This is a genomic window from Rhodococcus sp. DMU1, from assembly GCF_012272955.1.
Taxonomy (GTDB): domain Bacteria; phylum Actinomycetota; class Actinomycetes; order Mycobacteriales; family Mycobacteriaceae; genus Rhodococcus; species Rhodococcus aetherivorans.
The window spans coordinates 2,269,778-3,192,523 of sequence record NZ_CP050952.1; the positions used below are offsets into that span (position 1 = coordinate 2,269,778).

Consider the following 922,746-nt stretch of genomic DNA (forward strand, 5'->3'; position numbering starts at 1 on the left):
CGACCCGCGCCGAACGCCTCTCGCGCGGCGCGACGGTGTGGCTGACCGGCCTGTCGGCGTCGGGCAAGTCCACCGTCGCCGCGGCGCTCGAGCGGCGCCTGCTCGCGGCCGGTGTCCCGGCCTACCGGCTCGACGGCGACAACCTGCGCCACGGCCTCAACGCCGACCTCGGCTTCGGGCCGCGGGACCGCGCGGAGAACGTCCGGCGCGTCGGCGCGGTGGCGCAGCTGATGGCCGACGCGGGCCTGGTGACGATCTGCGCGCTCATCAGCCCGTACCGGTCCGACCGGGACCGGATCCGCGAGCAGCACCGGGAGGCCGGGCTGCCGTTCCTCGAGGTGTTCGTCGACACCCCGCTCGCCGACTGCGAGGCCCGCGATCCGAAGGGCATGTACGCCCGGGCCCGGGCCGGGGAGATCACCGGGTTCACCGGTATCGACGACCCCTACGAGGCGCCCACCCGGCCGGACCTGGTGCTGCGGCCGCAGGACGGCGATCCGGTCGCACAGGCCGGGCTGGTCATGGAATTGTTGGCCCCATGACCGATGACGCCGCCCTCGCCGCCGAGATCGCCACCGCTGCAGGCGAACTGTTGCTGACCGTCCGCGCGGCCGAGGCCGACACGCTCACCGGTCGCGAACTCGGCCGCCGCGGCGACCGCGCCGCCGATACGTACATCCTCGAGCGGCTCGCCGCCGAGCGCCCCGGCGACGCGGTGCTCTCGGAGGAATCCGCCGACGATCCGGTGCGGGTGCACGCGAAGCGGGTGTGGATCGTCGACCCGTTGGACGGGTCCAAGGAGTACGGCATGCCGGACCACGAGGACTGGGCCGTGCACGTCGCGTTGTGGGAGGCCGGCAGGGGTATCACCGCCGCCGCCGTCGCTCAGCCGGCCGTCGGTGCCGTCTACGGCACCGACGACGTCCGTCCCGCCGAACTGCGGCCGCTGGCCGGCCGACGGCCCCGGATCGTCGTCAGCGGCAGCCGGCCGCCGGCCTTCGTCGCCGACGTCGCCCGGGCCGTCGGCGCCCACGTGGTGCGGATGGGTTCGGCCGGGGCCAAGGCCATGGCGGTGGTGCGTGGCGACGTCGATGCCTACGTGCACGCCGGCGGGCAGTGGGAGTGGGACTCCGCGGCGCCGGTGGGGGTCGCGCAGGCGGCGGGGCTGTACTGCGCCCGCATCGACGGCAGCGAGCTCGAGTACAACCGCCCCCACCCCTACATGCCGGACCTGGTGATCTGCCGGCCGGACTGGGCGCCGACCCTGATGGCCGCGATCGCCGAGCATGCCGGCGCGCCCACCGACAGCGCCCGCGTCGCCATGGCCCGCTCCTACATCCGCTCCCTCGTCGGACACGACGCATCACACGTGCGGCTCGCGGCCGACGCGTGGCGGGTCGAGAACGGCGTGCGCACCGGCGACAGCGGCGTCGAGATCCGCGACCGGCTCGAGCAGGGCCCCGAGTACCGCTCGATCCGTCGTGTGCGGGAGCTGACGTTTCGCGAGTGGGACGACAACGTCGTCGCGCGGTTCCTGCTCGACCTCGACGCCGGCGACGGCACCCTCACCGTGGCGGTCACCGAGCACTTCGCCATCCCAGCGGGGGAGATCCGGTCGATCATGGCGATCATCGAGCCGCACGAACCCAAATAGTTTACTGTTTGTGTTCATTGAATGGCTAACGATCGAGTAGCTCGGAGGACCCCATGGACCACGCCCGCGACATCGGCGACGGCATCTACCGCATCCCCGTACCGGTGAGCGACCTGCCGGTCGGCGACACCCAGGTGTATGCGATGGAGTCGCCGCGCGGGCTGGTCCTCGTCGACGTGGGCTGGAACGACGACACGTCCTGGGCCGCGCTGCAGGACGGCCTCGCCGCCGTCGGCGCCTCCGTCGCGGACGTCGAGGGGGTCGTCGTCACTCACTTCCATCCCGACCACGTCGGTCTGACCGGCCGGATCCGGGAAGCGTCGGGCTGCTGGGTCGGCATGCACGAGGACGACTTCGGCCAGCTCGAGCTCATGATTTCCGGCGACGGCAACGCCGAGTGGGAGGCCGAGCAGTGGCGCCGCGCCGGCGCCCCGGACGACCAGATCGCCACCTACCTCGACCGCGTGAACGGGGAACGCGCAACCGGCAAGCCCGACGTCCATCCCGACCGCAAGCTCGCCACCGACGAACGGATCACGCTCGCCGGCCGCACCCTGCGCACGGTGTTCACCCCCGGGCACACCCCCGGCCACGCCTGCTTCTACATCGAGGAGCACGACATCCTCTTCAGCGGCGACCACGTCCTCGCCACCACGACCCCGCACGTGGGCGACTTCGATTTCCCCCTCCCCGAACGCGACGCCCTCGGCGAATTCATCGACTCCCTGCGCGCCGTCGGCACCCTCCCTGCCCGGCGCACCCTGCCCGCGCACCGGCAGCCGATCGACGACCTCGCGGCCCGCACCGACGCGCTCGTCGAGCACCACGAGCGACGCCTCGACGATCTGTACGCGGCGTTCGGCGACGAGGAGCTGACACTGTGGCAGGCTGCCGAGCGGATGACGTGGTACCGCCCCTGGGACCAGACTCCGCCCACGGGCAAGCAGATGGCGCTGTCCGAGGCCTCGGCGCACGTGCGGCACCTCATCGAGAGAGGCCGGGCGCGCCGGGTCCCGGGCACCGATCCGGCGCGCTTCGCCCGGGCCTGACGGAAGGAACCGCATGACCCCCGACGAGCTCGTCACCGAATTCTGTCGCCGCTGGGCCGATCCCGACCCGGCCGTGCTCGCGTCCTACTTCACCGACGACGCCGTCTACCACAACATCCCGATGGAACCGGTGCGTGGGCGCGCGGCGATCGAGGAGTTCATCGCCGGGTTCGTCGCCTCGTTCGGCGGCATCGATTTCCGCATCCGGCACCAGGCTGTCCACGGCGGCGTGGTGCTCAACGAGCGTGTCGACGTCTTCACGATCGGGGGACGGACCGTCGAACTGCCCGTGATGGGGGCCTTCGAGGTCGTCGACGGCAGGATCGCCGGCTGGCGCGACTACTTCGACATGGCGCCGATCGCCGAGGCCGCCCAGCAGGATCCGGCGGACTGACACCCGGTCTCGCGGTCGTCGGCCGCAGGTGACCGAGTTGATCCGGCCGTGGGAGAGTCGGTGCATGCACGCAGTGAGTGCCGATGCTCCCGGGAGTCGGGCCGAGGTCCGTGACGTAGCCGGGCCCGCGGCATGAAGGGGAATTCATGACGCTCTCCCCAGGCGGGCGGATCGGCCTGGCCGGAGCTGCGGTGGTCGGAGTCGCTTTCGGCATGGCCCGCTACGCCTACGGCCTGACACTGCCCGATATCCGGGAAGACCTGCGGCTCTCCGAGCTGGTGCTCGGCCTCGTCGCCAGCGCAACGTTTGCGGGCTACCTGGCCGGTCTGTTGCTCGCCGGACGGCTCGCCGCTCGCCGCGGGTCGCGCGCGCCGACGACAGCGGGCGGGGCCTGCGGCGCTGCGGGGGCTGTGATCGTGACTTTCGCGCAGTCCCCGGGGCTGCTTGCCGTCGGTGTCGTTTTGGCCGGCAGCGCCGGTGGCTGGGTCTGGGCGCCTTACTCCGACATCGTGACCCGATCGGTGCCCTCGCGGCAGCAGCCCCGAGCGTTGGCGATCATCACCACCGGCACCAGCGGCGGACTGGTGCTGCTGGGCGCGCTGGCCGTCCTGGCTGCGGTGGGCTTGTGGCGCCTGGTGTGGGCCGGCATCGCCCTCGCTGCCGTGGCCGCCGCACTCGTGAACCTGCGCCTGGTGCCGCGGACCGGGTCGGCCCCACGTCCGGAGGGGCGAGCCGGTGCCTCCTCGCTGGTGGCAGCGCTTCGGGTCCCGGTAGCCTACTCCGTTGTCTACTTCGCGGTCGTGGTCGTCTACTTCACCTATGCCGCCGACGTCCTGGACAGCGGCACCCTCCCGGCGGCGGCCGTCCCGGCTCTCTACGCGGCCCTCGGTCTCACCGGCATGGTGGGGGTGGCGACCGGAACCCTCGGGCAGCGACTGGGCAGCGTCCGGGTCGCCGCGCTGTGCCTTGCAACGGTCGGTGCGGCGCTGGTGCTGCTCGGGCTGGCAGGTGGCTCCGTAGCCACGACCGCACCCTCGGCGGGCATCTTCGGCATGGGGTACATGACAGGATCCGCGGTGCTCGCGGTCTGGACCGCCGAGCTGGTACCCGAGCGCGCCGGTGCGGCGTTCACAGCCTGCCTGGTCGTGGGAGCCCTCAGCTCGGTCGCAGCACGCCGGTGCCGCGATACCCGCCCTCGGTCTGGGGTCGCTGCTCGTCGTCACCGCGGCGGTGTCACTGCTCAGCGCGGTGGCGCTGATGCTGTACGGGTTCTCGCACGGGGTGGCAGTCGGTGACATCGGACGATGAACACAGAATCTCTGGGCGTGGACGATGCGCACATCCTGCTTCGTGACGAGTCCGCGTTTCACAACACCTGGTCTCGACGTCCTGCCGCTCTGCGCCAGGTCCGGGCCGCAGAACGGGAACGGCCCCGCGTCGCACTGCGACGCGGGGCCGTTCCCGTGGTGCCCTCGGCAGGATTCGAACCTGCGACTTCTTGCTCCGGAGGCAAGCGCTCTATCCCCTGAGCTACGAGGGCGTTCCGGACTCCACCGGTTGCTCGGTGGGGCGGGAGTTAGCGTAGCGCATTGTCGGCGATACGCCACATCGCCTGGTCGGAGGGGGTTTCTCCGGCGCTCGTCGGGTATCCGGCAGGCACGGATGCGCCGTCCGGGAGGAACTCTTCGGCGAGTGTTTCCCGGAACGGCCGGCGTGGGCCACCCGCCCGGGGCAGGCTCGAACCCGAGACCGGACCACACCGCACCCGCAGGAGAGGACCGTACGTGGACGCAGAATCCGACACGGCAACTCGGACCGGACCGCTGAGCTCCGAGGAGCTCGCCGCGCTCGACACCTGGTGGCGAGCCGCGAACTACCTGTCGGTGGGGCAGATCTACCTCATGGGCAACCCCCTGCTGCGCGAGCCGTTGCGTCCCGAGCACATCAAGCCCCGGCTGCTCGGACACTGGGGCACCACCCCGGGGCTGAACTTCGTCTACGCCCACCTCAACCGGGCCATCGTCGCCCGCGAGCTGGACATGATGTACGTGATGGGCCCCGGCCACGGCGGGCCCGGGCCGGTCGCCGCAGCCTGGCTCGAGGGCACCTACAGCGAGATCTATCCGGACATCTCCCGCGACGCGGACGGCATGGCGCGGCTGTTCACCCAGTTCTCGTTCCCCGGGGGGATTCCCAGCCACGTCGCCCCCGAGACGCCCGGATCCATCCACGAGGGCGGCGAGCTCGGGTACGCCCTGTCGCACGCCTACGGGGCCGCGTTCGACAACCCGGACCTGATCGTCGCTGCCGTGGTGGGCGACGGCGAGGCCGAGACCGGCCCGCTGGCCACCAGCTGGCACTCCACCAAGTTCGTCGACCCGCGCCGGGACGGCGCCGTGCTGCCGATCCTGCACCTGAACGGGTACAAGATCGCCAATCCGACCGTCCTCGCCCGCATCGAACACGAGGAACTCGAGCACCTGCTCCGCGGCTACGGCCACGATCCGGTATTCGTCGAGGGCTCCGATCCCGAGCGCATGCACCAGGCGTTCGCGGCGGCCCTGGACCACTGCGTCGATGCGATCCTCGAGATCCGGCGCCGCGCCCGCCGCGACGGGGTCACCGAGCGACCGCGCTGGCCGATGATCGTGCTGCGTTCCCCGAAGGGCTGGACCGGACCGAAGGAGGTCGACGGTCTCCCGGTCGAAGGGTACTGGCGCTCGCACCAGGTGCCCTTCGCCAATGCCCGCGACGACGAAAGCCACCGCAGGATTCTCGAGGAGTGGCTGCGCAGTTACCGGCCCGAGGAACTGTTCGACGACCACGGTGCCCCCGTGCCCGCGATCCGCGACCTGCACCCGGCGGGGGAGCGGCGGATGAGCGCCAACCCCCATGCCAACGGCGGGCCGCTCGTACGAGACCTGGCGTTGCCGGACTTCCGCGACTACGCCGTGCCGGTCGAGGCGCCCGGTACCGGCAGCGTCGAATCGACCCGCGTGCTCGGTATCTTCCTGCGCGACGTCATGCGCGAGAACGCGACCACCTTCCGTGTGTTCTCCCCGGACGAGAACAACTCCAACCGGCTCGGTCCCGTCCTCGAGGCCACCGCACGCACCTGGAACGCCCGCATCCTGCCCACCGACGACCGGCTCGCCCCCGACGGGCGGGTGATGGAGATCCTGTCCGAGCACACCTGCCAGGGCTGGCTCGAGGGCTATCTGCTGACCGGCCGGCACGGCTTCTTCTCCTGCTACGAGGCCTTCGTCCACATCGTCGACTCGATGTTCAACCAGCACGCCAAGTGGCTGCGCACCACCAACGGCATCGACTGGCGCCGGCCGATCCCGTCGCTGAACTACCTGCTCACCTCGCACGTGTGGCGGCAGGACCACAACGGCTTCTCGCACCAGGACCCGGGCTTCATCGACCACGTGGTCAACAAGAAGGCCGACGTCATCCGCGTGTACCTGCCGCCGGACGCGAACACCCTGCTGTCGGTGGCCGACCACTGCCTGCGCACCCGGCAGTACGTCAACGTGATCGTCGCCGGCAAGCAACCGCAACTGCAGTACCTCGACATGGATGCGGCAATCGTGCACTGCACCAAGGGAATCGGGATCTGGGACTGGGCGGGTACCGACAAGGGGGCCGAACCCGACGTGGTGCTCGGCTGCGCCGGCGACGTGCCCACCATGGAAACCCTCGCCGCCGTGGAGATCCTGCTCGAATGGTTCCCCGACCTGAAGATCCGCGTCGTGAACGTCGTGGATCTGATGCGGCTGCAGGACCACACGGAGCATCCGCACGGACTGTCGGACCGCGAATTCGACTCGCTGTTCACCACGGACAAGCCGGTGATCTTCGCCTACCACGGCTACCCGTGGCTGATCCACCGCCTGACGTACCGGCGAACCAACCACGACAACATCCATGTGCGCGGGTACAAGGAGGAGGGCACCACCACCACGCCGTTCGACATGTGCGTGCTCAACCAGATCGACCGGTTCGACCTCGCCATGGACGTCGTCGACCGGGTGCCCCGTCTGCATCCGATCTCCGCGTACGCGCGCGAGCACCTGAAGAACCGGCTGGTCGAGCACCACCAGTTCATCCGCACCCACGGGGAGGACATGCCCGACATCCGCGACTGGGAGTGGGGCCGGGTCGGACGGTAGACACCGACGGGGGACCCGGACGGTACACACCGACGGGGGACGGCCCGGTGGGCCGTCCCCCGTCCGCGGGTCCGGTCGGTCAGTTCATCGGCAGCGGCTGCGCGCCCCGCTCCGCCAGCATCGACGTCATGAGTTCCGACTCGCTGGTCTGGGTGTCGACCATCGTCTGCGCCAGGGTCCGTACCGCCGGCTGGCCCGCGTACTGCGCGCCGTACTCCATCATCGGCAGCCCGCCCTCGTGGTGGCGCAGCATCAGCTGCAGGAACAGCACGTCGAGTTCCGGGCCGGTGGCGCGGCGCAGGTTCGCCAGGTCCTCGGACGTCGCCATGCCGGGCATCCGGCCGGCGCCGCCGCCGTCGGAGTGGCTCGTGCTCCCGTGGTCGTGGCCGGACTCCTCGGTCATCCACGTCATGTAGTCACCGGTGGGCAGCAGCGGCTGCCCCCACAGCGACAGCCAGCCCTGCATCTGCCCGACCTGGTTCTGCTGGGTGGTGAGAATGTCGTACGCGAGGTTGCGCACCCGCTGGTCGCCCGACACCGTCAACGCGACGGTGGCCATCTCGATCGCCTGGCTGTGGTGGACGGTCATGTCCTGGGCGAATCCCACGTCGACGGAGCCGGCGGCCGGCGTCGCCGGCGGCGAGTCCTCGAGCGGGATGCGGGCGAGGAACCCGAGCAGGAAACCGATCGCGACGGCGGCGACGAGACCGAGGATCAGCAGCGCCCTGCGTCGGCCCGTCTCCTGGGGGGTGGGAGTCCTCTGGGCGGTGGGAGCGGAATCGTGCGTCACGTCAGCTCCCCGCCGGGGCCTGCATGTCGGCCGGCACCTGCTCGGTGCCGTCCACCGTGCCGCCGTCCATCGGCACCGCGTCCGGACCGGGGGCGGAGGGATCGAACGGCGGCGGATTGCTCGGGTCGTACGAGCCGGGCAGCGTGGAGCAGCTCGCGCCGACCTCCGGGTAGGCGTAGCGGTTCAGCCGCAGCGACGCGATGAAGTGGTCGATCCGCTCGTCGTCGGCGGCGTCCACCTTCAGCTGATGCCCCCACGACTGCAGGGCGATCGGAGCGTCGAGGCCCGGGTACGGCGACATCATCAGGTAGGACTTGCCGTCCACCTTCGCCGCGAGCGCGTCGACGCCCGCCTGGTCGACCAGGTCGGGGTTGTACGTGATCCACACCGCGCCGTGCTCGAGCGAGTGCACGGCGTTCTCGGTGCGGATCGCCTCCGGGTACACGGTGCCGGTGCACGTGGCCCAGATCGCGTCGTGCGGCCCGCCGAACGGCGGGCTCTGGTCGTACGCGACGCGCTGCGTGGACCCGATGTGCTGACCGGCGGGGTAGTCGACCGTCACGACCCCCTCGATCGCAGTCGACGGGTCCTGATTCGACTCGGACGGCGTCCACTCCGCGAGCGCCTGGGAGTCCTGGTACTTCGGGATGATGCTGGCGGCGATGACCGCGACCAGCGCGACCACCGCGACCACGCCGCCGATCAGAAGCCACGGAATCTGCCGCTGCTTGGGCAGGCCGCGACCGCCGCTCTTCTTCTGGGCGGCCTTGATCGCCTTCGCAGACTTGGCACCGGACTTCTTGCCGGAACCGCCACTTACCGAACCGCTGGGCATCGTTGGGTGCTCTTTCGACGGATGGACAACAGAGGGCGCACGACGCTCGGTCCGCGCGTGCTCTGTCAACTCTACGGGCGGGCGGCGGGCAGGCATCCCCGCGGCGGGCGGGCCGTGACCGCGACAACAGGCCGGACCGGCGTCACGCCGGGTGGGACGGAGCCAATAGGATAGAGACCCGTGACTCCTGCCGACCTTGCCGAATTGCTCCACGGAACCGCTGCGAGGGTGCTCGCCGAGCGCGACCTCGACGTGTCCGTCCTGCCCGAGACCCTGACGGTCGAGCGGCCGCGCAACCCGGAGCACGGCGACTACGCGACCAACGTCGCGATGCAGGTCGCGAAGAAGGCCGGCGTCAATCCGCGGGAACTCGCGGGCTGGCTCGCCGAGGCCCTCACCGCCGCCGACGGCATCGAGTCCGCCGAGGTGGCCGGCCCGGGCTTCCTGAACATCCGCCTCGCCGCCGACGCCCAGGGCGCGATCGTCGCCCAGGTGCTCACCGAGGGCGCCGCGTACGGCAACTCGGACGCGCTGGCCGGAACCCGCATCAACCTCGAGTTCGTCTCCGCGAACCCCACGGGGCCCATCCACCTCGGCGGCACCCGCTGGGCCGCGGTCGGCGACGCCCTCGGCCGGATCCTCACCACGCAGGGCGGCGACGTCACCCGCGAGTACTACTTCAACGACCACGGCGCCCAGATCGACCGGTTCACGCGCTCGTTGATCGCCGCGGCACAGGGGCAGCCCGCGCCGGAGGACGGCTACGCCGGCGCGTACATCGCCGACATCGCGCAGGCCGTGCTGCAGCAGCGCCCGGACGCGCTCGCGCTGCCCGAAGAGGAGCGGCACGAGGTGTTCCGCTCGATCGGCGTCGAACTGATGTTCGCCCACATCAAGCGCACCCTGCACGAGTTCGGTGTCGACTTCGACGTGTACTTCCACGAGAACTCCCTGTTCGAGTCCGGCGCCGTGGAGAAGGCCGTCGAGACACTCAAGACCTCCGGGAGCCTGTACCACCAGGACGGCGCGTGGTGGCTCAAGAGCACCGACTTCGGCGACGACAAGGACCGCGTCGTCATCAAGAGCGACGGCAACGCCGCCTACATCGCCGGTGACATCGCCTACTTCCAGGACAAGCGGTCGCGCGGCTTCGACCTGTGCATCTACATGCTCGGCGCGGACCACCACGGCTACATCGGCCGGCTCAAGGCCGCGGCCGCCGCGTTCGGCGACGACCCGGACACCGTCGAGGTGATGATCGGGCAGATGGTCAACCTCGTGCGCGGCGGGGTCGCCGTGAAGATGAGCAAGCGCGCCGGCACGGTCATCACCCTCGACGACCTCGTCGAGGCGATCGGCGTGGACGCCGCCCGCTACGCGCTGGTGCGCTCGTCGGTGGACCAGAGTATCGACATCGATCTCGAGCTGTGGGCCAGCACCACCAACGAGAACCCGGTCTACTACGTCCAGTACGCGCACGCCCGGCTCTCGTCCATCGCCCGGGGCGCCGCCGAGCTCGGTCTCGGCGCCGAGAACACCGCCGAGCTCGGTCTCGGCGCCGAGAACACCGCCGAGCTCGGTCTCGGCGCCGAGAACACCGCCGAGCTCGGTCTCGGCGCCGAGAACGCCGACCTGGCCCTGCTCACCCACGAGCGCGAGGGCGACCTGATCCGCACGATCGGCGAGTACCCGCGCGTCCTCGCCAAGGCCGCCGAACTGCGGGAACCGCACCGCGTCGCGCGGTACCTCGAGGAACTCGCCGGCACCTACCACCGCTTCTACGACTCCTGCCGCATCCTGCCGCAGGGCGACGAGGAGCCCGGCCCGCTGCACGCGGCGCGGCTCGCGCTGTGCGCGGCGACCCGTCAGGTGCTGGCCAACGGGCTCGGACTGCTCGGCGTGAGCGCCCCGGAGCGGATGTGAACGCGCACCCCGCCGGTCCCCGGCACGCCGAGATCCCGCACGCACCGGGCCTGACCGAGCGGCCCGCGAACGCCGGCGAGCTGAACCTGCTGCACCCGAACGTGTGGCCCCGCAACGCGCGGCGCGGCGACGACGGCGTCGTGACGATCGCCGGCGTGCCCGTCACCGAACTCGTGGAGAGATACGGCACCCCGCTCTTCGTCGTCGACGAGGACGACTTCCGCTCCCGGTGCCGGGACATCGCGGCCGCGTTCGGGCCGGGCGCGAAGGTGCACTACGCGTCGAAGGCGTTCCTGTGCACCGAGATCGCGCGCTGGGTCGAGCAGGAGGGCCTGTCCCTCGACGTCTCGACCGGCGGTGAGCTCGCCGTCGCGCTGCGCGCCGGCTTCCCGGCGGGGAAGATCGCCATGCACGGCAACAACAAGTCCGTGGCCGAGCTGCGGACCGCCGTCGCCGCAGGCGTCGGGCACATCGTCCTGGACTCCATGTCGGAGATCGACCTGCTCGACGCGGTCGCCGCCGAACTCGACGTCGTGCAGGACGTGCTGATCCGCGTCACGGTCGGCGTCGAGGCGCACACCCACGAGTTCATCTCCACCGCGCACGAGGACCAGAAGTTCGGGCTGTCCCTGGCCGGCGGGGTGGCCATGGCCGCGGTCCGCAAGGTGTTCGCGAGCGATCACCTGCGCCTGGTCGGCCTGCACAGCCACATCGGCTCGCAGATCTTCGACGTCGACGGGTTCGAGCTCGCCGCGCACCGGGTCATCGGCCTGCTGCGCGATGCCGTCCACGAATTCGGCGTCGACAAGACCGCGCAGATGAACATCGTCGACCTCGGCGGCGGCCTCGGCATCTCCTACGTGCCCAGCGACGACCCGCCGCCCGTGGAGGAACTCGCTGCCAAGCTGCGGCACATCGTGCAGACCGAGTCCGCACTCGCCGGCCTGCCCGAGCCGACGCTCGCGGTCGAGCCCGGACGCGCGATCGCCGGCCCCGGCACCGTGACCCTCTACGAGGTGGGCACCATCAAGGACGTCGCGGTGGGGGCTCACCAGGCACGCCGCTACATCAGCGTCGACGGCGGCATGAGCGACAACATCCGCACCTCCCTGTACCAGGCCGAGTACGAGGCCCGCCTGGTGTCGCGGTCCAGCGACGCGGAGCCCGTCGTGTCCCGCGTCGTCGGCAAGCACTGCGAGAGCGGCGACATCGTCATCCGCGACGCCTGGATGCCCGCCGACCTCGAAGCCGGCGACCTGTTGGCCGTCGCCGCGACCGGTGCATACTGCTACTCGATGTCCAGCAGGTACAACCTGCTGCCCCGGCCCGCCGTCGTGGCGGTCAAGGACGGCGCCGCCCGCGTCGTCCTGCGTCGGGAAACCGTGGAAGATCTGCTCAGCTTGGAGGTTACGGAGTGACGACCGAAGCGGTGACCAACGAACCGGGGCAGCGCCCGATCGGTGTGGCTGTGCTCGGGCACGGCACCGTCGGAGCCGAGGTCGTGCGCATCATCCGCGACGATGCCACCGATCTCGAGGCGCGCATCGGCGCGCCGCTCGAGCTGCGGGGCGTGGCCGTGCGCACCGTCCGCGACGACCGCGGCATCCCGCAGGACCTGCTCACCACGGACGCCGAGGGCCTGATCGCCCGCGACGACGTCGACATCGTGGTGGAGGTCATCGGCGGCATCGAACTGCCGCGCAAGCTCGTCCGCACGGCCCTGGACTCGGGCAAATCCGTGGTCACCGCCAACAAGGCCCTGCTCGCGGAGTACACGGGCGAGCTCGCCGAGGCCGCCGAGGCCAAGCGCGTGGACCTGTACTTCGAGGCGGCCGTCGCCGGCGCCATCCCGGTCATCCGGCCCCTCACCCAGTCCCTCGCCGGTGACAAGGTGAACCGGGTCCTCGGCATCGTCAACGGCACCACCAACTACATCCTCTCGGCCATGGACGAGACCGGCGCCGACTACGCCGAGACCCTCGCCGAGGCGGTCCGGCTCGGATACGCCGAGGCCGACCCGACGGCCGACGTCGAGGGCTTCGACGCCGCGTCCAAGGCTGCGATCCTGGCCTCGATCGCCTTCCACACCCGCGTCACCGCCGGCGACGTCTACCGCGAGGGCATCTCGAAGATCACCGCCGCCGACCTGACCACCGCGCGGGCGCTGAACTGCACCGTCAAGCTACTGGCCATCTGCGAGCGGATCACCACCGACGGCAAGGACCGGGTCTCGGCGCGCGTCTATCCGGCCTTGGTGCCGCGCGAGCATCCCCTCGCCGCCGTCAACGGTGCGTTCAACGCGGTCGTCGTCGAGGCCGAGGCATCGGGCCGTCTGATGTTCTACGGCCAGGGTGCCGGCGGTTCGCCCACCGCCTCCGCGGTGATGGGCGACCTCGTGATGGCCGCCCGCAACCGGGTGCACGGGGGCCGGGGCCCGCGCGAATCACGGTACGCCGACCTCGAGATCGCCCCGATGAGCGACATCGTCACCCGCTACTACGTCAACCTGCAGGTCGCGGACCGGGCCGGCGTGCTCTCGGCGGTGGCCGCGGAGTTCGCCAAGCGGGACGTGAGCATCGCCGCCGTGCGCCAGGAGGGCGCCGGCGACGGAGCCCGCCTGGTGGTGCTGACCCATTGCGCCACCGACAAGGCGCTGTCGGACACCGTCGCAGCGCTCGACCAACTCGAATCCGTGATCGCTGTGACCAGCGTCCTGAGACTGGAGGGATCCGCCGAATGAGCGCGCCCGAGAAGAACACCGCCACCCCCGTGCACACCCCGTGGCCGGGTCTGATCGAGGCGTACCGTGACCGGCTCCCGATCGGCGAAAACTGGAAGACCATCACCCTCCGCGAGGGCGGCACCCCGCTGCTGCCCGCGGCGCACCTGTCGGAACTGACCGGTTGCGAGGTGCACCTGAAGGTCGAGGGCCTGAACCCGACCGGCTCGTTCAAGGACCGCGGCATGACGATGGCCGTCACCGACGCCCTCGCCCGCGGCCAGCAGGCCGTGCTGTGCGCCTCCACCGGCAACACCTCCGCCTCGGCGGCCGCATACGCCGTCAAGGCCGGCATGGGCTGCGCGGTGCTCGTGCCGGACGGCAAGATCGCGATGGGCAAGCTGGCCCAGGCGGTCATGTACGGCGCGAAGATCATCCAGGTCCAGGGCAACTTCGACGACTGTCTCGAGCTCGCCCGCAAGACCACCGCCGAGTTCCCCACCATCGGGCTGGTGAACTCCGTCAACCCCGTGCGCATCGAGGGGCAGAAGACGGCGGCGTTCGAGATCGCCGACGCGCTCGGCGACGCCCCCGACGTGCACGTGCTGCCCGTCGGCAACGCCGGCAACATCACCGCCTACTGGCGCGGCTACACCGAGTACTTCGCGGACGGCCTCACCACCCGCAAGCCGCGCATGCTCGGCGTCCAGGCCGCGGGCGCGGCACCGCTGGTGCACGGCGCCCCCGTCAAGGACCCCGAGACCATCGCCACCGCCATCCGCATCGGCGCCCCGGCGTCGTGGAACGGGGCGATGACCGCCAAGGAGGAGTCCGGCGGCGCGTTCCGGGCGGCCACCGACGAGGAGATCCTCGAGGCGTACCGGCTCGTCGCCGCCACCGAAGGCGTGTTCGTCGAACCGGCGTCCGCCGCGTCGATCGCCGGTCTGCTCGCCGCCCGCAAGGAGGGCTGGCTCGATTCCGGGCTGAAGGTCGTGTGCACCGTCACCGGCAACGGCCTGAAGGATCCCGACACGGCGCTGCTCGGGATGCCGCAGGTGGAGCCGATCCCGGTCGATCCGGTCGCTGTGGCCGCGGCGCTCGAGCTGGCCTAGTGACCGCCGCGCCCTCCTCCGTTGGGAAAGACGACATGACGCAGACGCTGCCCGTAGGGATCTCCGTGACCGCCCGGGTCCCGGCCTCGAGCGCGAATCTGGGCCCCGGTTTCGATTCGCTCGGGCTGGCCGTCGGGTTGTACGACGAGATCACGGTCACCACAACCGCATCGGGCCTCGAGGTGCGCGTCGAGGGCGAGGGCGCCGAAGAGGTGCCGTGGGGACCGTCGCACCTGGTGGTGCGGGCAGTCGAGCGTGGCCTCGAGGCCGCCGGAGTGTGGGCCGACGGCCTGGACGTGTTGTGCCGCAACGTTATTCCGCACTCGCGCGGCCTCGGCTCCTCGGCCTCGGCGGTCGTCGGAGGCCTGGCGGCCGCCAACGGGCTGGTGCGCAAGGTGGCTCCGGAGCGCGTGCTCGACGAGGCGCAGCTCGTCCAGCTCGCCTCCGAATTCGAGGGCCACCCGGACAATGCCTCCGCCAGCATCCTCGGCGGCGCGGTCGTGTCGTGGAGCGAGTCGGTCGTCGGCGACGAACAGCGCACCTACCGCGCGGTGCCCCTCACGGTCCACCCGGCGATCCGGGTCGTCGTGCTGGTGCCGTCGTCGCGCTCGTCCACCGCGCACACCCGCGGGCTGCTCCCCGATCTGGTGCCGCACCGCGACGCGGCGTTCAACGTCAGCCGCGCGGCGCTGGCCGTCGTCGCCCTCACCGAGCGGCCGGACCTGCTGATGCCGGCGACGGAGGACCTGCTGCACCAGGCGCAGCGCGCCCCGGCCCTGCCGCTGACCACCAAGTGGATCGCCGCCCTGCGCGCGGCGGGCATTCCCGCCGCGGTCTCCGGTGCCGGCCCCACGGTCCTCGCCCTCACGACCGAGTCGTTCCCCGCGGACCTGCGCGCGGCCGCGGAGGCCGACGACATGACCGTGCTCGAACTCGACGTCGCGGACGGCGTGCAGGTCGTGTGAGCGAGCCCGAACCTCTCGAGTCGGGCGCGAACCCCCGGGCGACGCGCCCGGGGGCTTCTTCTTGCTCAACGTACAGTTCGTCGCTATTCTGTGCTTAGTCCGCACGTCGTGCGTTTCAGTCGCTGGCTTTTCCAGGGCATTCACTCCAGATCCATCGGGGCGATCGATCCTGGATCGATCCTCACCTGACCTCGTTTCGGGGAGATGGACCGACCGCACCTGCCGGAGGATGGCGTGATGGCGGACGTGCCGACCGTTCGATCCGTGAACACGTACGGCAATCCCAGATCGACGCAAGATCTGCGGAACGAACCCTCGACTCTGCGTGGCGCGAGTGAGGGAAGGAAAGGATCTCCGTGACAGATACGGACCTGATCGCTACGCCTGTTCTCGATACCACGGATTCGTCCGCGGGAGCGCAGGCCACCGATCCTGCACAGACTGCACCGCGTGCCGGTGGGCGGCGTGGCGCCGGTCTCTCCGGCATGGTGCTGGCCGAGCTGCGGACTCTCGCGGCCGAACTCGGCATCAAGGGAACCTCCGGGATGCGCAAGGGCGATCTCATCGCCGCGATCAAGGAGCGTCAGGGCGGCGGAGCCGCCGAGACGGCTCCTGCGCCGGAACAGCCGGCCCGGCCCGTCCGGGCTCGTCGCGCCCGTGGTGCCGCCCAGGACGCGGCCCCGGCCGACACCGCCGCCCCCGCCGCCGAGCCGGCCCAGGCGCGGCCCGCCGCGACGACGGCGCCCGAGCAGCCCGCCGAGGCGGCGGAGCAGCCCGCCGACGGCGAGGCCGAGGGTGGCCGCCGGGGTCGTCAGCGTCGCGGTCGCCGAGGTGGCGACCAGGCCGCCGAGACGACCACCGCCGAGGCCCCGAAGGACGCCGCCGAGGCGCGGACCGACGAGAAGCCGCGCGCCGAGGAGAAGACCGAGGAGAAGGCCGAGCCGTCCGACGGCGGTCGGCGCGAGCGCGGTCAGCGCGACGGCCAGCGCGACCAGCGCGACGGCCAGCGCGACCAGGGGGAACGCCGCCGCGAGGACCGTGGTCAGGGCCCCCGTCAGGACGGCCGCGACGGCCGGGGTGGCGAGGACGACGAGGACGGCCGCGGGCGCCGCGGGCGCCGCTTCCGTGAGCGTCGTCGCGGACGTGACCGCGGCGAGGCCGGCGGTGACACACGCGAGCCCGAGATCCGCGAGGACGACGTCCTGCAGCCGGTCGCCGGCATCCTCGACGTCCTGGACAACTACGCGTTCGTCCGGACCTCCGGGTACCTGGCCGGCCCCAACGACGTGTACGTCTCGATGAACATGGTGCGCAAGAACGGCCTGCGCCGGGGCGACGCCATCACCGGTGCGGTCCGCGTGCCGCGCGAGGGGGAGCAGGGCAACCAGCGCCAGAAGTTCAACCCGCTGGTCCGGCTCGACACGGTCAACGGCGGCGACGTCGAGGCCGCCAAGCGCCGCCCGGAGTTCAACAAGCTCACCCCGCTGTACCCGAACCAGCGGCTGCGGCTCGAGACCACCCCGAACATCCTGACCACCCGCGTGATCGACCTGATCATGCCGATCGGCAAGGGCCAGCGTGCCCTGATCGTCTCGCCGCCGAAGGCCGGCAAGACGACGGTGATGCAGGACATCGCGAACGCGATCACGACCAACAACCCCGAGTGCTACCTCATGGTCGTGCTGGTGGACGAGCGGCCCGAAGAGGTCACCGACATGCAGCGCTCGGTCAAGGGCGAGGTCATCGCCTCGACCTTCGACCGGCCGCCGTCGGACCACACGTCGGTCGCCGAGCTTGCGATCGAGCGGGCCAAGCGGCTCGTCGAGCAGGGCCGCGACGTGGTCGTCCTGCTCGACTCGATCACGCGCCTCGGCCGCGCGTACAACAACTCGTCGCCGGCGTCGGGCCGCATCCTCTCCGGTGGTGTCGACTCGACCGCTCTGTACCCGCCGAAGCGGTTCCTGGGCGCGGCTCGCAACATCGAGAACGGCGGCTCGCTCACCATCATCGCCACGGCCATGGTGGAGACGGGTTCGACGGGCGACACGGTGATCTTCGAGGAGTTCAAGGGCACCGGCAACGCCGAGCTCAAGCTCGACCGCAAGATCGCCGAGCGGCGCGTGTTCCCGGCGGTGGACGTCAACCCCTCCGGTACGCGCAAGGACGAGTTGCTGATGAGCCCCGACGAGTTCGCGGTGGTGCACAAGCTGCGCCGCGTGCTCTCCGGTCTGGACTCGCACCAGGCCATCGATCTGCTCATCGACCGGCTCAAGAAGAGCAAGAGCAACATCGAGTTCCTCCTGCAGGTGTCGAAGACGGCACCGGGAGCGCTCGACGACTGATCGCCGCGGCAGCGGCGCCGCATGCCCGGGGGCGGAATTTCTTCCCCCGGGCATGCGTTTGGCATAATCGAACAGCTCAGTCCGGTCCCGGTTCACGTCTCCGATCCGCGGAGGCGACCCGGCGGCCACGAAAGGGACACCATGAAGGCAGGAATCCACCCGAACTACGTGACGACCACCGTCGTCTGCGGTTGCGGGAACACGTTCGAGACGCGCAGCACCGCAGAGTCGGGACGGATCACCGTCGAGGTCTGCTCGCAGTGCCACCCGTTCTACACGGGCAAGCAGAAGATCCTCGACACCGGCGGACGCGTCGCCCGCTTCGAGGCCCGCTACGGCAAGCGCGACACCAAGAAGGCTGCTGCCGACAAGTAGCTGTCTCGCCGACGCCCGGTTCTGTCTCAGCCACAGACCGGGCGTCGGCCTTTTTCCATCCCGATCCGGGCGCGGCACGGATCGGCACGACGGACGAGTGGAGCGAATCACATGGCGGGGCAGACCAAGCCGTCGGCCATCGACGACATCCTGGCCGAACACGCCGGTCTCGAGCAGCAGCTGTCCGATCCGGCGCTGCACAACGACCCGGCGACGGCCCGCAAGGTCGGCAAGCGGTTCGCCGAGCTCGCTCCCGTCATGGCCACCTACACCAAGCTGCGGGCCGCGCGCGACGATCTCGAGGCCGCGCGTGAGCTCGCCGCGGACGACGCCGCCTTCGCGACCGAGATTCCCGCCCTCGAGGAGCGGGTGAGCGAACTCGACAAGGCCCTCACCGACCTGCTCGCCCCGCGCGATCCGCACGACGGCGACGACGTGGTGCTCGAGGTCAAGTCGGGGGAGGGCGGTGAGGAGTCCGCGCTGTTCGCCGCCGACCTCGCCCGCATGTACATCCGGTACGCCGAGCGCGCCGGCTGGCGCGTGGAGGTCCTCGGCGCGACCATCTCCGACCTCGGCGGTTACAAGGACGCGACGCTGTCGATCAAGTCGAAGAGCGATGTGCGCGACGGCGTCTGGTCGCGCCTGAAGTTCGAGGGGGGCGTGCACCGCGTCCAGCGTGTCCCCGTCACCGAGTCCCAGGGCCGGGTGCACACCTCGGCGGCCGGCGTGTTCATCTACCCCGAGCCGGACGAGGTGGAGGAGGTCCAGATCGACGAGTCGGACCTGCGCATCGACGTGTACCGCTCCTCCGGCAAGGGTGGTCAGGGCGTCAACACCACCGACTCGGCGGTGCGCATCACGCACCTGCCCACCGGCATCGTCGTCACGTGCCAGAACGAGCGGTCCCAGCTGCAGAACAAGGCACGGGCGATGCAGGTGCTCGCCGCGCGGCTGCAGGCCGCGGCGGAGGAGGCCGCCGAGGCGGAGGCCTCCGCGGGCCGCGCCAGCCAGGTGCGCACGGTGGACCGCTCCGAGCGCATCCGCACCTACAACTTTCCCGAGAACCGGATCACCGATCACCGCATCGGCTTCAAGGCCCACAACCTCGACGGTGTGCTCGACGGCGACATGGACGCCCTGCTCGACGCCCTGGGCAAGGCCGACCGGGAGGCCCGGCTCGCCGCGGAGTGACGCCGTGAGCCGGGCCCCGGGCGGCTACTGCGCGGTCTCGCCGGGTTCGTCGCCCGGATCGTCGTCCCCGGGCACCTGCGAGATGTCGATGCCGGGAAGCAGGAAGCAGCTCTCGCCCTTCGCGTTCTGATGCGGTCCCCACACGGCGGACACGACGGTGCCCGGCCCGGTGTTCAGCAGCGCGACCGGGACGTCGCTGCTCTGCGGTGTCGCGGTCAACGAGGCGCCCCCCGTCTGCCAGGTGGCCGTGTTGACCCAGCCCACCTGACCGTTCTGCGCCTTCTGCTCGCCGACGGCGAAGAACAGCCGACCCTCCTCGAGGGCGTCGCTGTCCGTCTCGGTCACGCTGTGGATCGGCGCGACGTAGCTGCAGAGCAGCGGCGTGGGTTGGACGTCGATCGGCGATGCGGAGGCAAGTCCGGGCGCTGCGAGGCTGCCGGCGGCTCCGAGCGCGACGACGGCCGCTGCCCGAACCGCGAATCCCGACTTCGTCACAGGAAGATCCTTCCGTAGTTCCGTAGTGCTGCCTGACACGGACGATCTCGATCATGCCGCAGACCGGATGCGTGACCTGTCCGTTTCCGTGTGGTGACCGGCATGGCAGTCTGTACGCCGTGACTCGTCAACCCCTGCGCCTGGCGATCCTCGAAGCGGTGTCGGTGCTCGAGGAAGCCGGTGTCCCCAGCCCGCGTGTGGACGCCGAGCTGCTCGCCGCGCATCTGCTCGGCATCGAGCGCACCCGTCTCGGGCTCGTGCCGCTCGTCGACCCCGCCATGGTCGACGCGTACCGCGCGATGATCGCGCAGCGTGCCAAGCGGATCCCGCTGCAGTACATCACCGGCAGCACGGGGATGGGGGAGATCGACATCGAGGTCGGCCCCGGCGTCTTCGTCCCGCGGCCCGAGACCGAGCTGCTGCTGGCCTGGGCCCTGGCGTACCTGGAAGGACTCCAGGAGCATCCGCCGGTGGTGCTCGACCTGTGCACCGGCTCGGGCGCCCTCGCGCTGGCCGTTGCGCACGCCCGGCCCGACGCGGTCGTCCACGCCGTCGAACTCGAGCCCCACGCCCTGGCCTGGGCGCGGCGGAACGCGGAACGCTGCGCGGCGGCGGGGGACACGCCGATCCTCCTGCATCAGGGCGACGTGACGGACCGCAACCTGCTCACCTCGCTCGAGGGCCGGGTCGACATCGTGGTGTCGAATCCGCCCTACATTCCCGAGGGCACCGACCTCCCGCCCGAGGTGATCGAGCACGACCCGCACTCGGCGCTGTTCGGCGGTCCCGACGGGCTGTCGGTGATCAAGCCGATGGTGTCGAACATTGCCCGCTGGCTGCGGATCGGCGGTGCCGTCGGCGTCGAGCACGACGACACGAACGGTGCCCAGGTCGCGGAGCTTTTCGCGCAGCGCCGCGTGTTCGGTGACGTGACCGAGCACCCCGATCTGGCGGGCCGGCCGCGGTTCGTCGTCGCCCGCCGGGTGCCGACCGACGTGGAGGCGCGGCGCGGCGGATCCCAGGGCGGGACGGGTGTGTGATGCCGGACACGTTCGCGGCAGTGGAAGGATGAACCCGTGAGCACCGTCTACGACTGCAGTCGCCCCGATTCCCGCGCCGCCGGTCTGACCGCCGCCAAGGGTGCGCTCAAGGCCGGACGGCTCGTCGTCGTGCCCACGGACACGGTGTACGGGATCGCGGCGGATGCCTTCGACAGCGATGCGGTGACCAGTCTGCTGCGCGCCAAGGGCCGGGGCCGGGACATGCCGGTGCCGGTGCTGGTCGGCTCGTGGAACACGATCGACGGCCTGGTGAACACCGTTCGTCCGCAGGCGCGGGAACTCATCCGTGCCTTCTGGCCCGGCGGTCTCAGTCTCGTTGTGCACCAAGCTCCCTCGCTCGCATGGGACCTGGGGGACACGCGCGGCACCGTGATGCTGCGCATGCCGTTGCACCCCGTGGTGCTCGAGTTGCTGCGCGAGGTGGGCCCGCTGGCCGTGTCGAGCGCGAACGTCTCCGGCCGTCCGCCGGCCACCACGGTGGACGAGGCGCGCACCCAGCTCGGCGGGTCGGCGAGCGTGTACCTCGACGGCGGACCGGCCGAACACGCCGTCGCCTCCACCATCGTCGACCTGACCGCCGACCGGCCCCGCGTGCTGCGCGAGGGCGCCGTGGCGGTCGAGGACATCGCGGAGGTGCTGGGCGAGGACCCGGCGCAGCTGCGTGCCGGCGGGGAGTGACGGCGGGGACCGGGCGAAGTGACTGCCGCCGACACGGCATCCCTGGTGCTGGCCCAGTCGGGCCGCGGCGCCGGCGTGCCCATCCGTGAGCTGCTGCTCGTGCTCCTCACCGCCGCGGTCGTCACCTTCCTCTCGACCGGGGCCGTGCGGATCGCCGCGATCCGGTTCGGTGCCGTCGCGGTGCCCCGGGACCGCGACGTGCACGTCCAGCCGACGCCACGGCTCGGCGGCGTCGGCATGTACATCGGGCTGGTGGCGGGCCTGCTGTTCGCCCAGCAGCTGCCGGCGCTGACCAGAGGCTTCGAGTACACCCCCGACATGGGTGCCGCGCTGGTGTCGGGCACCATCATCGTGATCGTCGGGATCATCGACGACCGTTGGGGCCTCGACGCCCTGACCAAGTTCGTCGGGCAGGTCACGGCGGCGGGCGTGCTCGTCGTGATGGGCGTGAGCTGGATCGTCATCTACGAGCCGTTCGGCGGCAGCACCCTCATCCTCGACCAGCTGCAGGCGGGGCTGTTCACCGTGCTCGTCGCGGTGGTGATGATCAACGCGATGAACTTCGTCGACGGCCTCGACGGGCTCGCGGCCGGCCTGGGGCTGATCGCAGCCGTCGCGATCTGTGTGTTCTCCGTCGGGCTGTTGCACGACCAGGGTGGCGACGTCAGCGCGTATCCGCCCGCCCTGATCGCCGCGGCCCTCGCCGGCGCCTGCCTCGGCTTCCTGCCGCACAACTTCCAGCCGGCCCGGATCTTCATGGGCGACTCCGGATCGATGCTGATCGGCCTGATGCTGGCGGCGACCTCGACGAGCGCGTCGGGACGCATCCCCCTGGCCGCCTACGGCACCCGCGACCTGCTCGGCCTGCTCTCCCCGCTGATCCTCGTCGGGGCTGTCATGTTCATCCCCATTCTCGACCTGCTGCTGGCGATCGTCCGGCGCACCCGGGCCGGGGTCAGTCCCTTCAGTCCCGACAAGATGCACCTGCATCACCGGTTGCTGCAGATCGGGCACTCGCACCGCCGGGTGGTGCTGCTGATCTACCTGTGGGTCGGGGTGCTCGCGTTCGGGGCCGTCGGCTCCTCCCTGCTCGACCGGCGGGCCGTCGTGCTGCTCGTGGCGGGTGGACTGGTGTTCGCGCTGGTCGTCACGGCGGTGCCGTCGCTGCGTCACGAGGACGCCGACCGTCCCCGGCGACGCTGGGGCCGTCGCCGGGTCCGTTAGGCTTGATTCCCGTGACCTCCCCGGATCGGCCCCTGCCCGCCCTGCCCGACTCTTCCGCGCCGATGCGCGCCGCCGTCCGCTACGGCGTGCTCGGACTGATCGCACTGACGGTCGTCGCGACGGTGATCGGCGGCCTCGTCGCCGGCCTGCCGGGCGTGTGGGGCGCGCTGATCGGCGCGGCCGTGGGAGGGGGGTTCATTCTCTTCACCGCCCTCGGCGTGCTGCTCACCGCCCGGCTCCCGGCGACGACGGCGGGCGCGGTGCTGCTGGGCACCTGGTTGCTCAAGCTGATCCTCGCGATCGTGGTGATGATGCTGCTCAAGCCGCTCGATTTCTACGACAAGGGTGCGCTGGTGCTCACCATCGTCTTCGCACTACTCATCGTCCTGGGGGCCGAGACCTACGGCGTGCTGTCGCAGCGGGCGCTGTACGTGGAGCCTGCCGGTAGCGCTGAGCAGGGGAACAACGACGAGCGGTAGTACCGCCGTTGTCAATGACCTGGCGGTACGGGCACCCGCCTACACAACGTCGTAGAAGTGTTGATAAGGTCGTCCCAAGCGAGTGCGACTGCCTGCGATTCCGGAGGAGTCGAGTGCGGTTGTGCCCTCGCAGGCGGTCGTGTTCGAATGGCCGCCGAGTCGACGAGAGTCGCCGACACCGACAGACGCTGGCCCCGATCGGGAGCCGACAGCAGCTGGCGAATACGCGAGCCGACCTGGTCGACTTGTTGGATCGTCAATGTCCGATCGAACCGCAGACGGCAATGCCTGCGGCCGACTACGGGAGAGAGCGCTGAGCGTCACCACCTTGGCTGCCGGAGAATTCCACGCGCCGTCACTAGCCGATTTCTTCCCCCCAGCAGTTCTGTTCGAAGGCACCCCCTTCGAAATGGACCGCCTGATGCTCATCCGCGTCGTCGTGGCCGTGCTCGTGGCGCTGTTCTTCGCGCTCGCGATGCGCAGCCCGAAGATTGTGCCCCGCGGTGTGCAGAACGTCGCCGAGATCATGATCGACTTCGTGCGGATCAACATCGCCGAGGACATCCTCGGCAAGCAGCAGGGCCGCCGATTCCTTCCGGTGCTCGTGACCATTTTCTTCCTCGTGGTCGGTCTCAACCTGACGTCGGTCATCCCGTTCCTGAACATCTCGTCGAACGCGCGCATCGGTATGCCGATCGTGCTGGCCGCGCTGGCCTACGTCGTCTTCAACTACGTGGGCATCAAGAAGTACGGGTTCTTCCGCTACGTCAAGAGCAGCATCGTCGTCCCGAACCTGCCCCCCGCGCTGCACGTGCTGGTCATCCCGATCGAGTTCATCTCGACGTTCCTGCTGCGCCCGTTCACGCTCACCATCCGTCTCATGGCGAACATGCTGGCCGGCCACATCATGCTGGTGCTGTTCTTCAGCGCAACCCAGTTCTTCTTCTTCAGCTCCGAAGGCGCGATGAAGATCTTCGGCATCGGCTCGCTGATCGGTGGCGTCGCGTTCACCTTCTTCGAGCTGCTGGTGATCGTCCTGCAGGCGTACATCTTCTCGCTGTTGACGGCGGTGTACATCGACCTGGCGCTGCACGCCGAAGAGCACTAGCGCGCCGACCGGCACTACCCACACAACACACAGACTGACTCGGTTGCCGATCCCCGGGGCCGAGCCACAAGAAAGGGAATGGAACACCAATGAGCGTTGCGCTTCAGGCAGTTGACGTCCTCGCCCAGACGGAGAGCACCATCAGCGGTCTCGGTGCGGTCGGCTACGGCCTCGCGGCCATCGGCCCCGGCATCGGCATCGGCATCGTCGTCGGCAAGGCGATCGAGGGCATGGCCCGCCAGCCCGAGATGGCCGGCCAGCTGCGCACCACCATGTTCCTCGGTATCGCGTTCACCGAGGCCCTGGCGCTGATCGGTATCGTCGCCGGCTTCATCTTCTGATCTGACGACCATGGCTGACAGCATCCTGTTGCTCGCGGCGGAGGCGGAGGACCAAAATCCTCTGCTCCCCGCGACGTATGACATCGTCTGGTCGCTGGTCGCCCTGATCATCGTCGGGCTCGTCTTCTGGAAGTACGTGCTTCCGCTGTTCCAGAAGGTGCTCGACGAGCGTTCGGAGCTGATCGAAGGCGGCATCAAGAAGGCCGAGGAAGCTCAGGCCGAGGCAAAGGCCGCGCTCGAGCAGTACCGCGCGCAGCTCGCCGAGGCCCGCACCGAGGCGGCGCAGATCCGCGAGGAGGCCCGTGCCCAGGGCCAGCAGATCATCGCGGACATGAAGGCCCAGGCCCAGGAGGAGAGCGACCGCATCGTCGCTGCCGGTCACAACCAGCTGCAGGCCCAGCGCCAGCAGATCGTGACCGAGCTGCGCGGCGATCTCGGACGCACCGCCGTGGATCTGGCCGAGAAGGTCATCGGGGAGTCCCTCTCCGACGACGTCAAGCGTGCCGGCTCGATCGACCGCTTCCTCAGCGAGCTCGACTCCCTCAGCGCTGACTCTGCATCCCGAAAGTGAGCACCATGTACGCAGCAAGCCGTGAGGCACTCGCTCAGACGCGTTCCGCGCTGCAGGGCGCGTTGGCGTCGAGCACCGCATCCGCTGCCGCGGGTGCCGCAACTGCAGCTGCGGCGCAGGCCGGCTCCGAGCTGTTCTCGGTGGTCGAGGTGCTCGACGATCAGCGCACCCTGCGGAGTGCGCTGGCCGACGCCTCGGCCCCGGCAGCCGGTCGGCAGGCACTGGCCGAGCGGGTCTTCGGGAGCAAGGTCTCGCCCGTCACCCTCGCGACCCTGAAGGCGGCGGCCGGGCAGGACTGGTCGACCCAGTCCGACCTGACCAACTCCCTCGTTCAGCTGGGCCGCGAAGCCCTCCTGTCAGCGGCGGCGGACCAGAACCAGCTCGACACCGTCGAGGACGAGCTGTTCCGGCTCGGTCGCATCGTGGCCGGCAACGCCGAACTCGAACAGGCCCTCTCCGATCGCACCAAGCCGCTGGCGGCCAAGCGGGAGTTCCTCTCGCGTCTGCTCTACGGCAAGTCCACGGCGATCACCGAGGCCCTGGCCGTGCAGGCCGTCGGACGGCTGAAGGACAAGGCCCCGGCCGACGCGTTCGACGCACTGTCGAACCTCGCCGCCACCCAGCGGGACCGCGCCGTCGCCCACGTGCGCAGCGCGGCACCTCTCAGCGCGGCGCAGGCCGAACGGCTCACCGGTATCCTGACCAGAACGTACGGGAAACCGGTCACGGTGCACGTCGAGGTGGTTCCCGAGCTTCTCAGTGGATTGGTCGTCCGGGTGGGCGACGAGGTCATCGACGGCACCGCCGCGGGTCGACTCGCCGCAGTGCGCAAGAGCCTCACGTAGTCCACTACCGAACACACACACATAGCGATCTTTTCGAAGACCAGATACCGAGAGCAGGAAGAACATGGCGGAGCTGACGATCTCCTCCGACGAGATCCGTAGCGCGATCGACAACTACACCGCGAGCTACTCCCCGGAGGCCTCCCGCGAGGAGGTCGGCGTGGTCGCCGACACCAGTGACGGCATCGCGCACATCAGCGGTCTGCCGTCGGCGATGGCCAACGAGCTGCTGGAGTTCCCCGGCGGTGTGCTGGGCGTGGCCCTGAACCTCGACGCCACCGAGATCGGTGCCGTCATCCTCGGCGACTACCAGGACCTCGAAGAGGGCCAGGAAGTCAAGCGGACCGGCGACGTTCTGTCGGTGCCGGTCGGCGACGGCTACCTCGGCCGCGTCGTGAACCCCCTGGGCCAGCCGATCGACGGCCTCGGCGACATCGAGGCGACCGAGAACCGGGCCCTCGAGCTGCAGGCCGCGACCGTGCTGCAGCGCCAGCCGGTCGAGGAGCCGCTGCAGACCGGCATCAAGGCCATCGACGCGATGACCCCGATCGGCCGCGGCCAGCGCCAGCTGGTCATCGGCGACCGCAAGACGGGCAAGACCGCCGTCTGCGTCGACGCGATCCTGAACCAGAAGGCCAACTGGGCCTCCGGCGACCCGAAGCAGCAGGTCCGCTGCATCTACGTCGCGATCGGCCAGAAGGGCTCCACCATCGCGGGCGTCAAGGCCGCCCTCGAGGAGCACGGCGCGATGGAGTACACCACCATCGTCGCGGCCCCCGCCTCCGACTCCGCCGGCTTCAAGTGGCTCGCCCCCTACACCGGCTCGGCCATCGGCCAGCACTGGATGTACCAGGGCAAGCACGTGCTCATCGTGTTCGACGACCTGACCAAGCAGGCCGAGGCGTACCGCGCGATTTCCCTGCTGCTGCGCCGCCCGCCGGGACGTGAGGCCTACCCGGGCGACGTGTTCTACCTGCACTCCCGTCTGCTGGAGCGCTCGGCCAAGCTGTCCGACGAGCTCGGTGGCGGTTCGCTGACGGCCCTGCCGATCATCGAGACCAAGGCCAACGACGTCTCGGCCTACATCCCGACCAACGTCATCTCCATCACCGACGGCCAGGTCTTCCTCGAGTCCGACCTGTTCAACAAGGGCATCCGCCCCGCCATCAACGTCGGTATCTCGGTGTCCCGAGTCGGTGGCGCCGCGCAGACCAAGGGCATGAAGAAGGTGTCCGGCTCGCTGCGTCTGGAGCTCGCGCAGTTCCGTGAGCTCGAGGCCTTCGCCGCCTTCGCCTCCGACCTCGATGCGGCCTCGAAGGCGCAGCTCGAGCGTGGCCAGCGTCTGGTCGAGCTCCTCAAGCAGGACCAGTACTCCCCGGTCGCCGTCGAGGACCAGATCGTGTCGATCTACCTCGCGGGTGAGGGCGTCTACGACTCGGTTCCCGTCGGCGACGTGCGCCGCTTCGAGGCCGAGCTGCTCGAGGACCTGCACCACAGCGCCTCGGGCGTCTACGAGCAGATCGCCGGCGGCAAGGCGCTGACCGACGACTCCGCGTCCGCGCTGCTCGCCGCGACCAACAAGTTCAAGGAGGGCTTCATCGCCTCCGACGGAACCCGCGTCGTGAACGAGGCCGAGGCCGAGGCCCTGGGCGCCGACGAGGTCGAGCAGGAGCAGGTTTCCGTCAAGCGCACCACTGTTCGCAAGTGAGCGTGGAGACCATGACCCAGCGTCCTGTGAAGGGAGTGTGATCGACGAATGGCAAGCCTGCGCGAGCTCCGCTCGCGGATCAAGTCGGTCAACTCGACCAAGAAGATCACCAAGGCGCAGGAGCTGATCGCGACGTCGCGGATCACGAAGGCTCAGGCCCGAGTGGCAGCGTCCAAGCCGTACGCCGAGGAGATCACCAAGGTGCTCTCCGAACTGGCGAGCGCGTCCGCGTCGCTGGATCACCCCCTGCTCAACGAACGGCCCAACCCGAGGCGTGCCGCAGTCCTGGTTGTCACCAGTGACCGTGGCATGGCCGGCGGCTACAACGCCAACGTCCTCAAGGAGGCCGAGGAGCTGCGGCAGCTGCTGGTCAGCGAGGGCAAGGAGCCGGTGTTCTACGTGCTCGGTGCCAAGGGCCTGAGCTACTACACCTTCCGCGGCCGGCAGGTTGCGGGGGCGTGGACCGGCTTCTCGCAGGAGCCGCGCTACACGGATGCGGCCAAGGCGAGTCGTCACCTGGTGGAACTGTTCATGGCCGGGTCCGGCAACGAGGTGCCCGCGCCGAACGGTGAGGGCACGATCGAGGGCGTCGACGAACTGCACATCGTCTACACCCGCTTCGTCTCGATGCTGACCCAGACCCCCGAGGTGCGCCGGATGGCGCCGCTCGAGGTGACCGTCACCGAGGACGAGATCGACCTCGGCGAGGACATGCTCACCGACGGCCGGCACGTCGGCAGCAACGGCGGGCCCCGGCCCGGCTACAACTTCGAGCCGGAGGCCTCGACGCTGCTCGCGGCGCTGCTGCCGAAGTACATCAGCACCCGCATCTTCGCGTCGCTGCTCGATGCCGCGGCATCGGAGTCGGCTGCTCGGCGTACCGCCATGAAGGCGGCCACCGACAATGCCACGGAACTGGTGAACACCCTCAGCCGTCAGGCCAACCAGGCCCGCCAGGCGCAGATCACCCAGGAAATCAGCGAGATCGTCGGCGGTGCCAACGCGCTCGCCTCGAGTGCAGGAAGTGACTAAGCACATGACCGCAGCAGTAACCGATAACTACGGGGCGGGGGCGGCCTCGGCCACCGCCGGCCGCGTCGTTCGGGTCATCGGCCCCGTCGTGGACGTCGAGTTCCCGCGTGGTGCCGTTCCCGCTCTGTTCAACGCCCTGCACGCAGAGGTCACTCTGCCGTCCGTGGCGAAGACCCTGACCTTCGAGGTCGCGCAGCACCTGGGTGACAACCTGGTGCGCACGATCTCCATGCAGCCCACCGACGGCCTGGTGCGCGGCACCACGGTCGTCGACACGGGCCGTCCGATCTCCGTGCCGGTCGGCGACGTCGTCAAGGGCCACGTGTTCAACGCCCTCGGTGACTGCCTCGACGCCCCGGGCACCGGGCGCGACGGCGAGCAGTGGGGCATCCACCGCAAGCCGCCGGCCTTCGACCAGCTCGAGGGCAAGACCGAGATCCTCGAGACCGGCATCAAGGTCATCGACCTGCTGACCCCGTACGTCAAGGGCGGCAAGATCGGTCTGTTCGGTGGTGCCGGTGTCGGCAAGACCGTTCTGATCCAGGAGATGATCACCCGTATCGCGCGTGAGTTCTCCGGCACGTCGGTGTTCGCCGGCGTCGGCGAGCGCACCCGTGAGGGCACCGACCTCCACCTCGAGATGGAGGAGATGGGCGTCCTCCAGGACACCGCCCTCGTCTTCGGCCAGATGGACGAGCCGCCGGGAACGCGTATGCGCGTCGCCCTGTCCGCGCTGACCATGGCGGAGTACTTCCGCGATGTTCAGGGCCAGGACGTGCTGCTGTTCATCGACAACATCTTCCGGTTCACCCAGGCCGGTTCCGAGGTGTCGACCCTGCTCGGTCGTATGCCGTCGGCCGTGGGTTACCAGCCGACGCTGGCCGACGAGATGGGTGAGCTCCAGGAGCGGATCACCTCGACCCGTGGCCGCTCGATCACCTCGCTGCAGGCGATCTACGTCCCCGCCGACGACTACACCGACCCGGCGCCGGCCACGACGTTCGCGCACCTCGATGCGACCACCGAGCTCTCGCGTCCGATCTCGCAGATGGGTATCTACCCCGCTGTGGATCCGCTGACGTCGACCTCGCGCATCCTCGAGCCCGGCATCGTCGGTGCCGAGCACTTCCGCGTCGCCAACGAGGTGAAGCGGATCCTGCAGAAGTACAAGGAGCTGCAGGACATCATCGCCATCCTCGGTATGGACGAGCTCTCCGAGGAGGACAAGGTCCTCGTCGGCCGCGCCCGTCGTCTGCAGAAGTTCCTCGGCCAGAACTTCATCGTGGCCGAGAAGTTCACCGGCGAGCCCGGCTCCGTGGTGCCGCTGCGCGACACCATCGAGGCGTTCGACCGCGTCACCAAGGGTGAGTTCGACCACCTGCCCGAGCAGGCGTTCAACAGCTGCGGTGGACTCGACGACGTCGAGGCCGCTGCCAAGAAGATCGCCGGGAAGTAGTCCGCGATGGCTGAAATGACCGTGGACCTCGTTGCCGTCGAGGAGCGCCTGTGGTCGGGCACCGCCCGGCTGGTCAGCGCCCAGACGACCGAGGGCGAGATCGGTGTCATGCCGGGCCACGAGCCGGTCCTGGGCCAGCTCGTGGAGGGCGGCGTCGTCTCCATCACGACCGGCGACGGCGAGCGCGTCGTCGCGGCCGTGCACGGCGGCTTCCTCTCGGTGACCGCCACGACGGTGACGATCCTCGCCGAGGCCGCGGAGCTGACGGAGAACATCGACGTCGAGTCCGCGCGCGCCGTGCTGAGCGAAAGCCGGGACGAGGCCGAGATCGCCGCGGCGCGGGGCCGGCTCCGGGCTGTCGAGCGGGCCTGACCGGACAAGAGAAGCCGCGACGGAGCCGACGAGCAGTGTCAGTTGGAATGATTGTTCTCATCGTTCTGGTGATACTGCTCGCGGCTGCCGTCGCGGCTTTTCTCTATCGCCTCGTCACCCTGCGGGGCGGCGGCACCGCCGCGATCCTGCGGCGCCTGCCCAACGGCGCCGGCGCCGGGTGGCGGCACGGCGTCATCCGTTACGGCGAGCGCACGGTCGTCTTCTACAAGCTCTCCAGCCTGCGCCCGGGCCCGGACTCGCGCCTCGCCCGGCAGGGAGTCGAGGTGCGCAGCCGTCGCGCGCCCGAGGGCAGTGAGCACGACATCATGACCGAGGACATCGTGATCCTCGAAATCCAGGACGGTGCAAACAACTTCGAGATCGCCCTCGACAGCGGTGCGCTCACCGCCTTCCTGTCCTGGCTCGAATCCCGGCCTTCGGACCGATCCCTGCGCGGCCGGCCGAACTGAGGTCCGGCCGACCGGGTCCTCACGCGCCCGCGCCCGGCTTCCAGAGCACGTCACCATCCGGGTTCGCGACGCGACCGAGGATGAAGAGCAGATCCGACAGCCGGTTGAGGTACTTCGCCGGCAGCACATTCGTGTCGTCCGGGTGGGTGGCCACCGCCGCCCAGGCGGAGCGCTCCGCCCGCCGTGCCACCGTCCGGGCCGTGTGCAGCAGGGCCGCCAGCGCGGTGCCGCCGGGGAGAATGAAGGAATCGAGCGGCGCCAGTTCCTCGTTGAACTCGTCGCACCAGCGCTCGAGCCGATCGATGTACCCCTGCGTGATCCGCAGCGGCGGATACTTCGGCTCCGGCACCACCGGCGTCGACAGGTCGGCTCCGGCGTCGAACAGGTCGTTCTGGATCTGGCGCAGGACCGGCACCATCCGTTCCGGTACGTCGCCCACAGCCAGCGCCACGCCGAGCGCCGCATTCGTCTCGTCGCAGTCCGCGTAGGCGATCAGCCTCGGGTCGTTCTTCGACACCCGGGAGAAGTCGCTGAGGCCCGTCGTACCGTCGTCGCCGGTGCGGGTGTAGATCCGTGTGAGATGGACAGCCATGCAGGTCACGGTACCGCTCCCGTATTCCCGCAGTGTGGTCGATAGGCTGTGGCGTTGTGAGTGATCGCTTTCTTGTCTCCGGTGGTAACCGGCTTGTCGGTGAGGTAGTCGTCGGGGGCGCCAAGAACAGCGTGCTCAAGCTGATGGCAGCCGCCCTGTTGGCGGAGGGGACGAGCGTCATCACCAACTGCCCGGACATCCTCGACGTGCCGCTGATGGCCGAGGTTCTCCGCGGACTCGGATGCGACGTGGAGCTCGAGGGTGACGAGGTACGCATCACGACCCCCGCGCAGCCGAAATACCAGGCAGATTTCGCCGCCGTCCGGCAATTCCGTGCGTCGGTGTGTGTCCTCGGACCGCTGGTGGCTCGGTGCCGCAAGGCCGTCGTCGCGCTGCCGGGCGGCGATGCGATCGGCTCGCGGCCGCTCGATATGCACCAGACGGGGCTCCGCCTGCTGGGGGCGCACAGCACGATCGAGCACGGCTGTGTGGTGGCCGAGGCCGACGACCTGCACGGCAACGCGATCCGCCTGGCCTTTCCGTCGGTGGGGGCCACCGAGAACATCCTGATGGCCGCCGTTCTCGCGAGCGGAGAGACCACGATCGACAACGCGGCTCGGGAGCCGGAGATCGTCGACCTGTGCACCATGCTGGTCCAGATGGGTGCCCGTATCTCCGGGGCCGGCACCTCGACGCTGACGATCATGGGCGTCCCCCGGCTCGAACCCACCACCCACCGCGTCATCGGGGATCGCATCGTCGCGGCGACGTGGGGGATCGCGGCGGCGATGACACGCGGCGACGTCCGCGTGCGCGGCGTCAACCCGAAGCACCTGAGCCTCGTCCTCGACAAGCTCCGTGCCGCCGGCGCGGAGGTGACGCCCGAGGTGGACGGCTTCCGGGTTGTTCAGCACGACCGTCCCCGGGCGGTCAACTTCGCGACCCTGCCGTATCCCGGTTTCCCGACCGACCTGCAGCCCATGGCGATCGGGCTCGCGGCGGTCGCCGACGGCACGTCGATGATCACGGAGAACGTCTTCGAGGCGCGGTTCCGGTTCGTCGAGGAGATGATCCGGCTCGGCGCCGATGCGCGCACCGACGGGCACCATGCCGTGGTCCGCGGTGTCGAGGAGCTGTCGAGCGCGCCGGTGTGGTCGTCGGACATCCGTGCCGGTGCCGGACTGGTCCTGGCCGGGCTGTGTGCGGACGGCGTCACCGAGGTGCACGACGTCTACCACATCGACCGCGGCTACCCGAGATTCGTGGAGATCATCGAGGAGCTCGGTGGCGTCATCGAGCGGGTCAACTCCGACTCCTGATGCGGAGCGCCGAAATCGGCTGTGCCTCAGTCATTTCGGGCTCAAACGGGCGGGTGCACGCCATGGCTGGTCCGAATGTGCCGCGCATCACGGTGGAGTGACAGCGCGGAGGCGGGGCTGGGGGCGGCCCGCGAACTGGGAAAACAGTGCCGCATCGGAGCTTGACCAGCGGATTTGGCGCACGCTTGTTCCTCACGTAACTTATTCCAGGTCAGAGCGACACGGACACCGACCCGGCCCGCAGGGGCTCGGGACAACGAGGTTGGACGCAGGCGCCTGATTGTTCGGTTCGGAATCTTCTGGTAGGGTTCTGGGCCGTTGCCGATCCCACCGAGCGCGTCGGGTTTGTTTTCGCCGGGTGGTGTGGGTAGGCTGGAACGGTTGCCCCGGAACGCCGCGGACCTCGGTTCGTGGGGTGATGGTGTGTGCGTGTTCTTTGAGAACTCAACAGTGTGCCGATGAATGTCAGTGCCAAAATTTGTTTTTGGTGCGACCGCCTCTCTTTTCGGGGGGTGGTTGTTGCTGGCTGCCGCATTCTTCCGTCTGTGGTGGTCAGTGTTTTTTGCTGGTTTGAGTTTTTTGCTGGTGATTTGGCTCGATGTCTATGACTGATCGGCCCTTCGGGGTTTGATTGTGAGTCTTCAACGGAGAGTTTGATCCTGGCTCAGGACGAACGCTGGCGGCGTGCTTAACACATGCAAGTCGAACGATGAAGCCCAGCTTGCTGGGTGGATTAGTGGCGAACGGGTGAGTAACACGTGGGTGATCTGCCCTGCACTTCGGGATAAGCCTGGGAAACTGGGTCTAATACCGGATAGGACCTCGGGATGCATGTTCCGGGGTGGAAAGGTTTTCCGGTGCAGGATGGGCCCGCGGCCTATCAGCTTGTTGGTGGGGTAACGGCCCACCAAGGCGACGACGGGTAGCCGGCCTGAGAGGGCGACCGGCCACACTGGGACTGAGACACGGCCCAGACTCCTACGGGAGGCAGCAGTGGGGAATATTGCACAATGGGCGCAAGCCTGATGCAGCGACGCCGCGTGAGGGATGACGGCCTTCGGGTTGTAAACCTCTTTCAGTACCGACGAAGCGCGAGTGACGGTAGGTACAGAAGAAGCACCGGCCAACTACGTGCCAGCAGCCGCGGTAATACGTAGGGTGCGAGCGTTGTCCGGAATTACTGGGCGTAAAGAGCTCGTAGGCGGTTTGTCGCGTCGTCTGTGAAAACCCGCAGCTCAACTGCGGGCTTGCAGGCGATACGGGCAGACTTGAGTACTGCAGGGGAGACTGGAATTCCTGGTGTAGCGGTGAAATGCGCAGATATCAGGAGGAACACCGGTGGCGAAGGCGGGTCTCTGGGCAGTAACTGACGCTGAGGAGCGAAAGCGTGGGTAGCGAACAGGATTAGATACCCTGGTAGTCCACGCCGTAAACGGTGGGCGCTAGGTGTGGGTTTCCTTCCACGGGATCCGTGCCGTAGCTAACGCATTAAGCGCCCCGCCTGGGGAGTACGGCCGCAAGGCTAAAACTCAAAGGAATTGACGGGGGCCCGCACAAGCGGCGGAGCATGTGGATTAATTCGATGCAACGCGAAGAACCTTACCTGGGTTTGACATACACCGGACCGCCCCAGAGATGGGGTTTCCCTTGTGGTCGGTGTACAGGTGGTGCATGGCTGTCGTCAGCTCGTGTCGTGAGATGTTGGGTTAAGTCCCGCAACGAGCGCAACCCTTGTCCTGTGTTGCCAGCAATTCGGTTGGGGACTCGCAGGAGACTGCCGGGGTCAACTCGGAGGAAGGTGGGGACGACGTCAAGTCATCATGCCCCTTATGTCCAGGGCTTCACACATGCTACAATGGCCGGTACAGAGGGCTGCGATACCGCGAGGTGGAGCGAATCCCTTAAAGCCGGTCTCAGTTCGGATCGGGGTCTGCAACTCGACCCCGTGAAGTCGGAGTCGCTAGTAATCGCAGATCAGCAACGCTGCGGTGAATACGTTCCCGGGCCTTGTACACACCGCCCGTCACGTCATGAAAGTCGGTAACACCCGAAGCCGGTGGCCTAACCCCTCGTGGGAGGGAGCCGTCGAAGGTGGGATCGGCGATTGGGACGAAGTCGTAACAAGGTAGCCGTACCGGAAGGTGCGGCTGGATCACCTCCTTTCTAAGGAGCAACTCCTTGCTCGGACCAGCACACAGGTGCCGGGGGAGCGAGGCAGAGCCATTTCGGATTCACACGTAATCCGGTGGTGCTCATGGGTGGAACGCTGACAGCTTCATGCACGCTCGGTGGGTCACATGGCCGGCCGGTGGGTGATATATCGGTGCACTGTTGGGTCCTGAGAGAACACGCGAGTGTTTTGTCAGCGACGATGATCGGGAACGAAGGGGTTGTTTCTTCTTCCGGTACCGGTTGTTGTGTGTTGTTTGAGAACTGCACAGTGGACGCGAGCATCTTTGTTGTAAGTGTTTATGAGCGTACGGTGGATGCCTTGGCACCAGGAGCCGATGAAGGACGTGGGAGGCTGCGATATGCCTCGGGGAGCTGTCAACCGAGCTGTGATCCGAGGATTTCCGAATGGGGAAACCCAGCACGAGTGATGTCGTGTTACCCGCGCCTGAATATATAGGGCGTGTGGAGGGAACGTGGGGAAGTGAAACATCTCAGTACCCACAGGAAGAGAAAACAACATGTGATTCCGTGAGTAGTGGCGAGCGAAAACGGAAGAGGCTAAACCGCGGGTGTGTGAGAGCTGGCAGGCGTTGCACTCGTGGGGTCGTGGGGCCCTTCTTCCCATCACTGTCATGGTGGGCGAGAGTAAGAAACCGGTGTGTTAGTCGAAATGGTCTGGAACGGCCTGTCGTAGAGGGTGAGAATCCCGTAGACGAAAACATGCCGGCTCTCGTGGAGGGTACCCGAGTAGCAGCGGGCCCGTGAAATCTGCTGTGAATCCGTCGGGACCACCCGATAAGCCTGAATACTCCCTGGTGACCGATAGCGGACTAGTACCGTGAGGGAAAGGTGAAAAGTACCCCGGGAGGGGAGTGAAATAGTACCTGAAACCGTGCGCTTACAATCCGTCGGAGCCTTCGAGCAGTTTGGTCTGCTGGGGGTGACGGCGTGCCTTTTGAAGAATGAGCCTGCGAGTTAGTGGCATGTCGCGAGGTTAACCCGTGTGGGGTAGTCGTAGCGAAAGCGAGTCCGAACAGGGCGTCTGTAGTGGCATGTTCTAGACCCGAAGCGGAGTGATCTACCCATGGCCAGGGTGAAGCGACGGTAAGACGTCGTGGAGGCCCGAACCCACTTAGGTTGAAAACTGAGGGGATGAGCTGTGGGTAGGGGTGAAAGGCCAATCAAACTCCGTGATAGCTGGTTCTCCCCGAAATGCATTTAGGTGCAGCGTCGCGTGTTTCTCACCGGAGGTAGAGCTACTGGATGGTCTAGGGGGCCCACAAGCTTACCGAAATCAGCCAAACTCCGAATGCCGGTGAGTGAGAGCGCGGCAGTGAGACTGCGGGGGATAAGCTTCGTAGTCGAGAGGGAAACAGCCCAGATCGCCGGCTAAGGCCCCTAAGCGTGTACTAAGTGGAAAAGGATGTGGGATCGCTGAGACAACCAGGAGGTTGGCTTAGAAGCAGCCACCCTTGAAAGAGTGCGTAATAGCTCACTGGTCAAGTGGTTCTGCGCCGACAATGTAGCGGGGCTCAAGTACACCGCCGAAGCCGCGGCACTCGCACAACACCCCGGAGGGTCCACGGATCGTCCGGCAGTGGTGCGGGTGGGTAGGGGAGCGTCGTGCAGCCGGGGAAGCGCCGGAGTGATCCAGGTGTGGAGGCTGCGCGAGTGAGAATGCAGGCATGAGTAGCGAAAGACGAGTGAGAAACTCGTCCGCCGAATGACCAAGGGTTCCTGGGCCAGGTTAATCCGCCCAGGGTGAGTCGGGACCTAAGGCGAGGCCGACAGGCGTAGTCGATGGACAACGGGTTGATATTCCCGTACCCGTGTGAACGCGCCCCTGGTGAATCATCGGTACTAACCGTCCAAAGGGTGATCGAGTTCCTTCGGGAGCCGAGAGCCTGCTGCACGGGACCTTCGGTGGTAGTAGCCAAGCGATGGGGTGACGCAGGAAGGTAGTGGGGCCGGTCAGTGGTTGTACCGGTGTAAGCCCGTAGGGCGTGACACAGGCAAATCCGTGTCGCACACAGCCTGAGAGGTGATGCGTAGCCGAATGAGGCGAATTCCATGATCCTATGCTGCCGAGAAAAGCCTCTAGCGAGCTTTCACACGGCCCGTACCCCAAACCGACACAGGTGGTCAGGTAGAGAATACCGAGGCGATCGAGAGAACTGTGGTTAAGGAACTCGGCAAAATGCCCCCGTAACTTCGGGAGAAGGGGGACCAGTCCCGGTGACCGGACTTGCTCCGTGAGCCGGGGGTGGTCGCAGAGACCAGAGAGAAGCGACTGTTTACTAAAAACACAGGTCCGTGCGAAGTCGTAAGACGAGGTATACGGACTGACGCCTGCCCGGTGCTGGAAGGTTAAGAGGACCGGTCAGCGGAGTTCACTCCGCGAAGCTGAGAATTTAAGCCCCAGTAAACGGCGGTGGTAACTATAACCATCCTAAGGTAGCGAAATTCCTTGTCGGGTAAGTTCCGACCTGCACGAATGGCGTAACGACTTCTCTGCTGTCTCAACCACAGACTCGGCGAAATTGCACTACGAGTAAAGATGCTCGTTACGCGCGGCAGGACGAAAAGACCCCGGGACCTTCACTACAGCTTGGTATTGGTGTTCGGTTCGGTTTGTGTAGGATAGGTGGGAGACTGGGAAGCCCGCACGCCAGTGTGGGTGGAGTCGTTGTTGAAATACCACTCTGATCGTATTGGACCTCTAACCTCGGACCCTGATCGGGTTCAGGGACAGTGCCTGGTGGGTAGTTTAACTGGGGCGGTTGCCTCCCAAAATGTAACGGAGGCGCCCAAAGGTTCCCTCAGCCTGGTTGGCAATCAGGTGTCGAGTGCAAGTGCACAAGGGAGCTTGACTGTGAGACCGACAGGTCGAGCAGGGACGAAAGTCGGGACTAGTGATCCGGCACCGGCATGTGGAAGCGGTGTCGCTCAACGGATAAAAGGTACCCCGGGGATAACAGGCTGATCTTCCCCAAGAGTCCATATCGACGGGATGGTTTGGCACCTCGATGTCGGCTCGTCGCATCCTGGGGCTGGAGTAGGTCCCAAGGGTTGGGCTGTTCGCCCATTAAAGCGGCACGCGAGCTGGGTTTAGAACGTCGTGAGACAGTTCGGTCTCTATCCGCCGCGCGCGTTAGAAACTTGAGGAAGGCTGTCCCTAGTACGAGAGGACCGGGACGGACGAACCTCTGGTGTGCCAGTTGTCCCGCCAGGGGCACGGCTGGTTGGCTACGTTCGGAAGGGATAACCGCTGAAAGCATCTAAGCGGGAAGCCTGTTCCAAGATGAGGTTTCTCACCCCCTCGAGGGGGTAAGGCCCCCGGCAGACCACCGGGTTGATAGGCCGGAACTGGAAGTGCGGTAACGCATGCAGGTGACCGGTACTAATAGGCCGAGGACTTACCACAAAGAAGCTACGCGTCCACTGTGCGGTATCTGAAACAACACCTCGCTCCGCGAAGGGTTGGAGTAAACGCAGATCCTCTCCGAAAGAGAGGGGCTGCGCCCCGACCCACTCCGACCGCGCGAGTGAGTCGTTTCACAGAGTTACGGCGGCCATAGCGGAGGGGAAACGCCCGGTCCCATTCCGAACCCGGAAGCTAAGCCCTCCAGCGCCGATGGTACTGCACCCGACAGGGTGTGGGAGAGTAGGACACCGCCGAACACCCGTTACCGGAAGCCCCCCAACCTCGTTGGGGGGCTTCCGGCATTTCCGCGTTCCCTGTGGGGCGCAGCCGAACCCGTCGGTCCTTCGTCGGGATCAGTCCACCGGGACCGCAAGGCGGGTGACCTCCGACCGCCCGCGCAGGGTGACTTCACCTTTCAGCGACCATCGGATGCGCTCCGCTTCCGCGGCCACCTCTACCGCCCGGGCCGACGCCACCACGTGGCCGGGGAACGTCTTGGCCACGTCCGACAGCCGAGCCGCTTCGTTCACCGGATCGCCGATCACCGTGTACTCGAATCTCTCGTGAGCGCCCACGTTTCCGGCCACCGCGAGGCCCTCGGTGACCCCGATTCCCGCCTCGCACTCGGGGACCTCGGTGCGCAACCGGCGGGCCATCTCCCGGGCGGCCGCGAGCGCACTGCCCGCCGCGTCGTCCATTGCGACCGGAGCGCCGAAGATGGCCAGTGCCGCGTCGCCCTCGAACTTGTTGACGAACCCGCCGGCCCGGTGCACCTCCTCGACCACCACTTCGAAGAAGCGGTTGAGCAGATGTACGACCTCGGTGGGCGGTCGATCGGCCGCCATTGCCGTCGAGCCGATGATATCGATGAACAGCACCGCGACATGGCGTTCCTCGCCGCCCAGGCGCGGCGACGACGCCAACGCCGCCCGCGCGACGTCCTGCCCGACGTGCCGGCCGAAGACGTCGCGGATCCGTTCGCGCTCGCGGAGGCCGTCGGCCATGCGGTTGAATCCCGCCTGCAGTTCTCCCAGTTCGGTTCCGTCGTAGACGACCACCTCGGCATCGAGGTCGCCCCGCTCGATGCGGGCCATGCCGGACCGCACCGACTCGATCGGCGCGACGCTGGTCCGGGCGGTGAGGAGCATAAGCAACGCCCCCAACAACAAGGCGAGTCCGCCGATCGTCAGGATCGTCACCGCGAACCGGACGGGTGATACGGGACGGACGAAGCTGAAGACCGCCACGAGCATCAGCCCGACGACGGGAACGCCGCTGCCCAGCGCCCAGGCCACCATGATGCGGCCGCTGGTGCCGGTGAGTCGGCGTCGCGGCGTCGCCCCGGCCTCCAAGGCCCGGGCCGCGATCGGCCGCAGGGCGAATTCGCTGAACAGATAGACGAAGCCGCAGACCGTCAGGCCCGCGAGGGCGATGGTGAGGGCGACCTTCGGGATCGTGCGCGGATCCACTACACCGAACGCGGTCGCGAACAGCACCAGCCCCAGCGCCCAGAATGCACCCTGCTGGGCGGTGAGGCGCATCGGCAGCCGCATGGTTGCACGTCGTTCGTCGGGGGTGGGATCCCGGTCCTCGAGGATCCACCGCAGTTGTGCAAGGCCGAGCCGGGTCCCGAAGGCCGTCCCCAGGACGATGGCCCCGCCGACGTAGACGGGTGCTATGACGCCGGTGACGACGACGAACTCCGGACGCAGCACCGAGGGGCCCGGGACGACGACGTTGATCAACAACGCCGTGATCGCGGCCCCCGCGATGTTCGTGCCGAGCAGCAACAGGGTGAGCAATGTCTGCACGCGAACACGTTGGCGCCGGACGGATTCCGCGGGCGCGCCGAGCAGCGGCGAGCCGAGGGGCGAGGTGCGGCGGGTGCGAGGCATGGTCGTTCGAGAGTAGTCCGGAGCGATCCTCTAGGGTGGCAACGTGCGCCTTGTGATTGCCCGCTGTCGAGTCGACTACGTCGGACGTCTGACGGCACACCTGCCGATGGCGCGTCGGCTGCTCTTGGTCAAAGCCGACGGATCGGTCAGTGTGCACGCCGACGACCGTGCCTACAAGCCGCTGAACTGGATGAGTCCGCCGTGCTGGCTGGTCGAGGAGTCCGCAGACGAGGCGCACGCCCTGTGGGTGGTGACCAACAAGACGGGTGAGCAACTCCGGATCACCATCGACGAGATCGAGCACGATTCGAGCCACGAGCTGGGTGTGGACCCGGGCCTGATCAAGGACGGTGTCGAGGCGCATCTGCAGGAACTGCTCGCCGAGCACGTCGAAACCCTCGGCCCCGGCTACACCCTCGTCCGCCGGGAATACCCCACGGCCATCGGTCCGGTGGACCTGCTGTGCCGGGACGCGGACGGCGGCACGGTGGCCGTCGAGATCAAGCGACGCGGCGAGATCGACGGTGTCGAGCAGCTCACCCGGTACCTCGAGTTGCTCAATCGGGACCCGTTGCTCGCGCCCGTCAGCGGTGTCTTCGCGGCGCAACAGATCAAGCCACAGGCCAAGACCCTTGCGACCGATCGCGGTATCCGCTGCCTCGTGCTCGACTACGACGCCCTGCGCGGCACCGAGAGCAACGAGTTCCGGCTGTTCTGATATGCCCCGCCGCAACGTTCCCCGATCGCAGCGCCGGCGCCGGCCCGATATCGGCGGGTCGACGTTCTCCGGGGCCACCTCCCGCACCGAATGGGGGCCGTCCGGCGCGGAGTCCGAGCGCTACACCGTGCGCACCGTCCCCGGGTCGCGAGCAACGAAGGCGTACCGGTGCCCCGGCTGCGATCACGAGATCGCGCCGGGAACACCCCACGTGGTCGCCTGGCCCACCGACGACATCGGGGGCGCCGACGAACGCAGGCACTGGCACAACGGATGCTGGGCCGGCCGCGGTACCCGCGGACCGACCCGGCGGTGGTCCTAGTGACGGCTCAGCCGTCGGGTCCTAGTGACGGCTCAGCCGTCGGGTCCTAGTGACGGCTCAGCCGTCGGGTCCTGATCGCGGCTCAGTTGCGGACCTTGCTGGCCACTGCAGGTGAGCGGCCGAGGCGATCGGTGGGCGGTGCCTCCTCGCCGGACCGTGCCTCCGTCGCCGAGCCGGCTTCGCCGTCGCTGCCCTCCGGCTTGCCGCCCGCCGCCGGGAGTTCCTTGGTGGCCGGTTCCTTCTCGGATTCGCCGGTGGCGATCTCCTTGGTCGCGTCGGCCTCGCCCTCGGTGGTGAGCGCATCCCGGTCGCGGTCGAGCAGCTCGCCCTCGCGCGTCACGGCGGCGAGCATCGACGGCACGGCCTCGAGCTGACCGCGTACCCCGTCCAACTGGCTGAGGATGCGGCCGCGCAGCACCCGCAGTTCCTCGGTCAGATCGCGGGCGTTGGCGATCTTCCGCTCGGACTGTTCGGTGGCGATCTCGAGCCGGCGTGCCGCTTCGCGGGACGCGATCTCGAGACGCTGCTCGGCCTCGGCCTTGCTGGTGCGCTCGAGCTCGTCGAGGGCGCCGAGGACCTTGCTGCGGCGCTCGCTCATGGCGATCTCGAAGTCCTGCTGGACCCGGTCCCGCTTGGCTTCCGCCTCCGCCGCCAGGCGATCGCGCTCCGCTTCGGCGGCGGCGATGATCCGCGCGGCCTGGGCACGCGCCTCCGCCATCGTGCGGGCGTGCTCCGTCTCGAATGCCTTACGCCGCTCGGCGAGCTCGGCGATCATCGCTTCGTAGTCCCCGCGCAGCCGGATGCCTTCCTGCTCGGCCAGGGAGATCATCTCGGCTGCGTCGGCCTCGGCCCGTGCCCGCAGCTCGGACGCCTCGTCGGAGGCGAGGCGCAGCATGCGGGAGATGCGGTCGCTCATGCCCTCGGCCGTGGTGGGCGGCACCGACAGCCGATCGACGTCCTTGCGCAGCTCGTCGATCTCGTTGCGGGCGTTCTCGAGCTGTCGAGCCAGGTCGCGAGCCTGCGCGGCGGCCGCATCCCGGTCCGTGGCGGTCACGCGCAGCTCGGCCTCGAATCTGGCGAAGTAGTTGGTCACCTCGTCGCGGTCGAATCCCTTGCGCACGATGGAGAAGGGCAGGTGGCTTGGGGTGCGATCGCGATCGAAGACCATGGCGCCAATCTACCTGCTCGAAGCGGCCGGAGCTGCGCGTGCCGCCGCGTTGTGCTAATGCTGCGGCGGTGTGAACCCGGCGAGTCGGCCGGGTGAGATGGGGGCGGTCAGTGCGATCCGTGCGCAGCAGGTTCGACGAGCTCGACGAGCACGCCGCCGGCGTCCTTGGGGTGGAGGAAGTTGATGCGGGAATCGGCGGTGCCGCGTCGCGGGGCGTCGTACAGCAGGCGCACGCCGCGCGCGCGGAGCTCGGCGGACACCGCATCGAGGTCGCTGACGCGGTAGGCGAGCTGCTGCAGGCCGGGCCCGCTGCGGTCGATGAACTTCGCGATCGTCGAGTTCTCGTTCAGCGGGGCGAGCAGCTGGATCGCGGTCGCGCCCTCCGGCGAGCCGGGAACCGACAGCATCGCCTCGCGCACGCCCTGCTCCTCGTTGACCTCCTCGTGGGTGGAGACGAGCCCGAGGTTCTCGGCGTACCAGGTGAGGGCGGCGTCCAGGTCGGGGACCGCGATGCCGACGTGGTCGATGGCGGTCACGAGGCCGGAGGTCAGCGCCGCGAGCGGAGTCGGAGTGGGGGAGGTCTCAGTCATGAATAAAGACGGTAGCGCTAACGTTAGATCAGTATGCGTCGGGATGGGCTTGCCGGCCTCGAGCCCGCGCGGAAGCCGTCACTCCCACCACCGGAGGAAATCCTCGTGACCAGTTCTGTCATCGTTGCCGGAGCCCGGACCCCGATGGGGCGTCTGCAGGGCGCCCTGAAGGACCTCTCCGGTTCGGACCTCGGCGGGGTCGCCATCGCCGGTGCCCTCGCCAAGGCCGGGGTGGCCCCGGAGCAGGTCGAGTACGTGATCATGGGTCAGGTGCTCACCGCCGGCGCCGGCCAGATCCCGGCCCGGCAGGCCGCCGTGGCCGCCGGCATCCCGATGGACGTGCCCGCCCTGACCGTGAACAAGGTGTGCCTGTCCGGCATCGACGCGATCGCGCTGGCCGACCAGCTCATCCGCGCCGGCGAGTTCGACATCGTCGTCGCCGGCGGCCAGGAGTCGATGAGCCAGGCCCCGCACCTGCTCGAGCACTCCCGGGCCGGGTTCAAATACGGCGATGCGACCCTGCGCGACCACATGGCCTTCGACGGGCTGCACGACATCTTCACCGACCAGGCCATGGGCAACCTCACCGAGGCCGCCAACACCGGCACCCGGTTCGTCTCCCGCGCCGAGCAGGACGCCGTCGCCGCCGCCAGCCACCAGCGGGCGGCCCGCGCGCAGAAGGACGGGCTGTTCGACGCGGAGATCGTGCCGGTGTCGATCCCGCAACGCCGCGGCGAGCCGGTCGTGGTCACCGCCGACGAGGGCATCCGCCCGGAGACCACCGCCGAGTCGCTGGCGGCGCTGCGGCCGGCGTTCGCGAAGGACGGCACCGTCACCGCCGGGTCGGCCTCGCAGATCTCCGACGGGGCGGCCGCGGTGGTGGTGATGAGCCGGGCCAGGGCCGAACAGTTGGGTCTGTCCTGGCTCGCCGAGATCGGCGCGCACGGGGTGGTCGCCGGCCCGGACTCGACGCTGCAGTCCCAGCCGGCCCGGGCGATCGCCAAGGCCTGCGCCCGGGAGGGCCTGGACCCGGCCGGGCTGGACCTGGTGGAGATCAACGAGGCGTTCGCCGCGGTCGGGATCGCCTCCGGCCGCGAGCTGGGGCTGGACCCGGCCCGGATCAACGTCAACGGCGGCGCCATCGCGCTGGGCCACCCGCTGGGGATGTCCGGGGCCCGGATCGTGCTGCACCTGGCGCTCGAACTGGCCCGCCGCGGCGGCGGTGTCGGGGCCGCGGCCCTGTGCGGCGGCGGCGGCCAGGGCGACGCCCTCATCGTCCGCGTCCCCAAGGCGTAGACCGCGTCCAATACTCTCGTCGCCGCCCCCGCGCACCGCGTGGGGGCGGTGACGTCTCTCACAGCAACGACAGCTCGTCGTAGCCGATCGGCACAATGGTGTGCATGGCGAACTTCTTCGATCTCAGCACCCCGGCCAAGCGGTTCCGCTTCGTCGCCGTCCTCGAGGCCTTCACCTGGGCCGGCCTGCTCGTCGGCATGGCGTTCAAGTACCTGCCCGAGAACGGCAACGAGATCGGGGTGAAGATCTTCGGCCCGCTGCACGGCGGCGTGTTCGTGGCCTTCGTCCTCGTCGCCCTCCTCACCGCGCGGGCGCTGAAGTGGAACCTGGTCACCACGGGCCTGGCCCTGATCTCGTCCGTCCCGCCGTTCGGCACGATCGTCTTCGAATGGTGGGCTGTGCGCACCGGCCGGCTCGCGGAACTGTCCGCGCAAGCGCGTCCGGTGGACGCGCCCGCACTCGCCTGACCTGCTGTCCCCTGTCGCGCGGAACGTGACAGACTGGACGGCGTGACTCGACCAGGTTCCCGTCCTGCAGCACGTTCCGCCGCGACCGCCGCGGCGATGTCCGGCGCGGTGGATCTCGCGCCCCTCAAGGAGCGGTCTACCGCGCCCCCACCTCCGTCGCAGCCCGGCTCCGGCACCGGCCCCCAGTCCGGTTTCACGCCCGTCGTCGACGTTACCGAGGCCACCTTCGAGGCCGAGGTGCTGCAGCGCTCGATGCAGGTCCCCGTCATCGTGGACCTGTGGGCCACCTGGTGTGGCCCGTGCAAGCAGCTCTCGCCCGTCCTCGAGAAGCTGGCCCACGAGGGCGGCGGCAGCTGGGTCCTCGCGAAGGTCGACGTGGACGCCAACCCGCGGATCGCGCAGGCGTTCGGTGTGCAGTCCGTGCCGACCGTCGTCGCGATCGCCGCCGGGCAGCCCCTCGCCGACTTCCAGGGCGTGCAGCCCGAACCGCAGCTTCGGCAATGGCTCGCCGCCATCCAGGACGCGGTCGCCGGAAAGCTGTCCGGCCCGCCCGGCGCCGAGCCCGTCGAGGAGCAGGAGGATCCGCGGTTCGTCGCCGCCGAGCAGGCCCTCGAGGCAGGGGACCTGGCCGGTGCCGAGGCGGCGTACGAGCTGATCCTGAACTCCGAGCCCGCCAATGCCGACGCTCTGGCCGCGCTGCGGCAGGTCCGGTTCCTCGCCCGCGCTCAGTCGGTGCCCGAGGACGCGATCGCCGCGGCCGACGCCGCCCCGGCCGACCTCGAGGCGCAACTCGTCGCGGCCGACGCCGAACTGTTCGCCCAGCAGCCCGAGGCCGCCTTCACCCGGCTGATCGGGTTCGTCGCCCGCAGCGCCGGCGACGAGAGGAACGCCGCCCGCACGCGGCTGCTGGAGCTGTTCGAGCTGTTCGATCCCGCCGAGCCGTTCGTCGTCACCGCGCGCCGCAAGCTGGCGTCGGCGCTGTACTGATCGGTTCCCGACCCGCGGTGGCGGTCCGGCTTCCCGGGCCGCCACCGCGCGTCGGTCAGTGGTAGCGGCCCGAGCAGGCGGCCTCGCCGCCGAGAACCCCGGTGCGGAACGCGTCCACCCGGGAGAATCCGCTCGGCACGGTGTTGCCGTTGACGTCGCTGGCGGCGAGGCCGTCGGTCAGCAGGCCGGAGACCGCCTCGTCCAGATCGCCCGGCGACAACCACACCATGTCCTCGGCCGGCTGGGCGCCGGTGCTGTCGGGGCTCAGTTCCGCGCTGATCACGCCGGCGAGGCAGGCAGCCCGCAGCGCCGTCTGGGGGTCGACGAGCGACTGGCCGGCCGCGTTCTGCACGGCCAGGGCGTACCGGGAGGCGAGCAGCACGTAGGCGGCGTAGTCGCCCCGTACGTCGGTCGTGATCCCCCCGGCGCCGGTCTGCAACGGGGTACCGCGGTCCGCCAGCTCGTCGACGTCCACCCCGATGGTGTTGGTGGCGGGACAGTACGACACCGGCGACGTGGCCTTCGCGTCCGGACAGCCGAGGTCGGCGCCGGACAGGTCGAGCTCCGGTTGCTCCGGCAGATCGAACACCCGGCGGAACGAGGCCATCAGCGCCTCCACCGACTCCTCGGTCACGGGAAGTTCGCCGTCGTCGGAACTGTCGAAGAACTGCGGCAGATCGGCGCGCCGGGACTCGATCTCGGCGGCGTCGATGCGGGTGCACGATCCCGCACCGTCGGTGAAGCCGATCTGGAACGCGGTGACCCGCTCGAATGCCGACCCGTGGATCGCGTCCGGGTCGTTGGGGTCGCTGTCGCGGAAGGAGACCATCGACGCCAGCACCGAGTTCAGCCCGTCCGAGGTGTTCAACCGGAAGTGCTCCGAGTTGCCGGCGGCGACGTGCCGCATGAAGGCGCCTGCGAAGCAGTCCGCCTGCTGCTCGAACACGATGCCCGGATCGTCCTCGGCGACCGTCCCGGCCTTGAACTGGACGGCGTGCCCGTACTCGTGGGCGAGCACCGTCACGGCCGCCATCGGGCCGAACGTCTCGATGAGCTGCGGCATCAGGTAGGTGCGGTCCCACCCGATGACGTCGTCGCGGTTGCAGTACGCGGCGTTGATGAACTCGAAGGTCGATTCGCCGCAGAACTTCGGGCCGCGCTCGTCGGGATCCCACGAGGCGATCGTGCCGACGGGCTCGAACGCGCCCCGGGCGATGCGCGGGAACTCCTCGTTCCAGTAGGCCTCGATGTCGGCGACCGCGTTGCCGGCGAGGACGTCGACGTCCCCGCCGTCCGAGTTCTCGATCGTCACCTGCGCGTCCGGGGCGGCGGGCCGCGGGCCGCTCGGGCCCGAGGACACCGGCAGGCCCGCCACCGAGAACGGGTTGTCGTAGATGGAGACGGCGGTGCCCTCGATGCGAGCGGCACATCCGGCGAGCACCATCACGGCCAGCGCCGGTACCGCGAGGCGGAACGGCAGCCGCGTCCGAGTCACCTGTTCTTCTCCTGTCGTCCGAGGACGGCGGTCACCGCTGCAACGTCAGCCAGATCGCACCGTAAGCAGGCAGCGTCACCTCCGCCGACGCCGGGCGCCCGTGCCAGGAGCGTGCCGTGGCCGTCACGGCGCCGAGGTTGCCGACGCCGTTGCCCTGGTAGGCCGTCGAATCCGTGTTGAGGATCTCCGACCACTGTCCTGTTTCGGGTAGTCCGACACGATAGTCCGAATGCGTCGATCCGGAGAAGTTGAACAGGCACGCCACGACGGAACCGTCGCTCCCGTGACGGAGAAAGCTCAGCACGTTGTTCGCCGAGTCGTTGGCGTCGATCCACGAGTACCCGCTCGGCGAGGTGTCCAGCGTCCACAGGGCGGGGTGCTCACGGTAGATCCGGTTGAGGTCGGCGACGAGCCGGTGCACGCCTTGGTGCAGCGGTCCGTTGTGCGGATCGTCGAGCTGCCACCAGTCCAGGCCCCGCTCCTCGGACCATTCCGCGGTCTGGCCGAACTCCTGCCCCATGAACAGCAGTTGCTTGCCGGGGTGGGCCCACATGTACGCGAGCAGGCCGCGCAGGCCGGCGGCCTGCGCGCGGTCGCCACCCGGCATCCGGGTCCAGAGCGTGCCCTTGCCGTGCACGACCTCGTCGTGGCTGACGGGCAGGACGAAGTTCTCACTCCAGGCGTACACCAGCGAGAAGGTGATCTCATGGTGGTGGTACGTGCGATGCACCGGGTCCCGGCCGATGTACCCGAGGGTGTCGTGCATCCAACCCATGTTCCATTTCATGGAGAACCCGAGCCCGCCCGCATGGGTGGGCCGGGTGACGCCGGGCCATGCCGTGGACTCCTCGGCGACGGTGACGACGCCGGGGTGGAGCTTGTGCACGGTGGCGTTCATCTCCTGCAGGAAGGCCACCGCCTCGAGGTTCTCCCGGCCGCCGTACACGTTGGGGGTCCAGCCGCCCTCGGGCCGCGAGTAGTCGAGGTACAGCATCGAGGCGACGGCGTCGACGCGCAGGCCGTCGATGTGGAACTCGTCGATCCAGTACAGCGCGTTGGCGACGAGGAAGTTGCGCACCTCCCGGCGGCCGAAGTCGAAGACGTAGGTGCCCCAGTCCAGCTGCTCGCCACGCCGGGGATCGGGGTGTTCGTAGAGGGCGCTGCCGTCGAAGCGGGCCAGGGCCCACTCGTCCTTCGGAAAGTGGGCGGGCACCCAGTCCACGATCACGCCGATGCCGGCGGCGTGCAACCGGTCGACGAACGCACGGAACTCGTCGGGCGTGCCGAAGCGGGCGGTGGGCGCGTAGTACGAGGTGACCTGGTATCCCCACGATCCGCCGAAGGGATGCTCGGCCACCGGCAGCAGCTCGACGTGGGTGAAGCCGGCCGCCGCGACGTACTCGGCGAGCTGGTCGGCCAGCTCCCGGTATCCGAGACCGGGACGCCACGAGCCGAGGTGCACCTCGTAGACGCTCATCGGCTCCTGCCACGGCCGGGAGTCGGCCCGGGCGGCGAGCCACGCGTCGTCGCCCCACACGTAGCTGCTGTGGTTGACCACGGAGGCCGTCGCCGGCGGCACCTCGGTGGCGAACGCCATCGGGTCGGCCTTGTCCTGGACCGAGCCGTCGCGGCCGTGGACCCGGAACTTGTACAGCGCACCCGGCTCCACGTCGGGCAGGAACAGTTCCCACACGCCGCTGGAGCCGAGCACCCGCATCGGCGCGAGCCGGCCGCTCCAGCCGTCGAAGTCGCCGACGACCGTGACGCCGCGCGCGCCGGGCGCCCACACCGCGAACGACGTGCCGCGGACCGTGCCGTCGGGCGTCTCGTACGAGCGCTGATGCGCCCCCAGGATCTCCCACAGCCGCTCGTGCCGGCCCTCGGCGAACAGGTGCAGGTCCAGCTCCCCGAGCGTGGGCAGGAACCGGTACGGGTCGGCGACGACGACGGTGTGCTCGAACGGGTAGGTCACCACGAGCCGGTAGTCCGACAGGTCGTGCACCGGGACGAGCGCGCTGAACACGTCGTGGCCGAGAGGCTCGAGTGGGTGATCGATGCCGCCGATGCGCGCCGCCACCTTCTCCGCGTGGGGACGCATGGCCCGGATGATCGTGCCTTCCGGATGCGGGTGGGCGCCGAGCACCGAGTGCGGATCGTGGTGCTCGCCGGCCGCCAGCCGGGCGAGGTCGTGCGGGTTGGGGGAGTGGCGTCGAGTCGGGGGCACTGTCACGAGTTGCTCCTGTAGGCGAGGGTGGTTCGCGTCGGTACACCGATCGGGGGCAGCGCCAGGATGTGCGCCACCGCGCGCCAGGGTTCGAGCCGGACGAAGTTGGCCTGGCCCCACGAGTACTGCGCGCCGGACACCTCGTCGAACACCGTGAGCTGGTCGTGCCATTCGTGGCCGAGCGCCGGCATGTCCAGCCAGACGGTGCCCTGCTCGGCGCCGAACGGGTTGAGGTTGATCACGGTGAGGACCGAATCCCCGGTCCGGGGATCGAATTTCGAATACGCGATGAGGGCGTCGTTGTCGATGTGGTGGAAGTGGATGTTGCGCAGCTGCTGCAGGGCCGGGTGGGCGCGCCGGATCCGGTTGAGCGTGGCGATCCACGGCTCGAGGGATTCGCCGCGGCGGCGGGCCTCGTCGAACCGTCGCGGACGCAGCTGGTACTTCTCCGAGTCGAGGTATTCCTCGCTGCCGGGTCGCAGCGGGACGTGTTCGTAGAGTTCGTAACCGGAGTACACCCCCCACGACGGGGCGAGCGTGGCCGCGAGGGCCGCGCGCAGAGCGAACATTCCGGGTCCGCCGTGTTGCAGCGACTCGTGCAGGATGTCGGGCGTGTTGACGAACAGGTTCGGGCGCGCCTCGTCCGCCTTCGCCGCGATCTCCTGTCCAAATTCGGTCAGCTCCCACTTCGCCACGCGCCAGGTGAAGTACGTGTAGGACTGCGTGAACCCGCGTCGGGCGAGGCCGTACATGCGGGCGGGACGGGTGAAGGCCTCGGACAGGAACAGCACGTCGGGATCGGTGCGCTTGACCTCGGCGATCAGCCACTCCCAGAAGTTCGGCGGCTTGGTGTGCGGGTTGTCGACCCGGAAGATCTTGACGCCGAAGCTGATCCAGTGCCGCACCACGCGCAGCACCTCGGCGTAGATGCCGTCCGGATCGTTGTCGAAGTTGACCGGATAGATGTCCTGGTACTTCTTGGGCGGGTTCTCGGCGTAGGCGATCGTGCCGTCCGGCAGGACCGTGAACCACTCGGGATGCTCCTTCGCCCACGGGTGGTCCGGGGCGCACTGCAGCGCCAGATCGAGGGCCACTTCGAGGTCGAGTTCGCGCGCCCGGGCGACGAAGGCGCGGAAGTCGTCCTCCGTGCCGAGCTGCGGGTGGATCGCGTCGTGGCCGCCCTCGTCGGAGCCGATGGCCCAGGGGGAGCCCACGTCGTCCGGGCCGGCGGTGAGGGTGTTGTTCGGTCCCTTGCGGTTGACCTTGCCGATCGGGTGGATGGGCGGCAGGTACACCACGTCGAAGCCCATCGCGGCGACCCGCGGCAGTTCCTCCGCGGCGGTGGCGAAGGTGCCGTGCCGTGGCGTGCCGTCCTCGTTCCACCCGCCCGTCGAACGGGGGAAGAACTCGTACCAGGAACCGAACAGGGCCCGTTCCCGATCGACCACGGCGGTGTACGCCTTCCCGCGGGTGATCAGCTCGCGCAGGGGATTGGCCCGCAGGATCTCGGTGATGTCGGCGGCGAAGGCAGGGGCGATCCGGTCGGCGAGCGGCCGCTCCGAACGCAGCGCCGCGGCCACGGCGAGCAGGGCCGGCCGGTTGGGGCGCGGCGCGGTCTTCGCGGCCTTCTCGAACAGGCGGGCGCCGATCTCGATGTCGTTCGCCAGGTCCTCCGGACCCTGGCCGGCGTCGACCTTCGCGTCCACCGCGTGCCGCCACGTGCTCACCGGATCGCTCCAGGCCTCCACCCGGTACGTCCACAGTCCCGGACTGGTGGGGGTGAACGCGGCGTGGAAGGTGTCGGGCACCTCGCCGGGAACCATCGGGATCCGGATCAGCTTCCCTTCGCTCTCCGGGTCCGATCCCGGCCCGCGCACGGCCAGGGTGGCGGCGACGGCGTCGTGGCCTTCTCGCCACACGACTGCCGACACGGGAACCACCTCCCCGACAACGGCCTTGACCGGATGTCGCCCTCCCGAGATGTCGGGACGGACATCGTCGATGCCGAGGCGGCCTGTCGCGCTGGCTCCGATTCGACCTGTCACGCTCGCTCCGTTCCGTCTGTCATGCCGGCTCCGTTTCCCTCGCACGGACTGCTGACGAGCCTTCGGATGCGGCCCGTCCCCAACCGTAGTGGAGGTACGCACCGCCGTCCCCTCATGCGACGCGCAATGTCGTCGACGCCCCGCAATAGCCGTTACCCGGGGTCGACGCGCCGGAACGAGCGAGCCCCGCGGCGCCGTGCGCCGCGGGGCTCGCGCGTCCGCTCGCCGGGAACGTGGCCCGGCCGCCGGACGGCCGCCGCATTTGCCGGTCTTCCCGGCCGGCCGAATGTCGGTAGTCTTCCCGGGGTGAGAGCCTTGCGTCGGTTCACCGTACGAGCCCACCTTCCCCAGCGGCTGGCCGGACTGGGCCCGCTCGCCGTCAACCTGCGCTGGTCGTGGCACACGCCCACGCAGGACCTGTTCGCCTCGATCGACTCCGCGCTGTGGCGTCGCGTCGAGCACGACCCGGTGCGGATGCTCGGCGAGGTGCCGCCGGCCCGTCTCGACGCGCTCGCCGCCGACGAGGAGTTCCTCGCGCGGCTCGACGCCGAGTCGGCCGACCTCGACGACTACCTCGCGAGGCCGCGCTGGTACCAGCACCAGCAGCAGGAGGGCACCGGGCTGCCGTCCGGCATCGCCTACTTCTCCATGGAGTTCGGCGTTTCCGAGGTTCTGCCGAACTACTCCGGCGGACTCGGCATCCTGGCCGGCGATCACCTCAAGGCGGCCTCGGACCTCGGCCTGCCGCTCATCGGTGTCGGCCTGCTCTACCGCTCCGGCTACTTCCGTCAGTCCCTGACCGCCGACGGATGGCAGAGCGAGCACTACCCGAACTACGACCCGCAGGGCCTGCCGCTGCGGCTGCTGACCGAGGCCGACGGCACCCCTGCCCTGATCCAGGTCGCCATGCCCGGCAATCGCACCCTCACCGCCCGGGTGTGGATCGCCCAGGTGGGCCGCGTCCCGTTGCTGCTGCTCGACTCGGACATCGCCGAGAACGACGAGGAACTGCGCGGGGTCACCGACCGCCTCTACGGCGGCGACCAGGACCATCGCATCAAGCAGGAGATCCTGGCCGGGGTCGGCGGGGTGCGCGCCGTCCGCGCCTACACCCGGATCGCGGGACTGCGCGATCCCGAGGTGTTCCACATGAACGAGGGACACGCCGGGTTCCTGGGCGCCGAACGCATCCGCGAACTGGTCACGGGCGCCGGTCTGGACTTCGACGAGGCGCTCGCCGCCGTGCGCGCCGGCACCGTCTTCACCACCCACACCCCGGTTCCCGCGGGCATCGACCGGTTCCCGGCGGAACTCGTCCGGCACTACTTCTCCGGACCGAACGGCGAGAACGAGTCGGCGCTGCTGCCCGGCCTGGGGGTGGACCGCGTCCTTTCCCTCGGCCGGGAATCGGACCCCCGTGTGTTCAACATGGCCCACCTGGGTCTGCGGCTCGGCCAGCGCAGCAACGGCGTGTCGAAGCTGCACGGCCGGGTCAGCCGCGAGATGTTCGTGGGCCTGTGGCCCGGCTTCGACGCCGGCGAGGTGCCGATCGGGTCGGTCACCAACGGCGTGCACGCCCATACCTGGGCCGCCCGCGAGTGGCTCGAGTTCGCCAACCGTCTCGCCGGTCCCGACCGGGTCGAGGAGGCCCAAGGCTGGGAACTGCTGCAGACGGTCGAACCGCGCGAGCTGTGGGCCACCCGCAACACGTTGCGTGCGCAGCTGGTGGAGGAGATCCGTCGGCGGCTGCGCCGGTCCTGGCTCCAGCGCGGCGCCACCGAGGCCGAACTCGGCTGGGTGGACGGGGTCTTCGATCCGCACGTGCTCACCGTCGGCTTCGCCCGCCGGGTGCCGACCTACAAGCGGCTCACCCTGATGCTGCGCGACCCGGAACGACTGCGGGCCCTGCTGCTCGACGAGGAGCGCCCAGTGCAGCTGGTCGTCGCCGGCAAGAGCCACCCGGCCGACGACGGCGGCAAGGCACTGATCCAGCAGGTGGTGCGGTTCGCCGATGCCGCCGACGTGCGGCACCGCATCGTTTTCCTGCCGGACTACGACATGTCCATGGCCCGGTACCTCTACTGGGGCTGCGACGTGTGGCTGAACAACCCGCTGCGCCCGCTCGAGGCGTGCGGCACCTCCGGGATGAAGTCGGCCCTCAACGGCGGGCTCAACCTCTCCATCCGCGACGGCTGGTGGGACGAGATGTACGACGGCGAGAACGGCTGGGCCATCCCCACCGCCGACGGTGTGATTGACGAGCACCGCCGCGACGACCTCGAGGCCAGCGCCCTGTACGAGCTGCTCGAGCGCTCGGTCCTGCCGCGGTTCTACGACCGGGACGGCAGCGGTGTGCCCACCCGCTGGATCGAGATGGTGCGGCACACGCTCCAGAACCTCGGTCCGAAGGTGCTCGCCTCCCGCATGGTCCGGGACTACACCGTGCAGTACTACGCGCCGGCGGCCGCGGCCGCGCGCGATGCGGTCGCCGACGGGTTCGCCGGAGCGCGCGAGCTCGCCCACTACCGGCGTCGCGTCGAGGCGGCATGGCCGGCCGTGCGGGTGGCCCAGGTCGACAGCGCCGGACTGCCGGACATCCCGGAGATCGGCTCCAAACTGGCCCTGACCGCCCACGTGTACCTCGACGGTCTCCGGGTGACCGACGTGGTCGTTCAGGCCGTCGTCGGCCGGGTCGGGGTCGACGACACCCTGTCCGACGTGGTGACGGTGCCGATGCGGCACACCGGCACGGACCCGCTGGGCGAGGTCTTCGAGGTCGAGGTCGCGCTGCCGATGGCCGGGTCGGTCGGCTACACGGTGCGGGTGCTGCCGCACCACGAGCTGCTCGCGTCGGACGCCGAACTCGGCAAGGTCGTGCTCGCCTAGCTAGCTCTCCGCGCCGGGCCCGCGGCCGCTCGCGTCGAGCAGGACGCGCGCGGCGTCGCGGGCCTGCCGCGCGACGGCGGGAGAACCGGAGATCGCCGCCGTCGCCATCGCCCCGTTGGCCAGGATCGCCAGCTGGTCGCCCAGTGCCGGGGGGCTGCCCGCGTCCGCCACGAGTCCGCGCAGGTAGCGCCGGAACGCGTCCTTGTGCGTGCGGGCGATCTCGGCGACGTCACCGGAGATTCCGCCGAGTTCGCCGAACGTGTTGATGAAGGTGCAGCCGCGGAAGTCGCTGCAGGCGAACCATTCCTCGAGAAAGTCGAACACCGCGAGAACCCGCTCGCGCGGATCGGTGCGGGCATCGACATACCGGCGCAGATCCGTCAGCACGGTGTGATCGCGCCGGGTCAGAACGGCCTCCACGAGCCGGTCCTTGGCGGGGTAGAGCTGATAGAGCCGCTTGAGCGACACCCCGGAGCGGGCCCGGATCGTGTCCATTCCGACGGCCTGGATGCCGTGCTCGTTGAACAGTTCCTCGGCGGCGTCGAGCAGCCGGGTCTGCGCGGTGTCCGCGTCCATCGGGCCCCTCCCTCTTGCATCGAGAACCATCGTTCTCTACGCTACACCACGTACCGGAGAACGCTCGTTCTCCGACCGATCCGAGGAGGACTCATGTCCGCTTCCACTGTCCGCCACCGCACCGAGACCATCGACGGGCTCGACGTCTCCTACCGCGAGGCCGGGGACCCGGGTGCGCCGGCTCTCGTTCTGCTGCACGGCTTCCCGTCCAGCTCGCACATGTTCCGCCACCTGCTCGGCGAGCTCGCCGACCAGTACCACCTCGTCGCCCCCGACCACATCGGCTTCGGGCGATCGGCGATGCCCGCCGTCGACGAGTTCGACTACAGCTTCGACCGTCTCGCGCAGATCACCGATGCGCTGCTCGACCGGATCGGGCTGACGCGCTTCGCCCTCTACCTCCACGACTACGGCGCCCCGATCGGCCTGCGGATCGCGGCCGGGAACCCCGAGCGCGTCACCGCGCTGATCACCCAGAGCGGCAACGCCTACCGCGAAGGGTTCACCCCGTTCTGGGAGGTCCTCTTCGCCCACGCACACGACCGCGCCGCCCACGAATCCGCCGTCCGTGCCCTCCTCGAGCCCGAGGCGACCCGGTGGCAGTACGTCCACGGTGTCCCCGAGGACCGGCTCGAGCGGATCGCCCCGGAAGCCTGGCTGCTCGACCAACTGGGCCTCGATCGGCCCGGCAACAAGGAGATCCAGCTCCAGTTGTTCTGGGACTACCAGTTCAACCTCGACGCGTACCCGGCATTCCAGGAGTACTTCCGCGCCTGGCGGCCGCCGACCCTGGTGGCGTGGGGCCGCGGCGACGAGATCTTCGGTCCCGCCGGTGCGGAAGCATTCGCCCGCGACCTCCCCGACGCGGAGATTCACCTGCTCGACGCAGGCCACTTCGCCCTCGAGACCCACGGGCCGGAGATCGCGGACCTCGTCCGTGGATTCCTGGGCCGCACTCTGAACCCGGCCGCGCTCTGAGCCCGGCCGCACACTCCGAGACCGAAGGAGAGTAATCGGATGCCACCGCTTCTCGGTGATGCACCGGACGGGTCCCGCCGTGCCCTGGCCGCCGCCCTCGCCCCGGGGGCCGTCGCGCTCGGCGCGGCCGGCGCGCTCGCCGCCCTCGAGAACCTCGCCCACTGGGCGGTGTTCGGGTTGCCGTACGTCGCGTCCGCAGCCCTCATCGCCCTCGCACCCGGCACCCCGGCCGCCCGGCCCGGAGCGATCGTGCGGGCCTACCCTGCGGCCGCGGCCGCGGCGCTCGTCGTCGCGGCCGTCGCCGGTCCGTCGCAGGCAGGAGCCGCCGTCGCAGCGGGACTTGCGGTCGTCGCCATGGCGCTGCTGCGGGCGCCGCATGTGCCCGCCGCGGTGTGTGCCGGGGCGATCGGGCTCACGGACCCGGGGATCGGCTACGTGGGAACCACGCTGGTGCCGGCGCTCCTCGTCGTCCTCGGCGTCGCGACCGTCGCCGGGCGGGTGCTGCCCGGATTCGTCTATCCGGCGCGGGTCGCCCGTGCCGGCTGACCGGGACGGTCGCCCGTCGCTGTGCGCACGCCCTCGCTTCGAGGTATAGGACCGCGGGGCGGTGGGTATACACCCGATGCGTCCGACCGAGGACGCATCGGAAATCGAGGAGGAGGATGCACTCGCGACACGCCTCTCAGGCGTTCACATCGACCGGGTTGTTCTACCGCGGGGTCCGCGCCGAGCCGAGCCAGGTGACGATGCTCCGGCAGGCCCTGGACCGATGGCTGGACCGCCTCCACCTCGAGGTCGAACTCGGGCAGGATGTGCTGCTGGCCAGCTACGAAGCGCTGGCCAATGCCGTCGAGCACGCGTATCCCGACGGGTACGGGGATCGTGTCGGCGCGGTCGACCTGGAGGCCGTCTATCGACCGGGGGAACGTTCCGTCGAAGTGATCGTCACCGATCACGGCCGCTGGCGCACCCCGGAGGATCCGTCCGGCGACAGCTGCCGTGGCCACGGGCTCGCGCTGATCCGGACCCTGACGTCCCACACGGATGTCGTCACCGTCCCCGACGGCACTTCGGTCTCGATGAAGTGGGACGTCTCGACCTCGCCCGCGCTCGTCGCGGCGCCGTGACCCCGTAGTGACGCATCAGCCGTGACCCGGCAGTGACGCATCAGCCGTGACCCGGCAGTGACACATCAGCCGTGAACCGGCAGTGACACATCAGCCGTGACCCGGCAGTGACGGACCACCGGCTTCCGGAAGCGCCCCCCTGCGGCGCTGTCCGGAAGCCGGTGGTCCGGTCGGAGACCACCGACGCCGGGAGAACGTCGGTGGTCAGCTCCTGCGGCCGCGCCGGCTCGACGCCCATCCGGGGCGCCGGGGCGAGGCCGCGGTGGCCCTGCGATCGTCGCCGGTCACAGTGCTCCCGTGGTCGTCCGCAAACATCGCGTCGATACGAGCCTTGATCTCGGCCGTGCTCATCGCCGAACCCGGGACGGTGCTCGGGTCGGCGACGTGATTGAGGTGGTTCATCGGTTCCTTGCTCGGGTGGGCCCGGGCGGGCCGTCGGAGTCGGTGGTGGGCGAGGTCAGGAGCGGATCATCACCGCTGCGACCGCGACCGTCGCCACCGTGAGAAGGGCGGCCAGCACGCCGAGGGTGAGGGATCGGCTGATCGCGACGGCCAGCCCGCACGAGAGGGTGCCGGCACCGACGATGATGGACGGTACCGAGAGCAGCGGCGAGTTGTCGCTGTGGGGAGCCGGATGGGCGAGGTGAGCCATGGGTGTTCCTTCTTCGCGGATCGTGTCCGGGAGGTACACCTGCTCGGAGCGACGGGCAACCGGGCCTCGAGCGGTGTTCTCCCGAAAACCTGTCCACACGATTCGTGGAGAGTGAGAGAGGAGCACCGGGGGTCGGGGCGGCTCCGATTCGGGCGTCGCCGGGATCTGGGGCGGACGCTCTGTGTACCAGGATATGTGATGTGACGCGTGCGACGCCACCCAAGAACTGTGATGTGTGTCACTATCGAGGGTGTTGCCGACCGGAGGGGGCGCGCCGGTGTTCGACCAGGACGAGTTCATGGCGGTGCTGTCGCGGTTCGCGCGCCTGCTGCCCACCCCCTACGACGTCGGCGCAGCGCTCGACGAGCTCGTCGACGGCGTGACCGCCGTTCTGGGTCTCCTCGGGTGCGGCGTGAGCCTGCAGTGCGAGGGCCGGCTGCAGTTCGTCACCGCGGCCGCCGAGGTGGTGGGGGAGATGGAACGCTGCCAGGAGGAGGCCGGGGTGGGGCCGTGCCAGTACGCGTTCGATCGTGGCGAGCCCATCGCGGTCGCCGACGTGCGGACACGATCAGACCTGTGGCCGGACTACGCGAGAAGGCCCGCGAGCACGGGATCGCGGCGGTGGCCGGCATACCGATGCAGCTCGCGGACGAGAAGATCGGCGCTCTCGACCTGTACGCGTGCGAATCGCGCGAATGGGCGGATCGTGAGATCGCGGCGGCGCAGATCTTCGCAGACATGGCCACCGGCTACATCGTCAACTCCAACAAGCTGCGGCAGCACGAGCAGCTGAACGCGCAACTGCAGACGGCGCTCGATTCGCGCATCGTCATCGAACAGGCGAAGGGCATCATCGCCCACGCCCGGAGCACCACCCCCGACGAGGCGTTCCGGCTCATCCGCGGCCACGCCCGCAGCAACCAGGCACCCGTGCGGTCGGTTGCCAAGGCGATCGTCGAGGTGGGCCTGCGCGTCTGATCACCGGTGCCGCGGCGGCCGCGGTTCTCACACCGGTCGGACGTTCTCCGCCTGAGGTCCCTTCACACCCAGTCCGATCTCGAACTCGACGCGCTGACCCTCTGTCAGCGAGCGGAAGCCCGTCCCCGCGATCTCCGAGTAGTGGACGAAGATGTCGGGCCCGCCGCCCTCCTCCGCGATGAAGCCGAACCCCTTCTCCTCGTCGAACCACTTCACAACGCCCTGTGGCATATCCGAAAAGCCCCCTGTCCCTGCGACCCTCGACTCCGGCGCCTGCGCCGCCTTCGATGCTGCCGCGAAACGGCCGGAAATTCCGGGAAAGTCGTGAACGTTTCGGGATCGGACGCGTCGCGGCCCGGTCAGCCCCGCAGACGGACGAGCGCCTTGCGCACCACCCGCGGATCGGCTGTCTCCCAGAACGGGGGCAGCGACGCGCGCAGATACCCGCCGTACCGTGCGGTCGCCAGGCGGGGATCGAGCACCGCCACGACACCCCGATCGTCCGTGCTGCGCAACAACCGGCCCACGCCCTGCGCGAGCAGCAGCGCGGCGTGGGTGGCCGCCACCGACAGGAAGCCGTTGCCCCCGCGCGCCTCCACCGCCCGCTGCCGCGCCACCAGCAGCGGGTCGTCCGGTCGCGGGAACGGGATCCGGTCCAGGATCACCAGCGACAGCGACGGTCCCGGCACGTCCACGCCCTGCCACAGCGACAGGGTCCCGAACAACGACGTCGGTTCGTCGGCCGCGAACTTCTCCACCAGGGCGCCGGTCGCGTCCTCGCCCTGGCACAGGACCGGCGTGTCCAGGCGCTCCCGCATCGCCTCCGCCGCCGCCTTCGCGGCGCGCATCGACGAGAAGAGCCCGAGCGTGCGGCCGCCGGCGGCCTCGACCAGCTCCGCGATCTCGTCCAGGTACGCGGGGGAGAGCCCGTCGCGGCCGGGGGCCGGCAGGTGCTTGGCGACGTACAGGATGCCGGAGCGGGCGTGATCGAACGGCGATCCCACGTCCAGGGAATTCCACCGCAGGTCCCCGTCGTCGGACGGTGGTTCCGTCCCCGACGCCGCGCCGGTGTCGCTGCGGGCCGGCGACTGCGGCGGCAGCCCCCAGTTGACGGCGAGCGCGTCGAACGAGCCACCCACCGTCAACGTCGCCGAGGTCAGGACGACCGTCGACGCGGCGAACAGCCGGGACCGCAGCAGTCCGCCGACGGACAGCGGCGCCATCCGCACCGTGTGGCGGGTGTTGCCGCGGAACTCGTCGGCGGCGTGCCAGACGACGTCCCGGCGGGCAGCGGGATCCGTCTCCTCGAAGGCGGTCAGCACGCGAACCGCGCAGTCGTGCACCTCGTCGACGTCCGCCAGCGCCTGGTTGCGGGCCGCGGCGGCCTCGGCGTCGAGCCCCGGCTTGGGTGGTCCGATCGCCGTGCGCACGGCCCACGCCGCGTCGCGGATCGCGGCCAGCGCCGCGCCCGCGCCCTCGGGCAACTCGTCCCACCGCCCCGGCGGCAGCTCCTCGAGCAGCGCCTCCCAGTTCTCGGCGGCCCCCTCGAGCCGGTCGACGTCCTCGTCCTCGATCAGCTTCACGCAGCGCCGCGCCGCGGCCGAGACGGTGCCGCCGGACAGCTCCGCCGTCGCCACCCCGGTGACGCGGTCCACGAGTTCGTGCGCCTCGTCGACCACCACCACGTCGTGCTCGGGCAGGATCGAGATGCCGCTGATCGCGTCGATCGCCAGCAGCGCGTGGTTGGTGACGACCACGTCGACCTGCCCGGCCTCGGCGCGGGCGATCTCCGCGAAACAGTCCTCGCCGACCGGGCACCGCGACTTGCCCAGGCACTCGCGGGCGGTGACACTCACCTGACGCCACGCCTGATCCGACACGCCGGGGACGAGGTCGTCGCGGTCGCCGGTGCCGGTGGCCGACGACCACTCCGTGATCCGACGCACCTCCCGGCCGATCCGCGACAGGGCGAACGCGTCGAACAACTGGTCGTCCGCAGGCGGCTCCTCGGCCAGACCGGTGTGGATCTTGTTCAGGCACAGATAGTTCCCGCGGCCCTTGAGGATCGCGAAGCGGGGGCGCCGGCCCAGCGCCGACTCCAGCGCGCCGGCCAGCCGCGGCAGGTCCCGGTCCACCAGCTGACGCTGCAGCGCGATCGTCGCGGTGGAGACCACCACCGTCCGGCCCGTCTGCACCGCATACCGCACGGCCGGCACGAGGTAGGCCAGCGACTTGCCGGTGCCGGTACCGGCCTGGACCGCGAGGTGCTCGCCGGTGTCCAGCGAATGCGCCACCGCCGAGGCCATGGTCAGCTGGTTGCGCCGTTCCTTGCCGCCCAGCGCGTGCACCGCGGTGCGCAGCAGTTCCGGCACATTCGGGAGTTCGGGCACCGCGTCAGGGTACTGGGCACCACCGTCAGGTTCGCGGCCCGACCTGTCCGACCAGGTCCACACCCGCCTCCCGGAGCGCCGAGAGCGCCGACTCGACGGTCGCCTCGCTCACCCCGGCCGTGTACGGCAGCAGCACCCGCGTGTCGAACCCGGCGGCGGTGGCATCGAGCGCGGTCGCCCGCACGCAGTGATCGGTGGCGATACCCACGATGTCGACCGCGGTGACCCCGTGCCCGCGCAGCCACCCGTCGAGGGACTCGCCCGTGTCGTGGCTGCCCTCGAAGCCCGAGTACGCGGCCTCGAACGCCCCCTTGGAGAAGACCGCCTCCACGCGGGTGGTGTCGAGGGCCGGATGGAACTCGGCACCCTCGGTTCCCGCCCGGCAGTGCGGCGGCCACGAGTCCACGAAGTCCGGCTCCTCGGCGAAGTGCGCACCCGGATCGACGTGGTGATCCCGGGTGGCGACCACGTGCGCGTAGTCCTGCGCGTGTGCGGCCAGGTACCGGCTGATGTCCGCGGCGACCGCGGCGCCACCGGCCACGGCCAGCGACCCGCCCTCACAGAAGTCGTTCTGCACGTCGACGATGATCAGCGCCCGCGACAACGTCCTCACCTCACGAATCGGGTCGGCACCGCGGCCTCGCCCGCCGACAGGGTCAGGGCCTCCCACGGGAGACTGATCAGCCCGTGCGCGAGCAATGCCCGGCTCTCCTCCAGCGTAGGCCCGTCGCCGACCCGCTCGCCGTTGCAGACCAGCGGAACCATCAGCTCGTGCACCACCTCGCCGTCGCCCCCCGGTACGGGCGCGTCCGCCGGGTAGATCACCTCTTCCACCAGCGTGCCGGTCGGGCGGGCGAACCGCACGGCCCGCTTGGCGCCGCCCCGGGACTCCTTGTGCGCGCTGCGCTTCTCCACCGGGATGCCGTCGACCTCGACCAGCTTGTAGACCATCCCGGCCGTGGGCGCGCCCGAGCCGCTGACCAGCGACGTCCCGACGCCGTACACGTCGACCGGCTCGGCGCGCAGACCTGCGATCGAGTACTCGTCCAGGTCACCCGACAACACGATCTTCGTGTTCGTCGCGCCCAGGCCGTCGAGCTGCTCCCGCACCTGCCGGGCCAGCACGCCGAGATCGCCCGAGTCGATCCGCACGGCCCCGAGTCCGGTGCCGGCCACCTCGACGGCCGTGCGCACCCCGTTGGTGATGTCGTACGTGTCCACCAGCAGCGTGGTCCCCACCCCGAGCGTCTCGACCTGGCTCCGGAACGCCGCCGCCTCGTCGCGGCCCGCCCCGGTGGTGTGCACGAGCGTGAACGCGTGCGCCGCGGTACCCGTGCCCGGCACCCCGTACCGGCGCACCGCCTCGAGGTTCGACGTCGCGTCGAAGCCCGAGAGGTATGCCGCCCGCGCACACGCGACCGCCGCCTCCTCGTGGGTGCGGCGCGACCCCATCTCGATCAGCGTGCGGCCGTCCGCGGCGCTGACCATCCGCGCCGCCGCCGACGCCACCGCGCTGTCGTGGTTGAGGATCGACAGGATCAGGGTCTCGAGCAGGACGCACTCGGCGAACGTGCCGCGCACCGCCAGCACCGGCGAACCGGGGAAGTAGAAATCGCCCTCCCGGTAGCCCTCGATGTCGCCGGAGAACCGGTAACCGCGCAGCCACTCCACGGTCGAGGCGTCGAGGAACCGTCCCGCCACGGCCAGTTCTTCCTCGCCGAAATGGAACGTCTCCAGCGCATCGATCAGCCGGCCGGTCCCACCGACCACGCCGTACCGGCGCCCGGGCGGCAGACGCCTCGCGAACACCTCGAACGTGCAAGGGCGGGAACCGGTGCCGTCCGCGAGCGCGGCCTCGAGCATCGTCAGCTCGTAGACGTCCGTGAACAGGGCGGTGCTCGCCGTCGCGGTGCGCGGCAGAAGGGAATCGGGCACCCGATCACTGTAGAGCGCGGGCCGGGATGCGGCTGTATTGCCGGGCGCCGACGCCGTACCCTGGAGACATGGCGACGTGTTCCCCGACAAGCCCGTTCGGCACCGCCCCCCCGGAGCCGTCCGACGCAGTCACCGTGGCCTCGTTTCCCGCCGTCACCATGGCGGCAGGGCAGGCAATGCCGGCGGAAGCCGAAACCGTCGAGGAGATCGAAGCAGTCGACCGGCCCTGGGTCACCGTCGTGTGGGACGACCCGGTCAACCTCATGCACTACGTCGCGTACATCTTCCAGAAGCTGTTCGGGTACAGCAAGGCCAAGGCCACCGAGCTGATGCTCAAGGTGCACAACGAAGGCAAGGCGGTCGTCTCGAGCGGCTCGCGTGACAAGATGGAACACGACGTGCAACGCCTGCACGCCGCCGGGCTGTGGGCGACGATGCAGCGGGCCGAGTGACCGGCCGCCCGCTCGCCGACCATCCCGACCGCGAAGCCAGGAGGAGCCGACCGACGTGCGGCAGTGGAGCAGGAAGAACTCGCTCGGAGGCGTGAAGCTGCGATCCGAGATGGACGCACACGAGGCGTCGGTGCTGCGCTCGCTCGTCGCATCCGTACTCGGCATGCTCGAAGAACGCGCCGCCGGCGCCCCGCAGGACGACCTCGCCGCCCTCACCGGCCTGCGCACCGGCAACTGCACCCCGCCGGACGTCCCCGCCCTGCAACGGCTGCTGCCCGACTTCCACCGGCCCGACGCCGACGCCACCGTCCATCCCGACGACGAATCCGCCGACCTCAACGGTGCCCTGCGCAGCCTGCACGAACCCGACATCATCGACGCCAAGCTCGCCGCCGGAGCCGTCATCCTGCGCACCGTCCCCGAATCCGGCGGCAAGGTGGTGCTCAGCCCGGAACAGGCCGATGCCTGGCTGTACGGGCTCAACGACCTCCGGCTGGCCCTCGGCACCACCCTCGGCATCGACGACGACACCCCCGAGACGCTCGACGAAGACGACCCGCGGGCCCCGCACCTCGACGTCTACCACTGGCTGACCTGGATGCAGGACTCCCTCGTCCAGGCGCTGCTGCCGTGACGGCCACGCCCGGACCCACCGACTCGCTCACCGACGTCGCCGGCCTGCGCGTGGGGCACTGGCAGGCCCTCGACGCCGACGTCACCCTCGGCTCCGACCACGCCTTCGGCACCGGGCGGGCCACCGGATGCACCGTCGTCGTGCCCGACCGTGCCGTCACCGCCGCCGTCGACGTCCGCGGCGGCGGGCCCGGCACCCGCGAAACCGACCTGCTCGACCCCAGCCACTCCGTCCAGCGCGTCGACGCGGTGCTCCTCACCGGAGGCAGCGCCTACGGGCTCGCCGCCGCCGACGGCGTGATGCGGTGGCTCGAGGAACAGGGCCGCGGCATTCCGATGGGGCCGCCGGGGGCCGTGGTGCCCATCGTGCCGGGCGCGGTCGTCTTCGACCTGCCCGTGGGGGAGTGGACCGCCCGGCCCACCGCCGACAGCGGATATCGGGCCGCCGCGGCCGCCGGCACGACCGTCGCCCGCGGCACCGTCGGCGCCGGAGTCGGCGCACGCGCCGGCACCCTCAAGGGCGGCATCGGCACCGCGAGCCTGTTCCTGGCCGAGGGCCCCGCCGCCGGCGTCACCGTCGCAGCCCTCGTCGTCGCCAACCCCGTCGGAGCCGTGTTCGACCCCGAGACCGGCCTGCCCTGGGGCCTCGGCCCCGCCCGGGCCGCCCGGCTCGGGCTCGTCGCGCCCACCGCAACCGACCTCGCCGCCGCCAACGCCCTCGCATCCAAGGGCACCGCCCTCAACACCACCATCGGCGTCGTCGCCACCGACGCCGACCTGACCGCCGCGGCCTGCCGCCGTGTCGCCGTCGCCGGGCACGACGGCCTCGCCCGGGCCGTCCGCCCCGCCCACTCACCCCTCGACGGCGACACCCTCTTCGCCCTGGCCACCGGCACCGCGACGCCCCCCGGCGCGAGCCGACCGATCCCGGAGGCTTTCGCGCCCGAACTGCCCGTGCTGGCCGCCGTGTGCGAGGCGGCCGCCGAGGTCGTCCAGCGCGCCGTCGTCGACGCGGTGCTGCAGGCCACTGCGGTCGCGGGTATCCCCGCCTATCGTGACGTGTTCCCCTCCGCCTTCACGGCCGGGATTCCCACGTCGCGCTGAGGACCGCGCTGAGGGCTCAGCCCGGCGTGCCCTCCGACACACGCTTCATCTGGTCGCCGCAGCAGATCTCCGAATGCGGCATCCCCTCGGTGCAGGGACACGGCTTCTCGTAGACGATCTGCGCGCCGCACTTCTCGCAGGCGTAGCGATCTCCGACGTTTCTCGGCACGACTGCCTCCCGGGTCCGACGGTGCCTCCCACAGTAGCCACCGGGCCGCCGGTCGACAGGGCTTTCACGGCGAAGCCCGACCGTCGCCGCGCACGTGTCGAGCGGTGCGCACGTCGGTAGGCTCGAAAGCCAGGAACACAGCACAGGACACACGCGAAGGGCGAGCGCATGACCGTACCCGACGGTTCCCGTCCCGGGCCCCGGCCCGTCTGGCAGCGCGCGGCGCTCCTGATCGCCGGATTCGTCGCCCTGCTCTACGGCGTCGAAGCCGTCGACGCCGCCGCGCCCGCCGACCTCGACTCCGCCGGTATCGAACCGAGAACCGCCGACGGGCTGTGGGGCGTGGCGTTCGCACCCGTGCTCCACGCCGACTGGGCGCACCTGAGCGCCAACACCATTCCGCTGCTCGTGCTCGGCTTCCTCGTGCTCGTCTCCGGCATCGGCCGCGGTCTGGCCGCCACCGCGATCATCTGGGTGGTCGGCGGGCTCGGCACCTGGCTCACCGCCGGGTCCGGCTTCGTGCACATCGGCGCGTCGATCCTCGTCTTCGGATGGCTCACTTACCTGATCACACGCGGCATCTTCACCCGGCAGTCGAGCCAGATCGTCATCGGGGTGATCGTGCTGTTCGTCTACGGCGGCATCCTGTGGGGCGTGCTGCCCAGCGATCCGCGCGTCTCCTGGCAGGGGCACCTCTTCGGCGCCGTGGGCGGCGTCCTGGCCGCCTGGCTGCTCTCCGCCGACGAGCGTCGCCGCCGCCGCCCGCCGGCCGTGCCCACCTCCTCGTTCGGGTGAGACGCACCCCCGCGCAACAACTGACCGATCGGTAGGCTCACAGCGTCGCCGCAACTGTGACATCTCTCGATCAAAACCTGCGTTGGCTTCGTCGCAGCCACAGGGACGTGGCAGCATGACCCCCATGCGCATGACCGTCCTGGGGTGTTCCGGCAGCGTGGCCGGGCCGGATTCCGCCGCGTCGGGCTACCTGATCACCGCCCCGGGCACCCCGCCCCTGGTGATCGACTTCGGTCCCGGCGTCCTCGGGGCCCTCCAGCGCTACGCCGACCCCGGCGAGGTCTCGCTGCTGCTCTCGCACCTGCACGCCGACCACTGCCTCGACATCCCCGGCCTGCTCGTCTGGCGGCGCTACTCCCCGAACCGCCCCACCGGACGGACCCTCGTCTACGGCCCCTCGGACACCAGCGTCCGCATCGGCGCCGCCTCCGCCGAGATCGCCGGCGAGATGGACGACGTCAGCGACACCCTCGACGTGCGCCCCCTCGCCGACGGCGAAGCCTTCCGCTTCGGCGCGCTCACCATCCACCCCGGCCGGGTCAACCACCCGCCCGAGGCCTACGGATTCCGCATCACCAGCGACTCCGGGCGCACCGTCGTCTACACCGGCGACACCGGCATGTGCGACGAGGTCGTCGAGCTCGCGCGCGGCGCCGACGTCCTGCTGTCCGAGGCCTCGTGGACCCACGCACCCGACGACCGCCCCGACGGTATCCACCTCTCCGGCGCCGAGGCCGGCATGCTCGCCGCTCGCGCCGAGGTGGGCGAGTTGCTGCTCACCCACATCCCGCCGTGGACCTCGCGCGAGGACGTCATCGCCGAAGCCAAGGAGCAGTACTCCGGGCCCGTCCACGCGGTGTCCGCCGGGGACGTCTACCCCATCTAATAGGCTCGTCCGGGTGACCACACGAGAAGACGGCAGAGCGGACGACGAACTCCGCCCCATCCGGATCACCCGAGGATTCACCAACCACCCCGCGGGCTCGGTGCTCGTGGAATTCGGCCAGACCCGCGTCATGTGCACCGCCAGCGTCGAAGAGGGCGTGCCGCGCTGGCGCAAGGGCTCCGGTCTCGGCTGGCTCACCGCCGAATACGCGATGCTCCCCGCCGCCACCCACACCCGCAGCGGACGCGAATCCGTCAAGGGCAAGCTCGGCGGCCGCACCCAGGAGATCAGCCGCCTTGTCGGCCGCGCCCTGCGCGCCTGCATCGACCTCGCCGCCATCGGCGAGAACACCATCGCCATCGACTGCGACGTCCTGCAGGCCGACGGCGGCACCCGCACCGCCGCCATCACCGGCGCCTACGTGGCCCTCGTCGACGCCGTCGCGTGGCTGAGCGCGGCGGGCCGCCTCACCGACCCGCAGCCGATCTCGTGCGCCATCGCGGCCGTGAGCGTCGGTGTCGTCGACGGCCGCGTCCGCCTCGACCTGCCCTACGAGGAGGACGTGCGCGCCGAGGTCGACATGAACGTCATCGCCACCGACACCGGCACCCTCGTCGAGGTCCAGGGGACCGGCGAAGGTGCGACGTTCGCCCGGTCCACCCTCGACAAGATGCTCGACTCTGCGCTCGCCGGCATCGCCGAACTGTGCGAGATCCAGAAGCAGGCGCTCGACGCCCCCTACCCGGGCACGCTGCCGCAGCCCGTGACCCCCGAGCGGACCAGGAAGAAGTTCGGTGTCTGACAGGGTGCAGGTGCTCGTGGCGAGCCGGAACGCGAAGAAGTTGCGCGAACTGCGGCGCGTCCTCGACGCCGCCGGGATCGAGGGGATCGACCTCGTCGGACTCGACGCCGTGCCGCCCTACGACGAGGCGCCCGAGACCGGCGCGACGTTCGAGGAGAACGCGGCCGCCAAGGCGCGCGACGGCGCGGCGGCGACCGGAATGCCGTGCGTCGCAGATGATTCCGGACTCGAGGTCGATGCCCTCAATGCGATGCCCGGGGTGCTCTCCGCCCGGTGGTCGGGGCGGCACGGCAACGACCACGCCAACACCGAACTGCTGCTCGGGCAGCTGCAGGACGTTCCCGACGAGCGCCGCGGCGCGGCATTCGTCTCCGCCTGTGCCCTCGCCGTCCCCGGTGACGACGGCGAGATCGCGGTGCACGTCGTGCGCGGTGAGTGGCGCGGCTCCATCGTCCACAGCCCGCGCGGCGCCAACGGTTTCGGCTACGACCCGGTGTTCCGGCCCGAGGGGGAGGAGCGCACCGCCGCCGAGCTCAGCGCCGAGGAGAAGGACGCCTCGTCGCACCGCGGGCGCGCACTGGCACGATTGGTGCCCGATCTCGCAGCGCTCGCCCGCTGACGCCCGCCGCCGCGGCGCGAAGCCTGCGCTCCCACGCGAAACAAGAAGCCGCCCACGCAATCGCGTGGGCGGCTTGCTGTTTCGCGCGCCGATCGGCCAGCCGGATCAGACGCCGAAGTCGGCCTTGACCTGCTTCGTGCGCTGGTGCTCGACGAAGAACGACAGGAACGGGATCGTGCCGGCGAGGAGGGTGCCGATCGTGCGGCCCGCGGGCCAGCGCACCTTGATCGCCAGGTCGAGCGTGAGCACGAGATACACCGCGTAGACCCAGCCGTGGACCACGGCGATCCAGCCGGGGACGTTCTCGACCTTCAGGATGTACTTCGCGACCATCTCGCCGGTGAGCACGAGCAGCCACACGCCGGTGATCCAGGCGAGCGCGCGGTACCGCGTCAGGGCCGAGGCAATCTTCTTCCGGTCGGCCTCCGGACGGGAGTGCGGCGCGGTCGAACCGCTCGTCTGGTCGGGTGCCTGCTCGGGGGTCGTGCTCACTGAGCGCTCCTATCGGACCTGCGCGCAAGCTGCGCGAGGTAATCGTTGTACTCCAGCATCTGCCGAGCCTCCGGGTCGTCCGGATCGACGGCCGCGTTCGGATCGAGCCCAGTGCGGGGCCGCTGGGGGAGGAGATCCTCGGGGATCTCGGTGGGTTCCTTCGGTTCCGACGCGCGCGGTGCACCCGTGGCCTGGCTCTCGGCGTCCTCGGTCTCGAGTTTCACGAACCGGCGGTAGGCGTAGACGCAGAAGAAGGCGAAGGCGGGCCACTGCAGGGCGTAGCCGAGGTTCTGGAACGTGCCGCCCACGGCCTCGAACCGTGTCCATTGCCAGAAACCCAGACCGAGACAGCCGGCCGCGGCGACCGCCACCAGTACGACGAGGGCAAGGCGACGCGGCGGACGGTTCTCGGACACGTCATCAAAAGTACCCGAGCGGCCCCTCGACCTGCCAAGAGCGGTCGGGGGCCGTGGGCGAGGTCACGTGGTGCGCGAGGGGGGACTTGAACCCCCACGTCCGAAGACACGGCGTTCTAAGCGCCGCGCGTCTGCCTGTTCCGCCACTCGCGCTTACCAGCGTCACCATACGCGACTACATCCGTCCTTCCTCGCTCGACCTATCGGGCGCCAAAGCGTTTTCTCGCGGCCCAGGTCGGGGTTTGGCTGTGGCAGTTGGGGCACAGGAAGCGGATGTTCTCCGGACGGGAATCATTCGGATTCCCATCGATGTGGTCGACATGGAGCGTTATCGGGTAGTCGCACCATTCAGTGCCGATGCCACACCCCTCGCACTTGTAGGGACGACCGGACTCGATGAGGGCGCGGCGAAGCAGATTCGGTCTCTGTCGGGGAGCGCCGGTCGGTTTGCAGACAAGCACCTCCCTCCATGCGAGACGGTTCAGGGCATGACTGCCCTTGGTGTGCGCCGATCCGGTGAAGTGCGACGTGTCGATGCCCAGCCGTTTGATCCGGCGACTGAGGTGATGGTGCGAACCCCCGCTCGGCACCAGGCCCAAGTAGCGCATGACCCCCGCAACGCTCGTCGAGTTTCGGACCGCATCCTCGAGGACTTCCCGTGTGTACTTCGTCGACCGTCCCATCATCCCCCCTGGATCGAATGTATGTTCGATGCGCGGGACTGTATCGGACGGCGCCGACAAATTGCCGAAAGTGCCCTCATGCACGCGTTTCGCGGTCAGTCAAGATGGTAACGATTGTGTAACGATAAACCTGAGGGATTCCTCAGGTTGATGGACGTCCATGTAGCCGCGCAGCCTGCGCGGACTCTCCCTACCAACCGGTCACTTCTCCGACCTCCTGTGAGTGATCTCACGTGCCCCTTCGGGGGAGGTAACCCGCGCGGAACAAAACATGAGGAACCCCTCATGATTTTGTGTCACTCTTGGGTAGCCCGAACGAGCAGATCAGAGCCCATCAGAACGCCAACGGCGGCGCGGGCGGCCACGAGACCACGCCCTTGCGGTGTTCAGGAGAGGAACTACACGCGTGACGATCGACGAGACCACACCAGCCGACAACGGACGGAACTCGAAGGCATCACGACGCGCCAGTGACCGGGGCAACGCCCCCGCTTCCCGTAAGGGCGCGCTGGTCGACAAGCTCCTCGCCGGGGAGCCCTACGCACTCGCCTTCGGTGGCCAGGGCGCTCCCTGGCTCAGCTCCCTCGAAGAACTCAGCCGCGACAACGGGCTCGAGCCGGTCCTGACCGAACTGGTCAACGAGGCCACCGCGCTGCTCGCGCCCGTCGCACACGACCTCGTCGTCGTGCGCCCGAGCGGCTTCGACCCCATCGCCTGGATGCTCGAGCAGGAGGTCGCCGACGAGGACGAGACGCCCGTCTCCGGCCCCTCCGAGTCCACGCTGACTTCCGCCGCGGTCTCGCTGCCCGGCGTGTTCCTGACCCAGGTGGCCGCGCTGCGCGCGCTGGCGAACCAGGGCCTCGACGTGACCGCCCAGGCCCCGGCCGCCGTGATCGGCCACTCGCAGGGCGTGCTGGCCGTCGCGGCCACCGAGGCCGCCGGCGCCAAGGACGGGCAGATCCTCGCGATCGCCCAGCTCATCGGTGCCGCCGCCACCCTCGTCGGCCGTCGCCGCGGCATCATCGCCGGCGCCGAGCGCTTCCCGATGCTCGCCGTCGCGAACGTCGACCCCGAGCGCCTGCGCGCCGTCGTCGCCGAGGTCTTCGCCGACCAGGACCCGCAGCGCTCCGCGGTCGTCGCCATCCGCAACGCCCGCCGCCGCGTCGTGCTGTCCGGCCCGCCTGCCGCCCTGGCTCGCGTGCAGCAGCGCTGCGAGGAGATCTCCGCCGCGGAGACCCGCGAGCGTGAGGCGAAGAAGCGCGGCGGTGCCGTGTTCGCCCCGACCTTCGAGCCGGTCTCCGCCGAGATCGGTTTCCACCACCCCGCTCTCGCCGACGCGGTCGAGCAGGTCGCCGACTGGGCCGCCCGCTGCGGCCTGGACGCGGACCTCGCCCGCTCGCTGGCGCAGGAAGTGCTCGTCGACCCGGTCGACTGGGTCGCCCTCGTCGACGACGCCGTCGCGGCCGGCGCCTCGTGGATCCTGGACATGGGTCCCGGTGAGCTGCTGACCCGTATGACCAGCTCGGGCCTGCGTGGCCAGGGTGTGGGCATCATCGCGGCCGCCACCCGCGGCGGTCAGCGCAACCTGCTGACCCCGGGCGCGGAGCCCGAGGTGCCGCAGCCGTGGTCCGCGTTCGCGCCGAAGCCGGTCACCCTGCCCGACGGCCGCCAGGGCGTCGAGACGGCGTTCACGCGCCTGACCGGCCGCTCCCCGATCCTGCTGGCCGGCATGACGCCGACCACCGTCGATCCGAAGATCGTCGCCGCGGCAGCCAACGCCGGCCACTGGGCCGAGCTCGCCGGCGGCGGCCAGGTCACCGAGCAGATCTTCGCCGACCACGTCGAGGAACTGAAGGGGCTGCTCGAGCCGGGCCGCGCCGTGCAGTTCAACTCGATGTTCCTCGACCCGTACCTGTGGAAGCTGCACGTGGGTGGCAAGCGGCTGGTGCCGCGGGCCCGCGCCGCGGGCGCGCCGTTCGACGGCGTGGTCGTCACCGCCGGCATCCCCGAGCTCGAGGAAGCCGTCTCGATCATCGAGGAGCTGACCGAGGCCGGCATCAGCTACGTCGCCTTCAAGCCGGGCACCGTGGCGCAGATCCGCTCGGTGATCCGCATCGCGAACGAGGTGCCGAACTACCCGGTCATCGTCCACATCGAAGGCGGTCGCGCCGGTGGCCACCACTCGTGGGAGGACCTCGACGATCTGCTGCTCGCCACCTACGCCGAGCTGCGCACCCGCTCCAACCTGGTGCTGTGCGTCGGTGGTGGCATCGGCACCCCCGAGCGGGCCGCCGACTACCTGACCGGCCGCTGGTCCACCGCCCACGGCTTCCCGGCGATGCCGCTCGACGGCATCCTCGTCGGCACCGCGGCGATGGCGACGCTCGAGGCGACCACGTCGCCCGAGGTCAAGCGGATGCTCGTCGAGACCCCCGGCACCCCCGACTGGGTCGGCGCCGGCACCGCCTCCGGCGGCATGGCCTCCGGCCGTAGCCAGCTGGGCGCGGACATCCACGAGATCGACAACGCCGCGTCCCGCACGGGCCGCCTGCTCGACGAGGTCGCGGGCGACGCCGAGGCCGTGGCCGCGCGCCGCGACGAGATCATCGCCGCGCTCGACGTCACCGCGAAGCCGTACTTCGGCGACGTCGCCGAGATGACCTACGGGCAGTGGCTCGCCCGCTACCTGGAGCTGGCCGTCGGCTCGCAGGAGGTGGCCGACGCGGCCGAGAACCCGTGGATCGACGTCACCTGGCGTGAGCGCTTCCACGAGATGCTGCAGCGCGCCGAGTCCCGCCTGCACCCGGCCGACCGTGGCCCGATCCCGACGCTGTTCGCCGACGACGCGGCCCTCGACCGGCCGTACGCGGCGCTGGCCGCGCTGACCGAGCAGTTCCCGGACGCCGACTCGGTGGTCCTGCACCCGGCCGACGTTCCGTTCTTCGTCTCGCTGTGCCGCACCCCGGGCAAGCCGGTGAACTTCGTCCCGGTCGTCGACCAGGACGTGCGTCGCTGGTGGCGGTCCGACTCCCTGTGGCAGGCCCACGATCCGCGCTACAGCGCCGATCAGGTCTGCATCATCCCGGGCACCGTCGCCGTCGCGGGCATCACCCGCGCCGACGAGCCCGTCGGTGAGCTGCTCGACCGCTTCGAGAAGGCCGCGGTCGACGAGCTGATCGCGGCCGGCATCGAGCCGGTGCAGATCGCGGCCCGCCGCCACCAGGACCTCGCGGCCGGCCTGCTCGACGCCGTGCTGTCGGCTCCGGACGTCAACTGGGCCGGCCGGCAGACCGTCAACCCGGTGCACCGCCTCGGTGACCTGGACGAGTGGTCCGTCGAGTCCGACACCGCCGCCGTGCACGGCGCGACGGGCGCCACGCTGAGCGTTCTCGACGCCGAGCACGTGGGCCTGACGGTGCCGCTCGCCGGCGACAAGACCGTCGAGATCCGCCTCACGGTGCCCGCCACCGTGCACACCGGTGGCGCCCCGGTCGTCACCGCGGACGACGCGTCGGCGTCGATGTCGGCGCTGCTCGGTGTCGCCGCGGGGCAGGAGCTGCCCGCGGTGAAGAAGGGCGCGGCCCGCATCACCCTCGGCTGGCTGCCGGAGAAGATCGCCGACCACGCCGGTGTCACCGGTTCGGGACTGCCGCTGAACCTGACCCCGAGCGGCCACGGTGTGCCCGACGTCCTGGTCGGCGCGTGTTGGCCGGCGGTGTTCGCCGCGCTCGGCGCCGCGCAGACCGACGACAGCCTGTCGGTGATCGAGGGCATGCTCGACCTGGTCCATCTCGACCACGCCGTCGACGTGAAGGACGGTCTGCCGACCGATCCGTCGATCCTGGGCGTCAAGGCCGAGGCACGGGACGTGGCCGACACCGACCTCGGCCGGGTCGTCGAGGTGCACGTCGAGATCACCGCCGACAACGGCAACGGCTCGGGTGACACCACGGTCGCCACCCTGATCGAGCGGTTCGCGATCCGTGGCCGCACCGGCAAGGCCGAGCTGGCCGATCCGGTCCGTGCCGGCGGTGCCGTGAGCGAGGACGCGGTGGAGACCCCGCGTCGCCGCCGCCGCGACGCCGTGATCGTCGCCCCGATCGACATGAGCGCCTTCGCGCGGGTGTCGGGCGACCACAACCCGATCCACACCTCGGACAACGCCGCCCTCCTGGCCGGCCTGGGCACCCCGATCGTGCACGGCATGTGGCTGTCCGCCGCCGCCCAGCAGGTCGTCACCGCCCTCGAGGCCGACGCCAAGCTGCCGGCCCGCCGCCTGACGGCGTGGACCGCCCGGTTCCTCGGCATGGTGCGTCCGGGTGCGCAGATCGACGTGCGCGTCGACCGCATCGCGACCGACCGTGGCGCCGAGATCGTCGAGGTGAGCTGCCGCGTGGACGGCGACCTGGTGATGGTCGCCACCGGCCGCACCGCCGCCCCGCGCACGGTGTACGCGTTCCCCGGCCAGGGCATCCAGCGGCCCGGCATGGGCCTGGACGCCCGCGCCCGCTCGAAGGCCGCCCGGGAGATCTGGGATCGCGCCGACAAGCACACCCGCAAGGCCCTGGGCTTCTCCATCCTTGCCGTGGTGCGCGACAACCCGACCGTGCTCAAGGCCCGCGGCGTCACCCACAAGCACCCGGACGGCGTGCTGCACCTGACCCAGTTCACGCAGGTCGCGATGGCGACCCTGGGTGTCGCCCAGATCGCGGAACTGCGTGAGGCCGGCGCCTTCGTCGAGGGTGCGCTCCTGGCCGGTCACTCGGTGGGCGAGTACAACGCGCTCGCCGCGGTCGCCGGGGTGCTGCCGCTCGAGGCGGTGCTCGAGGTGGTGTTCAGCCGCGGGTCGGCGATGCACGCCCTCGTGCCGCGCGACGAGCAGGGCCGTTCGAACTACCGCATGGCCGCGATCCGGCCGTCGCAGTTCGGTGTCGCCGACGCCGATCTCGAGGCGTTCGTCGCCGGGGTCGCCGAGGAGACCGGGGAGTTCCTGCAGATCGTCAACCTGAACCTGCGCGGCTCGCAGTACGCGATTGCCGGTACGGTCGCCGGTCTCGAGGCCCTCGAGTCCGTGATCGAGCGCAAGGTCGCCGAGTTCGGGGGCAAGCGTGCGTTCATCCTGGTCCCGGGCATCGACGTGCCGTTCCACTCGACCGTCCTGCGCGGCGGCGTGGACGACTTCCGGGAGCGCCTGCTGAACCTGCTGCCCGAGCAGATCGATCCCGACATCCTCATCGGCCGCTACATCCCGAACCTGGTGCCCAAGCCGTTCAACCTGGGCCGGGAGTTCGTCCAGGAGATCGCGGACCTGGTGCCGTCCGAGCCGCTGGCCGAGGTCCTCGCGGACTTCGACACCTGGGCGGCCGACCCCTCGAAGCTGTGCCGCGTGGTGCTCGCCGAGCTCCTCGCGTGGCAGTTCGCGTCCCCGGTCCGCTGGATCGAGACGCAGGATCTGCTGTTCGCCGACGAGGCCGACGGTGGCCTGGGTGTCGAGCGGTTCGTCGAGGTCGGCCTCGGCGCCGCCCCCACGGTGGCGAACCTGGCGTCGCAGACGCTGAAGCTGCCGGGCCGCTTCGGGCAGCCGGTCGAGGTGCTCAACATCGAGCGCGAGGCCTCGATCGTGTACTCCACGGACGTCGATCCGGCGCCGGTGGAGGACGACGAGCCGGCCTCGGCCGACGCTTCCGCTGCCGCTCCGGCCGCGGCCGCCGCTCCGGCCGCCGCGCCCGCCGCTCCCGCGGGTGGTCCGCGTCCGGACGACATCGCCTTCAAGGCCGCCGACGCCACGAAGGTGCTCATCGCCCTGTGGACGAAGCTGCGCCCGGATCAGATCGGTCCCGCCGACACGATCGAGGCGCTGTGCGACGGCGTGTCCTCGCGGCGCAACCAGCTGCTCGTCGACCTCGGCTCGGAGCTGTCGCTCGGTGCCATCGACGGTGCGGCCGACGCCGACATGGGCGCGCTCGCCGGCACGGTCGATCGCCTGGCCCGCACCTACCGGCCCTTCGGTCCGGTGCTGTCGGACTCGATCAACGACCACCTGCGCAAGGTGTTCGGCCCGTCGGGCAAGCGTCCCGCCTATGTCGCCGACCGGGTCACCAAGGTGTGGGGTCTCGGCGAGGGCTGGGCGTCGCACGTGACCGCGGAGGTCGCGCTGGGCAGCCGGGACGGTTCGTCCGTCCGCGGCGGTGCGCTCGGCGGCCTCTCCGACGGCGCGCTGTCCGACGGTGCCGCCGTCGACAAGCTGATCGACGCGGCCGTGCAGTCGGTCGCCGGCCGCCGCGGTGTCGCGGTGTCGATGCCGTCCGCCGGTGGCGGTGGCGGTGCCACCGTCGACGCTGCCGCGCTCGGCGAGTTCGCCGAGGGCATCACCGGCTCGAACGGTGTGCTCGCCAAGACCGCCCGCCTGATCCTGTCCGAGCTGGGCCTGGCCGACGCGGCCTCGGACCTCGCGGACAAGGCGGACACCGAGCTGGTCGACCTGGTCTCGGCGGAGCTCGGCTCCGACTGGCCGCGGCTGGTCGCACCGGCGTTCGACGCCCGCAAGGCCGTGCTGATCGACGACCGGTGGGCGACGGCCCGCGAGGACCTGGCTCGCATCTGGCTCGGTGCCGAGATCGGCGCGGAGCGGTTCGCCGGTGCGGGTGCCACGGTCGCCGCGCACGCCGCGTTCTGGGCGGGCAAGGCCACCGAGGCCGGCCGCACGGAGCTCGCGCAGGTCTTCGACGCCGTCGCGACGGCCGCCCGGCAGACCGGCGACGCCGAGTACGCGGGCGAGGTCGCCGTGGTCACCGGCGCCAGCAAGGGCGGGATCGCGGCCGCGGTCGCGGCGAAGCTGCTCGCCGGCGGCGCCACGGTCGTGGTCACCACGTCGAGCCTGAACGACAGCCGCCTCGGCTTCTACAAGGAGCTGTATGCGTGCAACGCACGCTCCGGTGCGGCGCTGTGGGTGGTCCCGGCCAACATGGCGTCCTACGCCGACGTCGACGCCCTGGTGACGTGGCTCGGCACCGAAACCGTGGAGACCGCGGGCGGCGCCAAGAAGCTGATCAAGGAGGCCCTGACCCCGACGCTGCTGTTCCCGTTCGCCGCGCCGCGCGTGTCCGGGTCGATGGCCGACGCCGGTGCCCGCGCCGAGATGGAGATGCGGGTCCTGCTGTGGTCGGTGGAGCGCCTGATCGCGGGCCTGGCCGACATCGGCTCCGACCGTGACGTGGACACCCACCTGCACGTCGTGCTGCCGGGTTCGCCGAACCGCGGCAAGTTCGGCGGCGACGGCGCCTACGGCGAGGCGAAGGCCGCGCTCGACGCGATCGTCAACCGCTGGCACGCCGAGCGCATCTGGGCCGAGCGGGTCACCCTCGCCCACGCCCTCATCGGGTGGGTGCGCGGCACCGGCCTGATGGGCGGCAACGATCCGCTGGTGGAGGCCGCCGAGGCCGCCGGTGTGCGGACCTGGTCGACCGACGAGATGGCCGTCGAGCTGCTGAAGCTCGTCACCGCCGGCTCCAAGGAGGCCGCCGCGGTCGAGCCGCTGGTGGCGGACCTGACCGGGGGTCTGTCGGAGGCCGACATCGACCTGCCGGCCCTGGCCAAGCAGGCGCAGGAGGAGGCCGAGGCCGCGAAGGACGCCGCGGCGGAGCCCGAGCACGCGACGATCGCGGCGCTGCCCGCACCGCCGCGCCTGGACGCGACGCTGCCGGCACCGGAGTGGAACACGCTCGACGTCGACCCCGCCGATCTGGTGGTCATCGTCGGCGCCGGCGAGCTCGGCCCCTACGGGTCGGCCCGTACCCGCTTCGAGATGGAGGTCGACGAGGAGCTGTCGGCCGCCGGTGTGCTCGAGCTGGCGTGGGCCACCGGCCTGGTGGCGTGGGAGAACGATCCCAAGCCGGGCTGGTACGACGCGGAGACCGGCGAGCTGGTGCCCGAGGCGGAGATCGCCGACCGGTACCACGACGCGGTGGTCGAGCGCTGCGGCATCCGCCGCTACGCCGACGACGGCGCGATGGTCGACAACGCGGCGCCGCTGCTGACCTCGGTGTTCCTGGACAAGGACCTGTCGTTCGTGGTGGGTTCCGAGGCCGAGGCCCGCGCGTTCGTCGATGCCGACCCGGAGAACACCGTCGCGCACTCGGTTCCGGACAGCGGTGACTGGACCGTCACCCGCAAGGCCGGCACCGAGATCCGGGTGCCCCGCAAGATGAACCTGACCCGCACGGTCGGCGGCCAGATCCCGACCGGGTTCGACGTCACCAAGTGGGGCATCCCCGCCGACATGGCCGAGTCCGTGGACCGGGTGGGCCTGTGGAACATCGTGACCACGGTCGACGCGTTCCTCTCCAGCGGTTTCACCCCGTCGGAGCTGATGCGCTGGGTGCACCCCTCGTACGTGGCGAACACCCAGGGCACCGGCATGGGCGGCATGACCTCGATGCGGTCGCTGTACATCGACACGCTGCTCGGCGAGTCCCGCGCGAACGACATCCTGCAGGAGGCCCTGCCGAACGTCATCGCCGCGCACGTGGTGCAGTCGTACGTCGGTGGCTACGGCGCGATGGTGCATCCGGTGGCGGCGTGCGCGACGGCCGCGGTGTCGGTCGAGGAGGGCGTCGACAAGATCAAGCTGGGCAAGGCGCAGCTGGTCGTCGCCGGCGGCTTCGACGACCTCGGCATCGAGGGCATCGTCGGGTTCGGTGACATGTCGGCCACCGCGAAGTCGGACGACATGACGGCCAAGGGCATCAGCGATCGCCGGTTCTCCCGGGCCAACGATCGCCGGCGCGGCGGTTTCGTCGAGTCCGCCGGTGGCGGCACGGTCCTGCTCGCCCGCGGCGACCTGGCGCTGGAGATGGGTCTGCCCGTCCTCGGTGTGGTCGCGTGGGCCGGGTCCTTCGCCGACGGCGTGCACACCTCGATCCCGGCTCCGGGCATCGGTGCCCTCGGCGCCGGTCGCGGCGGGCTCGAGTCGGGCCTGGCGCGGGAGCTGCGCAAGCTCGGTGTCACCGCCGACGACATCGCGGTGATCTCCAAGCACGACACCTCCACGGCGGCCAACGACCCGAACGAGGCGGAGCTGCACGAGCGTCTGGCCGGGTCGCTGGGCCGCAGCGAGGGCGCGCCGATGTTCGTGGTGTCGCAGAAGTCGCTGACCGGTCACGCCAAGGGTGGCGCGGCGGCGTTCCAGCTGATCGGCCTGTGCCAGGTCCTCAGCCAGGGCGTCGTCCCGCCGAACCGCAGCCTGGACTGCGTCGACGACAAGATGGCCGAGTTCGAGCACCTGGTGTGGCCGCGCACCCCGCTGCGCTTCGGCGAGCGGTACGCGCTCAAGGCCGGTCTGCTGACCAGCCTCGGGTTCGGTCACGTGTCGGGGCTGATCGCGGTGGTCCACCCGCAGGCGTTCGTCGAGGCGATCCCGGCGGAGCGCCGGGAGGCCTACGTGGAGCAGGCTCAGGCCCGCGCCGTCGCCGGTAAGCGCCGCCTCGCGGAGGCGATGACCGGGGGTGCGGCCCTGTACCAGCGGCCCGCCGACCGTCGCTTCGGCGGGGACTCGGTGCCGGCCAAGGCGGCACGCCAGCTCGAGGCCGACGTGCTGCTCTCGCCGGAGGCACGACTGGGTGACGGCGACGTGTACCGTTCGGGTCTGCCCGGCTGCAAGTAGCCGCCGGCCGCACGGTCACAGAGAGCGGGTCACGGGACGGATGGGAGTTGCGGGGATCGGGTTCGATCTGGTCACGGTGTCGGAGTTCGAGGAACAGCTGGGCCGGGCAGGCACGGCGATGCTCTCGAACTTCACCCCGGGCGAGCGTCGCGACGCGAACACCCGCAGCTCCCGTCCGGGCCGGCACTTCGCCGCCCGGTGGGCGGCGAAGGAGGCGCTGATCAAGGCGTGGTCGGCGTCGCTGTTCGGCAGCCCACCGGTGCTGCCGGAGACCGTGCACCGGCAGATCGAGGTGGTCTCCGACGCGTGGGGCCGACCCGGGATCCGGCTGCACGGCGACGTCGCCGAGCACCTGACCGGGGTGCGGATCCACGTCTCGCTCACCCACGACGGAGACATGGCCGGCGCGTTCGTCGTGCTCGAGGACGATCCGCAGGCGTAGGAGTCTGCGGGAGAATTCCGCGTCAGGCGGGGGAGGCGTGCGTCTCCTCCGCCTGACGCGTTTCCACCTGGCCGTCGTCCTCCGGGACCGGCCGCTCGGTCTCCTCCGCCCGGGCGGCGGCCTCACGGCGCCTGCGCCGCTTGGCGCTGGTGCGTGACTCCTTTTCCGCCACCATCAGATACGCACCCATCAGCCGCTTGAGCTCGACGACCGCGTCGGCGTGGCTCTGGTCGTCCTGCACGGAGAAGTTCAGCATCGAGTAGACGACGTGCACGAGCACCTCGGCCATCAGCGTGCGACGTTCGCGCGGGGTGTCGGGCATGAGCGGAGCCAGCATCCGCGCGATCTGCTCGGCGAACTCCTTCTCGTGGATCGCGCCGGTCGCCCGGGTCGACGGGGTGGACTGCATCGCGAGCCACACCTCCCGCCGCGAGGGGTCCGACATCCACAGCCCGGCGAGATGGTCGACGAAGGCGTTGAGGAACCGCAGCCAGTCCACGGAGGGGATGACGCCGTCGAACTTGGCGAGCTCGTCCTGCACACCCACCAGGTCCTGCCGGTTCAGTTCACACACGATGACGTACTTGTTGGCGAAGAACTGGTAGAGGGTTCCGATGGGGACGTCGGCACGGGCAGCCACCTCTTCGCAGGTGAACGACTCGAAGCCGACCTCGGTGAGCAGTTCGCGGGACGCGGCGAGCAGCGCGTCGAACTTGCGCCGGCTGCGCTCCTGCGTCGGGCGACGGCGCGGCACGAGTTCCTGGGGCGCCGCCTGGACCTCCAGCGCCGGATCGATACGGCGTGGGGTGCGGCCGCGCTTCGTTGCAGACTCCACGCGCCCAGGCTAACCGGAGGTTGTCCGAATTCCGAACTTTTAGCTGTGAGGGCGAGTCTCAGCTAACACCGCCGGTGGCGCCGCGGTCGCCGGCGCTCACTTGACGAGTGTGAACTGCATGACGTCGATGTGGCCCGTGCGGAAGTGTTCGGCGGAACCGTTCAGGTACTTCATGAAGCGCTCGTACATCTCCTCCGACGACAGGGCGACCGCCTCGTCCCGGCGGGCCGACAGTGCCGCGGCCCAGTGTTCGAGGGTGCGGACGTAGTGCGGCGCCAGGGCCTGGATGCGTTCGACCCGGAACCCCGCCCGCTCCGCCCCGTCGACCACCGTCTCCGGCTGCGGCAACTGCCCGCCGGGGAAGATCTCCCGCTTGATGAAGATGTGGAACAGCGCGTTCTCCCGGGTCACCGGGATTCCCCGCTCGCGCAGCGTCGCGAGGCGGTGCCCCACGATGGTGTGCAGCAGCATCCGGCCGTCCGGGGGCAGCATGTCGTGGCACTTGGTGAAGAACCGGTCGTAGCGTTCGCTCCGGAAGTGCTCGAACGCGCCGATGCTCACGATGCGGTCCACGCGCCCGTCGAACTCCTCCCAGCCCTGCAGCCGCACGTCCACGGTGCGGGGGCCGGGCAGCCCCGCGGCGAGGTCGCGGACGTGCTCGTACTGGTTGCGGCTGAGTGTGAGCCCGATCGTGTTCACGTCGTAGTGCGTGGCGGCGCGCAGCATCGTCGAGCCCCAGCCGCATCCGACGTCGAGCAGTGTCATGCCCGGGTGCAGGTCGCACTTGCCGAGCGACAGATCGACCTTCGCGGCCTGGGCCTGCTCGAGCGTCATGTCGTCCCGCTCGAAATACGCGCAGCTGTAGGTCATCGACGGGTCGAGGAACAGCGTGAAGAACTCGTCCGAGAGGTCGTAGTGGGACTGGACCTGCCGATAGAACGGCGTGAGCGCGCTCTGCGGGCTGGGTGGCATCGCTGTGCCTTCCGTTCGAGGGCCGTCCGGTCCCGCTTCCTGGACCGTTCCGCCCGATGGCAACCTCGATATCGCGGAATCTACGCCGGACGCGGCCGCTGCGAGCATGCTTCGATCTCGAGGGGCGGTACCCGTAGCGAAAACGAGACACGACGATCGGGGAGGCGCGGTGGACGTCGCGGACATGCGGGAGCGGGTGCGCCGGCTGATGCCCGGGGCGCGCAGGGACCTCGGGGAACTGGTGGCGTTCCGGTCGGTGGCCGATCCGCGGCTGTTCCCGGCCGAGGAGTGCGTCGCTGCCGCCCGATGGGTGCGCGATGCGTTCGCCGCGGTCGGCGTCGACAACACCGCGCTGATCGAGACGTCGGACGGCTCGCTCGCGGTGCTCGGGCACACGCCGGCCCCGGCGGGAGCGCCGACCGTGCTCCTCTACAGCCACTACGACGTGCAGCCCCCGGGCGACGAATCGCTCTGGCACACTCCGCCGTTCACGCTCACCGAACGCGACGGCCGCTGGTACGGGCGCGGCGCCGCGGACTGCAAGGGCAATCTCGTGATGCACCTGCTCGCGCTGCGCGCGCTGCGGGAGCGGGGACCGCTTCCCGTCGGGATCCGGATCGTCGGCGACGGCTCGGAGGAAACCGGTGGCGGCGGGCTCGAGAACCTGGCCCGCGAACGGCCCGATCTGTTCGCCGCCGACCTGGTGCTCGTCGCGGACTGCGGCAACGCCGAGGTGGGACGGCCGACCCTCACGACGTCGCTGCGCGGCCTGGCGAACGTCGTCGTCCACGTCGAAGCCCTCGCCGGGGAGATCCACTCGGGCCAGTTCGGCGGCGCAGCCCCCGACGCGCTCGCCGCGCTGGTGCGCCTGCTGTCGAGCCTGCGCGACGAGGCCGGCGACACCGTGATCGACGGGCTCGACCCCACCGGAATCTGGAGCGGCGAACCGTATCCCGAGGAGGTGTTCCGCGCCGACGCCGGTGTGCTCGACGGGGTCTCACTGCTGTCGGCCGGGTCCGTGGCCGACGCCGTGTGGGCGCGTCCCGCGCTGACGATCCTCGGCATCGACGCCCCACCGGTGGTGGGGTCGGCGGCGGCGGTCGTGCCCCGCGCGTCGGCCCGGCTGAACCTCCGCGTCCCGCCGGGGATGGATCCGGCCACCGCTCAGGACGCCCTCGTCGCCCACCTGCACGCCCACGCCCCGTGGAACGTGCGGGTGCGGGTCGACCGGGAAGGCGTGAGCGAACCGTTCCGGGCCGCGACCGACGGACCGGGATACGCCGCGCTGCGCAGCGCGCTCGGCGCCGTCTACGGACGCGAGGTCGGCACGGTCGGGCAGGGCGGATCGATCCCGCTGTGCACGGTGCTGCAACAGGTGCTGCCGGACGCGGAGATCGCGCTGCTCGGCGTGGAGGAGCCGAGCGCCCGGATCCACGGGCCCGACGAGAGCATCGACCCGTCCGAGCTCGAGCACATGGCCGTCGCGGAGGCGCTGGTGCTCGCCTCCCTCACGCGGTGAGCCGCCGCTCAGACCGACAGGTCGCGGCGCAGCTTCGCGACATGCCCGGTGGCGCGCACGTTGTACTGCGCAACCTCGATCCGGCCGTCCTCGTCGACGACGAACGTCGAACGGATCACTCCGGTGACGGTCTTGCCGTACATCTTCTTCTCGCCGAACGCCCCCCACGCCGTGAGCGTGGTCTTGTCCGGATCCGACAGCAACGGAAACGTCAGCTGCTCGGCGTCCCGGAACTTCGCGAGCTTGGCCGGCTTGTCGGGGGAGATGCCCACGACGGCGAGCCCGGCGCCGTTCAGGTCGGCGAGGCTGTCGCGGAAATCGCAGGCCTGCTTGGTGCACCCGGGGGTGCTCGCGGCGGGGTAGAAGTACACGATCACCTTGCGTCCGCGGTAGTCCGACAGCGACACCTCGTTGCCGTCCGCGTCGGGGAGGGTGAACTCGGGAGCCGTATCGCCGGGGGCGAGCCTGCTGCTGTTTTCCGTCACCTCCGAGAGGGTAACGGACCCGTGCGTCCACTACCGTGGTCGCAGCACAGTGCAGCGACCAACTGGAGGATCACGTGGGTAGGGACACCGAGGCCATCGAACGGGACATCGAGAACGCCCGCAACCAGCTTGCGAGCACCCTCGACGAATTGAGTGTGCGCGCCAGCCCGAAGAACGTGATGGCCCATGCCAAGCAGACCGTGATGGAGAAGGTGAACCAGCCCAACGTCAAGTACGCGCTCGCGGCGGTCGGTGTCGTCATCGGCGCCCTGGCGCTGCGCAAGCTGCTGCGCTGACAGCTGATCCGAAGGGCACCGTCGTCCGGTTCGTCGGACCGCGGTGCCCTTCGTCGTTTCCCGGCGTCGTGGTCGTGCCCGCCGGGGGAGTGACAAAGGACCCGTTTCGAGTTCGATCTTGGCGTGGTTGACTGGTAACGAGCCAACCGCGCCATCTTCGAGGGGGCTGACGGCCATGCCGAACGCACAGCGGGTTGCACGACTTCTTCTCGTCTCGATCCTGACCGCCATGGCCCTGCTCGGTTCGGGGGCCGCGGCCGCGGCGGGAACCGTCGGCGGTGCGCCGCCGGCCAGGCTGCCCGCGTCGGCGCTCGAGCCGGCGAACGGCGCGGTGGTGGGGGTGGGACATCCCGTGACCGTCCGGTTCGGCGCACCGGTCGGTGACCGCGCCGCCGCCGAACGTGCCGTCGAGATCACCACGTCGAAGCCCGTGAGCGGCCGTTTCGCGTGGCTCGACGACAGCCGCGTGCAGTGGGTTCCCGACCGCCTCTGGCCGGGGCACACCACCGTGACCGTCGCCGTGGCCGGGGCGCGCACCGAGTTCCAGGTCGGCGACGAGTTCGTCGCCGTCGCGAACCGGTCGACGCACCAGTTCACGGTCATCCTCAACGGCGAGGTGGTGCGGACGATGCCGGCGTCGATGGGCAAGCCCGGCTACGAGACCCCGGTCGGCACCTTCTCGGTTCTGGAGAAGTTCCGCGATCTCGTCATGGACTCGTCCACCTACGGCGTCCCGATCGACTCGCCGGAGGGTTACCGCATCGACACCGAGTACGCCGTGCGGCTCACCTGGGGTGGCATCTTCGTGCACGCGGCGCCGTGGTCGGTGGACTCGCAGGGCTACGCGAACGTCAGCCACGGCTGCATCAACCTGAGTACCGAGAACGCGCAGTGGTACTTCGACCGGGTGAAGATCGGCGACCCGGTGATCGTGGAGGGCTGACCGGCAGGAGGGACGCACCGTGACGGACGTGACCATCCCCACGGAGCGCGGGCCGATGCCCGCCCACCTCGCCACGCCCGCAGGCCCCGGTCCGTGGCCCGGGGTCGTCGTGATCCACGACGCGCTGGGCATGAGCCGCGACATCCGCGCCCAGGCCGACTGGCTCGCCGGCGAGGGCTTCCTTGCCGTCGCGCCGGACCTGTTCCACGGGTCCAGGCGGTCCACCTGCCTGTTCTCCCTCTTCCGGGGCTGGGTGCCGCGCGGCGACCTGGACGCCGCGCGGAACTGGCTCGCGGACCGGCGGGACTGCACGGGCCGCATCGGCGTGATCGGGTTCTGCATGGGCGGCGGCTTCGCCCTCGCCGTCGCGTCCGACCACAACTTCACCGCGGCGAGCGTCAACTACGGCGGCCTCACGAAGGAAGTCGAGCGTGCCCTGCCGCGGGCGTGTCCGATCGTCGGCAGTTTCGGGACGAAGGACCGATGGCCCGGCGTGCGCGAGGTGCCCGACCGGCTCGAACCGGTACTGACGGCCGCGAACATCGACCACGACATCGAGCGATACCCGAACGTGGGGCACGGCTTCATGAACGACCACGACCCCGGTGATCTGTCGATCGTGGACAGGACCATCGCCAAGGTCGTGGCCGCCCGCTACGACGAGCCGGCCACCCGCGACGCGCGCGCCCGCATCGCCGCCTTCTTCCGCAGGCACCTCGGCGACGCTCCGCGCGCGAGCGACGGGCCCGGGGCGGCTACTTGATCACCGAGCCCGCGTCGATCGGCAGCTGCACGCCGGTGACGTAGCGCCCCGCGTCGCTGACCAGGAACAGGATCGCATTGCTGATGTCGACCGGTTCGACCCATTCGATCGGCAGGGCGTTCATGGCCTTGAACGACTCGGCCGCTTCCTCGCGGGTGATCTCCGACGGCTTCTTGTCCGGCAGGAAGACCGAGTAGGTCTGCTCGTTGTGGATCATGTCTGTGTTCACTGCCGTGGGATGCACCGAGTTCACACGGATCATGTGGGGAGCGAGCTCGTTGGCGAGTGTCTTCGTCAACCCCACCACTCCGTGCTTGGCGGCGACGTAGTGGGCAAGGTTCGCCAGGCCCTTGATGCCGGCGGTGGAACTGGTGAGCACGATTGCGCCGCCGTCGTCGTTGGCCTTCAGGTGCGGCACGGCTGCCCGCACCGTCTTGAACACCCCCGTGAGATTGATATCGATCATGTCGTCCCACATCTCGTCCGTCAGGTCCTCGACCGGCGCGAAGCTGGCGATGCCGGCGTTCGCGAGGACGATGTCGAGCCGGCCGAGCTGGGCGACGCCCTCGTCGACCGCCGATTTCAGGGCGGCGCTGTCGCGGACGTCGGCCTGGCCGGCGATGATCCGCCGGTCCAGCGCCTCGACCTGCCGGACGGTCTCGGCGAGGTCGTCGGCGGTCGCGAGTGGGTATCCCACCGTGTCGACCTGGGCGCAGAGGTCGACGGCGATGATGTCGGCCCCCTCCTGGGCCAGCCGGACGGCGTGACTGCGGCCCTGTCCGCGTGCGGCACCGGTGATGAACGCGACCTTGCCCTCGAGCTGACCCATGGCGACACTCCTTCGACGGTCGATGTGATCCGCCTCCGAGGCTAGAGGGGTTCGCTGGTGGTCGGACCGAAATCGCAAGGTGGATCGGCATACTCGGCGTCCGGTCCGGTCGTGGAGAACATTCCCGGCGGGCAACGGACGCCGGGCGCCCCGGCGCGGTAGGGGTCTCCGATCGGCGCGGGCAGCGTGCACGAAAGATTTGGCCTGAAGCTACTTGTATTGAAAACGGAACGGTTCTACCGTTGGAGTATGAGCGCAGAAGCTCGCGACGTGGGCCCGGTGGAGGAGAAGCCGCGGCGGTACGACTCGACCCTTCGCCGGCGCCAGGCCGAGCAGAACCGGCGGGCCGTCCTCGACGCCGCCACCACCCTGTTCTCCGAGGGCGGGTGGTCGGTCGCGGTCCGAGACGTCGCGCGCTCGGCGGGCACATCGGTCGAAACGGTGTATGCCCACTTCGGCTCCAAGGCGGGGCTCCTCATGCAGGTGCTCGACGTCGCCGTTGTCGGGGACGACGAACGGGTGGCGCTGATGGACCGGCCGGAGTTCGCCGCCCTGTCGCAGGGCACCCCTCGGGATCGGGCCGCCGCGGCAGCCGCCCTGGTGACCGGCATCAACCGACGAACCGTCGGCCTGCAGCGCACCCTGCGCGCGGCAGCCGTCGTGGAGCCGGACCTCGCGACATGGCTGGAACAGGCACGGGAGCGCCAGCGCCTGAACGTGCGGGTTGGCGGTGCGATGATGGCCGGCCGTGAACTGAGCCCGGTCGAGGCCGAGGGGCTGTGGGCCGTGCTCAGCATGGAGGTGTACGAGCTGTTGACCGGCAGCACCGGCTGGAGCCCTGAGCAGTACGAGAACTGGCTCACCGGAGCCATCATCCGGCTCCTGGGCCTGGAGAGTGGAAGGTGATGGGCCATGACTACCGACCATGGACCCGCAGACACACGCAGCATGGGAATAGTGCACAGCGCACTTCGCCGTGACCTGGAACGCACCCGGATCGTGCTCACCACCGAGCCGTACCCGGACCCTCGGCGTCGACGCGGACTGGCGGAGCACGTGTTGTGGATGATGCGCTTCCTGCACATCCATCACACCGGCGAGGATGTCGGGCTGTGGCCCTTGATCCGGGTGAAGAACCCCGACGCCGGCGCCCTGCTGGACCAGATGGACGCCGACCACCAGCGGATCGCACCGGCGATCACCGCCCTGGAAGACGCAGCGCTGGCCTACCGCGACGACGCAAACGCTCGGCAACCGCTGCTCGAAGCGCTGGCAGGGCTCACCGACGTGCTCCTTCCCCATCTGCGGCGTGAAGAGCTGGAGATGATGCCGGTCGTGGCCGCGACCCTCACCACCGCCGAGTACCACGACGTGGAACAGGAGTATTTCGTCAGGCCCAAGAGCTTCCTGGAACTCGGCGCGGAGGCCCACTGGGTCATCGACGGGCTCGGCGAGGACGACCGTGAGCTGATCATGCACGTGGTCCCCGCCGTGCCGCGCTTCATCCTGCTGCACGGCTTCGCGCGCACCTACCGGCGCAAGTCCAGCTTGCGGTGGGGCCACGGGCCCGCCGCCGAGCTGCCGTCGCTCAACCTTGCGCTTCTCGAGGGGCGATCCTGATGGGCACCTTGGCGCGGCACGGCAGGACCGAGACGGTGAGCCGCGCCCCGGCGGAGGCGGTGTGGCAGATCATCACCGACGTGACCCGGGTCGGTGAGTGGAGTCACGAATGCCGGGACGCGCGCCTGCTCGGAAACGCCCGAGCGGCAGCGCCGGGAATCCGGTTCCGGGGCAGGAACCGCTCCGGCGGCCTCCGGTGGAGCCGGTCGTGCGTATTCACCGTTGTGGAGCCGCCGCGGACGCTGGCATGGCGGACGGCGGGTCTCCTGGGCCGGGCGGACAGCACCGAATGGCGCATCGACCTCGAACCCGTCCCCGGAGGCACCAAGATCGTCCAGACCTACCGTGTGCTCCACGTGGCACCGGGCCTGGACCGGGTCTATTGGCGGCTGGTCAAGGCGCACCGAGACCGGCGCGCGGCACTGGAGGGCGACCTCCGCCGACTCGCCGAACTGGCGGCGGTCGAGGCCGCGTCGCACACGCCGGCCATGCGCCCGCCTCGCGAGGGAAGCGCTGTGGCCGACGGTTCCCTCGGCCGCGGCACGGAACGTCGCCGGTACTCGGCGTAGTCCGGGCGGTCCCGCGGAGGCGCGGCCGGTGTTCGAGGCCGCGTCGAAGGCGGGGTGGCTGGTGGGGTGGCAAGGGCGTGGGTAAAGAAAAAGGCCAGACCTCGTGGGGAGGTCTGGCCCTTCTTGTGCGCCATCAGGGACTCGAACCCCGAACCCGCTGATTAAGAGTCAGCTGCTCTGCCAATTGAGCTAATGGCGCTTGGCGGTGCGTCTCCGGGCCGTTGTCCCGGCGACGAAGGAAAGATTACACACCTTCCAGTAGCGCACCAAATCGGCAGGTCATGCCGCATTTCGGTGGGAGCGACACGTAACGCCGAGGGGTCCGGCGGCGATTGGTATTCGAACGTTATTCGCGTCGTCGACGTCGCGACGGCTCCGCCTCGAGCGGGGCTGGCATCATCGAGCGCACACGCATCGACGTGCACTTTTGCGGCCCGGGGGAGGCCCGGAATCGGAGGGTGGAGAGTGGTTGGGAACAGTGCGGCGCCGCGCCGACGGCGGAATCGGCGCGCCGTCGCGGTGGTGCTCGGGACCGTGTTGGTCGGCGTCATGACCTTCGTCACGGCCTGCTCCGGTGCGAGCAGCGCCGGCGGGGCCGAGGAGGTGCCGATCGATTCGAATCCGCTCGCCGCGCTCATCAAGCCCACGGTGTCGGCGAGCGTCGTCGACGGAGGAGTCGGCTTCTCGCCCATCGAGCCCGTGACGGTCTCGGTGGTCAACGGCAAGCTCGAGTCGGTCACGCTGCTCAACCCGGACGGGGAACCCGTCGCCGGGGCGCTCGGCCCGGACGGAGCCACCTGGGCCAACACCGAGCCCCTCGGTTACAGCCGGCAGTACCGGCTCGAGGCCGTCGCGTACGGGCTCGGCGGAGCGACCACGACCGTCGCCTCCTTCGCCACCAGCGCCCCCGGCAACCTCACTCAGCCCTACGTGATGCCGGGCGAGGGCTCGGTCGTCGGCATCGGCCAGCCCGTCGCGATCCAGTTCGACGAGAACATCCCTGATCGCCTCGCCGTCGAGCAGGCCATCACCGTCGTCACCGACCCGCCGGTGGAGGGCGCGTTCTACTGGCTCAGCAACCGCGAGGTGCGGTGGCGGCCCGAGCACTACTGGGCGCCGGGCACGACGGTCACGGTGGACGTGAAGGTCTACGGCCGCGATCTCGGCGACGGTCTGTTCGGGCAGTCGGATGTACATTCGACCTTCACCGTCGGCGACGCGGTGATCATCACCGCCGACGACAACACCAAGCAGGTCACCGTCAACCGCAACGGGGTCGACGTGATGACGATGCCCACGTCCATGGGCAAGGACAGCACGCCCACCCCGAACGGCGTGTACACGATCGGCGACCGGTTCGAGCATCTGGTGATGGACTCGTCGACCTATGGCGTCGCCGTCGACTCCCCGCAGGGCTACCGGACCCCGGTGGACTGGGCGACGCGGATGTCGTACAGCGGCATCTTCTTCCACTCCGCGCCGTGGTCGCTCGGCGATCAGGGTTCCCGCAACGTCAGCCACGGCTGCCTCAACCTGAGCCCGGCCAACGCCAGGTGGATCTTCGACAACACCAAGCGCGGCGACATCGTGATCGTGAAGAACACCGTCGGCGGCATCCTCGAAGGCACCGAGGGGCTCGGGGACTGGAACATCCCGTGGTCGACGTGGAAGGCCGGAAACGCACGCGCCTGATCCGCCGCCGGGCCCCCGGCGGCGCCACCCCGGCGTGTGGCAGGCTGGGGCCGCCTCCTGTGGTAGGGGTTGGCACGAGACCCCCGGGATCGACGATCCCGGGGTCTTCCCATGTCGGGCGGCGCCTTCCGGGCAGCCCGCCCCCGCGGAAGGTCGACATGCGGTCCTGCGCGGCGGACAATCAGGGAAAGGTATGCCTACCTGTGACGTCGACCGACCGTGGACCACCGAGGGTGGCCCGGCGGACAGGACCGAGTCGAGGAGGATTCATGTCTACGACGACAGATCCCACGTTCTACCGCACCCCGAGTGACGCCGTAGCAGCCGCGCCCGAGCGGCTTGCCTATGTGGCTGCTTTCGATCCGGCCGGCCGGGCGAAGGATGCGATCGCAGTGGTCGATTGCGAGCCGGGTTCGCCGACGTACGGTGGTGTGGTCGGCTGGACCGAGTTGCCGACGGCGGGCAACGAGTTGCACCACTTCGGGTGGAACGCCTGCTCGAGCGCGCTGTGTCATGAGGGGCACGGTCATGAGGGGCACGGTCACGAGGGGCACGGCGATCACCACGCCGGGCATCACGGGCAGCCGCTCGAGCGGCGATACCTGGTGGTGCCGGGCATCCGCTCGTCGAGAACGTACATCCTCGACACCAAACCCGACCCGCGGCACCCGGTGGTGACCCGCACGATCGAGGCCGCCGAGCTCGCCGCGAAGGCGGGATACTCGCGGCCGCACACGGTGCATTGCGGACCGGGGGGCATCTTCATGTCCGCCCTGGGGGGCGCCGACGGCGCCGAGGGTCCGGGCGGTGTCGCGCTGCTCGACCACGACACGTTCGACGTCGTCGGAGCGTGGGAGGCGGAGCACGGCGAGCAGTTCTTGGCGTACGACGTGTGGTGGCACCTGAAGTACGACACGGTGATCACCTCCGAGTGGGCCACGCCGTCGATGATCGAGAACGGACTCGACGCCGAGGACCTCCTCGGCCGCAGGTTCGGACACCACCTGGACTTCTGGAGCATGTCCGAGCGCAAGCTGACCCAGCGCGTCGACCTCGGCGACGAGCACCAGATGGTTCTCGAACTCCGCCCGGCTCACAATCCCTCCGAGGCGTTCGGGTTCGTGGGAGTCGTCATCAGCGTGGAGGATCTGTCGGCCTCCGTGTGGATGTGGCACAAGAGCGACGACCGGTGGGTGGTCGAGAAGGTGATCACCATTCCGGCGGAGCCGGCCGAGGCCGACGATCTGCCGCCCGCGCTGAAACCCTTCGGCGCGGTACCGCCGCTCGTCTCGGACATCGATCTGTCGGTCGACGACCGTTGGCTGTACGTCTCGTGCTGGGGCACAGGAGAACTCAAGCAGTACGACGTCGGCGATCCGTTCCACCCGAGGGAGACGGGATCGGTGCGCCTCGGTGGGATCGTGCGGCGCGAGCCGCACCCGGCGGATCCGGGCCTCCGGCTCGCGGGAGCTCCGCAGATGGTGGAGGTCAGTCGCGACGGGCGCCGGGTCTACGCCACCAACTCGCTCTATGCGGCCTGGGACGAGGTCTTCTACCCGGACGGGGTGGGGGCGTGGATGGCGAAGTTCGATGCCGACGTCTCCGCCGGTGGTCTGGTCATCGACCGTGGATTCTTCCCGCACGGCGACGACTTCCGCGGACGCAGGGTGCACCAGACCCGCCTGCAGGGCGGGGATGCGTCCAGCGACTCGTACTGCTTCACCGGGTGATCGCCGTTGCACGGCGGGTCGATCGCGCGATTCGGCGGTCGTCCGCCCAAGCGCCGCATCTCGGGTCGGAGCGCTGGTGCAGAGCTGCGCGACGCCGAAAAAGACGAGTCCCTGACCGGCATCTCTGCTGGTCAGGGACTCGCCCTGTGGGGGTGAGTGACGGGACTCGAACCCGCGACAGCCAGGATCACAACCTGGTGCTCTACCAACTGAACTACACTCACCATCGCATTCGCGATCGGCCTGGGCCGGTTGCGCCTGCGGTACAGATACTAGCCTGACTTTGCCGGAAACGGCGAATCCGCAGGTCAGGCCGGACCCAACTCTTTCGTGACAGCGGCGATCTCGGCCGACGGAGGGCCCGGTGGGGCGACGAACGCGGTCCGCCGGTAGTACCGCAGCTCCCGGATCGACTCCTTTATGTCGGCGAGCGCCCGATGCGACAGGCCCTTCGCCGGCTGCCCGAAGTAGATCCGCGGGTACCAGCGCCGGCACAGCTCCTTGACGGAGCTGACGTCCACCATGCGGTAGTGGAGGTAGGCGTCGAGCTCGGGCATGTCGCGGGCGATGAACCCGCGGTCCGTCGCGATCGAGTTGCCGGCCAGCGGCGCGGTGCCGGCCTCCGGGACGTGGGCCCGGATGTAGTCGAGCACCATCTTCTCCGCCTCGGCGACGCTCACCGTGGACCGGCGCACCTCGTCGGTGAGCCCGGAGCGCTCGTGCATCTGGGTGACGACGTCCGGCATCGCGGCGAGCGCGTCGTCGTCGGCGTGGATGACGATGTCCACCCCGTCGCCGAGCACGTTGAGATCACTGTCGGTGACGAGGGCGGCGATCTCGATCAGCTTGTCGCTGTCGATCCGCAATCCGGTCATTTCGCAATCGATCCACACAAGTTTGTCCTGCACGAAACACAGAGTAGTCAGGCCGGTCGTGGCGATAAGGTCACGGTGACCATTCCGCGGCCGCACGTGGACGAGGAGGACACCGCATGACGGTCGATCCGACACCGCCGGCACCGTCGCCGGCCGAGAAGGCGGCGGCCGCCCGCGCGGCCGCGGAGGAAGCGGCACGGGTCGCCGAAGCGGCCCTGAAGGCGGCCGAGCAGGCACAGCGCGAGGCGGAGGCGGCCGCGCGGGCCGCCGAGGCGACGGACGCCGCGCCCGCCGGGCCGGCCCGGCAGATCGCACCCGCTGGGCCGGCCCGGCAGATCGCCGCGGGATACGCCGCCGCCGGGGTCGCCCTCGAACTCGGTGCGGTCGTCCACGACGGGGTGGTCGATTCGTCGGCCCGGGTACGGATCCCGCTCGCCACGATGAACCGGCACGGACTGGTCGCCGGTGCGACCGGCACCGGCAAGACCAAGACCGTGCAGGGCATCGCCGAGCAACTCTCGGCCGCCGGGGTCCCGGTCGTGATGGCCGACATGAAGGGTGACCTGTCGGGGCTGTCGGCGCCCGGTGAGGACGACGACGGGCTCCGGACCCGCGCCGCGGAGACCGGGGATTCCGGATGGGGACCGACCGCCTACCCGGTGCAGTTCTTCTCGCTCGGCACCGAAGGCCCGGGCGTGCCCGTCCGCGCGACGGTCACCGCGTTCGGTCCGATCCTGCTGAGCAAGGTCCTCGGCCTCAACCCCACCCAGGAATCGACGTTGGGGCTGATCTTCCACTGGGCCGACCGCCAGGGGCTGCCGCTGCTCGACCTCAAGGATTTGCGGCAGGTCGTCACACACCTGACCAGCGACGGGGGAAAGGCAGAGCTGAAAGGTATCGGCGGGGTCTCCCCGGCGACCGCCGGCGTGATCCTGAGGGCGCTCGTCAACCTCGAGGCCGGCGGCGGGGACACCTTCTTCGGAGAACCGGAGTTCGAGACCGAGGACCTGCTGCGCGTCGTCGGCGGCAACGGCGTGATCAGCCTGTTCGAGCTCGGCGCCCACGCGGCGCGGCCGGTGCTGTTCTCGACGTTCCTGATGTGGGTGCTCGCCGACCTGTTCCAGACGCTGCCCGAGGAGGGCGACCTCGACAAGCCGAAGCTCGTGTTCGTCTTCGACGAGGCGCACCTGCTCTTCGCCGACGCCTCGAAGGCGTTCCTGCAGCAGATCGAGCAGACGGTCAAGCTCATCCGTTCGAAGGGGGTGGGAGTGTTCTTCTGCACCCAGCTGCCCACGGACGTGCCCAATGCGGTGCTGTCCCAGCTCGGCGCGCGGGTGCAGCACGCGCTGCGCGCATTCACACCGAACGATCAGAAGGCGCTGGCCAAGACCGTCCGCACGTATCCGGAGACGGAGTTCTACGACCTCGAGGAGGCGCTGACCACCCTCGGAATCGGTGAGGCCGTCGTCACGGTGCTGTCCGAGAAGGGCGCGCCGACGCCTGTCGCGTGGACGCGGATCCGTCCGCCGCGTTCGTTGCTGGACACCGTCGGCGAGGAGGCGATCCGGTCCGCGGCGCGCGGGAGCGAGCTGTACGGCAAGTACGGGCAGACCGTCGACCGCGAGTCCGCCTACGAGAGGCTCACCGAGAAGGTGGCCGGCGCCCCCGACATGGACCCACGGGCGCAGGTCCCGCCGTTGCCGGACCTGCCCGGCACGCCACCGCCCCGGGACGCGGGGCCGAGCATGGTCGAGCAGGTCCTCGGCAGCGCGGCCGTCAAGGGTTTCCTGCGGTCCGCGGCGTCGGCCGCGGGGCGCGAGATCAGCCGCAGCATCTTCGGCACCGGCCGCCGCCGCAGGCGCTGACGGGGGCTACGCGCCCAGCTTCCGGTAGAAGGCGCCGACGATGGGCGCGACGACGCCGCGCGGGGTGTAGTTGCCGGCGACGGACATCGCCTTGCTGATCAGGCCCGGCACGATGCGCATCTTGTTCTCGGCGAGCGCGTCGAGCGACACCTTCGCGGTGTGCTCGCTGGAGATCCACAGGAAGTCCGGCACGAGCTTGTCGACGATCGAGGCCTCCGCCGGATCCGGGGTCTCCGTGCGCACCGGGCCCGGCGCCAGCAGCGTCACGTGCACGCCGCTGTCCTTCAGCTCCCCGCGCAGCGACTCGGAGAAGGTGTTGACGAACGCCTTCGTCGCCGCATAGGTCGCGTTGTGGGGGATCGGCATGTTGCCCGCCGCGGAACCGACCATCAGGATCGCCCCGGAGCGGCGCTCGACCATCTGCGGCAGCACCGCGAGGGTCAGGTCGTGCACCGCGACGGCGTTCAGCTCGACCTGGGCCCGCTCGTAGCCCGGATCCAGCTGGGCCACCGGGCCGAAGGTCGCGATGCCGGCGTTGTTGCACAGGATGCTGATCGGGCGCTCGCCGAGTTCGTCGACGAGCTTCGCCCGCGCGTCGCGGTCGGACAGGTCACACGCGCGGACCTCGACGGTGACGCCGTGCGTCGCCCGCAGCGTCGCGGCGAGCTCCTCCATCACGTCGCCGCGCCGGGCGACCAGGATCAGCGAGTGCCCGCGCGCGGCGAGCTCGGCGGCGAGGGCCTCGCCGATGCCGGAGGAGGCGCCGGTCACGACGGCGCGGGCGTCGGGGGTGGGGTTCGGCAGAGTCATGGTCGGTCAGCGTAGCCGCGGCCGGCTCAGATGCGGTCCGCGAGGCGCGTGCCCTGCTCGATCGCGCGCTTGGCGTCGAGTTCCGCGGCGATGTCGGCACCGCCGATGACGTGCGTGGTCACGCCCGCGGCGGTGAGCCGCTCGACGAGGTCACGGACGGGTTCCTGCCCGGCGCAGATCACCACGTTGTCCACGTCGAGCACCTTCGGGTCGCGGCGGTCCTCGCCGAAGCTGATGTGCAGGCCGGCGTCGTCGATCCGCTCGTAGTTCACGCCCGAGATCTCGTGCACCTTCTTGTGCTGCAGCGACGCCCGGTGCACCCATCCGCTGGTCTTGCCGAGCCGCGCGCCGATCCGGCCGGGCTTGCGCTGCAGCAGGAACACCTCGCGCGGCGACGGCGACGGGCGGGGCTCGGTGAGCGCTCCCGGGGCGGCCTTCGGGTCGGTGACGCCCCACTCGCGCTTCCATTCGGCCAGGTCGAGGGTGGGGGAGTGGTCGTGGGTGAGGAACTCGGAGACGTCGACGCCGATGCCGCCCGCCCCGATCACGGCGACGCGGGCGCCGACGGGCGCACCCTCGCGGACGACCTGCGGGTACGACAGCACGCTCGGGTGGTCGATGCCGGGGATCGCGGGCACGCGGGGGGTGACGCCGGTCGCGACGACCACCTCGTCGTAGGCACCGATCAGGTCGTCGGCCGTCGCGCGGGTGCCGAGTTCGACCTGCACCTTCGTCAGCTCCAGCTGGCGGCGGTAGTACCGCAGGGTCTCGGCGAACTCCTCCTTGCCGGGGATGCGGCGGGCGATGCCGAACTGGCCGCCGATCTCGTCGTCGGCTTCGAACAGGGTGACGGCGTGCCCGCGGCGGGCCAGGTTCACCGCCGCGGCGAGCCCGGCGGGCCCGGCGCCGACGACCGCGACGGCCTTGCGGCGGCGGGTGGGGGCGAGCAGGAGCTCGGTCTCCCGCCCGGCGCGGGGGTTGAGCAGGCACGAGACGTGCTTGTTGACGAAGGCGTGGTCGAGGCAGGCCTGGTTGCAGGCGATGCAGGTGTTGATCTCGTCGGCGGCGCCGGCGGTGGCCTTGCGGACCCACTCCGGGTCGGCCAGCATCGGCCGGGCCATCGAGACGAGTTGTGTGTCGCCGCGGGCCAGGATCTCCTCGGCGGTCTCGGGCATGTTGATCCGGTTGGACGCGGCGACGGGGATTGCGACGTGCTTCGCCAGTTCGGCCGTGACGTCCGCGAACGCGGCGCGCGGGACGGACGTGACGATGGTGGGCACCCGCGACTCGTGCCAGCCGATGTCGGTGTTGATCAGCGTTGCGCCCGCCCGCTCGACCTCCTGGGCGAGGGCGACGATCTCGTCCCAGCGCTGGCCGCCTTCGACGAGGTCGGCCATGGACAGCCGGAAGCAGATCGCGAAGTCCGGGCCGACGGCCTCGCGGGTGCGGCGGACGATCTCGACGGGCAGCCGGCGACGGTTCTCGGGGCTGCCACCCCACTCGTCGGTGCGCCGGTTGGTGCGCTCGGCGAGGAACTGGTTGATGAAGTAGCCCTCGCCGCCCATGATTTCGACGCCGTCGTAGCCGGCCCGCTGGGCGAGGCGGGCGCAGCGGACGTAGGCGCGGATCTGCCGGCGCACGCCCCAGGAGGTGAGCCTGCGCGGCCGGAACGGGTTGATCGGCGCCTTGATCGACGAGGCGGACACGCTCAGCGGCCAGTAGCTGTAGCGCCCGGCGTGCAGGATCTGCAGCAGGATGCGACCGCCCTCGGCGTGGACGGCATCGGTGATCGTCCGGTGCCGCCGGGCCTCGAACCGGTTGGTGAGCTTGGCGCCGAACGGCAGCAGCCACCCGGTCCGGTTGGGTGCGTAGCCGCCGGTGACGATGAGGCCGACCCCGCCGCGGGCACGCTCGGCGAAGTACGCGGCGAGGCGGCCGGTGTTCTTGGCGCGGTCCTCGAGTCCGGTGTGCATCGAGCCCATGACGACGCGGTTGGGCACCGTGAACGGTCCGAGGTCGAGCGGTGAGAGCAGGTGGGGGTAGGGGTTCGTCACGAGTGGTCCTCGGTGGTGAGGGCGTCGAGCACTTCCTGGCACCAGTCGGCGAAGCCCTGTTCGACGCGGATGCCGCCGCGCAGGACGAGGTACTGGTGCAGTGAGGGCCCGGTGAGCCGGTGGGGTGCGGGGAAGTCGCGTTTCTCGATGGTGCGATACACGTCGAGGCGGGCGGCGTGGGCGTCGCGGTGGCGGGTGAGCTCCGCGAGGAGGGCGGGCAGGGTGCCGGGCCCGGCGGCGCGGATCTTCACGGCCAGGTCGCTGCGCAGCTGCTCGGGGTCGGAGGGGTGGGCGATCCAACGGTCCAGCTCGGTGCGTCCGGCGGAGCTGACGCGGTAGACCTTCTTGTCGGGCCGACCGTCCTGCGGCACGGTGCGGCCGGTGATCCAGCCGTGGTCCTCCATTCGCCGCAGCACGCGGTAGATCTGCTGGTGCGTCGCGCTGTGGAAGAAGCCGATCGACTTGTCGAACCGGCGGGCCAGTTCGTAGCCGGAGCCGGACCGCTCGTCGAGCGCGGCGAGCAGCGCGTGTTCCAGGGCCATGCCGAGAGTATGCACCGAGGTGCATATGCAATCAAGTGCACAGCTGGGGTGACGGTCGCGAATCTCTCGGTCAGCCGCGAATGCGGAGTGCGGTCGCGGCTGACCGGAAATCGCGCGGATCACCGGAGGCCGGTTCTCGGCGCGACGATCTCCTAGGCTGCGGGCATGAGCGCGCACACGGACGCCGCCGGGATCGGGGAGGCCACCTCGCGACGGCAGGTCTTCGCCTGGGGAATGTGGGACTTCGGGTCGTCGGCCTACCACGCGGTGGTGCTGACCTTCGTCTTCTCCGTGTATCTCACCGACGCCGTCGGCGACGACCTGCCGGGGTCGATGTCGGCGAGCACGTGGCTCGGGTGGGCGCTGGGCATATCGGGGTTCTTCATCGCGGTCACCGCCCCCGTCTCGGGCCAGCGCTACGACGCGGCCGGCCGGCGCAAGCGGTCCCTGGCGGTGCTGTCCTACGCCGGTGTCGCGCTGATGGCGGCGATGGTGTTCGTGCGCGACGACTACCACTACCTGTGGCTCGGCCTCGTGCTGCTGGGTGTGTCGTCGGTCGTCGTCGAACTCGCGCAGGTGCCCTACAACGCGATGCTGCGTCAGGTCTCCACCGAGGAGAACATGGGCCGGGTCTCCGGTTTGGGTTGGGCCATGGGCTATTTCGGTGGGCTGCTGTTGTTGCTGCTGGGGTACTTCGGGTTCATTGCCGGCGACGGCGACACCCGCGGCTTCCTCGGCGTGAGCACCGAGGGCGGCCTCAACATCCGCCTGGTCGTGGTGGCCGCGGCGGTGTGGTTCGCGGTCTTCGCCGTCCCGGTGCTGCTGGCGGTGCCGGAGGTTCCGCCCACCGGTGCCGATCCCGGCGCGGAGCGGGCCGGGATCGTGCAGTCCTACCGGGTGCTGCTGCGCGACCTGCGCGAGCTGTGGGCGATGGATCGGCGCACCGTCGGCTACCTCGGCGCCTCGGCGCTGTTCCGCGACGGCCTGGCCGGGGTGTTCACGTTCGGTGCGGTGCTCGCGGTGAACGTGTACGGCATCGATGCCGCCGACGTGCTGCTGTTCGGCGTGGCCGCGAACGTGGTGTCGGCCCTCGGTGCGCTGGTCGCGGGGCGCTTCGACGACCGGGTCGGCCCCAAGGCGGTGATCGTCGCCTCGCTCGCCGCGATGATGGCCGTGGGGGTCGTGCTGCTCGTGGTGTCGGGGCCGCTGATGTTCTGGATCTTCGGTCTGCTGCTGTGCCTGTTCGTCGGGCCCGCGCAGTCGTCGGCCCGCACCTTCCTCGCGCGCATCACCCCGGCCGGGCGGGAGGGGCAGATGTTCGGGCTCTACGCGACGTCGGGCCGCGCCGTGTCGTTCCTGGCCCCGACCCTGTTCGGGCTCTTCGCCTGGACGTTCGACGCGGACCGGGCCGGGATCGCCGGCCTGCTCGTCGTGCTCGGCGCGGGGCTGGCGGCGCTGCTCGCGGTGCGGGCCCCGGAGGGTCAGTCCTTGAAGTAGACGAGCTGGTGGGTCGTGGCGAGCAGCGTGCCGTCGCGGCCCCACAGCTGGGCGGCCTGATCGAAGTAGCCCTGCGAGAAGCGGTGGGTGCGCGCGGTGCCCAGGACGAAGTCGTCGCCCTGGGCCTCGAGCTGCCCGGCGTCGGCGTGGAAGTACACCGTCAGGGACACGGTCCCGGCCGGCATGTACCGGCCGCGGCGCAGGAACACCCTCGGGTAGAACACGTCGCACAGCGCCGTCAGCGCCGGGAAGTCGAGCGGGCGGGCCGGGGTGTCGCGCACCCACAGCGTCGTGGTGGAGTCGGGGTGCTCGCCGGCGTCCTGCTGGGGCACCGCGCCTTCGACGAACCGCATCTCGTAGTTGCGGGCCCACGCGATGAAGTCCGGGAAGGCCCGGGTGGGAACCGCATCCGCCGACGGGACCGCCGGCATGTCGAGCTCGGTGTCCGACCAGGTGTCGCGGCGGGTGCCGAACACCGCGGTGGCGGTGGTGGTGACCACACCGTCCTGCGTCAGCTCCAGCAGCCAGTGCTGGTTGGTGCGGTTGGTGCGGACCGCCCGCACGGTGATGTCGAACTCGCCGTCGGCGACCGGGCCGGCGTAGTTGACGGTGAGGGAAATGGGATCGCCGAGCCGGTCCGGGTGCTGCTGGACGGCCCGCAGCAGGGCGGCGGCGGTGACGCCGCCGAACGGACCGACCATGTTCGTGTACTCCGGGCTGGTCCGCCCCCGCGCGTGACCGTCCTCCGCGGGCTCGAGCGCCACGGCGGCGTCGAAGGGGTGGGGCGGGGCGGCGATCTCGGTCACGACGACTCCTCGGGAAGAACGGGTCCGTTCCGGCACGGTCCGGACCTAAGTATGACAACATACATAGAAACCGACGGCAAGAGCGGAGCGCGGACATGGCGAGGCGAAGCGACCCGACCACCGGCCCTCGTGCCGCGATGATCCGCAGCGCGATCCGGCTCATCCGCGAGCGGGGCGTCGCGGCGACCTCGTTCGCCGACGTGCTCGCCCACAGCGGCGCGCCGCGCGGGTCGGTCTACCACCATTTCCCGGGCGGAAAGGCGCAGCTCGTCGAGGAGGCCACCCGCAGTGCCGCGGACCACCTGGGTGACGGGATGGCACGGGTGCTGGACTCCTCGGACACCCCCGGCGCACTGCAGGCTCTCGCCGACCTGTGGCGTCGCGGTCTCGAGGCCGGCGACTACGCGGTCGGCTGCCCGATCGTCGCGGCGGCCCTGGGCACCGAGCGCGGCGCCCGCGATGTCGCCGGGGAGGCGTTCGAGCACTGGTGCGGCCTGCTCACCGGCACGCTCGTCGCGGACGGGGTGGGCCCGGAACGCGCCCGGTCGTTGGCGGTGCTCATCGTCGGCGCGCTCGAGGGTGCGCTGGTGCTCGCCCAGGCGCAGCGCAGCTCGGCGCCGCTCGACGCGGTGGTCGACGAGCTCTCGGCCCTGTGCCGATCGGCGATCGACCCCGCGGCTAGTCGGCGATCGTGACCAGGACCTGTTCGGCTGCGTTGCGGTGGCCGTCGGCGTTGGGGTGCAGCGGGGCGGCCGGCTGGGACGGGAACAGGCCTTCGGTCCAGCGCTGCGCGGAGGGCTGGCACGCGTCGTGCCCGACGGTGGACTCGCGCAGGTCGACGTAGTCGACGCCCGCGGCGTCGGCCTGCTGTTTCATCGCCGTGTTGAGCCGGTCGATCTTCGCCTGCAGGTACGTCGCGTCGTCCGGCAGGATCGGCTGATCGGGATAGCATCCGCCGTCCCGGATCCCGGTCGGGTAGCCGACGAGCAGGATGCGCGCGTCCGGGGCGCGGTTACGGATCTCCCGCACGATCACGCCGTAGGTGGGGGCGAAGTCGTCGATCGCGCGGTCCACGAGGTCGAGGCCGTCGCGGACGTTCGCGGTCGCGCACAGGGGTCCGGCCGGTGCCGCGGCCCTGCCGGACGAGCGGTCGAGCGCGAGACACGATCCGGCCAGGGCGACCAGGCCGATGTCGTTGCCGCCGATCCCGACGGTGACCAGCTCGGTCTCGGGGGTGAGTGCATCGTACTGCGGGGGGACGGTGGCGCCCGACGAAACCACTTGGGGCCCTGTCAGGTTCGCTGTCGTCGCGGAACTGCACGACGCGTCGCGGAAGTTGTCGATGCCCAGCGTCTCGGCCACCGCATGGGGGTAGTTGCTCCCCGAGCGCGCGCACGCCGAGTCGATCTGGGGCGGGATCATCGGGCCCGCCGTGAACGAGTCCCCCAGGGCCACATAGGAGCTGTAGGCGGGGCCGGGCTCGGGCTCGGAATCGGCGGGCGACCCGGGATCGGTGCAGGCCGCGGCGGCGAGCACGGTGAGGGAGGCGGCCGCGACCGCGCCGAGCCGGCGACGCATACGGCGGTGGCAGGCTGCGGTGGTCACGCCCCCTCCTGTGGTCATGCTCTTACGGCCGGTCGCCGATGCGGGCGAGGATCGCCTTCGTCAGCGCGTCCGGTGCCTCCTCCGGCACCCAGTGGCTGACGTCGTCGAGGACGACGAATTCGTAAGGCGCGTCGACGAACTCGCCGCAGCGCTCCGCGCCCACCCGGCCGAGGGCCGAATCCTCGGTGCTCCACACGTAGGTGGTGGGCACCCGCACCGGTGCCAGCTCGGAGAGCTCCCTGGTCATCGCGCGGTACCAGTTGAGCGCGGCGGTCAGGGCGCCGGGCTCGGACAGCACGCGCACGTATTCGTCGATCGACTCGGGGCTCACCCGGTCGCCGTACATCGCGCGCAGGCGACGGGCGTCGTCCTCGAGCAGGACGTGCTCGGCCTTTCCCTCCTGCCGGAGCAGCTTGATGTAGGCGGCGCGGGCCTGCTGATCGGCGTCCTCGCGCAGGGCCCAGCCGTAGGCCGCGAGGTGCGGCACGGACACCGCGGTCAGGGTGCTGATGCGGTCGGGGTGCCGCGCCGCGACCTGCCAGGCCACGGCGGCGCCCCAGTCGTGTCCCACCAGGTGGGCCTGCCCGAGACCGGTCGCGTCGAGCAGCCCGATCACGTCACCGACCAGCAGGTCGATGGTGTATGCCGACACGCCGTCCGGGCGGGCACCGGGGGAGTACCCCCGTTGGTCCGGCATCAGCACTCGCAGACCCGCCTCCGCGAGCTGCGGCGCCACGGCCTCCCAGCTGCGGGCGGTCTCCGGGAAGCCGTGCAGCAGCACGACGGGCGTGCCGTCGGCGGGACCGGTGACGTGAACGTCGAAGGTGAGGTCTCCGAGGGTGACGTGAGTGGTCTCGAACATGGCGCCCACCGTACGGGTTGCCGTTAGCGGTGGGAAGGTTTCCACGCGCCCATGCCGAGAACGATGAGACGCATCTGCTTTTCGGCGCGGGCGAGGACCTCGGCCTCCGCCGGCCCGCCGGGCCGGTCCACGTCGAGCAGTTCGAGCACCACCTCGAGCATGGCGGTCACCAGCAGGTCGGCCGCCATCTCCAGGTCGTCGACGTCCCAGTCCGCCATTCCGGGCATGCGGGAGAGATCGACGGAGAGTTCGCCCGTGATCAGCCGCAACTCGACGGTGACGGTGCGCGCGACGGCCGGCTGGCCGCCGTAGCGCTCCCGGGCCAGGAATCGGAACGCCTGTTCGTGGGCGCGGACCTGCCGCACCAGGGCCTCGAGCGACGCCCGCGCCGAGGACGGGCCGCGCGTGCGCCGGGCCTCGCGCAGCAGCGTGCGGAGCATGCGCATGGTGTCGGCGGCGAGGGCGACGCCGAGTTCCTCCATCGAGCCGAAGTGGCGGTAGAACGCCGTGGGCACGATCCCGGCTCGGCGGGCCACCTCGCGCAGGCTCACCGTCGCGAAGCTGCGATCGGCGGAGAGTTCGAGCGCCGCGTCGAGCAGGGCCTGGCGGGTGCGCTCCTTGCGCGCAGCTCGCGTCGCGGGTTCGGGAACGGGGGCTGCGGACACGGCTCCGAGTCTAGGCAGTGCGACGCGGCGGCGGTCGGGGACCGTGGTGACGGCCGCCACAACATCGTTGACAGCCCACCGGGCGACCCTGGCACACTGAACTCAGTGCACATTTGTGCACTGACTTTGGATTCTCGCTCGAGAGGAGCGACGCCATGACCCTGCTTCACCGCGCCCGACGCGGGCCGGGGCCGTCGATCGGACGCAAAGCCCTGATCAAGGCGCTGCATGTACTCTCCGCGCCGCACCACCCGGATCGGTACCTCGAACTGGCCGATCCGCTCCTGGCCGTGCAGCACACGCGCGCCCGGATCACGAACGTTGACCGAAATGTCCCGGGTGCGGTGACGCTCGAGCTGCGCCCGGGCCGGCCCCTGGAGTTCCGGGCCGGTCAGCACCTGCAACTCGGCGTGGTGGTGGACGGTGTGCGGCACAGCCGCAGCTACTCGCCGGTGAGTTCCCAGCATCGAGCCGACGGGCGCATCCAGCTCACGGTCGGGGTGCGACCGGACGGCGTCGTCTCGCGGCACCTGCACGAGCACGCCACCGCGGGCGACGTGGTCGACCTCGCGGCGGCCGCCGGCGAGTTCTGTCTCCCGGCGGAGCGGCCGGAGCGGCTGGTGCTCGTCAGCGGCGGCAGCGGCATCACTCCGGTGCTGTCGATGCTGCGCACCCTCGCCGACGAGGGCCACTCCGGAACCGTCGCGTTCCTGCACTACGCGCCCACCGCCGCGCACGTGCCGCACCGCGACGCGATCGAGTCCCTGGCCGGCGCCCACGCCGGCGTCGACGTGGCCTTCGCCTACACCCGGGCGGACGACGGTGCGTTGCGTGGCCGCTTCGACCGGAGTCATCTCGAGCGGGTCGCCCCGTGGTTCGCCGGCGCACCCGCCTACGTCTGCGGCCCGGCCGGGCTCGTCGACAGCGTGCGGGAGGTCTACGGCGACGCCGGCGCCGCGCACCTGCTGCGCACCGAGCAGTTCACCCCGCCCGTCGTCGTCCGCGACGACGACGCGAGCGGCACCGTCACCTTCGCCGCGTCCGGGGTCCGCGCCGAGAACAGCGGCGTCACCGCCCTCGAACAGGCCGAGGCGGCCGGGCTCACCCCGCAGCACGGGTGCCGCATGGGAATCTGCCACTCCTGCACCGTGACCCGGCTTTCCGGCGGCACCCGCGACGTGCGCACCGGCGAGATCGACGACGAGCCCGGCGCCGAGGTGCAGATCTGCGTGAACGTCCCCGTCGGCGACGCGGCCTTCGACCTCTGACCCACTCGAAACAATTGGAGGACACCATGTTCGGTTTGTCCATCCCCCTGTCCCTTCCGCTGCCGGCGTTCCTGTCCGGCCGTCGCGATCCCGACCCGTCGCCGGTCGTGCTGCGCCGCGAGCAGGTCGAGGAGATCGGCCGCGAACTCGACGCCCTGCGTGAGCGCACCGTCGCCTCGCTCGGCGCGGCCGACCGCGAGTACATCTACCGCATCGTCGGGGCGCAGCGGCGCTTCGAGATCGCCGGTCGTGCCCTGTTGTTCGTGGGCTTCCTGCCGCCGGCATGGGTGGCGGGCGTGGCCGCGCTGAGCGTGTCGAAGATCCTCGACAACATGGAGATCGGCCACAACGTGATGCACGGCCAGTACGACTGGATGCGCGAGCCGGAACTGAACTCCCGCACCTTCGAGTGGGACACCGTATGTCCCGCCGACCAGTGGCGGCACTCGCACAACTACCTGCACCACACCTACACCAACATCCTCGGGATGGATCGCGACGTCGGCTACGGCATCCTGCGGATGGATCCGGCGCAGCGCTGGCACCCCTACTACCTCGGCAATCCCGTCTACGCGACGGGGCTGATGCTGCTGTTCGAGTGGGGCGTGATGCTGCACGACGCCGAGGTCGAGAACGTCGTCGCCGGCAAACGCAGCTGGCGCGACGTGATCCCGCTCGCCCGGGGGTGGTGGCGTAAGGCGCGCGGGCAGGTGGTCAAGGACTACGTCGCGTTCCCGCTGCTGTCCGGGCCGATGTTCGTGCCGACGCTGCTCGGCAACGCGGCCGCCAACCTGGTCCGCAACGTGTGGGCGTTCTCCATCATCTTCTGCGGGCACTTCCCGTCCGGGGTGCAGTCCTTCACCGAGGAGGAGACCGCGCACGAGACCCGCGGCGAGTGGTACGTGCGTCAGCTGCTCGGCAGCGCGAACATCACCGGCACACCGCTGTTCCACATCATGTCGGGCAATCTCTCGCACCAGATCGAACACCACCTGTTCCCGGATCTTCCGGCGCACCGGTACCCGCAGCTCGCGCCGGAGGTGCGGGAACTGTGCGAACGCTACGGGCTGCCCTACAACACCGGGGGCTTGCTCGCCCAGGTCGGCTCGGTGTGGCGCAAGATCGTGAAGCTGGCCCTGCCGCCGAGCTGGGTCTCCGAGGAGCCCACGACGTCGGTGCTCATCGAGCGCAGCGTGCCCGTCGCGGGTACCCTCGCCCACGACAGCGCCTGAAGGGGGCACCGCCATGGTGGGTAGGTTCGAACGCAACAAGGACACGCTCCAGGAACTGACCGAGTCCGCGGCGACGCACGTCGGCAACATCGCCGGCATCATCACCGGCGCGGTCCGCGAGGTCACCCGGGAGGTCGGGGACTGGATCAGCGACGGCATCGAGATGCGGGAGGCCGCCCGCAAGGCGAGCGCCGACGACGAGCGCGTCGCAGAGCCGCCGTCCGAGCCGTCCGGCGGGTAGGCGAAGAACGCCGGGTAGCTGAAGAACACACAGACAGCGCGGGGCGGGCACCAGGATCCGGTGCCCGCCCCGCGCCGTCGGCGTGCGTTCGGATCAGATGACGCCGAGCGCGAACATTGCGTCGGCGACCTTCACGAAGCCGGCGATGTTGGCGCCGTGGATGTAGTCACCGGGCTTGCCGTACTCGGCTGCGGTCTCCACGCAGTTCTGGTGGATGTCGCGCATGATGCCGGCGAGGCGCTCGTCGGTGTAGTCGAAGTGCCACGAGTCGCGCGAGGCGTTCTGCTGCATCTCGAGCGCGGAGGTCGCCACACCGCCGGCGTTCGCCGCCTTGCCCGGGGCGAACGCGACGCCCGCCTCGCGGAACACCGCGATGCCACCGGGGGTGGTGGGCATGTTCGCGCCCTCGGCGACGACCCGCACGCCGTTGTTCACCAGGGTCTTCGCGGCGGTCTCGTCCAGTTCGTTCTGGGTGGCGCACGGGATGGCGACGTCGCACGGCACGTCCCAGATCGAACCACCCGGGAAGTACTGCGCGTCGGGACGCTCGTCGAGGTACTCGGAGATGCGGCCGCGCCGGACCTCCTTGATTTCCTTGAGCAGCTCGAGGTCGAGGCCGTTCTGATCGACGATGTAGCCGGAGGAGTCGGAGCAGGCGATGGCGATGCCGCCGAGCTGGTGCACCTTCTCGATCGCGTAGATCGCCACGTTGCCCGAACCGGACACGACGACCTTGCGGCCCTCGAGGGAGGAGTTCACGGACTTGGCCATCTCCGCCACGAAGTAGGCGACGCCGTACCCGGTGGCCTCCCGGCGCACCTGCGAGCCGCCCCAGGTCAGGCCCTTGCCGGTGAGCACGCCGGACTCGTAGGAGTTGGTCAGGCGCTTGTACTGGCCGAACAGGTACCCGATCTCGCGTCCGCCGACGCCGATGTCGCCGGCCGGGACGTCGGTGTACTCGCCGATATGGCGGTGCAGCTCGGTCATGAAGGACTGGCAGAAGCGCATGATCTCCTGCTCCGAGCGACCCTTGGGGTCGAAGTCCGAGCCGCCCTTGCCGCCGCCGATGGGCAGGCCGGTGAGGGCGTTCTTGAAGATCTGCTCGAAGCCGAGGAACTTCACGATGCCGAGGTTGACGCTCGGGTGGAAGCGCAGGCCGCCCTTGTACGGGCCGAGCACGCTGTTGTACTGGACCCGGAAGCCGCGGTTGACGTGCACGTTGCCCTGGTCGTCGATCCACGGCACCCGGAAGATGATCTGCCGCTCGGGCTCGGTCAGCCGTTCGATGAGGCCGGCTTCGAAGTAGCGGGGGTGACGCTCGAGGACGACATGCAGGGACTCGAACACCTCGGCGGCTGCCTGATGGAACTCGGGTTCACCGGCGTTGCGCGCCTTCACCTGTTCGTAGATCTCTGCAATGCGGTCCCGGGTCGACACGCTCACCACCTGACTGTGAGGAAACTGTTACATGGCGTTAACACGTTGAATCATAGGCGCAGGCACCGGGCATCCGATAAAAGGGGGCAGTATGCCCGGGTTCCGGGCGTCGAGGGTGTCGGCCGAACCGGGGGACGGCTACGCGGGCTCGGGAAGGGTGGCTTCCGGGCCCGGGCTGCCGCCGAGCGCGGCGACGAGGCGTTCGCGTGCGCGTCCGAGGTGCCGGGTGATCACCTCGACCGCCGCATCGCCGTCGCCGGCCAGGACGGCGTCGAGGATCTGCTGGTGTTCGGCCGCGATGCTCGTGGTGGTGAGCAGCTGCTTGCCCTGCACCTGCACCATGCACAGCCGCACCTCGGACACGAGCGAGCCGAACATGCGGCTGGTGCGCGGGCTGCCCAGCGCGTCCACCAGGGCGGTGTGGAAGCGCATGTCGGGTTCGACGACGGTGAGCGGGTCGGCCTCGGTCATGGCCGAGATCTCGGCGTTGGCGGCCGACGCCGCCGGAGGCACCGCCCGGGTCTCGGCGAGCGCGCGCAGCACCACCGATTCCAGGTGCGCGCGGGTGCGGTAGATGTCACGCACGTCGTCGGGGCCCAACTGGGGCACGCGGGCGGTCTTGTGGGCGCTGCGCTGCAGTAGGCCCTCGCCGACGAGCTTCTCGATGGCGGCCTTGGCGGTCGGCCTGGCGACTTCGTAGGCGCGGGACACCTCGGCTTCGGTGAGGGCGTCCTCGTGCGTCAGCTCCCCGGCGAACACGCGCCGCCGCAGTTCCAGGGCGAGGGCGTCGACGATCGACAGGGCCTCGACGCGTCCGACCAATGCCCCGCTCCTTCCCGGCTCTCCGCGCACCCGCACGGACCTGCGCGAACACCAGCATTCTTGCACGACGCCGCACATGCATTCTTGACAGGAATGTGTACTTGTCTGACAATTCTCGGAACGGTGACAGGCATCACAACGAGAGGCGCGCTATGTACCAACAGACACTCGACCCGATCGGCGGCTCACTCGCCTGGTCGGCCGTGGTCGCGGCGATCCCGCTGGCCGCGATGTTCGTCATGCTCGGCGTCTTCAGATGGAAGGCGCACCGCGCGGCCCTCGTCGGTCTGGCGCTCGCCGTGCTCGCGGCGGTCGCCGGGTGGGGCATGCCGCTCGGCCAGGCCGCCGCCGCGACCGCCGAGGGAGCCTTCTACGGCCTGTTCCCGATCTTGTGGATCCTCGTCAACGCCCTCTTCGTCTACAAGCTCACGGTTGTCACCGGCTGGTTCGAGGAGCTCGGCCGGGTCATCCGGTCCATCTCGGACGACCAGCGCATCCTGGCCATTCTCATCGCCTTCTGCTTCGGTGCGCTGCTCGAGTCGCTCGCCGGATTCGGCGCGCCCGTCGCGATCTCCGCGGCGATGCTCATGGCCGCGGGCATGGCACCGCTCAAAGCCGCGTGCACGTCCCTGCTGGCGAACACCGCGCCCGTGGCCTTCGGCGCGATGGGTGCCCCGATCCTCGCGCTCGCCGGGGTCACCGGGCTGCCGCTCGACGACCTGTCCGCGATGGCCGGCCGGCAGACGCCGTTCGTCGCGGCCGTCGTGCCGATGGTGATGGTGTTCCTCGTCGACGGCCGCCGCGGAGTTCGGCAGACCTGGCCCGTCGCGGTCGTCGCGGGCCTGACCTTCGGCCTCGCCCAGTTCGTCACCGCGAACTACCTCACTGTCGAGCTCACCGACGTCGTCGCCGCGATCGTCACGGTCGGCGCGGTGCTGGGCATGCTGAAGGTGTGGCAGCCGGAGGAGCGCCTGGTCGCCACGACCGACACCGCCCTCACCGCACCGGTCGGCGCCGGCACCGCGGTCGGCATCGCCGCCCCGCCGTCGCGTTTCGACGGATACAGCCGGACGCGGCGCACGCTGCTGGCCCTCGCCCCGTACCTGACGATCATCGCGATCTTCACCGTGGCGCAGATCCCGTTCGTCAAGACGTGGCTCACCGAGATCGGCACCGTGTCGTTCCGCTGGCCCGGACTCGACATCGTCGACGTCGACGGCAAGCCGCTGAGCGCGCAGACGTTCAAGCTCGACCACCTCAAGGCCACCGGCACCCTGTTGCTGCTCGCCGGGGCCGTCACGGCCGGGATGTACGGGATCGGCGTACGCCGCGCCGTCCGCGCCTACGCCGACACCCTCGTGCAGCTGCGCTGGACCATCGTCACCGTCACCTCGGTGCTCGCGTTGGCCTTCGTGATGAACCTGTCCGGTCAGACCGCCGGCCTGGGCATGGCGCTCGCGTCCGCGGGCGGGGTGTTCGCCCTCGTCTCGCCGCTGATCGGCTGGATCGGCGTGGCCATCACCGGATCCGACACGTCGTCGAACTCGCTGTTCGGCGTCATGCAGATGACCGCCGCGCAGCAGGCCGGGCTCGACCCGGTGCTCATGGCGGCGGCCAATTCGTCCGCGGGTGTGCTCGGCAAGATGCTCTCGCCGCAGAACCTGTCGGTCGCGGTGGCCGCGGTCGGCCTGGCCGGGGCGGAGGGTGTCATCCTGCGCCGTCTGATCGGCTGGAGCCTCGGGTTGCTCGTGTTCCTCACCGTCGTCATCTACCTGCAGTCCACCCCCGTTCTCGATTGGATGGTTCCGTGAACACCAGCGTCGTGACTCCCGTCCCCGACACCGAGCCGGTCGTCGCCGCGCTCGTCGACGCCCTCGGCGACGCCGTCGTCACCGATCCGGACCGGATGCTCGCCTATCGGCGCGACCAGTCGCTGCTCACGCCGGCCGGGGTGCCGCTCGCCCTGGTCCGGGCGCGGGACACCGACGACGTCGTCGCCACCCTGACGATCGCGCACCGGCACGGCATCCCCGTCGTCACCCGCGGCGCCGGCACCGGTCTCGCGGGTGCGGCCAACGCCCTCGACGGCGGCATCGTGCTCAGCGTCGAGAAGATGAACGCCATCGTCGAAATCGACACCGAATCACGCACCGCCACAGTGCAACCCGGGGTGATCAACGGCGATCTCGCCGCCGCGGCCGCCGAGCGGGGGCTGTGGTACGTGCCGGACCCCGGCAGCCGCGCCGTCTCCACCATCGGCGGCAACCTCGCCACCAACGCCGGCGGCACCTGCTGCGCGAAGTACGGGGTCACGGCCGACCATGTCGCCCGCATCAAGGCGGTGCTCGCCGACGGGCGGATCATCCACACCGGCGCCGTCACCCGGAAGAACGTGGCGGGACTGAACCTCACGCAACTGCTCGTCGGGTCCGAGGGCACCCTCGCCGTCATCGTCGAGGCCACCGTGCGGCTGCGCGCCGCCGCCACCGCGGCCGCCACGGTGGTCGCGAGCTTCCCGGAAACCGCACAGGCCGTCGCCGCGGTGCTGGCGATCCGCGAGCAGGCCGAGCCGTGCCTCGTCGAACTGATGGACCGCACCACCATCGCCGCCGTCAACGACATGACGCACATGGGACTCGACGACACGGCCGGTGCGCTGCTGCTCGTCCAGTGCGACGGGCGCGACGCCGCCGCCGAAGCGCAGGTGTGTGCGCGGGCCTGTACCGCGGCGGGCGCCACCGAGGTGTACGACACCGCCGACCCGGTGGAGGGGGAGGAGTTCATGGCCGCGCGGCGGGTAGCGCTCACCGCGCTCGAGCGGTGTGGCAGCACCCTGCTCGACGACCTGGCCGTTCCCGTGCCGCGGCTGCCCGAGATGCTCGCGGCGATCGAGGCGATCGCCGCGCGGCACGAGCTGCTCATCGGCACGTTCGGGCACGCGGCGGACGGAAACCTGCATCCCACCATCGTGTTCGACGCCGCCGACGAGGTCGTCGCGGGGCGCGCCCGGCAGGCGTTCGACGAGATGGTCGCCGAATGCCTGGCGCTCGGCGGTTCGATCAGCGGAGAGCACGGCATCGGGGTGCTCAAACAGCCGTACCTCGAAACCCAGGTCGGCACGGTCGAGCGTGCGCTCATGCAGCGCATCAAGGCGGTGTTCGACCCGAGCGGGATTCTCAACCCGGGGCGCGGAATCTGACCGGCCGGCGACCCCCGGGGACGGACCCGTCGACGGACCTCCGTCCCTACCCGGCCGACGGCTGGTGGTGGCACGGTGGGAGGTGACATCGGCACCGGTGCGGAACGGGGGAGTGCGGCAGTGGCGACACAACCGGAATCCACGCGGCGGGAGCGGCTGCGCCGCGCCTTCGAACCCGCGCTGCTCGCCGTCACCCTCACCGCCCTGACGGCCGGGGGCATCGCCTGGCTTCTCGGTGCCCACGCCGTCGCCGACGCCTGCTGGATCGCCGGCACCGTCGTCGCGATCGTGCCCGCGACCTGGTGGGTGATCGACGCGCTGCGCCGCGGCCGCGTCGGGGTGGATCTGATCGCGGTGCTCTCCCTGGTCGGCACCCTGCTGGTCGGCGAGTACGTCGCCGGGGCGCTGATCGGCGTGATGCTCGCGTCGGGGCAGGCCCTCGACGCCGCCGCGGAACGCCGCGCCACCAAGGACCTGCGGGCCCTGCTCGAGCACGCCCCGCACACCGCGCGCCGCCGCGTCGGCGACGAGGTGCAGGTGGTGCCGCTCGGCGACGTCGTACCCGGGGACACCCTGGTCGTCGGGCCGGGCGAGGTGGTGCCGGTCGACGGCTGGATCACCTCCGAACTCGCGGTGCTCGACGAGTCCGTCCTCACCGGCGAGCCGATGCACGTGCAGCGCCGCACCGGGGAGGCCGTGCGCAGCGGCGTCGTCGCCGCCGGCGGCGCCTTCGAGATCCACGCCCGTGCCACCGCCGAGGACAGCACCTACGCCGGCATCGTGCGCCTGGCCCGCGAGGCCGCCGCCGAGAGCGCCCCGGTGGTGCGGATCGCGGACCGGGTCGCCGCGTGGTTCCTGCCGCTGTCGCTGACGGTGGCGGGGCTCGCGTGGCTGTTCAGCGGGTCGGCGACCCGTGCCGTCGCCGTGCTGGTGGTGGCCACCCCGTGCCCCCTGCTGCTCGCCGCGCCCGTCGCGATCGTCTCCGGTCTCTCCCGCGCCTCGCGCCTGGGGGTGGTGATCCGCAGCGGCGGCGCACTCGAGAACCTCGGGCACGCGACGACGCTGGTGATGGACAAGACGGGCACGCTCACCAGCGGCCGGCCCGCCGGCGCCGACATCGTCACCGCACCCGGGGGCGACGGCGCCGAGCTGCTGCGCCTGGCGGCGTCCGCCGACCAGCTCTCCCCGCACGTGCTCGCCGAGGCCATCGTGCAGGAGGCGAAGATGCGCGGGCTGACCCTGTCGCTGCCCACCGACGTCGCCGAGCAGGCCGGCACCGGCGTGGCCGCGACCGTCGACGGCCGGCGCGTCACCGTCGGCAGCCTGCCGCTGCCCGCCGACGCGCCCGGCTGGGCCCGGGCGGTGCTCAGCCGTGCCGCGCTCGACGGCGCCGTCGTCGCCTGGGTCACCGTCGACGGTGACCTGGCCGGCGCCCTGCTGCTCGTGGACCCGCTGCGCCGCGACGCCGCCCGCACGCTGCGGCGGCTGCGCTCGGCCGGGCTGGACCGGCTGGTCATGCTCACCGGCGACCGTCGCGAACCGGCCGAGGAGATCGGCTCCGTCCTCGGCCTCGACGGGGTCTATGCCGAGCAGACCCCGGCGGACAAGGTGAACGGTGTGCGTGCCGAGCGGGAGTCGGCGGTGACGGTGATGGTCGGCGACGGCGTCAACGACGCCCCCGCCCTCGCCGCCGCGACCGTCGGCGTCGCGATGGGCGCCCGCGGATCCACGGCGAGCTCGGAGGCGGCGGACATCGTGCTCACCACCGACCGCCTCGACCGGCTCGCCGATGCCATGGAGATCGCGCGTCGCTCCCGGCGTATCGCCGTGCAGAGCGCCACGGTCGGCATGGGCCTGTCGCTGGTCGCCATGGGCTTCGCCGCGTTCGGCTACCTGCCTCCCGCGGTGGGTGCGCTGCTGCAGGAGGGCATCGACGTCGCGGTGATCCTCAACGCCCTGCGCGCCCTGCGCGGCGACCGGGACCGGGAGCTGGCCCTGCCCGACGACACCGAGGCGATGCTGCACCGGTTCTCGGCCGAACACGACGTCCTGCGTGACGAGCTGTCGATCCTGCGCGACACCGCCCAGCTGCTCGCGTCCGGCGATCGGCCCGCCGCCCACACGGCGCTGCGCCGCGTCGACGCGTTCCTGTTCGACACGCTGCTGCCGCACGAGCAGGCCGAGGACAGCGAGCTGTACCCGGCGCTCGCGGTGCCGCTCGGCAGCGGGGAGGCGACCGCGACGATGAGCCGGATGCATGCCGAGATCGACCGGCTCAGCCGCCGCCTGCGCACGCACCTGGCGCAGGCCGACGCCGCCGGCGGGCTGCGACCGGACCAGTGCGACGACCTGCTCGCCTGCCTGTACGGGCTGTACGCGCTGCTGCGGCTGCACTTCGTGCAGGAGGAGGAGAACTACTTCACCCTCGCGCCCGAGGCCGAACGGGCGGACGGCTCGGCATGACCGGTCCGGGCGGACGGCTGCGGCCGTACGTATCCGGTTCTGCCGGTGCGATGTTCGCGGTGGGACGGCCGGGTCAGCGCCGGGCTTCGGCCGCGATCATCGACAGAGTCGGCCGTGCCATGGCCCGCACGAACGGCCCGACCGCCGTCCAGTAGCGGCGGAAGAGTCTGCGGGCCTTTTCGTCGGTGCCGTGCACTCGGATCTCGGTGAGCAGGACGCAGGTCTGCGCGTCGTACGGCAGGACGGTGAAACTCCATGTGCCGACCCCGCATTCGGGAATCGCGATGCTCGACAGGGGCGCCCCGGGATCCCAGTCGACGCGGCCGTAACCCGGCTCCCACCACCGACCGACGAAGCCGAGCACGAGTTCCCGCCCCGGTTCCTCGGCGACCACCTCGAAGCCGCCCTGCGGACCGATCAGGTCACCGAGGCGGATCGAGCGGTGCGCCCGCACCTCCCGACGCCGCGGCGCGCGCACGGCGTCGAAGGCCATCCGGGCCAGATTGGGGGCGGCGATCACCGGGGACCGCATGAAGTCGATGCGCCGGATCGCGGCGAACGTGTCCCCGGCCGGGGCGTCGACCACCCGCGCGCGTACGACCCGCTGCTCGAAGACCGGCAGCTGCCGTTCGGTCGCGGTGGATTCACCGTCCGGCATTGTTGCTCCTCGGAAGCTGCGCGGTTCGAGTCGCCGACAGTTGCCGGACCATCACCCAGCGCGCGACGAGGTAGCCGAGGACACCGCCGTAGACGGCCTTCAGCACCAGGAACCATCCCGTCGACAGCCCCGACACACCGAGGAGGTGCAGCACCCAGATCGCGAGCACGGAGACGGCCGCGGCCGCCACCCCGAGCGACAGGCCCAGAGACCAGGTGCCGGACGGCAATCGCGCCAGCCACCGACCGGCCTGCGGGGCGTCGGCGGGGGTCGCATCGAGCCCTGCCCGCAGTGCCCGTCGCACCCCGGCGGCGGAGAACCAGGAGACGAGCACGGAGAGGATGATCGCGGTCAGCGCGATGTCAACGACGATCCCGTCGGCCGACCACAGCGGCACGAACGACGTGCCGCGCTTGCCCGCCCACGCCAGCAGCGGATTGACGACGACGTTCACCCGGCCGGTGACGACGGCCTGCTTCCGGACGTACGAGGCAGCAGACTCCACGGCCCGTCCTCCTGACCACGGCCCGCGGAAGCGGGCCCCCTCTCATCGTGAACCGCGGAACCGTGCTCGTTCCAGGGCCGTAGGTCCCCAACGACGCCGCACGGGCGATGCCGACGCGGCGAAGGCCCGACGCCCTGCCCTCGGTCGCGGGTTCGTCGTCGTCGCACTAGCTCAGGCGAACCGTGCCTCCCGGGTGCAGTTGGGCGACCCGGCCGCGGCATTCGATCTCGATCGGCGCCTGCATCCCGGGACCGGCGCTCACCTGCACCTCTGTGCCGCTGATGCGCAGGCGAAGGCGGTGCCCCCGGTAGAAGATCGGGAATTCGAGGGCACCGAGTGGTTCGGGCCACTGCGGGGCGAACACGAGCCGGTCGCCCCGGGTCTCGAGGCCCGGGACGCACCGCTGCAACAGATCGACGCTGCCGGCCATGGCCGCCAGGTGGATGCCCTCCATCGTGGTGCCGCCCTGGATATCGGCGATGTCGGCTCTCAGCGCCTGGTAGAAGAAGTCGACGGCCTCGTCCCGGTGGGCGCGTGCCAGCACCCAGGAATGGACGACCCCGCTCAGGGTGGAACCGTGCGACGTTCGCGCCATGTAGTAGTCGATGGTCCGCGGGATGTCCTCGTTCGGGAACCGGTAGCCGAGCCGTTCGAGCAGTTCCCGCAGTTCGTCGGAGGACAGCAGATAGAACAGCATCAGCACGTCGGCCTGCTTCGACGCCTGGTAGCGGTTGACGTCGTCGCCCTCGGCCTCGAGGATCCGGTCGAGGCGCTGGATGTCGCCGTAGCGCCGCCGGTAGCCGTCCCAGTCCAGTTCGGCGAGGCGTTCGTACCCCTCGAACTGGCTGAGGACACGATCGTGGAACGGGACGAACATTCTGCGGGTGACGTCCTCCCAGCGCGCCGTCTCCTGCGCGTGCAGCCCCAGGGCCTGGGTCAGGTACGAGCGGATCTGCAGCGGGATCAGCTCGAGCGCCTCGAGGGCGCGCAGGATCACCCAGACCGACATGACGTTGGTGTACGCGTTGTTGTCGATTCCGTCGTACGGTGCGTCGGGGTAGCCGGAATGGAACTCGTCGGGGCCGATGACGCCGCGGATGCTGTACCGTCCGCGTTCCTCGTCGTAGGACGCGAGATCGGCGTAGAAGCGGGCGATCTCCACGAGCATCTCGGCGCCGTACTCGATCAGGAACTCCAGGTCGCCGGTCACCTGGTAGTACTGCCACACGTTGTGGGCGATCGCGATGCCGGTGTGGTGCTGGCGCCGGCTGGGGTCCGGGTTCCAGCGGCCGGATCTGGGATTGAGGTGCAGTTGCGGGCTCTCCTCGCGGCCGTCGCTGCCCGACTGCCACGGGAACATCGCACCGCGGTGACCGGCTTCGCGCGCCATCCGGCGGGCCTCCCGCAGGCGGCGGTAGCGGTAGCGCAGCAACGACCGGGTCAGCGTGGGCAGCCGCAGGTTCAGCACCGGGAACACGAACAGCTCGTCCCAGAAGACGTGCCCGCGGTACGCCTCGCCGTGCAATCCCCGTGCCGGCACGCCCACGTCGAGGTCGGCGGTGTTCGCGGAGACCGTCTGCAGCAGGTGCAGAAGATGGAACCGGAGGACGCGCAGGGCGTGGCCGTGGCCCGGACCCTCGTACTCGATGCCCAGGTGGTCCCACAGATATCCCCAGGCGAGCACATGGCCGTCGAGCAGTTCGTCGAACCGGCCCAGCCGGGGAAGCCAGCGGGCTGCTTCGTCGGCCGGCTCGGAGACCGCCTGATCGCGCCCGGTGAACACCGCCACGATCTTCTCCAGCGTCACGGGCCGGTCCGTCTCGACGTCGACGGTGATGTCGTGTCCGATCCGATCGTCGCCGTCGACCAGCCGGTACTCACCGGCAACGGGCTCCCCGTCGCACCACACCGTGTTCCGGGCCGCCATCGCCACCGGTATCCGCGACTGGTTGGTCTGCACCGCCAGCAGCACCGAGTCGACGGACAGCGCGGTGGCTTGCAGCGGCTCGAGGTGCTGGTCGGCGAGGTCGCGATAGCGCTCGACGAGGGAGTTCCGGACCGCGCCGTCCAGCACCGAGCGGATCTCGAGCCGGCCCGACCAGTCTTCGGCCACGATCGTCGTCTCGAGGGCGCAGGCGTGCGGCAGATGCATGGCAACCAGGCGCCGCTGCCGCACCAACGTGGTGCGCCCCGCGGCGTCGCGGAATCGGAACCGCCGGATGAGGACGGCGCGGCGGAGGTCGAGGTATTGGCGGTAGTCGAGCAGCTCTGCTGTGTCGAGGTCGAACCACTGCCCGCCGTCGACCCGGAAGGTCACCGGCAACCAGTTCGGCAGGTTCACCAGGCTCTCGTGGTCGATGGCACTCCCCGCCACCTCGTCCTGGAGACGGTTGAAGATGCCGGCCACATAGGTGCCGGGGTAGTGCACGCCGTCCGCGCGGGATTCGGGCGCGCAGCCTCGGGTGGCGAAGAAGCCGTTCCCGACGGTGCAGAGGGCCTCGCGCAGCTTCTCGTTGAGCGGGTCGTAGCCGTCGAAGAACATCGTCCAGGCATCGTCCGGGGGCGGCGCGATCCCCGGGTCGCTGCCGAGCAGATCCGCCAGCCGCTCCAGTAGCTCACGAACCCGGTCCGGACCGTCGACCGCGAATTGTGCCGTCGACCGCCGATCGCCTTCCTCGCTGTAGCGCACGACGATGCCGATCCCGGTCGATGTCAGGGTGCCGAACGCGTCGTCGTCGGTGAGGTCGTCGCCGATGTAGACCGGCATCGGGTCCTCTGCGCCGCGGAGGTGCTCGAGCACCCAGGCCACCGCCCGCCCCTTGTCCCAGTCCACATCGGGGCGGAGCTCGGTGACCTTGCGTCCGCTCGTGACGCGGAGCCGGCCGTCCCGGTCGGCCGCATCGTGCACCGCTGCGACGACCTCCTCGATCCGGTCCTCGGCGACGTTGCGGTGATGAACTGCCACGGCGAAACGCTTGTGCTCCACCAGAACGCCGGGCACGCCGGCCAGGCGGTCCCGCAGGGCGCCGGCGATTCGATCGAGGTCGGGCACCGCGGGGACGGCGGCATCGTTCCGGTGGTACTCGCCGTCCGGCCCGACGAGTTCGAAACCGTGGTTACCCGCATACCAGAGTCCGGGCACGCCGACCCGTGCCTGCACGTCGGCCACGTCGCGGCCGCTGATCACGCCGACGGGGCAGTAGCGGGCCAGCCGGGCAAGCTCTTTCGCCGCGCCCTCGACCAGGGTGGCAGCGGTGGGATCGTTCACGAGGTGGGCGAGGGTGCCGTCGAAGTCCAGGAACACGGCGTAGCGCCGGGTGCGCAGGATGGCGGTGGCCTGGTGACGAGATGCCAAGGCGTCCGGGATTTCCGACAGCCGGCGCTCGCGGGGGCGCGGTTCGACCGTGGGGGTGGTCATCGGCTCGGCTCGGATGATGAGTGCATGGCAGTCTGTCCCTCCGCACCGTTGCAGGACAGGCCCACAAGGGGTTCCCCATTCTATGACGGGACCGGCGGCGTGCAGTCCGTTTCGGTGCAGGCTACGACCAGGTCCTCGGGTTGAAGACGACGTAGAACCAGGCGTTCGTCGTAGGGTCCCACGAACAGGACACGAGGACGACGGCGCCGAGGGACCGATCGAACGCCTCGGCCTTGGGGCAGACGGCGTCGCCGTCCGGTCCGGCGAACTCGGCGCGGTAGAGCGGACCGATGCGCCACGGCGCGGCGGCGGCCGTTCCGGCTCCCACGGTGGCCCCCAGGACGATCGGGGCGACGACGAGACCGGCGAGTGCTGCGGCCCTGTGGGCGACGTTCTTCGACACGAGGACTCCTTCGGCGTGGGAACGGTCCGGGCGCCGGCACACCGTCGCGACCCTGAACTCTGCCGAAGCCCGCTCTCGATGATCACCGGTGGGTGCCCGGCGCGCAGGCGTTCGCACGAACCGGTACGTATGTCTCCGGTCTCAGTCCTCCAACCGCTCGGCCTCCTCGATCGCCGCCTGCAGCTGGTCCAGCAGTGCCTTCGCCTGCACGATGTCGAGGGCGACGCCGAGGCCTTCCGGCAGGTCGAGCACGACGCCGGGTCCGTTCGCGCGGGCGGTGACGGGATGGTCGCCGGTCGTATCGGTCATCGAGAGTCCTTCCGGTTCGGGGGCGCGCTTGCCGGGTCTCAGTGTGCCCGGAAGAACTACCGTGTGGGGCGGGAGCGTACGGCGACGGGAAGGGGGAGCGATGGCAGTGACCAGCGCCGGCCTTCTGCTGTACCGGCTCGACGCCGACGGCGTGCTCGAGGTGTGGATCGTGCACCCGGGCGGGCCGTACTGGGTCGGCAAGGACGAGGCGGCCTGGTCGATCCCCAAGGGGGTCTACGGCGACGACGAAGACCCGTTCGCCGTGGCCTTGCGAGAGTTCGAGGAAGAATGCGGGATGCCCGCGCCCCAGGTGAACTACGAGATGCTCGGGCGGTTCAAGCAGCCCTCCGGCAAGATCGTCACCGTCTACGCCGGTGAGACCGCCGACGATCTGGCCTTCGTCGGCAGCAACACCTTCGACCTGGAGTGGCCGCCGCGGTCCGGAAAGGTGCAGAGCTTTCCCGAGGTGGACGACGCTCGCTGGTTTCCGCCCGCCGTCGCGGCCATCAAGCTCGTGAAGGGGCAACGCCCGATCCTCGCCCGGCTCGGCGAGCGCGTGCACGCTGCCGGCCGGTCGTTCGCGTCCGGTCCGCCGGTGCCCGGTGCAGGAACGGAAGAACCGGGCATATGAGTAAGACCGTGCTCGTCACCGGAGGAGGGCGGGGGCTCGGCCGGGCCACGGCCGAGAAGCTCGCCGCTCGGGGACATCGCGTCCTGCTCACCGCGCGAACCCGCGCTGCCGCGGAGGACGCAACCGAAGCGATACAGCGGACGGATCCCGACGCTCGGGTCGAGCCGCGCTGGGTCGATCTGTCTTCTCTGGAGCAGGTCCGGTTCTTCGGCGTCGCGGAAGCCGAGCGGGGCGAACCGATCGACGTGCTGCTGCATGTCGCCGGCATCCTGCAGACGAGCAAGGAACGCCGGCTCACCGTCGACGGGTACGAGGAGACCCTCGCCGTCAACGTCCTGGCTCCGTTCCTGCTCACCGCCCTGCTCCTGCCCGCACTCGAGCGCAGCCCGTCGGCGCGTGTGGTCACCGTCGGCTCGCGGCTGCACCTGCCCGGCTCCCGCGGAGCGCCGGTGGACTTCGACTTCGCCGACGTCCAGCTCGAGCACGGCTACAACCCCGAGCGGGCATACAAGAATTCCAAGCTGGCGGTGATGTGGTTCACCTACGAGCTCCAGCGCCGCCTCGCCGGGCGGCCGATCACTGCGAACGCCGTGTGTCCCGGTTTCGTGCCCACCACCGCTGCTGCGAGCACCCGCGGTCTGATGCGGCTGTTCATGGCGCACGTGTTGCCGCACATGCCCTTCGCCACGTCCGTCGATGCGGCCACCGATTCGCTGGTGTTCACTGCGGTCGACCCGTCGCTCGACGGGGTGGGCGGAAAGTTCTTCGGCGAGTGTCACGAAATCGACTCCAGCGCGCAGTCCCACGACGTTGCCCAGGCCGGACGTTTCTGGACGATCGCCGAACATCTCACCGGTCTCGCCTGACCTGTCGCGCCGATGGTGGGACGTGGCCGGCCCCGCGAGGACGCGAGATCTCCGTGCAGTGCTTACGGGCGGTGAGTGGAGTGTGATGCGCCTTCGTGGATCTTGTTCGAACCCTGCAGGCGCACCCCGGCCGGAGGCCGGCAGTGTCACAGTGCCCCCGGCAGGACTCGAACCTGCGACCTAGAGATTAGAAGGCTCTTGCTCTATCCAGCTGAGCTACGGAGGCGCGGCCAGAATCTTAACCGTTCGCCGCGGCGGCTCTCACGGGCGGCCCGCGGCGAGGGTCTGCGCCATGAAGTTCAGCGCCTGCGGCCACGACAGGGCGTACGCGTCGGCGTTGACAGGGTTGCCGTGCCGGGCGCGGGTGCTGAAGCCGTGTTCGGCGCCGGGGTAGACGTGCACGATCGTCGCGCCCGAGGTGCGGGACAGCAGCGACCGCTGCAGGTCGGCGAACACGTCGGCCGTCATGATCGTGTCGGCGCCGGCGTGCAGCACCATCACCGGTGCGGCGATGCGCGCGGCGTCGGCGACGGTGTCGTGAGTGTGGTTCGCGGCCGGGACGGCCGGGATCGACGGATGGTAGGCGATCACGTTCGCAAGCCGCTCGTCGCGCGCGCCGGCGAGCAGCGCGAGGCGCCCGCCGAGGCAATAACCGAGCACGCCGACGCGTTCGGCGCCGAGCTCGCCCAGCAGGTGGTCGGTCAGCCCGCGGATCTCGGCGAGCGCGGCATCGTCGTCGAGGCCGTTCATGAGTTCGTAGAGGCGTTCCCTCGGGGTGTCGTCGGCGTTCGGGCCGTGGAACGGATCCCACACCAGCGCGGTGATCCCGGTGGCTGCGATGTCCTCGGCGTACTCGCGCACCTGCGCGCCGATTCCGGTGATCATCGGCAGCACCATGCCCACGCCGCTGCCGTCCCGGGGCGCCGCGAGGTAGCCCTGCAGCGGCCCGACCGCGACGACGGAGGTGCGGATCTCGTTCATTCGGGCAGACGTCCTTCCGGCCGGGTGATTGCGTCCGAATCTATCGGGCGGCGAATCCGCCCGTCGCGCCGCAAGCGCGGGCATACACTCCGTAGGTAGCTGAAATGTGAGGTATGCCACATGCAAGTACCTTCGGCTTTCGAATACGAGCGCGCCACCGGCATCGATCACGCCATCGCACTCCTCGACGAACGCGGCGAGGAAGCCCGGGTCGTCGCGGGCGGGCACAGTCTCCTGCCGATGATGAAACTGCGGCTCGCCGCCCCCGAATGCCTGATCGACATCAACGACCTGGCCGGCGAGCTCGGCTACATCGCCGTCGAGCCCGACGTCGTGCGGATCGGCGCGCTGGCGCGGCACCGCGAACTCCTCGAAAGCGAGGCGCTCGCCGAGATCTTCCCGATCTTCCGCGACGCCGAACGGGTCATCGCCGATCCCGTCGTGCGCAACCGCGGCACGATCGGCGGGTCGCTGTGCCAGGCCGACCCCGCCGAAGACCTGTCCACCGTGTGCGACGTCCTCGACGCCTCGGTCGTGCTGCGCGGTCCGCACGGCAGCCGGACGCTGACGATGGACGAGTTCCATCTCGGCCCCTACGAGACGACCGCCGCCCCCAACGAACTGCTCGTCGAGGTCCGGCTGCCGCGACGGGGCCGCGGGTCGAGCGCCTACGCCAAGGTCGAGCGACGAACGGGGGACTGGGCGATCGCCGCGGCCGGCGCCGCCGTGTGGATGGGCGACGGGGCCATCGACGACGCCCGCGTCGGTCTCACCGCGCTCCGGGCGGACCCGCAGGCTTTGGCCGGCATCTCCGACCGGCTGCGCGGCGCGACGCCGTCCGAGGACCTCTACCACGAGGCCGGCGAACTCGCCGCCGCCGCCAGCGACCCGGTCGCGGACCAGCGCGGCACCGTCGACTACAAACGCCACCTCGCCGCGGAGCTCACGGTGCGCACCCTGCGGCGCGCCGTCGAGCGGCTCACCACCTCCGAAAGGGGTTGACCCGATGCGTGTTTCGATGACCGTCAACGGTGACGAGGTCAGTGCAGAGGTGGAACCGCGGCTGCTGCTCGTCCACTTCCTGCGCGATCACCTCGGCCTGACCGGCACGCACTGGGGCTGCGACACCAGCAATTGCGGCACCTGCGTCGTCGCGGTCGACGGCGAGCCCGTCAAGTCGTGCACCATGCTCGCCGTCATGGCGAGCGGCCACGACGTGCGCACGGTCGAGGGACTCGAGCGCGACGGCGTGCTCGACCCCGTGCAGGAGGGCTTCATGCGCTGCCACGGGCTGCAGTGCGGCTTCTGCACCCCCGGCATGATGATCACCGCCCGGGCACTGCTCGACCGCAACCCGGACCCCGACGAGCAGACCATCCGCGAGGCGATCTCCGGGCAGATCTGCCGCTGCACCGGCTACACCACCATCGTGCGGTCCATCCGCTGGGCCGCCGAGCACCCCGTCACCGAGAAGGCGCCGTCATGACCGCCGTCGACCCCACCCCCGAGCTGCTCGACACCGTCGACAACGACAAGAAGCCGTGCGGTCACGGGCGCATGCTGCGCAAGGAGGACCCGCGTTTCATCCGCGGCCACGGCCGCTTCGTCGACGACGTGCAGCTGCCGGGCATGCTGCACCTGGCGATCCTGCGCTCACCCGTGGCCCACGCGAAGATCCTCGGCATCGACACCACCGCCGCGCAGGCCCACCCGAAGGTGAGGGCCGTCGTCACCGGCGCCGACCTCGCGGACAAGGGCCTGGCATGGATGCCGACCCTGTCCAACGACGTCCAGGCCGTCCTCGCCACCGACAAGGTCCGCTTCCAGGGCCAGGAGGTCGCCTTCGTCGTCGCCGACGACCGCTACTCGGCGCGCGACGCCCTCGAGCTCATCGACGTCGAGTACGACATCCTCGACCCGGTCGTCGACGTCCGTCGCGCGCTCGCGCCCGAGGCGCCCGTGATCCGCACCGACCTCGAGGGCAAGACCGACAATCACTGCTTCGACTGGGAAACGGGGGACGCCGCCGCCACCGAGGCCGCGTTCGCGAAGGCCGACGTGATCGCCCGGCAGGAGATGGTCTATCCCCGCGTGCACCCGGCGCCCATGGAAACCTGTGGCGCCGTGGCCGATTACGACCGCATCAGCGGCAAGCTCACGCTCTGGTCGACCAGTCAGGCGCCGCACGCCCACCGCACCCTCTACGCCCTCGTCGCCGGTCTGCCCGAACACAAGATCCGGGTGATCGCCCCGGACATCGGCGGCGGGTTCGGCAACAAGGTGCCCATCTATCCCGGGTACGTCTGCGCGATCGTCGCCTCGCTCGTGACCGGCAAGCCGGTCAAGTGGATGGAGGACCGCAGCGAGAACCTGGTGAGCACCGGCTTCGCGCGCGACTACGTGATGGTCGGCGAGATCGCCGCGACCCGGGAGGGAAAGATCCTCGCGATCCGCACCCAGGTCCTCGCCGACCACGGCGCGTTCAACGGCACCGCCGCCCCGGTGAAGTACCCGGCCGGGTTCTTCGGGGTGTTCACCGGCAGCTACGACATCGAGGCCGCCTACTGTCACATGACCGCCGTCTACACCAACAAGGCGCCCGGCGGCGTGGCCTACGCGTGCTCGTTCCGCATCACCGAGGCCGTCTACCTCGTCGAGCGGCTCGTGGACTGCCTCGCCTACGACCTCGAGCTGGATCCGGTGCAGCTGCGGCTACGGAATCTGCTTCGCCCCGAACAGTTCCCGTACACCAGCAAGACCGGATGGAAGTACGACTCCGGCGACTACGCAACCACTCTGCGCAAGGCGACGGAGATGGTCGGGTACGAGGAGCTGCGCCGCGAGCAGGCCGAGCGCCGCGCGCGGGGCGAACTGATGGGCATCGGCGTGGCGTTCTTCACCGAGGCCGTCGGTGCCGGCCCGCGCAAGGACATGGACATCCTCGGTCTCGGCATGGCCGACGGCTGCGAGCTGCGCGTGCACCCCACCGGCAAGGCGGTGGTGCGGCTGTCGGTGCAGACCCAGGGCCAGGGCCACGAGACGACGTTCGCGCAGATCGTCGCCGAGGAACTCGGCATCCCACCCGAGGACATCGACGTGGTGCACGGCGACACCGACAACACCCCGTTCGGTCTCGGCACCTACGGCAGCCGGTCCACCCCGGTCTCCGGCGCGGCCGCCGCCCTCGTCGCGCGAAAGGTCCGCGACAAGGCCCGGATCATCGCCTCCGGCATGCTCGAGGTGTCCGTCGCCGACCTCGACTGGACGAAGGGCTACTTTCACGTCAAAGGCGATCCGACCGCGTCGGTGACCATCCAGGACATCGCGATGCGGGCGCACGGCGCCGGCGATCTGCCCGAGGGCGTCGAGGGCGGACTCGAGGCCCAGATCTGCTACAACCCCGAGAACCTCACCTACCCGTACGGGGCGTACTTCTGCGTCGTCGACATCGATCCCGGGACGGCGGAGGTGACGGTGCGCCGGTTCCTCGCCGTCGACGACTGCGGCACCCGCATCAACCCGATGATCATCGAGGGGCAGGTGCACGGCGGGATCGTCGACGGCATCGGCATGGCACTGATGGAGATGATCGAGTTCGACGAGGACGGTAACTGCCTCGGCGGCTCGCTCATGGACTACCTGATCCCCACGGCGATGGAGGTGCCCCACTTCGAGACCGGCTTCACCGTCACCCCGTCGCCGCACCACCCGATCGGCGCGAAGGGCATCGGCGAGTCCGCGACCGTCGGCTCGCCGCCCGCGGTGGTCAACGCCGTCGTCGACGCGCTGCGCCCCTTCGGGGTGCGGCACGCCGACATGCCGCTGACCCCGTCGCGGGTGTGGGAGGCGATGCAGGGCCGGCCCACCCCGCCGATCTGACCGACCGGCCCGAACCAGGGAGAGCCACATGGATCTGACGGTGCGCGCCGCGGAACTGACCCGCCGGCGACGGGCGTTCGTCCGCGCCACGGTGGTGCGCGCCCAGCGGCCGACGTCCGCCCGCGCCGGCGACTGCGCGCTGGTGCTCGACGACGGCACGATCGAGGGCTTCGTCGGCGGCCAGTGCACCGAGACCTCGGTGCGCGACGCCGCGCAGCAGGCCCTGAACACGGGGGAGAGCATCCTGCTGCGGGTCCTGCCCGGCGCGACCCAGACCTTCCCGGACACTCCGGGGGCGACCGTCGCGGTCAACCCGTGCCTGTCCGGCGGCGCGACGGAGATCTTCCTCGAGCCGCAACTGCCCACCCCGATCCTCGTCGTCTCCGGGTCGACGCCGGTGGCCGAGGCCGTCGCGGACATCGCCGCGCGGCTCGACTTCGCCGTCACCCGCCCCGGCCCGGGCGCCGCCCCCGACGCCGACGCCACCGCCGTCGTCGTCGCGAGCCTCGGCGGCGAGGAGGCCGGGATGATCCGGGCCGCCCTCGACGCCGGCATCGGCTACGTCGGCCTCGTCGCCAGCCGGCGGCGCGGCGCCGACGTGCTCGCGCAGGCCGAGGTGCGCCCCGACGAACGGGCCCGCGTGCACACCCCCGCGGGTCTCGACATCGGTGCGCGCACCGCCGCGGAGATCGGGCTGTCGATCGTCGCCGAACTGGTGCAGGCGATCCGCCGCGAGGGCCTCGGTGCGCCCGTCGCGCCGGCCGCGCCGCCGCACACCGCGGTGGACCCCGTGTGCGGGATGACCGTCACCGTCACCGCCGACACCCCGCACCTGACCGACGCCGGCGCGGACGTGTGGTTCTGCTGCCCGGGCTGCCGCCGCACCTACCAGAAGGAACACGCCGCGTGTTCGTGACGGGACCGGCCCCGGGAGCCGGCCGATGAGCGTGTTCGGCGGCGTCGACGATGTCATCCGCCGGTTCGACGACCAGGACTACCTGCTCGACGAGGGCACCGCCACCGCCCTGTATCTCGCGGTGGAGCTCGGTCGGCCGCTGCTGCTCGAGGGCGAGCCCGGCGTCGGCAAGACCACCGCCGCCAAGGCCCTCGCCGCCGCCGTGGGTACCGAGCTGATCCGGCTGCAGTGCTACGAGGGCCTCGCCGCGAGCGAGGCCCTCTACGACTGGAACTACCAGCGGCAACTGCTCGCGATCCGGCTCGCCGAGACCCGGGGTGAGAGCCTGAGCGAGGCCGATCTCTACACCGAGGAGTTCCTGCTCGAGCGGCCGGTGCTGCGCTGCGTGCGGCACCGCGGCCCCACCGCGCCGGTACTGCTCATCGACGAGATCGACCGGGCCGACGACGAGTTCGAGGCGCTGCTGCTCGAGTTCCTCGGCGAGTTCTCCGTCACGATCCCGGAACTGGGCACCCTCACCGCCGTGCGGCCCCCGATCGTCGTGCTCACCTCCAACCGCAGCCGCGACCTGCACGACGCGCTGCGCCGGCGCTGCCTCTACCACTGGATCGACTACCCGGACCGGGACCGCGCCGTCGCGATCCTGCGCCGCACCGTCCCCGCCGCGAACCTCGCGCTCGTCGAATCGGCTGCCGACTTCGTCGCCTCCGTGCGCCGGCTGGACCTGGACAAGGCGCCGGGCATCGCCGAGACCATCGACTGGGTGTCCGCGCTCGTCGCGCTCGGGGTGGGGGATCTGGTCCACCCGGGCGCGGTGGCGACGCTGACCGCGCTCGCCAAGACCCCCGACGACCGGACCACGATCCGTGCCGAGTACGAGGAGTACCGGGCGTGAGCACCGCGCTGCTGCTGCGCGGCGTCGACCTCGCCGCGTTCACCGTGGCGCTCACCGACCGGTTGCGCCGCGCCGGCGTGCCCGTCGCCGCGACCGCCGCCGCGACCTTGGTGCGGGCGCTGCGGCTGTACCCGCCGCGCACCCGCAGCCGGCTGTACTGGACCGCGCGGGTGGCCCTCGTCGATCGGCAGGACGCGCTCGCGGCGTTCGACGCCGTGTTCGCCGAGGTCTTCGACCACCAGGTCCTCGCCGTCGACCCGCACGCCCGCCGCACCGGCCCCGACGGGACGGTCGGTGCCGGCGACGCCGTCGTGCAGGGTGCGGCGCCGAACCCGGCGCCGGCGGCGCCGCAGCCGGGCGTGCCGTGGCACACCCGCAGGCCGCGCCGGTCCGGCGAACCGCCCGAGACGGTCCGGCCCGGGCCGTGGGCCCCGAGCCCCGTCGAGATCCGCGCCGACCAGCCGTTCGCCGACCTGCGGCCCGAGGACCTGCGCACCCTGGGACAGTGGCTCGAGCAGGCCCGGGTGCGCTGGCCGCGGCGCCTCGGCCGCCGCCGCACGCCGCACCACCACGGCCGCCTCGACGTGCGCGCCACCCTCGACGCGTCCCGGCACACCGGGTTCGAACTGGTGCGCCTGCGCCGCGCCCGCCCGATCCGCCGTCCGCGCCGGATCGTGGTGCTGTGCGACGTGAGTCGTTCCATGCACGGCTACGCCGACATCTACCTGCACCTGATGCGGGCCGCGGTGCGCGCCGGCGACGCCGAGGTGTTCGCGTTCTCCACGAGCCTGACCCGGCTCACCGCGACCCTGGCGCACCGCTCCGCCGAGCACGCGGTCGCCCGCGCCAACGACACGGTCGTCGACCGCTACGGCGGCACCCACATCGCCGGCAGCCTCGAGGCGTTGCTCGCCTCCCACCACGGCAACCTGCTGCGCGGCGCCGTCGTGTTCGTCGCCTCCGACGGGTGGGACAGCGACGATCCGCAGGCCCTCGGCCGGGCCGTCGCGCGGGTGCGCCGCCGCGCACACCGGCTGATCTGGCTCAACCCGCGGGCCGGCCGGCCCGGGTACCGTCCCGAGACCGGGCCGATGGCGGCGGCGCTGCCGCACTGCGACGCCCTGCTGGCGGCCGACACCCTCGACGCCCTGCGCGCGGTGTTCGATCTCGACCCGGCCGCCGGCCGGGTGGCGCACGTCTCCGACGGCCCGTCGTAGCGGCGCTCGTCGAGGTCCTACCCTGTTAGGTATGGCATCACCCGAGCTCGCGTCGGCCGCGCCGACGTCCTCGCCGCCGGCCGGGCGGCGCAACACGTCGGCACTGTACGTCCTCCTCGGGCTCGTCGCCGCGGTCGTCGCGCCGATCGTGGTCGGCCTGTCCGCCGCGCAGGCGCTGGTGCTGCTGGGCATCCCCGACCCCGGTCCGCTCACCACCTACGGGCTGCCCGCGGTGCGGGCGATCGCGGAGGTCGCGGCCGTCGCCGCGGTCGGTTCGCTGTTCTTCGCCGCGTTCCTGGTGCCGCCGCAGCGCAGCGGGGTGCTCGACGTGGACGGCTACCGGGCCATGCGCACCGCGGGCGCCGCCGCCCTGATCTGGGCGTTCTGCTCGGCGGTGCTGGTGCCGCTGACCCTGTCCGACACGTCCGGGCAGCCGCTGGCCGAGGCGCTGAAGCCGGAGAACCTGTGGGGTGCGATCGGGCAGATCGACACCGCGCTCGCGTGGGCGTGGACGGCGGCGCTCGCCCTGATCCTGGCGGTGCTGATCCGCGCCGCGGTGCGCTGGTCGTGGGTGCCGTACCTGCTCCTGCTGTCCCTGGTGACGCTGATGCCGCTGGCCCTGACGGGGCACTCGTCGTCGGGCGGATCGCACGACATGGCCACCAACAGCCTGGTGCTGCACCTGGTCGCGGCCGCGGTGTGGGCGGGCGGCCTGTTCGCCCTGCTCGCCCACGGGTGGCGCCGCGGCGCGCACACCGACCTCGCCGCCCGCCGGTTCTCGTTCGTCGCCGGGGTGGCCTTCGCGGTGATGGCCCTGAGCGGCATCGTCAACGCCGCGGTGCGGCTGCCGGCCGACGAGTTGCTCACCAGCACCTACGGCCGGCTGATCGTGGCCAAGGCGCTGGCGCTGATCGCCCTGGGCGTCCTCGGATGGATGCAGCGGCGCCGCGCGCTGCCCGCCCTCGAGGCGAACCCCGACGACCGGGGCGCGCTCGTCCGGTTCGCGGCCGTCGAGGCCGTCATCCTGGCCGCCACCGTCGGACTGGCCGTGGGGCTGGGCCGTACCCCGCCGCCCCCGCCGGCGACGGTGCCGTCGCTGCTCGAGGTGGAGCTGGGCTACAACCTGGACGGCCCCCCGACGGTCGGCACCCTCTTCTTCGGCGCGTGGCGCTTCGACCTGATCTTCGGCACGATCGCCCTGGTTCTCGCGGTCGGCTACGCGATCGGGCTGTGGACGCTGCGCCGGCGCGGCGACAGCTGGCCCGTCGGCCGGTCGATCGCCTGGTTCTCCGGCTGCTTCGTGCTGCTGGTCGCCACGTCGTCGGGCGTGGGCATGTACTCGCCGGCGATGTTCAGCGTGCACATGGGCGCCCACATGGCGATGTCGATGCTGGCGCCCGTGCTGCTCGCCCTCGGCGGGGCGATGACCCTGGCGCTGCGGGCCTTCAAACCGGCGGGCCGCGACGGCTACCCCGGCCCGCGTGAATGGCTCCTGGCGTTCCTGCACAGCCCGCCGTCGCGGTTCTTCACCCATCCGGTCGTCGCGTCGGTGATGTTCGTCGGCGGCTTCTACGCGCTGTACCTGGGCGGGATCTTCGAGGCCAACGCCGACAGTCACGCCGCGCACGTGCTGATGAACCTGCACTTCCTGATGAGCGGCTACCTGTTCTACTGGGTCGTGATCGGCGTGGACCCGTCGCCGCGCGACGTGACGCCGGTGACGAAGCTGGCAATGGTGTTCGGCTCGCTGCCGTTCCACGCGTTCTTCGGTGTGACCCTGATGAGCATGGGCACGGTGATGGCCGAGTCCTACTACCGCGGTCTCGGCCTGGCCTGGAACAGCGACCTGTTCGCCGACCAGAAGGTGGGCGGCAGCATCGCCTGGTCGGCCGGGGAGATCCCGCTGGTGCTGGTGATGCTGGCCCTGCTGGTGCAGTGGTCGCGCAGCGACGAGCGCACCGCGCGACGGGTGGACCGCGCCGCCGAGCGGGACGACGACGCCGATCTCGCCGCCCACAACGCGATGTTCGCCGAGCTGGCGCGGCGGGACCGCGAGGGCCACTAGGGTCGCCGGCGCCGCGCGGTCTCGGTGCGCAGTCGCACGCCGACCGCGGAGAGCAGCGCGACGGCCGCTGCGCCGCCGGCCGCGACGGCGGCCGGGGTGGAGGTGAAGCCGGTGTCGCCGCTGCGGGCCACCGCGATCCACACCAGCCCCCACGCCATGGCCGCGGCGACGGCGAGCCGCCCGTGCCCGGCGACGGCGAGGAGCACCGACACCGCGGCGACCACGACCAGGACGAGCACCGCCCAGGTGTCGGCGCCCAGCGCGAACGGGTCGACCTCCGCGGCGCGCAGCGCCGCCGCGGTGTTCGCGACCGTGGCCACCGCCACCCAGCCCAGGTACAGGAACATGGTGCCGTCCACGACGACGCCCTCGAGGCGGGACGACGGCGCGGTGCGGGTCAGGCCGAGGAAGATCCGGACCAGCACGGCCAGCAGCGCGGCGATGACCGCGACGCTGACCGCGAGCAGTTCGAGCTGCACGACGAGGATCCACGCGGCGTTGAGCAGCATCGACGCGGCGATCCACCAGCCGAGCGCCCGCTGGCGGGGATCGGCGTGGTGCGCGGGCAGCGCCTGCCACACCGCCAGCGCCAGCAGACCCGCGTAGATCACCGACCAGATCGCGAACGCCGGACCGCCTGGCGCCACCGCCGTCGCATCGGCCGAGAGTGCCCCGTCGGCCACCTCGGAGATCGGTGTGCCCACCACGGCCCCGGAACCGAGGAAGGACAGAGCGACCGCGGCGATCGCCGACACGGCGACGCCTGCGACGCGGAGCCGGTCGGAGGAGGTGGCCTGGGGTCGCGTCGAGCTCGCCGGGGAAGTCGTCATCCCCGGAAGATGCCCGGCGTCGCCGTGTCCGAAACGTCCCGTCCGTTCGGGCTCGGCTGTTAACTTGAGCGCCTGGCACCGACGACGGAAGGAGCGCGATGAGGGGTACGGGGTGGCGGCTGCGGGCGCTCGCGTGCATCGGCGCCGTGGCGGCCGGGCTGGTCGTGCCCGCGACGGCCGGCGCGCAGCCCGCGCCCGGCGAGGTGGTCGCGGTCGAGTCACTGCCCGGTGCGCTGTCGGTGCCGGGTGCGGCCACGGCCGAGCGGCTGACCTTCCACACCCAGTGGCGGTCCGGTGCGGAGACCACCGCGTCGGGTGTCCTGTACCTGCCGCCCGGCCAGGCCCCCGCGGGCGGCTGGCCGGTCGTGTCGTGGGCGCACGGCACCGTCGGCATCGGCGACGACTGCGCCCCGTCGCGCAACCCGCGCAGCGACCGCGACCGGTCGTACCTCGGGCACTGGTTGTCCCAGGGCTACGCCGTGGTCGCCTCCGACTATCCCGGCCTGGGCGGCGACGGCCTGCACACGTATCTCGACGGGCCGAGCGCCGCGAACAGCGTCGTCGACGTCGTCCGGGCCGCCCGCGCCGCCGAGCCCTCGCTGTCGAACCGGTGGATCGTGATCGGCCAGTCGCAGGGCGGTCACGCCGCCCTGCACACCGCGCGCCTGGCCACGACGCGGGCGCCGGAACTCGACTTCCGCGGCATGATCGCCACCGGCGCGCCGTCGAACCTCGAGACGGTGTTCCCGTTCGGCGGTCCCGGCTTTCCGGATCTGGGCCTGGACGGCACCACCGTGTTCCTGTCCTACGTCCTGGCCGGCCTGCGGGTCGCGCGGCCCGACCTGGACGTGAACAGCTACCTCACCCCGGTCGGGCGGGACGTCGTCGACGACGCCGAACGGCTCTGCTACGCCGACCTCGGCGACCGCGTCCGCGGCATCGGCGTGGGGGAGATCCTCGCCCGCCCGCTCGGCGACGACCGCATGCGTGCCGCGCTCGCCGACTACATGGGGGTGCCCACCCGCGGCTACGATCGGCCGCTGTTCCTCGGTCAGGGGCTGCGGGATCAGGTCGTGCCGGCGCCGCTGTCGTTCAAGCTCGTCGCCGACCTGTGGTCCGGGGGCACGAACGTCGACTACCGCACCTACCCCAACGGGCATTCCGAGACCATGTTCGACGCCCTGCCGGCCACCACGCCGTTCGCGGCGACATTGCTCGGCAGGTAGAGCAGAGGGGTTGCGCCGTGAGCAGGTGGGGAGTGCGCCGGTCGCTGTGGGCGGCCTGCGCGTCGGTGGCCGTGATGTGCCCGGCCGTCGCGGTCGCCGAACCCGTGCCCGGCGCGGTGATGTCGGTGGAACCGTTGCCGGCCGAACTCTCCGTGCCCGGTGCCGTGGTCGCCGAGCGGCTCACCTACCGGACCCAGTGGCGGTCCGGCGTCGCCGCCGTCGGCACGGGGGTGCTGTTCCTGCCGCCGGGTGAGGCACCCGACGGAGGCTGGCCGGTCGTGTCGTGGGCGCACGGCACCGTCGGCATCGGCGACGACTGTGCGCCGTCGCGCAACCGGCGCATCGAACGGGAGCGGCGGTATCTCGCGCACTGGCTGTCGCAGGGCTACGCGGTGGTGGCCGCCGACTATCCCGGCCTCGGTACCGAGGGCCTGCACACGTATCTCGACGGGCCCACCGCCGCGAACAGCATCGTCGACGTCGTCCGCGCCGCCCGGGCCGCCGAGCCGTCGCTGTCGCAGCGGTGGGTGGTCGTCGGCCAGTCGCAGGGCGGGCACGCGGCGCTGCACACCGCGCGCCGGGCCACGGCGCGCGCGCCGGAGCTCGACTTCCGCGGCGCGGTCGCCACCGGTGCGCCGTCCAACCTCGAGCTGCTGTTCCCGTTCGGGGTGCCCGGCTTCCCCGACCTCGACCTCGACGGGCTCGTCTCGTTCAGCGCCTACATCATGGCCGGGCTGCGGGCGGCACGCCCCGACCTCGACGTGAACAGCTACCTCACGCCCGTCGGACGCGATCTCGTCGACGCCGCCGAGTACCTCTGCTATGGGGATCTCGAGGACCGCGCCGCCGACGTGGATGTGGGGCAGTTGCTGTCCCGGCCGCTGGGCGACGACCGGATGCGGGCCGCGCTCGCCGACTACCTCGGTGTCCCGACCCGCGGTTACGACCGGCCGCTGTTCGTCGGCCAGGGATTGCGGGACCGGATGGTTCCCGCGCCGCTGTCGTTCAAGCTCGTCGCCGACCTGTGGGCCGGTGGCGCCGACGTCGACTACCGCACCTATCCGGACGACCACTTCGCCACCCTCTTCGCCGCGCTCCCGGACACGACACCGTTCGTGGCCGCCCGATTCGTCCGGTAACGCGGGACGGCCGGCGACCGACGTGCGAGGTGGCGCATGCCGACGATCGGCACGCCCCTCGGACGAGCGGAGGACTTCATGGGCCGGAACAGACGGTGGCGACGGGCGCTGGGCGCGATCGGCGCGGTGCTGGCGGGCGTGCTCGCCCCGTCCGTCGCGGCCGCCGACCCCGCGCCGGGCGCGATCGTGTCGGTCGAGCCGCTGCCGGCCGAGATGTCGGTGCCGGGTGCCGCGGTCGCCGAGCGGCTCACCTACCGCACCGAGTGGCGCTCCGGCGCTCCGGCCGTCGGCACCGGCGTGCTGTTCCTCCCGCCGGGGCCGGCCCCGGCGGGCGGCTGGCCGGTGGTGTCCTACGCGCACGGCACCGTCGGCATCGCCGACGGCTGCGCCCCGTCGCGGCACCCGTGGTCCGATCTCGAGCGTCCGTACCTCGAGCATTGGCTCGCCCAGGGCTACGCCGTCGTCGCGGCCGACTATCCGGGCCTGGGCACCGAGGGCGTCCACCCGTATCTCGACGGGCAGAGCGCCGCCAACAGCGTCGTCGACATCGTGCGCGCGGGCCGTGCCGCCGAGCCGTCGCTGTCGCAGCGCTGGGTCGTCGTCGGCCAGTCCCAGGGCGGGCACGCGGCGCTGCACACCGCGCACCGGGCCTCGTCGCGGGCCCCGGAGCTCGACTTCCGCGGCACCGTCACCACCGGGGCGCCGTCCAACCTCGAGCAGCTGTTTCCCATGGGCGGACCCGGATTCCCGGATCCGGGCTTCGAGGGTCTGGTGGCCTTCAGTTCCTACATCTTCGCCGGGCTCCGCGCCGCCCAGCCCGACCTGGACGTGAACAGCTACCTGACCCCGACCGGGCGAAAGTTCGTCGACGCGGCCGAACAGCTCTGCTACAACGAGCTGAACGCGCTCGCCGACGGGGTGCGGGTGGGTGAGCTGGCGGCGCTGCCGCTGTCCGCGGGCCGGTTCCCCGCCGTGTTCGCCGACTACCTCGGCGTCCCGACGAGCGGGTACGACCGGCCGGTGTTCCTCGCCCAGGGCATCCACGACACGATGGTTCCGGCGCCGCTGTCGGCCAAACTCGCAGCCGACCTGCGGGCGGGGGGCGCCGACGCCGACTACCGGGTGTACGTGGCCGGGCACAACACGACCATGACCCGGTCCCTGCCCGACACCACCCCGTTCGTGGCGCGGCTGTTCGGGTCGTAGCCGGCCCGCTCCCGGGTCCCGCCGGGCGGGCCCGGTCGTCCGGGATGTGGGTTCTGCGGGTCCGCCCGATACGCTGGACCTATGGCGGAGTTCATTTACACGATGAAGAAGGTGCGCAAGGCGCACGGTGACAAGGTCATTCTCGACGACGTCACCATGAGCTTCTACCCGGGTGCCAAGATCGGTGTGGTCGGACCGAACGGCGCGGGCAAGTCGTCCATCCTCAAGATCATGGCCGGGTTGGACCAGCCCAGCAACGGCGAGGCCTTCCTCGACCCGGAAGCCTCCGTCGGCATCCTGCTGCAGGAACCGCCGCTCAACGAGGAGAAGACCGTCCGCGGCAACGTGGAGGAGGGTCTCGGCGAGATCAAGGTCAAGCTCGACCGGTTCAACGAGATCGCCGAGCTGATGGCGACCGACTACTCCGACGAGCTGATGGAGGAGATGGGCAAGCTCCAGGAGGAACTCGACCACGCCAACGCCTGGGACATCGACTCGCAGCTCGAGCAGGCCATGGATGCCCTGCGCTGCCCGCCGCCGGACGAGCCGGTCACCCACCTCTCCGGCGGTGAGCGCCGCCGCGTCGCCCTGTGCAAGCTGCTGCTGAGCAAGCCCGACCTGTTGCTGCTCGACGAGCCCACCAACCACCTCGACGCCGAGTCGGTGCTGTGGCTCGAGCAGTTCCTCGCGAGCTACCCGGGCGCCGTCCTCGCCGTCACCCACGACCGGTACTTCCTCGATCACGTCGCGCAGTGGATCTGCGAGGTCGACCGCGGCAAGCTGCACCCGTACGAGGGCAACTACTCCACCTACCTGGAGAAGAAGGCCGAGCGCCTCGAGGTGCAGGGCAAGAAGGACCAGAAGCTGCAGAAGCGCCTCCGGGAGGAGCTCGAGTGGGTCCGGTCCGGCGCCAAGGCGCGCCAGACCAAGAGCAAGGCCCGTCTGGCCCGCTACGAGGAGATGGCCGCCGAGGCCGAGAAGTTCCGCAAGCTGGACTTCGAGGAGATCCAGATCCCGACACCGCCGCGCCTGGGCGACGTCGTGGTCGAGGTCGACCACCTCGACAAGGGATTCGAAGGCCGCGTGCTGATCAAGGACCTGTCGTTCACGCTGCCGCGCAACGGCATCGTCGGCGTGATCGGTCCCAACGGTGTCGGCAAGACCACCCTGTTCAAGACCATCGTCGGCCTCGAGAAGCCCGACTCGGGCACCGTGAAGGTCGGCGACACCGTCAGGCTGAGCTACGTCGACCAGTCCCGCGCGAACATCGACCCCAACAAGACGGTGTGGGAAGTGGTTTCGGACGGACTCGACTACATCGAGGTCGGCCAGAACGAGATGCCCTCGCGCGCGTATGTCAGCGCCTTCGGGTTCAAGGGCCCGGACCAGCAGAAGAAGGCCGAGGTGCTCTCCGGTGGTGAGCGCAACCGCCTGAACCTGGCACTGACCCTCAAGGAGGGCGGCAACCTGATCCTGCTCGACGAGCCGACCAACGACCTCGACGTCGAAACCCTGAGCTCGCTCGAGAACGCGCTGCAGAAGTTCCCCGGCTGCGCCGTCGTGATCTCCCACGACCGCTGGTTCCTCGACCGCACCTGCACCCACATCCTCGCGTGGGAAGGCAACGTCGAGGAGGGCAAGTGGTTCTGGTTCGAGGGCAACTTCGAATCGTACGAGGCCAACAAGGTCGAGCGGCTCGGGGCGGAGGCGGCGCGTCCGCACCGCGTCACCCACCGGAAGCTCACCCGTGACTGAGCCGGGGCAGAAGACCTTCACCTGCACGCTGGAGGTCCGCTGGGCCGACTCCGACCGTCTCGGGCACGTGAACAACACGAAGTTCGTGGAGTACATGCAGGAAGCCCGGATCAAGTTCCTGCAGAGCGGCCCGTTCGCGCGCGGCGCCGTGGTGGTGCGGAAGATGGACGTGGAGTTCCTGCGTCCGCTCAAGGACGACTCCGGCCCGATCACCGTCGCCATCTCGGTCCTGCACGTGGGCAACAGCTCGTACACCCTGCGGCACGTGATCACCGACGTGCAGGGCAATCCGTGCGGCTCCGGGGACGCGGTGCTCGTCGGGTTCGACCCGCGCACGGAGACCTCCCGGCCGCTGTCCGCCGAGGAGCGGGCGGTTCTCGAGGAGTACGTCGCCGCGCCGGTCGCCTGACCACCCGGCGCGGGATTCCCCCCTCACACCCGGCGCCGCGGATAGGCTCGAACCAGAGCCTGTCCGCGGCGCTGCCGGTTTCCGGCGGCGAATGAGGGAGTGAGCACCATGGCCGAGTCCGCCACACCCCAGGGGGTTTCGTCGAACCGGCGCGGTGAGCTTTCGGCGGCCGCGCTCGAGGACGTCTACCGCCGCTACGCGGACACCCTCGACGCCCCCGATCCGGCCCTGTCCGCCCACCTGGACCTCGGCCGCGAGCGGAGTGCCGACGCCGTCCTGACCCGCGTCTACCGGCCCGGCGATCGGTGGGGCGTCGGCGCCGCCCTGCAAATCGTCACCGACGACATGCCGCTGCTCGTCGAATCCGTCATCGCGCTGCTGACCCGGCTCGGCGTCGCCATCCGCGAACTCGTCCATCCCGTCGTGTCCGTCCGGCGCGACGAGGACGGACGCCTGCTCGAGATGGTGGCCGACACCACGCCCCCGCACGGCTTCGTCGCGGAGTCGTGGATTCACGTCCAGCTGCACCCGGCCACCTCCGAGGCCACCCTCGACACCGTCGGCACCGAGATCGGCGGTGTGCTCGCCGACGTGCGGCAGGTCGGGGCCGACACCGCCGCGATGCTCGCCCGCGAACGCGACCTGGCCGTCGAACTCGACGCGCTCGCCGAGAACCCGCCGCCGCGGCACGCCGCGGAGGAGTTGCGGGAGACGTCGGCGCTGCTGCGCTGGCTCGCGCGTGGCAACTACACCGTCCTCGGTTACCGGCGCTACGACATCGTCGCCGACGCATCCGGGACGCGGCACGCCCGCGCCGTGCCCGGCAGTGGTCTCGGGGTGCTGCGCTCCGACCTCGCCGCCGACGACGTGATCGACATGTCGGCGACCGTCGAGGCCACCGACCGGCCGCTGCTGGTGCTCACCCAGGCGTCCCTGCCTGCCACGGTGCACCGCTCGGTGTACCCGTACTTCGTGGGCGTCGCCGTCCTCGGCCCGGACGGTCGCGTCGTCGGCGAGCACCGGTTCCTCGGTGTGCTGGCCGTGACCGCGCTGCACGAGAACGTGCTCGACATTCCCGTGCTGGCGCGCCGGGTCCGGGAGGTGGTGGCCCGCGCCGGCGTGGAACTGTCGTCCTTCACCGGACAGGCGATGCTCGAGGTGCTGCAGGCGCTGCCCCGGGTGGAACTGTTCTCCGCCGACACCGACACCCTCTACGAGACCGTCACCGCGGTGGTCGCGATGCGCCGGCAACTGCGGCTGTTCCTGCGGGTCGACCCCTACGGCCGCTTCGTCTCGTGCCTGATCTACCTGCCCCGCGACCGCTACAACACACGGGTCCGGGTCGCGATGCAGCAGATCCTGATGCGCGAGTACGGCGGGGGTTCCATCCACTACACCGCCCGGGTCACGGAGGGCGACCTGGCGCTGCTGCACGTGACCATCCGGACCCCGCCGGGACAGGCCCTGCCGCGGATCGACACCTCCGAGGAGAATCGCCTGCGCATCCAGGCCCTGCTCGCCGAGGCCAGCCGCAGCTGGGACGACCACCTCGCCGACCTGGCCGCCACCGACCACACCGTCGATCCCGTGCTGGTGCAGCGCTACGCGGAGGCGCTCCCCGACGGTTACAAGGAGGACTTCGACGCCGTCCGGGCGCTGGCCGACATCGCCCGCCTCGAGGCACTGCGCGACGGCAGCATCGACCTGCTGCTGTACCGGCCCCCCGGCGCCGACCCGCGCCGGTGGCGCTTCACGCTCTACATCGGCAGCGAGGGCATCACCCTCAGCCAGGTGCTGCCGGTGCTGCAGAGCCTCGGCGTCGAGGTGCTCGACGAGCGCCCGTACCAGATCATCCGCGCCGACCGGATGAGCTGCTGGATCTACGATTTCGGCCTGGTCCTGCCCGTCGACCTCGAACCCGACCCGAGGGTGACCACCCGTGTCACCGCGGCGTTCGCCGCCGTGTGGCACGGGCTCTCGGAGCCGGACCGGTTCAACGAACTGGTCCTGCGGGCCGGGCTGGGCTGGCGGCAGGCCATGATGCTGCGCGCCTACGCGAAGTACCTGCGGCAGGCCGGCTTCCCCTACAGTCAGTACCACATCGAAGGTGTGCTGCTCGCCGACCCGGACACCACCGCGCTGCTCGCCGAACTGTTCGAGGCGATGTTCGACCCCGACGAGGCGTCCGCCGACCGCGAGCAGGACGCCGCCGCCGAACTGGTCGGCCGGATCGACGCCGTCGTCAGCCTCGACGCCGACCGGATCCTGCGCGGTCTCTTCGGCCTCATCCGGGCGACGTTGCGCACCAACTACTTCGTGTCCGGCGACGACGGGGCCGTCGCGCTCTCGCGCGCCGACGCCGCGCCCGCCCGGGTCCTGTCGTTCAAGCTCGACCCGACCCGCATCAACGAACTGCCCCAGCCGCGACCGAAGTTCGAGGTGTTCGTCTACGCACCCGACGTCGAGGGTGTGCACATGCGCTTCGGCTCCGTTGCCCGCGGCGGCCTGCGCTGGTCGGACCGGCGCGAGGACTTCCGCACCGAGATCCTCGGGCTCGCCAAGGCCCAGGCCGTGAAGAACGCCGTCATCGTCCCCGTCGGTGCCAAGGGGGGCTTCGTGGTCAAGCGCCCCGTCGCGCCGACCGGGGACGCGGCCGCCGACCGGCAGGCGGTGCGCGCGCAGGGGGAGGCCTGCTACCGGCGGTTCATCGCGGGCCTGCTCGACGTCACCGACAACCTCGACCGCGCCCGCGGCGTGGCCGTGCCGCCACCGCGGGTGGTCCGCCGCGACGGGGACGACACGTACCTCGTGGTCGCCGCGGACAAGGGCACCGCCACCTTCTCCGACCTCGCCAACGAGGTCGCCCGCGAGTACGGGTTCTGGCTCGGCGACGCCTTCGCCTCCGGCGGATCGGCCGGCTACGACCACAAGGCGATGGGCATCACCGCGCGCGGCGCGTGGGAGAGCGTCAAGCGGCACTTCCGCGAACTGGGCGTCGACACGCAGAGCGAGGACTTCACGGTCGCCGGCGTCGGCGACATGAGCGGCGACGTGTTCGGCAACGGCATGCTGCTGAGCATCCACATCCGGTTGGTGGCCGCGTTCGACCACCGGCACATCTTCCTCGACCCCCACCCGGAGCCCGCCGCCTCGTACGCCGAGCGGCGCCGCCTGTACGACCTGCCCCGCTCGTCGTGGGCCGACTACGACGCGGACCTGATCAGCACCGGCGGCGGGGTGTGGGAGCGCTCGCTCAAGTCCGTCCCGCTCAGCCCCCAGGCCCGTAGCGTGCTCGGACTCGACGACGACGTCACCGAGCTCTCGCCCCCCGAACTGATCCGCGCCATCCTCCGGGCGCCGGTGGACCTGCTGTGGAACGGGGGGATCGGCACCTACATCAAGGCCGCCACCGAAACCGACGCAGACGTCGGCGACAAGGGCAACGACGCGGTCCGCGTCGACGGCGCCACCGTCCGCGCCCGGGTGGTCGGGGAGGGCGGCAACCTCGGCGTCACCCAGCGCGGCCGCATCGAGTACGCCCGGGCCGGCGGCAAGATCAACACCGACGCGATCGACAACTCCGCCGGTGTCGACTGTTCCGACCACGAGGTCAACATCAAGATCCTGCTCGACTCGATGGTCACCGCCGGCGCCCTCACGTCCACCGACCGCAACCCGCTGCTCGAATCCATGACCGAGGAGGTCGGGCGAATCGTTCTGAAGGACAACATGTCCCAGAACAATCTGCTCGGCTACTCCCGCACCGGCGCGCCCACGATGCTCGGGGTGCACCAGCGGCTGATCGCCGACCTCGTCGCCGAACGCGGTCTCGACCGTTCCCTCGAGGCACTGCCCGGCGACGCCGAGATCGAGCGGCGCCGCCTCGAAGGGGAGGGACTCACCTCCCCGGAGCTGTCCACCCTGCTCGCCCACGTCAAGCTCGCACTCGCCGACGACCTGCTCGACACCGACCTGCCCGACAGCGACACCTTCGCCGGCCGGCTGCCCGGCTACTTCCCGCGGCAACTGCGCGAACCCTTCCGCACCGGCATCAAGTCCCACCCGCTGCGCCGGCAGATCGTCGCGACGATCCTCGCCAACGAGACCGTCGACAACGGCGGGATCACCTACGTCTACCGGCTCTCGGAGGAGGCCGGCGCGTCGAGCACCGACGCCATCCGCGCCTACGCTGCCGTCACCGAGATCTTCGGCCTGCCCGGCCTGTGGGCGCGCATCCGCGCGGCCGACACGACCGCGGCCGTCGCCGACGACCTGCTGCTCGAATCGCACCGCGTCCTCGACCGGGCGTCGCGGTGGCTGCTGTCGAACCGGCCGCAACCCCTGGCCGTCGGTGCCGAGATCAGCCGGTACCGCGCGATGTTCGCGCGGCTCGCGCCGCGCGTGGAGGAGTGGATGCAGGGCCACCACGTACAGGACTTGAAGGAACGCGCCGAGCCGCTGCTCGCGCGTGGCGCCCCGGAGGAGCTGACGTGGGACGTGTTCCGCCTCCTCGACCAGTTCCCGCTGCTGGACGTCATCGACATCGCCGACATCGCCGAACGCGACGAGGCCGAGGTCGCCGAGCTGTACTACGCGATGGACGCGCACATGGGGATCGACTGGCTGCTGTCCGCGGTCACGGCCCTCGAGCGCGGCGACCGGTGGCACTCGCTGGCCCGGCTCGCCCTGCGCGACGAACTGTACGGTTCGCTGCGCACGCTCACCCTCGACGTGCTCGGCACCGCCGAACCCGGCGAGAGCACCCGCGAGATGATCGAGGACTGGGAGCTGACCAACGGCTCGCGGCTCGGGCGGGCGAGGTCGGCGCTCGAGGAGATCTTCCTGTCTGGAAATCTGGACCTCGCGACGCTGTCCGTGGCGGCGCGTCAGGTCAGGAGCATGGTGCGCGCCGGCGCACCCGACAGGAGGTAGGCAGTTGAAGCACGCCGGGGTGGAGCACCGTGGAGCCGCGGGGCCCGCGCAGTGAGGGACGCGACCGAGCAGTTCGGCTTCCACACCGCGGTGGAGGTGCGCTGGTCCGACATGGACGCGTTCCAGCACATCAACCACGCGCGCATGGTCACCCTCCTCGAGGAGGCCCGCATCCCGTGGCTGTTCGCCGACGGCCGGCCCACCGTGAACCTGCGGGAGGGTGCCGTCATCGCAGACCTGCACGTGCGGTACCGCGGCCAGTTGCGGCACGAGGACAGCCCGCTGGACGTGCTGATGTGGGTCGAGCAGGTGCGGGCGGTCGACTTCACCATCGGCTACGAGGTCCGGCCCGGCGGCGCGCCCGCCGACGCCACGCCCTCGGTGGTCGCCTCCACCCAGATCGCGGCGTTCGACATCGGCACCCAGCGGCTGCGCCGGCTCACCGGCCCCGAACGCGAGTACCTGCAGCGGTGGCGTCGTGGCTGATTCCCTCAGTGCGGCCGGGACGTCACCCGAACGGTGGCTGCAGGTCCCGGACCCCGCCGACCGCTCCGACCTCGTCGCGTTCCTGACCCGCGCGGTCCGGCTCGACGAGGCCGCTGTCGTGCGGCTGCGGCAACGCCCCGACGGGCTGCTCTCGGCGTGGGTGAACACCGGGTTCGACGCCCTCGCCGCCCGGGTGCTGCGCGGCACGATCGCCCCGGCGGACACGACCGTCGCCGCGGACGGGCTGCGCGCGGCCCTCGTCGCCGCCGGCGGCGACGGGATGGACCCGGGGTGGGCGATGGACTCGGCGTGGCGCGGGGCCCTGCCTCCGGATGCCGGGTACGTCCACCTCGACGACGTCCCCGCCCGCGTCCTCGTGGACCTCGCGCAGCGCGGCGTCACGCTCAGTCGCGAGCAGGGGCAGGGACCGCCGTCGTCGCTGCTGGCGCAGGAGGTGCTCGAGGTCGCCGGTGGGGGAGAGCGGGCCGGGGTGCCGATGCGGCTGGTGTTCGCGCTCAACGCCATGGGCTTCGTGCCCACGGGCGGTGCCCCCGCGACAGCGGAGATCGACCTCGACCGGATCGACCCGGCCGAAGTGGTGCGCGTGCGGGCGTCGGCGACATGGCTGCGGCTCGACGCCCGCTACGGATCCGTGTACCTCCGCCGCGGCGGAGGTCTCGGCCTCAGCGTGCGCTGACACCGCCGCCGAGATTCCGGCCCAGCAGCGTCAGCGCCGCGACCACGACCACCGTCCCCGCGAGGGCCACCGGGCCGAGCCGCTCGCCGAGCACCAGCACACCGAGCACGGCCGCCACCACCGGTTCCGCGAGCGTGAGGGTGGTCACCGCCGCGGGCGACAGCGTGCGCAGGCCGAGCGCGAACAGCAGGTAGGCGAGCACCGTGGGGACGAGGGCGAGATAGACGACGGTCGTCGCGCCGGCCGCGCTGTCGAGACCGCCCGGCCACTGTGCCAGCAGGATCGCCGCCATGGGCACCGCCGCCAGCCCGAACATCGCGCCCATCGACGCGGCCGGGGTGGCGCCGCGGCCGAGCAGCGCGGCACCCGCGACGGTGTACGTCGCGTAGCCCAGGCCGGCCGCAAGCGCGGGCAGGGCCCCGGCCGCGACGGAACCGGCGCCCGCGGAGGTGCCGCCGCCCGATCCGGCGACGATGAGGACGAGCCCGACGACCGCGATCGCCGTCGACACCGCCCACACGCGGCCGGGGCGGCGCCGGGACACCAGCCACTGCAGCAGCCCGGTGAACGCCGGTCCGGACCCGAGCGCGATCATCGTGCCCGCCGCGACGCCCGCGGTCTGCACCGCGGTGAAGAACCCCAGTTGATACATCACCACGCCGCCGGCGCCGAGCAGCGTCGGCCGCCGGCGGCCCGCCGGGAACAGCGGGCCACGGGCCCGCGCGAACAGCGGGCCACGGGCCCGCGCGAACAGCGCGAGCACCGTCCCGGCCAGCACGATGCGGCCCGCCCCGACCGCGACGGCGTCCAACGGGACACCGAGCGCACGCGAACCGAGGGCCTGCGCGGTGCCCGTCGTCCCGAACAGGGCGGACGCCGCCAGCACCAGGGCGACCGCGCTCGCCGGCGAGCGGTGTGCGGTCAGATCAGCCACGCCGCGCCGTTGCCGGGCAGCTGCCCGTCCACCAGCGGCGCGCTGGACAGGATCACCGTGCCCGGCGGCATCTCCACCGGGTGCTCGGTGGTGTTGAGGGCGCAGATCAGCCCACCGGAGCGGCGGAACGCCAGGCACCCGGGCGGACTGCCGTACCAGTCCACGTCGGCGCCGTCGAACTCCGGCCGCCGACGTCGCGCCTCGAGCGCCGCCCGGTACAACGACAGGGTGGACGAGACGTCCTCGAGCTGCGCCTCGACGGTCAGCCCGGCCCACGTGTCCGGCTGCGGCAGCCACGTCTGCGATGCGCTGGTGAAGCCGAACGGCGGCTGCGTGCCCTCCCACGGCATCGGGACCCGGCACCCGTCCCGGCCGCGGTCGGTGTGCCCGGACCGCTCCCACACCGGATCCTGCAGCGCGTCCTCGGGCAGGTCGTCGACGTTGGGCAGGCCGAGTTCGGCACCGTTGTAGAGGAAGGCCGCACCGGGCAGCGCCAGCTCGACGAGGATCATCGCCCGCGCGCGGTCGCGCCCGAGCGGACCGCCGCCGTAGCGCGTCACCTCACGCTCGATGTCGTGATTGGACAGCGTCCACGTCGCGACCCCGCCGCTCGGCGCGACCGCGGCGAGCGACACGTCGATCGCCTCCCGGATCTCGGCGGCATCCCACCGCGCGAGCGCAAGATGGAAGTTGAACGCCAGGTGCAGTTCGTCGGGGCGCAGGTACTCCGAGAACAGCACGTGGTCGTGCACCCAGATCTCACCGACGGCCACCGTGTCCGGATACTCGTCGAGCACCGAGCGGATCCGGCGGTGGATGTCGTGGACCTCGGCGTTGTTGAACCGCGGGTCGTCGTCGAAGTGCCGCAGCAGCCGGTTCTGCTCCCAGTGGTCGAAGTCGGGTAGCCCGCCGGGCTTGGCCATGCCGTGGGCGACGTCGATGCGGAAGCCGTCGACGCCGCGGTCCAGCCAGAACCGCAGGGTCTTCTCCAGGTCCTCGAACACCTCGTCGTTGCGCCAGTTCAGGTCCGGCTGCTCCGGTGCGAACAGGTGCAGGTACCACTGTCCGGGGGTGCCGTCGGGTTCGGTCACGCGGGTCCACGCGGGGCCGCCGAACACGCTCGGCCAGTTGTTGGGCGGCAGGTCGCCGTTCGGCCCGCGGCCGTCGCGGAAGTGGTACCGGGCCCGCTCGGGGCTGTCGGGTGCGGCGACCAGCGCCTCCCGGAACCAGGGATGTTCGGAACTTGTGTGGTTGGGGACCAGGTCCATCATGACGCGGATCCGGCGGGCGTGGGCGGCCTCGACGAGGGCGTCCAGAGCGGCGAGGTCGCCGAACAGGGGATCGACGTCGCGGGGGTCGGACACGTCGTAGCCGTGGTCGGCCATCGGTGAGCGCATCACCGGGTTCAGCCAGATCGCGTCGACCCCCAGCAGCTCCAGGTATCCGAGCTTGTCGCGGATCCCGTCGAGGTCGCCGACGCCGTCTGCGTTCGAGTCGGCGAACGAGCGGGGGTACACCTGGTAGAAGACGGCGTCCGCCCACCAGCGTTGTGCAGGGGTGCCGGGGGGAGTGCTCACAGCCACCCATAGTGCCAAACCGACAGGTGGGCCACGACTCGAACGTGGCCGGCCCTCAGATCGGCGAGTTCATCATCGAGTCCGCCGCCATCTCCATGTACGCGATCAGCTGGCTGCGGTGCTCGTCGTCGAGCGTCTGCGAGTCGATCGACGCGATCGCCGTGTGCATGCAGCGCAGCCAGGCGTCGCGTTCGAGCGGGCCGATCCGGAACGGGTGGTGACGCATCCGCAGCCGCGGGTGCCCGCGCTCGTCCGAGTAGGTGCGCGGTCCGCCCCAGTACTGCTCGAGGAACATCCGCATGCGCCGTTCCGCCGGGCCGAGGTCCTCCTCCGGGTACAGCGGGCGGACGATCTCGTCCTCGGCCACTTCCTCGTAGAAGCGCGCCGTGAGCTTGCGGAATGTCTCGGCGCCGCCGACCGCGTCGTAGAAGGTCTGCTCGTCACTCATCAGTTCTGCTCACCGTCCCTCTCGCTCGTCCATTGTGCCGGTTCCGGGAGTGCGCGCCCCAATCGGACGTCTCCGGCACGGGATGTTCACCTCCGGGACCCGGAAAGTCGTCAGAATCGGCGTGCGACGTGCGTAGATCCGTGGTCCACTTGTGAGCAGTCTTCCGGAGGTCGTATGAAGCACCGACGCATCGCACATCGACAACTCCCGCCCGCCGACGCCCACAACGGGGCGCCGGGGGCCAACTCCCTGTGTGTCGTACGCGACGACGCTGTCCCGGACTGGGTCAAACGCCGCGTACTTCTGCTCAACGCCACCTACGAACCGCTCACCGCGCTGCCCGCCCGTCGCGCGGTCGTGCTCATGGCCGGCGGCAAGGCCGACACCGTGCACGAGGATCCGCTCGGCCCGCTGGTGCGATCCGCGGAATGGGCGGTGCAGATTCCGTGGGTGATCCGGCTCCGGAGCTTCGTGCACGTGCCGTACCACGCGCGGGTGCCGATGACCCGCGCCGCGCTCATGCACCGCGACCGGAACCGGTGCGCCTACTGTGGCGCCAAGGCCGAGACCATCGACCACGTGGTCCCGCGCAGCCGCGGCGGTGAACACTCGTGGGAGAACTGCGTGGCGTGCTGCGCGTCGTGCAATCACCGCAAGGCCGACAAGTTGCTCAGCGAACTCGGCTGGACGCTGCGCGCCGCGCTCGTGCCCCCGAAGGGCCGGCACTGGCGGCTGCTGGCGACGCTGCCGGAGCTGCATCCGACCTGGTTGCCGTACCTGGGCGAGGGCGCGGCCTGATCCCCGTCGCCGCAAGTCGGGGCAAGCGCGCCGGGATCGCACATGCTGGGCTACCGTTTGCGATGTGAGCATTCTCGAGACAACCCTCATATTCGTTGCCATCCCGGTGGCGATCATCGTGATACTCGGGGTCTTCTCCGTCTTCACGAAGCCGGTTCCGGGCACGCGGCCCGCCGAGTACAAGCTCGGGGACAAGTGGGACCACGATCCGATGCTGTGGAGCGCGGTCGACGAGGTCACCACGCACGGCCACCACGGTGGGCATCATGAACTCGTCGCCGGCGCGCCGGTCGACCCGATCGGAGGTAGGGCAAGTGGCAAGTGGTGACGTGATGCACAGCCGGACGGCTGTGGCTCCCGCGGAACTGCCGTACGGTGCGGCGCTGACGGCGAGTGGCCGGATCTCCCGGACCCGCCCCCTCGACGGCCTGTTCGAGGGCCCGCCGTTCCGCGACCGCGACATGATCGCTCTCGACGATGCGCTCACCGAGGCCACCCGGGCGACGAAGGTGCGCTTCAACGTCTACGTCGCGGACGCCACCGACCCGGCGGCAACCACCGACGCGGTGTTCCCGACCACGCCGGAGGCGCCGAACTCGGTGCTCATCGCCGTGTACCCGAACCAGCGCTCCATCGAGATCCGCAGCGGACGCGGCGTCGCGGACCGCGTCGACAACCGGGTCACGCAGCTCGGCGTGACCGCCGCGATCTCGTCGTTCGGGCAGGGCGACCTGATCGACGGCATCGTCAGCGCAATCCGCGTCATGGCGAACGCGATCACCGCGCCGTAGTTCCCCTCGCCTCTGTGGCCGAATGTCACATCACGTCGATCGGATCGACACGATGTGACATTCGGCCACACGCGTGTTGCGGCTAGGACGCGTCGAACGCCCGCGCCTTCAGCGACCGGACGATCCCCGCGCGTCCCTCGCTGATCAGCCGGCGCAGCGCGGGCGGATGCTCACCGGCGAGGAACTCGTCGGCCGCGGCGACGGAGGCCTCACTGATCGACCACGACGGGTACAGGCCCACGACGACGGTCTGCGCGACCTCGCTGGAGCGGCGCTCCCACACGCCCGGAGCGTCGGCGAAGTACCGCGCGACGAAGGGCTCGAGCAGCTCCGACTGGCCGGCCGGAGCGAAGCCGCCGATGATCGCGCGGGCGGTGATGTTCGGGATCGAGTCGTCGCCCACCACCGTGTCCCACACCTGTTCCTTGACGGCCTCCTGCGGGCGCGCCGCCCGCGCGGTGGCCGCCTGTCGTGCACCGGCGGCCGTCGGATCCCGCTCGGCCTCGGCGTCGATGAACGGCGACTCCACGCCCTCCGCGTCGATCTCCCCGGCCGCGGCCAGCGCCTGCACGATCCGCCACCGCAGATCCGTGTCAACGACCAGTCCGGCCAGCCCCACGCTGGAAGGCTCGGCGCCGAGCAGTTCCCCGAGCACCTCGGTGTGCCACGGCGCGAGCCGGGCCGTGGTCAACGCGTTGACGAACGCGAGCTGATGGTCCGAGCCCGGCTGCGCCTCGCGGGCCAGTTCCAGCAGCCGGTTCGCGTAGTCGTTCCAGCCTCGCTCGGCCGCCCAGCCGGGATCGGCGTAGCTGCCGAGGGCGGTGTGCGCCTGCATCAGCAGCCGCTGTACCACGCCGACCTCCGTCTCGGTCGCGACGCCGCGCTGGACCAGCGCCACGAAGTCGCGGGCCTTCAGCTCGGCCTGCCGGGTCATCTCCCATGCGGCAGACCATGCCAGGGTGCGCGGCAGCGGCTCGGCGATGTCGCCGATCCGGTCCATCAGCACCTCGAGCGACTGGGGATCGAGCCGCACGGAGCAGTACGTGAGGTCGTCGTCGTTGACGAGCACCAGCTTGCCGCGGCCGACGCCGACGAGCTCCGGCACCTCGGTGCGCTCGGTGGCGTCGAGGTCGATCTCGACGCGATGTGTGCGGAGCAGCTTGCCCGAACCGTCGTCGTCGTACACCCCGATCGCGAGCCGGTGCACCCGGCGTTCCCCGGCGCCGGGGTCGGCGCCCTCCTGGATCACCGCGAAGCGGGTGAACCGCCCGTCGTCGTCGACGTCGAAATCGGGGCGCAGGATGTTCAGCCCGGTGGTCTTGAGCCACTGCGCGCCCCACCCCGACAGGTCCCGGCCCGACGACTTCTCGAGGGCCGCCAGCAGGTCGTCGAACGTGGCATTGGCGAACGCGTGCTCACGGAAGTAGTCCCGCAGCCCCGCGAGGAACGGTTCCTCGCCGACGTAGGCGACGAGCTGCTTGAGCACGGACGCGCCCTTGGCGTAGGTGATGCCGTCGAAGTTGACCTCCACCGCCGCGAGGTCGGGGATGTCCGCGGCGATCGGATGGGTCGAGGGGAGCTGATCCTGGCGGTAGGCCCACGACTTCTCGACGTTCGCGAACGTGGTCCACGCGTTCGTGTACTCGGTGGCACGCGACTGGCACAGCACCGAGGCGAAGGTCGCGAACGACTCGTTGAGCCACAGGTCGTCCCACCAGCGCATGGTCACCAGGTCGCCGAACCACATGTGTGCCATCTCGTGCAGCACCGTCTCGGCGCGGCGCTCGTACGAGTAACGGGTGACCTTGGAGCGGAACACGTAGTCCTCGAGGAAGGTCACCGCGCCGGCGTTCTCCATCGCGCCGGCGTTGAACTCGGGAACGAACAGCTGGTCGTACTTCCCGAACGCGTAGGGCATGCCGAAGTTCTCGTGGTAGAACCCGAAGCCCTGCTTGGTCTCGGTGAACAACCGCTCGGCGTCCATGAACTCGGCCAGGGAGGCACGGCAGTAGATGCCGAGCGGGATGGTGCCGTGCGCGTCGCTGTAGGTGTCGGTCCACTCGGTATACGGTCCGGCGATCAGCGCCACGAGGTAGGTGCTCATCCGGGGCGTGGTGCGGAAGACGTGCCGTCCGGGGTCGGCGGCGACGGTGTTCACCGTCGCGGCATTGGAGATCACCTTCCAGTCGGCGGGCGCGCTCACCGAGATGTCGAACGTGGCTTTCAGGTCCGGCTGGTCGAAGCACGCGAACATCCGCTTGGCGTCGGCCGTCTCGAACTGCGAGTACAGGTAGACCGCGCCGTCGGTGGGATCGACGAAGCGGTGCAGGCCCTCGCCGGTGTTGGTGTAGAGGCAGTCCGCCTCGACGGTCAGTTCGTTGCGCGCGGCCAATCCGCTCAGCGCGATCCCGCTCTCCTCGGTGTATCCGGAGACGTCGACGGGCTTGCCGTTGAGGGTGGCCGAGTGCACGGTCTGCGCGATCAGGTCGACGAAGGTCGACGCGCCCTCCGTGGCGTCGAACGTGACGGTGGTGGTCGAACGGAACGTGGTAGTTCCCGGAGCGCCCGCGCCGTCGGTCAGGTCGAGTTCGATGCGGTAGTTGTCGACGGTCAGGACCGCGGACCGCTCGGCCGCCTGCTCGCGGGTCAGATTCGGTGGTGCCACGGAAAACTCCTTCTCACGACGGGATGCGACTCGCCTGCCATCCCATCATGTGAGGGACCGGTTCACCCGGCGACCTCCGCGAGTGGCACCTCCGGATCGGAGAGCCGGTGGGGGTCGACGGATTCGCCGGAGGAGATCAGCGCGCGGATGTCGTCACCCGCGTCCCAGATGTTGACGTTCATCCCTGCGCAGACCCGCCCGGCCGCGTCGAGCCAGAACGCGAGGAACTGCCGGGAGTCGACGTCGCCGCGCGTGATCACCCGCGCGTCGCCGGGTGCGTGCCCGACGTACTCCATGCCGAGGTCGTACTGGTCGGTGAAGAAGTACGGCAGACGGTCGTAGGAGGCGGGCCGGCCCAGCATGGTGGCGGCCGCGACGTCGGGCTGGTGGAGCGCGTTGGCCCAGTGCTCGACCCGGATCCGGGTCCGGAGCAGCGGATGCTCGGCGGCGGCGATGTCACCGACCGCGACGATGTCCGGATCGCTGGTGGCCAGGGACGCATCGACCAGCACTCCGCCGTCCTCCGTCGCCAGTCCGGCGTCGCGGGCCAGTTCGACGTTGGGCGCTGCGCCCACCGCGAGGAGGACCGCGTCGGCCCGGATCTCGGTGCCGTCGCCGAGACGAAGCCCGCTCGCGCGGTTCTCGGCGGTGAGGATCTCCGACACCGTCGTCGAGGTGCGCAGGTCCACGCCGTGATCGCGGTGCAGCTTCGCGAAGACGGCTCCCATCTGCTCACCGAGCGCGGCGGACAGGGGCTGGGGGGCTGCCTCGACGACGGTGACGTCCGCGCCGTGCCCGCGCGCGCCGGCGGCGATCTCGAGACCGATCCAGCCGGCACCGACGATCGCCAGGTGCGCCGCCGGCCCCGCCTCGCGGCGGACGGCGGCAAGCAGCGCGTCGGACTGCTCGACGGTGCGCAACATGTGCACGCCCGCGGCGTCGACGCCCGGCAGCGGGATGCGCCGCGAGCGCGAACCGGTCGCGAGGGCGAGCTTGTCGTAGCGCACGGTGGAACCGTCGGGCAGCGTGACCGTGTGGGCGGCCGGATCGAGCGCGGTGACGGTGACGCCGAGTTCGACCTCGACCCGGTGGTCGCGGTACCAGTCACCGTGCTGCACGGTGAACTCCGCAAGCTGCTTCTTGCCGGCGAAGTAGTCCTTCGACAGCGGTGGTCGCTCGTAGGGAAGGTGTTCCTCCTCGCACAGGAGGAGGATCCGGCCGGGGAAGTCGCGGGCGCGCAACTGCTCGGCCGTCTTGGCCCCGGCGAGCCCGCCGCCGACGATGACGAAGAGTTTCTCGTTGGACATCGCGCATCCCCGTTCCGTGCGGCACCGGTTCCTCGACGGTACGTCGGCGACGGCGCGGGAACCGGCGGTTCGGGAAGAATTGGGCGACGGCCGACGTTGAATCGGACCGTAGTCCGATTTTCTGCAGCGAGGAGACCCCGTGAGCGACCCGACTTCGAAGGACACCGCCGACTTCTGGTTCGACCCGTTGTGCCCGTGGTGCTGGATCACCTCGCGCTGGATTCTGGAGGTGGCGCAGGTCCGCGACATCGAGGCGAAGTTCCACGTCATGAGCCTGGCCGTGCTCAACGAGGGCAAGGACGACCTGCCCGAGGTCTACCGCGAACTGATGACGCGGGCGTGGGGTCCGGTGCGGGTGGCGATCGCCGCGGCGCAGAAGTACGGCGACGAGATCCTCGAGCCGCTGTACACGGCAATGGGCACCCAGATCCACAACGAGGGCAACAAGGACTTCCCGGCGGTGATCGCCAAGTCCCTCGCGGACCTGGGCCTGGATCCGCACCTGGCGCAGGCCGCCGACACCGACGCCTACGACGAGGCGCTGCGCGCCAGCCACGCCGCCGGCATGGATGCGGTCGGCCCGGACGTCGGCACGCCGACCATCCACGTCAACGGCGTGGCGTTCTTCGGTCCGGTGCTCTCACGGATCCCGCGCGGCGAGGACGCCGGCCGGATCTGGGACGGGGTGGTGGCCATGGCGTCCTATCCCCACTTCTTCGAACTCAAGCGCACGCGCACCGAGGACCCGAGCTTCGAGTAGGCGCCTGCGGCGCCGGTGCGTCCTTTGGGCGGTTGCTGCCGCCCAAAGGACGCACCGGCAGCAGCGCTGCCTACTATCTGACGCATGCGCGTTTACCTGGGTGCCGACCACGCCGGCTTCGAACGTAAGAACCAGATCATCGAACATCTCACTGCCAACGGCCACGAGGCCGTCGACTGCGGCGCGTACGAGTACGACGCCCTCGACGACTACCCGGCATTCTGCATCGAGGCCGCTCGCCGCGTCGTCGCGGACGAGGGCAGTCTCGGCATCGTCCTCGGCGGCAGCGGCAACGGTGAGCAGATCGCCGCGAACAAGGTGCCGGGCGCCCGCTGTGCCCTCGCCTGGAGCGTGGAGACCGCCAAGCTGGCCCGTGAGCACAACAACGCGCAGCTCATCGGCATCGGTGGTCGCATGCACAGCCTGGAGGAGGCCCTCGCCATCGTCGATGCGTTCGTCGCCACCCCGTGGTCGGGGGAGGAACGGCATCAGCGGCGCATCGACATCCTGAGCGAGTACGAGAAGACCGGCGTGGCCCCGGAAGTTCCCGGCGCGCCGGCCTGACGAACGGAGCCTGATCCACCGTGCCGGAGGGACCAGCCCTGCACCGGCTCGCCCGGCTGCACCAGCGACGTTTCGCGGGTGCCTCGGTGCGGGTGTCGAGCCCGCAGGGCCGCTTCGCCGACGACGCGGCGCTCGTCGACGGCCGGGTGCTGCTCCGCGCCGAGGCGCTGGGCAAGCACCTGTGGCACCACTACGACAACGGCCTGACGGTGCACGTGCACCTGGGTCTGTACGGCTCGTTCACCGAGGCGCCGGTTCCGCTGACGGATCCGGTCGGTCAGGTACGGATGCGCATGGTCGGCGCCGAGTTCGGCACCGACCTGCGCGGTCCGACCGCGTGCGAGGTCCTCACCCCGGGCGAGGTGCAGGCGATCGCCGCGCGGATCGGTCCCGACCCGCTGCGGCGGGACGCCGAACCCGAACGGGCGTGGACGCGAATCACCAAGTCCCGCAGCGCCATCGGCTCGTTGCTCATGGACCAGTCCGTGATCTCGGGGGTGGGCAACATCTACCGCGCGGAGGTCCTGTTCCGGCACGGCATCCATCCGCAGCGCCCCGGCCGTGATCTCACCAGAGCCGAGTTCGACGCCGTCTGGGACGATCTCGTCGTTCTGATGCGGACGGGGGTGCGACGCGGCGCGATCCACGTCGTGCGGCGCGAACATGACCACGGCGCACCGGCTTACGCCAAGGGCCGTCCCCGGACCTACGTCTACCGGCGTGCGGGTGAGCCGTGCCGGTTGTGCACCACGCCGGTGCTGCACTCGGTCATGCAGGGCCGCAACCTGTTCTGGTGCCCCGCCTGCCAGGTGGGCTAGAAGTCGAACCCGCCGAAGTCCCCGCCGGCCCCGAAATCGCTCCCGCCGTAGTCACCACCGCCGTAGTCACCACCGCCGTAATCGCCGCCGGCGTCGCCGTAGTCCCCGCCGTCCTGGCCGGCCTCGAGACCCTGGTCGTATCCGGAGTCGAAGCCCTGCTCGAAGGCCTGCGCGTCGTACGGCACCCCGGCCATGCCGGAGAACATAGCCGAGAACAGCAGCATCGATCCGACGCCCCACGCCCCGGCGACGAGGGCGGGCTTCCACCACGGCTCCGAGTACCAACCCGCCGGCACGGGCCGGCCCGCGACGCGCCCGCCCGGGAAGTAGTTCGGGGTGCGCGACGAGGGGGCCGGTGAGGCTGCCACCGTGCGTCCCTCGAAGTCGATCTCGCGGTTCTCGGTCACGCGGCCGGCCGTCTGCTGGCCCTCGAGCGTGGGGATATCGGGACCGGGGTCCATGCCCATCGCGAGGCGGGCGGCCCGGATGTAGTACAGCCCCTCGAGAGCGGTCTGCTTGGCCAGCCGTGCCTGCACCGGTGTGCGGGACTGCTCGATCTGTGAGCCGGCGGCGTTGTAGCGCTCGGACGCATCGGCGAGGGCCTGCTTGGAGGCGGTGTCGGTGCCGGTGAGGTTGTAGATCTGGCCGCCGAGCCGCTCGATGGCCTGCCGGGCGTCGGCCTTCGCGTCGTCGAGTTCGTGGGCGCTACGCCCCGACTTCTTCCGCTGCGCCGCGGACACCAGGAACACGACGGCGACGAGGACGGCGACGATCAGCAGGAGTTCCACGGCGGTCCCTTCCGGCGGACTGGACGGTCACCGTCCAGCCTACCGGCGGGTCAGGCTTCGAGGACGGCGTGGAATCCGTCGCGCATGCAGTCGTCGAACACCTCGAGGTCGGGGATCGCCCCCGTGTCGAGGGTGAACCCGACGCAGCACGTGTGCAGATACGACATCAGGGTGACGTTGAACGCCGAGCCGAGGGTGGGGCCGAAGGCGTAGTACCGTTCCACCTTCGCGCCGGCGACGTACAGCGCCACCGGGGAACCCGGCACGTTGGAGGCGAGGAAGTCGACGTGCTTGAGCATCTCGCCGACGACGGCCGGGGGGAGCAGATTGAGGGGGGTGGCGAGGGTCTGCGCCATCGGCACCGCCGGCTCGTGGCGCCAGCCTTCGACGATCCTGTTCACCTCCTGCATGAGCGTGAGGGGGTCGTCGGAGCGCACGGGAAGCGGGAAACGCGCGAGGTTGATCCGGTTGCCGCCGAGGGTGTCCTGATCGGTGCGGATGCTCAGCGGCATCGTGACCCGCAGCTCGTCGACGTCGGATCCGTGGCGGTGGTGGTATTCGGCCAGGCCGACGAGGACGGCGGTCAGGAAGGCGCTGTTGAGGGTGGCGCCGCCGCGGTGGGCGGCGTCGCGCAGCCGGTCGAGCGGGACGTCGATCACGTGGAGCCGGCGGCTGAGGGTGCGTTCCGTCATGACCGGGGATTCGAGCCGCAGGATCGGGCGCAGGTAGCGGGCGACGGACGCCGCAACCCCCGCGGCGTTGCGGGCGGAACCGATCGGGTTGGTGACCACCGCCCGGGTGGTCGGCCAGATCGAGGCCAGCCCGCGGCCCGCGAGTCCGCGGAGCTGGGACCAGTCCCAGCCGATCGCCTCGGCGGCCAGGTCCAGGCTGTCCGGTGATTCCGGGGCGGGCGGTTCCGGGGCCGGATCGCGGGGCGTGCCGTCGCGGTCGAAGTCGACCAGCCGCGCGGTGATCTGCATACCGCCGATTCCGTCGGTGAGGGCGTGGTGCACTTTGATCAGCAGCGCGGCCTGACCGCCGGCGAGTCCGTCGACCACCGTCATCTCCCACAGCGGCCGGTCCTTGTCGAACGCGGCCATGGCCGTGGTCCGGGCGAACTCGAGGACGTCGTCGAAGTTCGCCGGCCCGGGAAGGGAGACCCGGCGCATGTGCCAGGACAGGTCGAAGTTCGCATCCGCGACCCATCGCGGCGGCGCGAGACCGAACGGCACCTCGACCACGCGATGCCGGAAGCTGGGCACCTCCCGGGTGCCGCGGTCCATCATCTCGCACAGACGGTCCCAGTCGGGTGAGGCGTCGAGCAGGACGACGGCCACGATCGTCGACCGGAGCGCGGGATCCTTCTCCATGCTCCAGGTGAGGTAGTCCGTCTGCTGCATGTGGCGGTCGGATGCGTTGCTCATCTCGGTAACTTCTCACACGGGCCGCCGCGACAGTCGGGTTTCGCTCCGGCCGCACCTCGAACCGGGACGGCATCACGGCCCGGCGCGGGAATCCGGAGCGGATACTCCGAACTCTAGGCGCCGGGCCGTGATGCCGATAGTGACTTTCGTCCGGGTTGTGAGTCCGTCAGGCGGCCGAGGTGGCGGCTTCCGTCCGTCGTCCGAGCCGCTGCAGGGGGCAGCGGTCGCTGCGGCTGCAGGCGTAGGTGGTGCCGGCGGCGAGGAGGGTGAGTGCCGCCGCGGTGATGCCGACGAGGGGGTGGATCTCCTGGGCGAGGATGACCGAGGACATGATCAGGACGAACCAGCCGAAGCCCTTGCGCAGCGCGTCCGGGTCGACCATGGCGGTCAGGCGGCCGCCGATGAGGCTGCCGACGACGGCGGCGCCGGTGACCATTGCCGCCAGGCGCCAGTCGATCTGCACCGTGGACAGGTAGCCGCCGAGGCCGGCGAACGACTTCATGGCGATCACGATCAGCGAGGTGCCGACGGCGATGGGCATGGGCAGGCCGCCGAGCAGGGCCAGGGCCGGCACGACCAGGAAGCCGCCCCCGGCGCCGACGAGGCCGGTGACCAGGCCGACGACCACGCCGTCGAGCAGGATCTTGCCGACCGGCATGGAGTGGGTGCCGTCCGGGCCCGTGGTCTTGTTCTTGCGGCCGCGGAGCATGGCGATGGCGGTGGCGATCATCATCGCGGCGAAGGCGAGCAGCAGGATGCTGCCGGGGATGAAACGCGAGAGCAGGCCGCCGGCGTAGGCACCGGCCATGCCGGCCAGGCCGAACAGGATGCCGGTGCGCCACTGGACGCGGCCTGCCCGCGCGTGGGAGATCGCGCCGACCGCGCTGGTGACGCCGACGACGAGCAGCGAGGTGGCGATGGCTTCCTTGGCATCCATGCCCGCGACGTACGCCAGCAGCGGGACGGTGAGGATCGAACCTCCGCCGCCGAGCAATCCGAGGGTGACGCCGACGAGGACCGCCAGCGCAACGGTCAGCGCGATCATGATCAGTTCCTTTCGGCCGTAGCGGTCTTCGAGTCGACCAGCTGGGCGACGATGGTCTGCGGATCACACGAGGCGCCGCGGTTGTAGGGCAGCTTGGAGAGCACCATGCCCATCGCGCAGGTGTTGGAGAGCGCGGCGAAGCTCAGGCCGCCGCCGACGCCGGCGGCGAGCCACTTGAGCTTGGGTACCGCGATGCTGCCGAGGACGGAGGTCAGCACGATGGAGCCGGCGACGAGGCGGACCTGGCGTTCGAGGTCCCAGCGCTCGGTGCCGCGGTTGACGGTGAAGCCCTTGGCTTCCCAGCCCATCATGCCGCCCTCGAGGATGTGCACGTTGAACAGCCCGGCGGTGCGGAGAGTCTCCTCGGCCTGGGTGGCGCGCTGGCCCGACCGGCACACGAGGACGACGTTCTCGTCGAGGTGGGCGAGGAACTCGTCGCGGTGCTCGCGCAGCAGGTCCAGGGGGACGTTGTAGGCGCCGGGAATGTGCACGGACTCGAACTCGCCGGGCGTGCGGACGTCCACGACGCGGACGTTCTTGCCGGAGTCGAGGAGCTCGCGCAGGGCGGTGGGATCGAGGGTGGCGGGACTCGGCTCGGTCATGGGGGCCTTTCGGATCGGTGGTCGTGATCGCGGGGTGTGCGATCGGGCTTCGTGCATAAACCCCTGGGGGTATGTCCGCAGCAATGATAAGCATACGGGAGGGGGTATGTGCAAGGCGTGCCGGCGGGGTCGTGGCGGCGGTACGACGTGCTTCGCCGGTATACCTCAGGGGGTACTTGACATACCCAGGGGGGTATATGTCAGGATGGGTCAACGCAGAACGCCACCGGTCTTGGTGACCGAGGAGAGGGAGATCCGAATGATTCTCGAGCAGTACTACATCGAGTGCCTGTCGCACGCGTCGTACCTGATCGGTGACGAGGGCACCGGCCGGGCGGTGGTGGTCGATCCGCGCCGCGATGTCACCGAGTACCTCGACGACGCCGCGCGGCACGGGCTGCGCATCGAGGGTGTGATCAACACGCATTTCCACGCGGATTTCGTCTCCGGGCATCTGGAGCTGCTCGAGGCGACCGGGGCGTGGATCGGGTTCGGGGAGGCCGCCGAGGCGGACTACCCGATCCGGCGGCTGCGCGACGGCGAGCACCTGTCCCTCGGGGAGGTGGACCTCGAGATCCTGGCCACCCCGGGGCACACCTGGGAGTCGATCTCGGTGCTGGTGCGCGAGCATCCGGGGGCGACCCCGGCCGCGGTGCTGACCGGGGACTCGTTGTTCATCGGTGATGTGGGTCGCCCGGACCTGGTGAATCTGGGGGATTCGTCGACCGAGGATCTGGCGCGGGCGATGTACCACACGGTGCACGAGAAGCTGCTGACCCTGCCCGATGCGGTCACGGTGCTGCCCGCGCACGGTGCCGGCTCGTCGTGCGGGAAGAACCTGTCGACGGAGCTGACCTCGACGATCGGGGAGCAGCGGGTGAGCAATCCGTCGGTGCAGCCGATGAGCGAGGAGGCGTTCGTGGCGTTGGTCACCGAGGGGCAGCCGGCCGCGCCGGCCTACTTCTCGGTCGATGCCGGGTTGAACAAGAGCGTGCATCCGCTGCTCGATCGGGGGCGCACCATCCCGGAGCTGAGCCCGGCGCGGGTGCGGGCCGAGCTGGCCGCCGGGACCCGGGTGCTCGATGCGCGCGGTGTGGACGACTTCGCGGCGGGGCATCTGCGCGGGTCGGTCAACGTCGGGTTCGACGGCCGGTTCGCCGAGACCGGCGGGATGGTCGCCGAGGTGGGGGAGAAGATCGTGTTGATCACCTATCCGGGGGAGGAGCAGGACGCGGCGGTGCGGCTGGCCCGGATCGGGTCGGACAACGCGGCCGGTTATCTCACCGTCGATCACGACGGGGTGTTCCCGGCGGAGCTGGCGGATCTGGTGCAGACCGCGCCGCGGACCACCGTCGCGCAGCTCGACGAGTTGCTCGCCGCCGATGCGGTGACGCTGGTCGACATCCGCAATCCCGGTGAACGCGAGTTCGGGGTGATTCCGGGGGCGGTGCCGATCCCGTTGGCGCAGCTGCGGACCCGGCTCGGGCAGGTGCCGACCGGCAAGCCGATCGTGGTGCACTGCGCCGGTGGGTGGCGTTCGAGTGTGGCCGCGTCGCTGCTGCGGGCGCAGGGCTTCGACAACGTCTCGGACCTGCTCGGCGGTTACAACGCCTGGGCCGAGGCCCACGTCCCCGCCTGATCCCGCACCCGAGGAAAACGAAAGGAACCCCCGATGGCAACGACGAATCTCACCCTCGCGGACTTCGAGTCCACGATCACCGACAACGACATCGTCCTGGTCGACTTCTGGGCCTCGTGGTGCGGTCCGTGCCGGGCGTTCGCCCCCGTGTTCGACAAGTCCTCGGCCGCGCACCCGGACGTCGTGCACGCCAAGGTCGACACCGAGGCCGAGCAGCAGCTCGCCGCCATGGCCGACATCCGCTCGATCCCCACGATCATGGCGTTCCGCGAGGGCGTGCTGGTCTACGCCCAGCCCGGCGCCCTGCCGGCGGCCGCCCTCGAAGACCTCATCGGGCAGATCAAGGCCCTGAACATGGCCGAGGTCCACGCCCAGGTCGCCGAACACAAGGCCGCCGCCGGCGCCTGACCCGCCACCCCCGTTACCCGTCCCGAGGAGGACCCCTATGTGTTACCCCGTCACCTGCCCGAACTGCGGAAAGACCGGCTGGGGCGGCTGCGGCCAGCACGTCGACGCCGTCATGCGCTCCGTGCCCGCACCCGACCGCTGCGCGTGCGGCCAGGACACCGCCGCGGGGGCGCAGGCACGCACCCTCGGCGCGCTCTTCCGCCGCTGACCGCACCTCGAGGAGACTGCGCCTCCACCGCACTCTCCGCCGCGGCAACACCCCGCCCTGCTCGAGCAGGGCGGGGTGTTCGCGTAGCAGGCCGAGGGCCAATTACCCTTCCGCGGTCGGCCGACCGGTGAAAAACTCGTAAACGCCCACTCGAGAAGGGACGGCCACGGTGAACAGAGCGATGGGGCCGGTGGACACCATCTGGCTCAACATGGACCGACCCGAGAACCTCATGATCATCGACTCGCTGATGTTCTTCGAGGGCCCCGTCGACTGGTCGCGCGTGGTGTCCCTCGTGCAGCGACGATTCGTCGACACCTACCCGTCGTTCCGGCAGCGGCCGGTGCAACCGCGCACGCATGTCGGGTCGCCGCATTGGGAGGACGACCCGGAGTTCGACCTCGACGACCACCTGATCCGGACGACCCTGCCCCGCAGCGACGACGCGACGCTGCAGCGGTACATCGAACGGCGGATGCCGGTGCCGTTCGATCGTCGCCGCCCGCTGTGGGAGATGCACCTCATCGACGGATACCGGCACGGAGCCGTGATCTACACCCGGCTCCACCACTGCATCGGTGACGGCATAGCCCTCAACCAGGTGATGCTCTCGATGACGGGGGAGACCCCGGACAGCGACCTCGACGACGCCCCGATTGCCGTGCCCGAGCACCATGCCGGTCTCCTCGAGGGGGCCGCCAAGTTCGCGGGGGCCGCGGTGTCGAACACCGCCAGTGCGGCGTCCGGCGCTGCGCACATGCTGCTCGACCTGCCCAAGCTGCTCGATCCGCATGTCCTTGGCGACGCCTTCACCCAGGCCGAACGCACCGGCGAGATCGCGAACAAGCTCGTGCTCGGCCCCAAACCGCACACTCCGCTCAGTGGCGAACCAGGAACGGCCAAACGGGCGGTGTGGTGTGAGCCCTTTCCGCTCGACGACATCAAGCACATCGGTCACCGGACCGGAACCACCGTCAACGACGTGCTCATGGGAGCCGTCGCCGGGGCGCTCGCGACGTACATCCGCGAGCACGGCGGCGAGCCGCAGGACGTGCCCACGATGGTGCCGGTCAACGTTCGCCCCCTCGACAAGCCCCTGCCGAAGGAACTCGGGAATCAGTTCGCTCTGGTGCTCTTCAAGTACCCGTCGGCACTGGAGACCCCGCTCGAACGCATCGTCGAGACCCACCGGCGGATGGAGGTCATCAAGCACTCTCCCGAGGTGACGCTCACGTTCGGCCTGATCAAGGCGATCGGACGGACCGGTCCGGAGCTGGAACGGTTCTTCGTGGACTTCTTCTCCGGCAAGGCGATCGGGGTGACCACCAATGTTCCCGGTCCCACGAGCGACCGGTACATGGCGGGGGCGAAGATCCGCGGTGTGCTCGCCTGGGTGCCGGGCGCCGGCGATCAGACCCTCGGCGTCTCGATCTTCAGCTACAGCGGCAAGGTCCGGGTGGGGTTCAAGGCGGACGCGGACCGGGTGCCCGATCCCGAGAATCTCGTCCGCGCCTTCACCGAGGAGATCGACGGGCTGCTCCGCCTCTCGCACGCCGTGTGACGGCGACGTGAATCCGCCGATTCGGTGTCCGTTCCGGGTGAGGATGTCTACGGTCGGCTCATGAGCGAGCACGGGCACTACCAGGAAGTCCTGAACGCACTGAATCCGCAGCACCGGGCGCTGCGCGCGGCGATTCCCGAGGTGTATCAGGGTTTCAATGCCCTCAGCAAGGCCGCCTTCGCCCCCGGGGCCCTGGATACCAGGACCAAGGAACTGATCGCGCTCGCGATCGGCGTCGTCGACGAATGCGACGGCTGCATCGCCTCCCATGCGCGCAGCGCCGTCCGGGCCGGGGCGAGCAGGCAGGAGGCGGCCGAGGCGATCGGGGTCGCATTTCTGATGCAGGGCGGCCCGGCGACGATCTACGGGTCGCGGGCCTACACCGCGTTCTGCGAATTCGCCGACGCCGAGGAACAGCGGGACCGGTGACGGTCCGGTGGAGGGGATGACGGGAATCGAACCCGCGTAGCCAGTTTGGAAGACTGGGGCTCTACCATTGAGCTACATCCCCATGCATGCGATCGACCCGGGATCGCCGGGTCTGCCGCGTGCAGGAACAGACTGTACCGAACCTCGCTTTGGATTTCATAATCGGGGGGCCGTAGGATTCTCCCTCGGGTCCCCGGAAGGTTCCGGGTGCCGGTGTTGACGGGATGTGGCGCAGCTTGGTAGCGCATCCGCTTTGGGAGCGGAGGGTCGCAGGTTCAAATCCTGTCATCCCGACCAGGAAGAACCGGGTGGACGACCGAGCACCCGGTGACAGCTTGATCGAACGACCAACGAGCACGACAGAAGGAGCATGTCCGTGAAGAGCACCGTCGAGCAGCTCAGCCCGACGCGAGTCCGTATCAACGTTGAGGTGCCCTTCGAGGAGCTCCAGCCTGATTTCGACCGCGCGTTCAAGGCCCTCGCCAGCCAGATCCGCCTTCCCGGCTTCCGGCCCGGCAAGGCCCCGCGCAAGCTGCTCGAGGCCCGCGTCGGACGTGGCGCCGTGCTCGAGCAGGTCGTCAACGACGCCATCCCGGCCCGCTACAGCGAGGCCGTGACCGCCAACGAGGTCAAGGTCATCGGCCAGCCCGAGGTCGACATCACCAAGCTCGAGGACAACGTCGAGCTCGTCTTCACCGCCGAGGTCGACGTCCGGCCGGAGATCACCCTCCCCGACTTCTCCGCCATCGCGGTCACCGTCGATCCCGTCGAGGTCACCGACGAGGCGGTCGAGGAGCAGCTGCTGTCGCTGCGTCAGCGCTTCGGCACCCTCACCGGTGTCGAGCGGCCGGTGCAGGACGGCGACTTCGTGTCCATCGACCTGTCCGCCACCGTCGGCGGCGAGGAGGTCCCCGAGGCCTCCACCACCGGTCTGTCCCACGAGGTCGGTTCGGGCCAGCTCATCGACGGCCTCGACGAGGCGCTCGTCGGCCTGTCCGCGGGCGAGTCGAAGGAGTTCACCACCACGCTCGTCGCCGGTGAGCATGCCGGCGAGGAGGCCGTGGTCACCGTCACGGTGAACAGCGTCAAGGAGCGCGAGCTGCCCGCCGAGGACGACGAATTCGCGCAGCTCGCGAGCGAGTTCGACACCCTCGAGGAGCTCAAGGCCGACCTGCGCGAGCGGGTCTCCCGCGTCAAGAAGGTCGAGCAGGCCGGTCAGATCCGCGACAAGGTTCTCGACGCCCTGCTCGAGGCCGTGGAGGTGCCGCTGCCCGAGGCCGTCGTCCAGGCCGAGATCGACGGCGCCCTGCACGATGCCATCCACGCGCTCGACCACGACGAGACCAAGCTCAACCAGCTCCTCGAGGAGCAGGGCTCGAGCCGCGAGGAATTCGACAACGACACCCGCGAGTCGGCCGAGCGCGCCGTGAAGGTGCAGCTGCTGCTCGACGCGATCGCCGAGGCCGAGGGCACCACCGTCGAGCAGGAGGAGCTCACCGAGCGCATCTTCTTCCAGGCGCAGCGCTACGGCATCCCGCCGGAGCAGTTCATCCAGCAGATCGGCCAGGCGAACCAGCTCGGCGCCGTCTACGCGGACGTCCGGCGCGGCAAGGCCCTCGGCAACGTCGTGGACCGGGCCACGGTCACCGACACCAGTGGCGCCACGATCGACACCTCCGAGCTGTTCGGCACGAAGAGCGACGCCGAGTCCGAGGACGCCGAGGCTCCGGCCGGCGAGGGCGACTCCGAGTAGTAGAGCGAGACCCGTTGCCGCGCCGCGCGATTGCATGTGCGACGTCGCAACGGTTCTGCGCAGGGAACGCAGAGCGGAAATTTCCGCTTTGAGCGAAGTGGGGCGGCACCGGGCATCCGGTGCCGCCCCACTTCGTTACTGTCAGTGTCAGCAATCCACGATTGACGAGAAGGCAGGTACCGTGACTCCTCAGAATCCGGCGACATCCATCGGTCCCACGATGACCTCGGCCACCGCTGGGCTCAACCTCAGCGACTCGGTCTACGAGCGGCTGCTGCGCGAGCGGATCATCTTCCTCGGTACCCAGGTCGACGACGACATCGCGAACAAGCTCTGCGCGCAGATCCTGCTGCTGTCCGCGGAGGACCCGACGCGCGACATCTCCCTCTACATCAACTCCCCGGGTGGATCCGTCACCGCCGGTATGGCGATCTACGACACCATGAAGTTCGTCGAGTGCGACGTGGCGACCTTCGCGATGGGCCTGGCCGCCTCCATGGGGCAGTTCCTGCTCTCGGCCGGCACGCGGGGCAAGCGGTACGCCCTGCCGCACGCGCGGATCATGATGCACCAGCCGTCCGCCGGTATCGGCGGCACGGCCAGCGACATCGCGATCATGGCGGAACAGTTCGCGCACACCAAGCGGGAGATGGCGGAACTGATCGCCGAGCACACCGGCCAGACCGTCGAGCAGATCACGAAGGACTCGGACCGCGACCGCTGGTTCACCGCCAAGGAAGCACTCGAGTACGGCTTCGTCGACCATGTCGTCTCGCGGGCGCAGCAGGCCGGCGGCACCGGCAACTAGTTCCGAGCCCTCCGATCCGCTCTACGCCCCACGAATTCCTGGAGAAGCGATGACCAACCTGTTCGATCCGCGCCAGCTCGGCGGCCAAGCTCCGGCTTCCCCCGCGAGCCGCTACATCCTGCCCTCGTTCATCGAGCACTCGAGCTACGGGGTCAAGGAGTCCAACCCGTACAACAAGCTGTTCGAGGAACGCATCATCTTCCTCGGCGTGCAAGTGGACGACGCCTCGGCCAACGACGTCATGGCGCAGCTGCTGGTGCTCGAGTCGCTGGACCCGGACCGCGACATCACGATGTACATCAACTCGCCCGGCGGCTCGTTCACGTCGCTGATGGCGATCTACGACACCATGCAGTACGTGCGTGCCGACATCACGACCGTGTGCCTCGGCCAGGCCGCCTCGGCCGCGGCGGTGCTGCTCGCCGCCGGTACCCCCGGCAAGCGGCTCGCCCTGCCCAATGCGCGCGTGCTCATCCACCAGCCCGCCACCGGCGGCATCCAGGGCCAGGTGTCCGACCTCGAGATCCAGGCCGCGGAGATCGAGCGCATGCGCCGCCTGATGGAGACGACCCTGGCCAAGCACACCGGCAAGGACCCCGAGCAGATCCGCAAGGACACCGACCGCGACAAGATCCTCACCGCCGCGGAGGCCGTCGACTACGGTCTGATCGACAACGTGCTCGAGTACCGCAAACTCTCGGCTCAGAAGTAACCGCCTCGGCCCGGCCCGGAGCGCGCCTCGCGCGCGTTCGCGGCCGGGCCGGTGTGCTCGAGCGGCATTACCGCCGCCCCGCACAAAATATGGCCCGAATCGCCCGGAACCGGTCGACCGCCGTCGCAGTCTCCGGGTACGGTCGTTCCAAGGGCCCGCTCCCCGGACCGGCGCTGTCGGCGGTCGCGGGATCGGTTGCACGCTTACGAGGAAGTAGGGACCTGACAGATGGCACGTATCGGTGACGGGGGCGACCTGTTGAAATGCTCTTTCTGCGGAAAGAGCCAGAAGCAGGTCAAGAAGCTCATTGCGGGCCCAGGGGTCTACATCTGCGACGAGTGCATCGACCTGTGCAACGAGATCATCGAGGAAGAACTGGCCGAGTCCAACGAGGTCAAGCTCGACGAGTTGCCCAAGCCGGCCGAGATCCGCGAGTTCCTCGACAACTACGTCATCGGGCAGGACTCCGCGAAGCGGACCCTGGCGGTGGCGGTCTACAACCACTACAAGCGGATCCAGGCGGGGGAGAAGGCCCGCGACACCCGGGGTGAGTCGGTCGAGCTGGCCAAGTCGAACATCCTGCTGCTCGGGCCCACCGGCTGCGGGAAGACGTACCTGGCGCAGACGCTGGCGAAGATGCTGAACGTGCCGTTCGCGATCGCCGACGCCACCGCCCTGACCGAGGCCGGCTACGTCGGTGAGGACGTCGAGAACATCCTCCTCAAGCTCATCCAGGCGGCCGACTACGACGTCAAGCGCGCCGAGACCGGGATCATCTACATCGACGAGGTCGACAAGATCGCCCGCAAGAGCGAGAACCCGTCGATCACCCGCGACGTGTCCGGTGAGGGCGTCCAGCAGGCGCTGCTGAAGATCCTCGAGGGCACCCAGGCGTCGGTGCCGCCGCAGGGCGGACGCAAGCATCCGCACCAGGAATTCATCCAGATCGACACCACCAACGTGCTGTTCATCGTCGCCGGTGCGTTCGCCGGGCTCGAGAGGATCGTCTCGGACCGGGTCGGCAAGCGCGGAATCGGCTTCGGCGCCGAGGTGAAGTCCAAGGCCGAGATCGACACCACCGACCACTTCGCCGAGGTCATGCCCGAGGATCTGATCAAGTTCGGTCTCATTCCCGAGTTCATCGGCCGCCTGCCGGTCGTCGCCTCGGTGACGAACCTGGACAAGGATTCGCTGGTGCAGATCCTGTCGGAGCCGAAGAACGCGCTCGTCAAGCAGTACGTCCGGCTCTTCGAGATGGACGGGGTGGAGCTCGAGTTCACCCAGGACGGGCTGGAAGCTGTCGCCGATCAGGCGATCCTGCGTGGTACCGGTGCCCGCGGCCTGCGCGCCATCATGGAAGAGGTCCTGCTGCCGGTGATGTACGACATCCCGAGCCGCGACGACGTCGCCAAGGTGGTCGTCACCGCCGAAACCGTCAACGACAACGTGCTGCCGACGATCGTGCCGCGCAAGCCCGAACGGGAGCGTCGCGACAAGACCGCCTGATCCGACCGCGTGAAAGGCCCCGGCATCCGTGCCGGGGCCTTCGCCGTAGGTGGGGTGCTTCCGCCGGAGCCTGCGACGCCGCGGTGGCCGCGACGCCACAGTGCCCGCGACGCCGCAGTGCCCGCGACGCCGCAGTGGCCGAATGTCACATCACGTCACTCGAAGCGACGTGATGTGACATTCGGCCACGTAAGCGGAGGTCAGATGCGGTTGCCGAGTTCGCGCAGCGGGGTGCGGAAGGTTTCCTTCGCCGACAGGGCGGACACGGCGCACACCAGGCAGGCGCCGGACGTCAGGAGGGCGACGGGCAGCCAGTTCGTCGGATCGCCGCCCATGAGCGCGGTGCCGATGGCGGGGGCGAAGCCGGCGATGGCGAAGCCGAGCTGGGTGCCGATCGCCATGCCGGAGTAGCGGACCTTGGTGTTGAACATCTCGGCGTAGAACGCCGGCCAGATCGCGTTGGGCGCGGCGTAGAGCAGGCCCATCAGGGCGATGCCGGCGGCGAAGATCAGCGCGACGTTGCCCGTGGAGATGGCCTGGAAGTACACGAAGATGAACACCGCCGAGCCGAGGACGCCGGTGACGAAGACGGGCTTACGGCCGACGCGATCCGACAAGGCGGCGAGGGCGGGCTGGCTGAACAAGGCGACGGCGTTGGCGGCGATCGCGACCCCCAGCATCGTCGACTTGGCGATGCCCACCTCGGCGCTGGTCGCGAACGCCAGGCCGAACACGGAGAAGATGGTGCTCACCACGGCGACGAAGGCGCAGAAGATCACCCGGGTCAGGTTGGCCGGATGGGTGCGCAGCAGGTCGGCGACCGGCAGCTTGGCGACCTCGTGGGACTTCTTGGTCTCCGCGAACTCCTCGGGCTCCTCGAGCTTGAGCCGCATGACGTACGCGGCGGCCAGCACGAACAGGCTGCCCCAGAACGGTACGCGCCAGCCCCAGCTGTAGAGGATGTCGTCGGGCATGGCCGCGACGGGCAGGAACACCAGGCTGGCGAGGATGAAGCCGGCCTGGGTGCCGTTGAGCGTCCAGCTCGCGAAGAATGCTCGACGGTTCTGCGGGGCGTGCTCGAGAGTCAACGAGCTCGCGCCGGACTGCTCGCCGGCGGCGGAGATGCCCTGGAAGATTCGCATCAACACGAGCAGCGCGGGAGCGAGTACGCCGATCGACTCGGCGCTGGGGATCAGGCCGATGCCGAAGGTTGCGACGCCCATGAGGATGAGCGTGAACAGCATGACGTTCTTGCGTCCGACCCGGTCACCGAAGTGGCCGAGCACCACGGCGCCGAGCGGCCGCGCGATGTAGGCGACACCGAAGGTCGACAGGGACAGTAGCGCCGCGTGGCCGCTGTCGGGGAAGAACACGGTCGGGAAGATCAGGGCGGCGGCGGATGCGTAGATGTAGAAGTCGTAGTACTCGAGCATGCTGCCGAGGAAGGCCGACGACGCTGCGCGCTTGACCTTGGTGGTGTCGTGCGGGCGGATTTCGGTCGTCATACCGGAATTCTCCGGCGTGTCGAGGGTGTGCGCGGTCATCGCGTCTCCTGTGCGGAAAAGGGGAGGGGATGTTCGAGATACGAACCCGGGTTCGTACTGCGTTGTCTCGAATGTAGGCGCCATCACACGGTGAACGCAAGATGTATGAACTAGATAGTTCATAAAATTTCGGAACGCGTCTCCGTGCGCATTCCCCCGAGGTCCCTCAGTCGGGCAGGGTCGTCAGGAACGCGACGAGGAGGTCGCCCAGCATCCTCCGATGCCTGGTTCGCAGCTCGTCCGCGGCGAGGTCCTGGTCGAACAGGGCCTGCCAGGTGTACCGGTTGGCGGTGCGGAAGACGCAGAAACTGCTGATCACCAGGTGGACGTCGAGGGCGTCGACGTCGTCGCGGAAGAGGCCGTCGGCCCGGCCGCGTTCGAGGATGCCGGTGAGCACGTCGACGGCGGGGGCGCCCAGGCCGGCGAGATGGGGAGACTGCCGGATGTGCTCGCCCCGGAGCATGTTCTCGTTGGCGACGATGCGGATGAAGTCGGGATGCTGGTCGTGGTGGTCGAACGTGGCCTCGGCCAGCACGCGGATGGCGTCGACGGGGCCGAGGTCTTCGAGGTCCAGCTCGCGCTCCTGGGCGCGGATCGTCCCGTAGGAACTCTCGAGGACGGCCCGGTAGAGGCCCTCCTTGTCGCCGAAGTAGTAATAGATCATCCGCTTGGTGGTCTGCGTGCGCTCGGCGATCTCGTCGACCCGGGCTCCCGACAGTCCCTTGTCCGCGAACTCCGCGGTGGCCACCTCGAGGATGTTCTCCCTGGTGAGGTCGCTGTTGCGGCGTCGTCGGCCGGTCGTCTGCTCGGGTGCCATGGCGCCACCCTATCGACCGGGGTCTTGTCTCCGTGCCGCCCGTGGCCGTACGCTATGGCTTGTAACTCACTAGTTCGTACATTGTGACGTGAAAGGCCCGCCATGACCGACTCGATTCTCTGCGGCCTCATCGGAACCGGCATCGGTGCCTCGCTGACACCCCCGATGCACGAGGAGGAGGGCGCGCGGCAGGGCCTGCGCTACGTCTACAAGATCATCGACCTCGACGAGCTGGGCCTCTCGGTTGCCGACCTGCCGCGGCTGCTGCGCACCGCGCGCGAGCTGGGCTTCCGGGGCCTGAACATCACCCATCCCTGCAAGCAGGCCGTCATCGACCACCTCGACGACCTGTCGCCCGAGGCGCGCCGCCTCGGCGCCGTCAACACCGTGCTGTTCGACGGCGGGCGCGCGATCGGTCACAACACCGACTGGTCCGGCTTCGGCCGCAACTTCGACCGCGGACTCCCCGGCGTCGCGCTCGACGCGGTCGTCCAGCTCGGAGCCGGTGGGGCCGGGGCGGCGGTCGCGTACGCCGCGCTCACCCGCGGGGTGCGCGCGTTCACCGTCGTCGATCCCGACCTCGCGCGCGCCACCGCGCTGCGCGACACGCTCACCGTGCTGTTCCCGGACGTTGCCGTCTCGTCCGCGACGCCGGCCGAGCTGCCGCGGCTGCTGGCCGCCGCGGACGGCCTGATCCACGCGACGCCCGTCGGCATGGCCGCACATCCCGGAACGGCCTTCGACCCGGCACTGCTGCGCCCCGACCTGTGGGTCGCCGAGGTCGTCTACCGGCCCATCGAGACCGAACTCGTCCTGCGTGCCCGCGCACTCGGCGCCCCGACCCTCACCGGCGCGGGCATGGCCGTCTTCCAGGCCGTCGACGCATTCCGCATCTTCACCGGGGTGGAGCCCGACGCCGACCGCATGCTTGCCCACATGACGGCCCTGATCGAGGCGGAGCGGGTGCCGGCCTGATCTGTCCGTGGGGACGACGGCGCCGCCTCACCGCGGTCGGGACGACGGCGCCGCCTCACCGCGGTCGGGACGACGGCGCCGTGTCACCGCGGTCGGGACGACGGCGCCGTGTCACCGCGGTCGGGACGACGGCGCCGAATCACCGCCCGGCACGCGCAACATCGCGCAGGCGAGCTCGACGATCTCCGACTCGAAGGTGGACAGGTCGGTCGCGTCCCCGGCCTCGTGGGCGCGCTCCCACGAGGCGAACGAGCCGATGACGAAGCGCACCGTCAGCCCCACACGCCGACGGGCGTCGGCTTCGGGGAGGTCGAGACACTGCGCGATCGTCTCCAGGAGGGAGGCGAGGACGGTGAGCGACTCGTCGGACGGGTAGTAGTCGGCCTGGACGGCCCCCGGCTGGGGGACCGCCAGGAACACCAGGGGGGCGGTGGCGAGCCACTGCTCGTTGAAGCGAGCCCAGTAGCTGGGCCTTCCGCGGGCGATCTCGGTGACGAGCGGATGGACGTAGGCATAGACGAGCCGTTCGAGTGCCGGGGAGCCGTCGAGGTGGGCTGCGTCCGTCAGTGCCGCCCGCTGGGCGTTGACGTGCGGCGCGTGCCGGCTCCAGACCGCGTCGAGCAGTCCGTGCCACGAGCCGAAGTGATAGGCGATCGCCGAATTGTTGCGCTGACCGGCGGCTGTGACCACCTCGCGCGCCGAGACGCCGTGGATGCCGCGACGGGCGACGAGTTCCTCCGCGGCATCCAGCAGAGCGAGACGACCTGTTGACACTGCCATGCGTCCACTGTACTAAGAAGTTCGACTTTCCAATTAATAAGAACTTCTTAACGGAGGATTCCATGGGTCATCTCTCCTCCCGGAGCGTCCTCGTGGCGCTCGCGGTCACCTCGGTGCTGGCCGCCACGGCCTGCGCGGATTCCGAACCGGCCCCCGCTGCCGAGCGTTCCCCCGGCTCGCTGATCAGCGCCCGGCCGCTGACGAGCGCGGCGGCGCTGCCCAGCGCGGCGCGCACGGAACTGATCACCTACCTCTCGGAGGACGCCACGGGACGCCCGATCCTCGTGTCGGGCACCGTCGCGATCCCGCGCGGCGACGCCCCCGGCGGAGGATGGCCGGTGATCAGCTGGGCGCACGGCACGACGGGTGTCGGAGATGCCTGCGCGCCCTCGGCCGACACGGTCGGCGGACCCGCCCACAGCTACCTCTCGCGGACCACCGCGATGCTCGATCGGTGGGTCGCCGACGGCTACGCCGTGGTCCAGACCGACTACGAGGGCCTCGGAACGCCGGGCGGACATCCCTACATGAACGGCGACAGCGCCGCGAACACGGTCGTCGACATCGTGCGTGCCGCACGCGAGGCCGAGCCCGGCATCGGAAACCGGTGGACGGTGATGGGGCACAGCCAGGGCGGGCATGCGGCCCTGTTCACCGCCGCCCAGGGCGCGGAGCGCGCTCCCGAACTGGAACTGCAGGGCGCGGTCGCGTTCGCGCCGGGAAGCCGGACGAGCGAGACCGCCGCCTACTTCGCAACCGGGGGCCCGGGGATCGCGCAGGCCCTGACCTTCCTGCCCGTCCTGTTGCTCGGCGCCGAGGCCGCCGACCCCGAGGTGTCCGCCGACGCGATGCTCACGGACGCGTCCCGTCCGCTGCTCGCGGCGGCGCGCACCGGGTGCATGGACGACGTGCGCAAGGTGGCCGCGACCGTTCCCGTGGACCAGGTGTTCGCGCCCGGTGCGGACGTCGGGCGCCTGACCGAGTACTTCGCCACGCAGGAACTCGAGCAGCTCGCCCTCTCGGTGCCGACCCTCGTCGTGCAGGGCACCGCGGACGTGCTCGTGGCCCGGCAGGTCACCGACGAGGTGACGAAGACCCTGTGCGGCAACGGTTCCCCCCTTGCCTACCGGGTCTACGACGGTGCCGACCACCGCGGCGTGCTCGAGGCCTCCCACGACGACGTGCGGGCCTTCGTCGACGGGGTCCGCTCGGGCGACGCGCCCGAACAGGACTGCAGCTGAGCCGTTCCCGGGCCCCCGCTCATACGACGGATCCGGTGTAGACGTTCATCGAGTCGCCGCGGAGGAAACCGACCAGGGTCAGGCCGGACTCCGCGGCGAGATCGACCGCCAGCGACGAGGGGGCCGACACCGCTCCGAGCGCCGGGACGCCGGCCATCACGGCCTTCTGCACCAGCTCGAAGGAGGCCCGCCCGCTGACGACGAGGACGGTGTCCGGCAACGGGACCCGGTTCTCGGTCAGTGCCCAGCCGAGCACCTTGTCGACCGCGTTGTGCCGGCCCACGTCCTCCCGCAACGCCAGCAGGGTGCCGTCGGGGGTGAACAGCGCGGCGGCGTGCAAGCCCCCCGTGCTCTGGAAAACCTTCTGCCGCTGCCGCATTCGTGGTGGCATCGAGGCCAGCGCGCGGGCGGAGACCACGAAGCCGTCGGTCAGCGGGAACCGGGTGCGCCCGCGGATCCGGTCGAGGGACTCCTTCCCGCACACCCCGCACGCGGAGCTGGTGAGGAAGTTGCGGGCGCCCGCACCGTCGGGAACGGAGATCCCCGGCGCGAGGTGGACGTCGAGCACGTTGTAGGTGTTGGCGCCGCTGTCGTCGACGCCGTCGCAGTAGCGCACCACGGAGACGTCCTCGCGGCCGCCGACGATCCCCTCGGCGAGCAGGAATCCGTGGGCGAGTTCCACGTCGTGGCCCGGCGTGCGCATCGTGACCGTCAGGGCGCGGCCGTTGAGGCGGATCTCCAGCGGTTCCTCCACCGCGAGGCTGTCCGGTCGGCGTGCCTGCCCGTCCGCGGTGATCCGCAGGACGGGCCGGCGCGCGGTGACCCGCCCCATCAGTCGGCCCCGGCCCGCTCGAGTCGGACGACGATCGCCTTGGAGACCGGGGTGTTCGACTTCGTCGCGACGTGGTCGAGGGGGACCAGCGGATTGGTCTCCGGGTAGTAGGCGGCCGCGTTGCCGCGCGGGGTGCTGTACGCGGCGATCCGGAAGTCGCGGACGCGACGCTCCTGCACCGCGCCGTCGGCGGGCCACTCGGACACGATGTCGACGAGGTCGCCGTCGGCGAATCCGAGTTCGGCGATGTCGTCCGTGTGGACGAACACGACCTTGCGGCCGTTCTTCACGCCGCGGTAGCGGTCGTCGAGCCCGTAGATGGTGGTGTTGTACTGATCGTGGCTGCGCAGCGTCTGCAGCACGAGCCGGCCCGGGGGAGTGGGCACCCACACCAGGTCGTTGACGCTGAAATTGGCCTTGCCGGTGTGCGTGCGGAATTCGCGGTTGTCGCGGGGCGGGTGCGGCAACTGGAACCCGTCGCGCCGGCGGACCTTGGTGTTGTAGTCCTCGCAGCCGGGCACGACCCGCCCGATCGAGTCGCGGATCAGGTCGTAGTTGCCCTCGAACGCCGACCAGCGGACCGGATGGTCGGGGCCGAACAGCTCGCGGGCGAGCCGGCAGACGATCGCGACCTCGCTGTGCAGCTGGTCGCCGACCGGCTGCAACCGGCCCCGTGACAGGTGCACCATTGACATCGAATCCTCCACGGAAACAAGCTGTTTGCCGCTCTCCTGGATGTCGAGGTCGGTGCGTCCGAGGGTGGGCAGGATCAGCGCTGTGCGCCCGTGCACGAGATGGCTGCGGTTGAGCTTGGTCGAGATCTGCACGGTCAGCTCGCAGCGGCGCAACGCCTCCTCGGTGGCGTGGGTGTCCGGGGTCGCGGCGACGAAGTTGCCGCCCATCGCCATGAAGAAGCTCGCCCGGCCGTCGCGCATCGCGCGGATCGCCTCGACGGTGTCGTACCCGTGCCTGCGCGGGCTCGTGATCCCGAACTCGAGGTCCAGCGCGGCGAGGAAGGACTCGGGCATCTTCTCCCAGATGCCCATCGTCCGGTCACCCTGCACGTTCGAATGCCCCCGCACCGGGCAGACCCCGGCCCCGGGCTTGCCGATCATCCCGCGCAGCAGCAGCAGGTTGACCGCCTCGGCGATGGTGGCGACGGCATGGGTGTGCTGAGTCAGGCCCATCGCCCAGCACGCCACGGTGCGTTGGGAGGTGGCCAGGTCCCGGGCGGTGGACCGCAGCTGCGCCTCGCTCAGCCCGGTGGCCTCGAGGACGGTGCCGAGGTCGACCGCGCGGACGTGCCGCTCGTAGTCGTCGAAGCCGGCGCAGTGGGCCTCGACGAAGGCCCGGTCGATCACGGTGCCGGGCGCGGCGTCCTCCGCCTCGAACAGCAGCCTGCCGAGCCCCTGGAACAGCGCCATGTCGCCACCGAGGCGGATCTGCAGGAACTCGTCGGCGATGTCCGTGCCGTGGCCGAGCACGCCGTCGACGCGCTGCGGGTCCTTGAACCGGAGCAGCCCCGCCTCGGGGAGCGGGTTGATCGCGATGATCTTGGCCCCGTTCTCCTTGGCCTTCACCAGGGTGGAGAGCATGCGCGGATGGTTGGTGCCCGGGTTCTGACCGGCGACGAGGATGAGGTCCGCGTGCTCGAGGTCCGGCACCGACACCGAGCCCTTGCCGATTCCGATGGTCTCGACGAGTGCGCTGCCGGAGGACTCGTGGCACATGTTGGAGCAGTCCGGCATGTTGTTGGTGCCGTAGCTGCGGATCAGCAGCTGGTAGAGGAACGCGGCCTCGTTGCTGGTGCGGCCCGACGTGTAGAAGACGGCGTGGTCCGGGGTGGGGAGCGCACGCAGGTGGTCGGCGATCAGCCGATACGCGTCGTCCCAGTCGACGGGGGTGTAGTGGGTCGCGCCGGGGCGGAGGACCATCGGATGGGTCAGGCGGCCCTGCTGCCCGAGCCAGTAGCCGGTCTTCTCCGACAGTTCCGCGACGGAGTGACGGGCGAAGAACTCGGGCGTGACCGTCCGCAGGGTGGCTTCCTCGGCGACGGCCTTGGCGCCGTTCTCGCAGAACTCCGCGGGCTTGCGGTGGCCGGGCGTCTCGGGCCAGGCGCACCCCGGGCAGTCGAAACCGTGCCGCTGGTTGAGCCGCGGCAGCGTGGCCGCCGTGCGGGCCACGCCCATCTGCTCGTAGGCGCGTTTCAGCGACACCAGGACCGCCGGGACACCGGCGGCGTGGTCCTTGGGTCCGGTGACCTCGAGGTCGGATTCCACGATGTCGTGCAGCGGACCGTGTCGAGTCATGTGTCCATCCTCACCCGCGAGCGATGCGCATACCAGTTCGAACGCTACCGGTCGCCCCCGAGCGAGCGCTCGGCGGTGGGCTGTGCCGGGGGCGAGCCGCCGTTACACGAAGTTCACCGGCGGCTCCCACGCAGATTACACACTGGGTTCACTCTCAGATGACGGTGATTAACAACATAAGACAGTCACCGCGACACGTACGAGGGGCGATCCCTCGGGACTGAACAAGGTGGACACCTATGGAAGAGGCAATCGCTGCCGCCGACACCGCCTGGATTCTCGCGGCCTTCACGGCGGTCTCGCTGATGGTTCCCGGGCTGGCGCTGTTCTACGGCGGCATGGTGAGCGTCCGCAGCACGCTCAACATGATCATGATGACGTTCGCGGGCTTCGCGCTCGTCGGAGTTCTGTGGGTCCTGTTCGGCTACTCGGCGGTGCTCGGAAACTCGCTCGGCGGTGCCGGACTGCTCGGCAACCCCCTCGAGTATCTCGGGCTCGGCCAGCTGCTCGAGGCGCCGGCCGAACCGGGACTCCCGCCGGCGCTGATAGCCGGATTCCAGCTCTTGTTCGCGGGCATCACGGTCGCCCTCGTGTGCGGCGCCCTTGCCGACCGCATGAAGTTCTCGGCCTGGATGGTGTTCGCCGGGCTGTGGGCTGTGCTGGTGTACTTCCCCGTCGCGCACTGGGTCTTCGCGTTCGATTCCGAGGACGGGTCCGTCGTCGGCGGCTGGATCGCCAACACCCTCGGTGCGGTCGACTTCGCCGGCGGCACCGCCGTGCACATCAACGCCGGCATCGCGGCCCTCGCGGTCATCATCGTCCTGGGCAAGCGGCGCTCGTTCCTGAATCCGCCCCGCCCGCACAGCCTTCCGCTGACCGTTCTCGGTGCCGGCATCCTGTTCTTCGGCTGGTTCGGGTTCAACGGCGGTTCCGCGCTCGCCGCGGACAACAACGCCTCGGTCGTCGTGCTCAACACCATCGCCGCGTCGTGCGCCGGCATCTGTGGCTGGCTGATCGTCGAGAAGCTGCGGGAGGGTCACGCCACGACCCTCGGCGCCGCGTCCGGCCTCATCGCCGCGCTCGTCGCGATCACCCCGGCCTGCGGTGCCGTCTCGCCGCTCGGCGCACTGGTCGTCGGTGCCCTGGCCGGTGCGCTGTGCTGCTTCGCGATCTCGCTGAAGTTCCGCCTGGGCTACGACGACGCTCTCGACGTCGTCGGCATCCACCTCGTCGGCGGTGTTCTCGGCACGCTGCTCATCGGTTTCCTGGCGGTGCCGGAGGCTCCCAGCGGCGCGGCCGGGCTGTTCTACGGCGGCGGAATCGGCCTGCTCGGCACCCAGACCGTCGCGGTGCTCGCGGTGCTGGCCTACTCCTTCGTCGTCACCTGGATCATCGCCAAGGGTCTCGACCTGGTGATGGGCCTGCGCGTCGATCCGGAGGCCGAGTACGAGGGTCTCGACGTCGTCGTGCACGGCGAGACCGCCTACGTGCTCGACGCGGTGGGCTTCACCGGCACGTCCCGTACGGAGGCGGCGTCGGTCGCGGAGGCGGCGACGGCACTCACGTCCAAGGCGGCAGCCGAGAAGCTCTGACCGAGGACCGACAACGGGTGAGGCCCCCGCTACGGCGGGGGCCTCGTTCGTCGTCGAGCGGGAGATTCTCGCGACGAGGGGGCGGTTACCGCTGCCTGCACCCGCGATGCACCGCGGCGGTGTCCCTCTCGACGCGGAAACCCCCCCGCTCGTGGTGGAGAGCGGGATCAGTCCTGGTGTTTGTCCGGGTACGCGGTGACCGCGAGGAACCGGATGGGCAGGGTGACGAGCTCGTTCGGCCCGTGGATGCCCTCGCCGTCGAGCAGCAGGGCGTCGCCGGGTTGGAGCCGGTACTCGGATTCGCCGTGCCCGTAGACCATCTCGCCCTCGAGCATGTAGAGCAGCTCGGTCCCCGGATGCTGGAACAGCGGGAAGACCTCGCTCGCGTCGGTGAGCGTCACCAGCACGGGCTCGAGCCGCTTGTGCTGGCCCCGCAGCGTGCCGAGCAACTCGTAGTGGTGTCCGACGCGGGTGCCGCGGCCGACGATCTCCGCGCCCTGGCCGGCCTTGACGAACACCGCCTCGCGCTGCGCGTCGGCGCCGCGGAACAGCGACGTCACCGGTACGTCGAGACCTGCGGCCAGGCGGGCGAGGGTCGAGAGGCTGCACGACGTCTGGGCGTTCTCGATCTTCGACAGCATCGCCTTGGAGATGCCCACCTTCGCGGCCATGTCGCCCACGGAGAGCCCGCTGGCGATCCGCAACTTGCGGACCTCCTGTGCGATGGCGCGTTCCAGGTCCACCCCGGTCGGGGTGTCCCGCGGGACCTCCCGGCCCGGCGCGTCGTGCAGTACGGGGCGCTCGGGGCTGCTCATGTCCTCACTGTACGTGCTGTTTCCCGACAGTGGACGATCGTGCGAGGGGCAGGCACACGGAACGAGCGAATGTGCCTTACCGTCGGACAGGCCGACAGTAAGGCACATTCGCTCGGTGGAAGGCGGGCAGCGGCTCAGAAGCCCTGGCCGGGCACCCAGTTGGTGCCGGCCAGTGGCACCCGCGCCATGGCGGCCGACTCGATGGTCAGGGCCACGAGGTCCTGCGGCTCGAGGTTGCGCAGGTGCGACTTGCCGCAGGCGCGTGCGATGGTCTGGGCCTCCATGGTGAGCACGCGCAGGTAGTTCGCGAGGCGGCGGCCGCCCTCGACCGGATCGAACCGGGCCTGCAGGTCCGGATCCTGCGTGGTGATGCCGGCGGGGTCCTTGCCGTCCTGGAAGTCGTCGTAGAACCCGGCGGCCGAGCCGAGCTTCTCGTACTCCGCCTGGTACCGGGGGTTGTTGTCGCCCAACGCGATCAGCGCCGCGGTGCCGATGGCGACGGCGTCCGCGCCGAGGGCCATGGCCTTGGCGACGTCGGCGCCGGACCGGATGCCGCCGGAGACGACGAGCTGCACGCCACCAGGGGTGCGGTGCATTCCCATCTCCTGCAGCGCCTGCACGGCCTGGGGGATCGCGGCGAGGGTGGGAATGCCGACGTGCTCGATGAACACGTCCTGCGTGGCGGCCGTGCCACCCTGCATGCCGTCGACCACGACGACGTCGGCCCCGGCCTTCACGGCGAGCTTGACGTCGTAGTAGGTGCGGGTCGCGCCGACCTTGACGTAGATCGGCTTCTCCCACCCGGTGATCTCGCGCAGTTCGATGATCTTGACGGCGAGGTCGTCCGGGCCGGTCCAGTCGGGGTGCCGGCACGCGCTGCGCTGGTCGATACCGACGGGCAGGGTGCGCATTCCGGCGACGCGCTCGGTGATCTTCTGCCCGAGCAGCATGCCGCCGCCGCCGGGCTTGGCGCCCTGGCCGAGGACGACCTCGATCGCGTCGGCCTTGCGCAGGTCGTCGGGGTTCATCCCGTAGCGCGACGGCAGGTACTGGTAGACGAGGTGCTTGGACTGACCGCGTTCCTCCGGCGTCATGCCGCCGTCGCCGGTGGTGGTGGACGTGCCGACCTCGCTGGCGCCGCGCCCGAGAGCCTCCTTCGCCCGCCCGGACAGCGCCCCGAAGCTCATGCCGGCGATGGTGACCGGGATGTCGAGGTGCAGCGGGTACTTCGCGTGCCGGTCGCCGAGGACCACGTCGGTCTCGCACTTCTCGCGGTAACCCTCGAGCGGGTACCGCGACATCGACGCGCCGAGGAACAGCAGGTCGTCGAAGTGCGGAAGCTTGCGCTTGGCGCCCCATCCGCGGATGTCGTAGATGCCGGTCTCGGCGGCACGCTGGATCTCGTGGATGACGTTGCGGTCGAAGGTGGCCGACTCACGAAGTCCGGGCTGGAAGGTCATGGGAGTCTCCTGGGATGCGGTGCGGGCGGTGCGATCAGTACGCCGAGGCGTTGTCGACGTGGAAGTGGTAGAGCCCGCGGGCGGAGCCGTAGCGGGTGAACTCGGCGGGGTCGGCGTCGAAGCCGGCCGCCCGGAGGAGTTCGCGCAGTTCCTCGAGGTGCTCGGGCCGCATCTCCTTCTTGACGCAGTCCGCACCGAGGGAGGCGACGGTGCCGCGGATGTAGATGCGCGCCTCGTACAACGAATCTCCGAGGGCCTCGCCGGCGTCGCCGAGGACGACGAGCCGTCCGGCCTGTCCCATGAAGGCGCTCATGTGGCCGATGCTGCCGCCGACGACGATGTCGACGCCCTTCATGGAGATGCCGCAGCGGGCGGCGGCATTGCCCTCGATCACCAGCAGCCCGCCGTGGGCCGTGGCGCCGGCGGACTGGGAGGCGTCCCCGGTGACGCGCACGGTGCCCGACATCATGTTCTCGGCGACCCCGACCCCGGCGTTGCCCGCGACGGTGACGGTCGCATGCTTGTTCATCCCGGCGGCGTAGTAGCCGACGTGGCCTTCGATGCGCACGTCGATCGGCCGGTCGAGCCCGCACGCGAGGGCGTGCTTGCCCTGGGGATTGGTCACGGTCACCGCGGCCGGGGCCTCGGTGGCCTGCAGTGCGGCGTTCAGTTCGCGCGTGGTGGTGACGTCCAGGTCGTACGTCGCCGTGGTGGGGAGCGTGTCGGTGGGCAGTGTGTCGGTGCGCAGCGTCTCGGTGGTCATGGGCGTCTCCGGCGTCGAAGAGATGGGGGAAGCGTCGGTGCTGGTCAGCGGTGCCATACGTAGACCCGCTCCGGCTCGGGCTCGAAGATGTGAGCGTCCGCGATGCCGGGCAGGCCGGCGAGGGCCCGGAACTCGGAGGCCATCGCGACGTACGCGTCGGTCTCGGCGACGATCGCCGGCTTGCAGGCGATCGGGTCGCGTACGACGGCGAACGAGTCGGACGTCGACACGAGGAGGGTGTAGAACCCGTCGAAGCGCTCCCCGAGCAGGCGCAGGGCCTTCTCCAGGTCGGCGCCCTCGGCGAGGTGCTTGGCGACGAACCGTGCCCCGACCTCGGTGTCGTTCTCGCTGTCGAACGCCACGCCCTCGGCCTCGAGTTCGCGCTTGACCGACAGGTGGTTGGAGAACGAGCCGTTGTGCACCAGGCACTGGTCCGGGCCGACGGCGAACGGGTGCGAGCCGGCGGCGGTGACGGCCGATTCGGTGGCCATGCGGGTGTGGCCGACGCCCTGCCAGCCGGAGGCGGCCGGGATCCCGAAGCGCTCGGCCAGCGCCACCGGATCGCCCATGCCCTTGAGGACGGTCACGTCGTCGCCGAAGCCGATGATCGTTGCACCGGGGTCGACGGCGCGGACGGTGTCGGCGAGCAACTGGGCCGGGACCGGCGCGTGGAGCACGGTGGTGGGGGCCAGGTCGATCGCGGTCACGGTCACGCCGAGTGCGGCACCGGCGGTGGCGGCGACGTCCGGGGCGGCGCCGAGCAGGGACACCGACGCGTGGCCGGCGGGGGAGAAGGTGGGGTCGCCGTAGAGGGCGACTCCGGCCGAATCCGGTCCCCGGTCGACCATCTGGCCGAGCATGCCGGTCAGCAGGCCACCCAGCCGGGGGGCGAGGGAGGCGTCACGCAGGTGAAGCCCGACGATTCCGCACATGGGTCGTCTCTCCTTTACAGGTCGTCGTTCGCGGTGGCCCGTTCGGACCGAACGGGTCAGAAGGCGGTCAGGTAGCTGTCGATCTCCCACGAGGTCACGGTGTTGTGCCAGTGGAAGAACTCCTCCCGCTTGAGGGAGGCGAAGTACTCGGCGACGCCCGGGCCGGCGGCGTCGAGGGCGCCGGTGACGACGGGGTCGGCGGTGAGCGCGTCCATCGCGTGCAGCAGGGTCATCGGCAGCGTCTCCGAGTTCGGGGTGCCGCCGGGTGCGCCGGGATCGAGCTTGCGGTCGATGCCGTCGAGGCCCGCCGCGACGGTCGCGGCGGCAGCGAGGTACGGGTTGGCGGAGCCGTCCCCGCCGCGCAGCTCGACGCGGTTGCCGTCCGGAACGCGGAGGTAGTGGGTGCGGTCGTTGCCGCCGTAGGTGGCGTGCCGCGGCGACCACGTCGCGCCGGAGCTGGTCGCGGTGGCGCCGGTCCGCTTGTAGGAGTTGACGGTCGGGGCGATCACGCCCTGCAGGGCGCAGGCATGGTCGAGGATGCCGGCGATGAACGCGTAGGCGGTCTCGGACAGGCCGAGACCGCGCGGGTCCTCGGCGTCGGGGAAGGCGGAGCCGTCCTCCCGCCACAGCGACAGGTGCATGTGCATGCCCGAGCCGGTGCGGTCGGCGAACGGCTTGGGCATGAAGGTCGCGGTCATGCCGCGCTGCTCGGCGAGCACCGAGATCAGGTAGCGCAGGGTGACGACGCGGTCGGCGGTGGTCATCGCGTCGGCGTACTGGAAGTTCTGCTCGAACTGCCCGTTGCCGTCCTCGTGGTCGTTGGCGTAGTTGCCCCAGCCGAGGGAGTTCATCGCCGCGGAGATCGAGGTCAGGTGCTCGTACATGCGGGTGACGTCACGGGCGTCGTAGCAGGGCTGCCGGGAGGTGTCGAGCACGTCGGCGGTGCGCAGCGTCCCGTCCTCGTCGCGCTGGACGAGGAAGTACTCGATCTCGGCGCCGACCTTGACGGACAGGCCCCGTTCGGCCGCCTTGCCGAGAACCTCCTTCAGGATCACCCGCGGGGCGTAGGGCCAGGGCTTGCCCTCGACGTGGGGATCGCAGTGCACCAGCGCAAGGCCCGGGCGCACGAACGGGATCGGCGTGAAGGAGGTGGGATCCGGGATGGCGACGAGGTCGGGATCCCTGGGGACCTGACCCATGGCTCCGGCGGCGTAGCCCGCGAAGCCGACCCCGTCGGACTGCAGCTCGTCGACCGCCTCGACCGGGACGAGCTTGGCGCAGGGCTTGCCGGCGAGGTTGGTGAACACCGCGAGGATGAAGCGGGTGTCGGTGGCGCGGGCGAGTGCGGCGAGATCGGCGGAGCCGGCGGCATCGGCGGGGGCGTCCGTGGAGGGCAGACGCATCACGGGGAGGTCGGTGGCTTCGAGCGTCATGGGGACTCCTGGGGTTCGGCTGCGAAGTTTCATAAGGTGAATCGCTGTCGAATGCAATGAAACATAGCATGCATGACGGGCGTGTTACGCCGCCGTGAGTTTGTGGTGACGGTCCGGCTCGGCCCGCGCCGCTCGGGGGAGAAACGAATGTTCCTGACGCTGAGAGGATTCGGTTACACGCGTTAACGCGTCGGCAACCGTCGGTGCGTTTCATATCATTACTGTCTGTTTCACGTCAGCGATCGACGTTCCGTCCTCCCCGCCCACGGCCGGTGCAGCCGGCCTCGTTCCTAGGAGCACTCATGGCAGAAACCACCACGGTTCCCGCATTCCGCGTCACCGCCGACTTCTGGAAGACCCTGCCCCAGATGTCCACCGAGGAATTCCCGGGCACCGAGGGCTTCATCGACGACGTCTATCCCAACCCCGAGGGGTCGGAGATGGCCGCGGGCTACTTCAAGCTCGCGCACACCGACGCCCCGCTGGACTACCTGTACGAGTACGACGAGATGAAGGTCGTCCTCGAAGGGGAGTTCCGCCTGGAGAACCTGGATACCGGCCAGGTCGAGATCGCCCGCGCCAAGGACGCGATCTTCTTCCCCAAGGGCTCGCGGATCCGCTTCACCACCCCCCACGGCGCCCTGGCGTTCTACGTCGGCCAGCGCACGTTCGCACCGTAAGGATCCGGCCATGAGCATCTGTATGGAGACCACCAGCGTGCCGCGCTGGGACGAGGAGCGGACCGTGGCCGACGGCGGCAGGACGGTCACCGTCCTGTCGTTCGGCGACGCCGCCACCGACCACGCCCGCCGCCTGGTGACCTCCTTCGAAGGCCGGCGAGTGAGCTGGCTACGGGCGCCCGCCACCTGGGGCGACGCGGCCGCGGAGGTGCTGCAGCGCCAGCTCTCCGCGGCCCGCGTCGGCTGGCGGCTCGTGCTGGTGGGCGACGAGGCCGCCGTCCTCGCCGCCCGGGCCGTGGCCGTCGCCGCGGGGGCGCTCGACGACGAGATCCTGCCCGAGGTGCTGACCACGGACACGCGCACGGTGTACTGCGCCCACTGCCGACACACCCACGACGCCACCGCCGCGATCGGGCAGACCAGCACGTGCCCCGCGTGTTCGGCGGAACTCGTCGTGTACCACCACGTTTCGCGCTACCACGGCGCATATCTCGGCTACCAGCTCGACGCGGAGGAAAGCTGATGACCCTCGTATCCGATGCCGGAACGGCCGTCCGGCGCAGCGACGCGACCCTCGCCCTCACCGTCGCCGAGGTGGCCACCGTCGCCACCGGAGTGCGGCACGTGCGGTTCGTCGACCCCACCGGTGCGCCGCTGCCGTCGTTCACCCCGGGCAGCCACGTCGTGCTCTCCTGCGGCGCCCACGACGACGGCCGGCCCCGCCGCAACTCCTACTCCCTGACCGGTCCGGAGCTCGAACCGCAGAGCTACTCGATCTCCGTGCGGCTCGACGAGACCGGCCGGGGCGGCTCCCGCTGGATCCACGCCCTCGAGGTCGGGGACGTCGTGGAGGTCAGCAGGCCCCGAAGTGCCTTCGCGCCGATCCTCACCGCGCGTCACCACATGCTCGTGGCCGGCGGTATCGGCGTCACACCCATCCTCTCGCACGCGCGCGCCGCCGCTCAGTGGGGCCGCTCCTTCGAGGTCCACTACACCTTCCGCGAGGGCGACGGCCCGCACCTCGGCGAGTTGCGCGAACTGTGCGGAGACCGCCTGCACACCTACCACACCCCCGAAGAGTTCTGGGCCGCACTCGGCCCGGCCCTGCTCGATCAGCCGCTCGGCACCCACCTGTACGTGTGCGGGCCCTCCGGTCTCATCGACGAACTCACCCGTCGCGCCCGCGGCGCGGGCTGGCCGGACGCCCGCATCCACTACGAGCACTTCGGTGTCGGCGACCTCGAGCCCGGAACCCCGTTCACCGCGCATCTGCGCCGCACCGGGGTCGACATCGCCGTGAAGTCCGGCGTGAGCCTGCTCGAAGCGCTCGAGGCGCGCGGGGTACCGGTGCCCAACCTGTGCCGGCAGGGGGTGTGCGGCGAGTGCCGGATCCCGGTGGCGGACGGCGCGATCGAGCACCGCGACCTGTACCTGACCGACGCGGAGAAGCACGCCGGCGACTGCATGATGCCGTGCGTCTCCCGCGCCGGCGGCGAGCGATTGGAGCTGGACCTGTGACTGCCGCAACCGAATTCGAGGTGCTCCCGGAACGCGTCGCGCGGTTTCCGTTCCCCTTCCCGCGGGACACCTACCGGTACAGCACCAACGTCGAGCCGGCCGGGACCCGCGCGGACACGGCGGCCGGCGGCTGGGGCGAGCACCCGGTCGACATGGACGGCTTCCTTCTCGACGAACTCGCCGAACGACGGCGCGTGCTCGACGCCGACCCGAGCCGCTTCCAGGCGCTCGGGCACATGGAGGTCGCGCAGTGGGACGCGATGCTCACCCTCATGAAGATGCTGGCCGAGGCATACCCTCAGACGTTCGCGCTCGACCGTGACGGCACCGTCCGGCGGTGGAGCAACCGCGCCCTCGACCTCGAGCAGGCGTTCGTCTACGGGCAGTCCGCCACCCTGCCCGAGCCGCCGCTGCTGTACATCGGCCGGCAGATCCAGGAGGACGTCGTGCTGCTCGATCAGCGCGACGGCGCCCTGTGGGGTGACGCGGGCCTGGTGACGTTCGCCGCGGACTGGTCGCTGCGCTTCGACGTCGGGATGAGCTTCCTGCAGATCCACGGTCCCGTGCCCCGCATCCACACCGAAGGGGTGATCACCCGCGCCCAGTCCTTCCTCATGGGACTGCACGCCGGGCAACGGTATCGGCGCACCAACTGGACCCTCACCGTGGACCGCCGGCTCGACACGGCCACCGAGACGTATCCCGAATGGGGACGCGATCGGCGCCTGCTCGCCGAGGGCCCACTCGACGACGTCGGCCGTCGCCTGCACCTGCGGGTCGAGGTGCAGCACCTGATCCGGCTCGGCGCGTCCGGCGCGATCATGTTCCTCATCCGCACCTACCTGCTGCCCTTCGAGGAGATCGCGCTGGTGCCGGAATGGGCCGACCGGCTCTACCGGGTGCTCGAGGAACTGCCCGAGGACATGGCCGACTACAAGGGCATCACGCGCACCCGCGAACCCGGTCTGAAGTGGTTGCGCGAGTTCGGAGGTGTGCGGCCGTGAAGAACTCGGGATTCGTCACCGGTGCGGTGCCCCCGATCGATCCGGGCGGGCGCATCCACCTGCTGTTCAGCCTCGGCGACTGCGCCGACGCGCGGGCCGCGGTGACGGCCTGGGCGGCGCAGGCACTCGCCCTCGGCCGCGTCGCGACCACGGTGCCGAACGCGAGCGCGGACGAGGTGTCGCGGCTCGTGCGTGAGGCCCGCGCCGGTGCCCGCGTGCTGATCGCCGGCCCGCGGCGTGAGGCGATGGCCGCGACGGCTGCGGCGCGTACCGCCGGCGTGCTGCCTTGCGAGATGACCACCTACGTCACCGCCGCCGACGGAGTGTCGCTGTTCTGCCCGCACTGCGCCACCACCCAGTCCGTCGACGCCGCTCCCGGGGCGGTCGTCGCCTGCGGTTCGTGCGGCCTGGACCTCGAGATCCGTCCTCATCTGTCGGGACATCACGGCACCTACCTCGGCGCCGTGGCCTGACCCGCCATCCGGAAAGGAACCTTCGTGACCACCTCCGTCGCCAGCGACCTGTCCTGCCTGCCGTGGCCTTTCCCCGAGGGCGACAGGACGTTCCGTTACGCCGTGAACGTCGAACCGGCGCCGCGCCGCACCGAGACCGCCGCCGGGGCCTGGGGCGAGCACATCGTCGACCTGGGCAAGAGCCACGACGAGTACGTCGAGATGATGCGGTTGCGTCGCTCGATCGTCGAGGCCGACCCCGGGCGCGTGCAGATGCTGCCGCACATGACGCCGGCGTGCTGGGACCTGATGCTCTACTACATGCGCGACATGGCGGCCTCGTTTCCCGACGTCATGCACCTCGACGTCGAGAACGGCGGATACCGCTGGCGCAACGACCTTCTCGGAATCGATCAATGGTTCGTGCCGGGGGATTCGGGCACCCTGCCGGAGCATCCGCTGGTGTTCATCGGGTGTCAGCTGCCCGACGACGTGCTGCTGGTGACCGAGCGCGACGGGCACCTGTGGTTCGACGCGGCGCTGGTCACGTCGTCCGCCGACTGGTCCGTCAAGTTCGACATCGGCATGAGCCTGCACGAGGTCCATCGGCCCGTTCCCGGCCTGACCCCGAACGGGGTGACCGACCGCGCCGAGCAGTTCATGCGGCGCCTCACCACCGAGCGGCCGTACCGGCGGGTGAACTGGACCTTCTCCGCGGTCGGTTCGCGGCGCCGGGACACCAGCCTCGAGACGATGCCCGAGTGGATGGACGACATGCCGCAGCTGATCGCCGAACGCGACTGGGGCCGCATCCAGTTGCGCATCGAACTCGAGCACCTGATCCGCCTGCCGATGACGGGGGCGCTGGTGTTCAACATCCGCACCTACATGGCACCGCTCGAGGAGATCGCGCAGGTCCCGGCGTGGGCCGAGCAACTCGCCGACATCGTCGAGGAACTGCCCGCCGAGATCGCCGCGTACAAGGGCATCGACTCCTACCGCATGCCGGCGATGGCCTGGCTGCGCGAGCGGACGCGCGCCCGGGCCGCGTAGTGGCGCACCGGATTCACCGGCGGCCGGTACGGTGACGGAGGGAGGGTCTCCGGCGAGGGGAGAAGCGAGCGTGCGAGCGTGGAGCGGACCGGTCGACGGCGGCATCGCCGTCCTGGGTGCGGGCCTGAGCGGACTGTCGCTGGCGGCCCATCTCGCCGCCGTCCCGGCGCGACCCGGCCCGGTGGTGCTCGTCGACGATGGCGCCCGCGACATCCGTGACGCCGGCTGGGCGTTCTGGTCCCGCCGGTCCGGGCTGCTCGACGCGGCCGTCTCCGCGCGGTTCGCCCGGATCCGGGTCCATGCGGGCGGACGGGCCCGCACGCTCGGCCTCGGCCGGTACCGGTACGGCGTCGTCCGCGGAGCCGACCTGGCGTCGGTGGTCGGCGAGGTTACGGACCGAGTCGACGACATCGGGCTCCGCACCGGCCGGGTGACGCAGGTGCACGACGGGGCCCGCCCGCGTGTCGCCCTGTCCGACGGCACGGAGCTGCACCCCGAGTGGGTCTTCGACGGCCGGGGCCCCGACGCCGACGACCGGGGGACGAGCCCCGATGCGTGGCTGGACTTCCGCGGGTGGCGGATCCGCACCGAAGCTCCCCTGTTCGATCCCGACGTCCCCACCCTGTTCGACTTCCGCACCGATCAGCGCCGGGCGGCGTCCTTCGTGTACGTGCTGCCCACCGATACCCGGCACGCCCTCGTCGAGCACACGAGTTTCGCGCACCCCGACGGCGGGCCCGTCGGCACCGCCGCTCACGACGAGGCGCTCCGGGAGTACCTGGCGGCCGTGCTCGGCGCGGACGAGGACACCTACATCGTGGAGGCGGACGAGTCCGCACTGCTTCCGTTGGCGTCGCGGCCGCCCGCGCGGCGCAGCGGCAACATCGTGCGCATCGGCGCCGCGGGCGGAATGCTCAAGGGCAGCAGCGGATATGCGTACCAGCGGATCCAGTGCGACAGTGCGGCGATCGCGCAGTCGCTCGCCCGGCACGGGCATCCCTTCGACGTGCGGCCTGCTCCGTCCCGGTTCGCCCGGTACGACCAGGGGCTGCTGCGGGCCGTCGTCGAGCGGCCCGCGGTGCTCGAGCGCGCCTTCGCGGGGCTGTTCGACCGGTCCTCCGCGGAGCCGATCCTGCGGTTCCTCGACGAGGAGTCGACGTGGCGCGACGAGGCGGCGCTGTTCGCGTCGCTGCCCGCAGCCCCGCTGCTCAGGGCGATGGCCGGCCGCTGACCGTCCCCGGGTGGTACCGCGCGACCGGCCGCGGGCGACCCGGTCGGGCCCGGCTCGTTCGATCGGCGAGGTACCGCGCTTCGCCCTAGGGTTGGGCGCGTGTCGGACTCGGTGGGCGCAGCGCTGCTGGCGATCGCCGCGGCCTTGTGCATCGCGGTGGGTACGGTCGTGCGTCAACGCACGGCGGCCGGTGTGCCGGACGACGCCGTGGGCACGCTGGGCCCGATCACCGCTCTCGTCCGCAACCCCGTGTGGTGGCTGGGCACCGTCGCCGGCGTCGGGGGATACGCCTTCCAGGCCGCGGCGCTCGGCCGGGGCTCTCTGCTGCTCGTGCAGCCGCTGCTGGTGCTGTCACTCCTGTTCGCGCTGCCACTGGGTGCCCGCCTCGCCGATCGCAGCGTCGGCCGGAGTGAGTGGCTGTGGGCGGCGGCGCTCACGGGGTCGGTCGCCGTGCTCGTGGTGCTGGGGAATCCCCGGCCGGGACTCGCCCGGGCCGAGCCGCTGCACTGGGTGCTCACCGGTCTCGTCGGTGCCCCGCTGGTGGCGGCCGGTCTGATCGCCGCCCGGCGGGTGCGCGGCGCGCGCAAGGCGCTGCTGCTCGGCGCCGTGGGCGGCGCCCTGTTCGGGGTCTCGGCCGTACTGACCAAGGGAGTGGTCGACATCGCGTCCCGCGGTGTGCTGCCGCTCGCCACCGCTCCCGAACTGTGGGCGCTCCTGCTCCTCGCCGCGGGGGCGGTGACGGTTCAGCAGGCGGCGTTCCAGGCCGGTGATCTGCGGGCGTCGTTGCCCGCCACCACCGTCCTGGAACCGGTCGTGGCGTCGCTGCTCGGTTTCGTGGTCCTGGGGGAATACCTCGACGCGGACCGCGCCATGAGTGTGGTTCTGGTCACCGCGGCGGCGGTGATGGTGGCCGCGACGGTCGCCCTCGCGCGGGGCGACGCGGCCGCGTCGTCCCCCGACCAGGCGGTATGTCCTCCGGGGGAATAGCCCGGCCGGCGGCGCCGCCCCCGGTCTCGCGAACCTTCGACAAATCTCGCTCTTTGTTGGCATGAATTTCGGTGGCGCGGGGTACTCCCCGGTCCATGAGATCGACGAACCGAGAATCGGCCCTTCGGGGCGGTCCCGGCGCGTGGATCGAAGTGAGCGAAAGGTCGCAGACTTTCGTCCGGTCCGCTCGCACTGCGTGCGAGCCTGCTGTCAAGGAGAGCCCCGTGCCATTGTCACCTCACCCGCTCCGGCCGACCGTCGATGTCTGGAACTGGCAGATGCAGGGCTTGTGCCGCGGCGTCGACTCGTCGGTGTTCTTCTCGCCCGACGGCGAACGGGGCCGAGCGCGGTACCAGCGAGAGTCGAAGGCCAAGGAGATGTGCCATCGGTGCCCGGTCATCGAGCAGTGCCGCGAGCACGCGCTCACCATGGGCGAACCCTACGGAGTGTGGGGCGGGATGTCGGTCTCCGAGCGGGAGAAGTACGTGCAGTCCCGGAGACGGAAGATCGCGAGCTGAGCCGGATTTCGCCCGGCACCGACCCCCGGTCGGTGCCGGGTTCACGTCTCCGGATCCCCTGACGGCTCCGGGATGTCGCCGCCGCCGGGGTCGGCCCGGCCGTGGAGTCCGACCAGGCTGAGCACGTGGTGGGCGGTGCTGCCGGGTGGCGCCACCAACGTGACGGTGGAGTGCTGCTTGGCCGCGCGGTCGCGGGCCGTCGAGAGCAACGAGACCCCGGCGGAGCCGAGGTTGGTGACCTCGCTCAGATCCACTGTCACCGACAGCGTTCCGCTGTGGGATACGGCGTCGAGGCACCCCTTGAGGATGGGCGCGGTGTCGATGTCGATGTCCCCCCGCACCGCGAGACGACCGGGTTCGGTTTCGGCAACGGCGAATTCGGGCGAGACCTCGGGACGGCCGACGATCGCGCCTTCCGTGAACTCGGTGACGACGCGGGCGCTGCGGGTGAGCCGGAACGTGACCGTCGCGGTCGTGCCCGTGTCGTCGCTGTCGACGACGAGGTCGTCGGCGAAGATCCGGACCATCGTGAGCCCGCGGCCGCGGCTGGTCGGTAACCGATGTGGCTCCGGGGTTTTCGCGGGGGTCTTCCAGCGGCCCCGGTCCCGCACGCGGACCCGGAGGCAGCCGTCGCCGTCGAGCGTTCCGTCGATGTCGACCGGGGCATGCCCGGCGTCGCCGCCGGAATAGGCGTGCTCGACGACGTTGGACACGAGTTCGGAGACCGCGTGCTCGACGGCCACAGTTCCGGCATGGTCGGCACCGATGCGCACGAGCCATCGCCGCAACGACGTCCGTGCCGACCTCGGTGCCTCCCGGTCGGCGTGGAGCCGAAGCTGCAGGGGATCCGGCATGGCCGTGCGCTGAGCGGCCACGATGGTCACGTCGTCGCTGTATCCGGTTTCCCGGAGCAGGAATTCGAGGATCTCCGCGCACACCCGATCCACCGTCCGGGCGCGCGTGTCCGGGATCGGGAACGATCGGCCGGCCACGCTCAGGGCCGCCCGCTCCGCGAGTTCGGCGGTGCTCGCCGGCGGGGGCCGGCCGGGGCGCTCGATCAGTCCGTCGGTGTAGAGCAGCACGACGTCGCCGGCGGCGAGGGCGTCGGTGGCGACGGGGAACGTCGAGCCGGTACCGATCGGCGTTCCGCCCGAGGGTGGGAGGTATCGGACCGCCCCGGCCGGGCTCGCCACCAGCGGCGGGGGATGCCCGCTCGTGCAGTAGCGGACCCGGCCGGTGGCGGTGTCGAGGACGACGACACAGACCGTCGCGGTGCGGGCGCCGGGGACGTGCGCCGAGAAGGCGTCGAGGGTGGACAGGGCGGCGGCAACGTCCGCGCCCGCGAGGATCTGCTGGCGCAGCACCGCGCGGAGCTGCCCCATCACGGCGGCGGCCTCGACGCCGTGCCCGACGACGTCCCCGGTGATGAGCACGAGTTCGCGGTTCGCAAGGGCCAACGCGTCGAACCAGTCGCCGCCGGCGGCCGTGTCCTCGGCGGCGACCAGGTAGGCGGCCGCCACCTCGGCCCCCGGCACGACCGGGACGGACGGCGCCAGCAACGCCTGCTGCATCACCGTCACCGCGTCGCGGGCCTGCTCGTACTTCTCCGACATCAGCTGGGCCCGTGCCTCGGCGCCGCGCCGGGCCAGGACACTGTCGGTCACGTCGGAGGCGAAGAAGAGCAGCCCGGCGACGCCGCGGTCGGGGTCGCGACGGGGGGCGATGGTGAAGTCGAAGTAGCGCTCCCGGACCACGCCGCTACCGTCGGTATCGATCTGCAGGCGCCACTCCTTGGCGGTCTCGGCGACGCCGGTCGCCGCCACCCGGTCGAGCAGCTCGAAGAACTGCTGGCCCTCGAGTTCCGGTACGACCTCGCGCACCGGCCGGCCGAGGAGGTCGTCGCGCCCCAGCAGCGCCCGGTAGGCGGCGTTGGTCGCGACGTACACGTGATCGGGTCCCTGCCACGCGCCGAGGGCGAACGGCAGTGCTTCGAACACGCGGAGAACCGTGTCCGGCTCTCCCGTGGCCGAGAACAGGTCCTCGCCTTCCGGCATGCCGTGTACCTTCTCCGGTTTCCGCGGTGAAGCGTCACCTTCAGTTCTATACCCCTCCGGGGCTTCGGTACAGCGGCGTGCCGGCCGGCCCGGTTCGTCAGCGCATCTCTCCGGCCCCGACGTACGGATTGAGGCTGGCGAGCGGTTTGCCCTCGGCGAAACGGGAGTAGCGGAAGTCGGCGCCGTCGACGGCGGCGTCGCTGCTGATGCCGTCGAGCAGGAGGTCGGCGGCGAGGCGGCCCACGGCCGGGGAGATCTTGTAGCCGTGGCCGCTGAAGCCCACGAGCAGGAACAGCCCCGGGGCGGGGGACGGCCCGATGACCGGGTTGTAGTCGGGGGTGGTGTCGTAGCACCCCGCGTACGACGAGGCGAGCCGCGGATCGGGCATGGCCGGCAGCAGCCGGTCCAGCTTCGCGATGGCGGTTTCCACGAACGGGTCGTCGGCGCGATTGACGTAGTCGTCCGGGTCGGCCCACTCCGGGGTGGAGTGGTCGCTGTTGCCCACCAGCAGGTCCCCGTTGGGCTCGCGCCGGATGTACTGCAGGTTCACCAGGTCGGAGAAGGTGGGGATGTCCGGGGTGGGTTCGCCCTGGTCGACCAGCAGGAGTTGTTCCCGCTGGGCCCGGATCGGGATGTCCACCCCGGCGGTCGCGCCGAGCGCCGGCGACCACACGCCGGTCGCGAGCACGACGGTGCCCGCGTGGATCTCGGAGCCGTCCGCGAGCCGCACACCGTAGACCTCGCCGCCGTCGCGCTGCAGGAGCGAGGTGACGGTGGTGCTCTGACGCACTCGCACGCCGAGGGCACGGGCGCGGGTGCCGTAGGCCATTCCGGTCATGTAGGCGTCGCCGTGGCCGCCGAGTGGTTCGTACGCGAAGGCCGCGAAGGGATCGAGGGCGATTCCGGGCAGCAGTCGGCGGACCTCGTCGGCGTCGATCGTCTCGACGGGCACACCGAGGGAGCGGTGCATCTCGACGTTGGCGGCGAGCGGGGCGGTGTTGTCGGGCCCGACGCCGACGACGTATCCGGTCTGCCGGAAGCCGATGTCGGTGCCGAAGATCTGCTCGGCCTCGGAGAAGACCTGCACGCCGTGCCAGGCCATCGCCGCCAGCGACGGAACGCCGTAGTGGCAGCGGACGATGCCGCTCGACTTGCCGGTCATGCCGGAACACAGAGTTCCGCGTTCCAGGACGAGAACGTCGGTTTCGCCGCGCTCGGCGAGGCACCAGGCCGCAGCCAGGCCCTCGAGTCCGCCGCCGACGATGACGATGTTCGCGGTTTCGGTCATCGTGCTTCCTCACAACTCGCAACAGGGGTGGTTTCGTGCTGAGAAACAGTGTTGCACGAAATGAAACAGTTGTGCCCGCCCCCATGTGACAACGACGTAAAACCTGCTGGGCGGCAACGTTCCATCGTTGACGCCGGTAGCCTCGTCCGCATGACCCCCGCCGTCCGCCCGGTCACCAGACGGGACATACCGGTCTTCGCCCGCACCCTCGCCGATGCGTTCTTCGACGATCCGGTGATGATGTGGATGTGGCCCGACGACGAGCGCCGGCGCCGAGGTCTGCCACGCATGTTCGCCGCGGAGGCGCGCCACCACCTGCTGGCGCACGGCGGACTCGAGATCGCCGAGGGTCCGGACGGTGCCACCGGGGGTGCGACCATGTGGGCGCCACCGGGCCGATGGGAGGTCACCGGCTGGCGGTCGGTCCTGGTCACCGCGGGAATGATTCACGCGCTCGGCGGCCGCGCCCGCGTCGGCGCCGAGGTCAACGGCGCGCTCGAGGATGCGCATCCGGCCGAGCCGCACTGGTACCTCTCCGCCATCGGGACCGGAAACGCCACGCGCGGAGGGGGATTCGGGAAGGCGCTGTTGCGGTCCCGGCTGGACCGCTGTGACGCCCAAGGCGTGCCCGCCTATCTCGAATCGAGCAATGAGAAGAACATCTCCTACTACGAGCGGTTCGGCTTCCGGGTCACCGGCGAGATCGCCGTCCCGAACGGCGGCCCCACCCTGTGGAAGATGTGGCGCGAGCCCGTGACGCGGTGACTCGGCGCGCGTCCCGCCGAGCTGTTGATATGCAAGCAATCGCTTGCATATACTCGTCGCTCGTGGGAGATCTCTCGATGGTCACCGCCGGGCCCGACGGCGCGCGCAGCACCCTGGGCCGGTTCGGGACTTCCGGATGAGCACGCCGGCCGAGAGTCCGAACGCCGTGGACGGTCACGGCCGCAAGACCGGCGAGTGGGCGGAGACCGACCCGCACGGCGGGGTGATGGTGGGCAACTACGTCGACGGTGAGCGCCACGGCACGTGGCGGCACTACTTCGCCGGCGGGGCGTTGCGTTCCGAGGGCGGTTACGACCGCGGCGTCCTGCACGGCCCCTGGACCTGGTACCGCGCCACCGGCGGCCTGCTGCAGCGCGGCGGGTTCGCCCGCGGTGAGAAGCACGGCCACTGGGAGCGCTGGACCACGGCGGGAACGCTCGTCGACAGCGGAAACTGGGAGCACGGCAGGAAGACCGGCGAGTGGACCTACTACGACACCGACGGGAGCATCAGGAAGACGACCACCCACCGGTCGAGGCCGCCGCGCGGGTGACCGAACGAGGGGGAGTGCGGTGACATCGACCTTCGACCGGGATCGAGCCCTGCTGATACGGCTGTGGCGCTCGTGGGCCGAACGGGCACGGGAATTGAGCGACGAGCAGTGGACGGCCCCGACCCGGCTGCCGGGCTGGACCGTTCGGGACCTCTACGTCCACGTCACACCGGACGCCCTGATCGCCCTGCTCGCCGACCCCGCGTCCGACGGCACGGCGAAGGTCACCAGCGCCGCGGAGATGCTCCGCGTCTTCAACGCCGACCCGGTCGCCGCCGAACCCATGCACCGACGGATCGCCGAGATGGTTCGCCGCGCCGCCACCGACGTCGGCCGGGAGACGCTCGTCGAGCGATTCGCCGTCGAACTGCCGCAGGCGTTCGATCGCCTGACGGGCCTCGCCCGTGAGACCGTCGTCCGACATCCTCTGCTGGGCTCGGCGCGCTCCTCGACCTGGCCATCCTCGAAACGACCGTTCACCTGCTCGACGTCGTCGACACGGTCGGCGGACCGCCGCCCGAACCGGAGGCACTCGAACGCTCCCGCAACGTGCTCGCCGCCGTCCCGGATGCGCGGGCCTTCATCGAGGCGGCATCGGGCCGGTCGGGCGCGCGGATACTGCCGGTGATGCGATGAGGCAACCGCGCATGTGACGCGGCACGGCTCCCGCGGTCTCGCCCGCGTGCTCGGACTGCAGAGCAGCAACGTCAGCGCGACGGTGCGCAGCCTGGTCCAGAGGGGACTGGTGGCCCGCACGTCCAACCCCCCGCGACGGACGGTCCCACCACCTGCACCGGACGCCCCTGGCGGAACGCAACGACCACCCGATCCGCCGGATGTGGATCACCGGTGTGGAGCGCCTGCTGTCCGAGATGGAGCCGGACGACGCGGCCGCCCTCGTCGCCGTCGCCTCGCTGCTCGAGCGCCTGGCCGCGCGCTGTCCGCAGACCACCCGCTGGTGGGTTGACCGCTCGTTCCCGCGCGGAGCGCCGGCGGCGTATCCCGACCGGGCCGTGTCGGCTCCCCGGTGACGCCTCCGGCGAGCACTACCCTCGGGCACCATGACCGCATTCGACGACCTCGACGACTATCTCGCTCTCCCTCGCGTCACCGCGCTCGCGCTGTCGCCGGACGGGACCCGCGTCGTGATCGCCCAGTCCACGCTGGACGAGGAGGGGACCGGGTACGTCGGGGCGCTGTGGGAGGTCGACCCGCAGGGGCATGCGCCCGCCCGGCGGCTCACATGGGGTGCGAAGGGCGAGTCGAATCCCGTCTTCACCGCCGCCGGCGACCTGCTGTTCACCGCCGCCCGGGCCGACGGGACGGACGGCGACGACGCCCCCGCCGCGCTGTGGCGGCTGCCCGCCGCCGGCGGCGAAGCACAGCGCGTGGTCTCCCGCAAGGGTGGGGTGCGTGGCGTGTGGGCGGCCGAGGCAGCGGACCGGATCGTGGTGACGGCGGACGTGCTCGGCCGCACCGACGGCGACGACGAGCGGATCCGGGACGCCCGCAAGAAGCGCAAGGTCTCCGCCGTGCTGCACACCGGATACCCGGTGCGCCACTGGGATCACGACCTCGGACCGGCCGAACCGCACCTGCTCGCCCTCGCGGACGGCCCGCACGCGCCCCTGTCGGACCTGACCCCCGGGCCCGGAGGCGCCCTGCGTGAGGCGTCCCTCGACCTTGCCGCCGACGGCAGCTTCGTCGTCACCACCTGGTCGGTGCCCGGGCCGCTCGCGTCCCGCCGCACCACCCTGGTGCGCATCGACACCGACACCGGACTGCGCACGGTCCTCGTCGACGACGAGGCCGCCGACGTGTTCGCCCCCGCGATCGCGCCGGACGGCACCCGGGTGGCGTTCCTGCACGAGACGCACTCCGACCCCGAGACGGCGCCGCGAATCACTCTGCGGCTGTTCGACCTTCGCTCGGGTGAGACGACCCAGCTGGTGCCCGGGTGGGACCGGTGGCCGACGTCGGTCGTCTGGCGGCCCGACTCCGGGGCCCTGCTCGTGACCGCCGACGAACACGGCCGCGCCCCGATCTTCCAGGTGGCGCTGTGGGCCGACGTCCCCACGCCGTTGACCACCGACGCCGCCGCCTACACCGACCTGCGTGTCGCGCCCGACGGAACGTGCGTCTACGCCCTGCGCGCCGCCTACGACACACCGCCGCACCCGGTGCGGATCGCGCTCGACGCCGCCGGCACCGTCACCGCGCTGCGCGCCCCCGCGGAGCAGCCCGAACTGCCCGGCCGCCTCACGGAGATCACCACCACCGCCGCCGCCGACGGCACCCCGCTGCGGGCCTGGCTGGCCCTGCCGGCCACCGCCGATCCCGACGCGCCCGCGCCACTGCTGCTGTGGATCCACGGCGGCCCGCTCGGCTCCTGGAACACCTGGTCGTGGCGGTGGAACCCGTGGCTGCTCGTCGCCCGCGGCTACGCCGTGCTGCTCCCGGACCCCGCGCTGTCCTCCGGTTACGGGCAGGACTTCGTCCAACGCGGGTGGGGCCGCTGGGGCAAGGAGCCCTACACCGATCTGATGGCCCTGACCGATGCGGCGATCGAACTACCCGAGATCGACGCCGAGCGCACCGCCGCGATGGGGGGATCCTTCGGCGGCTACATGGCCAACTGGATCGCCGGGCACACCGACCGATTCCACGCGATCGTCACCCACGCGAGCCTGTGGGCCCTGGACCAGTTCGGGCCCACCACGGACTCGGCCTGGTACTGGGCCCGGGAGATGACTCCCGAGATGGCGGTGGAGAACTCGCCGCACCTGTACGTCGCCGACATCGTCACCCCCATGCTGGTGATCCACGGCGACAAGGACTATCGCGTGCCGATCGGGGAGGGACTGCGGCTGTGGTACGAGCTGCTGTCCGAGTCGGGGGTACCCGCCGCCGCCGACGGCTCCACCGTGCACCGCTTCCTCTACTTTCCCGACGAGAACCACTGGGTGCTCAGCCCCCAGCACGCGAAGATCTGGTACGAGGTGGTCGAGGCGTTCCTCTCGGAGCACGTGCTCGCGCGCCCCCGGGAACTGCCCGAGGTGCTCGGCTGACGCGGATCGCGCCGGTGCGCGGCTGACGACGCGGATCGCGCCGGTGCGCGGCTGACGACGCGGATCGCGCCGGTGCGCGGCTGACGACGCGGATCGCGCCGGTGCGCGGCTGACGACGCGGATCGCACCGGTGCGCGGCTCGGGATTCGAGCAGCATCTCCGCCGGGGGCGACGCTCACCCGCCCAGCATCCGCACCCGCTCCAGCGCCGGGGCGAAGGCCTCGAGATACGGCCCGTGGACGGTGTAGTAGGTGAAGCCGTAGCGGTCGCGGTTGCGCAGGACCTGATCGGCCATCCGTTCCACCGTGCCGATCAGTGCGAACGGCGTGTCCAGCAGCTCCTCGACGCTCATCATCGGACCGTAGCGCTCGAGCAGTGCCCGCGCCGCGCCCTCTCGGTCGTCGGTCACCACGACCGCCTGGACCAGCACCTGCCACTCGAGGCGGTCCGCGCGGGCGCCGGCGCGCTCACGGGCGAACCGCACGCGCTCGTCGGCCTCGGTGGCCGTCGCGATGCGCAGCACCCCGGGCGCCTGCCCCGGCACCTGCACGGCACCGGCCACCCCCACGATGTCGGCGCGCTCGGCCGCCAGCTGCAGCACCCGGTCCCCGGTGCCGCCGATCAGCAGCGGGGGACCGGTACCGCCGAACCCGCGCCGCTGGACCGGCTGCAGCGGTGCCAGGCCCATGCCGGCGCGCAGCTCGGCCTGTTGCGGGTACCCACCCTCCGCGAAGCGGCGCCCCAGACCGTCGATCAGGGCCTCGAGCCGATCGACGCGGCGGCCGATCGGCTCCCAGCCGATGCCGGCCTCGTCGAATTCCCACTTCATGTGCCCGGCGCCGAGGCCGAGCTCGAGCCGGCCGCCGGTGAGGACGTCGGTGGTCGCGACGTCGCGGGCCAGCAGCTCCGAATTCCAGAACGGGGCGTTGAGGACGAGCGTGCCCACCCGCAGCCGCTCGGTCGCCTGCGCCGCGGCGACGAGCGTGGGAAACGGCGCGGCGACCCCCAGGTGGTCCGCGGCGAACAGCGTGTCGTACCCGAGGGCCTCGATGCGGCGGCACCGGCCGGCGAACGCGCCGGCCGACTCCAGGGCGAAGACGTTCGTGGCGAAGCGGAACTCGTTCACATCTGTCACGGTGCCGTACCCGTGATCCGCAGTCCAGCAGGCCCGCTCCGGGTCCGTGGGGCGTGTGCAGGCGGTTTGCCTCCGCTGACTACGATTGCGGGGTGACCAGTGCGCCAGAGAACCACCAGAACCCCGCCGACGCCCTCCCCAAGAGCTGGGACCCCAGCACCGTAGAGGACGAGCTGTACCAGGGCTGGGTGGACGCCGGTTACTTCGTCGCCGATCCGTCCAGCGACAAGCCCGGCTACTCGATCGTGCTGCCGCCGCCGAACGTCACCGGAAGCCTGCACATGGGCCACGCCCTCGACCACACCCTGATGGACGCGCTGTCGCGCCGCAAACGCATGCAGGGCTACGAGGTGCTCTGGCTGCCCGGCATGGACCACGCCGGCATCGCCACCCAGACCGTCGTCGAGAAGCAGCTCGCGGTGGACGGGAAGGCCAAGGAGGACTTCGGCCGCGAACTGTTCGTCGACAAGGTCTGGGACTGGAAGCGCGAATCGGGCGGCACCATCCAGGGCCAGATGCGCCGCATCGGCGACGGCGTCGACTGGTCCCGCGACCGGTTCACCATGGACGAGGGCCTTTCGCGGGCCGTGCAGACGATGTTCAAGCGGCTCTACGACGACGGGCTGATCTACCGGGCCGAGCGACTGGTGAACTGGTCGCCCGTGCTGCAGACCGCGATCTCCGACATCGAGGTCAAGTTCGAGGAGGTCGAGGGCGAACTCGTGTCGCTGCGCTACGGCTCCCTCAACGACGACGAGCCGCACGTGATCGTCGCCACCACCCGGGTGGAGACGATGCTGGGCGACACGGCCGTCGCGGTGCACCCGGACGACGAGCGCTACAAGCACCTGGTCGGCACCACCCTCGAGCACCCCCTCACCGGCCGGCGGATCCCCGTGATCGCCGACGAGTACGTCGACCCCGAATTCGGCACCGGCGCCGTGAAGATCACCCCCGCGCACGACCCCAACGACTTCGAGATGGGCCTGCGGCACAACCTGCCGATGCCCACCATCATGGACAAGGCCGGCAAGATCGCCGACACCGGAACGCAATTCGACGGCATGGACCGGTTCGAGGCGCGGGTCAAGGTGCGCGAGGCGCTGGCCGAGCAGGGGCGGGTCGTCGCCGAGAAGCGTCCCTACCTGCACAGCGTCGGTCACTCCGAGCGCAGCGGCGAGACCATCGAGCCCCGGCTGTCGATGCAGTGGTGGGTCAAGGTCGATGCGCTCGCCGAGGCGGCGGGCGACGCGGTCCGCAACGGCCACACCGTGATTCACCCGGCCAGCCAGGAACCGCGCTGGTTCGCCTGGGTCGACAACATGCACGACTGGTGCATCTCGCGGCAGTTGTGGTGGGGGCACCGCATCCCGATCTGGTACGGCCCCGACGGCGAGGTCGAGTGCTTCGGTCCGGACCAGACCGCCCCCGAGGGGTGGGAGCAGGACCCCGACGTGCTCGACACCTGGTTCTCCTCGGGCCTGTGGCCGTTCTCCACGATGGGCTGGCCCGACAAGACGCCGGAGCTCGAAAAGTTCTATCCCACAAGCGTGCTCGTCACCGGTTACGACATCCTGTTCTTCTGGGTGGCCCGGATGATGATGTTCGGCCTGTACGTCGCGAACGACGAGGCGATCACCGCCGGCGGGAAGTCCGGCGTCCAGGTGCCGTTCAAGGACCTGTTCCTGCACGGCCTCGTGCGCGACCAGTACGGCAAGAAGATGTCCAAGTCGCGCGGCAACGGCATCGATCCGCTGGACTGGGTGGAGCGGTACGGCGCCGACGCACTGCGCTTCACCCTGGCCCGCGGCGCCAACCCCGGGAGCGACCTCGCCGTGGGCGAGGACCACGCGCAGTCCTCCCGCAACTTCGCCAACAAGCTGTTCAACGCGACCAAGTTCGCCCTGATGAACGGCGCCGTCGTCACCGAGCTGCCGGCGCGCGCTGCGCTCACCGACGCGGACCGGTGGATCCTCGACCGGCTCGAGCAGGTCCGCGCCGAGGTCGACGAGGCGTTCGAACGGTTCGAGTTCTCCAAGGCGTGCGAGGCGCTCTACCACTTCGCGTGGGACGAGGTGTGTGACTGGTACCTCGAGCTCGCCAAGGTGCAGCTCGCCGACGGCAGCGAGTACGCGGAGGGGACCAAGGCGGTCCTCGGCAACGTCCTCGACCAGCTGCTGCGCCTGCTGCACCCGGTGATCCCGTTCGTCACCGAAACCCTCTGGAAGGTGCTCACCGGCGGCGAGTCCGTGGTCGTCGCGTCGTGGCCGGGCACCAGCGGGGTCGCGGCCGACGCCGACTCCGCGCGCCGCGTCGAGGATCTGCAGAAGCTCGTCACCGAGGTCCGCCGCTTCCGCAGCGACCAGGGCCTCAAGCCGTCGCAGAAGGTCGCCGCGCGGCTCACCGAGATCGACGCCGCCGACCTGGCCGCCCAGGTGCCGGCCGTGCGGTCGCTGGCGCGACTGACCGAGCCGGCGGACGGGTTCTCCGCCACCGCCTCCATCGAGGTGCGCCTGTCCCGCGCCACCGTCACCGTCGAGCTGGACACCTCCGGCACCGTCGACGTGGCGGCCGAGCGTGCCCGTCTGGGCAAGGACCTTGCGGTCGCCGAGAAGGAGCTCGCGGGCACGTCCGCCAAGCTCAGCAACGAGGCGTTCCTCGCCAAGGCGCCCGCGGCGGTCGTCGAGAAGATCACCGCCCGTAAGCAGATCGCGGAGGAGGAGATCGCCCGGATCACCGCCCGACTCCAGGAGCTGGGGTCGGCGTGAGCGAGGACCGGTCCGCGGCGACGCCGGCGCAGCCTTCGCCGGTCGACCTGGCCGAGCTGACCCTCGTCGAGGCCGAACTCGACAAGCGCTGGCCCGAAACGAAGATCGAGCCGTCGCTCACCCGGATCGCGGCGCTGATGGATCTGCTCGGATCCCCGCAGCGCAGCTATCCGGCCATCCAGATCGCCGGCACCAACGGCAAGACGTCGGTGAGCCGGATGATCGACGCCCTGCTGACCCGGTTGCACCGGCGGACCGGCCGCACCACGAGCCCGCACCTGCAGCTGGCCACCGAGCGGATCAGCATCGACGGGGCGCCGGTCTCGCCGCGCACCTACGTCGACACCTATCGCGAACTCGAGCCGTACGTCGCGATGATCGACGCCCAGTCGCAGGCTGCGGGCGGCCCGGCGATGAGCAAGTTCGAGGTGACCACGGCGATGGCCTTCGCCGCGTTCGCCGAGGCTCCCGTCGACGTCGCCGTCGTCGAGGTGGGGCTCGGTGGCACCTGGGACGCCACCAACGTCGTGGACGCGCAGGTCGCGGTGATCACCCCGATCGGGCTCGACCACACCGAGTACCTCGGTCCCGACCTCCCGACGATCGCGGGGGAGAAGGCCGGGATCATCAAGAAGGCTGCCGACGACGGGCTGGTTCCCCGCGACACCGTCGCCGTCCTGGCCCAGCAGGAGCCCGAGGTGATGGAGGTGCTGCTGCGACGGGCCGTCGAGGCGGATGCCGCCGTGGCGCGCGAGGGCTCCGAGTTCAAGGTCCTGGCCCGGCGCATCGCCGTGGGGGGTCAGCAGCTCGAGCTGCAGGGCCTGGGCGGGGTGTACACCGACATCTTCCTGCCGCTGCACGGCGAGCACCAGGCCCGCAACGCCTCGCTCGCGCTCGCCGCCGTGGAGGCGTTCTTCGGCGCCGGCGCCGACCGGCAGCTCGACGGCGACGCGGTGCGCGCGGCGTTCGCGTCGGTGCTCAACCCGGGCCGGCTCGAACGGGTGCGCAGCGCCCCGACGGTCTTCCTCGACGCCGCCCACAACCCCCACGGGGCGAAGGCGCTCGCCGCGGCCCTGGCCGACGAGTTCGACTTCCGCAAGCTGGTCGGAGTGGTGTCGGTGATGGCCGACAAGGATGTGCCCGGCCTGCTCGACGCGCTCGAGCCGGTGTTCGACGAGATCGTCGTCACCCACAACGGTTCGCCGCGGGCCATGGACGTCGACGAGCTCGCCGACCTGGCCGTGGCCCGGTTCGGCGACGAACGCGTGGTGGTCGCGCAGACACTGCCCGACGCCCTCGAGACGGCCATCGCCATCGCCGAGGAGGTCGCCGAGCCGGGTGAGGCAGTATCGGGGGCGGGCGTCGTGGTCACCGGTTCGGTGGTGACCGCCGGCGCCGCCCGCACTCTCTTCGGAAAGGACCCCGCGTGAGCGAGGCAGCTGACAACCCCGGCGAATCGCCGGATCGGGACTCCGCCGTCCGGCCCCCGGCGAAGGACCCGTGGAAGGGACTGCGCGGCGTCATGGCCGGCACGCTCGTCCTCGAGGCCATCGTGGTCCTGCTCGTGCTGCCGGTCGTCGCGGTCATCGGTGGGGGGCTGACGTGGTTCTCGGGCGGCTACATCGTGCTCCTCGCCGTCGCGATGATCGCGGGCGCCGGGCTGCAGGGCCGGCCGTGGGCGCTCTGGTACAACCTCGCGCTGCAGGTGCTGACCCTGCTGGGCTTCGTGGTGGACCTGTCGCTCGGCATCGTCGGCGTGCTCTTCAGCGTGGTCTGGGGCTACATCCTGTACCTGCGCAAGGACATGAAGGACCGCGAGGCGCGGGGTCTGCTGCCGGGGCAGCGGGGCTGACCACTACGCTGTGCGCGTGACTGAGCGGACCCTGGTACTGATCAAGCCCGACGGCGTGGCCCGTCGTCATGTCGGAGAGATCCTCTCGCGCATCGAGCGCAAGGGACTCGACATCGTGGCACTCGAGCTGCGCACCGCCACCGAGGAGGTGGCCGCCGCCCACTACGCCGAGCACGAGGGCAAACCCTTCTACCCCGGCCTGATCGAGTTCATCACCTCGCGCCCGCTGGTCGCGGCCGTGCTCGAGGGCCCCCGGGCCATCGCCGCGTTCCGTCAGCTCGCGGGCGGCACCGATCCGGTGGAGAAGGCCGTTCCCGGCTCCATCCGCGGTGATCTCGGGCTCGACGCCGGGGAGAACCTGGTGCACGGCTCCGACTCGGTGGAGTCCGCCGAGCGCGAGATCGCCCTCTGGTTCCCCGCCCTCGCCGGGTCCTGATCCGTATCGACTGCCCCGCCACGGCGCCCTCCGGGGCGCCGTTGGCGTATCCACGGACCTCTGTGTGGGATACTGAGGTAGGTCGCCCCGCTTCGAGTGTTGCGGAACGACCGAACGACATCACGGATCGATGCCCGACATCGCTGTGACCGGGGACGCAGGAGACACCTCGCTCGGTTGCACGCTGGATGCACCGGCGCTCGATCCGCGATCCAGCCAGGCACCGCTCGGCCGTGCAGTGAAAACGGGCACCGGACGACCGCGCGATGCGAGACCGCACATCTCGCGCCTCCCGGTGCGAGCACACACAGACAGCGCCCTCGCGTGGCCGCGTCACATCGCTCGAGACGAGGATGGACGCGCCCGGGGGCCCGAGGAGACCTACGTGGCCGAACAAGCGCCGCCGAACGACAATTCCAACGAAGAGGGCACCGTGGTGCTGCCGCCGAAGATGCGCGTGCACGCCCTTGCCAAACTGCTCGGCCTGACCAGCAAACAGGTCATGGCCAAGGCCGCCGACCTCGGCACCGAGCTGCGCAGTGCCCACTCGAGCCTGCAGCGCGACCTCGCCGAACAGATCCGCGCCGCGCTCGGCGCACCGGCCGAGGCCGAACCGGTGCCCACCGCGGAAGCCGCACCGGAACCGGTGGGTGAGGCGCCCGAGGTGCCCGCCGGAGAGGCCGCCGTCGCGGTGCCCGCCGAGGTCCCCGTGGAGGAGCCGGCGGCCGCGGTCCAGGACACTACCGCTCAGGAACCCGCCGCGGAGTCCGTCGAGGCACCCGCGGCCCCGGCCCTGTTCACCGGCGTGGAGCAGGAGACCCCGGTGTTCGCCGCGCCGGAACCGAGCACCGCCGAGCCCGTCGTCAGCGCACCGCTGTTCCTGCAGCCGGAGGTCACCACTCCCGTCGAGGCCCCGCCCCGTCGACGCCGTTCCCGGCGAGCGGCCGAGGCACCCGAGCCCGCCGTCGCCGAGGAGGTCACCGAGGAGACCGCCGCGGTGGAGGAACCGGCCGAGGAGACCGCCGAGGAGGAGGAGCCGCGTCGGCGCCGTCGTGGCCGCCGTGGCCGTGGCCGTGGCCGCGGCGAACAGCCCGAGACGCAGGACGAGACCACCGCCGAGGAGGGGACAGCTGCGGCGGAGGCCGAGGAAGCGGAGGCCGAGGAGCCGACGGAGGCCGAGGAGCCGACGACGGAGGAAGCCGCGACCGCCGGGCCGGAGGCCGGGGAGGCCGAAGGCGGGGAGGCCGAGCAGGCCGAGGCCGAGCAGGCCGAGGCCGAGGAGGAGTCCGCGGAAGGTCCCTCGCGCCGTCGTCGCCGTCGTCGTCGCCGCAAGGGCAGCGCGGACGGCGCCGAGACCGTCGCCGAGGACGACTCGGTCCCCACCGTCGTCCACGAGCGCGAGCCGCGGCCCAAGGCCCGCGCCGCCAAGGACGAGGTGCAGGGCATCACCGGTTCCACCCGGCTCGAGGCCAAGCGCCAGCGCCGCCGCGACGGCCGGGACGCGGGCCGCCGTCGGCCCCCGATCCTCACCGAGTCGGAGTTCCTCGCCCGTCGCGAGTCCGTCGACCGCGTCATGGTGGTGCGGGAGAAGACCGGTGACGGTGCGCACCCCGGGAACATCACGCAGGTCGCGGTCCTCGAGGACGGCGTCCTGGTCGAGCACTTCGTGACCAGCGCCGGATCCGGTTCGATGGTCGGCAACATCTTCCTCGGCCGTGTCCAGAACGTGCTTCCCTCGATGGAGGCGGCGTTCATCGACATCGGCAGGGGCCGCAACGGCGTCCTCTACGCCGGCGAGGTCAACTGGGAGGCCGCCGGGCTCGGCGGCAACTCCCGCAAGATCGAGCAGGCCCTCAAGCCGGGTGACCGGGTGCTCGTGCAGGTCAGCAAGGACCCGGTCGGGCACAAGGGCGCCCGACTGACCACGCAGATCAGCCTCGCCGGCCGATTCCTGGTGTACGTGCCGGGCGGCTCGTCCACCGGCATCAGCCGCAAGCTGCCCGACACCGAGCGCAAGCGGCTCAAGGAGATCCTGCGCGAGATCGTCCCGGCCGAGGCCGGCGTGATCATCCGCACCGCGGCGGAGGGCGTGAGCGAAGACGAGCTCGCCCGCGACGTGCAGCGCCTGCAGACGCAGTGGGCTTCCATCGAGGAGCAGGCCGCCAAGCTCGAGTCCGACGGCTCGGGGCAGCCGAAGACCCTCTACGAAGAGCCCGACCTGCTGGTCAAGGTGATTCGCGACCTGTTCAACGAGGACTTCTCCAAACTCGTCATCGAGGGCGAGAACGCCTGGACCACCGTCGAGAGCTACATCCGCACCGTCGCACCGGACATGGTGCCCCGCGTGGAGCGGCACGATCCCGACTCGGGTGGACGCGACGTGTTCGCCGCCCACCGCATCGACGAGCAGCTCGCCAAGGCGCTCGACCGCAAGGTGTGGCTGCCGTCCGGTGGCACGCTCGTCATCGATCGCACCGAGGCGATGACCGTCGTCGACGTCAACACCGGCAAGTTCACCGGGGCCGGCGGCAATCTCGAAGAGACCGTCACCCGCAACAACCTCGAGGCGGCCGAGGAGATCGTGCGGCAGATGCGGCTGCGCGACATCGGCGGCATGATCGTCGTCGACTTCATCGACATGGTGCTCGAGTCGAACCGCGACCTGGTGCTGCGACGCCTCACCGAGGCGCTCGGCCGGGACCGCACCCGCCACCAGGTCTCCGAGGTGACCTCGCTGGGGCTCGTGCAGATGACGCGCAAGCGGCTCGGCACGGGTCTGGTGGAGGCGTTCTCCACCACGTGCGAGCACTGCCACGGCCGCGGCATCGTCGTGCACAGCGAACCCGTCGAGGCCGGCGCGGCCGAGGACGGTGGGCGGCCCGCCCGTGCCGAGAGCGGCTCCCGGCGCCGCCGGGGCCGTGACCGCGGCGCCCAGCCGGAGGCGGCGACGACCGAGACGGCCGCGCCCGCGCCGGTACCCGAGGTGGCGACAGTGGACGCGACCGTCAAGCGTGCCCACCCGGTGGCCCTGGCGATGGCTGCGCACCACGGGAACCACGACGAGAACCCGGCGGAATCCGGCGCCGAGCAGGCGCAGGCAGCGCCGGCCGCGCCGGCCCAGCCGGCCGAAACACGCGAGGCCCAGCCGGCCGAAACACGCGAGGCCCAGCCGGCCGAAACACGCGAGGCTGAGCCGGCCGAATCACGCAAGGCTGGGCCCGCCGACACGCGCGAGGCGCGGCCGGCCGAAGCACCGGAGGCCGAAAAGCAGGCAGCGGAGCCGGCGGCCCGTCGCCGTCGCCGGGTCTCACGGGCCGCCGCGGCCCCGACGGGCGACGGCACCGGCGCCGGCACCGTCTTCGTGGTGCCCACACCGGCCCCCGCACCGGAGCCTGCGGCGGTGGCCGCCGCGCCGGTCCCGGACGGGGAGAACGCCGAGCCGGTGGTCGTTCGACGGCCGCGTCGTCGCCGGGCCGCGGGCCGGCCCGCCGGCCCGCCGGTCGAAGCACAGGCATGAGGTCCGACCGGGCCCGACACCGCGCGGGCCCGGTTTGACCCTGGCAGTCACCTTCCCGTAATCTTGGTCAGTCGCTACTCGGCGATACGGCCCTGCTGCGCCCGATGCGGGAAGGTGGCGGGCCCCGAGTCAGCAACCACACCAGACCAGTCGCGTTGCACACCGTGGCGCGAGCACGTTCGAACTAGCAAGGGGTAGCCGTCCGATGGCAACGTACGCGATCGTCAAGACCGGCGGTAAGCAGTACAAGGTCGCTGAGGGCGATCTCGTCAAGGTCGAGAAGATCGAGGGTGAGCCCGGCACTGCTGTCTCGCTTGCTCCGGTCCTCGTCGTCGACGGAGCCGAGCTGACCACCGACGCCGACAAGCTGGCGAAGGTCACGGTCACCGGCGAGATCGTCGAGCACACCAAGGGCCCGAAGATCCGCATCCACAAGTTCAAGAACAAGACCGGCTACCACAAGCGCCAGGGTCACCGTCAGAAGCTGACGGTCCTGAAGGTCACCGGCATCAAGTAATTCGGGCTTCCGCTTCAAACCCCAGGAGGGTTCGTCATGGCACACAAGAAGGGCGCATCCAGCTCCCGTAACGGTCGCGATTCGAACGCCCAGCGTCTCGGCGTCAAGCGCTTCGGCGGCCAGGCCGTCAACGCCGGTGAGATCCTGGTGCGCCAGCGCGGCACCCACTTCCACCCCGGCGTGAACGTCGGCCGTGGCGGCGACGACACGCTGTTCGCCCTCGCTGCCGGTGCCGTCGAGTTCGGCACCAAGCGTGGTCGCAAGACGGTCAACATCGTTCCGGTCGCGGCAGACGCCTGATCTGCCGTCCGAATCGGACACCGCGGAGGTTCCCTTCGCACATACTCCCAGTAGGGGCGGACCAGGGTCGCACACCCGGGTCCGCCCCTACTGTTTTCGGGACGACCGGTACCGGTCGTTCCGGCACAACTCCGGTAGTCCCGGCACAGTGGGGCTACCGGTCGACACAACAGTTCCACCATTCGACGGAGGTCCACCCCATGTCCCGCTTCATCGACCGGGTGGTGCTGCACGTCACCGCCGGCAAGGGTGGTAACGGCTGCGCCTCCGTCCATCGCGAGAAGTTCAAGCCGCTCGGCGGCCCCGACGGCGGTAACGGCGGCAACGGCGGCAACGTCGTGCTCGAGGTGGACGAGGGGGTCCACACCCTCCTCGACTTCCACTTCCACCAGCACGCGAAAGCCACGAACGGCACGCAGGGCGCGGGCAGCAACCGCGACGGCGCCAACGGCGGCGACCTCGTGCTCAAGGTGCCCGACGGCACCGTCGTGCTCGACAAGGACGGCCGGATCCTGGCCGACATGGTCGGCGCCGGCACTCGCTTCGTCGCCGCCCACGGTGGCCGCGGCGGCCTCGGCAACGCGGCCCTGGCGTCGAAGGCCCGCAAGGCCCCCGGCTTCGCCCTGCTCGGCGAGGAGGGGGAGGAGCGCGACCTCGTCCTCGAACTCAAGTCCGTCGCCGACGTCGGGCTGGTCGGGTTCCCGTCCGCAGGCAAGTCCTCGCTGGTGTCGGTGCTCTCCGCGGCCAAGCCGAAGATCGCCGACTACCCGTTCACCACCCTCGTTCCCAACCTCGGGGTCGTGCAGTCGGGCGACACCACGTTCACCGTCGCCGACGTGCCGGGCCTGATCCCCGGCGCCAGCCAGGGCCGCGGTCTCGGCCTGGACTTCCTGCGTCACCTCGAGCGCTGCGCCGTGCTCGCGCACGTCGTCGACTGCGCGACGCTCGAGCCGGGGCGCGATCCCGTCTCCGACATCGACGCACTCGAGGCCGAGCTGGCCGCCTACCAGCCGGCGTTGTCCGGCGACAGCAGCCTGGGCGACCTCGCCGATCGTCCCCGCATCGTCATCCTCAACAAGGTCGACGTGCCGGACGCCGCGGAACTCGCCGATTTCGTCACCCCCGAGCTCGAGGAGCGGGGCTGGCCGGTGTTCCGGATCTCCGCCGTCAGCCGGGAAGGGCTGCGGCCGCTGACCTTCGCGTTGGCGCGGATGGTGGAGGAGTACCGGCAGGCGCATCCGCCGGCCGCGCCGCGGCGGCCGGTCATCCGGCCCGTCGCCGTCGACGAGACCGGCTTCAGCGTCGTCGCCGACCCCGAGACGCCGGGTGGCTTCATCGTGCGCGGCACCCGGCCCGAGCGCTGGGTGCGTCAGACGGCGTTCGACAACGACGAGGCCGTCGGCTACCTCGCGGATCGGCTCGCCCGCCTCGGTGTCGAGGACGAACTCGTCAAGCAGGGCGCCGAACCGGGTGCCTCCGTCACCATCGGCGACGTCTCGTTCGAGTGGGAGCCGCAGACCCAGGCCGGCGTGGACGTCGTGCCCACCGGCCGGGGCACCGACGCCCGCCTCGACCAGGTCGATCGGGTCGGCGCCGCCGAACGCCGCCACGCCAAGCGGGTCCGCCGCGGTCTCGCGACCGACGACGACGAGTTCTGACCACTGCACCTCGAGCCCAGAAGCAGGAGATCGTGAGCGATACCCGGGAGGCCGTCGCCGGCGCGCGCCGCGTCGTGGTGAAGATCGGCTCGTCCGCCATCACCAGCCTGGTCGGCGGCCTCGACCGGGACCGTCTCGACTGCCTGGTCGACGCTCTCGAAGAGCGCATGCGCTCCGGCTCGGACGTCGTGGTGGTGTCCTCCGGCGCGGTCGGCGCCGGCCTCGCCCCGCTGGGCCTGACCATCCGGCCCCGCGACCTGGCCACCAAGCAGGCCGCGGCCAGCGTCGGACAGCTTGCCCTGGCCCACGCGTGGGGCACCTCCTTCGCCCGATACGGCCGCACCGTCGGGCAGGTGCTGCTCACGGCCGACGACATCGCGCGGCGCACCCAGCACCGCAATGCCCAGCGCACCCTCGACCGGCTGCGCGCGCTGCACGCCGTGCCCGTGGTCAACGAGAACGACACCGTCGCGACCGCCGAGCTGCGGTTCGGCGACAACGATCGCCTCGCCGCGCTCGTCGCGCACCTCGTCGGCGCCGACGCGCTGATCCTGCTCTCCGACGTCGACGGCCTCTACGACGGCGATCCCCGTAAGGGCGACGCCCACCTCATCGCGGAGGTGACGAGCCCGGAGGACCTCGACGGCGTCGTCGCCGGGTCCGGGGGCGCCCTCGGCACGGGCGGTATGGCGTCGAAGCTGTCCGCCGCGCGCCTGGCCGCGGATTCGGGTGTGCCGGTGCTGCTCACCGCCGCGTCGCAGGCCGACCGTGCCCTCGGTGCCGCGGACGTGGGCACCGCGTTCGCGGCCCGGCCCGACCGGATGTCGGCGCGGCGTTTCTGGGTGCGGCACGCCGCCGACACCCACGGCACCCTGCACCTGGACGCGGGCGCGGTACGGGCGGTGGTGGAACGGCGCCGCTCGCTGCTCGCGGCGGGCATCACGGGAATGAGCGGGCGCTTCCACGGTGGGGACGTGGTGGCGCTGGTCGGTCCCGACGGCCGCACGGTGGGACGCGGCGTGGTGGCCTACGATGCCGCCGAGCTGGACTGGATGATCGGGTTCTCCACGCGGCAGCTGCCGGCGGACCTGCAGCGGCCGGTGGTGCACGCGGACGATCTCGTGACGCTGTAGGCGCGGGCGGTCACCGGCCGGACGTGGCCGCCGGTGCCGCGGTGACCAGGGCCGTGAGCACCTCCGAGCAGCCCGCGTCGACCTTCACGGTGGCGAGGGGATCGCCGCGCGTGACGCCACGGTTGACCACGGCCACCGGCATGCGGCGCTTGGCGGCGTGCCGCACGAACCGCAACCCGGACATCACCGTCAGGGAACTGCCGACCACGAGCAGGGCCTCCGCCTCGTCGACGAGCGCGAAGGCGCGCTCCACGCGCTCGCGTGGCACCGATTCACCGAAGTAGACGATGTCCGGCTTGAGCATCCCCCCGCACCGCTCGCAGTCCACCATGCGGAAGCTGCCGGTGTCGTCGACGACCGCGTCGGCGTCCGGCGCCACCTCGAGACCCGTCGTCCCCCGAACCCGTTCGAGGAAGCCCGGATTGGCGGCGGTGAGCCGCTCGGCGAGGGTGAAGCGCGAGATCCGGAGGTCGCACGCCAGGCAGCGCACCTGCGCGTAGCAGCCGTGCAGGTCGATCACCCGCCGGCTCCCGGCCTTGGTGTGCAGCAGGTCCACGTTCTGGGTCAGGACGCCCAGGACGGTGCCGCGGCGTTCGAGCGCGGCGAGGGCGCGGTGCCCGGCGTTCGGCCGTGCGGAGTCCATGTGCCGCCACCCGACATGGTTGCGCGCCCAGTAGCGGCGCCGGAATTCCGGATCCCCGACGAACTGCTGATAGGTCATCGGGTTGCGGGGTGGCGCGCCGGGGCTGCGGTAGTCCGGGATGCCGGAGTCGGTCGAGATGCCCGCGCCGGTGAGCACGCACAACTGCCGGCCGTCGAGCAGGTGGTGCAGCGGTTCGATCACCCCGTCCAGGGTAGCGGCGTGTCAGTACCCGGCGCTCGGGTCGACGACCGCGGCGAGATCGAGGCCGGCCGCGAAGCGCGTGACGTTCTCGGTCACGTGCTCGGCGAACGCGGGGATGCGCAGCGCCGGGGGATTGGAGTCGTGCGGGGTGATCATGGCGTTGCGCAGCGACCACAGCGGGTGCCCGTCCGGCAGCGGTTCCGGGTCCGTGACGTCCAGGCCGGCGCCCGCGATGACGCGGCGGCTCAGGGCGTCCACCAGCGCGTCGGTGTCGACGAGGCTGCCGCGGGCAACGTTGATCACCCAGGCGGTCGGCTTCATCGCGGCCAGCTCGTCGGCGCCCACCAGTTGCTCGGTCTCGGCCGTAGCGGGGGCGGCGATCACGAAATGGTCTGCGCGGGGCCATACTTCGTCGATCCGTGCGACGGGGACCGTCTCCACGGCGCCCGGGACGGGGCGGCCGCTGCGGGTGACCGCGAGCGCCTGGGCGCCGAGCGAACCGAGCATGGGGATCAGGGCCCGGCCGATGCCACCCGCCCCGATGATCCCGACGGTGGCGCCGCGCAGGGTGCCCAGCTGGGGGTAGAACACGCTCGGGGTCCACGACGTGGCCGCCAGGTGGTCGGGCAGCGCCCGCACGCCGGCGAGCAGCAGCATGAGCGCGTGTTCGGCGACCGTCGCGGCGAACGCCCCGGCGGCCGACGTCCACGTCACCTGGGGGTGAGCGCGGATGACGCCGGCGTCGAACCAGTCCTCCACGCCGGCGGCGGGCAGCTGAACCCACCGCACCGACGCCGGCAGCACCGCGGGGAACTCGTCCGGTCCGGCGGTCCAGACCACCGCGTCCGGGCGGTCGTCGAACCCGCACACGCGACCGCCGCCGGCCCCGATCGCCCGGTCGAACACGATGTCCGGGGCGGGGCCGACGGCGATGCGCGGCTGTCGCTCGTAGGTCATGGCTCCGACTCTAGGCGCGAACGCCCGGCCGGTCACTCGCTGCGGGCACTCAGACGACCTCGACGAGGGGGTACACGCCGTTCTCGTCGTGGACCTCCCGGCCGGTGACCGGCGGGTTGAACACGCAGAACATGCGCATCCGGGTGTCCGGCTCGACGCGGTGCCGCTCATGGCCGTTGAGCAGGTACATCGTGCCGGGTGCGAGCGGGTACACGGTGCCGGTCTCGAGGTCGGTGAGGGTGCCGGTGCCCTCGATGAGCCACACCGCCTCGATGTGGTTCGCGTAGTGGAACTCGTTGACGGTGCCGGCCTCGATCGTGGTCTCGTGGAACGAGAACCCGACCTTGTCGCCGCCGAGCACGATGCGCTTGCTGCGCCAGTTGCCGTTGTCCGACGTGATGTCGCGCTCGGTGCCGGTGATTTCCTCGGTGGTACGGACGATCATACGTAAGTCCTTCTGAAGCTTGTCTTCTCGTGCCTGGGTCGACGGCGGCCGGGGGTCAGGCCCGGACCACCGAGGTGGCCTCGCACAGGATGTTCAGACCGTGCTCGAGCTCGTCGTCGCTGATCGTCAGCGGCGGAAGCAGCTTGACGACCTCGTCGGAGGGGCCGGAGGTCTCCGCGAGCAGGCCCTGCTCGAACGCGAGGGCGCACACCTTCTGTGCGTCGTTCGGCTCGTCGAAGACCAGGCCCTGAACCATGCCGCGACCGCGGGTGGAGACGCCGTCGAACATGTCGGACAGGTTCATGAAGGTCTGCCGGATCCGCTCGCCCTTGCGCAGCGTCTCGCGCTCGAGGTGGTCGTCGGCCCAGTAGTGCTGCAGCGCCTTCGCCGCGGTGACGAACGCCGGGTTGTTGCCGCGGAACGTGCCGTTGTGCTCGCCCGGGCCCCACACATCGAGGTCGCGCTTGAACAGCGTGAGCGCCAGCGGCAGGCCGTACCCGCCGATCGACTTCGACAGGGTCACGATGTCCGGGGTGATCCCGGCGACCTCGAACGAGAAGAACGGGCCGGTGCGGCCGCAGCCCATCTGCACGTCGTCGACGATGAGCAGGATGTCGCGCTCGGCGCACAGATCCGCGAGGGCACGCAGCCACTCGGGGCGGGCGACGTTCACGCCGCCCTCGCCCTGCACGGTCTCCACGATCACCGCCGCCGGGCGGTTCAGACCGCTGCCGGAGTCGTCGAGCACGCGGGAGAACCAGTGGAAGTCCTCGGTGACGCCGTCGAAGTAGTTGTCGAACGGCATCGGGGTGGCGTGCACCAGCGGCACACCGGCCCCAGCCCGCTTCATGGAGTTGCCCGTCACCGACAGCGCACCCAGGGTCATCCCGTGGAATGCGTTGGTGAAGTTGATGATCGACTCGCGGCCGGTGACCTTGCGGGCGAGCTTGAGCGCCGCCTCGACCGAGTTGGTGCCCGTCGGGCCGGGGAACTGGACCTTGTAGTCGAGGCCGCGGGGGGCCAGGATGTGGCTCTCGAACGACTCGAGCAGTTCCCGCTTGGCGACGGTGGACATGTCGAGGCCGTGGGTGATGCCGTCACCCATGATGTAGTCCACGAGCGCGGTCTTCAGGACCGGGTTGTTGTGCCCGTAGTTGAGGGCTCCCGCGCCGGCGAAGAAGTCGAGGTAGTCCTTGCCGTTCTCGTCGCGGAGCCACGATCCGGACGCCGTTTCGAACACGGTCGGCCAGCCGCGGCTGTAGCTGCGCACCTCGGATTCGAGGTAATCGAAAACGCTGTGCTTGGCGGGGGTTTCGGGGTGCTCCAGGATGGTCATTCGTCGTCCTCCTGCGGCGAATTCGCTTTCGCCGGTCGTGTATTCATTCGCCGATCGTGTAGAGATCCTCGGCCATGTGGGAATCGGGAAAATCCGAAGGGGTGAACAATTCGCTCCGGGTGATGCGCAGTCCGCGTCGCCGGGCGAGCGCGGTGAACAGCGCGATGGACGCCTCGTTGTCCGGGCTGACGGTCGTCTCGAGCCGGTTCACGCCGGTGTCGGCGAGCCGGTCCCACAGGCTGTCGAGCATCCGGCCGGCGATGCCGCGGCCGCGTTGGGCCTGGTCGACGGCCACCTGCCAGACGAACAGCGTGTTCGGCGACTCGGGACGGCGGTAGCCGCTGACGAAACCCACCGCCTCGTCGTCCCCGCCGGTGGCGACGACCGAGGTCGCCGCGAAATCGCGGCACCAGAGCACGTATGCATAACTGGAATTGACGTCGAGCACTTTCGAATCACGCGCGATCTGCCACATGCGAATTCCGTCGGAAATACGCGGTGCGCGGAAATTCGGCTCGGTCGGCGCGCTCGCCGTTTCGGCGGGCGTACGGGGCGGGGTACTTCTCTGCGTCACAGGCGTCATAAGCGGTCTCGAACCTAACAACTTCGTGGGCGGGATTCACCCGCCTTGTCGGGATCCGTCGCCGGGTACCCCGGCTCCGCGCAGGTGAGACACCCATGTGAGAAGAGTCACTTCGTGTAGCGCCCGGGCCGAGCGCGGCGATTATTTCGGGCTCGCCAGCGCCAGCGGCAGCACCGCGGAGGCCCCGGCCCGGATCAGGGTCCGCGCCGCCATCGTCATCGTCCAGCCGGTGTCGGTGACCGCGTCGACGAGCAGGATCGGCCCCCGGGTTCCGCTGAGGTCGGGGCTCTCCCACGCGTCCACGAGGCCGGCGATCCGGTACGCCGAGTTCGCTGCCGTCACCGGGGGCCGGCCGGGCCGGGCACGCAGCACGCCGAGATCCTCGAGCCGGCCGAGCTGCGCCAGCCGCGCCGCGAGGGAACCGACCAGGCGAGGATGGGTCGCCGACTCCACGGCCATCACCGCGGTCGGGCGATCCGACCAGTCCCACGTCTTGAGCACCGCCACGGCGGCCTGCACCACCGCGTCGGGCACCGGCGCGTCGGGGCCGTCCAGCAGCGCCCGCAGCCGCGGACCCCATCCGAGGTCCGACAGCCGGCCGAGTACCCGGCCCGGCTCGGGCCCGTCGGTGATCTTCCCGGACAATGCCACGCCGAGTTTGGCCATTCCCGTCGGCCACTGCCGCCGCGGCGGCAGGTCCACCCCCGGCCGGTCCAGCCGGGCCCGCACCCGGCCCAGCTCGGTGTCGTCGACGTCCGCCGGCCACCGCGCCCCGCAGCAGTTGTCGCACCGCCCGCAGCCCGGGGTGTCGGACGTCAGGTCGGGATCGTCGAGCTGGGTGCGCAGGAACACCATCCGGCACCGGGTGGTCCGCTCGTACTCGAGCATCGCCTCCTGCTCGGCCTCGCGGGCCCGCTCGAGCGTCGCGTACCGGGCGGCGTCGTACTCCCAGGGCACGCCGGTGGCGATCCAGCCGCCCTTCACCCGGCGTACCGCACCGTCCACGTCGAGCACCTTGAGCACCATCTCCAGCCGGGACCGGTTGAGGTCGACCAACGGCTCGAGGGCCTGCGTGGACTGCGGCCGCTCCGGCTCGAGCACCTCGATCACCCGCCGCACCACCTCCTCCCCCGGGAAGGCCACCGACGCGAACCAGCTCCAGATCTGCCGGTCCTCGGGACCCGGAAGCAGGATCACCTCCGCCCGCTCGGTCGCACGGCCCGCGCGACCGACCTGCTGGTAGTAGGAGATGGGTGAGGACGGTGCTCCCAGGTGCACCACGAACCCGAGGTCCGGCTTGTCGAAACCCATGCCCAGGGCCGAGGTGGCGATCAGGGCCTTGACCCGGTTGGCGAGGAGGTCCGCCTCCAGCTGCTCCCGCTCGGCCGGATCGGACTGCCCCGTGTATGCCGCGACGGTGTGACCGTGCTCGGAGAGCAGCGCGGCCAGGTCGTGCGCGGCCGACACGGTGAGGGTGTAGACGATCCCGGAACCGGGCAGCTCGTCGAGGTGCTGGGCGAGCCACGCCGCCCGGCGCGCGGGTTCGTCGATCCGCAGCACCGACAGGTGCAGCGACGGCCGGTCGAGACCACCGCGCAGCACCAGGGTCTCGCCCGTGCCCTCCCCGACGCCGAGCTGCGCGGCCACGTCCGCCACGACCCGGTCGTTCGCGGTCGCGGTGGTCGCGAGCACCGGAATGCCCTCGCCGATTTCGGTGACGAGGGTGCGGATGCGCCGGTAGTCCGGCCGGAAGTCGTGTCCCCAGTCCGAGACGCAGTGCGCCTCGTCGACCACCACCAGTCCGGCGTCGCGGGCGAGCGCCGGCAGCACCTGGTCGCGGAAGTCCGGGTTGTTGAGCCGCTCCGGGCTGACGAGCAGGACGTCCACCGCGCCCTCGGCGACCTGCCGGTGGATCTCCTCCCACTCGGTGACGTTGCCGGAATTGATCGTGGCCGCGCGGACGCCCGCGCGCTGCGCCGACTCGACCTGGTTGCGCATCAGGGCCAGGAGCGGGGAGACGATCACGGTCGGCCCGTGCCCGTGGGCGCGGAGCAGCTTGGCGGAGATGAAGTAGACGGCCGACTTGCCCCAGCCCGTGCGCTGCACGACCAGCGCTCGCCGGCGATGCACCACCAGTGCCTCGATGGCGCTCCACTGGTCCTCCCGCAACCGGGCGCCGGGTCCCGCGAGGTCGCGGAGCAGTCGTTCGGCTTCGTCGCGCAGATCCGTGGTGGCGGTGCTCATGGGACCTATCGTGCCGGACCGCGCCGACACCGTCCGTGCCGGACGAGGGCGACACCGTCCGTGCCGGACGAGGACGACACCGCCGCGCCGCCGCGAGGGGCGTCCGCGCCGGCCGTGGCGTTCGCTTCGGGGACGAACGTGCCGTGTTGCGCGACGAACGGGGTCGTTCCATCGGCGAACGACCCGTCGGTCCCGTCGGGCCGCCGCCGCCCGGCCCGGCGGCGGCGCGGCACGTCGGTCGCGCCGGAGTCGTCGGCGCCACGGTCGCCCCGACCCGGAGCCGCTGCGCTCGTTGCAATCGAACCGACTGCGAGACAGTTGCTTTCGGGGACCGGTGGGACGGCGGTTCGTTCGGCCAGGGGCCGTGGGTGCGGCACGCGGCGGGGTGAGTGGTCCGCGCCCCATCCGGTCCGCCGCTGTGACGGAGGCGTCGTCGGCCGCCGGACGTGCTCGTACCCTGTTCGTTATGCAGACGCAGTTCCTCCGCCCCGCATCCGACTCCTCTCCGAGCCGAATCGACCATCCGGCGTTCCGGCAGAAGGTCGTGTCGGCGGAGGAAGCCGTCCGCTGGATCCAGCCCGGCCACACCGTCGCCATCAGCGGTTTCGCCAGTGCCGGCACGCCGAAGGCGATCACCCCGGCGCTCGCGGAACGCATCGGGGCCGCGCGCGCCGCCGGCACCGACTTCACGGTCAACCTCCTCACGGGCGCGTCGGTCTCCGCCGAGACCGAGCGGATGCTGTCGGAGGTGGCCGGCATCTCCCTGCGGATGCCGTACCAGGCCGAGCCCACCGCCCGCCGCAACATCAACAACGGCCGCATGGACTACGTGGACATCCACCTGTCCCACGTCGCCCAGCAGGTCTGGGAGGGCTACTACGGGCACGTCGATGTCGCGGTCGTCGAGGTCTCCGGCGTCACCGAGACCGGTGAGCTGATCCCGTCCGCGTCGATCGGCAACAACAAGACCTGGCTCGACGTCGCCGAGAAGGTGATCCTCGAGGTCAACTCGTGGATTCCGGCCGCGATGACGGGCATCCACGACGTGTACTACGGCACCGCGCTGCCGCCGCACCGCAAGCCGATCATGCTCACGGACGTCGAGGACCGCATCGGCCAGAGCACGTTCCGCGTCGACCCGGACAAGGTCGTCGCCGTCGTCGAGACCCACGCCCGCGACAGCGCCAGCCCGCTGACCCCGCCGGACGCGGTGAGCCAGGCGATCGCCGCGCACGTGCTCGACTTCTTCGAGCACGAGATCTCCCGCGGCCGGCTGCCCGCGGACACGCTCCTGCCGCTGCAGTCCGGCATCGGCAACGTGGCCAACGCCGTCCTCCAGGGTCTCGATGCCGGTCCCCACAAGGGTCTGACCTGCTACTCCGAGGTCATCCAGGACGGGATGCTGCACCTGATCAAGCACGGCACGGTCCGCTTCGCGTCCGCCACGTCGCTGGCGCTGAGCGAGGCCGGAATCGACGAGCTGGTGTCGAACATCGACTTCTACCGCGAGCACATCGTGCTGCGCCCTCAGGAGATCAGCAACCACCCCGAGATCGTGCGCCGCCTCGGCATCATCGCGATGAACGGCATGCTCGAGGCCGACATCTACGGCAACGTCAACTCCACCCACGTCATGGGCACCAAGATCATGAACGGGATCGGCGGATCCGGCGACTTCGCCCGCAACGGCTACCTGTCGATGTTCCTGAGCCCCTCCACCGCGAAGGGCGGCAGCATCTCGTCGATCGTGCCGATGGTGCCGCACGTGGACCACACCGAGCACGACGTGCAGGTCCTCGTCACCGAGCAGGGACTTGCGGACCTGCGCGGATTGTCGCCGCGGCGCCGCTCCCGGGTCGTCGTCGACAACTGCGCCCATCCGGACTACCGGGACATGCTGCACGACTACGTCGACCGGGCCGAGGCCGTGCCCGACGCCGGGCACACCCCGCACCTGCTCGGCGAGTCCCTGTCCTTCCACCAGCGTTTCCTGGAGTCGGGATCCATGCTGGCACAGTAGGTTCCGAGGGGCCGGCGCCGTCAGCCGCCGGCGACCGGCGCGGGGTCGATCGGCTGTTGCGGGAGCGACTGCGTGACCGCCGCCGATATCGTCTGCAGCGGAGTCGGACCCGAGCCGTTCGGCACTGTCAGCGCCACGTACACCGGGCGGTCCACGACGAACCACGTGCTCGCATCGATGCCCTCCGCGGCGCCGGACACCTCGAACCACTGGACGCCGTCGACCACCTGCAGCGCCGCCGCCTGATCGAACTCCGCCGGTCGCTCGAGCCCGCACCGCAGCACCACCGGCTCGCCCTCGACGGGCTGCCAGGCCGCGGCCCCCACCGGGGCCGGGTCGGCCAGCTCCGCGCGGCGGAGGTCGCCGACCTCCTCGGGCAGCGCCCCCAGCAGCGCCGCGCACTCCGGGGACTCGGCCTGCGGCGCCACCACCGGCCCCAGTGCTACGGGCGCCAGCTCCGGGGTGCGGTTCGCCAGCACCGCCGCCACCACGATGCCGATCAGCAACGCCACCGGCAGCGCGACGGCCGTGGCGATCAGGGCGGGACTGCGGTGGTGTTCGGCGTCGCCGGCGGGGGCGGGGTCGGGGTCGGGGTCGGGGGAGACTGTCGGCTCGGTCATAATCTCTCGAATTTGCGGGGACGGTAGCGTGGTCGAAACTACCGTGACCACCGACGCCCGCACCCCACCGACCCACGAACGGGAGGACCGCATCACCGCGCCCGACCGCACCGGCCCCACCGTCGCCGACCTCGGCGAGTTCCCCGTGATCGACCGTGCGGTCGCCGGGCGTCGCCAGCCCGCCACCACGCTCGTCGGACCGGGCCACGACGCGGCCCTCGTCGCCGCCGCCGACGGGCGCGTCGCCGTCTCCACGGACATGCTCGTCGAGGGTCGGCACTTCCGGCTCGACTGGTCCACCCCCCGCGACGTCGGGCGCAAGGCCGTCGCCCAGAACGGCGCCGACGTCGCCGCGATGGGCGCGCGCCCCACCGCCTTCCTCGTCGGGCTCGGCTGCCCGCCGGACACCCCGGTCGACGTGCTCGACGGTGTCTCCGCCGGGATCGGCGAGGCCGCGGAGGCGCTCGGCGCCGGCGTCGTCGGCGGCGACCTGGTGCAGGCGTCGCAACTGATCGTCGCGGTGACCGTCCTCGGCGACCTCGACGGGCGCGCGCCGCTCCTGCGGTCTGCGGCCCGGCCCGGCGACACCGTCGCGCTGGCCGGATCCACCGGGCGCTCCGCCGCCGGGCTGGCCGTGCTCACCGCCGGCCTCGCCGGCCACCCGGACCTGGTGGCCGCCCACCAGGTGCCGGCGCCCCCGTACGCCGCGGGACCCGCGGCGGCGGCCGGCGGCGCCCACGCCGCGACCGACATCTCCGACGGCCTGCTCGCCGACCTCGGGCACATCGCCGCCGCATCCGGCGTCGCGATCGACGTCTCGCGCGAGCTGCTCGAACCCGGCGCCGAGCTGCGGGCCGCCGCCGCGGAACTCGGGGCCGACGTATGGGAGTGGGTGCTCACCGGCGGCGAGGACCACGCCCTTGCCGCGTGCTTCCCGCCGCACGTGCCGCTGCCGGCGGGCTGGCGGCCCGTCGGCACGGTGCGCGAGGGCGGCGGCGTCACCGTCGACGGCCACGGCCGGCCGGGTCCCGGAGGCTGGCAGAGCTTCTCGAGATAGGTTTCACAGCATGGCTGTGTATGCGCTCGGCGACCGTGTGCCCGATATCCATCCCGACGCCTGGGTCCACCCCGATGCGGTGGTCATCGGCAACGTCACCCTCGGCGCCCGCGCCTCGGTGTGGCCCACCGCGGTCCTGCGCGGTGACTACGGCCGGATCGTCGTCGGCGCCGAGAGCAACATCCAGGACGGGACGATCATCCACTGCACCGCCGTCGACGCCACCGTCATCGGCGCCGGCACCGTGGTCGGCCACAACGCCCACATCGAAGGCTCCACCATCGGCGACGGCTGCCTGATCGGGTCCGGTTCGCTCGTGCTCAACGGCTCCGCCGTCGGCGACGGGGCGATCGTCGCGGCCGGCGCGCTCGTGGCCCCGCGTTTCCAGGTGCCGCCGCGGTCCATGGCGATCGGCGTACCCGCGAAGATCCGGGAGGGTTACGAGGTGCCGGAGGGCCACGTCGACGCCAACGCCAAGATGTACGCGGCGAACGCCGAGTACTACCGCAGCGCGCTGCGCAGGATCGACTGAGGGGCCGGGCACCACCGATGGCTGTACGACCCCTGCCGGAGATCGTCGAGGAAGGCTGGGCGCGGGCGCTGGCTCCCGTTGCCGCCGACATCGCCGCGATGGGCGACTTCCTGCGCGCCGAGAACGCCGCCGGACGCGGCTACCTGCCCTCCGGCGCGAACGTGCTGCGGGCCTTCACCCAGCCGTTCGACCGGGTGAAGGTGCTCATCGTCGGCCAGGACCCGTATCCGACGCCGGGTCATGCCGTCGGACTGAGCTTCTCGGTCGCGCCGGAGGTGCGTCCGGTGCCGCGCAGCCTGGCCAACATCTACCGCGAATACAGCGACGACCTCGGCCTGCCGACACCACCCAACGGCGACCTCACACCGTGGTCGGCACAGGGGGTGCTGCTGCTCAACCGCGTCCTGACGGTGCAACCCGGCCAGCCGGCGTCGCATCGGGGCAAGGGCTGGGAGAGCGTGACCGAGCAGGCGATCCGGGCGCTCGTCGCGCGCACCGCGCCGCTCGTCGCGATCCTGTGGGGCCGCGACGCGGCCACCCTCGAACCGATGCTCGGCGACGTGCCCACCGTGAAGTCGGCGCACCCGTCGCCGCTGTCGGCCTCCCGCGGGTTCTTCGGGTCCCGCCCCTTCAGCCGCGCGAACGCGCTGCTGACCGAGCAGGGCGGGGACCCGGTGGACTGGCGCCTGGCCTGAACGGGCGTGGCTCAGCCGCGGCGAATCGACTCGAAGTCGGGGCGCCGCTTCTCGACGAACGCGTCGACACCCTCGATGCCGGTCGGGCCGTTCGCGGCCGCCGCGATCGCCGCGGCCTCCGCGTCGAGCTGCTCGGACAGCGACCGCCCCGCCGAATCGGCGAGCAGTTGCCGGATCCCGGCGTAGGCGGCGGTGGGGCCGTTCGCGAGGGTGCGGGCCACCCGCATCGCCTCGCCGGGCACCTCGTCGTCGGCGACGAGGCGGCTGAGCACCCCGAGCCGCACGGCCTCGTCGGCGTTCAGGACACAGTCGGTGAGGATGATCTCCCGCGCCCGGGCGACTCCGACGATGCGCGGCAGGGTCCACGACATGCCGCCGTCGGGGGTGAACCCGATCGACGGGTAGGCCGGCCGCAGCTTCGTCGAGGGGCCCCCGAGCGCGATGTCGGCGTGCAGCACGATGCTCATGCCCGCGCCCGCCGCCCAGCCCTGGACGGCGGCCACCACGGGCACGCGGGCCGCGTCGAGGGCGCGGACGAAGTCGTGGAACAGGCGTGCGACGTCGCCGACGAACTCGCCGCGGTCGGGCGCGGAGGCGAAGGCGCGGACGTCGCCGCCCGCGCAGAAGTTGGCACCCTCACCGACGAGCAGGACGGCGCCGACCTCGGGGCCGGCGGTGCGCAGGGCCTCGATGCCCTGGGCCATGCCCGCGGGGGAGAGGGACGTGCCGCGCTCGGCGGTCGCCACGGCGATGCGCAGGACGCCGTCCTCGAGGCGGACGTGGGACAGTACTGATTCGGTCACCCGGGGCACCCTACCGGTCGCCCCGCCCGGCGGGTACGGGGTCACGGCGACGATGGCGGAACACGACGAGGCCCCGGCGTCGCAACGCCGGGGCCTCGTATGCCGAACCGGGGATCAGCCGCGAACGACCTTGCCCGCTTTGAGGCAGGAGGTGCACACATTGACCTTACGCGTGTTGCCCGGGGCAACCTGAGCGCGCACGCTCTGGATGTTCGGGTTCCAACGACGGTTGGTACGCCGGTGCGAGTGCGAGACCGACTTACCGAAGCCGGGGCCCTTGGCGCATACGTCGCAGACGGCAGCCATAGTCGCGAACTCCTTGGTGAGTAGTGGATATTTTCGTGTCTTCGTCGGCCTGCGAACACGAGGAGGCGTCCGCCATCCGTGCGAGGCAACCCTGCAAGCGTAGCGGGTGGGGGTGGCAATGGCCAAACCGGCCGTCCGACGGGGGCACCGCTACCCTTGCGTCACCGGTTGCGTGGTGGCGAAGGGGGGAAGCAGGTGCTCGAGGTCGGGGAAGCAGTCGACGGGACTGCCCTGCGCCGATGGGTGGATCTCGGGTTGCGGGCGCTCGCCGAGCGCCGCGACGAGATCAACAGCCTCAACGTCTTCCCCGTCCCCGACGGCGACACCGGTACCAACCTGCTCGTCACCCTGCGCTCCGCGGCGGCCGAACTCGACACCTCCGCGGCGGACGCCGAGGACGTCGCCACGATCGTCGGCGCCCTGGCGCGCGGCGCGTTCCACGGCGCCCGCGGCAACTCCGGTGTCCTCCTCGCGCAGATGCTGCGGGGCCTGGCCGACGCCCTCGACGGGGCCGTGGCCGTCGACGGCGCCGCACTCGGGCGCGCCTGGCGGCACGCCGCAGACCTCGTCACCCGCGCGCTGAGCTGCCCCGCCGAGGGCACCATCGTCAGCGTGCTGCACGCGGCCGCCGACGGCGCGCACGCGGCCGGCCGCTCCGGTTCGCTCGTGACGGTGGCGACCGCAGCGGCCGACGCCGCCGCCGAGGCCCTGCAGCGCACCACCGCGCAACTCGACGTGCTGGCCGAGGCCGGCGTCGTCGACGCAGGGGGCCTCGGTCTGCTCCTGCTGCTCGACGCGTTCGTCGAGACGGTGTCGGGCTGGCGTCCGGACCGGGCACCGATCGCGACGTCGAAGCCCGGCGCTCCCGCCCGGCATGGTGGGCACAACGGGCACGAACCCCGCCACGGCGGCGATCAGGACTTCGAGGTCATGTACTTCGTCGAGGGCTCCGACACCGCCCGCATGGACACCCTGCGTACCCGCCTCGACGCCCTCGGGGACTCGGTCGCCGTCGTCGGCGACGGCGCCGGCACCTGGTCCGTGCACGTGCACTGCTGCGACGCGGGCGCTGCCGTCGAGGCCGGCCTGGAGGCCGGGCGGCTGCACCAGGTCACCGTCACGTGCTTCGCGCTGGAGGCACAGCAACGGATCGGCGTCGGCCCGGTGGCTTCCGGGGCCGGAAGCCGCTCGGTGCTCGCCGTCGTGGCCGGCGACGGGGCAGCGGAGCTGTTCGAAGCCGAGGGCGCGGCGATCGTGCGGGCGGACGATCCGATCACCCGCCGGCACTTGCTCGACGCGATCCGCCGGCTGGGCAGCCGTGACGTGATGGTCCTGCCCAACGGTGCGCTGCCCGCCCAGGAACTCGTCGCAGTCGGCGCGGCGGCCCGCGACCACCGGCGCGAGGTGATGTTCCTGCCCTGCTCGTCGATGGTGCAGGGACTGGCGTCGCTTGCGGTGCACGACCCGGGCCGCGAGGCCGCCGACGACGCCTTCGCCATGTCCGAAGCGGCCGCCGCGACCCGGTGGGGCTCGCTGCGCATCGCGAACGAGCGGGCCCTGACCTGGGTGGGAACGTGCGAGCCGGGGCACAGCCTGGGCCTGTCGGGTCATGATGTCGTAGTCATCGAGCATGATCTGGTGACGGCGGGAGCGTCGCTGCTCGACAAGGTGCTCGCCGCGGGCGGAGAGCTCGTGACGATGCTCGTCGGCTTCGACGCGCCCGACGGACTCGCCGAGCGGCTGACCCGGCACGTCAACGACCGCCACCCCGAGGTGGAGGTGTTGGTGTACCACGGGGGACAGCGCAGCGACCTGCTGCAGCTCGGTGTGGAGTAGCCGGCACAGGAACAGTCGGACGCCGGCCCTTCGGCGTCGATCGGAGCGGAGAGGACGGCAGTGGCGACACTCGCGGACCGACTCGATCATCTTCTCGGCCGCAAGACCGCGGATGCACTCGCCGACTCGTTCGGCATGACCACCGTCGAGGACCTGCTGCGCCACTATCCCCACCGGTACGCCACCCAGGGCGCCGAGCTCGGCGACTCGCAACCGGTCGAGGGCCAGCACGTGACGATCATCGCGCGGGTGGCCAGGGCCGACGAGGTGCGGATGAAGAGCCGGCCCGGCACCCGGCTCGCCGTCGTGCTCGAATCGGACCGGCAGAAGATCGACGTCACCTTCTTCAACCCGCAGAAGGTCAAGTACAACATCAAGCCCGGGGTGCGCGGCATGTTCTCCGGCACCGTCAAGTACTTCCGCGACAAGTGGAGCCTGGCCCACCCGAGCTACATCATCCTGCCCGAGCCTCGCGGCCCCGAGATCGGTGGCGCGGCCCCGCGGCCCACCCGGGTGCGCGGCGCCGGCGCGCTCGCCGGCATGGCCCGCAGTGCCCAGGGCGACGGCGGCATCGACATGTCGATCTTCGATCGGGCCCTCATCCCGATGTACCCCGCAACCCGCGACGTCGAGTCGTGGACCGTGATGCGCTGCGTGCGGCAGATCCTCGATCAGCTCGAGACCGTCGACGACCCGCTGCCCGAGTGGGTGCGTGGCGAGCACGGCCTGATCGGGCTGGACGAGGCGCTGCGCCGCATCCACCTGCCCGACGACCGGGACGACGTCACCGCCGCCCGGGAGCGCCTGCGGTTCGACGAGGCCGCGGCGGTGCAGCTCGTCCTCGCCCGGCGCCGCCACGACGTCGCGGTGCGCACGGCCCCGGCGTGCCCGCGCCGCAGCGGCGGTATCGCCGACGAGTTCGATCGCCGGCTGCCGTTCGAACTGACCGCCGGGCAGCTCGCGGTCGCCGACGAGATCGCGGCGGACCTCGCCGGATCGCACCCGATGAACCGGCTGCTGCAGGGCGAGGTCGGCTCGGGCAAGACGATCGTGGCGCTGCGGGCGATGCTGCAGGTCATCGACGCGGGACACCAGTGCGCACTGCTCGCGCCGACCGAGGTGCTCGCCGCCCAGCATGCGCGCTCGCTGGCGAAGATGCTCGGCGATCTCGCCGCGGCGGGCGAACTCGCCGCCCACGAGCTGGCCACCAAGGTCACCCTCGTGACGGGCTCGATGAGCGCGGCCCGCAAGCGGCAGGCCCTGCTCGACATCGTGAGCGGCGACTCGGGGCTCGTGATCGGCACCCACGCGCTGATCCAGCAGGGCGTCGAGTTCTACGACCTCGGCCTCGTCGTCGTCGACGAACAGCACCGGTTCGGCGTGGAGCAGCGCGACGTGCTGCGCAACCGCGGCCGCGACGGTGCCAGCCCGCACGTGCTGGTCATGACGGCGACACCCATCCCGCGCACCATCGCGATGACCGTCCTCGGCGACCTCGAGGTGTCCACATTGCGGGAACTGCCCCGCGGCCGGTCGCCCATCACCAGCCGGGTCGTGGCGGCGAAGGTGCATCCCAGCTGGGTGGCGCGCGCGTGGGAACGCATCGGCGAAGAGGTCGCGGCGGGCCGGCAGGCGTATGTGGTGTGCTCGCGCATCGGCGACGGCGACAGCGACGAGGACGCCGACCTGGTCGGCTTCGACGAGGCGGAGACGACCGGCGGGCGCGGGGGCAGGGGCAAGCCGCCCGAGACGAAGTCGGTGCTCCAGCAGTTCGAGGAGCTCGCGGGCGGCCCGCTGGCCCACCTGAGGGTCGGGTTGCTGCACGGGCGACTGCCCGCGGACGAGAAGGACGCGGTGATGCGCGACTTCGCCGCCGGGGACATCGACGTGCTGGTGTGCACCACCGTCGTCGAAGTCGGCGTGGATGTGCCCAACGCGACGGTGATGGTGATCGTGGACGCCGACCGGTTCGGGGTCAGCCAGCTGCACCAGCTGCGCGGCCGGGTGGGCCGGGGCGGGCATCCGGGGCTGTGCCTGCTCGTGTCGGATTCGAAGCCCGGCGCGCCCGCCATGGCCCGCCTCGAGGCCGTCGCCGCGACCACCGACGGATTCGCGCTCGCCCAGCTGGACCTGCAGCAGCGCCGCGAGGGCGATGTGCTCGGTGTCGCCCAGTCGGGCACCACCTCGACGCTGCGGATGCTCTCGCTCGTCGACGACGTCGAGGTCATCGCGGCCGCGCAGGCCTTCGCCCGCGCCGTGACCGACCGCGATCCGCGGCTCGAGGAACACCCCGGTCTGGCCCGCATGGTGTCGGCCGCGCTCGACACCGAACGGGTCGCGTATCTCGAGAAGTCGTGAGGTTACGTTCCGCGCACGCCGGGCGCAGCGCCGTTGTGAGGTGACGCCCGCCGCACCCGCGACGTTTCCGGCACGTTAAGGATCCCTCGACCTGCATCGTTTCAGTCGGACAAAGACGTGCATCCGTCCCACGATCTGGGATGCGGACGCCGAACGGAGTGTTACGTCGCGGTACCGTCGTCCAATGTTCTCCAAAGTGCTTGTCGCCAACCGAGGCGAGATCGCGATCCGCGCGTTCCGCGCCGCCTATGAACTGGGTGCCGGGACCGTCGCGGTGTTTCCGTACGAGGACCGCAATTCCCTGCACCGGCTCAAGGCCGACGAGGCCTACCAGATCGGGGAGCAGGGGCATCCGGTCCGTGCGTACCTGTCCGTGGCGGAGATCGTCGCCGCCGCGAAGAAGGCCGGCGCCGACGCGGTCTACCCCGGCTACGGTTTCCTGTCCGAGAACCCGGACCTGGCGGCGGCGTGCGCGGCGGAGGGCATCACCTTCATCGGTCCGTCGGCGCACGTGCTGGAGCTGACCGGAAACAAGGCGCGGGCGATCGCGGCAGCCAAGGCGGCGGGTCTGCCGGTGCTGGCGTCGTCGGAGCCGTCGGCCGATCTCGAGCAGTTGCTCGCGGCTGCCGAGTCCATGGAGTTCCCGATCTTCGTCAAGGCCGTCGCCGGCGGTGGCGGGCGTGGCATGCGGCGCGTGGCCGAGCGTGGCCAGCTGCGGGAGGCGATCGAGGCGGCGTCCCGGGAGGCGGATGCGGCGTTCGGCGATCCCACGGTGTTCCTCGAGCAGGCGGTGGTCGATCCCCGGCACATCGAGGTGCAGATCCTGGCCGACGGCCAGGGCAATGTGATGCATCTGTTCGAGCGGGACTGCTCGCTGCAGCGCCGCCACCAGAAGGTCATCGAGCTGGCCCCGGCACCGAACCTCGCCCCCGAGCTGCGCGAGCGGATCTGCGCGGACGCCGTCGCGTTCGCGAAGCAGATCGGTTACAGCTGCGCCGGCACCGTCGAGTTCCTCCTCGATTCCCGCGGCAACCACGTCTTCATCGAGATGAACCCGCGCATCCAGGTCGAGCACACGGTCACCGAGGAGATCACCGACGTCGACCTCGTGCAGGCGCAGATGCGCATCGCCTCCGGTGAGTCGCTGACCGACCTGGGCCTGTCGCAGGACAAGGTCGCGATCCGCGGGGCGGCGCTGCAGTGCCGCATCACCACCGAGGATCCGGCCAATGGCTTCCGGCCCGACACCGGCCGCATCAGCGCGTACCGCACGCCCGGCGGCGCCGGGATCCGACTCGACGGCGGCACCTCCGTCGGCGCCGAGGTCTCCGCCCACTTCGATTCGATGCTGGTCAAGCTCACGGCCCGCGGCCGCGACCTGCCCACGGCCGTCGCCCGCGCCCGCCGCGCGGTCACCGAGTTCCGCATCCGCGGCGTGTCGACGAACATCCCCTTCCTGCAGGCCGTGCTCGACGACCCGGACTTCCGGGCCGGGAACGTCACCACGTCGTTCATCGACGAGCGGCCGCAGCTGCTGACCGCCAAGACCTCCGCCGACCGCGGCACGAAGATCGTCGAGTACCTCGCCGACGTGACGGTGAACAAGCCGCACGGCGAGCGCCCGACGACGGTGTACCCGCACGACAAGCTGCCGAAGATCGACCTCGACGTCGCCCCGCCGGAGGGTTCGCGGCAGCGGCTGCTCGCCCTCGGCCCGGACGGCTTCGCGAAGGCGCTGCGCGAGCAGAAGGCCCTCGCCGTCACCGACACCACCTTCCGCGACGCGCACCAGTCGCTGCTCGCGACGCGCGTGCGCAGCAAGGATCTGCTCACCGTCGCCGGGCACGTCGCGCGGATGACCCCGCAGCTGCTGTCGATCGAGGCGTGGGGCGGCGCCACCTACGACGTCGCGCTGCGGTTCCTGCACGAGGACCCGTGGGAGCGTCTGGCGGCGCTGCGGGAGGCGATCCCGAACATCAACCTGCAGATGCTGCTGCGCGGCCGCAACACGGTCGGCTACACCCCGTACCCGGAGATGGTCACCCGCGCGTTCGTGCGGGAGGCCACCGACACCGGCATCGACATCTTCCGCATCTTCGACGCGCTGAACAACGTCGACCAGATGCGGCCGGCGATCGACGCGGTCCGCGAGACCGGCACCGCCCTGGCCGAGGTCGCGATGTCCTACACCGGGGACCTCTACGATCCCGGCGAGACGCTCTACACCCTCGACTACTACCTGCGCCTGGCGGAGCAGATCGTCGAGGCCGGGGCCCACGTGCTGGCGATCAAGGACATGGCCGGGCTGCTGCGCGCACCCGCGGCCGCCACCCTGGTCTCGGCGCTGCGCAGCAACTTCGACCTGCCGGTGCACGTGCACACGCACGACACCCCCGGTGGTCAGCTCGCGACGTACCTCGCGGCGTGGCAGGCCGGCGCCGACGCCGTCGACGGCGCCTCCGCCGCGCTGGCCGGCACCACCAGCCAGCCCGCGCTGTCGGCGATCGTCGCCGCGGCCGCGCACTCGGAGTACGACACCGGTCTGGACCTGCAGGCCGTGTGCGACCTCGAGCCGTACTGGGAGGCGCTGCGCAAGGTGTACGCGCCGTTCGAATCGGGCCTGCCCGCCCCGACGGGCCGGGTGTACACCCACGAGATCCCCGGCGGGCAGCTGTCGAACCTGCGGCAGCAGGCCATCGCGCTGGGTCTGGGCGACCGGTTCGAGGAGGTCGAGGCCAAGTATGCCGCGGCCGACCGGATGCTCGGCCGGCTGGTCAAGGTCACTCCGTCGTCGAAGGTGGTCGGTGACCTCGCCCTGCACCTGGTGGGTTCCGGCGTCGCCAGCGACGAGTTCGCGGCCGACCCGGCCCGCTACGACATCCCGGACTCGGTGGTCGGATTCCTGCGCGGCGAGCTCGGCACCCCGCCCGGCGGGTGGCCCGAGCCGTTCCGCTCCAAGGCCCTCGAGGGCCGCGGCGCCCCCAAGCCCGAGGTGCCGCTGACCTCCGAGGAGGAGAAGGCGCTCGACGACACCTCCAGCGAGCGGCGCGCCACCTTGAACCGGCTGCTGTTCCCCGGTCCGACCCAGGCGTTCCTCGAGCACCGGGACCGCTACGGCGACACCTCGGAGCTGTCCGCCAACCAGTTCTTCTACGGTCTGCGCCGCGGTGAGGAACACCGGGTGCGCCTGGACAAGGGTGTCGAGCTGCTGATCGGGCTGGAGGCGATCTCCGAGCCGGACGAGCGCGGCTTCCGGACCGTGATGTGCATCCTCAACGGGCAGCTGCGCCCGGTCTCGGTGCGCGACAAGTCCGTCGCCAGCGAGGTTCCGGCCGCGGAGAAGGCCGACCGCAACAACCCCGGGCACGTCGCCGCGCCGTTCGCCGGCGCCGTGACCCTCCTCGTCGCCGAGGGCGACCGCGTCGCGGCCGGTGACACCGTCGCCACCATCGAGGCGATGAAGATGGAGGCCGCGATCACCGCGCCGCGTGGCGGCACCGTCACCCGCGTCGCCCTCGCCGGCGTGTCCCAGGTGGAGGGCGGCGACCTGCTGGTCGTCGTGTCCACCGAGGAGAGCGCGGAGTGATCGGACGGTTCTCCGGGACGGTGCGATGACCCGGATCGTGGCCGGCCGGGCCGGGGGGCGGCGCCTGAAGGTGCCGCCCCGCGGGACCCGGCCCACCTCGGAGCGGGTCCGCGAGGCGCTGTTCAGTTCGCTCACGGCCCGGATGGAGCTCGACGGCGCGTCGGTGCTGGACCTGTACGCCGGCTCCGGCGCGCTCGGGCTCGAGGCGCTGTCCCGGGGCGCCGTCCACGCCTTGCTCGTCGAGTCCGACGCGCAGGCCGCCGCCGTGATCCGCCGCAACATCACCGAACTCGGTCTGCCGGCGGTGCTGCGGGCTGCGCCGGTCGCCGCCGTGCTCGGCGGTGCCCCGGACCGGGTCTACGACCTCGTGCTCGCCGATCCGCCGTACGCGGTGACCGAGCAGGCGGTGTCCGCGATGCTCACCGCCCTCGTCGACGGGGGCTGGGTGGGGGAGGGCTCGGTGGTGGTGCTCGAACGCTCCTCCCGCTCGCCGGAGACGGTGTGGCCGCAGGCCCTCGAACCGGACCGCGTTCGCAAGTACGGCGAGACCCGGATCGAGATCGCTACCTGCTACGGTTCGGACTCATGAGCAGTGCGGTCTGCCCCGGTTCGTTCGACCCCGTGACCAACGGCCACCTCGACGTCATCTCTCGGACTGCCGTGCAGTTCGACGAAGTGACGGTGACCGTCGTGATCAACCCCAACAAGCAGGGAATGTTCTCGGTTCCCGAGCGCATCGAGATGCTCACCGAAGCCACTGCCCACCTGGGCAACGTGCGCGTCGACTCCTGGCAGGGCCTGCTGGTGGACTATGCACGCGCCCACGGCATCACGGCCATCGTCAAGGGCCTGCGCGGCGCCAACGACTTCGACTACGAGCTGCAGATGGCGCAGATGAACCACAAGCTCACCGGCGTCGACACCCTGTTCGTCGCGACCAACCCGGCCTACAGCTACCTGTCGAGCTCTCTCGTCAAGGAGGTCGCCACCTACGGCGGCGACGTCGCCGACATGCTCCCCGCGACGGTGCACAAGCGGCTGCTCGCGCGGATCGCGGAGCGCACAGCGGCGAAGCGCTGATCCGGCACAGCGGCGAAGCGCTGATCCGGCACAGCGGCGAAGCGCTCATCCGGCACAGCGGCGAAGCGCTGATCCGGCACAGCGGCCGAGGCTGACCCCGCCTGTTCGATCGCCGACACACCGGGTCCGCGATGCGCGACTCCGGCGGCACCTGCGGCAGACTTGCATCCGGCGGCGGTCGCACCGGCCGCGCCGGGACGATGATTGGGGTTGGGCGTGTACCGGGTATTCGAGGCACTCGACGAGCTGGTCGCGATCGTCGAGGAAGCACGCAGTGTCCCGATGACCGCGAGCTGCGTGGTCCCACGCGGCGACGTACTGGACCTGCTCGACGACGTCCGCGACGCGTTGCCGGCCGAACTGGACGACGCGCAGGACGTCCTGGATCATCGGGACAAGCTCATCGGCGACGCGCGGGCCCAGGCCGACAAGACCGTCGCGGACGCCGACGCGGAGGCCCGCGAGACCCTCGACAACGCCCGCGCCGACGCGGACCGCATGCTCGCCGACGCGAAGGCACAGGCGGACCGGATGGTGCAGGAGGCCCGCGCCCACGCCGACGATCTGCTGCGCGACGCCCAGGCCGAGGCCGACGACACGATCGCCGACGCCAAGGAGCAGTACGAGTCCGTGACGGCCCGCGCGCAGGCGGAGGCCGACCGCATGATCGAGGCGGGCAAGGCCTCGTACGAGCGGTCGGTCGCCGACGGCGAGGCCGAGCAGGCCCGTCTGGTGTCGCAGACGGAGGTCGTGCAGGCCGCCCACGCCGAATCCGCGCGGGTCATCGATGCCGCCCACGCCGAGTCGGATCGGCTGCGGTCGGAATGCGACGAGTACGTCGATTCCAAGCTCGCCGAGTTCGAAGACGTGCTCGGCACGACGTTGCGGTCGGTGGGCCGCGGCCGGCAGCAGCTGCGGACGGGCGCCGGTGTGCCCGACTACACGGAGGCCGAACGCCGGTCCGAGCGGCGCCGCTGACGCATCCGGCTCCCGCGCCGGGCGATTTCGTCGCGCCCGGGTCCGTCGCGTATCGTGGAGTGGTTGCCCAGTCGCCCCGTGGGGGCGGCGTCCGTCACCTGGAAAGAGGAAGTAGCATTCCCGTGTCTGCCCGCCGTCACAGCCCCCAGCATCCCGACCGGGATTCGGGTCTCGTGCTGGACGTACGCTCGCTCGGACGCCGTCCGGGCTCCATGCGCACGGTCCACACGGTGGTACCTGCGCCGTTGCGGATCGGACTCGACTCGATCGCGATCGAGGAAGGCACGGATGTGGAACTCGATCTCCGGCTGGAAGCGGTGTCCGAGGGGGTCCTCGTCACCGGGACCGTCCGTGCCGATACAGTCGGCGAGTGCTCGCGCTGCCTCGAGCCCTTCGAGGACTCGGTGGAGCTGTACCTGACGGAGCTGTTCGCCTACCCGAACAGCGTCACGGAGCAGACCACCGACGAGGACGAGGTCTACCGCCTGGTGGACGACACGATCGACCTCGAGCCGGTCATCGTCGACACCGTCGGACTGGAGCTTCCGCTGCGGCCGTTGTGTAGTGACGACTGTGCGGGACTGTGCCCCGAATGCGGCATTCGCCTGGCGATTGCGGAATCCGGGCACGGGCATGAGAGAATGGATCCTCGCTGGGCTGGGTTGGCAGCCGCTTTCGGCGCAGGCTCCGAAGAACCCAGCAGTGCATCCGACAGCAAGAACAACGAGGAGAAGTAGACGTGGCCGTCCCCAAGCGCAGAATGTCGCGTTCGAACACCCGGTCGCGGCGGAGCCAGTGGAACACCACTGCGCCGACGCTCGTCACCTGCCCGAACCGCGGCTGCGGCGAGAAGAAGCTGCCGCACGTGGCGTGCCCGTCCTGCGGCACCTACAACGGCCGTCAGGTGACCGCTGCCGTCTAGTTCTCGAATTCTGAGACATCGTGACGAGCGATTCGACCACCGCATCCGAGGGCGGCGAAGGGGAACACGCGTCCCTTCTCGCCGCCCTCGGTGTCGATGTGGATCCGGAGCTGCTGACGCTTGCGCTCACGCACCGCTCCTACGCGTACGAGAACGGTGGCCTGCCGACCAACGAGCGTCTCGAGTTCCTCGGCGACGCCGTCCTCGGCCTCACCGTGACCGAGAAGCTGTACCTGTCGCATCCGGACAAGTCCGAGGGTGAACTCGCGAAGATCCGGGCGTCGGTGGTGAACATGCACGCCCTCGCCGAGGTCGCGCGGTCTCTCGGTGACGGCGGCCTCGGGCCGCACCTGCTGCTCGGCAAAGGTGAGGAACTCACCGGTGGCCGCGACAAGCCCAGCATTCTCGCGGACGGCATGGAGTCGCTGCTCGGCGCCGTCCACCTGCAGCACGGTATCGACGTCGCACGCACCGTTGTGCTGCGCCTGTTCGCCGAACTCCTCGAGCGGGGTCCGCGGCTCGGCGCCGGTCTCGACTGGAAGACGAGCCTGCAGGAGCTGACCGCGGAACGAGGCGTCGGCGTGCCGGCGTACGAGATCACCGCCACCGGCCCGGACCACGACAAGGAATTCACCGCGACCGTGATCGTCGCGGGCGACGCCCGCGGTGTCGGCATGGGTCGGACGAAGAAGGAAGCCGAGCAGAAGGCCGCCGCCGCGGCCTGGCAGAGCCTGTCCGACAGCGACGCCACCCCCACCGGTGCCGCCGCCGACCAGAGCTGACCCGACGTGCCCGAACTGCCCGAGGTCGAGGTCGTCCGCCGCGGCCTCGACGCGCACGTCCGCGGCGCCACCATCGAGTCCGTCCAGGTGCTGCACCCGCGTGCGGTACGCCGTCACGAACCCGGCCCGCGGGATCTCGCGCTGCGGCTGACCGGGCAGACCGTGGCTGCCGTCCAGCGCCGCGGCAAATACCTGTGGCTCGTCTTGGGGCCCGCCGACGTCGCACTGGTCGTCCATCTCGGGATGAGCGGGCAGATGCTGGTCCAGCCGCCGGCGGTGCCGGACGAGAAACACCTGCGCATCCGCGCCGTTCTCGACAACGGCGCCGACCTGCGGTTCGTGGACCAGCGCACCTTCGGAGGCTGGGCCCTCGCCCCGCTCGTCGAGGTCGACGGTGCCGTCCTGCCGGAGCCCGTCGCGCACATCGCCCGCGACCCCCTGGATCCGGCGTTCGACGCGGCCGCCGTGGTGAAGGTGCTGCGCGGCAAGCACACCGAGATCAAGCGCGTCCTCCTCGACCAGACCGTCGTGTCCGGCATCGGCAACATCTACGCCGACGAATCGCTGTGGCGGGCCGGCGTGCACGGCAACCGCGCGGCCGACCGGCTCGGGGGGCCGACCCTGCGGCGGCTGCTCGACGCGGCCCGCGACGTGATGGGCGAGGCGCTCGCCCAGGGCGGTACCTCGTTCGATGCCCTCTATGTCAACGTCAACGGCGAGTCCGGATACTTCGACCGGTCGCTGAACGTCTACGGCCAGGAGAACCTGCCGTGCCCACGGTGCGGGACGCCGGTGCGGCGGGAGAAATTCATGAACCGCTCGTCGTTCAGCTGCCCCCGGTGCCAGCCGCCGCCACGGGGCGCACGGCGAGCCTGACTTCGGCCGTCCTCCGCGGCCGTCGAAGCGGTGAATCCGTCCCGCGATCCCTGCCGGCCGTGCACAGTGGGAACGGCGGAGGAGGACGCACATGCGAACATCGAGGAGAGTCGTGCCGGCTGCCGCGGCGGCGCTGGTAGTGACACTCGCGGTCGTCGGATGCGGCACCGACGACTCGTACCCGAGCGAGTCGGCGCAGACCACCACCGAGGCAGCCCGGGAAACGACCCCGCCGACCGGCACGGGCGAGTCCGAGCCCGGGCAGACGGGCACCGAGACGCAGGGCACCGAGGCGCAGGGCACCGAGACGACGGATGGAATCCCGGCCTATCAGCCGTCGACGCTCGTCAGCCGGGCTATCGGCTCGGCCGTCCTGACGACGTCCGACCCGATCGAGCAGGTCAGCACCTTCTATCTCGACTTCGTGGACCGGGAGGGCTGGCAGACGGTCTCCGAGAGCGTCACTCCCTACAGCACGAGTCTCACGATCAGGAAGCCGGGGAAGGGCGCCTCCATCTCGGTGTCCTCGGGCGGGGACGGGACGCTGGTCTCGATCAGCACCTATCCGTCACCCTGATCCGTCGCCCTGACGGGGCATCCCGGCTGTCTCGGCTCGGATCCGGGCGCCGGGTGGGATACGGTGGAACCGGTGCGCCGGGAAGTCTGGTCGGCAGACGACGACTGCTGCCCGACATCCGAGGACATTCGATGACGACACCCTTCGCCCGCCTGCCGTTGCTCTCCCGTGGATCGTGGGAGGAATCCAAGCGGGTGGCCGAGATTCTCCGCAAGGAGACCGTCGGTGGTGTCCTGCTGCTCATCGGCGCGCTCGCGGCCCTGGTCTGGGCCAACACCCCGTGGTCCGACGCCTACCACAGCCTCCGCGACACCACGGTGGGGCCGTCCGCGCTGCACCTGGACCTGTCACTCGGGACGTGGGCGGCCGACGGTCTGCTGGCCATCTTCTTCTTCGTCGTCGGCCTGGAACTCAAGCGTGAGTTCGTCGCCGGCGACCTGCGGGACCTGCGGCGCGCCGCCGTGCCGATCACCGCAGCGGTGGGAGGGATGGCGGTACCCGCGGCGGTGTTCGTCGCGGTGAACCTGCGTGGCGGAGCGGACGCGCTGACCGGATGGGCGGTGCCCACCGCCACCGACATCGCCTTCGCCGTGGCCATCCTGGCCGTCATCGGGACGCATCTCCCGGCGGCCCTGCGCACCTTCCTGCTCACGCTCGCCGTCGTCGACGACCTGCTCGCCGTCACCGTGATCGCGGTGTTCTACACCGATGAGCTCGACCTGGCGTATCTCGGGCTCGCGATGCTCCCGCTGCTCGCGTTCGCCGTGGCGGTGCAGCGCGGCATCCGGGCCTGGTGGCTCCTGGTGCCGCTGGCGGTGCTCACGTGGTTCCTGGTCCACGAATCCGGTGTCCACGCCACCGTGGCCGGCGTCCTGCTCGGTTTCACCGTGCCCGTCGCCCGCAGGACGCGCACCGGCACGGAGGCTATGGCCGAGCAGTTCGAGCATCGGCTCCGGCCGCTGTCGGCCGGGGTCGCCGTCCCGATCTTTGCGTTCTTCGCCGCCGGCGTGACGATCGGTGGCCTCGACGGCCTGGGTGAGGCGCTCCGCGATCCGATCTCGGTCGGTGTCGTCGCGGGCCTCGTGCTCGGCAAGGTCGTCGGGATCTTCGGCGTCACCTACCTGATGGCCCGGTTCACCCGCGCCCACCTGGACGAGGGACTGAGCTGGCTGGACGTGCTCGGCGTCGCGCTGCTCGGCGGCATCGGCTTCACCGTCTCCCTGCTGATCGGAGACCTCGCCTACGGCGCCGGCACCGTCGCGGCCGACCACGTGAAGGTTGCGGTCCTCGTCGGCTCCCTCACCGCGGCGCTCGCCGCGTCGGTGGTGCTCCGCTCCCGGAACCGCGCCTACCGCAGGATCGCGGAGCTCGAGTCTCTCGACGAGGACCAGGACGGGATCCCGGACGTCTACCAGCACTGAACCCGGCGGGGCCTGCACGACCCAGTTCTGTGCGGGAGGAATCGGCGCCGGTCGGCGATTCCCTGGGCGGAGTGATGTCCCCCACCTAGAATGGGTGGACGGACATCGCGGCCGCATCGTGTGGACCCGGCCCCGTCCACCGGCCGCCGCGGTGCATGCGGGCGATCGGAGGTGGACGTGCATCCCTCCGAACCAGGGCGGTTGCTGCCGCGCCGGGCGCATCGGGCGATCGTCGCCCTTCTGGTCCTCTTCGCTCTGCTGATCGCCGGACCCCGGCTGATCGCGGTGTACACCGATTGGCTCTGGTTCGGAGAGGTCGGCTACCGGGAAGTGTGGGGCACTATCATCGTGACCCGGTTGGTGCTGTTCGCCGCGGTCACGCTGGTGGTGACCGGTCTGCTCTTCGGGGTGACGGCGTGGGCGTACCGAGCGCGACCGTTGTTCGCCGTCGGCCCGGACGATCCGATCGAGCGGTACCGAATCGTGGTGCTGAGGCGCCCGAAACTGTTCGCGATCGGTATCCCGTTGCTGCTGGGACTGTTCTTCGGCCTGAGCGCACAGAGTCAGTGGGCCAGAGTGCAGCTGTTCCTCCACGGCGGATCATTCGGTAGCGTCGACGCGCAGTTCGGGTACGACGTCGGGTTCTACGTCTTCGACCTGCCGTTCTACCGGCTCGTGCTGACGTGGGCGTTCCTCGCGCTGTTCCTGGCACTCGTGCTCTGCACGGCCACCCACTACCTTTTCGGGGGACTACGGCTGCCGTTCGCAACCGGCGCCGGGGACCGTCGTGGTGCCACCGGCGCGGCGGGTGCGACGACGCGCGCCGCCCGAATCCAGATCGCCGTGCTCGCCGGAAGTTTCGTCGCGCTCAAGGCGGTCGCGTACTGGTTCGACCGCTACCAGCTGCTGTGGAGCGGCCGGAAGGAACCGACGTTCACCGGGGCCGGATTCACCGACATCAACGCGGTGCTGCCGGCTCGCCTGATCCTCGTGGCGATCGCCGTGCTGTGCGCGGCAGCGTTCTTCGCTTCGATCCTGCTGGACGACCTGCGGGTGCCGTTGATGGCAACCGCGCTGCTGGTCCTGTCGTCGATCGTCGTCGGTGGGATCTTTCCGGCCCTCACGGAGCAGTTCTCGGTGCGCCCGAACGCGGCCGATCGCGAGAGCCCGTACATCGAGCGCAACATCGCCGCGACCAGGCAGGCGTACGGGATCGAGGCCGATCGCGTCGAGTACCTCGACTATCCCGGGGTCGGAACCCGGCCGCCGCGCGAGATCCCGGCCGACGTCACCACGATCGCCAACGCCCGGCTGCTGGACCCGAACGTGCTCTCGAGGACCTTCACCCAGCAACAGCAGCTGAAGAACTTCTACGGTTTCACTCCGCAACTGGACATCGACCGGTACACCATCGACGGGGAGGTCGGCGACTACATTGTCGCCGCCCGAGAACTGTCCCCGAAGAGCCTGAGCGGCAATCAGACCCAATGGATCAACCGGCACACCGTCTACACCCACGGCAACGGATTCGTGGCGGCGCCGGCGAACCGGGTCAACGCCGCCGTCCGGGACGCAGCCGCGGCCGGAAGCGGCAGCGACAGTGGATACCCCATCTACACGGTCAGTGACATCGCTTCCCAGGCCTCCGGTCGGCAACTGATCCCGGTCGAGCAGCCGCGCATCTACTTCGGCGAGCTGATCGCGGCGTCGGACCCGGACTACGCGATTGTCGGCGGGTCCGCCGGTGCGGCGCCGCGCGAGTACGACACGGATACCTCGCAGTACACCTACACCGGCAGCGGGGGCGTGCCGATCGGAAGCTGGATCAACCGGCTGGCGTTCGCGGTCCGGTACGGCGAGCGCAACATCCTGTTCTCCGGCGCCATCGGAGCGGACTCGAAGATCATCTTCGATCGCGATCCGAAGACCCGCGTGGAACGGGTCGCGCCGTGGCTCCGCACCGACGGCAATCCGTACCCGGCGGTCGTGGACGGACGGATCGTCTGGATCGTCGACGGGTACACCACCCTGGCGCACTACCCGTACGCCCAGGCCGGCGCGTTGCCCGGCGCCCACGTCAGCGATAGCGGCCGGCTGCTTCCGGGTGAGCCCGTCTCCTACATCAGGAACTCGGTCAAGGCCACCGTGGACGCCTACGACGGCACCGTCACCCTCTACCAGGTGGACACGAACGACCCGGTGCTCGCGGCGTGGATGGGGGCCTTTCCCGGCGCCGTGCAACCGCCGGAATCGATCACCCCGGAACTGCGCTCCCACTTCCGTTACCCCGAGGACCTCTTCGGTCTTCAACGGGACCGGCTCGCCAAGTACCACGTCGACGACCCGCGGGAGTTCTTCACCAACAACGCGTTCTGGTCCGTCCCCAGCGACCCGACCTCCGAGGCCGTGGGGTCGCAGCCGCCGTACTACGTGCTGGTCGGTGACCGGGAGAGCTCGGCACCGTCCTTCCGTCTCGCCAGCGCGATGGTCGGGTTCAACCGCGAGTTCCTCTCCGCCTACATCTCGGTGAACTCCGACCCGGACGGCTACGGCCGGATGGAGGTGCTGCAGCTGCCGACCGACACGCAGACCCAGGGGCCGCAACAGACCCAGAATTCGATGATCTCCGACACCCGGGTGGCCTCCGAACGCACCCTGCTCGAGCGGTCCAATCGGATCCACTACGGCAATCTGCTGACGCTGCCGATCGCGGACGGCGGGGTGCTCTACGTCGAGCCCCTGTACACCGAACGCCTCACCAGCACCGCCGACGGTTCGACCTTCCCGCAACTGTCGCGAGTGCTGGTCAGCTATCGCGAACCCAGCGCCGGCGGCGTCCGCGTCGGATACGCACCCACCCTCGCCGAGGCCCTCGACCAGGTCTTCGGTGCGGGGACGGGCCGGATGGCGACGGCGCCCGGCGGCGACGCCGCGACCCCGCCACCCCCCGATCCTGCGGCGACCGCTCCGCCACCCGAGGAGGGCGCGACGATGCCGCCGCCCACAGCGCCGCCCGCAGAGCCGACCCCGGAGCAGCTCACCGCTGCCGTCCTCGAACTGAACAGCGCCCTGGCGGATCTGCGCGACGCCCAGCGCACCGGCGACTTCACGTCGTACGGCGCCGCACTCGACCGGCTCCAACGTGCCATCGACAACTTCCTGGCCGCCGGGGGCAGCCTCAACTGAGGTGTAGCTATCCGACGCTTCTAACCTGTCAAGCGGCCGCGGTGCGCCGTGAGTCGGTCCGTGCGGCCTCCTCGTAGATGGTGTGATGAGCAGGGCAACCGTGGAGAATGCCGACGAGGCGGTTCGCCAAAGCACGATGTGGTGGGTGGCGCCGCCGGCACGGTGCCGGTCGTAATAGCGCGGGCGCCCGGCAGAGGCCTTGAGTGCAGCGAACGCCTGCGGATAGAGCGCATCAGCCAACCGTCGGTTCCGGGCGAGCACGACCCGTTTGATGCCGGAGGCTCGGGTCACCGGCGCCATGCCAGAGTAGTTTCCTCCGGGCTCGGACATCGGCCCAGCGTCCCGGATCATCCCCAATTTCTGCGAGCACCCAGGCACCGAGAACCACTCCCAGACCAGGCTGGCCCAAGTAGATCTCGGCGCCCGGGTGTCGACCAGAACCCGCCTTCACCTGTTCCTCCAGTCCGGCGATCTGTCGGGCCATCTCAGTAGTGACGGCGACCAATGCCGAGACGGCTGCGGCGTAGGTGTCGCCCGCACCGGCTCGGGCCGGCAGTTGCTCACTGCGCAAGCAGCGACGATCTCGGTGGCGCGAGTTCGGACGTATCGCTGTCGGCCGACTCTGCGGACCAGGGCCTCGACTCGCGTGACGGTGAATGCGAACCCCTGCTCCGGGCTGGGTGCGACGGACAGCACGGCGTGGGCATCACGTCCGGCCAAGTCGTCGAAAGCAGCCACCGCGACCGGGTAGTACTCGCGCAGCATCGACCCGGTCATGGACGTGTTGCGCTGCCGGGTCCAAATCGTCGCCCTCCATCCAGCCTCCGAATACCCTGGGAAAGGAGGGAAGGATCACCGTGCGATACGACGACTGGGGCGCCCGGTCGCCGCAGTGGGCGGGGTTGCGCAGCGTGTCGACGAGCGTGTGCGGCGTGCCCGTGCACTATGTCCGAGCGGAGCCCGCGTCGACCGCGCCTCCCGACGCGCCGGTTCACCTGCTGGTGCCCCCGATGACCGGTAGCGCGAGCATGTGGCTCGATCTCGTTCCTCCCCTGCGCCGGCTCGGGCCGGTGATTTCCGTCGACCTCCCGGGGACGATTGTCGGCCACACCGGTGATCCGTATCGGCATGGGCCACGCGCGGACCTGGACGCTCGCTTCGTGGCGGCCTTCGCCCGGCAGCTCCGCCTCGAGAGCCAGGTGCTGCTGCACGGCTGGTCGACGGGTGGCCCGGTGGCGGCGCTGGCCGCCACGATGATGCCCGAGAAGACTCGGGGAGTCGTCTTGGTGGCTCCGGCGCTGCCGTGGCGCCGGACGTCACCAGCCGAGGCATTCGGGTGGCAGACGCTGGGACGTCTCGTCGTCGCAGCCGGCCCGCCCACGACACGCCTGGTGCTGCGACTGGCGGGCCGGCGCATACTGGACGCCAAGCGAACCGCGATCGAAGACGCGGGCTCCATCTCCGGTGGCCGGACCGACCTCCTCGGTGGAAACTGGGGCCGTGTCTCACGAGCACAGGTCGACCTGTGGCTCGATGACCTCGAGGCGGCCCGCGAGCACCCGGAACGGCTCGCGGGCACGGCCACGGCGTTCGCGTCGATCGTCAGAGCCATGTTCATCACGCAGAAGCCGACGAACGAGGCTCTCGATTCCGTGCAGATGCCCGTACTCGTGCTGTGGGGAAGCGACGATCACCTTGTCGACCCCACGTCGCTCATGCAGCACGCCCGACGGCCGGGCTGGACACCCCGCCCCATCGAGGACGTCGGCCACCTGCTTCCCGTCGAGGCGCCCGACCTCTACGCGCAGGCAGTCTGCCAGTGGCTCTCCGACAGCCTCGAGATTCCCGGATTCGGGCGTCCTACGTAGATCGGTGTCTTCCCGACCCCAGCAGAACGGCACCGCGGAGACCAGTCCCTCACGGCTCGGGGATCGGCCTACGCGAATCAGGCACTGACACGCCGTTGAGAACCCGCAGCTCGGAAGCACCGATAAGTGACACCGAGCAGTGGAACCTACATGAGGGCCCTGCCGTCATCCGGCCCGCGGCCCGCCCGTCGTTCGGCCGGAGCCGCGCCCCATAGCCGCCCTCCGGCCTCCGTCAGGCGGCCGCCCGACGCGGTGGTCGCCGGGCACACCCGTTCGGCGAGGTCCGTCTTGCCCCGATGCAGGCGATGCACGTCCTCTAGGGCGCATCCGCCGCGGCGCAGCGGCGCTTCGGGTGGGTCGCCGAACGCGCAAGGTGCCGGTAGGATCCGGCCGCGACGAGCGACCCGTGCTTGTCAACCGTCCGGTTGCTTGTTGTCGGCGATGCCGACGAGCCGGTCCAGTGCGTCGGTCGTGGTGGCCGCCAGTTCGAACGGGTCGAGAACGAGGTCGGCGCCGGCGGTGAGGAGCCGTTCGGAGTCCTGGCTGCCGTGGGCGGTGACGGCGACCTTGCCGTGGAACCCGTGGTGACTGCCGCAGCCGGGTCGCGAGCAAGCCTGCCAGTGCAGCGAGGGCGAGGATCGTGGCGACGAGCGGGAAGGAGTGCAGGTCCATGAGAGGTCACCTATTCACGACTCGTCCGGCGGGGCGAGGGTCCCGGCCACCGGAAGGTCCGCGCTCCCTCGTGCGGCCCGGGCGCGCAGGGACTTGTCGACGGCGACGACGAGCACCGCGAGCGTGGCGAGGCCGACGATGCGCAACCATGCTTGCGCGTCGATCGGAGCGGTCTGGAAGAGGGTGTTCATGGCGGGCACATAGGTGATGGCGAGCTGCGCGACTGTCTGGGCGAGCACCCCGACGAGGATCCACCGGTTGCCGAAGAACCCGATCCGCCATACCGACGCCGTGAGCGAGCGGCAGCTGAAGAGGTAGAACAGCTCCACCGCCACGACGAGGTTGACGGCCGAGGTTCGTGCCTCGGCGAGGTCGGCACCGATGCCGAGCTCCCACTCGAACAGCCACCACGCGCCGCCCACGATGAGGCCGGACACCAGCAGGATCCGGGTGACGAGCGCGCCGGTCAGCAGCGGCCGCGTGGGATCCCGTGGGGGCCAGGTCATCGTGTCGGGTTCCTTCGGCTCGAACGCCAGCATGAGACCCAGTGCGACGGCGGTGGTCATGTTGATCCACAGGATCTGGGTGGGCAGGATCGGCAGGGTCGTCCCGAAGACGATCGCGGCGAGGATGACCAGGCCCTGACCGAGGCTGGTGGGAAGCACCCACACGATGAACTTCGTGAGGTTGTCGAAGACGCCGCGGCCCTCCTCCACGGCGGCCTCGATGGTGGCGAAGTCGTCGTCGGTGAGCACCATGTCGGCGGCCTCCTTGGCCACTTCCGTTCCACCGTGGCCCATGGCCACCCCGACGTCGGCCTGCCGCAGGGCGGGAGCGTCGTTGACGCCGTCGCCCGTCATGGCGACGACGTGGCCACGTTCCTGCAGGGCCCCGACCAACCGGAGCTTCTGTTCGGGGGAGACCCGTGCGAACACCCGGGCCCGGTCGACCGCGTCCGCGAGTTCCTCGGCCGGGATCGCGTCGAGATCCTGTCCGGTGAGCACGAGTCCGTCGTCGGCCTCGCCGATCAACCCGAGCTGCCGGGCGATCGCCGCTGCGGTGGCCGCATGGTCGCCGGTGATCATCTTGACCGCGATGCCGGCGACGTGGCACGCACGTACGGCGTCCACGGCGGCCTGCCGGGGCGGGTCGAGCATCGCGTGCAGGCCGGCGAACACCATCTCGCCGGAGACCACCGACAGGTCGAACTCCGCCTCCGCATCGATCGCGCGGACGGCCGTGGCCAGCACACGCAGCCCTTGCCGCGCCAGGTCCTCGGCGGCCCCCTGGACCGAGTCCCGGTCCAGGGGAAGGAGGCTGCCGTCGGAACCCATGCCGTAGCGGCAACGTTCGAGGATCCGCTCGACGGCCCCCTTGGCGAGCACGACCCGCTCACCCGTGCGGGGCTCGGCGTGCAGCGTCGCCATGAACTGGCGTTCGGAACTGAAGGGGATGGTGCCGATGCGGGGATGCCCGGCGCGGACGTCCTCGGGTGCCAGGCCGGCCTTGCCCGCGACGACGAGCATCGCGGCCTCGGTGGGATCACCGACGACGGACCACCGCCCGTCCCGCCGGTCGAGGTGTGCGTCGTTGCATCCGGCACCCGCCACGATCGTCCACCGCAGGGCCTCGTCCGAATCGGGCGCGGCCACGGCGCCGGCGGAATCGTGGACCACGCCCTCGGGCGCGTATCCCGAACCGGTCACGGAATACAGGGAGTGCACCGTCCACAGGTGGCGCACCGTCATCTGGTTCGCGGTGAGTGTTCCGGTCTTGTCCGAACAGATGACGGTCGTGCTGCCGAGCGTCTCGACGGCGGGCAGCCGGCGGATCACCGCCCGGCGCCGGGCCATCCGGGCCACACCGATGGCCATCGTGATGGTGACGACCGCGGGAAGCCCTTCCGGGATGGCGCCGACCGCAAGCGCCACCGCGGCGGTGAACGTTTCCGGCGCGTCCTGACCGCGGACGAGACCGATCGCGAAGGTCGCCGCCGCCAGCACGACGATCGCCACGGTCAGAACCCTGCTGAACGAGGCCAGTTTGGCGGTGAGCGGCGTGGCCAGCACGTCCGCGGCCCCGACGAGGCGATGGATCTCCCCGAGTTCGGTCCGGTCGCCGGTCGCAACGGTGACCCCGGCGCCCGCCCCGGCCGTCACCAACGTGCCCGAGTGCACCATGTTGCGGCGATCCGCCACCGGCGTGGCAGGCGGCAGTACCACCTCGTCCTTGACGACTGGAACGGACTCCCCGGTCAGGGCGGACTCGTCGATCTGCAATTCGGCGACGCGGATCAGGCGCAGGTCTGCGGGAACCTTGTCGCCGGCCTCGAGGACGACGAGATCGCCGGGTACGAGGTCGTCCGACGGCAGGGTCTGCTGGCGTCCACCGCGGATCACGCGTGTCTGTGTGCGCACCATGGACCGGAGTGCGTCGAGCGCCGCTTCGGCCTTGGACTCCTGGACGAAGCCGACGGTGGCGTTGACCAGGACGACCGCGAGGATGACGGCCGAGTCGACGTATTCGTCCAGCCACAGCGTGATCGCCGCTGCGGACAGCAGCACATAGATGAGGGGATTGTGGAACTGGCGCAGAATCCGCCGCAGCAACCCGTGGCCCGAGGCCGCCGGCAGCACGTTGGGCCCGAATCGTTCCAGCCTGCGGGTGGCCTCGTCCGCGTCGAGGCCGCGATGCGGATCGGTCTCGTGCAGGAGGACGACCTCGTGGACCGACAGGTCGTGGTGCGTATTGACGGGCGACGGATCGACGGGCAGGACCATGATGCGACCTCCGGCATCGGTTGCGGGCGCGACGGGGGCAGGAACGGGATCAGTCCGGCACGCGCCGGATGCAGAGCAGTCGGTCGTCGGCTCCGATGGTGGCGGCCTCCGGTGATCCGACGTGCAGCCGCCGGCCGTCACGGACGATCCCGAGCACGATGTCGGTCAGGTGGCGGGGGGATTCGCCGATCTCGGCGGCCTCGGCCGCCCGTTCGGTGATGGCGAACCCGGCCTCGGGGGTGAGCAGGTCTTCGACCATCTGCACCACGCCGGGTGTGGCCGTCGCGACGCCCAGCAGCCGCCCGGCGGTTTCGGAGGAGACGACCACGGTGTCGGCCCCGGACCGGCGGAGGACGTGGGTGTTCTCGGACTCGCGAACTGCGGCGACGATCTTTGCAGCGGGCGCGAGTTCGCGGGCGGTGAGGGTGACGAGCACCGCGGTGTCGTCGCGATCGGCGGCAACGACGATCGAGGTGCAGTGCGGAACCCCGGCCAGGCGCAGCACGTCCGATCTCGTGGCCGAGCCCTGCACCGTCACCAGACCCTGTCCGGCGGCGGCCTCGAGTATCAGTGGGTCGGTGTCGACGACCACGATCTCGGAGGGCGGGACGCCGTCCCCGAGCATCGCGTCCACTGCGGCACGGCCCTTGGTGCCGTAACCCACGACGACCGTGTGGTTGCGCGCCCGGCGTCGCCACTGCTGGATACGGAACGCCTGCCGCGAGCTCTCGGTCAGAGCCGAGAGCGTGGTGCCGACCAGGACGATGAGGAAGAAGACCCGTAGCGGAGTGATGATCAGGATGTTGACCAGGCGAGCCTGTTCGGTGATCGGAGCGATGTCGCCGTAGCCGGTGGTCGACAGCGACACCGTCGCGTAGTAGATGCAGTCCAGCAGGGACAGCTCGTCGTCCTGGCTGTCGGTGTAGCCGTCGCGGTCCAGGTAGACGACGAGCACCACCAGGGCCAGGGCGATCAGGGCGTAGCCGATCCGGCGGACGATGGCCCGGCCGGGACTGGTCTGCAACTGCGGGACCCGCAGGACGCCCACCAGCGCGAAGCCCGGGCGTTCGGTGAGCACGTCGGCGCCCGTCAACCGAGCACGCCACCTAGCCGGCATCGTGAAACCTGTGCATGCGTGGTCGCGCGATGTTCGATGTGCTCATCCGCCGAGTACCCGGCTCGGAACCCGACCTGCGAACGTACCCTGGTCCACGGTGCCTCCCTGGTCGTGAAATGCGAACGCCACTCGCCGACCAGACTTCCCGGCACTCCGGGCATCACCCTATCGTGCGGGCGGTCCGGATCGGAGGGACTTCGGCCCCTTGGGGAGTCCTAGTGCACGAGGGCGAGCCGGCGCCACGACCACAGCGTCAGGCCCGCCGAGACGGCAGGAACGACGAGGGCGAGCGCGAGTTGCGGACCGGTGACGGAACCGGCCTGCGGTCCCGCCGCCCACAGGCCCGGAGCCGAGAACGGGAACCAGCCGCCCGCTCCGGCCATGACCGCCATCTGGGCGACGACCACCACGGCGATGATCGTCCCGACCGCGGGCAGGTATCCCCGCGCAACGGTGGCGACCCAGGCGCAGGGGAATGCGAGTCCCGCGGTGAGCAGGGCGACGGCGAGGAATCTGCCCACGAGCGCCGGCGTCCCCGGGTCGAGGGGCTCGTCGTCGACGAGCGTTCCCGCCACCACCGCCAGTGCGGCGCCCAGCGCGAGGCTGGTGGCGGCCGCCCACGACAGCAGGATCAGCAGCTTTGCGGCGGCGAGGGCCGGGCGGGAGACCGGCGCGGCCCACAGACCGGTGATCGTTCCGTCGGTGAACTCGCGGCCGAAGACCCAGCCGATGACCACACCGAATCCGAGAAGCCCGCCCACCGAGACGATGGTGTCGGCTGCGGCGAACAGTCCCGCTCGGCCGCCGTCGCCGACGATGGTCTGCGCCTTACCCGCCATCACCGCGTTGGCACCGTGCACGGACTGCAGGGTCAGCACGCACATGGTCACCACCCCCGTCGTGAGAAGGGCGGTGGTGACCCATACGGGGCGTGCCCGCCGGAACTTGGCCCACTCGACCGTCAGCGCGGCCCGGATCTGCTCGGAGGTGGTCATCGTCGCGCCTCGCTGTCGCGGTACACCAGGTCGAAGAACTGCCGCTCGAGATCGATTCCGTCCGGGTCGAGGGAGCCGACGACGCGTCCCTCGTTGACGGCTGTGATGCGGTCGGCCACGCGGGCGACCTCGTCGAGATGGTGGCTGGACACCAGCGTCGCCGCGCCGCGCTCCCGGCTGCGCTGCAGCAGCGTGCGCAGCAGCATGATCCCGGCCGGATCGAGCGCATTGGTCGGCTCGTCCAGGATCAGCACATCCGGGTCCGCGATCAGCGCCGCGGCCAGACCCAGCCGCTGCCGGTTGCCGAGGGAGAGTTTCCGTGCGCTGGTCCGCGCCCACCGGGACAGGACCAGTTCCTCGATCCACCGGTCGGCCGCGGCGGTGGCGCCCGCCGCGGACAGGCCGGCGAGGCGGCCCGCGATGCGCAGGTTCTGCGCGACGGTCAGTTCGGGATAGGCCAGCGGTGTTTCGACCAGGTGCCCGACGCCCGTCCAGTGCCGTGCCGGCATCGTCGACGGCGCCAGGCCCCGCACGCGCACGATTCCGTCGTCGGGCTCGATCATGCCGAGGAACAGGCGCATCAACGTCGTCTTTCCCGCCCCGTTGAGGCCCACGAACGCGTGTACCTCGCCCGCCCGCACCTCGGTGGTGACGCCCTCGAGTACCGGCGCGGAGCCGTAGCGTTTGCACACGTTCCGGCACTCGAGCACGACGTCGCCGACCTCGGTCACGGCACCTCCCGTGACTGCCGTGAGGGACTGGCCTCCGGTGCGAGCTGGTGCAGGGCCGACGCAATCCGGTTGCCGAGAGCCTCGTCGCCGGTTTCTGCCCAGTCCGTCAGCGCCGCCATGAGTGCGCCCATGCAGGCCCCGGCGGCCACTGCGGCCTCGAGTCGTCGTGTCCCCGGTTCGGCGAGCGCGGCGGCGACGGCCTCCTGGGTGCGCAGGGTGTTCTCCCACATCCGCGCGCGCAGCCGGGGGTGTGCCGCGACGATCCGCAGGCGAGTGCGCACGTCCCCGAGATCCGTCTCGGGAATCAGCGCCCAGGCGTCGAGGATCCCCCGGCACGCCCGTTCCAGCGGGCTCCGGTCCGCCGGCTGCGCGGCCACGGCGTCCGCAATGACAGGGTCGTAGGGATCATCAAGCAGAACAGCGTCTTTGGATGGAAAGTACCGGAAGAAGGTCATGTGCGACACCCCGGCGGCGGAGGCGATCCGGTCGACGGTGACGGCGTCGTAGCCGTCCTCGGTGAACAGCTGCACCGCCGTTGCCTGGATGCGCTGCCGGGTCCGCTCGGACTTGGACACCCCATAATGTTAGCCACTAACAGTTCGGGCGATCAAGGGGTGTGCCGCCACTGCCCGGTCCACCCGGCGGGTTCTCACGTACTCACGACGTCGCGCTTCCGGAACGCGGCCAGCCCTGCCGCCGTGACGAGCGCGGTGAGAACGACGAGAGCGACGAAGGAGCCCGCGGCGAACGGTTCGAGCGGCATCTGCCGGACATGGTTCAGCGGGGAGAGGACGCCGGCGCTGTCGGGCAGGTCGAGGATCGGTCCGAAACTGCCCACCAGGTAGCCGTAGACGACCAGCACCCAGACCAGATCGAAGGCGCGGGGGGCGAGACCGAACAGCGCCGCTCCGATCGCCGCGATGCCGAGGACGGCGGGGGCGTATCCGAGATGCGCCCATACCGATGCGGGCACCCGAGTCGGCTCCCCGGTGGACGCCGCGGCCCCGAGCCCGGTCCCCACGCCGGCGAGTGCGAGGAGTGCCACCACGCCCAGAGCGGTCACGGACAGCCCCGCTGCCATCCATCCGGCACGGCTCGTAGCTGTCGCCAAAACGGGCTCGATCCGGCCCGACTGCTCCTCGCCCCGCAGGCGGCGGACGGACAGGATCGCGAAGCAGGAGGCGAGGAAGGCCGTCGTGTATCCGGTCAGGCCCAGGAAGCCGTCGACGAGATTCGCGGCCGAACCACCCATGAGCGCAAGAATGTCCTCGGGCAGGTTCGCAAAGCTCTCGGCGATCGAGCCGGTCAGGGAGCCGTAGAACGACCCCATCAGCGCCAGGCCCGCGCCCCACCCGGCGATGCTGCCGCGCTGCTGCCGTAGCGCCAGGGCGAACGGGTTCGCCAGCGCCGGTGCCGCCTCGGCCCGGCCCGGCCGTGGCGGCACCAGTCCGGCCCCGAGGTCGCGACGGTCCACGACACGGTACGCGGCCGCCGCGGCGGCCGCCGCGAACCCCAACGACAGGGCCAGCGGGCCCCATCGCGGATCGACGAATGCTCGCGTCTGCTGCGACCAGGCGATGGGGGACAGCCAGGACACCGCGCTGCCGTGCCGCTCCAGGACGTCGCCGACGCCCCGCACGACGAAGGCCGTTCCCAGCGCCGCTGCGGCCAGTCCTGTGGCGGTGCGCCCGTGTTCGCACACCTGGCACACCAGGGCGGTGAGCGCGGCGAAGAACAGCCCCAGCGCCGCGAACCCGGCCGTGAACAGCACCGCCCCGCCGGCGTCCGCCCCGGCGGCCGTCATTGCCGCGCTGCCCGCCACGACGAGGGCGGCGTTCGCGACGACTGCGGTCGCCAGGGCCGCGGTCAGCGGGGCGCGCCGGCCCACCGCGCCGGCCAGGACGAGTTCGGTGCGACCGTTCTCCTCCTCGCCCCGTGTGTGCCGGACGACGAGGAGAATGTTCATGAACGCGGCGGCGACCAGCAGGTACAGCCCGTACTGGTTCGCGACGAACGCCTCGAGCGTGGGGTCGTCCATGCCGTAGCCGGGACCCGACATCATCACCCCTGCCGGGTTGTCGGCGAAACCGGCCACGCCGCGGAGGTCCTCGGCGACCGGGTACGCCAGCTGCAGGGCGGCGACGAAGTACGCCGCCAGGGCCGAGATGCCGATCACCCACAGCGGCAGCTTGATTCGATCCCGGCGCAGGTCGAAGCGGACGAGGGACGCGGTCCCGGTGAAGGTGTTCATCGCACGCCGCCCACGCCGGCGATCTGTCGATCGCTGCCGTAGTGGCGCAGGAACAGCTCCTCGAGCGACGGCGGTGCGCTCTCGAGGCTGCGGACGCCGTACTCCGCGAGCCGGCGGACCACCTCGTCGAGGTGAGCGTTGTCGACCTCGAACACGGTGTGCCCGTGCTCGTTTCGCAGCGCGTGCACGCCCTCGGCCTGCGCCAGGCCGGACGTGTCGAGGTCGGTGCGGACCGTGATCGTCGACCGGGTGAGATGCCGCAGCTGGGCCAGCGACCCGGATTCCACGGTACGTCCGTCCCGGATGATGGTCACGGTGTCGCAGAGCTTTTCCACCTCGGCGAGGATGTGACTCGACAGCAACACCGACGAGCCGCGCTGCTTCGCTTCGGCAACACAGTCCTGAAACACCCGTTCCATCAACGGGTCGAGGCCGGACGTCGGTTCGTCGAGGACGAGGAGCTCCACGTCCGAGGCGAGTGCCGAGATCAGCGCCACCTTCTGGCGGTTGCCCTTGGAATAGGCGCGGCATTTCTTGCGAGGGTCGAGTTCGAAGCGTTCGACCAGCTCGGTGCGGCGCGCACGGTCGGCCCCTCCCCGCAGGCGGCACAGGAAGTCGATGGCCTCGCCGCCGGTGAGCGACGGCCACAGGTCGATGTCGCCCGGGACGTACGCGAGGTGCCGGTGCACTTCGACGGCGTCGCGCCACGGATCGAACCCGAGCACGGATGCGGAGCCGCCGTCGGCGCGCAGAAGCCCGAGCAGGATCCGGATGGTCGTGGACTTGCCGGCACCGTTGGGGCCGAGGAAGCCGGCCACTTCACCGCGGCCGACGTGCAGGCTGAGACCGTCCAGCGCGGTCGTGGCGCCGAACGTCTTGGTGAGGTCGTGGACCTCGACGATCGTGTTCATGATTGTGTCCTGGGGTAGGCGGGTTCCGGATCAGGAAGGGGGAGCGGCGGATTCGCCGCCCCCGGCGCCCGCCGGCGGGTCCGGGACGTACATCAGGTAGTCGTCGAGCAGCTTGCGGCTGGTGAGCAGACCCTCGGAATACAGCTCGAGGGCCGGTGCGGTGACGGTCTCGGTCAGGTGCCGGAAGAACCCGGTGAAGTCTCCGCCCCGCAGGAGTTCCGGGTGCAGGGTCATCTGCAGCAGCATCGACCCCACGCTCATGCCGGTGAGCAGGCGGGCCCGGGCGCGGTTGTCCCGGGAGGGCCGGATCAGCCCGTTGCGTTCGCCCTCTGCGAGGTAGTCGACCACGTCGTCGACCAGGTGATCGAAGAACTCCGCCGCGCTTTCGCCGCCGGCCTGGAAGGTGCGGGCGACGTAGACGGCGAGCGGGGCGTACTGCTCGGCCCGCCCGAGTTGCGCCAGCCACGGACCGGAGTCGCCGGTGGCGAGGGTCGTCCGCTTGGAATCGCGGATCTGTCCCAGGACCCACTCGTCGCACGCACGTCGCAGGTCCTTCTTGGACCCGAAATGGTGCACGATCAACGCCCCGCTCACCCCCGCGTCCGCGGCGATGGTCCGCAGGCTCGCGTCGAAGCCGTCGCGAGCGAAACGGAGGATTGCGGCCTCCCGGATGCGCGCCGCGGACGTGAGGTCCCGGCGATCGGCTGCCGAGAGGCGACCCGGCGTTGAACGCATGGTCAGTATATTAACCGCGTGTTCAATCGTCGGCAAGAGCCGGGAGGAGGCCCGCCCCGAGGCGCCTACGGCGGACCCTTCACGCGGGCGTTGTCGAGCATGCGCATCACCCTCGTCGCGCTCACCCCGTGCACGAGGACGGAGAGGACGACGGTGAAGGCGACGGCGGCCCACAGCTCCTGCTCCTGCGCGATGTCGAGCTCCGCCGCCGCGTACGCGAGGTAGTAGACGGAGCCGATCCCGCGCACGCCGAAGAAGGCCGTGACGCGGCGTTCGCGGACATCCATCTCGTCACAGCCCAGGAGCGAGACCCAGCCGACCACCGGCCGTATCACGAGGACCAGGGCGGCGCCGACGAGAACCGACCCCCACGACAACTCGGCGAGCAGGCCGGTGGTGAGGCCCGCCCCCAGCAGGAGCAGGACCGCCAGCGTGAGGACGTGCTCGAGCTGCTCGATCAGGCTGTGCATCTCGGCGTGGTACTCGTGTGCGCGTTCGATGCGCCGCATGGCCACGGCACACACGAACACGGCGAGGAAGCCGTAGCCGCCGATCAGTTCGGCGATTCCGTACACCGCGAACGTGGCGGCGAGCGCGACGATCGGTTCGCCCCGGTCGGCCAGCCGGACGTGCTCGACGGGGAAGTGGAACACCGCCCGCCCGACGAGATGGCCCGCCAGCCCTCCCACCACGGCGCCCAGGACGATCTTGCCGAGCAGCTCCCACAGCACCCAGGAGACGATCCAGTCCTCGATCGGTCCCTTCGTGAACAGGAACAGCGCGAGGTAGACGAACGGGAACGCCAGCGCATCGTTGAGGCCGGCCTCGGAGGTGAGCGCGAACCGCACTTCGTCGTCTTCGCGGTGGGAACCCTCCCCGGACGTGGGGCCCTCGACCTGCACGTCGGACGCCAGCACGGGATCGGTGGGAGCCAGGGCGGCCCCGAGCAGTACCGCGGCCGCGGGGGTGAGGGCCGCGGCCCACCAGCCCAGCACCGCGACGGCCGCGATGCCGAGGGGCATCGCGATCAGCAGCAGCCGCCGGGTGGACTTCCACGACCGCCACCCGAGGGGACGGTCGATCGCGAGGCCCACGCCCATGAGCGCGACGATCACGCAGACCTCGCTGAGGTACTCCGCCACGGCCGGGTGCCCGCCGGGAGTGAGGGCTTCGGCGTTGTCGAACAACAGCCCCAGCACCGCGCCGGCCACCAGCACGATCATGGGTGCCGAGATCGCCCGGTTGTGGAACAGCCGCGGCACGGTGACGGCGAGAAGCAGCGCGAGCCCGGCGGAAACGTAGATGATCGCGGTGTCCAGTGCCGTGGCCTTCGTTCGCTGCGACGTGGTCGGCGCAAGGATGCCCAGGCGACCGTCGTCCGAAACGCGCGCCCCCGCGCCACCCGGGTCCCGGTCAGATGTCGAAGAACACGGTCTCGATCCCGCCTTCCGGGGTGTCCTGCAGACGCACGTCGAAGGTGTAGACCACCTTGCCGTCGCGTTCGGAGCGCTTCGCGATCAGCGTGTCGCGGCGGACCTCCCACTCGATCCCGTCGAGTACGGGGTCGGCGGCGTTGGCGTCGGCCTCGTCGTCGAAGTAGACCCGGGTGTGCAGGCCGATGTTGATGCCCCGTGCGAACAGCACCATGAGGATGTGCGGGGCCTGGAACCCGCCGACGTTCGCCGGCACCGGTCCCGGTTTGATCGTCTCGAAGGTGTAGACGCCGGTGTCGAAGTCGCCGCCCGTGCGGCCCCAGCCGCGGAAGGTCGGATCGATCGCCCTGTCCTGGGCGTGTCCGTCCTGGGTGTCGCCGGGGTGGGCGTACCTGCCCGCGGCGTTGGCCTGCCAGATCTCGATCAGCACGTCGCGCACGGGCGTGCCGGTGCCGTCGAAGACGCGGCCCTCGAGGGTGATGTGCTCGCCCTTCGTCTCCGGGGCGGTCAGCACGTTGCCGAAGTTGTTGTCGAAGATGTCGAACCCGGCCTGCTGCGGTGCGAGCCCGATGTGGACGTACGGGCCGCCGGTCTGCGAGGGGGTCTCCGGGCGGCGCTCGATCATGCTGTGCGGGGAAAGGCTCATCGGGGGGCTCCGGGGAGGTTGGCGTTGTCGAAGAAGGTGGCGCGGCGGCCGCGCAGGGTGAGGTCGAAGCGGTAGGTACGCGCGTCGAAGGGGGCGTTGTTGGCGGGATCCTCCTGCGCGATCAGGCTGCGCAGCTGGTCCAGCGTCGGGATGGTCTTCGCGATGGGGCAGCGCTCGATGAGCGGGTCGCCCTCGAAGTACATCTGGGTGATCAAGCGCTGCGCCCAGCCGGTGCCGTGGATCGAGAAGTGGATGTGGGCGGGCCGCCAGGCGTTGGTGCTGTTGGCCCACGGGTACGGCCCGGGCTTGATGGTGCGGAAGAAGTAGTAGCCGTTGTCGTCGGTGATCATGCGGCCGCAACCGCCGAAGTTCGGGTCGATCGGCGCGAGGTAGCGGTCCTTCTTGTGGCGGTAGCGTCCGCCGGCGTTGGCCTGCCACGCCTCGACCAGGGCGCCCTTCACCGGGTTGCCGAACTCGTCGCGGACGTAGCCGTGCACGATCAGGCGCTCGCCGATCGGCAGGCCGTCCTTGGCGAAGTTGAGGATGAGGTCGTTGTCCTTCTCGCCCAGCTCGCGACGGTCGAAGACCGGCCCGGTCGTCTCCGAGAGCGTGTTGCGCGGCGCGATCAGGGCATTGCGCGGGGAGCGCAGCACCGACGTGCGGTATCCGGGGGTGAGGGCGGGCGGGTGCTGAGTGTGGTCGCGTTCGACGAATTCGCCGGACGCGGCGCCGGGGGCGGCGATGATCATGAGGCGGTACTCCTGGGGACTGTCGCACTGCGACGGACTGGATGTGATCCACGTTATGGGTGAGTATGAGTCATGTAAATTGACGGTTTCGGCCGAATTTCATAACCTGCAGTGATGGAACGCGGTTTCGTGCCCCCGGTCGACCGGGCGTCGCGGCTCCTGGATCGCATCCGGTTGCGCCACCTCACGTGCTTCGTCGCCGTCGCCCAGGAGGGCAACCTCGGCCGGGCCGCCGGCCGGCTGCATCTGAGCCAGCCGGCGGTCACCAAGACCCTCAACGAACTCGAATCCCTGGCCGGCCTGCGCCTGGTGGACCGCGGGCGGCACGGCGCCCGGCTCACCCCCGCCGGCGAGGAGTTCCTGGGCCACGCCGTCGAGGTCACCGACGCGTTGGCGTCCGCCGCCCGCGCCCTCTCCGGGACCGGGCAGCCGGCCGTCGCCCCCGTGCGGGTCGGCGCCCTGCCCACCGTCGCGAGCACCCTGCTGCCCGGTGCGGTCACCCGGCTGCGGGACCGGCGTCCGCACGTCGGCGTGCAGATCCGCACGGCCCCGAACACCGCACTGCTGGGCGCGGTGCGCGCCGGCGAGCTCGACTTCGTCCTCGGCCGGATGGCCGACCCGGAGACCATGCAAGGGCTCTCGTTCGAACTGCTGTACGCCGAGTCGCTGGCCCTGATCGTGCGCCCGGGGCATCCGCTGGCCGGGGGTCCGGTATCGGTGCCGGCGGTGCTGAACCACCCCCTCGTCGTCGCCACCGCCGGAACCGTGCCGCGGCACCACACCGAGGGCTTCCTCGCCCGGCACGGCCTGCGGCTGCCGTCCGGCAGCGTCGAGACCCTCGACGTCTCGGTCGCGCGCGGGCTGGTGCGCGCCGGCGACGCGGTGTGGCTGACACCCGAGCGGGTGCCGCAGGACGACCTCGACGACGGCACGCTCGTGCGGCTGCCGGTACCGACCCCGGGCACCGCCGAACCCGTCGGACTGCTGCGCCGCAGCAGCGCGGACACCCCCGTCGTCGCGGACGAGCTCATCGGGATCCTGCGCGAACTGGCCGTCGGGTGATCATGGCAGGATCTCCCGCATGGCTGAACAGACTTCCGACACGCCGACGACCGAACTGTGGGTCGAGCGCACCGGCACCCGCCGCTACACGGGCCGCAGCTCCCGAGGTGCCGAGGTCCTGATCGGGTCGGAGACCGTCGAGGGTGTCTTCACCCCCGGCGAGCTGTTGAAGATCGCGCTGGCGGCCTGTTCGGGGATGAGCTCGGACTTCCCGCTGTCGCGCCGGCTCGGCGACACCTACGACGTCACGATCCGTGTCTCCGGCGCCGCGGACCGGGAGAACGAGGTGTACCCGCACCTCGTCGAGGAGATGGCGCTGGACCTGAGCGAACTCGACGAGGAGGCGCAGCAGCGCCTCGTCGCGCTCGTCGAGCGATCCGTCGACAAGGTGTGCACCGTCGGCCGTACGCTCGAGGCCGGCACCGAGGTGACGCTGAAGATCGTTCCGGACGCGTGAGCGGTGGATCTCGGCAGGGAGGGCGGATGATTCGTACAGCGGCCGGACTCGCGCTCGCCGTGGGGTTCCTGGCGGGCGGGGCGCCGGCGACGGCCGCGCCCGCTCCGGCGGACTGCGCGCCGTGGCGGGTGGACGTCGTCGCGTCCGGGCTCGGCGTGCTCGAGAATCTCGCGTTCGACGGTCGCGGCCGGCTGCTGGCCTCGGCGTCCACCCCGGCCGGCGGCGGGTCGCTGCTGGCGCTCACGCCCGAGGGACGGGCCGACGCCGTGGTGGCCGAGGTCCCGGCGCCCGGCGGCATCGTCGTCGACGACGGCACGGCGTACTTCACGACCGGCAACGGCACCGTCTCCGGACTGCTCGGCCGCACCGACGGCACCCTGGAGGCCGTCGACCTCGACACCGGGACGCGGCGCACCGTCGCGTCGGGTCTGACCATGCCCAACGGTCTCGTCCGCCTGCCCGACGGGGACTTCCTCGTCAGCCGGAACCTGGGCAGCCCCCCGGGCCTGACGCGCGTCCCGGTCGAGGGTGGGGCCCCGGAAACGATCCGCACCGACCTCGGCTCCGTCAACGGACTCGCGGTCGACGGCGAAACCGTTTATGCGGCTACGACTTTCGATCCGACTACCCGAATTCACGCGTTGAACGCCGGCGACCTCACCGGTCCGGTCCGGACCCTGGACCCGTCCGGGCCCGGGCCCCTCGAGACCGCCGACGATCTCGACGTCGGACCCGACGGCGCGTTGTACGTCCCGCTCAACGTCGCCGGGAAGATCCTGCGGGTCGACCCGGTCACCGGCACCGGCTGCACGGTCGCCACGGGGGTGCCCTTCGTCTCCGCGGTCGCGTTCGGCGAGGGCCCCGGCTGGGACCCGGACGTCCTCTACACCACCGGCTTCGACGGCGCCGTCCACGCCGTCCGTCCGGTCCGCAGTTCGGGGGAGCAGCCATGACGCAGTCGCCGCCGGACGCCGTCCGGCTCACCGCCTGGGTGCACGGGCGCGTGCAGGGTGTGGGGTTCCGCTGGTGGACGCGGTCGCGAGCCCTCGAACTCGGCCTCGCCGGTCACGCCACCAACCATCCCGACGGGCGCGTGCTCGTCATCGCCGAGGGCCCCCGCGACGCCCTCGAACGACTCCTCGCCGCGCTGCGCTCGGGCGAGACCCCGGGAGAGGTGCGGCTCGTGGTGGAGAGTTGGGAGCCGACGCGCGGTGACCTGACCGGCTTCGTCGAGCGGTGACGGCCCGCCGGTAAGGTTTTCGCACATGTATTTGAAGGGTCTGACGCTCAAGGGCTTCAAGTCTTTCGCGTCCGCGACGACTCTGCGGTTCGAACCGGGCATCACGTGTGTCGTGGGGCCGAACGGTTCCGGCAAGTCCAACGTCGTCGACGCCCTCACCTGGGTGATGGGGGAGCAGGGCGCCAAGGCGCTGCGCGGCGGCAAGATGCAGGACGTCATCTTCGCCGGGACCGCCGGCCGGCAACCCCTCGGCCGTGCCGAGGTCACCCTCACCATCGACAACTCGGACGGCGCGCTGCCCATCGAATACTCCGAGGTGTCCATCACCCGGCGGATGTTCCGCGACGGGGCCGGCGAATACGAGATCAACGGGAACTCGTGCCGGCTGATGGACGTGCAGGAACTGCTGTCCGACTCCGGCATCGGCCGCGAGATGCACGTCATCGTCGGTCAGGGCCGCCTCTCCGCCATCCTCGAGTCCCGGCCGGAGGACCGCCGCGCATTCATCGAGGAAGCCGCCGGAGTCCTCAAGCACCGCAAGCGCAAGGAGAAGGCGGTCCGCAAGCTCGACGCGATGCAGGCCAACCTCGCGCGCCTGACCGACCTCACCGCCGAGCTGCGCCGGCAGCTCAAGCCGCTCGGCCGCCAGGCCGAGGTGGCGCGCCGCGCCCAGACCATCCAGGCGGACCTGCGCGACGCCCGGCTGCGGCTCGCCGCCGACGACCTCGTGACCCGGCGCTCCGAGTTCGCCGACCAGGACGAGCAGGAACGCGTCCTGCGCGAGCGACTCGACCACGTCTCCGCCGAGCTCGACGACGCCAACGCCGAACTCGCACGCCACGAGGAGGCGGTCGCGCGACTCACTCCCGGCGCCGAGGCCGCGTCACAGACCTGGTTCCGGCTCTCCGCGCTCGCCGAACGTCTCGGCGCCACCGTGCGCATCGCCCAGGAACGCGCCCGCCACCTCGACACCGCCCCGGCGGTCCGCGACGGCCAGGATCCGGACGAGATGGAGGCCCGTGCCGACCGCATCGCCGAAGAGGAGGCCGAACTCCTCGAGGCCGTCGAGGTCGCCCACGGCACCCTCGAGGCCGCGAAGGAGCAGCTCGCCGTCCAGGAGGAGGCCGCCGCGGCCGCCGAGCGGGCGCACCTGGCCGCAGTGCGGGCCGTCGCCGACCGGCGGGAGGGACTCGCGCGCTTGGCCGGACAGGTCGACACCGTGCGCACCCGCGCCGAGTCCATCGACGCGGAGGTGGCCCGGCTGACCGTCGCCATCGAAGAGGCCCGGCTGCGCGGTGTCGCCGCCCAGGCCGAGTTCGAGACGGCCCAGGCCCGCATCGACGACCTCGACGCCGGCGAGATCGACGCCGACGCACAGCACGAACGCGCCCTCGAGGCGCTGCGACTCGCCGACGCCCGCCTGAAGGAACTGCAGGACGCCGAGCGCGCGGCCGGCAAGGAGGTCGCCTCCCTCGGGGCGCGCATCGAGGCGCTGGCGATGGGTCTCGAACGCAAGGACGGCGCCGCCTGGCTTCTCGAGCACCGCCCCGACCTGGGATTGTCGGGTCCCCTCGCGGAACGCGTCCGGGTCGAGGCCGGCTACGAGGTCGCCGTCGCAGCGGCGATGGGCCCGGCCGCGGACGCGCTGGCCGCGGATTCGGTCCCGGCGGCGGCCGCGGCCGTCGCCGCGCTGGTGGACGCCGACCAGGGCCGGGTCGCGTTCGTCGCCGGGGGCACCACCGCGCCGGCCGAGCCGGCGAGCCTGCCCGACGGGACGCGCTGGGTGCGGGACGTGATCGACTGCCCGCCGGAACTGCGCGGCGGACTCGACGCGCTGCTGGCGCGCACCGTCGTCGTGGACGACCTGCGCTCCGCGATCGAACTGTGCCACGTGCGCCCCGAACTGCGGGCAGTGACCCGGAGCGGTGACCTCGCCGGCTCGGGCTGGGTCGTCGGTGGATCCGGGCGCGCGCCGAGCACCCTCGAGGTCCAGGCCGCGATCGACGCGTCCCGCGCCGACCTCGACCGCGCGGTCCGGCGCTCCGAGGAACTCTCGGCGGCTCTCGCCGGCGCCCTGGCCGAACAGGCGGCCCGCGCCGAGGTGGCCGAACAGACCCTCGCGGCCCTCAACGAATCCGACGCCGCGATGTCCGCGGTGTACGAGCAGCTCGGCCGGCTCGGGCAGGCCGCGCGCGCCGCCCACGCCGAGTCCGAGCGCCTCGCGGCGCAGCGCACCAACGCCGAGACGGAGCGTGACACGGCCCGCCGCGAGGTCGTCGAGCTCGAGGAGCGGCTGCGACTGGCCGAACAGGAACAGAGCGACGCGGGCGCCGATCCGGGCACCGACTCGACGGCAGTCGACCGAGAGGTCGCCGCCGCTGCCCTCGCCGAGGTCCGGGCCGTCGAGATGGAGGCGAGGCTCGCGGCCCGCACCGCGGAGGAGCGCGCCCAGGCGCTGCGCGGCAAGGCGGACTCGCTGCGCCGCGCAGCCCAGGCCGAGCGCGAGGCGCGGGCCCGGGCCGAACGGGCACAGCGCGCCCGCAAGCAGGCCGCGGCCGTCGCCGCGGCCGTGGCCGAGTCCGGCGCCCGGGTCGCGGCCCACCTGGACGAGGTGGTCGCCGCGGCCTCCGCCCACCGGGACGAGCTGACCCGTCAGCGCGCCGAGCGGGCCGAACAGCTCGACAAGGTCAAGGAGCGGGTGCGCGACCTCTCCGCGCAGCGGGCCCAGCTCACCGACGCGGTGCACCGGGACGAGGTCGCCCGCGCGCAGGCCGCGCTGCGGATCGAACAGCTCGAGCAGGCCGTCGTCGAGCAGTACGCCATCGCGCCCGACGATCTGGTCGCCGAGTACGGCCCCGAGGTGCCGCTGCCACCGTCCGACCTCGAGATCGCCGAGTTCGAACAGGCGCGGGAACGCGGAGAACAGGTCGTCGCGCCGCAGCCGCAGCCGTACGACCGCGCCACCCAGGAGCGGCGCGCCAAGCGCGCGGAGAAGGACCTGACGACCCTCGGCAAGGTCAACCCGCTGGCGCTCGAGGAGTTCGCCGCGCTCGAGGAGCGGTACAACTTCCTCGCCACGCAGCTCGAGGACGTCAAGAACGCCCGCAAGGACCTGCTCGGCGTGGTCGCCGACGTCGACGCCCGCATCCTGCAGGTGTTCACCGAGGCGTACGCGGACGTCGAGCGCGAGTTCGAGCAGGTGTTCGCCAAGCTCTTCCCCGGCGGCGAAGGCCGCCTCGTGCTGACCGATCCGTCGGACATGCTCACCACCGGCATCGAGGTCGAGGCCCGGCCGCCGGGCAAGAAGGTCAAGCGGCTGTCGCTGCTCTCCGGCGGCGAGAAGTCGCTGACGGCGGTGGCCATGCTCGTCGCCATCTTCCGGGCCCGGCCGTCCCCGTTCTACGTCATGGACGAGGTGGAGGCCGCTCTCGACGACACCAACCTGCGCCGGCTCATCGGGCTGTTCGAGCAGCTTCGGGAGAAGTCCCAGCTCATCGTCATCACCCACCAGAAGCCGACGATGGAGATCGCCGACGCCCTGTACGGGGTCAGCATGCGCGGCGACGGCATCACCCGCGTCATCTCGCAGCGGATGCGTGGTCAGGATCTTTCTCGCCCAGAGCTGAGCGCGGCCGTTGCGCCTGACAGTATGGGGGCGTGAGTACCGGAGCCTGGATAGCCATCGCGGCGGCACTTGCCGTCCTCCTCGTCGCGCTCGTCGTCGGCCTGACCCTGTACCGGAGACGGCGGGTGTCGCTGACGGCCGAGCAGACGCCGCAGCTCGGCACCGCCGAGCAGAAGGATCGTTCCGGCGGTTACAAGGCCGCGGGCGGCTTCAGCTTCACCCAGGGGGCGACCGCGACCGCGCCGCCCCAGCCGGTCGAGCGGCCGGTTCCGAGACCGCCGGTGGTCCCGGAACCGCCCGCGTCCCCCAAACCGCCGGTCGCTCCGGAATCGACGGTGGTGCCGGAACCGAAGGTCGTGTCACTGCCCCAGGAGGTGTCGGAGGCTCCGGCGCCGACGGTCGAACCCCGGGTGGAGCCCGAGCGGGCCCCGGAGGCCGGCGCCGCCCCCACCGTGGAACCGGCCCCCAGGGTCGAGCCCGTCCCGGACGTCGAGCCGGAGACCGCCCCGGCGCCGTCCGAGGTCGTCCCGCCGGTCGAGGAAGTTGCGCCGGTCGAGGAAGTTGCGCCGGTCGAGGTCGTCCCGCCGGTCGAGGAAGCTCCGCCGGCACCCGCCGTCGAACCCGAGGTGGCCCCGCCGCCGACCGCCGAGCCCGAGGTAGCGGCTGTCCCGCTCGTTCCCCCGATCGAGGAGATCGCCCCGACCGAGGGCCGGCTGGACCGGTTGCGCGGCCGACTTGCCCGGTCGCAGTCGGCGGTGGGCAAGAGCCTGCTCGGCCTGCTCGGCGGCGGCGACCTCGACGAGGACTCGTGGGAGGAGATCGAGGACACCCTGCTGATCGCCGACCTCGGTGCCGCCACCACCACCCAGATCGTCGAGCGGCTGCGGGTGCAGATGGCCGCCCGCAGTGTGCGCACCGAGGCCGAGGCCAGGGCCGTCCTGCGGGACGTGCTGGTCGAGGCGCTGCACCCGGAGCTGGACCGGTCGATCAGGGCGCTGCCGCACCAGGATCACCCGGCGGTGCTGCTCGTCGTCGGGGTCAACGGCACCGGTAAGACCACCACCACCGGCAAGCTCGCCCGGGTCCTCGTCGCCGACGGCCGCCGCGTCCTGCTGGGCGCCGCCGACACCTTCCGTGCGGCCGCCGCCGACCAGTTGCAGACGTGGGCCGAGCGGGTCGGCGCCGAGGTCGTGCGCGGCAAGGAGGGAGGCGACCCGGCCGCGATCGCCTTCGACGCCGTCGCCAGGGGCACCGATCAGGGTGTAGACGCCGTGCTCATCGACACCGCCGGCCGGCTGCACACCAAGACCGGTCTGATGGACGAGCTCGGCAAGGTCAAGCGGGTCGTGGAGAAGAAGGCCGCGGTCGACGAGGTGCTGCTCGTGCTCGACGCGACGATCGGGCAGAACGGCCTGATGCAGGCGCGCGTGTTCGCCGAGGTCGTGGACATCACCGGCGTGGTGCTGACCAAGCTCGACGGCACGGCCAAGGGCGGGATCGTCTTCCAGGTCCAGCACGAGCTCGGGGTCCCCGTGAAACTCGTCGGTCTCGGTGAGGGCGCGGACGACCTCGCGCCGTTCGAGCCGGGCGCATTCGTCGACGCCCTGCTGGGCTGATCCACCGCACCACCGCCAGCTCACCACCGGCCACCCGGCCTCCGACCGGGTGGCCGGTTTTGGTCACGGAAAGGTCACAAATCGTCACTCGGTTCCCATCTGCCACTCCGGTTCGGTAGAAACAGGTGCCGGACGGATCCCGCGGGGCGGGTGGCGACGGGGAAGCAGCGACGAGAGGCTCCTACGGGAGCTCGCCGCGCTGGCCACCCGGTCCCGCCGGGTCCGTCCCGGCTCGGGTCGCGATCCGTCCCGATCCACCCCTTCCCCGCTCGCGTGAGCACCGCCGCGAAACGCCGTGCGACGGACCCGGTTCGGCCGCCGGCGCCGGTGGATGCGCCGCGAAACAGGAACGAAACACATGTCCGATTTGCGTTCACTCCGCCGAAACAGCGCGGCGCTCCGGCCGAAACATCACCACAGCATTCTTCTCTCGACGACGCGCTGACCGGCGCGGCCAACAGGGAGGTTGCAGTGGAGGAAGTGGTGAACACCGGCGACGCGGCATGGATGCTGATATCGGCGTCCCTGGTGCTGTTGATGACGCCCGGTCTGGCGTTCTTCTACGGCGGCATGTCGCGCACCAAGGCCGTCCTGAACATGATGATGATGTCCTTCGGGGCAATGGCGGTCATCGCGGTGATCTACGTGCTGTGGGGCTGGTCGATGTCCTACGGCACCGAGGACATCGGGGGCATCTTCGCCAACCCGTTCCAGATGTTCGGTCTGCAGGGTGCCATCTACGACGACGCCGGTGAGTTCCTGCCCGGCCTCGGCGACTACCCGCAGATCATCGACATCGGCTTCCAGGTCACCTTCGCGGTCATCACCACCGCTCTCATCAGCGGTGCCCTCTCCGAACGCGTGAAGTTCGGCACCTGGCTGGCCTTCTCCGGAATCTGGGTCACCCTCGCGTACTTCCCCCTCGCCCACATGGTGTGGGGCGGCGGCCTGCTCTCCGGCTCCGCGGACGGCCTCGCCGCCAAGATCTTCGGCACCTCCGACGACGGAGAAGGCGGGCTCGTCGCGACCGTCGCGCCCATCGACTTCGCCGGCGGCACCGTCGTGCACATCAACGCCGGCATTGCCGCGCTCGTCCTGGCGCTGATCATCGGCAAGCGCGCGGGCTTCGGCCGCACCGCCTTCCGTCCGCACAACCTGCCGTTCGTCATGCTCGGTGCCGCCCTGCTGTGGTTCGGCTGGTTCGGCTTCAACGCCGGTTCCGCGTTCGCCGCCGACGGTGTGGCCGGCCTGGCCTGGGTCAACACCACCACCGCCGCGGCCGCCGCGATCCTCGGCTGGCTCCTCACCGAGCGCATCCGCGACGGCAAGGGCACCAGCCTCGGTGCCGCCTCGGGTGCCGTCGCCGGCCTCGTCGCCATCACTCCGGCCGCCGGTGCGCTCAGCCCTGTCGGTTCGATCGTGCTCGGCGCGATCGCCGGCGTCCTGTCCGCGCTGGCGGTCGGCCTGAAATACAAGTTCGGCTACGACGACTCGCTCGACGTCGTCGGCGTGCACCTCGTCGCGGGCCTGTGGGGCACCATCGCGATCGGGTTCCTCGGCACCGAGACGGGCCTGTTCTACGGCGGCGACTACAAGCAGCTCGTGATCCAGATCGTCATCGCAGTCTTCGCCCTGGTCTACACCGGCATCATCACCGCGATCGTCGCCTTCGCGCTCAAGCCGCTCGGCTGGCGGGTGTCGGAGGAGGAAGAGGCGCGCGGCATCGACGAGGCCGAGCATGCGGAGTCGGCATACGACTTCGCCGCCGCCCTCAAGTGATAAGAAGACATCAGGGCACTGGAGACTGGGAAGGGATGAGGATATGAAGCTGATCACGGCAATTGTCAAGCCGTTCACCCTCGAGGACGTCAAGGCAGGCCTCGAGCAGGCGGGTGTGCTTGGCATGACCGTCAGCGAGGTGCAGGGATACGGTCGCCAGAAGGGCCACACCGAGGTCTACCGCGGAGCCGAGTACTCCGTCGACTTCGTTCCCAAGGTCCGCGTCGAGGTCGTCGTCGACGACGCCGCCGTCGACAAGGTGGTCGAGACCATCGTCGAGGCCGCCCGCACCGGCAAGATCGGCGACGGCAAGGTGTGGGTCACCCCGGTCGAAACGGTCGTCCGAGTGCGCACCGGTGAACGAGGCGCCGATGCACTCTGACCCGAAGGGGTCCGGAACTCGCGGCCCTGGTCCCGCTGCCTCCGCGGCGGGATCGGGGCCGCCGGTGTCTCCGGGGCCGGCCGGAACCGGCACCGCCGCCACCGACCTCGCCCGGGCTCGTACCCAGTTGCTCGCCGGCGGCACCCGCAACCGCCGGCTCGACGCCCCCGCCCTCCGCCACGCCCTCGTCGATCTCCACGAGTTCTGGCTCGTCACCAAGGGAACCGAACTCGGAATCAAGCCCGACTGCGGCTTCGCCATCGTCGCCGTCGGCGGCCTCGGCCGCCGCGAGATGCTCCCCTACTCCGACCTGGATCTGGTCCTGCTGCACGACGACATGGACCCCGCTGTCGTGTCCCGGGTCGCCGACCGGCTCTGGTATCCGCTGTGGGACGCGCACATCAAGCTCGACCACAGCGTCCGGACCGTCCCGCAGGCCCTGCAGGTCGCCGCGTCCGACCTGACCGCCGCGCTCGGCCTGCTCGAAGCCCGGCACATCGCCGGCGACCTCGAACTGAGCAATCTGCTGATCGGCGGCGTGCGGCGGCAGTGGCGCACCGGCATCCGCAGCCGGTTCGACGAGCTCATCGCCCTGACCGAGGCCCGGTGGGAACGCAGCGGGCAGATCGCGCACCGGGCCGAACCCGACCTCAAGAGCGGCCGCGGCGGGCTGCGGGACGTGCAACTGCTCAACGCACTGTCCGTCGCGCAGCTCACCGACGGCATGCCCGGGCTCGGGCCCGACGTTCCCGGCGGCGGGCTCGCGGCCGCGCACCGCCGCCTGCTGGACGTGCGCACCGAGCTGCACCGCGTCGCCGGCCGGGCCCGCGACCAGCTGCGCGCCCAGGATGCCGACGAGATCGGCGCCGCCCTGCGCATCGGGGACCGGTTCGACCTGGCCCGCGTGCTGACCGAGGCGGCCCGGACCGTGAGCTACTCGGTGGAGGTCGGGGTACGCACGGCAGGAAACTCGCTGCCCCGCAAGGGCCTGTCCCGGCTGCGCCGCGTCCCCGTCCGGCGCCCGCTCGACGAGGGTGTGGTGGAACACGGCGGCGAAGTGACGCTGGCCCGCGACGCGCACCCGCGCAAGGACCCCGGCCTGATCACGCGGGTCGCCGCGGCCGCAGCGCAGCACGACCTGCCGATCTCCGCGTCCACCCTCGGCCGCCTGGCCGACAGCGCCCCCGAACTGCGGGAACCGTGGCCGCGCACCGCGCTGAACGACCTGCTCGTGCTGCTCGGCTCGGGAACCCGCGCGATCGACCCGATCGAGGCGCTCGACCGGACGGGACTGTGGGGCCGGCTGCTCCCCGAATGGGGGGCGGTGCGGGATCTGCCCCCGCGCGATGCCGTGCACACCTGGACGGTGGACCGGCACCTGGTGGAGACCGCGGTGTACGCCGGCGGGCTGACCACCCGCGTCGCACGCCCCGACCTGCTGGTGCTCGGGGCGTTGCTGCACGACATCGGCAAGGGTCGCGGCGGCGACCACAGCGTCGTCGGCGCGGAACTCGCCACCCAGATCGGCCGCCGGATGGGCCTGTGGCCGTCCGACGTCGCCGTGCTGTCCGCGCTGGTCCGCCACCATCTGCTGCTTCCGCACACCGCGACCCGCCGTGACCTCGACGACCCCGCCACGGTGGAGTCCGTCGTCGAGGCCATCGACGGCGACCCGGTGCTGCTCGAGCTGCTGCACGCCCTCGCCGAGGCGGACTCGCTCGCGACGGGCCCGGGGGTGTGGGGCGACTGGAAGGCGGCGCTCATCCGGGAGCTGGTCCGGCGCTGCCGGCTGGTGATGGCGGGGGAGGAGCTGCCGAGACCGGACCCGATCGACCCCCAGCTCGCCGAGCAGGCGGAACAGGGCGGCATCCACGTCGAGCTCCAACCCGGCGAGAACCCGCACGCCTACACGGTGACGGTGGTCGCGCCCGACGAGCCGGGCCTGCTGTCCGACGCCGCCGGGGTGCTGGCCCTGCACGGCCTGCGCGTGCTGTCCGCCTCGGTGGGCAGCCACGCCGGTAGTGCGGTCAACAGCTTCGCCGTCGCGCCGCTGTTCGGGGCCCCGCCGCCGGCGGGTCTGCTGCGGCAGGAACTCATCCGGGCCCGCGCCGGGGACCTCGACCTGCTCGCCACGCTCGACGCGAAGGAGCAGGCGGCGCGGGAGGCGCAGCTGCCCGAACGCCCGGAGCGGGCCGTGCCGGGCACCTACGCGCAGGCGCCGCCGCACCTGATCTGGATCGACGCCCCGGATCCGGGGCAGGCGATCCTCGAGCTGCGCGCCGAGGACCGGCTGGGCATGCTGTGCCGGCTCGCGGACGCGTTCGAACGGTGCGGCACCGACGTGCGCTGGGCCCGGGTTTCCACCCTCGGCCGCACCGTCGTGGACGCGTTCTGCATCGATCTGGGAGGTTCCGACACCCGGGAGAACCGGGAGCGGGTCGAGCGGGCGGTGCTCGCCGTGGTGCCCGCTCCGGAGCCGAAGAAACCCGAGGACAAGGGCTGAGGGCGGGGCGGCCGCTCGTGCACGTGCGAGAACTCGTGCCGCGAGCGGCTACCCTGGAGCGCAGAACTGTCCGCATCTTCGCCAGACCCAGGAGCGCATTCGGTGTTCGAATCCCTTTCCGACAGGTTGACCGGAGCCCTCAAGGACCTGCGCGGCAAGGGGCGCCTCTCCGACGCCGACATCGACGCGACCGCCCGGGAGATCCGCCTGGCGCTGCTCGAGGCCGACGTCGCCCTGCCCGTGGTGCGCTCGTTCATCGCCAAGATCAAGGAACGAGCCAAGGGCGCCGAGGTACACGGCGCGCTGAACCCCGCCCAGCAGGTCGTCAAGATCGTCAACGAGGAACTCGTCGGGATCCTCGGCGGCGAGACCCGGCGGCTGCAGTTCGCCAAGACCCCGCCCACGGTGATCATGCTCGCCGGTCTGCAGGGCTCCGGTAAGACCACCCTCGCCGGCAAGCTCGCCAAGTGGCTCAAGGACCAGGGCCACACCCCGCTGCTGGTCGCCTGTGACCTGCAGCGGCCCGGCGCGGTCACCCAGCTGCAGATCGTCGGTGAACGCGCCGGTGCGTCCGTGTTCGCCCCGCACCCCGGCACCTCCATCGGCGGCGGCGAGAACCCGCTCGGCATCACCGCCGCCGACCCGGTGAACGTCGCCCGCGACGGCGTCGCCGAGGCCCGCGCCAAGCACTACGACGTGGTCATCGTCGACACCGCCGGCCGCCTCGGCATCGACGAGGAGCTGATGGCCCAGGCCGCCGGCATCCGCGACGCCGTGCAGCCCGACGAGACGCTGTTCGTGCTCGACGCGATGATCGGCCAGGACGCCGTGAGCACCGCCGAGGCGTTCCGCGCCGGTGTCGGCTTCACCGGCGTGGTGCTCACCAAGCTCGACGGCGACGCCCGCGGCGGTGCCGCGCTCAGCGTCCGCGAGCTGACCGGTCAGCCGATCCTGTTCGCGTCGACCGGTGAGAAGCTCGAGGACTTCGACGTCTTCCACCCCGAGCGCATGGCCAGCCGCATCCTCGGCATGGGCGACGTGCTCACCCTCATCGAGCAGGCCGAGCAGGTCTTCGACGCCGAGCAGGCCGAGGCCACCGCCGCGAAGATCGGCTCCGGTGAACTCACCCTCGAGGACTTCCTCGAGCAGATGATGGCCGTGCGGAAGATGGGCCCGATCGCGAACCTGCTCGGCATGCTGCCGGGTGCGGGACAGATGAAGGACGCCCTCGCGAACGTCGACGAGAAGCAGCTCGACCGGATCCAGGCGATCATCCGCGGCATGACGCCGGCGGAACGCGCCAACCCGAAGATCATCAACGCCTCCCGGCGGCTGCGCATCGCCAACGGCTCCGGCGTCAAGGTCTCCGACGTCAACCAGCTCGTCGACCGGTTCTTCGAAGCCCGCAAGATGATGGCCGCGATGGCCGGGCGCATGGGCATGCCCGGGTCCCGCAAGCCGCAGCGCGCGAAGAAGGGCAAGAAGGGCAAGAAGGGCGGCCGCGGGCCGACCCCGCCGAAGATCAAGGGCGGATTCCCCGGTGGCATGCCCGCCGGCATGCCCGGCATGGGCGGGATGCCCGCCGGGTTCCCGGACCTGTCGAAGATGCCGAAGGGCCTCGACGAGCTGCCGCCCGGTCTCGAGAACTTCGACCTCTCGCAGCTGAAGTTGCCGAAGAAGTAGTCCGCCGTGGCGTTCACCCTGCGCGGACGGTCCCTGCCGGACGGCGAACCGATCGAGCTGTGGATCGGCGACGACGGCACGTTCGCCGCCGAGCCGATCCCCGGGGCCGAGCTGCTCACCGCCGACGGCTGGATCCTGCCCGGTCTCGTCGACGCCCACTGCCACGTCGGGATCCGCTTCGGCGGCGGCGCGGAGGACGCGGACGGGCTGATCGCGCAGGCCGTCACCGAGCGCGACGCCGGGGTGCTGCTGCTGCGCGACGCGGGATCCCCGGTCGACACCCGGCACCTCGACGAGCGGGCCGACCTGCCGCGGATCGTGCGCGCGGGACGGCACATCGCCGCCCCCAAGCGCTACATCCGCGGGCTGCCCGTCGACCTCGAAGACGAATCGCAGCTGCCGGACGAGGTGGTTCGCCAGGCCCGCGCGGGGGACGGCTGGGTCAAGCTCATCGGCGACTGGATCGACCGCGGCACCGGCGATCTCGCGCCGCTGTGGTCGGACGGGATCCTCGTCGAGGCGATCGCCGCGGCCCACCGCGCGGGAGCGCGCGTGACCGCCCATGTGTTCGGGGAGGACGCGCTGCCCGGCCTGCTCGCCGCCGGCATCGACTGCCTCGAACACGGCACCGGGCTGACGGACGACACGATCGCCACCATGGCCGCGCAGGGCACGGTCCTCGTGCCGACCCTGGTCAACATCGAGAACTTTCCCGAGATCGCCGACTCGGCCACCCGGTTCCCGGTCTACGCGGCGCACATGCGGGACCTGCACGCCCGTGTCGCGGACACCGTCGGCGCCGCCCACGACGCCGGGATCCCGATCTACGCCGGCACCGATGCCGGCGGCTCGGTGCGGCACGGTCGCATCGCCGACGAGGTCGCCGCCCTCGGCAAGGTGGGGCTGACCCCGACCGAGGCGCTCGGCGCCGCCAGCTGGACGGCCCGGGCCTGGCTGGGGCATCCGAGCCTCGAGCCGGGCGCCCCCGCCGACCTGACGGTGTACGAGCTGGATCCGCGGACCGGGCCGGACGTGCTGGCCCGGCCGGGCCTGGTGATGCTCCGGGGTGCCGTCGTCACCCGCCGCGCCGCCTTCGCATGACCGTCCCCGAGCCACCCGACCCGGAGACCGCTGCGGCCCCGCCCCGGCCCGCGCCCTCGCCCCCCGCGCACCGGTGGGGCCTCCCGGCCGCGCTGGTGGTGCTGGCCGTGAACCTCGCCGGCTTCACGCTGGGACCGGTCCTGGCCGGGGAGGGCTTCGTCGCCGAGACATACGTGCTCGCCATCATGGCCCCCACCCTGCTCGCGGGGGCGGCGGCCGTGGCGTTCAGCGTGTGGCGTGGCTGCGGACCCGTCGCCGACTTCGGACTGCCGCGGTCGTGGCCCGAGTTCCGCAACCAGCTCGGAATCGGTCTGCTCGGCGGGGGAATCGCGCTGCTCGGCGCGCTGATCCTGGCAGCGATCCTCGTCGTCGCCCTCGGCATCGACGCCGCCGATTCCCCGCTCACCGCCCTGGTCGGGTTGCCCACGGTGTGGAAACTGCTGCTCGTGGCCTGGGTGTGGTTCGGCGCCCCGCTCGGCGAGGAGCTGATGTTCCGCGGCATGCTCTGGGGGGCGCTCGAACGCCGGCCCGAGCGATGGTGGGGACGCCCGATCGGCGTCCTGACGATCACCACCGTCGTGTTCGCCATGTGGCATCAGGAGTGGTGGCGGCTGCCGGTTCTGTTGTGGGGCGGAGCGGCGATGGGGTTCGCGCGGCTGCGCGGCGGGTCGGTGTTCTCCTCCTGGGTGGCGCACTCGCTCAACAACACCCTGCCCGCGCTGAGCCTGCTGTTTCTGCTCTGACCTCCCGTTTTCGTCCCGGCGAGCGGATCTGGCAGAATGGATCGCTGTCGTCGCATCCGGTTACGTACCGCGCGGCGGTCACAGGATAGAGGCAAAACCGGGCGTGCCAGAAGGGCACGTCGTCCGAATTGCACGTGACAGGCGTATTTCGCATGCGCTGAAGGAGATTCACAGCAGTGGCTGTCAAGATCAAGCTCACCCGTCTCGGCAAGATCCGCAACCCGCAGTACCGCATCGTGGTTGCCGACTCGCGCACCCGCCGCAACGGCCGCGCCATCGAGACCATCGGCAAGTACCACCCGAAGGAAGAGCCCTCGCTGATCGAGATCGACTCGGAGCGGGCCCAGTACTGGCTCGGCGTCGGTGCGCAGCCGACCGAGCCGGTCGAGAACCTCCTCAAGATCACCGGCGACTGGCAGAAGTACAAGGGTCTCCCCGGCACCGAGGGCACCCTGCGCAAGGCCGAGCCGAAGCCGTCCAAGCTCGAGCTGTTCCAGGCCGCCCTCGCTCAGGCCGAGAACGCGCCGGCTGCCGAGGCCGTCACGCCCAAGAAGAAGAAGGCCGCCAAGGAAGACACCGCGGAGGAGTCCTCCGTGTCCACCGAGGCTGCCGAGTAATGAGCACCGTTGTCGCCGATGCCGTCGAGCATCTCGTCCGTGGGATCGTCGCCAACCCCGACGACGTGCGCGTCGAGCTGATCACGGGCCGTCGGGGGCGCACCGTCGAGGTGCACGTGCACCCCGACGATCTCGGCAAGGTCATCGGCCGCGGCGGCCGCACCGCGACCGCCCTGCGGACCCTCGTCTCCGGCATCGGGGGCCGTGGGATCCGCGTCGACGTCGTCGACACCGACCAGTAGGCGCGCCGCGGTGGAGCTCGTGGTGGGCCGTGTCGCCAAGTCGCACGGCATCAAGGGTGAGGTGGTCGTCGAGGTTCGCACCGACGAACCCGAGGAGCGCTTCGCCGTCGGCGCCGTGCTGCACGGCCGCAAGCCCCGCGAGCAGACCCTGCAGACGTACACGGTGGAAGCCGCCCGGGAACACTCCGGGCGGCTTCTGCTGCGCCTGCGGGGGATCGCCGACCGCAGCGCCGCCGACGCCCTGCGCGGCACCCTGTTCCTCGTCGACAGCGCCGACCTGCCGCCGTCCGACGACCCGGACGAGTTCTACGACCACGAGCTCGAGGGCCTGGCCGTACGCATCGTCGCGGGCCGGCCCGACGCCGGCACCGAGATCGGTACCGTTCGCGAGGTGCTGCACACCGCCGCCGGCGAACTGCTCGCCGTCCGCCCGGCCGGCGACGAACGGCGCGAACTGCTGATCCCGTTCGTCACCGCGATCGTGCCGACGGTGTCGCTCGCGGGCGGCGTCATCGAGATCGACCCGCCGGAGGGTCTGCTCGACCCCGACTTCGGCTCGGAGACATGACCTCCCGTGCGATTCGACGTCGTCACCATCTTCCCCGAATACCTCGAGCCGCTGCGCGTCGCGCTGCTCGGCAAGGCCATCGACAAGGGCCTCGTCTCCGTCGGGATCCACAACCTGCGGGACTGGACCCACGACGTGCACAAGGCCGTCGACGACTCCCCGTACGGCGGGGGACCGGGCATGGTCATGAAGCCCACGGTGTGGGGGCCCGCCCTCGACGACGTGCTCGCCGGCCCCGACGGCGAACCCGACCCCGACGTGCTGCTCGTCGTCCCCACCCCGGCCGGCGTGCCGTTCGACCAGGCCACCGCGCAGCGCTGGGCCGGCGAGAAGCGCATCGTGTTCGCCTGCGGCCGCTACGAGGGCATCGACCAGCGCGTCTTCGACGACGCCGCCCGCCGGGTCCGGGTCGAAGAGGTCAGCATCGGCGACTACGTCCTCATCGGCGGCGAGGTCGCCGTCCTCGTCATGACCGAGGCCGTCGTGCGACTGCTGCCCGGCGTTCTCGGCAATCAGCAGTCCCACCAGGAGGACTCCTTCTCCGACGGCCTCCTCGAGGGCCCCAGCTACACCCGCCCCGTCAGCTGGCGCGGCCTCGAGGTGCCGCCGGTGCTGCTGTCCGGGGACCACGCCAAGGTCGCCGCATGGCGTCGGGAGCGGGCGCTCGAGCGCACCCGCGAACGCCGACCCGACCTGCTCGCCGACTGACCGGTCACGGTCAGTGCGCGCCGGCGCCGCCGAACACCGTGCGGACCACCTCGGTGACCGTGTCCCGCGCGTGCTGCGCACTCGCATCCCCGGTCACGTCGAACAGCGCCGTGTCCGGCAGATCGGCCCACCGGTCGTCGCCGTCGTCGTAATGCACGAGCTCGCGGGCGAGCACCACCAGCACATACCGCTCGTCCTCGCCGACGAACCCCGTGGACAGGTGGATCCAGCGCCCGTCGAGGCAGCACATCCAGCCCTGCTTCACGCCGAGTCCCGTCGTGTCGACCAGCCCGTCCGGCAACCCGAAATGCTGGTCGTACCCGTCGGCGCCGACCGGAGCGGCGGCCCGCAGGTGCCCGACGATCGTCGCGCGGCCCCACTCGTCCAGCCCGCCCGTGCCGTCGAGCAGGTCCGCGTACCAGGTGAGCAGGTCCGACGCGGTGGTGACGGTGTTCCACCACAGCCCGTCCGCGGGCGCGACGGTGCCGGTGAACGCGTGCCGTGCGGCGGTGCGCTCGACGATCTCCGAGTCGCCGTGCCGGAACCACAGGTCGTTCGCCGCCGAGTCGTCCGAAGACTCGAGCATCGCGGTGATCCGGTCGTAGTCACTGCCGCCGAGCGGCAACTCGCCGGTCGCCGCCCGGTACAGCAGGTCGTCGGCGATGAACAGCTTGGCCACCGACGCGGTCTCGATCGGCGCGTCGACGCCCCCGACGACTCGGCGCCCGGTCCGACGATCGAGCGCGGCGATCGTCACGTCGGCGCCGCGTCCGGCGGCGGTCGCCGCCGCGGCCGTCATCCGGTCGGGCAGCGAACCGAACGGTTCCAGCGGGCCCGGGGACTCGACGGCGGCGGACGGCAGGGCGACCGGCGACACGACCGGCTCCGGGCCGCACGCACCCACCGTCGCCGCCGTCAGCAACGACAGCGCCAGCACCGCCCAGCGGCCGCCGCGCACCCGGGACATTCCCACGCTCCTGTAGTCGATTGTCCGGCGAGCTCGCCCCACCGTCCACCTCGGAGACGGGCGCGCCCACGCGCGTCACCGAGGGCGGAGGAAGGATAACGGTAGGGTCGACCGCTGTGACGACCGCTCTCAAGACCGTGAATCAACGCATCGCCGAGGAACTCGACGTCCGGGAAGGTCAGGTCGCCGCGGCGGTCGACCTGCTCGACGGCGGCGCAACGGTGCCGTTCATCGCGCGCTACCGCAAGGAGGTCACCGGCGCGCTCGACGACGCCCAGCTCCGGCAGCTCGAGGAACGCCTGCGATACCTGCGTGAGCTCGACGAGCGCCGCACCGCGGTGCTCGAATCCATCGAGTCGCAGGGCAAGCTCGACGACGAGCTGCGCACGCAGATCCTCCTCGCCGACACCAAGGCCCGGCTCGAGGACATCTACCTGCCGTTCAAGCCGAAGCGGCGCACCAAGGCGCAGATCGCGCGGGAGGCCGGCCACGAGCCCGTCGCCGACGCCCTGATCGGCGACCCCACCACCGATCCCGCGCAGTACAGCGCCGAACAGCTCGACGGCGCCCGCGCCATCCTCGTCGAACGCTTCGCCGAGGACGCCGACCTCGTCGGCGAACTGCGTGACGCGATGTGGACCCGCGGACAGCTGAAGTCCACCGTGCGTCCCGGCAAGGAAACCGAGGGCGCCAAGTTCGCCGACTACTTCGACTTCTCCGAGCCCTTCACCGACCTGCCCTCGCACCGCATCCTCGCGGTGCTGCGCGGCGAGAAGGAGGAGGTACTCAGCCTGTCGCTCGAGCCGGACACCGAGGAACCCGAGCCCGGGCAGCGCACCTACTTCGAAGGCCGCATAGCCGCCCGCTTCGGCATCGCCGACGAGGGCCGGCCCGCCGACAAGTGGCTCCTCGACACCGTCCGCTGGGCGTGGCGCACCAAGCTGCTGGTCTCCCTGGCCCTCGACACCCGTATGCGGCTGCGGCAGTCCGCCGAGAAGGACGCCGTCGACGTGTTCGCCGCCAACCTGCGCGACCTGCTGCTCGCCGCCCCCGCCGGCACCCGGCCGACGATGGGACTCGACCCCGGCTTCCGCACCGGCACCAAGGTCGCCGTCGTCGACGCCACCGGTAAGGTTGTCGCGCACGACACGATCTACCCGCACCAGCCGCACAACAAGTGGGACCAGGCCCTGGCCACCCTCGCGCGGCTCGTCGCGCAGCACGGGGTGGAACTGATCGCGATCGGGAACGGCACCGCCTCCCGCGAAACCGATGCCCTCGCCACCGAGCTGATCGCCAAGTCCGGTGCCACGAATCTCACCAAGATCGTGGTGTCCGAGGCCGGCGCGTCCGTGTACTCGGCGTCGGCGTACGCGTCGAAGGAATTGCCGGATCTCGACGTGTCGATCCGCGGTGCGGTGTCCATCGCCCGGCGCCTGCAGGACCCGCTCGCCGAGCTCGTCAAGATCGATCCCAAGTCCATCGGCGTCGGCCAGTACCAGCACGACGTGTCCGAGACGATGCTCGCCCGCTCCCTCGGCGCGGTCGTCGAGGACGCGGTGAACGCCGTCGGCGTGGACGTCAACACCGCCTCGGTGCCGTTGCTCGCCCGGGTGTCGGGCATCGCCTCGTCCCTCGCGGAGAGCATCGTCGCCCATCGAGACCAGCACGGCCCGTTCCGCACCCGCAAGGCCCTCACGGACGTGCCGCGCCTCGGTCCGAAGGCGTTCGAGCAGTGCGCCGGCTTCCTGCGGATTCCCAACGGCGACGACCCGCTCGACACCTCGAGCGTGCACCCCGAGGCGTACCCGGTGGTGCGGCGCATCGTCGAACGGAACGGCGGCGACGTGCGCGAGCTCATCGGCAACACCGCGGTGCTGCGCCGGCTGCGGCCGGCGGAGTTCGTCGACGACCGCTTCGGCCTGCCCACCGTCACCGACATCATCGCCGAGCTCGAGAAGCCGGGCCGCGACCCGCGCCCGGAGTTCAAGACCGCGACGTTCGCCGCCGGCGTGGAGAAGGTCGCCGACCTGAAGCCCGGCATGGTGCTCGAGGGTGTGGTCACCAACGTCGCGGCGTTCGGCGCGTTCGTCGACGTCGGGGTGCATCAGGACGGCCTCGTGCACGTGTCCGCGATGTCCCGCAGCTTCGTCCAGGACCCGCACGACGTCGTCAAGTCCGGCGAGGTGGTCAAGGTCAAGGTGCTCGACGTGGACGTGCCCCGGCAGCGGATCAGCCTGACGCTGCGCCTCGACGACGAGATCCCCGCCCCCGGTGCCCCCGCCGGCGGTGCCGACCCGGGCGGTCCGCAGGACCGCGGCGGGCGCCGGCCCGGCGGCCAGCGGCAGGGTGGGAAGCGGCAGGGCGGACAGCGGCAGGGGCAGGGCGGCCGCCGCGGCGACCGTCGCCAGGACGCCGCGCCCGCCGCCGGATCGATGGCGGACGCGCTGCGGCGTGCCGGATTCGGCAAGTAGATGCGCCCCGGGCCGCGCCGACTACCGGCGCGGCCCGGTTCCTGACATCCTCGGGAGCATGCAGCCCACGGTGACGACCGGCCGCGCGCCGAAGGACCCGCTCCGCCTCGTCGACGGCGTTCCGAGGGCGATTGCGCGGTGACTGCGGTGACCGAGTGGCTGCAGCGCGAGATCATCGAGCGCGGGCGGCTGCCGCTGCTGTTCTTCCTGCTCGGATTCCTCCTCGCGTTCCTCTTCATCCGATTCAGCGTCCGCATGATCCGCGCCCAGGTGCGCTGGTGGCCCGGCAATGTCACCCCCGGCGGGCACCACGTGCACCACGTGGTGTTCGGCGTGGTCACCATGGTGATCGCGGGCGGGTCCCTGATCGCGGTCTACGAGGACGGCACGCAGACCACCGGAGCGGCCCTGGCCACGCTCTTCGGCATCGGGACCGCGCTCGTGCTCGACGAGTTCGCCCTGATCTTCTATCTCAACGACGTGTACTGGGAGCAGGAGGGACGCGTCTCGGTGGATGCGGTCTTCGTCGCGATCGCCGTCACCGGCCTGGTGTTGCTCGGCCTGCAGCCCCTCGAGTTCGCCGACGTCACCAACTTCCGGGAGGACCCGTCGTGGGTCACCCGCACGCTGATCGCCCTCTCCGCGCTCGCAAATCTCGCCCTCGCGGCGGTCGTGCTGGCCAAGGGCAAGATCTGGACGGGCCTGATCGGCCTGTTCGTCTTCCCGCTCCTGGTGATCGGCGCGGTGCGCCTGTCGCGGCCCGGCGCCCCCTGGGCGCGGTGGCGCTACAGCGGCAAGGTCCGCAAGATGCGCCGCGCGATCGAACGCGAGAGGCGCTATCGGCGCCCGGTGATCCGGGCGAAGATCTTCGTGCAGGACCTCGTCGCGGGCAAACCGACGATGGACACCGTGCACGGGGCCGTCGAGCACTCCCGCGTCGCCGCCGAAGCCGAACTGGCCCGCACGGTGCACGCCGCGCCCCCGCCGATTTCCGCCACCCCGGCACCGTCTGGCACAATTGACGGGTTGCCCGGCTCGGGCACGCATACCTGACCTGGGCACGAACCAGTCGAGCACCGCCTTCCGGCGGATGCCGCTCGGTTCCTCTGCTCATGCGAACAAGCGAGGATGACAACCGATGAACACCCTGGACTTCCTGGACGCCAAGTCCCTGCGCGACGACATTCCGGACTTCCGTGCCGGCGACACCCTGAACGTGCACGTGAAGGTCATCGAGGGCTCCAAGGAGCGCGTGCAGGTCTTCAAGGGCGTCGTGATCCGTCGCCAGAACGGTGGCATCCGCGAGACCTTCACCGTGCGCAAGGTGTCGTTCGGCGTCGGCGTCGAGCGGACCTTCCCGGTGCACAGCCCCAACCTCGCCAAGATCGAGGTCGTCACCCGCGGTGACGTGCGTCGCGCCAAGCTGTACTACCTGCGCGAGCTGCGGGGCAAGGCCGCCAAGATCAAGGAAAAGCGCTGACCTCGTCGCGCTGACCGCCAGGCCCCGAGTAGCCCGGTCCGGATTCGTTCCGGGCCGGGCTACTCTGATTCGGTGGCAGATTCATCGCGAGACCCGGCCGTGCCGGAGATGCAGCAGCGCAGCACCGACGACACGCCCGAACGCGATCGGAAACAGGACAAGAAGGAGAAGTCGTTCCTGCGGGAACTGCCCGTCCTGATCCTCGTCGCACTCGTGCTGAGCTTCCTGCTCCAGACCTTCGTCGCGCGGGTCTACCTCATCCCCTCGGAGTCGATGGAACCCACGCTGCACGGCTGCCCCGGCTGCACCGGCGACCGGATCGTCGTCGAGAAGATCGGCTATCGCTTCGGCGACCCCCGGCCCGGCGACGTCGTGGTCTTCCGTGGCCCCGACTCCTGGTCCACCGGCTACGTCTCCACCCGCTCCGACAACGTCGTGATCCGCGGCGTGCAGGAGGTCGGATCCCTCGTCGGACTCGTCCCGCCCGACGAGAACGACCTCGTCAAGCGTGTGATCGCCGTCGGCGGGCAGACCGTCGAATGCTGCGACGACCAGGGCCGCGTCCTCGTCGACGGCAAGCCCCTCGACGAGCCGTACATCGAGATGGACTTCCCGTTCACACCCGGCGTGGTCACCTGCGAGACCGAGGTGCGCTCGGGCCGGTGCTTCGGGCCGGTCACCGTGCCGGACGGTCACCTCTGGGTCATGGGCGACAACCGCTCGAACTCCGCGGACTCCCGTTACCACGTCGCCGACGAGAACCAGGGCACCATCCCGATCGACAACGTGATCGGCAAGGCCCGGTTCATCGTCCTGCCGCCGTCGCGGTGGGGCACCATCGATTCCCCGGAGATCCAGCAACCGTGACGTCGTGGCCGCCGCGTGCCGTGATCCGCAGGTCCGCGGGCCTGCGCACCATGGAGTCGACGCTCGTGCGGTGCGGGCTCGGGCCGGTCGCGGGTGTCGACGAGGCCGGCCGCGGCGCCTGCGCCGGGCCGCTGGTCGTCGCCGCCTGCATCCTCGATCCCAAACCGCACCCGTCGCTCGCGCGCCTCGACGACTCCAAGAGGCTCACCGAGAAGACCCGCGAGGAGTTGTTCCCGATCATCCGCCGTCGCGCGGTGGCGTGGAGCGTGGTGATCGTGCCGGCGGCCGAGATCGACGTCATCGGCGTGCACGTGGCCAACATCGAGGGCATGCGCCGCGCGGTGATGCGGCTGTCCGTCGCGCCCGGGTACGTCCTCACCGACGGCTTCCGCGTGCCCGGCCTGCCGGCGCCGTCGTTGCCGGTCATCGGCGGCGACGCCGCGGCGGCCTGCATCGCGGCGGCGAGCGTGCTCGCCAAGGTCACCCGGGACCGGATCATGGTCGACCTCGACGGCGAACTGCCCGGCTACGGCTTCGCCGTCCACAAGGGCTACAGCACCCCCGCGCACATGGCGGCATTGCGGGACCTCGGCCCCAGCCGGGAGCATCGGCTGCGGTACGCCAACGTTGCCGCCCTCCTCGGCGACGACGCCGGCCCCGGCCGATTCGGCTCCGACGAGGCGGATGCGGGATGATGGATCAACACACCAGAACGGGAGGACACCGAGACCGATGAGTGCCGAGGATCTCGAGAAGTACGAAACCGAGATGGAGCTCTCGCTGTACCGGGAGTACCGGGACATCGTCGGTCAGTTCGCGTACGTCGTGGAGACCGAGCGACGGTTCTATCTCGCCAATGCGGTCGAGCTGCTGCCGCACAACTCCGGCGGCGAGGTGTACTTCGAAGTGCGCATGTCCGATGCGTGGGTGTGGGACATGTACCGCCCCGCCCGCTTCGTCAAGCACGTCCGGGTCATCACCTTCAAGGACGTCAACATCGAAGAGCTCGACAAGCCGGACCTGCGCCTGCCCGACAAGCTGGGGTAGCACCCCTACGACCTCCCGTACGTGGCCGAATGTCACATTCCTTCGATCTGATCGAAGCGGTGTGACATTCGGCCACGTGCCGTTCCGGGCCTCCTCCGCGTCGGCCGAAGTTGTCCACACCCGGCGAGTTCATCCACAGATTTCGTGATCCGGCCCGGTGCGGACCGCGGAGGACCTTCGCGTGGCGCACAGTGGTCGCCACACAGGGAGGGACGGGGATGGGACGCAATCAGCAGGTGGGGGCGCTGGGGGAGGACCTGGCGGCCGAGTTTCTCGAGTCGGCGGGCATGGTGGTGCTCGCGCGGAACTGGCGCAGCCGGTACGGGGAACTCGATCTGATCGCCGAGGACGGCGACACGGTGGTGTTCGTGGAGGTCAAGACCCGCACCGGCCTTGGATACGGCACGCCCGCCGAGGCGGTGACCGCGGTGAAGGCGGACCGGATCCGCCGACTGGCCGCGCTGTGGTTGTCCGGCCGGCAGCAACGGTGGCGGCGGGTGCGGGTCGACGTGGTCACGGTGCTGCTCCCACAGCGGGGCGAACCCTTGATCACCCACCGGCGGCAGGTGCTGTGATGGCGCTGGGGAAGGCGTACTCGGTGGCCGTCACGGGGGTGGACGGGCAGGTCGTGGAAGTCGAGGCCGACATCGGCCGCGGCCTGCCGGGAGTGAAGATGGTGGGCCTGCCCGACACCGCGCTGCAGGAGTCCCGGGATCGGGTGCGCGCGGCGGTGACGAATTCCGGTGGTGAATGGCCGGATTCGCGCGTGGTGCTGGCCCTGTCGCCGGCGACGCTGCCGAAGGTGGGCAGCGTGTACGACCTCGCCCTCGCGTGTGCGGTGCTCAACGCCGCCAAGTCGATTCCGCCCGAGGGTGTTTCGCGGACGGTTCTGCTCGGAGAGCTGGCGCTCGACGGCCGGGTGCGATCGGTGCGCGGGGTACTGCCGGCGGTGCTGTCCGCCAAACGCGCCGGGTGGGAGCGGGTGGTGGTCCCGGCCTCCACGATGTCCGAGGCCGGGCTGGTCGACGGCATCGACATCTACGGGGCGGACACCCTCACCGAGGTGGTGCTGTGGCTGCGCGGAGACGGCCCCCTCGAGCGGCCCGGTCCCCGGCCGGTGGGGGAGCGGCCGGGGCGGGCGGACATGAGCGAGGTGGTCGGTCAGCACGAGGCGCGACGGGCCATCGAGATCGCCGCCGCCGGCGCGCACCACCTGATGCTCACCGGCCCACCCGGAATCGGGAAGACGATGCTCGCCCAGCGGCTTCCCGGCGTGCTGCCGGCGCTGACGGAGGAACAGGCGCTCGAGGTGACCGCGATCCACTCCGTCGCCGGAACCCTGTCGGCGGACCGGCCGCTCGTCACCGACCCGCCGTTCATCGCTCCACACCACACCGCCTCGGTCAGCTCGCTCGTCGGTGGGGGCAGCGGCATGGCCAAACCCGGCGCGGTCAGCCGTGCACACCGGGGCGTGCTGTTCCTCGACGAGGTCGCCGAGATGGGCACCAAGGCGCTCGAGGCGCTGCGGACCCCGCTCGAGGACGGCGAGGTGCGGATCGCCCGCCGCGACGGCGTCGCGCGCTATCCGGCGCGGTTCCAGCTGATCCTCGCCGCCAATCCGTGCCCGTGTGCCCCGCCGCGCGACGCCGACTGCGTGTGCCCGCCCACCGCCCGACGTCGCTACCTGGGCAGGCTGTCGGGTCCGCTGCTGGACCGAGTGGACCTGCGGGTCCGGATGGAGACGGTGGCCACCGGCGCCCTCATGGGGGAGGCGGGGGAGAGCACCGAGGACGTCCGCGCCCGAGTGGCCCGCGCCCGGGCCGCGGCGGCCGAGCGGTGGGGGGTCCACGGCTGGAGCACCAACGCCGAGGTGCCCGGCCCTGCACTCCGGCAGAAGTTCCGCCTGCCCGCCGCTGCGCTCAAGCCGGTCGAATGGGCGCTGCGGAAGGGCGCGATCACCGCCCGCGGTGCCGATCGGGCGTTGCGCGTCGCCTGGACGTTGGCGGACCTGGCCGAACTGGACGCACCGGGTGAGGTGCAGGTGGCGGCGGCGCTGGATTTCCGGGATCGGGGGACGGCGTGAGCGCGGCGGAGCCGCGCCGGCTGGCGTGGGCGTACCTGTCGACGGTCGCCCAGGGTGCGTCGCGGATGCTGAATGCTGCGATCGAGGCGGACGGCCCGGAGGCGGTCGCCGCGGCCGTGCGCGACGGCTCGATCGGCGGCGCGTTACGCCGTCGCACCGTCGCACGTGCCCATCTCGACTCGGCGGCGCAGGATCTCGAGCTCGTCGCGCGGCTGGGTGGACGGTTGGTGACGCCGGACGACGCGGAGTGGCCGGCGTGGCAGTTGCTGGCGTTCGACGGCCTCGACGGCGCGGACACCGATGCGGCGCCGGTGGCGCTGTGGGTGGTGGGTCGGCGGCGGATCGACGAGCTGGTCGAGCGGTCCGTCGCCGTGGTCGGCACGCGTGCGGCGAGCGGCTACGGGGAGAACGTGACCGCGGAGATCGCCGGGGACCTGGCGATGGACGGGTGGGCGGTGCTGTCGGGGGCGGCTTTCGGGGTCGATGCCGCGGCGCATCGGGCGGCGCTGGGGGTCGGCGGCGCGACGATGGCGGTGCTCGCGTGCGGGGTGGACCGGGCGTATCCGGCGGCGCACACCGGGTTGCTGCGGCAGATCGCCGAGCACGGGGCGGTGGTCAGCGAGTATCCGCCCGGGACGGTGCCGGCGCGGTTCCGGTTCCTGGCCCGCAATCGGCTGGTCGCCGCGCTCGGCGGAGGTGTGCTGGTGGTGGAGGCGGGATGGCGCAGCGGGGCGCGGAACACGGCGGCGTGGGGGCGGCGGCTGGGGCGTCCGGTGCTGGCGGTGCCGGGGCCTGTGACGTCGGCGGCGTCGCAGGGCTGTCATCGAATGATCCGGGAGCAGGAGGCGCGGCTGGTGGGCACCGCGCGCGAAGTCGTCGAGGAGATCGGCCCGATGGGCGTGAGCGACGACGGCGACGGGCGGTGGGCGCGTGCGCTCGACGGGCTCTCGGGCGACATGGCGTCCGTGTACGAGGCCCTGCCGGCGGTGGGGGCGGTGTCGGTGCAGCAGCTGTCGGAGGCGTCGGGGCTGCTCGTGGAGCGGGTGCGGGCGGCGTTGCCGCTGCTCGAGCTGGAGGGACACGTGCAGCGGGAGGGGGCCGGCTGGGCGCGCAGCGTGTGACGGTCAGGACTGCTCGTGCCCGCGCAGCTCCTCGGCCTTGGACAGGATCGGCTTGTAGTACCTGTCGCCGAGTACCTTCGTCACCTGGGCCGCGAGCTCGGTCTCTCCGGTCTGGAGCAGGACGTACTCGAGTTCGGCCAGCTGTGCGCCGATCGTTTCGCGCCGGCGGTCGGTGTCCTCGAGGGCGCCGACCAGGCTGGTCAGGTACTGCGACGTGACGGTGTTCATCGTTTCTCGCATACCGCAACGATGGCGGAATTCCGTCGTGATTTCGGCGGATCGGGCGATCCCGGTGGTGCCACGGCGAGGCGGTGCTGTGGCTGCGGCCGGACCGCACGCGTAGGCTGCCATGGTTAGGTAAGCCTGAGCAAATATGGAGGTGGGCGTGGCCCCGAAGACCCCGCGATCGACGACCCTGACAGTGACGGGCAGCGAACGCCTGACCCCGCACCTGGTGCGGGTCCACTTCGGCGGTCCCGGATTCGACGAGTTCGAACCCGGCCCGTACACCGACTCGTACGTCAAACTCGAACTGGAGGCGGGCGGCGGGACGGTCCTGCGCACCTACACGGTGCGAGCAGTGAACCCGCGGTCCAGGCAGATCGCGATCGACTTCGTCGTCCACGGCGATCACGGTGTCGCCGGACCCTGGGCGGCATCCGTCCGGCCGGGGCAGACCGTCGTGGTCCGCGGGCCGGGCGGCGCCTACCGGCCCGATCCGGAGGCCGACTGGCACCTGCTCGCCGGTGACGACACCGCGATACCGGCCGTCGCTGCGGCGCTCGAGGCGCTGGCGCCGGACGCAGTGGGCCGGGTGTTCCTCGAGGTCACCGACGCCGCCGACGCGATCGACCTCGCGGCGCCCCCCGGCGTCGAGGTCACCTGGCTGCACCGCGGCTCCGGTGCCGGGGCCGTCGGGCCGGACCTCTCCGGCGCGAACGCGCCGCTCGTCGCCGCGGTGACCGGCGCCGAGTGGCTTCCGGGAGATCCGCACGTGTTCATCCACGGCGAGGCGGAGACCGTCATGCACCACCTGCGGCCGTACATCCGCAAGACCCGCGGGGTTCCGGCGGCACGCGCGTCGATCTCCGGGTACTGGCGGCGCGGCCGCAGCGAGGAGGGCTTCCGGGAGTGGAAGCGCGAACTCGCGACGGTCGAGGCGCGGTGACGGTGCTCAGGCGCGCTCGCGGGTGAGGGTGAGCAGCGCGGTCATGGAGAGCGCGGCCGAGATCGCTATCGCCAGCGCCATCGGCAGCGCGGTGTCCTCCCCGCCGAGCCCGACCAGCGGCGACACCAGGGCGGCCAGGCCGAACTGGGACGCGCCCATGACCGCGGAACCGGTGCCCGCGGCCTTCGGTACCTGCCCCTGCGCCAGCGCCGTCGCGTTGCCCATGACGAAGCCCAGGCTGGAGACGACGAGGAACAGCAGCGGCAGCACCAACCAGCGGTTCGTGTCGGCCACCAGGACGGCGAGCACCAGCAGCACCCCGGCGGTCAGCATCTGGGTCACGCCGTAGCGCAACAGGTCCCGCACCTCGAAGCGGCCGATGAGCCGGGTGTTGACGATGTTGCCTGCGACGAGGCCCACCGAGTTGGCGGCGAAGATCAGGGAGAACTGTCCCGGCGTCATGCCCAGGACCTCCTGGACCACGAACGGTGACGCGGAGATGTACGAGAACATCGCGCCGAAGCCGAGCGCGAACGTCGCGGCATAGCCCACGAACCGTCGGTTGCCGATCACCGTGCCGAAGTTGCGGGCGAGCATCGCCAGGCCCCCGCTGTGGCGTCGCTCGGGCGGCAGGGTCTCCGGGACGACCGTGAGCACCGCGACGATCATCAGCACGGCCAGGCCCGTCAGGACCCAGAAGATGCCGCGCCAGCCGATGGGCCCCAGGAGGACGCCGCCCAGCAGGGGCGCGACGATCGGTGCCACACCGCCGATGATCATCATGACGCTGAACAGGCGGGCGGCCTCGTTGCCGCGGGCGCGGTCCGCGATCACCGCGCGCGCCAGCACGATTCCTGTGCCGCCGCTGAAGCCCTGGATCAACCGGGCCGCGATGAGCACCTCCACCGTCGGTGCCGTCGCGCACAGGGCGCTGCTCAGGGCCAGGACGACGGTGCCCGCCAGCAGCAGGCGGCGCCGGCCCCACCCGTCGGAGAGCGGGCCCACGATCAGCTGCCCGACACCCAGGCCGGCCATGAACGTGGTGAGAGTGAGCTGGATACCGACCGTGCTGGTGCCGAGGCTCTCCGACATGACCGGCAGTCCGGGCAGATACATGTCGGTGGCCAGAGGCGCGGTGGCGGAGAGCAATGCCAGTCCGAACAGCATCGGCAACGGAATCGTTTTACTCACGAACTAACCTTAGTGTGCCCTCGGTCGGCGTGTTCGGTTGCGTGGGCGGTGCCCACGGCGCACGGTGACGGCCATGGACACCGCGCTGCCGCCGCCCCTCGCCGTGCACCTCGAGGAGTTCGTCGAGCACCTCGACCTGCAGGGCGGCCGGTCGGCCCACACGATCCGCGCGTACACCACCGACATCCGCACCCTCCTCGCTCACCTCGAGGCCGGCCACCCGGATGCGCGGATCGCCGACCTCACTCTCGAGGTGCTCCGCTCCTGGCTCGCCGGCCAGGTGACGAGTGGCGCCGCCCGCACGACCCTGGCGCGGCGCACCTCGTCCGCCCGCACCTTCTGCGCGTGGCTGGCTCGCACGGGCCGGCTCGACCACGATCCCGCGGCGCGGCTGGCATCGGCCCGCACCCATCGCACTCTCCCGCCGGTACTGCGTGCCGACCAGGCCTGTGAGGTGATGACCGCTGCGGAAGCCGGTGCGCGCGAGATGGAGCCGGTGGCACTGCGGGATCGGCTCGTGCTGGAACTGCTGTATGCGACGGGTATCCGGGTCGGTGAGCTGTGCGGACTCGACGTCGACGACGTCGACACCGAGCGCAGGGCGCTGCGCGTGGTCGGCAAGGGCAACAGGGAACGGACCGTGCCGTACGGGGCGCCCGCGGCCGCCGCGCTCGACGCGTGGCTGCGCACCGGGCGGCCCGCCCTCGCGCGCCCGGATTCGGGGCCCGCCCTGCTGCTCGGCAAACGCGGCGGTCGGCTGGGCCCGCGCCAGGTCCGTACCGTGGTCCACGAGACCGTGGCCGCCGTCCCCGGCGCGCCGGATCTCGCGCCGCACGGGCTGCGGCACAGCGCCGCAACACACCTGCTCGAGGGGGGCGCCGACCTGCGGGTGGTGCAGGAGCTGCTGGGGCACTCGAGCCTGGCGACGACCCAGCTCTACACCCATGTCTCGGTAGCACGGCTGCGTGCGGCACACGAACAGGCGCATCCGCGGGCGTGACCTGTACGCGGCGACGGCCGCGGTGCGGTTTGGTACGGTCGCCGCCGCATCTGCTGTGCAATCCGGGGGGATCAGTGGCATACGACGAGTCGACGCACGCTCTGCCGGCCTGGCTTCGGGACGAGCCGGCGCCCGACCCGGCGCCGACCGGTCGCCGGGGCAGGCGACGGGGGAGTGACCGGACGGTCGGGGGGCCCGTCGAGGCCGAGCCGCCCGTGCAGCCGCCGGCGGCTGCCGAGCCCGTTCGCCTCCCGGCTCCGGTGCCGTCGATTCCGTTCGGCATGCCACCACGACGCCGTCCCGACTCCGTGCCCGAATCGCCGGTCGTCGAACCCGCGATTCCCGAGGCGGCGACGACCGAGCCGGCGACGACCGATCCGGCGGCGACGGAACCGGTGGTCGCCGAACCACTGGTAGCCGAAGCCGCGGTCACCGGGCCGGTAGCCGCCGAGGGTCCGGAAGAGGCCGTGCCGCCGAGTGATCCGGCGGGGCGTCGCCCCGCCGAGCCCGTGCCGGCTTCGCCGGAGTCCGGCTCGGAACCCGACGAGGTGCCCCCGCGGATGTCGGAAGATGATGCGGGGCAGCCTTGTTCGACAATATCCGCGTCGTCCCGAGGGGTCTCGTCGGAGCTCGACGCGTCGGAGCCGCGGCCGTCGAACCTGGACCTGACCTCCGGTGCGCTCGTCCGGCGGTCCCGTCGCACCCCGGTGACCGGCTGGCGGCGCGGCATGCATCGGCTCACCGGGGGAATCCTCGCGCCCGGCGAATCGGCCGACGAGGCACACAGGCGCGAGCTCGTCGACCGGGTCCGGCAGCCGATCAGCGGCGACTACCGGATCGCCGTGCTCTCCCTCAAGGGCGGTGTCGGAAAGACGACGACCACCGTCGGGCTCGGCGCCACGTTCGCCTCGTTGCGGGGCGACTGCGTGATCGCGGTGGACGCGAATCCCGACTTCGGCACGCTCGCACAGCGGGTGCCGCAGCAGACCGAGTCCACGGTGCGCGACCTGCTCGCCGCGGCCCCGCGGATCTCCCGCTACTCCGATGTCCGCGCGCACACTTCCCAGGCACCGAGCCGCCTCGAGGTGCTTGCGAGTGAACGCGACCCGGCCGTGTCGGAGGCGTTCAGCGAGGACGACTACCGCCGGGTCGTGGACATCCTGCGGGTGTACTACAACGTCGTCCTCACCGATTGCGGCACGGGCATCATGCATTCGGCCATGCGTGGTGTGCTCGCCCTCGCCCACGCCCTTGTGCTGGTCGCGTCCCCGGCGATCGACGGCGCCCGGAGCGCCGCGGCGACCCTCGACTGGCTGCAGCACCACGGGTTCGGGGCGCTCGTCGAACGCACCGTCGTGGTGATCAGCGCCGCCCGGCCCGGGGCCACCAACATCGACATGGAGGCTGTGACGGGCCACTTCCTCGCGCGGTGCCGGGCCGTGCAGGTGGTGCCGTTCGACGAGCACCTCGCCGAGGGGGCTGAGATCGACCTCGGCCTGCTCCGCCCGGCCACCCGACGGGCCTTCCTCGAGCTCGCCGCCATGGTCGCCGACGACTTCGCGACGGTGTCGGGGCGTCACGCCGCCGGCCGTCGCGCGTAGCGGAACCGCGGCCTACGGGAAACCGGCTGGAGACGGATCACCGACCGCACGAGCGGCAGGGGGTCGAGGTAGTCGTCGCGGTCCCGGCGCAGACCCCAGTGCAGGCAGGCCGGGGCGCGGCAGCCCTCGTGGCCCGGTTCGAGGGTGCCGAGCGGATCACCCCGTTCCACGCGCCGGCCGGCCGTCACCGTCGCGGTCACCGGCTCGTAGGTGGTGCGCAGCCCGCCGGCGTGCGCCACCGAGACGACGGGTTTGCCGGCGACGGTCCCGGCGAACACCACCACCCCGGCGCCGGCGGCGAGCACCGGCTGACCGGGCCGGCCGGTGAGGTCGGCGCCGCGGTGTCCGGGAAGCCAGTCGTGCTCGGGACCGTCGAAGGGGCGGGCCACGGTCGGCCGTGGATGCAGCGGCCAGCCGAACTCGCGCGGGGCGGCCGCGGCGGGAACCGAACCCGCGAGCGCGGTGAGCGCGGTCAGGACGGCGATCCCGGCGATCTTCATCCGCCCAGCGTGCCGGGCGGCGCCGGCGTGCGACAGGGCCTCGTCGACATTGTGGACAACCACCCGATCCATCCACAGATCGGCCGAACCGGCCTGCTGATCAGGCAGTTGTGGTTCCCGCGGGGCAAGGCCGTACACTGTTCGAGCGGTCTGTGTTCGCAGATCGACTTCGCGCGTCCGCGCGCTGATCGCCGCCCGGTGTGCCGGGCGCCATCGGAAAATGGCCGTCGGCCGGTCCCGCAAGGGTCCGACGGGCATGCGGACGCCAGGGCGGGGATCACCCGATCTCCCGCGGCAACCGAACCGAAAGAGAGAACAGCCATGGCTGTCGTAACAATGAAGCAGCTGCTCGACAGCGGCGCCCACTTCGGCCACCAGACCCGTCGCTGGAACCCGAAGATGAAGCGGTTCATCTTCACCGACCGCAACGGCATCTACATCATCGACCTGCAGCAGACCCTGACGTACATCGACAAGGCGTACGAGTTCATCAAGGAGACGGTCGCCCACGGTGGCACCGTGCTGTTCGTCGGCACCAAGAAGCAGGCGCAGGAGTCCATCGCGGAAGAGGCCACCCGGGTCGGGATGCCTTACGTGAACCAGCGCTGGCTCGGCGGCATGCTCACCAACTTCTCCACCGTCCACAAGCGCCTGCAGCGCCTGAAAGAGCTGGAGTCGATGGAGCAGACCGGTGGCTTCGAGGGTCGCACCAAGAAGGAGATTCTCATGCTCACGCGTGAGAAGACCAAGCTCGAGCGCACCCTCGGCGGCATCCGCGACATGGCCAAGGTGCCGTCGGCGATCTGGGTCGTCGACACCAACAAGGAGCACATCGCCGTCGGTGAGGCCCGCAAGCTGAACATCCCGGTCGTTGCGATCCTCGACACCAACTGCGATCCCGACGTCGTCGACTACCCGATCCCGGGCAACGACGACGCGATCCGGTCGGCCGCGCTGCTGACCAAGGTCGTCGCCTCCGCCGTCGCCGAGGGCGTGCAGGCCCGTGCCGGCCAGAGCGCCGACAAGGACGCCAAGCCGGAGTCCGGCGCCGGCGAGCCGCTCGCCGAGTGGGAGCAGGAGCTGCTCGCGCAGGCCACCCCCGCCGCCGAGGCCGAGGCTCCGGCCGCCGAGGCCGAGGCCCCCGCCGCCGACGCGGCGCCCTCCGCCGAAGCCTGATCCGATGCGCGGCCCCGACCGGTAGATCCTGAGATCATGGTCGGGGCCGTCGCACGCGACCGCGCCGCATCAGTGCACACGCACGCGACCGAGCCGCATCAGAGGAAACTCCCGCGCGAGCACCCATCGCGCACAACAGACACAGGAGGCTCGCTTCCCATGGCGAACTACACCGCCGCCGACGTCAAGCGTCTGCGTGAGCTCACCGGCTCCGGAATGCTGGCGTGCAAGAACGCGCTCGCCGACAACGACGGCGACTTCGACAAGGCCGTCGAGCAGCTGCGCATCAAGGGCGCCAAGGACGTGGGCAAGCGCGCCGAGCGCTCCACCGCCGAGGGCCTGGTCGCCGCGAAGAACGGCGTGCTCATCGAGCTCAACTCCGAGACCGACTTCGTCGCCAAGAACGACGAGTTCCAGGCTCTCGCCGAGAAGATCGTCACCGCTGCGGCCGAGGCCAAGCCCGCCGACCTCGAGGCCCTCAAGGCTGTCGAGGTGGACGGCAAGACCGTCGACACCCTGGTGCAGGAGCTCTCCGCCAAGATCGGCGAGAAGCTCGAACTGCGCCGCCTCGCCGTGTTCGACGGCCCCGTCGCCGTGTACCTGCACAAGCGTGCGTCCGACCTGCCGCCGGCCGTCGGCGTGCTCGTCGAGTACTCCGGTGAGGGCGACGCCGCCGCCGAGGCCGCCCGCGCCGCCGCGATGCAGGTCGCCGCGCTGAAGGCGAAGTACCTCACCCGCGACGAGGTCCCGGCCGACACGGTCGAGAACGAGCGCCGCATCGCGGAGGAGACCGCCAAGAACGAGGGCAAGCCGGAGGCCGCCCTGCCGAAGATCGTCGAGGGTCGTCTCAACGGCTTCTTCAAGGACGTCGTGCTGCTCGAGCAGGCCTCGGTGACGGACTCGAAGAAGACCGTCAAGGCGCTGCTCGACGAGGCCGGCGCCACCGTCTCGCGCTTCGTGCGTTTCGAGGTCGGCGCCAGCTAGATCTCTCGTCTCCTCGACCCCGTCGGCGCTCGCCGGCGGGGTCGAGGCGCGTCGGCGGCTCGATATCCGGGCCGATCGGACACTCGCGCCCCCGTCTCGGTTCCACGGGGTCGGATGAGGCAGGATGAAAGGGCCGATCCACCGCTCGATCCGAGGAGAACCATGTCCGAACACGCCCAGGAACGTCCCGGTTTCCGTCGGGTGCTGCTCAAGCTCGGCGGGGAGATGTTCGGCGGGGGCAAGGTCGGTCTCGACCCGGACGTGGTGACGACCGTGGCCGAGGAGATCGCCGAGGTCGTCCGCTCCGGAGTGGAGGTGGCTGTGGTCATCGGCGGCGGCAACTTCTTCCGCGGCGCGGAACTGCAGCAGCGCGGTCTCGACCGCGCCCGCTCCGACTACATGGGCATGCTCGGCACGGTGATGAACTCTCTTGCGCTGCAGGACTTCCTGGAGAAGCAGGGCGTGGACACCCGGGTCCAGACCGCCATCACGATGGGGCAGGTCGCCGAGCCGTACCTGCCGCTGCGGGCCCGCCGGCACCTCGAGAAGGGCCGCGTGGTGATCTTCGGCGCCGGCATGGGCATGCCCTACTTCTCCACCGACACCACGGCCGCGCAGCGCGCCCTCGAGATCGGCGCCGAGGTGGTCCTGATGGCCAAGGCCGTCGACGGTGTCTACTCGGCCGATCCGCGGATCGACCCCGACGCGACCCTGTTCACCGAGATCACCCACCGCGAGGTCATCGAGAAGGGGCTCAAGGTGGCGGACGCGACCGCGTTCAGCCTCTGCATGGACAACGACATGCCGATCATGGTCTTCAACCTGCTCACCGAGGGGAATATCGCTCGGGCCGTCGCCGGTGAGAAGATCGGAACACTCGTACGGTCATGAACGGACAACGGAACATGGAGGAACTGCCGTGATCGATGAAGCTCTCTTCGAGGCCGAGGAGAAGATGGAGAAGGCCGTCACGGTGGCCAAGGACGATCTCGGATCCATCCGCACCGGCCGCGCGAATCCCGGCATGTTCTCCAGGATCGTCGTCGACTACTACGGCGCGCCCACCCCGGTCACGCAGATGGCCAGCATCAACGTCCCCGAGGCGCGCATGGTGGTCGTCAAGCCCTACGAGGCATCGCAGCTCGGTCCGATCGAAACCGCGATCCGCAACTCCGACCTGGGCGTCAATCCGACCAACGACGGGTCCCTGATCCGCATCTCCATCCCGCAGCTCACCGAGGAACGCCGCCGCGAGTTGGTCAAGCAGGCCAAGGCCAAGGGCGAGGACGCCAAGGTGTCCGTGCGCAACGTGCGACGCAAGGCGATGGAGGAGCTGCACCGCATCCAGAAGGACGGCGAGGCCGGCGAGGACGACGTCACCCGCGCGGAGAAGGAACTCGACAAGACCACGGCGAAGTACGTGGCGCAGATCGACGAACTGGTCAAGCACAAGGAAGCCGAGTTGCTGGAGGTTTAACCGTGGGTACAGCCGCCGGGTCGTCCGACCCGCAGCTCCCCTTGGGCGTCACCGACGCCGACTCGGCGGCCGAGGCCGCGAAGGCGGACCCCGAGGTCCCGCCGGTGCGGCCCGATGCCACCCCCACCGCGGAGCCGGCGAAGAAGTCCTCCCGGGCGGGCCGGAACCTGCCCGCGGCCGTGGGCGTCGGCGCCGGTCTCGGCGCCCTCGTCATCGTGGTGCTCGCATTCGCTCCCAAGGCGTGGCTCGTCGTCGTCGCGGTGGCCATCGCGATCGCCACGTGGGAGGTCACCAAGCGCCTGCGTGAGGCGGACGTCCTGGTTCCCCGGATCCCGCTCCTGGTCGGGGGGCAGGCGATGATCTGGCTCGGCTGGCCCTACGGCACCACCGGTGTGCTCGGCGCCTTCGCCGGCACCACGGTCGTGTCGATGCTGTGGCGGTTGTTCGACCGTGGACTGCGCGGCCGGCCCCGCAACTACCTGCGCGACACCGCGGTCACCGTCTTCACCGCGGCGTGGGTGCCGTTCCTCGCGTCGTTCGCGACGCTGATGGTCCTCGACGACAACGGCGCCGCACGCGTGTTCTGCCTGATGATCGTGTGCGTCGCGTCCGACGTCGGCGGGTATGCGGCGGGGGTGCTGTTCGGCAAGCACCCGATGGCGCCCGCGATCAGCCCGAAGAAGTCCTGGGAGGGCTTCGGTGGCTCGGTCCTCGCCTGCACCGTCGCCGGAATCCTCACGGTGACCCTGCTGCTCGACGCCGCCTGGTGGATCGGTGCGCTCCTCGGCGTCGTCCTCGCCGCCACGGCCACGGCGAGCGACCTGATCGAGTCACAGGTCAAGCGCGACCTCGGCATCAAGGACATGGGCACCCTGCTGCCCGGCCACGGCGGCATCATGGACCGGCTGGACTCGATCCTGCCGTCCGCGTTCGTCACCTGGCTCGTCCTCGGCGCCTTCGTCTAGGCCGGTGGCGAGGAGACAGCGGTCCGACGCGCACGGGGTGGTCCCCAGCCCCAACATCTGGCACTGGCCGGAGGTCTACGAGGAAGAGAACCGCGCCCAGGACGTCCACGGCGTGGTGTACGCGGCGCTGCGCGAGGCGTGCGACTGGGCCGGTCGCGACGTCCTCGACGTGGGCTGCGGCACCGGCTTCCACCTGCCGATGTTCGCGGCCACCGCGCGCACCGTGACCGGCATCGAACCGCACCCGCCGCTGGTGGAGCTGGCCCGCCGACGTGTGCGGGACCAGCCGGGCGTCCGGGTGGAGGCCGGTTCGGCCGAGCAGTTGCCGCTTCCGGACGGCACCGTCGACGTCGTGCACGCGCGCACCGCCTACTTCTTCGGGCCCGGGTGCGGGGCGGGCATCGCCGAGGCCATGCGCGTGCTGCGGCCCGGCGGCGCGCTCGCGATCGTCGACCTCGACGCGACCGCCCATCCGTACGGCGAATGGATGCGCGCGGACCTGCCGCACTACGACCCGGCGGCGGTGGAGGCGTTCTTCGCCGCCCAGGGCTTCGACCTGCGCCGGGTCGACACCGAATGGCGCTTCCCGGACCGTGCGACCCTCGAGCGCGTACTCGGCATCGAGTTCGGCCCGCGCGTCGCCGAGCGAGCGGTGCACGGCACCCCGGGCACCACCCTCACGGTGCGCTACCGGCTGCATGTGCGCCGCAAGCCCCGGGGCCTGGAGATCCCCTGAGCGTGCGGCGCGTGCCGCGTACCTAGCGGTGGTGGTGGGTGCCGCGGATGCGGAACACCCGCGCCAGTTCGCTGATCCTCTTCGCCTTGGCCAGGCGGGGCAGGTCGCTGCCGTCGCGCACCCCGCGGCCGTCCTCGCCGAGCGTGTCGATCACCTCGTGTGCCCAGCCGACCTCGTCGGAGCTGGGGCTGAGGGCGGCGTTGACGAACGGTGCCCGGGCCGGAGTCATGCACAGCTTCCCGGTCATTCCCATCGAGGCGGTCAGCTTCGCCTCCCGCTCGAGGACCTCGGGGTCGTCGGTCAGCGACGGCCCGTCGACGGGACCGGGCAGGCGGGCCGCCCGGCTCGACACCACCAGGCGGGAACGCGGGTAGGCCATGGCGAGGGGGGAGTCGTCCATCCCGGTGTCGCGGCGGAAGTCGCCGCTGCCGAACGCCAGCCGGAACGTACCGTCGGCGCGGGCGATCTCGGGTGTGGCCTCGAGGCCCACCGCCGATTCGATGAGCACGAGGATGCGGGTGCCGGCCGGCAGCTGAGCGGCCGTGGCGTCGACCTGCTGGCCGCTCTCGGTCTTGGCGAGCATCACGCCCTGCAGGCCGGGCACCCCGGCGAGCGCGGCGAGATCGTCGGCCCAGTGCACAGTGGTGGCGTCGTTGATCCGCACCCAGGCACGGCCACCACCGCGCAACCATTCGACGACGTCATCGCGCGCGGCGGCCTTACCGGCCGCCGGTACGGCGTCCTCGAGGTCGAGGATCACGGCGTCGGCCGGGGACGCGGCGGCCGCGGCGAACCGCTCCGGGGCGTTGCCCGGAACGAGCAGCCAGGATCGGGCGAGCTCGGGTGCGACGGTGGCGGAGGCGGGGGCATCCAGGTGGGCGGTCACGTCAGGCTCCTCGGGTGAAGGTCTTGTCTCCAGGGTGCCCTGTTGTCGCCGCCTTGGGGAAATTGGGTGCGTTGTGTTCGTCACCCGCCGCCGGGCGGCACGGTGTTACCGCCGCTTCGCGGCGCGTTGTTACCGCCGCTTCGCGGCGCGTTTGATCTGCAGGATCCGCACACCGCCCGCCAGTGCCATGACGAGGGCCCCGGCGATGGCCGACAGGAGCAGGCTCACCCCGAGCGGCAGGGTGAACTCCCACACGAACATTTCCATGGTGACCGGGTCGAGGTTCTGCAGGATGAACACGAGCAGCAGGATCAGCACCAGAACACCGATGACCAGGCCGGTCCACGTGGAGGCCGCCCGGCTGCGGTCGAGGGGAATCTCCGGTGCCGGGCGGACGTTGGACTCGGGCGTGGCCTTCGTCGCCCCCTGAGGCTCGAGCTGGCCCCGGACCGGAAGGTCCGGTGGCGGTTCGGGGAGATCCGCAGGGCGTTCGGTCATGGCTCGATCATCTCGCTCCGGCCGCCGGTGCACACCGCATTCGGCGAGGAAAACCGGCGTTGCCGCCCTGATGGATAATGGTTCATTATGCCCTCCTCTCTTCCCCTGGTTTTCGACGCGCCCAAACGCGGCATGCCGCCGCGCCACCTCGCCGATCTCGATGCCGAGCAGCGCCGCGAGGCCGTGCGCGAACTCGGCCTGCCGGCCTTCCGCGCCGATCAGTTGGCCCGGCACTACTACGGGCGCCTCGAGGCCGATCCGGAGAAGATGACGGATCTGCCGGCGAAGGTGCGCGAGCAGGTCGGGGCCGCGTTCTTTCCCGCGTTGCTGACCCCGGTCAAGCACGTGGCCTGCGACGGCGGCGAGACCCGCAAGACGCTGTGGCGCGCCGGGGACGGCACCCTCCTGGAGAGCGTGCTCATGCGCTACCCCGACCGTGCCACGCTGTGCATCTCGAGCCAGGCCGGCTGCGGTATGGCCTGCCCGTTCTGCGCGACGGGCCAGGGCGGCCTGAACCGGAACCTGTCGACCGCCGAGATCGTCGACCAGGTGCGCGCCGCCGCCGCGGCCCTGCGCGACGGTGACGTCGCCGGGGGACCGGGCCGGCTGTCCAACGTGGTGTTCATGGGCATGGGGGAGCCGCTGGCGAACTACAAGCGTGTGGTGGCCGCCGTGCGGCGCATCACCGCGCCGCCCCCGGAGGGACTGGGCCTGTCGCAGCGGTCGGTCACCGTCTCCACCGTCGGCCTCGCTCCGGCCATCCGCCGGCTGGCCGACGAGGATCTGAGCGTGACGCTCGCCGTGTCGCTGCACACCCCGGACGACGAACTGCGCGACACGCTGGTGCCGGTCAACAACCGCTGGCCCGTCGCCGAGGTGCTCGACGCCGCGCGCTACTACGCCGACCGGACCGGTCGCCGCGTCTCCGTCGAGTACGCCCTGATCCGCGACGTCAACGACCAGCCGTGGCGGGCGGACATGCTGGGCAAGAAGCTGCACAAGGCGCTCGGCCCGCTGGTGCACGTGAACCTGATCCCGCTCAATCCGACGCCGGGCAGCGAATGGGACGCCAGCCCGAAGCCGGTCGAGCGCGAATTCGTCCGTCGCGTCCAGGCTCAGGGGGTCTCGTGCACCGTGCGGGACACCCGGGGGCAGGAGATCGCGGCCGCGTGCGGTCAGCTCGCCGCCGAGAACTGAGCGCCACCCCCGGGACGCGAAGGGCCCGTCCGGACGAACCGGGCGGGCCCTTCGACGCTGCTGCGGGGGTGCGGCTACCGCCGGCGCCGCCGCTGGACGATGTCGCGCACCAGGATGGCGACGAGCGCCGCGGCGAAGCCGATCAGGAACCAGTTCTCGACGTTGCCGTTGTGGTTGCCGATGATCATCGCCAGCAGGAACAGTGCGACGAGCCAGCCCATGACGCGGAACAGGCGGGGGGCTTCGCCACTCCAACCCCACTCCGCCGACGGCACCTCGGCCGTGTCGACGCCAGTGGTCTTCAACTCGGTACCGGCCACCGCTTGTCCTCCTGCTCGCAAAGATCTTCGCTGTTGGGCCAATCGTGACATACGACCGTCCGTCGTACGAAGTGGGGGCGCTCTCGCGCGCGCCGGACGGGTGATTCAGCATCCCCTCAGGACGGTCGGGGACAATGTCGGCGTGGTCGACTCGCAACCCAGCTCCCGCACCCGTGTCCTGCTGCTCGGCAGCACCGGCTCCATCGGCACCCAGGCCCTCGAGGTGATCGCCGCCAACCCCGACCGGTTCGAGGTGGTCGGTCTCGCCGCCGGTGGCGGCAACATCGATCTGCTCGCCGAGCAGATCCGCGTCACCGGTGTCGCCGAGGTGGCCGTCGCGAACGCGCAGGCCGCCGCGCGGCTCGACGTCCCGGGTCTGCAGGTGCGCAGCGGGCCCGACGCGGTCACGCGGCTGGTGCGCGACGTCGAGGCCGACGTGGTGCTCAACGCCCTCGTCGGGTCCCTCGGCCTGGAGCCGACGCTGGCCGCATTGGCGACGGGCGCGCGCCTGGCGCTGGCCAACAAGGAATCGCTCGTCGCCGGCGGCGCGCTGGTCACCGCGGCCGCGGCCCCGGGCCAGATCGTGCCCGTCGACTCGGAGCACTCGGCGCTGGCCCAGTGCCTGCGCGGCGGCAGCCCCGACGAGGTGGCCCGGCTCGTGCTCACGGCCTCGGGCGGGCCGTTCCGCGGTTGGCCGGCCGAGCGGCTCGAGTCGGTCACCCCCGAGCAGGCCGGCGCCCATCCCACCTGGTCGATGGGCCCGATGAACACCCTGAACTCGGCGACGCTTGTGAACAAGGGCCTGGAGCTGATCGAGACGCACCTGCTGTTCGGCATCGGTTACGACCGGATCGACGTCACCGTGCACCCGCAGTCGATCGTGCACTCGATGGTCACCTTCACCGACGGCTCCACCCTGGCCCAGGCGTCACCGCCGTCGATGAAGCTGCCCATCGCACTCGCGCTGGGCTGGCCGCACCGGATCGCGGACGCGGCGCCGGCCCTCGACTTCGCGACCGCCTCGACCTGGGAGTTCGAACCGGTGGCGCACGAGGTGTTCCCCGCGATCGAACTGGCGCGGGCCGCCGGGGTGGGCGGCGGATGCCTGACCGCGGTGTACAACGCCGCCAACGAGGTGGCCGCGGAGGCCTTCCTCGCCGGCGCCCTGCCGTTCCCGGGGATCGTGCGCACGGTGGCGGCGGTCCTGTCCGACGCCGACGACTGGTCCGCGGCACCCGCTACCGTGGAAGATGTGCTCGCCGCCGACGGCTGGGCTCGGGACCGAGCCCGCGCGCTCGTGAAGTAGGAGGACCGGCCACCGATGATGTTCGTTCTGGGCGTCGTGCTGTTCGCCCTCGGCATCGCCGTATCCATCGCCCTGCACGAGGCCGGGCACATGTGGACCGCGCAGCGCCTCGGGATGAAGGTGCGGCGCTACTACATCGGGTTCGGGCCGCGGCTGTACTCGTTCCGTCGCGGCGAGACCGAGTACGGCCTCAAGGCGATCCCTGCGGGCGGCTTCTGCGACATCGCGGGCATGACGGCGCTCGACGAACTGGCCCCCGACGAGCACGAGCGCGCCATGTACAAGCAGAAGGCGTGGAAGCGCGTCGTGGTGATGTCCGGCGGCATCGCGATGAACTTCGTCCTCGGCATGGTGCTGATCTTCGGGCTCGCCGTGGCGTGGGGTCTGCCCCGTCTGGGGGAGACCCCGGCGGAGATCGGGGAGCTCTCGTGCGTCGCACCGACTCAGGCCGGTGAGGCCGGGGGCTACGAGCTGGCGCCGTGCAGCGGGCCGGGTCCCGCCGCGGCCGCGGGCCTCGAGGTCGGGGACGTCGTGGTCTCCGTCGGCGGCACCGAGGTAGCGACGTTCGGGGACCTGGTCGAGGCCACCCGCGCCGCGACCGGGACGGTGGATTTCGTCGTCGAACGCGACGACCGCACGCTGACGATCCCGGTGCCGGTCGAGTCCGCCCAGCGGTGGGTGCAGGATCCCGAGACGGGCGAGATCACCTCGGAGACCGTCAGCGCAATCGGCGTCGCTGCACCGCCGTCCGTCACCGAGTACACCGCGTTCACCGCGGTGGGTGGCACGCTGCGGTTCACCGGTGACATGTTCGTCCTGACCGCGCAGGCCCTCGCCGACCTGCCGAGCAAGGTGGGGGCGCTGTGGGAGTCGGTGACGGGCGGCGAACGCGATCCCGATACCCCGATCAGCGTCGTCGGCGCGTCCGTCATCGGCGGGCAGGTCGCCGAGCGGGGCATCTGGCAGATGTTCGTCCTGCTGCTCGCGCAGCTCAACTTCTTCCTGGGCATGTTCAACCTGCTCCCGCTGCTGCCGCTCGACGGCGGCCACATCGCCGTGGTCGCGTACGAGAAGGTCCGCAACTGGATCCGGGGGCTGCGCGGGCTGCCGGTCGGGGGTCCGGTCGACTACACGAAGCTGCTGCCCGTCACCTACGTGTTCGTCCTCATCGGCGGCGCGTTCATGCTGTTGACACTCACCGCGGACATCGTCAACCCCATCCAGCTGTTCTGACTCGCATCGCTAGAATTGCCGCGTAGCTACGAAAGAAGGCGAAACGTGACCAGCCCCGTCGGTTTGGGCATGCCCGAAGTCCCCGCCGTCCTCGCGCCCCGGCGCAAGACCCGTCAGCTGATGGTCGGCGACGTCGGCGTGGGCAGCGACCACCCGGTGTCGGTGCAGTCGATGTGCACCACCAAGACGCACGACATCAACGCGACGTTGCAGCAGATCGCCGAGCTCACCGCGTCCGGCTGCGACATCGTCCGCGTCGCGTGCCCGCGGCAGGAGGACGCCGACGCGCTCGCCGCGATCGCGAAGAAGAGCCAGATCCCGGTCATTGCGGACATCCACTTCCAGCCGCGCTACATCTTCGCCGCCATCGATGCCGGGTGCGCCGCCGTGCGCGTCAACCCCGGCAACATCAAGGAGTTCGACGGCCGCGTCAAGGAGGTCGCCAAGGCGGCCGGCGAGGCAGGCATCCCGATCCGTATCGGCGTCAATGCCGGCTCGCTGGATCCGCGCATCCTGAGCAAGTACGGCAAGGCCACGCCGGAAGCGCTCGTCGAGTCCGCGCTGTGGGAGGCGAGCCTGTTCGAGGAGCACGGCTTCGGCGACATCAAGATCTCGGTCAAGCACAACGACCCGGTCGTGATGGTCGAGGCCTACCGCCAGCTCGCCGCGCAGTGCGACTACCCGCTGCACCTGGGCGTGACCGAGGCCGGGCCCGCCTTCCAGGGCACGATCAAGTCGGCCGTCGCGTTCGGTGCGCTGCTGAGCGAGGGCATCGGCGACACCATCCGGGTGTCGCTGTCGGCGCCGCCGGCCGAGGAGATCAAGGTCGGCACCCAGATCCTGCAGTCGCTGAACCTGCGGCCCCGCAAGCTCGAGATCGTCTCGTGCCCGTCGTGCGGCCGGGCGCAGGTCGACGTGTACACCCTGGCCAACGAGGTCACCGCCGGCCTCGAGGGCATGGAGGTGCCCCTGCGGGTCGCGGTCATGGGGTGCGTCGTCAACGGCCCCGGTGAGGCCCGCGAGGCCGACCTCGGTGTCGCCTCCGGCAACGGCAAGGGCCAGATCTTCGTCAAGGGCAAGGTCATCAAGACCGTCCCCGAGGCCCAGATCGTCGAGACGCTGATCGAGGAGGCCATGCGCATCGCCGAGGAGATGGAGGGTGACGCCGGCACCGGAAACCCGGTGGTCTCCGTCGGCTGAACCGGTTCGGCGGGCGCAGGACTCCCGCGCGGCCCCGGCTTCTGGCAGTCTGATTGCGTATCCGCAGTCGACAGGTGGTGGGACGTGCTCAAGCTTCTGGGAGTCCGGTCTCTCGGTGGCCGTGACACCGCACACGTGTTGCGGGTGCTGGCCCGCGATCCGGTGGCGGCGTGCATGGTGGCCGGCCGGATCGAGGAGTACGGCCTCGATTCCCGCGCCGTCGGCGGCGACATGTGGAGCCGGGGCGGACCCGACGACTCGTTGTGCTTCTCGGGGGCGAACCTCGTTCCGCTGCTCGGCGACCGCGACGATCTGCACGCCTTCGCGGACCGCGCCGCCCGCGGCCCCCGCCTGTGCTCGTCGCTCGTCGGCCGGGCCGAACTCGCGTTGCCGATGTGGGAGGTCCTCCAGCCGGAATGGGGTCCCGCGCGCGAGGTGCGGGCCGAGCAGCCGCTGCTGGTACTCGACCGGGAACCGTGCGTCGTCCCCGACCCGCTGGTGCGCCGCGTGCGGCCGGAGGAGATCGACGCCTACATGCCGGCCGCGATCGCGATGTTCCGTGAGGAGGTCGGCGTCGACCCGTGCGCGGGCGACGGGGGCTCGGGCTACCGCCGCCGGGTGCAGAGCCTGATCGCCACCGGACGGGCGTGGGCCCGCTTCGAGCACGGCCGGGTCGTGTTCAAGGCCGAGATCGGCTCCCAGTCCTCGTCGGTGGGGCAGATCCAGGGCGTGTGGGTGGATCCCGGCAGGCGCGACGCCGGCCTCGGCTCGACCGGCACCGCGGCTGTCGCCGCCGCCGTCACCGCCGGCGGCCGGCTGCCGAGCCTGTACGTCAACAGCTTCAACCACCGGGCCCGCGCGGCCTACGCCCGCATCGGTTTCCGTCAGGTCGCGACGTTCTGCACCGTGCTGCTGGACTGAGGGGCCGCTCCGCCCGGCCCGTGTCGCCTCCCCGATCCGCGTGGCCGCCGGTCCTACGATGACGGCGATGAGAACTCGATCCGCCCGCGTCTCGGCCCCGCTCGTCCCGGCACCGCGTCGACTGCTGCGGCGCGGGGCGGTCCTGGTGGCCGCCGTCGCGCTGGCCGGCGGTGTCGTCGCGTGTACCCCGAAGCCGGCCGGACCCGAGCCCGCCGCACAGGAGTTCCTCACCGACTTCGCCGACCGGGACTTCGCTGCGGCCGCCGCCCTGACCGACCGTCCCGAGCCGGCCGAGGAGGCGCTGGCGGAGACGTGGAACGGACTACAGGCGGAGACGCTGGCGGTGGACACCGACGGCGTGCGGATCGACGGGGACACTGCGACGGTCACCTACGTTTACGAATGGGGCCTGCCCGGTGAGCGCGTGTGGCGGTACTCCGGCGAGATGAACATGGGCCGCAGCGGGAACGACTGGGTGGTCCGCTGGACCCGGTCGAACCTGCATCCCCAACTCGGCGATCGGCAGCGGATGCAGCTGCGGACCAATCCCGCCCCCCGCGCGCGCGTCAACGAGCATTCCGGCTCGGATGTGCTCGTTCCGGGCATCGTCTACGGTGTCGGTTTCGACGCCACGGCGGCCGGCGACGTCCGGGGTGCGGCGCGGGCGTTGTCGGCGGCGCTGACACAGTTCGACCCGTCGCTGACCGCGCAGTCGATCGCCGAGACCGCCACCGCCGCCGAGGGCGCCCACTCGGTAGTGCGGCTGCGTGAGGAGGACTACGAACGCGTCGCCGGCACCCTCGCGGCGATTCCCGGCGTCACGATCACCGAGCAGGCCGACCTCGTCTCCACCGACCGCAGCTTCGCCCCCGATCTGGTCGGCCAGATCAAGAAGACCGTGATCGACGAGGTGGACGGCAAGGCCGGGTGGAGCGTGGTCGCCGTCAACCAGAACGGCGTCGACACCGGTGTGCTCACCGAGACCCCGCCCGAGCCGGCGCCGTCGTTCTCCATCAGCCTGGACCGTCCCATCCAGGTGGCGGCGCAGGCCGCCGTCGACGCCCGCGCGGAACAGGCGATGATGGTGGTGATCGAGGCGTCCACCGGCGCGGTCCTCGCCGTCGCCCAGAACAAGGCGGCCGACCGCGACGGACCGGTCGCGCTGGCGGGGCAGTACCCTCCCGGCTCCACCTTCAAGATCATCACCTCGGGCGCCGCCATCTCCAGCGGTCTCGCCACGCCCGGCACCATGGTGGCCTGCCCGGGACGGATCACGATCGGCGAGCGCAGCGTCCCCAACTACAACGAATTCTCGGTCGGCACCGTGCCGATGGCGACGGCGTTCGCGCGCTCGTGCAACACCTCGTTCGCCAAACTCGCCTCCGAGATGGCGCCCGACGCCCTCACCGTCGCGGCCGCGCAGTTCGGCATCGGACCCGAGTACGAGGTGGTGGGCATGCCCACGTTCTCCGGGTCGGTGCCGCCGGCCGAGGACCTGGTCCAGCGCGCCGAGGACGGCTTCGGTCAGGGCAAGGTCGTCGTCAGCCCGTTCGGGATGGCCCTGGCCGCCGCGACCGTCGCGCACGGCAGCGCACCCGTGCCCTACCTGTTGCAGGGACGCGAGACCGCCGTCACCGGCGACCGGCCGCCCGTCACCCCGGAGATGATCGACGGCCTGCGCGGCATGATGCGGCTGGTGATCACCAGCGGCACCGCCGACCGCATCCGCGACCAGGGCGAGGTGTACGGCAAGACGGGTGAGGCCGAGGTCGAGGGTGGCTCCCACGCGTGGTTCGTCGGCTACCGCGGCGACCTGGCCTTCGCCACGCTCGTCGTGCGCGGCGGCAGCTCCGACAACGCCGTCGCCGTCACCCGCGACATGTTCGCGGCCCTCCCGGAAGGGTACTGACCGGCCCGGGCGGGGGTTGCCGGCCGGCACCCGGACGAGCCACCGGCCGGGTCGGTCAGGGCAGCAGACCCAGGCGCCGCGCGGACACCACCGCCTCGTGCCGGGTGTGGGCGTCGAGCTTGCCCATTGCGCTGCGCAGGTAGCTCTTGACCGTCTCCGGGCCGACCGACAGCCGGTCGGCGATCTCGGCATTGGTGCATCCCAGTGCCACGTGCGCGAGCACGTCGGTCTCGCGCGGCGAGAGCACCACGTCGGTCGGTTGCGGGGCCGGGCCGCCGAGCGCCCCGGCCAGCCGGTCCGACAGCGCCCGAAGCTTGCGCTGCAGGCCGGCGTCCTCCACGGACTGGGCGAGGCCGCGCAGTTCCGCGTGCACGTCCCGGATCTGGGCCGCCGCGACCGGGTTCTCGGACGGCCGATCGAGGGAGCCGAGCAGCGCCAGCCGCCGGTCCACCTCGTCCCGGATGGCGATCTCGCTGCTGAGCCGGCGCGCCGCCTGCACGAACGCCCCCACCGCGCGATCGCCGAGCGGTGAGCACTCACGGATCGCGCCGTAGAGGACGGCGCGCGCCGCTCCTCCCACCATCACCGGCACCGCGAGGATCGACCGCAGCCCCTCGCTGAGCACGGGCCGGTCGAAGTGGTGGGTGATCGACGACGACCGGCCGTAGTCGGGCACCGTCGCCGGCCGGGCCCGGTCCACCACGAGGCCACCCAGGCCCGCCCGCGGCGGCACCACGACCCCCTCGAGGCCGTTCGTGCGGGTGCCGAAGAACTCGGTCAGGTGCAGGTTCCCGTCGCGGACCTCCCCGGCGAACACGACGGGAATCAGTGCCTCCGCCGCGGTGCGGCGGAGCTCGCCGCGCAGTGCGTCGCTGTCACGGGGACGAAGGAGAGGCGAGGTGCCGGCCGGCGCCATCGGTCACCCCTTTCCGGGGGTATCGGGACGTACTTGTGACTTGGATCATAAAGGAATCGATCCTCGGGACGTTCACCCCGGGGCGCTTCACGAGAGGACGGATTCGATGACCACCGAGACCACCGCGCGTGCGCATTCCGAGCAGGAGGCACGAGTGCGGGAACTGCTGGACCGCTACGACACCGCCGACGCGTGTGCCGCACAGCTGCTGTGCGACGGGCATCCCGCGGACGCCGTCGCGTTCACGGTGGTCGAGGCGGACCTGAGCGCGACCGATCTGACCTTCGGTTACCTGCGCGAGCAGTCCTCCCGCTTCGCCGCGGCCCTGGCCGACCTCGGCGTCGAGCCGGGCGACCACGTCGCCACCCTGATGGGCAAGTCCGCGGATCTGGTCGTGGCGCTGCTCGGCATCTGGCGCCGCGGTGCCGTGCACGTGCCGCTGTTCACCGCGTTCGCACCCCCGGCGATCGGTTTCCGGCTGCAGGCCAGCGGCGCGAAGGTGGTGGTCTCGGACGCCGACCAGGTGGGCAAGCTCGCGCCCGGCGAGGACATCCCCGCCGACGCGCCCTGGCAGATCGTCGTCGCAGGTCACACCGAGGGCGGTGCCGCCGGCATCGGAGTGAGCTTCGCCGACCTGTTGGCCTCGCACGACGCGGACGATCCGCGCGGTGCCGCGGTCGCCGTCGGCGGGCACGGCGGACTCGTGCAGCTGTTCACCTCCGGCACCACCGGCACTCCGAAGGGCGTGCCCGTGCCGGTACGGGCGCTCGCGTCGTTCCACGCCTACCTGGACTTCGGACTCGACGTGCGTGAGGACGACGTGTTCTGGAACGCCGCCGATCCCGGCTGGGCCTACGGGCTGTACTACGCGCTGCTCGCCCCGCTGGCCGCCGGGGTGCGCAGCCTGCTGCTGCATGCCGGGTTCTCCGCCTCCCTCACCTGGCAGGTGATGGAGAAGTTCGGGGTCACCAACTTCGCGGCCGCGCCCACCGTCTACCGCAGCCTGCGAGCGGACTCGGCGCCCGTGCCGGAGTCGATCTCGCTGCGCCGCGCGTCCTCGGCCGGCGAGCCGCTCACGCCCGACGTCGTGGCGTGGTCGGAGCAGACCCTCGGCGCGGTGGTGCGCGACCACTACGGGCAGACCGAGCACGGCATGTTCGTCGTCAACGCGTGGGCCGACGGGCTGCGCGAGGAGGTGCGGCCCGGGTCGATGGGCAAGCCGCTGCCCGGTTGGTCCTGCGCCGTGCTGTCCGACGACTCCGACGAGATCGCCGCCCCCGGCGTGCCCGGGCGCGTGGCGATCGACACCCACGCCAGCCCCCTGCTGTGGTTCACGGGTTACGTGGACGCCCCGGAGAAGACCGCGCAGCGGTTCACGGAGGACGGCCGCTGGTACCTCACCGGCGACGCCGGGCAGGTCGACGAGGACGGCTTCTTCTACTTCTCGGCCCGCGACGACGACGTGATCATCATGGCGGGCTACCGGATCGGCCCGTTCGACGTCGAGAGCGTGCTGGTGATGCACGAGCACGTCGTCGAGGCCGCCGTCGTCGGCATGCCCGATCAGCTGCGCGGTGAGGTGCTCGAGGCGTTCGTGGTGCTGCGCGACGGTGTCGACGGCACCGACGAGCTCGAGGCGGAGCTGCAGCAGCTGGTCAAGCGCAAGTTCGCGGCGCACGCCTACCCGCGGACCGTGCACTTCGTGCCCCGGCTGCCGAAGACGCCCAGCGGAAAGATCCAGCGCTACATCCTGCGCCAGGGCTGAGCCCCCGGGTGGGGGGCGGTGCGGCCGCCGGGCCGCGTCGCCCCCCGCTGCGCGGGGCCTATTCTGGTGGGCATGCCTGTTCGCACCGCACTCGTCCCCGGAACCGTCTCGCCTGTCCGTGCCGTCCCCAACGGGATCGAGCGACCGGAGTACGCGTGGAAGCCGACGGCGAAGGAAGGTCACGAGCCGTGGGTGCAGACCCCGGAGACCATCGAGAAGATGCGGGTCGCCGGCCGCATCGCCGCGCAGGCACTGGCCGAGGCGGGCAAGGCCGTCTCGCCGGGCGTGACCACCGACGAGCTGGACCGCATCGCCCACGAGTACATGTGCGACCACGGCGCGTACCCGTCCACGCTGGGCTACAAGGGCTTCGCCAAGTCGTGCTGCACGTCGCTGAACGAGGTGATCTGCCACGGCATTCCGGATTCGACGGTGATCGAGGACGGGGACATCGTCAACATCGACGTCACCGCCTACATCGGGGGAGTGCACGGCGACACCAACGCCACGTTCCTGGCGGGGAACGTCTCCGAGGAGCACCGCCTGCTGGTCGAGCGGACCCGTGAGGCGACGATGCGGGCGATCAAGGCCGTCAAGCCGGGCCGGGCGCTCAACGTCGTCGGCCGGGTCATCGAGGCCTACGCGAACCGGTTCGGGTACGGGGTGGTGCGCGACTTCACCGGTCACGGCATCGGCGAGACGTTCCACAACGGGCTGGTGATCCTGCACTACGACCAGCCGTCCGTCGACACCGTGCTCGAACCGGGAATGGTGTTCACGATCGAGCCGATGATCAACCTCGGCACGGTGGACTACGAGATCTGGGACGACGGCTGGACCGTGGTCACCAAGGACCGCAAGTGGACCGCCCAGTTCGAGCACACCATCGTGGTCACCGACACGGGGGCGGAAATCCTCACGCTGCCGTGACTCGGCCGGGTGCCGGCGGCGGCGCCGTGTCGCGTACCGTGCTTCGGCATGGAACCGACTGACGTGGCGATCCCGGCCGGCACCTTCACCGTTCGCATCGACGGCCCCGAGAGCCGGCACGCGGTGCTGTTGCTGCCCGGCGCCGGGGAATCCGCCGACGTCTACGACGCGGTGTGCGAGCGGCTGCACCATTCGGATCTACGCACGTTCGTGCCCGAGACCATCGAGGGTCTCGACGTCGCGGGCGTGCACGCCCTGCTCGACGCCCTGAAGCTGCCGTGGGTGCACCTCGTCGGCAGCGGCGCCGGGGCGGAGCTGGCGTGGGCCGTCGCGTCGGGCCGGTTCGGCCGGTTCGCCAGCCTCGTCGTCGCCGACCGGGGCCATCCGGCGGTGCCGGACGCCGAGGGCGTCGTGCGGGACGCGAACGCCGCCCCCGCCGAGGTGCCCACCACCGTGCTCGTGGGCAGCGCTGCGCGGCGCGCGGAGGCCGACGCCTCGATGCGGTACGTCCTGTCGGAGTTCCGCGTCGTCGAGCTGAGCGGGGTGGGCAACATCCCGGCCGAGGCGCCGGCGGAGCTGGCCAGCGCGATCGCCCTGCGCACCGGCAGCTGGTAGCAGCGGGCGGCTTCGCCGCCGGTGTGTCCTTCGGGAGGCCGGAACCGCCCGAAGGACGCACGCGGCCTACAGACCCAGCAGCGCGTTCTCGACCAGTTCCGGCAGGGCCGGGTGGATCCAGTACTGGCCGGTGGCCGTCTCTCGCGCGGTGAGACCGAAGCTCATCGCCTGGATCAGCGGCTGGATCACCGACGACGCCTGGGCGCCCAGGATGTGCGCGCCGAGCAGCTTGCCCGTGGCGCGGTCGGCGATCACCTTGCAGAAGCCCTCGGTGTCCTCCATCGCCCAGCCGTAGGCGACGTCGCCGTAGTACTGGATCTTCACCGCGACGTCGTAGCCCTGGGCGCGGGCCTGCTCCTCGGTCAGCCCGACCGTCGCGATCTGCGGGTCGGTGAACACCGCGGACGGCACGAAACGGTGGTCCGAGCGGCGCAGCGCGGAGGTGTCCCCGCCCCACGCGTCGTGGAGCAGGTTGTGCTGCACGACCCGGGCCTCGTGGTTCGCGACGTGCTTGAGCTGGTGCGACGACGAGACGTCACCGAGCGCGAAGACCCCGCGCGCGGTGGTCCGCTGGAACTCGTCCACGACGATCCGGCCGTCCTCGTGCAGCGCGAGCCCGCCGGCGGCGGCGTCCAGTGCGTCCCCGTTGGGCGTGCGTCCCACCGCGACGAGCAGCGCGTCGCCGCTGACGGTGGTGCCGTCGGCCAGGTCCACCTCGACGCCGTCGCCGACGGCGCGGAAGGCGGTCGCGGGGTTGGACAGGTGCACGTCCCACCGGTCGGTGGCCAGACCGGTGAAGTGCTCGGCGAGGTCGTGGTCGAGGTGCCGCAGCAGCTGACCGGTGCGGGCCAGCACCGACACCCGGGTGCCGAGGGCGGAGAAGACGTGGGCGAACTCCATCGCGATGAACCCGGAGCCGAGGATCACGAGCGACTCGGGCAGCTTCGGCAGCCGCATGATGTCGTCGTTGGTGTAGTAACGCACCCCGCCGTCGAGTACCTCCTGCGGGATCACGGGCCGCGCGCCCGCCGCGACGACGACCTGGTCGGCGGTGATGATCTCCCCGGTGCCGGTGTCGAGGGCGCGCTCGCCGACGAACCGGGCGTGCCCGCGGTGGACGGTGACGTTCGCGCAGTCCTCCGTGCGGTAGCGCTCTCCGCCTGCCGCGATCGGGTCGATCCGGCCGAACACGCGGTCGACGATGTCGTTCCACCGGACCCCGTCGACCGTCGCGTCCACCCCGTACTTCGCGGCCTTGCGCACGGTCTGCGCGACCTCCGCCGCGTAGACGTACATCTTGGTGGGGATGCAGCCGACGTTGAGGCAGGTGCCGCCGAAGGTGCCCTGCTCGAGGATGGCCACCTTCTTGCCGTCGTATCGCTCGTCGACGATCGAGTTTCCGGATCCGGTGCCGATGATGGCCAGGTCGTAGTGGCTCACTGTTCTCCCGTAGTCAGGTTCGCGCGGACGGTCACAGGGTTCTGCTGTGACCGTCCAACCAGTCCAGCCACAGATCCAATTCCCGGAATGCCACCTCGAGGACCTCCGGTGTGGAGAGGAACACATCGTGGCGGGCACCGGTGATCGGGACGATCGTCGTGCGGTCGCCCAGGCACCCGGCCCAGCGGGCGATCTGCTTGACGTCGAGGACCGCGTCGGCGGTGTCCACCGCGGGGTCGTACGCCGGGGCCCAGCGCGTGTCCTTCGACCGCAGGATCAGCGACGGGACCCCGACGTCGAGGCCGCGGTGCAGCCGCGCGTGGCCGCGACGGACCGCGCGGAGCCAGCCGAACGTGACGGGGAACCCGGCCAGCGGCTTCCAGTCCAGGTCGTACTCCCACTGGCCGTTGGCGTTCCTGTGCAGGCTCATCCCGTAGGTGTCCAGGCTCTGCCCCGGGATGACGGCTCGGCTGCGGACCCGGCCGACGGTGTCGACGGCGACGGTGCCGAGGCTGCGCAGGATCGAGGGCCCCTGCAGGTCGAACCACGGGCTGTTGAGGATCAGGCCCTGGATCCCGGCGCCGCCTGTGCCGCCGGGCCGGCGGTTCAGCCGGTCGAGCCACAGCGGCAGGACCAGCCCGCCGGTGGAATGCGCCACGAGGAGGATGCCGCCGCCGACCTCGCTCCGGACGACCCGCAGCGCCTCCTCGAGCTCGGCGTCGTAGTAGGTCAGGTCGGTGACGAAGTGCGGCGTCTGCTCCGGTTGCCGGGAGCGGCCGCACTTGCGCAGGTCCAGGGCGAAGAAGCGGTACCCCTGGGCCGCGAAGTGCTCGGCGAGGTGCTGCTGGAAGAAGTAGTCGGTGAATCCGTGCACGTAGATCACGGCACGGTCCGGGGCGGACTCGCCGCCGGGGTAGACGGACGGCTGATAGCGGACGAGGGTGGCGGTGACCTCGCCCTCGCCGTCCGGATCGGGGCCGAGAGGCAGCGTGAGCTGCTCGTATCCGTCGCCGAGGATATCGGGCATCCAAGTAGTCACGATCACACTGTATTGGTCACTACGCGGACCTGTCGTGGGGGCACAATTGGGTGAAGACAAACGCCGGACAACGCGCGGGTAACCTGTTCGTCGCAGTCGGCGCGGCCGCGACGTCGCCGGGATCCGCGAGTGCAGCGAGACCCGGCCGACGAGCACGGACGTGCACGGGACACTCACGCGGAGCAGTGCGGAACGCAACGGCGCGTGCGAACAGACAAGGAAGTCGATCCTCCAGTGTCAGAGAACGTGGTAGAGGCCAAGACCGATGTAGTGCTCGTGGGTGCGGGCATCATGAGCGCGACGCTCGGCGCAATCCTGCGCCGGCTGCAGCCCGACTGGTCCATCACCGCCTTCGAGCGGCTCGACGCCGCCGCGGCGGAGAGCAGCGATCCCTGGAACAACGCAGGCACCGGTCACTCGGCGCTGTGCGAGCTGAACTACACGCCCGCCAAGCCGGGCGGTGGCGTGGACATCACCAAGGCGATCAACGTCAACGAGCAGTTCCAGGTCTCGCGCCAGTTCTGGGCGTTCGCGGTGGACAACGGCATCCTCACCGATCCCAAGAACTTCATCAATCCCGTTCCGCACGTCAGCTTCGTCCACGGCGCCGACAACGTGAAGTACCTGCGTGCCCGCTACGACGCGCTGGCCGGGCACCCGCTCTTCGCCGGCATGGAGTACTCGGAGAGCCCCGAGTACTTCTCCGAGCGGTTGCCGCTGATGGCGCAGGGCCGTGACTTCTCCGAGCCCATCGCGCTGAACTGGACCCAGGACGGCACCGACGTCGACTTCGGTGCCCTCACCAAGCAGCTGCTCAACAACGTCGCCGCGTCGGGCGGCACCGTGCACTTCGGCCACGACGTGACCGACCTGGACAAGCAGTCCGACGGCAGCTGGATCGTCAAGGTCCGCAACCGCCGCACCGGCCAGGCCCGCAAGGTGCATGCCCGGTTCGTGTTCGTCGGTGCCGGCGGCGGAGCGCTGCACCTGCTGCAGAAGTCGGGTATCGCGGAGGCCAAGGGCTTCGGCGGTTTCCCCGTCTCCGGCCAGTTCCTGCGCTGCACCAACCCGGAGCTGATCGCCATGCACAGCGCGAAGGTGTACGGCAAGGCGGCCGTGGGTGCGCCACCGATGTCGGTCCCGCACCTCGACACCCGCGTGATCGGCGGCAAGCAGGGCCTGCTGTTCGGCCCGTACGCCGGCTGGTCCCCGAAGTTCCTCAAGAACGGCAAGCTCACCGACCTGCCCGGCTCGGTCAAGCCCAACAACCTGCTGTCGATGATCGGCGTCGGCCTCACCGAGATGGGTCTGACCAAGTACCTGATCGGTGAGCTGATGCAGTCGCCGCGCGACCGCATCGGCACCCTCGGCGAGTTCGTGCCGCGGGCCCGCATGGCGGACTGGGAGCTCATCACCGCCGGTCAGCGGGTGCAGGTGATCCGCCGCAAGGGTGCGGGTGGAGTGCTCGAGTTCGGCACCGCCGTGGTCAATGCCGGCGACGGCACGATCGCCGGTCTGCTCGGCGCGTCCCCCGGCGCCTCGACCGCCGTTCCGGCGATGCTCGACGTCCTCGAGCGCTGCTTCCCCGACCGGTGGACGGCGTGGCAGGACACCCTCAAGGAGATGGTGCCGTCCCTCGGGGTCAAGCTCTCGGACGACACCGCGCTGTTCGACAAGGTCTGGCGCTGGGGCACCAAGTCCCTGCAGCTCGATGTCGCCTCCGCGGTGGAGGCCACCGCCCCGGCGGAGCCGGCGACGGTCTGACCGCCCGTCCTCCGATGCGGCCTGCGAGGGTCTCGGCCGGGTCCGGCCCTCGCGGGCCGCGCCGTCCGCCGGAACGCCGTGGCGCCCGCGCCCCGGCGGGATACCCTGATCCCAGTCGCTGAGAGGGGCGGGGCTGTGGGCACCGGTATGGAACGGATCTGGCTCGACAGCTACGCCGAGGGGGTGCCGTCGGACATCGCACCCCCCGAGCACTCGCTGGTCGACATGCTGGAGGCGTCGGTCGCTCGGTTCGGGCCACGTCCGGCGCTCGAGTTCTTCGGCGCGGAACTGACCTATTCGCAACTCGGCGACCGGGTGCACCGTGCCGCGGAGGGGCTGCGACGGCTCGGCGTGCGCCCCGGCGACCGGGTGGCGCTCGTCCTGCCGAACTGTCCGGAGCACGTGATCGCGTTCTATGCGGTCCTGCGGATCGGCGGCGTGGTGGTCGAGCACAATCCGCTCTACACCGGCGAGGAGATGGCCCACCAGTTCGCGGACCACGGCGCCACGGTGGCGGTCGCCTGGGACAAGGTCTGTCCGCTGCTGCAGCGGATCGCCGGGGACACGGCCGTCGAGCACATCGTGGCGGTGAACATCACTCGTTCGATGCCGTGGTCCAAGCGGCTCGCGCTCACCCTCCCCGTCCCGAGAGCGCGCGCGTTGCGGGACGCGCTGACGGGGCCGGCGCCGGGGACGATTCCGTGGCAGCGGTTGCTGGCCGACGGACCCCTCGACCCGGAGCATCCGCGCCCCTCCGTCGGCGATCTGGCGGTCGTCCAGTACACGAGCGGCACCACCGGCACCCCGAAGGGCGCGATGCTCACGCACTCGAACCTCGGCGCCAACGCCGCGCAGGGCCGCGCCTGGGTGCCGGGGCTGGTCGACGGCGCAGAGGTCGTCTACGCGGTGCTGCCGATGTTCCACGCCTACGGGCTCACCCTGTGTGTGACCTTCGCGATGAGCATCGGCGCCCGTCTGGTGCTGTTCCCCAAGTTCGACGTGGATCTGGTGCTCGCCGCCGCGAAGAAGCACCCACCCACGTTCATGCCCGCGGTGCCGCCGATCTACGAGCGCCTCGCCCGCGCGGCCCGGGAGCGGTCGGTGGATCTGACGTCGGCGCGCTGGTCGATTTCCGGGGCGATGCCCTTGCCGACGGAGACACTGGAACTGTGGGAGGCGGTCACCGGGGGCGTGCTGGTCGAGGGGTACGGGCTGACCGAGACGTCGCCGGTCGCGGTCGGCAATCCCATCGGACTCGCCCGCCGGCCCGGTGCGGTCGGAGTTCCCTTCCCGAGCACCGAGATCCGGGTGGTCGATCCGGCCGACCCTGAGCGCGACGTCGAACCCGGGCAGCGGGGAGAGCTGCTGATCCGCGGACCGCAGGTGTTCTCCGGATACTGGAACAAGCCCGAACAGACGGCGGAGGCGCTGCTCGACGGCGGCTGGTTCCGGACCGGTGACATCGTCCAGGTCGACCGCGACGGATTCGTCACGGTCGTGGACCGGATCAAGGAACTGATCATCACCGGTGGCTTCAACGTCATGCCGTCCGAGGTCGAAGCGGCGCTGCGGCTGTTCCCGGGAGTAGTCGACGCCGCCGTGGTGGGTCTGCCGACCCCTGACGGCAGCGAGGAGGTGGTGGCGGCGGTGCTGGTCTCGGGCGACGACTTCGACCCCGAGGCGGCGCGGGAGCACTGCCGTTCGCGCCTGGCCGCCTACAAGGTCCCGCGGCGTGTGGTGGTGGTGGACGACCTGCCGCGGTCCCTGATCGGGAAGGTGCTCCGCCGGCAGGTCCGCGAGTCCCTCCTCGTCGGCTGAGTCCTTCGGACGCCGTGCGTGCCGGGCCTGCGGCGTCCCTCACGATGTTCGTACGGCGGATGGCGCCGCGATCGGCCCGGCCCGTAGTGTTTGTGCGTTCCCCGCAGCGTGATGCGCGTTGCACAGTGCCGAAAGATGGGAAGTGCCGGTGTCCAGTGCTGCCGATGACGAGACCAACTACCTGGTCGGGCTCAATTTGCGGGGCCGGCGAGTAGTGGTGGTCGGGGGCGGTACCGTCGCACAGCGACGGCTCGGTCTGCTCGTGGCCGCCGGTGCCCACGTGCACGTGATCACCCGTGCGGCGACGCCCGCGGTCGAGGGCATGGCCACCGCCGGGCAGGTCACCCTGGAACTGCGCGACTACCGTGACGGGGATCTCGACGGCGCCTGGTACGCCATCGCCTGCACCGACGAACCGGACACCAACGCCGCGATCGTCGCCGAGGCCGAACGTCACCGCATCTTCTGCGTCCGGGCCGACAACGCCCGCCGCGGCACGGCCGTCACCCCGGCCACCGCCCACTACGACGGGATGACCGTCGGTGTGCTGGCCGGCGGCGACCACCGCCGCTCCGCGGCCGTGCGCACCGCGATCCGCGAGGCCCTGCAGTCCGGTGCCGTCGTCGCCGACGCCGAGCCCGCCCGCCCCGGGGTCGCGCTGGTCGGTGGCGGCCCGGGCGATCCCGACCTGATCACGGTCCGCGGGCGGCGCCTGCTGGGTCGCGCCGACGTCGTCGTCGCCGACCGGCTGGCCCCGCCGGAACTGCTCGCCGAGCTCGGCCCGCACGTCGAGGTGATCGACGCGGCCAAGATCCCCTACGGCCGGGCGATGGCGCAGGAGGCCATCAACCAGGCGCTGATCGACGGCGCCAAGGCCGGAAAGTTCGTCGTCCGGCTCAAGGGCGGCGACCCGTACGTGTTCGGCCGCGGCTACGAGGAACTCGAGGCGTGCGTCGCCGCCGGAGTGCCCGTGACCGTCGTCCCCGGCATCACCAGCGCCATCTCGGTGCCGTCCGCGGCCGGGATCCCCGTCACCCACCGCGGCGTCACTCACGAGTTCGTCGTGGTCAGCGGCCACGTGGCGCCCGACCACCCGGATTCGCTCACCGACTGGGGTGCGCTCGCGCGCCTGCGCGGCACGCTCGTGCTGCTGATGGCGGTCGAGCGGATCGAGCAGTTCGCCGCCGCCCTGCTCGAGGGCGGCCGGCCCGCGCAGACCCCGGTCACCGTGATCCAGGAGGGCACGCTGCGCACCCAGCGGGTGCTGCGCGCCGACCTGAAGACCGTCGCCGCCCGCGTCCGGGAGGAGCAGATCCGCCCGCCGGCCATCATCGTGATCGGGCCGGTGGCCGGGTTCGACATCGGGCCGGTGGCCGGGGTCGCCCCGGGCGCTCGGTAACGTTGATCCACATGGCCGAAACCTCCTCGCCCGTGAGCTACCCCGTCACCACGCGTGCGCTGGGCCTGGCGATCATCGTCCTCAGCGGTCTGCAGTTGATGGTCGTGCTCGACGGCACGGTCGCCAATCTCGCGCTGGCGCCGCTGCAGGAGGACCTCGGTCTGAGTGACGCGGGCCGCAACTGGGTGCTCACGTCGTACGCCCTGAGCTACGGGGGGCTGATGCTCCTCGGCGGACGTCTCGGCGACGCCTTCGGCCGCAAACGCATGTTCATCGCCGGCGTCGGCCTGTTCACCGTCGCGTCGCTGCTGTGCGGCCTCGCCGTCAACGAGGGCACCCTCGTCGCGGCCCGCGCGCTGCAGGGCGTCGGCGCCGCCGTGGCCTCGCCCACGGCCCTGGCGCTGGTCGCCACCACCTTCGCGCCCGGACCGGCACGCAACCAGGCGATCGCCATCTTCGCGGCCATGACGGGCGTCGGATCGATCGCGGGGCTGATCATCGGCGGCGCCCTCACCGAGGTGTCCTGGCGCTGGATCTTCCTGATCAACGTGCCGATCGGGATGCTGATCGTGAGCCTGGCGGTGGTCGCGCTGCGCGAGACCGCGGCCGAGCGGCTGCCGCTGGACGTGCCGGGCGCGGTGCTCGCCACACTCGGCTGCACCGGTCTCGTCTTCGGGCTCACCGAGGGCCCGGAGATGGGGTGGACCAGTCCTGCGGTGGTCGGCGCGCTGATCACCGGTACCGCGCTGCTCGCGGTGTTCCTCGTCGTCGAGCGCCGCGCCGAGAACCCGCTGCTGCCGTTCGTGCTGTTCCGCAACGCGGACCGGGTCGCGACGTTCGTGTCCATCTTCTTCGCCGGTGCCGTCATGTTCAGCCTCGCCGCGTTCGTCGCCCTGTTCGTGCAGGACATCCTCGGCTATTCGCCGCTGCAGGCCGGCCTGGCGTTCGTGCCCTTCGCCTTCGGCCTGGGCGCCGCCGCGGCGGTCGCGTCGAAGCTGGCGGTGCGGGTGCGGCCCCGCTGGCTGGTCGTCACCGGGGCGCTGATCATGGCGGTCAGCCTCCTGTACGGCTCGACGATGTCGCACACCGTCGCCTACCTGCCGACGCTGTTCGTCCTGGTGCTCGTCGTCGGGTTCGGGGTGGGCCTGGCCGTGGTGCCGCTGCCGCTGTGCGCGATCGCCGGCGTCGGCTCGCACGAGATCGGCCCGCTCGCGGCGATCGCCCAGGTGGCGCAGACCCTCGGCGGCCCCATCGGCCTGGCCGTGATCGGCGCGATGGCCACGTCGCGGACCCTGTCGCTGGGCGGCACGTCCGGCGCCGTCGCCGACATGGATCCCGGCCAGCTCTACGCGCTGGGGGAGGGCTACCTCTTCGCCCTCGTCGGCTGTGCGGTGTGCGCCGTGATCGCGGGTGCCGCGGCGCTGTTCATCCGCTTCACCCCCGAGCAGGTGGCGCAGGCCCAGGTGGCGGAGAAGGCGGCGCAGGGCGCGTAGCCCCGTACCGGCCCTGCCGCCGAGGTGTGCCCGGCCCCAGCGGCGGGGTAGCCGACGGACATGTTGTCGACCATCACCGAGTGGATGCGGTTCCCGGCGACGTGGACCGCACGCGCGGTACGCGTGCGCGGGCACGAGCGGTACGTCGCCGCGCAGGCGCTGAAGTCGGCCCTCGCGGCGGTCCTCGCGTGGCTCGTCGCCGCCGAGTGGCTGACGCTGCCGCAGGCCTTCCTCGCCCCCTACGTCGCGGTGTTCCTCGTCGAGACCACGGTGTTCAGGTCCCTCCGGCAGGCGGTGGTGCAGATCGGAACGGTCGTCGCCGGCGTGCTGCTCGCGGCAACGGCGGAATGGCTGGTGCCGGGGCAGACGGCGGCGATCGGCGTCGTGGTGCTCGTCGGCTGGTTCGTCGGCCGCTGGCGGCGGTTCGGTTCGAACGGGATCTGGGTGGCGATCACCGCGTTGCTGGTGATCGCGACGGGCGCCGCCGGCAGCCCCGTGATGCTGGGGGAGCGGCTGCTCGAGACGGCGATCGGGGCAGCGTGCGGACTCGTGGTGACCGCGGTGCTGTTCCCGCCGGTCTACCCGGTCGGGGACGAACTCGGGGTACTCGCCCGTGAGGCCCGATCCCTGCTGTGTGACATGGCCGCCGGGCTGGGCGACGAGGCGGGTCCGGGGCCCGGGGGCTGGGTGCGTCGCACGGGGGAGATCGACCGGATGATGGACCGCGCGGCGGAGTCGTCGCAGTGGGCACGAGAGAGTGTGCGGCTCAATCCGCGCCCGATCGCGGCCCGGGTCCGGGATCAGGCCTCGGCCTCCGACGACGTCCTCGACCGGCTGTGGTACGCCGTGCCGGCGCTCCGCGAACTCGCCCGCGTGGCGGAGGCGGCGTCGGACGGCGTTCTCGACGGGGCGGACGACGCGGCGCGCTGCTCGGTGCCTGCTCTCCTGACAGCCCTGGCCGAGCTCGTGGACCGGATCGGGGACACCGCTGCCGACCCCGTCCGATTCGCCGAACCCGTCCGATTCGACGACGCCTGCGGCGAGTGCGCCGACCGGCTGGCCGAACTGCAGCGATCGGCCGCCGGGTCCGCCGATCCTCGGGTGGCGGCCGTGCTCGGTAGCTTCTGGCACCCGGCGCACCGGTTCCTCACCGCGGTGCAGGACACCCGGCGCGTGCCGCAGTCAGGTCAGGATCACCAGTTCGGTGGCTGACGCCACCTCGACCCGCAGGCCCGCCCGGGCCGCGACGCGGGCGGCACCGTCGACGTCGGCCGGCTCCGCGCGGGTCAGTACGAGCGCGCGGGCCAGCAGGCCCTTGTGGTGCTTGTTGAAGTGACTGACCACCTTGCGGCTCCCGTCGGGCTGCTCGGTGAGCACGGTCGCGGTGACCGCGCCGGGGACGGGCCCGAGCTGCCGGTACACCCCCGACCGCAGGTCCACCACGAGCTGCCCGGCGGCCTCGGCGGCCAGGGCGCCGCTCAGCTCCGGCCGCCACAGCGACGCGAGGGTCCCGACGCCGGGCAGCTTCGATCCGCCCGACAGGCGATAGGCCGGGATGGGATCGCCCGCGCGCACCGCGCCGAACAGGGCCGATCCGATCGCGAGTCGCCGGTGGGCCTTCTCCCGCTGCGCCCGGGTGAACGAGCCGGCGTCGAGGGCGTCGAACAGCACCCCGGTGTAGCGCGCGAGAGCCGGCCGGGTGGGCGAGACCCACAGCTTGGCGTTGCGTTCGATCTCGTCCGCCTGCGTGGGACCCAGGCCCAGGGCGAGGCTCGACGCCTCCGGATCCGCGGCCAGGTCGACGAGCGCCTGCACCAGCTCCTCGCGGGTCGCGGTCAGTTGCGGCATCGACAGCTCGCCCAGGTCGAGGGGCGCACCGTCGCCGCCGTCGGACTTGGTTTCGGAGGGAGGCAGAAGCACCAGCACAAGCGGTAACCGTACCGAGGTCGGTTCCGGGGCGGCAGGTAGGCTGCTCTCCCGTGATCACCCGCATGTCGCACCTGTTTCTCCGCACCCTCCGCGACGACCCGGCCGACGCCGAGGTCGCCAGCCACAAGCTGCTCGTGCGCGCCGGCTACGTCCGCCGCATCGCCCCGGGGGTGTACTCGTGGCTGCCGCTGGGTCTGCGGGTACTGCGGCAGGTCGAGCGTGTCGTGCGCGAGGAGATGAACGCGATCGGTGGGCAGGAGATCTCGCTGCCGGCGCTGCTGCCGCGCGACCCCTACGAGACCACGAACCGGTGGACCGAGTACGGCGACGGGTTGTTCCGGCTCCAGGACCGCAAGGGCGCCGACTACCTGCTCGGCCCCACCCACGAGGAGATGTTCGCGCTCACCGTCAAGGGTGAATACAACTCGTACAAGGATTTTCCGGTCACCCTGTACCAGATCCAGACGAAGTACCGCGACGAGGAACGTCCCCGTGCCGGCATCCTCCGCGGCCGCGAGTTCGTGATGAAGGACTCCTACAGCTTCGACCTCACCGACGAGGGCCTGGCCGAGTCGTACCGGGCGCATCGTGACGCCTACGAGCGGATCTTCGCCCGACTCGGCGTGAAGTACGTGATCGTCTCCGCGACGTCGGGCGCCATGGGCGGCAGCGCGTCGGAGGAATTCCTCGCCGAGAGCGACGCCGGCGAGGACACGTACGTGCGCTGCCTCGAGTCGGGCTACGCCGCGAACGTCGAGGCCGTCGAGACCCTGGCCCCCGAGCCGGTTCCGTTCGACGGGCTGCCCGAGGCGGTGGTGCACGACACCCCGGACACCCCGACCATCGACACTCTCGTCGAGTGGGCCAACGGTGCGCTCGACCGCCCGGTGACCGCCGCCGACACCCTCAAGAACATCCTCGTCAAGACGCGGCGACCCGGCGGGGAGTGGGAACTGCTCGGCATCGGCATCCCCGGCGACCGGGAGGTCGACGACAAGCGGCTCGGCGCGTCGCTCGAGCCGGCCGAGTACGAGCTGCTCACGGACGCCGACTTCGCGGCCAACCCGTTCCTCGTCAAGGGGTACATCGGTCCGAAAGCGTTGCTCGACAACGGAGTTCGTTACCTCGTCGATCCGCGCGTCGGAAACGGCACGTCGTGGATCACCGGCGCCGACGAGCCCGGCAGGCACGTCGTCGGACTCGTCGCCGGGCGCGACTTCACCCCGGACGGGACCATCGAGGCCGCCGAGGTGCGCGACGGTGACCCGTCCCCGGACGGTGCGGGCCCGCTCGTGTCGGCGCGCGGCATCGAGATCGGCCACGTGTTCCAGCTCGGCCGCAAGTACACCGACGCCTTCGCCGTCGACGTGCTCGGCGAGAACGGCAAGCCGGTGCGCCCGACCATGGGTTCCTACGGCGTCGGTGTCTCCCGGCTCGTCGCCGTGATCGCCGAGCAGCAGCACGACGACAAGGGCCTGCGGTGGCCCGCCGAGGTCGCCCCGTTCGGGGTGCACCTGGTGATCGCGAACAAGGACGAGGCGGCCCGGGAGGGTGCCGAGAATCTGGCCGCCGAGCTCGACAAGGCGGGCGTCGAGGTGCTGCTCGACGATCGCAAGGCCTCGCCCGGCGTGAAGTTCAAGGACTCCGAGCTGCTCGGCGTGCCGCTGGTCGTCGTCGTCGGCCGCGGCTGGGCCGACGGCAAGGTCGAGCTGCGCGACCGGTTCAGCGGCGAGTCCCGCGAGGTGCCGGCCGATGCGGCCCTGAAGGAGATCCTCGGCGCGTAGTAGCACCCCCGGTGGCCCTCGGGATCGCGTGCGGGCCACCGGGGCACCACACTGATGCCATGGACGACTGGGAGCGCACCGACGCCTACCTGACCGACACCCTGATCGGGGCCGACCCTCAGCTCGAGGACGCGCTCGCGGCGAACGCCGCGGCGGGCCTGCCGCCGATCGACGTCGCACCCGTGCAGGGCAAGTTCCTGCATCTGCTGGCGCGGATCCGCGGTGCGCGGCGCATCCTCGAGATCGGCACGCTCGGCGGGTACTCCACCATCTGGCTCGCGCGGGCCGTCGGCGACGACGGGCGCGTGGTCACCCTCGAGTACGAGCCCCGGCACGCCGGGGTCGCGCGCGCCAACCTCGATCGCGCCGGCGTGGGGGAGCGGGTCGACATCCGGGTGGGCGCCGCCCTCGACACCCTGCCGTCCCTCGAGGGCGGGGCCCCGTTCGACCTGGTGTTCGTCGATGCGGACAAGGAGAACAACCCGCACTACGTGCGGTGGGCGCTGCGGCTCGGCCGCCCCGGCACCGTCATCGTCGTCGACAACGTGATCCGCGGCGGTTCGGTCACCAACGCCGATCTCGACGACGAGCGGGTGCGCGGCGCCCGAGAGGTGCTGGAACTCATGGCCACCGACCCTCGGCTCGACGCGACCGCGCTGCAGACCGTCGGCGCAAAGGGCTGGGACGGCTTCGCGATAGCGGTCGTGACCGACTGAGCACTTCGCCCGCGGCGGTCGGCGCGAGCGGATGCCGCGGCGTCCCGGTCGAGGTCAGGGCTGCCCGGGCAGCGCGACGGACGGCGGGACGACCCCGAGGTTCGCGCGCCACCGGGCCGCCCGCATCGCGGACTCGGTGAGGGCCTCGATCGCCGCCCCGCGGGTGTGCTCGCTGCGTGCCCGCTCGACGACGGAGCGCCACGCCACCGCGACATCGGTCTCGATCTGCACCGCCAACTGTGCGGCGGAAACCGCGTCGGTCACCGGGAAGGGCGTCGTGTACCCGGCGGCCGCGGTGGGCGGGGTGACGGCGGCGGCCCGCAGCGCGTCCGTGGTGGCGTCGCGCCGGGCCCGGTGGGCGGCGGTGTCCGCCGACACCTCGGCCGCGCGGGCGGGATTGGAGAACGCGGCGACGATGCCGTAGCCGAACACCGCGGCGTACTCGGCGTTCAACGCGTCCACGAGGGCCTGCTGCTCGACGCCCAGCGACTGTGAACTCACGGCAGCAGCACCCCCTTGTGCACGGCGCACGCGGCGCTGATCGAGGCGAGCAGGCCCGCCCGGTAGCCCTGCAGGGTGCGGGCCAGGTCCGCGGCGGCCCGCTGGGAGCCGTTCAGTCGCTCGCGCAGCAGGTCGAGGGTGGGTGGATCCGCGGCCGGGGCCACGGTCGTCGTCGTGGTGGTCGACGCCGTGGTGGTCGACGCCGGGTCGGCCCCGGCGAGCCGGGCCACCTCGGCGTCGAGGACCTGGGCGTGGGTCGTGCGCTCGGCGCCGACGGCATTCAGGGCGCCCGCCCGGTCGGGGAGCAGCGCGACGAGCAGACCGGCGGTCGCGGCGTCGACGCGCGCCCGCTCGGCCTGGGCGATCAGGGGATCGACCTCCCCGGCGCCGTCGTCCGTGCCGGCGCCGCACCCGGCGACGGCGAGCGCACCGACGCCGCCGAGCGCGGCGCCGGACCAGCGCAGCACGGTGCGTCGGGACACGGGCGGTGAGGATGCGGGCGTCGGCACCGCACCATCGTGCCAGCCCGGTCCGGGCGGATCCGACGGTGGTCGGGCCGCGGGGGGTTGGTCACGGGAGCGCCGGATGCGCGATACCCTTGAATACCTGCCGGTCCGCTCGTGCGCCGGCATGACGTCCGCTGCGATCACAACTGAACGAGGAGCCTGTCGCGATGCCGGTGCCGCCCCCGGAGAGAATTGCCGAACTCGTCTCCGGCCCGATCGAGCGCGAGGGATACGACCTCGAGGACGTGGTGATCACGTCTGCGGGCAAGCACAGCACGGTGCGGCTGTTCGTCGACAGCGACGCCGGGTTGAGCCTCGACGAGGCCGCCCGCCTGAGCACCCTGGTCTCCGAGGCGTTCGACGCCGTCTCCGATTTCGGCGAGTCGCCCTACGTGCTCGAGGTGACCAGCCCCGGCATCGGCCGCCCGCTCACCCGCGAGCGGCACTGGCGCCGGTCCCAGGCCCGCAAGGCCCGGATCGAACTGGACGACGAGACGATCGTCGGCCGCATCGGCGAGCTCGTCGGGGACGAGGTCCGGATCGTCGTTCCCGGCCGCAGCGGGCCCTCGGTGCGGGCGATCCCGCTCGCGGAGGTGCGCCGCGCCGTCGTCGAGGTGGAGTTCAACGCGCCGAATCCGCGCGAACTCGAGCTCGCGGGCGGCCTGCCGGACGGCCGGGTGCGTGCCGGCGAGATCGCCGAGGGCGACGGCGACGACCCGGACGACGAGAGCGGCACGGACTACAACGGCACGGACGAAGTGAAGGTGGACAAGTGAATATCGACATCGCAGCCCTGAAGGTCCTCGAGGCCGACAAGAACATCCCGTTCGATGCGCTGATCGAGACGATCCAGACGGCCCTGCTCACGGCCTACCGGCATACCGACGGGCACCAGCCGCACGCGAGTGTCGACGTGGACCGCCGGACCGGTGCCGTGCGGGTGATGGCGCAGGAGTTCGACGCGGACGGCAACCTCGTCTCCGAGTGGGACGACACCCCGGAGGGCTTCGGTCGCATCGCGGCGACCACCGCCCGCCAGGTGATCATGCAGCGCATCCGCGATGCCGAGCACGAGCAGCGGTTCGGGGAGTTCGCGACACACGAGGGCGAGGTCGTCGCCGGTGTGGTCCAGCGCGACACCCGCGCCAACGCCCGCGGCATGGTCGTGGTGAAGATCGGCGCCGAGACCACCGGCACCGAAGGGCTGATCCCGCCGGCCGAGCAGGTGCCCGGCGAGACGTACGAGCACGGCGACCGGATCCGGTGCTACGTCGTCGGGGTGTCGCGGGGGCAGCGCGGCCCGCAGATCACCCTGTCGCGGACGCACCCCAACCTGGTGCGCAAGCTCTTCGCCCTCGAGGTGCCGGAGATCGCGGACGGGTCGGTGGAGATCGTCGCCGTCGCGCGGGAGGCCGGCCATCGCTCCAAGATCGCCGTCCACTCACGGGTGCCGGGATTGAACGCCAAGGGCGCGTGCATCGGCCCGATGGGGCAGCGGGTGCGCAACGTCATGCGCGAACTCGGTGACGAGAAGATCGACATCATCGACTTCGACGAGGATCCGGCGAAGTTCGTCGGTAACGCGCTGTCCCCCTCGAAGGTGGTATCCGTCACAGTCGTCGACCCCGACGCGCGCGCCGCGCGGGTCGTCGTTCCCGACTACCAGCTGTCCCTCGCGATCGGCAAGGAAGGGCAGAATGCCCGGCTGGCCGCGCGGCTGACCGGGTGGCGGATCGACATCCGCAGCGATGCCGCGGCCGGCGGTCCGGCGTCGGCGGGATCGCCCGCGACAGGCAGATAGGCGTGGAATGCACGGTTCCGGCCCGATCAGCGGTAGAGTGGTCGATGGCTCAGCATGAGCTGCCCTCGGCCGACCGAGAGCGCACCGGTCCGGTGCGCACCTGTGTCGGGTGTCGGCAGCGGGTGCTGGCTGCCGATCTGCTGAGGGTTGTGGCGCGGGCGACGGAGCCGTCAGGCTTCGTGCTGGTGCCGGACCCGGGGCGGAGGATGCCCGGTCGGGGCGCGTGGATGCACCCCGATCCGGAATGCCTCGGTCAGGCGGAACGGCGTCGAGCATTCGGCAGAGCGCTGCGGGTGTCGGGAACAATCGACCCGTCTGCGCTTGTTCAGCTGGTCGGGGTCCGGAACGAGGAGGACTCGGCGTAGCGATACGCGCCGGACCGGGGACACCAACTCTGAGAAGAACAGGTACAAGCACTCATGAGCACACCGTGAAGCACCAGCGATGAACGTCCATCGGAGATAACCCGAGGTCGTGCGGGCACCAGCCGCTCGACCTCATCAGTGAGGAGAGCAGTGGCAGGCAAGGCCCGTGTACACGAGTTGGCCAAGGAACTCGGTGTCACCAGTAAGGAACTTCTCGCCCGTTTGAAGGAACAGGGCGAATTCGTGAAGTCGGCGTCCTCGACGGTCGAGCCGCCGGTCGCGCGTCGACTGCGCGAATCTTTCGCGAAGGCGAACGGCGACGGCGCAGCTCCGTCGGCGGCAGCCCCCAAGCCCGGGGCGCCGCGCCCCGGTCCCCGTCCGGCAGCGCCCGCCCAGGCCGCGCCGGCACCCGCCCCGGCCCCGAAGCCCGAGGCCGCAACCCCCGCGCCGAGTCCGGCTCCGGCTTCGCGCCCCGCCGCACCCGGCCCCAAGCCCGGCGCTCCGCGCCCGGCTGCCCCGAAGCCGGCCACCCCGCAGGCTCCGGCCGCGCAGGCCGCGCCGCAGGCTCCGGCCCCGCAGGCTCCGGCCCCGCAGGCTCCGGCCCCGCAGGCTCCGGCCCCGCAGGCTCCGAGCGCCGGCCCCAAGCCGGGCGGTCCCCGTCCCGGCCCGAAGCCGCCGCGCGTCGGCAACAATCCGTACTCGTCCGCACCCGCGGAGCGGCCCGCGCCGCGTCCGGGCGCGCCGCGTCCGGTTCCCGGTCAGGGTCGCCCCGCGGCCGGTCCCGGCGGTGCCCGTCCGGCTCCCGGTCAGGGTCGCCCCGCGGCCGGTCCCGGCGGTGCCCGTCCGGCTCCCGGTCAGGGTCGCCCCGCGGCCGGTCCCGGCGGTCCCCGTCCGGCTCCCGGCCAGGGCGGTCCCCGGCCGTCCCCCGGCTCGATGCCCCCGCGTCCGAACCCGGCCGCGATGCCGCAGCGTGCTGCGCGTCCCGGCCCGACCGGTCGTCCCGGCCGTCCCGGCGCGCCCGGCGGACGTCCGGCCGGCGCTGGTGGCGGCGGCGGTTACCGCGGTGGCGGTGGCGGTGCTCCCGGCGCCGGTGCCGGTGCCGGTGCCGCCGGTGGTTTCCGCGGTCGTCCCGGTGGCGGTGGCGGTGGCGGTGGCGCCGGCCGTGGTGGCCGCGGCGGAACCGCGGGTGCCTTCGGTCGTCCCGGTGGCGCTCCGCGCCGTGGCCGCAAGTCGAAGCGGCAGAAGCGGCAGGAATACGATTCGATGCAGGCACCGTCGGTCGGTGGTGTGCGGCTGCCGCGCGGCAACGGCGAGACCATCCGTCTCGCCCGCGGCGCGTCGCTGTCCGACTTCGCGGAGAAGATCGACGCGAACCCGTCGGCCCTGGTCCAGGCGCTGTTCAACCTCGGTGAGATGGTCACGGCCACTCAGTCGGTGAACGACGAGACCCTCGAGCTGCTCGGCTCGGAGATGAACTACAACGTTCAGGTCGTCAGCCCCGAGGACGAGGACCGCGAGCTGCTCGAGTCGTTCGACATCACCTACGGCGAGGACGAGGGCACCGAGGAAGACCTCGTGCAGCGTCCGCCGGTGGTGACCGTCATGGGTCACGTCGACCACGGCAAGACCCGCCTGCTCGACACGATCCGCAAGGCCAACGTCCGCGAGGGCGAGGCCGGCGGCATCACCCAGCACATCGGCGCCTACCAGGTGATGACCCACCTCAACGGCGAAGACCGGCTGATCACCTTCATCGACACCCCGGGTCACGAGGCGTTCACCGCCATGCGTGCCCGCGGCGCGAAGTCGACCGACATCGCGATCCTCGTGGTCGCGGCCGACGACGGCGTCATGCCGCAGACGGTGGAGGCGATCAACCACGCGCAGGCTGCGGACGTGCCGATCGTGGTCGCGGTGAACAAGATCGACAAGGAGGGTGCGAACCCCCAGAAGATCCGCCAGCAGCTCACCGAGTACGGACTGGTCACCGAGGAGTACGGCGGCGACACCATGTTCGTCGACATCTCGGCGAAGCAGGGCCTGAACATCGACCAGCTGCTCGAGGCCGTGCTGCTCACCGCGGACGCGTCCCTCGACCTGCGGGCCAACCCGGACATGGAGGCGCAGGGCGTCGCGATCGAGGCGCACCTCGACCGCGGCCGCGGCCCCGTGGCCACCGTCCTGGTCCAGCGCGGCACGCTGCGCGTGGGCGACTCGATCGTCGCGGGCGACGCGTACGGCCGTGTCCGCCGAATGGTGGACGAGCACGGCGACGACGTCCTCGAGGCGTTCCCGTCGCGTCCGGTCCAGGTCATCGGCTTCACGTCGGTGCCCGGCGCCGGTGACAACCTCGTCGTCGTCGAGGAGGACCGCATCGCACGGCAGATCGCGGACCGCCGCAATGCGCGCAAGCGCAACGCGCTGGCCGCCAAGAGCCGCAAGCGGATCAGCCTCGAGGACCTCGATGCCGCGCTCAAGGAGCACAACGAGCTCAACCTCATCCTCAAGGGCGACAACGCCGGTACGGTCGAAGCCCTCGAGGAGGCCCTCATGGGCATCGAGGTCGGCGACGAGGTGCGCCTGCGGGTCATCGACCGCGGTGTCGGTGGTGTCACCGAGACCAACGTCAACCTGGCCGCCGCGTCGAACGCCGTGATCATCGGCTTCAACGTCCGCGCCGAGGGCAAGGCCACCGAGCTCGCCAACCGCGAGGGCGTCGACATCCGCTACTACTCGATCATCTACCAGGCGATCGACGAGGTGGAGAAGGCCCTCAAGGGCATGCTCAAGCCGATCTACGAGGAGGTCGAGCTCGGCCGCGCCGAGATCCGGGCGATCTTCAAGTCGTCCAAGGTCGGCAACATCGCGGGCTGCATGGTCCAGTCGGGTGTCGTCAAGCGCAACGCGAAGGCCCGTCTGCTCCGCGACAACAACGTGGTCGCCGAGACGGTCACCATCTCGTCGCTGCGGCGCGAGAAGGACGATGTGACCGAGGTGCGGGAAGGCTTCGAGTGCGGTCTGACGGTCACCTACTCCGACATCAAGATCGGTGACGTGATCGAGGCGTACGAGCTGCGCGAGAAGCCGCGCGACTGACGCAGCCGGACACAACCGACGGCCTCGTCGGCGGCGGTGGGCGAGATGATCGCCCGCCGCCGTCGGCGTGCCGGAGGACCGGCACCGGACGACACCGGAGGGTGGATGTATCTCGGGGCACTGGAACTGGACGTCCTGCTCGGTGACGTGCGCTCGCTCAAGCAGAAGCGGTCCGTGATCCGGCCCGTCCTCGCCGAGCTGCGGCGGATGGCGGTCAGCGCCGCCGAGACCGGCGACCAGGACCTCTACCGTCGCGCCGAGATCGGCGTGGCGGTGGCCGCATCGGCGGTGCCCTATCTCAACGAGGTGCTCGACACGTGCGAGCGGCTCGTCGCCGGCCGCCCGGAGTTGCAGCTGCTCTCCGTGCGGCGAAGAATTTTCGGTCCGGAGGACTGACCGGACCGGTGGAACAAACATGTGGTCGCCGCCGGCGGCCGGGGAGAGGAACCGACTGACATGGCCGATCCAGCACGGGCACGTCGACTGGCCAAGCGCATCGCCACGATCGTCGCCACGGCCATCGATCACGAGATCAAGGATCCGCGGCTGGCGTTCGTCACCGTGACCGATGCGAAGGTCACCGCGGATCTGCACGACGCCACCGTCTACTACACGGTCCGCGGCGAGGACCTGGACACCGAACCCGACCTGGCCGCGGCCGCCGCAGGCCTGGAGAAGGCCAAGGGCGTGCTGCGCTCGAAGGTCGGGGCGGGCACCGGGGTGCGGTTCACCCCCACCCTGACCTTCGTCACCGACACCGTGCCGGACACCGCCCGGCACATGGAGGAACTCCTCGAACGGGCACGGGCCGCCGACGAGGAACTCGCCAAGGCCCGCGAGGGCGCCGCTCCCGCCGGCGAGCCGGATCCCTACAAGGAACCACGGGTGCGTCCCGACGACGGTGACGACCTGTAGCGCACCGATGGCCGAGTCGATCCAGGCCGCCACGGCGGTCGATCTGCGCGACGCCGTCGCGCTCCTCGAGGACGCCACCTCGGTGACGATCCTCTGCCACGTCCAGCCCGACGCCGACACCTTCGCCAGCGGCCTGGCACTCGGCACGGTGCTCGAGCGGCGCGGCATTCCGGTGCAGGTGGCGTTCGCGTCGCCGACCGCCGTCCCGGCGTCGATGCGCGACCTGCCCGGCGGGCACCTGCGGGTGCCCGCCGGGCAGGTGCGCCGCGAGGTCGACCTGCTCGTCACCGTGGACTGCGGCACGGCCGGCCGGCTCGGGCATCTCGCGGACCGGCTGGCAGGCGCGAAGCACACCCTGGTGATCGACCACCACCGCTCCAACACCCGGTTCGGCACCCACAATCTGATCGACGAGGCCGCCGAATCCACCACCGCCGTGCTCGCCGAGCTGTTCGACGAGTGGGGCGTGGAGATCGACGCGGACCTCGCCCACTGCCTGTACGCGGGGCTGGTCACCGACACCGGCTCGTTCCGGTGGGGACGCGCCGGGGGACACCGTCTGGCCGAGCGCCTGCTGGCCACCGGCATCGACGGGGCCGCCATCACGCGACGGCTCCTCGACACGCACCCCTTCGGGTGGCTGCCGATGCTGTCGCGGGTGCTCGCGTCGGCGACGCTCGTTCCCGACGCCGCCGGCGGACGCGGACTCGTCCACGCGACGGTGCTGCGCGCCGATTCGGCGCACCTCGGCGCCGAGGAGGTCGAAAGCGTCATCGACATCGTCCGGACCACCGCCGAAGCGGAGGTCGCCGCCGTGTTCAAGGAGTGCGGCCCGGACGTGTGGACGGTATCGCTGCGCTCGAAGAACGCCGTCGACGTCTCCGTCGCCGCCACCGCCCTCGGCGGAGGTGGGCATCGGTTCGCATCCGGATACACCGCGTACGGCGACCGCGACCGGGTCGTCACGGCGCTGCGCGCGGCCCTGGACTGACGGTGCCGGCGCCGCAACCGCGGGACACCGCCGGCCCGGAACCGGACGCGCCCCCGCACGTCGTCCCCGAGGCCACCGCCCGGCGCATCCTCGGGCTCGCGGTGCCGGCCCTCGGGGTGCTCGCCGCCGAGCCGCTGTACCTCCTGTTCGACATCGCCGTCGTCGGCCGGCTCGGCGCGCTCGCGCTCGCGGGCCTCGCCATCGGCGGCCTCGTCCTCGCCCAGGTCAGCACCCAGCTGACCTTCCTGTCCTACGGGACCACGGCCCGCGCCGCCCGCCTCCACGGCGCCGGCCGGCGTGACGCCGCCGTCGCCGAGGGTGTGCAGGCCACCTGGCTCGCGCTCGGTGTCGGCACCGCGATCCTGCTCGTCGGGCAGGTACTGGCGGAACCGGTGGCCGCGCTGATCGCCGGGGACCCGGAGATCGCCGACGCCGCAGTGTCGTGGCTGCGGGTCGCCCTGTTCGGCGCACCGCTGATCCTCGTCGGGCTCGCCGGCAACGGCTGGATGCGAGGCGTGCAGGACACCGCCCGCCCGCTGCGGTACGTGCTCGCCGGGCTCGCGCTCTCGGCGGTGCTGTGCCCGGTGCTCGTGCACGGCCTGCTCGGCGCCCCCCGCTGGGAACTCGCCGGTTCCGCCGTCGCCAACGTCGCCGGACAGGGTGTCTCCGCGGCCCTGTTCGTCGGGGCACTGCTCCGGGCCGGTGTGCCGCTGCGGCCTCGTCGCGCGGTGATCGTGGCGCAGTTGCGCCTCGGCCGCGATCTGATCGCCCGCAGCCTCGCCTTCCAGGCGTGCTTCCTGTCCGCGGCCGCGGTGGCGGCCCGCTTCGGTGCCGCGGCCGTCGCGGCGCACCAGGTGGTGCTGCAGCTGTGGAACTTCGTCGCGCTCACCCTCGACTCGCTCGCCGTCGCCGCGCAGGCCCTGGTGGGTGCGGCGCTCGGGGCGGGGGCCCGGTCCGGCGCGAAGCGCCTGGCCTGGCGGATCACCGCCTGGTCCACGGTGTTCGCCGCCGGCCTGGCCCTGGCGTTCCTGCTCGGCGGCGACGTGATCCCGGCGCTGTTCACCGACGACCCGGCGGTCCTCGAGCAGATCGACGTCGCCTGGTGGTTCTTCGTCGCGCTCATGCCCGCCGCCGGAGTGGTGTTCGCGCTCGACGGGGTGCTGCTCGGCGCCGGTGACGCCGCCTTCCTGCGCACCGCCACGCTCGCGTCCGCGCTGTTCGGCTTCCTGCCCGTCGTCTGGTGCTCGCTGGTGTGGGGCTGGGGGCTCGCGGGTATCTGGACGGGGCTTACGGTGTTCATCGTGTTCCGCATGGCGGCCGTGGTCTGGCGGACCCGGTCGGGGCGGTGGGCCGTCGCCGGTGCGGACCGGCAGATCCGGCGCGAGACGGTACGGGACGAGACAGAAGGGCAGGACCGGTGACGGGGAAACTCTGGGCGGTCAGCGACATCCACGTCGGGCATCGAGGCAATCGCCCCGTCACCGAGGATCTGCACCCCGAATCCCCGGACGACTGGTTGATCGTCGCCGGCGACGTCGCCGAGAAGTCCGACGACATCCGCTGGGCGCTGTCGCTGCTGCGCAGCCGTTTCGCCAAGGTGATCTGGGTTCCCGGCAACCACGAGCTGTGGACCACCGCCAAGGACCCGGTGCAGATGCACGGCGCCGCCCGGTACGACTACCTCGTGACGATGTGCCGCGAACTCGACGTGCTCACCCCGGAGGACCCGTATCCCGTGTGGCACAGGGAGGGCGGGCCGGTGACGCTCGTGCCGATGTTCCTGCTCTACGACTACTCGTTCCTGCCCGAGGGCACCACGACGAAGGCCGAGGGCCTGGCGCTCGCCCGCGAACGCAACGTCGTCGCCACCGACGAGTTCCTCCTCTCACCCGACCCGTACGTCACCCGCGACGTGTGGTGCCGCGTGCGGCTCGACGACACCCGCAAGCGCCTCGACGCCCTCGACCCGGCGCTGCCGACGGTGCTGATCAACCACTTCCCACTGGTCCGCGAACCCACCCGGATGCTGTTCTACCCGGAGTTCTCCCTCTGGTGTGGCACCACCGAGACCGCCGATTGGCACCTGCGCTACCGCGCGTTGTGCGCCGTGTACGGACACCTGCACATCCCGCGCACCACGTACTACGACGGCGTCCGCTTCGAGGAGGTCTCCCTCGGCTACCCACGGGAATGGCAGCGCCGGGGTCTGCCCGAGCCGCTGCTGCGCCAGATCCTGCCGGTGCCGGAGTATCCGCCGGGATCGCTGAACAAGTGGGGCGGGCACTTCCGGGTGACCCCCGAGATGGAAGCCGAAGTCGAGAAGATGCGCGCTGAGCGCGCTGCACAGAACACGCGCACTGGGGAGCTGCGATGACCGACCCGACGACCTCGACCCGCACCGGGCTGATCACCCGGATCCTGCCCGACGGCATCGCCGCCGCGGAGTTGTTCGAGGACCCGCCCGGCCTGCGACCGCACCCGCAGGAGGAGGCGCTCGTCGCCCGTGCGGTGGACAAGCGGCGACGGGAGTTCGCGGGGGCGCGGCACTGCGCGCGGCTCGCCATGCGGCAGCTCGGGATGGAGCCCGGGCCGGTGCTCAAGGGCGACAAGGGGGCGCCCGTATGGCCGCGGGGAGTCGTCGGCAGCCTCACCCACTGCGACGGTTACCGCGGCGCCGTCCTGGCCTACGCGCTGCAGGTGCGGTCGCTGGGGATCGACGCGGAGCCGCACGGTCCCCTGCCCGACGGGGTGCTCGAGGCGGTGTCCCTGCCGCAGGAGCGCACCTGGCTCGCCGGCACCGAGCCGAGCCTGCACTGGGACCGCCTGCTCTTCTGCGCGAAGGAGGCCACCTACAAGGCGTGGTTCCCGCTCACCGGGCGCTGGCTGGGCTTCGAGGACGCCCACATCACGTTCGAGCGCGACGGCGCGGCCGCCGTACCGAGCGCGGCCGCGTCGGGCACGTTCCGTTCCGACCTGCTCGTACCCGGCGACACCCGCGACGGTGCGCCGCTGTCGGCGTTCGACGGGCGGTGGTTGATCGCCGACGGGCTGGTGCTCACCGCGATCGTCGTGCACTGACACCGGGGCCGCCGCGGCAGGTGGCAGAATCGGGCCCCGTGTCTGCCTCCGAGAACCCCGCCCTCGCCCGTGCCGGCCTGCTCGTCGTCGACAAGGACCCGGGTATGACCAGCCACGACGTGGTGGCCCGCTGCCGGCGGCTGCTCGGCACCCGCAAGGTCGGTCATGCCGGCACCCTCGACCCGATGGCGACGGGCGTGCTCGTGCTCGGGGTGGAGCGCGCGACGAAGATGCTGGGCCTGCTCGCCCTCACCACCAAGGCGTATTCGGCGACGATCCGGCTCGGGCAGAGCACCGTCACCGACGACGCCGAGGGTGAGGTGCTCGCGACCACCGACGCCTCCGCCGTCGCGGACGAGGCGATCGCGGCGGCCGTTGCCGCGCTCACGGGGGAGATCTCCCAGGTGCCTGCCAGCGTCAGCGCGATCAAGATCGACGGCAAGCGCGCCTACGCCCGGATGCGCGAGGGGGAGACCGTCGAGCTCGCGGCCCGGCCGGTCACGGTCTCGCGGTTCGAGGTGCTGTCCCGGCGGACCACCTCGGACGGGTTCGTCGATCTCGACGTCGAGGTGGAGTGCTCGTCCGGCACCTACATCCGGGCGCTGGCCCGGGATCTGGGGGCCGCCCTGGGCGTCGGCGCGCACCTGACGGCGCTGCGGCGCACCCGGGTCGGCCCGTTCGGGCTCGAGCACGCCCGCACGCTCGCCCAGCTCGAGGAGAGCCCGACCGTGAGCCTGGACATCGATGCAGCCGTCCGCACCGCGTTCCCGTGCCGCGACGTCACCGCGGCGGAGGCGGAACTGCTGGCGAACGGCCGGTGGCTGGATCCGGTGGGGATTCCCGGCGTGTACGCGGCGATCGACCCGTCCGGCCGGGCCGCGGCGCTGCTGCAGGAGAAGGGCAAGCGGGCCTCGGCAGTGTTCGTCGTGCGCCCGGCCACCATGTAGCGGTGTGTCCTTCGGGCTGCTCCCGCCGCCCGAAGGACACACCGGCGCCGCGGCCGCCTACACCAGCCAGATCGCGTCGGCCGCGGGATGCCCGAGGTCGACCGTGGTGCCGCCGTCGCCGCCGATACGGACCGAGACGGTGCCCGCGAAGTCGCGGCGTTCGACGACCCGGATGTCGGTGTCGAGGGCTATGCCCACGTCGTCGAAGTAGCGCAGCATCGCCGGGTCCGCGTCCGAGATGCGGGCGACGCGGCCGTGCTCGCCGTCGACGAACGCGCTGAGCTGCCGGGCCGGGGGAGTGGGGATCGTGCCGTCGTCCGCCGGGATCGGGTCGCCGTGCGGGTCCCGCTCGGGATGGCCGAGCTTGGCGTCGATGGCGGCGACGAGCCGGTCGGAGACGGCGTGCTCGAGGACCTCGGCCTCGTCGTGCACCTCGTCCCAGCCGTAGCCGAGTTCCTGGACCAGATACGTCTCGAGCAGACGGTGCTTGCGGACCATGGCCACGGCGGCGGCGCGCCCGGAGTCCGTGAGGGAGATCGCGCCGTAGCGGGCGTGGTCGACGAGGCCCTGATCGGCGAGCTTGCGGACGGCCTCGGAGACGGTCGACGCCGACACTCCGAGCTTCTCCGCGAGCAGCTTCGTCGAGACCTTCTCCCCCGACCATTCCCGCACGGTCCAGATGATCTTGAGGTAGTCCTGCGCGACCGGCGTCAGCGTGTCCGCCGTCGCCACCTCGGTCGTCCCGCTTCTCTCGCCCACGGGGACAGCTTAGGCAAGTCTCACCGCGGATTCATCCGCGTCGCGCAGCCGTGCCCGCCGCCGCAGCGCCCCGGTGATCAGTCCCTGGTGCGGCGAGAAGAGGTAGGCCACCGTGAACACGACGGCCTGCGCCAGGACGACGACACCGCCGGTGGAGGCGTCGGTGTAGTAGCTGACGTACACCCCGGCCGCCGATGTCAGCGCGGCCAGGGTGGGGGCGAGCACCAGCATCCGCGACAGCCGTTCGGTGAGCAGGTACGCCGTCGCACCGGGGATGATCAGCATCGCCACGACGAGGATCACCCCGACGGCCTGGATGGCGGCGACGATGGTGACCGCGAGGAGAGCGAGCAACAGGGCGGACAGCCGGGCCGGGGAGATCCCGAGGGCGTGGGCCTGCCCCCGGTCGAACGCGAACAGGGTCAGGTCGCGGCGCTTGGCGATCAGCACGACGAGCACCACCACCGCGAGGGCGGTGACCTGCCACATGTCCTCGGTGGCCAGGCCCAGCAGGTTGCCGAAGAGCACGTGGTGCAGGTCCACCTGGCTCGGGTTCTTGGAGATCAGGACGACGCCGAGGGCGAACAGCGTCGTGAACACCACGCCGATCGCGGCGTCCTCCTTGACCTTGGTGGTGCTGCGCACGAGCCCGATCAGGGCGACGGCGGCCCCGGCGAACAGCAACGCGCCCAGGGCGAACGGTGCCCCCACCAGGTAGGCCAGCACCACCCCCGGCAGCACGGCGTGGGAGACGGCGTCGCCCATCAGCGACCAGCCGATGAGGACGAGCCAGCAGCTGAGCAGGGCACACACGACCGTGGCGGCCACCGCGACGACGAGCGCACGCTGCATGAAGCCGTACTGCAGCGGTTCGACGATCAGTTCGACGAGGTTCACCGCGCCTCCTGGGGAACGTAAGGGGTCGGCACCAGCGGGTCGACGCCGAAGGCGCGGGCGAGGTTCTCCGGCCGGAGCACCTCCTCCGGGGCGCCGTGCACGAGGATGCGACGCTGCAGCAGCGCGGCCTCGTCGCACAGCGTCGACAGCCCGGCGAGGTCGTGGGTGGCGACGAGGACCGTGTGCCCGGAGCCGGCGAGGTCCCGGATCACGCCGGTCAGCGCCGCCTCGGTGCGCTTGTCCACCCCGGCGAACGGCTCGTCGAGCAGCAACAGGGGAGCGCCCTGGGCGATGGCGCGGGCGACGAAGACCCGCTTGCGCTGACCGCCCGAGAGCTGCCCGATCTGCCGCTGCTCGTAGCCGGCCATGTCGACGCGTTCGAGCGCGGCCCGGACCGCGGCGTGGTCGGCAGGCCGCGGCCGGCGCAGCCAGTTCTGGTGGCCGTAGCGGCCCGTCATCACGACTTCGCCCACGCTGATGGGGAAGTCCCAGTCGACGGCCTCGCTCTGCGGCACGTACGCGACGGCTCCGGCCTTACGGGCGGTGACGGTGTCGGCGCCGCCGATGGACACGGTGCCGGCGCTCGGCCGCACGATGCCCATGATCGCTTTGAAGAGGGTCGACTTGCCCGAGCCGTTGGTGCCGACGAGCCCGCACACCCGGCCGGTGGTGAGGGTCAGGTCGACGCCGTCGAGCGCGGTGACGGTGCGGTAGTGCACGCTCAGGCGGGAGACGGCCAGTGCGGGAGCGGGTGTCGCGGTCATGGGCGCAGCCCTTCGGTGATGGTGCGGACGTCGTGCCGGAGCAGCTCGAGGTAGGTCGGCACGGGGCCGTCCGGCTCGGAGAGCGAGTCGACGTACAGGGTTCCGCCGAACCGGGCACCGGTGTCCTCGGCGACCTGCCGCTGGGCCTTGTCCGAGACGGTGGACTCACAGAACACGGCGGGCACGGCGTTGGCCCGGACGAAGTCGACCGTACGGGCGATCTGCTGGGGGGTGCCCTGCTGGTCGGCGTTGACCGCCCACAGGTACGCCTCGCTCAGGCCGGCGTCGCGGGCCAGGTAGCTGAAGGCGCCCTCGCAGGTGACCAGCGCTCGGTGATTCGGCGGCAACACGGCCAGGTCGGCGACGAGCTGTTCGTGCACCGCCTGCAGTTCGGCGCGGTACGCCGCGGCGTTGGCGGCGTAGTCGGAGGCGTGCTCGGGGTCGAGCTCGGCGAACGCGGCGGCGATGTTGTCGACGTACGTCTGGGCCGCCAACGGGGACATCCACGCGTGCGGGTTGTGCCGCCCCGCGTAGGCGTCCTCGCCGATCGGCAGCGGCGGCACGCCCTCGCTGAGGACGGCGTGGGCGGCGTCGGTGTCGGCGAGGAACTGTTCGAACCAGCGCTCGAGGCCCAGTCCGTTGTCGAGGACGAGGTCGGCCCGGGTGGCGTAGCGCAGGTCGCCCGGAGTGGGCTCGTAGCCGTGGACCTCGGCCCCGACCTTGGTGATCGACTCGACCCGCAGGTGTTCCCCGGCGACGTTGCGGGCCATGTCCGCGAGCACCGTGAAGGTGGTCAGCACCAGGGGGCGGTCGTCGTCGGAACTCTGCGCCGAGCTGCAGCCCGCCAGGATCGCCGTGGCCGCGAACGCCACGGCGATTTTGCGGAGTCCAACGAAAATGTTCGGCATGCCGAAATTATGGCGGTGTGCCGTCGGCGTTGTCCATGCGACGCCCCGGGCGAGCCGGAGATGACCGTCCGGCCGCCGGGTCGTAGGCTGCGCTTGTGCAGAGATGGCGAGGTCTCGACGAAATTCCCGCGGATTGGGGTCGTTGTGTCCTGACGATCGGGGTGTTCGACGGTGTGCACCGCGGGCACCAGCAGCTGATCGCGCGGGCAGTGAAGTCGGCGAAGGAGCGCGGCACAGCCAGCGTCCTGATGACGTTCGACCCGCACCCGATGGAGGTCGTGCGGCCGGGCAGTCACCCGGCGCAGCTCACGACCCTCGCGCGGCGGGCAGAACTGGCCGAGGAGCTCGGCATCGACGTCTTCTGCGTCATGCCGTTCACCCCCGAGTTCATGAAGCTGTCCCCGGAGCGGTACGCCCACGAGATCCTCGTCGAGCGACTCCACGTCGCCGAGGTCGTCGTGGGCGAGAACTTCACCTTCGGCAAGAAGGCCGCCGGCAACGTCGACCTGCTGCGCACCATCGGCGAGCGCTTCGGCTTCGCCGTTCAGGGCCTGACCTTGCTCAGCGAACATGCGGTGACGTTCTCCTCCACCTACATCCGCTCGTGCGTCGACGCCGGCGACGTCGCCGCCGCGGCCGACGCGCTGGGCCGCCCGCACCGCGTCGAGGGCGTCGTGGTGCACGGGGACGGCCGCGGCCGCGATCTCGGCTTCCCCACCGCGAACGTCGCGCCGCCCATGTACTCGGCCATCCCCGCGGACGGCGTCTACGCCTGCTGGTTCACCGTCCTCGGCCCGGGCACCGGGGGGCTCGGCACCGTCACGCCGGGGGAGCGGTACCTCGCGGCGGTGTCGGTGGGCACCAATCCGACCTTCTCCGGGCGCACCCGCACCGTGGAGGCGTTCGTCCTCGACGAGGAGGCCGACCTGTACGGCCAGCACGTCGCGGTCGACTTCGTCGAGCGGCTGCGCGGCATGGAGCGGTTCGAATCGGTGGAGGCGCTCATCTCGGCGATGCACCGCGACGCCGAGCGGGCCCGCGAGGTGCTCGAGCGCACTCGCGGCTAGGGCCGTTCCGGTCCGGGCCCCGCCCGGATCGGGGACAATTCCCGGTGTGTCGATACGTCAGTGGCGACACGCGCGCCTGACCTGGGCGGACGCCGCGAACTATCACGAGTCGAAATCGGACCGGCCGACCGACTGGTCCGCCTTCGTCGTGTTCGACGAGCGGGACGGTGCGATCCGCGGCCCCGAGGACGCGTCCGCTCACCTGCGCTCCCGGGCGCATCTGCTGACCGTGCTGGACCGGCGGATCGTCGAGGCGCCCGGCCGGCTGGACTATCCGTACTGGGTGCGGGCGCAGCTGCCGCCCGAGGAGCGCATCGAGTACCACGAGTGGGCCGGCGGCTCGTTCACCGCGTGCATCGACGCCATCGCCGACCTGTGCGCGGACCCGCTGGACGTCCGGCGGCGCGCGTGGCGCATGCACGTCTTCGTCGCGGTGTCCGACCCGGACGATCCGGGCGCGACCGTGACGGTCGTCGTGCTGCAGGTCAGTCACGCCGTGATGGCAGGCTCGGCGCTGCCCGCCTTCCTCGGCGCGCTGTTCGGCGCGGACGGGCAACCGCTGCGCGTTCCCGGCCTGCCGCCGGCCGCGGCGCGACCGCAGCACGTCGCCGCAGCGGTCTCGGGTGTGGCGCGCTTCGCCCGCTGGTACCTGCGGCTCGGCTACCTGACGCTCGGCGCTGTCCTGGTGCGGCGCGCGGCGTCGGCGCGGTCCGCGGACGCCCCGACGGTCCCGTCCCCGGCGGCGCGGCCCGCAGCGGTGCTCGCCGGGGCGCCCGGGCCCGACCGGGTGATCCGGATCGTGCGGCCCGACCTGGGCAGTCTCGTCGGCCGGACCTACACCGTGACGGCCATGGGCCTGGCAGCGGTGTCCCTCGCGATGCAGCGCTACTTCGGCGAGCGCGGCCGGCCCGTCGTCGGCGCCCACGTCGCGGTTCCGGTCGCGGTCGGCGCGGCCGGTGCCGCGCTGGGCGTCAATCGGCTGACCGCCGCGATCGTTCCGTTGTGTACCGAGGTCGCCGATCCCCGCGACCGGGTGGCGGCCGTGGCCGACGCGCTCGCCGGCGAACGGCGGGTCGCGACGTCCCCCGAGGTGCTGCACCGCCTCGCGGGTGCGGGCGCGGTGCCGTATCCGCTGTACCGCCGGGCGGCGGACCGGCGCGACCGTGCGGCGGCGGCGGGCGGGTTCGCGGCACCCGCCGAGACCGCGGTCACCAGTGTCGACTGTGGCGCCGACACCGGCTGGACCTACCACGGCGGAACGTTCCGTTTCGTCGCGGGCATCCAGTCCCTCCGCCCGGGGATGGGTCTGGTGCACTCCTTCAGCCGGGCCGGCGAAGCGTTCGCCGTCACGGTCATGAGCTCGCCGCTGCTGATGCCGGATCTCGATCGGTACGCGACCCTCCTCGAGGAGGCGTTCGCCGAGGTGATCGAAGCCACCGGAGGCCGCCGATCCGGCACCGGATCCCGCGGCTGAGGGTGGCCGGGGCCGGCACCTGCCCCTCTGGTACGCTCATCCGCTGGTGTGTGCTGCGGTTCGCGGTGGCCGCACCGACGGGCATCGGCCCGTTCCACGAAGCGCGCGGACGTCATCGATCAGGAGTATCCCAGTGGCATTGACCACCGAGCAGAAGAAGCAGATCCTCGGCGAGTACGGCCTCCACGAGACCGACACCGGATCGCCCGAGGCGCAGGTCGCGATGCTCACCAAGCGCATCCAGGACCTGACCGAGCACCTGAAGCAGCACAAGCACGACCACCACTCCCGCCGCGGCCTGCTGCTGCTGGTCGGTCGTCGTCGCCGGCTGCTCAAGTACGTCGAGAAGGTCGACGTCAACCGCTACCGTTCGCTGATCCAGCGTCTGGGTCTGCGCCGATAGGAGCGCGGCGAAGCGACGACGCGATCTGCGTTCGCTGATCTTTCCGATAGCCAACGAGGCAATGCTTAGACTGAGCCTCGTTGGCTATCGGTGTTTGGCCGCTGCGCGGCCGGAGGTGGGTGACGTGCCCACCGGACACCGGCAGCGGCACCCGCGGACGGCGACACCGCCCGCGGAACCGTATGCACCGACGGTGTCGGTCTTCGGTAGTGACCTTCCGGACCCGGTCCGGACGGTTTCGATCGACGACCGCCTCCGCACGCTCGGCCCGTGAGACGCGGGCACGGGCGATCGGTGCGCAGCCGCAGCCACGAGGGTTGTGGCGCCCGCGCGGGTACGGCGAAGACGAGAGGGAAGAGAAGAGTAGAGATGACCAGCAATTCAGCAGTCGAGGTCGACGAGGGCGTGTTCGAGTCCGTCGCAGTCCTCGACAACGGGTCCTTCGGCACCCGCCAGATTCGTTTCGAGACCGGCCGCCTCGCCCAGCAGGCCGCCGGCTCCGTCGTCGCGTACCTCGACGACGAGACCATGCTGCTGTCGGCGACGAGCGCCAGCAAGCAGCCCAAGGAGCACTTCGACTTCTTCCCGCTGACGGTGGACGTCGAGGAGCGCATGTACGCCGCGGGCCGCATCCCCGGCTCGTTCTTCCGTCGCGAGGGCCGGCCCTCCACCGACGCGATCCTGACCTGTCGCCTCATCGACCGGCCGCTGCGCCCGTCCTTCGTCGACGGCCTGCGCAACGAGATCCAGGTCGTGGTGACGGTGCTCAGCCTGAACCCGAACGACCTGTACGACGTCGTCGCGATCAACGCCGCGTCGGCGTCCACCCAGATCGCCGGCCTGCCGTTCTCCGGCCCGGTCGGCGGCGTGCGGGTCGCGCTGATCACCTCCGAGGAGAACAAGACCGGCCAGTGGGTCGCGTTCCCGACGGTCGAGCAGCTCGAGAACGCCGTGTTCGACATGGTGGTCGCGGGTCGCATCGTGGGTGGCGGCGACAACCCCGACACCGCCGACGTCGCGATCATGATGGTCGAGGCCGAGGCCACCGAGAACGTCGTCGAGCTGGTCGCCGGCGGTGCGCAGGCGCCGACCGAGACCGTCGTCGCCGAGGGTCTCGAGGCCGCCAAGCCGTTCATCGCGCGGCTGTGCGTCGCCCAGCAGCAGCTCGCCGCCGCGGCCGCGAAGCCCACCGGTGACTTCCCGCTGTTCCCGGCCTACGAAGCCGACGTGTACGAGGCCGTCGAGGCCGCCGCGTCGACCAAGCTGGCCGAGGCGCTGACCATCGCCGGCAAGCAGGAGCGCGACGAGCGGACCGACGAGGTCAAGGTCGAGGTCCTCGAGCAGGTGGCCCCCAACTTCGAGGGCCGTGAGAAGGAGATCGGCGCGGCGTTCCGCTCGCTCACCAAGAAGCTGGTCCGCCAGCGGATCCTGCGGGACAAGTTCCGCATCGACGGCCGCGGCATCACGGACATCCGCGCCCTGTCCGCCGAGGTCGCGATCGTGCCCCGGGCCCACGGCTCGGCGCTGTTCGAGCGTGGCGAGACCCAGATCATGGGTGTCACCACGCTGGACATGGTGAAGATGGCGCAGCAGATCGATTCGCTCGGTCCCGAGACCAGCAAGCGGTACATGCACCACTACAACTTCCCGCCGTACTCCACCGGTGAGACCGGCCGCGTCGGCTCGCCGAAGCGCCGCGAGATCGGCCACGGCGCCCTCGCCGAGCGGGCCCTGATCCCGGTCCTGCCCAGCCAGGAGGAGTTCCCCTACGCGATCCGTCAGGTCTCCGAGGCGCTCAGCTCGAACGGCTCCACCTCGATGGGCTCGGTGTGTGCCTCGACGCTGTCGCTGCTCAACGCCGGTGTGCCGCTCAAGGCCCCGGTCGCGGGCATCGCGATGGGCCTGGTCTCCGACGAGGTCGACGGTGAGACCCGCTACGTCGCGCTGACCGACATCCTCGGCGCCGAGGACGCGTTCGGTGACATGGACTTCAAGGTGGCCGGCACGAAGGATTTCGTCACCGCGCTGCAGCTCGACACCAAGCTCGACGGGATCCCGTCGCAGGTGCTCGCCGGGGCGCTGTCGCAGGCGCACGACGCCCGCGCCACCATCCTCGAGGTGATGGCCGAGGCCATCGAGACCCCGGACGAGATGAGCCCGTTCGCGCCCCGGATCACCACCATCAAGGTCCCGGTCGACAAGATCGGCGAGGTCATCGGCCCCAAGGGCAAGATGATCAACTCGATCACCGAGGAGACCGGCGCGAACATCTCCATCGAGGACGACGGCACGGTGTACGTCGGTGCCGCCGACGGCCCGTCCGCGCAGGCCGCGATCGACAAGATCAACGCCATCGCGAACCCGCAACTTCCGAAGGTGGGCGAGCGCTTCCTGGGCACCGTGGTCAAGACCACGGCGTTCGGCGCGTTCGTCTCGCTGCTGCCGGGCCGCGACGGCCTGGTGCACATCAGCAAGCTCGGCAACGGCAAGCGCATCGCCAAGGTCGAGGACGTCGTCAACGTGGGCTCGAAGATCCGCGTGGAGATCGCCGACATCGACAACCGGGGCAAGATCAGCCTGGTGCCGGTGCCCGACGAGGACACCGCCGACGCTTCGGGCGAGACACCCGCGGCTCCGGCCGAGTCCGGCGACATCGCCGAGAGCTGACACTCGGCCTCCGACCGCCCGCGTCTCCGTCTGTCCTTCGGGTGGACGGGGCGCGGGCGGTCGCGCGTCCTCCCGCCGGTGCGGCGCGTGCTACGGCCCCCTGGTGTCGTCCGGGTGCCGGCGCCCGACAACAGTCCGAGTTCCCGCGCCCGCACCACCGCCTGGCGGCGACTCGTGGCACCGAACTTGCGGTACAGAGACTTCAAATGTGCCTTGACGGTGTTCACGGACACGAAGAGCTCGTCGGCGATCTCGGCATTGCTCATCATGGTGGGCAGGAGCAGGAGGACAGCCCGTTCGCGATTGGTCAACGGCTCGAGCAGTTGCGGAGCCTCGGATCGGTCGGCAGTCCCGCCCAGCTTGCCGACCAGCATCGAGACGAATTCGTGGTGGGCGTCGTCGACGCGGTTGTGTCGTTCCAGCAGTGCTCGAACCCGGTCACCGGCCAGTAGAAACGGCCGTGCGATTCCTTCGGGTGCGGCCACCGCGAGGGCATGTGCCAGGGCAACCTCGGCTTCGCCCTCCCCGCGTAGCCGGTCGTGTGCGAGTGCGGCCAGCAGCCAGGCATCGACGGTGGGCCCGTTGTCGATCGGCGCTCCCCCGAGCAGCGGTGCCACCAGTTCCAGGCATCGGCGCGGTTCGTCCGTCGCCAGGTACGACCGCGCCAGAAGGACCACACGGTGCGCACCGGGGCGCGCGAGGTCCGGTGGTCCCTTTTCGGCGGACAGCAGCGCCGCAACCTCGTGGGCCCGTCCTTCGGCCAGCAGAATCTCTGCCTCGACGAGTTCGTACCACTCGGCAAGGAAGCGCGGGATGACCCAGTCGGACATGCGCTGCCGCAACTGCCCCAGGTGCGCCCGTGCCGCCGGCGGGTTGTCCGCCGAGAGAGCGAGCCGTGCCTGTACGAGCTTGAAGCTGGTTTCGGTGTAGCGGTCGCGGAACTCGCCCAGGCTCGTGTGTCCCCGCTCAACCGCAACCGAACAGGCCTCGATGTCCGCCTCGAGCAGGCGGATCATGGACTCGGCCAGCAGCACCGTGGCCGACGGCGGCAGGAAGGTCCATCCCAGCTCGTCGGCGACGGCCAGCCCGAGATCGACCTCTCTGCGTGCCGCCCGCAACCGGCCGGCCATCGCCATGAGCACGGCTGTGTTGCCGTGCAGATGCAGCGCGAGTACCGGAGTCATCGCCGACCTGGCGGCCAGCGCCGATATCGTGGACGCGAGCATCGCCTCGGCGGCGTCGAGTTCTCCGGACCACAGCTTTCCCATCGCGAGGACGGTGCCGGCGGCGATCCGGTACACGGGCGCGGCCGGCATGTCCGCCGGTGAGACCCCCTCGAGTTGTCGGATCGCTTCTCGTGCGGCACCGACCTGCCGCGACGGATCTGCCTTCATCCAGGCGAGCACCGCATCGAGAGTGACAAGGACCGTCTCGGTGAGCCGCGCGTCGGCGGGCGGGAGAGGATCGAGCAACTCGCGGGCGCGGGCCATGTGGGTGGCGACGCCGACCGGATCGTACTCCGCATACGCGGCGACCGCGGCGGCCGCCGCCACCTCGGCATGCCCCCCGACCAGGTCGGCGGGTGCGTCCCGCAGCAGTGCCACCAGCGCCGGACGTTCCGGACCCAGGATCTCTGCTCCCGCCGCTCGCAGGACGAATCGGGCAAGTCCGAGCCAGTCCTCGGCGGCGCGCAGGTGGCGCGCCGCCTCGAGGAGTTCGCCGTGGTCTGCGAACCACCGGGCGGCACGCCGGTGCAACACGCGGCGGCGCTCGGGATCCTGGGTCTTGAGGCGGTGTCGCAGCAGGTCTCCGAATAGTTGGTGATAGCGGTACCACGCCCGCCGGTGGTTCAACGCGACGACGAACAGGTTGTCCCGTTCGAGCCGGACCAGAAACTGCTGGCCGTCAGTACGCCCGGTCAGGGCGTCGGCCAGTTCGGCGGAAATCCGTCCTACGACGCACGTGTCGAGCAGGAACCGGCGCAGTGCCGGATCCTGGTTGGCCAGCACCTCTTCCGCGAAGTAGTCGGCGACCGACCGTTCGTCCCCCGCAAGTGCCTCCACGGTGGCCTCCACATCGTTCGAGGTCCGGAGCGACAGGGCCGCGAGCCGCAGGCCGGCCGCCCATCCCTCGGTCTTGGCGAGGAGGGTCTGCATCTGAGCGGGTTCGAGGATGACATCGTGGTCGGCCAGAAGCTGTTTCGCCTCGGCGGCATCGAACCGCAACGCTTCCGAACGGATCTCGGTCAGCTGACCGCTCAGGCGGAGTCGTTGCAGTGGCAACGCCGGATCGCTGCGAGTGGCGATCACCAGTCGCACGTTGCCGAGCCCCCTGCGGACGGCCGCCGCGAGCGACTGCACGGCCGGCGTCCCGGCGAGCAGATGCATGTCGTCCAGCACCAGGACGACGGGATGGGGAAGGCGGCCACACGCATCGGCGAACACGGAGACGAACCGGGGGTCGAAACTGGGTGGGACCCGCATCGTCGCCAGCAACGAACCGGCGGGGAACCCGCCGACGGCGCGGAGCGAGTCCAGGACCCGGCTCCAGAACTGCGTCGGTTCGGCGTCCTCACATTCCACCGAGAGCCATGCCACAGGCCCGGGGTGTGACGCTGCCCAGGATGCCAGCAACAGCGTCTTGCCCGACCCGGCCGGCGCCGACACGAGCACGGTGCCGGCGTTCACCCCGTCTTCGAGGATGCGTTCGAGACGCGCGCGCCGCACCACCCGGCCGGGAAGCCGAGGCACGAGGGAGCGCACCATCGACAACGTGGGAGCATACTCGTCCTGCGTGCCGGCCGGTGGCCCCGTCATGGGGCGAGAGTAGTCCTGCGCGGCGGCCGGTGCCCTCGTCATGGGACAAGTTCGGTGATCCGCGGTGAACGGACGCGGATCGGAAGCCGGGTCACGCGCCCGGCGACCCGGTGACGGATCGACCGCGCTCCGGCGCCCGCGACGGTTCCTCCGCCGCGCGGTCGGACCCGGGAACGGTGTCGTTCCCGTAGTCGAACATCGCGGTGATCCGGGTCTTGATCTCTTCGGTGGTCATCGTGCCGGTCGGGGTGAGGCCACCCGCGGCCTGTCGTGTCCTCATGGGGTCCTTCACGAGTTACTGGTAGAGGTCGTCGAGTGCCGAGGGTCGGGTCAGGCCCGGATCATCAACGCGGCGGACGCCAGGGCCGCAGTCGTCGCCGCCGCAGTGAGGACGCCGGCGAGAACGGAGCCGGTGTACGCTCCCACGGGTGCCGAGGCGACCGCTGCGGCGCCGAGGACGATGGCGGGAATCGGCAGCGGCCAGGGCATGTCGTGGCCGGACGCCCCGACCCTGCGTGATGTCGCGTTCTGCGAGCGGGTCCGGACGGTGGGGCGAGTATGTGCGGTCATCGTCGATCCACTTCGTTCGATCGGGACGCGGGTACGCCTGACATTTGGCCGCGAGTGACTCCGCGGTCGATTCCGACGGTAGGTCGCGCCCCTGTGCGGCGCCTCACCCCTGGAGGGTGAAACCGCAGGCCGAGGGTGAATATCCGGCCGCGAACAGGAGAGGAGCACCCGTTCCTGCCGCGGCTCCGGGCGGAACGGACCGTCGGCATTTTTCCTCGAATTCACCCCGCGTGCGCGTGTCGATGATTCGCTGGAGCCGTGACAGCTTCAGCGGGTGTTACCGGAACGCGGCGGAGCTCGAACCTCGCGCTGGCAACGTGGGTCTCGGCGATCAACTTCTGGGCATGGAACATGATCGGCCCCTTGTCCACGACGTATGCGGGCGACCTCTCGCTCAGCAGTACGCAGGCCTCGATCCTCGTCGCGACGCCCATCCTCGTAGGATCTCTCGGGCGCATCGTGGTGGGCTCGCTCACCGATCGTTACGGCGGCCGCGTCATGTTCATCGCGATCTCGCTGGCCTCGATCATCCCGGTGCTCGCTGTCGGTGTGGCCGGCAGCGCAGGCTCCTACCCTCTGCTGCTCGTCTTCGGCTTCTTCCTCGGCATCGCCGGAACGATCTTCGCGGTGGGTATCCCGTTCGCGAACAACTGGTACGAAGCGTCCAGGCGGGGCTTCGCGACCGGTGTCTTCGGGGCCGGCATGGTGGGGACGGCCCTGTCCGCGTTCTTCACTCCGCGGTTCGCACAGTGGTTCGGGCTGCTGGCCACCCACGTCATCGTCGCCGCGGCGCTCGCCGTCACGGCGGGGGTGTGCCTCCTCGTGATGCGTGATTCGCCGCAGTTCCGCCCGAACACCGACGCGGTCGCGCCCAAGCTTGCTGCTGCGCTGAAACTCCCCGTGACCTGGGAGATGTCGTTCCTCTATGCGGTGGTCTTCGGTGGCTTCGTGGCCTTCAGCAACTACCTCCCCACCTACATCAAGACGATCTACGGTTTCTCTGCTGTCGACGCCGGCGCGCGGACAGCGGCCTTTGCTCTGGCCGCAGTGCTGGCCCGGCCGATCGGGGGTGCCCTGTCCGACCGCATCGCCCCGAAGTACGTCGTGCTCGTGTCGTTCGCCGGGACGGCAACGATGGCCGCGATCGCGATCACCCAGCCGCCGCCGGATGTGTGGTCCGCGGCGACGTTCATCCTGCTCGCGATCTTCCTCGGCATCGGCACCGGTGGTGTCTTCGCATGGGTGGCGCGCCGCGCGCCCGCCACGTCCGTGGGATCGGTCACCGGCATCGTTGCGGCTGCCGGCGGGCTCGGCGGGTACTTTCCGCCGCTCGTCATGGGCGCCACCTACGACTCCGTCGACAACGACTACACCGTCGGTCTGCTGCTGCTCGTGGCGACCGCGCTCATCGCGCTCGTCTACACCGCGGTGAAGCTGCACGCGCACGAGTCCGTGCAGGCCGACAGCCGCTGACGATTCCGTCCCGAAGGAGTGCATGTGACCATCCACCACACCGGCGGCCCGGTCGAGGACCTGCTGCGGCGCAGCGGGCGGTTCTTCGTCCCGGGTGACGCCTCCGACGACGGCCGGACCGTCACCCGCCGCGGCGGACGCGAAGGCGACATCTTCTACCGGGACCGGTGGAGTCACGACAAGGTGGTCCGGTCCACCCACGGCGTCAACTGCACCGGTTCGTGTTCGTGGAAGATCTACGTCAAGGACGGGATCATCACGTGGGAGACGCAGGAAACCGACTACCCCACGGTGGGGCCCGACCGCCCCGAGTACGAACCGCGCGGCTGTCCCCGCGGCGCTGCGTTCTCGTGGTACACGTACTCGCCGACGCGGGTGCGCTACCCGTACGCCCGCGGCGCGCTCGTCGAGATGTACCGCGAGGCCAGGGCGCGGCTCGGCGATCCCGTTCTGGCGTGGGCCGACATCCAGGGCGATCCCGAACGGCGCCGCCGTTACCAGCGGGCCCGCGGCAAGGGCGGCCTGGTCCGGGTGACGTGGGCCGAGGCGACCGAGCTGATTGCGGCGGCGCACGTGCACACCGTCCGGGAATACGGCCCCGACCGGGTGGCCGGCTTCTCGCCGATCCCCGCGATGTCGATGGTGTCCTTCGCTGCCGGTTCCCGGTTCGTCGAGCTGATCGGCGGCGTCATGACGTCCTTCTACGACTGGTACGCCGACCTTCCCGTCGCCTCTCCGCAGGTGTTCGGGGACCAGACCGACGTGCCCGAATCCGGCGACTGGTGGGACGCGGCCTACCTCATGATGTGGGGATCGAACGTGCCGGTCACGCGCACACCCGACGCGCACTGGATGGCCGAGGTCCGCTACCGCGGCACGAAGGTCGTGACCGTGAGTCCCGACTACGCCGACAACACGAAGTTCGCCGACGAATGGATGCCGTGCGCGGCGGGCACCGACGGCGCGCTGGCGATGGCGATGGGCCACGTGCTGCTGACCGAGTTCTACGTCGAGCAGCGGGTCCCCTTCTTCGTCGACTACGTCCGGCAGTACACCGACCTGCCGTTCCTCGTGAAACTCGAGGAACGCGACGGCCGGCTCGTCCCGGGCAAGAACCTCACCGCGGCCGACCTCGGTCGGGACGTGGAGAACGCGGCGTTCAAGCCGGCGCTGCTCGACGGTGCGACCGACACCGTGGCGGTTCCGCACGGTTCGCTCGGCTACCGGTACGGCGACGACGGCATCGGCAAGTGGAACCTCGATCTGGGCGACCTCGTGCCGGCACTGACCGTCGCGCATCCCGGCGGCATCGCCGGCGAGGACGCGGTGACGGTGCACCTGCCGAGCTTCGACACGGTCGACGGGCACGGGGCGAGCATCGAGCGCGGAGTGCCGGTGCGGCGCGTCGGAGGACACCTGGTGTGCACCGTGTTCGACCTCATGCTTGCGCAGTACGGCGTCTCCCGTCCGGGCCTACCGGGCGTGTGGCCGACCGGCTACGACGATCCCGCCGTCCCCTACACCCCGGCGTGGCAGGAAGGCATCACGGGAGTTCCCGCCGCCCAGGCGATCCGGATCGCGAAAGAGTTCGCGCGCAACGCGGAGGAATCCGGCGGCCGGTCGATGATCATCATGGGTGCCGGCATCTGCCAGTGGTTCCATGGTGACGCGACCTACCGGGCGGTGCTGGCGTTGCTCCTTCTCACCGGGTCGATGGGCCGCAACGGGGGTGGCTGGGCCCACTACGTCGGGCAGGAGAAGTGCCGGCCCGTCACCGGCTGGGCTGCGATGGCGATGGGCACCGACTGGAGCCGGCCGCCGCGGCAGATGGCCGGTACGTCGTACTGGTACGTCCACACCGACCAGTGGCGCTACGACGGGTACCGCGCCGACGCGCTGGCGAGCCCGCTGGGCCGCGGCCGGTTCCGGGACAAGCACACGATGGACGTGATGACCTCCGCGGTCGCGATGGGGTGGACCCCGTTCTACCCGCAGTTCGACCGCAACACCCACGAGATCGCCGACGAGGCGCGGGCTGCGGGCGTGGGCATCCCCGCGTACGTCGCCCGGAAACTCGCGAGCGGCGAGGTGAAACTGTCGGTCACCGACCCGGACAACCCGCGCAACTGGCCGCGGGTGCTCAACGTGTGGCGGTCCAACCTGCTCGGCTCGTCCAGCAAGGGCAACGAGTACTTCCTGCGGCACCTGCTCGGGACCGACTCGAACATCCAGGGCGTGCCGACCGGTCCGGACCTGCGCCCGCACGACGTCGCCTGGCCGGACGACCTGCCCGAGGGCAAGCTCGACCTGCTGATGTCGATCGACTTCCGGATGACGTCGACCACGCTGTTCTCCGACGTGGTGCTGCCTGCCGCGACGTGGTACGAGAAGGGCGACCTGTCGAGCACCGACATGCACCCCTACATCCACGCCTTCAGTCCCGCGATCGACCCGCCGTGGGAAACGCGTTCCGACTACGAGGCCTTCGGCGCCATCGCGAAGGTGTTCAGCGCGCTGGCGGCGAAGCACCTCGGAACCCGCACCGACATCGTGCTCGGCACACTGCAGCACGACACGCCGGGCGCGATGGCGTATCCGTCGGGCACGGAGAAGGATTGGCGCGTCACCGGGGAGGTGCCGGTGCCGGGCCGGACCATGGGCCCGCTCGCGGTGGTCGAACGGGACTACACCGCGATCGCCGACAAATGGTCGACCCTCGGGCCGCTCGTCGACACCCTCGGCCTGACCACCAAGGGCGTCACGACACGTCCGGTGCAGGAGGTCGCGGAGCTCGCCGCGACGTTCGGTGTGATGAATTCCGGTGCCGGGGAAGGCCGCCCGGCGGTCACGAGCGCCGAACGGATGGCCGATGTCATCCTCGCGCTGTCGGGCACCTCGAACGGCCGGCTCGCCGTCGAGGGCTTCCGTGAACTCGAGAAGCGCACCGGCCGCCGGCTCGTGCACCTCGCCGAGGGCAGCGAGGAACGCCGCATCACCTACGCAGACACCCAGGCCCGGCCGGTCCCGGTGATCACCAGCCCGGAATGGTCCGGCAGCGAGACCGGCGGGCGCCGCTACGCGCCGTTCACGGTGAACATCGAGGAACTCAAACCGTTTCACACGCTCACCGGCCGCATGCACTTCTACGTCGATCACGACTGGATCGAGGAACTCGGCGAGCAGTTGCCGACCTACCGTCCGCCGCTGGACATGTCGCGCCTGTTCGGCGAGCCCGCCGTGGGCAGCGGCGACGGCGTCGGACTGACCGTGCGGTACCTCACCCCGCACTCGAAGTGGTCGATCCACTCCGAGTACCAGGACAACCTGTTCATGCTGTCCCTCTCGCGGGGCGGTCCGACCATGTGGATGAGCCCGGGGGACGCGGCGAAGATCTCGGTGCGTGACAACGACTGGGTCGAGGCCGTCAACCGCAACGGCGTCGTGGTGTGCCGCGCGATCGTCTCGCACCGCATGCCCGACGGCGTCGTGTACGTCTACCACGCGCAGGAACGCACCATCGACGTGCCGCTCACCGAGACCACCGGCACCCGCGGCGGCATCCACAACTCGCTCACGAGGATCCTGATCAAGCCCACCCACCTGGCGGGTGGCTACGCGCAGACGTCGTTCGCGTTCAACTACCTCGGCCCCACCGGAAATCAACGCGACGAGGTGACGGTCGTACGCCGCCGGTCGCAGGAGGTCACGTACTGATGTCGACGCCCACGACCACGATCCGGGAAGCGAGGCCGGCATGAAGGTGATGGCCCAGATGGCGATGGTCATGAACCTCGACAAGTGCATCGGCTGCCACACGTGCTCGGTCACCTGCAAACAGGCCTGGACCAACCGCTCCGGCACCGAATACGTGTGGTTCAACAACGTCGAGACCCGGCCCGGCCTGGGATATCCCCGTATGTACGAGGACCAGGAACGCTGGCGCGGCGGATGGATCCGCGACCGGAACGGCCGGCTGCGGCTGCGCGACGGCGGCCGGTGGAACAAGCTGTTCCGGATCTTCTCGAACCCGAAGATGCCGGCGATCGGCGACTACTACGAACCGTGGACCTACGACTACGAGAACCTCACCACCGCGCCGCTCGGCGACCAGATCCCCGTGGCGCCGCCGCGCAGCCTGATCAGCGGCAAGCCGATGAAGGTCGAATGGTCGGCGAACTGGGACGACGACCTCGGCGGCTCGCCGGAGATCGTCCCCGCCGACCCGGTGCTGAAGAAGGTCGGCGAGCAGGTCCGGCTCGAACTCGAACAGACCTTCATGTTCTACCTGCCGCGTATCTGCGAGCACTGCCTGAATCCGTCGTGCGTCTCGTCGTGCCCCTCGGGAGCGATGTACAAGCGTGTCGAGGACGGCATCGTTCTCGTCGACCAGGACCGCTGCCGCGGCTGGCGGATGTGCGTGTCCGGCTGCCCCTACAAGAAGGTGTACTTCAACCACAAGACCGGCAAGGCCGAGAAGTGCACGCTGTGCTATCCGCGCGTGGAGGTAGGCCTGCCCACCGTGTGCGCGGAAACCTGCGTGGGCCGGCTGCGGTACATCGGGCTCGTGCTCTACGACGTCGACCGGGTGCTCGAGGCCGCGTCCGTCGAGGACGAGAAGGACCTCTACGAGGCACAGCGGCAGGTGCTGCTCGACCCCCACGACCCGGAGGTGATCGCCGGCGCCCGCGCCGAGGGCATCTCCGACGAGTGGATCGAGGCCGCCCAGCGGTCGCCCGTGTACGCGCTGATCAACACGTATCGGGTTGCGCTGCCGCTGCACCCGGAGTACCGCACGATGCCGATGGTCTGGTACGTGCCGCCGCTCTCGCCGGTCGTCGACGCCGTGACCCGCGACGGCCACGACGGCGAGGACATCGGGAACCTGTTCGGTGCGCTCGAATCGCTGCGCATCCCGATCGAGTACCTGGCGGGACTGTTCACGGCGGGCGACACCGACGCCGTCGAAGCGGTGCTGCACCGGCTCGCCGCGATGCGCTCGTACATGCGCGACATCAACCTGGGCCGGGATACGCGGCCGGACATCCCCGACGCCGTCGGCATGACCGAGGAGCAGATGTACGAGATGTACCGATTGCTCGCCCTTGCCAAGTACGACGAGCGGTACGTGATCCCGACCGCCTACGCGGCCGAAGGCCACCAGCTCGAGGAATCCGCCACCGACTGCGCGTTGTCGTTCGAGGGCGGCCCCGGCATGTACGACTCCGGGCCGTTCGGCGAGGCCAGCGGAGGTCCCGTTCCCGTCGCGGTGGAAACCTTCCACGCGCTCCGGCAGCGGCAGACCTCCGAGGGGATGGCGGCGAACGCGTCGAATCCCTCCCGCGTGAACCTGCTCAACTGGGACGGCAAGGGCGTGCCCCAGGGCCTGTTCCCGGCCGGGCATCGAGTCGAGAACCGGGGGAGCGGGCGATGAGGGGGCTGCTGCGCCGTGGCGCGCGCGACACCGCATCGCGGCACCTGCAGCACCGGCTGATCCGGCAGGCGGCGTCGCTGCTGCTGGCGTACCCCGACGAGCGACTGCCGTCCCGTCTCGCGACCGTCGACCGGCTTCTCGGGCACATCACCGGGGAACCGGCGGAGCTGCTGGGCCGGACCCTCGCCGCCCTGCGCGACGGCGATCCCTTCGCCGCGCAGGCCGACTACGTCGACACGTTCGACATGCGCCGGCGCTCGACGATGTACCTCACGTACTGGACCGGCGGCGACACCCGCAACCGGGGCGCGGCGATCCACGCGTTCGCGCAGGCCTACCGCGACGCCGGCGCGGAGCCGCCGCCCGGGGAGGCGCCCGATCACCTCCCGGTGGTGCTCGAATTCGCCGCGACCGTCGACCCGGACGCGGGGGAGCACCTGCTCGCCGCGCACCGCATCCCGATCGACGTGCTCCGGGTCGCGCTCGGCGAACGCGATTCCCCGTATGCGGCGGCGATCGAGGCGGTGTGCGCGACGTTGCCCCCGGTCGGCGATCAGGAAGAGCGCCGCGCCCGGCAGCTCGCGGAGGCCGGGCCGCCGGCCGAGGCGATCGGCCTCGAACCGTTCACCCTCACCGTCCCACCGCGCCGGACCGCAACCGTCTCGGCCCAGACCCGAGCCGAAGGAGTCGACTGACCATGTCCGCAGGGGAGATCTTCTGGGACGTCGTGCCGTACGTCACCATCGCCGTGGTGGTCGTCGGCACGTGGTGGCGCTACCGCTACGACAAGTTCGGCTGGACCACCCGCTCGTCGCAGCTCTACGAGAGCAAGCTGCTGCGCATCGCCAGCCCGATGTTCCACTTCGGCATCCTCGTGGTGATCGTGGGGCACGTCATCGGTCTGCTCATCCCGCAGTCGTGGACCGATGCGATCGGTCTGAGCCAGCACGCGTACCACGTGCAGGCGGTGACGCTGGGCACCGTCGCCGGGATCGCCACCCTCGTCGGGATCCTGTTGCTGATCTACCGCCGCCGCACCCGCGGACCGGTCTTCATGGCCACCACCGCCAACGACAAGCTGATGTACGTGGTGCTCGTCGCCGCGATCGTCGCGGGACTCGCCACGACCCTGATGGGCTCGGGTGTGGTGGGGGAGGAGCACAACTACCGCGAGACCGTCTCGCCGTGGTTCCGCTCCATCTGGATCCTGCAGCCGCGCGGCGACCTCATGGTGCAGGCACCCCTGTCGTTCCAGCTCCATGCGCTGATCGCCCTGGCCCTGTTCGCGCTGTGGCCGTTCACCCGCCTGGTGCACGCCTTCAGCGCACCCGTCGGATACCTGTTCCGCCCCTACGTGGTCTACCGCAGCAGGGACGTCGCCCCCAAGGGGCAGCTGGTCGGGTCGCGGCCGCACCGCCGCGGGTGGTGACCGGAAGGGGTGCGCGGCGGCGCGTGTAGTGTGAGATGTTCCGTCCAGCACACCCACTCGCCTGTAGGACCGTCGAACATCTTCATGGCCGCCACCCGCCGCTCCGCCGCCGCTCCGTCCGCCGCCGTTTCGTCCGTCGTCGCCTCCGCGTCGGCACCCACCGAGCCCGACTCCGGGGTTCGGCGCACCCACCTGCCCGGGGGGCTCCGCGTCGTCACCGAGCACGTGCCCGGCGTGCGCTCGGCCGCCGTCGGCGTCTGGGTGGGCGTCGGCTCCCGCGACGAGCAGCCCTCCGTCGCCGGTGCCGCCCACTTCCTCGAGCACCTGCTGTTCAAGGCCACCCCGACCCGGACCGCGCTCGACATCGCCGAACTCGTCGACGGGGTCGGCGGCGAGCTCAACGCGTTCACCGCGAAGGAGCACACCTGCTTCTACGCCCACGTGCTCGACGACGATCTGCCCCTGGCCGTCGACCTCGTCGCCGACGTCGTGCTGCGCGGCCGTTGCCGCAGCGCCGACGTCGACGTCGAACGGCAGGTCGTCCTCGAGGAGATCGCAATGCGCGACGACGATCCCGAGGATCTGCTCGGCGACGCGTTCCTCACCGCCCTGTACGGCGACCACCCGATCGGCCGTCCGATCATCGGCTCGGTCGAATCGATCGAGGCGATGACCCGCACCCAGTTGCACTCGTTCCACGTGCGGCGGTACACGCCGGACCGCATGGTCGTCGCCGTCGCCGGCAATGTCGATCACGACCACACCGTGGAACTGGTCCGTCGCGCGTTCGCCGGGCACCTCGACCCCGCCACGACCGCCGCCCCGCGCCGCGAGGGCAGTCTCCGCCTGCGTACGACGCCGACGCTGAGCATCACCGACCGCGACGGCGAGCAGGCCCACCTGGCGGTCGGCGTGCGATCCTTCGGCCGCCACGACCACCGGCGCTGGGCGCTGTCGGTGCTCAACACCGCCGTCGGCGGCGGCTTGAGCTCACGGCTGTTCCAGGAGATCCGGGAGAAGCGCGGCCTCGCCTACTCGGTGTACTCGGGTGTGGACACGTTCGCCGACACCGGCGCGTTCTCCGTCTACGCCGGCTGCCAGCCCGAGAACCTCGGTGAGGTCGCCGCGCTCGTCCGCGAGGTGCTCGCCGATGTCGCCGAGAACGGCGTCACCGAGGCCGAGTGCGCCCGCGCCAAGGGTTCGCTGCGCGGGGCTCTGGTCCTCGGCCTCGAGGACACCGGGGCCCGGATGAACCGGATCGGACGCAGCGAACTGAGCTACGGCACGCACTGGAGCGTCACCGAGACGCTCGAGCGGATCTCGTCGGTGAGTGCGGCGGAGGTCCGCGCCGTCGCCGCCGAGCTGCTGCACCGGCCGTTCGCCGCGGCCGTCGCCGGACCGTACCGCCGGCCCCGGGACCTGCCCGCCTCGGTGCGCGTCCTCGTCGCGTGACCGCGGGCTGAGCACGGTCGAGGTCGTCCGGTTGCGTAGGCTGCTGCGGGACGGCGATCGGACGAGGAAGCGTGGAGAGTCAAGTGAACGCAGCAGCAATTCGGGTGGGTGTGCTCGGCGCCAAGGGCAAGGTCGGGCAGGCGATCTGCGCGGCCGTCGAGGCGGCCGCCGACCTCGAGCTCGTTGCCGCGGTCGACCGGGGCGACAGCCTCGACGACTTCGTCGCCTCCCGGGCACAGGTGGTGGTGGACTTCACCCACCCCGATGTGGTGATGGGCAACCTGCAGTTCCTCGTCGAGCACGGCATCCACGCCGTCGTCGGCACTACCGGATTCGACGACGCACGACTGGACCGGGTCCGCGGCTGGCTGGCCGCGCAGCCGGAGGTCGGCGTCCTGATCGCGCCGAACTTCGCGATCGGTGCCGTGCTGTCGATGCGCTTCGCGCAGGCCGCCGCGCGGTTCTTCGACTCCGTCGAGGTCATCGAGCTGCACCACCCCAACAAGGCGGACGCGCCGTCGGGCACGGCCTACCGCACCGCGGCGCTCATCGCGCAGGCCCGCACCGCGGCCGGTGTGGGCCGCAGCCCCGACGCCACCAGCACCGAACTCGAGGGTGCCCGCGGCGCCGACGTGGAGGGGGTGCGGGTGCACTCCGTGCGTCTGGCCGGGCTCGTCGCACACCAGGAGGTGTTGCTCGGCACCCAGGGCGAGACCCTGACCATCCGCCACGACTCGATCGACCGGTCCTCCTTCGCGCCCGGCGTGCTGCTCGGCGTGCGCGAGATCGGGGGCCGGCCCGGCCTCACCGTCGGCATCGACCCCCTCCTCGACCTGTGAGGGGCGACCTGGTCAAGGTCCTCGCGCCGATCGCCTTCATCGTCGTCGCGCTGGGGTTCTACTTCGTGCTGCTCGGCGGGCGCGGGCTCGAACTGGTGCGCTCCGGCAACGCCGCGGCCGTCGGGCTCGGCATCGGCGTGCTGCTGCTGCCGTTGGTGGGCGTGTGGATCGTCTACGCCACCGTGCGGGCCGGTTTCCAGCACCAGCACCTGTCCCGGCGGATCCACGAGGAGGGCCTCGAACTCGACGTGCGCGACCTGCCGCGCCGGCCGTCGGGCCGGATCGACCGCGACGCCGCCGACGCCCTGTTCGCGCGGGTCAAGAAGGAGTGGGAGGCCGACCCGGACAACTGGCGCAACTCCTACCGTCTCGCCCGCGCGTACGACTACGCCGGCGACCGCGGCCGGGCCCGGGAGACCATGCGCCGGGCCGTCGCGCTCGAGAAGCTCGAGCGCCCGCAGTCCGCCGATTGATCATGCGCCCCGGCGTCGAGCGAATGTATCGTTCATCTCCTCAGCGGTAGCGGGCGATACATTCGCTCGGTCCACGCCCCGGCCGAAGCCTGACCGCGGTTGCGGTTGTCGTTGCGGGGCAGGGACACCGATCGGTCGGCGACGTACCCTGCAGGGTGTGAACGAGGCCCCCGCCGACGGTGAGCGCACTCTGCTCGTCGTCCACCACACTCCGTCCCCGTCGACCCGCGAACTGCTCGAGGCGGTGCTGGCCGGGGCGCGTGACCCCGACATCGTGGGCGTGCGGGTGCGGACGGTGCCGGCGCTGGGCGCGACCGTGCCGGACGTGCTCGCCGCCGACGGTTACGTGTTCGGCACCACCGCGAACTTCGGATACATGTCGGGGGCACTCAAGCACTTCTTCGACACCGTCTACTACCCGTGCCTCGACGCCGTCGCGGGCCGGCCGTACGGGTTGTGGGTACACGGCAACAACGACACCGCGGGCGCCGTCGCCTCGGTGCGCAAACTCGTCACCGGGCTCGCCTTGGCGCAGGTCACGGAGGATCTCGAGATCACCGGGCCGATCGACGCAAAGGTCCGTGAACGCTGCTACGAACTCGGGGCGACCGTCGCGGTGTCCGTGTCGGAGGAGTGCTGACCGTCCGGGACGTCGCAGGCACCGGACACCGCGCGGTGCGTCAGAGCTGCTGCTCGACGAACTTCGTCAGGCCCCGCTCGGCGGTCTCCATCGCCATCTTCTGCGCCTTCTTGACCATGAAGCCGGGCAGCGGGATCTTCGGATCGATCGTGAGGGTGAAGTCGACGCGGGTGCCGCTCTCGGTGGCGGTGAGGGTGTAGGTGCCGTTCTGCTGGTGCTGCTGGTGGCTCTCGACCAGGGTCCAGGACATCGATTCGTCGCCGTTCCAGTAGTAGTCCACCACCTGCTCGTCGTGGAGACCGATGATGGAGACGGTCATGCGCACGCGGTGCGGGCGGCCGTCCGGGTGGGTGGTCTCGACGACGACGGTCTTGTGGGGCCCGGACCACTCCGGCAGCCGGTCGACCGCGGCGATTCCCGCCATCACGCGACCCGGGTCGGCCTTGATCTCGAAACTGCTGGAACTGCTGACGGCCATGGGCTCACTTCCTCGTCTTTCGGGTGACGTGCGTCGGCAATGTACCGCACGGCCTCCCGCTCAACCGTCCTCGCGCTCGGACGGTTCCGACGTAGCGGACGGGCCGGGCCCGGTCTCCTCGGCGCGACGCGTCGCGGCGCGCTCGTCGGCGCGGCGCTGATACCGCATCTGCTCGCGCAGCGCCCCCTGGACGGCCTGCGACACCCACGAGTTCAGTGACACGCCGTTCTGGGCCGCCGCCTCCTCGGCGCGTGCCTTGATCTGCTCGACGAGGCGCAGCGTCACCCGGCTGATGTCCCCGGTGACGTCCTCGAAAGTCGTTGCGGTGCCTGTGGTTTCGGTGGGCGCATCCGTGTGCACCTCGAGCACCGCCGCGCTGCCGTCGAGACGCACGGTGACCACCCGGTCGCCGAGCTCCTTCGAGACCTCCGCCGCCATGTCCGACAGTGCCCGCAGCACGGCCAGGCGGGCGGGCGCGGCGACCGCTGTGGCGAGGGCTGCCGCGGTCCGGCGGGTCTGTTCGTCGCCGAGCTCCGCGGCGGCGACGAGGGACTCGGTGATCGCGTCCAGGTACGGGTCCAGGTTCATGACGCCATACTGATGTCAACGATGATGTCAGTCAAGACGTCAACACGCGGCCCGCGTCCGGTGCCGCCCGCGGCGGCGCTACGGTTCGACTGGATCGACAACCTGGAGGAGAACCGATGGCGCCCGAGCCCGTCACGCTGAAGGTCAGGCTGGTGGCCAAGACCGAGTTCGTCCCGCCCGCCGACGTGCCCTGGGAGACCGACGCCGACGGCGGGGAGGCACTCGCCGAGTTCGCCGGCCGGGCCTGCTACCAGAGCTGGTCCAAGCCCAACCCGCGCACGGCCACGAACGCCGGGTACCTACGCCACCTGCTCACCGTCGGGCACCTGTCCGTGCTCGAGCACGGTTCGGTGAGCTTCTACATCACCGGCATCTCCCGGTCGTGCACCCACGAACTCATCCGGCACCGGCACTTCTCCTATTCCCAGCTGTCCCAGCGGTTCGTCCGCGGCAGCGACGCGCCGGTCGTGGTCCCGCCGGCCGTGGCGGGGGATCCGCGGCTCGAGGAACTGTTCCTCGCCGCCGCCGAGTCCAGCCGGGCCGCGTACATCGAACTGCTCGACGCGCTCGACGCGAAACTGTCCCACCTGCCCGAGGGGCCGATCCGCGCGAAACAGGCCCGCGAGGCCGCGCGATCGGTGCTGCCCAACGCCACCGAGACCCGCGTCGTCGTCACCGGCAACTACCGGTCCTGGCGGCACTTCGTGGCCATGCGCGCGACCGAGCACGCCGACGTCGAGATCCGCCGCCTCGCCGTCGAGTGCCTGCGTCAGCTGCAGGACGCCGCGCCGAACATCTTCGGCGACTTCACTATCACCCGCCTGCCCGACGGCTCCGAGGTCGCCGCCAGCGCCTTCGCCGCCGACACCTGACCGGCAGGTGTGTGTGGAACAGCCCCCGTCACGCGGTAGCCTTCTGACCATGACCAACGGTGATTCCGCTTCTGCTGTCGAGCTTCCGTTCGGCACCATCGCCACAGCGATGGTGACCCCGTTCACCGCCGACGGCAAGCTCGACGTGGACGCGGGTGTGCGTCTTGCCGCCTACCTGGTCGACGGCGGCTGCGATGCGCTGGTTCTCGCGGGCACCACCGGCGAATCGCCGACCACCACCGAGAACGAGAAGCTCGAGCTGATGCGCGCCGTGCTCGCCGCGGTGGGGGACCGCGCGAAGATCATCGCCGGCGCCGGCAGCAACGACACCGCCCACAGCGTCGAACTCGCCCGCGACGCCGCGCGGGCCGGCGCCCACGGCCTGCTCGTCGTCACTCCGTACTACTCGCGGCCGCCGCAGGCCGGGCTCTACGCCCACTTCACGGCCGTCGCGAACGCCACCGACCTGCCGGTCATGCTCTACGACATCCCACCGCGCTCGGTCGTGCCGATCGAAACGGAGACGCTGCGCCGGCTCGCGGAGCATCCGCGCATCGTGGCGGTCAAGGACGCCAAGGGCGACCTCAACGCCGGTGCCGAGCTCATCGGCACCACCGACCTGAAGTTCTACTCCGGCGACGACCCGCTGAACCTGCCGTGGCTGTCCGTCGGCGCCGTCGGATTCGTCAGTGTCATCGGGCATCTCGTTCCCGGCCGGCTGCGCGAGCTGTACGACGCCTTCCAGGCCGGCGACCTCGTCCGCGCCCGCGCGGTCAACCTGAGCCTCATGCCGATCCTGCGCGCCGTCTCCCGCCTCGGCGGGGTGAGCGCGTCGAAGGCAGGTCTGCGGTTGATGGGTCTCGACGTCGGCGAGCCGCGCCTGCCCCAGGTGGCGCCGACCTCTGCGCAGATCGACGCGCTCGCCGCGGATCTGCACGCCGCGGGGGTGCTCGCGTGAGCCGCCCGTCGCGCGGCCGGGGCCGCGCCACCCGCAACGCCGGACCGCCCAGCGGCCGGCCCGCGCGCCGGACCGTGCAGACCTCGGCCAACACCCAGCGGCCCGATCCGCGCAAGGTGGCGGACATGTCGGGGCGCCTCGGCACCCCGCCGAAGGCGCCGCCGAAGGGCCTGCGCGTCGTCGCGCTCGGCGGCATCGGCGAGATCGGCCGCAACATGACGGTCTTCGAGCATCAGGGCCGGCTCCTCGTCATCGACTGCGGCGTGCTCTTCCCCGAGGACCAGCAGCCCGGCGTCGACCTGATCCTGCCGGACTTCCGGCACATCGAGGACCGCATGGACGACGTCGAAGCCGTCGTCCTCACCCACGGCCACGAGGATCACATCGGGGCGGTGCCGTTCCTGCTGCGCCTGCGTCCCGACATCCCGGTCGTGGGCTCGAAGTTCACCCTCGCGCTCGTCGCCGCGAAATGCCGCGAGCACCGGCTGCGGCCCAACCTCGTCGAAGTCGTCGAGGGGGACAAGACCACGCACGGCCCGTTCGAGTGCGAGTACTTCGCCGTCAACCACTCGATCCCGGACGCGCTCGCCGTCGCCGTCCGCACCGAGGCCGGGCTCGTGCTGCACACCGGCGACATCAAGCTCGACCAGTTGCCGCTCGACGGCCGCCTCACCGACCTCGCCGGATTCTCCCGGCTCGGCGACGAGGGCGTCGACCTGTTCCTCGTCGACTCCACCAACGCCGAGGTGCCGGGCTTCGTGATGCCCGAACGCGAGATCGGCGGCGTCCTGGACAACGTCATCGGCAAGGCCACCCAGCGCGTGATCGTCGCCTCCTTCGCCAGCCACGTGCACCGCATCCAGCAGGTCGTCGACGTCGCCGGGCGGTACAACCGCCGCATCGCCTTCGTCGGACGGTCGATGGTGCGCAACATGCAGATCGCGCAGGACCTCGGCTACCTGCGGGTGCCGGACGGGCTCGTCGTCGATCTCGACACCGCCGCGACATTGCCCGACAACCGGCTCGTGCTGATCTCCACCGGCTCGCAGGGTGAACCGCTGTCCGCGCTGTCGCGCATGGCGCGCGGCGAGCACCGCCAGATCAACATCAAGGCCGACGATCTCGTCATCCTGGCTTCCTCCCTGATCCCGGGCAACGAGAATTCGGTGTTCGCGGTCGTCAACGGCCTCGCCAAGCGAGGCGCCACCGTCGTCACCCAGCAGAACGCGAAGGTGCACGTCTCCGGCCACGCCTCCGCGGGCGAGCTGCTGTACCTGTACAACGCGGTGCGCCCGACGAATGCGATGCCGGTGCACGGCGAATGGCGGCACCTGCGGGCCAACGCGGCGCTGGCCGAGGCGACCGGGGTGCCGCGGGACCGGATCGTGCTCGCCGAGGACGGCGTGGTCGTCGACCTCGTCGACGGGCTCGCGGAGATCGTCGGACAGGTACCCGTCGGCCACGTCTACGTCGACGGCCTGTCCGTCGGTGACGTCGGCGAATCGACCCTGTCGGACCGGTTGATCCTCGGCGAGGGCGGCTTCATCTCCATCTCCGTCGCCGTGGACGAGAACGGTCGCGCCGTGAGTACCCCGGGGGTGTCCGGCCGCGGCTTCTCCGACGACCCGGGAGCGCTCTCCGAGGCCGCGCAACTCGTGGACAAGGTCCTCAACGAGCTCGCCGCCGAGGGTATCGACGACGCCCACCGCATCGCCCAGGCGATCCGCCGTGTCGTCGGGCGCTGGGTGTCCGACACCTACCGTCGCCGGCCGATGATCGTGCCGACGGTGATCACCGTCCCGGGCCCGGCGTAGCCGCGCCGGCGCAACCGCACCCTGCCGTGCCGGACGGTCCGGCGCTACCGGACCGGTCCGGCACTACAGTGGGCCGCGTGAGCCTCGCCCGTGACGAACGACACGCACTCGTCCGCACCATGACACAGACCGGTCCCGACGCCCCCACCCTGTGCGGGGACTGGACCGCCCGGGACCTCGCCGCCCACCTCGTGGTCCGCGAACGCCGGATCGACACGATGCCGGGCATCGTCCTGCCACCCCTGGCCGGGCACACCGAGCGGGTGCGCGCCGAGGCGGCGGGAGGGTCGTGGGAGCAACTGCTCGCCGACATCGAGTCCGGACCGCCGATCTGGTCGCCGCTGTACCTCGTCGACGGACTCGCCAATGCCGCGGAGATGTTTGTCCACCACGAGGACGTGCGGCGCGCCGCGCCCGGGTGGGAGCCGCGACCGCTCGACCCGTCGACCCAGGACCGCCTGTGGCAGATGGCCCGGCAGGTCGGCCGGCGCGGCTATCGCGGCACCGACGTCACGGTGGTGTTCGAACGCCCCGACGGCACCCGCGCGACGGTCCGGCGTCGCGGGCCGCGCACCGTGGTCCTGCGCGGCGAACCCGCCGAGCTGCTCCTGCATGCGTTCGGCCGCGACGAGGTGCGCGTCGAGACGTCCGGGGAGGCGGCCGACGTCGCGGAGGTCGCCGCATCCGGTCGCGGCATCTGATCCGTCCCGGCGCCGGTGTGACCACCGCGTGCGGCTGATGCCGGTGTTGCGGATGGTTCGGTTGTGGACATTGCGACTAACCTGACGGGTATGGCAGGAAAGTCGGGTGCCCGCGGATCGTCGTCAACGACCTCACGGTCGAGGTCGGGCGCGCGCGGCTCGTCCGCCGCCGCGGGCTCGTCGTCGCGGACGAAGAGCAGCACCCGCAAGCCCGCCCCGACGACCCGCCGGCAACCGGCCGCGCGGCGCCCGGCCCGCGCCACCACCCCCCGGCGCAAGGCGCCCGCCCGCTCGTCGCGGGGCAGCGTCCTGCACACGCTCGGTCGCGGGATCGGGAGCGGCTGGACGATGATCGCCCGCGGTGTGGGCGCCACCACTCGCACGATGGGCAGGGTGACTGAGGTCGAGCACGGCCACCGCCGCGACGGCATCGCCCTCGGGCTCATCGCCGCGAGCGTCGTCGTCGCCGGCACCGTCTGGTTCGCGGTCGGTGGCCCGCTCGGGGGCTGGCTCGAGACCGCAGTCCGCGCGGTCGTCGGCGGCGCCAGCGCGGTGCTGCCGCTGGCCGGCCTCGTGATCGCCGTCGTCCTCATGCGCACCGAGCCGCGGCCGGAGATCCGGCCCCGGCTCGTCCTCGGGTCGCTGCTCGTCGCGCTTCCCGCACTCGGCCTGTGGCACATCGCCTCGGGTATGCCGGACGACGGCCCGGGCCGCGAGGGCGGCGCCGGGTTCGTCGGCTACCTGGTGGGCGGACCCCTCACCGACGGTCTGACGGTGTGGCTGTCGGTTCCGTTGCTGCTGATGGCGGCCGGCTTCGGGATCCTGCTGCTCACCGGCACGACGATCCGGGAACTGCCCGGCATGTTCCGCGACTACTTCGGTCTGCACTACCGAGCCGACGACGAGTACGGCGAGTACGACCCGGACGCTGCCGGCGGCTACGACCCGGAGCGCGACCCGACCCTGTTCGACGCCGACGGCTATCCCGTCGAGCGGCGCACCCGGACCCGGCGGCGCACCCCGGTCGAGAACTACCCCACGGACGAGTTCGACGGCGACGCCCGCACCGAGGTGCTGCCCCTGTGGGAGCCGGATCCGGCGCCCGCCACGTCGCCGGCACCCGAACCCGAACCGGCGCCGGAACCGCCGCGGGCCCGCACCCGGCCCAAGGCGGCCCCCGCACCGGTCCCGCCGGCGGAGGAGCCACCCGCCGACGACAAGCTCGAGCCGCTCGTGCCCGATCGGGTGGTCGAGGGCGACTACACCCTGCCGTCGCTCGGGCTGCTGCTCGAGGGCGACCCACCCAAGCAGCACAGCTCGGCGAACGATCAGATGATCGAGGCCATCACCGAGGTGCTCGAGCAGTTCAAGATCGACGCCGCCGTCACCGGCTTCACCCGCGGCCCGACGGTCACGCGGTACGAGGTGGAACTCGGCCCGGGTGTGAAGGTCGAGAAGATCACCGCACTCGCCCGCAACATCGCCTACGCCGTGGCCACCGACAACGTGCGACTGCTCGCGCCGATCCCCGGCAAGTCCGCGGTCGGCATCGAGGTCCCGAACTCGGATCGTGAGCTGGTGCGTCTCGCCGATGTGCTCGCCGCACCGTCGACCCGCAAGGACCATCACCCGCTGGTGATCGGGCTCGGCAAGGACATCGAGGGCGACTTCGTCTGCGCGAACCTGGCGAAGATGCCGCACCTGCTGGTCGCCGGCTCCACCGGCTCCGGCAAGTCGAGCTTCGTCAACTCGATGCTGGTGTCGCTGCTCGTGCGCGCCACGCCGGACGAGGTCCGGATGATCCTCATCGACCCGAAGATGGTCGAGCTCACGCCCTACGAGGGCATCCCGCACCTGATCACGCCCATCATCACCCAGCCGAAGAAGGCGGCCGCCGCCCTCGCGTGGCTGGTGGAGGAGATGGAACAGCGCTACCAGGACATGCAGGCCAACCGGGTGCGGCACATCGACGACTTCAACACCAAGGTCAGGTCCGGCGAGATCACCGCGCCGCTCGGCAGCGAGCGCGTCTACCGGCCCTACCCGTACATCCTGGCGATCGTCGACGAGCTCGCCGACCTGATGATGACGGCCCCGCGCGACGTGGAGGACGCGATCGTGCGGATCACCCAGAAGGCCCGCGCCGCCGGCATCCATCTGGTGCTCGCCACGCAGCGGCCCTCGGTGGACGTCGTGACCGGCCTGATCAAGACGAACGTGCCGTCGCGGCTCGCGTTCGCCACGTCGTCGCTGACCGACTCCCGGGTCATCCTCGACCAGCCCGGTGCCGAGAAGCTCATCGGCATGGGCGACGGCCTGTTCCTGCCGATGGGCGCCGGCAAGCCGATCCGGATGCAGGGCGCGTTCATCACCGACGAGGAGATCGCGGCCGTCGTCGACTTCGCCAAGAACCAGAAGGAACCGGAGTACACCGAGGGCGTCACGACGGCGAAGGCGGGCGAGAAGAAGGACGTCGACCCCGACATCGGTGACGACCTCGACGTTCTCCTGCAGGCGGTCGAGCTGGTGGTGTCGAGCCAGTTCGGTTCGACGTCGATGCTGCAGCGCAAGCTGCGCGTCGGCTTCGCGAAGGCGGGTCGGCTGATGGATCTGATGGAGACCCGCGGCGTCGTCGGTCCCAGCGAGGGGTCCAAGGCGCGGGAGGTCCTGGTCAAACCGGAGGAACTCGACGGCCTGCTGTTCTCGATCCGCGGCGGCGGGGACGGGGAGGCGCCGGCGCCGGCGGAGTAGGGCCGGCGGCACGGTTCGATGCCGCGACCCGCGTGTGGTTGAATGGGAGACGTGGAGGGGAGTATCCCCTAACCCGCGGCAGTTCCGTCAACACGTGCGACACCGATGTCGTTCCGGGGCTGCCGACCTCGAAGCCGCACCGTCGAGCTGCGATCCGAGGTGGGAGAGACCTCCGGTGGTTAGCTGTACCTACCGGAGGAATATCTGCCGATGCATGTCACCCCGCTCACCTGGATCGTCACCATCCTGGTGATTCTCGGGCTCTTCGTCTTCGACTTCTACGCCCACGTCCGCAAACCGCACGCGCCGTCGCTGCGCGAGTCAGGCTTCTGGTCGGCGGTGTTCATCGGCCTCGCCGTGGTGTTCGGCGTCGTGGTGTTCGCGATCTGGGGGCCGACGTACGGCGGTGAGTACTTCGCCGGTTACGTCACCGAGAAGGCCCTCAGCGTCGACAACCTGTTCGTGTTCGTCATCATCATGTCGACCTTCGCGGTGCCGCGCGAGTACCAGCAGAAGGTGCTCACGATCGGCATCGTCCTGGCGCTCGTGATGCGCGGGGCGTTCATCGCCGTGGGTGCCGCGGCCATCAACGCCTACAGCTGGGTGTTCTACCTGTTCGGGGCGTTCCTCATCTACACCGCGATCAAGCTGATCCGCGAGCACGGAGACGAGGTCGAGCACGAGAAGGAGCGGGAGAATCGCATCGTCTCGCTGGTCCGCAAGGTGTACCCGACCACCGACGAGTACCACGGCGACAAGCTGTTCACCCGGATCGACGGCAAGCGCTTCGCCACCCCGATGCTGCTCGCCCTCGCCGCCATCGGCTTCACCGACATCCTGTTCGCGCTCGACTCGATCCCGGCGATCTACGGCCTCACCAGCGAGCCCTACCTGGTGTTCACCGCCAACGCGTTCGCCCTGATGGGCCTGCGGCAGCTGTTCTTCCTCATCGGCGGTCTGCTCGAGCGGTTGGTCTACCTGTCCTACGGCCTGTCCGTGATCCTCGCGTTCATCGGCGTCAAGCTGGTGCTGCACGCGCTGCACGAGAACACCCTGTCGTTCGTCAACGGCGGTGAGCACGTCGCGGTGCCGGAGATCTCGACCTGGCTGTCGCTGGGCGTGATCGTCGGCGTGCTGGTGGTGACGACCGTCGCGAGCCTGCTCAAGACGCGCAGCGAGAAGGCCGACCTCACCTGACCTTCCCGCCGCGCCGGTGACGGGCGTCAGTCGTTGAAGACGCCCATCACCGGGAGCCACTGCGTGATCCGGACCTCGTCGAGCAGCCCCTGACGGGCGAACGGATCCTGAGCCATGACCTCCCGCACCGCGGGCTCGTCCGCGGCCTCGACGAGGATCAGTGCGCCGGACCCGTCGGCCCACGGGCCGGTCGCGCGCACCGTCCCGGCCTCGACGAGTTCGCCGAGCCAGCCGCGGTGGGCGGGCCGGTGCTCGTCGCGGCCGCTCGCGGTGGCCTCGGAGTAGGTGTACTCGACGGCGAACAGGGGCATGGGTCCTCGCATTCGTGACAGGTGGGCGGAAGGGGGCGGCTCAGAGCGTGAGCAGCATCCGGGTGTTTCCGAGGGTGTTCGGTTTGACGTAGCTCAGATCCAGGAACTCGGCGACACCGGTGTCGTACGAGCGGCACATCTCCGCGTACACCTCGGCGGTGACGGGTGTGCCGTCGATCTCGGTGAATCCGTGCCGGCCGAAGAACTCGACCTCGAACGTGAGCACGAACAGCCGTTCGAGTTCGAGTTCGCGGGCGACGTCGATCAGGCGGGACACCACGAGGTGGCCGACCCCGCGACCCTTGACCCGGGGATCCACCGCGACGGTCCGGATCTCGCCCAGGTCGGACCACAGCACGTGCAGGGCCCCGCAGCCGACCACGGTGCCCGCCGTCTCGGCCACCCAGAACTCCTGCACGGCCTCGTACAGCGTGACGAGGTTCTTCTCCAGGAGGATCTTGCCCGAGTAGATGTCGACCAGCCGCTTGATCTCCGGAATGTCGCCGGTTCGCGCACGTCGTACGAGGATGCGGTCGTGAGTCCCCTGGTCCGTCGTCCGCGAAGTCATAGTGGTGAACAGTAGCCGGTCGCTCTACCGATATTGTGTCCGTGTGCCGGTCGGATCCCCATGCTCACGTGTCGCCCCGGCGGACCCGGGTCCGCCTCGTCCTGCGGCGACGTCCGTGGCGCGGAGGCCGGCGTGAGCGCGCCGCATCCGGAGGTGGCCGGAACCGGCGGTGCGGCGGCGGCTCCCGGGCCGCATGCCCCCGCGGCCGCGGAGCCGGTCCCGCTGTGGAACATCGCCAACATCCTCACCATGCTGCGGATCGTTCTGGTGCCGGTCTTCCTTCTGGTGCTGTTCGTCGGCGACGGTCACGACGTCGCGTGGCGCATCGCCGCGACGGGTGTGTTCGCCGTCGCGGCGATCACGGACCGCATCGACGGACAGCTCGCCCGCAAGTACGGACTCGTGACCGATTTCGGCAAGCTCGCCGATCCGATCGCCGACAAGGCGCTCATCGGCGCCGCCCTCGTGGGCCTGTCGCTGCTCGGTGACCTGTCGTGGTGGGTGACCGGCATCATCGCGGCCCGCGAGCTCGGCGTCACGGCGCTGCGCTTCTTCGTGCTGCGGCACGCGGTGATCCCCGCCAGCCGCGGCGGGAAGGCCAAGACCCTGGTCCAGACGCTCGCGATCGTGCTGTACCTGCTCCCGCTGCCGGAGGCGGCGATGCCCTTCGCCGTCGCCCTCATGGGACTTGCGGTGATCCTGACGGTGGGCACCGGCATCGACTACGTGGTCCAGGCGGCGCGACTGCGCGCCGGGGTGCACCGCGTCGAACAACAGCACGGGGAGTGAGGCGGTGCCCGACCCGCTCGTTCCCGGCACCGCGGCCGCGGACCTGGTCGCGACCCTGGCCGCGCGGCGGCAGACGGTGGCCACGGCCGAATCACTCACGGCCGGGCTGATTGCGGCGACGATCGCCGGGGTACCCGGCGCCAGCGTGGTGCTGCGCGGGGGGCTGATCGTCTACGCCACCGACCTCAAGTCCACCCTGGGCGGCGTGGACCCGGAACGGCTCGCGGCGGACGGGCCGGTCTCCGAGTCCACCGCCGCGGCCCTGGCCGAGGGCGCAGCGACTCGCTGCGGAGCGACGTGGGGCGTGGGCATCACCGGCGTGGCCGGACCGGATCCGCAGGACGGGCACCCGCCGGGCACGCTGTATCTCGGGATCGCCGGGCCGGGCGGCACGGTGGTCACCCGCCCGCCGGTGCGCGGGGACCGGTGGGACATCCGGGCCGGGGCTGCCCGTGCCGCCGTGTCGGGCCTACTCACCCGCGTGCGCGGCGCCGCGGGGATGTAGTGTCTTGACACCGCGGTACCGGTGGCAGCCGGACCCGTGCGGAGCCGCGCCCGGCAGGGTTTTCGTGCCCGGGCGGGGAGCCGGGAACCCGGCGACGTGCGTCGTGCGTTGACGGGTTGAGCGACGACGGACGAAGGAGGATGGGATGGCGCTGTTGTTGCGTGAGGCAATCGGTGACAGTCTTCGGCGCACCCGCGTTTCGCAGAGCCGCACCCTGCGTGAGGTCTCCAGCAGCGCCCGGGTCAGCCTCGGCTACCTCTCCGAGATCGAACGCGGGCGCAAGGAGGCGTCGAGCGAACTGCTCGCCGCGATCTGCGACGCCCTCGACGTCCCCTTGTCCGACGTGCTCTTCGACGTCAGCGAGTCGCTTGCCGATGCGGTTCCCGCCCGCGGCCGGACCCCGGTCGGGGCGGCGGCAGGTCTCGGGGCCGAGCCGAAGTCCCGGGACTCGGACGCCCGCGCCGCCGAGCACGCGGCGCTCGTGGCGCAGGACACGCGTGTGGTGATCCCGCCGCCGGCGGCACGCGCGCTGGCCGCCGCATAACATGGAGGACGGACCGCGCCGGCCTGGCCGGACGCGGCCGAAAGCGACACAATTCGGGTCACCACCGGGGGGTGGCTCGGGACACACGGCGGCCGGGTACGCGGGGATCACACGGCCGACCGGAAACGGTGCGCGAGGGCCGCGCACCGGGTCGCGTTCGCCGCGGCGTACCAGATGGAGGCAGGATCACTCCCATGGCTAATCCGTTCGTCAAGGGTTGGAAGTACCTGATGGCGCTCTTCAACTCGAAGATCGATGAGAAGGCCGATCCGAAGGTCCAGATTCAGCAGGCGATCGAGGACGCGCAGCGCCAGCACCAGGCACTGTCCCAGCAGGCCGCGTCCGTCATCGGCAATCAGCGTCAGCTCGAGATGAAACTCAACCGTCAGCTCGACGAGGTCGAGAAGCTCAACGCGAGCGCGCGGCAGGCCGTGCTCATGGCGGATCAGGCCAACGCCGCCGGCGACACCGAGAAGGCCATCCAGTACACGAACGCCGCGGAGGCGTTCGCGGCCCAGCTGGTGACCGCCGAGCAGTCCGTCGAGGATCTGAAGGTGCTGCACGATCAGTCGCTGCAGGCCGCGGCGCAGGCGAAGAAGGCCGTCGAGCAGAACGCGATGGCTCTCCAGCAGAAGGTGGCCGAGCGCACCAAGCTGCTCAGCCAGCTCGAGCAGGCCAAGATGCAGGAGCGCGTGAGCGAGTCCCTGCGCTCGATGGACTCGACGCTCGCCGCGCCCGGCACCACGCCGAGTCTCGACGCGGTCCGCGAGAAGATCGAGCGTCGTTACGCCACCGCGCTCGGATCCGCCGAGCTCGCGCAGAACTCGGTGCACGGCCGGATGCTCGAGGTCCAGCAGGCCACCGTCCAGATGGCCGGCCACAGCCGTCTCGAGCAGATCCGGGCCTCCATGAAGGGCGAGGCGCTGCCCGGCGCGGCGGCACCCGCGACCCCCGCGGTCAACCCCACCAAGGAACCGCCGTCGGCGGCGGGAAGCGCCGGCTCGCAGTAGCGCCGGGGTCGATGGCAGACGGCAGAAACGCGGCAACGCAATGAACACACCCGCACGCGGCCGGACCGGACAGTTCCCCGGTCCGGCCGCGGCTGCGCTCCGGGACATGACCGGCAGCGTGGTCGAGGCGGCGCGCCGCTGGAACGACCCCGCGGCCCGGGTGCGCCGCAAGAAGCGCCGCGCCCGCCGGCGTGCCCGCCTGTTCGGCGCAGCCTCCGGAATGAGCGGTGTCGGCACCGCGACGCTGGTGGCCGCGTCGGCCCCCGACTGGACCATCGTCGCCACCGGCGGGACGACCGCCGCGCTCGTCGTGCCCGCCGTGCTGGCGGTGCGTACCTTCCGGCGCCTCGACGCCGTGCCGCTGCCGCCGCCGGCACCCGCCCGCCGGGCCCTGCCGCCGTCGGGTTCCGTCGCGCGGGCCCCGATGGCCCGGCTGGCGAGCGACGAACAGAGCCTCGCCCAGCTGCTGACGGTGCTGGCTCGTTCCCGCACCGTCGCCGCCGACGACCTCGAGGAGATCGCCGCGGCCGCCCGGGAGGCCTCCGACGCGCTCGAGGCCGTCGCGGTGGATGTGGTCGCGCTCGAATCCGCCGCCCGGGACAGCGCCGCCGCCGGGGCGCACCTCGGGGTGGCCGTCGCGGCCGCCGGACAGCGACTCGACACGGGCGTCGACCAATTCGAGGAACTCGTCGCCGCCGCGGCCCGGCTCGCGGCGGCCCCCGACGGAACCCGTTCGATGGCCCTGCTCGACCGGCAGCGCGCCGAGCTGATCTCGGCCTCGGACCGGCTCGAGAGCTGGGCCCAGTCGTGGCGGGAGATCCGGCAGATCGAGGGCCGCTACCGGTACTGACGTCGCCCCGGTGGCTCAGTCGTCCAGGCCGCGGGCGACGAGGGCCTCGCCCATCGCCTCCGCGGTCAGCAACGCCCCCACGACGACGGGCACCGCCAGGGCCCGCAGCGAGAAGCCGAGCCCGCGGGCCTTGCGTGCCTCGGTCACCTGCGCGACGATCCCGCCGAGCATCGGGACGGCCCGGACGGTCATCACCAGCACGAGGCCGACCCGCTCCGGATCCACGCCGACCCGCCGGAACGGGCCCAGCCCCGCCACGATCGCATCGAGCATGTCGCTCACCCGGGTGGTCAGCGTCACCAGCGCGGCGAGGGCCACGGCAACCAGCAGCTGACCGGAGACCACCACCGCCCGCTCCCAGCCGGCGAGCAGCACCTGGAACGCCGCGATCACCACGAGCATCCACAACAGCGGCCGGAGCTGTCGCAGCGCGGGCCGGGGCGGGATCCGCGCCAGCAGGTAGAGCCCGAGCACGACCGCCCCGGCCACCGGCACCTGCCACGGTTGCCGCATCCACACCGTGAGCGCGACGATGAGCACCGCGGTGACCAGCAGCTTCGGGCCCGCGGGCGCCCGGTGCAACGGCGACGCCGCGCGATGGTACAAGCCCAGGGTGCTCACGCGACCAGCCTGCGGTAGTAGTCGATCGCCGGGCCGGGTGTGTCGTCGGCGACGACGCGCCCACCGTCGACGACGAGCACCCGGTCGAAGCCGGTCAGCAGGTCCAGATGGTGGGTGACCACCACCAGTTGCTGTTCGAGGGCGGCGAAGGTCCGCGCGATCAGCCGGGCGTTGCGCAGATCCAGCAGCGTGGTGGGCTCGTCCGCCACCAGCACCTGCGGATCGGTGACCATGATCGCCGCGAGGGCCAGGAGCTGCTTCTGTCCGCCGGAGAGCAGGTGACTCGGGTGGTCGTGGTGCCCGGCCAGCCCGAAGTCGGCGAGCACCCGCCGTACCCGCTCCGCGCGCTCGGCCTTGCTCAGTCCGCTGCGGCGCAGGGAGAAGGCGACGTCTTCCGCGACCGTGGGCATCACGATCTGATGGTCGGGATCGGTGAAGACGAATCCCACGCGCCGGCGCACCTCGCGGGCCTTGCGGGCGGTGTCCAGGCCGTCCACCGTGACCGTGCCGGAGGTCGGGATCACCAGCCCGTTGATCATCCGGGCCAGGGTGGACTTGCCGCTGCCGTTGGCGCCGACGATCCCGACGCGGCGCTCGGTGAGGGTCACGTCGATGCCGTCGAGGACGGTGCGCTCACCGTAGGCGTGGCCCACCTGCCGGAAGCGGATCTCGCTCATGCGGTCGTGCCCGGCCCGGCGCTCAGCGCGCGGGGTCGGTGGCCGGGCGTGCCGGTGCGCTCGGGCTGAGCAGGGCCGGGTAGGCGCGGTGCACCTGGGCGGCGACGACCGCCGCGACGACGGCCTTGAGCAGGTCACCGGGCAGGAAGGTGGCGTTCGCGCTCAGCGCCGCCCACAGCGTGAGATCGGTGCGTGCGAGCATGCCGGCGATACCGAAGACGTAGAGCACGACGATGCCACCGAGGACGTTGACGGCGATGCCCGGCAGCACCCGGTAGCGGGGCAGCATGCGCGCCGAGAGCCAGCCGATCACCGCGACGGCGGGAAGCCAGCCGAGCAGGAAGCCGACCGTCGGGCCGGCCAGCGCCGTGAGGGTCGTGCGTCCCCCGGCGAGCACCGGCAGCGCCAGGCCCAGCACGATCACCGTGGCCACCGACAGCACGCCCTTGCGGACGCCGAGCAGCGCCCCGGCGAGCATCACGCCCAGCGTCTGCAGCGTGATCGGCACGCCCGACGAGCCGACGGTGATCTGCCCGGGCAGACCCAGAGCGATGATCAGGGCGGCGAACACGGCGATCTGCGCCAGGTCGCGGGCGGGCGTGCGGCGGGTCGAGGACACGATTCTCAGCCTTCTGACGAGGGGACCGAACCTGTCGAGGGTATGTCGCCGCGGCGTGCTCCTTCTCACCACCCCGCTCCGGGCCGGCCCCCGAACAGGGCCGCACCGGCCTCCGGGTAACCACCCATCTTTCCCTGATCTCTGCGTTGACCTGGTGTTTTTCCGACCGTGGGGTGTCACGATCGACAACGAACGGCAACGACGCAAGGAGAAGACGATGTTCTGGAAGATCGTGGGTGTGGTGGCGCTGGTGTGGATCGCCCTCGTGGTGGTCGGGGCGCTCGCGGAGCACCTGTTCGGGATTCTCGTGGTGAGCGCGCTGATCTTCGGCGGCTACATGCTGTACAAGGCCGTGGCCGGCAGCAAGGACGACCACATCACCCACGTGTGATGTGGTCGCGGCGGCTCAGCGCCGCAGCAACTGTGCGAGCAGCCGGCGACCCTGCCCGAGCGACACGTCGGGCAGATACGCATGACCGACGGCGATGCCGATCGTGGGCAGGGCCGCGGCGTCCGGGAACACCAGGTACATGGGCCGGTGCTGCGGCTGGAACTTCGCCTTGAAGGCGAGCAGCGACCGGAAGCCGTAGACCGGCTCGAGGGTGCGGCCCAGCAGGTCGAGCAGCGCGTCGAGCGCGCCGCGGTCGAGGGCGCCGCGGTCGAGGGCGCCGGCCGACGGGTCGGCGCCGGCGAGCGGCGCGCCGGACAGGCTGAGGAACTCGAGGCCCTGTTCCTGCGCGGACATGGCGGCCGAGGCGATGAGGAACTCCATCGCGGGACGGAAGCCGTCGGAGCGGCGGCGCATGAAGTCGAGGGTCAGGCCGACCAGGGCGCCGTCCCGGTAGACCGGCATCCACGACGTCACGGCGTGCACGTGGTCGTCCGCGTCGATCGCCAGGAGCAGCCGCACCTCGGGGTCGCGCAGTTCCTCGAGCCCACCGAGGGTGAAGCCCATCTCGGGGAGGCCCTTGTCGGCGACCCATTCCTCGGAGATCTCGACGATCTGCTCCGTCATCGGCAACGGCGCCTCGGTGAACGTCGTCCACCGCGCCTCCACGCCGTCCTTGGCGGCGCGGTTGAGGGCGGTGCGGACGTCCTGGAACTTCTTGCCCTTGAACGCGAGGCCGGGAAGCGCGACGACCGTCTCCTCGGCCACCCGCAGACAGCTCCAGCCGTGGTCCCGGGCGATCGCGGCGGTGTCCTCCCCGACGGAGTAGAAGCACGGGGTCCAGCCGTTGCCGAGGCAGTACGCGGCGAACTCGTCGATCGCGTTCTCCAGGCCGGCCGGATCACCCACCGGGTCGCCCGTGGTCAGGGCGACACCCGAGTGCACGCGGTAGGCCACGGCGTGCCGGCCGTCCTCGCCGAACCAGTAGTGGTTGCCGGGCCACGTCGTCATCCACGACAGCGAGGTGCCGCCGGGGGAGTGCAGCAGTGCACGCACCCGGTGTTCGTCGCCGGGATCGTGCCCGAGAGCGGGGACCAGGAAGCTCCGGACCATCAACAGGCAGAACGCGGCCCACACCAGCACCCCCACCCACTCGAACAGCAGCGTGGCGGCCGGGGTCAGCGGCAGTACCGGCGGCTCGAACAGCTGCAGATACACGGGTGGGACGAGACGTCGCGGCGCGTCGCGCACCAGCGTGGCGCCGCCGGGGTCGCGGTCGAAGCCGTCGGCGAGCAGCGCCCCCACCCCCACGTAGGTGACGAGCGCGGCACCCGCCGCGGCGGCGGTGCCCAGCCACACCCGCGGATACGTCCCGCGCGGGGCGCGCACCCCGAACAGCCGGCGGGTCATCAGCAGCAGCACGAGCACCGCGACGAGGGCCAGCAGCGGAGCGAGTTCCATGTACACCGAGCTGGTGCGGCGGGTGCCGTACAGCAGCGACCGGGTCTCCTCCTGCTCGGTGATCTGCACGACCGCGCTGACGGCGGCCACCGCGATCAGGGCGACGTGCCCCCACACCGAGAGCAGCCACGCGGCGCGGCGGCCCCGGCGCAGTCCCTCCGCTCCCACGAGCAGCACCGCCGACGGCATCAGGTTCATCACCAGCGGTCCGATCCCGGACAGGCGCAGCGCCTGCCGCCCCTTGCGACACTCGTCGCGCAGGGCCGGGTCGGCGCAGATGTCGACCAGTTCCCGTGCGCTGTACGGGACCTGGTCGAACAACTCCCGCAGCGCCGAGAGCGGCCCGATGGCGTGGGGGGAGAACGCCGCCAGGATCGGGCCGAGGACGCTGGCGGCGACCACCAGCGCCACGAGGGTGCGACGCTCCCGCACGGTGCCGCCGAGCGCCGGGCCCCGGGCCGCGCGGCCGAACAGCACGGGTCCGAGGAACAGGCCTGCCAGCGCCGCGCAGAGCCGCACCACGTCCTGCAGGTGCCCCGCGAACAGGGCGCTCGTCACGAGGAACACCAGCACCAGGGTGCGGATGCGGCGCCGCCACAGCGTACCCATCGCCGCGGTGGCGGCGAGCAGGGTGCCGAGCACCCACGGCAGGGGATCCTCGGTCAGGTGCCCGTGCAGCTCGAAGCCCCACGAGTTCGGCACGGTCGACGCCAGCAGCGCCACCAGCAGGGCGAGCGCGGCACCCGCACCCTGCGAGAGCGCCGCGGCGAGTGCGAATCTGCGGCTGCCGAGGCGGTTCTCCACCGGCACCGCGACGGCGAGGATCGCCACGCTCGACAGGACGTACTCGCCCAGGCCGGACGCGAAGAGCCCGGACGTCCAGAGCACCCACGGATGCCCCTCGCCGAAGCTACGGGTGCCGAGGGAGACGTCGAGGGCCAGGTCGTGGGACGGCCCGCGCCACACGGACCCGGTGGCGATCGCGAGCACCCACATCGCCGCGAGCAGGGTCAGAGCGACGGGGGCCCGGCGCAGCGCCGCGCCGCTGCGCGCGATCACGGGGCGACGAGGCCGAGTCGGCGGCTGAGCCACGGCAGCTCCTTCTCGAGTCCGGCGGACCACACCGCGAAGCTGTGCGCTCCCGGCAGTTCCGTGAGGTGGACGTCCATGCCGGCGGCCCGGGCCGCCGTCGTGAGCTGTTCGATTCCCGAACGGTATTCGCTGTCGTCGAGGCCCACGACGAACGCCCCTGCCGAGCCGGGGTAGCGGTTGCGGGCCAGCAGGTCGGCAGGGTTGTTCCGCGCGAACGCCTCCGTGTCGCCGCCGAACACCTCGCGGATCGTGCGGTCCCGATCGCCGAGGGTCGGCTCGGCCTGGCCGGAGAAGTCGAGGAACGTGGGGTACACCTCGGGGCGGGCGGTCGCGAGCTGCAACGCGCACGTGCCTCCGTACGAGAGCCCGCCGATCGCCCAGCCCGCCGGATCGTCGTCGACCTGCAGGTGCTCGCGGACCCAGGCGGGCACGTCGAGCGCCAGGTAGGTCGCGGCGTTGCCGAGACGGGAATCGGCGCACAGCGGGTTGTCGAACTGGCCGCCGGTGCCGTCGGCGAGCACGACGACCGGTGCCAGCCCCTCGTGCCCGGCCGCGAACGCGTCCATGATCTGCGGCAGCCGGCCCCCGATCAGCCAGTCGTCGGTGCTGCCGGGCTGGCCGGCGAGCAGCACCAGCACCGGGAGTTCGGGGCGCGGGTCGGCGAAGTAGGCGGGTGGCAGGTAGATCCGCGCGTCGCGGGCGCGGAATCCCGAGACTGCGCCGGGGATCGGGGTGGTCGTCACCGCGCCGGTCGCGGGCAGATCGGCCGGGGGCGACCAGGTCTCGGACAGCGGCCGCCGAGCGACCGTCGCCGTGGCCGGTGCCAGGGCCGCGTCGAGCGGCACGGTGCGGTAGTCGGTCATGCCGAGGGCGGAACGCACGGTGGGGTAGGCGTCGAACACCGCGTTGATCCGCCCCGCACCCGCCACCACCACCGCCAGTGCGGCGACGACGAGGCCGGCCGCGACGAGCGGACGCGCCCGGTCCCGGCGGCGGACGAGCCACCGGCCGGCCAGGAGCGCGACGGCGAGGACGGCGACGGCGGTCCACGCGTACACATCCCGAGGCAACCGATCCGGGAACGGTCGCCACACCTGCTCGACGAGGACGGCGGCGAGCACCACCAGCACCAGGGTCAGCGCGACGGCCGTCGGAATCCCCGTCAGGAGCCAGCGGCGGTGCCGTCGCGCGGCCAGGGCGGCCAGGCCCGCGACGGTGAGGACGGTGAACACCACGGCCGCCGCCGTCGTCGTCAACCGCACGTCGAGCGCTGCTTCGACGAGCCCGGACCACGACACGCCGTCCAGTATGCGCGAGGCCCCCACCCCCGCATCGTGATCGGCGATAGTGGACGAATGGAACCGGTACCGGAGGACTGGCAGCGGGCGCTCGTGATCGCCGCGCACCCCGACGACATCGAGTACGGCGCGGCGTCCGCGGTGGCGCGGTGGACCCGACAGGGCAAGGAGGTGCGCTACGTCCTGGCGACCAGCGGCGAGGCCGGCATCGCGGGCCTGCCGCCGGCGGCGTGCGGGCCGCTGCGCGAGCAGGAGGAGCGGGCATCCGCCCGGGTCGTCGGGGTCGAGGTGGTCGAGTTCCTCGGGCATCCCGACGGCCGCCTGGTGGCGGGGCCGGACCTGCGCCGCGATCTTGCGGCGGCGATCCGGCGGCACCGACCCGAGATGGTGGTGACCGGCAACTTCGGGCTCACGTGGTTCCCCGGCGTCCTCAACAGCGCCGACCACCGTGCCCTGGGGCTGAGCGTGCTCGACGCGGTCACCGACGCGGCGAACGAGTGGATCTTCCCGGACCTGGCCGAGCAGGGTCTGCCGCCGTGGCCGGGGGTGCGGTGGGTGGCGGTGAGCACCACGTCTCCCACTCACGGAGTGGACGTCACCGACACCGTCGAGGACGGCGTCGCGTCCCTCGCCGAGCACCGCCGCTATCTCGAGGCACTCGCGCCCACCCCCGTGCTCGACCAGGCCCGGGCGCAGGTGGAGTCGGCCACGGCCGCTCTGCCCGGGTTCGCGGTGGAACGGGCCGCCGGGTTCGAGCTCTACACGTTCGGGGGCTGACCGCCGGGTACGAGGACGACTCCGGCACCGGGCACGGCCTCGACGTCCACGGGCAGCGGTCCGAGCGGTTCGCCGTCCGCGTAGGCGGAGATGCCGGGACACTCGAGCCGCACCCGCCGGGCGCGGTGCACGCTCACCTCGTCCAGGTCGACGTGGGTGCCGCGGTAGACGGTGGGGAACAGGCGCAGCAGGCGGGTCCGGTTGGCAGAGGTCACGATCACGACGTCGAGGAGGCCGTCGTCGAGACGCGCGTCCGGCGCGATGCGCATGCCGCCCCCGTAGGTGGAGGCATTGCCCACGGCCACCATCGTCGCCGCCACGTCGAGGTCGTCGCCGTCCAGCGTGATGCGATACGGCAGCAGGCGGAGATTCGCCAGTTCCGCGACCATCGCGACGTTGTAGCGCAGCCGGCCGCGCGGCCGGCGCATCCGGTTGGCGCGGTCGGTGACCAGGGAGTCGAATCCGCTGGCGAGCACGGTGCCGAACCAGTGGTCCGGCCGCCCGGGCGCCCGGACCCTTCCGAGGTCGATCGTCCGCGTGGCCCCGTCGGCGATCACGTCGGCCGCCGCCACCGGATCCGACGGCACGTGCAGGACGCGGGCGAGGTCGTTGCCGGTCCCGGCCGGGACGATGCCGAGCGGAATCCCGGTCTGCGCGAGCGCCTGCCAGGCGAGCCAGACGAGCCCGTCCCCGCCGACCGCGACGAGTGCCCCGGTTCCCTCGGCGACGGCGTGGCGCACCAGTTCGAGGGAGTGTTGCGGGGTGTCGCCGGCGATCTCGGTGACGCGCAGGCCCCGTTCGCGCAGCCGGGCCGTGGCGGACCTCGTCGCGCGCGCGGTGTGCGGGCCCGCGGCCGGGTTCGTCAGGACGGTGACGGATTCGATCACGGCAGCAGCTTTCCAGGGTTGAGGATGCCGAGCGGGTCGAGTGCGTCCTTGACCGCGCGGAGCAGGCCGGTGCCCAGAGTCCCGATCTCGTCGGCCATCCACGGCCGATGGTCGCGCCCGACCGCGTGGTGGTGGGTGACGGTGCCGCCGGCTGTCATGATCGCGTCCGTGGCGGCGCGCTTGGCCGCCGACCACTGCGTGAGGGGATCGTCCGTCTGCGCGCACACGACGGTGAAGTACAGGGACGCGCCGGTGGGGTAGGTGTGCGAGATGTGGCACAGCACCAGTGGCGGGGTGCCCTGGTCCTGCAGGGAGGCGGTGAGCGCATCGGTCACCGCCGTCCGCAGCCGCGCCAGATTGCTCCACGTGGTGGCGGTTTCGAGGGTCTCGGCGAGTGCCCCGACCCGCAGCAGGGCGTCGCGCAGGTGCGGCGCGTCGAACCGTCCCTGCTCCCAGGCGCGGGCCGGCTCTTCTCCGAGGTCGGTGCCGCCCAGGGTCGAGAGCAGGGCGTCGACCTCCGCGGCGCGGGCTCGTACGTGTTCGGCGGTGCCCTCGACGGTGGTCACGGCCAGGCATCCGGTGGGGGCGGTCGCACCGATGTGTTCGTGCAACGCGAGGTTCGTCGCGGTCTCGGTCTCGTCCGACAGGCGCAGCACGGTGGGGACGGCGCCGGTCTGCACGAGGGTGCGCAGGGCGTCCGCACCCGTGGCGAAGTCGGGAAACGACCAGGCGCGGTGGGCGGTCGCGGCGGGGATCGGGTGGATTCGCACGCCGACCTCGGTGACGATGCCGAACAGGCCCTCGGACCCGAGGAACAGTTGCCGCAGGTCCGGGCCCGCGGCCGAGGCCGGGGCGCGGCCCGCCCGGACGGTACCGCGCGGGGTGGCGACGACGAGGTGCTCGACCATCTCGTCGAACCGGCCGTGGCCCGCGGAGGCCTGGCCGGAGGATCGGGTGACGGCGAACCCGCCCACGGTCGCGTGGCGGAAGCTCTGCGGGAAGTGCCCGAGCGAGAAGCCGTGGGCACCGAGCAGCTCCTCGGCCTGCGGTCCGGTCGCGCCGGCCTGCAGCGTCGCCAGACCGGAGACCGGATCGAGATCGGTGAGCGCGTTCATCCGTTGCAGGTCCACTGCGACGACGGCCTCGAAGCCGTCGCGCACCGGATCCAGCCCGCCGACGACGCTGGTGCCGCCGCCGAACGGCACGACGGCGATCCCCTCGCCCGTGCAGTAGTCGAGTACGGCGAGCACCTCGTCGTGGCTGCCGGGCCGCAGCACCGCGTCGGGACCGTCCTGCGGGCCGGGGTTCTGTCGCCGCAGCAGGTCGAGGGTGCTCTTGCCGCCGGCGTGACGGAGCCGGGCCGCGTCGTCGTCGGCGACGTGTTCCGGACCGACGATGCGCCGCAGGCCCTGGTGGTGCCGGGTGTCCAGCCGGGACGGGGTGAGCCGCACGGCGGTCTCGGGCAGCGAACGGGCGCGCTCGGTGTCCACGCCGAGAGCCTGTCGAAGCAGTGTGCGGACGCCCTCGCCGAGTTCCTTCCGGCGGTCCGCCGTGCCCCACGCGTCCCACTCCATCTCGGCTGCGGCGGTGGGGTGTTGCGGTGTGAACCTCACAGTCATGCGTTACAGTGTTACATACAATGTCTATTCGTAACGATGAGATCCGGTCTTCCGGCCCGCCGGCGGCAACCGTCGAGAACCAGATCCTCGACGCCACCCGCTCGTGCCTGCTCGACTTCGGACTGCGGCGCACCACCCTCGCCGAGGTGGCGCGGCGCGCCGGTGTCAGCCGCCCCACGGTCTATCGCCGCTGGCCCGACACCCGTGCCCTGGTCGCGGACCTTCTCACCCGTGAGATCCGCGCCGTCCTGCCCGATCTCCGCGAAGAGGGGCCCGTCCGGCCGCGCGTCGTGCGGGCCGTCGTGACGGCCGTCGACGAGATCGGCACACATCCGCTGTTCGAGAAGATCCTGCGGTCGGACCCGGACCTGCTCATGACGTACATCGTGGACCGGCTCGGGACCAGCCAGCACGCAGTGCTCGAGGTGCTGACCCGGGCGCTCGTCCTCGGCCAGCGCGACGGCACCGTCCGCGCCGGCGACGTCCGCGCGCTCGCCGCGTTCGTGCTGCTCACCGCCCAGTCCGTGGTGCAGTCCGCCGGGATGGTCACCGAGGTGGTCGACCGGGCGGCCCTGCTCGCCGAGCTGGCGCACGCCGTCGACACCTATCTCGCACCCTCCGGGGAGGATCGCCCGTGACCGGACCCGCCTCCAGTGCCCTCGACGCCGCCCGCCGCCGCCGGGAACTCGACGACCTCGCCGCCCGGCCCACCGTCGACGTGCTCGTCGTCGGCGGCGGTGTCACCGGCGCCGGCGCCGCGCTCGACGCCGCGTCGCGCGGCCTGAGCGTCGTCCTCGTCGAACGGCACGATCTCGCCTTCGGCACCAGCCGGTGGAGTTCGAAGCTCGTCCACGGCGGCCTGCGCTATCTCGCCACCGGGAACATCGGCATCGCCCGCGAAAGTGCCGTCGAGCGGGGAATTCTCATGACCCACACGGCGCCGCACCTGGTGCGCGCGATGCCGCAGCTGGTGCCGCTGCTGCCGTCGGTCGGCCGCGGCGAGGCCGCGCTCGTGCGCACCGGGTTCCTCGCCGGCGACGCCCTGCGGGTCTCCGCGCACACGCCGTCCGCGGTGCTGCCGCGCTCGCGCCGCATCGGCGCGGGGCGCGCCGCCGACCTGGTCCCCGCCGTCCGGCGCGACGGGCTGCGCGGGGGACTGCTCGCCTACGACGGCCAGCTCGTCGACGACGCCCGGCTCGTCGTCGCCCTCGCCCGCACCGCCGCCTCCTACGGCGCCCGCATCCTCACCCGCGTCGACGCCCACTCCGTCACGGCCGACGGCGCCGCCCTGCGCGACACCCTCACCGGCACCGAGGTGCGGGTGACGGCCCGCGCCGTGATCAACGCGGCGGGCGTGTGGGCGGGACAGGTGGATCCGTCGATCCGGCTGCGACCGAGCCGCGGCACCCACCTCGTGCTCGCCGCCGCCGCCCTCGGCAACCCCACGGCCGCGCTCACCGTGCCGATTCCCGGCGCCACCAACCGGTTCGTCTTCGCGCTGCCCGCCCAGCTGGGCCGCATCTATCTGGGACTGACCGACGAGGAGGCGCCCGGCGCGCTGCCCGACGTCCCGCAGGCCACCGACGGTGAGATCGACTTCCTCCTCGACACCGCCAACACGGCCCTCGCCGTGCCCCTGACCCGCAACGACGTCCTCGGCACCTTCGCGGGACTGCGGCCGCTGCTCGACTCCTCCGCGCCGGGTACCGACACCGGCGGCGGCACCGCGGACCTGTCGCGCCGGCACGCGGTCGTGCGCTCCGAGTCCGGTCCGATCGGCATCGTCGGCGGTAAGCTCACCACCTACCGGCGGATGGCGCAGGACGCCGTCGACGCGGCCGTCGAGACGGCCGGACTGCGTGTCGGGCCGTGCCGCACCCAGCGGCTCCCCCTCGTCGGCGCCGCGACTCCTGCCGTGCTGCGCACCGTCGCCGCCCCGGCGAACCTGGTGCGGCGCTACGGCACCGAGGCGGCCCTGCTCGCCGCGGACCCGCGCCGGCTGGAACCGATCGTCCCCGGGCTCGACGTCAGCCGCGCCGAACTGGAATTCGCCGTCACCCACGAGGGCGCCCTCGACGTCGACGACATCCTCGACCGCCGCACCCGGATCGGGCTCGTGCCCGGCGACCGGGCCCGGGCGCTCGACGCCGCCGGGGATGTGTCGGCCTGACCGCCGGAGCGTCCGGCCCGGCACTCTTCACGTGCGCGATATTCTGAGACGGCTGTCGGGCGGGCGCCGCGACGGACTCGGGAGTGGACGACACCGTGGGAGAACTGCAGACCGGCTCCGTGTTCGCCGGGTACCGTATCGAACGCCGCCTCGGCACGGGAGGGATGGGCAGCGTCTACCTGGCGCGGCATCCGAACCTGCCGCGTTTCATCGCGCTGAAGCTGCTCGACCCGTCGGCGACCGCGAACCCGGGAAACCGCAGCCGGTTCCTCCGGGAGGCCGACCACGTCGCGCGGCTCGAACATCCCAACATCGTCACCGTGTACGACCGCGGCAATGTCGGCGACCAGTTGTGGATTGCGATGCAGTACGTGGACGGCACCGACGCGGTGGGTGCACTGCGCAGGGGACCGATGCCTCCGGGGCGCGCCGTGCACATCGTGTCCGAGACCGCCCGCGCGCTCGATTACGCGCATGCACACGGGATACTGCACCGCGACGTCAAGCCCGCGAACATCCTGCTCACGCCGAGCGGGGCAAGCGAACCCGAGCGCGTCCTGCTCGCGGACTTCGGGATCGCGAAGAGCCTCGACAGCACGGCGGTCACCGAGACCGGCATGCTCGTCGCCAGCCTGCAGTACGCGTCCCCCGAACAGATCGAGGGGCGGCCCCTCGGCCCCCGGACCGACGTCTACGCCCTCGGGTGCACGCTCTATCAGCTGCTCACGACGCGGCCACCGTATCCGGGGTCCGAGCCGGCCCATCTGGTCCACGCGCATCTGCATCTGCCCCCGCCGCGCCCCACCGCGGCGCGGCCGGACCTGCCGTCCGCGTTCGACGATGTGATCGCCCGCGCGATGGCCAAGCGCCCCGAGGACCGCTTCCCCACGTGCGGTGCGCTGGCCGCGGCCGCGCGTGCCGCTCTCACCGAGCCGGTCACCGAGCCCGTCACCGCGCCGACCCGGGCGTTCACCGCCGCTGAACCCGCCCCCGTGTCCGCCGGTCCGACCGCCCCGCCCGGACACCCGACGTCGCGTTCCCGTCGGCCGCTGCTCGTGCTGCTGGGCGCCGCGGTCGTGGGCCTCGCGCTCGTCGGATCGCTGACGTGGATCCTGCCCGGCCGCGGCGAGGCGCCGGAGCCGGATGTGCGGGCCGACACCTCGGCCACCGGGCAGATCGACAGCCCCGGTCCGGTGGTGCCGCCCCCCGCGACGGTCACGGCGGAGGTCACCGACCTCCCCACCACTTCGTCCGCACCGACGAGCACGGCCCCGCCGCAGAGCCGCCCGGACCGCATCCCGGTCGCGCAGGCGGACACCCGGGGCTTCGACGACGACATCGGGCCGCGCTGCAACTCGACCGACGAGGCCGTCGCGGTGGCGCGCACGTCGGAGTCGCGGGTCCTGGTGTGCCGCAACGACTTCGATCGCCTCTACTACAAGGGCCTGCGGCTCAGCGACGGTGCCGACATCGAACTGGCCGACGCCGCCCCGGCCGCCGCCGGATTCACCGTCGTGGCCGGACCTGTGCGCTACACGTTCGACGAGGACGAACTGCTGATCATCGACAACGGAACGGTCACCACCCGCGAGCAGGTGCTCCAGTTCTGGTCGGCGTATCCGTGACCGCCGGCGCCGCGGAGCGGCCACCCCGTGGGACTGTTGCCGCCGATCTCCGCGCCGATCGGTGGCCGGCCCCGGATTCGGGCCCGTCGCCGCGGCCGTGCCCGCCCCTCCCCGCGATCACCAGTAGCGACTGCCGGGCCCGCCTTTGAAGGGGCCGACCACCCGATCGGTGATCCAGCCGTCGTAGAAGCCCCCCGCCTGGGGACGCACCCGCTCGCCGTCGACGAAACAGCCGTCCATCGGACCCGGCATCACTGCCACATGCCCGACGAGTGCCTCGTATCCGGCAACCGGCCGGGGATAGTGCCACGCCGCACGCTCGGCGACGTGTCCGCCTGCCACGACGTCGAAATAGTCGGCCCGTCCCTTCCACTCGCACACCGTGCTCCCGGGAACTGGCCGCAGGACCCCCTCGGCGAAGCATGTCCGGGGCAGGTAGTAGGTCGGCGGGTGGCTCGTCTCCAGCAGCCGCAACGGGGTGCGGGTGCGCGCGACGAGTTGCCCGCCGAACCACACCTCGACCAGCTCGTCGCTCCGTCGGACCACGGGCGGCCGCGGGTAGTCCCACACCGACTCCTGCCCCGGACCGACGGGGTCCGGCACCGGATGGCCGCTCCTCACGGGACACCTGCCGACATCGTCATGCTTCCAGGCTCGCACGTACGACGCGGTGGGCACAGCCCGGGCGAGCCCCACCGCCGAGGCGCTGCAGCGGCGGCCGGTACTCCCGGCGTCGCCTCCACAACCGGGCAGCGCGGAGCGGGTGTGGCAGTCTGAGCCGATGCGAGTGGCGGTGGTGGCCGGGCCCGACGCCGGGCATGCGATCCCGGCGATAGCCCTGAGCCTGCGTCTGGCCGAGGCGGGCGACGAGCCCGTCCTCTTCACCGGCGAGCGGTGGCTCGGCCTCGACCTGGACGGGGTGACGCTCGCGCCGCTCGCCGGGCTGGCCCCGCGTCCGGAGGACGACGATGCCGATGCCGGTGCCCGCATCCATGCCCGCGCCGCCCACATCGCGTCCGAGATGCTGCCCGGGCTCAGCGCCTTGCTGCCCGACCTCGTCGTCTCCGACGTGCTCACCGCGGGCGGCGGCATGGCCGCCGAACGCCTCGGTATCCCCTGGGTGGAGCTGTCGCCCCATCCGCTGTATCTGCCCTCGCGGGGGCTGCCCCCCATCGGCAGCGGTCTCGCCGCAGGCACCGGGCTGCGCGGGCGCGCGCGGGACACGGTGCTGCGCGCGGCGACCGCCCGGTCGATCCGGCAGGGGGAACGCGAACGGTCCGCGGCGCGCGTCGGGATCGGCCTGGCCGCCCGGGATCCGGGGCCGGCGGCCCGGCTCGTCGCCACCCTGCCCGCCCTCGAGGTCCCCCGACCGGACTGGCCCGCCGGGGCGCACGTCGTCGGGCCGCTGCTGTGGGAGCCCACCGGCGACGTCCTGGCGCCGCCCTCCGGCGACGGACCGCTGGTGATGGTGGCCCCGTCCACCGCGGCTACCGGCGTGCCCGGCCTGCTCGACGCCGTGTGCACGGGCCTCGGCGGATCCGGGATGCGGATCGTCGTCGCGATGCTCGAGCCGCCCGAGCGGGACTGGCCGGACGGCGTCGTGGCCGGGCACGGCCGGCAGGACCTGCTGCTCGAGCAGGCCGACGTGGTGGTGTGCGGCGGCGGCCACGGGATGCTCGCCAAGGCCCTGCGCGCCGGGGTGCCCGCGGTCGTGGTGCCCGGCGGCGGCGACCAGTGGGAGCTGGCCAATCGGGCCGCCCGGCAGGGCAGCGCGGTGGTCGTGCGGCCACTCGACTCCGACGCGCTGCGGGCGGCCGTGGACACCGTGCTGACCGAGCCACGCTTCACGCGCGCGGCCCGCCTGGCCGCCGCGACGGCAACGCAGGTCGAGGACCCGGTGACCGTCTGCCGCAGCGTCGTGGCGCCGATGCGGTGACGTGCCCCGCGTCCGCGCCACCGGCCGCTGTCGGGGGTCCGGGAAGCGACTACCGTGGCGCAGGTGCGACTGACGGAATTTCACGAGTGTGTCCGCAACGAGTTCGGGCAGCTGCGCGGCGACGCCCTGCTACGTGACCACGTGCTGCTCTCGCTCGGCGGGCGGACCGCCGCCGCGGCCATCGAGGCCGGCCGGGAACCCCGTGAGGTGTGGCGGGCCCTGTGCGAGGAGTTCGACGTCCCGCCCGCGCGCCGGTGAAACCGCCGCGCCCGTTCCGTTCGAACAGTTGTTCGCCTATGCTGGTCCGCGGGTGGTGAAGAAGTAGTCCACAGGCGTCCGATTCATCCACAGATCCGGCCGCTCGCCGGTCGGGACGGCGAACTTGTCGGTGCCGGACTCTAACGTCATCGGCAAGCAAGACGAGACTCGAAAAGGGGACCACGATGGCACCACAGGCACACGATCGCGACAAGGCGCTCGAGCTGGCGCTCGCGCAGATCGACAAGAGCTTCGGCAAGGGCTCGGTGATGCGCCTGGGGGAGGAGTCCCGCCAGCCCATCGCCGTGATCCCGACGGGCTCGATCGCGCTCGACGTCGCGCTCGGCATCGGCGGCCTCCCGCGCGGCCGGGTCGTCGAGATCTACGGCCCGGAATCCTCCGGTAAGACGACGGTCGCGCTGCACGCCGTGGCCAACGCCCAGGCCGCCGGCGGCATCGCCGCCTTCATCGACGCCGAGCACGCCCTCGATCCCGAGTACGCGCGCAAGCTCGGTGTCGACACCGACGCCCTGCTCGTGTCGCAGCCGGATACCGGTGAGCAGGCGCTCGAGATCGCGGACATGCTGATCCGTTCCGGCGCGCTCGACATCATCGTGGTCGACTCGGTGGCGGCCCTGGTGCCGCGCGCCGAGATCGAGGGCGAGATGGGTGACAGCCACGTCGGCCTGCAGGCCCGCCTGATGAGCCAGGCGCTGCGCAAGATGACCGGTGCGCTCAACAACTCGGGCACCACCGCGATCTTCATCAACCAGCTGCGCGAGAAGATCGGTGTGATGTTCGGCTCGCCCGAAACGACCACCGGCGGCAAGGCTTTGAAGTTCTACGCCTCGGTGCGCCTGGACGTGCGCCGTATCGAGACCCTCAAGGACGGCTCCGACGCGGTGGGCAACCGCACCCGCGTCAAGGTCGTCAAGAACAAGGTGTCGCCGCCCTTCAAGCAGGCCGAGTTCGACATCCTCTACGGCCACGGCATCAGCAAGGAGGGCTCGCTCATCGACATGGGGGTCGAGCAGGGCTTCATCCGCAAGTCCGGCTCCTGGTACACCTACGAGGGCGACCAGCTCGGTCAGGGCAAGGAGAACGCCCGCAAGTTCCTGCTGGAGAACACCGACGTCCGGGACGAGATCGAGAAGAAGATCAAGGAGAAGCTCGGCATCGGGGCGGACGTCACCGCCGAGCCCGCCGACGAGCCCGCCGACTTCTGAGTCGAGCGTTGGGCAGCGACTCCCGTCGCGGTGACCGGCGCGGCGGCGACCTGCCCGGCGGCGGAACGGAGGCACAGGCCAAGGACCTGTGCCTCCGTCTGCTGACCGACCGGGCTCGCAGCCGCGCCGAACTCGCCGCGAAACTCGAACAGAAGGGCTTCGCCGCGGACGTCGCCGAGCGGACCCTCGGCCGGCTCACCGAGGTGGGCCTCGTCGACGACGCCGAGTTCGCCCAGCAGTGGGTGCGCTCCCGTCATCGGCATGCCGGCCGGGGCAAACGTGCTCTGGCAATGGAACTGCGCCGCAAGGGGATCGGGCAGCACGAGGCGGCTGAGGCGCTGGAGCAGATCGACGGCGACGACGAACGCGCCCGCGCCGCCGAACTGGTGCGCAAGAAGCTGCGCACCCAGCCCCCGCTGCCCACGGAGGGGGATCGGCGCGAGATCGCCGCGGAACGGGACAAGGTGGTGCGACGGCTGGTCGGCATGCTCGCCCGCCGTGGTTACCCGCAGGGCGTGGCCTTCGACGTGGTCCGCGGCGAACTCGCCGGGCTCGATCCCGAGCCCGGCGACGTCGCCACCGACTGACGGGTTACCGGCGCTTGTCGTGATCGCTGGTGATGTCCACCCCCGGGACGGTCATGCCGGAAAGCACGTTGTCGGGGGCGTTCTCGTCGGCCTCCGGCATCGCGGCACGGTTCTTGCGTCCGGTCCGCAGACGCCGCTCGAGCCGGGTCGCGACGACCGTCAACGCGCCGTTGAGCACGATCATGATCGCGGCCACCACGAGCAGCGACGGCAGGTAGTTGCCGAAGAACGCGCCGAGCTGCTGACCGGCGCGCACCACTTCGACGTACCCGATGAGATAGCCGAGCGCGGAGTCCTTCAGGGCCACCACCATCTGCGAGACGATCGCCGGCAACATCGCCGTGACGGCCTGCGGCAACAGGATCAGACGCATGATCTGGCCCTTGCGCATGCCCAGCGCCGCGGCGGCCTCGGTCTGCCCGCGGGGCAGCGACCGGATGCCGGCGCGGACGATCTCGGCGATCACCGAGCCGTTGTAGAGGGTCAGGCCGGTGACCACCGCCGCCAGCGCCAGGTACTTCGACCGGAAGACCTGGTATTCGGCGAACAGCTGGTAGGCGAAGATCATCAGGATCAGTACCGGGATGGCCCGGAACAGTTCGACGATGAAGCCGCACACCGCGCGCACGGGCCGGTGATCGGAGAGCCGGCCGATGCCCAGCGCGGCCCCGAGGATCAGGGCGAGCACGATGGATACCGCGGCCGCGATGAGGGTGCCCCGGATGCCGGGGATCAGATACGTGGTCCACGAGCTCGATTCCAGGAACGGCTCCCACTTCGCGGTGGTGAGCTGCCCCTTGTCGTCGAGAGCCCGGTAGACGAAATAGCCGACGGCGACGAGCAGCACGGCCACCGCCGCCGAGGCGACGTGGTAGATCGTTCGCGCCCGGGGGCCGGGGGCGTCGTAGAGGACGGTTGCGCGGCCGGTGCTCACCGGGACACCTCGAATCGCGTGCTCAGCCAGCCGAACAGCAGGCCCGTGGGCAGGGTCAGGATCACGAAGCCGAGGGCGAAGATGCCGCCGATGACGAAGATCTGCGCCTCGTTCTCGATCATGGTCTTCATCAGCAGGGAGGCCTCCGAGACGCCGATGACGGACGCGATCGTCGAATTCTTGGTCAGGGCGATCAGCACGCTGCCGAGGGGTGCGATCACCGCGCGGAACGCCTGCGGCAGCACGATCAGGCGCAGATTCTGGCCGAAGGTCAGCCCGAGGGAGCGGCCCGCCTCGGCCTGCCCGACGTTGACGGTGTTGATGCCCGAGCGCAGCGACTCGCAGACGAACGCCGCGGTATAGACGCTCAGGCCCAGCACCGCGAGCCGGAAGTTGTTGTCCACCAGGAACGTCGGCGACGACTGGGGGGCAAGGCTGATGCCCAGCGTCTGTGACAGGCCGAACAGGCAGAAGATGATGATCAGCGTCAGGGGGGTGTTGCGGAAGATCCCCACGTACACGGTGCCGACCGCCCGTGCCACCGGCACGGGGGACACGCGCATGCCGGCGAGGATCGTTCCGAGGATCAGCGCGCCGATCGCCGAGAACACCGTCAACTGCACGGTGGTCCAGAAGGCGTCGATCAACTGATCGCCGTACTTGCTCAACAGATCCACAGGTCAACTCCACCGATCGGGGACTGGGATCCGGCCGGCCCGTGACGAGTCGTCGAACGGGCCGGCCGGACGGCGGGGACGGTCAGTAGCGGTCGACCTGCGGCGGTTCCGGCAGGGGGTATCCGGACGGGCCGACAGTGGATTCGAGGGCGGCCTGCCAGGCCCCGCTCGAGATCATCTCTTCGATCGCGTCGTTGATCTGGTTGCGGGACTCGGTGTCGCCCTTGGCCAGACCGATACCGTAGCGCTCTTCCGTGAACGGCTCGCCCACGACCTTCAACTGGCCCGGGTACTGGGCCGCGTAACCGGCGAGAATGATGTCGTCGGTGGTCACGGCGTCGACCGCACCGTTGCGCAGCGCCTCGACGCAGGCGGAGTAGGTGTCGAACTCCTGCAGCTGCACGTCCTGCGCGTAGGTGTCCTTGACCTTCTGTGCGGGGGTGGAGCCGGCCACCGAGCACAGCCGCTTGCCGCCGTTGAGCGACTCCGGTCCGGTGATGTCGGTGTTGTCGGCACGCACGAGCAACGACTGGCCGGCGACGAAGTACGGCCCGGCGAAGTCGACCTTCTCCTTGCGCGTGTCGGTGATCGAGTAGGTGGCGACGATGTAGTCCACCTCACCGTTCTCGATGAGGGTCTCGCGCTGCGGGGACGGGGCTTCCTTGAACTCGATGTTCTCCGGCGCCACTCCCAGCTGCTGCCCGACGTACTTCGCGACCTCGACGTCGAACCCGCTGAAGGTACCGTCGGGGTTGCGCAACCCGAGCCCGGGCTGGTCGAACTTGATGCCGACGACGAGGGAGCCGCTCTCGGCGGACTGCGACACGCTGCGCTGCTCGTCTCCGCCACACGCGGTGGCGAGCACGGCGACGGCGATCGCGCCGATGCCCAGGCGAACCGAGCGGGTGATTCTCATCGAGTACCTCCGTGTTGTGGGTGATGCCGCCCCGGTTCCGGTGCGGCAGCGACGCCGGATCAGTGACTGAGGATCTTGCCGAGGAAGTCCTGGGCGCGGGCGGACTTGGGTGCGGTGAAGAACGTGTCGGGGTCGGTGTCCTCGATGATCTGCCCGTCCGCCATGAACAGCACGCGGTTGCCGGCCTTGCGGGCGAAGCCCATCTCGTGGGTGACGACGAGCATCGTCATGCCCTCCCGGGCCAGCGACGTCATGACGTCGAGCACCTCCTGGACCATCTCGGGGTCCAGCGCCGAGGTCGGCTCGTCGAACAGCATGACCTTCGGGTTCATCGCCAGTGCCCGCGCGATCGCGACGCGCTGCTGCTGGCCGCCCGAGAGCTGCGCGGGATACTTGTCCGCCTGATTGGCGATGCCGACGCGGTCGAGAAGTTGCAGCGCCTGCTCCTTGGCCTCGGTCCTGCCCTTGCGACGGACCTTTACCGGGGCGAGCATGACGTTCTCGAGGATGGTCTTGTGCGCGAACAGGTTGAACGACTGGAACACCATTCCCACGTCGGCTCGCAGCGCCGCGAGCGCCTTACCTTCTGCGGGAAGCAGCTTGCCGTCCACCCGGATCTCGCCCGAGTCGATCGGCTCGAGCCGGTTGATGGTCCGGCACAGGGTGGACTTGCCGGACCCGGACGGCCCCACCACGATCACGACCTGACCCGCCGATACTTCGAGGTTGATGTCCTGCAGCACGTGCAGGGCTCCGAAGTGCTTCTCCACCGCCGACATCGAGATCATCGGGGGTGCGCCGCCTGCCGAGCCGGAGGGCTTCTCGAATTCGACCGCCGCTGGTGTCATGGACAGAACCCTATGCTGCCCGCGCCGCCGTGCCGCAATTTTCGCAAGCCGAGTTCGGACTGCGTAATGGAAAATTTACGGTCGGCCCCGAAAGGCCGGTTCCGGTTCGCCCCGCCGGGTCGCGCGATGGACTAGTTTGTCTCTCTCGGCCCACTTCAGGAGCGGTCCGGCCCCGTGAGCTAGGCTGGGACGTGTCATCGATGGACCATGAACCCCCCAGCGCCCCGGCCGCCCTCGACGCGACCGCCGAGGTCGGCGCCCGCACCTACGAGGTGCGCACCTATGGCTGCCAGATGAACGTGCACGACTCGGAGCGCCTGTCCGGGCTGCTCGAGGACTCCGGGTTCACCAAGGCAGGGCCGGGTGCGCCCGCCGATCTCGTGGTCTTCAACACCTGCGCGGTGCGGGAGAATGCCGACAACAAGCTCTACGGCAACCTGAGCCATCTGCGGCCCGTCAAGGACGCCAACCCGAACATGCAGATCGCCGTCGGTGGGTGCCTTGCCCAGAAGGACCGCGAGGTCGTCGTGAAGAAGGCGCCGTGGGTCGACGTCGTGTTCGGGACGCACAACATCGGCAACCTGCCGGCGCTGCTCGATCGTGCCCGGCACAACCGCCGCGCCGAGGTCGAGATCCTCGAATCGCTCGAGGCGTTCCCCTCGACCCTGCCCGCCCGGCGCGAGTCCAGCTACGCCGGCTGGGTGTCGATCTCCGTGGGCTGCAACAACACCTGCACCTTCTGCATCGTGCCGTCGCTGCGTGGCAAGGAGGTGGACCGCCGGCCCGGTGACATCCTCGCCGAGGTCCGCGCGCTCGTCGACGAGGGCGTCCTCGAGGTGACCCTGCTCGGGCAGAACGTCAACTCCTACGGCCGCTCCTTCGCCGATCCGGAGCAGCCCCGCGACCGCGGCGCGTTCGCCGCGCTGCTGCGCGCCTGCGGCGGTATCGAGGGTCTCGAACGGGTCCGCTTCACCTCCCCGCACCCCGCGGAGTTCACCGACGACGTCATCGAGGCGATGGCGCAGACCCCGAACGTGTGCCCGCAGCTGCATATGCCGCTGCAGTCCGGCTCGGACCGCGTCCTGCGCGCGATGCGCCGCTCGTACCGCAAGGAGCGGTTCCTCGGGATCATCGAGAAGGTGCGCGCGGCCATGCCGCACGCGGCGATCACCACCGATATCATCGTCGGGTTCCCCGGCGAGACCGAGGAGGACTTCCAGGAGACCCTCGACGTCGTCGAGAAGGCCCGGTTCACCAGCGCCTTCACCTTCCAGTACTCCAGGCGACCCGGCACGCCGGCCGCGGAGATGGACGGCCAGCTGCCCAAGGCGGTGGTGCAGGAACGGTACGAACGGCTCATCGCGCTGCAGGAGCGGATCACCCTCGAGGAGAACCTCGCGCTCGTCGGCAGGGAGGTCGAGTTGCTCGTCGCCGCGGGGGAGGGCCGCAAGGACTCCGAGACCGCCCGGATGAGCGGCCGCGCCCGTGACGGCCGGCTCGTGCACTTCCGGCCCGAGGGCAACATCGACCGTGCGGTTCGCCCGGGCGACGTCGTCACGATCGTGATCAGCGAGGCCGCCCCGCACCATCTGGTCGCGGACACCCCGATCCTGACTCATCGGCGCACCCGCGCCGGCGACCGGTTCGAGCAGGGCCGCACCCCCAAGACGCCCCCCATCGGGGTGGGGCTCGGTCTCCCGCAGATCGGTGTGCCCGAGCCACTTCCGGCACAGACGGGATGTGACGCATGACCGCGAGCGGCCCCGACGAGGGCAGGACGCCCGGCGACGACGCCGGGGACGACGGAAGGGATCCGATGGACGAAGTCCGCGCCGACCTCGAGGCAGCCGAACGCAAGATCGCCGGCGAGATCGACCCCGGCGCCCGCGCGCTCGTCGTCGCGGTCGCGGTGCTCGTGCTGCTCGGCTCGTTCAGCCTGCCCCATGCCGGGGCGGCCAACGGGTGGGAGGTGCTGTCCTTCGCCCCCGACGCGACCGCCGAGTCCATCGCGCTGCCCTCCCGCATCTTCGTGTGGCTCGCTCTGGTGTTCGGCGCGATCTTCTCCATCCTGGCGCTCGTCACCCGCCGGTGGGTGCTGGCGTGGCTGGCGCTGGCCGGCTCCGCGGTGTCGATCGTGTTCGGCATGCTCTCGATCTGGTCGAGGCAGACCCTGCCGGTCGGCGACCCGGGCGCGGGACCGGGCATCGGCCTGATCCTGGGCTGGATCACCGTCATGGTGCTCACCTTCCACTGGGCGAAGGTGGTGTGGACGCGCACCGCGCTTCAGCTCGCCGCCGAGGAGGAACTCCGCAACGCGGCCGCCCAGCAGGAGAACAAGGGCCTGCTCGACGACTGACCGCCCGGGACCGGACGAACGACGGTGCCCCCGGCTCGAACGAGCCGGGGGCACCGTCGTGTCCGGAGGGGCGCTCAGCGCTCCCCGACGGCTCCTTCCGCGGCGTCGGCCCATTCCCGCCACTGCTGCGCCTGCGCGAGCGCACTCTCGGCGTCCTTCGGGCGGCCCGCGGCGGTGGCCTTGGCGGCCTGCTCCTCGAACTGGCGCACGCGCTCCCGGAACTGGGCGGCACGGGCGAGCGCCTCCGGGTCGGTGCGCCGCCATTCGGACTCGGCAGCCTCGCGGACCCGCTTCTCGATCGCCCGCAGACGGCTCTCGAGGTCGTGCATCCGCTCCCGCGGGACCTTGCCGATCTCCTCCCACCTGTCCTGCAGCTCGCGCAGCCGGGCCCGGGCGGCGTCGATGTCCGCCGCCGGATCGATCGACGCCGCCGACTGCAGCAGCGCCTCCTTCGCCTGCGCGTTCTCCTCGAACTCCGCGTCCCGCTCCGAGGCGGCCGCGTTGCGGGCGGCGAAGAACACGTCCTGGGCGCCCTTGAACCGCTTCCACAGCTGATCGTCGGCCTCGCGCGGCGCCCGACCGGCCGCCTTCCACTCGGCGAGAAGTTCCCGGAACGCGGCCGCCGTCGCACCCCAGTCGGTCGAGTCCTGCAGTTCCTCGGCCTGCGCCACGAGATCCTCCTTGCGGGCCCGGGCGGCGGCGCGCTCGCGGTCCAGTTCGGCGAAGTGCGCGCCGCGCCGGCGGTTGAACGCCTCGCGGGCCTTCGAATAGCGCCGCCACAGGGCGTCGTCGACCTTACGGTCCACGCCGCGGATCGTCTTCCACTCCTCGAGGATCTCCCGCAACCGGTCGCCGGCAGCCTTCCACTGGGTCGACTCGGCGCCGATCTGCTCGGCCTCGGCCGCGAGGGCCTCCTTGCGGGCGGTGGCCGCCGCCCGCTGGTGCTCCTTCTCCTGTTTCGCGGCGACCGCCGCCTTCTCCGAGTCCGCGACGATCGCCGCGAGCCGCTCGGCGAGGGTGTCGAGGTCACCGATCACGGCGGCGGTGGGCAAGGACTCCGCGAGCGCCTGGGCCGCCGCCCGGGTCTTCTTCGCGTCCCCGGTGCCCGAGCTCAGCCGCGACTCGAGGATCGCCACCTCGGTCGCGAGGTCGTCGTACCGGCGGCCGAAGTGGGCAAGCCCCTCGGCGGCGTCGCCCGCCTGCCAGGACCCGATGCACCGCTCGCCCTCGGCGGTCTTCACCCACGCCGTGCCGTCCTCGTCGACGCGGCCCCACCGGCTCGGATCGCTGGCCGGGACCGTGGGCTGCGGATGGGGATGGGCGGCCGGGTGCGGCTTGGGTGCCGACGACTCGGGGGCCGGCCGCTGCCGACCCGGTTTGGGAGCGCCCGGCTTCGGAGCGCGGGATTCCTGCGTTGCGTTCGGGTCGGTCATCGGTCCTCATCTCTGCCGCGCGGCACGGCTGCCTGGTCGCACTGGTTCGCGTGGTCGGGCCGCGGAGGTCGCTCCGAGACCACGCCCGCCCACTATTGAAACAGGTCGCACGGCCGGGAGGCGGCGGGTCGGGTCGACTACGGTGGCCCGTGTGTTGATCGCCGCGGCGTTCGTGCCGTCCCCACCCCTGCTCGTTCCCGAGTTGACCGGCTCCGCGGCCGCCGAGACCGCCGACCTGCGCGCCGCCGTGCTCGACGTCGGGGCGGAACTGCGCGCCGCGGCGCAGTGGGTCGTCGTCGGTACGGGCACGGAGGCCGCGCACCTCCCGGACACGGCCGTCGGAACGTTCCGCGGCTTCGGTGTCGACCTGGCCGTATCGCTCGGGCCGGCGACCGCGGGGACGCCCGATCCGCAGCTGCCGCTGCCGGCCCTGATCGCGGGCTGGTTGCGCGACCGGACGGCGCCGGTCGTGCGCGCCACCACGCACGTCGTGCCGGCCGACACGACCCCGCAGGACTGCGCCCGCTTCGGGCGGCGGCTGCGCGGCGCCCTGGACGCGGACCGCACCCCGACGGCCCTGCTCGTGGTCGCGGACGGCCCGGCCACGCTCACCGCGAAGGCACCCGGGGCCTACCACCCCGGGGCGCAGGAGGTGGACGAGGCGCTCGGCGCCGCCCTCGCGGTCGGCGACGCCGCCGCGCTCGCCGCGCTCGACCCGGCGCTCTGCACCGAACTGGTCCTCGACGGCCGCGCCGCATGGCAGGTGCTGGCCGCGGTGTTCGGCTCCGACGGACCGGCGGCGGCCGCCACGACCCACAGCAGCGCGCCGTACGGCGTGGGATACCACGTCGGGATGTGGCGACCGTGACCCGTGAGCCCCTCCCTCCGGTGGCCGTCGTCGGCCCGACGGCCACCGGCAAGTCCGATCTGGGTCTCGATCTCGCCGAGGAGCTCGGCGGGGAGATCGTCAACATCGATGCGATGCAGCAGTACCGCGGCATGGACATCGGCACCGCCAAGCTGCCCGTCGACGAGCGGCGCGGCATCACCCACCATCAGCTCGACGTCCTCGATGTCACCGAGACCGCCACGGTCGCCCGCTACCAGCAGGCCGCGACCGCCGACGTCGAGGCGATCCGGGACCGCGGCGCCGTGCCGATCATCGTCGGCGGCTCGATGATGTACGTGCAGGCCCTCCTCGACGAGTGGCAGTTCCCCGCGACGGATCCGCAGGTACGGGCCAAGTGGGAGGCGCTGCTCGCCGACGAGGGGGTGGCCGCGGTGCACGCGGCGCTGCAGCGGGCCGACCCGGTCGCCGCGGCGACCATCCTCCCCACCGACGGCCGCCGCATGGTCCGCGCCCTCGAAGTGGTCGAGCTCACCGGGGCGCCGTTCGCGGCGTCGCAGCCGCAGATCGGCGATCCCAGATGGGGGACCGTCGTGCTGGGGGTGGACCGGGACACCGTGGCCCTCGACGACCGGATCGCTCGGCGCACGGACCTGATGTTCGAGCGCGGACTGGTCGACGAGGTGGCGGCGCTGTGCGAACAGGGGCTGCACGAGGGGGTGACGGCCCGTCGGGCGATCGGGTACGCGCAGGTGCTCGAGTACCTGGCCGGTGAGTGCGACCTCGCCCACGCCCGCGAGCGCACCTTCATCGGGACGCGGCGCTACGTGCGCCGGCAACGCTCGTGGTTCCGCCGGGATCCGCGGGTGCACTGGCTCGACGGTGCCGATCCGGCGCTGCGGGACACGGCGCTGCGGGTTCTCGCCGATGCGAACCGTCGTTAAGGTGACGGGCATGGACTTCAGCAAGGGCCACGGCACCGAGAACGACTTCGTGATCCTCCCGGATCCCGACGTGCGGATCTCCCTCGAGCCGAAGCGGGTGGCGGCGCTGTGCGACCGCCGTCGCGGCCTCGGGGCGGACGGGGTCCTGCGCGTCGCGCGCGCCGGGGCGCTGGTCGACGCCGGGGTTCTGCCGGCACTGCCCGAGGGGACGGACGCCGACGACTGGTTCATGGACTACCGCAACGCCGACGGCTCGATCGCTGAGATGTGCGGCAACGGGGTGCGGGTGTTCGCGCACTTCGTCACCGCCAGCGGGCTCGAGTCGCGCGGCGAGTTCGTCGTCGGCAGCCGCGCCGGCGGCAAGCCGGTGCAGGTGCACAGCGCCGACGCCACCCACGGCGAGGTCACCGTCGACATGGGTGTGGTGCGGGAGCTGGGGGAGTCGACGGCCACCATCGAGGGCCGGGTGTACCGCGGGCTGGGCATCGACGTCGGCAACCCGCACCTGGCCTGTGTCGATCCGCACCTGACCGCGGCGACCCTGGCCGCCCTCGACCTTTCCGGTCCGGGTTTCGACCCCGGCTTCTTCCCGCAGGGGGTCAACATCGAGTTCCTCACGCCCATCTCCGCGGGCGCGGTGGACATGCGGGTGTACGAGCGGGGCGTGGGGGAGACCCGGTCCTGCGGCACCGGCACGGTCGCGGCCGCCGCCGCGGCGTTGCGTTTCGACGGGTCCGGCTCCGGTACGGTCCAGGTGCACGTCCCCGGCGGGACCGTGCAGGTGCGCCTCGAGGACGGCCGGGCCGCGTTGCGCGGCCCGTCGGTGCTGGTGGCGTCGGGCACGATCGGCGACGACTGGTGGGGCGGCCTGGACTGACTCCCGGCCCGGCGGCGCCGGTGCGCCGCGCGGGTTTCGCCCTGCGCGGACACCCGGAAAGTCGCATGCGTCGGCGCGTCCGACGTGGGACGATGGTCGTGTATGACGAACACACGACGAAACGAATCGGCCACCGACGACGCGGACCGCGTCGCGGGCTGGGCCCCCGCCGACCCGTCGGTCGGCGAGATGCAGCTCGAGGACCGCAGCGCCCTGCGCCGCGTCGCCGGGCTGTCCACCGAACTCGAGGACATCACCGAGGTCGAATACCGGCAGCTCCGCCTCGAGCGGGTCGTGCTGGTCGGGGTGTGGACCGGCGGCACCGCGGCCCAGGCCGAGGCCAGCCTCGCCGAGCTCGCCGCACTGGCCGAGACCGCGGGCTCCGAGGTACTCGAGGGCCTGATCCAGCGCCGGGACCGTCCCGACGCCGCGACCTACATCGGCTCCGGCAAGGCCGAGGAACTGCGCCAGGTGGTGCTGGCCACCGGTGCCGACACCGTCATCTGCGACGGCGAGCTCACCCCTGCGCAGCTGACCGCCCTGGAGAAGATCGTCAAGGTCAAGGTCATCGACCGCACCGCACTGATCCTCGACATCTTCGCCCAGCACGCCACCTCCCGTGAAGGCAAGGCGCAGGTATCGCTCGCGCAGATGGAGTACATGCTGCCGCGACTGCGCGGCTGGGGCGAGTCGATGTCGCGGCAGGCCGGCGGCCGTGCCGGCAGCAACGGCGGCGTGGGCCTGCGCGGTCCCGGCGAGACGAAGATCGAGACGGACCGTCGCCGCATCCGCGAACGGATGGCCAAGCTGCGCCGCGAGATCAAGGCGATGAAGTCCGTTCGCGACACCAAGCGCACCCGGCGCATGCGCAACCGCATCCCGTCGGTCGCCATCGTCGGCTACACCAACGCCGGCAAGTCCAGCCTGCTCAACAAGCTCACCGGTTCCGGTGTGCTGGTGCAGAACGCGTTGTTCGCGACGCTCGACCCGACCACCCGCCGGGCCGAACTGCCGGACGGACGGGAGTACGTGCTCACCGACACCGTCGGCTTCGTGCGGCACCTGCCGACCCAGCTCGTCGAGGCGTTCCGCTCCACCCTCGAGGAGGTCACGGACGCGGACCTGCTGCTGCACGTGGTGGACGGGTCCGATCCGTTGCCGACGGACCAGATCAAGGCCGTGCGCGAGGTGATCACCGACGTGCTGCGCGAGTCCGACGCTCCGCCGCCGCCCGAGCTGATCGTGGTGAACAAGGTCGACGCCGCCGACCCGCTGACCCTCACCGAGCTGCGCGCCCTGCTGCCCGACGCGGTGTTCGTCTCGGCGCGCAGCGGCGAGGGACTCGACGAACTGCGCGAGCACCTCGCCGCGCTGCTCGAGCACCCGGACGTCGAGGTGAAGGTGCTGCTGCCGTACACGCGGGGCGACCTGCTCGCGCGGATCCACTCGGACGGGCAGGTCCTGAACTCCGCGCACGAGGTGGACGGTACGCGCGTGCATGCCCGCGTGCCGCAGGCGCTCGCGTCGGCCCTGGTCGAGTACGCCGCCTAGTGCGCGGGGCCCTCGTCGGCCTGGTGGCCTCGGCGGCCGTCGTGTCGGCGCCGGCCGCCGCGGCGCAGACCTCCACGGTCCCGATCGCCGAGGTCGACGGTGGCGTGCTGTGCACCCCCACCGATCCCGCCCTCGCGGAGCTGTCGGGCCTCGTCGCCTCCGGTGATCGCGTGTTCGCGGTGCCGGACGCCGGGGCCGACGAGGCGGTGTTCGAGCTCGGGGCCGACTGCGCGGTGGTGCGCCGCATCCCGCCGCCCGTCGACCCGTACGACGTGGAGGACCTCGCCGCCGGTCCGGACGGCCGGCTGTGGCTCGGCGACGTCGGCGACAATCGCGCCGCGCGCGACACCGTCGCGCTGATCTCGGTCGACCCGCAGACCGGCGCGGGCAGCCTGCACCGGCTCACCTATCCCGACGGCCCACGCGACGCGGAGACGCTGCTCGTCCCGCGCGACGGGGTGCCGCTGATCGTCTCCAAGCCGCTGTTCGGCAGTGCCGGGATCTACCGGCCGGCGGGCGGGCGGAGCGTGGACGACCTGCCCGACCCGGGGCCGGTCCCGCTCGAACGCGTCGGATCCCTGACCCTCGGCCCCACGGACACCCCCGGCGGACCCGTCGGCGGGGCCTCCTCCGCGCTGGTCACCGGTGGCGCGGTCAGCGCCGACGGCACCGTCGCCGCAGTGCGCACGTACACCGATGTCTACCTCTTCCACGCCCCCGACGGCGACGTCGCGGCGGCGCTCGCGGCGGGCCCGGCCCTGCGGGTGCCGGTGCCCCACGAACCCCAGGGCGAGGCGGTGGCCTTCACCGCGAGCGGGGACCTGCTGACCGCTTCCGAATCCGCCGACGGCGCCCTGCCGGGAGTGCGGGTGTGGCGCGACGTGGTGGGCCTGTTCCGGCCCACGCCTGCGGAGGAGCCGGCGCAGACCCCGGACGGGGCGATGCCCGCGGCGATCGCCGCGGGCATCGTGGTGATCGCAGCCGCCGCAGGCGGGCTGTGGCGACGGGCCGCGCGCCGCCGCCGGGGCTGACGTCAGGCGTCGAGGTCGGCGGCCACCAGCTCGGCGACCCGGGCGAGCACGTCGGTGTCGTCGCTGGTCACGGTGACCTCGGTGCCCTGGGTGGCGCCGAGCGTCATGATGAGCAGCGCCGAGCCCGCGTCGACGGGTTCGCCGCCGTCCACGGCCAGGGTCACCGGGACTCCGGAGGCGACCACGGCTTCGGCGATGATGCCGGCCGGCCGGGCATGCAGGCCGATGGACGAGCCGACGGTGACGGTGGTGCTGGGCATGGGAACTCCTTCGGGGTAGGGACGGTCGTCGGATCCGATCAGGCGACGGCGGGCTGGGCCGCGGTGTCGCTGCTGCGCAGGTGGGCGGGCCGGTGCACCTCCTTGGCGAGGGTCACGCACAGCGCACCCACGACGGTGCCGGCGGCGAGGGCGACCAGGAACCACAGCAGGTTGCCGATGGCGAAGAACACGAAGATGCCGCCGTGCGGGGCGCTGAGGGTCGTCCCGGTGGCCATCACGATCGCGCCGGTGACGGCGCCGCCGGCCATCATCGACGGGATCACCCGAAGCGGGTCCGCCGCCGCGAACGGGATCGCTCCCTCGGAGATGAACGAGGCACCGAGCAGCCATGCGGCCTTGCCGTTCTCGCGTTCGGCGGTGCTGTAGATGCCCGGCCGCAGCGTCGACGACAGTGCCATCGCCAGCGGCGGCACCATGCCGGCGGCCATCACGGCCGCCATGATCTGCAGCGAGGCGTTGTTCGAGACGTCGAGCCCGGCGACGGCGAAGGCGTAGGCGGCCTTGTTGACCGGGCCGCCGAGGTCGAAGCACATCATCAGGCCGAGGATCACGCCGAGGATGACGACCGAACTCCCGGACAGGCCGTTGAGCCAGTTCGTCAGGCCCGTGGTGATCGCGGCGAGGGGCTTGCCGAGGACGAGGAACATGAGGGCGCCGACGATGAGGGTGGCGAACAGCGGGATGATCACCACCGGCATCAGCCCGCGGGCCCACACCGGGACCGGGATGCGACCCACCCACAGCGCTGCGAAGCCTGCGATGAGGCCGCCGACGAGGCCACCGATGAAGCCGGCCCCGACGAACACGGCCACCGCGCCGGCGGTGAAGCCGGGCGCCAGGCCGGGCCGGTCCGCGATCGCGAAGGCGATGAAGCCCGCCAGGGCGGGCACCAGGAATGAGAACGCCAGCGAGCCGAGCTGGAACAGAACCGCGCCGAGATAGGTGGTCAGGCCGCCGTCCGGGAGGTCGGTCAGCGAGTTGCCGACCACGATGTCGGCGGCGGGCTCGGTGATCTCGTACCCGCCGAGCAGGAATCCGAGGGCGATGAGCAGGCCGCCCGCGGCGACGAACGGGATCATGTAGCTCACGCCGGTCAGCAGGATCTGACGCAGCCGGGTGCCCCAGCCGACCTCCCCCGCCGAGGGTTCGTCGGCGGCCGCAGCCACGGCGGCGGCGTCGACGGTGCCCGCGGACGGGTCCTTCGCCGCGCGCATCGCCTCGGCGACCATCACGTCGGGCTCGTTGATCGCCCGTTTGACGCCCGAGGCGACCACCGGTTTGCCAGCGAACCGTTCGCGGTTCTTCACGCCGACGTCGGTGGCGAAGATGACGGCGTCGGCGCCGGCGATCACGGACGCCGGCAGGGGGGTGCTGCCGCTCGAACCCTGGGTCTCGACCCGCACCGTGACCCCGGCGCGTTCGCCCGCGGCCTTGAGGGCATCGGCGGCCATGTAGGTGTGGGCGATTCCCGTCGGGCAGGCGGTGACAGCGACGATGGTGCGCTCGGCGGCCGGGGTGGGTTCGGGCGCCGGGGTGGCCGGCGCGGACTCGGCGGCCGGGGCCGCGGTGGTGGCCGGGGCCGGTTTCGGCAGAACCCCCTCGACCAGCGCGATCACGTCCGCGGGTGTGGGCGCGTCGCGCAGTGACCCGACGAAGTCCGGCCGCACGAGTGCCCGGGCGAGCGACGAGAGCAGCTTCATGTGCTCGGCTCCGGCCCCCTCCGGGGCTGCGATGAGGAACACGAGGTCGGCGGGTCCGTCGGGGGCGCCGAAGTCCACCTTGGGGGACAGTCGCGCGAAGCCGAGCGACGCGGTGGCGACGGCGTCGGCGCGGCAGTGCGGGATGGCGATCCCACCGGGCAGGCCGGTGGCCGACTTGGCCTCCCGGTCCAGGGCGGCGGCCGTCAGTGCCGCCGCGTCGGTGGCGCGGCCGGCGGCGGCCAGCCGCGAGGCCAGCGCGGCGATGACCGACTCCTTGTCGGCGCCGAGGTCTGCGTCGAGCGCGATCAGGCCGTCGTCGATGATCGCGGGCCCGGAGGTGGCGCCGGAAGCGATGTCTGGCATGGCGTGTCCTTACTGGTGGTGAGGGAGGGCTGGGGACGGGGTGTCCAGGGGAACGGGGTGGAGCGGAGCGACCTCGACGGCGCCGGTGTCGACGTCGTCGGGTCCGGGAAGCGTGGTGCCGGGCAGGGCTACGGCCGCCGAGCCGTACGCGACGGCGTGGCGGAGGCGCTCGGCGGGACCGAGCCCGGCCAGCTCCGCGACGAGATAGCCGGCGAGGGAGGAGTCGCCGGCGCCGACAGTGCTGCGCGCGGTCACGGGTCCGGGCACCGCGTGCCAGGCACCCTCGGCGGTGATCAGCACCGCGCCGGCCGCGCCGAGCGTGGCCAGCACCGCCCCGACGCCGCGCTCGACGAGCCGGCGCCCGGCGGCGACGACGGGTCCGGTGTCGCCGGCCGCCGCCGCGGATTCCAGGGCGGCGGCGTCCGCGCCGGTGAGCTGGGCGAGCTCGTCCGAGTTCGGTTTGAGCAGGTCGGGGGCGGCGTCGGGGAACCGGGCCGCGAGCGACAGCAGGGGAGACTCGGAGGTGTCCACCGCGATGCGGCACGCGACGGACCCGTCGACGGCGGCCGCGCGGACGGAGCGGACGAGGTCGGCGTACCAGTCGGCGGGCACGCCGGGCGGCAGCGATCCGGACATCACCACCCAGCGAGCGTCGGCGGCGGCATCGACGACGGTCCGGCGCAGCGCATCGAGTGTCCCTTCGGTGTACGCCGGGCCGGGCTCGTTGAGCTTGGTGGTGGTGCCGTCGGGCTCGGCGACGGTGATGTTGCTGCGCGCGAAGCCCCCGGTCGGAACGGCGCGGTAGCCGATGCCGTGGTCGTCGAGCGCGGTGAGCAACGGGTCGCCGGTGTTTCCCGGCAGGACGGCCAGGACCGGCCGGCCGGCCGCGCGGAGCACGCGGGCGACGTTGACGCCCTTGCCGCCCGGGTCCACGCGGGTGGCGGCGGCGCGGTGCACGGCGCCGCGGACGAGCGGGCCCGTCAGTGCGACCGTCCGGTCCAGGCTGGGGTTGGCGGTCAGCGTGACGATCATGCCGTCACCACCTCGATTCCGTTGTCGGTGAGCTCTTTGCAGTCGGTGTCGTCGATCTCGGTGTCCGTGACGAGCACGTCCACGGCGTCGACGGGGGCGAAGCTGATCAGGTGCTGTCGGCCGATCTTGGAGGAGTCGGCGAGGACGACCACCCGGTCGGCGCATCGGACCATCGCGCGCTTGACGGCGGCCTCGTCCGGGTCGGGAGTGGACAGGCCGTGGCCGACGCTGAGCGCGTTGGTGCCGATGAAGGCGACGTCGACGTGCAGAGCCCGGAGGAATCGCAGCGCGTCCTCGCCCACGCTGGCCTGCGTGATCCCGCGGACCCGGCCGCCGAGCATGTGCAGGCGCACCGATCCGAGGCCGGCGAGCCGCGCGGCGATCGGAACCGAGTTGGTGACCACCTCGAGGTCCACGTCGGCGGGCAGCGCCGCCACCAGCCGGCCGGTGGTGGTGCCGGCGTCGAACACCACACTGCCGCCGGCGGGGGGAAGGTACCGGGCCGCCGCCGCGGCGATCCGGTCCTTCTGTGCGGCGTGGGTGTGCTCGCGCTCGCTCAGCGCGGGCTCGGTCACCGTGAGCGCTGCGGTGGGGATCGCGCCGCCGTGCACCCGGCGCACATGGCCGAGCCGCTCGAGCAGGGCGAGGTCCCGGCGGACGGTCTCGGTGGTGACGCGGAAACGGGTGGCCAGATCGGCGACGGACATCCGTCCCCGTCGGCCGATCAGCTCGGCGATCGCCTGCTGCCGTTCCTCTGCGTACACGCCGGGCTCCTCACCGCCGAAATGTTGGTTTATGTTGTTTTACGCCCGTATGTGTTGACATGTCAATGGTTCGGAGTAATCTCGATCACAGAATTACCCCGGAGGCCCATCCCGACACACCGGGCGGCGAGGAGGAGACATGGAGAAGGTGATTCCCGCAGCGGCGGAGATGTCGATCGTTCGGGGCACGCCCGTCGTGCCCGGGGTTGCCTACGGCCCAGTCGTGCGCCCCGCGCCGCGGCCGCAGATACCCGCCACGTTCGAGAGCATCCCGGACACCGCGCGCGACGCCGAGGCGGAGCGTTTCCGGGCGGCCGCCACCACCGTCGCGGACCGGCTGCGCAGCCGCGCCGGCCAGGCCTCGGGCGCCGCCGCCGAGGTCCTGCTCGCCAACGCCCAGCTCGCCGAGGACCGCGGCTGGCTCGGCGCCGTCGCCGCGAAGATCCGCAGCGGAGCCGGCGCGGTCGAGGCCGCCGTCGGCGCCACCGACCAGTTCGCCGACATGTTCACCAAGCTCGGCGGGCTGATGGCCGAGCGCGTCACCGACCTCCTCGACATCCGCGACCGCGTGCTCGCCGAGCTCAGCGGCCACCCCGAACCCGGTCTCGACCTGCCCGAGGAACCGTCGATTCTCTTCGCGGAGGACCTCGCCCCCGCCGACACCGCCGGCCTCGATCCGACCCGCGTGATCGGGCTCGCCACCACCCTCGGCGGGCCCACCAGCCACACCGCGATCATCGCCCGGCAGCTCGGCATCCCCTGCGTGGTCGCGGCGGCCGACCTGGACACCGTTCCCGCCGGCACCCGCGTCCTCCTCGACGGGGCCGCCGGTGAGATCCGTCTCGACCCCGACCCCGAAGGCGCGGCCGCTGCGGTCGCCGCCGACCGCAGCGAGCGTGCGCGCATCGCGTCCTGGGCCGGCCCCGGCACCACCGCGGACGGTCATCGTGTCGAGATCCTCGCGAACGTGCAGGACGGCGCCGGTGCCCGTGCCGCCCGCGAGACCCCGGCCGAGGGGGTCGGCCTGTTCCGGACCGAGCTGTGCTTCCTGGACCGGGAAACCGAGCCGACCGTCGAGGAACAGGCCGCGATCTACGCCGAGGTCTTCACCGCCTTCGCCGGCCGGAAGGTCGTCCTGCGGACCCTCGACGCGGGCTCCGACAAGCCGCTGCGCTTCGTCAACCATCCCGACGAGCACAACCCCGCACTCGGGTTGCGCGGCATCCGGATCGCGACCGCCACCGAAGGACTGCTCGACCGGCAGCTCGACGCCGTCGCCGCCGCGGCCGCCCGCACGGGCGCCGCGCCGTGGGTGATGGCGCCGATGATCGCGACCGTCGCGGAGGCCGCGCACTTCGCCGCCGCCGTCCGCGCCCGCGACCTCGTGCCCGGGGTGATGGTGGAGGTGCCGGCTGCCGCGCTGCTCGCCGAACGCCTCCTCGAACACGTCGACTTCCTGTCGATCGGCACCAACGACCTCGCGCAGTACACGATGGCCGCGGACCGCATGTCGCCGCACCTCGCGGCCCTCACCGACCCGTGGCAGCCGGCCGTGCTGGCCCTGGTCGCCCGCACCGCCGCCGCCGGGCGCGCGGCCGGCAAGCGGGTCGGGGTGTGCGGGGAGGCGGCAGCCGACCCGTTGCTCGGCTGTGTCCTGACCGGCATGGGGGTCACCTCGTTGTCCTGTGCGGCAGCGGCCGTCGCCGGCGTCGGCTCCCGCCTGGCCACGGTCACCCTCGACCGGTGCCGCGAGGCCGCGGACGAAGTGCTCCGCACCGTCGACCCCGGCGAGGCGCGCGAGGCGGCGGCCCGCGTGCTCGCCTGACCGAGGTGATCCGCGTCGGGAGCGACCCCCGCGACCTGCTCCCGGAGCCGGCCGGCGCCTACCATTCCCCGTTGTGAACGAACAACTGAGGACGCGGACGGCCGGGTTCGGCTGGACCCTGCACGGCGACGGACGTCGCGTTGCCGACGGCGAGGTCGTCGCCCCGGACGAACGACTGTCCTGGCCCCGCACCGTGGGCATCGGCATGCAGCACGTGATCGCGATGTTCGGCGCCACGCTGCTCGTGCCGACGATCACAGGCTTCCCGGTCACCACGACGCTGCTCTTCTCCGGTGTCGGCACCGCCCTGTTCCTGCTGATCACCCGCGGCCGGGTGCCCAGCTATCTCGGCTCGTCGTTCGCGTTCATCGCGCCGCTGGCGGCCTCGGCCGGCGAGGGCCCCGCCGCCCAGCTCGGCGGCATCGTCGCCGTAGGAGTCGCCCTCGCGCTCGTCGGTCTCGTCGTCAAGGCGCTGGGGTCCCGCGTCGTCGACGCGCTGATGCCGCCCGTCGTGACCGGCGCGATCGTCGCCCTCATCGGCCTGAACCTCGCGCCGGTCGCGGTCGGATCCTTCGAGGCCCAGCCGCTCGTCGCGGCGATCACGCTGGCCGCGATCCTGCTCGTCACGGTGCTCGGCCCCGGCCTCGTCGGCCGCCTCGGCATTCTCGTCGGCGTGATCGTCGGCTGGCTCTTCGCCGCCGTCTCCGGCGGCCTCGCCGAGGAACGCGTCGCGGCCCTGCGCGACGCCGCGTGGTTCGGCCTGCCCGAACTGCGCGCCCCCGCGTTCGAGCTGTCCGTGGTGCTGATCGCCCTGCCCGTCGTGGTGGTTCTCGTCGCCGAGAACGTCGGCCACGTCAAGGCCGTGGCGGCCATGACCGGCCGCAATCTCGACGACGTCGCCGGCGACGCGCTGCTCGCCGACGGCCTGGCCACGACGCTCGCCGGGGTCGGTGGCGGCTCGGGCACCACCACCTACGCCGAGAACATCGGCGTGATGGCCGCGACGCGGGTGTACTCGACCGCGGCGTACTGGGTGGCCGCCGCGACGGCCGTGGTCCTCGCCTTCTCCCCGAAGTTCGGTGCCCTCGTCTTCACCGTCCCGGACGGCGTGCTCGGCGGCGCCACCCTGGTCCTGTACGGCTTGATCGGCATCCTCGGCGTGCGGATCTGGATGGAGGCGAAGGTCGATTTCACCGATCCGGTCAACCTCACGGTGGCCGCCGCCGCGCTCGTGGCCGGGATCGGCGACCTCACCCTCACTGTGGGTTCCGTCGAACTCGGTGGCATCGCGTGGGGCTCGATCGGCATCCTGATCGCCTACCCGCTCCTGCGGCGATTGGCGGACCTGCGCCGCCGGCCGCCCGGCGTGTCCGGTCACAAATAACGCTCGTTCCTGTCAGCGTCAGACCCGTCCTCCGATGTCTACCGTGAGCGTGACGTACGTCATCGGATACAGGAGCGCACATGGAACGCACCCTCTTCGAGCCCGAGCACGAACTTTTCCGCGAGTCGTACCGGAAGTTCCTCGAGCAGGAGGTGGCTCCCTTCCACGAGCAGTGGGAGCAGGACAAGATCGTCGACCGTGAGGTCTGGAAGAAGGCAGGCGCGCAGGGCTTCCTGGGCATGGCCGTGCCCGAGGAGTACGGCGGCGGCGGTGTCGAGGACTTCCGCTACAACACGATTGTCACCGAGGAGACCACGCGCGGAGGTTTCAGCGGCATCGGTTTCATGCTGCACAACGACGTCGTGGCGCCGTACCTGCTGAAGCTGGCGAACGAGGAGCAGAAGCGGCGCTGGCTGCCGGGATTCTGTTCCGGCGAGATCATCACCGCGATCGCGATGACCGAGCCCGGCACGGGCAGCGACCTGCAGGGCATCAAGACCCGCGCGGTGCGGGACGGCGACGAGTGGATCCTCAACGGTTCCAAGACCTTCATCACCAACGGCATCAACGCGGACCTGGTGATCGTCGTCGCCTGCACCGACCCGGACAAGGGGGCGCAGGGCTTCTCGCTCCTCGTCGTCGAGCGCGGGATGGCCGGCTTCGAGCGCGGCCGCAATCTCGACAAGATCGGCCTCGCGGCGCAGGACACCGCCGAGCTGCACTTCACCGACGTGCGGGTGCCCGCCGCCAACCTCCTCGGTGAGGAGGGCCTGGGCTTCATCTACCTGATGCAGAACCTGCCGCAGGAGCGCCTGTCGATCGCCGTGGTGGCGGCGGCGGCGATGGAGGCCGTGCTCGAGGACACGATGCAGTACTGCCGCGACCGCAAGGCGTTCGGCAAGTCGATCGGCAGCTTCCAGAACACCCGGTTCGAGCTGGCGGAGCTGGCCACCGAGACCACCCTCGCGCGCGTGTTCGTCGACAGGTGCATCGAGCAGCTCAACGCCGGAACCCTGAGCGTGCAGGAGGCGGCGATGGCCAAGTACTGGACCACCGACAAGCAGGTCGAGCTGATCGACCGGTGCCTGCAGTTGCACGGCGGTTACGGCTACATGCGCGAATACCCGGTCGCGAAGGCGTATCTCGATGCCCGCGTGCAGAAGATCTACGGCGGCACCAACGAGATCATGAAGGACATCATCGGCCGCGGCCTGAATCTCTGACCGGCCCCGGGGCACCGGTCCTGGCCCGGAACGAGCACGGGCGGCGCCGCGGATCGCGGCGCCGCCCGCGCGCGTTCGCGGGGAGGAGCGAGGTCAGAGCTTGCGGATCACGGTGACGACCTTGCCCAGGATGACGGCGTCGTTGCCCGGAATCGGTTCGAACATCGGGTTGTGCGGCATCAGCCACACGTCCTTCTTCACGCGCTTGAACGTCTTCACGGTCGCTTCGCCGTCGAGCATCGCGGCGACGATATCGCCGTTGTCCGCGACGTTCTGCTGGCGCACCACCACCCAGTCACCGTCGCAGATGGCCGCATCGACCATCGATTCGCCGACGACCTTGAGCAGGAACAGCGAACCCTGCCCCACCAGTTCTCTCGGGAGCGGGAACACGTCCTCGACGGACTCCTCCGCCAGGATCGGACCGCCCGCCGCGATTCTGCCCAGCACGGGAACCATGGCGGCCGGCGTGGCGGCCTCGGCGGCGGTGTCGACCCCCTCCGCCGGCTGCGCCTGCGGGGCCGCAGGCTGCGGATCGTCGAGGCCGCGCACGTCCACTGCCCGGGGGCGGTTCGGATCGCGCCGGAGGAAGCCCTTGCGTTCGAGGGTGCGCAACTGGTGCGCCACCGACGAGGTGGAGTTGAGGCCCACCGCGTCGCCGATCTCGCGGATGCTCGGAGGGTAGCCCCGTTCGGTGACCGATTCGCGGATCACTTCGAGGACGCGGCGCTGGCGTTCGGTCAGGCCGGCGGCCGGATCGGCGGTGGTCGTCCGGCTCCGCCCGGCCCGGGGATGGCCGTCCGTCATGATCGTGACCTCCGTGCGTCGTGTGTCGGATGTGCTGGATGTGATGGATCGAATCTAGCTCTCCGATGGCCGGTTATCAAACATCTGTTCGAGATTTTCGGCCGGTAGTGCTGACTTTGTCGGAGCGGCGTGGTACACATCGAACACACGTTCTTTCGAACAGGTGATCGAATTACTCTCGCCGTCGATCGAGCGGTGACCGAAGTTCCGCCGCGGGCCCCGTCCCGCGGACGAGCGACACGGAGGCCTCGATGAGGACATCAGCAGTTCGCCGCACCGAATGGAACGACACCCGGCACCACCCAGGCCAGTGCGACGACACCGGGCAGTACGACACGGGACACTACGACGACACCGGGCAGTGCGACACAGGGCCGTGCAACGACACCGGGCAGTTCGAGGACCCAGGGCAGTTCGAGGACCCAGGGCAGTACGACACCGGACGGGACGGCGAGGGCCGGGCACGACGCTCCGCGGCGACGCACCTCGCCCGGCGGCCGCATGAGGCACCGGACCGGCGGCTGCCGGTCCGCCCGGATCCGGGGGTGGTGGACTACCGGCGCGCTCCGGTCCGGGTCTCGCGCGTCCCGCACCGGCCCGCCGGGACCGCGCAGCCCGGCCTGCGCACCGTACTGGCGACGGCCCTGCTGACCGCGGTCGCGACCGCGGGACTGCTCGGAATTGCCCACCTGCGCACCAGCCAGGTTGCGGCCGGGGCCGCACGTACCGACGTCACCGTCGTGCAGGCGGGGGAGTCGCTCGGCGACGTCGCGGCGCGGGTGACTCCGGGTTTGCCCCGCCCCGAGGCGATCGAGCGGATCCTCGAACTCAATGCGATGTCGGACGGCCGTCTGCGGGACGGCCAGACCCTGCTCGTTCCGGCCTCCGCGCCGCGGTGAACCGGCATGGACGGGCGGGTACCGGATCCGGCCGACGATCCGGGTATGCAGGTATTGTCGACTCTTGTCAGTCACACCACCTCGTGTGGTCGCGCCGAGAGCGATTCGCCTGCCGGTGAGTCCGGTCTCGGGAGGACGGCATCGGTTCGACGCCGACGTCGCGGCCAGCACGGCTACGACGAAGGAATCGACATGTACTGCCCGTATTGCCGGCACCCCGATTCCCGCGTCGTCGATTCCCGCGAAGCCGACGAGGGGGCCGCGATCCGTCGCCGAAGGGCATGCCCCCAGTGCGGCAGGCGTTTCACCACCGTCGAGACGGCGGTGCTGTCGGTCGTCAAGCGCAGCGGCGTCACCGAACCGTTCAGCCGGGAGAAGGTGGTGCGCGGGGTGGCCCGTGCCTGCCAGGGCCGCGACGTCGACAACGACGCCCTCAACCTCCTCGCCCAGCAGGTCGAGGACGCGGTGCGGGCCAAGGGTTCCCCGGAGATTCCGAGCAACGAGGTCGGTCTGGCCATCCTCGGCCCGCTGCGGGACCTGGACGAGGTGGCGTATCTGCGATTCGCCTCCGTCTACCGGTCCTTCAGCTCCGCAGAGGATTTCGAGCGCGAGATCAAGGAACTGCGCGAGCACCAGCACCGACGCGAGACCGAGTCCCCGGACTGAGCGCCGCGCCGGGATCCTCGTCGCCGGATCAGCGAATCGCCGCGACGGCCTTGAGGATTCGCGTCTCCGAGATCGGCCCGCGGGTGCCGAGGTGCTGCGCGAACAGGCTGACCCGCAACTCCTCGATCATCCACGAGACCTCCACCACGTCGGCAGCCGTGGCCCGCTCCTCCGGCAGCCGGGCGAGCAGTCGGTCGTACTCGGCGTAGACCCGGTCCAGCACGTCCATGCCCTGCCGGTCGCGAAGCGCGCTCGCCGGCAGCGATTCGAGCCGGTGTGCCGCCGCCGCCAGGTAGCGGGGCAGGTCGGCCAGCCGGGCACTGCCGAGTTCGGCGACGAAACCCCGGAACAGCAGCGAGGTCAGCTGTTCACGCACGTCCTCGGCGGCCTCGCCGCGCACCCGTTCGAGCAGCACCTCCACCTCGTGTGCCGTGGCCAGGGCGGGGACGACGAGCTTCAGCAGCGCCGCCACCCGGCCCGGCAACTGGGCCCGCACCACCTTCGCCAGCGCGGTGAACTCGTCCGGTGTGCGCACCGGCTTGCCGTGCCGGGCGATCAGCTCGTCCACGGCGCACGCCCGGCAGTCCTCGAGCAGATCCTCGAACGAGCCGTCCGGATTGCGGCCGAGCGCCAGCCGTTCGCCGTTGCTCAGGCCCGACGTCGCGGCGCGCGCCTGCATCGGGACCGCCTCGAGCAGCAGAGCCCGCAGCCCGGTGCGCATCGCGGCCTGCTGCGCGTGCGGGGTGCTGAGCACCCGCACGGCCACGCCACCATCCTCGGCGACCAGCGTCGGATATCCGGTCACCTGCTGGCCGGCGACGGTGCGTGTGACCGTGGGCTCGAGGGTGCCGAGCGTCTCGGCTGTCCATACCAGTGCCGGCGCGCGCTCGGTGCTCGACGCCGCCCGGGAGACCTCGGCCTCGACACGGTTCGCCAGCTGCCTGCGCAGCGCGATCAGGCTCTTGCTGCGCGCGAGTACGGCGCCGCGTTCGTCGACGGCCGCGAACGTCATCCGCAGGTGGTCCGGCAGGGCGGTCGGGTCGAAGTCGCTCGGCTCGATCCGCGCCGCGCCGAGCCGCGACAGCTCCCGCGCCATCGCGTTGACGAGCGGCTCGGAGCGCGGCTGCACGGACGCGAGGGCTGCCGCAGCGAAGTCCGGTGCCGGAACGACTTGGCGGCGAAGATGCTTGGGAAGCGTCTTGATCAGGGCGGTGACCAGCTCGACCCGCATACCGGGTACCGACCAGTCGAAGCCGACCGGCCGGACCCCGGCCAGCAGCGCGACGGGAATGCGGACGGTGACGCCGTCCTCCTCGGTGCCGGGCTCGAACTGGTAGGTGAGGGGGAACTGCAGATCGCCCTGCCGCCACGCGTCGGGGTAGTCGCCGCCGAGGACGGTGGGCGCCTCCTGGTTGACCACCGTTTCCGGGGTGAAGGTCAACAGGTCGGGATTCTTCTGCCGCTCCTTCTTCCACCACGCGTCGAAGTGCCGCGCCGAGACGACCTCCGGTCCGACGCGCTGGTCGTAGAACTCGAACAGGGTCTCGTCGTCGACGAGGATGTCGCGCCTGCGGGCCCGGTGCTCGAGCGCCTCCACGTCCTCGAGCAACTCACGGTTGGCGTGGAAGAACCTGTGGCGCGTCCGCCATTCGCCCTGGACGAGGGCATGCCGGATGAACAGCTCGCGTGAGGCCTCGCGGTCGATCGGGCCGTACTGCACGGGCCGTTGCGCGACCAGGGGAATGCCGTAGAGCGTGACCCGCTCGTAGGCCATGGCGGCCTCGCGCCTGGTGGACCAGTGCGGTTCGGAGTAGGTGCGCTTGACCAGGTGCGGAGCGAGCTTCTCGGCCCATTCGGGTTCGATCCGCGCGGTGACCCGAGCCCACAGCCGCGACGTCTCGACCAGCTCGGCGGCCATCACCCAGCGCGGCGGCTTCTTGGACAGCGACGAGCCGGGGAAGATCGCGAACCGGGTCCCGCGCGCGCCGAGGAAGTCCCGCTTCTCGCCCTCACGCACGCCGACGTGCGAGAGCAGCCCGGCCAGCAGCGACTGGTGGATCGCGTCGTGGCCGACGTCCTGATGCCGCGTCTCCCACCCGAGGTTGAGGGTGATCTGGCGCAGCTGGCCCTGCAGATCCTGCCATTCCCGGATCCGCAGCCAGTGCAGGAACTCGTCGCGGCACATCTTGCGGAACCGGCTGGACGACAGTTCCTTCCGTTGCTCCTTCAGGTAGTCCCACAGCTTCAGGTACGCAAGGAAGTCCGAGCCCTCGACGGCGAACCGGGCGTGCTTCTCGTCCGCCGCCTGCTGGAACTCGGCCGGCCGTTCGCGCACGTCCTGGATCGACAGCGCCGCAACGATGATCAGGACCTCGCGCAGGCACCCGTTGCGGTGACCCTCCACGATCATCCGCGCCATGCGCGGATCGACCGGCAACAGCGCGAGTTCGCGTCCGGTGCCGGTCAGTTTCGGTGGTTCGTCCTTCGACGGCGGTTCGAGCGCACCGAGTTCCTCGAGCAGCGCGATACCGTCGCGGACGGCCCGCGGGTCGGGGGCCTCGACGAATGGGAACGAGGCGAGGTCGCCGAGCCCGAGCGCCGTCATCTGCAGCACGACCGAGGCGAGGTTGGTGCGCAGGATCTCCGGTTCGGTGAACTCGGGGCGGGCCTCGAAGTCCTCCTCGGAGTACAGCCGGATACAGATGCCGTCGGCGACGCGGCCGCAGCGGCCGGACCGCTGCCGGGCGGAGGCCTGCGAGATCTCCTCGATGGGCAGTCGCTGGACCTTGGTGCGCACCGAGTAGCGGGAGATCCGCGCGGTGCCGGGGTCGACGACGTAGCGGATACCGGGCACGGTGAGCGAGGTTTCGGCGACGTTGGTGGACAGCACCACTCGCCGGCCGGTGTGTGGGGTGAACACCCGGTGCTGCTCGGCGGCGGACAGCCGCGCGTACAGCGGCAGGATCTCGGTGCCCCGTAGCTTGCGGTCGCGCAGCGCGTCGGCGGTGTCGCGGATCTCGCGTTCACCGGAGAGGAACACGAGGATGTCCCCGTCTCCCTCGGCGCAGAGTTCCTCGACCGCCTCACAGACGGCATCCACCGGGTCGCGGTCGACGAGCGCGGCGCCCACCTCGACCGTCAGGGGACGGTACCGGATCTCGACCGGATAGGTGCGGCCGGAGACCTCGACGATGGGCGCGGGCGTGCCGTCGGCCGCTGCGAAGTGGTTCGCGAACCGTTCCGGGTCGATGGTCGCCGAGGTGATGATCACCTTCAGGTCCGGCCGCCGGGGCAGCAGTTCCTTGAGGTAGCCGAGGATGAAGTCGATGTTGAGGCTGCGTTCGTGGGCCTCGTCGATGACGAGGGTGTCGTACCGGCGCAGCAGCCGATCGCGCTGGATCTCGGCGAGGAGGATGCCGTCGGTCATCAGCTTGATCAGCGTCGAGTCCGACACCCGGTCGGTGAACCGGACGGTGTAGCCGACGGTGTCGCCGAGTTCGGAGTCGAGTTCCTCGGCGATGCGCTCGGCGACCGCCCGGGCCGCGATGCGGCGCGGCTGCGTGTGCCCGATCAGGCCGCGGACGCCGCGGCCGAGTTCGAGGCAGATCTTCGGGATCTGCGTGGTCTTGCCGGAGCCGGTCTCGCCGGCGACGATCACCACCTGGTGGTCGCGGATCGCGGCGGCGATGTCGTCCCTGCGCTGCGAGACCGGGAGGTTGTCGGGGTAGGTGACCGTCGGCACGCCGGCCGCCCGCGCCGCGAGCCGCAACCGCGCCTGCTCGATCTCGTCGGCGATCTTCGCCAGCGCCTCGGGTCCGCGGGCGCGGTCGAGCCGCCGGCGGATGCGGTGCTCATCGCGCAGCGATACCTCGGTGAGGCCTGCCTTCAGGTCGCGACGGGTCGCCCCGGGCGGGGCGGGGGAGCGCGGGGTCTCGGGTGAGGTGGACATGCTGAATCAACAGCCTAGCGAAGCGCGGACCGTCGCCGCGCGGCACCCGCGGACCGTCGCCGCATAGGATGGCAATTTCATCGCCGTTCGTGGAACAGGAGCAGATCGTGGGCGCGTTGTGGCACGGGTTCGCAGACATGGGTGTCGTCGAGCGGGACGGTGCGTTCGTCGTCGCGCGCGGAGAGGGCGCCTACATCTGGGATTCCGCCGGCACCCGCTATCTCGACGCGACCGCCGGCCTGTGGTTCGCGAACGTCGGCCACGGCCGCTCCGAGATCGGTGACGCGGTGGCGGCGCAGCTGGCGAAGGTGGCGCACTACTCCAACTTCGGTGACCTCGCCGCGGAGCCGACCGTCGAGCTGGCCGAGCGGCTCGCGACGATCGCTCCCGTTCCCGGCAGCAAGATCTTCTTCACCTCGGGCGGTTCCGATTCGATCGACACCGCGGCCAAGCTGACGCGCCGCTACTGGCAGGAGATGGGCCGGCCGGAGAAGACCCTCGTCGTCAGTCGCGAGAAGGCTTACCACGGCATGCACGTCGGAGGCACGTCGCTCGCCGGGATCCCCGTCAACGCCGAGGGGTACGGGAACCTGTGGGACGACGCCGCGAAGGTGGCCTGGGACGACGCGAAGTCGCTGCTCGCCCTCATCGAGCGGGTCGGCGCGGACCGGATCGCGGCGTTCTTCTGTGAGCCGATCATCGGCGCGGGTGGGGTGTACCTGCCGCCGGAGGGCTATCTCGCCGAGGTCCGCGACATCTGCCGCGAGCACGACGTGCTCTTCGTGGTCGACGAGGTGGTCACCGGCTTCGGCCGCATCGGCGGGTCGTGGTTCGCCTCTGGCCGGTTCGGACTGGAACCCGACCTGATCACCACGGCGAAGGGCCTCACCTCGGGGTACGTGCCGATGGGCGCGGTGTTCGTGGCGCCGAAGGTGGCCGAGCCGTTCTTTGCCGGCGGGGTGTGGTGGCGGCACGGCTACACCTACGGCGGGCACGCCGGTGCCGCCGCGGCTGCCCTGGCGAACCTGGACATCATCGAGCGCGAGAACCTGCTCGACGAGTCGGCGCGGTTGGAGCGGACCCTGCACGAGAAGCTGTCCCCGCTGGCCGAGCACCCGCGCGTCGCGGAGGTCCGCAGTGGTCTCGGCGCCGTCGCCGCAGTGCAGCTCGCCGACCCGGGTGAGGCGCTGGAGTTCGTGAAGGCGCTTCGGCGGCACGGGGTTTCGAGCCGGGCGGCGGGACAGGGTGCGCTGCAGATCTCGCCGTCGTTCGTGATGACGGACGAGCAGGTGCAGGGCCTCGTGGACGGGTTCTCCTCGGCCCTGGGTTGATCGACGATCGAGCGGCGCCGACCGTTCGGCACCGGCACCGCGGGTCGCGTCAGCGGCGGGGGCGGAGCCGTTGCAGCACAGTGCAGATCCGCTCGCGCAGTCCCGTGGGCACGTCGTCCAGCGGCACCGCGCCCTGCGTGTCGTGCGCGGCGGCGACGCGGGCGTAGCGGTCGTGGAGCACCGTGCGTACCTCGTCGGGCGTGTGGGCGCGTCGTCTGCGCTCGTCGCGCGCGACGACTGCGCCCGTCGCCGCGACGCCGACCACACCGGCGAGTCCGACGAGCTTCCACCACTGCCTGCCCTTCAATGCCATGGGCGCGAGCCTAGACGGTAGGGATTGGGCTGGGGCCGCGCTCACCTGGGACCGATGCTCGCCACCGTCGATCGGCGCGATCGCCCGGACGCTCCGGTCGAACAGTGTGCCTCAGGGCCTGTCCGGTACTCCGTTGCGTCCCTGCGCGGCCGTATCCGGCTGCGGGCTTGTCCGGAATTCGAATCGGCTGCCGACGGCATTGGGGTGGAAGGCGTCCGGGAGGGCGGTGAACAGCGCGTGCTGCGCCTTCCACGACGTGCAGTGGGCGGGCACGACCACGGCCGGATCCGCCGCGGCGAGGGCGGTCACCGTCCGGGGGACGATCGGGCCGTCGCGGAGATGGAACCCGCCGAGGACGGCATGGAGCCGGCCGACCCCGGTGAGCCGCTCGGCGTGCTCGAGGATGTTGATCAGCCCGGCGTGCCCGCATCCGGTGAGCACGACGAGTCCCCGGTCGCGTAGGTGCAGGACGACGGCCTGGTCGTCGTGGATGAGCGGGTCGGGCCGCCAGCGGCCGTGCCGGTGGGCTTGATGGCCCGGCATGCCGGTCTCGTACTCGGTGGTCCGGGCGATCCGGCCGGTCACCAGGAGCATTCCGTCCAGCAGGAAGGAGGGGCGCCGGTTCTCGACGACGACGAATCCCGCGCCCTCGATCGCCGCGCGGCTCGGCGTCGGTAACTCGAAGGCGCCGTCGGGACCGACGATGCGCCGCCTCGTCCAGAAGTCGGGGTGCACGAGGATCGGCAGGTGCCGGGAACCGAGCCGGCGGGCGAGGCCCTGCAGACCCATGACGTGGTCGAAGTGGCCGTGGCTGAACACGATCGCCTCGATGCCGTCCGGGGAGATCGCCAGCCGATCGAGATTCGCCATCAGACCGTCCGGCGTGGCCCCCGCGTCGTAGAGCACGCGGTGCGTGGTTTCGCCGACCCGGACCTCGATCAGTACGGAGAACCCGTGCTCCGCTCGGAGGAGGTCGACAGTCCGGAATCCGACCGCCAGATCGCTGGGGACGATCGGGAGCGGACCTGCCGATCCGGCCGGCCCCCAGCGGCGGACGGGCCCCACGTCGGGCAGCAGCACGTCGGAGGAGTTGTCCACCAGCGTCGTCACATCGACCGCGTCGACCGGCCGGAGCTCCACCCGTACCGGGTCCCGCTCCGGCAGCTGTCCGGTGGATCGTCGATCGCGGGTCTCCGCTCCCGTCCTCACGCCCTCCTCCTTCCGGTGGATACGGTGAAACAGCCTTCGGCCGGCCGGGCCGTCAGTGCTCGGGGCCGAGGTCGGTGAAATCGGGACGGAAGGGCGCCTCGCTGCCCGTCCGCAGATCGAACGTGCTGCGGTTCTGCGTGAGAATGTCCGTGCCGTAGACGTGGATCGAGATCGCATCGGTCCCGTCGAGTGCCTCCACCGAGTGGATCGTTCCGTCGGGAACGACGGTCACCGTGCCCCGCGGGTTCACGAAGGTGTCGGCAACCTGGAGCCGGGCCCTGCCCGGCACACTCCCGTCGTCGAGCCGGCGATACCACGTCTCCCGTTCCCGGCCCCGATACACGCCGACCACGGCCCACGCGCCGTGATTGTGCGCCGGAGTGCTCACTCCGGCCTTGAACACCGCCACCAGGATCGACAGGTGCCCGTCCGAGGCCCGGTAGAGGGGGTACAGCACCCAGTCCCGCGTCTCGGGACGCTCCTGGTACTGCGGGTCCAGCCAGTCGCTGTCGTCGGCGACTGCTGCGGCCAGAACCGCACGGACCGCCTCCGGTCCGTCGCGCAGTGCGGACGCCTGTCGGAGGCGGGGGATCAGATCGTGGATCGACTGCCGGTGGCCGACTTCGGTGTGCCTGTTCATGATGCACCTCCTGCAACCGCTCTCGAAGAGAACGGTATGCGCACAACAGTGATGAATGCATCGGTACCAGTACGGACGTCGCGCGCCGTCCCGGTGGTGCCGGGCGCCGGCTCACAGACCGAATTCGACCGCCCGCCGCACCAACTCCACCCTCGAGTTGATGCCGAGCTTCGCGTAGATGTTGGCGAGGTGGGTCTCCACGGTTCGCTCGCTGATGAACAGGCGCCGGCCGATCTCGGGGGAGCTGAGTCCGGCGACCGCCAGCGCGCCCACCTCCCGTTCGCGGGTGCTCAGGGCCTCCGGCCCCCAGGCCGGGCGGTCCCGGCGGCCCCGCCGTACCCCCGTCAGGAAGGCCTCGATCTCGATCAGCACCGCGTCCATGTCGCCGATCCAGGGCCAGTGATCGATCCCGGGCAGTTCGACGAGTGTCGCGCCCGGAACGCGCGCCGCGACGTAGCGGGAATGCTCGACCGACAGCCACGGATCGTCGACGTGGTGGAGCAGGAGCGTCGGCACCCGAATCTCGTGCAGCCTCGGACGAAGATCGGTCGCGGCGCAGAGCCGGAACAGGTCCCGTGCCTGCGCCGGGCCCGCCGCCGCCCGGGCGTGACGCGCGAACCAGGATCGATACCGCTCGTCCCCGGCCAGGGTCGGATTCATCGACGCGATGCCGGAGCCCGTCGCCCACCCCTCGTCGATGCCGGCCAGGACCGACGAGAAGAACTCCTCGCTCCACCCCGCCGCATACCCGTCGTCCTCCAGGAGCCGGGCATGGGCGTCCCACAGGATCATCGAACGTGTGCGGCCGGGGTACTTCAACGCGAACGAGGTGCAGATCCCGGCGCCGACGGCGACCCCGAACAGGGTCGCCCGCCGGGACCCGGCGGCGTCCATCACGGCGCGGATGTCCTCGACGCAGGCGTCCATGGACACCTCCTCCCGCGGCACGTCCGACAGGCCGGTGCCCCGCTTGTCGAACCAGATCAACCGGGCGAACGACGCCAGGCCGCGCAGGAAACGCGCGAAGAACCGCTCCTCCCAGGCGAGGTCGAGGTGCGAGACGAATCCCGGAACGAAGACGAGGTCGGGTCCCGCCTTGCCCAGCACCTGGTACGCGATGCTGACATCCCCGCTGGCGGCGTACCGGACCTCGTGGTCCATCCCTGCACCGTAGCGCCGTCTGCCGCGCTGTCAACCTCGGGTGAGGCGCAGCGAGGCGGGGCAGCGACGGCGGGCCGGCCACCACCTCCCGTGCTCGGCGGCCGGATCCCGTTACCTCCCCGCGTGAGAGGCTGTCGGTCATGCAGCAGCGGAGCTCAGCGCAGTCCCGGATCACCCTCGACGAGGCGGTGGAACTGACCCGCACCGGCGACCTCTGGATCTTCCGCGGCAGCAGCCACGCCGACCGGGCGATCCAGGCGCTGACCAACGCCCCCGTCAACCACGTCGGCATGGCGGTGGTCCTCGCTGATCTGCCACCGCTGATGTGGCATGCCGAGCTGGGCAGGAGCCTGCCGGACATGTGGACCGGCCGGCACCACCGCGGTGTGCAGCTGCACGACCTGCGCGAGGCGGTGCAGGTGTGGAGTGCCCGGTACGGGCAGCGCGGCTGGCTGCGCCAGCTCGGCGTCGAGGTGACGCCGGAGCAGGAGGATCAGCTGCTGCGCACCGTCGCCCGGCTGGACGGCACGCCGTTCCCTTCGACGGGCCGGCTGGCGGGGCGCTGGTTCGCGGGCCGGCTGCCGTGGCGGAAACGCACGTCGGATGCGGGTCTCGAGCGCGCGTACTGCGCCGAGGTGGTGGGCGCGACCCTGGAGGCGATGGGGCTGCTCGAGCAACGCGGGCGCGGCAGCAACTGGTACGACCCCGGACGGTTCTGGAGCGGGGACCGGTTGCCGGCCGCGCCCGGGGTCGCATGGGGGCGCGAGATCGAGGTCGTGCCTCCCGAAAACGGGTGAGGGGCTGGTGCGCTCGGTCGCCCCGCCGGAGGCCCACGCCGCCGGATAGGCCCGTTTGCCGGGCCCGCGCGACGACTTCGCGGGATCATGAGCCCATGTCGCGTCCCGCCATCGCACTGCAGGTCTACGTCCTCGACACGCCGGACCCGTCCGGGCTGGCCTCGTTCTACGCCGTGCTGCTCGGCTGGGACATCGACGACGCCGCCACCGACGACGACTGGGTCCAGTTGCGCGCCCCGGCCGGCGGGGGCCTGGCGTTCCAGCTGGCCCCCGAGTTCACCCCGTCGACGTGGCCGGACGACCGGGTCCGGCTGCAGGCACACCTGGACCTCGAGGTCGACGACCTCGACGCCGCGGAGGAGTGGGTGCTGCGGCACGGTGCAACCCGCGTCGTCGGGCCCAACCCCAGCCCGACCTTCCGCACCTACCGGGATCCGAGCGGCCACCTCTTCTGCCTGGTGCGGTCCGCGTGAGCGGTCCGTGTTCCGGCCCGGGCCTCCCGGGCGGCTACCGGCGCCGGCGCGTCCGTCCGGCGCTCTTCGGCCGGCCCGCGTTTCCGCGGCGGGTCTTCGGCTTCTTGTCGCCGACCACCTTCTTCGGCTGCGATCCCTGCCGCTCCCCGCGTCGTTTCTGCTTCGGCTGGGACTCGTCCTGCCAGCCGCGGGAGCTGTTGGCGGTGCGGCCGCGCACGATCCCGACGAACTCCTCGACCAGATCGGTGGTCCGCTCCGAAAGCCACACCAGGCCCACCTGCGACTGCGGGGCATCGGTCACCGGCCGGTACGTCAGATCCTTGCGGTGGTACAGCCGGGCCAGCGACTGCGGCATGACCAGCACCCCCACCTCGGAGGCGACGTACGACACGGCCGTCTCCGTCGTGGCCGGGCGCTCGAACGCCGCCTCTCCCGGCAGGCGCGCCCAGTCCAGCACGTCGTCGCGCGGATGCAGCACCGTTTCCTCCGCGAGATCGGCGACGCTCAGTTCGTCGACGGCCGCGACGGCATGCTCCTCGGGTACCACCACCACCGATACCTCGGTGTAGAGATTGATCACCGACAGCCCCTCGCGCGGCAGCGGCAGCCGCAGCACCGCCGCGTCGACCGTGCCGTCGCGCACCGCGGCCTCGCCGTCGGCGGCGTCCACGGGCACCAGCTCGAGGGGGACGTCGGGTATTCGCTCCGCCCACACCCGCACCCATTTCGCGGGGGTGACCCCGGGGACGTAGGCCAGCCGGAACACCGGGGCGGACTCTTCGCTCACCCGCTCAGGCTAGCGGCCCGTGCGTCCAGCGTCCGCCGAGCATCGTGCCCCACACCGGCATCGCGGCCAGCTCCGCACCGGAGCGGGGCAGCGTGTCCGCGTCGAGCACCACCAGGTCGGCGACGTCGCCGACGGCGACGCGGGCACGACCACCGGTGGACGCGGCCAGCGCCACCTGCAGGTCCAGTTCGTGCTCGCGGTGCCAGACCCGGCCGTCGGGCAGCGTGCGGTCGATCGCGGCGGCCAGCGTCCGCCACGGATCCAGGGGCGCGACCGGCGCGTCGGAGCCCAGTACCAGCCGCGCCCCGGCCGCGTGCAGCGTCCCGTACGGGAAGGCGCGGTGCGTGCGGCCGGGCCAGTACCGTTCGGCCAGGTCCACGTCGTCGTACACGTGCGCCGGCTGGATGCTCGCCGTGACACCCGACCGGGCGAACCGCGGGAAGTCGCGCTCGGCCACGAACTGGGCGTGCTCGACGCTGCCGCGCGCCCCGGTGGCGGCGAACGCGTCGAGCACGTGCTCGCAGGCGTGGTCACCGATCGCGTGGATCGCGCTCTCGACCCCGTGTTCGTGGGCGTGGCGCATCAGCGGCTCGAGCCGTTCCGGCGGCACCGACAACACCCCGTGCCCGCCGTCGGGATACGGGTCGTGACAGTAGGCGGTGCGGGTGCCGAGCGATCCGTCGACGATCACCTTCAGCGGACCCACCGTCGCCAGCCCCGCGGTGCCGGGTACCACGTCGCCGGTGCGCATGCCCGCCGCGATCGCCGCGTCCAGCCACCGGGGCCAGATCCCGCACCGCACACGCAGGTGCCGCGTCCCGGCGCCGATGCGGCGCCTCCACGCGGCGAGAGTGTCCGCGATCTCGAAGTCGACGACGCCCACCACGCCGCGGGCGGCGGCCGCCCGGGCCGCGGAGTCCACGAGGCGATCGCGCACCTCGGGGTCGACGCGCTGGATCTCGTTCATCAGTGGCATGAACTCGGTTTCCCGCAGCAGCCCCGTGGGGTGTGGATGCAGCGAGAAACGCTGTAGCGCAGCAGTATTGAACCAGGCGCTGTGCAGGTCCGCGCTGAACGCGACGACCGGCCGGGCGGGGGCGATCGCATCGAGCGCCGCAGCGGTGGGCGTGTCCGGCCACAGCCCGTCGCGGAAACCGTGCGCGACCACGACGGGGGCGGGGTCACCGGCCAGGCGGGCGGCCACCAGCGCGACCGCGTGCGCGGCCGACGTCGCGCCCGACAGGTCGAGCGCGGCCTGCGCGAGGGTCCACTGGTCGAAGTGCACGTGCGCGTCCCACAGGCCCGGCAGCACCAGTCGCCCGCCGGCGTCGACGACCTCGGTGCTGCCCGCGATGTCACCGCCGATGCGGTCGCCGGTGATCGGCAGGTCGACCGGGCCGGCACCGGGCGCCGTGCGGGCGCCACGCAGGACGAGGGACGGCGGCACCGCTCAGCCCTCGACGATCTCGAACTCGTCGAACACCACCTCGCCGGCCGCGTCGGACTCGGCGAGGTTCACCTCGCCGAGCAGCGCCCAGCCGTGGTCCCCGGCGGGGTCGGCCAGGGTCTGCCGGACCCGCCACAGATCCTTCTCCTCGACCACGGTGAACAGCTGCGGGCCCCGCGCGTCGGGGCCGGTGCCGATCTCGTCGTACTCCTCGAAGTACAACTCGAGCAGGTCGGCCCAGTCCTGGGCCTCGAGCCCGTCGCCCAGCTCGGCGAGCTCGTTCCACCGTCGCCGCGACGCCAGTTCCACCCGCTTGAACATCGCATTGCGCACCATCACCTTGAACGCCCGCGTGTTCGCCGAGATCGGTTTGGGCACATCCGCGCCGAATGCCACCTGCTGATCGTCGGATTCGACGCCGGGGTTGGTGAGCGACTCCCACTCGTCGAGCAGGCTCGAATCGACCTGGCGGATCAGCTCGCCCAGCCACTCGGTGAGGTCTTCGAGTTCCTCGGTGCGGGCCGCGTCCGGAACCGTCTGGCGCAGCGCCCGGTAGGCGTCCGCGAGGTAGCGCAGCACCAGTCCCTCCGAACGGGTCAGGCCGTAGTGACCGACCAGTTCGGCGAACGTCATGGCCTTCTCGACCATGTCCCGCACCACCGACTTGGGGGACAGCGGGAACTCCGAGACCCACGGATGCCCGGCGCGGTACGTCTCGAACGCCGGCTCGAGGAGTTCCGCCAGCGGCTTCGGCCAGGTGATCTCCTCGAGCAGCTCCATGCGCTCCTCGTACTCGATGCCGTCGGCCTTCATCTGCTGCACGGCCTCACCGCGCGCGGCGTGCTGCTGCGCCATGAGGATCTGCCGCGGATCGTCGAGCGTGGACTCGATCACCGACACCACGTCCAGCGCATAGGCGGGGGAGTCGATGTCGAGCAGCTCGATCGCGGCGAGCGCGAACGGCGACAGCGGCTGGTTCAGCGCGAAGTCGCGCTGCAGGTCCACGGTCAGCCGCGCCGTCCGGCCGAACTCGTCGGGCTCGTCGAGCTGCTGCACCACCCCGGCCTGCACCAGCCCCCGGTACAGCGAGATCGCCTTGAGGATGTGCCGGCGCTGGGCGGGGCGCGCTTCGTGGTTGTCCTCGAGCAGATGGCGCATCGCCTCGAAACAGCTGCCGGGGCGGGCGATCACGTTCAGCAGCATCGAATTGCTCACGGAGAAGCGCGAAGTGAGCGGCTCGGGGGATGCGGCGACGAGCTTGTCGAACGTGCCCTCGCCCCACGAGACGAATCCCTCGGGCGGCTTCTTGCGCTGCACCTTGCGGCGCTTCTTCGGGTCGTCACCGGCCTTGGCGAGGGCCCGCACGTTCTCGATCTCGTGCTCGGGCGCCTGCACCACGACGGTGCCCATCGTGTCGAATCCGGCACGGCCGGCGCGGCCGGCGATCTGATGGAACTCGCGGGCCTTGAGCTGCCGGGTCCGGGTGCCGTCGAACTTCGTCAGGCCGGTCAGCAGCACCGTCCGGATCGGCACGTTGATGCCCACCCCGAGGGTGTCGGTCCCGCAGATGACCTTCAGCAGCCCGTCCTGGGCCAGCCGCTCGACGAGCCGCCGGTACTTCGGCAGCATCCCGGCGTGGTGCACGCCGATGCCGTGCCGCACCAGCCGCGACAGCGTCTTGCCGAAGCCGGTGGAGAACCGGAACGCGCCGATCGCCTCGGCGATCGCGTCCTTCTCCCCGCGCGAGCACATGCTCACGCTGGTCAGGGCCTGCGCCCGCTCCAGGGCGGCGGCCTGGGTGAAGTGGACGACGTAGACGGGGGCCTGGTGCGTGGTGACCAGTTCCTCGATCTCTTCGCCGATCGGCTTCTGGGAGTAGGTGAACGACAGCGGCACCGGCCGCTCGGAGCCGGACACCTCGGTGGTGGTGCGGCCGGTGCGCCGGGTCAGGTCCTTCTTCAGGAAGGTGACGTCGCCGAGGGTCGCCGACATCAACAGGAACTGCGCGCGGGGCAGTTCCACGAGGGGCACCTGCCACGCCCACCCGCGGTCCGGCTCCGAGTAGAAGTGGAACTCGTCCATCACCACCTGGCCGATGTCCGAGCCGGCGCCCTCCCGCAGCGCCAGATTGGCGACGATCTCGGCGGTGGCGCAGATGATCGGGGCACCGGGGTTCACCGAGGCGTCGCCGGTCATCATCCCGACCCGATCGGCGCCGAACACCTCGCACAACGCGAAGAACTTCTCGCTGACCAGCGCCTTGATCGGGGCCGTGTAGAAGGTGCGCGTACCGGTGGCCAGGGCGAAGAAGTGCGCGCCGAGCGCCACCATCGACTTGCCCGACCCGGTGGGCGTCGCGAGGATCACGTTCGACCCGGAGACCAGCTCCAGCAGCGCCTCCTCCTGCGCCGGATACAGCGAGAGGCCGCGCCCGGTCGTGAAGGTGGTGAAGGCGTCGAACAGCGAGTCCTCGTCGACGATGTCGGGGGTCAGGTCCGGAAGCAGCACCGCTCCAGGCTAGTTGTTGCCGCCGTGACCGCGCCGACGCGCCGTGTGCGGCAGGCCGGCGCGCGGCGGCCGACGGGTCCCGCCGCCCGCGCCGGTCTCGACGGCTGCACCTGCCGGAGCGGGCCGACGGCGACGTGCGACGGCGTTCGAGGACTCGGCGCGGGGCGTCGTGGGCGGCGGGTCGCTCAGGTGGCGCTGCGTTCGTCGGCGCCCATCGCGCCGAGCACGGCCCTGCGGGTAGCCGGACCGCCCGTGATCTGGTTCTCGCTGACGCCGTTGATCAGTAACTCGCGCCAGCGTTGCTCGTCGAACACGAGGGGTGCGGTCGAGTCGAGGAACTCCTCGACGACCCGCAGGAACCGGATGGGGTCGTCCCGGAACGGGAAATGGCCGGCGCCGCGGAAGACGTCGAGCCGGGAGTTGGGCATCGCCGAATGCGCCAGGTAACCGTGACTGACCGGGATCACGCTGTCGTGATCTCCCCAGATCAGCTGCACGGGCAGGTTCTCGGTCAGGTAACAGCGGTCGAGCATCGTCACCACCTGGCCGCGCCAGTCCACGACGGCCCGCAGCGTGCGCAGGAACGCCTCGTACGCGGTGGGATCGGGCAATCCGCTCAGGACCCGGATCAGATCCGAGGTGTCGTGCAGGAAGGGGCCGGGCCGCAGCGGCGTGTCGTGCAACTGTCCGAGCAGGCCGCCGGCCATGCGTACCGCGGGCAGGGCGCCGGGCAGCCGCAGCAGCTTGAGGACCTCGCTCAGGCCGGGCATCGACAGCAGCCGCAGCGCCGGGTGGACGTCCTTGGTGACGCCGCCGGCCGAGACCAGGATGAGCCGGTCGACCATCTGCGGGAACTGGTACGCGAACTGCATCGCGACGCCGCCGCCGAGGGAGTGCCCGACCACGGTGACGTGCTCGATGTCCAGGACCGAGAGCAGGTCGCGGACGCCGTTGGCGTACGCGGCGACCGAGTAGTCGGCGCGCGGCTTGTCGGAGCGGCCGTGGCCGAGCAGGTCCGGTGCGATGACCGTGTACTTGCGGGCCAGGTGCGGGATGACCTCCTGCCAGGTCGAGGAGTTGTCGCCGATCCCGTGGATCAGCAGCAGCGCGGGGCCCTCGCCGGCGAGTCGGAAAGCGCGACGGTAGCCGTGGATGGTGCGGAAGACCATCCGCGTCTCCGCGTCCGGCACCGGCCGGAGCGTGCGTGTGCGCGGTGTACCCATGTGCGTCTCCTGACCGCCGGTTCCTCGTCTACCTGTGGTGTCCGAGGCGCCGGACCGTCTCCGGCCCGACCCTTCAGCTCAACTCGTCGAACTGAGCGTACTGACTGTATGTGACCTGCACAACGCGAAGTGTAACGAGAGAGTAATGATCCGGGGTCGGACAGGCGGCGATTCGAACCCGGTCAGGCGGAGGGGTCCGCGTCGCCGGGCTGTCCGTTCCCGCCGCGATCCTCGTATTCGGCGAGGAAACGCTCGAACTCGGCACCGATCTCCTCGCCGGTCGGCAGGTTCTCGTCCGTCGGCAGCTGGGCGGCCTGTTGCTCCTGGGCCGCCACATAGCTGTCGTACTGCCGCTCGAGTCCGCGGACCACCGCCTGCACCTCCTCGTTCTGGGCGATGTGCTCGTCGATCTGCTCACGCACCCGTGCGGCGGCCTCGCCGAGCGCGGCCAGCGGCAACCCGAGGCCCCCGGCTTCGGCGACGTTCTCGAGCAAGGTCTCGGCAGCGCCCGGGTACTCGGTCTGCGCCAGGTAGTGGGGCACGTGGACCGAGAACCCCACCGACTCGTGCCCGTGCTGCGCCATCCGCAGCTCGAGCAGCGATGACACCCCCGCCGGCACCTGCAGCTCGCCCGTCCAGCGGTGGTGGTCGGCGATCAGGTCCTTGTTCGTCGAGTGCGCCGTCACGCCCAGCGGACGGGTGTGGGGGATCGCCATCGGGATCGCGCTGATCCCGATCGTGCGCCGGACCCCGAACTGCTCGGCGAGCAGGCGCACCGCCGTGATGAACCGTTCCCATTTCAGGTCCGGTTCCGCGCCGGCCAGTAACAGGAAGGGGGTTCCGGCCGTGTCGATCAGGGCGTACAGGTTGAGTTCGGGGGCGGCGTAGTCGGAGAAGTGATCCGCCTTGAACGTCATGGTCGGCCGCCGGGACCGGTAGTCGATCAGCTCGTCCACGGCGAACGACGCCACGAGTTCGCTTTCGAGGCTCTCGCGCAGGTGCGTGGTGGCGAGCCGCACCGCATGCCCGGCGTCGGCGAACCCCTCGAGACCGTGCACCAGCACGGGACCCTCGCCGTCGGCAGACGTCAGCTGCGGAGCGGGGAACTCGAGCTCGTACATGCGGGACTGGTCGTCCATGCGAACATCCTCCGTTCGATCCGGGGCGCCGTGATACCGCCGGGTCACCGGCGTGGCATGGTGGAGTTCGAGTCTAGTTGAACTGGTGATCAGCTTCCGCCGGGGCACGACCCCGGCGGGACGCGACAGCGGAGGTCCGGTGGCAACCCACAGCGCAGGAGACGACGTTCGGACGCCGCGCCGCCCCCGGACCCCGCCGGTGCCCTTCCGCCGGCTGGGCGCGACCGTGATCGGGGGCGCGTTGCTGCTCGCCGCCGGGTGCTCGTCGACCGTCGACGGCACGCCACAGCCCGAGCCGGCTGCACTGGCCACGACGGACGAGGCCGGCACCGCGGGCCGGCCCCTCGCCGAACTGCTGCTGCCGCCCGAGCAGTTCCCCGAGCCGTACGACGCGGTGGTGCTACCGCCGCAGGCGGTCGCCCAGGCCGCTCCCGACCTCACCGGAGTCCCGGAGGGGGCCAAGGTGGATCCACCCGGATGCCTGCCGCCGCCGCAGAACTACGGCCCGGACGGGACCGCGATGGTGGTCGGCACGGACAACGACAGCCGGGCCACGATCTCGGTCGAACTCGTCGCTGTCACCGACGACCTGGCCGCCTACCGCGACCGTCTCGTCGAATGCCCCGTCGTCGCGGCGACCCGCCGGGGCGTCACCGCCACGGTGACGACCACGGTCGACCCGTCGGCGCCGCCGGCCGCCGCGGGGGTGGCGACCCTCGCGTTCACCCGCACCGTCCGCTCGGGCGAGGGCCGGGAGGTGGTCACCCAGTCGATGACCAGTCGGATCGCCCAGGTCGACGACGTGCGGGTGCTGGTGACGTACATGTCCTTCGGTGCGGGGCCCGCCGACACCGCCACCCTGGGCCGGGTGTTCGAGGCGAGCGTGGAGCGCGTGCGCGTCGGCTGACGCGGCACGCTACCAGCCGGCACCGACATCGGGCGGCCGGAACTCCTGCGGCCGCAGTACTTGTCCACAACCGGAGCGCTCGTCCCCAGATTCCGCGGATCCGGGTCGCGCGGCCCCCGAGGGCACCGGTCGTCGGGGACAGTCGGCGCATGACCACATCGACTTCCTCGCCCCGGCCGCTGCGACTCACCGATCCGGGGGATCTGATCGCCGCCGTGCCGGCCATGCTCGGCTTCCTGCCTGCACGGTCGCTGATCGTGCTGAGCCTCGCGTCCGATGCCGGCGGGCGCGACGGTGCCCGGTCCGCGACCGTCGGCGCCGTCATGCGCCACGACCTGATCCTGCCGCCCGGCGAGGACGATCCGGTGCCGGCTGCGATGCGCGACGTCTTCGACCGATTCGGTGCGCTCTGCGATCGGGAGGGCGCCGACGCCGTGCTCGTCGTCCTCGTCGACGACCGTCTCGACCACCCCGACGCCCCCGCCGTCGCCGCGGCCTGCCGACTGCTCGACGACTTCGCCGTCCGCCTCGACCGGCGCGGGGTTCGCATCGCCGGAGCACACGCCGTTTCCGAGGTCGCTTGCGGCAGAACATGGTTTGCGCTCGTCGGCGGTGCGCGCGGGACGGTCCCGGACCCGCAGGCCTCGCCCGTCGCCGCCGCCCGCGTCTTCGAGGGCGGGGCGATCCGGCGGTCCCGCGCCGAACTCGCCGATCTGCTCACCCCGCTGCCGATGCCCGGGCGCATGCAGGTTGCCGACCACATCGACGAGGCGATCGACGCGCGTGACCTCGCCTACGAACTCGCCGTCCGCGCCGGCGGCCGCGACCGCGCCGACCGTCAGGAACTCGAGGCCGTGCTGGCCCACATCGCCCGGCACGACGACGGCGCCGAGCTGCTCGCCCCCGAGCTTGCCGAACTCGCCGTCCTGCTGTCCAATTCGACCGTGCGCGACGCCGTGATGGCCCTCGCGGCGGGCGCCGAGGCCGACACCGCCGAACGGTTGTGGGTCACGCTCACCCGGCGTCTCCCGGACCCGGAACGAGCCGAGGCCGCCGCCCTCGTCGGCTACAGCGCGTACGTTCGGGGCGACGGACCGCTCGCCGGGGTGGCCCTGGGGGTCGCACTCGAGTCCAACCCGCGGCACCGGCTCGCCGACCTCCTCGACCAGGCCCTGCAGGCCGGGCTGCGGCCGCACACCGTGCGCGGCCTCGCCGACACCGGCTACGAGATCGCCGCGCGGCTCGGGGTGCGAATGCCCCCGCCCGCACCGGCGGCGTGACCGCCGGGACGGCGCCGGCTCAGCGCCGTGCCGCGTGCGACCGGTCGCCGAGTTCCTGCAGGTAGACCCACGCGTCGGCGACGATCTCGTCGAGGCTCGTGTGCTGCGGCTTCCAGCCCAGTTCCTCGACGGCGCGGCGGCTCGACGCGATCAGCACGGCCGGATCCCCGGCGCGCCGGGGTGCATCGACCACCGTGATCGGCAGGCCCGTCACCCGGCGGCACGCCTCGATGACCTCCCGGACGGTGAAACCCTCGCCGCTCCCGAGGTTGTAGACGGCGTGCTCGCCGGGCCGGGCGGCCGCCAGTGCCAGCAGGTGGGCGTCGGCGAGGTCCTTGACATGGATGTAGTCCCGCACCGCCGTGCCGTCCTTGGTCGGCCAGTCGGTGCCGAACACCGAGATGTGCTCGCGCTGGCCGAGAGCCACCTGCAGCACGAGCGGAATCAGGTGCGTCTCGACCACGCGGTTCTCGCCGGCACCGTGGTATGCGCCCGCGACGTTGAAGTAGCGCAGGCTCGTCGCGGCCAGACCGTACGCCCGCGTGTACGACGAGATCGCATGGTCGATGGCGAGTTTCGTGGCGCCGTACGGGTTGGTGGGCCGGGCGGGTGCATCCTCGGTGATCGGTACCCGGTCCGGCTCGCCGTACGTCGCCGCCGTCGACGAGAACACCAGCCGCGGTGTTCCCGAGGCGCGGATCGCGTCCAGCAGGGCGAGGGTCGCGACGACGTTGCCGTGCCAGTACTTGTCCGGATGCTCGACGGACTCGCCGACCAGGGACTGGGCCGCGAAGTGCAGCACCCCGTCGAACCGGGGCTGTGCACCGCCGCCGAGCACCTCCGCGGCCGCGGTCGCGATGTCGCCCTCGACGAACTCCGCGCCGGCCGGGACGGCGTCGGCGTTGCCGGTGGACAGATCGTCGAGGATCACCACCTCGTGACCCTGCTCGAGCAGCACCGTGCTGCAGACGCTGCCCACATAGCCAGCACCGCCGGTAACCAGAAGCCTCACGCTGGGACCCTTCTTCGCCGGCCCGCGCGGGCTGGCGAAGAAGGGCCTGTCTCAGACCTGCTTCACCTGCACCGCGTGGGCCATCTCGTCGGAAAGTTCGAAGCCGTCGTGGCCGGGCACGTTGATGACCACCGACCCCGGCTTCGTCTCGACTGTAACGCGTGCGTCGGGGACGATCCCCGCCTCACGCAGCCGCCCGATCACCTCGTGATCGGACTGCACGTACTCCGCCAGCCGGCGCACGACCACGGCGGTCGGCTTGCCCGGCGGGATCTCGGTGAGCCGCACCAGCCGCTCGTCCGCCGCGGCCGGGCGGTCCAGGCCGAGCTGGTCCAGTCCCGGAATCGGATTGCCGTACGGCGAGGTCGTGGGGTTGTGCAGCACCTCGACGAGGCGGCGCTCGACTTCCTCGCTCATCACGTGCTCCCAGCGGCATGCCTCGGCGTGCACGTTCTCCCAATCGAGACCGATCACATCCACGAGCAGCCGCTCGGCGAGCCGATGCTTGCGCATGACCGACACCGCCAGGTCGCGGCCCTTCTCGGTCAGCTCGAGGTGCCGGTCGCCTGCCACGCGCAGCAGCCCGTCCCGCTCCATCCGGGCGACGGTCTGGCTCACGGTCGGTCCGCTCTGTTCCAGGCGTTCGGCAATGCGCGCACGCAGCGGCACGACGCCCTCTTCCTCCAAGTCGTAGATCGTCCGGAGGTACATCTCCGTGGTATCGACCAGGTCCTTCACTCTCACACCCCTTCGTCTGCGGCCGATTCTAACCGGGCGAAACCCCCGGCGGGCGCACCTCGCGCGGCGCCGCCCGGCGGGGCCTGTGGCAGGCGCGCCGGGGCCCTGCGGCACTCGCATCGCCCCGGACGGCGCAGTAGCTTTGTGGCCATGACCACGACCTCCGCCGCGACGGGCGATCCGACACATCCGAGCGGCGACCGAGTGGTGGTGTGGAGCCCGGACTTCCTCGACTACCGGTGGGGCCCGACTCATCCCATGAATCCCACCCGGCTCGATCTCACGATGGCACTGTCCCGCGGCCTCGGCCTGCTCGAGGGGGTGGAGACCCTGCGTCCGCCGGCCGCGACCGACGCCGAGCTGCTGCGCATCCACACCCCTGCCTACGTCGAGGCCGTCAAGCACGCCGGCAGCCTGCCGCCAGGTTCGACCGCCGGGGCGGAGGCCCCGCACGGTCTCGGCACCGAGGACAATCCGATCTTCCCGCGCATGCACGAGGCCAGTGCCGTCCTCGCAGGCGGCACCCTCGCCGCCGCCCGGGAGATCGCCGCCGGCCGCACCCGGCGGGCGGTGAGCATCGGCGGTGGGATGCACCATGCGATGGCGGACTGGGCCGCCGGATTCTGTGTGTACAACGACGCCGCCATCGCCATCTCGTGGCTCCTGGACAACGGCTTCGACCGGATCGCCTACATCGACGTCGACGCCCACCACGGCGACGGGGTGCAGCACGCCTTCCTGAGCGATCCCCGGGTGCTCACCGTCTCCATCCACCAGCACCCCGCGACGCTGTGGCCGAACACCGGCTGGTCCAGCGAGGTCGGCACCGGCGCCGCCGAGGGGACCGCGATCAACCTGCCGGTCCTGCCCGGCACCGTCGACGCGCTGTGGCTGCGCGCATTCCACGCCGTCGTCCCCGCCGCGGTCGCGACGTTCCGGCCGCAGATCATCATCAGCCAGTGCGGTGCCGACAGCCACCGGGAGGATCCGCTGGCCGACCTCTCGTTGACCGTCGACGGCCAGCGCGCGGCGTATCTCGCCATGCGCGAGCTCGCGGACCGGCACTGCGAGGGCCGGTGGCTCGCGGTGGGCGGAGGCGGCTACGGGCTGGTGCGGGTGGTGCCGAGATCCTGGACCCACCTGATCGCAGCCGTACTCGACCGCGAGATCGACCCCGCCACCCCGATCCCCGACGAGTGGCGCGAGCGGGTCGCCGCGATGGCGCCGGGGGTCGATCTGCCGACCGTGATGGGGGAGGGCGGCGACGTGGCGTATCTGCCGTGGGACGGCCCCGGCGGTACCCCCGAGACCGGCGTCGCATCGTTCGATCGTGCCCTCAGCCGCGTCGACTCGGCCATCGTCGCCACCCGCCGGGCCTGCTTCCCGCTGCTCGGCCTGGACCCGGAGGACCCGCGTGACTGAATCCGAGAACACGGCCCACGGCCCCGCGGTCACCGCGGGGCAGACCCCCGACGGCGACGCCGCCGCCGGGGAGCCGGCCGATGCCGCCAGCGGGCCGGCCGATGCCGCAGCCGGTGAGCCGGCCGATGCCGCCGCCCGCGCACAGGCGGAGAAGGAGGCCGCCCGCGAGCGCGCACTCGCTGTCGCCCGCAACTACCCCAAGCACTGGGTGGCGGACGTCCTCGCCGCCGACGGCAAGGCCGTGCACCTGCGGCCCATCGTCCCCGAGGACGCGGACCTGCTCGTGGACTTCCACAGCAAACTCTCCGAGCGCACCCGCTATCTCCGCTACTTCGGCCCCTACCCGACGATGTCGAAACGGGACCTGTTCAACTTCACCGTCGTCGACCACCACCGGCGGGTCGCGTTCGTGGCCCTGCTCGGCGGGGAGATCATCGCGGTCGGCCGCTACGAGGGTCTGCCCGAGGGCGACGGCCTGTCCGCCGAGGTCGCATTCACCGTCGCCGACGCGCACCAGGGCCGCGGCCTCGGTCCGATCCTGCTCGAGCACCTCGCCGGGGCCGCCGCCGAGAACGGCCTCCACACCTTCGTCGCGGAGGTGCTGGCCGAGAACCGCAACATGGTGACCGTGTTCCGGGAGGCCGGCTACCAGGTCAGCCGCAGTTTCGAGGGCGGCGTGGTGCGACTCGAGTTCGCCATCGACCCCACCGAGGCGCTGGTGTCGGTGCGCAACGCCCGCGAACGCGCCGCCGAGGCCCGCAGCGTCCGCAACCTGCTCAGCCCGGGCAGTGCCGCCGTCATCGGCGCGTCCACCGACAGCCGCAAGGTCGGCAACGCGGTCCTGGTCAACATGCTGCGCAGCGGCTTCACCGGCCCGGTCTATCCGGTCAACGCCGAGCACCGCTCGGTGCGTGGCGTGCGGGCCTATCCGACCGTCCGTGACATCCCCGACGACATCGACCTCGCGATCGCGGCGGTCCCGGCCGACGCCATCGACGCGGTGCTCGACGACTGCCTCGCCAAGGGCGTCAAGGCGTTGCTCGTCGTGTCGTCCGGCTTCGGCGAGACCGGTCCGGAGGGCCGGGTCGCGGAACGCCGCCTCGCCCACGCGGCCCGGGCGCACGGCATGCGGCTGATCGGGCCGAACGCGCTCGGCGTCGCCAACAACGATCCGGAGATCCGCCTCAACGCCACCCTCGCGCCCGTGCTGCCCGCGGCCGGCAACGTCGGCTTCTTCTGCCAGTCCGGCGCGCTGGGCATCGCGATCCTCGACGAGGCGGCCAAGACCGGCGTCGGCCTGTCCTCGTTCGTCTCTGCCGGCAACCGCGCCGACCTGTCGGGCAACGACCTGCTGCAGTACTGGGACACCGATCCGGCCACCGAGGTGGTGCTGCTGTATCTCGAGAGCTTCGGCAATCCGCGCAAGTTCTCGCGTATCGCGCGGCGCGTGGCCCGCAGCAAGCCGATCGTCGCCGTCAAGAGCGGCCGCCACGCCGTGCCCCCGGTCCTCGCGGCCCGCACGGGGGAGATGGACGACACCATCGTGCGGGACCTGTTCGAGCAGGCCGGCGTCGTGCAGGTGGGTTCGATCGCGCAGTTGTTCGACTCCGCCCTGTTGTTCGGCTACCAGCCGCTGCCCGCCGGCCCCCGCGTCGCGGTGGTGGGCAACTCCACGGCCCTCGGCGTGCTCGCCGTCGACGCCGCCCGCAGCGAGGGCCTGCACGTCGGTGAACCCGTCGATCTGGGGGCGGCGGCCTCGCCGGAACAGTTCGCGGCAGCCGTCGCCCACGCGCTCGAGGCGGCCGATGTCGACGCGGTGATCGCGGTGTTCGTGCCCCCGGTCGCCGTGACGGTCGAGCCGTACGCGCAGGCCCTGCGCGACGCCGTCGCCGGCACCGACAAGCCGGTGCTGACGACGTTCCTCGCCACCGAGGGCCTGCCCGACGTGCTCGCCGTGCGCGGACCGGACGGCCACCCCACCCGGGGTTCGGTGCCGTCGTATCCGGGGCCCGAGCGGGCGGCGCTCGCGCTGGCCCGGGCGTGGCGGTACGCCAAGTGGCGCAGCCGTCCGGCGTCCCAGGTCGTCCGTCCGGCGGGTATCGAAGCCGACAAGGCCCGCACCCTGGTCGAAGGGTGGCTGGCGACGTCGCCGGACGGACGCTGGCTCTCGGACACCGAGGCGGCGCTGCTGCTCGCGTGCTACGGCGTGCACATCGCCGAGTTCCGGGCGGTGACCACGGCCGACGAGGCCGTCACCGCCGCGGAGGAGATCGGGTTCCCCGTCGCGGTGAAGGCGACCGGCGCCCACTGGCGGCACCGGCCGGACCTGAGCGGGGTGCGGCTGGATCTGCTCGGGCCCGAGGCGGTGCGGATCGCGTACCGTGACCTCGCCGCGGTCTCCGGGGAGCCGTTGCTGCACGTGCAGAAGATGGCCACCAAGGGCATCGGTTGCGTCGTGCAGGTGCAGGACGACCCGTCGTTCGGGTCGCTGATCTCGTTCGGTCTCGCCGGGGTCATCTCCGACCTGCTCGGCGACCGCGCTTTCCGGGTCCTGCCGGTCACCGAGGACGAGGCGGTCGAGCTGATAGACGCACCCAAGGCGGCGCCGCTGCTGTCCGGCTACCGCAACACCGAGCCGGTCAGCAAGGCCGCGCTCGTCGACCTGGTCCAGCGCATCTCCGCTCTCGCCGACGATCTGCCGGAGGTGCGGGAGATCGCGTGCGAACCGGTCCTCGCGTCTCCCACGGGCGCGGAGATCACCGACGCGCACCTGCGGATCGGCCCCGAGCCGCACCCCCTAGACCTCGGCCCCCGCCGGCTGCGCTGACCTCGGCCCCCGCCGGCTGCGCTGACCTCGGCCCCCGCCGGCTGCGCTGACGGCCGCGGCGGTCCGCGGACGCGAAGATCCCCGAGAACCCAGCCCGGTTCTCGGGGATCGTCCGGCCGACTGCCCGGTCAGCTGGCGTAGGCGCGGAGGCGTTCGGCGCGGTCGCCCTCGCGGAGCTTGCCCATCACTTCCCGCTCGATCTGGCGGACCCGCTCACGGGAGAGGCCGAACAGCTTGCCGATCTGGTCGAGGGTGCGGGGCTGGCCGTCGTCGAGGCCGTAGCGCAGCCGGATCACCTGCTGTTCGCGCTCGTCCAGGGTGGCCAGGACGCTGCGCACGTCGCTGTGCAGCAACCCGGCGATCACCGCGTTCTCCGCGGACGTCGCCTCGGCATCCTCGATGAAGTCGCCGAGCGGGGCCTCCTCGTCGTTGCCGACCGGCATGTCCAGGCTCACCGGGTCGCGGCTGTGGTCCAGCAGGTCGCCGATCTTCTCGACCGGGATACCGGACTCCGCGGACAGTTCCTCGTCGGTCGCCTCCCGGCCGAGCTGCTGATGCAGTTCCCGCTTGATCCGGGCCAGCTTGTTGACCTGCTCGACGAGGTGGACGGGGAGCCGGATCGTGCGGCTCTGGTCGGCCATGCCGCGGGTGATGGCCTGCCGGATCCACCAGGTGGCGTAGGTCGAGAACTTGAAGCCCTTGGCGTAGTCGAACTTCTCCATGGCGCGGATCAGGCCGAGGTTGCCCTCCTGGATCAGGTCCAGCAGGGGCATGCCGCGGCCGGTGTAGCGCTTGGCCAGGGACACGACCAGACGCAGATTCGCCTCGAGCAGGTGACTGCGGGCGGCCTGACCGTCACGCACGACGATCGCCAGGTCGCGCTTCTTCGCGGCGGTGAGCCGCTTCTTGGTCTCCAGCAGATGCTGGGCGTACAGGCCGGCCTCGATCCGCTTGGCCAGTTCCACCTCGTCCGCAGCGCTCAGCAGGGCCGTGCGGCCGATCCCGTTCAGATAGACGCGGACCAGGTCCGCGGCCGGGCTCTGGCTGTCGAGGTCGGAATCGACGCGGGCGGTGGTATCGGGGCGTGCCATGACGTGCCTCCTCATCGGTGGTGTCTCGATGCGTTCAACGCGCAGGACCCCTGGGAAAGTTCCCGGAGTTCCTCCGTGGGAACCGCCCTGACCTGCGTATATGGCGAACAGGTCCTGAGAAGTTGCTGAGAACACACCACCGGGGGAACCGGCGGGTAACTTTCCGGCCCGCCGGGCCGCCCTACCGGACGGGTTCGACGAGTCCGTGCCGGACGAGCGCCTGCACCAGGGGGACCGCCTGCCCGGCCAGCGCCTGCTCGTCCTCGTCGTGCGCGGCGGCGAGCAGCGCCACCAGCTCCGACAGCGGCAGGCCGTCGGCCCGCATCCCCGCCAGCAGGGCCGCTGCGGGATCGTCCACCTCGTGCTGCCAGTTCGGGCCGCCGCCGCGGTGCACGCGCGTCACCACCTGCCGCCAGCCGTCCGCACCCGGCAGGTACACGCGCTCCAGGGCGGTGTCGGGCCGGACGACGAACCGCGCCTCGAGGACATCGTGGTCGCGCAACCACGCCAGCCGCTCGAAGTAGCCGACGGCCTCCGCCCCGAGCGGGTCGGTGAAGCCGTGCCGCAGGTCCTCGGCGAGCACGTCGCTGGGCGCGTCGGTGCGCCGCAGGTAGACGAACCCGAAGCCGATGCCCTCGACCCGGTGCCGCTCGAAGTGGTCCAGCCAGGCCTCGGCGCGCGCCGCCACCGCCGGATCCCGCGGGTCGGCGTCGCCGTCACGCAGCCACGTCCCCACGTAGAGGGCCGGGTCGGCGACGTCGCGCTGCACGATCCACGCATCGACCCCGTGGGCGGGCAGCCAGGAGGCGATCCGGCGTCGCCAGTCCTCGTCCTCGACGTGCACCCACGAGGCCAGCATCGCCGCGGTCCCACCCGGGTTCAGGTGCTCGGCGGCGCGGGAGACCATCAGCTCGCTCGCGCCGTCGAGGTCCAGGCCCGAGTCCCGGTAGGTGTGCTCGACCCGTCCGGTGCTCACCACGAACGGCGGGTTCGCGATGATCCGGTCGAAGCGGCGGCCGGCCACCGGCTCGAACCACGATCCCTCGAGCAGTTCGACCTCGACCTCGTTGAGCGCGGCCGTGGCGGCGGCCAGATCCAGTGCCCGCGGGTTGACGTCGGTGGCGGTGACGGTGCCGGCGAAGTCGGTGGCGCGCACGGCCTGTACGCCGCAGCCGGTGCCCAGGTCCAGCACCGAGCCGACCGGGTCGGTGGGCATGGCCTGCAGCAGCGACAGCGAGGCGTGCCCGACCCCGAGCACGTGGTCCTCGCGGGTGGGCCGGGGGCGCATCGCCCCGTCGAGGTCCGACAGCATCCAGCGGGTGCCGGTGCCGGCGTCGAGCGGTCGCAGATCCAGCGCCGCGCGCACGCCGTCGCCGTCGCGTTCGAGCAGCCCGGCCGCGATCGCCGTCGCCACGTCGACCGGGGCGAGCGCCGCGGCCACCTCCGCAGCAGGCAGCGTGTCGCACACCAGGAACAGGCGCACGAGGGTGCCGAGATCACCACCGCCCGTCGCGGCCCGCCGCACCGGCACGGGCTCGCCCCGGCCGAGCGCGGCGTGCGCGTCGGGGCCGAGCAGCTCGAGCAGCGTGTCGGTGTCGAACCGGGCGCGCGTCAGCGCCGTGCGCAACGGGGGGCAGATCGAAAGCAGCAGGTCGCGGTCCACCCCCGCATTCTGGCAGCACCCCGAGGCCGCGTCGCCGGGGACCGGGGAGCCGGGTCAGCCCTCGATGATGCGGGGCTGCGGGCCCTCCAGGGCGGTGGTCCCGTCCCCGCGGCCGTCCCAGCGGCTGGGCTCGTCCTTCGACCGCGGTGGCCGATCGTTGGCGATGAGCACCGCCACCCACGGCAACGGGACGGACAGGGCGAGGATGCCCACCGAGAGCCAGGGATTGGCGAACGCCGCGTACGCGAGGGCGGCGAGGATCATGGCGGGGATGCGGAAGGACATGAGCGTGAGGTACTTGCGGACCCGCGCACGGTGCTGGTCCTCCAGCGACAACGCCGCCTCGGTGATCAGAACCGGTTTCTCGGGTGACCCGTCGTCGTAGTCCCCATTGAAACCCGGAGTTCTCGACATCCCTCTACTGTCCCACTCGCGCGCGCGGAATGCACATGCGCATCTGCACCGGGCGTGCGGCATCATGTAACGGTGAGCACCGACATCAAGGAACGGCCGGATACCACCACCGACGAAACCACCGACGACGACACTCCCAAGTTCTTCCACTACGTCAAGAAGGACAAGATCGCCGAGAGCGCGGTCATGGGCACCCACGTCGTCGCGCTGTGCGGCGAGGTCTTCCCGGTGACGCGCTCCCCGAAACCGGGGTCACCGGTGTGCCCGGAGTGCAAGAAGGTCTACGAGGGCCTGCGCAGGGGCGACTGATCGACGGTCTCGTCCGGAGCCGCCGGGACGTGTTCGCCGGCGGCCTTCTCCGCTGCGCGCGGGTGCGGAGCGTCCACGGGGCACGACTCCGGTTCCCGCTGGTCCGGCCGCATGATGTCCGGTAGCCGGATCGGGATCGGCGCCGTCCCGAGCCGCCGGGTCAGGCCGGTCACCGCGGCCGCCGCCGGCGAGGGCGCCGCGGCGGCCCGTTCGGCCAGCCACCGGCGCATCTGCTCGATGCGGGTCTCGCGGGCGGGCCAGAACTCCTGCACGGTCGCGTTGAACTCGGCACCCAGCACGACGGCGAAGCCGAGGAAGAAGGTGAACAGCAGGAACGCGATCGGGGTGGCGAGCGCGCCGTAGGTGTAGCCGGTCCCGGAGACCCACCGCAGATACCAGCGCAGTCCCGCGCTCGACGCCATGAAGAACGTGCCCGCGAGGATCGCGCCGCCCAGCAGCCGATGCCACGGCAGCGATCTCGGCAGCGCCACCTTGTACAGCGTCGTCAGGCCCACGAGCAGCAGCAGTCCCACGCCGGGGTAGTAGAACGTGTCCAGCAGCCGGGTGCCGAGGTCGTACCACGCCGCCGGCAGCGCGCGTCCGATCATGGTCGGCCCGAGCGCGACGAGTGGCAGCGTGAACACCGCCAGCACGAGGAACACCACGTACAGCAGCAGCGCGAAGAACCGCTGCCAGACGGGATGCCGGTGATCGTGCTGGTCGTGTGCCTCGTCGATCGAGTCCACGAACGTCGAGATCGCCGACGAACCCGCCCAGAGCGACAGCAGGAACCCGAGGGACATCACGTCGGCGCGTCCCCGCAGCAGCACGTCCTGCACCGTGGGCCCGATGATGTCGTCGACGACGCTCTCGCTGAACATCGTGCGGCTGAACGTGACGATCTTGGACTGGATGATCTCCACCGTGTCCGGCCCGAACCACCCGGCCACGTACCCGAGACTGCCCAGCAGGCCCAGCAGCAGCGGGGGCAGCGACAGCGTCTGCCAGAAGGCGGCGGCTGCGGCCTTGCTGAAGATGGAGTCGTCCCACGCCTTGGTCGCCGTGCGGGCGATCACCTGTAGGCCGCGATGCACCGGCCGCCGTCGCGGGCTCGATGCGGCGGTGGATCCGGCCGGTGGGGATATCTCGCTCATGGGTACTTCCAGCATTCCTGACGACACGCCGCGGTGCGCGGCGGCGGGCCGACGGGACCGCGAATTCTGTCATGATCGTCTCCTGTCGCCCGCGTCACGGACGGCGGTTCGGATGCGGGCCGGGCTCGCGGGCCGGGATAGGCTGCTCGACGGCCGTCGCCCGCCCGGCGACCGCACGGCGGTGCCCGTTCGCCGCCCGGCGACGTCGCCGTAGAGCGAAACCACCTGCACGACCGGAGAAGGAGCACGAGTAGCCGGTGAGCACCGAGACCCTCGGAACAGCGTCCTCCGCCCCCGCCGGACAGCTGCGCGCCTGGCAGCGCCGGGCCCTCACGAAGTACCTCGCGACGGGTCCGCGGGATTTCCTCGCCGTCGCGACCCCGGGCGCCGGTAAGACCACGTTCGCGCTGCGCGTCGCGAGCGAGCTGCTGCGCGACCGCACCGTCGACCAGGTGACGGTCGTCGCCCCGACCGAGCATCTCAAACACCAGTGGGCCGCCTCGGCCGCCCGCTCCGGCATCGCGCTGGACTCGAACTTCACCAACTCCACGGGCCAGATGTCGAGCGACTTCCACGGCGTCGTGGTGACCTATGCACAGGTCGCCTCGCATCCGTTCAAGCATCGGGTCCGCACCGAGGCGCGCCGCACCCTGGTGATCCTCGACGAGATCCACCACGGCGGCGACGCCAAGAGCTGGGGGGAGGGCATCCGGGAGGCGTTCGGCGACGCCACCCGCCGCCTCGCCCTGACCGGAACACCGTTCCGCAGCGACGACAGCGCCATCCCGTTCGTGGTGTACGAACCGAACGCCGACGGTCTCATGCAGTCCAGGGCCGACCACGCGTACGGCTACGCCGACGCGCTCGCCGACGGCGTCGTGCGCCCGGTGGTGTTCCTCGCCTACTCCGGTGAAGCCCGGTGGCGCAACAGCGCGGGGGAGGAGTACTCGGCGCGGCTCGGCGAGCCGCTCAGCGCCGAGCAGACCGCCCGGGCGTGGCGGACCGCGCTCGATCCCGCCGGCGACTGGATCCCGGCCGTCCTCACCGCCGCCAACACGCGGCTCGAGCAGCTGCGCCAGGGCGGGATGCCCGACGCGGGCGGATTGGTCATCGCCAGCGACCAGACGGTGGCCCGCGCGTATGCCAGGATCCTCGAGCAGCTCACCGGCGAGGCGCCCGCACTCGTCCTGTCCGACGACCCGACGGCCTCCGGGCGCATCTCGGAGTTCGATGCGAGCACCCAGCGCTGGATGGTGGCGGTGCGAATGGTGTCCGAAGGCGTCGACGTGCCGCGGCTCGCGGTGGGCGTGTACGCCACCAGCGCGTCGACGCCGCTGTTCTTCGCCCAGGCCATCGGCCGGTTCGTGCGATCGCGCCGCAAGGGCGAGACCGCGAGCGTGTTCCTGCCGTCCGTGCCGGTGCTGCTCGATCTCGCCAGCCAGCTCGAGGCCCAACGGGACCACGTGCTCGGCAAGCCCCACCGCGAGAAGGAGGGCTTCGACGACGACCTGCTCGCCGACGCCAACCGGCGCAAGGACGAACCCGGCGAGGAGGAGAAGGCCTTCACCGCGCTCGGCGCCGACGCCGAGCTCGACCAGGTGATCTACGACGGCTCCTCGTTCGGCACGGCGACGTTCGCCGGCAGCGAGGAGGAAGCCGACTACCTGGGGCTTCCCGGGCTGCTCGACGCCGAACAGATGCGGGCGCTGCTGCGCCGCCGCCAGCAGGAGCAGCTGGACAAGCCGGCCTCCCCGCCCACCCCCGTCCCGCCGCCGCAGGTGGCCGAGCGGGTGGCGACCGCCGACTCGCTGGCCCGGCTGCGCAAGGAACTGAACTCGCTCGTCGCCATGCACCACCACCGCACCGGCAAGCCGCACGGGGTCATCCACGGGGAGCTGCGGCGGCAGTGCGGCGGCCCGCCGACCGCGATCGCCACGGCCGAGCAGCTGGGCGACCGCATCGCCCTGCTGCGTCAGTGGTGAGCCGGCCGACGGTGAACCGGCCGACGGCACACTCCCGGAACGGCGAAACGGGCGACCACTCGCGGTGGTCGCCCGTTTCGGGTCGGGTCTCGGAGTCGGTCGGCTCCGGAACGGTGGATCAGACGGCGGCTTCGGCGTCGGACTCGGTCACGATCGTGGCGCCGAGTTCACGCAGCCGGTCGGTGTGCTCCTTGGCGTGGTGGCCGCAGAAGAGCAGCTCGCCACCGGTGGCAAGGACGGCACGGACGCGAGCGGCTGCACTGCACCGATCGCAGCGGTCTGCGGCGGTCAACTTCGGGCTGGTCAACGTTCCGGGCATGACTCCTCCAAACTGGCCACCACTGTCGTCGGTTGCCTGGGGTCTGGTCCGCCGCACCGGGCCGGCGCGGTGGATCTACTGTGTCAGACGATTCCCGTTCATGCGTTGTTCCAATCCTCCGGAAATGGTGTCGCGTTTCACCCCGGAACCGGCCGAATGCCGACGACGTGCGGTTTCGCGGCTGGGGGTGTTCGCTCACAGCGCAGAGCCCTCGGCGCCGTCGCGGGCCCGGAACGGTCGTCGAGAGGGGTCGCGGTGACGGATCGGCTGGTACACATCTGCGCGCGGGCCGACTGGGAGCGGGCGCAGCGCAGCGGGACGTTGACCCCCGAGTCGCTCGCCGCGCAGGGGTTCGTGCACCTGTCGACCCCGGAACAGGTGCACCTGCCGGCGAACCGGTTGTTCGCCGGCCGCACGGACCTGGTGCTGTTGCACATCGACCCGGCCCGGCTCGCGGACGAGGTGCGGTTCGAGCCGGGCGTGCCGGGCGATCCGGCGGGGATGGCGTTCCCGCACCTCTACGGCCCCCTCCCTGTCGCCGCGGTCACCGCAGTCGTCGACTACCTCCCCGACGAAAACGGACGGTTCGGACATCTCTGACGGTGCGCCGTCACCCGTGTCCGCCGTGAGCCCTACTCTGGCGGCATGAACGTCGAAGTGACGCCGCTTCCCGGGATCGGTGTGCGCAAGGACTTCGAGCTGGCGTCGGGTCGTCGGATCGGGGTCATCACGCATCGGGACGGCCATTCGGACCTGATCATCTCGAAGGCGGACGATCCCGACGCCTGCGCCGCCTCGCTACCGCTGACCGTCGAGGAGGCGGCCACACTGAGCAACCTGCTCGGCGCGCCCCAGCTCGTCGCCCAGCTCCAGGAGGACCACCGGGAGCTGCCCGGGATCATCACCCGGCAGCTGCACATCCACGACGGCTCCCGCTTCGACGGGGCGGTGCTCGGGGACACGGCGATGCGGACCCGCACGGGCGTGTCCGTCGTCGCGGTGATGCGCGCGGGGCAGGTGACGCCGTCACCGGGACCGGACTTCGTGCTCACCGGGGGAGACATCCTCGTCGCCGTCGGCACCGCCGACGGGCTGGACGCCGCGGCCAGGATCCTGCGCAACGGCTGACGGATGAACTCGACCACGCTCGCCCTGATCGAACTGGGGGCGGTGTTCTTCGCCCTGGGGGTGCTCGGACGGGTCGCCGCGCGATTCGCCATGTCGCCGATCCCGTTCTACCTCCTCGGCGGTCTGGCGTTCGGCACCGGCGGCTTCGTCCAGCTCGGCGACATCAGCGAATTCAGTCACGTCGCCAGTGAGATCGGCGTGGTCCTGCTCCTGCTGCTTCTCGGGCTGGAATACACGGCCTCCGAGCTCATGACCGGGCTCAAACGTTCCCGCGCGGCGGGTCTGCTCGATCTCGTGCTCAACGCCGCGCCGGGGGCGGCGATCGCGCTGCTGCTCGGTTGGGGTGCGACGGGGGCGTTCGTCCTCGGGGGCATCACCTACATCTCGTCCTCGGGCATCATCGCCAAGACGCTGACCGACCTCGGCCGTCTGGGTAACCGGGAGACTCCCGTGGTGCTGTCGATCCTCGTCTTCGAGGACCTCGCGATGGCGGTGTACCTGCCGATCCTGACCGCGGTGCTCGCCGGGGTCAGCCTGATCGGTGGACTCGAGGCCGTCGCGATCGCCCTGGGCCTGGTCACGATCGTGCTCGTGCTGGTGCTGCGGTACGGGCGTTACGTCTCCGCGGTGCTCGACAGCCCGGACAGCGAGACGCTGCTGCTCAAGCTGCTCGGGGCCGCGCTCCTCGTCGCGGGCGTCAGCTCGGCGATGCAGGTGTCGGCGGCGGTCGGTGCGTTCCTGCTCGGCATCGCGATCTCGGGGTCGACCGCCCACAATGCGGCTCGCGTCCTCGAGCCCCTGCGGGACCTGTTCGCGGCGATCTTCTTCGTGTTCTTCGGCCTCAACACCGATCCGACCGCGATCCCCCCGGTGCTGGGGTGGGCGGTGCTGCTCGCCGTCGTCACGGCGCTGACGAAGATCGCCACCGGCTGGTGGGCGGCCCGCCGGCACGGCATCGGCACCATGGGCCGGGCCCGCGCGGGCGCCGCACTCATCGCCCGCGGCGAGTTCTCCATCGTCATCGCCGGACTGGCCGTCACCTCCGGCCAGGTGGACGCCGAGCTCGCCGCCCTCGCCTCGGCGTACGTGCTGATCACGGCGGTGCTCGGACCCGTCGCGGCACGGATCGTCGAGCCCGTCACCCGCACCGTGGTGCCCCGGCTACGCGAACGGCCGTCGGCTGCGGAGCCGACGGCCGATCGCCGTGAAGCGGAAGAGTTCTAGACGTCGATCCTCAGTCGAGGTAGTCGCGCAGCACCTGCGACCGCGACGGGTGCCGCAGCTTCGACATGGTCTTCGACTCGATCTGCCGGATCCGTTCGCGGGTGACCCCGTAGACCTGCCCGATCTCGTCGAGGGTCCGGGGCTGACCGTCGGTCAGGCCGAACCGCAGCCGGACGACGCCGGCCTCGCGCTCGGACAGGGTCTCGAGCACCGACTGCAGCTGGTCCTGCAGCAGCGTGAACGACACCGCGTCGACGGCGACCACGGCCTCGCTGTCCTCGATGAAGTCGCCGAGCTGGCTGTCGCCCTCGTCGCCGATGGTCTGGTCGAGGGAGATCGGCTCACGCGCGTACTGCTGGATCTCCAGCACCTTCTCCGGCGTGATGTCCATCTCCTTGGCCAGTTCCTCCGGGGTGGGCTCGCGCCCGAGGTCCTGGAGCAGCTCGCGCTGGATGCGGCCGAGCTTGTTGATCACCTCGACCATGTGCACCGGGATGCGGATGGTGCGGGCCTGATCGGCCATCGCGCGGGTGATCGCCTGGCGGATCCACCACGTGGCATACGTGGAGAACTTGTAACCCTTCGTGTAGTCGAACTTCTCCACCGCACGGATCAGACCGAGGTTGCCCTCCTGGATCAGATCCAGGAATGCCATGCCACGGCCGGTGTAGCGCTTGGCGAGCGAGACGACGAGACGCAGGTTGGCCTCGAGCAGGTGGTTCTTGGCGCGGTTGCCGTCGCGGCAGATCCAGTTCAGGTCGCGGCGCTGCGCGACCGGCAGCTTCTCGCCCTTGTCGGCGTACTCCTGCAGCCGGTAGGTGGCGTACAGGCCGGCTTCGATGCGCTTGGCGAGCTCGACCTCCTCCTCGGCGTTGAGCAGCGCGACCTTGCCGATCTGCTTGAGGTAGGCGCGCACCGAGTCGGCGGAGGCGGTCAGCTCGGCGTCCTTGCGGGCCTGCCGCAGCGCCTCCGACTCCTCCTCGTCCCAGACGAAGTCGCCCGACGCCTTGTCCTTGTCGCTGGGCTCGTCGTCGGCTTCCGTCACCTCCACGACCACGTCCTCGGCACCTTCGAGGTCGGCCTCGGCGACGTCGAGATCCTCGAGCTCGGCTTCCTCGCCCTCGAACTCGTCGCCGGCAGGCTTGCCCGCCTTCTTGGCGGCGGCCTTCTTCGCCGTGGTCTTCTTGGCGGCGGCCTTCTTGGCCGGGGCCTTCTTGGCGGCCGCCTTCTTCGCCGGGGCCTTCTTGGCCGCGGCCTTCTTCGCCGGCCGCTTCGTGGCGGGTGCGGTACCGGTCGTGGTATCCGCGGCGTCCGCGGAGGCTGCCGATTCGTTCGGGGAATCAGCCGTGTGGATTTCGGTGGCTGCCACGTACGCCCTTTCGTGACGAGGTAGTGCGGCGTCGCGCCAGAGTGGTTCCGGCGGAGAGGTCTGTCGGGATCAGGCCGGTTCGCAGCCGGCTGTGCACCATTGTAACGATCGCCGCCACGCGCGATGTGCAGGACTCAGGGGAGTACACCTGTTTTCGCAGCATAGGCGGCCCCGATGATGCCGGCCGCGTTGCGCAATGCGGCCGGAACGACGGGTGTGCGGTTGGTCAGCAACGGGATCCACTTCTCGTGCTTGCGGCTGATCCCGCCACCGGCGATGAACAGGTCGGGCCACAACAGGGCCTCGAACCGCGACAGCACCAGCGAGACCTCCTTCGCCCACCGCTTGTACGTCCACTCGTTGTTCTCCTTGACCGACGACGCCGCGCGGTGCTCGGCCTCCATCCCGTCGATCTCCATGTGCCCGAACTCGGTGTTCGGCAGCAGATCGCCGTTGTGCAAAACCGCCGAGCCGATCCCGGTCCCGAACGTGAGCAGGATGACCACCCCGGACGCGTCCTTGGCCGCGCCGAAGCGGTCCTCGGCGAGGCCGGCGGCGTCCGCGTCGTTCAGGACACTCACCGGGCGGTCGCCCAGAACCGACGAGAACAACGTCCGGGCGTCGGTGCCGATCCACGCCGGATCGATGTTCGCGGCCGTGCGCGCCACGCCGCCCGTCACCACGCTCGGCAGGGTGACCCCCACCGGTCCCGTCCACTGCGCCTCGTCCACGATCCGGGCGACCGTGTCGGCGACGGCCTGCGGGGTGGACGGCTGCGGGGTCAGGATCTTGATGCGCTCGCCCACCAACCGGCCAGTGGACAGATCGACGACGCCGCCCTTGATGCCGCTGCCGCCGACGTCGACACCGAATCCGAGAAGGTCCGGGTCCGGCGTGGCCGGGTGCATCGTCTGCGTCATCTCGCGCTCCCTCTCGTCACCGGAACAGTCACCGCGGGCGACCGCTGTCGTGACGTCACCCTAATCCGAACGTGGCCGCCGCGCGGGTGGTGCCGTGCCGCACAGTGTGTTCGGATACTCGGGTGCCCGACACCCCGGACTCCCGCCCCTCTACGCTGTCCCCCGACGTCACCACGGACCCGGCCCCGCTGCGCGAGATCGCCGTGTCCGTCGCGGCCGAGGCCGCCGGTCACGTGCGCGCCCGGCGGCCCGACCTGTTCCCACCCGCCGACACGGGTACCGACCGCGTCGGCGCGGTGCGGACGAAGAGCACCGACACCGACCCCGTGACGGTGGCGGACACCGAGACCGAGGACCTGATCCGGCGGCTGCTGACCCGGTTGCGGCCGGGCGACGCGATCCTCGGGGAGGAGGGCGGCGCCCACACCGGATCGAGCGGCGTCCGCTGGGTCGTCGACCCCATCGACGGCACGGTGAACTTCGTCTACGGCATCCCGGCCTACGCGGTGTCGGTGGCAGCCCAGGTCGGGGGGCGGTCCGTGGCGGGAGCGGTGGTCGACGTCGCCGCCGGGGACGTGTACTCGGCCGCGCGCGGGCGCGGAGCCACCCGCACCGACGTCGGCGGAGCGGTGACGCGCCTGCGCTGCAACCCGGTCGACGACGTCGCCCGCGCCCTCGTCGCGACGGGCTTCTCCTACGCGCCGCACCGTCGCGAACGGCAGGGCGCGCTGGTGGCCGAGCTGCTACCGAGGGTGCGGGACATCCGCCGCATCGGTGCGGCCGCCCTGGATCTGTGCATGGTGGCGTCGGGGCGCGTCGACGCCCACTACGAACACGGCCTGCAACCGTGGGACTGGGCCGCCGGTGCGCTGATCGCCGCGGAGGCGGGCGCGTGGGTGCAACTCCCGGCCGGAGCCGGCGACGCCGGCGAGATCACCGTCGCCGCCGCGCCCGGCATCGCGACACAGCTCGCGGACCTGCTCGCCGCGCTCGGCGCCGACGCGCCGATCCCGGCCTGACGGTCCGCGGCGCGCTCAGCAGCGGGCGTCGCGGGCCGCGGCCAGCAGGTCGATGTCGAGCGGCGCGGCGGCCGCGCCCACCGGCGCCTCCCGCAGCGACTGCAGCACCTCCTCGGCGTCGGCGTTGGGCGCGATCTCCTTGGAGTAGGTGCCCAGGGCCAGGTCGACGGTGTCGTCGGCGCGGTCGTCGCGGACGAGTTCGGCGCACGGCGCGACCAGCCACACCGTGCTCGCCGCCGCGGTCCCGGCCGCCCCGAACCTGATCTGGCCGTGACACTGCATGTTCTGGTCGATGTAGACCGGGTCGTTGCCGGCCTGCACATCCGGTGCGCTCGCGAATCCGTATTCGGCCAGCTGGGTTGCCACGTGGGTGGCCTGGCCACGTTCGCCGTTGGCGTTGAACACCCGTACCCGCGTCGCCGCCAGGGGAGCGGGCTCCACGTCGAGCAGGACGGAACGGTCGACCACCTCGCCGAGGGGGGCCGGCTGGGGTCCGCCGGGCTCCGACGGGACGGTCGGCGGGGCGTTGCACGCCACGGTCCGGGACACCGGGTCCGAGCCGGCGAACACCGACGTCCACACCACGATCCCGATCGTCGCCAGGACCGCGAACAGGGCCGCGGCGGGCACGACGCGGCGCCGTGGGAACGGCCGGCCGCGTTCGTCCCGCGCGCGGCCTTCGGTGATCAGGGAAACCACGGCGCCCTGCCTCTCGCATCTCCAAGGGTTGTGTGCGACCACTGTAGAGGGCATCCCGGTGGGGTCCGGGAAGGTGGGCGACCGGTGGAATGTCTCGAGTTGCTGTGGTGTTGGTGACAATTGACCGACAATTCCCCGGACCGGGTGTATCGGTTACGGCTTCCGTGGGTACTTCCGCTATTGTTCGGCGGCCCAGGTCGTCGAAAGAGGCGACGGCGAGGCTTTCGACAGCGGAAGGCCCGGGTCGTGTCCGGGACCCGGATACGGCCGGTGGGAACTTCCGGAGACGGTCGGGCGTTGCCCGGGCCGAAGGACATGAACAGTGTCCTTCGGCAGGGCACCTGCACGAGGACTAGAGGTAGAGGAAATGGCGACTGACTACGACGCACCGAGGCGAACCGAAACCGATGATGTGTCGGAGGATTCACTCGAAGAACTGAAGGCGCGACGCAACGAGGCGCAGTCCGCCGTCGTGGACGTCGACGAGTCGGACACCGCGGAGTCCTTCGAGCTGCCCGGGGCGGATCTGTCCGGCGAGGAGCTGTCGGTGCGGGTGGTGCCGAAGCAGGCCGACGAGTTCACCTGCTCGAGCTGCTTCCTGGTGCACCACCGCAGCCGGCTCGCGAGCGACGAGAACGGAGTGATGATCTGCCGGGACTGCGCGGCCTGAGTCCCGGAGGGACGGCGCGGCCTGAGTCCCGGAGGGACGGCGCGGCCTGAGTCCCGGAGGGACGGCGCTGACCGGCCGCCCCCGGTTCAGCGTTCGGTCTTGTCGGCACACCCCAAGGCGGCCAGCAGCTCTGCCGGCCGCCTTGTGCTGATCAGCCAGTAGGGGGTGGGGTCGTCCGGGTCGTCCAGCACGACGAGCACCATCGTCCCGATCCACGGGCGGTGCTGGACGTACGCCGCCGGGTCGAGCTGGCGCCCCAGGGCGGCGCTCTTCGCCGACGCCGGCACCACGACACCGCGGGAGATCACCTCGAGCGGCAGGTGCGCCCGGCCGACGATCAACTCCCCGCCCGTCACCTCCAGCCGCAGCCGGGACAGCCACACGAGCGCCCAGACAGGGAACGGCAACAGCAGCACGTACGGCAGCCAGGCGTACAGGCCGGGCGCCCCCATGTGCAGTTCCGCGGCCAGCAGCGCCGCGACGCCCAGGCCGAGGGGCCACCACCACAGCGGCACCCACATCCGTTCGGAATAGACCGGTGCGCCGGTCGTCTGCTGCGCATCCGCATCGGGTCGAGAGGTTCGAGACACGTCCATCAGAGTAGTCTCGGTGCACGTGACCGATCTTCCAGCCGTCCCCCTGCTCCGCCTGGACCCGGGGATTCCCTTGCCCGCGCGGGCACACGCCGGCGACGCCGGTGTGGACCTGTGCACCACGGTGGACGTGACCATCGAGCCCGGGCGGCGAGCGCTGGTGGGGACCGGCATCGCGGTGGCCCTGCCCGTCGGCACGGTGGGTCTGATCCATCCGCGCTCCGGTCTGGCCGCGAAGTACGGGCTCTCCGTGGTCAACACTCCCGGGACGGTGGATGCGGGCTACCGCGGGGAGATCAAGGTGTGCCTGATCAACCACGACCCCGACCGCGCGGTCGAACTGCGTCGTGGTGACCGCATCGCGCAACTGCTCGTGCAGAGGGTCGAGCTCGTCGACTTCGTCGAGGTCGGCTCCCTCGACGACACCAGCCGCGGCGCCGGAGGATACGGGTCGAGCGGTGGGCACGCCGGTCTGGTGAAGGAAGGTTCCTGACATGTTCGGACGACGCCGGAAGAACCGGGACGCCGAGGCTCCGGGCCTCGCGGACGAGGGAGACTTCGACTCCGCGCCCGTGGACGACGAGGTGCAGGCGACCGAGGGCGGTCCCTACGACATCGACGACATCGGCGAGGACGCGGTCGGTAGCCGGCTCGACCTCGGGTCGGTGCTCGTCCCGCTGCCACCGGGCGGGCAGATCCAGGTGGAGATGGCACCGCACGGCCAACCGCAGGCCGTGCATCTGGTGACCCAGCACGGCCGGATCACGGTCTCCGCGTACGCGGCACCGAAGTCCCCGGGGCAGTGGCGGGAGGTGGCCGCCGAGCTGGCCGAGTCGCTGCGCCGCGACAACGCGACGGTGAGCATCGAAAGCGGACCGTGGGGCCGGGAGCTGCAGGGCAGCACCCCGAACGCGGACCTGCGCTTCCTCGGTGTCGACGGCTACCGATGGATGATCCGCTGCGTCGTCGCCGGACCGGCAGGTTCGGTGACGGCCGACTCGCCGCTGGTGGAGACGGCCCGTGCCATCGTCGCCGAGACCGTCGTGCGGCGCGGCCAGGATCCGCATCCGGTGCGGACGCCGCTGCCGGTGGTGCTCCCGAAGGCCCTCGCGGAGCAACTGGCCGCCGCGCAACAGCAGGCGGCAGCCCAGCAGGCGGCCCAGCAGGCGGCGGCCCAGCAGCCCCTGCCGCCGCAGCAGTCCGCGCAACAGCAGCAGCCCGCGCCGCCCCAGCAGCCCGCGCCGCCCCGGCCGCGGCACGGCGAGTCGGGTTCGGCGATGCAGCAGCTCGGCTTCTGACGGTCCGGTCCGCCGGGGTCAGTCCCCGACGCGGCGCAGTGCCTCCAGACAGGTGGCTCCGAGCACGGCGGGATCGGCGCCGATCCCGGCGAGGGTGACGGTGCCCAGCGCGGCCCGCCTCAGGTGCGCACACCATTCCTGCGCGACCGCGAGGGGATGGACCGGGTCGTCCACGGCGGCGGCGATGCCGACCGGCACCTCGACGGTCCGCAGCTCGTCCCGGTCCGGCGCCCGGTAGCGGGACGCCTCGTCGAGCGCCGCCGGCAGGCCCGGCCACTGCGACCGCCAGGAGCGGGCCAGTTCGACCCCGAGCCAGGCGGGGCTGGACGCCACCATCGCCGCGGTGACCGCAGCAAGTCCGTGGGCGCGCAGCTCGCCGGCCGTCCAACGGGCGCTCGCCGCCGCCGGCGCGGCCTCCGGCGAGCCCGTCCACGCCGGCAGGGCTGCGAGCACGCCGACGGTGCGCCCCGGGTGCTCGGCCGCCCACCGCAGCGCGACGGCCGCCCCGAGCGACACCCCGCCCACCAGCACGGGACCGTCGGCGGCGGCGCGCTCGAGTGCATCGACGTAGCTGCCGACCACGCGTGCCGGGTCCGGGTCGACCGCGACGGTGCGTATTCCGGCAGCGGCGAGCGGACCGCCGAACGCCCGCTCCACGAAGCGGGCGTCGGAGCCCGTCCCGGGCAGGACGACGGCGACGAAAGTGCTGGCCCCGGCGTGTTCGGGGGACGTGTTCGCGGAGCGCATGGTCCGATCCTGCCGGACCCGTCCGAGCAGGTGGGAACCCGAGTGGTTGCCCTGTGCGGATAGGTCTACAGTGGCCCTCAGGAAAGCCCCATGCGCGGCCCGCGATCCGTGCCGCGCCCTTCTCAGGAGCACGCTATGGCACCCGCCGCAGCCGGTTACTTCCGCCGACTCACCCGTCGGCTCACGGAAGATCTCGAGCAACTCGACGCCGAGGAGATCGCCGAAACCGCCCAGGCGACGGGTGCCCGCCGCGCCTGCGACTGTGCGCGCGGCGAAGAGGTGACCATGTTCGGTCGTCTCCGCAGTGTCGAGGCGTGCCCGAAGGCCGCCAGCGCCGCCGTCGAGGCGGAACTGTTCGACGGCACCGAGGCCGTCAAGCTCGTGTGGATCGGACGTCGCCGCATTCCGGGCATCGAGCCGGGCAAGACCCTGCTGGTGCGCGGGCGCGTCGGCGAGCGTGACGGCTCGAAGGTCATCTACAACCCGTATTACGAACTGCGCGAGCGGGCCTGACCCGAGCGCCGGTGCCCCAGCGCCCGGCGCCGCCCCGCGCCCGCGTGGGGCTGTGGCACCCTCGTAGGAGTGAGCGACAAGCAGCAGACGGTCCTGGAACAACTCGGTGGACTCAGCGGGTTGGTCTACTCGACCGTGCCCGTGCTGGTGTTCGTTCCGGTCAACAGCATCTGGGGCCTGACCGCCGCGATCTGGGCGGCCCTCGCCGTGGCCACCGGCATCCTCGTGTGGCGGCTCGTCCAGCGCACCCCCGTCCAGCCGGCGGTCTCGGGGCTCCTCGGTGTGGGCGTGTGTGCGTTCATCGCCTACCGCACCGGCGACGCCAAGGGCTACTTCCTCTTCGGCATCTACACCAGCCTGCTCTATGCCGCCGGTTTCGTCCTGTCCATTCTGGTGCGGCGGCCCCTGGTCGGCGTCATCTGGGGCATGCTCAACGGGCAGGGATCGTCCTGGCGGCGGCATCGCGTCGCCGTGCGCGCCTACGACATCGCGACCGCGGCGTGGGCGCTGGTGTTCGCGGCCCGCTACTTCGTGCAACACGAGCTGTACGACGCCGACCGGACCGGCTGGCTCGCCGTGGCCCGGATCGGTATGGGATGGCCGCTGACCGCGGTGGCGTTGCTCGTGACCTTGTGGGCGGTCCGCCGCGCCGATCGGCTGGTCGAGCCGGCGCCCGAGGCTGTCGACGAGCCCGTCGAGACCGGCCCGGGCCGGGCCGCCGAAGCCGGCCCCGACCAGGACGCGCGGTGACCTGCTAGAGGCCGATGGCCGCCCGCAGTTCCTGCTCCACCTCGGCCGCGGCGACGAACAGCAGTTCGTCGCCGCCTTCGAGCGGATCGTCGGGCTGCGGGACGATGACCCGGCCGCCGCGCAGGATCGTCACCAGGGCCGCGTCCCGGGGCAGTTGCAGCTTGCGCACCGGCTTGCCGGCCAGCACGGTGGTGTCCGGCAGCGTGATCTCGACCAGGTTCGCGCCCTTGCGCAGCGTCATCAGCCGCACCAGGTCGCCGACCGAGACGGCCTCCTCGACCAGCGACGCCAGCATGCGCGGCGTGGACACGGCGACGTCGACGCCCCAGGACTCGTCGAACAGCCACTCGTTGCGCGGATCGTTGACGCGGGCGACGACGCGGGCGACGCCGAACTCGGTGGTGGCGAGCAGGCTCAGCACCAGGTTGGCCTTGTCGTCGCCGGTGGCGGCGATCACCACGTCGTACTGCTCGAGCTGTGCGGCCTCGAGCAGGCTCAGCTCGCACGCGTCGGCGTGCACCCACTTGGCGTCGGGCACGGATTCGGGCTCGACGTGCTCGAGCTTGCGTTCGAGCAGCATCACTTCGTGGTTGTTGCGGATCAGTTCGCGCGCGATGGAGCGCCCGACGGCTCCCGCTCCCGCGATGGCCACCTTCATCGGCGTTCCTCTCGGTGATTCCGGGTCGTGTGTTGCGGCTGCGCCTGCGGGCGCGGCACGGTCAGTCGTCGGCCGCGGGGGGCTGTTCGGCGAGGGCGATCGCCTCGGCGACGGTGCCCGAGACAGCCGCGATGTAGACCTGGTCGTCCGCCTGCAGCACGGTCTTGCGGTCGGGTAGGACCCCGGTGCCGAATCGGATGATGAACGCGACCCTCGAGTGGGTCGCGGCCTCGAACTCGGTGACGTTGCGGCCGATCCAGTCCTCGTGCACCGACACCTCCGCGACGGCGACGGTGCCGGTCGGATCCCGCCACTTGGCGGTCTGGCTCTCATGGGTGAGGTTGTGCAGGAACCTGTCGGTCGTCCACGGCACCGTCGCGACGGTCGGGATCCCGAGTCGCTCGTACACCGCGGCGCGCTTGGCATCGTAGATGCGGGCGACGACGCGCTCGACGCCGAAGGTCTCCCGGGCCACACGGGCGGAGATGATGTTCGAGTTGTCCCCGGAGGAGACGGCGGCGAACGCGTCGGCCCGCTCGATGCCGGACCGCACCAGCACGTCCCGGTCGAAGCCCATGCCCACGATCGTGTGCCCGGGAAAGTCCGGACCCAGCCGCAGGAACGCGCTCGGGTCGCGGTCGATGACGGCCACCTCGTTGCCCAGCCGGACGAGCGCCGCGGCCAGGGAGGAACCCACCCGGCCACAGCCCATGACCACCACGTACACCGTTCGCTCCGTTCCGCTTCTTTCCGTGTCGCCGCGCGTCCCGATCGCGACGCGCAGAACCGAACCGTACCGCCCGCGCAGGACCGGCGTGCGGTGCCGGCCGAACGGGCTCCCCGCAGAGGTGCATTTCGGACACGGCCACGGGTGCCCGGCGGGTGGCCGGTGGGACGGCTTAGGCTTTGCGAGTGTCCAAGCTCTCGACCGCCACGAAGCGGTTGTTGTTGGGTAGGCCGTTCCGCAGCGACACGCTCGGTCACACGTTGCTACCCAAGCGAATCGCCCTGCCGGTGTTCGCATCCGACGCGTTGTCGTCGGTGGCGTACGCCCCGGAGGAGATCTTCCTCGTCCTGTCCGTCGCGGGTCTGTCGGCGTACGTGTTCACGCCGTGGATCGGCGTCGCGGTGGCGCTCGTCCTCGCCGTCGTCGTCGCCAGCTACCGGCAGAACGTGCACGCGTACCCCTCCGGCGGCGGCGACTACGAGGTTGCCACCGTGAACCTCGGTCCGACCGCGGGATTGACCGTCGGCAGCGCCCTGATGGTCGACTACGTGCTCACCGTCGCGGTGTCGATCTCCTCGGCCGCGGCGAACATCGGATCGGCGGTGCCGTTCGTGGCGCAGCACAAGGTGCTGTTCGCGATCTCCGCGATCGTCGTGCTGACCGCGGTCAACCTGCGTGGCCTGCGGGAAGCCGGCACCGCGTTCGCCGTCCCGACCTACGCCTTCATGATCGGCATGATCGTCATGCTGGGGTGGGGTCTGGTGCGCGTCTTCGTGTTCGGGGACGACGTCAAGGCCGAGTCGGCCGGGTTCGAGTTGGTCGCCGAGCAGTCGGATCTGGCCGGGATCGCGTTCGTGTTCCTGCTGGCCCGTGCGTTCTCGTCCGGGTGTGCCGCGCTGACCGGCGTCGAGGCGATCAGCAACGGGGTGCCCGCGTTCCGCAAGCCGAAGTCCCGCAACGCCGCCACGACCCTGCTCATGCTCGGCGGGATCGCGATCGTCCTGCTCCTCGGCATGATTCTGCTCGCGAACAAGCTGGGGGTGGTCATCGCCGAACATCCCGAGACCCAGTTGCGCGGTGCCCCGGAGGGCTACCAGCAGAAGACGCTCGTGGCGCAACTCGCGCACGCGGTCTTCGACGACTTCCCGCTCGGGTTCCTGCTGATCACCATCGTGACCGCGTTGATCCTGGTGCTGGCCGCCAACACGGCGTTCAACGGCTTCCCGGTGCTGGCCTCGGTGCTGGCGCAGGACCGCTACCTGCCCCGGCAGCTGCACACCCGGGGCGACCGGCTGGCGTTCAGCAACGGCATCCTGTTCCTGTCGGGCGTGGCGATCGTCTTCGTGTGGGCCTTCGATGCCGAGGTCACCAAGCTGATCCAGCTCTACATCGTCGGGGTGTTCGTCTCGTTCACCCTCAGTCAGACCGGCATGATCCGGCACTGGACGCGGCATCTGGCGTCCGAGACCGACCCCGAACAGCGGGCCCGCATGCGACGGTCGCGGATCGTCAACACGATCGGCCTGATCATGACCGCATCCGTCCTGGTGATCGTGCTGGTGACGAAGTTCGCGGCGGGCGCGTGGATCGCGATCGTGGCGATGGTCGCGATCTTCGGTGTGATGAAGGCCATCCACCGTCACTACGACAGCGTGGCCGAGGAACTGGAGAACACCGAATGGGACGGTGTGCTGCCCAGCCGCACCCATTCGATCGTGCTGGTGTCCAAGCTGCACATGCCGACCCTGCGGGCGCTGGCGTACGCGCGGGCCACCCGGCCGGACACGCTCGAGGCGGTCACCGTCAACGTCGACGAGGCCGACACGCGGATGCTGGTGCGCGAATGGGAACGCAGCGACATCACCGTCCCTCTCAAGGTCGTCGAGTCGCCGTACCGGGAGATCACCCGCCCCGTCCTCGAATACGTCCGGCGGGTGCGACGGGACTCGCCGCGCGACGTGGTGACCGTGTTCATCCCGGAGTACGTGGTGGGTCACTGGTGGGAGCAGATCCTGCACAACCAGAGCGCGCTGCGGCTGAAGAGCCGGCTGCTGTTCCAGCCCGGTGTCATGGTCACCAGCGTCCCGTGGCAGCTGAGCTCGTCGGCCCATGCCCGCGGCGAACGATTGGACTCCGCGCCGGGATCGGTGCGGCGGGGATTCGAGGAGGAGGAGCGGTGAGCATCGACTGGTCCGGCCGTCGGCTCGAGGTGACGCTGGGCAACCCGGCGCACGGGGGCTTCTGCGTCGCCCGGCACGAGGGGCGGGTCGTGTTCGTCCGGCACGGTCTGCCCGGGGAGCGCGTCGTCGCGCTGGTCACGGAGGACCGTGGCGGCTCGTTCTGCCGCGCCGACGCCGTCCACATCCTCGAAGCGTCGCCGGACCGGGTGGAGCGGGTGTGTCCCATCGCCGGTCCCGGCGGATCGGGGTGCTGCGACCTGTCCCACGCGACGGTGCCGGCCCAGCGGGCATTCGGGGCTGCGGTGGTCGCGGAGCAGTTGCGCCGTCTCGGCGGCATCGACCGCGAGGTGGTCGTCGAGGAGGTGCCGGGCGGGGCGGCGAACGGCACCCGCTGGCGCACCCGGGTGCGGCTGGCCGTCGACGCCGCCGGGCGAGCGGGGTATCGGCGCTACCGGAGCCACGAACTGGAGACCGAACTGGCGTGTCCGCAGATCGAGGCGCGCGCCTACGAGGGGCTGGCCGAGCGGGTGTGGCAGCCCGGTTCCGAGGTCCAGGTGGTCCTCGATGCGGACGGGACGCGGCACGTGGTCGAGATCGCACCGCCGCCGGTCTCCCGCACGGGACGTCGCAGTCCGGGCCGGCGGGGAGCGTCCGCCCGCCGCGCGGCGGCCGGTGCGCCCCGCGCCGAGAAGGTGATCGAGGGCTCGGGGCGGGCGGTGGAGCGGGTCGGCGGCCGGGACTGGCACCTGGCCGCGACCGGCTTCTGGCAGGCACACCGCGGCGCGGCGCAGACCTATTCGGACACCGTGGGGGAGTGGGCCGCGGCGTCGCCGGGGGCGACGGCGTGGGACCTCTACGGCGGTGTCGGGGTGTTCGCGGCCGTCCTGGCCGATCAGGTCGGCCACGGTGGCCGGGTCGAGTCGGTGGAACTGTCGCGCCGGGCGGTGCAGGACGGCGCGGAAGCGCTCTCGGATCTCGGGCAGGTGCGGTTCCATGCGGGCCGGGTGGAACGGCTGCTGCCGGATCTCCCCGCCCCGCAGGTCGTGGTGCTCGATCCGCCTCGGGCCGGCACCGGGCGCGAGGTGGTGGCGGCCGTCGCGGCGGCCGGGCCGGAGCGCGTCGTGCACGTCGGATGCGATCCGGCGTCGTTCGGCCGGGATGTCGGCCTGTACCGGGAGCACGGGTTCGAGCTGGCCGAGCTGCGCGTCTACGCGGCGTTCCCGTCGACGCATCACGTGGAGTGCCTGGCGTTGTTCACCCGCTGAGCGGGCCGATCACGGATTCAGGGCGTCTCGCGCGTCCTCCGCGGTTGCTTGCGGCATGCAACTAAATGTATAGTTGCGTGTCGCAAGCAAATAATTTCGATTCGGAGGTGTTCCGTGGCTGTCCAGCCCGACACCGCGCACGCGCTCGTCGACGCGATCTTCCTGTTCGGTCGCACGCTGCGCACGACCCTGGCCAACTCGACGGGTGACCCGTTGCCCAACGCGCTGACCGGCGTCCTGTTCGTCCTGTGGCGAATGGGGGAGTGCCGCCCCACCGAACTCGCCGCGGAGCTGTGCATGAGTCAGTCCGCGTTGAGCCGGCAGCTGGGGGAGCTCGTCGAACGGGGGATGGTGGACCGCCACCGTGACCCGGACGACAGGCGTGCCCACCGCGTCAGCGTGTCCGAGACCGGGCAGAAAGCCCTGCGCGAGATCCGCGACCGGCGCGCCTCCCGATTGCACGAGCTGCTCGGCGGCTGGGACCAGGCGCAAGCCGAATCCGCCCTCGACGCGCTCGCGCACCTGAACCACACCCTTTCCGTACACGAACCCCCCGGAAGGAACTGCCTGTGAGTGCCGCAGCTGTCAGTCCCCCCTCCTCGGCGAGCGGACCCGGCGCCACCGAGACCACCATGACGCACCGCGAGATCCTCGAGGCTCTCGCCGGCCTGCTCGCCGCCCTCTTCACGGCGCTGCTCAGCAGCACCATCGTGGCGGTTGCGCTCCCCACGATCATCGCGGACCTGAACGGCACCCAGACCCAGTTCGCGTGGATCATCACCACCGCGCTGCTCGCCAACGCCGCCTCGACGCCGATCTGGGGCAAGCTCGCCGACCTGTTCAACAAGAAGCTGCTGGTGCAGACGGCGATCGTCGTCTTCGTGGCCGGCTCGATCCTCGCCGGCTTCGCCACCAACGTGCCCGTCCTGCTCGCCGCCCGCGTGATCCAGGGCATCGGCATGGGCGGTCTCACCGCGCTCGTCGTCGCGGTCATCGGCAGCATCATCCCGCCCCGCGAACGCGGCCGGTACTCCGGCTACATGGGCGCGGTGATGGCCGTGTCGATGTCGGGCGGACCGATCCTCGGTGGCATCATCGTCGACAGCCCGCTCGGCTGGCGCTGGTGCTTCTTCATCTCGATCCCGATCGCCGTCGCGGCCATGCTGTTGCTGCAGCGCACCCTGCACCTCGTGACCGAACGCAAGCAGAACGTGAGCATCGACTGGCTGGGCGCCACCCTGCTGACCGCCGGTGTCAGCGTCCTGCTGATCTGGGTGTCGTTCGCCGGCAAGGCCGGCTACTACGAGTGGTTGTCGTGGGAGACCCTCGCGTACGTCGGCGCCGGCGTCGGACTGCTCGCCGCCACCGTCGTGGTCGAGTCCAAGGTCGCCGACCCGATCATCCCGCTGAAGATCGTCACCGAACGCACCACTGCGCTCGCGATCATCGCGTCCGTCGCCGTCGGCGTCGGGATGTTCGGTGCCACCGCGTTCCTCGGCCAGTACTTCCAGACGGCCCGCGGCTACAGCCCGACGGCCGCCGGCCTGCTCACCATCCCGATGGTGCTCGGCTCGCTCGTGGCCTCGGTGGTCTCCGGCCAGCTGATCACCCGCTTCGGCCGGTGGAAGCCGTTCCTGGTGCTCGGCGCCGTACTGCAGGTGATCGGTTTCGGGCTGCTCGGGTTCCTCGACCACGCCACCCCGATGTGGCTGATCGGGGTCTACATCGCGATCGTCGGCCTCGGCACCGGCATGCTCATGCAGAACCTGGTGCTCGCCGTGCAGAACACCGTCAGCGTCCGCAACATCGGAGCCGCGAGCAGCTCGGTCGCGTTCTTCCGTACCTTCGGCGGCGCGATCGGAGTGTCCGTGCTCGGATCGATCCTCGCCACACGCGTGACGACGCTGTCCGCGGACGGCTTCGCCGCCCTCGGCATCGACACCGGCTCGGCCGGCGGCGGAGGCAACCTCGACCTCGCGGCCCTGCCCGAACCGGTCGCGGAGATCATCCGCCACGCCTACGGCGACGCCACCGGCCTGCTGTTCCTCGTCGCCGCGATCATCGCGCTGGTCACCGTCGCGGCGGTCGCGTTCATCCCGAACCGCCCGCTGCGCAAGACCATCGACATCGTCACCGAGGAGAAGGTGCCCGCGCCGGCGGAGCACTGATCAGGACCGGCGGTTGTACAACCACATCGTCGCCGGCCCGAACAGCACGATCAGCGCCGCGCACCACGCGAACACGATCGCGAGGTGCGCGGCGTCCGGCGTGCCCGCCGTCAGATCCCGGATGGCGGTGACGAGCCGGCTGATGGGATTGACCGTCACGAAGCCCTGCAGCCAGCTCGGCATCGTCGCGGGGTCGACGAACACGTTCGACGCGAAGGTGAGCGGGAACAGGATGGTCATGGACACACCCATCACCGCCTGCTCGGTGCGCAGCAGCATCGCCAGCATCGTCCAGACCCACGAGAGACTGAACGCGAACAGCAGCACGAGCGCCACCGACCCGATCGTGCCGATCGGGCCGCCCGTGGGCCGGAACCCGAGCATCATCCCGAGGGCCAGCACGATCACCGACGCCAGCGTGTAGCGGGCGAGATCACCGAACAACGCGCCGACGAGGGGAGCGGGCCGCCACACCGGCATCGAGCGGAACCGGTCGAACACGCCCTTCTCGATGTCGCGGTTGAGCGTCATGCCCGTGTACATCGTGATGGTGCACACCGTCTGCACCAGGATGCCGGGGATCAGGAACTGCACGTACGCGGTGGTCGAACCGGCCAGCGCCCCGCCGAACAGGTACGTGAACAGCAGCGTGAACATCAGCGGGAAGACGGTCACGTCGAACAACTGCTCGGGAACGTGCTTGATCCGCAGCAGTGCCCGCCACCCGAACGACAGCGACGCGGCGAACGCGGACGCCGGCGTCGGACGCGGCCCGGGGACATGGAGGACGTCCACGACGGCGGCGGGGGTGCCCGCCCGTCGGTCGGCGGTCGAGGTCACGACGCGATCTCCTCGTCTTCGTCGGGAATTTCCGTGGGATGGCCGGTGAGCGCGAGAAAGACCTCGTCCAGGCTCGGCTGCCCGAGGGCGAACGTCGTGACCGGAATGTCCGCCGCGGCGAGGGCCGTCAGCGCCCCCGCCGCGGCCCGCGGATCGTCCACCCGCGCGGTCAGCGCGGCCGGATCGGACGCGGCCGTCACCGCCACCCCCAGCGCGGCGCCCAGCACCGCCGCCGCCTCGTCCCGGCGCGCGGGATCGACCACCCGCACGTGCAGCGAACCCGACCCGACGGACGCCTTGAGCTCGCCCGGGGTGCCCTCGGCGATCACCCGGCCACGGTCGATGACCGCGACCCGGTCGGCGAGCTGGTCCGCCTCGTCGAGGTACTGCGTCGTCAGCAGCACCGTCGTCCCCGCGGCCACGAGCGCCCGCACGATCTCCCACACCTGGTTGCGGCTGCGCGGGTCGAGCCCCGTCGTCGGCTCGTCCAGGAAGATCAGTTCGGGAGCGACGATGATGCTCGCGGCGATGTCGAGGCGCCGCCGCATGCCCCCCGAGTACAGCTTCACCTGACGGCCCGCGGCCGGCTCCAGATCGAACGCCGCCAGCAGCTGTCCGGCCCGGGACCGGGCACCCGCCCTGGAGAAGCCCAGCAGCCGGGCGAGCAGTACCAGGTTTTCCGCGCCGGTCAGATCCTCGTCGAGCGACGCGAACTGGCCGGTGAGCGAGACCCGGCGCCGCACCAGCTCGGGCTGAAGACGCACGTCGTGCCCGAGTACGGTCGCGGTCCCGCCGTCCGGTGCGAGCAGGGTGGCCAGCATCCGGATCGTGGTCGTCTTCCCGGCGCCGTTCGGGCCGAGGACGCCGTAGACGCCGCCGGCGGGGACGGCGAGGTCGATTCCGGCCACGGCGGTCTCCGCGCCGAAACGCTTGATCAAGCCCGAGGTCTCGATGGCCAGTGCAGGGGGCATGGGTCCAGCCTCGCCCACGGTGCCGGGCCCGGCAATCGGTTTTGTCGGATTCGACCGGCCTGGGGTCGCCCCGCGCAGTGCCCACCGCCCGCTCGGCGGGGTCAGGCGCGCCACACCGGCGCCACGGTGGGCGACGTCACATCATCGGCATAATGAGGTGAGGGACACGGTGTGAGACGGGGCGGCGGCACGACGAAGCGAGTCGACCACCTCCGACGCTCCGTAGACTGGGTGGAACCGCTCGCGCGGAGACGCGCGGGTCCGAGCCGGAGGGAGCAATTCCAGTTGGGTGTCCTGTCCCGCATCGAGTCGCCCGAGGACCTGCGTCGGCTCAGCCAGCCGGAGATCAGGGAACTCGCCGGGGAGATCCGGCAGTTCCTGGTCGAGAAGGTGGCGGCGACCGGGGGACACCTCGGCCCCAACCTCGGCGTCGTCGAACTGACCATCGCCATGCACCGGGTCTTCGACTCCCCCCACGACCCGATCATCTTCGACACCGGGCATCAGGCGTACGTCCACAAGATCCTGACCGGTCGTAAGGACGGCTTCGACACGCTGCGCAAGCAGGGCGGCCTGTCGGGCTACCCCTGCCGCGCCGAGAGCGAGCACGACTGGGTCGAGTCCTCGCACGCCTCGGCCGCCCTGTCCTACGCCGACGGCCTCGCCAAGGCCTACGAGCTGTCGGACCAGCAGGACCGGACCGTGGTCGCCGTGGTCGGCGACGGCGCGCTCACCGGCGGGATGTGCTGGGAGGCGCTGAACAACATCGCGGCCGGCAAGGACCGGCGGCTCGTGATCGTCGTCAACGACAACGGCCGCTCCTATGCCCCCACTATCGGCGGACTGGCCGAGCACCTCGCGGCGCTGCGGCTGCAGCCCGGCTACGAGCGTGTCCTCGACAACGGCCGCCGCTTCGTGAAGCGGCTGCCGTGGATCGGTGCGGCCGCGTACTCCGTGCTGCACGGGATGAAGGTCGGCATCAAGGACGCGGTCAGCCCGCAGGTGTTGTTCACCGACCTCGGCCTGAAGTACCTCGGACCGGTCGACGGCCACGACGAGGCCGCTCTCGAGGCCGCCCTCCGCCGCGCCAAGTCTTTCGGCGGACCGGTGATCGTGCACGCCGTCACCCGCAAGGGCGCCGGGTACGCCCCGGCCGAGAACCATGTCGCCGATCAGATGCATGCCACCGGTGTCATCGACCCGGTCACCGGCCGCGCCACCGCGGCGGCGTCGGCTCCGGACTGGACGTCGGTGTTCTCCGACGAACTGCTCGTGCAGGGCGGCCGCCGCAAGGACGTCGTGGCGATCACCGCGGCGATGCCGGGACCGACCGGGCTGTCGGCCTTCGGCGAACGCTACCCCGACCGGATGTTCGACGTCGGCATCGCCGAGCAGCACGCCGTCACCTCCGCCGCCGGCCTCGCGCTCGGCGGAATGCACCCGGTGGTCGCGGTGTACTCGACGTTCCTCAACCGCGCCTTCGACCAGTTGCTGATGGACGTGGCGCTGCTGAGACTGCCCGTGACCGTGGTGCTCGACCGGGCCGGCATCACCGGTGCCGACGGCGCCAGCCACAACGGTATGTGGGACTTCTCCCTGCTCGGCGTGATCCCGGGGATCCGGGTGGCGTCGCCGCGCGACGGCGCGACCCTGCGCGAGGAGTTCGGCGAGGCGCTCGCCATCGCCGACGGCCCGACCGTACTGCGGTTCCCGAAGGGCGCGGTCGGCCCCGACATCCCTGCGGTGGAGCGCATCGACGGCACCGTCGACGTGCTGCGGATGCCGTCCGAGCGTCGCGGTGACGTGCTGATCGTCGCGGTCGGCGCGTTTGCGGGCCTGGCGCTCGACGCAGCGGAGCGGCTCGAGCAGCACGGCCTCACCGCCGCCGTCGTCGACCCGCGCTGGGTGCTGCCCGTCCCGGCGGCCCTCGCCCGGCTGGCGCGGGACTTCCGGCTCGTCGTCACCGTGGAGGACGGCGGCATGCACGGCGGTGTGGGTTCGGCGGTCTCGTCGGCCCTGCGGGCGGCCGGAGTCGACGTTCCCACCCGTGAACTCGGTGTGCCGCAACGGTTCCTGGATCATGCGTCGCGGGAACAGATCCATCGTGAGCTGGGGCTGACCGCGCAGGACGTCGCGCGTCAGGTGACCGGCTGGGTCGTCGGGCTCGGTGCCGCGCAGAAGGCGGAGCAGGCCGTGGACGGGACCGCCGGGGAGGAGTCCGCGGGCGACGTCGTCGTCCGGCGGGACCCCGGCCTCTGACGCTGCGACGACGGGCCGGCCGCACGTGCGGCCGGCCCGTCGTCGCTCAGCCGGCTTCCTCGAGGGTCCGTCCGCGTGTCTCGGGCACGAACTTGATCACCACCAGCAGAGACAGCGCGGCCATCACCGCGTAGCCGGCATAGGTGAACGACAGGTTCCAGTCCGCCAGCGCCGGGAACGTCGCGGACACGAGGAAGTTCGCGATCCAGTTGGAGGCGGTCGCGATGCCGACGGCGACGGCACGCACCCGGTTCGGGAACATCTCGCTGATGAGGACCCACACCACCGGACCCCACGACAGGGCGAAGAAGAACACGAAGGCGTTGGCCGCGAGCAGGGCGATCATGCCGTAGGTGTCGGACAGCGTCGCGACCTTCTCCCCGTCCTCGTTGACGACGAAGGTCGCCGAGTGGAAGCACACGGCGGCGGTGCCCAGCGACGCCGCCATCCCGACGGATCCGACGAGCAGGAGCGGCTTGCGGCCGATCTTGTCGATCACCGCGATGGCCACGAAGGTACCGACGATGTTGACCAGTGCGCTGACGACGCTGATGAGCAGGGACCGGTCTTCGCCGAATCCGACCGCCTGCCACAGCGTCGACGAGTAGTAGAAGATCACGTTGATGCCCACGAACTGCTGCAGCGCGGCCAGGGCGATGCCCACGTAGATCAGCGCAGCCACGCCCAGCCGCCGGGAGAACACGTCCCGCACACCCGGCCGGGCGGACTCGAGGTGCAGGGTCTCGCGGATCGTGGCGATCCGCTCGGCGACGGCGACCTCGTCGCCGCCCTCGACCGTGGCGATGATGCGGCGCGCGGCGTCCTCCCGGCCGATCCGCACCAGGTACCGCGGCGATTCGGGGATGGGGAAGGTCATGATCAGGTACAGGGTCGCGGGGACCGCGCCGAGTGCGAGCATCCACTGCCAGGCCTCGATGCCGAGCAGCTCTTCGCTGGCCCCGCCGGCGGCCGCGGCGAGGGCGTAGTTGACGAGCTGGGAAATTGCGATGCCGAGGACGATCGCGAGCTGGTACATCGAGCCGAGTCGGCCACGTATGGCGGCGGGCGAGATCTCGGCGATGTAGGCCGGGGCGATGACCGAGGCGAAGCCGACGCCCACGCCACCTATGGAGCGCCAGAACGTCAGGTCGTAGATGCTGAAGGGGAACGCCGACCCGAGTGCGCCGACAAGGAACAGGACCGCGGCGATCTGCATGACCCGGATCCGGCCCAGCCGATCGGCGATGCTGCCGGCGATCCACGCACCGAGCGCCGCGCCGACCAGCGTCAGCGACACGGACAGGCCGATGGCCCCGGCGCCGACCTCGTAGCGCTCGCGGATGGCGCCGACGGCGCCGTTGATGACGGCGGTGTCGTATCCGAACAGGAATCCGCCGAGCGCGGCCACGGCGGCGAACAGCACCGCGCGGGCCACCGTGTGCTGCTGCTCGATCCTCGAATGGGGGAGGTGGGAACTGTCGGTCACAGGCTGGACGGTACGCCTGACACCGCGTCGGGGGGGCCGCTTCGGTGGGCACCGTGGCCGGGGTGATACGCACGGACGCGCCCCGGGGCCCACGACGGTTGCGCGGGTCCCGGGGCGCCGTGCGGAGCTACCGGTTCGTCAGACGCCGGCCACGCCGGGGGCGAGGAAGCGTGTGCCGTTGACGGCCTCCGAGGTGCCGGTGCGATCCAGGTACGGCGTGATGCCGCCGTTCCAGAATCCGAAGCCGCCGCCGAGGATCAGGCACAGGTCGATGTCCTCGGGGGCGGCGACGACGCCCTCCTCGAGCATGATCCGGATCTCCTCGGCGAAGGCGCGACGGGTCCGCTCGAGCACCTCCTCGGCGGTGGAGGGCTTGTCGCCCTGCGGCCACAGCGCCGCGACCTCCGGGTCGACGACCTGCTTGCCGTCCGCGTACGTCCACACGCCCGGCTTGCGGGCCTCGACGAGCGCCTCGAGTCCGGGGGAGGACACGAAACGGTCGGGGTAGGCGGCCTGCAGGGTCTCGCCGGTGTGTAGCGCGACGGCCGGGCCGACGAGTGCGAGCAGCGTGAACGGGCTCATCGGCATGCCCAGCTCGCCGACGGCGTTGTCCGCGACCTCGAACGGGGTGCCCTCGTCCACGGCGGTCATCACCTCGCCGAGAGTGCGGGTGACGAGCCGGTTGAACACGAAGCCCGGCAGGTCCCCGCACAGCACGGCCGACTTCTTCAGCGCCTTGGCGGTGGCGAAGGCCGTCGCAAGGGTCGCGTCGTCCGTCTGCGCGCCCCTGATGATCTCGAGCAACGGGAGCACGGCGACGGGGTTGAAGAAGTGGAAGCCGACGACGCGCTCGGGGTGCTTCAGGTCCGCGGCCATCGTGGTGATCGACAGCGACGACGTGTTGGTCGCCAGGACGGTTTCCGGCGAGACGTACTGCTCGATCTCGGCGAACACCTGCTTCTTGACGTCCATGTTCTCGAACACGGCCTCGATGACGAAGTCGGTGTTCGCGAACGCGGCCTTGTCGAGGGAGCCCGACACGAGCGCCTTGAGGCGGTTCGCGGCGTCGGGCGACAGCCGGCCCTTGCCCTGCAGCTTGTCGATCTCGGTGTGCACGTAGCCCACACCCTTGTCGATGCGCTCGGAGTCGACGTCGGTGAGGATCACCGGCACCTGCAGCTGGCGCACGAACAGCAGCGCGAGCTGGCTGGCCATCAGGCCCGCCCCGACGATGCCGACGCCGGTGACCTTGCGGGCCAGGGACTTGTCCGGCGCACCGGCGGGACGCTTGGCACGCTTGTTGACCAGGTCGAAGGCGTAGAGCCCGGCCCGCAGCTCGTCGGACATCAGCAGGTCGGCCAGCGCCTCGTCCTCGGCGGCGAAGCCCTTCGACAGCGACTCGGGATCGGCGATGTCGGTGTTACGGGCCAGCTCGAGCAGCTCGACCGCCCGGGCCGCTCCGGGCGCGAAGCCGCGGGTCTTGGCCGCGACGAGCGCCTTCGCGCGGCCGAGCGCCGCGTCCCAGCCGGCGCCGCGGTCGATCTCGGGGCGGGCCGGGGTGATGTCCCCGGCGAGGACCTTCGCTGCCCAGGCGAGGGACTGCTCGAGGAAGTCGGCCGAGCCGAACACCGCGTCGGCCAGGCCGAGTTCGGCGGCCTGCTTCGCGCGGATGACCTTGCCGTTGTTGAGCGGGTTCTCGAGGATCAGCGTCACCGCGTGGTCGGGCCCGATCAGGTTCGGCAGCAGCTGGGTGCCACCCCAGCCGGGGACCAGACCCAGCATCGTCTCGGGCAGGCCGAGCGCCGGCACGTTGTCGGCGTAGGTCCGGTAGTGGCAGTGCAGCCCGACCTCGAGGCCACCGCCGAGGGCGAGGCCGCCCACGAAGGCGAACGTCGGCACCTGCGAGTCGCGCAGGCGGCGGAACACGCGGTGGCCGAGGCGGCCCAGCTCGAGCCCCTGCTCGCGGCTGGTGATCGAGGGAACGCCCTTCAGGTCGGCGCCGGCGGCGAAGATGAACGGCTTGCCGGTGACCGCGACAGCAGCGGGGTTCGCGGCGAAGGCCTCGTCGAGGGCCTTGTCGAAGGCCTCGAGGCCGGCGGGGCCGAACGAGTTCGGCTTGGTGTGGTCGAACCCGTTGTCGAGGGTGATCAGCGCGACGGGGCCGTCGATGCCGGGCACCTCGACGAGCTTGGTGTAGGCGTTCGTGACGACCTCGTCGGCGAACAGGGACGAAAGCTCGCTCATGACTACTTGTCTCCCTCGAAGTTGGGGTTCTCCCAGATCACGGTGCCGCCCATGCCGAGGCCGATGCACATCGTGGTCAGGCCGTAGCGCACCTCGGGGTGCCGGGCGAACTGCCGGGAGAGCTGGGTCATCAGGCGCACGCCGGACGACGCGAGCGGGTGGCCGCAGGCGATGGCGCCGCCCCACTGGTTGACCCGTGGGTCGTCGTCGTCGATGCCGAAGTGTTCGAGGAACGCGAGCACCTGCACGGCGAAGGCCTCGTTGATCTCGAACAGACCGATGTCGTCGATGGTCAGGCCGGTGCGGGCGAGAACCTTCTCGGTCGCCGGCACCGGGCCGATGCCCATCACGGCCGGGTCGACGCCCTGGAACGCGAAGCCGACCATGCGCATGCCGATCTGCAGACCGAGTTCGCGGGCGGTGTCCTCGCCGGCGAGGAGGCAGGCCGTCGCGCCGTCGTTGAGGCCGGCGGCGTTGCCGGCGGTGATGCGGCCGGCGGGGCGGAACGGCGTCTTGAGCTTCGCGAGATCCTCGAGCGTGGTGCCCGGGCGCGGCGGCTCGTCCTCGGTGGCCAGGCCCCAGCCGGTCGCCGACCGGGTGGCGACGGGCACGAGGGTCTCGGCGATGTAGCCGGCCTTCTTCGCGGCGTCGAACTTGTTCTGGCTGGCGACGGCGTAGGCGTCGGTGCGGGCCTTGGTGATACCGGGGAACCGGTCGTGCAGGTTCTCGGCGGTGTTGCCCATCACCAGGGCGCTGGGGTCGACGAGTTTGTCGGCGAGGAACCGGGGGTTCGGATCGGCGCCCTGACCCATCGGGTGGCGGCCCATGTGCTCGACGCCGCCGGCGATCACCACGTCGTACTGACCGAAGCCGATTCCGGAGGCGGTGGTGGTGACTGCGGTCATCGCGCCGGCGCACATGCGGTCGATCGCGAAGCCCGGCACGGTCTCCGGTAGGCCGGCGAGGATCGCGGCAGTGCGGCCGATGGTCAGGCCCTGGTCGCCGGTCTGGGTGGTCGCGGCGACGGCGACCTCGTCGATGCGCGCGGGGTCGAGCTGCGGGTTGCGGCGCAGCAGCTCCCGGATGGTCTTGACGACGAGGTCGTCGGCGCGGGTCTCCGCGTAGATGCCCTTCGGGCCCGCTTTCCCGAACGGGGTGCGTACGCCGTCGACGAAGACGACATTGCGTTGAGTTGTGGTGGTTGACGCCACGCGTATTCCTCCCGATGGAGCGATGCTCGCCGACGCCGGCGAGGCCAGGGTTCCGGGAACATCCCGGCGCCGGGCAGCCCGGACGCCAGCGTGTTACCGACCAGTAACTTACCATCCGCGCCGGGCGTCACCGGAGGGGTGCGCGCGCCGGGCAGCCACCGGTCTCGCCGGCGGTCTGGGCGTCCTGCGGCGAGGCCGGTGGTCGCCGGGGTTGCGGGGCGCGCTCGTGACCATCAGGGGAACTCGCCGCGCTGGTCCCGAGTACGTTGCTCTGAACAGCGGGTATGCGGAAGCGCTCGACGCCGAGGCGGTGGCGAATGCAGGGATCGGGCGTGACGCGACCGTGGGTCCGCGGGCCGGGACGGTGGGAACGGGTCAGTCCGCGGTCAGCGCCTTCGCCAGGCGCGGCGCCGTCAGCTCCCGCTGCCAGGGCCGTGCCCCGTCGGTGGCGAACCGTTCCTCGATGTACGCGACGACGTCGGTATCCGCCGACACCCGCCACTCCCAGCACAACCGGCGCACCAGTTCGGGGCCGACGAGATTCTCCACCGGCACCTGGACCTGCTCGCTGAGCTCGGCGAGCGCGGCACGGGCCGCGGTGAGCCGCGCGGCGGCGTCGGGATCGTGCCGGGCCCAGCGGTTGGCCGGCGGCGGGCCGGTGAACGGCTGTGTAACGGGTGGCAGCTCCGATTTCGGCAGCGCCCGGGCCCGCTCGATCGCTCCCAGCCACACCCGCGACGACCGGCGCTGCCGCGGCCCCCCGAAGACCGGCAGGGCGCGCAGCTCGTCGACGGTACGGGGGGCGGCCTCGGCTGCGGCGACGATCGCGGAGTCCGGCAGCACCCGGCCCGGGGCGATGTCCCGGCGTGCCGCGAGTTCGTCTCGCGCCGTCCACAGCTCGCGCACGATCGCGAGCCGCCGCGGATCCTTGAGGGTGTGGATGCGGGAGGTGCGGCGCCAGCGGTCGGGCTTGGGGGCCGGAGGCCCGGCGCGACGGATGTGCTCGAACTCCTGCGCGGCCCACTCCGACTTGCCCTGCTGCTCGAGCTCGGCCGCCATCGCGTCCCGCAGCTCGACGAGGATCTCGACGTCGAGAGCCGCATAGTTCAGCCAGGCGTCGGGGAGCGGCCGGGTGGACCAGTCGGCCGCCCCGTGGCCCTTGCGCAGCTCGAAACCGAGGGTGCGTTCGACGATGGCGGCCAGCCCCACCCGATCGAAGCCGGCGAGACGCCCGGCCAGTTCGGTGTCGTAGAGCACCGCGGGCCGCAGGCCCAGCTCGTCGAGGCCGGGCAGGTCCTGGTCGGCGGAGTGCAGCACCCACTCGAGATCGTTGATCGCCGCCGCGAGCGGCGCGAGCGCGTCGGCCGTCGGGATCGGGTCGAGCAGCACCGTGCCGGCGCCGGCGCGACGCAGCTGCACCAGATAGGCGCGCGCGGAGTACCGGAAGCCCGAAGCCCGCTCGGCGTCGACGGCGAGCGGCCCGCTGCCCGCGGCGAGCGCTTCCGCCGCCGCGGCCACCCCGGCTGCCGTGGTGACGACCTCGGGGACGCCGTCACGCGGGGTCAGCAGCGGGACCGTCGCCCCTGCGGGCTCGTGTTCGTTGGCTACCGACATGGTTCGTGACTCTATCCGGGTGGCGGTGGTCTGGGTGTCGACCCGGTCAACCGCGCGGTCGACGCGCCGATTCCCGGTGTGACGAGTGGCACATCGGGAATCGGCGCGGATTCTACGGTGCGCTTTCTACGGTGCGGTGTCGAGTTCGTCGAGCGCCGAAGGGAAGGCGTCGACGAGCGCCCAGACGTCGGGAACAAGTTCGGGGCACGTGAGCACGCCGACATCGAGCGCGCCGTCCAACGACATCACGGTAATGTTGAGTCCGACCCCGTGGAAGATCGGTCCCAGCGGGTACATGGCCCGGATCCGGGCCCCGAGGAAGTACAGGGGCATCGCAGGGCCGGGCACGTTCGAGACCACCAGGTTGTGGACCACGGGGTGGCGTTCCGCGAGCCGCAGCGACGCGTACGTGCGCATCGCCGCGCCGAACACCGCGGGCGCCATGAACTGCGTCCAGTCCTGCAGCAGGCTTGCGCCCAGGGCTGAATTATGTTCTTTGGCACAGGCATTCGCATCCGCGATCGCGTGCAGTCGCTCGATCGGATCGGCGATGTGGGTGTGCAGGCTCGCGAACATCGGCGAGACCTGGTTGCGTCCGGGCCGGTCCGACTTGCCGCGCACCGACACCGGGACCATGCCGATCAGCGGGGAGTCGGGGAGCTCGTCGCGGTCGGCGAGGTAACGGCGCAGCGCACCGGCGCACACGGCCATGACCACGTCGTTGACCTTCACCCCGTGCTCGTCCTTCACGGCCTTGACCCGGCCCAGGTCGAACTGCGCGAATCCGACGCTGCGGTGGCCGGTGATCGTGCCGTTGAAGGAGGTGCGCGGAGCGGTGAACGGTGCCGGCATGGCCTCGCCGCGACGGGCCCGGGTGATCCACCGGGGCACCAGCTCCACGGTCTTGGGCAGCGCCCGCACCAGCCCCAGCGGGCGGGTGGCGACGTTGAACAGGCCGCCGAGGGCGATCCCGAGCGCCGAGCCGCCGCCGGCCCCGTCGGTGACGGGCTCGGGCCGTGGCGCGTCCGGTTCGAGGCTGCACAGCTGCGCCACGAGGTCCGCGCCGGTGACGCCGTCGGCGCCGGCGTGGTGGATCTTCGTCATCACCGCGACCGATCCGTCCTCGAGGCCCTCGATCACCACCATCTCCCACAGCGGCCGGGAGCGGTCGAGCGGCTGTGCGGCGATGTGCCCGCACAGGTCCGCGAGCTCCTCCCGGCGCCCGGGCGCCGGGACCGCGACCCGGTGCAGGTGGCGGTCGAGGTCGAAGTCCGGATCGTCCACCCATACCGGATGGTCGAGGTTGAACGGGCTGTCGGCGATCTTCTGGCGGAACAACGGTACGGCCGTGAGGCGGGCCGCGAGTTCCGCGCGCAGTGCCTCGTAGCGGTACCCGTCCGGAACGGTCGTCGTGTCGAGGACGATCAGTCCGCACACGTGCAGCAGCTGCGTCGGCGTCTCGAGGTACAGGAATCCGGCGTCGAGGCCGCTGAGTCGATGCATGGCCACATTCTAGAACAGGTTCTAGTATCGGCGGGGGAAGCCTGGTCCACCTGCCCGAGCGGGTCTTCGTCGCCCCGGCGGTCCGGAACCCGTTCCCCGGGCGCCGCGACGGGCGCCGGTCAGCTCGGCGCGGCGAGCGGGGCCGGCGGAGCGCCCGGCACCCGGTCGGCCAGCTCCGCGAGAGCAGCCGGGAAGCCGTCGGCCAGCTGCCACAGGTCCGGCAGCAGGTCGGGGCACGACTGCAGACCGAAGTGCAGGCCGCCGTCGAGCGACAGGACGGTGATGTTCAGGCCCGCGCCGTGGTAGATCGGCCCGAACGGGTACAGTGCGGTGATCCGCGCGCCGAGGTAGTACAGCGTGTCCGTCGGCCCGGGGATGTCGGAGACCACGAGATTGTTCAGCACCGGGAGCACGTTGGGCAGCCGCAGCGCCGAATACAACCGCAGGGCCGCCCCGAACGCCGCGCCCGGAGCCACCTGGCCCCAGCTGCCGAGCAGGTCGGGGTCGAAGGTGGCGTGGTGGGCCTTGGCCGCAGTCTCGTCCGCCGCGACGGCGTGCAGCCGCACGACGGGATCGGCGATCTCGGTGTGCAGCCGCCCCATCAGCACCGAAATCTGGTTGCCGGCGTCCCCCCGGGCGCGTCCGTGCACCGAGACCGGGACGGCGGCCACCAGGGGAGAGGCCGGCAGTTCGCCGCGGGCGGCGAGATATCGGCGCAGAACCGAGGCGCACAGGGCCAGCACGACATCGTTGACCGTGACGCCGAACGCGCGCTTGACCGCCTTCACGGCCGCGAAATCCAGCGTCACGAACGCGACGTTGCGACGGCCGGTGACGCGGCGGTTGAACGACGTCCGCGGCGCCGTGAGCGGCACCGCCATCGCCTCCCCTCGCCGCGCCCGGCCCACCCACCGGGGCACCATGGCCGCGCTGGACCGCACCGCGCGGGCGAGGTCCAGCGGCCGGGTGGCGAGATCGGCAACGCCGCCCGCGGCGACGGTCAGGCGGTTCGCCCCACCGACGCCGGGCGACTCGGGCCGCGGTGGCGGGGCGCCGGGTTCGCGGTCGCACAGCTGCGCCAGCAGGGTCGCCCCGGCGAGGCCGTCCACGACGGCGTGGTGGATGCGCGTCAGCACCGCGACCGAGCCGTCGGCCAGTCCCTCGAACACCGCGGTCTCCCACAGCGGCCCGGACCGGTCGAACCGCTGGGCGAAACGCTGCCCACAGAGCACGGCCAGTTCGGCCGCGGTGCCCGGGGGCGGCACGGTGAACCGGCGCACGTGCCGGCCGACGTCGAAATCGGGGTCGTCCACCCACACGGGATGGCCGGGATTGAGCCGGGAGTCGACCACTCGCCGGCGCAGCAGCGGCACCGCCGCAACGCGCGCCTCCAGGTCGGAGCCGAGCCGTTCGAAGGAGTAGCCGCCCGGCACGGTCGAGACGTCGAGCAGGGCCAAGCCGCCGATCTGCACGGGCAGCCCCGGCGAGTCGGTGTAGAGGAGCGCGGCGTCGAGCCCGCTGAGCCGACGCATGCCTCGATCATAGGACCGCGGGGTGCGCCGGTGCACCGCTCTCCGTGCCGTCGGCGACTCGGGACTCGGCGACGGCTCAGTGCTGCAGGCGCGTCACGCCCGCGGGGGGCAGGCCCGCCGCATACGCGAGCACCTCGCAGAACGCCTCCACGTGCGGTCCGAGCTCGCCGGACTGTGCGGTCCACGACGCCCGTAGCTCCAGCTGATGCGCCCGCGCCGGGCCGGCGATGTCGCCGAAGCGCACCGAACTCGTCGACGTCACGGTGCCGCCGAGCGCCGTCAGCGGCTCGCCGTGCGCGTCGAGCGCATCGACCAGCCAGCTCCAGGCCACCTCCGGCAACAGCGGATCGGCAGCCAGGGTGGCGTCCACGTCGGCCTGGATGTAGGCGACGAGCCGCATGGTGCCGTTCCAGGCCTCGTCGCCCTCCGGGTCGTACAGCAGGATCAGCCTGCCGAACGCGTCGCCCTCCGATTGCTCGGGCACCAGGTCGGTGTCCGGATGGAGCACCTCCGCGCCCAGCGCATAGCTGTACGGAGCCAGCCGCTGCGGCGGCCGGATCGGACCCACCTCGATCTCCGGCCGCACGGTGGCCGCGTTCATCGAGTCGATGGCAGCGCGGAACTGGGCCGGCTCGGCGGGCGAGGTGGTCACGACAGCGGACGTTAGACCGGGTGACCGGGACCACGCGGGAGGCGCGCCGATTCCGGAGGGGTGGCCGGGCGTGGCAGCATGGGCAGCGACCCGTGCCCTTGGACGAACGAGGATCAATGACCGGCCTGGAGAACACGAACGTCGGCTCCACCCCGCGTGTGGATTACCCGACGCGGCGCCAGCTCCCGCAGGCGCCCCTGCTCGCCGCCGCGCGGGGACTCGAGCCGGCGCACCGGCCCGTGTGGTTCATGCGGCAGGCCGGCCGGTCGCTGCCGGAGTACCGCGAGATCCGGGCGAACATCGGCATGCTCGAGTCCTGCTTCGATCCCGAACTGGTCTGCGAGATCACCCTGCAGCCGGTGCGCCGGCACCGGGTGGACGCCGCGATCCTGTTCTCGGACATCGTCGTTCCGCTCAAGGCCGCCGGGATCGACCTCGACATCGTGGCCGGGACCGGACCGGTGATCGCGAACCCCGTGCGTACCGCGGCGGACGTCGCGAAGCTGCCCACCCTCGAACACGACGAGGTCGGTGCCGTCGCACGGGCGGTGGGGCTGCTCACTCGCGAACTCGGCGACGTCCCGCTCATCGGCTTCGCCGGGGCGCCGTTCACCCTCGCCTCCTACCTCGTCGAGGGCGGACCCAGCCGCAACCACGAGCGCACCAAGGCCCTCATGCACGCCGATCCGCGCACCTGGCACGCCCTGCTGGGGCGGCTCGCCGACATCACGATCGCGTTCCTGCAGGCTCAGCTGCACGCCGGCGTCGACGCGATCCAGCTGTTCGACTCGTGGGCCGGCGCGCTGTCGCTGGCCGACTACCGCGAATTCGTGCTGCCCCATTCGGAACGCGTGTTCGCCGAGGTCGAGTCCGCCGGCGTGCCGCGCATCCACTTCGGTGTCGGCACCGGCGAACTGCTCGGCGCCATGGGCGAGGCCGGCGCCGATGTGGTCGGCGTGGACTGGCGGGTGCCGCTGGACGTCGCCGTCACCCGGGTGGGGGCCGGAAAAGCGTTGCAGGGCAATCTCGATCCCGCGATCCTGTTCGCCGGACCCGAGGTGGTCCAGGCCGAGGTGCGCCGCATCGTCGCCGAGGGTGACCGCGCCCGCGCCGCGGGGGCGACCGGGCACATCTTCAACCTCGGGCACGGCGTCCTGCCCGACACCGATCCGGACGTCCTCACCGCCGTCGTCGAACTGGTGCACTCGCTGTGAGCGGTGCAGGAGCACCGAGCGTCGCCGTCGTCGGCGGCGGCATCACCGGGCTCGTCGCGGCGTACCGGCTGCGTCGCCTGCTCGGCGCGCACGCCCGGATCGTCCTCCTCGAGGGCTCCGAGCGGCTCGGCGGGAAGCTGCGCACCGTACCGCTCGCCGGCGATCCGGTCGATGTGGGGGCGGAGGCGTTCATCGGCCGCCGCCCCGAGGTCCCCGCGCTGCTCGAGGAGCTGGGCCTGAGCGACCAGCTCGTGCACCCGTCCGGGGCCCGGCCGCTGATCTACGCCGGTGCCGCGCTGCATCCGCTGCCCAGCGGCACCCTGATGGGGATCCCCGCCGACGCCGGGTCGCTGACCGGTCTCGTCGACGCCGACACCCTCGCGCGGATCGCGGCCGAGCCCACCGTCCCGCTGTACTGGGACCGCGCCGGCGACGTCTCGGTGGCCGACCTGGTCGCCGACCGGTTCGGCGAGCAGGTGGTGCGCCGCTCCGTCGACCCCCTCCTCGGCGGCGTCTACTCCGGGCTCTCCGACACCGCGGGCGTGCGGGCCACCCTGCCGACCCTGGCCGCAGCCCTCGACGCGGGTGCCCCGAGCCTGAGCGAGGCGGTCACCCGTGCGCTGCCGGAGCCCTCGGACGCGCCGGTGTTCGGCACCCTGCGCGACGGCTACGGCACGCTGCTCGACGCGCTGGAGAAGGCCGCCGACGCCGAGATCCGGCACGCCGCCGCGAGCGGTCTGCGCCGCGCCGGCGGCCGCTGGAACCTCGACCCGATCGGACCCGTCGACGGTGTCGTACTCGCGGTGCCGGCCGACCGTGCCGCCGAGCTGCTCGCCGACGCCGTCCCGGCGGCGGCCGCGCAGGCGTCCCGGATCCCGCTCGCCTCGTCCGCGGTGGTGGCGCTGGCACTGCCGAGCGGTGCCGCGTTGCCGCAGAACTCCGGGATCCTCGTCGCCACCGGCGAGGACCTGTCCGCCAAGGCGTTCACCCTGTCGAGCCGCAAGTGGCCCCACCTGGCCGGGCGCGACGTCGCGCTGGCCCGCGCGTCGTTCGGCCGTTACGGCGAAGCCGCGATCGTCGACGCCCCCGACGACGAGCTGATCGCCCGCGCTCGCGCCGACCTCGCCGCCGTCACCGGGGTCACCGACGAGCCCGTGGCCACGTTCGTCCAGCGCTGGCACGGCGGCCTGCCCCAGTACCGGGCCGGGCACCTCGACGTGGTCGCCGTCCTCGAGGACGCGATCGCTACCGTCGACGGCCTCGAGGTCGCCGGCGCGATGCTCCACGGCGTCGGAGTCCCCGCCTGTGTCGCATCAGGCACGACGGCCGCGACGCGGCTCGCTACGCGAGTGGCAGGATGAGCGGCATGGCACGTCTCGACTTCGACAAGCTCAACTCCACCCTCCGCTACGCGATGTTCTCGGTGTTCCAGGTCCGGCCCGGTGTCCTCGGCGAGGACCGCACCGCGGCGATCGAGGACGCGCAGAAGTTCTTCGCGTCCTTCGAGAACACCGATGTGATCGTCCGCGGCATCTACGACGTCGCCGGCGTCCGCGCCGACGCCGACTTCATGATCTGGACCCACGCCGAGCGGCTCGAGGATCTGCAGAAGCTCTACTCCGATTTCCGGCGCACCACCGTCCTCGGCCGCGCCAGCGCTCCGGTCTGGTCGAACGTCGCGCTGCACCGGCCGGCGGAGTTCAACAAGAGCCACGTCCCGGCCTTCATCGCCGGCGAGGACCCCGGCAACTACATCTGCGTCTACCCCTTCGTGCGGTCGTACGAGTGGTACCTGCTGCCCGACGCCGAGCGCCGCAAGATGCTCGCCGACCACGGCAAGGCCGGCCGTGGCTACCCGGACGTGCGCGCCAATACCGTCCCCGCGTTCGCGCTCGGCGACTACGAGTGGATCCTGGCGTTCGAGGCGCCCGAACTGGACCGCATCGTCGATCTCATGCGTGACCTGCGCGCCACCGAGGCCCGCATGCACGTCCGGGAGGAGACCCCGTTCTTCACCGGTCCTCGCGTCGACGTCGAGAAGCTGATCACCGCGCTGCCCTGACCCGCGCCGCGGCGCCGCCACCGGGGACGGCGCCGCAGCCCGGGCGTGCTCAGGCGGGCAGCCCCGCGATCCGCTCACCGATCCGTTTCGCCGCCTCGCGCAGCAGTTCCAGTTCCTCCGGTGTCAGGTCCAGCTCGACGATGCGCCGCACGCCGCGGCGCCCCAGGACCACCGGGAGACCGACGAACACGTCGCCGATGCCGTACTCGCCGTTCGGGCGCACCGTCGCCGACACGACCGTTCCCGAGTCGGCGACCATCGCCAGCACCATGTGCGCGGCGGCGGTGCCGGGACCGAAGAACGCGCTGCCGGACTTCAGCAGCCCCAGAACCTCCGCGCCCGAGGTGCGGGTGCGGTCGACCAGCGCGTCGAGGCGCGCGGCGTCGAGACGCGCGGCGATCTCCGGTGCCTGCGACAGCGGGATCACCATCTCCTCGCCGTGGCTCCCGAGCGCCACGGCGCCGAGCTCCCGCGCCGCCCCGGCCCCGTCCGCGGCGGCCAGCGCCCGGAACCGCCCCGCGTCGAGCAGCCCGGCCATGCCCAGCACCTGCTCCGCCGGCAACCCCGAGCTGCGCCACGCCTGGTACGTCATCTCGTCCAACGGGTTCGTCACCACGACGAGCACCACGTCGGGGGAGACCGCCGCCGCGCGCCCGGCCACGTCGCCGACGATCCGGGCGTTCGTCGCGGTGAGGTCGCTGCGACTCATCCCCGGCCGGCGGGCCTTGCCGGCGGTGATGATCACGTAGTCCGCGGGACCGGCCTCCTCCAGCGACACCGCCCCCCGTACCCGCGTCCCGGAGCCCGTCAGCGCGCCGGTGTGGGTCAGGTCCAGAGCGATCCCCGCCGCCAGGCCGGGTTCGACGTCGACGAGCACGACCTCGTCGAACACGTCCGCGTCGGCCAGGCGCATCGCCGAGATCATGCCGACGTGCCCGGCTCCGACCACCACCGCGCGGGCCGGGGCCCCGCCGGATTCGACACCTTCCGCCATCAACGCCTCCCTCTCGTCGGGTACGGCTGCCGCCGTCCGTCGATGCCCACGCTAGGTCCCCGGGCGCCGCTCGGCTCGCCGATCGGACGCTGCGCGCCCACTGGCAGACTGTGCCCCATGAGTTCTCGAGCCGTGCGACACCAGCACATGGCGCACTGGGGGATGTTCGAGGTCGAGACGGACGAGGGCGACGTCACCGCCGTGCACCCCTTCGAAGGCGACACCGATCCGTCGCCGATTCTCGCCAACGCCGTCGGCTCGGTGCGGCACCGGTCGCGCGTGGCCGGACCTGCGGTGCGCCGGGGCTGGCTCGAAGCAGGACCGGGCCCCAGCGACCGACGTGGGGTCGACGAGTTCGTCGCGGTGTCCTGGGACGAGCTGACCGAGCTGCTCGCCGGTGAGCTGCGGCGCGTGGTCGACACGCACGGCAACCGGGCGATCTTCGGCGGCTCGTACGGCTGGTCGTCGCCGGGCCGGTTCCACCACGCGCAGAGCCAGGTCCACCGGTTCCTGAAGATGCTCGGCGGTTACACCCGATCGGTGCACAGCTATTCGCTCGGCGCGACCGGCGTGATCATGCCGCGCGTGGTCGGCACGCACTGGAAGCTGTTCGCCCGCGCCACGAACTGGGACGTCATCGCCCGCGAGACCGACCTGATGGTGTGCTTCGGTGGGGTGCCGCTGAAGAACACGGCGGTCAACGACGGCGGCACCAGCCACCACCCCACCCGCGGCGCGCTCGACGCCCTGCGCGCCCGCGGCGGGACCGTGGTGTCGATCAGCCCCCTGCACGACGACCTGCACGGCGCCGCCGAGCGGCTCGCGCCCCGGCCCGGCACGGACGTCGCGGTCATGCTCGCCCTCGCCTACGTGCTCGCCACCGAGGACCTCGCCGACCGCGACTTCCTCGACCGCTACTGCGTCGGCTACGACCGGTTCGAGGACTATCTCCTCGGCCGCACCGACGGCGTCGCCAAGACCCCGCGGTGGGCAGCCGGCCTGTCCGGCCTGCCCGCCGAGGCCATCGCCGCGCTGGCCCGGCGCATGGCCGCGGGCCGCACCCTGATCACGGTCACCTGGTCGCTGCAGCGGGTCCGGCACGGCGAGCAGGCGCCGTGGGCGGGGGTGACCCTCGCCGCGATGCTCGGCCAGATCGGTCTGCCCGGCGGCGGCTTCGGGCACGGCTACGGCTCGATGAACGAACCCGGCATCGCGCCCGTCCCGTATCCGCTGCCGACCCTGTTCCAGGGCAACAACCCGGTCGACGACCTGATCCCGGTGGCCGCGATCTCCGACCTGCTGCTGCGGCCGGGGCAGGAGTACGACTTCGACGGCCGGCGCCTGACGTACCCCGACATCCGGCTCGTGTACTGGGCCGGCGGCAACCCGTTCCACCACCACCAGGACCTGGGCCGGCTGCGCCGCGCTCTGACCCGGCCGGACACGATCGTCGTGCACGACCCCTACTGGACCGCGACGGCCAAGCACGCCGACATCGTGGTGCCGTCCACCACGTCTCTCGAACGCGAGGATCTCAGCTGCACCCGCAACGACCCGCTGCTCGTCGCGATGCACGCCGCCGCCCCCCGATTCGCCGACGCCCGCGACGACTACGACACGTTCGCCGCCCTGGCGCACCGGCTCGGCTTCGGTGAGCGGTTCACGGAGGGTCGCAGCGCCCGCGAGTGGCTCGAGCACCTGTACGGGCAGTGGCGTGGCTTCGTTCTCGCCGACGAGAACCGCGTCGAGACACCGCCCGAGTTCGACGAGTTCTGGCGGCGCGGCCACGTGCGGATGCGCAGCGAGGACGGGCTCACCCTGTTCGAGGAGTTCCGTGCCGACCCGCAGCGCAATCCGCTGGGCACCCCCAGCGGGCGCATCGAGATCTTCTCCGCCGATATCGACGGCTTCGGATACGACGACTGCGCCGGGCATCCCGCCTGGTTCGAGCCGGAGGAGTGGCTCGGGGGCCCGCGGGCGCAGCATTACCCGCTGCACCTGATCGCGAACCAGCCGAAGACCCGCCTGCACAGCCAGCTCGACCACGGCGCCACCAGCCAGGCCTCGAAGATCCGCGGGCGTGAGCCGATCCGGATGCACCCGGACGACGCGGCGGCACGCGGCGTGGCGGCCGACGACGTTGTGCGGGTCTTCAACGATCGGGGCGCCTGCCTGGCCGGCGCCGTCCTCGACGACGGCCTGCTGCCCGGCGTGGTGCAGCTGGGCACCGGCGCCTGGTACGACCCCCTCGACCCGGCCGACCCCGGCTCGATGTGCGTGCACGGCAACCCCAACGTGCTCACCGCCGACATCGGCACGTCGCGTCTCGCACGCGGTTGCACGGGCCAGCACGTGCTCGTGCAGATCGAGCGCTTCGACGGGGAACTGCCGCCGGTCCGGGCCTTCGACCCGCCGGTGATCCGCACGCGCTGACCCTCCCGGCTTCCCGTGCGCCGAGCGAATGTATCGCTCGCTACCGCTACGGAGATCGACGATACATTCGCTCGGAGCCGGGCCCGGCGGTCACAGCCCCAGCGAGCGCTGCACCTCCCGCAGCGTCTGCGCCGACGCCCGCAGCCCGGCGGCCTCGTCGGGCGACAGCGGGATCTCGAGCACCCGGCCGGCGCCGCGGCCGTCGACGATCGTCGGCAGCGACAGGCACACCCCGTCGATCCCGTGCGCGCCGCGCTGCAGTGTCGAGACCGGCAGCACCCGGTGCTGGTCCCTCAGCACCGCCTCCACGATCCGGGCGGTGGACAGGCCGATGGCCAGGTTGGTGGCCCCCTTGCCCATGATGATCTCGTAGGCGCTGCGGACCACCCGCGTGGAGATCTGCTCCCGGATCGCGGCGTCGAACGGCGCCGCACCGTTCTCGTCCCGGTACTCCGTGGCCGGCACCCCGCCCACCGTCGCGCTCGACCACAGCGTGATCTCGGAGTCGCCGTGCTCGCCGACGATGAGGGCGTGCACGTTCTCCACCGCGATGCCGACGTGCTGCGCGACGAGGAAGCGCAACCGCCCGGAGTCGAGAACCGTGCCGGACCCGAGGATCTGTCCGGCGGGGGCGTCGGTCGCGCGGATCGCCGCATACGTCACCACGTCGACCGGGTTGCTGACGAACAGCACCACGGCGTCGGGGGAGAGCGCGAGGAGGGCGGGCGTGAGCTCCTGCACGATGCGCACGTTCGCCGCCGCCAGCTCGAGCCGTGACTGGCCCGGCTTCTGCTTGGCGCCCGCCGTCACGACGATCAGGTCGGAGCCGGCGGTGACGGCGAGGTCGTCGGCGCCGTCGATGCGGCACGCCGGGGCGAACTGGGTGCCGTGGTTCAGGTCGAGCACCTCGGCCCGCACCTTGTCGGTGTTCGGATCGAACAGGGCCAGCGAATCCGCGGAGCCACGGATCAGGCACGCGTAGGCGACGGCGGTGCCGACGCTGCCGGCACCGACGATCGAAACCTTGGACTTGCGGGACGCACGGGTCGTCGACATGGACTCGATCGTCGTCGCTCCGCGCTCGATCCGCAGCCCGACCCCGCGGCCGCTAGCCTTCGAACCATGAGCGTTCCACCGTTCGACGCCGTGCTGTTCGACTTCTCCGGCACGTTGTTCCGGCTCGAGGAGGACGAATCCTGGCTGGCCGACGTCACCGACGACCGGGGCCGACCGTTCGACGTGCACCGGCAGGCCGAGCTGATGCGCCGGATGACCGCCCCGACCGGCCAGCCCGTCGAGATGGATGCCGCCGAGCATCACGCCTGGATCAACCGCGACCGGGATCCCCGCTGGCACCGCGACGCCTACCTCACGGTGCTGCGCCGCTCCGGGGTCGCCGACGAGGAGCAGGCCCTCGGCCTGTACGCGAAGCTGACCGATCCGCGGTGCTGGACGGTGTACCCGGACACGGTCCCGGTGATCGAGGCCCTCGCCGGCGAGGGCCTCGCCGTGGCGGTGCTGAGCAACATCGCCTTCGACATCCGGCCGGCGTTCGCGGCGCTCGGCATCGACGACCTGGTGTCGGAGTTCGTGTTGTCCTTCGAGGTCGGCGCGGTCAAGCCGGAGCCGGAGATCTTCCGCCACGCCGTCGATGCGCTCGGTGTGTCCCCGGAGCGCACGCTGATGGTAGGCGACAGCGAGGAGGCCGACGGCGCGGCCCGACGCATCGGCTGCTCGTTCGCCCTCGTGGAGCCGCTGCCCACCGCCGAGCGTCGCCGGGGGTTGTGGCGGGCCCTGTTCGCGGCCGGCCTCAGTCCTTCGGAACCAGGCGCAGGGAGATCGAGTTGATGCAGTACCGCTGATCGGTCGGGGTCGGGTACCCCTCGCCCTCGAACACGTGCCCGAGGTGGCTGTGGCAGGACGCGCACAGTACCTCCACCCGGCGCATGCCGAGGGAGTCGTCGGACCGCAGGATCACCGCGTCGCTCGTCGCCGGATCGAAGAAGGAGGGCCACCCGCAGTGCGAATGGAACTTCTCGGTGCTGCGGAACAGTTCGGTCCCGCAGGCGCGGCACTCGTACACGCCCTCGGTCTCCGTGTCGGTGTACTCGCCGACGAAGGGCCGCTCGGTGCCGGCCTGCCGCAGCACCGCGTACTCCTCGGGGGTGAGGCGCGCGCGCCATTCGTCGTCGCTCAGGGACACCTTCGGCGCGGGTTCGGTCGGGACAGGGTCAGCCATGCGCTCCACGCTAGCCCTCACCACGGTTCGTCGCCACGAGCTCGGCCTGCGGCGCGGTCTTGCGTTCCGGCAACAGGAACGACGGCTCGATGCCGTCCGCCAGCCGGCCCTCCCGCCGGGCGGCCAGGTACCGGTCGAGCAGCACCGCGAAGATCACGATGAGCAGCAGCGACCAGCCGAACGTCGTCTTCATGTACTCGGCGGCGCGGCCGGCCTCCGGCCACCGCCCCGACAGCCAGCTGTCGTAGCTCATGAAGCCGTAGACCGCGAGCCACGCCGGCCAGTTCCGCATCACCGAGTTGGGCAGCACCACCGTCATCAGCAGCGGGAACAGCATCATCGAGTAGTACATCTGGCCGAGCGAACCGAGCAGGAACGACGCGGTGAGCAGCACCCCGGTGCTCGTGCCGACGAAGAACAGCTCGTCGTGGCGGCAGTACCGGTACAGCAGCCACAGCGAGACGACGACCATGACACCCAGCACGACGCGCAGCGCGAGGATCAACCACGCCGGCAGGCCGTAGTACATGCCGTTGCCGACGATCGCGCTGTTGAAGTAGTCGCGCGCCTCGAACAGGTACGGCGTGGTGCGCTCGACGAACGCCCACGCATCCACCGAGAGCGGCCACGCGACGAGCGTCAGTCCGAGGGGGACCGCCGCGGCGGTGGCGAACACCTTCCACTGCCGCCGCACGAACGGAATCAGCAGCAGCGGCGCGAGGATCGGTTTGACCGCGAACGTCAGCCCGATCGCGACGCCCGCCCACAGGTCGCGCCGCCGGAGCAGCAGCGCCAGGAAGGTGACCTCGCCGAGCAGGACGAGGCCGTTGATGTTGGTGAACACCAGGGTGTTCGTCACCGTCTCGGAGCTGAACGCCGCGAGCAGCAGGATCGGCGCGAGCACCGAGTCGAGGCCGTAGCCGAACATCCGCAGCAGCAGGTACAGCGCCACGATGATCGCGATCGCGTTGGCGATGATGAACAGCCACCGCGATCGCTCCGGGTCGATCACCGCGATCGGGGAGATCAGCAGGGTCCCGGACGGCGGGTACAGGTAGTGCGGGTCCACCCACTCGAAGTTCGCGGTGTACACGGGCCGGCGGTTGAGAAACGCCAGGGCCGCGTTGTAGACGGGGGTGAAATCGTCGGTGCGGAATCCGTTGACGGCCTTGACCGCCACACGGTGCAGCACCGTGAGCACGGCCAACGGCCACACAACGCACTTGACCACCTCCGCGGTGGTGCGGGCGGTGCGGGGCTCGAGGCGGCTGAGGAACACTACGGCACGGTACACCGGGAGCCGGTGGTGGCCACCCACCGTCCCCTCCTCGCGGCGCCGGGCCCGGGCCACGTCGGACGCGGGGTCACGCCGGGCACAGGCTGCCGTTCGGCGGTAGCGCACCGGTGTCGAGATACTCCGCCACCCGTGTCTGGATGCAGCCGGAGTGCAGGGCCGCGGAGTATCCGGCGCCCTGCCACGACAGCGCCGCCCACCGCGCCGAGACGGCGGTGAGGGCTCCGGTGACCGAGTCGAGCCCCGCGCTGCCGACGAGCGGGTCGGCGGCGCCCGTCGTCACCAGCACGGGCACGCGGACCTCCGCCGGCAGCGGCGGGGTCGGCATGCTCGGCCAGGCGCTGCACGCGGTGAGACCGATCGCCGCGTCGCCACCGAACAGTGGGTAGTTCGCCGACCACGTCCGCTGCAGTTCGGCGGCCCGTGCCGTCGTGGGCCACCGCTGCCCGTCGCTGCAGCGGGAGACGAACTGCCCGTCGGACAACAGCACGGCCTCGGCGGCGCCGACGAGCTCGAGCATCGGCGTCACGTCGCCCGCGCCGGCCGCGGACAGCGCGTCGGACAGCTCGCGGACCCGGGTCGGCGCGTCGCTGCGGGGAGTCCCCAGGAACCACGTCACCGCGGTGAGCAGGGAGTTCGACGACAGCGGGGCGAGCGTGCCGGCCGCGGCCCGGGCGTGCAGATCCTCGAGCGCGGCCCGCGGATCCGGGCCCAGCGAGCACGCCAGCGCAACGCACTGGCGGGCGAATGCGTCGACCGCCGACTCTGCGCCGCGCACCCGGCTCTCGGCGAGCATCTCGGCGTCGGCGGTGGCCGCGGCGGGGGAGTCGAGGACGAGACGGCCGAGGGTCGTCGGGTACTTCGACGCGTAGGCCAGGGCGACCGTGGCGCCGTTGCCGATGCCGAGCACACCGATCCGCTCGACCCCCCACGTGGTGCGCAGCTGCTCGAGATCGTCGGCGGCGTGGGCGGCCCCGAACAGCAGTTCCTGCGGCTGCAGGTAGTCGGTGCATGCGATGGTGGCCTGCCGGCCGAGCTCGGCGACCCGGTCGGGTCCGTCGCCGGTACGACCGAACTGTCCGTGGTCGGCCAGGGCGCGTCGGTCCGCTCCGAAGATGCACTCGATCGGCTGGGACGCACCGAGGCCGCGCCGATCCACCGCGACGACCGGCCGGGAGGCCACGAGCTCGGCGAGCGAGCCGGTCGACAGCGCGGCCAGCGCCCGGGTGGAGGGCAGGTCCGCCCCCGTCGTCATGACGAGCGGGGCCGCATCGGCGGGGGTCTGCGCCAGCCGGGCACGCAGCACGTCGAGGGGGAACGAGCCCGGCACGGTGCCCGCGGCGTCGATCGCGGCCGGAATCTGGGCGCACTCGAGGACGAGACCCGTCGGGCCCGGCGGCAGGGCCTGCGCGGCGAGGGTGTCGGCGGTGCAGTCGCGCCAGTCCAGGTCCCGGGCGGGCACCGGCAACTCGGGCGCGGCGGCCGGGTCCTCGCCGGTGGGGGTGGCCCGGCCGTCCGCCTCCTGCACCACGGCGACGTCGGGACGCACCGAGGGGCCCGCCCCGCACGCGGCGGTCATCGCTCCGAGCACGACGATGCCCATCGTGAGCACACCGGTTCTGCGCATGGGCACAGCCTGCCAGGTCGGTGCGGCGGGCCGCGCACGTGACCGGATCGTCCGATCCGCCGGACGTGACGATCAGGTGTACGTGATGTGAAGTAGGTCGCAATCTGCCCTCGGTGTACCGGTCGCCTCGAGCTCCGGCCCTACCCTGGAGAAATGCACGAACGTCTCGTCGATCGCAATCCCGTGGTGCCGTCCGACCAACTGGTGGCCCAGATGGTTCCGCCCGCGATGTTCGACGACGTGAGCTTCGCGTCCTACATTCCCGATCCGAACGAGCCGAGCCAGGCGACCGCCGTCCGGACGGCGGAGGAGTTCGCCCACAAGATCGCCAAGATCCGGGGCGGTGGCCGGCGCGGCCTGTTCGGCCGCAAGGCGCCGTCCACCGGCGCCGGGCTCTACCTCGACGGCGGCTTCGGCGTCGGCAAGACCCACCTGCTGGCCTCGATCTTCCACGCGGCGCCGTCGCCGAAGGCGTTCGGCACGTTCGTGGAGCTGACCCACGTGGTCGGCGCTCTCGGCTTCAACAAGGCCGTCGAGGAGCTGTCGAACCACAGCGTGCTGTGCATCGACGAGTTCGAGCTCGACGACCCGGGCGACACGATGCTGGTGTCCCGGCTGCTGACCGAGCTGTCCGCGCGAGGCGTGTCCATCGTCGCGACGTCCAACACCCTGCCCGGGCAGCTGGGGGAGGGCCGGTTCGCGGCGCAGGACTTCCTGCGCGAGATCAAGAAGCTCGCCGCCATCTTCGAGACCATCCGTGTGGACGGACCCGACTACCGGCACCGCGACCTGCCACCGGCACCGGACCCGATCAGCTCCGAGGACCTGCTCGATCGAGCCGATGCGGTGGCCGGCGCCACCCTCGACGACTTCGACGAATTGTGCGCGCACCTGAGCACGCTGCACCCGTCGCGGTACGGCAAGCTCGTCGAGGGCGTCCCGGCGGTCTTCCTCAACGGGGTCCATCCCGCCCACGACCAGTCGGTGGCGCTGCGCCTGGTGGTTCTCGCCGACCGGCTCTACGATGCGAGCATCCCGGTGACCGTCGCCGGCGCGAAGCTGGACGAGATCTTCACCGCCGAGATGCTTGCCGGCGGCTACCGCAAGAAGTACCTGCGCGCGACGTCGCGCCTGCTGGCACTGTCGCGGTTCGAGACCGCGGCCAGCTGAGTCACGCTCCCGGCGGACGCCGCCGGGAGCGCAGGACCTCGCGTCAGAGGGTGCGTTGCATGACGTAGTCGTGGTGGGTCTGCGAGCCGACCTGGAACGTCCGCGTCCCCACGACCTCGAACTCGTTCTTGGCGTAGAACCGCCGGGCGCGTGAGTTCTGTTGGTTGACCCCCAGCCACAGCCCCCGGCAGCCGGTCGCCCGGGCGTGGTCGACGATGGCAGCCATCAGTGCCGCCGCCACACCGGTGCCGTGCTTGCCCGGGAGCACGTAGAGCTTGCTGATCTCGGTGGTCGGCAGCGCCGTCACGGCTTCGCGGACCGCCGGGTCGGCGGGTTCGGCATCGATTGCCATGAGGTAGCCCACGATCTCGCCACCGACCGTCGCCTTGAGGACGATGCGGGTCGGGTCGGTGAGGTACTCGCTGAACCGTTCCGCGGACAGGGTCTCGTCGATGAAAGCGGCGATGTCCTCCTGGGAGGCATCGGACGGGCAGGCCAGGGGGAACGTGGTGGCCGCGACGTCGGCGATGGTCTCGGCATCCCAGATCCCGGCCTGCTCGACGGAGACGTTCGCGGTGGATTCCTCGAGTGACGGCGTTGGCATAGCAACCAGTAGATCACTCGGCGCTCCGCCGCGGCGACGCTCGGGGAACGGAGCACGCCCGAGGTCCGGAAATGGCTGAACCCCAGCCTTGGATGGGGGGTCATGGCTGGGGTTCATTACCATCGGGGGGATGGCACCTCCGACAATACATGAGGGATTCCTCAGGTTCCAGCCGGGTGGGTCACGGTTCGGTCACGCGCCGGTTACCGGGGTGGTTGCCTTCTGCGAGCCGACGCTCTACTGTGGGCTCTCATGAAGCGCGTACTCGTAGTTCACCGCCGTAGCGGGGTCTGATTCGGACCGACCCCTCGCTGCGGGTCGTTGAGCTACCTGTCGGTCCTCCCTTCGCGCGGAAGACCTCCTTCGATGAACGCCTTCACCTCCACCGCTCTGATTCCTGCCGCCGGCTGCACGGACACTCCCCGCTCGGCGCCGATCGATCCCTTCGCCGCACGCTACGGTCGGTTCCTGCCGCGCGAGCTGCGCGCCGAGTCCGCCGGCATGAGCTGGGCCGAGTTCACCGCCACCTATGCGCCGCAGCACGGGCCCGTGCGGCTCGGTGGCTGGTACGCCGAGGCTGCGCGCGCCGGCCGCTGCAACTACGAGGCCACCTTCGGCGTGGGGGAGACCATCCACACCGCCGCGGCGACCGCCACCGGCCCGGTGTCTGCGATGACCGCCATGATGCACACCCTCGGGATGCCGCTCGAGATCCTCTCCTTCCACCAGTTCGACCTCGGTGACACCCACGCGACGTTCCTGCTGTGCGAGGCGGACGGCCGCCGGCTCTGGAGCATGGGAATCGCGGCGACCGGGACCGAATCGGCACTGCGCGCGATGACCGCCGGCGCCAACCGGCTGCATGCCTCCCGCTGACGGGGTGGCGATACGGCGAAGGCCCTCCCGGTCGGGAGGGCCTTCGCCGTGTGGATGGTGCGCGATACTGGGATTGAACCAGTGACCTCTTCCGTGTCAGGGAAGCGCTCTCCCGCTGAGCTAATCGCGCGGGTGGTGGAGCGGATGACGGGATTCGAACCCGCGACCCTCACCTTGGCAAGGTGATGCGCTACCAGCTGCGCTACATCCGCATGTGCACCTCTCTTCCCGGTGGCCCGGGTCGAGAAGTGCGGGGTGAAACCTGGTCGATCGTGGTGCGCGATACTGGGATTGAACCAGTGACCTCTTCCGTGTCAGGGAAGCGCTCTCCCGCTGAGCTAATCGCGCGAGGTGGAGACGGGAATCGAACCCGTGTGCACGGCTTTGCAGGCCGTTGCCTCACCACTCGGCCACTCCACCGTAAAAGGTCGAGTCCAACCTCTCGAGCGGATGACGGGATTCGAACCCGCGACCCTCACCTTGGCAAGGTGATGCGCTACCAGCTGCGCTACATCCGCATCGCACCGTCCGGCGTCGTGCTCTCCGTGGTGCGGTTGAGAACATTAGCCGACCATCGTCAGAACACACAAATCTGCAGGTGAGGGCGCGGACGAGGCGTCCTCGTTGGTCGTGAGGGCCCTCACCGGCGCCGGCGTGCGGGCTCCGGCGGATCCGCGTGCGCGGCACGGGCTCCCGCGCCGGGGCCGATGGCGGTGCGCCCGGCCTCCGTCGCCACCGAAAACGGGGGGCGACCAGGCGATTCGTGTTCACCCGGTGGGCGTGTTAATGTTCCTTCTCGTTCGAGCCGCTGCGAAGCGGCCCGGTCCCGTGGCTCAGTGGAAGAGCGTCCCGTTCACACCGGGGAGGTCGCTGGTTCGATCCCAGCCGGGACCACAGCACCGACGAAGGGCACCCCCACGGGGGTGCCCTTCGTCGTTTCGGGCGCGGCTCGATGCGCGCCCGGACGGAACAGCCGTCGGCGGAGCGGTCGTGACCTGCGCGTTCATCGGACCGCACTGCGCAGATGGCAGGATTGCGGTCGGTGTGAGGAGGATGCGGCTGATGAGTGTCGCCGACAACAACTGGCCCCTGGTCGGGGCCACAGGAGCACGATTCGGATCTGCCGGCCGACGGCGGAAGGACCGCCCGGCCCCGGCCCCCGGCGCGACCGAGCGGCACGAGGCCGCGCCCGCGGTGGACCCGCCGGCGACGGGTGCCTTCGCGACCGTCGCCGCCCCGGCGTCGACCCCGATGCCCGCCGTCGTGACCGCGGTCCCGAGGGAAGAGGAGCCGAGCGGGGCGCAGCCGTCGTTCGTGCGGCCCTTCGTGCGCAGCCAGGGACGGACCCGCGCCGAGGTGGATCTCCCGCTCGAGGTCCTCGTCTCGGCCGTGCCCGACGCCGTGGGAGCCACGGGCCTCGAAGAACACCGCACCATTCTGGCGCTGTGCGCCGAACCCCGCTCCATCATGGAGATCGCGGCTCTGGCCAAGCTGCCCCTGGGGGTCGCGCGGGTCCTGGTGGGCGACCTCGCCGCCACCGGGGAACTCACCGTCCACCGGACCGTCGACGGGGTCGGCCCCGACGCCCAGCTCCTGTCGCGGGTTCTCGGCGGACTGCGCCGCCTGTAGCCTGCACCGCTCCAGCCTGCACCGCTCCAGCCTGCACCGCTCCGGCCCGCACCGCCCCGGCGGTGCCCGGGTGAACGGGCGACCGGGGTGGTGTCGATAGCATGGTCTGGTTGCCGACGCGTGGCATGCCCCGCGGCGTCGGTGCACCCATCACCGGCACGAGCCCGAGGAGCCCACCACAGTGACGACGCCCGCATCCGTAGACCCAGCCGTGCTCGTCCGGGTGCCCGCGGGGACCACTGCCGGTGCCGCCCTCCGGGAGGCCGGCCTACCCAACAGCGGACCCGACGCGATCGTCGTGGTCCGCGACGGCGAGGGCCGGCTGCGCGACCTGTCGTGGACGCCGGAACAGGACACCGAGATCGAGCCGGTCGCCGCCGGTACCGAGGACGGCCGCTCCGTCATCCGGCACTCCGCGGCACACGTCCTCGCCCAGGCCGTGCAGCAGGAGTTCCCGGAGGCCAAACTGGGCATCGGGCCCCCGATCAAGGACGGCTTCTACTACGACTTCCAGGTCGACCGGCCCTTCACCCCGGAGGACCTCGCGAAGCTCGAGAAGCGCATGAAGCAGATCGTCAAGGGCGCGCAGCGGTTCTCCCGCCGCGTCGTCGAGAACCTGGACGACGCACGCGAGGAACTGAAGAACGAGCCGTTCAAGCTCGAACTGATCAGTGAGAAGTCGGCCGGCAACAGTTCCCTCGACGAGGACCCCGAGATCATGGAGGTCGGCGGCGCGGAACTGACGATCTACGACAACCTCAACCCTCGGACGGGCGAGAAGATCTGGGGCGATCTGTGCCGCGGCCCGCACATCCCCACCACCAAGTACATCCCGGCGTTCAAGCTCACCCGCAGCTCCGCCGCCTACTGGCGCGGTGACCAGGACAACGCCGGCCTGCAGCGCATCTACGGCACCGCGTGGGAATCCCCGGAGGCACAGGAGCGCTACCTCGAGCTGCTCGCCGAGGCCGAGCGCCGCGACCACCGCAAGCTCGGCAACGAGCTCGACCTGTTCAGCTTCCCCGACGAGCTCGGTTCCGGTCTGCCGGTGTTCCACCCCAAGGGCGGCATCATCCGCCAGGAGATGGAGAACTACTCGCGTCGGCGGCACGTCGAGGCCGGCTACGAGTTCGTGTATTCCCCGCACATCACCAAGGGGCACCTCTACGAGGTGTCCGGTCACCTCGACTGGTACCGCGACGGCATGTTCCCGGCGATGCACATCGACGAGGAATTCAACGAGGACGGCACCGTGCGCAAGCCGGGCCAGGACTACTACCTCAAGCCGATGAACTGCCCGATGCACAACCTCGTCTTCCGTTCCCGCGGCCGCTCCTACCGGGAGCTGCCGCTGCGGCTCTTCGAGTTCGGCTCGGTCTACCGGTACGAGAAGTCCGGCGTCGTCCACGGCCTGACCCGGGTGCGCGGCATGACGCAGGACGACGCGCACATCTACTGCACCCGCGAGCAGATGCGCGACGAGCTGACCACGACGCTGAACTTCGTCCTCGACCTGCTGAGGGACTACGGCCTCGAGGACTACCACCTGGAGCTGTCGACGAAGAACCCCAAGAAGTTCGTCGGCGACGACGTCCTGTGGGAGGAGGCCACCGACACGCTGCGCGAGGTGGCCGAGGGCTCCGGGCTCGATCTCGTGCCGGACCCGGGTGGCGCCGCCTTCTACGGGCCGAAGATCTCCGTCCAGGTGCAGGACGCGCTCGGGCGCAGCTGGCAGATGTCGACGATCCAGCTCGACTTCAACCTGCCCGAGCGGTTCGAGCTCGAATACACCGGTCCCGACGGCAGCAAGCATCGGCCGGTGATGATCCACCGGGCCCTGTTCGGCTCGATCGAGCGCTTCTTCGGCGTGCTCACCGAGCACTACGCCGGCGCCTTCCCGGCGTGGCTCGCCCCCGTGCAGGTCGTCGGGATCCCCGTCGCGGAGGCCTTCGAGGATCACCTGTTCGACGTCACCCGGCAGCTGAAGGCGGCCGGGGTGCGTGCGGAGGTCGACACCAGCGACGACCGGATGCAGAAGAAGATCCGCAACCACACCACGCAGAAGGTGCCGTTCATGCTGCTCGCGGGCGAGCGTGACGTCGAGGCCGGGGCGGTCAGCTTCCGGTTCCGGGACGGCACCCAGGTCAACGGTGTGCCCGTGGCCGACGCGATCCGTCTGGTCACCGAGTGGATCGGACGGCGGGAGAACGCCTCGCCCACCGCGGAGCTCGTCGCTCCCGTCGACCGGGGCGGCGCCGCGTGAGCGGCGACTGCTCCGACGACGCCCTCGTCGATCGCGGTGCCGGAGAACCGGACCACCTGCAGCGGCTGTGGTCCCCGCACCGGATGTCGTACATCGCGGAGGCACCGCGATCCAAGGAGGCGCCGTACGAGCCCTTCACGGACATCCCGAAGATGCGGGACGAGGAGGGTCTCGTCGTCGCGCGCGGCGAGCACGTGTACGCGGTGCTCAACCTGTACCCGTACAACCCCGGTCATCTGATGGTCGTGCCGTACCGCCGGGTCGCCAACCTCGAGGACCTGACCCCCGAGGAGAGCACCGAGTTGATGGCATTCGCGCAGCGGGCGATCCGGGTCATCAAGAGCGTCTCGCGGCCGCACGGCTTCAACGTGGGCCTCAACCTCGGGGCCGCCGCCGGCGGCTCGCTCGCCGAACACCTGCACCTGCACGTGGTGCCGCGGTGGGGCGGCGACGCCAACTTCATCACCGTCCTCGGCGGCGCCAAGGTCATGCCGCAGCTGCTGCGGGACACCCGCGCGTTGCTCGCGGCGGCCTGGAACGAGTGACGCCGCACCGGGCCCCGGCCCCGGTGTCCGTCGCCGCCCCCGCCTGTATGTTTGTCGCCGTTCGCGGGCGTGGCAGGATCGTGTCCCGGACGCAACGGTGTGAACGGAAGACGGGGGTCGGTGGATGCTGAGCTTTTTCGGGCGTGCGTCGGTGTCGAAGGTCACCGCCCCGCTCGGCAGGGCCTTGATCCGCACCGGCCTCACGCCGGACGCGGTAACACTCATCGGCACCGTTGCCACGATCGCCGCCGCCGTGACGCTGTTCCCGATGGGGCAGCTGTTCTGGGGCGCGATCGTGATCTGGCTGTTCGTGATGTTCGACATGCTCGACGGGGCGATGGCCCGCGCCCGCGGCGGCGGCACCCGCTTCGGCGCCGTCCTCGACGCCACCTGTGACCGCCTCGCCGACGGCGCGATCTTCGCCGGGCTGGCCTGGTGGGCCGTCTACGGGGAACAGAGCCGACCGTTGCTGATCGCAACTCTGATCTGCCTGGTCACCTCCCAGGTCATCTCGTACGCCAAGGCCCGCGCCGAAGCGAGTGGCCTGTCCGCCGACGGCGGCCTGATCGAGCGGCCCGACCGGCTCGTCATCGTGCTGGTCGGCGCCGGCGTCACCGGACTCGGCGTGTGGTGGGCGATCCACGCCGCCATGTGGCTGCTCGCCGCCGGCTCGGTGATCACCGTGTTCCAGCGGGTGCTCGCCGTGCGCCGCTCCCCGGGTGCCCGCGAGCTGCTGCCCCTGCCGTCGTCGACCCCGGCCGACGGAGAAGCCCGATGAGCGCGACCGAACGTGCCTCCGACCTCGGCTACGCCGCCGGGTGGCGGCTCGTGCGGGCGCTGCCCGAGTCCACCGCCTGCCGCCTGTTCGACCTCGGCGCCGACGTCGCCGCCCGGCGCCACGGTGGCCCGCAGCAGTTGCGCCGCAACCTCGCCCGGGTCCTGGGCGTGCCCGCCGCGCAGGTCCCGGACGAGCTGATCCGGCAGTCCGTGCGGTCCTACGCCCGCTACTGGCGGGAAGCGTTCCGGCTGCCCTCGATGGACCTGACCGTGACGGCCGCCGCCCTCGATCACGCCGTCGAGGGCCGCGAGCACATCGAGCAAGCACTGGCGGCCGGGCGCGGTGTGATCCTCGCGCTGCCGCACAGCGGGAACTGGGACATGGCCGGCGTGTGGTGCACGCAGACCTACGGTGGCCTGTCGACGGTGGCCGAACGCCTGCGCCCCGAATCGCTCTACCAGCGGTTCGTCGCGTACCGCGAGAGCCTCGGCTTCGAGATCTTCCCGCTCAGCGGGGGTGAGTCGCCGCCGTTCGACCGGCTCGCGACGCGGCTGCGCGAGAACCGGATCGTCTGCCTGCTCGGCGAGCGCGACCTGGCCCGCAAGGGCGTGCCGGTGACGTTCTTCGGGGAGCCCACCCGCATGCCCGCCGGCCCGGCGAAGCTCGCCGCCGAGACCGGCGCGCCGCTGCTGCCGGTGCACTGCTGGTTCACCGACGGCGGCTGGGGTTTCCGGGTCCACCCCGAACTCGACGTCACCGGCGGGATCGGGCCGGCGACACAGGCTCTCGCCGACTGCTTCGCCGCCGACATCGCCGAACACCCCGCGGACTGGCACATGCTGCAACCGCTCTGGTTCGACGACCTCTCCGAGGCCCGCCTGGCCCGGATGGAGGCGCGGTGAAGATCGGGATGGTGTGCCCGTACTCGTTCGACGTACCGGGCGGGGTGCAGGCGCACGTCGTGGACCTGGCCCACGTGCTCATCGAACGCGGCCACAAGGTCAGCGTCCTCGCCCCGGCCTCCGACCGCACGGAGCTGCCGGACTTCGTCGTCTCCGCCGGGCGCGCCGTTGCCATCCCCTACAACGGGTCCGTGGCGCGCCTGAGCTTCGGCCCCGTCTCCTATGCGCGGGTCCGGCGGTGGATCAACGACAACGACTTCGACGTCCTGCACATCCACGAGCCGAACGCGCCGAGCCTGTCGATGCTCGCGCTGAAGATCGCCGAGGGCCCCATCGTCGCGACGTTCCACACGTCGACGACCAAATCGCTGGTGCTGAGCACCTTCCAGGGTGTGCTGCAGCCGTATCTCGAGAAGATCAGCGGCCGCATCGCCGTGTCCGAACTCGCCCGGCGCTGGCAGGTGACGTCGCTCGGCTCGGACGCCGTGGAGATCCCGAACGGTGTCGACGTGTCCTCGTTCGCTCACGCCCCGACGCTGCCCGGCTATCCCCGCGCCGGCCGCACCGTGCTGTTCCTCGGCCGGTACGACGAGCCGCGCAAGGGCATGGCGGTGCTGCTCGGCGCGTTGCCGCTGCTCGTCGAGCACTACCCGGACCTCGAGATCCTCGTGGTCGGCCGCGGGGACGAGGACCGGTTGCGCAAGGAGGCCGGCCGGTACGCCCGGCACCTGCGGCTGCTCGGCCAGGTGTCCGACGCGGAGAAGGCCTCGGCGATGCGCAGCGCCGACGTGTACTGCGCCCCCAACCTCGGTGGGGAGAGTTTCGGGATCGTGCTGGTGGAGGCGATGGCCGCCGGTACCCCTGTGGTGGCCGGCGAACTCGACGCGTTCCGCCGGGTACTGCGCGACGGGCGCGCCGGCGTGCTCGTCCCGCTGGGCGACTCGGAGGCTCTCGCCGCCGCGATCCGCGCCCTGCTCGACGACGGTGCCCGCCGTCGCGCCCTGGTGGCGGCGGCGAACGAGATCGTCGGCTCCTACGACTGGCCGGTGGTGGCCGAGCAGATCCTGCGCGTGTACGAAACCGTCACCGTCGGAGCCGGGCCGGTTCGGGAGGTCCGGTCGTGAGGTGCGAGCCGGCGACGGCACCGCGTGAGGGGAGTGGGACGTGACGCTGTCCGCGGTCACCGTTCTCGTCCTGGCGCTGATCTCCGCGATCATCGTCGCGCTCGGGTTGTGGGCCTACGGCACGGCCAACCGGCTGGACCGGCTCCACGTGCGTTCGGACCTCTCCTGGCAGGCGCTCGACGCCGCCCTGGCCCGTCGCGCCGTGGTGGCGCGCGGCATCGCGGCCTCCACCCCGGTCGCCGAGGGCCGTCGGCTGGCCGCGTTGGCCGACCGCGCCGAACGGGCGGACCGTGCCGAACGGGAATCGGCGGAGAACGCGCTGTCGGCCGCGTTGGCCGCGGTGGACACCGAGCGGCTGCGCCCGCAGTTGGTGGCCGAACTCGCCGATGCCGAGGCGCGGGTGCTGATCGCACGGCGGTTCCACAACGACGCCGTCCGCGACACGCTGACGCTGCGCAGCCGCCGGCCGGTGCGCTGGCTGCATCTCGGCGGCACGGCATCGTTGCCGAACTACTTCGAGATCGCCGAGCGCACGAACCCGGCCGCGGCGACGGGCCTGTCGCTCGACGAGACGCGCACCTCGGCGCGGGTGGTGCTGTTCGACCACGAGGGACGGGTGCTGCTGCTGCGGGGCCACGACCCGACCACGCCGGACGTGCACTTCTGGTTCACCGTCGGCGGTGCGGTCGAGGTGGGGGAGACGCTGCGCGCGGCCGCCGTCCGCGAGGTGGGGGAGGAGACCGGGTTGCCGGTCGCGCCCGAGCAGCTGTGCGGGCCCATGTGGCGGCGGGTGGCGGTGTTCCCCTTCAACGGCGAGCTCATCCGCTCGGAGGAACTGTTCTTCGCGCTGCAGACGCCCGCCTTCGAGCCGGGCGACGGCGGATTCACCGACCTCGAGCGCCGCATGAGCCTCGAGCACCGCTGGTTCGCCGAGGGCGAGATCCGGGACCTGCAGCGCCACGGCGAGGCCGTGTATCCGCAGGATCTCGCAGACCTGCTGGGGGAGGCGCGCGACGTCGCCGTGCGTCGTGTGGAGCCGGAGGTCCGCGCCATCCGGTGAGCGCCGGCACTCGAGGCAGGCGGAGTCGATTGCCTGCGAGGCAGGCCAGGGCCTCGCGACTGGCTATGGGACGGTCCCCGCGGTGCCCCTAGAATCGGGAGCGGCGCCGCGACGTGCCCGATTCCGTCCGCCGCGTCAGTTTCTGCAGGCCATACCCCAGGAGTTCTTGCTGTGAGCAGCCCCGAGTCCGTTCCCACCACCGGCACCGCCCGCGTCAAGCGCGGTATGGCCGAGATGCTCAAGGGCGGCGTGATCATGGACGTGGTCACCCCCGAGCAGGCGAAGATCGCCGAGGACGCGGGTGCCGTCGCCGTCATGGCGCTCGAGCGCGTCCCCGCCGACATCCGCGCCCAGGGTGGCGTGTCCCGCATGTCCGACCCGGACATGATCGAAGGCATCATCGAGGCCGTGTCCATCCCCGTGATGGCCAAGGCCCGCATCGGTCACTTCGTCGAGGCACAGATCCTGCAGGCCCTCGGCGTGGACTACGTCGACGAGTCGGAGGTGCTCACCCCCGCCGACTACGAGAACCACATCGACAAGTTCGCCTTCACCGTGCCGTTCGTGTGCGGCGCCACCAACCTCGGTGAGGCGCTGCGCCGCATCAACGAGGGCGCGGCGATGATCCGCTCCAAGGGCGAGGCCGGCACCGGCGACGTCTCCAATGCCACCACCCACATGCGGAAGATCCGCCAGGAGATCCGGCGGCTGACCTCCCTGCCCGAGGACGAGCTCTACGTCGCGGCCAAGGAACTGCAGGCGCCGTACGACCTGGTGGTCGAGGTCGCGAAGGCCGGCAAGCTGCCGGTGACGCTGTTCACGGCCGGCGGCATCGCCACCCCGGCCGATGCGGCGATGATGATGCAGCTCGGCGCCGAGGGTGTGTTCGTCGGCTCGGGCATCTTCAAGTCCGGCAACCCCGCCGAGCGTGCCGCCGCGATCGTCAAGGCCACCACCTTCTACGACGACCCGGACGTGCTCGCAAAGGTCTCGCGTGGCCTGGGCGAGGCCATGGTCGGCATCAACGTCGACGACATCCCGGTTCCGCACCGCCTCGCCGAGCGGGGCTGGTGACCCCACCGCCGCCGGCATCCCCGCGTGCGACGGGAGCCTCCGACCGTGTCGGAGGCTCCCGTCGCTTCTCGCCGGGCCCTGCGGATAGCCTGTCGCAGGACCGGGAAGGAGCCCGCATGGCGAAGATCGAGGAGATCCTGGCGCTCGAACACCTCGAGAAGAACATCTTCCGGGGCGTGGCGACGGAGACGTCGCTGCAGCGCACCTTCGGGGGGCAGGTCGCCGGACAGGCGCTGGTATCCGCGGTGCGCACCGTCGATCCCGCGTACTCGGTGCATTCGCTGCACGGGTACTTCGTCCGCCCCGGCAACCCCGAGAAGCCGATCGTGTATCTCGTCGACCCGATCCGCGACGGCCGGTCGTTCGGCACCCGGCGGGTGACCGCCGTGCAGGACGGGCAGGCGATCTTCACCATGTCCGCGTCGTTCCACGTCCAGGACGACGGCATCGAGCACCAGGACGAGATGCCCCAGGTGCCGGATCCCGACGACCTCGCCGACCTCGCGGACTCGGACGACCCGGGGAACCTGTGGGCCAGGCGCGAGTGGCCGGAATGGGACCTGCGACGGGTGCCGGAGGATCGCCTCTTCCGGCGCGCCGGCATCGTGTCACAGCAGCAGGTGTGGTTCCGGGTCCGTGACCCGCTCCCAGACGACAACGTGCTGCACGTGTGCACCCTGGCGTACATGAGCGACATGACGCTGCTCGGCTCCGCGAGCGTCGCCCATCCCGACGAGCAGACGCAGGGCGCCTCCCTCGACCACGCCATGTGGTTCCTGCGCTCGTTCCGCGCCGACGACTGGCTGCTGTACGACCAGACGTCCCCGTCGGCAGGTTTCGGGCGGGCCCTGACGCAGGGCCGCATCTTCGACCGGAACGGGCGGATGGTCGCCGCGGTGGTGCAGGAGGGACTGGCCCGCTACCTGCGCTGATGCGCCGGCATCCGGCTCGCGGTCCGTGAGCCGGGACACCCCGCCGCGGCTGCTAGCGTTGATATCCAGGCTTCGGACGGGTGTCGTCCCGTCCCCGACAGAACAGGCGACAGTGGGAAGTTCTCCGACCATCGGCGTGCTCGCGCTCCAGGGCGATGTACGCGAGCACCTGACCGCACTCGAGGCGGCCGGCGCCCGCGCGATCGGGGTGCGCCGGACCGCCGAACTCGACGCCGTCGACGGCCTGGTGATTCCCGGCGGGGAGTCCACCACGATGAGCCGGCTGCTGCAGGTGTTCGACCTGCTCGAGCCGCTGCGCGCCCGGTTGAAGGCCGGCCTGCCCGCCTACGGGTCCTGCGCGGGCATGATCCTGCTCGCCTCGCAGGTGCTCGACACCCGCCCCGACGCCGAGCACCTCGACGCCCTCGACATCACCGTCCGGCGCAACGCGTTCGGCCGGCAGGTCGACTCGTTCGAGGCCGACCTCGACGTCGCGGGCATCGAGGGGGATCCGGTGCGCGCGGTGTTCATCCGAGCGCCCTGGGTGGAGGAGGTCGGTCCCGGCGTGCAGGTCCTGGCCACCGTCCCCGAGGGACCGGCCGCCGGACGGGTGGTCGCGGTGCGGCAGGGAGCGGTGCTGGCGACGTCGTTCCACCCCGAGGTCACCGGTGACCTGCGGGTGCATCGGCTGTTCGTCGACACCGTCCGTTCGGGGCAGGTCGGCGCGGAGTAGAATCGACCCTCCGAACCAGTCGGACCCGGTCCGACCTCACCTCGCCGGAAGGGGCTCCAATCGAATGAGCGGCCACTCCAAATGGGCCACCACCAAGCACAAGAAGGCGGCCATCGACGCCAAGCGCGGCAAGATGTTCGCGAAGCTGATCAAGAACATCGAGGTGGCGGCCCGGACCGGCGGTGGTGACCCGGCGGGCAACCCGACGCTGTACGACGCCATCCAGAAGGCGAAGAAGAACTCGGTCCCCAACGACAACATCGAGCGGGCCCGCAAGCGCGGCGGCGGCGAGGAAGCCGGCGGCGCGGACTGGCAGACCATCACCTACGAGGGCTACGGCCCCAGCGGTGTCGCCATCCTCATCGAGTGCCTCACCGACAATCGCAACCGCGCGGCGGGCGAGGTCCGCACCGCGATGACCCGCAACGGCGGCAACATGGCCGACCCCGGCTCGGTGTCCTACCTGTTCACCCGCAAGGGCGTCGTCGTGCTCGAGAAGAACGGCCGCACCGAGGACGAGATCCTCGAGGTCGTGCTCGAGGCCGGCGCCGAGGAGATCAACGACCTCGGTGACAGCTTCGAGATCGTTTCCGAGGCCGGCGATCTCATCGCTGTGCGCACCGCGCTCGTCGAGGCCGGCATCGACTACGAATCGGCCGACCCGGACTTCCGGGCCTCGGTCGAGGTCCCCGTCGACGCGGACAGCGCCCGCAAGGTGTTCAAGCTCGTCGACGCCCTCGAGGATTCCGATGACGTGCAGAACGTCTACACCAACGTCGACGTCTCCGACGAGGTCCTCGCCGAACTCGACGCCTGAGACGGACGGCTCCCGGCCGGGGCTGCGTGTCGATACCGCGACGCGCCGCCCCGGCCGCTATGCTCTCGAACAGTTGTTCGTAGCGGTCGAGAGGTGAACGGGTGCGCGTGATGGGTGTGGACCCGGGACTGACGCGATGCGGCTTCGGCATCGTGGACACCGGCCGCGGACGCGAGGTCGCCGCCGTGGCGGTGGACGTGATCCGCACACCCCCCGACCTGGAACTGCCGTCGCGGCTGCTGCGCATCTCCGCGGCCGCCGAGGACTGGCTCGACCGATTCCGGCCCGATGTCGTCGCCGTCGAGCGGGTGTTCTCCCAGCACAACGTCCGCACCGCGATGGGCACCGCCCAGGCCGGGGGAGTGGTGGCGCTCTCCGCTGCCCGACGCGGCATCCCGGTGGCGTTCCACACCCCCAGCCAGGTGAAGTCCGCCGTGACCGGGAACGGCTCGGCCGACAAGAAGCAGGTCACGGCCATGGTCACCAAGATCCTGGGCCTCGCCACCGCGCCGAAGCCCGCGGACGCCGCGGACGCCCTCGCCCTCGCGATCTGCCACTGCTGGCGTGCGCCCATGCTCGCACGCATGGCCGCCGCCGAGGCCGCCGCGGCCGAACAGAAACGACGATACGAAGCGCGGCTGCGGGAACAGGCCGCCGCGCGGAAGGCAGGTGCACGGTGATCGCCTCGGTGCGCGGGGAAGTGCTCGAGATCGCACTCGACCACGTCGTCATCGAATCCGCGGGGGTCGGTTACCGGATCCACGCCACGCCCGCCACCCTGGCCACGCTCCGCCGTGGCGAGGACACCCGCCTGGTGACGGCGATGATCGTGCGCGAGGATTCGATGACGCTGTACGGGTTCCCCGACCCCGACGCCCGGGACCTGTTCGGGTTGCTGCAGACGGTTTCCGGTGTCGGACCCCGCCTCGCCATGGCCACCCTGGCCGTGCTGGATCCGGATTCGTTGCGTGCGGCCCTCGCCGACGGCAACACCGCCGCACTGACCCGGGTCCCGGGCATCGGCAAGCGTGGCGCCGAACGCATGGTCGTCGAACTGCGGGACAAGGTCGCCGCGTTCGCCGGAACCTCCGCCCCGGCCGCGGTGGTCGGCTCGCCCATGCGCGACCAGGTGGTCGAGGCTCTTGTCGGACTCGGCTTCCCCGTCAAACAGGCGGAGCAGTCCACCGACACGGTCCTCGCGGGTGACCCGCACTCCGACACCTCCACCGCGCTGCGTTCGGCGCTGGCCTTGCTGGGCAAGAGCCGATGATCGAGGACTTCCCCCCTGCGGGTGCCCCCGACGAGGCGCCGATGACCGCCGAGTACACCCCCGCCGACGGCGACGTCGAGGCGAGCCTGCGGCCGAAGAACCTCGACGACTTCATCGGCCAGCCTCGGGTGCGGGAACAGCTGCAGCTGGTGCTGCGCGGGGCGAAGCTGCGCGGCGGCACCCCGGATCACATCCTGCTGTCGGGCCCGCCGGGCCTGGGCAAGACGTCGATGGCCATGATCATCGCCGCCGAACTCGGGTCGTCGCTGCGGCTGACGTCGGGCCCCGCGCTCGAGCGGGCCGGCGACCTGGCCGCGATGCTGTCCAACCTCGTCGAAGGCGACGTGCTGTTCATCGACGAGATCCACCGCATCGCGCGTCCCGCCGAGGAGATGCTGTACCTGGCGATGGAGGACTTCCGGGTCGACGTCGTCGTCGGCAAGGGCCCGGGCGCGACGTCGATTCCGCTCGAGGTCGCCCCGTTCACCCTCGTCGGCGCCACCACCCGTTCCGGCGCGCTGACCGGACCCTTGCGCGACCGGTTCGGTTTCACCGCGCACATGGACTTCTACGACCCGGCGGAACTGCAGCAGATCCTGCTGCGCTCGGCCCGGATCCTCGGCATCGACCTGGGCGAGGAGGCGAGCATCGAGATCGCCGGCCGTTCCCGCGGCACCCCGCGCATCGCCAACCGGCTGCTGCGCCGGGTCCGCGACTACGCCGAGGTCCGCGCCGACGGCATCATCACCCGCGAGATCGCGCAGGCCGCCCTGGCGGTCTACGACGTCGACGCGCTCGGCCTGGACCGGCTCGACCGTGCCGTGCTCGGCGCGCTGGTCCGCAGCTTCGGGGGCGGGCCGGTGGGCGTGTCCACGCTCGCGGTGGCCGTCGGTGAGGAACCCGGCACCGTCGAGGAGGTCTGCGAACCGTTCCTGGTACGGGCGGGGATGATCGCGCGCACTCCGCGCGGGCGGGTCGCGACCCAGGCCGCGTGGCTGCAGCTCGGGCTGACACCGCCGCCGGAGGCTGCTACCGGCGGCATCGAGGTGCGGGCCCGCGAACCGCAACCCGGCCTGTTCGACGACGAATGACCGGTCGGCCACCGGCGCCGGTACAGGAGCCGCGCCGGTAATGGCACACTGGTCTACTGCGCCGGTCCACGACCGCCGGCGCCCGATACCGGACGACTTCGAGGACTGACTTCAACGATGGAACTGCTCTTCCCGCTGCTGATCCTTGCCCTGCTGGTGCCGACGTTCCTCGGCATCCGGCGCCAGAAGAAGGAGATGCAGAAGACCGCGGAACTGCAGGACGCGCTGCGGGTCGGTGACCGGGTGATGACCACGGCGGGGCTGCACGCCACCATCGTCGCGCTCACCGACACGACCGTCGATCTCGAGATCGCTCCCGGCGTGGTGACCACCTGGGCCCGGGTCGTGGTCCGCGAGCGGGTCACCGAACTCGGCTCGGCGACGGACGAGACCGGTGGCCTCTCGCTGGACAAGGGCGACGACACCGAGCCGCCCGCCGGCCGGCCGACCGAGCACTGAACGGTCGGACACCGACCGGTCGACACCCCGGCCGATGTGCGGGCCGCGCCGGGGGCCGCGCCCCGACGGGTGCGGTGGCCCCGTGACCAGCGCATCACTCACTCGCATCGAGGAGACTGACAGACCGTGGCACCTTCCAACGGATCGGTGCATCCAGTTCGCTCCCTCGCCCTGTTCGGGGCGATCCTGGTGGCGCTGTATGCCCTGATCTTCTTCACCGGGGACAAGTCGGCGACGCCGAAACTCGGCATCGACCTGCAGGGCGGCACCCGGGTGACCCTCACCGCCCGCACCCCGGACGGCAGCGCGCCCAGCCAGGACAGTCTCCGGCAGGCCCAGCAGATCATCGAGACCCGCGTGAACGGCCTCGGCGTGTCCGGCTCCGAGGTGGTGATCGACGGTGACAACCTGGTGATCACGGTTCCCGGCGACGACAGCTCGCAGGCCCGCACCCTCGGCCAGACCGCACGGCTGTACATCCGGCCCGTGATCGGTCAGCCCATCGCCAGCGCTAACGCCGCGCAGCCGGCGCCCGCGCCCACGGACCCGCAGGCTCCCGCCCCCGCGACGCCGGCGCCCGACGCCGCCACGCCCGCTCCCGAACCGCAGGGCCGGCCCTTCCCGGCGCAGGATCCCACCGACACCCCGGCGCCCGCCACCGACGCCCCGGCGCCCGCCACCGACGCCCCGGCGCCCGCCACCGACACCCCGGCGCCCGCCACCGACACCCCGGCGCCCGCTCCCGCTCCCACGGAGGACCTCGACCCGCAGGCCCGGGCCGCCGCGGACATCGCCGCCGCCAAGGAGACCCGGCAGAGCGAGGACCCGGCCGTCCTGCAGCAGGCCATGGCCACCCTGGACTGCTCGGCCGCCGACCCGCTCGCCGGCAACGACGATCCGGCAAAGCCGCTCGTCGCGTGCTCCACCGACGGCACCGCCGTCTATCTGCTCGGCCCGAGCATCATCGACGGCCAGCAGATCACCGACGCCTCCTCCGGCTACAACACCCAGCAGTCCCGCTACGAGGTCAGCCTCACGTTCGACTCCGAGGGCAGCAGCACCTGGGCGCAGTTCACCGCCGCCAGCATCGGCCAGCAGGCCGCGTTCGTCCTCGACTCCAAGGTGGTCAGCGCGCCCGTGATCCAGGGCGCCACCCCCGCCGGCAGCGCGACCTCGATCACCGGCAACTTCACCAACACCCAGGCCACCGAGCTCGCCAACACCCTCAAGTACGGCTCGCTGCCCCTGTCGTTCGCCGCATCGGAGGCCGAGACGGTGTCCGCGACCCTCGGCCTGGCATCGCTCGAGGCCGGGCTGATCGCCGGCGTCGTCGGCCTGGTCCTCGTGCTGCTCTACAGTCTCGTCTACTACCGCATGCTCGGCGTGCTCGTCGCGCTGTCGCTGGTGATGTCCGGGCTCGCCGTGTACGCGGTGATGGTGCTGCTCGGCCGGTACATCAACTTCACCCTCGACCTCGCCGGCATCGCCGGCCTGATCATCGGCATCGGCATGACCGCCGACTCGTTCGTGGTGTTCTTCGAACGCATCAAGGACGAGATCCGTGAGGGTCGGAGCTTCCGCTCCGCTGTGCCCCGCGGCTGGGCCCGGGCCCGCCGGACCATCCTGTCCGGCAACGCCGTGAGCTTCATCGCCGCCGCGGTGCTCTACGTCCTCGCGGTCGGTCAGGTCCGCGGCTTCGCCTTCACCCTCGGCCTGACCACCATCCTCGACGTCGTGGTGGTGTTCCTGGTGACGTGGCCGCTGGTGCACCTGGCGTCGACGTCGAAGTTCTGGTCCAAGCCGAGCGTGAACGGTCTCGGCGCCATACAGCAGGTCGCCCGTGAACGCCAGCTCGCGGCTGCCTCGGCGAAGGAGGCGTGACGATGACCGACACCACCACGACCGCACCCCGGCACAGCGTCCTCTCCCGCCTCTACACCGGCACCGGCGCGTTCGAGATCGTCGGCCGCCGCAAGTTCTACTACCTGCTCACCGGCGGCATCGTGCTGGTGGCGCTGCTGAGCATGCTGATCCGCGGCTTCACGTGGGGCATCGACTTCGAGGGCGGCACCCGCATCCAGCTCCCGGCCGCCGAGGGCGTCACGACCGAGCAGGTGGAGACGGTGTACTCCGACACCCTCGGCACCGAGCCCGTATCGGTGCAGACCGTCGGGTCCGGCGCGGGCGCCTCCATTCAGATCCGTTCGGAGGCCCTCGACCTCGAGCAGGTCCGGACCCTGCAGAACGCGCTGTACGACGAGTTCCAGCCGACCGGGCCCGACGGCGTGCCGTCGCGCGACGCGATCAGCGTCGCCGACGTCAGCGAGACGTGGGGCGGACAGATCACCCAGAAGGCCCTCATCGCGCTCGCGGTGTTCCTGGTGCTCGTCAGCATCTACATCGCGGTGCGCTACGAGCGGGACATGGCGCTCGCGGCGCTGGCCGCCCTGTTCTTCGACATGATCGTCACCGCGGGGGTGTATTCGCTCGTCGGATTCGAGGTCACCCCGGCCACGGTCATCGGCCTGCTCACCATCCTCGGCTTCTCGCTGTACGACTCCGTGGTGGTGTTCGACAAGGTCGAGGAGAACACGCGCGGCATCCTGCACCTGCATCGTCGGACCTACGCCGAGCAGGCCAACCTCGCCGTCAACCAGACCCTCATGCGGTCGATCAACACCACGGTCATCTCGGTGCTGCCGGTGCTCGCGCTGATGGTCATCGCGGTGTGGCTGCTCGGCGTCGGCACCCTCAAGGACCTCGCCCTCGTCCAGCTCGTCGGCATCGTGGTCGGCGCCTATTCGTCGATCTTCTTCGCGACTCCGCTGCTGGTGACCCTCAAGGAATGGCGCGGGCCGGTGGCCGCACACACCCGCAAGGTGCTCGCCAAGCGCGGCGCCGCCGAATCGCGGACCGTGCCCCCCGCCGGGGAGGCCGTCGGCGCGCACGCCGGCGCGACACCCGTGTCCGTGACCAAGCGCATCGGAGCGACCACGACGGCGGGCGCCGGCGCCGCGCCGGTGGCCGAGCGCACCCCCAGACCGGGCGTCCGGCCCACCGGAAAGCGCGCCAAGAGAAGGCACTGACATGTCGGCACCCGAGCACACACGTCGAGCCCGGCGCCGCCGGTCCGTCCGCGCGGCGATCGCGGGCGCGGCCGCCGCGGCGGCGCTCGCCGCGACCACCGTCGCCTGTGGCACGACGGAGGAGTCCCTGCCCTCCATCGGGTATGCCGTCGACAACACGGTGACCACCTACAACGCCAACACCGTGGACGGCGCCGCCTCGGGAGCCCGGCAGGCCCTGGCCCGCGTGCTGCCCGGCTTCGGCTACGTCGATCCGGCCGGTCAGGTGATCTCCGACACCGACATCGGGGCGGCCACCGTCGTCTCGCAGGACCCGCTGACCGTCCAGTACCGGCTGTCCCCGGACTCCGTGTACTCGGACGGGGTGCCGATGTCGTGCGACGACCTGGTGCTCGCCTGGGCCGCCGCCAGCGGCCGATTCACCGCGCCCGACGCCTCGGGTGCTCCGGCGAACCTGTTCTCCGCCGCCCGGCGCTCCGGCTACGTCGACATCGAACGGATCGACTGTCAGACCGGGTCCAAGGACGCCACCGTCGTCTTCCGCGCCGGCCGCGCCTACGCCGACTGGCGAGCCCTGTTCGGCGCCACCGAGCTGATGCCCGCGCACGTCGCTGCCCGGGTCTCGGGGGTGCCCGACGTGGTCGCCGCCATCGGCGGTGGCGACGTCGAGGCGCTGCGCCGGCTCGCCGACTTCTGGAACACCGGGTGGAACCTGACCCCCGGCCGGCTGGACCTGTCGCTGCTGCCGGCCTCCGGCCCCTACCGGATCGAGTCGTTCACCGCCGAGGACGGGCTCGTCCTCGTCGCGAACGAACGCTGGTGGGGCAACAAGCCCGGCACCGACCGGATCGTGGTGTGGCCGCGCGGCACCGACGCCTCCGCGGCGGCCGCCGACGGCCGCGTCCACGTCGCCGACACCGGCACCGGGGCACTCGACCTGTCCCTCGGGGACGACGTGGAGACGACGGCCGCGGCGTCGCGCAACGTCGAGCAGCTCGTGCTGGGCACCGGCGGGGGCAGCCTCGGCGCCGCCGCCGCGCGCCGGGCGTTCGCGCTGTGCGTGCCCCGCTCGCAGTTGTTCGACGAGTTCGGCCGGGTCGGGGACGTGCCCGCCACCGGACTCGGTTCCGGGACGACGTCGTCGCGGCTGCTGCCCGCCGACTCGCCGCTGTACCCGGGCGTGTCCGGGCCCGCAGCCCGCTACGACCGGGCGGACACGACCGCGGCGCAGGCCGAGCTCGCCGCTGCGGGGACGGACCGCATCACCGTGCGGATCGGGTACCTCGGCCCGGACCCGCGCCGCGCCCGTACCGTCGAGCTGATCGCCCAGTCCTGTCGCGAGGCGGGCATCGAGGTGGTCGACGCCGCCTCGGACACGTTCACGCCGTCGCAGCTCACGGCGGGACAGGTCGATGCCGTCCTGGCCGGGACCGCCGTCGCGGCAGGGGCGGGAGGCACGGCCGACATGCAGGACGCGCGCGGCGCCCTCAACTCCGCGGCCGGCAGCAACGTCGGGCGCTTCGCCGACGCCCGCGTCGACCAGATCCTCGACGCCCTCGCCGTCACCACCGACGACGCCACCATCTCCGGTCTGGTGGGTGAGGCCGAGACGATCCTGTGGACCGCGATGCCGACCCTGCCGCTGTACGCGCAGCCCCGGGAGACGACCTTCGCCGGCGGCCTGCGTGCCGCCGTCGCCAACCCCAGCGCTGCCGGTGCGGGCTGGAACATGGACAGGTGGATCCTCAACAGATGAACAGCAATCCCGCCGGAGCGCACGCTCTGATCGAACGTGCCGCCACGGCGGTCACCGCCCGTACCCGCTGGGTCGACGACTTCCCGACGCCCGGCGTCCGCTTCGCCGACCTGACCCCGGTCTTCGCCGACGGCGAGGCCTTCGGGGCGGTCATCGCCGCGCTGGCCGCCACCGCGCCGGACGCGGAACTGGTGGCCGGCGTCGACGCCCGCGGCTTCCTGCTCGGCGGCGGCATCGCCCACGCTCTGGGTGTCGGCGTCCTCGCGGTGCGCAAGGCCGGCAAGCTGCCTCCGCCGGTGGACACCCGCGAGTACTCCCTCGAGTACGGCACCGCGGCGATCGAGATCCCGCAGGATTCGGTTCGGTTGCGCGGGCGGCGGGTACTCGTCGTCGACGACGTGCTCGCCACCGGCGGCACCCTCTCGGCGACGGCGGAGCTTCTCGACGCGGCCGGTGCCTTGGTCGTCGCGGTGGCGGTGGTGACCGAGATCGAGGCCCTCGGTGGGCGGGCGCGGCTGGAAAAGTACCCGGTGACGTCATTGGTTCGGCTCTGAGAGCTAGAGTTGGCGCAGGTGCCGGTGGTTCCGGACGACGAGGAGTGTGCGGCGGTGCGTCCGGTGTGCATCGGCGACGGGAGGTGTGGGCATGACCCAGAATCTTGATCGGTCCCAGAATTCCGGTCCGACCCCGACCTCGGCGTCCACGTCGGCCTCCCGCCGGGTGCGGGCGCGGCTGGCGCGCCGCATCACCGGGCAGCGCGGCACCACTCTCAAGCCGGTGCTCGAGCCGCTGGTCACGATCCACCGCGAGCTGTACCCGAAGGCCGACCTGTCGGAGCTGCAGCGCGCCTACGACGTGGCGGAGGAGCGGCACGCGTCGCAGAAGCGCAAGTCCGGCGACCCGTACATCACCCATCCCCTCGCGGTCGCGACGATCCTCGCCGAGCTCGGCATGGACACCACGACGCTGATCGCGGCGCTGCTGCACGACACCGTCGAGGACACCGGTTACAGTCTCGAGCAGCTCACCGCCGAGTTCGGCGAGGAGGTTGCCCACCTCGTCGACGGCGTCACCAAGCTGGACAAGGTGGTGCTCGGCACCGCCGCCGAGGGCGAGACCATCCGCAAGATGATCATCGCGATGGCGCGCGACCCCCGGGTCCTGGTGATCAAGGTCGCCGATCGGCTGCACAACATGCGCACCATGCGCTTCCTGCCGCCGGAGAAGCAGGCCCGCAAGGCGCGCGAGACCCTCGAGGTGATCGCGCCGCTCGCGCACCGTCTCGGCATGGCGACGGTCAAGTGGGAGCTCGAGGACCTGTCCTTCGCGATCCTGCACCCGAAGAAGTACGAGGAGATCGTGCGGCTCGTCGCCACCCGGGCGCCGTCGCGCGACACCTACCTGGCCAAGGTCCGCGCCGAGATCAACGCGACGCTCGCAGCGTCGCGGATCGATGCCACCGTCGAGGGCCGGCCGAAGCACTACTGGTCGATCTACCAGAAGATGATCGTCAAGGGCCGCGACTTCGACGACATCCACGACCTGGTCGGCGTGCGGATCCTGTGCAACGAGATCCGCGACTGCTACGCCGCCGTGGGCGTCGTGCACTCGCTGTGGCAGCCGATGGCGGGCCGGTTCAAGGACTACATCGCCCAGCCGCGGTTCGGTGTGTACCAGTCGCTGCACACCACCGTGATCGGCCCTGAGGGCAAGCCGCTCGAGGTGCAGATCCGCACCCGCGAGATGCACCGCACCGCCGAGTTCGGCATCGCCGCGCACTGGCGGTACAAGGAGACCAAGGGCAAACACTCGGGCGACGTCGCCGAGCTCGACGACATGGCGTGGATGCGGCAGTTGCTCGACTGGCAGCGCGAGGCCGCCGACCCCGGCGAGTTCCTCGAGTCGCTGCGTTACGACCTCGCCGTGAAGGAGATCTTCGTCTTCACCCCCAAGGGCGACGTGATCACGCTGCCGTCCGGGTCGACGCCGGTGGACTTCGCGTACGCCGTGCACACCGAGGTGGGGCACCGCTGCATCGGCGCGCGGGTCAACGGCCGGCTCGTCGCGCTCGAACGCAAGCTCGAGAACGGCGAGGTCGTCGAGGTCTTCACGTCCAAGGACCCCAATGCCGGGCCGAGCCGCGACTGGCAGTCGTTCGTGGTCTCGCCGCGCGCGAAGGCCAAGATCCGGCAGTGGTTCGCGAAGGAACGCCGCGAGGAGGCGCTCGAGGCCGGCAAGGACGCCATCGGCAAGGAGGTCAAGCGGGTCGGGCTGCCGCTGCAGCGCCTGATGAACGCGGACCTGATGCAGGCCGTGGCCAAGGAACTGCGGTACGCCGACGTGTCGGCGCTCTACACCGCGGTCGGTGAGCACCACGTCTCGGCGCACCACGTCGTGCAGCGCCTCGTCGCGCTGCTCGGCGGGGTCGGTGGCGTCGAGGAGGAGCTCGCGGAGCGGTCCACCCCGTCGTCCATTCCGACCCGGTCCCGGCAGAGCGGTGACTCCGGCATCCTCGTGCCCGGCGCGCCGGGCACGGTGTCGAAGCTGGCCAAGTGCTGTACGCCGGTCCCCGGCGACGAGATCATGGGCTTCGTGACCCGCACCGGCTCGGTGAGCGTGCACCGCACCGACTGCACCAACGCCGGATCCCTGCAGCAGCAGTCCGAGCGGATCATCGAGGTCAAGTGGGCGCCGTCCCCGTCGTCGGTGTTCCTCGTGGCCATCCAGATCGAGGCGCTCGACCGGCACCGGCTGCTCTCGGACGTCACCAAGGCACTCGCCGACGAGAAGGTGAACATCCTCTCGGCGTCGGTGACCACGACCGGCGACCGGGTCGCGGTGAGCCGCTTCACGTTCGAGATGGGCGATCCCAAGCACCTCGGGCACGTGCTCAACGTCGTCCGCAACGTCGAGGGCGTCTACGACGTGTACCGGGTGACCTCCGCGGCATAGAAGGTCCGCGGCGTAGCAGGATCGGCGACCCCACCTCGCCCATCCGCACGTCGCGGTCCGTCAGCCGACGCTAAGCGCATGCTAAGCGCGCTGCGCGATCGTTCTCCTCGCCGGACGGTCCGGCACATCCTGACAGAGGAGAACGCATTGCGTAACACCGTCATCACCGCCATTTCCGCCGAGGGTGCGGAGCTCGACGAGGCGCGCCTCGCGACCGTGTCCGGCGGTCGCGCGTGCGAGGATCGGTCGAGCAAGACGATCGACATGTCGACCGGCGCGGTCGGTACCGATCAGGACTTCTGACGGACCGAGGACGCCGGGTGGGGAGGCGGCTCGCCTCGCCCGCCCGGCGCTCGTCCGTCGACCGATCCGATCCGATCCGCCCCGAGGAACAGCTCATGAGCGCGCATCCCGCCCGCATCCTGGTGCTCACCCAGCCGGGTGACCCGCACGCAGACCACGTCGTCGACCTGTTGCGCCGGCGCGACGCCCGGGTCGTCGTGTTCGACCCCGCCGATTTCCCTGTCCACGCGTCGATCTCCGTCGGCTACACCGCCGGCGGTGCGGTCCGCCGCACCCTCGACCACCGCGGTGGGCGGATCGACCTGTCCGCCGTCGACGCGGTCTGGTTCCGCCGCCCACGCAACCCGCGGGCGCACCCGGAGGTCACCGCCCCGGCGGTCCGCGAGTACGTCGAAAGGGAATGCGAGGCAATGACCTCCGCGCTCTGGGACGATCTGGACTGTCTCGCGGTGCCGGGAACGCGGGCCGCGATCCGGCAGGCGGCCCGCAAGACCGCCCAGCTCACCCTGGCCGGCCGTCTCGGGTTCGAGCTTCCGCCCACGATCGTGACCACCTCCCCGGACGAGTTCCTCGATTTCTGGGACCGGCACGAGGGGCAGGTGATCAGCAAACCGCTCGACCGGCCGTTCCTGATCGACGGTGACGACGGCTACTTCCGCATGTGCGAGCCTGTCACGACGACGGACCTGGGGTACGCGGAGGCGATGCGCCTGTGCCCGATGATCGTGCAGGGCTATGTGCCCAAACAGATCGAGGTGCGGGTGACGGTGGTCGGGCAGCGGGTCCTCGGCGCCGCCATCCACAGCCAGGACAGCAACCACACGCGGCTCGACTGGCGCAGCTACGACCCTTCCACGACCCGCTACAGCCGGCACGAGTTGCCGGCCGCGCTCGCCGCGTTGTGCCGCAGTCTGGTGGCTGAGCTCGAATTACAGTACGGGACAATCGATCTCATACTCACTCCGGACGGCCGCTACGTGTTCCTCGAGATCAACCCGTCGGGACAGTGGTTGTGGATCGAGGACGCGACGGGTCTGCCCATCTCCGACGCACTGTGCGAGCTGCTGCTCGACGGTGCCCACCGCTCCCGGCGCCCCGCCGTCCAGGAGGTGCCCGCATGATCGCCCCGGCCGGCGCGGCGCTCGACGACGCTGCTCTCGGGCAGGCACTGACTCTGCTCGCGCGCCTCAACACCGACCCGGTAGCGGCCGGGTCCGCGGAGGAACTGCTGGCGGCCCTGCGGGCGGAGCACCCCGGACTGCGCCTTCGCCTGCTCCGGCACCGGGAAGCCTACGGGGACACCGTGCAGTTCGGCCTGCTCGTCTCCGGGCCCCGCGGTGGCACCGTCACGCTGTCCTGGGCGCCGCCGTCGGAGGTGCCGTGGATGTTGCGCGGCGCGCAACGCAGCGCCGAATCGATGCTGCTACGCGTCAACGGCGAGGCGCTCGACATCCAGCACGCGATGGCGTATCTGGACGTGATGTGGGAGCAGACGGCCCTGCTCGACCGACTCGTCGACGTGTGTCTCGTCCAGCAGGAACTCGCCGAGAACCCGGTGACGCTGGCCGACGGTGAGCTGCAGGACGCCATGGACGCCTTCCGTCGCGCGCGCGGCCTGCTGACCCCGGCGGCGACCGCTGCATGGATGGCACGGCGGCACCTCGACCACGCGGCGCTCGAGGAGATGGTGGCACGCGAGGCCGCCGTTGCCGCGCTGCGCACGCGGGTGACGGTCGACCGCGTCGACTCGTGGTGCGCGGCGCACCGATCGACGTGCGACCGGCTCCGGATCGCCCGCGTGCGCTTCGCCGACCGCGCCGCCGCCGAGCGGTTCGTCGCCGCGTTCGCCGAGCGGCGACGCACCTGCGGCACAACGGCCGACGCGTTCGGCGCGGCGCTGACGGCTGTCGCCCCGTCCCGTCCGCTGGGGGCCGAGCTGATGGAGCGGACCGTGGCCGACCTCGACCTCGGCCTGGGCTCCGGCCTGGCCGATGCGGTCGCGCCCGGTGCGCTGCTGCCGCCGCGGGCGGTCGGAACGGAATGGGAAGTGGTACAGGTGCTCTCGCGCGCCGCCGCGTCCGAGTCGGACCTGCTGGAGCAGGCCTCGAGGCGGTTGTTCGACGAGTGGCTCGCCGACCGGCGCCGCACCGCCCGGATCGAATGGTTCTGGGGCGAGGCGGAGAAGACGCCGCGGTGACGCGCCGCATCCGGCCGCTCGCTCAGACCGGGATGTCCGATTGCGGCGCGGCGTGCCTGGCGATGATCTTCGCCTACTTCGGCGTCCCACGCGGCGTCGCGGACCTCGTCGACGAGCTGGGGGTTTCCCGCGACGGACTCACCGCCCTGGCGCTCGTGCGATGTGCCCGCGGCCACGGGCTCGACGTCCGCGCCTTCGGCCGCTCCGCCGACGCCGTCGCCGGGGGCGGTGCACAGCTGCCCGCCGTCGTGCACTGGGACGGCAACCATTTCGTGGTGGTCGAACGGTGCACGGAGCGGCACGTGCACATCGTCGATCCGGCGCGGGGGCGCCGGCGCCTGACCCGGGCACAGTTCCGCGACGGGTACTCGGGCGTGAGCATCGAGTTCGGCCCCGGCGACCCGTCGGTCTATCCGCCGCCGGCCCTGCCCGCCTCCCGGCGACGAACGATGCCGGCCCGGTTCCTGCACGGCCACCGCGCACTGCTCGCGTCGGTCGTGGTGGCCTCGATCGCGTTGCAGGCGATCGGGATGACGCTTCCGGTGGTCTCGGCGATTCTGGTGGACCGGGTCCTGCCGAGCGCCGACCGCCCGCTGCTGTACGCCGTGGTCGGTGCGACGGTCGTCGCGTGCCTTGCGCACGGTGCGGTCGGGGTGGTGCGCAGCCGGATGCTGGAGGCGCTGCGCCGGCGCGCCGACGGTGAGCTCACCGGCGCCGCCGTCGCGCACCTGCTGGCATTGCCGTATGCATACTTCGCTCGCCGGGGAACCAGTGACGTGGTGCAGCGGGTCTCGAGCGTCGGGGCGATTCGGGAGCTGCTCACCGGACCCGTCGTGGCGGCGGTGCTCGACGGGCCGTTGGCGCTGACGTACCTCGCTCTGCTGCTGTGGTGGGCGCCGATGCTCGGCGTCACGCTGATGGTGCTCGCGACGGTGCAGATCGTCCTGATCGTGGGCACCGGCCGCCGGGTCGGTCAGCTCGGTCAGGAAGAGTTGCGCGCGCACGCCCTCGCCGAGGGACGCCTGCTCGAGACCGTGAACGGCATCGAGACGGTGAAGGCCTCCGGTTCCGAGGCGGCTGCGGCCGCGCAGTGGCACGCTCTGTTCACCACCGCCCTGGACGCGGCGTCGCGCAGCGGCCGCCTCGAGGGTGTGGTCGAATCGCTGGTGGCCGGTCTCAGGGTGGCGGCGCCCGCGGTCCTGATGATCGTCGGCGTCGTCGGCGTGCTGGACGGACGGCAGACGCTCGGCGCCATGATCGCCGCGAACGGGGTCGCGCTCGCCGCGCTCGCCCCGCTCGGCTCGGTAGTGTCGGTGCTGCAGCGGCTGCAGTTCGCGGCGGCCCACCTGGCCCGGCTGCGGGACATCGTCGACAGCGACGTCGAACAGCACGGCCGGAGCGTGCGGCCCGCCCCGGCACTCAGCGGCGCGATCTCGCTGCGCGGTGTCGGATTCCGGTACGACCCGCGCTCGCCGTGGGTGGTGCGCGACATCGACTGCGACATCCCCGCCGGGTCGACGGTGGCGCTGGTGGGACCGTCCGGCTCCGGCAAGAGCACCCTCGCCCGCCTGCTGCTCGGACTCTACGAGCCGACGGAGGGACGGGTGCTGTTCGACGGACACGACGCCGCGGACCTGGAATCCCGTTCGCTGCGCGCTCAGTTCGGGGTGGTGACGCAGAACAGCGCCCTGTTCACCGGGACCGTCGCGCAGAACATCGCCGCGGGACGGGCGGAGGCCTCCCTCCCCCGCATCGTCGAGGCCGCGAAACTGGCGCACATCCACGACGCGATCGTCGCCATGCCGATGGGGTACGAGACGATGCTGCGGGACGGGTCGGGCCTGTCCGGTGGGCAGTGCCAACGGATCGCGCTTGCGCGGGCGGTGCTCGGCGCGCCCCGAGTGCTGTTGCTCGACGAGGCGACCAGCGCCCTCGACGCCGCGACGGAAGCGTCGGTCGTGGCGTCGCTGGGAGGGCTGCGCCAGACCCGGATCGTCATCGCGCACCGGCTCAGCACCGTCCGCACCGCAGATGTGATTCTCGTGCTCGACGACGGCAGGATCGTCGAAAGGGGCGGCCATCACGAACTGCTGAGCCGGGACGGGCGGTACGCGGAACTCGTCGCCCTGCAGACGCGGTAGGTGGCCGGCCGCACTCACCCGGCCGCACTCACCCGACCGCGACGATCCGCATCGGGATCAGGGGGCGCCCACCGCCCAGGGGACTCGATCCGTCGTCGCCCGCCGCGGCGACCTCCTCGAGCGCCCGCAGGCCGGGTTCTCCGACGGTGCCGAACACCGAATACTGCGGCTGCAGCAGGGAATCGCCGAACACGAGCAGGAACTGACTGCCGTTGCTGTCCCGGTGCCCGGCGTTGGCCATCGCGACGGTGCCGCGCGGATACACGACGGGGGACGGCAGATAGCCGTTCTCCCCGCGGACGACCGTGACGGGGTACTCGTCGGCGAACGTGTAGCCGGGCCCTCCCGTCCCGGATCCGGTGGGGTCGCCGCACCGGAACATCTGCATCCCCGGTTCGTCGGTCACGTGATGGCACTCGGTCCCGTCGAAGAAGCCCTGCCGGGCGAGGCCGACGAAACTCTGCACCGCACACGGCGCTGCGGCGCGTTCGAGGACCAGCGGGACCGGACCCGCGGAGGTCGTCAGCGTCAGCTCCACCGTCCCGGTCGCGGGCACGGACGTCGACGCGGGCACGGTCGCCGTCCTCGCGGCCGGCCCGGCGGCACGGAACGCGCAGGCGACGGTGGCGGCCGCCGGTTCCGGCCGCGGCGGCATCGCAACATAGGCGGACGGGTCGAACCCGGGGGAAGTGGCGGCCGCGGTGGTCGTCGCCCGCAGCGCGGCAGGGGCGGGCCCGGTGTCGGAAGCGGCACACGCCGCAGCCGCGAGTGCTGCGCCGAGGGTCGCGGCCAGGCGCGCAGCAATGGAGGTACCAGAGGTCACAGACACGGCACAGTAGACGATCCCGTCACAATCCGACAGACCCCTGCCGGCGGCGGGGACGCGAACGCCCCGCCCACCGGCGGGTGGGCGGGGCGTTGGGAGACGCGCAGGATCAGTCCGAGCGGACGGCGGTCAGCGTCGTCGGCGCCGCCGGTGGTCCGTCGGGTCCGCCGCCGTCCACCCCGGCCGCGGCGATCTCGTCGAGGGTCGCCAGGCCGGTCTCGTCGATGGTGCCGAACACGGTGTACTGCGGCGGCAGGATCGAATCGCCGTAGACCAGGAAGAACTGGCTGCCGTTCGTGCCGGGGCCGGCATTGGCCATCGCGAGCGTGCCCCGTGGGTAGATCATCGGATTCTGCGCCTGCGGATCTCCGGCCGCGTACTGGTCGGTGGGGAACTCGTTGGCGAACTCGTAGCCCGGTCCGCCGGTACCCGTGGCGGTGGGGTCGCCGCACTGCAGCACCGACAGCGTCGGGTCGGTCGTCAACCGGTGGCAGTCGGTGTCGTCGAAATACCCCTGGGAGGCCAGCGACAGGAAGCTGCCGACGGTGCACGGGGACAGCTCGCCCCGCAGGGCCAGCCCGATGTCGCCCTGGGTGGTCGCCACGGTGACGTCGGTGTCGGTGGTGGGGACGGCCTCGGCGCGCGGCGGCTGCACCGGCTTCGCGGCCGGTCGTCCGTCGGACGGGTACGCGCAGCTCACCGTAGCGGGCAGCGGCTCGGCCCGCTGGGCGGGCAGGGCCGGGAAGTCGGACAGCGACGGTGCGGACGTCGGTGCCGAGGCCGCGGTGTTCGACGTGGACGTCGCGGACCCGTCGTCCGGGTCGCCGGAGCAGGCGGTGAGCAGCAGCGCCACACCGACCCCGGCCACGGCCGCCCGGGCAGCGCCGGATCGGGTACGGGTCATCAATCCATCCTCACACTGGTCAGGGAGATCGGCTGGGCCGGCGCGCCGTCCTGGCCGCCGCCCTCGACCCCGGCGGCGGCGACCGTGTCGAGGGTCGCCAGGCCGGTCTCGTCGATGGTGCCGAACACGGTGTACTGCGGCGGCAGGATCGAGTCGCCGTACACGAGGAAGAACTGGCTGCCGTTGGTGCCGGCGCCGGCGTTGGCCATCGCGACGGTGCCGCGCGGGTACGTCAGCGGCTGCGTGGCCGCCGGATCCTCGGGCGCGTACTGGTCGGTGGGGAACTCGTTGGCGAACTGGTAGCCGGGGCCGCCGGCGCCGGTGCCGGTCGGGTCGCCGCACTGCAGCACGGCGAGCGAGTCGGACGTGGTCAGGCGGTGGCAGGCGGTGTCGTCGAAGTACCCCTGCGACGCCAGGGACAGGAAGTTGTTGACCGTGCACGGGGAGGTGTCGTTGTGCAGGACCAGGCCGATGTTGCCCTGGGTGGTCTCCACACTGACGCTGATGTCGGTATTGCCCTCGCCGGTGGTGAGGATGCCGTCGGTGCGCGGCGGCTGCACCGGCCTGGCCGGTTCGCCGCCGGGCGGGTACGCACAGTTCACCGATTCGGGCAGCGGTTCCGACCGGCCCGCGGGCAGCGCCGCGAACTCGGTCTGCGCCGGGTCGGTCGTCTCCGACGCCGCGGTGGAGGCGGCGTCGTCGCCGCCGCGGCCGAGCACCCAGATGCCGACGCCCGCCGCGACGACCGCGGCCACACCGAGCGCCGACAGACCGATGGTCAGCTGGCGGCGCTTGCGCGCCCGCTGCGCCCGCCGTTCGAGTTGCCGCTCGAGTTTGCGTTTGGCGGCCTGGCGCCGCTGTGCGTTGCTCGGCACTGCAGTAGTCCTCCCGTAACCGATCGTCGTTGCCGGTCCCAGCGTCGCCGCTGGAACCCGGCTCGAGCCGGATCGAGTCTGCCACCCCAACCTGAGAACCGGGCGACGGGGAGCCCGGCCTAGGCTGTAGGGGCCACGCGAAGGCCCACACCGTAGGAGCGATGCCCGTGCTCGTCACCGGATTCCCCGCCGGGATGTTCCAGACCAACTGCTACATCCTCGCGCAGGACGACGCGAAGGAATGCGTCGTCGTCGACCCCGGGCAGGATGCCGCCGAGCCCCTCGCCGACTTTCTCACCCGGTCCGGACTGACGCCGCGCGCGGTGCTGCTCACCCACGGGCACCTCGACCACATCTGGTCGGCGCAGGCCGTCGCCGACCGCTACGACATCCCGGCCTATATCCATCCGGACGACCGCTACATGCTGACCGATCCCGGGCGCGGCATCGGCCCGACGTTGAAGCCGTTCCTCGAGGGCGCCGAATTCGCCGAGCCGCGGACCGTGATCGAACTGGCCGACGGGGACGAGATCGAGCACGCCGGCATCCGGTTCGCCGTCGATCACACCCCGGGGCACACCCAGGGCTCGGTGGTGCTGCGCACCCACGCGACGACCCCCGACGGCGACGACGTCGAGATCGCCCTCACCGGCGACACCCTGTTCCAGGGGTCGATCGGCCGCACCGACCTGCCGGGTGGCAACCACGAACAGCTGCTCGCGTCGATCGCGGCGAAACTGCTCGTGCGCGACGACGCCACCGCGATCCTGCCCGGCCACGGCCCGTCCAGCACCATCGGCCAGGAGCGGGTGTCGAACCCGTTCCTGGTGGGGCTGGCCGGCTCCCGCTGACCCGGCCCGGGCCGGCCCGCCTCCGATCCACCGACGAGAGAAAGCAGCGACAGTTGAGCAAGCCCTCCACGTTCTCGGCGCCCAAGGGTGTACCCGATTACGTCCCCCCGCAGTCCGCGGAGTTCGTCGCCGTGCGCGACGGGCTGACCCGCGCGGCGCGGCTGGCCGGCTACGGGCACATCGAGCTGCCGATCTTCGAGGACACCGGACTGTTCGCGCGCGGCGTCGGCGAGTCCACCGACGTCGTCAGCAAAGAGATGTACACGTTCGCCGACCGCGGCGACCGGTCCGTCACGCTGCGCCCGGAGGGCACCGCGGGTGTGATGCGGGCGGTGATCGAGCACGGCCTCGACCGTGGCCAGCTGCCCGTCAAGCTGAGCTACTCGGGCCCGTTCTTCCGGTACGAGCGCCCCCAGGCCGGCCGGTACCGCCAGCTGCAGCAGGTGGGCGTCGAGGCGATCGGCGTCGACGATCCGGCCCTCGACGCCGAGGTCATCGCCGTCGCCGACGCCGGATTCCGCAGCCTGGGCCTCGAGGGGTTCCGCCTCGAGATCACGTCCCTCGGCGACGAGACGTGCCGCCCGCAGTACCGGGAGTTGTTGCAGCAGTTCCTGTTCAAGCTGGACCTGGACGAGGAGACCCGCCGCCGCGCCGAGATCAACCCGTTGCGGGTGCTCGACGACAAACGCCCCCACGTGCGGGAGATGACGGCCGACGCGCCGCTCATGCTCGACCACCTTTCCGACACGGCCAAGGCGCACTTCGACGAGGTGCTGTCGCATCTCGACGCGCTCGGCGTGCCGTACACGATCAACCCGCGCATGGTGCGCGGCCTCGACTACTACACGAAGACGACGTTCGAATTCGTCCACGACGGGCTCGGCGCCCAGTCCGGGATCGGTGGCGGCGGCCGCTACGACGGCCTGATGGCGCAGCTCGGCGGCCAGCCGCTCTCCGGTATCGGCTTCGGGCTCGGCGTCGACCGCACGGTCCTCGCGCTCGCCGCCGAGGGCAGGACCGCGGGCAGCCCCGCCCGCTGCGAGGTGTTCTGCGTGCCGATGGGCGAGGCCGCCAAGTCGACGCTGGTGCCGATCGCCCACCGGCTGCGCGCCGCCGGCATCCGCGTGGACCTGGCGTACGGCGGTCGCGGCGTCAAGGGCGCGATGAAGGCCGCCGACCGTTCCGGTGCCGTGGTCGCGCTCGTGCTGGGGGAGCGCGAACTCGAGGCCGGCGAGATCGTCGTCAAGGACCTGCGCACCGGCGAACAGCACACCGTGCCGCTCGACGGCGTGGTCGCCCGGGTCGGGGACGTCGTTGCCCGCACCTGACCCGTCGGCCCGTCCCGCGCCGACCCGTCTGGACCTGATCCCCACGCGGGTGCTCGCGCCCCGCGCCGGGAGAGTCGCGGTGTTCTCCCTCCTGATCGGCGTGGTGGCCGGTCTGCTGGTGTACCTGGTGTCCAGCCCGCTGGTTGCGGTCGTGTTCGGTGTGCTCGTCGGGGTGCCGCCCGCGGTGGGCGCCCTGGCGGTGCTGCGCCGGCACCGCTGGATCGACGGCACCACGGTCACCGCGAAGGGGGCGCTGCGCACCCGGCGGGTGGAGCTGCGCAACCTCGCCGGGGTCGAGCTGGTGGTGTCGGCGCTGCGGGTGAGTCAGGTGGTGTTGCGGCTCAACGACGGGGATCGGCTCGTGTCGGTTCCGCTGGCGTTGTACGCGAACGGCGGCTGCCGAGAGCTCGACGTACTGGCGTTGCGCCGACTCGCCGACGCGCTGGCGGCGAGCGAGCTGGCCTCGGCCGCCGCGATGTCGTCGGTGCTGGTGGAGCAGCTGCGGGCGGAGGCCCGCGACGCCGGGCTCGAGCAGCGGCCGCTGTACCGGGCGGTGCTGCTGGCCCGTGACGCCGGGCGCGTGCCGCAGACCACGCTCACCGACCACGAGGTGGCCTCGCTCGTCGAGTGAGCGCAGACCGATTGGGCTGTGGGTACCCCGGGTATGCGGGGCGCATGATCTCGCTGCACTCGGTGTTCTCCGGGCCGTTCCGAGCCGCCTCCGCGCTGCGCGGGGCGCGGGTGTTCCATCCGCACGGGGTGCTCTTCCGGGGCGTCGCGGAACTGGATTCGCGGTGGTGGCCGGTTCCGTCCCCGGCGCGGGTGCCGGTCACCGCGCGGCTGTCCGGCGCCGTGGGCACGCCCGACGGCGTGCCCGACATCCTGGGTCTGGCGTTGCGGTTCTCCCTCGAGGACGGCCCGTGGGACATCCTGCTCGCCACCCTGCACGTGCCCACCAGGGCGGTCCTGCTGCCGGCCCGGGGCTGGTCGACCGCGCGGTACGGCTCCCTGATGGCCTATCGCACGAATGTCGACCTCGCGCCGCGGTGGATCTTCGCGTTCCCGGAGGGCGACCAGCCGTCCTCGACGTCCGTCCTGGAACTGGCCCGGCACGGCGTCCCGTTGCTGTTCTCGTTGCACGTGGCCTCGGCCCGAGGGCCGCTCGTGCCGGCCGGCCGCGTCACGCTCGAGTCCGCGGTGCCCGCCTCCGACGAGGCCCAGCCGTCGTTCGATCCGGTGCTCAACCACCCGGCGGCCGTCGAGCTGTGGCCGCGCTGGCTCGTGCCGTTCCGCCGCGACGCATACCGCGGCAGCCGCTCGGGACGCGGGGCATCCGACGCGTCCGCGCGGAGCGGTTTCCTCGACACCGCCGGAACGTAGTAGCCGGGGGTGCAGAGCAACTCTGCACCCCCGGCCTTCGTGGGCCGGACCGGAGCCGGTCCGGCGACGCGTCAGCTCACGACGGCGTCGATCGTCTTCTTCAGGGCCGAGGGCTGCGCGGGGGAGTGCGGGGCCTTCTCCTTCAGCTCGAGCATCCGCGCCCCGATCTCCTGTAGCTGCTTACGGCCGAGTGCCTCCCGCACCTTCGGGAACCACTCCTCTTCCTCCTCCTCGATGTGGTGCTCGACGTTCTCGATGAGGACGGTCGTCTTCGCGTCGAACCGCTCGGCGTCGGGTTTCATCCCCGCCAGTTCCGTCACGAGGACGTCCGCGACGTGGTGTTCCTCGAACGATTCGAGGATGTCCGATTCGAGGTCGGGCAGCAGCGCGCGCACCTCGGGGTACATGCCCTCGTTCTCGATGTAGGTGTGCACCGTCAGCAGTTCGATGATCCGGCCGACGATCCGGCCCTTCTCGTCGCCGTTGTCCGCTCCGCGGAACTCGCGGAACAGCTTCCGGATCTCCTTGTGGTCTTCCTTCAACAACACGATCGCGTCAGTGGACACCAGGCCTCCCGCCGAAGTGGTTCTCGAATCCCCGCCGTCGTGAGGGGCGTGCGCTCCAGATACCCCGGCGGGAGCCCGATTACACCGATCCGTCCGATTCAGGTGCTCGGCGGTGTCCGCTCGGCGGTGTCCCGGACGTGGGGCTCCTCGGCCACCTCGGCGGCGTGGCGCCGGCCGACGCCGACGTGCGCCTCCGCCCGCATGGTCTCCACCATGTGCGGGTAGTGCAGCTCGAACGCCGGGCGCTCGGAGCGGATGCGTGGCAGCTCGTAGAAGTTGTGCCGCGGCGGCGGGCAGGTGGTGGCCCACTCGAGGGAGTTGCCGTAACCCCACGGGTCGTCGACGATCACGACCTGCCCGTACCGGTAGCTCTTGAACACGTTCCACAGGAACGGCAGGGTCGACACGCCGAGGGTGAAGGCCCCGATTGTGGAGATGGTGTTGAGGGTGGTGAACCCGTCCGACGGCAGGTAGTCGGCGTAGCGGCGCGGCATGCCCTCGTTGCCCAGCCAGTGCTGCACCAGGAACGTGGTGTGGAAGCCGAGGAAGGTCAGCCAGAAGTGCCACTTGCCGAGACGCTCGTCCATCAGTCGACCGGTCATCTTCGGGAACCAGAAGTAGATGCCCGCGTAGGTGGCGAACACGATGGTGCCGAAGAGCACGTAGTGGAAGTGCGCGACGACGAAGTAGGAGTCGTGGACGTGGAAGTCCAGCGGCGGGCTGGCGAGGACCACGCCGGTCAGGCCGCCGAACAGGAAGGTGATGATGAAGCCCACTGCGAACAGCATCGGGGTCTCGAACGTCACCTGCCCCCGCCACATGGTGCCGATCCAGTTGAAGAATTTCACGCCGGTGGGCACCGCGATCAGGAACGTCATGAACGAGAAGTACGGCAGCAGCACGGCGCCGGTGGCGTACATGTGGTGCGCCCACACGGCCATCGACAGGGCACCGATCGCCAGGGTCGCATAGACCAGGCCGGTGTAGCCGAAGATCGGCTTACGCGAGAACACCGGGATGACCTCGGAGATGATGCCGAAGAACGGCAGCGCGATGACATACACCTCGGGGTGGCCGAAGAACCAGAACAGGTGCTGGTAGAGCAACACCCCGCCGTTGGCCGGGTCGTAGATGTTGCCGCCGAGCACGCGATCGACCAGCACTCCCATGAACGCGGCGGTCAGCAGCGGGAAGATCAGCAGGATCAGGATCATCGTGATGAAGATGTTCCAGGTGAAGATCGGCATCCGGAACATCGTCATACCGGGGGCACGCAGGCACACGACCGTGGTGATCATGTTGACCCCGCCGAGGATGGTGCCGAGACCGGCGACGGCCAGACCGGCGAACCACAGGTTTCCGCCGACACCGGGGCTGTGCAGGTCGTCCGCGAGCGGAACGTAGGAGGTCCACCCGAAGTCCGGGGCGCCACCCGGGGTGACGAGGGAGAAGGCCACGACGGAGGCGCCGAACAGGTACAGCCAGTAGCTGAACGCGTTCAGCCGGGGGAACGCGACGTCGGGCGCACCGATCTGCAGCGGCAGGATGTAGTTCGCGAACCCGAACACGATCGGGGTCGCGTACATCAGCAGCATGATGCCGCCGTGCATGGTGAACAGCTGGTTGTACTGCTCGTTGGATAGGAACTGCATGCCCGGGACGGCGAGTTCGCTGCGGATCAGCAGAGCCATCAGCCCGCCGATCAGGAAGAAGGCGAACGAGGTCACGATGTACATCAGCCCGAGCATCTTCGGGTCGGTCGTGGTGACCAGCTTGTAGAACGTCGAGCCCTTGGGCGCATACCGCGGCGGATACGGGCGAACAGCCTTCGTCTCGGTGACAACCATGGTGCCTCCTTGCGCCTCCCCCAGGGGCGGCGATGTCGCTGCGGCGCCGGGCGCTCCGCTCGGCCTGAGACGGCACCCCGGAACGACCGCGGCATCATGCGGTAGGTCGAGCGTAACCGGCACCGGCCGCGCGCGGGAGGTTTTGCGAGGCGGATTGTCGTCCGTCCGCGCGGAATTCGAGGGGTTTCCGGGAACAAATCCTTGCCCCGCTGTGTTGTGAGTGGTACAAGAAAGGTGTAGCGGCCAGCATAGATCGACCGCTCTCCTCAACCGGCACGAAGAGTCTGTGGAGGTGGAAACGATGTTGATGCGCACCGATCCGTTCCGCGAGCTCGACCGCTTCGCGCAGCAGGTTCTCGGCACGGCGGCCCGTCCCGCGGTGATGCCCATGGACGCCTGGCGTGAGGGCGACAAGTTCGTCGTCGAGTTCGATCTGCCCGGCGTCGCCGAGGATTCGCTCGACCTCGACGTCGAACGGAACGTGCTGACGGTGCACGCAGAGCGGCCGGCACGCGACCAGAGTCAGGAGATGGTGGCGGCCGAGCGCCCGCGCGGAGTGTTCAGCCGGCAGCTGTTCCTCGGCGAGAACCTCGACACCGACAACATCGAGGCGACGTACGACGCCGGCGTGCTGAGGCTGACGATCCCGGTCGCGGAGAAGGCCAAGCCGCGCAAGATCGAGATCGCGGTAGGCGACAAGAAGGCGATCGACGGCTGATCCGTCCGAGGCGTGTCCCCGGGAGACGACCATGGACGAACTCGACCTGATTGCCGAACCGCCCGTCGGGCAGCCGCCCACCGTCGACGGCGTGGACCTCGAGCTGCTCCTGCTCGATCTCGAGCTGGAGATGCTCGAGTGGCCCCGGCCGCGACGACCGGTGGCGGACCCGAGGTGCCGGACCGCCGCGGTCCGTCGTCCGCGGGGCGCGGCGCGCACCGCGGGACCGCCGGGTCGAGCCGGGACGCGGGCTCCGGGGGAAGTGGTTGCCACGCAGCGCTCTCCTCCGGTCCGTACCGGATCGGCCCGCCGAAGCCACGTAGTAGCGAAAGGACGGTGATACGACATCGCAGCAGAGTCGCCAGGCGTTGACGTGCGTGCCGCCCGCCCGGACGGCAGCTACGAGGCGTTGGGCGCGGCACCGGCCCGGAGCCGGTGACCGGGCAGCGCACCGCCGGTATTCGGCACACACAGTGCGGGCCGCACCCGATCATCGCCGACGCCCGGCCACCCGCCGTTCGTACCCATCCACGCGGCGGGTGGCCGGGCGTTCGCTCCTGTCACGCGCCGTCACGCCGTTCGGGCGTCGACAACGGAAGAGAAGGGCGGGGCCGTGTCCGGCAGGGAACCCGATCTCTACGCCGTGCTGGGCGTGCCCGGGTCTGCCGGGCAGGCGGAGATCACCGCGGCCTTCCGTCGCAAGCTCCGCGAGCACCACCCCGACCTCCGCAGCCCGGATGTCCCTTTCGGTCCGGATCCGGACGAGCAGCTGCGCAGGATCGTCGCGGCCTACGCCGTCCTGCGCGATCCGCACCGCCGCGCGGAGTACGACCGGCGCCGTGCCGACACGGCCCCCCGGCCCTCCGCGCGGACCGTCCGGGTGACCGTGCGTCGCTCGGACCCGCCCCCCGCGGCGGATCCGCCCATCCGGGCCGGACCCGTCCGTCGCCACCGGTGACGGCGCCGCGCGGGCGCTTCCCCCGAGCGAATGTATCGCTCACTCGATCAGTCCGACAGCATGGTTCATTCGCTCGCGTCAGGCGTACGAGGTTCGTACTTGCCTCCGTAGGCGAGGGCCAGCAGGGTGCGCGCCCCGTACACCAGGGCTCGTTCGTCCAGTTCGAAGTCGGGCTTGTGGAGATCGTGTCGCGGACTCGTCCCGTCCCAGACTCCCAATCGAGCCATGGCTCCCGGGACGTTCTCGAGATACCACGCGAAGTCCTCGCCGCCGCTGGACTGTCCCGCCTCGGCCAGATTCTCGAGGCCCACCACGGACTCGATCGCGGCGAGCATCTCGGCGGTTGCCTCGGCGTCGTTGACCACCGGCGGCACGCCCTGCACGTAGTCCAGTTCGTGGTCCACCGCGTAGGGCGCGAGCAGTTCCGCGACGCTGCGCCGCACCAGCGGCTCGACCGTCGCCCACGTCCGATGGGACGCGCTGCGCAGCGTGCCCACCAGTTCACCGGACTCGGGGATGGCGTTGCCGACGTGGCCGGCGTGGATCCGGCCCCATGTCAGCACGGTGGCGGTGCGGGCGTCGAGGCGCCGATCGAGCACCGACGCCAACCCGGTCACCAGCACGCCCGCCGCGTGGATCATGTCGCCGGTCAGGTGCGGGCGGGCCGAGTGGCCGCCGGGGGAGGACAACCGCACCGTGAGAACGGCCCCGGACGAGGTGATCGGCCCGGCGCGGGTGGCGAGCTTGCCCGCCTCGAGCTGGGGGGCGCAGTGCAGGGCGAAGATCCGGGACACCCCGGCGAGGCCACCCGCGGCGACGACCTCGAGGGCACCACCGGGGGTGGTCTCCTCGCCGGGCTGGAAGATCAACCGCACCCGCTGCGGGGGCGGATCCGCCGCGAGCACGGTGGCCGCCTCCAGCAGCATCGCGGTGTGGGCGTCGTGCCCGCACGCGTGACACACGCCCTCCACGGTCGACGCGTACGGCAACCCGGTGGTCTCGGTCAGCGGCAACGCGTCGAGGTCGGCCCGCAACCCGATGCATCCGGTGGTGTCCGGGCCGACGTCGCACCACAGACCGGTGCCGCCGGGCAGCGTCACCGGGTCCAGCCCGAGCGAGACGAGCTGATCGCGCACCAGCGCGGTGGTCCGGAACTCCGCGAACGACAGCTCCGGGTGGGCATGCAGGTCCCGTCGCCAGGCGACGAGGCGGTCGTGGTCGATCCTCATCCGTCGAGAACTCCGTCGGTTCGGTGACATCTACGGGCCGGCCGTACCGAGCCGGCTCGTCAGCCAGTTCACCATGGCCTCGGCGAGCACGTCCCTGTTCTCGCGTTTGACGATGTCGTGGCCCTCGTCGTCGAACAGGAGGAACTCGGCGATCCCACCCCGGTCGCGTACCGCGGCGACGATCTGCTCCGACTCGCTGACCGGCACGTTGGTGTCGTGCGCCCCGTGCACCACGAGCAGGGGTGCCCGCAGTTCCGCGATCCGATGGATGGGGGAGAGCTCGCGCAGCAGTTCCCGGTCGTGCACCGGATGCCCGTACTTGGGGTAGGCCGCCGCCGCGATCCACGGCTCGGTGTTGGCGTAGAAACTCTCGAGGTCGCTCATCCCGCAGATCGCTATCCCGGCGGCGAACAACTCGGCGTGGAAGGTCAGCGATGCCAGCGTCAGGTAGCCGCCGTACGATCTGCCCGCGCACGCCACCCGGGCGGGATCGGCGATGCCGTGGTCGACGAGGTACTGCACGCAGTCGGCCACGTCGTCGATCCCGGCGAACCGCCCGTAGCGGTCGTCGGCGTGCATGAAAGTCCGCCCGAAACCGCCGGACCCGCGCACGTTCGTCCCGAAGACCGTGAATCCCGCCGCCACGATCGCCGGGTAGTAGTCGCTGTATCCGGGCCGTTCCTGGGCTTCCGGTCCGCCGTGGAAGTACAGCAGCACCGGGCCCGGGCCGCCGCCCTGCGCCCGATACAGCCAACCCGAGAGCGGCGTCCCGTCCCCTGCCGGGAACTCGAGCAGCGTCGGCAGATCGTCGTCGTCCATCCGGGTCCGCGCGGCCTCCGCGGGGCCCCACTCCCCGGTCCGCGGATCGACGATCTCCACCGAAGGCGGCATTCCGGGACCCTGCACGGTCACCGCCAGCAGCGAGCCGTCCGCGCTGATGCTCAGTTCGGACGCCACCAGTCCGGGCAACCCGAGAGGGTCGTCGAGCGAGCCGTCCGCCAGGTGCAGGATCTGCAGCTGGCTCAGACCCTTGTGGTTCCACAGCAGGGCTACCGTGCTGTGGTCGTCGCTCACGGCGAACTCGTCGAGATCGCCGTCCTCCCGCTCGGCCAGCACCCGGTACGACACGCCCTCCGACGACACCGCCACGCCCAGCAGCCGCGCGAACTCCGCGCCGTTGTCGCTGCGCACCAGCGACCGCAGATATCTCTCCGGTTCGCCGTCGCTGGACGCCCACGGCGAACGAAGCTGGTCTACCATGCCGAGCAGCCGATGGTCGTCGAGAATGACCCCGGCGTCCGTGGTGGAACCGACGTCGTTGGGTAGCAGCGCAATCCGCGTGCCGTCCTCGTGCAGCAGCAGCAACTCCCGGTGGCCGCGCGGACCGACCCGCAGCAGCGCCGACCCCGCCCACGCGTCGACGAGGTGACCGCCGACGCGGCGATCGAGCACCACGGTGTCCTGGGTGTGCGGGTCCACCAGCCGGGATTCCGCCACCCCCTCCTCGTCGGTGGCGACCGTCGCCACCCGGTTCCCGTCCCACCCGACGAGTTCCGTCGACGAGTCCCCGGCCGACCCGAGGCGGCGGGCGCCGCGGTCGTCGGGGTCGGTGCTCACCACCCATACCTGGGTGCGCGTACCGGCGTCGGGCGCCACCTCGCACGCCAGCCAACGGCCGTCCGCCGAGTGCATGATCCGGGTGACCGGCCCGTCCACCGGCAACTCGACCCACCGCGCCGCGCTCGTGGCGCGGCCGGACAGGAACCGCTGCACCGCACGGGGATAGCCGCCGTCGTCGACGAGATGAGCGATCGCCGTGCCGTCCGGCGCGACCGACGCACCCGACGTGAAGCGGATGTGGCGCGGCTGTGCCGCCGCGGCGGTCGTCGCGGCATCCGGTGTTCGCGCCACCGAGGTCATCTCTGTCTCGCCGCTCACAGCTGTTCCATTTCCTGGAGCCACATTTCCAGCAGGGCCACCTGCCACAGGGCGTTCGCCCCGAGGGTGGTGCGATGCCGGTTCGGGTCGGCGAGCAGCGCGTCGAGTGCTTCGGGCCGGTACAGCCCGCGGTCGCGGGCGCTCCGGCTGTGCAACGCATCGCGCACCAGGGTCAGTACGTCCCCGTCGAGGTGCCGGATGCCCGGCACCGGGAAGTAGCCCTTGGTCCGGTCGATGATCTCCGCCGGCAGGTGCTTGCGGCTCGCCTCCTTGAGGACGCCCTTGCCGCCGGAGGCCAGCTTCAGTTCGGGCGGGCAGGTCGCGGCCAGTTCGACGAAGTCGTGGTCGAGGAACGGCACCCGCCCCTCGAGGCCCCACGCCATCGTCATCGTGTCGACCCGCTTGACCGGGTCTTCGATCAGCATGACCGTCGTGTCGAGACGCAGCGCCGCATCGACCGCCGTCGCCGCCCCCGCCGCGGCGTGCTGCTCGGCCAGGAACTCGCCACTCGCGTCGTGATCGAGGGAGTACCGAGGGTCGAGCAGCGCGACGATGTCGGCGTGGGTACGGTCGGCGAACACCTTCGCGTACGCCTCGGCGGACCGTTCCCGGGCCACCTCCGTCAGCGGCGGATACCAGTCGTAGCCGGCGAGGATCTCGTCGGCGCCCTGCCCGGACTGCACCACCTTCACCGACTTGCTCACCTCCTCCGACAGCAGGTAGAACGCCACGCAGTCGTGGCTGACCATCGGCTCGCTCATCGCCGCCACGGTCTTCGGCACCGCCGGCAACAGCCGGGACGAGTCGATGTGGATCTTGTGATGGACGGTGCCGAACCTCCGCGCCACGAGATCGGAGTAGACATACTCGTCCCCGGATTCGCCACCGGCCGGATCGAATCCGATGCTGAACGTGGCCAGGTCTCGCTGGCCCTGCTCCGCGAGCAACGCCACGACCAGGCTCGAGTCGATGCCTCCCGAGAGCAGCACCCCCACCGGCACGTCGGCGACCATTCGCCGGCTCACCGCGGTCCGCAGCGAATCCAGCAGTGCTTCCTGCCAATCCACGGCCGTCCACGTCGTCCGCGCGGGGTCCCGCGTGAATGCGGGCTCCCAATAGCGGTGCTCGGTGCTGCCACCGTCGGGCTCGATCACCCGCACGGTCGCCGGCGGCAGCTTCCGGATCCCCCGCAGCATCGTGTGCGGTGCGGGCACCACCGAGTGGAAGCTCAGGTAGTGGTGCAGCGCGACGCGATCGACGGTGGTGTCGACCTCGCCGGCGCGGAGCAACGCCGGCACGGTGGAGGCGAAGCGCAACCGTCCCGGGCCCTCCGCCAGATAGAGCGGCTTGATGCCGAGCCGGTCGCGGGCCAGGGTCACCGCGCCGGTGTCGGTGTCGTGCACGGCGAATGCGAACATGCCCTTGAAGTGCTGCACGCATTCCGCGCCCCAACGGTGGAAGCTCTTGAGCACCACCTCGCTGTCCGCCGTCGAGAAGAACCGGTAGCCGGCCCCCTCCAGTTCCGAGCGCAGCTCCCGGTAGTTGTAGATGCACCCGTTGAAGACCAGTGCCAACCCGAGCTCACTGTCGATCATCGGCTGGCTGCCGCGCGCCGACAGGTCGATGATCGTCAGCCGCCGATGCCCGAACGCCACCGATCCGCGCGCGTGGAGGCCGGCCGCATCGGGGCCCCGGGCGCTCATGGCGTCGGTCATCCGCCCGACCGCGGCCACGTCCGGGGGAGCCCCGTCGAAGCGCATCTCCCCACACACACCGCACATCGTGCTCTCCTTCCGGCTCACGCCCTCCGGTTATTCGTCGCTGCCCGCGCCGCGTGGGGGACCGAGCACCCAGGTGTCCTTCCCCCCGCCGCCCCGGGACGAATTGACGACCATGCTCCCGATGGGGGCCACCCGGGTCAGCGCCGCCGGAGCGACGTGGGCACGCACCGACGGCCCCTCGGCCCGAAGATGAACGAATGCGCGCAGGTCGATATGGTGCGGAAACAGGCCGCTCCCGTCGAACGTCGGATGCGTCGACAACGGCACGACCTCCTGCGCGACGTATCGCTCCGGGTGGGTGAGCAGGTCCCGACGCCGCTCCAGCAGTTCGTGTCGCGACGCTTCCGGGCCGATGGTGATTCCGGCGCCGCCGAACCCGTCGATCGGCTTGACCACCAGCTCCGCCAACCGGTCGAGGACGTAGTCGCGTTGCTCACGCTCGGCGCACACCCACGTGGGTACCTGCTCGAGGATCGGCTTCTCGCCGAGGTAGTACTCGATCATTGCCGGCACATACGAATAGACGGCCTTGTCGTCCCCGACCCCGTTCCCCAGGGCATTGGCGATCGTCACGTTGCCGGCCTGCAGCGCGGCCCGAAGCCCCCTGCGCAGCGGGTGCCCGTCGTGCCCGATCGAGGACAGCAGCATGTCCTCGTCGAGGCGGACGTACAGCACGTCCACTCGCGTGGCCTCGCGGCCCCGGTGTCGGTACACGACGTCGTCGCGTACCGACAGTTCCCCGGTCAGCACGAGGGGCAGTCCGGACTTCTCGGCGAGCAACCGGTGCTCGAACCATGCCGAGTCCTTCCACCCGGCGCTGAGCAGCGCCACGGAGACGTCCGGTCCCGCGGCCGCGGCGGGCGCCGCCGCCTGCAGCGTCTGCCGCGTCATCTCCGGCATCGAGTCCACGGACATCACGTCGGCCGGCATGCCGAGGGCCCCGAGGAACCGGGTCGTCATCGCGCGATGCGCCATCGCATACCCCACGCCCGACGGCACCCGCAGGTTGTCCTCGAGCACCACGAAGTCGCCCGGGCCCGTGCTGACGAGGTCGATCCCGCAGATGTGGGCGCGCACCGGGGGATTTGCTGCGGCGGCCCCGGTGGCCCGATAGCCCGGGGCACGGTCGAGCAACTCGGAGGGAATCACCCCGTCCCGCACCGCGGCCTGCTCGCCGTAGATGTCGCCGAGGAAGGCGTTGAGGGCCAGGGCGCGTTGCTGCAAACCCGGGACCAGGTGCGACCATTCGGTGTGCGGGACGATGCGCGGGACGATGTCCATGGGAAAGACCTGGGCACGGTCCTCGCCGCTCACCCGGAACGTCACGCCGTCGACGCTCTGTTCCCGGTCGATGGACTCCTGGATGCGGCGCAGTTCGGCCGCACCGACCCGCGCCACCGCGGCCAGGACCGCCTCGTACTCGCGACGTGGACGCCCGCCGACCTCGACGGCCTCGTCGTACCGGTCGTCCACGTCGCCCGCTCGCAGCGGAACGTAGCCATGGAGCAGGGTTGCACCGGGATCGGCGATCTCCGGCACCGCGCGCACGCGCCCCGCGGTTTCGTCGAGAAGCAGATCCACCACGTCGGTCAGGCGGCCCCGTCGGCGCAGCACCCGCCGCTGGCGGGCGGCCGAACTGCCGACCTGCAGGGCGGTCTCCGCGAGCTCCGACACCAGGGCCCAGTCGTCGTTCCCCTCGAGCTGGGGCCGGAGCGACCGGATCAGTCCGTCGACGATCTCCCGTGCCGGCCGCGGGGTGGCCGACCGCACGTCGACCAGAGGACCCTCTAGGCCGGAGCGCGAGGCGCGCCACATGGCGGCGCGCACCAGGGTCGGCGAGACGTCGAGCCCCGGGACACCGGCCCGAAGGTCGGTCACCTCCCGATCGACCAGGGCGCGGAACAGCCCGGCTATCAGCGTGATCGTGTCCACCGACGGGCAGCTGTCGCACACGCGCAGCTCGAGGGTCGGATACCGGTCCGACGGGCGGAGATCGAAGTACACCATGCCCGGGTCGGTGATCACGCCGGTCGAGACCAGGTTCGCGATGAGCTTGTCGTACTCGGCGGCCGACGACACCGGCGCGGCCGGCCCGGTACTCGGCCACCGGATCCACACCAGGTTGCGGACGCTGGCATATCCGGTGTCCGTGCCGTCGGCCCAGAACGGCGAGCTCGCGCTCAGGGCGAGGAAGATCGGCAGGAACGGGGCGACCCGATTGGCGACCTGCACCGCCTCGTCCCGGTCGGGAATGTCCACGTGCACCTGGGTGCCGCAGATCAGCTGCTCGCGGGCCAGGAGCTGGTAGTCGGCCAGCATGCGGCGATACCGCGGCGTCTCGGTGACCTGCATCTCCGCGGGCACGGCCAGGGGGACCGCGCCCGCGGCGGCGATGCCGAGGCCGAGCTCGGCGGCGGTGTCGACGAGAACGGACCGGCGGTGCACCAGATCTGCGCGGAGACCCGCGAGATCCGGAAACACGCCGCTGTTGACCTCGACGACGCAGCGCTGCAGTTCCTCGACGTAGACGTCGCCGGGCAGGCGCGCGAGCAGTTCCGGGGCGCGCGGCGTGAGACGCCGGGTCTTCGCGTCGATGAGGTGGAATTCCTCCTCGACACCAAGCTTGCGGGCACCGCCACCGAACATGCGTTTACACGCTACGCGGCCCGGATCGTCCTCGCAGAAGGAAACCGCGGGTCACGGACACCAGCGTGGCCCTCGACCGTGTCCCCGCCCCGCGCCGGGGCGGGGGACTCGGAATCACCAGTCGTCGCCGGCCCCGATCACCGGGGGGGTCGCCGGCGGCACCTCGCCGATCACGGCAGTGGTGTTCGCCGCGGTCACCAGGATCGTCGGACGCGCCCGTCGCGGAGCGTCCTCGTCGGCGCGTCCGGTGCCCGGGACGGCGGCGGGGAGCGGATGACGTGCGGCCGCAGCTGCGGCCGTCACCGGAGCGGACGTGGGCGGTCGCGGGCCCGACGGCGTGCCGGCGAGACCCCCGCCCGCGGTCCCCAGCGCCACGGCGCCTCCCGCGCCCAGCGCCACGGCGCTTCCGGCGCCCAGTGCAACGGCGCCGGTGCTCACCGGTGCGGTCGCGGCGGTCATCGTGGGGCCGGCGGTGACGGTGCCACCCCCGAACGCCGCGGCGTGCGTCTGCGCGGGAAGGCCGTCGGACACACCGACCGCGCCGGCGACGGTGTCCACGGCTCCCGTGGCCGCCGCTGCGACGTCGGCCGGAGCCGGCAGGCAGGGCGCGGCGACGGGGGCGGGCACGGCGATGGGTGCGGCGAGGGCGTTCATCGCCGTGGTGTAGCCGAGAAGCTCACCGCGGGTGCGCGCGACCACCGCCAGTGCCGCGGATACATGCTCGGCGGCGGCGGTGAGCAGCGCGATCTGACCCGGCGGCGTCAGCGCGACGGGCGCGGTCGCGGTGGCGAAGGCCAGGAAGGACTGGGCGATCCCGCCGAGTTCGACGTTGCCCCGCTCGACACTCGCGGTGGCGGCGCGCGTGACGGCCCCGATTTCGTCGCCCCGTTCGCTCAGCTCGACCGCGGTGACCTGGGCCTGGCGACCCTTGTCGAGCGCCGCCTCGGCGGGTGCGCCCGCCCACGAGTCCGGCAGCGCGTGCAGTGCCGTGCGGGCCAGCGACGCCGCGCCGTCGAGCATCCGCGACGACTGCTGCAGGACCGCCGACGGATCGAGCGCGTCGACGATGCCGGTACCGAACAGGTCGCCGAGGTCGCGCAGTGGACGCAGCATTTCGTCGATTCCCGGCACTGCCGGAACCGGAAGAGACTGCAGCACTTCGGTTATCGCGTCGAGCTCGGGTTCGGGCAACCACGTCGGCGGGGCCGGTGGCGGCGCGGGCAGCGGCAGGTCGAGGACCGGGCCGGCGGGGGACGCGCGCAGCGCGTCGAGGACGGTGGGCGAGGCGACCGGCGTCTCCTGTGCGATCACCGCGCGCCCCCGAGTCCCGCGGCGACCGCGGCGTCGAGCGCCTCGTACCGGGCGGCGGCGTCGTGCGCGGCGACACCGCCGGACGCGTAGACGTATGCCAGCTGCGCGACGGTGCGGGTGTGCGCACCCTGTGTGACGGCGAACGCCGCGACGAAGTCCGCGCCGATCAGGCCCATGGCGGGGCTCAGCGACGAGACGTTGGCCTGCAGATCCATCGCGCCCGCGCTGGCGACCTCCTCCGCGGCGCGCAGGGATGTGCTGCCGAAGGCCCGGACCCCGTCGGGTACGACACGGACGCCGCCTCCCGTCGAGAACGAACCGACAGCGTCGAGTAAACCGCTCATGATGACCCCCCAATCAGATTCGCGTGGGCAGCACTCTAACTCGAGTCGGCGACACGGGCGACGAGCGTGCGGGCGACGTCGCGCACGGGCTCTGCGGGCGCGGTGAATCCGAGCACGCGCAGCGCCGCCTCCGCCAGCACGTCGGGCAGGTCGGCGACGGCGTCCGTGCCCCGGTCCGCGCGGATGTTGATGGCGGATTCGACCAGCCGGAACGGCAGATCGGCGCGCGGGTCGTCGGCGTCCGCGCCGGCGCCGAGGGGGTCGAGGACGGCGACCGTGAGCCGCCGGTAGCACTCGCGCAGACCGGTCCGGGCGGTGTGGAACTGTGCGAAGCGCTCGGTGCGCACCTCCGGAAGCAGGTACAGCGCACCGAGATTCCAGCGTCCCGCGACGAGCTGCGCGGTGTCGAACAGCGCCAGGGCGTACAGCCGCGCCTCGGCGGGCGCGTCGTCGCCGAGGCGCTCGCAGAACGACAGGGTGGGGGCGACGGTCTGCTCGAGCAGCGCCGCGAGGATGTCGTCCTTGGTGGCGAAGTGGTTGTACAGGGAGGCCTGCCGGACGCCGACCGCCTCGGCCACGAGCCGCGTCGAGGTCGACGCGAATCCACGTGTGGTGAACAGTTCTGCTGCGGCGTCGAGAATTTCGGCGCGCGCGGTGGAACCGGGCCGGCGTGGCCGGTGCAGTCGGGGGCGTCCGGGACGGGCGTGGGTCACGTCCTCGACGATGGCACAGATCGGACGGTGACAGCGCCCCGGGCGGGCGGTGAGCAGACCGTCACACGGAGGAAACGTCGGTCACGAACTCGTTACGCCGCGGTCATTCGGACAAGACGTGACCTCGCGAAAACTGTCACTCGACAGTTTTTCGACGGTCACCCGGCCGCCGCCACCGCGCACAGAAACGGACACCGCCATGAGCCTGACGCTCACCCGGCCGGCTGCCGCTGCACCGACCGCCTCGCACCACGACGCGGGCGACCTGGGCGAATTCGGCTACCAGCAGCAGCTGCACCGCAACCTCGGCAAGTTCGCCTCCTTCGCCGCCGGCTTCTCGTTCGTCTCCATCCTGACGACCATCTTCCAGCTGTTCGGCCTCGGCTTCGGCTTCGGCGGCCCCGCCTTCTTCTGGACGTGGGTGGTGGTCTTCGCCGGTCAGTTCATGGTCGCCCTGAACTTCGCCGAACTCGCGGCGCGCTACCCGATCTCCGGGGCGATCTATCAATGGGCCCGCCGGATGGGCGGCGAGGTGGTCGGCTGGTTCGCCGGCTGGTTCATGATCCTCGCCCAGATGGTCACCGCCTCGGCCGCCGCGATCGCCCTGCAGGTGGTCCTGCCGAACATCTGGAGCGGATTCCAGATCATCGGCGACGACCCGTCGCTGACCTCCTCCTCCGGCGCCGCCAATGCCGTCCTGCTCGGCTCGGTGCTGCTCGTGCTCACCACGATCATCAACAGCATCGGCGTGAACTGGATGTCGCGGATCAACAGCATCGGCGTCACCTGCGAGATCGTCGGTGTCGTCGCCGTGATCGGCATGTTCTTCACCCACGCCGTCCGCGGCCCGCAGGTCGTCCTCGACACCGGCGTCACCGGGGAGGCCCCCGGCTACGGCTGGGCGTGGATCGTCTCGGGCCTCATGGCCGCGTACGTCATGGTCGGCTTCGGCTCGGCCGGCGAACTCGCCGAGGAGACCCGCAACCCGCGGCGCGTCGCACCCCGCACCATCCGCCTCGCCCTGTCGGTCTCCGCCCTCGGCGGCGGCCTGATGATCCTCGGCGCCCTCATGGCCGCCCCCAGCCTCACCGACGGCCGCCTCGCCGCCGAGGGCCTGCCCTACGTGCTCGGCGCCATCCTGTCCTCACCGTGGGGCACGCTGCTCCTCGTCGACGTCGCCATCGCCGTGTTCATCTGCACCCTCGCCATCCAGACCGCCGCGTCGCGCCTGATCTTCTCGATGGCCCGCGACGAGCGCCTGCCCGCGTCGAAGATCCTGTCGCACGTCAACGCCCGCACCGGCACTCCCATCGCGCCGGCCGTGCTGATCGGCGTGGTGTGCATCGGCATCCTCGCGGTCAACATGGGCAACAGCGCGATCTTCGCGACCCTGTCGAGCGTGTGCATCGTGCTCATCTACCTCGCGTACCTGATGGTCACCGTGCCCCTGCTGCTGCGCCGGCTGCGCGGTTGGCCGCACGACGGCACGGCGACCGACGCCGACGGCGACCCGCTGTTCTCCCTCGGCCGATGGGGTCTGCCCGTCAACGCCCTCGCCGTCGCGTACGGCCTGCTGATGGTGATCAACCTGTCCTGGCCGCGCGCCGAGATCTTCAACCCGGACGGCACCATGCCGCTGCTGCAGTGGGCCGCGCCGCTCACCGTCGCCGCCGTCGTCGCCCTGGGCGCCCTGTGCTTCCCGCGCCGCGCCGCGCACCCGAACCCCGTCACGATCGGAGCCTGAGATGACCGGCGTCCTCGACACCGCTACCACCCACGCCGCCAAGGCGCACGCCCGCGCGCAGGCCGGCACCGTCACCGACGGCATGCCCACCGTGCCCGCCACCGCGTACCCCACCCCGCCCGGCGGCCGCACCGCCGCCATGACCTGGGCGGAGACCGTGCCCGGCGGCCGTTACACCGCCAAGGTCCTCGCTCGCGGCACCCGGCTGCGGCTGCGTGACATCGACGGCGCCGCCTGCGCCCACCTGCTGCTCTTCCGCGCCGACGCCCCGCACGAGCGGCTCAACGTCGCCGACACCGTCAAGGTGCCGTGGCAGGCCTACCTCGGCGTCGGGCACCCGCTGCTGTCGGACCAGGGCCGGGTGCTCGCCACCGTCGTCGCCGACACCTCCGGCCGCCACGACGCCCTGTGCGGCACCACGAACCTCGCCGGGAACACGGCGAAATACGGGGCGGGCAGCCTGCATTCGCACGCCCCCGCCGGGCGGGAGCTGTTCACCGTCGCCGCCGCGAAGCACGGCCTCGCCCCGCGCGACCTGCCGCCGTCCCTCTCGTTCTTCCACGGCGTGCGCGTCGCGGCCGACGGGGCCCTGACCAGCACCGGCACCGCCGGCGCCGGAGCCTGCGTCGAGCTGCTGATCCACCTGCCGGTGATCGCACTCATCGCCAACACCGCCCACCCCCTCGACCCGGCACCCGGGTTCCCCACCACCACCCTCGAGGTGCTCGCCTGGCACGCCCCGCGTGACCTCGACACTCTGCCGAACACGGACCCCGAATACCGGCGCGCCGTCCTCAACACCGAGGACGCCTGGACTGCCGCCACCGGAACGGAGCGCTGATCATGACCTCGACCCTCGACCTGCCGGCGCTCGTCCCCGGGACCGTGATCCGCGACGAGATCGCCGGCGCCCGCGGACCGTGGTCGGCCGTCGTCGCCGCCGGCGACGTGCTCACCATCGTCGATCTGCACGGCAACCAGGCCGTCGACACCCTGATCTACGACGCCCACGACACCACCGTCCGTTACAGCGCCGCCGCCACCGTCGCCGCGCAGGGCAACCTGTTCCTCACCGCCGGCTCGGTGCTGCGCGCCGCCGACGGCGAGGAACTGATGACCCTCGTCGCCGACGAGGTCGGCAACCACGACACCGTCGGCGGCGCCTGCTCGCAGGAGTCGAACACCCTGCGCTACGGCCACCACACCAAGCACCAGCACGCCTGCGTCGAGAACTTCCTCATCGAGGGTGCCCGGTGGGGCCTGGGCAAACGCGACCTGGTGTCCAACATCAACTTCTTCATGAACGTGCCCGTCGACCCCGACGGCACCCTCGGCATCGTCGACGGCCTCTCCGCGCCCGGCAAGCGCCTCGCACTGCGCGCCGACCGCGACGTGCTCGTCCTCGTCTCCAACTGCCCGCAGATCAACAATCCGTGCAACGGTTTCGACCCCACCACGGTGCGGATGATCGTCACCCGACCGGAGGCCCGACCGTCATGACCACCAAGATCACCGTCGACCGTCCCGGCATGCTCACCACGGTGCAGGACTATCCGGGCCGCACCGGCTACTGGCAGATCGGGGTCCCGCCCTCCGGCCCGATGGACGACCTGTCGTTCCGACTCGGCAACGCCGCACTCGGCAACCCCGAGGGCGCGGCCGGCCTCGAATCCACCGTGGCCGGGCCGGCCCTGCGCTTCACCGATGCCACCGAGGTGTGCGTCACCGGCGCCCCGGCGACCGTGACGGTGAACGGCACGGTGGTCCCGCAGTGGCGTCCCGTCACCGTCCCCGCCGGCGGCGTGCTCGACGTCGGCGCCGTCGCCGGCCCCGGCCTGCGCGTGTACGTACTCGTCGGCGGCGGACTCGACGTCCCCGAATTCCTCGGCAGCGCAGCCACCTTCACCCTCGGAAGGTTCGGCGGCCACGAGGGCCGCACCCTCACCGAGGGCGACGTGCTCGTCGTCGGGGAGGTCGCGACCGGCGCGGCCGTCCCGGTGCCGGCCGAACACGTGCCGGCCATGACCGCCCGCTGGGAGATCGCCGTCACCGAGGGCCCGCACGGCGCTCCGGAGTTCTTCACCCGCAGCGACATCGACACGCTCTACGCCACCGACTACGAGGTGCACTTCAACTCCGACCGCACCGGCGTGCGCCTGACCGGGCCGAAGCCGCAGTGGGCACGCACCGACGGCGGGGAGGCCGGCCTGCACCCGTCCAACATCCACGACAACGCGTACTCCGTCGGCGCGCTCGACTTCACCGGTGACACCCCCATCCTCCTCGGGCCGGACGGCCCGAGCCTGGGCGGATTCGTCTGTCCCGTCACCGTCGTCGCCGCGGACCGGTGGAAGCTCGGCCAGCTCGCGCCCGGGCACACGGTGCGGTTCGTGCCCGTCCGCGCCGAGCACGCCGCGTCGCGCCGCGCACTCGGCGTCGCCCGTCGCGCCGGGCTGTCGCTGGTGGTCTCGCCCGGCGGCGACGGCGACGACGGCGTCCTCGCCCGCCGTGACGGCGACACCGCCGTCACCTACCGGCGCAGCGGCGACGACAACGTCCTGGTCGAATACGGTGACATGACGCTCGATCTCGCGCTGCGGGCCCGCGTGCACGCGCTGCACCGGCGGCTCGACACCGAACGCCCCGCGGGCCTGCTCGAACTCACCCCCGGCATCCGGTCGCTCCAGGTCAAGGTCGACCCCGACGTGCTGCCGGTGCCGACGCTGCTCGATCTGCTCGCCGAGGCCGAGGAGCAGCTCCCGGCGAGCGACGAGCTCGTGGTGCCGAGCCGGCGGGTGCGCCTGCCCCTGTCGTGGGACGACCCGGCCACCCGCGAGGCGATCCAGCGGTACATGCACGGGGTGCGGGCGGATGCGCCGTGGTGCCCGTGGAACATCGAGTTCATCCGCCGGATGAACGGCCTCGATTCGGTGAACGACGTGTTCGACACCGTCTTCGCCGCCGACTACATGGTGCTCGGTCTCGGCGACGTGTACCTCGGGGCGCCGGTCGCGACCCCGCTCGACCCGCGGCACCGGCTCGTGACGACCAAGTACAACCCGGCCCGCACGTGGACGCCGGAGAACGCCGTCGGCATCGGCGGGGCGTACCTGTGCATCTACGGCATGGAGGGCCCGGGTGGCTACCAGTTCGTCGGCCGCACGACCCAGGTGTGGAACCACCGCCACCCGCAGGCCGCGGGCCCGTTCGAGGCCGGCACACCGTGGCTGCTGCGCTTCTTCGACCGGATCTCCTGGTATCCCGTCGAACCGGAGGAGCTGATGGACCTGCGCGCCGACCTCGCGGCGGGCCGCGGCGGGGGAGTGGACATCACCGACGGCACGTTCTCCCTGGCCGAGCACCAGCGGTTCCTGGCCGGCAACGCCGCGTCGATCGACGCCTTCCAGCAGGTGCAGTCGGTGGCGTTCGCCGCCGAGCGCGCCCGTTGGGAGGCCGCGGGCGCGTAGCACCGGTGTGTCCTTCGGGCTGTTCCTGCCGCCCGAAGGACGCACCGGCGGCGCAGCCGCCTACACGACGGCGTCGGCCTCGATCTCGATGAACAGGCCCTTGTCGATGAGGCTCGAGACCTCGAGGATGGTGGAGGCCGGGCGGATCTCGCCGAACACCTCGCCGTGCACGAGCGCGGCCTCCTCCCATGTCGACATGTCGGTGAGGTACATGCGCGTGCGGATCACGTCCGTCAGCGAGGCGCCGGCCTCGCCGAGCGCGGCCTCGATGGTCTTCAGTGCGGCGCGCGTCTGGTCGGCGAGCGTGTCGCCGGCGCCGGTGGTGCCGGACACGGCGATCTGGTTGCCGATGCGCACGGCGCGGGAGTAGCCGATCCTGGGCTCCCATTCGGAGCCGGACGAGATGTTCACACGGGTCATGGCCCGGAATTCTGTCAGGCCGCCCCCGCCGCCCCGCGCTTGACTGTCGTTAGCACGTATGTTCGACTGGCTGCATGCGGTGGGCGGCACAGACTCTCGACGTCGACGACGGCGCGCTCCCCGGCCTCGAACGGGCCGGGCTCGTCCGCAGCGTCCAGACCCCCGAGTTCGAGGGCATCACCTTCCACGAGGTGCTGTGCAAGAGCGCGCTCAACAAGACCCCCGAGGCGTCGAACCTGCCGTTCCGCTTCACCGTCAACACTTTTCGCGGCTGCTCGCACGCGTGCCGATACTGCTTCGCCCGACCGACCCACGAGTATCTCGACCTCGACGCGGGCCGCGACTTCGACAGCCGGATCGTGGTCAAGACCAACGTCGCGGCCGTGCTGCGCCGCGAACTCGCGCGACGGTCGTGGAAGCGCGAGCACGTCGCCCTGGGCACCAATACCGACCCGTACCAGCGGGCCGAGGGCCGCTACCGGCTGATGCCCGGCGTCATCCGGGCCCTCGCCGAATCCGGCACCCCGTTCTCGATCCTGACCAAGGGCACGCTGCTGCGCCGCGACCTGCCGTTGCTCACCCTCGCCGCCGGGCAGGTCGACATCGGCGTCGCCGTCTCCCTCGCGATCGGCGAGCCCGACCTGCAGAAGCAGATCGAACCCGGCACCCCGTCGCCCAAGGCACGTCTGGACCTGATCCGGGCCGTCAGCGACGCCGGGCTGCCCTGCCACGTCATGGTCGCACCGGTCATCCCGTGCCTCACCGACTCCACCCGGCACCTCGACGATCTGCTCGGTGCGATCTCGGCGGCGGGGGCGACCGGCGTGACGGTGCTGCCGATGCATCTGCGCGGCGCCACCCGCGGCTGGTTCCTGTCGTGGCTGGGTCAGGAGCACCCCGCCCTGATCCGGCGGTACCGGCAGATCTACGGCCGCGGCGCGTACGTCTCACCGGAGTACAAGACGTGGTTGAAGGACCGCGTCGATCCGCTGGTGTCCCGCTACGGGCTCGGCGCGCGCGTGGCCGAGCACCGGCGCCCGGTCGCAGCGCCGCCGCGGCCGGCAGCCGAGTCGGCGGACCCCACCCTGTTCTGAGCGGCGCTGCGGAACTCGGGACACGACGTCGCCCCCCCGGGGTGAGGCAGGTACCCGCGAGGGCGACACCGGCCGGTCGGTCAGGTGGTTTCCGGGACCACGTCGGCGACGCCGGCGTTCGCGTCCACCGGCGCAGCCGGAGCGGCACTGCGGCGCTGCCGGTAGACGCCGACTCCGACGACGACGGCGGCGAGGGCCGCGGACGTCAGCATCTGGCTGCGCGTGCTCTCCAGGGCGATCATGCCGGCGCACAGCGCGACGATCGCCGCGATGGTGAACCAGGTGAGGTACGGGAAGAGCCACATCCTCGGCGACAGCTCCCGGCCCTGGGCCTCGAGCGAGCGGCGCATGCGCAGCTGGGACGCGGCAATGACGAGCCACACGAACAGGGCGATCGCTCCGGAGGAATTGACCAGGAACAGGAACACCGTTTCGGGGTAGAGGTAGTTCAGGCCCACGGTGAGGAAGCCGACCACGGTGGAGACGAGAACCGCGTTGCGGGGCACACCGGACCGCCCGATGGTGGCCAGCGACGGCGGGGCGTCACCGCGGCGCGACAGGGAGAAGATCATGCGGCTGGCGGTGTACAGGCCCGAGTTCAGGCACGAGAGCACCGACGTCAGCACGATGACGTCCATGATGGTGGCGGCCGCCGGGATGCCGAAGGAGTCGATGACCGCCACGTACGGGCTCAACGCCACCGAGGCGTCGTCCCACGGCAGCAGAGTGACGACGACGGCGATCGAGCCGATGTAGAAGATCAGGATCCGCCACACGACCGACCGCACCGCCTTGCGCACCGCCTCGGCCGGGTTGGCGGACTCGCCGGCGGCGATGGTCGCGATCTCGGCTCCGAAGAAGGAGAACACCACGACGAGGACCCCGGCGAGTACGGCACCTGTCCCGTTGGGGAAGAAGCCGCCGTGACCGGTGAGGTTGCTCAGTCCCGGCGCCTCGACGCCGGGCAGAAAGCCGCAGATCGCGAGGACGCCGAGCACGAGGAACGCCACGATCGCCGTGACCTTGATGGCGGCGAACCAGAACTCGAACTCGCCGAACGACTTCACCGACGCGATGTTGGTCAGCGTCAGCACGACCATGAGCACCAGCGCCCACGTCCACTGGGGCACGCCGGGAATCCAGCGGTTCATGATCACCGCGCCGGCCGTCGCTTCGATGCCCAGGACGATGATCCAGAACCAGGCGTAGAGCCATCCGATGGAGAACCCGGCCCATCGGCCGATGGCCCGGTCGGCGTACGCCGAGAACGACCCCGTCTGCGGATTCGCCGCCGCCATCTCGCCGAGCATGCGCATGACGAGCACGACGACGACTCCGGCGAGTGCGTAGGCGACCAGCACCCCGGGACCGGTCTCCCGGATCGCAGCGCCCGAGCCGACGAACAAGCCTGCACCGATGACACCCGCGATCGCGATCATCGACAGGTGCCGCTTCTCGAGCGTGTGCCTCAGCTCGGGCTGATCGCTGTTCGACATGGGAACCCCTTCACAACCAGGTTTGGTATCGAGTGTGATGTACCTCTCGACCGCCTGAGTCTGAGGTTCCCGCTCCGCCGCTGTTATAGACACATCGGCGAGCCGTCGATCCCGACGTTCGACGAAACGGCAGATGCGCGGCGCCGGCCTGGGATTTTCCGGCGGTCCGAGCGGTCGCGTGGGAGTCGACTTAACGGGAAGTTAACGGGGGTGGTCCGGACAAAGTCGGCATCTCGGTCGCCGCGGCGAGGGCGGACGCCGGGCCGGTCGCGTGGCCGGCCCCGGGCGGACCGGTGCGCGGTTATGCCGGGTCGGCCCGTTCCCGCACGAGGATCCACCGGTTGCTGCCGCCCCGCCTGCGGTAGGACAACTCGTCCAGCGCCGCCAGGGCGATCGCCAGGCCCCGGCCCCGCTCGGCCATGTCCCCGGGCATCCGGACCGTCTCGAGGTCGACGCGCGCGGGCCGGCCGTCGTCGTGGAAGCAGGCCTCGATCCGGTCCGGGGACAGGCGCAGCTCCAGCCGCATCGTGACCGGAGCGCCGTCGCCTGCGTGCTCGACGATGTTGGCGGCGATCTCGGCCACCGCGATCTCGAACGGGAATCGATCCTCGTCCTCCACCTGCCCCGCGCACATCATCTTCTCGATCAGCGCGTGCACGTCGGTGAGCGTGTCGGCGCCCGTGACGGTCGTCAGGGCCCAAGATCCCGCGCCGGGGTCAGTCGCCATCGAACGCGGCGTCCGCGGAGTCGTACGTGCGCAGCACGCGGTCGAGGCTCGTCAGCGACAGCACGCTGCGCACCTGCGCCGTGGGCGCCGCCAGCCGCAGGTCCCCGCCGGCGTGCCGGGCGGCCTTGAGCCCCGACACCAGCGCCCCGAGCCCCGACGAGTCGATGAACTCGGTGGCGCCGAGGTCGACGACGACGCGGGCGGACCCGCCCTCGACGAGGCCGCGCAGCTGTTCCCGCAGCCGCGGTGCGGCGACCATGTTCAGCCGGCCCTCGGGCCGGACCACCACCACGTCCGAGCCGGTGGTGCGGGTTGCGAAGTGCGTCATCGTCTTCCTTCCATGTCGGGCCCGCGGTAGCGGACCGCCGGTATCACCACACTCAGGATCGCCAGGTCGAACAGCACCCAGAACAGGTTGACGCCGACGCCCAGCACCGAGCTCGCGCCCAGATACAAGCGCACCACACCCACCACCGACGCGATCACCAGCAGCGCCATGGCCGCGATCTGGTACCGCACCTTGCCCCACGGGAGCGTGGCGCGGCCCTGCCGCGTCTTCGGGGTCACCGCGAAGTCGAGGGGCTTGTGCAGGTACACGTTGCGAAACGCCGTCCAGCACGCCTTGATCCACACCGGGAACAGCGCCAGGCTGTACTGCTGCCCCCGCCAGGTCGGGGTGCCCCGACCGACCACGAAGAACAGCAGCTGGTTCAACAGCAGGAACGGGATGAGCCGGCCGAAGAAGTCCCAGCTGTAGGCCTGCACGGGCAGCACTCCGAAGATCAGGTAGATCACCGGCGCGGCGATGTAGGCGACGGCCGCGAAACCCGCGAGGTAGCTCCACATCGTCGCCCAGTACATCAGCCGCTGCGGGATCGTCAATCCTCGCTGCACGAGCGGATTCTCCCGCAGCATCACCTGGATCGTGCCCTGCGCCCAGCGCAGCCGCTGGGTGAGCATCGTGCCCACGTCCTCCGGCGCGAGACCGTGCGCGAGCACCTCGTGGTGGTAGACCGACTTCCAGCCCATCCCGTGCAGGCGCATCGACGTGGCCATGTCCTCGGTCACCGAGATCGTTGCCAGCGCCAGCGTCGGTTCGGCCTCGTCGTCGCGGCTGACGTCGACGGCGCGGATCATCGTGCGGATCGACTCGAGCGCCCCGAGCGGCGACCACTCGCGGTCTGCGAGGCGCGACAGTGTCGTCTCGTCGAGCAGAACTCCGTCGGCGTCGGACCCGGGGGTGGCGGTCAGGGCGGCGATCGCCTCCAGGTCTGCGCGGATCGATCCGGCGTCCGCGTCGACCACGGCCCGCGCGGCCTCGTCCACGCTCTGCTGGAACCGGTAGGTCACGTCGGCGAGCGGCTGTCCCTGCCGGACGGCCGCGCGGGCCGTGCGCACGGCCACCCGCACCGAATCGAGGGCGGCGAGAACCTCCGGCTGGTTCGCACCGACCTCGGATCGGGCCCGGTCGAGCACCTTGCCGGCCGTGCGCAGCGCCCGCACCACGCCCTCCTCGACGGCACGGACGTAGCCGGTGATGCCCAGCTGCATCAGCGCCTCGCGGCGCAGGATCGCGTTCGAGCCGCAGAAGAAGGCGGCGTTCCAGCCGTCCTTGCCCTGCTGGATCGGGCCGTAGAACAGCGGGGCCTGGCTGCCCAGCGGATCGGAGTCCGGCACGTTGACGAAGTACTGCGGTGTCTGCACCAGGGCCGTCCGCTCATCCTCGAAGTAGCCGAGGGTGCGGTGCAGGATCTCCGGGTCGGGCACCTGGTCGGCGTCGAGGACGAGGATGAACTCGCCGTGCGTGTGCAGCAGGGCGTTGTTGAGGTTGCCCGCCTTGGCGTGCCGGGGCTTGTTCGTCCAGCTGGCCGCCCGCGTCATGTACCGGACCCCGAGTTCGGCTGCGGCGCGCTCCAATTCGGGCCGCTCCCCGTCGTCGAGGATCCATGTCTCGTGCGGATACCGGATGCGTGCCGCCGCCTCGGCGGTCCCGATCACCAGGTCGACCGGCTCGTTGTAGGTGGTGATGAAGACGTCGACGGTCAGCCCGTCCGGCGGGACCGGCGGCGCGGCCCGCCGGCGCCACCGCCACATCGTGAGCCCGAACAGCATCGAGTCGATCAGGCTGTACGTCTCGGCGACGACGAGTGGCACCGCGATCCACCACGCGGACCAGTTGACGGAGAACAGCCAGCGCCACACCACGTAGTTCACGCCGAGCAGCACCGTCGCGGTGATCAGGATCCGCAGGCCCGGCGACGGGTAGCGGTCCGCACCGGCCGCACTCATGCGTCCTCGCAGCGACGGACGGCGACGACGGTGACGTCGTCCATCGGTGGGTTGCCTTCGGCCAGCGCCCGCGCCGCCTCGGTCAGGTCGTGCGGCGTCGCATGGTCGGCCACGAACCGGTACAGGGCCTCCCGGTCGCTGTGCTCGTCGAGCAGGTCGAGCAGCCCGTCGGAGCAGATCACCAGCGTGTCACCGGGTTCGAGGCGCGTGCACTGCGCCTGCCACGATGTGTCGCGGAGCACGCCGACGGGTAGCCCGGTGCCGGTCAGCGGCACCACGGAGCCGTCCGTGCGGCGGATCGCGGCCAGGCCGTGCCCGGCGTCGACGTAGTCCACCGACCCGGTGACGAACTCGACGGCGGCATGGAACACGGTGACGAAGGTGCCGGTGTGTTCGCAGTCGTCCGTGAGGTTCTCGGCGGCGGCGCCGAGCGCGGCGCCCGTGTCCAGGACGCTGCACGCCTCGGCGTGGCTGAACCGCTCCATCACCCGGGACGCGCCGCGGAACGTGGAGCGCACCGCCGAGGACAGGATCGCCGCGCCGAGGCCCTTGCCCATCACGTCGGCGACGGTGACGACCAGCCCGCCGCGCAACCGGTAGTGGTCGTAGAAGTCGCCGCCGACCACGAACGCCGGAATGCACACGGCCTGCACCTCGAATCCGGGCAGCCCGGTCAACGGGCGCGGCAGCAGCTGGGCCTGCATCGCGGCGGCGCGATCGAGTTCGTCGGCGCGTTGCAGTTCCCGCTGCGCCCATTCGGCGAGTTCGGCGAACGCGTCGAGCTGGTCGGGGTCGAGTGTCCGCGGCTCGGTGTCGTAGATGCAGAACGTGCCGACGGGATGACCCGCGGGACCGTACAACGGGTAGCCCGCGTAGAAGCGGACGCCGTCGGCGCCGCCGACACCGGGAATGCCGGCGAACCGGGGGTCGGCGGAGGCGTCCTCCACGATCAGCGTCGGATCGCCGGGATGGTGGTAGGTGCGCGCAATCGTGGTCTTGCACATGCTCTCCTCGCGCGGCACCTGTACGAGGTCGAGCCCCTGGAGGGACTTGAACCAGAGCCGGTCCCGGTCGAGCAGTGCCACACTCGCCATGGGCACCCCGAACACGTGCCGGGCCATGCGGGTGATCTGCTCGAACCGGTCTTCTCGGGGCGTGTCGAGGATCTCCAGCCGTTCGAGGTCGCGGACCCGCTGGTCCTCGAGGTCGTCGGGGAGGTGCGAGGCGTCGGTCGTCATGTCAGCGCTGCCCCCTCTGCAGGGCTTCCGCCAGCGCGGCAGCCGCTTCCGGGGTGCTCGCCAGCCGCCAGTCGGTTTCCTTGTCGTGATCGAACCAGACGAATGCCGCCACATCCGTCCGGTCGTCGAGGAAGGAGATCAGGTCGCCGACCCAGTCCGGCTTCGACCCGCCGACATCGGTGCTGCCCACCTCGGTGACCACGATCGGCTTGCCCGGCGCGATCCGGCCGAGCTCGTCGAGGGTCTCCTCGAACAGCTCCCGCGGCGACGTCCAGCGGCTCCACGGCTGCGTGGCGCCCCAGTTGTATCCGTCGGCCCCGACCACGTCGACATACTCCGCCCCCGGGTACAGGTCCGCGATCATGCTGCTGCCCTCGAACGAAACGTTCGGAGCCCACACCCATTTCACGTTGGCCACCCCTTTCGACGCGAACAACTCGTGCACGTGACGCCACGCGGCGACGTAGACGTGCGGCGGTGTCCCCCCGGCCGGACTCCAGGGGTACCAGGTCCCGTTCGGCTCGTGCGCGAAACGCAGGTAGACGGTCGAACCCCACGCGGCGAGCTCGTCGGCCCAGCGGTAGAGGTAGTCGTCGTGCACGCCCGCGGCGATCGACGCCATCGTGAACTCGCCGCGCTCGTACCGCCCGTCGCCGAGCCAGCGCCACGGCTCCCACGTGACGATCGGGTCGGCGCCCAGCCGCCGCACGGCGGCGAGCCCCGCGACGGGCGGCGGCGAGGCGAAGTCGGAGAACGACAGCACCACGGTCGGGGGAGTGCCCGCGATCTCGGCGACCCGTTCGAACTCGTCGACGGCGGTCGGGCCGCCGGGCGTGCTCACGCCGAATCGCAGGCACGCGCCGACCGGCTCGTGCAGCGGCGTGATCGCGGCGCCGCAGTCGATCGCCGGCGCGCATCCCACGGCGGTCGACACCGCGACGGCGAGGCCCGCCGCGACCGCCGCCGGGCGAGGATGTCCGTTTCTCACCGCTCCACCCTCGCATCCCGGGCGAACCGTCGCCGGGTTTGTGACGGTTCGTCCGGGATGCGAGCGGGGTCTATGCCGGACGTCCGGGTCCGTGCAGCGGTGTGCCGCAGGGTGCAACACGATGCAACGCTGGCCGCACCCACCTGCAGTGCGGTGTGCTCTGTATCACAACAGTTCAGGACGAGGAGCACGCAATGACCGACACACTGACCCCACCCGACGCCGCGATCACCGGACCGCAGGAGAGGGTCGACGCGTGGCTGGCCGACTTCGAGGCCGCCCTCGCCGCGCGCGACGTCGAGGCCGCCGCGGGCATGTTCGCCACCGACAGCTTCTGGCGCGACCTGGTCGCCTTCACCTGGAACCTCAAGACCGTCGAGGGCCGGGAAGGTGTCGCCGACATGCTCCGTGCGCGGCTGCACGACGCCGACCCCAGCGGGTTCCGCACCACCGAGCCCCCCACCGAGGACGGCGGCGTCGTCAGCGCCTGGATCGCGTTCGAGACCGCTGTGGGCCGCGGCGTCGGGCACCTGCGGCTGAAGGACGAGGGTGCCTGGACCCTGCTCACCACGATGCAGGAGCTGAAGGGGCACGAGGAGAGCAAGGGTGTCCGCCGGCCCAAGGGCGTGCAGCACGGCGCCGACCGCAACCGCGTCACCTGGTCCGAGAAGCGCGAGGCCGAGGAGCGCGAACTCGGCTACACCACCCAGCCGTACGTCGTGATCGTCGGCGGCGGCCAGGGCGGCATCGCCCTGGGCGCCCGCCTGCGCCAGCTCGGCGTGCCCGCGCTCGTGCTCGACAAGCACGACCGGCCCGGCGACCAGTGGCGCGGCCGCTACAAGTCGCTGTGCCTGCACGATCCCGTCTGGTACGACCACCTGCCGTACATGCCGTTCCCCGAGAACTGGCCGGTGTTCGCGCCCAAGGACAAGATCGGTGACTGGCTCGAGATGTACACCAAGGTCATGGAGGTGCCCTACTGGTCCAAGACCACGTGCACCTCGGCGTCCTACGACGAGGCGACCGGCGAGTGGACCGTGAACGTGGTCCGCGACGGCGAACCCGTCGTGCTGAGGCCGAAGCAGCTGGTGCTCGCCACCGGCATGTCCGGCAAGCCCAACATCCCGACCTTCCCCGGCATGGACCGGTTCCGCGGGGACCAGCACCACTCCAGCCAGCATCCCGGGCCGGACGCGTATGCGGGCAAGAAGGCCGTGGTGATCGGCGCGAACAACTCGGCGCACGACATCTGCGCCGCGCTGTGGGAGGTCGGCGCCGACGTGACGATGGTGCAGCGCTCGTCCACGCACATCGTCAAATCCGACTCATTGATGGACCTCGGCCTCGGCGACCTGTACTCCGAGCGGGCCCTGGCCGCGGGGATGACGACGGCCAAGGCCGACCTGACGTTCGCGTCGCTGCCGTACCGGATCATGCACGAGTTCCAGATTCCCGTCTACAACGCGATCCGGGAGCGCGACGCCGACTTCTACGCCCGGCTCGAGAAGGCCGGGTTCATGCTCGACTTCGGGGACGACGGCTCCGGGTTGTTCATGAAGTACCTGCGCCGCGGGTCCGGCTACTACATCGACGTCGGTGCCGCCGAACTCGTCGCCGACGGCGAGATCAAGCTGGCCCACGGCGGCGTCCGCGAACTCACCGAGAACAGCGTGATCCTCGAGGACGGCACCGAGCTCGAGGCCGACCTGGTGGTCTACGCGACCGGCTACGGCTCGATGAACGGGTGGGCGGCGGACCTGATCGGCCAGGACGTCGCCGACAAGGTCGGCAAGTGCTGGGGCCTGGGGTCGGACACCACCAAGGACCCCGGCCCGTGGGAGGGCGAGCAGCGCAACATGTGGAAGCCCACCCGGCAGGAGGGCCTGTGGTTCCACGGCGGCAACCTGCACCAGTCGCGGCACTACTCGCTGTACCTGGCGTTGCAGCTCAAGGCCCGGCACGAGGGGATCCCGACGCCGGTGTACGGGCTTCAGGAGGTCCACCACCTGAGCTGATCCCGGAAAGCGACGAGCCGCCGGCGCGCACGACGCGCCGGCGGCTCGGCGTGCCGAGACTGTGGGCGGGTGGCGTGCCGGACCTGGTGCCGGGTCGGGCTGCCGCGTCAGGCGTAGTGCCGCAGGACGAACTCGGTCAGACCCTTGCGGATCGTCTTCACCGCGTGCTTCTGGCCCTGCTTGAGCATGAAGCCCGGCACCGGGATCTTCGGGTCGGTGGACATCGTCACCCGCACGCGCGTCCCGCGCTCGGTGCGGGTCAGGCGGTACTCGCCGTCCTGGGAGTGCTGCATCTCGCTCTCGATCAGCGTCCACGAGGTGGACTCCTCGGTCCACTCGTGCTCGATCACCTGCGTGTCCGAGATGCCGAACAGTGCGAGCGTCATGCGCACGACGCGGGGCCGGCCGTCGTCGTGTCGCGATTCGACCTGCACGTCCTTGTGGGAGGACGACCACTCCGGGATGCGCTCGATGTCGGTCAACGCGCGCATCACCTGCTCGGGCGTCGCCTCGATCTCGAACTCGTCTGACACCGATGCGGCCATATGTGTTCCCACTCCCTGGTCGATTCCCATGTCGGTGGTCCGGGTACCCGCCTCGCGGACCCCCGACACGTGTTCCGACGAACGAGGCCCCCGGATCGCTCCCGATAGTGACATAGATCACAAAGCCGCCGTACTCTGGTCCAATGAGGCACGTGACGACCGGACCCCGGGACCTGCAGGTCGCCGTGGGCGACACCATCGAACTGCACCTGCCGGAGAACACCTCCCGCGACTACACCTGGTGCCCGACCCACATCGGCAAGGGTCTCCTGCTCAGCGACGTGCGATTCGTACCGTCCCGGAATCCGCTCCCCGGAGCCGGCAGCGAACGCATCCTCTACCTGCGCGCCAAGCGGCCAGGCACCTGGCCGGTGTCGCTCCAGTTGCAGCGGGCCGAGCACATGTCGGCGGACGAGCGGAGCATGACCGTCACCGTGACCTGACGGACCACGGCTCGTCGCCCCCGGCCGGTTGCGGTTCGCCCAGGCTCCGGCAGTGCGCCAGGTAGCGCCGTGCCCAGTAGTGCACCGGCCGATGGTCGCCGGCCGCGGTGAGTCGAGCCAGTGCCCGGGTGCGGTCCACCAGCTGCTCGTGCAGGACCCGTTCCAGCACCGCCACCCGGCGCCCGTCGCCGGACGTCGCAATCTGCTCCACGCAGCGACTCAGGCGCGAGGCCCGCGCCGACGGGCGCTCGGCCGGCGCGCCGCCATCCTGGAGGGCCTGCTCCAGAGCGTCCCGGTAGCCGAGCGCGTGCTCCAGATCGTCCGCGATCTCCCGCAGGCGCACCGGGTCGGCCGTGCGCTCCCGGCGCGCCGCCAAGATCTGGATCTGCGTCTGCGTCAACTGCAGCACCGCCCGGAGGTGGACGGTCAACGTGCTCTCGTGCATGGTTCTTCCTCGCTCGACCGGGCTGTCACGGTCGAGTACACCCGCATCCTCTTAGCGGTGGCTTAGCGCCGATCGGCCTCGATCGGGCGGGTCCACCTGTTCGCGGAGGCTACGCTGAAACCCGGTCGTTCCGGTCGCACAGGAGGCGAACGTCATGGCAGGACGCATCGTGCACTTCGAGCTCCCCTACGACGACGGTGACCGCGCCCGGTCCTTCTATCGCGACGCATTCGGATGGTCGCTCGCGGACGTCCCGGGCATGGACTACACCCTCGTCACCACCGGTCCCGTCGACGAGACCGGCACCTCCACCGAACCCGGGTACATCAACGGGGGAATGTTCCGACGCGACGAGTTGAAGAGTCCCGTCGTGACCGTCGACGTCGAGGACATCGACGCCGCGCTGCAGAGGATCGAATCCCTCGGCGGGAAGACGGTGACGGGACGAATGCCCGTCGGCGACATGGGATTCGCGGCGTACTTCGCCGACACCGAGGGCAACGTGATCGGGTTGTGGGAGTCGAGGCGCGACTCGTAACGGCGGTCCGGGGCGCGTCGCTATGCAGAACCTTCCCTGCTCGGAACCTGGGTCGCCTGGACGCCGACGAAGTCGAGCAGGACAGGTGATAGAACGCGGGGGCGGGAAATCGAACATTCGTGTGGTCGGCGGGTTCGAGGTCGGAGGGTTGTGTCTACGCGCCGATGGGAGAGTAGAAGTGCAGCTCAGCGTCGGTCTCGCCGCTCATCGCGATCGCGGGGCTCATGTCCAGGGTGCCGTCGCCGAGGGATTATCCGAGACGCTGAGTCGTTGCGACGGACTGCCCCGGCCCTCGCAGATCCCGCCGCCAAGCGACCTTCTGTCCGTGCTTCCACTGCGGGCCACCACTACGTGACATAGGGACGCTTTTCGTCCAGCAACTCGGTACGGGTCGATGCGGTGCCGCCCGTAGTGGGTGATTGCGGACGCATCGAGACCGGTGCTGCGGACGGTCAGTGAGTCGACGGCAGCCACGTCCGGGCAGCGGTCACCAACGCGGCGACCCCGATCGGCAGCGTCGGTTCGATGACAGGGGCGTAGTGGGGTGAATGGTTGGACGGCACGGTGAGCAGCGCGGGATCGGTCATGTCACCGGTGGTGAAGAGCGACGGATCGGCGCCGCCGAGAAGCCAGTAGGACAGCGGTGCCCCGGCGCTGGTGGCGAGAATGCCGACGTCCTCGCTTCCGGCGCCGGCTCCCGGATCGAGAATGTTGTCCTGCCCCAGCCACGTCGCGAAGGCCTCGAGGCTCGTGCGCAACGCGTCCGCGTCGTTGGTGACGACCGGAAAGCGTTCGATCTCGGTGATGGTCGGGTCCTCCGGCGCGCCGGCCGTGGCAGCTTCGCCGCGCACGATGCGTTCGACACTGTCGAGGATGCGGCGGCGCACGGCGGTGTCGTAACTGCGGATGTTCAACTGGATCTCGGCGTGCCCGGGAATCACGTTCGCGGCGTCACCGGCATGGATCGACCCGACGGTGAGCACCGCGGTCGCGGTACTCGGAATCTCCCGGGAGACGACGGTCTGCAGACGCAACACCGTGGCGGCGGCCAACACGATGGGATCGACCGACGCCTCCGGCATCGGTCCGTGCGCGCCCCTTCCGACGAGCCGCACCCGCAGAGAATCCGAGCCCGCGTACGACGGGCCGGGATGTCCGGCGATCTTGCCGGCCGGCAGGGGCGCCACGTGCTGACCGAGCACGACGTCCGGCTTCGGGAATCTGTCGAACAGTCCGTCGTCCACCATGGCCTGCGCACCCGCGCCCAGCTCCTCGGCGGGCTGGAACACCAGCAGTAGGGTGGCCGGTCCAGCCGGACCGGTCGGTAGCGAGAATTCGGGCCGCGCCCAGCAGGCAGGTGGTGTGCAGGTCGTGGCCGCACGCATGAGCGACCGGCACCGTGCCGTCGTGCTCGTCGGTGGCCGTGGCGGTGCCGGCGTAGTCGAGCCCGGTGTCCTCCCGGACGGGAAGGGCGTCCATGTCCGCCCGCAGCAGCGCGGTCGGCCCCGGCCCGTTCTTCAGGACGCCGACCACGCCGGTCTTCCCTACGCCGGTGGTGACCTCGAATCCCGATGCCCTCAGCCGGTCGGCCACGATCGCGGCGGTGCGATCTTCTCGGAATCCGAGCTCGGGATGCCGGTGCAGGTCCTTGTACAGATCGACGAGTGCCGGATCGATCGTGATACCGCCGGGTGCGGTCATGGTTTTCTTCGATTACGTCTTCTGCTGGGCAGACGACTCGACCTTCGGGTTCCATGGGGCTGGCTGTGCACACGGAGCGCGGTTGTGCGTGAGGCCATGCTTCCACGCCCTTACTCGGCGCGGGGTGACTTCATGCGACCCGGCTCGAACGGGTTGCGCACGAAGACGTTCGGCCACCGCCTCGCCCGAAGCGCTATCGGCCACAGCCGGCTCGGGTCGAGGGCTGCCCTGGCGGAGCCTGTGGCGCTGGACCGGTGGTCGACGAGGTGTGCAAGCTCGGCGAAGCCGGTTTGGTGACACGGAGATTGGTGTAATGGTGTGCGGCGAGGGGGGTCCATCGATACTGTCGACGAGGTGGCGTTGCGGGACGCGGGTGCGGGTTGACAGGCCCTGAGCGTCACGGCGAGCAGCGGGAACCGCGCAGTCGCGATGGTGGTCGGGCCCGAACTGTGACGGAGGTGCGTATGACGGTCGCTGACACGGTGGCGCCGCTGGTTCGTGCGGTGCTGGGCGAGGAGGCTCCGGTCGGGATCAGGTGTTGGGACGGCAGTCGGAGTGGGCCTGCGGACGCGCCCTGGCGGGTGCACCTGGTCAATAGGCGTGGTCTACGGCGATTGCTGTGGTCGCCCAACGATCTCGGTTTCGCTCGGGCCTACGTCTCCGGCGACATCGACATCGAGGGAGACCTGCTCCCCGGTCTGGACGTGTTGGAGCAGGTGTCGGACCCGAGCCGCGGCCCGGGTGTCCGGATCGACGGGCACACGAAGAAGGCGGTGGTGAAAGCGGCGCTGCGCCTGGGGATCCTCGGCCCGCCCCCGCGGCCGCCGGTGGAGGAGATGAAACCGGTGCGCGGGCGCCGGCACGACAAGGGGCGTGACGCCGCCGCGATCAGCCACCACTACGACGTCGGCAACGACTTCTATCGACTCGTGCTCGGAGAGTCGATGACCTACTCGTGCGCATACTGGGCGGCGCAGAGCGAGGATCTGGACGCCGCCCAGTACGCCAAATGCGATCTGGTGGCCCGCAAGCTCGGCCTGACCGCGGGGATGCGGGTGCTCGACGTCGGCTGCGGGTGGGGGACCTTCGCGCTGCACGCGGCACGTCACTACGGCGCGCACGTCGTCGGTGTCACCCTGTCCCACGAACAGGCGGACTACGCCGGCAAGCGGATGGTCGACGCGGGCGTGGGCGAGTTGGTGCAGATCCGGGTCCAGGACTACCGCGACGTCACCGACGGCCCCTACGACGCGATCTCGAGCATCGGCATGGCCGAGCACGTCGGCGCTGCGATGCTGGCGACCTATGCCGCGGACCTGTTCGCGCTGCTACGCCCGCAGGGGCGATTGCTCAACCACGCGATCTCGCGGCGACCGGGCAAATCCCTCGCCGAGTTCTCGAAAACGTCGTTCATCGATCGCTATGTGTTCCCCGATGGCGAGATCTTGCCGCTCGCGACGATGATCGAGGCGCTCGAAGGGGCCGGTTTCGAGGTGCGCGATGTCGAGTCGCTGCGCGAGCACTACGCGACGACCCTGCGGGCCTGGGTGGCGAACCTGGAGTCGAACTGGGACGAGGCGGTGGCCCACAGCAGCGCCGGGCGGGCACGAGTATGGCGGCTGTACATGGCCGGCTCGGCGTTGGCATTTGCGGCGAACCGGCTCGGGATCAATCAGGTCCTGGCGGTCAAATGCACCGAACGGGGTCACAGCGGCATGCCCGGCACCCGCGCCGAACTCTTGCGGCCACCCGAACCGGACCCCTCTCCGCCGGGCCACAGTCACACGCAGTGATGTCGGTCCTCTGCCGGCACACGGACACGATGCGGAGTTCTACCGGCTTCTGACGAGGTAGCCGGAGTTTGCTCGGCTCGACCGAGCTGACCATTCCGCGACCTTGCCACGGGCCTCGACTGGGATGATCCGAACTGACACCATTCGTACCCGTCGCGGCGACCGCCGTCGCACCCGAGAGTCCGAGGAGCCCATGCCGAGTCGCACAGCCGGTGTCACCCTTGTGTCGGCCCTTGCGATGGCGATCCTGGCCAGCTGCGCCCAGGTGCAGGACGGGCAGCCGGTGGCCGAACCGTCCACCGAGACGTCCTCCCGTCAGGCACCCACCGGCGGGGCCGCCGTGTCCACGACGGTGGACGAACAGCCGTGCGACCCGGACGTCGACCTCGACGCACCCGAGGTGTTCGCGGTGATCGAGCAGCTACCCCCGCCGCAGCAGATCCCCGATGCCACGTGGCTGCAGGCGTACAACGGCAACTACAACCGCTGCAGCGACCTGAGCTACGCGCAGGTCGGGATCGTGGGGGCGACGGGATCGTCGCCGACCCACCTGCTGTTGTTCCACCGCGGCGAGTATGTCGGCACCGCCACGCCGTGCGCGCTGAACCCGGCGGTGGTCGCAACGGCGTTCGACTCCATCGACGTCGAATACAACTACCCGCGCGAGGGCGAGCCGAACGCGGCCGCCACCGGTTTCGCGGAGCTGACGTTCACGTGGTCCGACGGCGGGGTCGTCACCGACGGGCGACTGCCGGACGAGTACCTGGAGTCGACGGGCTGCGACGAAATGCGGTGACATCGCCGGGCACTTCGATTGCCGCGGCATCGACGCGAACGTCGGTACGATCGCGGCAAGTTCGGGAAGCCACCCTCAGGACTGCCCGACGGAACAGACAAGGCAGAAACGATGGCAGTCGCCCCCATTCCGGTGGACCAGCGTGTGATCGGGATCGATTCGCGGCGCTTCGCCTCGATCGAGAAGGCGCTCGTCGAACTGATCACCAACAGTGACGACAGCTACTCCCGGCTGGACAACGCCCGCGCGCAGGCGAACGGCCGCATCGACATCACCTACGAGCGCCACCAGTCGGGTGCGGTCCTGCAGGTCACCGACCATGCCGAAGGGATGCCGTTCGATCAGGCCGCCCGCATCCTGGCGTACGGGGCAGCCCACAGCCCGCTGTCGCGGGGCGAGGGCCATGGGCGGGGCTACTTCGGGCGCGGCCTCAAGCAGGCCGTGTTCGGTGTCGGCGCCGGAACGGTCGAGACCGTCAAGGACGGCCGGCTCACCCGCATCGACCTCTTCCGCGGCGAGAACGGCGGCTACCTCTACGACGACCACGGCGGCGACCTGCCTGTCTCCGACGACGACCGCGAACGCCTCGGCATCCCCGGGAACGGTACCCGGGTGACGTTGGTCGTGGAGAACCCGCACGTGGTCATCTCCCGGTACCAGACCGTGGTGCAGGCGCTGTCCGACAACGTCTACCTGCGTGAGGTGCTGTCGCGGCGGAGCGTGGAGGTGGTGCACGTCGCCGGTCGGCACGAGATCCAGCGCAGCGGCCGGGTGCTCTTCGACGAACCCCCGGCGCTCGTGCTGATCGGTCCGGACGCGCCCGGCAGCTTCGACTTCGACGGCGACGAGTACACCTTCACCCTCACCCTGAAGCGGGCCGAAGGTGCCGAGCTGACCATGTCGGGGGACGAGCGCACGAACGGTCTCGTCGTCGTCTCGGGCCTCGCCGTGCTCGACTGTCAGATGTTCGAGTACGAGAACCAGGTGGGCGCCGAGTACCTGTTCGGCACCGTGCACTGCGCGGCCCTGATCGAGCGGCTCGGGCAGGGTGAGCCGATCATCAGCGACGAGCGTGAGGGTCTGAACCACAAGGACCGGTTCGTCGCCGCATTCTCGCATGCGGTCAGCGTTCGGCTCGCCGAATATGTGCTGGCCGAACGCGATCAGCTCAAACACCTCGAGCACGCGATAACCTCCGAGCACACCGCGCACATGATCGACCGGCTGCTGCACCGGATGAGCGAGTCGGCGATCCGGGATCTCGGGATCGGGCCGGCGCCGGCATCGGCACCGCTGACGACCGCGACCGGCACGGAGAAGTCGGTCGTCCTTGAATTCACGACGCCCTTCTACTACCGCAGGCCCGGCCATCGGTTCCACGTCACTCTCGAAGTCGACACCGAGCGCCTGCCCGGCGACGACCGGCTGACGATCGCGTACACGCTGCCCGACTCGATGCGGATCGACCCCCGGCCCGCCGAGATTGCCGTGGAGCAGAAGGCCGGTGTGCAGCGGCTGGAATGGACGGTCGTCGGCGAGGCGGCCGGGGAGCGCGGCGAGATCATGGTGCGGTCCGGGGCGTTCTGGGCGTGGTGCGAGATCGTCATCGCCGAGAACGCGCCGTCGCCGCACCATGTGCCGCGCCCGCACACCCCGCCCCATCCGGAGGAACACCGACGGCCGCCACGCGACCACGGCGAGGACATGTTCGTCGGCTACGACCTGCGCTATCTCGGGGACGACGGTGGACGTGCCGTGTACGACCCCGAGCAGCGAACGATCCTCATCAACACCGGCGACCCCACCGTGCAGCTGTATCTGGACGGCCGGGGCCGGTTCCGGGATGCGGCACGACTGCTGCTGGCCGAGTTGTTCCTCGACGTGATCGCCGGCGAGTTGGCGCGCCGATCGCTCGAGAACAAGGGCTTGCAGGACGACGTCCACGCCTATACCGCCGCCAAGCAGAAGATCATCCGCCGCTACGGCGCGCAGATCCACAAGTCGTTCGCCTGAACGGGATTCGAGGTGGCGTCATGACGGAGCCGCGCAGGCCGCTCGACATCCCCACCACCGCTGCCATGCTCGAGGTCGCGCTCGCGGAGGCCCGGCTCGGCCTCGCCGAGGGCGGCATCCCGATCGGCGCGGCCCTGTTCGCCGCCGACGGGACGCTGCTCGGCCGCGGCCACAACCGGCGGGTGCAGGAGGGGGACCCGTCGCTGCACGCCGAGACCGCCGCCTTCCGGGCCGCGGGCCGCCGGCGCGACTACCGTTCGACGATCATGGTGACGACGTTGTCGCCTTGCTGGTACTGCAGCGGCCTGATCCGGCAGTTCGGTATCGGCGCGGTGGTGATCGGGGAGAGCGTCACGTTCACCGGCGGCCACGACTGGCTCGCCGAGCACGGGGTCGAGGTAACGGTGCTGAACGATCGACGCTGCATCGACATGATGGCGACGTTCGTCGTCGAGCACCCGGACCTGTGGCACGAGGACATCGGCGTCACACCCCCCCCGAGTAGGGCGATCACCGAGTAGGGGCGATCACCGGGCCGTCGGTGGGGGAGCGGCCGGTTCGCACCCCTCGACGGTGATGCGGGCCAGTTCCGCGACGAAGTCCGCCGTGCTCCGGGACGCCGCGAGCGCTCGCCGCTGACGGCGCGCGCCGTTGCCCCGGCGCAGGATCCGCCGCACCGACGCGCGCGCGGACGGGAAGTCGCCGGCCTCCTCGAGGCCGGGCCGCACGTGCTCGAGCAGCGAGCCCAGCAGCCGGGCGGCGGGGACGGGCCGTTGCGTCAGCGGGTCCATCCCGTAGCCGTCGATGCCCTCCCGCGCGGCGCGCCAGCACGCGGCCTTCAGCCGGTCGGCCTCGAGCCGGGGCGCCGGGTCACCGCGGTGGACGGCGGTGAGCGCGGTGGACACGAGTCCGCGGACGAGGGTGGCGGCGGTGACGGTCTCCTCGATCGTGGCGGGCACGTCGCAGACCCGGATCTCGAGGGTGGGCAGGTGCGGCGAGAGCCGGATGTCCCAGTAGACCATCGCGGGGTCGAGGACGGTGCCGGCGTCGAGCATCATGGCGACGACGTCGTCGTAGTGCCGGGCGGACCGGAAGTAGGGCGGCGGCCCCCCGCTGGCCCAGCGCCCCCACTGGATGTGACGCCAGCTGGCGTAACCGGTGTCGGCGCCGGCGGTGACGGACGAGTTCGCCGTGAGCGCGAGCAGGGCGGGCAGCCAGGGCCGCAGGTGATTGCAGACCTGCACCGCGACGTCGCGATCGGGCACCCCGACGTGGACGTGACAGCCGCAGATCACCTGATCGGTCACCACCCCGAAGTGCTCGGCCATCCGCCGGTACCGGGCGGCGTCCGTGAGCGCCCCGGGCGGGGTGGTGTCGAACGGGGGCACTGCCGCCGCGAGCAGGCGGGACCCGGCGCGTGCGGCGGCCGCCGCCGCCACCGTGCGCGAGACGCGCAGTTCCTGCCGCAGGTCGTCGATCCGGGTGCAGACCGGTGTGGCGGTCTCGACCTGGCAGCGCGACAGCTCGAGCTGGAGGTCGAGCCCGGACTCGCGGGCATCGGCCACGACGGCGGCGTTGCTCAGCCGGGGCCGGCCGGAGTCGGCGTCGACGAGCAGCAACTCCTCCTCGACGCCCATGGTCAGCAGCCGGCCCGGGACATCGCCACGGTCGGATTCGGCACGGCGCGGCAGCGTGGACGTCATCGTCTCCTCCAACCGGAACGGCCGAAACAGCTCGGCAGGACCGTGGCTCCAGCCTGGCACGCGTCCCGGGCAGGTGGGAAGGAAACGGGAGGGAAATCAGGCGGCGCCGACGGCGTGGATGCCGCGTGCCCACTGCTGCAGCGGCCGGTCTCCGAGTGCGATCGCGAGGGATTCGAGGGTGCGGACGCGGTCGGCCAGCTGGTCCGCGAGGACGTGTTCGAGGGCGGCGACGCTGCGCCTGTCCGCCGAGCCGGCGATGGTGGCGATGCAGTCGCTCAGCCGCGCCGCCCGAGACGACGACGACTTCGCGGATGTCGTGTGCGAATGCAGAATTCGTTCGAGGGCGTCGCATCGTTCCGACAAATAGCGAATGTCCGCCGCAATTTGCTGCTTCGCCATCGGATGTGAGCTGCGCTCGTGGCGAATTTCGAGTATCTGCAGTTGCGTCCGCACCAATTGGTGTACGGCCCGAATCTGGTCGCTCAGTGCGCTCGTGTTCGTGTTCATCGGGTTCCCTCTGCCGAATTCGATGATAGCCCCGCACCGGGCGATCCGGCGCATACCGGAGAATCTCGACTTCCGGCCGAGAAAGGACAGAAACGGCGATTCGGAATTGGGATCGGCACGGCCGCGAAGGGAAACGGCGACGAGGAGCGCCGCAGCAATTGTTGCCGCCTTCCCCCACCGAGCCGGTCACCGCCTCGGTGCGGCCCGCTGCCGCGCCCGCGGCGAGATACCGGGGCCGGGAGCCGTCCGCCGCCGGCGGTGCGAGCTCAGTCCTCGGGCAGCGGCGCCGACCAGAGCAGGCGGGTGCCGCCGGTGTCGACCGCGGTAGCGGTGAAGGTGCCCGCGACCTCCTCGGCGCGGGAGGCGAGGTTGTGCAGTCCGCTGCGCGCGACGGTGGCGGGAATGCCGACGCCGTTGTCGGTGACGTCGATGGTGAGGTAGTCGTCGACCGACACGGTGACGGTGACGTTGTTCGCGCCGGAGTGGTGCACCACGTTGCTCATCGCCTCCCGCAGCACCGCCTCGGCGTGATCGGCGAGGGTTCCGGTGACCACGTTGAGCGGCCCGGACATGCGCACGACGGTGCGCAGGCCGACGTCGGCGGTGTGTTCGGCGACGATGTCGTGCAGGGCCTGCCGCAGTTGCCGGGTGCCCTCCATCCCGCCGTGCAGGTCGAAGATCGCGGTGCGCACGTCGGTGATGATGCTCTGCACGTCGTCGATCATGTCCGCCAGGCGCCCGCGGATCTCCGGCGCCCGGGTGCGGGCGTGGGTGCTCTGCAGGTTCAGGCCGTGGGCGAACAGCCGCTGAATGACGTGATCGTGCAGGTCCCGCGCGATGCGGTCCCGGTCGGCGAGCACGGTCAGAGAGTTGAGCCGTCGCTGGTCGTCGGCCAGCTTCAGCGCGAGCGCCGCCTGATCGGTGAAGGAGGTGGCGAGGAAGAGCTGACGGTCGTCGAACGGCTCCCGCCCCGGATCGCGAATGACCGACAGCACCCCCGAAATGGTGTCGGTCGACGCGCGCAGCGGCAGCAGCAGCGCCGGCCCGTGCCGGTCGCCGTCACCGTCGAACTCCGTGACCTGCAGAGGCTCACCGCACCGGTACACGGTTCCGGTCGCGGTCCCTTCGACCCGGATCCGCTTGCCCCCGAACCCGGACGGGTCCGAACCGGCGTATGCGGTGACGATCAGGGCCGCGACCTCCTCCGGCGGCACGTCGGGATCCTCGGGTTGGGCGATCTGCACGTGGTCCGCCTCCGACAGGGCCAGCGCGCGTCGGGCGATCAGGCCGAGCACCTCCTCCGGGTCGGTGTCGGCGAGCAGCTCGGCGCGGATCTCGCTCGTGGCCTCCTGCCAGCGCTGCCGCAGCCGGGCCTCCTCGAACAGGCGCGCATTGTCCACCGCGATGCCCGCCGCGGCCGCGAGGGCCTGCACGATCACCTCGTCGTCCTCGGTGAACGACTGACCGTTGGCCTTCTCGGTGAGGTAGAGGTTGCCGAACGCCTCACCGTGCACCCGGACCGGGACACCCAGGAAGGTCCGCATGGGCGGGTGGTGGGCCGGGAAGCCGGACGAGGCCACGTGCTGGGCCAGATTGTCGAGGCGGATCGGTTTCGGCTGTTCGATCAGCAGTCCGAGCAGTCCGTGGCCGGTGGGGAGGTCGCCGATCAGCGCGCGGGTGTCTGCGTCTATGCCCTCGTACACGAAGTTCTGCAATCCGTCGCCGCGGCGGTTGAGGACGCCCAGAGCGCCGTAGCGGCAGTCCACGAGCTCGATCGCGGCGTGCACGATGCGCTCGAGCGTCGCCTCGAGCTCGAGCCCGGACGCGACCGTGAGCACGGCCTCGAGCAGACCGTCGATCTGATCGCGCGCGACGATCACCTGGTCGATGCGGTCCTGGACCTCCGCGAGCAGCTCCCTCAGTCGCAGCTGCGAGAGCGTCCCCGCGAGCAACGTTTCCTCGTCGGCGGCCATCGCTCACCCCTTCGGTGGATTACGTCCCGTGCGCCGCGTGCCGGGCCGCTTCGAAAGGCCCGGTTTTTCCCATTGTGCCGAGGGTAATCCGTGGGTCACCCCCGGCGCGGTGACTTGCGCCCCGGTGGTGACGACTTTGGACCCTGCCGCGGGCCGCCTCGACGGGCGAGGGTGGAGTGCGGAGATGTCTTTGCAGGAGGGAAAGCCCAGGATGACGACGGGTCCGGAAGCTCCGCTGGCGCCGGGTCGGTGCATGGCGTTGCTGCGGTCGGTGCCGACCGGCCGTCTGGTCTACACCGACGGGGCGTTGCCCGCGGTGCACCCGGTGACCTTCGCGGCGCCGAACGGCGAGATCGTCGTTCCCACCGGCGACGACGGGTGGTTCGAGCGTTTCGACGGCAGGCTGCTCGCCTTCCATGCCGAACAACTCGAGGCGCCGACCCGGTCGGGGTGGAGCGTGGTCGCGATCGGCCGCGCCCGGCTCGCGCGCGGCACGGACGGTCTCCGCGGATTCGACGGCGCCGGCGGCCTGCCGTGGGGCATCGGCACGGAGGATCCCCTCCTCGTCATCGACGTCGAGCACATCAGTGGGCGTCGTGCCACGCTGCCGTGGTGGCCCGGCGAGCGCGGTTGACCATCCAGTCCCCGAGCCGACCGTGAGCCGGCACACCGTGCGGTACCGTGCTGACCGGGGATTGGAGGCTGCCGCATGGTCAAGGTCTTTCTCGTCGACGACCACGAGGTCGTCCGCCGTGGCATCGCGGACCTGCTCACCACGGATCCCGAACTGACGATCGCGGGGGAGGCGTCGTCGTACGGCGAGGCTCTCGTGCGGGTTCCTGCCGTAGAACCCGACGTCGCCGTGCTCGACGTCCGGCTCCCCGACGGCAACGGCATCGAGCTGTGCCGGGAACTGCTCTCGCAGATGCCGCGACTGCGCTGCCTGATGCTGACCTCGTTCACCGACGAGCAGGCGATGCTCGACGCGATACTCGCCGGCGCGAGCGGCTACGCGCTCAAGGACATCCGCGGAACCGAGCTGATCCAGGCCGTGCGGGACGTCGGGGCAGGCAAGTCCCTGCTCGACAGCCGCGCCGCGACCACGCTGATGGCGAAGCTGCGCGCCGACACCAGTAACGACGGCGGACCGTATGCGAACCTGACCGATCAGGAACGGACCCTGCTCGCGCTGCTCGGGGAGGGGCTGACCAACCGTCAGATCGCCGAACGGATGTTCCTGGCCGAGAAAACGGTGAAGAATTACGTGTCGCGGCTCCTGGCCAAGCTCGGGGTCGAACGCCGCACCCAGGCCGCGGTACTGGCGACGAAGGTGCCGCCGAGACGCCCCGGCGGGCGCTGAACGTTCCGTCGCCGCGCCGCCCGGGCGTTGCCGACGGCAGGACGGGCACCATGACGGACGACCGGCCCCGATTCGAGCGGCTGAGCCCGCTCGACGTAGGGAACCTGCGCGTCGAGGACCGCGGGGTGCCCATGCACGTGGCCGCGCTCGCCGTCCTGGACGGAGCGCCGCTGCGCGATGCGGCCGGACGCCTCCGGCTGGCGGCGATCCGCGAGCACGTCGCGCGGCGCACCCGCCGCGCGCCCCGACTGCGCCAGCGGCTGCACCGCCCGCCGCCGGGTGCCGGACCGCCCGTGTGGGTCGACGACCCGCACTTCGACATCTCGTGCCACGTGCGGACCCACGCCCTGTCCGCTCCCGGCGACGAGGCCACCCTGTTGCGCACCTGCGCGGAACTCGACGAACCACGCCTCGACCGGTCCCGGCCGCTGTGGGAGATGTGGCTGCTCACGGACCGGGACGACGGGACGATCGCGCTGCTGCTGCGGCTCCACCACGTGGTCGCCGACGGCACCGCCGCCCTCGAACTGTTCGGCGCCCTGCTCGACACTGCCGCGACCACGCCCGACGAGGACCCCGGTCCCGTGCCCACCCCGGTTCCGCCACCTTCCGTGCGTGCGCTCGTCCGCGACAACCTGCACCGTCGGCCCGGGGCCGCGTGGCGGTGGCTCCGGGCAGTGCGGCCGGCGGTGGCGGCGCGACGTGCCGCCCTGCGGGTGCGGCAGCTGCGCTCGCTCGCCCGGCAGGGCCGGGCCCCGCGGGTGTCGTTCGACGGTCCCGTCGGGCCGCACCGCCGGCTGAGCCTGGTGCGCTGCGACCTCGCCGAGGTCAGGCGCGTCGCACACGCGCACGGTGCGACGGTCAACGACGTCGTGCTCGCCGCCGTGGCCGCCGGCGCGCGGCGGCTCCTCGCGGCGCGCGGCGAACTCGACCCGGACCTGATCCTGAAGGCGTCGGTGGCGGCGTCGCTGCGCACCGCCGACGACCGGAGCCCGGGGAACCGGGTCGGGATCCTGCTCGTGCCCCTGCCGGTGGGGCCCGGGTCGGTGGCCGCCCGGGTCGCGGCCGTCGCCCGCGAGACCGCGCGGCTCAAGCGGGAGCCGCCGCTGCAGCCCGGGGGACGGCTGCTCCAGCGGTGGACGGTGCGGGTGATGCGGCGCCAACGGCTGGTCAATCTGTTCGTCAGCAATCTGGTCGGCCCGCCCGTGCCGCTGTACTTCGCGGGTGCCCGCGTGCGCGAGCTGTTCCAGGTCGGCGTGGTGCAGGGCAACGTCGGTGTCGCCGTCGGCGTGCTGTCCTACGCGGGCCGGCTGAACGTCGACGTCGTCGCCGATGCCGATCTCGTCCCGGACGTCGACGAGTTCGCCGGGGGGATCGTCGACGGCCTCGCGGAGCTGGGCGTCGCGGCGGTCGGCGGCCCGCCGCGTCGCTGACCCGGCCCTTCAGGCGCGATCGCGCCGACCGTGCGCGCCAGCGAATTGCATGCGCGGAGTGCTGAGAATTTCGCGAACCCGATTTCTCCTACCGCGTGCGGCAGCCGGGTCCGCGCTCGAATTGCGGGACCCGGCGCGTTTGGTAACAATTGGGTTCGGTGCACGGCACCGGTACGGTATGTACAAGATCAGAAATGGAGCTCCAGCATGGACTTTGGAACGTTGGCCGACTTCTTCGGAGCAATCGCCGACCTCTTCGGCGCGTTCGACTTCTTCTCCGGTTCCGCCGAGGACATGAACCTCAGCTGATCCGGGGGAAATAGAGGGGGCCTGCGGGTTGAGGACGCAGGCCCCCTTTTGCTGTCCGGGTCCCGGATACCGGTCGCCCGGTCGATCTCATTCTTTACCCGACGTTGATGTTCGATAAAGGTGAGATAACGCGAGATTGAATTTTCGAAAGCGCCGCCGGCTCCGGGGACCTCATTCGGCGTCGCGTTCGGCCAGGGCCACCGGCCGCATGTAGTCGGTGATGTACTCGCGCACCCACCACGCGCCGGTCTCGCGGCGCTCGCGCCACGTGGTGTACCGGTAGCTGAAGTACCGCGCCCGCACCCAGCGGGGCGGCGCGTCGGGGAACGGGTTACGCCGCAGCAGTGCCGTCACGTGCTCGTCGTTGGTCAGCAGCTTTTCGAGCAGTCGCCCGAACCAGGAGCGCGCGTAGTCGGGGGACAGTGCGGCGAACCACATCAGCCAGTCCAGCCGCAGGTGATACGGCGCGTACTGGCGCGGCCGGCGGCGCACGTCGCCGGGCTTGCCCTTGAACTCGTACTCGCGCCACACGGTGCCGGGGCCCACCTCCCGATCGGAGGTGCCCTCGACGATCACCTCGTGCCGGTGCCGAGTGATGCTGCCGAACGCGCCGTAGGTGTTGACGAAGTGCCACCGATTGAACGAGGCGTTCATCGCCTGCCGGTGGGAGAGCATGTTCCGCACCGGCAGGTAGCTGAGCACGGCGACCGTCCCGGTCAGCGCCACGACCGCTGCCACGAACACCGTCGGCGTCGTCCCGTACCCCGGACCGGGTTCGAGCGGGAGCAGGCGCTCCCACCAGCTGTCCGGGATCACCGACAGGCCCAGCACGATCGCCAGCCAGTTCAACCAGGAGAAGTTGCCGCTGACCACCAGCCACAACTGGGTGACAATCATGATCGACGCCGCGATCCCCGCGATCGGCTGCGGCGCGAACAGGAAGAAGGGCACCACGAGCTGGGTGACGTGGTTCCCGGCCACCTCGACCCGGTGCAGGGGCCTGGGCAGATGGTGGAAGTACCAGCTCAGCGGGCCCGGCATCGGCTGGGTCTCGTGGTGGTAGTACAGGCACGTCAGATCCCGCCAGCACCGGTCGCCGCGCATCTTGATCAGGCCCGCCCCGAACTCCAGCCGGAACAGCAGCCAGCGCAGCAGGATCAGGACGAGCAGCGGCGGGGCGGTGTCCGCGTTGCCGAGGAAGATCGCCAGGAAGCCGGTCTCGAGCAGCAACGATTCCCAGCCGAACGAGTACCAGACCTGTCCGACGTTGACGATCGACAGGTACAGCAGCCACAGCAGGAACCAGACGAGCATCGACACGATCAGCGGCAGCCGGTCCGTCACCCCGAGCGCCGTGGCGGCGGCGAGGACCGCGCCGAGACCGGCGACCGTCGCGAAGAGACGGTCCGAGTAGCGCAGGTGGAACACGCTCGGGGCCCGGCCGAACGACGTCGCCTTCAGGAAGCGGGGGATCGGCGTCAGGCCGGTACTCCCGAGCAGCGCCCGGAACTGGTTGAGCGCCACCAGGAACGCGACGAGATACACCAGGGCCAGCGCGCGCGTGCACAGCAGCCGTCCCAGCGAATACCCGTCGGCGTCGTACCATTCCACGGCAGGTCACCTCGTACCGGTGCGGACCCCTCGAGCATGGCACGCGCACCGCGTTTCGGGAGTGGATTCCCCGTGGTGGGCGGAGGGGTCAGCGCAGCGCCGGAGGGTTGTCCAGATCTCGCGCCGTGTACGTGTCGCACGCCGCGATCTGCCCGGTGGTGTACCCGGCGAGGAACCACTTCTGCCGCTGGTCGGACGACCCGTGCGTCCAGCCCTCGGGGTTCACCCGCCCGCCGGCGGAAGCCTGGATCCGGTCGTCGCCGACGGCGGACGCCGCCGACAGCGCGTCGCGGATGTCCTGCTGGGTGAGGGGCTGCAGGAACGGCTCCCCGGTGTTCGGATCCGCCTGCTTGTCGGCGTGGTACGCCCACGCCCCGGCATAGCAGTCGGCCTGCAGCTCGGTGCGGACGGCCCCGGAGTCGGCACCGCGCGGATCGGCCTGCGCGCGGCCGAGGTCCCCGAGCTGGTTCTGCAGGTGGTGACCCACCTCGTGCGCGACGACGTACTCCTGCGCGAGCGGGCCGGCGTTGGCGCCGAACCGGGTGACCAGGTCCTGGAAGAAGCTGGTGTCGAAGTACGCGGTCCGGTCGGCCGGGCAGTAGAACGGTCCGACGTCGCTCGTGGCGTTGCCGCAGCCCGTCGCGACCGCACCGGAGAACAGCACGACCGCGGGCCGGACGTACTCGACGCCGGTCTGCGGCCCGAGCTGCTGTTCCCACACCGCGTCGAGGCTGCCGACGGTGAACTGGACGCGGCAGTCGACGCTCGCGTTGGCGTCCGCCCCGGTCTCACAGCCCTCCAGGGTGCCCGAGCCGTACTGCCCGGACTGCTCCGGGGCGCCGCTGCCGAGGAGCGAGCCGGGATCACCTCCGAGCAGCAGTGCCAGGATCAGCACCAGCAGGCCGCCGGCGCCACCGCCGATCGCGATCTTCCCGCCCGGTCCGCCTCCGCCGCCGACCTGGATGCGGCCGCCCTCCATCCGAGCGCCCTCGTTGAACGTCATCGCCGCCTTCACTTCCTCGTCGCAGGGGGACCGATCGGTTCAGCTTGGCACGGCCGATCGGGTACGGGTGTCCTCGGCGGATGTGTGTCTTTCGTAGGATTGCAACGACGACGTCCCTCGTTAGGTTGTTTCGAAAGGAATTCCGTGCTGCGCACCCATCTCGCCGGCTCGTTGCGAGCCGAGCACGCCGAGCAGACCGTCACCCTCACCGGCTGGGTGGCCCGGCGCCGCGACCACGGCGGGGTGATCTTCATCGACCTGCGCGACGCGTCGGGTGTGTCGCAGGTCGTCTTCCGTGAGGGCGCCGTCCTCGAGCAGGCACACCGTCTGCGCGCCGAGTACTGCATCAAGGTCGTCGGAGTGGTCGAGGTCCGGCCGGAGGGCAACCAGAACTTCGACATCCCCACCGGCGCCGTCGAGGTCAACGCCTCGACGCTCGAGGTTCTCAACGAGGCCGCGCCGCTGCCGTTCCAGCTCGACGACCAGGTCGGCGAGGAAGCCCGCCTGAAGTACCGCTACCTGGACCTGCGCCGCGAGGGCCCGGGCAAGGCGATCCGGCTGCGCAGCAAGGTCAACGCCGCCGCCCGCGGCGTGCTCGCCCACCACAGCTTCGTGGAGGTCGAGACCCCGACGCTGACCCGCTCCACCCCGGAGGGCGCCCGCGACTTCGTGGTGCCGGCGCGGCTGCAGCCCGGCAACTTCTACGCACTGCCGCAGTCGCCGCAGCTGTTCAAGCAGTTGCTGATGGCCGGCGGCATCGAGCGGTACTACCAGATCGCCCGCTGCTACCGCGACGAGGACTTCCGCGCCGACCGGCAGCCGGAGTTCACCCAGCTCGACATCGAGATGGCGTTCGTGAGCCAGGACGACGTGATCCTGCTCGCCGAGGAGATCCTGCACGCGCTGTGGCGCCTGGTCGGGCACGAGCTGACCACCCCGATCCCGCGCATGACCTACGCCGACGCGATGCGCCGCTACGGCTCCGACAAGCCCGACCTGCGTTTCGGCCTCGAGCTCGTCGAGTGCCGGGAGTTCTTCAAGGACACCACCTTCCGGGTGTTCCAGGCCGAGTACGTCGGCGCGGTCGTCATGCCCGGCGGCGCGAGCCAGCCGCGGCGCCAGCTCGACGCCTGGCAGGAGTGGGCCAAGCAGCGCGGCGCGAAGGGCTTGGCGTACGTGCTGGTCGGCGAGGACGGGGAGCTGTCCGGACCGGTCGCGAAGAACCTCACCGACGCCGAGCGCGAGGGCCTGGCCAAGCACGTCGGCGCCCAGCCCGGGGACTGCATCTTCTTCGCCGCCGGCGCCACCAAGCCCATGCGCGCGCTGCTCGGTGCCGCTCGCGGCGAGATCGCCCGCAAGCTCGATCTCATCGATCCCGACGACTGGAAGTTCGTGTGGGTCGTCGACGCCCCGCTGTTCGAGCCGGCCGCCGACGCCACCGCCTCCGGCGACGTCGCGCTCGGCAGCTCCGCATGGACGGCGGTGCACCACGCCTTCACCTCGCCGATGCCCGAGCACCTCGACACGTTCGACACCGATCCCGGCTCGGCCCTCGCCTACGCCTACGACATCGTGTGCAACGGTCACGAGATCGGCGGCGGCTCGATTCGAATCCACCGCACCGACATCCAGCAGCGCGTGTTCAAGGTGATGGGCATCTCCGAGGAGGAGGCGAACGAGAAGTTCGGCTTCCTGCTCGAGGCATTCAAGTACGGCGCTCCGCCGCACGGCGGCATCGCCTTCGGGTGGGACCGCATCACCGCCCTGCTCGCCGGCGCGGACTCGATCCGCGAGGTCATCGCGTTCCCGAAGTCCGGCGGCGGTGTCGACCCGCTGACCGACGCTCCGGCGCCGATCACCCCCGAGCAGCGCAAGGAGTCCGGGATCGACTTCAAGCCGGAGCCGAAGAAGGCCGAGAAGTAGGGCACCGACAGGACATCGTCGGCGGCGCCTGCCCACGGGCCGGCGCCGCCGCGGTGTCAGAGGGCAGCGCGCACGGCGGGGCACGGCCTGGCACAGTGACAGCAGGCGCCGGACGGACGGAGAGGGCGGCAACGGCATGACCGACATGGTCGCCACACAGTCGCTGCGGGCGCGGTACGCCCACCGCGGACCGGAATTCGACGAACTCTTCGACCCCGCGGGCGACGTCCGCGAGCACTGGGCCGAACTGGCGGAGGGGTTGCAGGCACGTGGCCCCCAGGCGCTGGCCCGCTACCGGCAGCGGGTGCGCCGGCTCGTCGACAACCACGGCATCACATACACCCCCGTCGACGCCCGCACCGAGGAGACCGGTCCGGCCGCGCCGCACCGGTGGGAACTCGACGGGGTGCCGTTCGTCCTCTCCGCCGACGATTGGGGCACCCTCGAGCAGGGTCTGCTGCAGCGCTCACGGCTGCTCGACACGCTGCTCGCCGACCTGTACGGGCCGATGCGCACGCTCCGGGAGGGACTGCTGCCCCCGCAACTGGTGTTCGGCCATCGCGGCTACGTGCGGGCCGCGCACGGGCTCTCGCTCCCCGGGCCGCATCAGCTGTTCGTCCACGCAATCGACGTCGCTCGTGCCCGCGACGGCCGGTTCCGGGTGGTGCGGGACCACACCCAGGCCCCGTCCGGCGCCGGGTACGCCCTCGCCGACCGGCGGGTGACGGCACGCGCCATGCCCGACCTGTACCAGGCGACGAACCCACGGCCGCTGTCGCCGTTCGTCGAGGCGATGCGCCTCGCGCTGCGCGAGGCCGCACCCGCCGGCGCGGAGGACCCGGTGGTGGTCGTCCTCGGCCCGGGCGCACACTCGGAGACCGCCTTCGATCAGGCCCACATCGCGGGCGTCCTCGGGTTCCCGCTGGTCGAGGCCGCCGACCTGGTGGTGCGCGAGGGCCGGTTGTGGATGCGCTCGCTCGGCTCGCTCACCCGCGTCGACGTCGTGCTACGCCGCGTCGACGCCGCCTACGCGGACCCGCTCGACCTGCGGCCGGACTCGCGGCTCGGCGTGGTCGGGCTCGTGGAGGTGGTGCGGCGCGGCGCCGTCACCGTCGTCAACACCCTCGGCAGCGGGGTGCTCGAGAATCCGGCCCTGGCGGAGTTCCTGCCGTCGCTGTGCCGGGCCCTGCTCGACGAGGACCTGCTGCTCGAGCCGGTCCCCGCATACTGGGGCGGCACCCCGGCCGGGGTCGCGGCGCTGACGGAGAGGTTCGAGCAGCTGGTGCTGCGGTCGGCGGTCACCGCCCGGTCGGTGATGGTCGGCAGCCTCGACGCGCAGCAGCGCGAGGGCCTGCTCGCCCAGGTGCGAGCGCAGCCGGGGCGGTGGGTCGGCCAGGAGATTCCCGACCACTCGTACGTCCCGTCGCTGTCCGGAATCTCCGGCGGGCTCGGTGCCGCGCCGGTCGGCGTCCGGCTGTTCACCGTCGCCCAGCGGGTCGGATTCACCCCCATGCCCGGTGGGCTCGGCGAGATCGTCGTCCCGGGCGCGACGCCGCGCACGCGGCCGCCGATGCGCGTCGTCGCCAAGGACGTATGGGTGCGCACCGCCGCGCCCACGGCCACCACCGGCGCGACGGGCGTTCCGGCCGGGGACGAGGTGTCCACCTTCGCCGTGCCCCCCGTCGACGTCGTCGCCTCGCCTCGGGTGCTCAACGACCTGTTCTGGCTGGGCCGCTACGGCGAGCGTGCCGAGGACACCGCCCGCCTGCTCGTCGCGGTCCGCGAGCGCTACCAGGACTACCGCTCCCGGCCCTGGCTGCCGGGCAGCGAGTGCCTGCCCGTGCTGCTGTCGGCGCTCACCGCCGCGGCCCCCGGACCGGCGATCGCGGCGCAGCACACCGGTGCCGACGTCATGGACGACTACCACTCCGCCACAGCGGAATTCCGCTCCATGACCGTCGATCCGGAACGGCTCGGCTCGCTCGCCCAATCGTTCGCCGGACTCGACCAGGCGGCCCGGGCCGTGCGCGACCAGCTCTCCAACGACACGTGGGCCGTGCTCGCCGACGTCCAGCGCGCCCTCGACGCGCTCACCGAGGACCCCGACGACGACGGCTCCCTGCTCGGCGCCACCCAGTCCGCCGTCCTCGCCGGGATGCTCGCCCTGTCCGGGCTCGGGGCCGAATCGATGGTCCGTGACCTGGGCTGGCACGTGATGGACCTCGGCAAGCGGATCGAGCGGGCGCTGTCGCTGACCACCCTGCTGGCGACCACCCTCACCGTCGCCCGCGACGCCGCCACCGACCGGGCGCTGATGGAGACGGTGCTCGGCGCCGCGGAGAGCTCGGTGACCTACCGCCGCCGCAACCACCGGGTGCGCCCGGCCGCCGTCGCGCAGCTGCTGCTGCTCGACACCACCAACCCCCGCTCGCTGGCGTGGGTGCTCGAACGCCTGCGCGAGAACTTGCGGGCGCTGCCCGACGCCTCCGGCTCGACCCGGCCCGAACGCCTCGCCGACGAGCTGCTGACCCGGCTGCGCCGGGTGGACCCGGTCGACCTCGAGACCGCCACCGACGGCGTCCGCCGCGAGCTCGCCGATCTCCTCGCGGCCGTCCACACCGGACTCGAGCAGCTGGCCGAGCAGCTGCTGCGCGGGCCGCTGTCGCTGCCCGGCGGCACCCGGCCGCTGTGGGGCGGCGCCCAGCGGAGGACCCTGCCGTGACCGATCCGCTCGACCCCGCCCGGCGCCGGTACCGCATCGTGCATCGCACCACCTACCGGTACTCCGGCGTGGTGACCTCCTCGTACGGCCGCGGCTACCTGCTGCCCCGCGACACCGACAACCAGCGGGTCGTCTCGAGCAGCGTCACCGTCGACCCCGCCCCGGCCGACACGTCGGTGGGGGCGGACCTGTGGGGCAACCGCGACGTCTACTTCCACGTCGCCGAGCCCCACGACACGCTCGTCGTCACCGCGGAGTCCGAGGTGACGGTGACCCCGCCGGATCCGGCGCGGCTGGTCGCCGGTCCCGCCGTCGCGCCGTGGGAGTCGGCGCGGCCGGTCGGCACGGCCGGCGCCCTGGCCACCGACTTCGTTCTGGACCTCGACCCGCCCGAGGTCGACGCCGAGGTACTTGCCTACGCCGCGCCCACCTTCCCTCCGGGCCGGCCGCTGGTCGAGGCGATCGCCGAACTCACCCACCGCATCTTCACCGACTTCGCCTACCACTCCGGATCGACGTCGGTGTCCACGCGCGTCGCCGAGGTCCTAATCGCGCGCTCCGGCGTGTGCCAGGACTTCGCGCGCCTGGCCCTCGCCTGCCTGCGCGCGCACGGCCTCGCCGCCCGCTACGTGTCCGGCTACCTCGCCACCGATCCGCCCCCCGGACGCGAACGCATGGTGGGCGTCGACGCGACGCACGCCTGGGCGGCGGTGTGGCTGCCCGGCGACACGTGGCTCGCCTTCGACCCGACCAACGACCAGTTCGTGGACGAGCGGTACACCACCGTCGCGTGGGGCCGCGACTACGCCGACGTGCCGCCGCTGCGCGGGGTGATCTACACCGAAGCCAAGGACAGCACCATCGACGTGTCCCTCGACGTGGCGCCGCTCGCGCCCACCGGCGGCGACCGCACCGACCCCGAACCGACAGGAGCGGCCGATGCGTGACTTCTCGTGCCCGATGTGCGGGCAGCAACTGACCTTCGAGAACTCGGTCTGCCTGCGCTGTGGCAGCGCAATCGGCTTCGACCTCGGCACCGTCTCGATGGTCGCGATCCTGCCCGAGGACGACGCCGACGGTCCGGCCTCCGGTGCGGTGCCGGCCCGCCGCTACCGGCTGTGCGACAACCTGCACCTGGCCCGCTGCAACTGGATCGTCGGCCGCGACGAGCCCGGCCTGTGCCGGTCGTGCCGGCTCACCCGCACCCGCCCGGCCGACGACGACACCGACGCGCTGGCCGCGTTCGCCGACGCGGAGGCCGCCAAGCGCCGGCTGATCGTCGAACTCACCGAACTCGGCCTGCCGCTCACCGGCCGCGACACCGACCCGGACACCGGCCTCGCGTTCGACCTGCTGTCGAGCCGCGACGAGCAGGTCCTCACCGGACACGCGTCGGGAGTGATCTCCCTCGATCTCGCCGAGGGCGACGACGTGCACCGCGAGCAGCTGCGGATCGAGATGGGCGAGCCGTACCGCACCCTGCTGGGCCACTTCCGGCACGAGATCGGGCACTACTACCAGATGGTCCTGATCGCCACCCCCGCCGTGCGGGCCCGGTTCGAGGCGCTGTTCGGCGATCCCGACGCGGACTACCAGGCGGCGCTGGACCGGCACTACTCCGAGGGAGCACCCGACGGGTGGGAGGACGAGTTCGTCTCCTCGTACGCGACGATGCATCCGGCCGAGGACTGGGCCGAGACGTTCGCGCACTATCTGCACATGCGGGACGCGCTGGACACCGCCGCCGGATTCGGGTTCGCACCCGCCGGCGCCGCCCTGGACCGCCCCCAGCCCGGCCCGGCCGGCTTCGACAAACTCCTCGAGCGCTGGCTGCCGCTGGCCTGGTCGCTGAACATGGTCAACCGGTCGATGGGTCACACCGACCTGTATCCGTTCGTGCTACCCCCGCCCGTTTTGGTCAAGATGCGGTTCGTGCACGAACTGATCGTCGCCCGAACCGGGTAGATTGTCAGACGATGACTGCAACATTGGCGGAGCCCATGTCGGAAGTGGTGGAGGCGGCCGAAAAGCTGCTGACCCGGCGCACCGGCGCACCCGTGACCTTGGCCGATCCGGTGGATCTCGGCGGCAGTGGCCGCTCGGTGGTTCTGCGCGTGCGGGTCGCGGCGAACCCGTTCTCCCTGCCGCGCACCCTGGTGCTCAAGCAGGTGCCCCCGCGCGCCGAACGGCGGGTGGGCTTCCGTGGCGTCGCCACCGACGACGAGGTCGCGTTCCTGCGCGAGGCGGTGTCCTACCAGTTCGCCACCGCCCTGGCCAAGGACGACCGGCCGGGCGCCGAACTGCTGGCCTACGACTTCGAGTCGCGGCTGCTGGTGCTCAGCGACCTCGGCGACGCCACCCCGATCGCCACGCTGCTGCGCAGCGACGACACCGACACCGTCACCAACACCCTCATGGCGTTCGCCCAGGCCCTCGGCCGGATGCATGCCGCGACCGTCGGGCGCGAGGAGGACTTCGCCGCCCTGCTGCGCCGTGCCGAGGTGGCGCACTTCGCCGACGCCGTCGTCGAGCAGGCCACCGGCGCGCTGCGCGTCGTGCCCGACCGCTTCGCCACCGAGTTCGGCCTCGAGGTGCCGCAGAGCGTGATCGACCGCGCCGAGCGGGCCGCGAAGCTGTTCACCGCCGGCCGGTTCCGGGCCTTCAGCCCCTCGGACCTGTGCCCGGACAACATCGTCGTCGGCGACGAGGGCGTGCAGTTCCTCGACTACGAGTGGGGCGGCTTCCGCGACGCCACCCTCGACATCGCCTACGCCCTGACCTCCTTCCCGGCGTGCCTGTGCAAGGCGCCGCTCACGCTCGAGCGGGCCCGCGCGATGGCCGACGCGTGGCGGGCCGAGGTGGTGGGCATGTGGCCCTCGCTCGGCTTCGACGAGGTGCTCGCCGAGCGGCTGCTCGACGCGCAGCTCGCGTGGGTGTGGCTGAGCACCTACCTGTTCGTCCCCGAGGACCATGCCCGCATCGCGGCGGTGCGGGACCACCACCTGTCCGTGCCGTGGTCCGACGCGCTGCGCAGCCGCTGGTCGCTGCTCGCCGACTACGCCGCCGACACCGGACACGACGACGTCGCCGGGCATGCCCGAGACGTCCTCGAACGTCTCGAGCAGCGCGTCGGCGACTGACCGCGCTATGCCCGGGCCGCTTACAGCGCGGTACGCGCGCAGATGGCCTCGACGAACCGGCCCACCTCCGACTCGGGCAGATGCGTGGCCAGGTCGGCCTCGCTGATCATGCCGATCAGCCGATGCTCCTCGACCACCGGCAGCCTGCGGATGCGGTGTTCCTCCATCATCGTCAGGACCCGGTCGACGTCCGCGTCCGCGTCGACCACGTAGGGCTTGCCCTGGGCGAGCTCACCGGCCGTCATGGAACTCGGGTCGCCGCCCGCGGCGACGCACTCGAGCACGATGTCGCGGTCGGTGATGATGCCGTGGAGCCGGTCGTCGTCGCCACAGATCGGCAACGCGCCGATGTCCAGTTCCCGCATCCGCTGGGCCGCGGTCTCGAGGGTGTCGTGTTCGCCGATGCAGACCGCGTCGCGGTGCATGATGTCGCGTGCAGTGGTCATCACTGCCTCCTCCGTTGAAAACGGTTACTGCACTTCCATTGTCACGCGCGACGGCGACCGGCGGAAGGGCTGCGGAGGCATCGGGCTCACCCGGCGAAGGCGTGCGTCGCCGCGCGGCCGTCCCAGCCGCCCGCCGGCCCGGCCAGCCCGAACAGCGCCGCGACCGTCGGGGCGACGTCGAGGGTGCGCACGGGGTCGGTGACCGTGAGGCCGCGGCGGATACTCGCATGCCCGCCGGCGACGAAGAACGGGATCTCGACGGTCGCGGCGTGACCGTGATTGCCCGGAATCGGATTCGACAACGGGCTCGGATCGGAGAACCGCCACCCCGCGTCGCACAACGCCACCAGATCACCCGCGGCGGCGCCGAGACCCAGATCCGCACCCGCGTACAGGGCGGCCACGCCCGGGACGGCGGCGGCGACCTCCCGCATCCGCGCCACTGCGTCCACCCGGGCCGCCGGATCGCCGACCCAGTACAGCAGGTTCGCACCGCCGTTCTGGGCGGTGCGCACCGATCCGGCGAGCAGCGGGTCGGCGCCGAGCACGTCGACGAGGCCGATCAGCTGGTCCGGCGCCGACCAGTCCATCCCGTGGTCGGCCAGCACGATCAGCACCGACCGTTCCCACCGTCCCGTCGCGCGCAGGAACTCCACGAACCGGGCCACCTGCTCGTCCGCCGAGCGCAGCGCCGCGGTACGCGCGAGCCGCAGCGACGCGCCGAGCACGTCCAGGTGCCCGACGCGGTCCACGTCGCCGAGGTTGGTGAACGTGAACCGCGGCGACCGCTCGTCCACCACGGAGATCAGCGCGTCGACCGTGAACCGGTCCGGGGCGTGTTCGGTGAGCGGCAGCAGCGGCACCGGATCCCACGCCACCGACGCGCGGCCGCCGAACAGGCCGTGCAGGTACCGCTTGGACAGCACGCTCGCGGTCGTCAGCCCCAGCTCGCGGGGCAGCCGGTCGAGCACCGTCCCGGCGCGCAGGTCGGTCGGCCGGTCGAGGTCCCGGGTGCGGCCGAGCACCGGGTCGAAGATCGAGTTGGCGGGCACGCCGGAGCGGTGCGGCAGCACACCGGTCATCATCGCCGCGTGGTTCGGCAGCGTCTCGGCCACCGAGATCGCCCGGGCCGCGGTGTACCGGGTGCCGGCGTCGGCGAGCGCGAGCAGATGCGGCGTGAGACCCGGCGCGAGCTCGTCCGGGCGCATCCCGTCGACGACGAGGACGTGCACGTCCGCGTCCGGGAGCAGCGCCGACGGCGTCGCCGCCCGGGCCGGAGCCGTGCCGATCAGGGCCGGAGCCGTGCCGATCAGGGCCGCGCCGGCCAGCACGGCCGTGCCGGCGAGCATCGTGCGCCGATCGATCGCTCCGGCGGGTGGCGTCACGGCCGGGCCTGCCGGCCGTGCGCACCCGGATCGAGCGCGGCCGCCGGCTCCAGCCGTGGCGTGCCGGCGGCGACCCGCCGGCTCGTGCCGTACCGCACGCCGGTGCCCGGGTCGGTCGGATCGAGCACGTACAGCCAGTCCATCTGCACCGCGTCGGGTGTCACGTCGAGGACACCGAAGCCGTGCGAGTCCAGTTCGACGTACCGGATGTGGTGGTTCGTCGCCAGCACCGCCGCCTCGATCGACGGGGTGACGGTGCGGGGCGCGACGCCCAGCATCTCGTCGATATTCGCCGAGGTCACCGACGGCACCACCAGTTCGGTGGCCACGGTGCCCGCGCCGGGGTAGTTCGCGGCGTCGACGGGGATGTCGGCGGCCCACGACGAGTGGATGTCGCCGGTGAGGAACACCACGTCGCGGCCGGAGGCACGAATCGCGTCGAGCAGCCGTCGCCGGTCGGCGGGATAGCCGTCCCACTGGTCGACGTTGAACGGTGCCCCCGCCGCGGGGAGCCCCGCGACGGCGGTCAGCGCCGCCGTGGTCCGCTCGTCCAGGGGCGGCAGCAGCACCGGGGCGATCATCACCGGGTTCCCGATGAGCTGCCATCGCGTGCCCGAACTCGTCACGCCCGCGGTCAGCCACGCCATCTGCTCCGCGCCGGTGATGGTGCGCGCCGGGTCGTCGATGCGGCGCCCGTTCACCTGCTCGGTGCGATAGCTGCGCAGATCCAGCATCGACAGCTCGGCCAGGTCCCCGAACTGCAGCCGCCGGTACAGCCGGGGCGCGTCGGCGGTGCCGCCCGGCCGGAGGGGCTGCCACTCCAGGTAGGCCTGCAGGGCCGCGGCCCGTCGCTCCGCCCAGGCTCCCTCGACGGCGGGGTCGTGGTTCTGGGCGCCGCCGGACCACGCGTCGTTGGCGCTCTCGTGGTCGTCCCACACCACGATCCACGGCAGCAGCGCGTGCAGCCGCTGCAGATCGGGATCGCTCTTGTACTGGCCGTGCCGGATCCGGTAGTCGGCGAGGGTGACGATTTCGTGCCGCGGGTCGTGCGGGCGCACCACCCGGTTGCCGCCGGAGGCGTATTCGCCCGTGCCGTACTCGTACAGGTAGTCGCCGAGGTGCACGACGGCGTCGAGGTCCGGGCGCGCCGCCAGGTGCCGGTAGACGCCGAAGAACCCGGCCTCCCAGTTCGAGCACGACACCACCGCGAACCGCAGCCGGTTCAGCTCGGCCCCCGGCCCGGGCGCGGTGCGGGTGCGGCCGACCGGGGAGGCCGCGTCGCCGGCGGTGAAGCGGTAGAAGTAGGCGGTGTCCGGCTCGAGGCCCGTCGCATCGACCTTGACCGTGTGGTCGGACGCGGGGGACGTCGTCACGGACCCCGAGGCCACCACGTCGCGGAGGTCGCCGTCGGTGGCGATCTCCCAGCGGACCGTCGTCGCGGCGCCGAGGCCGGAACCGGGCACGGCGTCCGGGGCGGGCGTGATGCGGGTCCACAGGATCACCCGGTCGGGTAGGGGATCGCCGGAGGCCACGCCGTGCGCGAACACGACGCTCTCCGCCGCGGCGGGGGAGACGGAGACGGCCGCCAGGGCCGCGGCGCCGAGGGCGACGCCGCCCGCGCGCAGCGCGGTCCGTCGCGACACGACACGGGTTTCGGTGGGAGGCACCGGACGATCAGACCAGCGTCCCCCGCGATGAGCAAGTACCGCGACGGAATGTCCCGAACGTTCACGGCCGGTTCACGCGCCGTCGGCCCGACCCGCCGTCGGGCCGGGACGGTAGCGTCGTGGGGTGAGCACCTTCTTCGGAGCGGAGGAACCAGCCGGACCGGACGCCCTGTTCGAGACCCCCCGCCCGACCGAGCCCGACCCCGCACCCGTACCACCGGCGTCGCGCCCGTCCCGCGGTGCCGGACCGAACGCGCCGCTCGCCGCGCGGATGCGCCCGGCCGACCTGAGCGAAGTCGTCGGCCAGCAGCACCTGCTCGCCCCCGGTGCGCCGCTGCGCCGCCTCGTCGAGGGCTCCGGCGCCGCGTCCGTCGTGCTCTACGGCCCGCCGGGGACCGGCAAGACCACCCTGGCCTCCCTCATCTCCGGTGCCACCGGCCGCCGCTTCGAGGCGCTGTCCGCGCTGTCGGCCGGCGTCAAGGACGTGCGGGCCGTGATCGACCTGGCCCGTCGCCGCCTGGGCGCCGGTGAACAGACCGTGCTCTTCATCGACGAGGTGCACCGCTTCTCCAAGACCCAGCAGGACGCGCTGCTCGCCGCGGTGGAGAACCGGATCGTGCTGCTCGTGGCGGCCACCACCGAGAATCCGTCGTTCTCCGTCGTCGCCCCGCTGCTGTCCCGCTCGCTGGTGCTGCAGCTGCAGCCGCTGGGCCCGGACGACATCCGGGCCCTGCTCGAGCGGGCCCGCACCGACGAACGCGGTCTCGGCGGCGGTGTGGAGATCACCGACGACGCGCTCGACCACCTGGTGCGCCTCGCGGGCGGAGACGCACGTCGCGCGCTGACCGCGCTCGAGGCGGCGGCCGAGACCGCGCTCGACCGCGGCGGTACGGGCGCGACGATCGACCTGCCGACCGTCGAGTCGAGCATCGACAAGGCCGCGGTGCGCTACGACCGCGACGGCGACCAGCACTACGACGTCGCGAGCGCGTTCATCAAGTCGCTGCGCGGCTCCGACGTCGACGCGGCGCTGCACTATCTCGCGCGGATGATCGTCGCGGGGGAGGACCCGCGGTTCATCGCGCGGCGGCTGATGATCCAGGCCAGCGAGGAGGTCGGCATGGCCGATCCCACCGCGCTGCAGACCGCGACGGCGGCCGCGCAGGTCGTGCAGCTCGTCGGCATGCCCGAGGCGCAGCTCGCCCTGGCGCAGGCCACCATCCACATCGCGACCGCGCCCAAGTCGGGTGCGGTGACCGCCGCGCTCGGCGCCGCGATCGCCGACGTCAAGGCCGGCCGGTCCGGGTCGGTGCCGGCGCATCTGCGCGACGGTCACTACGCCGGCGCACAGAAGCTCGGTAACGCCGTCGGCTACCGCTACCCGCACGACCACCCCGACGGCGTGCTGGCGCAGCAGTACGCGCCGGACGAACTCGTCGGCGTCGACTACTACACCCCGACCGGCCACGGCGCCGAGCGCGAGCTGGCGCAGCGGGTGCCCAAGCTGCGCCGGATCGTGCGCGGCGAACGGTAGGGCACCGCGTGCGCCGCAGGTCGCGCGGCAGGCGCTGAGCGAATGAACCATGCCGTCGGACTACGGAGGTGAACGATACATTCGCTCGCCCCCCGGCGGGGGACGGAGCGGCGCGGGTGGCGAGAACGGCCACCGTCGCCCGCGCGATAAGCTGAACGATGGCCGATTCGCCGTGCCCGCGCGGGTTCGGCAGCCCACACCGTCAGACAAAGAGGACCATCGACGTGCAGACCCACGAGATCCGCAGGCGCTTTCTCGACCACTTCGTGAAGGCCGGCCACACCGAGGTGCCCAGCGCGTCGCTGATCCTCGCCGACCCGAACCTGCTGTTCGTCAACGCCGGCATGGTCCCGTTCGTGCCCTACTTCCTCGGCCAGCAGACCCCGCCGTTCAGCACCGCGACATCGGTGCAGAAGTGCGTGCGCACCCTCGACATCGAGGAGGTGGGCATCACCACCCGGCACAACACGTTCTTCCAGATGGCGGGCAACTTCTCGTTCGGCGACTACTTCAAGGAAGAGGCGATAGGCCATGCGTGGTCGCTGCTGACCAGCCCCGTCGAGGACGGCGGCTACGGCATCGATCCCGAGAAGCTCTGGGCGACGGTGTATCTGGACGACGACGAGGCGTACTCGATCTGGCACGACAAGATCGGTGTCCCCGCCGAGCGCATCCAGCGTCGCGGCATGAAGGACAACTACTGGTCCATGGGCATCCCCGGCCCGTGTGGCCCCTGCTCGGAGATCTTCTACGACCGCGGCCCCGAGTACGGCGCCCCGGGCGGCCCGGAGGCCGACGAGGACCGCTACATCGAGATCTGGAATCTCGTGTTCATGCAGAACGAGCGCGGTGAGGGCGGCGCCAAGGAGGGCTACCCGATCCTCGGGCCGCTGCCGAAGAAGAACATCGACACCGGCATGGGCGTCGAGCGCGTCGCGTTCCTGCTCCAGGGCGTCGAGAACGTCTACGAGACCGACCTGCTGCGCCCGGTCATCGACAAGGCCGCCGAGCTGACCGGCAGCGTCTACGGCGCCGACCACGCCTCCGACGTGCGGTTCCGCGTCATCGCCGACCACGCCCGCACCGCCGCGATGCTCATCGTCGACGGCGTCAACCCCGGCAACGACGGTCGTGGCTACGTGCTGCGCCGCCTGCTGCGCCGGATCGTGCGCTCGGCCCGGCTGCTCGGCGCCGACACGCCGACGATGGCCGAGTTCATGGCCGTCGTGCGCGACACCATGAGCCCGTCCTACCCGGAACTGGCCACGGACTACTCGCGCATCGAGACCGTCGCCGTCGGCGAGGAGACCGCGTTCCTCAAGACCCTGGGCACCGGCAGCAAGCTGTTCGAGGGTGCGGTCGAGACCGCGAAGGCGCAGGGCAGGTCCGTCCTCGGCGGCACCGAGGCCTTCACCTTGCACGACACCTACGGGTTCCCCATCGATCTGACGCTGGAGATGGCCTCCGAGGCGGGCCTGACCGTCGACGAGGACGGGTTCCGTTCCCTCATGGCCGAGCAGCGCCAGCGCGCCAAGGACGACGCCCGCGCCCGCAAGCACGCCCACGCCGACCTGACCGTCTACAAGGAGCTGATCGACCGCGGCCCCACCGAGTTCACCGGCTTCACCGAGCTGGTGACCGAGGCGACGGTGCTGGCCGTCATCACCGGCGGCGAGCGGCTGCACGCGGCGCAGGCCGGCCAGGACGTCGAGCTGATCCTCGACCGCAGCCCCCTCTACGCCGAGTCCGGCGGCCAGATCGCCGACGTCGGCACCATCACCGCCGGCGGCCTGCGCATCAAGGTCAACGACGTCCAGAAGATCGCCAAGCAGCTGTGGGTGCACAAGGTGACCGTGCTCGAGGGACAGGTCACCGAGGGCGATGCCGTGCTCGTGCAGGTCGACCCGTCCTGGCGCAAGGGCGCCACCCAGGGCCACTCGGGTACCCACCTGGTCCACGCCGCGCTGCGTGAGGTCCTCGGCCCCAACGCTGTGCAGGCCGGTTCGCTGAACAAGCCGGGCTACCTGCGGTTCGACTTCTCCTGGCCCGGCGCGCTCAGCGAGCAGCAGAAGACCGACATCGAGGCCGTCACCAACGAGGCCGTCGCCGCGAACTACCCGGTGAACACCTTCGTCACGGACCTGGACAAGGCCAAGAAGATGGGCGCGATGGCGCTCTTCGGCGAGAACTACGGCGACGAGGTCCGCGTCGTGGAGATCGGCGGCCCGTTCTCGATGGAGCTGTGCGGCGGCACCCACGTCGAGCACTCCTCCCACGTCGGCACCGTCACCCTGCTCGGCGAGCAGTCCGTCGGTTCGGGCGTGCGCCGCGTCGAGGCGTACGTCGGCCTGGACTCGTACCGGCACCTGGCCAAGGAGCGGGCGCTGCTCGCGGGTCTCTCCTCGACGCTGAAGGTGCCCTCCGAGGAGGTGCCCGCGCGGGTCGAATCCCTGATCGAGCGGCTGAAGGTGGCCGAGAAGGAGCTCGAACGCACCCGCGCCGCCGCGGTGCTCGCCTCGGCCGGCACCTTCGCCGAGAAGGCGCAGCGCACCGGGGATCTTCTCGTCGTCGCCGAGACCGCCCCCGAGGGCGTGGCCGGGAACGACCTGCGCAGCCTCGCCTCCGACGTCCGCGGCCGGCTCGGCAGCGAGCCCGCCGTGGTGCTGCTGCTCGGTTCCGCCGACGGCAAGGTGCCGTTCGTCGTCGCCGCCACCAAGGCGGCCCAGGCGAGGGGCATCAAGGCCGGCGACCTGGTGTCGAGCTTCGGGCCCGCCATCGGTGGCCGCGGCGGCGGCAAGCCCGACATGGCGCAGGGATCCGGATCCGATCCGGCCGGGATCCCTGCGGCGCTGACCGCGTTCCGGGCCCGGCTGAGCGAGCTGGCCGGCTGATCGTGGCCGACTTCGCCGGTCCCGACCGTCCGGGCGTCGACGACCCCGGCCGCGGCCGCCGCATCGGCATCGATGTCGGAAGTGTCCGAATCGGGGTCGCCTCGTCCGATCCCGACGGCATCCTGGCCACTCCGGTCGAGACCGTGCCCCGCTCGAAGGAACGCGGGCCCGACGCGCCGGATATCCGGCGCATTGTGGACATCGTCACGGAGTACGAGGCCGTGGAGGTTATCGTCGGACTGCCGCAGACCCTGCGCGGGGAGCCCGGCAAGGCCGCGAAACTGGCCCGTGATTTCGCGGGACGGCTGCGCCGGCGCCTGACCGGGATCCCCGTGCGGATGGCCGACGAACGATTCACGACGGTCACTGCGGCGCGGGCGCTCCGCGAGAGCGGAGTCAGCGCGCGCGGTGCGCGGCCGGTGATCGACCAGGCCGCCGCCGTCGCCATCTTGCAGGGTTGGTTGGACGAGCGGAGTGCAGTTGTGAACGTGGCCGAGGACGGCAAGCCGGGGAGCGGGCAGTGAGCCGGCACGGGCGGCCGGACGACGAGTCCACCGGGGCGGACCACGACTTCCCCGGGGGGCGCTCCGGCTTCGGACCCGCGCAGCAGGACGAGTGGTACCGGCCGCGGCACGGTTCTCCGGGGCCCGACGTCCCGGAGCCGCCGGCCCCGGCCGGGGACGGCTACCGATACGAGCACCCACCGCATCCGGCCGCCGGACATCCCTTCGACGACGCGCCGACCACCGAGCACGTCTACCGGCTCGACGACTACGCCCCCGGCGCCCCGTCGCAGCCCGACCCCCGCCACGACCGGCAGGACCTCGGTCCCCACGGCCGGACTCCCACCGACGGCCCGGGCCACGACACCTTCGAGGCCCGGGCCTACGAGACGCAGGCCTACGAGACGCAGGGCTACGAGCCCCGGGACTACGACCCCCGCGACCACGACGGGTACGACCCCGAGCCGGGGGCCTACCGGTACGACGACTACGAGCAGCGGCCGGCCTACGACGAGGCGGGCTACGACCAGTTCGGCTACGCCGCGGTGGACGACGACCCCCGCGGATACGCCGAGACGCCGGCCGCAGGGCGGGACTGGACCGACTCCGCCGACCGCGCCGCCCCCGAAACCGTCGGAGTGTCCCCGGCCCGCCGGGCCCACGCCCGCTCGGCCCGGGCCCGCCGCACCCGCGGCCGGATCGTCGGGATCCTCGCCGTCGCGGCCGTGCTGGTCCTGCTCCTCGGCGGCGGATTCTTCGCCTACCAGAAATTCACCGGCCCGGACCTGCCGCCCGACTACACCGGTGCGGGCGGTCCCGCCGTCGTGGTGCAGGTGCACCCGGGTGACACCGCCGAGCAGATCGGCGCCGCCTTCAAGGAGGCGGACATCGTCGCCAGCTCCGATGCCTTCTACAACGCCGCCGTCCAGGACCCCGGCATGAACTCGCTGCAGCCGGGCTTCTACTCGATCGCCAGCCGGCTTCCCGCCCGCGAGGCCGTCGCCGCCCTGGTCGACCCCGCGAACCGGGTGGGGGCGGTGGTGATCTCCGAGGGCCGGCAGTTGCACGACATCCGCGACGTCAACACCGGCGCGGTGCGCAAGGGCATCTACACCCTCATCGCGGAGGCCAGCTGCCTCGACCGCGACGGGCAGCGCACCTGCCTGACGTACGAGGAGCTCGACGCGGCCGGCGCGAGCACCGACCTCGCCGCGCTCGGCGTGCCGGAATGGGCGCGGGGCGCGGTCGCGAACGTGCCCGACCGCAACCGTCAGCTCGAGGGGCTCATCGCGGCGGGCCGCTGGGACTTCGACCCCAGTGCCGGGGCCGCCGAGATCCTGCGGTACCTCGTCTCCACCAGCGCGCAGCGCTACGACGAGACCGGCATCACCCAGGCCGCGGCGAAGGTCGGGCTGACCCCGTACGAGATGCTCGTCGCCGCGTCCCTCGTGGAACGCGAGGCGCTGCCGGACGACTTCGCGAAGGTCGCGCGGGTGATCCTCAACCGCCTGAAGATCGGGCAGCCGCTGCAGTTCGACTCGACGGTCAACTATGCCCTCGACGAAACCGAGCTGGCGACCACCGACGCCGACCGGGCGCAGGTCACCCCCTGGAACACGTACGCGAGCCCCGGACTGCCCGCCACGCCGATCTCGTCGCCGAGCATCGAGGCGCTGCAGGCCGTGGAGAACCCGGAGGCGGGGGACTGGACGTACTTCGTGACCATCGACGCCCAGGGCACGACCCTGTTCACCAACAGCTACGACGAACACCTGACGAATACGCAGCAGGCTCTGGAAAGCGGAATCCTCGACAGTGGCAGATGACATCGTGACCGGCGGCCGCAAGGCCGCGGTCCTCGGCAGCCCCATCGCGCATTCGAAGTCGCCGCTGTTGCACCTGGCGGCCTACCGGGCGCTGGGGCTGACGGACTGGACGTACGAGCGCATCGAATGCACCGGCGAGCAGCTGCCGGCGCTGGTGGCCGGGCTCGGCCCCGAGTGGGTCGGGGTGTCGGTGACGATGCCCGGCAAGTTCGCGGCGCTCGAGTTCGCCACCGAGCGCACCGACCGGGCGGTGCTGATCGGCTCGGCGAACACCCTGGTGCGGACCGCGGACGGCTGGCGGGCCGACTGTACCGACGTCGACGGCGTCACCGGCGCGCTGCGCGCCGCCGGCGTCGGGGATCTGACCGGCGCCTCGGCGGTGGTGGTCGGGGCCGGGGGGACGGCGCGCCCGGCCCTCGTGGGGCTCGCCGAGCTCGGGGTCACGTCGGTGACCGTCGTCGCCCGCAGCGAGCTCCGGGCCGCCGAGACGTTCGACTGTGCCGAGGCGGTGGGCATGAAGCCGCGCTGGCTGCCGTTCGAGGCCCCGGAACTCGGGGAGGTGTGCGCGTCCGCGGGCGCGCTGGTGAGCACCGTGCCGGCGGCGGCGGCCGCGCCCTACGCGCAGCGGCTCGGCCGCGCGCCGTTCGTCCTCGACGCGATCTACGACCCGTGGCCCACGCCGCTCGCCGAGGCCGCCGCGGCGCACGGCTCGGTCGTCGTGGGTGGCCTGCAGATGCTGCTGCACCAGGCGTTCGGCCAGGTCGAGCAGTTCACCGGCCGGCCGGCCCCGCGGGAGGCGATGGCAGCGGCCGTCGCCGGCTGAACCACCGGTACGTGCTACCGTCCGGTTGCACATCGTCCGGGTAGGTGCAACCATGAAGTTGCATGTCATCGGACGAGGAGGTTCCCATGGACACGCAGGACCGCATCGAACGGGAGATCCGCATCGAGGCGCCCGCCGCTCGGGTGTGGCAGCTCGTCGCCCGGCCCGGCTGGTGGATCGGCGACGGCGACCGTTCCGGGCACACCGTGACCACCGACGGCGACCTGATCGTCGTCCACGACCCGCGGTACGGGAAGTTCCCGATGTACCGGGTGGCGTCCGATGAGCCCCGGTACCTCGCGTACCGCTGCTCGGCGGTGATCGACGAGCCGCCCCGTGACGGCGCCGCCACCCTCGTCGAGTTCTTCCTCACCGAGGTGGGCGGCGGCACCGTCCTGCGCGTCGTCGAGAGCGGGTTCGGCGCCCTGGACGGGACCCCGGCACAGCGCCGCGAGGCGTTCGAGGGCAACACCGACGGCTGGCGGCAGCAGCTCGACATCGCCAAACGGGACGTCGAGAGTGCCTGACCCCGCCGATTCCGCCGTCGGCGCGGTGCTCGCGGCGCTGGCCGACCCGACCCGCCGGCTCATCCTCGGCACGCTCGCCGAACTGGGGAGGGCCAGCGCCACCACGCTCGCCGGGCGGGTCCCGGTCTCGCGCCAGGCGGTGGTCAAGCAACTCCAGATCCTCGAGACCGCGGGCCTGGTCGACGCCGCCCGCGCCGGCCGGGAGGTGCTCTACACCCCGCGCCCCGAGACCCTGGACGGCTCGGCCCGGTGGCTCGCCGAGCTGGCCGACGCCTGGGACCGCCGTCTCGGGGCGGTGAAACGCGCCGCCGAAGAGGGCCGGCCCTCCCGCTGACCGGCGGAGGAAAAAAATTCCGCGCCGGATGTCGATCCACCCGCCGGCCGTTCGTGTACAGGTTGGATCACCGGCACCGGGCCGGGGACCGCCACCGCGAGGAGGATCGGCCATGACCCAGTACCTGCTGAGCATCTACCAGCCCGACGGTGACCCGCCGCCGCCGGAGTTCCTCGACCCGATCATGCGCGACGTCGAGGCCGTCGATGCCGAGATGCGTGCCGCCGGCGCCTGGGTGTTCGCCGGGGGACTGCACCCCCCGAGCACCGCCACCGTGCTCCGGCTCGCGGGCGACGGCATCCTCACCACCGACGGCCCGTACCTCGAGGGCAAGGAACACATCGGCGGGTTCACCGTGATCGAGGCGCCCGACCTAGACGCCGCCCTGGAATGGGGCCGCAAGCTCGCCCGCGCGATCACGCTGCCGATCGAGGTGCGGCCGCTGCAGGGCGGGCACTGCGGGTGACACGCCCGTGCCCGAGGTGACGGACGCGGAGATCGCGCGCGTGTTCCGCGCCGAACACGGCCGTGCGGTCGCCGCGCTCGTCCGCGCCTTCGGGGACATCGACCTGGCCGAGGAATCCGTGCAGGACGCGTTCGCCGTCGCCGTCGCCCGGTGGCCGGTCGACGGGCTGCCGCCGAGCCCGGCCGGGTGGATCGTCACCACCGCCCGGCGCCGCGCGATCGACCGGATCCGCCGGGAGAAGGCCCGCGCCGGCAAGCACGCCGAGGCCGCCCGGCTGCACGAATCCGGGGACACCGCCGTCGACGGCGAGGAGACCGTCGTGCCCGACGACCGGCTGCGCCTGATCTTCACGTGTTGCCATCCCGCGCTGGCGCCCGCCGCCCGCGTCGCCCTCACGCTGCGGTTGCTCGGCGGCCTGACCACGGCCGAGATCGCCCGGGCCTTCCTCGTCCCGGAGACGACCATGGCGCAGCGGCTGGTGCGCGCCAAGGGCAAGATCCGCGACGCCCGCATCCCGTACCGCGTTCCGGACCCCGGTGAGCTACCCGCCCGCCTCGGCTCCGTGCTCGCCGTCGTCTATCTCGTCTTCACCGAGGGGCACACCGCGGCCGGTGGGGACCGGCTGGTCCGCGACGACCTGTGCACCGAGGCGATCCGGCTCGCCCGCCTGCTGGCCGAGCTCATGCCCGACGAACCCGAGGTACTGGGCCTGCTCGCGCTGCTGCTGCTCGCCGACGCGCGACGACCGGCCCGCACGAACGCCGCCGGGAATCTGGTGCCCCTCGCCGAGCAGGACCGCGGGCTGTGGGACCGCGACCGGATCGCCGAGGGACAGGCCCTCGTCCGGCGCTGCCTGCGGCTCGGGCGGCCCGGCCCGTACCAGATCCAGGCCGCGATAGCCGCCGTCCACGGCGATGCCGCCACGGTCGAGACGACCGACTGGCGGCAGGTCGTCGCGCTCTACGATCAGCTGCTCGTCGTCGCACCCACCCCGGTCGCCGCCCTGCACCGGGCAGTCGCGGTGGCCGAGGTCGACGGCCCCGCCGCGGGTCTCGCCCTCGTCGACGCCCTCGACCTGGACCGCTACCACCTGTTCCACGCGGTGCGCGCCGACCTGCTCCGCCGGCTCGGCCGCATCCCGGAGGCCACCGCGGCGTACGACGCGGCGCTCGCGCGGACCGCCAACGCCGCCGAGCGCGGCTTCCTGCAGCGCCGTCGCGCCGAGCTCAGCTGACCGGCGACTCCTCCGCCGGCGGCCCGGTCCTGCCGTTCTGCCACGGCCACCGGCCGGAGATCTCGAGCTGCAGGGACCAGCTCAAGAAGGTCCGGATGAGGACGATGACCGCCAGTACCCCCACCGAGGTGAAGGTGGGGGTGACGGCGACCGTCTTGATGATGTCCGCGGCCACCAGGAATTCGAGACCGAGCAGGATCGACCGCCCGAGATCGCGCCGATAGCGTTCGTAGATCGGTGCGGCGGCGGAGCGGCGCCAGGACCGCACGGCGACCCAGCTCGCCACCGCCGCACCGACCACGATCACCGCCACCCCGACCACGTCGACGGCGCCGCCGACGGTCTCGAGCACGCGGGACAGCTCCATGCGAACCTCCGGGGTGCGGACGGGACGATTCGGTCATGTTCGCAGGTCCGGCTCGATCCGTCCCGGCAACCGGTTGTCCACACCCGGACCGGTTATCCACAGATTCCGCCTGCGGGCGGCGAGATCGCCGTGCCGGCGCCGCGCGCGCGGCACGCTGCCGCCATGACCGTATTGCTGTTCGCCGTGCTCGGCGCCGCGGCCGGTGCCGGCGCGCACCGCCTCGTCGCCCGCCTCGCCGGGCGCCACCCACCGCGCGGGGTGTGTGAGGCCGCCGCCGCGGCCGGCGGCGCCGTCGCCGTGCTCGCCACCGCCACGGCACCGGGTGCGGCCGCCGTCGCGGCGCTGATCTGGTGGTGTGTGTGCCTGAGCGCGGCCGACCTGTCGGCGCGGCGGCTGCCGAACGTCCTGACGGTGCCGGGCGCCGCCGTCGTCCTCGCGGTCGCCGCAGGAGCGGGACACGCGGCCCCTGCGCTCGCCGGGGCGGTCCTGCTGGCCGGGCCGTACCTGCTCGCTCACCTGGCCGCCCCGCGGAGTCTCGGCGCGGGCGACGTGAAGCTCGCCGCCGGGCTGGGGGCGGCCGCGGGCGCGAACGGCGCGGCGGCGTGGACGACGGTGGCCCTGCTGCCACCGCTGCTCACCGCCGCGGCGGGCGCCGTCGTCGTCGGCGCGGGTTGGGTACGGGCACATCGCCGCCCGCGCGGTGTGGTGCTGCCGCACGGGCCGTCGATGTGCGCGGCGGCCGTCGCCGCGGTCCTGGCGGCGGGTTGACCGGGGCGGCGTCCTGCCGGTGGCGGTGCACGTGGAAGGATGGGATTGTGCTGCGCTGGATAACTGCTGGAGAGTCCCATGGTCCCGCCCTCGTCGCGATGCTCGAGGGGATGGTCGCCGGCGTCGAGGTGACGTCGAGCGACATCTCGGAGCAGCTGGCGCGGCGCCGCCTCGGCTACGGCCGCGGCGCGCGCATGAAATTCGAGGCCGACAAGGTCACCATCCTCGGCGGCGTCCGGCACGGCCACACCCTCGGCGGCCCGGTGGCCATCGAGATCGGCAACACCGAGTGGCCCAAGTGGGAGACCATCATGTCCGCCGACCCGGTGGACGCCGAACTGCTCGCCGGGCAGGCCCGCAACGCGCCGCTGACCCGTCCGCGACCCGGCCACGCCGACTACTCCGGCATGCTCAAGTACGGCTTCGACGACGCCCGGCCCGTCCTCGAGCGCGCCAGCGCCCGGGAGACTGCGGCCCGCGTCGCCGCCGGCACCGTGGCCCGCAACTTCCTGCGCCAGGTGTTCGGCGCCGAGGTCGTCTCGCACGTGATCTCCATCGGCACGTCCGAACCCTACGTGGGGGTGGAGCCGACCGGCGCCGACCTCGCCGCCATCGACGCCAGCCCGGTGCGGGCCTTCGACAAGTCGGCCGAGGAGTCGATGATCGCCGAGATCGAGGCCGCCAAGCGCGACGGTGACACCCTCGGCGGTGTCGTCGAGGTCGTGGTGCACGGCTTGCCCGTCGGTCTCGGCTCGTTCATCAGCGGCGCCGACCGGCTCGACGCCCGGCTCGCCGCGGCCCTCATGGGCATCCAAGCCATCAAGGGCGTCGAGGTCGGCGACGGCTTCGAGACCGCCCGCCGCCGCGGCAGCGTCGCCCACGACGAGATGCGGCCCGGCCCCGACGGCGTGCTCCGCTCGACCAACCGGGCCGGCGGCCTCGAGGGCGGCATGACTAACGGCGAGGCGCTGCGGGTGCGGGCCGCGATGAAGCCCATCTCCACGGTGCCGCGCGCCCTCGCCACCGTCGACATGTCGTCCGGCGAGGAGGCCGTCGCGATCCACCAGCGCTCCGACGTGTGCGCCGTGCCCGCGGCCGGCGTCGTGGCCGAGGCGATGGTGGCGCTCATCGTGGCGCAGGCCGCGCTCGAGAAGTTCGGGGGCGACTCGATCGACGAGACCCGCACCAACGTCCGCAACTACCTCGAGGCCGTCGCGGCCCGGGTGCCACGGTGACGACATGACGCCACGCGCAGTTCTGATCGGGCCGCCCGGGGCCGGCAAGTCGACCATCGGCCGCCGGCTCGCCCAAGCCCTCGACCTGCCGTTGCTCGATACCGACGCCGAGATCGAGCGCACCACCGGGCGCACCATCCCGGACATCTTCGGCACCGACGGCGAACCGGCGTTCCGGCGGATCGAGGAAGAGGTGGTGGCCGACGCGCTCGCCCGTCACGACGGGATCGTCTCGCTCGGCGGCGGCGCGATCCTGTCCGAGCGCACCCGCGCCCTGCTCGAGGGGAGGACGGTGATCTACCTCGAGATCAGCGTCGCCGAGGGCCTGCGCCGCACCGGGACCAACACCACGCGGCCGCTGCTCGCCGGGGCGGATCCCGCGGCGAAGTACCGGGAGCTGATGCGCCGGCGCCGCCCGCTGTACCGGCAGGCGGCCACCATCCGGGTTCGCACCGACGGGCGCAGCCCCGGCCGCGTGGTGCAGCAGGTCCTTGCCAAACTGGAGGCGCAGACGGATCTGGCCGCCACCGGTGCCCACCCGTCCGCTGCCAGCGGGACCAGTACAGAGAATCGGAGCAATCAACCGTGACCGAACCGGTACGCGTCGACGTCCAGACGGCCCAGCCCTACCCGGTGATCATCGGCCGAGGCCTGCTCGGTGAGCTCGTCGACGAACTCACCGGCACCCGCACCGTCGCGATCCTGCACCAGCCGCCGCTCGCGGAGACCGCCGAGGCGGTGCGCACCGCGTTGGCGGAGAAGGGGATCGACGCCCACCGGGTCGAGATCCCCGACGCCGAAGACGGCAAGGACCTCGCCGTCGCGGGATTCTGCTGGGAGGTGCTCGGGCGCATCGGGTTGACCCGCAGCGACGCGATCGTCAGCCTCGGCGGGGGAGCGGCCACCGACCTGGCCGGGTTCGTCGCCGCGACGTGGATGCGCGGGGTGCGGATCGTGCACGTGCCCACCACGCTGCTCGCGATGGTCGATGCCGCGGTCGGCGGCAAGACCGGCATCAACACCGACGCCGGCAAGAACCTCGTCGGCGCCTTCCACGAGCCGTCCGCGGTGCTCGTCGATCTCGCGACCCTCGAGACGGTGCCGCGCAACGAGATCGTCGCCGGCCTCGCCGAGGTCGTCAAGACCGGCTTCATCGCCGACCCGAAGATCCTCGAGCTGATCGAGGCCGACCCGGAGGCCGCGCTCGACCCGGCGGGAACGGTGCTGCCCGAACTGATCAGACGCTCGATCGAGGTCAAGGCGAAGGTCGTCGCCGCGGACCTCAAGGAGTCGAGCCTGCGCGAGATCCTCAACTACGGGCACACCCTCGGGCACGCCATCGAACGGCGCGAACGCTACCGGTGGCGTCACGGCGCCGCTGTCGCCGTCGGCCTGGTCTTTGCCGCCGAGCTGGGCCGCCTCGCGGGGCGCCTGGACGACGCCACCGCCGACCGGCACCGCAGCATCCTCGAGCTCGTCGGGCTGCCCACGACCTACGACGCCGACGCCTTCCCGCAGCTGCTCGAGGGCATGCAGTCCGACAAGAAGAACCGCGCGGGCATGCTCCGGTTCGTCGTCCTCGACGGCCTCGCCAAGCCCGGCAGGCTCGAGGGACCGGATCCGTCGCTGCTCGCGGCGGCGTACTCGGCCGTCGCGCGGGAGGGGACCGCCGACCCGGGGACCGTGCTCCTGTGATCCGCTGAGCCCCCTCGACGGGCCGGCGCACCGAAGGGTGCGCCGGCCCGTTCCATTTTTCCGGGATCCCTCGGCCTACTCGGCCCCGAGGTAATTCGAACTGGACGGAATCAGAGAATTTTCCGAATCAAAGGTCGCGGCCCCACCGGACGGCCGACCGCAGCCACGGAAATGAAAGACTTTTCGCCGCAACGGGTTCGGATTCGCCCTCGGCTCTTCGTTGATTTCCGGGTGGTACCGGCCGTACGATTCCCGTCATGATGAACGCTCAGCAGGTCACGACGACGCCGGATGCCTTCCGGCGCCGCGTCGCTCACTGCTGACCCACCACGCGAGCCCCGGGAGTCGACGTCCCGGGGCTTTCGTCGTGTTCGGGCACGTCGCTTCCTCTCGCCGACACGAGAGTCGAGGAACGGATCATGAACGGTGCAGATCACCGAGTGCTCGGTCGCGAACTCGAAATGTTCGCCACCGCACCGATAGTGGGTGCGGGCCTTCCGCTGTGGCTGCCGGACGGTGCGGTGATCCGTGCCGAACTCGAGGCCTTCGCCGCCGAGGTGGCGGCCGAAACCGGCTGTCGCCGCGTCTACACCCCGGTGCTCGCCAAGAAGGAATTGTTCGTCCGGTCCGGCCACTGGTCCAAATTCGCCGACGACATGTTCCCCGAGATGCGGGTCGGAGGCGAGAGTTTCGTCCTCCGGCCCGCCAATTGCCCCCACCACGCCCAGATCTTCGCCTCGCGGGGCCGCAGCTACCGCGACCTGCCGATCCGCCTGTCGGAGCTGGGATCGATGTTCCGCAGCGAACTGTCCGGCGTGCTCGCCGGCCTGAGCCGGGTCCGGCAGATCAGTCTCGACGACGCGCACGTGTTCTGCGCGCCCGAACAGGTCGGCGCGGAGGTGGAACTCGCGCTGAGTGCGATCGAACGCTGCTACGGGGTCCTCGGGCTCGACGACCGGCGTTACCGCCTGTCCCTGGGTGACGCCGGCGGGCGGTATCTCGGCACCGGCGAGCAGTGGGCGCACGCGCAGGATCAACTGCGCGGAGCGCTCGAACGGCGCGGGCTGGACTTCTTCGAGGCCGAAGGGGAGGCCGCGTTCTACGGTCCGAAGATCGACATCCAGGTCGCCGGCGCGCACGGGCGCGAGGAGACCGTGTCCACCGTCCAGCTCGACTTCACTCAGCCCGAGCGCTTCGGCCTCGAATACACCGGCGAGGACGGGCGCAGGCATCGGCCCGCGATGATCCACCGGGGTGTGCTCGGGTCGATGGAGCGGCTGATCGCGATGCTCGTCGAACGCTTCGAAGGGCGCATGCCGCCCTGGCTGTCGCCCCGCCAGGTGGCGGTCCTGCCCGTCGGGGACGGCCACGGCGACGGGGCCGGCAGGCTGCGGGACAGGTTGGTGGCCGAGGGGATTCGCGTCGACGTGCTCGCCGGGGGTTCGTTGGGCAGCCGTATCCGGGCCGCGCGCCTGCACCGCGACCCGTACATCGCGATCGTCGGCGACGAGGAACTCGCGGACGAGACCGTCAGCGCACTGGTGCCGCAGTCGGGGCAGCGGGCGTGCCTCGGGCGCGAGCAGTTCGTGCAACGGGTGCGGGCCGACGTCCGGGGCCGGGTCCTGCGTCCGTCCGCGCTGCCGTGAACGCCCCCTCGTGGACGCCGGCCGAGGGGGAGCCGGCGTCTCGGGTCATGACCGGGTTCCGGCGATCGGCTCGGCCGCCGTCAGCGCTGGTCGTGCCGTCGCAGTCGGGCTCCGAGCGCGCCCGGCCCGGACTCCGTTGGCGATCACGACGATCTCGGCGACCTCGTGGACGAGGACGACCGCGGCCAGGCCGAGGACTCCGAACAGGGCGAGTGGCATCAGAACGGTGATGATCGCCAGGGACAGTCCGACGTTCTGCAGCATGATCGTCCGCGACCGTCGAGCGTGGCGGAGCGCTCGGGGCAGGTGCCGCAGGTCCTCGCCCATCAGGGCGACGTCGGCGGTGTCGATGGCGACGTCGGAGCCCATCGCGCCCATCGCGATGCCGAGGTCGGCGGCCGCGAGCGCAGGGGCGTCGTTGACCCCGTCGCCGACCATCGCGGTCGGCCGTGTGGCGCGCAGGGTCTCGACGAGACGGGCCTTGTCCTCGGGGCGCAGGTCGGCGTGCACCTCGTCGATACCGGCGTCGGCGGCCAGGGCTCGGGCGGTGCGGTCGTGGTCGCCGGTGAGCATCGCGACGGTGTAGCCGTCACGGCGCAGCCCGGCGACCACCTCGCGCGCTTCCGCGCGGAGCTCGTCGCGGACGGCGACCGCCCCGATCGCGGCGCCTTCGCGTTCGACGAGGACCGCGGTGGCCCCGGCATGCTGCATCCGCTCGATGTCCGCGGCGAGCGGACCGGCGTCGATCCAGCCGGGCCGGCCCAGCCGGACAGGAGCGCCGGCGATGCGGCCGGTCAGGCCGGCACCGGGGACCGCGTCCACCTGTTCGGCCGGCACGTAGTCGTCGACGGCGGCGAGAATCGCCGGGGCGAGGGGGTGTTCGCTGCGGGCCTCCAGAGCGGCGGCCACGGCGAGAACGTCGTGGGGGGTCGTTCCCTCCGCGGTGGCGACGTCGAGCACGGCGGGCCGGTTCCGGGTGAGGGTGCCGGTCTTGTCCAACGCGATGCCGCGGATGCGGCCGAGAGCCTCGAGGGCGGCGCCGCCCTTGACCAGGACGCCGAACCTGGATGCGGCGCCGACCGCGGCGACGACCGTGACCGGGATCGCGATCGCCAGCGCGCACGGCGACGCGGCGACCAGCACCACCAGGGCGCGTTCGATCCACACGCGCGGATCCCCGGCCAGGCTGCCGACGACGGCGATGGCCGCGGCCGCGACCATCACGGCCGGGACGAGTGGGGTGGCGATCCTGTCGGCCAGGCGTTGCGCGTCGCCCTTGCGGGACTGCTCGGCCTCGACGATCCGCACGATCCTGGCCAGCGAGTTGTCCTGCGCGCCGGCGGTGACCTCGACCTCGAGGACACCGGTGCCGTTGATCGACCCGGCGAACACCTCGTCGCCCGGACCGGCCTCGACGGGCATCGATTCCCCGGTGACGGCGGAGGTGTCCAGGGCGGTGCGCCCGGATCGGACGATCCCGTCGGTGGCGATCCGCTCCCCGGGTTTGACGATCATGACCTCGCCGAGCGCGAGGTCGGCAGGCGGAACGGTCTGCTCGCGACCGTCGCGCAGCACCGTGGCGGTGTCCGGGACCAGGGACAGCAGTGCGCGCAGGCCGCGGCGGGTGCGGGTGACGGCGTACTCCTCGAGTCCCTCGCTGATCGCGAACAGGAACGCGAGCATCGCGGCCTCGCCGACCTCACCGAGCAGCACCGCGCCGAGGGCCGCGATCGTCATCAGGGTCCCGACGCCGATCCCGCCCTTGGGCAGGCGTTCGAGCGTGGCGGGGACGAAGGTGTAGCCGGCGACGATCAAAGCCACCGCCTCGAGTCCCACACCGAGAGCGTCGGGTCCGCCGCCAACACGGACGATCAGGGCCGCCACCAGCAGGACGCCCGCGGCGGCGGCCGCCCGGATCTCCGTGACCTGCCACAACTTCTCGGGCGCGTGCTCGTCCTCGCCGGGGAGGCGGGGTTCGGCGTGGCCGCAACCGCAGGCGTCGCTCACGGCGCGCTCCCGGTGCCGGTGCCGTAGTTCGGGCACAACGCGACCGCGTTCCCGGTCGCGGCCAGCAACGTCTCGGCCGAGGCGAGCAGATCCATCAACTCGGGTCGGGTCAGCGAGTAGAACACCTGCCGGCCCTGGGGGCGGCCCTCGACGAGGTTGCAGTCCCGCAGGCACGCCATGTGCGCAGAGACCGTCGACTGCGCCAACCGCAGCTCACCGACGAGGTCCGCCACCCGCGCCTCACCCTCGGCGAGCCGTCGCACGATCGCCAATCGGGTGCCGTCCGAGAGGCTGTGGAACAGCGCCACCGCGGCGTCGAGGTCCGGCACCGGCCGGGTCGACGTCGGGACCGCACCACCGTCACGATTGATCGTCATACGGCGATGATAGCGGTTTCAGGCGATGTAACGCTGCGACTACTCGGCGCCGCGCACGACCTGCAGGCCGGGACGGCCTGCACGCGCCGGCACGGGCGTTCCGCGGCGGCCCCGGTTGTCCCGGACGGGATGGGAGAGCCGGTGGGCGTGCAGGTAGGCGACGCCCACGCGGGAATACCAGGCGGCGGTCCAGGACGGGATGCCGCCCAGCATCGACAGCGCGAACCCGTGGTGGCGGTCGACGAAGTCGACGGTCACCGCGTACAGATCCACCCCCGGGCACTTCCTGGCCGCCGCCTCGATGTCGAGGTCGTCGGGCCACCAGCTCGCGGGCAGGACGGGGTCGGCCGCCTCGGGGGTGCCCGGGTGGCGGCGACCGAGCACTCGTCCGCGCACCACCGCGGCGGCGGCGCTGCACGAGCCCTTCGCGAGGCCCCACGTCGTGGACCACAGGCCGGCGGGGTGCGTCAGCGGCAGGATCGCCCCGAGCAGTCGTCCCAGCTGCGGTTCACCACCGGTCCGGGAGCACCAAGGCCCACCCTCGTCCGAGCCGTTCGGGGCCGTCTTCCCGTCGGGGCATACCGGAGCGCGCTCTCCCATGGTTCCCTACTCTAAATGTATTGGGCGCCAGTCGGATTGATTTTCGGTGATCGCATCGCGGCAGGGGGATCCGGCCGGGCGGCTCCGCCTGCCCGGCGTCCGGGTCGCGGACGGGCGGTGCTGGGGCGGTCGCTGCGCGTGGGGACACTGCCGAGGATCGGTCTCATCCGCCGTCGAGGCTCCGGTGGGCCAGTTCCTCGCGCGCGGCGGTCTCGACGCCGACCGGGAGGGCAGGGGTGCGGCCCAGTTCGAGGTCGGCCACGAACTCGGCGAGCAGGTCGGTCGGCCATCGATCGAAGTCGGCCATCGCAATCCCCCTCGGTGCGTCCGATCGGGCGAGCGGCTTTCCCTCGCCTGCTCCCGATTCTCGATCCCGATGCTTCACAATTACACCACCGGCACGTCGTGTGACACGACTCCTCGCATAATCGGTCCGTTCCGCCCGTCCCGTCCGATTCCGGCCCGGGCGCGGATCACGCCCGGATGCCCTCCACGGCCGGCGCGGAGCTCGGTTCTGCGCCGTGTTCCCGGCCCAGGTCGGCGATCGCGGAGGTGAACTCCGGGTCGAACAGCAGGAAGCTGAGCAGGTCTCCGCGATCCTCGTCATCGCCGCCGACCAGCCGCGCGACGACGGACGGCGCGGGGTTGCGCAGGAACCGGCGCACGGCGGGCCGGCGACGCACCACGTCCTCCGCGATCTCGGCGATCCGGCCGGCCTGGCCCGGTGGTGGGCCGGCGAAGTCGATCCCGATGGGACGGTCGGTCGGGGACACCGCGCGGGTCTGCGCGATCCGTGCGTTGCGGAATTCGAGCGTGTGCAGATCCTCGATCATCCGGTAGCCGAGCATCGCGCGCAGTGCCAGGGCCGCGACGCCGGCCACGTCGGGAGGCGCCGGCCGGTGCCTCCCGGTGCGCGCCGCGACCGGCGGGGGCCACACCCGCGGCTGCGTCGCCACGACGCCGACGTCGTTCGCGCCCAGCAGCAGCGCGGGTTTGATCGGGGTGTTGAGCAGCAGTCCGCCGTCGATGTACCAGCCGGAGCGCTGCGGGGCGCATCGGTCGGTGACGTGGATGGGCCGGAACAGGATCGGGACCGCCGAGGAGGCCAGCAGGTGGTCGACGGTCAGCGTCGTCTCGACGTAGCTGATGTTGCGGCGGATGTCGTACTCGGGCAGGCGCACCGAATCGTTCTTCTCCACGAACACCACCGTCCCGCCGGTGGCCACGGACGTCGTCGCGACGGCGACCGCGTCCACCAACCCGGCCCGGATGTTCTCGTGCAGCCGGGTCCACGGGACGAGGCGCTGCAGGGTTCCCCGGATCGGGGTCGTATCGAGCAGGCTGACGAGACGCGTGCGGGGAAAGCCGATCGCCTGGCCCAGGAAGGCCGCGCCGGTGCCGAGAAGGCTGTGCACCGACGAGTACACGTCGGACGAGACCACCCCGGTCCACAGGTCCACGACCCGTTCCGCGGCCGTGGGCAGTCCCTCGTCGGCAAACGCGGCGAGCCCGAGCACGTTGATCGCGCCCGCGCTGGTCCCGACGAGGATCGCGGGCGCTGCGCCGTGCCGCGTCATCCGGGGAAGCAGGGAGGTGATCGCCCCGGCCTGATAGGCACCGCGCGCGCCCGCGCCCGCGACGACCAGCGCCGTCCGCCGGCGTCCGTGGGTACCGCGCGCCCCGCGTCCGGCCATGGGCGGAACGGTACCTGCCGGCCTCCGGCCACGGACCCGATTCCGCAACCGGCCCGGTCCGATCGGGAGACGCTAGGGGCGGCGGTCCGGATCGATCCGCTCGAACACCTCGGTCGGGGCGTCGTCGTCGCGCCACCCCGGATCCGGCGCCGCGGCCGCCCCGACCGGCGCCGGCCCGGCGTCGGGCTTCGCCTTCGGCGCGGACTTGCGCTGCTCCCGGCGCACCAGGAACCGCCCGAGCATCACCGCGGCCGTCGCGGGGACGTACACCAGCAGCACGGTGAACGCCGCACCCGAGGTCAGTTCGAAGAACAGCGACTTGACCCCGACCTGGATCGGGCTGACCGTGTCGATCAGCCAGGTGAGCAGGCCGGCGACGAGGCCGGTGACCGCCGCCGCCTTCAGCCACAGCATCGTCAGGTCCGCACCGTCCTCCGACTGCGGGTGCGCCCGCTGGTCGCGGATCCCGTCGAGCCCGGCCCACACGATCGCGGCGAGCACGACGACGGCCAGCGCGACCATCCGCAGCACCGAGCCTTGCAGCGGCCATTGCACCAGGGCGGCCCCCAGCAGGACCCGCACGAGCACGTGCACGAGGGTCAGGCCGAGCCCGCGAAGCAACCAGGGTTTCATGTACCTCAGAGTAACGTCTGGATCGGCGGAAGTGTGTTCCGCCCCACATGGTCTCCGCTCCTCATCGTCCTGCCCTTCGTCGTCCTGCCCTTCGTCGTCCTGCCCTTCGTCGTCACCGCCCGGGCGGCGGCCGTTCCGGCCGCCGCCGCGGGAGTACGTTGAGCCCATGCCCGCCGATCACGCCTCCCGCCGCGCCGCGCTGCGCCGGCTGCTCGCCGACCGGGACCTCGATGCGCTCCTGGTGACGGACCTGCTCAACATCCGCTACCTCACCGGCTTCACCGGTTCGAATGCCGCGCTGCTCGTCACCGCCGACGACGACGACGAGTCCCGCACCGTCGTGTGCACCGACGGCCGCTACCTCACCCAGATCGCCGCGCAGGTGCCCGACCTGCGGGCCCGGATCGCCCGCGCCAGCGCCGATCACCTGGTCGGTTCCGCGGCCACGCCGGCCCGGTGGGGCTTCGAGAGCCACATCGTCACCGTCGAACAGCACGTGCGCTGGGCGGGGCTGGACAGCCCGCTCACCCTCACGCCCGCGCCCCGGCTGGTCGAGCAGTTGCGCATGGTCAAGGACGAACACGAGGTCGGGCTGCTGAAGGCGGCGTGCGCCGCCGCGGACCGGGCGCTGGCCGACCTCGTCGCCGCCGGCGGGCTGCGCCCGGGCCGCACCGAACGGCAGGTCGGCCGCGATCTCGAGGCCCGCATGCTCGACCACGGCGCCGACGGCATCTCCTTCGAGACGATCGTCGCGACCGGGGCGAACTCGGCTGTGCCGCACCACCGGCCCACCGACGCGGTGCTCGCCGCCGGGGACTTCGTCAAGCTCGACTTCGGCGCGCAGGTCGGGGGATACCACTCCGACATGACCCGCACCTACGTCCTCGCGCGGGCCGCCGACTGGCAGCGGGAGGTGTACGACCTCGTCGCGCGCGCCCAGGCGGCCGGGCGGGCGGCGCTCGTGCCGGGCGTCGACCTGGCCGCCGTGGACGCCGCGGCCCGCGGCGTCATCGCCGACGCCGGGCACGGTGATCTGTTCCTGCACGGACTCGGCCACGGGGTCGGTCTGGAGATCCACGAAGCACCCGGAATCGGCCAGGCGGCGACCGGTACACTTGCCTGCGGTGCGGCGGTGACCGTCGAACCGGGCGTGTACTTCTCCGGGCGCGGAGGCGTGCGGATCGAGGACACGCTCGTGGTGCGTGAGCAGGGACCGGAGCTGCTCACACTCACCGACAAGACATTGACCGTCGTATGAGGGCGGTACCTCGACTCTAGGAGACGCGAAACCAAGTGGCCGATACCAGCGATTTCAAGAACGGGCTCGTGCTGAAGATCGATGGTCAGCTGTGGCAGATCATCGAGTTCCAGCACGTCAAGCCCGGCAAGGGGCCGGCGTTCGTCCGTACGAAGATCAAGAACGTGCTCTCCGGCAAGACCGTCGACAAGACCTGGAACGCCGGGGTGAAGGTCGAGACCGCCACCGTCGACCGCCGCGACATGACGTACCTGTACCACGACGGCACCGACTACGTGTTCATGGACGGCGAGACCTACGACCAGATCTCCATCAACGAGGAGACCCTGGGCGACGGCGCGAAGTTCCTGCTCGAGAACATGCAGGTGCAGGTGGCCACCCACGAGGGCACCCCGCTGTTCGTCGAACTGCCGGTCACCGTCGAACTCGAGGTCACCCACACCGATCCCGGCCTGCAGGGCGACCGCTCCACCGGGGGCACCAAGCCGGCGACCCTCGAGACCGGCGCCGAGATCCAGGTCCCGCTGTTCATCAACACCGGCGACAAGCTCAAGGTCGATTCGCGTGACGGCAGCTACCTCGGGCGAGTGAATTCCTGAGTGTCCGGTACGCAGAAGAAACTCGGAGCCCGGCACAAGGCGCGTAAGCGTGCCGTCGACCTGCTGTTCGAGGCCGAAGCCCGCGACATCGACCCGGTCGGTCTCGCGGCCGACCGCATCGCGCTCGCCGTCACCGACGACCAGGTCGCCCAGGTGCCGCCGTACACGCAGACCGTCGTGCGCGGCGTGGCGGAGCATCTCGACGAGCTCGACCAGGTGATCGCCGAGCACCTGCACGACTGGACGCTCGAGCGGCTGCCCGCCGTGGACCGGGCGATCCTGCGCATCTCGGTGTGGGAGCTGTTCCACGCCTCCGACGTGCCGCCGGTGGTGGCCGTCGACGAGGCCGTCGAACTGGCCAAGCAGCTGTCCACCGACGACTCGCCCGCCTTCGTCAACGGCATCCTCGGCCAGATCGTGGCGCTCGCCGACCAGGTCCGTGCCGCCGCGGCGGCCACCTCGTCGCGCGCCGCCGAGCCGGCCGAGCAGCGGGAGTCCGAGCGGCCCTGACATCGCAACGTGAGCGGGCCCGGCCGGGGACGGAAGTCGCCGGCCGGGCCCGCTCGTCGCTACCGGGACGGCGGCCTGTGGCACGCCTCACCCCGCACCCGTGTCTGGGGGTCACCGGCCGCTGCTAGGCTGATGCACCGTCAGGCATCCTTTAACGATCCGTCCAGCGAGGCGGAGAAGGAGGTCGCAGTATGGCCATGTCCGAAGACGGGTCGCCGGTATCCACGCCCGGTCCGGCCCGCGAATTGCTCTCCGCAGCCGACGTCGGCCGCACTGTCGCCCGCATCGCGCACCAGATCATCGAGAAGACCGCGCTCGACGCCCCCGAGGGCGAGGCCCCCCGCGTCGTCCTCGTCGGTATCCCCACCCGCGGCACCACCCTCGCGCACCGGCTCGCCGAACGCATCGCCGAGTTCTCCGGGGTGACCGTGCCCGTCGGCTCCCTCGACATCACCCTCTACCGCGACGACCTGCGCACCAAGCCGCACCGGCCGCTCGAGCGCACGTCGGTGCCCGAAGGCGGCGTCGAGGACGCCCTCGTCGTCCTCGTCGACGACGTCCTGTTCTCCGGCCGCTCGGTGCGCGCCGCGCTCGACGCCCTGCGCGACCTCGGCCGGCCCCGCGCCGTGCAGCTCGCAGTCCTGGTCGACCGCGGCCACCGCGAACTGCCGCTGCGCGCCGACTACGTCGGCAAGAATGTCCCCACCGCCCGCGCCGAGGACGTGCGGGTCCTGCTCACCGAGCAGGACGACCGCGACGCCGTGGTGATCTCCGGAGGCAAGATTTCGTGAAGCACCTGCTCTCCATCGCGGACCTGACCGAGGCGTCCGCGACCGAGCTTCTCGACGAGGCCGAACGGTTCGAGCAGGCGCTGCTCGGCCGTGAGGTGCGCAAGCTGCCGACCCTGCGGGGCCGCACCGTGATGACGGTGTTCTTCGAGAACTCCACCCGCACCCGGGTCTCGTTCGAGGTCGCCGGCAAGTGGATGAGCGCGGACGTGATCAACGTCAGCGCCTCGAGCTCGTCGGTCGCCAAGGGCGAATCGCTGCGCGACACCGCGCTGACCCTGCACGCCGCCGGCGCGGACGCGTTGATCGTGCGGCACCCCGCCTCGGGCGCCGCGCACCGCATCGCCGACTGGACCGGCGACGGCAACGGCGGCGGGCCGGCGGTGATCAACGCCGGCGACGGCACCCACGAACACCCCACGCAGGCCCTGCTCGACGCGCTGACCCTCCGGCAGCGGCTCGGGTCGATCGCCGGCCGGCGCATCGGGATCGTGGGCGACATCCTGCACAGCCGTGTCGCCCGCTCCAATGCGCTGCTGCTGTCCACGCTCGGCGCCGAGGTGGTGCTGGTCGCGCCCCGCACGCTGCTGCCGGTGGGCGTGGAGACCTGGCCGGTGACCGTGTCGCACTCGCTCGACGCCGAACTGCCCGGCCTCGACGCGGTGCTCATGCTGCGGGTGCAGGCCGAACGCATGAACGGCGGGTTCTTCCCGTCGGCGCGCGAGTACTCGATCGGATACGGGTTGTCGGAGAAGCGGCTGGCGATGCTTGGCGAGCACGCCGTGGTGCTGCACCCCGGTCCGATGCTGCGCGGCATGGAGATCGCCTCCGCGGTCGCCGACGCCCCGCAGACCGCGGTGCTGCAGCAGGTGAGCAACGGCGTGCACGTGCGCATGGCCGTGCTGTTCCGTCTGCTCGTCGGCACGGAGAGCGCGATCGCATGACCGGCTCGCACGCGGACCGCGCAGCCGCGCAGGATACGAAGAACACTGGGACAGGAGAAGATTCGGTGTCGCCGCAGGTGCTCATCCGCAACGTGCTCGTCTACGGGGAGGGCGCGCCGACCGACGTGCTGCTCGGCGACGAGCAGATCCTCGGGATCGGGACCGACCTCGATGCCGGCTCCGACGCCGAGGTGATCGACGGCGCCGGACGGGTCCTGCTGCCCGGCTTCGTCGACCTGCACACGCACCTGCGCGAGCCCGGCCGCGAGGACACCGAGACCATCGACACCGGATCCGCCGCGGCGGCGCTCGGCGGCTACACCGCGGTGTTCGCGATGGCCAACACCGACCCCGTCGCGGACTCCGTCGTCGTCACCGACCACGTGTGGCGGCGCGGGCAGGAGGTCGGCCTCGTCGATGTGCACCCCGTCGGCGCCGTCACCGTCGGCCTCGCGGGCAAGCAGCTCGCGGAGATGGGCACCATGGCCGCCGGCGTCGGCCGCGTCCGGATGTTCTCCGACGACGGGCACTGCGTGTACGACCCGCTCATCATGCGCCGGGCGCTCGAGTACTCGAGTTCGCTCGGGGTGCTCATCGCCCAGCACGCCGAGGAACCGCGGCTGACCGCCGGAGCCGTCGCCCACGAGGGCCCCACCGCGGCGCGCCTCGGCCTGGCCGGCTGGCCGCGCGCGGCCGAGGAGTCCATCGTCGCGCGCGACGCCCTGCTCGCCCGGGACGCCCGAGCCCGCGTGCACATCTGCCACGCCTCCACCGCCGGCACCGTCGAGCTGGTGAAATGGGCTAAGGCGCAAGGGATCGCGATCACCGCCGAGGTCACCCCGCACCACCTCCTGCTGGACGATTCGCGGCTCGAGACCTACGACGGCGTCAACCGTGTCAACCCGCCGCTGCGTGAGCGCTCCGACGTCGAGGCGCTGCGCCGCGGCCTGGCCGAGGGCGTGCTCGACTGCGTCGCCACCGACCACGCCCCGCACGCCGAGCAGGACAAGTGCTGCGAGTTCTCCCAGGCCCGTCCCGGCATGCTCGGCCTCGAGACGGCCCTGTCGATCGTCGTCGAGACGATGGTCCGCCCCGGGCTGCTGGACTGGCGCGGCGTCGCGAAGGTGATGAGCGAACGGCCCGCCGAGATCGTCGGCCTCGACGACCAGGGGCGGCCCCTCGAGGTGGGGGAGCCGGCCAACGTGGTGCTCGTCGACCCCGACGCCGAGTGGACGGTGCGCGGACCGGAGCTGGCCTCGGTCGCGCACAACACGCCGTACGAGGCGATGACCCTGCCCGGCAAGGTCGTCGCGACCGTGCTGCGCGGCCGGATCACCGCGCTCGACGGCACGGTCCGGCCGGCCACCGGAAGCGGGGTGCGGTGATGGACCGCGTGTTGCTCACGCTCGGCTTCGTCGCCCTGTGGGTGGTGCTGGCCCTGCTGATGTGGAAGGGCTGGCGCGGCCGCGGCCGACGCCAGGCCGATGCCGTCGGTGCCCTCCCGCCGGTGCCGGCCGAGCTGGGGGAGCAGCTGGTGGCCCCGAGCACAGGCCTGTACGTGGGCAGCACCCTCGCGCCGAGCTGGCAGGACCGGATCGCCGTCGGCGACCTCGGCCACCGCGCGGCCGGCGAGCTCAGCCGCTACCGCGCCGGAGTGCTGCTCGAACGCGACGGCGCCTCGCCGATCTGGATCCCGCAGGACTCGATCCGGGCGATCCGCACCGAACGGGGCCTCGCGGGGAAGGTGATGACCAAGGACGGTGTGCTGGTGATCCGCTGGCAGCTGCCCTCCGGCACCGAGATCGACACGGGATTCCGCGGCGACGACAAGACCATCTACCCCCTGTGGGTGCAGGAGACGAACGAGAATTACCGGGACAGTGAAAGCTAGGACGACAGCCTGGACGGCTGGTACAGCGACGACGGTACGCGAGATTTCGGCTGATGCGGCGAGCTCCGGTGAGGTCGAGCAGAACGGAGAGAACGCATGAGCGGCAACAACTTCGACACGGACACCGCGATCCTGGTGCTCGAGGACGGGCGCACGTTCCGCGGCACCGTCTTCGGTGCGGTGGGGCAGACCCTCGGCGAGGCCGTGTTCAGCACCGGCATGACCGGCTACCAGGAGACCCTCACCGACCCGAGCTACCACCGGCAGATCGTGGTCTCCACGGCCCCGCAGATCGGCAACACCGGGTGGAACACCGAGGACAACGAGTCCGTCGGGCCCACCGGTGACCCCGCCGGCGCGAAGATCTGGGTCGCCGGCTACGTCGTGCGCGACCCGGCGCGCCGCACCTCGAGCTGGCGCGCGTCCGGCTCCCTGCAGGACGAGCTCGAGCGGCAGCACATCGTCGGCATCGCCGGGATCGACACCCGTGCCCTGGTGCGGCACCTGCGCACCCGCGGCTCGATGCGGGCGGGCGTCTTCTCCGGTGATGCCCTCGCCGACGAGCAGACCCTGCTGGATCGGGTGCGGAGCCAGCCGTCGATGCTCGGCGCCGACCTGGCCGGTGAGGTCACCACCACGAGCGGCTACGTCGTCGAGCCCGACGGCGAGGCCCGCTTCACCGTCGCCGCGATCGACCTCGGGATCAAGACCAACACCCCGCGGATGTTCGCCCAGCGCGGCATGCGCGTGCACGTGCTGCCGTCCACCGCGACGCTGCACGACATCCTGGACCTGAAGGCCGACGGGGTCTTCCTCTCGAACGGCCCCGGCGACCCGGCCACCGCGGACGGCGCGGTGCACCTGACCAAGGAGGTGCTCGGGCAGGGACTGCCGCTGTTCGGCATCTGTTTCGGCAACCAGATCCTCGGCCGCGCCCTCGGCCTGGGCACCTACAAGATGAAGTTCGGCCACCGCGGCATCAACATCCCCGTGATCGAGCACGAGACCGGCCGCATCGCCATCACCGCCCAGAACCACGGCTTCGCGCTCGAGGGCGAAGCGGGGCAGGAGTTCGACACGCCCTACGGCCGGGCCGTGATCAGCCACACCTGCGCCAACGACGGCGCCGTCGAGGGCGTGCGCCTGCTCGACGGGTCCGCCTTCTCCGTGCAGTACCACCCCGAGGCGGCGGCCGGCCCGCACGACGCCTCCTACCTGTTCGACCGGTTCACCAGCATGCTCGAGGGAGAGAAGAACTAAATGCCACGCCGTACCGATCTCTCCCACATCCTCGTCATCGGCTCCGGCCCGATCGTCATCGGCCAGGCCTGCGAGTTCGACTACTCCGGCACGCAGGCGTGCCGGGTGCTGCGCGAGGAGGGCCTGCGGGTCTCCCTCGTCAACTCCAACCCGGCGACGATCATGACCGACCCGGAGTTCGCCGACTCCACCTACGTCGAGCCGATCACCGCCGAGTTCGTCGAGAAGGTCATCGCCGCCGAGCAGGCCAAGGGCACCCCGATCGACGCGGTGCTGGCCACCCTGGGCGGGCAGACCGCGCTCAACACCGCAGTCGCCCTGCACGAGCAGGGCATCCTCGCCAAGTACGACGTCGAGCTCATCGGCGCCGACTTCGACGCCATCCAGCGCGGCGAGGACCGGCAGAAGTTCAAGGACATCGTCGCCAAGTGCGGGGGCGAGTCCGCGCGCTCGCGGGTCTGCTACACGATGGACGAGGTGCGCGACACCGTCGCCGAACTCGGCTACCCCGTCGTGGTGCGCCCGTCGTTCACCATGGGCGGCCTCGGCTCCGGCATGGCCTACGACGAGGCCGATCTCGAGCGTATCGCCGGCGGCGGCCTCGCCGCCTCGCCGACCGCGAACGTGCTCATCGAGGAGTCCATCCTCGGCTGGAAGGAGTACGAGCTCGAGCTCATGCGCGACGGCCGCGACAACGTCGTGATCGTCTGCTCGATCGAGAACGTCGACCCGGTCGGCGTCCACACCGGCGACTCGGTCACCGTCGCGCCGGCGATGACCCTGACCGACCGCGAGTACCAGGAGATGCGCGACCTGTCGATCGCGATCCTGCGCGAGGTCGGCGTCGACACCGGCGGTTGCAACATCCAGTTCGCGATGGATCCGCGCGACGGTCGCCTCGTGGTGATCGAGATGAACCCGCGCGTGTCGCGCTCGTCCGCGCTGGCGTCGAAGGCCACCGGCTACCCGATCGCGAAGATGGCCGCCAAGCTCGCCATCGGCTACACCCTCGACGAGATCGTCAACGACATCACCAGGGAGACGCCGGCCTGTTTCGAGCCGACGCTCGACTACGTCGTTGTCAAGGCCCCGCGGTTCGCGTTCGAGAAGTTCCCCGGCGCCGACGGCACCCTGACCACCACCATGAAGTCGGTGGGTGAGGCCATGTCCATCGGCCGCAACTTCACCGAGGCGTTCGGCAAGGTCCTGCGGTCGCTCGAGACCAAGCGGTCCGGGTTCTGGACCGGCCCCGAGGTCGAGACGGAAGATCTCGGCAGCCTGCTCGAGGAGCTGAAGGTCCCGCACGACGGCCGCTTCTACGGCATCGCCAAGGCCTTCGAGCTCGGCGCCACCGTCGAGCCGCTGTTCGACGCCACCAAGATCGACCCGTGGTTCCTCGACCAGATCCAGCAGATCGTCGAGCTGGGGGAGAAGGTGCGCGCCGCCGGGACGTTCGGTGCGCGGGAACTGCGCTTCGCCAAGCACCACGGTTTCTCCGACCGGCAGCTCGCGGCGCTGCGCCCCGAACTCGGCGACGAGGACGCGGTGCGTGCCCTGCGCGAGCAGCTCGGCGTGCACCCGGTGTACAAGACCGTCGACACCTGCGCCGCCGAGTTCGAGGCCAGGACCCCGTACCACTACTCGACGTACGAGCTCGACCCGGACGCCGAGACCGAGGTCGCCGAGCAGCACGAGCGGCCGAAGGTGCTCATCCTCGGCTCGGGCCCCAACCGCATCGGCCAGGGCATCGAGTTCGACTACTCGTGCGTGCACGCCGCCCTGACCCTGTCGCAGGCCGGCTACGAGACCGTCATGGTCAACTGCAACCCCGAGACGGTCTCGACCGACTACGACACCGCCGACCGCCTCTACTTCGAGCCGCTCACCTTCGAGGACGTCCTCGAGGTGTACCGGGCCGAGTCGCAGTCCGGCACCGTCGCCGGCGTCATCGTCCAGCTCGGCGGCCAGACCCCGCTCGGGCTCGCGCGGCGGCTGAAGGCTGCCGGGGTGCCGATCGTCGGCACCAGCCCGGAGGCCATCGATCTGGCCGAGGACCGTGGCGAGTTCGGCCGGGTGCTCACCGAGGCGGGCCTGCCGGCGCCGAAGTTCGGCACCGCCACCACCTTCGAGGGCGCCCGTGAGATCGCCGCCGGCATCGGCTACCCGGTGCTGGTCCGCCCGTCCTACGTGCTCGGCGGGCGCGGCATGGAGATCGTCTACGACGAGACGGCGCTCGAGAACTACATCTCTCGCGCCACCGAGATCTCCGAGGACCGCCCGGTGCTGGTCGACCGCTTCCTCGACGACGCGGTCGAGATCGACGTCGACGCTCTATGCGACGGCACCGACGTCTACATCGGCGGCATCATGGAGCACATCGAGGAGGCCGGCATCCACTCCGGCGACTCGTCGTGTGCGCTGCCGCCGATCACCCTCGGCCGCTCCGATCTCGAGAACGTGCGCCGCTCCACCGAGGCCCTCGCGCGCGGCATCGGCGTCAAGGGCCTGCTCAACGTGCAATACGCCCTCAAGGACGACATCCTCTACGTGCTCGAGGCCAACCCGCGCGCCTCCCGCACCGTGCCGTTCGTCTCGAAGGCCACCGCGGTGCAGCTCGCCAAGGCCTGCGCCCGGGTCATGATGGGCGAAACCATCGCCGACCTGCGCGCCGAGGGCATTCTGCCCGCCCACGGCGACGGCGGGCACGCCCCGGCCGACGCTCCCGTCGCGGTGAAGGAGGCGGTGCTGCCGTTCAACCGGTTCCGCCGCGCCGACGGCACCGGCATCGACTCGCTGCTCAGCCCGGAGATGAAGTCCACCGGCGAGGTCATGGGCATCGACGACGACTTCGGCACCGCGTTCGCCAAGAGCCAGACCGCCGCCTACGGGTCGCTGCCCACCTCCGGCTCGGTGTTCGTCTCGGTCGCCAACAAGGACAAGCGGTCGCTGATCTTCCCCGTCAAGCGGCTCGCCGACCTCGGCTTCCGGGTGCTCGCCACGATCGGCACCGCGGAGGTGCTGCGCCGCAACGGCATCCCGTGCGAGCACGTGTACAAGGTGTCGGAGGAGGAGCGGCCCGAGGGGGCACACACCATCGTCGAGAAGATCCGCGCCGGCGAGGTCGACATGGTGATCAACACCCCGTGGGGCAATTCCGGGCCGCGCATCGACGGCTACGAGATCCGCACCGCCGCCGTCGCCGCGAATATCCCGTGCATCACCACCGTGCAGGGTGCCTCCGCGGCCGTCCAGGGCATCGAGGCCGCCATCCGTGGCGACATCGGGGTCCGCTCGCTGCAGGAGATGCACGCCGGGCTCCGCGAGGACGCGGCGGCGGAGTCCGCCGGCGTCGGCGGCCTGCCCGACGGCACCACGGGCCCGGCGTCGTGACGACGTTCGGGCAGCGCCTGCACGCGGCCCTCGCCGAGCGCGGGCCGCTGTGCGTCGGCATCGACCCGCACCCGGAACTGCTCACCGACTGGGGGCTGACGGTCGACGTCGCGGGTCTCGAGCGGTTCGCGGAGGCGTGCGTCGACGCCTTCGCCGGGCAGGTGGCCGTGGTCAAGCCGCAGGTCGCGTTCTTCGAGGCGTTCGGTTCCGCGGGCATCGCGGTGCTCGAACGCACCGTCGCGGCGCTGCGGGGCACCGGCACCCTCGTCCTCGCGGACGCCAAGCGCGGCGACATCGGTTCGACGATGGACGCCTACGCCCGCACGTGGCTGACCGACGCGTCCCCGCTCGGGTCCGACGCGGTCACCGTCTCGCCGTACCTGGGGTTCGGGTCGCTCGAGCCGGCGCTGCGCCGCACCGCCGACGGGCGCGGGGTGTTCGTCCTCGCGGCCACCTCCAACCCGGAGGGGGCGCAGGTGCAGCACGCGCGCGTCTCCGACGGGCGCAGCGTCGCGCAGGTGATGGTCGACGAGGCCGCGGCCCGCAACGCCGGCGCCGACACCCTCGGCTCGGTGGGTGTCGTCGTCGGGGCGACCCTCACCCGGGCGCCGGACCTGAGCGCGCTGCACGGGCCGATCCTGATGCCCGGCGTGGGCGCCCAGGGCGGCACCGCCGACGACGTGCGCCGTCTGGCGGGCGAGCACCTCGACGCCGTCGTGCCGAACGTCTCCCGCGAGGTGCTGCGGGCGGGCCCGACGGTCGCGGCGCTGCGCGGCGCCGTGGCCCGCACCGTGGACTCGTTCGCCTTCCTGCGGGCCTGACCGGCCCCGCACCGCCACCTCCGGCTCGGCCCGGATCCGATTCCCGGATCCGGGCCGAATGTCCGTTCCGATGCAGGTGGGAGCGCCCCGACACGCTCGCGCGCGGAAATTTTTCCGATCCGTTTCCGGCCGGGACGAGCCGGCGTCGGCGTCGCCTCGCAGGCGGACGCTCGCACCGGCCCGCCACGCCGTGCGCAGCGCCTCTACCTGCGGTGATGCCGTGTTCGCCGAGGTGGTGGACGGTGCCCGCGGGGCCCGGCCGGACCGGTTCGGGGACGGCGATCCGGGCGCACTACCGCACGTGTTTTCGAGCCGAAACGGCGGGGGGTGGGTTCGCAATCGTCGTCCGGCGTGAGTACGGTCGCTATCGCCGCTGGTTAACCGGCGGATGAGACTGTTTGCCAACGATGAGACGGAGGAACCGTGGCCCTTCCCCAGCTGACCGACGAGCAGCGCGCCGCTGCTCTGGAGAAGGCGGCTGCTGCCCGTCGTGCCCGGGCTGAGCTCAAGGACCGCCTGAAGCGCGGCGGCACCGACCTCAAGCAGGTCCTGGCCGATGCCGAGAACGACGAGATCCTCGGCAAGATGAAGGTGTCCGCCCTGCTCGAGGCCCTGCCGAAGGTGGGCAAGGTCAAGGCGCAGGAAATCATGACCGAGCTCGAGATCGCCCCGACGCGTCGCCTGCGCGGCCTGGGCGACCGTCAGCGCAAGGCGCTGCTCGCCAGGTTCGACTTCGACGCCTGAGCGACCGGTGGTAGCTGACGCACACACCGTGTCGGACAGCGGTTCCACGACGCGGAGGGGCCGGCTGGTGGTGCTGGCCGGCCCCTCCGCCGTCGGGAAGTCGACCGTTGTCCGCCGGCTCCGCAGCCGGGTGCCCGACCTGCTGTTCAGCGTGTCGGCCACCACCCGCGATCCCCGGCCCGGCGAGGTGAACGGGGTGGACTACCACTTCGTCAGCCGCGACGACTTCGATCGGATGATCGAGTCCGGGGACCTGCTCGAGTGGGCCGAGATCCACGGCGGTCTGCAACGCTCGGGCACTCCCGCGGGGCCCGTGCGGGACGCGCTCGCCTCGGGACGCCCCGTGCTCGTCGAGGTGGACCTCACCGGCGCCCGGTCCGTGCGCGCCGCCATGCCGGAGGCCGTGCTGGCCTTCCTGGCGCCGCCGAGCTGGGATGTGCTGGTCGCCCGACTCACCGGCCGTGGCACCGAATCGGACGAGGTCGTCCGCCGCCGGCTCGAGACCGCCCGGACCGAACTCGACGCGCGCGACGAGTTCGACACGGTGATCGTGAACGAGGACGTCGACCGCGCGTGCGACGAATTGGTATCCTTGTTGGTCGGTCCCCGCGACGATCCCGCCGACCGTCCGCGGCCGATCACCACATCCCCGGCCTCGACCCCGAACCCCGGACCCCGCCAGAGCTCCGGAACGACACAGGAGAATACCGAGTGAGCAGCACCCAAGCAGCCGTGTCCGACACCGCCGGGCACGACCTGCCGGCCTACGACACCCCGCTGGGCATCACCAACCCGCCCATCGACGAGCTGCTCGAGCGCACCTCCTCGAAGTACGCGCTGGTGATCTACGCGGCCAAGCGCGCCCGGCAGATCAACGACTACTACAACCAGCTCGGCGACGGCATTCTCGAGTACGTCGGCCCGCTCGTCGAGCCGGGCCTGCAGGAGAAGCCGCTGTCGATCGCGCTGCGGGAGATCCACGCAGACCTGCTCGAGCACGCCGAAGGCGAGTGAGCCAGCGCGCCGCGGGCACCGCGGACCACTCGGAATTCGGGCAGCGCCGCCGCGTCGTCATCGGCGTCGGCGGCGGCATCGCCGCGTACAAGGCCTGTGCGCTGATCCGCGCCTTCACCGAGAGCGGACACCACGTACGGGTCATCCCGACGGACTCGGCGCTCGAGTTCGTCGGCCGCGCCACTTTCGAGGCCCTGTCCGGCAACCCCGTGCACACCGGCGTGTTCGCCGACGTGCCGCAGGTGCCGCACGTGCGGCTCGGGCAGGAGGCCGACCTCGTCGTCGTCGCCCCCGCCACCGCCGACCTGATGGCCCGCGCCGCCCACGGCCGCGCCGACGACCTGCTCACCGCCACGCTGCTCACCGCGCGGTGCCCGGTCGTGTTCGCGCCGGCGATGCACACCGAGATGTGGGAACACCCCGCGACGGTGGACAACGTCGCCACCCTGCGCCGTCGCGGCGTCGTCGTCGTCGAGCCCGCCTCCGGCCGGCTCACCGGGCACGACACCGGCGCCGGCCGGCTGCCCGAGCCCGACGAGATCTTCGGCCTGGCGTCGCTGCTGCTCGAACGGCCCGACGCGTTGCCGCGGGACCTGACCGGCCGGCGCATCGTCGTCTCCGCCGGCGGCACCCGCGAACCGCTGGACCCGGTCCGGTTCCTCGGCAACCGCAGCTCCGGCAAGCAGGGCTACGCCCTCGCCCGGCTGGCCGCCCAGCGCGGCGCCGACGTCACCCTCGTCGCCGGGGCCGTGGCCGGCCTGGCCGACCCCGCCGCGGTGGACGTGGTGCGGGTGCAGACCGCCGCCCAGATGCAGGCCGCGGTCACCAAGCACGCCGCCGGCGCCGATGCGGTCGTCATGTCCGCGGCCGTCGCCGACTTCCGGCCCACCACCTTCGCCACCAGCAAGATCAAGAAGGGCCGGGGTGAGCCGGACGCGATCGCGCTGACCAAGAACGAGGACATCCTCGCCGGGCTGGTGACCGCCCGCACCGAGGGCACGCTGCCGGCGAGCACCGTCATCGTCGGCTTCGCCGCCGAAACGGGCGACGCCGAGGGCGACGTCCTCACCCACGCCCGCGCCAAGCTGGCCCGCAAGGGCTGCGACCTGCTGGTCGTGAACGCCGTCGGCGATGGGAAGGCGTTCGAGGTCGACCACAACGACGGCTGGTTGCTGGCCGCGGACGGTTCCGAGACCGCCCTCGCGCACGGCTCCAAGGCGCTGATGGCCAGCCGTGTCCTCGACGCACTGCGGCCGCTGCTGGCGCCGGAACGTCCGTGAACCCGGGGCGGCGCGCCCGTGAACCTTGGGGCGGCGCGCCCGTGAACCCCGGGGCGGCGCGCCCGTGACCCCCGGGGCGGCGCGCCCGTGAGCGAAAGTCTCGCGCCGGCGCGACCGGAACAGTAGCGTCGCCCATATCGTTGACATCAGTTCGTTCGTTCGAGCTAGACACAACCAGTCGAGAGGGAGTTCCGTGAGCAAGACCGGCGGTCGGCTTTTCACCAGTGAGTCCGTGACGGAGGGGCACCCGGACAAGATCTGTGACGCGATCAGCGACTCCGTCCTCGACGCGCTGCTCACCGAAGACCCTCGCGCCCGTGTCGCGGTCGAGACCCTCGTGACCACGGGGCAGGTGCACGTGGTCGGCGAGGTCACCACCTCGGCCTACGCGGACATCCCGAAGATCGTGCGCGACCGGGTCCTCGAGATCGGGTACGACTCGTCCTCGAAGGGTTTCGACGGCAACTCCTGCGGGGTGAACATCGCCATCGGCGCGCAGTCCCCGGAGATCGCCGGCGGCGTCGACGTCTCGCACGAGGCGCGTTCCGGGGTGCTCACCGACGACGAGGTGGCGCTGCAGGGCGCCGGCGACCAGGGCCTGATGTTCGGCTACGCCTGCTCGGACACCCCGGAACTGATGCCGCTGCCCATCGCGCTGGCGCACCGGCTCTCGCGCCGGCTCACCGAGGTCCGCAAGACCGGGGTGCTGCCGTACCTGCGGCCGGACGGCAAGACCCAGGTCACCATCGAGTACGACGGTGACCGGCCGGTGCGGCTGGACACGGTGGTGATCTCCACCCAGCACGCGGCGGACATCGACCTGAACAACCTGCTCACCCCGGATCTGCGCACCCACGTCGTCGAGGCGGTGCTGGCGGATCCGAGCCTGGCCGGGCTCGACACCGCCGAGGTGCGGCTGCTGGTGAACCCGTCCGGGTCGTTCGTGCTCGGCGGCCCGATGGGCGATGCGGGCCTGACCGGCCGCAAGATCATCGTCGACACCTACGGCGGCATGGCCCGTCACGGTGGCGGCGCGTTCTCGGGCAAGGACCCGTCGAAGGTGGACCGCTCGGCGGCCTACGCGATGCGCTGGGTGGCCAAGACCGCCGTGGCAGCGGGCCTGGCCGGCCGGCTCGAGGTGCAGGTGGCGTACGCGATCGGCAAGGCCGCCCCGGTGGGGCTGTTCGTCGAGACCTTCGGCACCGAGAAGACCGACCCGGCGCGGATCCAGCAGGCGATCACCGAGGTGTTCGACCTGCGGCCCGGCGCGATCATCCGGGACCTGGACCTGCTGCGTCCGATCTACGCGCAGACCGCCGCGTACGGGCACTTCGGCCGCACCGACATCGACCTGCCGTGGGAGAACACCGACCGGGCCGAGAAGCTGCGCGCCGCCGCCGGTCTGTAGCCCGCCCCGTCAGGGGTCCGGGTGGCCACCGACAGGACCGCCGCCGAGACGGATCCGGTGGCGCGGATCCTGCCGCTGCTGCCGCTGCCGCATCTCGACCGCGAGTTCGACTATCTGATCCCGCGTGAGCTCGATGCCGAGGCGCGGGTGGGCGTGCGGGTGCGCGTCCGGTTCGCCGGCCGGCTCGTCGACGGCTTCCTGCTGGCCCGGGCCCCGAGCAGCGAGCACACCGGCCGGCTCGGCTGGCTCGACCGGATCGTCTCCCCGGAGGTCGTGCTGACCCCGGAGATCGCCGCCCTCGCCGACGCGGTCGCCGCCCGCTACGCCGGCACCCGCGCCGACGTGCTGCGGCTGGCGGTGCCGCCGCGGCACGCGCGGGTCGAGGCGGAGGACCCGCCGCCCGCCGCACCGCCCGCCGCGCCGGAGGTCGACCGGGCCGCCTGGGCCCGGTACCGGCACGGCGAGAACTTCCTCGACGCCCTCGCCGCCGGCCGCACCCCCCGCGCGGCCTGGCAGGCGCTGCCGGGGGAGGACTGGCCCCGCCGCCTGGCCGAACTCGCCGCGTCGGTCGCCGCCACCGGGCACGCCGCGGTGCTCGTGGTACCCGATCAGCGCGACCTCGACCGGGCCGTGGCGGCCTGCACCGACCTCGCCGGCGCCGACTGCGTCGTCGGGCTCGCCGCAGGGCTCGGTCCGGCCGTGCGCTACCGGCGCTGGCTCGCCGCGTTGCGCGGCACCGCCCGCATCGTCGTCGGGACCCGGGCCGCGGTGTTCGCCCCCACCCCGGCCGTCGGGCTGATCGTGGTGTGGGACGACGGCGACGACCTGCACTCCGAGCCGCGCGCGCCGTACCCGCACGCGCGGGAGGTGGCGCTGCTGCGGGCCCACGCCGCCGGCGCCGCCGTCGTCCTGGCCGGGCACGCCCGCACCGCCGAGACCCAGGCCCTCGTCGACGCCGGGTGGGCCCACGACCTCGCCGCGCCCCGCGACGTCGTCCGGGCCTGCGCTCCGAAGATCACTGCGCTCGCCGACAGCGACCAGGCGCTCGCACGCGATCCCGCCGCCCGCGCCGCCCGCCTGCCGGCCATCGCGTTCGCCGCCGCCCGCGCCGCCCTGAAGGCCGACCGGGGGGTGCTGGTGCAGGTGCCACGCCGCGGCTACGTGCCCGCGCTGGCGTGCGCCAAGTGCCGGACCCCGGCCCGCTGCCGGCACTGCAACGGCCCGCTCGCGTTGCCGCAGGCGGCCGGCCCGGACGGCGCCGCGACGCCCGCCTGCCGGTGGTGCGGCATCACCGACGCCACCCATCGTTGCCACGCGTGCGGCGCCCGCGCGCTGCGCGCCGTCGTGGTCGGCGCCGGGCGCACCGCGGAGGAACTCGGCCGGGCCTTTCCCGGTGTCCCAGTGGTCACCTCCGGCGGGGCGGAGGTCAAGGCCACCGCCCCGGAGGGGCCTGCGCTCGTCGTCGCCACCGTGGGTGCCGAGCCCGTCACCGCCGGCGGGTACGGCGCGGCGCTGCTGCTCGACGGGTGGGCGCTGCTCGGCCGCGCGGACCTGCGGGCCGCCGAGGAGACGATGCGCCGCTGGCTCACCGCGTCGTCGCTGGTGCGGCCCTTCGCCGACGGCGGCCAGGTCGTCGTCGTGGCCGACTCCGGCATTCCCACCGTGCAGGCGCTGGTGCGGTGGGACCCGATCGGGCACGCGCAGTCCCAGCTCGCCGAGCGCGCCGAGGTCGGTTTCCCGCCCGCGGTGCACATGGCCGCGGTCGACGGCACCGCGGCCGCGGTCGCCGACCTGCTGGCCGCCGCGACGCTGCCGCCGGAGGCGGAGGTGCTCGGTCCGGTGCCGTTGCCGCCGGGGGAGCGGTTACCGTTCGGGGCCGACGATCCCGAGCCGGACGAGGTGCAGCGCATGGTGATCCGGGTGCCGCGCGGTCGGGGCCTCGCCCTCGGCCGGGCGTTGCGCGAGGCGCAGGCCGCCCGCAGTGCCCGCCGTGGTGAGGGCGCGCTGCGGGTGCAGATCGATCCGCTGCGCATCGGGTGACGGCCGTCGTCTCTCCCGGCCGGGACGGTGCGCGCCGGCTGTGTCCCGCCCGGCCGGGTGCCCCGAGAGGGCGAGGACCCTGCCGTGCGACAGGACGGCAGAACCGCCCGCCACCTGCAGAAAGACGGCATGCCGCGAGAGGGCGACTGTGTCACGATAAATCACAGGGGCAGGGTCGATCCTGGTGAACCGAACCAGTGGCGGACGGTGCGGACCGGCACGGGCGGACCGGAAGGGAGGGGCCGTGAACGGCACACGCAGGATCGTTGCAGCGCTGGCCGGTGCGGCGGCCGTGGCCGCCGTGTCCGTCACCGGCGCGGGCGCCGCGCCCTCGGGATCGACAGCGTTCGTGCCCGTCACCCCGGGCCCCGTCGCCACCACGCATGCCCAGGCCGCCGGCTACGCCGAAGACCACCCCGGGGCGGCGCCGGCGCGGTCGAACGACTTCGGGTGCGTGCCCGCCCCGGACCATCCGCGGCCGGTGGTCCTCGCCCACGGCACCGACTCCAACTCCTACTCGGACTGGGCCGCGGTCGCCCCGATGCTCGCCGACGCCGGCTGGTGCGTCTTCGCTCTCGACTACGGAAAGGCCGACGGTGCCGACGACTACGGCACCGGGGACATCCGGGTCAGCGCCGCGCAGCTCGGCGGGTTCGTCGAGCGTGTGCGCGCCGACACCGGCGCCGACAAGGTCGATCTCCTCGGCTACTCGCAGGGCGCCACCGTCGCGCGGTACTACGTCAACCGCCTCGGCGGATCGGCCGTCGTGGACCGCTGGGTGGGCGTGGCCTCGCCGAGCTACGGTGGCACCTTCTACGGGCTCGGCACCGCGGCCGTGGCCGCTCCCGGCGCCACCGACGCGGTCGAGGACTTCTTCTCGGTGGCCCTCGCGCAGCAACTGCAGGGTTCGGAACTGCTCACCGAACTCAACACCCCGGTCGACACCGTTCCCGGCGTCCGCTACACCACCATCGGATCCCGCGTCGACGAGGTCATCCAGCCGTCCACCAACGTGGCGCTGCGCGGACCCGGGGCGGTCAACCTGATGATCCAGGACCTGTGCCCACCGGATCAGACCGGGCACTTCAACATGGTGTACGACCCGTTCTCGCTCACCGTGATCCGGCACGCGCTCGCCCCTGAGCGGTACGCCCTCGGCGAGTGCGTCCCGGTGCCGCTCGGCACGGGCATCCCCGAACTGATCATCGAGAGCAACTCCTGACCCGATCCGCCCCCGGGGCGTGCCCGGTGCCCCGATCATGGGTATGCGGGCGGCACGAGCCCCTGCGGACGACGGTCACCGGCGCCCGGGACAGCGCGCCGAAGGGAGGTAGCGGTGAACCCCCCCTCGCTTCCGGGACGCGCTCTCGCGGTGATGCGGGCGCCGCAGCTGGTGTCGCCGCGCCAGTACCTCCGGGTGGCCGCGCGGTGCGTGTACCTCGCTGCGCTGATCGGCACCGTCGTCACGATGGGCATCCCCGCCGACCGGGTGTACCAGGCGGCCTGGATCGTCGCCGGGCTGATCGCCTTCGCGATCGACCGGCCGTGGCGCGGGCACGTGCGCGTCGTCGTCGACTGGCTGCCCCTGGTCGCGGCGCTCGTGGTCTACGACCACACCCGCGGCATCGCCGACGAACTCGGCCTGCCCGTGCGGGTACACGAACCGGTCGCCGTGGAGAGCTGGCTGTTCGGCGGCACGGTCCCGACGGTGTGGCTGCAGGAACGCCTGCTCGGCGCGGACGGGGAGCGGCCCGGCTGGACCATGATCACCGCCGTCGTCTACACCAGCCATTTTCTCGTGCCGTGGTTGCTCGCGGCCCTGCTGTACCTGTACTCGCGGTCACGCTGGGCCGGGTACATGCGACGGGTGCTGCTCCTGTCGTACTTCGGACTGATCACCTACATCCTCGTGCCGGCGGCCCCACCGTGGTACGCCTCCGAGGTGGGCGTGCTGCCGGACGGCGTCGGGCGGGTCACCGGCTTCGGTTTCGGGGTGGTGCCGATCGACGTCGGCACCCGATGGCTGGAGGCGCAGGGCAACCCGGTCGCCGCGCTGCCGTCGCTGCACTCGGCGTTCGCGCTGCTCGTGGCGGTCGCCCTGTGGCCGATAGCGCGGCGCGGCTGGATGCGGGCGCTGCTGGTGGCGTTCCCGCTCGCCATGGCCTTCACGCTCGTCTACGGCGGCGAACACTACGTGGTCGACGTGCTGCTCGGCTGGGGCTACGTCGGTTTCGCCGCGCTGGCCGCCCGGGCCTGGGAGGCGCGCCGCGGAGCGCGGCTCGCCCCGCAGATCAGTCCACCTGCTCGAGCGGCATCGCCAACGTCACCCAGTCGTGCAGGCCACCGCGGTAGTACGCCAGCGAGGACGCCGGATATCCCGCCTCGAGCAGCTCCCGGATCGCCATCGGGGACTGCGGGCACTGCGGGCCGTTGCAGAACAGGATCGACACCCGGGACGGATCGAGCCGGTCCCGCAGCTCCGTGATCCGGCCGTGCGGCAGGTTGACCGCGCCCGGAATGGACCTGCCCTTGCGCGAGTCCGGGACACGGGTGTCGACGAGCACGGCTCCGTTCGCGACCAGCTCCGTCAGTTCCAGCTCACCGACGGTCACCACCCCGGGCGCGCACTGCAGCGGCTGCAGCTCGCCCCACGTGGTGTCCACCAGGACCACGTCCTGCTCCTGCGCCGCCGGCCAGGGCACGCCCGCGGGGTCCGCCGAGCGCACACGGGGGGACCGTGCCATCCGTTCTCGCGTCTCTGCCATCGGCTCAGCCTATCGACGCTGCACGGCGGTTGCCGGGATTCGTCACGTCCGGCCCGACCCCTCGGGTTCGCGGACGGCTGTCACCGCCCGCAGGCCCGGTCCCTAGACTGAGGGCACCATTCGTCGTCGAGATCCGGGAGCAGCATTCGTGAACAGTTCGGTCGGCCCAGCGCAGTCCGCCTCCCGGGGCCGGGGCCTCGCTCCTCGCGCGCGGACGGGCCGCTGACGTGCGGCTGGTGTTCGCCGGGACCCCCGAACCGGCCGTACCATCGCTGCGCCGCCTGCTCGACTCGCCGCGCCACGAGGTGGTCGCGGTGGTGACCCGGCCCGACACCACCGCCGGCCGCGGGCGGCGTGTCGTCCGCTCGGCCGTGGGGCGGCTCGCCGACGACCACGGCATCGAGGTCCTCACCCCGGAGCGGCCGCGCGACCCCGACTTCGTGGCCCGGCTGACCGAACTCGCCCCCGACTGCTGCCCGGTCGTCGCCTACGGCGCGCTCATCCCGCAACCGGTGCTCGACATCCCGAAGTTCGGCTGGGTGAATCTGCACTTCTCGCTGCTGCCCGCGTGGCGCGGCGCCGCGCCCGTGCAGGCCGCGCTCGCCGCGGGGGACGAGGTGACCGGCGCGAGCACGTTCCGGCTCGAGGAGGGCCTGGACACCGGCCCGGTCTACGGGGTGGTCACCGAGACGATCCGGCCCGCCGACACGGCGGGGGATCTGCTCGCCCGGCTCGCCGATTCCGGTGCCGCGCTCCTCGAATCGACTCTCGACGGTCTCGAGGACGGGGTGCTCACGGCCGTGCCGCAGCCCACGGACGGCGTCTCGCACGCCCCCAAGGTCACGGTCGAGTCGGCCCGCGTGAGCTGGGACCGGCCCGCACACCTCGTGGACCGCCACATCCGTTCGGTCACGCCCGCACCCGGTGCCTGGACGATGATCGGCGACCTGCGCGTCAAGCTCGGACCCGTGACCGGCACCGAGGAGACCCTCGCGCCCGGGCAGATCCTGGCCCGCAAGGACGGTGTCCTCGTCGGCACCGGCAGCACCGCCGTGCGGCTCGGGCAGGTCCAGCCGCCCGGCAAGAAGACGATGGCGGCCGCGGACTGGGTTCGCGGCGCCCGGCTCGACCCGGAGGTACGCGCCCAGTGACCGAGTCCCGACGCCCCGCCCGCCGCTCGCGCCGCGGACCCGGCGACCGCAACAACAAGCCTCGGCAGGCCCGCCGGCCGTCCCCCGCGGAGGCCGGCCTCGACCAGGCCCGTCTCGCCGCCCGCGACGTGCTGCGCGCGGTCCGGGAGCGCGACGCCTACGCCAACCTGGTGCTGCCGGCGCTGCTGCGGGAGCGGCGTCTCGACGGTCGCGACGCCGCCCTGGCCACCGAGCTGACGTACGGCGCCGCCCGCGCCCAGGGTCTGCTCGACGCCGTGATCGCCGCGTGCGCCAACCGGCCCGTCACCGAGATCGACGGGGCGCTGCTGGACACCCTGCGGCTGGGCACGTACCAGCTGCTGCGCACCCGCATCGCCCCGCACGCGGCCGTCGCGACGAGCGTCGACATCGTCCGCAGCGAATTCGGCCACGGCAAGTCCGGATTCGTCAATGCGGTGCTGCGGCGCGTCGCGGAGAAGCCCGAGGAACAGTGGATCGTCGAGCTCGCCCCCGACCCGGCTCGTGACCCCGTGGGACACCTGGCATTCCGGTATGCGCATCCGGAGTGGATCGCGAAGGCCTTCGCGGTCGCGCTCGGTCCCGACGCCGGGGAGCTCGAGGAGGTGCTCGCGGCGGACGACGCCCGGCCGGTGGTGCACCTGGTGGCTCGTCCGGGCGTGATCACCGCGGAGGAGCTCGCGCTGGCCACCGGCGGGGAGATCGGCCCCTGGTCGCCCTACGCCGTGCATCTCGACGGCGGCGGCGACCCCGGCAAGCTCGACCCCGTGCGCGAGGGCATGGCCGGCGTGCAGGACGAGGGCAGCCAGCTGGTGGCGCGGGCGCTCACGCTCGCCCCGCTCGACGGACCCGACCACGGCCGGTGGCTGGACCTGTGCGCCGGTCCCGGCGGCAAGGCCGCCCTGCTCGGCGCGCTCGCGGACATCGACGGCTTCACCGTCGACGCCGTCGAGCCGGTCGAGCACCGCGCCGAGCTGATCCGCAAGGCCACCCGCGGCCTCCCGGTCACGGTGCACGTCGCCGACGGTCGCGATCCCGGCCTCGGGTCCGGCTACGACCGCATCCTCGTCGACGCGCCGTGCACCGGGCTGGGCGCCCTGCGGCGCCGGCCCGAATCGCGGTGGCGTCGCAGCCCCGGCGACGTCGCCGAGCTGGTGCGGCTGCAGAAACAGCTCCTCGCCTCGGCGATCGGCCTGCTGCGGCCCGGCGGCGTGGTGCTGTACGCGACGTGCTCCCCACACACCTCCGAGACCCTCGCCGTCGTCGCCGACGCCGTCCGTCGGCACCAGGTCGAGCAGCTCGACACGCGCGAGCTCGTGCCCGGCGTGCCGCGTCTCGGCGACGGCCCGTCCGTGCAACTGTGGCCGCACCGGCACGGCACCGACGCGATGTTCATGGCCGCGCTGCGCACACCGGCGGGCTGATCCGCGAGCCTGTGGCGCGAACGCCGGAAGAATCGGTCCGCGCTCGGATACGGTCGGACGCAACCCGGCCGCTCCCTGCAGGAGGCACGTCGTGCCCGACATCGTCACCCTGACCATGAACCCGGCGCTCGACGTGACCACCTACACCGCCGAGGTGCGGCCCACCAGCAAACTGCGCTGCGAGGCGCCGCGGCTCGAGGCCGGGGGAGGCGGGATCAACGTCGCGAAGGTCGCCGGGGTGCTCGGCGTGTCGGCCGGGGCGGTGTATCCGGCCGGCGGTCCGACCGGGGATACGCTCTCGGCGCTGCTGGCCGCCGGGGGTGTCGACAGCCGGCGCATCGACATCGACGGCATGACCCGCGAGTCGTTCACGGCGATCGAACGCAGCACCGGCCACGAGTACCGGTTCGTGCTGCCCGGCCCGGAGCTGAGCGTGGAGGACCAGGAACGGTGCCTGGACCTGCTCGTCGAGACCGCCACCGGCGCACGGTACGTCGTCGCCAGCGGCAGCCTTCCGCCGGGCGTGCCGGGCGAGTTCGTCCAGCGCGTGGCCGACGCCGCCACCGACGCCGGTGCGCGCTTCGTCCTCGACTCGTCGGGGGACGCACTGCGCCGCATCAAGTCGGGCGTGCACCTGGTCAAGCCGAGCCTGCGGGAGCTGCGCGAATGGGTGGGCCGGGAACTGCGCACCCCGCACGAACAGGCCGCGGCCGCCCACGAACTCGTCGACGCCGGCGTCGCCGAGGTCGTGGTGGTGTCCCTCGGGCCGGAGGGGGCGCTGCTCGTCTCCGCCGACACCACCGCCCGGCTGAAGGCCCTGGACGTGCCCGTGCGCAGCGCCGTGGGCGCCGGCGACAGCATGGTCGCCGGGCTGGTCGTGGGCCTGCTGCGGGGCCGCTCGCTGCGCGACGCCCTGGCGCTCGGCATCGCGGCGGGCTCGGCGGCCCTGCTCACGCCGGGCAGCCAGGTCTGCCGCCGCGACGACGTCGAGCGGTTCGACGTCCTCGCGCGGCAGCGGTGACGCCCCGAGCGACCGGATCGTTCCCCCCGTCAGGGCGGTCCCGAGCGGCCGACGGCATGGTCCGCTCGCTCGGAGCGCACGACGCGGTCAGTGCTCGTGCCGTGCGCGGTCCAGGACGATCCGTTGCTCGGCCTGCGCCACCGTGCGCCGGGTCTGCGCCGCCGCGTCCGGCGTCACCGAGACCGACGTGATGCCCCGGCGCACGAGATGCTCGGCCAGTTCCGTGCTGGTGGAGACGGCCTGCCCGCACAGCGACGTGGTCAGGCCGGCCGCCGACGCCCGCTCGATGATGTGGTCGATTGCGTCCAGCACCGCCGGGTCGAGCGTGTCGAACAGGTCCTTGCACACCTCGGAGTCGCGGTCGACGCCGAGCACGAGCTGGGTCAGGTCGTTGCTGCCGATCGACACGCCGTGGATGCCGAGCTTCGCGTACTCGGGCAGCCAGTACACCACCGACGGCACCTCGGCCATGATCCAGCGCAGCATCCGGCGATCCGTGCCGAGCGGATGCGCGTCGAGCTGGGCCAGGCACTCCCTCAGCTCCCACCGGGTGCGCACGAACGGGATCATCAGGTGCACGTTGGGGTGCTGCGCGCGCACGCGGTGCAGGACGTCGAGGTCGAGCGAGAACAGCTCGGGATCGCGCACGTAGCGGAAGCAGCCGCGGTACCCGATCATCGGGTTCTCCTCGTCCGGCTCCACCTCGCCCCCCTTCAGGTTCGCGAACTCGTTGCTGCGCAGGTCGATTGCGCGGTACACCACCGGCCGCGGGGCGAAGGCCGCCGCGATCCGCGCGACGCCCTCGGCCATCTTCGACACGTACTCCTCGCGCCGGCCCTGCGCGATCATGTAGGCGGGATGCTCCCCGGCGAGCGCCTCGGTGATCATGAACTCCGCCCGCAGCAGCCCCACCCCGTCGACGTCGGTGGCGGCGACGGCCTGCGCGGCGTCGGGGGTGGCGAGATTGACGTACACGGCCGTCGCGGTGACGGTCGGGGAGGGGGCCGCGGCCGCCGGGGCGGCGGTCTGCGCCGCGGTCGGCCGGTCGGCGCGGACCTCCCCGTCGAACACGACGCCGGCATCGCCGTCCACCGTGATCACCTGGCCGTCCCGCAGGTCCTGCGTCGCGGTGCGGGCGCCGACGACGACGGGCTTGCCGAGTTCGCGGCCGACGATCGCGGCGTGACAGGTGATGCCGCCACCGTCGGTGACGATGCCCCCGGCGCGGCGCAGGATCGGCAGCCAGTCGGGCCGCGTCATCGGGGCCACGAGGATCTCCCCCTCGGTCAGGCGCTTGCCGTCGACCAGTTCCTGCAGCACCCGGACCCGTCCGGTCGCCCGGCCGGGGCCGGCGCCGAGCCCGGTCAGCAGCGGTGTCGCCTGCCCGTTGCCGGACGCCGCGGCGGCCCCGGGCATACCCAGGGTGGTGATCGGGCGGGTCTGCACGATCCACAGCTCGCCCTCGGCGAACGCGAACTCGAGGTCCTGCGGCCGGCCGTAGTGCTGCTCGACGCCCGCGGCGAGCCGCGCGACCTTCTCGAGCTGCTCCTCGTCGAGCACCCGCGTCTGCCGCGACGAATCGACCGCGACGCGGCTGTCGCCGGTGTCGGTGGAGGCGATCTGGAACTCCTGATGCCCGAGATGCACGTCGAGCACGGCGAAGCCGTCCTTGGCGACGACGTAGGTGTCCGGCTCGACCTGGCCGCCCACGACGACCTCGCCGAGGCCGAGGGCGGCCTCGACGACGATGCGGTCGAGCTCGCCGGTGCGGGGGTCGGCCGTGAACGCCACCCCCGAGGCCTCCGAGCGCACCATCACCTGCACCACGACGGCGATGGACGGTTCGTCGGTCACCCCGCGCAGGCCCCGGTAGGTCCGGGCCCGCTCCGACCACAACGACGCCCAGCACGCCTGCACGGCGCGCACCACCGCGTCGGCGCCGGCGATGTTGGTGTACGACTCGTGGATCCCGGCGAACGAGGTGTCCGCGGCGTCCTCGGCGGGCGCGGAGGACCGCACCGCCACCGGCACGTCCACGCCCAGCTTCTCGTAGGCGGCGACGATGTCGGCGCGGATCTCGTCGGGCACCGCGGCCCCGTTCACCAGCGCGGCCAGTTCCGCGGAGGTGCGGATCAGCGTCGCGTCGTCGATGTCGGAGGCCGGGACGGCCTCGGCGCGCAGCCGGTCGCGCACCCCCGCGGCGGCCATCGAATCGAGATAGGCGGCGGTGGTGATCGCGAAGGCGGGCGGCACGGGGAACCCGGCCCGGGTCATCTCCCCGAGGTTGGCGGACTTGCCCCCCACGGTCGGCGCATCCTCCGCGCCCACCTCGCCGATCGGTCGAACCCACACCGTGTGCGTGGCCATCGTCGCTCCCCACTGCCGCTTCGGGCCCAGCGGATCCGGGCCCGCCACCGTCCACTCAAGCATCGCCCAGAGGGTCGAACCAGGGGTCGAAAGTCATGAAAACCTGTCCCCGGGCGGGCGGGCGCCGCGACGCGCGGCGGGCCCCGCCGGCGGGACCGTTAAACTCGGTGGACGTGGCCCACCCGATGATCGCCCCCTCCATCCTCTCCGCGGATTTCGCGCGCCTGGCCGACGAGGCCGCCGCCGTCGCGGACGCGCACTGGCTGCACGTCGACGTCATGGATGCGCACTTCGTGCCGAACCTGACCCTCGGCCTGCCGGTGGTGCAGTCGCTGCTGAAGGCAACCGACATCCCGCTCGACTGTCATCTGATGATCGAGGACCCGGGCCGCTGGGCGCCGCCCTACGCCGAGGCGGGCGCGCACAATGTCACCTTCCACGTCGAGGCCACCGAGAATCCCGTCGCCGTCGCCCGCGACATCCGGGCCGCCGGCGCCAAGGCCGGCCTGAGCGTCAAGCCCGGCACCCCGCTCGAGCCCTACCTCGAGATCCTGAAGGAGTTCGACACGCTGCTGGTGATGAGCGTCGAGCCCGGCTTCGGCGGCCAGTCGTTCATCCCCGACGTGCTCGACAAGGTCCGCGCGATCCGCCGTCTCGTCGACGCCGGGGAGCTGACCCTGCTCGTCGAGATCGACGGCGGCATCAACGCCGACACCATCGAGGCGGCCGCCGAGGCCGGTGTGGACTGCTTCGTCGCCGGGTCGGCCGTGTACGGGGCCGACGACCCGGGCGAGGCGGTGCGCAAGCTGCGTGAGCGGGCCGCCCACGCCTCCCCGCACCTGACCCTGGCCACGTGAGCGATGCACCGCTCGAGGCGGCCGTGAGCGGTGCCCCGCTCGAGGCGGCACTGCGCCTCGCGCTCGACGCCGGGGAGTCGGTGCGCGGCACCACCAGCCCCAATCCGCCCGTCGGCGCGGTGATCCTCGACGCGGCGGGACAGGTCGCCGGGGTCGGGGCGACCCGGCCGCCGGGCGGCCCCCACGCCGAGGTCGTCGCACTCGAGGCGGCCGGGGAGCGGGCCCGCGGCGGTACCGCCGTCGTGACCCTGGAGCCGTGCAATCACACCGGCCGTACCGGTCCGTGCGCGCAGGCCCTGCTGCGCGCCGGCGTCGCCGCCGTCTACTACGCGGTGGCCGATCCCCACCCGGCGGCGGCCGGGGGTGCGCGGACGCTGCGGGACGGCGGCGTGCGGGTGCACGGCGGGTTCGGCGCCGAGCCCGCCGAGGCGGGAGCCCTGCGTGCCTGGCTGCACCGGCAGCGCACGGGACGGCCCCACGTGACGTGGAAGTACGCCGCGAGCCTGGACGGGCGCAGCGCCGCCGCCGACGGCACCAGCCGCTGGATCTCCGGCCCGCAGTCACGCGCCCGCGTGCACGCCGAGCGCTCGCGGCTCGACGCGATCGTCGTCGGCACCGGCACCGTCCTCGCCGACGACCCGTGGTTGACCGCCCGGCTGCCGGACGGCTCGCTGGCCCCGCACCAGCCCCTGCGCGTGGTCGTCGGCAGGAGCGAGATCCCGAAGACCGCAAGAGTTCTCGATGATGCCGCGCCCACCCTGGTGCTGCGCACCCACGATCCGGACGAGGTGCTCGGCGCGCTCGCGGACCGGGTGGACGTGCTGCTCGAGGGCGGCCCGCGCCTGGCCGGTGCGTTCCTCGCCGCGGGCCGGGTCGACCGCATCCAGGCCTATCTCGCGCCGGTGCTGCTCGGGTCCGGACCGTCCGCAGTGCGGGACGCCGGCGTGCGCACGATCGCCGAGGCGCTACGGTTTCGTCGGGAGCGCGTCGAAACCGTCGGCGCCGACGTGTTGCTGACCCTGGTCCCCGACCGGGAGTGAGGAGCGAGCTGTGTTCACCGGGATCGTGGAGGAACTGGGCGAGATCGTCGCGCGGGAGGACCTGGCCGACGCGGCGCGGTTCACCGTCCGCGGACCCGTCGTGACCTCCGACGCCGGCCACGGCGACTCCATCGCCGTCAACGGTGTGTGCCTGACCGTCGTCGACGTCCCGGGCGGCGACTCCTTCACCGCCGATGTGATGAAGGAGACCCTCGACCGTTCGAGCCTGTCGCAGCTCGGTCCCGGCAGCCGCGTCAACCTCGAGCGGGCCGCCGCGCTGAACAGCCGCCTCGGCGGGCACCTGGTCCAGGGCCACGTCGACGGCACCGGCACCGTGCTCTCGCGCACCCCGTCGGAGAACTGGACCGTGGTGCGGATCTCGTTGCCTGCCGACGTGTCCCGGTACGTGGTGCACAAGGGCTCGATCACGGTGGACGGGGTCTCGCTGACCGTCTCCGCGCTCGGCGGCGAGCCCGGCGACGAGTGGTTCGAGATCTCCCTGATCCCGACCACGCTGTCGCTGACCACCCTGGGCAGCGCCGCCCCCGGCACGCTCGTCAACCTCGAGGTCGACGTCATCGCGAAGTATGTGGAGCGGCTGCAGGCCGCCGGCCGCTGAGTCGTACTGTTGAACTCGGCAATCAGTTTGTCCGTACACGAGATTTTGGAGCCCACGCAAGTGACGAGGTTCGACACCATCGAGCGCGCGATCGCCGATATCGCAGCCGGCAAGGCGGTCGTCGTGGTCGACGACGAGGACCGCGAGAACGAGGGCGACCTCATCTTCGCAGCCGAGAAGGCCACTCCCGAACTGGTGGCGTTCATGGTGCGCTACACCTCCGGGTACCTGTGCGTGCCGCTGGCCGGGGAGGACTGCGACCGCCTCGGCCTGCCCCCCATGTACTCGACCAACCAGGACAAGCACGGCACCGCCTACACCGTGACTGTCGACGCGCGGGAAGGGATCGGCACCGGCATCTCCGCCTCGGACCGGGCCACCACGATGCGGCTGCTCGCCGATCCGAACAGCACCGCACAGGACTTCACCCGCCCCGGGCACGTGGTGCCGCTGCGCGCCAAGGAGGGCGGCGTGCTGCGCCGGCCCGGCCACACCGAGGCCGCCGTCGACCTCGCCCGCATGGCCGACCTGCGCCCGGCCGGCGTGATCTGCGAGATCGTCTCGCAGAAGGACGAGGGCCACATGGCTCAGACCGAGGAACTGCGGGTCTTCGCCGACGAGCACAAGCTCGCCCTGATCTCCATCGCCGACCTGATCGCCTGGCGCCGCAAGCACGAAAAGCACGTCGTGCGCATCGCCGAGGCCCGCATCCCCACCCGGCACGGCGACTTCACCGCCGTCGGCTACCAGAGCGTCTACGACGAGGTCGAGCACGTCGCGCTGGTGCTCGGCGACATCCCCGGCCCGGACGGTGAGGGTGCCGACGTGCTCGTGCGGGTGCACTCGGAGTGCCTGACCGGCGACGTGTTCGGCTCGCTGCGGTGCGACTGCGGCCCGCAGCTCGACGCCGCACTCGAGATGGTGGCCATGGAGGGCCGCGGTGTGGTGCTGTACATGCGCGGGCACGAGGGCCGCGGCATCGGCCTGATGCACAAGCTGCAGGCCTACCAGCTGCAGGACTCCGGCTCGGACACCGTGGACGCGAACCTGCAGCTCGGCCTGCCCGCCGACGCCCGGGACTACGGCATCGGCGCGCAGATTCTCGTGGACCTGGGCATCTCGTCGATGCGGTTGCTGACCAACAACCCCGCCAAGCGGGTCGGCCTCGACGGCTACGGGCTGCAGATCACCGAGCGGGTGGCGATGCCGCTGCGCGCGAACTCCGAGAACATCACCTACCTGCGCACCAAGCGGGACCGCATGGGCCACGACCTGATCGGCCTGGACGACTACGAGGCGGGGGACGCGTAGATGAGCGGCGAAGGACTGCCCGAGCTGCAGCTGTCCGAGGCGGCCGGGCTGCGGCTGGCCATCGTCGCCGGCCGCTGGCACGCCGAGATCTCCGAGGCGCTCGTTGCCGGGGCGCAGCGCGTCGCCGAGCAGGCCGGCGTCACCGACGTCACCCTCGAACGTGTCGCCGGCGCGATCGAGCTGCCGGTCGTCGCCCAGCAGCTGGCCCGCACCCACGACGCGGTCGTCGCCCTCGGCGTCGTGATCCGCGGCGGGACCCCCCATTTCGAGTACGTGTGCGACGCCGTCACCTACGGGCTCACCCGCATCGCGCTGGACGAGGGCACCCCCGTCGGCAACGGGGTCCTCACCACGAACGACGAGCAGCAGGCGATCGACCGGGCCGGACTGCCCGGCTCCGTCGAGGACAAGGGCGGGCAGGCGTGCGCTGCCGCCCTCGACACCGCCGTGACCCTGCGGCGGCTGCGCGGGGCCGCGCGGTGACCTCCGCCGCCGACACCCGCTGGGACCTCGAGGTCCGCAGCCGCAAGATGTCCCGGTGGGCGATCGTGGCGGCGATCGTGCTCATGCTCGGCCACATCGGGGCCGCGCTCGTGCTGCGCGCCGGCGGCGACACCGGCGTGAACCTGCGCGTCGCCGACCAGATCGCCATCGTCTGCGTCGGCGTCGTCGTCTCCGGCAGTGTGCTGCTGCTGACCCGGCCCCGGTTGCGTGCCGGGGCGTCCGGCGTGGTGGTGCGCAACGTCCTCGGTGAGAAGTCGTTCGGCTGGGACCAGGTGCGGGGCATGACCTTCCCCCAGGGCAAGCCGTGGCCCCGGCTCGAGCTGCCGCAGGACGAGTACGTGCCCGTCGTCGCTGTGCAGGCCCGCGACGGGGAGCACGCCGTCGCGGCGCTGGCCGCGTTCCGCGAGCTCGAACAGCGGTACGGCGGGGGTGTCGGCTCGGCCGACTAGCCTGGACCCGTGCCCGACCCCTCGACCTACCGCCCTGCCCCCGGCACCGTCCCGGTGGAGCCGGGGGTGTACAAGTTCCGCGATCCGCACGGCCGCGTCGTCTACGTCGGCAAGGCCAAGAGCCTGCGGGCGCGGCTGAACTCGTACTTCGCCGACGTCGCGTCGCTGCACCCGCGGACCCGGCAGATGGTGACCACCGCCGGGTCCGTCGAGTGGACGGTCGTGGGCACCGAGGTCGAGGCACTGCAGCTCGAGTACAACTGGATCAAGGAGTTCGATCCCCGGTTCAACGTCCGCTACCGCGACGACAAGACCTACCCCATGCTCGCGGTGACGTTGAACGAGGAGTACCCACGGCTGTTCGTCTACCGCGGGCCGCGCCGCAAGGGCGTGCGGTACTTCGGTCCCTACTCCCACGCCTGGGCCATCCGCGAGACCCTCGATCTGCTGCTGCGGGTGTTCCCGGCCCGCACCTGCTCGGCCGGAGTGTTCAAGCGGCACGCGCAGATCGGCCGCCCGTGCCTGCTCGGCTACATCGACAAGTGCTCGGCACCGTGCGTGGGCCGTGTCGACGCGGCCGGGCACCGGCGCATCGTCGAGGACTTCTGCGACTTCCTCGCCGGCCGCACCGACAAGCTGGTCCGCGACCTCGAACAGCGCATGCAGGCCGCCGCCGAGGACCTCGACTTCGAGACCGCCGCGCGGCTGCGCGACGACCTCGGTGCGCTGCGCCGCGCCCTGGAGAAGCAGGCGGTGGTGCTCGGCGACGGCACCGACGCCGACCTCGTCGCCTTCGCCGGCGACGACCTCGAGGTGGCCGTGCAGGTGTTCCACGTGCGCGGCGGCCGCGTGCGCGGCCAGCGGGGCTGGGTGGTGGAGAAGTCCGGCGACGTGGTGGACCGGCCCGAGGACGCGGCGGGTGCCTCCGGCACCGCCGAGACGGAACTGTCGCTGCTGGTCGAGCAGTTCCTCACCCAGTTCTACGGCGAGGAGGCCGCCCTGTCGGCGGCCGGCGCCGAACCGGCGGGCAGCGCCGTGCCCCGCGAGGTGCTCGTGCCCGCCCTGCCGCCCGAGCCGGAGGAGATGAGCCGCTGGCTCGGCACCCTGCGCGGCGGCCCGGTGCGGCTGCGGGTGCCGCAGCGCGGCGACAAGAAAGCCCTCGCCGAGACCGTGCAGCGCAACGCGCACGAGGCCCTGACCCAGCACAAGCTGCGCCGCGCCGGCGACTTCACCGCCCGCTCGGCCGCCCTGCAGGGCATCCAGGAGGCCCTCGACCTGGACTCGGCGCCGCTGCGCATCGAGTGTGTCGACATCAGCCACGTGCAGGGCACCGACGTCGTCGCGTCGCTGGTGGTGTTCGAGGACGGCCTGCCCCGCAAGGCGGACTACCGGCACTACGCCATCCGCGAGGCCGCCGGCGACGGCCGCTCCGACGACGTCGCCTCCATCGCCGAGGTGACCCGGCGCCGGTTCCTGCGGCACAACCGGGACCTCGCCGCGGCCGGCGGTGACCCGGCCGCGGCCCGCGACGGTGACCCGGTCGCGGCCCGCGACGGTGACGGCGGCGACCTCGCCCCGGAGGCCGCGCTCGATCCGGCCACCGGGCGGCCCCGCCGCTTCGCGTACCCGCCGAATCTGTACGTCGTCGACGGTGGTGCCCCGCAGGTCGCCGCCGCGGCGGAGGTGCTCGACGAACTCGGCATCACCGACGTCGCGGTGATCGGACTGGCCAAGCGGCTCGAGGAGGTCTGGGTGCCGGGGGAGGAGGACCCGGTCATCCTGCCCCGCACCAGCGAATCGCTGTACCTGCTGCAGCGGGTCCGGGACGAGGCGCACCGCTTCGCCATCACCTACCACCGCAGCAAGCGGTCCCGGCGCATGACCGCTTCCGCGCTCGACGGGGTGCGCGGACTCGGGCAGGCCCGCCGCAACGCGCTCGTCGCGCACTTCGGGTCGGTGGCCCGGCTGCGGGAGGCGACCGTGGAGGAGATCACCGCGGTCCCCGGCATCGGCGTCGCCACCGCTCGCGCCGTGCTCGACGCCCTGCGCGGCGACGTCCCGGACACCGCGCCGGCCCCGGCGGGTGAGGCTGCGCCGGACACGCCGGTGGGTGATGATGGCACCGTCGGCGTGTCGGGCGGACGAACGGAGTCGGAACTGTGACACACGAGGCGGAGACGGCGCAGCCTCGGCCCCGGCCCCGGGACGACCACCGCCCGCGGGCGGAGGTCGCCCTGGTCACGGGCCTGTCCGGGGCCGGTCTGAGCACCGCCGCGACGGCCCTCGAGGATCTCGGCTGGTTCGTCGCCGAGAACCTGCCCCCGCAGCTGGTCACCTCGATGGTCGATCTCGCGGTGCGGGCCGACCCGCCGCTGCAGCGCCTCGCCGTGGTCATGGACGTACGCAGCCGCCTGTTCACCGGCGACCTCGGCTGGGTCGTCACCGAACTGGCCGCCCGGCCCGTGCGCACCCGCGTGCTGTTCCTCGAGGCCACCGACGAGGTCCTCGTGCGTCGTTTCGAGCAGGTCCGCCGCAGCCACCCGCTGCAGGCCGACGCCGCCGACCGCACCCTCACCGACGGCATCGCCACCGAACGCGCCCAGCTCGCCGCGGTCAAGGCCGCCGCCGATCTGGTGGTCGACACGTCGTCGCTGTCCGGTCCGGAACTGCGCCGCAAGATCGAGTCCGCGTTCGGCGACGGCGACGCCGACTCGATCCGGGTCACCGTGGAATCGTTCGGATTCAAGTACGGTCTGCCGATGGACGCGGACGTGGTGTGCGACGTGCGGTTCCTGCCCAACCCGCACTGGGTGCCCGAGCTGCGTCCGCACACCGGCCAGGACGTCGACGTCCGCGACTACGTGCTGAGCCGGGACGGGGCGCAGGAATACCTGCAGACCTATCATCGGCTGCTCGAACTGACCACGGCCGGTTACCGCCGGGAGGGGAAGCGTTACATGACGATCGCGGTGGGCTGTACCGGTGGCAAGCACCGCAGCGTGGCGATGAGCGAGGCGCTCGCCGCGCGGCTCGACGCCGACCCGACGCTGTCGGTGCACGTCGCGCACCGGGATCTGGGGCGCGAATGACGGGGCCCGGTTCCGCGGCCCCGGCGCCCGGGACCGGCGGCCCGGCCGGCGGGCAGGGCACCGCGCCGAATCCGTCGATCGTGGCCCTGGGCGGCGGCCACGGCCTGTACGCCACGCTCAGCGCCGTCCGCCGGCTCAGCGACCGCGTCACCGCCGTCGTCACCGTCGCCGACGACGGCGGTTCCTCCGGCCGGCTGCGCGCCGAACTCGGCGTCATCCCGCCCGGCGACCTGCGCATGGCGCTGGCCGCGCTGGCCGCGGACACCCCCGGGGTGCACACCTGGACCGAGACGGTGCAGCACCGGTTCGGCGGCACCGGCGCGCTCGCGGGCCACTCGGTGGGCAATCTCATCCTGGCCGGGCTGACCGAAGTCCTCGGCGATCCCGTGGCCGCCCTCGACCGCGTCGCCGAACTGCTCGAGGTGCGCGGCCGGGTGCTGCCGATGTCGCCGATCGCCCTCGACATCGAGGCGGACGTGTCCGGCCTCGAATCGGATCCGCGGGCCAGCCGCATCATCCGCGGGCAGGTCGCCGTCGCCACCACCCCCGGCAAGGTCCGGCGCGTGCGGCTGATCCCGGCCGACCCCCCGGCGTGTCCCGACGCCCTCGACGCGGTGGGCGCCGCCGACCTCGTCGTGCTCGGGCCCGGCTCGTGGTTCTCGAGCGTCATCCCGCACGTGCTCGTCCCCGACCTGCTCGAGGCGCTGGTGACGGCGCCGGCCCGCAAGGTGCTGGTGCTCAATCTGGCCGCCGAACCGGGGGAGACCGCCGGGTTCTCCTCCGAGCGGCACCTGCACGTGCTGGCCCAGCACGCCCCGGAGTTCCGGGTCGACCACGTGGTGGTCGACTCCGCATCGGTGCCCGAGGGCCGGGAACGCGAACACCTGTGCCGGGCCGCCGCCGGATTCGGCGCCCAGGTGGTCTACGCCGACGTGGCAGAGACCGGCACCCACCGACACGACCCCGCCAAGCTGGCGGCGGTCCTGGCTCAACACCTGCCCGACGCGGCCCGTCCCCGGGACCTCGCGCAGCGGGACGGAAGGGAGATCCCCACGTGGCAATGACAGCGGAGGTCAAGGACGAGCTGAGCCGGCTTGCGGTCACCCGCACCAGCAGCCGCAAGGCCGAGGTGTCCGCCCTCCTGCGCTTCGCCGGCGGGCTGCACATCGTCGGGGGCCGTGTCGTCGTGGAGGCCGAGGTGGACCTCGGGTCGATCGCCCGCCGGTTGCGCCGCGAGATCTTCGAGCTCTACGGCTACTCCGCGGAGGTGCACGTCCTCGGCGCCGGCGGGTTGCGCAAGAGCTCGCGCTACGTGGTGCGCGTCGCCAAGGAGGGCGAGGCCCTGGCCCGCCAGACCGGCCTGCTCGACGTGCGCGGCCGCCCGGTCCGCGGCCTGCCCGCGCAGGTCGTCGGCGGCAGCATCGCCGACGCCGAGGCGGCGTGGCGCGGCGCATTCCTCGCCCACGGCTCGCTCACCGAGCCGGGCCGCTCGTCCGCCCTCGAGATCAGCTGCCCGGGCCCGGAGGCCGCGCTCGCGCTCGTCGGCGCCGCCCGGCGCCTCGGCATCGCCGCCAAGGCCCGCGAGGTGCGCGGCGCCGACCGGGTCGTCGTCCGCGACGGCGACGCCATCGGCGCGCTGCTCACCCACATGGGTGCCCAGGACACCCGGCTGACCTGGGAGGAGCGCCGGATGCGGCGCGAGGTCCGCGCCACCGCCAACCGGCTCGCCAACTTCGACGACGCCAATCTGCGCCGCTCCGCGCGCGCCGCGGTGGCCGCGGCCGCCCGCGTCGAGCGGGCCCTGGCGATCCTCGGCGACGACGTGCCCGACCACCTCGCCGCGGCCGGTGCCCTGCGCGTGCAGCACCGGCAGGCGTCGCTCGAGGAGCTGGGCCAGCTCGCCGACCCGCCGATGACGAAGGACGCCGTCGCCGGACGCATCCGCCGGCTGCTGTCCATGGCGGACCGCCGGGCCAAGGATCTCGGCATCCCGGACACCGAATCCGCGGTGACCCCGGAGCTGCTCGACGAGGCCTAGCCGGCCGGCCCGGGGCGGCGGCCGCGCCGCCCCGGGCCTCCTGCCGCGCCCCGCCGGCCCCGCAGATAGGGTAGGGGTCACATCGACCGATGAGTCCTGCCGACCGGCGCCGATGTTTCCGGCACCGCGGTTGGGCACCACTGGCACAACCAGCAGAAATGGGCAAAGGAGCGTAATTGTGACTGTCCGGGTAGGCGTGAACGGCTTCGGTCGTATCGGACGTAACTTCTTCCGGGCTGTCGAGGCGCAGAGGGCGCTCGGCACCACCGACATCGAGATCGTCGCGGTCAACGACCTCACCGACAACGCGACTCTGGCCCACCTGCTCAAGTACGACTCGATCCTCGGCCGCCTGCCGCAGGACGTCAGCCTCGACGGTGAGGACACCATCGTCGTCGGTGACCACCGCATCAAGGCGCTCGAGGTCAAGGAAGGCCCGGCCGCGCTGCCGTGGGGCGACCTGGGCGTGGACGTCGTCGTCGAGTCGACGGGCATCTTCACCGACGCGTCGAAGGCCAAGGGCCACCTCGACGCCGGCGCCAAGAAGGTGATCATCTCGGCGCCCGCCAAGGGTGAGGACCTCACCGTGGTGATGGGCGTCAACGACGACAAGTACGACGGCAGCCAGAACATCATCTCCAACGCCTCGTGCACCACCAACTGCCTCGGCCCGATCGCCAAGGTCCTCGACGACAGCTTCGGCATCGTCAAGGGCCTGATGACCACGGTCCACGCCTACACCCAGGACCAGAACCTGCAGGACGGCCCGCACAAGGACCTGCGCCGCGCCCGCGCCGCCGCCCTGAACGTCGTGCCCACCGGCACCGGCGCCGCCAAGGCCATCGGCCTCGTCCTGCCGCAGCTGGTCGGCAAGCTCGACGGCTACGCCCTGCGCGTGCCGATCCCGACCGGCTCGGTCACCGACCTGACCGCCAACCTCGCCACCCCCGCCTCCATCGAGGAGATCAATGCGGCGATGAAGGCGGCCGCCGAGGGCCCGCTCAAGGGCATCCTCAAGTACACCGAGGACGAGATCGTCTCCTCCGACATCGTCACCGACCCGCACTCGTCGATCTACGACGCCGGCCTGACCAAGGTCATCGACGACCAGGTCAAGATCGTCTCCTGGTACGACAACGAGTGGGGCTACTCCAACCGCCTGGTCGACCTCATCGGCCTGGTCTCGAAGTCCCTCTGACCGAACAGGACAGTCGAACAGTGGCAGTTCAGACCCTGAAGGATCTGCTCGACGCCGGCGTCGAGGGTCGTGGCGTGCTGGTGCGCTCGGACCTCAACGTCCCGTTGGACGGCGCGACGATCACCGACCCCGGCCGCATCGTCGCGTCCGCCCCGACGATCGCCGCGCTCGCCGAGGCGGGCGCGAAGGTCGTCGTCACCGCCCACCTGGGCCGGCCCAAGGGCGAGCCCGATCCGAAGTTCTCCCTCGCCCCGGTCGCGGCGAAGCTCGGTGAGGTGCTCGGCCGCAACGTCCAGCTCGCCGGCGACGTCGTCGGACAGGACGCGCTGGCCCGCTCGGAGGGCCTGACCGACGGCGACATCCTCCTGCTCGAGAACATCCGTTTCGATCCGCGCGAGACCAGCAAGGACGAGGCGGAGCGGCAGGCGCTGGCGCGCGAGCTCGTCGAACTCGTCGGCGAGGACGGCGCGTTCGTCTCCGACGGATTCGGTGTGGTGCACCGCAAGCAGGCGTCGGTGTACGACGTGGCGAACCTGCTGCCGCACTACGCGGGCAACCTCGTCGCCGCCGAGGTCGAGGTGCTGGCCAAGCTCACGGCCGATCCGGAGCGGCCCTACGCGGTGGTGCTCGGCGGCTCGAAGGTCTCCGACAAGCTCGCCGTGATCGAGGCCCTCGCCCCCAAGGTCGACACCCTCGTCATCGGCGGCGGCATGTGCTTCACCTTCCTTGCGGCGCAGGGTATCTCGGTGGGCAACTCGCTGCTCGAGGAGTCGATGACCGAGACCTGCAAGGGCCTGCTCGAGCGGTTCGGCGACGTCATCCACATCCCGCAGGACGTGGTCGTCGCCGACGCGTTCGCCGCCGACGCCGAGGCCGAGACGGTGCCCGTCACCGAGATCCCGGACGGCTGGATGGGCCTGGACATCGGACCCGAGTCGGTGGCCCGATTCGCCCAGTACCTCACCGGCGCCAAGACCGTGTTCTGGAACGGCCCGATGGGCGTGTTCGAGTTCGAGAAGTTCGCGGCCGGCACCAAGGGGGTCGCCGAGGCGATCGTCGAGGCCACCCGCGCCGGCGCGTTCAGCGTCGTCGGCGGCGGCGACTCGGCCGCGGCGGTGCGCCTGCTCGGCCTGCCCGAGGACGGGTTCTCGCACATCTCCACCGGCGGCGGCGCCTCCCTCGAGTACCTCGAGGGCAAGGAACTGCCCGGCATCGCTGCACTGGAGGCCTGAGATGACCCGTAAGCCGCTCATCGCCGGCAACTGGAAGATGAACCTCAACCACCTCGAGGCCATCGCCCTGGTGCAGAAGATCGCCTTCGCGCTGCCGGAGAAGTACCTTGAGAAGGTGGACGTGACGGTGCTGCCGCCGTTCACGGACATCCGCAGCGTCCAGACGCTGATCGAGGGCGACAAGCTGCTGCTCACCTACGGTGCCCAGGACGTCTCCGCCCACGACTCCGGCGCCTACACCGGCGAGATCAGCGGTGCGATGCTGGCCAAGCTGGGCTGCGCCTACGTCGTCGTCGGCCACTCCGAGCGGCGCACGCTGCACGGCGAGACCGACCAGAGCGTGCTCGCCAAGACCAAGGCGGCCCTGCGGCACGGGCTGACCCCGATCGTCTGCATCGGCGAGGGCCTCGACGTCCGCGAGGCCGGCCGGCACGTGTCCCACAACGTCGCCCAGCTGCGCGGGTCCCTCGCCGGGCTCTCGTCCGACGAGATCGCGAAGATCGTCGTCGCGTACGAGCCGGTGTGGGCCATCGGCACCGGCAAGGTGGCCTCGGCCGCCGACGCCCAGGAGGTGTGCGCCGCGGTGCGCGCCACCCTCGCCGAGCTCGCCTCCCCGGAGGTCGCCGACGCCGTCCGCGTGCTCTACGGCGGCTCGGTCAACGCCAAGAACGTGGGCGAGCTCGTCGCCCAGCCCGACATCGACGGCGGTCTCGTCGGCGGCGCCTCGCTCAAGGCCGACGAGTTCGCACAGCTCTCCGCGATCGCCGCGGGCGGCCCGCTGTAAGCACCCGCGGCGCCCTTCCGGATCCCCCCGAGGCCCGGAAGGGCGCCGCGGCGGCGCCCTGTAGTCTGGCGCCATGGCACTGTTCCTCGACATCCTGCTGATCACCACCAGCCTGCTGCTGATCCTGCTCGTGCTGCTGCATCGCGGTAAGGGCGGCGGTCTGTCCACCCTGTTCGGTGGCGGTGTCCAGTCCAGCCTGTCCGGCTCCAGTGTCGCCGAGAAGAACCTCGACCGGCTGACCGTCTTCACCGGCATCGTCTGGCTGATCGCCATCCTCGGCATCGGCCTGCAGATCAAGTTCAGCTGATCGCTCCGCACGACGGCGCGACCCGGAATTCCGGGTCGCGCCGTCGTGCGTCGGCCGCGATACTGACCGGATGACGGATACCGCCCGCCCGGCCGACCCCTCCGGGTCCCGCTCCGCCACCGAGCCCCTGCGCCAGGACATCCGGCTGCTCGGCGGGATGCTGGGCCGCATCGTCCGGGAACAGGCCGGCGAGCACCTCTTCGCCCTCGTCGAACGCGCCCGCGTCGAGAGCTTCCGGGTGCGCCGCTCCGAGATCGACCGGGCCGAGGTCGCGGCGATGTTCGCCGACGTCCCCACCGACGACACCCTCCCCGTCATCCGCGCCTTCAGCCACTTCGCGCTGCTGGCGAACCTCGCCGAGGACCTGCACCGCGAACGCCGCCGCGCCGTGCACGTGCGCGCCGGGGAACCGGCACAGGACAGCTCGCTGGCCGCCACCTACCGCAAACTCGACGCCGCCGAACTCGACCCCGCCGAGGTCGCCGCCGCGCTCGACGGCGCCCTCGTCTCCCCGGTGATCACCGCCCACCCCACCGAGACCCGCCGCCGCACCGTCTTCGACGTGCAGAGCCGCATCACCGACCTCATGCGCCGCCGCGAACGCGCCGAGCCCGACGAGCATTCCGACATCGACCTGCAGCTGTGGCGGCAGATCCTCACCCTGTGGCAGACCGCCCTCATCCGGCTCGCCCGCCTCCGCATCCAGGACGAGATCGAGGTCGGCCTGCGGTACTACGACGCCTCCCTGTTCCGCGTCGTCCCGGCCCTCAACGCCGAGGTTCGGCGCGCCCTGCGCGAACGCTGGCCCGGCGTCCCCCTGCTGCCGGACCCGTTGGTGCGCACCGGAACCTGGATCGGTGGGGACCGCGACGGCAACCCGAACGTGACCGCCGAGGTCGTCCACCGCGCCACCGACCGGGCCGCCGCGACCGCCCTCGGCCACCACCTCGCCGAGCTCGAACAGCTCGAGCGGGAACTGTCGATGTCCGCGCGCCTGGTCCGCATCACCGACGACCTCGGCCGGCTCGCCGACGCCTCCGGTGACGACGCCCCGTCGCGCGCCGACGAACCGTACCGCCGCGCGCTGCGCGGCATCCGCGGCCGCCTGACCGCCACCGCGGCGCGACTGCTGGACGAACCGCCCCCGCACGCGCTGCCGAGCCCACTGGCCGGCTACGACACGCCCGCCGACCTGCTCGCCGACCTCGACATCCTCGACGTCGCCCTGCGCGCCGGCGGCGGCGGCGCCCTCGCCGACGACCGGCTCGCGCACGTCCGCGGCGCCGTCGAGGCCTTCGGCTTCCACCTCGCCTCCCTCGACCTGCGGCAGAACTCCGAGGTGCACGGCCGGGTGATCGCCGAACTGCTCGCCTGGGCGGGCGTCACCGACGACTATCCAACCCTGTCCGAGGACGAGAAGGTCGCCCTGCTCGCCGCGGAGTTGCGCACCCGCCGGCCCCTCAGCGCGCCCGGCGCGCGGCTCGGCGCCGACACCACCCGCGAACTCGGCGTGCTGCGCGCCGCCGCCGACGCCGTCGCGCGCCTCGGACCCCAGGCGGTGCCGCACTACATCGTCAGCATGTGCGGGTCGGTGTCGGACCTGCTCGAGGCCGTGATCCTGCTCGACGAGGTCGGTCTCGTCGAGCACGACGTCGCGGGACCGCGCTGCCCGGTCGCGGTGATCCCGCTGTTCGAGACCATCGACGATTTGAGGCACGGCGCCGAGATCCTCACCGCCGCCCTTGCCGTCCCCGAGTTCCGCAACCTCGTCGACGCCGCCGGCGGCGTGCAGGAGGTCATGCTGGGCTACTCGGATTCGAACAAGGACGGCGGGTACCTCGCCGCGAACTGGGCGCTGTACCGGGCCGAACTCGACCTGGTGGAGGCCGCGCGCACCGCCGGGATCCGGCTGCGCCTGTTCCACGGCCGCGGCGGCACCGTCGGCCGCGGCGGTGGCCCGAGCTACGACGCGATCCTCGCGCAGCCGCCCGGGGCCGTCGCCGGCTCGCTGCGGCTGACCGAGCAGGGCGAGGTGATCGCCGCGAAGTACGCCGAGCCGAAGCTGGCGCGCCGCAACCTCGAATCACTCGTCGCCGCGACCCTCGAGTCCACCCTCCTCGACGTCGAGGGACTCGGCAGCGACGCCGCCCCGGCGTACGCGGTGCTCGACGAACTCGCCGAACTCGCCCGCACCGCCTACAGCGACCTGGTACACGAGACCCCCGGCTTCGTCGAGTACTTCCGGACCGCCACGCCGGTCGCGGAGATCGGGGCCCTGAACATCGGCAGCCGGCCCACCTCCCGCAAGCCGACGTCGTCGATCGCCGACCTGCGGGCGATCCCCTGGGTGCTGGCGTGGACCCAGTCCCGGGTCATGCTGCCCGGCTGGTACGGCACCGGCACCGCCGTCGAGACCTGGATCGGCGGCGACGACGAGCGTCTGGCCACCCTCACCGGCCTGTACCGCCGCTGGCCGTTCTTCCGCACCGTGCTGTCCAACATGGCGATGGTGCTGGCCAAGTCCGACCTCGGTCTCGCGGCGCGCTACGCCGAGCTGGTGCCCGATCCCGATCTGCGGCACCGGGTGTTCGACAAGATCACCGCCGAACACGACCGCACCGTGCGCACCTACCTGGCGATCACCGGTCACCCCGACCTGACCGCGGACAACCCGGCGCTGGCCCGATCGGTGCACAACCGCTTCCCGTACCTCGAGCCGCTGAACCACCTGCAGGTCGAACTGTTGCGCCGATTCCGCGCGGGCGAGGACACCGACCGGGTCCGCCGCGGCATCCAGCTGACGATGAACGGGCTCGCGACCGCGCTGCGCAACAGCGGCTAGCGGCGGGGTAACAGCGGCCGAACGCCGGGGCCCCGTGCCCGCTCAGCGGGAAGACGGCGCCCCGCACGGCCGTGAGCCCGCTACAACGGGACAGGTGACACACGACCGCGAACAGATCATCGAACGGCTCGCCGAGCTCGCCGCCGCCCTCGACCGCCGCGACTGGGAGGCCCTCGGGGCCGCCTTCACCGACTCTGCCACCGGCTACGGTGCCGCGGGCCGCGACGGCATCGTCGCCGTGGTCCGCGCGCACCTCGGTGGCTGCGGACCGTCGCAACATCTGCTGGGCAACCACCGTGTCGAGGTCGACGGCGACCGGGCCCGGTCACTGACGTATGCCCGCGTCCACCATCAGGGCGCGGGTCCGGCCGCCGGAGCGAGTTACGAGTGTTTCGGCGAATACGACGATCGGTGGACCCGCACCCAGGACGGCTGGCGCCTGACCTCCCGCACCTTCACCGTGTCCCACGACCTCGGCGACGCCGGCGTGCTCAGGCCCGGCTGACCTCCGGACCGCGTCGCGGTCCCGGCAGCGGCGGGAGTCAGGGCGTGACGATCGCGAAGTCCGGATCCACCGGTGCGAGCACCTCGAAGAGCCGGCCCGCCACCGTCGGGTCGCCCGTCACCGCGATCGTCCCGTCCGCGAGGGCCGTCGCCGGATCCAGCTGCCCGGTGAGCGCACCGATCAGCGTGCGGCGGGTGAGGGTGAACACCGTGCTGCCCGGCAGCGGCGCGTCGACGGTCCGGTGGTTGAGCACGCCGTGCCGCAGCTCCGTGAGATACGCGATCCCGAGGTCGGTGAGGATCCACGAGATCACGAGCCGCAGGTCCCACGCGCGCGGCCCGTCCACCCGCACGGCCAGGCTGTCGAAGAGCTGCGGGACGGTCAGCGCATCGAGGAAGTCGCCCGAGGACTGCACGGGCGAGCCGAAGATCCCGTCGCGGAGCTCCTTCGCGCCGGCCAGGTAGATGCAGCGCCAGGTGCCGTTCTCGGAGCCGTACGCGAGTTGCTCCATCGCGTCGGCCTGCAGGGCCCGGGCGGCCTGGTCGGTGTCGTCGGTGAACAGCAGATGCTTGCAGACCTCGAGCACCCAGCGGTAGTCGCCCTCCTCGAAGGCGTCCCGCGCGACGGCGAGGGCGGCGTCGGCGCCGCCCATGGCGTCGACGTACCGGCGGGCTGCCTCGACCGGGGGATGGGCCCACAGGTTGGCGGGATTGCCGTCGTACCACCCCATGTACCGCTGGTAGATCGCCTTGACGTTGTGGCTCACCGAGCCGTAGTAGCCGTGGGTGTGCCACGCGGCCGCCAGGGCCGGGGGCATCTCGAACCGCTCGGCGATCTCCGCGCCCACGAGCCCCTGGTTCATCATCCGCAGCGTCTGATCGTGCAGGTACAGGTACATGTCGCGCTGCACGGACAGGAATTCGAGCGCACGTTCGCGGCCCCACGTCGGCCAGTGGTGCGAGGCGAACACGACGTCGAGTGCGTCGCCCCACAGGCCGATCGTCTCGTTGAGGTAGTGGCCCCAGGCGTGCGCGTCGCGCACCACCGCGCCGCGCAGCGTGAGGATGTTGTGCATGGTGTGGGTGGCGTTCTCCGCCGCGCACAGGGCTCGCCGATCGGGGAACCAGATGTTCATCTCGGCCGGGGCCTCGGTGCCGGGGGTGAGCTGGAAGACCATCCGCACCCCGTCGACGGTGAGTTCCTGCCCGGTCGCGGTGATGTCGACGGTCGGCGCGATGAGCGTGACGGTGCCGGCCGAGGTGGTCTGGCCCAGCCCGGCCCCGATCTGACCGGCCGGACCCTTCTCGAGCGCCGCGCCGTACATGTAGCCCGAGCGGCGCGACATCGCCGTGCCGGCGAAGAGGTTCTCCGCCACCGCGTGTTCGAGGAACCCGGCCGGGGCGACGACGGGGACCGTCCCGGCCTCGACGAGCCCCGGGTCGAGCACACCCTTGACACCGCCGAAGTGGTCGACGTGGGAGTGGGTGTAGATCATCCCGGAGACGGGTCGGTCGCCGCGGTACCCGCGGTACAGGGCCAGGGCAGCCGCGGCGGTTTCCGCGCTGATCAGGGGGTCGATCACGATCACCCCGGCCTCACCCTCGACGACGGTCATCACCGACAGGTCGAATCCGCGCAGCTGGTAGATCCCCGGCACCACCTCGAACAGGCCGTCCTCGGCGAGCAGCCGTCCCTGCCGCCACAGGCTCGGATGCGCCGTCTCCGGCGCGGACCCCTCCAGGAACGCGTAGGCGTCGAGGTCCCACACCACCCGCCCGTCCGCGCCGGTGATCCGCCGCTGCTCGCTGCGGCCGACGAACCCGCGCGTCACGTCCTCGGAATCCTGCCCGTCGTCCGCGGGCAGCGCGGCCGCCGCGGCCTGCAGGTTCCGCCGGGTCGTCTCGCTGGCACCGCCTGCGTTCATGACGCCGCCCTCCTCGGAATCTCGGCTGTGTCGAGGGTACGGTCGGCCCGTCGCGGCGGGTGCACGGAATCGGGGAATCCGCCGCCGGCGCTGCCCGCCGCCGGCGCTGCCCGCCGCCGGCGCTGCCCGCCGCCGGCGAGGCGGCCGGACCCGTGCGGCTCCGGCGTGCGCGGGCGCAGTCACCGATCCGGACCGTCGGCCTCGTCCAGTTCGACGCGGGCAGCGGTGCCCGCCGCCTCCACGGTCGGATGCGCGTGCGCGAGCAAGGCCTCGTCCCCGGCGGCGACGATCACGTCGCGGACCACCCCGCTGTCGCGGGCCGGGTACAGACGGATTCCGTGGTGGCCGACGTCGTCGGCGAGCCGGCCCAGCACCTGTGCGGTGTTCAGCGGTACTCGTCGGCGAGGTCGAGGTAGCCGTTCCAGCGGGGCAGGGCGCGGTCGGCGAGCACGGCGTCGAGCCGGTCGAGATAGTACTGCCAGCCGGGACCGACCTCCGAGGTCTCCGACCGCGGTACGTGCCGGTGGGAGAACTCGAGCGTGGTGACGACACCGACCTGCTTCAAGGTGACCTCGAGATGCCACCCGTCCTGGTCGACGCCGAGCTCGTGGGGTGGATCGCAGCGCAGGATCCGCACGTCCGTCGTCGCCGTGTCGTGCTCGTCGGTCATCGTCAGCCGCACCCGTCCGGAGGTGGGGTCGCCCGTCCACCGTCCGTACCAGCGTTCGAGCCGGTCCGACTCGGTCAACGCCGCCCACACCTCGCCCACCGGCAGCGCGAAACTGCGCACGTAGTGCAGGGTCACGAGCGAGGACCCGTCCGGACAGCCGTGCTCGGGACGGATCTCGCCGAGGACGGTGGTCGGGGTGCTCATCGAACGCTCCTTTCCACGCAGTGCTGTCCCCATTGTGATCCGCCGGGTGTCACCCTGCCGGGTTCGGGGTCGGACCGACTCGGCGGGGAACCGCCGGGGCGGCCGCGGCGTCGAACGAGGCAGGGAACACCACAGGGGAGGAGCCCCACCATGGACCGTAGGACGGTGCGCTGCAGCCGTGCCCGCCTCACCGGGCTGCACACGACCCGCAACCCGAGCTGGACCGCGCGCCTGCGCTGCGGCGTGACCGACGGCTGCCGGCCCCCGGATCCACGGGCGGGCGAGCCCGACCGGGACGGACCGTGGCGGTGACGGTCAGTCGGCGGGCAGTGCCGCGGCGGCCTCCGCATCGAGGAACCACACGGTCTGCTCGCGGCCCCGCGCCCCGGCCGCCGGGACGTCCACCGGGGCGGCGCCGCCCACCGCGGCCGCGACGGCCTCGGCCTTGGCCGCACCGGTGACGAGCAGCCACACCTGCCGGGCGCGACGGATCGCGGGAAGGGTGAGCGTGACCCGCGCGGCGGGCGGCTTGGGGGAGTCCTCGACGCCGACGACGAAGCGGTCCTGCTCGCGCACCGCGTCGGTGTGCGGGAACAGGGAGTTGATGTGGCCCTCGCCGCCCATGCCCAGCAGGTGCACGTCGAACTCGGGGGTCGTGCCGTCGGGGGAGTTCGCGGCGAGCACCTCCTCGTACGTGCGCGCCGCCGAGTCGGGGGAACCGGCCCCGGCCTCGTCGAGAGTGGGCATCGCGTGCACCCGCGCCGGATCGAGCGGCACGTGGTCGAGCAGCGCCGCGCGCGCCTGGACCTCGTTGCGCTCCGGGTCGCCCGGCGGCAGATAACGCTCGTCGCCGAAGTACACGTCGACCGCGGACCAGTCGATCCCACCGGGGGCACGCAGGACCGCATCGAGCACGGCGATGCCGGTGCCGCCCCCGGTGAGCACCACCGACGCGCGGCCGCGGGCGTGCTGCGCGGCGACCACGGCCTCGACGAAGGCTGCGGCGGCCGCTCGCGCGACGTCGTCGCCCGTCTCGCAGCGCCGCACGCGGACGTTCTGGGAAGTGTCGTGCACGTCAGACATACTCCACCTTGGACAGTGCGGTCAGGGCCGAGTGGTACACCTCGTCGGGGTCGAGCCGCCGCAGTTCCTCGGCGAGGCATTCCGAGGAGTCGCGGCGTGCGAGCGTGATCAGCGAATCGGGTTTACCGGTGCGCCGCAACGTCGCGACACGCCCGTCCTGGGGCCGCTCGAGCGAGATCGTCTGGGTGCGGGTGCGCAGTTCGACCCGCAGATCGCCCACCGCGCGCTGGACCGGGCCGTCGATCCGGCTCGCGAGCCAGCCCGCGAGCAGATCCACCGCGGGTTCGCTGCCGAGCCCCGACACCAGCGCCGACTCGATCGGCTCGAACGGCGGCTGGTCGAGCGCGGAGACGAGCAACGCCCGCCAGTAGGTGATCCGGCCCCACGCGAGGTCGGTGTCGCCGGGGGTGTAGCCGGGCAGCCGGGAGACGATCTCGGCCATGGGGCGCGACGAGTTCGTCGCGTCCGTCAGGCGACGCACGGCGAGCCGGCCCACCGGATCCGCCGCGGGCACCTCCGGGGGCGTGTTCGGCCACCACACCACCACCGGGGTGTCCGGCAGCAGGAACGGCACGATCACCGATTCCTGGTGGTCGGCGAGCGGGCCGTGCAACGCGAGGATCAGCACCTCCGAGGCGCCGGCGTCGCCGCCGATGCGGATCTCCGCATCCATGCGCGGTTCGCCGCCCGCGCGGCCGCGGCCGACGACGATCACACGGCACGGATGCTCCCGCGACGCCCCGATGGCCGCGGTGATCGCGGCCTCGAGTCCGCGCGGACCGTCGGTGCACACCACCAGCGTGAGCACGCGCCCCTGCGTGACGATGCCCCCGGTCTGCCGCAGCTGGACCAGCTGCTTGCTGATGTCGATCGCGGTCGCGTTGCGCAACTGCATTCTCACGGGCGTCTCCATTCGCGGCCCGAGCGACGGAGCATCTCGTCGGCTGCCGACGGTCCCCAGGTGCCGGCCTCGTACGGTTCGGGCTTACCGTGTGCCGCCCAGTGCTCGAGCACCGGGTCGAGGATCTTCCACGACAGCTCGACCTCGTCGTCGACGGGGAAGAGGGACGGCACGCCGAGCAGCACATCGAGGATGAGCCGCTCGTACGCCTCGGGGGAGGACTCGGTGAACGCCTGGCCGTAGCTGAAGTCCATGTTGACGTCGCGGACCTCCATGCCCGACCCGGGCACCTTGGAGCCGAAGCGGAGGGTGACCCCCTCGTCCGGCTGCACCCGGATCACGAGTGCGTTCTGGCCGAGCTCGGTGGTCATCGTCTGATCGAACGGCAGGTGCGGGGCCCGCTTGAACACGATCGCGATCTCGGTGACGCGCCGGCCCAGGCGCTTGCCGGTGCGCAGGTAGAACGGCACTCCGGCCCAACGGCGGGTGTCGATCTCGCACGTGATCGCTGCGTACGTCTCGGTGGTCGAGTCGGCCGCGAAGCCCTGCTCCTCGTGCAGACCGACGACCTGACCGCCGTTCTGCCAGCCCGCGATGTACTGGCCGCGGGCGGTGGTCTCGTCGAGGGGCTCGGCGAGCCTGGTCGCGGAGAGCACCTTGATCTTCTCCGCCCGCAACTCCGCCGGGTCGAAGCTGATCGGTTCCTCCATGGCGATGAACGCGAGCAGCTGCAACAGGTGGTTCTGGATCACGTCCCGGGCAGCGCCGATGCCGTCGTAATAGCCGGCGCGGCCGCCGAGGCCGATGTCCTCGGCCATCGTGATCTGGACATGGTCGACGTAGTGCGCGTTCCACAGCGGGTCGAACAGCTGGTTCGCGAACCGCAACGCCAGGATGTTCTGCACCGTCTCCTTGCCGAGGTAGTGGTCGATGCGGAACACCGCCTCCTCGGGGAACACCTCGGCGACCAGCCGGTTCAGCTCCCGGGCGCTCGTCAGGTCGTGGCCGAACGGTTTCTCGATGATCACGCGGCTCCACGTGCCCTCCCGCGCGATCGCGAGCCCGGACTGCTTCAGCTGCGCCGACACCACCGGGAACGCATTCGGCGGGATGGAGAGGTAGAAGGCGTGGTTGCCGCCCGTACCGCGGGCCTTGTCCAGTTCGGCGAGCGTCGACGCGAGCTCGGCGAACGCGGCGTCGTCGTCGAAGCTGCCCTGCACGAAGCGAATGCCCTCAGCCAGGCGGTTCCACACCTCCTCGCGGAATTTGGTGCGCGAGTTGGCTTTCACCGCGTCGTGGACGACCCGGCCGAAGTCCTCGTCGACCCAGTCCCGCCGGGCGAAGCCGACGAGCGCGAACCCGGGCGGCAGCAGGCCGCGGTTGGCCAGGTCGTACACCGCCGGCATCAGCTTGCGGCGGGCCAGGTCACCGGTGACCCCGAAGATCACCAGGGCGCACGGCCCGGCGATCCGGGGCAGCCGCCGATCGCGCTCGTCCCGGAGTGGGTTGACCCACGCCGCCGTCTCGGGTTCGCGCACCGCGTCAGCTCTTCGCGCCGTGCGCGATCAGCTGCTCGGAGGTGGCGGCGAGCAGCTCGTTCCAGGACACCTCGAACTTCTCGACGCCCTCGTCCTCGAGCTTGCGGAACACCTCGGGCAGGTTCACCCCGATCGTCGACAGCGCGGAGAACACGTTCGCGGCGGCCTTCTCGGTGCCGGTGACCGTGTCGCCGGTGACCTCGCCGTGGTCGGCGACGGCCTCGAGGGTCTTCTCCGGCATGGTGTTGACCGTGTGCGGGGCGACCAGCTCGGTGACGTACAGGGTGTCCGAGTACTCCGGGTTCTTCACCCCGGTCGACGCCCACAGAGCGCGCTGCGGCCGCGCTCCGGCGGCGGCGAGCTGCTCGAACCGGGCACCCGACTCGAACGCCCGGCGGTACGCCGCGTACGCCAGGCGGGCGTTGGCGACGCCGGCCTTACCGCGCAGCGCGAGGGCCTCGGGGGTGCCGATGGCCTCGAGCCGCGCGTCGATCTCGGTGTCGACGCGGGAGACGAAGAACGAGGCCACCGAGTGGATCGTCGACAGGTCGTGGCCGGCCGACTTGGCGGCGGTCAGGCCGTCGAGGTAGGCCTCGATGACCCGCTCGTAGCGCTCGACCGAGAAGATCAGCGTCACGTTCACGCTGATGCCCTCGCCGATCACGCGGGCGATGGCGGGCAGGCCGGCCACCGTCGCGGGGATCTTGATGAGCAGGTTGGGGCGGTCCACGATGCGCCACAGCTCGATCGCCTGCTGCACGGTCGCGTCGGTGGAATGCGCCAGCCGCGGGTCGACCTCGATGGAGACGCGGCCGTCGACGCCGCCGGTGGCCTCGAACACCGGGGCCAGGACGTCGCACGCGGCGCGCACGTCGTCGGTGGTGACGGTGCGGATGGTGGTGTCCACGTCGGCGCCGGCCAGGGCGAGCTCACGGACCTGGGCGTCGTAGACGTGACCCTTGCTGAGCGCGGCCTGGAAGATCGACGGGTTGGTGGTCACGCCCACCACGCTGCGGGTGGCGATCAGCTCGGCAAGGTTGCCGGACTCGATGCGGTCCCGGGAGAGGTCGTCGAGCCACACGGACACACCGGCGGCCGAGAGCTGGGCGAGGTTCTCGTTCTGGGTTACCTGCTGGGTCATCGGGATCATCCCTTCACTCGGGTCAGCGAGCGGCGGGCGGCGTCGACGACGGCCTCGGCGGTGATGCCGAACTCGCGGAACAGGGTCTTGTGGTCGGCGGAGGCGCCGAAGTGCTCGAGCGAAACGGCCTCACCGGCGTCGCCGAGCAGGCGGTACCACGGCATCGCCAGGCCGGCCTCGACGGAGACGCGGGCACGCACCGCCGGCGGCAGCACCGCGTCGCGGTACGCCTGGTCCTGCTCGAGGAACCAGTCGAGGACCGGCACCGACACCACGCGGGTGGGGACGCCGTCGGCCTCGAGGACCTCACGGGCCGCGACGGCGAGCTGCAACTCCGAGCCGGTGCCGAGCAGCACCACCTCCGGGGTGCCGCTCGACGCCTCGGCCAGCACGTACGCGCCGCGGGCCAGGCCCTCGGCGGCCTTCTCGCGGGTGCCCTCCAGCACCGGCACGTCCTGGCGGGTCAGGGCCAGGGCGGTCGGGCCGGTCTTGTTCTCCAGCGCGGCGGCCCACGCGAACGAGGTCTCGTTCGCGTCGCCGGGGCGGATCACGGCCAGGTTGGGGATGGCGCGCAGCGCCGTGAGGTGCTCGACCGGCTGGTGCGTCGGGCCGTCCTCGCCGAGGCCGATCGAGTCGTGGGTCCACACGTAGATCGCCGGGGTCTGCATGAGCGCGGCGAGCCGCACCGCGGGACGCATGTAGTCGCTGAACACCAGGAAGGTGCCGCCGTAGGGGCGGGTCGGGCCGTGCAGGGCGATGCCGTTGAGGATCGAACCCATCGCGTGCTCGCGCACGCCGAAGTGCAGCGTCCGCCCGTACGGCTGGGCGTTCCAGTCCTTCGTGGAGATCGACACCGGGCCGAACGAATCCGAGCCGGGGATCGTGGTGTTGTTCGAGCCCGCCAGGTCCGCCGAACCGCCCCACAGCTCGGGCAGCACCGGACCGAGCGCGGCGAGGGCGCTGCCGGACGCCTTGCGGGTGGCCGGGCCCTTGGCGGCCGGCTCGTAGGTGGGCAGCACCTCGGTCCAGCCGGCCGGGAACTCCCCGGACTGCAACCGGTCGAACAGCTCCTTGCGCTGCGGCTCCCGGCCCGCCCACGCGTCGAACTCGGCCTGCCATGCGGTGCGGGCCGCCGCGCCGCGCTCGACGACGGCGCGGGTGTGCTCGATCACGGCCGGGTCGACGTCGAAGTGCTTGGCGGGGTCGAAGCCGAGGGCGGTCTTGACGGCGGCGACCTCGTCGGCGCCGAGGGCGGCGCCGTGCACGTCGCCGGTGTTCATCTTGGTCGGCGCCGGGTAGCCGATGATGGTGCGCAGCACGATGAGCGACGGCTTGTCGGTGACGGCCTTGGCGGCCTCGACGGCGTCGAGGATCGCGGTGACGTTCTCGCCGCCCTCGACGGTCTGCACGTGCCAGCCGTACGCCTCGTAGCGCTTGGCGACGTCCTCACCGAGAGCGATCGCCGTGTCGTGCTCGATGGAGATCTTGTTGTCGTCGTAGAAGACGATCAGGTCGCCGAGCTGCTGCACGCCCGCGAGGGACGAGGCCTCCGACGTCACGCCCTCCTCGATGTCGCCGTCGGAGGCGAGGACGTAGACGTGGTGGTCGAACGGGCTCGCGCCGGTCGCCGCGTCCGGGTCGAACAGGCCGCGCTCGCGGCGCGCCGCCATCGCCATGCCCACGGCGGAGGCCAGGCCCTGCCCGAGCGGGCCGGTGGTCATCTCCACCCCCGCGGTGTGCCCGAACTCGGGGTGGCCGGGGGTCTTCGAACCCCACGTGCGCAGCGCCTCGAGGTCGGCGAGCTCGAGCCCGTAGCCCGACAGGTACAGCTGGATGTAGAGGGTCAGGCTCGAGTGCCCGCACGAGAGCACGAACCGGTCCCGCCCCACCCAGTGCGGGTCGGTCGGGTCGTGCCGCATCACCCTCTGGAACAGCGTGTAGGCCACCGGGGCCAGGCTCATCGCCGTGCCGGGGTGTCCGTTACCCACCTTCTGGACCGCGTCGGCGGCGAGCACGCGGGCGGTGTCGACGGCCTTGGTGTCGAGGTCGGTCCAGTCGGCGGGGTGCACTGCCTGGGTGAGAGAGCGGATCTCGTCTGTGATCGACACGAGCAGAAGTCTCCTGACATGGGTATACGGGGAGCGTGCGGGCGCGAAAGCCTCGAGCGCCCCTCCAGAGTAATGTGCTGCGCTTTGCGGGTCGATTCGGTCCGGGCCTGCGCGACGTCTACCATCGTTCGTAGTAGGGCGACGGCGAGCGAAGGTGCGTAATCGCGTGGTGCAAGGAGACAGGGTGCGGACAGGGCAACGGCCGGGAGGACACGGCTTCGGCGCCCCCGAGACACCCCGGGCGCCTCGCCCCGACACGGTGTGGGGACGCGTTTCGGGCACGGTGCTCGCCTATATCGCGCTGACCAAGCCGCGCGTGATCGAGCTGCTGCTGGTGGCGACCATCCCGGCGATGCTCTTCGCCGACCGCGGCGAGGTCGACCTGGTGCTCATCCTGAGCACCCTGTTCGGCGGGTGGATGGGCGCGGCCAGCGCGAATGCGCTGAACTGTGTCGTCGACGCCGACATCGACAAGGTGATGAAACGGACGGCGCTGCGGCCGCTGGCCCGGCAGGCCGTCCCGACCCGGCACGCGTTCGTGTTCGGCATGGTGCTCGGCGTCGTGTCGTTCCTGTGGCTGTGGTGGCGGGCGAACCTGCTCGCCGGCCTGCTCGTCGTTGCCACGATCGCCTTCTACGTGCTGGTCTACACGATGGTCCTCAAGCGCAGGACCTGGCAGAACGTGGTGTGGGGCGGGGCCGCCGGGTGCATGCCGGTGATGGTCGGCTGGGCCGCGGTCACCGGCTCGCTGAGCTGGGAACCGATCGTGCTGTTCCTGGTGATCTTCTTCTGGACGCCGCCGCACACGTGGGCCCTGGCGATGCGCTACAAGGAGGACTACAAGGCCGCCGGCGTGCCCATGCTGCCCGTGATCGCGAGCGAGCAGCACGTCACCAAGCAGATCCTGCTCTACACGTGGGCGACCGTCCTGGCGACGCTGGTGCTCGTGCCGGCCGCCGGCCTGGTGTACGCGGTGGTGACCGTCGCCGCGGGCGCGTGGTTCCTGCTCGTCGCGCACCAGCTGTACCGCAGCGTCCGGGGCGGAGCGGCGGTCAAGCCGCTCAAGCTGTTCCTGCAGTCCAACAACTACCTCGCCCTGGTGTGCCTGGGCCTGGCCGTGGACTCGGTGCTCGACCTGCGCACCGTCGCCTCGTTCTTCTGATCCGCGTCAGCGTCCGCGCCGGGGCCGAGCGAATGTATCGTCCGCTGCCGCTGAGCGACGGAACGATACATTCGCTCGGGGCGGGTCTCAGGGGACCAGCACAATCGAGCCAGTCGTGCGGCGGGCCTCGAGGTCCCGGTGTGCCTGCTCCGCTTGCGCCAGCGGATACCGGGCGCCGACACGGACGGTCAGGGTGCCGTCGGCGACGGCGGCGAACACGTCGCCCGCCCGCCACATCAGCTCCTCGCGCGTTCGCACGTGGTGCGCGAGGGTGGGGCGGGTGACGTACAGCGAGCCGGCCGGGTTGAGTCGCTGCAGGTCGAACGGCGGCACCGGGCCGCTGGCGGCGCCGAACAGCGCCAGCGTGCCGCGGATGCGCAGCGATGCGAGCGACGACTCGAACGTGGCGGCGCCGACCCCGTCGTAGACGGCCGCGACGCCCTCCCCGCCGGTGAGGTCACGGACCCGCTCGGCGAGGTCGTCGGTGTAGCGCAGCACCTCGGCCGCGCCCGCCTCCCGCGACAGGGTCTCCTTCTCGTCGGTGGAGACGGTCGTGATCACCCGCACGTCCTTCGCGGTGGCGAGCTGGGTGAGCAGCAGGCCCACGCCGCCGGCGCCCGCGTGCACCAGCACCGTCTCGCCGGGCTGCGCCGGATACGTCGAATTCAGCAGGTAGTGCGCGGTCATGCCCTGGAGCAGCGCCGACGCGGCCTGCTCGGCGGGAACGGGGTCGGGCACCGGTACGGCCACCGCCGCCGGCACGAGCACCTGTTCCGCGTAGGAACCGTCGGCCGACGCCCAGCTCACCCGGTCGCCGACCCCCACGTCGGCCACGCCCTCACCCACCGCGACGACGCGGCCGGTGCCCTCGGTCCCGGGGACGTACGGCAGCTCCCGCGGGTACAGCCCGGTGCGGAAGTAGGTGTCGATGAAGTTGATGCCCACGGCGTCGGTCCGTACCAGCAGCTGACCTGGGCCGGGCTCGGGAGCCGGGAGGTCGACGAGGGTGAGCACCTCGGGGCCGCCGAACCGTGCCACTTCGATTGCGCGCATGCGTTCACAGTATTCTGCAGGCATGAGCGCCGATACTCAGGTCGTGGCCGCACCGGCCGACATCGTGAAGTCCTTCCGCAGCTTCGTCGCCGCGCACGGTGGCTCCGCCAAGGCGGTGCTGCAGCCGGTCGCGCGGGGCGCGGTGCGCATCACCCTCGTCGCCGAGGACGGGGTGCTCGGCGACCGGGTGGTGCGGGATCTCGCCACCGCGCACGCCGTGGTCGAGGCGTTGCCGGACGTCACCGTCTCGGAGTGGGACCGGGAGGTGACCAGCATCGCGACCCCGCAGCAGGGCCACTGGAAGAAGATGGCCGGCTGGGTGGCCAACCAGACCCGGTTCCCGCGGGCGCGCAACGAGCGCTGACCGATCCTCGAAACGGCTCCGGGGGCCGCCCGCCACGGGCGGCCCCCGGAGCCGTTTCGCCGTATCGCGTGCGCCGGCGTCAGACGGTGACCGGTTCGCGGACCGGTTCGGTGGTGCGGACCCGCCCGGCCGCCCACACCGCCGCCGTGGCGGCCGTGCACAGCCCGGCACCGGCGACGTGCACGGCGACGAGTGCGGCGGGCACGTCGGTGAAGTACTGCACGACCCCGACCAGGGCCTGGGCGACGACGAGAGCGAGCAGCACGTGCAGGCGCTTCTTCACCGGATGGGGGGCGGCGACGGCGTACAGCGCGAAGGCCAGGCCGACGAGCAGGCCGAGGTATCCGACGAGCAGCTCGGCGTGCAGGTGCACCAGCGACTCGATGTCCATCTCGAGGCGCGGCACCGGCCTGTCGGCGCTCTTGTCGCCGGCGTGCGGGCCGGCGCCGGTGACCATCGTGCCCGCGACGAGCACCCCGGCGAGCAGCGCAGCGGACAGGGCGGTGAGGGTCCGCAGCGGGCGGGGGATCGTCTCCACGACCACCCCGTCGTCGGGCTCGCCGACCTTCGCGTACAGCAGCACCGCGAGCCACACCATCAGCATCGACGCCAGCAGGTGCACCGCCACGGTCCACCAGGCCAGGCCGGCGAGCACGGTGATGCCGCCGATGACGGCCTGCAGGACGGTGCCGGCGGGCATCAGCCAGGCATAGGTGAGGACCTCGCGGCGGCGCCGGGCGCGGGTCACGGCCAGCACGACCGCCGCGGCGGAGGCGACGACGACGAAGGTCAGCAGCCGGTTGCCGAACTCGACGACCTGGTGCAGGGTGGCGACCTCCTCGGACACGCCGACGGGCACGAAGCTGCCCGGGAAGCACTGCGGCCAGGTGGGGCACCCCAGGCCGGACGCGGTCACGCGGACGATCGACCCGGTCACGGCGATACCGCCCTGGGTCAGGATCGCGATCAGCGCGAGCAGCCGCTGGGTCCGCAGAGACGGCAGGGGCAGACGGTCGACAAGGCTCAGAAAGCCGCGATACAGCACATGACGATGGTACGGGCCGGTCCACTACAGGCTGTAGTGGGGTGGGGTGCCGGATCAGACGAAGCGGAACAGCCGGCTCGCCAGGAAGCCGCCGACGGCCGCCCACGCGCCGAGGATCGCGACGGCCAGCCAGTCGATGCTGCCGCGCAGCGCGTCGTCGAGGGCGAGGGCGAGCGCCCCCGACGGAACCAGGCGGGCCACGTGCACCACCGCCTCGTGCAGGCCGTCGCCGGCGAGGACGACGCTGCCGATGCCGAGCAGCACGAACCAGATGATGTTGGCCAGGGCCAGCACGATCTCGGCGCGCAGCGTGCCGCCGAGCAGCAGGCCCAGCGTCGCGAACGTCACGGTGCCCAGCGCGATGACGACGGCCCCGAGGAGCAGTCCGACCGGCTCGGGGCGCCAGCCGAGGGCGAGGCCGATGCCGCCCAGCAGAATCGATTGCAGCGCGACGACGAGCGCGACCGCGCCGCTCTTGCCTGCGATGATGCCCCACTTCGGCAGCGCGGTGGCGCCGAGTCTTTTCAATGCACCGTATCTGCGGTCGAATCCGACCGCGATGGCCTGCCCGGTGAACGCCGTGGACATCACCGCGACCGTCATCACGGCCGGCAGGACCCGGTCGACCCGGGTGGCGCCGAGGTCGCCGATCGGGAGCAGGGTGAGCCCGATCAGCAGGGTGATCGGGATGAACATCGTCAGCAGCAGCTGCTCGCCGTTGCGCAGCAGCAGCAGCAGTTCCATGCGGGTCTGCGCGGCGAGCATCGCCGCCGGGGCGTTCGGCCGGGGCCGCGGGCTGAAGGTGCCGGGGGCGAACCGGTTGGCCGCCAGCCGCTCGTGCGACATGCTCATCCTCGGATCTCCCGTCCGGTCAGGTCCAGGAACACGTCCTCGAGGCTGCGCTGGTCCACCCGGATCTCGCTGGCCAGGACGCCCTGGTCCGCGCACCACGACGCGGCCACCGCGACGACCTGCGGATCGATGGGGCCCTCCACCAGGTACCGGCCGGGACCGGCCTCGCGCACCCGGAACGTGTCCGGCAGGGCGGCGCGCAGGGGAGCGAGGTCCAGACCCGCGGCGGCGGTGAGCCACAACTGGCCCTCCGCGCCGGTGCGGGCGACCTCGGCGGGGGTACCGGCGGCCACGATCCGGCCGTGATCGATGATGACGACCTCGTCGGCGAGCTCCTCGGCCTCGTCCATCAGGTGCGTGGTGAGCAGCACCGCGACTCCGTCGCGCCGCAGGGCGTCGATCAGTTCCCAGACCAGCAACCGCGCCTGCGCGTCCAGACCTGCGGTCGGCTCGTCGAGGAAGACGAGTTCCGGCCGGCCGACGAGCGCGCACGCCAGCGCGAGCCGCTGCTGCTGCCCGCCGGACAGCCGCCGGTACGGGGTGCGGCGGGCCTCCTCGAGCCCGAGGCTGCGCAGCAGCCAGGCCGGATCCAGCGGATCCGCGGAATAGGCAGCCACCAGGTCGAGCATCTCCCCGGCCTTGGACCCCGGGTAGGCGCCGCCGCCCTGCAGCATGACCCCGATCCGCGGGCGCAGGGCCTCGGAGTCGGCGATCGGGTCGAGCCCGAGGACGCGCACGGTGCCGGAATCGGGTGCGACGAAGCCCTCGCACATCTCCACGGTGGTGGTCTTGCCGGCACCGTTGGGGCCGAGCAGCGCGAGTACCTGGGCGCGTTCGACGGTCAGGTCGAGACCGTCGACCGCGGTGAGGTCGCCGAATCGCTTGACGACGCCCTCCAGGCGTACGGCGGGTGGCGCAGCGACGGGGGATCTCGAGGTCACGAGGTTCCAGCGTAGGCGCCGGGCGAATCGGCGGGACGCGGTGGTGCGTCCTCCTCGTCGCGCCAGGGCAGCCGGTTGCGGGTGGCGAAGATGGCCAGGCCCACGACGACGACCGTCGCGATGGCCGCCTGGACGATGATGAACGGCTGGTACTCGCCGCCGTTGGGCATGAGGATCACGCTCACCAGCGACGAGAACGCCACCGTGGGGAGCCGGAAGATCGGCCGGGTGGCCCACGCGGCCAGGGGGATCACCGCCCACAGCAGGTACCACGGCTGCACCACCGGGAACAGCAGCACGATCGCGCCGAGGGACACGCCGAGCGCGCCGACGGGATGCAGCCGGCCGGTGAGCACCGCCAACATCATCCGCACCGTCACCAGCGCCGCGATCAGCGCGGCGACGGGCCGGGTGAGCGACAGGATCGCGGTGGTGTGGTCGCCGAGCCCGAGCAGCACCCCGGCCAGGCCGGTGCCCAGGCCGAGCAGCGTCGGGATGGACATCCAGCTGCGCACCTCGGTTGCGGTGCCGAGCGTCTGGGTCCAGCCGAAGCCGAGGCCGCTGCCCCAGCTGACCGCGCCCACGACGACGGCGGCGACCACGGCGAGCAGTGCGGCGGCGGCGGCCACGGCGCGCAGGGTGCCGCCCCAGCGGTGCGCGAGCGCCATCCCGACGAAGCCGAGGGCGAGCAGCGAGGGGACCTTCACCATCGACGACAACGCGATCACGGCGGAACCGGCCAGCAGCCAGGCGAGTGCCCGGCCGCGCAGCGGCCCCGCCGGATCGGGGGTGTGGATGCCGCGCAGCGCGAGCTCGAGACCAGCGAGCATGAGGCCGAGCATCAGGGCCTCGTTGTGGATGCCGGCGACGAGGTGGAACAGCAGCAGCGGGTTGGCCGCGCCGAGCCACAGGGCGCTGACGGAGGCGACGCCGCAGCGGCGCGCGAGCCGCGGCAGCGCCCACACGATCAGCGCGACCCCGGCGAGCGCGGAGACGCGGTGCAGGAAGACCCCGGCGACGATGTTCTCGCCGGTCAGGTCGGTGATGCGCTGCCCCAGCCACAGGATCGCCGGTCCGTAGGGGGCGGGGGTGTCGCGCCAGATGTTGGGCACGGTACGGGTCAGGACGTGGTCGACGCCCAGGGCACCGGCCGGGCCGATCCCGTACGGGTCGAGTCCGCGGGCGGCGATCTCGCTCTGCGCGAGATACGAGTACACATCCTTGCTGAACATCGGGGGTGCCACGATCAACGGCAGGATCCACAGCAGCAGCGTGCGGTCGAGCTGGGAGCGGGTGAGCCGGCGGGGCACCCCGTCCGGGTCGCGGCGGCCGATCGCGAAGCGGCCGAGCAACAGCCACGCGAGGACCACCAGCACGGTGCCGGTCATGGTGAGGGTCAGCGCGGCGCTGGGCATGCGCGCGGGCAGCCCGAGCAGGCGCAGACCCTGGACGGGATTCTGCAGCACCGGCTGCGCGCCGGCGCCGAGCGCGCCGACCGCCATGAGCACGGTGCCCGTCGCGCCGAACAACCGGATCCGGTGCAACTGGGTGGTCTCGGTGGCGTCGAGGCCGCGGCCCTCGAGTTCGTCGCCGTGCAGGATCGCGGCCACGGCCGGGTCGCCGCCGCGGCCGTCGAGTCCGAGGGCACGGCGACCGAGTTCCACGGCACGGGCTCCGAGGTCCGCGGCGCGGCGGCTCGGCGCCGGGCCGGACGGGTCGGGTTCCACGGTGGGCGACGGCACCCGAGCAGCGTAGCGGGGCCGGGAACCGGGCCCCGCCGCAGTTAGGTAGGGCACCCTTTGTGGACCGGCCCGGGGAATTCCGTCACACTGGTGTTGTGAAAACGACGTCCGCTGCCCGGGTGCACGAGGAACGCGCAGGTCACACGCCTGTCGCCGCGTTCCCGGTCACCCAGGCGCCGGGCGCGCACGAGGGCCAGACCCGGGCGGCGGTGGTGCAGCTGCTGCTCGAGGAGGGTCCGATCACGGCCACCGAGATCGGTGCCCGGCTCGGCCTGAGCGCGGCCGGGGTGCGCCGCCACCTCGACGCCCTCATCGACACCGGCGAGGCCCAGGCCGCTCCGCCGCCGCGGCGGGAGGGCCGGGGACGGGGACGGCCGGCGCGCCGATTCCAGCTCACCGCGGTGGGCCGGGCCCGGCTGGGACACTCCTACGACGACCTCGCCAGTGCTGCGATGCGGCACCTGCGGGAGGTCGGCGGCGAGGCCGCCATCGAGGACTTCGCCCGGCGGCGCGTGCAGTCCATCCTCGGCGGGGTCCCGCCCGCGGAGTCCGGGAGCGCCACCGAGATCGAGGCCACCGCCGAGGACATCGCGGCGGCGTTCACCGACGCCGGGTTCGCGGCGTCGACCCGGCGGGTGGGCACCGGCGTGCAGATCTGCCAGCACCACTGCCCGGTCTCGCACGTGGCCGAGCAGTTCCCGGAGCTGTGCGAGGCCGAACGGGAGGCGTTCACCGAGATCCTGGGCACCCATGTGCAGCGGCTGGCGACCATCGCCAACGGCGACAGTTTCTGCACCACCCACGTCCCGGTGCTGCCGCCGGACATCGGCAAGACCTGAGCACGACCCGCTTCCCCCGACAGAGCAACACGTTGTCCGCCGGCGATCAGCCCTCGCCGGCACCGAACAAGACTCCGGAAGGAGCTCACATGACCGTCACATCGGATCAGGCGTCGGCCGGCACGCCGCTGACACAGGAGGAGACCATCGCGTCCCTCGGTCACTACGGCTACGGCTGGTCGGATTCCGACGCCGCCGGCGCCACGGCCCAGCGAGGCCTGTCCGAGGCGGTCGTGCGCGACATCTCCGCGAAGAAGGACGAGCCCGAGTGGATGCTCGACATCCGCCTCAAGGCGCTGCGCACCTTCGAGAAGAAGCCGATGCCGGTGTGGGGCTCGAACCTGGAGGGCATCGACTTCGACAACATCAAGTACTTCGTGCGCTCCACCGAGAAGCAGGCCGCGAGCTGGGAAGAGCTGCCCGAGGACATCAAGAACACCTACGACCGGCTCGGCATCCCCGAGGCGGAGAAGCAGCGCCTCGTCGCCGGTGTCGCCGCGCAGTACGAGTCGGAGGTGGTCTACCACCAGATCCGTGAGGACCTCGAGTCCCAGGGTGTGATCTTCCTCGACACCGACACCGGCCTGCGCGAGCACCCGGAGATCTTCAAGGAGTACTTCGGGTCGGTCATCCCGGCCGGCGACAACAAGTTCTCCGCGCTGAACACCGCCGTGTGGTCGGGCGGCTCGTTCATCTACGTCCCGCCCGGCGTGCACGTCGACATCCCGCTGCAGGCCTACTTCCGGATCAACACCGAGAACATGGGCCAGTTCGAGCGGACCCTGATCATCGTCGACGAGGGCGCCTCCGTGCACTACGTCGAGGGCTGCACCGCCCCGATCTACAAGTCGGACTCGCTGCACTCGGCGGTGGTGGAGATCATCGTCAAGAAGGGCGGGCACTGCCGCTACACGACCATCCAGAACTGGTCGAACAACGTCTACAACCTCGTCACCAAGCGCACCAAGGTCGAGGCCGGCGGCTCGATGGAGTGGATCGACGGCAACATCGGTTCCAAGGTCACCATGAAGTACCCGGCCGTGTGGATGATGGGTGAGCACGCCCGCGGCGAGGTGCTGTCCGTGGCGTTCGCCGGCGAGGGCCAGCACCAGGACACCGGCGCGAAGATGCTGCACCTGGCGCCGCACACCTCCTCGACCATCGTGTCGAAGTCGGTGGCCCGCGGCGGCGGTCGCGCCTCCTACCGCGGCCTGGTCCAGGTCAACAAGGGCGCCCACGGGTCGAAGTCGACCGTCAAGTGCGATGCACTGCTCGTCGACCAGATCTCCCGCTCGGACACCTACCCGTACGTCGACATCCGTGAGGACGACGTGACGATGGGCCACGAGGCGACCGTCTCCAAGGTCTCCGACGACCAGCTGTTCTACCTGATGAGCCGCGGACTGACCGAGGACGAGGCGATGGCGATGGTGGTGCGCGGCTTCGTCGAGCCCATCGCCAAGGAACTGCCGATGGAGTACGCGCTCGAGCTCAACCGCCTGATCGAACTGCAGATGGAAGGGGCAGTCGGCTAAATGACTGCGGAAGCGAAGAACACCCCCACCGCCACCGGGGTGCAGGGAGCCGTGCGCTCGGAGAACGCCGCCGGGCCCGCGATCAAGACCGCCCGCGGGCCGGCCGTCAACAAGGGGGAGGTCTTCACGTCGTTCGACGTGAACGCCTTCGAGATCCCCTCCGGTCGCGACGAGGCCTGGCGGTTCACCCCGCTGCGCCGGCTGCGGGGCCTGCACGACGGCACCGCGGTCGCCGACGGCGCCACCACCGTCGAGGTCACCCCCGTCGAGGGGGTGCAGGTCGAGACCGTCGGCCGCGACGATGCCCGCCTCGGCCAAGGCGGCGTGCCGGCCGACCGTGTCGCCGCCCAGGCCTACTCGGGCTTCACCACCGCCACCGTCGTCACCGTCGGCCGCGAGGTCGAGGTCACCGAGCCGGTCACGATCACCGTCACCGGCCCCGGGGAGGGGAAGGTCGCGTTCGGACACCTGCAGGTGCGGCTCGAGCCGTTCGCGTCGGTCACCGTCGTCCTCGACCAGCGCGGTTCCGGCACCTACGCGGAGAACGTCGAGTTCGTCCTCGGCGACAGCTCGCGCCTGAACATCGTCGCCATCCAGGACTGGGCCGACGATGCGGTACACGTGACGGCCCACCACGCCCGCCTCGGCCGCGACGCCGTGCTGCGGCACTTCACCGTCGGCCTCGGCGGTGACCTCGTGCGCGTGTCGCCGACCGTCAGGTACGACGCGCCCGGTGGCGACGCCGAAATGCTCGGTCTGTACTTCGCCGACGCCGGCCAGCACCTCGAGCAGCGCCTGCTCGTGGACCACGCGCAGCCGCACTGCAAGTCCAACGTGGTGTACAAGGGTGCCCTGCAGGGCGATCCGGGCTCCGGCAAGCCGGACGCGCACACCGTGTGGATCGGGGACGTGCTCATCCGCGCCGAGGCCGAGGGCACCGACACCTTCGAGCTGAACCGCAACCTGGTGCTCACCGACGGTGCCCGCGCCGACTCGGTGCCCAACCTCGAGATCGAGACCGGCGAGATCGTCGGCGCCGGTCACGCCAGCGCCACCGGCCGGTTCGACGACGAGCAGCTGTTCTACCTGCGTGCCCGCGGCATCTCCGAGGAGCAGGCGCGCCGCCTGGTGGTCCGCGGATTCTTCCACGAACTCGTCGAGAAGATCACCGTGCCCGCCGTCCGGGAGCGGCTCGAGGCCGCCATCGAGGCCGAGCTCGCCGCCGTCGGCGCCTGACCCCCACCCGTTCTCCCCATCTTCGCGAAGGAACCGTTACCGACATGTCCCCCGAGCAGAACGTCCTCGAGATCAAGGACCTGCACGTCCGCGTCGCCCAGACCGACGACAACGCCGAGCCGATCAACATCCTCAAGGGCGTGAACCTCACCGTCCGGTCCGGGGAGACGCACGCCATCATGGGCCCCAACGGGTCGGGCAAGTCCACCCTGTCGTACGCCATCGCCGGCCACCCCAAGTACGAGGTGACCTCCGGGTCGATCACCCTCAACGGCGAGGACGTGCTCGCGATGAGCGTGGACGAGCGGGCCCGCGCCGGCCTGTTCCTGGCCATGCAGTACCCCGTCGAGGTTCCGGGCGTGTCCATGTCGAACTTCCTGCGCACCGCCGCGACCGCGGTCCGCGGCGAGGCGCCGAAGCTGCGGCACTGGGTCAAGGAGGTCAAGTCGGCGATGACCGAACTCGACATCGACCCGGCGTTCGGTGACCGCTCCGTCAACGAGGGCTTCTCCGGTGGCGAGAAGAAGCGCCACGAGATCCTGCAGCTGGGCCTGCTCGCGCCGAAGATCGCCATCCTCGACGAGACCGACTCCGGCCTCGACGTCGACGCGCTGCGCGTGGTGTCCGAGGGCGTCAACCGCTACCAGGAACGCGAGCACGGCGGCGTGCTGCTGATCACCCACTACACCCGCATCCTGCGCTACATCAAGCCGCAGTTCGTGCACGTGTTCGTCGGCGGCCGCGTCGTCGAGTCCGGCGGCGCGGAGCTGGCCGAGGAACTCGAGACCAACGGTTACGTGCGCTTCACCCAGGCCGCCGCCGCGGCCGCGGGTGCCGACAAGTAAGGAGCAGTGAGCCGATGACGGTGCAGGTGCCCACGGTGGACGTCGCCCGGATCCGGGCCGACTTCCCGATCCTCGGGCGCACGGTGCGCGACGGAAAGCCCCTGGTCTACCTCGACTCCGGGGCCACCTCGCAGCGCCCGACGCAGGTCCTCGACGCCGAACGGGCGTTCCTGACCACCTGCAACGCGGCCGTGCACCGGGGAGCGCACGAGCTCTCCGAGGAGGCCACCGATGCCTACGAGGGCGCCCGCGCCGTGATCGCCGACTTCGTCGGCGCGGATCCCGACGAGGTGGTGTTCACCAAGAACGCCACCGAATCGCTCAACCTCGTCGCCTACGCCTTCGCCGACGCCCGGTTCCCGCGGCGCCTCGGGCCCGGCGACGAGATCGTCGTCACCGAACTCGAACACCACGCCAACCTGGTGCCCTGGCAGGAACTCGCCCGGCGCACCGGCGCGACGCTGCGCTGGTTCGGCGTGACCGACGACGGCCGCATCGACGTCGACTCCCTCGAACTCACCGACCGGGTCAAGGTCGTCGCCTTCACCCACCAGTCCAACGTCACCGGGGCCGTGGCGCCGGTCGAGGAGCTGGTACGGCGCGCGAAGGCCGTCGACGCGATCGTCGTCCTCGACGCCTGCCAGTCCGTGCCGCACATGAGCGTGGACTTCCACGCGCTCGGCGTCGACTTCGCCGCGTTCTCCGGCCACAAGATGTTCGGCCCCTCCGGCGTCGGCGTCCTCTACGGCCGCCGTGAGCTGCTCGCCGACGTGCCGCCGTTCATCACCGGCGGCTCGATGATCGAAACCGTCACCATGGAGGCGTCGACGTTCGCGCCGCCGCCGCAGCGCTTCGAGGCCGGCTCGCCGATGTCGTCGCAGGCCGTCGGTCTCGGCGCCGCGGTGCGGTACCTGCAGCAGATCGGCATGGACGCCGTCGCCGCGCACGAGCACGAGCTCACCGCGGCGGCCCTCGCCGAACTCGCCGGCATCGACGGTGTGCGGATCGTCGGCCCCACCACGGCCGAGCAGCGCGGCGGGGCGGTGTCGTTCGTCGTCGACGGCATCCACGCCCACGATCTCGGGCAGATCCTCGACGACGAGGGCGTCGAGATCCGCGTCGGGCACCACTGCGCGTGGCCGCTGCACCGTCGATTCGGGGTCGCGGCGACCGCCCGCGCCTCCTTCGCCGTGTACAACACGCTCGACGAGGTGGCCGCGCTCGGCGCGGCGATCCGCCGGGCCCAGGCCTTCTTCGGAGCGCGCTGATGCGGATGGAGCAGATGTACCAGGAGGTCATCCTGGACCACTACAAGCACCCGCACCACCGGGGTCTGCGCGAGCCCTACGGCGCGGAGGTGCACCACGTGAACCCCACCTGCGGCGACGAGGTGACGCTGCGGGTGCATCTCGCCGACGACGGCACCGTCGCGGACGTCTCCTACGACGGGCAGGGCTGCTCGATCAGCCAGGCGTCCACCTCGGTGCTCACCGACCAGGTGATCGGGGAGCCGCTGGACCGGGCCCTGGCCACCGTCGACGCGTTCGCGGAGATGGTCGGCAGCCGCGGGACCGTCGAGGGCGACGAGGACGTACTCGGCGACGGCATCGCCTTCGCCGGCGTCTCGAAATACCCGGCGCGCGTGAAGTGTGCGCTGCTGGGCTGGATGGCCTTCAAGGACGCCGTCGTGCAGATCGCCGACAGCATCCACAGCACCGCTGTCGGAGACAGCACCCACAGCACCGCTGTCGGAGACAGCACCCACAGCACTCACAGCACCGCACCCGTAGCCAGCGGAGGACAGAACTGATGACCGAACCCGTGACCCCGGCGGACGAGACCACCGCCGCAGCCCCGGACGCGGCTCCCACCCTCGACCCCGAGCGGTTCGAGGAGCTCGAGGAGGCGATGCGCGACGTCGTCGATCCCGAGCTCGGAATCAACGTCGTCGACCTGGGCCTGGTCTACGGCATCACCGAGGACGACGAGGCCGTCACCATCGACATGACGCTCACGTCGGCGGCCTGCCCGCTCACCGATGTGATCGAGGACCAGTCCCGCAACGCTCTCGTCCGCAGCGGCCTGTGCGACGAGCTGCGCATCAACTGGGTGTGGATGCCGCCGTGGGGGCCGGACAAGATCACCGAGGACGGTCGCGAGCAGCTGCGCGCGCTCGGCTTCACCGTCTGACGCGGCCGGTGACCCGGCCCAGCTCCCAGGCGCCCCCGGATCCGGGGGCCGGCAGCTCCCCGGATCCGATCACCGCCCTCGAACACGAGTTCATGGCGCTGATGCGCCGCGGCCGGGCACAGATGGGGGAGCGGGCCCGCGCCGTCCACCCCCGGCTGGATCCGGCGTGCTACCCGCTGCTGGTGCTGCTCGGCCGCACCGACGCGGTGGCGATGTCGGAGCTGCTCGCGGATCTCGCCATCGAGAAGTCGACGTTGACGCGGCGCATCGACGCCGCCGCCCGGCTCGGCCTGGTCGAGCGGACGACGGACCCGCAGGACGCGCGGGCGCGGCTCGTGGCGCTCACCCCGGAAGGCCGGGAGCGGCTGACCGCGCTGCAACGCGAGCAGACGGCGCGGTGGCGTCGCCGGCTGTCCGCATGGGACCCGGCCGACGTGGAGCAGCTCACGGCGCTCCTGCGCCGCCTCGGCGACGGACTGGACTGAGATGTGGTGCCGGCCGCGGCCGGCACCACTCCGACACCTGAGGCCCCGGCCGGTGCCGGGGCCTCAGGCCCGCTTGCGCGCGGTGGACTTCTTCGCGGGGGCCTTCTCGGTGGTCTTCTTCGCCGCCGTCTTCTTCGCGGTGGGCTTCTCGGCCGTGGTCTTCTTCGCCGGCGTCTTCTTCGCGGCGCTCTTCCTGGCGGGCGTCTTCTTCGCCGCCGCGCCCCGGGCGGGCGCGGCCGCGCCCGACTCGTCGCCGGCCGCGGCGGCGTCCACGCTGCGCTGCAGCGCAGCCACCAGGTCCAGCACCTCGGCGTCCTCGGCGGCGGGTTCCCCCGCCGGGGTCACCGGCAGCACCTTCTCGCCGCCCCGGGCGATGATGTCGTCGATCAGCGACCGCAGCTCGACCTGGTACTCGTCGGTGAACTCGTCCGGACGGAAGTCGTCGGCCATCGACTCGACGAGCATCTCCGCCATCGCCAGTTCCTTCTGCTTCGGCGGCTCCGCGTCGTCGAGCACCGGGAACGCCACCGACCGCACTTCGTCCGGCCACAGCAGGGTCTGCAGCACGAGCACGCCGTCGCGGTTGCGCAGCGCCGCCAGCCGGGTGCGCTGCCGCAGCGTGAAGTGCACCAGTGCGGTGCGATCGGTCTGCGTGAGCGTCTCGGCCAGCAGCGTGTACGCCTTCGGCGACGACGAGTCCGGCTCGAGGTAGTACGACTTCTCGAACAGGATCGGGTCGATCTGCTCGGTCGGGACGAACTGCAGCACCGGGATCTCGTGTTTCTCCGCGACGGGCAGCTTGTCGAAGTCCTCGTCGGCGAGCACGACCCGCACGCCCTCGTCGGAGTCGTAGGCCTTGTCGATCTCGGCGTAGGGCACCGACTCGCCGCACTCGGTGCAGATCCGGTCGTACTTGATCCGCCCGCCGTCCTTCGCATGCACCTGGTGGAACCGGATGTCGTGGCTCTCCGTGGCCGAATACACCTTCACCGGCACGTTCACCAGCCCGAACGCGATGGAACCCTTCCAGATCGAACGCATGGTTCCATCATGATCGAGATCGGCGCCCGCCGCGCGGAACCGGGCGAACTCCTCACCACAGGGCGCGCAGCATCGCCCCGCGCAACGCCGGCGAACCCGTCGCGAACATCCGGGTCATCGCCGCCACCGTCCCGCCGAGGTCGGTGCGGCCCGACAGGTAGGAGCGCTGGCGTTCCGGTGGCAGCGTGAAGAACCCCGCGAAGAACGCCGGGGTCTGTTCCGGGCGTAGTCCCAGCAGCACCCGCAGCCCCGAGGCGCGCAGCTGCGCGACCGCACGCGCGGACGGGGACCACAACGCCGCCGTGGCGCTGCGGCCCCCGGCGAGCGCGTGCGCCACCGGATCGGCCGCCGCCAGCGACGCCGCCACCGCGTAGCCGGTGCCCGGGTGCATCAGCCCGCCGCGGGCGCCGAACCGGGCCACCCCGCGCGCCGACCCCGGCGGGGGTTGCACGGCGAACCGCACCCGCTCCACCGGCTCCGTCCCGCTCAGCGTGACCCCGCGCGCGGCGAGCCGGGCCTCGAGGCGGCGCCGCAACTCGGCGAGCGGAATGGCGGGCCGCCCCACCAGGCAGGTCTCCTCCAGCAGCACCCGGCCGCCGCCGAGCGGCACCGCGTACAGGAACGACGGCGCATCCCCGGAGCGGGTGCGGTTGTCGCGCCGCCAGTCCATGAACCAGGCGGCGCGGCCCTCCAGCACGGGTGCGGCAGTGGCGGTGTCGACCGTGACCCCGAAGGCGGTCTGCTGGGCGCGGGAGCGGTCGGCGGGCACCCCGCGCGCGTCGATCACGCTCCGGGCCCGCAGCACGCTTCCGTCCGCGAGGGTGACGCGATCCGGGGCGACGGCGTCCACCCGGCCGGCCCGTACCCGCGCCGGCTCCAGCGCCAGGCTTCGCTGCAGTGCCGACGCATCGAACACACCGTAGGGGCGCTCGATCCGGTGTGGCCGCACCGTCCACGCCGCCGGCTCGTCCACCCGCGCCGCGAGCACCGAGGGGGGCAGCCACGACGGCAGCTCGTCGAGCCACGCCGCATACGTCGCAGTCCACGGCCGATCCGGCTGCGGGTCCACGGCCAGCACGTCGAGACCCGCGGCGACCGCCCGGTGTGCCACCGCACGCCCCGCCGGCCCGAGCCCGACGACCAGCACCTCCGCGTCTATCACCCGCTACATCGCTCCCGTCGCCAGCAGTCCACCATCCACCCGCACAGTCTCCCCGGTGATCCAGCCGGCCGCATCGGAGACCAGGAACGCGACCAGCTCGGCGACGTCCTCGGGCGTGCCGAGGCGGCCCATCGGGTATCGGGCGGCGGCGGTGTCCTCACCGCCGGCGACGAGCGCGGCCGCGAACCTCGTCTTCACCACCCCGGGCGCGACCGCGTTGACGCGCACGCCCGGCCCCAGCTGCCAGGCCAGCTCCTCGGTCAGCCGGATCAGCGCCGCCTTCGACGCCCCGTACGCGGCGATCACGCCGGTCGAGCGCAGGCCCGCCACGCTCGCGACGTTGATCACGGAACCGCCGTGCTCGGCCATCCACGCGCGGTAGGCCTGCTGCACGAATCCCAGCGCGGCGACGACGTTGACGTCGAAGATCTTGCGGACGGCGTCCAGGTCGGCGTCCATCAACGCCCCGTAGACGGGGTTGATGCCGGTGTTGTTGATCAGGATGTCGAGCCCGCCGAGCTCGGCGACGGTGCGGCGCACCGCCTCGGCGCGGGTGTCGGCGTCCCCGGCGTTACCGGGCAGCTCGAGCACCTGCCCGCCGTGTCCGAGGGCGCGCAGCTCGCCGGCGGCCTCGGCGAGCGGCTCGGCGTGGCGGGCCGTGAGGGCCACGCTCGCGCCGCGGGCGAGCAGCGCCGCTGCGATCGCCTTGCCGATCCCGCGGCTCGCTCCGGTGACCAGCGCCGCGCGGCCCGTGAGGTCGGAGCCGGGGGAGGTGTCGGGGGAAGTGGTCATGCCGGCGAACGTAGCGCATCTCACCCCGGCATCCCGGGGAGGACACGGTAAAATGAATGGTTCGTGCGCCTGCCCCTGCGGCATCATTGGCAGCCAATCCGAGTCGTCCCCGAGGAGCCTCACGCGTGATCACCGCCACCGATCTGGAAGTCCGCGCCGGCGTGCGGACGCTGCTCTCGGCGCCGGGCCCGGCGCTGCGGGTGCAGCCCGGCGACCGGATCGGGCTGGTCGGGCGCAACGGTGCCGGCAAGACCACCACCCTGCGCATCCTCGCGGGGGAGGGCGAGCCGTACGCGGGCGCCGTCGTCCGCTCCGGCGACCTCGGTTACCTGCCGCAGGATCCCCGCGAGGGCAACCTGGACGTCCTGGCCAAGGACCGTGTGCTCTCCGCCCGCGGCCTCGACGAGATCCTGCGCGCGATGGAGAAGCAGCAGGCCGTCATGGCCGAGGCCGTCGACGAGAACGTCCGTGACCGGGCGGTACGCAAGTACGGGTCGCTCGAGGAACGCTTCTCGGCGCTCGGCGGGTACGAGGCCGAGTCCGAGGCCGCCCGGATCTGCACCAGCCTCGGACTGCCGGACCGGGTCCTGGGCCAGCCCCTGCGCACCCTGTCCGGTGGTCAGCGCCGCCGCGTCGAACTCGCCCGCATCCTGTTCGCCGCCTCCGACGGCTCCGGCAAGTCCACCACCACCCTGCTGCTCGACGAGCCCACCAACCACCTCGACGCCGACTCGATCACCTGGCTGCGCGGATTCCTGCAGAACCACGACGGCGGCCTGGTCGTCATCAGCCACGACGTGGACCTGCTCGCCGACGTCGTGAACAAGGTGTGGTTCCTCGACGCGGTGCGCGGCGAGGCCGACATCTACAACATGGGCTGGAAGAAGTACCTCGACGCGCGGGCCACCGACGAGGCGCGCCGTCGCCGCGAACGCGCCAACGCCGAGAAGAAGGCGTCCGCGCTGCGGCAGCAGGCGGCCAAGCTCGGCGCGAAGGCCACCAAGGCCGTCGCGGCGCAGAACATGGCCAAGCGCGCCGACAAGCTGCTCGCCGAGCTCGACGAGGTGCGGGTGGCCGACAAGGTGGCCAAGATCCGGTTCCCGGAGCCGGCGCCGTGTGGCAAGACCCCGCTCATGGCCGAGAGCCTGACGAAGGTGTACGGCTCGCTGGAGATCTTCACCGGTGTGGACCTGGCGATCGACCGGGGCAGCCGCGTCGTCGTGCTCGGTCTCAACGGTGCCGGAAAGACCACGCTGCTGCGCCTGCTCGCGGGGGTGGAGACCCCGGACGCGGGCCGGCTGGCGCCCGGCCACGGCCTGAAGATCGGCTACTTCGCCCAGGAGCACGACACCCTCGACGACGACGCGACGGTGTGGGAGAACATCCGGCACGCGGCGCCGGACGCGGGGGAGCAGGACCTGCGGGGGCTGCTCGGGGCGTTCATGTTCACCGGCCCGCAGCTCGACCAGCCGGCCGGGACGCTGTCCGGCGGTGAGAAGACCCGGCTGGCGCTGGCCGGACTGGTGTCGTCCGCGGCGAACGTGCTGCTGCTCGACGAGCCGACCAACAACCTCGATCCGGTCTCGCGGGAGCAGGTGCTCGACGCGCTGCGCAGCTACGCCGGTGCGGTCGTGCTCGTCACCCACGATCCCGGCGCGGCCGAGGCGCTCGATCCGGAGCGGGTGATCCTGCTGCCGGACGGTTCCGAGGACCACTGGTCGCAGGAGTACCTGGAGCTGATCCAGCTGGCGTGAGGTCCGGCCCTGCGTGACCGTGCGCGGGAGTACCCGGAGCCGATCGTGCCGGCGCGGGGTGCGGCCGCGGCCCGGACCTGCGCGATTCCTCCCGGCACCTCGCCCCGTCCACTAGCCTGGAAGCGGGGCCTTGCCGAGCCGACGGGAGGATCCGATGGCACGCAAATCCGGGCACGCCGGGAATGTACTGACCAAGGGCACACGGGTCACGGGGGAATCGCGTGACCGTCTCCAGGCAGAACTGAAACGCCGCTACGAGGCCGGGGCGAGCATCCGGACGCTGGCGCAGGAGACGGGCCGTTCCTACGGGTTCGTGCACAACGTGCTCGTGGAGTCCCATGTAGCGCTGCGTGGCCGGGGCGGACCGAACCGGCGGAGCGCGGCGCGCGCCTCGACCTGAGCGGGTCAGCCGGCGGCGGTCCGTCGCACGGACTCCTCGACCAGGTCCAGTACCGCCGACAGTTCGCTGTCGGCGGTGCCCGAGGCGAGCCGCGCGATGAGGCCGTCGAGGACCAGGTCCAGGTAGCTGAGCACCACCTCGGTCGGCACGTCGTCGCGCAGCCGGCCAGCTTCGCGTTGCCGCTCGAGCCGGCCCACGGTCGCCTTGGTCAGCTCGGCGGAGTGCTGTGTCCACGCCTTCGCGAAGTCCGGGTCGGTGCGCAGGCGCCGGGTGATCTCCAGCCGGGTGCCGAGCCAGTCGAACTGCTCCGGTGAGGCGAGCATGTCCCGCATCACCTGCACGAGGCCCTGCTCGGCGGCGACGTCGGCCATCCGCGCCGCATCCTCCTGGGCCAGCGCCAGGAACAGCCCGTCCTTGTCCTTGAAGTGATGGAAGATCGCGCCGCGGGACAGTCCCGTGGCGTCCTCCAGGCGGCGCACCGTGGCGCCGTCGTAGCCGAACTCGGCGAAGCACCGTCGTGCGCCGGCGAGGATCTGACTCCGGCGTGCGGCGAGGTGGTCCTCACTGACCTTGGGCACCGCGAACGTCCTTTCGGGGAAGAGACGGCGGGCCCGAGACGAGACGTCCCGAGCCCGCCGCCGGTGCACTGCGTGTGCGGTGAACCGATCTCGGACGTCAGCCCTTGATCATGTTGCGCAGCACGTACTGCAGGATGCCGCCGTTGCGGTAGTAGTCCGCCTCACCGGGGGTGTCGATCCGCACGACCGCGTCGAAGACGACCTTCTCGCCGTTCTCCCGGGTCGCGGTGACCTTGACGGTCTTCGGGGTGACGCCCTCGTTCAGCTTCTCGATGCCCTCGATGTCGTAGACCTCGGTGCCGTTCAGCTTCAGCGAGGCGGCCGACTCGCCGGCGGGGAACTGCAGCGGGACGACACCCATGCCGATGAGGTTGGAGCGGTGGATCCGCTCGAACGACTCGGTGATGACGGCCTTGACGCCGAGCAGGCTGGTGCCCTTGGCGGCCCAGTCCCGCGAGGAACCGGAGCCGTACTCCTTGCCGCCCAGCACGACCAGCGGGATGCCGGCGTTCTGGTAGTTCTGCGACGCGTCGTAGATGAACGCCTGCGGGCCGCCGTCCTGCGTGAAGTCGCGGGTGTAGCCGCCCGAGACGTCGTCGAGGAGCTGGTTGCGCAGCCGGATGTTCGCGAACGTGCCGCGGATCATCACCTCGTGGTTGCCGCGCCGCGAGCCGTAGGAGTTGAAGTCCTTGCGCTCGACACCGTTGGCCTCGAGGTACTGCGCGGCCGGGGTGCCCGCCTTGATGTTGCCGGCGGGGGAGATGTGGTCGGTGGTGACCGAATCGCCGAGCAGCGCGAGCACCCGCGCCCCCTTGATGTCCGTGACCGGAGCCGGGGTCTTGGGCATGCCCTCGAAGTACGGGGGCTTACGCACGTAGGTGGACTGGGGATCCCACTCGAAGGTCTTGCCCTCCGGGGTGGGCAGGCCACGCCAGCGCTCGTCGCCCTTGAACACGTCCGCGTAGCCCTTGACGTACATCTCCTGGCTGATCGCGGAGCCGATGGTGTCCTGGATCTCCTGGGCGGAGGGCCAGATGTCCTTCAGGAACACGTCGTTGCCGTCGGCATCCTGGCCGAGGGCGTCGTGCTCGAAGTCGAAGTCCATCGTGCCGGCGAGGGCGTAGGCGATGACCAGCGGCGGGGACGCCAGGTAGTTCATCTTCACGTCGGGGGAGATGCGACCCTCGAAGTTGCGGTTGCCGGAGAGCACCGCGGTGGCCGTCAGGTCGTTGTCGTTGATGGCCTTGCTGATCGCCTCGTCCAGCGGGCCGGAGTTGCCGATGCAGGTGGCGCAGCCGTAGCCGACGAGGTAGAAGCCGAGCTTCTCGAGGTACGGCCACAGGCCGGCCTTCTCGTAGTAGTCGGTGACGACCTGCGAGCCGGGGGCCATGGAGGTCTTGACCCACGGCTTGGCCGACAGGCCCTTCTCGACGGCGTTGCGGGCGAGCAGCGCGGCGCCGAGCATCACGGACGGGTTCGAGGTGTTGGTGCAGGAGGTGATGGAGGCGATCACGACGGCACCGTGGTCGAGGACGAACTCGCCCTTCTCCTCGGAGACGACCTTGACCGGCTTGGTCGGCCGGCCCTCGGAGCCGTTCGCGGCCGACTGGACATTCACGGCACCGTCGTCGGCGAAGGACAGGGCGACCGGGTCGGACGCCGGGAAGGACTCCTCGACGGCCTCGTCGAGCTGGGTGTGGTCGGCCGGGTGGTGCTCCTCCACGTAGTTGTGGATGTCCTTGCGGAAGGCGCTCTTCGACTCCGACAGCAGGATCCGGTCCTGCGGGCGCTTCGGGCCGGCGATGGACGGAACCACGTCACCGAGGTCGAGCTCGAGGTACTCGGAGTACTGCGGCTCGACATCCGCGTCGTGCCACAGGCCCTGCTCCTTGGCGTAGGCCTCGACGAGGGCGAGCTGCTCGTCGCTGCGGCCGGTCAGGCGCAGGTAGTTCACGGTCTCCTCGTCGATCGGGAAGATCGCCGCGGTGGAGCCGAACTCGGGGCTCATGTTGCCCAGGGTGGCGCGGTTGGCCAGCGGCACCTCGGCGACGCCCTTGCCGTAGAACTCGACGAACTTGCCGACGACACCGTGCTTGCGCAGCATCTCGGTGACGGTGAGGACCACGTCGGTGGCGGTCACGCCCGGCTTGATCTCACCGGTGAGCTTGAACCCGACCACGCGCGGGATGAGCATGGAGACCGGCTGGCCGAGCATCGCGGCCTCGGCCTCGATGCCGCCGACGCCCCAGCCGAGCACGCCCAGGCCGTTGACCATGGTGGTGTGCGAGTCGGTGCCGACGCAGGTGTCGGGGTAGGCCTGGCCGTTCCGGACCATGACGGTGCGCGCGAGGTGCTCGATGTTGACCTGGTGCACGATGCCGGTGCCGGGCGGGACGACCTTGAAGTCGTCGAAGGCGCCCTGGCCCCAGCGCAGGAACTGGTAGCGCTCCCCGTTGCGCTGGTACTCGATGTCGACGTTGCGCTCGAAGGCGTCGGCGCGGCCGGCGACGTCGATGATCACGGAGTGGTCGATGACCATCTCGGCGGGGGCCAGCGGGTTGACCTTGTTCGGGTCGCCGCCGAGGGTCTCGACGGCCTCGCGCATCGTGGCGAGGTCGACGATGCAGGGCACGCCGGTGAAGTCCTGCATGATCACGCGGGCGGGCGTGAACTGGATCTCGACGCTCGGCTCGGCCGACGGATCCCAGCTCGCGATGGCGCGGATGTGATCGGCGGTGATGTTTGCACCGTCTTCGGTGCGCAGCAGGTTCTCGGCGAGAACCTTCAGTGCGTAAGGGAGTTTCTCGGTGCCCGGAACGGCCGAGAGGCGGAAGATCTCGTAGGAGTTCTCTCCGACCTCCAGCGTCCCCTTGGCGCCGAACGAATCAATACTGGTGCTCACGTCAGCTCCACTCGTCGATGAGGCTCGCCGCCGACGGGGCTGTGTCGACGGCCGAAGCGAGGCCCCGGAGCCGAGCCGGGCCGCAGAACAGGGCCGGACGGCGTCGGAGGCGTCTCGCGGCAAGTCTAACAGTACGCTTGTCCTGTGAACCGATGGGACACAACCGCCGATCCGGCGTCCGGCCGCCGCCGCGGCGCCGTCGCGTAGGGTACGAACGGCGCCGCACGAGCGGCGGCCGTCGAGCCCCACGGAGAGAGATGTCTGCGCCCCTGTCACGTGTCCTGACACCGTCGGCCACCGACCTCCCCCCGGGTGTCTCGCTCGAGCAGGTCCTCGCCGATCTCGCCGACGACCAGGTCTCGGCACCCCCGGACCGCGTCGACGACCTGGTCGCCGTCGTCGAACGCGCGCAACAGCACGGCATCGACCTGAGCATCGTCGTGCTCGACCGCGATCCCCGGCTCGACTCGCAACTGCGCGACCTCGCGACCGACGTCGCCGGCGAGGACGGCGGCACCGTGCTCGTGCTGAGCCCCGGCTGGGCCGGCGCCCACAGCGACAGCATCGACCGGGTGCTCCTCGAGTCCGCGCAGGACCGCACCTACACCGGCGATCCGGTCGTCTCGGCGTCCAACTTCGTCGACGCACTCACCGAGCCCGCGCCGCCCTGGACGCTGCTGACGGTGCTGCTGCTGCTCGCGGTCGCGGGCGCGGCGGGGGCCACGTACCTCGCCAAGGCGGTCCGTCGCCGCGGCGACACCGGCGGGGCGGAGACGGTCGCTGCCGACCGGCCCGCCCGCTGACCGGACCGCACCGAGAATTTTCCCGGCCACCACTGTGGCCGTCGTCACAGTTCAGGGCGTTGACACAGGTCGAATTACCCTTCTGTTATTTGTGACTGGAGTTTCCTCGGGGTGCAAAGTGTCGTACGGTGCACTTGGCGCTCTTGGGGAAGGGGTGTCACACATACCCGGAGTCGGGTCGCGGTGCGAACCGTGAGGCGACGCCGGGCTGCCGAGCGATGCAACCGCGGCCTCGTCCGCGGTGGATCGCTGCTGCGGCGACCCCTTTCCAGGTTGCGCTCGGGTGCGTCCCGCCGGCGCGACCGAGGGAGGGCGATGTGAGGCGTAGCGGTATACGGCAGGCGATGTCCCGACAGCCGTCGCGGACGCCCCGAAGACGCCGACTGTCCCGCACGACCCGGCTGGTTCTCGGTCTCGGCCTGGCCATCTCCCTGATCGCGGGTACCGCCGCGTCCGCCGGCGCGGTACCGTCCCCGCCGCCGAATCCCAGCGATGCCGATCTCGCGGCCGCCGGGGTGGCCGTCGCCGCCGGGGTGGACCAGGTGGGCAGCCTCATCCTCCGGATCGCCACCGCCGACCAGCAACTCGCCGAACTCGAGAATCAGGTCGCGGTCAAGCGGGAGAACGTCAACCGTGCCCTCGTGGACCTGCAGTCCGCCCGCGACGCCGCCGACGCCGCCGCCCACGCGGTCGCCCTGTCGCAGCAGGCGCTGAAGGACGCGGGCACCCGGATCCGGCAGGCGCAGCAGGACTTCGACGCGTTCGCCCGCGACAGCTACGTCCAGGGCACCAATGTCGCCTCCCTCGCCTCGTTCATCGGCTCCACCGGTCCCGACGACCTGCTCGACCGCGCCCAGATCATGCGCCTGCTCTCCGCGGGCCGCACCGTCGTCCTCGACGCCCTCGAACGTGCCCGCACCGAGCAGGCCAACCGGGACTCGCGGGCGCGGGCCAGCAAGCAGGAGGCGGACGCCGCCGCCGCCGCGGCGGAGGAACGCCGGGCCGCCGCCGAGGCGGCGATCGCCGAGGCGCGCACCGCGCTGGCCGCGCAGACGGCCGAGAAGCAACGCATCGAACAGGACCGCGCGCAGGCGCAGGCCGAACTCGACCGGGCCCGCGGCACCGTCACCGGGCTCGAGGGCCAGCGCGCGCAGTACGCGGAGTGGGATCGGCAGCGGCAGGCCGAGGAGGCCGCGGCGGCCGCGGCCGAGACCGCCGCCCGGCAGGCTGCGGCCGACGCCGCCCGGCGCGTCGCCGCCGACGCCGACGCCCGCGCCCGCGCGGCCGAACTGGCCAACGGGCAGCGGCCCCACACCCAGATCGACGACTACGTGCGGCCCCGGCCGGCGGCCGCCGAATCCGGCGAGTCCGAGGTCGGATTCGAGTCGCCGCTGCCACCCACCTCCGACGCGACCACCACCCGGCCGGGCCGCACCACGCCCGAGCAGGACGAGTCGGGTACCGACGGGTCGGGCACCGACGGATCCGAGGACGGCACCGGCGGGTCGGGCACCGACGGATCCGGGGACGGCACCGGCGGATCCGGGGACGGCACCGACGGATCGGGGGACGGCACCGACGGATCGGGGGACGGCACCGACGGATCGGGCGAGCCGACGACCGACGGCAGCGGCGAGTCCGACTCGGAGGACTCGACGATCCCCGACCGCGCCGACCCGGTCGAGGAGGAGGGCACCACCACGTCTCCGCCGACCCGCAGCCGGCCCAGGACCACTCCCAAGCCGGGCTCGACCCTCGGCGGCACCGCCGCCGTCGAAACGGTGATCGACCGGGCGATGTCGCAGATCGGGGTGCCCTACGCCTGGGGTGGTGGCGACGAGAACGGTCCGACCCTCGGCATCCGCGACGGCGGCGTCGCCGACAGCTACGGGGACTACAACAAGGTCGGCTTCGACTGCTCCGGGCTGATGATCTACGCATTCGCCGGGATCGGGATCTCGCTGCCGCACTACACCGGCTACCAGTACACCGCGGGCGAGCAGGTGCCGTCGGCCGAGATGCGCCGCGGCGACATGATCTTCTACGGCCCGAACGCCAGCCAGCACGTGGGCCTCTACCTGGGCGACGGGCAGATGATCGAGGCGCCGCAGTCGGGTTCGCACGTGAAGATCTCACCGGTACGCTGGGACGGCATGACCCCGTACGTGGTACGGATGGTGTCCTGAGGCACCGCTTCGGCCCGGCCGGAGGCGGGCTCGCTCGACACCGGTGACCGCGGGCGTCGGCTCGGCGACGGCGGGGGCGTCCGGCACCTGGAATAGTGGTGTGGGTAGGTGACTTCGAGCAGGAACGACCTAGGCGAAAGCGGTGGATTCTTGGTGACCTCACGCGAGGGTGGCACGTCGGGCACGGCAACGTCGGACGCGAAGACCGCCACGGCGGCCGCGGCCGCCCCGGCCGGGGACGCGGCACGCACGTCGGACCAGGCACACGATGTGCGCCTGCTCGAGCAGGCGATCTACGAGGTCAAACGGGTGATCGTCGGTCAGGACCGGCTCGTCGAGCGGATGCTCGTCGGCGTCCTCGCCCGCGGCCACGTGTTGCTCGAAGGTGTTCCCGGCGTGGCCAAGACCCTCGCGGTCGAGACGTTCGCGAAGGTCGTCGGCGGCTCGTTCTCCCGCGTGCAGTTCACCCCGGACCTGGTGCCGACCGACCTCGTCGGCACCCGCATCTACCGGCAGGGCCGCGAGGCGTTCGACACCGAACTCGGGCCCGTCGTGGCGAACTTCGTGCTCGCCGACGAGATCAACCGGGCCCCGGCGAAGGTACAGTCCGCGCTGCTCGAGGTGATGGCCGAACGGCACGTCACGATCGGTGGCAGGACCTTCCCCATGCCCGACCCGTTCCTGGTGATGGCCACCCAGAACCCGATCGAGAACGAGGGCGTGTATCCGCTGCCGGAGGCCCAGCGCGACCGGTTCCTGTTCAAGGTCCTCGTCGACTACCCCACGGTCGAGGAGGAACGCGAGATCGTCTACCGCATGGGGGTGGCCGCACCCGAACCCAAGCAGGTCCTCGACAGCGACGAGCTGATCCGCCTGCAGCAGGTCGCCAACCGCGTGTTCGTCCACCACGCCCTCGTCGACTACGTGGTGCGCGTCATCTTCGCCACCCGCGCCCCCGGCGAGATCGGCCTGACCGAGGTCGACGGGTGGATCGCCTACGGGGCCTCCCCGCGGGCGACCCTCGGCATCATCTCCGCCGCGCGCGCCCTGGCGCTGCTGCGCGGTCGCGACTACGTCGTGCCGCAGGACGTCGTCGACATCATCCCGGACGTGCTGCGGCACCGGCTGGTGCTGTCCTACGACGCCCTCGCCGACGACGTCACGCCCGACCAGATCATCGCCCGCATCCTGCAGACCGTCGGCATGCCGCAGGTCGCCCCGCAGGCCAACCCGCCCGCCCCGGTCCCGGTCGGGGCCGCGGCCGCGCCGGCGGCAGGCGTGACCGGGCCGGAGGCGGGTGCGGGGCAGCGGTGAGCCGACGCCCCCCGGTGACCCCGCCGACCTTCCGTTCCGGCGAGCTGCGTGACCCCGCCCTCACGGCGGCGCTGCGGACCCTCGAGCTGACCGTGCGGCGCCGCCTCGACGGGGTGCTGCACGGCGACCACCTCGGGCTCATCCCGGGGCCCGGCTCGGAGCCCGGCGACGCCCGCGAGTACCAGCCCGGCGACGACGTGCGGCAGATGGACTGGTCCGTCACCGCCCGCACCACCCACCCGCACGTGCGGCAGACCGTCGCCGACCGCGAACTCGAGACCTGGTTGGCGATCGACCTCTCGTCCAGCCTCGACTTCGGCACCGGGGTCTGCGAGAAGCGGGACCTCGCCGTGGCCGCCGCCGCCGCGGTCGGCTACCTCGCCGGCGGCGGCGGCAACCGGATCGGTGCCGTGGTGAGCACCGGGGCGCGCACCCACCGCGTGCCCGCCCGCGGCGGCCAGTTGCACACGCAGGCGATGCTCCGCTCGATCGCGACGACCCCGCACGCCCCCGACGGCACCCGCGGGGACCTGCGCGGGCTGATCGAGTCGCTGCGCCGCCCGCAGCGTCGCCGCGGCCTGGCCGTCGTCGTCAGCGACTTCCTCGGCCCCATCGACTGGGAGCGTTCGCTGCGCGCCCTGTCCGGCCGGCACGACCTGCTCGCGGTGGAAGTCCTCGACCGCCGCGACCTCGAACTGCCCGACCTCGGCGACGTCGTGCTGCACGACCCCGAGACCGGGCACACCCGCGAGTTCACCACCAGCGAGCAGTTGCGCGCCGACTACGCCCGGGCCGCCGCCGAGCACCGCGCCGCCGTGCGCAAGGCCGTCCGCGGCTGCGGCGCCCCGCTGCTGAGCCTGCGCACCGACCGCAACTGGATCGACGACGTGGTCCGGTTCGTCGCCGCCCGCCGCCACAGCTTCGGCGCCCCGGTGAAGGGGGGCCGGTGAGCATCTCCGACTTCACCGCGCCGTGGTGGTTGCTGTTCCTGTTCGTCGTCGGGGCCCTCGCCGCCGGATACGTGGCGGTGCAACGCCGCCGGATGCGGCACACGCTGCGGTTCACCAACCTCGAGCTGCTCGAGAAGGTCGCCCCCCAGCGGCCCGGCCGCAGCCGGCACGTCCCGGTCGCGTTGCTGCTGGCCGGGCTGGCGCTGCTCACCGTCGCCGCTGCCGGGCCCACCGCCGAGCAGCGGGTTCCGCGCAACCGCGCCACCGTTGTCCTGGTGATCGACGTGTCGCTGTCGATGCAGGCCACCGACGTCGAGCCCACTCGCCTCGCCGCCGCGCAGGCCGCCGCCAAGTCGTTCGCCGACGACCTGACTCCCGGCATCAACCTCGGCCTGGTGGCGTTCTCCGGCACCGCGTCGGTGCTCGTCTCGCCGACCACCAACCGGGAGGCCACCAAGACCGCGATCGACAACCTGCAGCTGAGCGAGCGCACCGCCACCGGCGAGGCGATCTTCACGGCCCTGCAGTCCGTCGACACCCTCGCCGCGGTGCTCGGCGGCGGCGACCAGGCACCCCCGGCGCGGATCGTGCTGCTCTCGGACGGCAAGCAGACCGTCCCGGAGAGCCCCGACGACCCGCGCGGCGGCTTCACCGCCGCCCGGCAGGCCGCGGACAAGGACGTGCCCGTCTCGACCATCTCCTTCGGCACCGAGTACGGCACCGTCACGATCGAGGACGAGCGCATCCCGGTGCCGGTGGACGACCCGTCCCTGAAGGAGATCGCCAACCTCTCCGGCGGCACCTTCTTCACCGCATCGAACCTGCAGGAACTCGAGGACGCCTACAACACCCTCGAGGAACAGATCGGGTACGAGACCACCCGCGGCGACGCCAGCCGCCCGTGGCTGATCCTCGGTGTCCTCGCCGTCGCCGGGGGTGTCGCCGCCGCCCTGCTGCTGCGCCAACGCCTGCCCTGACCTGCGCCGCGGACCGCGTGCCCGCCGCCGCGGGCGCCTTGTTACCGACCCGTACCGCCACCAGATAGGGTTTGACCCCATGACTGACGCAAGCAGCCCCGCCGGATCGCCGCGCCCCGCGGCCACCCCCCGCTCGGTTCTCGTCACCGGCGGCAACCGCGGCATCGGCCTCGCCGTCGCTCGCCGCCTGCAGGCGGACGGCCACAAGGTCGCCGTCACCCACCGCGGCTCCGGCGCCCCGGACGGACTGTTCGGCGTCCGGTGCGATGTCACCGACAGCGCGTCCGTCGACGCCGCGTTCAAGGAGGTCGAAGAGCACCAGGGCCCGGTCGAGGTCCTGGTCGCGAACGCCGGCATCACCGACGACACGCTGCTGATGCGGATGACCGAGGACCAGTTCGCGAAGGTCATCGACGCCAACCTCACCGGTGCGTTCCGGTGCGCGAAGCGCGCCAACCGCGCGATGCTGCGGGGGCGCTGGGGTCGGATGATCTTCCTCGGCTCGGTCGTCGGCATGGCCGGTCAGGCGGGGCAGATCAACTACGCGTCCTCGAAGGCCGGCGTCATCGGCCTGGCCCGCTCGGTGACCCGCGAACTCGGCTCGCGTTCGATCACGGCGAATGTCGTCGCGCCCGGATTCATCGAGACGGACATGACCGCCGAGCTCTCCGACGACGTCCGCGACACCGCGAAGAAGTTCATCCCGCTGCAGCGTCTCGGCAAGCCCGAGGACGTCGCGGCGGTCGTGAGCTTCCTCGCGTCCGACGACTCCGCCTACGTCTCCGGCGCGGTCATCCCCGTCGACGGCGGCCTCGGCATGGGGCACTGACGCCGGCACGCACGCCACCACATCCGAAACTCACTGGAGGACCGACACACTCATGGGCGGACTGCTCGAGGGCAAGACCATTCTCGTCACCGGCATCATCACCGACGCCTCCATCGCCTTCCACACCGCGAAGGTCGCGCAGGAACAGGGCGCGAAGGTCGTCGTCACCGGCTTCGACCGGCTGCGCCTGATCGATCGCATCGCGCAGCGGCTGCCGCAGCCGGTGCCCCCGGCCCTCGAACTCGACGTGCAGAACACCGACCACCTCGACACCCTCGCCGGCCGGGTGCGCGAGCTCGCCCCCGAGGGCCTCGACGGCGTCGTGCACTCCATCGGCTTCGCCCCCCGCTCCTGCCTGGGCAGCCCGTTCCTCGACGCGCCGTGGACCGACGTCGCCGTCGCCCTCGAGGTCTCCGCCTACTCCTACGCCGCGCTCGCCAAGGCCCTGCTGCCCGTCCTCAACGACGGCGCCTCCCTGGTCGGCATGGACTTCGACCCCGCCCGCGCCGTCCCGTTCTACAACTGGATGGGCGTGTCCAAGGCCACCCTCGAGTCCGTCAACCGGTACGTCGCCAAGGAGGTCGGCGGCCGCGGTATCCGCTCCAACCTCGTCGCCGCCGGCCCGATCAAGACCCTCGCCGCCAAGGCCATCGCCGGCGACGCCACCGGCCCCGGCGCCGAGATGAACCGGCTCAACGAGGGCTGGTCCGCGGCGGCCCCGATCGGCTGGGACGTCGATGACCCCACGCCCGTCGCGAAGACCGTGTGCACGGTGCTGTCCGACTGGCTGCCCGGCACCACCGGGTCGATCGTCTACGTCGACGGGGGATTCCATTCCCAGGTCGGCTTCGGTGCCGGCGCCTAGGGTCGAGCCATGACCCGTACCTCCGAGCCGTACGACGCACTGCTGGTGCTCTCGTTCGGCGGTCCGGAAGGACCGGACGACGTGCGCCCGTTCCTCGAGAATGTCACCCGGGGCCGCGGCGTGCCGCCCGAACGCCTCGACGAGGTCGCCGAGCACTACCTGCACTTCGGGGGTGTCTCACCGATCAACGCCCTCAACCGCGACCTCATCGCGCGCCTCGAGGCGGACTTCGCCGCCGCCGGGCTGGATCTGCCGATCTACTTCGGCAACCGCAACTGGCACCCGATGATCGAGGACACCGTCGCGGCCATGCGCGACGACGGGGTGCGCAACGCGCTGGTGTTCCCCACCTCGGCGTGGGGTGGCTATTCGGGGTGCCGGCAGTACCACGAGGACATCGCCCGCGCCCGCGCCGCCGTCGGCGACGACGCACCCGTGCTGACCAAGCTGCGGCACTTCTACGATCACCCGCTGTTCCTCGACGCCGTCGCCGACGCGGTCGCCGCGGCGCGGGCACAGCTGCCCGCCGACCGCCGCGACGCGGCGCGCCTGGTGTTCACCGCCCACTCGGTGCCCACCGCCGCCGACGCCACCGGCGGCCCACCCGAGCTGGGCGGGCACCTGTACAGCCGGCAGGTCGCCGAGGCGGCCCGCCTGGTCGCCACCGCCGCCGGCAGCGCTGACCACGACCTGGTGTGGCAGTCCCGATCCGGGCCGCCGCAGGTGCCGTGGCTCGAGCCGGACATCGTCGACCACCTCGAGGCCCTGCACGCGCGCGGCGTCGACGCGGTCGTCGTCGTGCCCGTCGGCTTCGTCTCCGACCACCTCGAAGTCGTCTGGGACCTCGACACCGAAGCCCGCGACCGGGCCGCGGAACTCGGCATGGCGTTCGCCCGCGCCGCCACCGCCGGCCCCGACCCGCGGTTCGTGCAGATGGTGCGCGAGCTGGTGCGCGAACACCTCGACGGCGCCGCCCCCGTGCGGCGCGGCGCCCAGCCGCTGCTGGGCGTCGGCTGCAACGGCGTGCTGTGCGCACCGGAATGCTGCCGGCCACCGGCCCGGCCCCGCCGCTGACCGGGCGGGCTCAGCCCACCACCCCGGGCTCGGGGTAAGAGAACGAGGACGCCGGGCCTCTCCGAGGCGTGTCCGCGGCATCGGGTCAGGCGTGATGCCCCGCCCGGACCGCGGCCGCCACCGCCCCGAGCCGGGCGGCCCGCACCGCGGCCCACAGCGGACGCAGCGCCTCCTCCCGCGCGGCCTGCCCGCTGGCCGAGGCGGCCCTCGGTTCCACACCGCGGCCGGCGACCGTGAGGATGGCCGCGACCTGATCGGCCGAGTCGAGGATGCGGGCCGCGCGCCCCGGCATCGACTCCGGATACCGGTGCCGCGCATGTTCGGCGACCTCGGCCGCGATCTGCTCCCGGGGGTCGGCGGTGCGGCCGTCCGCGCCGACGGTCAGCACCCGGCCCACCCTCGCCGCCGCGTCCCGCACCGCCTCGCGCATGGCGAACTCGGCCTCCCCGAGGCCGGGCTCGGCGGGCGGCTCGGGCACCGCCGGGACCGCGAACAGCGTCCAGCGCAGCACGTCGGGCCCCTCCACCGAGGGGACGAAGCCGAGACCGGGGGTCCCGGGTGCGCCGGCGAGCACCGCCTCGCCGGCCGCGACCGCGGCGCGCGCCAGCTCGGTGCCCGGCGGCAGGCCCCGCACGTCGCCGGGCACGGGCAGCACCAGCCGGATCCCGTCCACGCCGGCCGGATCGGCCCGGCGCAGCGCGGACAGCAGCACGGCGGCGCCGTCCACGGGCGAATGCTCGGGCACGGCGGAGAAGTCGGCGGCGGGCTCGTCGCGGGAGACCACCAGATGCATCGGCGCCCAGGCGTGCAGGGCGTCGATGACGTCGTCCGGTGCGGCGTGCCCGGCCAACCAGGAACCGGCCCACACCGTCAGGGTCTGACCGGGTGAACTCACGGTTTCCGAGCATAGGCGCCGTCCCGGCAACGGGGCCACGGCCGGTCGGCGTGCCCTCCCGCCGCGGCGGCCGCGGCGGCCCTAACGTGGCGGGCGTGAGTCCCGACATGTACGGCGGCGACATCTTCGCCGGCCATCCGCGCGCCCGTAAGCCCACGATCCCCGAGGTGCCCGCCGAGAAGGACCTGGTGGTCGAGGACGTCGCGTCCGGTTGGTGCGGTGCGATCGTCGGCATCGAACGCACCTACGACGGCGACTTCGTCCGGCTCGAGGACGCTTCGCGGTGCACCCGGCTGTTCGCGCTGCGCCCCGCCGCGTTCCTCCTCGACGGCCGGCCGGTGACGCTGGTGCGGCCCGCGCCGCGGCCGACGGCGGGCGGCCCCACCCGGTCCGCGTCCGGGTCCACGAAGGTCGAGGGGTTGCGGGCGCGGGTCGCGCGCGGCAGCCGCATCTGGGTGGAGGGCGTGCACGACGCGGCCCTCGTCGAACGCGTGTGGGGGCACGATCTGCGCGTCGAGGGGGTCGTGGTCGAGCAACTCGAGGGCCTGGACAATCTGGGGGAGCGGCTCGCCGGGTTCGCGCCCGGTCCCGGCCGCCGCGTGGGGGTGCTCGCCGACCATCTCGTCGCCGGATCCAAGGAGGAGCGGCTGACCGCGAACCTCGGGCCGCACGTGCTCGTCACCGGGCATCCGTTCGTCGACGTGTGGCAGGCGGTGCGGCCCAAGGCGCTGGGAATCGAGGCGTGGCCGACGATTCCGCGCGGGCAGGACTGGAAGACCGGGGTGTGCCGGGCGCTGGGGTGGGGCAGCCCGCAGGACGGGTGGCGCCGCGTCTACTCGGCGGTGTCGAGCTTCCGGGATCTCGAGGCGCCGCTGATCGGGGCGGTCGAGCGGCTCGTCGACTTCGTCACCGAGCCCACCGGGGACTGACCGCGCCGGGGCCGTGACCTGCGGAGCCACCCGCGATGTCCGATTTGTGGTTGGATGGCGTCGTGTCGGCATTGATATGGCTGATCGCCGGGCTGGTGCTCGCCGCCGCGGAGGCGCTGACGGGTGATTTCGTCCTGCTGATGCTCGGAGGCGCGGCCCTGGCCACCGCCGGGGTGTCCGCCGCGACGGATCTGCCGGTGTGGGCCGACGCGGTGGTGTTCGCGGTGTCGTCGCTGGTGCTGCTGGGCGGGGTGCGGCCGGTGCTGCGCCGGCGCTACGCCCTGCCGCCGGCGAAGGCGACGAACGTGGACGCCCTGCCGGGCAAGCAGGCACTGGTGCTCGAGGAGGTGGCCGCGCACTCCGGGCAGGTGAAGCTGGACGGTGAGGTGTGGACCGCGCGTCCGCTGGACGTCACCGAGGTGTATCCGCCCGGCACGACCGTGACCGTGATGCAGATCGACGGCGCGACGGCCGTCGTGTGGAAGGGGCCGTAGATGGAAGCGCTGATCGTGCTCGCCGTCGTCGTGGCGTTCGTGGCGCTGGTGGTCGTCAAATCGGTGGCGCTGGTGCCGCAGGCCGAGGCCGCGGTGATCGAGCGGCTCGGCCGCTACTACCGGACCGTGTCGGGACAGCTGACGTTCCTGGTGCCGTTCGTCGACCGGATCCGCGCCAAGGTGGACCTGCGCGAGCGGGTGGTCTCGTTCCCGCCGCAGCCGGTGATCACCCAGGACAACCTCACCCTGAGCATCGACACGGTCGTGTACTTCCAGGTGACGAATCCGCAGGCCGCCGTGTACGAGATCAGCAACTACATCGCGGCGGTGGAGCAGCTGACGGTGACCACGCTGCGCAACGTGGTCGGCGGCATGACCCTGGAGGAGACGCTGACCTCCCGCGATTCGATCAACGGGCAGCTGCGCGGCGTGCTCGACGAGGCGACCGGCCGCTGGGGACTGCGCGTGGCCCGGGTGGAGCTCAAGAGCATCGATCCGCCCCCGTCGATCCAGGAGTCGATGGAGAAGCAGATGAAGGCGGACCGGGAGAAGCGGGCGATGATCCTCACCGCCGAGGGGCACCGGGAGTCGGCGATCAAGACCGCCGAGGGCGACAAGCAGTCCCGGATCCTGTCGGCCGAGGGCGCCAAGCAGGCGGCCATCCTCGAGGCGGAGGCCGATCGCCAGTCGCGGATCCTGCGCGCCCAGGGTGACCGCGCCGCGAAGTACCTCGAGGCGCAGGGCCAGGCGAAGGCCATCGAGAAGGTGTTCGCGGCGATCAAGTCCGGTCGGCCGACGCCCGAGTTGCTCGCGTACCAGTACCTGCAGACGCTGCCGCAGATGGCGCAGGGCGACGCGAACAAGGTGTGGATGGTGCCGAGCGATTTCGGGGACGCCCTCAAGGGCTTCGCCCGGCACCTCGGTGCGCCGGGCGAGGACGGGGTGTTCCGGTTCGAGCCGAGCCCGGTCGACGAGAGGCTCCCGCGGCCGGAGGACGACACCGACGAGGTGGCCGACTGGTTCTCCACCGCGCGCGACCCGGAGGTCGCGCAGGCCGTCGCCGCCGCCGAGGCCGTCGCCCGCAAGCCGGTCGATCCGGCGCTGCACAACCCGACCGGCGCCGAACGCCGGGGCGGGGAGCCGGCCGCGTCCCCCGCGACGGCGTTGCCGCCGTCGGAGCCGATCACGGGCGGATGGGTGCAGCCGCAGCCGGGGCAGCGGCACGGCGAACCCCGGTGACCGGAGGGCCGTTCAGGTGAGCAGGCCCCGCCCGACCCCGCACACCGCGATCGCCCACAGCACGCTGGTGAAGGTGCCGATGATGAACTGCTCGGAGGCCTGGGGTTCGCGCAGTTCGGGGTAGCGGGCCAGGCCCTTGACGGCCAGCACGACGGCGATGCCCTCCGGCCAGCCGGACAGGATCGCGGCGGCGACCGCCGCCCGCTCGAGCAGGCCGATCACCCGCCCGCCGCGCAGCGGCCCGGGCGGCGGTTCGGGGCCGGCCGGCGACGGGGAGGGGGCCGGTCCCGCGTCGGGCTGGCGGCGGGCGATGCGGAACGAGGCCAGCACGGCGGGGGCGCCCCCGGTGACCGCCGCCAGGGTCGTGAGCACCAGGGTCGCGGCGAGGGCGACGCCGTGCACGGCGGGCGTGGCCGTCGCGGTGAGGGCGGCGCCGGCGAGCGCCGCCGTAGCGAGCCCGGCGACGAGCCACACCGGTGCGCCGCGGCGCAGGCTCAGGGCCGGAGCCAGCGCGGCGACGGCGAGCAGAACCAGGGTGACGACGGTCAACGGTCGGCCCTTTCCAGGAGGCGGCGGGCGAGGTCGCGGCCGGCCGGTTCGGCCTGCCAGCCGGCGGCGGCCAGGCGCTGCGACACCGCCTGGGTGCTGATGCCGAGCCGCGCGGCGGCCTCGGCCTGCGTCAGCCCGCCCCGGACGAGGTCGACGGCCTCGTGCCCGGCGTCGGACCGGCGGGTCACCAGCAGCGCCACCAGGGTGAGGGCGGCATCCGCGTCGGCGGCCGCGGCGGCGTCCGAGCCCTCCACGGCGACCCGCGCGGGGGCGTTCTTGGCGCGGTCGACGGCGCGGCGGGCATGCTCGAACGCCGGTCCCCGGCCGGCGCGGGTCTGCGCCGGCAGGGGCTGCTCGACGGCGCCGGCGCCGATGCCGACGCTCCAGCAGCCGCGGCGGACGAGGTCGAGTGCGAGATCGACGACGACGGCCGGGTCGTCGGCGACGGCCTGGACCTCGTCGCCGGCGGTGCGTTCGAACGGGCGCAGCAGCTCGGCGTCGCGCAGCTCGGTGAGCAGGTCCGCGACCCGGTCGACGTCGCGACGGCTGCCGCGCTGGTCGACGGTCAACACGAACATGACTCAAGGATGCAGACTTGAATATGGAAAATCAAGTTTTCAGACTTGACCGGTCGGGCGCGGGGCGGGGCGCCGGGAGGCGCGACTCGAGCCACAGTCCCGACGCGCCGAGAGCGATGCACACCGCCGAGACCGCCAGCAATGCGGGATCGGTCCGTCCCGTCAGGGCGTCGCCGAGCAACACCACGCCCACCGTGCCCGGCAGGATGCCGGCGACCGTGCCCAGCGTGTACGGGACCAGCCGCACCGACGAGACCCCGCAGCAGTAGTTGACCACCGCGAACGGCAGCGGCGCGATCAGCCGCAGCGACCCCACCGCGAGCCAGCCCCGGCGGGCCAGCCGCTCGTCGACCGCCTGCGCCGTCGGATGATTCAGGTGGGCCTCGACCACGCCGCGGCCGATCGCGCGCACCAGCAGCAGCGCCAGCACGGCGCTGACGGTCGTGGCGGCGACGGTCACCGCGATCCCGGTGGCCGACCCGAACAGCACCCCGGCGCTGAGGGTGAACACCGTCCGCGGGAACGGGGCCACGGTCACCACCGCGTGGATCAGGAAGAACAGCAGCGGGAAGAGCGGCCCGGCCGACTCGGCCCACGCACGCACCTCGGCGACGGACGGGTGGGGGAGCAGCACCGCGACGACCGCGAGCGCGGCCAGTACGGCGAGGGCACCGAGGATCCGGCGGTCCCGCAGAATCCTCGTCACGAACGGTCACGATACCGGGGCCGGGGGCCGGGCGAGCGGTTGCCTCGACACGCGGTAGATTCCTTAGGCGACGACATTATCGATCGCTAGGGAAACTGTGGTGATCCCCACAATAGGGCCGGCGTGTATGCGGCTAGCATCACATCGGAATCGGTTTAAGGTTTCCCACGGCCGTGTTCGGCGAGCCCGCCCGCTGCGTACGAGAGGACCCTCACGTGTCATTAGCTTCAGAAGCCGAGGACGCTGCGCGCGCCTATGCGCAGTGGCAGGAGGCGGTGGCGGGGGTGCTGGCCAAGTCCCGCCGCGTCGACCCCGCGGAGCTCGGACCGGAACCGCAGCGGCTGCTCGCGACCACCACCTACGACGACGTCGCCGTCGCCCCCCTCTACGGCGTGCGCGACGAGCGTCCCGAGGCGCCGTTGCCCGGCTCCTTCCCGTTCGTCCGCGGCGGTTCCGCGACCCGCGACGTCAACACCGGCTGGCTCGTCAGCGCCCGCTTCGGCGACACCGCCGGTGACGTGAACGAGCGCATCCTCGACGCCCTCGAGAACGGCGTCAGCGCCCTGTGGCTGCGCGTCGGCGCGGACGGCATCGCGATCGCCGACCTGCCCGCCGCGCTCGACAAGGTCCTGTTCGACCTCGCGCCGGTCACCCTCGACGCCGGCGCCGACACCGCCGCCACGGCGGCCGCCCTCTACGCCCTGCTCGATGCGCGCACCGACGTCGCCGACCGCGGCGCCGTGCGCCTGCACCTCGGTGCCGCGCCGCTGACCAGCGCGTTCTCGGGTCGGGCCGACGTCACCGTCGCCCAGGCCGTCGAACTCGCCCACGCCGCCGCGGACCGCGCCGAGACCGTGCGGGCCCTCACCGTCGACGGCACCGCGTTCCACAACGCCGGGGCCGCCGACGCCGAGGAACTCGGGGCCGCCGTCGCCGCCGGCCTCGAGTACCTGCGCGAGCTGACCGGCAGCCGCCAGTCCGCGGCCCGTGCGCTCGGCCAGATCGAGTTCCGGCTCGCCGCCACCGACGACCAGTTCCAGACCATCGCCAAGTTCCGCGCCGGCCGGCAGCTGTGGGCCCGCATCGCGCAGGTCGTGGGCGCCGCCGGGGCCGGCCACGCCCCCCAGCACGCCGTCACCTCCGCCGCGATGATGACCCAGCGCGACCCCTGGGTGAACATGCTGCGCACCACCCTCGCCGCGTTCGGCGCCGGCATCGGCGGGGCGGACGCGGTCACCGTGCTCCCGTTCGACACCGCCCTGCCGACCGGTGCGCTCGGCGTGTCGGAGGCCTTCTCCGCGCGCATCGCCCGCAACACCCAGCTGCTGCTGCTCGAGGAATCCAACCTCGGCCGCGTCCTCGACCCGGCCGCCGGGTCCTGGTACGTCGAGGAACTCACGGCGCAGATCGCGGCCAAGGCGTGGGAGTTCTTCCAGCAGATCGAGGCGGCCGGCGGCTACCGCACCGCCCTCGACGACGGCCTGATCGGCGAGCGCATCGCCGCCACCCGCGCCCGCCGGGACTCCGACATCGCCCACCGCCGGACCGCGGTGACCGGCGTCAACGAGTTCCCGAACCTCGCCGAGGCCCCGCTGCCCGCGGAGACCGCCGACGCCGGCGCCGATGTCGCCCGGTACGCCGCGGCGTTCGAGGCGCTGCGCAACCGCTCCGACGTCCATCTCGCCGCGCACGGCACCCGGCCCAGGGCGCTGCTCGCCCCGCTCGGCCCGATCGCCGAGCACAACATCCGCACGACGTTCGCCGCGAACCTGCTCGCCTCCGGCGGCATCGAGACGGTCAACCCCGGCCCGCTGTCCGTCGACGACGACAGCATCGCCGCCGCCGTCCGCGACTCGGGCGCCACCGTCGCCGTCGTGTGCGGCACCGACAAGCGCTACGGCGAACAGGCCGCCGCCGCGGTCACCGCGCTCCGCGGCGCCGGGATCGGTACCGTCCTGCTGGCCGGGCCGGAGAGGGCCGTGAGCGAGACCACCGGCGCCGAGCGCCCGGACGGGTTCCTCACCGCCAAGATCGACGCGATCGCCGCGCTGACCGACCTGCTGACCACCCTGGGAGCGTAAGTGAGCATCGAACACGAGATCGGCAGCTTCGCCGACGTCCCGCTGACGGATCCGGCGGCGCCGGCTCCCGCCGCCCCCACCGAGGAGCAGGCCACGGCGCTCGTCGCATCGGTCGCCGCCGCCAACCACTACACGACCGATCAGGTGGTGTGGTCCACGCCCGAGGGCATCGACGTCAAGCCCGTCTACACCAAGGCCGACCGCGACCGGATCGTCGCCGAGGGCTACCCGCTGGGCAGCTACCCGGGCCTCGAGCCGTTCGTGCGCGGCCCGTACCCGACGATGTACGTCAACCAGCCGTGGACCATCCGCCAGTACGCGGGCTTCTCCACCGCCGCCGAGTCCAACGCCTTCTACCGGCGCAACCTCGCGGCCGGGCAGAAGGGCCTGTCGGTGGCGTTCGACCTGGCCACCCACCGCGGCTACGACTCGGATCATCCCCGCGTGCAGGGCGATGTCGGCATGGCCGGCGTCGCGATCGACTCGATCCTCGACATGCGGCAGCTGTTCGACGGCATCGACCTGTCGCAGGTGTCGGTGTCGATGACCATGAACGGCGCCGTCCTGCCGATCCTGGCGCTGTACGTCGTCGCCGCGGAGGAGCAGGGCGTCAAGCCCGAGCAGCTGGCCGGAACCATTCAGAACGACATTCTGAAGGAGTTCATGGTCCGCAACACCTACATCTATCCGCCCAAGCCGTCGATGCGGATCATCTCCGACATCTTCGCCTACACCAGCGCGAACATGCCGCGCTTCAACTCCATCTCGATCTCCGGCTACCACATCCAGGAGGCCGGTGCGACCGCCGACCTCGAGCTGGCCTACACCCTCGCCGACGGCGTCGAGTACCTCCGCGCCGGCCTCGACGCGGGCATGGAGATCGACAAGTTCGCCCCGCGCCTGTCCTTCTTCTGGGCCATCGGGATGAACTTCTACATGGAGATCGCCAAGATGCGGGCCGGCCGTCTGCTGTGGGCCGAGCTCGTCGAGAAGTTCCACCCGAAGTCGGCCAAGTCCAAGTCGCTGCGCACCCACTCGCAGACCTCCGGCTGGTCGCTCACCGCGCAGGACGTGTTCAACAACGTCGCCCGCACCTGCATCGAGGCGATGGCCGCGACCCAGGGCCACACCCAGTCGCTGCACACCAACGCCCTCGACGAGGCGCTGGCACTGCCGACCGACTTCTCCGCCCGCATCGCCCGCAACACCCAGCTGCTGCTGCAGCAGGAATCGGGCACCACCCGGCCGATCGACCCGTGGGGCGGCTCGTACTACCTCGAATGGCTCACCCACGAGCTCGCCAACCGCGCCCGCAAGCACATCGCGGAGGTCGAGGAGGCCGGTGGCATGGCCCAGGCCATCTCCGAGGGCATCCCGAAGCTGCGCATCGAGGAGGCCGCGGCCCGCACCCAGGCGCGGATCGACTCCGGCCGCCAGCCGGTGATCGGCGTCAACAAGTATCAGGTCATCGAGGACCACGAAATCGAGGTCCTCAAGGTCGAGAACTCCCGCGTGCGGGCCGAGCAGATCGCCAAGCTCGAGCAGTTGCGCGCCGACCGTGATCCCGAGGCCGTGCAGGTCGCGCTGGACGCGCTGACCCGCGCCGCCGGCTCGGCCGACGGCGGCCCGGACCACAACCTGCTGGCCCTGGCCATCGACGCGGCCCGCGCCAAGGCCACCGTCGGCGAGATCTCCGACGCCCTCGAGAAGGTGTACGGACGGCACCAGGCCGAGATCCGCACCATCAGCGGGGTCTACCGGGACGAGGCCGGAAAGGCAGGCAACATCAGCACCGCAACCGAACTCGTCGAGAAGTTCGCCGAGGAGGAGGGCCGCCGGCCGCGCATCCTCGTCGCGAAGATGGGGCAGGACGGTCACGACCGCGGGCAGAAGGTGATCGCCACGGCCTTCGCCGACCTCGGCTTCGACGTCGACGTGGGACCGCTGTTCCAGACCCCCGAGGAGGTCGCGAACCAGGCGGCCGACAACGACGTGCACGTCATCGGCGTGTCGTCGTTGGCCGCGGGACACCTGACCCTGGTGCCCGCGCTGCGGGAGGCCCTCGCCGAGGTGGGCCGCCCGGACATCATGATCGTCGTCGGCGGCGTCATCCCGCCCGGCGACTTCGACGAGCTGTACCAGGCCGGGGCCGCGGCGATCTTCCCGCCCGGCACCGTCATCGCGGACGCCGCGGTGGGCCTGCTGCACAAGCTCGCCGACCAGCTCGGTCACGACCTGGGAGCCTGACCCGGCATGGGCAGCACCCCGGTCGGCAGTCCCACCCGTCGGCCCGCGGTCGACGTCGACGCCCTCGCCGAGGCCGTGCTCGCCAACCGGCGGGCCGGCCTGGCGAAGGCGATCACCCTGGTCGAATCCACCCGGGACGACCACCGGGAGCAGGCGCAACAGCTGCTGCTGCGGCTGCTCCCGGAGGCGGGCGGCGCGATGCGCGTGGGCATCACCGGCGTCCCCGGCGTCGGCAAGTCCACCTTCATCGACGCGTTGGGCATGTACCTGCTCGGCAAGGGCCACCGGGTGGCGGTGCTCGCGGTGGACCCGTCGTCGACCCGCACCGGCGGCTCCATCCTCGGCGACAAAACGCGCATGGCCCGGTTGTCGGTGCAGCGCGACGCCTACATCCGGCCGTCCCCCACGGCCGGCACCCTCGGCGGCGTCGCCAAGGCCACCCGCGAGACGATGGTGCTGCTCGAGGCCGCCGGATTCGACGTGATCCTCGTCGAGACCGTCGGCGTCGGGCAGTCCGAGGTCACCGTCGCGAACATGGTGGACTGCTTCACCTTCCTGACCCTCGCCCGCACCGGCGACCAGCTGCAGGGCATCAAGAAGGGCGTCCTCGAACTCGCCGACCTCGTCGCGGTGAACAAGGCCGACGGGCCGTTCGAACGCGACGCGCGGGTCGCGGCCCGGGAACTCGCCGGTGCGCTGCGGCTCGTGCACCCGCACGACGCGGTGTGGAAACCCCCGGTGATCACCATGAGCGGCCTGGAGGGCGCCGGCCTGGACACGTTCTGGGACACCGTCCTCGAACACCGCCGGGTGCTCACCGAGGCGGGCCTGTTCGAGGAGAACCGGCGCCGCCAGCTGGTGGACTGGACCTGGACCATGGTGCACGACCAGCTGCTGCGCCGGCTCGAGACCAACCCGCGGGTGCGTGCGCTCCGCGGCGACGTCGAACGCGCCGTGCGCGACGGCTCCCTCACGGCAGCCCTGGCCGCCCAGCAGATCCTCGACGCGTTCGACGCCGCACCCTAGACCACCGGAGCCGGGGCCCAGGCCGCCGGATCGGCGCCCCACGCGCGGGCCGGGAACGGATAGTCCGGATACTCGGCGAGCGCGGGCCGGGCCGCGGTCACCGCCGCGTGCGTGGCCACGGTGCCCGCGCCGGGGCTCGCCGGCGTCGCCGGGTGCGGGTTGCGGCCGGGCGCCTGCAGCAGCCACGCCCCGGTGCGGGCCAGCGCGACCGCCGCGTCGCGGCCCCGCCCGTCCCGGAGCCGCGCGGTGAGCGCGTCGAGCACCCCGGCCGCGAGCAGGTAGCCGCTCGCGTGGTCGAGAGCCTGCACCGGGAGCACTCCCGGCGCGTCCGGGCGGCCCTCGACGACGGCGATCCCGGAGGCGGCCTGCACGATCGAGTCGAAGCCGCGACGGGGCGCCCACGGCCCGGACCATCCCCACGCGCACACCCGGCCGTGCACCACGCCCGGCCGGGCCTGGTGCACGGGTGCGCCGATCAGCGCGTCGAGCGCCCCGGGCCGGTAGCCGGTGAGCAGCACGTCGGCGTCGGCGAGCAGGCGGCGGCACGTCTCCCGGCCGCGGGCGGTGCGCAGGTCCAGCAGCGTGGTGCGCTTGCCCTGCCCGTTCTCGGCGTGCTGCCAGGCGATCTCGGGCAGCGCGGGCGGATCCACCCGCAGCACGTCCGCCCCCAGCAGGGCCAGCGCCCGGGCGGCGACGGGGCCGGCGATCACCCGGGTCAGATCCAGCACCCGGATCCCGGTCAGTGGCCGCGCCGGATCGCCGCCCGGCCGGGTCTCGCCGGCACTGTCGGACCGGGCGAGGATCCGTACCAGCGGGCCCGCCGCCGCGCCCCGGCCCTGCGCGCTCGTGGCCCACTCGTGCTCGGTGCGCACCCGCACCGCGATCGCGTCGTGCGCGGCGGCCGCGTCCTCGACCGCCGCGGCGGGCAGCTGCCGGATCCGGGCGGCGCAGTCGTCCCGGCCCGCACCGTCCGGCAGGTCGAGTGCGCGGAGCAGACGCACGCGGTGGTGCGGGTAGTTGGCGTGGGTGCGCACCCACCCGTCGGCGGCGGCGAAGAACCCGGACAGTGCCGCGAACCCGTGAACGGGCCGGCCGGCCAGGCGCAGCATCCGGTCCCCGGCGAACGAGGCGGCGATGCGCTCCGGGTCGAGCCGCGCCCCCTGCGGCTCGAGTCCGCGGGTGTGGCGGTATCGGTCGGCGGCCGACGCGAAGGCCGCCACGGCCCCCGCCGCGAGGTCGCCCACCGGCAGCCGGGCGGCGAGGAAGTGCCCGGCCGGGGCGCAGCGGATGCCGATGGCCGGGTCTGCCGGGACGTCGAGCCCGGCGTCGGCGAGGGCGGCGCTGTAGTCGTCGAGCAGGGCGAGGGGGCGCGTCATGCGCCGAGCCTAGAGCGAGGTTCAGCTCGTGCGGTCCGCGGCCGGCTCGCGCAGTTCGGGGCGGGCCGGCTCGAGGCGTTCGAGCGCACCGGCGGATTCGGCGCGGGTGAGCCGGGAGCGGCGCCACGAGACCGTGAGCAGCGCGATCCATCCGGCCACGATCAGCAGGTACAGCAGGGTGGAGGCCGTGCCGGAGATCTCGAACGCCGTGAACAGCTTCTGCGCGTTGGTCAGCACGATGACGCCGCCGACGGCGGTGCCGAGCAGGGTGGCCGGCACCCGGCTGACCAGCCATGCCGCGATCGGCGCGGCGATCGCCCCGCCCAGGGCGAGACCGGCCACGACGAGGAGGTTGCCGAGCGATTCCCGGCCGAGACCGACGAGGAAGCCGATGCTGGCGGCGAGCGCGACGAGGAACTCGGAGGCGCTGACCGAGCCGATCACCGTCCGCGGGGCCGTCTTGCCGCGGGAGAGCAGGGTGCTCGTGGTGATCGGCCCCCATCCACCGCCGCCGCTGGCGTCGATGAACCCGCCGAACAGGCCCAGCGGAGACAGGAACCTCGCCGAGTGCGGCGAGGTGCGGGCGTGCGCGACGGCGGGCGGCCGGACGGAGAACCGCAGCGCCACATAGACACCGATGGCGAGCAGGATCGTCGATGTCACCGGAATCGCGGCCTCGGTGGACAGGCTGGAGAGCACGGTGGCGCCGAGGAATGCGCCGACCGCGCCGGGCACGCCCAGCTTCGCGACCACCCCCCAGTCCACGTTCCGGAACCGCCAGTGCGAGGCGCCGGAGACGAGGGTGGTGCCGACCTCCGCGAGGTGCACGGCGGCGCTGGCGTGTGCGGGGCCGATCCCGCTGAAGATCAGGAGGGTGGTGGCGGTGACACCGAAGGCCATGCCGAGGGCACCGTCGACGAGCTGTGCGCCGATACCGACGAGCGTGAACACCAGGAGAGCGAACATGCAGAAGACTCCGACCACGAAGGAGCGAACCGGGGGAGGGTGGGCGGCGGACGCCGCTCAGCAACACTCCTGGTCGAAGCACGCGCCCCGTCGGGTGGGCCAGAACGCCATCAACGCGAGCAGGGTGGCCGGAGCCGCCGCGATGCTCGTCGCCTGCACGTTCGTGTCCCTTCGCCGGTCTGCTGTTCGCCGCGCTCGCGACGATCCGTCCGAGCATAGCCGGTCGTGCGCGGCGGCGGCATCTTCGGGCGGCGTGTCGCGCCCGGGGATGCCGCCGCGGCCGGTCACGGCAGGCGCCGGGCCGTGATCTCGAATCCGGCGGCGCGCAACCGGTCGGTGAGCACGTCCCCGAAGGCCGTCGCGGGGGTGAGCACCCCGCCGCCCGCGTGGAGACGGTCGCCGCCGAGGATCAGCGACAGCGCCGACTCGCCGAGCATCACCGCGGTCGCCTTGTACCCGGGATCGCCCTGGGCGGCGACGCGGGCGGTGTAGCGGGCGCCGGTGCTCGTCGTGGTGTACAGGTCGATGGTGAAGAAGCCGCGTTCGCGCGCCGACTCGGACGGGCCCTGCCCGGGCGCGGGCAGCACCTTGTCGAGCAGGAACCGGGTCGGGGGGAACGCCAGGCCCGCCACCAGCGCCCCGAAGCCGGCCGCGACACCGGTCGCCACGAGGGGCGACAACCGCGACGAGCCGACGTTCATCACCTCCCGGTAGCGGAACCGCGGCCCGTACGCCCAGCCGGTGAGCGCGTTGCTGCGGCGCACCACCCGCGTGTTGTAGGGGCCCATGAAGAACGGTGCGAGCCGGCCGGACAGCTCGGGGGCGACGGACTTCCCGTCGACGGTCGCCAGGTCGTTCTGCCGCCCGAGGTCCGGCTCGCGGGACCGGTCCGGCGACAGCGAGTACGGGGCGAGGGCGACCTTGCGGGCCTCGGCGTCCCGGCGCACCACGTCCACCTGGGTGCGCATCGAGTCGATCGTGCCGCCGCTGACGCCGCCCCGCATCGCACGCACCACCAGGGTCGTGTCGGTCAGGTCGCCGGCGCCGTCGGCCTGTACGGCCCGGTGCAGCGCGTGCACGCCGAGGTCGGAGGGGATCGAGTCGAATCCGCAGGAATGGACGATGCGGGCGCCGGTGCGGCGGGCCACGTCGTCGAACCGGTCGATGCTCTCGCGGTGGAACAGCACCTCGCCGGTGAGATCGACGTAGTCGGTGCCCGCCTCGGCACAGGCCTGCACCAGCGGCAGCCCGTACTTGGCGTAGGGCCCGACCGTCGTGACCACCACGCGGGTCCGGGCGGCGAGGGCGGCGAGCGACTGCGGGTCGCCGGCGTCCGCCGCGAGCACCGGCCAGGCCGCCGCGGCGGCGCCCAGCCCGGTGCGGATCCGTTCGAGGCGCTCGGCGGAGCGGCCGGCGAGCGCGATGCGCACCCCTTCGGGGGCGTGCTCGGCGAGGTAGGCGGCGGTGAGCCGGCCGACGAAGCCGGTGGCGCCGTAGACGACGATGTCGAGATCGCGGGAGGCAGTCATGCGCCACACCCTACTGCCGGGTAAGTCGGGATGCGACGCGGCTCACACGACGGCGCCGCAGCCACCAGCCGAGCCAGGACACCACGATCGTCACCGCCACCGCGGCCCGCACGAGCCCCACCGCCGATTCCGGGTAGATCACCCCGGTCAGGTAGTGGTCGATGAACCCGCTCGGCGGCAGGCCGGCGATCCCGGCGCGGCGCCGCGCCCAGTTCTCCAGATCGGTCAGCGGGCAGTCGAACCCGACGAGGACGGTGGCGAACCCCCACACCACCGCCACGACGTGCAGCACCAGCGTGCGGGGCCACCGCCACGCCAGGAAACCGCCGAACGTCACATACAGCAGGAAGGCCAGGTGCACGACCACGGTGACGTCGGCCAACAGCCGGTACGCCATGCCGCCAGCCTATCCGGATCGGGCGGGGGAGCGGCAGTTCCGGGCTTCTATCCTGCGTCCGCGTCGGTGCCCTTGACGACGAGGACGGGCACCGGCACCTCGAGCAGCAGCCGCTGCAGGCGTCGTTCCAGCAGGAACTTGCCGAGCGCGTTGCGGTCGCGGGTGCCCACCACGAGACGTTCCGCGCCGGACCGCTCCACCAGGTCGACGAGGGCGCCGACCGGGTCCCCGTCGTGCACCGCCGTCCGCAGCTCCCACCCGTCGGCGCCGAGGGCGGCGGTGACGTCCGTGCGGACCGACTCGAGTTCCCGCTGCCCGGACGGGCCGTCGTCGTCGACCGCGACGAGCACGAGGGTCGTGCCGTCGCTGTGTGCGGCCTCGCGGGCGGCCGTGGTGAGCGCGGCATGTCCTTCCGGGGTCGCGGCGTGGACTACGGCAACGGGCATGGGGTCCTCCGGGGGCGGCGGTGACGTGTGCCTTCCAGTATCCCCGTCCGGGGGTCTCCCTGGCCGCTCCCGGCGGTGTGGAACTGGTCTCCACCTGCGGGGACGTGTCGGATGGATCTCAGCTGCCGGGTGCCGGCGCGCTCACCACGGGGCCGGGCGGTAGTCCTTGAGGAAGCAGCCGTACAGGTCCACCCCGGCCTCGCCCTGCACGATCGGGTCGTACACGCGGGCCGCCCCGTCGACGAGGTCGAGCGGGGCGTGGAAGCCCTCGTCGGCCAGGCGCAGCTTCGTGTGGTGGGGCCGTTCGTCGGTGATCCAGCCGGTGTCGACGGCGGTCATGAGGATCCCGTCGGCGCGCAGGTCCTCGGCGCTGGTGCGGGTGAGCATGTTCAGCGCGGCCTTGGCCATGTTGGTGTGCGGGTGCCCGGCGCCCTTGTACCGGCGCCCGCCGAACTGCCCCTCCATCGCCGAGACGTTCACCACGTACGTGCGGCGGGCCGGGGACGCCGCCAGGGCCGGTCGCAGGCGATTGACCAGGATGAACGGGGCCACGGAGTTGCACAACTGCACCTCGAGCAGTTCGAGCGGCTCGACCTCGCCGACCGTCTGCACCCAGCTGTTGGTGTGCACCAGGTCGGGCAGCAGGCCGCCGGCGTCGACCGCGACCCCGGCGGCGATCCGTGCGGGAGTCGCCGACCCGGCGACCAGCGCGAGCGAGGTGAGCGACTCGGCGGTCAGCTCGGACGGCAGCGACCCGGCCAGCGCGGCCGGATGGGCGTCCGAGGGTTTGCCGAAGGTGAGCACCTCCGGCAACGGACCCGCCGGCAACGGGCCGGACTCGGACTCGGCGAGGGCGGAGTACGCGCCGGGGGAGCGGCGCACGGTCTGCGCGGCGTTGTTGACGAGGATGTCCAGCGGGCCCTGCGCGGCCACGTCGTCCGCGAGCGCCACGACCTGGGCGGGGTCGCGCAGGTCGATGCCGACGATCCGCAGCCGGTGCAGCCAGTCGGGGCTGTCGTCCATGGCGGCGAAGCGGCGGATCGCGTCGTTCGGGAAGCGGGTCGTGATCGTCAGGTGGGCGCCGTCCCGCAGCAGCCGCAACGCGATGTACATGCCGATCTTGGCGCGGCCGCCGGTGAGCAGCGCCCGCCGTCCCGTCAGATCGGTACGGGCGTCCCGTTTCGCGTGGTTCTCTGCGGCGCAGCGCGGACACAGCTGGTGGTAGAACGCATCGACCCGGGTGTACTTGTCCTTGCACACGTAGCAGCCCCGCGGCCGGATCAGGGTGCCCGCGCTCGCCCCCGGTGCGTTCGAGCTCAGCGCGATCCCGGCCGTCTCGTCGTCGATGCGGGTGGGCGATCCGGTCGCCGTCGCCGCGAGCACCTGCCGGTCCGCGGCGACCTTGGCCCGGCGGGTCTCGTTGCGGCGCAACTGCTTGAGCTTTTTGAACATGCTCCCGACGGCGCGCTGCACCGTCACCGAATCCGGATGGTCGGCGTCGAGCTCGTCCACGAGGGACAGGACGCGGAGGCAGGTGGCGAGGTCGGCCGGGTCGATGCCCGACGCGTCGGTGTGCGAAGTCATGGGCCTGTTCGTCGTGTGGTGCGGTACCGACCGATGGTATCCGGCGGTGCGCGCGGGGCCGACCCCGCGGGACCTGTGGCCCTGCCCACGGCGCCCGAAACCTGGCAGGCTCGGGCCGGAAGGATCCCCGACCCCAGGAGACGACGATGACCGCACGGCGCCGCCCGAAGTTCCGCGACCTGTCCCCGTGGCAGCAGACGCTCGTTCTCACGCTCGCCTGCGTGCAGCTCTCGCTCGCCGCGACGGCATGGATCGATCTGGCGCGGCGCCCGGCGGACAAGGTTGCGGGCAGCAAGGCGAAGTGGGCTGCGATGATCGCCGTGAACTGGATCGGTCCGATCGCGTACTTCCGCCGCGGCCGGATCGGCTGAGCGGCTCCGGCGCCGCAACGGCGAAGGCCCCGAACCTGATCGGTTCGGGGCCTTCGCCGTCTGTCTCGACTCGGAGTGTCCGAGGGGGGACTTGAACCCCCACGTCCGTTAATAGGACACTAGCACCTCAAGCTAGCGCGTCTGCCATTCCGCCACTCGGACATGCTGATGCTCCCCGCTCCCGCGGGTGCCGTTTCAGCGTAACCCACCCGGGCGCGCGGTCCCAATCCGCTGGTCAGCGGTCCGCGTCCGGCCGCCCCCGGCGTCCGTGGGGAACGCTCCGGCGGTGCGCGCCGCCGGGCCCGACGGACGGCCGCGCGGCGCCGCAACGGCGAAGGCCCCGAACCTGATCGGTTCGGGGCCTTCGCCGTCTGTCTCAACTCAGAGTGTCCGAGGGGGGACTTGAACCCCCACGTCCGTTAATAGGACACTAGCACCTCAAGCTAGCGCGTCTGCCATTCCGCCACTCGGACCTGCTCCGCTCCCACTTCCGCGGGCGCTGTGAAAGAGTAACCCACCGCGTCGCGGCGCCCAAATCGCCCCGCCCACCTGCGTGTTTGCCGAGATCGATGGTAGACAGGGGACCGTGTCCACAACATCGAATCCCGCCCAGCCGGCCGGCGGATCCCGCGCCGAGGCCGAAGTCGTCGACCTGGTGTCGCAGCTGATCCGCTTCGACACCTCCAACACCGGAGACCTCGCCACCACCCGCGGCGAACGGGACTGCGCGATGTGGGTGGCGGCGCGGCTCGAGGAGGTCGGCTACACCACCGAATACGTCGAATCCGGGGCTCCCGGCCGGGGCAACGTGTTCGCCCGCCTGCCGGGTGCCGACCCGTCCCGGGGCGCACTGCTGCTGCACGGGCACCTCGACGTGGTCCCCGCCGAACCGGCCGACTGGAGCGTGCACCCCTTCTCCGGCGCCGTCGAGAACGGCTACGTCTGGGGTCGCGGCGCGGTCGACATGAAGGACATGGTCGGGATGATGCTGGCCGTCGCCCGCCGATTCAAGGCCGAGAACATCGTGCCGCCGCGCGACCTGGTCTTCGCGTTCCTCGCCGACGAGGAGGCCGGCGGCACCTACGGCAGCCACTGGCTCGTGCGGCACCGCCCCGACCTGTTCGACGGCATCACCGAGGCCGTCGGCGAGGTCGGCGGATTCTCCCTGACCGTGCCGCGCCGGGACGGCGGGGAGCGCCGCCTCTACCTCGTCGAGACCGCCGAGAAGGGCCTCGGCTGGATGCGGCTGACCGCCAAGGGCCGCGCCGGCCACGGCTCGTTCCTGCACGAGGACAACGCCGTCACCGCCCTCGCTCGGGCCGTCGCCCGGCTCGGCACCCACACCTTCCCGCTCGTGCTGACCGACTCCGTCGCCGAGTTCCTCGCCGCCGTCGCCGAGGAGACCGGACTCGACTTCGATCCAGCCTCGCCCGACCTCGACGGCACCCTCGCCAAACTCGGGTCCATCGCCCGCATCGTCGGCGCCACCCTGCGCGACACCGCCAACCCCACCATGCTCGACGCCGGGTACAAGGCGAACGTCATTCCCCAGACGGCGCAGGCCGTCGTCGACTGCCGCATCCTGCCGGGCCGGCGCGCCGAGTTCGAACGCACCGTCGACGAACTGATCGGCCCGGACGTCACCCGCGAGTGGATCACCGACCTCGACTCGTACGAGACCACATTCGACGGCGAACTCGTCGAGGCGATGAACGCGGCGATCCTGGCCCACGATCCCCTCGGCCGGACCGTGCCCTACATGCTCTCCGGCGGCACCGACGCGAAGGCCTTCGCCAAGCTCGGCATCCGCTGCTTCGGGTTCGCCCCGCTGCAGTTGCCCCCGGAGCTGGATTTCGCCGCGCTGTTCCACGGGGTGGACGAGCGTGTCCCGGTCGACGCGCTGCGTTTCGGCACCCGCGTCATGGAACACTTCCTGCTGCACGCCTGAGCACACCAGCACCCAGAGAAAGGACCGGTATGGCCCACGACCCGTACGCGCCGCTGCCCGACCTGCCCACGTTCGAGCTCACCAGCGAGGACATCACCGACGGTCGGCCGCTGAAGCCGGCACAGGCCAGCGGGATCTTCGGGGTTCCCGGCGGGCAGGACATCTCCCCGCAGCTGTCGTGGTCGGGCTTTCCCCCCGAGACCAAGAGCTTCGTCGTCACCGTGTTCGACCCCGACGCGCCGACCGCGTCCGGGTTCTGGCACTGGGCGGTGGCGAACATCCCGGCCTCGGTGACGTCGCTGCCCGCCGGCGCCGGCGACGACACCGGCTCCGGCCTGCCCGAGGGCGCGGTCACCCTGAAGAACGACGGCGGCCTGCACCGATTCCTCGGCGCGGCCCCGCCGGCCGGGCACGGCCCGCACCGCTACATCGTGGCCGTGCACGCCCTCGACGTGGACAAGCTCGACGGGGTGGGCACCGGCTCGACGCCCGCGTTCCTCGGCTTCAACGTGTTCTCGCACGCGATCGCGCGCGCGACGCTGCACGGCACGTTCGAGCAGTAGACCGCGTTCCGCGGATCGCCTCCGCACCGGAATCGGACAGGCACACCCGTCCGGACGGGTGTGCCTGTCCGGACGGGCGTGTCCCGGCCCGCCGATCCGGGCTCGGCGGATCAGACGCGGGCGTCCGCGCCGACCGCCTCGGCGACCGAACCGAAGCCCGCGGCCCGCACCTTGCGGGCGAGGCCCTTGTGGATGCGGCGCGCCCAGAACGGGCCGCCGTAGATGAAACCGGTGTAGCCCTGCACCAGCGACGCGCCGGCGAGGATCCGCTCCCACGCCTGCTCGGCGGTCTCGACGCCGCCGACCGAGATCAGCACCAGCCGGTCACCGACCCGCGCGTGCAGCCGGCGCAGCACCTCGAGCGAGCGCTCCGCGACCGGCGGACCGGACAGGCCGCCGGCGCCGATCTCCGCGATCCGGGCCGGGTCGGTGCGCAGCCCGTCCCGCCGGATGGTGGTGTTGGTGGCGACGATGCCCGCCAGCCCGAGCTCGACGGCGAGGTCGGCCACCGCGTCGATGTCGGCGTCGGACAGGTCGGGGGCGATCTTCACCAGGACCGGCACGTGCACGGTGTCCAGCACCGCCGCGAGCAGCGGCCGCAGCGACTCGACCGCCTGCAGGTCCCGCAGCCCGGGCGTGTTGGGGGAGGAGACGTTGACGACGAGGAAGTCGGCGAGCGGGCCGAGCAGCCGCGCGCTGGCGGTGTAGTCGTCGGCGGCGTCTCCGGGCGCGACGATCTTGGTCTTGCCGATGTTCGCGCCGATGGGGACGGTGTGCACGCGGGTGCGCAGGCGGTTCGCGGCCTCCCCGGCCCCGTGGTTGTTGAAGCCCATCCGGTTGATCAGCGCCCGGTCCGCGGGCAGGCGGAACAGCCGGGGCGCCGGGTTGCCGGGCTGCGCCTGGGCGGTGACGGTGCCGATCTCGGCGAACCCGAAGCCGAGGGGGCCCCAGGCGTTCACCCCGGCGGCGTCCTTGTCGAAGCCGGCCGCAAGGCCGAGCGGGGCCGGGAACGTCACCCCGAACACCGTGTTGCGCAGCACCGGATCGTCGACGACGAGGACCTTCGCGATCAGCGCCCGCAGCGGCGGGACCCGGGTCGCGAGCCGCATCGCCGTGAACGCGATGTGGTGGATCCGCTCCGGCGGCAGCAGGAACAGCAGTCGAAGGAACAAGCGATACACGTAACACTCCCTGCAGGCCCGGGCGGTGCCCGGGGTCGGCGTCAACGAACGGTGGGTTCGGGAACGTGGTGGCCGGTCTTGCGGCGACGCAGCAGCACCCGGCGGCTGCCGTCGGGATACAGCCGCACCCGCGTCAGCTCCCAGCCGTGGAACTCGGCCTGGATGGCGAGCCGCAGCGACGCGCTGACCCGGGACACGTCGCGCGGCAGCCGCAGCGGCACGTACTCGTACTCGTCGTTGCTGGTGTCCCAGCCCACCGGCAGCCGGGTCCACCGGCCGCCCACCTCGCGTGCCCCTGCCATCACACACCCCCGATCGGGATCCGCTGCAGTCCGTCCCCGGTCGCGGACCCGATCACCAGGACCGCGTCGGTGGCGTCGACCGCCACCGAGTTCGGTTGCCGCACCGTCGCGTACCGGCCCCGCTCCTGCGGAATCCCGGTCGACAGATCGTAGCCGATGACCTCGTTGCTGCCGGTCGAGGTGACCCACACGAGATCGTTCGCGGTGTCGTAGGCGACGCCGTACGGGGCGTTCGGCACCGGGTAACGCTGGCGCAGCACCAGCGGGTCGAGGGTGTACACATGCAGTTCCCCGCCGCGGGTGTCGGTCACCAGCACCCGGCCGAACGGATCGGTGGTCAGCTGCGTGGCGCCTTCCCCGGCGCGCAACGCCAGCCCCAGATCACCCTCGGCGACGTCGACCTCGGTCAGCGAGGTCTGGCGACGGTCCAGGGCGGCGAGCGACGTGCCCACCGCGGCGAGCGCGTCGACCGAGGCCAGGCCGGGGACGGTCTGCGTCGCACCAGACGGGTCGACGACGTGGGTGACACCGTCGGCGGTGCCCACGGCGAGGCGGCCGTCCGCCAGCACGGCCGCGGCGCGGGCGTCGCCGTCGACCGGCACCTCGGCGACGGTGCCCGCCCGCACATCCACCCGCGCGACGACTCCGGGACCGGGGGCCAGGACCTCGCCGTCGGCCCCGGGAACCACGGTCACGGCCGCGGCTGGCAGCGCGACCTCGCGGGGCGTCGCGGCCGGATCGGCGGCCCCGAGCAGCAGTAGCCGCGACCCGTCGTCGGTGAGCGCGGCGACCGTACTCGTGCCAGGATCGACGGTGAGGGCGTCGACGGCACGGCCCAGCGCCTGCACCGTTCCCGCCGGCGGGACGGCCGGCGCCGGAGCCACGGCCGGCGTGGCCGCGTCGATGGTGGGCAGGTTGTCGCCGCTGTTCGAGGAGGAACACCCGGTGACCAGCGCCAACGCGAACCCCACCGCCGCGGCGGCGCCACGTGCTGCCGGTCTGCCCATCGTCTCGCTCCTCGTACTCGTCCACGGTCGGTCCGGGGCGGCACCGTCGCCGGCCCCGCACCCGACCCCCAGTGTTCCTGATCGCCGCGGCGCCGCCGCAGGCGCCTCGCCCGCCCTCCACCCCGCGAGGAGACCGATGTGACCTGGCCCACCGGCTCGGCCGACGTGCCCGCCGACGGCTTCGCCGTCGAATACGTCAGCCCGGGCGTCCACGCGCACGGGTTCGGTCGCACCGACGAGGGACAGCCGTTCTCGTTCCGGGTGCGCCGCAAGACGCTGCGGGTGGAGGTGTACCGGCCCGCGGGCCGTGTCGCCGTCCCCACCGCGGCGGACGTGATCGCCCGGGCCCGGGCGTCGGTCGCGGAGATCGACCTCGCCGACGAACGCAGCGTGGTGGCGGCGGTGCGGGACACCGTCGCGCGCGCCCGGCCGTGCCGGTCACCGACGCTGCTCGACCGCGTGCTCGGGATGCTGCCGGGCCGCTGACCCCGCCGCACCCGCCTCGCGGTGCCGCGGCGGCCGGTGCGGCAGCACCAGCGGTGCGCCGGTCTCGGGATGGGCGTGGACCCGCACCGGGTAGTCGTACACGCGGGTGAGCAGCTCGCCGGTCAGCACCTGCGCGGGCGGGCCGTCGGCGGCGACGCGGCCCCGTTCGAGCACGCAGATCCGGTCGGCGTACGCCGCGGCCAGGTCCAGGTCGTGCAGCACCACCACGACGGCGGTGCCCGCGTCGGCGCGGGCCCGCACCACCTGCATCACCGTCTCCTGATGGCCCAGATCGAGCGCGGCGGTGGGCTCGTCGAGCAGCAGCGTCTCGGTGTCCTGGGCCAGTACCCGCGCCAGCGCCACCCGGGCCCGTTCGCCGCCGGAGAGCGCGGGGAACGGCCGGTGCGCCAGGTGCGTGACGTCGGCCTCGGTCAGTGCGGCTGCCACCAGGGCGTCGTCGTCCCGGCTGCGCCCGGTGCGCGCCCACGCCGCGCGACCCATCCGCACCACCTCCAGCGCGGTGAACGCGAAGCCGACGGCGTGCTGCTGCGGCAGCACCGCCCGTCGACGTGCCAGGGCGGCGGCCGAGAACTCCTCCAGCGGGCGGTCGCCGACCGCCACGCGGCCCGCGGCGACGGGATGGTCGCCGGCGAGCGCGGCCAGCAGGGTGGACTTGCCGGCGCCGTTGGGGCCGACGAGCGCGAGCACCTCCCCGACCCGCACCTCGAGGTCGACGCCGTCGAGGACGACGCGGTCCCCGCGGCGGACCCGCACCCCGGCGGCGCGCAGCGTCACCGCGCCGCGGCCGGCACGGGCCGGCACGTGCCGGTCCGGCCACGGCAGGCGCGGGCTCACGCCCAGCCTCCCTGGCGCGCCCGGGTGCGGCGCAGCATCCAGAAGAACACCGGGCCGCCGACCAGCGAGGTCAGCATGCCCAGCGGCAGGTCCGCGTTCTCCACCAGGGTGCGGGCGCCGAGGTCCGCGGCCAGCAGCACCACCGCGCCGCACAGCGCGGCGGCGGGGATCAGCACGCGGTGCGCGGGCCCGAGCGCGATCCGCATCAGGTGCGGCACCACGAGGCCGACGAACAGGATGATGCCGGTGAACGCGACCCCGGAGCACACCAGCACGGCGACGATCACGATGGCGGCCTGCCGCACCCGTTCGACGTCGACACCGAGATGCCGCGCGACGTGCTCGCCGAGGGCGAGCAGGTCCAGCTTCGGGGCGAGCACGACGGCCGCCGCGATCCCGCCCAGCGCCAGCGGCGCGACCACCGCCACGACGTCCCACGTGGCCCCGCCCAGGCTGCCGAGCTGCCAGAAGACGATCTGGTCGCGGGCGGCGGGGGTGGCGACGAAGGTGAACAGGGCGATCAGGCCGCCGGCGAACGCGTTGACCGCCACGCCGGTGAGGATGACCGTCACCACCTCGGTGCGGCCCTCGGAACGCGAGAGCACGTACACCAGGCTCGTGGTCAGCAGACCGGTGGCGAACGCGGCGCCGGCCAGGGCCCATCCGGCGGTGAACGCGCCGCCGAGCACGATCGCGGCGCACGCGCCGACGGCGGCGCCCGCGGACACGCCGATCACGCCGGGCTCGGCCAGCGGGTTGGCGAACACCCCCTGCAACAGGGCCCCCGCGCAGCCCAGCGACGCGCCGACCAGGACGGCCAGCACCACCCGCGGGAACCGCACCTCCCACAGCGTGACCTCCCCGGCCGGGTGGGCGGGCAGCGGCCCCAGGTCGAGCCCGGCGCGGTGCAGCACGCTGCCGATCACCTCGGCCGGCGACGTGGGCACCTGCCCGAGGCACGCCGAGAGCACCGCCAGCACCAGCAGCGCGACCGTCAGGCCCGCGACCACCGCGGCGGTCCGGCCGCGGTGCGCGGCGGGCAGCCGGGCGGGCGCGGCGGTGTCGACGGCGCTCATGCCGGCGCGGCGGGGTAGAGCGCAGCGGCGAGCGCGGCGAGCACCCGCCCGGTGTCCGGGCCGAAGCTCAGCAGCACCGAGTCGGCCATGTCGACGACGTTGCCGTCGCGCCCGGCGGGGGTCTGCGCGACGCCGGGCAGCTGGGCGAGCCCCGCGGGTCCGCCGACGGAGGCGAGGCTCTCGGTCATGATCAAGATCACATCGGGGGCGGACGCGATCATCGCCTCGCTGGTGATCGGGGTGAACTCGGAGGTCAAGCCGGCGACGGTGCCCGCGTCGCGGCCACCGAGGGCCTCGACGAGCGCGTCGGCGCCCGACCCGGGACCGCCGAGCATCTTGATCGCCGACCCGCGCAGGTACAGGAACGCCACGGTCGGGCGGTCGCCGTCGTCCGGCACGGCCGCGCGGGCCGCGGCGATCTCGTCGTCGGTGCGCTGGGCCAGGGCCTCACCCGCCGCGGGCACGCCGAGGGCCCGGGCCACGAAACGGATCTGCTCGCCGACCGTCGCCAGCGTGCGGCGCGGGTCGACGAACACCACCGGCACGCCCGCGGCCCGAAGCTGCTCCTGCACCGCCAGCGGGCCGACCGACGTGTCGGTCAGCACCACCGTCGGGGCCAGGGCCAGGATCGCCTCGGCCGAGAGCCCGTGCCCACCGGGGGTGACATTGGGCACCTGCTCGACGGCGGGGAAACCCGCCGTCGACCGCCCCACCAGCCGGTCCCCCAGACCGAGGGCGAACACGGTCTGCGCGAGGGTGCCCGACCGATCGGCGGTGACGATGCGGGCGACGTCGGTGACGGTGACCTCGGCGCCGTCGACGCTGCGGACCGTCACCGGCAGCGCCGGGGCGGGAGCCTCGGTGATCGGCCGCGGGTTCGGGTCGTCCACCACCGCGGTGCGCGCCCCGGTCCCGGCACCCCCGGTCGGGGCGGCCGAACAGCCGGCGACGAGCGCGACGAGCGCGAGCGCCGCGGCGAGGAACGCGAAGAGGCCGCGCCGCGTCATGGCAGGGGAGGGGTCGTGCGGTACCGATCGAGGTCGGCGGCCAGGTCGGCGAACAGGTCGCCGTTGAGCCCGAACACGAGGTTGGCCTCGTCGATCACCGTGCGCTGCTGCACCTCGTCGAGCGGCGCCGCGTCCAGCTTCGCCCGGTAGGCGTCCTTGAACGGTTTGGGCTTGGGAATGTCGTCGAAGATGTAGAACCGCAGCCCGTCCCGGTCGAACCCGTAGGCCCGCTCGAGCATGCGCCGGATGATCTGGCCGCCGGACAGGTCCCCCAGATACCGCAGGTAGTGGTGGGCCAGGAACACCTCCGGCCGCGCCGCGGCCACCCGCTCGAGCCGCGCGACGTACCGCTCGGCCGCGGGCAGCGGCGCGATCGTCTCCCGCCACCGCGGGCCGAGCAGGAACGTCAGATCCGCCTCGAGCGCCGGGGTGCGCAGCAACGCGTCGTCCAGGAAGGGCCCGGCGATCGGGTCGCCGGCGTGGCCCCGGCCCACCCGCTCGAGCGCCTCGTAGACGAACCACGACTGGGCGAGCAGCGCCGCGTAGCCCTCCCGGGTGAGCCGGCCGGCCAGCAGTTCGGTGACGAACTGCGCGTTCTCGGTGTCGCTGTGCGCCTGCGCCGTCTCGCGCCGGAGCCGTTCCGCGAACCCCGTGACCTCGATCGCGGTCATCGACCGGTTCCTCCTCGTGCCCGACGTCCACCGTCGGCGCACCCACGCCGACCTAGAAGACAGGCTAACCTGACCCGGCGGCGGATCCGGGGGGCGACGTGTCCGAGGTCACGCACTGACGTCGTCGAGCGCGGCCGCGATCGCGGCCGGCAACTCCAGCTCCTCGGCCACCAGCACCCCGGTCAGCTGCGCCAGATCCCGCGCGCCGACCACCGTGGACGCCACCGCCGGCCGGTCCCGCACCCACGCCAGCGCCACCGCCAGCGGCGACGTCCCGAGCCCGTCCGCGGCCGTCGCCACCGCCTCGACCACCCGCGCCGCCGGCTCGGTCAGATAGCTGCGCACCTCCTCGGTGTGCACGTCGTCGGCGCCGCGCGAGTCCGCCGGGATGCCGTCGCGGTACTTGCCCGTCAACACCCCGCCCGCCAGCGGCACCGCCGCGAACACCCCCACCCCGTGGTGCAGCGCCGCCGGGATCAGCTCCTCCTCGACCCCGCGCGCGAGCAGCGAGTACTCCACCTGCGTCGCCACCAGCGGCGCGTGGCGCGTCGCCACCGCCGCGGCCGTCGCCAGCTGCCAGCCCAGGTACCCACGCACCCCCACGTACCGGGCCCGGCCGCTGGTCACCGCGAACTCCAGCGCCGCCGCGACCTCGTCGACCGGCGTCCGCGGATCCCACGTCGCCACCTGCCACAGGTCCAGGTGGTCGGTGCCCAGCTCCCGCAACGTGCGGTCCAGCTGCGTGAGCAGGCCCGCACGGGAACAGTCCACCCGGCCCGCCCCGACCTTCGAGGTGTCGATGCCCGAGCTGCCGGACACCACCAGCTGATCCCGCGGCACCACGTCGTCGAGCAGCTCCGCCAGGATCCGCTGTGCCACCCCGTCGCCGTAGGCGGGGGACGTGTCGACCAGGGTGCCGCCGGCGTCGACGAACGCCGACAGCTGCGCCGCCGCCTCGTCCCCGTCCGTGCCGCGTCCCCAGCTCAGGGTGCCCAGACCGAGCCGCGAGACCCGCAGCCCGCTCGCACCCACCGTTCTGTGTTCCATATCCGCCCGCGCCTCGTGACCATCCGACCGACGGGGCCGATCCGCCGCAGCCGCGACCGCCGCCCCTGACCCAGCACCCTAGTGCCGCGAGGCCGCGAAAACCGTTCCGCCGCGCCGCGTACCCTCGCCCAGGTGAAAATCGACCCCACCCCCGGCGACCTTCCCCACGATCACCCGGAGGTCGCCGCGTGATCGGCGAATCCATGACCTGGCTCCAGACCCTCGTCCTCGGCCTCGTGCAGGGTCTGACCGAGTTCCTCCCGATCTCGTCCTCCGGCCACCTGCGGATCGTCTCGGAGATCTTCTTCGGCACCGACGCCGGCGCGTCCTTCACCGCCGTCACCCAGCTCGGCACCGAGGCGGCCGTCCTGGTCTTCTTCGGCAAGGACATCGTCCGCATCGTCGCCGCGTGGTTCCGTGGCCTCGCCCACCGCGAACACCGCAGCGACCTCGACTACCGCATGGGCTGGTACGTGATCGTCGGCACCATCCCCGTCGGCGTCCTCGGATTCCTGTTCAAGGACCAGATCCGCACCGGCGCCCGCAACCTGTGGCTCATCGCCACCATGCTCATCGTGTTCGCCCTCGTCATCGCCGCCGCCGAACGCTACGGCCGCAAGACCCGCAAGCTCGACGAACTCACCCTCCGCGACGGCATCCTCATGGGCAGCGCGCAGGCGCTGGCCCTGATCCCCGGGGTGTCCCGCTCCGGCGGCACCATCAGCGCCGGCCTGTTCCTCGGCCTGACCCGCGAGGCCGCCGCCCGGTACTCGTTCCTGCTCGCCATCCCCGCCGTCGTCGCCTCCGGCCTGTTCAGCCTCCCGGACGCGTTCGAACCCGCCGGGGAGGGCCTCAACGCCTCCGGCGCCCAGCTGTTCGTCGCCACCGCCGTCGCATTCGCCGTCGGCTACGCCTCGATCGCCTGGTTGCTCAGGTTCGTCGTCAACCACTCGATGTACTGGTTCGTCGGCTACCGCATCGCCCTCGGCGCCGTCGTCCTGGCCCTGCTCGCCACCGGCACCATCTCGGCCACCTGACCCCGGGACCCACGCCGGGCCCGCTCGTCGGGCGCCCGGCCCATTAGGCTGGCTTCATGACGGTCATCCTGCTGCGGCACGGGCGCTCGACGGCGAACACCTCCCGGGTCCTCGCCGGCCGCACCCCCGGCGTCGAACTCGACGAGATGGGCCACATCCAGGCCAAGGGCCTCGTCGACCGGCTCGCCGGCCTCACCATCGCCGAGATCGTGCACTCGCCGCTGCTGCGCTGCCGCCAGACGGTGACCCCCCTCGCCGCCGACCGCGGCCTGACCCCCCTCGTCGACGACCGCCTCGTCGAGGTGGACTACGGGCAGTGGACCGGCCGCGAACTCGGTGACCTGCTGAAGGAACCGCTGTGGAAGGTGGTCCAGCAGCACGCCTCCGCCGCGGTGTTCCCCGACGGCGAAGGCCTCGCACAGGTCCAGGCCCGCGCCGTCACCGCCGTCCGCGAACACGACGGCCGCCTCGCCGCCGCCCACGGCGGCGACGTCGTCTGGATCGCCTGCACCCACGGCGACGTCATCAAGGCCGTCCTCGCCGACGCGCTCGGCACGCACCTCGACGGCTATCAGCGCATCGTCGCCGAGCCCGCCTCCCTCAGCGTCGTCCGCTACACCGAGACCCGCCCGTTCGTGCTGCGCGTCAACGACACCGGCTCGGACCTGTCCGGGCTCGCGCCGCCGGCGCAACCGGCGCCCGTGCCGGGCGGGGAGGTCGGTCCCCGCGGCGGATAATGGGAGAGCGACACCGGATGGATTCGACAACGAGGAGGTGCGATGGCCCGCGCGATACATGTCTTCCGGACCCCGGACCGGTTCGTCGCCGGCACCGTCGGTGAACCCGGCGACCGGGTGTTCTATCTGCAGGCCGTGCACGCCTCCCGGGTGGTGAGCGTGATGCTCGAGAAGCAGCAGGTGCAGATCCTCGCCGACCGCATGGGCCTGCTGCTCGAGGAGGTGCACCGCCGCTTCGGCACGGACCTGCCCGAGGACGCGGACGTCGACATCAGTCCGCTCGTCACCCCCATCGACGCGGAGTTCCGCGTCGGGACCATGGGCCTGGGCTGGGACGCCGACAGCGGCAACGTCGTCGTCGAGCTGCTCGCCGTCACCGAGACCGAAGTCGACGAGTCCGTCGTCCTCGACGACGCCGAGGAGGGCCCGGACGCGGTCCGCGTCTTCCTCACCCCCCAGCAGGCCCGCGAATTCGCCGCCCGGTCCGAACTCGTCGTCGCCGCCGGCCGCACCCCGTGCCCGCTGTGCGGCGAACCGGTCGGCGGCGGCCACATCTGCGTACGCACCAACGGGTACCTGCGCACCGAGGGCTTCGACCCCGCCGCCTGGCTCGGCGAGGAGACCTGAGCCGGTGGGCAGCCCCGACGTCCGCACCGTGCTCACCGACGGCGAACTCACCGTGGTCGGCCGCGTCGTGCACGCCAGCAACGCCACCCTGGTGTGCGACGCCACCCTCGACGCGACCACCGTGCGCTGCGTGTACAAGCCCGTCCGCGGCGAACGGCCCCTGTGGGACTTCCCCGACGGCACCCTCGCCGGCCGGGAGGTGGCCTCCTACCTCGTCTCCGAGGCCCTCGGCTGGGGCGTCATCCCCACCACCGTGCTGCGCGAGGGACCCTTCGGGACCGGCATGGTGCAGCGGTGGATCGACACCCCCGACCCCGCCGACCCGCCCGGCCGCCTCGACCTGGTCGACCTGTGCCCGATCGACGCCGTCCCGCCCGGCTGGCTGCCCGTCCTGCGCGCCCGCGATCTCGACGGCACCGACGTCGTCCTCGTCCACGCCGACGACCCGCGACTGCAGCGCATGGCCGTGCTCGACGTGATCCTCAACAACGCCGACCGCAAGGGCGGGCACGCCCTCGAGGGCGTCGACGGCGGCGTGTACGGCGTCGACCACGGCATCTGCCTGCATCGGGAGAACAAGCTGCGCACCGTGCTGTGGGGCTGGGCCGGCAGCCAGGTCGACCCGTCGCTGCTCGTCGACCTGGACAAACTCGCCCGCGAACTCGACGGCGAACTCGGGCAGCGGCTGGGCACCCACATCACCGCCGGCGAGGTCGCCGCCCTGCGGGGCCGCGTCGGCGCCCTGCTCCGCCGCCCCGTCATGCCCCGCCCGGTCGGAGAGCGGCGCATCCCCTGGCCGGCGTTCTGAGGACCCGGCCTCCGTCCGGAGCCGCCCGCGCCCTCTACTAGGCTCGTGCGCATGCTGTCATGGTCCGACATCGCGCTCCCGTCCGTCCCCGGTCAGGGCCCCCCGCTCCGGCTGTACGACACCGCCGATCGCGCGGTCCGCCCCGTCACCCCGGGCCCCACGGCCACGATGTACGTCTGCGGCATTACCCCCTACGACGCCACCCACCTCGGTCACGCCGCCACCTACCTCGCCTTCGACCTGGTCCACCGCGTGTGGCGCGACGCCGGCCACGACGTGCACTACGTCCAGAACGTCACCGACGTCGACGACCCGCTGTTCGAACGGGCCGCCCGCGACGGCGAAGACTGGATCGTCCTCGGCATGCGCGAGACCGCCCTGTTCCGCGAGGACATGGAGGCGCTGCGCGTCCTGCCGCCCCGCGACTACATCGGCGCCGTCGAATCCGTCGGCGAGGTCGTCGAACTGGTCGAGAAACTCGTCGCCTCCGGCGCCGCGTACATCGTCGACGACGCCGAATACCCCGACGTGTACTTCCGCGCCGACGCCACCGAGCAGTTCGGCTACGAATCCGGCTACGACCGCGCCACCATGGAGCACTTCTTCGCCGAACGCGGCGGCGACCCCGACCGGCCCGGCAAGCGCGACCCGCTCGACGCCCTGCTCTGGCGCGCGCAGCGGCCCGGCGAACCGGCCTGGCCGTCCCCGTTCGGCGACGGCCGCCCCGGCTGGCACATCGAATGCGCCGCCATCGCCCTCAACCGCATCGGCAGCGGCTTCGACGTCCAGGGCGGCGGCAGCGACCTGATCTTCCCCCACCACGAATTCTCCGCTGCCCACGCCGAGGCAGTCACCGGCGACCGCCGCTTCGCCCGGCACTACGTGCACACCGGGATGATCGGCCTCGACGGCGAGAAGATGTCCAAGTCCCGCGGCAACCTCGTGTTCGTCTCCAAGCTCCGCGGCCAGGGCGTCGACCCCGCCGCCCTCCGCCTGGGCCTGCTCGCCGGGCACTACCGCACCGACCGGGCCTGGACCGACCAGGTCCTCGCCGACGCCCAGGCCCGCCTCGCCCTGTGGCGCGACGCCGCGGCCCTGCCGTCCGCGGCTTCGGTCGACGACACCGTCGCCCGGCTGCGTCAGCACCTCGCCGACGACCTCGACACGCCCAAAGCGCTCGACGCACTGGATGCGTGGGCGACGTTCGCGGTCGAGCGCGGCGGCGTCGACCCCTCGGCGCCCGCCGTATTCGCGGACGCCGTCGACGCCCTGCTCGGCATCCCGCTGCACTGAAGCGCCTTCCGAGTGTGCACATCTCGTCGCGACACGCCGAAGCGTAACGACGAGATGTGCACGCCCGACCCTCTATACATGGGTGACGGATGAGAGCGAGAGGTGCGGGGCCAGGTGCAGAGTGACCGCTGGGTCGAGGTCAGTCCCTCCCCGTTCGACCACGAACGCGAAGGACTCGAACGGATCAAGGAGATCCTTCCCGACGCCCCACCGTTCCGGGCGTGGTCGAACTTCGAGTTCCGCGACAACCGTGGCCGCTGGCACGAGGTGGACCTGCTGGTCCTCGCCCGCGACACCCTCTACCTGATCGAACTCAAGTACTACAGCGGCGTTCTGCGCGGCAACGACCACGTGTGGAGTCGCGGAAATTACCGTTCTGAGGATTCGCCGCTGCTTCTTGCGCGCAAGAAGGCGCAGTACTTCTCGTCGCTGCTGAAGGACCGGCTGGCGGAGAAGACCGGGCAGAAGAACCTCAAGGGCATCATCCCGTTCGTGCAGGAACTCGTGTACCTGCATCATCCGGGCCTCGAGTGCATGCTGCCCACCAGTTCCAAGATCAACCTCTACGGCATCGACGGCTACGAACACAGCAGCCGACTGCCTGGCCTCAGCGAACGCCTCCTGGCACCGGCCAAACACGAACCGGTCTCCGAGGAAAAGTCGCTGTTGATCCGCGACCTGATGACGGCGATCGGTCTCGCCCCGCGCCGCCAGCGCGAGGTCGGTTCCTGGGTGATCGACGATCAGCCCCTCGGCGACGGCGAGGGCTGGCAGGATTGGCCCGCCTTCCATCACGTCGACATGGAACGGGCCGCCCGCATCCGCTTCTACCTGCCCAAACCCGGCGCGACCTCCGCGGAGGAACACGCCCGGGCGCGCGGCGTCGAGCACGAATACAGGCTGCTGTCCCGGCTCAAGCACGACGGCCTGCAGGTGCCCGTCGACGTCGTCAAGGACAAGGAACTCGGCATCGGCCTGGTGTTCCCGAAATCCGAGAGCGACGTCCGCCTGGACCTGTGGCTCGCGGACCACCACGGCGAGATGACGCTCGAGCGGCAACTCGCGGCGCTCACCGAGATCGCCGAGATCGTCCACTACGCGCACCGGCACCGCGTGGTGCACCGCACCCTCAACCCACGGGCGATCGTGGTCCGCGACCGCAAGACCGGCCCGCAACCGCAGGTGACCGACTGGGACACCGCGGGTGTGCTGCCCGCCAACGCGGAAACCGGGGTCACCCGCCTGTCTGCGGGGCCGCTGAGTCTCATGGCCGGCAGCCTGAGCGACCAGGCCCGGCTGTTCACCGCGCCCGAGGGCGTGAACCCCGCCGACCCGGCCCGAATGGACGTCTTCGGACTCGGCGCGCTCGCGTTCTACCTGCTCACCGGCGGGCAGTCACCGGCAACGGAGCGAGGCGAACTGCTCGACCGATTGCGCCGCGACGGCGGTCTCGATCTGGCGGTGGAACTGCCGCAGGTCCCTTCGATCCTGCGGCAACTCGTGCTCGACGCCACCGACCCCCGTCCCGCAGAACGGATCTCTTCCGTCGCAGACTTCCTCGAGCGACTCGAGGCGGTGCGCTCGGATCTGTTCCGCGCCGAGGGGGAAACCGATCCGCTCGACGCGAAACCCGGCGACGAACTCGGCGACGGCCGCTTCGTCTACAAGCGGCGCCTGGGCGCGGGGTCGACCGCCGTCGGAATCCTTGTCGTGGACCGCAAGGCGGGCGATCACGAGCGGGTCCTCAAGGTCGCCCGCGACGACGAGGCCGCCGCTCGCATCCACGCCGAGGCGCAGGTGCTCGGCAAACTCGACGATCCTCGCATCGTGCAGCTCGCCTCCGAGGAGAACGTCGGCGGCCGCGCGGCTCTCGTCGTGCACTACGCGGGACGCACCACCCTCGCGGAGGAACTGGCCGCTAAGGGCGGGCGGCTGTCGATCGATCTGCTCGAACGCTGGGGCACCGATCTGCTGCAGGCGCTCGTCGCTCTCGAACGCGCCGGGGTGGTGCACCGCGACCTCAAGCCGTCGAACCTCGGTGTGCACCAGTCCAGCCCGCGTGCCGACGCGCACCTTCGCTTGTTCGACTTCTCGATGGCCGGGATCGATCTGCGCCACACCGACGCCGGAACCCCGCCCTATCTCGACCCGTTTCTCGGCACCGGTGGACGCAACCAGTACGACACCGCCGCCGAGCGCTACGGTGCCGCGGTCGTCCTGTTCGAGATGGCAACCGGTGCGGCGCCGCAGTACGGACCGGACCCACAGGCGAACCCGGCCACCGTGCAGGACGACGTCACCGTCGATCCCTCCATGTTCGAGACGCCCGTCGCGGCAGGTCTCACCGCGTACTTCACCTCGGCGCTGTCCCGCGACGTCGCGACCCGCCCGGACACGGCCGAGGAGATGCTCCGCGACTGGCGCCGGGTGTTCACCGACCTCGACGCCGCTCCCGCGAAGACCGACAAGACCACTCGCGCAGTCAAGGTCGTCGCCGGCACCTCCCTTGCTGCCGCCGGGCTGAGCGCACGGGCCGTGTCTGCTCTCGCCGCGGCGCAGGTCACCACGGTCGGCGAGCTGTTGGTGCTCGATTCCACCCGACTCAACCGGCTGGTCGCCAAGGAAGCAAAAGCCACCCGCACCGAGATCCGCGACCGGCATCGCACGTGGGTCAAAGAACTCGGCCGATCCGCCGCAAAGCCCCAGGATCAGCAGGGCCTGCTCGGCCTCGACGACGCCGTCGCCCTGTTGGTATCGGCGGTGGGCACGGGTAGGGCCAGTACCCGCCGCAGCGCAGCGGAACTGCTCCTCGGTGTCACCGGCACTCTCGATGCGTTCGTGTCCGGCAACGAACTGGCGTCGGCGTTGAAGAAGAGCGGTCCCCGAGGAAACCAGCTCCTCAAGGAACTGCAGTCCGACTGGGCGGAGAACCCGGCGACTCGGGAGCTGCTCGACGAACTCATCGATGTCGCCGACCAGGTCCTCCGCGATTCCGGTGGGGTAGTAGCGATCTCCACCCTCACCGCCGAGATCCGCGCCCGGCTGCCCCAAGCCCCGGCCGCTACCACCGATGCCTTGGCCCCGCGTCTCGCGGAGCGTGCTGCCGCCGGGCTGTTGCGCCTCGCCCTGGATCGACTCACCGAGCACGAAACCGCGGAGGGAACCCGACGGTGGGTGCGCCGGCGCCACGGTGGACGCCTCGCGTTGGTCGCAGACGACGAACTCCTGCTCGCCGGAGCCGAAGCCGCGGGCCGTCGCGCCGACGACCTCATGGTCGCCACCCCGATGTCCCAGGTGGTCCCGATGGGCACCGCGGCACGCGAACTGCGCGGCGCGTTCGCTCGCGCCTACACAGCCGCGGCCGGACCGGACGTGCCGGTGCCGCTGCCACCGGACGGGCGTCTTGTGCGCTTGGCAGCGGCGATTTCCCGCTTCGCCGCCGTCTCCGGTCGCGGTGAGCTGCACAGCCGCAGTCTCGGCCCGTCCGACGCGCTGCGCATTGCCCTTGCCGGACTCGCCCAGACTGAGGCGTTGTCACCGACGGAGATCCGGGCACGCGTTGCCGCACGATTCCCGGAACTCGACCGGCTCCCGGCCCGACCCGCTCTCGATGCGCACCTCGACCGTGCCGGGCTCGGCCTCACCTGGGACGGCACCGCCTACCGCTACGAGCAGGCCGCGCCGCCGAGCGAAACCTCCCTGCACACCCGCACCGCCACTCACACCGGACCGTCCGCCGGACCCGTCGTATCCGCCGCGACCAGCGATGGTGGCGCGGCGCGGAACTCGCTGGTGACGCGCTCCTTGGCCGAGAACGGCTTCCTTGTGTTCGGGGTGCCCGTCCATCGGCCCGGCGACCACCAGGTCGTCGCGCGGGAACTCGTCGAGACCCACGAGGGTGAGGTCCTCGACGTCACCGGAGCGATCATCGACGCGATGCGGACTTTCTCGTCCGAGCGGGGTGTGCCGTGGGATCTCGTGCGCAGCGCAGATGCTGCGGCGCCGGGCAGCAAGGATGCGCGGGGCCTGCGCGCGGTGCTCGAGCAGGTGATGCCGCGTGTCTGCGCCGGCCTCGAGGAGCGAGTGTTCGGCGACGCCGCGCAGGCGAGGCCGCTGGTGCTCACCGAAATGTCGCCGCTGGCCCGCTACGGCTACCTCGACGTCTTGGCTCGGCTGGCCGACCTGTCGGCACCACGTCGCCGCCCGGTGTGGGTGGTGTTACCGCAGATGCGCGGGCAGCGTGGCGCGTTGGTGGATGGTCAGCCGATCCAGTTGGGTTCACCCGGTGGACAGTTCGTTGTGTACCCGGTTTGGAAGACCGGGATCGTGGAGAGCGAGAAGGTGTGATGGCGGACTTTTCCGCGACCGAATTGGTGAAGGCGCTGCGCAAGCAGGTCACCGTCCTCGAGGACGATCTGCGTGCGCGCGTCGACGGCGCGGACGTCGACACCCGACAGCCCGGGGTGGAGCAGCGGTGGCGAGCCGAGTACACCGCCGCGCTGCACGCACAGCGGACAGCTGCGTCGTGGCAGGTGTGGCGCGACGAACGGGTGACGCAGGCCGCGGTGGCGTGGGTGCTGCTGACGGTGTTCGCGCGCTACTGCGAAGACCACGCACTGGTGTCGAAGGCGTGGATCGGAGGACCGGACGCGGATGCGCGCCAGCAGGCACTCGACGCCCGGCGCGCCTACTTCACCGAGTTCCCGGAGCACACCGACCGCGAATGGCTCGAAACGATCGTCGCGCATTTCGCCAAGATGGAAGCCACCCGCGGGCTGGTCGACAGCTACTCGCCGATGCACCAGGTAGCCCCCTCGGGTGACGCGGCGCGCAGTCTTCTCGAATTCTGGTGGGAAAAGGACACATCGGGTGAGCCGCTGTGGAGTTTTGCTGATGTCGACACACGATTCTTGGGTGACGTCTATCAGGATCTGTCGGAGTTCGCGAAGAAGACCTATGCGCTTCTGCAGACCCCGGAGTTCGTCGAGGAGTTCATCCTCGATCAGACCCTCGAACCGGCGCTGAAAGAGCGCCCGCTCGATGGCTTCACGGTGATCGACCCGACCTGCGGGTCCGGCCACTTCCTGCTCGGCGCGTTCCACCGGTTGCTGGAGCGCTGGGAGAACGAGGCTCCCGCGCTCGGCCGTCGCGTACTGGTGCAGAAGGCGCTGGCATCGGTATTCGGCGTAGACATCAACCCGTTCGCGGTGGCGATCGCGCGGTTCCGGCTGATGGTCGCCGCATTGGATGCGAGTGGGGACAAGTCGATCGAGAAGTTGATCGACATCGAACTCAACCTCGCGGCCGGTGACTCGTTGCTGTGGGGTGCGCGGCAGCAGGCGCTTGCGGATGATCTGTGGTCGACCGGATCGGAGCAGATGGCGTATGCAACGGAGAACGCGGATGCGCTCAAGTCGATTCTGCAACGGGAACATGATGTGGTGGTAGGGAATCCGCCGTACATCACTGTCAAGGATACGGCGCTGAACGCGACCTACCGTCAGCTCTACTCGACGTGCCATCGGCAGTACGCACTGACGGTGCCGTTCATGGAATTGTTCTTCGACCTCGCCAAGAGCGACTCCGATGGCAAGCCAGGGTGGGTCGGACAGATCACGTCGAACTCATTCATGAAGCGGGAATTCGGCTCAAAGCTCATCGAAGGGTTCCTGAGCACCCGTGACTTGAAACGGGTTATCGACACGTCGGGCGCGTACATCCCGGGTCATGGGACACCGACAGTAATTTTGGTGGGACGCAATCGGACGCCGGTTGGTGAGACGGTTCGCGCGGTGCTCGGGGTGCGAGGGGAGCCGGGCCGACCAGAAGATCCCGCGAAGGGAATTGTGTGGTCGGCAATCGTGGAGCACGTCGATGAATCCGGTTTCGACAACGGTTGGATCAGCGTCGCTGAGTTGGATCGATCGACGCTTCGAACTCATCCGTGGAGCCTGTCAGGTGGCGGCGCAGTCGAACTACTTCGAGATGTGGAATCCTCGAGTGTCGCGAGGCTAGAAGGTATGATCCGCGAAATTGGTTTTGCCGTGATTACCGGTGAAGACGAGGCATTCGGTGTGCCGCTTGGAATGGCCAGTAGACGCATGGGTATCGAGTGTGTGATGCCGCTTGTCGGCGGTGAGGGCGTCCGCGATCATTGTGTCGAGGCTAGTGGTGCGGCCATCTGGCCCTACACAGCTGAACTGCTCCCCCAAGAGCTGCCCGGGGCCCTCAAGGTTCTCTGGCCGAATCGTCGTGTTCTGGAGGTGCGCCGACGCTTTGGGACCCCGGTCGAGGAGATTGACGATCTCGCATGGTGGGAGATTCGTGAGCTTTATCGAAGTAAGGTGCGTGTCGCGCGGTCCATTGCATTCGGTGAGATTGCTTCTCATAACCATTTTGTTCTTGATCGCGGTGGGCGGGTATTTGACCGTACAGCGCCCGTTATCAAGCTACGGGAGGACGCGAGCGAGGACGATCACCTGCGGCTGCTCGGGTTGCTCAACAGTTCGGTAGCGTGCTTCTGGCTAAAACAGAACTGTCAGAACAAGGCCGGCGGCGGAATCGGTCGCGGCGATTCGGACGAGCATTGGGAGCAGCGGTACCAATTCAATGGCACCAAGGTACAGAACTTCCCACTTCCATCGTCCTACCCATTGGAACAAACCCGCAGGCTGGACACCCTCGCGCAGGAGCTCGCCACCCTCGTTCCGACTGCCGTCGCCGCGATCCGCGTGCCGACCACTGAGGCACTGGCACACGCGCGCACCGAGTCTGACCGGATTCGTGCACTGATGATTGCGCGCCAGGAGGAACTCGACTGGGAGTGCTATCGGCTCTACGGACTCATCGACGAAGACCTCGCCTACGCGGGTGAGCTACCCGGAATTGCGCTGGGGGAGCGGGCGTTCGAGATCGCCCTCGCGCGCGCCGTCGAATCCGGTGAGCGCACGGCCTGGTTCGAGCGGCACCGCTCCACTCCGATCACCGAAACTCCGTCGTATCTGCCCGCTGACTATCGAGACCTCGTGCAGCGCCGTCTTGACGTGATCGCGTCGAATCCGCACATCCGTTTGCTGGAGAAGCCGGAGCACAAGCGGCGGTGGGCGACCGAGCCGTGGGACAAGCGCGTCACCGAAGCGTTGCGTGACTGGCTGCTGGATCGCGTCGAGAACCGCGACCTGTGGTTCGAAGGTGACCACCCGACCCCGCGCAGCATCGCGCAACTCGCCGACCGGCTCGACCGCGACGAGGATTTCCGTCAGGTACTGAGGTTATGGGCCGGCAACAACGAGGTGTCCACTTCGGCGGCGTTGGCCAAGCTCCTCGATGAGGAGGGTGTCCCGTATCTGGCAGCGTTGCGGTACAAGCCGTCCGGTCTCATCAAGCGCGAAGCGTGGGAACACACCTGGGATCTTCAGCGCCGCGAGGATGCGGGGGAGAAGTTGGACGGCCCGATTCCGGTGCCGCCGAAGTACAAGCCCGCCGATTTCCTCAAGGCTTCGTACTGGTCGCGACGCGGCAAACTCGATGTGCCCAAGGAACGGTTCATCTCTTATCCGAATGCGAACCGCGACACCGACCCTACAATGCTCCTCGGCTGGGCGGGATGGGATCACGCCGAACAGGCCCTCGCGCTCGCCGGACTCGTCGATGAACGCATCGCGACCGACGGCTGGGATCAGGCGTCTCCAGAGAAGCTGACTCCGATGCTGGCGGGCCTCGCCGAGCTGTTGCCATGGGTGCGGCAATGGCACGGTGAGATCGACCCCGAATACGGCGAATCCGTCGCTGACACCATCGAGGAAGTGCTGCGCTCGCACTGCGCGGAACTCGGTCTGACCATCGAGGATCTCGCTGTCTGGCGGCCACTTCCTGCAACCCGAGGCCGCCGTACAAACGAACGTTGAATTGCGACAATCGTGCGGCTTCTGCCGTGCCGATCCAGAACGTTCAGATGTTACCCTCACTGGTTTAATCGGCCAACCCTAATGGCGTACCGCAAAGGATATGCAGTGACCAGTCAAGATCCTCCATTTCATACTCTCCATTTCGGTCAGATTGATGCTAACCAAGAAGCCATTGACGAGCCGAGCCTTCTGACGGACGGGTATTTTGATTACCGCGACGCGGCATATGGCGTTAAGTCGCTACGTACGTGGGCTCTATTAGGTCCCAAAGGTTCCGGTAAATCGGCAGTGCTTAAGCATATCGAACTCTCGTGGGCGAATCGATATGACCGATTCTTCACTTACTGGTCGCTGTCTAGTTTTCCAGTAAACGACGTTACGCGTATTGAGACTGGTCAATCGGCGGGCGGGTCGCGCGCCCAATCGGTATGGGAGTTCCTATTAATTTTACGTCTCGTTCAGTCGCTGAACGAGGACCAGTCAGTTTCGGCGCCAGGGTCTTTCGGGGAGATGTCGCAGGCTTTAAAGAGAGGTGGGTATCTCCCTGGTGACTGGCTGTCATCTGTTGTGAAATGGACGAGTTCCAAGCTCAAATTTGATGCGAAGGTCGTTGGCGCGGAAGCGAACTTTGACTCGGCGTCAATCACGCCTCTCGAGGTTACCTCGTACTTAAAACAGCAGATATCATATGTGCGCACTGAAAATAAACATGTACTAGCTCTTGATGGTCTGGACTCATTCTTCTTCGAGTCGAACGACGAGTGGAATTCACTAGCGGGACTGGTTCAAGCAGTCTACGCCCTGAATACCGAGTTCCGTTCAATGGATCTTCCAATAGCGGTTGTCGTAGCAGTCCGTTCCGATATCTTTGATGTCTTGCCTGGCGCAGAAGTTAACAAGCTGACTCCGTATGCCACGTATTTGGATTGGCACGCAAATGGAATTGGGTCGAGGAATAATTTGTGGAATCTACTCACGGCGAAAGCGTCGGTTGCACGGCCGGAGGTGCGTAATATTGTGACGCAGTACCTGGGTACTCCGATTGCTATTGGTCCACACACCGAGATACCTGAGTTTCTTCTAGACAACACTCGGCTCATTCCGCGCGATGCAGTGGCTTTGATGGGGTATCTTCAAAGATGCTACAAGGGAAATAAGTCCGTCACAGAATTGAGTGTTAAGAGGGCTGTCCAGTTATATGCGGAGGAGTACTTTGTCGGAGAAATATTCGACAATCTCGCCGGTGTGCTTCCGTCTCGTAGGGCCCGCGAGTTGGCGTCATTTAAAGACGCGCTAAGAACGGTACCGTCGAGAATATTCACAGTCAACGATTTGCAGGTAGAGCTCGAAGGTGAGCTCGAGCCTTTCGAGGTGAAGAGACTGTTGAAGCAGATGTTCGAAACTGGAGGAATTGGCATACATAATAGGGGGTACACCGACTTTATGTTTAGAAAGGTGTCTGGCGCAGGATTCACGACTCGTTATGAGTTTATGCTTCATGACACGCTTACGCGAGCATGGAATAGGCCGTGGAGGGATCGTAATCGGGGCTGATTTGCAGGTGCGAGCGCGACCGCGTTGAGGGGAGTAACTTCGCTGGATTGAGGACCGGGGCCCCGCATGGGCTGGGGCGGCGCTGCTGGTCGACGCTGATCGGCCTCATGTTTGCACAATGTAGAAGGTGCTGCAGGGGTTCGCCGATCTTGTGGGGCGTCTTATGTTTTGGATGCACATCGTGAGTGACCTGACGCGGTAGTCGGTCCGGTTCGTTTGGTGCGCGAGTACCCTAACGGAATTGCTTTATGCAGAAGGGAAATCCACGTGAGTTCCCGAAATGGCGGCCACCCAGTCAGTCCTGTGCCCTGGGTATCGACAGAGTGGCTGCAAGTGGTCCCGGTGACGAAGCGGACTATGACGCGCAACCTGTTTGTCGGCATGGGAAATGTCGGACGCGGTCACCGTTTGGAAGCGGGTGGTCTTGGCCGGTTCTTCACTCATTCCCAAGCGCATCGAGAAGCGGACGCCCTGCGGGCGGCTGCGCCCAACCCATCGGAGACCCTACGGCTCCCTGTATTGCCTTCGGCCCCTTCCCCAACGCTGCCCGGTCACCATGCCCCGATAGACCATCTCGGCCAGCACTTCTGGCCCCACGTCGGAGGTAACGTGCGGCTTGCGCTGGACCCGGTCGTTCGTGTCGACCCTCACGATCGGGTGCTCCACCGCCAGAATGGAGACGAAGGATACTGGCGCCCAGTCGGTTTCACGCACGGGAATGGAACCCTGCGCGCAGCGTCGAAGCGCTGACGTCGGACCTTGGGAGATGAGCGACGAATGCCCGACATGCCGCGGCCACCGGAACGGCCCGCGCACACGTCGCAGCGAAAACACCTCGAGCCTCTCGACCGGAAAGGTCGAGAGGCTCGTTGGGTCAGGACGCCAGTGAGAACCCCGGGCGGGTGAGAAAGTGGAGGTCGGCGTCGAATGCCGAACCGTGAGAATTGCGCCCTGGGGGCGTGTGGATAGACTCCACCGTACGGTGCATGACAGCGCTCCTGTCGTGTGCCCAGGCCCCGGTTCGGTGTTCCAGCACCAGCCGGGGTCGACCTGTATTCAGGCCGGTGCAGGGATGGTCCCGCGCGTGGCGGGGAGCGTCAACCTCGAACGCATGTTCGTGTCGCGCGATCTGGTGAGCCGCCAGATCTGGGGTCCGCCGCGCGCCCACTGTCGGGGATGTGGAGGCGTCACCGATCCGCCGCGCGCGTGGGTGGTGCCCGGTAACGTCGCCGTCCTTTGGCAGGATGAATTTCACAGCGACCTCCACCACGGCCGCTGTCCCGAGAACCATGAAGGAGGGGCGGAGTAAGCGTGAGCATTCTGCTGCGGGACGTCATCGACATTCCTGAACGCATCGGCGCCGACGACTACGTGCTGCGCCTGACCGACAGCACCGACAACGACGCACACATCCGCGCCACCGTCGACTCCTACGTACTCACCGACTCGCTCAAAGACAACTTCGCGGCCGCGATCTCTCTCATCTCCGACGCGATCACCAAGAACACCTCCCGCGGCGCCTACCTCGCCGGGTCGTTCGGCTCCGGTAAGTCGCACTTCATGGCGGTGCTCTACGCCCTCCTCGGCAATCACCCGGCCCTGCGCACCGAACGATTCCGCGACCTCACCGACCGCTACGACGCCAACATCGCCGGCAAGAAGATCCTCAGCCTCACTTACCACTTCCTCGGCACCAAGTCGATGGAAGAAGCGATCTTCCGTGGCTACGTCGACCAGATCCGCCGCCTACACCCCGAAGCGCCGCTGCCCGCCCTGCACGTATCCGACACCCTCCTCGCCGACGCCGAGCACCTGCGCGAAAAGATGGGTGATGAGCGGTTCCTCTCCGGACTCGGCGGCGACAGCGCGGACGGCGACGACGCGTGGGGCGGACTGGTCTCCGACAGTTGGAGCCTCGAGCGGTACCGCGCCGGGCTCGTCGCCCCCGCGGAGAGCGAGCAGCGCAAGGAACTTGTCTCCGCGCTGGTGCGCAACTACTTCACGTCGTTCCTCGAGCAAGCCGAATACGTCGACCTCGACCGCGGCCTGAGCGTCATCTCCGAACACGCCAAAGAACTCGGCTACGACGCCGTGGTGCTCTTTCTCGACGAACTGATCCTCTGGCTGATCTTCTACGTGCGCAACAACGAGATCTTCAGCCGCGAATCGCAGAAGATCACCAAGCTCGTCGAAGGCTCCGGAAACCCGCGGCCAATTCCCCTGGTCTCCTTCATCTCCCGTCAGATGGACCTGCGCAAGTGGCTCGCCGATGCCGGCGCCTCCGGTGCCGAGCAGGACGCATCCGATCGTGTACTGCAATACCAGCAGGGCCGGTTCCGCACCATCGAACTCGGCAACGACAATCTCGCCGAAGTCGCGAACATCCGTCTGCTGCAACCGAAGAGCGACGAAGCCGAGCAGGCTCTCGACGAGGCATTCCGCACCGTCACACGCAGCCCCGAAGTGTGGGACGTGCTGCGTGATTCGATGAACACCACCGAGGAACATCGCGGATCCTCCGAGCAGGAATTCCGGCTCACCTACCCGTTCTCGCCCGCACTGGTGTCCACGCTGCGCGAACTCGCCTCCGTGATGCAACGCGACCGCACCGCGCTGAAGGTGATGCAGCGCATGCTCGTCGAACGCCGCGACACCCTCACCACCGCCGACCTCATCCCCGTCGGCGACGCCTTCGGACCCATCGTCGACGGTGAAGAACCCATCGACGGTGTGGCATCCACCCTGTTCAAGGCGGCCGACTCCCTCTACCGCGACAAGATGCTTCCCCTGCTGCTCACCCGCCACCAGGTGACCCAGGAGCAACTCGACACCGACCCCGACTCGGTGCCCGCCGGATTCCGCGCTCACGACCGGATCGCCAAGACCCTGTTGCTGTCCGCCATCGCCCCGAAGGTCCCGGCGCTGCGCGACATCACCGCCTCCCGGCTCGCAGCCCTCAACCACGGATCCATCAAGACCCGCATGAAGGGTGGCGAAGCCCGCGTCGTTCTGGGCGTGGTCCGTGAATGGGCCAAGGACATCCCCGAGATCACCGTCTCCGAGGGCGCCAACCCGATCATTCGGGTGCAACTCTCCAACGTCGACTACAACTCCGTTCTCGAACGCATCCGCGGCGAAGACAACGCCGGCAAGCGCAAGGTGCTCATCCGCACTCTCGTGCACAAGGCGCTCGGCGTCGACACCAGGCAGGACGATCTCGCCGGCGGCGCCACGCGCACCGTCATCTGGCGCGGTTCCCGTCGGGAGGTCGATGTGGTGTTCGGTAACGTCCGCGACGCCTCGTCGGTGCCCGAACAGAACTTCGACAACCGGCCGGGCACCTGGCGGCTCGTCATCGACTACCCCTTCGACGAGGGAGAATTCTCGGCGGCCGACGATATCGCCCGCATCGACCGACTCCTTTCCGGCGGCGATCGGCACACCATCGTGTGGTTGCCGAAGTTCTTCTCCGACGAAGCCAGGCAAGACCTCGCATTGCTCGTCAAGCTCGACTGGCTGTTCGGCGGTACCGGGGATCGCTGGCAGGAGAACACCGACCACCTGTCGCCTGCCGACCGGGCGCAGGCCCGAGGCATCCTCGAGAATCTCTACCGGGGAACGCTGAATGCCTTCGAGCGGCTTCTCGAGCAGGCCTACGGCATCGAAGCGGCCGATCCGAAGTATTTCGTCGACGACCCCGGTCACACCGAGATCCTCACCTCCCTCAGCAAGGACTTCAGCCCGAAACTACCCACCGCAGTGAACCTGCGGGACGCCTTCGACAAGGTCGTCGACCAGGCATTCACGGCGTTGTACCCGAATCATCCGCAGTACCCGAGCCCGGATGACGAGGTCACCACTCGCCACTACGAGATCGTGCGTGGTTTCGTCGAGGAAGCTGTCGCGGACCGTCAGGGTCGGGTACCTACCGCCGGCGCCGAACGCAAGGTTGCGCAGCGCATCGCCGCGCCGCTGAAGGTGGGCAAGGCCACCGAAGACCACTTCCTGTTCGGGGAAGACACCTTCGCCTACTGGGCCGGTGAACTCGACCGCGCGGCCGCCGAAGCGGACCGCGTCACCGTCGGCGCGCTCCAACATCGCATCGACGCCGTCAGCCCCGCATGGGGTCTGCGTCCCGAAGCCCGCGACCTGATCGTGGCTGCGTGGGCGCTGCTCCGGAAACGTGCCTGGTTCGAGGCGGGCGCGCCCGTCCCGGCACCGCCGCTCGGACGGATGCGCGAGAGCATCGAGCTGCGCGCCGAGGAACTGCCCGAACAGGCGGCGTGGGACGCCGCCCGCACCACGGTCAGCTACCTACTCGGTTACACGATGCCGCGCACCTTCCTCACGGGCGCGAACGTCGCAGACTTCGCGCAACAGGTGCGCGCCAGGGCGGGGGAGAAGACCGCCGATCTCCGGCAGCTCGCCGACCGGCTGGCCGACGCCCACCGCGTCCTGAAACTGGATGTCACCGACACCGACCGGATCAGCGTCGCTCGGGCGCTCGTCGACTACCTCGACACCCTGGCCGCCACCTCCGGTAACGTCGCGCTCATCGACCTGCTCGCCACCGCACCCGTGCCGGGCTCCGCGGAATCGGCCGGTCGGATGCGGACCGAAGCTGCGCACGACGCAGCAGCGCTGCGGGGCTTCCAGTGGAAACTGGTCGGAGCATTGCTCGCCGGCGCCGAAGCTGACGGTGAGCGAGGCGAATCCGCGCGGGTGATCGTGAAGAAGCTGAAAGAGCTGATCACCACCCCGGGAGTCTCCCTGGCCGACCAGCTCAACCGCACCGAGACCCGCGTGGTCGAGTGGGTGGTAAGCGGTGGTCCCGGTCCCGGTCCCGGTCCCGGTCCCGGACCCGGTCCCGGTGGCGGTGGTGGCGGTGGCCGTGGAGGCACAATCACGGGCCCCGACGAGGTGACCCTCGCCGACATCGCCGACATCGAGTCCGTCGCCAAACGACTGCGCGCAGCCCACAAGAAACACGGCAAGAACCTGCACGTGAAGTGGTGGGTGGAGTGAACACCCTCACCGCCACCCGCCCGATCATCACCGCCAAGCTCGCGAAAGCCGTCGAAAAGCGCTACAAGAGCGGTGTTCTCGGTCTCCGTGCCGCGCCTGCGTGGGACGGCAGTACCTTCCAACACGACGGAACCCCGGTGACGGTCGTGCCGTGCCCATCCACCCTCGCGGTGTGGGAGGCTCTCGAATCTCGCGCCGACGACCAGTGGCTCGTCATTCTCACCCCCGTCGACGACAAGGACCTCGGCGACGGGGTGCTGGCCCACCTCATCGACGGCCGGCTCCTCAGCCCCGACCCGTGGGACGCGCTGCGCTCGACATTCGCCGCCACCACCATCGAACCCGCCCTCTACCGCGTACCCAACGACCGGGCATTGGCGCTCGGATTGCTCGCGGCGATCCCCACCGCCGCGATCACCCCCGCGCCGGGTGGTGTGCTCACCCGCACGCACGTGATGTCCACCCTCGCGCGCGGTGTTCTCGCGATCACCGACGATCCCGCCACCGAGATCGACACCCTGGCGATCCTCGAATGGAGCCGTCGTTCCGACGTCATCGATAACCTCGCCCGCCTCCGCGTAGACGGTGGCGCCGAGGTGATGAAGGCCGTCGCGGAGTGGCTTGCCGAACTAGCGGGAAGACTCGGCAAGCCCGTGGCAGCGCTGCTGCAATCCCAGCGGATCACCGAGCTGGTGCCACTCGGACTTCTCGCCGGGCTGGTCACCGACCCCCCCAGCACCCTCGAGCGGGGACTGTTCCTCGGCGAGTACGGACTCCGTCGCCTCGACATCGAGGACCTCGAAGCCTGGCACGACGACACCTCCGGGCTCGTCGTCGGCACCCTGATCGAACGGGAACGGCGGGCGGTCCTCGAATCCGCAGCTGCACACGTGCGCGAGCTGAGCATCGAACATCTCGCCGAGCGGTCCGAACTGCTTCCCCAAGGACTCACCGCGCGCCTCGACGAGCTCGCGAGGGCGATCGAGGTTGCCCTGCCCGGCGACGCCTCGTACGGCCCGAAGCAGGGCGGCATCGACAGCGTCGAACTAGCGTGGCAGAGGGTCTTGCAGCACCTGTCGGCGCGCACCTCCACCTCCTGCCGGGCTGCCGAAGCGGCCGTGCGATTGCTGCGGTGGCTCGCCGTGGACACCCCCACCGCAGGTGGGCTCGACACGTTGACCCACCGGTACGTCGACGTCGACGGCTGGGTCGATGCCGCCCTCGTGACGGCGCATCGAGGTTCGGATCATCGGCGTCTGGCCGAGGCGATCACCCGGGTTATCGCCCTGGTCACCGCGCGCCGTCGCGGTCACGACCGCCGGTTCGCCACCGCCCTCGCCGACACGCCGCACCCCACCGGGGCACTCGTCGAACAGTTGCTGCCGGCCGTGGTGCTGCCCCTGGCCAAATCGGCGCCCACGCTGCTGATCGTGGTCGACGCGCTGTCCGTCGCGGCCGCAACGGAACTTGCTGCGGCCGCTGCGGAAGCCGGTTGGACTGAGGCGGGTGTGCTCGGATCCTCCCGTCGGACGGGTGCGCTCGCGGTCCTGCCCACCCTCACCCAACGCAGCCGCTGCTCGCTGCTAGCCGGTGAGCTGCGGGAAGGAAGCGACGCGGCCGAACGCACCGGCTTCCTAAAGCTGCTGCGTGATGCGAAGTTGGAGGCGGCCCCCGGGCGCACCGACCCGATCTTCCACAAGAAGGCACTCGACACCGTGCCCGCCGGTGCGGACCTGGCCACCGACGTCGCCAACGCCATCGCCGACACCACCGGCCGTCCACTCGTGGCCGCGGTTCTGAACTTCGTCGACGACACCCTTCACCACACCGACCCGGGTGGAACCGACTGGGGCATCGACACCATCACCCACCTGCGCGCCCTGCTGCAGGCCGCGCAGCGGGCCGGTAGGGCGGTGATCATCACCTCCGACCACGGGCACATCATCGAGCGTCGCGCTTCTGTCAAACGAGACCGCGTCACGGTGTACGGGCAGCGCGCACACGGTGACCTCGACCGATTAGAGGACGGCGAAATCGTGGTGCGGGGGCCGCGGGTGCTCACCGACAGCGGCGCGGTCGTGCTCGCGGTTGACGACACCATCCGTTACGGACCCGTCAACGCCGGTTACCACGGCGGAGCCAGCCCTGCGGAGGTCGTGGTGCCGGTGCTCGCTCTGCACACCGGAGTGCGTCCGGACACGCTCACCGCACTCGGTCCTGTCGAGCCACACTGGTGGCACAGCCCCGTCCAGGTCGATGCCCCCCAGGTGCGCCCCGCGCCGGCCGCGAAGCAGGCGGCACCCACCCTCTTCGACAGCGAAGAACCCCTCATTGCCGACGGCGGTGGGGATGTGGCCGATCAGGTGCTCGCCACCACGGTCTTTGCCGATCAGATCCGGCTGGCAGGCCGGATCGTGGTGCTTCCCGACCAGATTCGCGCGCTGCTGGCTGCACTGCTTGCGGCACCGGCGCGGGAACTGACCACCGCCCATGCCGCGGCTCTCCTCGGACTGGCCCCGAGCCGAGTCGGAGGGGCGTTGCTACAGATCAAACGGGTTCTGGACGTCGAAGGCTACGAGGTGTTGCTGCTCGACAGCGGTGTCGTCGGACTCGACGAAGCAGCGCTGCGCGAACAGTTCGGGATCGAATCGTGAGCGCGGCGGTGTCGCCACGGAGGCGACGAGAAATCCTCGACGCGCTGCGACGCGGCACCGTCCCCGCGAACGGTCTCGACCAGCTCGCAGTCGGACTCGGTCGGTTCGAATCCGAACTCGACGCCGAGCTCGAGGTGGTCGCCAGCAGGGGAGCGATGTTCAAGGCCGTGCGCGGCGACTACGGCTCCGGCAAGACGTTCTTCGCCCGCTGGCTCGCCGATCGCGCCACCAAACGCGGTTTCGCCGTCGCCGAAGTACAGATCAACGAGATCGACACGCCACTGCACAAGCTCGAAACCGTGTACCGGCGCAGCATCGAATCCCTGCGTACCGCCTCGATTCCGCCGTCCGCGCTGCGTCCGATCCTCGATGCGTGGCTGTTCACCATCGAAGACGACGCCACCCAGCAAGGTGTGAGCGTCGACGATCTCCTCGAACGTCGCCTCGCCGACGTCGCCGCCCGAGCACCGGTGTTTCCCATGGCGATTCGGGCCTACCGCCGGATGGTGGCGGAAGGGGACAACGACGGCGCCGACGGGCTGGTCGCCTGGCTCGGCGGCCAACCGCATGTCGCAGCCTCGGTCAAGCGCCGCGCCGGCATCAAGGGCGACCTCGATCATTTCTTGGCACTCGGCTTCCTACGCGGACTCCTCGCGGTCCTTGCCGACGCCGGCAACGCCGGTCTGCTGCTAGTGCTCGACGAGGTCGAGACTTTGCAGCGGGTGCGCTCCGACGCACGCGCCAAAGCCCTCAACGCGCTGCGCCAGTTGATCGACGAGATCCACGACGGGCATTTCCCGGGCCTGTATCTGCTGATCACCGGCACACCGGCGTTCTTCGAGGGTCGGCAGGGCATCCAGTTGCTGCCGCCGCTCGCCGACCGCCTGCACACCGACTTCTCCCGCGACCCGCGCTTCGACAACCCGCGCGCCCCGCAACTCAGGCTGACCGGCTTCGACCTGGATCGGCTCGTCGAGCTCGGTGGACGGGTGCGGGATCTGTTCTGTAGCGGAATCGACTCCGCCGAACGTGTGCGGGCGACCGCAGACGACGAGTTCCTCCGCCGCTTCGCCGGTGCGGTCGCCGGCAGTCTCGGCGGTCGCGTCGGGATCGCGCCGAGGTTGTTTCTGCGCAAACTCGTCGACGTCCTCGACGTGATCGAGTTGCACCCGGACTTCGACCCGTACACCGATTACGAGATCAAGATCGGGGCATCCGAGTTGTCTGAGGCCGAGCGGGAGGTCGTGTCGGCGGACGATGTGGAGCTGGACCTGTGAGCTGCCTCGAGATTCCGAGCAGCCCGCGCGCGTTGAGTGACGACACACTCCGCCTGGCGCGGCTCGAACAGGCGAAGAAGGCACCATCGGTTCTGGAACTGAACCGGCTGATCTGGCGCATCAGCAAACGGGAAGAAAGCCTCGACCGCCTTCCGTACCTCGATCCGACCTACGGCGGTGTCGACGCGGACGTCATTCTGTTGCTCAAGGCACCCCAAGCCGACGCAGATCCGAGACGAGGAGCGGGTCGGTCGATCTCGCTCGACAACGACGACGAAGTGGCCGCGACACTGTTCGAGATGTTCCGCGAACTCGGGATCGAGAGGCGTCGGTGTGTTGCGTGGAATATCTGCCCGTTCGAGATCCGCAAGTTCAATCCCGACGACGCCGAGCTGGCGAAAGGGAAGAAGTACTTCCGGTCCTTCACCGAACTGATCCATTGCCCGCAAACCGTTCTGGTGCTGGGCAGCAAAGTTGGGGACGGGTGGAAGAAGCATTCGTTCGATGATGTAGTGCCTGGTGCGCACGTGGTCTTCGGCCCATCGCCGTCCCCTCCGGGAATCAACCGGCCTGGCGCTCGAGACGAACTCCGTGCTGCCCTGGTCGGAGCATTCGGTTGAAACGTCCGGTCACGGTGTGGCGGCAGGTGTGCGGCGATCGCCGTCGCGGATCTACTTGCGGCTGCGGACGAAGGGCCGATGAACGAGTGGGTGTCTGGGTGCGACGGGCTATGCGTTCGCCAATCGCTGGACGGCTAGCTGGTTGAGAGAGACGTGACGTTCTGCAGCTTCGATTGCGAGACGTCGATGCAGCTCGGGGGAGGTGCGAACGTAGATCGTACCGCTGTAGGAACGTTCGGCGAAGGGTTGCGGCACGGTTTCGCCGTTGGTGATCATATCGCCGATCACACTCTCGACGAGACGGACAAGGCCGGCCAATGCTTCGCTCTGATCGCTTTCGAGCCACGACAATCCCGGGAACTCCAGCACGGTGGCCACGTACTCGTCGTCGTCCGGCGACCACTGAACTCGGTAGCTGTAGTGACGTGCGTCCGGTCGGCTCATGACTCCTCTTCCATCTTCTCGATCGCTGCCAACACCTGTTTGACCTGGTACGGTTTGGCCTCCCCGTTCTTGCCGCGCTGGATGTTCACGCGTGGATCGCCCGGCCACGGTGTTCGAAACACGGCGTGACTACCCCCATCGTGGCGAGGTGGCCCGAAGACTTCCACACACAACCGATGCAGATCCTCGTAGCGGACGTTCCGGGGATTTTGGGCGATCCTCGATCGAAGCTTCTCTGCTTTCGACACCTCTCAATGCTAGCGTATGCGCTAGCGCCACGCGGGAGTGAAGTTGCTGTTGACAGTCCTGACGCGAATGATCGACGAGTGTCCCCGAACCCGCATGTGATCGAGCGATTCGATTCATGACCGACAGCGCATTCACCCTTCTCCATCCCGGCGTGCAGTACCACCTCGTCAACACGCTGCGTTGGGACGGCCTTCGCCCCACTCAAGCCGTCGCCGTCGAACCGATCCTCGCGGGCGAGGACGCCCTCGTCCTCGCCCCGACCGCGGGAGGCAAGACCGAGGCGGCGGCTTTCCCTCTGCTCTCGGCGATGGCCGAGCACGATTGGCAGGGCACGTCGGTGCTGTACGTGTGTCCGCTGCGGGCACTGCTCAACAACCTCCAACCACGCATGCACACTTACGCCCAGTGGCTCGGCCGCACCGCCGCCGTGTGGCACGGCGACGTCGGCCAGTCCGCGCGGCAGCGGATCCTGCGGGACCGCCCCGACATCCTGCTCACCACACCGGAATCGCTCGAGGCGATGCTTGTCTCCACGAAGGTCGACCCGCGCGTGCTGTTCGCAGGGCTACGCGCCGTCGTCGTCGACGAGGTTCACGCGTTCGCCGGCGACGACCGGGGCTGGCACCTCCTCGCCGTGCTGGAACGGCTCGCGCGCATCGCCGGCCGTCCCCTGCAACGCATCGGGCTGTCGGCGACGGTCGGCAATCCCGACGAGCTACTGCAATGGTTGCAGGGTGGGACTCCGGGCCGGCCTCGTCGCGTAGTCAACCCAGCAGTTCCCGCTGCGGCCACGCCACCTGAGATCACCGTCGACTACGTCGGCTCGATCGACAACGCCGCCAAAGTCATCGCTGCCCTGCACCAGGGCGAGAAGCGCTTGGTGTTCGTCGACTCGAGACGCCGCGCCGAAGAACTCGGTGCGGCCCTGCGCGAACGGGAAGTGGCCACCTTCCTGTCGCACTCGTCGCTCTCGGCTGCCGAGCGGCGCCGGTCCGAAGCGGCGTTCGCCGAGGCGCGGGATACGGTGATCGTCGCGACATCCACCCTCGAACTCGGAATCGACGTCGGCGACCTCGACCGCGTCATCCAGATCGGTTCGCCACGCACCGTCGCATCGTTCCTCCAGCGTCTCGGCCGCACCGGCCGCCGCCCCGGCACCACCCGCAACTGTCTATTTCTCGGCATCGACGACGAACAGGTACTACTCACCCTGGGCATGCTCGAATGCTGGTCGCGCGGATGGGTGGAGCCGATTGTCGCACCCTCGTCCCCGCGGCACATCTCGGCGCAACAGATGCTGGCGCTGTGCCTGCAGGAACACCGACTCGGGGAGAAGAGTTGGCGGGACTGGTGGGGTTCTCTGCCGATCTTCGACGAGCACGCCGACGACATCATGGCGTTCCTCCGCGCGCAGGGTTTCTTCGAGCGCGACGGGAGCTTCCTGCACATCGGACCCGAGGCCGAGCGCCGATTCGGACGGCGATACTTCTCGGACCTGACGGCCGTCTTCAGCGCCCCTCCCGAGTTCACCGTGCTGGCCGGACGCAACGAGGTCGGCACCGTGGGCACCGATCTGCTGGTCGAAGAGGTCGACGGCCCCCGCGTGCTGTTGCTCGGTGGTCGCTCGTGGAGGGTGACTCATATCGATTGGCAACGGCGCCGGTGTTTCGTCGAACCCGTGGACGGCGGCGGGAAGGCCAAGTGGTCCGGCACAGGCGGTGGGGTGTCCTACGACATCACACAGGGCATGCGCGCAGTGCTGCTCGGCACCGTACCTGCAGGAGTGACACTGACCCGACGCGCGGAAACGGTGCTTGCCGAACTACGGCAGGGCTACGCCGACAGCGTTGATCCGGACGCCTCCGTGCTCACGATGCCGTTCGAAGGCTCGGGACGGTGGTGGACCTGGGCAGGAACCGCGGCCAACCGCACTTTGCAGGCGTCGCTTCCGACGCTGGTCGATCCCCGGCAGCGGGTCGACGAAAAGTCCTTGCGTCTCCTTCCGGACATCACCCCGGCAAACGTGAGTGTGGCTCTGGCCGATCCTCGTTGGACCCTCCCGCACGTCGCGCAGAGCGCCGTGGCCGGACTGAAGTTCTCCGCCGCGCTGCCACCGGGACTTGCCGAGAGAACCCTGGCGGTGAGGCTCGCGGACGAACCGCATGCCCGAGTTGTCGTTGCGACGCGTCGGCGGATCCATCGGACCGCCCACGACGAATAAGCACCCGTCCGAGTCATGCACTACTCGCATACAGCGTCCGGTGAGTGCGGTCGTGGGCAGCGCGAGGATCAGCCCGCCTGCGAGCGCTCGGCACCCCGATGGGTGCTTCCGGCCACTCGAATCCGATGCGGCGGCACGGGCAGCGAACTGCTCTGCCGAGTTCGTCGTCAGGCCGCCAGCCGTACTCGTCGCAGTTGCCGCAGGTGGGTGGAAGTTTCGGCCGCGGCGGACGCAGTTCCTGCCAGGTCGGGATCCACGCTGCCGCCGAGCGGGCGGGATCTTGTGGTCGATGGCGTTCGAGTGCCGCGCGCACGAGCGCGTCGATGCCGTGGACGTCGACCGCGTGCGCGATCATCGAGGCCTTCTCCGCGGTGAGGGTGTCGAACCGGGCGGTGAGACCGGCCCGGCGGCACGCCACGGCCAGTTTCTCGACCTGCGGATGATGCTGCCGCTGCGCCGCCTTCGCGGCGCGGGCGGGAGGCGTCGGGCGCGACGCAGCAGGTTCAGCTCTTGGTTCAAGGACGGTTCGGGTGACATGCGTGTCACCCCGTGGCCGCTCGGCTGTCACCCCGTGCGCGGGAGCGGGGTGACGATGTGTTGCCCGCCGCATCGTCAGGTTGTAGCAGGTGGGGCGACGGTCTTCGCGAGCGATGGTGGCGGCGACGCGCTGCTGGTCGCCGCGGGAGATGAGACGGAGCTGGGCGAGGGCGGCGAGGCAGCGTTGCACCTGCCGCCTCTGATGGCTTGACGCGGTCATGCTAGTTGGATGCAGCGACTGCACTGGAGCGGTCTACGCGGTTGTCTGGTCAGCATCGTGTAGTTTGCGGTGAACTGCATGCGTGTTCGACGGAGTTCGGAGGTCAAGATGGTCCGTGCGCGCCGAGCAGGGGTCCATTTGCATACCGGTGCTCCCGCGAGCAAAGCACGTACGCCCGTGTGGGGTGCCCGAGACATCAAGAGTGCCGTCGTCGATCCGGATGCACCTCGAAAAAAGTGCACCGCGAGCGCGGCCCGCGAAGTGCAGTTGGTGCGGTTCACCGAACGCTGTTGCCGGATCCGATCCCAAACGTTGCAAACGTTGTGTCAAGCACGAACGCACCATCGCTACAGCGGAGAAGTACCTGGCCTCCAAGGGGCTGCGTCCGCTCAGTGGTTCCTTCGCTTCGGACAGCCCGGAAGAGAAACAGCACCGCAGATCCGCTGCGAAGGCACGTACCGCGCTCAACAATGTGCGTCGGCAACCGTCGAAGAAGAAGTCCGGCAAGAGCGCTGAGAAGTCTCGTTCAAGTCAACCCGAGGCCATGCGTACCGCCAAGGTGCCGGCGACCACCGGCACGACACCCAAGAAGAAGCCGACGAGGAAAACGAAGACTACGGGGAATGCGGCGATACCCGATCCGACGGACGACCGACGACTTCTCGCATCGGTGCAGTTGCGCATTCGAGACGAAGAGAAGCAAGGCTACGACCAAACGGCGAGCGGTCGAGCGCGCCTTGCCGAACTCCGCGAAATGGAGCGCAGATTGCAGCGCCGTCTTGCGAACCGAGGTGACAATTCCGGTGTGACGTATCGACACTGAGCAATGCACACGAGTGCCGGCCGTCGTCGCTGTGTACCGCTGCCATCAAGGTTCTTCCTGATCATCCGCGATACACGATGTCGCGCCGCACAACCGGTACATCTTGGCTTCATATTCGGCGATCGACACTGGTCGATCTTTCCGGGGAGAGCGGTGCCACTGGTTCCGTCAGCGGCCACGCACCACCGAGCGCGTTACTCGCGGCCTTGGGCGCCGGTGGATCGGTCCTGCACGGCCTGCAGGACGAATGCTCGAGAGTCCGGTGCGGCCCGTACTCCGTCTTCGGAAGCCATTGTGTCCCAATGTGTCCGCGACGATCACACGCCTGTCACCGTGCATCCCGGTGAGTGCGGACAGGCGTGTCAATGCGTACCGACCGGTCAACTCTTCGGCGTGTCCGTCGCCTTTGATTCGAGAGCGTGCAGCGCCGGCGCCCGGGTAGCGACAAAATTCTCCGAATCCGGCCCGGTGCTCCTCCGATATCTGCCGCAGTCGGGAGCTCCGACTTGGGTATCGGCGGGCCACCGGTCCGCGACGCGACACAACGTCACCGGCAAAATCCGACCACAGCGGAACATCTAAAAAAACCGAAAATGAGGCCACTTCCCTGACTGAACCGCTCACACAGCCCAGAGACAGGACCCGCCGCCCGGCGCATCCGAGCAGAGGTGGATACACCGACTCCCGCATCGATCCGGTAGGGGAGCGCCCGCACCCCTACGCGAACTCGAGCGCCCCCTCCACCGGCGCCGGCACTCGCCGCGTGCCCGGCGACCCCAGCGCCGCCGCCAGATCCGACCCGTCGTGCTCGGCGAGCAACCCGCCCTCCGACCACACCAGCAACGTCGCCCCGACCGTGTGCTCGGCCACCGAATGCGCCAGATCGTAGTGCGCACACGCCGGCACCCCGGCATACGTGATCCACAGGTCGTAGCCCGTCATGAACAGATCCAGGTCGAACTGCACGCTCAACCCGAGCAGCTCCGCGCGGCCGTTGTCGTCCACCCCGGCGAACGCCTCGTCCAGCGCCAGCAGCCGCGGCGCCTGCGGATCCGCCGAATCCAGCATCACGTGCGCCGCCGCGAACAACGGCAGATGCAGCGACACCGACTGCTCACCCCCCGACAACGCCGAATGCCGCGCCACCGTCAGCCGCTCCTCCGCGCCGTCCGCCCCGATCAACCCGAACGCGAACACCCGCCACCGCCGGTAATCCAGCGTCGTCGCCAGGATCTCCGGATACGACCGCTCCGGATGCGCCGCCCGCTCCGCCCGGATCCGCGCCGCGAAATGCGCCCGGACGCTCGCCAGCTCCACCGGCCCCAGCGCCGAAACCTCCCGGTCCAGCAGCCGGCACACCGCCCGCGCCTGATCGTCGAGATGATCGGCCGGCACCCACCGCACCCCCACCGTCGTACCGGACGACATGCGCCGCTGCCGCATCTCCGCCCCCATCCGGGCAATGAGATCCCGCGCGTCCTCGGTGCGCTCGTGGATCTGCTGCGCCAGCCCCGCCAGCAGCGCATCCTCGAGGATGCGCCGCTCCGCGTCGGTCAGCAGCAGCTCCTGATCCCGCCGCGCCGCCGAGATCCGCACCGCGAACTCCGCCACCGACGAAAACCCCTGCTCGTCCTGCACCCGCACCACCGTCAACCCGTCCGGCGCGTCCCACTGCAGCCGATAGTCCTGACCGGCCGCCGCGAGCTGCCCGTCGAACTCCTGTAACGCCGACGTCAACGCCGACCGGGCCGCCTTGCGGGCACCGTCCCCGCCCTTGATCGTCGCCGTCGCCGCCGCCAGCGCCGCGTACAGCGCCCCCACCTCCGCGGGCACCGCAGGCACGTCCCCGCCCGCCCGGGCGAGCCGGTCCACCACCTGCTCCGGCGCCGGCCACGCCGCCGCCGACGGCCACCGCAGCTCCTCCGAGATTCCCAGCAGCGACAGCACATCCGGCCGCGCATACGGCGCCAGCTGTGCGGCGTCGGCCCGCGTCTCGGTCAGCGCCGACCGCAGCGCCTGCTCCGCCGCGACGTGCGCCGCCTCCGCCTTCCCGAGCCGCTCGACCGCGTCGTCGTGCGCGCGGCGCGCGGCGCGCTGCTCCACCCGCGCCGCCTCGATCCGCTCGCGCGCCTGCGCGAGCTGCGCGTCGATCTGCTGCGCGTCGGCACCCAACGCCTCGCGCAGCGTCCCCAGCCGCTGCTGTTGCTGCCCCAGCGACTCCTCGGCCGTCACCGCCCGCTCGGCGGACTCCTCCGCCGCCAGCCGGGCGTCGTCGCGCCGCACCTGCGCCTCCCGCGCCCGCTCGGCCGCGGCGACGTGCTCACGCCGGGCCCGCAGCACCGCCTGGCCCTGCGACTCGAAGAACCGGATCGCCGCCGCCAGATGCTCGAGCTCGCGGGCCGTGTGCGGCGCCCGGTGCCGGGCCGCGACCGAGCGCACCCGCTGCTCCTTCACGGCGCACTCGGCGATCACCTGATCGAGGTCCCGGTCCGCCGCGGCCGCCGCCTCCCCGGCAGTGCGCAGCGCACCCGCGCACTCGCTGACCTTCCGCAGCGCCGCCAGCACCGCGCCGGTGCGCGGCACCGCCGCCGCGGCCCGCTCCAGCTGCGCGAGCCGTCCGTCGAGCTCCGCCCGCTCCGCCTCCGCGCCCGCCAGCCGGTTCTGCGCCGCGGCGATCTCCGCGTCGAGCTCGGTCACCCGCAGGCGACGGCGACGGGCCCGCGCGGTGGCCCCGATGTACTCGACCTCCGCCTTCGTGTGCCGGCCCAGCTGCACCCCCTGGCGGTAGCCGCCCCGCTCGTCGACGGCCGGGCCGGTCTCGTCCGTCACCGCATCCCGCACCGCGACGGACGCCAGCACCGCCCGCACCCGCTCGGCCGGCACCCCGGTGTCCGGCTCCACCACCAGCACGTCGGCCAACGTCCGGCCGGTGGGGCGCTGCGCCGGCGGCACCGGCATCAGCGCGACCGCCCCCGCGGGCACGTCCCCCGCACCGCAGCACACCCAGCCCGTCAGCAGGTTCGCCGCCTCCAGCGCGGCCTCGAGTCCCGCGGCCGCCTCCGCGCTCACGTCGTCCGCGAACCGCACCAGCCGCCACAGCGGCGCCCCCGACGGGTCCGACGACCCGGTCGGCCGCATCGGGAACGACGGGGGAGCGTCGTCGCGCTCGGCCTCGACCAGGTCCCGTTCGGCCCGCAACACCGCGATCCGCTCCCGCGCGTGCGTGATCTCCGCCTCCAGGCCGCGGCCGCGGAACCGCAACTCCTCGACCACCGGGGCCGTGCGCTCGGCCAGCGCCGCCGCCGGCGTCGCGGCCTCGTCGTCGCCAGCCGCCGCGATCGCCGCGGCAAGCGCCTCGACCAGCTCCTCCGGCAGGCCGAGCACCGACCACGTGTCCCGGTGACCGACCCACCACTCCCGCAACAGGTTCGACGCCTCCGCGCGGGCCAGCTCCACCACCGCGTCCGCCGTGGCCACCGCCGCCCGGGCCGACTCGAGCTGCGCCCGGCCCCGCTCGGCGGTCGTCTCGGCCCGCACCCGCGCCGCCGCCGCGCCCTCCGCGGCCGCCACCGCCGCCCGCACCGCCCGCACATCCGCGGCCCGCTCCTCCGCACACGCCGCCACCGTCGCCGCGATCTGCTCGCCCGGCGCGTCCTCGGCCGGCGGCGCCCACTCCACACCCGCATCCCGCGCCGCCGCGGCGAGTGCGTCCTCGGCGCGGCCCACCGCGGCCGCCGCGTCCGTCGCCGCGGCCGCGGCCCGCCGCGCCTCCTCGTCGCGCTGCGCCAGCTCCGCCCTCGCGCGCTGCGCCTGCTCCGCCTGCCCGGCCGTGGTGCGCTCGAGGTCCGCCACCACCTGCGCCAGATCGTCGAGCTGCTGCTTGCCCTCGTACGCGCTCGACCGCTGCAGCGCCTCGAGAGTCGCCCGGGCCTGCTCGAGGTCCCGCTCCGCGAGCTCGAGCCGCTCGTGGGCCTGCGCCCGCTCCGCGCCGGCCCGGTCGAACGCCGTCATCGACGCCGTCCACTCCGCACTCCCGCCCTCGACCGCCGCCAACCGCGCCCCGAGCCGGTCGACGTCGGCGCGGGCCTGCTGACCCAGGTAGGTCGCATACACCGCGACGAACCGCTGCGCCGCCTCGTCCGCCGCCGCCAGCGACTCCAGCGCGCGCGAGACCTCCTCCATGTCGGCGAACGACCGCGCCGCCTCGAGCACCAGCTGCTCGTCCAGCGGCCGCAACCCGTCGGTCAGCGCCTGCGACAACCCCTTCGGGTCCAGGTTCTTGGCCAGCTGCGGCCGGCGCAGCGTCAGGATCAGGTTGATCAGCTGGTCGTACCGCTCGATCCCGAGCCCGAACAACCGCGCATCGATCGCCGCCCGGTAGTCCACCGGCCGGTCCGTGACCGCGTCGGCCCCGACCTCCTCGATCAGCTGCCGTCGCGTCAGCGGGCGATCGGCCGCATCCAGCAGCGAGAAGTCCACACCGACCCGGCCGTCGACGACGAAATACCACCGCGTGACCTTGTCGTTGCCGCGCGCCGCCCGCATCCCGACCCCCACGGTCACCGCCTCCGGATCGTCCCGGCGGCCGCGGCAGAACTCCATCCACACATACGAATACGCGCTGTCCTGCCCCTGGTACAGCAGGTTGGACCGCATCGTGCGCTCCTCGCCGGCGAACGGGTTCAGCCGCCGCGGCTCGATACGCCCGTCGAACACGAACGGGAACAGCACCTCGAGCGCCTTGGTCTTGCCCGACCCGTTGGGCCCGCGCAGCACCAGCCGGCCGTCCGCGAACGAGAACTCCTGGTCCCGGTAGTCCCACAGATTGATGATCCCGGCACGTGTCGGCCGGAAACGGGCACTGCTCACGACATCTCCGCTTCGTTCGAATCCTCACCGGCCGGCGCGAGGCGCGGGTCGCGTTCGCGCACCGTCACCACCACTCCCCGGAACCGGGCCAGCGCCGGCAACGCCAGCACCCCGCCCGGCACCCGTGCCACCAACCGTTGCCGCTGCAACAACGTCACCGCCGCCTCCAGCAGGCCCGCCGGGTCGGCCTGCCACTGCGCGGCGAAGGTACGGCCGAACTCGTCGACCAGCTTCGCCGCCGTCTCCGCCAGCCAGCTGTCCTCGACCAGCGGATGCGTCGGCGCCGGCTGCTGCGCCGGTGTCGTGTCCGCCGGCCCGGCGCCGGCATCACCGGCCAGCGACGCGAACACCCCGGCCGCCGGAATCGCCGCGTCCAGTCCCGCCTCGAGTTCCGCCTCCGCATCCGCCGGCCTCGGCAACCGCACCGGCACCGACTCCGGATCCGACACCCGCGCACAGATCTCCCCGGCCAGCAACAACGCCACCTGCGGAACCGTTCCCACCCCCGGGAACCGCAGATCCGACATCCGCCCCGACGAATCGACCAGCGCGACGCCCTCCGCGCGCCGCTCGGCCACCAGCCCCGTCAGCAGCTCGATCCCCGCGGTCGTCCGTGGCAGCGCCAGCTGCAGCCGCGCGTCGTCGTCGAGTTCCTCGGCGTACACCACCGGTCGCTGCACCAGCGCCCGCCGTACCCGCCGTGCCACCTCGGCGGTGTCCGCGATCCGGTCCCCGTCGCGGCCGTCACCGGCGGCGAGCAGGCCCCGCACCGAGCGCAGGTGCTGTAGCGCGCGCGGCGGCCGGAACAGCGCCGCCACCACGGGCCGGTCGATGTCGTAGAGCGCCTCACCCCGGTCCGGATCCGACACCCAGCCGCCGGCGTCGCCGTCCGCCAGCGTTATCGCCCCCCGCGCGGCGAGCCACGCCACCGCGTCGACGAACGCGTCCCGGTCGGTCGCACGCTCGGTGGCCAGCTCCACCCCGGGCACCTGGCCGGCCTCGGACGCGACCTGCTCGGCCAGTTCCGACAGCGTGATCTGCCCGCCGGCGCGTCCCAGCGCCGCCAGCGCCAGCGCCAGGTAGGCGTACCGGCGACGGTCGAAGGGCCGGTCGGTGACCGTGCGCGCGCCGCCCCCGGGATCGAGCCGGTCCGCGACGGTGAACAACCGCGCGGTCGTCTCGGTCACCTCCAGCCGGTATCCGAACAACTCGAGCAGGTCCTCCCGCAGCTCCGTCGCCCACCGGCGCAGCAGCGGCAGCGCGGCCCGGTCCGGGTACTGCGCGGTCACCAGATGGTGCGACAGGATCAGGCGCGCCGCCCGCTGGTACGAATCCCGGTCGAGCGGCGAGATCCGCCGGGCCCTCACTGCACGCTCACCCGCAGCCCGTCCAGATGCAGCCGGCCCCGCGCCGTGCGTACCACCGTGCCCTCCGCGGCCGGGCTCAACGTCAGCCGCACCCCGTTCTGCGTGCCCGTCGCCCCCGGCACGGTGCCGCTGACCGGAACGCGCGCCGACAGCGCCGCGTCGAGCAGGCTCAACAGCACCTCGGTCTCCGGCTCGGACAACTCCCGCTCGTCCACGCCGCCCGCCGCCAGGGATCGCGCCGCCTCGGCCCGCGCCCGCTGCGCCGCCAGCTGCCGCTCCCGCAACCGCCGGATCCCGGATTCGTTGCGCTGCACCCGCGCCGGCGCCCCCGCCGACGGGGTGCGCCCGGTCTCGGCCAGCGTCCGGGCGATCGGGACGGGTGCCGCTTCCCACCACGACGTCGTCACCGGGATCGTCTCCGGGTCGGGATGCACGGCGGAGAAGTGACGCGGGCGGCCCAGGTCGAACACCGCTCCGAACAGCGCGTGCGCCGACTCCTCGCTCGGCGCGGCCGCGAACCAGCCGGCCAGGTGCCGCAGCTGCGACTCGCGGCTCACCCCGCCGCGCCGGGTCTCCGTCACCCGGCGCAGCAGCGCCAGCACCGCCGCGATCGCGCTCATCGTGCCCTCCCGCAACCGCTCCGACTCGCTCGGCACGTCCCCGGCGCCGACGAACCACCGCTCGAGGCCGCGCCATCGGGCTCGCCAGTCCGCCTGCCGTTCGGGTGCGGGCAGCAGCACCCGCTCGTCGTGCGCGGCGGCGAACCCCAGCATGCGGTCGATCCCCGTCTCCTGCACCCGTGCCAGCGCGGCCGCCAGCTTCGGTGCGTAGCGGGCCAGGTCCGTGCTGAACTCGCGCATGTGCGCCAGCACCGCATCCTTGTGCGCCAGGAACGACTCGGGCGTGACCTCGGTGGTGCGCACCAGGTCACCGAGCATCAGATAGAACCCCGCGGCCCGCTCGGCCATGTCCGACAACGTCGTGTCCAGCCGCGACAGCTTGCGATAGATGAGCTCTCCGTCCCCGGCCGCGTTCGCGGCCGCCAGCTCGGTCAGGTCGGCCAGCAGATCCGCCAGCGCGAGACGCGACAGCGACGCGTCCTCGCCGCGCGCCCGCAGCACATCCTCCACGGCCCGGAAGGCGTGATAACCGGCCCGGCCGAACTGATACACGTAGTGCCGGTTGCGGTACTCGGCCAGCGACGCCGCCCGGGTGCCGTCGTAGCTGCGCTCGAGCACACCCCAGGCGTGCAGCTGCTCGAGCAGCGGTGCGACGTCCTGGGCCGACAGCGCCGCCGCCGGATCCGCCGAGCCGGTCCGCTCGAGGATCGCCGCGACCTCGGCGGCGTGCAGCAGCACCACGTAGTTGGCGCGGGCGAGGTCGAAAGCACGCAGCACCCAGAGGTATTCGGCCCGCTTCTCGGCCGTCGCGAACGAGAACAACCGGAGCCGGTCGTGCTGCACCCCGGCCCCCGGATCGGTGGGCCCGGCGGGCGGCTGCGTTTCGTTCACCGTGACAGGGTAGGCGGGGGCGGCCCTCGTGCCGCGCAACCCCCGGTGCCGTGCGCGCCACACCCGGGCGGAGGTGCAGCCCGTGCCCTTCATGGGCGTCCGGCCGCCGCCGGGGTCGGGGATCCCGCCGCCCGGTCAGCTCTCGGCCGGCGCCGTCTGCGTCGTGTCCGCCTCGTGGCGGGACTCGGCCGCTGCGGCGCGCGCCGCGGTGAGGTCGACCCGTAGCCGATCCCGCTCGCCGCGCAGGTCGACGATCTCGGCCCGAAGTTCGTCGCCCCGGTCGCGGGCCGCGGTCTCGGCGGCCTGGGCGGCCGCCGCCGCGATGCGGGCCTCTTCCAGGGCGCCGCGCAGCTTCTCGACGCGGGCGCGTTCCGCGGTGAGATCGGTGTCGAGCCGGGCGGTGGCCGCGGCGGCCGTGGCTGCCTCTTTCTCCGCGGCGGCGCGGGTGTGCACCAGATCGTCACGCAGGGTCGCGAGTTCCGATTCGAGCCGGGCGAGCTGCTGTTGCTGGGTGGTGACGGTCGACCGGTACTCGGCGAGCTCCGCGGCGTGCGCGGCCGCGGTGGCATCGATGCGTTCCTGCCAGGCGCGCAGGGTGTCCGCGTGCTCCTGGGCCGCTCGCGTCGACTCGTCGCGATGTGCGGTCTCCAGTTCCCGGATCCGGGTGTCGTGCGCCGCGCGGGCGTCCGCCAGCTCCCGGTCGACGGCCTCTACGGCGGCCTCCGCGTTGTCGCGGTCCTCGGTCGCCTGGGCGAGTTGCTCGCGCAGGCGGGCGATCCTGGCGTCCGCGTCCGCCTTCACCTTCGCCAGTTCCGTGGTGGCCCGGTTCATCTGCGCCTCGAGCGCGTCCGGGTCGGTGAGCTTGTCGACGGCGGCGGTGATCTGCGCGGCGACGGCGCTGTACTGCTCGAGCGTCGTCGCGCTCAGGGTGCGGAGTGCGGCGACGGCGGACGCCAGGTTGGTGGCTGCTTCGGCCGGACCCGGGGGAGTGGTCGGCTCGGCCAGCGAGGCCGCCTCCCTCTTCTGTCGTTCCCGTTCCCGGTAGGCCCTGACCCGGTCGGCGGCGGACGCGTACTTCCGCGGTCGTCCCGGCTTCGGGCGCTCGTCGGGTAGGGATTCGCCGGTGCTCGCTTCGCTCACGGAGTCCTCGTCTCGGGCAGTGGTTGCAGCCATATCTATCAGGTGGGGGAAGGGGCCGAAACACGGTTACGGAATCGGATTCATACGGAACCCAATAATTTACCGAATACTCCATCCCAGTCGCTTCTCGAACGAAACCATCCGCCACACCCACGAGGAGAGGGGGCCTTCCGCCCGGGCCTTCGCGGGCCCGATATCGGACTCCGGAGTGTTCATCCGGGTTATCCGTACGTATCACAAAATGAAAATAATTATGAAATGAAATGAATTAAATATAGTAATGCCAGTTCAAGAGGTTAGTGAGGCGATGCGAAACTCGAAACGTTACGAGCAATCGGTCCAATCGTTGCTCGGGAGAGGCAGAGGTACGCACATATGCATGGGTTGGCTTGATCGTCATAACTCCCCCTTATGGTGAGTCAGGGGTGCGGGGGGTTCGAAAAGTGGGGAGGGTGCCGCGACGGACTCGGCGGTGGCCCGTCGGCCCTTCCTGGCCCACCGCCGGGGCGGGGCGCACCGGGTGCCCGGCTACGGATCAGTCTGGTGCGGAACGATTTTCGAGGCCGGTCGGGCACGAAGGTGCGCCCGTTCGCCCTGCTTGCCGAACAGGCTGTGGAACTCGACCGGTTCGGCATCGGCGGCGCCGAACCAATGCGGCACGCGAGTGTCGAACTCGGCCGCCTCCCCGGGCACGAGAACCAGGTCGTCCTCACCCAGGACGAGTCGCAGCCGTCCGTTGAGGACGTAGAGCCACTCGTAGCCCTCAGGGGTCTGGGGATCCGGTTCCCCACGGCCGCTGTCGGCGGGGATCACCAGCTTGTACGCCTGGACGCCGCCGGCGCGCCGGGTGAGCGGCACCATGGTCATGCCGTGACGAGTGATCGGACGCAGATGAATGCGCGGGTCGCCGGTCGGTGGGGCGCCCACCAGCTCGTCGAGCATCACCCCGTGCACGCGGGCCAGGGGCAGCAACAGTTCGCGCGTCGGTCGGCGGGTGCCGGACTCGAGTCGGGACAGGGTGCTCACTGAAATGCCCGTCGCCGCCGAGAGATCGGCCAACGTGGTCTCGCGTTTGCGCCGCAGCGCGCGAAGCCGGGGCCCGACCGTCTCGAGCGCTCGGTCGAGGCCGTCCATGCCCCACGCTTTGCCATAGCGGCAAACAACGTTGCGGGTTCTTCCCGTCGGCTCGCATAGTCGTCGTGGAGGTGATCGAGATGAGCGATCTGCTCGGAAACAAATACGACGTGGTGGTGATCGGCGGCGGGGCTGCCGGGCTGAATGCGGGGCTGATGCTCGCCCGGGCGCGGCGGTCGGTGGGCGTCATCGATGCGGGCGCCCCACGCAACGCTCCGGCTGCGGGCGTGCACGGATTGTTGGCCCGGGACGGGATCCCGCCGGCCGAACTGCTCGGCCGCGGCCGAGACGAGGTCCGCGGCTACGGCGGTGACGTGGTGCACGCGGACGTGACCGCCGTGACCCGCCGCGAGAGCGGGTTCGAGGTGACCCTGTCCGACGGCCGGGTGACCCGCGCCCGCCGGCTGCTGGTGACCACCGGGCTGGTCGACGAGCTTCCCGACGTGCCCGGGCTGCGGGCGCGCTGGGGGCGAGATGTGCTGCACTGCCCGTACTGCCACGGCTGGGAGGTCCGCGACCGGGCCATCGGTGTGCTGGCGAGCGGACCCATGTCGGTGCACCAGGCCCTGCTGTTCCGGCAGTGGAGCGCCGACGTCACATTCTTCACCCACACCGCGCCGGCGCCTGCCGCCGAGCAGGCGGAGCAGCTGGTCGCCCGTGGCGTCCGGGTGGTCGACGGCGAGGTGACCGCCGTGGAGATCGTCGACGACCGCCTCACCGGGGTGCGGCTGAGCAACGGCGGGACGATCGCCCGGGAGGCGCTGGTGGTCGCGCCGCGGATGGTGGCGCGCGCCGGTTTACTCGCGGCGCTCGGCCTGCGGGCCGTGGAGCACCCGGCCGGGGTCGGAGAGCACATCCCCGCGGATGCAACCGGCCGCACCGACGTCCCCGGAGTGTGGGTGGCGGGGAACGTCACCGATCCGGCCGCCCAGGTCGGCGCGGCCGCAGCGGCGGGCGCGGCCGCCGCTGCCCAGATCAACGCCGACCTGGTCGCCGAGGAGACCCGCCGGGCGGTCGACGCCTACCGGGAACGGTTCCCGGCCCGGTCGCAAGCGCGCGTGCCCGAACTCGCGGAGGGTGACCCCCGCTGCGGCGTGTGAACCGCGACGGACCGGTCCCTCGCGCGGCGCGCCCGAGCCGGGCGCGCCGCGCTGATCGGCATCGCCGAGGCGGGGTTTCCGGCCGAGGCGCGTATCGTCCGTTCCGCGAAGGCGGTCGACTCGGCATGAGGAGTGGTGTCACCGTGACGAATCAGTTGCCGGGCAACGCGTCCCTCGAGGCGTCGATCTCCACGCCGGTACTTCCCGCCGGGGTGGAGGAGGCGATGCGCCGACTCCGAGCCAAGGCCGCGTCGGACAACACCCGAGCGGCCTTGACCAGCGACTGGAGCAAGTTCGCCCGGTGGTGTGACGCCGTGGGCCACGTGCCGCTACCGGCGCCACCCGAACTCGTGGGCTGGTACCTGACCGAGAAGGCGGGCGAGCTTCGACCCGACGGGCGCTGGGCCTACGCCCCGTCGACCCTCGCGCGGTGGGTCGCGACGATCAACAAGGTGCACGCCCTCGCGGGCCTGCCGAAACCGGGACACCACGAGGCGGTGCGCGACGTGGTGCGCGGCATCCGGCGGACCCGTGCGACGCCCCCGGCACGCCGCACCCCACTGCTCACCGACGACATCCGTGCGATCGTCGGAGCGATGCGCGCCGGCGCCACCGAGTGGCCGGACCGCGTAGCCGAGCGCCGCGACTCCGCCCTGCTGCTGCTCGGACTGGCCGGCGCGATGCGGCGGTCGGAGCTGTCCGCCCTCACCACCTCCGACGTCGTCGCCCATCGGTCCGACGGGCTGTACGTGACGATCCGCCGATCGAAGGCGGACCGCGACGCACGCGGACGCACCGTCACGCTTCCGTACGGCCGCGATCCGCGGACCTGTCCGGTGTGCGCCTACCGGCGCTGGCGCGAGGTGCTCGACGTGTGGGACGCGGACGGTGGGGCGGCGGTCCGGGAGCTGTTGACCGACGATCGTGCCGCCGGCGACGAGCACTGCTGCCGCGGTGTGGCGCCGGGGGAGGGGCGTGCCGAGCGGCCCCTGTTCCGCACGATCCACCGCACCGGTGCCGTCGGGAGCGGTGCCCTGAGCGGGCAGTCGGTGCACTCGATGATCCAGCGGCGGGCGCGGCAGGCCGGGTTCGCCGCCGAGGTGGTCGCCACGCTCGGCGGGCACAGCCTGCGCGCCGGGTTCGTCACCCAGGCCGTCCGCAACGGAGCCACGACTCAGACGATCATGACGCAGACGGGGCATTCCGACGAGCGGATGGTGGCGCTCTACAGCCGCCAGCACGCCGGACTCGTCGGCAATGCCGTCACCACGCTGGGCCTCTGACCGCGGTCAGGTGCGACCGACGGGTCGGCGCCAGGCGCTCTGGTCGGCGGTGAGCGCCGCCAGTAGATGTTCGGCGGCGTTCAGGTTGCGGAACGGTCCGGCCAGCAGGTCTGCATAGACCTGGGACGGTGCCGCGAAGCGCAGGCCGTCGCGCCGCTGCATCCGCTCGAACACCACCGACGACCACGGCGTGGCCACCACGACGTCGGCTCCGCGATCGACGGGGCGCAGACCGAGTGCCTGGGCGAACGCATCCGGGTCGTCGGCGTACACCTCGAGAAGATCGGCGGCCGCGTAGTCGGTGGCGCCGAGGCCGGTGATCGCATAGCTCAGGTCGAGCGGTTCGGAGAGATCGGCCCGTACGGTGCCGACGCCGTCCGGTGCGGCGAACCCCCTTGTGGTACAGGGTTTGCGGTCCGCTGCCCAGGCTCGCAGCATCTTCTCCCAGTGCACCATGGTGATCGGACCGCGCGGAATGCGGCGGATCAGCTCCCGCTCCCCGAGTACCTCGACGACACGGTAGGTGGCGCCGGTGGAGGCGCCCGACAGCCGGATCAGTTCCGGCACCGACATCTCGCCGGTGAAGTCGGCAAGTGCCCGGACGACTCGCTCGGACGGTTCACCGGTGAGCACGCCCGACGGACGGCCGGGCCCGCGCCATGGGTCGGCGTCGGCGCCCCGGTTGCGCACCCAGATCGCCGGCCGGGACGCGACGAGCGTGAGATTCCCGGTCGCGTCGGAGTACGAGATGCCGTGCTGGTCGAGCTGGCGCCGCACCGGATCGGAAAGGTAGTGCGCGCACACGAATCCCCGGTCGGACTCGGACAGTTCGGCGGCGATGCGCGCGACGTCCCCGCTGAGCACTCCGCGGGACGCGATGACGGCGTACGACACCGACTCGCCGTCGGGTGCGGTCACGAGGATGCGCTCGGGGGCGGCAGGGGAGCGGGGGCGGTCGGACGTGGCAGTCCAGCCCAGGGGCAGACACGCTTCCACCACGGCGATCGAGCGACGGTAGATGTCGATGGGGCGCTCCGGGCGGGGCCCCAGCGCGCTGTCGACCGGTTCTGTGGGCTGGGCGGATGCTGTCATGTCTTCACAATAGGTAATCGGTACGACACGGAAGCTCTTCAATTCACGAACACACCGCCATCCGGCCGACCCGGCCAGGGGAGGAGACCGCGACACGCACCCCACCACGACATCTTGATCCGGAGGGCAACCCGATTCGATCGGGGGAGACGGAACGGCGGAACGGACGCGTGAGGAGGGGGTCGGGCCGCCGGCTGGGGTGAGTCGAGGGGTCCTGCTCTCGACTGGCGCTTTGTAGTATCCATATTCTGAGTCTGACGGAAATAAAAAAAATACCGAAATCACCCTCACTTCACGACAAAACCGCACCCAAATACGCCAAGAACAAACGCGGCGGCGGCGGCCCAGCGGGCTACAGTCCGGGAATGCCTGCGCCACGTCCGAATCGCCCGTCTCGCCGGACTCTGCTGGTGTCGCTCGGGGCGGCGGTGACGGCCGCATACCTGGGCGTACTCGTCCTGTTCGGGGTGAGCACGCACGAGTCGCGGGAATGGCGGCCGGTGGACGTCGATGCCGACTCGGTGCTCGTGGTGGTGACGATGAAGTCGCTGCAGCCGACGGTCGACCGGGTGCATGCGGAGGTCACCATCTATCCCGGGGACTCGTTTCTCGATGCGAACGGGGCCACGCTCGCCGTGCCGCTGAGTGTGTTGCTCGTGCCGGCCGTCTCACAGTCGGAGTTGTTCTTCCCGGCCCATTCCGTGCCCGTCGGCTACCCGGTGGAACTGCTTGCGCGCGGCCAGGCGATCCGCTGGCCGTTCGACACCTTCGATGTCACGCCGGTCGTCGTGGAGGCCGATGTGGGGGAGGGGTCGGAGCGAGAACCGGTGCCGTCGGACGTGTTGATCGACGGCCGCATCGACGGGTGGGCGATCGACCAGGGGACCGTCGTCGCCGCTCCGGAGCTCGGCTTTCCCGATGGCGTCGACGGCACCGAGGTGGTGTTCACGCGCACCGGAGGCACTCTCGTGTACGCGGCGATCCTGCTGCTGATGATGGTTGTCCTCGCGGTCCTGGCCGCGTTCGTCGCGGTACAGACGTTCCGGCGGCGCCGCGCGGTGGAGACCGACATGCTGGCGTGGATGGCGGCGATGCTGTTCGCGGTGGTGCCGCTGCGGGGCATCCTGCCGGGCTCACCGCCGATCGGGTCGTGGGTCGACGTGGCGGTGACCATGTGGGTGGTCACCGCCCTCGTCGCGGCTCTGACGCTGTACGTGTTCTGCTGGTGGCGCGACGGCCACCCCTCGCTCACCCGACGGTGACGACGATCCGCCCGTCGTGCACGCGCGCCGGGTAGGTGCGGACCGGGTCGATGCCGGGCGCGGTGCATCGGCCGGTGTCGAACACGAACGCGTACTGGTGTAGGGGGCATACGACGAGGTCGTCGTCGATCTGTCCGTCGGCGAGCGGTCCGCCCCGGTGCGGGCACACCGCGTCCAGGGCTCGGACGGCGCCGTCGCCGAGCAGGAACACGGCGATCTGCCGTCCGCCCACCGTGTACGTGCGGCCTTCGCCCGGGGTCAGGTCGGTCAACGCGCCGACCGCGTACTCCATTGCGGTGGTCCGGCTTTCGGTCGTGGTCATCGGACCGGCACCTGCGGCAGCGGGAGCAACGGCAGCGCGGGGCTGAACTGCGCCGGCGACTTCGGGGTGGTCCGTTCGAGCCAGGGGTCCCGGTATCCCGCCACGGCCGTGCCGATGCGTTCGTCGAGTCCGGTCACGATGTCCTCCTCGTCTCGGACCAGCAGTGCCTGGAGCCGGTCGATGCCGATGCGGGGCACGAAGTCGTAGGTACGTTCGAGCCACTTGGCGTTCTCGCGGTAGTGCTGGATGAACCGGCCGGCGAGGGCGAGGACTTCTTCGCCGGAGCCGACGGTGGCGAGCAGGTCGCCCTTGCGGACGTGGGCGCCGGCGGCGCCGCCGACGTAGATCTCCCAGCGGCCGTCGCCGACCGCGACGACGCCGAAGTCCTTGCACAGCGCCTCCGAGCAGTTGCGGGGGCATCCGGCCACGGCGAGTTTCAGCTTGGCGGGTGTCTCGAGCCCCTGGAAGCGCTCCTCGAGTGCGATGCCGAGGGCGGTCGAGTCGCCGAGACCGAACCGGCAGAAGTCGCTGCCGACACAGGTCTTGACGGTGCGGAAGCTCTTGCCGTAGGCGTATCCGGAGGGCATGTCCAGGTCGGCCCACACCTTGGGCAGGTCCTCCTTGCGGATGCCGAGCAGGTCGATGCGTTGGCCGCCGGTGACCTTGACCATGGGCACGCCGTACTTGTCGGCGACGTCGGCGATGCGGCGCAGCTGGTCCGGGGTGGTGACCCCGCCCTTCATCTGCGGCACCACGGAGAAGGTGCCGTCGCGCTGGATGTTGGCATGGACACGGTCGTTGATGAACAGCGCACCCCGTTCGTCGACCCAGTCGGGGCCCCACACGGTACGCAGCAGCGACGCGAGCGGCATCTTGGCAGTGGCATCCTCGCGACCGCCGGTGGCGAGTTCGGCGAAGACCTGGGAGACCGCGCGCAGGTCGCGGCGGCGGATCTCGGCGATCAGGTCCGGTTTGGCGAGCGGGATGCACGGCACGTACCAGTTCGCGGCGGGGTCCTCGGCGAGGGCGCCGCCGGCGGCGCAGGCGACGATGTCGGCGACCAGGCCCTTGCACGAGCCGCAGCCCTTCCCGGCGCGGGTGCGGGCGCACACCTGCACGAGGGTGTCGGCGCCGTCGTGGACGCACGCGACGATGTCGCCCTTGCTGACGCCGTTGCAGTTGCACACCTGGGTCTCGTCCGGCAGGTCTGCGGCGACGTCGGCGCCCTGCGGGTCGCCGAGGTCGAACAGCAGCGCCGCGCGGTCCGCCGGGATCTCGAGCTTGCCGTCGAAGGCCTGGGCGAGGGTGGCGGCCTTGCTCACGTCGCCGAGCAGCATCGCGCCGACGAGCCGGCCGTCGCGCACGACGATGCTCTTGTAGATGCCGCTGCGCGGATCGTAGAACTGGACGAACTCGTCGTCCTCGTGCTCGGGTTCCTTGACCCCCATCGAGGCGACGTCGATGCCGGCGACCTTGAGCTTGGTGCTGGTGCGGGATCCCTGGTAGGCGGCGTGCGCATTCGCACCGGTGAGGTGCTCGGCGAGGACGACCGCCTGCTCCCATACCGGGGCGACGAGGCCGTACACCTCGCCGCGGTGCTGGGCGCACTCGCCGACGGCGTAGATGCTCGACTCCTCTTCGCAGCGCATCTGGTCGTCGACGACGATGCCGCGTTCGACGACGATGCCGCCGGCACGGGCGAATTCGGTGTTGGGGCGGATGCCGGCGGTGACCACGACCATGTCGGTGTCGACGACGGTGCCGTCGGCGAACTGCACGCCGGTGACCCGGCTGTGGTCGTCGCGCAGGACGGCGGTGGTGCGGGTACCGGTGTGGACGGTGATGCCGAGCTTCTCGATCTCGGTGCGCAGCACCCGGCCGCCGCGTTCGTCGAGTTGCTGGTTCATCAGGTGGGTGGGCGAGTGCACCACGGCGACGGTCAGGCCCTGGGTGCGCAGCCCGTAGGCGGCTTCGAGGCCGAGCAGGCCGCCGCCGACGACGACGGCGCGGACGTCGTCGTGGGCGTCGGCCATCTGCAGCATGCCGTTGGTGTCGGCGAGGGTGCGGAAGCCGAAGACGCCGCGGCCGAGCCGGCCGTCGGGTTCGCGCAGGCCGTCCATGTTGGGGAAGAAGGTGTTCGACCCGGTCGCGACGACGAGCAGGTCGTAGGGGACCTGCCGGCCGGATTCGCACGTGACGACCTTGCCGAACCGGTCGAGGTGGGTCGCGCGGTCGCCGGCGTGGAGAGTGACTCCGTTCTCCCGGTACCAGCTCATGGGGTTGAGGACGAGTTCGGCGTCGTCGACGTCGGCCTGGCCGGCCAGCACGTGGGAGAGCATGATCCGGTTGTAGTTGCCGTACGGCTCGTCGCCGATCATCGTGATCTCGAACTGGTCCCGGCCGCCGCGCGCGAGGATCTCCTCGACGGTGCGGGCGCCGGCCATGCCGTTGCCGACGACGAGCAGCCGTCGGCGCGGGCCGTGGGGGTGCGACGCGGTTGGGGTCATGCGTCCAGGGTTGCCGGGGGCGGTGACGGATCGGCGGCACCGGGGTTACGCGGCGGTCAGGAAGTGCTCACCGCCGCCGGGGTGGGGGTGTCAGCCGGGGGCGGTGTCGCGGCGTGGCATCGCCAGCGGGGCGACGACGGCGAGCACGAGGGCGGGCACGACGAAGCTCGCGACCGGCGCCGCGGCATAGAGCGGCGTCAGCGCCAGCGGGGCGACGGCGCCGCCGGAGAACCGGAAGGCCTGCACCACGGAGACGGCGCCGCCGCGGTTGCGGCCCCGGGAGCCGAGGACCGCGGCGTTGACACCGACGAGCACGCACTGCGAGGCGATGCCGGCGACGAACCAGGCGGCCGCGACCAGCCACAGCAGTCCGGCGGTGCCGGCGACGACGACGAGGGCGGCGCCGGCGAGTGCGCCGAGCAGGACGGTGCGGCGGGCGCCGATGCGGTCGATGAGGGTGCCGACGCGGCGGGCGGTGAGGATGCCGGCGACCCCGAATCCGGTCAGGAGCAGGCCCCGCTGGGTGGGGGTCAGGCCGAAGACGTCCTCGGCGCGGAAGGCGAGCAGGAAGTTCAGGCCGCCGAGGGCGCCCCAGCCGAGCAGTGCGACGACACCGATGCGCAACACGTCGGGGCGCAGCGCGTCGCGCAGCCGCGGCGGCGGCTCTCCGGTGGGGGCGGTCAGCTGTTCGGGCAGCCCGATCACGGCGAGGACGGCGGCGGCGGCGGCGATCACGACGAACGCCCACCGCCAGTCGACCTCGGCGGCCAGGCCCCCGACGAGCGGGGCCGAGGTCTGCCCGGCGGCCTGCATCGCCCCGAACAGGCCCAGGGCGCGGCCCAGCCGCGCCCGCGGCACGATCGCGGCGAGCGCGGCGAGCAGCAGCGGGGTGGTGAAGGCGTTGGCCACGCCCTGCAACGCGCGGGACGCGAGCAGCAGCCCGAGGGTGGGGGCGAGCGCGGACGCCAGCGACGCGCAGGTGTACGCGATGTACGCCGTGCGGACGGTGCGGACCCGTCCCCACCGTGCCCCGAGGGTGCCGGAGACGAGCATGGTCAGCGCGAACGGCCCGAGGTACGCGGTGAGCGTGCTCGCGGCCGCGCCGGCGCTCACGCCGGTGGCCGCGCCGATCTCCGGCAGCACGGACGCCACGACTCCACCGCCGAAGGGTCCGAGGAATCCTCCGGCGTAGAGGGCGGCACGCTGCAGCGAAGCGCGTGCCGCGCTCACTGGGTGAAGCCGCCGGGGCCCCGTCGCCGCAGGTAGCGTTCGAATTCGGCGGCGAGGGCGTCGCCGTCGATCTTGGCGATGACGTCGGAGATGTCGGATTCGGCGTCGCCGCGTTCCTCGAGGGCCCGCACGTATTCGGCGATCTCCTCGTCGTCCTCCGTCATCGCGGTGACGGTCTGTTCCCACTCCTCGGCGAGGATCGGCAGTTCGCCGAGAGGCACCTCGAGGTCGAGGACGTCCTCGACACGGCGCAGCAGCGCGACGGTGGCCTTGGGGTTGGGGGGTTGCGACACGTAGTGGGGGACGGCGGCCCAGAACGACACGGCGGGCACGCCGGCGCGGACACACGCGTCCTGCAGGACCCCGGCGATGCCGGTGGGGCCCTCGTACCGGGAGCCTTCCAGGTTGAAGCGTTTGGCGGCGTCGGTGCTGTAGGCGGTGCCGGTGACGGGGACGGGCCGGGTGTGCGGGGTGTCGGCGAGCAGGGCGCCGAGGATGACGACGGTGTGCACGCCGATCTCGTCGGCGAGCTCGATGATGGCGTCGCAGAAGCTGCGCCAGCGCATGTTGGGTTCGATGCCGCGCAGCAGCACCACGTCGCGGTCGCTGCCGGGGGGTGAGCACACCGACAGGCGGGTGGCGGGCCATTCGATCTCGCGGGTGACGCCGTCGACGAGACGCACCATGGGGCGGTTGACCTGGTAGTCGTAGTAGTCCTCGGAGTCCAGTTCGGCGAACGGTTCGGCGTCCCAGATGAGCTCGAGGTGTTCGACGGCGCCGCTGGCCGCGTCCCCGGCGTCGTTCCACCCTTCGAACGCGGCGACCAGCACCGGGTCACGCAGGGTCGGCACGTCCGGTTCCGGGGTCTCGGCGAACTCGCTTGCACTCACCTGTCCAGCCTACGGCGAGAGCCGGACGGGCCGCCCACTAGTCTGGAACGCATGTCCACCCCATTGCACTCTGCCTTGCTCGATGCGCTTTCGCAGCGCGTTGTCGTGGGAGACGGGGCGATGGGCACGATGTTGCAGGCCGCGGATCTGAGTCTGGACGACTTCCGCGGCCTCGAGGGGTGCAACGAGATTCTCAACGACTCCCGGCCCGACGTCATCCGGGGGATCCACCGGGCGTACTTCGAGGCCGGGGCGGATGCCGTCTCCACCAACACCTTCGGCTGCAACCTGCCCAATCTCGCCGACTACGACATCGCCGATCGCATCCGTGACCTGTCCGAACGCGGCGCCCGCCTGGCCCGGGAGGTGGCCGACGAGATGGGTCCCGGCCCGGACGGCATGGGCCGGTTCGTGCTCGGCTCGATGGGTCCGGGCACGAAGCTGCCCACCCTCGGTCACGCCCCGTTCGCCACGCTGCGCGACGCCTACACCGAGTCGGCGCTGGGCATGCTCGACGGCGGCGCCGACGCCATCCTCGTCGAAACCTGTCAGGACCTGCTGCAGGCGAAGGCCGCGATCGTCGGCAGCCGCCGCGCGATGGAGCGGGCGGGCCGGCGCATCCCGATCGTCACCCACGTGACGATGGAGACGACCGGCACGATGCTGCTCGGCAGCGAGATCGGGGCGGCCCTGACGGCGCTCGAACCCCTGGGCATCGATCTGATCGGGCTGAACTGTGCGACCGGCCCGGAGGAGATGAGCGAGCACCTGCGGCATCTGTCCAAGCACGCCCGGTTGCCGGTGTCGGTGATGCCGAACGCGGGCCTGCCGGTGCTGGGAGCGAACGGCGCCGAGTACCCGTTGACGCCGGAAGAGCTGGCGGAGGCGCTGAGCGGATTCGTCGCCGAGTTCGGTCTGGCGCTGGTCGGCGGCTGCTGCGGCACCACCCCCGAGCACATCCGGCAGGTCGCCGAGGCGGTGCACGCGACCGAGCGCGCCGAGCGCGGCCCCCGGCCGGAGCCGGGCGTGTCGTCGCTGTACTCGGCGGTGCCGTTCGAGCAGGACTCGTCGATCCTGATGATCGGGGAGCGCACCAATTCGAACGGGTCGAAGGCGTTCCGGGAGGCGATGCTCGCCGGGGACCACCAGAAGTGCCTGGACATCGCGAAGGACCAGATCCGCGACGGCGCGCACCTGCTGGATCTGAACGTGGACTACGTGGGCCGCGACGGCGCCGTCGACATGGCGGACCTGGCGGGCCGGCTGGCGACGGCGTCGACGTTGCCGATCATGATCGACTCGACGGAGCCGGACGTGATCCGGGCCGGCCTCGAGCATCTCGGGGGCCGGTGCGCGGTGAACTCGGTGAACTACGAGGACGGCGACGGCCCCGGTTCGCGGTTCGAGCGGATCATGGAGCACGTCGTCGAGCACGGCGCCGCGGTGGTGGCGTTGACCATCGACGAGGAGGGCCAGGCCCGCACCGCCGAGCACAAGGTGCGCATCGCCGAGCGGCTGATCGCGGATCTGACCGGCAGGTGGGGGCTCGGCGAGGAGGACATCATCGTCGACGCCCTGACGTTCCCGATCTCCACCGGTCAGGAGGAGGTCCGCCGGGACGCCATCGAGACGATCGAGGCGATCCGCGAGATCAAGCGGCGGCATCCGCGGGTGCACTTCACCCTGGGCATCTCGAATGTGTCGTTCGGCCTGAACCCCGCGGCGCGGCAGGTGCTGAACTCGGTGTTCCTGCACGAGTGTGTGCAGGCGGGGCTGGACACGGCGATCGTGCACGCGTCGAAGATCCTGCCGATGGCGCGGATCCCGGACGAGCAGCGCGAGACGGCGCTGGATCTGGTGTACGACCGGCGGCGCGAGGGCTACGACCCGCTGCAGAAGCTGATGGCGCTGTTCGAGGGGGTGTCGGCGGCGTCGTCGCGGGAGTCCCGCGCGCAGGAGCTGGCCGCGCTGCCGCTGTTCGAGCGGCTCGAGCGGCGGATCGTCGACGGCGAGCGCAACGGGCTCGAGGCGGATCTGGACGAGGCGATGCAGACGACCCCACCGTTGGCGATCATCAACGACACGCTGCTGTCGGGGATGAAGACGGTCGGGGAGCTGTTCGGCTCGGGGCAGATGCAGCTGCCGTTCGTGTTGCAGTCCGCCGAGGTGATGAAGGCGGCGGTCGCGCATCTCGAGCCGCACATGGAGTCCACCGGCGACGAGGGCAAGGGCCGGATCGTGCTGGCCACCGTCAAGGGCGACGTGCACGACATCGGCAAGAACCTCGTCGACATCATCTTGAGCAACAACGGCTACGAGGTGGTCAACCTCGGCATCAAGCAGCCGATCGCGACGATCCTGGACGCGGCGGTGGACAAGAACGCCGACGTGATCGGCATGTCCGGGCTGTTGGTGAAGTCGACCGTGGTGATGAAGGAGAACCTCGAAGAGCTCAACCATCGCGGGGTGGCGGAGCGGTTCCCGGTGCTGCTCGGGGGTGCCGCGCTGACCCGCTCCTACGTGGAGAACGACCTGGCCGAGATCTACGAGGGGCAGGTGTCCTACGCGCGTGATGCGTTCGAGGGCCTGCATCTGATGGACCGGGTCATGGCCGTCAAGCGCGGCGAGGGCCCGGCGGCGGACAGCCCGGAGGCGATCGCGGCGCGGGAGAAGGCCGCCGAGCGCAAGGCCCGGCACGAGCGGTCGCGGCGGATCGCGGAGAAGCGCAAGGCCGCCGAGACGCCGGTCGAGGTCCCGGAGCGCTCCGATGTGGCCGCCGACCTCGAGGTGCCCACCCCGCCGTTCTGGGGCACCCGGGTGGTCAAGGGGGTGGCGCTGGCCGACTACGCCGGCCTGATCGACGAGCGGGCGCTGTTCCTGGGGCAGTGGGGGCTGCGCGGGCAGCGCACCGGGGACGGGCCCACCTACGAGGAGCTGGTGGAGACCGAGGGCCGGCCGCGGCTGCGGTACTGGCTGGACCGGCTGTCCACCGAGGGGATCCTGGCGCACGCTGCGGTGGTGTACGGGTACTTCCCGGCGGTGTCGGAGGGCGACGACGTGGTGGTGCTGGCGGAGCCGCATCCGGATGCCGCCGAGCGCTACCGGTTCACGTATCCGCGGCAGCAGCGCGGCCGGTTCCTGTGCATCGCCGACTTCGTGCGGTCGCGGGCGGATGCGCGGGCCGAGGGGCAGGTGGACGTGCTGCCGTTCCAGCTGGTGACGATGGGGCAGCCGATCGCGGACTTCGCGAACGAGTTGTTCGCGTCGAACTCCTACCGGGACTATCTGGAGGTGCACGGCATCGGTGTGCAGCTGACCGAGGCGCTGGCCGAGTACTGGCACCGGCGGGTCCGGGAGGAGCTGGTGCTCGCCGGCGGCCACACCCTGGCCGAGGAGGATCCGGCGGACGTGGCCGAGTTCTTCAAGCTCGGCTACCGCGGGGCGCGGTTCGCGTTCGGGTACGGGGCGTGCCCGAATCTCGAGGACCGCGTCAAGCTGGTCGAGCTGCTCGAACCGGGCCGGATCGGGGTGGAGCTGTCGGAGGAGCTGCAGCTGCATCCGGAGCAGTCCACCGACGCGTTCGTCCTGCATCACCCGGAGGCGAAGTACTTCAATGTCTAGTGCGGTGACCACGTCGACGCTGCGGGCCGTCCTGTGGGACATGGACGGCACCCTGCTCGAATCGGAAACGCTGTGGGACATCGGGATCCGGGAGCTGTCGCTGCGCCTGGGCGGGCCGATGGCGGACGAGACACGGCGGGCGACGATCGGGGCGTCGAGCGCGTTCGCGTTGCGGACGGTGTTCGCGTCGCTGGATCTCGAACCGGATCCCGACGCCCTGGCCGCGGCGAAGGCGTGGCTGTACGGGCGCATGGGGGAGCTGTTCGCGCAGGGGCTGCCGTGGCGGCCCGGGGCGCGTCGGACGCTGGGGGCCGTGCGCGCCGCCGGGCTCGGGTCGGCGCTGGTGACCAACACCGACCGGACGTTGTGCGAGTTCGCCCTGGACACGCTCGGGCGCGAGCACTTCGACCATTCGGTGTGCGGCGACGAGGTGCCGGCCGGCAAGCCGGATCCGGCTCCGTACCTGCGGGCGGCGCAGCTGCTGGGGCTCGAGCCGGCGCAGTGCCTGGCGGTGGAGGACTCGCCCACCGGGGCGGCGGCGGCGGAGGCCGCGGGCTGCACGGTGCTGGTGGTGCCGTCGCTGACGGAGGTGCCGACCTCGCCGCGGCGGGTGTTCCGCGAGACCCTGGACGGGCTGACCGTCGCGGACCTGCACGCGCTGCACCTGCCGGGGGCGTGCTGAGGTGGCGATCCCGAAGATCGTGTTGTTCTACCGGTTCACGCCGCTGGCCGATCCGGAGGCGATCCGCTTGTGGCAGCACACCCTGGCGGCGTCGAACGATCTCACCGGTCGCATTGTGATCTCCGAGCACGGCATCAACGCCACCGTCGGGGGCGACATCGCCGACGTCAAGCGGTACGTGCGCGGCACCCGCGCGTACGCGCCGTTCGCCGACGCCGACATCAAGTGGTCGGACGGCACCGGGCGGGATTTTCCGCGCCTGTCGGTGCGGGTACGGCCGGAGATCGTGACCTTCGGGGCGCCGCACGAGCTGAAGGTCGACGAGCACGGGGTGGTCGGCGGTGGGGTGCACCTGTCGCCGCACGGGCTGCACGAGCTGATCGGCGAGCGCGGCGACGAGGTGGTGTTCTTCGACGGGCGCAACGCGTTCGAGGCGGAGATCGGCCGGTTCCGCGGGGCGGTCGTGCCGGATGTGGGGACCACGCGCGAGTTCGTGTCGGTGCTCGACAGCGGCCGCTACGACCACCTCAAGTCACGTCCGGTGGTGACCTACTGCACGGGCGGGGTGCGCTGCGAGGTGCTGTCCGCGTTGATGCGCAACCGCGGGTTCGAGCAGGTGTATCAGCTCGACGGCGGCATCGTCCGGTACGGGGAGACGTTCGGCGACGACGGGCTGTGGGAGGGTTCGCTGTACGTCTTCGACGGCCGCACGAACGTCGAGTTCTCGGACGCGGCGGCGGTGTTGGGCCGGTGCACGCTGTGCCGGGCGCCGACCTCGCGCTACCGCAACCACCCGGACGTCAACGGCCGGGAGCTGAGCCTGGTGTGCGAGGCGTGCGTGCCGGACCCGGTCGGGCCCTGACGGTGGCTGCGTCGCCGCTGCCGGTACGCGACGGTCTCGGACCGGACCGGCTGCGGCTGCCCGTCACCGATCCCGCCCCCACGATCCTCGGGTTCCTGCGCGGCGCCGAGCCCGGCGAGGACTGGCACCGCCACGTCGCGGCCGGTGAGCTCGTCGACGAGCACGGCCGGCCGGTGACCGCGCAGACCCGGTACCAGCCGGGCCGGTTCGTGTACTTCTACCGGGAGCCGCCGCCGGAGGTGCCGGTGCCGTTCCCGGTGACGGTCCTGCACCGCGACGAGGGGCTCCTCGTCGTGGACAAGCCGCACTTCCTGGCGACGATCCCGCGGGGCGCGCACATCCGGGAGACGGTGGTGGTGCGGCTGCGCCGGGAACTCGGGCTGCCGGACCTGGTTCCGGTGCACCGTCTGGACCGGATGACGGCGGGCGTGCTGCTGTGCACCACCGATCCGGGATTGCGGGGGCCGTACCAGCAGCTGTTCGAGCGGCAGCGGGTGCGCAAGGTGTACGAGGCGATCGCCCCGTACCGGCCGGGACTCGAGTTCCCCCGCACGGTGCGCAGCCGGATCCGTAAGCGGCACGGCGAGCTCACGGCCGTGGAGGAGCCCGGCGAGCCGAACTCCGAGACGCGGATCGAGCTGCTCGACCGGCGCGGGGACCTGGCCCGATACCGGCTGCATCCGCGGACCGGGCGCACCCATCAGCTGCGGCTGCACCTGAGCTCGCTGGGGGCGCCGATCGTCGGTGACAACTTCTATCCGCGGTTCCGGCGCCGCGCGCCGGACGATTTCTCGGATCCGCTGCGGTTGCTGGCGCGGACCGTCGAGTTCGACGATCCGCGCACCGGGCGGCGCCGCCGGTTCGACAGCGGCCTCGCCCTCGAGTTCTGACGGTCCGGGCCGGGCGCCCGGGGCGGTCGCGGCACTGGGTGCGGGAGCACGCTGCGGTCATGAAACAATGAACCCCCGTGAAGACCTTCGATTCCCTGTTCGCCGAGCTGTCCGAGCGTGCCGTCACCCGTCCCGAGGGGTCCGGCACCGTTGCCGCCCTGGACGCCGGCGTCCATGCGCAGGGCAAGAAGGTGATCGAGGAGGCCGGCGAGGTGTGGATCGCCGCCGAGTACCAGAGCGACGAGCAGCTGGCGGAGGAGATTTCGCAGTTGCTGTACTGGGTGCAGGTGCTGATGGTCGGGCGGGGTCTGAAGCTCGAGGACGTCTACAAGCATCTGTGACGGCTCGCCGTCGGGCATCTGTGACGGCTCGCCGTCGGGCATCTGTGACGGCTCGCCGTCGGGCAGCCGCCCCGGGGCCGGCCGTCGTGCCCTCGAGACCTTCCGCCTGTTCCTTCCCTGCTCTTCGCACCGTTGCCGAAAGGACCGTCCATGCTGCGCGTCGCAGTTCCGAACAAGGGCTCGCTGTCCGAGTCCGCCGCCGAAATCCTGCGCGAGGCCGGATACCGGCGCCGCACCGACTCGCGCGACCTGACCGTTATCGACCCGGTCAACGACGTCGAGTTCTTCTTCCTGCGCCCGAAGGACATCGCCATCTACGTCGGTTCCGGCGAGCTCGATCTGGGCATCACTGGCCGTGACCTGGCGCTGGATTCGGCGGCGCCGGTCACCGAGCGGCTCGCTCTGGGGTTCGGGTACTCCTCCTTCCGCTACGCGGCGCCGAAGGGCCGGGACTGGAAGATCGAGGACCTCGCCGGCCTGCGGATCGCGACGTCGTACCCCAACCTGGTCCGCCGTGATCTGACGGCGCGGGGGATCGAGGCGACGGTCATCCGCCTCGACGGCGCGGTGGAGATCTCCATTCAGCTGGGGGTGGCCGACGCGATCGCCGACGTCGTCGGCTCCGGCCGGACGCTGCGCCAGCACGATCTGGTGGCGTTCGGGGAGTCGCTGTGCGACTCGGAGGGTGTGCTGATCGAGCAGGAGGGCGCGAGCCGCGGCGATTCGGCGCGCAATCAGCTCGTCGCCCGCATCGAGGGCGTGGTGTTCGCGCAGCAGTACGTGATGCTCGACTACGACTGCCCCAAGCCGGTTCTCGACGAGGCGGTGCAGATCACTCCGGGTCTGGAGTCGCCGACGATCTCACCGCTCGCCGACGACTCGTCGGTGGCGGTGCGGGCGATGGTGCCGCGCAAGGGCCACAACGCGGTGATGGATCGGCTCGCCGAGATCGGGGCGCGGGCGATCCTGGCGACGGACATCCGGTCGTGCCGCGCGATGCGCGGCGCCGAGTAGCCGCGGCCGAGCGTCCGGCGCGTCAGCGCCCGGGGCAGGTGCCGGGGGCGGCGATGCCGGCGAGACGCTGTTCGGTCCAGGTGAGTAGTTCGGGTACGAGCGGGGAGTCCTCGGCGACGAGCCCGAGGTGGTCCCGGCCGGGATAGCTGCGGTAGTCCAGGGCCCAGTTCTCGGCGCAGCGGTCGCGCACGTAGCCGTCCTGCACGGCGGCGGTGACGAGGGAATCGGTGGCGCCCTGCGCGAGCAGGACGGGCACGGCCGTCGTGCCGGTGGGGACGTTCTCCGCGAGGCGGCGGCCGAGGGGTCCGGTGGTGGGGTCGGTGCGCAGCACGGACCGGTCGCGACTGAGCGAGAGTGCCGACAGGACCGAGACGTAGACGGCGGGTTCGGACAGGCACCTTGTCGCCATCTCGCGCACGAGGGTGCGGGCGGCGGGCCCGACGTAGGTGTCGCCGTCGACGTCGTCGTAGACCGCGGTGTAGGCGGCGAGGACGTACGAGGCGAACACGCTGCCGCCGGGAACGGTGTCGAGTCCGGTGGTCAGCGCGACGGTGTCGCTGGCGGGGGCCATCGCGGCGATCCCGGCGACGGGTGTGTCCGGGGCGTAGGTGGGGGCGAGCAGCCCCGCCCACAGGGCCGCGTGCCCGCCCTGGGAGTGCCCCCAGACGACGGTGCGGTCGGCGAGGTCGAGGTCGAGGTGGTGGAGGTGGTGGGCCGCACGCACAGCGTCGAGCACCGAGCGTCCTTCGCCCTGCCCGATCAGGTACGGGTGCGGGCCTGCGGTGCCCAGGCCGACGTAGTCGGTGGCCACCAGGGCCCAACCGCGGTCGAGGAGCGCGGACTCGGCGGGCAGGGCGCCGGCGCCGAGCGGGTCGTCGAGGAGGGTGGGCGCACAGGGTTCGGCGAAACCGGTGGTCCCGTGGGCCCAGGCGATCACCGGTCGAGGTCCGGGCGGGGCGTTCTTCGCGACCACGACCAGGGCGCTGGCCACGGCGGGCTGGTCGTCGTCGCGGGTGGTGGTGTAGAGGATGCGCCAGGCCTCGGCGCCGTCGGGGACGGCGCGGGTGAACGGTTCGGCGCGCAGAAGCGCGCCGGGATGATCGGGCATCCGGTGCGGTGCGGTGTAGAACGCGTCGACGACGGGGGAGCCGGCGCGCAGGCGGACCGCCACGCCGGCTGCGGCGACGGCCACGAGCAGCGCGAGAACCGCCACGGCCGGTCGCCGGTACCGGGCCGGGGTGCGGCGGGGCGCCGTCGGGGTGGGTCCGGGGGTGCGGTCGTCGAGGGCGGCGAGTCCGTCGCCGATGCGGGCGAGGCCGAAGAACACGGTGCGGATGCCGAACAGGAAGGCGACGACGAGGACCGTGACGTCGGGCCAGCGCCAGGCGAGGACACCGAACACGATGTCGGCGAGGCCGAGGACTGCGGTGGTGAGTCGCTCGTCGAGGTCGCCGCGGGCGGCGCGGACCAGACGCAGGGCGCCGCCGACGACGAGGGCGAGCGCGACGGCGGGGGCGAGCAGATCCAGGGCCCGGCCGAGCCAGGCGAGGACGGCGATGCCGAACCCGATCCAGGCGAGGGCGGTGGCGGTCGCCACCGCCCCGGCGTGGGAGCGGTACGCGGCGAGCAGGTCGGCGGTGCCGGCGGTGATCGCGGCCAGGCCGATGAGCAGGCCCAGCGCGGACAGTGAGGTCAGCGGTCTCGTCGTGAGCAGCAGGCCGAGCAGCAGGCAGACGAGTCCGAGGAGCACGGACGTCCACCACGGTGCCGTGCGCAGCGCGGCGGTGGCGGCGCGGGCTCTGCGGTGGGGACCGGTCGCGGGCATGTCGTCCTCCCCTGGTGCCGACCGAAATGTCCGGTCGAATGTGGCACGGTCCGCGGGCGCCCGCCCGGTGATCGGTGCCCGCGGCGGGGTCAGCGGGGGCGGACCTGCACGGTTTGCGCGATCCGTCCGACGGCGCCGTCCTCGTCGTACAGCACCCCGGCGGTCATGCCCACCCCGTCCGGGCCGGTGGACGTCTCGGCGCTGATGCCGACCCACTCGCCGACCGGTTCCCGGAACAGGTGCACCGTCAGGTCGGTGTTGAGGAAGGTCCAGACGGCGGGGTCGAGTTTGGAACCGACACCGTTGGCGACATCGGCGACGGTGAACAGCCGCTCGACCGGGGTCGGGGCCTCGCCCTCGACGAGCGCCAGGTCGGTGCGCAGCCACGCCGCCGACGGCCCCGGCGCCCCGATCGGGGTGATCGTGCGCCAGTCCAGGGTGCGCACGAATCCGGTCTGCCAGAACGCCGAGCCGGGGTGTTCGACGACGCCCTGCGCCGGCGGCGGCAGCGGCGCGTCCGCGGCGTGGGCGACCCCGGGCAGGTCGGCGGTCTGCATGCGCCAGGCGGTGCCACGGGCCACCGCTCGGGGGGTGCCGTCCGGGCCGGCGGCCCACAGCTCGGCGACGACGAGTTCGACCTTGCGGCCGGGGCGGTCGATGCGGGTGCGGACCTCGATCTCGGTCAGCGGCACCGGGCCGAGCAGTTCGACGCAGATGCGGGTCAGTCGGGCGTCGGGGCGGCGGCCGCAGCGTTCGAGGGCGCGGGCCAGCAGCGCCGACGGCGGGGCGCCGTGCTGCATCGTCGGTGCCCACGTGCTGACCGTATGGGCGGTGGGCCGAAACCGTTCGACGGCAGTGCCCCCGTCGCCGGGGCCGCCGTCGATCGGCACGAAGTACGCCGCGTCGCTCACTCGCTCGTTTCCTCCTCGGGACGGGCCGCGCCGGCGGGCTCGTCCGGCCGGCCCGGATAGGGCGGGGCGGTGCCGCCGAATGCCGGGCACCGCACCCGATGATCGCACCACCGGCACAGCGGCCCCGGGTTGGGCCGGAAGTCCCGTGCGTCGGTCGCGGTGCGCACGGCCGCCCAGAGGGCGCGCACGGTGCCCTCGAAGCGGCGCAGTTCGTCCCCGTCGGGGGTGTAGTCGAGTACCTGTCCGTCCGCCAGGTACAGCAGCCGCAGCCGCGCCGGCACCACCCCGCGGGTGCGCAGCACCATCAGCGCGTAGAACTTCAGCTGGAACAGCGCCGCCGCCTCGCCGGTCTCGCGGGGTGCCCGGCCGGTCTTGTAGTCGACCACGCGCACCAGCCCCTGGGGGGAGATGTCGATCCGGTCGACGAAGCCCCGCAGCCGCAGCCCGTCGTCCAGCTCGGTTTCCACGCGCAGCTCGCACGCTTGCGGGGTGAACCCGGTGGGATCCTCGAGTGCGAAGTAGCGGGCGACGAGGGCGCGGGCCTCGGTGAGGAACCGGTCGCGCTCGCCTGGGCCGATCACGTCGGCGAGGTCGGGTGCCTCCTCGAGCAGCCGCTGCCACGCCGGTGCCACCAGCTCGCCGGCGGGTCCGGGCCGCCGCTCGGCGGCCGGCAGCGCGAACAACGCCTCGAGGGCTGCGTGGACGACGCTGCCGCGCAGCTGGGCCCGCGACGGGACCTCGGGGATCCGGTCGATCGCCCGGAACCGGTACAGCAGCGGACAGCGTTTGAAGTCGGCGGCGCGCGACGGCGACAGCGCCGGCGTCCGCGGGGCCGCGGGCCGGTCGTCGGTGGGGGGCGTCGTCGCGGCTGTGCTCACACCTGGCAGGGTATGGCCCGGGACCGACACGGTGTCGGTACCGGCGGAGCGGACGAAGGTGGATACGGCGATGGCAGCAGGTGGACTCGGGCGCAGCGGACCGTTCGAGGTCGGTGACCGGGTGCAGCTCACCGACGCCAAGGGCCGCAAGTACACGGTGGTGCTCGAGGCGGGCAAGGAGTTCCACACCCACCGCGGCGGCATCCTGCACGACGCGCTCATCGGCACGGACGAGGGCAGCGTCGTCACCTCCACCAACGGCACCCCCTACCTGGCGCTGCGGCCGCTGCTGACCGATTACGTGCTGTCCATGCCGCGCGGGGCGCAGGTGATCTACCCCAAGGACGCCGCGCAGATCGTGCATGAGGGCGACGTGTTCCCCGGCGCCCGGGTGCTCGAGGCGGGCGCCGGTTCGGGTGCGCTGACCTGTTCGCTGCTGCGGGCCGTGGGGCCGACCGGCCGGGTGATCTCCTACGAGGTGCGCGACGACCACGCCGAGCACGCGGTGCGCAACGTCGAGACGTTCTTCGGGGAGCGTCCCGGGAACTGGGATCTCACGGTGGGCGACGTCGCGGACTACGACCTCGACCGGCACGGTCCGGTCGACCGGGTGGTGCTGGACATGCTGGCCCCCTGGGACGCGCTGCCGACGGTGGCGAAGGCGCTGGTACCCGGTGGGGTGCTGATCGTGTACGTGGCGACGGTGACTCAGCTGTCGAAGGTGGTCGAGGCGCTGCGTGAGCAGACCTGCTGGACCGAACCGCGGTCGTGGGAGTCGATGGTGCGCGGCTGGCACGTGGTCGGCCTGGCCGTGCGTCCGGAGCATCGGATGCAGGGGCACACCGCGTTCCTGGTCAGCGCCCGCCGCCTCGCCGAGGGCACCGTCACACCGAAGCCGCAGCGCCGGCCCAGCAAGGGCTGACCGCTCCGGTCCGCACGGCGGCCGAGCCGCCTGATCCGCACGGCGGCCGAGCCGCCCCGGTCACGAGCAGTTCAGCGACCCCATCGCCAGGACCTGGCAGGTGCTCTCGTCCTCCAGCCGCCAGGTGCCGTCCTCCCGCTCGAACGTCAGCGGCATCGGGGCGCCGCCGTGCGGACCGGTGACCTGCACGGTTGCCGAGACCGTGTCGTCGTCGACGGCGTTCACGGACTCGACGTCGGCGGTGAGCGGGTAGCCGGCGAGCACCCCGTTGAACTGCTCGAGCAGCGCGCCCCGGTCGTCGCCGTCCTCGACCACCACGGCCTTGTCCGCCGCCGACACCGCCGGGTCGAAGAACGTCGTCAGCACCGCTTCGAGCTCGCCCTCGGTTGCCGCGGCGGCGGGGCCGGCCGCGGACGTCGTCGCGGCGGAGGATGTGGGCGACCCACCGGCGGAGTCGTCGGCGGCGCAGGCGGGCAGCGCGGTCAGTGCGGCGACGGCGACGGCGACGGCGACAGCGGCCCGTCTGGTGCGAGTGGTCACGGGAATCCTTTCGACCCGGCAGAGAGAAAGGCAAGGCTAACATCGGTATCGGGGATTCGGGCCCGCGGCCGTGAGGAGTCCGACACGCATTCGCAGCATGCCGATTTCGCGTCGCACCACACAGTCGGCCGTCTGCCGGTAGCGTGGAAAGACCGATAGTGGAGGGAGTCGCACATGAGCTCGACAGAGAACCCGGATTCGGTTGCGGCGGCACAAGAACTCGAAGCGCTGCGCGCCGAGGCGACCGCCCTGCGGCGGCGGCTCGTCGAACCGTCCGAACAGGTCCGTGACCTCGAGGCCCGGATCGACTCCCTGACCGTGCGCAACGGCAAGCTGATGGACACGCTCAAGGAGGCGCGCCAGCAGCTGATCACCCTGCGCGAGGAAGTCGACCGGCTCGGTCAGCCCCCCAGCGGCTACGGGGTGCTGCTCGGCATCTACGACGATCAGACCGTGGACGTGTTCACCTCCGGCCGCAAGATGCGGGTCACGGTGTCCCCGAACCTCGAACCCGATGGTTTCGTCTCCGGCCAGACGGTCCGGTTGAACGAGGCGCTGACCGTCGTCGAAGCCGGCGGATTCGAGCGGGTCGGAGAGATCACCACCCTGCGCGAGGTCCTCGACGACGGCACCCGCGCCCTCGTCGTCGGACACGCCGACGAGGAGCGCATCGTGTGGCTGGCCGCGCCGCTCGCCGCCGCGGCCGCCGCGGCGGCCGGCACCGTCGAGGTGAGCGAGGACGCCGAGCCGTCGTTCAAGCTGCGGCCGGGTGATTCGCTGCTGGTCGACAGCAAGGCCGGCTACGCCTTCGAGCGCATCCCCAAGGCCGAGGTCGAGGACCTCGTCCTCGAGGAGGTTCCCGACGTCGACTACAACGACATCGGTGGCCTCGGCCGGCAGATCGAGCAGATCCGCGACGCGGTGGAACTGCCGTTCCTGCACAAGGACCTGTTCCGTGAGTACGCGCTGCGCCCGCCCAAGGGCGTGCTGCTGTACGGCCCGCCCGGCTGCGGCAAGACCCTCATCGCCAAGGCCGTCGCCAACTCGCTGGCCAAGAAGATCGCCGAGGCCCGCGGCGAGGATTCGAAGGAAGCGAAGTCCTACTTCCTCAACATCAAGGGCCCCGAGCTGCTCAACAAGTTCGTCGGCGAGACCGAACGCCACATTCGGCTGATCTTCCAGCGGGCCCGCGAGAAGGCCTCCGAAGGCACGCCGGTGATCGTGTTCTTCGACGAGATGGACTCGATCTTCCGCACCCGCGGCTCCGGTGTGTCGTCGGATGTCGAGACCACGGTGGTGCCGCAGCTGCTGTCCGAGATCGACGGCGTCGAGGGTCTCGAGAACGTCATCGTGATCGGCGCGTCCAACCGCGAGGACATGATCGACCCGGCGATCCTGCGGCCCGGCCGACTCGATGTGAAGATCAAGATCGAGCGGCCCGACGCCGAGGCGGCGCTGGACATCTTCTCCAAGTACCTCACCGAGGGACTGCCGGTGCACGCCGACGACCTCGCCGAGTTCGGCGGGCACCGCGGGGCGTGCGTGCGCGCCATGATCGAACGGGTCGTCGACCGGATGTACGCCGAGAGCGAGGAGAACCGCTTCCTCGAGGTGACGTACGCCAACGGCGACAAGGAGGTCCTGTACTTCAAGGACTTCAACTCCGGCGCGATGATCCAGAACATCGTCGACCGCGCCAAGAAGTACGCGATCAAGTCGGTACTCGAGACCGGCGCGCCCGGTCTGCGGGTGCAGCACCTGCTCGACTCCATCGTCGACGAGTTCGCCGAGAACGAGGACCTGCCCAACACCACCAACCCGGACGACTGGGCCCGGATCTCCGGCAAGAAGGGCGAACGCATCGTCTACATCCGCACCCTGGTCACCGGCAAGAACGCCAGCGCCAGCCGGGCGATCGACACCGAGTCGAACACGGGCCAGTACCTGTGACGCCGCGCCGGTGGGGTCGCCGCGTCCCGCGGCGGCCCCACCGGCGTGCGACGCGACCGGCAGGAGGCTGACCGTGCCGCTGCCCCGCGCCCTGGCCCGGTTCAACAGGGTCGTCACCAACCGGCTCGCCCGGCCCGTGGCCGGACACCTACCGCTGACGGCGGTGATCGAGCACCGCGGCCGGCGTACCGGGCGCCGCTACCGCACCCCGGTGCTGGTGTTCGGTCGCGACGGCGGCTACCGCATCGCCCTGACCTACGGCCCCCGCACCGACTGGGTGCGCAACGTCCTCGCCGCCGGCGGCTGCACCCTGCACACCCGCGGCCGCCGCATCGACCTCGTCGACCCCGTGCTCGGCCGCGACCCGGCCGTGCGGTGGGCGCCGCCCGGCGTCCGCACGGTCCTGCGCGCGACCGGCTCGGTCGAGTATCTCGACGCCGCCGTCGCCCCGTCCGCCGCCCGCCCCGGCCCGCCCGGCCCGGCCGGACCGGCACCGATCACCTAATCTCGACGTCATGCAGCGGATCATCGGCATCGAGGTCGAGTACGGGATCTCCTCACCCAACGAGCCCACAGCGAACCCGATCCTCACGTCCACCCAGGCGGTCCTGGCGTACGCGGCCGCCGAGGGGGTGCCGCGCGCCAAGCGCACCCGCTGGGACTACGAGGTCGAATCCCCACTGCGCGACGCCCGCGGATTCGACCTGGGCCGCTTCAACGGTCCGGCCCCCGTCATCGACGCCGACGAGGTCGGCGCCGCCAACATGATCCTCACCAACGGCGCCCGGCTGTACGTCGACCACGCCCACCCCGAATACTCGGCGCCGGAGGTCACCGACCCCCTCGACGCGGTGATCTGGGACAAGGCCGGCGAACGGGTGATGGAGGCCGCCGCCCGGCACGCCTCGAGCGTGCCCGGCGCGCCGCGCCTGCAGCTGTACAAGAACAACGTCGACGGCAAGGGTGCCTCGTACGGCACCCACGAGAACTACCTCATGGCCCGCGACACCCCGTTCTCGGCGGTGGTGGCCGGGCTGACCCCGTTCTTCGTCTCCCGGCAGGTGATCACCGGTTCCGGCCGGGTCGGCATCGGCCAGTCCGGCGACGAGGCAGGATTCCAGCTGTCCCAGCGCGCCGACTACATCGAGGTCGAGGTCGGGCTCGAGACCACCCTCAAACGCGGCATCATCAACACCCGCGACGAGCCGCACGCCGACGCCGACAAGTACCGGCGCCTGCACGTGATCATCGGCGACGCCAACCTCGCCGAGATGTCGACCTACCTCAAGGTCGGCACCACTGCGCTGGTGCTGGACCTGATCGAGGCCGGGGTGGACCTGTCGGACCTGCAGCTGGCCCGGCCGGTCACCGCCGTGCACCACATCAGCCACGACCCCACGCTGCGCAAGACCGTCGCCCTGACCGACGGCCGTGAGCTGACCGGCCTGGCGTTGCAGCGGATCTACCACGAGCGCGTCGCGAAGTTCCACGACGGCACCGACGACAAGCGGGTGCGCGACATCCTCGACAAGTGGGCGATGATCCTCGACCTGCTCGAACGCGACCCCATGGAGTGCGCGCACCTGCTGGACTGGCCGGCCAAGCTGCGCCTGCTCGAGGGCTTCCGGAACCGGGAGGGCCTGGCGTGGTCGGCGCCGCGGCTGCACCTGGTGGACCTGCAGTACTCCGACGTGCGGCTGGACAAGGGCCTGTACAACCGGCTCGTCGCCCGCGGCTCGATGGAGCGCCTGGTCGCCGAGCAGGATGTGCTCGACGCGGTGCACACCCCGCCGTCGGACACCCGCGCTTTCTTCCGCGGCGAGTGCCTGCGCCGGTTCGGCGCCGACATCGCCGCCGCCAGCTGGGACTCGGTGATCTTCGACCTCGGCGGCGAATCCCTGGTGCGCATCCCCACCCTCGAGCCGCTGCGGGGCAGCCGCGCGCACGTCGGCAAGCTGCTCGACTCGGTGGATTCGGCGGCCCAACTGGTCGACGAACTGACCAGCTGACCCGTCCGGGCGGGCGCGACACGCGCGTAGTCGCGCGGAGTGTCGCATCTGCTCGGTAGGGTGGAGGTCCGAGCAGTCGGAGCTCGCACCGGCCGAGGCCGGAGCGGGCCCCACGAACGAACGAGGAGGTCGACCGCTATGGCTCAGGAGCGGACCACACGCGGTGGCGGAGGCGACGACGACGAGGTCGTCGGCGACGGCGGTGCCGGTCAGGAACGACGCGAGAAGCTCGCGGCCGAGACCGACGACCTGCTCGACGAGATCGACGACGTGCTCGAGGAGAACGCCGAGGACTTCGTGCGTGCGTACGTGCAGAAGGGCGGCCAGTGACAGCGGAGCGTTCGCCGATCCCGTTCCCCGTCCACCCGCCGCGCATGCCGTTCGGTTCCCCGCTGTCCTCGTTCTCCGACCACCTGCGCATGCATGCGCCGGAACTGCTGCCGGAGAACCGTCCCGGGCTGCGGGGCGCCGACGCGGACATCGCCCCGCACGGCACCACGATCGTCGCCGTGACGTTCGCCGGCGGCGTGCTCATCGCCGGTGACCGGCGCGCCACCATGGGCAACATGGTCGCCAGCCGCGACGTGGAGAAGGTGTTCGTCACCGACAGCTACTCCGCGGCCGGTATCGCCGGCACCGCCGGCCTGGCCATCGAACTCGTGCGCCTGTTCGCGGTCGAGCTCGAACACTACGAGAAGATCGAGGGTGTGCCGCTGACCTTCGACGGCAAGGCCAACCGGCTGTCGTCGATGGTGCGCGGCAACCTCGGGGCCGCGATGCAGGGCCTGGCGGTGGTGCCGCTGCTGGTCGGCTACGACCTCGAGGCCCCGGAACCGCAGCGCGCCGGCCGGATCGTGTCCTACGACGTGGTCGGGGGCCGCTACGAGGAGCGCGCCGGCTACCACGCGGTGGGCTCGGGATCGCTGTTCGCCAAGTCGTCGCTGAAGAAGCTCTACCGCGCCGACGCCGACGAGGCGGCCGCGCTGCGCACCGTCGTCGAAGCGCTCTACGACGCGGCCGACGACGACACCGCCACCGGCGGCCCGGACACCACCCGCGGCATCTATCCCACCGCGGTGGTCATCACCGCCGACGGCGCCACCGAGGTGCCGGAGCAGACCTTGTCGGCGCTGGCCCGCACCGTGGTCGCGGACCGCACCGTCGCCGAGCACGGGCAGGGAGGTGCGCAGTGACGCTGCCGTACTATGCGTCCGCCGAGCAGATCATGCGCGATCGCTCGGAACTGGCGCGCAAGGGCATCGCGCGGGGCCGCAGCGTGGTCGTGCTGATCTACGCCGACGGGGTGGTGTTCGTTGCCGAGAACCCGTCGAAGGCGCTGCACAAGGTCAGCGAGCTCTACGACCGCATCGGGTTCGCCGCGGTCGGCAAGTACAACGAGTTCGAGAACCTGCGGCGCGCCGGGATCGTGCACGCCGACATGCGCGGCTACTCCTACGACCGGCGCGACGTGACCGTGCGGTCGCTGGCCAACGCGTACGCGCAGACCCTGGGCACCATCTTCACCGAGCAGCCCAAGCCGTACGAGGTGGAGATCTGCGTCGCCGAGGTCGGCCGCGCCGACTCCGCCGACACCGCGCAGCTGTATCGCATCACCTACGACGGCTCGATCGTCGACGAACCGCAGTTCGTGGTGATGGGCGGGCACACCGAACCCATCGCCACCGCCCTGCGCGAGTCGTACCGGCCGGGTCTGTCCCTCGCCGAGGCGGTGCAGGTCGCGGTGCAGGCGCTGCAGCAGGTGCCCGCCGCCGGGGCCGAGATCGGCACCCGGGTGCTCGGCCGCGCCGAGCTCGAGGTGGCGGTGCTCGAGAAGCCGCGCCCGCGTCGCGCGTTCCGCCGCATCACCGGCGCCGCGCTCGACCAGTTGCTGCCCGGCACCGGCGAGCGGTCCGGCGACGACACCGGCACCACCGGGCCGGACGGGTCGGGGCCCGTTCAGGGTTCCTGATCGAGGGGCCGGTAGAGGGTGAGCTCGCCGGGGACGCTGCGGAACTCGAACAGCGCGCCCTCGGCGAGCACCTCACCGTCGGTGGCCAGGGCGACCCGGCCGCTGCGCACCCGCACCGACAGCGCCGGCGCTTCGCGCCGCACGTGGATCGGGGATCCGGCGAGGCTGCCGGTGACCGCGGCCGCGAGCAGCCGGGTCCGCGACCAGTGCAGGTCGGCCCGCAGATACCGCACGTCCAGGGTGCCGGTGTCGATGCGGGGCCGTGACATCGGCACCCGGTCGTCCGGCGCGTACCGGCCGCTGCCGACGAACAGCAACCACACCGCGGTGGGCACCCCGTCCAGCGACACCCGCAGCGGGCTCGCGGTCGCGAGGACCGCGGCCAGCGCCGCCGCCGCGGCCGGCCACTTGCCGATCCTCGGCTCCCACCGCTCACGCAGCCGCACCGAGTCCGGATAGCCGCCCACGCTGGCGGTGTTGACGAACACGTGTCCACCCCGGTCGGCACCGTCCGGGCCGGACCGATCGGCACCGTCCGGGCCGGTGCCGTCCACCCACACCCGGCCGAGGTCGACCCGCAGCGCCTGCCCCCGCTCGACCGCGCGCACGGTCTGCTCCAGGTCGAGCAGCCCGGCGTCGCGGGCGAAGTGGTTCAGGGTGCCGCCCGGGAACACCGCCAGCGGCAGCCCGTGCGCGACGGCCGCGCTCGCCGCGGCTCGCACGGTGCCGTCCCCGCCGTGGACGCCGAGCGCTGCGGGGGTGTGCTCGGCGACGAACCGGTCCAGCTGGGCGGTGAACTCCTCGTCCGGGTCGAGGGTGACCACCCGTGCCTGGGGCAGCGCCGCCGCGATCACGCCCGCGTCGTCGTCGCGGCCGGCGCCGGGGTTGACCAGCACCAGCAGGTCCCGGCCCTGCGGCAGGGCCGGGGCCGGGCCGGGCGGGCCCAGCCGGGCGGGCTCGTCGGGGCGCACCGCCCACCAGCGGCGCGTGGCCAGGGCCACCGCCGCACCGACGGCGACGCCGGTGACCACGTCGGCCGGCCAGTGCACCCCGGTGTGCACCCGGGAGTAGGCGACCGCCGCGGCCACCGGCGCGAGCAACGCCCCCGTCACCGGGGATTCGAGGGCCATCCCGGTGGTGAACGCCGCCGCCGACGCCGAATGCCCGGACGGGAACGACGACGAGCGCGGCGTCGGCAGCGAGCGGCGCAGCGGGCCGTCCTGCCGGGCCGGGGGCCGGCGGCGCGGCAGCAGCGGCTTGAGCACCCCGTTGGCCAGGGCACTGGCCCCGGCCAGCGCCAGCATGCCGCGGACGGCGCCGCGGCGGGGCCGGCCGCCGATCGCGGCGCACGCCGCCGCGCAGCCCATCCACAGCCGACCGTGGTCGGCGGCGCGGCTCAGGCCCCGCAGCACGGGGTCGGCGGGGGAGGGACGCAGGGCGGCGCTGCCGGCGAACAGGGACCGGTCCAGGCGCGTCAGCGGGGCGGGAGCGAAGATCACGGGTACAACCGTAATCTCGTTGCGGCTCATGCTCGGTGGTTCCGCGCGGTACTGTCGAAGTGTGCAGCGACGAATCATGGGCATCGAGACGGAGTTCGGCGTCACGTGCACCTTCCACGGGCACCGGCGGCTGAGCCCCGACGAGGTCGCCCGGTATCTGTTCCGTCGGGTGGTGTCCTGGGGCCGCAGCTCGAACGTGTTCCTCCGCAACGGGGCGCGCCTGTACCTGGACGTGGGTTCGCACCCGGAGTACGCGACCGCCGAATGTGACGACCTTCTCCAGCTCGTCGAGCACGACCACGCCGGGGAGCGGGTGCTCGAGGAATTGCTGATCGACGCCGAACAGCGCCTCGCCGAGGAAGGCATCGGCGGCGACATCTACCTGTTCAAGAACAACACCGACTCGGCCGGCAACTCCTACGGCTGCCACGAGAACTACCTCGTGGTGCGGGCCGGGGAGTTCTCCCGCATCTCGGACGTGCTGCTGCCGTTCCTGGTGACGCGGCAGCTGATCTGCGGCGCCGGGAAGGTGCTGCAGACCCCCAAGGCCGCGACCTACTGCCTGTCGCAGCGCGCCGAGCACATCTGGGAGGGCGTGTCGTCGGCGACCACCCGGTCCCGGCCGATCATCAACACCCGCGACGAGCCGCACGCCGACGCCGAGAAGTACCGGCGGCTGCACGTGATCGTCGGCGACTCGAACATGTCCGAGCCCACCACGATGCTCAAGGTCGGCTCCGCGTCGCTGGTGCTCGAGATGATCGAGGCCGGCGTGGCGTTCCGCGACTTCGCCCTCGACAACCCGATCCGGGCCATCCGGGAGGTCAGCCACGACCTGACCGGGCGGCGGCCGGTGCGCCTGGCCGGGGGCCGGCAGGCCAGCGCCCTCGACATCCAGCGCGAGTACCACGGCCGGGCGGTGGAGTACCTGCGCACCCGCGAACCCGATCCGCACGTCGAGCAGGTGGTGGATCTGTGGGGCCGGGTGCTCGACGCGGTCGAGTCGCAGGACTTCGCGAAGGTGGACACCGAGATCGACTGGGTGATCAAACGCAAGTTGTTCCAGCGCTATCAGGACCGCTACGACCTGGAGCTGTCCGACCCGAAGATCGCCCAGCTGGATCTGGCGTACCACGACATCAAGCGCGGGCGCGGGGTGTTCGATCTGCTCCAGCGCAAGGGGCTGGCGGCGCGGCTGACCGACGACGAGTCCGTCGACGCGGCCGTGCACACCCCGCCGCAGACCACCCGGGCGAAGCTGCGCGGCGACTTCATCGCCGCCGCGCAGGACGCCGGCCGGGACTTCACCGTCGACTGGGTGCACCTCAAGCTCAACGACCAGGCGCAGCGCACGGTGCTGTGCAAGGACCCGTTCCGCTCCGTCGACGAGCGCGTCGAACGGCTCATCGCCTCGATGTAGCGTGCCGCGGGTCGTCCGCGTCCGGTAACCGGGTCGGCCGGCGGGCGGGGGATTAGGCTGCACCGCGTGGCGAATTCCAAAGTCGAGCGGCTGGTGAACCTGGTCATCTGCCTGCTGTCCACCCGCCAGTTCCTCACCGCCGAGAAGATCCGCGCCTCCGTCGCCGGATACGACGAATCGGGCAGCGACGAAGCGTTCAGCCGCATGTTCGAACGCGACAAGAACGAGCTGCGCGACCTGGGCATCCCGCTCGAGACCGGCATGCCGTCGCGGTTCTCCACCGTCGAGGGCTACCGCATCAACCGCGACGCCTACGAACTGCCCGAGATCGAGCTGACCAGCGCCGAGGCGGCCGCCGTCGCGGTGGCGGCGGCACTGTGGGAGTCGCCGGAGCTCACCTCCGCGGCGCAGGGCGCGCTGCTCAAGCTGCGCGCCGCGGGGGTGCAGGTCGATGCCGACCCGGCGGGCGCGATCACCGCGATGCCGACCCGCAGCCGCGGCTCCGAGCCGGTGCTGGGGCAGGTGCTCGCCGCCGTCGACACGCGCCGCGCGGTGCGCTTCCGGCACCGCAGTTCCCCGACCGACCCGTGGACCGAGCGCACCGTCGAACCGTGGGGCGTGGTCACCGTGCACGGCCGCTGGTACCTGGTGGGGTTCGACCGGGACCGGGGGGCGCCGCGCACCTTCCGGCTCTCCCGCATCGACGACGACGTCACCGCGTTCGGCCCCGCCGGGGCCGTGCGGATCCCCGACGGGGTGGACCTGCGGGCACACGCCCTGACCGCCACCACCTCCGGCGACGTGACCGGGCACGCCCGCGTATGGGTCGCGGACGGGCGCGCGTTCGAACTGCGCCGGCTCGGCACCGAGCACGAGCGCCGCGCGGTCGGCGACCGTCCCGGCACCGTCCTCGACGTTCCGGTGCGGTCGTGGGAGTGGATCGGGCGGGTGATCGCCGGGCAGGGCGCCGACGCGCTGGTGCTCGACCCGCCGGAACTGCGCGCGGAGGTGCGCCGCATCCTCACCCGGGTGCTGGCCACCACCACGACGGCCACCGTCGGTGCCGTCTCGAACAGCGGCGGCGGTGCCGACCGGGGGGAGAGCCGATGAGCACACGACTGTCCGGGCGGTTGACCCGGCTGCTGAACCTGGTGCCGTACTTCACGGCCCATCCGGGGATCAGCGCCGCCGAGGCCGCCCGCGATCTCGGGGTCACCCCGAAACAGATCATGGACGACCTGAACCAGCTGTGGGTGTGCGGGCTGCCCGGCTACGGTCCCGGCGACCTGATCGACCTCTCGTTCTCCGAGGACAGCATCGTCGTCACCTTCACCGCCGGGATCGACCGGCCGTTGCGGCTGACGTCCACCGAGGCCACGGCGCTGCTGGTGGCGTTGCGGTCGCTGGTGGAGATGCCCGGCGTGGTCGACCCCACCGCGGCGCTCGGGGCGATCGCGAAGATCGAGGCCGCCGCCGGCACCGCGGCCGCCGCCGACCGCACGCCTGCCCCCGCGCAGCCCGTCGCCGAGGATCCGGTCGCGGCGACCGTGCGCTCGGCGGTGCAGCACCGCCGGGTGCTGCACCTGACCTACTACTCGGCCTCCCGCGATGCGGTGTCCGAACGCGACGTCGATCCGATCCGGATCGTGCTGGTCGGCGAACACACCTACCTGCAGGCCTGGTGCCGGGCCGCCGAAGGGGTGCGGCTGTTCCGGTTCGACCGCATCGACGCCGCCACCGAACTCGACGAACCGGCGGACCCGCCCGAACGGGCGCTGCGCGAGGACGACCACCTCGACCTGTTCGCCGGCGACCCGACGCTGCCGGCGGCCCGGTTGCGGATCGACCCCGGCTACGGGTGGCTGCTCGACTACTACCCGCTGATCGACGTGCGGGTGCACGACGACGGGGTCATCGACGCGGTGATGCACTACGCGTCGCTGGACTGGATGGCGCGGTTGACCGTCGGCCTCGGCGCGGGGGTCAGTGTGCTGGGTCCGCCGGAGCTGGTCGCGGCGGTGCGGGACCGGGCGCAGGCCGCCCTGGCCGCGTACGACGCCCCCGCCGGGAACGGGCTGTGAACCTGCTCCGAACTCGTCGTGAACGCCCCTGTGCGGCGCGCCGGTGCAGGGTCGGTCCGGTAGCATCGACGCCAGCAGATCAGTGGAGGTTGATAATGGGTGCAATGAGCCCCTGGCACTGGGCCATCGTCGCGATCGTCGTGATCATCCTGTTCGGTTCGAAGAAGCTGCCCGACGCGGCCCGCGGTCTCGGCCGGTCGCTGCGCATCTTCAAGAGCGAGGTCAAGGAGATGCAGAACGACGACGCGCGCCCCGCGCAGCAGCAGGCTCCGAGTCCGTTGCCGCCGGCCCAGCCGGCCCCGGCCCCCGTGGAGCCGCAGCCGCAGACGCCGCAGCCCGAATCACGTTCGGCCTGACCGTATTTCCCTGACCGGGGCATCCGTGCGGATGTCCCGGTCCTCCGCTGATCCCGGCGGCCGTGACAGGAGCTGAGAACCGCACCGTGCGCATCCCGTTCGATCCGCGTCGAAGCCGGCGCAAGACCAATCCCGACGGCACCATGTCGCTGGTCGAGCACCTCTACGAACTGCGCACCCGCCTGCTCATCGCCCTCGCCGCCGTGGTGCTCACCACGATCGTCGGGTTCGTCTGGTACAGCGCCGGCCTGTTCGGGCTCCCGAGCCTCGGCGAGATCCTGCGCGGCCCCTACTGTGATCTGCCGGCGTCCGCGCGCGCCGACATCAGCGCCGACGACAGCTGCCGGCTGCTCGCCACGGGACCGTTCGAACAGTTCATGCTGCGGCTGAAGGTGGCGCTGACCGCGGGCATCGTGCTGGCCTGCCCGATCTGGCTGTACGAGCTGTGGGCGTTCATCACCCCCGGCCTGTATGCCAAGGAACGCCGTTACGCGATCGGCTTCGTCGTCTCCGGCGCGGTGCTGTTCGTCGCCGGCGCGGTCCTGGCCTACCTGGTGGTCTCGCACGCGTTGTCGTTCCTGCTCACCGTCGGTAACGACGTGCAGGTCACCGCGCTGTCGGGCTCGGAGTACTTCGGGTTCATCATCAACCTGCTCGTGATCTTCGGGGTGTCCTTCGAGATTCCCCTCGTCATCGTCGCGCTCAACGCCGTCGGGGTGCTCAGCTACGCCAAGCTCAAGTCGTGGCGGCGGGGGCTGATCATGGCGATGTTCGTCTTCGCCGCCATCGCCACGCCCGGCCAGGACCCGTTCTCGATGCTGGCGCTGGCCGCGGCCCTGACCCTGCTGCTCGAACTCGCCATCCAGCTCGCCCGCCTCAACGACAGGCGCCGCGCCCGCCGCGACCGGGAACAGGGCTGGGGCGACCTCGACGACGACGAGAGCTCCCCGATCACGGCACCCACCCCGGTGCCCGCGCCCACCACGACGGTGCCGCCCGGCCCCACGGCCCGGCCCGCGCCGCCCGACTACTCCGACACCCTCTAGCCGCCGCCTGTGACCGACTCCACCGACACCGGATCCACCGCGACCGCGCTGCCGCCCCGGCTCGCCGAATTCGCCGCCGAGCTGTCCTTCCCGCTCGATCCGTTCCAGGTGCAGGCCTGCCGCGCCCTCGAGGGCGGGCACGGCGTGCTCGTGTGCGCCCCCACCGGCGCCGGCAAGACCGTCGTCGGTGAGTTCGCCGTGCACCTGGCGCTGCGCGCCGGCAGCAAGTGCTTCTACACCACCCCGATCAAGGCGTTGAGCAACCAGAAGTACGCCGATCTCGTCGCCCGCTACGGCAAGGCCTCGGTCGGCCTGCTCACCGGCGATCAGTCCGTCAACCCGGATGCCCCGGTGGTGGTGATGACCACCGAGGTGCTGCGCAACATGCTCTACGCCTCCTCGACCACCCTGATCGGGCTGACCCACGTGGTGATGGACGAGGTGCACTTCCTCGCCGACCGGTTCCGCGGCGCGGTGTGGGAGGAGGTCATCCTGCACCTGCCCGAGGACGTGCGCCTGGTCAGCCTGTCCGCCACCGTCTCCAACGCCGAGGAGTTCGGCGACTGGATGGAGACCGTGCGCGGCGACACCACCGTCGTCGTCGACGAGGTGCGGCCCATCCCGCTGCACCAGCACGTGATGGTCGGCCCCCGCATCTTCGACCTGTTCGAATCCACCGCGCACCCGGACGCCGCGGACGGCACCGGCCGCCGCGGCGTCGTGGTCAACCGCGAACTCGTCGAGCAGGTGCGCCGCCGCGCCGCCCTCGACTCGGCCGGCCGGTGGGGCGGTCCCCGCGGGCGCATCGGGTTCCGGCCGCTGCCGCGTCCGGAGGTCGTCGCCCGCCTCGACCGGGAGGGGCTGTTGCCGGCGATCACCTTCGTGTTCAGCCGTGCCGGCTGCGACGCCGCCGTCGGCCAGTGCCTGCGCGCCGGTCTGCACCTGGCCTCCGACGCCGAGACCGCGCAGATCCGGGCCATCGTCGACGAACACACCGGCGACCTGCCGCGCGCCGACCTCGAGGTGCTCGGCTTCCGGGAGTGGCGCGCCGCCCTCGAACGCGGCATCGCCGCCCACCACGCCGGCATGCTCCCGGCCTTCCGGCACACCGTCGAGGATCTGTTCGTCCGCGGCCTGGTGCGGGCGGTGTTCGCCACCGAAACCCTGGCCCTGGGCATCAACATGCCGGCCCGCACCGTGGTGCTCGAGAAGCTGGTCAAGTACAACGGCGAAACCCACGCCGAGCTCACCCCCGGCGAGTACACCCAGCTCACCGGGCGGGCCGGGCGCCGCGGCATCGACGTCGAGGGCCACGCGGTGGTGCTGTGGCAGCCGGGCCTCGAGCCCGCGGACGTCGCCGGGCTCGCCTCCACCCGCACCTTCCCGCTGCGCAGCTCGTTCCGCCCGTCGTACAACATGGCGGTCAACCTGATCGACGCGGTCGGCGCCGAGCACTCCCGGGCGCTGCTCGAACGGTCCTTCGCCCAGTTCCAGGCGGACAAGTCGGTCGTCGGCCTGACCCGCGGCATCGAACGCAACGAGAAGGCCCTCGCCAAGCTCCGCGATCAGCTCGGCGGCGAGGACGGCGACATCATCGACTACCTGCAGCTGCGTGAGGAACTCACCCAGCTCGAACGCCGACGCGAACGCCAGGCTCGGCAGGACCGCCGGCAGGCCGCGGTCGCGTCGCTGCTCGCGCTGCGCCGCGGCGACATCGTCGCCATCCCCGGCGGCCGGCGCACCGGACTGGCCGTCGTCCTCGAAACCGACACCGACGTCACCGACCCCCGGCCCCTGGTGGTCACCGCGGACGCCTGGTCCGGGCGGGTCTCGGCCGCGGACTTCCCGGCACCGGCCACCGCGCTCGGCAAGCTCCGGCTGCCCCGGCACGCCGACGCCCGCACCGCCCGGGCCCGCCGTGACCTCGCGTCGGCGCTGCGCAGCACCGGGATTTCCGCGCCGCGCCGCCCCAAGCACGCCAAGAACGGTGACACCCGCGAGATCGACGACCTGCGGCGGCGCCTGCGCCGGCACCCGGCCCACCAGCATCCCGACCTCGACCGCCTCGCCCGGCTCGGGGAACGCTACAACCGGCTCGGCCGGGAGGTCGCACAGATGCGCCGCCAGTCCGCGGCCACCACCAACTCCCTCGCTCGCACCTTCGAGCGGATCGTCGCGTTGCTGACCGAGCGGGGCTACCTCACCGCCGGCGACGACCCGTCGACCACCGAGGCGGGGGAGCGGCTCGCCCGCATCTACAGCGAGAGCGACCTGCTCGTCGCCGAATGCCTGCGCCACGGCGTGTGGGCGGGACTCTCGCCCGCCGAGCTCGCCGCGGTGGTCTCGGCGGTGGTGTACGAGGCGCGCGTCGAGGAGGGCGCCACCGAGTACGGGCCCACCGGGCCGCTGCGCCGCGCGCTCGCCGACACCGTCCGCCTGTGCGGGCAGCTGCGCGCCGACGAGGTTCGCTTCAAGCTGCCCCCCACCCGCGAACCGGATCCCGGGTTCGTCGATGCCATCTACACGTGGGTGAGCACCCAATCGTTGACGGAGGCCCTGATCGCCGCCGGGGCCGCCGGACGCGACCTGTCGGCGGGCGACTTCGTGCGCTGGTGCCGGCAGGTGATCGATCTGCTCGACCAGATCCGCACCGGCGCGGTCGACCCTCAGATCGCGAAGACCGCCGCCCGGGCGATCGGCGCGATCCGGCGCGGTGTCGTCGCGGTCGATGCGGCGTGACGACACCGCGTGTGGTTTGATACGCGCGCTGCCACACGGCTTTCTCGTGGTGGGTGGGGCGCTACGGCTACGGTAATTGGACACAGCGAAGGCAGGTGGAGGCGACAATGAGCGGTCCGCACGACCCGCAGGATTCCGACGATTCGACCAAGCAGTGGGCGCCGTCGCCCCCGCCGTCCTCCGGAGCCGAGCAGGGGCCGGCCCCGACGCAGGCGTTCGGCACGCCGCAGCAGGGGCAGCCCGCCGGCCAGCAGTGGGGCCAGCAGGGCCAGCAGACCCCCGGCCAGCCGCAGCAGGGTCAGCCGCAGTGGGGGCAGCAACCCGGCCAAGGCCAAACCCCCGGCCAGCAATGGGGCCAGCAGCCCGGCCAGGGCCAGCAGTGGGGACAACCCCAGCAGGGTCAGCCCCAGTGGGGGCAGCCCGCCCAGGGGCAGCAGTGGGGCCAGCAGGGCCAGCAGACCCCCGGCCAGCCGCAGCAGGGTCAGCCGCAGTGGGGGCAGCAGCCCGGCCAGGGCCAGCAGTGGGGACAACCCCAGCAGGGTCAGCCCCAGTGGGGGCAGCAACCCGGCCAGCAGTGGGGGTCGACCGGCGCGAGCCAATGGAATGCCGGTGCGCCGCAGCAGAAGTCGAAGACCGGGCTGATCGTCGGCCTGGCCGTCGCCGGGCTCGTGGTGATCGGCGCGATCATCGGCGCCGTGCTGCTCCTCGGCGGCAACGACACCCTCGACCCCGAGGCCGCGCAGGCCGGCGTCGAGAAGGTCCTCACCGAGTCCTACGGCGCCACCGACGTCTCCGACGTGCAGTGCCCGGACGGTGAAGAAGTCAAGGCGGGCAACAGCTTCGAGTGCACCCTCACGGTGGACGGCCAGTTCCGGTCGGTGACGGTGACCTTCACCGACGACGAGGGCACCTACGAGGTCAGCCGCCCCAACTGAGCGCGCCGGTCCGTCGCCCTCACCCCGCGGCCAACGCCGCGGTCAACCGGGCGACGGACCGCCCGATCCCCAGCTCCTGCGCCAGCCGCTCCAGCGCCTGCGGATCGACCGGGGTGGACGGCACCGTGTCCGGCCGCGACACCCGGACGGGGGCGTCGGTGGCGACCCGCACCACCGGCACCGCCGCGTCGAGATACGCGCCGGCGTCGATCAGCTTGCCGCGCACCCCCTTCGCCAGCCCCGACTCCGGGTCCACCGCTGCCGCGCGCAGCGCCGTCAGCGACCCGTACTGCAGCAGCAGGGTCGACGCGGTCTTCTCCCCGACGCCCTTCACCCCCGGCAACCCGTCCGACGGGTCCCCGCGCAGCGCCGCCAGCTCGGCGTAGGCCGCGCCGGCCCGCTCGGGTGGCAGCCCGTACCGCGCCGCCACCTCGGGCGGCCCGAACAGCTCGGCCTTGGCCAGGCCCCGCCCGACGTACAGCACCCGCACCGGCACCGAGCCGTTGCGCACCACCTGCAGCAGGTCCCGGTCCCCGCTGACCACCAGCACCGGATCCCGGGACTCGCCGGCGGCGAGAGTACCGATCACGTCGTCGGCCTCGAACCCGGCTGCGCCGGCGGTGGCGAGGCCGGCGGCGGCCAGCACGTCGGTGATCATCGGCACCTGCGACGGCAACGCCGCCGGTACCTCCTCGACGGTGCCGTCCGAACCGGCGGCCACCCGGTGCGCTTTGTAACTCGGCACCGCCGCCACCCGGAACGCCGGCCGCCAGTCCAGATCCAGGCACACCACCAGCCGCGCCGGCCGATGCTTGGTGATCAGCGACGCCACCATGTCGGTGAACCCGCGCACCGCGTTGACCGGGCGGCCGTCCGGGGCGGTGAGCGACTCGGGCAGCGCGTGGAACGCGCGGAACCACAGGCTCGCCCCGTCGAGCAGCATCAACGGGCCGGTGGGGGGCACGGGGGCGGCGGACGCCGGCGTCGCAGTCACGACGATCATCCTGCCAAACGCCACTACGCTGTCCGCATGAATTCCCCCGCGCGCCGCTTCCCCGCCTCCGCATACGCCGACCGCCTCGCCCGGGCCGCCGCCCTCGGCCGCGACGCCGGCCTCGACGCGCTGCTCGTCACCCCCGGCCCGGACCTGCGCTACCTCCTCGGTTCGCGGGCGGAATCGTTCGAACGGCTCACCTGCCTGGTGGTGCCCACCGACGGCGCCCCCGCCTCCGTCGTCGTGCCGCGGCTCGAGCTGGCCGCCCTCACCGACTCCGCCGCCGCGGACCTGAACCTGCCGGTGCACGACTGGGTCGACGGGCAGGACCCGTACGCGCAGGTGGCGGCGCTGCTGCCGGAGCGCCCGCGCACCGCGGTCGCCGACGCCATGCCCGCCCTGCACCTGGTGCCGCTCGCGACCCGGTTCGCGGTGCCGCCCGTGCTGGCGACGGAGGTGGTGCGGCAGCTGCGCATGATCAAGGACGACGCGGAGGTCGAGGCGCTGCGCCGCGCCGGCGCCGCCATCGACCGGGTGCACGCGCAGATGGGACGGTGGCTGCGGCCCGGGCGCACCGAGGCGCAGGTCGCGGCCGACATCACCGCCGCGATCGTCGCCGAGGGCCACACCGAGGCCGCGTTCGTCATCGTCGGCTCCGGCCCGCACGGCGCCGACCCCCACCACGAGGTCTCCGACCGGGTCCTCGAACCCGGCGACGTCGTGGTCGTCGACATCGGCGGCCCGGTCGAGCCCGGCTACTACTCCGACTCCACCCGCACCTACAGCCTCGGCGCGCCCGCCGCGGACGTCGCGGCGAAGGTGGCGCTGCTCGAGGCCGCGCAGCAGGCGGCCGTCGACGCGGTCCGGCCCGGGGTCAGCGCTGCCTCGGTCGACGCCGCCGCCCGCGACGTGCTCGCCGCGCACGGCCTCGCCGAGGTGTTCGTGCACCGCACCGGGCACGGCATCGGGCTGTCCGTGCACGAGGAGCCGTACATCGTCGACGGCAACACCGATGTGCTGCGGCCCGGGATGGCGTTCAGCATCGAACCGGGCATCTACTTCCGCGGCGCATGGGGTGCGCGCATCGAGGACATCGTGGTGGTCACCGAGGACGGCTGCGAGCCGCTCAACCACCGGCCGCACGGGCTGACCGAGCTGCCGGGATGACCGGCCCTACCGGTCCAGCACCGAACCCATCACCCGTTCGACGGTGATCTCCACCACCACGCGGGTCGGGTTGGGCCGCGGCGGCCGGTACCGCGCGGTGTAGCGGCGCACCCCCTCGGCGACGGCCTCCGGGTCCGTGCGCACCCGGGCCGGACCCTCGAGGGTGAGCCAGCGGCCGCGCTCGACTTGGCTGACAGCGCCGTACCCGCCGCGCTCGGCGTTGAGCGCCTTCTGCGACGTCGCGTTGGTGATCACCCGCACCACCGCGGCGTCCGGGTCCCAGGTGAAGCCGACGGCCACCACGTGCGGGCTGCCGTCCGTGCGCAGCGTCGTCAGGGTGCCGAGATGGTATTCGGTGAGGAACTGCAGCGCGGCATCGCCGAGCGCGGCGGGGGTTCGGGCCATGCCTGCGACGGTAGCCGAACCCGGCACCGCCGGACCCGCCCCGGACGGCCCCGGCGCCGCCCGGGCACACTGGTGCGGTGAGCAACGAGCAGGGTTCGATCGTCGTCTTCGGGGGCCGCAGCGAGATCGGGGCGGCGGTGGCCGTGCGGCTGGCCCGCGGCCGCACCGTGGTCCTGGCCGCGCGCCGCGCCGGGGACCTCGAGCCGCAGCGCCGCGCCGTGCTCGACGCCGGGGCCGCCGCCGTGCACACCGTCGAGTTCGACGCCGACCGGCTCGACACCCACGAGCAGGTTCTCGCCGACATCCGGGCCCTGTACGGCCCGATCGACGTCGCGGTCCTCGCGTTCGGCATCCTCGGCGACCAGCGCCGCGCCGAACACGACGCCGCCCACGCCGTCGCGATCGTGCACACCGACTACGTCGCCCACGTGGCGCTGCTCACGCACCTCGCGGCGCAGCTGCGCGCCCAGGGTTGGGGCCGGATCGTGGTGTTCTCGTCGGTGGCGGGGGTGCGGGTGCGCCGGGCGAACTACGTGTACGGCTCCGCGAAGGCCGGCCTCGACGGATTCGCCGCCGGCCTGGCCGACGCGCTGCACGGCAGCGGCGTGTCCCTGCTGCTGGTGCGGCCCGGGTTCGTGATCGGCCGGATGACCGAGGGCATGAGCCCCGCGCCGCTGTCGAGCACCCCGGACCGGGTCGCCGATGCGGCGGTGCGGGCGTTGCACCGCGGCCGCGGCGAGGTGTGGGTGCCGGCGGTGCTGCGGCCGGTGTTCTTCGGGATGCGGCTGCTGCCGCGCCCGATCTGGCGGCGGCTGCCGCGCTGACCGGCGCGGTCAGCGGCGGCGCGACTCGAGCAGCCGCAACCACACCTCGCCGACCGTCGGATATGCCGGTACCGCATGCCACAGCGTCTCGAGCGGCACCGCCCCGACCACCGCGACGGTGGCCGCATGCAGCAGCTCGGCCACGTCGGTGCCCACGAACGTCGCCCCCACCACGGTGTCGGTCGCGCGGTCGACGACGAGGGCGGCGCGGCCGGTGAAATCGTCCCGGGCCAAAGCGGATCCGGCCACGGCGATGTCGACCTCGAGCACCTCGACGTCGAGGCCGTCGGCGCGGGCGCCGGCGGCGGTGCGGCCCACCGCCGCGACCTCCGGGACGGTGAACACCACCTGCGGCACCTGCCCGTGGTCGGCGCTCGCCCGGTAGCGCGGCGCGTCGAGGTCGCGGCCCTCGGCGCGGGCGGCGATCACGTCGCCGCACACCCGGCCCTGGTACTTGCCCATGTGCGTCAGCGCCGTCCGGCCGGTGACGTCGCCGACGGCGTAGAGCCAGCGTCCGTCCGTCCCGTCGACGGTCATGTGGTCGTCGGTGCGCAGCGGGCCGTCCCCGGCCACCCCGACCGCGTCGAGACCGAGGTCGGCGGTGGCGGGCCGGCGTCCGGTCGCGACGATCAGCTCGTCGACCTCGAGGTCACCGCCGTCGTCGAGACGCAGCCGCACCGGGCCGCCGTGGAGGCGCCCCACGCCGGTGTCCGCGACGTCCGGGCGGGACACCTCCGCCACCGTGGTGCCGAACCGCAGCCGCACGCCGTGCTCGCGCAGCGCCGCGGCGACCGCGTCGCCGGCGAACGGTTCGGTGCGGGCGAGCAGCCGCTCCCCGCGCACCAGCATCGTCAGGTCCTCGGTGCCCAGCTCGCGCAGCCACGTGGCGACCTCGCAGGCGACGACGCCGCCGCCGACGATCGCGGCGCGCCGCGGCACCTGCTGCAGGTTCGTCGCGTCCCGCGACGTCCACGGCCGGGCGGCGCGCAGCCCGGGCAGGTCGGGGACGGCGGCGGTGGTGCCGGTGGCCACCACCACCGCGTGCCGTGCCCGCAGCCGGCGCGGCTGCGGGCCGTCGACGGTGACCTCGCACGGCCCGCTCAGCCGGCCGTGCCCGCGCACGACGTCGATCCCGGCGCCGCGGGCCCACTCGACCTGCGCGGCGTCGTCGCGGCCGCTGGTGAACGCGTCGCGGCGGGCGAGGACGTCGGCGACGTCGACGCCGTGCGCGGCGACCTTGGCGGCGACGCCGGGCATGTGCCGGGCCGCGCCGAGCACCTGCCCCGGTCGCAGCAGCGCCTTGCTCGGCATGCACGCCCAGTAGGAGCATTCGCCGCCGACCAGTTCGTGTTCGACCAGCACCGCGGTGCGGTCGCTGCCGGCGATCGCATAGTCGGCGGCATTCTCCCCGGCGGGCCCGCCGCCGAGGACGATGACATCGAACACGTCGGACTCGGAACCGGCACCGATGGTCATGACCTCACGGTAGGCCGCGCCCGGACCGCGCGACCCCGGAATGCGGCGACCCCGGAATGCGGCGGCCGCGGCGCGGATCAGCGCAGGGCGGGGGAGTCGGCGTCGAAGATCAGCCCCATCGGGGCGAGCACCCGCACCACCTGTTCGGCGGCCCACTCGTCGAGGTCGCACAGCAGCAGCACCGGCCACGGCGTCACCACCAGGGGGCGGTCCACGGCCGCGAGGAACTCCGCCATCCGCGCCGGCAACACCGCCCCGGGCAGACCGCCGCCGAGGGTGACCGCCCCGTCGGGCTGGTCGAGCCATCCCACGGGCCGGGCCGGGGCCGGCGGGTGCGGCGCCGCCGGCTCCGACGGCTCCAGGCCCAGGGCCGCGAGGGTCGCGGCGACGCCGGCGCGGCGGGGCCGCTGCGCCGCCGCGACCAGCGCCTCGACGACGTCGCCGGGGGGCAGGCGCACCCCCGAGTCGGTGCCGTCGAGCAGCAGCGCCCACCGCCCGTCGGGCAACGCCAACGCCCCCACCTCGGGGGCCAGGGCCGCGATGTCGCCGGTGCCGTCGTCGATCCCGACGACGATCTCGCGGTCCGGTCCGGTCCCGTCGAGGCGGTCCTGCACCCCGGCCAGCGTCTCCCACACGTCCACGTGCCCGCCGATGCGACCGGACAGCGGCGAGACGAGCAGGCGGTGCCGGTGCTCGCCGGGCAGGTCGAAGCCGTGACCGGTCAGCCGCGCGGTGAGCTCGGTGCGGTCCCCGCGCATCCCGAGGCCGCCGGCGGTGAGGACGAGGGTGCCCCCGGCGTGCTCGTGGGCGAGTTCGGCGAGGACCTGCAGCTGCGCCGCAGTCAGCCGGCCCCCCGGGAGGGGCACCTCGACCAGGTCGGCCACGGCGGGATCATGGGCATGCGGCATGCCCTCCAGGCTAGACGGCGCCGGTCGGCGCGCCGACGGCGCGGTTTTCCGTAGGGTGTGCCCCATGACCCCGACCTTCGCCGACCTCGCCGCCGCGAAGTACGTGCTGCTGACCACGTTCCGCAAGGACGGCACCCCGGTGCCGACCGCAGTGTGGGCGGCCGCCGACGCCGACCGGCTGCTGGTGTGGACCGTCACCGACTCGTACAAGGTCAAGCGGCTGCGCCGCGATCCGCGGATCACCCTCGCGGTGTGCGACGTGCGCGGCAACCCGCGCAGCGACGCGGTCCCCGGCACCGCCACCGTGCTCGATGCCGCCGGCACCGAGCGGGCGCGGGCCGTGATCGCCCGCAGATACGGGATCCTCGGGTGGCTCACGGTCAAGGGCAGCGTGCTGCGCCGCGGCCGCGCCGGCACCGTCGGCATCGCCTGCGCCGTCGACGCGGGCGCCACCGCTCCGGAGACGGGCACCCCGGCCCCCGGGCACGGCGGGTGACGGGGAGCGCAGCGATGCCGCACAGCTGAGAGCGCGTCGGCGCACATCCGATGCCGGCCGTCCGGGGTGCGAGGCACGAAGCCCTCGACAGCTGTGCTGCTAGTGCGGTAGCCGGGCGCCGCCGGGGGTGGTGGCGAAGACGTGGGCGTGCGACGGGTCGATGCGGACGTGCACGACCTGGCCTTTCTCCGGTGGATTTCGCCAGTGGACCCTGGCCACCATTGGCTCGTGCCGTCCGCCCACCTGAGTGCGTCCGAAGATGAACGCTTCCGAGCCGAGTTCTTCGACCACGTCGACCTCGAGTTTCAGTCCGCCGGAGTCGGCGATCTCGACGTGCTCGGGCCGGATCCCGAAGACAACCTCCCGGCCGGCGGCCGCCAGGGTGTCCCGCGGCACCGGAATCACCTGCCCGCCGAAGCGGATTCCGCCGTCGGTGACGGGCACGGTGAACAGGTTCATCGACGGTGAACCCATGAATCCGGCGACGAAGACGTTCGCGGGCCGGTGGTAGAGCTCGCGCGGTGACGCGCACTGCTGCAGCACCCCGCCCTGGAGGACGGCGACCCGGTCGCCCATCGTCATCGCCTCGACCTGGTCGTGCGTGACGTAGACGGTGGTCGTGCCCAGGTGGCGCTGCAACTGGGCGATCTGCGTCCGGGTCTGCACCCGCAGCTTTGCGTCGAGATTCGACAGCGGCTCGTCCATGAGGAACACCTGAGGCTGGCGGACGATGGCGCGGCCCATGGCAACTCGCTGCCGCTGGCCCCCCGACAACGCCTTCGGCTTGCGGTCCAGATACGCGCCGAGGTCGAGCATGTCGGCGGCCTCGGCGACGCGGCGGCGGATCTCGGACTTGTCGGTACCGGCGAGTTTGAGCGCGAAGCCCATGTTCTCCGCGACGCTCATGTGCGGGTAGAGGGCGTAGTTCTGGAACACCATCGCGATGTCGCGTTCCTTGGGTTCGGCGTGCGTGACGTCGCGGCCGCCGATGGTGATGCGACCGCCGTCGACGTCCTCGAGGCCGGCGAGCATGCGCAGCGACGTCGACTTACCGCAGCCGGACGGGCCGACCAGGACGAGGAATTCGCCGTCCTCGATGTGCAGGTCGAGTTGGTCCACCGCGGGGCAGTCCGAACCGGGGAACAGTCGGGTCGCGTGGTCGTACGTGATGGTTGCCATGAGAAAAGAGAGTCCCTCCACCGGCAGGAACGTGCCGGACGATCCGAGTGAGGTGAGTGGTGTGGGTATCGGTGCTGTCAGGGCGTCGTGGTCGAACTGTCGGTACCGGTGAACGGCACGTAACTCGAGGAGGAGATGGTGCCGAATTGCGGTCCGTCGCCGTTGTCGAAGCCCCACGTCGTCCAGTTGCCGTCCCGTGTCCGCCGCATCTGCACCGCGTACAGGTCGGCGGTGTCGATGTTCGCCGCCTCGGTGATCTTCCACGGCCCGAGCGGGGACTGTCCTTCGGCGATCCAGGTCCCCGCTTGGTGCCCGGCGTGAACGCTGGTGTTCTTGGGCGCGCAGGAGAACACCAGGACCGGTTTCCCGTTGACGGTGTGTGCCTGCAGGACTTCCATCTCGCCGAATCCGGCGGGCGTCGAGAGTGGGGGGTGGATGTGCCAGTGGCTCAGGTCCTTGCTGGTGGCGTGGCCGACGACGGCGCGGCCCTCGGGATCGCCGGAGTTGGCGCGGGCGGTGATCAGCATGTGCCACCGACCGGCGTGTTCGAAGACGTAGGGGTCGCGCCAGGCTTCGTCCGGCCAGGTGCCCTCGCCGAGGCGTTCGTACCAGCGGCCGTCGGCCTCGAGGACGAGGTCGGGGTCCTTGGTCCAGGTGACCAGGTCCGAGGAGGTTGCGCGGCCGATGCGTTGTACGAGGCCGTTCTCGGCCCGGCTCACGCCGGTGTAGAACATGCTCCAGCGTCCGCCGGTGTCGCGGACGACGGAGCCGGTCCAGGTCGCGAGGTCGTCGAACGCCGGGGCGTCGGAGGCCGCCACTGCGTCGGCGGTCAGGGTCCATTGCTCGCCGTCCCGCGAGGTCGCGTGTCCGATGGCCGCACGGTAGTGGCGGCGTTCGCGGTCCTGCAGGGCGCGCGAGGCGCGGAGGAAGAACAGGTGGTAGTCGGTGCCGTCGTCGGTCATCCAACTGTCCCAGACCCAGTGGTCGGGAAGGGCGAGGCGCATCAGGTCTCCTGGGGTGTTCGGCAATCGGGGCGCGACCGTCGTGCTCTCAGCACGGAGAGTCGTCTGCGGTCGCCGCTGTCGGCCGCCTTCGGTCCGGCGCCGGTCCGGTGCTGGCGCGGACGGTGAGTGTCACCGGGGCCGTGACGGCGGTGGGTACGCCGCCGTCCGCGGTGGGGCTGGGATTCAGCGTTTCGAGGACCAGGCGGGCGGCGATCTCGCCCTGCTCGCGGACGGATTGGTGCACCGTGGTCAGGTCGGTGAGTGCGGCGAGGGGGTGATCGTCGATCCCGACCACGGAGACGTCGTCGGGTATCCGCAGGCCCCGGCGGCGCAGGGTTCTGATCGCGCCGAGGGCGAGTTCGTCGCTGTGCGCGAACACAGCCGTCGGGGCGCGCTCCGGGGCCGCGTCGAGAATGTCGGCCATCGCCGATGCGGCGTTGAGGCCGCCCCAGTCGACGTCGCGGATGAGAGCGTGATCGACCGCGATCCCGGCCTCGGTCAGGGCGTCGACGTACGCCGCCGAGCGGCCCGGGCGGGCCGGCCAGCCCGGCTGGTCCGGGTCGTGGGCGGCGATCATGGCGATGCGCCGGTGGCCCAGTTCCAGGAGGTGGTCGACGGCCAGGCGGCCGGCACGATAGTCGTCGATGCAGACGTAGGGGTAGTCGGCGTTCTGCCCGCCGGCGGCGATGATGCTGACGCCCATCAGGGCGAGCCGTTCTTGCTCGTGCTGGTCGACCGGGAATGCGACCACCACGACGGCGTCGACCTTCCGGCGGGCGGGCAGCCGGGTGAAGAAGTCGTGGCGGTCGTCGGGGCCGCCGACCTGGTACAGCAACAGGTCGAAGTGGGCCGCGGAGAGCACCGTTTCGATGCCGCTCACCATCTCGCCGAAGAACCAGCGCTCGATGTGGGGGACGGCCAGCGCCACCCGTCGTGTCGGGCCGCCGGCGAGGCGGACCGCATCCGGGGAGACGACGTAGTCGAGACGGCGGGCGGTGGCGAGGACCTTCGCCTTCGTCGCCGCGGACACACCGTACGAGTCGTTGAGGGCGCGTGAAGCCGTCGTCAGTGAGACCCCGGCCTCCCGGGCGACGTCGCTGAGGCTCAACGCTGCAGGTCGATTGGACACAAGCCCGATGGTAGACCGATCGACCTTGATTTCGGAAGCGCTTCCGACATACGCTTCGGAAGCGCTTCCGAAATGTGATGCGCATCTCAACGCGGAGGAGTTATGGACTCACACCACTCGACCCCGGCCCGGCGGGCACGCAGATTCGCCGCCCTCGCAGGCGCCGCGGTCCTGCAGACGGTGGTGGCGTGCGCGCCGCCGGGCAGCGGTAACACCGCGACCGTCCCGACCGACCCGGTGCCGGTGAACATCGATCTCGGCACCGACCCGATCGAGTTGACCCTGTACGACGGTGCGGGGTTGAAGAAGATCGACGAGGCCCTGATCGCGGCGTTCACCGAGCGCCATCCGAACGTGACCATCACCCCGCGCTACGACCCGGACGAGGTGCAGGCCGTCAACGCCCCCCGGGTGCTCGCGTCGGAGAATCCGCCGGACATCGCGCGGATCATCGCGCTGCCCGCCGCGGTAGCCAACCACCAGCTCACGGCCCTCGATCCGTGGGCCGACGCCTACGGCTGGAACACGCTTCCGCCGGGGCAGAGTGCCATGTACCGGGTCGATGCGAACGGAATCCGCGGCACCGGCCCGCAGTACACGATGGCCAGCGGGTTCACGGTGACCGGGCTCTACTACAACAAGGAGCTTGCGAACCGGATCGGGATGGTCGAGCCGCCCACCACCGTCGCGGAATTCGAGCAGGCCCTGGCGTCGGCGAAAACTGCCGGACTGATCCCGATCATGGCCGGCAACAAGAGCGCGCAGGTCACCTTCCTGGTCCAGATGATGCTGAACACCGCCCTCGGCCCGGACGCGGTCAACGGCTGGGTCTTCAACGCGCCCGGCGCCACCCTCGACACCCCCGCCGCGGTCGACGCGGCCGCGGTGGTGGCCGGCTGGGCAGCGAAGGGCTACTTCCCCGCGGACACCAACGGCACCGACGCCACCGCCGCCGCCGGACGGTTCGCTGCGGGCGAGGCCCTGTTCTATGTCTCCGGGAACTGGGATGCCGCGACCCTACAGGCCAAGATGGGCGAGAACGTCGGCTTCACCCTTCCACCCGCGCCCGCCGGGTCACCCGTGCTCGCCATGTCCGACCCGGTGTCGAACTTCGCAATACCCTCGGGGTCGGACGACAAGAACGCCGCCGCAGCCTTCCTGGACTTCCTCCGCTCCGACGCGGGCCGGCAGGTCGTGGTCGACGCCGGCTTCGCCCCGTCCGGTACCGGCCCGGTCCCGGCCACCGCACCCGGATCGCTGGGCGCCCAGATCCAGGCGGCCTTCGACATACTGGTCGCCGCCGACGGCCAGGTCCAATTCGTCCAGAACGCCACCAACGGCATGTCCGGCACCTGGCTACCGCAGGTCCAGATGCTCGTCGCCGGCCGAACCACGCCCGGCGAGATGATGGCCGCCGTCCAATCCGCATACGAGCAGGACCTCCTGAGATGACCTCCACCGCACACGCCCCCCAGACATCCCCCACCCGGGCGTTCCCGCATCGCGTCGCAACCCGGCCGGGGCGGGGCCACCGCGCCAAACGGGCCCTGACCGGATGGCTGTTCGTCCTGCCCGCCGCGGCGGTGTACACCGTCTTCGTCCTCCGGCCGCTGCTGAGCACCCTCTGGTACTCCCTCTACAACTGGGACGGCATCTCCGTCGGCAGCTGGGTGGGGCTCGGCAACTACCGCCGCGTGCTCACCGACCCGCAGCTGCTGTCCTCGATCGGGCACGCGTTCTTCCTCATCCTGTTCTTCACCGTCCTCCCGGTGATCGGCGGCCTTCTCGTCGCTGCCCTGCTCCAGGAGATCCGCATACGCGGCCTCGGTACCCTCACCCGCACCCTGCTGTTCCTACCGCAGATCATTCCCGGCGCGGCCGCGGCGGTCGCGTGGGTGTGGATGTTCTCGACCAACGGCACCGTGAACCAACTGCTCTCGGCCGTCGGCCTGGGCGGGCTCACCCGCTCCTGGCTCGGCGACTTCGACTGGGCCCTGCCCGCCGTCGGCGTCATCGGCACCTGGCTCGGCCTCGGATTCTGCACCATCCTGCTGATGGCCGGCATCGGGAAGATCGACATCTCGATCTACGAGGCCGCCCGGCTCGACGGCGCCAGCTTCCTCAGCACCTTCCGATACGTCACCGTTCCAGCCCTGCGGGCAGAGATCGGGGTCTGCGTCACCGTCACCATCATCGCCGCCCTCGCCAGCTTCGACATCGTGTTCATGTCCACCCAGGGCGGACCCGGCTACGCGACCACCGTGCCCGGCGTCCTGATCTATCAACTCGGCTTCACCGAATCCCGGGTCGGTCTCGCCAGCGCCCTCGCTGTCGTCCTCACCGGCCTGATCCTGATGGTCATCCTGCCGATCCAGCGCTTCTTCAGAGAGAAATGATCATGAAAACCTCCGCTCGCCAACGGATTCCCGGACTCGTCCTGCTGCTCGGCACCATGATCTTCTCGATCCTGCCGTTGCTCAGCATGCTGTCGGCGGCACTGCAACCGCAGGGCACCGTCCCGCTCGGGCTGTCGTGGCCGTCGAACCCGCACTGGCACAACTTCCTCGACGCCTGGCGCGTCGCGGAGGTGACACCGCTGATGGTCTCGAGCATCATCCTCGTCGCCGGCGTCGTCCCCGTCGCAGCGCTGTTCGCTGCGATGGCCGGTTACGGGCTCGGGCAGCTGCACGTGCCCGGAGGCACCGTCGTCTTCCTGCTCCTGCTGCTGGGGTTGACTCTCCCGAAGGAGGCGACGATCGTGCCGCTCTACTACCAGCTGCGCGAGATGAACCTGCTCAACACCCGCCTCGGACTCATCCTGGTTCTCATCGGCACGTTCACGCCCTTCGCCGTCTTCTGGATGCGAGCCCATTTCCTGTCCATGCCGAAAGAGCTCACCGAGGCTGCGGCCCTGGACGGGGCGGGCCCCTGGCAGGCCTTCCGTCACATCCAGATCCCGCTCGCGGTCCCGGCGCTGGCCTCGCTGTGTCTGCTGCTGTTCCTGTGGACCTGGAACACCTTCCTGCAGGCCATCGTCCTCATCGACGACCCCGGTAAGCGGACCATGGCGGGCGCACTGCAGAACTTCGTCGGCCAATACTCGACCGACGTCGTCCTTCTCAACGCCGGATCCCTGCTGATCATGGCCCCGACCATCGTGGTGTTCCTGCTGTTCCAGCGCCACTTCGTCAAGGCGATGATCGCCGGCGCCGTCAAGGGCTGACCGTGCCCGCCCACACCACTACCACGCCCACACCACCCGCAGGGGAAACCATGCCCACATCACGACAGTGGTGGCACGACGCTGTCATCTACCAGGTGTATCTGCGCAGCTTCGCCGACGGCACCGGCGACGGCATCGGCGACCTCGCAGGGCTCGCCGAGCGCCTGCCGTACCTCGTCGACCTCGGCGTCGACGCAATCTGGATCACCCCCTGGTATCCGTCACCGATGGCGGACGGCGGCTACGACGTCGCCGACTTCCGCGACATCGACCCCCTCTTCGGCACTCTCGACGACGCGGACACCCTGCTGGCCGCCGCCCACGCTGCCGGACTCCGCATCATCATCGACCTGCCCGCCAACCACACGTCCGACACCCACCCCTGGTTTCGGGAGGCGTTGCGCAGCGCCCCCGGTTCGCGGGAGCGCGCCAGGTACTTCTTCCGCGCCGGCCGCGGCGACACGGGCGAACTCCCGCCGAACGACTGGATCAGCGCATTCGGCGGACCGGCCTGGACCCGCACCACCCGAGAGGACGGACAAGCCGGCCAGTGGTATCTGCACTTGTTCGCACCCGAACAACCCGACCTCGACTGGACCAACCCCGAGGTCCGCACCGAATTTGCTGACGTTCTGCGCTTCTGGTTCGACCGCGGCGTCGACGGCATACGCATCGACGCCGTGTCGGCGATGGCCAAGGTTCCCGGACTGCCGGATGCCGGCCACGCACCGGGAGCCCGGTTCGAATCCAGCACGTGGGTCGACAATCCGCACTGGGATGTCGACGAACTTCACGACATCCTGCGCGAGTTTCGCACCATCGCCGACGAATACGGCCCCGACCGCATGTTCGTCGCCGAGGCGATCGTCCGCAGCCCCGAACGTCTGGCCCGCTACGTGCGTCCCGGCGAGTTGCACACCGCCTTCAACTTCGACTTCCCCAGAGCCGGCTGGGACCCGGCAGCACTGCGCGAGGCCATCGACCGCAGCCGCGAGGCGCTCCGCGAGGTCGGTGCGCCGACCACCTGGGTGCTCTCGAGCCACGACGAGACTCGCCACCTCACCCGATTCGGGCGCGCCGAAACCAGCACACTGCCGATGACCCTGACCGCCGCCACCGACTCCGATCTCACCCTCGGCACCCGCCGCGCCCGCGCGGCGGCCCTGCTCATGCTCGCCCTGCCCGGCGGTGCCTACCTCTACCAGGGCGAAGAACTCGGCCTCGAGGAAGTCGCCGACCTCCCTGCGGAACTGCTGCAGGACCCGACCTGGGAACGGTCCGGGCACACCATCCGCGGCCGCGACGGATGCCGGGTCCCGCTGCCCTGGAGCGGTGACCACCCACCCTTCGGGTTCGCCGCCGACCACGTCCAGCCGTGGCTACCCCAACCCGACAACTGGAAGTCGAAGACCGTCGCCGCCGAATCCGACGACCCCGATTCGATGCTCACCCTCTACCGCACCGCACTACGACTCCGACGCACACTGCCCGCCCTGCGCGATGACTCTTTCGGCTGGCAGCCGTCGGCCACCGATGCCCTCGTCTTCGACCGCGGACCGACGTTTCGGTGCGTCGTGAACCTGTCCCGTCAACCGGTTGCGATCGACCCGGACGCAACCGTCCTGCTCGCCTCCGCCGCCCTGACCGATGCCCGTTCTCTGCCACCGGACACCGCAGTCTGGCTGCGCACCAACCGATAGGGCCGTGACACAGCCACTCCATCGAAGAACTTGTCGGATCCGGCGGTGACCACATCGAACGAGCCTTCTCGCCCAAATCCGCCCGATTTTCGGGGGACACTACGTCGAGCCCGTAGGTCGGCAGCCCGGCCCGGTTCCACCGCGCCCTGCCCTGAGCGCCGGGCTCAGCGAGCGCGGCTGACCGACGACATGTGGAAGTCGGGGACCCGCAGCGGCGGCATCGCGGTGCGGGTGAACCAGTCCTTCCATTCCCGCGGCAGGGTCCGCTCCGTGCGGCCCGCCTCGGTGGTGCGCCGCAGCAGATCCAGCGGGCTCTCGTTGAACCGGAAGTTGTTCACCTCCGCCGTCACCGCACCGTCCTCGACCAGGTACACGCCGTCGCGGGTCAGACCGGTCAGCAGCAACGTCGCCGGGTCGACCTCCCGGATGTACCACAGCGTCGTCAGCAACAGTCCCCGCTCGGTGCGGGCCACCATCTCGTCCACGTCGGCCGCGCCGCCGCCGGTCAGCACCAGGTTCTCCCCGGGCGCCGCCACCGGCGCCCCGAACTCGGCGGCCGCGGCCCGCGGGTACGCCAGCGCGTGCACCGCGCCCCCGCGCACCCAGTCGACCCGCCCGGCGTCCATCCCGTTGTCGAACACCGACACCGAGTTCGACGAGGCGGTGGCCGCGACGAACGGCGCGTACTCCAGGCCGGGGGCGGCCGGATCGGAGAACAGGGTCAACGGCAGCGCGGTGAGCCGTTCGCCGACGCGGGTGCCGCCGGGCCGCGACAGCGCGGTGTGCCCCTCCTCGGCGCCGCGGCCCTCCATCGACCACATCAGGTAGATCATCAGGTCCGCCACCGCCGACGGCGGCAGCAGCGTCTCGTAGCGCCCGGCCGGGAGGTCGACCGTGCGGCGCGCCCAGTCCAGCCGCCGCGACAGCTCCGCGAGCAGGGACGGTGTGTCGACGTCGGTGAAGTCGCGGGTGCCGGCCCCGGCCCACGCGCTGGCCCCGTTCAGCCCGCCCCGCTTGCCGTTGATCTCCACCGATCCTTCCGGCTCGGTGAACCGGCGCCGCACCCCGTTGGAGGTGCCCAGCCAGGTCGTCGACACCCGGTGGTGGGCGAAGCCGTAGAGCTGATCGGCGCCGTCGAATCCCGCGGCGAGATCGTCGACGAGCCGCCCGAACACCGAGATGTCCGTCCCGGCCGCGGCGTCGGCCCAGTCGCCGGGCACGCCGTCGCCGCCGACGAGCGGCATCGCGTCCTCGGCCGGGGACGCCGCCGCGGCCGCCGCCCCCGCCGCCCGCACGGTCGGGGCGATGTCGGCCGGGTCGACGCTGCTCGACGTCACCACCCCGACGCGGGGGGTGTCGCCGCGCTGCACCGCGATCACCGTCCAGCTGCGCGAGCGCGAGATCCCGTTGGTGGTCATCGAATTTCCGGCCCACCGCAGCGACGCCTCGCCGGTGTCGGTGACCAGCACGATGGTCTCGTCGGCGGTCGAGCAGCGCAGCGCCCGCTCGAGCAGTTCCTGCGCCTCGATCATCGCCCGCCCTCCGCGCGTGTGTTGAGCACGTTCACCGACCGCAGCAGCGCCGACGGGCAGCCGTGGCTGACCGGGGCGACCTGACCGGGCTGGGCCTTGCCGCAGTTCACGGCGCCGCCGAGCTGCCAGGTCGACGGCCCGCCGACCGCCTCGAGCGACCCCCAGAAGTCCGTCGTGGTGGCCTGGTACGCCACGTCGCGCACCTGCCCGGCGAGTTCGCCGCCGCGGATCCGGTAGAACCGCTGACCGGTGAACTGGAAGTTGTAGCGCTGCATGTCGATCGACCAGGACTTGTCACCGACGACGTAGATCCCGTCGTCGACCCGGGCGATGAGGTCGGCGGTGGTCGTGTCGGCCGACGGGTCCGGCTGCAGCGACACGTTCGCCATCCGCTGGAGCGGTACGTGATGCGCCGAGTCGGCGTACGAGCAGCCGTTCGAGCGTCCCAGGCCCAGCCGCGGCGCGAACACCCGGTCGAGCTGGTAGCCCACCAGGATCCCGTCCCGCACCAGGTCCCAGGACTGGGCGGCGACCCCGTCGTCGTCCCAGCCGACGCTGGCGAGCCCGTGCGCGACGGTGCGGTCCGCCGTCACGTGCATGACGTCGGTGCCGTAGCGCAGCGTGCCGAGCCCGTCCGGGGTGGCGAACGAGGTGCCCGCATAGGCCGCCTCGTACCCGATGGCCCGATCGTATTCCGTTGCGTGCCCGACCGATTCGTGGAGGGTCAGCCACAGGTTGGTGGGGTCGATCACCAGGTCCGTCGGCCCGGCCTGCACGCTGGGGGCCGCCGCCTTCTCCGCCAGCCAGCCGGGGATCCGCTCCAGCTCCTCGTTCCAGTGCCAGTGCGCGTCGCCGGCCAGATACTCCCAACCCCGCCCCACCGGCGGGGCGAGGGTGCGCATCGTCTCGAACTCGCCGGTGCGCCGGTCGACGGCGGTGGCCTCGAGCTGCGGTGCCACCCGCACCCGCTGCTGGGTGATCGTCGAGCCGGCCAGGTCCGCGTAGAACGTCTGCTCCTTGATCTGCAGACAGCTCGCCGTCACGTGATCGACCCCGTCGGTGTCGAGCAGCCGCCGCGAGAAGTCCGTCAGCCGCGCCACCTTCTGCGCGGTGGGCACCGTGAACGGATCGACCTCGTACGGTGACACCCACACCGCGTCCGGGTAGACCGGTTCGTCGGCGAGCTCGACCCGTTCCCGGTTCAGCGCCCGCAACGCCCGGGCCACCTCGATCGCCTGCCCCGCGGTCGCCGCCGCGACGGCGGGACTCAGCTCGGCGTGCGAGGCGAACCCCCACGTGCCGTCGACCACCACCCGCACGGCCAGCCCCGTGTCGACACTGTCGACGGCCGCCTGCACGGCGCCGTCCCGCAGGCTCAACGACTGGCTGTGCACGCGATGCACCCGCAGGTCCGCGTGGGAGGCGCCCGCAGCGCGGGCGACGGACAGCGCGGCGTCCGCGAGCGCCCGCAGCGGCAGGGCGAGGAAGTCGGCGTCGACGGTGCTCACCCGCAACACCGTAGCGGCCCGTGCGCCGGCTCAACCGAACTGCTGCCATCCCAGCCGCACCACCATCACCAGCACCACGGTCAGCAGCACCACCCGCACGAACCCCGAGCCGCGCCGCAGCGCCGTCCGCGACCCGGCCACCGCGCCCGCGATGTTGCACACCGCCAGCGCCAGCCCCAGGGACCACCACACGTGCCCGGTCGCCGCGAAGTACACCAACGCCCCGAGGTTCGACCCGAGATTGATCACCTTCGCCATCGCCGCCGAGCGCACGAACTCGGTGCCGAGCAGCGTCGCGAACGCGATGATCAGGAACGTGCCGGTGCCGGGGCCGAGCAGCCCGTCGTAGAAACCGATCACCGCGGCCGCCAGCAGCACCACCAGCACCGTGCGCCGCAGCGTCGGGCGTTCGTGCGCCAGCGTCGTGCCGACCTGCGGTCGCAGCGTCACGAACACCGCGACCGCCACCAGCACCACCATCACGATCGGAATGAACAGGTCCCTGTCGATCCGCGAGACCGTCGCCGCACCCGCCGCGGCCGCGACTGCGGCCAGCGCCGCCGCCGGAGCCAGGACCGGCCACTGCAGCCGGATCCGTCGGGCGAACGTCACCACCGCCGCGCCGGTGCCGCAGATGGCGGTGAGCTTGTTCGTCGCCAGCGCGGCCGCCGGCGTCAGTTGCGGGGCGACGACGAACAGTGCCGGCAACAGGATCAGCCCACCCCCACCGACGACGGCGTCGACCCACCCCGCGGCGGTCGCCGCCACCATCAGAACCGCCCAGTCGCCCGCACCCACGCGGCCATTCGATCACAGCGGTCGGGAGCAAAACCGCCGCGCCGTTCGTTGACCGGGTGTGACCGTCGCATCCGCATTCGTGCCGCCCCCGGCGCCTGGGAGGATCACCCCATGATCGCGCTGCTGTTCCTGGCCTACGTCGTCGTCGAGATCGGGGTGCTGGCCTGGCTCGGCTCCACCCTGGGCATCGGCGCGACGATCCTGCTGTTCCTCGGGGTGAGCGTCCTCGGCTACCTCGTCCTCGGCGCGCAGGGCCGGCGTGCCCTGCAGAACCTGGGCCGCGTCCGCAGCACCGCCGCCGACCGTGCCGGATTCGCCGGCGCCGCCGACCGTGCCCTCACGGACGGCGCCCTGATCGGTGTCGGTGCCGCCCTCGTCCTCGTGCCCGGCCCGGTCACCAGCGCCGCCGGAATTCTGCTGCTGCTGCCCCCGACCCGGGCCCTGCTGCGGCCCGCCGTCCGGGCCGTCGCCGCCCGCAAGGTGGCCGCGGCCGCCGCCCGCGGCGGCGGATTCCGCGGCGAGCGGCTCGTGGTCGTCGACGGCGAGGTCGTCGAGCACACCGTCGTCGGCACCCCGCGCCTCGGCGCCGCGACACCCGGCGCGGGCACCGTGCTCGAGGGGGAGATCGTCGACCCCCCGCAGCGCCCGCACCTGCCCTGACGGGGCACACTGGGTAGCCGTGAGTTCCCCAGCCCCCCGCACCCAGCTTCTCGTCGGCGGCCGCATCTACAGCGCCAGCGCCCCCGACGCCACCTCGATGGCCGTCACCGACGGGCAGGTCGTGTGGGTGGGGGAGGACCGGCCCGGCCGCGCCCTGCACCCGGACGCCGAGACCGTCGACCTCGACGGCGCGTTCGTCGCACCCGCGTTCGTCGACACCCACGTCCACGTCACCGCGCACGGCCTGGCCCTGACCGGCCTCGACCTGTCCGGCACCCCCTCCCGCGAGGACGCGCTGCACCGGCTGCGCGACCACGCCGCCCGGCACGCCGACGCCGTCGTCTGGGGCCACGGATGGGACGAGACCCGCTGGCCCGACCCCACCGCACCGACGACCGACGACCTCGACGCCGCCGCCCCGGGCCGCGCCGTCTACCTCACCCGCGTCGACGCCCACTCCGCGGCCGCCTCCACCGCGCTGCGCGCCGCCACCGACCTCGTCGGACTCGACGGCTACCACCCGCAGCGTCCGCTCACCGCGGCCGCGCACCACACCGTCCGCGCCGTCGCCCGCGCCCTGCTCACCCCCGCCCAGCGGGCCCGCGCCCGCGCCGCCGCCCTCGACGACTACGCGGCACACGGCATCGTCGCCGTCCACGAGTGCGGCGGCCCGGACATCGCCGGCCGCGACGACTTCGCCGAACTGCTCGCCACCGACCACGCCGTGCAGGTCCGCGGCTACTGGGGCGAGGCCGTCACCACCGCCGACCAGGCCCGCGCGCTCCTCGCCGCCACCGGCGGCCACGCCCTCGGCGGCGACTTGTTCGTCGACGGCGCCCTCGGGTCGCACACCGCGTGGCTCGCCGCGCCCTACACCGACCGCCCCGACTGCGGCGGCACCGCCTACCTCACCGTCGAGCAGATGGCCGCGCACCTGCGGGCCTGCACCGAAGCCGGCATCCAGGCCGGCTTCCACGTCATCGGCGACGCCGCCGTCGACGCCGCGGTGCAGGCGTTCGCGGCCGTCGTCGCCGAGCTCGGCGGCCCGGCCGTCGCGGCCCGCGGGCACCGGCTCGAACACCTCGAGATGGTCACCGCCGAGCAGACCGCCCGGCTCGGCGGCTGGGGCGTGATCGCCAGCATGCAACCGGCCTTCGACGCGCTGTGGGGCGGGCCGGACGGGCTGTACGCCACCCGCCTCGGCGCCGACCGCGCCGCCGGGCTCAACCCGTTCGCACCGCTCGCCGCGACCGGCATGTCGCTCGCCTTCGGCTCCGATGCACCGGTCACCGCGGCCCGGCCGTGGCCGATGCTGCGCGCCGCCGTGCACCACCGCACCCCGGGCAGCGGAATCTCCCCCCGCGCCGCGTTCGCCGCCGCGACCCGCGGGGCGTGGCGCGCCGGCGGGGTGCGCGACGGAGTCGCCGGCACCCTCGACCCCGGCGCGCCCGCGTCGTACGCGATCTGGGAGGCGGACGAGCTCGTGGTCAGCGCCCCGAAGGACAGCGTGCAGCGCTGGTCGACCGACCCGCGGTCGCGGGTGGCGCCGCTGCCGGACCTCGAGCCGGGCACGCCCGACCCGGTGCTGCTGCGCAGCGTGCACCGCGGCCGCGTCGTGTACGCACGGTGATCGGGCCGCGCGCCGCCGCCCGGCCGGTGGTGGCCCGCAGCGTCGCCGCCGTCGCGGCGGGGCTGCTGTTGTTCACGAGTTTCCCGCCGCGTCCGCTGTGGTTCCTCGCGCCGCTGGGCATCGCGCTGCTCACCACGATCCTGGCGGCGCCGACGCGGCGCCGCCGTGCCGGCTTCGGCTACGGCTACCTCGCCGGCCTGGGGTTCTTCGTGCCGCTGCTGCCGTGGATCGGCGAGTATGTCGGCCCGCTGCCGTGGCTGGCGCTCGCGGCCGCCGAATCCGTGTTCGTCGGCCTGTTCGGGGTGATCGCGGTGCAGGTGCGTGCCCTGCCCGGTGCCCCGGTGTGGATCGCGGCCGGCTGGAGCCTGACCGAATACCTGAGGGCGAGCGTGCCCTTCGGCGGCTTCCCCTGGGGCCGGCTCGCGTTCGGGCAGCCGGACGGGCCGCTGGTCGGTCTCGCCGCGGTCGGCGGGGCGCCGCTGGTGTCGTTCGCCGTGGCGCTGACCGGCACCGGCCTGTGGGCGTGCGGCCGCGCCGGCCTGCGCTACGCCCGCGGGCACCGGGAGCGGTCACCGCTGCTGCGGGCCGCCGCGGTGACCGTCGCCGCGCCGCTGCTCGCGCTGGCGACCTGGCCGGCGCTGCCCGCCCCCGAGTCGGGCGAACGCACCGTCACCGTCGCCGCGATCCAGGGCAGCGTGCCGCGGCTGGGACTGGACTTCAACGCCCAGCGCAAGGCCGTGCTGAACAACCACGTGGCCCGCACCCTGGAGCTGGCCGACCGGGTCCGGGCCGGCACCGCGCCGCGCCCGGACGTGGTGATCTGGCCGGAGAACGCCTCCGACATCGACCCGCTGCGCAACCGCGACGCGGCCGCCGACATCGGCGCCGCGGCGGCCGCGGTCGGCGCCCCGATCCTGGTGGGCGCCGTGCTGGTCAACGGGGACGGCACCACCACCAACTCGGTGATCGTGTGGGACGCGGCCGGCGGGCCGGGGGAGCGGCACGACAAACGCATCATCCAGCCGTTCGGTGAGTACCTGCCGTACCGCTCGTTCTTCCGGTTGTTCTCCGACTACGCCGATCGGGCCGGGCACTTCGTACCCGGCGACGGCGACGGCACCGTCCACGCCGCCGGCATCCCGATCGGCGTGGCCACCTGCTACGAGGTGGCGTTCGACCGGGCGCTGCGGGACTCGGTGCGCGCCGGCGCGCAGCTGCTGGCCGTGCCCACCAACAACGCCACCTTCGGCGACACGGAGATGACCTACCAGCAGCTGGCGATGTCCCGGGTGCGGGCCGTCGAGCACGGCCGTGCCGTGGTGGTGGCCGCCACGAGCGGGGTCAGCGCGGTGGTCGCGGCGGACGGTACGGTCACCGAGCGCAGCGCCCTGTTCGTGCCCGAGGTGCTGGTGGCGCAGGTGCCGCTGCGCACGACGGCTACGCTGGCTACTCGGCTCGGACCGATTCCGGAGCTCGTGCTCTGCGTCGGTGCCGTCGCCGCCGTCGGCGTGGCGCTGGTGCGCTCGCGCGGGCGGGGCACCACCGTGCCGGCCGCAGCCGGCACCGCGAGATGACCGGTCCACGGCCGGTTCGACAGGAAGGACCTTCGATGGCAGCGGCGACGCCGGCCGGGAACGACAGTGCGCCGAGCGCCCGGACCCTGGTGATCATTCCGACGTACAACGAACGCGACAACATCGGCCTGATCGTCGGCCGGTTGCACGCCGCGCTGCCGCACACGCACGTGCTGATCGTCGACGACGGCAGCCCGGACGGAACCGGGGACGTGGCCGATCGTCTCGCCACCGCGAGCGAGGGCCGCATCCACGTGATGCACCGCACGGAGAAGAACGGTCTCGGCGCCGCATACATCGCCGGGTTCCGTTGGGGACTCGAGCGCGGCTACACCGTGCTGGTGGAGATGGACGCCGACGGCAGCCACGCCCCCGAGCAACTGCACCTGCTGCTCGAGCGGATCGACGCGGGCGCCGACCTGGTGCTGGGCTCGCGGTACGTGCCCGGCGGCACGGTCGTGAACTGGCCGTGGCACCGGGAGGTGCTCTCCCGCGGCGGCAACATCTACTCGCGGCTCGCGCTGGGGGTGAGGATCCACGACATCACCGGCGGCTACCGCGCCTACCGCCGCGAGGTGCTCGAGAAGCTCGATCTCGCCGCGGTCGCCTCGCACGGCTACTGTTTCCAGGTCGACCTCGCCTGGCGGGCCGTGCAGGCCGGGTTCACCGTCGCCGAGGTGCCGATCACCTTCACCGAGCGGATCATCGGCGAGTCGAAGATGAGCGGCAGCATCGTGCAGGAGGCCCTGATCAAGGTCACCGTGTGGGGTGTGCGCAACCGGTGGACGAAGCTGCGCGGTCTGCTGCGCCGCTGAGCAGCGGCCGGGGGGAGGGGTGGACGCCGACGGGCGTGCACCCCTCCCGGGTGCCGGGGCTCATTCGACGTTCTTGACCTCGATCTTCTTCCCGGCCTCCTGCTGCTCGGCGAGACCGATCGACACGGTCAGGATGCCCTTGGTGTAGGACGCCTCGACGTCGTCGTCCTTCGCACCCGGGGGCAGGGTCACCGAACGGCGGAACGAGCCGTAGTGGAACTCCGAGCGTCCACCCTCGGACTTCTCCTCGGTGCGTTCGGCCGTGATCTCGAGCTGCCCGGCGTTGATCGAGACGTTGATGTCCTTCTCGGGGTCGAGCCCGGGCAGTTCGGCCCGCAGGACGTACCGGCCGTTCTCGACGCGGTCCTCGACGCGGATGAGGTTGCCGCCGAGGGCGGGACGCAGGCCGGTGAAGGGGAAGGCGTCGAAGAACTCGGACAGGTCCGGGAACACCGAACGGGGACGGCGCGCTGGCACAGTGGACATGTCTGCTCCTCTCTGGGAGTCGGATCGATGGGGAGGTCGTTCCGACTCCATTCGACTCCTCTCGCCGAGGTCCCGACAGGGCCGGAAGTCCCGGACCCGGCGGCGCCGAACGTTCGAAGAAGAGGTACTAGGGCAATCGATCGTTCGGCACCGAGCAGGACCGCCGAACGTTCGTCAGGCCGGGTCCGCGGTGCGACGATCGCGTTCGCGCCGCAGCTCGGCGACCTGCACCTGCAGCTCGGCGATGTGCGCGCGCGCCTCGCGCAGCTGGGTTGCCCGCTCGTCGGCCAGTTCGGCGCGCACCATCGCCAGATCCGCCTCGAGTTCGGCGACGCGCTGCCAGGCCTCGGCCGCGGCCCGCAGCGCCTCGTCGCGTTCGGTGCGCAGCCGTGCCGCCTCGAAGTCCACCGCCCCCGTCCCCGCCGCCCGGGGGGCTGCCGGCACGGCGCCGATCCGGGCCGCCGCGGCCTCCGGTGGCCCCGGATCCGGTACCGCCGGGGGCGGCGCCGGATCCGGGGAGGGGGCGGCACCGGCGGGGGCGGAGGTCCGGCGTTGACGCTCGCGCCAGGCGCGCGCACGTTCGGCGCTGTTGGCGTACTGCTTGCGGCGGCCGCCTGTCGCCGGGGTCTCCCCGATCGGTGTGCCGCCCGACGAGGCTGCATCGCTCACGACCGCAGGTTACCAGGGCGAACACCTCCGAACGTTCGAAACAAACGTTCGGAGGTCACGAATGGGTCATCTTTGCGAACGTTCGAATCGTTCGTTCGGTTTCGGTCGTTCTACCAGGTGACGGACAGATCGTCGGCGACACCCAGGTCGGCGCACAACCGGCGGATCGCGCTGCAGTCCTGCACCACCCGCCGCGGATGCGGCGCCGCCGCGGTGTCCGCGAGCATCTCCCGCCCGCCCGGAACGCGCTCCGCCTCCACGATCGCCGCCCAGGTTCCCAGATCGCTGCCGGTGAAGGCCTCGATGCCCGCCGCCAGAGCCTCGACCAGCTGCGCCCGGTCGCCGGGCCCGAGATCGGTGAACACCATCTTCAGCAGCTCGGCCGCGAGGGAGGCGTGGCTGAGCTCGTCGCGCCGGTGCAGGGCCACCGTCGTGCGGTTGACCGGCTGCAGATCCTCGTCCTCGGTCATCAACCCGAGAAACGCGCTGATGGAGGTCTCCGCGACGGTGGTGAACGCCAGCCGGATCAGGGCCTGCGCCCGCGGATCCGGCGCCGCGTCGACGGCGGCGCGGTGCTCGCGCACGGTCCGGCACGGCGGCAGCGCCGACTCGGGCATCCGCCAGCCGCGACGCCGGCGGATCACCGCGCTCGCGTTGAGATGCATCAGGGTGTGGTACTGCTCGTCGACCATCGCCTGCAGCACCCCCGCGGTGACGGTGTCCGACGGTCCGACCTCGAAGAAGTCCGTCGTGATCAGCGCGAAGCCGGGGTTGACCACGTACTGCTCGATGTCCATGACGTTCTTGTTGTACGCGATCCACCCCCAGCCCCGCAGCCGGGCCCGGCGCTCCTCGTCCAGGGCACGGTACGCGGGGTGGGTGTGGAACGGCACGAGTTCGTCCGGGAAGTCCAGCCGGGTCGGATCGAACAGCTCGTCGAGATCGGGTTCGCGCTTCTTGACCGTGGCGCGCCGCCCCCATGACCGCGCCAGGCCCCGCACGACGGCGCTCTCGACGACGTCGTGCGGATCGTGGTCGGGCAGCGCGGGCGCGAGCAGCGGGCCCCGCGCCCCGGACAGATCAGGCTCGGCCATGGCGGCTCTCCGTTTCCTCGTGCGTCAGCTCCGCGAACAGTCCCGCACACAGCTCCCGATACCGGTCGGCGTCCGCGCCCAGCGGCGTTCCGGCCCGGGCCAGCAGGTCCGCGAACCCGGCCACCGAACCGGCGCCGACCACTGCGTCGAGTTCGTCGAGGGAGGCGCGCAGCGCCGCCCGGGCGGCGGCCGCGTGCGGATTGCCGGCCTGCACGTCGAGATACACCTCGGGCGCGCCGGCGGTGATCCGCGCGAGCAGCGCCCGCAGCAGCACGTGCGGCGGCGGTGCCGTCGCCCCCGCCACCGACGGGGACACGTCGAGCCGGCCCAGCGCCAGCCCGAACGCCAGAACGGCCGCGTGGGTGGCGGCCTGGGTGGCCGCCGCGACCCGGTCGTGCTCGTCCGCCGTCAGCCGCACCACCTGCGCACCCCACCGGCCCAGCGCCCCGACCAGCGACTCGACCGCCGGGCCGGGCCGGTGCTCGACCACCGCCACCGGCCGGCCGGCCATGCCCAGCGCCGGCGCGAACATCGGGTTCAGCCCCACGCACTGCGCGGACCACCCCGGCTCGCGCACGGCCCGCGCCCACGCCGACTTCACCGACAGCGTCTCGACGAGCACCGCGGCCGGCGACAGCAGCGCACCGAGCGGGGCGGCGGCGGCGAGTGCGGTGGTCTCGGGCAGGGCCAGCACCACTGCCGGAGCGACCCGGACCGCGTCCCGCATCGCCGCCGTGGGGGCGGTGACATCGCCGCGCAGCGCGGCCGGGTCGTCGCCGGCGGCCGGGTCGATCACCACCACGGCGGTGCCGTCGCGACGGAACGCCTCGACCAGCATCCGGCCGACCGCGCCGGCACCGCCGGCGACGACCACGGGACCGGCCGCGGCGTTCACGCGCGGGGGCCGTCCTCGGGCGACTCGTTCACCGACAGGGTGCGGCGCATCGCCACCGCCTTGACCATCGTCTCCTCGAGCTCGTCCGCCGGATCCGACAACGCGACGATGGCGCCGCCGATTCCGAACCCCACCTCGTGCTCGGTGGCGACCATGGTGCGGATGACGATCGACAGATCCGCCGCCCCCGTCGGGGACAGATATCCCAGCGCCCCCGAATACACGCCGCGGGGGCCGTCCTCGAGCTTGTCGATGATCTCCATGGTGCGCAGCTTCGGAGCCCCGGTCATCGACCCGCCCGGGAACGCGGCCCGCACGCAGTCCACCGCGGTCGCATCCGGGCGCAACGTGCCCCGGACCGTGGAGACCAGTTGGTGCACGGCCGCGTACGTCTCGACGTCGAACAGCTTCGGCACGTGCACCGAGCCGGGTACGCACACCCGCGAGAGGTCGTTGCGCACCAGGTCGACGATCATCAGGTTCTCCGACCGGTCCTTCTCGCTGTCGAGCAGGCTCTGCCGCAACGCCCGGTCCGCGTCCTCGGTGGTGCCGCGCGGCCGGGTGCCCTTGATCGGCTTCGACTCGACCACCCGGTCCGGGCCGATCCGCAGGAACCTCTCCGGCGAGGCGCTGAGCACCGACACCTCCGGGAACCGCAGCAGGGCGCTGTACGGGGTCGGGCTGAGTTCCCGCAGCGTCTCGTAGGTACGCAGCGGATCCACGCTGCGCTCCACGGTCGCCGCATTGGTCAGGCACACCTCGTACGTCTCGCCGCTGCGGATCTCGGCGATCGACTGGGCGATCAGCTCGAGGTACCGCTGCGGCTCGTGCCGCAACCGCACCTGCGGATCCTGCTCCGCCCGCACCAGCGGCGCCGTGGCCGGCGCCGTGGCGGACTCCGGCAGGGACTCGAGCACCGCGGCGGTCTCGTCGAACCACGCGGTCGTGGCCGGCTCACCGGTCCGCTCGCTCAACGCCAGCAGATAGCAGCAGCGCGCCTCGTGGTCGAGCACGACCGCGCGGTCGGCGAACACCATCGCCGCGTCCGCGATGGGGGACGTGTGCACCAGCTGGCCGCCGGTGTCGGCCTTGAGCTCGTACCCCAGGTAGCCCACGTACCCGAGAGCGAACGCGAACGGCAGGTCGTCCCGCCGGGCGACCGTGCGCTCGGCGAGGCGACGGTCGACGTGGTCGAAGAAGGTGGTGTGGAACTCGGCGACCGGTTCCCCGGCCCGCTGTTCGCGCACCAGGGTCTCGGCGACGCTGTAGGTGACGAACTCGGCGCGTGGTCCCGATCCGTCCCCGAGGATGGAGAACCGCGAGTTCGGCTCGGTGGCGGCACTGCCGTCCAGCCAGAAGCTGTGCGGGCCCTCGGCGAACAACGCTTCGAACACCCGCTGCGGGTCCGGGTTGTGTGCGATCCGGCGGCTCTCGAGCACCAGCGCCGGGAGCGGGGCCGTCGGCGCTGGCGGTAGGACCGGCTCCGGCGGGTGGGGCCGGGCCGGGGTCGCGTCGCGGAAGTTCGCCAGCAGTTCGCGGCCGTACTCGGTGCAGATCGATTCGGGGTGGAACTGCACCCCCCACAGCGGACGGGTCCGGTGGGCGACCCCCATGAGCAGCCCGTCCTCGGTCCAGGCGACGGCCTCGAGCTCGTCGGGCACCCGGTCGACGACCAGCGAGTGGTATCTCACCGCCGCGAACGGCGAGGGAATGCCGGCGAACAACCCGGTGCCGGTGTGCCGGATCCGCGAGAGCCGTCCGTGCACCGGTTGCGGGGCGCGGACCACGTCGCTGCCGAACAGGTTGCACAGGCCCTGGTGGCCCAGGCACACCCCGAGCACCGGCAGACCGGAGTCGAGCAGGGCGTGGGAGCTGATCCCGAAGTCGCGGGCCCGGTCGGGCCGCCCCGGCCCGGGGGAGACGACGACGTTGTCGAACCGGTCCAGGTCTAGGCACTCCCACGGGGTGTCGTTGCTGACGACCGTGGGCGCAACACCGTTGACCTCCGCAAGCAGGCTGTAGAGGTTGTAGGTGAACGAGTCGTAGTTGTCGATCAGCAGGGTGCGGATCGAACCGGCGGGCGGCGGCGCGGCCATGACCGGCCTCAGGTCCGGGTCTCGCGCAGCTCGGCCGACGCCGAGCCGGTGCCGTCGATGATGAGGTCCTCGACCCGGCACGCCTCCGCGATGAGCAGCGCGTACAACGAGTGCAGGAACTCGGGCGACATGGCGTTGCGGTGCGCGTAGGTCTCCGCGCGGTCGTGCACGACCTGCATCCGCCCCGGCTGCAGCATCGGGATGGCGTGCCGCTGTTTCAGGTGCGCGATGCGGGCGCAGATCCGCAGCCGGTCCCGGACGTCGTCGAGGAGCCGGGCATCGACGCGGTCGAGTTCGGTGCGCAGCCCGTCGAGCAGGCGGTCGGGCGTGGATTCGGCGGTGCCGCCGGCCCTGCGGTCGTTGCTGTTGTCCATTGCTTCTCGCCCCCTGTACCACGTCCCGAAACCCCAGTGGGTCATTCCGTTTCGCGTCGTCCGAGGTCGCCGGTCCGAGAATCCGGCCGGTGTTCGATCATGATGACACGCGCGCGAAGGCGCTGTCGGCGTTTGATCTTTTTGTGCCGTGCGCGCAACACGGCCGACCCCTGGGGGCCCGTGATACGCGATGCCGCCCCCGGGACGGATCCCGGGGGCGGCATCGTGAGGTGCCGGTGGGGGCGGGTCAGGCGCCGCGCCGCTTGGTCTTGAGCAGTTCGAGGCGCTCCTTGAGCAGTTCGTCGAGCTCGTCGATGGAGCGGCGCTCGAGCAGCATGTCCCAGTGGGTGCGCGGCGGCTTGACCTTCTTAGTCTCCGGTGCCGCGCCCTCGACCAGGGAGCCTTCCAGGCCGTTCTTGCAGATCCAGGTGCCGGGGATCTCCGCGTCGTCGGCGAACGGAACGTCGAACTCCTCGCCGTTGTCACAGCGGTAGCGGGCGATCCGCCGCGGCGCCAGATCGTGGTCACGGTCGGTCTCGTAGCTCACCGCCCCGAGCCGGCTGCCTCGCAGTACACGATCTGCCATGGTGGTGTCCTCTCTTGTGTGCTCCGCCCGGTGCGCTCGCCTCCGAGGGAAGCGAGCGTCCACAGTGCGGTCGACATCGGCGGATGCCGACCACTCTTGTCAACGCCCGCGCGGTCGAATCGGTTCCCGACCGCCCCGGGGCCGTGGGCGCGGGTCATTCTACCGGGCTGCCCCGGCCGCTCCGGCGCCGCGGGCCGGTAGGGTGTGCGGCCATGACCGGACGTACCCGTAAACCGGAGAACTGCCTCTGGTGCGGCCGGCCGGTCGCCGACGCCCCGCTCGGGCGTCGCCGCCGCTATTGCCGCCGCTCGTGCCGCCAGCGGGCCTACGAGCACCGCACCCTCGCCCGGGAGGCGGGCCTGCCGGAGGACGCGGTGGTCCTGACCGCCGACGAGGCGAGCGCGGTCGCCGACCGCGCCTTCGAGGTGCGGTGCGCGGCCGAGGACGTCGCGACCGCGGTGGGCGAGGGCGCGGGTCCGGAGGAGCTGGCGCCGCTGTGCGCCGACCTGGTGCGCCTGGCTCGCGCCGCCGAGCGGCTCCGCTGAACCGGGCTCCGCCGAGCCGGCGGCGGCCTCAGGCGAAGAACGCCCCCATCGTGTACACCACCTGGCAGAAGGTGCCGTCGACGTACTGCACGGAACCGAACAGTGCCGACAGCACCGGCCCGGTGCCGGTGTCGAGGGTCTTCGACAGCTGCGGCACCCCGCCGACGGTGTCGTCGAGGGTGGCCACGCCGCCGCGGAAGTTCTCCATGTTCAGCCATACGAACTTCAGGTCGGCCCGGGCCGGCAGGGTGGGGATCGTGGGGGAGACGAAGATCTTCAACTGCCCGATCTGCACGGGCGGCACCGCGTTGGGGCCGGGCTGGGCCCAGCCGGTGGTCATCGCGTACGGGGTGAAGCCGCCGCCGCAGCCGAGCCCGAACGTGGGGGCGGGCTGCATGAACGGCTGCGGCGTGTTGCGCGGCGGCGGCTCGAACAACGCCGGGGTGCGGGCCGCGGCGAGCAGGGACTCCACCGCTCGCAGCGCCTCGGGGGAATCCGCGGCGGCCGCCGCCCGCAGCGCATCCGGCGGCAATCCCGGGGGTGCCGGCTCCGCGACGGCGTGGGCGGGCACGGCCACGGCGACAGCCGCGGCTGCCGCGGCGGTGAGCGAACGAACGGTCCATCGACGCTGCTGCATCCAGAGCTCCTCGAGGATGGGGCGGGCACGGGCGACGGCGTGGTCGGCTCGACAATAGGGGGACCGGGGCCGCCGCGGGGCGTTTCCGGGGTCCGGTTCGAAAAGCGGTTACCGAAACTGTGATTCGAGCGCATCCGGTGACCGGATCGCGATCGAACGGTAACAAGTCCTCGTCGATTCGCCGCGAGCGCCGCGACAGGTCCCCCCTCCGGTCTCGACTCGGGATCGATGCGGCCCGAGGGGTCGATTTTTCGGTCCGGTTTCGGGCCGAGACGTCGTCGCGGTGGTCTAGCTTGAGGGAGCGCTCCTGTCACATATTCGAGGGCGCGGACGATCGAAGGGGAAAGAGCTACAGCCACGTCGATCCGACCGAGGGGTTTTCCTGCACGGTGCCGGGGGGTGCCAGGACATCACTGGAATCACTTTCGTGAAGGGGAGTTCGTTGCAAGAGCGGCTGCACATTCCGCCCGGGGCCTTCCCGTTGTCCTCTGCCCAGCGCTCGATCTGGTTCGCACAACAGCTGGCACCCGAGGTGCCCGTCTGCATCGCCCAGTACGTCGACCTGCCCGGGGACCTCGATCTGGATCTGCTGCGCGAGGCCGCGCACGAGGCCGCTCGCGAGTTCCAGTCGCCGTACCTGCGGGTCGTCGAGGTCGACGGTGAGCCGTACCAGTACGTCGATCCCGACCTCGACCTCAGCGACATCCCGCTGCTGGACTTCTCCGATGCGCCCGATCCGATGGCCACGGCGCAGCAGTGGATGAACACCGATTACGCCACCCCGGTCGATCTGGCCGACGACTCGCTGGTGAACATGACGATCCTGCGGATCGGTGAGCGACGGCACCTGTGGTACAGCCGGATCCACCACGTCGCCCTCGACGGCTTCGGTGCCATGACGATGGTCAACCGGATCGCCGCGCTGTACTCGGCGGCCCACGAGGACCGCGTCCCCGAGCCACCCACCGCCGCCGACCTGCACGACCTCTACCAGTCGGATCTCGACTACCGCGGTTCGAACCGGTACGCGAGCGACCGGGACTACTGGATCGGGCGGGTCGCCGGGCTCGAGGATGGATCGACCCTGGCGCGGCGGGCGGTGCCGACCGCCGCGCGCAGCACCCTCGAGAGTGTCACCCTGCCCGACGACCTGGTCGCCCGGTTGACCGACGCCGATGCCACGAGCGGATCCTCGGCCGCCGCGACGGTGGTCGCGGCGGCCGCGTGCTATCTCTCCCGGCTGACCGGCCGCGCCGACGTGATGCTCAATCTGCCGGTGTTCGCGCGCACCACCGCGGCGGCGAAACGCTCCGGCGGCATGCTCGTCAACACCGCACCGCTGCACATCCGTCTCGAGGACGACGACACCCGCGCCGACCTGGTGCAGCGGGCCCAGCTGGAACTGACCGGTGCGCTGCGCCACCAGCGGTTCAGCCTCGAGGACCTCCGCCGCGAGACCGGCACCGCCGGCCGGGCCCACAGCTACGGCGGACCGATGATCAACGTGATGCTCTTCCGGCAGGAGATCACCCTCGGCCCGGTCCGCGGCGAGTTTCACATCATGACCTCGGGTCCGGTCGACGACCTGCTGGTCAACATCTACCAGAGCGGCACCCCCGCGCGGACGTTCCTCGACTTCCGCGGCAACCCCAACCAGTACGAGCCGGACGAGCTGCGCGCACACCACGGCAGCTTCGTCGAATTGCTCGCCGAGTTCCTGCGGGCCGACCCGGACACGCCGGTCGCCCGCATCCACCACGCGACCGCCGCCGTCGCCGAGCGCCTGCGGCGCGATGCCGACGTCGAGCGGTTCTGGCGTGCCGCCCTGGCGGGGGCGCCCGAGCACCTCGAGCTGCCTGCCGACCGCCGCCGCACCGGCCCGCGCGCCCCCACCGCCGCCCACCTCGAGGTGCCGGTCCCCGCCGCGCTCGGGGACCGGGGCACCGAGCTCGCCCGGCGTCACGGCGCCACCTCCACCGAACTACTGCACGCCGCCGTCGCGGTGCTCGTCGGCCGGCTCACCGCCGGCACCGACACTCTCGTCGGCGTCCCCGGCCCCGCCGGGGCGCTGCCGCTGCGGGTGCAGTTCGACGAGAGCGAGCCGTTCGCCGCGCTCCTCGGCCGGGTCACGGCGATACACGCCGCCGCGACCGCCCACGCCGACGTGCCGGCGGACCGGCTCGCCCGAACCTTCGACGGGCAGCACGTGCCGATCCTGCCGGTGCTGCTCGACAGCGGCGAGCCCGCCGGGGGCGGCGGGCTCCTCGCACACGCCGAAGTCGCGGTGCACACCGCGACCGGCCCCGAGGGCACCCGCCTGAGGTGTACGTACGCCGCCGACCTCTTCGACGCCGATACGGTGCGATCGTTCTGCGAACGTTTGCTGCGGATCCTCGACGCCGTCACCGCCGACCCGACGGCACCGATCGGGGACGTCGACATCGTCTTCCCCGACGAAGCCGCGGAGCTGAGCCCGGTCCGCGGACTGCCCGGCTCGTCCCCACAGCTGTGGCCCGAGATCCTCGCCTCCGTGGCCGCGCACGTGCCCGACGCGACGGCCCTGGAATTCGAGGGCCGCACGATGACGTACGGGGAGCTCGACGCCTGGTCCAACCGGGTCGCCCGGGTGCTGATCGACGCCGGCGCCGGCCCGGAGACGTTCGTTGCCCTCGGCATCGCCCGGTCCCTCGAATCCGTGGCCGCGATCTGGGCGGTGGCCAAGTCCGGCGCCGCGTACATGCCGGTCGACCCCGCCTACCCGGCCGAGCGGATCGAGTACATGCTCGCCGACTCCGGGGCCGTCCTCGGCGTGACCACCACCGCCCACCGCGACGGCTTGCCCGCCGACGTGCCGTGGCTGGTGCTCGACGACGCGGAGTTCGTCGCGGCGCTGGACTCGGTCTCCGACGGGCCGCTGTCGGACCTCGACCGTCACGGCGCGCTGCATTTCGACCATCCCGCCTACCTGATCTACACCTCCGGGTCCACCGGCCGCCCGAAGGGCGTGGTGGTGCCGCACCGCGGGCTGGCGAACCTGTGCGCCGAACTGCACGGCCGGCACAGCCCCACCCCGCACTCGCGGGTCTCGCACTTCTCGTCCCCGAGCTTCGACGCCTCGGTGTACGAGTACATGACCGCGTTCGCGATCGGCGCCACCCTCGTCGTGGTGCCCCCGACGATCTACGGCGGCGAGGAACTGGCCCGCTTCTTCCGCGAGCAGCGCATCACCCACGCCTTCTCCACCCCCGCGGCGCTGGCCTCCGTCGATCCGGAGGGCGTCGCCGCCGAGTCGGTCACCGTCGCCGGCGACGCGTGCCCGCCCGAACTCGTCGCCCGCTGGTCCCGGGGCCGGCGGATGTTCAACGCGTACGGCCCCACCGAGTGCACGATCGTCGTCAACATCTGCGGTCCGCTCGCGCCGGCCCCCACGATCCCGATCGGCACCCCCGTGCGCGGCACGCACGAGGTCGTCCTGGACTCCCGGCTGCGGCCGGTGCCGATCGGCGTCGCCGGCGAGCTGTACATTGCCGGCCCGGGTATCACCCGCGGCTACCGCGGCAAGCCCGGGCTCAGCGCCGGCCGGTTCGTCGCCGACCCGTTCGGCGCGCCGGGGGAGCGGATGTACCGCACCGGCGACGTGGTGCGCTGGCGGCGCGACGGCGCCCTCGAATACCTCGGCCGGTCCGACTTCCAGGTCAAGGTCCGCGGCTTCCGCATCGAACTCGGCGAGATCGACGCGGTTCTGACCGCCCACGAGGACGTCACGTTCGCGGTGACGATCGGGCACACCGCCCCGTCCGGCGACACCGTGCTGGTGTCCTACGTGCTGCCCGCGACCGGGCGCACCGCCGAACCCGCCACCCTCACCGCGCACCTGTCGCGGAGCCTGCCGGCGCACATGGTGCCCACGGCGATCGTCGTCCTCGACGAGATCCCGCTCACCCCGGTCGGCAAGCTCGACCGCCGCGCCCTGCCCGTGCCCGTGTTCGCGGCGGACGGCACCACCTACGTCGCGCCGTCCACCGACGCCGAGAGGACGGTGGCGCAGGTGTTCGCCGAGCTCCTCGGCGTCGACCGCGTCGGTCTCGACGACAGCTTCTTCGACCTCGGCGGAAACTCGCTGATCGCCACCCGTGTCGTCGCCCGCATCAACGCCGCCCTCGGCACCGACCTGGGGGTCCGGGCACTGTTCGAGGCCCCCACGGTGCGGACCCTCGCCGCCCTCACCGCCGACGTCGGCACGGGCACCCGGGTGCCGCTGGTCGCCGGGCCCCGTCCGGGGGTGCTGCCGGTCTCCGCGGCCCAGCAGCGGATGTGGTTCGTCAACCAGCTCGACACCGCCTCGCCGGCCTACAACATCCCGATGGCGATCCGGCTGCGCGGCCGGCTCGACCGGGACGCGCTCGCCACCGCCGTCACCGATGTGCTCGCCCGCCACGAGGCGCTGCGCACCGAGTTCCCGGCCACGGCCGACGGTCCCGTCCAGCGGATCCGCCCGGTCGAGCAGGTGCGCCTCGATCTCACCGCGACGACCGTCGCCGCCGACGAGCTGCCGCAGCGTCTGGCCGCCGAGGTCACGGCCGGGTTCGACGTGGCGGTGCAGGTGCCGGTGCGGGCGCGGTTGTTCGCGCTCGGCGACGGGGAGCACGTGCTGGTGTTCGTGGTGCATCACATCGCGGCGGACGGGGCGTCGATGGCGCCGCTGGCCCGGGATCTGATGACCGCGTACGCCGCCCGCACCGGCGGCCGCGCCCCCGACTGGACGCCCCTGGAGGTGCAGTACGCCGACTACGCGCTGTGGCAGCGGCAGGTCCTCGGCGATCCGGCCGACCCGGATTCGCTCGCCGCCGCCCAGCTGCGGTACTGGCGCGAAACCCTTTCCGGCGCACCGGAAGTGCTGGCGTTGCCCACCGACCGGCCCCGCCCGCCGCAGCAGTCGTTCCGCGGCGCCACCGTCCGCTTCGAGGTCGGCGCCGAACTGTACCGGGCGGTCGGCGACCTGGCCCGCACGCACGGCGCCACCCCGTTCATCACGGTGCACGCGGCCCTGGCGGTGCTGCTGGCCCGGCTCTCGGGCAGCGACGACGTCACCGTCGGCACCCCGGTCTCCGGTCGCGGCGACCGCGCCCTCGACGATCTGGTCGGCATGTTCGTCAACACCGTCGTCCTGCGCACCCCCGTCACCGCACAGCACACCTTCGCCGAGCACCTGACCCGCATCCGCGACCGCGACGTCGACGCCCTCGCCCACGCCGACCTGCCGTTCGACGCCCTCGTCGACGCCGTCACCGACCACCGATCCGAGGCCTACGCGCCCCTGTTCCAGGTGATGCTGGCCTTCCAGAACACCGAGTCCGCCCACTTGCGGCTGCCCGACCTGACCGTCGACGTCTCCGAAATCGACACCGGCACCACCAAATTCGACCTGCACCTGATGCTGGCCGAGGTCCCCGGCGACGACGGCGCCCCCGCCGCCCTCACCGGCGCCCTGTCCTACGCGACCGACCTGTTCGACGCTGGCACCGTCACCGCCCTCGCCGACCGCTTCGTGCGGCTGCTCACCGCCGTGACCACCACCCCGCACGTGCCCGTCGGCGACCTCGACCTGCTCGAGCCGGGCGAACGCGAGCTGATCCTGCGGCGCTGGAACGCCACCGACGCCCCCCGCGGCCCGCACACCCTCGCCGACCTGTTCGCCCGGCAGGCCGCCCGCACCCCCGACGCCGTCGCCGTCGTCTTCGGCGACGAGGCCCTGACCTACGCCGAGTTCGATGCCCGCACCAACCGGCTCGCCCGGCGGCTGATCGCCGAGGGCGTCGGCCCGGACCGCCTCGTCGGGCTCGCGATGCGCCGCTCGATCGAGCTGCTCGTCGGGATGTACGCGGTGATCAAGGCCGGCGGCGCCTACCTGCCGCTCGACCCCGACCACCCCGCCGACCGGCTCGAATACGTTCTGGGCAACGCCCGTCCGGTGTGCGTGCTCACCACCGCCGCCGACCGGACGGCGCTGCCCACCCCGGCCCCGATCCTCGAGGTCGATCGCCTCGACCGGACCGGCGCCTCCGACGCCCCCGTCGCCCCGGAGGAGCGCGCCGCCCCGCTGACGGGGGACCACCTCGCCTACGTGCTGTACACCTCCGGCTCCACCGGCCGGCCCAAGGGTGTCGCGGTCGCTCACGCCGCGATCGTCAACCGGTTGCGGTGGATGCAGCACGCCTACCCGCTCACCGCCGAGGACACCGTCCTGCAGAAGACACCGTTCACGTTCGACGTGTCGGTGTGGGAGTTCTTCTGGCCGCTGCAGACCGGGGCGCGCCTCGTCGTCGCCGCACCCGACGGGCACCGCGATCCCGCCTACCTCACCGCCGTCGTCGAGCAGCAGCACGTCACCGTGGCGCACTTCGTGCCGTCCATGCTCGCGGTGTTCGTCGCCGCCACCGACCCGGCCCGCTGCACGTCGCTGCGGTTGCTGTTCTGCAGCGGCGAGGCGCTGCCCCCGGCCACGGTCGCCGCCGCCCACGCCGCGTTCCCCGCCGCGGACCTGCACAACCTGTACGGGCCCACCGAGGCCGCCGTCGACGTCACGTTCTGGGCCTGCACCGACGACGACGTCGACGTCGTCCCGATCGGCGCCCCGGTGTGGAACACCCGCGTCCACGTCCTCGATGCGCGGCTGCACCCGGTTCCCGTCGGCGCCGTGGGGGAGCTGTACCTGTCCGGCATCCAGCTCGCCCGCGGCTATGTCGGGCGCGGCGACCTGACCGCCGACCGGTTCGTCGCCGATCCGTTCGGTCCGTCCGGCACCCGCATGTACCGCACCGGCGACCTCGTGTCCTGGCGCCGCGACGGCAATCTGATCTACCTGGGCCGCACCGATTTCCAAGTCAAGCTCCGGGGCCTGCGGATCGAGCTCGGTGAGATCGAGCAGGCGTTGCTCGCCGACCCGGCCGTCGCGCAGGCCGCGGTCGTGGTGCACCGGCACCCCGCCGGCGCCGCCGACGGCTCCGACGGGGTGCTCGTCGCGTACGTCGTGCCCGAACCCGGCCGAAACAGCGATACAGCGGCGAGCCGCGCATCCGATACCGCGGCGAGCCGCGCATTCGATACCGCGGCCCTGCTCGGGGCCGCCGCGGCCCGGCTGCCCGGCTACATGGTGCCCGCCCACGTCGTCGTCCTCGACCGGTTCCCGCTCAACCCCAACGGCAAGCTCGACCGCAAGGCACTGCCCGCCCCGGACCTCACGGCCGTGCGTGCGGCGGAGCACGTCGCGCCGCGCACCCCGGTCGAGCAGGTCCTGGCCGAGGTCTTCGCCGGCCTGCTCGGGGTGGAGCGTCTCGGCGTGCACGACAGCTTCCTGGATCTGGGCGGCAACTCGCTGCTGGCCATGCGGCTGGCCGCGCGGATCGCCGCGGCGACCGGCACCGACGTGGGCGTGCGTGATCTGTTCGACGCGCCCACCGTCGCCGCCCTCGCCGAGCGGCTCCGCGACCGCGATGCCGCGGCGCGGCCCGCGCTGACCGCCGCCGCGACCCGGCCCCCCACGATCCCGCTGTCGCCGGCCCAGCAGCGCATGTGGTTCATCAACCAGTTCGACACGACCTCCCCGGCCTACAACATCGCCGTCGCGCTGCGTCTGACCGGGGAGCTGGACCTCGCGGCGCTGCGGGCCGCTGCCGCCGATGTCGCCGCGCGCCACGAGACGCTGCGCACCCGCTACCCGCTCACCGACGACGGCCCGATCCAGGTCGTGCTGCCGGTCGCGGTGGCGCAGCCCGACTTCACCGTCACCCGCGTCGAGACCGAGGACACGGTGCCCGCGCACATCGACCGGATCGTCGGCGCCGGGTTCGACGTCGCCACCGAGGTGCCGGTGCGGATCCGGCTGCTCACCCTCGCCGACACCGACCACGTGCTGGTCCTGGTCGTGCACCATATCGCCGCCGACGGGTTCTCGATGGGACCGCTGGGCCGGGATCTGATGACCGCGTACGCCGCCCGCGCCGGTGGTCACGCCCCCGACCGGTCGCCGCTGCCGGTGCAGTACGCCGACTACACGCTGTGGCAGCACACCGTGCTGGGCGACGAGTCCGATCCCGCCTCCACCGCCGCCCGGCAGCTCGCGTTCTGGCACGACGCGCTGGCCGGGGCGCCGGAACTGCTCGAGCTGCCGTGGGACCGGCCCCGCCCGGTGCAGCAGTCCGGGCGCGGTGCCCGCGTGGCGTTCGAGATCGACGCCGACACCCACCGCGGCATGCTCGCGCTGGCCCGCGAGCACGACGCGTCGTTGTTCATGGTCGTGCATGCGGCGCTGGCGGTGCTGCTGGCCCGGCTGTCCACCAGCGACGACATCGTGGTCGGCACCCCCGTCGCCGGGCGCGGTGACCGCGCCCTCGACGATCTGGTCGGCATGTTCGTCAACACCGTGGTGCTGCGGGCCCGGGTGGACGAACGCGAACGGTTCGACTCCCTGTTGCGGCGGGTCCGTTCGGCGGACCTGGCGGCGTTCGGCCAGGCCGACGTCCCGTTCGAGCGGCTCGTCGAGGCCCTCGACCCGCCCCGGTCGACGTCCTACCCCCCGCTGTTCCAGGTGCTGCTCGAGTTCCAGGACATCGAGCGCCCCGAGATCGCGCTGCCGGGGGCGACGGCGCGGGTGCTCGACCTCGATCCCGGCCTGTCGCCGTTCGACCTGCAGCTGTCGATCGCCGAGCGGCCCGGCGGCGGATCCGGCGTGCGGGCGGCGTTCACCTACGCCACCGACCTGTTCGACACGGACACGGTCGCCTCGTTCGCGGACCGGTTCGTGCGGATCCTCGACGCGGTCACCGCGGATGCGTCCGTGACGGTGGGGGACGTGGAGATCGTCACCCCGCGTGAGCTCGCCACCCTGGCCCCGGCGCGGGGCCGGCCCGCGGTTTCCCCGCAGCTGTGGCCCGAACTGCTGTCGTCGGTGGCGGCGATCGTGCCGGAGGCGGTCGCCCTGTCCTTCGAAGGCCGCACCGTCACCTACGGTGAGCTCGACGCCTGGTCCAACCGGCTCGCCCGCGTCCTCACGAGCCACGGGGTCGGACCGGAATCCTTTGTTGCCCTGGGAATTTCGCGTTCGATCGAGTCGGTCGCGGCGGTGTGGGCGGTGACCAAGTCCGGGGCGGCGTTCGTCCCCGTCGACCCCGGCTACCCGCCCGAGCGGATCGCCTACATGCTCGACGACTGCCGGGCCACCCTCGGCCTGACCACCACCGCCCACCGCGACGTGTGGCCCGCGGACGCGGTGTCGTGGCTGCTGCTCGACGACCCCGGCCTGCGCCGCCGCCTCGACGACGTCTCGCCCGCCCCGGTCACCGACGACGACCGCCGCACCCCGCTACGGTACGACCATCCGGCATACCTGATCTACACTTCCGGCTCGACCGGCCGCCCGAAGGGCGTCGTCGTCACCCACCGCGGCCTGACCAACCTCAACGCCGAAGTGCGCGAACACTTCTCGATCACCCATCGGGCCCGCGTCTCGCACCTGGCGTCGCCGAGCTTCGACGCGTCCCTCTTCGAGCTGACCAAGGCGTTCTGCGCCGGCGCCACCCTCGTCATCGTGCCGCCCAGCGTCTACGGCGGCGAGGAACTCGCCCGCATCCTGCGCGAGGAACGCATCACCCACGCGTTCGTCACCCCCACCGCCCTCGCGTCGCTCGATCCCGCGGGCCTCGACGAGCTGCGCGTGCTCGTCGTCGCCGGGGAGGCCTGCCCGCCGGAACTGGTCGACCGCTGGGCGCCGGGCCGCCACATGTACAACGGCTACGGCCCGTCCGAGGCCACCATCGAGACCAGCGTCAGCCCCGACATGCGCCCGGACACCACCGTCACCGTCGGTGGCCCCGCCATCGGCTTCCACGAGGTCGTCCTCGACGAACGGCTGCGGCCCGTCCCCATCGGGGTCGCCGGCGAGCTCTACATCGCCGGCGCCGGCCTGGCCCGCGGCTACCACCGCCGACCCGAGCTCACCGCGTCCCGGTTCGTCGCCGACCCGTTCGGGGCGCCGGGGGAGCGGATGTACCGCACCGGCGACGTGGTGCGCTGGCGCACCGACGGCACCGTGGAATACCTCGGCCGCTCCGACTTCCAGGTCAAGGTCCGCGGCTTCCGCATCGAACTCGGCGAGATCGACACCGCCCTCGCCGCTCACGACGACGTCGCCTTCGCGGTGACGATCGGGCACACCGCCCCGTCCGGCGACACCGCCCTGGTCGCCTACGTCCTGCCGGAGACCGGCCACCACGTCGATGCCGCCGCGCTGCGGGGGCACGTCGCCGGGCAGCTGCCGGCGCACATGGTGCCCGCCGCGATCGTCGTCCTCGACGAGATCCCGCTCACCCCGGTCGGCAAGCTCGACCGCCGCGCCCTGCCGGTACCCGACCTGTCGGCCACCGGCGAATACCGCGCCCCGGCCACCGACACCGAGGCCACCCTCGCCGACATCGTCGCCGAGGCCCTCGGCCACGAGAAGGTTTCCGTCGACGACAGCTTCTTCGACCTCGGCGGCAACTCGCTGATCGCCACCCGTGTCGTCGCCCGCATCAACGCCGCCCTCGGCACCGACGCCGGCGTGCGGGTGCTGTTCGAGGCCCCGACCGTGCGGACCCTCGCCGCCCGCATCCTCGACGACCACGCCGGTGGCACCCGCGTCCCCCTCACCGCGGGCCCGCGCCCCGACCGGATCCCGCTGTCCCCACCCCAGCAGCGGATGTGGTTCGTCAACCAGTTCGACACCGCCTCGGCCGCCTACAACATCCCGATGGCGATCCGGCTGACCGGCCGCCTCGACCGGGCGGCGCTCACCGCCGCCGTGCACGACCTGATCACCCGCCACGAAACCCTGCGCACCTGGTACCCGAACGAGAACACCGGCCCGGTGCAGCTGGTCACCGACCCCGCCCAGGCCAGCCCCGACCTCGATCCGGTCCCGGTGTCCGAGGAGGAGCTGCCGCAGCGTCTGGCCGCCGAGGTCACGGCCGGGTTCGACGTGGCGGTGCAGGTGCCGGTGCGGGCGCGGTTGTTCGCGCTCGGCGACGGGGAGCACGTGCTGGTGTTCGTGGTGCATCACATCGCGGCGGACGGGGCGTCGATGGCGCCGCTGGCCCGGGATCTGATGACCGCGTACGCCGCCCGCACCCGGGGACAGGAGCCGGCGTGGGCGCCGCTGCCGGTGCAGTACGCCGACTACGCGCTGTGGCAGCGGCAGGTCCTCGGCGACCCGGCCGACCCGGATTCGCTCGCCGCCCGGCAGCTCGAGTTCTGGCGCACCGCCCTGGCCGACCTGCCCGAGGTCCTGCCCCTGCCCACCGACCGGCCCCGCCCGCCGCACCAGTCGTTCCGCGGCGCCACCGTCCGCTTCGACGTCGAGCCCGGGCTGCACCGCCGGCTCGCCGACCTCGCAGCCGCCCACGGCGCCACCGTGTTCATGGCCGTGCACGCCGCCCTCGCGGTGCTGCTGGCCCGGCTCTCGGGCACCGACGACATCGCCGTGGGCACCCCCATCGCCGGCCGCGGGCACCGTGCCCTCGACGATCTGGTCGGCATGTTCGTCAACACCCTGGTGCTGCGCACCCCCGTCGCCCCCGGCCTGCCGTTCGCCGATCACCTCGAACGCACCCGCGAGGTCGACCTCGCCGCCTTCGGGCACGCCGACCTGCCCTTCGAGAAGCTCGTCGACGCCCTCGCCCCCACCCGCGCCACCGACCACGCCCCGCTCGTGCAGGTGGTCCTCGAATTCCAGAACAACGAACGCGCCCACCTCGCCCTGCCCGACCTGACCGTCGACGCCCTCGACGCCGACGCCCCCGTCGCCAAGTTCGACCTGCAGCTGACCATGGGGGAGAACCCGGCCGCCGGCACCGACCCCGCCGGCATGACCGGGGCCTTCACCTACGCCACCGACCTGTTCGACGCCGACACCGTCACCGCGTTCGCCGACCGGTTCCTGCGGGTCCTCACCGCCGTCACCGCCGACCCCGCCCGACCCGTCGGCGACCTCGACCTGCTCGACCCCGCCGAACGGCCCGCCGCCGCGCGACGCCCCGACCCCGACCGGCACGCCGAGACCCTCCCCGCCCTCTTCGCGCGGTCCGTCGCCGCAGCACCCGACACCGTCGCGATCACCGCCCCCACCGACCCGGCCACCCCGGCGCTGACCTACCGCGAACTCGCCGCGCGGGCCCGTCGCCTCGCCCGCGCCCTGATCACGCACGGCGCCGGACCCGACCGGCTCGTCGCCGTCGCCGTGCCCCGCTCGACCGACCTGATCGTCACGCTGCTCGCCGTCCTCGAGACCGGCGCCGGATACCTGCCCGTCGACGTGTCCTACCCGCCGGAACGGCTCGCGTTCCTCTTCGCCGACGCCCGGCCGGTCTGCATCGTCACCACCGGCGCCGACGCCGCCACCCTGCCCGCGGGGGACGCCCCGGTGCTGCTGCTCGACACCCCGGACACCGCCGCCCGGCTCGCGGAACTGCCCGACGGCCCGCTCACCGACGCCGACCGGCTCGGTGCGCTGCACCCCGACCACACCGCCTACGTCATCTACACCTCCGGCTCGACCGGCCGCCCCAAGGGCGTCGTCGTCCCGCACCGCAACGTCGTCACCCTCCTCGCCGAAACCCACGACCGGTTCGGATTCGACGAGCACGACGTGTGGACCATGTTCCACTCGTACGCCTTCGACTTCTCGGTGTGGGAACTGTGGGGCGCACTCGCCTACGGCGGCCGCCTCGTCGTCGTCGACCACCACACCGCCCGCTCCCCGGAGGCATTCCTCGACCTGCTGCGCCGCGAGCACGTCACCGTGCTCAACCAGACACCCACCGCGTTCTACCAGCTGATCGAGGCCGACCGCGCCGCCGGCGAGCACACCCTGTCGCTGCGCTACGTCGTCTTCGGCGGCGAAGCCCTCGACCTCGCCCAGCTCGAACGCTGGTACCGCCGCCACCCGGACACCGCGCCGGTGCTGGTGAACATGTACGGCATCACCGAGACCACCGTGCACGTGACCTTGCAGCCGCTGGACCGGCAGTTCGCCGCGACCGCCTCGGCCAGCGTCATCGGCGACGCCATTCCCGGCCTGACGGTGCACGTCCTCGACCGGCGGCTGCACCCGGTGCCGGCCGGCGTGATCGGCGAGATGTACGTCTCCGGCGGGCAGGCCGCCCGCGGCTATCTCGGCCGCCCCGCCCTGACTGCCGCGCGCTTCGTCGCCGACCCGTTCGGCGGGCCCGGCGCCCGCCTGTACCGCACCGGCGACCTCGCCCGCCGGCGCCGCGACGGCCGGCTCGAATACGTCGGCCGCAGCGACTTCCAGGTGCAGCTGCACGGTTTCCGCATCGAGCTGGGGGAGGTGGAGGCGGCGCTGCTGCGCTGCCCCGGCGTCGCCCGCGCCGTCGTGGTGGTCCACCGCGACGACCGCGCCGCCGACCGCCTCGTCGGGTACGTGGTTCCGGAGACCGCCGCGACCGTGGATGTGGCCGCCACGCTGAACCGGGTCGCCGGTGACCTCGCCGCCTACATGGTCCCGGCCACTCTCGTCGTCCTCGACACCCTGCCGGTCACGGCCACCGGCAAGCTCGACCGCAAGGCCCTGCCCGACCCCGACTTCGGGGCGCTGGCCACCGAGACCCGTGCCCCCGCCGGCCACCTCGAAAAGCAGCTCGTCGAGCTGTTCGCGCAGGTCCTCGGCCTCGAGACGGTCGGAGTGGACGACTCGTTCTTCGCGCTCGGCGGCGACAGCATCATGTCCATCCAGCTGGTCTCGCGCGCCCGGGCCGCCGGGATCGAGCTGACCCCTCGGGATGTGTTCGAACGCAAGACCCCCGCCGCGCTCGCCGCCGTCGCCACCCTCGGCGACGGCCCGGCCGTCCTCGCCGAACTGCCCGGCCGCGGCGTCGGCCCCGTGCCCCTGACCCCGATCGTGCGGTGGATGCTCGAACGCGGCGGCAGCATCGACCGCTACTCCCAGGCCGCGCTGCTGCGGCTGCCCGCCGGCCTGGACCGCGTCACCCTCGCGGCCACGCTGCAGACGGTGCTGGACCGACACGACATGCTCCGCGCCCGCCTCGTCCCCGACGTGGACGACCCCGCCGGGGTCGGCCTGCAGGTCCGCGGTCCCGGCGCGGTCACCGCCGACACGCTCATCCACCGCGTCCCCGTCACCACCGCCGCCGACACCGACGACTTCTTTGCCCTCGCCGCCGCCGAACTCGACGCCGCCGCCGACCGGCTCGACACCGCCGCCGGAATCCTGCTGCAGGCGGTGTGGTTCGACGCCGCCGCCGGCTCCGGGCGTCTGCTGCTGGTCGTACACCACCTCGCCGTCGACGGCGTGTCCTGGCGCATCCTCGTTCCCGACCTCGCGGCCGCGTGGGCCGCCGCCCTCCACGGCACCGCGGTCGAGGAGCCCCCCGCCGGCACCTCCGTGCGGCGCTGGGCGCACGCCCTCGTCGAGGCCGCGCACCGGTCCGACCGCGTCGCCGAACTCGACCGCTGGACCGCGATCCTCGACGGTGACGACCCGCTGCTCGGGGACCGTCCCCTCGACCCGGTCGTCGACACCAACGCCACGGTCCGCACCGTCTCCACCGACCTGCCCGCCGACGTCACCGCCGCGCTGCTGACCGCGGTGCCCGGCGCCTTCCACGGCACCGTCAACGACGGCCTGCTCACCGCCCTGGCACTGGCGGTCACCGCCTGGCGCCGCGACCACGGCACCGACGTGGACGACGTGCTGGTCGGCCTCGAGGGACACGGCCGGGAGACCGCCGTCGCCCCGGGCGCGGACCTGTCCCACACCGTCGGCTGGTTCACCACCATCCATCCGGTCCGGCTCGACCTGAGCGGTGTCGACCTGCCGGACGCGCTGCGCGGCGGCGACGCCGCCGGTGCCGCGATCAAGGCCGTGAAGGAACAGCTCGCCGCCGTCCCCGACCACGGCCTCGGGTTCGGCCTGCTGCGCTACCTCAACGCCGGCACCGCCGTCCGGCTGCGGACCCGCCCCGCCCCGCAGATCAGCTTCAACTACCTCGGCCGCCTCACCCCGGCCCTCACCGAAGCGGACACCCCGTGGCTGCCGGTCGACGCCTTCGACCGCGGCGGCGCCCAGAGCCCGGACATGCCGGCCGCCGCCGCCGTCGACATCAACGCCGTCACCGTGCCCACCCCCGACGGGCCGGTGCTGCGCGCCACCTTCTCCTACCCGCAGCACCTGCTCGCCGACGCCGACGTCGTCGCCCTCACCGACCGGTGGGCGGCCGCGGCCGCCGCCCTGGCCCGGCATGCCCGCGACCCGAACGCCGGCGGCCTGACCCCGTCCGACGTGCCCCTCGTCGCCCTCGACCAGCCCACCCTCGACCGCCTCGAACGCCACTACCGGGCGGCCGGGCACGACACCGGCCTGGCCACCGTGTGGCCCGTCGCCCCGCTGCAGGCCGGGTTGCTGTTCCACGCCCTGCTTTCCGCGCAGTCCGCCGACGCCTACGTCGTGCAACTCGTCCTCGACCTGCACGGCACCGTCGACCCGGACCGGCTGCGCCGCGCCGCGCAACTGCTGCTCGACCGGCACCCCAACCTGCGGGCCGCGTTCGCCGACGACGGCTCCGGCGGCTTCGTCCAGGTCGTCCCCGCCCGCGTCGAACTGCCCTGGACGGTGCTGGACCTGACCGGCCTCGACGATCCGGACCGTCAGGCGGCGCGCCTGCTCGACGAGGACCGCCGCACCCGATTCGACACCGCCGTCGCCCCGCTGCTGCGCGCCACCCTCGTCCGGGTCGCCGCCGACCGGTACCGGCTGGCCCTGACCAATCACCACATCCTGCTCGACGGCTGGTCCACGCCGCTGCTGGTCAAGGACCTGCTGCTGCTGTACGCCACCGACGGCGACACCGCCGCCCTCGACCGGCCCCGCAGCTACGGCGACTATCTGCAGTGGCTGGCCGGGCAGGACCCCGACACCGCCGCGGACGCCTGGGCCCACACCCTCGCCGGTCTCGACGAGCCCACCCTGCTCGCCCCCGCGCACCGCCCCGGCCGCACCGCCGCGGTCTCGCAGGACCTCGACCTGGACCTGCCGTCCGGTCTCGCCGCGCGCCTCGACGCCGTCGCCACCGACCGCGGCGTGACCGTCAACACCGTGGTGCAGACCGCGTGGGCGCTCGTGCTCGGCGCGCTGACCGGCCGCCACGACGTCGTCTTCGGCGCCACCGTCTCCGGCCGGCCCCCACAGGTCGCCGGCATCGAGTCGATGGTCGGGCTGTTCATCAACACCGTCCCCGTCCGGGTCACCGTGCGGCCCGCCGAGACCCTCGGCGCCCTGCTCGACCGGGTGCAGGCCGAGCAGGCGGCCATGCTCGACCACCACCACATCGGTCTGAGCGCCATCGAACGCCGCGTCGGCGCCGCCGCCGGCTTCGACACCCTCACCGTGTTCGAGTCCTACCCGGTGGACCGGGCCGGGTTGACCGAGGACACCGACATCGCCGGGATGCGGGTGGCCGGCATCAGCGGCCACGACGCCGCGCACTACCCGCTGAGCATCGTCGCGCACCCGGCCGGCACCGGCGACACCGCGACCCTGCACCTGCGGCTGAAATACCTGCCCGAGGTGTTCGACCGCCCGGCCGTCGAGACCGTCGCCCGCCGCATCGAGCGGGCCCTGACCACCCTGGCCACCGATCTCGACGCCCTGGCCGCGGCCGTCGACGTGCTCCTCGACGACGAACGCGCCGTCCTCGCCCCGGTCCGCGGTCCCGCCGGCGGCACCACCCGCACCCTGCCGGAGCTGTTCACCGCGACCGCCGCCGCCCATCCGGACGCCGTCGCGATCGTCGACGGCGCCGCCCGGTGGACCTACCGCCGGCTCGACGAATGGTCCACCCGCGCCGCCCGCGTCCTGCTCGACCTCGGCGTGGGTCCGGAAACCTTCGTGGCCCTGGGGATTTCGCGATCGTTGCACTCGGTGGCCGCGATGTGGGCGGTCACCAAGACCGGCGCCGCGTTCGTGCCCGTCGACCCGAACTATCCCACCGACCGCATCGCCTTCATGCTCGCCGACAGCGGCGCCACCCTCGGCGTGACCACCGCCGCGCACCGCGACACGCTGCCGGACACCGCCCGCTGGCTCACCGTCGACACCGACGCCTTCGCCGCCCGGCTCGCCGACGCCTCGACCGACCCGATCGGCGACGCCGACCGCCGCAGCCCGCTGCGCCTGGACCACCCCGCCTACCTCATCTACACCTCCGGCTCCACCGGCCGCCCGAAGGGCGTGGTGACCACCCACCGCAGCCTCGAGAACTTCGCCCTCGACCAGCGCAGCCGGTTCGGCGCCGGCCCCGGCGCGACCGTCATGCACTTCTCCTCGCCGAGCTTCGACGCCTCGATCTTCGAATACCTGCTCGCGTTCGGTTCCGGTGCCACCCTGGCGGTCGTACCGCCCACCGTGTACGGCGGCGACGAACTCGCCCGCGTCCTACGCGCGCACGGCGTCACCCACGGCTTCATCACCCCCGCCGCCCTGGCCTCCCTGCCCCCCGACAACCTCGACGCCTTCGCCGAGCTCGCCGTCGGCGGCGAGGCATGGCCGTCGGAACTGCGCGACACCTGGGCGCCCGGCCGGCGCCTGGTCAACGCCTACGGCCCCACCGAAACCACGATCATGGCCGCCATCAGCGCCCCGATGACCGTCGCCGGCCCCATCACGCTCGGCGGCCCGCTGCGCGGCGTCCGCGCCCTCGTCCTCGACGCCGCCCTGCGCCCCGTGCCCACCGGCGTCGCGGGCGAGCTGTACCTCGGCGGCCTCGGCCTGGCCCGCGGCTACCACGCCCGCCCCGACCTGACGGCCGGCCGGTTCGTCGCGGATCCGTTCGGGGCGCCGGGGGAGCGGCTGTACCGCACCGGCGACGTGGTGCGCTGGACCGACGCCCTCGAACTCGCATACGTGGGCCGCTCCGACTTCCAGGTCAAGGTCCGCGGCTTCCGCATCGAACTCGGCGAGATCGACGCCGCGCTGTGCAGCCACCCGGGCGTCGCATTCGCCGCGACCCTCGGCCACACCGCCCCGTCGGGGGAGACCGTACTCGTCGCCTACGTCCTGCCCACCCCCGGACACGACATCGACGCCGACGCCCTGCGCGCGCACGTCGGCGACCGGCTGCCGGCGCACATGGTGCCCGCCGCGGTCGTCGTCCTCGACGAGATCCCCCTCACCCCGGTCGGCAAGCTCGACCGCCGCGCCCTGCCCGCACCGGACCTGTCCGGCGGCAACGGCGACTACGTCCCACCCGCCGACGCACTCGAAACCGCCGTCGCCGGGGTGTTCGCCGACGTCCTCGGCGTCGACCGGGTCTCGGTCACCGACAGCTTCTTCGACATCGGCGGCAACTCCCTCGTCGCGACCCGCGCCGCCTCCCGCCTCGGCGCCGCCCTCGGGGTCGACCTCGGGGTGCGGGCCCTGTTCGAGGCCCCCACCGTCCGCGCCCTCGCCGCCCGCCTCGCCGAAACCCCGGGCGCCGAACCCGCCATCGGCACCGGACCGGCCCGGCGCCCGCGTCCCGACCGCATCCCGCTGTCCCCGGCCCAGCAGCGCATGTGGTTCGTCAACCAGTTCGACACCAGCTCCCCGGCCTACAACATCCCGCTCGCGATCCGGCTGACCGGCCATCTGTCCGTCGCCGCGCTCGACACCGCCGTCCGCGACGTCCTGGCCCGGCACGAGAGCCTGCGTACCGTCTACCCGGCCGGCCCCACCGGGCCCGTGCAGCGGATCCTCGACGCCGACGACGTCGGCCTCACCGTCGACGTCGTGCCCGCCACCGAGGACACCGTCGTCGCCGCCGCCGGAGAGTTCGCCGCCACCGGATTCGACGTCACCGTCGACGTGCCGCTACGGGCGCGGGTGTACACCCTCGGCCGCGACGACCATCTCGCCGTCCTCGTCGTGCACCACATCGCCGCCGACGGCTTCTCCACCGCCCCCCTGGCCCGCGACCTGATGACCGCCTACCAAGCCCGCACCCGCGGCGACGCCCCCGCCTGGGCGCCGCTCGAGGTGCAGTACGCCGACTACACCCTCTGGCAGCTCGGCCGTCTCGGCGACGCCGACACCCCCGGCTCCCTCGCCGCCACCCAGCTCGACTACTGGCGCACCACCCTCGCCGGCCTGCCCGAGGTCCTCACCCTCCCCACCGACCGGCCGCGGCCCGCGCAACGGTCCTTCCGCGGCGACGTCGTCCGCTTCCCGATCGACGCCGCCCTGCACGACCGCCTGACCCGCCTCGCCCACGCCCACGGCGCCACCGTGTTCATGGCCGTGCACGCCGCCCTCGCGGTGCTGCTGGCCCGGCTCTCCGGCAGCGACGACATCGCCGTGGGCACCCCCATCGCCGGCCGCGGGCACCGTGCCCTCGACGACGTCGTCGGCATGTTCGTCAACACCCTCGTGCTGCGCACCCGCGTCCCCGGGCAGATCACCTACACCGACCTGCTCACCGACGTCACCACCACCGACCTCGACGCCTTCGCCCACGCCGACGTCCCCTTCGAACAGGTCGTCGACGCCGTCGACCCCGCCCGCTCCACCGCCCACGCGCCGCTGTTCCAGGTCTCCCTCGAATTCCAGAACACCGAACGCCCCCGCCTGGAACTGCCGCACCTGACCGTCACCGGCCTGCCCCTGGATCCGAAGGTGGCCAACTTCGACCTCGAACTGTTGCTCGGCGAGAACCACGACGACACCGGCGCCCCCACCGGCTTCGACGCCGCCCTCGTCTACGCCACCGACCTGTTCGACGCCGACACCGTCGCCGCCGTCGCCGACCGGTTCGTCCGCCTCCTCGACGCCGTCACCGGCGCCCCCGACACCCCCGTCGGCGACCTCGACCTCGTCACCGCCGACGAGACCCGCGCCCTGGTCCCCGCGCACGGCCCGCACACCCTCGGCACCCGGCTGTGGCCACAGATCCTCGCCGACGCCGTCGCCGTCGATCCCGACGCCCTCGCCGTCGTCGACGGGCCCCGCCGCGCCACCTACCGCGATCTCGACGCCCACTCGAGCCGCCTCGCCCGGATGCTCGTCGACTACGGCGTCGGCCCCGAGACCGTCGTCGCCCTCGGCCTGCCCCGCAGCCTCGACTCCGTGACCGCGCTGTGGGCCGTGACCAAGACCGGCGCCGCCTTCGTGCCCGTCGACCCGAGCTACCCCCGGGACCGCATCGAATACATGCTCGCCGACAGCGGCGCCGCCCTCGGCCTCACCGTCACCGCCCACCGCGACGGGCTGCCCGCCACCGTGCCGTGGTTCGCCCTCGACTCCGCCACCACCGTCGCCGAACTCGCGCCGTACCCGCCCGAACCCCCGACCGACACCGACCGCACCGCGCCCCTCGAACCCGACCATCCCGCCTACCTGATCTACACCTCCGGTTCGACCGGCCGGCCCAAGGGCGTCGTGCTCACCCACCGCGGCCTGTCCGACCTCGCCGTCGAGGAACACCTCCACCTCGACGTCCGGCCCGGCAGCCGCGTCTCGCACCTGGCCTCACCGAGCTTCGACGCCTCGGTGTTCGAACAGATGATGGCCCTCTCGGCCGGCGCCACCCTCGTGATCGTGCCCCCGACCGTGTACGGCGGCGACGAACTCGCCGACGTCCTGCACACCGAACAGGTCACCCACGCGTTCATCACGCCCACCGCGCTGGCCTCCCTCGACCCGGACGCCGTCGACAGCCTGGAGGTGCTCCTCGTCGCCGGCGAGGCGTGCCCACCCGAACTCGTCGCCCGCTGGGCCCCCGGCCGCCGCATGGTCGACGCCTACGGCCCCACCGAGGCGACCATCATGACCTCCATCAGCGACCCCCTGACGCCGGGCGAACCCGTCACCATCGGCCGGCCGACCCGCGCCTTCCACGCCGTCGTCCTCGACACCCGGCTGCGCCCCGTGCCCGTCGGCGTCGCCGGCGAACTGTACGTCGCCGGGCCGGGCCTCGCGCGCGGCTACCACGCCCGACCCGACCTGACCGCCGCGCGCTTCGTCGCCGACCCGTTCGGGATGCCGGGGGAGCGGATGTACCACACCGGCGACGTCGTGCGCTGGACCAAGGAGCACGACCTCGAGTACGTCGGCCGCTCCGACTTCCAGGTCAAGGTCCGCGGCTTCCGCATCGAACTCGCCGAGATCGACGCCGCACTCACCGGACACCGGGACGTGGCGTTCGCCCACACCATCGGCCACACCGCCCCGTCGGGGGAGACCGTCCTCGTCTCCTACGTGCTGCCCGCCCCCGGCGCCGCCCCCGGCCCCGCCGACATCAGAGAGCATGTGTCGCAACACCTTCCGGCGCACATGGTGCCCACGGCCGTGATCGTGCTCGACAGGATCCCGCTCACGCCCGCCGGCAAACTGGACCGGCGCGCCCTGCCGGAGCCGGACTTCTCGGCGCTCGGCGGCGCCTACCGCGCCCCGGCCACGGACCTCGAGCGCACCGTGGTGGGGGTGTTCGTCGAGCATCTCGGCCTCGACCGGGTCTCGGTCGACGACAACTTCTTCGACCTCGGCGGCACCTCGCTGCTCGCCACCCGGATGCTGCCGGCGCTCGGCGAACGTCTCGGCCGTCCGGTCCCGCTGCAATCGATCTTCGTCCATCCGACCCCCGCCGGCCTCGCCGCCCACCTCGGCGGCCCGCAGGAACGCACCGGCATCGACGAGGCCCTGCAGGTGCTCGTGCCGCTACGTGAAGGCACCGGCGCACCGCTGTTCTGCCTCCACCCGGCCGCCGGCCTGTCGTGGGCGTACGCGCCGCTCGCACAACGCATCGGCGGCGACCGGCCGGTCTACGGGCTGCAGCTGCCCACTCTCAGCGGCGGCCCCGCCCCGGAGTCCGTCACCGCGCTGGCCCAGCGGTACGTCGAGGAGATCCGGCGCATCCAGCCCCACGGCCCCTATCACCTGCTCGGCTGGTCGCTCGGCGGCGTCGTCGCCCACGCCGTCGCCGTGGACCTGCGCCGGGCGGGGGAGCGCGTGGACACCCTGGCCCTGCTCGACAGCCACCTCAGCGTCCGGGGCGCCGGGTCGGTCGGGGTCCGCGACATGCTCCGCGACCTCGGCGTGCCGGTCGACGCCGAGCAGGACCCGACCTACGACCAGGCGTCGGCGCTCCTCGACGCCGCGCTCGGCGGCGGCACCGGCCTGACCGCCGCGCACCTCGAGCGGATCCACCGCGGCTCGGCCGCCGCGTTGCGGGCCGCCCGCCGGCACACGCCCGCCACCTTCGACGGGGACGTGCTGTTCTTCACCGCCACCCGGTCCGCGGCGCCGGCGGTCGCGGCCTGGCACAACGTGGTGTCGGGGGAGATCCACCAGTACCGGATCGACTGCGACCACCACGAGATGGTGGCCCCGCACGCGGTCGAGGCGATCGTGCGGGTCCTGTCGGCGCGGCTGGCGGACACCGCGATCACCGGCGCGGGCCCGCGGGGCTGAGGCCACCGCCCGGCACATCGGGGCGGACCCCCGGTGCATAACGTCAGAAGGCGACCGCGCTCGCGCGGCCGCCACGTCCCGGCGATCTCGCCCTCGATGAGCACTGCGCGCGGCCCTGACGAGCTGCCGCCGGCCCCTCCGGTCACATATCCGATCCGGCGCGTCGACCCAGAACAGGTCGGCACGCGGCTGGGACGTGGGGTCAGCGACCGATCACCGCCCGAGCGGGCTGTAGAAGACCAACCCGTTGCCCTTGTTGTCGTACACCACGGCGCGGCGCTCGTGCGCGTCGTCGTACGGGCCCTTCACAATGCCGCCGCCGGCTTCTTCGATGGCCTTCGCGGCGGCGTCCACGTCGGCGGTCTTGATGCCGACGACCACCTGGCCGTGGATCGGATGGTCGATTGCGGTCGCGAGTGCGAGGGTGACCCCGCCACCGTCGAGGGCCGCGAAATGAGCGCCGTCGCGGAACTTCAACGCCATGCCCAGGGTCTCGTTGTAGAACTTGATCGACTCGTCGAGATCGTCGGTCGACAGCACGATCATCTTCACTTCATGGCCGCTCACGAAAGTCCTCCTTCGGCGAATGTCCGGAAAGCCTAACGGGATCGACACCAGGGCAGCGAGAGTCGATCGTCCCTTCGAGCGCCGCCGGTCGACCCCCACTCCCAGTCCAATTTTGTCACAGTGACGTATCAGGGTCGATGATATTTTTCCGTGTGGCGCGAGGGGAGGGGAGGCGGTTCGAGCCCCGCGGTGTCGGCAGCGCCGCTGGTTACCATCGACGAGTGGACCGTGCCGCCCGACTCGTGCTCGCTGTCGACCGTCAGGGCGGCCGATGCCTGTGGTGCGGCAGACGGTTCGGGCCCCTGGTACCACCGACCACCGAACACCTCGTGCCGCGCGTCAAAGGCGGTCCCAGCATCGCCGCCAACGAGGCTGCCGCGTGCCCGCGGTGCAACGCGGATCGCGGACACATGGGCCCGATCGACTGGCTCGCACAGTGCCGACACCGACACGGATGGACCCCTCAGGCGAGTCTGCTGGCAACGCTGCTGAACGAGTTGAACCTCGAATTCGACAGCGCGGGTGGACATCGCCGCGCCAAGCGCTACCTGTCCGGCCAGCTGCGGCGTTGCCGACCCGGCGACCGCTGAGGGACGCTGACCGGGATTCACCCCAGCAATCGTCACTGTGACGAATTCCTTCGCGAGAGGCCCGCAGGGGGGCGAGGGCACGCCACGCCGGAGCACGTGGTCGATTGCTGATCCCGGGGTGGCATCCGGCCGCTCGGCGGCAGGCATGTCCGGGCTCTGGGCGGCGCGGTTCGGCAGCGAGCCCGCGATACAAAGTGCCCGACGTTGCGCCGCGACGCCGAAAGCCGAGCAGATGAACGTCGTCACGACGGGCAGGCCCGCGACATCCTCGACACCCGACCGGATCCCGCGTCGGCGAAAAGGCTGGTCACGGCCGGTACCCGTATTGCCGATAATCCACATTATGTCAACTAATGGACTGGAGACCTCCCCGGCCGGGCGTGGGACGGCAGGCAGGACCCAATGAACTTCCGACTCTTATATTCGAGAATATTGTTTCCGTTTTGTGCAATCGTCATGCTACCTTGACCGGTGAGGACCGAAGTACAGGCATCGGACAACGGAGGACGGCTCATGGCGAAGGCGCTCGCGCCCGACGTTTCAACCTGGCCCGCGGAGAACCCGCAACTGATCGGCACCCGCTGCGGCGAGTGCGGGGCGACGACGTGGCCCCGGCAGTCGCGGTGCCCGCGGTGCAGCGGCCCGGACATGTCCGAGCTGCTGCTTCCGCGTCGCGGCACGCTCGTCGCCTGGACGACCCAGGGCTTCGTGCCGAAGCAGCCGTACGCCGGCAACGAGACCGCCGAGTCCTTCACGCCGTTCGCTTTCGGTCTCGTCCAGCTCGACGACGTGGTGCGCGTGGAGGCGCGACTGACCGAGAGCGACCCGGAGAAGCTGCGCCCCGGCATGGAGCTCGAACTCACCTTCGTCCGCTTCTACGGCGACGAGGACGGGACGGACATCGTCACGTGGGCGTTCGCGCCGATCTGACCAGCAAACACCCGATCGAGGAGTCCTTGAAACTATGAACGACGTTGCCATCATCGGTGTGGGCCTTCACCCGTTCGGCAGATTCGGTACCAAGTCGGCCATCGAGATGGCCGCCGACGCGATCCAGCTCGCCCTCGCCGACGCGGGTGTCGCATGGAAAGACATCCAGTTCGGCATCGGTGGGAGCTACGAGGTGGACAACACCGACGCCGTCACCCGGCTGGTGGGTCTGACCGGCATACCCTTCACGAACGTGTTCAACGCCTGCGCCACGTCGGCGAGTGCGATCGAACAGACGGCGGACGGGATCCGCTCCGGCAAGTACGACATCGGGATCGCCGTCGGGACCGACAAGCACCCCCGCGGCGCCTTCACCGCCGACCCGGCGATGCTGGGGCTGCCGTCCTGGTACGCAGAGAACGGCCAGTTCGTCACCACGAAGTTCTTCGGCATGAAGGCCAACCGGTACATCCAGGAGCACGGAATCTCGCACGAGACCCTGGCCCGGGTGGCGGCGAAGAACTATCGCAACGGTGCGCTCAACCCGAAGGCGTTCCGGCGCACGACGTTCAGCGTGGACGAGATCCTCTCCTCCCTGATGCTGAACTACCCCCTGACGGCCAAGATGTTCTGCGCCCCCGACGAGGGCGCCGCGGCCGTGATCATGTGCCGCGGGGACCTGGCCGCCCGCTACTCGTCCACCAAGCCCGTGTACCTGCGATCGACGGCGATCCGGACCCGCCGGTACGGCGCCTACGAGGTCCACGCCACCTGGGCGGCCGTCGACGAGGACGTCTCGCCCACCGTGTACGCCGCCGAGGCGGCCTACGAAGCCGCCGGCATCGGCCCCGAGGACGTCGACGTCGCCCAGCTCCAGGACACCGACGCGGGCGCGGAGGTCATCCACCTGGCCGAGAACGGCTTCTGCGCCGACGGCGACCAGGAGAAGCTCGTCGCGGAGGGTGCGACGGAGATCGGTGGCTCGCTCCCGGTCAACACCGACGGCGGGCTCATCGCGAACGGCGAGCCGATCGGCGCGTCCGGCATCCGGCAGGTGCACGAGCTGGTGGTGCAGCTGCGCGGACAGGCCGGCGACCGCCAGGTGCCGGGCAACCCCCGCGTCGGGTACGCCCAGGTCTACGGCGCGCCGGGTACCGCCGCCGCGTCGATCCTCTCGCTCTGACCCCCGCCGTGCGCCGCCCTCGCCCACCACGCTCCTATCCATGATAACCATAATGATGGATAATCACCGTTATCCATCATGCGTCGCGGGTTCCGCAGCCGGTGCCCTCCCCGGGCGCGCACGGAACGCCACCGCGTCGGCAACCCCGGGGCCGGTGCCCTTCTCCCCGCGTGGTCGCACCCGCGACGGACCGCCCGTGCGGCCGTGCGCGGCCCCGGGGGCAAACCCGCGCGGTAGACCCCGGCCGCGGCACGCCTTCTCCGCCCCCGGCCCGGCCCTCTCCCCGCACGGCACCCCCCTTCCGCGTCGACGTAGATTCGGGTTCGACAGGTATGGTCGGTTCCGCCGGGCCGGCCCGGGGTACGGGAGGGACGTCGATGCGGCCGAGCGTGTGGTTGACCCCGGGCGAGCTGTCCGCCCGCTCCGGGGTGGCGGTGTCCGCGCTGCACTACTACGAGGCCCGCGGCCTGATCGACAGCAGGCGCACCTCCGGGAACCGGCGCACCTACCGGCGCGACACGCTGCGTCGCCTGGCGTTCATCCGGGTCGCCCAGGGCGTCGGAGTCTCCCTCGACGAGATCCGGGAGGCGCTCGATTCGTTGCCGGACAGCCGGGTGCCCACCGCCGCGGACTGGGCCCGGCTGTCGCGGCAGTGGCACGACCGGCTCACCGAGCGGATCGAGGCGCTCACCGCCCTGCGGGACAGTTTCACCGACTGCATCGGTTGCGGCTGCCTGAGCCTGGCCTCGTGTCCGCTGGCCAACCCCGGCGACGTGCTGGGCGCGCAGGGGCCGGGACCGCACCGGCTCGGCAGGTCCGTGCCCCGATAGGAGTCCGGCACCCGCGCCCCGCCTCGGGTCCCACTCCCCTTTCCTGTTGTCACACCGTTCCCGTCGGTCCCGGATGTCACACTGGTATCGCACAGGTGTACGACCGGTACGTGAGGAGGGGCATGACGAGCCGGGTGGATCCGGGGTTGCTGGACTGGGTCGCCGCGTATCTCGAGACGTTGCAGACGGCGAAGCGGTCGGCGCACACTGTCAAGGCGTACCGACTGGATCTGCAGGCGGTGTGCGAGGAACTCGGCGTCAAGCTCTCGGTCGCCCCGGAGGACCTGTGCGTGCAGGACATCACGATCCGGGCGATGCGCTCGGCGTTCGCCGCGTTCGCGCGGGAGCGGCAACCGGCGTCGGTGCGGCGGGCCTGGTCGGTGTGGAACAGCTTCTGCAACTTCCTCGTCTCCGAGGGGGTGTCGGAGGGCAACCCGATGGCGTCGATCGCCCAGCCGAAGCGGCCGCAGCACACCCCGAAGTCGTTCACGCCCAAGGCGATCGGTCAACTCGTCGACACCCTCACCGTCGAGGCGCAGCGCCCCGCCGCCTCGGGCCGGGAGTGGCCTCAGCGCGATCTGGCGCTCATCGCGACCCTGTTGCTGACCGGCATCCGCTCGGAGGAGCTGATCCGCCTCGATCTCGGCAGCGTTCTCGGCGGCACCGAGGCGCCCGTGCTGCGGGTGATGGGCAAGGGATCGGTGGAACGGCGGATTCCGCTCGAGGAGAGCTGGACGGCGATCGTCTCCGGGTACCTCGAGGAGCGCTACACGCGGTTCCCCCCGTCCCAGCGGTCCCGGCGCGGCGACGACGAGACGCCGGCGGTGTGGGAGCGCTATCCCCCGTCCGATCCGTTGTTCGTCGGCGCCGACGGCCGGCGCATCACCCGCGGCACGCTGCAGTACCGGGTGCGGCGGATGTACCGGATGGCGGGCATCGAGGGTGAGCGCAAGCGGGGCGCCCTCGCGCACGCGCTGCGGCACACCTTCGCCACCAGTCTGGCCGACGGCGGCGCGACGATGGTGGAACTGCAGCAGTTGCTCGGACACCGGTCGCTGCAGACCGTGCAGATCTATACGTCGGCGACGGACGACGCGGTCCGGCACGCCGCGCGGCACAATCCGGTCTACGGGCTGCTCGACCGGCGCGAGTGAGGCCCGGCGCGCGGGGCCGGCCGGTGGCGGGACGCGTAAGCCTGTGGTGAGCGGGTATTGCTGACAGACTGGGGGCGGCGCGGGAGCCCCGTCGCTCGTCCCGCCACCGGTTGCCCGGTCGACCCGAGACATCGAGGAGCACGGAATGAGCATCCAGTCGGTTGAGCCACGTCGTCACCATGTCGTGGTGATCGGATCCGGATTCGGGGGCCTGTTCGCCACCAAGGCCCTCGCACGTGCCGACGTGGACGTCACCGTCGTCGCTCGGACCACGCACCACCTCTTCCAGCCGCTGCTGTACCAGGTGGCGACGGGCATCCTGTCGGTGGGCGACATCGCGCCCCCGACCCGCCTGGTGCTGCGCAAGCAGAAGAACGCGCAGGTGCTGCTCGGCGACGTCGAGTCAATCGATCTGACGCAGCAGACCGTCACGTCCCGGTTCCTCGAGCACGAGACGGTGACGCCGTTCGACAGCCTGATCGTCGCCGCCGGTGCCGGGCAGTCGTATTTCGGCAACGACCAGTTCGCCGAGTTCGCGCCCGGCATGAAGACGATCGACGACGCGCTCGAGCTGCGCGGCCGGATCCTCGGGGCGTTCGAGCAGGCGGAACTGTCCGAGGATCCGGCCGCGCAGCGGCGGCTGCTCACGTTCGTGGTGGTCGGGGCGGGCCCCACGGGGGTGGAACTCGCCGGGCAGATCGCGGAGCTGTCCCATCACACGCTCCGGGGCGCGTTCCGCACCATCGATCCGTCGTCGGCGCGGGTGGTGTTGCTCGACGGGGCACCGGACGTGCTGCCGGTGTACGGGGGCAAGCTCAGCGCCAAGGCCCGTCAGACCCTCGAGAAGCTCGGCGTGGAGATCCAGCTCAACGCGATGGTCACCGACGTGGACGCGACGGGCCTGACGATCAGGGAGAAGGACGGCACCGAGCGCCGGATCGAATCGCAGTGCAAGGTGTGGTCGGCGGGCGTGTCGGCGAGCCCGCTGGGCCGGCAGCTCGCCGAGCAGTCCGGCGCCGAGGTCGACCGGGCGGGCCGGGTCCAGGTGAATCCGGACCTGTCGCTGCCCGGTCACCCGAACGTGTTCGTCATCGGCGACATGATGTCGTTGGACAAGCTGCCCGGCCTGGCGCAGGTGGCGATGCAGGGCGGTAAGTACGCGGCGCGGCAGATCGTGGCGGGCCTGTCCGGTCACAGTCCGGCCGAACGCAAGCCGTTCAAGTACTTCGACAAGGGTTCGATGGCCACGATCAGCCGGTTCAGCGCGGTCGCGAAGGTCGGCAAGCTCGAGATCAGCGGGTTCGTCGGCTGGGTGGCCTGGCTGGGGATCCACCTGCTGTACCTGGTGGGGTTCTCGAACAAGCTGTCGACCCTGCTGTCGTGGGCCACGACGTTCCTGACCCGGGGCCGCAACGAGATGGCCTCGACGGAGCAGCAGGTGTTCGCCCGCAACGCGATCGATCGGCTGCAGCGGCACACCGAGGAGACCGAACGCGGCAGCCGCCGCGCCGCAGGCTGAGACGCGGCCGCCGCCGCGCCGCGGGCTGAGACGCGGACTGAGGCCGGTTCCGGTGACCCCACCGCTGTGGTCAGCTCCCCAGGGCGTCGGGATCGAGGATGTTGGCGAGGCGCACCTGCCCGTGGGCGACGGTGCGGTCCTGTTCGTCGGTGATGGCGACCTGCCACAGCTGCTGGCTGCGCCCGCGCTGGATGGGGGTGGCGGTGGCGGTGAGCACACCCTCGCGGGTGGCGCGGATGAAGTCGGTGTTGTTGTTGACCCCCACCACCTTGCCGCGGTCGCCGAGCCAGATGCTGCCGGCAAAGCTGGCGACGGACTCGACGACCGCGCAGTAGACGCCGCCGTGGACGATGCCGAACGGCTGGTGCTGGGTCGGGGTGACGGTCCAGTGCGCGCGGACCCGGTCCGGGCCGAGTTCGGTGAACTCGAGGCCGAGGACGGAGCCGAAGCCGTTGTTGTGCTGTTCGGTGACGGCCGCGGGGTCGGTCAGGTGCTCCTGCGTGGGCAGATCGGTCATGTGTCACTCCGTCCGGGTCGTGCCAGCTCCCTGGCGCGGGCCCGGCGGCGGTCGCCGGGTCTGGAAGGGATGCTAGGACATCGCCGGTGGCACGCAGTGCCGGGACGAGCCGGCGGGCCTCGCGTCGTGGACGCGAGGCCCGCCGCGGGAAGGACCGGGAGTCTCTGCAGCCCTCAGGACTCCGGCGCGGTCCGGCGGTCGCAACACTCTCGACTATAGGGAAGGCTTGCCTAATTTGGCAAGCCCTCGGACCGGCAGGCCCAGCGTCAGGAACGCATCCAGCAGAAGCTGGCCGCGACGCGCCGCGACGGAGCGGGAGGTGCCGGCCAGCAGGGGAATCTGGGCCGCACCCGCCACGACGGCGCGGCCCAGGAGGGACCAGAACCGCAGCGCGTCGGTGGGGGCGCACAGTGCCAGCGAGGCGTGCGCGGCATGCAGCGCGGTGCCGGCCCGGTGGGCGGTCCACCGCGCGAGCGCCTCCTCGCACGGCAGCACGACGACCGTGTCGTCGGCGGCCGCGGGATCGTCGGGCAACACGCGCAGGGTGTCGTCGGCGACCGCGGCCCAGTCGATGCCTCCGTCGCTGTCCTGGTGGATCCACAGGTTGTCGAGTCCGGGGTCCCAGCAGCGCGCCTCGAGCAGGTAGGGGGCGAGCACCCGGCCCGCGACGACGTGGACGAGGGCGCCGGCCACCTGGTCGGCGGCGATCCGCGGGTCGGCGACATCCTCGAGCGCGCGGGCGTGGAGCAGCGCGATCCGCCGGTCCCGCTCGGCGTCGGCGAGCCGCCACCAGCGGCGGCGCGGCTCGTCGTCGATGCGGGCGACGGCGTAGACGCGCGGGGCGTGCGGCGTCAGCAGGCGCAGGCGGGCGTCCGTGTCCACGAACGCGCGGACCTGCGCTGCGGTGGATCGGGGTGGCAGCAGGGTTGTCATCCACACCTCCTGATCGGCGAGCTGCTGTGGTTAGGTAAGCCTAACCATTACATTACGGGCCGGCGGATGCAACCCGGAAGATAGGGTTCGGTAACCTAACCTCCGTTCGGCCGAGTTCGCGTCCCCCGAGGAGCCCGCCCCTGTGACCACCCTCCGCCCCCCGGACACACCGGCCTCCGCCGCTGTACCTCCCTCCCTGGCCCGACGCCTCGTCGCCGAGGCCCTCGACCTGGCCCTGCTCGCCGTTCCCGCCGGCATCGGCCTGCTGCTCGTGCAGGCACTCGCCGACGCCAACGGCGGCGGGCAGACCGACCGGGTCGTCTTCGGCGGCACCGCACTGGCCGCCACCGTCGGCCTGCAATGGTGGAACCGCGGGCACCGCGAGGGCAGCACCGGGTGCAGCCTCGGCAAGCAGTGGACCGGCCTGATCACGCGCGACGCCGCGGACGGCGGCCCGGCCGGCACGCGGCGCAGCCTGCTGCGGCGCGGCACCGAGGTCGTCACCGACCGCGTCGCCGCCGCCGCGGGCTTCACCCCCCGCGCCGCCGACACGAGCCTCGCGGCGCTCCGCCGTCGCCGGCTCCTCGGCCTGCTCGCCATCGGCGGCGTCCTGGGGGTGGTGCTGCTCGCCGGGATCGCCGTCGGCGCGCGACCGATGACCATCGCCGAGGTCGTCCACGCGCTGACCGTCGACGACGGCTCCGACACCGACGTCATCGTGCACACCCTGCGGATCCCGCGCACGGTCCTCGGACTCGTGGTCGGCATCGCACTCGGCGTCGCCGGCGCCCTCATCCAGGGCCACACCCGCAATCCGCTGGCCGACGCGGGCCTGCTCGGCCTCAACGCGGGCGCCGCGTTCCTGGTGGTGCTCTCGATCTACCTGCTGGGCATGTCCACCCCCGCCCAGTACCTGTGGTTCGCCTTCGCCGGGTCCCTCGCCGCCAGCGTCGTGGTCTTCGGGCTGTCCTCCCTCGGCGGTGGCCGCGCCGGGCCGCTGAGCCTGGCCCTGGCCGGCGCCGCCGTCGCCTTCTTCCTGCAGGCCATGACGCATGCGGTGGTGCTGCTCGACCAGACCACCCTCGACGGATACCGGTTCTGGATCGTCGGCTCCGTCGCCGGACGCGACCTCGAGGTGCTGTGGCAGGTGCTGCCGTCCCTCGCGGCCGGGCTCGTCATCGCGGTGGCCAACACGCCCGGCCTCAACGTCCTCGGACTCGGCGAGGACGTGGCCCGCTCCCTCGGCACGAACGTCGTCGCGGCCCGCACCGTCGGCATCGTCGCCATCACCCTGCTCACCGGCGCGGCCACGGCGGCGTGCGGGCCGATCGCGTTCATCGGGCTCGTGGTCCCGCACGTGGCGCGGGCCGTCACCGGACCCGACTATCGCTGGCTGGTCCCCTATTCGGGCCTGCTCGGCGGCGCGCTGCTCGTCCTCGCCGACGTGATCGGCCGGATCGTCGTGCGGCCCGGCGAACTGCAGGTCGGCATCGTGCTCGCGCTGATGGGGGCGCCGTTCTTCATCGCCCTGGTCCGCCGGCGCCGGCTGGTGGCGCTGTGACCGCGCCCGCGACGACGCACCCCGCACCGGACCGGCCGACGGTCCCGTCCCGCCCGGCCCTGCGGCTCGGCCCGATCTCGCTCGTGTGGCGCCCGCGCATGGTGGTCGTGTGCCTGGCGCTGGTGGTGGCGACGTTCCTGCTGCTGTGCGTGGGCCTCGGCCGGGGCGACTATCCGTTGTCGGTGCCGCAGGTGCTCGCCGTCCTGGCCGGCGGCGGGGAACAGCTCGACCGGTTCATCGTGCTCGAGTTGCGGCTGCCCCGCGGCCTGGCGGCGGTGCTCGTCGGCGCGGCCCTGGCCGTCTCCGGGGCGCTGACCCAGACGGTCTCGCGTAATCCCCTGGCCAGCCCCGACATTCTGGGCATCACGGCCGGGGCGAGCGCGGCCGCCGTCGCCCTGATCGTCGCCACCGGGTCCGGAGTGCTCGGCGGGGCGCTCGGCGCGCTCGGCCTGCCGCTCGCGGCGCTGCTGGGGGGCCTGCTCACCGCGGCGGCGGTGTACGTGCTGGCCTGGCGCGGCGGCGTCGAGGGCTTCCGGCTGGTGCTGATCGGCATCGGCGCCAATGCCCTGTTCGTCGCGCTGACCAACTGGATGCTCGTCTCGGCCGACATCAACGACGTCTCGCAGGCCCAGGTGTGGCTCACCGGGTCGCTCAACGGCGCCGGGTGGTCCCAGGTGGTGCCCACGGCGCTCGCGCTCGCCGTGCTCGGCGGCTGGCTCGTCACCGGCGCGTTCACGATGGGCGCGCTGCGGCTCGGGGACGACACCGCCCGCTCGCTCGGGGTGCGGCTGCAGACCCAGCGGGCGGTGCTGCTGCTCTCCGCGTGCGCGCTGGCCGGGATCGCCACCGCGGCGGCCGGCCCCATCGGGTTCGTCGCATTGGCCGCCCCTCAGGTCGCGTTGCGGCTGGTCCGCTCCCCCGGCCCGCCGCTGATCGCCTCGGCCCTGACCGGGGCGGCGCTCGTCGTCGCGGCCGACATCCTCGCCCGGACGGTGCTGCCGGTGGCCCTGCCCGTCGGGCTGGTCACCTCCGCGCTCGGCGGCCCGTTCCTGCTGTACCTGCTCGTGCGCTCCAACCGAAAGGTCTCCGTATGACCGGCATCTCCCGCGACATCGGCGCGCCCGCAGCCCAACCGGCGGCGGCCGCGTTGCCGCGGCTCGTCGCCGAGCACCTGGCCCTGGGCTACGGCGACCGGCTCGTCGTCGACGACCTGGATCTGACCGTGCCCACCGGCGTGATCACCACGGTGATCGGTCCCAACGGTTGCGGCAAGTCCACCCTGCTGCGGGCCCTGGGCCGGCTGCTGCGCCCGCGTCGCGGCACCGTGCTGCTCGACGGGCACGCGATCTCCTCGATGCGCACCCGCGACGTCGCGCGGGTGCTGGGGATGCTGCCGCAGGCCCCCGTCGCGCCGGAGGGCCTGACCGTCGCCGACCTCGTCGCACGCGGACGGCATCCGCACCAGTCGTGGCTGCGCCAGTGGTCCGCCGACGACGAGGGCGAGGTCGCCGTCGCGCTGGAACGCACCGGCATCGCGGATCTGGCCGACCGCCCGGTCGATCAGCTCTCGGGCGGGCAGCGGCAGCGGGCGTGGATCTCGATGGCGCTAGCGCAGGGCACCGACATCCTGCTGCTCGACGAGCCGACCACCTATCTGGATCTGGCGCACTCGGTGGAGGTGCTCGACCTCGTCGACCGTCTGCACTCGGAGCTGGGGCGCACCGTGGTGATGGTGTTGCACGATCTGAATCTCGCGATCCGCTACAGCGACCATCTCGTGGTGATGAAGGACGGGCGGATCGTGCGGTCGGGGGCGCCGGCGGAGGTGATCACCGAGGAGTTGCTGCGGGAGGTCTTCGCGCTCGACGCCGCGGTGATCGACGATCCGGTCTCGGACCGGCCGCTGATCGTGCCGATCGGCACCCGCCACGTCGTCGGCACCGCGGGTGGCCCGGCAGCCACGAGAACACGTACTACTTCGGGTAGTACGACACGTACGTCGGAGACCCGGTAAACTCGTGTCATGGCAGCACTCGGAGAACTCGAACGCGCAGTGATGGACCACCTGTGGTCCTCCACCGAACCCCAGACCGTCCGGCAGGTCCACGAGGCCCTCGCCGCCCGGCGCTCCCTCGCGTACACCACCGTCATGACCGTTCTCCAGCGCCTCGCGAAGAAGAACCTCGTCATCCAGCAGCGCGACGACCGCGCCCACCGCTACGTGCCGGTGCACGGCCGCGAAGAACTCGTCGCCAGCCTCATGGTCGACGCCCTGGAGCAGGCCGACGAGTCCGCCGGCCGGGTCGCCGCCCTCGTCCACTTCATCGGGCGTGTCAATCCCGACGAGGCCGCCGCGCTGCGCGAGGCCCTCGCCGCCCTCGAGGCCGAGGAGGAAGGGCACGCCCGTCCCGCCGTCGCCGACCCGGGTACCGGTCGGGCGAGCTGACTGGCACACTCGGTGCCATGAACGCGACCACTGCGCTGGTCTTCGGAATCCTTGCGCTGCTGCTGGCAGGACCGGTACCGGCCCTGCTCAGTCGTGCCACCTGGCCGTACCGCAACCCCCGCGCCGCCCTGGTGCTGTGGCAGGCGGTGGCCCTCGCGGCCGTGCTGTCCGCGTTCAGTTCCGGCCTGGCCATCGCGTCGCTGCTGCTCGTCCCCGGCGAGGACGGCCGCCCCACCACCGCCCCGCTGCAGGAGATCGACGCGCTGGGCCTGCCCCTGTGGCTGACCTACGTGGTGGTCTTCGCCCTCACCCTGCTGATCGGTGCACGGCTGATGTATTCGATTCTGCGGGTCGGCGTCCGAACCCGCCGCCGCCGGGCCCGGCACCGCATGCTCGTCGACCTGCTCGACCGGCGCGACAGCGGCGCGACGGTACGCCAGCTGTCCTACGTGCGCGTCCTCGACACCGCCGAACCCGTCGCCTACTGCCTGCCGGGCCTGCGGCACCGGGTCGTGCTCAGCGAAGGCACCCTCGACCACCTCGGCGACGACGAGATCCGCGCCGTCCTCGGCCACGAGCACTCGCACCTGCGGGCCCGGCACGACCTCGTGCTCGAGGCGTTCACCGCCGTCTACGAGGCGTTCCCCCGCTGGGTGCGGTCCAAGTCGGCGCTCGGCTCGGTGCAGCTGCTCGTCGAGATGCTCGCCGACGACTCCGCCGTGCGCGTCACCGGACCCACCCCGCTGGCCCGGGCCCTGGTGGCCTGCGCCGGCGCCCGCACCCCCCAGGGCGCCCTCGCCGTCGGTGGCCCCTCCACGCTGCTGCGGGTCAAACGCCTCGCCGAACCCGGACCGGACCTGCGCACCGCCGTCATCGCGTACGCCGCCGCCGTCGCGATCCTCGTCGTCCCCACCATCGCGGTCGCCGTGCCGTGGCTGACCGAACTCGGCCGCCTGCTGCGCGCCTGGTGAACCGGCGCCGGCCCCACCCGTAGCACGCCCCCGATTTCGATCCCGTCCGGGTTCGGGGGAAGCTGTACCCATGACCGTCGAACGCACCGAGAATCCCCGCGCCCAGATCGGCGTGACCGGCCTGGCCGTCATGGGATCGAACATCGCCCGTAACTTCGCCCGCCACGGCCACACCGTCGCGCTGCACAACCGCAGTGTCGCCAAGACCGACGCCCTGCTCGAAGCCCACGGCGACGACGGCGACTTCGTGCGCACCGAAACCATCGAAGAGTTCGTCGCCGCCCTGCAGAAGCCGCGCCGGGTGCTCATCATGGTCAAGGCCGGCGAGGCCACCGACGCGGTCATCGAGGAACTCGCGAACGCGATGGAACCCGGCGACATCATCATCGACGGCGGCAACGCCCTCTACACCGACACCATCCGCCGCGAAGCCGCACTGCGCGAACGCGGCCTGCACTTCGTCGGCGCCGGCATCTCCGGCGGCGAGGAAGGCGCCCTCAACGGGCCGTCGATCATGCCCGGTGGCCCCACGGAGTCCTACGAGGCCCTCGGCCCCCTTCTCGAGTCCATCTCCGCCCACGTCGACGGCACCCCGTGCTGCACCCACATCGGCCCCGACGGCTCCGGCCATTTCGTGAAGATGGTGCACAACGGCATCGAGTACGCCGACATGCAGCTCATCGGCGAGGCCTACAACCTGCTGCGCGACGCCCTCGGCTACGACGCCACGACGATCGCCGACGTGTTCTCCGAGTGGAACACCGGCACCCTCGAGTCCTACCTGATCGAGATCACCGCCGACGTCCTGCGCCAGACCGACGCCACCACCGGCAAGCCCCTCGTCGACGTCATCGTCGACGCCGCCGAGCAGAAGGGCACCGGCCGCTGGACCGTCAAGTCCGCCCTCGACCTCGGCGTCCCGGTCACCGGCATCGCCGAAGCCGTCTTCGCCCGCGCCCTGTCCGGCTCCCGCACCCAGCGCGCGGCGGCCCGCGGCCTGGCCTCCGGCGCCCTCGGCGACAAGCCCGCCGACGCCACACAGTTCACCGAGGACATCCGCCGCGCCCTGTACGCGTCGAAGATCGTCGCCTACGCCCAGGGCTTCGACCAGATCGCCGCCGGCAGCGCCGAATACGGCTGGAACGTCGACCGCGCCGCCCTGGCCACCATCTGGCGCGGCGGCTGCATCATCCGCGCCCAGTTCCTCAACCGCATCAAGGAGGCCTACGACGCCGACCCGCAGCTGCCCAGCCTGATCCTCGCCCCCTACTTCCGCGAGGCCATCGAAGCCGGCATCGACAGCTGGCGCCGCGTCGTGGCCACCGCCACCATGCTCGGCATCCCCGTCCCCGCGTTCGCCTCGTCGCTGTCGTACTACGACGGGCTGCGCGCCGAACGTCTGCCCGCGGCCCTCACCCAGGGCCAGCGCGACTTCTTCGGCGCCCACACCTACGAGCGCATCGACGCCGACGGCAAGTTCCACACCCTCTGGAGCGGCGACCGCAGCGAGATCCGCGCCTGACCGCGCCCGCACCGACGCCGCCGTAGGGCATAGTTTGTGCCCATGAGCGGCACCGTCACGGCGTCCGTCGTGTGCGCGCTGGCCGCCGCGATCCTGTTCGCGGCGGCCAGCGTCGCCCAGCAGCGCTCCGCCGAAGCCGTCCCCGCCGGCGAGTCCCTCGTCGCCGCCCTGATCCGCAGCCCCCGCTGGTGGGCCGGGGTACTCGGTGACGGCGGCGGCTACCTGCTGCAGGTCGCCGCGCTCGCCCTCGGGCCGGTCCTGGTGGTCCAGCCGCTGCTGGTGTCGTCGCTGCTGTTCGCCCTCCCCCTGTCCGCGGCGTTCTCCGGGTCTCGCATCACCCGTCCCACCTGGCTGACCGCGGCGGCACTGTGCGCGGCTCTCGTCGTGTTCCTCGTCGTCGGCGACCCCACCGCCGGGGAGATCGACGCCCCCGGGCACGAGTGGGTGCTCCCGCTCGGCGTGGTGTGCGCCGTCGTGCTCGCCGCCACCGCGATCGGGCTGTTCGGCCGCGACCGCGGCACCCGGGCGCTGGCCCTCGGCGCGGCCAGCGGCCTGCTCTACGGGGTGGCGGTGGCGTTCACCAAGTACGTCACCGACCTGTTCGAGCACGGGCTGCGGCCCGTGGTCGGCGCCTGGCAGACCTGGGCCCTGGTCACCGCCGGCCTCCTCGGCGTCTACCTGCAGCAACGCGCCTTCCAAGCCGGCCCGCTCGCCGCATCCCTGCCGGCCGTCACCATCGGCGAGCCCCTCGCCGCCGTCTTCCTCGGCATGACCGTCCTCGACGAACGGCTCCGGGTGGACGGCCCGGGACTCGCCCTCGTCGTCGCCTCGGTCGGCGTGATGCTGATCGCCACGGTGGCGCTCTCACGCAGCCAGGCCCGGCTCACCGCACCCGCCGGCGCCGGCGCGTAACATTCGCCGGGTGCGCTTCCTCGACGGTCACCAGCCCCCGTACGACCTGACGTACGACGACGTGTTCCTCGTCCCGGACCGATCCGCCGTCGCATCCCGGTTCGACGTGGACCTGTCCACGGTCGACGGCTCCGGCACCACCATCCCCATCGTGGTCGCCAACATGACCGCCGTGTCCGGCCGCCGCATGGCCGAGACCGTCGCCCGCCGCGGCGGGCTCGTCGTGCTCCCCCAGGACCTGCCGGCCGGCACCGCCGCCGAGACCGTCGCGTTCGTCAAGAGCCGCCACCTCGTCGCCGACACCCCCGTCACCCTCGGCCCCGAGGACTCCGTCTCCGACGCCCTCGCCCTGCTGCCCAAACGCGCCCACCGCGCCGTCGTGGTGGTCGACGAGAACCGCCGCCCCGTCGGCGTCGTCACCGAGGCGTCCTGCCGCGAGGTGGACCGGTTCGCGCGGCTGCGGTCGGTCGCCATCCGCGACTTCGCCACCGCCCCCGTCGGCTCGTCCCCGCGGGAGGCGTTCGCGCTGCTCGAGGCCAAGCACGACCCGTTGGTTGTCCTCACCCACGACGACGGCACCCTCGCCGGGGTCCTGACCCGCACCGGCGCCATCCGCGCCGGCATCTACAGCCCGGCCGTCGACGCCGACGGCGCCCTGCGCATCGGTGCCGCCGTCGGCGTCAACGGCGACGTCGCCGCCAAGGCCGCCGGACTGGTCGACGCCGGCGTCGACCTGCTCGTCCTCGACACCGCGCACGGGCACCAGGAGAAGATGCTCGACGCCCTGAAGCGGATCAAGGCGCTCGATCTGCCCGTCCCGCTCGTCGCCGGCAACGTCGTCTCCGCCGCCGGCACCCGCGAACTGCTCGACGCCGGCGCGGACATCGTCAAGGTCGGCGTCGGCCCCGGCGCCATGTGCACCACCCGCATGATGACCGGCGTCGGGCGCCCCCAGTTCTCCGCCGTCGCCGAATGCGCCCACACCGCCCGCGACCTCGGCGCGCACGTGTGGGCCGACGGCGGCGTGCGTCACCCCCGCGACGTCGCGCTCGCCGTCGCCGCCGGCGCCGCCAACGTCATGATCGGGTCCTGGTTCGCCGGCACCTACGAATCCCCCGGCGAGCTGCGCTACGACGAGACCGGACACCCCTACAAGGAGAGCTTCGGCATGGCCTCCAAGCGCGCGGTGGCCGCCCGCACCGTCGACGACTCCGCCTTCGACCGCGCCCGCAAGGCCCTGTTCGAGGAGGGCATCTCCACCTCCCGGATCCGCATCGACCCGCAACGGCCGGGCGTGGAGGACCTGATCGACCACATCTGCTCCGGGGTGCGCAGCACCTGCACCTACGCCGGCGCCCGCACCCTCGAGGACCTGCACGAGCGGGCCGTGCTCGGGGTCCAGTCGGCGGCCGGCTTCGCCGAGGGACGGCCCCTGCCCACCGGTTGGTGACCGCGCCGCCGCTGCGGAGCCGGACACGGCCCGTAGAATGAGGCCTCACCGTGAAACGCCCGCCCCTTTTCGATGATCGGGCCCGACGAGAGGAACCCGGTGCCCGCGGCACCCACCACCACTTCGACAGGACCCCTGGCCACCGCGGCCGACGCGGAGTCCGACTCCGCCGGTTCGGAGGGCTCCCCTAGCGAGCCGGGTGACAAACCCGGCGGGACCTACTCGACACCGGAGCGCAGCTTCCATTCGGCACCGGAGCGGAGCTCCCGGTCGGCACCGGAGCGGAGCTCCCGGTCGGCACCGGGACGGTGCTGATGTCCGTCTTCCTGTCCATTCTCAGCCTGGTCGGCTTCATCGCCCTCACCGCGGGCACCGCCGTGTTCGTGGCGGCCGAATTCTCCCTGACCGCCCTCGAACGCAGCACCGTCGACGCCCACGCCCACGCCCGCGACGGCGACCTGCGCGCGCGACAGGTGCAGCACGCCCACCGCACCCTGTCCTTCCAGCTCTCCGGCGCCCAGCTCGGCATCACCATCACCACCCTGATCACCGGCTACCTCGCCGAACCGGTCCTCGCCCGGTTTCTCGACCCGCTGCTGCGCGCGGCCGGGCTCGGCGCCGGCGTGGCCTCCGGCATCTCCCTGGCCCTGGCGCTGATCATCGCCACGTCGTTCTCGATGATCTTCGGTGAGCTCGTGCCGAAGAACCTCGCCATCGCGCGGCCCCTGGCCACCGCCCGCGCCACCGCGGGCCTGCAGGCCGGCTTCTCGCTGGTCTTCAAGTGGGCCATCGTCGGGCTCAACGGCGCCGCCAACCGGATCGTGCGGCGATTGGGCATCGAACCGGCCGAGGAACTGCGCTCGGCGCGCTCCCCGGAGGAACTCGGTTCCCTGGTCCGGGCCTCGGCGGAACGCGGCGCCCTCGACGAGAACACGGCGCTGCTGGTCGGGCGCTCGCTGCGCTTCGGGGAACGCACCGCCGAGGACCTCATGACCCCCCGCGTGACCATCGAGTCACTCGACGTCCACGACACCGTCCTCGACCTCATCGACGCCTCGTCACGCACCGGCTACTCCCGCTTCCCCGTCGTCGACGGCGATCTCGACGCCACCGTCGGCGTCGTGCACGTCAAGCACGCGTTCACCGTGCCCGCCCGGCGCCGCGCCCACACCCAGCTGCGCACCCTCGCCCGGCAGGTGCCCGTCGTGCCGTCCACCCTCGACGGTGACGCGGTCATGGAACGGGTCCGCTCCGACGGCATGCAGGTCGCGCTCGTCGTCGACGAGTACGGCGGTACCGCCGGCATCGTCACCATGGAGGACCTGATCGAGGAGATCGTCGGCGACGTTCGCGACGAGCACGACGAACCCGAGCCCGAGGCGCAGCGCGTCGAGCAGGGCTGGTCCTGCTCCGGGCTGCTCCGCATCGACGAGGTGGCCCACCTGACGGGATACCTCGCCCCGGACGGCGAGTACGAGACCCTCGGCGGCCTGATCCTCACCGAGCTCGGGGAGATCCCCGCATCCGGCGACGAGGTGCTGCTGCCGCACCGGCCCGGCGACGCCCATCACCGGTGGCGTGCCCACGTCCTCGAGATGGACGGGCACCGCATCGACCGGGTCCTGCTCGTCCCCGTCGACGAGCCCGCCGGCGAGGACGACCACGCACCGGACGACGAGAGGGGGGACCGGCGATGAACGACTGGCTCGCGGTGCTGCTCACCGTCCTGCTGCTCGCCGGCAACGCCTTCTTCGTCGGCGCCGAGTTCGCCCTCATCACCGCCCGCCGCGACCGGCTCGAAACCCTCGTCGGGCAGGGCAAGAAGAGGGCACGGACCGTCATCGACGCGGGCGAGCACCTGTCGCTGATGCTCGCCGGGTCCCAGCTCGGCATCACCATCTGCTCGATCCTGCTCGGCCGCGTCGGCGAACCGGCGATCGCCCACCTGATCGAACAACCCATGCATGCGCTCGGCGTCCCGGACTCCCTGCTGCACCCGATCGGCTTCGCGCTCGCCCTCGCGATCGTGGTGGTGCTGCACATCCTGCTCGGCGAGATGGTCCCGAAGAACATCGCCATCGCCGGACCGGAGCGGTCGGCGATGCTGCTCGTGCCGGCACACCTGCTGTTCATGAAGGTGGCCCGGCCGCTGATCGCCTTCTACAACCTGTGCGCCAACGTCAGCCTGCGGTTGCTGCGGGTGGAACCGAAGGACGAACTCGACGTCACCGTCACCGAGATCGAACTGTCCGAGATGATCGGTGAGTCCCGCTCCGAGGGGCTGCTGGACGAGGAGGAACACCGGCGCCTGACCAAGGCACTCGCGACGAGCGGACGAACCGTCGCCGACGTGACGATCCCCCTGTCCGGGGTCCGCACCGTTCCGCTCGGCCCGGCCGGCACCACCCTCGGGGCCGTCGAGCGGGCCGTCATCGAGACCGGCTACTCCCGGTACCCGGCGGAGACCCCGGCCGGGGAACTGGCCGGCTATCTGCACCTGAAGGACGTGCTCGACCTCGTCCGCGACGAGTCCGCGGGACCGGACACGATCATCGCGACCGCGGAGATCCGGCCGTTGCCGCCGGTGCCGGTCGACGCCCCCCTCGACGACGCCCTGTCGCTGCTGCGGCGCACCAGTTCCCACCTCGGCGGAGTCGTCGACGAGCACGGCAGGGTCATCGGCATCGTCGCGCTCGAGGACCTCGTCGAACAATTCGTCGGCACCGTGCGCGACACCACCCACCGGATCGCCGACCCGGGACCGGGACCCCGGACGTGAACCCCGCCCCGACCACCCCGGCGCCCGCCGGCCGGCGGCGCCCCCGCCGGCACGGCACCGCGATGGAATCATTGCAGCACCGATGCAGTCGTTACGGGCGGGAACCATGAGTGCGGTCCTGGCACCCGAGCAGTGGCTGCCGCGCCGGGAGCGGCACCGCCACCGGCTGACGGCGCTGCTCGGCCCCTACCTCGACCGGCGAGCGCGCGGCGCCACCCACCCGGTGATCGACTTCCTGTTCACCTACTACAGCTTCACGCCGTCCCAGCTCATGCGCTGGCACCCCGGCTTCGGATCCACCCTCACCGGCTCCGCGTCGGCGGAGTACGCCACCCTGCGGGGCTACCGGACCACCGGCACCGGGGTCACGGTCGCCCCCACCCACCTGGCCCGGCGGCGCGAGACCGTCCGATACGTCGCCGGCCTGCTCGAGGCCACCGCATCCCGGCCCGCGCACTTCGGCTGCTTCGGTCTCCACGAATGGGCGATGCTCTACCGCACTCGGCCCGAAGACGTCCGCCACAGCGCCGTACCCCTGCGCCTCGGCCACACCGGCACCGACGCCGTCGTCGAGTCGTTGCAGCTGCGCTGCACGCATTACGACGCGTACCGGTTCTTCACCCCGGACGCCGGCCCCCTCAACATCGAACCGCTCACCCGCGACGACCAGGTACGGCGGGAACAACCGGGCTGCCTGCACGCCGCCATGGACCTGTACAAATACTGCTACAAGCTCACCCCGCTGCTCGACACGGACCTGACGGTCGACTGCTTCGAGCTGGCCTACGCCGCCCGGGAACTCGACATGCGGGCCAGCCCGTACGACCTGAGCGAGTACGGCTACCCCCCGGTACCGATCGAAACACCCCGCGGACGAGCGGAGTACGTCCGCGAGCAGACGGTCCTGGCCGAGCGGTCCACCGCGCTGCGCGCGGCGCTGCTCGACCGGTGCCACCGGCTGCTCGACGCCGACCGGGAGCACGCCGGCCGCCGCTGAGCGGACACCGCCGCCTGCCCTCTCCCCGGGACGTCCCCGGCGCGCGACTCGGCACCCGCGACGATCGATATCCCTCCCCGCCGGGTCTACGCTGAAGTCTGGAGAGGCCACGACCCGATGCTGTACGTCTCCGTCCTGGGTGAGCAGTCGATCACCGACGACACGACCGGCGCCGTCGTGACGCGGTCCCCCCGCGGCACGACCCTGGTCGCCTACCTCGCCCTCCACGCCGGAGTTCCACAGCCCCGCCAGCTCATCGCCCCCCTGTTCTGGCCCGACTCGACGACCGCCCAGGCCCTGACCAACCTGCGCCGCGAACTGCACCACCTGCGCCGCGCCCTCGACGACGACCCGGCCGTCGGAGTGACCTCCCGGGATCTGTGCTGGCGCGACACCGAGACCAGCCGGGTGGACCTACGGACCTTCACCGTCGAGTACCACGCCGCCCTGGCGGCCGCGACGAGCGGCGACGACGAGGCGGCGCTGCGGCACGCCACCACGGCGCTCGCCGAATACCGCGGCTCCCTGCTGCCCGGCATGTACGACGACTGGATCCTCGAGGCCCGTTCGGATCTCGAACGGCACTGCGTCGACCTGTGCGATCTGCTGTGCCGGCTCCGGGTCCGCACCGGCGACCTCCCCGGGGCGATCGACGCCGCCCGCCGCCGGATCCACCTGCGGCCCCTGGAAGAGGGCGGATACCGCACCCTGATGCACCTGCAGGCCGAGCACGGCGACCGCGCCGCCGCGGTGAGCACCTATCACCGCTGCGCCGCCCTCCTCGAACGTGAACTCGGGGTGGCACCGGACCCGGCGACGCGCACACTCGCCGACCGCCTGCTCGCCCACGCGGCCCCCACCGCGGCCGCCCGCCCGACCGCCGAGCCGGCGGCCCGGCGGCCCGGACTCGCCGCCCCGGCACTCGTCGGACGCTCACGCGAACTCCGTCGGCTGCACGAGGCGTGGCGCACGGCGGCCGCCGGCCGCCCCACCCTCGTCCTCGTCACCGGCGGCGCCGGCGTCGGCAAGACCCGCCTGGTCGCCGAGATCGCCGACACGGCCCGCGCACAACCCGCAGTGGTGGCGAGCACCCAGTGCTTCGGAACGTCCGGACGGCTCGCCCTCGCCCCGGTCGCGGACTGGCTCCGCACCCCCGCGGTCCAGCCCACGCTCGCCGCGCTCGACCCGCTCTGGCGCGCCGAGGTCGACAGGCTCGTACCGTCCGGCACCACCCGCCCGGAACCCGGCGCCGGCCTCCGGGCGATGGTCGACGCCTGGCAGCGCCTCCGGTTCTTCGAAGGCCTGGCGCGGGCCCTGATCGGCGGCGGCCGCCCGGTCCTGCTGACCCTCGACAGCATCCAGTGGTGCGACCCGGAGACGCTGACGTTCCTGACGTTCTGCCTGTCCCTGACCCCCGACGCGCCCCTGATGGTGGCCGCGACAGCCCGCACCGACGACACCGACGAGAGCCGGGACCTCGAGCAATGGGCCGTCCGGATGCGGACCGCCGGTCTGCTCACCGAGCTGCCACTGCAGCCCCTGGGGGTCTCCGGCACCGCCCGCCTGGCCGAGGCGCTCGGCGGGTGCCCGCTCGACCTGCAGGACGCCGAACTGCTGCACGCGACCACCGGAGGCTTCCCGCTCTACATCATCGAAGCGATGCACAGCGGACCGGACCTCGCCCCCGCCGGCAGCCTGGCCGACGTGCTGCACGACCGGATCGAGCAGGTGAGCCCCGCCGCACGGGACGTCGCCGGACTCGCCGCGGCGGTAGGCCGCAACTTCACCCTCGACCTGCTCACCGAGGCCAGCGACCTCGACGCCGACGCCGTGGTGCGCGCCGTCGACGAGCTGTGGCAACGCAGAATCCTGCGACAGTTCCGCGACGGCTACGACTTCTCCCACGACCTGCTCCGCGACGCCGCCTACGCCCGGATCAGCCCGCCCCAGCGCTGGCTGCTGCACCGCCGTCTCGCGCAGAGCCTCGAATTGCTGCACGCCGACGACAGCGACAGCGTCTCGGCGCAACTCGCCGAGCAGTACGCCCGCGGGGGACGACCGGACCGGGCAGTGGCCTACTACCGTCGCGCGGCCGATGTCGCCTCGAGCACCTTCGCCCACACCGAGGCGATCCGACTGCACAAGAAGGCGCTCGTCATCGCCCGCACCCAATTCGAGGGGCGCAGCGCCGCCGTACAGGAACTCGCCGTCCGCGAAGCGATGGCGGCGCCGCTCAACGCCAGATACGGCTACTCCTCCCCCGAACTGCAACAGACCCTCGAGCGCTCGATCCGGCTGGCCGCATCCCTCGGCCGCAAGGACTCCCTCCTGGCCGGCCTCGTCGGGCTCTGGTCGTCGCGGTTCGTGCAGGGAAACATTGCCGGCGCCCACGAGGTGGCGACCCGCGCCCTGACCCTCGTCGACCCCGGCTCCCCGCTGAGCGGATCGGCCCACTTCGCATTCGCCGGTTCGGCGGTCGAGCTCGGCCGCCCCGAGGAGGCGCTCCACCACTTCGACCGCGCGGCCGCACTGACCCGGGGCGCTCCCTCGTTGACCGTCGGCACCCGGCCCGACGTGCACGGCAGCGCCTGGGCGGCACACGCCCACTGGCTGCTCGGCCACAACGACGCCGCACTGACCTGCTGCAACGAGGCCGTCCGGCTGGCCCGGACGATCGATCATCCGTACAGCCTGGCCGTCGCCCTGGCCTACAGCGGCATCACCCACCACCTGCGGGCAGACCCCGCCGCCCTCGACGTCGCCGTCGCGGAACTGACCGACCTGTGCGTCCGGTACGGATTCGCCTACTACAGCGAGTGGGCGCTGATTCTCGGCGGTTGGTCCCGCGGCGGCGAGGCCGGCCTCACGCAGGCGCGGCGCGGCATCGACACACTCCGAGCGGCCGGTTCGTTCGCCCGGATGCCGTACTGGCTCTCGCTGCTCGCCGACCTGTCGGTGCGGGAAGGAGATCCCGGCGCCGCCCGCGCCGCGCTCGATGCCGCCCTCGTCGCCGGACAGGCCCGCGACGACCTGTGGTGGCTGCCCGAGGTGATGCGGATGCGCGCGGCGCACGACGACCACGACGCCGCGATCGCGCGGCTGCGCGCCGCCGCCCGGACCGCGGCCGCCCACGGCAGTGCCGCCCTGCTCCGGCGCTGCGCGCGGGACCTCGCCGAACGCGGCGTTCACCTGCCGCTCCCGGGCGTTCCCCCGGCCCCGTGACCGGCTGCGCGCACTCGAACGCTGCGCGAACGCCTTCTTCCTAGGGTCGACGGTACAACGCCCGCAACGGCGAGCGACCGACCCGAAAGGGACTCCCGTGACCACCATCTCGACCCGGTCGGCCGGCGCCGTGCCGTACGACGACCTGGCCGCGGCCCTGCGCGGCGACCTGATCACCCCCGGCGACACCCGCTACGACACGGCGCGTGCCGTCTACAACGGCATGATCGACAAACACCCCGCGGCGATCGCACGCTGCCGGGACGCCGCCGACGTCGTTTCCTGCGTCCGCTTCGGCCGCGCCCACGCCCTCACCCTGGCCGTGCGCGGCGGCGGGCACAACGCCGGCGGCCTCGGCGTGTGGGACGACGCGCTCGTCGTCGACCTGTCCCTCATGCGCAGTACCACGGTCGATCCGGCACACCACACCGTCCGCGTCGACGGCGGATGCACCTGGGGCGACGTCGACCACGCCACGGTCGCCTTCGGCATGGCCACCCCGTCCGGCTTCCTCTCGTCCACGGGTGTGGGCGGGCTGACCCTCGGTGGCGGCATCGGCTATCTCTCCCGGCGCTTCGGGCTGACCGTCGACAACCTTCTCTCCGCCGACGTGGTGCTCGCCGACGGCACGCTCGTGACGGCCGACGAGAGCTCGCACAGCGACCTGTTCTGGGCGCTGCGCGGCGGCGGCGGGAACTTCGGCGTCGTCACCTCCTTCACCTTCCGCTGCCACGACATCGGCGAAGCCGGCATGATCGTCGGCGGCCCGGTGCTCTACGACCTCGCCGACGCCGCCGACGTCATGCGCTGGTACCGGGAACTGCTGCCGGCGCTCCCGGAGGAACTCAGCGGCTGGATCGCGCTGCTCACCGTCCCACCCGCCGCCCCGTTCCCCGAGGACCTCTGGGGCCGCAGGTGCTGCGGCATCGTCTGGTGCTACACCGGACCGCACGCCAAGGCCGACGAGGTGCTCGAGCCCATCCGGACCTACGGCTCGCCGCTGCTGGTCGGCCTGCACGACATGCCGTTCACCGTGCTGCAGAGCGCATTCGACGCCCTCTACCCGCCCGGCCTGCAGTGGTACTGGCGGGCGGACTTCTTCGACGAGATCACCGACGCCGCGATCGACGTGCACTGCCGGTACGGGCAGCAGTTGCCGACCGGTCACTCCACCATGCACCTCTATCCCATCGACGGCGCCACCAGCCGCGTCCCCGAGGACGCGACCCCCTTCGCGTACCGGGGCGGCGGATGGGCGGGAGTCATCGTCGGCGTCGACCCCGACCCCGCCAACGCCGGCCTCATCACCCGGTGGGCCCGCGACTACTGGGAGGAACTGCACCCGACCTCCGCCGGCGGCGCCTACGTCAACTTCCTGATGAGCGAGGGACAGGACCGGGTCGAAGCCGCCTACCGCGGGAACTACGACCGGCTCACCCGGATCAAGCGGCGCTACGACCCGGACAACGTCTTCCACATCAACCAGAACATCCGGCCCGCCGCACCCGACCGGTAGCCCGGAACCGCACCTGCGCGGAGAGGAACGGGACATGCCCACCCACAGGCTGGAAACGGACTATCTGGTGATCGGCTGCGGCGCGGCCGGCATGGCGTTCGCGGACGCATTGATCACCGACTCCGACGCGGACGTCGTCATGGTGGACCGGCGGCACGCACCCGGCGGACACTGGCAGGAGGCCTACCCGTTCGTCCGGCTGCACCAGCCGTCCGCGTACTACGGCGTCAACTCACTGCCGCTCGGTACGGACACCATCGACGACGTCGGCCCGAACCGGGGCATGTACGAGCAGGCGGGCGCCCCCGAGATCTGCGCGTACTACGACCGCGTCATGCGCCGGCGTCTCCTGGCATCGGGATCCGTGCGGTACTTCCCGATGAGCGAGTACGTCGGCGGCCACCGCTTCGTCTCCCGGGTCGCCGCCGACCGGTACGAGGTGACGGTCCGGAAGGCGCTCGTCGACGCCACCTACCTCGAGCCGGCGGTCCCGGCCACGTTCGCCCCGCCGTTCGACGTCGCCCCCGCCGTCCGCTGTGTCCCCGTGAACGCGCTCGCGCGGGTCGCCGAGCCTGCCGAGCGGTACGTCGTCATCGGCGCCGGCAAGACAGCGATGGACGCATGCCTGTGGCTGCTGCAGATGGGGGTGCCACCGGACGCCGTCCGCTGGATCAAACCGCGCGAGGCCTGGCTGCGCAACCGCTGGTTCGCGCAGGGCGGCGAACTGGTCGGCAACCTGATCGACGGACTCGCCCGGCAGATGGAAGCCGCAGCGCAGGCGACGAGCACGGACGACCTGTTCGCCCGGCTCGAGGCGAGCGAACAGCTGCTGCGCGTCGACGAGCGAGTCACCCCCACCATGTACAAGGGCCCGACGGCGAGCACCGCCGAACTCGCCCAGCTCCGGCGCATCGACGACGTCGTCCGCCTCGGGCACGTCCGGCGCATCGCACGCGACGAGATCGTGCTCGACCACGGAACGATCGGTACCGGGCCCGACCACCTGCACGTGCACTGTGCCGCCCCGGGCCTGAACCCGGCCCCGGCCGTCCCGATCTTCGAGGAGGGCCGTATCACGCTGCAACCGATCCGGACCGGGCTCATCCCGTTCAACGCCGCCCTCGTCGGATTCGTGGAGGCCACCGGCCGGGACCTGGCCGAGAAGAACCGGCTCTGCCCACCGAACCGGCTACCGGACGTCCCCCTCGACTGGATCCGCGGAACGCTCGTCGAGACGAGCGCCGAGTACGCGTGGTCGAAGGAACCGGACATGGCGGACTGGCTCGAGCGTTCCCGCCTCAACACGTCCCGGGGGCTCCGGCACCGCGCCGACCGGCCCCTTGTCCGGGAAGCGACGAGGCGATTCGGCACCCACGTCCGCCCCGCCCTCGCCAACCTCACCGGACTGCTCGACGACGCCCGGCGGGCCGCGTGAGCGCCCGGCCGCCCGGCCCGCCCGGGCGGGCCGGGTTCGCGGGCCACCCCGTATGATCTGAGCGATTACGGCTACTCGCCGATCACGATCGAGACCGCTTCCGGGCGCGCACAGTACGCCCGCGAGCGGTCGGCGCTCACCATCGCGCCGCGGCCCTGGAGAGGAGCTGCTGAATCGATGTACCGCCCCGGCGGCGGGTCGAACCGACCTGCCCGAAACTACCGGCGGGTAACGTGAGTGCTGTTCGTCGTGCTGCCCGTCGGCACCGCCGACGCGAGCGCACAGGTCCCGGAAAGAGTGAGGCAGGTAATGACTGAACGCGTGCAAGTCGGTGGACTCCAGGTCGCCAAGGTGCTCTACGACTTCGTCGTCGACGAGGCGATCCCCGGCACCGGGGTGGACGCGGCCGAGTTCTGGGCCGGCGCCGACAAGGTGATCCACGACCTCGCCCCCCGCAACCGCGCCCTGCTCGCCGTGCGCGACGACCTCCAGGCGCAGATCGACACCTGGCACCGCGACCGCAAGGGCCAGCCGCACGACGCCGCTGCCTACAAGGCGTTCCTCCAGGACATCGGCTACCTCGTCCCCGAACCCGCCGACTTCCAGGTCACCACCGGCGGTGTCGACGCCGAGATCGCCACCACCGCCGGGCCGCAGCTCGTGGTGCCCGTCCTCAACGCCCGCTTCGCCCTCAATGCCTCCAACGCCCGCTGGGGCTCGCTGTACGACGCCCTCTACGGCACCGACGCCATCTCCGAAGAAGGCGGCGCCGAGAAGGGCACCGGCTACAACAAGGTCCGCGGCGACAAGGTCATCGCCTGGGCCCGCAACTTTCTCGACACCGCCGCCGCCCTCGCCACCGGATCGCACGCCGACTCCACCCGGTACTTCGTCGACGGGAAGGAGCTGAAGGTCGAACTCGGCGACGGCACCGTCACCAAACTCGCCCAGCCCGAGAAGTTCGTCGGCTACCTCGGCGAGAAGGACGCCCCGACGTCCGTGCTGCTGCGCAACCACGGTCTGCACGTGGAGATCCAGATCGACCCCGAATCCCCGATCGGCAAGACCGATGCCGCCGGTGTCAAGGACGTCGTCCTCGAATCGGCCATCACCACCATCATGGACTTCGAGGACTCCGTCGCCGCCGTCGACGCCGACGACAAGGTCATCGGCTACCGCAACTGGCTCGGCCTCAACCGCGGCGACCTCGCCGAGGAGATCTCCAAGGGCGGCAAGTCCTTCACCCGCGCCCTCAACGCCGACCGCGTCTACGTCGCCCCCGACGGCTCCGACCTCACCCTGCACGGCCGGTCCCTGCTGTTCGTCCGCAACGTCGGCCACCTCATGACCAACCCCGCCGTGCTCGACTCCGAGGGCAACGAGGTCCCCGAGGGCATCCTCGACGCGCTGATCACCAGCCTCGCCGCCGTGCACGGCCTGTCCGTCGGCGAGGACACCGGGCCGCTCGCCAACAGCCGCACCGGCTCGATCTACATCGTCAAGCCCAAGCAGCACGGCCCCGAGGAAGTCGCCTTCACCACCGAACTCTTCGGCCGGGTCGAAGAGGTGCTGGGCCTGCAGGCCAACACCCTCAAGGTCGGCATCATGGACGAGGAACGCCGCACCACCGTCAACCTGAAGGCCTGCATCAAGGAGGCCAGCGAGCGCGTCGTGTTCATCAACACCGGATTCCTCGACCGCACCGGCGACGAGATCCACACCTCCATGGAGGCCGGCGCCATGGTGCGCAAGGCCGAGATGAAGAAGCAGAAGTGGATCCTCGCCTACGAGGACTGGAACGTCGACACCGGCCTGGCCACCGGCCTGCAGGGCAAAGCCCAGATCGGCAAGGGCATGTGGGCCATGACCGACCTCATGGCCGACATGCTCGAACAGAAGATCGGCCAGCCCAAGGCCGGCGCCAACACCGCCTGGGTCCCCTCGCCCACCGGCGCCACCCTGCACGCCACCCACTACCACCAGGTCGACGTGTTCGCCGTGCAGGACGAACTGAAGGGCAAGCGCCGCGCCACCGTCGACGACATCCTCACCATCCCCCTCGCCCCCAGCACCGACTGGACCGACGAGCAGAAGCGCGAGGAGCTCGACAACAACTGCCAGTCGATCCTCGGCTACGTCGTGCGCTGGATCTCCCAGGGCGTCGGCTGCTCCAAGGTGCCCGACATCCACGACGTCGCGCTCATGGAGGACCGCGCCACCCTGCGCATCTCCAGCCAGCTGCTCGCCAACTGGATCCACCACGGCATCGTCACCGCCGACGACGTCGTCGCCGCCCTGCAGCGCATGGCCCCCGTCGTCGACCGGCAGAACGCGGGCGACTCCACCTACCTGCCGATGGCCCCCGACTTCGACGGCAGCATCGCCTTCCAGGCCGCCAAGGAACTGATCCTCGAAGGCACCACGCAGCCCAGCGGCTACACCGAGCCGATCCTGCACCGCCGCCGCCTCGAGTTCAAGGCCGCCCACGGCTGCCGAGCCTGAGCCACGGCCCACGGCCCCCGATCCACCGGATCGGGGGCCGTGGCGTCTCACCGACCGATCACTAGACTCCGGGAACGGCGGGGCAGGCACGACGACAGGCAGGAAACACGTGGGTCGACATCGCGGCACGGGCCGCGCCAGAGGCGTCAGCAAGGGCCCGATCATCGCCGTCGCCGTAGCACTCGCACTCGTCCTCGCCACCGTCGGCAGGTTCCGCCTGCGCGAACGCATCGACGAGCAGGCCACCGAAGCCGCGCAGACCTGCGTCGAAGGCGACGCGCTCCTCGACGTCGCCGCCGATCCCGCCGTCGCCCCCACACTGACCACCCTCGCCGCCCGGTGGGTCACCGACACCCGCCCCGTCGTCCGCGACCACTGCATCGACGTGCGCGTCACCCCCGTCGCCACCACCCCGGCCACGACCGCCCTCACCGCCGATCCCCGCTGGGACCCCACCCTCGGCCCCCCACCCGCACTCTGGGTCCCTTTCAGCAGCGACGCCACCGCGCGCGCGGCACAGGCCCTCGACGGCCAGACCCGCTCCCTCGCCACCTCCCCGGTCGTGCTGGCCGTCCCGGCCGAGCTCGAGCGCGCCCTCAGCACCGCCGGCACCGGATGGCGCCAGCTACCCTCCCTCCAGTCCGACGGCAGCACCCTCGCCGGCCTGGGCCTCGACGGCTGGGCCGGCCTCCGCCTGGCCCTGCCCACCGACACCGACGCCGACGCCACCACTCCCGCCCTCGAGGCCGTCGCCGCCGCAGCCACCGACGCCGGAACCGGTCCCCTGACCGCCGAACAGGCCGCCTCCCCCGCAGCCACCTCCGCCGTCGGTGCGCTCGCGCTCGGCGCCGACGCCCTCGGAGACGGCGCCGGACCGACCACCGCCGCAGCCCTGACCACCCTCGCCGACGGGCCCGGCGCCGACGGGGCGGTGCACGCCGTACCGATCACCGAGCAACAACTGCACACGGCGGTCGCCTCGGGTGGCGCCGCCGGCCTCGTCGAATTCGTTCCCGCCGGCCCCACCCCCACCGCCGACTTCCCCGCCGCCGTGGTCGACGCCCCGTGGGTCGACGAGACCCTCTCCCGCGCCGCCGCCGAACTCGCCGGCCACCTCCGCGAACCCGACGCGGCCCGCGTCCTCGCCGACGCCGGCTTCCGAGTCGACGGCCAGCCCGTCCCCCGCACCGACGCGGTTCCCTTCCCCCGCATCGAACAGACTCTGAACCGCGCCGCCCCAGCCGTAGCCGACATCCTCCTCGACCACCGGCGCGCGCCCGTCGCACCCCGCGCTACCACGATCCTCCTCGACACGTCCACGTCCATGGGAACCGTCGAGGGTGACGACACCCGTCTCGCCCACATCGCCACCGCCCTGGACCAGCACGTCTCCCGCTCGCCGGATGCCTCGACACTCGCCGTGTGGGTCTTCGCCCGCGACCTCGACGGCACGACTCCGTACCGCGCCACGGTGGCGCGCGGCACCCTCACCGCGGACCAGCGCACCGCGCTGACCGCCGCCCTGACCGGTGCCGACACCACCGACGGTTCCGCCGTCTACCGGTCCCTGGCCGCCGCCTACGTCGACGCCGTCCGCAACCACACCCCCGGCAGGCCCAACTCCGTCCTCCTGATCACGGACAGCGCCAACGACGACGACACCTCCCGCCAACGCATCCTCGACCTCGTCGCCGCCGCCGGCGACCCCGATCGACCCGTCCGGATCGACGTCGTGGCGGTCGGCGACGACACGAACCGCAACACCTTGCAAACACTCGCCGACCGCACCGGCGGTGCGCTCGTCCCCGTCGCCACGACCGACGGACCCGATCTCGCCGCCGCCATCCGAAAGCTGATGTCCTGACACCGTGATCCGCCTTCTCGTCGCGGGGACGTTCCTCGCCCTCGTCACCTTCTGGCTCCACCGCCGTCTCGTCCGAGCCCCCGGCCTGCGCGGCCGCTCGGCAATCGCTGCGAACACCGCGCTCGGCGTCCTCCTCGTCGTCGCTCTGATCGGCGCGCAGAGCGGCACGTCGCTCGACCCGCGCTGGGCCCGCCCGTTCGGATTCCTCGGCTGGACCTGGCTCGGCGTCGTGCTGTACCTGGTCCTCGGCACGCTCCTGATCGGGATCGTGTGCCTCGCGGCGCGAGCGGTACGCCGTTTCCGGCGCGGCGACGCCCACCCCCCGGATCCCTCCAGGCGGCGCGCCCTGCAGATCGCGACGGGCACGCTGACCGTCGCCGCGGTCGCCGCGGTCGGCTACGGCACGGTCGAGGCCGCTCGGCCCCGGGTCGTGCACACCCGGATCCCGTTGCGCCGGCTTCCGGCCGGATTCGACGGGATGCGGGTCGCCCTCGTCACCGACCTGCACGTCGGCCCGTCCCGCGGCCGCGAATTCACCCGTCGCGCGGTGGACCTCGTCAACGCGCAGCAGCCGGACCTGATCGTTCTCGGCGGGGACCTCACCGACGGCACGATCGCGTTCGTCGGGCAGGATCTCGCTCCCCTCGCCGACCTGCGGGCTCCCCTCGGGGTCTACGGAGTCAGCGGCAACCACGAGTACTACGCCGACGACGCGCTGTCCTGGCTCGATTTCTGGGAAACCCTCGGCGTACGCACCCTCCGCAACGAACGAGTCGCCCTGGAGCGCGGCGGCGATGTCATCGATCTCGCGGGCATTCACGATTACTCGGCACCGGCCCCGAACGAAGCGGATCTCACCGCAGCGTTGCAGGGCCGCGATCCCGAGCGCTTCGTCCTCTTGGCCGCCCATCAGCCCCGGCAGGTGTTCGAGGCCCGCGACCACGGCGTCGACCTGCAATTGTCCGGCCACACGCACGGCGGACAGATGTGGCCGCTCGGATACGTCGTGCCTCTGCAACAGCCGACGGTGACGGGACTCGACCGGTTCGGCGACACTCTCGTGTACACCTCCCGCGGTACCGGCGCCTGGGGTCCGCCGGTACGGATTGCCACCCCTCCGGAAGTGGCAATCCTGGAACTGAAGACCTTCCCGGGCTGAGCTTTTTGTCTGGGGTGTTTTTCTGCGGTTGTCTCGCGGTTGAGGTGACGTGGGGTGTTGTTCGGTTAATTATAAAGTTCCGTTAGGCTCGGAATACTGTCCGTAGTCTTTCGGGGGCTGGGCTACCGACACCCAGCCCCCGAAAATGCGCTCAGCTGCTGTAGGCCTCCAACGGCGGGCACGAGCACACGAGGTTCCGATCCCCGTACGCCCCGTCGATGCGGCGCACCGCGGGCCACACCTTCGCGCGGCTCTGCCCCAGCGGATACACCGCGATCTCACGGCTGTAGGGGTGGGTCCACTCCCCGACCAGGCACTGGGCGGTGTGCGGTGCGCCGCGCAGTGGGTTGTCGTCCACCGGCCACTCCCCTGCCCCGACGCGATCGATCTCGCCGCGGATGGCGATCATCGCGTCGATGAACGCGTCGAGTTCGGAGAGATCCTCGCTCTCGGTGGGTTCGACCATCAGGGTGCCCGCGACGGGGAAGCTCATGGTCGGCGCGTGGAAGCCGTAGTCCGCCAGGCGCTTGGCCACGTCGTCGACCGTGACCCCCGTATCCTTCGTCAGGGGGCGCAGATCGAGGATGCACTCGTGCGCCACCATGCCGTTCTCGCCCGTGTACAGGACGGGAAAGTACTCGTCGAGCCGGCGCGCGATGTAGTTCGCCGACGCGATCGCCGTCAGCGACGCCCGCCGCAGGCCTTGGGCCCCCATCAGCTTGATGTACGCCCACGTGATCGGGAGGATGGAGGCCGATCCGAACGGCGCCGCCGACACCGGCCCACCGCCCCCGAGACCCGGTTCGGCCGGGTGGCCGGGCAGGAACGGCACCAGGTGCGCGCGCACGCCGATCGGCCCCACGCCGGGGCCGCCACCACCGTGCGGGATGCAGAAGGTCTTGTGCAGGTTCAGATGACTCACGTCGCCTCCGAACTTGCCGGGACGCGCCAGACCGACGAGGGCGTTCAGGTTGGCGCCGTCGATGTACACCTGCCCGCCGGCGTCGTGCACGGCACCGCAGATGTCGGCGATCTCGTGTTCGTAGACCCCGTGGGTCGACGGGTACGTGATCATGATCGCGGCGAGACGTTCGGCGTGGTCGGAAATTTTCGCACGCAGATCGTCGAGGTCGACGTCACCGTTGGACCGGCACGCCACGACCTCGACGCGCATGCCGGCCATGACCGCGGAGGCGGCGTTGGTGCCGTGTGCACTCGACGGGATCAGGCAGGTGTCCCGATGCTCGTCACCCCGGCTCAGGTGGTAGTGGCGGATGGCGAGCAGCCCGGCGTACTCGCCCTGGCTACCCGCGTTCGGCTGCAGACTCACCGCGTCGTACCCGGTCACCGCGGCCAGCCACCCTTCCAGGTCGCCGATGAGCCGGCGGATGCCCGCGGTCTGCTCTGCAGGGGCGAAAGGATGCAGCGCCGAGAACTCGGGCCAGGTGATCGCCTCCATCTCGGTGGCGGCATTGAGCTTCATCGTGCACGAACCCAGCGGGATCATGGTGCGGTCGAGCGCAAGGTCCATGTCCGACAGGCGGCGCAGGTACCGCATCATCGCGGTCTCGGTGCGGTACCGGGTGAACGCCTCGTGCTGCAGGTACGCGCTCGTGCGCGCGAGCTGCCGCGGCACGGCGGGTGTGGCTGCGGCCGAGGTGTCCTCCGCCCCGAACGCGGCCAGGACCGCGGCGACGTCCGCGTCCCGGGTCGCTTCGTCGCACGAGATCCCCACTTGGTCCCCGTCGACGCGACGAACGTTGATGCCGGCCTCGAGAGCCGCCGCGACGACCGCGTCGGCGCGGCCGGGAACGCGGGTCAGCACGGTGTCGAAGAAGCTGTCGTGCACCACGTCGATACCGGCCGCCTTCAGCGACGCCGCGAGACGGGCGGCCTGGCCGGCCACGCGGGTCGCGATCCCGGCCAGGCCCTCGGCCCCGTGGTACGACGCGTACATGGCAGCGAGCACCGCGAGGAGAACCTGTGCGGTGCAGATGTTGCTGGTCGCCTTCTCGCGCCGGATGTGCTGCTCACGCGTCTGCAACGCCAGCCGATAGGCCGGTGCGCCGTCCGCGTCGACCGACACACCGACGAGCCGGCCCGGAAGGTTGCGGGCATGGGCGGCGTGCACGGCGAGATAGCCGGCGTGCGGCCCGCCGAACCCCATCGGCACGCCGAAGCGCTGGGTGGTGCCGAAGCACGCGTCCGCGCCCTGTTCCCCGGGCGGGGTGAGCAGAGTGAGCGCCAGCAGGTCCGCGCCCACCGCGACGAGCGCCCCACGCTCGTGCGCCGCCTCGACGAGGGGGCCCGCGTCGAACACCCGGCCGGAGGCACCCGGGATCTGCAGGACGACGCCGAAGAACTCTCCCTCGGGCAGGCCGTCGTCGACGAGGTTCGCGGTGACGATCTCGATCCCCAACGGTTCTGCCCGGGTCGCCAGGACCGCGGCGGTCTGGGCGAACAGGTCGGCGTCCACGACGACCCGCGCACTCCTGGACTTGCGGTTGGCGCGCTTGAGCAGCGTCATCGCCTCCGCGGCGGCGGTCGCCTCGTCCAGCATCGACGAGTTGGCGACCTCCATACCGGTCAGGTCCGAGACCATGGTCTGAAAGTTGAGGAGCGCTTCGAGGCGCCCCTGGCTGATCTCCGGCTGGTACGGGGTGTATGCGGTGTACCAGGCGGGATTCTCGATGATGTTGCGCAGCAGTACCGGCGGGGTCAGCGTGCCGTAGTACCCCTGGCCGATCATCGATGTCGCGACGGTGTTCCGGCCCGCGAGTTCCTGCAGCGCCGTCAGTACCTCGTGTTCCGACATCGGCGCGTCGAGCGACTCGAGTCCGTCCGCGACTCCGTCGGCCCGGGCGTCGAGGATGCCGGCGGGCACCGCCTTGACGGCCAGCTCGTCGAGGGATTCGACGCCGATGACGTCGAGAATGCGGCGCAGTCCCGCCGCGTCGGGGCCGACGTGGCGGTCGGCGAAGGTGTACGTAGCGGCGTCGGTCATCGCGACTCCCTGAGGTCGGAGGTCCGCATCCGCGCAGGGGGTCGCACGGTGCGTGTCCTCCCCCTCTGTCGCGAGCTCGCCGGGGCGAGCGCCTGAGAGATTCGGTACCGGAGCGAGCCGGCCCTTTCCCCGTGGGCGGGTGGGTGCTCCCACCGCTTTCCAGAGACGTCGGTGCCCGCACGGTCCTCGATGCCTGAGAGATTGACGGGGAGGTGCTGCTCCTTCGGCGTCCGGAACAGGTCCGGAACTCTCCCGCACGGCGGCGACGTATCACCGATTCTAGGGCACGGGGACACCCGGGCAGCACCGAGGCCGCAGGTGTTTCGTGTGACGAGCGTCTAGCCGATCCGCCGATTGACACGTTCGCGACGGCGGGAGGCCAGTTCGTCCTCGGGACGCTGCTCGATGTCGCCGCCGTCCGCCCGCTCGGCCGGGAAGTCGGCGATGCTGCCCGTCAACTCCCGCATCGCGCCGCTCACCGCGATCCCGAACACGCCCTGTCCGCCCTGCAGTAAATCGACCACCTCTTCCGGTGAGGTGCACTCGTACACGGTGGTGCCGTCGGAGAACAGGGTGATCTTCGCCAGGTCCCGCACTCCGCGTTCCCGGAGGTGGTCGACCGCTACCCTGATGTTCTGCAGGGAGATGCCCGTGTCCAGCAGACGCTTGACGATCTTCAGGACCAGGATGTCCTTGAACGAGTAGAGCCGTTGGCTGCCCGAACCCGCCGCGCCCCGGATGGACGGAACGACCAGATTCGTCCGCGCCCAGTAGTCGAGCTGACGGTAGGTGATGCCGGCGATCTGGCAGGCGATCGGCACGCGGTAGCCGACGAGCTCGTCAGGCACCGAATCGTCCGGGAACAGACCCGGCTGCATCTCGTCGGCGTCGAGAGATGCCCGTGACGGGGCCTCGCGGTCGACGGCGTCGAAGCTGAGCTGCTGTCCCTGCGGCCGATCTCCCACTGTTGTGACTCCCTCTCGCGTGCACAGGCGTGCCCCGGAACGAACGACGGGCGGATCCCCCACCCCATCCGATCGTCGAGCGCCCGCTTGACCCACCGAGTCGATCCGTAGCGATTCACTCAGCGTACGCCCCGTGCTAAAAGTTGGGCAGCAACACGCCGACCGGACAACGATCTTCCGGTCCTGTACCACTCGTCGCAGAGCGCGCCCCGGCCACCGTGACCGGGAGTCGCGACAGAACCTCGGCGATGGTCGACGATCAGCCGTCCGTCGCCTTGAAGTCGTCGGGGGACACGGATTCGAGAAACTCCTTGAACTTCTCGACCTCGTCCTCCCGCTCATCCGGCATGACGAGGCCCGCTTCCACCAGCACCGGCTCCTCCACGAAGACCGGCGCGCCGATGCGCAAGGCTACAGCGACCGCATCGGAAGGACGGGACGACACGCGCAGACCACCGTCGAAGACGAGATCGGCGTAGAACGTCCCCTCTTTGAGATCCACGATCCGGACCTCCTGGAGGGTGCGGCCGAACGCATCGACCAGATTCTTGATCAAGTCGTGCGTCAGAGGCCGGACCGGCTCGACACCCTGCTGTTCCAGCGCTATCGCCGTGGCCTCCATCTGGCCGATCCAGATCGGCAGATACCGATCACCGTCGACCTCGCGCAGCAGAAGGACAGGCTGATTCTGCGGTTGCTCGACCCGAATCCCCACTACTCGCATCTCGCTCATCGAGCCGCCTCCCATCCCTGCTGTGCGTCGGTGGCGAACCGTCCGCCGATATCCCCCTGAATTCTAGTGCCAACGAGCCGCCGTCGTCAGAGTCGTTGCCACCGCTGCCACACTCACCGATCGAGAGCGCCCCGAACGGCCGCCTTGACGAGGCACGTGTGCATCGTCAACGACAACGCCGCCAATTCCCGCACCATTTCCTCGGCCCGGGCGCGCGCCCCGACGTCCCGGCCCTTCGCGACCGGACCGGCGATCTGCGCCACCAGGCCCGCCTCCCGGTCGGCCGCGAGCTTGAAGGCACGCAGGTGCCGGACCTCGAGGCCGAACTCGGACATGGCCTTGGCGGTGCGAGCCAGCAGCACCGCATCCTCGTCGAAGAAGCCGGCCGCGCCGGGCACGATGAGCCCGGCGCGGATCAGCTCCGTGAGGAAGGACGATTCGATGCCCGCCTGCCGGCACAGGTCCTCCCGGCCGACCCGCACCTCCCGGTCCGTGCGCAGATCCTCCGGCGACACCTCGCCCGGCGCCACCGCCAGGGGCCGGGGCCGCTTCGGGCGGCTCTCCACCGAGCCCACCGTCGCGACACCACGGTCGATCGCCTCGAGCTGTTCCTTGATCACCTTCAGCGGCAGGTACTGGTCCCGCTGCGCGGTCAGCACGTACCGCAGGCGCTCGCAGTCCGCGATCGAGAAACGTCGATAACCCGACGGGGTGCGTTCCGGACTGATCAGTCCCTCGGATTCGAGGAAGCGGATCTTCGAGATCGTCACGTCCGGAAACTCGGGACGGAGCCGATCGAGCACGGACCCGATCGACATTCCCCCCGGTGACGGCTGGCGGGCAGCGGTCATCAGCTACCCGTGCCCTGCGAACCCCGCGGGCCGGTGAGGAACACCAGCCGGAACTTTCCGATCTGCACCTCGTCGCCGTTCGCGAGAACCGCCGAGTCCACCGGCTCGCGGTTGACGTAGGTGCCGTTCAGGCTTCCCACATCGACGACCTGGAACTCGCCCTCGTCCTGACGGAACTCGGCGTGCCGGCGGCTCACCGTCACGTCGTCGAGGAAGATGTCGCTGTCCGGGTGACGCCCGGCCGACGTCGTCGGCTGATCGAGCAGGAAACGCGACCCGGCGTTCGGGCCGCGCTTGACGACGAGCAGCGCCGATCCTGTGGGAAGCCCCTCGACCCCCGAGACGGGGGCCTCGGTCGTCCCCGTGCCCGCGCCGGTGGTATCGAGTTCGTTCAGGAAGTCGGCACGAAACACCGAAGTGGTTTCCGCAGGGGTTTCCTCGTAGCCCGCGTTGCCGTTCTCGCTCACCGTATCTCCTTATCCGTTCGACCCTTCGGGATCGCTCCCCCTGGGCCGCAGTTTCGTTCAGCCACGATCACTTCCGGTACGGACCCGCGCCCCGACCCGGCACACGCCTACCGTTGACCGTACCCTGCGCAACGTCCTTCGTGCAGGCAGACGCGGTCCCGGCCGGACGCGGCGTCAGTTCTGCGTGATCGCGCGGTACCCGTCCGCGTCGAGCGTGCTCGCCAGAGCGGCGTCGAGCTCGTCCTTGCTGCCGACCTCGAGGTCCACCAACCAGCCGGCCTCGTACGGGTCGCTGTTGACGAGCTCGGGATTGGCATCCAGATCCGGGTTCACCCCAACGACTTTCGCCGTGAGCGGCGCGTACACGTCGGAAACGCTCTTGGTCGACTCCACCTCGCCGAACGAGTCGCCCGCGGTGATCTCCGCTCCCGTCTCCGGCAATTGCACGAAGACGACGTCGCCGAGCTGTGACTGGGCGTAGTCCGTGATGCCGACGCGCGCAGTCGCGTCACCGGTTCGGCGAACCCACTCGTGCTCCGCCGTGTAACGCAGATCGGCGGGTGTTCGGAACTCACTCACGACAGGTCCTTTCGGGCAGCGACATTCGCGTGGAACGCCGGGTTCAATTACCGGGCTGAGAGTATTGTCGCGGCTCGATCTCCCGCAAGGCGGGTACCTCGACCTGCGGCGACTGTTCGATCTGTACCGACCCGCCCGCGCGCGCCACCGTGTCGACCACGCCGCCGGGGATGTTCAGAGCCGCCGCCAGCGTGGGCGCGTCCCCGATCGCGGCGACGGCGTAGGGCGCTGCGATCGATCGATCGTCGACGACCAGCGCACCGGCGGTGCCGCCCACCCAGGAGTCCACGCCGATACGGACGGCGGGGCCGCCGGTTCCGGCGACCTGGACGGCCTCCGCCCCCGCGGCGCGCAGCTCCTGGATCGTGTCGAGGAGGACTTCCGGTCCCACGCCGCGCCGAGGGTCGGCAATGGTCAAGATCACTCCCGGACCGGCCGCCGGGGCGGTACCCACCTGGATCTCCAGGGCCGAGAGGCGCTGCTGCGCCTCCGCGAGTGCGGCTTCGGAGCCGTTCCGTTCCAGGCTGGCCAGCGTCTGTTCCAGTGTGGTGATCTCCTGCCGCAGCTCCGCTTCGCGGCGGTTGAGGTTGTCGAGCACCACCAGCAGGTCGGCCGGCCGAGCGGAGTCGAGCGCGTCGCCCGAACCGGTGTTCCTGACCTGCGTGGCGATTCCCACGCCCAGCACCACCATGAGCAGCGCCGCCAGGGCGGAGAAGACGATCCGCGAGCGGCGCGCCGCGCCGCTCTCGGCCGGTTCGTGCCATTCGTGCTTGCCCTCATGCATCCGGCTACGCCCCGAACAGTCTGCGTCGCAGCGCGGATGCATTGCCGAAGATCCGGATACCGAGGACCACGACGACCGCGGTGGAGAGCTGGGTGCCCACCCCGAGCTGGTCGCCGAGCCAGACGATCAGTGCGGCGACGAGCACGTTGAAGGTGAAGGAGACGACGAACACCTTGGCGTCGAAGATCTCGTCCAGATAGGCGCGTAGTCCCCCGAAGACCGCGTCGAGCGCGGCGACCACCGCGATGGGCAGGTAGGGCTGGACCACGTCGGGAACCTGGGGGCTGAAGATCACACCCACGGCGATGCCCACGCCGAGGGCCAGCACCGCATAGAGGGCGTATCCGCGCTTGGTCGCCACAGTCTTCACCGCTCTCCCGTTTCCCGTGCCGATGCGACGTCGCGTACCGAGGCGCCCGGCAACGCGAGGTCCGTCGCCTCCGTGATGGTGAAACCTACCCCGTACAGCTGTTGCACCCCCGACATACGCAGGTAGGCGTCGCTGACGACGAAGCCGGTCTGCAGTTCGGCCGGTGACCCGACGGCGGCGACCGTGTAGGGCGAGAAGACCGGCTGGTTGTCCACGAGCATCGCTCCCCCGGCCTGCCGGACGGTGACACCGGGACCGACCCGTACCCCGTTGATCGCGACGGCCTCGGCCCCGCCGGCCCAGAGGGCGTTGACGACCGACTGCAGGTCGCGGTCGAGGATCACCGAGGTGCTGCGGGCGCGGTCCTTCTCCGCGGAGTCCGTCAGGTCGGGACGCGAGGTCGGATCGGCGAGGGTGACTGTGATGCCGGGGCCGCGCACGGGAGCCGCGGCGGCGGCCTCCTCGGCTCGGGCGAGCCGGTCGAGCACCGCCGCACCCTGTTCGTCGTCGGCGAGCACCTCGATGCGGCGCTGTTCCACCTGGGTGGCCACGTCGTCGCGGGTGGCCGCGAGTACGTCGTTGCGGTCCTCGGCGGTGCGGACGGTGGCGAGGATCTCGTTGCGTGCCTGGTCGGTACCGGATTCCCGCTCGATGTTCTGGGCGTAGGCCACTCCGAGGACGAGTCCGGCGAGCAGGCCACCGAGGACCAGCCAGAGCCCGATGCCGACCCGGGTGGGCCGGGCGTGGCCGGCGGCGCGGTCGTGCGCCGCGGCCGCGTAGCCGGGGTCGAGGTGGTCCTCGAGAAGCGCCTTGAGCAGCGACGGCACGGGGTTGCGGCGGATCTGCTCCCAGTTGCGGCTCATTCGGTGGCAGGCCCTCCCGGGGTGGGTACCGCACGGGCCGTCCGCACCGCCTGCGACAGGTAGAGCACGCCCGTCCACACGTAGAGGGCAGTACCCCAGAGGAGGGCGGCCCACCCCGCGGGCGCGAGGACGCCGGCCGCGGCGGGAAGCGCTTCCGCGGCCAGCAGGAGCGGCAACGCGAACATCAGCAGGAAGGTGGCGCCCTTACCCAGGTACAGCACCTCCGGGGGCGGCAGGCCACGGCGACGGTAGACGGCCAGGGTCGGAGCGAGGACCAGCTCCCGGCCGATCAGAACCACGGCGATCCACCACGGCACTATGCCGCGGGCCACCAGGGCGAGGAGGGTGGTGACGACGTAGAGGCGGTCGACGAGCGGATCCAGCACCGCGCCGAGCCGCGAGGCCTGGTCGAGCAGCCGCGCGAGTTTGCCGTCGGCCCAGTCGGTGATTCCGCTGAGCATGAGGACCGCAAGCGCCCATCCGTCGGCGTGCCGGACGAGGACCAGATAGAGGAAGATCGGGATGCCGACCAGGCGGACGACGCTCAACACGTTGGGGACGGTGACGATGCGGTCGGATCGAGCCGGCGCACCGGCCGTCGTCGCGTCGTTCATCGTCCGTCCTGTCGTTCGGGTGGGGTCGGTTCCGACAGCCTTGCACACGCCTCGTCGCCGCCGGCCGGCCGACTCGTCACCTCCACGCGAACACGGGCTGTTCCAGGTCGTCGATGCGGGTGCTGCGACGGTGGAGCACGACTTCCCGGAACTGGTACACCACCGCCGCGGTGGGGGCGTGGACGAGATGTCCCCGGAACGGCCACTGGATCACCGGCTTGTCCGATTCCGGTATGGCGACGAACCGGGGTTCGCTGTCGAGCTCGGATGCGGTGACGGCATAGAGTGCGGCCACCTCGTCGGGGTTGGGCACGAGATCGTCGATCGCGGCATCCGCCCAGACGACGTACGGGGAGATGACGTAACCCGAGCGGGTGATGTAGTCGTCGAGGCGGCCGAGAATGCCGCCGGGGTCGGTGCGCAGGCCGAGTTCCTCGTGCAGCTCGCGCAGCGCGGCCACCTCGGGTGTCTCCCCGTCGTCGAGACGTCCGCCCGGCAGGGCGAACTGGCCGGGGTGCGCTCGCAGACGGGTCGGGCGGCGGGTGAGCGGCACGACAGGGTTGCCGTGCCCGTCGTCGAGTACGGCGACGACCACCGCCGCGTGGCGCCGGCCTTCCAGCGGCAGGGAGCGGGGTTCGAACGCGGCGAGCGCCGACCCGATCTCGGTCGGGTCCAAGGGGTTCGGGACGGTCATTGCGTCGACATTAGGGGGTGGGGACTGCGATTCTGCGCATGGCTCGCCGAATCGGTCCGCCCCGTGGGTCCACCCGGTGCATAGTTGTCCGAGGAAACGAACGGATCCCAGGGGTACACGAGGACGTGAGCATGCAGCGCACCACCCGACCGATGGCCGAGGTCCGCCGGGGAGTCGCGGACCGGGTGGTGGGCCGGGCCCGGGAAACCGACCTCCTGCTCGCTGCCATCGGCGCGGGGCGCGACGTGCTGCTCGAGGGGCCACCGGGCACCAGCAAGTCCACCCTGCTCGGCGCCATCACCGCCGAGCTCGGCAGTCCGCTGATGTTCGTCGAGGGGAACGCCGATCTCACGCCGGCGCGCCTGGTCGGCTATCACGATCCGGCACGGGTGCTGTCGGAGGGCTACCACGAGGACAACTTCGTGCCCGGCCCGCTGGTGGCGGCGATGCGGGCCGGCGGGGTGCTCTACCTCGAAGAGTTCAACCGCTCGCCCGAGGACACACTGAACAGCCTGCTGACCGCGATGGCGGAGCGGCGGATCACGGTGCCGCGGGTGGGCACGGTCGAGGCCGATCCGGCGTTCCGCGTGGTGGCCTCGATGAACCCGTTCGACAACATCGGCACCGTCCGGTTGTCGATGAGCGTGCACGACCGGTTCTGCCGGCTGGCGGTGGACTATCAGGACACGCAGGCCGAACGTGAGATCGTCGTCCGGCGCACCGGGTGCGGGTCGGCGCGGCTCGTCGCCGACGCGGTAGCCCTCACCCGCGCCACGCGCGGGCACCCCGACCTGCGCGGCGGGTCCAGCGTCCGCGGCGCGATCGACCTGACGCTCGTCGCGATGCAGCTGATCGACATGCGGGACGTGCGCGGCGAGCTGCCGGACGCGGCCGACCCGCCGCGCGATCTGCCGCCGGACTACACCGGCGCCGTGCTCGACGCCCTGCTGGTGGCTTTGTCCGGGCGGATCGCGGTGGACGAGGTCGCCGAGACCACACCCGAGGCGGTGTTGCGGGAGATCTGGCAGGACCACTTCCTCCTTCGCCCCAGCTCCGCGGCCCCCGGTTGAAGAGCCGTCCCCGCGGACGGCCCCGTGCACCGGCGCGCCCAGCGTCACTCCACCGGTCGGGGAAAGCCTTTCCGGCGCAAGCCGAAGCAGCTGTCGACGGCCCCGACGCTGTACGAGAACCGAGGCAGCGGCCAGGGTTTGGCGATGGTCGGCGGTCCGCATCGTCAGGGGCGCAGCCCCGGAACGGGTCCCGGTGCGGGTCCCGGGATGACCGACGAGCCGGCCGAGGTGCTGACACTGGGCGAACTCGATGCGTCGGGCCCTGCCGGCGACGCCGAGGTCCGACGCCGGGCCCGCGAGATCGCTGCGCGCCTGTCCGTGCCGCGCCCGCGGCACCGTCGCCTGCCTCGGCGGGGCGTCGGCAGACTGCGAACCCTGCCGTATCAGGACGGCGCCGAGGAACTCGATCTCGACCGCACCGTCGAAGTGCTCGCGGAGGACCCGCTCGCGCGGTCGACCGATCTGGTGATGCGGGACCGGATCCGCGACCGCCGGAAGGTGGTGCTGGTCGTCGACATCTCCGGGTCGATGCGCGGCGAACGCATCCGCACCGCCGCGGCCGCGGTGGGTGCCGTGGCCGGCGAGCTCGGCCACGACGATCTGGCGGTGGTGGCGTTCTGGTCCGAAGCCGCCGTGCTCAGCGCTCTCGGTGAGCCGGTCTCCCCGGCTCGGCTCGTGGACCTGCTGCTCCGGATCCCGAGCAAGGGTCTGACGAACGTCGGCTTCGCGCTCGAGGTGGCGGCGCGTCAGCTCCGGGACGTACCCGCCGACGAGGGACGGGTGCTGTTGCTGTCCGATTGTGTGCACAATGCCGGGCCCGATCCGCGGACCGCCGCCTCCCGGCTCCCTCGGCTCGACGTGCTCGCCGACATCTCCGGCGAACACGATCTGCTCACCGCCCGCGATCTCGCTCATGCCGGCCGTGGGCTGGCCCTGCCGATCCGGGGCCACCGCGACGTCGCTGCGGCCATCTCCCGCGCGTTCGGCGCCTGACTGTGCGCGGTTTCTCTTTGGGGGGTTTTGGTGAGAAGCGTGGAGTCGTGATGAATTTCGGAAAATATTTCTGTTCCGTACTGGTCGGATTATGCAAGCCGGACTTGGGTGCGCCGAGCGGTCTTCTTCTTGAAATTATTGTGTTCCGTTTGCTTCGAATTCGGATGCGGCGGTGTCAGCGGGGCCCGCGCCCCTCCCCTCTCGCGCCCGAGGGGGCACCGCTCGGAACGGGCGGGAGAACCGCGCCGTCGTGGCTCGCTCATCGCGCCCGGTCCACGTCCACGCACAGGATCGCCGAGTCGCTCAGGGGCTTCCCAGGTACAACCGCCCGGCATGCTCGACGACGCCCGTCACCTCGCCGAAGGGCACATCCCGGCACCCGAAGTCGTGCAGCAGCCGGCCGTCCTCCCCCAACCCCAGCACCCAGGTCGTGCGAGCGGGACGAGCCAGTCGCGCCACCGGCAGCCGCCACAACGCCCGGCGTACCACGGGTCAGCTGCCTCCGAGCCGGTCGAGGACACCATTGCGGGGCGCAACCATCGCCACCCACAGCCGGCCGCCGCGCGCCCGGGAGACGTTGTCCGGCATTCCCGGAAGGTTCGTCATCAGCGACCGCGGGGCGTGGGGGCACGGACCGGCAGTCCGGTCAGGCAGTAACCGCCGGTTTCGGCGAACAGGACAGTGGATTCGTCCCCCGTGAGAGTGATGCCATTCGGGAAGTGGAGCCGGTCGAGTACGACAGGGACCGAACCGTCCGGGTCACGGCGCAGCAGCCGGCCGCTGCCGCGGCGCTCGGGCAGGGCGCCCACGTAGTGGTCCAGACCGTGGCGGGTGTGGACCGGGTGGGCCCCGCGCCGCCCGCGTTCAGCTCTCCAGGCGCTTCTTCAGACCGGTGAGCGTACTGTCGACCAGGCCCTTGATCACCCGATTCCGCAGGAAACCGGGCAGCGGCAGGTTGTGGTGGATGGTCAGCTCGTACGTGACGGAGGTGCTGGCCGGACCGACCGCGTCGAGTTGGTAGCGCCCTTCCTGCCCGGTCTGCAGGCGTCCTTGGAGCATCGACCAGCTCATGCCGTCGTCGCGGTGCCGGTAGGTCAGGGTGTAGCTGTCGGTACCGACGGTGGCCGACGCCTTGAACCGGGCGGTGCGCGGCAATCCGGTCTCCTCGTCGACCTCGAGCACCTCGGCCTCGAGGATCTCGGGGATCCACTCGGTCTGGCTTTCGAGGTCACGGATGGTCGCGAGCACGGTGCCCAAGGGCGCCTCGACCTGGACGGTCTTGGTGGCGCTGTCAGTGGGCATGCTCGCCGTCCCCGTAGTAGCCGAGCCGGAGCAGGGTGGTGATCTCGCTGATCAGCGGCATCCGCGGGTTGGTGCGGTTGCTCAGGTCCTGGAACGCGGTCATCGCCAGCTCCGGCAGGGCGGCGAGGAACTCGTCCTCCGCGATGCCGATCTCCTTCAGGGTGCGCGGCACCCCCATGCGGCGGAGCAGGTCCTCGACACCCTGGAAGAGCCGGCGGCGGCTCTCCTCGGGTTCGTGCCCCCCGAAGACGATCCGCCCGAGCTGAGCGTACTTCTCGGGCGCGACGTACGCGGAGTAGCCCGGGGCCGGCATGAACTTGGTCGGCAGGCTGGCGTTGTAGCGCAGGGTGTGGGGCAGGAACACGCCGTTCACCCGGCCGTGGGCGATGCCGAACCTGGCGCCGACGGAGTGCGCGAGGGCGTGGTTCGTGCCGACGAAGGCGTTCGAGAAGGCGAGTCCGGCAAGAGTGGCGGCATTGGACATGTCGGTGCGGGCGGACAGATCGTTCGGGTCGTCGTACACCCGCGGCAGCGCCTCGAAGATCAGGCGCGCGGCCTGGACACAGAACGCATCGGTGTAGGGCGAGGCGAAGATGGAGGCTACCGCTTCCAGCGCGTGGGTCAGCGCGTCGATGCCGGTGTCGACGGTCAGGGTGCGCGGCATCGAGAGGGTGAGCATCGGGTCCACCACCGCCATATCCGGAACCAGCGAGTAGTCGACGAGGGTCTCCTTGCGGCCGGCGACGGTGAGGACGGCCGCGGGTGAGACCTCCGATCCGGTGCCGGCGGTCGTGGGGATTGCCACCAGCCGCAGCTTGTGTGGATCCTGCGGGTATTCCGCCATGCGCTTGCGGGGGTCGAGGAACGGCAGCGTCAGCTCCGCGAGATCCTTCTCCGGGTGTTCGTAGAACAACCGGATCGCTTTCGCCGCGTCGATCACCGACCCACCGCCGATGGCGATGAGCAGGTCCGGCGGGTACCCCTCGAGCAGCGCAACGCCGCGGCGGATGGTGGCCTCGTCCGGTTCCGGTTCGACCTCGCTGAACACCTTGATGTGCTCCGCGCGCAGGTGGGCGCGGAGCTCGTCGACGACTCCCCGCTGTTCGCTCAACGCGTCGGTGACGACCACAACGCTCGTACACGGGACCTCGCGGAGGTTCTCGAGGGCACCGGCATTGAAGTAGGTGTTGGAGGGCACGCGGAACCACTGCGGCGGGGTGCGCCGGTGCGCGACGGTCTTGATGTTGAGCAGCTGCTGGTAGTTGACGTTCTCGGTGGTGCTCGATCCGCCCCAAGTGCCGCAACCCAGGGAGAAGGTGGGGGTGAGGTTGTTGTAGATCCCGCCGAGCGCGCCGACCGCGGTGGGGGCGTTGACGAGGATCCGTCCGGTGCGCACGGCCAGACCGTAGGCGTCGATGACCGCCGGATCGGTGGCGTAGATGGCGGAGGTGTGGCCGAGGCCGCCGTGTTCGGTGACGAGCACGGCGGCGTCGATGCCGTGCTGGACGTCGCGGGCGCGTACGAGACCGAGGACGGGCATCAGCTTCTCCTGCACCAGAGGGTGCGCGGCGAGCTGGTCGAGGTCGGAGGGCAACGGCGCCAGGAGCACCTTGACCGCTGGATCCACGGTGAAGCCCGCGCGGGCGGCCAGTTCGGGAGCCTGCTGGCCGAGAGCGGCGAGGTTGACCTTGTCGCCGCAGCCGAAGGCGAATTCGGCCACCGCGGCGGCCTGCTCGTCCGTGAGTACGTGCGCCCCCATCCGCTCGAACTCGGCGACGGTGGCGTCGTAGATCTCGTCGTCGATGATGCAGGTCTGTTCGGCGGGGCAGATCACGGAGGCATCGAAGGTCTTCGAGATGAGGATGTCGACGACGGCGCCCTTGATGTCGGCCGTGCGGTGCAGATAGATGGGGGCGTTGCCGGGTCCCACGCCGAGCGCGGGTTTGCCGGCCGCGTTGGCGAGGGAGACGATCTTCTGCCCGCCGGTGACCCAGATGAAGTCGACCCGAGGATGCTTGAACAGGTAGTGGGTGACCTCGTGGGCGGCGTCGGGAATGACCTGCAGCGCGCCGGGGGGCATACCGGCCGCTTCGGCTGCCGCGCGCAGGATCTCGACCGTGCGTTCGCACGACCGCACGGCGAAGGGCGAGGGCCGGAAGATGACGGCGTTGCGGGTCTTTGCCGCGACGATCGCCTTGTACAGCACCGTGGAGGTGGGGTTGGTGACCGGGGTGATCGCCAGGACCACGCCGATGGGTTCGGCGACGCGGACGATGCTGCGCTCGACGTCCTCCTCGATCACGCCCACGGACTTCTTGTCCTTGAGGTAGTCGTAGAGGAACTCGGTGGCCACGTAGTTCTTGACGACCTTGTCCTCGAAGACGCCGAATCCGGTCTCCTCGATCGCCACCGATGCCAGTTCCGCGGCCGCCCGGATGCCGGCCTGCGCCATGGCTTCGACGATCGCGTCGACCTGTTGCTGGTCGAGGGTGCGGAACTCGGCCGCCGCGGTGGTCGCCGTGTCGACGACCGCGTCGATCTGCTCGTGCCGGACCGGGCCGGTGTCGACGGCGGGAGTCGCCTCCGCCGTGGCGGCGTCGCCGGTGCTGTTGGTGGCCTGGGATTCGGTGCCGATCCGGGTTTCGGTCATGTTGTCTCCTCGGACTGGAGATGCCCGTCGCGCCTCGGTGTGGCCGCGGCTCCTGTTCGCGACAGTACTCGCGGCTCGAGGTGTTGACTGCGGTCTTTGGACCCTGACCGTGGGCCTTTCGCGGAGCTGCCGCTGCCGCACCCTGGGCGGCTGGTTCCGGGGTGGGCCGGAGCGGCACGGCAGTCCTGGAACCGGGCCGCGGAGGGTGGCCCGCACGCGAACGAGGCGGTCCCGGTGAATTCGGGACCGCCTCGTCGTGGGTCGGGCTGACAGGATTTGAACCTGCGACCACTTGACCCCCAGTCAAGTGCGCTACCAAGCTGCGCCACAGCCCGTCCGCGCTCTCGTCGAGCGCTCGTTGAGATTACAACAGGGACGGACCGATTCACCAATCGCCTGGTCAGGACCGTTTCGGGTGCTACTTGCCGCGGCGGTCCCGTTTCTCGCGCACGCGCACGGAGATCCGCACCGGGCTGCCCTCGAAGCCGAACTCCTCGCGCAGCCGCCGCTCGAGGAATCGGCGGTAGCCGGCCTCGAGGAAGCCGGTGGTGAACAGCACGAACGTCGGCGGCCGGGTGCCGGCCTGGGTGGCGAACAGTACCCGCGGCAGGCGGCCGCCGCGCATCGGCGGCGGAGTCGCGGCGACGACCTCCTTGAGCCAGGTGTTGAGCCGGCCGGTGGAGATGCGCTTGTCCCAGGACTCGAGGGCGGTCTCCATGGCCGGCACGAGCTTCTGCACGGCCCGGCCGGTCTTGGCGGAGATGTTGACGCGCGCCGCCCACGGCACGCGCAGCAGATCGCGTTCGATCTCCCGGCTCAGCTCGTAGCGGCGATCCTCGTCGACGAGGTCCCACTTGTTGAAGGCGATGACGAGGGCGCGGCCCGCGTCGGCGACCATCGAGATCACCCGTTGGTCCTGCTCGGTGATGGGCTCGGAGGCGTCGATCAGCAGCACCGCCACCTCCGCGGCCTCGATGGCGCCGCGGGTGCGCAGCGAGGCGTAGAACTCGGCCCCGGAGGCGGTGTTGACGCGCTTGCGCAGGCCGGCGGTGTCGACGAACCGCCAGGTCTTTCCGCCGAGCTCGACGAGGGAGTCCACCGGGTCGACCGTCGTGCCGGCGACGTTGTGCACCACCGACCTTTCGTCGCCGGCCAGCTTGTTGAGCAGGCTGGACTTGCCGACGTTGGGCTTGCCGACCAGCGCGACACGACGCGGGCCTCCCCCGCCGGTGCCTTCGCGCGGGGTCTGCGGCAGCACCGAGAGCAGCTCGTCGAGCAGGTCCCCGGTGCCGCGACCGTGGGTGGCCGACACCGAGTACGGCTGCCCCAGGCCCAGCGACCACAGGGCGGCCGCTTCGGACTCGACGCGGTCGTCGTCGACCTTGTTCGCGACGAGCAGCACCGGCGTCTTGGAGCGGCGCAGGACCCTGGCGACCGCCTCGTCGACGGCGGTGGCGCCGACGGTCGCGTCGACGACGATCAGGATCGCGTCGGCTGTGCGCATCGCAATCTCCGCCTGCCGCGCGACGGACTGTTGCAGGCCCTTCGCGTCGGGCTCCCAGCCGCCGGTGTCCTGCACCATGAATCGGCGGCCGTTCCAGTTGGCCTCGTACGAGACGCGGTCGCGGGTCACGCCCGGCACGTCCTCGACGACCGCTTCGCGGCGGCCGATGATGCGGTTGACCAGGGTCGACTTGCCGACGTTGGGTCGTCCGACCACGGCGACGGTCGGCACGGGCACGAACTCCTCGAGTTCGTCGTCCCCGACGAGCTCGAGGTCCCAGTCCGCTTCCTCCGACCAGGTGCCGTCGCCGGCGAATTCCGTCACATCCTCGCTCACAGGGTCGCTCCCGTCTGCTCGGCGACCACGGCGGCGAGCGCGGCGATCACTTCGTCGATGTCCATGTCGCTCGTGTCGACGACGACCGCGTCGTCCGCCGCGCGCAGCGGGGAGACCGCGCGGGTGGAGTCGAGGTGGTCGCGGCGCTGCACCGCGGCGAGCACCGCCTCGTAGTCGTCGCCGCGGCCTTCGGTGATGTTCTGCCGGTTGCGCCGCTGTGCCCGGGCCTCGGCGGAGGCGGTGAGGTAGATCTTCACATCCGCGTCGGGGAACACGACGGTGCCGATGTCGCGCCCCTCGACGACGATGTGCCCGGCGTCGCGGCCGATGCTCTGCTGCGCTGCGACGAGGGCCCGACGCACCGCGGGGACGGCGGAAACGGCGGAGACGGCGCCGGTGACCTCGCCGCCGCGGATGATCTCGCTGACGTCCTCCCCGGCGAGCCGGATGTCCTCGACTTCCGGGTCGGTGCCGATCGACCAGGGCAGGGACGCGGTGGCGGCGGCGATGGCGGCGGGATCGGTCAGGTCCGCCCCCGCTCGCAGGGCGTGCAGGGTCGCGACCCGGTACATGGCGCCGGTATCGAGATAGGCGGCGCCGAGGCGGCGGGCGAGCCGCTTGGAGACGGTGGACTTGCCGGTGCCGGACGGGCCGTCCATGGCGACGATCAAGGAGCTCACAGGCCCACCGCCTGGTAGAGGCCGCCGACTTCCTTGCGGCCGAGCACCCGCAGGGTGCCAGGTCGCTGGTCGCCGAGCGCGACGGGTCCGATGTCGGTGCGGACCAGGCGGATCACGGGGTGGCCGACGGCGTCGAGCAGGCGGCGCACGATGTGCTTGCGGCCCTCGTGCAGTTCGAGGCGGACGAGGGACTGGCCCTCGTTTACCTGCAGGAGCGCGAAGGAATCGACCTTGGCGGGGCCGTCGTCGAGTTCGACGCCGGCGCGCAGCTGCTTGCCGATACCGCGCGGGAGGACGCCCTTGACGGTGGCGAGGTAGGTCTTGGTCACCTCGTAGGAGGGGTGCATGAGCCGGTGGGCGAGCTCGCCGTCGTTGGTGAGCAGCAGCAGCCCTTCGGTGTCGGCGTCGAGCCGGCCGACGTGGAAGAGGCGTTGTCCGGCGGCGACGCGTTCGGAGACGATGTCGCCGACGCAGGGGCGGCCGAGGTCGTCGGACATGGTGGACTGCCAGCCGCGCGGCTTGTTGAGCACGAGGTGGACGAGGTCCTTGTTGACGACGACGCGCACGCCGTCGACGCGGACGACGGCGTTCTCGGGGTCCACGCGCAGGCCCTGTTCGGTGACGATGGAGCCGTCGACCTCGACGCGGCCGGCGGCGATGAGTTCCTCGGCGGCGCGGCGGGACGCCACTCCGGCCTGGGCGAGGACCTTCTGCAGGCGCATGCCTTCGCCGGCGGGCAGTTGGGGGCGCTCGGCGGCGTGCTGGTGCCGGGCGGGTTTGGCGTTGCTGATCTTGGGGAGGGCCGCCGGGCGCTGGGCCTGGGGCTTGGGGGCGGCGGGACGGCCGCGCTTGTTGAGCGGGGTGTCGCCCTTGCGGTGTGCCTTCTTGGGCGTGGCCGCGCGGGCGGCGGGTTCGCCCCGTCGTTCGCGCGGGGGGTTCCCCGCGCGGGAGGTGGTCTTTCTGCGGTCCGGTGTGCCATCACGGCGAGCGGGCTTGTGCACTTTTTTCCTGTCTCAATCGGGATCGAACGGCGCGGGCGAGGTGGACTCGGTGCGCGGGTTCCTTCCCATTCTCGCAAATCGTGGGTCGGCCTCGAGACTTTCGCTGATGTCGTCGATCACATCGACGTCCGGGAGCAGCGGCGCGAGGGGCGGCAGGTCCTGCAGGGAGGCCAGGCCGAGGCGTTCGAGGAACAGTTCGGTGGTGACGTAGCGGGTGCCGCCGGTCTCGGGGTCGGTGCCGTCCTCGGCGATCAGGTCGCGGGCCAGGAGGGTGCGCATGACGCCGTCGACGTTGACGCCACGGACGGCGCTGACGCGGGCGCGGGTGACGGGCTGGCGATAGGCGACGACGGCGAGGGTTTCGAGGGCGGCACGGGTGAGCTTGGTGCGGGCGCCGCCCTGCAGGAGCCGTTCGACGTACGGGGCGTAGTCACGGCGGGTGTAGAAGCGCCAGCCGTCGCCGGCGTAGCGCAGGTCGATGCCCGAGCCGCGCGCGTCGAGGTCGGCCGCCATGCGGTGCAGGGTGGTCTCGACGCGGGTGGCGGTGACGCCGATCGCGTCGGCGAGCTGGGCGTTGGGGGCGGGGGTGTCGACGACGAGGAGCAGCGCCTCGAGGGCGGCGGCGAGTTCGTCGTCGGTCATCTCGAGCAATTCGGCGTCGAGTCCGCGCGGGTCGGGGTCCGGCGTGTCGCTGCTCACCCGTAGTCCTCCTCGAATGTGGTGACGGCATCGTCGTTCTCGCCGGTCCAGGCCACCTGGAGCGGCCCGAGCGGCTCGGGTTGGTCGAAGGTGACGGCTCGTTCGCGGTAGAGCTCGAGCAGCGCGAGGAACCGGGCGACGATCTGCAGGCTGTTGTCGCATTCGGCGACGAGTTGGCCGAAGGTGGCCCAGGTGCCGGCGCCGTGGGCGCGCAGCAGGGTGAGCAGGCGGGCGGCCTGCTCGGGGACGGAGACCCGGGGGGTGTGGAGGTGGTCGAGGCCGACGCGGGGTGGCGGCTTGGGCCGGAAGGCGGCGGCGGCGATCTCGGCGAACCGGGCCGCGTCGACGCCGAGGACGACCTCGGGCACCAGATTCTCGTACTGCGGTTCGAGCGAGACCGCGCGTGGGTAGCGGCGCAGGGCGGCGGCTTCGAACTCGGCGAACAGGTCGGCGATCTGTTTGAAGGCGCGGTATTGCAGCAGGCGGGCGAAGAGCAGGTCGCGGGCCTCGAGCAGGGCGAGATCCTCGGGGTCGTCGACGTCGCCGGAGGGCAGGAGGCGGGCGGCCTTGAGGTCGAGCAGGGTCGCGGCGACGACGAGGAACTCGGTGGTCTGGTCGAGTCCCATCTCGGGGCCGAGGGCGCGGGTGTAGGCGATGAACTCGTCGGTGACCTCGTGCAGGGCGACCTCGGTGACGTCGAGGCGGTGCTGGGAGATCAGGGTGAGCAGCAGGTCGAAGGGGCCCTCGAAGTTGCGCAGCCGTACCTGGAAGCCCGCGGGGGGCGGGGCGGGGCGGGCCGGGTCGGGCGCGGCCGGGCCGGGGGTGTCAACGGTCACGGGCTATCGGCCGGAGCGGTGGATCACTTCGCGGGCCAGGGCCCGGTAGGACTCGGCGCCGGCGGACTTCGGCGCCCAGGTGGTGATGGGTTCTCCGGCGACGCTGGTCTCGGGGAACCGGACGGTGCGGGCGATGACGCTGTCGTAGACGAGGTCGCCGAAGACCTCGACGACCCGGGACATCACCTCGCGGGCGTGCAGGGTGCGCGAGTCGAACATGGTCACGAGGATCCCGGCGAGGCTGAGCTTGGGGTTGAGCCGGTCGCGCACCTTGTCGACGGTGTCGTTGAGCAGGGCCAGTCCGCGGAGGCTGAAGTACTCGCATTCCATCGGGATGATCACCGCGTCGGCGCAGGCAAGGGCGTTGACGGTGAGCAGGCCGAGGGACGGCTGGCAGTCGACGAGGATGTAGTCGTAGCGGTCGAGGACGGGGTACAGGGCGCGGCCGAGGGCTTGTTCGCGGCCGACCTCGGAGACGAGCTGGATCTCGGCGGCGGACAGGTCGATGTTGCTGGGCAGCAGGTCCAGTCCTTCGACGCGGGTGTGCAGCAGTACGTCGTCGACGGAGACGCCGCGTTCGACGAGGAGGTTGTGCACGGTCAGGTCGAGGTCGTGGTGGGCGACACCGAGACCGGCGGACAGGGCGCCCTGCGGGTCGAGGTCGACGAGCAGGACGCGGCGGCCGTATTCGGCGAGCGAGGCACCGAGGTTGATGGTCGAGGTGGTCTTGCCGACCCCGCCCTTCTGATTGCACATCGCGATGATCTTCGCGGGCCCGTGGCTGGGCAGCGGCTGCGGTTCCGGGACCTGCCGGCGGGGCCGGCCGGTGGGGCCGAGCTCGGCCTCGGGTTCCGCGGTGTGGGTGTGCTCCGGGCCGGCGTGTGCCGCGTCGGCGCCGGGGCGGCCGTGGAGCAGGGCGTGCTGTGCTGCCGGCGCTGTGTCCGCTGCGGGCGGTTGTGGTGTCCCCACTATCCCCTGCTCCCCCTGTCCTGCTCGCTCGGCTGTCGGATCAACGCTACCGCTTCGGGTGGTGCGATGGCGCCGTGGACACGCCCTGCCGTCGCGGGCGCTATCGGGCGCGGGGGTGGGCCCCGGCCCACACCTCGCGCAGCGCACCGGCTGTGACCTGCGTGTAGATCTGTGTGGTGGTCACCGAGGCATGGCCGAGCAGTTCCTGCACCACGCGCACGTCGGCGCCGCCGTCGAGGAGGTGGGTGGCGAAGGAGTGGCGCAGGGTGTGCGGGGAGACGGCGGCGGTGACCCCGGCGCGGGTGGCGGCGGTCTGCAGCACCTGCCAGGCGCTCTGCCGGGACAGGCGGCCGCCGCGGGCGTTGAGGAACAGTGCGGGGGTGCGGCCGGTGGCCAGGGCGGGCCGGCCCCGCACGAGATAGGCGTCAACGGCGGCCAGGGCGGGACGGCCGACCGGCACGACGCGTTGCTTGCCGCCCTTGCCTCGCAGGAGCACCGACCGGTTGGTGGTGTCGAGGTCGTCGACGTCGAGGCCGACGGCCTCGGAGATGCGTGCCCCGGTGGAGTACAGCAGTTCGAGCAGCGCCCGGTCGCGCAGGTCGCGCGGCCCGTCGGCGCTGGTGCCCGCGGAGCCGAGGATGGCCAGCACGTCGGCGACGGACAGGGCCTTGGGCAGGCGCCGGCCCGCGGCGGGGGGTTTGACGGCGCGGGCGACGTCGACGGGGGTGCGGCCTTCGGTGGTGGCGAAGCGGTGCAGTCCGCGCACGGCGACGAGGGCGCGGGCGGCGGAGCTGGCCGCGAGGGCGGGCCTGCCGCGGTCGGGGTCGCCGCGGCGCAGCGCGGTGACGAAGTCGCCGACGTGCTCTTCGCGGACGTCGGCGAGGTCGTCGATGCCGCGGTCGGTGAGGTGGTCGAGGTAGCGGGTGAGGTCGCGCCGGTAGGACGCCAGGGTGTTGGGGGCGGCGCCGCGCTCGACGGTGAGGTGGTCGAGGTAGGCGTCGAGCTGGCGGGCGAGCACCGCGTCAGTTCCCGTCGCGCTTGGTGCGCAGCAGGGCGCGGGGCCGGTCGGGCCACTCGGCCTCGGCGGGGCGCAGGGCGCCCGCGGCGCGGCGGGTGGCGGCGAGGGCGAGGATCCCCGACACGGCGGTGGCGTTGACGATCCGGCCGCCGAGCACCATGGCGACGGCCTCGTCGACGGGGACGCGGCGGATCTCGAGGTCCGCCTCCTCGTGTTCGGGGTCGGGCCGGTCGGCCTCGGACAGGCCCCGGGCCGCGTACACGCGCACGGCCTCGTCGGTGAATCCCGGCGAGAGGGCGAGGTCGACGAGCAGGTCCCAGCGGGCGGCGGCCAGGCCGGTCTCCTCGGCGAGTTCCCGGCGGGCCGCGTCGAGCGGGTCCTCGCCGGGCGCGTCGAGCAGCCCGGCGGGCAGCTCCCAGAGGCGGTGGCCGAGCGGGTGGCGGTACTGGTGGATCAGGATCAGCCGGTCCTGCTCGTCGACCGCGGCGATCGCGACGGCGCCGTGGTGTTCGACCACCTCCCGTTCGGCCTCGTGCCCGTCGGGCATGGCGACCCGGTCCACACGCAGCGACACGATCGCGCCGGTGTAGATCCGGCGCGTGGACAGCGTCCGGAACTCGTGTCGCTGCGTCACGGTCGGCTACTTGCCGCCGGCGGTGGCGTTCTCGGACGTGGTGACCACCGCGTCGCCGCCGTCCACGTCGACCTCGTCCGCGTCGTCGCCGTGCACGTCCACGGGCAGGCGCTCGGCGGCCTTGTACCGCAGCGCGGCTGCGATGAACGCGGAGAACAGCGGGTGTGGGCGGGTGGGGCGGCTCTTGAGCTCGGGATGCGCCTGGGTGGCCACGAAGAACGGGTGCAGGTCGGCGGGGTACTCGACGAACTCGACGAGATGCCCGTCCGGGGAGGTGCCCGAGAACCTCAGGCCCGACTTGGCGATCCGGTCGCGGTAGGCGTTGTTGACCTCGTAGCGGTGGCGGTGCCGCTCGGAGACCTGCTCGCCGCCGTAGGCGCGGGCGACGACCGAGCCCTTGGCGAGTACGGCCGGGTAGGCGCCGAGCCGCATCGTGCCGCCGAGATCGGCCTCGCCGGCGACGGCCTGCTCCTGATCGGCCATCGTGGAGATCACCGGATGGGTGGTGTCGGGATCGAACTCGGCGGAGTTCGCGTCGGTGATGCCCACCGAGCGGGCCGCCTCGATGACCACGCACTGCAGGCCCAGGCACAGGCCGAGCAGCGGGATCTTGCGGGTGCGGGCGTAGCGGATCGCGCCGAGTTTGCCCTCGATGCCGCGGATGCCGAAGCCTCCGGGGATCAGGACCGCGTCCACGTCGCCGAGCGCGGCCTGGGCGCCGGCCTCGGTCTCGCAGTCGTCGGAGGGCACCCAGCGGATGTCGACCTTGGCGCGGTGCGCGAAACCACCGGCGCGCAGCGCCTCGGTGACCGACAGGTAGGCGTCGGGCAGGTCGACGTACTTGCCGACGAGCGCGACCCGCACGGTCTCACGCGGCTGGTGCACCCGGTCGAGCAGGTCGCCCCACACGGTCCAGTCCACGTCGCGGAACGGCAGGCCGAGCTGGCGGACGACGTAGGCGTCGAGTCCTTCGCGGTGCAGGACCTTGGGGATGTCGTAGATCGACGGGGCGTCGGGGCAGGAGATGCAGCCGTCGACGTCCACGTCGCACATCAGCGCGATCTTCGCCTTGAGGGCGGCGGGGACCTCCCGATCGCAGCGCAGCACCAGCGCGTCGGGCTGGATGCCGATGTTGCGCAGCGCCGCCACCGAGTGCTGGGTGGGCTTGGTTTTCAGCTCACCCGACGGGGCCAGATAGGGCACGAGGGAGACGTGCAGGAAGAAGACGTTGCCGCGGCCGACGTCGTGACGGACCTGACGGGCCGCCTCGAGGAACGGTTGGGACTCGATGTCGCCGACGGTGCCACCGATCTCGGTGATGATCACGTCGGGAACGTTGCCGTCCTTGTCGGGGCCGGCCATCGCCATGATCCGGTTCTTGATCTCGTCGGTGATGTGCGGGATCACCTGGACGGTGTCGCCGAGGTATTCGCCGCGCCGCTCCTTGGCGATGACCGTGGAGTAGATCTGGCCGGTGGTGACGTTGGCGGCGGCGTTGAGATCGCGGTCGAGGAAGCGTTCGTAGTGGCCCACGTCCAGGTCGGTTTCGGCGCCGTCCTCGGTGACGAAGACCTCGCCGTGCTGGAAGGGGTTCATGGTGCCGGGGTCGACGTTCAGGTAGGGGTCGAGCTTCTGCATGGTCACGCGCATGCCGCGCGCGGTGAGAAGAGCGCCCAGGCTCGATGCCGTCAGCCCCTTGCCCAGTGAGGAGGCGACGCCCCCGCTGACGAAGATGTGCTTGGTGGCGGTACGCGAGTGGCGTGACTGTGGCAAAGAAGCTCCCGTGACGTCTGGTGCAGGACTTCGGACTGATGACGGAACTGCTGGGGCCTGCACGACCCACGGAACTTCACGGTAACACCTGTCGTGGGTCCCGCGTGCACGACTCGCCCGGATCGGACGGGGATCACACCGTTCGCCGCGCCGCGCCCGTCAGCGGGCGGCGGTTCCGACGGTGACGGCGCCGGCGTTGGGGCCGGTTCCGTACCGGCCCGACACCCCGGCGAGCTGTTCCTGCAGCGCCAGCACCGTGGTGATGCGGCCGGATTCGCGGTCGACGGTGTCGACGGTGGACAGACCGGCCGACAGCGCCGCGTCGGCCCGCACCACCGCGACGGCCCCGTTGCCGACGGCGGCGCCGGGCCGCCCGGCCAGGACCGTGCCGGCACCGCGGGAGTCGAACGCGGCGGCGAAGCGGGCCAGCAGCGCACCGCGGTTGCCGCCGCCCTCGGCGCCGGCTCCCCCGTCGCCGGTGACGACGATGGCGGTCTGGGCGGGTTCGACGGTCCCGTCGTCGTACGCGACGAAGCCGCCGCCCCGCAGCGTGGAGAGCGCGAGGTCACGTTCCTGGGGGGTGCTGCGCGGCTGCCCGCTCGCCGGCTCGACGAGCAGCACGGCTCCGAGCAGGTCCCCGGCCAGGCTGCCCTGATCCACGGCGCCGGTCTGCAACTGCACCCCGGCGGGGACGACGTTGGTGACGGTGGTGCGCAGCTGGTCGGCGCCGGCGGCGTCGACGAAGGGCTCGGTCAGCGAGATCCGGCCGGTCACGGCGGCGCCCGCCGCCTCGACCGTGCGGATCACCGCGTCCAGGTCCGCCGGGTCGGTGTCGGGAGTGGCGATCATGAGCACCGTGCGGCCGGCGAGCGCGTCGCGCACCACACGCCCGGACACCGCGGCGTCGAAACCGTCGGCCGCGTTGAGCTGCTCGGTGAGCACGTTGGTGCGGTCCTCGGCGTCCTGCAGCCGGCCCTGCAGTTCGGACCGGTCGTCGCGGAGCCCGGCGACGACGCTGTCCGACAGCAGCCCGGAGCCGAGGACGATGCCCACGGCGAGGGCGAGGAAGACCGCTGCGATCGAGATTGCGTGGTGACGCAACGAGATCACGCGGTCAGCCCCTGCACCCACACCACGAGACTGTCCCAGCTCTGCACGGCCCAGTCCACGACGTCGCCGCCGAGGTTGGACACGATCAACGCGACGATCACGGCGATCAGCGCGGCGAACACCAGCAGGGCGATCACCCCGCCGGAGACGCGGCTGCGGTAGAGGGTGGCGACGGCCTTGGCGTCGACCAGTTTCGGCCCCACCTTCAGCCGGGTCATGAACGCCGACGGGTTGCTGTCACGGCGGCCCTGGTCGAAGAACTCGTCGAGCGAGACGGTGCTGCCGACGGTGACGATGAGGGCGGCGCCGTGATGGTCGGCCAGCAGCAGCGCCAGGTCGGCGGGGGCGCCGGTGGCGGGGAACGTCATCGCGCCGATGCCCAGGTCCTGGATGCGTTCGAGACCGGGGGCGTGGCCGTCGTGATCGGCGGGCAGCACCACCTCGGCGCCGGACTTGAGGGTCTCGGTGCCGATCCCGTCCGGGTCGCCGACGATCAGATCCGGCCGGTATCCGGCCCGGACGAGGGTGTCGGCGCCGGTGCCGACGCCCACGAGGATCGGCGAGTACTCCTTGATGAACGGCTTGAGGTTCTTCAGGTCCTGCTCGTGGTCCGGCCCGTCCGCGACCACCACCACGTGCCGGTCGCGCAGGTCCACGTCGACGTCGGGCACTCCGACCCCGTCGATGAGCAGCGGGCTCTCCGAACGGATGAACTCGATGGTGTTGCCCGAGAACGCCTCGAGGTGGTCGACCAGGCCGGTCTTCGCCTCGATCATGCGGTCGGAGATCTCGGTTTCGGTCTGCTCCTCGCCCTGGATCAGCAACCGTTCCCCGGAGTAGACACCGCCCTCGTGCAGGCGGACCTTGGCGCCGTCCTTGACCTTCTTGAACACCTCGGGACCGGTGTTGTCGATCAGGGCGATGCCGTTGGCGACGAGCACCTCCGGGCCGAGGTTCGGGTAGCGGCCGGTGATCGAACTCGAGGCGTTGACCACGGCGGTGACCCCGGCCTCGACGAGCGCGTCGGCGGTGACGCGGTCCATGTCGACGGCGTCGAGAACGACGATGTCGCCGGGACCGACCCGGCGCAGGAGCCTGGCCTGGTTCTTGTCGACCCGGGCAATGCCGCTCACTCCGGGCAACGTTTCGTTATTGCGTGACAGCAGCGCCGGCATCTTCATGGCATCGATGATGAACCCGGGCCGGGGCCGGGCAACGGAGGCGCGCCGGGCGGGATCAGCCTCGTCGTTCGGCGTGCGCGGTGGCGAGCAGTTCCTCGGCGTGGGCCCGGCCCGTCTCGGTGTCGCCGAGGCCGGCGAGCATGCGGGCGAGCTCCGCGACCCGCTCGGTATCGGTGAGCGCGCGCACCCCGCTGCTGACGACACCCCCGGCATCGTCGACTTTGTCGACGACGAGGTGGGTGTCGGCGAACGCGGCGACCTGCGGCAGGTGGGTGACCACGATGACCTGATGGGTGCGCGACAGGCGGGCCAGGCGCCGGCCGATCTCGACCGCAGCCCGACCGCCCACCCCCGCGTCGACCTCGTCGAACACCATCGTGGCGCCGCGTTCGGACCCGGCCAGCACCACCTCGAGCGCGAGCATGACGCGGGAGAGCTCACCGCCGGAGGCGCTGCGCGCGATGGGCAGGGACCGGGCCCCGCTGTGCGCGGCGAGCCGGAACTCGACGTCGTCGACGCCCGAGGTGCCGGCGTGCAGCACCCGCCCGCCGACCTTCAGCGGTGCGGTGTCCTGCGGCCCCGCCTCTCGGTCCCGCACCTGCACGTCCAGACTCGCCCGGCCCATCGCCAGGCCGGACAACTCCTTGCTGACCGCCTTCGCGAGCTTGTCGGCGGCCTTCCTGCGGGCGGCGGAGAGGGCGGTCGCGGCCTCGGCGGCGGCGGCCGCCTCGCGATCGGCGCGCGCGGCGAGGTCGGCGACCGCATCGGCGGACACGTCGATCCTCGACAGCCGGTCGCGGGCCTCGCGAGCCCACTCGAGCACACCGTCGATGTCCGCGGCGTACTTGCGGGTGAGCGATTTCAGCTCCGCCTGGCGGTTCAGCAGCGTCTCGAGGGCCCCCGGGTCCGACGGCAGGTCCGACAGGTATCCGGACAGCTCGCCGGCGACGTCGGTGACCACCGCGATGGCCTCGTCGAGCCGGGGACCGAGCTCGCGCAGGGCCGGGTCCTCGGCCGCCTCGAGCCGCGCCCGGGACTCCCCCAGCAGATCCAGAGCCGCCGCGGCCACGTCGTCGCCGTCCCCGCCGGTGAGCGCGGCCTGCGCGCCCTGCGCGGAGTCCCGCAACGAATCGAGGTCGCCGAGCCGGCGCACCTCGGCCACGATCCGGGTGTCCTCCCCCGGCTGGGGGTCGACGGCGTCGATCTCGTCGAGCGCGAACCGCAGGCGGTCCGCCTCCTGCGCGAGCTCCCGGGACCGCTCGGTGCGTTCGCTCAGCTCGGCCCGCGCGGTCAGCCACCGCTGGCGGTGCTCCTGGTACGCCGCCAGCAGCGGCGCGATCGCCCTGCCGGCGAACCGGTCGAGGGCGGCGCGCTGCTGGTCGGGCCGCAGCAGCCGCAACTGGTCGTTCTGGCCGTGCACGGTCAGCAGCGGATCGGTGAACTCCGACAGCACCCCCACCGGGACGCTGCGCCCGCCGAGGTGGGCGCGGGAGCGGCCGTCGCTGCCGACGGTGCGGACCGCGATGATGCTGCCGTCGTCGTCGCGCTGGGCGCCGGTCGTCTCGAGCAGGCGTGCCACTTCCCGCTCGACGTGGCTGGGCACCCCGCCCGCCGCGCTCGACCCGGCGTCGGCATCGATGCAGAAGCGACCCTCCACGACGGCGCGGGAGGCGCCGACACGGACGCGGGTGGGGTCGGCGCGCGCCCCCGACAGCAGGTGCAGGCTGGTCACGACCATGGTCTTGCCGGCTCCGGTTTCGCCGGTCAGGACGGTCAGCCCGCCGTGGAACTGGGCGCCGGCCTCGGAGATGACCCCCAGATTGTCGATCCGGATCTCGGCAAGCACCTCACAGTCTCCTTCCCCGCCAGCCCTTCACCGGAAGATCGAACTTGCGCACCATGCGGTCGGCGAACGGCGCCGAGTCCAGCCGCACCCACCGCACCGGGTGCTTGCCGCGCACCACCTCGAGTCGGCCTCCGGCGGGCAGGTCCAGGGTGCGGCGGCCGTCGCAGAACACCAGCCCGTCGTGGCTGCCGGCGAGGGTCTCCACGGCGATCAACGACTCCGGGCTGGTCACCATGGGCCGGGCGAACAGGGCGTGCGCGTTGCTGGGGATCACCAGCAACGCCTCGAGTTCCGGCCACACGATCGGGCCGCCGGCGGAGAACGCGTACGCGGTCGATCCCGTCGGGGTGGCGATCAGCACGCCGTCGCACCCGAACGCCGACACCGGCCGGCCGTCGACCTCGAGCACCACCTCGAGCACGCCCAGACGGGACTTGTTCTCGAGGCTGGCCTCGTTCAGCGCCCACCCCCGGTCGACGATTACGTCGTCGACCCGGATCGCGACGTCCAGCGTCATCCGCTCCTCGACCCGGTACTCGCGGCGCACCACCTGCGCCAGTGCCTCCTCGAGATGTTCGGCCTCGGCCTCGGCGAGGAAACCGATGCGGCCCAGGTTGATTCCGAGCACGGGCACCCCGGCGCGCTGGGCCAGTTCGGCGGCGCGCAGGAAGCTGCCGTCCCCGCCGAGCACGATCACCATCTCGCAGCCCCGGGCGGCGTCCGGTCCGGGTTCGACGATGCGGACCCGTCCGTCCGGGCCGGCGAGCGGACCCAGACCGGTGCTGGCGACCTCGTCGTCGAGCACCCGCAGCCCGATGCCGGCCTCGCCGAAGATCTTCGCCATGCGCTGCGCCGTCGCGGCGATCTCGACCCGCCCCGAGTGGGACACGAGCAGGACCTCGCGGGTCGCCCGCTCCGGGCCGGTCGCTGCACTATCTGCGGTCACTGGGGTCCTTCCTGCACGGCTCGTTCGACGAGTTCGACCACGTCCGCGCCCAGTTCGACCGGGCCGGGTTCCCCGGCGCGCAGCCACAGGAAGTACTCGACGTTGCCGGACGGGCCGGGCAGCGGACTGGCCACCGCCCCGAGCGTACGCAGCCCCAGAGCCTGGGCCTCCCGGGCGACACCGAGGACCGCCTCGGTGCGCAGAGCCGCATCCCGGACGACGCCGCCACTGCCGACCCGCTCCTTCCCGACCTCGAACTGCGGTTTGACCATCGGCAGCAGATCCGCGCCCGGAGTCACGCACCGCACGAACGCCGGGAGCACCAGCTTCAGCGAGATGAACGACAGATCCGCCACCACCAACTCGACCGGCCCTCCGATCGCGTCCGCACCGATGTTACGCACGTTTGTTCGATCGATCACGTGGACGCGCTCGTCGGACTGCAGCCGCCACACCAACTGGCCGTAGCCCACGTCGACGGCGACGACCTCGCGGGCGCCCTCGTGCAACAGGACGTCCGTGAAGCCGCCGGTGGAAGCCCCGGCGTCGAGGCACCGCCGTCCGGTGACCCGCAATCCCTGGGGGGTGAACGTCTCGAGGGCGCCGAGCAGCTTGTGGGCCCCTCGCGAGGCCCACGCCACCTCCTCGGCGACCTCCGTGACCAGCAGGGGCGCCCCCGGATCGACCTGGGTCGCGGGTTTCGTCGCGACGGTGCCGTTGACGAGGACCCGCCCAGCCGTGATCAGTTCACCGGCGTGCTCGCGGGACCGGGCGAGGCCCCGGCGCACCAGCTCCGCGTCGACTCGCGCTCGCCGGGCCACGTCAGATCTTGTCCACGGTCGCGAGCGCCTGGACCAGCAGGTCGTGCGCCTGTTCGAGCAGCTGCGCCTGCCGCGGGATGATCTCGGACGGATCGGGCTCACCGTCGGCGGTGACGTCGCGGGCGCGCGTGAGCAGGCCCTCGACCTCGATATGGATCGACGCGGGATCCACGCCCGGATGGGGGCGTGGAAGGTGGTCGCCTGGGCGTGGAATCGACGTGCTCATCGTCGACCACGCTAGTGCATGCCGGTGACGAACCGGCACACCACGCAGACCCGGCTCAGCGGGATATTCCCCACCGTGCCAGCAGGTCGTCCGCCGCCACGACCCGACCGAAACCGGGGTTGGCCCAGGCGACGTCGAGCACGGCCCGCAGCGCGGCCATCGGGTCCGCCGCGAACTCCGGAGCCAGGTGCACATCCCGTCCGTCGAACGACACCGCTCCCGGCTCGCGCGGTCCCACCCGCAGCGCGGCCGCCTCGGCGTCGAGACCGGCGAGCGAGTCGGCCACATAGGTGGGGCGCTGCTCCTGCGGCGCCCGGAGCAGGTCCGCGACCGTGCTGACGCCGGTCAGCACCAGCAACGAATCGGCGCCCACGGCGTTCGCACCGGCGATGTCGGTGTCGAGCCGGTCGCCGACCACGAGCGGACGCGAGGCGCCGCTGCGCACGACGGCGTCCTCGAGCAGCGGCGCGGCCGGTTTGCCCGCCACCAGCGGCTCACAGCCCGTCGCCGACCTCAGGGCCGCGACCATGGAACCGTTCCCGAGCACCAGGCCCCGCTCGGTGGGCAACGTCGAATCGACGTTCGTCGCCACCCACAGGGCGCCGGAGCGCAGTGCGAGCGTCGCCTCGGCGAGGATCGCCCACCCGGTCTCCGGGGAGTGTCCCTGCACGACCGCCACAGGCTCGGCGTCCGCGGAACGCACCGGAGTCAGACCGACCGCGGCGACCTCGTCGACGAGGGCCTCGGTGCCCACAACCAGCACCGGGGCACCGGCCGGGACCCGCTCGGCCAACAGCCGGGCCGCGGACTGGGAACTGGTGACCACGTTCGACTCGTCGGCCGCGAAACCGAGTTCACGCAGGTGTTTGGCGACCTCCGCCGGGCGACGGCTCGCGTTGTTGGTGACGTAGAACAGCCGCTCGGCACCCTCCGACAATGCCTCGCGGGCCCCGGGCACCGCCTCGGCGCCGCGGTAGACGGTGCCGTCCAGATCGAGCAGGAGTACGTCGTAGAGCGCCCGCAACGACGCGCCGCCGGAAGTACCGGTCACTGATCCTCTCCGGTGAGCTCGGCGACGCGTTCCTCGGCGTCGGTGTCCCCCTCGAGATCCGCTGCGGCGGCGTTGAGGAACCACTTCAATCCGTCCTCGGTACGTCCCGCGGCCACGAGTGCATCCGCGTACGCATAGAACAGGCGCGCGGCGGACGGGCCGGTGCGCGAGGCATCCAGGTCCGGGGTCTGCAGGGTGACCACCGCCTGGTCGAACTGTCCCAGATCCATCCGGGCGCCCGCCACGACGATGCGCAGCTCGGTGGCCTCGTCGCCGGTCAGCGCCCGAGCCTCGTCGCTGCGGCCCAGCTCGATCGCGCGCTCCGGCCGGCCGAGACCGCGCTCGCAGTCCGCCATGACCGCCAGCAATCCCGGTCCCCCGGCCATTCGTCGGGCGGCCCGCAACTCGGACAGCGCCTCCGCCCATTCGCCGGCGTGGTAGGCCGTGATTCCCGCTGCCTCACGAACCACGGCGATACGGCCGGCGCGCTGCCGCGCAGCACGAGCGTGCGCCAGCGCCAGACGGGGATCGTCGTCGATCAGGCGGCCGGCCATGACCAGGTGCCGGGCCACTGCGTTGGCGTTCGACTTGTCGAGACTCAGCAGGTCCCGGCGGATCGTCGGATCGAGGTCCGACGCTTCGACGTCCTCGGGCAGGTCCGGCTCGTCCGGCCGGGCTTCGCGACGCGGAGCCGGAGCACCCTCGCGGCCACGGCTCGGGCCGAATCCACCCTCGCCGCCACGGCGACGCGGAGCGCCCCCGTCTCGCCGTTCGGGTCCGTGGCCGGCACGGGACGTGCCCGTGCGCCGATCGTCACGGCCCCGATCGTCGCGCCGGTCACCGGTGCGCCGATCGTCCCGACGGTCGTCGTTTGTGCCTCGATGCGGGCGCTCGCTGCGGGAACGGTCGTCGCGGGAACGGTCGTCGCGCCGCTCACCGTAGGGCCGATCTCGCCGGTCCCCCGACGGGCGATCGCTGTGGGGTCGCTCCGAGCGGCTACTCCCGCGGGAGTCGTCCGCGGAGCCCTTCGCCGGCTCGCTTCGCCGTTCCCCGCGGAAAGTGCGGTCCTCGCCGCGACGATCCGGTCGGCCGGCGACTCCCTGCCGGCGATCCTCGCCGCGGGCCGGGCCCCGGTCGCCACCCTGGCGGCGCTCGCCGCTGTCTCCGCGTCCCGACCTGGGAGTGGACCCTCCACTCCGGAAGGATCGACGCTCACCATCGTTGTCGGACACAGAAAAATCCTTTCATGAAAAACCAGAAAAACCACGAGAGGGGACCCAACTGGTGGGTCCCCTCTCGTAAACGGGTGTTCGGCGGTGTCCTACTCTCCCACACCCTGTCGGGTGCAGTACCATCGGCGCTGGAGGGCTTAGCTTCCGGGTTCGGAATGGGACCGGGCGTTTCCCCTCCGCTATGGCCGCCGTAACTCTGTGAAACTGTCCACACTCCTTCGGAGTGAATGGAGTGAACGCCGCCCTCTTTCACGGGGGCTGCGCCCACTCGATTCCCCGAAGAACATGGTGAATCGAGTGTGTTGTTTCAGATACCGCACAGTGGACGCGTAGCTTCTTTGTGGTAAGTCCTCGGCCTATTAGTACCGGTCACCTGCATGCGTTACCGCACTTCCAGTTCCGGCCTATCAACCCGGTGGTCTGCCGGGGGCCTTACCCCCTCGAGGGGGTGAGAAACCTCATCTTGGAACAGGCTTCCCGCTTAGATGCTTTCAGCGGTTATCCCTTCCGAACGTAGCCAACCAGCCGTGCCCCTGGCGGGACAACTGGCACACCAGAGGTTCGTCCGTCCCGGTCCTCTCGTACTAGGGACAGCCTTCCTCAAGTTTCTAACGCGCGCGGCGGATAGAGACCGAACTGTCTCACGACGTTCTAAACCCAGCTCGCGTGCCGCTTTAATGGGCGAACAGCCCAACCCTTGGGACCTACTCCAGCCCCAGGATGCGACGAGCCGACATCGAGGTGCCAAACCATCCCGTCGATATGGACTCTTGGGGAAGATCAGCCTGTTATCCCCGGGGTACCTTTTATCCGTTGAGCGACACCGCTTCCACATGCCGGTGCCGGATCACTAGTCCCGACTTTCGTCCCTGCTCGACCTGTCGGTCTCACAGTCAAGCTCCCTTGTGCACTTGCACTCGACACCTGATTGCCAACCAGGCTGAGGGAACCTTTGGGCGCCTCCGTTACATTTTGGGAGGCAACCGCCCCAGTTAAACTACCCACCAGGCACTGTCCCTGAACCCGATCAGGGTCCGAGGTTAGAGGTCCAATACGATCAGAGTGGTATTTCAACAACGACTCCACCCACACTGGCGTGCGGGCTTCCCAGTCTCCCACCTATCCTACACAAACCGAACCGAACACCAATACCAAGCTGTAGTGAAGGTCCCGGGGTCTTTTCGTCCTGCCGCGCGTAACGAGCATCTTTACTCGTAGTGCAATTTCGCCGAGTCTGTGGTTGAGACAGCAGAGAAGTCGTTACGCCATTCGTGCAGGTCGGAACTTACCCGACAAGGAATTTCGCTACCTTAGGATGGTTATAGTTACCACCGCCGTTTACTGGGGCTTAAATTCTCAGCTTCGCGGAGTGAACTCCGCTGACCGGTCCTCTTAACCTTCCAGCACCGGGCAGGCGTCAGTCCGTATACCTCGTCTTACGACTTCGCACGGACCTGTGTTTTTAGTAAACAGTCGCTTCTCTCTGGTCTCTGCGACCACCCCCGGCTCACGGAGCAAGTCCGGTCACCGGGACTGGTCCCCCTTCTCCCGAAGTTACGGGGGCATTTTGCCGAGTTCCTTAACCACAGTTCTCTCGATCGCCTCGGTATTCTCTACCTGACCACCTGTGTCGGTTTGGGGTACGGGCCGTGTGAAAGCTCGCTAGAGGCTTTTCTCGGCAGCATAGGATCATGGAATTCGCCTCATTCGGCTACGCATCACCTCTCAGGCTGTGTGCGACACGGATTTGCCTGTGTCACGCCCTACGGGCTTACACCGGTACAACCACTGACCGGCCCCACTACCTTCCTGCGTCACCCCATCGCTTGGCTACTACCACCGAAGGTCCCGTGCAGCAGGCTCTCGGCTCCCGAAGGAACTCGATCACCCTTTGGACGGTTAGTACCGATGATTCACCAGGGGCGCGTTCACACGGGTACGGGAATATCAACCCGTTGTCCATCGACTACGCCTGTCGGCCTCGCCTTAGGTCCCGACTCACCCTGGGCGGATTAACCTGGCCCAGGAACCCTTGGTCATTCGGCGGACGAGTTTCTCACTCGTCTTTCGCTACTCATGCCTGCATTCTCACTCGCGCAGCCTCCACACCTGGATCACTCCGGCGCTTCCCCGGCTGCACGACGCTCCCCTACCCACCCGCACCACTGCCGGACGATCCGTGGACCCTCCGGGGTGTTGTGCGAGTGCCGCGGCTTCGGCGGTGTACTTGAGCCCCGCTACATTGTCGGCGCAGAACCACTTGACCAGTGAGCTATTACGCACTCTTTCAAGGGTGGCTGCTTCTAAGCCAACCTCCTGGTTGTCTCAGCGATCCCACATCCTTTTCCACTTAGTACACGCTTAGGGGCCTTAGCCGGCGATCTGGGCTGTTTCCCTCTCGACTACGAAGCTTATCCCCCGCAGTCTCACTGCCGCGCTCTCACTCACCGGCATTCGGAGTTTGGCTGATTTCGGTAAGCTTGTGGGCCCCCTAGACCATCCAGTAGCTCTACCTCCGGTGAGAAACACGCGACGCTGCACCTAAATGCATTTCGGGGAGAACCAGCTATCACGGAGTTTGATTGGCCTTTCACCCCTACCCACAGCTCATCCCCTCAGTTTTCAACCTAAGTGGGTTCGGGCCTCCACGACGTCTTACCGTCGCTTCACCCTGGCCATGGGTAGATCACTCCGCTTCGGGTCTAGAACATGCCACTACAGACGCCCTGTTCGGACTCGCTTTCGCTACGACTACCCCACACGGGTTAACCTCGCGACATGCCACTAACTCGCAGGCTCATTCTTCAAAAGGCACGCCGTCACCCCCAGCAGACCAAACTGCTCGAAGGCTCCGACGGATTGTAAGCGCACGGTTTCAGGTACTATTTCACTCCCCTCCCGGGGTACTTTTCACCTTTCCCTCACGGTACTAGTCCGCTATCGGTCACCAGGGAGTATTCAGGCTTATCGGGTGGTCCCGACGGATTCACAGCAGATTTCACGGGCCCGCTGCTACTCGGGTACCCTCCACGAGAGCCGGCATGTTTTCGTCTACGGGATTCTCACCCTCTACGACAGGCCGTTCCAGACCATTTCGACTAACACACCGGTTTCTTACTCTCGCCCACCATGACAGTGATGGGAAGAAGGGCCCCACGACCCCACGAGTGCAACGCCTGCCAGCTCTCACACACCCGCGGTTTAGCCTCTTCCGTTTTCGCTCGCCACTACTCACGGAATCACATGTTGTTTTCTCTTCCTGTGGGTACTGAGATGTTTCACTTCCCCACGTTCCCTCCACACGCCCTATATATTCAGGCGCGGGTAACACGACATCACTCGTGCTGGGTTTCCCCATTCGGAAATCCTCGGATCACAGCTCGGTTGACAGCTCCCCGAGGCATATCGCAGCCTCCCACGTCCTTCATCGGCTCCTGGTGCCAAGGCATCCACCGTACGCTCATAAACACTTACAACAAAGATGCTCGCGTCCACTGTGCAGTTCTCAAACAACACACAACAACCGGTACCGGAAGAAGAAACAACCCCTTCGTTCCCGATCATCGTCGCTGACAAAACACTCGCGTGTTCTCTCAGGACCCAACAGTGCACCGATATATCACCCACCGGCCGGCCATGTGACCCACCGAGCGTGCATGAAGCTGTCAGCGTTCCACCCATGAGCACCACCGGATTACGTGTGAATCCGAAATGGCTCTGCCTCGCTCCCCCGGCACCTGTGTGCTGGTCCGAGCAAGGAGTTGCTCCTTAGAAAGGAGGTGATCCAGCCGCACCTTCCGGTACGGCTACCTTGTTACGACTTCGTCCCAATCGCCGATCCCACCTTCGACGGCTCCCTCCCACGAGGGGTTAGGCCACCGGCTTCGGGTGTTACCGACTTTCATGACGTGACGGGCGGTGTGTACAAGGCCCGGGAACGTATTCACCGCAGCGTTGCTGATCTGCGATTACTAGCGACTCCGACTTCACGGGGTCGAGTTGCAGACCCCGATCCGAACTGAGACCGGCTTTAAGGGATTCGCTCCACCTCGCGGTATCGCAGCCCTCTGTACCGGCCATTGTAGCATGTGTGAAGCCCTGGACATAAGGGGCATGATGACTTGACGTCGTCCCCACCTTCCTCCGAGTTGACCCCGGCAGTCTCCTGCGAGTCCCCAACCGAATTGCTGGCAACACAGGACAAGGGTTGCGCTCGTTGCGGGACTTAACCCAACATCTCACGACACGAGCTGACGACAGCCATGCACCACCTGTACACCGACCACAAGGGAAACCCCATCTCTGGGGCGGTCCGGTGTATGTCAAACCCAGGTAAGGTTCTTCGCGTTGCATCGAATTAATCCACATGCTCCGCCGCTTGTGCGGGCCCCCGTCAATTCCTTTGAGTTTTAGCCTTGCGGCCGTACTCCCCAGGCGGGGCGCTTAATGCGTTAGCTACGGCACGGATCCCGTGGAAGGAAACCCACACCTAGCGCCCACCGTTTACGGCGTGGACTACCAGGGTATCTAATCCTGTTCGCTACCCACGCTTTCGCTCCTCAGCGTCAGTTACTGCCCAGAGACCCGCCTTCGCCACCGGTGTTCCTCCTGATATCTGCGCATTTCACCGCTACACCAGGAATTCCAGTCTCCCCTGCAGTACTCAAGTCTGCCCGTATCGCCTGCAAGCCCGCAGTTGAGCTGCGGGTTTTCACAGACGACGCGACAAACCGCCTACGAGCTCTTTACGCCCAGTAATTCCGGACAACGCTCGCACCCTACGTATTACCGCGGCTGCTGGCACGTAGTTGGCCGGTGCTTCTTCTGTACCTACCGTCACTCGCGCTTCGTCGGTACTGAAAGAGGTTTACAACCCGAAGGCCGTCATCCCTCACGCGGCGTCGCTGCATCAGGCTTGCGCCCATTGTGCAATATTCCCCACTGCTGCCTCCCGTAGGAGTCTGGGCCGTGTCTCAGTCCCAGTGTGGCCGGTCGCCCTCTCAGGCCGGCTACCCGTCGTCGCCTTGGTGGGCCGTTACCCCACCAACAAGCTGATAGGCCGCGGGCCCATCCTGCACCGGAAAACCTTTCCACCCCGGAACATGCATCCCGAGGTCCTATCCGGTATTAGACCCAGTTTCCCAGGCTTATCCCGAAGTGCAGGGCAGATCACCCACGTGTTACTCACCCGTTCGCCACTAATCCACCCAGCAAGCTGGGCTTCATCGTTCGACTTGCATGTGTTAAGCACGCCGCCAGCGTTCGTCCTGAGCCAGGATCAAACTCTCCGTTGAAGACTCACAATCAAACCCCGAAGGGCCGATCAGTCATAGACATCGAGCCAAATCACCAGCAAAAAACTCAAACCAGCAAAAACACTGACCACCACAGACGGAAGAATGCGGCAGCCAGCAACAACCACCCCCCGAAAAGAGGGGCGGTCGCACCAAAAATATTTTGGCACTGACATTCATCGGCACACTGTTGAGTTCTCAAAGAACACGCACACACCATCGCTCCGCGCCTTCGCGCCTTGCTCCGGGGCAACCGTTCTAGCCTAACACTCTGAACTCGCGGACGCAAACACTGTCTGCGATCTTCGTGTTGGCTGCTCGACCGATCAGGGCGCAACCGCTTTCCGTACCTTTCGGTCCGGGTCGGCGTCCGTGTCGCTCGAACGACGACAAAGTTACGCCACCGCTAACGGGCCGTCAAATCCGCAGGTCAGCGGCCCGTCGGCGGTGGCGGCAGTGCGCTCAGCCGCGTTCGACTCGCACGCCGGCAAAGTTGCGCTTGCCTCGCCGCAGGACAAGCCAGCGGTCGTGCAGCAGATCCGCGCTCGACGGGGTCCACTCCTCGGATGAGATCCGTTGGTTGTTCACGGAGGCACCCCCCTCCTTGATCGTGCGTCGGGCAGCGCCCTTGCTCTCGCACAGGCCGGTCGCGACGAGCAGGTCCACGATCGTGCCGGGCTGCCCGTCGTGCACTTCCGCGACGGAGGCCTCCGCCAGCGCGGCCGAGAGGGTCGCTTCGTCCAGGTCCGCCAACTCTCCACGACCGAACAGCGCCCGGCTCGCAAGTTCGACCGCCCGGGTGTTGGCCTCGCCGTGAACGAGGGTCGTCATTTCGGCCGCAAGGCGGCGCTGCGCCTCGCGCGCCTGCGGTCGCTCGGCCGTCGCCGTCTCGAGTTCGGCGAGTTCGTCCTGATCCAGGAACGTGAACCACCGCAGGTACTTCACGACGTCGGCGTCGGCGGCGTTGACGAAGTACTGGTACCAGGCGTACGGCGTGGTCATCTCCGGGTCGAGCCAGAGGCTTCCGCCGCCGGTGGATTTCCCGAACTTCTTGCCGTCGGCCGAGGTGACGAGCGGGACGGTGAGCGCGTGCACGGCGGCACCGTCGGTCCGTCGGTTGAGTTCGACGCCCGCGATGATGTTGCCCCACTGGTCCGACCCCCCCACCTGCAGCGTGCACCCGTGCTCGCGACGCAACTGCACATAGTCGTTGGCCTGCAGCAGCATGTAGCTGAACTCGGTGTACGAGATGCCGTCGCCCTCGAGCCGGCGCTTCACCGTGTCGCGAGCGAGCATGACGTTGACGGAGAAGTGCTTGCCGATATCGCGGAGGAAGTCGACGACGCTGAGCGAGGAGGTCCAGTCGGCGTTGTTCACGACGATCGCGCTGGTCGGCGACTCGTCGAAGTCCACGAACCGCTCGAGCTGACCGCGGATGCGTTCGGCCCATTCGGCGACCGTGTCCGCCGAGTTCATGGTCCGCTCCCCTACCTCCCGCGGATCTCCGATCATGCCGGTAGCGCCGCCCGCCAGCACGATGGGCCGGTGGCCCGCTCGCTGGAAACGCTTCAGGGCCAGCAACGGCACGAGGTGACCGGCATGCAGACTCGGCCCGGTGGGATCGAATCCGGCATAGAGCGTGACCGGGCCCGCGGCGAGATCGCGGCGGAGTGTGTCGAGGTCGGTCGATTGGGCGATCAGTCCACGCCAGGTCAGTTCGTCGAGGATGTGCTCAGTCACCGCTCGATCATCCCATCCGACGGGGAGCGGCCGGCGCGCGCGGGCTGCGCCGGTACGCCGACACCCCCACGGCGCCGGGGATCCACAGCCGCCACGGTCGTTCGGCCGCGACACTGATGCCCACGCGTGGGCCCGACGCGACCCGGTCGACGTCACCCAGAGTGAGTTTCGCGGTTGCGCCATCGTCGAGCACATCGATCCCGTTGTCCGCCAGCGTCAATCCCAAGGCGGCCGCGAGGTTGCCGGGTCCGCGGGCAAGGTTCGGTGCGGGAGTCCCGGCCGTTCGCCGGAAACGGACGATCTCCTCCCCCGCGACTACTTCGGCACCTCGCAGCAATACCGCCGCGGCCACTCCGTCGGGCCCCACGGAGATGTTCGCGCAGTGGTGCAGCCCATAGCTGCGGTAGATGTAGAGATGGCCGGCAGGGCCGAACATCACCGCATTCCGCGGCGTACGTCCCCGGTAGGAGTGCGCCGCCGGATCGGGCCAGGGACCGTCCTCGGGCCCGCCGTAGGCCTCGACCTCCGTGATCCGCAGGACCACCTCGCCCGCGCACAGCGTGGCGCCGAGGATCGTGTGCGCCGCAGTCAGCGGGTCGACCCCGGTGAGCCGCTCGAACGCCACGCTCAGTCCGCCACCCGGTCCTCGGTCCAGCCGGCCACGCCGCGCGCGACGAAGTCCTCGTGTTCGGCCTCGGTCACCGCTCGGGCCTCGTCGACGAGGAGGACGGGGATGCCGTTCTCGATCGGATACGCGCGGCGCAACCGCGGGTTGTAGAGAACCAAATCGTCCACGAGGAGCAGCGGCCCCTTGTCCTGCGGGCAGGCCAGGATGCTCAGCAGCGTGGGATCGACAGCCACGGTGGTCCTCTCGACGGTGGTGCGGGACTCGGACGGCCCCAGGCTACCGTGCGCCCGGTGCCGGACCTGTGCCGACGCCGGTGAATCTCGCCGCGACCGCTTTGGTGAACCGCTTGTAGGTTCCGGTCGCCGGGTCGGCGAACCACGACCGCACGGTCGGCTTCGGCAGGCCCCGCGCCGGCAGGTCACCGGACATCGGCCGATACGTGGGCCCGAGTGCGATGTGCGGCACGACATGGACCAGGTCGGGCCGTTCCGGAGCGGGAACCGCGTCGAGTGCCGCCGTGATCTCGGCGGCGCTCGGCGCGCGGTTCTCGCGCAGGGTGCACGCGGCCACGGCGACTTCGGTGTCTCCGGTGCGCACGCCGTATACGACGCAGAGATCGACCCGCGGGATACC

The 922,746-nt window shown here is 71.3% G+C and carries 798 protein-coding genes, 16 tRNA genes, 6 rRNA genes, 6 pseudogenes and 1 riboswitch (2 of these 827 only partly in view); of the genes and pseudogenes, 493 read left to right on the forward strand and 333 right to left on the reverse strand.

The features are described 5' to 3' along the window. From cysC to HFP48_RS10720, 5 genes are all read left to right on the forward strand, one after another. Window positions 1–542 carry the final stretch of an adenylyl-sulfate kinase gene (cysC, locus tag HFP48_RS10700; protein ID WP_043797218.1) on the forward strand. It extends 1,294 nt beyond the left edge of the window, so the window shows 542 of its 1,836 coding nt (coding positions 1,295–1,836); its start codon lies beyond the left edge, outside the window; its stop codon occupies window positions 540–542. Continuing rightward, window positions 539–1,654, forward strand: a complete 1,116-nt coding sequence (locus tag HFP48_RS10705) for a 3'(2'),5'-bisphosphate nucleotidase CysQ (RefSeq protein WP_006940198.1) — start codon at window positions 539–541, stop codon at window positions 1,652–1,654. Before cysC ends, HFP48_RS10705 begins: the two co-directional genes overlap by 4 nt. A gap of 53 nt (window positions 1,655–1,707) precedes the next feature. Next, window positions 1,708–2,703, forward strand: coding sequence for an MBL fold metallo-hydrolase (locus HFP48_RS10710; RefSeq protein WP_029542919.1), 996 nt, complete (start codon window positions 1,708–1,710; stop codon window positions 2,701–2,703). 13 nt (window positions 2,704–2,716) lie between these two features. Beyond that, complete coding sequence (locus HFP48_RS10715) at window positions 2,717–3,097, forward strand: limonene-1,2-epoxide hydrolase family protein (protein ID WP_065922708.1); 381 nt, start codon at window positions 2,717–2,719, stop codon at window positions 3,095–3,097. A gap of 146 nt (window positions 3,098–3,243) precedes the next feature. Beyond that, window positions 3,244–4,392 carry an MFS transporter gene (locus tag HFP48_RS10720; RefSeq protein WP_246872543.1) on the forward strand — a complete coding sequence of 383 codons (1,149 nt, stop codon included), beginning with the start codon at window positions 3,244–3,246 and terminating at the stop codon, window positions 4,390–4,392. 169 nt (window positions 4,393–4,561) lie between these two features. Here HFP48_RS10720 and HFP48_RS10725 read toward each other — a convergent pair. Beyond that, window positions 4,562–4,637, reverse strand: a tRNA-Arg gene (locus tag HFP48_RS10725). A gap of 244 nt (window positions 4,638–4,881) precedes the next feature. Here HFP48_RS10725 and HFP48_RS10730 point away from each other — a divergent pair. Then, window positions 4,882–7,272: a phosphoketolase family protein gene (locus HFP48_RS10730; RefSeq protein WP_168579490.1), complete on the forward strand. Its 2,391-nt coding sequence runs from the start codon at window positions 4,882–4,884 to the stop codon at window positions 7,270–7,272. 79 nt (window positions 7,273–7,351) lie between these two features. On the opposite strand, the gene HFP48_RS10735 is transcribed toward HFP48_RS10730, so the two are convergent. Beyond that, window positions 7,352–8,062, reverse strand: coding sequence for a DUF305 domain-containing protein (locus tag HFP48_RS10735; protein WP_168579491.1), 711 nt, complete (start codon window positions 8,060–8,062; stop codon window positions 7,352–7,354). Between the two features lies 1 nt (window position 8,063). Beyond that, window positions 8,064–8,897, reverse strand: a complete 834-nt coding sequence (locus HFP48_RS10740; protein WP_006944388.1) for a DUF3105 domain-containing protein — start codon at window positions 8,895–8,897, stop codon at window positions 8,064–8,066. A 180-nt stretch (window positions 8,898–9,077) separates the two neighbouring features. On the opposite strand from HFP48_RS10740, the gene argS reads away from it, so the two are divergent. The 8 genes from argS to prfA all read left to right on the forward strand — a co-directional run bounded on the left by argS (window position 9,078) and on the right by prfA (window position 19,524). Continuing rightward, the gene (gene argS, locus HFP48_RS10745) at window positions 9,078–10,820 is read left to right on the forward strand and encodes an arginine--tRNA ligase (RefSeq protein ID WP_065922705.1); all 1,743 of its coding nucleotides are present in this window, start codon (window positions 9,078–9,080) and stop codon (window positions 10,818–10,820) included. Continuing rightward, window positions 10,817–12,238 (forward strand): diaminopimelate decarboxylase, encoded by a 1,422-nt coding sequence (gene lysA / locus HFP48_RS10750; protein ID WP_168579492.1) that lies wholly within the window; start codon window positions 10,817–10,819, stop codon window positions 12,236–12,238. The genes argS and lysA overlap by 4 nt, the downstream gene beginning before the upstream one ends. Window positions 12,239–12,249: 11 nt before the next feature. After that, window positions 12,250–13,560, forward strand: a complete 1,311-nt coding sequence (locus HFP48_RS10755) for a homoserine dehydrogenase (protein WP_029542928.1) — start codon at window positions 12,250–12,252, stop codon at window positions 13,558–13,560. Beyond that, the gene (thrC, locus tag HFP48_RS10760) at window positions 13,557–14,651 is read left to right on the forward strand and encodes a threonine synthase (protein WP_006944382.1); all 1,095 of its coding nucleotides are present in this window, start codon (window positions 13,557–13,559) and stop codon (window positions 14,649–14,651) included. The genes HFP48_RS10755 and thrC overlap by 4 nt, the downstream gene beginning before the upstream one ends. A gap of 35 nt (window positions 14,652–14,686) precedes the next feature. Then, complete coding sequence (thrB, locus tag HFP48_RS10765; RefSeq protein WP_029542933.1) at window positions 14,687–15,616, forward strand: homoserine kinase; 930 nt, start codon at window positions 14,687–14,689, stop codon at window positions 15,614–15,616. A gap of 356 nt (window positions 15,617–15,972) precedes the next feature. Beyond that, a complete protein-coding gene (rho, locus tag HFP48_RS10770; protein WP_168579493.1) occupies window positions 15,973–17,958 on the forward strand; it encodes a transcription termination factor Rho in 1,986 nt (661 codons plus the stop codon). Between the two features lie 141 nt (window positions 17,959–18,099). Continuing rightward, window positions 18,100–18,333: a 50S ribosomal protein L31 gene (gene rpmE, locus HFP48_RS10775; RefSeq protein ID WP_006944378.1), complete on the forward strand. Its 234-nt coding sequence runs from the start codon at window positions 18,100–18,102 to the stop codon at window positions 18,331–18,333. A 111-nt stretch (window positions 18,334–18,444) separates the two neighbouring features. Further along, window positions 18,445–19,524: a peptide chain release factor 1 gene (prfA, locus tag HFP48_RS10780; protein WP_006944377.1), complete on the forward strand. Its 1,080-nt coding sequence runs from the start codon at window positions 18,445–18,447 to the stop codon at window positions 19,522–19,524. A gap of 24 nt (window positions 19,525–19,548) precedes the next feature. Here prfA and HFP48_RS10785 read toward each other — a convergent pair whose 3' ends face one another. Continuing rightward, the gene (locus HFP48_RS10785; protein WP_006944374.1) at window positions 19,549–20,019 is read right to left on the reverse strand and encodes a hypothetical protein; all 471 of its coding nucleotides are present in this window, start codon (window positions 20,017–20,019) and stop codon (window positions 19,549–19,551) included. Between the two features lie 119 nt (window positions 20,020–20,138). On the opposite strand from HFP48_RS10785, the gene prmC reads away from it, so the two are divergent. The 13 genes from prmC (at window position 20,139) to HFP48_RS10850 (ending at window position 31,364) form a co-directional block, all read left to right on the forward strand. Further along, window positions 20,139–21,059, forward strand: a complete 921-nt coding sequence (prmC, locus tag HFP48_RS10790) for a peptide chain release factor N(5)-glutamine methyltransferase (protein WP_029542938.1) — start codon at window positions 20,139–20,141, stop codon at window positions 21,057–21,059. Between the two features lie 36 nt (window positions 21,060–21,095). Then, window positions 21,096–21,758 carry an L-threonylcarbamoyladenylate synthase gene (locus HFP48_RS10795; protein WP_029542940.1) on the forward strand — a complete coding sequence of 221 codons (663 nt, stop codon included), beginning with the start codon at window positions 21,096–21,098 and terminating at the stop codon, window positions 21,756–21,758. An 18-nt stretch (window positions 21,759–21,776) separates the two neighbouring features. Beyond that, window positions 21,777–22,982 carry an MraY family glycosyltransferase gene (locus HFP48_RS10800; protein WP_168579494.1) on the forward strand — a complete coding sequence of 402 codons (1,206 nt, stop codon included), beginning with the start codon at window positions 21,777–21,779 and terminating at the stop codon, window positions 22,980–22,982. A gap of 11 nt (window positions 22,983–22,993) precedes the next feature. Further along, the gene (locus tag HFP48_RS10805; protein ID WP_006944358.1) at window positions 22,994–23,461 is read left to right on the forward strand and encodes a hypothetical protein; all 468 of its coding nucleotides are present in this window, start codon (window positions 22,994–22,996) and stop codon (window positions 23,459–23,461) included. A 259-nt stretch (window positions 23,462–23,720) separates the two neighbouring features. Next, window positions 23,721–24,569 (forward strand): F0F1 ATP synthase subunit A, encoded by an 849-nt coding sequence (gene atpB, locus HFP48_RS10810; protein ID WP_170914067.1) that lies wholly within the window; start codon window positions 23,721–23,723, stop codon window positions 24,567–24,569. A gap of 89 nt (window positions 24,570–24,658) precedes the next feature. Further along, window positions 24,659–24,910, forward strand: coding sequence for an ATP synthase F0 subunit C (locus HFP48_RS10815; protein WP_003935756.1), 252 nt, complete (start codon window positions 24,659–24,661; stop codon window positions 24,908–24,910). A gap of 10 nt (window positions 24,911–24,920) precedes the next feature. After that, window positions 24,921–25,481, forward strand: a complete 561-nt coding sequence (locus HFP48_RS10820) for a F0F1 ATP synthase subunit B (protein WP_006944352.1) — start codon at window positions 24,921–24,923, stop codon at window positions 25,479–25,481. A 5-nt stretch (window positions 25,482–25,486) separates the two neighbouring features. Further along, a complete protein-coding gene (locus HFP48_RS10825; RefSeq protein ID WP_006944350.1) occupies window positions 25,487–26,326 on the forward strand; it encodes a F0F1 ATP synthase subunit delta in 840 nt (279 codons plus the stop codon). Between the two features lie 64 nt (window positions 26,327–26,390). Continuing rightward, window positions 26,391–28,034, forward strand: a complete 1,644-nt coding sequence (atpA, locus tag HFP48_RS10830) for a F0F1 ATP synthase subunit alpha (RefSeq protein ID WP_006944348.1) — start codon at window positions 26,391–26,393, stop codon at window positions 28,032–28,034. A 48-nt stretch (window positions 28,035–28,082) separates the two neighbouring features. Beyond that, window positions 28,083–29,066, forward strand: coding sequence for a F0F1 ATP synthase subunit gamma (locus tag HFP48_RS10835; RefSeq protein WP_006944337.1), 984 nt, complete (start codon window positions 28,083–28,085; stop codon window positions 29,064–29,066). Between the two features lie 4 nt (window positions 29,067–29,070). Then, entirely contained in the window at window positions 29,071–30,522 is a 1,452-nt protein-coding gene (gene atpD, locus HFP48_RS10840) for a F0F1 ATP synthase subunit beta (RefSeq protein ID WP_029542946.1), read from the forward strand. A 6-nt stretch (window positions 30,523–30,528) separates the two neighbouring features. Beyond that, entirely contained in the window at window positions 30,529–30,894 is a 366-nt protein-coding gene (locus tag HFP48_RS10845; protein WP_006944335.1) for a F0F1 ATP synthase subunit epsilon, read from the forward strand. Between the two features lie 47 nt (window positions 30,895–30,941). Next, on the forward strand, window positions 30,942–31,364 hold the full coding sequence (locus HFP48_RS10850; protein ID WP_168579495.1) for a DUF2550 domain-containing protein: 423 nt from the start codon (window positions 30,942–30,944) through the stop codon (window positions 31,362–31,364). A 19-nt stretch (window positions 31,365–31,383) separates the two neighbouring features. Here the strand turns inward: HFP48_RS10850 and HFP48_RS10855 are convergent, their stop codons facing one another. Continuing rightward, complete coding sequence (locus HFP48_RS10855; RefSeq protein ID WP_006944333.1) at window positions 31,384–31,956, reverse strand: cob(I)yrinic acid a,c-diamide adenosyltransferase; 573 nt, start codon at window positions 31,954–31,956, stop codon at window positions 31,384–31,386. Between the two features lie 56 nt (window positions 31,957–32,012). On the opposite strand from HFP48_RS10855, the gene murA reads away from it, so the two are divergent. From murA to rrf (HFP48_RS10875), 4 genes are all read left to right on the forward strand, one after another. Beyond that, the gene (gene murA, locus HFP48_RS10860) at window positions 32,013–33,275 is read left to right on the forward strand and encodes a UDP-N-acetylglucosamine 1-carboxyvinyltransferase (protein ID WP_006944332.1); all 1,263 of its coding nucleotides are present in this window, start codon (window positions 32,013–32,015) and stop codon (window positions 33,273–33,275) included. Window positions 33,276–33,916: 641 nt separating this feature from the next. Next, window positions 33,917–35,438: ribosomal RNA gene (locus HFP48_RS10865) — 16S ribosomal RNA — on the forward strand. Between the two features lie 296 nt (window positions 35,439–35,734). Beyond that, window positions 35,735–38,871: ribosomal RNA gene (locus HFP48_RS10870) — 23S ribosomal RNA — on the forward strand. 140 nt (window positions 38,872–39,011) lie between these two features. Then, window positions 39,012–39,128, forward strand: a 5S ribosomal RNA gene (rrf, locus tag HFP48_RS10875). Window positions 39,129–39,224: 96 nt separating this feature from the next. On the opposite strand, the gene HFP48_RS10880 is transcribed toward rrf (HFP48_RS10875), so the two are convergent. After that, a complete protein-coding gene (locus HFP48_RS10880; RefSeq protein WP_072634983.1) occupies window positions 39,225–40,766 on the reverse strand; it encodes an adenylate/guanylate cyclase domain-containing protein in 1,542 nt (513 codons plus the stop codon). A gap of 43 nt (window positions 40,767–40,809) precedes the next feature. On the opposite strand from HFP48_RS10880, the gene nucS reads away from it, so the two are divergent. Together nucS and HFP48_RS10890 are read left to right on the forward strand one after the other, a co-directional pair. Continuing rightward, complete coding sequence (gene nucS, locus HFP48_RS10885; RefSeq protein WP_029542949.1) at window positions 40,810–41,484, forward strand: endonuclease NucS; 675 nt, start codon at window positions 40,810–40,812, stop codon at window positions 41,482–41,484. Window position 41,485: 1 nt separating this feature from the next. Then, a complete protein-coding gene (locus HFP48_RS10890) occupies window positions 41,486–41,806 on the forward strand; it encodes a hypothetical protein (protein ID WP_029542951.1) in 321 nt (106 codons plus the stop codon). Window positions 41,807–41,888: 82 nt separating this feature from the next. Here HFP48_RS10890 and HFP48_RS10895 read toward each other — a convergent pair whose 3' ends face one another. Both HFP48_RS10895 and mce read right to left on the reverse strand, forming a co-directional pair. After that, on the reverse strand, window positions 41,889–42,974 hold the full coding sequence (locus HFP48_RS10895) for a hypothetical protein (RefSeq protein WP_168579496.1): 1,086 nt from the start codon (window positions 42,972–42,974) through the stop codon (window positions 41,889–41,891). 107 nt (window positions 42,975–43,081) lie between these two features. Further along, window positions 43,082–43,564: a methylmalonyl-CoA epimerase gene (gene mce, locus HFP48_RS10900; RefSeq protein ID WP_029542955.1), complete on the reverse strand. Its 483-nt coding sequence runs from the start codon at window positions 43,562–43,564 to the stop codon at window positions 43,082–43,084. Between the two features lie 105 nt (window positions 43,565–43,669). Here mce and HFP48_RS10905 point away from each other — a divergent pair, with 105 nt between their 5' ends. The 3 genes from HFP48_RS10905 to HFP48_RS10915 all read left to right on the forward strand — a co-directional run bounded on the left by HFP48_RS10905 (window position 43,670) and on the right by HFP48_RS10915 (window position 46,314). After that, window positions 43,670–44,860 (forward strand): acetyl-CoA C-acetyltransferase, encoded by a 1,191-nt coding sequence (locus HFP48_RS10905; RefSeq protein WP_065923028.1) that lies wholly within the window; start codon window positions 43,670–43,672, stop codon window positions 44,858–44,860. A 95-nt stretch (window positions 44,861–44,955) separates the two neighbouring features. Further along, complete coding sequence (locus HFP48_RS10910; RefSeq protein ID WP_006938400.1) at window positions 44,956–45,327, forward strand: DUF3817 domain-containing protein; 372 nt, start codon at window positions 44,956–44,958, stop codon at window positions 45,325–45,327. A 96-nt stretch (window positions 45,328–45,423) separates the two neighbouring features. Then, window positions 45,424–46,314: a tetratricopeptide repeat protein gene (locus tag HFP48_RS10915; protein WP_029542958.1), complete on the forward strand. Its 891-nt coding sequence runs from the start codon at window positions 45,424–45,426 to the stop codon at window positions 46,312–46,314. 55 nt (window positions 46,315–46,369) lie between these two features. Here the strand turns inward: HFP48_RS10915 and HFP48_RS10920 are convergent, their stop codons facing one another. From HFP48_RS10920 to HFP48_RS10930, 3 genes are read right to left on the reverse strand one after another with little or no spacing between them, the layout of a single operon-like run. Beyond that, on the reverse strand, window positions 46,370–47,809 hold the full coding sequence (locus HFP48_RS10920) for a metallopeptidase (RefSeq protein ID WP_050035018.1): 1,440 nt from the start codon (window positions 47,807–47,809) through the stop codon (window positions 46,370–46,372). Window positions 47,810–47,840: 31 nt separating this feature from the next. Further along, on the reverse strand, window positions 47,841–50,039 hold the full coding sequence (gene glgB, locus HFP48_RS10925) for a 1,4-alpha-glucan branching protein GlgB (RefSeq protein WP_168579497.1): 2,199 nt from the start codon (window positions 50,037–50,039) through the stop codon (window positions 47,841–47,843). Beyond that, on the reverse strand, window positions 50,036–52,078 hold the full coding sequence (locus tag HFP48_RS10930) for an alpha-1,4-glucan--maltose-1-phosphate maltosyltransferase (RefSeq protein ID WP_168579498.1): 2,043 nt from the start codon (window positions 52,076–52,078) through the stop codon (window positions 50,036–50,038). The genes glgB and HFP48_RS10930 overlap by 4 nt, the downstream gene beginning before the upstream one ends. A 306-nt stretch (window positions 52,079–52,384) precedes the next feature. Here HFP48_RS10930 and glgP point away from each other — a divergent pair, with 306 nt between their 5' ends. Continuing rightward, complete coding sequence (gene glgP / locus HFP48_RS10935; protein WP_168579499.1) at window positions 52,385–54,964, forward strand: alpha-glucan family phosphorylase; 2,580 nt, start codon at window positions 52,385–52,387, stop codon at window positions 54,962–54,964. Here the strand turns inward: glgP and HFP48_RS10940 are convergent, their stop codons facing one another. Beyond that, window positions 54,965–55,540 (reverse strand): TetR/AcrR family transcriptional regulator, encoded by a 576-nt coding sequence (locus HFP48_RS10940; RefSeq protein ID WP_006938382.1) that lies wholly within the window; start codon window positions 55,538–55,540, stop codon window positions 54,965–54,967. A 93-nt stretch (window positions 55,541–55,633) separates the two neighbouring features. On the opposite strand from HFP48_RS10940, the gene HFP48_RS10945 reads away from it, so the two are divergent. The 3 genes from HFP48_RS10945 (at window position 55,634) to HFP48_RS10955 (ending at window position 57,645) form a co-directional block, all read left to right on the forward strand. Further along, window positions 55,634–56,518 (forward strand): alpha/beta hydrolase, encoded by an 885-nt coding sequence (locus HFP48_RS10945; protein ID WP_168579500.1) that lies wholly within the window; start codon window positions 55,634–55,636, stop codon window positions 56,516–56,518. 39 nt (window positions 56,519–56,557) lie between these two features. Then, window positions 56,558–57,064, forward strand: a complete 507-nt coding sequence (locus HFP48_RS10950) for an HPP family protein (protein ID WP_006938378.1) — start codon at window positions 56,558–56,560, stop codon at window positions 57,062–57,064. Between the two features lie 116 nt (window positions 57,065–57,180). Further along, window positions 57,181–57,645 carry an ATP-binding protein gene (locus HFP48_RS10955; protein WP_029542966.1) on the forward strand — a complete coding sequence of 155 codons (465 nt, stop codon included), beginning with the start codon at window positions 57,181–57,183 and terminating at the stop codon, window positions 57,643–57,645. A gap of 204 nt (window positions 57,646–57,849) precedes the next feature. Here HFP48_RS10955 and HFP48_RS10960 read toward each other — a convergent pair whose 3' ends face one another. Both HFP48_RS10960 and HFP48_RS10965 read right to left on the reverse strand, forming a co-directional pair. After that, a complete protein-coding gene (locus tag HFP48_RS10960; protein WP_006947393.1) occupies window positions 57,850–58,047 on the reverse strand; it encodes a hypothetical protein in 198 nt (65 codons plus the stop codon). 55 nt (window positions 58,048–58,102) lie between these two features. Next, window positions 58,103–58,297, reverse strand: coding sequence for a hypothetical protein (locus tag HFP48_RS10965; protein WP_206530813.1), 195 nt, complete (start codon window positions 58,295–58,297; stop codon window positions 58,103–58,105). Between the two features lie 576 nt (window positions 58,298–58,873). On the opposite strand from HFP48_RS10965, the gene HFP48_RS31555 reads away from it, so the two are divergent. After that, window positions 58,874–59,275: a GAF and ANTAR domain-containing protein gene (locus HFP48_RS31555; protein WP_246872544.1), complete on the forward strand. Its 402-nt coding sequence runs from the start codon at window positions 58,874–58,876 to the stop codon at window positions 59,273–59,275. A 27-nt stretch (window positions 59,276–59,302) separates the two neighbouring features. Here the strand turns inward: HFP48_RS31555 and HFP48_RS10975 are convergent, their stop codons facing one another. From HFP48_RS10975 to HFP48_RS10990, 4 genes are all read right to left on the reverse strand, one after another. After that, complete coding sequence (locus HFP48_RS10975) at window positions 59,303–59,506, reverse strand: cold shock domain-containing protein (protein WP_029542972.1); 204 nt, start codon at window positions 59,504–59,506, stop codon at window positions 59,303–59,305. A 128-nt stretch (window positions 59,507–59,634) separates the two neighbouring features. Beyond that, a complete protein-coding gene (locus HFP48_RS10980; protein WP_168579501.1) occupies window positions 59,635–61,665 on the reverse strand; it encodes an ATP-dependent DNA helicase in 2,031 nt (676 codons plus the stop codon). A 25-nt stretch (window positions 61,666–61,690) separates the two neighbouring features. Next, window positions 61,691–62,269 carry an isochorismatase family protein gene (locus HFP48_RS10985; protein WP_029542976.1) on the reverse strand — a complete coding sequence of 193 codons (579 nt, stop codon included), beginning with the start codon at window positions 62,267–62,269 and terminating at the stop codon, window positions 61,691–61,693. Window positions 62,270–62,274: 5 nt separating this feature from the next. After that, a complete protein-coding gene (locus tag HFP48_RS10990; RefSeq protein ID WP_168579502.1) occupies window positions 62,275–63,600 on the reverse strand; it encodes a nicotinate phosphoribosyltransferase in 1,326 nt (441 codons plus the stop codon). Window positions 63,601–63,758: 158 nt separating this feature from the next. Here HFP48_RS10990 and clpS point away from each other — a divergent pair, with 158 nt between their 5' ends. From clpS to HFP48_RS11005, 3 genes are read left to right on the forward strand one after another with little or no spacing between them, the layout of a single operon-like run. Then, window positions 63,759–64,052: an ATP-dependent Clp protease adapter ClpS gene (gene clpS, locus HFP48_RS10995; protein WP_050036334.1), complete on the forward strand. Its 294-nt coding sequence runs from the start codon at window positions 63,759–63,761 to the stop codon at window positions 64,050–64,052. A 55-nt stretch (window positions 64,053–64,107) separates the two neighbouring features. Further along, window positions 64,108–64,686: a DUF2017 domain-containing protein gene (locus tag HFP48_RS11000; RefSeq protein WP_006937528.1), complete on the forward strand. Its 579-nt coding sequence runs from the start codon at window positions 64,108–64,110 to the stop codon at window positions 64,684–64,686. Beyond that, window positions 64,683–65,789: a P1 family peptidase gene (locus HFP48_RS11005; RefSeq protein ID WP_043799011.1), complete on the forward strand. Its 1,107-nt coding sequence runs from the start codon at window positions 64,683–64,685 to the stop codon at window positions 65,787–65,789. Before HFP48_RS11000 ends, HFP48_RS11005 begins: the two co-directional genes overlap by 4 nt. Window positions 65,790–65,805: 16 nt before the next feature. On the opposite strand, the gene HFP48_RS11010 is transcribed toward HFP48_RS11005, so the two are convergent. Beyond that, window positions 65,806–65,958, reverse strand: a complete 153-nt coding sequence (locus HFP48_RS11010; RefSeq protein ID WP_168579503.1) for a hypothetical protein — start codon at window positions 65,956–65,958, stop codon at window positions 65,806–65,808. 168 nt (window positions 65,959–66,126) lie between these two features. On the opposite strand from HFP48_RS11010, the gene HFP48_RS11015 reads away from it, so the two are divergent. The 4 genes from HFP48_RS11015 to rdgB all read left to right on the forward strand — a co-directional run bounded on the left by HFP48_RS11015 (window position 66,127) and on the right by rdgB (window position 69,060). Beyond that, complete coding sequence (locus HFP48_RS11015; RefSeq protein WP_168579504.1) at window positions 66,127–66,753, forward strand: rhomboid family intramembrane serine protease; 627 nt, start codon at window positions 66,127–66,129, stop codon at window positions 66,751–66,753. Between the two features lie 124 nt (window positions 66,754–66,877). Further along, entirely contained in the window at window positions 66,878–67,639 is a 762-nt protein-coding gene (locus tag HFP48_RS11020) for a cyclic nucleotide-degrading phosphodiesterase (RefSeq protein ID WP_043799009.1), read from the forward strand. Between the two features lie 13 nt (window positions 67,640–67,652). Next, window positions 67,653–68,441 carry a ribonuclease PH gene (rph, locus tag HFP48_RS11025; protein ID WP_006937538.1) on the forward strand — a complete coding sequence of 263 codons (789 nt, stop codon included), beginning with the start codon at window positions 67,653–67,655 and terminating at the stop codon, window positions 68,439–68,441. Between the two features lie 10 nt (window positions 68,442–68,451). Beyond that, window positions 68,452–69,060 carry an RdgB/HAM1 family non-canonical purine NTP pyrophosphatase gene (rdgB, locus tag HFP48_RS11030; protein ID WP_044476031.1) on the forward strand — a complete coding sequence of 203 codons (609 nt, stop codon included), beginning with the start codon at window positions 68,452–68,454 and terminating at the stop codon, window positions 69,058–69,060. Between the two features lie 105 nt (window positions 69,061–69,165). Here rdgB and HFP48_RS11035 read toward each other — a convergent pair whose 3' ends face one another. The 4 genes from HFP48_RS11035 to HFP48_RS31560 all read right to left on the reverse strand — a co-directional run bounded on the left by HFP48_RS11035 (window position 69,166) and on the right by HFP48_RS31560 (window position 70,651). Further along, window positions 69,166–69,468: a DUF3817 domain-containing protein gene (locus HFP48_RS11035; RefSeq protein WP_059174777.1), complete on the reverse strand. Its 303-nt coding sequence runs from the start codon at window positions 69,466–69,468 to the stop codon at window positions 69,166–69,168. Between the two features lie 80 nt (window positions 69,469–69,548). Continuing rightward, window positions 69,549–69,968: a hypothetical protein gene (locus HFP48_RS11040; protein WP_006937553.1), complete on the reverse strand. Its 420-nt coding sequence runs from the start codon at window positions 69,966–69,968 to the stop codon at window positions 69,549–69,551. Between the two features lie 68 nt (window positions 69,969–70,036). Beyond that, window positions 70,037–70,121: transfer RNA gene (locus HFP48_RS11045), tRNA-Leu, on the reverse strand. Window positions 70,122–70,168: 47 nt separating this feature from the next. Beyond that, the gene (locus HFP48_RS31560) at window positions 70,169–70,651 is read right to left on the reverse strand and encodes an HNH endonuclease (RefSeq protein ID WP_080688517.1); all 483 of its coding nucleotides are present in this window, start codon (window positions 70,649–70,651) and stop codon (window positions 70,169–70,171) included. Window positions 70,652–71,057: 406 nt separating this feature from the next. Between HFP48_RS31560 and HFP48_RS11050 the strand changes: the two genes are divergently transcribed. Then, the gene (locus HFP48_RS11050; RefSeq protein WP_168579505.1) at window positions 71,058–80,312 is read left to right on the forward strand and encodes a type I polyketide synthase; all 9,255 of its coding nucleotides are present in this window, start codon (window positions 71,058–71,060) and stop codon (window positions 80,310–80,312) included. A gap of 40 nt (window positions 80,313–80,352) precedes the next feature. Further along, window positions 80,353–80,754 carry a holo-ACP synthase gene (locus HFP48_RS11055; protein WP_006937559.1) on the forward strand — a complete coding sequence of 134 codons (402 nt, stop codon included), beginning with the start codon at window positions 80,353–80,355 and terminating at the stop codon, window positions 80,752–80,754. A gap of 22 nt (window positions 80,755–80,776) precedes the next feature. Here the strand turns inward: HFP48_RS11055 and HFP48_RS11060 are convergent, their stop codons facing one another. Then, window positions 80,777–81,589 carry a TetR family transcriptional regulator gene (locus HFP48_RS11060; RefSeq protein WP_006937560.1) on the reverse strand — a complete coding sequence of 271 codons (813 nt, stop codon included), beginning with the start codon at window positions 81,587–81,589 and terminating at the stop codon, window positions 80,777–80,779. A 96-nt stretch (window positions 81,590–81,685) separates the two neighbouring features. Then, window positions 81,686–82,561 carry a cyclopropane mycolic acid synthase family methyltransferase gene (locus HFP48_RS11065; protein WP_006937561.1) on the reverse strand — a complete coding sequence of 292 codons (876 nt, stop codon included), beginning with the start codon at window positions 82,559–82,561 and terminating at the stop codon, window positions 81,686–81,688. 184 nt (window positions 82,562–82,745) lie between these two features. Between HFP48_RS11065 and HFP48_RS11070 the strand changes: the two genes are divergently transcribed. Beyond that, complete coding sequence (locus tag HFP48_RS11070; RefSeq protein ID WP_037201611.1) at window positions 82,746–84,080, forward strand: dipeptidase; 1,335 nt, start codon at window positions 82,746–82,748, stop codon at window positions 84,078–84,080. Window positions 84,081–84,088: 8 nt separating this feature from the next. Here HFP48_RS11070 and bcp read toward each other — a convergent pair whose 3' ends face one another. Next, on the reverse strand, window positions 84,089–84,565 hold the full coding sequence (bcp, locus tag HFP48_RS11075) for a thioredoxin-dependent thiol peroxidase (protein WP_006937563.1): 477 nt from the start codon (window positions 84,563–84,565) through the stop codon (window positions 84,089–84,091). 74 nt (window positions 84,566–84,639) lie between these two features. Here bcp and HFP48_RS11080 point away from each other — a divergent pair, with 74 nt between their 5' ends. From HFP48_RS11080 to HFP48_RS11090, 3 genes are all read left to right on the forward strand, one after another. Continuing rightward, window positions 84,640–84,861: a DUF3618 domain-containing protein gene (locus HFP48_RS11080; RefSeq protein WP_006937565.1), complete on the forward strand. Its 222-nt coding sequence runs from the start codon at window positions 84,640–84,642 to the stop codon at window positions 84,859–84,861. A gap of 175 nt (window positions 84,862–85,036) precedes the next feature. Next, window positions 85,037–85,804, forward strand: coding sequence for a L,D-transpeptidase (locus HFP48_RS11085; RefSeq protein ID WP_006937568.1), 768 nt, complete (start codon window positions 85,037–85,039; stop codon window positions 85,802–85,804). A gap of 28 nt (window positions 85,805–85,832) precedes the next feature. Further along, window positions 85,833–86,567, forward strand: a complete 735-nt coding sequence (locus tag HFP48_RS11090) for a dienelactone hydrolase family protein (protein WP_246872545.1) — start codon at window positions 85,833–85,835, stop codon at window positions 86,565–86,567. On the opposite strand, the gene HFP48_RS11095 is transcribed toward HFP48_RS11090, so the two are convergent. Beyond that, window positions 86,560–87,396: a mycofactocin-coupled SDR family oxidoreductase gene (locus tag HFP48_RS11095; protein ID WP_006937571.1), complete on the reverse strand. Its 837-nt coding sequence runs from the start codon at window positions 87,394–87,396 to the stop codon at window positions 86,560–86,562. The genes HFP48_RS11090 and HFP48_RS11095 overlap by 8 nt on opposite strands. A gap of 249 nt (window positions 87,397–87,645) precedes the next feature. Between HFP48_RS11095 and HFP48_RS11100 the strand changes: the two genes are divergently transcribed. Genes HFP48_RS11100 through HFP48_RS11110 form a run of 3 tightly spaced genes read left to right on the forward strand, consistent with a single transcriptional unit; the run spans window position 87,646 to window position 89,585 of the window. Continuing rightward, window positions 87,646–88,302, forward strand: coding sequence for a TetR/AcrR family transcriptional regulator (locus tag HFP48_RS11100; RefSeq protein ID WP_072634991.1), 657 nt, complete (start codon window positions 87,646–87,648; stop codon window positions 88,300–88,302). A 42-nt stretch (window positions 88,303–88,344) separates the two neighbouring features. After that, window positions 88,345–89,016, forward strand: coding sequence for a hemerythrin domain-containing protein (locus HFP48_RS11105; protein ID WP_246872546.1), 672 nt, complete (start codon window positions 88,345–88,347; stop codon window positions 89,014–89,016). Further along, on the forward strand, window positions 89,016–89,585 hold the full coding sequence (locus HFP48_RS11110; protein ID WP_102800396.1) for an SRPBCC family protein: 570 nt from the start codon (window positions 89,016–89,018) through the stop codon (window positions 89,583–89,585). The genes HFP48_RS11105 and HFP48_RS11110 overlap by 1 nt, the downstream gene beginning before the upstream one ends. A 126-nt stretch (window positions 89,586–89,711) precedes the next feature. Here the strand turns inward: HFP48_RS11110 and HFP48_RS11115 are convergent. Then, window positions 89,712–89,784, reverse strand: a tRNA-Lys gene (locus tag HFP48_RS11115). A 350-nt stretch (window positions 89,785–90,134) separates the two neighbouring features. Here HFP48_RS11115 and HFP48_RS11120 point away from each other — a divergent pair. Both HFP48_RS11120 and HFP48_RS11125 read left to right on the forward strand, forming a co-directional pair. After that, window positions 90,135–91,277: an Ig-like domain-containing protein gene (locus HFP48_RS11120; RefSeq protein WP_231771708.1), complete on the forward strand. Its 1,143-nt coding sequence runs from the start codon at window positions 90,135–90,137 to the stop codon at window positions 91,275–91,277. A gap of 269 nt (window positions 91,278–91,546) precedes the next feature. Continuing rightward, window positions 91,547–93,007 (forward strand): selenium-binding protein SBP56-related protein, encoded by a 1,461-nt coding sequence (locus HFP48_RS11125; protein ID WP_065922690.1) that lies wholly within the window; start codon window positions 91,547–91,549, stop codon window positions 93,005–93,007. Between the two features lie 147 nt (window positions 93,008–93,154). On the opposite strand, the gene HFP48_RS11130 is transcribed toward HFP48_RS11125, so the two are convergent. After that, window positions 93,155–93,232: transfer RNA gene (locus HFP48_RS11130), tRNA-His, on the reverse strand. 83 nt (window positions 93,233–93,315) lie between these two features. Further along, a complete protein-coding gene (orn, locus tag HFP48_RS11135; protein ID WP_029543010.1) occupies window positions 93,316–93,915 on the reverse strand; it encodes an oligoribonuclease in 600 nt (199 codons plus the stop codon). An 83-nt stretch (window positions 93,916–93,998) separates the two neighbouring features. Here orn and HFP48_RS11140 point away from each other — a divergent pair, with 83 nt between their 5' ends. Further along, entirely contained in the window at window positions 93,999–95,747 is a 1,749-nt protein-coding gene (locus HFP48_RS11140; protein ID WP_168579508.1) for a helicase HerA-like domain-containing protein, read from the forward strand. 6 nt (window positions 95,748–95,753) lie between these two features. Here the strand turns inward: HFP48_RS11140 and cmrA are convergent, their stop codons facing one another. The 3 genes from cmrA to HFP48_RS11155 are packed head-to-tail and all read right to left on the reverse strand — an operon-like array spanning window position 95,754 to window position 99,153. Next, window positions 95,754–96,557, reverse strand: a complete 804-nt coding sequence (gene cmrA / locus HFP48_RS11145) for a mycolate reductase (protein WP_043798995.1) — start codon at window positions 96,555–96,557, stop codon at window positions 95,754–95,756. A gap of 26 nt (window positions 96,558–96,583) precedes the next feature. Then, a complete protein-coding gene (locus HFP48_RS11150; protein WP_168579509.1) occupies window positions 96,584–98,611 on the reverse strand; it encodes an NADPH-dependent 2,4-dienoyl-CoA reductase in 2,028 nt (675 codons plus the stop codon). Then, window positions 98,608–99,153 carry a PadR family transcriptional regulator gene (locus tag HFP48_RS11155; RefSeq protein WP_065922688.1) on the reverse strand — a complete coding sequence of 182 codons (546 nt, stop codon included), beginning with the start codon at window positions 99,151–99,153 and terminating at the stop codon, window positions 98,608–98,610. Before HFP48_RS11155 ends, HFP48_RS11150 begins: the two co-directional genes overlap by 4 nt. A 165-nt stretch (window positions 99,154–99,318) precedes the next feature. Between HFP48_RS11155 and HFP48_RS11160 the strand changes: the two genes are divergently transcribed. After that, on the forward strand, window positions 99,319–100,650 hold the full coding sequence (locus HFP48_RS11160; RefSeq protein WP_006939008.1) for an MFS transporter: 1,332 nt from the start codon (window positions 99,319–99,321) through the stop codon (window positions 100,648–100,650). Here HFP48_RS11160 and HFP48_RS11165 read toward each other — a convergent pair. Continuing rightward, the gene (locus HFP48_RS11165; protein WP_029543020.1) at window positions 100,635–101,456 is read right to left on the reverse strand and encodes a thioesterase family protein; all 822 of its coding nucleotides are present in this window, start codon (window positions 101,454–101,456) and stop codon (window positions 100,635–100,637) included. The two genes, HFP48_RS11160 and HFP48_RS11165, sit on opposite strands and share 16 nt — an antisense overlap. Before the next feature lie 95 nt (window positions 101,457–101,551). Between HFP48_RS11165 and HFP48_RS11170 the strand changes: the two genes are divergently transcribed. Further along, complete coding sequence (locus HFP48_RS11170) at window positions 101,552–102,151, forward strand: TetR/AcrR family transcriptional regulator (RefSeq protein WP_168579510.1); 600 nt, start codon at window positions 101,552–101,554, stop codon at window positions 102,149–102,151. Here the strand turns inward: HFP48_RS11170 and HFP48_RS11175 are convergent. From HFP48_RS11175 to HFP48_RS11185, 3 genes are read right to left on the reverse strand one after another with little or no spacing between them, the layout of a single operon-like run. Further along, the gene (locus HFP48_RS11175) at window positions 102,135–103,034 is read right to left on the reverse strand and encodes an SGNH/GDSL hydrolase family protein (protein ID WP_246872565.1); all 900 of its coding nucleotides are present in this window, start codon (window positions 103,032–103,034) and stop codon (window positions 102,135–102,137) included. The genes HFP48_RS11170 and HFP48_RS11175 overlap by 17 nt on opposite strands. 49 nt (window positions 103,035–103,083) lie before the next feature. Further along, the gene (locus HFP48_RS11180; RefSeq protein ID WP_168579512.1) at window positions 103,084–103,923 is read right to left on the reverse strand and encodes an alpha/beta hydrolase; all 840 of its coding nucleotides are present in this window, start codon (window positions 103,921–103,923) and stop codon (window positions 103,084–103,086) included. A 23-nt stretch (window positions 103,924–103,946) separates the two neighbouring features. Next, window positions 103,947–104,648 carry a TetR family transcriptional regulator gene (locus HFP48_RS11185; RefSeq protein ID WP_029543027.1) on the reverse strand — a complete coding sequence of 234 codons (702 nt, stop codon included), beginning with the start codon at window positions 104,646–104,648 and terminating at the stop codon, window positions 103,947–103,949. Between the two features lie 95 nt (window positions 104,649–104,743). On the opposite strand from HFP48_RS11185, the gene HFP48_RS11190 reads away from it, so the two are divergent. From HFP48_RS11190 to HFP48_RS11200, 3 genes are read left to right on the forward strand one after another with little or no spacing between them, the layout of a single operon-like run. Further along, a complete protein-coding gene (locus HFP48_RS11190) occupies window positions 104,744–105,856 on the forward strand; it encodes an FAD-binding oxidoreductase (RefSeq protein ID WP_029543029.1) in 1,113 nt (370 codons plus the stop codon). Window positions 105,857–105,882: 26 nt separating this feature from the next. Further along, on the forward strand, window positions 105,883–107,088 hold the full coding sequence (locus HFP48_RS11195) for an acyl-CoA desaturase (RefSeq protein ID WP_010596351.1): 1,206 nt from the start codon (window positions 105,883–105,885) through the stop codon (window positions 107,086–107,088). 13 nt (window positions 107,089–107,101) lie between these two features. Then, window positions 107,102–107,329 carry a hypothetical protein gene (locus HFP48_RS11200; RefSeq protein WP_006939021.1) on the forward strand — a complete coding sequence of 76 codons (228 nt, stop codon included), beginning with the start codon at window positions 107,102–107,104 and terminating at the stop codon, window positions 107,327–107,329. Between the two features lie 93 nt (window positions 107,330–107,422). Here the strand turns inward: HFP48_RS11200 and gdhA are convergent, their stop codons facing one another. Further along, a complete protein-coding gene (gdhA, locus tag HFP48_RS11205; protein WP_029543032.1) occupies window positions 107,423–108,766 on the reverse strand; it encodes an NADP-specific glutamate dehydrogenase in 1,344 nt (447 codons plus the stop codon). Window positions 108,767–108,904: 138 nt separating this feature from the next. Next, window positions 108,905–109,588 (reverse strand): GntR family transcriptional regulator, encoded by a 684-nt coding sequence (locus HFP48_RS11210; protein ID WP_010596353.1) that lies wholly within the window; start codon window positions 109,586–109,588, stop codon window positions 108,905–108,907. Between the two features lie 152 nt (window positions 109,589–109,740). On the opposite strand from HFP48_RS11210, the gene HFP48_RS11215 reads away from it, so the two are divergent. From HFP48_RS11215 to HFP48_RS11225, 3 genes are all read left to right on the forward strand, one after another. Continuing rightward, entirely contained in the window at window positions 109,741–111,399 is a 1,659-nt protein-coding gene (locus HFP48_RS11215; RefSeq protein ID WP_010596354.1) for an L-lactate permease, read from the forward strand. Next, the gene (locus tag HFP48_RS11220; protein ID WP_168579513.1) at window positions 111,396–112,787 is read left to right on the forward strand and encodes an FAD-linked oxidase C-terminal domain-containing protein; all 1,392 of its coding nucleotides are present in this window, start codon (window positions 111,396–111,398) and stop codon (window positions 112,785–112,787) included. Before HFP48_RS11215 ends, HFP48_RS11220 begins: the two co-directional genes overlap by 4 nt. 120 nt (window positions 112,788–112,907) lie before the next feature. Next, window positions 112,908–115,250 (forward strand): heavy metal translocating P-type ATPase, encoded by a 2,343-nt coding sequence (locus HFP48_RS11225; protein WP_168579514.1) that lies wholly within the window; start codon window positions 112,908–112,910, stop codon window positions 115,248–115,250. 73 nt (window positions 115,251–115,323) lie between these two features. Here the strand turns inward: HFP48_RS11225 and HFP48_RS11230 are convergent, their stop codons facing one another. From HFP48_RS11230 to HFP48_RS11250, 5 genes are all read right to left on the reverse strand, one after another. Then, complete coding sequence (locus HFP48_RS11230) at window positions 115,324–115,908, reverse strand: hypothetical protein (RefSeq protein ID WP_029543039.1); 585 nt, start codon at window positions 115,906–115,908, stop codon at window positions 115,324–115,326. Continuing rightward, on the reverse strand, window positions 115,895–116,413 hold the full coding sequence (locus HFP48_RS11235; RefSeq protein WP_168579515.1) for a hypothetical protein: 519 nt from the start codon (window positions 116,411–116,413) through the stop codon (window positions 115,895–115,897). The genes HFP48_RS11230 and HFP48_RS11235 overlap by 14 nt, the downstream gene beginning before the upstream one ends. A gap of 166 nt (window positions 116,414–116,579) precedes the next feature. Next, entirely contained in the window at window positions 116,580–119,831 is a 3,252-nt protein-coding gene (gene otsB / locus HFP48_RS11240) for a trehalose-phosphatase (protein ID WP_168579516.1), read from the reverse strand. Window positions 119,832–119,952: 121 nt separating this feature from the next. Beyond that, a complete protein-coding gene (locus HFP48_RS11245) occupies window positions 119,953–120,234 on the reverse strand; it encodes a hypothetical protein (RefSeq protein ID WP_043798979.1) in 282 nt (93 codons plus the stop codon). 141 nt (window positions 120,235–120,375) lie between these two features. After that, window positions 120,376–120,543, reverse strand: a complete 168-nt coding sequence (locus HFP48_RS11250) for a hypothetical protein (protein WP_006946627.1) — start codon at window positions 120,541–120,543, stop codon at window positions 120,376–120,378. Window positions 120,544–120,643: 100 nt separating this feature from the next. Between HFP48_RS11250 and HFP48_RS11255 the strand changes: the two genes are divergently transcribed. Both HFP48_RS11255 and HFP48_RS11260 read left to right on the forward strand, forming a co-directional pair. Further along, a complete protein-coding gene (locus HFP48_RS11255; protein WP_029543045.1) occupies window positions 120,644–121,174 on the forward strand; it encodes an NUDIX domain-containing protein in 531 nt (176 codons plus the stop codon). Further along, complete coding sequence (locus HFP48_RS11260; protein ID WP_006946625.1) at window positions 121,171–122,040, forward strand: SDR family NAD(P)-dependent oxidoreductase; 870 nt, start codon at window positions 121,171–121,173, stop codon at window positions 122,038–122,040. The genes HFP48_RS11255 and HFP48_RS11260 overlap by 4 nt, the downstream gene beginning before the upstream one ends. A 152-nt stretch (window positions 122,041–122,192) precedes the next feature. On the opposite strand, the gene HFP48_RS11265 is transcribed toward HFP48_RS11260, so the two are convergent. Together HFP48_RS11265 and HFP48_RS11270 are read right to left on the reverse strand one after the other, a co-directional pair. Beyond that, a tRNA-Arg gene (locus tag HFP48_RS11265) sits at window positions 122,193–122,266 on the reverse strand. A 35-nt stretch (window positions 122,267–122,301) separates the two neighbouring features. Beyond that, window positions 122,302–123,021 (reverse strand): dienelactone hydrolase family protein, encoded by a 720-nt coding sequence (locus HFP48_RS11270; protein ID WP_210432821.1) that lies wholly within the window; start codon window positions 123,019–123,021, stop codon window positions 122,302–122,304. A 120-nt stretch (window positions 123,022–123,141) separates the two neighbouring features. On the opposite strand from HFP48_RS11270, the gene HFP48_RS11275 reads away from it, so the two are divergent. From HFP48_RS11275 to HFP48_RS11305, 7 genes are read left to right on the forward strand one after another with little or no spacing between them, the layout of a single operon-like run. Next, a complete protein-coding gene (locus HFP48_RS11275) occupies window positions 123,142–124,023 on the forward strand; it encodes a xanthine dehydrogenase family protein subunit M (protein WP_168579517.1) in 882 nt (293 codons plus the stop codon). Between the two features lie 4 nt (window positions 124,024–124,027). Further along, the gene (locus HFP48_RS11280; RefSeq protein ID WP_006946620.1) at window positions 124,028–124,507 is read left to right on the forward strand and encodes a (2Fe-2S)-binding protein; all 480 of its coding nucleotides are present in this window, start codon (window positions 124,028–124,030) and stop codon (window positions 124,505–124,507) included. Beyond that, entirely contained in the window at window positions 124,504–126,900 is a 2,397-nt protein-coding gene (locus HFP48_RS11285; protein ID WP_168579518.1) for an aerobic carbon-monoxide dehydrogenase large subunit, read from the forward strand. Before HFP48_RS11280 ends, HFP48_RS11285 begins: the two co-directional genes overlap by 4 nt. Window positions 126,901–126,928: 28 nt before the next feature. Beyond that, entirely contained in the window at window positions 126,929–127,816 is an 888-nt protein-coding gene (locus HFP48_RS11290) for an XdhC family protein (RefSeq protein WP_168579519.1), read from the forward strand. A 25-nt stretch (window positions 127,817–127,841) separates the two neighbouring features. Beyond that, complete coding sequence (locus tag HFP48_RS11295; protein WP_065922679.1) at window positions 127,842–128,711, forward strand: MoxR family ATPase; 870 nt, start codon at window positions 127,842–127,844, stop codon at window positions 128,709–128,711. Further along, a complete protein-coding gene (locus HFP48_RS11300) occupies window positions 128,708–129,928 on the forward strand; it encodes a VWA domain-containing protein (protein ID WP_072635013.1) in 1,221 nt (406 codons plus the stop codon). The genes HFP48_RS11295 and HFP48_RS11300 overlap by 4 nt, the downstream gene beginning before the upstream one ends. 31 nt (window positions 129,929–129,959) lie before the next feature. Next, complete coding sequence (locus HFP48_RS11305) at window positions 129,960–131,993, forward strand: cytochrome c oxidase assembly protein (RefSeq protein ID WP_029543056.1); 2,034 nt, start codon at window positions 129,960–129,962, stop codon at window positions 131,991–131,993. Here the strand turns inward: HFP48_RS11305 and HFP48_RS11310 are convergent. Continuing rightward, window positions 131,990–132,823: a tryptophan-rich sensory protein gene (locus HFP48_RS11310; RefSeq protein WP_168579520.1), complete on the reverse strand. Its 834-nt coding sequence runs from the start codon at window positions 132,821–132,823 to the stop codon at window positions 131,990–131,992. The two genes, HFP48_RS11305 and HFP48_RS11310, sit on opposite strands and share 4 nt — an antisense overlap. A 98-nt stretch (window positions 132,824–132,921) precedes the next feature. Here HFP48_RS11310 and HFP48_RS11315 point away from each other — a divergent pair, with 98 nt between their 5' ends. From HFP48_RS11315 to HFP48_RS11350, 8 genes are all read left to right on the forward strand, one after another. Further along, window positions 132,922–134,049: a lipase family protein gene (locus HFP48_RS11315; RefSeq protein ID WP_168579521.1), complete on the forward strand. Its 1,128-nt coding sequence runs from the start codon at window positions 132,922–132,924 to the stop codon at window positions 134,047–134,049. 74 nt (window positions 134,050–134,123) lie between these two features. Next, window positions 134,124–135,188: a lipase family protein gene (locus tag HFP48_RS11320; protein WP_044475560.1), complete on the forward strand. Its 1,065-nt coding sequence runs from the start codon at window positions 134,124–134,126 to the stop codon at window positions 135,186–135,188. A 78-nt stretch (window positions 135,189–135,266) separates the two neighbouring features. Beyond that, window positions 135,267–136,394, forward strand: a complete 1,128-nt coding sequence (locus HFP48_RS11325; protein WP_029543063.1) for a lipase family protein — start codon at window positions 135,267–135,269, stop codon at window positions 136,392–136,394. An 81-nt stretch (window positions 136,395–136,475) separates the two neighbouring features. Then, a complete protein-coding gene (gene ettA, locus HFP48_RS11330; RefSeq protein WP_006930524.1) occupies window positions 136,476–138,149 on the forward strand; it encodes an energy-dependent translational throttle protein EttA in 1,674 nt (557 codons plus the stop codon). Then, window positions 138,142–138,558, forward strand: coding sequence for a thioesterase family protein (locus HFP48_RS11335; RefSeq protein WP_168579522.1), 417 nt, complete (start codon window positions 138,142–138,144; stop codon window positions 138,556–138,558). The genes ettA and HFP48_RS11335 overlap by 8 nt, the downstream gene beginning before the upstream one ends. Before the next feature lie 108 nt (window positions 138,559–138,666). Then, entirely contained in the window at window positions 138,667–143,490 is a 4,824-nt protein-coding gene (locus HFP48_RS11340; protein ID WP_246872547.1) for an NAD-glutamate dehydrogenase, read from the forward strand. A 51-nt stretch (window positions 143,491–143,541) separates the two neighbouring features. Next, window positions 143,542–143,976 (forward strand): thioesterase family protein, encoded by a 435-nt coding sequence (locus HFP48_RS11345; protein WP_006930531.1) that lies wholly within the window; start codon window positions 143,542–143,544, stop codon window positions 143,974–143,976. After that, window positions 143,969–144,673 (forward strand): hypothetical protein, encoded by a 705-nt coding sequence (locus HFP48_RS11350; protein ID WP_006930539.1) that lies wholly within the window; start codon window positions 143,969–143,971, stop codon window positions 144,671–144,673. Before HFP48_RS11345 ends, HFP48_RS11350 begins: the two co-directional genes overlap by 8 nt. Here HFP48_RS11350 and HFP48_RS11355 read toward each other — a convergent pair. Genes HFP48_RS11355 through HFP48_RS11365 form a run of 3 tightly spaced genes read right to left on the reverse strand, consistent with a single transcriptional unit; the run spans window position 144,660 to window position 147,632 of the window. Further along, the gene (locus HFP48_RS11355) at window positions 144,660–145,607 is read right to left on the reverse strand and encodes an EamA family transporter (RefSeq protein WP_168579524.1); all 948 of its coding nucleotides are present in this window, start codon (window positions 145,605–145,607) and stop codon (window positions 144,660–144,662) included. The genes HFP48_RS11350 and HFP48_RS11355 overlap by 14 nt on opposite strands. Continuing rightward, on the reverse strand, window positions 145,595–147,184 hold the full coding sequence (locus HFP48_RS11360; protein WP_168579525.1) for a glycoside hydrolase family 13 protein: 1,590 nt from the start codon (window positions 147,182–147,184) through the stop codon (window positions 145,595–145,597). Before HFP48_RS11360 ends, HFP48_RS11355 begins: the two co-directional genes overlap by 13 nt. Window positions 147,185–147,239: 55 nt before the next feature. Then, window positions 147,240–147,632: a globin gene (locus HFP48_RS11365; RefSeq protein WP_006930544.1), complete on the reverse strand. Its 393-nt coding sequence runs from the start codon at window positions 147,630–147,632 to the stop codon at window positions 147,240–147,242. A 174-nt stretch (window positions 147,633–147,806) separates the two neighbouring features. Between HFP48_RS11365 and HFP48_RS11370 the strand changes: the two genes are divergently transcribed. The 3 genes from HFP48_RS11370 (at window position 147,807) to HFP48_RS11380 (ending at window position 149,221) form a co-directional block, all read left to right on the forward strand. Continuing rightward, entirely contained in the window at window positions 147,807–148,430 is a 624-nt protein-coding gene (locus HFP48_RS11370) for an HNH endonuclease (protein ID WP_006930548.1), read from the forward strand. 64 nt (window positions 148,431–148,494) lie between these two features. Further along, window positions 148,495–148,758 (forward strand): hypothetical protein, encoded by a 264-nt coding sequence (locus tag HFP48_RS11375; protein WP_006930550.1) that lies wholly within the window; start codon window positions 148,495–148,497, stop codon window positions 148,756–148,758. A 4-nt stretch (window positions 148,759–148,762) separates the two neighbouring features. Further along, window positions 148,763–149,221, forward strand: coding sequence for a DUF5130 family protein (locus HFP48_RS11380; protein ID WP_037201626.1), 459 nt, complete (start codon window positions 148,763–148,765; stop codon window positions 149,219–149,221). A gap of 82 nt (window positions 149,222–149,303) precedes the next feature. Here HFP48_RS11380 and pepN read toward each other — a convergent pair whose 3' ends face one another. Both pepN and HFP48_RS11390 read right to left on the reverse strand, forming a co-directional pair. Next, complete coding sequence (gene pepN / locus HFP48_RS11385) at window positions 149,304–151,886, reverse strand: aminopeptidase N (protein WP_029543070.1); 2,583 nt, start codon at window positions 151,884–151,886, stop codon at window positions 149,304–149,306. Between the two features lie 62 nt (window positions 151,887–151,948). Further along, window positions 151,949–153,193 carry an FAD-dependent oxidoreductase gene (locus tag HFP48_RS11390; RefSeq protein ID WP_006930554.1) on the reverse strand — a complete coding sequence of 415 codons (1,245 nt, stop codon included), beginning with the start codon at window positions 153,191–153,193 and terminating at the stop codon, window positions 151,949–151,951. Between the two features lie 139 nt (window positions 153,194–153,332). On the opposite strand from HFP48_RS11390, the gene HFP48_RS11395 reads away from it, so the two are divergent. The 3 genes from HFP48_RS11395 (at window position 153,333) to HFP48_RS11405 (ending at window position 155,335) form a co-directional block, all read left to right on the forward strand. Next, on the forward strand, window positions 153,333–153,953 hold the full coding sequence (locus HFP48_RS11395) for a DsbA family protein (RefSeq protein WP_029543074.1): 621 nt from the start codon (window positions 153,333–153,335) through the stop codon (window positions 153,951–153,953). Window positions 153,954–154,037: 84 nt separating this feature from the next. After that, complete coding sequence (locus HFP48_RS11400; RefSeq protein ID WP_029543077.1) at window positions 154,038–154,517, forward strand: ribose-5-phosphate isomerase; 480 nt, start codon at window positions 154,038–154,040, stop codon at window positions 154,515–154,517. A gap of 20 nt (window positions 154,518–154,537) precedes the next feature. Continuing rightward, complete coding sequence (locus tag HFP48_RS11405; protein WP_006930558.1) at window positions 154,538–155,335, forward strand: DNA-formamidopyrimidine glycosylase family protein; 798 nt, start codon at window positions 154,538–154,540, stop codon at window positions 155,333–155,335. Here the strand turns inward: HFP48_RS11405 and HFP48_RS11410 are convergent. The 4 genes from HFP48_RS11410 to HFP48_RS11425 form a co-directional block, all read right to left on the reverse strand. After that, window positions 155,332–156,123 (reverse strand): DUF1542 domain-containing protein, encoded by a 792-nt coding sequence (locus tag HFP48_RS11410; RefSeq protein ID WP_168579526.1) that lies wholly within the window; start codon window positions 156,121–156,123, stop codon window positions 155,332–155,334. The two genes, HFP48_RS11405 and HFP48_RS11410, sit on opposite strands and share 4 nt — an antisense overlap. A gap of 50 nt (window positions 156,124–156,173) precedes the next feature. Next, window positions 156,174–157,547, reverse strand: a complete 1,374-nt coding sequence (locus tag HFP48_RS11415) for a wax ester/triacylglycerol synthase domain-containing protein (protein WP_029543084.1) — start codon at window positions 157,545–157,547, stop codon at window positions 156,174–156,176. 166 nt (window positions 157,548–157,713) lie between these two features. Next, the gene (locus tag HFP48_RS11420) at window positions 157,714–158,592 is read right to left on the reverse strand and encodes a sulfite exporter TauE/SafE family protein (RefSeq protein WP_006930561.1); all 879 of its coding nucleotides are present in this window, start codon (window positions 158,590–158,592) and stop codon (window positions 157,714–157,716) included. Window positions 158,593–158,594: 2 nt separating this feature from the next. Then, window positions 158,595–159,194 carry a rhodanese-like domain-containing protein gene (locus HFP48_RS11425; RefSeq protein ID WP_006930562.1) on the reverse strand — a complete coding sequence of 200 codons (600 nt, stop codon included), beginning with the start codon at window positions 159,192–159,194 and terminating at the stop codon, window positions 158,595–158,597. Window positions 159,195–159,453: 259 nt separating this feature from the next. Here HFP48_RS11425 and HFP48_RS11430 point away from each other — a divergent pair, with 259 nt between their 5' ends. The 5 genes from HFP48_RS11430 (at window position 159,454) to HFP48_RS11450 (ending at window position 163,439) form a co-directional block, all read left to right on the forward strand. Next, window positions 159,454–160,833, forward strand: a complete 1,380-nt coding sequence (locus tag HFP48_RS11430; RefSeq protein WP_006942079.1) for an MBL fold metallo-hydrolase — start codon at window positions 159,454–159,456, stop codon at window positions 160,831–160,833. A 33-nt stretch (window positions 160,834–160,866) separates the two neighbouring features. Beyond that, the gene (gene trxA, locus HFP48_RS11435) at window positions 160,867–161,241 is read left to right on the forward strand and encodes a thioredoxin (protein WP_043796566.1); all 375 of its coding nucleotides are present in this window, start codon (window positions 160,867–160,869) and stop codon (window positions 161,239–161,241) included. A 37-nt stretch (window positions 161,242–161,278) separates the two neighbouring features. Next, a complete protein-coding gene (locus tag HFP48_RS11440) occupies window positions 161,279–161,449 on the forward strand; it encodes a hypothetical protein (RefSeq protein WP_164528111.1) in 171 nt (56 codons plus the stop codon). A gap of 169 nt (window positions 161,450–161,618) precedes the next feature. Then, window positions 161,619–163,010, forward strand: coding sequence for a wax ester/triacylglycerol synthase family O-acyltransferase (locus HFP48_RS11445; protein ID WP_246872548.1), 1,392 nt, complete (start codon window positions 161,619–161,621; stop codon window positions 163,008–163,010). Window positions 163,011–163,070: 60 nt separating this feature from the next. Next, window positions 163,071–163,439 carry a carboxymuconolactone decarboxylase family protein gene (locus HFP48_RS11450; RefSeq protein ID WP_029543093.1) on the forward strand — a complete coding sequence of 123 codons (369 nt, stop codon included), beginning with the start codon at window positions 163,071–163,073 and terminating at the stop codon, window positions 163,437–163,439. Between the two features lie 8 nt (window positions 163,440–163,447). On the opposite strand, the gene HFP48_RS11455 is transcribed toward HFP48_RS11450, so the two are convergent. Beyond that, a tRNA-Gly gene (locus HFP48_RS11455) sits at window positions 163,448–163,521 on the reverse strand. A gap of 138 nt (window positions 163,522–163,659) precedes the next feature. Here HFP48_RS11455 and HFP48_RS11460 point away from each other — a divergent pair. The 5 genes from HFP48_RS11460 to clpX all read left to right on the forward strand — a co-directional run bounded on the left by HFP48_RS11460 (window position 163,660) and on the right by clpX (window position 168,218). After that, a tRNA-Pro gene (locus HFP48_RS11460) sits at window positions 163,660–163,736 on the forward strand. Between the two features lie 79 nt (window positions 163,737–163,815). Next, the gene (gene tig / locus HFP48_RS11465; protein ID WP_065923492.1) at window positions 163,816–165,192 is read left to right on the forward strand and encodes a trigger factor; all 1,377 of its coding nucleotides are present in this window, start codon (window positions 163,816–163,818) and stop codon (window positions 165,190–165,192) included. Window positions 165,193–165,373: 181 nt separating this feature from the next. Then, complete coding sequence (locus tag HFP48_RS11470) at window positions 165,374–166,000, forward strand: ATP-dependent Clp protease proteolytic subunit (RefSeq protein WP_003938127.1); 627 nt, start codon at window positions 165,374–165,376, stop codon at window positions 165,998–166,000. A gap of 49 nt (window positions 166,001–166,049) precedes the next feature. Next, window positions 166,050–166,712, forward strand: coding sequence for an ATP-dependent Clp protease proteolytic subunit (locus HFP48_RS11475; protein WP_006937299.1), 663 nt, complete (start codon window positions 166,050–166,052; stop codon window positions 166,710–166,712). A 228-nt stretch (window positions 166,713–166,940) separates the two neighbouring features. Next, window positions 166,941–168,218 carry an ATP-dependent Clp protease ATP-binding subunit ClpX gene (gene clpX / locus HFP48_RS11480; RefSeq protein WP_003938129.1) on the forward strand — a complete coding sequence of 426 codons (1,278 nt, stop codon included), beginning with the start codon at window positions 166,941–166,943 and terminating at the stop codon, window positions 168,216–168,218. A 200-nt stretch (window positions 168,219–168,418) separates the two neighbouring features. On the opposite strand, the gene HFP48_RS11485 is transcribed toward clpX, so the two are convergent. Together HFP48_RS11485 and HFP48_RS11490 are read right to left on the reverse strand one after the other, a co-directional pair. After that, window positions 168,419–169,762 (reverse strand): MFS transporter, encoded by a 1,344-nt coding sequence (locus tag HFP48_RS11485; RefSeq protein WP_168579527.1) that lies wholly within the window; start codon window positions 169,760–169,762, stop codon window positions 168,419–168,421. A 166-nt stretch (window positions 169,763–169,928) separates the two neighbouring features. Beyond that, complete coding sequence (locus HFP48_RS11490; protein WP_006937295.1) at window positions 169,929–170,579, reverse strand: TetR family transcriptional regulator; 651 nt, start codon at window positions 170,577–170,579, stop codon at window positions 169,929–169,931. A 102-nt stretch (window positions 170,580–170,681) separates the two neighbouring features. Here HFP48_RS11490 and HFP48_RS11495 point away from each other — a divergent pair, with 102 nt between their 5' ends. Beyond that, complete coding sequence (locus HFP48_RS11495) at window positions 170,682–171,554, forward strand: shikimate dehydrogenase (protein ID WP_029543101.1); 873 nt, start codon at window positions 170,682–170,684, stop codon at window positions 171,552–171,554. Window positions 171,555–171,665: 111 nt separating this feature from the next. On the opposite strand, the gene HFP48_RS11500 is transcribed toward HFP48_RS11495, so the two are convergent. After that, entirely contained in the window at window positions 171,666–172,334 is a 669-nt protein-coding gene (locus HFP48_RS11500; protein ID WP_029543103.1) for a TetR/AcrR family transcriptional regulator, read from the reverse strand. 62 nt (window positions 172,335–172,396) lie between these two features. On the opposite strand from HFP48_RS11500, the gene HFP48_RS11505 reads away from it, so the two are divergent. Then, window positions 172,397–173,575, forward strand: coding sequence for a lipase family protein (locus tag HFP48_RS11505; RefSeq protein ID WP_168579528.1), 1,179 nt, complete (start codon window positions 172,397–172,399; stop codon window positions 173,573–173,575). 19 nt (window positions 173,576–173,594) lie between these two features. Here HFP48_RS11505 and fdhD read toward each other — a convergent pair whose 3' ends face one another. Together fdhD and HFP48_RS11515 are read right to left on the reverse strand one after the other, a co-directional pair. Continuing rightward, a complete protein-coding gene (gene fdhD / locus HFP48_RS11510; protein WP_029543107.1) occupies window positions 173,595–174,407 on the reverse strand; it encodes a formate dehydrogenase accessory sulfurtransferase FdhD in 813 nt (270 codons plus the stop codon). After that, window positions 174,407–176,716: an FdhF/YdeP family oxidoreductase gene (locus HFP48_RS11515; protein ID WP_006937290.1), complete on the reverse strand. Its 2,310-nt coding sequence runs from the start codon at window positions 176,714–176,716 to the stop codon at window positions 174,407–174,409. The genes fdhD and HFP48_RS11515 overlap by 1 nt, the downstream gene beginning before the upstream one ends. Before the next feature lie 239 nt (window positions 176,717–176,955). On the opposite strand from HFP48_RS11515, the gene HFP48_RS11520 reads away from it, so the two are divergent. After that, window positions 176,956–178,308 carry an ammonium transporter gene (locus HFP48_RS11520; RefSeq protein WP_006937288.1) on the forward strand — a complete coding sequence of 451 codons (1,353 nt, stop codon included), beginning with the start codon at window positions 176,956–176,958 and terminating at the stop codon, window positions 178,306–178,308. Between the two features lie 167 nt (window positions 178,309–178,475). On the opposite strand, the gene HFP48_RS11525 is transcribed toward HFP48_RS11520, so the two are convergent. From HFP48_RS11525 to glnT, 5 genes are all read right to left on the reverse strand, one after another. Then, the gene (locus HFP48_RS11525) at window positions 178,476–179,123 is read right to left on the reverse strand and encodes an XRE family transcriptional regulator (protein ID WP_029543111.1); all 648 of its coding nucleotides are present in this window, start codon (window positions 179,121–179,123) and stop codon (window positions 178,476–178,478) included. Window positions 179,124–179,257: 134 nt separating this feature from the next. Further along, window positions 179,258–180,583: an FMN-binding glutamate synthase family protein gene (locus tag HFP48_RS11530; RefSeq protein ID WP_006937284.1), complete on the reverse strand. Its 1,326-nt coding sequence runs from the start codon at window positions 180,581–180,583 to the stop codon at window positions 179,258–179,260. 34 nt (window positions 180,584–180,617) lie between these two features. Continuing rightward, window positions 180,618–181,346 carry a protein glxC gene (locus HFP48_RS11535; RefSeq protein ID WP_231771673.1) on the reverse strand — a complete coding sequence of 243 codons (729 nt, stop codon included), beginning with the start codon at window positions 181,344–181,346 and terminating at the stop codon, window positions 180,618–180,620. A gap of 44 nt (window positions 181,347–181,390) precedes the next feature. Then, entirely contained in the window at window positions 181,391–182,278 is an 888-nt protein-coding gene (locus tag HFP48_RS11540; RefSeq protein WP_006937281.1) for a glutamine amidotransferase, read from the reverse strand. A gap of 56 nt (window positions 182,279–182,334) precedes the next feature. Beyond that, window positions 182,335–183,711, reverse strand: a complete 1,377-nt coding sequence (gene glnT / locus HFP48_RS11545) for a type III glutamate--ammonia ligase (RefSeq protein WP_010592825.1) — start codon at window positions 183,709–183,711, stop codon at window positions 182,335–182,337. A 302-nt stretch (window positions 183,712–184,013) separates the two neighbouring features. On the opposite strand from glnT, the gene HFP48_RS11550 reads away from it, so the two are divergent. From HFP48_RS11550 to HFP48_RS11590, 9 genes are all read left to right on the forward strand, one after another. Then, window positions 184,014–184,391 (forward strand): ethanolamine utilization protein, encoded by a 378-nt coding sequence (locus HFP48_RS11550; RefSeq protein ID WP_006937276.1) that lies wholly within the window; start codon window positions 184,014–184,016, stop codon window positions 184,389–184,391. 10 nt (window positions 184,392–184,401) lie between these two features. After that, window positions 184,402–184,914: a 50S ribosomal protein L32 gene (locus HFP48_RS11555; protein WP_246872549.1), complete on the forward strand. Its 513-nt coding sequence runs from the start codon at window positions 184,402–184,404 to the stop codon at window positions 184,912–184,914. Continuing rightward, entirely contained in the window at window positions 184,914–185,909 is a 996-nt protein-coding gene (locus HFP48_RS11560; protein WP_168579529.1) for a PDR/VanB family oxidoreductase, read from the forward strand. The genes HFP48_RS11555 and HFP48_RS11560 overlap by 1 nt, the downstream gene beginning before the upstream one ends. After that, window positions 185,906–186,913 carry a DUF3445 domain-containing protein gene (locus tag HFP48_RS11565; RefSeq protein WP_006937271.1) on the forward strand — a complete coding sequence of 336 codons (1,008 nt, stop codon included), beginning with the start codon at window positions 185,906–185,908 and terminating at the stop codon, window positions 186,911–186,913. Before HFP48_RS11560 ends, HFP48_RS11565 begins: the two co-directional genes overlap by 4 nt. Continuing rightward, the gene (locus HFP48_RS11570) at window positions 186,910–187,386 is read left to right on the forward strand and encodes a dimethylamine monooxygenase subunit DmmA family protein (RefSeq protein ID WP_006937269.1); all 477 of its coding nucleotides are present in this window, start codon (window positions 186,910–186,912) and stop codon (window positions 187,384–187,386) included. The genes HFP48_RS11565 and HFP48_RS11570 overlap by 4 nt, the downstream gene beginning before the upstream one ends. Before the next feature lie 24 nt (window positions 187,387–187,410). Beyond that, a complete protein-coding gene (locus HFP48_RS11575; RefSeq protein ID WP_168579530.1) occupies window positions 187,411–188,418 on the forward strand; it encodes a DUF3445 domain-containing protein in 1,008 nt (335 codons plus the stop codon). Between the two features lie 70 nt (window positions 188,419–188,488). Then, the gene (locus HFP48_RS11580; protein ID WP_168579531.1) at window positions 188,489–189,649 is read left to right on the forward strand and encodes a lycopene cyclase family protein; all 1,161 of its coding nucleotides are present in this window, start codon (window positions 188,489–188,491) and stop codon (window positions 189,647–189,649) included. A gap of 99 nt (window positions 189,650–189,748) precedes the next feature. Next, complete coding sequence (locus tag HFP48_RS11585; protein ID WP_168579532.1) at window positions 189,749–190,636, forward strand: DMT family transporter; 888 nt, start codon at window positions 189,749–189,751, stop codon at window positions 190,634–190,636. A gap of 278 nt (window positions 190,637–190,914) precedes the next feature. Beyond that, complete coding sequence (locus tag HFP48_RS11590; protein WP_044476011.1) at window positions 190,915–191,154, forward strand: WhiB family transcriptional regulator; 240 nt, start codon at window positions 190,915–190,917, stop codon at window positions 191,152–191,154. A 41-nt stretch (window positions 191,155–191,195) separates the two neighbouring features. Here HFP48_RS11590 and HFP48_RS11595 read toward each other — a convergent pair whose 3' ends face one another. Both HFP48_RS11595 and HFP48_RS11600 read right to left on the reverse strand, forming a co-directional pair. Further along, entirely contained in the window at window positions 191,196–193,208 is a 2,013-nt protein-coding gene (locus HFP48_RS11595) for a SpoIIE family protein phosphatase (RefSeq protein WP_168579533.1), read from the reverse strand. 97 nt (window positions 193,209–193,305) lie between these two features. After that, on the reverse strand, window positions 193,306–194,496 hold the full coding sequence (locus HFP48_RS11600) for an FAD-binding oxidoreductase (RefSeq protein ID WP_006937253.1): 1,191 nt from the start codon (window positions 194,494–194,496) through the stop codon (window positions 193,306–193,308). 150 nt (window positions 194,497–194,646) lie between these two features. Between HFP48_RS11600 and HFP48_RS11605 the strand changes: the two genes are divergently transcribed. The 5 genes from HFP48_RS11605 to HFP48_RS11625 all read left to right on the forward strand — a co-directional run bounded on the left by HFP48_RS11605 (window position 194,647) and on the right by HFP48_RS11625 (window position 198,882). Beyond that, window positions 194,647–195,261 carry a GNAT family N-acetyltransferase gene (locus HFP48_RS11605; RefSeq protein ID WP_168579534.1) on the forward strand — a complete coding sequence of 205 codons (615 nt, stop codon included), beginning with the start codon at window positions 194,647–194,649 and terminating at the stop codon, window positions 195,259–195,261. 136 nt (window positions 195,262–195,397) lie between these two features. After that, window positions 195,398–195,814 carry a hypothetical protein gene (locus tag HFP48_RS11610; protein WP_168579535.1) on the forward strand — a complete coding sequence of 139 codons (417 nt, stop codon included), beginning with the start codon at window positions 195,398–195,400 and terminating at the stop codon, window positions 195,812–195,814. A gap of 19 nt (window positions 195,815–195,833) precedes the next feature. Then, on the forward strand, window positions 195,834–196,442 hold the full coding sequence (locus HFP48_RS11615) for a maleylpyruvate isomerase N-terminal domain-containing protein (RefSeq protein ID WP_246872550.1): 609 nt from the start codon (window positions 195,834–195,836) through the stop codon (window positions 196,440–196,442). A gap of 208 nt (window positions 196,443–196,650) precedes the next feature. After that, window positions 196,651–196,845, forward strand: a complete 195-nt coding sequence (locus tag HFP48_RS31275) for a hypothetical protein (protein ID WP_210432822.1) — start codon at window positions 196,651–196,653, stop codon at window positions 196,843–196,845. Between the two features lie 30 nt (window positions 196,846–196,875). Then, a complete protein-coding gene (locus tag HFP48_RS11625; RefSeq protein WP_168579536.1) occupies window positions 196,876–198,882 on the forward strand; it encodes a S9 family peptidase in 2,007 nt (668 codons plus the stop codon). Window positions 198,883–199,057: 175 nt separating this feature from the next. Here the strand turns inward: HFP48_RS11625 and HFP48_RS11630 are convergent, their stop codons facing one another. Further along, on the reverse strand, window positions 199,058–200,008 hold the full coding sequence (locus tag HFP48_RS11630; protein ID WP_161994836.1) for a TIGR03621 family F420-dependent LLM class oxidoreductase: 951 nt from the start codon (window positions 200,006–200,008) through the stop codon (window positions 199,058–199,060). Window positions 200,009–200,109: 101 nt separating this feature from the next. Here HFP48_RS11630 and HFP48_RS11635 point away from each other — a divergent pair, with 101 nt between their 5' ends. The 9 genes from HFP48_RS11635 to proB all read left to right on the forward strand — a co-directional run bounded on the left by HFP48_RS11635 (window position 200,110) and on the right by proB (window position 212,198). Then, entirely contained in the window at window positions 200,110–202,785 is a 2,676-nt protein-coding gene (locus tag HFP48_RS11635; RefSeq protein ID WP_168579537.1) for a valine--tRNA ligase, read from the forward strand. After that, window positions 202,782–204,215 carry a folylpolyglutamate synthase/dihydrofolate synthase family protein gene (locus HFP48_RS11640; RefSeq protein ID WP_006937237.1) on the forward strand — a complete coding sequence of 478 codons (1,434 nt, stop codon included), beginning with the start codon at window positions 202,782–202,784 and terminating at the stop codon, window positions 204,213–204,215. The genes HFP48_RS11635 and HFP48_RS11640 overlap by 4 nt, the downstream gene beginning before the upstream one ends. Continuing rightward, window positions 204,212–204,637: a DUF4233 domain-containing protein gene (locus tag HFP48_RS11645; protein WP_006937236.1), complete on the forward strand. Its 426-nt coding sequence runs from the start codon at window positions 204,212–204,214 to the stop codon at window positions 204,635–204,637. The genes HFP48_RS11640 and HFP48_RS11645 overlap by 4 nt, the downstream gene beginning before the upstream one ends. Window positions 204,638–204,653: 16 nt before the next feature. Further along, window positions 204,654–205,073 (forward strand): nucleoside-diphosphate kinase, encoded by a 420-nt coding sequence (ndk, locus tag HFP48_RS11650; RefSeq protein ID WP_006937234.1) that lies wholly within the window; start codon window positions 204,654–204,656, stop codon window positions 205,071–205,073. A 385-nt stretch (window positions 205,074–205,458) separates the two neighbouring features. Next, complete coding sequence (locus HFP48_RS11655) at window positions 205,459–208,590, forward strand: translation initiation factor IF-2 N-terminal domain-containing protein (RefSeq protein ID WP_168579538.1); 3,132 nt, start codon at window positions 205,459–205,461, stop codon at window positions 208,588–208,590. 205 nt (window positions 208,591–208,795) lie between these two features. Then, window positions 208,796–209,107, forward strand: coding sequence for a 50S ribosomal protein L21 (gene rplU, locus HFP48_RS11660; RefSeq protein ID WP_006937230.1), 312 nt, complete (start codon window positions 208,796–208,798; stop codon window positions 209,105–209,107). 36 nt (window positions 209,108–209,143) lie between these two features. After that, entirely contained in the window at window positions 209,144–209,407 is a 264-nt protein-coding gene (rpmA, locus tag HFP48_RS11665) for a 50S ribosomal protein L27 (protein WP_006937229.1), read from the forward strand. A gap of 200 nt (window positions 209,408–209,607) precedes the next feature. After that, entirely contained in the window at window positions 209,608–211,065 is a 1,458-nt protein-coding gene (gene obgE / locus HFP48_RS11670; RefSeq protein ID WP_006937227.1) for a GTPase ObgE, read from the forward strand. Window positions 211,066–211,097: 32 nt separating this feature from the next. Beyond that, window positions 211,098–212,198: a glutamate 5-kinase gene (proB, locus tag HFP48_RS11675; protein ID WP_006937225.1), complete on the forward strand. Its 1,101-nt coding sequence runs from the start codon at window positions 211,098–211,100 to the stop codon at window positions 212,196–212,198. A 10-nt stretch (window positions 212,199–212,208) separates the two neighbouring features. On the opposite strand, the gene HFP48_RS11680 is transcribed toward proB, so the two are convergent. The 6 genes from HFP48_RS11680 to HFP48_RS11705 all read right to left on the reverse strand — a co-directional run bounded on the left by HFP48_RS11680 (window position 212,209) and on the right by HFP48_RS11705 (window position 218,607). Continuing rightward, the gene (locus HFP48_RS11680; protein ID WP_029543147.1) at window positions 212,209–213,042 is read right to left on the reverse strand and encodes an NAD-dependent protein deacetylase; all 834 of its coding nucleotides are present in this window, start codon (window positions 213,040–213,042) and stop codon (window positions 212,209–212,211) included. A 21-nt stretch (window positions 213,043–213,063) separates the two neighbouring features. Then, window positions 213,064–213,999: a D-isomer specific 2-hydroxyacid dehydrogenase family protein gene (locus HFP48_RS11685; protein WP_029543149.1), complete on the reverse strand. Its 936-nt coding sequence runs from the start codon at window positions 213,997–213,999 to the stop codon at window positions 213,064–213,066. Window positions 214,000–214,048: 49 nt separating this feature from the next. Further along, window positions 214,049–214,444 (reverse strand): ectoine synthase, encoded by a 396-nt coding sequence (locus HFP48_RS11690; protein WP_006937217.1) that lies wholly within the window; start codon window positions 214,442–214,444, stop codon window positions 214,049–214,051. Window positions 214,445–214,499: 55 nt separating this feature from the next. Next, window positions 214,500–215,780 carry a diaminobutyrate--2-oxoglutarate transaminase gene (gene ectB / locus HFP48_RS11695; RefSeq protein WP_006937215.1) on the reverse strand — a complete coding sequence of 427 codons (1,281 nt, stop codon included), beginning with the start codon at window positions 215,778–215,780 and terminating at the stop codon, window positions 214,500–214,502. Between the two features lie 43 nt (window positions 215,781–215,823). Continuing rightward, window positions 215,824–216,255, reverse strand: coding sequence for a diaminobutyrate acetyltransferase (ectA, locus tag HFP48_RS11700; protein ID WP_006937213.1), 432 nt, complete (start codon window positions 216,253–216,255; stop codon window positions 215,824–215,826). 249 nt (window positions 216,256–216,504) lie between these two features. After that, a complete protein-coding gene (locus HFP48_RS11705) occupies window positions 216,505–218,607 on the reverse strand; it encodes a RecQ family ATP-dependent DNA helicase (protein ID WP_168579539.1) in 2,103 nt (700 codons plus the stop codon). 466 nt (window positions 218,608–219,073) lie between these two features. Between HFP48_RS11705 and HFP48_RS11710 the strand changes: the two genes are divergently transcribed. After that, on the forward strand, window positions 219,074–220,627 hold the full coding sequence (locus HFP48_RS11710; protein WP_029543155.1) for an acetyl-CoA hydrolase/transferase family protein: 1,554 nt from the start codon (window positions 219,074–219,076) through the stop codon (window positions 220,625–220,627). Window positions 220,628–220,647: 20 nt separating this feature from the next. On the opposite strand, the gene HFP48_RS11715 is transcribed toward HFP48_RS11710, so the two are convergent. Next, entirely contained in the window at window positions 220,648–221,247 is a 600-nt protein-coding gene (locus tag HFP48_RS11715; RefSeq protein WP_043796598.1) for a DUF3515 domain-containing protein, read from the reverse strand. Between the two features lie 91 nt (window positions 221,248–221,338). Between HFP48_RS11715 and HFP48_RS11720 the strand changes: the two genes are divergently transcribed. Genes HFP48_RS11720 through HFP48_RS11730 form a run of 3 tightly spaced genes read left to right on the forward strand, consistent with a single transcriptional unit; the run spans window position 221,339 to window position 223,531 of the window. Then, complete coding sequence (locus HFP48_RS11720; RefSeq protein ID WP_157127620.1) at window positions 221,339–222,304, forward strand: thiamine-phosphate kinase; 966 nt, start codon at window positions 221,339–221,341, stop codon at window positions 222,302–222,304. A gap of 10 nt (window positions 222,305–222,314) precedes the next feature. Further along, window positions 222,315–222,836: a gamma carbonic anhydrase family protein gene (locus tag HFP48_RS11725; RefSeq protein WP_006938031.1), complete on the forward strand. Its 522-nt coding sequence runs from the start codon at window positions 222,315–222,317 to the stop codon at window positions 222,834–222,836. A 17-nt stretch (window positions 222,837–222,853) separates the two neighbouring features. Further along, window positions 222,854–223,531, forward strand: a complete 678-nt coding sequence (locus HFP48_RS11730; RefSeq protein ID WP_006938032.1) for a uracil-DNA glycosylase — start codon at window positions 222,854–222,856, stop codon at window positions 223,529–223,531. An 11-nt stretch (window positions 223,532–223,542) separates the two neighbouring features. On the opposite strand, the gene HFP48_RS11735 is transcribed toward HFP48_RS11730, so the two are convergent. Beyond that, a complete protein-coding gene (locus HFP48_RS11735; protein WP_029543161.1) occupies window positions 223,543–224,334 on the reverse strand; it encodes an enoyl-CoA hydratase-related protein in 792 nt (263 codons plus the stop codon). A 114-nt stretch (window positions 224,335–224,448) separates the two neighbouring features. After that, a complete protein-coding gene (gene rpmB, locus HFP48_RS11740) occupies window positions 224,449–224,640 on the reverse strand; it encodes a 50S ribosomal protein L28 (protein WP_003939060.1) in 192 nt (63 codons plus the stop codon). Window positions 224,641–224,835: 195 nt separating this feature from the next. Here rpmB and HFP48_RS11745 point away from each other — a divergent pair, with 195 nt between their 5' ends. From HFP48_RS11745 to HFP48_RS11810, 14 genes are all read left to right on the forward strand, one after another. Next, window positions 224,836–226,476 carry a DAK2 domain-containing protein gene (locus tag HFP48_RS11745; RefSeq protein WP_029543163.1) on the forward strand — a complete coding sequence of 547 codons (1,641 nt, stop codon included), beginning with the start codon at window positions 224,836–224,838 and terminating at the stop codon, window positions 226,474–226,476. 60 nt (window positions 226,477–226,536) lie between these two features. Continuing rightward, complete coding sequence (recG, locus tag HFP48_RS11750; RefSeq protein WP_043796604.1) at window positions 226,537–228,834, forward strand: ATP-dependent DNA helicase RecG; 2,298 nt, start codon at window positions 226,537–226,539, stop codon at window positions 228,832–228,834. 184 nt (window positions 228,835–229,018) lie between these two features. Next, window positions 229,019–232,420, forward strand: coding sequence for a pyruvate carboxylase (locus HFP48_RS11755; protein ID WP_168579540.1), 3,402 nt, complete (start codon window positions 229,019–229,021; stop codon window positions 232,418–232,420). Beyond that, complete coding sequence (gene rsmD / locus HFP48_RS11760; RefSeq protein ID WP_255326740.1) at window positions 232,323–233,009, forward strand: 16S rRNA (guanine(966)-N(2))-methyltransferase RsmD; 687 nt, start codon at window positions 232,323–232,325, stop codon at window positions 233,007–233,009. Before HFP48_RS11755 ends, rsmD begins: the two co-directional genes overlap by 98 nt. Next, the gene (gene coaD, locus HFP48_RS11765; RefSeq protein ID WP_006938042.1) at window positions 233,006–233,500 is read left to right on the forward strand and encodes a pantetheine-phosphate adenylyltransferase; all 495 of its coding nucleotides are present in this window, start codon (window positions 233,006–233,008) and stop codon (window positions 233,498–233,500) included. The genes rsmD and coaD overlap by 4 nt, the downstream gene beginning before the upstream one ends. A gap of 216 nt (window positions 233,501–233,716) precedes the next feature. After that, window positions 233,717–234,478: a DivIVA domain-containing protein gene (locus tag HFP48_RS11770; protein ID WP_006933622.1), complete on the forward strand. Its 762-nt coding sequence runs from the start codon at window positions 233,717–233,719 to the stop codon at window positions 234,476–234,478. Between the two features lie 122 nt (window positions 234,479–234,600). Further along, window positions 234,601–235,215, forward strand: a complete 615-nt coding sequence (locus HFP48_RS11775; protein WP_006933624.1) for a YceD family protein — start codon at window positions 234,601–234,603, stop codon at window positions 235,213–235,215. A 2-nt stretch (window positions 235,216–235,217) separates the two neighbouring features. After that, window positions 235,218–235,400 carry a 50S ribosomal protein L32 gene (rpmF, locus tag HFP48_RS11780; RefSeq protein ID WP_003939052.1) on the forward strand — a complete coding sequence of 61 codons (183 nt, stop codon included), beginning with the start codon at window positions 235,218–235,220 and terminating at the stop codon, window positions 235,398–235,400. 20 nt (window positions 235,401–235,420) lie between these two features. Further along, window positions 235,421–236,182, forward strand: a complete 762-nt coding sequence (gene rnc / locus HFP48_RS11785) for a ribonuclease III (protein ID WP_072635061.1) — start codon at window positions 235,421–235,423, stop codon at window positions 236,180–236,182. A gap of 6 nt (window positions 236,183–236,188) precedes the next feature. Beyond that, window positions 236,189–237,058, forward strand: a complete 870-nt coding sequence (mutM, locus tag HFP48_RS11790) for a bifunctional DNA-formamidopyrimidine glycosylase/DNA-(apurinic or apyrimidinic site) lyase (RefSeq protein ID WP_006933632.1) — start codon at window positions 236,189–236,191, stop codon at window positions 237,056–237,058. 112 nt (window positions 237,059–237,170) lie between these two features. After that, on the forward strand, window positions 237,171–237,635 hold the full coding sequence (locus HFP48_RS11795; RefSeq protein WP_246872551.1) for a hypothetical protein: 465 nt from the start codon (window positions 237,171–237,173) through the stop codon (window positions 237,633–237,635). A gap of 194 nt (window positions 237,636–237,829) precedes the next feature. Next, entirely contained in the window at window positions 237,830–239,056 is a 1,227-nt protein-coding gene (nhaA, locus tag HFP48_RS11800; protein ID WP_037201635.1) for a Na+/H+ antiporter NhaA, read from the forward strand. A gap of 171 nt (window positions 239,057–239,227) precedes the next feature. Beyond that, a complete protein-coding gene (locus HFP48_RS11805) occupies window positions 239,228–242,242 on the forward strand; it encodes a UPF0182 family protein (protein ID WP_168579542.1) in 3,015 nt (1,004 codons plus the stop codon). Window positions 242,243–243,099: 857 nt separating this feature from the next. Next, window positions 243,100–244,110 carry an alpha/beta hydrolase gene (locus HFP48_RS11810; protein WP_168579543.1) on the forward strand — a complete coding sequence of 337 codons (1,011 nt, stop codon included), beginning with the start codon at window positions 243,100–243,102 and terminating at the stop codon, window positions 244,108–244,110. A gap of 686 nt (window positions 244,111–244,796) precedes the next feature. On the opposite strand, the gene HFP48_RS11815 is transcribed toward HFP48_RS11810, so the two are convergent. The 11 genes from HFP48_RS11815 to pcaH all read right to left on the reverse strand — a co-directional run bounded on the left by HFP48_RS11815 (window position 244,797) and on the right by pcaH (window position 257,130). Beyond that, window positions 244,797–247,562: a cation-transporting P-type ATPase gene (locus HFP48_RS11815; RefSeq protein WP_168579544.1), complete on the reverse strand. Its 2,766-nt coding sequence runs from the start codon at window positions 247,560–247,562 to the stop codon at window positions 244,797–244,799. Between the two features lie 49 nt (window positions 247,563–247,611). Then, a complete protein-coding gene (locus HFP48_RS11820; RefSeq protein ID WP_168579545.1) occupies window positions 247,612–248,679 on the reverse strand; it encodes a potassium channel family protein in 1,068 nt (355 codons plus the stop codon). Between the two features lie 215 nt (window positions 248,680–248,894). Continuing rightward, window positions 248,895–249,674 carry an ABC transporter permease gene (locus HFP48_RS11825; RefSeq protein WP_168579546.1) on the reverse strand — a complete coding sequence of 260 codons (780 nt, stop codon included), beginning with the start codon at window positions 249,672–249,674 and terminating at the stop codon, window positions 248,895–248,897. Then, complete coding sequence (locus HFP48_RS11830; RefSeq protein WP_006933645.1) at window positions 249,671–250,405, reverse strand: ABC transporter ATP-binding protein; 735 nt, start codon at window positions 250,403–250,405, stop codon at window positions 249,671–249,673. Before HFP48_RS11830 ends, HFP48_RS11825 begins: the two co-directional genes overlap by 4 nt. After that, a complete protein-coding gene (locus HFP48_RS11835) occupies window positions 250,402–250,980 on the reverse strand; it encodes a TetR family transcriptional regulator (protein ID WP_161995753.1) in 579 nt (192 codons plus the stop codon). Before HFP48_RS11835 ends, HFP48_RS11830 begins: the two co-directional genes overlap by 4 nt. A gap of 74 nt (window positions 250,981–251,054) precedes the next feature. Continuing rightward, complete coding sequence (locus tag HFP48_RS11840; RefSeq protein ID WP_168579547.1) at window positions 251,055–252,656, reverse strand: hypothetical protein; 1,602 nt, start codon at window positions 252,654–252,656, stop codon at window positions 251,055–251,057. Then, on the reverse strand, window positions 252,653–253,567 hold the full coding sequence (locus HFP48_RS11845; RefSeq protein ID WP_029543193.1) for an ABC transporter ATP-binding protein: 915 nt from the start codon (window positions 253,565–253,567) through the stop codon (window positions 252,653–252,655). The genes HFP48_RS11840 and HFP48_RS11845 overlap by 4 nt, the downstream gene beginning before the upstream one ends. Before the next feature lie 30 nt (window positions 253,568–253,597). After that, entirely contained in the window at window positions 253,598–254,302 is a 705-nt protein-coding gene (locus tag HFP48_RS11850; RefSeq protein ID WP_029543194.1) for a TetR family transcriptional regulator, read from the reverse strand. 65 nt (window positions 254,303–254,367) lie between these two features. Next, window positions 254,368–255,606, reverse strand: coding sequence for a cation:proton antiporter (locus HFP48_RS11855; RefSeq protein WP_168580562.1), 1,239 nt, complete (start codon window positions 255,604–255,606; stop codon window positions 254,368–254,370). Between the two features lie 109 nt (window positions 255,607–255,715). Continuing rightward, on the reverse strand, window positions 255,716–256,381 hold the full coding sequence (gene pcaG, locus HFP48_RS11860) for a protocatechuate 3,4-dioxygenase subunit alpha (protein WP_006933660.1): 666 nt from the start codon (window positions 256,379–256,381) through the stop codon (window positions 255,716–255,718). Further along, on the reverse strand, window positions 256,378–257,130 hold the full coding sequence (gene pcaH / locus HFP48_RS11865; protein ID WP_006933662.1) for a protocatechuate 3,4-dioxygenase subunit beta: 753 nt from the start codon (window positions 257,128–257,130) through the stop codon (window positions 256,378–256,380). Before pcaH ends, pcaG begins: the two co-directional genes overlap by 4 nt. A 114-nt stretch (window positions 257,131–257,244) precedes the next feature. Between pcaH and HFP48_RS11870 the strand changes: the two genes are divergently transcribed. The 16 genes from HFP48_RS11870 to trmD all read left to right on the forward strand — a co-directional run bounded on the left by HFP48_RS11870 (window position 257,245) and on the right by trmD (window position 275,456). Beyond that, window positions 257,245–258,192, forward strand: coding sequence for a LysR substrate-binding domain-containing protein (locus tag HFP48_RS11870; protein WP_043800032.1), 948 nt, complete (start codon window positions 257,245–257,247; stop codon window positions 258,190–258,192). Between the two features lie 19 nt (window positions 258,193–258,211). Continuing rightward, entirely contained in the window at window positions 258,212–258,649 is a 438-nt protein-coding gene (locus HFP48_RS11875; protein WP_006933666.1) for an OsmC family protein, read from the forward strand. 26 nt (window positions 258,650–258,675) lie between these two features. Beyond that, window positions 258,676–259,602, forward strand: a complete 927-nt coding sequence (locus HFP48_RS11880; protein ID WP_029543201.1) for a hypothetical protein — start codon at window positions 258,676–258,678, stop codon at window positions 259,600–259,602. Next, complete coding sequence (locus tag HFP48_RS11885; protein WP_006933673.1) at window positions 259,599–259,889, forward strand: acylphosphatase; 291 nt, start codon at window positions 259,599–259,601, stop codon at window positions 259,887–259,889. The genes HFP48_RS11880 and HFP48_RS11885 overlap by 4 nt, the downstream gene beginning before the upstream one ends. A gap of 25 nt (window positions 259,890–259,914) precedes the next feature. Next, entirely contained in the window at window positions 259,915–263,550 is a 3,636-nt protein-coding gene (gene smc / locus HFP48_RS11890) for a chromosome segregation protein SMC (RefSeq protein ID WP_029543202.1), read from the forward strand. Next, on the forward strand, window positions 263,547–265,130 hold the full coding sequence (gene ftsY / locus HFP48_RS11895) for a signal recognition particle-docking protein FtsY (protein WP_168579548.1): 1,584 nt from the start codon (window positions 263,547–263,549) through the stop codon (window positions 265,128–265,130). Before smc ends, ftsY begins: the two co-directional genes overlap by 4 nt. Before the next feature lie 471 nt (window positions 265,131–265,601). Continuing rightward, complete coding sequence (locus HFP48_RS11900) at window positions 265,602–266,909, forward strand: ammonium transporter (protein WP_029543203.1); 1,308 nt, start codon at window positions 265,602–265,604, stop codon at window positions 266,907–266,909. Between the two features lie 43 nt (window positions 266,910–266,952). Next, entirely contained in the window at window positions 266,953–267,291 is a 339-nt protein-coding gene (locus HFP48_RS11905; protein WP_168579549.1) for a P-II family nitrogen regulator, read from the forward strand. Beyond that, window positions 267,281–269,794, forward strand: coding sequence for a [protein-PII] uridylyltransferase (locus HFP48_RS11910; protein ID WP_168579550.1), 2,514 nt, complete (start codon window positions 267,281–267,283; stop codon window positions 269,792–269,794). Before HFP48_RS11905 ends, HFP48_RS11910 begins: the two co-directional genes overlap by 11 nt. 102 nt (window positions 269,795–269,896) lie before the next feature. After that, a complete protein-coding gene (ffh, locus tag HFP48_RS11915) occupies window positions 269,897–271,477 on the forward strand; it encodes a signal recognition particle protein (protein WP_006933683.1) in 1,581 nt (526 codons plus the stop codon). Between the two features lie 6 nt (window positions 271,478–271,483). Beyond that, window positions 271,484–272,578 carry an amidohydrolase family protein gene (locus HFP48_RS11920; RefSeq protein ID WP_006933685.1) on the forward strand — a complete coding sequence of 365 codons (1,095 nt, stop codon included), beginning with the start codon at window positions 271,484–271,486 and terminating at the stop codon, window positions 272,576–272,578. Continuing rightward, the gene (locus HFP48_RS11925) at window positions 272,575–273,321 is read left to right on the forward strand and encodes a type II CAAX endopeptidase family protein (RefSeq protein ID WP_006933689.1); all 747 of its coding nucleotides are present in this window, start codon (window positions 272,575–272,577) and stop codon (window positions 273,319–273,321) included. Before HFP48_RS11920 ends, HFP48_RS11925 begins: the two co-directional genes overlap by 4 nt. A gap of 176 nt (window positions 273,322–273,497) precedes the next feature. Next, window positions 273,498–273,938 (forward strand): 30S ribosomal protein S16, encoded by a 441-nt coding sequence (gene rpsP / locus HFP48_RS11930; RefSeq protein WP_006933690.1) that lies wholly within the window; start codon window positions 273,498–273,500, stop codon window positions 273,936–273,938. Next, entirely contained in the window at window positions 273,938–274,180 is a 243-nt protein-coding gene (locus HFP48_RS11935) for an RNA-binding protein (RefSeq protein ID WP_006933693.1), read from the forward strand. The genes rpsP and HFP48_RS11935 overlap by 1 nt, the downstream gene beginning before the upstream one ends. 10 nt (window positions 274,181–274,190) lie before the next feature. Next, window positions 274,191–274,748: a ribosome maturation factor RimM gene (rimM, locus tag HFP48_RS11940; protein WP_029543205.1), complete on the forward strand. Its 558-nt coding sequence runs from the start codon at window positions 274,191–274,193 to the stop codon at window positions 274,746–274,748. A 6-nt stretch (window positions 274,749–274,754) separates the two neighbouring features. Continuing rightward, complete coding sequence (gene trmD, locus HFP48_RS11945) at window positions 274,755–275,456, forward strand: tRNA (guanosine(37)-N1)-methyltransferase TrmD (protein ID WP_006933695.1); 702 nt, start codon at window positions 274,755–274,757, stop codon at window positions 275,454–275,456. Between the two features lie 10 nt (window positions 275,457–275,466). On the opposite strand, the gene HFP48_RS11950 is transcribed toward trmD, so the two are convergent. Continuing rightward, window positions 275,467–276,423, reverse strand: coding sequence for a hypothetical protein (locus HFP48_RS11950; protein WP_006933696.1), 957 nt, complete (start codon window positions 276,421–276,423; stop codon window positions 275,467–275,469). A 116-nt stretch (window positions 276,424–276,539) separates the two neighbouring features. Here HFP48_RS11950 and HFP48_RS11955 point away from each other — a divergent pair, with 116 nt between their 5' ends. The 9 genes from HFP48_RS11955 (at window position 276,540) to dprA (ending at window position 285,495) form a co-directional block, all read left to right on the forward strand. Continuing rightward, window positions 276,540–278,897 (forward strand): Tex family protein, encoded by a 2,358-nt coding sequence (locus tag HFP48_RS11955; protein WP_006931083.1) that lies wholly within the window; start codon window positions 276,540–276,542, stop codon window positions 278,895–278,897. Window positions 278,898–279,044: 147 nt separating this feature from the next. After that, entirely contained in the window at window positions 279,045–279,950 is a 906-nt protein-coding gene (locus HFP48_RS11960) for a hypothetical protein (RefSeq protein ID WP_029543207.1), read from the forward strand. Window positions 279,951–280,035: 85 nt separating this feature from the next. After that, window positions 280,036–280,377, forward strand: a complete 342-nt coding sequence (rplS, locus tag HFP48_RS11965) for a 50S ribosomal protein L19 (protein WP_003939017.1) — start codon at window positions 280,036–280,038, stop codon at window positions 280,375–280,377. A gap of 108 nt (window positions 280,378–280,485) precedes the next feature. Continuing rightward, entirely contained in the window at window positions 280,486–281,244 is a 759-nt protein-coding gene (lepB, locus tag HFP48_RS11970) for a signal peptidase I (RefSeq protein WP_044476372.1), read from the forward strand. Next, the gene (locus tag HFP48_RS11975) at window positions 281,241–281,939 is read left to right on the forward strand and encodes a ribonuclease HII (RefSeq protein ID WP_006944319.1); all 699 of its coding nucleotides are present in this window, start codon (window positions 281,241–281,243) and stop codon (window positions 281,937–281,939) included. Before lepB ends, HFP48_RS11975 begins: the two co-directional genes overlap by 4 nt. A gap of 37 nt (window positions 281,940–281,976) precedes the next feature. Continuing rightward, on the forward strand, window positions 281,977–282,291 hold the full coding sequence (locus HFP48_RS11980; protein WP_003939014.1) for a DUF2469 domain-containing protein: 315 nt from the start codon (window positions 281,977–281,979) through the stop codon (window positions 282,289–282,291). Window positions 282,292–282,509: 218 nt separating this feature from the next. Next, window positions 282,510–282,866, forward strand: coding sequence for a YraN family protein (locus HFP48_RS11985; protein WP_006937458.1), 357 nt, complete (start codon window positions 282,510–282,512; stop codon window positions 282,864–282,866). Beyond that, window positions 282,866–284,374, forward strand: a complete 1,509-nt coding sequence (locus tag HFP48_RS11990) for a YifB family Mg chelatase-like AAA ATPase (RefSeq protein WP_006937457.1) — start codon at window positions 282,866–282,868, stop codon at window positions 284,372–284,374. The genes HFP48_RS11985 and HFP48_RS11990 overlap by 1 nt, the downstream gene beginning before the upstream one ends. After that, window positions 284,371–285,495: a DNA-processing protein DprA gene (dprA, locus tag HFP48_RS11995; protein WP_006937456.1), complete on the forward strand. Its 1,125-nt coding sequence runs from the start codon at window positions 284,371–284,373 to the stop codon at window positions 285,493–285,495. Before HFP48_RS11990 ends, dprA begins: the two co-directional genes overlap by 4 nt. 3 nt (window positions 285,496–285,498) lie before the next feature. Here the strand turns inward: dprA and HFP48_RS12000 are convergent, their stop codons facing one another. Next, window positions 285,499–285,735, reverse strand: coding sequence for a hypothetical protein (locus HFP48_RS12000; RefSeq protein WP_231385896.1), 237 nt, complete (start codon window positions 285,733–285,735; stop codon window positions 285,499–285,501). A 133-nt stretch (window positions 285,736–285,868) separates the two neighbouring features. On the opposite strand from HFP48_RS12000, the gene HFP48_RS12005 reads away from it, so the two are divergent. Further along, window positions 285,869–286,663, forward strand: a complete 795-nt coding sequence (locus HFP48_RS12005) for a siderophore-interacting protein (protein ID WP_037200801.1) — start codon at window positions 285,869–285,871, stop codon at window positions 286,661–286,663. Window positions 286,664–286,669: 6 nt separating this feature from the next. On the opposite strand, the gene HFP48_RS12010 is transcribed toward HFP48_RS12005, so the two are convergent. Continuing rightward, window positions 286,670–287,830 carry a multidrug effflux MFS transporter gene (locus HFP48_RS12010; protein ID WP_029543234.1) on the reverse strand — a complete coding sequence of 387 codons (1,161 nt, stop codon included), beginning with the start codon at window positions 287,828–287,830 and terminating at the stop codon, window positions 286,670–286,672. 97 nt (window positions 287,831–287,927) lie between these two features. Between HFP48_RS12010 and HFP48_RS12015 the strand changes: the two genes are divergently transcribed. Continuing rightward, window positions 287,928–288,854 (forward strand): tyrosine recombinase XerC, encoded by a 927-nt coding sequence (locus tag HFP48_RS12015; RefSeq protein WP_006937450.1) that lies wholly within the window; start codon window positions 287,928–287,930, stop codon window positions 288,852–288,854. A 215-nt stretch (window positions 288,855–289,069) separates the two neighbouring features. Then, complete coding sequence (locus tag HFP48_RS12020) at window positions 289,070–290,455, forward strand: MinD/ParA family protein (protein ID WP_168579551.1); 1,386 nt, start codon at window positions 289,070–289,072, stop codon at window positions 290,453–290,455. On the opposite strand, the gene HFP48_RS12025 is transcribed toward HFP48_RS12020, so the two are convergent. Beyond that, window positions 290,431–290,955: a M23 family metallopeptidase gene (locus HFP48_RS12025; RefSeq protein WP_168580563.1), complete on the reverse strand. Its 525-nt coding sequence runs from the start codon at window positions 290,953–290,955 to the stop codon at window positions 290,431–290,433. The genes HFP48_RS12020 and HFP48_RS12025 overlap by 25 nt on opposite strands. A gap of 321 nt (window positions 290,956–291,276) precedes the next feature. Between HFP48_RS12025 and rpsB the strand changes: the two genes are divergently transcribed. The 6 genes from rpsB to HFP48_RS12055 all read left to right on the forward strand — a co-directional run bounded on the left by rpsB (window position 291,277) and on the right by HFP48_RS12055 (window position 296,293). Beyond that, window positions 291,277–292,131 (forward strand): 30S ribosomal protein S2, encoded by an 855-nt coding sequence (gene rpsB / locus HFP48_RS12030; protein ID WP_161995301.1) that lies wholly within the window; start codon window positions 291,277–291,279, stop codon window positions 292,129–292,131. A 159-nt stretch (window positions 292,132–292,290) separates the two neighbouring features. Continuing rightward, the gene (gene tsf, locus HFP48_RS12035) at window positions 292,291–293,115 is read left to right on the forward strand and encodes a translation elongation factor Ts (RefSeq protein WP_006937446.1); all 825 of its coding nucleotides are present in this window, start codon (window positions 292,291–292,293) and stop codon (window positions 293,113–293,115) included. 162 nt (window positions 293,116–293,277) lie between these two features. After that, window positions 293,278–294,006 (forward strand): UMP kinase, encoded by a 729-nt coding sequence (gene pyrH / locus HFP48_RS12040; protein ID WP_006937445.1) that lies wholly within the window; start codon window positions 293,278–293,280, stop codon window positions 294,004–294,006. A 28-nt stretch (window positions 294,007–294,034) separates the two neighbouring features. Beyond that, a complete protein-coding gene (gene frr / locus HFP48_RS12045) occupies window positions 294,035–294,592 on the forward strand; it encodes a ribosome recycling factor (protein ID WP_006937444.1) in 558 nt (185 codons plus the stop codon). 2 nt (window positions 294,593–294,594) lie between these two features. Continuing rightward, complete coding sequence (locus HFP48_RS12050) at window positions 294,595–295,557, forward strand: phosphatidate cytidylyltransferase (RefSeq protein WP_006937443.1); 963 nt, start codon at window positions 294,595–294,597, stop codon at window positions 295,555–295,557. Between the two features lie 37 nt (window positions 295,558–295,594). Next, window positions 295,595–296,293, forward strand: coding sequence for a class I SAM-dependent methyltransferase (locus HFP48_RS12055; protein WP_065922643.1), 699 nt, complete (start codon window positions 295,595–295,597; stop codon window positions 296,291–296,293). Window positions 296,294–296,315: 22 nt separating this feature from the next. Here the strand turns inward: HFP48_RS12055 and HFP48_RS12060 are convergent, their stop codons facing one another. Both HFP48_RS12060 and HFP48_RS12065 read right to left on the reverse strand, forming a co-directional pair. Further along, entirely contained in the window at window positions 296,316–297,179 is an 864-nt protein-coding gene (locus HFP48_RS12060) for an aldolase/citrate lyase family protein (RefSeq protein ID WP_006937439.1), read from the reverse strand. 129 nt (window positions 297,180–297,308) lie between these two features. Beyond that, window positions 297,309–297,677 carry a lipopolysaccharide assembly protein LapA domain-containing protein gene (locus tag HFP48_RS12065; RefSeq protein ID WP_006937437.1) on the reverse strand — a complete coding sequence of 123 codons (369 nt, stop codon included), beginning with the start codon at window positions 297,675–297,677 and terminating at the stop codon, window positions 297,309–297,311. Between the two features lie 87 nt (window positions 297,678–297,764). On the opposite strand from HFP48_RS12065, the gene rlmN reads away from it, so the two are divergent. Next, complete coding sequence (gene rlmN / locus HFP48_RS12070; RefSeq protein WP_065922642.1) at window positions 297,765–298,874, forward strand: 23S rRNA (adenine(2503)-C(2))-methyltransferase RlmN; 1,110 nt, start codon at window positions 297,765–297,767, stop codon at window positions 298,872–298,874. 74 nt (window positions 298,875–298,948) lie between these two features. Here the strand turns inward: rlmN and HFP48_RS12075 are convergent, their stop codons facing one another. After that, a complete protein-coding gene (locus tag HFP48_RS12075; protein WP_006937434.1) occupies window positions 298,949–299,194 on the reverse strand; it encodes a DUF2631 domain-containing protein in 246 nt (81 codons plus the stop codon). 142 nt (window positions 299,195–299,336) lie between these two features. Here HFP48_RS12075 and dxr point away from each other — a divergent pair, with 142 nt between their 5' ends. From dxr to HFP48_RS12100, 5 genes are all read left to right on the forward strand, one after another. Further along, entirely contained in the window at window positions 299,337–300,500 is a 1,164-nt protein-coding gene (gene dxr, locus HFP48_RS12080) for a 1-deoxy-D-xylulose-5-phosphate reductoisomerase (RefSeq protein WP_065923488.1), read from the forward strand. A gap of 15 nt (window positions 300,501–300,515) precedes the next feature. Further along, window positions 300,516–301,733: a site-2 protease family protein gene (locus HFP48_RS12085; protein WP_006937432.1), complete on the forward strand. Its 1,218-nt coding sequence runs from the start codon at window positions 300,516–300,518 to the stop codon at window positions 301,731–301,733. 45 nt (window positions 301,734–301,778) lie between these two features. After that, a complete protein-coding gene (gene ispG, locus HFP48_RS12090) occupies window positions 301,779–302,933 on the forward strand; it encodes a flavodoxin-dependent (E)-4-hydroxy-3-methylbut-2-enyl-diphosphate synthase (protein ID WP_100056785.1) in 1,155 nt (384 codons plus the stop codon). Between the two features lie 84 nt (window positions 302,934–303,017). Further along, entirely contained in the window at window positions 303,018–303,854 is an 837-nt protein-coding gene (locus HFP48_RS12095; RefSeq protein ID WP_006937430.1) for a GNAT family N-acetyltransferase, read from the forward strand. A 67-nt stretch (window positions 303,855–303,921) separates the two neighbouring features. Next, window positions 303,922–305,763, forward strand: a complete 1,842-nt coding sequence (locus tag HFP48_RS12100; RefSeq protein ID WP_180987038.1) for a penicillin-binding transpeptidase domain-containing protein — start codon at window positions 303,922–303,924, stop codon at window positions 305,761–305,763. A gap of 55 nt (window positions 305,764–305,818) precedes the next feature. Here the strand turns inward: HFP48_RS12100 and HFP48_RS12105 are convergent, their stop codons facing one another. Beyond that, entirely contained in the window at window positions 305,819–306,679 is an 861-nt protein-coding gene (locus HFP48_RS12105) for a LuxR C-terminal-related transcriptional regulator (protein WP_006937428.1), read from the reverse strand. 106 nt (window positions 306,680–306,785) lie between these two features. On the opposite strand from HFP48_RS12105, the gene HFP48_RS12110 reads away from it, so the two are divergent. From HFP48_RS12110 to HFP48_RS12120, 3 genes are all read left to right on the forward strand, one after another. Further along, window positions 306,786–308,444: an AMP-binding protein gene (locus HFP48_RS12110; protein ID WP_168579552.1), complete on the forward strand. Its 1,659-nt coding sequence runs from the start codon at window positions 306,786–306,788 to the stop codon at window positions 308,442–308,444. A 72-nt stretch (window positions 308,445–308,516) separates the two neighbouring features. After that, window positions 308,517–309,374, forward strand: coding sequence for a type I methionyl aminopeptidase (gene map, locus HFP48_RS12115; RefSeq protein WP_065922640.1), 858 nt, complete (start codon window positions 308,517–308,519; stop codon window positions 309,372–309,374). Window positions 309,375–309,422: 48 nt separating this feature from the next. Continuing rightward, window positions 309,423–309,989, forward strand: a complete 567-nt coding sequence (locus HFP48_RS12120) for an alpha/beta hydrolase (RefSeq protein WP_029543250.1) — start codon at window positions 309,423–309,425, stop codon at window positions 309,987–309,989. Between the two features lie 66 nt (window positions 309,990–310,055). Here HFP48_RS12120 and mtr read toward each other — a convergent pair whose 3' ends face one another. Together mtr and HFP48_RS12130 are read right to left on the reverse strand one after the other, a co-directional pair. After that, window positions 310,056–311,429 (reverse strand): mycothione reductase, encoded by a 1,374-nt coding sequence (mtr, locus tag HFP48_RS12125; protein WP_168579553.1) that lies wholly within the window; start codon window positions 311,427–311,429, stop codon window positions 310,056–310,058. Between the two features lie 31 nt (window positions 311,430–311,460). Then, the gene (locus HFP48_RS12130; RefSeq protein WP_029543255.1) at window positions 311,461–312,468 is read right to left on the reverse strand and encodes an alpha/beta hydrolase; all 1,008 of its coding nucleotides are present in this window, start codon (window positions 312,466–312,468) and stop codon (window positions 311,461–311,463) included. Between the two features lie 234 nt (window positions 312,469–312,702). Here HFP48_RS12130 and mqo point away from each other — a divergent pair, with 234 nt between their 5' ends. The 5 genes from mqo to HFP48_RS12155 all read left to right on the forward strand — a co-directional run bounded on the left by mqo (window position 312,703) and on the right by HFP48_RS12155 (window position 320,154). Then, window positions 312,703–314,232, forward strand: a complete 1,530-nt coding sequence (mqo, locus tag HFP48_RS12135; RefSeq protein WP_072635112.1) for a malate dehydrogenase (quinone) — start codon at window positions 312,703–312,705, stop codon at window positions 314,230–314,232. 135 nt (window positions 314,233–314,367) lie between these two features. Beyond that, window positions 314,368–316,050, forward strand: coding sequence for a long-chain-fatty-acid--CoA ligase (locus HFP48_RS12140; RefSeq protein WP_029543258.1), 1,683 nt, complete (start codon window positions 314,368–314,370; stop codon window positions 316,048–316,050). Between the two features lie 148 nt (window positions 316,051–316,198). Next, window positions 316,199–317,449, forward strand: coding sequence for a uroporphyrinogen-III C-methyltransferase (cobA, locus tag HFP48_RS12145; RefSeq protein ID WP_006937417.1), 1,251 nt, complete (start codon window positions 316,199–316,201; stop codon window positions 317,447–317,449). An 11-nt stretch (window positions 317,450–317,460) separates the two neighbouring features. Continuing rightward, complete coding sequence (locus tag HFP48_RS12150; protein WP_006937416.1) at window positions 317,461–318,942, forward strand: MFS transporter; 1,482 nt, start codon at window positions 317,461–317,463, stop codon at window positions 318,940–318,942. 60 nt (window positions 318,943–319,002) lie between these two features. Next, window positions 319,003–320,154, forward strand: coding sequence for an FUSC family protein (locus tag HFP48_RS12155; RefSeq protein ID WP_168579554.1), 1,152 nt, complete (start codon window positions 319,003–319,005; stop codon window positions 320,152–320,154). Here the strand turns inward: HFP48_RS12155 and yaaA are convergent. Beyond that, a complete protein-coding gene (yaaA, locus tag HFP48_RS12160; protein ID WP_029543262.1) occupies window positions 320,125–320,868 on the reverse strand; it encodes a peroxide stress protein YaaA in 744 nt (247 codons plus the stop codon). The genes HFP48_RS12155 and yaaA overlap by 30 nt on opposite strands. A gap of 53 nt (window positions 320,869–320,921) precedes the next feature. Here yaaA and HFP48_RS12165 point away from each other — a divergent pair, with 53 nt between their 5' ends. After that, the gene (locus HFP48_RS12165) at window positions 320,922–322,655 is read left to right on the forward strand and encodes a proline--tRNA ligase (RefSeq protein WP_006937413.1); all 1,734 of its coding nucleotides are present in this window, start codon (window positions 320,922–320,924) and stop codon (window positions 322,653–322,655) included. 59 nt (window positions 322,656–322,714) lie between these two features. Beyond that, the gene (locus HFP48_RS12170; RefSeq protein WP_029543269.1) at window positions 322,715–323,371 is read left to right on the forward strand and encodes an O-methyltransferase; all 657 of its coding nucleotides are present in this window, start codon (window positions 322,715–322,717) and stop codon (window positions 323,369–323,371) included. A 54-nt stretch (window positions 323,372–323,425) separates the two neighbouring features. On the opposite strand, the gene HFP48_RS12175 is transcribed toward HFP48_RS12170, so the two are convergent. Continuing rightward, window positions 323,426–323,872 carry a ferritin-like domain-containing protein gene (locus HFP48_RS12175; RefSeq protein WP_006937411.1) on the reverse strand — a complete coding sequence of 149 codons (447 nt, stop codon included), beginning with the start codon at window positions 323,870–323,872 and terminating at the stop codon, window positions 323,426–323,428. After that, window positions 323,869–324,381 (reverse strand): hypothetical protein, encoded by a 513-nt coding sequence (locus HFP48_RS12180; RefSeq protein WP_029543274.1) that lies wholly within the window; start codon window positions 324,379–324,381, stop codon window positions 323,869–323,871. Before HFP48_RS12180 ends, HFP48_RS12175 begins: the two co-directional genes overlap by 4 nt. Before the next feature lie 164 nt (window positions 324,382–324,545). Here HFP48_RS12180 and rimP point away from each other — a divergent pair, with 164 nt between their 5' ends. From rimP to truB, 11 genes are all read left to right on the forward strand, one after another. After that, window positions 324,546–325,154 carry a ribosome maturation factor RimP gene (gene rimP / locus HFP48_RS12185; protein ID WP_006937409.1) on the forward strand — a complete coding sequence of 203 codons (609 nt, stop codon included), beginning with the start codon at window positions 324,546–324,548 and terminating at the stop codon, window positions 325,152–325,154. After that, window positions 325,151–326,179 (forward strand): transcription termination factor NusA, encoded by a 1,029-nt coding sequence (gene nusA / locus HFP48_RS12190; protein ID WP_006937408.1) that lies wholly within the window; start codon window positions 325,151–325,153, stop codon window positions 326,177–326,179. The genes rimP and nusA overlap by 4 nt, the downstream gene beginning before the upstream one ends. Before the next feature lie 44 nt (window positions 326,180–326,223). After that, window positions 326,224–326,544, forward strand: a complete 321-nt coding sequence (locus HFP48_RS12195; RefSeq protein ID WP_072635117.1) for a YlxR family protein — start codon at window positions 326,224–326,226, stop codon at window positions 326,542–326,544. A gap of 150 nt (window positions 326,545–326,694) precedes the next feature. Beyond that, window positions 326,695–329,640, forward strand: a complete 2,946-nt coding sequence (gene infB, locus HFP48_RS12200) for a translation initiation factor IF-2 (RefSeq protein WP_168579555.1) — start codon at window positions 326,695–326,697, stop codon at window positions 329,638–329,640. Window positions 329,641–329,745: 105 nt separating this feature from the next. After that, entirely contained in the window at window positions 329,746–330,036 is a 291-nt protein-coding gene (locus HFP48_RS12205; protein WP_029543284.1) for a DUF503 domain-containing protein, read from the forward strand. A 60-nt stretch (window positions 330,037–330,096) separates the two neighbouring features. Beyond that, window positions 330,097–330,555, forward strand: a complete 459-nt coding sequence (gene rbfA / locus HFP48_RS12210; protein WP_029543285.1) for a 30S ribosome-binding factor RbfA — start codon at window positions 330,097–330,099, stop codon at window positions 330,553–330,555. Between the two features lie 7 nt (window positions 330,556–330,562). Beyond that, on the forward strand, window positions 330,563–331,546 hold the full coding sequence (locus tag HFP48_RS12215) for a bifunctional oligoribonuclease/PAP phosphatase NrnA (RefSeq protein WP_161996625.1): 984 nt from the start codon (window positions 330,563–330,565) through the stop codon (window positions 331,544–331,546). 86 nt (window positions 331,547–331,632) lie between these two features. Next, entirely contained in the window at window positions 331,633–332,967 is a 1,335-nt protein-coding gene (locus tag HFP48_RS12220) for an MATE family efflux transporter (protein ID WP_051359251.1), read from the forward strand. Beyond that, the gene (locus HFP48_RS12225) at window positions 332,964–333,920 is read left to right on the forward strand and encodes a metallophosphoesterase (RefSeq protein WP_168579556.1); all 957 of its coding nucleotides are present in this window, start codon (window positions 332,964–332,966) and stop codon (window positions 333,918–333,920) included. The genes HFP48_RS12220 and HFP48_RS12225 overlap by 4 nt, the downstream gene beginning before the upstream one ends. Next, a complete protein-coding gene (gene npt, locus HFP48_RS12230; RefSeq protein WP_037200816.1) occupies window positions 333,917–334,624 on the forward strand; it encodes a 4'-phosphopantetheinyl transferase Npt in 708 nt (235 codons plus the stop codon). The genes HFP48_RS12225 and npt overlap by 4 nt, the downstream gene beginning before the upstream one ends. 38 nt (window positions 334,625–334,662) lie before the next feature. After that, window positions 334,663–335,571 (forward strand): tRNA pseudouridine(55) synthase TruB, encoded by a 909-nt coding sequence (gene truB, locus HFP48_RS12235; RefSeq protein ID WP_029543293.1) that lies wholly within the window; start codon window positions 334,663–334,665, stop codon window positions 335,569–335,571. 57 nt (window positions 335,572–335,628) lie between these two features. Here the strand turns inward: truB and HFP48_RS12240 are convergent, their stop codons facing one another. The 4 genes from HFP48_RS12240 to HFP48_RS12255 are packed head-to-tail and all read right to left on the reverse strand — an operon-like array spanning window position 335,629 to window position 338,899. Continuing rightward, a complete protein-coding gene (locus HFP48_RS12240; RefSeq protein WP_029543295.1) occupies window positions 335,629–336,303 on the reverse strand; it encodes a metal-dependent transcriptional regulator in 675 nt (224 codons plus the stop codon). 36 nt (window positions 336,304–336,339) lie between these two features. Beyond that, a complete protein-coding gene (locus tag HFP48_RS12245; protein ID WP_006948325.1) occupies window positions 336,340–337,227 on the reverse strand; it encodes a metal ABC transporter permease in 888 nt (295 codons plus the stop codon). Further along, window positions 337,224–337,991 (reverse strand): metal ABC transporter ATP-binding protein, encoded by a 768-nt coding sequence (locus tag HFP48_RS12250; protein ID WP_168579557.1) that lies wholly within the window; start codon window positions 337,989–337,991, stop codon window positions 337,224–337,226. Before HFP48_RS12250 ends, HFP48_RS12245 begins: the two co-directional genes overlap by 4 nt. Beyond that, window positions 337,988–338,899 (reverse strand): metal ABC transporter substrate-binding protein, encoded by a 912-nt coding sequence (locus HFP48_RS12255; RefSeq protein WP_006948318.1) that lies wholly within the window; start codon window positions 338,897–338,899, stop codon window positions 337,988–337,990. Before HFP48_RS12255 ends, HFP48_RS12250 begins: the two co-directional genes overlap by 4 nt. A 95-nt stretch (window positions 338,900–338,994) precedes the next feature. Here HFP48_RS12255 and HFP48_RS12260 point away from each other — a divergent pair, with 95 nt between their 5' ends. The 4 genes from HFP48_RS12260 to HFP48_RS12275 all read left to right on the forward strand — a co-directional run bounded on the left by HFP48_RS12260 (window position 338,995) and on the right by HFP48_RS12275 (window position 344,510). Continuing rightward, complete coding sequence (locus HFP48_RS12260; protein ID WP_006948316.1) at window positions 338,995–339,966, forward strand: bifunctional riboflavin kinase/FAD synthetase; 972 nt, start codon at window positions 338,995–338,997, stop codon at window positions 339,964–339,966. Between the two features lie 46 nt (window positions 339,967–340,012). Then, entirely contained in the window at window positions 340,013–341,440 is a 1,428-nt protein-coding gene (locus tag HFP48_RS12265; protein WP_168579558.1) for a wax ester/triacylglycerol synthase domain-containing protein, read from the forward strand. A 133-nt stretch (window positions 341,441–341,573) separates the two neighbouring features. Then, a complete protein-coding gene (gene rpsO / locus HFP48_RS12270; protein WP_003935677.1) occupies window positions 341,574–341,843 on the forward strand; it encodes a 30S ribosomal protein S15 in 270 nt (89 codons plus the stop codon). A gap of 369 nt (window positions 341,844–342,212) precedes the next feature. Then, the gene (locus HFP48_RS12275; protein WP_043798228.1) at window positions 342,213–344,510 is read left to right on the forward strand and encodes a polyribonucleotide nucleotidyltransferase; all 2,298 of its coding nucleotides are present in this window, start codon (window positions 342,213–342,215) and stop codon (window positions 344,508–344,510) included. 206 nt (window positions 344,511–344,716) lie between these two features. Here the strand turns inward: HFP48_RS12275 and HFP48_RS31570 are convergent. Further along, window positions 344,717–345,904: pseudogene (locus HFP48_RS31570) on the reverse strand (LuxR C-terminal-related transcriptional regulator); the annotation flags it as partial. Between HFP48_RS31570 and HFP48_RS31575 the strand changes: the two are divergent. Continuing rightward, window positions 345,851–346,327, forward strand: a complete 477-nt coding sequence (locus HFP48_RS31575; protein WP_246872587.1) for a hypothetical protein — start codon at window positions 345,851–345,853, stop codon at window positions 346,325–346,327. The pseudogene HFP48_RS31570 and the gene HFP48_RS31575 sit on opposite strands and share 54 nt — an antisense overlap. A gap of 576 nt (window positions 346,328–346,903) precedes the next feature. Here HFP48_RS31575 and HFP48_RS32160 read toward each other — a convergent pair. From HFP48_RS32160 to HFP48_RS12290, 3 genes and pseudogenes are all read right to left on the reverse strand, one after another. Continuing rightward, a pseudogene (locus tag HFP48_RS32160) lies at window positions 346,904–347,368 on the reverse strand (helix-turn-helix transcriptional regulator); the annotation flags it as partial. A 49-nt stretch (window positions 347,369–347,417) separates the two neighbouring features. Further along, a complete protein-coding gene (locus tag HFP48_RS12285; protein ID WP_168579559.1) occupies window positions 347,418–347,606 on the reverse strand; it encodes a hypothetical protein in 189 nt (62 codons plus the stop codon). 50 nt (window positions 347,607–347,656) lie between these two features. Beyond that, window positions 347,657–347,896 (reverse strand): hypothetical protein, encoded by a 240-nt coding sequence (locus tag HFP48_RS12290; protein ID WP_043798219.1) that lies wholly within the window; start codon window positions 347,894–347,896, stop codon window positions 347,657–347,659. A gap of 258 nt (window positions 347,897–348,154) precedes the next feature. On the opposite strand from HFP48_RS12290, the gene HFP48_RS12295 reads away from it, so the two are divergent. From HFP48_RS12295 to HFP48_RS12335, 9 genes are all read left to right on the forward strand, one after another. Beyond that, complete coding sequence (locus tag HFP48_RS12295) at window positions 348,155–349,369, forward strand: nitrate/nitrite transporter (protein WP_080688487.1); 1,215 nt, start codon at window positions 348,155–348,157, stop codon at window positions 349,367–349,369. Between the two features lie 24 nt (window positions 349,370–349,393). Continuing rightward, window positions 349,394–353,083, forward strand: coding sequence for a nitrate reductase subunit alpha (locus HFP48_RS12300; RefSeq protein ID WP_168579560.1), 3,690 nt, complete (start codon window positions 349,394–349,396; stop codon window positions 353,081–353,083). A 40-nt stretch (window positions 353,084–353,123) separates the two neighbouring features. After that, the gene (gene narH, locus HFP48_RS12305; protein WP_006948304.1) at window positions 353,124–354,800 is read left to right on the forward strand and encodes a nitrate reductase subunit beta; all 1,677 of its coding nucleotides are present in this window, start codon (window positions 353,124–353,126) and stop codon (window positions 354,798–354,800) included. After that, the gene (narJ, locus tag HFP48_RS12310) at window positions 354,797–355,495 is read left to right on the forward strand and encodes a nitrate reductase molybdenum cofactor assembly chaperone (protein ID WP_006948303.1); all 699 of its coding nucleotides are present in this window, start codon (window positions 354,797–354,799) and stop codon (window positions 355,493–355,495) included. The genes narH and narJ overlap by 4 nt, the downstream gene beginning before the upstream one ends. A gap of 2 nt (window positions 355,496–355,497) precedes the next feature. Beyond that, window positions 355,498–356,229, forward strand: coding sequence for a respiratory nitrate reductase subunit gamma (narI, locus tag HFP48_RS12315; protein WP_029543309.1), 732 nt, complete (start codon window positions 355,498–355,500; stop codon window positions 356,227–356,229). 84 nt (window positions 356,230–356,313) lie between these two features. Then, on the forward strand, window positions 356,314–357,681 hold the full coding sequence (locus HFP48_RS12320; protein ID WP_029543310.1) for a pitrilysin family protein: 1,368 nt from the start codon (window positions 356,314–356,316) through the stop codon (window positions 357,679–357,681). Window positions 357,682–357,764: 83 nt separating this feature from the next. Continuing rightward, window positions 357,765–358,520: a 4-hydroxy-tetrahydrodipicolinate reductase gene (gene dapB / locus HFP48_RS12325; protein ID WP_210432823.1), complete on the forward strand. Its 756-nt coding sequence runs from the start codon at window positions 357,765–357,767 to the stop codon at window positions 358,518–358,520. Continuing rightward, on the forward strand, window positions 358,517–358,993 hold the full coding sequence (locus HFP48_RS12330; RefSeq protein ID WP_168579561.1) for a hypothetical protein: 477 nt from the start codon (window positions 358,517–358,519) through the stop codon (window positions 358,991–358,993). The genes dapB and HFP48_RS12330 overlap by 4 nt, the downstream gene beginning before the upstream one ends. Window positions 358,994–359,150: 157 nt before the next feature. After that, entirely contained in the window at window positions 359,151–359,633 is a 483-nt protein-coding gene (locus tag HFP48_RS12335; protein ID WP_168579562.1) for an NAD(P)H-dependent oxidoreductase, read from the forward strand. 40 nt (window positions 359,634–359,673) lie between these two features. Here HFP48_RS12335 and HFP48_RS12340 read toward each other — a convergent pair whose 3' ends face one another. Continuing rightward, the gene (locus HFP48_RS12340; protein WP_168579563.1) at window positions 359,674–360,111 is read right to left on the reverse strand and encodes an SRPBCC family protein; all 438 of its coding nucleotides are present in this window, start codon (window positions 360,109–360,111) and stop codon (window positions 359,674–359,676) included. Window positions 360,112–360,171: 60 nt separating this feature from the next. Continuing rightward, window positions 360,172–360,699 (reverse strand): toxin-antitoxin system HicB family antitoxin, encoded by a 528-nt coding sequence (locus tag HFP48_RS12345; RefSeq protein ID WP_006948296.1) that lies wholly within the window; start codon window positions 360,697–360,699, stop codon window positions 360,172–360,174. Between the two features lie 116 nt (window positions 360,700–360,815). Between HFP48_RS12345 and thyX the strand changes: the two genes are divergently transcribed. From thyX to HFP48_RS12375, 6 genes are all read left to right on the forward strand, one after another. Continuing rightward, complete coding sequence (gene thyX / locus HFP48_RS12350) at window positions 360,816–361,571, forward strand: FAD-dependent thymidylate synthase (protein WP_006948294.1); 756 nt, start codon at window positions 360,816–360,818, stop codon at window positions 361,569–361,571. A 49-nt stretch (window positions 361,572–361,620) separates the two neighbouring features. Beyond that, complete coding sequence (gene dapA, locus HFP48_RS12355) at window positions 361,621–362,529, forward strand: 4-hydroxy-tetrahydrodipicolinate synthase (RefSeq protein ID WP_006948292.1); 909 nt, start codon at window positions 361,621–361,623, stop codon at window positions 362,527–362,529. Next, window positions 362,526–364,343, forward strand: coding sequence for a ribonuclease J (locus HFP48_RS12360; protein WP_006948291.1), 1,818 nt, complete (start codon window positions 362,526–362,528; stop codon window positions 364,341–364,343). Before dapA ends, HFP48_RS12360 begins: the two co-directional genes overlap by 4 nt. Window positions 364,344–364,420: 77 nt before the next feature. After that, window positions 364,421–365,044 carry a TIGR03085 family metal-binding protein gene (locus tag HFP48_RS12365; RefSeq protein WP_029543318.1) on the forward strand — a complete coding sequence of 208 codons (624 nt, stop codon included), beginning with the start codon at window positions 364,421–364,423 and terminating at the stop codon, window positions 365,042–365,044. A 90-nt stretch (window positions 365,045–365,134) separates the two neighbouring features. Then, entirely contained in the window at window positions 365,135–367,795 is a 2,661-nt protein-coding gene (locus HFP48_RS12370; protein WP_210432824.1) for a DNA translocase FtsK, read from the forward strand. 210 nt (window positions 367,796–368,005) lie between these two features. Beyond that, window positions 368,006–368,992: a TerC family protein gene (locus HFP48_RS12375; protein WP_006948285.1), complete on the forward strand. Its 987-nt coding sequence runs from the start codon at window positions 368,006–368,008 to the stop codon at window positions 368,990–368,992. 26 nt (window positions 368,993–369,018) lie between these two features. Here HFP48_RS12375 and HFP48_RS12380 read toward each other — a convergent pair whose 3' ends face one another. Together HFP48_RS12380 and HFP48_RS12385 are read right to left on the reverse strand one after the other, a co-directional pair. Then, window positions 369,019–369,303, reverse strand: a complete 285-nt coding sequence (locus HFP48_RS12380; RefSeq protein ID WP_006948284.1) for a YciI family protein — start codon at window positions 369,301–369,303, stop codon at window positions 369,019–369,021. A gap of 40 nt (window positions 369,304–369,343) precedes the next feature. Beyond that, window positions 369,344–369,871 (reverse strand): amino-acid N-acetyltransferase, encoded by a 528-nt coding sequence (locus tag HFP48_RS12385; protein ID WP_006948283.1) that lies wholly within the window; start codon window positions 369,869–369,871, stop codon window positions 369,344–369,346. A gap of 60 nt (window positions 369,872–369,931) precedes the next feature. Between HFP48_RS12385 and pgsA (HFP48_RS12390) the strand changes: the two genes are divergently transcribed. The 5 genes from pgsA (HFP48_RS12390) (at window position 369,932) to HFP48_RS12410 (ending at window position 373,569) form a co-directional block, all read left to right on the forward strand. Continuing rightward, complete coding sequence (gene pgsA / locus HFP48_RS12390) at window positions 369,932–370,660, forward strand: CDP-diacylglycerol--glycerol-3-phosphate 3-phosphatidyltransferase (RefSeq protein WP_102799888.1); 729 nt, start codon at window positions 369,932–369,934, stop codon at window positions 370,658–370,660. Window positions 370,661–370,664: 4 nt separating this feature from the next. Next, window positions 370,665–371,165, forward strand: coding sequence for a CinA family protein (locus tag HFP48_RS12395; protein WP_006948281.1), 501 nt, complete (start codon window positions 370,665–370,667; stop codon window positions 371,163–371,165). Window positions 371,166–371,310: 145 nt separating this feature from the next. Next, window positions 371,311–371,709, forward strand: coding sequence for a helix-turn-helix transcriptional regulator (locus tag HFP48_RS12400; protein ID WP_006948280.1), 399 nt, complete (start codon window positions 371,311–371,313; stop codon window positions 371,707–371,709). Between the two features lie 194 nt (window positions 371,710–371,903). After that, on the forward strand, window positions 371,904–372,719 hold the full coding sequence (locus HFP48_RS12405; protein WP_003935651.1) for a PspA/IM30 family protein: 816 nt from the start codon (window positions 371,904–371,906) through the stop codon (window positions 372,717–372,719). 40 nt (window positions 372,720–372,759) lie between these two features. Further along, window positions 372,760–373,569 carry a hypothetical protein gene (locus tag HFP48_RS12410; RefSeq protein ID WP_168579564.1) on the forward strand — a complete coding sequence of 270 codons (810 nt, stop codon included), beginning with the start codon at window positions 372,760–372,762 and terminating at the stop codon, window positions 373,567–373,569. A 15-nt stretch (window positions 373,570–373,584) separates the two neighbouring features. On the opposite strand, the gene HFP48_RS12415 is transcribed toward HFP48_RS12410, so the two are convergent. Genes HFP48_RS12415 through HFP48_RS12425 form a run of 3 tightly spaced genes read right to left on the reverse strand, consistent with a single transcriptional unit; the run spans window position 373,585 to window position 375,486 of the window. Then, a complete protein-coding gene (locus tag HFP48_RS12415; protein WP_006948278.1) occupies window positions 373,585–374,190 on the reverse strand; it encodes an energy-coupling factor transporter transmembrane protein EcfT in 606 nt (201 codons plus the stop codon). After that, window positions 374,187–374,867 (reverse strand): ABC transporter ATP-binding protein, encoded by a 681-nt coding sequence (locus tag HFP48_RS12420; protein ID WP_029543325.1) that lies wholly within the window; start codon window positions 374,865–374,867, stop codon window positions 374,187–374,189. The genes HFP48_RS12415 and HFP48_RS12420 overlap by 4 nt, the downstream gene beginning before the upstream one ends. A 22-nt stretch (window positions 374,868–374,889) precedes the next feature. Then, on the reverse strand, window positions 374,890–375,486 hold the full coding sequence (locus HFP48_RS12425) for a biotin transporter BioY (RefSeq protein WP_006948276.1): 597 nt from the start codon (window positions 375,484–375,486) through the stop codon (window positions 374,890–374,892). A 217-nt stretch (window positions 375,487–375,703) separates the two neighbouring features. Between HFP48_RS12425 and HFP48_RS12430 the strand changes: the two genes are divergently transcribed. Next, the gene (locus HFP48_RS12430) at window positions 375,704–375,877 is read left to right on the forward strand and encodes a hypothetical protein (RefSeq protein ID WP_029543328.1); all 174 of its coding nucleotides are present in this window, start codon (window positions 375,704–375,706) and stop codon (window positions 375,875–375,877) included. A gap of 15 nt (window positions 375,878–375,892) precedes the next feature. Here HFP48_RS12430 and HFP48_RS12435 read toward each other — a convergent pair whose 3' ends face one another. Beyond that, on the reverse strand, window positions 375,893–378,394 hold the full coding sequence (locus tag HFP48_RS12435; protein ID WP_043798200.1) for a DUF2156 domain-containing protein: 2,502 nt from the start codon (window positions 378,392–378,394) through the stop codon (window positions 375,893–375,895). Then, a complete protein-coding gene (locus tag HFP48_RS12440; protein WP_029543331.1) occupies window positions 378,391–379,725 on the reverse strand; it encodes an alpha/beta hydrolase-fold protein in 1,335 nt (444 codons plus the stop codon). The genes HFP48_RS12435 and HFP48_RS12440 overlap by 4 nt, the downstream gene beginning before the upstream one ends. Before the next feature lie 57 nt (window positions 379,726–379,782). On the opposite strand from HFP48_RS12440, the gene HFP48_RS12445 reads away from it, so the two are divergent. After that, window positions 379,783–380,502: a PIG-L deacetylase family protein gene (locus HFP48_RS12445; protein WP_029543333.1), complete on the forward strand. Its 720-nt coding sequence runs from the start codon at window positions 379,783–379,785 to the stop codon at window positions 380,500–380,502. Here the strand turns inward: HFP48_RS12445 and HFP48_RS12450 are convergent. Further along, entirely contained in the window at window positions 380,484–381,389 is a 906-nt protein-coding gene (locus HFP48_RS12450) for a diacylglycerol kinase (protein WP_029543336.1), read from the reverse strand. The two genes, HFP48_RS12445 and HFP48_RS12450, sit on opposite strands and share 19 nt — an antisense overlap. Continuing rightward, entirely contained in the window at window positions 381,386–383,008 is a 1,623-nt protein-coding gene (locus tag HFP48_RS12455) for an FAD-binding oxidoreductase (protein WP_037200825.1), read from the reverse strand. Before HFP48_RS12455 ends, HFP48_RS12450 begins: the two co-directional genes overlap by 4 nt. A gap of 20 nt (window positions 383,009–383,028) precedes the next feature. Between HFP48_RS12455 and HFP48_RS12460 the strand changes: the two genes are divergently transcribed. The 3 genes from HFP48_RS12460 to HFP48_RS12470 all read left to right on the forward strand — a co-directional run bounded on the left by HFP48_RS12460 (window position 383,029) and on the right by HFP48_RS12470 (window position 386,803). After that, on the forward strand, window positions 383,029–383,646 hold the full coding sequence (locus HFP48_RS12460; protein WP_029543340.1) for a TetR/AcrR family transcriptional regulator: 618 nt from the start codon (window positions 383,029–383,031) through the stop codon (window positions 383,644–383,646). Continuing rightward, window positions 383,643–385,178 (forward strand): glycerol-3-phosphate dehydrogenase/oxidase, encoded by a 1,536-nt coding sequence (locus HFP48_RS12465; RefSeq protein ID WP_006948267.1) that lies wholly within the window; start codon window positions 383,643–383,645, stop codon window positions 385,176–385,178. Before HFP48_RS12460 ends, HFP48_RS12465 begins: the two co-directional genes overlap by 4 nt. 83 nt (window positions 385,179–385,261) lie before the next feature. Continuing rightward, complete coding sequence (locus HFP48_RS12470) at window positions 385,262–386,803, forward strand: serine/threonine-protein kinase (protein WP_168579565.1); 1,542 nt, start codon at window positions 385,262–385,264, stop codon at window positions 386,801–386,803. A gap of 117 nt (window positions 386,804–386,920) precedes the next feature. Here HFP48_RS12470 and HFP48_RS12475 read toward each other — a convergent pair whose 3' ends face one another. Then, entirely contained in the window at window positions 386,921–387,424 is a 504-nt protein-coding gene (locus HFP48_RS12475) for a DUF427 domain-containing protein (protein ID WP_029543345.1), read from the reverse strand. Between the two features lie 160 nt (window positions 387,425–387,584). On the opposite strand from HFP48_RS12475, the gene HFP48_RS12480 reads away from it, so the two are divergent. The 4 genes from HFP48_RS12480 (at window position 387,585) to HFP48_RS12495 (ending at window position 390,810) form a co-directional block, all read left to right on the forward strand. Next, entirely contained in the window at window positions 387,585–388,739 is a 1,155-nt protein-coding gene (locus tag HFP48_RS12480; RefSeq protein ID WP_044476646.1) for a nucleotide disphospho-sugar-binding domain-containing protein, read from the forward strand. 63 nt (window positions 388,740–388,802) lie between these two features. Beyond that, complete coding sequence (locus HFP48_RS12485; protein ID WP_029543347.1) at window positions 388,803–388,997, forward strand: DUF3046 domain-containing protein; 195 nt, start codon at window positions 388,803–388,805, stop codon at window positions 388,995–388,997. Between the two features lie 185 nt (window positions 388,998–389,182). Next, complete coding sequence (gene recA / locus HFP48_RS12490; protein ID WP_006948259.1) at window positions 389,183–390,223, forward strand: recombinase RecA; 1,041 nt, start codon at window positions 389,183–389,185, stop codon at window positions 390,221–390,223. An 8-nt stretch (window positions 390,224–390,231) separates the two neighbouring features. After that, window positions 390,232–390,810 (forward strand): regulatory protein RecX, encoded by a 579-nt coding sequence (locus tag HFP48_RS12495; protein ID WP_168579566.1) that lies wholly within the window; start codon window positions 390,232–390,234, stop codon window positions 390,808–390,810. A gap of 4 nt (window positions 390,811–390,814) precedes the next feature. On the opposite strand, the gene HFP48_RS12500 is transcribed toward HFP48_RS12495, so the two are convergent. From HFP48_RS12500 to HFP48_RS12515, 4 genes are all read right to left on the reverse strand, one after another. Beyond that, window positions 390,815–391,744 (reverse strand): amino acid ABC transporter permease, encoded by a 930-nt coding sequence (locus tag HFP48_RS12500; RefSeq protein ID WP_006948256.1) that lies wholly within the window; start codon window positions 391,742–391,744, stop codon window positions 390,815–390,817. Beyond that, complete coding sequence (locus HFP48_RS12505; protein ID WP_006948253.1) at window positions 391,741–392,421, reverse strand: amino acid ABC transporter permease; 681 nt, start codon at window positions 392,419–392,421, stop codon at window positions 391,741–391,743. The genes HFP48_RS12500 and HFP48_RS12505 overlap by 4 nt, the downstream gene beginning before the upstream one ends. 82 nt (window positions 392,422–392,503) lie before the next feature. Next, window positions 392,504–393,337, reverse strand: coding sequence for a glutamate ABC transporter substrate-binding protein (locus HFP48_RS12510; protein ID WP_006948252.1), 834 nt, complete (start codon window positions 393,335–393,337; stop codon window positions 392,504–392,506). A gap of 59 nt (window positions 393,338–393,396) precedes the next feature. Continuing rightward, the gene (locus tag HFP48_RS12515) at window positions 393,397–394,125 is read right to left on the reverse strand and encodes an amino acid ABC transporter ATP-binding protein (protein WP_083662503.1); all 729 of its coding nucleotides are present in this window, start codon (window positions 394,123–394,125) and stop codon (window positions 393,397–393,399) included. A gap of 260 nt (window positions 394,126–394,385) precedes the next feature. Between HFP48_RS12515 and miaB the strand changes: the two genes are divergently transcribed. Further along, a complete protein-coding gene (gene miaB / locus HFP48_RS12520) occupies window positions 394,386–395,936 on the forward strand; it encodes a tRNA (N6-isopentenyl adenosine(37)-C2)-methylthiotransferase MiaB (RefSeq protein WP_006948250.1) in 1,551 nt (516 codons plus the stop codon). Next, window positions 395,933–396,541, forward strand: a complete 609-nt coding sequence (locus HFP48_RS12525; RefSeq protein ID WP_006948249.1) for a hypothetical protein — start codon at window positions 395,933–395,935, stop codon at window positions 396,539–396,541. The genes miaB and HFP48_RS12525 overlap by 4 nt, the downstream gene beginning before the upstream one ends. Before the next feature lie 74 nt (window positions 396,542–396,615). On the opposite strand, the gene HFP48_RS12530 is transcribed toward HFP48_RS12525, so the two are convergent. Then, on the reverse strand, window positions 396,616–397,974 hold the full coding sequence (locus HFP48_RS12530) for a DUF349 domain-containing protein (protein WP_072635137.1): 1,359 nt from the start codon (window positions 397,972–397,974) through the stop codon (window positions 396,616–396,618). Window positions 397,975–398,125: 151 nt separating this feature from the next. Between HFP48_RS12530 and HFP48_RS12535 the strand changes: the two genes are divergently transcribed. The 5 genes from HFP48_RS12535 to HFP48_RS12555 all read left to right on the forward strand — a co-directional run bounded on the left by HFP48_RS12535 (window position 398,126) and on the right by HFP48_RS12555 (window position 403,224). Continuing rightward, a complete protein-coding gene (locus tag HFP48_RS12535) occupies window positions 398,126–398,842 on the forward strand; it encodes a hypothetical protein (RefSeq protein ID WP_029543353.1) in 717 nt (238 codons plus the stop codon). Continuing rightward, the gene (miaA, locus tag HFP48_RS12540) at window positions 398,830–399,765 is read left to right on the forward strand and encodes a tRNA (adenosine(37)-N6)-dimethylallyltransferase MiaA (RefSeq protein ID WP_029543354.1); all 936 of its coding nucleotides are present in this window, start codon (window positions 398,830–398,832) and stop codon (window positions 399,763–399,765) included. The genes HFP48_RS12535 and miaA overlap by 13 nt, the downstream gene beginning before the upstream one ends. Before the next feature lie 10 nt (window positions 399,766–399,775). Next, on the forward strand, window positions 399,776–400,642 hold the full coding sequence (gene dapF, locus HFP48_RS12545) for a diaminopimelate epimerase (protein ID WP_029543356.1): 867 nt from the start codon (window positions 399,776–399,778) through the stop codon (window positions 400,640–400,642). A gap of 102 nt (window positions 400,643–400,744) precedes the next feature. Beyond that, complete coding sequence (gene hflX / locus HFP48_RS12550; protein ID WP_006935077.1) at window positions 400,745–402,193, forward strand: GTPase HflX; 1,449 nt, start codon at window positions 400,745–400,747, stop codon at window positions 402,191–402,193. After that, window positions 402,193–403,224, forward strand: coding sequence for a hypothetical protein (locus tag HFP48_RS12555; RefSeq protein ID WP_029543362.1), 1,032 nt, complete (start codon window positions 402,193–402,195; stop codon window positions 403,222–403,224). The genes hflX and HFP48_RS12555 overlap by 1 nt, the downstream gene beginning before the upstream one ends. A 2-nt stretch (window positions 403,225–403,226) precedes the next feature. Here HFP48_RS12555 and HFP48_RS12560 read toward each other — a convergent pair whose 3' ends face one another. The 4 genes from HFP48_RS12560 to HFP48_RS12575 are packed head-to-tail and all read right to left on the reverse strand — an operon-like array spanning window position 403,227 to window position 407,364. After that, entirely contained in the window at window positions 403,227–403,484 is a 258-nt protein-coding gene (locus tag HFP48_RS12560; protein ID WP_006935073.1) for an HPr family phosphocarrier protein, read from the reverse strand. A gap of 38 nt (window positions 403,485–403,522) precedes the next feature. Beyond that, window positions 403,523–405,568, reverse strand: coding sequence for a fructose-specific PTS transporter subunit EIIC (locus tag HFP48_RS12565; protein WP_168579567.1), 2,046 nt, complete (start codon window positions 405,566–405,568; stop codon window positions 403,523–403,525). Window positions 405,569–405,577: 9 nt separating this feature from the next. Beyond that, window positions 405,578–406,600, reverse strand: a complete 1,023-nt coding sequence (locus tag HFP48_RS12570; protein WP_168579568.1) for a 1-phosphofructokinase family hexose kinase — start codon at window positions 406,598–406,600, stop codon at window positions 405,578–405,580. Then, window positions 406,597–407,364, reverse strand: coding sequence for a DeoR/GlpR family DNA-binding transcription regulator (locus HFP48_RS12575; RefSeq protein ID WP_006935066.1), 768 nt, complete (start codon window positions 407,362–407,364; stop codon window positions 406,597–406,599). The genes HFP48_RS12570 and HFP48_RS12575 overlap by 4 nt, the downstream gene beginning before the upstream one ends. A gap of 139 nt (window positions 407,365–407,503) precedes the next feature. On the opposite strand from HFP48_RS12575, the gene ptsP reads away from it, so the two are divergent. The 3 genes from ptsP (at window position 407,504) to HFP48_RS12590 (ending at window position 411,796) form a co-directional block, all read left to right on the forward strand. Further along, entirely contained in the window at window positions 407,504–409,189 is a 1,686-nt protein-coding gene (gene ptsP / locus HFP48_RS12580; RefSeq protein ID WP_168579569.1) for a phosphoenolpyruvate--protein phosphotransferase, read from the forward strand. 73 nt (window positions 409,190–409,262) lie between these two features. Beyond that, window positions 409,263–410,573, forward strand: a complete 1,311-nt coding sequence (locus HFP48_RS12585) for a solute carrier family 23 protein (protein WP_029543368.1) — start codon at window positions 409,263–409,265, stop codon at window positions 410,571–410,573. Between the two features lie 80 nt (window positions 410,574–410,653). Beyond that, entirely contained in the window at window positions 410,654–411,796 is a 1,143-nt protein-coding gene (locus HFP48_RS12590) for an acyl-CoA dehydrogenase family protein (RefSeq protein WP_029543369.1), read from the forward strand. A 93-nt stretch (window positions 411,797–411,889) separates the two neighbouring features. Here the strand turns inward: HFP48_RS12590 and lexA are convergent, their stop codons facing one another. Further along, the gene (gene lexA / locus HFP48_RS12595) at window positions 411,890–412,603 is read right to left on the reverse strand and encodes a transcriptional repressor LexA (RefSeq protein WP_050035126.1); all 714 of its coding nucleotides are present in this window, start codon (window positions 412,601–412,603) and stop codon (window positions 411,890–411,892) included. 251 nt (window positions 412,604–412,854) lie between these two features. On the opposite strand from lexA, the gene HFP48_RS12600 reads away from it, so the two are divergent. Together HFP48_RS12600 and nrdR are read left to right on the forward strand one after the other, a co-directional pair. Further along, window positions 412,855–413,502: a LysM peptidoglycan-binding domain-containing protein gene (locus HFP48_RS12600; protein WP_050035127.1), complete on the forward strand. Its 648-nt coding sequence runs from the start codon at window positions 412,855–412,857 to the stop codon at window positions 413,500–413,502. Between the two features lie 192 nt (window positions 413,503–413,694). Further along, on the forward strand, window positions 413,695–414,168 hold the full coding sequence (nrdR, locus tag HFP48_RS12605; protein WP_029543374.1) for a transcriptional regulator NrdR: 474 nt from the start codon (window positions 413,695–413,697) through the stop codon (window positions 414,166–414,168). Between the two features lie 28 nt (window positions 414,169–414,196). Here the strand turns inward: nrdR and hrpA are convergent, their stop codons facing one another. After that, complete coding sequence (gene hrpA / locus HFP48_RS12610; protein WP_168579570.1) at window positions 414,197–418,117, reverse strand: ATP-dependent RNA helicase HrpA; 3,921 nt, start codon at window positions 418,115–418,117, stop codon at window positions 414,197–414,199. 68 nt (window positions 418,118–418,185) lie between these two features. Between hrpA and HFP48_RS12615 the strand changes: the two genes are divergently transcribed. Beyond that, window positions 418,186–419,448, forward strand: coding sequence for an aminotransferase class III-fold pyridoxal phosphate-dependent enzyme (locus HFP48_RS12615; protein ID WP_006935041.1), 1,263 nt, complete (start codon window positions 418,186–418,188; stop codon window positions 419,446–419,448). A 49-nt stretch (window positions 419,449–419,497) separates the two neighbouring features. On the opposite strand, the gene HFP48_RS12620 is transcribed toward HFP48_RS12615, so the two are convergent. From HFP48_RS12620 to HFP48_RS12635, 4 genes are all read right to left on the reverse strand, one after another. Beyond that, complete coding sequence (locus HFP48_RS12620) at window positions 419,498–419,761, reverse strand: hypothetical protein (RefSeq protein WP_006935037.1); 264 nt, start codon at window positions 419,759–419,761, stop codon at window positions 419,498–419,500. 111 nt (window positions 419,762–419,872) lie between these two features. Continuing rightward, window positions 419,873–420,970 carry an MBL fold metallo-hydrolase gene (locus tag HFP48_RS12625; RefSeq protein ID WP_246872553.1) on the reverse strand — a complete coding sequence of 366 codons (1,098 nt, stop codon included), beginning with the start codon at window positions 420,968–420,970 and terminating at the stop codon, window positions 419,873–419,875. A 52-nt stretch (window positions 420,971–421,022) separates the two neighbouring features. Next, window positions 421,023–421,610, reverse strand: a complete 588-nt coding sequence (locus tag HFP48_RS12630; protein ID WP_006935034.1) for a cysteine dioxygenase family protein — start codon at window positions 421,608–421,610, stop codon at window positions 421,023–421,025. Window positions 421,611–421,721: 111 nt separating this feature from the next. After that, a complete protein-coding gene (locus HFP48_RS12635) occupies window positions 421,722–422,771 on the reverse strand; it encodes an alpha/beta fold hydrolase (RefSeq protein ID WP_006935033.1) in 1,050 nt (349 codons plus the stop codon). Window positions 422,772–422,911: 140 nt separating this feature from the next. Between HFP48_RS12635 and HFP48_RS12640 the strand changes: the two genes are divergently transcribed. Next, window positions 422,912–423,568, forward strand: coding sequence for a hypothetical protein (locus tag HFP48_RS12640; protein ID WP_168579571.1), 657 nt, complete (start codon window positions 422,912–422,914; stop codon window positions 423,566–423,568). Between the two features lie 95 nt (window positions 423,569–423,663). Continuing rightward, a complete protein-coding gene (locus HFP48_RS12645) occupies window positions 423,664–424,041 on the forward strand; it encodes a VOC family protein (RefSeq protein WP_168579572.1) in 378 nt (125 codons plus the stop codon). Between the two features lie 34 nt (window positions 424,042–424,075). On the opposite strand, the gene HFP48_RS12650 is transcribed toward HFP48_RS12645, so the two are convergent. The 5 genes from HFP48_RS12650 to HFP48_RS12670 all read right to left on the reverse strand — a co-directional run bounded on the left by HFP48_RS12650 (window position 424,076) and on the right by HFP48_RS12670 (window position 431,145). Then, window positions 424,076–424,828, reverse strand: coding sequence for a LysR substrate-binding domain-containing protein (locus HFP48_RS12650; RefSeq protein WP_168579573.1), 753 nt, complete (start codon window positions 424,826–424,828; stop codon window positions 424,076–424,078). 4 nt (window positions 424,829–424,832) lie between these two features. Then, window positions 424,833–426,275 (reverse strand): amidohydrolase family protein, encoded by a 1,443-nt coding sequence (locus HFP48_RS12655; protein WP_168579574.1) that lies wholly within the window; start codon window positions 426,273–426,275, stop codon window positions 424,833–424,835. Window positions 426,276–426,278: 3 nt separating this feature from the next. Next, complete coding sequence (locus HFP48_RS12660; protein ID WP_168579575.1) at window positions 426,279–428,783, reverse strand: DEAD/DEAH box helicase; 2,505 nt, start codon at window positions 428,781–428,783, stop codon at window positions 426,279–426,281. 185 nt (window positions 428,784–428,968) lie between these two features. Next, on the reverse strand, window positions 428,969–430,006 hold the full coding sequence (locus HFP48_RS12665) for an alpha/beta hydrolase (protein ID WP_168579576.1): 1,038 nt from the start codon (window positions 430,004–430,006) through the stop codon (window positions 428,969–428,971). A gap of 182 nt (window positions 430,007–430,188) precedes the next feature. Further along, window positions 430,189–431,145 carry a PAC2 family protein gene (locus HFP48_RS12670; RefSeq protein WP_006935021.1) on the reverse strand — a complete coding sequence of 319 codons (957 nt, stop codon included), beginning with the start codon at window positions 431,143–431,145 and terminating at the stop codon, window positions 430,189–430,191. 139 nt (window positions 431,146–431,284) lie between these two features. Between HFP48_RS12670 and HFP48_RS12675 the strand changes: the two genes are divergently transcribed. Next, window positions 431,285–432,052, forward strand: coding sequence for a hypothetical protein (locus HFP48_RS12675; protein ID WP_065923484.1), 768 nt, complete (start codon window positions 431,285–431,287; stop codon window positions 432,050–432,052). Between the two features lie 149 nt (window positions 432,053–432,201). After that, window positions 432,202–433,332 (forward strand): DUF4192 domain-containing protein, encoded by a 1,131-nt coding sequence (locus tag HFP48_RS12680; RefSeq protein WP_168579577.1) that lies wholly within the window; start codon window positions 432,202–432,204, stop codon window positions 433,330–433,332. Window positions 433,333–433,351: 19 nt separating this feature from the next. Here HFP48_RS12680 and galE read toward each other — a convergent pair whose 3' ends face one another. Both galE and HFP48_RS12690 read right to left on the reverse strand, forming a co-directional pair. Beyond that, window positions 433,352–434,344, reverse strand: a complete 993-nt coding sequence (gene galE, locus HFP48_RS12685; RefSeq protein ID WP_029543387.1) for a UDP-glucose 4-epimerase GalE — start codon at window positions 434,342–434,344, stop codon at window positions 433,352–433,354. A 51-nt stretch (window positions 434,345–434,395) separates the two neighbouring features. After that, window positions 434,396–435,082: a metal-dependent transcriptional regulator gene (locus HFP48_RS12690; protein WP_006935008.1), complete on the reverse strand. Its 687-nt coding sequence runs from the start codon at window positions 435,080–435,082 to the stop codon at window positions 434,396–434,398. 150 nt (window positions 435,083–435,232) lie between these two features. Here HFP48_RS12690 and HFP48_RS12695 point away from each other — a divergent pair, with 150 nt between their 5' ends. Continuing rightward, the gene (locus HFP48_RS12695; protein ID WP_029543391.1) at window positions 435,233–436,504 is read left to right on the forward strand and encodes an acetoin utilization protein AcuC; all 1,272 of its coding nucleotides are present in this window, start codon (window positions 435,233–435,235) and stop codon (window positions 436,502–436,504) included. A gap of 208 nt (window positions 436,505–436,712) precedes the next feature. Continuing rightward, the gene (locus HFP48_RS12700) at window positions 436,713–439,331 is read left to right on the forward strand and encodes a bifunctional GNAT family N-acetyltransferase/acetate--CoA ligase family protein (protein WP_246872566.1); all 2,619 of its coding nucleotides are present in this window, start codon (window positions 436,713–436,715) and stop codon (window positions 439,329–439,331) included. 128 nt (window positions 439,332–439,459) lie between these two features. On the opposite strand, the gene HFP48_RS12705 is transcribed toward HFP48_RS12700, so the two are convergent. From HFP48_RS12705 to HFP48_RS12715, 3 genes are all read right to left on the reverse strand, one after another. Next, entirely contained in the window at window positions 439,460–440,422 is a 963-nt protein-coding gene (locus HFP48_RS12705; RefSeq protein WP_006935004.1) for a sigma-70 family RNA polymerase sigma factor, read from the reverse strand. 181 nt (window positions 440,423–440,603) lie between these two features. Next, on the reverse strand, window positions 440,604–442,085 hold the full coding sequence (locus tag HFP48_RS12710; RefSeq protein ID WP_050035133.1) for a methyltransferase: 1,482 nt from the start codon (window positions 442,083–442,085) through the stop codon (window positions 440,604–440,606). A 54-nt stretch (window positions 442,086–442,139) separates the two neighbouring features. After that, entirely contained in the window at window positions 442,140–442,499 is a 360-nt protein-coding gene (locus tag HFP48_RS12715) for a DUF3099 domain-containing protein (RefSeq protein WP_006935000.1), read from the reverse strand. Window positions 442,500–442,571: 72 nt separating this feature from the next. Here HFP48_RS12715 and HFP48_RS12720 point away from each other — a divergent pair, with 72 nt between their 5' ends. Beyond that, window positions 442,572–442,808, forward strand: a complete 237-nt coding sequence (locus HFP48_RS12720; RefSeq protein WP_029543394.1) for a DUF3039 domain-containing protein — start codon at window positions 442,572–442,574, stop codon at window positions 442,806–442,808. Here the strand turns inward: HFP48_RS12720 and HFP48_RS12725 are convergent. Beyond that, entirely contained in the window at window positions 442,781–443,962 is a 1,182-nt protein-coding gene (locus tag HFP48_RS12725; protein ID WP_029543396.1) for a YihY/virulence factor BrkB family protein, read from the reverse strand. The two genes, HFP48_RS12720 and HFP48_RS12725, sit on opposite strands and share 28 nt — an antisense overlap. 257 nt (window positions 443,963–444,219) lie before the next feature. Here HFP48_RS12725 and HFP48_RS12730 point away from each other — a divergent pair, with 257 nt between their 5' ends. Next, window positions 444,220–445,944: a DEAD/DEAH box helicase gene (locus HFP48_RS12730; RefSeq protein WP_168579579.1), complete on the forward strand. Its 1,725-nt coding sequence runs from the start codon at window positions 444,220–444,222 to the stop codon at window positions 445,942–445,944. Window positions 445,945–446,062: 118 nt separating this feature from the next. Here the strand turns inward: HFP48_RS12730 and HFP48_RS12735 are convergent, their stop codons facing one another. Continuing rightward, window positions 446,063–446,263, reverse strand: coding sequence for a hypothetical protein (locus HFP48_RS12735; RefSeq protein ID WP_003935586.1), 201 nt, complete (start codon window positions 446,261–446,263; stop codon window positions 446,063–446,065). 255 nt (window positions 446,264–446,518) lie between these two features. Here HFP48_RS12735 and HFP48_RS12740 point away from each other — a divergent pair, with 255 nt between their 5' ends. From HFP48_RS12740 to HFP48_RS12750, 3 genes are read left to right on the forward strand one after another with little or no spacing between them, the layout of a single operon-like run. After that, complete coding sequence (locus tag HFP48_RS12740) at window positions 446,519–446,863, forward strand: DUF952 domain-containing protein (RefSeq protein WP_168579580.1); 345 nt, start codon at window positions 446,519–446,521, stop codon at window positions 446,861–446,863. 45 nt (window positions 446,864–446,908) lie between these two features. Further along, window positions 446,909–447,391 (forward strand): cation:proton antiporter regulatory subunit, encoded by a 483-nt coding sequence (locus HFP48_RS12745; protein ID WP_029543402.1) that lies wholly within the window; start codon window positions 446,909–446,911, stop codon window positions 447,389–447,391. Between the two features lie 3 nt (window positions 447,392–447,394). After that, a complete protein-coding gene (locus HFP48_RS12750) occupies window positions 447,395–448,615 on the forward strand; it encodes a cation:proton antiporter (RefSeq protein ID WP_029543404.1) in 1,221 nt (406 codons plus the stop codon). A 10-nt stretch (window positions 448,616–448,625) separates the two neighbouring features. Here HFP48_RS12750 and HFP48_RS12755 read toward each other — a convergent pair whose 3' ends face one another. Further along, on the reverse strand, window positions 448,626–449,984 hold the full coding sequence (locus HFP48_RS12755) for an RNA polymerase sigma factor (RefSeq protein WP_006938149.1): 1,359 nt from the start codon (window positions 449,982–449,984) through the stop codon (window positions 448,626–448,628). Window positions 449,985–450,118: 134 nt separating this feature from the next. Further along, complete coding sequence (ppgK, locus tag HFP48_RS12760; protein ID WP_006938148.1) at window positions 450,119–450,904, reverse strand: polyphosphate--glucose phosphotransferase; 786 nt, start codon at window positions 450,902–450,904, stop codon at window positions 450,119–450,121. A 122-nt stretch (window positions 450,905–451,026) separates the two neighbouring features. On the opposite strand from ppgK, the gene HFP48_RS12765 reads away from it, so the two are divergent. Then, complete coding sequence (locus HFP48_RS12765) at window positions 451,027–451,923, forward strand: inositol monophosphatase family protein (RefSeq protein ID WP_168579581.1); 897 nt, start codon at window positions 451,027–451,029, stop codon at window positions 451,921–451,923. Between the two features lie 15 nt (window positions 451,924–451,938). Here HFP48_RS12765 and cei read toward each other — a convergent pair whose 3' ends face one another. Next, window positions 451,939–452,622, reverse strand: a complete 684-nt coding sequence (cei, locus tag HFP48_RS12770) for an envelope integrity protein Cei (protein WP_006938142.1) — start codon at window positions 452,620–452,622, stop codon at window positions 451,939–451,941. Between the two features lie 367 nt (window positions 452,623–452,989). Between cei and HFP48_RS12775 the strand changes: the two genes are divergently transcribed. Further along, window positions 452,990–453,292 (forward strand): DUF4193 domain-containing protein, encoded by a 303-nt coding sequence (locus HFP48_RS12775; protein WP_029543409.1) that lies wholly within the window; start codon window positions 452,990–452,992, stop codon window positions 453,290–453,292. An 86-nt stretch (window positions 453,293–453,378) separates the two neighbouring features. On the opposite strand, the gene HFP48_RS12780 is transcribed toward HFP48_RS12775, so the two are convergent. After that, window positions 453,379–453,888 carry a DUF3093 domain-containing protein gene (locus tag HFP48_RS12780; protein ID WP_006938139.1) on the reverse strand — a complete coding sequence of 170 codons (510 nt, stop codon included), beginning with the start codon at window positions 453,886–453,888 and terminating at the stop codon, window positions 453,379–453,381. 19 nt (window positions 453,889–453,907) lie between these two features. On the opposite strand from HFP48_RS12780, the gene dut reads away from it, so the two are divergent. Together dut and HFP48_RS12790 are read left to right on the forward strand one after the other, a co-directional pair. Beyond that, the gene (gene dut, locus HFP48_RS12785) at window positions 453,908–454,378 is read left to right on the forward strand and encodes a dUTP diphosphatase (RefSeq protein ID WP_029543411.1); all 471 of its coding nucleotides are present in this window, start codon (window positions 453,908–453,910) and stop codon (window positions 454,376–454,378) included. 1 nt (window position 454,379) lies between these two features. Continuing rightward, window positions 454,380–455,183 carry a DUF3710 domain-containing protein gene (locus HFP48_RS12790; RefSeq protein WP_168579582.1) on the forward strand — a complete coding sequence of 268 codons (804 nt, stop codon included), beginning with the start codon at window positions 454,380–454,382 and terminating at the stop codon, window positions 455,181–455,183. A gap of 18 nt (window positions 455,184–455,201) precedes the next feature. On the opposite strand, the gene HFP48_RS12795 is transcribed toward HFP48_RS12790, so the two are convergent. Further along, the gene (locus HFP48_RS12795) at window positions 455,202–455,930 is read right to left on the reverse strand and encodes an alpha/beta hydrolase (RefSeq protein WP_006938136.1); all 729 of its coding nucleotides are present in this window, start codon (window positions 455,928–455,930) and stop codon (window positions 455,202–455,204) included. Between the two features lie 135 nt (window positions 455,931–456,065). Here HFP48_RS12795 and HFP48_RS12800 point away from each other — a divergent pair, with 135 nt between their 5' ends. Both HFP48_RS12800 and HFP48_RS12805 read left to right on the forward strand, forming a co-directional pair. Next, window positions 456,066–456,443, forward strand: a complete 378-nt coding sequence (locus HFP48_RS12800) for an OB-fold nucleic acid binding domain-containing protein (protein WP_006938133.1) — start codon at window positions 456,066–456,068, stop codon at window positions 456,441–456,443. A gap of 69 nt (window positions 456,444–456,512) precedes the next feature. Then, a complete protein-coding gene (locus tag HFP48_RS12805; protein ID WP_168579583.1) occupies window positions 456,513–457,193 on the forward strand; it encodes a DUF3159 domain-containing protein in 681 nt (226 codons plus the stop codon). 4 nt (window positions 457,194–457,197) lie between these two features. On the opposite strand, the gene HFP48_RS12810 is transcribed toward HFP48_RS12805, so the two are convergent. Together HFP48_RS12810 and HFP48_RS12815 are read right to left on the reverse strand one after the other, a co-directional pair. Further along, window positions 457,198–457,851 (reverse strand): TrkA family potassium uptake protein, encoded by a 654-nt coding sequence (locus HFP48_RS12810; RefSeq protein WP_006938125.1) that lies wholly within the window; start codon window positions 457,849–457,851, stop codon window positions 457,198–457,200. Between the two features lie 61 nt (window positions 457,852–457,912). After that, complete coding sequence (locus HFP48_RS12815; RefSeq protein ID WP_006938124.1) at window positions 457,913–458,578, reverse strand: TrkA family potassium uptake protein; 666 nt, start codon at window positions 458,576–458,578, stop codon at window positions 457,913–457,915. Window positions 458,579–458,763: 185 nt separating this feature from the next. On the opposite strand from HFP48_RS12815, the gene HFP48_RS12820 reads away from it, so the two are divergent. The 4 genes from HFP48_RS12820 (at window position 458,764) to HFP48_RS12835 (ending at window position 464,191) form a co-directional block, all read left to right on the forward strand. Further along, the gene (locus tag HFP48_RS12820) at window positions 458,764–460,758 is read left to right on the forward strand and encodes an APC family permease (protein ID WP_006938123.1); all 1,995 of its coding nucleotides are present in this window, start codon (window positions 458,764–458,766) and stop codon (window positions 460,756–460,758) included. Next, entirely contained in the window at window positions 460,755–462,023 is a 1,269-nt protein-coding gene (locus HFP48_RS12825; protein WP_168579584.1) for a TRAM domain-containing protein, read from the forward strand. Before HFP48_RS12820 ends, HFP48_RS12825 begins: the two co-directional genes overlap by 4 nt. A 114-nt stretch (window positions 462,024–462,137) precedes the next feature. After that, window positions 462,138–462,596, forward strand: a complete 459-nt coding sequence (locus HFP48_RS12830) for a MarR family winged helix-turn-helix transcriptional regulator (RefSeq protein WP_006938121.1) — start codon at window positions 462,138–462,140, stop codon at window positions 462,594–462,596. Between the two features lie 59 nt (window positions 462,597–462,655). Next, on the forward strand, window positions 462,656–464,191 hold the full coding sequence (locus HFP48_RS12835; protein ID WP_029543427.1) for an MDR family MFS transporter: 1,536 nt from the start codon (window positions 462,656–462,658) through the stop codon (window positions 464,189–464,191). Here the strand turns inward: HFP48_RS12835 and HFP48_RS12840 are convergent, their stop codons facing one another. Further along, on the reverse strand, window positions 464,192–465,031 hold the full coding sequence (locus HFP48_RS12840) for an ABC transporter permease (RefSeq protein ID WP_006938118.1): 840 nt from the start codon (window positions 465,029–465,031) through the stop codon (window positions 464,192–464,194). It lies immediately after the preceding gene. Next, window positions 465,028–466,002, reverse strand: a complete 975-nt coding sequence (locus HFP48_RS12845; RefSeq protein WP_029543429.1) for a daunorubicin resistance protein DrrA family ABC transporter ATP-binding protein — start codon at window positions 466,000–466,002, stop codon at window positions 465,028–465,030. Before HFP48_RS12845 ends, HFP48_RS12840 begins: the two co-directional genes overlap by 4 nt. A 285-nt stretch (window positions 466,003–466,287) precedes the next feature. Here HFP48_RS12845 and dxs point away from each other — a divergent pair, with 285 nt between their 5' ends. After that, complete coding sequence (dxs, locus tag HFP48_RS12850) at window positions 466,288–468,261, forward strand: 1-deoxy-D-xylulose-5-phosphate synthase (RefSeq protein WP_084648637.1); 1,974 nt, start codon at window positions 466,288–466,290, stop codon at window positions 468,259–468,261. 46 nt (window positions 468,262–468,307) lie between these two features. Here dxs and HFP48_RS12855 read toward each other — a convergent pair whose 3' ends face one another. The 7 genes from HFP48_RS12855 to HFP48_RS12885 form a co-directional block, all read right to left on the reverse strand. Beyond that, the gene (locus HFP48_RS12855) at window positions 468,308–469,747 is read right to left on the reverse strand and encodes a sugar porter family MFS transporter (protein ID WP_006938099.1); all 1,440 of its coding nucleotides are present in this window, start codon (window positions 469,745–469,747) and stop codon (window positions 468,308–468,310) included. Window positions 469,748–469,885: 138 nt separating this feature from the next. Continuing rightward, window positions 469,886–471,991, reverse strand: a complete 2,106-nt coding sequence (locus HFP48_RS12860; protein ID WP_006938096.1) for a 3-hydroxyacyl-CoA dehydrogenase NAD-binding domain-containing protein — start codon at window positions 471,989–471,991, stop codon at window positions 469,886–469,888. A 2-nt stretch (window positions 471,992–471,993) separates the two neighbouring features. Further along, window positions 471,994–473,202 (reverse strand): thiolase family protein, encoded by a 1,209-nt coding sequence (locus HFP48_RS12865; RefSeq protein WP_006938095.1) that lies wholly within the window; start codon window positions 473,200–473,202, stop codon window positions 471,994–471,996. A 375-nt stretch (window positions 473,203–473,577) separates the two neighbouring features. After that, a complete protein-coding gene (locus HFP48_RS12870; protein ID WP_006938094.1) occupies window positions 473,578–474,816 on the reverse strand; it encodes a ribonuclease D in 1,239 nt (412 codons plus the stop codon). A gap of 126 nt (window positions 474,817–474,942) precedes the next feature. Further along, window positions 474,943–476,319 carry a wax ester/triacylglycerol synthase family O-acyltransferase gene (locus tag HFP48_RS12875; protein ID WP_168579585.1) on the reverse strand — a complete coding sequence of 459 codons (1,377 nt, stop codon included), beginning with the start codon at window positions 476,317–476,319 and terminating at the stop codon, window positions 474,943–474,945. A gap of 119 nt (window positions 476,320–476,438) precedes the next feature. Beyond that, on the reverse strand, window positions 476,439–477,851 hold the full coding sequence (locus HFP48_RS12880; RefSeq protein ID WP_168579586.1) for a wax ester/triacylglycerol synthase family O-acyltransferase: 1,413 nt from the start codon (window positions 477,849–477,851) through the stop codon (window positions 476,439–476,441). Window positions 477,852–477,927: 76 nt separating this feature from the next. Beyond that, window positions 477,928–478,503, reverse strand: coding sequence for a DUF3000 domain-containing protein (locus tag HFP48_RS12885; protein ID WP_006938090.1), 576 nt, complete (start codon window positions 478,501–478,503; stop codon window positions 477,928–477,930). A 116-nt stretch (window positions 478,504–478,619) separates the two neighbouring features. Between HFP48_RS12885 and hemE the strand changes: the two genes are divergently transcribed. From hemE to hemQ, 3 genes are read left to right on the forward strand one after another with little or no spacing between them, the layout of a single operon-like run. Continuing rightward, a complete protein-coding gene (gene hemE / locus HFP48_RS12890) occupies window positions 478,620–479,717 on the forward strand; it encodes a uroporphyrinogen decarboxylase (RefSeq protein ID WP_006938085.1) in 1,098 nt (365 codons plus the stop codon). After that, a complete protein-coding gene (locus HFP48_RS12895; RefSeq protein ID WP_050035139.1) occupies window positions 479,714–481,078 on the forward strand; it encodes a protoporphyrinogen oxidase in 1,365 nt (454 codons plus the stop codon). The genes hemE and HFP48_RS12895 overlap by 4 nt, the downstream gene beginning before the upstream one ends. Before the next feature lie 5 nt (window positions 481,079–481,083). After that, entirely contained in the window at window positions 481,084–481,779 is a 696-nt protein-coding gene (gene hemQ, locus HFP48_RS12900) for a hydrogen peroxide-dependent heme synthase (protein ID WP_006938082.1), read from the forward strand. A 49-nt stretch (window positions 481,780–481,828) separates the two neighbouring features. On the opposite strand, the gene HFP48_RS12905 is transcribed toward hemQ, so the two are convergent. Beyond that, window positions 481,829–482,773: a lactate dehydrogenase gene (locus HFP48_RS12905; protein WP_050035140.1), complete on the reverse strand. Its 945-nt coding sequence runs from the start codon at window positions 482,771–482,773 to the stop codon at window positions 481,829–481,831. A 147-nt stretch (window positions 482,774–482,920) separates the two neighbouring features. On the opposite strand from HFP48_RS12905, the gene HFP48_RS12910 reads away from it, so the two are divergent. Beyond that, entirely contained in the window at window positions 482,921–485,206 is a 2,286-nt protein-coding gene (locus tag HFP48_RS12910; protein WP_081636981.1) for a molybdopterin-dependent oxidoreductase, read from the forward strand. 90 nt (window positions 485,207–485,296) lie between these two features. Here HFP48_RS12910 and HFP48_RS12915 read toward each other — a convergent pair whose 3' ends face one another. Then, window positions 485,297–486,262: an L-lactate dehydrogenase gene (locus HFP48_RS12915; protein WP_201356156.1), complete on the reverse strand. Its 966-nt coding sequence runs from the start codon at window positions 486,260–486,262 to the stop codon at window positions 485,297–485,299. 66 nt (window positions 486,263–486,328) lie between these two features. On the opposite strand from HFP48_RS12915, the gene HFP48_RS12920 reads away from it, so the two are divergent. Then, window positions 486,329–487,054 carry an HAD family hydrolase gene (locus HFP48_RS12920; RefSeq protein WP_006938076.1) on the forward strand — a complete coding sequence of 242 codons (726 nt, stop codon included), beginning with the start codon at window positions 486,329–486,331 and terminating at the stop codon, window positions 487,052–487,054. Here the strand turns inward: HFP48_RS12920 and msrB are convergent. The 3 genes from msrB to HFP48_RS12935 form a co-directional block, all read right to left on the reverse strand. Continuing rightward, window positions 487,017–487,445: a peptide-methionine (R)-S-oxide reductase MsrB gene (gene msrB / locus HFP48_RS12925; RefSeq protein WP_037201669.1), complete on the reverse strand. Its 429-nt coding sequence runs from the start codon at window positions 487,443–487,445 to the stop codon at window positions 487,017–487,019. The two genes, HFP48_RS12920 and msrB, sit on opposite strands and share 38 nt — an antisense overlap. A gap of 10 nt (window positions 487,446–487,455) precedes the next feature. Further along, on the reverse strand, window positions 487,456–488,724 hold the full coding sequence (locus HFP48_RS12930; protein ID WP_044476056.1) for a glycosyltransferase family 87 protein: 1,269 nt from the start codon (window positions 488,722–488,724) through the stop codon (window positions 487,456–487,458). Window positions 488,725–488,809: 85 nt separating this feature from the next. After that, window positions 488,810–490,366 carry an alpha/beta fold hydrolase gene (locus HFP48_RS12935; protein ID WP_180987016.1) on the reverse strand — a complete coding sequence of 519 codons (1,557 nt, stop codon included), beginning with the start codon at window positions 490,364–490,366 and terminating at the stop codon, window positions 488,810–488,812. A gap of 153 nt (window positions 490,367–490,519) precedes the next feature. Here HFP48_RS12935 and zapE point away from each other — a divergent pair, with 153 nt between their 5' ends. Then, complete coding sequence (gene zapE / locus HFP48_RS12940; RefSeq protein ID WP_043798161.1) at window positions 490,520–491,536, forward strand: cell division protein ZapE; 1,017 nt, start codon at window positions 490,520–490,522, stop codon at window positions 491,534–491,536. Window positions 491,537–491,579: 43 nt separating this feature from the next. Here zapE and HFP48_RS12945 read toward each other — a convergent pair whose 3' ends face one another. Then, window positions 491,580–492,140, reverse strand: a complete 561-nt coding sequence (locus HFP48_RS12945) for a GNAT family N-acetyltransferase (RefSeq protein ID WP_006938062.1) — start codon at window positions 492,138–492,140, stop codon at window positions 491,580–491,582. Between the two features lie 366 nt (window positions 492,141–492,506). On the opposite strand from HFP48_RS12945, the gene HFP48_RS12950 reads away from it, so the two are divergent. Continuing rightward, entirely contained in the window at window positions 492,507–493,016 is a 510-nt protein-coding gene (locus HFP48_RS12950) for a hypothetical protein (protein WP_006938061.1), read from the forward strand. Between the two features lie 55 nt (window positions 493,017–493,071). Here HFP48_RS12950 and HFP48_RS12955 read toward each other — a convergent pair. The 5 genes from HFP48_RS12955 to HFP48_RS12975 form a co-directional block, all read right to left on the reverse strand. Continuing rightward, window positions 493,072–493,146, reverse strand: a tRNA-Val gene (locus HFP48_RS12955). Window positions 493,147–493,152: 6 nt separating this feature from the next. Then, window positions 493,153–493,228, reverse strand: a tRNA-Gly gene (locus tag HFP48_RS12960). Between the two features lie 61 nt (window positions 493,229–493,289). Beyond that, a tRNA-Val gene (locus HFP48_RS12965) sits at window positions 493,290–493,364 on the reverse strand. A gap of 1 nt (window position 493,365) precedes the next feature. Further along, window positions 493,366–493,436: transfer RNA gene (locus HFP48_RS12970), tRNA-Cys, on the reverse strand. Between the two features lie 25 nt (window positions 493,437–493,461). Further along, window positions 493,462–493,534, reverse strand: a tRNA-Gly gene (locus tag HFP48_RS12975). A gap of 304 nt (window positions 493,535–493,838) precedes the next feature. Here HFP48_RS12975 and HFP48_RS12980 point away from each other — a divergent pair. From HFP48_RS12980 to HFP48_RS13100, 25 genes are all read left to right on the forward strand, one after another. Beyond that, window positions 493,839–493,910: transfer RNA gene (locus tag HFP48_RS12980), tRNA-Val, on the forward strand. A 168-nt stretch (window positions 493,911–494,078) separates the two neighbouring features. Further along, complete coding sequence (locus tag HFP48_RS12985; protein WP_043798251.1) at window positions 494,079–494,645, forward strand: DUF742 domain-containing protein; 567 nt, start codon at window positions 494,079–494,081, stop codon at window positions 494,643–494,645. A gap of 181 nt (window positions 494,646–494,826) precedes the next feature. After that, window positions 494,827–496,908 (forward strand): threonine--tRNA ligase, encoded by a 2,082-nt coding sequence (gene thrS, locus HFP48_RS12990; RefSeq protein ID WP_168579587.1) that lies wholly within the window; start codon window positions 494,827–494,829, stop codon window positions 496,906–496,908. After that, complete coding sequence (locus HFP48_RS12995) at window positions 496,905–497,453, forward strand: HIT domain-containing protein (RefSeq protein WP_006943832.1); 549 nt, start codon at window positions 496,905–496,907, stop codon at window positions 497,451–497,453. The genes thrS (HFP48_RS12990) and HFP48_RS12995 overlap by 4 nt, the downstream gene beginning before the upstream one ends. A gap of 124 nt (window positions 497,454–497,577) precedes the next feature. Beyond that, complete coding sequence (gene pgsA, locus HFP48_RS13000; RefSeq protein ID WP_050035142.1) at window positions 497,578–498,231, forward strand: phosphatidylinositol phosphate synthase; 654 nt, start codon at window positions 497,578–497,580, stop codon at window positions 498,229–498,231. Further along, window positions 498,228–499,133: a phosphatidylinositol mannoside acyltransferase gene (locus HFP48_RS13005; protein WP_006943828.1), complete on the forward strand. Its 906-nt coding sequence runs from the start codon at window positions 498,228–498,230 to the stop codon at window positions 499,131–499,133. Before pgsA (HFP48_RS13000) ends, HFP48_RS13005 begins: the two co-directional genes overlap by 4 nt. After that, window positions 499,130–500,257 carry a glycosyltransferase family 4 protein gene (locus tag HFP48_RS13010; RefSeq protein ID WP_050035143.1) on the forward strand — a complete coding sequence of 376 codons (1,128 nt, stop codon included), beginning with the start codon at window positions 499,130–499,132 and terminating at the stop codon, window positions 500,255–500,257. The genes HFP48_RS13005 and HFP48_RS13010 overlap by 4 nt, the downstream gene beginning before the upstream one ends. 40 nt (window positions 500,258–500,297) lie before the next feature. Further along, window positions 500,298–501,317, forward strand: coding sequence for an NUDIX domain-containing protein (locus HFP48_RS13015; protein WP_050035144.1), 1,020 nt, complete (start codon window positions 500,298–500,300; stop codon window positions 501,315–501,317). Window positions 501,318–501,488: 171 nt separating this feature from the next. Further along, entirely contained in the window at window positions 501,489–502,391 is a 903-nt protein-coding gene (gene pdxS / locus HFP48_RS13020; protein ID WP_006943825.1) for a pyridoxal 5'-phosphate synthase lyase subunit PdxS, read from the forward strand. 116 nt (window positions 502,392–502,507) lie between these two features. Continuing rightward, window positions 502,508–503,323 carry an acyl-CoA thioesterase II gene (locus tag HFP48_RS13025; protein WP_006941032.1) on the forward strand — a complete coding sequence of 272 codons (816 nt, stop codon included), beginning with the start codon at window positions 502,508–502,510 and terminating at the stop codon, window positions 503,321–503,323. Window positions 503,324–503,435: 112 nt separating this feature from the next. Further along, the gene (gene pdxT / locus HFP48_RS13030; protein WP_006941031.1) at window positions 503,436–504,056 is read left to right on the forward strand and encodes a pyridoxal 5'-phosphate synthase glutaminase subunit PdxT; all 621 of its coding nucleotides are present in this window, start codon (window positions 503,436–503,438) and stop codon (window positions 504,054–504,056) included. A 64-nt stretch (window positions 504,057–504,120) separates the two neighbouring features. Continuing rightward, entirely contained in the window at window positions 504,121–504,873 is a 753-nt protein-coding gene (locus HFP48_RS13035) for a YebC/PmpR family DNA-binding transcriptional regulator (protein ID WP_006941030.1), read from the forward strand. Between the two features lie 101 nt (window positions 504,874–504,974). Continuing rightward, the gene (ruvC, locus tag HFP48_RS13040; RefSeq protein ID WP_006941029.1) at window positions 504,975–505,553 is read left to right on the forward strand and encodes a crossover junction endodeoxyribonuclease RuvC; all 579 of its coding nucleotides are present in this window, start codon (window positions 504,975–504,977) and stop codon (window positions 505,551–505,553) included. Then, a complete protein-coding gene (ruvA, locus tag HFP48_RS13045) occupies window positions 505,550–506,143 on the forward strand; it encodes a Holliday junction branch migration protein RuvA (protein ID WP_006941026.1) in 594 nt (197 codons plus the stop codon). The genes ruvC and ruvA overlap by 4 nt, the downstream gene beginning before the upstream one ends. Further along, a complete protein-coding gene (ruvB, locus tag HFP48_RS13050; RefSeq protein ID WP_029543471.1) occupies window positions 506,140–507,234 on the forward strand; it encodes a Holliday junction branch migration DNA helicase RuvB in 1,095 nt (364 codons plus the stop codon). Before ruvA ends, ruvB begins: the two co-directional genes overlap by 4 nt. A gap of 117 nt (window positions 507,235–507,351) precedes the next feature. Next, window positions 507,352–507,693: a preprotein translocase subunit YajC gene (gene yajC / locus HFP48_RS13055; RefSeq protein WP_050035146.1), complete on the forward strand. Its 342-nt coding sequence runs from the start codon at window positions 507,352–507,354 to the stop codon at window positions 507,691–507,693. Window positions 507,694–507,819: 126 nt separating this feature from the next. Further along, window positions 507,820–509,574: a protein translocase subunit SecD gene (secD, locus tag HFP48_RS13060; RefSeq protein ID WP_168579588.1), complete on the forward strand. Its 1,755-nt coding sequence runs from the start codon at window positions 507,820–507,822 to the stop codon at window positions 509,572–509,574. 2 nt (window positions 509,575–509,576) lie between these two features. Further along, window positions 509,577–510,779: a protein translocase subunit SecF gene (gene secF, locus HFP48_RS13065; protein ID WP_006941022.1), complete on the forward strand. Its 1,203-nt coding sequence runs from the start codon at window positions 509,577–509,579 to the stop codon at window positions 510,777–510,779. A 1-nt stretch (window position 510,780) separates the two neighbouring features. Further along, complete coding sequence (locus HFP48_RS13070; protein ID WP_006941021.1) at window positions 510,781–512,535, forward strand: ABC transporter substrate-binding protein; 1,755 nt, start codon at window positions 510,781–510,783, stop codon at window positions 512,533–512,535. After that, window positions 512,532–513,089 carry an adenine phosphoribosyltransferase gene (locus tag HFP48_RS13075; RefSeq protein ID WP_168579589.1) on the forward strand — a complete coding sequence of 186 codons (558 nt, stop codon included), beginning with the start codon at window positions 512,532–512,534 and terminating at the stop codon, window positions 513,087–513,089. Before HFP48_RS13070 ends, HFP48_RS13075 begins: the two co-directional genes overlap by 4 nt. 91 nt (window positions 513,090–513,180) lie before the next feature. Beyond that, the gene (locus HFP48_RS13080; protein WP_006941018.1) at window positions 513,181–515,487 is read left to right on the forward strand and encodes a RelA/SpoT family protein; all 2,307 of its coding nucleotides are present in this window, start codon (window positions 513,181–513,183) and stop codon (window positions 515,485–515,487) included. A 147-nt stretch (window positions 515,488–515,634) separates the two neighbouring features. Then, on the forward strand, window positions 515,635–515,790 hold the full coding sequence (locus HFP48_RS13085) for a putative ATP-grasp target RiPP (RefSeq protein WP_006941017.1): 156 nt from the start codon (window positions 515,635–515,637) through the stop codon (window positions 515,788–515,790). A 95-nt stretch (window positions 515,791–515,885) separates the two neighbouring features. Beyond that, window positions 515,886–516,911: an MvdC/MvdD family ATP grasp protein gene (locus HFP48_RS13090; RefSeq protein WP_246872554.1), complete on the forward strand. Its 1,026-nt coding sequence runs from the start codon at window positions 515,886–515,888 to the stop codon at window positions 516,909–516,911. Continuing rightward, window positions 516,908–517,987, forward strand: a complete 1,080-nt coding sequence (locus tag HFP48_RS13095; RefSeq protein ID WP_168579591.1) for a TIGR04500 family putative peptide maturation system protein — start codon at window positions 516,908–516,910, stop codon at window positions 517,985–517,987. The genes HFP48_RS13090 and HFP48_RS13095 overlap by 4 nt, the downstream gene beginning before the upstream one ends. Beyond that, on the forward strand, window positions 517,984–520,128 hold the full coding sequence (locus tag HFP48_RS13100) for a peptidase domain-containing ABC transporter (RefSeq protein ID WP_168579592.1): 2,145 nt from the start codon (window positions 517,984–517,986) through the stop codon (window positions 520,126–520,128). Before HFP48_RS13095 ends, HFP48_RS13100 begins: the two co-directional genes overlap by 4 nt. A 28-nt stretch (window positions 520,129–520,156) precedes the next feature. On the opposite strand, the gene HFP48_RS13105 is transcribed toward HFP48_RS13100, so the two are convergent. The 3 genes from HFP48_RS13105 to HFP48_RS13115 all read right to left on the reverse strand — a co-directional run bounded on the left by HFP48_RS13105 (window position 520,157) and on the right by HFP48_RS13115 (window position 522,733). Continuing rightward, the gene (locus HFP48_RS13105; RefSeq protein WP_006941010.1) at window positions 520,157–520,951 is read right to left on the reverse strand and encodes a peptidylprolyl isomerase; all 795 of its coding nucleotides are present in this window, start codon (window positions 520,949–520,951) and stop codon (window positions 520,157–520,159) included. Between the two features lie 112 nt (window positions 520,952–521,063). Beyond that, window positions 521,064–521,858, reverse strand: a complete 795-nt coding sequence (locus HFP48_RS13110; RefSeq protein ID WP_050035152.1) for a peptidylprolyl isomerase — start codon at window positions 521,856–521,858, stop codon at window positions 521,064–521,066. Next, a complete protein-coding gene (locus HFP48_RS13115; protein ID WP_043798139.1) occupies window positions 521,858–522,733 on the reverse strand; it encodes a peptidylprolyl isomerase in 876 nt (291 codons plus the stop codon). Before HFP48_RS13115 ends, HFP48_RS13110 begins: the two co-directional genes overlap by 1 nt. Before the next feature lie 167 nt (window positions 522,734–522,900). Here HFP48_RS13115 and HFP48_RS13120 point away from each other — a divergent pair, with 167 nt between their 5' ends. From HFP48_RS13120 to HFP48_RS13135, 4 genes are read left to right on the forward strand one after another with little or no spacing between them, the layout of a single operon-like run. After that, complete coding sequence (locus tag HFP48_RS13120; RefSeq protein WP_006940999.1) at window positions 522,901–523,584, forward strand: MBL fold metallo-hydrolase; 684 nt, start codon at window positions 522,901–522,903, stop codon at window positions 523,582–523,584. 53 nt (window positions 523,585–523,637) lie between these two features. After that, window positions 523,638–524,912, forward strand: coding sequence for a histidine--tRNA ligase (gene hisS, locus HFP48_RS13125; RefSeq protein ID WP_168579593.1), 1,275 nt, complete (start codon window positions 523,638–523,640; stop codon window positions 524,910–524,912). Window positions 524,913–524,961: 49 nt separating this feature from the next. Beyond that, entirely contained in the window at window positions 524,962–525,543 is a 582-nt protein-coding gene (locus HFP48_RS13130; protein ID WP_043798132.1) for a hypothetical protein, read from the forward strand. 44 nt (window positions 525,544–525,587) lie between these two features. Then, window positions 525,588–526,292, forward strand: coding sequence for a phosphodiesterase (locus tag HFP48_RS13135; RefSeq protein WP_168579594.1), 705 nt, complete (start codon window positions 525,588–525,590; stop codon window positions 526,290–526,292). A 71-nt stretch (window positions 526,293–526,363) separates the two neighbouring features. Here HFP48_RS13135 and HFP48_RS13140 read toward each other — a convergent pair whose 3' ends face one another. Both HFP48_RS13140 and ctaD read right to left on the reverse strand, forming a co-directional pair. Beyond that, the gene (locus tag HFP48_RS13140; protein ID WP_168579595.1) at window positions 526,364–526,858 is read right to left on the reverse strand and encodes a hemerythrin domain-containing protein; all 495 of its coding nucleotides are present in this window, start codon (window positions 526,856–526,858) and stop codon (window positions 526,364–526,366) included. 98 nt (window positions 526,859–526,956) lie between these two features. Beyond that, a complete protein-coding gene (gene ctaD / locus HFP48_RS13145; protein WP_168579596.1) occupies window positions 526,957–528,705 on the reverse strand; it encodes a cytochrome c oxidase subunit I in 1,749 nt (582 codons plus the stop codon). Window positions 528,706–529,006: 301 nt separating this feature from the next. Here ctaD and HFP48_RS13150 point away from each other — a divergent pair, with 301 nt between their 5' ends. The 3 genes from HFP48_RS13150 (at window position 529,007) to HFP48_RS13160 (ending at window position 530,381) form a co-directional block, all read left to right on the forward strand. Further along, a complete protein-coding gene (locus HFP48_RS13150; protein ID WP_029543498.1) occupies window positions 529,007–529,423 on the forward strand; it encodes an HSP20 family small heat-shock protein in 417 nt (138 codons plus the stop codon). Between the two features lie 31 nt (window positions 529,424–529,454). After that, window positions 529,455–529,763 carry a hypothetical protein gene (locus HFP48_RS13155; RefSeq protein ID WP_072635180.1) on the forward strand — a complete coding sequence of 103 codons (309 nt, stop codon included), beginning with the start codon at window positions 529,455–529,457 and terminating at the stop codon, window positions 529,761–529,763. Window positions 529,764–530,036: 273 nt separating this feature from the next. Next, window positions 530,037–530,381, forward strand: coding sequence for a J domain-containing protein (locus HFP48_RS13160; protein WP_029543500.1), 345 nt, complete (start codon window positions 530,037–530,039; stop codon window positions 530,379–530,381). Window positions 530,382–530,446: 65 nt separating this feature from the next. Here the strand turns inward: HFP48_RS13160 and HFP48_RS13165 are convergent, their stop codons facing one another. The 7 genes from HFP48_RS13165 to HFP48_RS13195 form a co-directional block, all read right to left on the reverse strand. Further along, on the reverse strand, window positions 530,447–531,610 hold the full coding sequence (locus HFP48_RS13165; RefSeq protein WP_168579597.1) for an amidohydrolase: 1,164 nt from the start codon (window positions 531,608–531,610) through the stop codon (window positions 530,447–530,449). A gap of 30 nt (window positions 531,611–531,640) precedes the next feature. Next, the gene (locus HFP48_RS13170) at window positions 531,641–533,530 is read right to left on the reverse strand and encodes a prolyl oligopeptidase family serine peptidase (RefSeq protein WP_168580568.1); all 1,890 of its coding nucleotides are present in this window, start codon (window positions 533,528–533,530) and stop codon (window positions 531,641–531,643) included. A 14-nt stretch (window positions 533,531–533,544) separates the two neighbouring features. Beyond that, window positions 533,545–535,329 (reverse strand): N-acetylglutaminylglutamine amidotransferase, encoded by a 1,785-nt coding sequence (locus tag HFP48_RS13175; protein ID WP_043798243.1) that lies wholly within the window; start codon window positions 535,327–535,329, stop codon window positions 533,545–533,547. A gap of 30 nt (window positions 535,330–535,359) precedes the next feature. Beyond that, window positions 535,360–537,975, reverse strand: a complete 2,616-nt coding sequence (locus HFP48_RS13180; protein ID WP_168579598.1) for a carboxylate--amine ligase/circularly permuted type 2 ATP-grasp protein — start codon at window positions 537,973–537,975, stop codon at window positions 535,360–535,362. 114 nt (window positions 537,976–538,089) lie between these two features. Beyond that, the gene (locus HFP48_RS13185; RefSeq protein WP_168579599.1) at window positions 538,090–539,286 is read right to left on the reverse strand and encodes a hypothetical protein; all 1,197 of its coding nucleotides are present in this window, start codon (window positions 539,284–539,286) and stop codon (window positions 538,090–538,092) included. Then, window positions 539,283–539,630 carry a type VII secretion target gene (locus HFP48_RS13190; RefSeq protein WP_168579600.1) on the reverse strand — a complete coding sequence of 116 codons (348 nt, stop codon included), beginning with the start codon at window positions 539,628–539,630 and terminating at the stop codon, window positions 539,283–539,285. The genes HFP48_RS13185 and HFP48_RS13190 overlap by 4 nt, the downstream gene beginning before the upstream one ends. 35 nt (window positions 539,631–539,665) lie before the next feature. Continuing rightward, a complete protein-coding gene (locus tag HFP48_RS13195; RefSeq protein ID WP_050035159.1) occupies window positions 539,666–540,343 on the reverse strand; it encodes a TetR/AcrR family transcriptional regulator in 678 nt (225 codons plus the stop codon). Between the two features lie 199 nt (window positions 540,344–540,542). Between HFP48_RS13195 and HFP48_RS13200 the strand changes: the two genes are divergently transcribed. From HFP48_RS13200 to HFP48_RS13215, 4 genes are read left to right on the forward strand one after another with little or no spacing between them, the layout of a single operon-like run. Then, window positions 540,543–542,087, forward strand: a complete 1,545-nt coding sequence (locus HFP48_RS13200; RefSeq protein WP_044475565.1) for an amino acid permease — start codon at window positions 540,543–540,545, stop codon at window positions 542,085–542,087. Window position 542,088: 1 nt separating this feature from the next. Next, complete coding sequence (locus HFP48_RS13205; RefSeq protein WP_168579601.1) at window positions 542,089–542,928, forward strand: urea amidolyase associated protein UAAP1; 840 nt, start codon at window positions 542,089–542,091, stop codon at window positions 542,926–542,928. A 2-nt stretch (window positions 542,929–542,930) separates the two neighbouring features. Beyond that, a complete protein-coding gene (locus HFP48_RS13210) occupies window positions 542,931–543,587 on the forward strand; it encodes an urea amidolyase associated protein UAAP2 (RefSeq protein ID WP_168579602.1) in 657 nt (218 codons plus the stop codon). Then, the gene (locus HFP48_RS13215) at window positions 543,584–545,554 is read left to right on the forward strand and encodes a 5-oxoprolinase/urea amidolyase family protein (protein WP_168579603.1); all 1,971 of its coding nucleotides are present in this window, start codon (window positions 543,584–543,586) and stop codon (window positions 545,552–545,554) included. Before HFP48_RS13210 ends, HFP48_RS13215 begins: the two co-directional genes overlap by 4 nt. Window positions 545,555–545,614: 60 nt before the next feature. Here the strand turns inward: HFP48_RS13215 and HFP48_RS13220 are convergent, their stop codons facing one another. Beyond that, entirely contained in the window at window positions 545,615–545,974 is a 360-nt protein-coding gene (locus HFP48_RS13220) for a RidA family protein (RefSeq protein ID WP_029543516.1), read from the reverse strand. 74 nt (window positions 545,975–546,048) lie between these two features. Here HFP48_RS13220 and HFP48_RS13225 point away from each other — a divergent pair, with 74 nt between their 5' ends. Then, window positions 546,049–547,068 (forward strand): Rv2578c family radical SAM protein, encoded by a 1,020-nt coding sequence (locus HFP48_RS13225; protein WP_006930639.1) that lies wholly within the window; start codon window positions 546,049–546,051, stop codon window positions 547,066–547,068. Between the two features lie 80 nt (window positions 547,069–547,148). Here the strand turns inward: HFP48_RS13225 and HFP48_RS13230 are convergent, their stop codons facing one another. The 6 genes from HFP48_RS13230 to HFP48_RS13255 form a co-directional block, all read right to left on the reverse strand. Further along, window positions 547,149–548,564, reverse strand: a complete 1,416-nt coding sequence (locus HFP48_RS13230) for an amino acid permease (RefSeq protein ID WP_006930641.1) — start codon at window positions 548,562–548,564, stop codon at window positions 547,149–547,151. Between the two features lie 301 nt (window positions 548,565–548,865). After that, the gene (locus tag HFP48_RS13235; protein ID WP_050035161.1) at window positions 548,866–549,291 is read right to left on the reverse strand and encodes an ATP-binding protein; all 426 of its coding nucleotides are present in this window, start codon (window positions 549,289–549,291) and stop codon (window positions 548,866–548,868) included. Continuing rightward, window positions 549,281–549,619, reverse strand: coding sequence for an STAS domain-containing protein (locus tag HFP48_RS13240; protein WP_168579604.1), 339 nt, complete (start codon window positions 549,617–549,619; stop codon window positions 549,281–549,283). Before HFP48_RS13240 ends, HFP48_RS13235 begins: the two co-directional genes overlap by 11 nt. Then, a complete protein-coding gene (locus tag HFP48_RS13245) occupies window positions 549,616–551,580 on the reverse strand; it encodes a glycosyltransferase (protein WP_168579605.1) in 1,965 nt (654 codons plus the stop codon). The genes HFP48_RS13240 and HFP48_RS13245 overlap by 4 nt, the downstream gene beginning before the upstream one ends. Beyond that, the gene (locus tag HFP48_RS13250; RefSeq protein WP_065922599.1) at window positions 551,577–552,818 is read right to left on the reverse strand and encodes a SpoIIE family protein phosphatase; all 1,242 of its coding nucleotides are present in this window, start codon (window positions 552,816–552,818) and stop codon (window positions 551,577–551,579) included. Before HFP48_RS13250 ends, HFP48_RS13245 begins: the two co-directional genes overlap by 4 nt. Before the next feature lies 1 nt (window position 552,819). Beyond that, window positions 552,820–553,704, reverse strand: coding sequence for a glycosyl hydrolase (locus HFP48_RS13255; RefSeq protein WP_037201674.1), 885 nt, complete (start codon window positions 553,702–553,704; stop codon window positions 552,820–552,822). A 296-nt stretch (window positions 553,705–554,000) separates the two neighbouring features. On the opposite strand from HFP48_RS13255, the gene HFP48_RS13260 reads away from it, so the two are divergent. Beyond that, window positions 554,001–555,821, forward strand: a complete 1,821-nt coding sequence (locus HFP48_RS13260) for an NAD(P)/FAD-dependent oxidoreductase (protein WP_168579606.1) — start codon at window positions 554,001–554,003, stop codon at window positions 555,819–555,821. Between the two features lie 107 nt (window positions 555,822–555,928). Here the strand turns inward: HFP48_RS13260 and HFP48_RS13265 are convergent, their stop codons facing one another. Continuing rightward, entirely contained in the window at window positions 555,929–556,366 is a 438-nt protein-coding gene (locus HFP48_RS13265; protein ID WP_006930655.1) for an SRPBCC family protein, read from the reverse strand. Window positions 556,367–556,509: 143 nt separating this feature from the next. Between HFP48_RS13265 and HFP48_RS13270 the strand changes: the two genes are divergently transcribed. Further along, window positions 556,510–556,809, forward strand: a complete 300-nt coding sequence (locus HFP48_RS13270) for a protease inhibitor I42 family protein (protein WP_040271220.1) — start codon at window positions 556,510–556,512, stop codon at window positions 556,807–556,809. On the opposite strand, the gene HFP48_RS13275 is transcribed toward HFP48_RS13270, so the two are convergent. Next, window positions 556,796–557,254 carry a hypothetical protein gene (locus HFP48_RS13275; RefSeq protein ID WP_168579607.1) on the reverse strand — a complete coding sequence of 153 codons (459 nt, stop codon included), beginning with the start codon at window positions 557,252–557,254 and terminating at the stop codon, window positions 556,796–556,798. The two genes, HFP48_RS13270 and HFP48_RS13275, sit on opposite strands and share 14 nt — an antisense overlap. A gap of 154 nt (window positions 557,255–557,408) precedes the next feature. Between HFP48_RS13275 and HFP48_RS13280 the strand changes: the two genes are divergently transcribed. Next, window positions 557,409–557,792 carry a VOC family protein gene (locus HFP48_RS13280; RefSeq protein WP_006930662.1) on the forward strand — a complete coding sequence of 128 codons (384 nt, stop codon included), beginning with the start codon at window positions 557,409–557,411 and terminating at the stop codon, window positions 557,790–557,792. 452 nt (window positions 557,793–558,244) lie between these two features. On the opposite strand, the pseudogene HFP48_RS13285 reads toward HFP48_RS13280, so the two are convergent. Then, window positions 558,245–559,493: pseudogene (locus HFP48_RS13285) on the reverse strand (amidohydrolase). Between the two features lie 464 nt (window positions 559,494–559,957). On the opposite strand from HFP48_RS13285, the gene HFP48_RS13290 reads away from it, so the two are divergent. From HFP48_RS13290 to HFP48_RS13305, 4 genes are all read left to right on the forward strand, one after another. Beyond that, window positions 559,958–561,286, forward strand: a complete 1,329-nt coding sequence (locus HFP48_RS13290) for a cyclopropane-fatty-acyl-phospholipid synthase family protein (protein WP_065922594.1) — start codon at window positions 559,958–559,960, stop codon at window positions 561,284–561,286. Between the two features lie 193 nt (window positions 561,287–561,479). Further along, complete coding sequence (locus HFP48_RS13295; RefSeq protein ID WP_065922593.1) at window positions 561,480–562,082, forward strand: LppP/LprE family lipoprotein; 603 nt, start codon at window positions 561,480–561,482, stop codon at window positions 562,080–562,082. Window positions 562,083–562,193: 111 nt separating this feature from the next. Then, window positions 562,194–564,095, forward strand: a complete 1,902-nt coding sequence (locus HFP48_RS13300) for an ATP-binding protein (RefSeq protein ID WP_168579608.1) — start codon at window positions 562,194–562,196, stop codon at window positions 564,093–564,095. Window positions 564,096–564,160: 65 nt separating this feature from the next. After that, the gene (locus tag HFP48_RS13305) at window positions 564,161–564,616 is read left to right on the forward strand and encodes a nucleoside deaminase (protein ID WP_168580569.1); all 456 of its coding nucleotides are present in this window, start codon (window positions 564,161–564,163) and stop codon (window positions 564,614–564,616) included. Window positions 564,617–564,622: 6 nt separating this feature from the next. Here the strand turns inward: HFP48_RS13305 and HFP48_RS13310 are convergent, their stop codons facing one another. The 3 genes from HFP48_RS13310 to HFP48_RS13320 form a co-directional block, all read right to left on the reverse strand. Further along, window positions 564,623–565,798 (reverse strand): glutamate--cysteine ligase, encoded by a 1,176-nt coding sequence (locus HFP48_RS13310; RefSeq protein ID WP_168579609.1) that lies wholly within the window; start codon window positions 565,796–565,798, stop codon window positions 564,623–564,625. A gap of 96 nt (window positions 565,799–565,894) precedes the next feature. Beyond that, complete coding sequence (locus HFP48_RS13315; protein ID WP_239010468.1) at window positions 565,895–566,359, reverse strand: hypothetical protein; 465 nt, start codon at window positions 566,357–566,359, stop codon at window positions 565,895–565,897. 212 nt (window positions 566,360–566,571) lie between these two features. Then, entirely contained in the window at window positions 566,572–568,278 is a 1,707-nt protein-coding gene (locus HFP48_RS13320) for a GAF domain-containing sensor histidine kinase (RefSeq protein ID WP_168579610.1), read from the reverse strand. 211 nt (window positions 568,279–568,489) lie between these two features. Here HFP48_RS13320 and HFP48_RS13325 point away from each other — a divergent pair, with 211 nt between their 5' ends. The 3 genes from HFP48_RS13325 to HFP48_RS13335 all read left to right on the forward strand — a co-directional run bounded on the left by HFP48_RS13325 (window position 568,490) and on the right by HFP48_RS13335 (window position 571,071). Beyond that, window positions 568,490–568,912, forward strand: a complete 423-nt coding sequence (locus HFP48_RS13325; protein WP_029543553.1) for a pyridoxamine 5'-phosphate oxidase family protein — start codon at window positions 568,490–568,492, stop codon at window positions 568,910–568,912. A gap of 75 nt (window positions 568,913–568,987) precedes the next feature. Then, on the forward strand, window positions 568,988–569,638 hold the full coding sequence (locus HFP48_RS13330) for a response regulator transcription factor (RefSeq protein WP_029543555.1): 651 nt from the start codon (window positions 568,988–568,990) through the stop codon (window positions 569,636–569,638). Window positions 569,639–569,688: 50 nt separating this feature from the next. Continuing rightward, entirely contained in the window at window positions 569,689–571,071 is a 1,383-nt protein-coding gene (locus HFP48_RS13335; RefSeq protein WP_168579611.1) for a wax ester/triacylglycerol synthase family O-acyltransferase, read from the forward strand. 480 nt (window positions 571,072–571,551) lie between these two features. Here HFP48_RS13335 and HFP48_RS13340 read toward each other — a convergent pair whose 3' ends face one another. Next, window positions 571,552–572,991, reverse strand: a complete 1,440-nt coding sequence (locus HFP48_RS13340; RefSeq protein ID WP_168579612.1) for a lipase maturation factor family protein — start codon at window positions 572,989–572,991, stop codon at window positions 571,552–571,554. 88 nt (window positions 572,992–573,079) lie between these two features. Further along, window positions 573,080–573,994, reverse strand: a complete 915-nt coding sequence (locus HFP48_RS13345; RefSeq protein ID WP_161996548.1) for a neutral zinc metallopeptidase — start codon at window positions 573,992–573,994, stop codon at window positions 573,080–573,082. A 144-nt stretch (window positions 573,995–574,138) separates the two neighbouring features. On the opposite strand from HFP48_RS13345, the gene aspS reads away from it, so the two are divergent. The 5 genes from aspS to HFP48_RS13370 all read left to right on the forward strand — a co-directional run bounded on the left by aspS (window position 574,139) and on the right by HFP48_RS13370 (window position 581,779). Continuing rightward, window positions 574,139–575,917, forward strand: coding sequence for an aspartate--tRNA ligase (gene aspS / locus HFP48_RS13350; RefSeq protein WP_168579613.1), 1,779 nt, complete (start codon window positions 574,139–574,141; stop codon window positions 575,915–575,917). Window positions 575,918–576,053: 136 nt separating this feature from the next. Beyond that, window positions 576,054–578,639 (forward strand): circularly permuted type 2 ATP-grasp protein, encoded by a 2,586-nt coding sequence (locus tag HFP48_RS13355; RefSeq protein WP_168579614.1) that lies wholly within the window; start codon window positions 576,054–576,056, stop codon window positions 578,637–578,639. Then, a complete protein-coding gene (locus HFP48_RS13360; RefSeq protein WP_168579615.1) occupies window positions 578,636–579,586 on the forward strand; it encodes a transglutaminase family protein in 951 nt (316 codons plus the stop codon). Before HFP48_RS13355 ends, HFP48_RS13360 begins: the two co-directional genes overlap by 4 nt. Next, a complete protein-coding gene (locus tag HFP48_RS13365; RefSeq protein WP_006944841.1) occupies window positions 579,579–580,604 on the forward strand; it encodes a putative zinc-binding metallopeptidase in 1,026 nt (341 codons plus the stop codon). Before HFP48_RS13360 ends, HFP48_RS13365 begins: the two co-directional genes overlap by 8 nt. Before the next feature lie 35 nt (window positions 580,605–580,639). Further along, a complete protein-coding gene (locus HFP48_RS13370) occupies window positions 580,640–581,779 on the forward strand; it encodes a kinase (RefSeq protein WP_168580570.1) in 1,140 nt (379 codons plus the stop codon). A 20-nt stretch (window positions 581,780–581,799) separates the two neighbouring features. Here the strand turns inward: HFP48_RS13370 and HFP48_RS13375 are convergent, their stop codons facing one another. From HFP48_RS13375 to HFP48_RS13385, 3 genes are all read right to left on the reverse strand, one after another. Then, the gene (locus HFP48_RS13375) at window positions 581,800–582,225 is read right to left on the reverse strand and encodes a CBS domain-containing protein (RefSeq protein WP_168579616.1); all 426 of its coding nucleotides are present in this window, start codon (window positions 582,223–582,225) and stop codon (window positions 581,800–581,802) included. A gap of 86 nt (window positions 582,226–582,311) precedes the next feature. Then, a complete protein-coding gene (locus tag HFP48_RS13380; RefSeq protein WP_201356157.1) occupies window positions 582,312–583,610 on the reverse strand; it encodes a nucleotide pyrophosphatase/phosphodiesterase family protein in 1,299 nt (432 codons plus the stop codon). Continuing rightward, window positions 583,607–585,253 (reverse strand): alkaline phosphatase D family protein, encoded by a 1,647-nt coding sequence (locus tag HFP48_RS13385; protein WP_168580571.1) that lies wholly within the window; start codon window positions 585,251–585,253, stop codon window positions 583,607–583,609. The genes HFP48_RS13380 and HFP48_RS13385 overlap by 4 nt, the downstream gene beginning before the upstream one ends. A gap of 148 nt (window positions 585,254–585,401) precedes the next feature. Here HFP48_RS13385 and HFP48_RS13390 point away from each other — a divergent pair, with 148 nt between their 5' ends. The 9 genes from HFP48_RS13390 to HFP48_RS13430 all read left to right on the forward strand — a co-directional run bounded on the left by HFP48_RS13390 (window position 585,402) and on the right by HFP48_RS13430 (window position 595,415). Beyond that, window positions 585,402–586,811 (forward strand): replication-associated recombination protein A, encoded by a 1,410-nt coding sequence (locus tag HFP48_RS13390; protein ID WP_168579617.1) that lies wholly within the window; start codon window positions 585,402–585,404, stop codon window positions 586,809–586,811. Window positions 586,812–587,035: 224 nt separating this feature from the next. After that, complete coding sequence (gene alaS, locus HFP48_RS13395; protein ID WP_168579618.1) at window positions 587,036–589,702, forward strand: alanine--tRNA ligase; 2,667 nt, start codon at window positions 587,036–587,038, stop codon at window positions 589,700–589,702. Continuing rightward, the gene (gene ruvX, locus HFP48_RS13400) at window positions 589,702–590,226 is read left to right on the forward strand and encodes a Holliday junction resolvase RuvX (protein ID WP_210432835.1); all 525 of its coding nucleotides are present in this window, start codon (window positions 589,702–589,704) and stop codon (window positions 590,224–590,226) included. The genes alaS and ruvX overlap by 1 nt, the downstream gene beginning before the upstream one ends. Next, window positions 590,223–592,031: an endolytic transglycosylase MltG gene (gene mltG / locus HFP48_RS13405; protein ID WP_168579620.1), complete on the forward strand. Its 1,809-nt coding sequence runs from the start codon at window positions 590,223–590,225 to the stop codon at window positions 592,029–592,031. The genes ruvX and mltG overlap by 4 nt, the downstream gene beginning before the upstream one ends. Continuing rightward, window positions 592,021–592,854: a shikimate dehydrogenase gene (locus HFP48_RS13410; protein ID WP_168579621.1), complete on the forward strand. Its 834-nt coding sequence runs from the start codon at window positions 592,021–592,023 to the stop codon at window positions 592,852–592,854. The genes mltG and HFP48_RS13410 overlap by 11 nt, the downstream gene beginning before the upstream one ends. An 86-nt stretch (window positions 592,855–592,940) precedes the next feature. Beyond that, a complete protein-coding gene (locus tag HFP48_RS13415) occupies window positions 592,941–593,381 on the forward strand; it encodes an SRPBCC domain-containing protein (protein WP_029543580.1) in 441 nt (146 codons plus the stop codon). After that, entirely contained in the window at window positions 593,374–593,715 is a 342-nt protein-coding gene (locus HFP48_RS13420) for a metalloregulator ArsR/SmtB family transcription factor (RefSeq protein WP_006947009.1), read from the forward strand. The genes HFP48_RS13415 and HFP48_RS13420 overlap by 8 nt, the downstream gene beginning before the upstream one ends. Before the next feature lie 112 nt (window positions 593,716–593,827). Continuing rightward, the gene (locus HFP48_RS13425) at window positions 593,828–594,181 is read left to right on the forward strand and encodes a YciI family protein (RefSeq protein ID WP_161996557.1); all 354 of its coding nucleotides are present in this window, start codon (window positions 593,828–593,830) and stop codon (window positions 594,179–594,181) included. Between the two features lie 7 nt (window positions 594,182–594,188). Beyond that, window positions 594,189–595,415, forward strand: a complete 1,227-nt coding sequence (locus tag HFP48_RS13430; protein ID WP_168579622.1) for a sigma-70 family RNA polymerase sigma factor — start codon at window positions 594,189–594,191, stop codon at window positions 595,413–595,415. Here HFP48_RS13430 and HFP48_RS13435 read toward each other — a convergent pair. Then, window positions 595,408–595,782: a DUF1622 domain-containing protein gene (locus tag HFP48_RS13435; protein WP_006947006.1), complete on the reverse strand. Its 375-nt coding sequence runs from the start codon at window positions 595,780–595,782 to the stop codon at window positions 595,408–595,410. The genes HFP48_RS13430 and HFP48_RS13435 overlap by 8 nt on opposite strands. 162 nt (window positions 595,783–595,944) lie before the next feature. Here HFP48_RS13435 and HFP48_RS13440 point away from each other — a divergent pair, with 162 nt between their 5' ends. From HFP48_RS13440 to thrS (HFP48_RS13460), 5 genes are all read left to right on the forward strand, one after another. Continuing rightward, on the forward strand, window positions 595,945–596,550 hold the full coding sequence (locus HFP48_RS13440; RefSeq protein WP_168579623.1) for a prepilin peptidase: 606 nt from the start codon (window positions 595,945–595,947) through the stop codon (window positions 596,548–596,550). Between the two features lie 47 nt (window positions 596,551–596,597). After that, a complete protein-coding gene (gene aroC, locus HFP48_RS13445) occupies window positions 596,598–597,785 on the forward strand; it encodes a chorismate synthase (RefSeq protein WP_168579624.1) in 1,188 nt (395 codons plus the stop codon). Between the two features lie 4 nt (window positions 597,786–597,789). Beyond that, on the forward strand, window positions 597,790–598,374 hold the full coding sequence (locus HFP48_RS13450; RefSeq protein ID WP_006947003.1) for a shikimate kinase: 585 nt from the start codon (window positions 597,790–597,792) through the stop codon (window positions 598,372–598,374). Next, a complete protein-coding gene (gene aroB, locus HFP48_RS13455; protein ID WP_006947002.1) occupies window positions 598,371–599,480 on the forward strand; it encodes a 3-dehydroquinate synthase in 1,110 nt (369 codons plus the stop codon). The genes HFP48_RS13450 and aroB overlap by 4 nt, the downstream gene beginning before the upstream one ends. Window positions 599,481–599,896: 416 nt before the next feature. Continuing rightward, window positions 599,897–601,126 (forward strand): threonine--tRNA ligase, encoded by a 1,230-nt coding sequence (gene thrS / locus HFP48_RS13460; RefSeq protein WP_255326728.1) that lies wholly within the window; start codon window positions 599,897–599,899, stop codon window positions 601,124–601,126. 45 nt (window positions 601,127–601,171) lie between these two features. Here the strand turns inward: thrS (HFP48_RS13460) and HFP48_RS13465 are convergent, their stop codons facing one another. From HFP48_RS13465 to HFP48_RS13490, 6 genes are all read right to left on the reverse strand, one after another. After that, window positions 601,172–603,133, reverse strand: a complete 1,962-nt coding sequence (locus tag HFP48_RS13465) for a heavy metal translocating P-type ATPase (protein WP_168579625.1) — start codon at window positions 603,131–603,133, stop codon at window positions 601,172–601,174. Then, on the reverse strand, window positions 603,130–603,510 hold the full coding sequence (locus HFP48_RS13470; protein WP_168579626.1) for a metalloregulator ArsR/SmtB family transcription factor: 381 nt from the start codon (window positions 603,508–603,510) through the stop codon (window positions 603,130–603,132). The genes HFP48_RS13465 and HFP48_RS13470 overlap by 4 nt, the downstream gene beginning before the upstream one ends. A 39-nt stretch (window positions 603,511–603,549) precedes the next feature. Next, window positions 603,550–604,110, reverse strand: a complete 561-nt coding sequence (locus HFP48_RS13475; RefSeq protein ID WP_102800060.1) for a hypothetical protein — start codon at window positions 604,108–604,110, stop codon at window positions 603,550–603,552. 163 nt (window positions 604,111–604,273) lie between these two features. Then, a complete protein-coding gene (locus HFP48_RS13480) occupies window positions 604,274–604,417 on the reverse strand; it encodes a hypothetical protein (protein WP_006937614.1) in 144 nt (47 codons plus the stop codon). A 166-nt stretch (window positions 604,418–604,583) separates the two neighbouring features. Continuing rightward, entirely contained in the window at window positions 604,584–605,804 is a 1,221-nt protein-coding gene (locus HFP48_RS13485; protein ID WP_006937615.1) for a patatin-like phospholipase family protein, read from the reverse strand. 72 nt (window positions 605,805–605,876) lie between these two features. After that, window positions 605,877–606,437 carry a B-4DMT family transporter gene (locus HFP48_RS13490; protein WP_029543592.1) on the reverse strand — a complete coding sequence of 187 codons (561 nt, stop codon included), beginning with the start codon at window positions 606,435–606,437 and terminating at the stop codon, window positions 605,877–605,879. Window positions 606,438–606,470: 33 nt separating this feature from the next. Here HFP48_RS13490 and HFP48_RS32085 point away from each other — a divergent pair, with 33 nt between their 5' ends. From HFP48_RS32085 to HFP48_RS32090, 19 genes and pseudogenes are all read left to right on the forward strand, one after another. After that, window positions 606,471–606,599, forward strand: coding sequence for a hypothetical protein (locus HFP48_RS32085; RefSeq protein ID WP_006937617.1), 129 nt, complete (start codon window positions 606,471–606,473; stop codon window positions 606,597–606,599). 4 nt (window positions 606,600–606,603) lie between these two features. Then, on the forward strand, window positions 606,604–607,695 hold the full coding sequence (locus HFP48_RS13495; RefSeq protein WP_168579627.1) for an aminopeptidase P family protein: 1,092 nt from the start codon (window positions 606,604–606,606) through the stop codon (window positions 607,693–607,695). A gap of 35 nt (window positions 607,696–607,730) precedes the next feature. Further along, a complete protein-coding gene (gene efp / locus HFP48_RS13500; protein WP_006937620.1) occupies window positions 607,731–608,294 on the forward strand; it encodes an elongation factor P in 564 nt (187 codons plus the stop codon). Then, window positions 608,295–608,804: a transcription antitermination factor NusB gene (gene nusB, locus HFP48_RS13505; RefSeq protein ID WP_006937621.1), complete on the forward strand. Its 510-nt coding sequence runs from the start codon at window positions 608,295–608,297 to the stop codon at window positions 608,802–608,804. It begins immediately after the preceding gene. A 191-nt stretch (window positions 608,805–608,995) separates the two neighbouring features. After that, window positions 608,996–609,595, forward strand: a complete 600-nt coding sequence (gene pyrR, locus HFP48_RS13510; RefSeq protein WP_006937623.1) for a bifunctional pyr operon transcriptional regulator/uracil phosphoribosyltransferase PyrR — start codon at window positions 608,996–608,998, stop codon at window positions 609,593–609,595. After that, window positions 609,592–610,536, forward strand: a complete 945-nt coding sequence (locus HFP48_RS13515; RefSeq protein ID WP_006937625.1) for an aspartate carbamoyltransferase catalytic subunit — start codon at window positions 609,592–609,594, stop codon at window positions 610,534–610,536. The genes pyrR and HFP48_RS13515 overlap by 4 nt, the downstream gene beginning before the upstream one ends. 65 nt (window positions 610,537–610,601) lie before the next feature. Continuing rightward, window positions 610,602–611,921, forward strand: a complete 1,320-nt coding sequence (locus tag HFP48_RS13520) for a dihydroorotase (protein ID WP_050035208.1) — start codon at window positions 610,602–610,604, stop codon at window positions 611,919–611,921. Next, window positions 611,921–612,427 carry a hypothetical protein gene (locus HFP48_RS13525; protein ID WP_029543596.1) on the forward strand — a complete coding sequence of 169 codons (507 nt, stop codon included), beginning with the start codon at window positions 611,921–611,923 and terminating at the stop codon, window positions 612,425–612,427. Before HFP48_RS13520 ends, HFP48_RS13525 begins: the two co-directional genes overlap by 1 nt. Before the next feature lie 96 nt (window positions 612,428–612,523). After that, window positions 612,524–613,687: a glutamine-hydrolyzing carbamoyl-phosphate synthase small subunit gene (gene carA / locus HFP48_RS13530; protein ID WP_006937638.1), complete on the forward strand. Its 1,164-nt coding sequence runs from the start codon at window positions 612,524–612,526 to the stop codon at window positions 613,685–613,687. Further along, window positions 613,688–617,077 (forward strand): carbamoyl-phosphate synthase large subunit, encoded by a 3,390-nt coding sequence (gene carB, locus HFP48_RS13535; RefSeq protein ID WP_168579628.1) that lies wholly within the window; start codon window positions 613,688–613,690, stop codon window positions 617,075–617,077. Further along, complete coding sequence (pyrF, locus tag HFP48_RS13540) at window positions 617,074–617,898, forward strand: orotidine-5'-phosphate decarboxylase (RefSeq protein ID WP_029543601.1); 825 nt, start codon at window positions 617,074–617,076, stop codon at window positions 617,896–617,898. The genes carB and pyrF overlap by 4 nt, the downstream gene beginning before the upstream one ends. A 423-nt stretch (window positions 617,899–618,321) precedes the next feature. After that, the gene (gene mihF, locus HFP48_RS13545) at window positions 618,322–618,642 is read left to right on the forward strand and encodes an integration host factor, actinobacterial type (RefSeq protein WP_003935409.1); all 321 of its coding nucleotides are present in this window, start codon (window positions 618,322–618,324) and stop codon (window positions 618,640–618,642) included. Between the two features lie 67 nt (window positions 618,643–618,709). Further along, on the forward strand, window positions 618,710–619,357 hold the full coding sequence (gene gmk / locus HFP48_RS13550; RefSeq protein WP_006937649.1) for a guanylate kinase: 648 nt from the start codon (window positions 618,710–618,712) through the stop codon (window positions 619,355–619,357). After that, on the forward strand, window positions 619,354–619,656 hold the full coding sequence (gene rpoZ / locus HFP48_RS13555) for a DNA-directed RNA polymerase subunit omega (RefSeq protein WP_003935406.1): 303 nt from the start codon (window positions 619,354–619,356) through the stop codon (window positions 619,654–619,656). Before gmk ends, rpoZ begins: the two co-directional genes overlap by 4 nt. Then, complete coding sequence (gene coaBC / locus HFP48_RS13560; protein ID WP_006937650.1) at window positions 619,653–620,936, forward strand: bifunctional phosphopantothenoylcysteine decarboxylase/phosphopantothenate--cysteine ligase CoaBC; 1,284 nt, start codon at window positions 619,653–619,655, stop codon at window positions 620,934–620,936. The genes rpoZ and coaBC overlap by 4 nt, the downstream gene beginning before the upstream one ends. 193 nt (window positions 620,937–621,129) lie before the next feature. Further along, entirely contained in the window at window positions 621,130–622,344 is a 1,215-nt protein-coding gene (metK, locus tag HFP48_RS13565) for a methionine adenosyltransferase (RefSeq protein WP_006937654.1), read from the forward strand. A 21-nt stretch (window positions 622,345–622,365) separates the two neighbouring features. After that, window positions 622,366–624,384, forward strand: a complete 2,019-nt coding sequence (locus HFP48_RS13570; protein WP_168579629.1) for a primosomal protein N' — start codon at window positions 622,366–622,368, stop codon at window positions 624,382–624,384. Window positions 624,385–624,628: 244 nt separating this feature from the next. Further along, on the forward strand, window positions 624,629–625,606 hold the full coding sequence (locus HFP48_RS13575; RefSeq protein WP_006937662.1) for an alpha/beta fold hydrolase: 978 nt from the start codon (window positions 624,629–624,631) through the stop codon (window positions 625,604–625,606). 246 nt (window positions 625,607–625,852) lie between these two features. Next, window positions 625,853–626,638, forward strand: a pseudogene (locus tag HFP48_RS32090) (phosphatase PAP2 family protein); the annotation flags it as partial. Window positions 626,639–626,675: 37 nt separating this feature from the next. Here HFP48_RS32090 and HFP48_RS31590 read toward each other — a convergent pair. Next, window positions 626,676–627,086 (reverse strand): rhodanese-like domain-containing protein, encoded by a 411-nt coding sequence (locus HFP48_RS31590; RefSeq protein ID WP_230304554.1) that lies wholly within the window; start codon window positions 627,084–627,086, stop codon window positions 626,676–626,678. 290 nt (window positions 627,087–627,376) lie between these two features. Between HFP48_RS31590 and fmt the strand changes: the two genes are divergently transcribed. The 3 genes from fmt (at window position 627,377) to HFP48_RS13595 (ending at window position 630,763) form a co-directional block, all read left to right on the forward strand. Continuing rightward, on the forward strand, window positions 627,377–628,300 hold the full coding sequence (gene fmt / locus HFP48_RS13585; RefSeq protein ID WP_006937666.1) for a methionyl-tRNA formyltransferase: 924 nt from the start codon (window positions 627,377–627,379) through the stop codon (window positions 628,298–628,300). Beyond that, entirely contained in the window at window positions 628,297–629,742 is a 1,446-nt protein-coding gene (locus HFP48_RS13590; protein ID WP_006937668.1) for a transcription antitermination factor NusB, read from the forward strand. The genes fmt and HFP48_RS13590 overlap by 4 nt, the downstream gene beginning before the upstream one ends. Before the next feature lie 91 nt (window positions 629,743–629,833). Continuing rightward, a complete protein-coding gene (locus HFP48_RS13595; RefSeq protein WP_006937670.1) occupies window positions 629,834–630,763 on the forward strand; it encodes a 1-phosphofructokinase family hexose kinase in 930 nt (309 codons plus the stop codon). A gap of 87 nt (window positions 630,764–630,850) precedes the next feature. Here HFP48_RS13595 and ppsA read toward each other — a convergent pair whose 3' ends face one another. Further along, window positions 630,851–633,130: a phosphoenolpyruvate synthase gene (gene ppsA, locus HFP48_RS13600; protein WP_168580573.1), complete on the reverse strand. Its 2,280-nt coding sequence runs from the start codon at window positions 633,128–633,130 to the stop codon at window positions 630,851–630,853. A 173-nt stretch (window positions 633,131–633,303) separates the two neighbouring features. Here ppsA and rpe point away from each other — a divergent pair, with 173 nt between their 5' ends. The 16 genes from rpe (at window position 633,304) to HFP48_RS13680 (ending at window position 649,905) form a co-directional block, all read left to right on the forward strand. Then, window positions 633,304–633,987, forward strand: a complete 684-nt coding sequence (rpe, locus tag HFP48_RS13605) for a ribulose-phosphate 3-epimerase (RefSeq protein ID WP_029543611.1) — start codon at window positions 633,304–633,306, stop codon at window positions 633,985–633,987. 23 nt (window positions 633,988–634,010) lie between these two features. Then, complete coding sequence (gene ribD / locus HFP48_RS13610; RefSeq protein WP_044476036.1) at window positions 634,011–635,027, forward strand: bifunctional diaminohydroxyphosphoribosylaminopyrimidine deaminase/5-amino-6-(5-phosphoribosylamino)uracil reductase RibD; 1,017 nt, start codon at window positions 634,011–634,013, stop codon at window positions 635,025–635,027. A gap of 10 nt (window positions 635,028–635,037) precedes the next feature. Beyond that, complete coding sequence (locus tag HFP48_RS13615; RefSeq protein ID WP_006937678.1) at window positions 635,038–635,646, forward strand: riboflavin synthase; 609 nt, start codon at window positions 635,038–635,040, stop codon at window positions 635,644–635,646. A 60-nt stretch (window positions 635,647–635,706) separates the two neighbouring features. Then, a complete protein-coding gene (locus HFP48_RS13620) occupies window positions 635,707–636,957 on the forward strand; it encodes a bifunctional 3,4-dihydroxy-2-butanone-4-phosphate synthase/GTP cyclohydrolase II (protein ID WP_006937680.1) in 1,251 nt (416 codons plus the stop codon). Next, window positions 636,958–637,440, forward strand: a complete 483-nt coding sequence (gene ribH / locus HFP48_RS13625; protein WP_006937682.1) for a 6,7-dimethyl-8-ribityllumazine synthase — start codon at window positions 636,958–636,960, stop codon at window positions 637,438–637,440. It begins immediately after the preceding gene. Then, the gene (locus HFP48_RS13630) at window positions 637,437–637,910 is read left to right on the forward strand and encodes a PH domain-containing protein (protein ID WP_168579630.1); all 474 of its coding nucleotides are present in this window, start codon (window positions 637,437–637,439) and stop codon (window positions 637,908–637,910) included. The genes ribH and HFP48_RS13630 overlap by 4 nt, the downstream gene beginning before the upstream one ends. A 9-nt stretch (window positions 637,911–637,919) precedes the next feature. Further along, a complete protein-coding gene (gene uvrC, locus HFP48_RS13635) occupies window positions 637,920–640,073 on the forward strand; it encodes an excinuclease ABC subunit UvrC (protein ID WP_168579631.1) in 2,154 nt (717 codons plus the stop codon). 71 nt (window positions 640,074–640,144) lie between these two features. After that, window positions 640,145–640,999: an RNase adapter RapZ gene (gene rapZ / locus HFP48_RS13640; protein WP_170914089.1), complete on the forward strand. Its 855-nt coding sequence runs from the start codon at window positions 640,145–640,147 to the stop codon at window positions 640,997–640,999. Then, the gene (yvcK, locus tag HFP48_RS13645) at window positions 640,996–642,063 is read left to right on the forward strand and encodes a uridine diphosphate-N-acetylglucosamine-binding protein YvcK (RefSeq protein WP_029543623.1); all 1,068 of its coding nucleotides are present in this window, start codon (window positions 640,996–640,998) and stop codon (window positions 642,061–642,063) included. Before rapZ ends, yvcK begins: the two co-directional genes overlap by 4 nt. Further along, window positions 642,060–643,037 (forward strand): DNA-binding protein WhiA, encoded by a 978-nt coding sequence (gene whiA, locus HFP48_RS13650; protein ID WP_170914087.1) that lies wholly within the window; start codon window positions 642,060–642,062, stop codon window positions 643,035–643,037. The genes yvcK and whiA overlap by 4 nt, the downstream gene beginning before the upstream one ends. A gap of 178 nt (window positions 643,038–643,215) precedes the next feature. Next, the gene (gene gap / locus HFP48_RS13655) at window positions 643,216–644,235 is read left to right on the forward strand and encodes a type I glyceraldehyde-3-phosphate dehydrogenase (protein WP_006937692.1); all 1,020 of its coding nucleotides are present in this window, start codon (window positions 643,216–643,218) and stop codon (window positions 644,233–644,235) included. A 20-nt stretch (window positions 644,236–644,255) separates the two neighbouring features. Then, complete coding sequence (locus tag HFP48_RS13660; protein ID WP_006937693.1) at window positions 644,256–645,467, forward strand: phosphoglycerate kinase; 1,212 nt, start codon at window positions 644,256–644,258, stop codon at window positions 645,465–645,467. Window position 645,468: 1 nt separating this feature from the next. Further along, window positions 645,469–646,251, forward strand: coding sequence for a triose-phosphate isomerase (tpiA, locus tag HFP48_RS13665; RefSeq protein ID WP_050035214.1), 783 nt, complete (start codon window positions 645,469–645,471; stop codon window positions 646,249–646,251). A gap of 73 nt (window positions 646,252–646,324) precedes the next feature. Beyond that, entirely contained in the window at window positions 646,325–646,558 is a 234-nt protein-coding gene (gene secG, locus HFP48_RS13670; protein WP_003939471.1) for a preprotein translocase subunit SecG, read from the forward strand. Window positions 646,559–646,628: 70 nt separating this feature from the next. Continuing rightward, complete coding sequence (gene ppc / locus HFP48_RS13675; protein ID WP_168579632.1) at window positions 646,629–649,400, forward strand: phosphoenolpyruvate carboxylase; 2,772 nt, start codon at window positions 646,629–646,631, stop codon at window positions 649,398–649,400. A 94-nt stretch (window positions 649,401–649,494) separates the two neighbouring features. Beyond that, a complete protein-coding gene (locus HFP48_RS13680; RefSeq protein ID WP_168579633.1) occupies window positions 649,495–649,905 on the forward strand; it encodes a nuclear transport factor 2 family protein in 411 nt (136 codons plus the stop codon). 37 nt (window positions 649,906–649,942) lie between these two features. Here HFP48_RS13680 and HFP48_RS13685 read toward each other — a convergent pair whose 3' ends face one another. The 3 genes from HFP48_RS13685 to HFP48_RS13695 all read right to left on the reverse strand — a co-directional run bounded on the left by HFP48_RS13685 (window position 649,943) and on the right by HFP48_RS13695 (window position 652,703). Then, on the reverse strand, window positions 649,943–651,829 hold the full coding sequence (locus tag HFP48_RS13685) for an alkyl sulfatase dimerization domain-containing protein (protein ID WP_168579634.1): 1,887 nt from the start codon (window positions 651,827–651,829) through the stop codon (window positions 649,943–649,945). 179 nt (window positions 651,830–652,008) lie between these two features. Beyond that, window positions 652,009–652,203 carry a hypothetical protein gene (locus HFP48_RS13690; protein ID WP_168579635.1) on the reverse strand — a complete coding sequence of 65 codons (195 nt, stop codon included), beginning with the start codon at window positions 652,201–652,203 and terminating at the stop codon, window positions 652,009–652,011. Between the two features lie 11 nt (window positions 652,204–652,214). Further along, a complete protein-coding gene (locus tag HFP48_RS13695) occupies window positions 652,215–652,703 on the reverse strand; it encodes an SRPBCC domain-containing protein (RefSeq protein ID WP_168579636.1) in 489 nt (162 codons plus the stop codon). Between the two features lie 150 nt (window positions 652,704–652,853). Between HFP48_RS13695 and HFP48_RS13700 the strand changes: the two genes are divergently transcribed. After that, the gene (locus HFP48_RS13700) at window positions 652,854–653,015 is read left to right on the forward strand and encodes a hypothetical protein (RefSeq protein WP_155951779.1); all 162 of its coding nucleotides are present in this window, start codon (window positions 652,854–652,856) and stop codon (window positions 653,013–653,015) included. Between the two features lie 3 nt (window positions 653,016–653,018). Here HFP48_RS13700 and pgl read toward each other — a convergent pair whose 3' ends face one another. From pgl to tkt, 5 genes are read right to left on the reverse strand one after another with little or no spacing between them, the layout of a single operon-like run. Further along, window positions 653,019–653,786: a 6-phosphogluconolactonase gene (gene pgl, locus HFP48_RS13705; RefSeq protein ID WP_029543632.1), complete on the reverse strand. Its 768-nt coding sequence runs from the start codon at window positions 653,784–653,786 to the stop codon at window positions 653,019–653,021. After that, window positions 653,779–654,681 (reverse strand): glucose-6-phosphate dehydrogenase assembly protein OpcA, encoded by a 903-nt coding sequence (gene opcA, locus HFP48_RS13710; RefSeq protein ID WP_006936594.1) that lies wholly within the window; start codon window positions 654,679–654,681, stop codon window positions 653,779–653,781. Before opcA ends, pgl begins: the two co-directional genes overlap by 8 nt. 2 nt (window positions 654,682–654,683) lie before the next feature. After that, window positions 654,684–656,225: a glucose-6-phosphate dehydrogenase gene (zwf, locus tag HFP48_RS13715; RefSeq protein WP_006936597.1), complete on the reverse strand. Its 1,542-nt coding sequence runs from the start codon at window positions 656,223–656,225 to the stop codon at window positions 654,684–654,686. Window positions 656,226–656,229: 4 nt separating this feature from the next. After that, window positions 656,230–657,366 carry a transaldolase gene (gene tal / locus HFP48_RS13720; protein ID WP_029543636.1) on the reverse strand — a complete coding sequence of 379 codons (1,137 nt, stop codon included), beginning with the start codon at window positions 657,364–657,366 and terminating at the stop codon, window positions 656,230–656,232. Window positions 657,367–657,371: 5 nt separating this feature from the next. After that, entirely contained in the window at window positions 657,372–659,474 is a 2,103-nt protein-coding gene (gene tkt / locus HFP48_RS13725; RefSeq protein WP_168579637.1) for a transketolase, read from the reverse strand. 184 nt (window positions 659,475–659,658) lie between these two features. On the opposite strand from tkt, the gene HFP48_RS13730 reads away from it, so the two are divergent. Continuing rightward, complete coding sequence (locus tag HFP48_RS13730) at window positions 659,659–660,636, forward strand: heme o synthase (protein WP_050035221.1); 978 nt, start codon at window positions 659,659–659,661, stop codon at window positions 660,634–660,636. Window positions 660,637–660,723: 87 nt separating this feature from the next. On the opposite strand, the gene HFP48_RS13735 is transcribed toward HFP48_RS13730, so the two are convergent. Continuing rightward, window positions 660,724–661,689: a quinone oxidoreductase gene (locus HFP48_RS13735; RefSeq protein ID WP_168579638.1), complete on the reverse strand. Its 966-nt coding sequence runs from the start codon at window positions 661,687–661,689 to the stop codon at window positions 660,724–660,726. 22 nt (window positions 661,690–661,711) lie between these two features. Here HFP48_RS13735 and HFP48_RS13740 point away from each other — a divergent pair, with 22 nt between their 5' ends. Beyond that, window positions 661,712–662,053, forward strand: a complete 342-nt coding sequence (locus tag HFP48_RS13740; RefSeq protein ID WP_029543642.1) for a hypothetical protein — start codon at window positions 661,712–661,714, stop codon at window positions 662,051–662,053. 79 nt (window positions 662,054–662,132) lie between these two features. Here the strand turns inward: HFP48_RS13740 and HFP48_RS13745 are convergent, their stop codons facing one another. The 4 genes from HFP48_RS13745 to mptB are packed head-to-tail and all read right to left on the reverse strand — an operon-like array spanning window position 662,133 to window position 666,555. Continuing rightward, window positions 662,133–663,098: a heme A synthase gene (locus HFP48_RS13745; protein WP_006939252.1), complete on the reverse strand. Its 966-nt coding sequence runs from the start codon at window positions 663,096–663,098 to the stop codon at window positions 662,133–662,135. Between the two features lie 54 nt (window positions 663,099–663,152). Continuing rightward, a complete protein-coding gene (locus HFP48_RS13750) occupies window positions 663,153–663,950 on the reverse strand; it encodes an ABC transporter permease (protein ID WP_044476100.1) in 798 nt (265 codons plus the stop codon). After that, window positions 663,947–664,891: an ABC transporter ATP-binding protein gene (locus HFP48_RS13755; RefSeq protein ID WP_006939255.1), complete on the reverse strand. Its 945-nt coding sequence runs from the start codon at window positions 664,889–664,891 to the stop codon at window positions 663,947–663,949. The genes HFP48_RS13750 and HFP48_RS13755 overlap by 4 nt, the downstream gene beginning before the upstream one ends. Continuing rightward, window positions 664,888–666,555, reverse strand: coding sequence for a polyprenol phosphomannose-dependent alpha 1,6 mannosyltransferase MptB (gene mptB / locus HFP48_RS13760; RefSeq protein WP_230304555.1), 1,668 nt, complete (start codon window positions 666,553–666,555; stop codon window positions 664,888–664,890). The genes HFP48_RS13755 and mptB overlap by 4 nt, the downstream gene beginning before the upstream one ends. Before the next feature lie 137 nt (window positions 666,556–666,692). Here mptB and HFP48_RS13765 point away from each other — a divergent pair, with 137 nt between their 5' ends. The 8 genes from HFP48_RS13765 (at window position 666,693) to HFP48_RS13800 (ending at window position 673,763) form a co-directional block, all read left to right on the forward strand. Next, window positions 666,693–667,472, forward strand: a complete 780-nt coding sequence (locus HFP48_RS13765; protein WP_043798813.1) for a metalloregulator ArsR/SmtB family transcription factor — start codon at window positions 666,693–666,695, stop codon at window positions 667,470–667,472. An 89-nt stretch (window positions 667,473–667,561) separates the two neighbouring features. After that, complete coding sequence (gene sufB / locus HFP48_RS13770; protein WP_029543648.1) at window positions 667,562–669,007, forward strand: Fe-S cluster assembly protein SufB; 1,446 nt, start codon at window positions 667,562–667,564, stop codon at window positions 669,005–669,007. Next, entirely contained in the window at window positions 669,008–670,243 is a 1,236-nt protein-coding gene (gene sufD / locus HFP48_RS13775) for a Fe-S cluster assembly protein SufD (RefSeq protein ID WP_029543650.1), read from the forward strand. A 44-nt stretch (window positions 670,244–670,287) separates the two neighbouring features. After that, window positions 670,288–671,088 (forward strand): Fe-S cluster assembly ATPase SufC, encoded by an 801-nt coding sequence (gene sufC, locus HFP48_RS13780; RefSeq protein WP_006939265.1) that lies wholly within the window; start codon window positions 670,288–670,290, stop codon window positions 671,086–671,088. 14 nt (window positions 671,089–671,102) lie between these two features. Continuing rightward, entirely contained in the window at window positions 671,103–672,356 is a 1,254-nt protein-coding gene (locus HFP48_RS13785; protein WP_006939266.1) for a cysteine desulfurase, read from the forward strand. Then, the gene (gene sufU / locus HFP48_RS13790) at window positions 672,356–672,898 is read left to right on the forward strand and encodes a Fe-S cluster assembly sulfur transfer protein SufU (protein ID WP_029543654.1); all 543 of its coding nucleotides are present in this window, start codon (window positions 672,356–672,358) and stop codon (window positions 672,896–672,898) included. The genes HFP48_RS13785 and sufU overlap by 1 nt, the downstream gene beginning before the upstream one ends. Further along, entirely contained in the window at window positions 672,898–673,278 is a 381-nt protein-coding gene (locus HFP48_RS13795; RefSeq protein ID WP_006939268.1) for a metal-sulfur cluster assembly factor, read from the forward strand. The genes sufU and HFP48_RS13795 overlap by 1 nt, the downstream gene beginning before the upstream one ends. Before the next feature lie 92 nt (window positions 673,279–673,370). Then, window positions 673,371–673,763 carry a MarR family transcriptional regulator gene (locus HFP48_RS13800; RefSeq protein ID WP_168580574.1) on the forward strand — a complete coding sequence of 131 codons (393 nt, stop codon included), beginning with the start codon at window positions 673,371–673,373 and terminating at the stop codon, window positions 673,761–673,763. 63 nt (window positions 673,764–673,826) lie between these two features. On the opposite strand, the gene HFP48_RS13805 is transcribed toward HFP48_RS13800, so the two are convergent. Genes HFP48_RS13805 through HFP48_RS13815 form a run of 3 tightly spaced genes read right to left on the reverse strand, consistent with a single transcriptional unit; the run spans window position 673,827 to window position 676,758 of the window. Continuing rightward, window positions 673,827–674,804, reverse strand: a complete 978-nt coding sequence (locus HFP48_RS13805) for a Ku protein (RefSeq protein WP_043798807.1) — start codon at window positions 674,802–674,804, stop codon at window positions 673,827–673,829. Between the two features lie 52 nt (window positions 674,805–674,856). Then, entirely contained in the window at window positions 674,857–675,966 is a 1,110-nt protein-coding gene (locus HFP48_RS13810) for a lycopene cyclase family protein (protein WP_006939274.1), read from the reverse strand. A 3-nt stretch (window positions 675,967–675,969) separates the two neighbouring features. Further along, window positions 675,970–676,758 carry an SDR family oxidoreductase gene (locus HFP48_RS13815; RefSeq protein WP_043798805.1) on the reverse strand — a complete coding sequence of 263 codons (789 nt, stop codon included), beginning with the start codon at window positions 676,756–676,758 and terminating at the stop codon, window positions 675,970–675,972. A gap of 125 nt (window positions 676,759–676,883) precedes the next feature. On the opposite strand from HFP48_RS13815, the gene HFP48_RS13820 reads away from it, so the two are divergent. Next, window positions 676,884–678,512 (forward strand): ABC-F family ATP-binding cassette domain-containing protein, encoded by a 1,629-nt coding sequence (locus HFP48_RS13820; protein WP_006939277.1) that lies wholly within the window; start codon window positions 676,884–676,886, stop codon window positions 678,510–678,512. A 154-nt stretch (window positions 678,513–678,666) separates the two neighbouring features. Continuing rightward, window positions 678,667–678,912: a helix-turn-helix domain-containing protein gene (locus HFP48_RS13825; protein WP_006939279.1), complete on the forward strand. Its 246-nt coding sequence runs from the start codon at window positions 678,667–678,669 to the stop codon at window positions 678,910–678,912. Between the two features lie 5 nt (window positions 678,913–678,917). On the opposite strand, the gene HFP48_RS13830 is transcribed toward HFP48_RS13825, so the two are convergent. Together HFP48_RS13830 and acnA are read right to left on the reverse strand one after the other, a co-directional pair. After that, window positions 678,918–679,490 carry a TetR/AcrR family transcriptional regulator gene (locus tag HFP48_RS13830; RefSeq protein ID WP_006939281.1) on the reverse strand — a complete coding sequence of 191 codons (573 nt, stop codon included), beginning with the start codon at window positions 679,488–679,490 and terminating at the stop codon, window positions 678,918–678,920. A 97-nt stretch (window positions 679,491–679,587) separates the two neighbouring features. Beyond that, entirely contained in the window at window positions 679,588–682,392 is a 2,805-nt protein-coding gene (gene acnA, locus HFP48_RS13835) for an aconitate hydratase AcnA (RefSeq protein WP_065922572.1), read from the reverse strand. A gap of 257 nt (window positions 682,393–682,649) precedes the next feature. Here acnA and HFP48_RS13840 point away from each other — a divergent pair, with 257 nt between their 5' ends. From HFP48_RS13840 to HFP48_RS13875, 8 genes are all read left to right on the forward strand, one after another. Beyond that, window positions 682,650–683,195 carry a DUF6676 family protein gene (locus HFP48_RS13840; protein ID WP_006939285.1) on the forward strand — a complete coding sequence of 182 codons (546 nt, stop codon included), beginning with the start codon at window positions 682,650–682,652 and terminating at the stop codon, window positions 683,193–683,195. Between the two features lie 344 nt (window positions 683,196–683,539). Beyond that, entirely contained in the window at window positions 683,540–685,381 is a 1,842-nt protein-coding gene (locus HFP48_RS13845; protein WP_168579640.1) for an NlpC/P60 family protein, read from the forward strand. A gap of 153 nt (window positions 685,382–685,534) precedes the next feature. Further along, on the forward strand, window positions 685,535–686,695 hold the full coding sequence (locus HFP48_RS13850; protein WP_006939288.1) for a MoxR family ATPase: 1,161 nt from the start codon (window positions 685,535–685,537) through the stop codon (window positions 686,693–686,695). Next, window positions 686,692–687,645, forward strand: coding sequence for a DUF58 domain-containing protein (locus HFP48_RS13855; protein ID WP_168579641.1), 954 nt, complete (start codon window positions 686,692–686,694; stop codon window positions 687,643–687,645). The genes HFP48_RS13850 and HFP48_RS13855 overlap by 4 nt, the downstream gene beginning before the upstream one ends. Continuing rightward, window positions 687,642–688,622 carry a VWA domain-containing protein gene (locus tag HFP48_RS13860; protein ID WP_006939291.1) on the forward strand — a complete coding sequence of 327 codons (981 nt, stop codon included), beginning with the start codon at window positions 687,642–687,644 and terminating at the stop codon, window positions 688,620–688,622. Before HFP48_RS13855 ends, HFP48_RS13860 begins: the two co-directional genes overlap by 4 nt. A gap of 79 nt (window positions 688,623–688,701) precedes the next feature. After that, on the forward strand, window positions 688,702–689,451 hold the full coding sequence (gene fabG1 / locus HFP48_RS13865) for a 3-oxoacyl-ACP reductase FabG1 (RefSeq protein ID WP_029543667.1): 750 nt from the start codon (window positions 688,702–688,704) through the stop codon (window positions 689,449–689,451). 52 nt (window positions 689,452–689,503) lie between these two features. Next, window positions 689,504–690,316 carry an NADH-dependent enoyl-ACP reductase InhA gene (gene inhA, locus HFP48_RS13870; RefSeq protein WP_006939295.1) on the forward strand — a complete coding sequence of 271 codons (813 nt, stop codon included), beginning with the start codon at window positions 689,504–689,506 and terminating at the stop codon, window positions 690,314–690,316. Window positions 690,317–690,325: 9 nt separating this feature from the next. Next, window positions 690,326–691,390: a ferrochelatase gene (locus HFP48_RS13875; RefSeq protein WP_065922570.1), complete on the forward strand. Its 1,065-nt coding sequence runs from the start codon at window positions 690,326–690,328 to the stop codon at window positions 691,388–691,390. 85 nt (window positions 691,391–691,475) lie between these two features. Here the strand turns inward: HFP48_RS13875 and HFP48_RS13880 are convergent, their stop codons facing one another. Beyond that, window positions 691,476–692,285 carry a hypothetical protein gene (locus tag HFP48_RS13880; protein WP_006939299.1) on the reverse strand — a complete coding sequence of 270 codons (810 nt, stop codon included), beginning with the start codon at window positions 692,283–692,285 and terminating at the stop codon, window positions 691,476–691,478. A 107-nt stretch (window positions 692,286–692,392) separates the two neighbouring features. Here HFP48_RS13880 and HFP48_RS13885 point away from each other — a divergent pair, with 107 nt between their 5' ends. From HFP48_RS13885 to HFP48_RS13895, 3 genes are all read left to right on the forward strand, one after another. Next, a complete protein-coding gene (locus HFP48_RS13885; protein WP_065922569.1) occupies window positions 692,393–693,214 on the forward strand; it encodes a DUF3097 domain-containing protein in 822 nt (273 codons plus the stop codon). A gap of 62 nt (window positions 693,215–693,276) precedes the next feature. Beyond that, window positions 693,277–693,708, forward strand: a complete 432-nt coding sequence (locus HFP48_RS13890; protein ID WP_029543671.1) for an NfeD family protein — start codon at window positions 693,277–693,279, stop codon at window positions 693,706–693,708. Beyond that, entirely contained in the window at window positions 693,709–694,947 is a 1,239-nt protein-coding gene (locus HFP48_RS13895) for an SPFH domain-containing protein (RefSeq protein ID WP_006939305.1), read from the forward strand. It abuts the gene before it with no gap. Window positions 694,948–694,959: 12 nt separating this feature from the next. Here the strand turns inward: HFP48_RS13895 and HFP48_RS13900 are convergent, their stop codons facing one another. Genes HFP48_RS13900 through HFP48_RS13910 form a run of 3 tightly spaced genes read right to left on the reverse strand, consistent with a single transcriptional unit; the run spans window position 694,960 to window position 696,780 of the window. Next, on the reverse strand, window positions 694,960–695,496 hold the full coding sequence (locus tag HFP48_RS13900) for a hypothetical protein (RefSeq protein ID WP_029543674.1): 537 nt from the start codon (window positions 695,494–695,496) through the stop codon (window positions 694,960–694,962). Further along, window positions 695,493–696,074: a hypothetical protein gene (locus tag HFP48_RS13905; RefSeq protein WP_006939314.1), complete on the reverse strand. Its 582-nt coding sequence runs from the start codon at window positions 696,072–696,074 to the stop codon at window positions 695,493–695,495. Before HFP48_RS13905 ends, HFP48_RS13900 begins: the two co-directional genes overlap by 4 nt. Before the next feature lie 31 nt (window positions 696,075–696,105). Beyond that, window positions 696,106–696,780: a TVP38/TMEM64 family protein gene (locus tag HFP48_RS13910; RefSeq protein WP_168579642.1), complete on the reverse strand. Its 675-nt coding sequence runs from the start codon at window positions 696,778–696,780 to the stop codon at window positions 696,106–696,108. Window positions 696,781–696,995: 215 nt separating this feature from the next. Between HFP48_RS13910 and mutA the strand changes: the two genes are divergently transcribed. From mutA to meaB, 3 genes are read left to right on the forward strand one after another with little or no spacing between them, the layout of a single operon-like run. After that, window positions 696,996–698,861 (forward strand): methylmalonyl-CoA mutase small subunit, encoded by a 1,866-nt coding sequence (mutA, locus tag HFP48_RS13915; RefSeq protein WP_168579643.1) that lies wholly within the window; start codon window positions 696,996–696,998, stop codon window positions 698,859–698,861. Then, a complete protein-coding gene (scpA, locus tag HFP48_RS13920; protein WP_168579644.1) occupies window positions 698,862–701,108 on the forward strand; it encodes a methylmalonyl-CoA mutase in 2,247 nt (748 codons plus the stop codon). Between the two features lie 6 nt (window positions 701,109–701,114). Then, complete coding sequence (gene meaB, locus HFP48_RS13925; RefSeq protein WP_006939329.1) at window positions 701,115–702,134, forward strand: methylmalonyl Co-A mutase-associated GTPase MeaB; 1,020 nt, start codon at window positions 701,115–701,117, stop codon at window positions 702,132–702,134. On the opposite strand, the gene HFP48_RS13930 is transcribed toward meaB, so the two are convergent. From HFP48_RS13930 to HFP48_RS13955, 6 genes are all read right to left on the reverse strand, one after another. After that, entirely contained in the window at window positions 702,131–703,510 is a 1,380-nt protein-coding gene (locus tag HFP48_RS13930; RefSeq protein WP_168579645.1) for a CoA transferase, read from the reverse strand. The genes meaB and HFP48_RS13930 overlap by 4 nt on opposite strands. A gap of 21 nt (window positions 703,511–703,531) precedes the next feature. Then, the gene (locus HFP48_RS13935; RefSeq protein ID WP_006939331.1) at window positions 703,532–704,476 is read right to left on the reverse strand and encodes a sulfite exporter TauE/SafE family protein; all 945 of its coding nucleotides are present in this window, start codon (window positions 704,474–704,476) and stop codon (window positions 703,532–703,534) included. Between the two features lie 284 nt (window positions 704,477–704,760). After that, a complete protein-coding gene (locus HFP48_RS13940; RefSeq protein ID WP_006939333.1) occupies window positions 704,761–706,005 on the reverse strand; it encodes a saccharopine dehydrogenase NADP-binding domain-containing protein in 1,245 nt (414 codons plus the stop codon). Between the two features lie 10 nt (window positions 706,006–706,015). Then, window positions 706,016–706,402 carry a DUF2784 domain-containing protein gene (locus HFP48_RS13945; RefSeq protein ID WP_006939334.1) on the reverse strand — a complete coding sequence of 129 codons (387 nt, stop codon included), beginning with the start codon at window positions 706,400–706,402 and terminating at the stop codon, window positions 706,016–706,018. A 47-nt stretch (window positions 706,403–706,449) separates the two neighbouring features. Further along, a complete protein-coding gene (locus HFP48_RS13950; protein ID WP_006939335.1) occupies window positions 706,450–706,848 on the reverse strand; it encodes a universal stress protein in 399 nt (132 codons plus the stop codon). 141 nt (window positions 706,849–706,989) lie between these two features. Then, window positions 706,990–708,432, reverse strand: coding sequence for an SDR family oxidoreductase (locus HFP48_RS13955; RefSeq protein ID WP_006939337.1), 1,443 nt, complete (start codon window positions 708,430–708,432; stop codon window positions 706,990–706,992). 146 nt (window positions 708,433–708,578) lie between these two features. Here HFP48_RS13955 and HFP48_RS13960 point away from each other — a divergent pair, with 146 nt between their 5' ends. Then, window positions 708,579–708,803: a PLDc N-terminal domain-containing protein gene (locus HFP48_RS13960; RefSeq protein WP_006939339.1), complete on the forward strand. Its 225-nt coding sequence runs from the start codon at window positions 708,579–708,581 to the stop codon at window positions 708,801–708,803. Between the two features lie 76 nt (window positions 708,804–708,879). Here HFP48_RS13960 and HFP48_RS13965 read toward each other — a convergent pair. Together HFP48_RS13965 and HFP48_RS13970 are read right to left on the reverse strand one after the other, a co-directional pair. After that, window positions 708,880–708,965: transfer RNA gene (locus HFP48_RS13965), tRNA-Leu, on the reverse strand. 225 nt (window positions 708,966–709,190) lie between these two features. Further along, window positions 709,191–709,276: transfer RNA gene (locus tag HFP48_RS13970), tRNA-Leu, on the reverse strand. Between the two features lie 113 nt (window positions 709,277–709,389). On the opposite strand from HFP48_RS13970, the gene HFP48_RS13975 reads away from it, so the two are divergent. Next, on the forward strand, window positions 709,390–710,751 hold the full coding sequence (locus tag HFP48_RS13975) for a M20/M25/M40 family metallo-hydrolase (RefSeq protein ID WP_050035234.1): 1,362 nt from the start codon (window positions 709,390–709,392) through the stop codon (window positions 710,749–710,751). 29 nt (window positions 710,752–710,780) lie between these two features. Continuing rightward, entirely contained in the window at window positions 710,781–711,314 is a 534-nt protein-coding gene (locus tag HFP48_RS13980; RefSeq protein WP_006939343.1) for a YbhB/YbcL family Raf kinase inhibitor-like protein, read from the forward strand. 110 nt (window positions 711,315–711,424) lie between these two features. Here the strand turns inward: HFP48_RS13980 and HFP48_RS13985 are convergent, their stop codons facing one another. The 3 genes from HFP48_RS13985 to HFP48_RS13995 are packed head-to-tail and all read right to left on the reverse strand — an operon-like array spanning window position 711,425 to window position 713,804. Further along, complete coding sequence (locus HFP48_RS13985) at window positions 711,425–712,495, reverse strand: quinone-dependent dihydroorotate dehydrogenase (protein ID WP_161995990.1); 1,071 nt, start codon at window positions 712,493–712,495, stop codon at window positions 711,425–711,427. A 41-nt stretch (window positions 712,496–712,536) separates the two neighbouring features. Next, on the reverse strand, window positions 712,537–712,797 hold the full coding sequence (locus HFP48_RS13990; protein ID WP_006939347.1) for a DUF5703 family protein: 261 nt from the start codon (window positions 712,795–712,797) through the stop codon (window positions 712,537–712,539). Further along, window positions 712,797–713,804: a hypothetical protein gene (locus HFP48_RS13995; protein WP_050035236.1), complete on the reverse strand. Its 1,008-nt coding sequence runs from the start codon at window positions 713,802–713,804 to the stop codon at window positions 712,797–712,799. Before HFP48_RS13995 ends, HFP48_RS13990 begins: the two co-directional genes overlap by 1 nt. Before the next feature lie 138 nt (window positions 713,805–713,942). On the opposite strand from HFP48_RS13995, the gene HFP48_RS14000 reads away from it, so the two are divergent. Next, window positions 713,943–714,290, forward strand: a complete 348-nt coding sequence (locus HFP48_RS14000) for a hypothetical protein (protein ID WP_050035237.1) — start codon at window positions 713,943–713,945, stop codon at window positions 714,288–714,290. Here the strand turns inward: HFP48_RS14000 and HFP48_RS14005 are convergent. The 5 genes from HFP48_RS14005 to HFP48_RS14025 form a co-directional block, all read right to left on the reverse strand. Then, window positions 714,243–715,145 carry a heme ABC transporter ATP-binding protein gene (locus HFP48_RS14005; protein WP_050035238.1) on the reverse strand — a complete coding sequence of 301 codons (903 nt, stop codon included), beginning with the start codon at window positions 715,143–715,145 and terminating at the stop codon, window positions 714,243–714,245. The two genes, HFP48_RS14000 and HFP48_RS14005, sit on opposite strands and share 48 nt — an antisense overlap. Next, complete coding sequence (locus HFP48_RS14010; RefSeq protein WP_006939355.1) at window positions 715,142–716,221, reverse strand: iron ABC transporter permease; 1,080 nt, start codon at window positions 716,219–716,221, stop codon at window positions 715,142–715,144. The genes HFP48_RS14005 and HFP48_RS14010 overlap by 4 nt, the downstream gene beginning before the upstream one ends. Further along, window positions 716,218–717,228: an ABC transporter substrate-binding protein gene (locus tag HFP48_RS14015; protein ID WP_006939356.1), complete on the reverse strand. Its 1,011-nt coding sequence runs from the start codon at window positions 717,226–717,228 to the stop codon at window positions 716,218–716,220. The genes HFP48_RS14010 and HFP48_RS14015 overlap by 4 nt, the downstream gene beginning before the upstream one ends. After that, complete coding sequence (locus tag HFP48_RS14020) at window positions 717,225–717,899, reverse strand: biliverdin-producing heme oxygenase (RefSeq protein ID WP_006939358.1); 675 nt, start codon at window positions 717,897–717,899, stop codon at window positions 717,225–717,227. The genes HFP48_RS14015 and HFP48_RS14020 overlap by 4 nt, the downstream gene beginning before the upstream one ends. A 108-nt stretch (window positions 717,900–718,007) precedes the next feature. Further along, window positions 718,008–718,946: an aldo/keto reductase gene (locus tag HFP48_RS14025; RefSeq protein WP_029543698.1), complete on the reverse strand. Its 939-nt coding sequence runs from the start codon at window positions 718,944–718,946 to the stop codon at window positions 718,008–718,010. Between the two features lie 191 nt (window positions 718,947–719,137). Here HFP48_RS14025 and HFP48_RS14030 point away from each other — a divergent pair, with 191 nt between their 5' ends. The 12 genes from HFP48_RS14030 (at window position 719,138) to HFP48_RS14085 (ending at window position 742,485) form a co-directional block, all read left to right on the forward strand. Next, a complete protein-coding gene (locus HFP48_RS14030) occupies window positions 719,138–719,983 on the forward strand; it encodes an undecaprenyl-diphosphate phosphatase (RefSeq protein WP_170914091.1) in 846 nt (281 codons plus the stop codon). A gap of 56 nt (window positions 719,984–720,039) precedes the next feature. Next, complete coding sequence (locus tag HFP48_RS14035) at window positions 720,040–720,720, forward strand: histidine phosphatase family protein (RefSeq protein WP_006939362.1); 681 nt, start codon at window positions 720,040–720,042, stop codon at window positions 720,718–720,720. 42 nt (window positions 720,721–720,762) lie between these two features. Then, window positions 720,763–721,347 carry a DUF3090 domain-containing protein gene (locus HFP48_RS14040; RefSeq protein ID WP_006939363.1) on the forward strand — a complete coding sequence of 195 codons (585 nt, stop codon included), beginning with the start codon at window positions 720,763–720,765 and terminating at the stop codon, window positions 721,345–721,347. A 4-nt stretch (window positions 721,348–721,351) separates the two neighbouring features. Continuing rightward, entirely contained in the window at window positions 721,352–722,155 is an 804-nt protein-coding gene (locus HFP48_RS14045; protein ID WP_050035239.1) for an SCO1664 family protein, read from the forward strand. A 51-nt stretch (window positions 722,156–722,206) separates the two neighbouring features. Then, complete coding sequence (mshC, locus tag HFP48_RS14050; RefSeq protein WP_168579646.1) at window positions 722,207–723,448, forward strand: cysteine--1-D-myo-inosityl 2-amino-2-deoxy-alpha-D-glucopyranoside ligase; 1,242 nt, start codon at window positions 722,207–722,209, stop codon at window positions 723,446–723,448. A 114-nt stretch (window positions 723,449–723,562) separates the two neighbouring features. Continuing rightward, window positions 723,563–727,795 (forward strand): BREX system serine/threonine kinase PglW, encoded by a 4,233-nt coding sequence (gene pglW, locus HFP48_RS14055; protein WP_168579647.1) that lies wholly within the window; start codon window positions 723,563–723,565, stop codon window positions 727,793–727,795. Then, window positions 727,795–731,355, forward strand: coding sequence for a BREX-2 system adenine-specific DNA-methyltransferase PglX (gene pglX / locus HFP48_RS14060; protein WP_168579648.1), 3,561 nt, complete (start codon window positions 727,795–727,797; stop codon window positions 731,353–731,355). Before pglW ends, pglX begins: the two co-directional genes overlap by 1 nt. Before the next feature lie 105 nt (window positions 731,356–731,460). After that, window positions 731,461–732,909, forward strand: a complete 1,449-nt coding sequence (locus HFP48_RS14065) for a hypothetical protein (protein WP_168579649.1) — start codon at window positions 731,461–731,463, stop codon at window positions 732,907–732,909. A gap of 1,311 nt (window positions 732,910–734,220) precedes the next feature. Next, window positions 734,221–737,934 carry a DUF6079 family protein gene (locus HFP48_RS14070; protein ID WP_168579650.1) on the forward strand — a complete coding sequence of 1,238 codons (3,714 nt, stop codon included), beginning with the start codon at window positions 734,221–734,223 and terminating at the stop codon, window positions 737,932–737,934. Beyond that, a complete protein-coding gene (gene pglZ / locus HFP48_RS14075) occupies window positions 737,931–740,588 on the forward strand; it encodes a BREX-2 system phosphatase PglZ (protein WP_168579651.1) in 2,658 nt (885 codons plus the stop codon). The genes HFP48_RS14070 and pglZ overlap by 4 nt, the downstream gene beginning before the upstream one ends. Continuing rightward, on the forward strand, window positions 740,585–741,865 hold the full coding sequence (gene brxD / locus HFP48_RS14080; protein WP_210432826.1) for a BREX system ATP-binding protein BrxD: 1,281 nt from the start codon (window positions 740,585–740,587) through the stop codon (window positions 741,863–741,865). Before pglZ ends, brxD begins: the two co-directional genes overlap by 4 nt. Next, window positions 741,862–742,485, forward strand: coding sequence for a hypothetical protein (locus HFP48_RS14085; protein WP_168579652.1), 624 nt, complete (start codon window positions 741,862–741,864; stop codon window positions 742,483–742,485). The genes brxD and HFP48_RS14085 overlap by 4 nt, the downstream gene beginning before the upstream one ends. Before the next feature lie 108 nt (window positions 742,486–742,593). Here HFP48_RS14085 and HFP48_RS14090 read toward each other — a convergent pair whose 3' ends face one another. Together HFP48_RS14090 and HFP48_RS14095 are read right to left on the reverse strand one after the other, a co-directional pair. Further along, the gene (locus HFP48_RS14090; RefSeq protein WP_003934890.1) at window positions 742,594–742,929 is read right to left on the reverse strand and encodes a type II toxin-antitoxin system HicB family antitoxin; all 336 of its coding nucleotides are present in this window, start codon (window positions 742,927–742,929) and stop codon (window positions 742,594–742,596) included. Next, window positions 742,926–743,177 (reverse strand): toxin HicA, encoded by a 252-nt coding sequence (locus HFP48_RS14095; RefSeq protein WP_037216603.1) that lies wholly within the window; start codon window positions 743,175–743,177, stop codon window positions 742,926–742,928. The genes HFP48_RS14090 and HFP48_RS14095 overlap by 4 nt, the downstream gene beginning before the upstream one ends. Window positions 743,178–743,293: 116 nt before the next feature. On the opposite strand from HFP48_RS14095, the gene HFP48_RS14100 reads away from it, so the two are divergent. Next, entirely contained in the window at window positions 743,294–745,399 is a 2,106-nt protein-coding gene (locus HFP48_RS14100) for a DEAD/DEAH box helicase (protein WP_168579653.1), read from the forward strand. Between the two features lie 13 nt (window positions 745,400–745,412). Here the strand turns inward: HFP48_RS14100 and HFP48_RS14105 are convergent, their stop codons facing one another. After that, the gene (locus HFP48_RS14105) at window positions 745,413–746,156 is read right to left on the reverse strand and encodes a hypothetical protein (protein ID WP_168579654.1); all 744 of its coding nucleotides are present in this window, start codon (window positions 746,154–746,156) and stop codon (window positions 745,413–745,415) included. A 202-nt stretch (window positions 746,157–746,358) separates the two neighbouring features. Between HFP48_RS14105 and HFP48_RS14110 the strand changes: the two genes are divergently transcribed. Then, on the forward strand, window positions 746,359–746,979 hold the full coding sequence (locus HFP48_RS14110; RefSeq protein WP_168579655.1) for a hypothetical protein: 621 nt from the start codon (window positions 746,359–746,361) through the stop codon (window positions 746,977–746,979). 717 nt (window positions 746,980–747,696) lie between these two features. On the opposite strand, the gene HFP48_RS14115 is transcribed toward HFP48_RS14110, so the two are convergent. From HFP48_RS14115 to HFP48_RS14135, 5 genes are all read right to left on the reverse strand, one after another. After that, a complete protein-coding gene (locus tag HFP48_RS14115; RefSeq protein WP_168579656.1) occupies window positions 747,697–751,848 on the reverse strand; it encodes a TIGR02680 family protein in 4,152 nt (1,383 codons plus the stop codon). Then, on the reverse strand, window positions 751,845–753,215 hold the full coding sequence (locus HFP48_RS14120; protein ID WP_029543726.1) for a DUF2398 family protein: 1,371 nt from the start codon (window positions 753,213–753,215) through the stop codon (window positions 751,845–751,847). Before HFP48_RS14120 ends, HFP48_RS14115 begins: the two co-directional genes overlap by 4 nt. Next, window positions 753,212–754,726 carry a TIGR02677 family protein gene (locus HFP48_RS14125; RefSeq protein WP_230304469.1) on the reverse strand — a complete coding sequence of 505 codons (1,515 nt, stop codon included), beginning with the start codon at window positions 754,724–754,726 and terminating at the stop codon, window positions 753,212–753,214. Before HFP48_RS14125 ends, HFP48_RS14120 begins: the two co-directional genes overlap by 4 nt. 135 nt (window positions 754,727–754,861) lie before the next feature. After that, entirely contained in the window at window positions 754,862–755,866 is a 1,005-nt protein-coding gene (locus tag HFP48_RS14130) for a hypothetical protein (RefSeq protein ID WP_006939375.1), read from the reverse strand. 528 nt (window positions 755,867–756,394) lie between these two features. Next, window positions 756,395–757,000, reverse strand: a complete 606-nt coding sequence (locus HFP48_RS14135; RefSeq protein WP_168579657.1) for an XRE family transcriptional regulator — start codon at window positions 756,998–757,000, stop codon at window positions 756,395–756,397. An 80-nt stretch (window positions 757,001–757,080) separates the two neighbouring features. Between HFP48_RS14135 and HFP48_RS14140 the strand changes: the two genes are divergently transcribed. Both HFP48_RS14140 and HFP48_RS14145 read left to right on the forward strand, forming a co-directional pair. Further along, window positions 757,081–758,100, forward strand: coding sequence for an NAD(P)/FAD-dependent oxidoreductase (locus HFP48_RS14140; RefSeq protein ID WP_210432827.1), 1,020 nt, complete (start codon window positions 757,081–757,083; stop codon window positions 758,098–758,100). Between the two features lie 224 nt (window positions 758,101–758,324). Further along, the gene (locus tag HFP48_RS14145) at window positions 758,325–759,383 is read left to right on the forward strand and encodes a tyrosine-type recombinase/integrase (protein WP_202917443.1); all 1,059 of its coding nucleotides are present in this window, start codon (window positions 758,325–758,327) and stop codon (window positions 759,381–759,383) included. Between the two features lie 6 nt (window positions 759,384–759,389). Here HFP48_RS14145 and HFP48_RS14150 read toward each other — a convergent pair whose 3' ends face one another. After that, entirely contained in the window at window positions 759,390–760,475 is a 1,086-nt protein-coding gene (locus HFP48_RS14150; protein WP_029543732.1) for a hypothetical protein, read from the reverse strand. A 365-nt stretch (window positions 760,476–760,840) separates the two neighbouring features. On the opposite strand from HFP48_RS14150, the gene HFP48_RS14155 reads away from it, so the two are divergent. Then, window positions 760,841–761,737 (forward strand): DUF4436 family protein, encoded by an 897-nt coding sequence (locus tag HFP48_RS14155; protein WP_246872555.1) that lies wholly within the window; start codon window positions 760,841–760,843, stop codon window positions 761,735–761,737. Here the strand turns inward: HFP48_RS14155 and HFP48_RS14160 are convergent. The 4 genes from HFP48_RS14160 to HFP48_RS14175 form a co-directional block, all read right to left on the reverse strand. Continuing rightward, window positions 761,724–762,059: a Rieske (2Fe-2S) protein gene (locus HFP48_RS14160; RefSeq protein WP_006931155.1), complete on the reverse strand. Its 336-nt coding sequence runs from the start codon at window positions 762,057–762,059 to the stop codon at window positions 761,724–761,726. The two genes, HFP48_RS14155 and HFP48_RS14160, sit on opposite strands and share 14 nt — an antisense overlap. After that, window positions 762,056–764,566 (reverse strand): nitrite reductase large subunit NirB, encoded by a 2,511-nt coding sequence (gene nirB / locus HFP48_RS14165; protein WP_168579659.1) that lies wholly within the window; start codon window positions 764,564–764,566, stop codon window positions 762,056–762,058. The genes HFP48_RS14160 and nirB overlap by 4 nt, the downstream gene beginning before the upstream one ends. 90 nt (window positions 764,567–764,656) lie before the next feature. Then, window positions 764,657–765,796 (reverse strand): MFS transporter, encoded by a 1,140-nt coding sequence (locus HFP48_RS14170; RefSeq protein WP_102800576.1) that lies wholly within the window; start codon window positions 765,794–765,796, stop codon window positions 764,657–764,659. After that, on the reverse strand, window positions 765,793–766,686 hold the full coding sequence (locus HFP48_RS14175; protein WP_006931159.1) for a PAC2 family protein: 894 nt from the start codon (window positions 766,684–766,686) through the stop codon (window positions 765,793–765,795). Before HFP48_RS14175 ends, HFP48_RS14170 begins: the two co-directional genes overlap by 4 nt. Before the next feature lie 51 nt (window positions 766,687–766,737). Here HFP48_RS14175 and metH point away from each other — a divergent pair, with 51 nt between their 5' ends. The 6 genes from metH (at window position 766,738) to hisG (ending at window position 774,096) form a co-directional block, all read left to right on the forward strand. Then, window positions 766,738–770,307 (forward strand): methionine synthase, encoded by a 3,570-nt coding sequence (gene metH / locus HFP48_RS14180; RefSeq protein WP_029543737.1) that lies wholly within the window; start codon window positions 766,738–766,740, stop codon window positions 770,305–770,307. Continuing rightward, window positions 770,300–770,989: an HAD family phosphatase gene (locus HFP48_RS14185; protein WP_044475593.1), complete on the forward strand. Its 690-nt coding sequence runs from the start codon at window positions 770,300–770,302 to the stop codon at window positions 770,987–770,989. The genes metH and HFP48_RS14185 overlap by 8 nt, the downstream gene beginning before the upstream one ends. A gap of 1 nt (window position 770,990) precedes the next feature. Continuing rightward, entirely contained in the window at window positions 770,991–771,851 is an 861-nt protein-coding gene (locus tag HFP48_RS14190) for a rhodanese-related sulfurtransferase (protein WP_029543741.1), read from the forward strand. A 2-nt stretch (window positions 771,852–771,853) separates the two neighbouring features. Then, complete coding sequence (locus HFP48_RS14195; RefSeq protein ID WP_168580577.1) at window positions 771,854–772,741, forward strand: pseudouridine synthase; 888 nt, start codon at window positions 771,854–771,856, stop codon at window positions 772,739–772,741. Window positions 772,742–772,818: 77 nt separating this feature from the next. Further along, entirely contained in the window at window positions 772,819–773,082 is a 264-nt protein-coding gene (locus HFP48_RS14200; RefSeq protein ID WP_003937712.1) for a phosphoribosyl-ATP diphosphatase, read from the forward strand. Window positions 773,083–773,232: 150 nt separating this feature from the next. After that, window positions 773,233–774,096 (forward strand): ATP phosphoribosyltransferase, encoded by an 864-nt coding sequence (gene hisG, locus HFP48_RS14205; RefSeq protein WP_006931171.1) that lies wholly within the window; start codon window positions 773,233–773,235, stop codon window positions 774,094–774,096. 22 nt (window positions 774,097–774,118) lie between these two features. On the opposite strand, the gene HFP48_RS14210 is transcribed toward hisG, so the two are convergent. The 3 genes from HFP48_RS14210 to HFP48_RS14220 form a co-directional block, all read right to left on the reverse strand. Beyond that, window positions 774,119–775,921, reverse strand: coding sequence for a lipase family protein (locus HFP48_RS14210; RefSeq protein ID WP_168579660.1), 1,803 nt, complete (start codon window positions 775,919–775,921; stop codon window positions 774,119–774,121). Window positions 775,922–776,010: 89 nt separating this feature from the next. After that, window positions 776,011–776,832, reverse strand: coding sequence for a thioesterase family protein (locus tag HFP48_RS14215; RefSeq protein ID WP_168579661.1), 822 nt, complete (start codon window positions 776,830–776,832; stop codon window positions 776,011–776,013). Continuing rightward, window positions 776,829–777,710 (reverse strand): RecB family exonuclease, encoded by an 882-nt coding sequence (locus tag HFP48_RS14220; RefSeq protein WP_168579662.1) that lies wholly within the window; start codon window positions 777,708–777,710, stop codon window positions 776,829–776,831. Before HFP48_RS14220 ends, HFP48_RS14215 begins: the two co-directional genes overlap by 4 nt. A 70-nt stretch (window positions 777,711–777,780) precedes the next feature. Here HFP48_RS14220 and HFP48_RS14225 point away from each other — a divergent pair, with 70 nt between their 5' ends. Next, window positions 777,781–778,632 (forward strand): tRNA (adenine-N1)-methyltransferase, encoded by an 852-nt coding sequence (locus HFP48_RS14225; protein ID WP_029543751.1) that lies wholly within the window; start codon window positions 777,781–777,783, stop codon window positions 778,630–778,632. 60 nt (window positions 778,633–778,692) lie between these two features. Here HFP48_RS14225 and HFP48_RS14230 read toward each other — a convergent pair whose 3' ends face one another. Further along, the gene (locus HFP48_RS14230) at window positions 778,693–779,172 is read right to left on the reverse strand and encodes a nuclear transport factor 2 family protein (protein WP_168579663.1); all 480 of its coding nucleotides are present in this window, start codon (window positions 779,170–779,172) and stop codon (window positions 778,693–778,695) included. Window positions 779,173–779,346: 174 nt separating this feature from the next. Here HFP48_RS14230 and arc point away from each other — a divergent pair, with 174 nt between their 5' ends. From arc to prcA, 6 genes are all read left to right on the forward strand, one after another. Then, the gene (gene arc / locus HFP48_RS14235; RefSeq protein ID WP_029543755.1) at window positions 779,347–781,122 is read left to right on the forward strand and encodes a proteasome ATPase; all 1,776 of its coding nucleotides are present in this window, start codon (window positions 779,347–779,349) and stop codon (window positions 781,120–781,122) included. 73 nt (window positions 781,123–781,195) lie between these two features. Further along, window positions 781,196–781,627, forward strand: coding sequence for a nitroreductase family deazaflavin-dependent oxidoreductase (locus HFP48_RS14240; protein ID WP_006931181.1), 432 nt, complete (start codon window positions 781,196–781,198; stop codon window positions 781,625–781,627). A 10-nt stretch (window positions 781,628–781,637) separates the two neighbouring features. After that, window positions 781,638–783,131, forward strand: coding sequence for a depupylase/deamidase Dop (gene dop, locus HFP48_RS14245; RefSeq protein ID WP_006931182.1), 1,494 nt, complete (start codon window positions 781,638–781,640; stop codon window positions 783,129–783,131). 138 nt (window positions 783,132–783,269) lie between these two features. Continuing rightward, complete coding sequence (locus tag HFP48_RS14250) at window positions 783,270–783,461, forward strand: ubiquitin-like protein Pup (RefSeq protein ID WP_003937722.1); 192 nt, start codon at window positions 783,270–783,272, stop codon at window positions 783,459–783,461. Between the two features lie 44 nt (window positions 783,462–783,505). Further along, window positions 783,506–784,324, forward strand: coding sequence for a proteasome subunit beta (gene prcB, locus HFP48_RS14255; protein ID WP_174824802.1), 819 nt, complete (start codon window positions 783,506–783,508; stop codon window positions 784,322–784,324). After that, the gene (prcA, locus tag HFP48_RS14260) at window positions 784,321–785,100 is read left to right on the forward strand and encodes a proteasome subunit alpha (RefSeq protein ID WP_006931185.1); all 780 of its coding nucleotides are present in this window, start codon (window positions 784,321–784,323) and stop codon (window positions 785,098–785,100) included. Before prcB ends, prcA begins: the two co-directional genes overlap by 4 nt. On the opposite strand, the gene HFP48_RS14265 is transcribed toward prcA, so the two are convergent. After that, on the reverse strand, window positions 785,088–786,599 hold the full coding sequence (locus HFP48_RS14265) for a phosphatase PAP2 family protein (protein WP_210432828.1): 1,512 nt from the start codon (window positions 786,597–786,599) through the stop codon (window positions 785,088–785,090). The genes prcA and HFP48_RS14265 overlap by 13 nt on opposite strands. Before the next feature lie 61 nt (window positions 786,600–786,660). Here HFP48_RS14265 and pafA point away from each other — a divergent pair, with 61 nt between their 5' ends. The 7 genes from pafA to HFP48_RS14300 all read left to right on the forward strand — a co-directional run bounded on the left by pafA (window position 786,661) and on the right by HFP48_RS14300 (window position 795,176). Next, window positions 786,661–788,019, forward strand: a complete 1,359-nt coding sequence (gene pafA / locus HFP48_RS14270; protein ID WP_006931187.1) for a Pup--protein ligase — start codon at window positions 786,661–786,663, stop codon at window positions 788,017–788,019. Window positions 788,020–788,085: 66 nt separating this feature from the next. Then, entirely contained in the window at window positions 788,086–789,129 is a 1,044-nt protein-coding gene (locus HFP48_RS14275) for a WYL domain-containing protein (protein WP_072635278.1), read from the forward strand. Further along, window positions 789,126–790,100, forward strand: a complete 975-nt coding sequence (locus HFP48_RS14280; protein WP_006945774.1) for a YafY family protein — start codon at window positions 789,126–789,128, stop codon at window positions 790,098–790,100. The genes HFP48_RS14275 and HFP48_RS14280 overlap by 4 nt, the downstream gene beginning before the upstream one ends. Window positions 790,101–790,195: 95 nt before the next feature. Further along, entirely contained in the window at window positions 790,196–790,456 is a 261-nt protein-coding gene (tatA, locus tag HFP48_RS14285) for a Sec-independent protein translocase subunit TatA (protein ID WP_006945773.1), read from the forward strand. 86 nt (window positions 790,457–790,542) lie between these two features. Further along, a complete protein-coding gene (tatC, locus tag HFP48_RS14290; protein ID WP_168580578.1) occupies window positions 790,543–791,502 on the forward strand; it encodes a twin-arginine translocase subunit TatC in 960 nt (319 codons plus the stop codon). Window positions 791,503–791,511: 9 nt separating this feature from the next. Next, window positions 791,512–794,241: a DEAD/DEAH box helicase gene (locus HFP48_RS14295; RefSeq protein ID WP_168579664.1), complete on the forward strand. Its 2,730-nt coding sequence runs from the start codon at window positions 791,512–791,514 to the stop codon at window positions 794,239–794,241. Between the two features lie 107 nt (window positions 794,242–794,348). Further along, window positions 794,349–795,176, forward strand: a complete 828-nt coding sequence (locus HFP48_RS14300; protein WP_006945769.1) for a DUF4333 domain-containing protein — start codon at window positions 794,349–794,351, stop codon at window positions 795,174–795,176. A 19-nt stretch (window positions 795,177–795,195) separates the two neighbouring features. On the opposite strand, the gene HFP48_RS14305 is transcribed toward HFP48_RS14300, so the two are convergent. After that, the gene (locus tag HFP48_RS14305) at window positions 795,196–796,179 is read right to left on the reverse strand and encodes a 5'-3' exonuclease (protein ID WP_168579665.1); all 984 of its coding nucleotides are present in this window, start codon (window positions 796,177–796,179) and stop codon (window positions 795,196–795,198) included. Between the two features lie 27 nt (window positions 796,180–796,206). Between HFP48_RS14305 and HFP48_RS14310 the strand changes: the two genes are divergently transcribed. Continuing rightward, window positions 796,207–797,337, forward strand: a complete 1,131-nt coding sequence (locus HFP48_RS14310; protein ID WP_006945767.1) for a Xaa-Pro peptidase family protein — start codon at window positions 796,207–796,209, stop codon at window positions 797,335–797,337. Window positions 797,338–797,343: 6 nt separating this feature from the next. On the opposite strand, the gene HFP48_RS14315 is transcribed toward HFP48_RS14310, so the two are convergent. Beyond that, on the reverse strand, window positions 797,344–797,742 hold the full coding sequence (locus HFP48_RS14315; RefSeq protein WP_006945766.1) for a TIGR03618 family F420-dependent PPOX class oxidoreductase: 399 nt from the start codon (window positions 797,740–797,742) through the stop codon (window positions 797,344–797,346). 77 nt (window positions 797,743–797,819) lie between these two features. Here HFP48_RS14315 and HFP48_RS14320 point away from each other — a divergent pair, with 77 nt between their 5' ends. Next, on the forward strand, window positions 797,820–798,566 hold the full coding sequence (locus HFP48_RS14320; RefSeq protein ID WP_168579666.1) for an SDR family NAD(P)-dependent oxidoreductase: 747 nt from the start codon (window positions 797,820–797,822) through the stop codon (window positions 798,564–798,566). 9 nt (window positions 798,567–798,575) lie between these two features. Here the strand turns inward: HFP48_RS14320 and HFP48_RS14325 are convergent, their stop codons facing one another. Together HFP48_RS14325 and HFP48_RS14330 are read right to left on the reverse strand one after the other, a co-directional pair. Next, window positions 798,576–800,042, reverse strand: coding sequence for an NAD(P)/FAD-dependent oxidoreductase (locus tag HFP48_RS14325; RefSeq protein WP_168579667.1), 1,467 nt, complete (start codon window positions 800,040–800,042; stop codon window positions 798,576–798,578). A 77-nt stretch (window positions 800,043–800,119) separates the two neighbouring features. Continuing rightward, on the reverse strand, window positions 800,120–800,950 hold the full coding sequence (locus tag HFP48_RS14330; RefSeq protein WP_210432755.1) for a precorrin-3B synthase: 831 nt from the start codon (window positions 800,948–800,950) through the stop codon (window positions 800,120–800,122). A gap of 64 nt (window positions 800,951–801,014) precedes the next feature. Here HFP48_RS14330 and HFP48_RS14335 point away from each other — a divergent pair, with 64 nt between their 5' ends. Next, window positions 801,015–801,446, forward strand: coding sequence for a PPOX class F420-dependent oxidoreductase (locus tag HFP48_RS14335; RefSeq protein ID WP_006945761.1), 432 nt, complete (start codon window positions 801,015–801,017; stop codon window positions 801,444–801,446). A 99-nt stretch (window positions 801,447–801,545) separates the two neighbouring features. Here HFP48_RS14335 and ugpC read toward each other — a convergent pair whose 3' ends face one another. The 3 genes and pseudogenes from ugpC to HFP48_RS14350 form a co-directional block, all read right to left on the reverse strand. Continuing rightward, window positions 801,546–802,625: a sn-glycerol-3-phosphate ABC transporter ATP-binding protein UgpC gene (gene ugpC, locus HFP48_RS14340; protein ID WP_029543775.1), complete on the reverse strand. Its 1,080-nt coding sequence runs from the start codon at window positions 802,623–802,625 to the stop codon at window positions 801,546–801,548. Between the two features lie 77 nt (window positions 802,626–802,702). Further along, window positions 802,703–803,659: pseudogene (locus HFP48_RS14345) on the reverse strand (glycoside hydrolase family 68 protein); the annotation flags it as partial. Window positions 803,660–803,675: 16 nt separating this feature from the next. Beyond that, window positions 803,676–804,758, reverse strand: a complete 1,083-nt coding sequence (locus tag HFP48_RS14350; RefSeq protein ID WP_231772819.1) for a LacI family DNA-binding transcriptional regulator — start codon at window positions 804,756–804,758, stop codon at window positions 803,676–803,678. Between the two features lie 102 nt (window positions 804,759–804,860). On the opposite strand from HFP48_RS14350, the gene HFP48_RS14355 reads away from it, so the two are divergent. From HFP48_RS14355 to HFP48_RS14370, 4 genes are read left to right on the forward strand one after another with little or no spacing between them, the layout of a single operon-like run. Beyond that, complete coding sequence (locus HFP48_RS14355) at window positions 804,861–806,210, forward strand: extracellular solute-binding protein (RefSeq protein WP_050035267.1); 1,350 nt, start codon at window positions 804,861–804,863, stop codon at window positions 806,208–806,210. Beyond that, window positions 806,207–807,154 carry a sugar ABC transporter permease gene (locus HFP48_RS14360; protein WP_050035269.1) on the forward strand — a complete coding sequence of 316 codons (948 nt, stop codon included), beginning with the start codon at window positions 806,207–806,209 and terminating at the stop codon, window positions 807,152–807,154. Before HFP48_RS14355 ends, HFP48_RS14360 begins: the two co-directional genes overlap by 4 nt. 2 nt (window positions 807,155–807,156) lie before the next feature. Further along, complete coding sequence (locus HFP48_RS14365) at window positions 807,157–807,981, forward strand: carbohydrate ABC transporter permease (protein ID WP_029543784.1); 825 nt, start codon at window positions 807,157–807,159, stop codon at window positions 807,979–807,981. Window positions 807,982–808,031: 50 nt separating this feature from the next. Next, on the forward strand, window positions 808,032–809,681 hold the full coding sequence (locus tag HFP48_RS14370) for a glycoside hydrolase family 13 protein (RefSeq protein ID WP_050035271.1): 1,650 nt from the start codon (window positions 808,032–808,034) through the stop codon (window positions 809,679–809,681). 164 nt (window positions 809,682–809,845) lie between these two features. Here HFP48_RS14370 and HFP48_RS14375 read toward each other — a convergent pair whose 3' ends face one another. The 3 genes from HFP48_RS14375 to HFP48_RS14385 are packed head-to-tail and all read right to left on the reverse strand — an operon-like array spanning window position 809,846 to window position 813,519. Continuing rightward, complete coding sequence (locus HFP48_RS14375) at window positions 809,846–811,213, reverse strand: metallopeptidase TldD-related protein (protein WP_050035272.1); 1,368 nt, start codon at window positions 811,211–811,213, stop codon at window positions 809,846–809,848. Continuing rightward, window positions 811,210–812,721, reverse strand: coding sequence for a TldD/PmbA family protein (locus tag HFP48_RS14380; protein ID WP_168579668.1), 1,512 nt, complete (start codon window positions 812,719–812,721; stop codon window positions 811,210–811,212). The genes HFP48_RS14375 and HFP48_RS14380 overlap by 4 nt, the downstream gene beginning before the upstream one ends. Before the next feature lie 30 nt (window positions 812,722–812,751). Continuing rightward, window positions 812,752–813,519 carry a TSUP family transporter gene (locus HFP48_RS14385; RefSeq protein WP_161994704.1) on the reverse strand — a complete coding sequence of 256 codons (768 nt, stop codon included), beginning with the start codon at window positions 813,517–813,519 and terminating at the stop codon, window positions 812,752–812,754. Window positions 813,520–813,630: 111 nt separating this feature from the next. On the opposite strand from HFP48_RS14385, the gene HFP48_RS14390 reads away from it, so the two are divergent. Genes HFP48_RS14390 through HFP48_RS14405 form a run of 4 tightly spaced genes read left to right on the forward strand, consistent with a single transcriptional unit; the run spans window position 813,631 to window position 818,198 of the window. After that, on the forward strand, window positions 813,631–814,179 hold the full coding sequence (locus HFP48_RS14390) for an FxsA family protein (protein WP_006942494.1): 549 nt from the start codon (window positions 813,631–813,633) through the stop codon (window positions 814,177–814,179). Between the two features lie 19 nt (window positions 814,180–814,198). Further along, window positions 814,199–815,809, forward strand: coding sequence for an amidohydrolase family protein (locus tag HFP48_RS14395; protein WP_168579669.1), 1,611 nt, complete (start codon window positions 814,199–814,201; stop codon window positions 815,807–815,809). After that, window positions 815,806–817,383 (forward strand): apolipoprotein N-acyltransferase, encoded by a 1,578-nt coding sequence (lnt, locus tag HFP48_RS14400; protein WP_168579670.1) that lies wholly within the window; start codon window positions 815,806–815,808, stop codon window positions 817,381–817,383. Before HFP48_RS14395 ends, lnt begins: the two co-directional genes overlap by 4 nt. A gap of 35 nt (window positions 817,384–817,418) precedes the next feature. Continuing rightward, on the forward strand, window positions 817,419–818,198 hold the full coding sequence (locus HFP48_RS14405) for a polyprenol monophosphomannose synthase (RefSeq protein ID WP_006942500.1): 780 nt from the start codon (window positions 817,419–817,421) through the stop codon (window positions 818,196–818,198). Between the two features lie 60 nt (window positions 818,199–818,258). Here the strand turns inward: HFP48_RS14405 and HFP48_RS14410 are convergent, their stop codons facing one another. From HFP48_RS14410 to HFP48_RS14440, 7 genes are all read right to left on the reverse strand, one after another. After that, window positions 818,259–818,684, reverse strand: a complete 426-nt coding sequence (locus HFP48_RS14410) for an Hsp20/alpha crystallin family protein (RefSeq protein WP_006942502.1) — start codon at window positions 818,682–818,684, stop codon at window positions 818,259–818,261. Window positions 818,685–818,858: 174 nt separating this feature from the next. After that, window positions 818,859–819,353: a hypothetical protein gene (locus HFP48_RS14415; protein WP_168579671.1), complete on the reverse strand. Its 495-nt coding sequence runs from the start codon at window positions 819,351–819,353 to the stop codon at window positions 818,859–818,861. 110 nt (window positions 819,354–819,463) lie between these two features. Then, window positions 819,464–820,447 (reverse strand): diiron oxygenase, encoded by a 984-nt coding sequence (locus tag HFP48_RS14420; RefSeq protein WP_006931060.1) that lies wholly within the window; start codon window positions 820,445–820,447, stop codon window positions 819,464–819,466. Then, on the reverse strand, window positions 820,434–821,342 hold the full coding sequence (locus tag HFP48_RS14425; RefSeq protein WP_029543798.1) for a prephenate dehydrogenase/arogenate dehydrogenase family protein: 909 nt from the start codon (window positions 821,340–821,342) through the stop codon (window positions 820,434–820,436). The genes HFP48_RS14420 and HFP48_RS14425 overlap by 14 nt, the downstream gene beginning before the upstream one ends. After that, window positions 821,339–823,438: an aminodeoxychorismate synthase component I gene (gene pabB, locus HFP48_RS14430; RefSeq protein WP_168579672.1), complete on the reverse strand. Its 2,100-nt coding sequence runs from the start codon at window positions 823,436–823,438 to the stop codon at window positions 821,339–821,341. The genes HFP48_RS14425 and pabB overlap by 4 nt, the downstream gene beginning before the upstream one ends. A gap of 8 nt (window positions 823,439–823,446) precedes the next feature. Then, the gene (locus tag HFP48_RS14435; RefSeq protein ID WP_006931064.1) at window positions 823,447–823,812 is read right to left on the reverse strand and encodes a chorismate mutase; all 366 of its coding nucleotides are present in this window, start codon (window positions 823,810–823,812) and stop codon (window positions 823,447–823,449) included. A gap of 247 nt (window positions 823,813–824,059) precedes the next feature. Then, a complete protein-coding gene (locus HFP48_RS14440; RefSeq protein WP_006931066.1) occupies window positions 824,060–824,398 on the reverse strand; it encodes an RNA polymerase-binding protein RbpA in 339 nt (112 codons plus the stop codon). Between the two features lie 212 nt (window positions 824,399–824,610). Here HFP48_RS14440 and HFP48_RS14445 point away from each other — a divergent pair, with 212 nt between their 5' ends. Continuing rightward, a complete protein-coding gene (locus HFP48_RS14445) occupies window positions 824,611–824,943 on the forward strand; it encodes a hypothetical protein (RefSeq protein WP_006931067.1) in 333 nt (110 codons plus the stop codon). A gap of 28 nt (window positions 824,944–824,971) precedes the next feature. Here the strand turns inward: HFP48_RS14445 and HFP48_RS14450 are convergent, their stop codons facing one another. Then, complete coding sequence (locus HFP48_RS14450; protein ID WP_168579673.1) at window positions 824,972–825,580, reverse strand: hypothetical protein; 609 nt, start codon at window positions 825,578–825,580, stop codon at window positions 824,972–824,974. A 442-nt stretch (window positions 825,581–826,022) separates the two neighbouring features. Between HFP48_RS14450 and HFP48_RS14455 the strand changes: the two genes are divergently transcribed. Continuing rightward, window positions 826,023–848,090, forward strand: coding sequence for a non-ribosomal peptide synthetase (locus HFP48_RS14455; protein WP_246872422.1), 22,068 nt, complete (start codon window positions 826,023–826,025; stop codon window positions 848,088–848,090). 213 nt (window positions 848,091–848,303) lie between these two features. Here HFP48_RS14455 and HFP48_RS14460 read toward each other — a convergent pair whose 3' ends face one another. After that, entirely contained in the window at window positions 848,304–848,657 is a 354-nt protein-coding gene (locus tag HFP48_RS14460) for a VOC family protein (protein WP_029543805.1), read from the reverse strand. A gap of 221 nt (window positions 848,658–848,878) precedes the next feature. On the opposite strand from HFP48_RS14460, the gene HFP48_RS32165 reads away from it, so the two are divergent. The 6 genes from HFP48_RS32165 (at window position 848,879) to HFP48_RS14490 (ending at window position 854,863) form a co-directional block, all read left to right on the forward strand. Then, complete coding sequence (locus tag HFP48_RS32165) at window positions 848,879–849,247, forward strand: HNH endonuclease (protein WP_029543807.1); 369 nt, start codon at window positions 848,879–848,881, stop codon at window positions 849,245–849,247. Window positions 849,248–849,760: 513 nt separating this feature from the next. Then, window positions 849,761–850,177, forward strand: coding sequence for a Zn-ribbon domain-containing OB-fold protein (locus HFP48_RS14470; protein WP_168579675.1), 417 nt, complete (start codon window positions 849,761–849,763; stop codon window positions 850,175–850,177). Between the two features lie 34 nt (window positions 850,178–850,211). After that, window positions 850,212–851,360, forward strand: coding sequence for a thiolase family protein (locus HFP48_RS14475; protein ID WP_168579676.1), 1,149 nt, complete (start codon window positions 850,212–850,214; stop codon window positions 851,358–851,360). 377 nt (window positions 851,361–851,737) lie between these two features. Then, entirely contained in the window at window positions 851,738–852,190 is a 453-nt protein-coding gene (gene soxR, locus HFP48_RS14480; RefSeq protein ID WP_006936821.1) for a redox-sensitive transcriptional activator SoxR, read from the forward strand. Window positions 852,191–852,312: 122 nt separating this feature from the next. Then, entirely contained in the window at window positions 852,313–853,344 is a 1,032-nt protein-coding gene (locus HFP48_RS14485; protein WP_006936819.1) for a tyrosine-type recombinase/integrase, read from the forward strand. A gap of 145 nt (window positions 853,345–853,489) precedes the next feature. Continuing rightward, the gene (locus tag HFP48_RS14490) at window positions 853,490–854,863 is read left to right on the forward strand and encodes an NAD(P)/FAD-dependent oxidoreductase (RefSeq protein ID WP_168579677.1); all 1,374 of its coding nucleotides are present in this window, start codon (window positions 853,490–853,492) and stop codon (window positions 854,861–854,863) included. Between the two features lie 70 nt (window positions 854,864–854,933). On the opposite strand, the gene HFP48_RS14495 is transcribed toward HFP48_RS14490, so the two are convergent. Both HFP48_RS14495 and HFP48_RS14500 read right to left on the reverse strand, forming a co-directional pair. Then, window positions 854,934–855,380 (reverse strand): PaaI family thioesterase, encoded by a 447-nt coding sequence (locus tag HFP48_RS14495; RefSeq protein WP_168579678.1) that lies wholly within the window; start codon window positions 855,378–855,380, stop codon window positions 854,934–854,936. A 213-nt stretch (window positions 855,381–855,593) separates the two neighbouring features. Next, window positions 855,594–856,313, reverse strand: a complete 720-nt coding sequence (locus HFP48_RS14500; RefSeq protein WP_006936805.1) for a hypothetical protein — start codon at window positions 856,311–856,313, stop codon at window positions 855,594–855,596. 142 nt (window positions 856,314–856,455) lie between these two features. Here HFP48_RS14500 and HFP48_RS14505 point away from each other — a divergent pair, with 142 nt between their 5' ends. The 18 genes and pseudogenes from HFP48_RS14505 (at window position 856,456) to HFP48_RS14590 (ending at window position 880,649) form a co-directional block, all read left to right on the forward strand. After that, on the forward strand, window positions 856,456–857,874 hold the full coding sequence (locus HFP48_RS14505; RefSeq protein ID WP_168579679.1) for an iron ABC transporter permease: 1,419 nt from the start codon (window positions 856,456–856,458) through the stop codon (window positions 857,872–857,874). A gap of 98 nt (window positions 857,875–857,972) precedes the next feature. Then, window positions 857,973–858,968: an iron chelate uptake ABC transporter family permease subunit gene (locus HFP48_RS14510; protein WP_231386020.1), complete on the forward strand. Its 996-nt coding sequence runs from the start codon at window positions 857,973–857,975 to the stop codon at window positions 858,966–858,968. Beyond that, the gene (locus HFP48_RS14515) at window positions 858,965–859,888 is read left to right on the forward strand and encodes an ABC transporter ATP-binding protein (protein WP_168579681.1); all 924 of its coding nucleotides are present in this window, start codon (window positions 858,965–858,967) and stop codon (window positions 859,886–859,888) included. The genes HFP48_RS14510 and HFP48_RS14515 overlap by 4 nt, the downstream gene beginning before the upstream one ends. 9 nt (window positions 859,889–859,897) lie before the next feature. Further along, on the forward strand, window positions 859,898–860,320 hold the full coding sequence (locus HFP48_RS14520; RefSeq protein ID WP_168579682.1) for a BlaI/MecI/CopY family transcriptional regulator: 423 nt from the start codon (window positions 859,898–859,900) through the stop codon (window positions 860,318–860,320). Between the two features lie 17 nt (window positions 860,321–860,337). Beyond that, a complete protein-coding gene (locus HFP48_RS14525; protein WP_168579683.1) occupies window positions 860,338–861,291 on the forward strand; it encodes a M56 family metallopeptidase in 954 nt (317 codons plus the stop codon). Between the two features lie 70 nt (window positions 861,292–861,361). Beyond that, window positions 861,362–862,813, forward strand: coding sequence for an NADP-dependent phosphogluconate dehydrogenase (gene gndA / locus HFP48_RS14530; RefSeq protein WP_029543818.1), 1,452 nt, complete (start codon window positions 861,362–861,364; stop codon window positions 862,811–862,813). Between the two features lie 42 nt (window positions 862,814–862,855). Next, window positions 862,856–863,725: a DMT family transporter gene (locus tag HFP48_RS14535; protein WP_029543820.1), complete on the forward strand. Its 870-nt coding sequence runs from the start codon at window positions 862,856–862,858 to the stop codon at window positions 863,723–863,725. Window positions 863,726–863,735: 10 nt separating this feature from the next. Next, on the forward strand, window positions 863,736–865,175 hold the full coding sequence (locus HFP48_RS14540; protein ID WP_168579684.1) for a GuaB1 family IMP dehydrogenase-related protein: 1,440 nt from the start codon (window positions 863,736–863,738) through the stop codon (window positions 865,173–865,175). A gap of 314 nt (window positions 865,176–865,489) precedes the next feature. Further along, the gene (locus HFP48_RS14545; protein ID WP_168579685.1) at window positions 865,490–866,872 is read left to right on the forward strand and encodes a hemolysin family protein; all 1,383 of its coding nucleotides are present in this window, start codon (window positions 865,490–865,492) and stop codon (window positions 866,870–866,872) included. Beyond that, window positions 866,869–867,954 carry a hemolysin family protein gene (locus HFP48_RS14550; protein WP_029543826.1) on the forward strand — a complete coding sequence of 362 codons (1,086 nt, stop codon included), beginning with the start codon at window positions 866,869–866,871 and terminating at the stop codon, window positions 867,952–867,954. Before HFP48_RS14545 ends, HFP48_RS14550 begins: the two co-directional genes overlap by 4 nt. 106 nt (window positions 867,955–868,060) lie before the next feature. Then, a complete protein-coding gene (locus HFP48_RS14555) occupies window positions 868,061–868,951 on the forward strand; it encodes a 3-methyladenine DNA glycosylase (protein WP_168579686.1) in 891 nt (296 codons plus the stop codon). Between the two features lie 117 nt (window positions 868,952–869,068). Next, window positions 869,069–872,173, forward strand: coding sequence for an AAA family ATPase (locus tag HFP48_RS14560; protein WP_168579687.1), 3,105 nt, complete (start codon window positions 869,069–869,071; stop codon window positions 872,171–872,173). A 97-nt stretch (window positions 872,174–872,270) separates the two neighbouring features. Beyond that, complete coding sequence (locus tag HFP48_RS14565) at window positions 872,271–873,689, forward strand: FAD-binding oxidoreductase (RefSeq protein ID WP_168579688.1); 1,419 nt, start codon at window positions 872,271–872,273, stop codon at window positions 873,687–873,689. 34 nt (window positions 873,690–873,723) lie between these two features. Beyond that, window positions 873,724–875,124, forward strand: coding sequence for an NAD(P)-binding protein (locus HFP48_RS14570; RefSeq protein WP_050035284.1), 1,401 nt, complete (start codon window positions 873,724–873,726; stop codon window positions 875,122–875,124). 39 nt (window positions 875,125–875,163) lie between these two features. Continuing rightward, window positions 875,164–875,356: pseudogene (locus HFP48_RS31595) on the forward strand (3-methyladenine DNA glycosylase); the annotation flags it as partial. A 77-nt stretch (window positions 875,357–875,433) separates the two neighbouring features. Further along, entirely contained in the window at window positions 875,434–877,626 is a 2,193-nt protein-coding gene (locus tag HFP48_RS14580) for a malate synthase G (protein WP_168579689.1), read from the forward strand. Between the two features lie 109 nt (window positions 877,627–877,735). Beyond that, window positions 877,736–879,490, forward strand: a complete 1,755-nt coding sequence (locus tag HFP48_RS32095) for a VWA domain-containing protein (protein WP_210432757.1) — start codon at window positions 877,736–877,738, stop codon at window positions 879,488–879,490. A 4-nt stretch (window positions 879,491–879,494) separates the two neighbouring features. Then, window positions 879,495–880,649, forward strand: a complete 1,155-nt coding sequence (locus HFP48_RS14590; RefSeq protein ID WP_168579690.1) for a metallophosphoesterase — start codon at window positions 879,495–879,497, stop codon at window positions 880,647–880,649. A gap of 151 nt (window positions 880,650–880,800) precedes the next feature. Here the strand turns inward: HFP48_RS14590 and gcvP are convergent, their stop codons facing one another. From gcvP to HFP48_RS14645, 11 genes are all read right to left on the reverse strand, one after another. Next, the gene (gene gcvP / locus HFP48_RS14595) at window positions 880,801–883,653 is read right to left on the reverse strand and encodes an aminomethyl-transferring glycine dehydrogenase (RefSeq protein WP_168579691.1); all 2,853 of its coding nucleotides are present in this window, start codon (window positions 883,651–883,653) and stop codon (window positions 880,801–880,803) included. A 170-nt stretch (window positions 883,654–883,823) separates the two neighbouring features. Further along, window positions 883,824–883,918, reverse strand: a riboswitch (glycine riboswitch). 73 nt (window positions 883,919–883,991) lie between these two features. Further along, window positions 883,992–884,618, reverse strand: a complete 627-nt coding sequence (locus HFP48_RS14600; RefSeq protein ID WP_006936775.1) for a MerR family transcriptional regulator — start codon at window positions 884,616–884,618, stop codon at window positions 883,992–883,994. Window positions 884,619–884,877: 259 nt separating this feature from the next. Continuing rightward, on the reverse strand, window positions 884,878–885,351 hold the full coding sequence (locus HFP48_RS14605; RefSeq protein WP_029543844.1) for a bifunctional nuclease family protein: 474 nt from the start codon (window positions 885,349–885,351) through the stop codon (window positions 884,878–884,880). 113 nt (window positions 885,352–885,464) lie between these two features. Further along, on the reverse strand, window positions 885,465–886,202 hold the full coding sequence (locus HFP48_RS14610; RefSeq protein ID WP_029543847.1) for a MerR family transcriptional regulator: 738 nt from the start codon (window positions 886,200–886,202) through the stop codon (window positions 885,465–885,467). Then, entirely contained in the window at window positions 886,202–886,669 is a 468-nt protein-coding gene (gene garA, locus HFP48_RS14615; protein ID WP_006936772.1) for a glycogen accumulation regulator GarA, read from the reverse strand. The genes HFP48_RS14610 and garA overlap by 1 nt, the downstream gene beginning before the upstream one ends. Window positions 886,670–886,843: 174 nt before the next feature. Next, complete coding sequence (gene gcvH / locus HFP48_RS14620) at window positions 886,844–887,248, reverse strand: glycine cleavage system protein GcvH (RefSeq protein WP_050035287.1); 405 nt, start codon at window positions 887,246–887,248, stop codon at window positions 886,844–886,846. A gap of 43 nt (window positions 887,249–887,291) precedes the next feature. Beyond that, on the reverse strand, window positions 887,292–888,032 hold the full coding sequence (locus tag HFP48_RS14625) for a DUF881 domain-containing protein (RefSeq protein ID WP_044475986.1): 741 nt from the start codon (window positions 888,030–888,032) through the stop codon (window positions 887,292–887,294). A 4-nt stretch (window positions 888,033–888,036) separates the two neighbouring features. Further along, complete coding sequence (locus tag HFP48_RS14630) at window positions 888,037–888,393, reverse strand: DUF1290 domain-containing protein (RefSeq protein ID WP_029543853.1); 357 nt, start codon at window positions 888,391–888,393, stop codon at window positions 888,037–888,039. 5 nt (window positions 888,394–888,398) lie between these two features. Then, the gene (locus HFP48_RS14635) at window positions 888,399–889,265 is read right to left on the reverse strand and encodes a DUF881 domain-containing protein (RefSeq protein WP_065922544.1); all 867 of its coding nucleotides are present in this window, start codon (window positions 889,263–889,265) and stop codon (window positions 888,399–888,401) included. Further along, complete coding sequence (locus tag HFP48_RS14640; protein WP_006936765.1) at window positions 889,262–889,879, reverse strand: CDP-alcohol phosphatidyltransferase family protein; 618 nt, start codon at window positions 889,877–889,879, stop codon at window positions 889,262–889,264. Before HFP48_RS14640 ends, HFP48_RS14635 begins: the two co-directional genes overlap by 4 nt. 76 nt (window positions 889,880–889,955) lie before the next feature. Further along, window positions 889,956–890,573 carry a CoA pyrophosphatase gene (locus HFP48_RS14645; protein ID WP_006936763.1) on the reverse strand — a complete coding sequence of 206 codons (618 nt, stop codon included), beginning with the start codon at window positions 890,571–890,573 and terminating at the stop codon, window positions 889,956–889,958. Window positions 890,574–890,704: 131 nt separating this feature from the next. Here HFP48_RS14645 and HFP48_RS14650 point away from each other — a divergent pair, with 131 nt between their 5' ends. Together HFP48_RS14650 and HFP48_RS14655 are read left to right on the forward strand one after the other, a co-directional pair. Then, window positions 890,705–891,643, forward strand: a complete 939-nt coding sequence (locus HFP48_RS14650) for a MoxR family ATPase (protein ID WP_168579692.1) — start codon at window positions 890,705–890,707, stop codon at window positions 891,641–891,643. A gap of 24 nt (window positions 891,644–891,667) precedes the next feature. Then, on the forward strand, window positions 891,668–892,636 hold the full coding sequence (locus tag HFP48_RS14655) for a vWA domain-containing protein (RefSeq protein ID WP_006936759.1): 969 nt from the start codon (window positions 891,668–891,670) through the stop codon (window positions 892,634–892,636). Window positions 892,637–892,939: 303 nt separating this feature from the next. Here the strand turns inward: HFP48_RS14655 and HFP48_RS14660 are convergent, their stop codons facing one another. The 29 genes from HFP48_RS14660 to HFP48_RS14800 all read right to left on the reverse strand — a co-directional run. Beyond that, window positions 892,940–893,095, reverse strand: coding sequence for a hypothetical protein (locus HFP48_RS14660; RefSeq protein ID WP_168579693.1), 156 nt, complete (start codon window positions 893,093–893,095; stop codon window positions 892,940–892,942). Window positions 893,096–893,241: 146 nt separating this feature from the next. Continuing rightward, window positions 893,242–893,457 carry an SMP-30/gluconolactonase/LRE family protein gene (locus HFP48_RS14665; protein WP_282597476.1) on the reverse strand — a complete coding sequence of 72 codons (216 nt, stop codon included), beginning with the start codon at window positions 893,455–893,457 and terminating at the stop codon, window positions 893,242–893,244. A 43-nt stretch (window positions 893,458–893,500) separates the two neighbouring features. Then, window positions 893,501–893,938, reverse strand: a complete 438-nt coding sequence (locus tag HFP48_RS14670; RefSeq protein WP_006936756.1) for an SRPBCC family protein — start codon at window positions 893,936–893,938, stop codon at window positions 893,501–893,503. After that, window positions 893,928–896,588, reverse strand: a complete 2,661-nt coding sequence (gene adhE, locus HFP48_RS14675; protein ID WP_006936755.1) for a bifunctional acetaldehyde-CoA/alcohol dehydrogenase — start codon at window positions 896,586–896,588, stop codon at window positions 893,928–893,930. Before adhE ends, HFP48_RS14670 begins: the two co-directional genes overlap by 11 nt. A 261-nt stretch (window positions 896,589–896,849) precedes the next feature. Continuing rightward, window positions 896,850–896,923, reverse strand: a tRNA-Pro gene (locus tag HFP48_RS14680). A gap of 83 nt (window positions 896,924–897,006) precedes the next feature. Beyond that, on the reverse strand, window positions 897,007–898,428 hold the full coding sequence (gene der, locus HFP48_RS14685; protein ID WP_006936753.1) for a ribosome biogenesis GTPase Der: 1,422 nt from the start codon (window positions 898,426–898,428) through the stop codon (window positions 897,007–897,009). Beyond that, window positions 898,425–899,087: a (d)CMP kinase gene (gene cmk / locus HFP48_RS14690; protein WP_210432837.1), complete on the reverse strand. Its 663-nt coding sequence runs from the start codon at window positions 899,085–899,087 to the stop codon at window positions 898,425–898,427. Before cmk ends, der begins: the two co-directional genes overlap by 4 nt. Window positions 899,088–899,104: 17 nt before the next feature. Continuing rightward, entirely contained in the window at window positions 899,105–900,109 is a 1,005-nt protein-coding gene (locus HFP48_RS14695) for a pseudouridine synthase (RefSeq protein ID WP_006936744.1), read from the reverse strand. 12 nt (window positions 900,110–900,121) lie between these two features. Continuing rightward, on the reverse strand, window positions 900,122–900,751 hold the full coding sequence (gene scpB, locus HFP48_RS14700) for an SMC-Scp complex subunit ScpB (RefSeq protein ID WP_202917622.1): 630 nt from the start codon (window positions 900,749–900,751) through the stop codon (window positions 900,122–900,124). Between the two features lie 53 nt (window positions 900,752–900,804). Further along, window positions 900,805–901,644: a segregation/condensation protein A gene (locus HFP48_RS14705; RefSeq protein ID WP_029543868.1), complete on the reverse strand. Its 840-nt coding sequence runs from the start codon at window positions 901,642–901,644 to the stop codon at window positions 900,805–900,807. A gap of 3 nt (window positions 901,645–901,647) precedes the next feature. Continuing rightward, window positions 901,648–902,613 (reverse strand): ParA family protein, encoded by a 966-nt coding sequence (locus HFP48_RS14710; protein WP_168579696.1) that lies wholly within the window; start codon window positions 902,611–902,613, stop codon window positions 901,648–901,650. A 100-nt stretch (window positions 902,614–902,713) separates the two neighbouring features. Then, window positions 902,714–903,631 carry a site-specific tyrosine recombinase XerD gene (gene xerD, locus HFP48_RS14715; protein WP_006936739.1) on the reverse strand — a complete coding sequence of 306 codons (918 nt, stop codon included), beginning with the start codon at window positions 903,629–903,631 and terminating at the stop codon, window positions 902,714–902,716. Between the two features lie 4 nt (window positions 903,632–903,635). Then, window positions 903,636–904,265, reverse strand: coding sequence for an NUDIX hydrolase (locus HFP48_RS14720; RefSeq protein ID WP_168579697.1), 630 nt, complete (start codon window positions 904,263–904,265; stop codon window positions 903,636–903,638). A gap of 6 nt (window positions 904,266–904,271) precedes the next feature. Then, window positions 904,272–906,038: a CTP synthase gene (locus tag HFP48_RS14725; RefSeq protein WP_006936731.1), complete on the reverse strand. Its 1,767-nt coding sequence runs from the start codon at window positions 906,036–906,038 to the stop codon at window positions 904,272–904,274. A gap of 159 nt (window positions 906,039–906,197) precedes the next feature. Next, window positions 906,198–907,148, reverse strand: coding sequence for a copper transporter (locus HFP48_RS14730; protein WP_006936730.1), 951 nt, complete (start codon window positions 907,146–907,148; stop codon window positions 906,198–906,200). Continuing rightward, complete coding sequence (gene steA, locus HFP48_RS14735) at window positions 907,145–908,329, reverse strand: putative cytokinetic ring protein SteA (protein ID WP_168579698.1); 1,185 nt, start codon at window positions 908,327–908,329, stop codon at window positions 907,145–907,147. Before steA ends, HFP48_RS14730 begins: the two co-directional genes overlap by 4 nt. A 55-nt stretch (window positions 908,330–908,384) precedes the next feature. Continuing rightward, complete coding sequence (gene recN, locus HFP48_RS14740; protein WP_168579699.1) at window positions 908,385–910,175, reverse strand: DNA repair protein RecN; 1,791 nt, start codon at window positions 910,173–910,175, stop codon at window positions 908,385–908,387. A 1-nt stretch (window position 910,176) separates the two neighbouring features. After that, window positions 910,177–911,121 carry an NAD kinase gene (locus tag HFP48_RS14745; RefSeq protein ID WP_006936725.1) on the reverse strand — a complete coding sequence of 315 codons (945 nt, stop codon included), beginning with the start codon at window positions 911,119–911,121 and terminating at the stop codon, window positions 910,177–910,179. After that, on the reverse strand, window positions 911,118–911,942 hold the full coding sequence (locus tag HFP48_RS14750; protein WP_072635314.1) for a TlyA family RNA methyltransferase: 825 nt from the start codon (window positions 911,940–911,942) through the stop codon (window positions 911,118–911,120). The genes HFP48_RS14745 and HFP48_RS14750 overlap by 4 nt, the downstream gene beginning before the upstream one ends. 1 nt (window position 911,943) lies before the next feature. Beyond that, window positions 911,944–912,168, reverse strand: coding sequence for a hypothetical protein (locus HFP48_RS14755; RefSeq protein WP_029543879.1), 225 nt, complete (start codon window positions 912,166–912,168; stop codon window positions 911,944–911,946). A 55-nt stretch (window positions 912,169–912,223) separates the two neighbouring features. Then, complete coding sequence (locus tag HFP48_RS14760) at window positions 912,224–913,219, reverse strand: HAD-IIA family hydrolase (protein WP_168579700.1); 996 nt, start codon at window positions 913,217–913,219, stop codon at window positions 912,224–912,226. Beyond that, window positions 913,216–914,451: a hypothetical protein gene (locus HFP48_RS14765; RefSeq protein WP_072635316.1), complete on the reverse strand. Its 1,236-nt coding sequence runs from the start codon at window positions 914,449–914,451 to the stop codon at window positions 913,216–913,218. Before HFP48_RS14765 ends, HFP48_RS14760 begins: the two co-directional genes overlap by 4 nt. A 76-nt stretch (window positions 914,452–914,527) precedes the next feature. Next, a 5S ribosomal RNA gene (rrf, locus tag HFP48_RS14770) occupies window positions 914,528–914,644 on the reverse strand. Between the two features lie 146 nt (window positions 914,645–914,790). Beyond that, window positions 914,791–917,927 (reverse strand): 23S ribosomal RNA (locus tag HFP48_RS14775). 296 nt (window positions 917,928–918,223) lie between these two features. Then, a 16S ribosomal RNA gene (locus tag HFP48_RS14780) occupies window positions 918,224–919,745 on the reverse strand. 462 nt (window positions 919,746–920,207) lie between these two features. After that, window positions 920,208–921,485: a tyrosine--tRNA ligase gene (gene tyrS / locus HFP48_RS14785; RefSeq protein ID WP_029543887.1), complete on the reverse strand. Its 1,278-nt coding sequence runs from the start codon at window positions 921,483–921,485 to the stop codon at window positions 920,208–920,210. A 7-nt stretch (window positions 921,486–921,492) separates the two neighbouring features. Further along, window positions 921,493–922,110, reverse strand: a complete 618-nt coding sequence (locus HFP48_RS14790) for a DNA-3-methyladenine glycosylase (protein WP_168579701.1) — start codon at window positions 922,108–922,110, stop codon at window positions 921,493–921,495. 2 nt (window positions 922,111–922,112) lie between these two features. After that, window positions 922,113–922,346 (reverse strand): Trm112 family protein, encoded by a 234-nt coding sequence (locus HFP48_RS14795; protein ID WP_168579702.1) that lies wholly within the window; start codon window positions 922,344–922,346, stop codon window positions 922,113–922,115. A 43-nt stretch (window positions 922,347–922,389) separates the two neighbouring features. Next, window positions 922,390–922,746, reverse strand: the end of a protein-coding gene (locus HFP48_RS14800; RefSeq protein WP_006936480.1) for an AMP-binding protein. The gene runs 2,607 nt beyond the window's last position; the window shows 357 of its 2,964 coding nt (coding positions 2,608–2,964); the start codon falls outside the window, past its right edge — the gene reads right to left on this strand; the stop codon is at window positions 922,390–922,392.

Excerpts from the sequence above, each read along its gene's own strand:
- HFP48_RS10705 (WP_006940198.1), top strand. The coding sequence starts at position 539 with ATGACCGATGACGCCGCCCTCGCCGCCGAGATCGCCACCGCTGCAGGC.
- HFP48_RS10710 (WP_029542919.1), top strand. The coding sequence starts at position 1,708 with ATGGACCACGCCCGCGACATCGGCGACGGCATCTACCGCATCCCCGTA.
- HFP48_RS10715 (WP_065922708.1), top strand. The coding sequence starts at position 2,717 with ATGACCCCCGACGAGCTCGTCACCGAATTCTGTCGCCGCTGGGCCGAT.
- HFP48_RS10720 (WP_246872543.1), top strand. The coding sequence starts at position 3,244 with ATGACGCTCTCCCCAGGCGGGCGGATCGGCCTGGCCGGAGCTGCGGTG.
- HFP48_RS10740 (WP_006944388.1), bottom strand. The coding sequence starts at position 8,897 with ATGCCCAGCGGTTCGGTAAGTGGCGGTTCCGGCAAGAAGTCCGGTGCC.
- thrC (WP_006944382.1), top strand. The coding sequence starts at position 13,557 with ATGAGCGCGCCCGAGAAGAACACCGCCACCCCCGTGCACACCCCGTGG.
- thrB (WP_029542933.1), top strand. The coding sequence starts at position 14,687 with ATGACGCAGACGCTGCCCGTAGGGATCTCCGTGACCGCCCGGGTCCCG.
- rpmE (WP_006944378.1), top strand. The coding sequence starts at position 18,100 with ATGAAGGCAGGAATCCACCCGAACTACGTGACGACCACCGTCGTCTGC.
- prfA (WP_006944377.1), top strand. The coding sequence starts at position 18,445 with ATGGCGGGGCAGACCAAGCCGTCGGCCATCGACGACATCCTGGCCGAA.
- atpB (WP_170914067.1), top strand. The coding sequence starts at position 23,721 with ATGTCCGATCGAACCGCAGACGGCAATGCCTGCGGCCGACTACGGGAG.
- HFP48_RS10815 (WP_003935756.1), top strand. The coding sequence starts at position 24,659 with ATGAGCGTTGCGCTTCAGGCAGTTGACGTCCTCGCCCAGACGGAGAGC.
- HFP48_RS10820 (WP_006944352.1), top strand. The coding sequence starts at position 24,921 with ATGGCTGACAGCATCCTGTTGCTCGCGGCGGAGGCGGAGGACCAAAAT.
- HFP48_RS10825 (WP_006944350.1), top strand. The coding sequence starts at position 25,487 with ATGTACGCAGCAAGCCGTGAGGCACTCGCTCAGACGCGTTCCGCGCTG.
- atpA (WP_006944348.1), top strand. The coding sequence starts at position 26,391 with ATGGCGGAGCTGACGATCTCCTCCGACGAGATCCGTAGCGCGATCGAC.
- HFP48_RS10835 (WP_006944337.1), top strand. The coding sequence starts at position 28,083 with ATGGCAAGCCTGCGCGAGCTCCGCTCGCGGATCAAGTCGGTCAACTCG.
- atpD (WP_029542946.1), top strand. The coding sequence starts at position 29,071 with ATGACCGCAGCAGTAACCGATAACTACGGGGCGGGGGCGGCCTCGGCC.
- HFP48_RS10845 (WP_006944335.1), top strand. The coding sequence starts at position 30,529 with ATGGCTGAAATGACCGTGGACCTCGTTGCCGTCGAGGAGCGCCTGTGG.
- HFP48_RS10850 (WP_168579495.1), top strand. The coding sequence starts at position 30,942 with ATGATTGTTCTCATCGTTCTGGTGATACTGCTCGCGGCTGCCGTCGCG.
- HFP48_RS10855 (WP_006944333.1), bottom strand. The coding sequence starts at position 31,956 with ATGGCTGTCCATCTCACACGGATCTACACCCGCACCGGCGACGACGGT.
- HFP48_RS10880 (WP_072634983.1), bottom strand. The coding sequence starts at position 40,766 with ATGCCTCGCACCCGCCGCACCTCGCCCCTCGGCTCGCCGCTGCTCGGC.
- HFP48_RS10890 (WP_029542951.1), top strand. The coding sequence starts at position 41,486 with ATGCCCCGCCGCAACGTTCCCCGATCGCAGCGCCGGCGCCGGCCCGAT.
- HFP48_RS10895 (WP_168579496.1), bottom strand. The coding sequence starts at position 42,974 with ATGGTCTTCGATCGCGATCGCACCCCAAGCCACCTGCCCTTCTCCATC.
- mce (WP_029542955.1), bottom strand. The coding sequence starts at position 43,564 with ATGACTGAGACCTCCCCCACTCCGACTCCGCTCGCGGCGCTGACCTCC.
- HFP48_RS10910 (WP_006938400.1), top strand. The coding sequence starts at position 44,956 with ATGGTGTGCATGGCGAACTTCTTCGATCTCAGCACCCCGGCCAAGCGG.
- HFP48_RS10915 (WP_029542958.1), top strand. The coding sequence starts at position 45,424 with ATGTCCGGCGCGGTGGATCTCGCGCCCCTCAAGGAGCGGTCTACCGCG.
- HFP48_RS10940 (WP_006938382.1), bottom strand. The coding sequence starts at position 55,540 with ATGGACGCGGACACCGCGCAGACCCGGCTGCTCGACGCCGCCGAGGAA.
- HFP48_RS10945 (WP_168579500.1), top strand. The coding sequence starts at position 55,634 with ATGTCCGCTTCCACTGTCCGCCACCGCACCGAGACCATCGACGGGCTC.
- HFP48_RS10950 (WP_006938378.1), top strand. The coding sequence starts at position 56,558 with ATGCCACCGCTTCTCGGTGATGCACCGGACGGGTCCCGCCGTGCCCTG.
- HFP48_RS10955 (WP_029542966.1), top strand. The coding sequence starts at position 57,181 with ATGCACTCGCGACACGCCTCTCAGGCGTTCACATCGACCGGGTTGTTC.
- HFP48_RS10960 (WP_006947393.1), bottom strand. The coding sequence starts at position 58,047 with ATGAACCACCTCAATCACGTCGCCGACCCGAGCACCGTCCCGGGTTCG.
- HFP48_RS10965 (WP_206530813.1), bottom strand. The coding sequence starts at position 58,297 with ATGGCTCACCTCGCCCATCCGGCTCCCCACAGCGACAACTCGCCGCTG.
- HFP48_RS10975 (WP_029542972.1), bottom strand. The coding sequence starts at position 59,506 with ATGCCACAGGGCGTTGTGAAGTGGTTCGACGAGGAGAAGGGGTTCGGC.
- clpS (WP_050036334.1), top strand. The coding sequence starts at position 63,759 with ATGGCGGCAGGGCAGGCAATGCCGGCGGAAGCCGAAACCGTCGAGGAG.
- HFP48_RS11015 (WP_168579504.1), top strand. The coding sequence starts at position 66,127 with ATGACCGTACCCGACGGTTCCCGTCCCGGGCCCCGGCCCGTCTGGCAG.
- HFP48_RS11020 (WP_043799009.1), top strand. The coding sequence starts at position 66,878 with ATGCGCATGACCGTCCTGGGGTGTTCCGGCAGCGTGGCCGGGCCGGAT.
- HFP48_RS31560 (WP_080688517.1), bottom strand. The coding sequence starts at position 70,651 with ATGGGACGGTCGACGAAGTACACACGGGAAGTCCTCGAGGATGCGGTC.
- HFP48_RS11055 (WP_006937559.1), top strand. The coding sequence starts at position 80,353 with ATGGGAGTTGCGGGGATCGGGTTCGATCTGGTCACGGTGTCGGAGTTC.
- HFP48_RS11065 (WP_006937561.1), bottom strand. The coding sequence starts at position 82,561 with ATGCCACCCAGCCCGCAGAGCGCGCTCACGCCGTTCTATCGGCAGGTC.
- HFP48_RS11070 (WP_037201611.1), top strand. The coding sequence starts at position 82,746 with ATGCGGGAGCGGGTGCGCCGGCTGATGCCCGGGGCGCGCAGGGACCTC.
- HFP48_RS11085 (WP_006937568.1), top strand. The coding sequence starts at position 85,037 with ATGCCGAACGCACAGCGGGTTGCACGACTTCTTCTCGTCTCGATCCTG.
- HFP48_RS11095 (WP_006937571.1), bottom strand. The coding sequence starts at position 87,396 with ATGGGTCAGCTCGAGGGCAAGGTCGCGTTCATCACCGGTGCCGCACGC.
- HFP48_RS11100 (WP_072634991.1), top strand. The coding sequence starts at position 87,646 with ATGAGCGCAGAAGCTCGCGACGTGGGCCCGGTGGAGGAGAAGCCGCGG.
- HFP48_RS11105 (WP_246872546.1), top strand. The coding sequence starts at position 88,345 with ATGGGAATAGTGCACAGCGCACTTCGCCGTGACCTGGAACGCACCCGG.
- HFP48_RS11110 (WP_102800396.1), top strand. The coding sequence starts at position 89,016 with ATGGGCACCTTGGCGCGGCACGGCAGGACCGAGACGGTGAGCCGCGCC.
- HFP48_RS11120 (WP_231771708.1), top strand. The coding sequence starts at position 90,135 with ATGACCTTCGTCACGGCCTGCTCCGGTGCGAGCAGCGCCGGCGGGGCC.
- HFP48_RS11125 (WP_065922690.1), top strand. The coding sequence starts at position 91,547 with ATGTCTACGACGACAGATCCCACGTTCTACCGCACCCCGAGTGACGCC.
- HFP48_RS11140 (WP_168579508.1), top strand. The coding sequence starts at position 93,999 with ATGACGGTCGATCCGACACCGCCGGCACCGTCGCCGGCCGAGAAGGCG.
- cmrA (WP_043798995.1), bottom strand. The coding sequence starts at position 96,557 with ATGACTCTGCCGAACCCCACCCCCGACGCCCGCGCCGTCGTGACCGGC.
- HFP48_RS11155 (WP_065922688.1), bottom strand. The coding sequence starts at position 99,153 with ATGGCCCTGGAACACGCGCTGCTCGCCGCGCTCGACGAGCGGTCCGGC.
- HFP48_RS11160 (WP_006939008.1), top strand. The coding sequence starts at position 99,319 with ATGAGCGCGCACACGGACGCCGCCGGGATCGGGGAGGCCACCTCGCGA.
- HFP48_RS11170 (WP_168579510.1), top strand. The coding sequence starts at position 101,552 with ATGGCGAGGCGAAGCGACCCGACCACCGGCCCTCGTGCCGCGATGATC.
- HFP48_RS11175 (WP_246872565.1), bottom strand. The coding sequence starts at position 103,034 with ATGCGTCGCCGGCTCGGCGCGGTCGCGGCCGCCTCCCTCACCGTGCTC.
- HFP48_RS11180 (WP_168579512.1), bottom strand. The coding sequence starts at position 103,923 with ATGTTCGAGACCACTCACGTCACCCTCGGAGACCTCACCTTCGACGTT.
- HFP48_RS11190 (WP_029543029.1), top strand. The coding sequence starts at position 104,744 with ATGACCCTGCTTCACCGCGCCCGACGCGGGCCGGGGCCGTCGATCGGA.
- HFP48_RS11195 (WP_010596351.1), top strand. The coding sequence starts at position 105,883 with ATGTTCGGTTTGTCCATCCCCCTGTCCCTTCCGCTGCCGGCGTTCCTG.
- HFP48_RS11200 (WP_006939021.1), top strand. The coding sequence starts at position 107,102 with ATGGTGGGTAGGTTCGAACGCAACAAGGACACGCTCCAGGAACTGACC.
- HFP48_RS11215 (WP_010596354.1), top strand. The coding sequence starts at position 109,741 with ATGTACCAACAGACACTCGACCCGATCGGCGGCTCACTCGCCTGGTCG.
- HFP48_RS11230 (WP_029543039.1), bottom strand. The coding sequence starts at position 115,908 with ATGCCGGACGGTGAATCCACCGCGACCGAACGGCAGCTGCCGGTCTTC.
- otsB (WP_168579516.1), bottom strand. The coding sequence starts at position 119,831 with ATGACCACCCCCACGGTCGAACCGCGCCCCCGCGAGCGCCGGCTGTCG.
- HFP48_RS11250 (WP_006946627.1), bottom strand. The coding sequence starts at position 120,543 with ATGACCGATACGACCGGCGACCATCCCGTCACCGCCCGCGCGAACGGA.
- HFP48_RS11255 (WP_029543045.1), top strand. The coding sequence starts at position 120,644 with ATGGCAGTGACCAGCGCCGGCCTTCTGCTGTACCGGCTCGACGCCGAC.
- HFP48_RS11260 (WP_006946625.1), top strand. The coding sequence starts at position 121,171 with ATGAGTAAGACCGTGCTCGTCACCGGAGGAGGGCGGGGGCTCGGCCGG.
- HFP48_RS11270 (WP_210432821.1), bottom strand. The coding sequence starts at position 123,021 with ATGAACGAGATCCGCACCTCCGTCGTCGCGGTCGGGCCGCTGCAGGGC.
- HFP48_RS11275 (WP_168579517.1), top strand. The coding sequence starts at position 123,142 with ATGCAAGTACCTTCGGCTTTCGAATACGAGCGCGCCACCGGCATCGAT.
- HFP48_RS11280 (WP_006946620.1), top strand. The coding sequence starts at position 124,028 with ATGCGTGTTTCGATGACCGTCAACGGTGACGAGGTCAGTGCAGAGGTG.
- HFP48_RS11285 (WP_168579518.1), top strand. The coding sequence starts at position 124,504 with ATGACCGCCGTCGACCCCACCCCCGAGCTGCTCGACACCGTCGACAAC.
- HFP48_RS11290 (WP_168579519.1), top strand. The coding sequence starts at position 126,929 with ATGGATCTGACGGTGCGCGCCGCGGAACTGACCCGCCGGCGACGGGCG.
- HFP48_RS11295 (WP_065922679.1), top strand. The coding sequence starts at position 127,842 with ATGAGCGTGTTCGGCGGCGTCGACGATGTCATCCGCCGGTTCGACGAC.
- HFP48_RS11305 (WP_029543056.1), top strand. The coding sequence starts at position 129,960 with ATGGCATCACCCGAGCTCGCGTCGGCCGCGCCGACGTCCTCGCCGCCG.
- HFP48_RS11310 (WP_168579520.1), bottom strand. The coding sequence starts at position 132,823 with ATGACGACTTCCCCGGCGAGCTCGACGCGACCCCAGGCCACCTCCTCC.
- HFP48_RS11315 (WP_168579521.1), top strand. The coding sequence starts at position 132,922 with ATGAGGGGTACGGGGTGGCGGCTGCGGGCGCTCGCGTGCATCGGCGCC.
- HFP48_RS11320 (WP_044475560.1), top strand. The coding sequence starts at position 134,124 with ATGTGCCCGGCCGTCGCGGTCGCCGAACCCGTGCCCGGCGCGGTGATG.
- HFP48_RS11325 (WP_029543063.1), top strand. The coding sequence starts at position 135,267 with ATGGGCCGGAACAGACGGTGGCGACGGGCGCTGGGCGCGATCGGCGCG.
- ettA (WP_006930524.1), top strand. The coding sequence starts at position 136,476 with ATGGCGGAGTTCATTTACACGATGAAGAAGGTGCGCAAGGCGCACGGT.
- HFP48_RS11340 (WP_246872547.1), top strand. The coding sequence starts at position 138,667 with ATGGCCGAGTCCGCCACACCCCAGGGGGTTTCGTCGAACCGGCGCGGT.
- HFP48_RS11365 (WP_006930544.1), bottom strand. The coding sequence starts at position 147,632 with ATGAGTGACGAGCAGACCTTCTACGACGCGGTCGGCGGCGCCGAGACA.
- HFP48_RS11370 (WP_006930548.1), top strand. The coding sequence starts at position 147,807 with ATGAAGCACCGACGCATCGCACATCGACAACTCCCGCCCGCCGACGCC.
- HFP48_RS11380 (WP_037201626.1), top strand. The coding sequence starts at position 148,763 with ATGCACAGCCGGACGGCTGTGGCTCCCGCGGAACTGCCGTACGGTGCG.
- HFP48_RS11390 (WP_006930554.1), bottom strand. The coding sequence starts at position 153,193 with ATGTCCAACGAGAAACTCTTCGTCATCGTCGGCGGCGGGCTCGCCGGG.
- HFP48_RS11400 (WP_029543077.1), top strand. The coding sequence starts at position 154,038 with ATGCGCGTTTACCTGGGTGCCGACCACGCCGGCTTCGAACGTAAGAAC.
- HFP48_RS11415 (WP_029543084.1), bottom strand. The coding sequence starts at position 157,547 with ATGAGCAACGCATCCGACCGCCACATGCAGCAGACGGACTACCTCACC.
- HFP48_RS11420 (WP_006930561.1), bottom strand. The coding sequence starts at position 158,592 with ATGATCGCGCTGACCGTTGCGCTGGCGGTCCTCGTCGGCGTCACCCTC.
- HFP48_RS11425 (WP_006930562.1), bottom strand. The coding sequence starts at position 159,194 with ATGACCGAGCCGAGTCCCGCCACCCTCGATCCCACCGCCCTGCGCGAG.
- HFP48_RS11430 (WP_006942079.1), top strand. The coding sequence starts at position 159,454 with ATGATTCTCGAGCAGTACTACATCGAGTGCCTGTCGCACGCGTCGTAC.
- trxA (WP_043796566.1), top strand. The coding sequence starts at position 160,867 with ATGGCAACGACGAATCTCACCCTCGCGGACTTCGAGTCCACGATCACC.
- HFP48_RS11440 (WP_164528111.1), top strand. The coding sequence starts at position 161,279 with ATGTGTTACCCCGTCACCTGCCCGAACTGCGGAAAGACCGGCTGGGGC.
- HFP48_RS11450 (WP_029543093.1), top strand. The coding sequence starts at position 163,071 with ATGAGCGAGCACGGGCACTACCAGGAAGTCCTGAACGCACTGAATCCG.
- HFP48_RS11475 (WP_006937299.1), top strand. The coding sequence starts at position 166,050 with ATGACCAACCTGTTCGATCCGCGCCAGCTCGGCGGCCAAGCTCCGGCT.
- clpX (WP_003938129.1), top strand. The coding sequence starts at position 166,941 with ATGGCACGTATCGGTGACGGGGGCGACCTGTTGAAATGCTCTTTCTGC.
- HFP48_RS11485 (WP_168579527.1), bottom strand. The coding sequence starts at position 169,762 with ATGACCGCGCACACCCTCGACACGCCGGAGAATTCCGGTATGACGACC.
- HFP48_RS11490 (WP_006937295.1), bottom strand. The coding sequence starts at position 170,579 with ATGGCACCCGAGCAGACGACCGGCCGACGACGCCGCAACAGCGACCTC.
- HFP48_RS11495 (WP_029543101.1), top strand. The coding sequence starts at position 170,682 with ATGACCGACTCGATTCTCTGCGGCCTCATCGGAACCGGCATCGGTGCC.
- HFP48_RS11500 (WP_029543103.1), bottom strand. The coding sequence starts at position 172,334 with ATGGCAGTGTCAACAGGTCGTCTCGCTCTGCTGGATGCCGCGGAGGAA.
- HFP48_RS11505 (WP_168579528.1), top strand. The coding sequence starts at position 172,397 with ATGGGTCATCTCTCCTCCCGGAGCGTCCTCGTGGCGCTCGCGGTCACC.
- fdhD (WP_029543107.1), bottom strand. The coding sequence starts at position 174,407 with ATGGGGCGGGTCACCGCGCGCCGGCCCGTCCTGCGGATCACCGCGGAC.
- HFP48_RS11515 (WP_006937290.1), bottom strand. The coding sequence starts at position 176,716 with ATGACTCGACACGGTCCGCTGCACGACATCGTGGAATCCGACCTCGAG.
- HFP48_RS11520 (WP_006937288.1), top strand. The coding sequence starts at position 176,956 with ATGGAAGAGGCAATCGCTGCCGCCGACACCGCCTGGATTCTCGCGGCC.
- HFP48_RS11525 (WP_029543111.1), bottom strand. The coding sequence starts at position 179,123 with ATGAGCAGCCCCGAGCGCCCCGTACTGCACGACGCGCCGGGCCGGGAG.
- HFP48_RS11530 (WP_006937284.1), bottom strand. The coding sequence starts at position 180,583 with ATGACCTTCCAGCCCGGACTTCGTGAGTCGGCCACCTTCGACCGCAAC.
- HFP48_RS11535 (WP_231771673.1), bottom strand. The coding sequence starts at position 181,346 with ATGACCACCGAGACGCTGCGCACCGACACACTGCCCACCGACACGCTC.
- HFP48_RS11540 (WP_006937281.1), bottom strand. The coding sequence starts at position 182,278 with ATGTGCGGAATCGTCGGGCTTCACCTGCGTGACGCCTCCCTCGCCCCC.
- glnT (WP_010592825.1), bottom strand. The coding sequence starts at position 183,711 with ATGACGCTCGAAGCCACCGACCTCCCCGTGATGCGTCTGCCCTCCACG.
- HFP48_RS11550 (WP_006937276.1), top strand. The coding sequence starts at position 184,014 with ATGGCAGAAACCACCACGGTTCCCGCATTCCGCGTCACCGCCGACTTC.
- HFP48_RS11555 (WP_246872549.1), top strand. The coding sequence starts at position 184,402 with ATGAGCATCTGTATGGAGACCACCAGCGTGCCGCGCTGGGACGAGGAG.
- HFP48_RS11560 (WP_168579529.1), top strand. The coding sequence starts at position 184,914 with ATGACCCTCGTATCCGATGCCGGAACGGCCGTCCGGCGCAGCGACGCG.
- HFP48_RS11590 (WP_044476011.1), top strand. The coding sequence starts at position 190,915 with ATGCAGGGCTTGTGCCGCGGCGTCGACTCGTCGGTGTTCTTCTCGCCC.
- HFP48_RS11595 (WP_168579533.1), bottom strand. The coding sequence starts at position 193,208 with ATGCCGGAAGGCGAGGACCTGTTCTCGGCCACGGGAGAGCCGGACACG.
- HFP48_RS11600 (WP_006937253.1), bottom strand. The coding sequence starts at position 194,496 with ATGACCGAAACCGCGAACATCGTCATCGTCGGCGGCGGACTCGAGGGC.
- HFP48_RS11605 (WP_168579534.1), top strand. The coding sequence starts at position 194,647 with ATGACCCCCGCCGTCCGCCCGGTCACCAGACGGGACATACCGGTCTTC.
- HFP48_RS11610 (WP_168579535.1), top strand. The coding sequence starts at position 195,398 with ATGAGCACGCCGGCCGAGAGTCCGAACGCCGTGGACGGTCACGGCCGC.
- HFP48_RS31275 (WP_210432822.1), top strand. The coding sequence starts at position 196,651 with ATGTGGATCACCGGTGTGGAGCGCCTGCTGTCCGAGATGGAGCCGGAC.
- HFP48_RS11625 (WP_168579536.1), top strand. The coding sequence starts at position 196,876 with ATGACCGCATTCGACGACCTCGACGACTATCTCGCTCTCCCTCGCGTC.
- rplU (WP_006937230.1), top strand. The coding sequence starts at position 208,796 with ATGGCAACGTACGCGATCGTCAAGACCGGCGGTAAGCAGTACAAGGTC.
- rpmA (WP_006937229.1), top strand. The coding sequence starts at position 209,144 with ATGGCACACAAGAAGGGCGCATCCAGCTCCCGTAACGGTCGCGATTCG.
- obgE (WP_006937227.1), top strand. The coding sequence starts at position 209,608 with ATGTCCCGCTTCATCGACCGGGTGGTGCTGCACGTCACCGCCGGCAAG.
- HFP48_RS11685 (WP_029543149.1), bottom strand. The coding sequence starts at position 213,999 with ATGACCTACGAGCGACAGCCGCGCATCGCCGTCGGCCCCGCCCCGGAC.
- HFP48_RS11690 (WP_006937217.1), bottom strand. The coding sequence starts at position 214,444 with ATGATCGTCCGTACCACCGAGGAAATCACCGGCACCGAGCGCGACATC.
- ectB (WP_006937215.1), bottom strand. The coding sequence starts at position 215,780 with ATGACCATCCTGGAGCACCCCGAAACCCCCGCCAAGCACAGCGTTTTC.
- ectA (WP_006937213.1), bottom strand. The coding sequence starts at position 216,255 with ATGTGGCAGATCGCGCGTGATTCGAAAGTGCTCGACGTCAATTCCAGT.
- HFP48_RS11705 (WP_168579539.1), bottom strand. The coding sequence starts at position 218,607 with ATGAGCACCGCCACCACGGATCTGCGCGACGAAGCCGAACGACTGCTC.
- HFP48_RS11710 (WP_029543155.1), top strand. The coding sequence starts at position 219,074 with ATGCAGACGCAGTTCCTCCGCCCCGCATCCGACTCCTCTCCGAGCCGA.
- HFP48_RS11715 (WP_043796598.1), bottom strand. The coding sequence starts at position 221,247 with ATGACCGAGCCGACAGTCTCCCCCGACCCCGACCCCGACCCCGCCCCC.
- HFP48_RS11725 (WP_006938031.1), top strand. The coding sequence starts at position 222,315 with ATGGCTGTGTATGCGCTCGGCGACCGTGTGCCCGATATCCATCCCGAC.
- HFP48_RS11730 (WP_006938032.1), top strand. The coding sequence starts at position 222,854 with ATGGCTGTACGACCCCTGCCGGAGATCGTCGAGGAAGGCTGGGCGCGG.
- rpmB (WP_003939060.1), bottom strand. The coding sequence starts at position 224,640 with ATGGCTGCCGTCTGCGACGTATGCGCCAAGGGCCCCGGCTTCGGTAAG.
- HFP48_RS11755 (WP_168579540.1), top strand. The coding sequence starts at position 229,019 with ATGTTCTCCAAAGTGCTTGTCGCCAACCGAGGCGAGATCGCGATCCGC.
- coaD (WP_006938042.1), top strand. The coding sequence starts at position 233,006 with ATGAGCAGTGCGGTCTGCCCCGGTTCGTTCGACCCCGTGACCAACGGC.
- HFP48_RS11815 (WP_168579544.1), bottom strand. The coding sequence starts at position 247,562 with ATGGTCCTGCCCGTCGATCCGTCGCCCGTCAATACGCACCACGACCTG.
- HFP48_RS11820 (WP_168579545.1), bottom strand. The coding sequence starts at position 248,679 with ATGCCGGCTAGGTGGCGTGCTCGGTTGACGGGCGCCGACGTGCTCACC.
- HFP48_RS11825 (WP_168579546.1), bottom strand. The coding sequence starts at position 249,674 with ATGACCACCTCCGAGCAGATCCGGGCCGCGCTGACGGTCGAGTGGGCC.
- HFP48_RS11840 (WP_168579547.1), bottom strand. The coding sequence starts at position 252,656 with ATGAACACCTTCACCGGGACCGCGTCCCTCGTCCGCTTCGACCTGCGC.
- HFP48_RS11845 (WP_029543193.1), bottom strand. The coding sequence starts at position 253,567 with ATGAACACGATCGTCGAGGTCCACGACCTCACCAAGACGTTCGGCGCC.
- HFP48_RS11850 (WP_029543194.1), bottom strand. The coding sequence starts at position 254,302 with ATGCGTTCAACGCCGGGTCGCCTCTCGGCAGCCGATCGCCGGGACCTC.
- pcaG (WP_006933660.1), bottom strand. The coding sequence starts at position 256,381 with ATGAGCCTTTCCCCGCACAGCATGATCGAGCGCCGCCCGGAGACCCCC.
- pcaH (WP_006933662.1), bottom strand. The coding sequence starts at position 257,130 with ATGATCATCGCCGCCCCCGGCGCCGCGTCCGGCGAATTCGTCGAACGC.
- HFP48_RS11870 (WP_043800032.1), top strand. The coding sequence starts at position 257,245 with ATGGAACGCGGTTTCGTGCCCCCGGTCGACCGGGCGTCGCGGCTCCTG.
- HFP48_RS11875 (WP_006933666.1), top strand. The coding sequence starts at position 258,212 with ATGGCTGAACAGACTTCCGACACGCCGACGACCGAACTGTGGGTCGAG.
- HFP48_RS11880 (WP_029543201.1), top strand. The coding sequence starts at position 258,676 with ATGATTCGTACAGCGGCCGGACTCGCGCTCGCCGTGGGGTTCCTGGCG.
- HFP48_RS11885 (WP_006933673.1), top strand. The coding sequence starts at position 259,599 with ATGACGCAGTCGCCGCCGGACGCCGTCCGGCTCACCGCCTGGGTGCAC.
- smc (WP_029543202.1), top strand. The coding sequence starts at position 259,915 with ATGTATTTGAAGGGTCTGACGCTCAAGGGCTTCAAGTCTTTCGCGTCC.
- HFP48_RS11905 (WP_168579549.1), top strand. The coding sequence starts at position 266,953 with ATGAAGCTGATCACGGCAATTGTCAAGCCGTTCACCCTCGAGGACGTC.
- HFP48_RS11910 (WP_168579550.1), top strand. The coding sequence starts at position 267,281 with ATGCACTCTGACCCGAAGGGGTCCGGAACTCGCGGCCCTGGTCCCGCT.
- HFP48_RS11925 (WP_006933689.1), top strand. The coding sequence starts at position 272,575 with ATGACCGTCCCCGAGCCACCCGACCCGGAGACCGCTGCGGCCCCGCCC.
- HFP48_RS11935 (WP_006933693.1), top strand. The coding sequence starts at position 273,938 with ATGAGCACCGTTGTCGCCGATGCCGTCGAGCATCTCGTCCGTGGGATC.
- HFP48_RS11950 (WP_006933696.1), bottom strand. The coding sequence starts at position 276,423 with ATGTCCCGGGTGCGCGGCGGCCGCTGGGCGGTGCTGGCGCTGTCGTTG.
- rplS (WP_003939017.1), top strand. The coding sequence starts at position 280,036 with ATGAACACCCTGGACTTCCTGGACGCCAAGTCCCTGCGCGACGACATT.
- lepB (WP_044476372.1), top strand. The coding sequence starts at position 280,486 with ATGCAGCAGCGCAGCACCGACGACACGCCCGAACGCGATCGGAAACAG.
- HFP48_RS11980 (WP_003939014.1), top strand. The coding sequence starts at position 281,977 with ATGAGTGCCGAGGATCTCGAGAAGTACGAAACCGAGATGGAGCTCTCG.
- HFP48_RS11985 (WP_006937458.1), top strand. The coding sequence starts at position 282,510 with ATGGGACGCAATCAGCAGGTGGGGGCGCTGGGGGAGGACCTGGCGGCC.
- HFP48_RS11990 (WP_006937457.1), top strand. The coding sequence starts at position 282,866 with ATGGCGCTGGGGAAGGCGTACTCGGTGGCCGTCACGGGGGTGGACGGG.
- HFP48_RS12000 (WP_231385896.1), bottom strand. The coding sequence starts at position 285,735 with ATGCGAGAAACGATGAACACCGTCACGTCGCAGTACCTGACCAGCCTG.
- HFP48_RS12005 (WP_037200801.1), top strand. The coding sequence starts at position 285,869 with ATGGAGGTGGGCGTGGCCCCGAAGACCCCGCGATCGACGACCCTGACA.
- HFP48_RS12010 (WP_029543234.1), bottom strand. The coding sequence starts at position 287,830 with ATGCTGTTCGGACTGGCATTGCTCTCCGCCACCGCGCCTCTGGCCACC.
- HFP48_RS12015 (WP_006937450.1), top strand. The coding sequence starts at position 287,928 with ATGGACACCGCGCTGCCGCCGCCCCTCGCCGTGCACCTCGAGGAGTTC.
- HFP48_RS12025 (WP_168580563.1), bottom strand. The coding sequence starts at position 290,955 with ATGAAGATCGCCGGGATCGCCGTCCTGACCGCGCTCACCGCGCTCGCG.
- rpsB (WP_161995301.1), top strand. The coding sequence starts at position 291,277 with ATGGCTGTCGTAACAATGAAGCAGCTGCTCGACAGCGGCGCCCACTTC.
- tsf (WP_006937446.1), top strand. The coding sequence starts at position 292,291 with ATGGCGAACTACACCGCCGCCGACGTCAAGCGTCTGCGTGAGCTCACC.
- pyrH (WP_006937445.1), top strand. The coding sequence starts at position 293,278 with ATGTCCGAACACGCCCAGGAACGTCCCGGTTTCCGTCGGGTGCTGCTC.
- HFP48_RS12065 (WP_006937437.1), bottom strand. The coding sequence starts at position 297,677 with ATGACCGAACGCCCTGCGGATCTCCCCGAACCGCCACCGGACCTTCCG.
- rlmN (WP_065922642.1), top strand. The coding sequence starts at position 297,765 with ATGCCCTCCTCTCTTCCCCTGGTTTTCGACGCGCCCAAACGCGGCATG.
- HFP48_RS12085 (WP_006937432.1), top strand. The coding sequence starts at position 300,516 with ATGATGTTCGTTCTGGGCGTCGTGCTGTTCGCCCTCGGCATCGCCGTA.
- HFP48_RS12100 (WP_180987038.1), top strand. The coding sequence starts at position 303,922 with ATGAGAACTCGATCCGCCCGCGTCTCGGCCCCGCTCGTCCCGGCACCG.
- HFP48_RS12105 (WP_006937428.1), bottom strand. The coding sequence starts at position 306,679 with ATGGCGCCGGCCGGCACCTCGCCTCTCCTTCGTCCCCGTGACAGCGAC.
- HFP48_RS12110 (WP_168579552.1), top strand. The coding sequence starts at position 306,786 with ATGACCACCGAGACCACCGCGCGTGCGCATTCCGAGCAGGAGGCACGA.
- map (WP_065922640.1), top strand. The coding sequence starts at position 308,517 with ATGCCTGTTCGCACCGCACTCGTCCCCGGAACCGTCTCGCCTGTCCGT.
- HFP48_RS12120 (WP_029543250.1), top strand. The coding sequence starts at position 309,423 with ATGGAACCGACTGACGTGGCGATCCCGGCCGGCACCTTCACCGTTCGC.
- HFP48_RS12150 (WP_006937416.1), top strand. The coding sequence starts at position 317,461 with ATGGCCGAAACCTCCTCGCCCGTGAGCTACCCCGTCACCACGCGTGCG.
- HFP48_RS12155 (WP_168579554.1), top strand. The coding sequence starts at position 319,003 with ATGTTGTCGACCATCACCGAGTGGATGCGGTTCCCGGCGACGTGGACC.
- HFP48_RS12170 (WP_029543269.1), top strand. The coding sequence starts at position 322,715 with ATGGACGACTGGGAGCGCACCGACGCCTACCTGACCGACACCCTGATC.
- rimP (WP_006937409.1), top strand. The coding sequence starts at position 324,546 with ATGCCGGTGCCGCCCCCGGAGAGAATTGCCGAACTCGTCTCCGGCCCG.
- HFP48_RS12195 (WP_072635117.1), top strand. The coding sequence starts at position 326,224 with ATGGCTCAGCATGAGCTGCCCTCGGCCGACCGAGAGCGCACCGGTCCG.
- HFP48_RS12205 (WP_029543284.1), top strand. The coding sequence starts at position 329,746 with ATGTATCTCGGGGCACTGGAACTGGACGTCCTGCTCGGTGACGTGCGC.
- rbfA (WP_029543285.1), top strand. The coding sequence starts at position 330,097 with ATGGCCGATCCAGCACGGGCACGTCGACTGGCCAAGCGCATCGCCACG.
- HFP48_RS12215 (WP_161996625.1), top strand. The coding sequence starts at position 330,563 with ATGGCCGAGTCGATCCAGGCCGCCACGGCGGTCGATCTGCGCGACGCC.
- npt (WP_037200816.1), top strand. The coding sequence starts at position 333,917 with ATGACCGACCCGACGACCTCGACCCGCACCGGGCTGATCACCCGGATC.
- HFP48_RS12250 (WP_168579557.1), bottom strand. The coding sequence starts at position 337,991 with ATGACCGCGACACCCGCTCCCGCACTGGCCGTCTCCCGCCTGAGCGTG.
- HFP48_RS12255 (WP_006948318.1), bottom strand. The coding sequence starts at position 338,899 with ATGCCGAACATTTTCGTTGGACTCCGCAAAATCGCCGTGGCGTTCGCG.
- HFP48_RS12275 (WP_043798228.1), top strand. The coding sequence starts at position 342,213 with ATGACCAGCAATTCAGCAGTCGAGGTCGACGAGGGCGTGTTCGAGTCC.
- HFP48_RS12285 (WP_168579559.1), bottom strand. The coding sequence starts at position 347,606 with ATGAGGACACGACAGGCCGCGGGTGGCCTCACCCCGACCGGCACGATG.
- HFP48_RS12290 (WP_043798219.1), bottom strand. The coding sequence starts at position 347,896 with ATGACCGCACATACTCGCCCCACCGTCCGGACCCGCTCGCAGAACGCG.
- narH (WP_006948304.1), top strand. The coding sequence starts at position 353,124 with ATGAAGGTGATGGCCCAGATGGCGATGGTCATGAACCTCGACAAGTGC.
- narJ (WP_006948303.1), top strand. The coding sequence starts at position 354,797 with ATGAGGGGGCTGCTGCGCCGTGGCGCGCGCGACACCGCATCGCGGCAC.
- narI (WP_029543309.1), top strand. The coding sequence starts at position 355,498 with ATGTCCGCAGGGGAGATCTTCTGGGACGTCGTGCCGTACGTCACCATC.
- HFP48_RS12320 (WP_029543310.1), top strand. The coding sequence starts at position 356,314 with ATGGCCGCCACCCGCCGCTCCGCCGCCGCTCCGTCCGCCGCCGTTTCG.
- HFP48_RS12340 (WP_168579563.1), bottom strand. The coding sequence starts at position 360,111 with ATGGCCGTCAGCAGTTCCAGCAGTTTCGAGATCAAGGCCGACCCGGGT.
- HFP48_RS12345 (WP_006948296.1), bottom strand. The coding sequence starts at position 360,699 with ATGAACCTGGACCCGTACCTGGACGCGATCACCGAGTCCCTCGTCGCC.
- thyX (WP_006948294.1), top strand. The coding sequence starts at position 360,816 with ATGGCGCCCGAGCCCGTCACGCTGAAGGTCAGGCTGGTGGCCAAGACC.
- dapA (WP_006948292.1), top strand. The coding sequence starts at position 361,621 with ATGACCAACGGTGATTCCGCTTCTGCTGTCGAGCTTCCGTTCGGCACC.
- HFP48_RS12370 (WP_210432824.1), top strand. The coding sequence starts at position 365,135 with ATGGCAGGAAAGTCGGGTGCCCGCGGATCGTCGTCAACGACCTCACGG.
- HFP48_RS12375 (WP_006948285.1), top strand. The coding sequence starts at position 368,006 with ATGCATGTCACCCCGCTCACCTGGATCGTCACCATCCTGGTGATTCTC.
- HFP48_RS12380 (WP_006948284.1), bottom strand. The coding sequence starts at position 369,303 with ATGCCCCTGTTCGCCGTCGAGTACACCTACTCCGAGGCCACCGCGAGC.
- HFP48_RS12385 (WP_006948283.1), bottom strand. The coding sequence starts at position 369,871 with ATGACTTCGCGGACGACGGACCAGGGGACTCACGACCGCATCCTCGTA.
- pgsA (WP_102799888.1), top strand. The coding sequence starts at position 369,932 with ATGCTCACGTGTCGCCCCGGCGGACCCGGGTCCGCCTCGTCCTGCGGC.
- HFP48_RS12400 (WP_006948280.1), top strand. The coding sequence starts at position 371,311 with ATGGCGCTGTTGTTGCGTGAGGCAATCGGTGACAGTCTTCGGCGCACC.
- HFP48_RS12405 (WP_003935651.1), top strand. The coding sequence starts at position 371,904 with ATGGCTAATCCGTTCGTCAAGGGTTGGAAGTACCTGATGGCGCTCTTC.
- HFP48_RS12410 (WP_168579564.1), top strand. The coding sequence starts at position 372,760 with ATGAACACACCCGCACGCGGCCGGACCGGACAGTTCCCCGGTCCGGCC.
- HFP48_RS12420 (WP_029543325.1), bottom strand. The coding sequence starts at position 374,867 with ATGAGCGAGATCCGCTTCCGGCAGGTGGGCCACGCCTACGGTGAGCGC.
- HFP48_RS12430 (WP_029543328.1), top strand. The coding sequence starts at position 375,704 with ATGTTCTGGAAGATCGTGGGTGTGGTGGCGCTGGTGTGGATCGCCCTC.
- HFP48_RS12445 (WP_029543333.1), top strand. The coding sequence starts at position 379,783 with ATGGAACCGGTACCGGAGGACTGGCAGCGGGCGCTCGTGATCGCCGCG.
- HFP48_RS12455 (WP_037200825.1), bottom strand. The coding sequence starts at position 383,008 with ATGACTGTGAGGTTCACACCGCAACACCCCACCGCCGCAGCCGAGATG.
- HFP48_RS12460 (WP_029543340.1), top strand. The coding sequence starts at position 383,029 with ATGTCTATTCGTAACGATGAGATCCGGTCTTCCGGCCCGCCGGCGGCA.
- HFP48_RS12480 (WP_044476646.1), top strand. The coding sequence starts at position 387,585 with ATGCGAGTGGCGGTGGTGGCCGGGCCCGACGCCGGGCATGCGATCCCG.
- recA (WP_006948259.1), top strand. The coding sequence starts at position 389,183 with ATGGCACCACAGGCACACGATCGCGACAAGGCGCTCGAGCTGGCGCTC.
- HFP48_RS12510 (WP_006948252.1), bottom strand. The coding sequence starts at position 393,337 with ATGAGAATCACCCGCTCGGTTCGCCTGGGCATCGGCGCGATCGCCGTC.
- HFP48_RS12515 (WP_083662503.1), bottom strand. The coding sequence starts at position 394,125 with ATGATCTCGATGTCGGCGGTGGAGAAGCACTTCGGAGCCCTGCACGTG.
- miaB (WP_006948250.1), top strand. The coding sequence starts at position 394,386 with ATGGACCATGAACCCCCCAGCGCCCCGGCCGCCCTCGACGCGACCGCC.
- HFP48_RS12525 (WP_006948249.1), top strand. The coding sequence starts at position 395,933 with ATGACCGCGAGCGGCCCCGACGAGGGCAGGACGCCCGGCGACGACGCC.
- HFP48_RS12530 (WP_072635137.1), bottom strand. The coding sequence starts at position 397,974 with ATGACCGACCCGAACGCAACGCAGGAATCCCGCGCTCCGAAGCCGGGC.
- dapF (WP_029543356.1), top strand. The coding sequence starts at position 399,776 with ATGGACTTCAGCAAGGGCCACGGCACCGAGAACGACTTCGTGATCCTC.
- hflX (WP_006935077.1), top strand. The coding sequence starts at position 400,745 with ATGACGAACACACGACGAAACGAATCGGCCACCGACGACGCGGACCGC.
- HFP48_RS12560 (WP_006935073.1), bottom strand. The coding sequence starts at position 403,484 with ATGCCCAGCACCACCGTCACCGTCGGCTCGTCCATCGGCCTGCATGCC.
- HFP48_RS12565 (WP_168579567.1), bottom strand. The coding sequence starts at position 405,568 with ATGCCAGACATCGCTTCCGGCGCCACCTCCGGGCCCGCGATCATCGAC.
- HFP48_RS12570 (WP_168579568.1), bottom strand. The coding sequence starts at position 406,600 with ATGATCGTCACGCTGACCGCCAACCCCAGCCTGGACCGGACGGTCGCA.
- ptsP (WP_168579569.1), top strand. The coding sequence starts at position 407,504 with ATGGAGAAGGTGATTCCCGCAGCGGCGGAGATGTCGATCGTTCGGGGC.
- HFP48_RS12590 (WP_029543369.1), top strand. The coding sequence starts at position 410,654 with ATGGAACGCACCCTCTTCGAGCCCGAGCACGAACTTTTCCGCGAGTCG.
- lexA (WP_050035126.1), bottom strand. The coding sequence starts at position 412,603 with ATGACGGACGGCCATCCCCGGGCCGGGCGGAGCCGGACGACCACCGCC.
- HFP48_RS12600 (WP_050035127.1), top strand. The coding sequence starts at position 412,855 with ATGAGGACATCAGCAGTTCGCCGCACCGAATGGAACGACACCCGGCAC.
- nrdR (WP_029543374.1), top strand. The coding sequence starts at position 413,695 with ATGTACTGCCCGTATTGCCGGCACCCCGATTCCCGCGTCGTCGATTCC.
- hrpA (WP_168579570.1), bottom strand. The coding sequence starts at position 418,117 with ATGTCCACCTCACCCGAGACCCCGCGCTCCCCCGCCCCGCCCGGGGCG.
- HFP48_RS12615 (WP_006935041.1), top strand. The coding sequence starts at position 418,186 with ATGGCAATTTCATCGCCGTTCGTGGAACAGGAGCAGATCGTGGGCGCG.
- HFP48_RS12620 (WP_006935037.1), bottom strand. The coding sequence starts at position 419,761 with ATGGCATTGAAGGGCAGGCAGTGGTGGAAGCTCGTCGGACTCGCCGGT.
- HFP48_RS12630 (WP_006935034.1), bottom strand. The coding sequence starts at position 421,610 with ATGAACAGGCACACCGAAGTCGGCCACCGGCAGTCGATCCACGATCTG.
- HFP48_RS12635 (WP_006935033.1), bottom strand. The coding sequence starts at position 422,771 with ATGGACCACGAGGTCCGGTACGCCGCCAGCGGGGATGTCAGCATCGCG.
- HFP48_RS12640 (WP_168579571.1), top strand. The coding sequence starts at position 422,912 with ATGCAGCAGCGGAGCTCAGCGCAGTCCCGGATCACCCTCGACGAGGCG.
- HFP48_RS12645 (WP_168579572.1), top strand. The coding sequence starts at position 423,664 with ATGTCGCGTCCCGCCATCGCACTGCAGGTCTACGTCCTCGACACGCCG.
- HFP48_RS12665 (WP_168579576.1), bottom strand. The coding sequence starts at position 430,006 with ATGGGTACACCGCGCACACGCACGCTCCGGCCGGTGCCGGACGCGGAG.
- HFP48_RS12670 (WP_006935021.1), bottom strand. The coding sequence starts at position 431,145 with ATGGACGACCAGTCCCGCATGTACGAGCTCGAGTTCCCCGCTCCGCAG.
- HFP48_RS12680 (WP_168579577.1), top strand. The coding sequence starts at position 432,202 with ATGACCACATCGACTTCCTCGCCCCGGCCGCTGCGACTCACCGATCCG.
- HFP48_RS12695 (WP_029543391.1), top strand. The coding sequence starts at position 435,233 with ATGACCACGACCTCCGCCGCGACGGGCGATCCGACACATCCGAGCGGC.
- HFP48_RS12705 (WP_006935004.1), bottom strand. The coding sequence starts at position 440,422 with ATGGCACGCCCCGATACCACCGCCCGCGTCGATTCCGACCTCGACAGC.
- HFP48_RS12715 (WP_006935000.1), bottom strand. The coding sequence starts at position 442,499 with ATGTCGAGAACTCCGGGTTTCAATGGGGACTACGACGACGGGTCACCC.
- HFP48_RS12725 (WP_029543396.1), bottom strand. The coding sequence starts at position 443,962 with ATGAGCGAGATATCCCCACCGGCCGGATCCACCGCCGCATCGAGCCCG.
- HFP48_RS12735 (WP_003935586.1), bottom strand. The coding sequence starts at position 446,263 with ATGCCCGGAACGTTGACCAGCCCGAAGTTGACCGCCGCAGACCGCTGC.
- HFP48_RS12745 (WP_029543402.1), top strand. The coding sequence starts at position 446,909 with ATGAACGTCGAAGTGACGCCGCTTCCCGGGATCGGTGTGCGCAAGGAC.
- HFP48_RS12750 (WP_029543404.1), top strand. The coding sequence starts at position 447,395 with ATGAACTCGACCACGCTCGCCCTGATCGAACTGGGGGCGGTGTTCTTC.
- ppgK (WP_006938148.1), bottom strand. The coding sequence starts at position 450,904 with ATGACGCAGACGATGCACCCGGCCACGCCGGACCCGGACCTTCTCGGA.
- HFP48_RS12775 (WP_029543409.1), top strand. The coding sequence starts at position 452,990 with ATGGCGACTGACTACGACGCACCGAGGCGAACCGAAACCGATGATGTG.
- HFP48_RS12780 (WP_006938139.1), bottom strand. The coding sequence starts at position 453,888 with ATGGACGTGTCTCGAACCTCTCGACCCGATGCGGATGCGCAGCAGACG.
- HFP48_RS12790 (WP_168579582.1), top strand. The coding sequence starts at position 454,380 with ATGTTCGGACGACGCCGGAAGAACCGGGACGCCGAGGCTCCGGGCCTC.
- HFP48_RS12795 (WP_006938136.1), bottom strand. The coding sequence starts at position 455,930 with ATGCGCTCCGCGAACACGTCCCCCGAACACGCCGGGGCCAGCACTTTC.
- HFP48_RS12800 (WP_006938133.1), top strand. The coding sequence starts at position 456,066 with ATGGCACCCGCCGCAGCCGGTTACTTCCGCCGACTCACCCGTCGGCTC.
- HFP48_RS12810 (WP_006938125.1), bottom strand. The coding sequence starts at position 457,851 with ATGAAGGTGGCCATCGCGGGAGCGGGAGCCGTCGGGCGCTCCATCGCG.
- HFP48_RS12835 (WP_029543427.1), top strand. The coding sequence starts at position 462,656 with ATGACGCACCGCGAGATCCTCGAGGCTCTCGCCGGCCTGCTCGCCGCC.
- HFP48_RS12845 (WP_029543429.1), bottom strand. The coding sequence starts at position 466,002 with ATGCCCCCTGCACTGGCCATCGAGACCTCGGGCTTGATCAAGCGTTTC.
- HFP48_RS12860 (WP_006938096.1), bottom strand. The coding sequence starts at position 471,991 with ATGAGCGAGCTTTCGTCCCTGTTCGCCGACGAGGTCGTCACGAACGCC.
- HFP48_RS12870 (WP_006938094.1), bottom strand. The coding sequence starts at position 474,816 with ATGTCGGTAGCCAACGAACACGAGCCCGCAGGGGCGACGGTCCCGCTG.
- HFP48_RS12875 (WP_168579585.1), bottom strand. The coding sequence starts at position 476,319 with ATGCATCGACTCAGCGGCCTCGACGCCGGATTCCTGTACCTCGAGACG.
- HFP48_RS12880 (WP_168579586.1), bottom strand. The coding sequence starts at position 477,851 with ATGCGTCGGCTCAGCGGGCTCGACGCCGCGCTCCTCTACACCGACTCG.
- hemE (WP_006938085.1), top strand. The coding sequence starts at position 478,620 with ATGACCGGCCTGGAGAACACGAACGTCGGCTCCACCCCGCGTGTGGAT.
- hemQ (WP_006938082.1), top strand. The coding sequence starts at position 481,084 with ATGGCACGTCTCGACTTCGACAAGCTCAACTCCACCCTCCGCTACGCG.
- HFP48_RS12905 (WP_050035140.1), bottom strand. The coding sequence starts at position 482,773 with ATGGCGGAAGGTGTCGAATCCGGCGGGGCCCCGGCCCGCGCGGTGGTG.
- HFP48_RS12910 (WP_081636981.1), top strand. The coding sequence starts at position 482,921 with ATGGCGCACTGGGGGATGTTCGAGGTCGAGACGGACGAGGGCGACGTC.
- HFP48_RS12915 (WP_201356156.1), bottom strand. The coding sequence starts at position 486,262 with ATGTCGACGACCCGTGCGTCCCGCAAGTCCAAGGTTTCGATCGTCGGT.
- HFP48_RS12920 (WP_006938076.1), top strand. The coding sequence starts at position 486,329 with ATGAGCGTTCCACCGTTCGACGCCGTGCTGTTCGACTTCTCCGGCACG.
- msrB (WP_037201669.1), bottom strand. The coding sequence starts at position 487,445 with ATGGCTGACCCTGTCCCGACCGAACCCGCGCCGAAGGTGTCCCTGAGC.
- HFP48_RS12935 (WP_180987016.1), bottom strand. The coding sequence starts at position 490,366 with ATGCGCAGAACCGGTGTGCTCACGATGGGCATCGTCGTGCTCGGAGCG.
- zapE (WP_043798161.1), top strand. The coding sequence starts at position 490,520 with ATGCACGAACGTCTCGTCGATCGCAATCCCGTGGTGCCGTCCGACCAA.
- HFP48_RS12945 (WP_006938062.1), bottom strand. The coding sequence starts at position 492,140 with ATGCCAACGCCGTCACTCGAGGAATCCACCGCGAACGTCTCCGTCGAG.
- HFP48_RS12950 (WP_006938061.1), top strand. The coding sequence starts at position 492,507 with ATGAACGCCTTCACCTCCACCGCTCTGATTCCTGCCGCCGGCTGCACG.
- HFP48_RS12985 (WP_043798251.1), top strand. The coding sequence starts at position 494,079 with ATGAGTGTCGCCGACAACAACTGGCCCCTGGTCGGGGCCACAGGAGCA.
- pgsA (WP_050035142.1), top strand. The coding sequence starts at position 497,578 with ATGCTGAGCTTTTTCGGGCGTGCGTCGGTGTCGAAGGTCACCGCCCCG.
- HFP48_RS13005 (WP_006943828.1), top strand. The coding sequence starts at position 498,228 with ATGAGCGCGACCGAACGTGCCTCCGACCTCGGCTACGCCGCCGGGTGG.
- HFP48_RS13025 (WP_006941032.1), top strand. The coding sequence starts at position 502,508 with ATGGCGAAGATCGAGGAGATCCTGGCGCTCGAACACCTCGAGAAGAAC.
- HFP48_RS13035 (WP_006941030.1), top strand. The coding sequence starts at position 504,121 with ATGAGCGGCCACTCCAAATGGGCCACCACCAAGCACAAGAAGGCGGCC.
- ruvB (WP_029543471.1), top strand. The coding sequence starts at position 506,140 with ATGATCGAGGACTTCCCCCCTGCGGGTGCCCCCGACGAGGCGCCGATG.
- yajC (WP_050035146.1), top strand. The coding sequence starts at position 507,352 with ATGGAACTGCTCTTCCCGCTGCTGATCCTTGCCCTGCTGGTGCCGACG.
- secF (WP_006941022.1), top strand. The coding sequence starts at position 509,577 with ATGACCGACACCACCACGACCGCACCCCGGCACAGCGTCCTCTCCCGC.
- HFP48_RS13070 (WP_006941021.1), top strand. The coding sequence starts at position 510,781 with ATGTCGGCACCCGAGCACACACGTCGAGCCCGGCGCCGCCGGTCCGTC.
- HFP48_RS13075 (WP_168579589.1), top strand. The coding sequence starts at position 512,532 with ATGAACAGCAATCCCGCCGGAGCGCACGCTCTGATCGAACGTGCCGCC.
- HFP48_RS13080 (WP_006941018.1), top strand. The coding sequence starts at position 513,181 with ATGACCCAGAATCTTGATCGGTCCCAGAATTCCGGTCCGACCCCGACC.
- HFP48_RS13090 (WP_246872554.1), top strand. The coding sequence starts at position 515,886 with ATGAGCGCGCATCCCGCCCGCATCCTGGTGCTCACCCAGCCGGGTGAC.
- HFP48_RS13095 (WP_168579591.1), top strand. The coding sequence starts at position 516,908 with ATGATCGCCCCGGCCGGCGCGGCGCTCGACGACGCTGCTCTCGGGCAG.
- HFP48_RS13110 (WP_050035152.1), bottom strand. The coding sequence starts at position 521,858 with ATGACCCGTACCCGATCCGGCGCTGCCCGGGCGGCCGTGGCCGGGGTC.
- HFP48_RS13135 (WP_168579594.1), top strand. The coding sequence starts at position 525,588 with ATGATCTCGCTGCACTCGGTGTTCTCCGGGCCGTTCCGAGCCGCCTCC.
- ctaD (WP_168579596.1), bottom strand. The coding sequence starts at position 528,705 with ATGGTTGTCACCGAGACGAAGGCTGTTCGCCCGTATCCGCCGCGGTAT.
- HFP48_RS13150 (WP_029543498.1), top strand. The coding sequence starts at position 529,007 with ATGTTGATGCGCACCGATCCGTTCCGCGAGCTCGACCGCTTCGCGCAG.
- HFP48_RS13155 (WP_072635180.1), top strand. The coding sequence starts at position 529,455 with ATGGACGAACTCGACCTGATTGCCGAACCGCCCGTCGGGCAGCCGCCC.
- HFP48_RS13165 (WP_168579597.1), bottom strand. The coding sequence starts at position 531,610 with ATGAGGATCGACCACGACCGCCTCGTCGCCTGGCGACGGGACCTGCAT.
- HFP48_RS13170 (WP_168580568.1), bottom strand. The coding sequence starts at position 533,530 with ATGACCTCGGTGGCGCGAACACCGGATGCCGCGACGACCGCCGCGGCG.
- HFP48_RS13175 (WP_043798243.1), bottom strand. The coding sequence starts at position 535,329 with ATGTGCGGTGTGTGTGGGGAGATGCGCTTCGACGGGGCTCCCCCGGAC.
- HFP48_RS13180 (WP_168579598.1), bottom strand. The coding sequence starts at position 537,975 with ATGTTCGGTGGCGGTGCCCGCAAGCTTGGTGTCGAGGAGGAATTCCAC.
- HFP48_RS13190 (WP_168579600.1), bottom strand. The coding sequence starts at position 539,630 with ATGAGCGGTTTACTCGACGCTGTCGGTTCGTTCTCGACGGGAGGCGGC.
- HFP48_RS13200 (WP_044475565.1), top strand. The coding sequence starts at position 540,543 with ATGAGCCTGACGCTCACCCGGCCGGCTGCCGCTGCACCGACCGCCTCG.
- HFP48_RS13205 (WP_168579601.1), top strand. The coding sequence starts at position 542,089 with ATGACCGGCGTCCTCGACACCGCTACCACCCACGCCGCCAAGGCGCAC.
- HFP48_RS13210 (WP_168579602.1), top strand. The coding sequence starts at position 542,931 with ATGACCTCGACCCTCGACCTGCCGGCGCTCGTCCCCGGGACCGTGATC.
- HFP48_RS13215 (WP_168579603.1), top strand. The coding sequence starts at position 543,584 with ATGACCACCAAGATCACCGTCGACCGTCCCGGCATGCTCACCACGGTG.
- HFP48_RS13220 (WP_029543516.1), bottom strand. The coding sequence starts at position 545,974 with ATGACCCGTGTGAACATCTCGTCCGGCTCCGAATGGGAGCCCAGGATC.
- HFP48_RS13225 (WP_006930639.1), top strand. The coding sequence starts at position 546,049 with ATGCGGTGGGCGGCACAGACTCTCGACGTCGACGACGGCGCGCTCCCC.
- HFP48_RS13230 (WP_006930641.1), bottom strand. The coding sequence starts at position 548,564 with ATGTCGAACAGCGATCAGCCCGAGCTGAGGCACACGCTCGAGAAGCGG.
- HFP48_RS13235 (WP_050035161.1), bottom strand. The coding sequence starts at position 549,291 with ATGGCGACTGACCCCGGCGCGGGATCTTGGGCCCTGACGACCGTCACG.
- HFP48_RS13240 (WP_168579604.1), bottom strand. The coding sequence starts at position 549,619 with ATGACGCACTTCGCAACCCGCACCACCGGCTCGGACGTGGTGGTGGTC.
- HFP48_RS13245 (WP_168579605.1), bottom strand. The coding sequence starts at position 551,580 with ATGAGTGCGGCCGGTGCGGACCGCTACCCGTCGCCGGGCCTGCGGATC.
- HFP48_RS13250 (WP_065922599.1), bottom strand. The coding sequence starts at position 552,818 with ATGACGACCGACGCCTCGCACCTCCCCGACGACCTCGAGGACCAGCGG.
- HFP48_RS13260 (WP_168579606.1), top strand. The coding sequence starts at position 554,001 with ATGACCGACACACTGACCCCACCCGACGCCGCGATCACCGGACCGCAG.
- HFP48_RS13265 (WP_006930655.1), bottom strand. The coding sequence starts at position 556,366 with ATGGCCGCATCGGTGTCAGACGAGTTCGAGATCGAGGCGACGCCCGAG.
- HFP48_RS13270 (WP_040271220.1), top strand. The coding sequence starts at position 556,510 with ATGAGGCACGTGACGACCGGACCCCGGGACCTGCAGGTCGCCGTGGGC.
- HFP48_RS13275 (WP_168579607.1), bottom strand. The coding sequence starts at position 557,254 with ATGCACGAGAGCACGTTGACCGTCCACCTCCGGGCGGTGCTGCAGTTG.
- HFP48_RS13280 (WP_006930662.1), top strand. The coding sequence starts at position 557,409 with ATGGCAGGACGCATCGTGCACTTCGAGCTCCCCTACGACGACGGTGAC.
- HFP48_RS13290 (WP_065922594.1), top strand. The coding sequence starts at position 559,958 with ATGACGGTCGCTGACACGGTGGCGCCGCTGGTTCGTGCGGTGCTGGGC.
- HFP48_RS13295 (WP_065922593.1), top strand. The coding sequence starts at position 561,480 with ATGCCGAGTCGCACAGCCGGTGTCACCCTTGTGTCGGCCCTTGCGATG.
- HFP48_RS13300 (WP_168579608.1), top strand. The coding sequence starts at position 562,194 with ATGGCAGTCGCCCCCATTCCGGTGGACCAGCGTGTGATCGGGATCGAT.
- HFP48_RS13305 (WP_168580569.1), top strand. The coding sequence starts at position 564,161 with ATGCTCGAGGTCGCGCTCGCGGAGGCCCGGCTCGGCCTCGCCGAGGGC.
- HFP48_RS13310 (WP_168579609.1), bottom strand. The coding sequence starts at position 565,798 with ATGACGTCCACGCTGCCGCGCCGTGCCGAATCCGACCGTGGCGATGTC.
- HFP48_RS13315 (WP_239010468.1), bottom strand. The coding sequence starts at position 566,359 with ATGCGCCGGATCGCCCGGTGCGGGGCTATCATCGAATTCGGCAGAGGG.
- HFP48_RS13320 (WP_168579610.1), bottom strand. The coding sequence starts at position 568,278 with ATGGCCGCCGACGAGGAAACGTTGCTCGCGGGGACGCTCTCGCAGCTG.
- HFP48_RS13325 (WP_029543553.1), top strand. The coding sequence starts at position 568,490 with ATGACGACGGGTCCGGAAGCTCCGCTGGCGCCGGGTCGGTGCATGGCG.
- HFP48_RS13330 (WP_029543555.1), top strand. The coding sequence starts at position 568,988 with ATGGTCAAGGTCTTTCTCGTCGACGACCACGAGGTCGTCCGCCGTGGC.
- HFP48_RS13335 (WP_168579611.1), top strand. The coding sequence starts at position 569,689 with ATGACGGACGACCGGCCCCGATTCGAGCGGCTGAGCCCGCTCGACGTA.
- HFP48_RS13345 (WP_161996548.1), bottom strand. The coding sequence starts at position 573,994 with ATGACGTTCAACGAGGGCGCTCGGATGGAGGGCGGCCGCATCCAGGTC.
- HFP48_RS13355 (WP_168579614.1), top strand. The coding sequence starts at position 576,054 with ATGACCGACATGGTCGCCACACAGTCGCTGCGGGCGCGGTACGCCCAC.
- HFP48_RS13365 (WP_006944841.1), top strand. The coding sequence starts at position 579,579 with ATGCGTGACTTCTCGTGCCCGATGTGCGGGCAGCAACTGACCTTCGAG.
- HFP48_RS13370 (WP_168580570.1), top strand. The coding sequence starts at position 580,640 with ATGTCGGAAGTGGTGGAGGCGGCCGAAAAGCTGCTGACCCGGCGCACC.
- HFP48_RS13375 (WP_168579616.1), bottom strand. The coding sequence starts at position 582,225 with ATGACCACTGCACGCGACATCATGCACCGCGACGCGGTCTGCATCGGC.
- HFP48_RS13415 (WP_029543580.1), top strand. The coding sequence starts at position 592,941 with ATGGACACGCAGGACCGCATCGAACGGGAGATCCGCATCGAGGCGCCC.
- HFP48_RS13425 (WP_161996557.1), top strand. The coding sequence starts at position 593,828 with ATGACCCAGTACCTGCTGAGCATCTACCAGCCCGACGGTGACCCGCCG.
- HFP48_RS13435 (WP_006947006.1), bottom strand. The coding sequence starts at position 595,782 with ATGGAGCTGTCCCGCGTGCTCGAGACCGTCGGCGGCGCCGTCGACGTG.
- HFP48_RS13440 (WP_168579623.1), top strand. The coding sequence starts at position 595,945 with ATGACCGTATTGCTGTTCGCCGTGCTCGGCGCCGCGGCCGGTGCCGGC.
- HFP48_RS13450 (WP_006947003.1), top strand. The coding sequence starts at position 597,790 with ATGACGCCACGCGCAGTTCTGATCGGGCCGCCCGGGGCCGGCAAGTCG.
- HFP48_RS13470 (WP_168579626.1), bottom strand. The coding sequence starts at position 603,510 with ATGACGATCAATCGTGACGGTGGTGCGGTCCCGACGTCGACCCGGCCG.
- HFP48_RS13475 (WP_102800060.1), bottom strand. The coding sequence starts at position 604,110 with ATGGGAGAGCGCGCTCCGGTATGCCCCGACGGGAAGACGGCCCCGAAC.
- HFP48_RS13480 (WP_006937614.1), bottom strand. The coding sequence starts at position 604,417 with ATGGCCGACTTCGATCGATGGCCGACCGACCTGCTCGCCGAGTTCGTG.
- HFP48_RS13485 (WP_006937615.1), bottom strand. The coding sequence starts at position 605,804 with ATGGCCGGACGCGGGGCGCGCGGTACCCACGGACGCCGGCGGACGGCG.
- HFP48_RS13490 (WP_029543592.1), bottom strand. The coding sequence starts at position 606,437 with ATGAAACCCTGGTTGCTTCGCGGGCTCGGCCTGACCCTCGTGCACGTG.
- HFP48_RS13495 (WP_168579627.1), top strand. The coding sequence starts at position 606,604 with ATGCCCGCCGATCACGCCTCCCGCCGCGCCGCGCTGCGCCGGCTGCTC.
- pyrR (WP_006937623.1), top strand. The coding sequence starts at position 608,996 with ATGGCCATGTCCGAAGACGGGTCGCCGGTATCCACGCCCGGTCCGGCC.
- HFP48_RS13525 (WP_029543596.1), top strand. The coding sequence starts at position 611,921 with ATGGACCGCGTGTTGCTCACGCTCGGCTTCGTCGCCCTGTGGGTGGTG.
- carA (WP_006937638.1), top strand. The coding sequence starts at position 612,524 with ATGAGCGGCAACAACTTCGACACGGACACCGCGATCCTGGTGCTCGAG.
- carB (WP_168579628.1), top strand. The coding sequence starts at position 613,688 with ATGCCACGCCGTACCGATCTCTCCCACATCCTCGTCATCGGCTCCGGC.
- ppsA (WP_168580573.1), bottom strand. The coding sequence starts at position 633,130 with ATGGCCACGCACACGGTGTGGGTTCGACCGATCGGCGAGGTGGGCGCG.
- ribH (WP_006937682.1), top strand. The coding sequence starts at position 636,958 with ATGAGCGGCGAAGGACTGCCCGAGCTGCAGCTGTCCGAGGCGGCCGGG.
- yvcK (WP_029543623.1), top strand. The coding sequence starts at position 640,996 with ATGACGGGGCCCGGTTCCGCGGCCCCGGCGCCCGGGACCGGCGGCCCG.
- whiA (WP_170914087.1), top strand. The coding sequence starts at position 642,060 with ATGACAGCGGAGGTCAAGGACGAGCTGAGCCGGCTTGCGGTCACCCGC.
- tpiA (WP_050035214.1), top strand. The coding sequence starts at position 645,469 with ATGACCCGTAAGCCGCTCATCGCCGGCAACTGGAAGATGAACCTCAAC.
- secG (WP_003939471.1), top strand. The coding sequence starts at position 646,325 with ATGGCACTGTTCCTCGACATCCTGCTGATCACCACCAGCCTGCTGCTG.
- ppc (WP_168579632.1), top strand. The coding sequence starts at position 646,629 with ATGACGGATACCGCCCGCCCGGCCGACCCCTCCGGGTCCCGCTCCGCC.
- HFP48_RS13685 (WP_168579634.1), bottom strand. The coding sequence starts at position 651,829 with ATGAACGCAGGCGGTGCCAGCGAGACGACCCGGCGGAACCTGCAGGCC.
- HFP48_RS13695 (WP_168579636.1), bottom strand. The coding sequence starts at position 652,703 with ATGAGCACCCCGACCACCGTCCTCGGCGAGATCCGTCCCGAGCACGGC.
- HFP48_RS13700 (WP_155951779.1), top strand. The coding sequence starts at position 652,854 with ATGGACCGTAGGACGGTGCGCTGCAGCCGTGCCCGCCTCACCGGGCTG.
- pgl (WP_029543632.1), bottom strand. The coding sequence starts at position 653,786 with ATGTCTGACGTGCACGACACTTCCCAGAACGTCCGCGTGCGGCGCTGC.
- opcA (WP_006936594.1), bottom strand. The coding sequence starts at position 654,681 with ATGCAGTTGCGCAACGCGACCGCGATCGACATCAGCAAGCAGCTGGTC.
- tal (WP_029543636.1), bottom strand. The coding sequence starts at position 657,366 with ATGACCCAGCAGGTAACCCAGAACGAGAACCTCGCCCAGCTCTCGGCC.
- HFP48_RS13735 (WP_168579638.1), bottom strand. The coding sequence starts at position 661,689 with ATGCGCGCAATCGAAGTGGCACGGTTCGGCGGCCCCGAGGTGCTCACC.
- HFP48_RS13740 (WP_029543642.1), top strand. The coding sequence starts at position 661,712 with ATGAGCGCCGATACTCAGGTCGTGGCCGCACCGGCCGACATCGTGAAG.
- HFP48_RS13750 (WP_044476100.1), bottom strand. The coding sequence starts at position 663,950 with ATGAGCATGTCGCACGAGCGGCTGGCGGCCAACCGGTTCGCCCCCGGC.
- sufB (WP_029543648.1), top strand. The coding sequence starts at position 667,562 with ATGACCGTCACATCGGATCAGGCGTCGGCCGGCACGCCGCTGACACAG.
- sufD (WP_029543650.1), top strand. The coding sequence starts at position 669,008 with ATGACTGCGGAAGCGAAGAACACCCCCACCGCCACCGGGGTGCAGGGA.
- sufC (WP_006939265.1), top strand. The coding sequence starts at position 670,288 with ATGTCCCCCGAGCAGAACGTCCTCGAGATCAAGGACCTGCACGTCCGC.
- HFP48_RS13785 (WP_006939266.1), top strand. The coding sequence starts at position 671,103 with ATGACGGTGCAGGTGCCCACGGTGGACGTCGCCCGGATCCGGGCCGAC.
- sufU (WP_029543654.1), top strand. The coding sequence starts at position 672,356 with ATGCGGATGGAGCAGATGTACCAGGAGGTCATCCTGGACCACTACAAG.
- HFP48_RS13795 (WP_006939268.1), top strand. The coding sequence starts at position 672,898 with ATGACCGAACCCGTGACCCCGGCGGACGAGACCACCGCCGCAGCCCCG.
- HFP48_RS13800 (WP_168580574.1), top strand. The coding sequence starts at position 673,371 with ATGGCGCTGATGCGCCGCGGCCGGGCACAGATGGGGGAGCGGGCCCGC.
- HFP48_RS13805 (WP_043798807.1), bottom strand. The coding sequence starts at position 674,804 with ATGCGTTCGATCTGGAAGGGTTCCATCGCGTTCGGGCTGGTGAACGTG.
- HFP48_RS13815 (WP_043798805.1), bottom strand. The coding sequence starts at position 676,758 with ATGACCACTTCCCCCGACACCTCCCCCGGCTCCGACCTCACGGGCCGC.
- HFP48_RS13825 (WP_006939279.1), top strand. The coding sequence starts at position 678,667 with ATGGCACGCAAATCCGGGCACGCCGGGAATGTACTGACCAAGGGCACA.
- HFP48_RS13840 (WP_006939285.1), top strand. The coding sequence starts at position 682,650 with ATGTCTGCGCCCCTGTCACGTGTCCTGACACCGTCGGCCACCGACCTC.
- HFP48_RS13845 (WP_168579640.1), top strand. The coding sequence starts at position 683,540 with ATGTCCCGACAGCCGTCGCGGACGCCCCGAAGACGCCGACTGTCCCGC.
- fabG1 (WP_029543667.1), top strand. The coding sequence starts at position 688,702 with ATGACTGACGCAAGCAGCCCCGCCGGATCGCCGCGCCCCGCGGCCACC.
- inhA (WP_006939295.1), top strand. The coding sequence starts at position 689,504 with ATGGGCGGACTGCTCGAGGGCAAGACCATTCTCGTCACCGGCATCATC.
- HFP48_RS13875 (WP_065922570.1), top strand. The coding sequence starts at position 690,326 with ATGACCCGTACCTCCGAGCCGTACGACGCACTGCTGGTGCTCTCGTTC.
- HFP48_RS13885 (WP_065922569.1), top strand. The coding sequence starts at position 692,393 with ATGTACGGCGGCGACATCTTCGCCGGCCATCCGCGCGCCCGTAAGCCC.
- HFP48_RS13895 (WP_006939305.1), top strand. The coding sequence starts at position 693,709 with ATGGAAGCGCTGATCGTGCTCGCCGTCGTCGTGGCGTTCGTGGCGCTG.
- HFP48_RS13905 (WP_006939314.1), bottom strand. The coding sequence starts at position 696,074 with ATGTTCGTGTTGACCGTCGACCAGCGCGGCAGCCGTCGCGACGTCGAC.
- meaB (WP_006939329.1), top strand. The coding sequence starts at position 701,115 with ATGGGCAGCACCCCGGTCGGCAGTCCCACCCGTCGGCCCGCGGTCGAC.
- HFP48_RS13930 (WP_168579645.1), bottom strand. The coding sequence starts at position 703,510 with ATGACGCGCCCCCTCGCCCTGCTCGACGACTACAGCGCCGCCCTCGCC.
- HFP48_RS13935 (WP_006939331.1), bottom strand. The coding sequence starts at position 704,476 with ATGTTCGCTCTCCTGGTGTTCACGCTCGTCGGTATCGGCGCACAGCTC.
- HFP48_RS13940 (WP_006939333.1), bottom strand. The coding sequence starts at position 706,005 with ATGACTGCCTCCCGCGATCTCGACATCGTCGTCTACGGCGCCACCGGC.
- HFP48_RS13945 (WP_006939334.1), bottom strand. The coding sequence starts at position 706,402 with ATGGCGTACCGGCTGTTGGCCGACGTCACCGTGGTCGTGCACCTGGCC.
- HFP48_RS13950 (WP_006939335.1), bottom strand. The coding sequence starts at position 706,848 with ATGCCCGTTGCCGTAGTCCACGCCGCGACCCCGGAAGGACATGCCGCG.
- HFP48_RS13955 (WP_006939337.1), bottom strand. The coding sequence starts at position 708,432 with ATGACTTCGCACACCGACGCGTCGGGCATCGACCCGGCCGACCTCGCC.
- HFP48_RS13960 (WP_006939339.1), top strand. The coding sequence starts at position 708,579 with ATGACCGCACGGCGCCGCCCGAAGTTCCGCGACCTGTCCCCGTGGCAG.
- HFP48_RS13980 (WP_006939343.1), top strand. The coding sequence starts at position 710,781 with ATGGCCCACGACCCGTACGCGCCGCTGCCCGACCTGCCCACGTTCGAG.
- HFP48_RS13990 (WP_006939347.1), bottom strand. The coding sequence starts at position 712,797 with ATGGCAGGGGCACGCGAGGTGGGCGGCCGGTGGACCCGGCTGCCGGTG.
- HFP48_RS13995 (WP_050035236.1), bottom strand. The coding sequence starts at position 713,804 with ATGGGCAGACCGGCAGCACGTGGCGCCGCCGCGGCGGTGGGGTTCGCG.
- HFP48_RS14010 (WP_006939355.1), bottom strand. The coding sequence starts at position 716,221 with ATGAGCGCCGTCGACACCGCCGCGCCCGCCCGGCTGCCCGCCGCGCAC.
- HFP48_RS14015 (WP_006939356.1), bottom strand. The coding sequence starts at position 717,228 with ATGACGCGGCGCGGCCTCTTCGCGTTCCTCGCCGCGGCGCTCGCGCTC.
- HFP48_RS14020 (WP_006939358.1), bottom strand. The coding sequence starts at position 717,899 with ATGACCGCGATCGAGGTCACGGGGTTCGCGGAACGGCTCCGGCGCGAG.
- HFP48_RS14025 (WP_029543698.1), bottom strand. The coding sequence starts at position 718,946 with ATGGAACACAGAACGGTGGGTGCGAGCGGGCTGCGGGTCTCGCGGCTC.
- HFP48_RS14035 (WP_006939362.1), top strand. The coding sequence starts at position 720,040 with ATGACGGTCATCCTGCTGCGGCACGGGCGCTCGACGGCGAACACCTCC.
- HFP48_RS14040 (WP_006939363.1), top strand. The coding sequence starts at position 720,763 with ATGGCCCGCGCGATACATGTCTTCCGGACCCCGGACCGGTTCGTCGCC.
- mshC (WP_168579646.1), top strand. The coding sequence starts at position 722,207 with ATGCTGTCATGGTCCGACATCGCGCTCCCGTCCGTCCCCGGTCAGGGC.
- pglX (WP_168579648.1), top strand. The coding sequence starts at position 727,795 with ATGGCGGACTTTTCCGCGACCGAATTGGTGAAGGCGCTGCGCAAGCAG.
- HFP48_RS14090 (WP_003934890.1), bottom strand. The coding sequence starts at position 742,929 with ATGAGCCGACCGGACGCACGTCACTACAGCTACCGAGTTCAGTGGTCG.
- HFP48_RS14100 (WP_168579653.1), top strand. The coding sequence starts at position 743,294 with ATGACCGACAGCGCATTCACCCTTCTCCATCCCGGCGTGCAGTACCAC.
- HFP48_RS14105 (WP_168579654.1), bottom strand. The coding sequence starts at position 746,156 with ATGACCGCGTCAAGCCATCAGAGGCGGCAGGTGCAACGCTGCCTCGCC.
- HFP48_RS14135 (WP_168579657.1), bottom strand. The coding sequence starts at position 757,000 with ATGGACGGCCTCGACCGAGCGCTCGAGACGGTCGGGCCCCGGCTTCGC.
- HFP48_RS14140 (WP_210432827.1), top strand. The coding sequence starts at position 757,081 with ATGAGCGATCTGCTCGGAAACAAATACGACGTGGTGGTGATCGGCGGC.
- HFP48_RS14145 (WP_202917443.1), top strand. The coding sequence starts at position 758,325 with ATGCGCCGACTCCGAGCCAAGGCCGCGTCGGACAACACCCGAGCGGCC.
- HFP48_RS14150 (WP_029543732.1), bottom strand. The coding sequence starts at position 760,475 with ATGACAGCATCCGCCCAGCCCACAGAACCGGTCGACAGCGCGCTGGGG.
- HFP48_RS14155 (WP_246872555.1), top strand. The coding sequence starts at position 760,841 with ATGCCTGCGCCACGTCCGAATCGCCCGTCTCGCCGGACTCTGCTGGTG.
- HFP48_RS14160 (WP_006931155.1), bottom strand. The coding sequence starts at position 762,059 with ATGACCACGACCGAAAGCCGGACCACCGCAATGGAGTACGCGGTCGGC.
- nirB (WP_168579659.1), bottom strand. The coding sequence starts at position 764,566 with ATGACCCCAACCGCGTCGCACCCCCACGGCCCGCGCCGACGGCTGCTC.
- metH (WP_029543737.1), top strand. The coding sequence starts at position 766,738 with ATGTCCACCCCATTGCACTCTGCCTTGCTCGATGCGCTTTCGCAGCGC.
- HFP48_RS14185 (WP_044475593.1), top strand. The coding sequence starts at position 770,300 with ATGTCTAGTGCGGTGACCACGTCGACGCTGCGGGCCGTCCTGTGGGAC.
- hisG (WP_006931171.1), top strand. The coding sequence starts at position 773,233 with ATGCTGCGCGTCGCAGTTCCGAACAAGGGCTCGCTGTCCGAGTCCGCC.
- HFP48_RS14210 (WP_168579660.1), bottom strand. The coding sequence starts at position 775,921 with ATGCCCGCGACCGGTCCCCACCGCAGAGCCCGCGCCGCCACCGCCGCG.
- HFP48_RS14225 (WP_029543751.1), top strand. The coding sequence starts at position 777,781 with ATGGCAGCAGGTGGACTCGGGCGCAGCGGACCGTTCGAGGTCGGTGAC.
- arc (WP_029543755.1), top strand. The coding sequence starts at position 779,347 with ATGAGCTCGACAGAGAACCCGGATTCGGTTGCGGCGGCACAAGAACTC.
- dop (WP_006931182.1), top strand. The coding sequence starts at position 781,638 with ATGCAGCGGATCATCGGCATCGAGGTCGAGTACGGGATCTCCTCACCC.
- HFP48_RS14250 (WP_003937722.1), top strand. The coding sequence starts at position 783,270 with ATGGCTCAGGAGCGGACCACACGCGGTGGCGGAGGCGACGACGACGAG.
- prcB (WP_174824802.1), top strand. The coding sequence starts at position 783,506 with ATGCCGTTCGGTTCCCCGCTGTCCTCGTTCTCCGACCACCTGCGCATG.
- HFP48_RS14280 (WP_006945774.1), top strand. The coding sequence starts at position 789,126 with ATGAGCACACGACTGTCCGGGCGGTTGACCCGGCTGCTGAACCTGGTG.
- tatA (WP_006945773.1), top strand. The coding sequence starts at position 790,196 with ATGGGTGCAATGAGCCCCTGGCACTGGGCCATCGTCGCGATCGTCGTG.
- HFP48_RS14300 (WP_006945769.1), top strand. The coding sequence starts at position 794,349 with ATGAGCGGTCCGCACGACCCGCAGGATTCCGACGATTCGACCAAGCAG.
- HFP48_RS14305 (WP_168579665.1), bottom strand. The coding sequence starts at position 796,179 with ATGATCGTCGTGACTGCGACGCCGGCGTCCGCCGCCCCCGTGCCCCCC.
- HFP48_RS14310 (WP_006945767.1), top strand. The coding sequence starts at position 796,207 with ATGAATTCCCCCGCGCGCCGCTTCCCCGCCTCCGCATACGCCGACCGC.
- HFP48_RS14315 (WP_006945766.1), bottom strand. The coding sequence starts at position 797,742 with ATGGCCCGAACCCCCGCCGCGCTCGGCGATGCCGCGCTGCAGTTCCTC.
- HFP48_RS14325 (WP_168579667.1), bottom strand. The coding sequence starts at position 800,042 with ATGACCATCGGTGCCGGTTCCGAGTCCGACGTGTTCGATGTCATCGTC.
- HFP48_RS14330 (WP_210432755.1), bottom strand. The coding sequence starts at position 800,950 with ATGCCGCATGCCCATGATCCCGCCGTGGCCGACCTGGTCGAGGTGCCC.
- HFP48_RS14335 (WP_006945761.1), top strand. The coding sequence starts at position 801,015 with ATGACCCCGACCTTCGCCGACCTCGCCGCCGCGAAGTACGTGCTGCTG.
- ugpC (WP_029543775.1), bottom strand. The coding sequence starts at position 802,625 with ATGGCAACCATCACGTACGACCACGCGACCCGACTGTTCCCCGGTTCG.
- HFP48_RS14355 (WP_050035267.1), top strand. The coding sequence starts at position 804,861 with ATGGACTCACACCACTCGACCCCGGCCCGGCGGGCACGCAGATTCGCC.
- HFP48_RS14360 (WP_050035269.1), top strand. The coding sequence starts at position 806,207 with ATGACCTCCACCGCACACGCCCCCCAGACATCCCCCACCCGGGCGTTC.
- HFP48_RS14365 (WP_029543784.1), top strand. The coding sequence starts at position 807,157 with ATGAAAACCTCCGCTCGCCAACGGATTCCCGGACTCGTCCTGCTGCTC.
- HFP48_RS14370 (WP_050035271.1), top strand. The coding sequence starts at position 808,032 with ATGCCCACATCACGACAGTGGTGGCACGACGCTGTCATCTACCAGGTG.
- HFP48_RS14375 (WP_050035272.1), bottom strand. The coding sequence starts at position 811,213 with ATGATCGAGGCGCAGGAACTGCTCGAGCGGGCGCTGCGCTGCTCGACC.
- HFP48_RS14390 (WP_006942494.1), top strand. The coding sequence starts at position 813,631 with ATGATCGCGCTGCTGTTCCTGGCCTACGTCGTCGTCGAGATCGGGGTG.
- HFP48_RS14405 (WP_006942500.1), top strand. The coding sequence starts at position 817,419 with ATGGCAGCGGCGACGCCGGCCGGGAACGACAGTGCGCCGAGCGCCCGG.
- HFP48_RS14410 (WP_006942502.1), bottom strand. The coding sequence starts at position 818,684 with ATGTCCACTGTGCCAGCGCGCCGTCCCCGTTCGGTGTTCCCGGACCTG.
- HFP48_RS14420 (WP_006931060.1), bottom strand. The coding sequence starts at position 820,447 with ATGGCCGAGCCTGATCTGTCCGGGGCGCGGGGCCCGCTGCTCGCGCCC.
- pabB (WP_168579672.1), bottom strand. The coding sequence starts at position 823,438 with ATGGCCGCGCCGCCGCCCGCCGGTTCGATCCGCACCCTGCTGATCGAC.
- HFP48_RS14435 (WP_006931064.1), bottom strand. The coding sequence starts at position 823,812 with ATGGACAACAGCAACGACCGCAGGGCCGGCGGCACCGCCGAATCCACG.
- HFP48_RS14440 (WP_006931066.1), bottom strand. The coding sequence starts at position 824,398 with ATGGCAGATCGTGTACTGCGAGGCAGCCGGCTCGGGGCGGTGAGCTAC.
- HFP48_RS14445 (WP_006931067.1), top strand. The coding sequence starts at position 824,611 with ATGACCGGACGTACCCGTAAACCGGAGAACTGCCTCTGGTGCGGCCGG.
- HFP48_RS14450 (WP_168579673.1), bottom strand. The coding sequence starts at position 825,580 with ATGCAGCAGCGTCGATGGACCGTTCGTTCGCTCACCGCCGCGGCAGCC.
- HFP48_RS14470 (WP_168579675.1), top strand. The coding sequence starts at position 849,761 with ATGGCGAAGGCGCTCGCGCCCGACGTTTCAACCTGGCCCGCGGAGAAC.
- HFP48_RS14475 (WP_168579676.1), top strand. The coding sequence starts at position 850,212 with ATGAACGACGTTGCCATCATCGGTGTGGGCCTTCACCCGTTCGGCAGA.
- soxR (WP_006936821.1), top strand. The coding sequence starts at position 851,738 with ATGCGGCCGAGCGTGTGGTTGACCCCGGGCGAGCTGTCCGCCCGCTCC.
- HFP48_RS14485 (WP_006936819.1), top strand. The coding sequence starts at position 852,313 with ATGACGAGCCGGGTGGATCCGGGGTTGCTGGACTGGGTCGCCGCGTAT.
- HFP48_RS14490 (WP_168579677.1), top strand. The coding sequence starts at position 853,490 with ATGAGCATCCAGTCGGTTGAGCCACGTCGTCACCATGTCGTGGTGATC.
- HFP48_RS14495 (WP_168579678.1), bottom strand. The coding sequence starts at position 855,380 with ATGACCGATCTGCCCACGCAGGAGCACCTGACCGACCCCGCGGCCGTC.
- HFP48_RS14500 (WP_006936805.1), bottom strand. The coding sequence starts at position 856,313 with ATGACAACCCTGCTGCCACCCCGATCCACCGCAGCGCAGGTCCGCGCG.
- HFP48_RS14510 (WP_231386020.1), top strand. The coding sequence starts at position 857,973 with ATGGTGGTCGTGTGCCTGGCGCTGGTGGTGGCGACGTTCCTGCTGCTG.
- HFP48_RS14515 (WP_168579681.1), top strand. The coding sequence starts at position 858,965 with ATGACCGGCATCTCCCGCGACATCGGCGCGCCCGCAGCCCAACCGGCG.
- HFP48_RS14520 (WP_168579682.1), top strand. The coding sequence starts at position 859,898 with ATGGCAGCACTCGGAGAACTCGAACGCGCAGTGATGGACCACCTGTGG.
- HFP48_RS14525 (WP_168579683.1), top strand. The coding sequence starts at position 860,338 with ATGAACGCGACCACTGCGCTGGTCTTCGGAATCCTTGCGCTGCTGCTG.
- gndA (WP_029543818.1), top strand. The coding sequence starts at position 861,362 with ATGACCGTCGAACGCACCGAGAATCCCCGCGCCCAGATCGGCGTGACC.
- HFP48_RS14535 (WP_029543820.1), top strand. The coding sequence starts at position 862,856 with ATGAGCGGCACCGTCACGGCGTCCGTCGTGTGCGCGCTGGCCGCCGCG.
- HFP48_RS14545 (WP_168579685.1), top strand. The coding sequence starts at position 865,490 with ATGTCCGTCTTCCTGTCCATTCTCAGCCTGGTCGGCTTCATCGCCCTC.
- HFP48_RS14550 (WP_029543826.1), top strand. The coding sequence starts at position 866,869 with ATGAACGACTGGCTCGCGGTGCTGCTCACCGTCCTGCTGCTCGCCGGC.
- HFP48_RS14555 (WP_168579686.1), top strand. The coding sequence starts at position 868,061 with ATGAGTGCGGTCCTGGCACCCGAGCAGTGGCTGCCGCGCCGGGAGCGG.
- HFP48_RS14560 (WP_168579687.1), top strand. The coding sequence starts at position 869,069 with ATGCTGTACGTCTCCGTCCTGGGTGAGCAGTCGATCACCGACGACACG.
- HFP48_RS14570 (WP_050035284.1), top strand. The coding sequence starts at position 873,724 with ATGCCCACCCACAGGCTGGAAACGGACTATCTGGTGATCGGCTGCGGC.
- HFP48_RS14580 (WP_168579689.1), top strand. The coding sequence starts at position 875,434 with ATGACTGAACGCGTGCAAGTCGGTGGACTCCAGGTCGCCAAGGTGCTC.
- gcvP (WP_168579691.1), bottom strand. The coding sequence starts at position 883,653 with ATGACCGACGCCGCTACGTACACCTTCGCCGACCGCCACGTCGGCCCC.
- HFP48_RS14605 (WP_029543844.1), bottom strand. The coding sequence starts at position 885,351 with ATGAGCGAGATGCGAGTAGTGGGGATTCGGGTCGAGCAACCGCAGAAT.
- HFP48_RS14610 (WP_029543847.1), bottom strand. The coding sequence starts at position 886,202 with ATGACCGCTGCCCGCCAGCCGTCACCGGGGGGAATGTCGATCGGGTCC.
- HFP48_RS14625 (WP_044475986.1), bottom strand. The coding sequence starts at position 888,032 with ATGCATGAGGGCAAGCACGAATGGCACGAACCGGCCGAGAGCGGCGCG.
- HFP48_RS14635 (WP_065922544.1), bottom strand. The coding sequence starts at position 889,265 with ATGAGCCGCAACTGGGAGCAGATCCGCCGCAACCCCGTGCCGTCGCTG.
- HFP48_RS14640 (WP_006936765.1), bottom strand. The coding sequence starts at position 889,879 with ATGAACGACGCGACGACGGCCGGTGCGCCGGCTCGATCCGACCGCATC.
- HFP48_RS14645 (WP_006936763.1), bottom strand. The coding sequence starts at position 890,573 with ATGACCGTCCCGAACCCCTTGGACCCGACCGAGATCGGGTCGGCGCTC.
- HFP48_RS14650 (WP_168579692.1), top strand. The coding sequence starts at position 890,705 with ATGCAGCGCACCACCCGACCGATGGCCGAGGTCCGCCGGGGAGTCGCG.
- HFP48_RS14670 (WP_006936756.1), bottom strand. The coding sequence starts at position 893,938 with ATGCCCACTGACAGCGCCACCAAGACCGTCCAGGTCGAGGCGCCCTTG.
- adhE (WP_006936755.1), bottom strand. The coding sequence starts at position 896,588 with ATGACCGAAACCCGGATCGGCACCGAATCCCAGGCCACCAACAGCACC.
- cmk (WP_210432837.1), bottom strand. The coding sequence starts at position 899,087 with ATGGACGGCCCGTCCGGCACCGGCAAGTCCACCGTCTCCAAGCGGCTC.
- scpB (WP_202917622.1), bottom strand. The coding sequence starts at position 900,751 with ATGACCGACGACGAACTCGCCGCCGCCCTCGAGGCGCTGCTCCTCGTC.
- steA (WP_168579698.1), bottom strand. The coding sequence starts at position 908,329 with ATGAAGATGCCGGCGCTGCTGTCACGCAATAACGAAACGTTGCCCGGA.
- HFP48_RS14755 (WP_029543879.1), bottom strand. The coding sequence starts at position 912,168 with ATGAGCACGTCGATTCCACGCCCAGGCGACCACCTTCCACGCCCCCAT.